Origin of the sequence: Flavobacterium sp. WC2430 (assembly GCF_040822075.1) — a bacterium.
Classification (GTDB): Bacteria; Bacteroidota; Bacteroidia; order Flavobacteriales; family Flavobacteriaceae; genus Flavobacterium.
The window spans coordinates 3,171,932-3,896,973 of the sequence record NZ_CP162007.1; the positions used below are offsets into that span (position 1 = coordinate 3,171,932).

Consider the following 725,042-nt stretch of genomic DNA (forward strand, 5'->3'; position numbering starts at 1 on the left):
CGCCTTTACATATTCCTTGGCTCCCATAATAAAATTCTTGTATTCTATTTCAAAAGGAGTATCCGCAAATTTATCAGAAATTGTAAAATCATTATTAGTAACTGGAGAAAGCAATAATTTTTTCTCAAAAACTCTACGTTTCATTTCGCCTTTGTATTCCCCATCAACAAAGACAGTAAGAAAAGTTTTATCAGAATAAAATTGATTTTCGGCAGCACCTTCCCGTATTGGCATCATTCCTTCATAACTGATATAGCGAGTTACAAAAGCTCCCAAAAGAATAAAAATAAAAGCCAAATGAAGTAATAATGTAGCCCATTTTTCTTTCTTTAATAACTGATAACGCTTTATATTTCCAATGAAATTAATCATAAAAAACACCATTATCGCTTCAAACCACCAAGTGTTATAAACTAAAATTCGAGCAGTGTCAGTATTGTATTTACTTTCGATGAAAGTTCCTGTACCCATTGCAATCGCAAAAGTCAAGAACAAAATGGCCATTAATCGTGTAGAAAATAAAATGGAGAATAATTTTTTATTCATTTTAAAGGAATTGTGTTTTTTAAAAGTGCCACAAAAGTACTTAAAAATGTTGACTTCTATATTTGAGCAATTGTTAATTTAATCTAAAATTAAGCCTTTTACAACAACTAATCGATTGTTTTTTTAGGGATTTTATAAAAAATGCAACGTAAGAATAGTTGTAAAGACTTTAAAAAAAATTGCTAATTTTGTCAAATGGTTAAAGTTATTATTATTGGCTCTGGAAATGTTTCGCAACATTTGATAGCTGCGCTACAAAAATCCCAAAACAATGGGAACGAGATTGAATTAGTTCAAGTATATTCAAGAAAAAAAGAAACTCTTGCTCATTTACTTGATTACAAAAAAATTGTTACTGATTATGCTGAACTGCAAGAAGCTGATTTATATATAATAGCCGTTACTGATGATGCTATAACCAAGGTTTCTGATCAATTACAGTTCAAAAACAGATTGGTTGTTCATACTTCTGGTAGTGTTTCATTGGATAATTTAAATAATAACAATCGAAAAGGGGTCTTTTATCCGTTACAAACGTTTACTAAAAACAAGGAAGTCGATTTTAAAACCATCCCTATTTGTTTAGAAAGTGAAAATGCAACGGATTATCAATTATTAGATAAAGTAGCAAAATCCATTTCCGAAAAAGTGTATACCATTAACTCTGAACAAAGAAAAGCCTTGCATGTAGCGGCCGTTTTTGTCAATAATTTCACCAATCACTTATACCATTTGGGAAATGAAATCTGCAAGGAACACCAAGTTCCTTTTGCTATTTTACAACCACTAATTAAAGAAACCGCTCAAAAAATAATGACCCTATCACCAGAGGAAGCACAAACCGGTCCTGCGATACGTAATGACAAGCAAACCATTGAAGCACATCAATTATTTTTAACAAATAGCAATCAATCCAACATTTATAAAATACTAACACAATCAATACAAGATAATGGCAAAAAGTTATAAAGAATTAATGAACGAAATCACTACATTTATTTTTGATGTTGATGGCGTACTTACAGATAGTTCCGTATTTGTAACCACCGAAGGTGAAATTCTAAGAACAATGAATATTCGTGACGGTTATGCTATGAAAGCAGCTGTGGAAAGCGGGTATAACGTTTGTATTATTTCTGGAGGAAGTAATGAAGGGGTTCGTGTACGCTTGCGTAATTTAGGTATTACCGACATTCATTTAGGCACACCAGACAAAGTAGAAACGTTTAAAGAATATACCGAATTGTATTCCATCAATCCAGAACAAGTGCTTTACATGGGAGATGATATTCCAGATTATCATGTAATGAAATTAGTAGGTTTACCAACCTGTCCACAAGATTCCAGTCCAGAAATCAAAGCCATTTCAACTTATATTTCCCATAAGAATGGAGGAAAAGGTGCCGCTCGGGATGTAATCGAACAAGTGATGAAAGTACAAGGAAAATGGATGGAATATTTTGACGGAAAACACGATTAAATCGGTTTTGATTACCATTTTCAGTCATCATTAATTAAAAAAAGAGAACTCGCACAGAAAAAAAACAACCATGAATTTTCTAAAACTTATTCGATACCAAAACTTACTTCTACTTGCTTTCATGCAACTCGTTTTTAGGTTTGGTTTTTTGAAAATGCAAAATATTCCTTTGGCATTAAACGACTGGCAATACCTTTTACTTGTATTAAGTACAGTATTGATAGCTGCTGCAGGCTACGTGATTAATAACATTTTTGACCAAGATACAGACTTAGAAAATAAACCAAATAATCTAATTGTAGGGAGAAGCATTTCGGAAACATCAGCATATAATATTTATGCTGTTTTAAACGTAACTGGTGTTGCGATAGGTTTTTATTTATCCAATGTAATATATAAACCAGGATTTGCCTCCATTTTTATTTTAATTGCCTCAACACTATATATTTACGCAACCAGCTTGAAGCAAATGTTGCTTGTTGGTAATTTTGTCGTTGCGTTATTGCTATCATTTAGTGTCGTGATTATTGGAATTTTTGATTTATACCCCGCCATTACTTCTAAAAACCAACAAATAATGGCCGTACTTTTTTCCATACTACTTGATTACGCTGTATTTGCTTTCTTAATTAATTTTTTAAGGGAAATCATCAAAGACTTAGAAGATATAAATGGAGATTCTAATCAGGGAATGAAAACGCTACCTATTATTATAGGAGCTAAAAGAACATCAAAACTTGTTTTTGCTTTAAGTTTTATTCCAATAATTTCACTTCTTGTATATATCAAGAATTATTTTATGGCTAATAATTTACAATTTGCAGCCCTTTATTCGATTGTATTTGTCTTGGCACCACTCATTTACTTTTCGATAAAAAGTTGGGAATCAAAAAACAAAAAAGACTTTCATAAACTCAGTATCCTTTTAAAATGGATTCTTCTTTTCGGAATTTTATCAATTGTAATTATTACTTTAAATATAAAATATAATGCTTCAAAATAAATTAAATCAATACAAGCTCATTTTAGCATCTGGATCACCTAGAAGACAACAGTTTTTTAAAGATTTAGAATTGGATTTTGAAATTCGATTAAAAGAAATCGAAGAGATATTCCCTTTAGAATTAAAAGCAGGTCAAATCACTGATTATCTAGCTGAACTAAAAGCAACTGCATTTGAAGGAGAATTAAACGAAAATGAAATATTGATTACCAGTGACACCATCGTTTGGCATAATAACAAGGCCTTAGGCAAGCCAAAAGATAAAGAAGATGCTTTTGCCATCTTAAAATCATTATCAAATTCTACGCATGATGTAATTACATCCGTTTGTTTTAAAACTAATGTAAAAACTGAAGTTATATCCGAAACTACAAAAGTTACTTTTAACGAATTAAGTGACGAAGCTATTTTGTACTACATAGATAATTACAAGCCATATGATAAAGCCGGTGCATATGGAATTCAGGAATGGATTGGGTTCATTGGTGTGTCAAAAATTGAAGGTTCGTATGCTAATGTTATGGGATTACCAGTTGATAAAGTGTACGAATATTTGAGTAACTTAGCATAAAACGTATCGTATGACTTTCTTTAATAATTTTACAAAAGAAGTATTCGCAACTGGGATCCTCCTATTTGTGTTTTTTTTATTGCGGATTATTGTTTCCAAATTAGTTAGGCGTTTTGCAGAAAAAACAAATCGAATTGTACATCGAACCAATCTGGTCATTAAGTATCTTAATTTGCTTACTAATATATTGGCAATAATAGCATTAATACTTATCTGGGGAGTACAAACCAAAGATATCATCATTGCAATTTCCTCTATTACAACTGTTGTAGGGGTAGCCATGTTTGCCCAATGGTCCATTTTAAGTAACATCACATCTGGAATTATCTTATTCTTTTCGTTTCCTTTTAAAATTGGAGATGTTATCCGAATACATGATAAAGATTTCCCTATCATTGCTGAAATTGAGGATATTCGTGCATTTCATGTAGCATTAGTTACAAAAGACGGTGAAATAATTGTCTATCCCAACAATCTCCTTTTTCAAAAAGGAATATCAATAATGAAAATTCATTTTGACGATAACGAGTTTGTAGACTAATATTTATATATCTAACATTTGTTTTCAATATATTCTATCCAAAAGTTTCTTTTTTAAGTAGTAATTATATAAAAAATAAAAAAAAACATATAACTCAAAATTAGCATTAAAACATCAAATTTGCTTGTTGAATAGTAAGTGATTTCAGTAGAATTTATTGTTTATTTTAAAAACAAACAAAGCATGAACAACACCATTAAATATCCTTTTTACATCAGGCTTAGCTTTACTTTAATAAGCATAATAAGCATTACCTATATTTTTTATATGGGAAAAGATGTCTTCATTCCTGTATTATTAGCCTTTTTATTTGCGGTATTGCTATTGCCAATTGTTTCTTTTTTAAATTCAAAATTGCGTTTCCCTAATGCATTGGCAGTGAGCATAACCGTACTCCTTTTTGTTTTGTTTATTTTAGGAATTCTAGCGTTTATCTCTTACCAAATTAGTGATATAGCCAGTGATTTTGAAAAAATTGGAAAAAACATTAACCTATTCATTACTGACATCCAACGCTTTATAAGAACCAATTTTCAGGTAAGTCTATGGGAACAAAGGAAATACATTGAAGATGTTACGGAAAACTCTGTAAAAAAAGGAAAAGAAAGTATTGGTACCACTCTACTATCAGTTACTGATACTCTGATGAATATTACTTTAATTCCTATTTATACTTTCTTGATTCTTTTGTATAGAAAACATTTTGTTTTGTTTTTAACTAAGTTATTTAGAGCTGAATTTCATGAGAAATTACAAAGCATTTTAGCCCAAATAAAAAGTGCTGTACAAAACTACATCTCTGGTTTAATAATAGAAATGATTTTAGTTTCTATTTTAACCAGCATTGGGCTTTATTTTATTGGGATACAATATTATATTTTATTAGGTATTATTACAGGAATATTAAACCTTATTCCTTACATCGGTATTTTAATTGCAGGTTTTTTGACATTTTTAGCATCATTAACTGGAACGCCCGATTTATCAATAATAGTGGGAGTTGTAGGAGTAAATGTAGTTGTTCAAATAATAGACAATAATATTCTTGTACCTTTAATCATTAATACCAAAGTACAAATTAATGCTTTCGTTTCAATAATAGGGATAATTATAGGTGGTGCCATTGCAGGAATTTCAGGAATGTTTTTGGCTATACCAATATTAGCTGTTTTAAAAATTGTTTTTGACCAAATAGAAACTTTAGAACCTTGGGGCTATTTAATGGGCGATAATTTACCTAAAAAAATTATTTGGGAAAATAAAAAAGACGCCAATTATAGTTCTAAAAAAACAAATAATTCAGGAGAAAATAAATTGACTGATGATATGGTTTTTGAAAATGATATAGAGCAGGTTTAACAAAAATTAGACCACTCGATTTAAATTAATGCCGCAATCATAGATTCTAATTCATCAATTTTGACAACATATCGCTTTTTAATTCTTGTAAATTAAAAATATTTATAAATGTCTCCAAAACAAAAAATAGCGCTATTATTTTTGATGCTTTTTTGCTGTCAATTATCCTTTTCACAAATAAACAAAGTAGAGAAAGACAGTGCAGACATGTATAAAACCATTCAAACGTATTCTAAAAAAAACAAGTTTACGAAATTTATGCATGGTTTGATTTTTCAGCCTATAAGAGCTACAGCAAAAGCTAAAATTCCAAAACAAAAAACTCACAAAAACCTGCAAGGGAAAATTATTCGGAACATAACAATAGTGACACTGGATCCTTTTGGGTATTCTGATTCTGATACAACTGCTTATCCCCGAAATTGGTCAGAAAGAACAGGAAACAGACTCCATCTTAAAACGAAAGAATTGGCTATTAAAAATTTACTGCTATTTAAAAAAAACAGTGAGTACAATTCTTTCATAATTCAAGAGTCTGAACGTATCATTAGATCACAACGATTTGTTAACAGAGTAACCATTTCGGAAGAATTAATTAGTAAAACAAGTGACTCTGTTGATGTGTACATTCGGGTATTGGACTCATGGAGTACCATCCCAAAATTTGAAGTTTCAAATTCCCGTATTTCTGTGGGACTAAATGAAAATAACTTTTTTGGTACTGGACAACAATTTGACTATCGTTTTACAAATCGCTTTAGTGATGGAAAAAATGCCAATAACTTAGCTTATACCATCCCTAATATTAAGAATACTTTCATTAAAACAAAATTAAAATACCAAACTGATCTTGAAAATAATTATACTAAAAGTATTGATATTGAAAGACCTTTTTATTCTCCACTGACAAAATGGGCAGGAGGTATTTTTTTAGAACAGCAATTTAGAAGAGACACCTTACAAGGATTAGACTTGATTTATGTCAAACAAAATTTCAAATTCAGCTCTCATGATTTTTGGATTGGAAAGGCATTTAATATATTTAAAGCAAACTCAGTAAATGAAAGAACAACAAATCTGATTTTAGCAGGGGTCTTTATGAATAAAAATTATATCGAAAGTCCACCTATTACTTATGATCCAATTGATTTTTATTCGAATGAAAAATCAATACTAATGGGGATTGGTATCAATACAAGAAAATTTATTGAAGATAAGTACATCTTTAAAAACGGAATTATTGAAGATGTTCCCATTGGAAGAATTTACGGAATAACTGCAGGTTATCAATACAAAAATAAAAGTTGGAGGCCTTATCTAGGCGCCCAAATTTCGTTTGGTAATTATCATAAATGGGGATTTTTGAGTACCAATTTAGAAGTTGGTACTTTTTTTAATCAGTCTAAAACAGAGCAAACAGCCTTTTCTTTTCAAGCCAATTATTTTACCAACTTAATTGAGTTAGGAAAGTGGAAATTAAGACAGTTTATAAAACCGCAAGTACTTATTGGATTAAATCGGAAAAACTCGATTGGGGATCAACTTTCAATTAATGAAAATTATGGGATCCAAGGATTTAATAGTGCGGTGTATGGAACAAATAAAATGGTCATGACACTACAAACACAATCCTATGCTCCAAAAGATATTGGTGGGTTTCGCATGAATCCTTATTTTAATTATACTATTGCCGTTATTGGAAATAGTCAAAGTAGCGTACAAAAAAGCAAGGCCTATTCTAAAATTGGAATTGGCGTTATAATAAGTAATGACTATTTAGTTTTTAGTTCTTTTCAATTTTCACTTTCGTACTACCCAACAATTCCTTTTGAAGGGGACAATGTTTTTAGAACTAATGCTTTTCAGACCACAGATTTTGGTTTTCAAACCTTCGAGTTAGCTAAACCTAGAACAGTCTTGTTTAAATAATCAACTTCTATTTAGCTTTCATATGTTTAATATTCAATAAATTAAAATTTATTTTAATTTTAAATATGTGTGAATATTATAATTTTTGTTGTTAATTATACAAATCTAATTATAAGATTATTATTATCTTTATATCAGTTAAAAAAACAAAATTAAAACCAAATAACTATGAAAAAACTAAGTTTTTATTTAATGATAATGGTATTATCATTAACTGCCTGTCCAAGTTCTATGTTTGCTGCTGAAAAAAATGTACCAACTTCAGAACCAAAAGAAATTCCTGCAGAAGTTCAAACCATGCTTAACCGCTTAGAAGAAATTAAAGAGATGGATAAATCATCTTTAAAATCATCAGAAAAAAAAGAACTTAGAAAAGAAGTTCGTGAAATAAAAGAGAATTTAAGATCATCTGGAAATGGATTGTACCTTTCCGTTGGAGCAATTATTATTATTATACTTTTATTAATTTTATTACTATAAGTACATAATTAACAACTACTTAAAATAAGAAGTGCGTATAACACTTCTTTTTTTATGCAAATATTCGACTTAAATAACTGTTAATATAGGTATTTTGGCATCATAGTTGTTTTTAGTGTTATGTATTGAAAATTCAATACTTTAAAAATTAAAATAAAAAATAGAAAAAATGAAAACTATAAAATTAATTGCAATTGGAATAGTTCTATTGGTAACAAGTGCTACACAAGCACAGGTTTCAGTAAATGTAAATATTGGTACACCTCCTTCCTGGGGACCTTCTGGTTATGATCAAGTTGATTATTATTACTTACCAGATGTCCAAGCTTATTATGATATTCGAGCTTCTCAATTTATTTATTTTGGAAGTGGTAAATGGGTAAGATCAAGATATCTACCGAGACAATATAGAAACTATGATTTGTACAATGGTTATAAAGTAGTATTAAATGATTATCACGGACGAACACCTTATACCTATTACAAACAACACAAAGTAAAATATTACAAAGGGTATAAAGGACAACCTCAAAGATCAATTGGTAACAGAAATGATAACCATAAAGACAATCATAAAGATAATGGTAACCATAAAGGAGGAAATGGAAATAAAGGTCACGGAAAAAGCAAACATTAATTTAAATATTACATTGTTAAAAAGAAACGTATAATGCGTTTCTTTTTTTTGTCATATACCCAATTAAACGTTAATAAAATCATTCTGGCACAGTTGTTGGATTCTATCTTAAAGTATATACGAAATGAATAAAAATTTAAAAAAATTAATTTAAAAATATAGAAAAGATGAAATCATTAAAACTAATTGCCGTTGGAATAATTCTACTCATATCAAGTGCTACACAAGCTCAAGTTTCAGTAAGTTTAAATATAGGTACAGCTCCATCATGGGGACCTTCAGGATATGCAAATGTTGATTATTATTATTTACCTGATGTTCAAGCGTATTATGATATACGTGCTTCTCAGTTTATTTATTTTGGAAGTGGTAGATGGGTTAGATCGAGATATTTACCAAGACAATATCGTAATTACGATTTAAACAGAGGATATAAAGTAGTACTAAATGACTACCATGGTAACAGACCTTATTCAAATTTCAATCATGATCGAGTAAGATACCACAAAGGATATAGAGGTGAAAATCAAAGATCTATTGGATACAGAAATAATGATAGAAGATCAGATAACCATAGATACACACAAAATCGTAGATATGCTGATAACCATAGAAAATCAAATAATTATAGAAATGAAAGACATGATGAAGGACATGGAAACAGTCGTGGAAAAGGTCATGGAGAAGGAAACAATAAACATAATAATAGAAGAAATTAATCCTTTTATTTAAATTAAAAAAGAGCATCGTAAATGATGCTCTTTTTTTTGCCATATCCTTTTTGGTTAAGAAAATTAAAAAACAATTAAATGAAAAATATATAATTACTACATTTGAGGTAATTGTAAATTAATTTCCGAAAAATGATTAAAAATAAATATATTTTAACCTTACTAATTCTAATTTCCTTTCAAATACTTTTAGCACAAAAACCTCAAAAAGTAACTTCAGCTGAAATCTATAATCAAATTGAAAAACTTAATTTCCTAGGATCAGTTCTTTACATTGCTGCACATCCAGACGATGAAAATACCCGATTAATTTCTTATTTATCAAATGAAACAAAGGCCAGAACAGGATATCTTTCCTTAACACGTGGTGATGGAGGTCAGAATTTAATAGGCCCACAATTACGAGAATTATTAGGCGTAATACGTACTCAAGAATTGATAGAAGCTAGAAAAATTGATGGTGGTGAACAATTTTTCTCAAGAGCTAATGATTTTGGTTTTTCAAAAAATCCTGATGAAACATTACAAATTTGGGATAAAGAAAAAGTACTTTCCGATGTAGTTTGGGCAATTAGAAAATTCCAACCCGATGTTATCATCAATCGTTTTGACCATCGCTCACCAGGTACAACTCATGGTCATCATACCTCTTCGGCAATTTTAAGCACTGAAAGCTTTAGCCTAACGAATAATCCTCGCATATTTGCAGATCAATTAAAATTAGTAAAACCATGGCAACCCAAACGCCAGTTTTTTAATACTTCTTGGTGGTTTTATGGAAGTAAAGAAAAATTTGATGGGGTAGACAAAACCAATTTAACAACAATACAAACTGGTGTTTACTATTCAGATTTAGGGAAGTCAAATCAGGAAATTGCAGCATTAAGTAGAAGTAGCCATCAATCACAAGGTTTTGGAAGTACTGGAAGTCGCGGGGAGGATTCTGAATATCTTGAATTGATTAATGGTGAATCCTTAAAAGATAAATCTAATATATTTGAAGGAATAGACACGAGTTGGAATCGCATTAAAGGCGGAAAACCTATCGGGGATTTAATAACGGAAATTACATCTAAATATGATTTTACAAATCCTTCGGCTAGTATTCCCAACTTGGTCAAAGTCTATCAAATGATCCAATCATTAAATGAAGACCATTGGAAAGCGGTAAAATCCGAAGAACTAAAAAAAATTATTACAGCTTGTGCTGGCTTATATCTAGAAGCAGTTGCGACAGAGCAAGAAGCAACTCCTGGAAGTATTGTTGGTTTAAAACTAGAGGCTATAAATAGAAGTACAGTATCAATACAATTAGTAAGTGTTGAAACTTTACCAGAGCAAAAAACGATTGTTCAAAACAAAGATTTAAAAAACAACATTTTAGAAAACATAAATCTCAATTTACAATTACCTTCAACAATTAATTACACTCAGCCGTATTGGCTTAAAGAGAAAGGAACTGTAGGTATGTATACGGTAAATGATCAAAAAAATATTGGAATCCCAGATATTATTCGAGAGGTAAAAGTAATTTTCAATATGAAGATTAATGGAGTCGAAATTCCTTTTGATCGCACTGTTGTTTACAAATACAATGATAATGTAAAAGGAGAAATGTATAATTATCTAGACATTGTTCCTGCAGTTACAACAAGTATCCTTGATAAAGTGTCGCTTTTTAATACAGGAAGCCATAAAGCAATAGCTGTAAAAATTAAATCTGGAAAAGACAATATTAAAGGAGATTTACAACTTGATTTACCTGAAAAATGGATTGTTTCTCCAACATCAATTCCTTTTAATTTAGACAAAAAAGGAACCGAAAAAACCGTGTATTTTGAAGTAACTCCTCCTAAAGAATCATCGGAAGTTATAGCGAAAAGTATTGCCATAATTGACAATAAAATTTATAATACGGACCAAGTAATAATTGACTACGGTCACATTACCAAACAACAAGTTTTAGAACCAGCTGAGTCAAAATTTATCAAATTAGATTTAAAAATTAACAATGAAAAAATTGGATATATTATGGGCGCAGGTGATGAAGTTCCTGCGAGTTTAACTCAAATGGGATATATCGTTACCCTATTGAATCCTGATGAAATTTCACCTGAAAAACTAGCCCCTTTTGATGTTATTATCACTGGAATTCGAGCTTATAATACGGTACAAGTACTTTCGAATAAGCAAAAAATACTTTTTGATTTTGTAAAAGGCGGAAAAACAATGTTGGTACAATACAATACCCCTGATTTAAATCCCGATTTAACAATAGCGCCTTATTCATTAACCATGTCCCGTGATCGTGTTACTGAAGAAAATGCAGAAGTGAAATTTCTAGCACCGAATCACCCCATTTTAAATTATCCAAACAAAATAAGCGCTACTGACTTCGAAGGATGGACACAAGAACAAGGTTTATATTACCCAAGTGAATACGATAAAGCCTTCACTCCTATCCTATCTTCAAATGACAAAGGAGAAACACCAAAAAATGGTGCATTACTAGTAGCTCCTTATGGAAAAGGATATTACATTTATACAGGTTTGAGTTTATTTAGAGAATTACCCGCAGGAGTCTCAGGAGCTTATCGATTATTGTCCAATATGATTTCATTAAAAAATCCAACAACAATTCCTGATCAGAAAATAAAACCCTAATACTATGGAGGCAAAAAAAACAAAAAATTGGAAAAAAAATTATACATGGGTGCTTATAGCAAATGCCATTTATATTTTGATCTTTTATCTAATAATGAAATTATACTCTTAAAATATGCAACTATTCGATTGGATTGTACTTATTGTAACCCTATTATTTATAGTAATTTACGGAGCTTGGAAAACCAAAGGAAGTAAAAATGTTGAAGACTTTATTCTAGGTGGTAACGAGACCCCATGGTATACTGTAGGGCTTTCGGTTATGGCTACACAAGCTAGTGCTATAACCTTTTTGTCAACTCCAGGACAGGCTTATCATGACGGTATGGGATTTATTCAGTTTTACTTTGGATTACCTATTGCTATGATCGTTATTTGCCTCACTTTTATTCCAATATATCATAAGTATAAAGTCTATACTGCTTATGAATATTTAGAAAAAAGATTTGATTTAAAAACCCGTTCATTAGCTGCAATCCTTTTCTTATTTCAAAGAGGATTAGGAACAGGACTTACCATTTATGCACCTGCTATCATCTTGTCAGCAATATTAGGCTGGAATCTTACTTATATGAACATTGTTATTGGTGTTCTAGTAATTATATATACATTTTCGGGAGGGACTAAAGCGGTGAATGTAACCCAGAAACAACAAATGTTTGTGATTATGTCAGGGATGTTCATTACCTTTTTTCTCATATTGCATTTTTTACCAAACGAAATGACTTTTAGTAATGCCTTGCATATTGCTGGTGCAAATGACAAAATGAATATTGTAAATTTCTCTACTGATCCCGAGGAAAAATATACTTTTTGGAGTGGAATAACGGGAGGATTTTTCTTGGCATTAGCATATTTTGGAACAGATCAATCACAGGTAGGACGTTATTTATCAGGAAAATCAGTCCGAGAAAGTCAGATGGGATTGATTATGAATGGCCTTTTAAAAGTTCCAATGCAGTTCTTTATTTTGTTAACTGGAGTAATGGTTTTTGTCTTTTTTCAATTCAATCCAGTTCCTTTAAACTTCAATCCTAATAATAAAATAACGATTGAAAAATCACAATACAAAGTAGAATATCATGGTTTAGAAAAACAATTAGATGCACTATCAGAAGATAAAAAAGTAATCAATCTATTATATATTGACCAACTTAACCAAGATTATGACAATCCAATTCTTAGAAAGGAATTAATAGCCTTATCCTCGAAGGAAAAAGATTTAAGAGAAAGAGCTAAAGAGATAATTTTAAAAGCGGATAGCCATAGTGAAACGAATGATAAAGATTATGTATTCTTTCATTTCATTCTAAATTATTTACCAAAAGGGCTTATCGGGTTATTACTAGCAGTTATTATATCAGCAGCTATGTCTTCTACCGCATCGGGATTAAATGCATTAGCATCCACAACAGCTATAGATATATACAAGCGTAACCTAAAAGAAGAAAAATCAGAAAAGCATTATCTAAATGCCACTAAGTTCTTCACTTTATTATGGGGTATCATCGCTATTCTTTTTGCTTGCATAGGGACCTTATTTGAAAATTTAATACAGTTGGTAAACATAATAGGCTCCATATTCTATGGTACAGTATTAGGGATATTCCTTGTAGGTTTCTATATTAAACATGTACAAGCCAAAGCAATATTTTATAGCGCTTTAGTAAGTCAAATGACAATTTTTATAATTTATTATTTTGCCATTCATGTGTATCCAAGTGGCGAGGCCAAATTAGGATATTTATGGCTTAACTTTATTGGAGCTATGTTGACTATAATTCTGTCATCATTACTGCAATGGACTGTTTGTAGAAATTCTAAAAAGTAAATTCAGTTATTTTTTTACAAAATGAGAATTGAATATATTCACCAAAGCATTAGGGTTAAATGATTTTAAAAGTATTTTTCCATCTTTATCTAATAAAAAGAAATTTGGATTTGAATAGGCATTAAAATCTACTAAATATTGTTTTTTATCGTCAGTGTTTTTTAAGTTAATCCAGTCTGTCAATTTATTGTCAGTGATAAATTTAATCCACTGACTTTCATCACTGTCATTTAATACCGATACAACTTGAATCTTTCTGTCTTTAAAATAAGCTTTAAATTGATCAAAATAATTTTTAACTAAAGGTACAGTTTCCATACAATGATGACATGTAGGGCTAAAGAAAACCAAATACGTAAGCTCATTTTGTGCATATATATTAGACAGATTGAATTTTTGACCATTTTGATCTTCCATACTAAAATCAGGAATTTTAGATAACCTAGGTAAGACTTTATTAGTGCTAATTAATGCTTTTAAACCACTTTTTTCCTGATCCGTTAACACATCACAGGTTACTCCGTCTATATATTTTTTAGAAAAATATTCTAACGTTTGTTCTAAATTTTCGTCATCAAAATAATATAAATTAGACATAATCCATTTAGAAAAAATGCCGTAAGTACCTGTCTTACAATTCATACCATCAAACAAAATATCTAAATCCTTTGAATAGTTTTCATTATTTAGAGGTAGCAATCTAATGTACGTGTATAGTAACGTATAGACATTAGGCATCAATATCAATTGCTTATCATTTTTATTTATAAAACTGAAAAATGAATCCCGGTATTTGTATTTTGAAGCTAAATCATCTGGTTTTTTCTCAGCAATTTTATTTTCAATTTTTAAATACAAACTTAGAGATGAATTGGGATACTTAGCAATTATTGATTTACCTAATGCTATTTTTTGATCTACTGTAAGGGTCTTAGAATTGATTTTTTTCTGGTAGTCCAGAAAGTCGATAGTACTATTAGAATACAAACATTTTACATTTGCTATCGCTTTCTCATTCAATTCTAATCCTATTCTATCACCGTTATCTATTGACAGCTCTACATATTCTGTAGGCTTAGATTGAAGCATTAATTTATAAATAACTCCAATAATTTTATTTTTTTTTGTAAAAACAACTTTCTGTTTCGGGGACTTGACAGTAATGCTATCTAGAATAATATCTTGTTTTTTAATACCATAAGTATAGCATAGCAGTATTTTTTCATTTACAAGATTCTCTGTATCAATTGTTACAACATACCCGTTTGAGTCTGTATTGACAATAGCTTTCTTAACTACTTGCGAAAAAACTGGATTAATACAACAAAGACTTATAACAATGAAGAAAGATTTTAACGTAGAATACATTACCTAGACTTTATATTTTAAGTCAAATTATGTGACTTAATTACTGATTTCAAAAACAAATATGTTCATGCTTAAAGCAGAATAATTTAATTACTTACTCCAATCAGAAATACTGTCTTTATTCATTTTAACGTAATCTTGATTCCCCGCTTTTTCAGCTGCAACTAAAGATAATTTTGCCGTTTCAATTGCTCCTTTTTTATCACCTTGTTTCGCTTGAATCAATGATTTTAGACGCAAATAGAAGAATGGTTTTTCAGTGCTTAGTTCTAACGCTTTATCCATATAAGTTCTAGACTTTACAATGTCACCGTTCGATTGAAAAAGGTATTGAGCTGATGCAAAATAATCACCTGCGTTAGGCCCTGCTAAAGCTTTTTCTATACTTGCAGTAGCGATTTTTTGTGTAGGCACTTCAAATTTTAAAGCAGCATAAGAATTTTCCCAATACATTTCTAAATACCCATAATTAGTATCTAAACCGCTAAGTCCAATAGTGAAAGTCTCCGCTGCTTTTGGCATAGATTCTTCTTTTACAGTTGTTCTTAATGCTACATTTGCTTCATTAAATTCTTGTGGAGTTCCCCAGTTATCTGTAGTTAAATAAAAAATCACATCCCAGTTTTGGCTACTTGGAACTGTATATAATGCGTATTTTCCCTTTTTCAACGTTTTTCCGTCAATTACAACATCATCACTAAAAGATACTGTTGTGTTTTCATTAGCACCTGTTCTCCATAATTTACCAAAAGGAACTAAATTACCAAAAACAGCTCTACCACGAGCCGAAGGTCTTGAATATACAATCTCAACATTTGTCAATCCAACCATTTGGTTTATCGTAGCTTTAGGGCTTTGTTGTGGAGTTTGTACTTGTGCCTCAATTGTAAATTGAGTAATGATAATAGCTAATGCAATTAGTATTTTTTTCATATTTAATAAATTATAGTTTTTCAAATTTACAAATTCAGGTATTCATAAATGTTAATTATTCCTTAATTCCATTTTTATATTGTGAAACCATTTCAAAATTAATATCTGAAAAATGATTAATTATCACATCAGCTTCTGATAAATCCTGATCTTTGGAGTGAAAGCTATTATAAGCAACACAAAATATCCCAGCCGCTTTTGCCGCTTTAATCCCATTTGTGCTGTCTTCAATAACGATGCAATTTTCTTTAGGAGCAACAGATAATGAAGCGGCATGTTCAAAAATGGCAGGATGCGGTTTAGACATTGGAAAATCTTCTCCACTTACAATATGAGTAAAATAATCGTGTAATTTGAATCGGTTAAAAACGCGTTCTATTGTTACTTTTGAAGCTGAAGAAGCTAAAATTAATTGCATCCCTTTTTTATGAAAATCTTTAATCAAATTTTCTACCCCTGCTAATAGTTCTAAATCTGCCTTCTTATCAAAAGCATCATTAAAAATAGTGCGTTTTCTTTGGATCAGATCCTCAACATCATGATTTAGCTGAAAAATATCTTTTACTTTTTGAAATGTATTTCTAGTCGAATTTCCTGTAAATGAGGTAAACATTTCTTCGGTGACATCAATTTGCAATTCCCCAAATTGCTGAAAATAAGCATAACGGTGTACTGGTTCCGTGTCTACAATTACACCATCCATATCAAAAATTACAGTTTGTATCATTTTATAAGTTTATTTTTTTAGTTCTAATTTCTTAAAACAGCATATTATTTTTTAAGCAAATAACGAATCACAGTTTCTGCAGCATATAACCCAAATAATCCTGGCATATAACTGTTTGTTCCATAAAATGATTTTTTATAATTAGAACCATCTGTCATTTTTAAACTTTCTTCATCTTGAATTTCTGAAGAGAAAACGACTTTTAGCTTGTCTATTTTATGTTCTTTTAATCGTCTTCGAATGGTTTTAGCCAAAAAACAATTTTCTGTATTATTAATATCAGCTACCTTCACTTTTGCCGCTTCCATTTTTCCACCGGCACCCATACTAGAAATAATTTTAACCCTTTTTCGCTTGGCGCCAATTATTAAATTTAGTTTTGGTGTAACGCTATCGATACAATCTAATACATAATCAAACTCATCAGAAACAATTTCAAATGCGCGCTCTGGTGAAAGGAATTCCTGTACACGTGTCAATTGTAGTTCCGGATTAATATCCATCAATCGATCGCCTACAATAGTGATTTTCGGTAGCCCTACAGTAGAATGTAACGCTGGTAATTGCCTGTTTATATTTGTAATGTCTACAACATCTCCATCCACAATAGTCATCTTTCCTACTCCTGCTCTTGCTAAAAACTCAGCCGCAAAAGACCCAACACCACCCAGTCCTACTACCAAAATGTTAGCATTTTGTAATTTATTTAATCCTTCTTTTTTAAATAAAAGTTCCGCTCGTTCTGTCCACTCTGCCATTGTTTTTTGTTTAAAGTTTAAGGTTTAAAGTTCAAAAAACTTCACCTTTTGAATATTAGTTATCTTAAATCAAGTCTGTTTTAAAAACAACTTGAACATTATTTTTTATTGTTTGTTGCAATTCGGCTGCCGTGCATCTTTTATATTTTGCCGCCAAAGCATATACTTCATCAATTGTTTCTACTACTGTATCTGTTTCTAAAAAAAAACGATCGCTAGGTGTAGAACTAAAAACAGTTTCTAATTCAGGATTTCGCAATAAATATTTCCCAAAAGAAATATAAAACCCATTATCGATTAATAGCTTGGCCACTTGTGCATTTTTGGAAAAACCATGAATAATCATGGGAACCGAAATATGCAAGCGTTTTTTGGTCTCTATTACTTCTTGAAAAGCAGCTACACAATGAAGCACAACTGGTTTCTTGTATTCTTGAGCTAAAAGCAATTGTTTTTCGAAAACCGTTTGTTGCAATTCCATTGGAATTTCAATTCGTTTATCAAGTCCACATTCGCCAATAGCAAGGCAATTGGGCTCTTGTAATTTACTTTTAATAATTCCTAAATCGGATTCAAGACGCTGTTCGTTAATAAACCAAGGATGAATTCCTATGGAATAAAATGGAATATTGGCATCAAATTCCCAAGGATATTGATTGACCAACTCCAACACATTTGGATTATTAGTCGAATTATGAATATGTAAATTAAAAAAATCCATTAGTCGTGAAATTTTTTGACTCCTGCTTTTATCTCTATATCCAAATCGTTTTCCAAAGGCACTTTTGGACAAGAATATTTATGACTATAAGCACAATAGGGATTGTATGAAGTATTAAAATCAATTGCGATTGTATTGCCTTTTGGTGTTTTTAAATCAATGTACTTCCCTCCTATATAACTCTCATTCCCACAAGTTAAATCTGAAAATGGTAAAAACAAATAGTCTTTGTATTTTTTTTGTTTTGATAACTCAATATTCTTGTAAATATTAAGTTTCATCTTTTTACCGTCGATGGTAAAATGTGCTTCACCATATTTTACATAAACTGGTTTCCTATCTGTTGACGTTTTCATCTCAAAAGGCTTCTCTCTATTAGTCCTAATAAATTGAGCAATTACAGCGTATTTTTTATCAATGGGATAAAAGTCTAAAGCTTTGAAATTAGCTAAATCTTCGGCCATTAAAGGACTTGTTTTAGCATCAGCATATTCACTATTGATTTCCTTTTGAAATTTTTCAGCGTCACTACTATCATATTTTTCTTGGGCAAAACCAAAATTTAACTGAAGCAGTATTACTAAGGATAAAAACTTTTTCATTTTTTTTTGTTTCAGCAAAAATAGTTTAAAAGTTACAATGGGACAAAGACTCTAAGTTACAAAGTTTTCTACCTTTGTAAAAATTTACTATTTAATAATGCTAATAACCGCTTTTCAACGTTACATCAATAATTTCAAGGGATTTTCAAGAGAAATTTGGATTCTTACACTCATCACGTTTATCAATAGAGCGGGAACGATGGTATTGCCCTTTTTATCTAAATATTTAAAGGAAGACTTACAGTTTTCGTATGGTGAAGTAGGTTGGATTATGGTCGCATTTGGTCTGGGTTCCATGTTGGGTTCTTGGCTCGGAGGAAAACTATCTGACAAAATTGGCTTTTATAAAGTAATGGTTTTTAGTTTATTTAGTAGTGGTGTTTTCTTTTTTGCGCTCCAATATATTACCAGTTTTTGGGGATTGTGCTTTGGAATGTTTAGCATTATGACTTTGGCTGATATGTTTAGACCAGCCATGTTTGTATCCTTAGGTGCGTATGCAAAACCTGAAAACAGAACCCGTTCTTTGACCTTGGTTCGTTTAGCAGTAAACCTAGGTTTTGCAGCTGGCCCCGCTTTGGGTGGTTTGATTATCATGGGAATTGGATACCAAGGATTATTTTGGGTGGATGGTAGTTCTTGTATAGTGGCTATTTTAATTTTTGCTTTATTAGTAAAAGAAAAGAAAAAATCCTCACACCATGACCCACATGCCACCATACTGGAGGCCGCTTCCGTATTTAAGGATACCATTTTCTGGATTTTTCTATTTGTTAGCTTTGTCACGGCAATGATTTTCTTTCAATTATTCACCACTTTACCTTTATATCATAGTGAAAAATTTGGTTTGAGTGAATTGCAAACCGGTTTATTGATGACCTTAAATGGTTTATTGATTTTTGCATTAGAAATGCCTTTTGTGGGTTATTTTGAAAGAAAAAAAGTGCAGAAACTCAAAATTATTCTTTGGGGAGCATCAATAATGGCAGCTAGTTTTTATTTATTACTCATCAATGTTTGGGCAGGAATACTTGTAATTGCCATGATTATGATGTCTATTGGTGAAATATTTGCTTTTCCGTTTTCGAATACTTTTGCGATGAGTAGGGCACCTAAAGGACATGAAGGTCGCTATATGGCATTGTATACTATGAGCTTTAGTTTAGCTCATATTGTGAGTTCTAAGGTGGGACTTGAAATTATTGCTCGATTTGGCTACCAAATAAATTGGTTCGTTATGGGAACTTTTGGTGTCTCGGCTGCTTTATGTTGCATTTGGATTCAAAAACTATTAAAATTAGAAAACAAACTCCCCTAAATCTAAGTTTAGATTAATCACTCCTTCCTTCCTTTCTTATCTTTCACAATTGACAAAATTAATTGATTATCAACATTTTATTTTTTATAACTATAAAAATAGTTTTAAAACTACAATTTTAGTTGTAAAACTAAAAAAATAGTTGTAAGTTTGAATTGCGTTAAGGATAGTAGGCGATATCCTCGTAGTGAAACGAAGAGATAAAGCCGAATAGCCTGCCCCCGCTTTTTTTGCGGGGAACGCCCAAATAAAACTTGAGCTATGCAAAAACTGACAAACAAAGAAGAAGAGATCATGCACATTTTATGGAAGCTAAAAAAAGCGTTTGTAAAAGAAGTCATGGAAGAAATCACAATTGATCCACCACATTATAACACTTTATCGACTATTATACGGAATCTAGAAGAGAAAGGATATGTATCGTATAATGCTTATGGAAAAACTCATCAATACTTTCCTATTGTTACTATTGAAGAGTACCGAAAAAAATTTATGAATACCGCTATTGATAATTATTTTAATAGTTCTTATAAAAACATGGTTTCCTTTTTTGCCAAGGAGGAAAAAATTTCGGCAGCGGAATTGCGTGAAATTCTGGAAATGATTGAAAACAAAAAATAAAGGTATGGAAACGCTATTTATTTATCTCATCAAATCCAGTGGATTGGTTGCTTTGTTTTTTCTAAGTTATCACTTTATGTTGCGAAAAGAAACGTTCTTTACTAGTAATCGTTGGTTTTTATTAAGTGGATTAATTACGTCCGTGGTTTTACCTCTTGTAATTTTTACAAAAATAATTTGGGTGGAGCCTGTTGTAACAAATACAAATTGGTCCAATATTCCTGCATCGAATTATATAGAAGAAAAATCATTTGAAGACTATTTACCAATACTAACTATTTTAACTTACAGTCTTGGGATACTTTTATTGCTAGCCAAATTTTCCTATGATTTTTATAGTTTACAAACGGTCTTAAAAGGAAAATTGACTCAACAACAGGCTGATTTTAAACTTATTGACATAAAAGAAAATCTAGCACCCTTTTCATACTTTAATACTATTGTTTACAATTCGGCATTATACAGCCCTATCGAGTTAGAAAATATTTTGGAGCACGAAAAAATTCATAGTGAACAACACCATACTGTTGACGTTCTGATTTCGAGATTGTTTTGTATTGTTTTTTGGTTCAATCCATTCATTTGGTGGTATAAAAAAGCGATTTTGCAAAATCTTGAATTCATTGCTGACAGTGAAGCATTAAAAAAAATATCAGACAAAAAAGCCTATCAAATCACGCTTCTAAAAATAACAACACAGGAAAATTGTGTTGCCATTACCAATCATTTTTATCAATCATTAATCAAAAAACGAATCGTTATGTTAAACAAAAATCAATCAAAAAAAAGGAATTCTTGGAAGTACTTATCAATACTTCCTGCTCTAGTTGCCTTTGTATTTCTATTTCAAATTGAAGTAGTTGCACAGGAAAAAGTAAAAGAAACAATGACTACGGTAAAAGAAAGTCCAGATAACGACTTAAAAACTGAACTTAGCCAAAGTAGCCCTGACCCCATCAAAAAAACGAGAACTGTCACCGTGCACTCTACAAAAGAAGGCGATAATGAAAAAGTAAAAACTATCTATATTGATGGTAAAGAAGCAAGTCAAGCTGACTTAGACGCATTAGATGCCGATGTTATTAAGACTATGGATGTTAATAAAAATGACGAAAAATCAACCATTAAAATAATCACTAAAAATGGTAATGGTATTCCTGACGACACCGAAATTTTTATAAACGGAAAAAAAATGAGTAAAAAGGAATTAGATGAATTGGATTCAAAAGATATTGAAACAATGGATGTAAGAAAATCTAATGCTACGAATTCTAACAAAAATACAATTAGAATAATTACTAAAACAAGAACTCAATATTCTGACAATAAAGACATTCCAACTCCTCCAACTCCTCCAACTCCACCTACTTTTAATTTTAAAGCTCCAAAAGCCCCTAATTTTCCAAAGGCTCCAAAGGCTCCAAAAGGAGATCCAATCACAGGAGATAAAAAAGCTTGGAAAGACTTTGATATAAAAATGGAAGAGTTCAACAAAAAAATGGAAGCCATAACACCCGAAATGGAAGCATTTGACAAAAAAATGGCAGAGTTTGATAAACAAATGGAACCTTTTAATGCTCAAATGGAAATTTTTGAAAAAAAAATGAAAGTGTTCGAAAAGCAAATGGAAGAATACGAAGTCAAGCTAAATGAAAATAAATAGAAATTATAAATCATTGAAGACGGTCAATATCAAGACCGTCTTTTTTTATATCTTTGAAAAAAATAAATCCAACTATGTTTAAAATAGTAGCTCAACTCAACAAACTTATCTTACCCAGTTTTACGAAGCAAAGATTAGATTTGTCCAAAGCCAAAAAATGGCAAATGGCAATTATTGGATTTAGATATTATGTAACTACAAGAGCATTAGACTAGTGCAAATAACATGAAATAAATTTTAATTTTATTTTAAAATTGACTTGCAAAACTAATAAGATTGCTTATATTTGCACCCGCATTAAGGCCTCGTGGCGCAACTGAATAGCGCACTTGATTACGGCTCAAGAGGTTACTGGTTTGAATCCAGTCGAGGTCACTTTACGGGACAAAGAGAAAAAACTCTCTTTTGTCCCGTTTTTTTTACGACTTAACTCATTGTTAATCATGTAGATAGACTCAATTACCTTGTTTATCCTTGTGGTTTGTACTTGCTCTCCACGAATTGTGAAATTTTCAGGGTAAATTAAACCAATTAGGTCCCTTGCCTCCGCCAAACTTGCATTGCTATAATTATTGTTTAGTCTAATAAGATTTTCAATACCATTACTCAATAGCCCATCTATACTTTGTTTGTCATTACTTATTAGAGATAGTTCAAATTCTAACTTGATTATCTTTTCAGAATAATCAAGTTTCATTACTCTGTAATCTGAAGGATCAATTTGCATTGTTGAAAGTAAATCCCTCGAATTACTTAATCTATTATTATAATCTTTTATCTGCTCTAAAATTCTTTGCTTCTCTTCACGTGCACTATCTGTTAAATCTCTATATGTTTCTATTAAGACAGCTGTATAGATTTTTTTTACCTCATGGAGCGGTTCGTATGTTTTTAGATTCTCTGCAAAAACATCATTAGCTACTTCTGAGTTTATACGATATTTACATTCAGAATCACAATGATAATAGTAATAATATTTTGTACGCCCTTTACATTTACTTCCTAACAATTTTTTCCCGCATTTTGGACAAGTAAAGAATCCACGCAAAGGAAACTCCTCAATAGTTTCAATCTTAGTTCGATAACTTCGGGATTTACCATCTAATACAGCTTGAACGTTATAAAATAAACCTTCTGAAATAATTGGCTGGTGTTGCCCTGATACAAACGTACTTTCCTCATCTTTATACTTTGGAATAAAGATTCTTCCACAATAAATAGGATTTCTTATTAGAAGCCAAAAGTTACTTTTTCCTCTTGTGTAACCTTTTTTCTTAGCCATAATAAAAATTTGTTCTGTGCTGAATATTCCTTTAGCTATTTCCTCGAATGCCCATCGCATTATCGAAGCCTCTGGATCTTTCTGACAAATATATTTCTGACCGTCTTCTTTAGATTTATTTGCGTAACCAAATGGAGCTATACCCATATATCGCCCTTCTTTTTTTGCACGTCTCATCCCGTGAAATGTATTTAAGGCTCTTCTATCATTTTCTACCTCTGGAGCTGCAAGATAAAATGCTAACATCATTTTATTTTCAGGAATTGCTAAGTCTAACGGCTGTTCCATTGCCTGAGGTTCTACTCCTAACTTTCGAAGTGTGCTTATCATTTGATAAGCATCGCCCGCATTTCTACTAAACCTATCCCATTTTGTAAAAAGAATAAAATCTATCTTGTTCTTATACTTTTTTAAATTAAGCAGAAGTTTCTTCCATTGCGGGCGATTAAATGTCTTAGCTGAATGGTCTTCATAAATTACATCTCGGACTGCAATAAAGTTAATATCACAGTATTTTCTGAGGACCTCCTCTTGATTTCTTTGGGAATATCCTCTATCTGCCTGTTCATCTGTACTTACCCGTATATATAGATCGGCTACTTTTTTCATGTTTGCAAATATTTAGATACAGCTATATTAGCTATTTTTTTCATAAACTCCAAAATTGCTTTAGCTTCTTCAACAGTTACATGTATACCCCCAGAATTAAGTATATTCATAGTTTGTGTCGGAGTAATTCTTCCTTTCTTGTTTAGTTTATTTTCCATTATTTCCCTATTTTTATTTACAAAAAAAGCCCGAAAACGGGCTTTTTTATTATTCTCAAAACAATCTTTTTTTTACTTGACATATCTACAAATAAATCTTGCTCGCCTGATTTCTTTTAAAAGAGGGTTCGTACTTGATATAACCATACTCGCTTAACTCTCTTACACATTTATGATAAGTGGTTGATGCCGATATTTTTGCTATTCGCATAATTTCATAACTAAAAACCTGTATAGGACTAGCAAAACCCCTATCCTCACTATATTTCAATAAAGCGGCATACACACCAATATGCGTAATACTGATACGGTAATCTTTTTCAATAGCTGAAAAGAAATCTGATAAGGGTTTTAGACTTTCCATTATTTATCATATTGAATTAGACTGCTTTTTTGTTCTTTTTTTTTCCTTAGGTATGTCAGGCTCTTCACTATCGATACTTGTCCCTCGTTTTTTACTATCCTGTTTAACGGAAACCTTCTCCCCTTCTTTCTGCTTCTTGCCTTTAGACTCTCGATTATCAATACGCTTCATATTTGTATTGTAAACATTGATTGTCTTGAACTGGGGATTGACTTCAATAAATTGCTTGACCTCTTTGCCATCCTTCAAAAATGTAGCAGATTGAAGGTTTCCTTTTTTCAGAGATTCCATTAGATCTTCTTTGTATTTTGGAGTTTCTAATTCTTTTATAGGTAACTTACCTAGGGCAGCTTCAAGATCATAGCCATAATTCTGATGATACTGGTTTAGCTTGAAGTTACCATTGGAATCTGTTTCCTTAAAATCCATCTGCACCCAAGAATTATAAATCTGACCTTCTTTGTTAGTTAGTTCTTTATTGACTGCTCTACCTTCCATTAGATTATAGGCTTCTTTCATGGTAATATTACTCCCCCTATTGATATAGAAAGTCTGTTCTAGTGATTCTTTAGAATTGTCTTTTTGTAAATCGACCTTGTAAGAATTAAAAAAATACATTTCGCTCTGATCTGATTTTTTAAAACTTAATGTCGCTTTAGCTCGGTCTGTACCGTACAACACTTCATGGTTTAATGTGAAATTAGAGGTTTGTTGTTGCATTTTCTCCTTCAATTCTTTGTCCAAACCTTCTCCAAAACCAGTGTACTTAACCTGGTTACGCAAGTATTCAAAATTTTTCTCGTTCATGATTCTTAAATTTAAATGATTACTAATTATAGTTTAGGAAGGACCGTAAGCCTCAAAAGCTTTGTATTTTTAAGTTGTAGCTCAATGTGCCTGCCTCCATTCTTTTCCATAAGTTGGATTACTAAGTGTTTTTTATCTGGAATCGTAAACTTGGGTAACGCAAAAACAGTTGTTCCCTCAGATTCGCCATTAATTGTACTTAAGTAATTGTGAGTAAGAATTGGTATAATTTCTATTTCTTGCGATGCGGTTCGCTTTATTTTTCTGCTGTCGCGAATAAAAAATCGAAGCTGGTCTATATCATAATTTATTCTAGAATTGTTCACCACTCTTGTCTTATAATAAAGTATATCATCTCGTATATAGATTCCGTTTAATTGGAATTTAATCTCATACTTTTTCTTCATAGCACCAGCTATCTTATTCTTATGATAAAAAGCTAATTTGGAATAATTAATTAATTCCTCCTCGTTATCGCTCTGCTCTGAAAAGTAAATTTCAGGACTTTTTGACTTTACCTTGTCCATACTAAGGTTCAATTGTGGCGACTCCTCATCATAGTTTACCACAAACGAATACAGCTTTGCATCTGCTGTGATCACCGTAAGGTTGGTCTGGTCAAACCCTTGCTGTGCCGCTTTAATATGCAATATGTTTTCCATCCCTTTCGCCTTCTGGGCTAAAACATCTTGACTTCCCTTGTCTACACTTTTAATAGTATAAGGAAACACGATAGTTGTAGTTTTTGAATACCCAATATATAGGGAATCTGACTCCATTTCTGCAAAATGATTTCTTTCCGTTTGCTGAGCAAAGGCTCCAATAGATACAACCCATAAAAATCCCATAAGTAATACATTAATTTTTTTCATGTTATTAGTTTTTAGTTTGATTCACTTTCTTTTTGGTTGTCATCGCGAAGTAATACTTGATAACCCGCCTTTAAAACCACTTTAACCAATTTTACTTTTTTGCTTAATAGGCTTTTTGCCGCCTCTATTCCTGCTCCCGCAGCCTTTGCACCCCAAGAATCATCAAGAGTCCCCATTCCTATGTTCTGCATGGAACGATCAGCAGTTGTTTTAGCAACATCCCGATTAATAGTACCCGGGATATAAATTCCATCCAATCCGTCCATATCGTAAACAGAAAGTGCTACTGGATACAAGGAAGTATTGTACCTAAGACTACTAATTTTGATAGTCAGTCGCTCTCCATTTAATGAAGCGATTCCAAACAAAAAATTGTCTTTTGGTATCTCAACACCATTAATATAAATAGCACTAGTAAGCCTTAATTTTACAGTAGCCCCATTAACTATCGTTTGCGTTTCATGAATAACAGCCGGTACTGTATTTTGAACATCGAAAGTACTTCCATTTTCATCCAAAGAATAAAATCCATTGCGCTTGGATTGGTCACCAATTAAATGATGATTATTAGACATGCTGTGTAATGACGAAGCTATCTCTGCCATCGATTTGGAGCTGATCGTAAATACTTGTCCCCGATTTTCTTTCGAGACTTTTCTAAGTCTTTCCTGAACTCTTTCAGGATGCTGAATATCAAGTATGTTTTCAAGCATTCCGCTAAGTTGTTTCAATTCAGGGTCTTCATTTTCTTTCTGCTCATTCATAGTACTCATCATTTGTCCTAACCTATCAATGTCGTCGGAATGCATTTCTGATGCATTTGATTTTGCCTTTTTATTCAAACTTAGATTTTGATCTGTAATTATAGTTGGGCTATTTATGGCCTTTTGTAGTGCTTCAAGCTTTTCATGAATCTTTTCTTCGTTTAAATTCCGATACATCGCTGTATTTAATCCGCTGCGTCCATCGCTCTGCCTACTTCCTCTAAAAGTTGTATCCTCAGTATTTTCTGCTGTAGCCCCCTTAAAAGATTGCCTTAGATAATTCGGATCATTCTTAATGAGTTCATCCAACTTTGCTGAATCAATAGCAGCTTGTTCATAGTAATTCATCTTATCCAAGAACAGTCCATCTTTCAGGTTTGCATCAGGAAGCTTGGTATTAAAGCCTTTTTTTTCTACTGTTTCTAAAGTGGAGGCATTCACTTCTCCGCCTCCTAGTATCCAAAATAGACATGTAATAAAGGGCAGCACCAAGAGCGGGAGTACTAGCAGCATCTTGCGCTGTCTTTGTATTTTTAGTGATTCGGTTTTACGTTCCATATTATTAATTTTTAAATTGTGAGCGTTAATAATTCTCTATTACTACAAGACTATCCTATAATCCAGGGCGGAACTTTAGGATGCTGTCCTGTACTCTTTTTCTAGTGGGACTGCGTCCTAAACTATCCGTATATATTTGGGAACGGACAATTCTTTCTAATTCCGTTTTACTTAATGATCTATTAAGTTGATTTTGTTTAGGATCGAATACTACTGTATTTGTCGGCCTACTAATCGGGCTGCGCTCTATGCTCTTGGAATCATTTCCATTGAGACTATCCACAATCAGATAAACATTGCCACCAACTGTAAATACTACAAAACAAAACAGTATTAGAATCCAACTTTTAGCCGATAAATGTGCCGTCTTCCGCTCCAGCCACACCACGCATTTATGCTGTAGCCAAAGATTAGCCTCATCGAATCGTTGGAATAAATAGCGCTCTTTACACTTAACGTCTTCAGCGCATTTCTTGCTCTTTCTTTTAAATGTGTATTTCATAATCCATTCTTATTTATTTTCTGTTCTTTGTACTTAAATCTCGATTCTCAATAGTGCTCCAGCGCTCAATTAAAAATCCGTGTGGATTGTTGTCGCTTCGGGACACATTTCGAAGATTGCCCTCTGTTATTAGATTCCGATGAGCAATACTCGTAGGCCGTATTATGTTTTGGGTAGCATAGCAGCGGAACTGATAGGGATAGGCATTAATGTCAATTGTTATGCTATCCACAACTATGGTTTGACTAATATTTCCTGATATGATACCAGAATAGTATCCGTTTTCCTTTAAGTCATCATATACTCTTTTTGCACTATCATCTGCTAGATAAAGCGCCTTAGTAACATTAATTTTAATTACTTTATCGTCAGGGTCTAGACTGAAAAACAGCGTATGAAACGTCTTTACATGATCCTTTGCTTCAACTGGAATGTTTTCCTTTCGATCAGATGAAAAGGCTTCAAGTGCTTTTCCATTGGCAAGTATATATACCTTATCCTGCATTTGAGAAACCAGACTAAAACTTTTGTAAAGAGCAAAGCAGCATAGGACAACACATCCAATTACAACTAGCATCGTAAAGCTCCGAACATATCGAAAAGCCGTGTCAATATTTTTCATTTTACTAAACATGATATTTCAGTTTATTGATTAAGAATTACCTTTTAATTTATCCCTCATATAACCATTCTTATCTTTGAAATAAGGAGTTGAACTACTAGATCCAGACATACTTTGAGACATCCTTCCTGCCGCATTACCCATCGCATCTGCCATCATACCAGTACCAGTAGAAACACTACTTATTGCAGAATTTGTAGAATTACTGAAGATCGTAGTTACCTTTTGACTCAATGCTCCTCCACCACCCGCATGGACTATATAATTGGCTACTGAGGGAACTGTAAAATAGCCAACAATCCCTATAATCATGAACACTAAATACGCCATATCGGTTCTACTAAAGAAAGTATCTCCGTAATCATTTACTTGGGCGATATCTAATTGTAACATCTTCTCTTGTATTTTTCCGATGATGCTACCGAAAATATTAGCAACTGGAAGCCATAGATAAATATTGATGTACCGCGCCAGCCAAACGGTCAAAGTATGTTGAAATCCATCAAATACAGCAATCCCAAATACTAAAGGACCTAGTATGGAAAGCACCACAAGTTGAAAAGTACGCAGGGTGTCGATACACAATGACGCTGCTTCAAACAAAACCCTTAATACTTCGCTCATCCATTCTTTAACCGAATTGCGGAAATTAAACGATGCCTTTGCCATGGCAAATTTGACATCGCTGCCTATCCCCTCAATCATTCCTTCGTTATCTGGATTTGCATTGTCGTGTGTATATTTATACCATCGATCCTGATCACCATTTCCTGATTCCCCAACATACATCTGCCAGGAGTTGGTACTTTTAATGGCTTCCTCTTTCTTTTGAAGCAATAACCCAATAGCCTTATTAGAGCCTTCCACCATCGAAGCAGTTGCTGTAACGGTAGGCTTCATTACTCCGTTGATCAAGTTCAAGACCGAAGGAAAAATCATAATACAGAAACCAATTGCAAAAGGCCGTAGCAGCGGATAAAAATCTATCGGTTCTGCACTGGCGATATGCCTCCATACTCTTGATCCGATATACCAAATAGCTGCAAAACCGGCTATGCCCTGTCCTACTCCCAGTAAATTGTTACACAAAGGCATCATTTCATCGTAGAGCTGATCAAGAACTCCATGTAAACTGTTCATGTCGGACGCTATGCTTTGCGCCTTGCTCCCAAAGGGCAATACAATTCCTAGGGCTGTAAATAATACTCCCTTGCTTCTCTTTGCCATCTTTATTTTTATTTAGTTATCTGTCTTATAAATACTGCGCATTACCCGCACATCATTGAGTTCTTTTGCACGCTGAATCGCCAATACTGTAGTGTTGTTATTAAAGCTTCGAAGAAATAAAAGTTTGTCCTGCATATCAGCATAAACCTTGTCAATCGCTGTGAGTCTTTCCTCATCGGTCATTCTTAATGTATTGGCGGTAATAACCGTTACCAATTCGTCCAAATTCCTCAAGCTCTGATTTAGTAGATTACTATATACGTTTGAGAAATAGGCTATTTCAGCAGGACTGAAATTCCCACTATTCCTGAAGCCTTCAAATGCGGACTTGTATTCTTTTACCAAAAGCAATTGATATTTCACAATCTCACCGACTCTTCTGTAGTTCCGTACTGTGGGACTTACTTGCATTAAGGCATCAAGGAATGTTTCATGAAGGCTAAAGTTACCCTGAGACAATTCTTTAATTGTGTTATAACCACCACTCAGGATCTGATATCCCTTTTTCATATCTGTAAGAATCTGCTTGAATTGCGCTAACTTTTCTATGTTCAATAGCAACTGTTGCATTTCCTGTGATTGGGCTGCAAGCCTAGGTGGAAAAAATAAGCTCAGGAAAAAAATCCCAATAATTATTATCTTTTTCATTAGAAATTGGTATTAATGCCATTCAAGTCACGGCTAGTTTTCAGATCTTTCTTTTCTTTGGCTCTCGACAACACCATTAATCTTGTTTGCTTAGTAAAGCTTTCACCAAAACTGTAATTCTCCAACATATTCAGATACAAGGCATCAATGCGTTTCATTCGCTCCTCTTCTTTCATTTCAAGTTGACCATCCGTCACTATGGTTAAGAGTTCTTCTAAATTTCCATCACAATTCTCAATTAGACGATCCACTACTCTTTTGATATAGGCTATTTCATTGCCATGAAAAAGATCATCCCATTGCACTTGTTTAATAATGAAACTTGAATTTTTGATGATTTTTAGTTGAACAGCTATAATCTCTCCCACCTTTGCATATGTTTTTATTTTCGGATTAACTGTTTTCAGCGAATTGAAATAATCGGAGTGAAGATTAAATTCTCCTCGTTTGAAATCACCAATTGTCGTTAGCCCCTTTTTGGCTACCGAATATCCTTTTTGCGCATAATCAGTATAGACCTTTAAAGCAGCTATTTGCTGCAACAATACTTTTCTTTGCTTTAGCTGTCCATAAAGATCAGTCATCATCAAAGCTGTCAATAGTAAAAACAGAAATAACTTTTTCATAGCTTTATTGTTTTAGTTCGGGATGCCATAAAATTTCTTAATAGCATCTGCGTCATGCTTCGTTTTCGCTCTTTGCAGACTAAGTTGCCTATTTTGCCTATTGAATAATCTAAGATCATCATAGTTGGCATCAATCTGATCAGCGGCTGTATTGATGATTTCCAATCTTTTGGCATCACTCATTTGGATCGTAAAGGAATCAAGAATCAGAAAAATCTGATCGATATTATTTAAACTCTCGTTTAATATACCCGAATACACTTTATGCATATACTCCAATTCTGTCACATTAAAATGTGGGTCTTGTCTAATGAGGTCCCAAGCTCTTTCATATTCATTCACGAGCCGTACTTGTTTTTGCGTAATATCCCTAATTCGCTGGTAATAACTAATTATTGATTTAACTTTCATTAGCTCCTCGTAGTAATTCTTATACAAGTCTTTTTGTTTCTGTGTCCACTGCGAAATATCATCTAGTTTTAGTTTGGAAAGCGTATTCTCCAGTTTCTTGTGTGCATTTTGAAGCCAGATGGTTTTATTCTGCAACCGCTGTATTCGCAAGTCTATCGCCAAAATCACTTTTTTAATTGCGGCAGTTATCACTCCAACTATAGGCAAAGCAACAACTGCTTTTGCAGGCCTTGCGGGGCTACTGACCAGCAGTAGACAAAGCAAACACAAGCTTATTTTTCTCTTTGTTTTCATAATGCATTTAATTTAGGTTTGTCTTCTCCTCTATTAGAGCGTTATAGTCTCTTTTTCATCCTTTTGCTTCCTCTCGCAAGTCAGCAGCCAATGCAGCAATTCCCTTTTGAATATCGCCTCCAAACATTTTTGTGTAGGATTGGACTTTTAGTTTTTCCGTTTCTTCAGTAGTATAGGCGAGATATTCTTCTAAGGATACTTCGGTTCGGTATACTTTAGAAAGCATACCACCCAAGGAAATAAAAACTTCCTTGTATTTATTATTGGGATCATTGGCTTTATTTACTGATAACACCAATGCTTTTTCTTTTTCTGTGAGTCCCAATAGTTCCTGAATTTGCTCAAATTTGTTTTGATACTTACTCTGATCCAGTAATATCTTGCAGTCGCTATTATTGATGATCGCCTGCTTCACTACTGGTGAAGAAATGATATCTTCCACTTCTTGGGTAACCACGATTGCCTCTCCAAAAAATTTCCGAACAGTTTTAAATAAATACTTAATATATTCAGCCATACCTTCCTTAGCAATAGCCTTCCATGCTTCTTCAATTAATATCATTTTACGAACTCCTTTTAGCTTTCGCATTTTACTAATAAACAGCTCCATTATGATAATGGTAACCACTGGAAAAAGTATCGGATGATCCTTAATATTGTCTAATTCGAAAACAATAAATCGCTCTTGTAACAAGTCTAAATTTTCTGTTGCATTGAGCAGATAGTCAAACTCCCCACCTTGGTAATACGGTCGCAATACGTAGAGAAAATTATTCACATCAAAATCCTTTTCTTTGACCTTGTCCCCTTCCAATACTTTTACAAAATCCTCTTTTAAAAAGTCATAGAAGGTGTTAAAGCTGGGAAACAGCTGTAAATTGACAGCCAGCTTTTCATAATACAGTTGTAAAGCATTCGATAAGGCTACATATTCAATTCGATTAAAGGTCTCATCGTCTTTTTTCCAAAGCGCCAAGAGCAAGGTTTTAATACTTTCCTTTTTCTCTGTATCCAAAGCATCACCATCACCAATGTAAAATGGATTGAATTTGATTGGATTCTTTTCATCATAGGTAAAATAGTACCCTTTTACCATATCACACAATCCTTTGTAACTATGCCCTACATCAACAAGCACTACATGAGTTCCTTGCTCGTAATAGCTTCTGACCATATGGTTCGTAAAAAAAGATTTTCCACTTCCTGAAGGTCCCAGAATAAACTTATTGCGATTAGTACAAATACCCATCTTTACTGGTTCATCGCTGATATCAACATGTACGGGCTTTCCTGTCAAGCGATCACCTAGTCGGATTCCAGTGGGGCTTAACGAAGAACGATAAGCTGTTTCGAGATTCAGAAAGCAACTTGCTTGCTCCACAAACGTATCAAAGCTATCGTTCATCGGAAAATCAGCTGCATTTCCTGGAATCCCTGCCCAATAAATCTGGGCAGCTCCTACCGTTTCCTGTTTTGCAGCTGCATCCATTTGTACTAAAGCAGAAGAAACTTTGTTTTTAATCCCTTTCAATTCTTCTTTTCGATCGCTCCAAACCAATACGTTGAAATGTGCTTTAACTGGTAACCGTTGCTGACTAATCGCTTCATTAAGAAAATCATTTGTAGCATCCCGAGCAATTAAGTTCTCTCTGCTATAAGCCGATAAAGATTGTAACCGTAACCTTTTACTTTCTAATTTCTGCAAAGTCTTTTGGAAATCCTCTATAAAAATATACTGATTATAAATATGATTGCATGAAAGCAGCTGACCCAATGTTGAGGCAAAACCAACGCTAAATTTGGTTCTGTCAGTTGAATACCGGTCATAATTAATTCTAGAACCGCATAGCGCAGGTAAATCGGCTGCGTCCCCTAAAGTATATACCTGGCAATGTTTGTCACCCACCTGTAAACCTTCGTTGAAAGCAATGTCATTAAATTCAAAGGAATCCGGTTTCTCAGACAAGCAGCAATAGCGTTCTATAACGCCAATTTTCCTACTATGACTTCGCAACTCATCATTGCCCAGACGCTGCAGTTTTACAAAGCCACTGTCTTCCAATATTCGCTTGAATTGCCCTGTACTATCGACAAAATCTTGACGTAAACTTTCCTTTAACGTTTCTTCAGGCACGATTGAGGGCCTAATTAAATTAGAAAACAAGGAACTGGACGTCTTTCTTCCCCCTGGTTTTTTAGTCAAGAAAATGTAGCATGAATGGTCTAAAAAAGGACGTTCATTAAAGAATCGTTCACTGCAGCGACTAAGAAAACTATGGTCATCATTTTCAAAATGCGGTTGATGCTTACTATCGATGAACCAGTCTTGCTTGTGAAAAACGCTAAATTTCGGCAATAACTTTATGGCCTTCACCCACGCTTGGTGAAATGACTCATACTCCTGATCAGATAGCGTAAATATTTCTGGTAGTTCTGCTTTGAATACTACAGTAATGTCTCCCTGTTTGGATAGAATACAATCGTGTTCAATATCCATTAATGGCAAAATAGCCTCCATCGTTTTATCCATCATCATCTCAATTTAACTGTCTCTTCATTCCGTTCGCTATAGTTTTCGCATTTTAAAAACGCTCCTACTTTGAGTCTTGATTGCTTTAGGCAATTGTCTTTTCGCTAACTCTTTCATCATCCCAAACTCTCCGTACTTATGACTCATTTTATAAACTTTTACAACCATCACGGTTCCTCCAATACCTATAATTCCTAAGGAAATATAGGAGGGAAATCCGATTATATACATGATTGAAAAAAGGATCATTAATACTACTATTCCTGCTCCAAAATACCAAATGTATTGCGCTTTTAAACCTTTGAATTCGATACTTTTATTGATTCCTTTGTTGATATGATATACCGTATTTTCCATATTTATAGCGTTTTAAACTCCAAAAAATGATTTTATCACGGTGGCAACTACAACTAGAAAAACACAGCTGCCAAACCAGGCCGCCGCTACTTTTCCCGTATCAGGATCACCCGCATTCCATTTCTGATATACCTTAACGGCGCCGATCAGCCCAAGTAATGCACCAATAGCGTACATCAATTGGGTGCCTGCATCAAAATAACTCCGTACTTTTTGGTTCGCTTCATTGATTCCCGCAAGCCCATCTTGTCCATATCCTTGATAACTGAATACTAACAATAGCACAATGCTAACACCGACAATCCTTTTTTGTCGACTTACTCTTTTTAAATTTCCGATGCACTTCTTCATAATACCTTGTTTTATAGTTCAAATCATTAAAAATAATGCAGAGCATGCCACTGTCTCAATTTCTCATTCCTGTCACATTAAGCCATACCGCACTGAAACGGACAGGGGCACTTCCTCCACAATCTTTTATTATTCTTATTCATTTTCGTTCCATAATTCTTCTACCTCTACCTGACTTAAACTTATAAAATCTTGCTTATTGCATTCTGAGATTATCATTTCACTGACCGAGGATCTAAAGGGGGAGTTTTTAATAGATGGAAACTCACAAAGGAGCAAACTGAGATAACTCTGAAACTCTGTTTTGACTAATTTTCTTTGAGCTGCCTCTTTTACAACATTTTTCAATCCTTCTACAAAAGCATCTATATTAATAATAGATTCTTCTGGCTCTCCAAATGATGGCTGCAATGAAGTATCAGTAAAAGTTTGCGGCTGAACTACATCATAATGAATTTCTAAATCCTTACTCCTGCAATTCCGAATGGTCCACTTTCCTGTCACAATTTCTTTGATCTCTACAAAATAAAATCGCAATCCAATAAATAAATACCAACTTGCCAATAGCAATACAATCACAACGATGTAATTGCCCCATGAAATGTTTGTAAACATAGTTTCATAATTAAATGTTCAACTTCCTTTTTTTATTTCCATCGAACACTATAAAAAATAAATGTTTGATTTCATAAGTCAAAAGAACAATTAGTTAACTTTCTTCACAAGTACAACTTTAAGTTGTACCCTTTAGTACCCGTGGTCAACAGACCATATATCACACTTTACACACGGAATTTAGTAGCTATTTATTTTTGTGATCATCTTCTCTAACGTGCGAATTGCTACTACTTTATCACGGTCTTCTGCATTGTATGACTTGCTTCTTACAGATTGATAAGAAAGCTCTTTTTTAAAAGGAGTAGATAAATAAGGAACAATACTTTTAAATACCTGACTCATGGAGCGGGCTTTTACGACACGAGATTCATCTGCAGCTCTCAATATAAGAGCTATCTGATCACACGATAAATCACATTCCATTTTAAGATTGGAATCTATTTTCGCTACGTCACTTTGAGGAGTTGTAACGATAGCAGCTTCTTCTTTGGTTTTTAATTGCTGTTCCAAGTAGCGAATTTCATGTTGAAACCAAGTATTTAAAACCTCTTTCAAATGAGGCTCTTGCGGGTCAAACATTCTTTTGGGCTTGCAATAGAGCTGCCCAAATTCTTTGTAAATAAGTAATATAGCGGCCAACCTCTCTCCAACTGTAATATAGTGATCGAGCTGGAGCATAATCCTATTCTTAAGATAAGAACTGTATTCCTGACAATTAAAATTAAATGCTATCAATATTTCATCTGCTGCCGAGTATATAGTACTTTTTACAACTGGTAACGCATCATTAGCTAAGGCGTTCAATAGTTCCTTTCTATACACTATTTCCCTGTAAGTGCTTTTGTGCGTGTACTCAGATGTCAATTTTTGGTAAAGTTTTGCAATTACAATTTGTAAAGGTTCTTCTGTACTAGAAGGATCCTTAGAAATATTTTTTTTTAAAACTTCTAGTTTGGACAGAATTTTTCTTTTGGAGACTATTTGATAGGTGATGGGAACACGCTCATCCAAACTAAGGTACTTGTAAAAACGGTTTTCAACAAAAGATATCAAATCCTCTAGCACATTAATAACGGTAGCACCGATAATACAAAGATGGGGTTCTCTAAAAAAATCATGCTGCTGGTTTTCAATGCTACAATCTAAAAGGTAAATGAAACTGGAATGGTATTTTCGAACTAAATGCCGAAATTGCCTCTTTTTTCGAATCGAAAAAATTTCTTCCTTAATCTGGATCTGAATCCTACGAGATTCTTTTAAAATATGGGCAACGAGTTCCTTGCTTTCAGCAATGGTTATGGATTGCAGTGCTCCACTCCTTGCATTAAGTTCCTGTACTATTAAACAATCGAACCATTCTAAGGGGTATTTTGTTTGCATCATAGAATTGTTTTTATTGGTTTTGAAAAACAATTGATTGGGGAGAAATAGATCTACTTGCTTATACTGCTTCGGTAGACCGTCGGTGATTTTCCAACATGCTTTTTAAAAAAGGTACTAAAAGCGGAAGGACAGTTGAATCCCAAATATTCTGACAAGAAATTTATTGTAATTTGGTCGTCTTCAAGTGCATTTTTCGCCTCCATGATAAGGGTTTCTTCAAGGATTCTTTTTACTGACTTCCCTGTAGTATGTTTAACTACCTTATTGAGATGACCAGGGGTTACATATAAAACACCTGCATAAAATTTTACGTTGTGCTGCTCTTTAAAATGTACGGCGAGAATATTTAAAAATTGAATGGTCAAATTTTCATTTCTTGTAAAATTCAAGTGGTAGTCACTCACAAAATGTCCATAAATGCAACGGAGTTCATATAAAAAGAGATTAAAACTAATTCGCTGTAACTCCGTTGCTACATACCGAATTGCTCTATCGCTGTTTACTTGATACATCAACTTGTAGATTAGCGATATCACTAAAGAACTTTTGAGATCTAAACTCACCTTTTCAACACTTTTACCACTAAGAAAATAAAAAGCATCAAGAAGTGACCTCTTATTACAATTTTCTATCGCGAAAGCTGCACTAAACGAAAGGTAGAAAAGTTTTAGCTGAGGATCCGTGCCTAAAATTGCTAAAGGTGCTCCTTTAGAAAGCACAACTAAATCATGAGCGAACAATTCCAAAAAAACACCTTGAAATGAAATTCTAAGACTACCTGATTTTATAAGTAGTACAACTGTATTATTTATAAGGAACGCTTCATCGCTCACATTTGTATGCGTACAATCTTTTAGAATTCGAACATCTAGGCCTCTAACAGGAAGTTCATTTAAATCGATATGTAGTAAAGTCATTATCATAATTCACTCGTTTCAAGTAAAAAGGAATCCTGTCAAATTAAAATCGTACTAATCGTTATCGTTTGATTTTTCGACTACAATCAAAAAAATAAAATACAGATTCATCAAGGTTACTACAAAAAGTATGAAACCCATGGTTTGAGTACTCGCACTTTTATTGCGACCGTTAAACCAATAGCCAACTATTTCATCATAGCTTAATAAATCTATAATGAAATAGAGACCAATGAGGTTAAATATGACCAACACTAAAGAAAAGCAAAGGGGTAATTTCATCAGTAATAAGATCATTTTTTGTTATAAAAAGATTAAATGGTCATAAGTAATAACGCAGGTGGACGATTACAGAAATAAGTGATACCTGAAAAGGATGAAATCGTGACGCTACATTTTTGTTTCCAACGGAAATTTCCCAATCTCGATCTTTATGTCCTCCTTCTGCATCAAGTGCATATCTTGTAACTGAAGTGATTCCTAAAATTGTTTCCAGTTCGTGGCCTGTTAGATTAGAAGAGTCCATTATGCTAGCTTCATATGTAGTAATAAAATCATACAGTAGACTATACTCTGCTTCTCTATTTTGAATGAGAGAGATAAAAAAACCGAGTAAACTACTTTCTGCCGCTTCGCTCAATGTACCTGCAGCTAGTGTTGATGTAACCACAGTTTCAGGATTATTTATACTAATACTAATACCGTCTTCCGTAATCAATATATTGCTTTTACCAAAAACATCGGGAGCCTTCAACTTTGCTTCCATGTAATTTACTTGAGTCGTTAAATCTTGAATAGTGTTAGAATATCCATGAATCTGATAGTAGTCCGAAAGCCAAAAACCATATTTTTTCCCAACTTCATCGTAAGGATTAGCATCATTTGCTGGACCCAATTTTTTCGATACTCCTGCTTGAACAGAAACACTGCTAGCTTCTTCAACTGTATTTCCATATTCATCCGCAGAGCAGGAAATCATTACTAAAACAACAAGCAAACCTAAAAATAAATTTTTCATAATTATAAGTTATAAGATGTGACTGAGAATAATTTCTCTGTTCATTTACCCGGGTAAGCAGAACCTTTATTTAGCACGATGCTAAACTTTTTGCTTTTGAATTCGAAACAAATCTAAATGCTCTAAAGTACCTAAACAACACTATAGTGGTGGGTTTTCACGATTTCAACTATGGATTTTCACGAAATCCACACCTATTTTTTTTAACCAATAAAACATTACTTATCAGCAGATTATAGTATTTTTGAAATACGTTTTGTTGAAAATATTCCAGTATCTATATCTTAATACACAAGGAGTGTTTCGCAACTATCCCCGAATTTAATTGATGTACTATGAAGCCATTTTTTATACTAATGTTATTTGTACCCCTGTGGATACAATCTCAGAATACCTCGTTCAAAGTTCCAGACTCCATTCAAAATAAAGATTTTGGTTATTTGGAAGACCGAATAGATCAGTTTAAAAATGACAGTACAAGAGCTGCCATATACCTATATACTTATATCAAAAAAGCAAAAAAAGAACGCAACTGGCAAGAACTTAAAAACGGGTATCAAAACGTAATGCACCTGTCCCCTTCATCGATGCGGCTAGTTTACGCTGACAGCATGGTTTATGCAGCAAAAAGGACGAAAGATAATGCTGCAATAGGTAGTGCTTTCTTAACCAAAGGAATAGTTTTGTTTTCAAATAAGAAATACAAAGAGGCATTAGATGACTATCTGATTGCTAACGAATATATAGCTAAAACAAATGATCAATACCTGATTTATAAAGTAAAATACAACATTGCTCAGCTGAAGAACAGCATGGGGTTTTATGACGAAGCCATCTCTTTATTGAGAGAATGTGTAAACTACTATAAAAAGAATCATGACAGAGCATATCTGAATTCACTCCATTCACTGGGACTGTCTTATAATAAAGTGGGGAATTATGGCTTGTGCTCCATAACTAACGAGGAGGGAATCAAAGAAAGCGCAAAGCGTGCTAGTCCAGAAATGACCGTTTATTTTCAGCACTCAGAAGGTGTGAACCAATATTTTCTACATAATTACCAAAAGGCAATTACTAATTTAAAAAGTACAATGCCTGAAATAGAAAGTAATAACGATTTTGCCAATGAGGCTGTAGGGAATTTTTACATTGGGAAAAGTTATTGGGAACTTAAAAAATATGAAACTGCCATCCCTTATTTTAAAAAAGTAGACCAGACTCTAAACAGCAAACAATTTATAAGACGAGATTTATTAGAAACTTTTGTATTATTAATCAACTACTACAAAACAAAAAAAGAGGACAGGCTACATTTGTATTATATAGACCAACTACTTAAAGCAGATCATTTGCTCCTTGAAACTAACAGTTACCTCATATCCAAAGTGAGCAAGGAATATGATAATAAGAACATTTTAATTGAAAAACAAAAATTAGAGTCACAAGTAAATGGACAAAAATCCAACAACTTAATTTTCATAGTCCTTGCAACACTAATATTCTTAACTCTTCTTTTCGTAAGCTATCGCAACTTTAAAATCAAAAGTACCTACAAAAAAAATTATGACGCGCTGATGAATAAAAGCGCCCAGCCTATAAAAGAAATCACCACAATGCAACATGCTGGAATCGATGATATTAATGCTGCGGCGGTTACTGAATTAATTAGGCAATTAGAAAAATGGGAACAAGGAAAGAAGTTCCTAGATAAAGAAATAACCTTAGTAAAACTAGCCGCTACTTTTAACTCCAATACTAAATATCTTTCTCTTGTTGTTTACCATCACCGCCATAAGAAGTTTGTTACCTACGTTAATGACTTGAAAATTGACTATCTGATCAACGCTCTTAAAGAAAGTAAACTTCTGCAACAGTATACAAATAAAGCACTAGCTGAAGAAATCGGCTTTAGTTCTACCCAACGTTTTGCAAATGCTTTTAAGGCAAGAGCTAATATGCCTGCAGCTTTCTATATAGCACAACTTAAAAAAGAAGAAAAAAAATAGTAACGTAAACAAGTTATCAACTCAAATTTTACACTCTACATCGTCTAACGAGAGCATAAATTACTATTTTTACCTCTTAAATTTATAAAAAAATATCATGAAAGATTTAATCGAAAAAATCAACGCAGAATTTGAAACATTTAAAACCGAATCTGAATCACTAACTGAAAAAGGTGTTAAAGCAGCTGGAGCAAGAGCTCGTAAAGCAACTCTAGAGCTAGAGAAACTATTAAAAGAGTTTAGAAAAGTTTCTGTGGAAGAATCTAAAAAATAATATTTCCCTAAAAAAAACCTCGTTTAAATCTTTTTAAACGAGGTTTTTAGGTTTATCATGCCAATTAAATTTTAGGAGCCCTAGTTCAACAAATACCAGCAGCACTTTTCTATATTTTGTGGTACATATTACTATATAGAAAGCTTATCCTTTCTTTAACTGTTTTAGCCGGCCTTGGTAAGACTGCCAAAAATTTCTCTTAGTAGCATCGTTTAGGAAAGAAGCAGCTAACACTTTTTCTACCTTTTCTGACTGTGATAACGCAACTACATGATTTCATTAAAGTTTTTCTCACTGATGCCTATATCCTCCGTAAGGACAGGAAACTGTTGCCTTATTTTCCTTGATCTAAATTTTCAGGTAATAGTCCATCATCCAACGCAAATTCTTTATTGTCTATATGAATACGGCTATTCAACAGATCATAAGCTGGACTTAGCCTATAATCATACATTTCTTAAAATAAACTTAATTTTCCTTTGCTAACTTTCTTTTTAGTTTTACTTTCGCGATTTATATTTAATTAATCTAAATAAGAATAACATGAAATTTATTATTTTAATTGCTGCTGCACTTCTATCAGTTCAGGCATTTTCGCAATCAAATCTAAAGGGTAAAATTACAGATCAAAATAATCAAGCAGTCATCGGGGCGACTGTGCAAATTAAAGAAACAGGAAATAGTACAACTACAGATGTTTCTGGAGATTATTTGTTATCTAACATAAAAGAGGGAACTTATTCAGCTAGGATTGAAATGCTTGGTTACCAAACTAGAATCAAAAGCTTTACGTTTGATGGTACTAGTTCAGTAGTATACAATGTTACTTTATCAGATGATATAAGCCGCTTAGATGAAGTTGTAATTTCTGCCAGCAGGCACTCAGAATATTTATCAGAAATTCCAGCTTCTGTAACAGTAGTTGGACAAGCTAAATTGCAAGAGTTTGCTAAATCTACTTCAAATATTAGTGAAATACTAGAATTTACAGTGCCAGGTTTAGCGATGTCTTCAGGTACTTTTTCTAACTGGGGACAAACATTACGTGGGCGATCTTTACTAGTTATGGTTGATGGTATTCCGCAATCTTCACCTTTAAGAAACGGACAATTAGGAATAAAATCAATTACTCCTAATGATATTAGTCGCGTGGAGGTTATAAAAGGAGCTACTTCTATTTTTGGTAACGGTGGTAACGGCGGTTTTATTAATTACATTACTAAAAAACCTAATTCTATCAAAAAATTTGAAGGCTCCACCAATGTTTGGGGTACATCTAATGTCGCAGAAACAAAAGACGCATTAGGATTTGGGGTTTACCAATCCTTTAAAGGGAATTTAGATAAATTCAGTTATTATATTAGCGGGAGTTATGAAAAAACGGGCAATAAATATGATGCTAAAGGTATTCCTCTTTTACCAACCTATGGATTTGATAATTCTAAAATATACAGTACTTTAGGAAAGATTGAGTATCAATTAACTGAAAATCAAAAAATAACCCTAGGAGGTAATTTTTATAAATCGGTGCAAAACTCTCCATTTATTCCTGTAGCTGCAAAAGTTGAAGTTTTTAATAAAGAAGGAGATTATTCTATAACAGCTGGATATGGTGAAAAAGGGGCTATTGCGGGAGAAAAAGCTAATGGTTCAATCCTTGGTAATGGACAATTGACATATAATTTAAACAATATATTTTCTAAAACTACAGACTTTCAAACTGATTTGTATTACCAAAATACGGAGAACATTTTCTTTTATTCTGATAAGTTTGAAAACGGAGGTCAATCTGTAATAAACGCAGAAAAATATGGGTTAAGACCAAATTTTATCACGAAGTTGTCAAACAACAAGGCGGCAGATATTACATTTACTTATGGTGTAGATTTACTTAGAGATAAAACCAATCAAGGGCTATTAGATGGTAGGTTATGGGTGCCTAATATCGAAATGATTAGCTGGGCGCCTTACGCACAATCTACCCTTAAATTTAATGAAAAATGGGTTGTTAAAACAGGTTTACGTTATGATGATATTAATATGGATATTGTTGATTATAGTACTTTACCGTATTCCGGCAAGAGTGATGGTAATTTTACCCCGTCTGTAGACGTACAAGGTGGTAAATTAAACTTTAATAATCTCGCCTTTAATTTTGGTGTACGCTATATTGAGCATCAAGAATTTATACCATATATAAGTTACTCACAAGGTTTTTCAATTGCAGATTTAGGTTCTGTATTGCGTTCTGCAACAGCAAGTAATATTAATGATATTCAGTTAGAACCTGCGGTGACTAAAAACTATGAATTTGGTTTTTTATCTAAATTTAATAACCTGAAGTTTGAGGCTGTTGGGTATTACAGCACCTCTAGTTTGGGTACGGGAATTGTTTTTGTTGATGAGTTAAATACATTCCAACCTTCTAAACAACCACAACGTATTTATGGCGGAGAGGTTGCTATAGATTATTTTACGTCAAACGATAAATGGCAATTTGGAACCTCCTATTCGTATGTTGAAGGTACCAAATATAATGTAGGAGACGAAAATAACTTAAGCTATTTGGGAGGTGATGTAATCTCTGCACCAAAATTGACTGTGTATGCAAACTGGAAACCGATACAAAAATTAAGTACTTCTATTAGAGTTACCAATTCGGGAGACAGAGAAAGATTTAATCCTTTTTTAAATGTAAACACTAACAAATATGAATATAGACATACTGAATTTCCAGTAAGTGGTTATACCTTAGTTAATCTTTCTTTGGCTTACCAATTAGAACCTAACTTGTCTGTGTCCTTAGCTGTAAATAACTTGTTAAACGAGTATTATCTTCCTGCAAGATCGCAATGGGCATCCCCATTAAAAACATTTACAGGAGCTGGTGAAGGCGCTAACGCTAAAATAAGTTTACAATATAATTTTTAATTTCTGTTTGATGGCTTTAGGGAATATAGTGCGTAAAATTCATCTTTGGGTAGGTATTACATGCGGTTTAGTTGCTTCGATTTCTGGCATTTCTGGTGCTATGTATGTATGGCAACCAGAAATCAGCGCGGCACTTAACCCTGAGCTATTAAAGATGAAAAACATAGATAGTTTAGAGGATGCCGTTTTTTTAAAAACGGCATCCTCTTTAACAACGACGCACTCGGATAGTATTAGCAAAATGTTCTTGCCGCATAGAGAGCAGCAAACAATTTCTATTGAATTTAAAAACGGGAAAACCAATTATTACAATTCCGAAAATAGGCAGTTTTTAGGAGAAAAGTCAGCTTCAATTGTGTTTTTTGAAGATTTGTTAAAATTTCACCGTACCCTTTTATTTCCAAAAATAGGCAAGTATGTTACTGGAACAAGTACCATTATTTTCCTTCTACTGATATTGGTTTCGGGTATCTATATTTGGTACAAAACCTATAGTACTACCCTTAAAAACGGGTTTAAAATTAAATGGAACAGCAAGAAAAAGAAATTTAACTTCGATCTTCACAAGGTATTGGGCGTTAGCTTTTTTATCCCACTTTTGACAATTGCCTTTACAGGTGCCTACTTTACATATAATTCCTATTATAAAAAGGCGCTATCAGTGCTAGATAGTAAAGTAATTCTTAAACAGGAAACACAAAACAACAATCCCTCATCCTTTGCAGCGATTTTGTCGGATTCCGATAAAAGTTATGCCTTGCGTGCCATATACTATCCTAAAGATGTAAATGACAACTATAGATTTAGATATATTGAGAATAGATTTAAAACGCAAGGATTTAGAAAAACCAAAGAACTGGCGGTCAGCACAAACCTAAAAACAGTCTCTTTAACAGATTATAGGAATGATGCTACTAGCAACCGTGTAGCATCACAATTTTACCCTGTACACATTGGTGAAATTGCAGGGATATTTGGTAGGATTCTTGTTTTTATCGCAGGATTTATTCCCATTACATTGTATATCACAGGCTTTAGGATATATCTTTCTAAGAAGCGGAGGAAAAGGAAGTTTCCTGCTTAACGGCCATTTAATGTCGCCTATGAAATTCAGAACTAAAAGAGGTATATTAAAAATGTGCACGGACCCAAAAAGTTAGGCATTTAAATTAATTAATACTTTCTGAATGAGCTAGCTATTGTACAGAGCTCATTCCTTTTAAATTAAGTCTGATTCTATATGTTTATAAACAGTTTTGTTAGTGATTAGGTATCCCACTTTTCTTTCCTTCCATCAATAGTCTTCTATATCCAAAGTGAAAAGAAGCGGAAGTCATTTATAACTCCAACAATATCAAATTCTCTGAATTTCTATTGACTTTAGGATATTAAAAAGGGCTTTTTAGCCCTTTCTTTTTTTACAAAATGTTTTTATATTATTATTCTCAAAAAATATTTTTATAGTACTTCATTGGAGTTTGCAGAATGCAATTCAGTAATTGGGATTTATTTCACTTATTTGGTTAAATTTACATTCAGCCTTAATTCGTATTTAATTTCATTATCATCCAAATCTGTAATTTTAATAAAGTTAAGTTTTTCAAAGAGTTTTACTAATTTATCATTTTCCTTAGTCGTTATTGCCCAAATACGTTTTAGTCCAATATTATTTACCCAAATTCCATGGCTAAAAGCATAGCCGAAATCATATAACCTTGTTCACGGAGTTTTTAGACAGTTTTCAGCTTAGCGAAGACAGAAATTAGAAGTACAAATGTTCAGTTTGTTAGTGGTTTTGTGATTTTTGACCTATAATTTTCACTTTTGTCTTCTTCCCAATTCTTCTACTTTGTCTAGCCACTTTTTTCTTGATTCGGTCGTCGAAGTTTTTACAATTCCAAAATACGTCACTTTTACTGGCTTTACTCCACAAAATTCCAAGGTTGATTTTTTAAGTTGATTAACACTTGGACGTCCATACAAAAGCCAATAGTACCAACTTGGTTGGTCAATAGTTGTAATAATATGTGCCGTTTTGCCTTTGAGCAACTTGTCCCACCACACAGAATTTTCCTTGTATTGAAATGCAAAACCAGGTAAAAAAAGTCGGTCAATGAATCCCTTAGTAATTGCAGGAAGTCCACCCCACCAAACTGGATGAACCCAAACTATATGTTCAGCCCATTTAATTTTTCCCCAAGCTTCTGTCAAATCGGGTTCTAGTTCAGTCCTTTGTTGGTAACCAAATTGTAGATTCACATTAAAATGTAGTTCTGAAATAATTATTTCTTGGACCTCTGCTCCAGCTATTTTTGCCCCTTTTTTATAGGCATCCACTATACCAAAACAAAAACTATTTTTGTTTGGATGGCCGTTAATTATTAAAATTTTATTCATAGTATGTTGTCGAGATGGAGCTGTTTGAATTTAATAAACTAATAAAATGCTTAGGCTGGTGTAATTGATGGCTAAAATAAATGTCATTAGGATTAGTATCTTCTAACATTTTTTCTACGTGAAGTACGGTTGAAAATGCTGTCAGTTGCGACTGACCTTTCTCGGATTTCAAAGTAATCTTTTTTTCTAGGAAATTGTATTCTTTGTATAAAACCTCAAAAGCGGTAATATCACCGGAGCCACTACCTCCAAAAATCCATTTCTTTTCTCTAAAACTTAAAATGTTGAAAAAACTAATTTTTTGCATGATTGCCAAAGCCGATGTAATTAGCTTTGAATCGAAAGTTAGTTTAGCATTTACGACTGGTATTTTTTCTATTTTATTAAAAATATACAAATCTGGAATATCGAAATCAAAAATTTTTCTGGTTTGATTATCAAAGTCAAAAACATAATTTTCCCCATTCCTAAAATGTTTTGTTTTAATTGCTAAATTATTTTGGTAAAAAGTAAATGGTGTACTCACATTTTTAGCCATAAAATCGGCTGAACTGCCTCCTGCTTTATCTTTAGTTGAATAATAAACGATGATTTTTATTTTTTCTAATTCGTTTGGCAAAATTCCAGTTGCATATACTAGCAGTGGTGTGATGCCAGCCATCCAGCCTGAACTAAAAACAATTTTACTTTTTATAAGGCTATTTTTAATGGAATAGTGTGCTTCGTGAAGTTCTGAAGAAGGCTTCGTAATATCGATGTAATCAATACCCTTTTTTATACTGTAATTAAGGATATTGTTTTGCGGGTCCTTAGTGCAAGCTACAATCAGATTTATGTGCTGATTTTCTAATATATCAAAAGTTTTCAAATCGTTAACATCTAATTGCAGATGATTTTTAAGGGTATGTTTTTTTTCGGGATCCAATGAGGATTTTCAGATCTGGATTTCTGTCAGAAATCATTTTATAAATGGTTTTACCTATCAAGCCCGTGCCACCTACAATTAAAATTGTTTTGCTCATCTACTTTGAATTTAGTTTTAAGATAGGCAAATATAAATGGCAAAAAATAAGCAATACAGGACAAATGTCTAAAACGAAATTTCTTTTCTTATTCGACTTAAATGCCTTTGTGTAATCCCCAAGTAGGAAGCTAAATACTGTAAAGGAATGTGCTGAATATATTCAGGTTGATTTGTAATCAAATCTCTATAACGTTGCAATGCACTATTTTTTTGCAATTGAAATATTCGTTTTTCAAGCTCAATGTATTGTTGTTCAGCAACTATTTTTAGAAATTTTATCCAATTTGCATTTTCTTTTACTAAATCATCAATTGTACTTTTTGGAATTATCAACAATTCAACATCTGTAATTGCTTGAATGTTTTCAACCGTGTTTTGTCCTGTTATAAATGACGAATACGCAGTCATTAAGTTATTTGGAAAAGTAATACAATATGTTATTTCCTCTACTTTATCTGAAATATAAAAAGAACGAAAAATACCACTTAAAACAAAGGCTACTTCTTTGCAAGTTTCGCCTTCTTTAATAAAATAATCTTGCTTATTTAAATATCTATTTGTTGATTTTTGAATAAATAATTCAATCTCATCATCTGTTAAAATGTTATACGATTTTAAATAGTTCTTAATCATAATTTGTCAGCTGTTCTTTTTCGGGATTTATTAATGTCAATGCTTACAGGTCTATGCCGTTATATGTTGTACAAGATTAGTATGTCTAAAGACCTTAAATTTGAGTTGCTTTTTATTCTTTAAAAGGTAAATATAGCTGATATAACTTTCGATTATATCTTTTCTGTAAAAAAGAGTTCGTCTTAAAAGTAATACAAATAACTAAATCAAACAATAAAAATTGATAGTAGAAATACAAAGCCTAGCTGCTTAGCATTTTGGCGTTAGCCTAAACTCTCCCGATATCGGGACTGTGATAGTTAATTTTACAGCTAAGGCAACTTATGTTCTATTGTGATGGAAAACTGAATACAATACATCACTGGAATTTCCCGTTAACAAATGCGCTTTTCAAGTTTAGAAAAAAGTAATACATAAAGACTATCAAATGCCGTTTATAGACGCTTTTATAAAATATATAGATTTGATAACTGGTGTTTTTCAGTTCAGTTACTCAAAAAAAGAAGGTTGCTAGATCAAAAAGTAATATATCTCTAAAAATCTATTAATAAGACTATAACAACAAACAATACAATTCCGTACCATCAGCTAATTTTATTAATTGATTTAGATTGTGGGCATAAGCGAGACGCTTGCGCCAGCAGGGGATTTTCGATCACATAATAGCACTCCAATTGTCAGGATCGTACACGCCCGATTCTTTTTCTGCCTTTATTGTTTGATGGACTAAAATCCATATGTTTTCATTATTATCATCGTTTGTAAGTATACTATTAATTAAGGCTTTCCTAGTGAAAGTTAAAAACTCCTTTACTTTTGTAGTATCACTCAAAACTCTTTGTATTTCAGTAATAAATAGGTTTTCGGCAAGTTTATCATCAAGAATAGAATCTTCAAATTTTTCGATAAAAACGTCGAAGTTGTCATTTATTTCGTAGCTATAATTAGTGTCTGTTTGTATATTTTTTTCTTTAAAAATAGTTTTAAGTTCTCTAAAAATATCTGGTTGATCAAGAACGGGTTGTTTTTCAACCCAATCCCATATGACATCAGGTTCTTCCTCATTTTCTAAAAAGCACAATAGTTGTTCTCTATATTTAGCGATTTTATTCATGATTTTTCTCGTTTAAAACTTTTTTAAAATTTAAATTTAAACATTTATTCTAAATTTAAGCAGGAAGGATTATATAAATGTAATTACTTCTTCTGCATTTCCGTTAAAATGAATGTAAGGATTTATTTGTGCAATATTTTTATTTTGAAATGCTATTTATACTTAGGAATACCAGGTGAAGAAATAGATTTGCCAGTAATGGACTAATTACTCCTCCTTCTAGCGTGCTACGCCTGTAAAACATAACAAAAGACTCGTGTAAAAAGAAGATTATTCTTATTTTCAAGAATGCAACACATAACTGGAATTTCCCGCCTACAAATGCGCTTTAAAAGTTTAGAAGACATAAGCCCTAATTTTCGTCTTCCCCTTTTGGATAGGAACCGCAAAAACAGCGAGTGGTTCCAAAACATTTTTAAAATAAAAAAAATCCATTTGTGGGTAAGGTAAGCTCTGTCTCAAAAATAGAAAAGATGGCCTTATTACTTTTGATTGCCTAACAAAAAGGTCAAAAGAAAACCTAAAAGCTACTAATTCCCCTATAGTAGCGCAAACCAATTAGCAGGTCTTAGTCAATACCAACTAACCGAAAAAATCCTCTCAACATTCATGATTGACTGGCTTTTAAGTTTTTTTTTGCCTAGTTTGATACATCTTTAGCGGTGTACTTAATCAAAAGTTAAGTTTCCTTTAAAAATAATTTTAAGTTTCTTTTTTTCCATATATTTGCCATATATATTTATATATATAAAACTTCAATGTTATGGCTAAATTAACAAAAACTCCTCTTGAAATTCAACCTCAAGAAGATACTATACGAATTAAAGGAGGCGATTTAACTCTGGAAGCTACTGTAGTTAGTGGCAAAGATGGAGATCATTTTATATCTATTATTCCTTCTTTAATGATTAGTGGATATGGTTCTACAGAAGAAGAAGCAATTAATTCTTTAGATGAAAATGTTGAAACTTTTTGTGAAGATTTTATGAAATTGGGAGCAGAACAAAGAAAATTAGAATTAGTTAAACTTGGATTTTCACAAGTTCCTTATCATAGAAAGAATTTTTCTAAATTATTTGTTGACGAAAATGGATTGTTACAAGGATTAGAAAATATTACCATTAGAAAAAATAAGCAATATAAAGTAGCTTGCTAATTTTTATAAATGGGAAATAATAGACCAGTAAAAACGAAAGATTGGGTTTCGTTTCTAAAAGCACACAACTGTAAATATCTTCGAACAAAAGCCTCACACGATCATTATAAATGTCCAAATTGTATTCGGACAATAACTCATCGTGAAAAAGATAAAGATATTCCAGCATTGCATTTAAGAACTAATCTTTTTAGTATGGGATTAACTATCGATTATTTATATAAATGGATAGAGGAAAATTGTTAGACGTTTAAGGGGAATCAATCAAAATAACTGTCCTTTTACATTTTTCTGGAGTACTACCGCTAACGCCAGTATGCCTAATAACCTTCAAACTGCGTTGTTTTTTGTTATTTAGAAAATAAATATACTACATTAAACTATAATTATTTATCTTTTTTAAACTATCACAGGTTCCGTTCAACCGCGGGTTCATTGTTGGCTTTTCAAGCCCAACGAACCCTTAGCTGTTAGCGGTAGTTTTTATTTAAAATTGTCAATTGATTTAATTTCTTTTGGCAATTCGTTTAGTTTCAATTTGGCATTATCAATCAAAAGTTTTTCTTTATTATTAAATTCAAAAGTTTTTGGAACGTCCTTGATAAACTTATCAGGGTTATTCTGAAATTCAACAATTTCTTCAAATGTTGGTTCTCTTTTAAGTATGAATGTCAAAATTTGTTCTGGTGAATATTTTTTTGATTGATTAATAATATTAGTTTCAGACGAAGTATTAAGCAATGTATTTAGTTCACTGTTTACAATCGCAGGAGTTTTATTTACAGGTTTATTTAATTGGGTTAGTTGACGTGCAACAAAGTATTCAGTATTCTCTTCACTTGATTCAGCATAAAATTCGCCACCAATGTTTACTACTGGGGAAGTGATTTTTGCATTGCCATCACTTTTTGAATATTTAGCTGAATGATATTTAATCACGTGCATACCTGTACATATATATACTCCCTTATTTTTATTTACATCAAATAATTGGTTTGCTAAAGTCGCAATTTTTTGCAAGTCAGGTATTTGTATTTTAATTGATGAAGTTCCTTCTATATTAATTGTAAACCTTGAATACTGATTCGATTGTATCGAAGCGGCTAACTTCGCAAATGGTACTCCACCATCACCTTCTAGTTTTGAACCACTGGAAACAAAACTTTTATAAATAACATCCTTATCACGGTTTGTCAATGTTGGGTCTATTTTATAGTCGGATAAAATTATGGCACCTTGTGGTTGTAATAGTCCATCGCTATCAACAACCCAAATTGTACCTAATTGACCAATTAAGTCACTTTTGTATTTAAAAGCATTTAATTCTATTCTCCAACCACCTTCACCGATAATAATATCCTTAGGTAGTTTGTCAGAAGTGATTACTTCATCTACTTTAATGTCTGAAATTCTATTAAGTCGAGCTTTAACAGTTTCTTTTTCTTTTTCTGCTTGAGTAATTTGACTTTTTAAATCGTCAATTTGTTTTCTAAGTTCTTTTTTTGACTGTCCAAAAGCAATACTACTGCTTGATATTGTCAGAACTGTCATTATAATAAATTTTGAAATTGTAGTCATATCATTTGTTTTTAATTGGTTTATTGGTCATCTTTCTAAAATTACCGCTAACTAGTATTTAACATCAACAAGTAACGCTTTTATAAAGTTTTACCACAGCTCATGCTAAATATTCTCATTCGTAAATAAAGTTTTTTTTTTACTACTCTTACAATACCCACTTTTAGTGATATTGTAGAAAGTAAAAGTATTCTGTAAATAATTTTAATTTGTAACAGGCTTTCAAAAAAACGAAACTCATAAAAAAAAACACCTCAGCAGCATCTTTTTCCCCAGTATTTCTTTAGATCAATAAACACGACTATCATAATAGAAAACACAATACCGTATCATTGAAATTATTTTATTAATTGATAGATTGTGGGCACAATCGATACACTTGCTAGGGAAGGCTTCATTTTAAAAAAGGCTTCAAAATGTCCATCACAGAATCCAACAGAGTTACTATAGAATTATTTTCGACTGTGCTATATCGAACTTCTTGTAGGCTACTAACATCAAATGCTACGCAATAATTGGAATTAATTTCAAAATCTTTGGAGTAGTTGAGATTTAAATATCTATATAATGCATCTGCGAAAAGACCAATTTCCTCTATGCTGTAACCTTTTATTTTTGCAATAGACCAAATTGCGCCAATTTTTGAAATATCATTTTCTTTAAAAGTGAATACATATTGAGGTAATACTTGAACAGGAATATCTTTAATTTTGAAAATAGATTTTTCTTTTGGTTTTGAAAGGTACTGTAGATCGAATTGAGGCTTAAACACTTTCAAATCATAATCTTCAACATTGTGTAGGATTTGAATGTTTTGTAAATACATATCCTTTGATGTTTTGGCGGTTGCTTTACCATGCCTTTCAAACAAATCTGCAATTTTATCCTTGATTAATATAGGTTTATTGTTCTTGTAAGCATTACTAATGGCCCATATAGATGTAGACCAATAATCCCCTCCATCAGATGATTCTTCTGTTTTTATTTTTTTTGGTGGTTTAGGTTTTTTAAGATTATTTATAAAAGTCTGTCTAGGACCATCTTTAAGACGTATAAATTCAACAATTTTGCTAATTCCAATTTTCTCCATTACACTATCTATTTGTTAATCAGTGTAAAGCTACATAAATTATAATTATCCAAGTAGTTGCTACCGTGATTTTTCTAAAATTGCCACTAACGTCAATTCGTCTAAAAAACTTAAAACGATCTTTATTTTATTAATTAGGAAGTAAATATACAGAAATTAAACTGCCTCTAGTTTCTGTTCAACGCAGGCTTCATTGTTAGCTTTTCAAGCCAAACGAAGCCTTAGCTGTTTTAGGCAGTGCTTTATTTTGATAATTTAGACTTCTTACTATTAAAAGTTTTCTGTTTTATCCATTGAATTGAAATAGCAACAGTTTCTGTAATATCGCCGGAAGAAGTATTGTGTCCTAATTTAGAAAACAAAGTATATTCGAAAGGTTTACCTTGAGCTTTCAATGTATTTAATTGCTCCATACACAACTTTACTGGAATCTGTATATCTTTCTCACCAAAAAGCCAAAGTCCCGGAATTGAAAGAGTATTCAGAGAATTTTTTGGGTCAGTCGCCACGAATTGATACCTGTCTGGGTCATTTTTAGTATGTTCACGAGCATCTGCTTCTGTATGATTTTCCCAAAAATTATTGTTGCCGTTAGTATAAAACTGAAATCGAAGTTGTTCTAGAGTTGTAATTGTAGGGCAACTAAATAAAACCATAAATTCGATTTGTGGATTTTTGCTTGCAGCAATTGGGATTATCCATCCTGCTTGACTGAAGCCAACTAATCCAATTGGTATTTTTTTATCCTTCAAATAGGTTCGAAATGTGTTTACTGCTGCACTTGCATCGTGAGATAATAAATTAAGATTAGTAGTATCAATATTATTAGTACCAACAGATGGCCCGACATATACACCGCCCAATTCCCCAACTCCTCGTTTATCATATGTCAATACAGCAATACCTTCTTTGGCAAGACGTATTGCGAAGTCCATTTCTCTTTTTACTGGATCAGACCCGTGAACAATTACAACTGCTGCAACTGTTTTTTTAGGCGTTAAAATTGAGCCTGCAAGACTGACGCCCTGACTTTCAAATTTTACATCTTGAATAACAAAGTCGGCCGATTGACAAAACACAATTTCTGGTAAAGTTATTACTAATAACCAAAGAAATAAGTTATAAAAAAAGCTAATGTTCATTTTGGTTTAATGTGAAAAATGGTTTGAATGGTTTGCGTTAGCATTGCCTACAACGTCAATTCGTCTAAAAACCTCCGTTTTATTACGAACAAATATAACAAAATATCGATATAAATAAGGATATTCTTATTTTCAAGAATACATCGCACCACCGGAATTCCCACCAACAATTACCTTTTTCAAATTTAGAAGAAGCAATACTTAAGGACTATCAAGTTCGGTTTATAGACCCTTTTGTAGAAAATATAGATTTCTCTACACTTAATTTTCCTATAAAAACTCTCAAGATCGAAGATCGCCCGAGTTTTTACTCGCCAGTATTTCTTAAGATCAATAAATGGGGCTATCACAACAGAGAATACGATACAGTATCATTGAGAATATTTTACTAATTGATTTAAATTGTGGGCACAAGCGAGACGCTTGCGCCAGCAAGGGATACTTAATGCTAAAGCCAGCTGGGATCATGAGAATTCAAATTTAGGAAGAGTAAAAAAATTCTTGCACCCCAGCAATTCAGTAAGTCCCTTCAATTATTAAATTCATTTGCTCCAAAATATCTTTTTTACATATGTATCGAGAAGTCAAACCACGCTTTTTTTGCAAAAGAGCATTTTCCATTATTGTTAGTTGCTTACCGTTAGCAATTTTTTTAAAATTTTTCAATAGATAAAAATAATCCGAAAGGTATTTCCCTTCATACTCATATTTAACTTGATGAATTTTACCAGAATTTCTTCCTACTCTAGAAACTAAAATGTCATTTTTTTCAATTTTTAACAATTTAGAAAATGAATTTTTTCTAATGTATCTTTTTAACTTAATCGATCCTTCATTATTATTAAAATGAACAACCTCATCAAATAAAATTACATCTTCATTTAAAGTTTTTAATAACTTTGAATTATCAATACCTCTTATGACCTGAATGTTAATTTTATAATTTGAATTTAATTTAGATTCTGAATATTCTTCCTTACTTTTTACAATAAATTTTCCAATAAAAATTCTAGTTTTCACCTCACTTTTTTTAAAATACTCCTTTGCATCCCCAAGATATAAAATTTCAAAATTTTCAAAAAACATCTTATTAAACTTTTTTAAGTTTTCAGAATAAAATATATTTTCTGGTAAAATTGCAGCAAAAAGTTCATCTTTTCGTAAAATACTTAAGTTAGATACTAACATTAAAGCTTCGATTCTTTTCGACCTGATCGCCTCTAAATGTAGTTGTTGATGCTCCGCAGATATCTTAATATTACTTATATTAGGCGATTTGCCAAAAGGAGGATTTGCCAAAATTAATTTATTTGCACCAAAATCAATTTGACAAAGATTTTCAAGATTCAAAGCATCTAATTTATAGATATTTTCAGTTATCTCAACAATACTTGCTGTTGGACAAATATCAACTCCAATCTTATTTATTTTATTCCATCTTAGTGAGGCCGCTTTTAAAAAGTTACCGCTACCCACACAAATGTCGACTACAGTTGTAGGCGCGTAACCTTGTGGTATTAGACTAATAATTTCATTGGCAATATCCATTGGGGTGTAAAAATTAAGCCAGTCTTTTGTAATCATCTTTTCAAATTATTATAAGAATTTCTGTATAAATCATATGCTTGTTTAGCAGTACTATGATTTCTAGGAACTTCAATTGATGATACAAATGTCTTATAATATTTCAAAAAAAGCATTCTATCTTGGTTATATTTCCATGTCCATATGACATTATTAATTTTTTTTCCTCTATCGTCAATAATTAGTCTTTTTAACAAACTATTAAAAATGTAATTATTTATCTCTTTAACTAATGCGTTACATGTAACTTGCAAATTCTGCAAAGCAATATAATCTAACTGAAGTGGTTTTTCAATACAATTTGAATGATCACTTAATCCAAGTTTAATCGCATTCTTTGTACCTAATTTTCCAAATCGATGAACGAGGCAGTGTCTTAATTCACAGACTTTAACAAATTCATCTAGCGTGGCAATTAATGAATCTGGTAGATTACCTTTTAGATTCAAAAATTTCTTTAAAGATTCTTGAATATTAAATTTACCTGCAAAAGAAACATCTTCTAAAATTGCTTCTGGCATTAAATCATTTCCATGACTTATTGCAGCTCCATAAGACAATGGTAGACTTTCACAATTTTTTAAACTTATTCTGTCAATCAAAATAGTTCTTCTAAGCACCTCTCTCATGTAGCTTTCAAACGCTGAAACTGAACCTAAAACAAGAAGGTTAGCTAATCCCTTATTAAAAACTAATGGATTTGGATCTACCAGTAAAATCAAATTTGTAATTTTACTAATATAGGTGTCAATAGGGGGCTCGTTAGCTTCACTAAAAAGTGTATCAAACATATTAGTTGTGTCTAATAAATGATAAGCAGAAGTATTATTTGCATCTAAATTATTCATAATTACTAAGCTAAAAATTCATCTACAACATCAACAACCCTTTTTAATATATCTTGAGATCTTTTACCTCCGATCTGCTTAACTTTTCTTAATTCAGACACTGGATTTTGGACATAATAAAAATCTCTGATTTTTCTAAAATTTGCTTGATTAACAGCTTCCGCTTGAAATCTTGTAAATGGAATTTCTGAAACATCGAGATTCATACAACTCTCATAAGCCGAGGGGTTAACTAATTCAAATCCACATTTATGACAAAACCTTTGATTTTCTTCAATTCGTATGGCGCTACAATTCGAGCAAGGCGGCAAATTTAATTTTAAATTATCAATATCCGCTTCCTTTAATAATGTCTCAAATTTCCTTCTTAAAGGCTGTTTTTTCTCAGCACTCAATAATTTTTGTAGAATTTTTTTTGTATCGAATCCTCTACTTGAATTAAATGCTTTAGCTTTTAATAAAAAGATAATATGTGGTGTATATCTCATATACTCTCTATTTTCACCATGGCTAACACTGCTCGAATATTTATAGAGTAGCCCTGCTTCATTCAAAAATTGTGTCATTCTTTCAACCATCCTATTAGAATGTGTCTCCACCCCAACAATTAAATTTCTAGAATCAATTAGTTCTTTATTCAATTTTGTAAGTTCTTCTACTATTGTCTCAAAAAAAGTAAATCCAACCTCAATTATATTTGAAAACTGGGGAATCTTTTTTTTAAGAGATAAATACTCTATTTTAATTAATTCAGAATGTTGATCTATAACTTCATTAAATTTAGATTGTCTAGTTACTTTATTTGATTGCAAATAGGATCTAATTAAAAAAATAAAAGCCCTTGGAATACCAAAAGATGCATATTTGAGTATCTCAATAATCTCAGAATCAATTTCTCCAATTATTGAACTAAGTCTCTTTTGAATTAATTCATCCATAAACTTACTGTAAGATTTCATATCATCAGTAACGTTAATCCAACATTCCACCTTTTCAGCATCATGCCCTAAATGAAACTTAGTGCCATACTCTGTAGTACCTGGATAAACAGAGGCTTTTGGCGATATAGATGAAGATTTCAAACTAATAAATATTTCAAAAAATTCAACCAAATAATCAGGTGTTAAAGTCAAAGCAGCATCATCTAATAGAAGAATTGCTCTTTTTCTGTCTGATAAGACTATCAACTCCTCGATTAAAATTTTAACATAAGATACGTTAAGAATCTCAAGTATGGTTTCATCATCAAATCTAAAATTTCCTTTTTCTGCCTGTCCTATAAATAATTCCAGATTTTTTTTTGTTAAGCAGGGATCACTTAACAATAATGAAATATCTGTAGAAGTACGTTCACTAAAATCATATATTGATAAAATTATTTTTGATAATACCCAAGTATTAAAAATTTTAATTGCATTAGAAGCTCTTGACATTAATGGCTCCAAATGATAATATCGATTAAAACTAACATATAAAGAAATTGGTTTCTCTCTATTTTTTATACAATTATAATGAGTAATTAGCATTTGATGTGTTTTTCCAGTTCCTCGCGGACCAACTAATAACTTTGCCCCAGTGCCAATCAACTTCTTTTGAATACTTTCAAAATAATCACCAGTAACAAACCAATCGACAACCTGTTCAATGTCTAGATAATCACTTCTTTCCTCAAGTTCTTTTTGATTTAAATCCATTTTTTATTTAAAAATACTAACCTATTTATAATGCTGTAATTATAGAAAATATAATTTAAATAATTACTTTTTTATTAACGAAACTTCAAAAAATTACGGTCTATTTATGAAATCAGTTAAGTTATATAAAAAACTGTTGCCTATTCCTACAGTTCTTGTTTTACTCCCAAATGATGGAAAATCATAATAAATCTGCACATCAGTATTGTCAATGGCAAACATACACGCACCAAGTGAGTGAGGTTTTGTACCTATTGGAGCTACTACTAATTCAAAATTTTTATTTTTATTTTTTATTTCCTGAAGTATATTGTAGACGCCAAAAGGTTCATTTGCGGTAGATCTCTTAATAGAATTAAAAGCTTTGGATTGGTTTAATGCATACTGATTTTGGGAATAAACATAATATTGCCAGCTTGGTTGAAAAGAAGGAAAACCTACAATAGCATAAGTCATCCTATCTGAAGGATTTACATCCTCGAATGCCTTACTAAATCGATTACCTTCAAAACCCATTAATGCTATTAAAATTCTTTCCTTATTGTGATCTGATATCCTTGCAAATCCAGGAAGAGAATTAACTGAACAAAATTTTTCAGTCAAATCAAATTTTTTAATGGTATTTTCATTTTTTTCTTCCTGGATATATTTTTCTGGCTCAGTATAAGTAACGAATAATCCTTTGGGTTTAAAATCTTTTTTTAAAAGTAATAAGAAAAAGAAAAGAAACGGATGCTTTAATGAAGTAATATCAATCAGAATATTTTTACCGTTGATATCAAGTTCATTCAAATCATTAATAAAATCTTTGACTAAATCTTTGCCTGTAATTGTCAAGTCTTCTATTTGAGGTATATCAGAAATTTTAAAATCTCGCATTGAATATTTTTCAAATTCAATATCATAGTTTATTGACATGATATCTTTATTATAATATTCACTTGCCAAAGAAATAACTTTTTCAGCTCTAATTTCTTTACTCCTTCCTACAAAAAATAGGTCAATTTCTGCAAAAACTTCTTTAAAACAATCAGTATTATTAAGGTTATAGTATCTATTATAAAGCATTAAACAAATCTATTTTAATTTGGTTAAGATCATCTTTAGTAAGACTCTTAACCATTGAGTTAGCTATTTCATTTGCTTTTTTACTATCACTGTTAATCAGAAAATCCAATGTTTTTGGATCAATATACAAACTTCTTATTTTTCTAGGGGAAATTTGAAAGTAAGGAGCGTAAATATGATTTAAATGATATTCGGTATTATTAGAATCTATAGTCGGTTTTTTATCTTTTGTTTCTTCCTTTTTTTGTAATACAGAATAGAGCTCTGCACTTTTCAAAAAAGTTAGGGTTTCTTCCCCCAATTTATCAAAATCACTGCTAAAATGATTTTTTTCAGGCTCGCTTAATCTAGGATCTCTATGAAATTTTTCAAAAATATTTCCTAATAACAATACAAATCTTTTTAACTGATTACTGTAAGGTGTATAGGTTTCTATGTCATTAATTTTATATTGACTTACATAGTATGCAGCTTCAGATTGTTCAGTGGGAGTTAATGCTCTTGGGTTATTGAATTCAAAAGAATTTCTATAGGCATTTTTAAATGCTGATTCACATAGTTCTAAGAAGAACCTAATAATTCCTGAAGAAGTTGATTTGTATGTATTAAAACCATAGTAAAGTTTCTGTTTACTATTTTCTTTACATAATAAATAAACTAAACCCATTTTATTATTATGAAGCCAGTCTTTAAATTTTGACTCATTGTTATTTAAATGCAACTTATATTCACTTGCCAAATAATCAGCTTTCTGACCTCTTTCAAAAAGAACAAGAATTAGCCTTAAAATTATAGGGTCATCGGAGCTATATAAAATCTCAACATCTTTTTGAGCTCCAATCCTAGCTTTTATTTTTGATTTTAGTGTAGCAATATTTCCTGATTTAATAAACCCTGCTACTTCATCATTAAAATCATATTCGCCTAAATAGAATCGAATATCATAAAACCTATCATCATCCAATTCTTTTAATTCTACAACTTTCTCTAGTCTTTTTCTACAAATATCTACAATTAATTCTTCATAATCTTGAGACTTGAACTGTTCAAAATTATAATAACTAAAGTCATGTGGCGCTGTTATAATTTCACTATCAGCTAATGTCTGATAAGTTTTACATCCCTTATTCCTCATACCGACATCAATAATTACGGGATTAGGATGCTTAATAAGTGTATTAACAATTCTTTGCTGATATAAAAGCATATTTTCATACTCGTCTATAAAAATGTGTATCGACTTATCCTTAAATAGGTCTTGCTTTAAAATACTTTTCGCAATTAAATTTATTAAAAAACCATTACCTATGACATTAGGTCTTTCATTCTTATTAATATTATTGACATAATTCATCAATCTTATTTCCTCATTACTAAGCATTTTCAATAATGAATGAAAATTCGGAATAGAAACCTTTGAATCTAAAAGAACTTCAAGTTCATCAGATAAGTAAAAAGCTATTTCATCATCGCTTTCATTAAGACTAGAATTAATATCAATAATAATTTCGACCAGACGCTTTGATAAAGTAATATTCAAAAAATGTCCAAATAATTGACACCATTCCTCTTCATCTAAACCTTTATGCTGGAATGCAGGTACAAAATTAGAATCAGCACGAAAATGTATTCCAATAAGGTTTTCCGAACTAAAAAAGTCTTTAAAAGAAATCCCTTTACTTTGTGATTCTTTTTTTTTACTTGAATAAGAATGATATAAAAAAAACATAGTTTTACCTGAGCCCCTTCCTCCTTCTAACATTAAAGATTTACTTTTTAGGAGACCCTCAAAGTTTTTATGATTTGAATAAAACTCAAATAGATTATCACCTAATTGCTCTGCTCGGTCTATAGAAAATGGATTGTTAGATTGTGACATTAGCAAATGTTTTTTTATTTTTAAATAAAGGATTCCAGTTATTAATTTGGCTATAAAATAATGGAAGAGATGAATCTGGTATGGAATGATGAAATGCAATAGCATAATCTAAACCTTTATAACCTAAAAGACTAATGCCTTTCTTTTTACAAAGTAGATCTAGAACGTTTTTACAAACTTCAACTTCTTCATTGTTAAAATATACAGAGTCTTTTCCAAATACTTTGTATTTATTTGTCAACATTTCACAATAAGTAATCCTTAGACCAACATCATTATCTTGAGAATGAAAATTGTTAAATCCTTCTTCGGTACAAATCAGACAGAAATAATCTATATCAAGATCAGGAAACATTGCTTTTAATTTTTTTGGAAATATAACTTCATCGTCTATTTTGATACTTGTTGAATTCCAAAAAGTATGAAGCTGAGTTGATGAACCAACGAAATCATCAAGAATTATTAAATTTTTAGCTTTTTTTAGGTCTGTCGATTTTAAATTATTTAAATATAATATGTTTTTTTCAGGAAAACCTATATCATTTGTTAGATACCTGGCCATTACAAGCGAACTTTCAGATGGATTATCTGTAAGTAATGGCATGACATAAGTATTTGTAGTAAAATCCCTTTTAAAATTCAATAAAGTTTCATTTTTAACTTGGAAATCATTTGAAATTTCATTAGCTAAAACTTTTCTTTTTAAAATTGATTCATAAAATCCAAAATCTATCATTCTTATCATATCTTCTTCAGAATAATAAACAAATCTGTCCAGTAATTTCAAAGCACAATACTTCTCTTCGGTACTCTCAAAGTTGCTTAGCCAAGCATGAAATGTGTCGATATCTAATTTTGACCAAAACTTGCTTTCAATATAAAAATACACTTTGTCTTTCGCATATTTTATAAAATCTTTCATCACATCTTTATCAGCCATGTCATTAATTATAAGCATACGAAAGTAAACGTTTCTTTCCTTAAAATTAAATATATATTTTGTTTTCTTGAAGAAAATATTGATATTTTGTGTTTAAAAAAATATATTTGATTTTTCCACTTACAATTTCCCAAAAAGCATCCCTCGTTTTGGGGATGTCTATATTCTTTTCACTGCCTCCCCTTACTCTTCCAACAATCCCTCTAATGCTACTTTCTCCTAAACCCATAAATCATCCCTCTCAGATAAAGACCTAAAACCCATACCGCAATTATACTTCATACCATTACATATTTTGAATCTTTAATTAAAATCAAAATAGGCTCTTAAATTGTAAATGCAATTTGGGTGTATTTGTAGAAAAAAAAAGATGCCTTTATAGCATCTTCTTATTCTTTTTTTAAATCAAAATCAAAATCAAACAACTCTTTTGGAGGAATTTCTAAACCTTTTGCAATGGAGATTATTGTCCCCATTGATGCGCCATGTTCCCCATTCAGTACTCTATAAACTTGTTTAGGCTCAATCTTACCTATGGATGCCACTGTCATAACATCTTTTCCATATTTAGCCAAAAGAAGCTGCAGATTCTCTCCGAATTTTATATAATATTTTTTTCTAATTTCTTTCACAATGTGAAATTGATGTAATTTGCAGAAAAATAATTGTCAAATTTGACAATGCGAGAATATTTTTCATATATTTGCTTTATAGATTATGTATTTATTTGAAATAATAGATAATCATTTATTAAATTTGCGTTTCTTCATATAAAATATTTGAAGCATTCGCTTAGAATCTCGACTTTGAAAACTGGTAATTTTTGCAACGAGAAGATAAGTAAGATGCTCACGTCCCATGGCGTGGGCTCACTTATTGTTGCAGGGTATACCAGTACCTCAAAGTCAATAAGCTGAGTTCCATGCCATTTTTTATGCCTATTATTTAGGCTAAACTCAACTTCTATTCTTAGCACTGCTTCCTCCTTTTTATAGTCTCGCATTGACAATTACTGTTTAACCGTATAAACTTTCGCTTGCCTATGATTTAAAAAAAAGAATCTCTATTGAATGCCTGTACTGCCTTATTCTCTATTTTGAATTAGTAAAAATGCAGTACAGGCTATTAAAACAAAAAAATGGCCCTCTAACTCTTCTTGGCGGTTGACTAGAGGACCATTGCTAACAAAACTAACGTTTCTATTAACTAACCCAATATTATGAAAAATAATTCATTTTACAAGGGGAGATTGGCTTTTTGGTGCCTGATTGTTTTCGGGTTCCTCATCTCCTACACCCCTGCTTTATCAAAAACGGCGCTGCCGTCCATGCCCTCTTTACCACAACGAAACCAAATAAGCGGCAGCATCACTGATGGTAAAGGACCTTTAGCTGGTGTTACCATAACTATAAAAGGGCAACAAAAAGTAGCTATCTCTGACTTTGATGGGGAATTTACTATCACTGCATCGCCCAACGATATGCTTATTTTTAGCTTTATGGGCTTCAAAACCCTAACTATTCCTGTTGATGGACGCTCTGTCTTAACTATTCGTATGCAAGAAGATGCGACTTCACTACAGGAGGTCAAAATCAATGCAGGCTACTATTCCGTAAAAGAAAGTGAACGCACGGGAAGTATTGCAAAAATCACGGCAAAGGATATCGAAAAACAACCTGTGACTAATCCGCTAGCAGCCATGCAAGGACGTATGTCTGGCGTGAATATTACCCAAGCCACAGGAGTGCCTGGTGGTGGGTTTGATATTCAAATTAGGGGAATTAATAGCATCCGTACCGAGGGCAATTCCCCCCTATACATCGTGGATGGCGTGCCTTACAGCTCCCAATCACTGGGTTTTAGCTCTGCTTCTTCAGCCATACTTGCGGGTACTACTAGTCCATTAAACGGCATTAATCCAACTGACTTAGAAAGTATAGAAGTACTCAAAGATGCAGATGCTACGGCAATCTATGGGTCTCGTGGGGCTAATGGCGTGGTCCTGATCACTACCAAAAAAGGCAAAGCAGGAAAAACAAAGTTTAACTTAAATGCTTACAGTAGCTTTGGAACACTAACCCGTACCCTAGACTTAATGCATACGGACCAATACTTGTCTATGCGCCGTGAGGCTTTCTCAAATGATGGGATCACAACTTATCCTAGTTATGCCTATGATGTCAATGGAAAATGGGATCAAACAAGGTATACCAATTGGCAAAAAGAACTAATTGGAGGGAATGCAACAACTAATAATCTACAGGCTACCTTATCTGGAGGGAGTTCTGGAACCCAATACTTACTAAGCGGTACTATGCACAAGGAAACCACCGTTTTTCCAGGAGATGCCAAGTACGGCAAAGGGGCGGTACATACCAGCCTGACTCACCGTACTGAAGACGGTCGTTTCAAAATAAACTTTTCAGCAAATTATACTGCCGATAAAAACATACTTCCCCCATCTGACTTTACCTACAAGGCAGCGGTTCTTGCTCCTAACGCACCCGCTTTGTACGATGCAAACGGAAATCTCAACTGGGAAAATAATTCCTGGACTAACCCTCTAGCTACCTTAAATGGAAGATATACTGCTACTACCGCTGCGCTCATTGCCAATACATTGCTATCCTATCAAATTTTAGAGGGTTTAGAATTAAAAACGAGCCTAAGTTACACGGATAACCGCGTAGAGGAAAGTCGCATCAATCCTTCTACAATGTATAATCCTGCGTTTGGAATTGGTAGTGAACGCTCTACTCTCTACCTCAACAATGCATCAAGCCATTCATGGACAATGGAACCACAACTAAATTGGCTAAAAAAAATAGGTGAAAGTGAGATTAATATCCTTGCAGGAGCTACTTTCCAGGATCAAAAATCCAGTCAGTTAGTACAAACAGGCTCGGGGTTTCCCAGTAACGGTTTGATTTATAATCTTGCAGCTGCATCGCGCTTAAACATTTCAAGCAACTCCTTTTCTGAATACAAATACCAAGCTTTTTTTGGTCGAATTAATTTCAATTATAAAAGCAAATACATCCTAAATGCAACGGGCAGACGCGATGGTTCCAGCCGATTTGGACCTGGTAATCGCTTTGCTAATTTTGCCGCTGTTGGTGCCGCTTGGGTATTCTCAAAAGAATCCTTCCTTGATACAGGTACCTTTCTTAGCTTTGGAAAACTTAGAGCTAGCTATGGAACCTCTGGAAACGATCAAATTGGCGATTACCAGTTCTTAGATACCTATGATGTTACAGGAAACAATTACAATGGTGTCATTGGGCTCCAGCCTTCAAGACTATTCAACTCTGATTTTGCTTGGGAAACGAATAAAAAATTAGAAATTGCTATAGAATTAGGGTTTGTCAACGATCGTGTTTTTTTTAGTACAGCGTATTATCGCAACCGATCTTCTAACCAATTAGTAGGAATCCCATTAGCGGGTACTACAGGGTTTTCTTCTTTACAAGCCAATCTAAATGCAACAGTTCAAAATACGGGATTAGAATTGGAATTGCGACTCGAACCATTCCGTTCTAAAAATTTTAATTGGACTTCGAATTTCAATCTGAGTCTTCCCAACAACAAGTTGTTGGAATTTCCTAATCTAGAAAGCTCACCCTACGCTAATAGATACCTCATTGGGCAATCTATCAGTATTCAAAAAGTATATCACTATACAGGAATCAATCCACAAACCGGACTGTATTCTTTCGAAGATTATGATAATGATGGACAGATTAGTAGCCCCAACGATCAGCAATGGATTGAAGACACTGCTCCCAAATGGTTTGGAGGTTTTGCAAATCAATTAAGCTATAAAAATTGGTCCATGGATTTCTTATTCCAATTTGTAAAACAAAAAGCAAGAAATTATTTGTACAATACTTCTTGGGCTGGAGATATGGTCAATCAACCTGTAGCTATAGGAAACCATTGGCCCGTGAATGGTGAGAATGCTCAAACACAATTGTATACTACTGGTGAAAACGGAGAAGCGCTCGATGCTTGGTCTTCTTATAGCAATAGTAGTGCAACAATCAGTGATGCCTCTTACATCCGTTTAAAAAGTGTTAGTCTATCGTACACCGTTCCTACCAAAGGATCCGCTATCAGTGCGGCTAGAGTGTATTTACAGGCACAAAATTTATTGACTTTTACGAACTACAAAGGAGCAGATCCTGAAAATCAATCTTCCTTTTTCATAGCACCATTGCGTCAGATCTCATTGGGTGTACAACTGGGTTTATAACATAAAAATTAACAAGATGAAATATTACAGACACATACAAGTTGCATTAATAGTAGCCTTAATAGTTACTATAAGCCTTTGGCTATATGGTTGCGATAGTTTTACTGAAACGGATCTCCCGAAGACGCAACTAATCAAAACTGCTGTTTTTCAAGATGTAAAGACGGCTACAGCAGCTCTTTCCGACTGCTATGCTCAAATGCGAGATTACAGCATGATAACGGGAAATTCTGATGGACTTTCCAGTCTGTTAGGAAATTATGCAGATGAATTAACCTACTATGGAGTTAGTGACTCTCCCTTGCAAAACTTCTATTCCCATTCACTGCTGCCTTCCAATAGTGGGGTTTCCGTTTTATGGAATTCTAGCTACAATCAAATTTACGCTGCAAACGCTATAATAGAAGGTGTAGATAATTCAACCGCAATTACAGGTGATAATCGAAACCGCTTGAAGGGAGAAGCGCTGTTTATCCGTGCTTTTATACACTTTAATTTGGTGAACTTGTTTGGAGATATTCCCTATATCACTAGTACCGATTATAAAACAAACACTATGATTTCAAAGCAGACCCAAGCAGACGTCTACAAGCAAATTATAGCAGACCTATTGGAAGCAAAAGAGCTACTACCCGAAACGTATACTTCCGCTCAACGCATCCGTCCCAATAAATATACAGTTTCGGCCATACTTGCAAGGGTGTATTTATATACAGAAAACTGGCAGTTGGCAGAGAATGAATCGAATGCAATTATCAATAAAACAGCCCTTTACCAATGGCAGGATAATTTGGATTTAGTTTTCTTGAAAGACAGTCCTTCCACGATTTGGCAATTGCACCCTGGTGTTGCGGGCTTAAATACAATAGAAGGTCGAACTTTTATTTTTACTAGTGCACCGCCAAATATTGAAGCTATAAGTCCGGAATTACTCCATGCCTTTGAAACTGGAGATCAAAGAAAAAATCAGTGGTTGGGTAGTGTGAATGATGGAACGGACACGTATTATTTCCCTTTTAAATACAAGCTCGATACGAATTCAGGAACATCTCAGGAGTACTCCATCATTTTTAGATTAGAGGAGCAATACTTAATTCGAGCCGAAGCTAGAATACATCTAGGAAAACTAGCTGAAGCAAAAAATGATATCAATAAGATAAGACAAAGAGCAACTTTAGCAAATACGACTGCTAGTACTTCAGAGGAACTATCACAAGCTGTCTTACAAGAACGAAGAGTGGAATTGTTTACTGAATTTGGGCACCGTTGGTTTGACTTAAAACGTACTGGAAAAGCGGGTACTGTTTTGAGTGTAATTAAATCAGCATGGAAAGATAGAGATAATTTACTTCCGCTTCCTGCGTCTGAACTGCTAGCAAATAGCCATTTATTACCTCAAAATCAAGGATACTAAATTATGAAAGACACTATCTTATTAATCAAAAAACATACAATTTTACTTCTTTTTTTATTGGGATCCGTAACTATTTGGGGACAGATTTCAGTAAAAAGAAGCGTTTCTCCTGCTGATTACAGCCAATGGAGTACGCTGTCCGGAGAGAAATTGACCGCTGATGGCAAATGGGTAAGCTATAAGCTGGCCTATGATTCAGACAAGGATACTGTTTTTGTACAGCAAACTTATGGTAGCAAAAAATATATTTTCCCTTTAGCAACAGATGAAAATTTCAGTCGAGATGGAAAATGGTGGGCCGCAATAGTACCCGAAAAAGGACTTGGTATATTGAGTTTAAAAACCGGGAAATGTCAATGGGCGGAGGATGTGGTTTCCTATGAATTTCTGGGAAATGGTGCATATGTGGCTTTTCTTAAAAAAACAGGACTGGAACAGGAACTCGATATTTTGAATTTGGCAACCGGACAAAAATATAGTGCAAAAGACATTGCGGAATATAGTTTTAATGCCAGTGGGAAAATCGCGGCATTTATAACAAAGCAAGAAAACGCCGTAAAATTAATTTGGATTGATGATCACTTCCGCACTTCGGAAATAATGCAGCCTTCCGACAATCGGTTTAAAAACCTGATTTGGAATAAAGACGCCGATGCAGTGGCTTTTCTCCAGGAACTCCCGCAGGATAAGTACCAAGGAACCAATCACAAACTGTATTTCGTGAATCATATGGATACCAATCCCAAACTGCATATACTAGATCCTTTACTTGCTGAAGAGATCCTTAAGGAGCTACGAATTGTAACGCCACCGGCCAGAAAGTCCATTGAAATGGCAACGGATGGCAAAAAGGTTTTCTTTTATACAACCACTCCAAAATTACAGACCAAGGAGAAGGAAATCGTACAGGTATGGGACGGTGCAACACCATGGACCTACCCTAGCCAAAAGGATTCAGAAAGCTGGCAATACAATTCCAAAATGATAGTGTGGTGGCCCGAGGAAAACAAGTTGTTTAAGATAGGAACCGATGAGTTTCCAAAAACGCAGCTATTAGCAGATGGAAATTATGCTTTAAACCATAATCCGCTGCAATATGAACCACAGTATGAATTTGCCAGCCCTGTTGATTACGTACTAATAGACGTACGTACGGGAAAAAGTAAAAAAATATTGAAAAAACAGATTCGAAAATATGATTTTATCAAGGGTTCCGGATCCGGAAATTTTATCAACTATTTTAAAGAAAAGCATTGGTGGGTTTACAATAGTAAGGAGGATAGCCATATCAATCTGACATTACCTCTAGGAATACCCATAGATGAGGTAGATTATGATAGCGGGGGTACTGCCCCCCCTTACGGAAGCCCTGGATGGTCAGCGGATGAAAAATACCTGATTGTTTATGATCAATATGATATTTGGCTACTGTCTGCCGATGGAAAATCACAAAAAAGAATAACACACGGTCGTGAAAAACACATTCGATACCGGATTGCTGAGGACAGCTATACGGATTCACTGTTGCTAGGAAATGCTGTTTTGACTGGGAATCAATTTGATCTCTCTAAAGGAGTATTGATCGAAGCATTTGGCGATGACAAATCTTCAGGCTATTATTATTGGCATCCAGAAAGAAACATAAAAAAAATGGTGTATAAAGACCGAATGATAGATCACTTGATAAAGGCAGAACAATCCTCAAGCTATATATACAGAGAACAGTCTTTTAAACTATCCCCAAGATTGATGTTTAAGACTGAGAAGGAGAAACAGCCAAAACTTTTGATACAAACCAACCTACAACAGAACCATTTTGATTGGGGGCATAACGAACTGATTTCGTATACCGATTCCAGAGGGACTCCACTGCAGGGAGTTTTATACTATCCATCCAACTTTCAAAAAGGAAAAAAGTACCCCATGATTGTAAATATTTATGAAAAACAATCGCATGAACTTCACCTTTACTACAATCCAGAAGAAAATGCAGATGCTTTACCTCGCACGAATTACACTTTGGATGGCTATTTGGTTTTATATCCTGACATAGCTTATGAAGTTGGGGAACCCGGTAAATCGGCTACAGATTGTGTGATAGCAGCTGTAAAAGCGGTAACTACAAAAGGGATTGTAGAAGAGCGACACATTGGCTTGACAGGGGCCTCCTTTGGAGGGTACGAAACAACATACATTATTTCACAAACAAACGTATTTGCTACAGCCGTAGCAGGCACAGCCCTCACAGATATGGTAAGCTGGTACCTTAGCATAGAGAATGGTGGAACTCCTAGGATGTGGAGATTTGAATCACAACAGCAACGCATGGGTACGTCCCTCTTTGAAAATTATCAGGGATATATCAAAAACTCTACGATAGCACAGGCTGAGACAATCAATACCTCTCTGTTACTATGGACCGGTAATGACGATACTATGGTACCCTGGACGCAAGGACTGGAATTGCATTTAGCACTGCGCAGGTTGCAAAAACCGCATACGTTTTTAGTGTACCCGGGAGAAACCCATGTTTTTTCAAAACGAGAGACAAGAATTGATATTACGAAGCGTACCAAAGAGTGGTTCGATCGCTATCTTAAAGAGAAAACCTTTAGAGATAATCTGAGTAGCAATTAAAAACAACAATGCTGGATTTTAAAAAAATCCAGCATTGTAATACCAATAAATATTGGTTTACGAACGGTTATTAAATTTTTTTATACAACACGTCCGGACAATCGGTTCCCGCACCATTCAGGCGATAAAGTTGCTGACCACTAGAGGTACAAAATTGCGCATTAGGAACTGTTGAGCACTTTACGTTTGTTTCCTGACAGGAAACAGGAAGACGTCCATTAATTTCAATGGCTGTACTCAAATCAGCGCGTGAAATGTTACTGGCGAAAGCTCCCGCAATCGCAAAAACAACTACTGCAATGGGAAATCCCATTTTTGAAAAATTTGTTTTCATAATACTAAAATTAAAAGTTAATGATCTACTCTTTTTTACAGGTTTTCGATCGCCATCCTGATACTGCGCAGTATATTTTAATTCCTTTTTAATAAAGATCAAGGTGTATGTAAAATCTTAAATCCCTTTGGTTCATAAGCATGTGTCCGTATCTTATATGTAACGATAGAATGATCGTATAGGGCTACAAAAACATCCTCAACTATCCTAAAATCAGTCATTTTTTGATCCAAAAGATTAGGAACATAAAAACTAAATAAATAGGTGTTTTTCATAAAATCATAGACATCAATTATGGATGATTTATCCCACATCTCTTCCGTTTCATAACGCCCCATTAGACCTGCATGTACAAAAAGGTAATTACCAAAAGTTGCTGTTCTTTTATTTACTATGATTGGTGGTGCGCTTAGCTTACTTTGATTTTTTGATTGGATATGTGCTACCTTAATTTGCGCTCGACTAATTGTATCAATCGTATGACCTCGAAGTACTAAATTTAAGCTATCATCACATACGAGATACTCATTACGATAATAGTAAGTATACAGAACCTTTTTTAATTGCTCATTATAAATTAAATTACCATCGGTATCAAAAATACCATCAATTTGCTTTTCCAATAGCTGCGATGCTAATCTTACTTTAATCGTATCCGTAATTGTTATAGTTCCTAAAATATTTTCATGATTTTTACTGCTTATAGCGCGCATAACGAAGGTCTTTGAATCTAATGGTTCTGCTTTAGTAAAATAGACTTTACCATACATCGATAAATTAGCTTTCCAATCGATAAGATTACCTCTAAAAATAGTTGGTACAGTACCATCCATCAAATAAAAATACGGGGATTGAACACGTACTTGTACAGAACGAAAAGGAAGGTTAGATTTGGAAAGTCTTATAACATAACTTTTTTGCGTTTGTAACCCAATGTCGATTACTATGACATGAAGAGGTGCCTCATAATTGCCTAGATAAACTTTGTTCTTCTCGATTCCGGCAATATAGAAGGACGGATGTTTTAAATCTAATTCATTAATTTTTGTAATTGGATGATGCGGAAAACGACGAATAAAGTTGTTGCGATGATGAGTAATATCTTCCGATAATAAATAAATTATAACGACAACAGCGATACTGCTCAATAAGGTGATAGAGACCGTTCCAAAAGTTCTATTATAATGATTCTTAGAAGCAACATTTTTTGGATTAAATAGTAACAGCATTATACCCGTAAATGCCAGTAGCACGAATAAAATATTAAATACCAAATGCTCAGTCCAATCTAAATTTTCAAGTATTCCTCCACAAGAGCAAGGAATAGAAGAACTATAATTCAAGATAATGATAATGTATGTAGTAAACATAATCATTAGGCTAAAAGCTGCAAATAGCCCTACTAACCGATATCTTGGAATTAGCAGTGTCAAGGCTATCAAAATTTCTATAATTGGGACACCCCATGAAACCCAACTAGCAAAAGCACTTAGTAATGGAGACTGTCCCAATTGCACTTGAAAGTTCTCAAAATCCAATATTTTACTCACTGCAGCATAGACAAATAGTAATATGTAAGACAGACAAATTACCTCTAAGATTCCCTTTTTAATTGTTTCACTTACTTTCATATCTGCTCTTTTATTGGATTAAACCGAATGAATTCTAAATGTTCACAACTTTGAAACTTCTCTGGATAAGGATTTAAAAGATTCAAAGTCCTTCCGATTATTTAAAACAATCATTCTTAAATACTTACCAAAATTACAGCCGTTATTTTGGAAACATGGTTTGAAAATCAAGCCAAAATATTTGAAAATCAAGCCGTTTTTCAAATAAAGGATAGAAATAACTATTACTAGAACCGAAGATGATTAAAACCAAGGAATGCCAAACAAACTTTAACTGTTCATCTGGCATTTCTTTGGTTTCTATTTAATAATCCATCCTACTTCGTGGTTCCACTCAACGCATTTAGTTTTTCACTTAGTTCTATCAGTCCAGCTTTTAATAGGCACTCCCCTCCTAGTGACCTCAACTCTTCCAAATTTTCTTCTGGAACACTTGTCAATAAGTTTGATGCTTTATCATCCACTTTTGCCAATAAACCTCGTTCAATAACATGATTTAATAACAGTACATTTTTTCGGGAGATTTTCAAATCAATCTTCACCAGCTCATTCATACCAGGGATACTAAGGATCGTATCAAAAACCTGGGCTACATCATTTGTTGTTAGCATAATCTTCTCGTTTAAATTAATAATTCAGTACTCCAAAAATAAGAAGCTTACTTCAATTTATCCTAGTCAAAATATGATGAGGATTGGACAAAGGATTTAGCTTTTTTACTTTAGTAAGCGGAATCTGAATTATGAACCTGATAAAATGTATGTTATGAATTTCAGCAACAATAGCTTTTCGATAAAGCAAGCCAAAGCAATAGATTTAGTTAATTACTTAAAGTCGTTGGGTTTTGAACCCGAAAAAATCAGGCGCGATGACTACTGGTACCTATCTCCATTGAGAGATGAAAAAGAAGCTTCCTTTAAAATCAATCGCAGATTAAATCGTTGGTATGACCACGGCCTTGGCAAAGGCGGAAACTTGGTTGATTTTGGAATCGAATTTTACAAGTGTAGCATTCCTGAATTACTAAACAACTTAAGTGGGAATCTTTCTCTTCAACAGCCAATAGTTTATCCCATAGAAAATAGTGTTCAACAAGAACCTAAAATTAAAATTATAGAAGTGACTACGCTTACTTCTTATCCGCTATTACGCTATCTCGAACAGCGTACTATTCCAGTTGCAATTGCACAACAGTTTTGCAAGGAAGTTCACTACAGTTTAAATGATAATACTTACTACGGAATTGGTTTTAAAAATGATTTGGGAGGCTATGAGATTCGCAATCCTTATTTCAAAACAACAGCTTCTCCTAAGGGAATATCCACCTGTGAAAATGGTAGTAATGAGGTAGTTGTTTTCGAAGGCTTTTTTGACTATTTATCCTTTAAAGCGATGACCAAAAACCTTCCTGAAAACAGTCAGAATTTTGTCATTTTAAACTCTGTTTCTTTTTTCGAAAGAGCACGTCCTTTTATGGAAAATCATGAATCCATTCGGCTTTATCTTGACCGGGATGAAACGGGACAAAGCTATACGAAGCGTGCACTTTCTCTGAGTACAAAATACAAAGATGAAAGCAACCTCTATCAAAACTATAATGACCTCAACGACTGGGCAATGAATTTTGGAAAATCAAAGAAAATTAATTTACGGCAAAAAAATAGCTAGTTCCTACTCCAATCTTCACTGTAAATCATAACTATTCTACATACCACCAAAAAAAACGACTTCAATAATCAATGCCATTATAATTAGCTAAAAGATTGCCACGTTCCTGCAATCGGCAAGATGTCCGGTTGTTAAACAACCAAATCTTGCTGCCCATTCACTCGGAACTCGTGGGCAGTGAGACTGAAAGGACAAAAAGAGTTCAGTAATGAATAAAATGAGAGATGATGGAAAGAGAAAATTCAAAACGAACACGTATTGTCGGTTTACGATTTACGTCAGAAGAGTATGCGAAAATTGAACGCAAATGGAAAACCAGTACCTGCAGGAAGCTGAGTGAGTACATTCGCAAACACCTATTCAACAAGCCTATTACTACTAATTACCGTAACCAATCCCTAGACGATTTTATGGCAGAAATGATGCGTCTAAGAGGAGAATTGAACGCTATTGGAAACAACTTTAATCAGGCTGTAAAAAAGTTACATACTCTGAATCAAATTTCCGATTTTAAGCACTGGCTCATCAGTTATGAACTAGAGAAAAAAACACTTTTCAATAAGGTGGATGAAATAAAGATGCAGATTCAGAAAATGGCAGAATCATGGTTGCAATAATCAAAACGGGACATTCCATCCATCGAATTTTAAACTACAATGAAAACAAAGTTCAGCAAGGGGTTGCAGAATTTATTGGGGCTGGAAATTACCCTGTCGATATCGAAAAAATGAGCTTTACCATGAAACTAAACCGCTTTTTGAAACAGGCTAATTTAAATGAAAATGTAAAACGAAACAGTGTTCATATTTCGCTCAATTTTGATGTGACCGAAAAAGAAATTTCAAAAGAGAAACTGATGGAAATAGCAGACAACTATATGGATAAAATTGGTTTTAAGGAACAACCGTTTTTAGTCTATCAGCACCATGATGCAGGACATCCACATATTCATATTATTTCTATAAAAGTCAGAGCTGATGGCAGCAGGATTGATATGCAGAATATTGGTCGAAACCAATCTGAAAAAGCAAGAAAAGAAATTGAAATATCGTATGGATTAGTTCCGGCTGAAAAACATAAAAGAGAAAAAGAATTAGTCGCAAAACCAGTTAATGCCAGCAAGGTAGAATACGGACGCACAGAAACAAAACGAGCAATAACCAACGTACTGGATAAAGTACTCAAAAATTATAAATACACGAGCTTGCCCGAATTAAATGCGGTACTCCAACAGTACAATGTCGTAGCAGATCGAGGTACTGAAAATTCAAGGATATTTCAAAATAGAGGATTGGTTTATCGGATATTAAATGAAAGTGGTGAAAAGGTTGGCGTTCCAATAAAAGCCAGTGATTTTTATAGCCATCCAACACTTAAATTTTTAGAAGAACGATTTATTGTAAATGAAAAAGCACGAACACCCCATAAGTCCAGAATAAAAAACACAATTGATATGGCATTGCTCAATCCACAAAAAATATCGATTCAGGATCTAAAAAAAATTGCAGCACTGGCTGGAATCACTATGGTTTTTCGACAAAATTTAGAGGGTTTACTGTATGGCATTACGTATGTAGATCACCAAACGCAATGTGTATTTAATGGTAGTGCTTTAGGAAAACAATATAGTGCAAAAGCTATTCAAGAACGCTGTGGTTTTAATAATGGAGCGCAGCAAAAAGCCAGCGTTTCTAAAATTAAAAAATCGCATGGAACTACCGCACAAGCAAACTCAAAAGAAGTTTTCCTTGCATCAAGCGTTACTGAATCACTAAAGAATTCTACAACTAAACCCACTATGGAGATAGGTAAATTGGTAAACACATTTACGCAGTCGGAACATGATTCCTCGTATCTGCCAAATCAATTGAAAGCGAAGAAGAAAAAGAAGAAACGAAAAGGACAATCTGATAACCAATAAAGGAAATTATTATGGCTATGCAAACCGGAGAAAACGAACAGGCATTGCGTAAAATACTCGATATGACTCGACTGATCAGTATCGTAATTTTACTTCTACATTTTTATTATTACTGCTATACCACTTTCAAAGAATGGGGTTTTGTTAGCACCTTCAGCGATACAATTTTGGGCAATATACACCGTACTGAAATGTTCAGTAATTTTCATAAATCCAAGGTTTTTGCATTATTCTTTTTATTGATTTCCTTGCTTGGAGCCAAAGGACGCAAAGAGGAAAAATTGAATCACAAAACGGCCTTTGCCTACATCATTACGGGTGTATTGATTTACTTTTTAAGTTATCTATCGCTTTACCTAAAAGCAAAAACTACGGAAATAGCGATTGCTTATATCAGTATTAGCTGTATCGGATTTTTGTTGATGCTTTCCGGAGGTACATTACTCTCACGGATTATAAAAAACAAGTTGAATAACAAAGATATTTTCAATAAAGAAAATGAAACTTTTCCCCAAGAAGAAAGACTCTTGGAAAATGAATACTCCATCAATCTTCCAGCACGTTATCATTTGAAAGACAAAGTTCGAAACAGCTGGATTAATATTATCAATCCCTTTCGAGCCTTAATGGTTTTGGGGACACCTGGCTCTGGTAAATCTTATTTTGTGATTCGGCATGTTATCACCCAGCACATTCGCAAAGGGTTTACGATGTTCATTTATGATTTTAAATTTGATGACCTTTCTAAAATCACCTATAATACTTGGTTGAAATACAAGCACCTCTATCCTATTCCACCACAGTTTTATGTGATCAATTTTGATGATTTAAGCCGCACACACCGATGCAACCCACTTGAACCTTCTGCTATGACCGATATCACGGATGCAGCAGAATCGGCACGAACGATTCTATTAGGACTCAATAAAGAATGGATCAAAAGACAGGGCGACTTTTTTGTCGAATCTCCTATCAATTTTCTGACAGCAATTATATGGTATCTAAGGAAGTACAAGGAAGGGGAATTCTGTACGCTGCCACATGTTATTGAACTCATGCAACTCGACTATGATAGTTTGTTTACGATATTACGAACGGAGAAAGAAATTGAAGTACTCATCAATCCGTTTATCAATGCCTATCTAAATGATGCCATGGAACAATTGGAGGGACAAATTGCTTCGGCCAAGATTGCCATGGCCAGACTCTCTTCTCCCCAATTGTACTATGTATTATCTGGAAATGACTTTACATTAGACATCAATAATCCAGCCGAACCTAAGATTGTGTGTATGGGAAATAACCCGCAGAAAATTCAAATTTATGGCGCTGTCTTATCTTTGTACGTCTCTCGTTTGATAAAACTAGTCAATCAAAAAGGCAAACTAAAAAGCAGTCTGATCTTCGATGAATTCCCAACTATCTATCTCAATAATATGGATAGTTTGATTGCTACAGCCCGAAGTAATAAAGTAGCCACTTGTTTGGGAATTCAAGACTTCAGTCAGCTTCGTAAAGATTACGGCCGAGAACAGGCTGACGTGATTCTAAACATCACGGGGAATATTGTTAGTGGTCAGGTGACTGGAGATACGGCCAAGCAACTTTCAGAACGGTTTGGTAAAATTATGCAGGACAGAGAAAGTCTATCTATAAACAGTGGTGATACCTCCATAAGCCGCTCCAAACAATTAGAGTCGGCCGTTCCTCCTTCTAAGATATCGTCCTTGAGTTCTGGTGAGTTTGTGGGTATGGTTGCCGATGATCCTGATTGCAAAATTGAATTGAAAACGTTTCACTGCGAAATAGTAAACGATCATGATGCTTTAAAAAAAGAACAGGATAATTATATAGATATTGATGTAATCAGGAAGATTGATACTACAATAGTACAACGAAATTATCTGCAAGTAAAACAAGATATTCAAGAAATAATGCAATCTGAAATTGAGCAACTGTTACAGGATCCAAGCCGGGCTTATTTGGTATTGAAAAAGTAGCAGGAAGACTCAAACCTAAAAAAGATACAGCTGCGGAAGGAGAATATTTATAATCTAATATAAATTATTTGATTCAATCCTTGCAGTAAAACTACTCGTCAAAAAACAGTTACTATTAAATCTCTTTTATATCAATTTGTTAAACTAAAAAATTCAATACGTTACGGCTTTCCTCAATTTTATGCATGGAATTTTAAATATCTTAGCAAAAATTCATAATCTAACCCTTTTTTAAAAGCGTGCTATGAAGTTTAAAAAGTATATTTGAAGAAAAAAAACGAGCTATGCACATTGTCTGCACTCTAACACCTTAGGTTTGTCATCTGATACTACAATCAAGTGACTGGTTCCAAATTTATTAATGAATAACAACAACCCAATATAATGATCACAGGCGATTTAAAATCTCAAATAGATAAAATCTGGAATGACTTCTGGACAGGCGGAATTTCAAACCCCTTAACGGTAATTGAACAATTTACCTACCTTATTTTCTTGAAACAACTAGACGACAAACAAATCTTGATTGAGAAAAGAGCCAATATGCTCGGTGTTACTACTGACAAACCTATTTATACTCCAGAGCAAAAAGACTTGCGCTGGAGCAGTTTCAAAGACAAAGACCCGGAAGTGATGTTTGAATTATTCACACGTCCGCAACGTCATTTGAATGACGTTACTGTGTTTGACTTTATGAAAACTCTAGGTAAAGATGGTGGTGCGTTCACTGAATACATCAAAGGAGCAACCTTTATGATCCCAACGGCTAAATTGTTGGATCGTGTAGTACAACAAATTGACAAACTGCCATTAGACAACCGCGACACCAAAGGAGATTTATACGAATACATGTTGGGCAAAATTGCCGAAGCAGGAACCAACGGACAATTCCGTACCCCGCGCCACATTATCCGTATGATGGTCGAAATGACCCAACCTAAAAAAGACGATACCATTTGTGATCCGTCATGTGGGACAGCAGGTTTCCTAGTGGCCGCATCCCAATACGTACATGAGAAACACGAAGACTGGTTTATGGATCAGGATTTTCGTGAACATTACAACCGAAACATGTTCAACGGTATAGAAATTGACCCATCGATGATGCGCATTTCAGCCATGAACTTGCAATTGCACGGCATGGAAAACCCTACACTTATTGGAAATTCGGCTTTGAGTGAAAGCAATGACATCAGCAGTCAGTACTCCTTAATCTTGGCCAATCCACCGTTTAAAGGGGCATTGGATTATGATGAGGTAGAAAGCAGTTTACTGAACGTAACCAAAACTAAAAAAACCGAATTACTATTCTTAGCCTTGATTTTGAGAATGCTAAAACTAGGTGGACGCGCTGCCGTGATTGTGCCTGATGGTGTACTGTTTGGTAGCAGTGGCGCACACAAAAGCATTCGTAAAGAATTGGTGGAAAACCAACAATTACAAGCCGTAATCTCGATGCCAAGCGGGGTTTTTAAACCCTATGCTGGAGTGAGTACTGCTATTTTATTCTTTACTAAAACCAATTCAGGTGGGACAGATAACGTTTGGTTCTATGACATGCAAGCCGATGGTTTTAGCCTGGACGACAAACGCAATGCGCAACTATCGGAAGAGGTATTCGAACAATGTTTTACTGACCCTGAAAGCGTTTTAGAAGAATTTAAAGGCAAATGTGATATCCCTAACGTTTTGTTGGATTGGAAAGCGATCGGCACGGCTCCCTCCCCTTCGGGGAGGAATGGGGTGGGGACTGATAGAACCCAAAAATCCTTCCTAATCCCAAAAGCCGATATTGTAGCCAATGATTACGACTTGAGCATTAACCGTTACAAGGAAATTGTTTATGATGAAGTAATCTATGAAAAACCACAAACCTTGATTGCCGATATCAAAGCAATTGACAAAAAACGTTTGAATACCATGAATGAATTAGAAAAAATGTTAGGATAGTGACGCGGAGATAGAGGGATTCTAGCCCCCCGGAAAATAAAATAGCAGAGAGGATGGGATTCGAATCCAGTAATGACTTCAGGGTTATGAATCCTGCACCCATTGAAAAAGTACGGTTCGTGACCGCGACAGGGTTCGAACCAGAAACCCTAAAGTTATAACTTGACCTTGACTGGATTCCAACCTATAACCTTAACAGTAGTTATATTGTAGTCGCAGAAGGATTCGAACCTTCGACCGCCTGCTTAGAAGGCAGCTGCTCGAAATACAATCATTAAAAAAATTTTGAAAGGGTAATTAGCATAAAGATATGGAATTAATTGTAAATGAACGAATTGACAATAACTTTGAAGTTATGCAGAAAGTTAAGTTAAAAGATATAGCAGAATTTATTAGAACTGGAAAAACACCTCCGACAAATCAAACTCAATATTTTGAGGGACAAATTAATTGGTACACTCCAGGCGATTTTAACAATGGAAAAATATTGCGTAAATCAAAAAGAACTTTAACCCAAATTGCTTTAGATGATAAAAAAGCAATTACTTTTCCAAAAGATACTTTACTAATAACTTGTATCGGAGATATTGGCAAAATTGGAATTACCCAAGAAGATTGTTCTTCTAATCAACAGATAACGGGAATAAAACCAAAAAAAAGTACAGATGTAAATTATTTGTATTATTGGTTTCTAGCCAATAAGAAAGTTCTAGAAAATACTGCTAATAGTGCTGTAGTTCCAATTCTAAACAATAAAACTTTACAGAATATTGATTTTAAATTTCCCGTACTACCCACTCAACAAAAAATAGCCGAAATCCTCGACACCGCAGACCAATTGCGCCAATACCACAAGCAACTTATTCAAAAATATGATTCCTTGACACAAAGTTTGTTTTTGGAGATGTTTGGGGATCCTGTTAGGAATGAAAAGGAATGGAAAAAAATGGAATTAGGAGAAATTTCAGATATGGCTTCTGGTAGCACTCCTAGCAGAACGAATGAAAATAATTTCATAGGTAATATTCCTTGGGTAAAAACAACGGAAGTTGATGGGAAGATAATTAATGACACTTTAGAAAAAATTTCAGAAGAAGCATTGAAGAATTCAAGTTGTAGACTATTTCCAAAAGGATCGATTGTAATTGCAATGTATGGGCAAGGAAAAACTAGAGGACAGATTGGAATTTTAGGAATTGAAGCTGCAACAAATCAAGCGTGTTGTGTTTTGAGACCAAGTAATAAAATGGATTTTCAATTTCTTTATTATAATTTGTCTATGTTATATCATGATTTAAGAAGTTTAGGTAGAGGTGGAAATCAACCAAATCTGAATTTAGGATTATTAAAAAACTATGAATTAATTAATCCTCCTCTTTCTCTCCAAACCCAATTTGCCAAACAAGTACAAATGATAGAAACCCAAAAACAACAAGCCCAACAAGCCTTGGCGAAAAGCGAGGATTTGTTTCAGTCTTTGTTGCAACGGGCGTTTAAGGGGGAGTTAAATTAAATAGCAATCTATTATAAATTTCAAAAATTAGACAATTATCATTTTTATGTTAACATTAATCAAAAATATTTCATGAAAGAAAAACTTCTCATTTTTCTAAAAAAAATAATAGTCCGGTTAGAAGCTTTGCATCACAAATATTCTTTTACAGAATTAGATGATATGACATATTCTTCATTATCTCCAATTGATAATGGAGATGAAGACGGACATTATTCAAAAGCATTGTTATGGGCTTTGAAAAACAGAAAAAAGGAAGATATCAAAAATATTGCTCTGTCAGGACCTTATGGATCTGGTAAAAGTAGTATTCTGAAAACATTTCAAAAAAATTATAAAGGAAATGATTTAAAATTCCTGGATATTTCTTTAGCAACATTCAAAGAAGAAAAACCTCAATTCGATGAAAATGGTAAAAAAATCGAAGTAGATAAAACAGAATTGTTAAGGCTGATTGAAATAAGCATACTTGAACAAATTTTTTATCATGAAGAAGATAAAAACATCCCTGATTCAAGGTTTAAAAAAATAAAGAGTTATAGTACTAAAAAACTGTTTTTTTATTCTTTAGGCTATCTATTCTTTTTAGTAGCAATATATAATTATTTCAACCCTTATTTCATCCAAAGTATTTTTAAAGATATTGCAATCAACAGCACTATATGCAATATTATTCATTACGGTGAAATATTAATAATTGCATCGGGCATCTTCTTTATTATTCTAAAATCAGTTAGAATTTTAAGTGCTATTACTGTCAATAAACTTAAAATCCAAAATGCAGAAATTGGTGTCGGAGAAAATTTGAATAAGTCTATTCTTAATCATCACATCGATGAGATACTTTATTTTTTCTCTGTTTGTCCCTACAATGTTGTTATAATTGAAGATTTAGACAGGTTTCAGGAAACTGAAATATTTACTAAATTAAGAGAGGTCAACCTACTGCTAAACAATTCAGAAAAAACCAGAAAAAAAGAAATCACCTTTGTTTATGCAGTAAGAGATGATATGTTTACAGATAAAGAACGTACCAAATTTTTCGATTTTATTATCCCTGTTATTCCGGTAATCAATTCTTCAAATTCAAGTGAGATATTATTCAAGAAAAGAAACCAGCTTCAATACAAACTGAGCGATAATTTAATTGAAGATATTTCATTCTTTATTGATGACATGCGATTACTTCACAACATATCAAATGAATTCTATTTGTATAAAGAAAAACTTAATGAAAATTTAATCCATGATAAATTGTTCGCCATTCTTACTTATAAGAATATTTATCCAAACGATTTCATGAAATTGAGTTGTAACGAAGGAGATCTTTATAATATATTTTCTTCTAAAACTAACTACATAAAAAAAATAATTAGTGAAATCGAAAGCAAAACTGAAGCATATAAAGGACAGATTTTTGCATTTGAAAATGTTTATTTAGATAATACTAAAGACCTTCGCCTTTTGTATATTGCCCGAATTATTGAAAAATTACCTGGATTTCAATCCTTCCTTGTAAATCAAACGAATATCTCAATAGAAGAAATTGTTGAAAACCAAAATTTTGAATACCTAAAAGCTAATAATTTCTCATATAATCAGATGATATATGATGCTTATTATAGAAAAGATAGTATACAAGTAAAACAGCCTAATTTTGAATTTACAGAAATAGAAAAATTAGTGAATCCTTCAAGATCATATCTTGATAGAGAAAAGGAGATTATTGAAATTAAAAATGGTAAAATCAATGCTTTAAAAAACAAAATACAGGAATTAGAAAAACAAAAGCAAACAGTAAGAAACTTCAAAATATCGGAATTACTGATATCTAACCAATCATCTGAAATTGAGATCGGTGAAAACCTTAATAGGAATCTTATACTGATTTTATTGAGAAATGGTTATATCGCGGAAGATTATACAGATTATATTTCCTTATTTCACGAAGAAAGTATTACTCGTTCAGATTATCAATTCCATATCAATATTAAGAATGGCAACAGACAACCTTTTGACTACAAGCTTTCAAAAATTGAAAAATTAATTCCTAAGATAAACCCTTTCGATTTTCAAACAGAATATATACTGAATTATGATCTCTTAGATTATTTACTTATACATTCCAGTAATTATAACATACAGATTGAAGCTATTTTTAACAAACTTAAGGATGAATCAAAAGAGTCTGTTGAATTTATTAAAGGATATTTTGAAATTTCTCAAAAGCAGGAAGACTTTATAAAATTACTTTGTAATAAATGGAGTAGCATATGGGGATTCATTGAATCTAATCCTGATTTTTCGGAAAATTTAAAACAAGATATTTTTATAAGTATCATCGAATTTGGGGACATAAATGCTATACTAGATATTGCTAAACAATCCTCATTCAAAAGGGCAATTGTATCTGACCCACTATTCTTTAATATCACAGACAACTATACTAGACTTAAAAAAGTTATCGTAGAATTAGGAATAAATTTTAATGAAATTGATTTTGAAAATTCTCCAGATGAAATGCTGAATTTCATATATGAGAAAAATTACTATGAGCTTAATATCGAAATGGTTATTTCGATAATTAAAAAGTTTGGAGAATTCAATCAGGTAGCATTTGACAATTCTAACTTCTCTTCAGTAAAGAACTCGAAAGCAGAACAATTAATTGAATATATTGAGAAAAACATCAATAAATACATTGAAGATATTTATCTAAAAATTTCCAGTAATATTAATGAGAAAGAAGAATTTCTTGTTGAATTATTAAACAATAAAGTTTTAAAAATAGATAATAAGGCATTAATCATTTCACAAGTAGAAACCAAAATTGTAAAAATTTCAAAAGTTAATTATTCAGCATTGTACCCTGTTTTACTTGAGAAAAATAAATTGGGGCCTTCTTGGGAAAATTTGCTACATGTTTTTAATAGTCAAAATACTGATAAAGAGAAAAATGATGAAGATGAAGTAATTGAAAACGAAATTTCAGTATCCACTATCAATTTTATTAATATTATTGAAAATGCTGAGGAATTATTAAAAGTAAAAATCCCTAAAGAAACAGATGCGTATAAAGGTTTTTGGAAAAAACTAATTCAATCAAATGAAATAAGCGATCAATCATATGATTTAATTACTAAATCAAATTCATGGTGGTATAGCGATTTGAATTTTCAGAATTTATCTATAAACAAGGTTAAATCATTGATAAACAATAATTGTATAAATCCAATATCAAAAAGCTTTGTTTCCTTAAAGGAAAATTTGAATGGCTTGAATATATCACTACTCGAAAAACGGAAAAACGAATATTTTAAAATCCTAGACCAAATTACATTTGATAGCGATGATTTGGAATTAGTCCTAAAATCTACGATGTTGAATAATTCTGAAAAATTGCAAATTCTAAATTATTGTGACGAAGAAACAATTATCACAAATAACAATTTAAAACTATTAAGCTCAATTTTACTTGCTGATAATTCTTTTGTTGTAAGTGATGCCGCCCTAAATGCTATCCTTATAAACATTAGTGTACCCATAATAGATAGAATTAAACTATTTATTAAAAATTCAAGCAAATATGATCTTTTATATATTGAACCTTTTTTGAAAATTCTAGGCGGTATTTATTCCCAGATAACAGATACTAGTTCAAAAGCAAAAATTCCAAAAAGTGAAGAAAATAGGCAATTATTAAAAATATTGGAAGATAAAAATTATATATCATCAGTTACGGTACTTGAAAATGATTTCAGAGTAAATCATAAAGGAAAGAAAAAATAAACACGATTAGCTTTTAATCTATTGAAGAGTAATATATTGTATTATTTTTGGATTATAGCTTCTTATTTTACACATTATAATAAAATGGCATTACCAATAAACATAAACGATTTAGTCAACGGACAAGCTATAGAATGGGAACGTCTTGAATTCAAACAAGGCTGGAACCCTGAAGAAATTGTACATACCCTATGTGCGTTTGCCAACGACATCAACAATTGGGGTGGTGGCTACATCATTGTAGGCATTGCAGAAAAGGATGGAAGACCTATCCTGCCTCCTGCGGGTCTAGCTCCCGAAAGTTTAGATAGAATTCAAGGGGCAGTTTTAACCCTTGCCTATCAATTGCTTCCCAATTATTTTCCTTTAATACAACCTTACACACTACAAGGACAACACATTTTAATATTATGGTGTCCTGCCGGTGATAACCGCCCTTATACCGCCCCAATCACACAAGGAAAAGCAGCACAACGCTATCCCTACATTCGTTTTGGTTCCCGTAGCATCATTGCAAAAGAGGATAATTTAAGACGATTACAAGAACTAACGGCACGCATTCCTTTTGACGACAGGATAAACGGAAAAGCAACCATTGATGATTTAGATTTAGGTTTAATTCAGGCCTTTCTTCAAGAAGTAAAAAGCGATTTATACGAAGAAAGCAAGCAGATTCCTTTTGCGGATTTATGTCTCAATATGAAAATTGTAAATGGTCCAAAAGAGGCATTACGCCCCTTAAATGTTGGGCTATTATTTTTTTCCCGTAATCCCGAAAAATTCCTCGATCGTTCCTGGATCGAATTGGTAATTCACAAAGACAAAACCGGTAAAAATTTTTCCGAAAAGTATTTCAAAGGTCCTTTACACCATCAGCTAAGAGCCATATTGGACTATTTCAAAAACAATGTTATTGAAGAAGTTGTCGAAAAAGTAGCCCATAAAGCAGAAGCCAACCGCCATTTTAATTTTCCTTACGAAGCCATTGAAGAAGCTTTGTCTAATGCGGTTTGTCATAAAAGCTATGAAATGGACAAACCTATTGAAGTGCAATTATGGCCCGACAGAATAGAAATCCTAAGTTTCCCTGGTCCGGTTCCACCAGTAGATGCACAGATACTAAAACAAAATAAACGCATCGTGGCACGGGATTATCGCAACCGCCGTATTGGTGATTTACTCAAAGAGTTACACTTGACAGAAGGACGCGGTACTGGTTTCCCTACCATCAGAAATGCCATGAAGGAAAATAATTCGCCCGAACCTGTTTTTGAAACAGACGAACAAAGCACGTATTTCCTTTCGGTTTTACTGGCAAAAGAACAAATAATTACAGCCATTGAGAATATTCCTTTCAATAACTTGGAGGAGCTTAGTCACTTTTTAAACACACTTAGTGACCAAGCTAGTGACCAAGCTAAAACCAGTGATAGCAAGGAAAAAGAGATTTTAGAGAACCTCTTAGCAAAACTTAGTGACCAAGCTAGTAACCAAGCTGTTCAAATTATAGAAAATGATCTTAATGATAAAGCACTGACTATTCTGAATATTTTAGAAGAACCAAAAAAGAGAGTCGAAATTTTAGAAAACTTAGGCCTTTCTAACCACTCTCGTAACCGAGAAAGGTATTTAGACCCATTAATAAACTTAGGTTGGATAGAAATGACTATTCCAGACAAACCAACACATCAAGACCAAAAATACAAACGCACCATTCAAGGAGCATTACTTCACAGATTGGTACTGGGTTTAAACAGCGATAAAGAATAATTCTTCCTAAAAAAAGAAACAGGCGGTTCCACTCAACCCTAGAGAAATAATAACTTTTCGGAAGAAATCAAAATAATGTAGTATTTTAGTGGCATCAACCTAGGAAAATGAAAAGCAACTTTACCTTTCTTCAACACGAATTTCCAGAAATCTACCGAGAGATTGCCGATGCCGAAAAACACACCTTTACGGCGCCACGTTATGCTGCCTTATTGTGTCGCAGCACGTTGGAGAAAACAATGTTCTGGTTGTATAAAAATGATGAAGATTTAGAGTTGCCTTATGACACCAAATTAGGTGCCCTACTCCACAATGAAAGTTTCAAAAATATACTCAAACCAAGTATGTTAATGGAATTGGATATTGTACGATTGAATGGGAACAATGCAGCGCATGGTAAAACGGTTCGAGCTTTAGAAGCTTTACAATCTTTGAAAAACAGCTTTCGCTTTTTGACTTTTTTAAGCAAGTATTACAGCGAAAATAATCCTAACATTCCCGAATTTGAAGAAAAAGTAATTCCTTATGGAGATACTAATGATAAAAATACCAAGCAACTCCAGGCTCTTGCCGAAAAACTGGAGCAAGAACGTGCCGAAGCTCAAAAAGGGTTAAAAGAACAGGAAAAACTTGCAGATGAAAATGGTTTACTGCGCAAACAATTAGAAGCACAATTGCAACTCATTGCCGAACGTAAAGAAGAACGTTTTCAGGAAATAGCAGTTGAAAAAGCTATTCCTGAACTCACATCCGAACATCAAACACGCCTTATTCTAATTGATTTACTATTGCGAGAAGCAGGTTGGGATAAGCTGAGAGAAGGGCGAGAAATAGAATTCGAAGTTACAGGAATGCCATTAACTACAAATCCATCAGGAAAAGGTTTTGTAGATTATGTGTTATGGGGCGATAACGGGTTACCACTGGCAGTGGTAGAAGCCAAAAGTACCATCCACTCTGCCACCAAAGGAAAGCATCAAGCCAGTCTTTATGCAAAATGTTTGGAAGAGAGTACAGGGCAACGTCCAATAATTTTTTACAGTAATGGTTTTGAAACCCACATTTGGGACGATACTTTTTATCCAGATAGAAAAGTACAAGGTTTTTATACCAAAGAAGAATTACAGCTACTTATTGAAAGACGTTTTTCCCGTAAGGATTTAAGAGAATTTGCGGTAAACACAGCTATAGCTGGAAGGTATTATCAGCTGGAAGCCATCAAAAGGGTAGCAGAACATTTGGTAACCACCAACCAAAACAAACTCAAAGGAACGAGTAGAAAAGCCTTGTTAGTCATGGCAACCGGAAGTGGAAAAACAAGAACCGCAGCGGCTATGGTAGATATGTTTACCAAATGCAACTGGGCCAAAAGAATATTGTTTTTGGCGGATAGAAATGCCTTGGTAACACAAGCCAAAAATGCTTTCAAAGAACATTTGCCACACTTGTCAGCCATTGATTTAACTAAAGAAAAAGAAGATAATGGTACTAGAGTCGTTTTCTCGACCTACCCTACCATCCTGAACAAAATTGACAGCCTCAAAAACGAAGACGAACGTTTTTATGGTGTCGGTCATTTTGATGTGATTATCATTGACGAAGCACACCGTTCTGTGTATCAAAAATACCAATCCATTTTTAATTATTTCGATTGCATTTTAATTGGATTGACTGCCACACCTAAAACAGAAGTGGATAAAAACACTTATAGATTATTCGAAATTGAAGATGGTAATCCAACATACGCTTACGAATTAAATAAAGCGGTTGCGGATAATTATCTAAAGCCACCCAAAGCATTTAAAATTCCGCTTAAATTCCCAAGGGAAGGGATTAAATATGAAGACCTTTCAGAGGAAGATAAAATACGTTTCAAAGAACTATTTGGTGTCCAATTTGGAGACGAAAACCAAGTTTGCGATGTGGATAAAAGCAAGATCAATACCTGGTTGTACAACACCGATACTATCGATAAAGTATTAGACTATTTGATGACTAATGGCCAGAAAATTGCCGGAGGTGATAAACTCGGCAAGACCATTCTTTTTGCAAAAAACCACAAACATGCCGTTTTTATAGAGGAACGCTTCAATAAAAACTATCCTCAATATGGAGGCAGTTTCCTTCGGGTAATTGACAATTACGAAGACAAAGCCCAAGATCTTCTAGAGAAATTTTGTTTTGATAAAGGCGACGAAAAAGAGCCTCAAATTGCCGTTTCCGTAGATATGATGGATACTGGTGTGGATGCGCCTAGAGTATTAAACTTAGTGTTTTTTAAAGAAGTAAAATCGTCTTCAAAATACTGGCAAATGATTGGTCGAGGCACGCGTTTGTGTCCGGATATTTTTGCGCCGGGAATAGACAAAGAATATTTTTTAATCTTTGATTTCTGTGGCAATTTTGAATATTTTGGAGATAATCCAGATGGGGAAACACAAAAAACTGCCCTTTCTTTAGCCCAACAAACCTTCAATACAAAACTGGAAATTGTGATGACAGTGCGTCAGTTGCAAGACCCAACCGAAGAACAAGAACACATTCAAGTACAATTCACGGATGATTTACACCTATTGGTGGATCATTTAGATGATGCCCGTTTTGAAGTCCGCAAACACTGGCGTTATGTTTTAGAATATAAAAACAGAGCAAGATGGAACAATTTGCTGCAAGGCGATGTACTCAATATACAAAGTAATTTATCTCATTTAATAGATTACAACCAAGACAAGGACGAATTTGCTAAACGATTTGATTTATTGGTTTACAAACTACAACTGGCATTGATTACTGGAAATAAAGCGCAAGTAAGACACATTGATAATATGTATGATATTGTGAATATGCTATTTACGAAACGTAATATTCCTGCCGTTCAAGCCAAAATAGCGACAATCAAACAACTACAAAACGAACAATTCTGGAGTACGGTTAATGTGCAACAATTAGAAGTAATCCGTCAAGAACTTCGTGATTTAATCCAGTTTCTAAAAGACGAAAAGAAACTAGACCCTGTTTATACTTCCTTTACTGATGAGCTTTCAAAAGATGGCGTTGAAGAAGTAGATCTTTTGGCTACATATACTTCATTACAAAGTTATAAAGACCGTGTAGAAGCCTTTATTAGAAAAAACAAATCCCATTTGGTGATTGATAAATTATATAAAAATTTACCTATTACTAGCAATGAATTGGAGCTATTGGAACAATTCCTGTTGAAAGAAGCTTTGGAAAGCAAAGACCGTTTTATAAAAGAATACGGAGAACAACCATTAGGTAAGTTTGTTCGAAATATAGTTGGTTTAGATATTGAAATTGCCAATCAATTATTCTCGGATTTTATCTCCAAAGGAAATTTGAATGCCAACCAAATTACGTTCATCCAAAAAATAATCCAGTACCTCAACCAAAAAGGAGTAATAGAAAAACAATTACTGACACAAGCCCCATTTAATGAACATCACGACCAAGGCGTTTTTGGTATATTCCCGGAAGAAGACAAGGCCATGAAAGTGATTCAAGTAATCAATCAGGTCAATGAAAATGCTATGTTTGCCTAATAATTGGCCAAACTGCGTACTAACCGTAGCTTTATAGCATTTTTAAAAAAGTCGGGCTCCATCACTTTCAATCCGGCTCCAAAGGATAAAATCATTTTTTCCAATTCATGATTGGGAATCACTTCTATAGAAAAAGTAAAGCCGGTTTCATCAATACTGATTTTCTTTTGTGAACCGTGTAAGGGTTTGGTTATTATATAAGGTGCTAAATCGGGTGTTGCAAACAAAGTGATTTTCGAAACTGTAGATTCAGGAGAAATAGAAACCCCAATAACATCATCAAAATATTCATTAAAATCAATTGGGGAAACTTGATACTTTTTGTTTGTTTCCGAAAAAGAAACAATCCTATCCAAAGCCAAATTGGTGAAATTTTCAAATTGCGGATTATTTCCAATTAAAAACCAGCGATTATTATATTGTTTCAGATAATGTGGATGAATTTCCAATGTAGTCATCATATCGCTTTTGAAAGATTGATAATCCACTTGCAACACTTTTTTGTACAAAATAGCATTGAACAAATCACCTAGAAAATGAATGTTTTTCAGGTATTCATTGGCGTCAAAACTAATGATTTCCCTTTCGTGCGATTGCAATTTGAAAGCTTCTTGCAACTTCAAAATCAATTCATTGACCCATTCAAATTGTGGCATTCCTTTAAAACGGGACAAAACCAATAAAGCTGATTTCAATTTTTCGGCTTCCAGTTCGTTCATAGGTTGCTTATTGATTGAAAAATCAGAAGTTTCATAGCGATAATATACTTTCCGCCCTTCTTTAATTCGATCTAGTGGCACAGACCAACCTTGACTACTTTCCATAAACTTAATATCTTCAAAAAGTTGACGTTTTTTTATACCATCCCCATCAGGATTGAGTTCATATAAAGCTTCATTACAATTTTCCAGTAAATCATCTAAATAAAATTTCATATTGAAATTATTAAAACATTTGTCTAAAGCGTGAAAACGAATAAGAGCATTTTTGTTGATGGCCATAGTTGAAAAGTTTGATAGGGTAAATTTAAAACTAAACGATGCGAATAGACTGCACTAATAGCAAATAGTTTTGTAATCTAATTTAAAAAGAAAATAGTATGTTAAAGAAAATTATGATTATCGCAGGGATTGTGACTTTTATGTTTAGTGGAAATGTATTGGGTCAGGAAAAAATTGCCACTTACAATTCGACTTATTTGTCGAAAAACTTTGAAATTCAAGCAGGGAAACCAAATGAAAAAGGCGATTTTGATTATTACATTGATTGCTTCTCTTCAGACAGTTCGAGTCGTAAAGCATCGTTAATGCTAAAAAATAAAGAAGTTCCGGATTTCATTGAATTTCTTGCAAGTATAAAAGAGACCTTTTTAAAATGGAAACAAACTGCTATAGAAAATAAAGTAACGGAACTGGACAAGAAAATTGAATACAAGAATTTGAATTACAGAGGTGCATTCCTTTATGGCAAATGGAACTTTGATTATTCAGTTAACCTTTCAACCCGTTTTAGAATAATAAACGATAAATACTTGTTGATTATTGATAGCGATGCCTTGCAATCCAGTTCTAACCAATTTATTAAAAGTGATGGCTTCCGTTTTGTTTTTAGTTCAGCGCAAGAAATTGATGAATTAATAAACGGCTTAGACATAGAAAAAGTAAAAGAGTTCTATTCTGCTAAAAATGGCAAGGAAGATTTATTTAAGAATTAAATTGTAAAAAAACACTGCCTTACAAAACATCCAATAAATTTTGAATTGTTGGATGTCTTGCAAGTTTTTTTATATACTTTAGTAAAGTAGATAATCATGAAAGCTGTAAATTTATTACAGCTTTAGGATTTATAGAAATTCATTTAAAATAATATTTGAATAATCTTAAATTCAAAAAACAAGTATGAAAAAAATACAGTACATTTCATGAATCAAAATATTGACAAAATAACGGATTTGATACACTATACCTTTGAGAACAGAAAAGGTAAATATAAATTTTCCGAAATACTGGATCATGTCGTCCTTTTAAAACAAGGAGTATTAAAAATTGTAGAGAAGGATCTCCAATACCTTGAAATTAATTTAGATTCCTTTTTATTTAACGAGCTACTATTAAATATTGCCGAAACGGAATTAAAAAGAAAACTACCTGACAATATTGTTGACACGTTTCTTTTCATAGATGATTTTGAAAAGTACCTGAAAAACAAATATTGTATAGACGATTCAAGTAAGGAATTTACTAACTCAATTAATGCGTTAAAAGCATTTGTCCTCACCATTCTAAATAATCAACTTTGCGTTTATGATTTCTATGTTGAATTCATAAAGGACAAAAAACAAAAAAGAAGGGATAGCTCTAATTTTATAGACCCATATTTTCAGTTTTTAATAATTACAAATGCTTGCGAAGAAGTAATTCTAAGCTCCTGCATAGAATACAATAACTCCGAGAAACACCCTTCAAATTACATCTATAATTTTCTAAGAGGGTTAGGAAAAAATCATAGTACACTTGCCAAACAGTTAGCTGAATTTGGTATTAAAAATGATTTTCAGAAGTATTCTGTTTTAATTCCAAATTTATTTATTGGCTTATATAATGAAGGTCATAATGATACTTTTGATGATTCTATTTTAATATTTGAAAAAGATCCAATTACTGCATTGAAAGCATTCAGTGGTTATAATCTTTCGAACGGGTCAGATATAAAACAATTATTTGAGTTACTAAATAAGATTGAACCAATAACCATTGAATTAGTAAATCTAAAAAGTGTTTTATTTTGTAATTTCATTGAAAATGATAATGCATCAGCTGAAATTAAAGAAAATTCCATCAAAGAGCTTGTTAAGCTTTTGAAATCAGAAGATCATAAAAAGGCGGACAGTGCTTTTCAAAATATCCAGTATAGTTTAGAAAAATATGAATATGAAAAATATTATCTGTTAAATGTCTATCTGAACAATACACAGAATTTCAATGTATTCAACTATTTTTTCCATAATTTCAAAAACCCACAATACCTTTTTGACATTCTAATAAAAAGATATGATGCATCTGGATTTAGGGATTCAATAGATTTGTTTAAGAATTCACTAAATCATTTTTTAGACACAAACAAAGAAGAAACAGAAGAACAAATTTTAGACTTATTTAACTTTAGGAAGTATAGTTTATTGGCTGTCAAAATAATTCTTTCTACTCATGGGGGAGTACATCAAGTCAATTTATTAAAGTTGTCAGAAAAACAGGCTCAATTGTTTGCAATCGACAGTATTTGCAATTATCCTCATTCCATTGATGATTTACTTCCTCTCTTATTGAAATTAAAAGAGTCTAATTTAAAAGAAGTAAAAGATTATTTGCAGACTAAGTTAGCTGAATTAATCTTTGAGGTTTATCAAGAATCACTACTTGATCTCATCAAAAAGAATTTAACCAACTCGAAAAAAGACAAAGATTTTCTAATTCCTTTACAAAAGGCTTTCGATGAATATTCTAAAATGCGTGAGTTTAAGGCAAAAATTAAAGACTTAGATCCTAAAGAAAACGAAAGAAATCTAATGGATTTATACTATCGTTTAGAGCATGAAAATCAGGCCAAAATGATGAAGAACATAGATAAGGATAAAAACTCATTCTTGTCCATGATGAAAAACATGGTAATTGTCAGAGGAAGAGCGTGGAAAAATGATGATTCAGAAGACATTCTACCATTAGGTTATTTTGAATCAAGTATGATGATCGATACTAGAGCCTATAAAAACCCTCCTGTTTATGAACAAAATCTTGAAAATTTCTAAGTAATGGATATAAAAAATATAATTGTCAAAGAGTACTTAGAATCATTAACTGAAAAAAATGAGTTAAATAGAATTTTTCCTATTTTATTAGAATCCATGGGGTTTACTATTTTATCCAAACCAACAGAGTATCTAGGATTACCCGAATATGGAAAAGATATAGTAGCCATAGGTATTGATGAAGATAATATCAAAAAAAGGTTTTATTTTGAATTAAAAGGTGGAAAAGATAGAGACATCACTGATGGCAACTTTTATGGAAAAGACGGTATTCAAGATTCTTTAACTCAAGCTAGCTATAATAAATTTGTTTCTGCTTTTCCTGAGTTCGACCAATTACCATTAAAAATTGTAATTGTACATAATGGTGTGATCAAGGGAAGTGTACAGGCTACTTTTGAATCATTTGTAGTAGCAACACAAAATAATTTAGTCAACACTTCTTTTGATCGTTGGGATATTTCACGCCTGACACTTCTGTTTTCCGGAAAACTTTTTGGTGAATATTTACTGGTAGATCCAAAAACCACTAAATTATTCAATCGAGTTTTAGTAAATTTAGATACAAATGATGGGATAACATCGGATTTCGTAGATTTATTGGAAGTAATACTTTCCAAAGAAGAATGGAAAAAATCTAAAAAACTTTCTCGAAGATGGCAACTACTATTCGAAACTTTTAAGCTTATCGGGTTTATCATATATACAGAGTCGAAAGAATACAACAATCTTGAAATCGCAAAGAGATATTTAACCCATTTAGTGATAAAGTTCTGGCATTGGATTTTAAAGAACAATTTAGAAAACGACAAAGCTGTAACTAAATATTTTGATCAGGTTTTTAATTTCTATTATAAAGTATTATTAGAATACTTTCAAAGAACAATTCCTATTGCTAATCTAAAAGATGGTCTGTCTTCTGAACATTCGGGAAGATATGAGCAAATTGGATATACAAAAAGAACTTTTGAGTATTTGGACTATTTTTGTTTTTTGCTGAATGTAGAAAGATTTTATAATAAAAAAATCAATGACGAAAGTATGCATCTACAACTAGTAAATATTATTAATCAAAATAGTGTCTCTTCTAGGCCACTTATTGACATTCATTCATCAACTATAATCAGTATTCTTAATTTATTTATTGATTTTGGAGAATTACAGAATGCTAAAAATTATGTAAAATTAGTTCTGGGACAAATTAAGTATGCAAAAGAAAACTTAGACTTTATTCCTGATGCAAATAACAGTATTGAAAATGTGATTAGATTCACTGTTACAGGTGTTAAACCGGTCTATTTTTCGGATAGTACTTCTCCTATTCTTACGGTTTTAATGGAATATCTCGCTTTATTAGATATGGAAGAAGAATACAATATCATGAAAGAATTTATTCTTGAACGTAAAATTGATTTAGGATTATTTGTGCCTCACCATGGAATAAATTCAACTTCTACACATTTAGTCAAAGACAAGGAAAATGATTTGGAAGAACAATTGTTTTCAAAATCCTTTAGGGATGGTTATCAATCAGAAACAAGATTGACAAAAAACTTTAATAAAGATTTAAATTTTGAAGAATTTAAAAAAAAGATAGAAAACAAGAAAACTGAATTTGAGTATAATTATCGTACCAATCAAGCAGGATACCCTTTTTTAAAAGATCTGGCTCATAATTATTTCCAAACTCCTTTCTTTCCTGATAAATGGAGAAATTTAATTATATCACAAAGTATGACGGGCAATCAAACAGTCTCTCTTCGGTAATTCTCTTTGTTCCGTTCGGCTGCTCCAGTCGGTCAACCCTACATTTTCATAAGCGCCCTTTTGGTAAATAAGCAATTTATCACATCGATTTAACAGTTAGTTTTCTCTCCATTCCACAGACCCTTTACAGTACTAAATAAACAGCAGCTTGAAAAACAGCAGCTGTTTTTTTTTGCACTGTTTCGTTCCTAACCTTTACACATTCATTTCATCTGTTCGGCAGGTCTAAACCAGCCATAATACCGCTTCATTCCGTTTCACTTCATTCCAGCAGTATTCCGTCTCTCACCCCCAGTACTTTCTGCAGTTGCATCATCCCCCAGCCATCGGATTTGGAGCCGTTTCTATTTCTCCCAATTCAATAGTAGATACCTTATTCCTATATACTAGTAAAAATTCCCCCCAGCTGATAATAAAATTGCAGAGATTTTTTCGTAGAAAAAACAAGAAGTTGTAAGGAAGTTTCCACTCGAAACGGACTAAAAGGCAGCTAAGATAGTGTCTTAAGAATGTTGCTAGCACATAATGACTGCGTTGCACTTGTCACCCTACGGGACTTATTGCTCTCCACTTCCTTAAGCCCCTTTATTCTTGCTTTCTTTTTCTCCGTTTTTCTTTTTGAAAACATTTTTTTGAGGAGACTGGGAAGAAATAAAAATAGTAGTAATCATAAAATTTTTAGATCATGGCACACCATTTAAATTTCAATGAGCAAACAAAAAAACACAGTTTTTTTAGCACAAAGGAAAAAGCATGGCACAATCTAGGGCAAGTCATTCAAGACTACCCCACAAGCGCGGAGGCAATCAAACACGCAGGCCTGGACTACGAAGTCGAAAAAAGAAAACTTTTCACAAGCAGTCTCCAGGACATGCGCATAGAAGTCCCCAACTTTTTCAGTACCGTACGCACGGACAACGATACCGTTTTGGGAGTGGTAGGTAAAGACTACCAAATCGTACAGAATAGAGATGCTTTTTCTTTTTTTGACAGCATTGTGGGTGGCGACGGTATGCTCTACGAGACAGCTGGAGCATTGGGTCATGGGGAACGCATCTTCATAACTGCCAAGTTACCTGACTATATCCGTGTAGGTAATGATGACCTTATCGAAAAATACCTGTTCTTGACCACCTCCCATGATGGAAGTGGAAGCATTACCGCTGCTTTTACTCCCATCCGTATCGTATGCGCCAACACTCTCAATGCAGCATTGCGAAACCAAACTAATACTGTTCGCATACGCCATACTTCTAACGCAAAACAAAGGCTTGAGCAAGCACACAAAGTCATGGGGATTTCTGATCGCCTAGCTTTACAATTGGAATCAATTTTCAATAACTGGACAAAAGTACGTATTTCAGATAATGAAGTAAAAAAGCTCATTCACTCTGCTCTGGCTCCTAGTAAAGAGGTTCTTAAAACCTTACAAGAAGGTAGAACAGAGGACCTATCAACTTGTTTTATTAATATGGTAGATAATGCTTATGAATATGCCATGAGCGACCCAACTCAACTAATGAACACCACCAAAGGCACGGTTTTCGGAGCATATAACGCCATAACAGGATACTTTCAAAATGTACGTTCTTATAAGGATGATGAAGCAAAACTAGCTTCTATACTAATGGGTGGTACCGGACAATTACGTGCGCAAACTGCTTTTGATCTTTGTACCAATTATGCTGCAAAGGGTACTATAGTAGAACTAAACTAACACAATGGGACAGGTAGAATATACTGCCTGTCTTATTTATAATTATATATAATTTTAAATGACAATGATGCTCAAAAATTAGCCATTTCAACATAAGCAAATTGCTGTATGAAAGTGCGCCGCCCCACAATTGGCCTCCCTTTGGTCCGAACAATTGCGGGGCGGTAAGAGTTACATGATTCCTTTTAAACTGCATCATTATAGATTACAATATAGATCATCAATCGATGATGCAAGAGGCGGGAGTTGGTTTCTGGTGGCACTAGTGCTGAATTCACTCTTAAGCCATCTTTTTTAGTAGTGTAATAACATACTTAATGATCTTAGAAACCAGTTAGTCATCAAAAAAAATAACGCTTTTTAAAACAAATATTTCAATAAGAAAGTTGGAAGTTTTTAAACTGTTTGACTCATTAGTACTACTAATTTATATCACGTTTAAAAAAGTTCAGAATTTAGAAAAAGTTGCCAGATAACGCAGCTTAAGTAGTACGATACTTTCATATAAATGAACAATTAAAAAAATTAACAAAACTTTTATGCTGTTTTAAATATATATTTTTTACTTTTGAATATCTATATTTTTATATGAAAACAATCCACCTTTTAGTATTAGTAATATTTGGCCTCTTTTTGATGCCAACTCCTACTTTTGCTTGTGGAGCTAATTCTAAAAAACACTCTTGCACTAAAGAGATGTCTTCTGGAATGGATAAGAAAGATTGTTGTGAGTCCCATTCAAAAAGTAAAAATCACGACGGATGTAATGGAAAATGCGGACAAGCATTATGTAGTACTCCAGTCGTTAACATTGGGATTTTTTCCTATTTACAATCAGAAATTAAAAATAGTAGTTTCAATTTTTCTACTAAAAAACAAAAATTTTATCAATCAGAAACTTTTACGTCTGATGGATATTCTTCGATATGGCTTATACCTAAAATAAGCTAAATTACTTTTTTGACAGCCAATACTATGTCAAATTCAAAGCAAGCACTGCTATAAAATCATTTACTTTTTCGGCTAATCACAATTATTAAACAAATAGTTCAAATTCTATTTGTTGATTGTTTTCTGCTATTTTCAAATTAAATTATTTACATAATGAATTCACTAAAGAAAACAGTGATAACAATAGCTCTATTGTTATCAGTCGTAGTCTCCAACGCGCAAATTAAAAATGTAAAAACAGCAACGGTAAAAATATTCGGTAACTGTGACATTTGCAAAGCCTCCATAGAAAAAGCGGGAAATCTTAAAAAAGTAGCCTCAGTAGACTGGAATAAGGATACCAAAATGGCTACGATTACTTACGATGCTAAAAAAACCAATGAAGATGAAATCCTTAAACGCATCGCATTGGTTGGTTATGATAATCCAAAATTTCTAGCTCCAGAAGATGCATATAATAAACTTTCCGACTGTTGTCTATATGATCGAGAATTAAAAACTGCTGTAAAAACAGATATGGAAACTTTGCCCAATCATAGCGAACACGATATACATTCTGATATTACTGATAAGAAACAAAAAACAGCAAGTCCTTTAAAACCTATTTTTGATAATTATTTTTTATTAAAAGATGCCTTAGTTAAAACAGATGCTGAAATGGCTTCAATGAAAGCTAAAGACCTGCTAACCGCTATTAGTACTTTGAAAATGGAGGATTTAAAAATGGAAGAACACATGGTTTGGATGAAAATGATGAAAGAACTCACTAATGACATAAAAAATATTTCAGAAACACAGGACATTAAACGTCAAAGAGATCTATTTAAATCAGTTACCCAAAATACCTATGAATTAATGAAAGTTTCAAAAAGTGAAACTCCTACATATTATCAATATTGCCCTATGCAAGATGCTTATTGGCTAAGCAAAGACAATGCTGTCAAGAATCCATATTATGGTTCCATGATGTTAAGTTGTGGTAAAACAGTGGAAACAATTAAATAATGCCCAAAACATTTCAAAACTTACAAAAAAAAAATGAAAAATATAATTCTTTCAGCCATAGCAATGGCATTCGTACTGGTTTCTTGTAACCAAAAAAACAAAGAAGGGGTAACTAATTCAGAAGTAAGTGAACCCGTAACTCAAACGGAACCAATCCATGAACACCAAGAGGGAGATATGCACGACGAAGCAAAATCTGAAGAAGTTGCAACAACCGCTGATCAAACTTCTTTTTCAATCAAAGAAATTGTAAACAATTATTTAACCTTAAAAAACGCATTAACTAAAGACGACACAAATGGAGCTGCAGATGCTGGAAAAGCATTATATGCAACTTTCAATAAAGTAAATTCCAATTCAATAGATGCAACATTAAAAGCTGGATATCTTGACATTGCAGATGATGCCAAAGAAAGTGCAGAACATATTGGTGATAACGCAGGAAAACTAGACCATCAAAGAGAGCATTTTGTCATGTTGAGTAAAGATATAAATGATTTGATAAAAACTTTTGGAGCAGGTCAAAAACTATATCAGGATTTTTGTCCAATGGCAGATGATGGGAAGGGCGCAATTTGGATAAGTGAAACCAAAGAAATCAAAAATCCATACTTGGGAAGTAAAATGCCAAAATGCGGTACTATTAAAAAAGAATTATAAATATAATAATCGTTCTCCTAATAAGGAAGAGGAAAAGTTGTATTTGTAAAGGATCTGCGATAAAGTGTTGTGAAAATAACAAAGGATTATATTTTATTTACAACAGCAATTGAGCCTTAAATACTACTAAATTCTTTACTCTTTCTTTGGAACATTATTATCTAATTTGATTGCTGATTATATATACTTTAATTATAGCAATCAAAAATAAGTTCCAATTAAGAAGAATTAAATTAAAAATACATGTTAAATAAAACTATAAAATATTTTCTTGAAAATAAATTAGTCACAGGACTTATTCTTCTTGTAATAATATTTTGGGGAATGGCAACCGCTCCTTTCGACTGGAAGATTCCTTTCTTACCTTCAAGCCCGGTGTCTGTGGATGCCATTCCCGACATTGGAGAAAACCAACAAATTGTTTTCACACAGTGGCCCGGAAGATCTCCACAAGATATAGAAGATCAAATATCCTATCCTTTAACCACCTACATGCTGGGAATTCCAGGTGTAAAGTCAATTAGAAGTAACTCAATTTTAGGTTTTTCGAGTATTTATATCATTTTTGACGATGATATAGAATTTTATTGGTCACGCTCCAGAATTCTCGAAAAATTAAGTTCCATACCTAATAGCTTGCTTCCTGAAAACGTTAAACCGTCATTAGGCCCTGATGCAACTGCATTGGGACAAGTATATTGGTATACAGTGGAAGGACGAGATAAAGACGGAAACCCAACTGGTGGCTGGGATTTACACGAAATAAGAACAGCTCAGGATTTCTATATTAAATATGGATTAAATGCTGTTAAGGGAGTTTCAGAAGTAGCTTCTATAGGAGGATTTGTTCAAGAATACCAAATTGATGTAAACCCCGATGCTCTAAAAGCGTTTAACATCCCTCTAGCTAAGGTTATGACTGCCGTACAAAAGTCGAATAAAGATGTGGGGGCTAAAACCATCGAAATTAATCAAGCAGAATATCTGGTAAGAGGCCTCGGCTACATAAAAAATATTGAAGACATTGAATTGGCTGTTGTAGCCGTAAACAACAATGTGCCTATTCGAATAAAAGATATAGGAGTTGTATCCCTAGGACCAGAAACGCGACGTGGAGCTTTAGATAAAGGAGGTGCTGAAGCTGTAGGAGGTGTGGTTATCGCCAGATATGGTTCTAATCCGTTGGAAGTGATTAACGGAGTGAAATCAAAAATTAGCGAGATTGCTTCTGGTTTACCTAAAAAAACTTTGGCTAACGGTGTGGAAAGTCAATTGACAATTATCCCTTTTTATGATCGTACACAATTAATTCACGAAACGATAGGCACATTAGAGACCGCACTCTCTCATGAGATATTAATCAGTATTATAGTAGTTCTTATTTTACTATTTAACCTTAGAGCATCATTAATAATCTCTAGCTTATTACCCGTAGGAGTTTTGATGACCTTTATAGTAATGCGCTATTCAGGAGTAGATGCTAATGTTGTCGCGCTTTCAGGAATCGCTATCGCTATTGGGGTCATGGTGGATGTTGGGGTAATATTTATCGAAAATATTATACGGCATTTAGAAATGCCAGAAAACGAAGGTGCCAAAGGTCAAAAACTATTAACAGTAATTTATAATGCTACAATTGAAGTAGCCTCGGCAATTACTACTGCATTAGCAACGACTATAGTTAGTTTCATTCCTGTATTTGCCATGGAATCAGCCGAAGGTAAATTATTTAGGCCTTTAGCATTTACCAAGACATTTGCATTATTAGGAGCTTTTATTCTCGGTGTAATTGTTTTGCCTGCCCTAGCACATCTCATCTTTGGTATCAATTATGATAAAAAAAGAGTAAAACGTTTTTGGGGTTATGTATTTATTGCTGCTGGAATTCTATTGAGTATTTATTTTAAAATGGCACTCCCCCTAGCCTTATGTATAATGGGATTGTATGATTTATTCAATCACAAAATTCCAGAAAAATTCCAAGCCTACACTAAACATTTCAATTTGGTATTGGTGTTATTCATAGTTTCTTTTTTTCTTACTGAGGAGTGGATGCCTTTGGGACCACAAATTAGCGTTATTGGAAACTATCTTTTCGTTATAGTTCTTCTGGGGATTATCCTATCCGCCTTATTAAGTATCGTTCGTTTTTATGAGCCGGTATTAAGATGGTGTCTAGAAAACAAAGGGAAATTTATGTTACTGCCATTAGTAACATTGCTGTTTGGTCTTATGGTGTGGATTGGATTCAATTCGACTTTTGGATTTATAGCAAATGGATTTGAAAAAGTGGGTTGGGACATCAGAAAATCTAAAGTTTGGTCTGCCCCTGCTCATACTTTTCCCGGTATTGGATCAGAGTTTATGCCGTCGCTTAATGAGGGAAGTTATTTGTTAATGCCTACTTCTATGCCGCATTCTGGCGTTGAACAAAACCGAAAAGTAATAGGTCAACTCGACATGTTGTTGAATACGATTCCTGAAGTCGAAATGGCTGTAGGAAAGCTTGGACGCGTTGAAAGTGCTTTAGACCCTGCTCCTATCTCCATGTACGAGAACATCATCAACTATAAACCGGAATACATTCTAAACGAAAAGGGGCATCGAATGCGCTTTAAAGTCGATAGAAAAGATCGTTTTATTACAAAATCTAACGATAGCCTTTCACATGCTGATGCTTTGAAACAAGGAATAACCATCAAAAACTTGATTGAAGACGATAACGGAGAATTTTATCGAAATTGGAGAGACAAAATAAAATCACCCGATGATATATGGGACGAAATTATTAAAGTTTCTAAAATTCCCGGAGTGACCTCGGCTCCAAAATTACAGCCTATTGAAACGCGACTTGTGATGCTCCAAACCGGAATGAGAGCACCTATGGGTATCAAAGTATTTGGTCCTGATTTGCAAACCATAGAAGAGTTTGGTTTAGAATTAGAAGCAATTCTTAAGGAAGTTCCTTCCGTTAAAAAAGAAGCCGTTTTTGCCGATAGAATTGTCGGGAAACCCTACCTTCATTTAAATATCGATAGAGAAAAAATATCAAGATTTGGATTAAATGTTGAAGACATTCAGCAAACGATCGAAACAGCCATTGGGGGGATGAAAATCTCTTCTACTGTTGAAGGTAGAGAGCGCTACCCAATTCGCGTTCGTTATCCAAGAGAATTAAGAGACAGTCCCGAGGCTTTGGCTAAAATTTTAGTAGCAACTCCTACTGGCGCCCAAATTCCTTTGGGGCAATTAGTTAAATTTGAATATACTAAAGGGCCACAAGCCATTAAAAGTGAGGACACTTTTTTAGTTGGTTTTGTGTTGTTTGACAAAAATGATAGTTATGCTGAGGTAGATGTGGTAAATGATGCTCAAAAAGCGATAAAAGCTAAAATTGATTCGGGGGAACTTAAAGTACCGCAAGGTGTGAATTTTAAATTCTCCGGAAGTTACGAAAATCAAGTTAGAGCAATGAAAAGATTATCAATTGTAATTCCTATCTGTCTGGTGATTATCTTTCTACTGCTTTACTTTCAGTTTAAAACTATTATTGCCTCTTCGATTCACTTTTCGGGGGTATTTGTGGCCTTTGCTGGTGGTTTTATCTTGCTATGGCTCTACGGCCAAGATTGGTTTTTAAATTTTTCAGTCGCAGATGTGAACATGCGGGATTTATTTCAGGTGCACCCTATTAACTTAAGCGTTGCCGTATGGGTCGGGTTTATCGCACTCTTTGGAATCGCTACTGATGACGGGGTGATTATGGGGACTTATATTCACCAAGTTTTCGAAGAAAAAAATCCGCAAACGGTAACTGCAGTTAGAGAAGCGGTTGTAGAAGCGGGTAAAAAACGTGTACGTCCTGCTGTGATGACTGCTGCAGTAGCAATTATAGCGCTATTACCCGTATTAACATCTACCGGAAAAGGGTCTGATATTATGATTCCAATGGCCATTCCAACTTTTGGAGGAATGACTATTCAAATTATGACCATGTTCATTGTGCCCGTATTACAAGCCTATTGGAGAGAAACAGTTATTAAAAATAAAAACAAAAAAAATGCATAAAATAGTATTAATGACTCTATTGTTTGCCGTTTGTAATTTAAGCGCACAAACGCTTACAGACTATTACGGAGTAGCGGCTGACAATAACCCGGAACTGAAAGCGAAATATAAGGAATTTGAAGCTTCTTTGCAGAAGTTGCCACAAGTGAGTTCCTTACCAGACCCTAATTTATCATTGGGTTATTTTATTTCACCTGTAGAAACCCGCGTTGGTCCACAAAATATGAAGTTTTCATTGACTCAAATGTTTCCCTGGTTTGGCACTTTAAAAGCACAAAAAAATGTTGCCGCATTACTTGCCGACAGTAAATATCAAGCTTTTTTAAATACTAAAAATCAATTATTTTCTCAAGTTGCGGCGGTTTATTATCCATTATATGAACTGCAAAATTTAAAAATAATTGAGCAAGAAAACATCAAAATACTAGAGTCGTATCAAAAAATAGCGTCAGCAAAATTCGAAAATGGAAAAGGAAATTTAGTAGATATATTAAGAGTAGATATAATGATTAAAGACGCTCAAACGAACTTAGAAATTTTAAATAAAAAAGAACCCGCATTAACATCATGGTTCAATAGTATTTTAAACAGAAAATATAATGAACAAGTTGTCGTCTTAAAAGAAATTGAAGTAGTAGAACTACCCCTGCAGTATCGTAAAGATTCCATTTCACAAAATCCTTTATTGATAGAGCTTGATTTGAAAAAGCAAGCTTCAAATGCGGCTATAGAAGTAGCTAGAAAACAAGGTTTACCAAAACTAGGTGTTGGCGTGGATTATGTTATTATAGATAAAGGAATGAATAATTCTACAGATTCTGGTAAAGATGTTATTATGCCTATGGTCACTTTAAGTCTGCCCATTTTTAGAAAAAAATATACTGCAGCAACATCAGAAGCTAAATTAATGGAAGAAAGTTATTCTTTTCAAAAAACAGCAGTGGAGAATAAATTAAACGGTACCTACTATAAACTAGTTTTTGAATTAGAAAAAGAAAAAGACCTACTACATTTATATAGTAATCAAGTAGTTACACTTTCAAAAAGTTTGAATTTATTGTTTTCGTATTACAGTAATGCAAATAAAGACTTTGAAGAAGTACTGCGCATGCAGCAAGAACTATTAAAATATAAGAAGTTAAAGCTTGCAAGTACAAGTGCTTTCTATGTGAAATTAGCTGAACTGGACTATTTAACCGCAAAACAATTTTAATTATGACATTTGATAAAAAAACAAAAATAGCACTCGCAGCAACTTTACTTTTAGGGTTGTTATTAGGTGCACTTCTATTTGGCGGAAGCGCCAAAGAAGAACAAAAAACTTCGGAAGAAACGGTAACGAAAGATCAAATTTGGACCTGTTCGATGCACCCACAAATTAGAAAGAACGAACCTGGTGCTTGCCCTATATGTGGCATGGATTTAATTCCGCTTGAAACATCTGACAATAGTGATATTGATCCAGACGCTATCAGTATGTCTGAATCAGCAATGATTATCGCTGGGGTATCGACTTATAAAGTAGGTAATTCAGATGGAATAAAAGAAATCACACTTAATGGAAAAGTAGAAGTAAATGAAAAAGGCGTGTACAGTCAATCGTCACATATTCCAGGAAGAATTGAGAAAATTCTAGTCACATTTACTGGCGAATATGTAAAAAAAGGACAGGTCGTTGCTTATGTATACTCCCCTGAACTAGCTACTGCTCAGCAAGAACTTATAGAGGCCTATAGCATAAGAGACCTACAACCACAGTTGTTTGAAGCTGTAAAGCAAAAGCTTAGAAATTGGAAAGTTTCTGAAACAACGATAAAAAATGTGCTTTCTTCAGGAAAAGCGCAAGATAAATTTCCCATCACCGCTGACGTTTCAGGATATGTTGTAAAGAAAAATGTGGAGCTTGGGGATTATGTGCAACGAGGACAAACCTTATATGACGTAGCTGACTTATCTACTGTGTGGGTTCTTTTTGAAATTTATGAATCAGACATTCCTTGGATTAAAAAAGGAGATCAAGTGAACTATACTATTGCCTCTTTTCCAGGGGAATCTTTCTCTGGTACAATTTCTTTTATTGACCCATTTATTAATCCTAGTACGCGCATTGCAACAGCAAGAGTGGAGGTAAGAAATTCTAATTTAAAATTAAAACCAGAAATGTTTGTCTCAGGAACAATTAGTTCGAGAGTCGCTACAAACAAATCTTCTTTAAGCGTTCCTAAATCGGCTGTAATGTGGACTGGTAAACGATCCATAGTATACGTTAAAAACGAATCAGAAAAAGGAGTTTCTTTCAAGTTAAGACAAGTCACTCTAGGCCCATTATTAGGCAATGATTATCTCATAGAGGAGGGATTAGAAGCTGGTGAAGAAGTTGTCGCTAATGGTACTTTCAATATCGATGCTGCTGCTCAATTAGCGGGTAAGCCTAGTATGATGAACCTCGAAGGTGGTAAAGCGAGTACCGCTCACAATCATGGTGGCAACCAAGCCGCAGTGTCTGATAAAAAACCTACGGCTTTAGAAACTGCCAAAACTACTATTAGCTCAGATGCAAAAACGAGCTTACAGCCTTTATATGAAGATTATTTTGAGTTGAAAGATGAGTTAACTAAGGATAATTTTAGCGGAGCACAAAAGACAATAGCCAAATTTGAAAATTCACTGAGTAAAATAAACATGAATCTCTTTAAAGGTGATGCGCATAAAATCTGGATGAAGTACCATACAGAATTGAAAAAAAACACCTTACATGCTGCCCATATCAAAGATATAAAAGAAATGCGAAAATCATTTATCCCCATTTCCAATGTAATGATAGCCATGACAAAATCTTTTAGTCCTCTAAAAGAAAGTTCCTATATACAATTTTGCCCCATGGCTAACAGTGATAAAGGAGCAAATTGGTTAAGTAAAGAAAATAAAGTAGCAAACCCCTATTTTGGCGCTTCCATGTTAAAATGTGGAGAAGTAAAGGCAGAAATCATAAAATAAATAGTAACTATAATAAATAGAAAAATGAAAAACTTAAAATATTTAATAATCTTATTGATAATACCCCTTTGTTCGATATTTGGACAGTCCATGGAGGGAAATGTTAATAATTTGCCTGTACACGAGTACACTTTAACCATTAAGGAAGAACTAGTAAACAAAGCAGGAAAAGAAATCAAAGGGATGACTGTAAATGGTACAATCCCTGGACCAACTTTGGAATTTATAGAAGGTGAATATGCCGTGATTTACGTGAAAAATGAAATGAGCGAAGAAACTTCTGTGCATTGGCATGGTTTGTTATTGCCTAATTTCTTTGATGGTGTTCCTTACTTAACAACACCTCCTATAGAACCAGGACACACACAGAAATATGAGTTCCCCATTAAACAGTCTGGAACATATTGGTATCATTCACATACTATGTTGCAAGAACAAAGTGGAGTTTTTGGTTCAATTGTTATTAAGCCAAAAGAACAAACCTTAAAATATGATAAGGAATTGGTGTTGATGTTATCAGATTGGACAAACGAAAAACCAATGAATGTGCTACGTAATTTAAAACGAGGTAACGAATGGTATAGTATCAAAAAAGGAACTTCTACACCTTTAAATCAGGTTATTGCTCGAGGAGCCTTTGGAGCGCAATTGAACTTTTGGAGACAACGGATGAATGGTGCAGATATAGCAGACGTTTATTATCCTGCTTTCTTAATTAATGGAGAAGAAAGCATCGACTATCCAAAATTTAAAGCCGGGGAGAAAGTACGCTTGAGAATCATAAATGGAGGTGCATCCACGTCCTTTTGGATGACTTTTGGAGGAGAGGAACCACTACTAGTATCTGCTGATGGTCTTGATGTAGTACCAGCTAAAAAGAACAAGACTTTTATTGGCGTCGCTGAAACTTACGATTTTATCATCACAGTACCCGAAGAAGGAAAAACAGAATTTAAAATCATGGCTCAAGATGGTTCAGGAACTGCATCTGCATTTATTGGAAATGGAAAAACATTACCTGCAATGACTATTCCCAGACCAGATAAGATTGGGATGATGCAAAAAATGGCCAAAATGGATATGAAAATGGGCGCGCATGCATTAAAGTTTCAACCCAAAAAAGATGAACGGTTTAAGATGAAGGATGAATATGGGATGCAAATGGATAAGATGTCTGGAATGGATATGAGCAAACCTGAAGATTCTATGGGAATGGAGGAAATGAAAGAGAAGAAAATGAATCATTCCAAAACGGAAGGAATGGATATGAAGAAAGCCAACACAATGGTAGGAATGAAAATGGAAAAACCTAAAGATTCAATGCAAATGGATCATTCCAAAATGAAAGGGATGGACATGAACAATGATAGTGCGATGGTAGGTATGCAGATGAATGAGAAAAAGGATGCAAAGAAATCGGGCAAAATGGCCGGAATGGATTTGTTTGCAGAGTATAATTATGACTATTTAAAATCTCCAACGAAAACTAACTATGACAAAGATGTTCCTGTAAAAGAAGTACTGTTGAATCTAACGGGAAATATGAATCGGTACATTTGGAGCATGAATGGTGTACCACTTTCAGAAGCTGATAAAATAAAAATAAACAGTAAGGAAGTAACCCGAATTACCTTTAACAATCTAACTATGATGCACCACCCCATGCATTTGCACGGTCATTTCTTTAGGGTTATCAATAAAAACGGTGATTATTCCCCGTTAAAACACACGGTTAATGTGCCACCAATGCAGAAAATAACAATAGAGTTTTATGGAAATAATGGTGATGAGAATGGAGACTGGTTTTTTCATTGTCACATCCTATATCATATGATGGGAGGTATGGCGAGAGTAGTGTCATATGATACAGCTCGAGACCCTAGAATGGATGAATTTCCGGCTTCTAAAATTATTGCAGAAACAGATAAATGGTATTCATGGGGATTGGTAGATGCAGCTTCACATACAACAGGTTTTAATTTAATGACATCTAATATCAGAAATCAATTTAATGCGTCTTTAGAATATGGTTGGAACAAAAATTTAGAATCAGAGTTTACCTACGAACGTTATTTACACGATTACTTACGTGTTTTTGGAGGTGTTAACATTGAAAATAAAACACGCAATAGTTTAGACCAATTTAAAACTACTGCAGTGGTCGGGATACGTTATTTAACACCCTATTTATTTAATCTTGATGTACGTGTAGATAATGAGTTAAGACCAAGAATTGCGTTAGGGAGAAGTATAATGATATTTCCTAAACTATCTATTTTTGGCTATTATGAGTATCAATTAGATTTAGGGATTGTAAATAATTTGCCCGTGGGAAAAGATTTGACTTCGGAAACTGTATGGAGTGCAGGAGCTGAATATTTTCTATCCAGAAATATTTCACTTATGGGTAGCTACGATAACCGCTATGGAGCTGGAGGTGGACTTTCCGTAAGGTTTTAATAATTAAAATCAGGATGTAAACTCGTTATCTTTCAATAGATTAATCTCATAATTATAGAATTGGCAGCTGTTAGCACGATGGTTTCTATGCTGGCAGTTGACAACTATCAAATGATGGAAAATGCGGATGAAATAACCCCTAAACTTAAAAATGTAATTAAAAAACTTTAAATAATAATAATAATAATCACTAAAAACAAACAAAATGAGAAAATTAAAATTGTCAATGGGACTTTTAGCAATAGTATTTGTAACCCTAACTGTTGCATCATGTAAAGATTCAAAAAAAGAGCATGATAATGAGGACGGGCATCATTCAGAAATGTCTTCAGATGGAAACCAAATGGAAATGAATAATGAAAGTGAAGAACATCATCATGCAGAAGGCAACGATGAACATGCTCACGACAAGGACGCTTCGATGAAGACCAGAGAAATAACAGCGTCATCTAAAAAAAATGCGGCAACTTCTGCTATTATAGATGGCTATTTGCAAATTAAAAATGGATTAGTTGCAGACAATAAAGACAATGCCGCGAAAGGAGCAACAGCGCTACTTGCAGCCTTTTCAAATTTTGATATGTCAAAACTTGATGAAGCACAACATAAAGAATATATGGAAATACTTGAAAGTGCTAAAGAACATGCAGAACATATTGTAAAAAAACCTATTGATCATCAAAGAGAGCATTTTGAAACATTAAGCACAGATATTACTGATTTAATAACTTTATTAGGAACAGATAAAACCCTATATCAAGATTATTGCCCAATGAAAAAAGTAAGTTGGTTGAGCGAAACTAAAGAGATTAAAAACCCTTTTTATGGAAGCAAAATGTTGACTTGTGGTTCTGTGAAAAAACAAATTAATTAAATGAAAATTGTAAAAGTAATAGTAATAGTTTTACTGGTTGCGTTCGTGGGAATTCAGTTTATTCCCACAGTACGCAATCGAAGTGAATATGTTCCCAAAACAGATTTTATGTTGGTCAATACAGTGCCAAAAAAAATCAGTGAAAAATTACAAGTAAGCTGTTATGACTGCCATAGTAACAATACCCATTATCCTTGGTATAGTAAAATTCAACCTGGAGCGTGGTTTATGGAAAAACATATTAAAAACGGAAAAGAAGAATTGAATTTTAGCGAATGGGCAGACTATTCAGATAGAAGAAAAAATAGCAAATTAAAATCAATCATAAGCCAGATCGATGATGATAATATGCCTTTAAGTTCTTATACGCTAATTCATAAAAATGCAAGCTTTTCAAAAGAAGAAAAAAAGGAAGTTGTTACGTGGCTGACAGAACTAAAAGATAATTTATAAACAATAATTCAAAAAAACTACTAAAATGAAAAATTTAAAAATAAGAATAGCCGCAATGGTATTGTTAACGGTTTCTTTTGCAAATGCACAGGAAAAAGAAAAAATGAACCACGACCATGGAAACATGAAGATGGATCATAAAACTATGAAAATGGATAAAATTAATAACACTAAGGCAGAAGCTGTTTTTGCTGATTATTTTCTACTTAAAGATGCATTGGTAGCTGATGATTCAAAAAAAGCGGCAAAGGCTGGAAGTAAACTAATGGTCTCTTTAAAGGCTTTTGATGTGACCAGCTACAATAAAGAACAGCAAAAGGAGCTAGTCGATATTATAGAAGATGCTGTAGAAAATGCCGAACACATTTCAAAAAGTCCTATTGCACATCAACGTGAGCACTTTAAGACCTTAAGCACTGATATTACTGATATGGTTGCCATTACTGGAACTAAAAATAAGTTGTACCAGCAGTTTTGCCCAATGTACGATAAGGGTAGTGCATGGTTAAGTACAAGTAACGAAGTAAAAAATCCATATTATGGTAGCAAAATGCTTAAATGTGGAAAAGTTCAAAAGGAAATCAACAATTAAGCCAGCTCTTTTATAGTGGAGGAACAAGTTATCTAATTCATAAAAGGGATCATAAGGTTTTCATTATTGATTCGCAATTTGTAAAAAATCCCCCATTTATGGTATTAGAAAAGTCCTAGTTAGGGAAGGGTAAAATATTAATGACTAGTCCTAGCCCTTCCCTTGTTAGGCACAATAAATTTTAAAAAAAAATTGATTTAATTATAAACAGCCTGTATAATCGAATAAAGATAACTCAATTAATAAGTTAATGGCATTTCTCTTCTAAATGGTAGGCAAAATATAAACTTTGATAAACAAACTAAATAATTATTAAATACTAAAATATTAAACAATAACATCATCAATGAGCAACTTCACTCAAATTATCCAACAATACAAAACCGATACGGAAAGCGTTTACAATACTTGGTTTGTCGATAATGATCAGCGATTAAAAGCATTCCGAACTATTCGTCGAGGTATTTTACAAGTAATTGATGATATTAAAAACAAAACTTTTCCAAACGATTTTAAAGGCAGTAGTTTAGAATTTGTATTGAGTTGCATCGCTGAACAAAAACAAATATTTGTAGGTGTAGCACATCCTTTTTATTGGAAACCAAAATTGCGAATTCCTGATATTTACGAAAACCAAAACAATAAAATCGCTTTTGGGCAATTTCTAGAAAATTGTATCAACGCCAAAACCGAAGAGCAAGTTGTCAAAGAAATAGTAAAACTAGATGAATTAAAAATAAAAGGGTTAGGTCCCGCGGTAGCGAGTATTATATATTTTTTGCATCCCACTTGGTTTCCCCCATTCAATACAGCGATTCTCAATGGATTTAATTTCTTATTCAAAGACAAAAAAAAATTAGGCAGTTGGACAGAATACCTGAAAATTAGAGAAACAATATTAGAAACCAACAGCAAACACAAAGCGGAACTATCAAACGATCTAGGTGCAATTGCAGGCTTATGTTTTGAAATTGGCACCCAAAAAATGCTGATTGGTAACGATGAATATTTAAGTGAAGACGAACGTACAAAGTTTGAAAAAAACATCTTAAAACGACAAAAAGAAATTCAGGAAGAAAAATTGGCTGAAAATCTTCATAATGAAATGCAATACCATTTATTAAAAATTGGAGTTTCATTGGGTTATGATGTTACACCAGCTAGTAATGATAAAGGTAAAGCGTTTAATAGTCAAAGTTTTTCGTTTATATCAATTAGTAAATTCCCAGAATTACCAACGGATAAAGACACTCAAAACACAATAAAATTAATAGATGTTCTTTGGTTTCAAAAAGGAACAAACAAAATCATTGGAGCTTTTGAAGTTGAAAAAAGCACCAGTATTTACTCCGGTATTTTACGCCTTTCTGATCTATATTTTAGTATTTCCAATGGTGAAGAAGTATTTTATATCATCATTCCGGATAGTCGCGAAAAAGATGTGATACAACAACTGAACAGACCCGTGATTAAGAATTCAAAAATAAACATCAAGTACATTTTGTTTTCAGAATTGCGAAGTCAATGTGACGCGATTTGCAAATTTGGTTCAGACTATTCCATAATGGAAAAAATAGCAAAATCAATTTAAAAAATAAGAAGAGCTAATGATTAAAGGTAAAAAAGCAAAATGGATTAGAAAATCCCATCGCTATTTAGGAATATTTTTAGGACTTCAATTTTTAATGTGGACCATAAGTGGTTTGTATTTTAGTTGGACCAACATAGATGATATTCATGGAGAACAATTTCATGAAAAAGGAATAGTTGCAGAATCGTTTTCAGGTTTAATAAGTCCTTCAGACCTTAAACCTTCGACAACTATTCAATCTATCGAATTGAGAGATATTGATAAACAACCTTTTTATTGGGTGAATCAAAAACTGCTTTATAACGCCAGGACAGGGGAAGTCAAAAATGGTGTTTCAAAAGAAGAAGCGGTTTCAATTGCAGCTAAAAATATTGTTTCGAATCTAAAAGTAAAAGAAATACAACTTATTACAGAAGTTGGGAAACATCATGAATACAGAGAGAGATTGTTACCTGCTTATGTTATATCCTATCAAGAGCCAAATAATTTGAAAGTGTATATTTCAGTAAATGATGGCAAACTACAAACAATAAGACATCGTGATTGGAGATGGTTTGATTTTTTATGGATGACCCATACCATGGACTACGAAGGGCGAGACAATATGAATAATATTGTATTAAGAGTTTTTTCATTGTTAGGATTAATAACCGTTTTAAGTGGTTTTTTACTTTGGTACATCTCCTCTCCTACCATTAGAAAAATTTGGAAGAAAATAAAAAAATAATAATTTAAAATTAATAGAAATGAAATCATCAAAAAAATTGTTCGTAAAAGTTCTTTTATTAGTAGTGTCATCGGCAAGTATGTTTGCCCAAGACAAGGACACAGAGGCTGTAAAAGCGGTGCTAAAACAGTACAATACTGCTATTGAGAAATTAGATGTTACTGGTACGGAAAAATTATTTACTTCCGATTCAAAAATATATGAATCAGGCGGCAATGAAGGCAGCTATGCTCACTATTTAGAACATCACCTTGCACCCGAAATGAAAGCGTTCAAATCGTTCACTTTCAGCGATTATAAAGTTGCTGTTACCGTGAGTGGCGAGTATGCGTTTTCAACCGAAACGTACAATTATACAATTGTAGTGGCAAAAGACAATAAAGAGTTAAAACGCAAAGGAATTGGCACAAGTGTATTAAAGAAAATGAATGGGCAATGGAAAATCATGATGAGTCATAATTCATCCAGAAAATAATACCATAACTTAGATTAGACTCATAGAGCGACAGGAGAATGATTAAAAAAATTATAAAATACTACTCCAAAAAAAAGCACATTATGTGTCCTGATATCTACATCGGTAAAGGGACTGTTGCTCTATTGTTTTTTATAACCTTACTTTTTGCTTTAGCAATATGGTGGCTTAATCATGATCTATCTCTTGTGGATTTCTGGAAAGATTTACCAGTAGATCATAAGATAATTGAACTTTTTTGCGAAAAAACAGAAATGAAAAAAGTGGTGCGCCAACCTGTTAATACATTTAGTGGAATAATCTATTTGATCGTGGCAATTATTATTTTAAAAGAAAGTCAGAAGGAATTAAAGAATAGTAGCGCTGAAAAACAAAACAAAGAAAATCTGATTCATAAAATATTTTTTGCCTTCATTCTTCTGTATGTTTTTTTAGCATGTACCTTCTATCATTCTTCACTTACGAATTTTGCTTTTAAAATTGATTTCTCGGCTGTATATTTTTTTTCGCTTTTTCCTATAACTTATCTATCCTACCTATGGCTGCTTACTAATAATCCGAAACTGTCAGATATCTCAAAAAAGAGTGTAATTATTGCCATCTATTCCGTTTATCTTATTGTCTGTCTTTTATTATCCTTTTCTGTTCCAAAAGGCAAAGAACATATAGTCAGTTTTGTATGTATTTTGATGTTTTTTGCATTTGCTATTACAATACTTTTAAAAAATCCCAAGAAAGAAAACGTCAATTACTTGGTCTCAAGTATTATTTGCACTATCGTAGCTCTTGTTTGGTTAAAGTTAGATAAACACACTTTTATGTGTAACCCTAACAGTTATTTTCAACCACATAGTTTGTGGAATCTATTTATAGGACTGTCAGGATTCTATTTTTACGTGTTTATGCGAAACGAAGATAATCCTAAAAAATATTTAACTTAAATATTTAAAAGCAAAAATAACTAGGATGCAAAATATTCAAAAATATAAATCAACAAATAGAAAATAGTAAGGCAAAAACAAAAAAGTAGTTTTTGTTTTTATCTAATAGTTCATAGATACAGAAAGAAGTCACTATAACCTATTCTAAAATAAATACGCCTCATTATATAAATTTAGAACAAACAACTAAATCATGAAAAATAATATAATCTAAATAACTTTTAAATCGAAAAATTATGGAAACTTAACACACAGTATCGCAGTTAATGGTAAAAAGACATCGGTAGTCGACCCCGAAATAAAAAAATTAATAAAAATTAGTATTATCAGCTAAAAAGCTGAAATTATGTTGATTAAAGCAAAACGTAAAGAACTAGATAAATAAAACCCTAAGAATTCATAAACCAATTAAAAATCAAAAAAAATGAAAAGAATAATAGTAGTAGCATTCATTCTCTGTATCTACTCCTTTGCGCAAGCGCAAGATATGAAGGGGATGAATATGAAGAAAAAAGAAAATACTGAGAAGACACAGTCAGTAACATACACCTGCGTGATGCACCCCGAAATTCACGCTGACAAGCCAGGGAAATGTCCTAAATGTGGAATGACATTGATTAAGGAAAAAATGAAAGCGGTTAAGAAATCGGCAGTTAAAAAGCAGGATGAAATGCAAATGCCCATGAAGGAGACTTCTAAAAAGAAGGACAATAGGGACAATATGAAAACGGATACTACTGATGCGCATCAAAATCATAATATGAGCAATATGGATATGCCAAAAGCAACTATAGAGACCGTAACTAAAATTGAAAACAACACACCGCCAAGAACAGTGCGTTACGATTTATATGTGCGAGATACGATCGTAAACTTCACAGGAAAATCTAAAAGAGCAATTGCTGTAAACGGACAAATACCGATGCCTACACTTACTTTTACCGAAGGCGATACAGCAGAAATTTATGTACATAACGAATTAAAAGAAGAAACATCATTGCATTGGCACGGATTGTTTTTACCTAATAAAGAAGACGGAGTTCCAAATGTGACACAAATGCCAATAAAGCCCAACACGACACACAAATATACATTTCCGATTATCCAACAAGGAACACATTGGTACCATAGCCATTTTGGACTGCAGGAGCAAATTGGAATGTATGGTAATTTTGTAATGAATAAAAGAGCTGAAGACCCAACCTTTAGAAACGGTATTGACGATTTGCCAACTATACCAATAGTATTAAGTGAATGGACCGATATAAAACCCGAAAACGTACACCGAATGTTGCACAACGCAAACGATTATCCAGCCATTAAAAAAGGAACAACCCAAAGTTATGCCGAGGCCATAAAGCAAGGTTATTTAGGTGTTAAACTAAAAAATGAATGGAAAAGGATGAATGCAATGGATGTAAGCGATGTGTTTTACGATAAAATCCTTATGAATGGTAAGCAAAGTACGGATGTTAAAAGTATTGATGGAAAAACTTTAAAAGCAGGTGATAAAGTACGTTTACGCGTATCTAATGGTGGCGCTTCTTCCTATTTTTGGCTTACTTATGCCGGTGGGAAAATAACGGTAGTTGCAAATGACGGTAACGATGTAGAGCCTGTAGAAGTAGATCGATTAATTATTGGTGTTTCTGAAACTTACGATGTTGTCGTTACTATTCCTGCCGATAAAACTGCTTTTGAATTTTTAGCCACCACTGAAGATAGATTGTATTCAGCTTCTTATTTCATTGGGGATGGTATCAAACAACTTATCAAACCGCTTCCTAAACTTAAATACTTTGAAGGAATGAAAATGATGAACGGGATGATGAAAATGAACGGTGATTTAGATGATATGGGCATGAGTATGTCCTACAATCAAATGGATATGAATGTGGTAATGTACCCAGAAATTACTGGAGAACAAAAAAAGAAAGACGGTAAAAAAATGCAGGAGATGAAAATGACAGAAGCCGATTATGACAGTAATGCACTTTCTGATATTACTACCTTAAATTATGCAATGTTAAAATCGCCAACTAAAACTATACTTCCTAAAGATGCTCCAGTACGAGAACTAAAATTTGAATTGACAGGAAATATGAACCGCTATGTTTGGAGTTTAGATAACAAAGTAGTTTCTGAAGCGGATAAAATATTAATTAAAAAAGGCGAAAATGTTCGTATAACAATTCTATGATGCGACACCCAATGCACTTGCACGGTCACGATTTTAGACTATTAAATGGTCAAGAAGATTATGCTCCTCTAAAAAACGTTGTGGATATAATGCCAATGGAAACCGATGTATTTGAATTTAATGCTAATGTAGAAGGTGATTGGTTCTTTCATTGTCATATTTTGTATCATATGATGAGTGGTATGGGGAGGGTCTTCTCCTATGAAAATCAAGAAGCAAATCCCGAAATTCCTAACCCGAAACTGGCACAACGAAAATTATTTGCTGACGATAGAAAATTTCATTTTATGGCAGAAAATGATTTTGCAACAAACGGAAACGATGGAGAAGCAATGTATCAAAGTACACGTTGGAGTATTGGAACAGAATGGAGATTAGGATACAATGATATGCACGGTTACGAAACCGAAACCCACATAGGACGATATATTGGTAAAATGCAATGGCTAATGCCTTTCATTGGTTTTGATTGGAGATACAGAAAAATGGGAATAGACACACAGGAACATAATCTATTCGGCCAAACCAATACCAAAGACAACAGGGCTGTTTTTAGTGCGGGGGTCAATTATACTTTGCCAATGTTAATAATGGCTCAGGTGGAAGTATTCACCGATGGAAATTTCAGATTACAATTTGAACGTAAAGATATTCCAGTTTCTAAAAGACTACGAATGAGTTTAATGTGGAATACCGATAAAGAATATATGGCAGGTTTGAGATACATTGTCAAAAGAAACTTTGGAATAACAACTCATTATGATAGTGATATGGGAATGGGATTAGGAGCTACTTTTAATTATTAATTTTTTATTTAAGGTTAATGCTGAAGATGCTTGTAGTAAAATATAAGCATCTTTTTTTTACCTAAACATTTAACACCGTGTTAATTATATAACTATTTTTTAGGATAATGTAACATTTTAATAAATTAGTTATAGTACATTTATATTGTAAAAATTACTTTACACCAAATATTAAAGAAAATGGAAACTCAAAAAACGTACACCTGCCCAATGCATCCAGAAGTTACTTCGGATAAACCCGGAAAATGTCCCAAATGCGGAATGAATTTAGTTGAGAAAAAAGAATGAAAATTCTACTGGCAACCGACGGTTCAAAATATAGTAAAACGGCAATAAATGAAATTGCCGACAGACCTTTTTCGCCCAAAACCGAGGTATGTATTCTTGCTGTCTACGAAATTACAGCTATTGTAAACACTTTAGAACCAATGGGGGTTTCCCACGAATACTATGCACAATTTGATGAAAACGCGTTTCAAAATGCAGAAAATAATGCAATTAGTGCAGCCGAAATTCTTGAAAATAAAAATCCAAATCTGTTAGTAACAGCAAAAGTAGTTTCAGGTTCACCAAAAAGCGTAATACTTGATGAAGCCGAAAAATTTAAAGCAGATTTGATAGTAGTTGGCTCACATGGTTACGGAGCAATTGAGCGTTTTTTTTTAGGTTCTGTTTCGCATTCAGTTGCTTTACATGCAAAATGTTCTGTAGAAATTGTTCGTAAATAAAAAACGTAACAAGAGACAAACACATATCCATTTTGTAGTGTCAAATTATTGAACTTACTGGTAGTTAAAACGATTTAATGTAAGATCCCTTATTGTAAGTATATTGTATCGTAAAAAAGATTTGTAGGTGTTTTTATATCCATGTCTTTCTCTTGGTCTATTATTTAATTCATTGCCAGTAAAATCTAATGAATTGAACTTTTTTACATTTTATTTAGTACATGTAGTTTACATCTTTTTTTTCGGACGTCTGTGTCCATTAAGAGGTTTTATGGGATAATTTTCAAGAATATCATACACTGCAGGATGAAGATTTTCCCCAATATAAGAAGGGTCATATAAATCACCTTTAGCGGTTCCTGTCCATACAAGTTTGTTCAGTTTCCGGTCAATTACATTCAGTGTGATTGCCCCTTCAGTATATTCTAACTTTTGGGTAACATAAGTGGTATAATTGTAATTATAGTGATGGAGGTAATAGTGATTGCCGGGATAATGATAATAATAGGGGTTATGATAATACCAACCTAAAGGATAGGTAGAAGAAGGAGTACTGACTGTTTTTTCCTTTTTAACGGCAGTGATAACCAATTCCAGAAAAACATCTGGTGTGTCAATACTTATCTTGTATCCCCTCTCTCCCATACAATGACTAAAATAGTTGCGTGCATTGTTGCGAATAATCTGGTTATTATATTCGCCACCAACTGTATCTTTATCCGGTAGCCAAGCAAAGGTTTTGTATTTCGTAAAATCAATACTGCGATCATAATCGGAAGTGATTTTCGTATAAACCCCGCATCCGGCCATAGCGACGAAAAGAAAGCCAATTAAATAGCCGTAAAAATTTTTATCTGTTTTCATGTTTTCTCTTTTTTAATGGGCCATTTTCTAAGTATCAATTATTTTTTTTTATGGATTTAATTAGTTAGATTTTTTAAGTACGGTCTGAAAAATTTGTATCGTTATTTCGTTGTTCCATCCTTTGGGTAAAATGATACCAAAATCACTTAATCTCAATTTAAAGTTGAGTGTAAGCAAACAGGAGATAGTTTCGTTACTTGCTATATGTATAAGCAATCCGTTTACAAATACTCTTTTCGTCTTTCCATTCAAATACAATTCAGCTCCAAAATTTAGTTTGTGATCTGGATGTTGTAATGTCTCCACGTAAGGAATGTTTAGTTGTCCTTTCAGTAATACCTGCCCAATGTTTGAGTTGATAAGCTTCACATTCAATGAATCTGTTGAAGTGCGTAGAATAGCTGGATTAAACATTAGTTCGATTTCAGCATTTTCATAATTGATTAAAACAAACAGGTGATTGCTATTGGCTATTATAATGGAATCTCTGTGCGAACCTATAACTTCAATACTTCCTTCCCTCGTTTGATATCTTTGCTGTGCCTTAGCTAAAAAGCTCCATAGTAGTAATACAATATTAGTGAATACCCATACTATTTTTAATTTTTTTGCCATGATTTTATATTTAATACGATATAGGTCCGATTGTAATTCTTTTTCTTAATTTGGATTATTTAATTTTTTCCTTTCATTTTTTAATGATTTTGCCCTTGGTGTTCCATCATTTCGCCTGAATCTTTCAGAGAATTTATATAAACATAAACCGAAAAGATTTCTTCTTCGCTCAAAATGCTTTCCCAGGCTGCCATTGCAGTTCCCTTGATTCCTTTTTTTATGAGGTATATTCGTCCTTGATTTGAATAGTAAGATGAATGTTCAGGGTTAGTAAAATCGGCTGGTTTTGGTTGCAATGCCACTGCTCCTGGACCGTCGCCTTTACCACTACTACCATGACAAGTAACACAATATTTTGTAAATATTTCTTCGCCTTGTTCAAGCTGTTTCGCTGTACCAAGAGATACGGGCTGATCATATTTTTCGCCCAATTCCTGTTTTAACCATTCGCGAGTTTTATTCATTAGTTCCGAATGCTCGTTATGTTCAGGGCTGTGATTTTCTTCTTCTTTTTGTTGAGGGTAGTTCTGTTCAACTGGTTTCTCTTTTTTTTCTGAATTCCGGCAGGAAGTAAGCATCAGCAGTACATACATCATTAAGGTAATGATTGCAAGTTCTGTTTTTATAGTTCGATAGAGTTTATGCAGAGTGTGTCCGAAGAATGCACCATGATGTTTTGATTTTTTCATAGTTGTTGAATAATTTTTTTGATTACACCAATATAAATACTCAATATTTTTAATCACTAAAAAACACTTAAATAACACACAAATCATTATACTTAAGTATTTTATAAATATTCTTTTCTATTTCAATATAAATTTACGATTTATTTAAATATGTCCTCGGAATTTATAAATTTTCTATTTCCATAAATTAGAAATTTCATTGACCCTAGATCCCCTATTTCACCTATGTTTATAAAGCTGAAAGTCAAATTATGCAGAGGTGCCAATTTCCTGTTACAATTTTAATAAAACCATATTTGAATTAATTTTAAATGAGTTAGAGTGAAAAACATAATAAATCTGTTCTTTGGATTAAATACAACATTACAATCTAAAAGTTAATAAAATTGATGAACCATTATCAAATTTTATATAGCATTTATGGAATATTAAGATTTACTTAATATTTATTTTTCAAAGTATTAGTAGTCAATAAAATTTATTACTTTTACAATCTTGAAAAAATCAATTGCCATATCATTCCTTTTTATCTTTTTGTGTGCCAACACAGAAATAGGGCAATTATTGAAAATACCCACCTTAATACAACACTTTACAGAGCATCATGACGATGATCTTGATATTTCATTTGCTGATTTTATTGATTTTCATTACAATAACGATAAGCAACATTCTGACACAGACAAACATGACAATCATCAGAATTTACCTTTCAAAACAATCAATACAAATGTGAATACAATTCTTGCTTTTGAAAGCCAAACAGCGTTTTCTTTTCGCAAGCTTAACATTATTTCCCTAAACCGTACTGTACCTTTCAGTCAGGATTTTTACATTTCCAGTGTTTTTGCCTCTATCTGGCTCCCACCTAAATTGAGTTAATTCATTTTATTTTAAATCGTAATTAGTTATATTTTAAATATTTCTGATTGCTTATTTTAAAATACGTTTTGCTATTTAACTATAGCAAACGATATCTTGTATCAATTCCATTACAACACATCACGGACCTAGACCTTTAAGATTTTTATGTTACACCATAACTAAAATCCTTTTAGACTTCATAAAACACTCATAACGTTTTTAGTGCTGTACTGTAATGCTCTCGCTATTTTTTAACTCTAAAACATCTGTAATGAAAAAAATAAAATCAATTGCAATTGGCATATTCTTGCTTGTTGTAGGAACAACAATTTCTAATGCACAAGTAACCGAAAATCAATCCAAAGGACCACATAACGGCATCATACAGAATGTAGCGGACTACAAAATCGAAATGGTAGAAAGAGAAAATAACTGTAGTTTCTATGTCTTAAATACTAAAGGAAAAACTGTTTCAAACAAAGGCGTTAGTGGAACTGTAGTATTCGAATTTTTCAATAAAACAAAAGCGACAAACCCAATTTCATTAGACATAAATAATGCTTTGTTTGTAGAAGTTCCTAAAGCAAACATATATACCTATTGTACCATTTCAGTAAATGTAAAAGGAAAAACAATTACTTCCAGATTTAGAAACAACCAAGTCTCTGAACATGATATTAATCACGGACACCAACATTAATTCAATTTTATTACTCTTTAATAAATTCAATTTAAATTACAGTTATGAAAAATTTTTTAATAGTAGCGACTATCGCAATCGGAATGTTAACTTCTTGTAACCAAAAAGCAAAAAACGAAACTGAAAGCACAGAAATTCAGACTAATGAAACTACTAAACAAGTTCAAGAAAACACAGATAGTATTAATCAAGTTAGCAGGGATAGTATTAATATAGTGGAACCAGATAAAGTTGATGCCGCACATGGCCACACCCATTAAATTAATTTAATAAGGCACTTCTTTTCCTTAAATTTTAGAAGAGAAGTGGTTTTTAAAAGAAAAATAAAATTATGAATTCAAAAAAAATAATATTCCTTGCCATACTACTTTTTATGTGCATCGGAAATGTTTTTGCCCACGGCGTTGATGAAAATACACAAACTTTTTTAACAGGAAATGATGGCGTAGCTTTTGGTCCATTCCTTTACATTGGAGCAAAACATATGCTTACCGGTTACGATCATTTACTTTTTTTAGTTGGCGTTATCTTTTTCTTATATCGTCCTAAAGAAGTTTTATTATATGTGAGTTTTTTTACAATTGGTCATAGCACAACCTTATTGTTGGGTGTTATGAGTGGCATATCCATTAACTCTTTTTTAATTGACGCTATCATTGCACTGTCAATAATTTATAAGGGGTTTGATAATTTAGGTGGTTTCAAGAGATTTTTCGGAAAACAGCCCAATACAAAAGCGGCCGTTTTAATTTTCGGATTAATCCACGGTTTTGGGCTAGCGAGTAAATTACAGGATTTCAAATTTGAAAAAGAAGGATTGTTTACGAATCTACTTGGTTTTAACATTGGTGTAGAAATAGGTCAGTTTATCGCACTTACTTTTGTATTGATTCTCATTACAATATGGCGTAGGCACCCAAGTTTTATGAAATTTTCAACATTCACAAACACCATGCTTATTGCTGCTGGATTTGTCCTACTAGGGTATCAATTAACAGGTTATTTTACATCTTAAAAAAAAATTAAACAATGTCAGAAATAAATCATCAAATAGTAGAAAAAAAAGAAATTATCAAAGCGGTCTTATTTGCTTTGGTTTTAGGAATAATCATTTTAGTTAGTGCTGTTTTACCTGCCGAATATGGAATAGACCCAATAGGAACGGGTAAATTGTTCGGATTCAGTAAATTGTATGTTCCAGAAAATGCAGGAGAAAATCAACTGGGACAAACAACACAAGAAACATTTCCATTAATAAAAATGGAAAAAGCGGGTTCTGGACCTGATGTAAAAAGACCTGTCGAGGCAGATAATCCAGCTCCAGAAAAACAATACGCAGAAAGAGAAGACACCGTCGAGGTTATTGTTCCAGCAGGAAAAGGAATTGAATATAAAATTTATATGCTGAAATACGGCAAAATGAAGTACGAATGGACTACAGACAAAGGAACCGTTTATTTAGATTTTCATGGGGAGGTAAAACAAGAAAAGGCAGTTAATGATGTCTATTTTGAAAGCTACACCCTTGCCTATTCCAATAATATGGTAGGAACCTTTTATGCTCCTTTTGAAGGAAAGCATGGTTGGTTTTTCAAAAATAATGAAAATACAGCCATTACTGTTACTCTAAAATTAAACGGACAATATTCAATGTAACTATTGAATATTCAATAATATAAAAAATTATGCTGAATAAAATAATAGAATTTTCTATAAAAAACAAACTCATTGTTGGGTTGTTTACTCTTGTGCTCATTGGGTATGGTATTTTCCAATTCACCAAATTACCCATTGATGCCGTTCCCGATATTACAGACAATCAGGTTCAAGTTATCACATCTGCTCCATCATTGGGAGCAACCGATATTGAACGGTTGATAACATTTCCAATCGAGCAAGCCAACAGTAATATTCCAGGACTTAAAGAAATTCGTAGTTTCTCTCGTTTTGGTTTATCAGTGGTAACCATTGTTTTTAATGATGCAACCGATGTTTATTGGGCACGTCAACAAGTAACCGAAAGATTAAGTGCTGTCAAAGAACTGATACCAAAAGGTATTGGTTCTCCAACTTTAGCACCGGTAACAACTGGTTTGGGAGAAATTTATCAATATGTAGTAAGGCCAAAACCTGGTTATGAGAAAAAATACGATGTAACCGAGTTAAGAACTATACAAGATTGGATCGTTCGCCGTCAATTATTAAGCGTTGAAGGTGTTGCAGAAGTAAGCAGTTTTGGCGGGAAATTAAAACAATATGAAATCGCCATTGATCCTAATAAATTGCAGTCTTACAATATTACGATTGCGGATGTTTTTAATGCTTTAGAAAAAAACAATGAAAATACTGGAGGTGCCTATATTGAAAAAGGACCAACCGTTTTATATATTAGAAGTGAAGGGTTAATCAATACAATCGAAAACATAAAAGACATATCTATTAAAAACACCAATAGTGGCAGTCCCTTATTTATTCGTGATGTTGCAGATGTTCGCATTGGTAATGCTATTCGTTACGGAGCAATGACTTACAACGGTGAAGGCGAAGTTTCGGGTGCAGTGGTAATGATGTTAAAAGGCGCGAATAGTAATATTGTTATCAAAGACATTAAAGAAAGAATTGAACAAATTAGAAAGACCTTACCGGAAGGTGTAATTGTTGAACCATTTTTAGACCGTACAAAAATGGTAAATAATTCTATTTCTACAGTTGGCAAAAACCTAATTGAGGGGGCATTAATCGTACTTTTAGTATTAATCTTTTTTTTAGGAAATGTACGAGCTGGTTTAATAGTAGCTTCGGTTATACCATTGGCAATGTTATTTGCAGTAATACTAATGAATTTATTTGGCGTAAGCGGAAATTTAATGAGTTTAGGAGCTTTAGATTTCGGGCTTATTGTAGATGGTGCCGTAATTATTGTTGAAGCCTGTTTGTTTAGTTTGCACGGTCGAAAAAAAGGAGAGGTTTCTCAACACGAAATGGATAAAACAGTTTTAGAAACTTCTGTAAGAATGCGAAATGTTGCCGTTTTTGGAGAGCTAATTATCTTAATTGTTTATATTCCAATTTTTACATTACGTGGTATTGAAGGAAAAATGTTTTTACCAATGGCACAAACAATTGCCTTTGCTTTGTTTGGTGCTTTTGTTTTGTCATTGACTTATATTCCTATGATGACGGCTTTATTTCTAAATAAAAAAATAACACACAAGCAAAACTTTTCAGATAGAATGATGGCAAAATTAGAAAATTTCTATCAGCCACTTTTAGAAAAAGCATTAGCCATTCCAAGGGTTATAATCGGAACTACATTAGCATTATTTGTTTTAGCCATCGTTACACTTTCATTTATGGGTGGAGAATTTATGCCATCACTCGAAGAAGGAGATTTTGCAGTAGAAACAAGGGTTTTGCCTGGAAGTAATTTGCAAACATCAATGACCGCGATTTCGCAAGGGGCAAAAATATTATTAGAAAAGTTTCCGGAAGTACAAAAAGTGGTTGGTAAAACCGGAAGTTCCGAAGTGCCAACAGACCCAATGCCTATTGATGCCAGTGATATGATGGTTATTCTAAAAGACAAGTCAGAATGGACATCAGCATCAACATTCGATGAATTATCAGCAAAAATGGCAAAGGAACTCGAAGCTGTCCCTGGTGTTTCTTATGGTTTTCAATATCCAGTACAAATGCGATTCAACGAACTAATGACTGGCGCAAGGCAAGATGTAGTATGCAAAATTTTTGGTGAAAATTTAGACACTTTGGCTTTATACGCCAACAAATTAGGAAAGATTGTAAATACCGTTGAAGGCACTTCTGACCTGTATGTAGAAACAGTTACTGGAATGCCACAAATTGTCATTGACTATAATCGTCCTGCAATTGCACAATACAATTTGAATATCGAAGACATTAACAAAATAGTAAATACAGCTTTTGCAGGACAAAGTGCTGGATTGATTTATGAAGATGAAAAACGATTTGATCTAGTTGTTCGTTTAGCAGGAGAAAATAGAAAAGACTTGTCGGATGTTCAAAATTTATTAATCCCAACGCCAAACGGGATGCAAATTCCTCTGTCTCAATTGGCAAAAGTAGAAATTACCGAAGGTCCAAATCAAATACAAAGGGAAGATGCCAAACGTAGAATTGTAGTTGGGTTTAATGTTCGAGGTCGCGATGTCCAAAGTATTGTAACCGAATTACAAAACAAGGTAAATACTCAAATCAAGTTCCCAGCAGGTTATTATCCAACCTATGGTGGTGCTTTTGAAAACTTAAATGCAGCAAAGCAACGATTGTTAATTGCAGTTCCAATATCTCTAATACTAATTTTTATCTTATTGTATTTTGCTTTCAAATCAGTAAGGCAGGGATTATTAATTTATTCAGCCATTCCATTATCAATGATTGGTGGAATATTCTTTCTAGCAATGCGCGGAATGCCTTTTAGTATTAGTGCAGGTGTTGGGTTTATTGCTTTATTTGGTGTGGCAGTTTTGAATGGTTTGGTTCTAATCGCCGAATTCAACCGCATAAAAAAATCAGGCGAAACCGATTTGAAAGCTATTGTTTTACAAGGAACTAGAATACGTTTACGCCCCGTGTTAATGACAGCACTTGTTGCATCACTAGGTTTCTTACCAATGGCGCTGAGTAACGGTTCGGGTGCGGAAGTGCAAAAACCATTAGCAACGGTTGTTATTGGTGGATTGATTGTAGCCACATTTCTGACCTTATTTGTTTTACCAATTTTATACATTATGTTCGAAAAAGGAATTAAATTAAAATCAAGAAAGATAAAATCCATTACAACAATCATCGTGTTCGGAATGTTTTTCTCTTTTCAAAATGGGAATGCACAAGAAAAAATTTCAATAAATAAAGCAGTTGAAACCGCATTGCAAAATAATCTAAAGGTTAAAAACCAAAAATTAAATTCTGAATATTTACAAAAACTGACCAAGACAGGATATGACATTCCAAACACAGGTATTATTAGCGAATATGGACAGTTTAATAGCATTGTGAATGACATTAAAATTGGAATTTCACAAAGCATTAAATTTCCAACGGTTTACTCTAGGCAAAAACAGCTTTTAATAGAAGAGTCCAAAACTGGCGAATGGAACGAAGCTTTACAAAGAAAAGAATTGACCAAGCAAGTTACAACCGTGTTTTATGAAATGGTTTATCTCAAAGAAAAAGAACAGATATTACTGAAAAGTGATAGTATCTATTCGGATTTTTTAAGAAAGTCAGTCCTACGTTTTGACAAAGGAGAAAGTAATATTTTAGAAAAAGTTACAGCCGAAAACCAAGCGGGACAAATAAAAATACAGTTACAAGAATTGCAAAGCGATTATAAAATACGCCAAACACAATTCAAATATCTATTGAATGACGATAAAGATTTTATGCCAGTGTGGGATAAGTTCAAAATGACTTTCGACGAAAAACTCGATGAGAATGCAATTGAAAATCAGCCAAGCATAAAACTAAAGGAACAAGAAGTAAAAATCAATGAAGCCGAAATTGCTGTAGAGAAATCAAAGAAAATGCCAGAGTTAATTGGCGGAGTGTATTGGCAAACTTTTAAAACCAATACTGCTTTTCAAAACAGTTACAATGGTGTTTACGGACAATTTGGCGTAGCACTTCCTTTATTCAATTCATCAATCAACAATAGGAAAAAAGCATTGGCAACCAAAACACAAATCGCTGAAAATAATATGGGATTTGAAAAATTGAAACTGCAAAACCAATATCACAATGTATTGCAAGAATATCAAAAAAATAAAACTACCATTGATTATTACGAAACCAAAACGTTGAAAAGTGTTGATATAGTAACCAAAGCTGCCAACGATAAATTCAACAATGGTGACATTAATTATTTAGAATGGGTAATGCTAATCAATCAAAATACCCAAATTCAGAGTAATTATATTGAAGTCGTTAGAAAGTTAAACAATAGCATTATTGAACTTAATTCATTAACTAAAACTGAATAACCATGAATTACACAAAAACCTTCTTTTCACGTCAGTTTCTTTGGGAAATTGTACGGATCATAACCGTTGGTCTTGCGAGTTTATTCTTTTATCTCGACTTTATTCAACTACTCATTTTAATAGCCACAATGGCTTTTGGTCTTTATTCATTAGTAAAAGTTGCGGTACTGGATATAATAAAAGAAAGAAAAATAGGTACCGAATTATTTATAACCATAGCTGTAATTATTTCTGTTCTCGGTAAAGAATATTTGGCAGGTGCTGTCGTACTTATGATTATTCTTATTGCAGAATATATTGCAAGTGCCAGTACCGAAAAAGCAAGATCGTCGATTAAAGAGTTGATAGGTTCAGTGCCAAAGACCGCTATCGTAAAAAAGAACAATGCTGAACTAATAATAGAGATAACTGATTTAAAAATAGGCGATATTGTCCTGGTGAAAGCTGGAGAAAAAATTCCTGTGGATGGTAAAGTAATTTCCGGTTCAGGTTCTGTTAATCAGGCACCAATAACAGGCGAAAGTGTGCCGCAAGAAAAAACAGTTGGTAGCGAAGCCTTTGCCGGAACAATACTGGAATTAGGGGCACTGGATATTGAAATGACAAAAGCAGGTGTAGATACTGTTTTTTCACGAATCATTTCATTGGTAGAGGATGCAGAAAGTCAACAGGCACCTATTGAAAAATTTACAGACAAAGTGGCTTCCTGGCTTATTCCTGTAGTATTTATTTTTGTTGGTACAGTTTACTTTTTTACCCGTGATGTTAAACTGGTTATTGCATTGCTGATTTTTACCTCTCCTGCTGAATTAGGTTTAGCAACACCATTGGTTACCATTGCGGCCATTGCACGTGCTGCCAGAGAAGGTATATTGATAAAAGGAGGTTTGTTTTTGGAGGAGCTTGCGAAAGTTACTACTATTGTTTTTGACAAGACTGGAACATTGACAATTGGAAGTCCCATCGTGAATAAAGTTGAAATAATAGATCCTAATTATAATGAGCAAAATTTAGTTCAATTTGCTGCTACAGTTGATAGACGTTCCAGCCATCCATTAGCAAAAGCAATCCTAAGTTACGCAGATAAATTAAAACTTACCTATGGCGAACCAGAAAATTTTGAGGTTATAAAAGGACGAGGGGTTTCTGCAAAAGTTCAGGGCAAGTCTATTTTATTAGGAAATAAACTTTTTATGGAGGAAAATAAAACTCCATTATTTAATTCTTCTGAAAATGTAACGGATACTGTTATTTACCTTTCAATCGAAAGTAAACTGGCAGGTATTTTTTATATCTCAGATGCCATTCGTGAAGGTGCAAAAGAAATGATTCAAGGCTTAAGAAAAAGCGGCATAAAAAACATTGTGATGCTTACAGGTGACAATCCCGAAACTGCAAAGTATGTTTCCAATCAAATAGGAATAACAGATTACAGAGCCAATTTATTACCTGAAGATAAAATTAACATCATAAAAGAACTACAAAAAGATGGTTCCAAAGTAGCAATGGTCGGGGATGGAATTAATGATGCACCAGCTTTAGTACAAGCAAATATTGGTATAGCTATGGGTGCAATGGGTACAGAAACTGCAATGGAAGCAGCTGATATCGTTCTAATGCAGGATAAATTAGAAAAAATTGCAAAGGCACGCGCTATCAGTAAAAGAGCCTATCGCACCATTCGCGAAAATATTTTTGTGGGTGTTGGGGTTGTTCATGTCATTGGAATTACCCTTGTCTTACTTAAAATAATTGGACCAATTGAGGCAGCAGCTATTCATTTGCTCCCCGACACTTTAGTGTTTATTAACTCTATAAAGCTCCTTCGCATTAAGATTGATGCATAAATGATTATCAATAAAATTTAAACAGCAAACCGTTTCTTAATATCAAAATAAATAAAATGAAATCAAATATTCACAACCCGAGCTATAGCAAACAGCCAAAGCAATATCAAAATATAAAAATCATGACTAAAAATACAATCCTCACAATAATTGTAATTGCATTCCTTTCTTCTTGTGGTAATAAAAAATCAGAAAGCGAAGCGGAAGCGACACCCCCTATCGCAAACACGACGACACTTACCGATGCACAAGTTAAAAATGCAGGTATTCAAACAGGCAAAATGGAGCAAAGAGAAATTTCTTCAACATTAAAACTGAACGGAAAAACAGAAGTTCCACCACAAAATTTAGTATCTATAAGTGTACCAATGGGTGGTTATTTAAAAAGTACCAAATTGTTAGAAGGAATGTATGTAACCAAAGGACAAGTTTTGTGTGTGGTGGAGGACCAACAATATATCCAACTGCAAGAAGATTATCTTTTGGCCAAAGCAAAAATCGGATATGCTAAAGCTGAATTTGAACGTCAAAAAGATCTTAATCAAAGCAAAGCCAGTAGTGATAAAGTGTATCAACAAGCACAAGCTGAATACAATTCACTATCTGTAATGGTACAATCGTATGGTGAAAAATTAAAATTCGCAGGAATTAATCCAAATAGTCTATCTACAAAAAATATTTCAAAAAGTATTAATATATATTCACCTATAAGCGGTTATGTATCAAAAGTAAATGTAAACACAGGAAAATATGTAAATCCAAGCGATATTTTATTTGAAATTGTAAATCCTTCAGATATACATTTAGCATTAACTGTTTTCGAAAAAGACATCAATAAACTGGCTATTGGTCAATCGGTATTAGCTTATACCAATACTAATCCAGAGAAAAAATACCCATGCAAAATCGTTTTAATTGGTAAAGATTTTTCAGAAGAGCGAAGTACCGTAATAAACTGCAACTTTACCAATTATGATAAATCTTTATTGCCTGGTATGTATATGAATGCAGAAATTGAATTAAAAAGCCAGCAATCTAATGTTTTACCATCGGATGCTATACTAAGTTATGAAAACAAAAATTATGTTTTTGTTGCCAAATCCAATAAGCAATTTGAAATGAAAGAAGTAAAAACAGGAAATACAGAAAACGAATTTACAGAAATTGTTTCTGATGATTTGAATGAGGCAACCGTTGTGATAAAAGGGGCTTACGCGCTTTTGATGAAAATGAAAAATGTGGAAGAATAAAAAACGTTAAAGTACATTATGAGACGACAAAATATTTAAAATCTAAGTCTTTGATTCATAAGGGATGTTTGTTTTAAAAAGCAAACATCCTTTTTATTTATACATATGTATATAACATATTTCTCAAAAACACGAAAGTGAATCAACAAATTCCAATTTGAAGAAATAGAAATAAATCCAAATACGATTATTAAAATAAATGTATGTGTTTTTCGAACAGCCGTCCAATTTAATTATTTTTATAAGACACTACCTTTTATAATTTGGTTTTGACACTAATTTTAAACGTAATATAAACACAATAAATTACAAATTTAAATAAATATAATAGTGATATCTACTTTCATAATCGATGACTAGTGTATGCGGTTTATATATTTACTTTAATCTATGTTACTCTACCACCTTATTGATATCTTACTTTTGTCTACGTACTTTAGTGTCTATGGGGAAAATATCCAGTCGTCATTTAGTGTCATAGACATAAATTTGTATGTAATTAATCTCTAAAGATGTAAAATCAAAACTTGATGTAATTAGAACTCCATTTTTATTATGCGAAAAATATCTTAATTAAATCTTAAGCAAATCAAAATAGATAAATCTAAAATTTATAAATTTTATTATTACTTTTACAATCTTGAAACTTACAAACGCCATATTGTCAATTATTATTCTGATTCTTTCCTGTATGCCTTGCGCAGATATGGAAACAGTAACTTCGTATAATAAAGCAACAATTAGTATGCAGTCAAGCCAACATCAAGATAAAGATGCTTGCTCACCTTTATGCATTTGTAGCTGCTGTGGTTGCCAAGGCTTCGATTACAATTCAATTTATGTATATAATCTCTTTTCTGTCAAAACAATAATTGACAAAAAAGTACCAGAATACAAATCAATTTTCACTTCCAATTTCTTCGGAAGTATTTGGCAACCGCCACAAATTAATGCTTAATTTTTTTTTTTATTAATGATTAAATGAATAGCGATTAATGACTTGTACATTAATCAAACTAGTCTTTTTCATTAATTACTTTACCGTATTTGATAAATTCAAATGCTGTGATTTATAAATCAATATTAAACATTAATCCTTTACAATAGTGTTAGACAAAATCATCCATTTTAGTATAAATAATAAATTCATCATTGGTTTGATGACTTTATTTCTCATTATTTGGGGAGTTTGGAGTGCATCCAAATTGCCCATCGATGCAGTACCAGATATTACAAACAATCAGGTACAAATCATTACGCTTTGCCCTACTTTGGCAGGACAAGAAGTAGAACAGTTAGTAACGTTTCCAATAGAACAAAGTATTGCAAATCTTCCTGATTTAGAAGAAACCAGAAGTATTTCTCGCTTTGGTTTATCGGTAATCACAGTCGTTTTTGATGATGATGTCAATATTTATTTTGCACGACAACTCATTAGTGAACGACTTAAGGAAGCCATTAGTCAAATACCTCAGGGCATCGGGACACCCGAATTAGGACCAGTAAGTACTGGGCTTGGCGAAGTGTATCAATACATTTTACATCCAAAAAAAGGTAGCGAAAAGAAATACTCTGCTATGGATTTGCGTACCATGCAAGACTGGATAGTAGCGAGACAACTAAACGGAACACCCGGAATTGCCGAAATAAATAGTTTTGGTGGTAAACTAAAACAGTATGAAGTTGGTGTTAACCCTAATCGTTTAAGAGCAATGGGTGTAACGATTCCCGAAATTTTTACAGCTTTAGAAAAAAACAATCAAAATACGGGTGGAGCATATATTGACAAAAAACCAACTGCCTATTTTATTCGTGGTGTAGGTTTAGCCACTTCCTTAGAAGACGTTAAAAATATTGTTGTAAAAAGCAATCCAACTGGTGTTCCAATTTTCATAAAAGATGTTGCCGATGTACAGTTCGGTAGCGCAGTACGATATGGAGCAATGACTTACAACGGAAAAGTAGATGCAGTTGGAGGAATTGTTATGATGCTTAAAGGAGCCAATAGTAATGAAGTCGTACAAAGGATTAAAGACAAAATGATCATCATACAAAAATCATTACCTGATGATGTAATTGTTGAACCATTTATAGATAGAAGTACATTTGTAAACCGTGCCATTTCAACTGTTGAAAAAAATTTAGTCGAAGGAGCATTAATTGTAATTTTCGTTTTGGTATTATTCCTTGGGAATTTACGAGCTGGGCTTATCGTAGCTTCTGCAATACCACTATCGATGTTATTTGCATTGGGTTTGATGAAAGTTTTTGGAGTAAGTGCTAACTTAATGAGTTTGGGGGCAATTGATTTTGGTTTAATTGTAGATGGTGCCGTAATTATTGTGGAAGCCTCTTTGTATTTTCTAGAACACAATAAAAGCAAAACGAAACTCACTCAAATTCAAATGGATGTTGCGGTTGAAAACAGTGCTAAAAAAATGATGAGTAGTGCTGCCTTTGGTCAAATTATCATAATGATCGTATACTTTCCTATCCTATCTTTAGTAGGTATCGAAGGAAAGATGTTTGGCCCAATGGCAAAAACGGTTTCCTTTGCAATTATAGGCGCAATGATACTTTCATTAACCTACATTCCTATGATGAGTGCGTTGTTTTTACCGAAACACATCAGTCATAAAAAGACATTTTCTGATAAAATGATGGATTTTTTATATAGCAAATATAAACCACTTTTAGAAAAAGTGATTGCTATAAAATACAAAGTCGTTGGTATTACTGTCGCTTTATTATTGGTTACATTTTTTATTTTTAGCAAAATGGGAGGTGAATTTATTCCCACATTAGCTGAAGGAGATTATGCTTTTGAATTTAAAATGCCGATCGAAACTTCTTTATCCCAAAGTATCGAAACCTCGATGCAAGGCGCAAGAATTGTAAAACAATTCGATGAAGTAAAAATTGTAGTTGGCAAAACTGGCGCTGGAGAAGTACCTACAGATCCAATGCCGCCAGGAGCGACTGATATGATGATAATTCTGAAACCGCAAGACGAATGGAAATCAGGTAGATCCTATGATGAATTGGGTGACGCTATTGAAGAAAAATTAAGCGTGATTCCAGGGGTTTTTATCGAAAAAAGTCAACCTATTCAAATGCGTTTCAATGAATTAATGACGGGAATCAAACAAGATGTTGCCATAAAAATATTTGGAGAAAACTTGGATAGTCTGTCCGTATATGCAAAAAAAGTAGAAAGTGTAATAACAAATATAAAAGGAGTTTCTTCTCCACAAGTAGAACAAGTGGCCGGATTACCACAAATAAACATTGAATATGACCGATTACGTATTGCAAATTATGGTTTAAATATTGAAGATATCAACAGTATTGTAAGTACGGCTTTTGCAGGAAAAGCAGCAGGGGTTGTATACGAAGACGAGCGAAAATTTGATTTGGTAGTGCGATTAGATAGTACCTCAAGAAGAAGCATCGATGATGTGAATAATCTATTAATACCAATATCAACTGGAAACCAAATTCCCTTATCGCAAGTTGCGAAAGTAGACTTTAAACTAGGCCCTGCACAAATAAGCAGAGAAGCAGGAAAGCGCAGAATTGTTGTTGGCTTTAATGTACAAGACAGAGATGTGCAAAGTGTGGTACAAGAAATTCAAGCCAAATTAGCGAAAGATGTAAAATTACCTTCCGGTTATTATTTTACTTATGGTGGAACATTTGAAAATTTACAAAAAGCAACCAATCGTCTATTGATTGCCGTACCAATATCATTACTGTTAATCTTTATGCTCTTGTATTTTACATTCAATTCTATGAAACAAGCAAGTTTGATATTTTCTGCAATCCCTATGAGTGCTATAGGGGGCGTATTTGCTTTACTTCTTCGTGGAATGCCTTTTAGTATTTCTGCAGGGATTGGTTTTATCGCTTTATTTGGAGTAGCAGTATTAAACGGAATTGTACTGGTAGGCACCTTCAACCAACTCGAAAAAGAAGGTTGGGATGATGTTATAAAACGCGTTATCGAAGGGACAAAAATAAGATTGCGACCGGTATTAATGACAGCTACTGTGGCTTCGTTAGGTTTTTTACCAATGGCATTATCGCACAGTGCAGGTGCCGAAGTACAAAAACCATTAGCAACTGTCGTAATTGGAGGATTGCTTTCAGCTACGTTTTTAACCTTATTTGTATTGCCTTTACTTTATATTATATTCAACACAAAAATGAATTTAAAAAGAAAACCAAAAGTGAAATCAATTGTAACTATTTTAGTTATTGGATTGTTTCTTTCATTTACTAGTGGTCAAGCACAATCACGAAAATCTATTGATGATGTATTGAATATGGGTTTAAAGGAAAATTTACAATACAATATCAATCAGTCCCAAATCTCAAAAAATCAGCTATTGATAAAAGGAAACAAGGAATTTCCCAAAACAGGCATTTTTGTAGAAAATGAAGATTTGCGTCCTTCTGATAAAACAGGTGTTTGGAAAATTGGCTTGCAACAAAGTTTCTATATGCCGCAAGTAAATCAATCCAAGAAAAATTATTACAAAGAGCAAACTAAATATTTTGAAATAAATAAAGATGCAATCAATACAGAACTGAAAAAGAATATCCGTTCTGTATACTATCAATTATGGTATTTACAGGACAAGACAGCTTTGTATCAACGATTAGACACTATTTATATTGGTTTGTTAAAAACAACTGTCTTAAAAGTAAAAACTGGAGAAAGTGCCGGTATCGAAAAAATTTCGGCTAATGTAAAACTAAAGGAAATTGAAACAAATATCACTCAACTTAAAAAAGAAATGCTGGTACAGCAACAAGTATTGATGCAATTGTTGAATAATTCCGAAATAATCTTACCACTGGATAACTCTTTAGAAAAATTAAAATATAGTTTACAAAGTACATCAGAAAACCATCCGAATCTTCTTTTATTACAGCAAAATGTAGCTATTGCCAATAGTGAAATCGCAATCCAAAAAAGTAATCGCTTGCCAGAGTTTTCTGGTCGTGTTTTTTCACAAAAATTATATGGTGTTGAAGATCCATATACTGGTTTTTCATTTTCAACTTCATTCCCAATATTTGGAAGTGGTGCCAATAGAAATAAAATAAGAGCGTCTAAAACCGAAAAAGAAGTACAAGAACAAAAGTTGCAATATCAAACGCAAATACTAAAATCTTCTTTAGTACAACGTCAAGTAGAAGTTGAGAAAAGCGTGTCGGGTTTGCAATTTTACGAAACTTCAGGATTGCATCAAGCAGAAGAAATTATTAAAGCAGCTAACCAATCCTATCAAGCAGGAGAAATTAGTTATTCAGACCTTTCTTTATATTTAAGCCAAGCTATTGAAATTCGAAAAAATTATTTAGACAATTTAAATGCGTACAATCAAGCGATTATAGAATACAATTATTTTACAAACAAATAAAAATAAAAAATGAAAACTTTTAAAACAAAACATAAGAATTACTTGTTGCCATTTGCTTATAGTTTACTACTTATGGCATTTTTTACTACTTTAATTGCTTGCGGCAATAAGGAAAAAACAGAAAACATTGAAGATCCAAAAGTTGAAAGTAAAGAAGCTGAATCTACAATTGCCTCACTATCAACCGAACAGATAAAAACAGTAGATATACAATATGGAAGTATTGAACAAAAGCAATTATCGGCAACTCTCAAAGTCAATGGCGCATTACGTGTTCCTAATAATTATAAAGCCAATGTAACTTCGTTGTATGGTGGCGTTATAAAAACTATAAATGTACAATTGGGCGATTTTGTAAAGAAAGGACAACTAATCGCTACAATTGCTAATCCACAATTCATACAATTGCAGGAAGAGTATTTAAGTACTACCAGTAAAATAATATTTGCAGAACAAGAAGTAGCAAGACAAAAAGAGCTTAACGAAGGAAATGCAGGAGCATTAAAAAATTACCAGAGTGCTAATGCAGAACTAAAATCAATGCGAACTCGCAGAGCTTCTTTACAACAACAAATCCAATTAATGGGTATCAATCCTAATAGTTTAAATAATAGTAATTTGCGTTCGGCATTATCGGTTACAAGCCCTATAAGTGGCACTATCAGTAATGTATTTTCTAATATTGGAAGCTATGTTGATGTTTCTTCACCTCTTGCCGAAATTGTAGATAATTCTCAATTACATTTAGATTTAAACATATTCGAAAAAGATTTGCCATTGATAAAAATTGGACAAATAATCCATTTTAGAATTACCAATAATTCGGGAGAAGATTATAATGCTAAAGTATATTCAATAGGTGCAGCATTCGAGAATGAAAGCAAAAGTATACCAATTCACGCCACCGTTCAAGGCAATAAATCAGGATTAATAGACGGGATGAATATAACTGCAATTGTAAGTTTAAATGATGTTACAACAACTGCAATTCCAAACGAGGCTATTGTGAGCACAGATGGCAAAGACTATATTTTTGTTGTTATCAACAATCAGGCAGCAGAGGAAAAACCCGAAGGTGCTAAAGTAAAAAACGAAAACGTAGCAAAAAGTAAGATAAAAGAAACTGAAAATGTCAATTTTGAAAAAATTGAAGTTGCAAAAGGCGTTTCTAATATGGGATACACTGCAATAACATTAGTAAAAGACCTTCCGGCAAATGCAAAAATTGTTATAAAAGGTGCATTCTTCGTAAATGCAAAATTGACAAATAAAGGAGAAGAAGAATAAAATTTTATTTATATGTATTAACTCCTGTAATCTCTACCCTAAAAAATAGAGATTACAGGATTATTTAACACTTTAATTTTCAAAAATATTATGTAGCACTTTACATTGGGTATGTTTTTTTTTGGGGAAAATAACGGTAATAGACTTAGAAGAAAACCATTAAAAAATTATAGCCTATAATAATCTACTTTTTAAAAACACTTAATTTATAAAAATTAATAATGGATATAAATGCGGAATTAATTATAGTTTCAAAACTTATCATTTCCTTTTTTTTAGGAGCTTTCATAGGTTTTGATAGAGAAAGACACGGTCAGGATGCTGGAATTAGGACTTATGCAGCCGTTTGTATAGGAGCAACCTTGTTTACAGCTATTACAGCCCATTTGGTAAGTAACCCAGCGGATACTTCAAGAGTAATTGCAAATATTGTAACAGGCGTTGGTTTTCTAGGTGCTGGAATTATTTATCGTAATAACAGTGTAGGAACATCTCACGGGTTAACAACTGCGGCTACAATTTGGTGCACTTCAGCAGTAGGTGTTGCTGTGGGATTAAATATGTTCATAATTTCTATAGTCGCATCATTAGCCTTGTATTTTTTACTTTCATTACATCATCAAAAATGGTATTTAAAATGGAAGCAAAAAATGGTACATGAGTACGTAAAAGAAAATGATGATAATTAAATATAACTAATATTTCATCTTAAAACTCTACTTCTACTAATGCTTAAACTATAAATTCATTAAAAAAAAGAATTTACTCATACTAGTAATTAGGTGTAAATAAATTATGGCTTATTAAATAGTAAAAATAAAATTTGAATACTCGACAAAATGAAAAAATAAATGTTTTTGATTAAGATTTACAACAACTTATAAGAGAAATTAAACAACTAATGAATTCATAGTAAAAGAACTTCTATAAACTTTAAAAATATTAATTATGCTACAACTTTTAGATTTTACAGGTAAAAATATCATAGCTACAAGAGCTAATGATTTATTAGGCCTTAGAGATTATGAAAAAATACACCCATTCATTCATAATATAATAGGTACAGGAGAAAAAGTTCGATGGTACTTTGAAATGGATGACGGTTCTATTTCTAATTCAACTGGCTTTTGGGAAGATGGTATACTAGAATTTAATTATGGAAAAATGAATTTTAAACATACTACAGATATAGAAAAAATTGCTTTAGTAGGTACAAAAAAATGGGAAAACTGTATGCGTTCAATTATGAAACCATTTACGAAAGCAACAGTTATGTATTTTGACTTGCCTGACAGAGAAAAAGCAAAAGAATGGATTATAAATTCAGATGAATATTTTTAATTTTTTTTTAAAATATTAAATTAAAAATCTATTTACTACCTAAAAAAGTATAAACACAATAATAAATATTATGCTTGTTAAAAATAATTACAATTCGATTTTATATTTTTTAAAATATATGTGGTTTGATATTTTAATCATAGTAATATATGCTATTATTATTGGGACTATAGATCATAACACATTTCTTAAAAAAATATCAATTCCGTTACCAATAACAGCTATTACAGGAACAATTGTATCTTTATTGTTAGCATTTCGAACTGCACAATCTTATGATCGCTGGTGGGAGGCAAGAAAAATATGGGGTGAAATCGTCAACGATTCAAGAACTCTTATCAGACAAATAAAACAATTTCTACCAAATACTGATAGCGATAAAGAACTTATAGACTTTGCTGAAAGACAAATTATATGGTGTTATGCCTTATCAGATAGCCTACGAAAAAAACAATTCTCAACAATTGTTGCTTTATATTTAGAAAAGAATAAAATAAAAGCTAATAATATCCCTGCAAAATTACTAAATGTACATTGTGAACAGTTAGCTTCACTAGCAACAAAATTTAACTTAAATGATAATAAGCAAGTACAGATTGACACGACAATTTCAAGATTAAATGATGCAATGGGAAAATGTGAACGAATTAAAAATACAGTTTTTCCAAAATCATACAGTCTACTAATTCACTTTCTTATATATGTTCTTGCATCTATACTACCATTTGGCTTGGATGATAATTACCCTATTCTCGAAATTTTATTAACTATAATTATTCCTTTATTATTAATTGCTGTAGAACAAACAGCAATTATTATGCAAGACCCCTTTGAGAATCAACCTACAGATATACCAATGACTACGCTATGTGAGGTGATAGAAAATAACATTTCAGAAATTATTAGCAATAAAGCTATTGAACCTCCTAAAAATACTAAAACTTATTATTTAAAATAAAACATATGAAAAATACTGAATCACAACACCACCACAAATATGATGCAAACGGCAAACAGCTTTGTTGCACACTTGAAGAAAAAATAAATAGAATAACCGATAATCAAGCGGGATGTTGCACCGTTGACTATAAATCTGAACATGCTGATGATGATGGACACGACCATTCAGGAGACGACCGCACTACATTTCAAATGTTCTTGCCTGCAATCATAAGTTTTATATTTTTAATTGTTGCAATTGGTTTAGACAACTATTTTACACCAACTTGGTTTGCTGGTTATGTAAGCTTATCCTGGTACTTAATAGCCTACTTACTAGTAGGTTACCCAGTGCTGAAAGAAGCGTATGAAAGTATACGGAAAGGAGAAATATTTTCAGAATTTTTTCTAATGGGTATTGCTACTATTGGAGCTTTTGCCATTGGCGAATATGCAGAAGGTGTTGCAGTAATGTTATTTTATGCTATTGGCGAAATTTTTCAAACATTGGCAGTTCAAAGAGCCAAAAAGAACATCAAATCGCTGTTAGATCAAAGACCCGACACAGCAACTGTAATGGAGGGGGAAAATGCCGTTTCTAAAAAAGCGTCAGAAATTACTATTGGAGAAATTATCCAATTAAGACCTGGTGAAAAACTAGCTTTAGACGGAAAATTACTTTCAGACAATGCATCATTAAATACAGCAGCTTTAACAGGAGAAAGTAAACCGGATACCAAACAAAAAGGAGAAATTGTACTTGCAGGTATGATTAATCTGAACAAAGTTGTACTCGTCGAAGTTACCACAGCATATACGGACAGCAAATTGTCCCAAATATTACAAATGGTTCAGGATGCTACGGCTAAAAAAGCACCAACCGAATTATTCATTAGAAAATTCGCCAAAATATATACTCCAATAGTTGTAGTATTGGCAATCGGAATTTGTTTACTCCCAATGCTATTTGTCGAAAACTATAATTTCAACGATTGGTTGTACAGGGCATTAATTTTCTTAGTTATCTCCTGTCCTTGTGCATTGGTTATTTCCATTCCATTAGGTTATTTTGGTGGTATTGGAGCAGCAAGCAAAAACGGAATTTTGTTCAAAGGATCCAATTTTCTTGATATAATGGCATCTATCCAAGTGGTCGTTATGGACAAAACAGGAACATTGACCAAAGGCGTATTTCAAGTCCAAAAAGTAGTAGCAGTAGGTATTTCTGAAGATGATTTAGTAAAATATACAGCAGCACTCGAAACCAAATCTACCCATCCGGTCGGAACTGCCATTATCGAATATGCCAAAGGGTCAGAAAAAAATGCAACCGTTACCGATGTCGAAGAAATTGCAGGACACGGGCTAAAAGGAAAAGTAGATGGAAACGAAATCTTGGCAGGAAATATAAAACTGATGAAGAAATTCAACATTAGTTATGATACCGAAATCGACAATACGCCATTTACAATAATCGTTATAGCAATCAATCAAAAATATGCGGGATACTTTTTAATTGCCGATGAAATTAAGGAAGATGCGAAAGAAGCTATAGAAAGTTTACACAAAATAAACGTAAAAACAGTAATGCTTTCAGGCGATAAACAAGCAGTTGTTGATGCTGTTGCCAAAGAACTAAACATTGACCAGGCCTATGGCGATTTATTACCCGAAAATAAAGTAGAAAAAGTCGAAGAACTAATATCCCAAAACCTTAAAATTGCCTTTGTGGGTGATGGGGTTAACGATGCACCCGTCGTTGCCCTTGCCGATGCAGGAATTGCAATGGGTGGTTTAGGCAGTGATGCCACTATTGAAACGGCAGATATTGTCATTCAAAACGACCAGCCTTATAAAATTTTCACGGCAATAAACATCGGTAAAAAAACCAAACAAATCGTGTATCAAAACATTGGTTTAGCATTTGCCGTAAAAGCAATTGTTTTAATTCTTGGCGCTAGTGGTTTAGCTACTATGTGGGAAGCCGTTTTTGCTGATGTTGGAGTGGCTTTATTGGCTATTTTGAATGCCGTTAGAATTCAGAGGATGAAGTTTTAAAGTTAGTTATTATTCAAAAAGGGATGCTTATTCTAAAGAATAAGCATCCCTTTTTGTTAGTCAAAGACCCAATACAATAAATAATGGCAGGTGAAAATGTTTTTTTCTAAAAAGCATCTGAAATTACTATTGGGCAAATCATACAATTAACACCAGAAGAAAAACTAACCGAATTATTCATTAGGAAGTTTGCAGAAATTTAGACCCACAATAGTCATTTTTCTGGCAATCAGTAGTACAAAAAATAAATTCACTTCGAAATTAAGATGGTTTTTAAATAGCCGTTGTTAAATTCGCATTAAAACATTTAAGCAATTGCTTAAATAATAATATAATTAACTACATTTGTACCATATTAATTTAATACTTAAAAAATATGGACGTTAATCAATCTTGTATTAGGATTTTGGCAGATACAGAACAAATCAAGGAGTGCAGGAACAAACTAAATGCTAATGCCAATGCTTTTGAGCAGTTGAGTGGGCTACTGGCGTTGGCAGGGAACGAGGTACGACTGAAAATCATGTTTCTTTTAGAAGAAGAAAATGAACTCTGCCCATGCGATCTTGCCGATATTTTAGGAATGAGTATTCCTGCTATCTCACAACATCTTCGCAAAATGAAAGATGGCAATGTAATTGAATCAAGGCGCGCAGGTCAGACTATTTTCTATTCTCTAAAATCAGAACAACTACAATTACTCCGTCCCTTTTTTAAATATATTATTAATCAAGATTCAAAAGAAGAACTCGTATGAAAACCAAATTTAAATCGGAAAAACTTGCAGGAACAAGTATCTTGTCAGCGACAGCATCTTCATTGTGTTGTATTACACCAGTTTTGGCCCTTATTTCAGGAGCAGGAGGCATTGCATCATCTTTTTCGTGGTTAGAGCCTGCAAGACCTTACCTTCTTGGTTTTACAGTTTTGATCCTTGGCTTTGCTTGGTATCAAAAGTTAAAACCAAGAACCGCAGAAGATATCCAGTGCGCCTGTGAAGAAGATGAAAAACTATCATTCTTACAATCAAAACTGTTTTTGGGGATAATAACTGCTTTATCAATAATGATGATGGCTTTCCCATATTATGGACAAATTTTTTATCCAAAAACTGACAAACAACTAATTGTCGTTTCATCGGATAATACAAAAGAAGTAAAATTTAATGTGAGTGGAATGACATGCACCACTTGCGAAGAACATGTTGAAAATGAAGTAAACAAACTGCCCGGAATTATCAATGTTTCCGCTAACAGTATAGATGCAAATGCATTTATAAAATTTGACAACACTAAAACAAACAAAGAAGCCATCATAAAATCCATCGATGCCTCTGGATACAAAGTGTCAAGCGAAATAGCAACATTATCAAATTCGTTTCAAGGAAAATAAGGCCTATTTGTAACCAAAACAGTTGCAACTAATTGATAAATATTCTTTAATCGCTCAAAAAACGATTGTAATAAGGAGAAATAATCAAAGCTTTTTTAAAAGAAAAATTAGTTTACATATTCCCTAGAAAGGTTGTTTTTTAAACTCAAATGATAATTTGTAAACTTCTAAATAAACTTCAATGAAAAAATATTTTCTAATACCACTATTCGTACTTATCCTGTTTTCTTTTCAAGTAAATGCGCAATGTTGTCATCCCATTGAACAACAATCAAATCTCGAAAAATCAAATCAGCAAAAAATAAAAATGCTTAGATTAAAAATCACAGGTATGACTTGTGCAGGTTGTTCAAATCATGTTTCAACGGCTCTTAAAAACATTGACGGTATTATAGAGCAAACTATTGAATATCTTGGAGATATTGCTACAACTAAATATGATGCATCCAAAACAAATCCTACTGAAATAAAAAAGGCAGTTGAAAAAGCAGGATATAAAGCAGAAATTATCAATGAAATAATAACTAAAAAGTAAGCGTAAATGAAAACATCAACTATAAAACTGGACATCACAGGTATGACCTGTGACCATTGTGCAAAAGGAATTGAAAAAATGCTTTTCGAAAAAGAAGGGATAACGCAAGCAAACGTTAGCTATCAAAACGGCAGTTGCGAATGTTCATTTGACCCTTCTAAAACTGGTAAGGAAAAAATTATCAATACTATCAATACCACTAAAGATTATAAGGTACAACCTGAAACCCTTGATATATCAAATGTGCAGGATGAAAATAATTTTGATTTAATAATTATCGGTGGAGGTTCGGCGGCATTTTCAGCAGCAATCAAAGCCGAAAGTTTAGGACTATCTACATTAATGGTAAATGGTGGTTTAGATTTTGGAGGAACTTGTGTAAATGTAGGCTGTGTTCCTTCTAAAACTCTTATTCGTGCAGCGGAAACAGCGTATCACGCAACACATTCCAATTTTTCAGGTATCAAACCCAAAGGGGTTGAGATAGATTTTACACAAGTAATCAAAGACAAAAAACAATTGGTCGCAACGCTCCAAGAAAAAAAATATATGGACGTGGTAAGTGATTTTAAAAACCTGAAAATGCTAACGGGTTGGGCCGAATTTTTAGATCCTAAAACCATTATGGTAAACCGCAAAGAAAAGTATACCGCTCTGAAATTTATTATTGCCTCAGGAGCAACCACCAATATCCCGAGCATTGAAGGGCTAAACGAAGTGGGGTACTTGACAAATGCAACACTTTTTGATGTAGAAGAGAGACTCGAAAGCATCACCATTATGGGTGCTGGCTATATTGGTTTGGAAATAGCAATGGCATACAATCGTTTAGGCGTGAAAGTCCGTATTATTGAGTTTACTGATAGACCTCTAAGAAGCCAAACAAAGGATATTACAGATGTTTTAGAAACTCAGATGAAAAGTGAAGGGATTGAAATTTTACCAAGCTTTAGAGCTATTAAATTTGAAAAAACAGGTAATGAAACAGTTATTCATTGCAAATGCCCTGATGGTTCATTTACACAAATTATCGAAAAAGGAAAAGTGGTCGTAGCATCTGGCACAAAACCGAACACACAAAAATTAGGGTTAGAGAGTATCGGGTTAGCACTCACCAATAGCGGACACGTTTTGGTAAACGAAAAAATGGAAACCAATTTGCCCAACATTTATGCCGTTGGGGATGTAGCGAACACCCCCACTTTTGTATACACAGCCGCTTATGAAGGTGAAATTGCAGTAGAAAACGCATTTACGGGAGCTAACAATAAAACTGATTACTCTTCCTTACCTTGGGTTGTTTTTACAGATCCACAAATTGCAGGAACTGGAATTGATGAAATAGAAGCTGAATCAAAAGGTATTCCTTTTGAAATATCAAAATTGGAACTTAAAGATGTACCAAGAGCAATAGCTGCAAACGATACCAGAGGGTTTATTAAATTGATCCGGAACATCGAAACGGATAAATTAATTGGAGCAAGGGTTATTGCTCCAGAAGGGGGTGAATTAATACAACAATTAAGTATGGCAATCAAGTATGGAATAACGGTTAAAGAATTAGCCGAAAGTTTTTATCCATATTTGACTTTAGGAGAAGGAATAAAACTAGCAGCCATTACTTTCGGAAAAGACGTTTCAAAATTGAGTTGTTGTGCGAGTTAAATAAAGATAAAAAGTGTAACTATCAATTCTATATCATGCACCAATAGTTGTCGATGCTTGAATCGCAATGGGTGGCTTAGGAAGTGATGCCACCATCGAAACTGCCGACATTGTAATTCAAAACGACCAGCCTACTAAGATTTTCACAGCAATAAATATTGGTAGAAAGACCAAACAAATTGTCTATCAAAACATTGGTTTGGCATTTGCAGTAAAGGCTATTGTTTTGGTACTCGGAGCAGGAGGATTAGCCACAATGTGGGAAGCCGTTTTTGCTGATGTTGGAGTGGCTTTATTGGCTATTTTGAATGCCGTTAGAATTCAGAGGATGAAGTTTTGATTTAATTTAAAAACCTCCTTGAAAATAAAAAAGCAAAATTTGAAATACAATTTTGTTTTTTTTATAATTTAATATCGTAATATTGCAATATAAATATATTGCAATGGGGATTACAAAAACAGACCGCTTTACAGAGCAACAAAATAAACTGGCAATTTTAGCCAAAGCACTAGGACATCCAGCACGCATTGCCATTATCGAATACTTACTCAAAGTAGATACTTGCATTTGTGGTGATATTGTCAACGAGTTGCCATTGGCACAACCTACGGTTTCGCAACACTTAAAAGAATTAAAGAATGCCGGCTTAATAAAAGGAAACTTCGAAGGTAATTCTATTTGCTATTGCATCAACGAATCGGGATTTGAAAAAATAAAAGGTTTCTTTCAAAACATTTCCAATCATTTGGACAAAAACAAAAAGCAATGTTGTTAAAATTTTAAATAAAAATAGTATGAAACTATCACAAGTAAAAAACATCCTAAAAACGGTGGAAGCAGTAAATTTTAACTTACCAGACGGAACTACCGTACCGGAACATTTCCACGTTACCGAAGTGGGTTTAATTACTAAAACCTTCATCGATTGCGGTGGAACAGTACGAAAAGAAAACGTTATCAATTTCCAGTTATGGGATGCCAATGATTTTGAACACCGTTTAAAGCCTCAAAAATTGCTAAACATAATCGAATTATCGGAGAAAATATTGGGTATCGAAGATTTCGAAATTGAAGTCGAATACCAAGCGCAAACTATTGGTAAATACGATTTGGATTTCAACGGAAACGATTTTGTTTTACTAAACAAACAAACCGCCTGTTTAGCCCAAGACCAATGTGGCATTCCCACTGAAAAACCTAAAGTAAGATTGTCAGAAATGAATAATGAACCTAGCTGCTGTACTCCTGGTGGAAGCTGTTGCTAATATATTGATTATAAACTAAAAAAAAATGACCTTAACTAAGACTATCCTATTTCCAGAAATCGAAAATGTAATTACTACTTTAAACTTCGAAAGCATTTCTGAAGAACGTAAAATCGTTTTACAGCCTCTAGTGGAATATATTCACAGTAAAGCGAGTAAACAACTAGATATAAGACTCAATTTAATTTGCACACACAATTCCAGAAGAAGTCATTTGTCACAAGTATGGGCACAAACAGCGGCAGCCCATTATGGTATAAAAAATGTATTTTGTTATTCTGGTGGAACTGAAGCAACAGCTATGTTTCCTATGGCAGCCAAAACATTGGCAAAACAAGGCTTTAAAATCAAAACCATTGCCGAAGGGAAAAATCCAATTTACACCATTAAATACGCCAGTAACGAACACCCAATTATTGGTTTTTCTAAAACCTATGATGATGATTTTAATCCGCAAAGTGAATTTGTAGCAATTATGACCTGTTCTCAAGCTGATGGTGGTTGTCCATTTATTGCTGGTGCCGAAAAACGTATTCCAATTACTTTTGAAGATCCAAAAGCATTTGACAATACACCACAACAAGCAGAAAAATACGAAGAAAGAAGTTTACAAATAGCAACTGAAATGTTTTATGTTTTCTCACAAATAAAAAAATAAATATGTCAGCAAATAATTGTGCACCCGTAGTAGAACGAAAAAAACTAAGTTTTCTGGATCGTTTTTTAACACTTTGGATATTCCTTGCAATGGCAATTGGAGTTTCAATTGGTTATTTCATACCATCCAGTAGTGATTTTATCAACTCCTTTTCAAGTGGTACAACTAATATTCCTTTGGCACTAGGATTAATCTTGATGATGTATCCTCCATTAGCCAAAGTAAAATACGAACAAATGGGAGAAGTATTCAGAAACACAAAAGTGTTGGGAGCTTCATTATTTCTAAACTGGATTGTTGGCCCGATATTAATGTTCTCTTTGGCATTATTGTTTTTAAACGGCTATCCTGAATATATGATTGGTGTTATACTTATCGGGTTAGCTCGCTGTATCGCAATGGTTGTCGTATGGAACGATTTAGCCGATGGAAACCGTGAATATGCAGCTGGATTAATTGCTTTGAACAGTATTTTTCAAGTCTTGCTGTACAGTATTTATGCTTATGTTTTTATTACAATTTTACCTCCTTATTTTGGCTATACAGGTTTTGAAGTAAACATTAGCATCGGACAAATCGCCGAAAGTGTAGGTATCTATTTAGGACTCCCTTTTGCTCTTGGAATTATCAGTCGTTATGGGCTTATTGCAGTCAAAGGTTCAGAATGGTTTGAAAATAAATATGTCCCTTTTATTTCGCCAATAACATTAATAGCATTATTGTTTACCATCGTTTTAATGTTTAGTCTTAAAGGCGAATTAATCATTCAAATACCTATGGATGTAGTCCGTATTGCTATTCCGTTAGTTATCTATTTCCTAATTATGTTCATCATTAGTTTCTTTATTGGGAAATATTTTGGTGCCGATTATTCAAAATCTACAGCCATAGCATTTACGGCAACAGGAAACAACTTTGAATTAGCCATTGCAGTGGCCATTGGAGTATTTGGCATCAATAGCGGTCAAGCGTTTGCAGGTGTAATTGGTCCGTTAGTTGAAGTGCCTGCTTTAATAGCATTGGTTAATGTGGCCTTTTGGTTCAGAAAAAAATACTATACCAAAACAGTTTAATGTAAATCGACAAATTCAGTAATAACTAAACCAATAATTATGAAGAAAAAAGTTTTATTTCTCTGCATTCACAATTCGGCAAGAAGTCAGATGGCAGAAGCTTATTTAAAAAAAATTGGCGGTGATAAATTTGAAGTAGAAAGTGCTGGACTAGAAGCGGGCAATCTCAATCCCTTTGCTGTTGCCGTGATGAAAGAGGAAGGCATAGACATTTCCAGCAACCAGACCAATGACGTATTTGATTTTTTCAAACAAGGAAGACTTTACCGTTACGTGATTACCGTTTGCGATAAAGAATCATCTGATCGCTGTCCCATATTTCCGGGAATGAGCGAGAAAATAAACTGGTCTTTTTCTGACCCTTCTTCTTTTACTGGGACTGAAGAAGAAAAATTACAAAAAACAAGAAAAGTCCGTGATCAAATAAAAGAGGCGGTACAGGACTTTGTGAAACAATTGAAAAGATAAGCTTGATGAATTAGGGCAATGAGTGTTGTTTCTAAATAAACGACAGAGACTTATATTGTAATAAAAGCTGCTTATGCCCTTTTGATGAAAATGAAGAATGTGGAAGAATAAAGATCTTAAGTAAAAATTAAAAATATGGAAAATAATAAATCACATTGGGAAAATGTTTTTGCAACTAAAAATCCAAATGAAGTAAGCTGGACACAAAAATATCCAAAAACGGCTATGAATTATTTAGAAAATTTAAACCTATCAAAAACGGCTAATATTATTGATATTGGTGGAGGAGATAGTAATTTAGTAGACGTCTTATTAGAAAAAGGATTTCAAAATATTTGGGTTTTGGATATTTCAGAATTTGCTTTAGAAAGAGCAAAACAGCGTTTGGGAGATAAAGCTGATTTAGTTCATTGGATTGTTGCAGACATAACAGATTTTAAACCAGATGTGAAATTTGATTTTTGGCATGATAGAGCCGTTTTTCATTTTTTAACAAGTGAAGCGAGTATTGATAAATATAAAACCACAATAGAAAATGCAGTCAATAAAGAAGGTAACTTTCTATTAGGAACTTTTTCAGAAAAGGGACCTTTAAAATGTAGCGGACTAGAAATAAAGCAGTACTCTGAAAATTCAATGAAGCAGACTTTTAGCGAAAGTTTTGAAGCTGTTAAATGTTTTACAGAAAATCATACTACACCATTTAATACGGTTCAGAACTTTCAATTTTGTGGGTTCAAAAAAATATAATTAATGGAATATAAACATGAAACAAATAGCAAATAACTTCGTTGCGCACTTGAAGAAAAAATAAAGGAAAAAACCAATAATTAAAAGGGATGTTCTGCCCATTAAGTATAAAATTTTACATTCTCACGATTACGGTCACCAACATTTTGTAACTGTTAAAATTAAAAATCAAAAATCGTCTCAGCATTAGAAAACTACGGTCAGCATTTAGTACAATGGGAGAAAATTGCTGTTTCGGTAATATTGTTTTGAGAAACTGGGCTAAGTATTAGATAATTCGCTCTCTAATTGCTTTTCATTCTGTTTAAAAATACTAATTACAAATTGTAGTTTATTAATCTAAGTCAATTTTTAAGAATTAATGGATTGTATTGAAAACAAACTCAGTAAGACACAAGGGCATACTGAGTTTGTTGTTACAATCATTTTTTGCAAATTTTTCTCTTCAATAACTGAGCATTGATAGCAACAATAATGGTGCTTAAACTCATAAATACAGCCCCGACGGCTGGACCTAAAACAAACCCAGAAGAATAAAATACTCAAGCAGCACATGGAATGGTAACCACAATAGTGCCAGTAGTCCATACCAAGTTTTGAATCATTTTACTATAAGTCGCTTTTCCAAATAAAATCAAATTGGCAATATCCTGAGGGTAGAGGGTAACTATTAACCAAATAATATCTGCCGTTTCGGCTGACACATCGGTACCGGGACCAACAGCAATCACAAGATTTGCTTGTGCCAATGCAGTAGCGTCATTTACTCCATGACCATTCGTGGCCACAAATTCTTTTTTAGATTAAAGTTCTTTTACAATTTCAACTCTTTGATTTGGGAGTACTTCTGAATAGTAACCGTCCAATCCCAATATATCAGTTACGGATTTAGCAGTTTTCTCATTATCTCCCGTAGCCATTAATACTTTGATATTATTCTTTTTGAAGACCTTGATGGCTTCATAAGATTTTAGTCGAATTTCGTCCACAAGAGCAATATATCATGCCAATCGCCCGTCAATTAGTAAAAAACTACCGTTTCAGCGACGTCACTATAGGCGCCTTGGGAAATAGTTATATTTTCATCATTCAAATAGCCCAGACTAACCACTTTTATTTTTTTGTCTTCCACATCAGTCTCTACTCCTTTTCCTTTAATGTCCTTAAAATTTTCAGACTTTGGAATAATACCATTACTTTCTTTAACCTTTTTAATAACTCTAACAGCAACTGGGTGTTCAAAGCTTTACTCTAGGGTACTCGCAAGTCTTAATATTTCTTCATTGGTGTGTTTTCCGTCTATAGATACTATTCTTGTGACTCCAAAATCACCTTTTGTCAATGTCCTCGATTAATTGTACAAAGCTTAACCAGAATTATGTAACACAATAAAGTAAAATCATCACGATATTTGTATAAGTAATCAAAAATAATAAAAACATGGTTTGTAATCGCTGCAAGGTAATGGTAAAGTCCGAGCTTGAAAAACTTGGACTTACTCCTTTATCTATTGAAATCGGCGAAATTTTAATTCGAGAAGATTGCATAAACAGTGTAAGAGAACAACTAATTATTAATCTAAACTCTTTAGGATTAGCAATTATAGATGATAGAAAAAGTCAAACCATTGAAAAAATAAAAATCATAATTTTAGATTTGGTGCATCATTCTGAAGTAGTGTTGAAAATAAATTTATCTAATCATATCAGCGATCAACTAAACCAGAATTACCATTATTTAAGTAATCTTTTTACAGAAGCAAACGAAATGACTATTGAGCATTATTTTATTGCTCAAAAAATAGAACGAGCCAAAGAATTATTAATATACAATGAACATTCCTTGAGCGAAATTGCCTATCAACTAAATTATAGTAGCGTTGCTCATTTAAGTAAGCAGTTTAAAAAAGTAACAGGATTAACTGCTACTAGTTTTAAAAAAATAAAAAGACCAAAAGTATAATACATCTGATAATCTGTAAATTATACTAAAATAATACAAAATTATACTAATTAAACACTTGTTAAATTTATAATTTTACATAGTAACAAAATTGTTTATAGTAACAATATAAGTGCTAAATTATGAAGATTTCAAAAGAATATATTGCTACTTGTTTAACTTGTCGTATTGCGTATAAAGGTTATTTCATATCGCTTATTGAAATCAATCTCGAAATTTCATCAAAATATAAAACACTTTGCCTTAATTGTACTGGTAACGACAAAATATTAAGAATTAATTAAAAGTAAGACAAACAGTTTATGTTGGTGTTACTTTTTTTTTGTTCTTACTTGAAAGGAGACACACTAATAAAAGGAACCAATTGTGAATTATACAAAGTAGCGATGCAAAAGTATTTGGGTCGCGTAGAATGAGTAACTAATGGATGGTAAAGATTAAAAAAAACGAAAGATAATCTTACTACTAATTACGACAGTGTCTACGAAATTTAAAAATATATTGTAAAGCACAAGTAAGATTTTAAATTGTGTTAGAGTAAAATAAAATTTGAGTTTACGACTAACCCTCTTTCTTAATTTACAACAAGCATTCTAATACTATATAATGATTGGAATGTAATCATTATTAATATTCATTTTTTTGACTACAAATTTTTGAAACCTGATAAATATCATCTTAGTTACCTGATTTTCATCGTAAATTTGAATTAAAACAGAGAAGTAGTATTAATCAATACTATTAGCAAATTAAATTTTAATTATAACAAAAAAATCATTCTAAAAGGAATAAAAGTTATAAGAAAATAATTATTGCATACCCTAGCATAGAATCTGAAAATTATAATCAAGGTAACAAAAATTTCAAATAAACGGAATTAGCTGTGGTGGATGCATCATAAGTGTAAAAAGAACCTTGGAAGCAAACAAAAAATCGACAATGTTGGGATTTCCATGGAACCAAAAGGAGCTTCAATAATTACAACGACAGAACCCCTTTCAGTTGCCGATTTACAAAAGCAACTCGATAGTCTCTCTGGCTATAATATAACAGAAATAAATTGAGACATTAATTTAAAAAATAAAAAACTGAAGTGGAAAGGATTTAATAATATTAAAAAAATGAAAAAATGAAAAAAATTGTAAAAACACTACTGATTATCATCACACTAGGCTCAATAATTAGCTGTAAATCAACATTTAATGCCTCTGAAACTATGGGTATTCAAGGCAACCGATCTGCTGTATATCAGGAAATAATTTCAAACCCAAACCAATTCAAAGAATTTATTGATCTAGCAAGTAAAGATGAAGAAGCAAATAAGATAATGATGCATAGTCATATGCAAATGATGGAATCTGGAAACATGAAAAAAATGATGGAGAAAGATCCAGAAATGAAACAAAAGATGAAAACACATATGGAGAAAATGATGGAGGAAAATTCTGAAATGAAAGAAAAAATGCAGGCGAAGATGCTAGATAAAATAATGGAAAGTCCAGAAGGTAGAATGATGTTGATGCAGAAAATGCATGAAAACAAAGAGATGCAAGGGGAAATGAAAGAAAACCCTGCAATGATGGAAATGATGATGGAAAAGATGCGGAAGAATCCTGATATGATGAAAAAAATGATGGAAAAGATGCAAGAAAATCCTGAAATGATGAAGAAAATGAAAGACAAGGACATGAAAGATAAAAAACATTCCGACCATAAATAATTCCATTAAGGAACACTTTATTTAAAAATTTATAAACGAATAGTAATAAAAATATTTAAAATCATGAAACAAACATTCAAAATCAACGGCATGTCTTGCGGAAGCTGCAAGCAAACAGTAGAAAAAGCTTTACAAGAAGTAACTGGGGTGAGCTCGGTGCAGGTAAGTATGAGTCCACCAGAAGCAATTGTTGAAAAAGCGGACTCTGTTACTTTAAATCAACTAAATGCTGCTTTATCAAAAGCTGGTAATTACAGCATTGGTGAAGAAGATCCTTCATCAACTCAAAAAACTAAAGGTGGATGCTGTTGTGGATAAGGTTTAAAACCTTGTTAAACATAAATAGTAAACGGATAGCTGATGTCCTATAGAGATAATTAAAAACTACTTGATGCGTTGCAAATGCTTCTCGATATAGTCAAGGTGTATACGATTACAAAAAATAATTTCTAAAATTAAAAAATTATGATGATGTGGCTGTGGATACTAATACCTGTTGTACTTGTATTGGTCTTTTTTAAAAACAAAGGACGAAATAAATAAATTACCATAAAGATGGAAACTCCTGTGAATATTCTAGTCAAGTGATTCACGAAGAGCAGAAAGTCCAAAGAGGAATAGGAAGATAAAAACGAATATAATATTCTAAAAAATAATATTTATGAGCTATTAATTTAACAAAACAATAAAGGGGACTTTTGAAGAGGTTATCGACAAGGTTACTAAAGGATTGAAAGAGGAAGGTTTTGGAAAATGAAAAATTGAATAAAGTGACAGAAGAAATTACAGTTAAGTTAGAAAAAATCATCAAAAAACTTTAAATAGAAACAGAAAAAAAAGTAGTAACAAATAAATTAAATAATATGAAAACAGTAGCAATTTTAATTATCGGATTATTAACATTAAGCAGTTGCAATCCAAAAACTGATTCGAAAGCCATGCTCGAAAATTCAGAAGTAAGAAATGAAGTTTACGATGAAATTTATGGCAATAACGATTATATGACGGAATTCATGGACAAAATGCAAAGTAGCAATCAAGGCATGCAAATGATGCAGGGAAATCAAAAAATGATGGGTTCTATGATGCAAGGTCAAGGCATGCAAATGATGATGAAAGATAGTACCATGATGACACAAATGATGTCAGAAATGATGAAAGATGGTAAAATGATGGGCTCGATGATGCAAATGATGAAACAAAATGGTATGATGAGCAATGATTGTATGCAGTCCTCAATGAAAATGATGAACGAGAAGGGAATGAAGATGAATGAAAATGGAATGATGATGAACAATAAATAAAACGATTACAAGAAGAATATTATTCAACATTGAAAATTAATTTAAAATTAAAAATTATGCATGATTACAGCGCACATTACGGAGGAATGCACCTGATATGGTGGGTTATATGGATGTTTTTTTTAGGATGGATTTTCTTTGTTCCAGCGGATATACCTTATCAAAAATCGAAGAAGGAAAGCCCACTAGACATTTTGAAAAGGCGTTTTGCAAATGGTGAACTATCTAAAGAAGAATTTCAAGAATCAAAAAAGATTTTAGACGCTAACAATTAATTAAAAGCCTTAAAATTATGTTTCGATTAAATGTTAAAAAAATGGGGTTTGCAACCGGATTAACGGCAACACTACTTTATTTGGGTTGTATGATTGTCATGATAACTGTAGGAAAAGAAGGAAGCGTCAAGTTTTTCAACAACCTTTTACACGGTTTGGATACCTCCAGTATTATAAGAATGGATGTACCGCTTTTAGAAACATTCTTTGGTATTATTCAAACATTTATTTTAGGTTGGCTTATTGGTGCTTGCGTTGCAGCTATCTATAATGCACAGATTAATATAAAAAATTAGGAAATTAATTTAACAACTACGTGATTAGTTTGATTTATAATATTGCTAAAGCTTTTAATAAGTCATTAAGCATGATAGTAAATCACAACAAGAAATGGTTTATATATGAAAAACACCAAAGTACAAAACAATAAGCTTTCACTAGTAGGTTCAATATCTCTTGGCACGGGTGCAATGATAGGTGCGGGAATATTTGTCCTTATGGGGCAAATGGCAGAGTTGGTGGGAGATTTATTTCCAATTGTTTTTATAGCAGGTGCCGTTGTCGTGGGTTTCAGTGCCTATTCTTATGTAAAGTTTTCAAATGCTTTTCCTTCCTCAGGTGGTGTAGTTAAATTTTTAAATAAATCCTATGGACCAGGAACTACAACAGGTGTGTTTTCTTTATTGATGTATGTCTCAATGGTGGTTTCTCAGAGTTTAGTAGCAGGTACTTTCGCAGCTTATACACTTCGATTATTCCCAGAACGTTTTGCTGGTTACGCTACTATTCTTGGCATTCTACTTTTGGTTGCGGTATATATCGTGAATATTTTAGGTAACAAAGTCATTGGAACAACAGCAACCTTTACTGCAGTCATAAAAGTGCTTGGTATTGCATTGCTCGCAATTGCTGGCCTATTAGTTTCTGGATTTGCAAATATTACTGGAAATTATATCCCAAAGAACACCGAGGCTCTGCCACAGGGAGTTGGCTTTGTTGCTGCATTGGCATTGGCAATACTAGCTTTTAAAGGGTTTACTACTATTACAAATCAAGGGGGAGATATTAAAGACCCCCATAAAAATCTAGGCCGCTCTATCGTTTCTTCTATTGTTATCTGTACTTTGATTTATGTAGCACTTGCTCTTGCTGTTGCAGGAGGATTGAGCATACCTGAAATAATTAAAGCTAAGGATTATGCATTAGCGGCCGCTGCAAAACCGGTATTCGGGGAATGGGGTTCTTGGATTACCATAGCAATCGCAATCGTTGCCACTTTTTCAGGTGTAATAGCTAGTGTATTTGCAGCCTCTCGCCTATTGGAGATGTTGAGTAATATGAAACAGGTACCATCCTTAAATAAAATAGGTAACTTCAAAAACCCCGCACTCCTATTCACGGTTTCCCTTGCTATTTTGCTGACTATGTTGTTCGATTTGACAAGAATCGCTTCTATTGGAGTTATTTTTTATCTTATTATGGATATTGCTATTCATTGGGGCCTTTTTCGTCACCTTAAAAAGGAAGTAGATTTCCATCCGATTATACCCTTAATAGCAATTATTATGGATGCAGTAGTTCTTTCGGCTTTCCTTTATGTAAAATACATTAACGATCCTTTAGTAATTATAGTCGCGGCAATCGGAATTATATTAATACTTATCTCAGAACGTTTTTTTATGATTTCACATACAGATGATAATGGGAATATGCCAATGGGAATGGAAACAAATAATAATAAAACATAATTAAAATAAAATTACATGAAAAATATAGCAGTTATCGGATATGGAGTTATCGGAAAAAGAATGGCTGATGCTATTAATAAACAAGACGATTTCAAACTAGTAGGAGTCTGTGATGTTATCAGCGATTGGCGCATTCAAAACGCTGTTAGAAAAGAGTACAATATCTATGCAGCAACACCCGAAGCCGAGAAAGAAATGAAAATTGCAAATATTCCATTAAAAGGAAGTATACAAGAACTTTTAAAGAAGGTAGATTTAGTAGTGGATTGTACCCCGAAAAATATAGCTGCTCAAAATATAAAAATGTACAAAGAAATAGGCGTGAAATTTATAGTTCAAGGTGGCGAAAAACACGAAACTACTGGTCATTCCTTTAGTGCCGAAAACAATTACAAATCAGCAATAAATTTAAACGCTACAAGAGTAGTTTCTTGTAACACCACTTCTATTTTAAGAACATTGACTGCCTTAAAAAAAGCTGGATTATTAGAATATGCTAGAGGAACGCTTTTAAGAAGAGCTACAGACCCATGGGAAAGTCATTTAGGTGGTATTATGAACACTATGGTACCCGAAAGAGACATACCGAGCCACCAAGGTCCCGACGCCCAAAGTGTTGACCCTGATTTAAACGTTATTACTTCTGCAGTAAAAGTGCCAGAAACCTTGAGCCACATGCATTATTGGAACGTGAAATTAAAAAAACAAACTACGAAGGAAGAGGTGCTAGAGGCTTTCAAGAAATCTAGTAGAATTAAACTAATTCATTACGACCAAGGTTTAGTTTCAAACAATACCATTAAAGAAATGTTTCTAGACATGGGACGTCCGTGGGGCGATATGTATGAAGTGGCACTATGGGAAGATATGCTGAAAGTTGTAGGCGATGAATTATTCTATGCCTATGTGGTGGACAACCAAGCTATTGTCATACCTGAAACTATCGATGCCATTAGAGCACTTACAGGAATTGAAATGGATGCGGATAAATCCATTGCTAAAACAAATGAAAGTTTAGGAATTCATTAAATCTTTTTAAGATGAAAACAGAAAAAAACATATCAGAAATTTTAGGCGATAAAGCAGATTATTATTTGGATTACGTTTGTGAAAAGATCACAAAAGACCAATTGCAAACCCCAAGTAAAAATAGTCTCGATAAAGTATTTGCAAATAGTAACAGAAATCCACAAGTACTTCGGAGTTTATCCCAACTATACAACCACGGAAATCTGGGCGGTACTGGATATTTAAGTATCCTTCCTGTCGACCAAGGTGTTGAGCATAGTGCTGCCTTTTCTTTTTATAAAAACCCAGACTATTTTGACCCTGAAAACATTATAAAATTGGCGATAGAAGGAGGCTGTAATGCAGTAGCTTCCACTTTTGGGGTTTTGGGATTGAACGCAAGAAAATATGCTCATAAAATACCATTCATAGTCAAAATCAACCATAACGAACTGCTTACTTATCCCACTAAATATGACCAAACACTATTTGGTAGGGTAAAAGCTGCCTGGGATATGGGAGCTATAGCTGTAGGTGCAACTATTTATTTTGGATCTGCCGAAAGTAACAGACAACTCAAAGAAATTGCCGAAGCATTTGAAGAAGCACACAATTTAGGTATGGTCACTATTTTATGGTGTTATCTAAGAAATGATTCGTTCAAAAAAGGCACTGTTGATTATCATACTTCTGCAGACTTAACAGGACAAGCGAATCATTTAGGTGTAACAATTCAGGCAGATATTATCAAACAAAAGTTGCCAACTAATAATTTCGGATTTAAAGAAATTGGTTTTAGTAAATATGATGATGAAATGTATGAAACATTGACTACTAAACACCCCATTGATCTATGTAGGCTGCAAGTAGCTAATTGCTATATGGGAAAAATTGGATTAATCAATTCAGGTGGTGGTTCCGAGGGTGATTCCGATTTGATGGAAGCAGTAACAACTGCCGTAATCAATAAAAGAGCCGGTGGTTCAGGCTTGATTTTAGGTCGAAAAGCATTTCAACGACCTTTTAAAGAAGGTGTTGATTTGTTACATACAGTACAAAGTGTATATCTGGATAATAAGGTAACAGTAGCATAGTTAAGAAAGACTAATACTGTTGCAAGTCTTTTAAAACTTAAAAAAATGACGAACACCATCAACATAGTTAAACACTCAGGAGACATAGTTCCATTTGATGTTGAAAAACTTATCACATCCTTAAAACGCTCACAAGCAAACGAGGAACTTATTCAGCAAATCGTCCAGCAAGTTAATGCATCGCTATATGAAGGCATCACTACCAAGCAAATCTATAAGATGGCTTTTAAAATGCTTAAAGGCAAGTCACCTGTAAGTGCATCGAGGTATAAACTCAAAAAAGCATTAATGGAATTGGGACCGTCTGGCTTTCCTTTTGAAAAACTAATAGGAAAACTACTATCACACGAAGGATATGAAACAAAAGTTGGAGTAATTGTAGAGGGTAATTGTGTGCAACACGAAATAGATGTCATAGCGCAAAAGGATAATGACCATTATATGATAGAATGTAAATACCACAGTGATCAAGGACGATTTTGCAATGTTAAAATTCCTCTTTATATTCAATCAAGATTTTTAGATGTTGAAAAACAATGGAAAAAACAACCAGGTCACAATACAAAACTTCACAAAGGATGGGTTTATACAAACACTAGATTCACAACTGATGCAATTCAATATGGAACTTGTGTAGGTTTAGGTCTGGCAAGTTGGGACTACCCGCAGGGAAATGGACTTAAAGAACGAATAGACAAATCAGGACTACATCCGTTAACCGCTTTAACGACGTTGACAAAAGCGGAAAAAAGAAAATTATTGGATAAAAACATTGTGTTGTGTAAAGATATTTATGAAAACTCATATCTACTAGAAGAAATAGGGATTGATAAAATACGGCAAAAGAAGATTCTGGATGACTCTCTGCAATTATGTAACAAACATTAAAAACTAAGAAATCATGGAAAATAAAAGTATTAAAATTCACTTTTTAGGAGCTGCAGGAACGGTAACTGGCTCTAAATATTTAGTGGACACAGGAGACAAAAAAATATTAATCGATTGTGGTCTTTTTCAAGGACTTAAAGAACTGCGTCTTAAAAATTGGGAATATCCACCAGTCAACGTGTCAGATATTGATATAGTACTACTAACGCATGGTCACATGGATCATACAGGATATTTACCAAGATTGGTTAAGCAAGGCTTCAACGGCCCTATTTATGGTACTAATCCTACCTTGGATATTGCAAAAATTATACTTAATGATAGTGCTAAAATCCAAGAACAGGAAGCCGAACGTGCTAATAAAGAAGGTTATTCAAAACATAGTCCAGCAGAACCATTATACGATTTAAAGGATGTGGAAAAAACAATTCCTCATTTTAAGACCGTTCCACAATCACAATGGATTCCATTGTTTGATGGTATCAGGGCTCGATTTCAATATAATGGGCATATTTTAGGAGCTACATTTATAGAACTGGATGTGCACGGAAAACGTTTTGTCTTTTCAGGAGATATAGGAAGAACAAATGATTTACTGTTGTATTCTCCTTTGAAACCAAAAAAAGCGGATGTACTTTTCATAGAATCTACTTATGGAGGTCGATTTCATCAAGAGGAACTAGAAGCCATTCCACAAATTGAAAAACTGGTCAATGAAACCATAAAAAGAGGTGGTAGTCTGTTTGTACCCAGTTTTTCTGTAGAACGTGCGCAATTGATGATGTTTATTTTTTGGAAATTGCTTAAAGAAAATAAAATTCCTAAAGTACAAATGATAATGGACAGTCCTATGGGTGCTAACGTATTGGAACTATTTCACCGCACAAAAGATTGGCATAAGTTAGAAGATAACGAATGCGATGAAATGTGTTCTCATTTTACAGTAGTAAGTAGTTATCGAGAAACTATGGAATTACGAACAGATAATAAACCAAAAATCGTAATCGCAGGTAGTGGAATGCTCACTGGTGGAAGAATGCTAAACTATTTGGAGACGCAAGCTCAAAATCCTGATAACACCTTACTTTTTGTAGGGTATCAAGCCGAAGGAACTCGTGGAAGAAAATTATTAGAAGGTGAAAAAGAATTAAAAGTGTACGGAAAATGGGTACCTTTCAAAATGCAAGTAGCTGAAATCGAAGGGCTATCAGCACACGCAGACCATACAGAACTTATGGACTGGATGAGTAAAATAAAAAACAAACCCGAACGTATTTTTATTGTTCATGGGGAGAAAGAAGGTGCGGAAGCACTACAGAAAGGGATAAAAGAAACCTATGGTTGGGATGCTGAAATACCTCAGCTATATAGTGTTGAAGAAGTTTAATTATAAAATAAAGGTAATATGATGAATAGTTCAACGCAGAAAAATTGGTATGTTGTCACTGGCGGCCCTAGTACTGGTAAAACAACGGTAATTGATTTGCTTCAAAAACAAGGATATATTACTACAATAGAACATGCACGACATTACATCGATACTATGCGAAATGAAGGACATTCAGTTGATGAAATTAGAAATAACAAAAGAAAATTTCAATTAGGAGTTCTAGACATGCAAATCGAACAAGAAGCTTCAATTAAAACAAAAGATATTGTTTTTTTGGATAGAGCCATTCCAGATGCTTTAGCCTATTATCAATTTTTGAAATTAGATTATGATGAAAAATTAATAAAGGCAATAAACGAATCCTCTTATAAAAAAATTTTTATTTTAGATAGACTCCCTTTTACAAAAGACTATGCCAGAACAGAAAATAAAGAGGATCAAAAAATTATTCACCAATTAATAATTGATGTTTATAAAGATTTAGGTTTTCCAATTGTTTTTGTGCCTGTTTTGCCTCCTTTAGAAAGAGTTAAATATATTTTAGATAATGTATAGAAAAATGTCAAATATAAAAAACAAATACAATTGTAATAACAAATCCATTCTATCCTATTTATGTCTTTTCATATTGTTTTTTTGCACAAGTGCAAAATCTCAAAACAACATGTTTTTAGAACAAATAGAAGGTAGAACTATCGAAAGAGAGAATTATAATGATAAAGGCGATTTGCTAAATAAGCAACTTTTTGAAGCTGGAAAAATCACGAAAAAAAAGGATTATTATGAAATAAAAGTAACAACCACTTTATATGACAAAAATAAAACACTAAAAGAAAAATACACAACAACATATAAATGCGAACCAGAAAAGTTTAGTATTGTCTTATTTGTTTTTCCTTTTGCAGACCCAAAATCAAAAGAAACCGAAATCAGTACAAAATCAATAAATTTTAAAGAATTGTACAATATCGAAAAGCTAGAGAATGTTGATTTAGACATAAGTTTTGATTCGGGTTTAATGAATTTTTTTGGTTCAAAAAGCACCATAAAAATCTATGACAGAAAAAAAGAAATTAATAATCGAAGTTTAAGTATAAAATCAAAAATAAGTATCAAAGCATATGCTTTTGGTATAAGAATAAAACAATTAAATTATTCATTAACTGAAAAGTTAAATTCAAACGGTTTACTCACCTATCAAAAGTTTATCGAAAATGATGGTAGTTACTTCACAATGCTATATAAATAAAAAAATGAAAAATTACGACACACTTTCAGAGGCAATTAATGATTTAATAAGTAACGGTTATACCTACGATTTCAATTTACATCAGGATTGTATTAAATGTGCTTCAATTTCCATTGAAATTCATCCAGAAGATTTTGAGGTAGATGAATTTTATCGGTTTGAAGGAATGAGTAGTACAGACGATAACAGTATTTTATATGCAATTTCGTCTAAAAATGGAATTAAGGGTTTATTAGTCGATGCCTATGGAGTATACAGTGAAAACTTGAATGAAAAAATGATACAAAAACTGAAGATGAAACATTAAATAAATAATTTAAAACTCATTCAGGTACGATAACGATAAGCTAGCTCTACTAATAAGTGAACTTTTAAAGAAACTTTACCTTAAGCATTCAAATAAAAATAGAATAAAAAGACCGAAATATGGAAAATCACGAAGAGCACGAGAATAAAGAAATGGATCATTCAAAGATGGATATGACCAAAGAGGAACATGCTAAGATGGATCACTCAAAAATGGATATGACCAAAGAGGACCATACTAAGATGGATCACTCAAAAATGGATCATAGTAGTATCCCCATGGGAATGGAAGGGCACGATCACCATAAAATGATGATAGCCGATTTTAAAAAACGCTTCTGGTTAGTAATCGTACTAACGATCCCGATCTTGATTATTTCTCCAATGATACAGGACTTACTGGGTTATCATTACTTACTCCCAGGAAATCCATATATCCTATTTGCTCTTTCAACCATCGTTTATTTTTATGGGGGATGGCCTTTTCTAAAAGGCTTTGTAGGAGAAGTAAAAAAAGGAGCTCCAGGAATGATGACCTTGATAGCAATGGCCATAAGTGTCGCCTATTTTTATAGTTCTGCAACAGTTTTTGGTTTAAAAGGAGTAGACTTCTTTTGGGAACTGGCTACATTAATAGCCATAATGCTCTTGGGGCATTGGATCGAAATGAAAAGTGTACTAGGAGCTTCCAAAGCTTTACAATTATTAGTAAGTATGATGCCTGCTGATGCGCATCGCGTTGAAGGTGATAAAATAGTTGATATAAAATTAGAAAATTTACTGAAAGGCGATGTTATTTTAATAAAACCTGGTGAAAAAATACCGGCAGATGGCGTTATTCTAGAGGGATCTAGTTATTTAAATGAATCCATGCTTACGGGCGAGTCAAAACCGGTAAAAAAGGAACTAAATGACAAGGTAATTGGAGGTTCCATCAATGGAAATGGTTCGTTGAAAGTGACAGTTGTACACACGGGAAAGGACAGTTATTTGAGTAAGGTTATTAAGATGGTGGAAGAGGCGCAGAAAACTAAATCTAAAATGCAAAATCTTTCAGACAGAGCGGCAAAATGGCTTACCTATATAGCGCTATCTATTGGTTTTGCAACTTTAGCAGTATGGCTTATTTTGGGTTTTCCCTTTGTTTTTGCCTTGGAGAGAATGGTTACCGTAATGGTTATCGCTTGTCCGCATGCTTTAGGCTTAGCCATTCCCTTGGTAGTGGCTATTTCAACGGCAGTTTCTGCTCAGAATGGTTTGTTGATTCGCAACAGGACGGCATTCGAAGAATCAAGAAAAATAACCTTACTCCTATTTGATAAAACCGGAACATTGACCAAGGGAGATTTTGGAGTTACCCGTATTGAATCCGTTGATGAAAAATACACTTCAGATGAAGTGCTACGACTTGCAAGTGCGTTAGAACAAAGTTCAGAACATCCTATAGCCGTTGGAATTATTAAAAAAGTAAAAGAAAATAAGGTAACGATACCAAAACCTGAAAATTTCAATGCTATTACCGGTAAAGGCGTGGAAGCAGATGTGGACGGAAAACGAGTAAAAGTGGTAAGTCCAGGTTATTTAAAAGACGAAAAAATAACGATTCCAGAAGACGCCTACAGCGATGCCGCAGAAACGGTGGTGTTTGTATTAATTGATGGAAAACTGGCTGGTTATATCGCTCTAGCAGATGAAATCCGCCCAGAATCCTTTGAAGCCATCAAAACATTTAAAAAGAACAACATTAAAGTATTTATGGCTACAGGAGATAATGAGATTACTGCTAAATCCGTAAGTGATAAACTAGGCTTAGATGGCTATTTTTCTGAAGTTTTGCCCCATCAAAAAGTAGAGATCGTAAAAGATTTACAAAGCAAGAAAGAGTTTGTCGCTATGACAGGTGATGGCGTCAATGATGCCCCTGCCCTAGCACAAGCTAATGTGGGGATTGCAGTAGGTTCTGGTACGGATGTAGCCGCTGAAACTGCTGATATTATCTTGGTGAACAGTAACCCACAAGATATCGCTAATCTAATTTTGTTTGGTAAGGCAACCTACCGTAAGATGATTCAAAATCTACTATGGGCTACAGCTTATAATGTAGTAACCATTCCTCTTGCAGCAGGCGTATTGTATTCGTCTGGATTCGTTTTAGGTCCTGCGGTTGGCGCTGTTTTTATGAGCTTAAGTACTGTTATTGTAGCCGTTAATGCACAATTGCTAAAAAAGCAAATTAATAAGAAATAACAAAGACAATCTCTTAAATCTGGTTTTTGATTGATTAACCATGTGATATAAACGTGAACCCAATAAACTTTGGGCACAAAGAGTAATGCAGTAGTAAATTTTTAGAAATGTAACCAACAACAAAATTAAAATCGAAAATCAGCTTCCCCGTATGTCACTATAAAAAGAAGAAACAATGCCCACAGCTATTTGTCAGTTTTTTTTATGAATACCAAAACTGCAAAAAAGTACTACGGCCACTCTAGGTTGATTGTTGTGTGTTTTGTAGTTATGGTGATGTACTGGACATGCTAATTTTACACGCGTAAAAAATTAAGAATCCAGATCAAATCCTAAAGGAATTTTAAAATCTTTACAATAAACTTTAGATCTACTTTTATATTTACGCCAAATCAAATTTAAGACTGTTTCATCTAAATATTTTTTTTGTAAAAATCTGTATCGACTATTTAATACTAGACACTTTACTTATAATTAAGGACAAATTCTTATTTGCTAAAATGGATTCCACATAGCCAACTTCTTCAAATCCTGCATAAAATGGTTTGTAAATTGTTCAGTCAAGGTCACAAAAAACGCAATTATCTACTTATTTGATAATTGCGTTTTTGCTTTTTATACAATTTCATACTTGAAAAAAATGCCTGAATACAGCCTTGATAAACAATATAGCGACATCACCTACGGTGTAGAAGATATCAATTTCAAGGAATTTGAATCCTGTACATTTACAAATTGTGATTTTTCCCAATGTAATTTTATTGCTGTCACTTTTATCGATTGTAGTTTTAATAATTGCAATTTTAATAACTCAAAAATAAACCATGTTGCTCTTAGAACAGTTTATTTTAATAATTGCAAAATAAAGGACGTCAACTTTGCCATGTGTGATAAATTGATTTTTGAAATTCATTTTAAAGATTGCCTTCTAGATTTCTCTAAGTTTTATACACTCAAGCTAAAAGGAACTACTTTTAATAATAGTAGTCTGGTTGCTGTTGATTTTATGAATACTGACTTGACCGAAGTCCAATTCAATAACTGTGATTTATATCGTGCTGAATTTGAGAAAGCAATTGCCAACAAAGCTAATTTTAGAAGTAGTTATAATTACACTATTGATCCTACCAAAACAAAATTAAAAAAGGCTCAGTTTTCAATTCAAGGACTAAAAGGATTATTATCAAAACATCAAATTATTGTTGAATAAAGACCGTTAAGATAGGATTCTCCCGTCCTCCATTGTGATAATTCGATCTGTTTTAGCAGCAAAATCAGCATCATGTGTTACGACTAATATGGTTTGATTGTTTTCTTTTGCTAAATTCTTGAGAATATCAAAAACTAGGTCGCCATTTTTCCTGTCCAGATTTCCTGTAGGTTCATCTCCCATAATTATCAAAGGATCGTTTATCAAGGCACGTGCAATAGCAACTCGCTGCTTCTCTCCGCCACTTAATTGATTTGCTTTTTTTAATGCCTGATTTTCTATTCCCAGTGTTTTTATATGCCCCATAGCTCTATGTTCCAGTTCTTGTTTCGAATATTTCCCTAGTTTCAATCCTGGAAGCATCACATTCATCAAAACATTATACTCATACAATAAGTAATGAAATTGAAAAACAAAACCAATTTTATCCGATCTTATTTTGGCTAAATTGGTATCCGATTGTCCTGTGACTAATTCATTATGAATAAACAATTGCCCCTCATAATCTGTATCCATCGTAGAAAGTAAATACAATAATGTCGACTTCCCACAACCTGATTTTCCAACAATAGAGACAAATTCGCCATGATTAATAATTAAGTCAATATTTTTAATAACCTGAAACTTTACAGGATCATAAAAATATTTGGTTAAACCAATGGTCTCTATAACTTTATTATTTTCCATTTTATTTACCTCTAATGATTTCTACAGGATCAACTTTACTTGCTTTTAAAGCCGGAAAAAGACCTGCTATAATTGTTGTCAACAAGGCAAAGCTTATCCCAATGATATAAAAAAGCATATTATAATCGACAGGATATGTTTTTAAAGCAGGTAAAGAGGTCATTTTAAAAGGAATTGCATCAATAATAGTTGAGAAAATATATCCAAATAGTAAACCAAAAATCCCTCCAGTTAAGCCGATGATTAAGGATGAAAAAATGAAAATCCATTTCACATCCTTGCCCGAAAAACCAGTAGCTTTTAAAATAGCAATACTATCCATTTTTTCATAAATCATCATATTCAAGATATTATAAATCCCAAAACCTGCCACAATTAAAAGTACAATTCCAACTGAATAGGAAATAATAGTTCTTACGGTAGTACCCGTTTCAAATTGTGCATTGGCTGTTTGATAATCCATCGTGTCCAAATGGAATATGTCATGAAACTCTTTGGCAACATTTGGTGCCGACTCTTTATCGAACAAATTAATCTGAATATCTGTAATGTAACTGGTAGGTTGTCCAAGCAATTTTTGGGCTGTCGCCAATGAAGTATAGCTCATCACATTGTCAATTTCGGCAATCCCAATTTCAGATATACCTACAATTTTCAACGAAGCCAAATTTCCATTAGAAGTAGATATTTTTATGATATCCCCAATAGTTAAAAGCATTTTTTTGGCTAGACCATTACCAATAATAATACTGTTATTTTGGGCTAAGTCACCAATATTTCCTTCTTTTATATAATCACTAATCTTGAATAATTTTTCTTCAGCTTGAATATCTATTCCATTGATAAATCCTGAAATCTCTATAGTTCCTGAATTAAACAATACCGAGGTAGTTATCTTTGGTGCAACATCAACAATACGTTTATCTTTTTTTAAAAATGCAATAATAGATTTACTGTTGTAGATCGATTTCCCTCGATCTTTAGGTTTAATGGAATGAATAAAATTAATCTTGTTTTTATAATTTCCAGCAATAGATACGGGTTGGTTTTCAGAGGGTTTTACTTCATTATAAAGCAAAACATGTGGTGTTCTATTCAACATTAATCCATCCAAAAGTTTGTTTAAACCATTCATAAAACTCACCAATGCAATAAACATAGCAATCCCAAAAGTGACACCAACTGCTGCAACAATAGTTTGTTTCAGTCTAGCTTGAAGCAAATGAATGGCTATATTTAAAATGAGTTTTAAATTCATTCTTGGGGTTTATATATGATTTCGTCTTTATTCAATCCTTCTAAAATTTCGACTTTTTGATAATCGCTTAATCCTATTTTGACTTTTCGCTTTTGATTGTCCTTAACCATCACATATTCATTATCTATCAAATAAGATTTAGGAATCGTAATCGTGTGTTTTTTGGTTTGGATAACAATATTAGCTTCTACTGTCAAATTAGGATATAGTTTTTTTGGAGGTTTTAAAAAATGGGCTTCAATTTTAAATGTTCGGGAACGTTCATCCATTATGGGATAAATTTTATCAACAATGGCTTCATACACTTCACCTATATAACTATCCATTGTGACCAATACTTTTTGGTCTAACTGAACACGAACCATATCGTTTTCATCCACTTCCAATTCTAAAACAAATGAATTTTCTTTTCCTATTATGGCTAATGGTGTTTGCGTAGTGATCAAACTTCCCTCTTTTACAAAAACATCAAATAATTGTCCAGAAAAAGCACTTACAATTCCATAATCATTCTGGGATTTTTGATTGTATTTAAGAATATTACGGTTCCTATTTTGATCATTCAACAATTGAGTTTTAAGTTGCGTCAACTGTTTTTGAGTGCTTTCATAATTAAGTTTGGAACTTTTAAAAGCCAATTCAAGTCCTTCGAAATCAATTTCAGAAATTCCTTCTAAAGCTCTGATTTTTTTATTCCGATTATAAATCGATTCGTCAAGTTGTAACTTTTGTTTAGCCGATTGTACTTTCATTTCCATTTCGGCAATTTTGTCTCGAATGTAGCTGCTGTTTTGTTCGGATAATTGGAAAGCCAATCGAGCATTATCCGTATTTAGCGCGGCTTTTTCGCTTTCTAATTCAAATAATAGTTGGCCTTTGTTTACTTTTTGTCCAACAGTAACTTTTATGTTTTGCAAGATGCCATTAACAGTAGAGAAAACAGTATATTGATTATCGGCTCTAATAATTCCTGATGCATAAACACTTTCGGTAACATCTCCAATAGTTGGTTTTATTCCTTCCTTGCTATTAGAACAAGAAAACAACAAAAATAAAATTGACAGAAAAAAGGGATTTACTCTTTTCATTTTATAGTTTTAAAAACAAATGCAATTAAAACTTAAATTTACTTCTTTTTTACTGTAAAACAGTTAGTTACATAGATAATTTCAAGCTATTTTAGCTCGGTATTATAAAAAAATAAAATTATTTGTAATAAAAAGAAACGAAAAAAAATTAAATCTTCTTTTCCATTTTGTAATCTTCCATTAAGTAACCATGACCAATTTCTATATCTTCTTCCCCGACTATTGTAAAACCCATTTTTTGATAAAAAGTGCTGGCATTATTAAATCTATTTACATTTAGAGAAATACAATTAGAATCATTTTCAGTAGCATAAGAGGCTACTACATCAATTAAAGCTCTTCCTGCTCCCTTACCTTGTGCTTCTGGAAGTAAATATATTTTATGCAAACGAGTTTCTTTTTTACCCAAATAATTATGCTCATAGGACGCAAAACCAAGACAAGTAACGTCATCATAAACCAATATAAAATGATGCATCTTATTAATCATATTATCCGATAAAGTCTCTTCAGCATAAAAAGCAGATAACATAAAGTCTAATTGTTCTTTAGACAAGATTTTACCATACACATCTGGCCAAGTAGCATATGCTATATCTTTAATTAGTTTTAAATCTTTAGAAGTAGCATTAGAAATCGTAATCATAGTTTATGTTGTAAATAAAATTATTAATTTGAAAAAACTCTGTTTTCCTGTTCACTCACTCTAATAAAAGTGGTTCTTTTAGTCAATTCTTTTAACCTTGAAGCGCCAACATACGTACATGCACTTCGCAATCCTCCAAGAATATCCAATAAAGTATTGGCTACATTTCCCTTAAAAGCCACCTCAACGGTCTTTCCTTCACTTGCTCTATATTCAGCCACACCACCAACATGTTTGTCCATTGCTGTTGTAGAACTCATTCCATAAAACTTTTTGAATGGCTGTCCGTTAATATCAATTAGTTCTCCACCACTTTCTGTATGTCCTGCCAGCATTCCTCCAAGCATAACAAAATCGGATCCTGCGCCAAAAGCTTTGGCTATATCTCCAGGAGTAGAACAACCTCCATCACTTATGATATGTCCTCCTAAACCATGAGCCGCATCCGCACATTCAATAATTGCTGACAGCTGTGGATATCCAACACCTGTTTTCACTCGGGTTGTACAAACTGAACCTGGTCCTATTCCTACCTTAATGATATCGGCTCCAGCCAATAATAACTCTTCAACCATTTCACCTGTAACTACATTACCCGCAATAATTACTTTATCTGGGTATTGTTTACGAGTTTGTTTTAAGAAATTTACAAAATGCTCCGAATAGCCATTGGCTACATCAATACAAATAAATTTAAGTAATGGGTTTGCTTGTAGTATTTCGGCAATTTTTTTAGAATCATTTTTACCTGTTCCTGTACTTATAGCAATGTATTCATAAAATTCTGGTGAAACTTCTTTTAAAAAAGTAGTCCATTCATCAACAGTATAATGTTTATGAATTGCTGTAAATAATTTTTCTCTGGCTAATGCACTTGCCATTTCAAATGTACCGACCGTATCCATATTAGCACCCATAATGGGAATCCCAATCCAAGTAGCCGTACTATGTAAAAATTTAAATTCTCGTTCTAAAGAAACCTGAGATCTACTTTTTAGAGTAGAACGTTTGGGTCTAATCATTACATCTTTGAAACCTAGCTTAAGATCCATTTCTATTCTCATAATTTTCTTTTTTATAAAAAATTAAACTTTCTTGGGTATAAAAATAGAAAATTCAGAGCCTACATTAGGTTCTGATACTACTTTTATAAATCCATCGTGATTTTCAATTATTCGCTTGCATATTGCTAAACCAAGTCCCGTTCCAGAGTACTTAGCACCAGTTTCTAAACGTTGAAATAAAATAAATATTTTTTCGGCATATTCTTGTTTAAAACCAATTCCATTATCCTTTATGACTATTTTATAATAATCTTCATTAGTAATAATTTCATTATTATACACCTCATTTTCATCAATTTCTCCCGAAAATATTGATATTATAGGGGCAACATCTTCTTGACTGTATTTAAGTGAATTAGATATTAAATTTATAAAAAGTTGTTCCATCTGAAATGAAATCACTTTAACAGTAGGTAAATTTTCAACAATTATTTTAGCTTTTTTATCATCAATATCCGAAGATAAATCATCTACAACCTGTAGAACTAATTCTTTTAAATTTGTCTCTTCAAAAACTTTATCCCCTTTAATTGTTCTGGAGTAATTTACCAAGTCGATTAGCAAGGTTTGCATTTTATTAGCAGAAGTTCTAATTTTAGAAAAATATACTTTCCCTTGGTCAGATATTGCACCTAACTCTTTAGATTCAATTCTGGAAATAAACATTTGAATTTTATGAAGAGGTTCCTGTAAGTCATGACTCACAATATTATTAAAAGACTCTAATTCTTCATTGATGTTTTTTAATTCTTTATTATTTTCCTCTAATTCAATCGTTTTTTTGAATTGATCTGTCATGTCATAGTTAACCCCTGTTTTAACCATTTCGCCTTTACCATTCTTGGTAAAACTACCTACTGACATTACGTATCTTAAATCACCATTTGGTAATACAAAACGGAACATCAATGAAGTAGGTTTATAGGTCTTTAATGAATCCAAATGCATTTGGGTTACATAATCGACATCATCCGGATGAATATATTTTGAAATGTTCTCTAAACTAGGAGTAAATGATTGTGGCTCTAAACCCAACAGACGAAAGAAATTGTCAGATAATGTATAGGTATTTCTCTCTAAATTAATTTTCCAATGACCAAAACCAGCAATTTTCTCCGCTTCATTAAAAGAACGATTTAAAAACTGTAATTCATCATTGGTTTTCTTCAGTTCATAAATATCAACATTCATTTTATTAAAGGACAATAGCAAAATCAATAGTGAAAGAATAACCAGTAAAAAAGCACTTATTATAGAATCTTGCAATTCAAACTGATGATTGTCATTATGAATTTTAACTTTATCACCCTCAGCATTTATTGTTTTATAAACGAAGTTTTTCATGGACTCCGTAAAATTATTACTTTCTTGAAGCTTTGCTTTTAATACTTCACTACTAGGGTTTTTACTTTTTGCTAATAGTAACGTTTCTCTAAAAAGTGTAAATCGATAATCAATTAGTTCTTTGAGTTTTTTTACATCTTTTACTCGAGCTGGATTATTAGCTACTAATTTATTAATTCGATCAAAATTAGTCTCGATCTCCCCTCTTCTTAAAAATCTATTTTCTAAATAGGACTCATCTTTAGTTATAATATAACTTCTAAGATTTGTTTCATAAATACTAATAATAGACAGTACTTTTTCTAATTCCAGTTGTGTTTCAGTTGCATTTGCAATTAAATTAACAGAAGAGTCTAAACTACGCATTTGAGTATAAAAAACCGAAGCTATATAAACCACCACCGCTATAGCAATACCTAATGCTATTTTGAAGACTTGTGAGTTTTTATACAGTTTTATTAACTTCATGGTTTTGCTTCTTATATGCTAAAGAAAAAAGTTTCTTTATTTAATCCTGAAGAATGAAATTGCCAATTGATATTTAAAACCTCTTTAATTACTTTTTTAAGTTTAGTAAAGTCATTTGGTTTTTTGATGTAAATATTTGCCCCTTCAATAAAAGTTTCTTCAATATCTTTTTCTGATGATGAAGTGGAATATATAGCAATGGATACCTCCTTAAATCTAATATCCGATCGTATCTCTTTCAAACATTCAAATCCCGATTTACGCGGCATATTTAGATCTAAAAAAAGTAAATGCGGCAAAATAATATCTGGATTTGCTAGATATTCCATTAGATCTTTACCATCATTAAATAAAGTTAACTTATTATTCATTTTAAGTTCCATCATTGCATCACTAAAAAATGTGCGATCATCTTCATCATCATCAGCAATCAAAATACGCATTGAATCTTTATGTGAAATCATATTTATTGGGGTCTTTTTATTTATTAATTTGATAAATTTCGTCTTTTATCTACAATCCTTTTAAATGCAGATGGAGTCAATCCTGTAACTTTTTTAAATTGACTTGATAAGTAAGCTACACTACTATAGTTTAATTTATACGAGACCTCCGTTAAGGTCAATTGATCTTCAATAATTAACTTTTTGGCTCTTTCTATTTTTTGGATAATAATGAAATTCTCTATCGAAGAATACGTGTTTTCAGAAAAAATATTAGTTAAATATCCATAACTAAAATTTAGTTTATCCGATAAATATTGAGAAATAGTTACCGCTGGTAATTTATCATTCTCATAAATCATTTCAACAATAGTATCTTTTATCCTTTGAATAAGCTGACTTTTTTCATTATTGACAATAAAAATAGAATATCGATTTAACGAATCTTGAAGTTCAGCAAAACATTCATCCGAAACACTATCACTAATCTCAATTTCGCCTAAGTCAAGCAACTTGTGTTTTATATCTAATCGTTCTAATTGTTCTTGTAAAATTACTCTACAAGCAACGATTCCATCATATTTTATATAGAGTTTCATTTAAGCTACAATTTAAATTTTTTGAACATTCAAGTGATAAATATATATTAAAAATAATAATTGGAGAAAAAAACATACTCATTAAACAAAAAATATATTTTTTTATTATTACAAATAATTGATTCTAAATTGTTTCTCCTTTACAGACGAAACAATTTAAAACGCCTTTTTTATCCATGAATTGTTTCGCCTTTACCATAATTCGCAATAACCGAAGCTTCAAAGTCAATCCATTCTCTCCAGCGCTTCTCTACATCAATTCCCGTACCATATTTTCGAGCATAAGTAATAAAAGTAGTGTAATGTCCCGCTTCACTTTCCATTAAATCTCTGTAGAATACCGATAATTCTTCATCTTGAATGTTTTCCGAAAGCACCTTAAAACGTTCACAACTTCTCGCTTCAATCATAGCCGAAAACAATAATCGTTCTACCAAACTAGAAACTCTACTACCATTTCCGCTTTTCTTCATATATAAATACAATTCATTTACATAATCATCTTTGCGTTCACGACCTAGTTTTAAACCTCTTTTAATAATAATGTTATGTACCATGTCAAAATGTTCAATTTCTTCTTTAGCCAAAGCCAATAAGTCCTTAACCAAATCTTGATGCTCTGAATTATTGGTAATGATTGTTATTGCATTTGTGGCTGCTTTTTGCTCACACCAAGCATGATCTGTCAAGATTTCTTCAATATTTTTCTCCACTATATTGACCCATCTTGGATCTGTTGGCAATTGTAATCGTAATACGCCCATTTTTCTTTTGTTTAAGGTTAAAAAATGTTTAAAGTTTAAAGTTAAGTCAATAACCAAAAAAAGTTTAAAGTTTTGCTATGTCTTTCGGCAATCACAAAACTTTAAACTTGAAACCTTAAACTTGAAACAATGGAAATTAAAAAACGAAGATCGCTCTTTCGCTCATCATTTCGTTCACTTCATTTGCTACTTCTTCGATGATAGCTTCATTAGTATGGTTCATTAATACTTTATCAATTAAAGCAACAATTGTTTCCATATCTTCTTCTACTAATCCACGAGTTGTAATTGCTGGAGTACCTACACGAATTCCTGAAGTGACAAATGGTGATTTATCATCAAATGGAACCATGTTTTTATTTACTGTGATTTCTGCTTTCACTAATGCATTTTCAGCATCTTTACCAGAAATATTTTTATTTCTTAAATCGATTAACATCATGTGGTTATCCGTTCCTCCAGAAATGATATTGTATCCTCTTTTTACAAAAGCATCTGCCATAGCATTTGCATTTTTCTTTAATTGCATTGCATAAGTAAAGAATTCATCTTGTAATGCTTCTCCAAATGCAACCGCTTTAGCAGCGATAATGTGCATTAACGGTCCTCCTTGATTTCCAGGGAAAACAGCTAAATCTAATAATGATGACATCATTCTGATTTCGCCTTTTGGTGTAGTTAATCCCATTGGGTTTTCAAAATCTTTACCCATCAAGATTAACCCTCCTCTAGGTCCACGTAATGTTTTATGTGTTGTAGTTGATACAATATGACAATGAGGAATTGGGTCATTCAACAATCCTTTAGCGATAAGACCTGCAGGATGAGAGATATCAGCAAATAGAATTGCTCCTACACTATCAGCAATTACTCTAAAACGCTCAAAATCCATATCACGTGAATAAGCCGAAGCTCCTGCGATAATTAATTTTGGTTGCTCTTTAGTCGCAATTTCTTGAATTTTATCATAATCTAAACGTCCCGTTTCAGCATCTACTCCGTAAAATACAGGAGAATATAAACGTCCTGAGAAGTTTACTGGTGATCCATGAGTTAAATGTCCACCATGAGATAAGTCAAAACCTAAGATTTTGTCACCAGGCTTCAAACAAGCATGATAAACCGCAGTATTTGCTTGTGAACCAGAGTGTGGTTGTACATTTGCATAAACGGCTCCAAACAATTCTTTAGCTCTATCAATTGCAATTTGTTCAATTACATCTACTACTTCACAACCACCATAATATCTTTTTCCGGGATAACCCTCAGCATATTTATTTGTTAATACAGATCCAGCTGCTTCCATTACTTCATCACTTACAAAGTTCTCTGAGGCAATAAGTTCTAATCCGTGTATTTGTCTTTCTTGTTCTTCTAGAATAAGGTCAAAAATTTGTTCGTCGCGTTGCATTTCTTTGATTTTAGTTAATTTGAAGCAAAAATACAAAAAAACGTTTGCTAAACTGCTAGATTATGATATATTTGAACTATAATTTTCAACAAAACAATTAACATATTATGCCGATATCAGCCAACGATACTAACCGAAAATCATGGATTGAAGTCCCTGAAAACAGTGACTTTCCTCTTCAGAATATACCTTTTGGAGTTTTTCTTACCAAAGAAAATGTTGTTACAGTAGGAACTCGAATAGGTGATCATGCAATTGACTTAGGTGCTTTACAACAACTAAATTACTTTGCAGGTATTGAATTAACTGATGATATGTTCATGCAAGACACGTTGAACGACTTTATCTCTGATGGTAAAAAAACATGGAGATTGGTTCGTAATCGTATTGCTGACATTTTTGACAGCACAAATCCAAAACTACGCGACGAACAAAAACATAGAGACATTGTTATTTTTGATATAGCCGATGTAGAAATGCAATTACCAGTTCTTATTGGTGACTATACTGACTTCTATTCTAGTAAAGAACACGCAACAAATGTAGGAAAAATGTTTCGCGATCCTGAAAACGCATTATTACCTAACTGGCTTCACATTCCTGTAGGATACCATGGTAGAAGTTCTACTATTGTACCTTCTGGGATTCCTGTACACAGACCTATGGGACAAACATTACCAGCCGGTGAAACTACTCCTGTATTTGGTCCTTCTCGTTTAATTGATTTTGAATTGGAAACTGCCTTCATCACTACTGATGCAAATATAATGGGAGAAATTATTCCTATCAATGAAGCAGAAGACTACATATTTGGAATGGTTTTATTAAATGATTGGAGTGCTCGTGATATTCAAAAATGGGAATACGTACCGTTAGGTCCTTTCTTGGCTAAAAACTTTGCTTCATCAATATCACCTTGGATTGTTACCATGGATGCATTAGAACCATTTAGAGTTCCTGGACCAAAACAAAATCCAAGTCCGCTACCCTATCTACTACAAAAAGGAAAACACTCTTTTGATATCAATTTACAAGTAGCTATTCAACCTGAAAATGCTGAACCTACCGTAGTAAGCAACTCCAACTTTAAATACATGTATTGGACTATGAACCAACAATTAGCGCATCATACTTCAAACGGTTGTCGCGTTAATTCTGGTGATATGATGGGATCAGGAACTATTTCAGGACCTACTCCAGATAGTTATGGCTCTATGCTTGAATTGACTTGGGGAGGTAAAAACCCTATTACGTTAAATGACGGTACGGAGCGTAAATTCATCAATGACAATGATACAGTAATCATTAAAGGATTCTGTAAAAACGGACAAGTACGTATTGGTTTTGGAGAAGTTTCTTCCAAATTGTTACCCCCTTTTGTACGAAAATAAAAAAAACATTAAAGCATAAAAAAGGCCCGTTTCAATTGAAATGGGCCTTTTTTTATAAGTGAAAAAATATTATTTATTTCCTTTTTCAAAATCAGCAACGAATTGTGCCAATCCAATATCAGTTAATGGGTGCTTCAACAATCCGTAAATAGCCGAAAGTGGTCCAGTCATAACATCAGCACCAATTTTCGCACAGTTTACAATATGCATCGTGTGACGTACTGATGCAGCAAGAATTTGAGTTTCATACCCGTAGTTATCATAAATCAATCTGATTTCTTCAATCAAAGCCAATCCATCTGTAGAAACATCGTCTAAACGACCAATAAATGGAGACACATAAGTAGCTCCAGCTTTAGCAGCCAATATTGCTTGACCCGCTGAGAATACTAAAGTTACATTCGTTTTAATTCCTTTATCTGAGAAGTATTTCGCCGCCATAACTCCTTCTTTAGTCATAGGTAATTTTACCACAATTTGCTCATGCAAATCAGCTAATTCCTCCCCTTCTTTAACCATTCCATCATAATCAAGCGCATTTACTTCAGCACTTACATCACCGTCAACAAGATTACAAATGTCAACATAATGCTTCATAATGTTGTTTTTTCCAGTAATTCCTTCCTTAGCCATCAATGATGGATTAGTCGTAACTCCGTCCAAAACCCCTAATGCTTGCGCTTCCTTAATTTGAGCTAAATTAGCCGTGTCAATAAAAAACTTCATACTATTTCTATATTAAATTGTGTGTTCCTTTTTTTGGGCGTGACCACAAGGGTCAGGCTCTACGTTACAATCTCCCTAAAAAACGGGAGGATTTTCACTGCGATCCTTCACGCAATTGCAAAATCAATAAAATCCGGTGCAAAATTACAACTTATAATGATTCATTAGCATTTTTTCATACATTTTATCCGGAAGTATTCGTTTCAATACAATCGAAAACTTTTGCATAAAAGCCCCTACTTTATAATGAATTTTAGGATCTTTTGTTTGAATAATAGCATAAACCGCTTCAGCCATTTCATTAGGATTACTGCCACTATCGACATGTTCATCCATAGTTTTTAGCGTATTCCCATAAGGAACTTCATAAGCCGATCCTGGAATTACAGGAGCATGGTACCGTCCTGAAGCAATATTAGTAGCAAAATCTCCAGGTGCTACATTAGTAATATGAATCCCATAAGATTTAACCTCCATGCGCAAAGACTCCGTAATTAATTCAAGTGCTCCCTTTGAGGCCGAATACATCGAGCGGTACGGTAATCCCATATAGCCTGCAATCGAAGTAATATTTATTATTAAACCTGATTTTTGTTCGCGCATTTGTGGCAATGCAGCTTGCATCACTGCGATAGGGCCAAAGAAATTAGTATCGAAATGATTTTTCATTTCCACAGTTGGAATTTCTTCTAGTGGACCTGTTATCCCAACACCAGCGTTATTAATAACAATGTCTAATCGTCCTGAAGTAGCAATAATCTTGGCTACAGCCGATTGAATAGATGCTGTATCTCTAACATCTAATGCAACAAGTGGAAAAACCGAATTCAAAACCCGCTCTGGATTCCTACTCGTTCCATAAACAACAAACCCTTTTTGATGTAAAAACTCCCCAATAGATTTCCCTATTCCTGAGGAACCTCCTGTAACTAAAACTACTTTACTCATAATTGATTGTTGTTTAACTGTATTTTAGAATAGACCAAAAATAAAAAAATCCTCCATAAGGAAGACTACTATTCTATATATTTTGAAAATATTTCAAAATTGGCAAAAAAAAAATCTGAAACAAGTTCAGATTAAAAAAAAATGGCAAGCGACCTACATCGCACCGCTCAACCACGTACCCTTGCTATGTTCCCATCCTGGGGGAGTCTGCAGGAGCTGGTCGTGTAGGACTTGCCGGTGCAAATATACAATCTTTTTATATTTTTGCAAGCGCTTTGTGCTCTTAAAATAACATTGTATATTGGTCTATTCAAAATTTTAACCATGAAAAAATATAACTTACTATCTATCATTTTATTAGGACTGACACTTTCTAATTGTGGTGATACAAAAAAAGGAGAAAATACTTTATTTACTTTCGACATTACCAATTTTAAAGAAAAATATACACAACAAGACCAGCTTAATTTAGCAATAACCAACTCCAATTCGAAAACTATTGACAGCATCGTATATTATGTAAATGATATAAAAGTGGGAACTAAAAAAGGAGCTGATTCTTATTTATTCGAATTAAAAGATCAAAAACTAGGGTATCAAAACCTGAAAGCTTTGGTATATTACGGTGGAGAAAACTCCGAAGCTACCTCAAGAGTCGAATTAGTGTCCAATGTAAAACCTAAACTTTTGAGTTATAAAATTGTGAATACCTATCCACATGATAAAGGTGCTTTCACAGAAGGATTAGAATTTTATAAAGACACATTATATGAAAGTACAGGTCAAAAAGGGGCTTCTTTTTTTAGAAAATACGATTACAAAACCGGAAAAATATACAAACAAGTAGACCTTGATTCAAAATATTTTGGAGAAGGAATTACTTTTTTAAATGATAAAATGTATCAATTAACTTGGCAGGAAAAAACAGGTTTCATTTATAATGCTAAAACATTAAAACTAGAAAAAACCTTTACATTCACCAAAGACATTGAAGGATGGGGAATGACAAATGACGGAAAATACATTTACCAATCTGATGGAACGGAAAAAATATGGAAAACAAATCCCGAAGACCAAAAAATGCTAGATTACATCAACGTATATTCTGGTAGTTCAAAAATAAAATCAGTAAACGAATTAGAATATATCAATGGTAAATTTTACGTAAATGTTTGGCAGAAAGACGCCATTGCAGTGGTAAATCCTGTATCTGGAGCAGTTGAAGGTATTATAGATATGTCTGGGTTAAGAAAACTAATCAATGTTACTCCTGACGATGTTTTAAACGGAATTGCTTACAACCCAAAAACCAAAACTATTTTTGTAACGGGTAAAAACTGGGATAAAATGTTCGAAATAACGGTTTCTGAATAATTTTAAATGACAACACTAATCATCAATATTAAAGAATTACTCCAAGTACGGGAAACTTCGGTCGCTAAAGTTTCAGGTGCCGAAATGGGTATACTTCCTACCATTAAAAATGCCTTTTTAGTAATCAAAGATAATCTGATTGCCGATTTTGGTTTGATGGATAATGTACCTCAAATAATAGCTGACAAAACCATTGATGCAACTGGAAAAATGGTTTTACCTACCTGGTGTGACAGTCATACTCATATTGTATATGCAGGGAATCGAGAGCAAGAATTTGTAGATCGCATCAATGGATTGACATATGAAGAAATTGCCAATCGTGGTGGTGGAATATTAAATTCAGCTCAAAAGCTAAATGAAACTATCGAGGAGGAAATATACAACCAATCCAAAGAACGGCTGGAAGAAGTCATGCGTTTAGGAACGGGCGCTGTTGAAATCAAATCGGGTTACGGACTTACAGTTGAAGGGGAATTGAAAATGCTGCGAGTAATCAAGCGTTTGTCGCAAAACTATCCGATAGCCATAAAAGCAACCTTTCTTGGTGCTCACGCCTTTCCATTAGAATACAAAGAAAATCATCAAGGATATATTGATTTATTAGTCAACGAAATCCTTCCTGAAATTGCACAAAATAAACTCGCAGATTATATTGACGCCTTCTGTGAAACAGGTTATTTTACTGTTGCGGAAACGGAGCAAATTATGGTAGCGGGAATTCGCTTTGGCTTAAAGCCAAAAATTCATGTCAATCAATTCAATTCCATTGGAGGAGTTCAAGCAGGAATAAAACACAATGCGCTATCTGTAGATCATCTCGAAGTAATGAAGCCAGAAGATATCGAAGCTTTGAAAAATACTGAAACAATGCCAGTTGCTTTGCCATCTTGTTCCTATTTCTTGAGCATTCCATATACTCCAGCACGTGAAATGATAGCTGCAGGATTACCATTAGCACTAGCTACAGATTACAATCCAGGCTCTACACCATCTGGAAATATGAATTTTGTAGTTGCAACTGCTTGTATCAAAATGAAAATGACACCTGAAGAAGCAATAAACGCCGCCACAATAAATGGAGCTTATGCTATGGGAGTTTCAGAAACTCATGGTAGTATAACGATTGGTAAAAAAGCAAATCTTATTCTTACCAGACCTATCCCCTCTTATTATCAACTGCCTTATGCATTTGGTAGTAATTTAATTGAGACTGTTTTTATTGAAGGAAACGGTATTGAATGATAAAAGAAACTACCTCTAAAGTTGTTTTTGAGACTGCTACTTTTTATATCTTTATCACTAAATTATTTTTTAATGATTACATCAAAAATAATATCAAACGGGATCTTAAGAGCATTACTAACTATTGTTGTGGTGTGTTGTGCTTTGTATTTTTTATACAAAATACAAACTGTAATTCTCTATTTGTGTATTTCACTAATTCTTTGTTTAATAGCAAACCCTTTTCTATTATTTTTAAATCAAAGACTTAAATTCAAAAAAATATTTGCAACAATAACAACCTTATTACTATTCGTATTTATACTTGTAGGTTTTGTACTTCTTTTTGTTCCACTTATCATTTCACAAGCAGAAAACTTATCCCTATTAGATACTAATTTACTTCAAAGTCAACTTACAATATTAGAACAAAATATAGAAAACTACTTTAACATACATAATATAGATCTACAAGGAATCTTAAATAACTCCAATTTGTCTTCTAAGATTAATTATAATTTTTTTACTGACTTTATCAATACAATAATTAATCTTGTTGCTGGGTTTGGGATGGGATTAGCATCTGTTTTCTTTATTACTTTTTTCTTTTTAAAGGACCAGAAAATTTTTAAGGAAAAAGCAAAAAAAATACTTCCAGATTCCAATGAAGAAAAAATTCTAAACTCAGTTGAAAAAATAAATCAGTTACTCGCTAGGTATTTTATTGGTCTACTGGTTCAATTGACTGTAGTATTTATACTTTATTTCATAGTTCTAATCATTTTTGGAAGTAAGAATGCTTTTATTATTGCATTCTTATGTGCCCTACTAAACGTAATTCCTTATATAGGCCCTATAATAGCTACAGTTTTATCAGCCATACTAACACTTATCAGTGCTATTGGAACCGATTTTAAAACTGAAATGCTTCCTACAACAATATATGTAGTAATTGGTTTTCTCATTGTTCAAATTTTAGATAATAACATCAGCCAGCCCATCATTTTTTCAAAAAGTGTGAAGTCACATCCATTAGAAATATTTTTGGTCACGCTAATTAGCGGAATAACTTTTGGAATTTTTGGGATGGTCGTGGCAATTCCAATTTATACAATTATGAAAGTTATCGCCAAGGAATTTTTCCCAAACAACAAAATCGTGTCTGTTTTAACTGAAAAAATATAAAATTGCAACATTCCATTTTAGATACTGAAATTCAAGAATTTATTGACAAAAATTTAGAAGTACCAATTTCAAAATTAGCGCTTCAAAGAAACCCTTTTCCTACTATAGAATGGATTACAATTTTGAATCAAATAGAAGCCAAAACAAAATCAAAAGATAAATTACCAACTTGGTTTAACACTAAAAATATAATTTACCCTAGCAAAATTTCTGTTGAACAAACCTCATCTGAAAAAACAGCAGTTTACAAGAGTACTTTAGTTTCAGGAGAAAAGTTAATTGATCTTACAGGTGGTTTTGGTGTCGATGATTATTATTTTGCAAAAAAAATTATAGCAGTCACTCATTGTGAAATTAATCCCGCACTTTCATCTATTGTTAAACATAATTTTGAGCAATTAAATACTAAAAATATTAGTTGTTATCCAGCTGATAGTTTAGAGACTTTAAAATCATTAAATACCAAATGGGATTGGATTTATATCGACCCTTCAAGACGCAACGATGCCAAAGGAAAAGTTTTTATGCTTAAAGATTGTTTGCCAAATGTTCCTGATAATCTTGATTATTATTTTAAAAACTCAAATGCTATTCTTATAAAAACCGCCCCTTTACTTGATCTCTCAGCCGGATTATCGGAATTAAAGCATGTACAAACAATCCATATTGTAGCTGTTGACAATGAAGTAAAAGAATTATTATGGGAATTACACAAAGACTACCTTGGGGAAACAACTATTAAAACAGTTAATATTCTAAAAGATAAAACAGACTTTTTTGAATTTGTTTTCAATAAACAAGGCGTCATTCCAAGTTACGCCTTACCTCAAAAATATTTGTACGAACCCAATAGTGCAATAATGAAATCAGGTGGATTTGATGAAATTGCTATTTTCTTTAGTTTAAATAAACTACATAAACATTCTCATTTATACACTTCTCAAGAAAAAATAGAATTTCCTGGTAGAATTTTTCTAATTCAAAACTGCTTTTCTTATAGCAAAACAGAAATGAAAAGCTTTCTATCAAACACCAAAGCCAACATAACTACTCGTAATTTTCCAGATACGGTCGAAACCATTCGAAAAAAATGGAAAATAAAAGAAGGTGGGAATATATATTGTTTTTTTACTACTGATGAAAATAACAATAAAATAGTTTTAATTTGCAACAAAATATCATAAAATGAAACAACTAATTGTAATAACATTCTTCTTATTTACTGGAAATTTATTTGCTCAAACACCCTGTGATTATAGCTCAAACGTCACTGATTCCATAGGAACTTACAAATCGACCAAAGAATACTTAATGAGTGAGAAAATTTTTGCCGGAAACTCCAGTTATATTTTTTATTCATTGGCATTAACCGACGGATTGCCTACATTAAATGTGCAACTCATTCAAAAAAGTAAAGGCTTTCTTAAAGCAAATTGCTTTGATAAAAATTCAAAATTATTCTTACAATTAAATAATGGTAAAATAATTACCATGATACATATCGATCAAGAAAATTGTGGAACTATGCTTAGAGATGAGAATGGTTTTGACAATCGAGTAACCTCTGGAATATTTATGTTTATGAAAGGAAGTTTAGAAGACTTAAAAAGCTCACCATTATCGATGATGAGAATAAAATATTTAACGGAAAGTGAGGACTATGTAATTAGGAAAGAGTTTAAATCAGAACTAAACAGTCAAGTGTATGAACCTGATACGTATTTCATCAAAAACTTACGTTGTGTAGAATAAATAATTATTCTACACAACTCCATTTTACGTTGGATACTTTATCTTTTAAAGCCGATTTTAAATTATAATGCCACCATTCTGAATCAAAGGAATTGAAATTAGCTTTTACCATTACTCTTTTTAGCAGTTTCCTGTTATTAATAACTTTTTTTGAAAGATTAGAATAACCATGACTGGCTTCTTCTCCAAAAAAATCAAAAGGAGTTCCCATTTCAAGTTCTTTTCCGCTACGCTTGTCAACTAAAGTGATATCTACTGCACCTCCTCGATTATGAATAGAACCTTTACTTGGATCAGCAACATATTTTGGATTGGAAACTATTTTCCACATCTTTTTTTGAATATCTAAAGGCCTGTAACAATCAAAGAATTTAATTCTATATCCTTGATCCATGAACAATTTATTAGCTTCTATGATTGCATTAACCGTTTTCATTCTTAGAAAACACTCGGCACAATCATACACTTTGGCTTTTAAAAAATTATCCTCGGTAGCATATTTCATATCATAAGCAAAATCAGTACTATAATCCTTTAAATTTACAAATGTGGTGTCGTTTACTAGTACTATATCTTTTATCTGTTTGTTAGGAATAGCAACTTGTGCTTTACAAGAAATAAGTAATAAAAAGAAACCTATTAAAAAACCAAGTTTAAAAGAAGAATTCATAAATATATTTTTTTTATAAAAATAAAACATTTGAAGTGATTTAAATAGTAAAACAAAAAAAACGCTAGTGTTAGCGTTTTTTTTTGTTTTAATTACGGAAAATATATCTTTATTTTTTTAAAACTTTTTGACTTATCATTCCTTTATTAGTATTAATTTTTACAATATAAGTTCCTCGTTGTACATTGAAAGGAATTTCAATTGTATCTAAACCTGATAAATTGTCAACTCCAATTAATTTTTGACCAAGAATGTTATATATTGAAACTTCATCAATTATTACATCTGCTTTTTTAGTTATATTTATCTTCTTTTCCAAGTCATTATTATAAATCAATAAATTCGAATTCTTTAATTCATTCTTTTCAACAGCAAGCGTCTTAGCCGTTTCAAATGTTAATTCAAATCGATTTTTATAAGATCCTGCAACTAAATCAATTTCAGCAGTCCCATTTGTGATATCGTAATAAGTAGATGTTTCTTTATCATGAATACTTATATTAGTATTTGAAGGTAAGAATTCTACTGCATCAATCATAAACTGAACAGCTCCTGGTGTATCAACTACAACTCCCAACGGATATGTTTTTGATGTATCAAACGATCCAACTCCTTGTATAGTATATTCTAAATCATTAATTAAAAAATAAGAATCATCATCTTGAGTGTCAATTTGATATGCATCGTAACCTACGTCTACACCGTCGGTTGCGTACTCATTCATAAATCCTATAAGTAATTCTCTGTGGAATTTATTAACGGTGTTAAAGCCCAATCTAATTTTAGTATTATAATTATTATATACGATATCATTACTATTATCATTAAAATGATCTGTTTTTTTAGTTTTATTTGAAACACTATTCTTAAATAAAGTATTAGAAATTGGAACTGACAAATCATCCACGTCACTTTCTTTAACAAAAGCCCGTTGATTATTATTAAAAATAATTGGTTCTGAAGTACCAATACTCACATCTCCATTTACAAAAAAACCTTGTCCAACCGGAATATACTGGTTTGAAATTTTAGTACTGGTACCCACACCACTAATCCCCACCGGCGCAACTGGGGCAACACCTCCTACTAAAGTCAATGTCGCGTATCCTCCTGTATAACCTGACAATATATGAGTGCCATTACTAGGGGAATGTTGCCAAAAATAAAGCGTTCCATCAATTATATTTACCGAATTATTTCCTCCATTTGCAACAGAAATATTGTCTCTTATAAACTCAAAAGCATCTAAAGCAGAAGGATAAGGATTACCTACCAAAAATAAATTATCTGCCAAAACCGTATTGCTATTTATTAATCCATTAAAAGGTTTTCCCTTAAATGTATAATTTTGGGTAGATCCAGAAACACCAGCTCCTTTTAATGTAAATCCTTGAGAGGGTCGAATGGGATCCGTTTCAATAAAATGAATCCAATTGGCATATTCCGAACCGTTTTCAAATTTATACAACCAATATCTTGCTAAGCTTAAAGGGGAACTTTGAACTCCATCATATCCGCTTATCCAATTAATATTTTGAGGAACCCCTATTGTTGTGCCATCTTTAAAAACACCATTAACAGTATAATCATTATTAATGCTAGTTCCATTTATAGGTCCCACAGGTGAAGACCAATAGTTATAGTTGTATTTATTAACTGCTCCTTGTTGATCTCTTTTTATAAAACCTATGCTTGAAACATCGAGCTCACTATTCAAAGTTTGAACTAATTGGGATTTCCCAGTTAAATCTATTAAACCATCCAATTTTAAATAATGTGAAACTTGTATTTTAGTATCGTTATTAATTGATAATTTTTTATAAGTAGTTGCGTCTGTACCTTCCACAAACAATCCTAAAACTGTTTTATTTCCGGTAGAAGTTACATTATGTTTAATTTTTACAATGTTTCCATTTACTGTTAGTCCAACATTAACAATTGAAACTGCATTAGGAATAGTTTGAATTGCGCCATTTTTCCATATAGACGAATCGTTCCATGCACCGTCAGCGATAGTTTCATAGGGCAATGGAGCGGTTTGAACCCCAGCTATAATTTTATTTTTATTTAGATATTTGATTCTTAAAAAATTTCGTTCATCTGTCAATCCTTCAATGGTTGTTCCGTAAAATGTATTAAAATCATAATAGGCTTTTAATGTAGTCCAAGGAATTGATTTAATCTCATTACTGGAAATATTATGTGGTAATATGGCACCATCAGCAGTATTATCAACAAATTTATTAATTTCCTGATTCATCAAATAATTGAGTTGATTTGATGTTAATGCCGTATCCCAGATATGAATTTCATCAATTTCACCATAAAATGGAGTTCTAATATCGTTTTTATTTACATAAAGTGCACCTACAGAATATCTTGAATAATTAGGTGTTGGATTTTGAAGATTAAAAGTGGATGAATCCAATACTCCATCTATATAAAGATCTGCACTACCTAGATAGTAAATTGCTACTATATTATGCCATTTTCCATCTGCTACTGCAGTATTTGAAACAAATTTCAAACTACCGTCCCATAAAGCTTCAATTTTATTAGCGGAATTTAATCGTAATTCTAAATTAATTCCTTTACTCATTATGGTTTTATTAGCAGCTACTGTACCGTCATTTCTCAACCAAAAACCAATAGTAAAAGAGCCACTATTAAGATTCAAAGCATACTCACCTACTAAAAAATTACTAGCTCCAATACTTACCAATTCTTTAGATTCAACTTTAGGCACTTTACCAAAAGTGAAATACTTAGTTCCGTCAAAATCATACCAAGTTTGTAAGTTCCCATTTCCATCAGATTTCAGTGGAATTACATCAACTATATCGGCATCATTAAACGCGCTATTGTCACTAACAATCAATGCATATTCTTCTGTTGCTAATTTTGAAAATGAACTAAATGCTGCAACAGGAATTCCAACAAATACATTCCCAACATCACCCCCTGTTTCAACTACTTTCCATTTTCTATTTATTCTAGTAGCAGAAGTAGTCAAACCTGTACGTATTGTTGTTACATTTGAACTACTAGCTGAATACGTACCATTATCAGAACCCCAAACTAAAAAATTATTATCAACGGTAAATTGATTGATATTAGCATTATTTGTGCTTGCAATGACCCCTAAACCAATTGTTACTTCATTACTTTCATTGGAACTTTTTGATTGTTTTTGATATAAATCAGATCCTATATCTCTACCTATTCCAGCAATATTATAATTAAAACCAGTATTTGTAGTACTATTCCAAATAATTCCTCCAGCAGAATTAATATAATTTTTGCTCGTGCCATTTATTCCTAAAGTAATACCATATTTTATAGCAAGATACGTTTCAATCTTAGGACGATTACTGTCCAAAACACGTGAAGCATATGATAATACTTCAGCTACACGACCATTTAGATTGCCATAATTTGTCCCACTATTTATATTTTTACCTATATTATAAGGTGTTCCTTTCCAAATTGTACCATCTAAATAACCTAAATTACTGTAAAGCGTACTTGAACTATTCAAAATTCCAATTGTGTTAGAATTAAATAATAAATCTACACCCATTAAAGCCATATTTGATGTGTTTCTAGTGTTAATTATCCCTGCTTTAGCATAATTCCCAACTGCATCACCTACGCTAAAATAAGGCATAGTTGCATTTGTTTGCCATTGATTAAACCACAATCTTTCATTTGTTAAACGAGACGAAAAATTCCCAAATCCAATCCCTGTAAGTTCACCGGAAACAATAGGATAAGATGGGTTTGATGCCGAAGTTCCTGAAATAATTGTCATTGGAGATGTAGAACCATCAATGGCAACATCTGGTTCCATTACAATAAAAGTTTCGTGCGTATAATATCCATTATCAGTATTGTATAAAAATTGACTAAGAGTTGAACCATCATTTTGAAATTTCACAACTGGATTAAAATTAATATTACCATTAGCCGCATCAATATATGTAGGTTGATTTGCAACGGTAGTTTGTGAAGCATCTTTACCAAGTGATCCTAAATCTTTCCATAAAGCCACCTTAGCACCTGTAGCTAAATTAATTCCTCTTGTAGCTTTAAGCCATAATCTAAAATCTGGGTTCCCCCCTCCAGGACCAGTTACCACAGGGTCATATCCCTCTCCCTTAACTAGAAAAGTGTAAGAAGGTTTTAAAGGATCATCACTAGGAATAAATATTTTTGCCCATTTAACTCCAGGAGATTGTGGTGTAAAACGAATAATAAAACCTGTTGAACCACCAGCTATAAGGGGATTAACAATGGGTTGAACCAAAATCACAAAATCGGAGGATGCGCCTGAAGTCAATCCTGTGCCTGGATTATAAATCAAACTATTTACTGTACCCATCGTCAACGGACAAGTCCCTGTATTTGCTATAAAAAAAGTTCTATTTAACGAACCTAAAACATCAACAGTTTCAAACAAAGTTCCCGTAGCTGACGTTGGTACTGTTTGTCCATTAGAAATAGGCTGCGTAGGCATCCCTCCTAAAACTGAGATAGATGGTGCATTATTATAACTAACTGTAAAAGTAAAATTACCTACATTTGATTCAATAGTAATAACTGAAGAACCAGATCCACAACTTGAAGAAAGCCTCTTGACTTTAAATTTACCTACATCTCCTTTTTTAATTTTATCTTCAGATATATAGGGTATAGAAGAAATAATAAAATTTAAATTACTTGACGAAATATTTTGAATATTTAAAGTAGGATTCCCATTTGTAGGGATATTTGTTACTGAAAATTCTACTTCCCCTGATAGGCCAAAATCCACTGCTCCCCCCTCGGAAACATTTATTGCAGGGCTCCCATAACTTACATTTATAGTTGCTGTTTGTGCAAAATTAATTAATGAACTAAGTAACAAAATTATAAAAAAAAGTTTTTTGAGTAATTTTAACTTCATGGCGATTGTAATTAATTACAATAAATATCACTTAATAGTCCTTAAAATTAAACAAAACACTTACGAAAAACAATAAAATAAACAAAATTATTTCGACTAAATACTAAAATAATCGATTAAAAACATTTTTTTATAAAATAGAATCAAGTCAGATTAGAACAAATTTAAAAGAATCAACTTTCAAAACACTACACATAAACGCGTAACTACTTTAAAACTAGAACAAAAAAAACCCTTGTAAAATACTGACTATTAGTATTATACAAGGGTAATTAAGTGAAGGCAGAAGGATTCGAACCTTCGACCGCCTGCTTAGAAGGCAGGTGCTCTATCCAGCTGAGCTATGCCTCCATTGCTCGTTTAAGAAAATTAGTCGGGGTGGCAGGATTCGAACCTGCGGCCTCCTGCTCCCAAAGCAGGCGCGATAACCGAGCTACGCTACACCCCGAATTGCAAAAAAAATATAAAGCGGAGGGACAGGGACTCGAACCCTGGCACCGATTACTCGATGACAGTTTAGCAAACTGCTCCATTACCACTCTGGCACCCCTCCAAGCTCAAAGAAACGTGTCTCGTTTTGCGGTTGCAAATTTAAGACAACTTTACGTTTCCCACAACTATTTTAAGGCTTTTTTTTATGTTTTTTTGACATTATTCTAAAAACAGTTCACAATCAAACATATAGCTTGAAATAAAAATTCACTTTAATTTTGAAAAAATATAATACTGAGTCAAAAACAAAAATTTGTTCAAAAAAGAGTAAATTTGCTATATAAACCAACATTTTATAAGTTATGAACAAAAGAGTTGTTATCGTTTCTGCCGTTAGGACACCTATCGGAAGTTTTATGGGGGGATTATCTACCGTTTCTGCACCAAAATTAGGTGCAATTGCAATTAAAGGAGCTTTAGACAAAATAAATCTAGATCCAAATTTAGTTGACGAAGTTTTTATGGGAAATGTCGTTCAGGCAGGTGTAGGACAAGCTCCTGCGCGTCAAGCAGCAATTTATGCTGGCTTACCTGATAGCGTAGCCTGTACTACAATAAATAAAGTATGTGCATCTGGTATGAAATCAGTAATGTTAGGAGCCCAAGCAATTCAGTGTGGTGATGCAGAGATCGTCATAGCTGGAGGAATGGAAAACATGAGCTTGATTCCACATTATATGAATTTGAGAACAGGAACCAAGTTTGGTCCATCAACCATGGTTGACGGAATGCAAAAAGATGGTTTAACGGATGCTTATGACAACAACGCAATGGGAGTTTGCGCTGACTTATGTGCATCTGAATATAAGTTTACAAGAGAAGACCAAGATAATTACGCAATCCAGTCTTATACTCGTTCTGCTAAAGCATGGGAGGCTGGTAAATTTGATAATGAAATAGTTCCAGTTGCTGTCCCACAAAGAAAAGGAGACCCAATTATAGTTTCTAAAGATGAAGAATTTACAAACGTAAAAATAGATCGCATCCCTACATTAAATGCAGTATTTACTAAAGATGGTACTGTTACAGCTGCAAATGCTTCTACTATTAATGACGGAGCTGCTGCATTAATTTTAATGAGTGAAGAAAAAGCTTTATCATTAGGACTAAAACCTCTAGCCTACATAAAAAGCTATGCAGATGCGGCTCAAGAGCCAAAGTGGTTCACTACAAGTCCATCAAAAGCATTACCTAAAGCGCTAGAAAAAGTTGGCCTAACAACTAGCCAAGTTGATTACTTTGAATTCAATGAAGCCTTCGCGGTTGTAGGGCTTGCGAATGCCAAAATTTTAGGTTTAGATAATGACAAAGTAAACGTAAACGGTGGCGCTGTCTCTCTAGGACATCCATTAGGTTGCTCTGGGGCACGAATTATAGTTACGCTACTCAATGTACTAGAACAAAATAACGGTAAGATTGGAGCAGCTGCTATATGTAATGGTGGTGGTGGCGCTTCTGCCATTGTAATTGAAAGAGCTTAAATAATCATAAATTATGGGTTTTTAAGCACCAAAATCTTACAACCCATAATTTCAACTTATAAATTGATCTAAATGTTCGGAATTTGTAATCTAGCAATAATCCCCTTACGATTTGAACCCAGTGATAAAAGCGAAATTGTTTCTCAAGTTTTATTTGGTGAACATTTCGAAATTATTGAACAATTTAAGCAATGGTCTCGCATCAAAATGCAATTTGATGATTACGAAGGCTGGGTAGATTCTAAACAATATCAATTGATTTCTGAGGCTAATTACATTCAACTTTCAAATGATACAATTATTCTAAATGGTGATTTAATTGAATACATAACTGGAAATTCAAATTTACTAATACCAATTCCTTTAGGATCATCATTATCATTTATAAATAACAATGAGATTAACGTCAATAATTTTTATTTCGAAGGCACAAAAATAAATGGTATTAAAGACAAAAAAGAATTGATCAATACTGCTTTTTTATATTTAAACGCTCCCTATTTATGGGGAGGAAAAACTCCTTTTGGTATAGACTGCTCCGGTTTCACTCAAATGGTATACAAACTAAATGGTTATAAACTATTAAGAGATGCTTCACAACAAGCAACTCAAGGAGAAGCTTTGAGTTTTATCGAAGAAAGTGAACCTGGTGATTTGGCATTTTTTGACAATGATGAAGGAAACATTATCCATGTAGGAATCATCATGGAAAACAACTATATCATTCACGCAAGTGGAAAAATAAGAATTGACAGACTAGACCACCTAGGTATTTACAATCCAGAAATAAACAAACACACCCACAAACTTAGGGTTATCAAAAAAATTATATAACAAAAAAAAACCTATCTGAAACAGATAGGTTTTTTTATACTTATGTAAGATTTACATTTTATCTTTTAATGCTTTTTTCTTTTCAGTCATTTCTAAAGCACCATAAACACTTATCAACGTGTTTTTAACCTCTTCATTTTTAGGATCCAATTCATTTGCTTTTTCTAAATATGGCAAAGCATCTTTAAAAACTACTTCTCTTTGTTTTTTAAGAACTAAGTAACGCTTGTTATCTTTCTCTGAGTTTCCTAATTTATTCATTTCCTCAAAAATAACTTTGTCCCCGTCCAGTTTCATAATAGCCAAATTAAGATATGCATTTACATAATCAGGCTTAATTTCAATTGCTCTTTTATAATACTTCTCAGCATCAACTACATTTTTAGCGTTATAGCTAACAACTCCTAAATTAAAAACTAAATCTGCATCATTAGGATTTTTTTCTAAAGCTTCAGAGATTAATTTTTTATATTTATCAAAATCTTTAGTTTCTAAATACAAGTTAGCTTCTGTCAAAATTAATGAATCATCATCAGGATTATTCGCTCTAGCTTCAGCAATTGCTTTTTTAGCTTCATCAGTTCTCCCTTTTTCAACTAAAATTAAAGCCATATTTTTATATATCTCTCCTCTTTTTGATGGAATAACCTCCGTACGTGGTTTTTCATGTGTCCCCATTTTCACCATTCTATCTCTTTCTTGAACGGTAGCGAAAAGATCTTCTTCACTAGTCAATTTATTTACAGCCAAATAACTTGTTCCTTTTCCAGAATAGTTCATTGTCTTCAAATCATCGTACAATTTCAACGCTTTGTCATATTCTTTCGCATTTACATAAGTAGACGCTGCATAATATAAATTTAAAGTGTCTTTTTTATCTAATAAATAAGCGTCATATAATTTTTGAGCACTTTCAAGATCTTTGTTCACTTTAGAATCAGCTATCGCACTATTTATCAACTTATATTTTATTGCTGTAATTGAAGTAGCTGCTTCAGTTGAATATTTTGATTTTCCTGAAGCTTTCTCAGCTGCCAGCAAATCCAAATAAGCCGCAGATGCTATAGATAAATTTTTATCAGTATCTATATTTTTATTTGCCAAGTCCAAAAAAGCATTTCCTTTCACAAAGAAAAATTGTGCTTTTTCAGAGTCTGATGCATTTGAAATTAAAGACTCAGCACCTTTCAAAATTGTAGCAGCTTCTTGAGAATCGCCTTTTTTTAATGCTTTTTCTGCCGCTTTAATTTCATCTTTTTGAGCAAAAGTAGCTACTGATATCAATAATGCTGATGCAAGTATTACATATTTACCTTTCATAATATTCATTTTTGTTATTTAATAATTATTCTTTTTTTATTTATTTAAACTATGCTTCATCGTCGTCTGAGTCATCCTCTTCAGCCTCATCTTCAACTTCCTCGTCTTCTTCGTCATCCGAATCATCATCAACTCCTACTTCTTCTTCAAGAACTTCAAGAACAGGTTTCACCCTTTCAATTGTCTCTACTTCGATAACATTTCCGTCTTCGTCAACAACAACCTCTTCTTCATCATCCTTCATTACTTTTGTAACTGCAGCAATAGAATCTTTCCCTTTTAGATTAATCAGTTTCACACCTTGAGTAGCACGTCCCATCACTCGTAAATCTTCAACCGCCATTCTAATAGTCAATCCTGATTTATTGATGATCATTAAATCATCTGCATCAGTTACTGCATTAATAGAAATAAGACTTCCTGTTTTCTCAGTGATATTTAAAGTTTTCACTCCTTTACCACCACGATTAGTTATACGGTAAACATCTTCTCCATCTTCATCAACTAATTTAGTACGTTTTCCGTATCCATTTTCAGTTACTACTAATACTTGAGAATCGTTTACAGCATCCTTATCTACAGTAATCATGCCAATCACTTCATCATTATCGTCTTTAAGCGAAATTCCACGTACTCCAGAAGCTGTTCTTCCCATTGGACGGGTCTTTGTTTCTTCAAAACGAACTAACTTACCTGACTTAACAGCTAATATAATTTGGCTTTCACCATTTGTCAATTTAGCTTCTAATAATTCATCACCTTCTTTAATAGTAATAGCTGCAACTCCGTTTATTCTAGGTTTAGAATATTTCTCTAATGAAGTTTTCTTAACCTGACCCTTTTTAGTCACCATAACTAAGTTATGACTCTTAATATAATCTTGGTCTTTTAGATCTTGAGTACAAATAAAAGCTTTCACTTTATCATCACTCTCTATATTTACCAAATTCTGGATTGCTCTCCCTTTGGCCGTTTTACTTCCTTCAGGAATTTCATAAACACGCATCCAGAAACATTTCCCTTTTTGAGTAAAGAACATCATATATTGATGATTTGTTGCCACAAACATATGCTCTAAGAAATCTTGATCTCTCGTTCCAGCACTTTTTTGCCCAACTCCTCCTCTATTTTGAGTTTTATATTCCGTTAGATTTGTACGCTTAATATATCCTGCGTGTGAAATTGTAATTACTACATTTTCATCAGCAATTAAATCTTCGATACTTACATCCCCACCAGAATACTCTATTTGAGAACGACGTTCATCACCATATTTATCCCGAATTTCTTCTAATTCTTCTTTGATCAATGCAGTTCTTAAGTTCACATCTGCTAATAACGCTTTCAAATGTTCAATTAATTTCATCAATTCGTCATACTCAGCTCTTAACTTGTCTTGTTCCAGACCAGTTAATTGACGCAAACGCATTTCTACAATTGCACGCGCTTGAATATCTGACAATTTAAATCTTTCGATTAATTTTTCTCTAGCTTCCTCAGTGTTTTTAGAACCTCTAATTAAGGCAATCACTTCGTCAATATTATCAGAAGCAATGATTAATCCTTCTAAAATATGTGCTCTTGCCTCGGCTTTTTTTAGTTCAAATTGAGTTCTTCGAGTCACTACATCATGACGGTGTTCTACAAAATAATGAATCAAGTCTTTCAGATTCAACATTTGAGGACGACCTTTTACAATTGCAATGTTATTAACACTAAAAGAAGATTGCAGTTGGGTATACTTATACAAAGTATTCAAAACTACGTTAGGCGTAGCGTCACGTTTCAAGATATAAACGATACGCATACCGTTTCTATCTGATTCATCACGAATATTTGCAATACCCTCTATTTTTTTTTCATTTACTAAGTCAGCAGTACGCTTAATCATATCTGCCTTATTGACTTGATAAGGAATTTCAGTTACAATAATAGATTCTCTACCATCCACTTCTTCAAAACCAACTTTGGCGCGCATCACTACTCTACCTCTACCTGTTTTAAAAGCTTCTCGAACTCCTTCATAACCATAAATTATACCACCGGTAGGGAAATCTGGTGCTTTAATGTGGTTCATTAATTCATCAACCTCAATGTCATTATTGTCCATATAGGCCAATGTCCCATTAATTACTTCCGTAAGATTGTGAGGAGGCATATTAGTAGCCATACCTACTGCAATACCTGTGGCACCGTTTATCAATAAAGTAGGAACACGAGTTGGCATTACTGTTGGCTCTTGAAGCGTATCATCAAAATTTAATTTAAAATCAACTGTTTCTTTATCAATATCCGCTAAAATTTCTTCCGAAATCTTACGCATTCTAGCCTCCGTATAACGCATGGCAGCAGGACTATCTCCATCTACTGAACCAAAGTTACCTTGACCATCAATTAATAAATAACGCATACTCCATTCTTGAGCCATACGAACCATGGCGTCATAAACTGAGGTATCTCCGTGAGGGTGATACTTACCTAAAACTTCTCCGACAATTCTTGCGGACTTTTTGTGCGCAGATCTTGAATTAACTCCTAAATCATGCATACCAAATAGTACTCGACGATGTACTGGTTTCAAGCCATCTCTAACATCTGGAAGTGCTCTTGATACAATTACTGACATCGAATAATCAATGTAAGCCGTTTTCATTTCATCTTCTATGTTAATAGGAATTAACTTTTCTCCTTCAGACATAAGTTGTTATATTAAATAATTATATTAGTTTCAAAACGTGCCAATATACGGCTTTCTGAAATTTTTCAAAGCATTTTAACTTACTTATTTCAATGATTTATTAACAAATTAACATTCGCTTTTGTTTAATAAATTAACAAATATTCAACATTATTTTATCTTTTTTTTTGTCAATTAGCTGACACGACTTCTTAGGAACGATTTTTGTTTTTCAAATAGTAATTCACTAAATTTACATATACTAAATATATATTATGGATGATAATTTTTCACCAAGAGTAAAAGACGTTATAACCTATAGCAAAGAAGAAGCTTTGCGATTGGGTCATGACTTTATAGGTACTGAACACTTGATGCTAGGTATCCTTCGAGATGGTAATGGTAAAGCAATTCAAATATTAAATAACCTTTCTGTTGATTTAGATCATTTAAGACGAAAGGTCGAAATACTTAGCCCCGCAAACCCTACTTTAGATACTAATGTAGAAAAGAAAAACCTACACTTAACACGTCAAGCCGAGCGCGCATTGAAAACTACTTTTCTAGAAGCAAAAGTGTTTCAAAGTTCCTCTGTAAGTACTGCACATTTATTATTGTGCATATTAAGAAATGAAAACGATCCCACAACCAAGCTATTAAATAAACTTAAAATAGATTATGACGTAGCTAAAGAACAATACATAAATATGACACCAAACGAAGAAGAATTCTTAGAAAATTTACCAAGAGCAACCGACTCCTACAATGAAGATTCAGGACAAGATGACAGTCTTAAAGAAGGTAATTTTAATAATCCCGCCAATAAATCCAACAAAAAATCCAAAACACCTGTTTTAGATAATTTCGGAAGAGATTTAACCGAAATGGCCGAAGAAGGAAAATTAGATCCTGTTGTAGGACGTGAAAAAGAAATTGAACGTGTTTGCCAAATTTTGAGCCGACGTAAAAAAAACAATCCACTGCTTATAGGAGAACCTGGAGTTGGTAAATCTGCTATTGCAGAAGGTTTAGCTTTACGCATCATACAAAAGAAAGTGTCAAGAATCCTATTCAACAAAAGAGTAGTAACATTGGATCTAGCTAGTCTTGTTGCAGGAACTAAATACAGAGGTCAGTTTGAAGAGCGCATGAAAGCAGTAATGAATGAATTGGAAAAAAATGATGATATCATCCTTTTCATTGATGAAATTCATACCATTGTTGGTGCTGGAGGCGCAACTGGTTCACTAGATGCATCTAACATGTTTAAACCTGCATTAGCAAGAGGAGAAATCCAATGTATTGGAGCAACTACTCTTGATGAATACAGACAATATATTGAAAAAGACGGTGCTTTAGAAAGACGTTTCCAAAAGATAATTGTTGAACCAACATCAGTTGAGGAAACGATTACGATTTTAAATAATATCAAAAACAAATACGAGGACCATCATAATGTTACTTATACACCCGAAGCGATTGAGGCTTGTGTAAAGTTGACAAATAGATACATGTCTGAACGATTTTTACCGGACAAGGCTATCGATGCTTTAGACGAAGCAGGTTCACGTGTTCATATTACCAATATTGAGGTACCTAAAAAAATTCTTGATTTAGAACGTCAATTAGAAGATATCCGTGAACTAAAAAATGTTGTTGTCAAAAAACAAAAATATGAGGAAGCAGCTAAACTTCGTGATGATGAAAAACGCATCGAAAAAGAATTAGCAATTGCTCAAGAACAATGGGAAGAGGATGCTAAAAACAACCGAATCGAAGTTACAGAGGACAATGTTGCCGATGTAGTTTCGATGATGACAGGAATTCCTGTTAATCGTATCGCTCAAACCGAAAGTAACAAATTAGCCAAACTACCGGAGCTCATAGAAAGCAAAGTAGTTGGACAAAATGAAGCTGTACTTAAAATTGCGCGTTCAATTCAAAGAAATCGCGCAGGATTGAAAGACCCAAATAGACCTATTGGTTCATTTATCTTTCTTGGTCAAACAGGAGTTGGAAAAACACAATTGGCCAAAGTTCTAGCTAAAGAATTATTTGATTCCGAAGATGCATTGGTTCGTATTGACATGAGTGAATACATGGAGAAATTTGCAATTTCGCGTTTAGTTGGAGCGCCTCCAGGATACGTTGGATACGAAGAAGGTGGACAATTAACTGAGAAAGTACGTCGCAAACCTTATTGTGTTGTTTTATTAGATGAAATAGAAAAAGCACATCCTGATGTTTTCAATATGTTGCTACAAGTTCTTGATGACGGGTATTTGACAGATAGCTTAGGCCGAAAAATTGATTTCAAAAACACAATCATCATCATGACTTCTAATGTAGGAGCACGACAATTGAAAGATTTTGGTCAAGGTGTTGGTTTTGGTACCGCTGCCAAAGTTGCTCAAGCAGATGATAATTCAAAAAGTATTATTGAAAATGCGCTTAAGAAAACATTTGCACCCGAATTTTTAAACAGAATTGATGACGTAATCGTTTTCAACGCTTTAGAAAAACACGATATTGATTTGATTATCGAAATTGAATTAAAAAAATTATATGCTAGAGTTTCTGAATTAGGATACCAATTAACCCTTTCTGATAAAGCAAAATCTTTTATTGCTGAAAAAGGATTTGACAGACAATTTGGAGCTAGACCTCTAAAAAGAGCCATTCAAAAATATGTTGAGGATGCGCTTGCTGAAGAAATTATAACTTCAAAAATTACATCAGGAGATGAGATTTTTATGGATATAGAAGATGGAGCACAAGAATTAAATGTACATGTACATAAAGCTGGTGAACCAACAAACCCATAAGCATACATCCTCTAATTTATTAAAGAGTCCGTTACTTTATATAAAGTAACGGACTTTTTCTTTACGTTAATTATACCCAATATTAAAAACATATATTTACATTTGAATTTTATAATACAAATCAAACAAAAATAAAAATATGCCTCTAAATAAAGTAATACTAGGGAGTGAGGAATGGTGTTCTTTTCCTGAATTAGGAATCCCCACGATTAAAGCACGTGTAGATTCGGGCGCAAAAACATCGGCTCTACATGCAATAAATATTGCTCCTTTCATAAAAAATGAATCCAATTGGGTACGATTTGACATAAATCCTATTCAAAACAACCTTAAGACCGTTATTCATTGCGAAGCTCCTTTAATCGACAAAAGAATAGTCAAAAGCTCTAGTGGATTTAGAGAACAACGATATGTAATTCAAACTAATTTACAAATTGGAGAATCAACATGGCCTATCGAAATGACATTGACCAACAGAGATTCAATGGGGTTCCGAATGCTTTTAGGTAGAGAAGCCATGAGCGGCAGAGTCCTTGTTGATCCAGAGCAAAAATACCTTTTAGGTCAACCCACTTCAGAAGCGCTAAAAGAGTTATATGTGAATGCTGAAAAAGCACCAACAGGTCTACGTATTGGTGTCTTGGCCAGTAATCCTGAATTATACTCTAACAAACGTATAATGGAAGCGGGGGAAATGCGTGGTCACGAAATGCATTTTTTAAACATTAAAGAATGTTATATGAGACTGGATGCTCAAACTCCCGAAATTCATTATAGAGGTGGTATCATTTTAAATCAATTTGACGCTATTATTCCAAGAATACGACCAAGTATTACTTTTTATGGTTGCGCTTTAACTAGGCAATTTGAAGCATTAAAAGTATTTTGCTTAAATTCTGCAAGCGCTATTACACAATCTCGCGACAAGTTATATTCCCTCCAATTATTATTAAATAGCGGTATTGGTATTCCTACTACTGGATTTGCGAATTCTCCATTGGATACAAATGATTTAATAAAAATGGTAGGTGGTTCTCCATTAATTGTAAAGTTATTAGAAGGAACTCAAGGAAAAGGAGTTGTACTTGCTGAAACAAAAAAAGCGGCAGAAAGTGTAATCAATGCATTCAAAAGTGTTAATGCTAATATATTAGTTCAAGAATTTATCAAAGAAGCCGATGGAAAAGACATTCGCTGTTTTGTGATCGACGGAAAAGTAGTCGCTTCTATTCAACGTGAAGCTATGCCAGGTGAATTTAGAGCTAACATACACCTTGGCGGAACAGCCACAGTAATAAAAGCAACTTCTGAAGAAAAACGCATAGCCATAAAAGCAGCAAAAGCGATGGACCTAAAAGTAGCAGGTGTAGATATTATTCGTTCTGCAAAAGGGCCATTACTATTAGAAGTAAATTCTTCTCCAGGACTTGAAGGAATCGAAGGCGCTACAAATAAGGATATCGCAGGCGAAATGATTAAAGCCATCGAGAAGAATTTTAAGATAAAATAAAAAGTGAACCCCTATCTCGATATTATCATTCGAAGTGCCACCGTATATTTTTTTATGGTAATAGCATTACGCGTTTTTGGTAAGAAAGAATTATCACAGCTCAATACAGCCGATGTTATTTTGATATTACTAATTAGTAATTCGGTTCAAAATGCAATGGTTGGAAATGATTCTAGCCTTTACGGAGGCTTGATTGCAGCAACCGTTTTATTTGGTATCAATTTTATATTAAAAAAAATAATGTTCAAATATCAAAAAATCAATAGTTTCTTTATCGATAAACCTGAGATTTTAATTCACAATGGAACATTAGAATTTAAAACTTTAAGTAGACTAAATATTACTTCTGAAGAATTGAGAGAAGCCATGAGAGAACATGGAGTAGAACATTTTAAGGACGTAAAATTATCAATGCTAGAGATTGATGGTAATATCAGCATCATTACTGGCAATATCAATTTGAAACAGAGTCTTTATAAAAGAAAGAAAAAAGTAAAAAAAACAATCCTCTAGTTTTAAAAAAAAACTTTTACTGACTTATAAAAACAAAAAGAGATCCAAGTTTAATTTAAAACTGGATCTCTTTTTTTCTAGTAACTATTTATTTTCAGATTATATAAACAATCTTAAAAAATAATATACTAAGCCTGCCAATAATCCTGAAACCGGAATAGTTAAAACCCATGCCCATAACAAACTTACCGTTACACCCCAACGAACAGCCGAAATGCGTTTAGTCAAACCTACCCCTATTATCGAACCCGTTATAGTATGAGTTGTACTTACTGGAACTTTAAAATGCTCCGTAAAATAAAGTGTCAAAGCTCCAGCAGTTTCTGCAGCAACTCCTTCAAATGATGTTACTTTAGTGATTTTTGACCCCATTGTTTTCACAATTTTCCAGCCACCACTTAAAGTTCCTATAGCAATAGCAGTATAACAAGCCAATGGAATCCATTCTGGCATTACTCCTTTAATTCCTTTTTCATCATTTGGCAAAACCACTTGCAACCATTCAGGAAGACTTACAATATCAACACCGCTGGTCTTAATATAAACAGCTACTGCTGCTGCAATAATTCCCATTACTTTTTGCGAATCATTTCCTCCATGTCCTAAACTAAAAGCTGCCGAAGACAACAACTGCATTTTTTTCAAAACCGCATCCGCTCTATGTAAATTTAAACTACTAAATACTAAAGCAAAAATGGATATCGATATGATTATAAAAGCTACTAAAAACCACTTTATATTGTGTGATTCAAATACTATACTCCAAAAAACAGAAGTTACAAATCTTGGGTTTTCTATTTTTTCGAAGGGTACCATTTGGTTATAAACAAATAAAACAGAGCCTATCATTAATGCTATTGTAAACAATTTAGGCAACAAACTCTTCTTTGAGGCATTGAGTAACCAAATAGAAATAAAATACGACATGACAGCTCCTAAAAGAGGTGCCAATACAATAAATGCAATGATAATAACGACACCTGAAGGCATCCCTCCATCTTTACCTGCTTTGTACCAACTTACAATATTATACCAGTGCTTGATGTGTTCTACTCCGTCTTCAACAATAACATAATCAGAAAATCCGTGTACAGCAATGGCATGAGCAATAGCCGCTCCAGCAAAACCTCCAATCAAAGTATGAGAGGAACTAGAAGGTATCCCTTGCCACCAAGTAATTAGATTCCAGATGATAGCCGCAACAACTCCCGCAAGAATTACGGTCAAGTTAATCTGGCTAGAATCAGCCGTTTTTGCAACAGTATTAGCAACACCTAAACCAAAAACCCAGTACGCTAAGAAATTAAAAAAAGCGGCCCATACAACTGCTTGAAATGGGGAAAGAACTTTGGTTGCAACTACAGTAGCAATGGCATTTGCGGCATCGTGAAAACCATTGATGTAATCAAAAATCAAGGCCAATACTATAATAACTATTAGTAGAGTAAACATAATTTTAATTGAAAGATTGAGAAATTTTCGAAATTTTTAAGAATGCTTAACGGCAATTGATTCTAAAACACTTGCAACACTTTTACATTTATCAGTCGCAGTTTCTAAAATAGATAATACTTCTTTATATTTAATTATGTTTTTAGCATCTGTTTCATTTTCAAAAATCTCAAAAACAGCTTTATTATAAACTGTATCTGATTTATTTTCTAATTTCGAAATTCTAGCACAAGCTGCAGTAATATTTGGAATATTTTTTAAGTTCCTCAACTCCTTAACTGCTGCATCAATATTTTGACAAGCGTCAAGATTGATTTCTGTCAATTTTCTAATTGACTTCGTAATTTTATCTACTTGATACAAACGCATGATGCTAGAAGCACCGTGCAAACGGTCTGCTACATTATCAATTGAAGTCACTAATGAGTGAATATCCTCTCTGTCAAATGGAGTAATAAAATTTCTACTCAACTCCAGATTAGTTTGGCGCGTAATATCCTCTCCTTTTTGTTCTAATGCATCAATCTTTTGAAAAAGAACTTCTCTTTCCTTCAAAGGAAGATTCACTGCCTCATGTAAATTGGAAGCCAATTCAATTAAATTACTAGATGCCTCTTCGAAAAGTGGAAAGAATTTTTTATCCTTCGGAACTAAAAATTGGAATATACTATTTAATGACATTTTATATTTTTTTAGGGTACAAATTTAATTGATTTATTTTTTGGAAACCAACCTTAATTTAACAAATCATCTTCTATTTGAAAACTGTTTAAAAAAGCAACAGTTTTCTCAATATCATAATGCAAAATTCTATCTTCTTTTACAAATGAAACTTCTTCTCTATAAGAACTCAAGAACATTTCAATAAAATCACTAGATTTTAAAGGTCTTCTAAATTCAATTGCCTGAGAAGCATTCATCAATTCAATGGCTAAAATTCGCTCCAAATTATCCATTACACGCAATGCTTTTGTAGCACCATTGGCACCCATACTCACATGATCTTCTTGTCCATTACTTGAGACAATACTATCAACACTTGCCGGTGTTGCTAATTGTTTATTTTGACTGGCGATACTTGCAGCTGTATATTGAGGAATCATTAATCCCGAATTTAATCCTGGATTATCAACTAAAAAAGCAGGTAGATTACGCAATCCAGATATTAATTGGTACGTTCTTCTCTCAGAAATACTTCCTAATTCAGCCAAAGCAATTGCCATAAAGTCTAATGCTAATGCCAAAGGCTGACCATGAAAGTTTCCTCCTGATATAATTTGGTCACTTTCGATAAATATATTTGGGTTGTCTGTAACGGAATTAATCTCTGTTTTAAACACTTTTTTCACATAATCCATCGCATCTTTTGATGCACCATGAACCTGAGGAATACATCTAAAAGAATACGGATCTTGAACATGAGTTTTTTCTTGCTCAATAATTTCGCTTCCTTCTAAAAAGTCTTTCACGCGATTTGCCGTTACTATTTGTCCTTTATGAGGACGAATAAAATGAATTAACTCATTAAAGGGTTCTATTCTACCATCAAACCCTTCCAAAGACATTGCTCCAATTAAATCAGCTAAATAAGAAAACTTATTCGCTTTCATTAAAATGTGAGCACCATAAGCACTCATAAATTGTGTGCCATTTAATAAAGCCAGTCCTTCTTTGGATTTCAAAACGATGGGCTCCCAATTGAAACGTTCCATGATTACTTTGGAAGACACTTTATTTCCTTCAAAATAAACTTCTCCTTCTCCCAATAATGGCAAAGATAAATGAGCTAAAGGTGCTAAATCTCCAGAAGCTCCTAATGAACCTTGCGTATAAATTACTGGTAATATGTCATTATTATAAAAAGCGACCAATCGCTCTACTGTTTGCAATTGAATACCTGAATGTCCGTAACTCAACGATTGAATTTTAAGTAACAGCATTAGCTTAACAATCGCTGTTGGCACTTCTTCACCAGTTCCACAAGAATGTGATTTCACTAGGTTTTCTTGCAATTTTGATAAGTTTTCATTTGAAATTTTTACATTACAAAGAGAACCAAAACCAGTATTAATTCCATAAATAGGTTCCGAATGGGAAGCCATCTTTTTATCTAGATAATCTCTACACTTTTGAATATTAACTTTTGCTTCTTCTGAAAGTTCTATTGATTTATGTTGTACTATAATTTCTTGAACTATTTCTAGGGAAAGTATCTCGGTACTTATGTAATGTGTATTATCCATTTCGTATTGAATTTTGAGTAGCCAAAATTCAATAAATCAATATTAAAAAGCAACATATATTGCTAATAATTTAAAATACTTATCAAAACATACCTGCATTATAAATTTACCCCATAATTTACTCACAAAACCATTATAAATAAGGACTGAAATTAAAAAGCACACCCTTTTTTGCATTCAAAAAATGAAAAATGAATCAATAGAGTGGCTTGTTCTTTAGCTTCTACAAGCAAAAAATACCTGTTTGAATGGTTTCAAATAAAAAAAACAACAAAAAAACTACTCAAATTCTTTCCTACTTAAAAAAAAATCAACAATAGTTACAATAAAAAGCCTTTATAATAAGGAATACATAATCAGAGGTGAATAATATCCTTATTTTTGAAATATTCGCAAAAACGGAATAAAGGTTTTTCATTTTTATAAAAAACTGTATTTTTGTCACATCATAATGAACAACAACAGAACTACATATCATTCTTCGATAACAACTCAAAACAGAGTTGCCATTTCTGTTACTTCTACTTTTACTACAACAACTACTACCCCTTAGGGGTATACATTTTACATATAATCCAATTTTATATTTTTCTTTTTTAAGAAAGAAAGGTATTGGATGTATAAAAGACATTGCATTTTTTTAAATTAAAACAAATAAAATGAAAGTATTAAAATTTGGCGGAACTTCGGTTGCCAATGCACAAAATATAAAACTAGTCCTAGACATAGTCCAAAAACAAGCAAAACAAGATCAATTAATCGTAGTCGTATCTGCACTAAGTAAAGTAACTGATTTACTTCAGTTGGCTTCCCAAAAAGCAGCTGCAAATGATGAAGGATACAAAGAAATAGTTGCTGAAATTGAGAAAAAACACTTAGATACATTAAAAGAATTTATTCCAGTAAGCGAGCAAAGTAGTTTGTTGAGCCATATTAAAAGAATCATCAACCATCTTGAAACATTATTGGATGGCTGTTACCTTTTAGGAGAACTTTCTGCTAGAACAGCTGATACTATTTTAAGTTTTGGTGAATTATTGTCTTCTTATATTATTGCAGAAGCTTTAAAACAAAATCTAAAAAACAGCAGTTACAAAGACAGTCGCGAGTTGATTAAAACCAATACTAATTTTGGAAAAGCAGCAGTAAATTTTGAAATAACAAATCAATTAATCGTTGATTATTTTGCTTCTAATGAAAGTCAAGTAGTGGTTATGCCTGGATTTATTGCTTCGTCTGTCGATGGAATCATTACTACTTTAGGTCGTGGTGGATCCGATTATACTGCAGCAATTTTAGCTGGAGCATTAGACGTAACTGATTTAGAAATTTGGACAGATGTAAACGGAATGTTTACTGCCAATCCTAAAATTGTAAAGCAAGCGCAACCTATCGCAACAATTTCGTACCAAGAAGCAATGGAATTGTCACATTTTGGTGCCAAAGTATTATATCCCCCAACAATTCAACCTGTTTTAAGAAAAAATATTCCTATTCATATCAAGAATACTTTTGAGCCAGATGCGGAAGGAACATATATATCGAATAATGCTACTGCAAATGGAAATCCAGTAAAAGGAATCAGCCACATTGATAACATCACTTTAATCACACTGGAAGGACCTGGAATGATTGGTGTATTAGGATCTTCAAAAAGATTGTTTGAAGTTTTATCACAGGCCAATGTAAATGTTATTTTTATAACTCAAGCCTCATCCGAGCATTCTATTTGTATTGGAATTCTAAATTCAGATGCTGTAGTCGCTGGAGAAGCCATCAATAAGGCTTTTGAAATAGAGATTTTACAAAACAAAATCGAACCTTGTATTGTAGAAAAAAACCTATGCATTATTGCTTTAGTGGGTGAAAACATGAAAAACCACCAAGGATTAAGCGGTAAAATGTTTAGTACTTTAGGAAAAAACAACGTGAACATTCGTGCGATTGCTCAAGGTGCTTCAGAAAGAAACATATCGGCAGTAATTAATGAAAGAGATGTTAAAAAAGCCTTGAATACGCTTCACGAACGCTTTTTTGAAGACAACACTAAACAACTAAACCTTTTTGTAATGGGTGTTGGAAATGTAGGTGAAAAATTCATCGATCAAATCAACCAACAAAAGAAGTTCTTAAAAGACAACTTAAAAATAAACCTGAGAGTTATTGCTTTGGCCAATTCAAGAAAAATGCTTTTTGATGAAGATGGAATTGATCTAAAATCATGGCAAACACTTTTGGACAATGGAGAAAAAGCAGACCAACAATTGTTCATTGAGCAAGTAAAAAACCTCAATTTACGCAACAGTATTTTTGTGGATATTACAGCAAATGCAAGCGTTTCTGAAACTTATGCACACTATTTAAGAGAGAGTGTTGCCGTAGTAACTTGTAATAAAATAGCTTGTTCATCAGCGTTTGACAATTATAAAAGTCTAAAAAGTTTATCTCGAAGATACAATGCTCCTTTCTTGTTTGAAACGAATGTTGGTGCAGGATTACCGATCATTGACACGGTTAAAAACTTAGTGGCATCGGGTGATAAAGTAAATAAAATACAAGCAGTTTTATCTGGAAGTTTGAATTTTATCTTTAATAATTTTGATGTCAATAATTCTTTTCATGATGTGGTAAAAGAAGCAGGTGTGCAAGGATTTACGGAGCCAGACCCAAAGATTGATTTGAGCGGAATTGATGTTGCTAGAAAGATCTTGATTTTAATTCGCGAAAGCGGTTATAAAATGGAAATTGAAGAAATTGAAAACAAATCTTTCCTTCCAATCGAATGCATGGAAACAGCAAATAATGAAGAATTCTTTAAATCCCTTACACAATATGCCAGCCATTTTGAAGGAATTTTGGCGGAAGCCAATGCAAAAGAAAGCCGCTTAAAATTTGTTGCTCAGTTTGAAGATGGAAAAGCAAGCGTAGGTTTGCAATTCATCCCAAAAGACCATCCATTTTACAACTTAGAAGGAAAAGATAATATCGTATTGTTTTACACAGACCGTTATGTAGACCAACCTTTATTGATAAAAGGTGCTGGTGCTGGTGCAGCGGTTACTGCTTCGGGAATTTTTGCCGATGTGATTAGGATAGGGAATGTTTAAATTTAAGTTACAAAGTAACTAAGTTCCAAAGTCACAAAGCGTAGTAGTTTGTCCATAAATACTTAGCTTAAAAAACTCTGAAACTCTGAAACTCTGAAACTCTGAAACTTTTAAAAAATGAATGAAATAAAAATATTTTGCCCCGCTACAATTGCCAATCTATCTTGTGGATTTGATGTCCTAGGATTGTGTTTAGACAATGTGGGTGACGAAATGGTTATTCGAAAATCAGATCAAAAAGGGATACGCATCACTAAATTAGTAGGTGCCGACTTGCCTCTTGAAACCGAAAAGAACGTTGCTGGAGTTGCCGCTTTGGCGATGCTAGAAGCCTTAGATTCGGATGCAGGATTTGAAATCGAAATTTACAAAAACATCAAAGCAGGAAGCGGAATTGGAAGTAGCGCTGCCAGTTCAGCAGGTGCGGTTTTTGGAATCAATGAATTATTAGGAAGACCTTTTGAAATCAAAGATTTGGTTCCATTTGCCATGCAAGGCGAAAAACTAGCTTGCGGAAACGCTCATGCTGATAATGTGGCTCCTGCTCTATTGGGTGGTTTTACATTAGTGCGCAGTTACGCGCCGCTGGATATAATCAAAATCGAAAGTCCGTCAGAGTTATACGCTACCGTGGTTCATCCGCAAATTGAGTTAAAAACATCCGATGCACGCTCGGTATTGAAACAAACTGTTTCCCTAAAAAGCGCCATTATGCAATGGGGAAATGTAGGTGGATTAATTGCTGGTTTGTATACCAAAGATTACGATTTAATAGGTCGCTCATTACATGACGAAATTGTGGAACCGTTGCGCTCTGTATTGATTCCGGGATTTGATTTAATCAAACAAACTGCCTTAGAAAATGGTGCTTTGGGTTCTGGGATATCAGGTTCTGGTCCTTCTATTTTTGCTTTAAGCAAAGGAGAAGCTACCGCAAATAAAATTGCAAAAGCCATGAGTGCTGTTTATGACGAAATGAAATTACCGTACGAGATTCATGTTTCAAAAGTGAATCCTGACGGTGTGAGAATAATATAATATTAAATAAAAATTTAAGGTTTTTGATTAACTATTTTTGATTTTAGAAGTAACTCCTGTTGCGAGAAAATCATAAATCTAAAATCGTTAATCTCCAATCAAAAATCATTTTTACCAATGAAATACTACAGTTTAAACCATAACGCCCCAAAAGTTTCTTTTCAAGAAGCCGTAATACAAGGATTAGCAAGCGACAAAGGATTGTATTTTCCAGAAACGATAACGCCTTTACCGCAAGATTTTTTTGATACTATCGAAAATCTTAGCAATGAAGAAATTGCTTTTCAGGCGATTCGTCAATTTGTAGGGGATGAAATTCCTGAAACCAAACTGAAAGAAATTATTGCCGAAACCCTTTGCTTTGATTTCCCAGTAGTAGCAGTCGAAAAGGGAATTTATTCCCTAGAATTGTTTCATGGACCTACCATGGCTTTCAAGGATGTAGGTGCGCGATTTATGTCCCGTTGTTTGGGGTATTTTAACAAAGATAAAAAAGACAGTAAAAATACTGTTCTAGTCGCGACCTCAGGAGATACAGGTGGTGCTGTAGCTAGCGGTTTCCTGGGTGTAAATGGTGTTGAAGTGATTATCTTGTACCCATCAGGGAAAGTGAGCGACATTCAAGAGCGTCAATTGACCACTTTGGGACAAAACATTAGAGCGCTAGAAGTAGATGGAGTATTTGATGATTGCCAAGATATGGTAAAAAAAGCGTTCTTAGATGAGAGCTTAAAACACCACAACTTGACCTCAGCGAATTCGATTAATATTGCGCGTTGGTTGCCACAAATGTTTTATTTCTTCTTTACTTATAAAGCTTTAAAAAGCCAAAACAAACCGTTGGTTTTCTCTTGTCCTAGCGGAAACTTTGGGAATATATGCGCGGGAATTATCGCCAAAAAAATGGGATTACCTGTGGCGCATTTTGTTGCCTCAACTAATGTGAATGATACGGTACCTCGTTTCTTAGAAAACGGAATCTACGATCCAAAACCTTCTAAAGCAACGATTTCGAATGCTATGGATGTTGGGAATCCAAGTAATTTCATACGTATTCAGGAAATGTATCAAAACGATTTGGAGCAGTTCAAAAAAGATTTCTCTTCGTTTACGTTCTCAGATGAAGATACTATAGAAGCCATGAAAACTATTTACAATACCGATGGTTATATTGCAGAACCGCATGGAGCTGTAGGTTATTTAGGATTGAAAAAAGAATTACAAAACCATAGTAATGCACTTGGGATTTTCTTAGAAACGGCCCACCCAATCAAGTTTTTAGATACGGTGGAACCAACATTAAATGTAAAATTACCTATTCCTGCACAAATTGAAAGTGTGTTAGGTAAAGAGAAAGTAAGTACTAAAATAAAAACCTACGAGCAATTCAAAGCTTTTTTAGGATAACACTTAAAACAGCTATTATATACAAACGACTGCGAAGTCATTCTCAGTCGTTTTTTTTATGGACTGACCTGACTGATTATTATTTTAAAATTGGATTAGTTTAGATAAAATTCTTTTTTTAATCCAAAATTATTTCTAATAATTTGATTATTTTGAATTATTTTATTTTCGAATAGTAAAAAAAGAACAATAAAGGTCAAAAGACTTATTTACTGGAGCTGGTGGTATTACCTTTGTGCTTTGCTTTTAAAGAATTATATTTATTAAAAAAAATATGACAAATATTAAAGAATTAGGTAGATTCCAAATTAGATCAAAAATTGCATATAATTGGATTGAAACAAAAGATGCTTTTATTACAGATAATTTACAAATTTATTATAACGAAAATTTTAACAATTGGAGATTAAAAGATACTACACTCCCATCATCAATGGATCTTACAATTATTATAATACCTTTGAAAAACGAGGAAATTAGAAGAATAAAACAATTTATATATGAAATTATAATGCTCTTTGAAGTGTACCCCGCTCGTGAGCACAAAAATAGAGTAATAATTAAATAACAACGCAACTGCGTAAGGGATTGCGGCGGTATCCTTTATTTTTTTTCTTTAAAAAAATAAAGATAAAGCCAAAAGCCCGACCCCAAAGTAGCAGTTTCATTCTTTTTAAAATTAAGTTTCTGCTTTGGGGTTACGCCCAAAATGTACTTGTGAAAAAAGTATTACAATTTGTTAAAATCAAACTTTTGGCCGCCAATGGAGTCTTTGTACATGAGTCCGCCTTTTTGCATGGTGAATACCATCACGCCATTAGTATATTTTACATTTGCGGAAGTGCCTGCCGTTACCGCAACGGCCGAGGCTTGGGCAGCAAACTCCCTAAAACTTACCCCTTAATAATCAAGAAGTACTCATTGCACGAGCGAAACCAACAGTATCGCGATACATTTGAGGAGAGACAGCTGCATTATTTTTAAAGAAACGACTAAAATAATGTTCGTCGTTATAGCCTAACTCATAAGCGATTTCTTTTACTGCTTTATTCGATAAATACAATTCTCTTTTGGCTTCGATAATAATTCGTTCCGATATTAGAACAGTTAGGGTTTTATTGAAATGGTTCTTGGTAATTTTGGCTAATGCTTTTGGTGTGATGTGCAACAAATCGGCGTAATCACTCGCAGAATGTTTAGTTCTGAAATGCAATTCGATATAATTTTTTAAATTTTGAAGGATAAAGGGTTCCTTGGTATCTGGCGCTTCCTTTGGCTCTTGAATACCCTGCTGGTCTTTTAATCGGGAGGCCGTGATGAGCAAAATTTTTAGGTACGAAATCAACAGTTCGTACTGTGCCAAAGCTGGATTTTGCATTTCTATTTTTATCTGCTCCATTACCATACTCAGCGTATTTGAAGCAGATTCATCAATCAATACAAACGGTGGTTCGTATATGTTATTGAACAAAATACCGTTACAAGCTACTTCGGCTTGATGTTTATGAATGCAAAAAAAGTCTGGATGAAAATGCAACACTACACCTTCCATTTTTTCATGGGTAGACAACATAAAAGGTTGATAAGGTGCAAAAGCTAATAATGAATTTGCTGAAAAATCATATTCAGAGAAGTCTACTTTTACTCTGCCACTCCCCTTTTTAATCCAAATCAACGAATAATAATTAAGTCGTTGCAAGTGATCAAAAGAGCTGTTGTCTTCAAAAGTGAAAATTTTGAAAGCCAAATTCCCATTTTGAGGATTGATTAATGTAAAAGTAGCGTCGTCTAGCATCGTATTCTTTTTTTGTAAATTTAATTAAAACCCTGCTTCTTTCAATTTGGTGGCAAGCAATTTATTTTCTTCTTCCAGTTTGTTTATATACGCTTGCTGTGGTTGTAAGGCAATTTGAATTTCGTCTGCCGTAAAGCGAGCTGTAATATGTTGCGGGCAATTCCAATCATAAGCTTCAATATGAAAGACCATTATCCGCTCTCCACGAAATTTATAATCGCCTAAATCGAGTGTAGCGTAAAACTCAGGATTGTCTTTGAGTGCTACAATTTCAGTTTTAGCATAGATTTTCAGCCGTGCTTTTGCTGGATAATCCATCAAGATCAATGATACATTAGCATTGTCTACCAGATTTCCCACCGTGATATACTGTTTATTACCTGAGAAATCAATACATGCAATACGATCTTTATCCAGCACTTTTAAAAACCCTTTTGGACCACCACGGTGTTGAATGTACGGATAATTATTAGTGCCTATCGAAGCCATATAAAAACTATCCCGATTGGCAATAAATGCCATTTCGTTATGTGTCAATCCATCGACCTCATTTAATTTTTCCATTCGTTCATAGCTATTGCGGCTACTATGAGCCTCTTGTAATGCTTTCACTGCATCAGTAAAAGCAATTTTATGGAAATGCAGTGCCATATCGATTATCTAAACTTTCGGTCTTTTTCTTCGATAGGTAAATCGTTGATGCTCGCAAAACGTTTGCGCATTAAACCATTTTCGTCAAATTCCCAATTTTCGTTACCATACGCTCGAAACCATTGCCCTTCAATGTTATGGTATTCGTACTCAAAACGAACTGCCATACGGTTTTCACGAAAACCCCACAATTCTTTTTTAAGAGTATAATTTAGCTCTTTCTCCCATTTTTGCTTCAAGAATTCCTTTACAGCTTCCCTGCCATTAATGAACTCAGTACGGTTGCGCCATTCAGTATCAATGGTATATGCTAAGGCAATACGTTCTGGGTCTTTGCTATTCCAAGCATCTTCGGCCAATTGTACTTTTTGTAAGGCAGTTTCCATATTAAAAGGCGGAAGTGGTAATTTCTGTTCCATGGGTTATTATTTTTTACGATTATTATTGTTCAAATTTTAGAATATCAAAGTTATCAGATATTGCCAATCCAAAACTTAGATAATGTACGCATATCCATGGACAATTTTCTCATTTAGCAAAAATTAGCATATTGTAAGTGAAATCATTAAGTTTGATTAAGTGTATTTATGGTTGGCATAAAAAAGAGACAGGCATATTATGACAAAAATAATCTACATTTAACAGACAAAAAATTTGAGAATTTGAATCAATCTCAAAGGTCATAATGATACAAAATAAAATGATAGAAACTGAAAGACTTATTTTAAAACCATTGACTTACGAACAGTTAGTGAAATATATAAAATGTGACAACTCTTTAGAAGAAGAATTTAACCTTAATGAAAGTTCAAGAATAATATCGCCTGAACTAAAAGAAGCATTTGAAGAAACAATACTTCCAAATGTAGCTGACGAGAACAAAAATTATTTGTATTCAACACTTTGGACAGCAATTTCAAAAACTGAAAACAAAATGGTGGGTGACTTATGCATTATTGGCGAACCAAATATCGGCGGAGAAATAGAAATTGGCTATGGCACTTATAAAGAATTTCAAAATAAAGGATTTATGACAGAAATGGTACGTGGAATCATTATTTGGACAAAAACACAACCAAAAGTAAAATCAATAATTGCTTCCACTGACAAAACAAATACTGCCTCTTTCAAAGTACTTAAGAAAAACAATTTTATTAAAATTGGTGAAACAGAAATCGTATTTAATTGGAAATTAAAAATGAAATAATCTTTAGTTGACAAGAAAACAGTAAACCAACTAATCGACACAAGCTTAAAATTCACTTCAAATTAACAGATATTAACATTCTCTTTTGTAAGATTTAACACTATCATTTTATAATAACACCACTGTTCCATTTTATAATGTTTAATTTTACAGTAAACATTAAAAAAGTAAATCAAAATGAAAAACTTAAAACTGATTGCTCTAGGAATGATTCTGATTACAACTATTAGCTGTAAGGATACTAAAAAAAGTAATGAAGAATCAACTCCAGAAGCTCAGAGCACAGAAACTAACTACAGTCTAATTAATGATTCTACAAAAGTGAGTTTTACCGCTTACAAAACAACCGATAAAGTAGCTGTGGGTGGGAAATTTAAAGAAATAACATTAACCAATTCTGGTCAAGGAAAAACAGCATTTGAAGCTTTAAACGGGACTAAATTTAGTATTCCAGTAAGTAGTTTATTTACCAATGATGCCACAGGAACAAGAGATCCTAAGATTTTAAAATTCTTTTTTGGAGTAATGAAAAACACGGAACTTATTTCAGGTGAGTTTAAAGTTACTGGTGAAAACAATTGTTCTATCGATGTGACATTGAATGGAAAGACAGCCAACATCCCTTTAAAATACACTGAAAATAGCGATACAAGCTTGGCTTTTGATGGAGTGATGAATTTAGAAAACTGGGATGGACTTGCAGCAGTTGCATCTATCAACAAAGCATGTGAAGCCTTGCATACAGGTAAAGACGGGATAAGTAAAACATGGAGCGAAGTGGCAGTGCATGCTGATGTTTTATTGAAGAAAAACTAGATAATTGGAGTTCAACATTCAGAACAAGTATTGAATTACTCTATATTTAAACGAATACAACATAAAAAAGCGATTAACTTACAATGAGTTAGTCGCTTTTTTATGACTTGATTTATTTATGTTCAAAAGTGAGTAGAAGCCTAATCAACTACTTCTAAAAATCATTAGAGTTTATTAAAATTAAACTTTTGACCGCCAATAGAAGCTTCATACATGAGTCCCCCTTTTTGCATGGTGAATACCATAACGCCATCAGTATATTTTACGTTTGCTGATGCGCCTGCAGTTACCGCTACGGCTGAGGCTTGGGCTGCAAACTCAAATCGGCTGTCTTTGAATCTTTCCAGTTCATTTTTGGATTCAAAAAATATAACCTCTCGGTATGCTTGTCCCCCTGCTTGAAAACCGATGCTTAGTTGTGATAATTTGGCCAGACCTACAATCTTATTGTGTTCATATACCGTTCCGTTACCAGCAGCACCACCAATACCAAACCCTCCTTTACCCACATTGGGGAAAATGACATAACCAGTTGCTTTGTCAAAAAGCCCTTTCATTAGCGGATCACTTTTAATGAACTCTACTTTTGCTGCATTACTGTCGGCAATAATTCTATTCTTTTTGGCTTTTGATTGCCCTATTGCAGGCGTAGCATTGATTGCACATGCCAATACTATTACCCAAATAATATTTAAATTTTTCATGTCTTAAATAATTTAATTGTTGCTATTTTTCTATATTAAAGATAACGAAAAAATCATTTAAATATTTAAAAACTACTGATTATCAGTGTTTTAATTATTAATACCCTAACTATATTTACCAATAGTTTGCTATGAGTGTTTTTATCAATTGTCTGTATTTTATTTAAAAAAAATAGGCTTATAAAAAACAGGTATTTATACGTTATAAAAAATATTATTTTTTATAGAAATTTGATAAATAAAACATTCTAATCTATTCCTATTCAGCTAGATTAAAAAGTAAGAACAATAAATGGTCCTTTTATTAGAACTCAGAAATTACATCTCAATTCTAAAATAAAGACGAGTCTAGTACATTCTCAAAAAAAAGGTTCCATTAGAAAAGCCAAAGGAGTAGAAACTAAAACAAATGTTATGAAAGTACAGGGTAAAAAAATCGATTTGTCAGATATTCATTTATCAAAAACTGATGAAAAGCAACACAAGGTTTTAAGTTACATGAACAATTCTACAGATGGAGGGTATTTATCTCCACAGCAAGTACAGTCCCTGATGCAAAGTTTGCACCTAAATTTGCAGGAATTAATGAATTATTTAGTACCCTATGCCACTAAGTTCGCCATGTCCCCTATATCAGGTTTTAAAGTGGGTGCTGTTGCACATGGAATTTCTGGAGCTATTTATTTTGGTGCTAATATTGAATTTCAAGATCAGGCATTGTCTTTTACCGTTCATGCTGAACAAGCATCTATAGCGCACGCTATAAGTTATGGGGAAACAGGTATCGACTATCTTGCTATTTCTGCTGCTCCATGTGGGTATTGTCGCCAGTTTTTGTATGAAATTACAAATTGTCCTTCAACAAAAGATATTACCATCTTAATTAATAATGAGAGTAATTCCTTGTCTAATTTACTTCCACAAGCATTTGGTCCACAGGACCTAGGGGTTACTACCCGATTAATGTTGGCACAAAATAATAATTTACAAATGATTCCCGTTCATGCAGATCCATTTGTAATTGCAGCCTTTAATGCTGCCAATACATCCTACTCTCCATATACATGTGATTATTCTGGTGTTTGTATAGCTACAAATTATGGTGCTTATGTAGGTTCCTATGCAGAAAATGCCGCTTACAATCCAAGTATGTCTCCTTTAGAAGCAGCAATCGTTCTGTTAATAATGAACGGAGATTCATACAACAATATTTACCGTGCTATTTTAGTTGAAGCTAAAAACAATAAATGCAGTCAACTTTCGGCTACTAAAGATGTCTTAGCAGTAGTAGCCAAAAATATTACTCTGGAATACTACTCTGTTAACAGTCAAAAAAATGGTTCAACACTAAACATTAAAGAAATGGTGTAATTCTATTCCTTTTTTTTACTTGAATTTTATCTAATATTCCATTTCTTGCACTACAGAAAACTTGTGCGTAAGGGATTGCGGCTTTATCTTTATTTTTTTCTTTCAAAAAAATAAAGATAAAGCCAAAAGCCCGACCCCAAAGCGGAAGATGCATTCTCAGAGCATACAATCAGTCCGATTTGGGGTGACGCCCAAATAAGTTTTGGTCTTCAATAAGAAATTCCTTGAAACTCTTTTTTATTGTACTTTTTATCTAAATTTGTATGATCAATCCCATTTTAGAATATCTTGAATATCATGATTACAAAAGCAAGCTTAAAAGATGTTTCTCACTTAAATACATTAATCAATTCAGCTTACCGTGGTGCTTCTTCTAAAAAAGGATGGACCACCGAAGCCAACATTCTAGAAGGACTCAGAACTACCGAAGCGGAACTTACGGAAATCATGGCCGATGCTAAAAACACGATTCTAAAATTTACGGAGAACGACCAAATAATAGGTTCTGTATTACTGATTGAAAAACCGCAAAAACTATATTTAGGAATGTTAACGGTTTGGCCTAACCTGCAAAATAGTGGTATTGGAAAACAACTTTTGAAAGAAGCTGAAAAGCAAGCTTTGGCCTTGGGATTACCAAAAATTGTAATGACTGTCATATCTGTTAGAACTGAATTAATAGCATGGTACCAGCGTCATGGCTATGTAGATACTGGAGAAAGAGATCCTTTCCCTGCCAGTGACGTTCATATTTCCATTGCCGAAAAGCCACTAGAATTTATGGTCTTGGAGAAAATAGTAGAATAATTCATTTCACAATTGCGTACTCATAAAATAGCATTAGCAAAACAAAATGAAAACGAATCACAAAACATTAATTATCAAAGATTTAAAAGAAAAATCAGTTCTAGTATCTAGAGAATTTAGTGCTCCTCGTGATAAAGTTTGGCGTGCTTATACCCAAAGTGAATACTTGGAAAAATGGTGGGGACCACAACCATGGAAAGCCGAAACCAAATCCATAAGCTTTACCGTTGGTGGTTATTGGTTGTATGCCATGGTGAGTCCTGAAAACGAAAAACATTGGGGTCGTATGGATTATACGACTATTAGGCCGATGGAAAGTTTTGAGATTAAAGATAGTTTTTGCGATGAAGAAGGGAATAATAACCCTACCCTACCCGTATCCTCAGGATCTATTGTTTTTACTCCAACTAAAACTGGTACTCTAGTTGAGTTTAAAATGTATTATGCGACCGAAAAAGAGATTGAGACTATAATTGAAATGGGCTTCGAACAAGGCATTACGGCTTGTCTTGAACAATTAGAAAAGCTATTTCAAGAAAATAAAATATAACTAAAAACCCAAACCAAAAGCAACAAATTAGTGGATCATAGCTGAGATTATCAGCATTAATTTAAGCTCTAAACATAATGAAAAACTTGGTTTATTTAGGATGTATGCTCTCTAACAAAGAGACAAGAACTCCATTTAATTCTTGAAGCGTACTAGGATTTGTAACTACCCCTATTTCATTCATTTTACTTTTGATGGTTCCAATAGTCAAAGTTGCTTTTTGGGGTGTATTAGTCCCCAAGGCCGAAAGCGTTAATAACAACGATGCTAATGCCTTGTCGCCACCCATTTGCATGGGAGATACACTGATTGCAGCAACTGGTTTATCATTCAATTCTCCTGAAGAAACGAGCCAATCTAAAGCGTTCTTTAATACTCCGGGAATACCAAAAGCATATTCGGGAGTAGAGAATATAATACCATCAGCCGCTTTAATTTGGTTTCTAAAATAGGTAACTGTGGGTATTCCTTCGGTTATTTCAGGGTTAAAATGAGGCAATTGATCCAATCCATCAACTATATTTAGAATTACATTTTCTGGAGCAATCTTAGCTATTTCCCTTAAAATATTAGTATTTGCTGAAGTTGATTTCAAACTTCCAGAAATAGCAATAATAGTCGTAATCTGTTTCATTTTTTTTATTTATTTCAAAAATAGAAAAGTAAAAACTAACCTCGTTAATTAGTTTTTACTTTTTTAAATTCAATTTTATAACCATATTCCTTCTGTAGCATCTTACAGAATATACTATTTTTATAACGCAGGAGCCAGAGGAAAATCTACAGGAACTTGAGTTAAATTATGCAAAAAATTCATCGCCGTTTTATCGCTTACAAGCAAAATCAAATCTACTAAATTTTCATTAGTATAGCCCTGTGCAAAAAATCCATCTACTGCTTCTGTGCTTGCATTTCCTTTGTTTGCAGCTATCTCTGCTGAAAGTTGTACTAAAGCATTTAATTTGGTATCCGTACTTTTACCTTTACGAATGTCTAACAATTGGTCATCCGAGAAGCCATTCATTTTACCTAAAACCAGATGGGCACTTTGGCAGTAAACACATCCGTTAACTTGGCTTACAATTAAATTCACTGCTTCTTTTTCTTTATTATTCAAAGAAGTTTTTGCATTTTGATAAGCCAAAAAACGAGATAATCCGTTAGTAGAATGCGCGATAGTAGCGTATAAATTTGGTACAAAACCCAACGCTTTTTGTAGATTGTCAAAAATGTCTTGGTTTGCTGGGGCTACTTGTTCTCTAGTTGGAACTGTAAATGTTGTCATTTTATTTTTGTTTAAATTGGTTGTCAATATTGACTTAGCAAAGATGCGACAGCAATAAACAGTATAAAATGGATAATAAACGCCAGTTGATGGACGATTTATTTCTTTGAAATTTACAGCACTAACTCTTCAAACAAGCGTTGAATGGTTTTTTCTAAATCGTCACACAATCCTGGATGGGGTCTTGAAGTTTGAATTACGGAACTGCGCAAGGCCGTTAACCAACGAAAACGAGACGGAATATCCATTACTGCTATTGACCCACCATCTTTTGTACCGTGTGCTACTTTTTCGAAAGCAGATAAGTTCATTTGGATTTGTTCTACATCAGCTTCTGTCGAAAAAGAAAGAACTCTTTCAACGTTTAAAGCATGAATTACTTTTATAAATTTGGCTTTCTTGCAAAACAGAATAACACCAACATTCAGGAATTCTTCGCGCTCTACCCTAGGTACAACCCGAATTACAGCATACTCATATAAGTTTTTCTCTTGCATTTTGTGCTTCCTTTATAAAAATTTCTGAATGATTTAAGCGGGTCAATAGGAACTGTAAATAAACAGTACGCAATTCGGCAGGTGTGGCTTCTACGTCTTCCCATTGCAACCAATCCTCTGGGATTAGGCTAACAATCTCCTGAAGAATTTCTGGAGTTAATAGTTTTTTGAAAGCGGTATCAGTTTCAGCAAGTACCGCTGCTTGTGGCAACAATACATGATCTTTGATTAACGCAAACGGACTTTGTGCATGTTGCTCCCAATTAGTCCAAGAATGATGAAAATACAAACTTGCTCCATGATCAATCAACCATAATTCTTTGTGCCAAATTAACATATTGGTGTTCCTAAACGTACGGTCAACATTAGTAATATAAGCGTCTAGCCAGACAATTTGCGATGCTAAAAGGGGATCAACAACGGTTACAACAGGATCGAAATTAATCGCTCCCGATAAAAAATGCAGTGCCAAATTCATTCCCTGGCTTCCTTGTAGTAAATCTTGAATTTCCTCATCGGCCTCTGTTCGTCCAAAGGCTTCATCGAGATTAGCAAAGACAAGTTCTGGCATTTTCATACCTAATGCACGTGCGATTTCACCACCAATCAATTCGGCGATTAAGGCTTTTACACCATGACCAGCACCTTTAAATTTAAGTACGTATTTGAAATCATCATCGGCTTCCGCCAAAGCAGGCAAGGAACCGCCTTCCCGTAAAGGAGTGATGTACCGCGTAACATTTACGGTTCGAAGATTGAAGTTGGTTTTCATATTCGGGTTTTACTGAAGTACAAACTTACAAATAAGTTAAGTGAGTTTAACTGGAAGCATTAAAAATCCTACTACTTACTAGTATAGGTTTTCCCTTTGATCTTTTTTATCGATAGAAGTTGCTTGCAATAATAAATAGACTCATCTCTTACTTCTATATTCATTTTTAATGTCACTTTCCTATTATTATTCACTAAATCATGAGAAACATAAGGCTTTAGCAATTTATAATCTGCCTCATCAAAATATACTATCTTAAAAGAATCATTAAACATTACCCTGACCCAAGGAGAATCAATGACTTTATATTTTTTTAAATTATCAAAATATTCTAAAAGATCTAAATCATTACTACTAGGATCTTTTATTTGACGTATACTATCCAAAATATTTTCCCATTTATTAATATTCTTTTGATTCTGATTATAATAATTAAATACTTCAACGGATTTAAAAGCTAAATCCCCCTCCATAATTCTGTCTTTTGGAGAACAGGAAATAAAAATAAATAGAACAATTAGTAGTTTCCATTTTTTCATGTTAATAGCGATTAAATTATTTGTTTTTTTCTAAACTCAAAAATGCTTTTCCTAAATACTTAATAATATCCGAAGCGATAAAGGATTGATAGCCCGTTTCAGGCAAAGCAATATCAGCGGTGAAACCGTGAAGGTAAACACCCAGAATGGCTGCAATACTAGGCTCATAAGATTGTGCAAGAAAGCTAGTAATTATTCCAGTTAAAACATCCCCGCTTCCAGCTGTAGCCAAAGCGGCATTTCCAGTTGTGTTTTCATAAACAGTTTCTCCATCAATAATAAATGTTGGAGCACCTTTCATTACAATAACGACATTGTATTGTTTAGAAAAAGTAATCGTTTTATCGAATTTATCTTCGTCTGAAGTCCATTTTCCTATTAAGCGTTCTAATTCTTTGGGATGCGGCGTTAGAATTGTTTTTGGTTGTAATAAATTCAACCACTGCTTATTAATAGACAAAATATTCAAGGCATCTGCATCGATTACTAACGGAACTGAATTGGTTTTTAGGAAATCATGAACTGCTTTTTGAGTTTCTGTTTCTTGTCCTAAACCTGGACCTATAGCAATCGCTTGTGGTTTTATGTTGAATGTAATATTGGAAATAAATTTCTCACTTTCATCGCTAAGCGTCATGACTTCGGGATTTGAAATTTGCAGAATTTCATAACCACATTCAGGAACATAGGACGTTACGAGTCCGCAACCCGATTTAAGACAAGCTCTGGAAGCCAGTACGGCTGCTCCTATCTTTCCATAACTTCCTGCAATAATTAATGCGTGCCCCTGAATCCCCTTATGCGTTTGAGAATCAATGGGTTTGTAACGTTGTATGATTTCGGCTTTATGGATAGAAATGGGCTGTTTCATTTTTGAATTATTTGTTTAAAAATACAAAATTAATAGGGAAACGAAATCCCCTAGCCCAGATTGAAATGGAAATCCTTTTTATTTTTTCTTTATAAATAAAAAGATTGCAGTGCAAAGCTGGATATAGCTCCTAAATAGTATTGAATTTACATATTTAATGCCTTTAATATGATAATTTTTCAATAATTTAGCGACTTCAAATTTTATATACACACACAATGAAAAATACTGCGCTTACGCACATACACGAAAGTTTGGGAGCAAAAATGCTTCCGTTTGCTGGATACAATATGCCTATTTTATATGAAGGGGTGAATGCTGAACATGAAACAGTTAGAAATGCTGTGGGTGTTTTTGATGTTTCGCACATGGGGGAATTCTTGCTTTCGGGTCCAAATGCTTTGGCTTTGATTCAAAAAGTGACTTCAAATGATGCTTCTGTATTGACAATAGGAAGAGCACAATATTCTTGTTTACCAAACAATGATGGTGGTGTTGTAGATGATTTGATTATCTATAAAATGAAAGAAGAACAGTATTTATTAGTGGTGAATGCTTCGAATATTGAGAAAGACTGGAACTGGATTTCAGCCCATAATGATTTAGGAGTGGACATGAAAAACATTTCTGAAGACTATTCCTTATTAGCGATTCAAGGACCAAAAGCAGTTGAAGCGATGCAATCTTTGTCTTCAATAGATTTGGCTGCCATAAAATATTACCATTTTGAAGTGGCTGATTTTGCTGGAATTGACAATGTGATTATCTCTGCAACGGGTTATACTGGTTCAGGAGGTTTTGAGATTTACTGCAAAAATACTGAAGTGGAACAAATATGGAATAAAGTTTTTGAGGCTGGAGCTCCTTTTGGAATTAAACCAATCGGATTGGCGGCACGCGATACGTTGCGTCTTGAAATGGGTTTCTGTTTGTACGGAAATGACATTAGCGATTCTACCTCGCCGCTTGAGGCTGGATTAGGCTGGATCACAAAATTCACCAAAGAGTTCACGAATTCTGAAAACTTGAAAAAACAAAAAGAAGAAGGTGTAACCAAAAAGCTAGTTGCTTTTGAAATGCAAGAACGTGCTGTACCAAGACATGACTACGAAATCGTAGACGGAACTGGAGCTGTAATTGGGATTGTAACTTCAGGAACAATGTCTCCATCAATGAACAAAGGAATTGGTCTAGGTTATGTAACTGTAGCTAACAGCGCATTGGATAACGACATCTATATTCGCATCAGAAAAAATGATGTTCCTGCGAAAGTGGTAAAATTGCCATTCTACAAGAAATAAAATAGCTATTTAACCGCTAATTGGAAAATTGGCGGTTATAAATCATAAAAAACAGCGAATTTAAAGTTGCTTTATGTAATTTTATAATAACCAAAACGCTTTCTTTTTTTATGAATAAAATTTTAATCGTATTTTTCCTGTTTCCATTTTTAGCACTTGCTCAAAATGAGGTTAAAACATGTGAGATACTTTCTAAAATAAACACACTTATACAAAACAAACATATTCAGCCTAAACCGGTAGACGACAGTCTATCGGTTTTTGTTTTTGATACTTTCATTGACAATCTCGACAATTCCAGAAATGTTTTCTTAAAATCCGAATACGATTTACTTGCTAAAAAGTACCGTTTAAATATTGATGATTTTATAAAAAATAAAAACTGTAGCTTTTTGACAGACATTATTTCTGTTTATAAAGGAGATCTCTTAAGAAATCAGTCGATTTTAGAAAAAATGAAATTGGAAAATATTGATTATGAACAGAAAGATACTATTCGGTTTTACAAAAAAATATTTCCAATCTACATGCAGCAAATAGATGTAGAAAAAGTTTTGAAGAAAAAAGTGCGATACGAAATTCTTGAAGATATCGCCGCTGCAAATGAAAACAGAGACTCCTTAAATTTACATTTCACTTCATTAGAAAAAGAAACAAAAAACAGAATCATAGAAAATGAACTTTGTAAAATAAATGCCATCCTTCAAAATGAAATTAATTATCAAGAAGCTCTTTTTACCATTTTTTGCTCCTATTTTGATCCACACACTGCTTATTTCAGTAATGATTCAAAATCTAGTTTTGTAGCTTCTTTATCAAAAGAACACCTTTCACTAGGAATGAATGTGAATTTAAATAAACGAAATGAAATTATTGTACAAGATCTAGATGCCAATGGTCCTGCCTTTAAAACTGGTAAAATAAAAAAAGGAGATCAAATTGTTTCCATTTCAAACCTTAAAGATACCCTGCAGGTTTCCTGCGCTACACTGGAGTCTATATCCAATATGATTTTATCCGATTCTAATAAACAAATCATGTTAACCATAAGACGGAATTCAGGCAAGTCATTTGATGTGGTCGTAGAGAAACAATTAATTAAAGATGAGGGGAATTCAGTTTACAGCTTTGTCATAGAAAACAACAATAAGAAATTCGGTTATGTAAAGATTCCAAGTTTTTATGGTGATCTGGAAGGAAATAATGGAAAAGGTTGTGCCGAAGACACTGCCATGGAAGTACTTAAACTACAAAAAGACAATATCAAAGGGTTAATTATCGATTTAACCGATAATGGTGGTGGCTCGATGGAAGAAGCCATAAAATTGGCAGGAATGTTCATTGATTCTGGTCCGATTTCTATTGTAGTTAACAATAACCAAGACCGAACGGTTATTAACGACCCCTACAAAGGAATGATTTATAAAGAACCGATCGTGGTGCTTATAAACGGAAATTCAGCTTCAGCAAGTGAATTTTTTTCTTCAATACTCCAGGATTACAATAGGGCAATATTAGTGGGAAGTACTTCAGTAGGAAAAGCAACTATGCAATCTATTTTTCCTCTAGAAAATAATGATGATGAAAACTTTGTAAAAATAACCATTAATAAGTTTTACCGAATAAACGGGAAAAGCCATCAAGGAATTGGTGTAATTCCAAACATAAAACTACCTGCAATTTATGAAACTATTACTCAAAAAGAGAGCAATAGCTTCACTGCCTTAAAAAATGACAGTATTGCAAGTACTATTTATTTTTCACCATATATGTCTACTAAAGCGGTGTCAAAAATAGTGGAAAACAGTAAAAATAGAATTGCAGTAAACCCGACTTTGAATGAAGTAATTCAAATCAATAAAAAAATTGAAGAACTCCTTGAAAAACCTAAATCGGCTGTACCAATAACTATCGATGCCATATTCAAAGAACAAACTATTATAAGTCAATTATGGGAACTTATAAACTCTTTTGAAACCCGAAATAACGGATTAAACATTTACAATTCCAATATAAATAATTTTCTATTAACCCTTTATCCTAACGAGAACGAGAATAACAAATTTCAATTGGAAAATTTGAAAACAAATCACTATTTAAATGAGGCAATATCGATACTTGATGACGCAAATTCTTTGAAAAGAAATTAAAAAAGCACTAATTACCTTAATTTATTGAAAAGAAGATACTATGATTTTGGTAAAATAAGGAATAACTGTATTTTTGCAGTTCAAAATAATAAATTAGAAATGGGAAGAGCGTTTGAATTCAGAAAAGGTAGAAAAATGAAACGTTGGTCAGCAATGGCTAAAGCATTTACCAGAATTGGAAAAGATATTGTAATGGCCGTTAAGGAAGGTGGACCAAATCCTGAAGCTAACTCAAGATTAAGAGCCGTTATTCAAAATTCAAAGGCAGCTAATATGCCTAAAGAAAATGTAGAACGTGCTATCAAAAAAGCAACCGATAAAGATACTGCCAACTATAAAGAAGTTCTATTTGAAGGGTACGCACCACATGGAATTGCAATATTAGTAGAAACTGCTACTGACAATAATAATAGAACAGTTGCCAATGTTAGAAGTTATTTTAACAAATGCAACGGTACAATGGGAACACAAGGATCAGTAGAATTTATGTTTGATCATACTTGCAACTTCCGAATTCCAGCTGAAGGATTGGATGCTGAGGAATTAGAATTGGAATTAATTGATTTTGGTGCCGAAGAAGTTTTTGAAGATGAAGATGGAATTTTAATCTACGCTCCTTTTACAAGCTTTGGAACTATTCAAAAAGAATTAGAGAATCGTAATATTGAAATCCTTTCTTCTGGATTTGAAAGAATTCCGCAAATCACTAAAAAACTAACTGAAGCTGAAATGGCTGATGTAGAAAAATTGATTGAAAAAATGGAAGAAGATGACGATGTAATGAACGTGTATCATACTATGGAAGAAGCATAATACTTCTTTCTTATAATAGATAAAACTCTAGCTTCGGCTGGAGTTTTTTGTTTGAAATTATTGAAAATTTTAAAATCGATTCGAATGTTATTTCTTCTTTTAAGTATATTATGTAGCGTTACAGTAGGCGTTATCTTTAAAGTTGCTCGAAAATATACCATTAGTACGACTCAAATCGTAGCTTGGAATTATGTTTTCGCACTAATACTTTGTTATTTCTTTTTTAGTCCAGATTTAAGCATAATTGATGCGTCGATACCATGGGAGATTTATATTCCGTTGGGGATTTTATTGCCCACTATATTCCTATTTTTAGCAGCTTCCATCAAGCATATGGGAATTGTAAAAACAGATGCTGCACAACGCCTTTCACTCTTCATTCCTATACTGGCAGCTTGGTTATTATTTAACGAAGAGTTTAACAGCCTTAAATTAGTTGCTTTCATGATTGCCCTACCCGCTTTGTTATTGATTCTTTCTAAAAAAACAGATAACGCTAACAATAAATGGATTTATCCAGCAGTCGTATTAGTTGGGTTTGGTGCTATTGACATCTTATTCAAACAAATCGCTTTGGCGACAAGCCTTCCTTTTACAACATCGTTATTTATTGTATTTGGTATTTCACTCCTTTTAATTTTAGCAGTAGCACTTTATGACATTGCTTTAAAAAAAGTGCCATTTAAAAGTAATAATATAATTTTTGGAACGCTTGTAGGACTGTTTAATTTCGGAAATATTTTATTTTATCTTAAAGCACATCAGGCTTTCGCCAAAAATCCATCGACTGTTTTTGCAGCGATGAATATGGGCGTTATTATCATAGGAAGCGTCGTAGGTATTTTAATATTTAAAGAAAAATTGAATACAAAAAATTATATCGGTTTATTTTTTGCCTTAGTTTCTATTGTACTTATTGCTTATTCTCAAATCCTGAATTAATAAAAATAATATTGAATAATTAGTGTTTATAATTGGTATATTACCTAACTATTTGTTTCATAAATACAACCGATCAAATACGCATAAATTAAAGTAAGGAACGTTAGTAAACGAGTAGTTTTTATATTTTTTTTGATAAATGCAAGTTCATTATATTTGTCTGACTTTTGATCTATGCGAAGCCCATAAAACTAACTGTTTTTTAAACCATTTAGAACTTAATCGTTTGAAAATTAAGTCGTTAAAAATTAATACAAATAATACACAAGGAAAAGTCATTTATTTACAATGATTTTCCAAAGGATATAGCTGCTGATTAAAATAAATGAATCATACAACTATTCCTAATAAAGAATATCGTTCTAAGGAACGTTTTAAATTATAACATCTATGACAAACAACATTCTAATTGAAAATCAATATAATAGAACAATTTTATTTGAAAAGGAAAATGTAAACTATTTGGTTCGTATTTTAAAAAGATTTAATACCGTACCAAAGGTAAATAACATCAATATTATTACCTCTACTAGTGCCCCCACTATTTTTAAAATTGTACCCAATAAATCAATTATAATTGGTTCGTCCTACCTAGACAAGCCCGTTTTAGCTTTAGTTTATTTACGCTATGGTATCGAATGGCAACTCTGGTACAAAGCGTTGAATAACGAAAAAAAAGATGCTGTTTTATGTGATATAGCAGCACTTGAAGTGATTCGAATATTTTATAATTTACTACCAAAAGACGATAAGGAAAAATTAGAAGACCTTGATTATCTCTTAATTAACTTAATTAAAAATGATGCCGATTTATGTACGGTATCTACCATAAAAAACGAAGAGCTACAGTCTTTTCACGGCTTAAAAAATCCAAATACAGAAGTTAATTCATCTTGGAAACCTATTGTTGAAAATCTAGCAAGACCTACCGAATATTTATTGATGTCTGGAGGTGATCTTAGATTGAATATTGACGAAATTCATTTGTTAAACAAATATGGTTGTCGCCCATTCCCCAGACCGGATGCATTTACATTTGCCTCGTCAACAGCTTCAAGCGTTTCCAATTTTGCTTTTGACAAAACAGATAAAGTGCGAAGTATTTTAATTAGAAATAGCTTGAAAAACGGTTTTAAAGAAACAACTATCGAGTTTTCGGAATTGTTAAAAAATAATCTTCGAAAAATATTTAAACTAAATGAAGAATGTGAAATAATTTTTTCCCCATCAGGTACAGATTCCTCTCTTCAAATAGCGGCTATAACGCAAATTATTTCTGATAAAGAAATTACACATATTTTGGTAGCTTCAGATGAAACAGGTAGTGGCGTGGCTTCGGCCTTGAAAGGATGTCATTTTGAAAACACAACAGCGCTTAATTATCCAATTAAAAAAGGGGATAAAATTGAAGGATTTAGAGATGTCGATGTAATTAAAATCCCTTTTAGAGATGAAAATGGCGCGTTAAAATCGGCTAAGCAATTAGACGAAGAAGTATTTAATGCTGTTTCTAAAACTAAAGATTTAGGCAGACATGTTGTGTTGCATACTATGGATCAATCGAAATTAGGATATCAAGCTCCTAGTGACCAATTAATTAAAAAGCTAAATACACTTGAAGATTTATCAATTCAGATTATTGTAGATGGTTCACAGTTAAGACTAGATCCAAAAGACATACAAAATTACCTAAACAAAGGATATATTGTAACTATTACAGGGAGTAAATTCTTTACTGGTCCTCCCTATTGTGGCGCATTAATTCTACCTAAAAATGTCAATAAATTAATTCATTCTGTAAAAACCTCATTACCTGCAGGTTTAACCCAATATTACAATCATTCTGATTGGCCTGCTTCATGGTTCTGCTCCAATGAATTGTCAGATGGTTATAATTACGGGTCTTATATGCGCTGGAATGCTGCCATAGTTGAAATGGATAGATATTACAAAACCCCCATTTTATACCGAAATATGGGTGTTGAAATGTTTTGCAATTTTGTTGAAGACTCTATAAAAGACGCAGGTTTTTTAGAACCTATTTATGCCGACGAAGCCAAAACAAATAGTTATAATAGTAAAGAATTTGGAATAAGAAATATCCGTACCATTTTTCCTTTCTTTATTTTTAAAGATAATGAAGCCTTATCTGTTGATAAAGTAAAAAAAATGTATACTTTATTAAACTCTGATTTATCGGATCAATTTGAAGATTCTTCTATAGAAATCATTCGGCTTGCTGCCCAAAAATGTCATATCGGCCAAGCGGTTAATGTAAAATATACAAATGATATTGCAAGTGCCGTTTTAAGAATTAGTTTGGGTTCAAGAGTAATTTCTGAAAGTTGGGTCAATAGAGATATTAGTCTCTTTTTTAGAAACATAGAATTACAAATGAACCAAATTACAATCATAATTAAAAAGATAGAATTAATTCTGAGCAATCCTGAATTGCTTGACTAAATAAAATAATTATTGCCAATTCTATTCCATAAAAAAGTCCCATTTGCAAAAGCAGATGGGACTTTTAAAATTTATAATAATAAACTTATTTTATCATTTCTATTTTTTGAACTTCTTCTTCATTGACACTGTCAAAGAATCCTTGTTCATTCATCCAGTCGTCGCTAAAAACTTTACTCATGTAACGAGAACCATGATCCGGGAATATTGCTATTACATTACTATTTGCATCAAATTCTCCTTCTTCAGCATATTGCTTTATGGCTTGCATCACAGCTCCTGAAGTATAGCCCACAAACAATCCTTCTTTACGAGTGATTTCTCTTGCTGTATGTGCACTCTCTTCATCGGTAACTTTCATGAACTTATCAATCATGTCAAAATCTGTAGCCGATGGAATCAAGTTTTTACCTAGACCTTCTATTCTGTATGGATAAATCTCGTCGTTATCAAATTCTCTTGTTTCATGGTATTTTTTCAATACAGAACCAAAAGCATCTACTCCAAGCACTTTAATATTAGGATTTTGTTCTTTTAAATATTTTGCGGTTCCTGAAATAGTACCACCAGTACCACTACAAGCAACAAGATGGGTAATCTTACCATTAGTTTGCTTCCAGATTTCTGGTCCAGTTGATTTATAATGTGCATCAATATTTAACTGATTGAAGTATTGGTTAATATAAACCGATCCTTTCGTTTCTTCATGTAATCTTTTGGCAACATTATAATAAGAGCGTTCGTCATCTGCTGATACGTGAGCTGGACATACATAAACTTTTGCTCCTAAACTGCGAAGCATGTCGATTTTATCTTTTGATGATTTTGAACTTACGGCAAGAATGCAATTGTACCCTTTAATGATACTTACCATTGCTAAACTAAAACCAGTATTACCTGATGTTGTTTCGATAATAGTATCTCCTGGTGATAAAATTCCTTTTTTCTCAGCCTCTTCAATAATGTATAATGCGATTCTATCTTTTGAAGAATGTCCCGGATTAAAAGCTTCTACCTTAGCATAGAAATTTCCTTCTAACTTTTCGGTGACTTTATTTAGCTTAATAAGTGGTGTGTTACCTATTAATTCTAAAACATTATTATAAGCGTTTATTTCTTCTTTCATAAAAAAAAAGTTAATCAAGGGCAATTTTATTCAACCTCGAAACGTTGCAAATTTAACAAAAAATTTCGAATTACTTTTTAATTTTCTCTAAATCTAATAAAAAACTAAATTCTTTAGCTAATTCTTTAAGTGCTTCAAACCTACCTGAAGCACCACCGTGCCCAGCATCCATATTAGTATCTAAGTATAAAACCGTATCATCTTTTTTTAATGTTCGCATCTTAGCCACCCATTTTGCAGGCTCCCAATACTGCACTTGAGAGTCATGAAGACCTGTAGAAACATAAATATTAGGATATTTTTTCTCTTTTAAGTTATCATATGGCGAGTACGACTTCATGTATTTATAATACTTTTTAACATTAGGATTTCCCCATTCGTCATATTCTCCTGTTGTCAATGGAATTGAATCATCTAGCATTGTGGTCACTACATCCACAAAAGGCACTTGAGCAATAACACCTTTATACAGTTGTGGTGCCATATTAATAATCGCTCCCATTAACAATCCTCCTGCAGAACCTCCCTCAGCATATAAATGTTTTGCAGATGTATATTGGTGCTCGATTACATATTTTGAGCAATCTATAAAATCAGTAAATGTATTTTTCTTTTTGGCTAATTTTCCTCCTTCATACCAAGGTCTTCCTAAATCCTCTCCCCCTCTAATATGTGCTATCGCATAAATAAATCCTCTGTCCAGTAGCGAAAGTCTTGTTGAAGAGAAATAAGCGTCCATGGAGTGTCCATATGAACCATAAGCATATAATAACAAGGGGTTTGTACCATCTTTCTTCAGGTCTTTTTTGTACACCATCGAAATAGGCACTTTGGTACCATCTTTGGCCGTAGCCCAAACTCTTTCTTCGTGGTAATTGTTTTTATCAAATTGTCCTCCTAAAACCTCTTGCTCTTTTTTAACTTCTTTTTCTTTGGTTTTCATATTGAAATCAATCACTGAAGACGGTGTTGCCATAGATTGATAGCCATAACGAAGAATATCAGTATCAAAATCAACATTAGCAGTAGTATAAGCTGTATAGGTTTCACTTTCGAATGGTAAAAAATACTCCGTGTCTCCATTCCATGGCATAATACGGATTCTGTTCAAACCATTACTACGCTCAGAAACTACAAGAAAATCTCTGAAAATATCAATATCTTCTAGTAATACATCCTCGCGGTGCATAATTACTTCTTCCCAATTTTTTCTATTGGTTGCCTTTTCAGGCGTTTTCATTAGCTTAAAATTAGTTGCTTTATCTTTATTGGTAACAATATAAAAACTACCTCCGTAATACGAAATACTATATTCCAGTCCGCGAACTCTTTTTTGGAAAACCTTAAATTTTCCGTTAGGATTATCGGCTAATAAAGTTCTAAACTCCGTTGTTAAAGTACTTGAAGAGCTTATTAAAATATATTTTTTTGATTTTTCCTTTCCAACCGCGACATCAAAAGTATCGTCTTCTTCAAAATAAACTAACTCATCATCTGTAGTTTCAGTACCTAACTTATGTTTTAAAACTTTATCAGAACGCAAGGTTTTAGCATCTTGATTGGTATAAAACATAGTTTGATTATCGTTGGCCCACGTTGAGTTTCCAGTAGTATTTTCGATTTTATCCTTTAAAATTTCTCCTGTAGTAAGGTTTTTAACATGCAATGTGTAAATTCTCCTTCCTACGGTATCTACAGCATAAGCTGCCAGATTATTATCAATACTAATGCTAAGCCCGCTTAATTGAAAGTATTTGTGCCCTTTCGCCAATTCATTACAGTCAAACATTATTTCTTCATTTGCCGAAAGGCTTCCCTTTTTTCTAGAATAAATAGGATAATCTTTTCCTTTTTCAAATCGGGTAATGTAGTAGTAGCCATTGTATAAATAAGGAACCGATTCATCATCCTCCTTAATTCTAGCTTTCATTTCTTCATATAAATCTTTTTGAAAATCCTTAGTATGAGCCGTCATTGCTTCATAATATTCATTTTCTTTATTAAGATAATCAATGACTTCCGGATTTTCCCTATCCTTTAACCAAAAATAATTATCGATTCTAATGTCGTCAAACTTTTCTAATTGAGTAGGAATCTTCTTTGCTATTGGTGCTTGTATCTTTTCTGTCATTTATTAAACTTTCAAATTTTTACAAAAATAACATAAAGCAGAATTAGAATACAAAAGCTTTTCATGTTATTTAACATTGGTTATTCCTTCAAATATAGTAATTTCGTGTTTCAATAACTTATAAAATAGGAAAAATGGATTTAATGGGAATGATGGGTAAATTGAAAGAAACCCAAAATAAAATTGAGGAAACAAAAAAACGTTTGGATTCAGTTCTAGTAGACGAACAAAGTACAGATGGTTTATTGAAAGTAACAATTACAGCCAACAGAAAAATAAAATCAATAACCATTGCTGATGACTTATTGCAAGACAAAGAGCAACTGGAAGATTATATGATTTTAGTACTTAATAAAGCGATCGAGAAAGCAACTAAAGTAAATGAAGCGGAACTAGATGCTGTTGCAAAAATGGATATGCCAATGATTCCAGGTATGGACAATTTGTTTAAATAGTAAAAAAATAAGTGGTGAATTAGGAGTCTCAATAGTTGAAATTTTCTAATTCACCACTTTTAATTTATAACTTAGATAAAGTTTCTAATACATAGGTATGCATGACTTCTCTATAGTCAAGATGCGTAACCATTCTAAGCTTACCTTGTCCCATCGAGCTAATTGATATGTTTTTTTGTTTTAACTTTTCAATCAATTGCTTATCCCCGTAATTGGGTGCCAAAGAAAAAATTAAAATATTCGTTTCTACAGGTTCTACAGAAGCGACCCAATCCAACTTATTCAATACCACTGCTAATTCTTTAGCTCTTCTATGATCTTCGGCAAGGCGACTGATGTTATGTTCTAAAGCATATAGTCCGGCTGCCGCCAAATAACCCACTTGACGCATACCACCTCCTAATATTTTTCTAATTCTTAATGCACGATGAATCGTTGCTTTGTCTCCAAGTAAAACAGAACCTATTGGAGCTCCAAGCCCTTTTGACAAGCAAACTGAAATAGTGTCGAAAAGTTGCCCAAAAGACTTTGGGTCTTGCTTTTTAGCAATCAATGCATTCCAAATTCGGGCACCGTCAAGATGAAATTTCAAATTGTTAGCAACGCAAACTTCTTTTATTTTTTTTAAATCTTCAATTTCATAACAAGCTCCTCCCCCTTTATTTGTGGTATTCTCTACACAAACTAAACTCGTTAACGGACTGTGATAAGACTCGGGATCATTTATGGCTCCAGCTACTTGCTCGGCAGTGATCATTCCTCGATTACCGTCTAGCAAACAAAAAGAAACTCCACTATTAAAAGAAGCTCCTCCTCCTTCATACAGGTAAACATGAGCATATTTATCGGCAATTATTTGTTCTCCAGGTTGGGTATGTAGTTTTAAAGCTGTTTGATTTGCCATGGTTCCAGAAGGAAAAAAAAGTCCCGCTTCCATACCAAAAATTTGTGCAATAGAATCTTCTAATTCAATAACGGTAGGATCTTGCTTGTACACATCATCACCCACTTCGGCATTAAACATGTACTGCAACATTTCATAGTTAGGCTTAGTAATTGTATCGCTGACCAAATTTATTTCCATATCTTGATTTTATAAATATTTAAAAGACAAGTCACCACTTGTCACTGCATAAAATTTTCTTATTTTTGCCCCACAAAATTACATAATTTATGACAACTACCGAACAAATTAAAGGTATTGTAGAGCGCCTTGGTGCGTTGAGGAGGTATCTTTGACGTTGATGCCAAACTAATTGAAATTTCTAACGAAGAAGAAAAGACTTTTGCCCCTGATTTTTGGAACAACGCCAAGGAAGCAGAGGTTATTGTAAAAAACCTTCGTAACAAGAAAAAATGGATCGAAGATTACAATAAAGCAGTTGAAATGACTGACGAATTGCAACTAGCTTATGAGTTTTATAAAGAAGGTGAACTTACCGCAGAAGAGTTAGACGAACAATATAATCTTACTCAGAATCATATTGAAGCGATCGAATTCAAGAACATGCTTTCGGATGAAGGTGACACTTTAAGTGCGGTAGTACAAATAACTGCTGGTGCTGGTGGAACTGAAAGCTGTGATTGGGCTGAAATGCTCATGCGTATGTATATGATGTGGGGCGAAAAATATGGATACAAAATAAAAGAGTTAAACTTTCAAAAAGGAGATGCTGCAGGTATAAAAACAGTGACACTTGAATTTGAAGGCGATTATTCTTTTGGATATCTAAAAGGAGAGAATGGTGTACATCGATTAGTGCGAATATCCCCTTTTGATAGCAACGCCAAACGCCATACGTCATTTGCTTCCGTTTATGTATATCCACTTGTTGATGATAGTATTGAAATCGACATTAATCCTGCTGATATTGAAATTACAACTTCAAGATCAAGTGGAGCTGGAGGTCAAAATGTGAACAAAGTAGAGACCAAAGTCCAACTTTTTCATAAACCAACGGGCATCCAGATTCAATGTTCAGAGACCCGTTCTCAACAAGATAACAGACAACGAGCCATGCAAATGTTACGCTCTCAATTGTATGAGATTGAATTAAAAAAACAACTAGCACAGCGTGCCGATATTGAAGCGGGAAAAATGAAAATTGAATGGGGTTCCCAAATCAGGAATTACGTAATGCAACCCTATAAATTAGTAAAAGACGTTAGAACGGGTTATGAAACCAGTAATATTGACGGCGTCATGAACGGTGAAATAGATGAGTTCCTAAAAGCCTATTTGATGATGATGGGGCAAAAGGAAGAAGAATAGAAATTCAGTTTTACATCCCTTTGATATAATCCAATAAAAAAAATCCTCTCTACTTTTAATTTTTTAAAGTTTGAGAGGATTTTTTTATTTTATGACTTATTTTTAAACGCTTGGTGTATTACTCTCTTTAGAATCCGTTTTTCAAAACATTTAAATTTCCCATAATAATTGTGGGGTTTTGTTTAGGATCTAACCAATTCACTAATGAATTCATCCTTACTTCATCAATCGCCACGCAACCAGCGGTAAAAGAAGGCTTTTTTATAGCCAAATGAAGAAAGATTGCACTCCCCTTCCCTTTTACAATTGGGTTTGTATTGTATTCAATAACTATACAGTATTTATAAGCATCATTATTCAATACTAAATTCTCATACGTTTTTGCATTAGTAGCTCCTTTGATGTACGTATTGTAATCCTTTGAATTGGGGTCATCAATCCATTTATCCTCAGCAGTAGTTTGTTGGTTTTCTAATAAAGTTTCAAACTGTTTTTCATAACTAAATAATTTTCCTAAACGAAAAATTCCTGTTGGCGACTTACCATCTCCTTCCTTTTTATGAAATGGCAATGCAAAGCCGTTTTTTCCTATCCCTACTTCTACCGGACCTAGTTTTACATTATAACCAGTTCCTTTTTTTTCTAAAGCTACAAAAGAAGCTGTATAATTTTCTGGCTGATAATTAAACACTACTAGTAATTGTTGTACATTTTCTAAGTTATTTTTGTTCTGTTTCGCAATTAATAAAGCATTTTCAATTGTAGCATTGTTCTTTTGAGCCTTGGAATCATTAGACGAAAACAATACTAAAGTTAAAAAGATAAAAAAATTTAAAAATTTCATTTTATGTATGGTTATTAATTATCTAATTTTTAAGATTCTAAAAATACCTTTTTTAGATTAATCTAATTACCTTTAATAGGTATTTGTCCTTAAAAATTTAAAAAATATTAATTAGTAAAGCCCATTCAAAAACGAGAAGAATAAAAAAAGGATCTTGCATTTAATAAAAAACAAATATGTCAAAATTAAACGTTAGTCAGAAATTAATTCAATCGCATCTCTTACACGGGGAAATGATTGCGGGCAAGGAAATTGGAATCCAAATAGATCAAGCTTTATTGCAAGATGCTACCGGAACATTAGTCCAATTAGAGTTAGAAGCTATGGGCCTCAAAAAAGCAAAAACAGAAGTTGCAGTTCAATATGTGGATCACAATTTACTGCAAACCGATTCAAAAAATGCCGATGACCATTTATTTTTACTTTCGGCAGCACAAAGATTTGGTCTTTGGTTTAGCCGACCTGGAAACGGCGTAAGTCATCCAGTACATATGGAGCGTTTTGGAAAACCCGGAAAAACACTCGTTGGATCTGATAGTCATTCTTGTGCTGCAGGTTCATTAGGAATGCTTGCAATCGGAACTGGTGGTTTAGATGTTGCTGCTGCAATTGCAGGTCAACCCTATTTTGTTAAAATGCCAAAAGTAATGGGTGTAAAACTCACAGGTAAATTACCAGATTGGGTTAGTGCCAAAGATGTTATTTTAGAAATGCTAAGACGTTACGATGTAAATGGTGGTGTTGGGAAAATAATAGAATATTATGGTGAGGGATTAAAAAATCTAAGTGTGATGGATCGGCATGTTATTGCCAATATGGGTGCTGAATTAGGTGCTACAACTACTGTGTTTCCCAGTGACGCCGAAACCAAACGTTTTTTAATTTCCCAAGACCGGGAATCTGATTGGACAGAATTAGTAGCCGATGCAGAAGCAACTTATGATGAATATGTCGAAATCATTTTGGACCAATTAGTCCCTTTAATTGCACTTCCTACTAGTCCTGGAAATGTAGTTCCCGTGAGCCAGGTTGCCGGGAAATCAATTTCTCAAGTCGTAATAGGTTCTTCTGCCAATCCTGGATTAAGAGATTTTTGGATTGCCGGAGCCATAGTAAAAGACAAAACAATCAACAGTGCGGTTTCTTTTGATATCAATCCTACCTCTAGACAAACAATTCAAAATATGCTGAAGAATTTTACTTTTGCAAATTTAATTACTGCAGGCGCTCGGTTTCATCAATCGGGTTGTATGGGTTGCATTGGAATGGGCCAAGCTCCCGCAACAGGAACAATCAGTTTAAGAACCATGCCACGAAATTTCCCAAGTAGATCAGGAACAGAAGACGATCAGGTGCATTTATGCAGTCCTGAAACGGCTGCGGCATCTGCTCTGACAGGAAAAATAACTGATCCTAGAGATTTGGAAAAAATCTATGGTATGAAATATCCTAAATTTGAAAATCCTGAAATAGAAATTATCAATACCGATATGCTTGTTGCTCCTTTAGAAGATGGTTCGGCAGTTGAATTACACAAAGGACCAAATATTAAATCTATCCCTGAAATCGAAGCTTTACAGCAAGATTATCGCATTCCTATCTTATTAAAAATGGGTGATAATGTTTCAACTGATGAAATTTTGAAAGCCGGAGCCGATGTTCTCCCCCTAAGAAGTAATATCCCTGAAATTAGTAAATATACATTTAGTGTTATCGATCCTAGTTTTTATGAGCGAGCCATGAAATCAAAAAAAGAATTTGGTGGACACATCGTGATTGCAAAAGAAAATTATGCTCAAGGTTCTAGTAGGGAACATGCTGCTCTTGCTCCTAAATATTTGGGACAAGTGGCTGTTATTGCTCATAGTTATGCCCGTATTGCTTGGCAAAATTTAGTTAATTTTGGAATTGTACCTTTAGAATTTATAAATGTTTCTGATTACGACAAAATCGAACAGGGAGATTTGATTCGTTTTAAAAACCTTCGAGATGACGTTATGAATAGAAAGAATATAAAAGTATTGATTGAAAAGGAAGACGGAAGTATTATAGAATTTGAAACCAAACACAGCTTAAGTGATCGCCAAATTAATGTTCTTTCAAAAGGAGGAATCATAAATGATTTTAGATCAAAACTATAAGTTGGATTTAAACAAGTCATATATGGAACTTAAAGAATAAAAATGAATCATACATTCAAACAAACTAAAATTCTGTAGCTTTTTTTTTACTTGTTGCAGCAATATTTGGTTATTTTTGCTTGGAAAATTCATCCTTTTATGAAAAAAAATATAATCCTTTTTGTTTTGTTTATGTCTCTCGCTTCTTATGGGCAGAAAAAAGTTTATTATACCGAAGATTTTAAAGAACAAGCTTCAGCTAAAGATGCAACTTACTATAGCACTTTTCAAGAGAGCAAAGACGGTACACAGAGAACAACTTACTATTTAGATGCTACAATTAGAAATAGTGATCAATTTTCTAATTTGCGAAAACACATTTTAAATGGCGAATCAGTAAATTGGTACAAAAATGGAAATAAGGAATCTATTTTATTGTATACAAAAGGGAAGCAAGAAGGAATTCAAACGCGATATTATGAGAATGGCCAAATTAAACGTACCGAAAATTACAAAAATGACGAATTTATTGACGGAAAATGCTTTGATCAAAATGGCTTAGAAATTGCTTTTTTTCCGTATTATGTAAAACCTGAATTCCCAGGTGGAATGCAAGAGTTCTACCGTTATATAGGAAAAAACTTTAAGTCAAAAAATAATGCAAAAGGACTAATAAAAGTTGATTTTGTTGTCGAAATAGATGGTAGTTTGAGAGATTTTAAAATAAAAGAAGGACTAAATTACGACATGAATCTTGAAGCCCTAAGAGTACTTTTTAATAGTCCGTTATGGATTCCTGGTAAAGTAGAGGGCAAAGACTCACGAGTGAAATACAGTATTCCAATAACTATAAAATAAATCTTTCAACTAAACAACTTTGTTTTTATAACCATTCAATCAAAGAAACCCCAACACCAATAGTCGTTTGTAAATTGTTATAGTCAATTAGCGTTTCACCATAACCATGTGAAAGCAACAAATATCCTTTCAAGTTATTTTTAATAGGATATGACCATGAAAAAGAAGAATTCCCCCTGGCTTTAGATCCAAAATTCAAATTATGGCTCCCTATAAAGGAAAATACATTTCCATTTTTAGCATAAATTATATTTAAATCTCCTCTACCTACATATTCAGAAATATCTGGATTATCATCTTTTGTAGCTTTCATTCGCAACCAAGGTCGTATATAAACCGTCCAACTATTGCGCTCAAAACCCGCATGAAAAATAATTCTGTTCCAGCTTCTAGAAAAAGGATCACTTTTCCCATTGGATTCGTGATTAAAAGCGACACCAACCATTCGAGTTTTAAAACCGAAAACTTTTAACTTTACAGGAATATTTAAAATCAGTTCTGGTTCGTAATTCACTTCTCTAAATGGTCTTGATAGGTTATTATTATAAATTTGCCAATGCGATATTTGAGTATATGCCACCCATAAATCACCCCTTCCCCAAAAAATACCTTGCAACACTTTGGTTTTAAAACTCAATTGAAATTTAGCTTCAATATTATTGTAATCAACTCCTGCCGGTGCTATATAATCTGGATCAACATTTCCTGAATGGGGCTGCTCATTTGGATTATTTGACCAACGAACTGGTAAAACATACATGGGTTTATAAGGTGTTACTAAAAAAGTACCTCGTACAGAATTTGTATCTAATTCCCAGCGCTCCGTTAAATTATGAAGCTGTGTTTTATTATTGAATAGCGCTTGAACTTGTGCATTTAAAGAAATAAAAGAACAAAAAGTTATAATAATCGTTAATTTTATTGATATTACTTTCATATTTTAAAAACATATATTAGCCTGTAAAACTAGCTATTAACTATTGCTCTTCGTTATATATTTATTCCATTTACTTACATAAATCACACATTTAAACTTGTTAAAGAATTTCGAAATATTAGGAATTAAAGTACCAATTTGTTTTATTTGACAACTTAAACAAACCAAACACATCTAGACTTAATGAAATCCTATTCACTCGAAGAAATTAATGAAATTTTAAATGGCTGTATCATTGGTAGTGTACTACAAAAAATTACAGCTCCTGAACAACTTGAAGTAGCAAATGAATCAGAAATTTCATTTATTGGAAACAAGAAATATGAGAAATTTTGGGCAAATTCCAAAGCTGGAGTTGCTGTTGTTAACGAGGATATTTCAATAGAACCTGGAGAAAACAGAGCTTTTATTAAAGTAAAAAATGCTGATTTGGCCATGTCACAAATATTAGCTCTTTTTGCTCCTCCAACTCCAGTATTTCAATTAGACATTCACCCTACAGCTGTAGTGGATCAAACTGCAATTATATGTAATGAGGTAAGAATTGGTGCAGGCTGTTATATAGGTCCTAAAGTAGTTCTTGGAGATAATACTACTATATATCCTAACGTGACTATTCTAGATGAAAGTTCAATCGGAAAAAATACCGTAATCTGGTCTGGAACAGTGATTAGAGAACGTTGCCACGTAGGTAATGATTGTATAATACATCCAAATGCTACAATTGGTGCAGATGGATTTGGTTTTCGCCCAGATCCAGAAAGAGGTTTAGTTAAAATTCCACAAATAGGAAATGTAATTATAGGAAATAGTGTTGAAATTGGTGCAAATTCTTGCGTGGACAGAGGGAAATTTAGTTCTACAGTACTTGGTGATGGTTGTAAAATTGACAACCTAGTACAAATAGGTCATAACAGTAAGTTAGGACGTTTTTGTATTATGGCTGGTAACAGTGGATTAGCAGGTTCCGTAACCTTAGGAAATGGAGTCATTATTGGTGGAAGCGCATCAATAAAAGACCATACAACCATAGGTGATGGCGCAATTGTAGGTGCTGGATCTGGTGTTACTGGAGATATTCCTGCTGGAAAAACCATGTTAGGGTATCCCGCTGTTGAAGCACGTGACGCATTAAAACAATGGGCAATATTGAAACGATTAGTAAATGATTCAAAAAAATAATTATTCCACTTTTTATTAAATTCATAAAAAAACAGAAGCTTACTTCTGTTTTTTTGGTTTTAAGACCTGAAATTTTCACATAAACCATGATAATCCCATTCAAATAATAATTTTATTAGTTGGGATTTTGTACTTTAGCACAAACTATTTTTAACCTTATTTCACCTATGGATTTGAACTTCAACAAAAACGAAGACCACAATAAACTTTTATTAAGTCAATTAAAACAAAATTTCTCTAAAGTAAAATTAGGTGGTGGTGAAAAACGAATTCAGAAGTTACATGCCGAAGGTAAAATGACCGCTAGAGAGCGTGTCGATTATTTACTTGATCCTAGAGCAAAATGTATCGAAATTGGTGCCTTTGTAGGTGAAGGAATGTATGCTGCTTATGGTGGATGCCCTTCTGGTGGTGTAGTCGTTAAGATTGGATACATCAAAGGAAAACAATGTATTGTAGTGGCTAATGATGCAACAGTAAAAGCTGGAGCATGGTTTCCTATTACTGCTAAGAAAAATCTACGTGCACAAGAAATAGCCATGGAAAACAGACTGCCAATTATTTATTTAGTAGATAGTGCAGGTGTATTTCTACCATTACAAGATGAAATTTTCCCTGATAAAGAACATTTTGGTCGCATATTTAGAAATAATGCCCAAATGAGTAGCATGGGAATTACCCAAATTTCAGCAATAATGGGAAGTTGTGTTGCGGGTGGCGCGTATCTCCCTATAATGAGTGATGAAGCTATAATAGTAGATAAAACTGGAAGTATATTTCTTGCAGGAAGTTATTTAGTAAAAGCAGCTATTGGTGAAAGCATCGATAATGAAACGCTGGGCGGAGCAACAACACATTGTGAAATCTCAGGTGTTACCGATTATAAAGCCAAAGACGACAAAGACGCCTTAGACAAAATAAAAAATATAGTTGATAAAATAGGTGATTTTGACAAAGCGGGATACAGTCGTATTAAACCTGTAAAACCGGCATTAGATGAAAAAGAAATCTATGGTATTCTACCAAAAGCGCGAAATGAACAATATGATATGATGGAAATCATCAATCGTTTGGTTGACAATTCTGAATTCGAACCATACAAAGATGGTTATGGTCAAACCATTATTACTGGATATGCACGAATTGATGGCTGGGCAGTTGGAATAGTTGCTAATCAACGAAAAGTAGTAAAAACTAAAAAAGGAGAAATGCAATTTGGCGGTGTCATCTATTCTGATAGTGCTGACAAAGCCACTCGTTTTATAGCCAACTGCAATCAGAAAAAAATACCCTTAGTTTTTGTACAAGATGTTACCGGTTTTATGGTAGGGTCCAAATCAGAGCAAGGCGGTATTATTAAAGATGGTGCAAAAATGGTTAATGCCGTTAGTAACTCTGTTGTTCCTAAATTTACTGTGATCGTTGGAAACTCTTACGGTGCAGGAAATTATGCTATGTGTGGAAAAGCATACGATCCAAGACTGATTTTTGCATGGCCAAGCGCTGAATTGGCAGTTATGGGCGGAACTCAAGCTGCAAAAGTATTGGCACAAATAGAAGCTTCTTCGCTTAAAGCAAAAGGTGAAACCGTAGATGAAGAAAAGGAAGCCGAATTGTTCAATAAAATCAAAGCGCGCTATGACGAGCAAACTTCCCCTTATTATGCTGCCTCTAGACTATGGACTGACGCTATTATTGATCCACTAGACACTAGAACTTGGATTTCTATGGGTATAGAAGCGGCAAACCACTCTCCTATTGAAAAACAATTTAATCTAGGTGTCATTCAAGTATAATATAGTACTGGCTCTCCGTTTTTATTTAAAAAAATAATTCCCTTTCTAGCTAAAAACGGAGACCTAAACAAACACTATGAAAAAATTATTTACTTTAGTCTTTGTCTCCTTATTGTTTATTCAATGTGCTTCTATCAAAAAGCACAATAGTCATTTGAATGATTTAATCTCGGCAAAAGATTTAAAATCAGATGTAGATTTTACATATAAAAAACTACAACAACTACATCCTGATTTATATGAGTACATCACTAAAAAAGAATTGGATTCGAAATTCGACAGTCTTAAAACAACGATTCTAAAACCCATGACAAGTTTAGCATTCTACAAAAAATTAAGTCCTATAGTTGCTGCTATTAGACAAGGTCATACTTTTGTTTATGCTCCAACAAAACTAATGAGCAAAAAAGTGACTAAGGCTATTACAAAAAAAGGAACTGGACCGTTTTCACAATTTGATTTTGATTTTATAAATGATAAATTATATGTCGTTAAAAATAAATCATACAATAAAACCATAAAGCCTGGGACTGAGGTTGTGTCAGTAAATGAAGTAAAACCCATAGATTTAATTGAGGAGTATAACACTTTTTATAGCTCGGATGGTTATAATACCACATTAAAAGAACACTATTCAGGCAAACGTTTTTCTTCTTATTTTACTATAGAAAATGGATTAAAAGATAGTTTAAATTATGTTTTCAAAATTAATGATAGCATAAAAAAAATAACCATACTAAGACACCAAGAAGATACAACTAGTAATTCCCTAAAAAAAAATAAACTAAAAAAAACAGCATTTAATCATGCTAAAAGAAAAGTCATCCGAAAGAAAAAAAGAGTTAATGGCTACAACAAAACCGAAAATATATTTAATAGAAATTTACGTTTTATTGAAAAAGACAGCAGTATTGCCATACTGAAAATAAATAGTTTTAAACTAGGGGATTTTAGAACTTTTTACAAAGAAAGCTTCAATAAAATAGACCGGTATAAATCAAAAACATTGATTCTTGATCTAAGAGATAATGGCGGAGGGAGATTAAACGAAATAGTTAATTTATATACCTATTTAGCCGATTCCTCATTTGTATTTATAGATGAATCAGAAGTAGTTTCAAAATCGAGCTTATTAAAAGGTGCTTATTTCAGCGAAGGTACATTTGTTGAAAAAATTATCAAAACCATTTATTCACCTCTACTTTATGGCTATTTATTTCTTACGGTGCACAAAGGACAAAACGGAAAAAATTATTATGCAACGCAAACAAGGCTTCATAAAAACAATAAAGCTGCATTTAAAGGAAAAATATATGTACTGATTAACGGAGGTAGTTTTTCGGCCTCCAGCATTATTTCATCCAATTTAAAGGGATCAAAAAGAGCCACTTTTGTAGGACAAGAAACGGGTGGTGGATATAACGGAACTGTAGCTGGATTTATGCCTAAAATAAAACTCCCTAAATCAGATATAAAAATCCGAATTGGTTTAATGTTGTTTGCGCCCCATTATAAAACAGATCAACACGGGCACGGTATTTTTCCCAATCAAGAAATAATACCAACCCTGCAAAACAAAATAGAGGAAATTGATGTTGAACTCAACTGGGTTTTAGAGGATATTAAAAAATAGAAAACAAAACATAATTAACACTGATTTACAGATAGTTGCATTATTATTTCATAACTTTATGTACCCAAATAGCAATCTAAAACATAATAATATGTTTTTCTTTTACACTCTTTTTCATTTTTAAAATGAAAAGAAATTACTTAAAAATTATAATGCTTTAAAATTATAATTAAGATGAAAAAGATTCCGATTCTATTGTTAAATGTATTGCTTATGACCGTACAGTCTGTTGTTGCGCAGGCTATAACTCCAGATAGCACCTCACCCAAAAAGGACAAAAAAACACATTGGGAATCAGGCATAAACCTTTCAGTACCTGTACACGTACAAATGTATCGTTCCCATAGGTTTGAAATTGGTTTGAATTTAAGGGCTTGGAGAAAAATTTCACCCAAATGGGACCTGGGAATTAAATTCGATTATGACTATTGGCTTGTCAAAAAAAATCCACCAGTACTAACACCCGAAAGTTCTTTAAGCGATAGAGCATTATACAGTAACTTTAGCATCTTTTCATTGAAAGCAAATACACAATATAGTCTCACCAACAAGTGGTATTGGGGAGCAGAATCTGGTATAGGCTATGCGCTTTCGGATGCAGACGGGAGGTTTGGACTTGGTTTTGTATCTGAATTTGGTGGTCCACAACGCTTTGGAATTTCCTCGAGCTTCTATATCGGGAGGTATTTCTTCCTTGGTAACCAAAAAAATAAATTAGGATTATCTATTGATTTCACACAATATTTAGCTCATGGACATGCGGAGAACAGCCTTGGCTTGAAAGTAAAATACCGCTTCATTCATTAAGTAACTAGAATTTATATCGTATTATAGAACAAATAGAAACGATGCACTAAAAACCCCCATTTTCTATTTAAAACTGAAGGAAATTTATAGGTCTAAAAACACATTTTTACACTTAAAATCAGTAACTTAGTGTAGTATTTTTAAACTATCGCAATATGAATAATGTAAAACAACTAAATAAATGGGCCAATGCGCACACTTATTTAACTTTAGATTTAGTACGAATTGCACTTGGAGTATTTTTGTTTACAAAAGGTATTTCCTTTATTACAAATATCCAGTATCTAGTAGATTTAATTTCTCCAATTGATCGAATTGGTGGTGGAATGTTTCTAATTCATTATATTGCTCCTGCCCATATGATAGGAGGTATTATGATTGTATTTGGTTTGTTAACGAGGTGGGCTATAATTGCACAATTACCTATCCTGATAGGTGCCATTGTTGTCAATTTTATGGGAGAAATGCATTCTCAAAATTTATTATTGGCGCTACTTATATTAGTAGTATGCCTATTTTTCTTGTTTTATGGAAGTGGCAAGCACTCCGCTGACTATTATTTTAAAATGCAAAAGTGAATCTATAAAAAAAAGCATTATGAATTATCATAATGCTTTTTTTTTATAATAGAATAAAGGCTTTAAAAACAAGCCTAAATACTTTCTAACATTTCTTTCCTTTTTATTTTTCCGTTTTCGGTTTCCATAAATTTAGAAACATAAAAAACATTTTTGGGTTTTTCATATTTATCCAATCCGTCAAAACTCAATTCGACTGCACCGTCTTTTTCTCCTTCTATGACCAAAACTAATTTTTCACCTAAAACAGCATCCGGAATTCCACCTAAAAAAAAGCGAGAATGAATTTCGTTAGCTAATTTTTCCTCAATTTGTTCTGGAATTAATTTTATTCCTCCACTATTGACTACATTATCAATACGTCCTAAAAACACAAATTGCTTTTCATTTAAAATTTCGACTAAGTCATTGGTAACAATAAGTTCTTCCGATATTTTTGGTGCATCAATTACTAAACAATTTTTCTCGTTTTGGGAAATTGAAATATTAGGTAAAATTGAAAAAGCGTTCTCCCCCACTTTTTTGGCTGCAATATGAGTAATAGTTTCAGTCATTCCGTAGGTTTCATAAACTTGAGTCTTCCCTTTTAATAGACTTTTTTCAAGAGACTTGCTCATTTTAGCGCCACCCACTATCATTTTCTTCACATTTTCCAAGCCAGCCAAAGAATTTTGAGCTTGTAAAGGTACCATTGCTACAAAATCATATTTGGTTTCATTCTTAGTCAACGGATGTGAGTTTGGTTCCACAAAATCAATATCAAGTCCTAAAATAAAACTTCGAACTAGCATCATTTTACCCGCAATATACTTAGTTGGCAAACAGTATAATGCTTTATCTCCAGGACTTAATTCAAAGAAATCACCTGTTGCTAAAGCCGAATTAACCATTGTTTGCTTATTTGTTCTAATAATCTTAGGTGCACCTGTAGTTCCCGAAGTTTGTAAATCAATGTACGATTTCTCATCAAACCAATCAAGCAAAAAGTCTCCAATCGATTTTTCAAATTCATCTCCTTCTTTTATCAAACAGTAAGATACACGGCATAAATCTTCTTTATTTAAATGATAACCATTCAATTTGAACTGATTGTGCACGTTTTTATAAGTTATTTTTTTCATTAGTAGTATGTTGTTTATGAGATGTTTGTTTCCTTATTTAATTCAATCTTTCCAGTTAATTTTTCTTTCCAGTCAGACCAATTGTATTTTCTACTAAAGATATATAAAAGTAATGGGTAAATAACTATTACTGGTAAGATAACATCGATTCCCGCTTTTGGCTCTGAAATATCTTTAAAAATAGAATTCGTTTGAAAAGCAGACCAATCTGAGGTAACTAATAATGCACTAATTAAATTATTTGCTGCATGGAAACCCAATGCCAATTCCATTCCTTCATCCATCAATGTAAGTATTCCCAAAAATAAACCGGTACCTATGTAATAAATAAAGATGATATTTCCCATTTTAGAGACTTCCGGATTCGATAGATGCATTGCTCCAAAAATAACAGAAGTCATCACTAATGGGAACCATTTGTTCTTCGCTAAATTAGCAAATCCTTGCATTAAATATCCTCTAAAAACATATTCCTCTGTACTGGTTTGAATAGGAATCAAAAGCGTTCCAATCACTACTAAAATAGCAAAAGGGACAGGTTTAAAATTGAAAACAAAATTCTCAGGACTGGCATAATAAAAAATTAAAGTAGAAGCAATTGTAAAAATAGACCAGATTGAAAAAGAATAAAAAAATCGATTCCAATCCATTTTTTTTCTTGAGGTAGTTATGGAAAGCATGGTTTGATTGTGAAGATGTCGCACCACAAAATAAATCCCAATTAAAGTAAAAACAAATGAAATAAGGATTAAAAACAAAGTGAGATTAGGCTCAAAAAAACGCATTATATCTTCGTTATTTGACGGATAAGCCTTTCCATTTATCATTACTTCATATAAAAGTCCAACTAATAATGGAATTTGCCCCACAAAAGAGGTCACTATAATTAAAGTAGAACCTACTAAATATTTCCAAAACTTATTTTCTGAATTAACACCTTGCTCTATAAACATTTATTTAATTTAAATATGAGGATAATTAGACTATCAAAGTCTATTTTTGTCAGTCGAAAATACCTTTTTTATTTTAATATAGACTAAAAAACAAAAATAAAACAAATGATACAAATATACCATAACCCCCGTTGCGGAAAATCAAGAAATGCTTTAGCACTAGTAGAAGAAACAAAACAAGAATATGAAGTTATAAAATATCTAGAGCAACCACCTACTTATGAAGATTTAGTTTTACTGCTAAAAAAACTAAAGTTAAAACCAATAGACTTAGTACGCCAAAAAGAAAAAATTTGGATTGAAAATTACAAAAATAAATCTATGACTGACGAATCAATAATTAATGCCATGGTATCAAACCCAATAATTATTGAACGTCCTATTATTATAAAAGGAGATAAAGCGATCATTGGCAGGGACTTAGAGAAAGTTAACCATTTCCTGTAGCGGGAAGCTTTTTTATTTAACAGTTTTTTATGATTTACCCTTTAAACCAAATGCAATTTTTGCAATCAAATTGCCATAATCTAAACTAAAAACTAATGCGTTATCAATTAAAATATTATTTGACCCTCACCTTGTTCTTCACATTTCTACTGAATTTTGCACAACAAAGACCAGCTGGTCCAGCTGGAGCCGAAATGCCTAAAATAAAAATCACAGGAACTGTTATTGAGAAAATAAGTAAGCAACCGCTAGAGTATGCAACTGTTACTTTTATTAACTCAAAGAATGCAAAAGTGATTGCTGGAGGAATTACAAACACAAAGGGAGAATTTAATATCGATGTATTCCCAGGAATGTACACGATTAAAATTGAGTTTATTTCTTTTAAATCCATCGAATTAAAACAAACTTTAAAAGAAAATACTAGTTTAGGAACTATTTCTTTGGTTGAAGACGCCGCACAATTAAACGAAGTAGTTGTTCGTGCTGAGAAATCTACTGTCGAAATTAAGCTGGATAAAAAAGTATATAATGTAGGTCAGGATATGCTTGTAAAAGGAGGGACAGTAAGTGATGTATTAGAAAATGTACCTTCCGTTTCTGTAGATGTTGAAGGAAACGTTAGTTTAAGAGGTAGTGATAATGTTAGAATTTTCATTGACGGACGTCCTTCAAATGCTCTAAATATGGCTGAGGCTTTGCGCCAAATTCCAGCAGACGCAATTGATAAAGTGGAAGTAATTACAAATCCATCGGCACGTTATGATGCTGAAGGTGGTGCTGGTATCTTGAATATCATCCTTAAAAAGGGAAAAAATCAAGGTTTAAACGGAACCTTTATTGCCTCTACAGGAATTCCTGAAACCTATGGTTTAAGCGGAAACTTAAATTATAAAACAGAGAAAATGAATTACTTCACAACTACTGGTTATAATTATAGAACTAATGAAGGTGGCGGAAAAACAAACTCTCAATATTTCAATTCGGATGGTTCAACTAATAAATTTATTGATGAATCTCGCGATACACAAAGAATCAGAAAAGGAATTACAACCAAAACTGGTGTAGAATGGTCAATTACTCCAAATACGTTTTGGACAAACTCTGTTAGCTATCAAAATAATACGGGAAGTACGGAAGACTTAGTGAACTATAATAATTTTGATGCCAATAAAAGTTTCACTTCAAAAAGTTCTCGTTTAAATAGTGGAAACACAACTGGAAAAGACTTTGAATATTCTTCGAATTTTATTAAAAATTTCAACGATAAAGGGCATAAACTAACAGCTGACGCATCTTATTCTAGAGAAAATGATATCGATGATTCCGCAATCAATGGTATTAACGAAACATTCCCTGATCAAAACACGTATAGTACTACTTATAATGATGCAATACAAAAACAATATCAAATTCAAGCGGACTACGTTTTACCAATAGGAGAAGGAAGCCAATTTGAAGCTGGATACAAAGGAAACTTTAACAATCTAAACAAAGCCTTCGATATTTTCTCTGATGATGGTAGTGACCTTGGAAATCTTTTGTCAAATACATTAGAGTATAAAGAAAAAATTAATGCGCTGTACACACAATACGGTTTCAAGGTAAACAAATTCTCTTACTTATTTGGTTTACGTTGGGAAGACACCAATATTGATGTTAACTTACTTGATACCCAAGAATTCAACAATAAAAAATACAATAAATTTTTCCCTAGTGCATTTGTCAATTATGAAGTTTCAGATCAAAGTAGCTTATCTTTAAGCTATAGCAAACGTTTATCTAGACCAAGAGGTAGATTCTTAGACCCTACTCCTAACATTTCAAGTAATATTAATATTTTTAAAGGAAACCCAGATTTAAATCCTTCATTAACGGATAAATTTGATTTAGGCTACATCAACCGTTGGGATAAAGTAACCTTAAATACTTCCATGTATTTTGAAAACACCACTGATGTATTTTCATTTGTACGATATGAAAGTGGAGAGTTTGTAAATGGTACTCCAGTGATTCTGAGCACTCCAATTAACATTGGAAAAGAGCAAAAAATTGGTTTTGAATTTACTTTAAACTACAACCCAATTAAAGCTTGGAAAATCAACAGTAGCTTCAACTTATTCAATACGAAAACAACAGGAGATTTTCAATATACAAATTCACAAAATGTAGTAGTAACTCAAAACTTAGATAACCAAGCTACATCATGGTTTACTAGAGTAAACTCTCGATTAACATTGCCTTACAAAATTGATTGGCAATTAAGCGGAATGTACTTTGGACCTAGTAAAACAGCTCAAGGTAAAAACCTAGGTCAATACGGTATCAACACCTCATTTAGTAAAGATATCCTAAAAGACAAAGGAACGATTGCCTTCAATGTTAGTGATATTTTCAATACCCGAAAAATGAGATCCGAGACTAACTTACCTAGTGTAAGCAATTACAGTGAATTTCAATGGAGAAAAAGACAATTCAATTTATCATTCACTTACCGAATTAATAAAAAGAAATCGGATAGAGATAAAAATGCTCCGAAAAATGGTGAAGAAGAAGGTGGTGGATTTCCAGGATAAAAGCAAGATTAAGGACTCATGAAAATGGGTCCTTTTTTTTTTTATTATAACAATACAACATTGTCCCTATTTATAAAATAATCCATAAAGATACAATCTAAAAACACAATTTTTAGGCATAAAAAAAAAGGACTCGCAAAAACGTGTCCTTTTTTTATGTGTCAATCAAACTAAACTGATTGCTCTTTCTTTGCTTTTCTTTTCTCTTTATATGCTTCCCAAGTTGCTCCACCTACCCAATAGGATACGAAACCAACTAAAAAAAACATTAACCAAAATCCTAATGTAAGGATTGATAAAAAAAGTAAAAAGCCTAAATACTGTGAAAATTCAAACATGTTTTCCGGAATTTTTGAATGTAAGTACAAATGTATGTTTATTATTTTTTCTTAGCAATAAAAAAACAAATCAATTTTCATAAATTAGTATTTATACGTATTTTTGAGCTCAATTTTAGGAGCTATTCCCGCTATTCGTTACAATCTTACATGCCAAACAATGGCATATAAGGATTTTCACTACTATCGGGGCTAGAAAACATAATGCAGTGCAACTAAATCAATTTTCAACATAACACAAATAAATAATAAAATGAAATTCAGAATAGAAAAAGACACCATGGGTGAAGTGCAAGTTCCAGCTGATAAATATTGGGGTGCACAAACAGAACGTTCTAGAAACAATTTTAAAATAGGACCATCTGCTTCCATGCCAAAAGAAATAGTAGAAGGTTTTGCCTACCTAAAGAAAGCAGCAGCTTATGCTAACTGCGACCTAGGAGTCCTTCCTGCTGAAAAAAGAGATGCGATTGCAGCTGTTTGTGATGAAATTCTTGCTGGGAAATTAGATGATCAATTTCCATTAGTAATTTGGCAAACAGGTTCTGGTACACAAAGTAACATGAACGTTAATGAAGTTGTAGCCAATCGTGCTCAAGTTTTAAAAGGATTTGCAATTGGTGAAGGAGAGCAGTTTATTAAAGCAAATGATGATGTAAACAAATCACAATCATCTAATGATACTTTCCCTACAGGAATGCATATTGCAGCTTACAAAGCGGTTGTAGAAGTTACAATTCCTGGAGTTGAAAAATTAAGAGACACATTACATGCTAAAGCAACTGAATTCAAAAATGTGGTAAAAATAGGTCGTACACACCTTATGGATGCCACTCCACTTACATTAGGTCAAGAACTTTCAGGATATGTAGCACAATTAAACTATGGTTTAAAAGCAGTTAAAAATACTTTAGCACATTTATCTGAAGTTGCTTTAGGAGGAACTGCTGTAGGAACTGGACTAAACACACCTGCAGGATACGATGTAAAAGTAGCCGAATATATTGCTGAATTTACAGGTCATCCATTCGTAACTGCCGAAAATAAATTTGAAGCTTTAGCAGCTCATGACGCTATTGTTGAATCACATGGTGCTTTAAAACAACTGGCTGTTTCATTAAATAAAATTGCTAATGATATTCGTATGTTAGCTTCTGGACCTCGTTCGGGAATTGGTGAGTTAATCATCCCAGAAAACGAACCTGGTTCTTCCATCATGCCAGGAAAAGTAAACCCAACACAATGTGAAGCGTTAACAATGGTATGTGCTCAGGTAATGGGTAATGATGTGGCAATCACTGTTGGTGGAATGCAAGGTCATTATGAATTAAATGTATTCAAACCAGTAATGGCGGCAAACTTCTTGCAATCAGCACGTTTATTAGGAGATGCATGTACCTCATTTGACGAACACTGTGCTCAAGGTATTGAACCTAACTACAAACGTATTAAAGAATTAGTTGACAATTCATTAATGCTTGTTACGGCTTTGAATACAAAAATTGGCTACTACAAAGCAGCTGAAATTGCTCAAACAGCTCATAAAAACGGAACTACTTTAAAAGAAGAGTCAGTACGTTTAGGGTATGTTACTGCCGAAGATTTTGATGCATGGGTAAAACCAGAAGATATGGTAGGAAGCTTAAAATAATTATAAATTTTGAGTTATAAATCAAAAACCCTGAAATGATAAAACATTTCAGGGTTATTGTTTATTAACATATATGCAATAAGGACAACATTCAATACTAACTACTTCCCATCAACATAATCTTGTAAATAACTAAATCTTGGAGTCAGTTTTCCTTTTTCGGTCATTTTGGCTCTTTCAAGAATACCGTCTTTATCGTTATCAAAAAAAGCAGGAATAACATGTTCCATAAACATAATTCCAAAACCTTCACTGGCATCTTTTGGCAATTCGCAAGGCAAATTATCAACGGCCATAACTACAATAGCAGCAGGGTGAAAAACATCCACTTCTTTATGCTCCGATGGTAAATAACCGTATAAAGGCTCAGCTATAGTTGAAGCTCTAAGAGTAGATGCTATAGGTCCATTGATATCACAGGAAACATCACCAATTACTTTTATCTTACAGTCCTTAGCTTGAAGCATTTCTTTTGTCAGAATATCTGGTGCATCATTCCCATGAAAATGACCTGTAATTAAAATTTCAGATACTTTCGTAAATCGTTCAAAATCTCCTATATATTCTTTAGGGTTATCGTAAAAGTCTTTACAATTTAGTACTTTTCCGTCAATGCGTTTATTATAATCCAACACATCAATTTGGGTATAAACAGCTTGTGCATACTTTTTAGATAAGAAATTTTCAACCGAAACCTCCGTGATTTTTATAGCATCCAGCACTTCTTTTATTCCTCCTCCTACTTTACCGCTTCCGGTAACAACAAATTTAATGGGTGGGAAAATAATCCGTTTCAATTGTCTAATTAACTCCTCTTTACCTGAAAGTGTCTCCGCTTTTGGTAATTTAAATAATTCAAATTTGATTCCAAAAGCACGAATCGTATTATAAGCACCAACTATTCCAGCATATCTACCAAAACCAATCAATCTGCGATTTTCGGCATCTACTATTGTTTCATGATCATATAAATCAATGCTTTTTTCTAAAACTGTTTGTAATAATTTTTTATTGTATGGCTGCTTCTTTATCGTATGTGAAAAAAAGAAATAGGTTTTATTAGGGATTAGATTTTCAACAGGAACTTCTTTAACTCCAAATAATACATCACAATCGCTTATATCAGCAGTAACTTCAATTCCTAATTTTTTATATTCTTCATCAGAAAAAATTCTAATATCTGAACTTTCTACTTTTACAATTGCATCTGGATAAAGTTGCTTTAATTGAACTAACTCACTAGGAGAAAAAACGACTCTTCGATCAGGTGGGCTTTTTCTTTCTTTTAAAATTCCGAATTTCATATTTTAGTTTTACATGTATTATTATAACTTTAACTAATGTTATTGTTACAAATATAACAATTTAAACAACATTAAGTTGGGTTTTATAAAAAAAATTAAGTCTCCAAAAATATTAAAAGCTGAGGTCCAAAACAATAGAAAAACAGTTCTAAAAACTTTAATAAAATACTGTTAACGTTTGCTAAAAAAATTAACTAAAGAGATTGATTCCATATATTTGCCTTTCTAGCACCGCAATAATGATTTTTATAAAAAAAGCAAATATACTACAAATACTCATGCTCTTATTGGTTTTGAGTAGCTGTAAAGAAAAGAATAAATCGCAATCAAATACAACAGCAAACACAAAAGAGAAAGCTAGTCTTGTAATCAATTCTGGCCCAAAACTTAGTGAAAAATATATTGAATCAAAAAAGAATTCTATCCTTCATTTTTACAACAAAAACTGGCCTCACAATAGTTTAAATGGGGGTTTTCTTGTGGCAAAAAATGGTCAAATTATTTTTGAACGATACGAAGGTATTTCAAATCACAAAACCAAGTCAGAAATGACTAGCACAACACCATTACATATTGCTTCTGTTAGTAAAGTAATAACAGCAACAGCAATATTAAAATTAGTAAGTGCCGGAAAAATAACATTAGACCAAAAAGCAACTACCATCCTAAAAGAGTTTCCTTATCCAGATGTTACTATAAAAACGCTATTAAACCATAGAACTGGGATGCGTAATTACGCCTATTTTACAGAAAAAAAAGGAATTTGGGACCGACATAAAATTCTAAGCAATCAAGATATCTTGACTATCATGGCAACAAAAGGGATTGATTTAGAATTTAAAACCAATACTCGTTTTAGCTATTGCAATACTAATTATGCCATGTTGGCATTAATAATTGAAAAAATAACAGGTAAGCCTTACAAAGATGCCATGCAAGAAATTGTTTTCAAACCATTAGGGATGAAAGACACTTATGTTTTTGATTATGAAAAAGACAAATTGACGGCTACACCTTCTTACAGAGGGAATTTTTCATTGATTAATATGGATTATTTAGATGCGATATACGGTGATAAAAACATCTACTCTACTCCTAGAGATTTATTAAAATTTGATGATGGTCGTAATTCTGCCAGTTTTTTAGATCCAAAATTACTAAAACAAGCCTTTATAGGATATAGTAACGAACATAAAGGAACAAAAAATTATGGCTTAGGTATGCGAATGATCAATTGGCCTACCGGACAAAATTTCTATTTTCATAATGGCTGGTGGCATGGTAATACTTCTGCTTATATTACTTTACCAGAAGAAAAGGTTACAATTATTGCTTTGTCAAATAAATTCAATCGAAGTACCTATAAAGTTCGGAATTTAGCTGCACTTTTTGGAGATTATCCATTCAAACTGGATGATGATGGAAAAGAGGAATGATATTTGTAGAATAAAAAGAGTGTTTAAAATGTAATTTCAACTAGAAAAGAATACATTTGCAAACTCAAAATTATCAGCGATGGTAAAATAAAAAGGGGTCGACTGGTTTTGACAGCAAGTCGAATTGACAAGTAAGCACGTCGAGAACTGGGACAATTCTCGTTAATAAAAGGTTTCAAAACACTTACACGGCGAAGGAAACTACGCTCTTGCTGCATAATCTGAATCATAGTAAGATTAGCCTAGTTCCTATCAGATAGGAAAGCAGGATTTACCTCGAAAGCTTTGGTTTATAGCGGTCGATCAAGGTGAATCGTAAATTTAAACCTAGATTTCCATAAGCTTCGGGTGGATTTCGAACTAAAGAAGATAAGTTATGTGCGGCTGTTTCTGGCCAATCACATAATCGAAAATTCAATCAGGAAATAAGCGTGTAGAAAGCTTCTTAGTTGCTTGTTTGGACCCGAGTTCGATTCTCGGCGACTCCACAAAAAACCTTGTAAACTATTGATTTACAAGGTTTTTTTTTATTTATTCTATTTCACAACTAGGAAAATGGATAATAGGAAAGTTACAAGAGTTCGCAATAAAACAAAGTTCATTCGCTTTTTTATGTAAACTTAAAGCTTCCGCAATCTTTTCTGGTTGCCTAATAGCAACTTTAGGGTAAAGACGAACTTCAATAAAACGACCACTACCGTCTTCAGTAACTTCAAGTGTTGCCTCAGCAGCATCTGTATAGGAAATAACTTCTATTCCTTCTTTCCCACAAACGTACAAATACGACATCATATGGCACGAAATTATACTACTTAATAACAAGTCTTCGGGATTATACAAAGTTGGATCTCCTTTAAAAGCTTTGGCAGCTGAAACACTTAAAATAGGCTTACCTTCAATTGCGATAGTATGACTTTTACTGTACGTCTTGACTATAGAAATTTCCCGATTTAAAATCGAAGACCATGTTACTTTTGCTTTAAATAAATGTTTAAATCCCATTCTTTTTTTTATTCAAAAGTAATTAAAACTGCCTAACAGTTTAACCACATTTAGTATACAATTACAAAATCATTTGATGTATAAATTTTGTAGTTTTACGAACCTAAATCTACAAACAAAAAGTGAAAAATAAATTACTCAATATTCCTCCAATTCCAGCTGTTCTTTTCGCTATAATAAGTGTTCAGTCTGGTGCTGCCATAGCAAAAACTCTTTTCCCTTCTATCGGTGCTGCAGGCACTGCTTCGTTAAGAATTGGTATATCAGCAATCATTCTTTTTGCCGTTTACAGACCCAATTTATTCAAAATCACTCCCAATCAATGGAAAATTGTAATTCCATATGGTTTGTCATTGGGTGCCATGAATTTAATCTTTTATCTCGCTATTGAGAGAATCCCAATTGGACTTGCAGTAACACTAGAGTTTATTGGCCCTTTAGTAGTCGCAGTAATGGGTTCAAAGCGATTATTAGATTATTTATGGGTTCTACTTGCTGCCGCAGGAATTGTTTTAATAGCACCTTGGTCTGATAATGGAATTGATCTTTTAGGTGTACTCTTTGCGCTATTGGCTGGTGCGCTTTGGGCAGCTTACATCGTTTTGGGTGGAAAAATTTCGAAAATAATGAAAGGTGGAGAAGCTGTAGCCACAGGAATGCTATTTGCTTCGATATTAATAGTTCCTTTTGGAATTTTAGGAAACGGCTTAAATAGTCTCACTCCTACTTTCCTTTATTTAGGGATAGCATTAGCTCTTTTGTCAAGTGCAATTCCTTTTACATTGGAGATGAAAGCTCTTGGTCAACTTCCTCCCAGAACATTTAGTATATTAATGAGTCTAGAACCTGCAGCAGCCTCTATTTGTGCACTTATATTTTTACAAGAGCACCTCACTTTTAATGAAGTTTTGGCCGTAATTTTTGTTGTAATAGCTTCCGTTGGATCAACAATTACTTCAAAAAAAACAACTCCTAAAATTGATTGAAATTATAAATAGTTCCATTATATGGATCTCAAGTTTATATCAAGTTAAGTGATAAAATTTATTGATCAAGTAACGCAACAGTAAAAATAATAAACTTGCCACAACCGCAAATGCCAGGATAAAACTAAACAGATTTATAACAATATTAGGAATAAATTTTAGTTTGGGATGGGTGTAATATGGCTCACGATGTAATCTTTCGTGGATGCTTTTATTTACTATTTTAATTTTCTTTTTGATACTGTTACCTTTTGAGTTATTACTATAATAAATTCTAACGTTTCAAAGCTATTCCTATTTTACTCTAAATTACTCAATTAATTTAAAATAAAGGAGTTAAAAAATAAAAATAAAAAAAATACTATATTTAGAGAATGAAAATAAAATTACTAACCCTGTTATTTTTAATACTTCCTCTCTTAAGTAATTCTCAAGAATATGTCGATTTGATAAATGTTAATTATGGAGAATCTGGAAACACTTCTTTTGAAAATAGTTCCGAAAACACAACTATTTCGACCTTTAGAGCAAGTACATTATTTCCTTTAGTTCTAAACGATAAATATACAGTTATTACAGGAGCCGACTTTAATAAACAATCCTTACAACTATTTCCAAATACAGAATATAATCATTTATATACTACCCGATTAAAATTAGGAATGAAAGTAAAATATTCTGAACATTGGAGTACTACTTATGTATTTCTTCCAAAATTAGCCTCAGATTATACTAACATAGATAAAAATGATTTTTATCTTGGAGGTACAGTGGTATTTAAATATAAGAAAAGTAATACTCTTAATTATCGTTTTGGTTTATATAGTAGTAAAGAAGCATTTGGATTGTATTTCTCTCCTATAATTGGAATCTATTATAAAAGTCCTAATTCCCTTTTTGAATTAAACGTATCTTTCCCTGGTGATTTTGATGTGAATTATAGCATTGCTAAAAACACAAAAATAGGAATTGATTATTTTGGTAATTCTGAAAGTTTTAGGCTTTCGAAAGAGAAAACAAATACAAACTATGTTCAAAATAACTCTTTAGAATTTTCGTCATATATTCAAAACAACTCCATAAATAAAAATTTATTATTACGCTTTAAACTAGGGTTTTCAAATAACAATTATGAAGTTTATCCTGCAAATCAAAAAATTGATTTAGGAATTTCATCTTTACGATTTGGAGACGACAGAACTCAAATGAACTCTAATTTATCAAATAGCCTTTTTTTTAAGGTTGAAGCCATATACCGTTTTTATATTGTTCCTAATTAATTTAAAAAACAAAAAAAAACCGTCTCATTTCAATAAAAAGACGGTTTGTTATAGATATAATAATTAATTACTCTACTAATTTATAATAAAACATTTCAGGTGCTCCCACTACTCCAGCGTCCATCATTACTTTTTTCTTAGCCTCAGAAGTTATTGCCACTTTAGCTTTTTTCATATCTGATATTGCAAAAACTAAAGTTACCATATTGGGATCATCAACACTACGAGCCATTCCTCTATCTATAAGCCCTTCTTCCATTCTTTTTGCTGTCCCTTCGGCATCATACACTTTGAGCCATGCATCAAAATCTTTCACTTTATGGGTGACCATTAGTCGATCTTTGATGTTTATTTTTGAATCATCATTTCGAATTACATTGTAAAAAGAAAAAGTAGGAACACCCATTACACCCGCTTTTTTCATCGCATCCTTAAGACTTGGTAGTGTACTAAATTCCTTTGCTTTTTTTATGTCATTCATTTTATCAATTACGATAATCATATTTTCATTTTCCATTCCTCTTCCTATCACAAAGTGGGTGATTCCATAACTTTGTCTTATTGAATCATGGGCATTATAGGCTAATAACCACTTATCATAATTGGCTACTTTGTGCTTTATTACAATTACATCAAAAGGGGTAAATACTGGAGCCACTGGCATAACAGGTTCCTCCATTTTTTTTGGTTCTTCTACTTTTTCTGTTTTATTGTTCTTACAAGATAAAACTGTAACCATAAAAACTAATATTAAAAGGGGCTTCAAAAATTTTTTAATGTGTTCCATAGTACTATATATTTTAGTTGTTTATTATATAAATATAATGAAAAATACTGATAATCAGACATTTATATTTTCAATAAATTCAAAAAACTGTGTAGTAAAAAACGTACCCAACTAAAATTTTGATAGGTAATTGACACATATAAAGCGTATAGATTACTATTATCAAAAAAACTTCTCCATACATTTAAACAAAGAAACCGGTTCGCTTATTAAAACGAATCGGTTTCTTATTTTACTCTTATTCCCTTTTTTAAAATATAAGGAACAATTATATTCTAATGAATTTAAATTATTTAGAGGCCCAACTATTATCTGAAGGTGTAGCATCCATAAAAAGTCCCCCATCAATTGTTATTGCCTTTATTTTCTTTGAGCCTTTTAGGTTAATCGTTGTCATTTTTTGATTTGCTTCCCAAATAGCCGGCGTCTCATGTATCGTTTCTTTGGTTCCATCAGTATAACTAATTACTACATCAAACGGAATTGCAAATCCACCTTCATTTTTTATTTCAACTGACTGTTTTGTGGTATTCACATTTGCAATAGCAAGATCAATATAATTATTAGTAAAAAACCAGTTATTAAAAAACCAATTTAGATCTTTACCTGAGTTCGTATTCACTGAGTTGAAATAATCCCAGGGAATAGGATGTTTCCCATGCCAATCTTCCATATAAGCATGTAGCACTTTTTTAAATAATTCATCACCTAATAAATCTTTCAAAGCTAGGTAAGAAAGTGATGCTTTACCATAGGAATTATTGCCATAGCCAGACCCTGAAAGTTGAGATGACATAGAGATAATAGGTTGATCCTCTTCGGTAGATTTATCGTTAATATAGCGATTGACTCTAAACTGCTTATAAAACTTATCTGCTGCTTCTTTCCCGTGCTCTGAAATACCTATCAAATATTCTAATGTTGTAGCCCAACCTTCATCCATAAACGCATATCTACTTTCATTAATCCCCATGTAAAATGGAAAATAAGTATGTGCAATTTCATGGTCTTGTACTAATTGTGCAAAAACAGGATCACCAGTTTGAGAATCATTGACCATCATAGGATATTCCATATCAGCAAATCCTTGAAAAGCAGTCATTTTTGAAAACGGATAAGGTACCCCAGGCCAGTTATTAGAAAACCATCCCAAAGCATAATTGGTGTTTTTTACTGAGTTTATAAAATCGGTTCCTTTCACATCATAAGCTGCTTGTGTGCTCACACGACGTTTGGTTTTATTATCCACAATTACACTTGCTGCATCCCATAGATAGTGATTACTTAAACCAAAACACACATCCGAAATAGCATTGGCTTCAAACTTCCAAGTATTCCAATCATTTTGTAAAGTAACTTTTCTTTCTTTCATTTCCTGTTCGTTTGCAATATGAATAACTGCATCCGAAGTATACGATTCTTTTAAACGGGATGAAAATTTAGGTTGTAACACCTCTTCAGGATTTAATAGATCGCCTGTAGCATAAACAACGTAGTTTTTGGGCGCTTTGATCGAAAAACTGTAGTCATTAAAGTCATTATAAAATTCTTGACCGTCTGTATGTGGTAATCTATCCCAACCATTGTAATCATCATAAACAGATACTCTAGGATAACTATAAGCTACATAAAATGTAGTTTCATCAATTTGACCTTCACGCCCACTTTCTTTAGACAAAGGATAATTCCAGTCAATATCTAACGTAGCTTTATTATTTGGTGCTAATCCTTTTTTAAGTTTAACGTTCCCAACTGTTCCCCAATTTTTTGCATTTTCATTGTAGACTTCGCCATCTATTTTAAAAGAAGTGATAGTTAATCCCGCTGATAAAAAGTCAGGACTTACCTCACCTCCTCTTGGAGCAGTAGGCTTATGCAAGTTATTCACAAAACGAATCACTAGGGTTTTCAAAGTATCCTTACTGTTGTTTTCATAAACAATACTTTCTGTACCATTAACCATTTTAGAAGTAGGATCTACACTAATTTCCATAGTATATTTTCCGCGGTTTTGCCAGTAATTATATCCTGGTTTTCCGATTTTGGAACGAGTTCCCTTAGCATAAGCTTCTTTTATATTTCGAGGAGTATAGAGTTCCTGAGCAACACTATTTTGTGCAAAAAATGCAATTATAAACAGTAGTAATAAAATTGATTTTTCTTTCATAAATAATTTTTTAAAAATAAATACTAATGTACCATTAGTAGCAATACCTTCAAGATTGTAACACAAAATAATTGAAAATAAAAAAGAATTTATTTAGGAGAATTTATACCATAAAAAAACCGCCTAATCATAAAAATTAGGCGGCTATAATGGGCACTGAATGATTTATAAAATATAATCGGTAGTGATAAAATTAGATTGATCACTATTTAATAACGCTTGTAATATTTCGTTGTTATACTCATTGTCTTTTGAAGCAACAAAGGTTCTAATCGAGAAAGAACGTAAAGCATCATGAATACTCAATGTTCCTACAGCCGAGTCTTTTCGTCCTGTAAAAGGGTAAATATCCGGTCCTCTTTGACAAGAACTGTTTAAATTGACACGACACACTAAATTGACTAAAGTATCGATTAGTGGAGCTAGTGTTTTAATGTCTTTCCCAAACAAACTTACTTGTTGTCCATAATTAGACTCTGCCATATCGTTTAATGGTTCTTGAATGTCTTTGAAGGTTAAAATAGGCACTACTGGGCCAAATTGTTCTTCGTGATACACACGCATGTCCTTATTTATTGGAAACAGAACAGCAGGAAAAATATAATTTGGAGCATGTTCTCCCCCTTTTGCGTTAATCACTTTTGCTCCTTTACTAGTTGCATCATCAATTAATTCCTGAATGTATGCTGGCTTTTCTTGTTCTGGTAATGGAGTCAATGAAACCCCTTTTTCCCATGGGTTACCAAATGGAATTGCATCCACTCTAGCTGCAAAACGGGCATTAAATTCATCGGCGATAGCTTCATGAACATATAAAATTTTCAAAGCTGTACAACGTTGTCCATTGAAAGACAAGCTTCCAGCAATACACTCTTGAATAGCCAAATCTAAATCAGCATCCGGTAAAATGATCGCTGGATTTTTGGCTTCCAAGCCTAAGATTAAACGTAGTCTGTTCTTATTAGGATGTTGATCCTGTAAAGCAATGGCCGATTTACTATTCCCTATCAAAGCCAACACAGCCACTTTTCCCGATTTCATAATTGGAGAAGCCACTTCACGACCTCTACCATAAACAATATTAATTACACCAGCTGGAAAGCTATTTCTAAATGCTTCCAACAAAGGAGAAATTAATAGAACTCCATGTTTTGCAGGTTTAAACACTACTGTATTTCCCATAATTAAAGCAGGGATAAGCAATGAAAAAGTTTCGTTTAAAGGATAATTATAAGGCCCAAGACACAAAACTACTCCAAGTGGTCCACGGCGTACCATGGCATTTACTCCTTGACTTTTAGTAAAACGAGCACTATTCCTATCTAATTGTTTATAGTCTTCTATAGTATCATAAATGTACTCTACAGTTCTATCAAACTCTTTTTGAGAGTCACCTAGCGTTTTTCCTATTTCCCACATCAAATATTTCACAACCGCATCACGGGTAGTTTCCATTTGAGTTACAAAACGAGTCATACATTTAATTCGATCTGAAACTTTCATTGTAGGCCATAATCCTTGACCGTTATTGTAGGCGGCATCGGCAGCATCAACAGCTTCCAATCCTTCTTTTTCTCCCATAAATGGAATTGACCCTAATATTGTTGGCGCATATTCTTCAGTGGATGAAATAGTTGAAAATACTGGAGAAGTTTGACCTTCCCAATTTTTCAATTCTCCATTTACTAGATATGTATCTTGATTAAGAAGCTCTTTAATCTGAAATTCTTGTGGTATAAAATTCATTTTTTTTGTTTTTATTAGTAATAATTAAAAAAGAGGCCAAAGCCTCTCTAAAATTATGGTGAAACGATATCTCCGTTCCATGCCAATATTCCTCCTGTTAAATTATAGGCATTTTCAATACCTAATTCATTCATAATCTCGCAGGCTTTTGCACTTCTTGCTCCAGAACGACAATAAACATAATAGTTTTTACTTTTATCTAATGCTTCAATGTCATTAATAAAAGCTTGACCTTGATGGATGTCAATATTTATGGCATTTTCTATTATACCATCATTACATTCATCCTCAGTTCTTACGTCTAGTATCACTGCATTTTCATCCCCTTCAAGTTGAGAAATCCAATCTTGTTGTGTTAAATTCATGTTGCTCTTTTTTGTAAAAATACAATGTTTTTTGCTAACTAAAAACTAACAAAATGTAAATTAAATAATAATTCATAGAAAACGTTTTCGCGACTATTTAATAATCAGACATTTACGTAAATTACTATTTATTTTCAAAAAAAGTCTAGTAAATCTATGGGTAAATTGAAAAAACTGCAACAGCAAATTTTAAAAAACAAAAAAAACAATCCTCTAAAAGCCTTCTCTATTCATGTTCATTTTTTAATGTACTTTTACAATAGTCAATTCAAGCCGATTCATAAAACAACTACAAAATGCACGATTCTTTAAAAAACACTTTTCCTTCTTTTTCTAATGAATTAATTCAAGAAATTGAGAAGAATGCCATACATCAGTCCTATAAGGCAGGAGACGTCATTATGCGAACAGGACAATATATTAATAATACCATTTTACTAACTAAAGGACAAATTAAGATTTATCGTGAGGGAGAAAATGGCGGGGAATTTTTCATGTATTATTTGCAACCTGGCCAAGCTTGCGCTGTATCTATGATATGTGCCACCAAAAGTCAAACCAGCCAGATCATGGCTAAAGCGATTGAAGATGTTGAACTGATTATGATACCGCTTGCACTAATGGAAAAATGGATGATGGAACACCGTAGCTGGTATGAGTTTGTTATTTTTACCTATCGCACAAGATTTGAAGAAGTATTAGAAGTAGTTGACAGTATTGCTTTTAGAGCGATGGATGAACGTTTAGAGTTTTATTTAAAAAGACATGCTGATGCATGTGGCTGTAAAGATTTAAAATTATCACATCAAGAAATTGGAACTGAACTTAATACTTCAAGAGAAGTTATTTCACGTTTGCTCAAAAAAATGGAGCAAAGAGGATTGGTAAAATTACATCGTAATCATATTGAACTTTTAACCTAAAAAAATCACTCAATGTGATAAATGTTACTGTTCACAATAAAAATACAAACCACCTTTGCAATAAAAATTCATAGATGGAAATAATTGGATATTTAGCTTCAATAATAATTGGCCTTTCTTTAGGATTAATAGGTGGTGGTGGATCTATACTTGCTGTGCCTATTTTAGTATATCTTTTTAAGGTACATCCTGAACAAGCAACTAGTTATTCCTTATTTATTGTAGGTATTACATCAATGTTTGGTTCTTACAGTCATTATAAATTAGGAAATTTAAAAATCAAATCCGCTTTAGTATTTGCAATACCTTCTATTCTTTCATTACTTATTGTTAGGAAAATTATTCTTCCCTTAATTCCTGACACCCTATTTTCAATTGATAATTTTGATGTTACAAAGAATTTATTAATCATGGTGGTGTTTGCTTTTCTTATGATTGCAACATCTATTTCAATGATAAAAAAAGCTAAAAAGTTAAAAGAAGTAGTTGAAATCAACTTTAAAATGCTAGCAATAATTGGATTCTTTGTTGGATTAATTATTGGATTTTTAGGTGCTGGAGGAGGTTTTTTAATTATTCCAGCTTTATTATTCTTTGCTAACCTACCCATGAAACAGGCCGTAGGAACTTCGCTTTTTATCATATTTATCAATTCTCTAATTGGTTTTGGTGGTGATTTATTAGGAGGAGTTGAACTTGAATATAAATTACTTTTTATTATTTCCATAATGGCCATTTTTGGGCTTTTTATTGGAACACAATTATCTAAAAAAATTGATGGAGCTAAATTAAAACCTGCTTTTGGATGGTTTGTATTAGTAATGGGAATTTATATAATTACCAAAGAAATTTTATTCAAATAACACTTATGTAACATAAGTCACTGTGTATCAAAATGTATCACTGTAATATTGTTCTAACCATAATACTATTCAATCATGAAAGAACATTTTCAAATACTAATAATCGGCGGTGGTAATGCAGGACTCTCAGTTGCAGCCCAATTAATTCGTAAAAAAAGCGACTCAAATATCGGAATTATAGAACCTTCTGAAAAACATTATTATCAACCTGCTTGGACACTTGTAGGTGCAGGAATATATGATGTTGAAAAAACGGTGCGTCAAGAAAAAGATTATATTCCAAAAAACAGTACCTGGATCATAGATGCTGTAACTGAATTTTTACCAACTGAAAATAAAGTAATTTGTAAAAGCGGTAAAGAAATAAGTTATGATTTTCTAATTGTTAGCCCCGGAATTCAATTGGACTGGAATAAAATAAAAGGCCTAAAAGAAACTTTGGGCAAGAACAGCATAAGCAGTAATTATTCATTTGAATTTGCTCCTAAAACTTGGAAATTTATCGAAAATTTCAAAGGAGGAACTGCGGTATTTACGAATCCTTCAACTCCAATAAAGTGCGGTGGAGCCCCGCATAAAATCATGTATTTAGCCTGCGATTATTGGTATAAGAAAGGTATTTTAGATAAATGTGATGTTCATTATATTTCTGGTGGCGCAAGTATTTTTGGCGTACCTGAGTATGCAAAAACATTAGTAAAAACGCTAAAAAAATATAAAATTCAAACACATTTTGGAGCCAATGTTACTGCGGTTAATGGAGAAACTAAAACGGTAGAATTTGAAACAAAAGCAACTGATGATACCATCAAGCAAAATCTCTCTACTTTGGACGCTTCTTGTTATTCTATTATACCATTTGATGCAAGTGCCGAAACTAAAAAAATCACACTAAAATTTGATTTTTGTCATGCTGTACCACCACAATCGGCTCCTGATTTTATTAAAAAAAGTCCTCTTGCCGATGCAAAAAATCCGTTGGGATTTGTAGAAGTAGATAAATACACCCTTCAACATTCTCGATTTCCCAATGTTTTTGCCCTAGGTGATTGTACAAATGCGCCTTGTAGTAAAACAGGTGCTGCTATTCGAAAACAAGCGCCGGTGGTTGTTGCCAATGTATTATCACTATTAAACAATACTACATTAGTTGCCAAATATGATGGATATAGTGCTTGCCCAATTCCGACACAATATGGAAAATTGATGCTTGCCGAATTTGATTATGACAATAAACCTAAAATGACTTTCCCATTTGACCAAGCAGTACCACGCTGGACGATGTGGAAACTAAAAACAAAAATATTGCCTTGGCTCTATTGGAATAAAATTCTAAAAGGAACCGCTTAATTCTATTCATAAAGAAAAATGCCCTTGTAATTCATTTTACAAGGGCATTTTTATATTTAAAACATTCCATTTTATTAATGCTCTCCATAGCCAATATCATCCATTTTTCCGCTGAACACTTTATATTGGATAACGAAATAAGCAATCACTAATATCAGGGCTACAACAAACCAATACACACCCACTGATAATCCGTAATCATCTGCAGCCACATTGTAGATGGTTAATGATGGATTTAAATTATTTGTAGAGGGCAAAACATTTGGAAAAATGGAAGCAGTCGTAGACGTAAATCCACCTACAAGAAACAGCGATGAAAAAAGAAATCCAAGTCCCTCCTTTTCAAATGATCTTACCTTAAACAAACCAAAAATTCCAATAAAAGTAAGAGTAGGAAATACCCAAAGTACTGGATTGTCTATGAAGTTATGAAATGGTTTTTGCTCTATATTATGCCAAATAAGTAGTGAAACAATCACCAAAACTAGTAGAACAAAATTAAGCTTGAATACCAGTTGTTTTAACTTTGGATTCAAATCGGAATTGGTTTTGTAAATAATCCAATTGGCTCCATGTATCATCAAAGCAACTACACTTACCACGCCTAGAAACAAAGTAAACCAATCTATAATTCCCAGTTGATCTGCTTTTGGACTAAAAGTAGGATTCCATAATGGCAAAAAGAAAAAATGAGCTTCCTGCGTAGACACACCATTTTCTACCATTCCTAAATTCACCCCACGTACTATATTACCCAATGCTACACCAAAAAATAATGCCAATAACAAACTAGCAATACCAAAGGCTTTATCCCAAACTACCTCCCACATAGGATGATGAATTTGCCCACGCAATTCTAAACCAATTGCTCTAAAAATAAGCAACCATAAAATCATCATCAATGGTAAATAAAAACCACTAAAAGAGGATGCATAAAGCGTAGGAAAAGCAAAAAACAAAACGCCTCCAGCTGCAATTAACCAAACCTCATTTGCATCCCAAAACGGACCAATCGCATTGGTAATGGCTTTTTTGTCTTTTTCTGTTTTTGCAAAAAACAAATGAATAATTCCAGCCCCAAAATCATAACCATCCAAGACAATATACACCGCCAATATTCCCATTAAAACCACATACCAAAAGAATTCCATAGCTTATATTTTTTTTGTTTCTGGACCGTTTTTAATAATTTTCCCCACTAATAATAAGAATAGTAAACCCAAAAGCAAATATAAACCTACGAAGCCAAGTAGGGTAAACAACGTATTTCCTGAAGAAACCGTAGGCGATGCTCCTGCTGTTGTGCGTAATAAATTATATACTAACCAAGGCTGTCTTCCTAATTCAGCTGTGTACCATCCCGTTGTGTTAGCAATATAAGGGAAGGGCAACATAAAAAGCAACGACCATAAGATCCAGTGGGTTACAAAAAGTTTTTTTCTAAATAATTGAAAAACTGCAGCTGCCATTAAACCTATAAAAACGGTACCCAAACCTACCATGATATGATAGGCATAATAAAGTCCAGAAATATTAGTAGGATGTGTTTTTTCATCAAACTGATCCAATCCTTTTACCTCTGTATTCCAACTACCGTAAGTCAAAAAGCTTAAAACATTAGGTACTGCAATCTTGTTATCTAATTTTTTATCTTTTACATCAGGCTGTCCAATTAAAACAATCTCAGCTCCTTTTTTCTCTGTATGAAAAATCCCTTCCATTGCAGCAAAAGTTACAGGTTGGTATTTCACTACATTTTTTGCTAATAAATCCCCTGTAGGAACAGCAACTACTATACTAGAAATCAACCCAAAAATAATTCCTGTTTTCAAAAATAATTTTCCGTAAAACTCACTCCTTTTACTTAAAATATAAAAAGCGCCAATACTAGAAACTACAAAAGAACTTGTAACCATGGAAGCCGCTTGATTGTGCAAATAAGAAGGCCAAATCCAAGGGTTTGCAAATAAAGCACCAAAATTATTAAGTACAAATTTACCATTAGCCAAGATCTCGTAACCCACTGGATTTTGCATCCAAGAATGGGTAGCAATTATTAAAAAGCCACTGGCCCATGATCCTAAACAAATAAGTAATCCAGTGACAAAATGCCATTTGTGTCCTAATATTTTTTCGCCAAAAAGAAACATCCCTAAAAATGATGATTCTAAAAAGAAGGAAAACATTCCCTCCATTGCCAATGTTTGTCCAATAATCCCCCCTGTCAATTCAGAGAATTTAGCCCAGTTTGTACCAAATTGAAATTCCATTGGAATCCCTGTAACGACTCCCATAGCAAAATTAAGAGCAAATATTTTCATCCAAAAATGAGTCGCTTTATTGTAATGTTCCTCATTCGTTCGTAGAAATTTCCATTTAAAATAAACAATGATTAAGGAAAGTCCCATCGTTAATTGGGGAAAGAGATAGTGAAAGGTAATCGTAAATGCAAATTGCATTCGATCGTAAAAAAGCATTTCTTCCATACTGATGTTTATGTTGTAAAATACTCGCAAATTTAACCAATTAAAACCGTAGCAGCCCAACATAATATTACTTTCTCATCCGCTATTTGTTACGTTTTATGGTAAAATTATTTATTTCTAATTTTAAATTACTTTATGTAACATTAGTCACGTTTAAATACAAATACAAGAATTATCTTTGTAATAGATTAAAAAAAAATATCATGCAAATAGAACAAATATACACAGGATGTTTAGCACAAGGTGCTTATTATATAACTTCAAATGGAGAAGCCGCTATAATTGACCCTCTTCGTGAGGTACAACCTTATTTGGATCGCCTAGAACGAGATAATGTAAAATTGAAATATATTTTTGAAACCCATTTTCACGCTGATTTTGTTTCAGGACATGTTGATTTAAGTAAAAAAACAGGAGCACCTATTGTTTACGGACCTACAGCAAAACCTGAATTTGAAGCAATTATAGCTACTGATGGGCAAATTTTCGAATTGGGAGCTATCAAAATAAAAGCATTACACACTCCTGGACATACCATGGAAAGTACAACTTATTTATTGTTAGATGAAAACGGAAAAGAACACGCTATTTTCTCTGGTGACACCTTATTTATTGGTGATGTGGGACGACCAGATTTAGCCCAAAAAGCGGCTCATATGACTCAAGAACAATTGGCTGCAACATTATATCATTCCTTGAGAGACAAAGTGATGACTTTACCTGATGATGTTATTGTTTATCCAGCACATGGTGCAGGTAGTGCTTGCGGGAAAAACATGAGTAAGGAAACGGTAGGTACGATTGGTAACCAAAAAGAAACCAATTACGCTTTACGAGCAAATATGACCGAAGCAGAATTCATCAAAGAAGTGACTGACGGTTTGCTGCCTCCTCCAGCCTATTTTGGGATGAATGTAGCCATGAATAAACAAGGATATGAAAGCTTTGAAACCGTTTTAAACAATGGTATGAGAGCCATCAAAGTTATCGATTTTGAGGCTGTCGCCGAAGATACAGGTGCCCTAATTCTAGATACTAGAAAAAATGGCGTTTTTGCAAAAGGATTTATTCCGCAATCTATAAACATTGGCATCGAAGGTGATTTTGCACCTTGGGTAGGCGCGCTAATTGCTGATGTAAAACAACCTATAATTCTGGTTACCGAAATTGGACAAGAAGAAGAATCAGTGACTCGTTTAAGCCGTGTTGGTTTTGATAATTTAATTGGTCATTTAGATGGTGGTTTTGAAGCTTGGGCAAAAGCAGGAAAAGAAATTGATACTGTCAATAGAATCACAGCAGATGAATTTGCCAAAAAAGTAAAAATTGGCGAAAGCAAGGTAATTGATATTCGAAAAGACAGCGAGTATGCTGCGGAACATGTTGACGAAGCCTATAGCAAGCCATTAGTAAACATCAATGATTGGGTGAAAGATATTGATCCTAAAGAACCTTTTTTCCTTCATTGTGCTGGTGGATACCGTTCTATGATTGCAGCTTCCATTTTACAAGCAAGAGGGTTTAGAAATTTCTGTGAAATTGAAGGCGGATTTAATGCGATTGCAAAAACAGATACACCAAAAACAAATTTTGTTTGTCAAAGTAAAACCTTATAATTTATTTCAATTATATTGATTATCAAATATTTATATTGTAATTTTATAGATAACGAATGCATTTTTTAACTAATTAATATAGGATATCATGAAAAAAAATATGGGTCAAATCGATAAAATAATTAGAGGAATTATAGCGGCTGTAATTGCAATTTTATATTTCACCAATGTAATTAGCGGTACACTAGCACTAGTTTTAGGCGCATTTGCCGTTATCTTTTTAATTACCAGCTTTGTTAGCTTTTGTCCCTTATATACCCCGTTTGGAATTAATACAAGAGAAAATAAGCAATAAATAAAACCAATCAATTTTGAATACAATAAAAAACACATCCAAAAGTACCGATTCTTGTTGCGTAGTATCTTGTGATAGACCACTAGATCAAGACTATTGGGATGCACAATACAAAGCCAAAACTACGGGTTGGGATTTAGGACAAGTGTCTCCTCCAATTAAGGAGTATGTTGACACTTTAGAAAATAAAAATAGTAGTATATTAATTCCTGGTTGCGGCAACACTTATGAAGCAGAATACCTATTGCAAGCCGGTTTTACCAATATTACTGTCATTGATATAGCACCAACATTAGTACAGGAGTTAAAACAAAAATTTGAAAACAATTCAAATATAAAAATCATTCAAGGTGACTTTTTTGAACATAAAGGAACGTACGATTTAATTTTAGAACAAACCTTTTTTTGTGCTTTACCACCAACGATGCGCCAAAAATACGTTTGGAAAATGCACCAGCTTTTGGCCCATAATGGCATCATAGCTGGATTATTATTCAATAGAACATTTGAGGTAAGTCCTCCTTTTGGTGGAAGTAAAGAGGAATACGAATTACTTTTTAAAAATGCGTTTGACTTTTTAAAAATGGACGTTGCTCCAAATTCGATTGCTCCCAGAGCCAATTCAGAATTGTTTATCGAATTCAAGAAAAACAATAAAGTAAAAGTAAATCTCTATGAATTCAAAGGAATAACATGCAGTGGTTGCATGAATACCGTAACAACACAATTCAAAGATTTAAACGGAGTCGAAAACGTAAGTATGAGCACTAATTTTGCTGAAGTTTTGATCGTAAGTAAAAATGAAATACCTGTTTCTCAGTTGCAAGAAATTGTCTCTTATGATAAAAAATACAGCATTATAAAAATTTAAAAATGAAACAATTACTCTATACAAATTGGCATGCCATGCGCTGGATTCGTCTCGTAATTGGTCTTTTCTTTGTACAGCAAGCAATTCAATACCACGAAATTTTATTTGGATTTATTGCTCTCTTTTTCTTATTTCAAGCTGCATTTAATACAGGTTGTAGTCTAAATGGATGTGAAGTTTCACCCTTAAAAAAAAGTAAAAATGAATAGTAGTTTTGACAAAATTATAAATTCCGAAAAACCAATTTTAATTGATTTTTTTGCCACTTGGTGTGGGCCTTGCAAAATGCTAGGTCCTATTCTAAAAGAGGTAAAAGACGACTTAGGAGATCGTATTTCAATTATTAAAATTGATGTCGATAAAAACCAGCAAGTAGCCTCACAATATCAAGTACGTGGCGTACCTACTATGATATTGTTCCAAAACGGAAAACAATTATGGAGACAATCAGGTGTTTTACAAAAAAATGATATTATTAAAATCATTTTAGAAAAAAGCAATCAATGACAAAAAAAGCAATCATTCTCACTGTGATAGGAATAGGTATTGGTGCCATAGCAGGTTATTTATATTATTATTTTATAGGTTGCGCATCAGGGACTTGCGCTATCACCTCCAAACCTCTCAATTCCACTTTATATGGCAGTTTGATGGGAGGATTAATATTTAATATGTTTATTAAAAATGAAAAAAAGTAATTGCGATTACTTTTTTTTTCTACCTTTGTTAACCAAGTGGTTAAACCAAAAAGTTAAAACGAAATGACCACCGAAGAAAAAATATTTAATGCAGCCCGAATCGTATTCCAAAAAAAGGGATTTGCTGGTTCTCGTATGCAAGAAATTGCAGACGAAGCCGGTATTAATAAAGCCATGCTACATTATTGTTTTAAAAACAAGCAGCTGCTTTTTGAAGCTGTATTCATGAATGCATTTAGTCAATTGGCTCCACAAATCAATGCTATTTTTAATTCCGAGGAAACCGTTTTTGAAAAAATCACGCAGTTCACACACAGTTATATTTCATTTGTACTACTCAACCCTTTTTTGCCTCCATTTATTATTCAGGAAATGAATAACAACCCTGAATTTGTAAAAACATTTCTTAAAAATAAAAATACACCAAACCCTACGCTCCTGATATCCCAAATCAAAAAAGAAATAGCCGATGGAATCATTAAACCAGTTGATCCCCAACAACTAGTATTAGACATATTCGCTATGACGGTTTTCCCATTTGCAGCACAAATGATGGTAAAAGGAATATTACATATCACTGATCAGGAGTTCAATGAAATGATGGAAAAAAGAAAAACCAGTATAGCAGAACAAATAATAAATTCGATAAAAAAATGAGAAAACTCTTGCTAGTCCTACTATTTGCAATACCTCTATTTTCTGTTGCACAACAAACGTTGTCACTAGAAGACTGTTACACTTTGGCCAATAAAAACTATCCATTAGCCAAACAAAATGAGTTGTTGCAACAAAAATCCAATTTAGATACTCAAGTGCTCAATACAGGAAAACTTCCAAAAATTGATTTGAATGCACAAGCTACTTATCAATCTGCAGTAACACAATTACCCATTAAATTACCAAACGTTACTATAAATCCTCCCAACAAAGACCAATACAAAGCGACCCTAGACATCAATCAATTATTGTATAATGGAGGTTTGATCGATGCCAACACCAAAATTAAAGAAGCACAAACCAAAACCCAACGGCAACAAGTTGAAGTAAATTTATACCAATTGAAAACTAGAATCAATCAATTGTATTTCTCTACCTTATTATTGCAAGAACGTGCTGCCTTATTGCTATCCAAAAACGAACAATTAGACTCGAAAATTAAGGAGATAAAAGTAGGAGTAAAGTTTGGTGCTATGCTTCCTGCATCCGAAAAAGTGTTAGAAGCAGAGAAACTAAAGATTAAACAGCAACTTGTTGAAATTCGCTTTGACAAAAGTAAAGCACTCGAAAGCCTATCGACACTCACTTATTCAACTATAGATGAAAAAGTGACTTTGCTAAAACCAAATTTAGTAAGCACTTTCGACACCCAAAATAATCGACCTGAATTAAAACTATTTGATTTACAAAACGAACAAATCAACCTTTCGAAAAATATACTTTTAAAAAACAATTTACCCAAAGTAAATGCTTTTGGACAAGCTGGTTATGGAAATCCAGGACTTAACATGCTTGACAATTCATTTCAACCTTTCTATGTTGTAGGAGTAAAAGCCAATTGGAATGTTTTTGATTGGAATAAAACCAAAACAGAGCAACAAGCATTATCTATCTCCGAAGCCATTGTCACGACCGAAAAAGAAACTTTTGAACTCAATACCAATTTGCAATTGCAGGAAATGGTAAACGAAATCAAGAAAATAGAAGAAGTCATTACTACCGATGGGGAGATAATTGAACTGAGGGAATATGTAGTCAAATCATCAGATGCTCAACTAAAAAACGGAGTCATCACAGCATCCGAATATGTAGTCGAACTAACCAATTTATTTGAAGCCAAAACAAATGAAAAACTCCATCAAATTCAATTGGCTTTAGCCAAGGCAAATTACCAAGTTATAAAAGGATTATAACTTGAAAATGACTTTTCACTTCAATGCAAATTATCAAGTTATAAAAGGGTTAAAAATATAATTATAAATGATGAATTATAAATTTTGAATTATCCGCTTTACACATTCAATTCATAATTACAATTCACAATCCAAAACTAAAATGAAAAAAATACTAACATTATTAATTTTCGGCTCTTTGTTCTCTTGCAATAACAGTGATGACAAAGCAGATGGATACGGGAACTTTGAAGCTACCGAAACGACCATTTCGGCAGAAACGAATGGAAAATTAACCTTTCTAAATGTAGAAGAAGGAGCTGTCCTAGAACCAAACATCCAGATAGGCCTTGTAGACACCATACAATTGTATTTGAACAAGCAACAACTAATTGCCTCTAGAAATACGATTGTTTCAAAATCTAAAAATGTTTTATCGCAAGAGCAAGTTTTGCAAGAGCAATTAAAAACGACATTGATTGAGAAAAAAAGAATTGAAAACATGTATGCCGAAAATGCGGCCACAAAACGACAAGTAGACGAGATTGACGGGAAAGTAAATGTCTTAAAAGAGCAGATAAAAAGTGTAGGAACACAAAATGCACCTATCACAAATGAAGCCAAATCAATCGATGTTCAAATTGAAAAAATCGACGACCAAATCCTTAAAAGTAAAATTATCAACCCAATAAAAGGAACGGTACTGGCCAAATATGCGGAAACAAATGAAATAACGTCATTTGGTAAACCTTTATACAAAATAGCCGATATATCCCAAATGACTTTGCGCGTTTATGTAAGTGAAACCCTATTACCAAAAATAAAAATTGGTCAAAAAGTGACCGTTAAAATTGATGCGGAATCAGCAATGAAAAATTACAGCGGAACTATTTCTTGGATATCAGCTTCGGCAGAATTTACCCCAAAAATCATCCAAACCAAAGAAGAACGCGTCAACTTAGTCTATGCTGTAAAAGTAACTGTAGTCAATGATGGTAGTCTTAAAATAGGAATGCCTGCCGAAATGTGGATCACTCCATAAGTCCTAACAGTTTGTAGTAAAAATGTAAAAGCAATTTTCCAATTAAAACCTTTGTAACGTGAGTATTTCAGTTCAAAATATTTCAAAATCCTACCAAAAAACTGTTGCGGTGGACTCCATTACTTTTCAAGTGAAGACAGGGGAATTGTTTGGACTTATTGGACCTGATGGCGCCGGAAAAACAACCTTGTTTAGAATTCTCACTACACTCCTACTTGCCAATGAAGGCACTGCTACTGTAGCTGGTTTTGACGTTGTTAATGACTACAAATCCATAAGGAATGTGGTAGGATATATGCCTGGAAAATTCTCGTTGTACCAAGATTTGACTGTAGAAGAAAATCTTAACTTTTTTGCCACCATATTTGGTACTACAATTGAAGAAAACTACGATATCATCAAAGAGATCTACATACAGATTGCCCCATTTAAAAACAGACGCGCTGGAAAACTTTCGGGCGGAATGAAACAAAAATTGGCTTTATGTTGCGCATTAATTCATAAACCCAAAGTATTATTTCTCGACGAACCTACCACTGGTGTAGACCCCGTTTCTAGAAAAGAGTTTTGGGAAATGTTGAAACGCTTACAACAAAAAGGAATCACCATTCTTGTTTCTACACCCTACATGGACGAAGCGGCTTTGTGCGATAGAATTGCATTGATCCAAAAAGGAAGTATCTTAAAAATTGACAGTCCACAAAACATTATTGACAACTATGAAAAAACAATATATGATGTTCAGGCAAAAAACACCTACCAACTTATCGAAGATTTAAAAAATTATTCAACTCAATACAGTGTTTTTGCCTTTGGGGAATACATTCATTACATTGATAAAAACGAATTTTTCGATACGCAGGAATTAGAAAAATATTTGCATAATAATAATCATCAAGACATTGTAATAAAAATTTCAAAAACTACAATCGAAGATGTATTTATGGATTTAACCAACCTAAATCAATAAGTTTTGAGCCAAGAAAAAATCATATCTGTAAAAAACCTCAGCAAAAAATTTGGTGCTTTCACTGCAGTGAACGCTATTGCTTTTGAAGTGAATAAAGGAGAAATTTTTGGTTTTCTAGGAGCAAACGGTGCGGGTAAAACCACTGCCATGAAAATGCTTATAGGAATTTCAAAACCCAGCTCAGGAGAAGCAATCGTAGCCGGTTATGATGTCAAAACCAATTCAGAAATGGTGAAGAAAAGTATTGGTTATATGAGTCAAAAATTTTCAATGTATGATGATTTAACCATAAAGGAAAACATCACTTTTTTTGGTGGAATCTATGGATTGAACAAAACGCAAATCAAAGAAAAAACAAATCAATTGATTCAAGAATTACAACTTGAAGCCGTTGCTGATAAACTGGTTGGTTCGCTGCCATTGGGCTGGAAACAAAAACTGGCTTTTTCAGTCGCTTTATTGCACGAACCTAAAATTGTATTTCTAGATGAGCCTACAGGCGGTGTGGATCCCATTACTAGAAGGCAATTCTGGGAAATGATTTACGCAGAAGCACACAAAGGAACTACCCTATTTGTAACTACACATTATATGGATGAAGCCGAATATTGCGACCGAGTTTCTATCATGGTGGAAGGTAGAATCGAAGCGCTGGATACCCCGAAAAATTTGAAAAAACAGTATAATGTGGATTCTATGAATGAAGTATTTTTAAAATTAGCCCGAAACATAGAGTAAAAATAAAAACCATTAAGAAAAACAGGATGATTCTAGGACTAACAACTTTAAACCCGCAACTTTAAATAATAAACAATGAAACGATTTATCGGTTTTGTGACCAAAGAGTTTTACCACATTTTTAGAGATAAACGCTCCATGTTTATCCTTTTTGGGATGCCTATTGCCCAAATTATGCTGTTTGGCTTTGCTATTACTAACGAAATCAATAATGTCAATATTGCTTTTCTGGATCAATCAAAAGATACCGAAACTCAAAAAATAATCAATAAAATCAGTGCTTCTCCCTACTTTCATATCGAACAAGAAATTAGTAGTGAAACTCAGATTGAATCCATCTTTAAAAAAGGAAAAGTAAAAGCCGTTTTGGTTTTTCAAAACCATTTTATTAAAGATTTACAAACCAAAAAATCAGTAAAAGTACAAGTCATAACGGATGCCACTGATCCCAATATTGCCAATACAATTACCAATTATATCAATGCAATTTTGCAAAATTACCTGCAAGAAGTCAATAAAATAAACCAACCTGCTTATCAAATACAAACCCAAACTCAACTGTACTACAATCCAGAACTCAAGAGCGTTTTCACCTTTGTTCCTGGGGTAATGACGGTGATATTAATGCTGGTTTCGGCAATGATGACCTCCATTTCAATCACTCGCGAAAAAGAATTAGGCACAATGGAGGTACTCCTTGTCTCGCCACTAAATCCTTTACAAGTCATACTTGGCAAAGTATTTCCTTATATTTTCCTGTCTATTGTAAACGCAATTGTAATATTGACCTTAGGTATTTTCGTATTTGGAATGCCACTCCAAGGCAGCTTATTTCTATTGGCACTAGAGAGTATTTTATTCATTATCACCGCACTTTCATTAGGAATATTAATTTCAACCATTTCTGCTTCACAACAAACTGCCATGATGCTTTCATTGATGGGATTAATGTTGCCTGTAATTATATTATCTGGATTTATATTTCCTATTTCCAGTATGCCTCTGCCCTTACAAATCATCAGTAACATTATACCTGCAAAGTGGTTTATCATTATTATAAAAGCAATAATGCTCAAAGGCGCTTCTATTGCTATCGTCTGGAAAGAAACACTGATTTTAATAGGAATGACCGTATTTTTCATTGCATTAAGCATTAAAAAATATAAAATAAGATTAGAATAAGTTTTAGGAGCTATTTCCTGTTTTACGCTTCAATCTTTTCTCTCTTAAAAAAACGAGAGAAAAGGATTTCCACTTCAACCAGGGCTAAAAAATAAAAAATGAGAACAATATTATTCATTATACAAAAGGAGTTCCGACAAATCTTTAGAAATAAAGCCATGTTGCCTATTATATTTATTTTGCCATTTATTCAGTTGTTGATTTTATCCAATGCAGCTAGTTTTGAAGTAAAAAACATTAAATTTTCTTATGTAGACAGTGACCATTCTAGAGCTTCACGAGAATTGATAAGTAAATTTCAATCCTCTAACTATTTTATTGTTGTAGCTGATTATCCTTCAAAAAAGGAAGCCAATCTACAAATGCAAAAAGGTAAAGTCGATGTCATCTTAGAAATCCCAAATCATTTTGAACACAATTTAATAACCGACAAAATATCGACACTTTCAGTTAGCATCAATGCCATAGATGGAGCTGCGGCCGGCGTAGAAAATGTTTATATCTCTCAAATTATAGCCAGTTGCAATCAAAAAATACAAAGCCAATTGTATCAATACAATGAGGGATCCTACATACAGCCTCAAAATATTATTACAATTCCCTCTTTCTGGTTTAATAATACTTTAAACTACAAGACTCTTATGGTTCCGGGGATTTTAGTTTTATTAGTGACGATGCTTACACTTTTCCTATCCGCCATGAATATTGTTCGTGAAAAAGAAATAGGAACCTTGGAACAAATCAACGTGACGCCTATTAAAAAACACCAATTCATTATAGGAAAACTGTTTCCATTTTGGGTTTTAGGATTACTTATTTTAACGGTAGGCTTGACCATAGCAAGATTAGTATTTCACATTCCTATAATAGGGAATATTGGCTTAATCTACCTATTTACTTCGGTCTATTTATTAGTTATTCTTGGTATTGGTTTGTTTATTTCTAATTATACCGAAACCCAACAACAAGCCATGTTCATCGCTTGGTTTTTTACGGTTATTTTTATTTTGATGAGCGGATTATTCACTCCAATTGAAAGCATGCCCAACTGGGCACAGCAAATCACCCTATTCAACCCAATACGCTACTTTGTGGAGATTATTAGAATGGTAATGCTCAAAGGAGCTACTTTTAGCGAAATTTCCACTCCTTTTTTTATAATTGCTTTTTATGCTTTTGTTATTAACGGATTTGCAGTTTGGAGCTATAAAAAAACAAACTAGAAATCACAATTGACTTAATAGTAATTGCGAATTAATCCTATTTATTTAACCATTTTAAAAGCATGCTTTCTAAATCAGAAATAATGATCGGTTTTGGGAGATAATCATCCATTCCTGATTCAAAACATTTTTCTTTTTCTCCGGTCAAAATACCTGCAGTAACAGCAATTATTGGTGTTTTTGATGTATCCCCTTCCAATTTTCTAATTTCATAAGCGGCTTCATATCCATTCTTATTTGGCATTTGAATATCCATTAATATAACATCCGGTTTCTCCTTCACATACATTTCAACTCCCTCATTCCCATCCTTAGCTTCAAAAATAATACAATTTGTAATTAATCTTTTTACCAATGTTTTCGCCAAAAGCATATTGATTTTATTATCCTCAACAATTAGCACTCTCTTATTATTCAAAATTTCTGAAGGTATACTTTCCGTCTCAATTGAAGATTTTCCAAAATCTAATACGTTAACTATTGTAGGAGTGATTTTTTTTAATTTAACATCAAAGTAAAAATTACTTCCTTCCCCATATTCACTTTGCAAATGTAATTTACTGTCCATTAGAGCTAATAAATTATTGGAAATAGCTAGCCCCAAACCTGTTCCTCCAAATTTCCTACTCGTTGAATTGTCTTCTTGTACAAAGGAGTTAAATATTTTTTCATTGTTATTTAACTTTATACCAATTCCAGTATCTTTTACAGAAAAATTTAAACCTAAATAATCATCTTTAAATGTACCTGTCTCACTTATATCTAATCTAATTTCTCCAAAATCAGTAAACTTCAAAGCGTTACTCAATAAATTTACCAATATTTGTTTTAATCTTATTGAGTCGGCTAAAACATATTCAGGAACGTTATTATCCATTGTAAAAGTCAATTTAAGACCTTTTTGAACAGCTTGATATTTAAACAAATCAACAACTTGTTTAATTAATTCAAAAAGGTTTACTTCTTCAATACTTAATTCTAACTTTCCCGATTCAATTTTAGAAAAATCCAAAACATCATTTACTATGTGCATCAATGTTGTAGCTGATTCACTAACAGTACCCATATATTCTAATTGATTTTTTTCCAGATTTGTTTTCATTAACAAATGAGTAAAACCTATTATTCCATTTAATGGGGTTCTAATTTCATGACTCATATTGGCAAGAAAATCAGTTTTTGCTTTATTTGCTGCTTCTGCCTGCTCTTTTGCATTTATTAATTCTGTCTCCATCTCCTTTTGCTCCGTGATATCAATAAAACTGATTACAATTTCGAATATTTCACCATTCGAATCAATTTCAGGAAAACCATTGATTAAAAGCCAAACTACATCATTAGTTTTAGGTCGATTTACACCAAGTCTAAAGTTTTTAAGCGCTTGTCTAGTAGTTGCAATTTGGTTTACTGGGAAATTTTCAATTGACATAACAGAATAGTCTTCGTTTAAAAATTTCCAAGCAGGATCCACAGCCATTTTTCCATTCATTTGGTTATCCGATAATCCTAATAATTCTGATGCTTTTTGATTGTTAACTATTATAGAGGTATCAGGAGCATGAACAACAATTCCTGCATCAAGATTATTCATTAAACCACGGTATCTTTCCTCACTTTTTAAATGTGCGTAATCCGATTTTTTCGCATTTGTAATATCTCTAGACAAACATATATAATGTATTTCATCATCTTCTCCTTCTTTCATAGGAGCTATTGACAGTTCAAACCAATGAATGCGGTTTTCTAACTGTAAAGAATATTGTCGACCAGTAGAAAAGCCTTTTTCTGCAGCTTCTAAAATTGCTTCTTGGCATATATTTGAAACATCAGGAGGTAGTACTTCCGAAAACCTTTTGTTCAAAAACAAGTCTGGAGGCAAAGCTAACAAATCATTGCGGCGAGAATGATAGTTATAAATTAGGCCATTAATATCTACTTCAAACAATAAATCAGGTATAGCTTCTAAAATTGCTTCCAATTTTTCATGCATTTTTTTAAACTCATCTTCTGATGCCTTACGCCTGCTTATATCTCTTACTATTGCCACAATACGTTTATCAACTAGCATTTTTGCCGAAATTTCAACAGGAATTAATGATCTATCTTTATGAATCATATGGCGCTCTAGAGATGTTTGTTCACCACTAAATAGTTCATTGTACATAATAGGCCTGCTCGCAAGCTCATCAATTGAATATAGATCCGTTAGATTTTTTGTGCAAAGCTCTTCTTTTGTATATCCAAGCATATCGCAAGCACTTTTATTTACTTCGAGTAAATTACCTGAAAGATCATTAATAAAAATAGCATCAGATGCTTGTTCTACTAGACTACTGTATTTTTCTTCACTATTAAAAAGCTGTTGTTTTATATTTTGTAATTCTGTGATTTCAGTCATACTTCCAATATAACGTACTGCCTTTCCTGCTTCATCTCTGATTATAACAGCACGGTCAAAAAAGTAGCCATAATTTCCATCTTTTTTTAGAAAACGAAACTCATCTGACCAAGTATTCATATCACTTAAATATACTTTTTCCAGTTTATCAATAACTCTTTCTCTATCATCTGGATGAAGTTTAGATCTCCAGATTTTTTTATTATCAATATGATTTAATTCATCATTAGTACCAAAATCAAAGAGTTCGATAAATGCTTTATTATTCCAATTTTCCCCTGTCACTAGATCAACTTCGGATATCGCATCATTTGTTGCAACCGAAATTCTCTCAAATCGTTCATTGGCTATTTTTATTTCATTTTGAGCTTTTTTAATTTCACTTAGATTCAATCCCATTCCTAAAACGCATCTTTTTCCTTCGTACTCTACAGGAAGAGAGTTGATATAATAGGGAACTCTCTTATTGCTTTTAGTATAAAACTCAATTTCAATACCTGGTAATTTATTTTCTCCTACACAATTATCTTTGGCAAAAACATCTTCTATCCTTTTTTTAACTTTTTCTTTTTCTACTTCATCAAAAAAAGCTAACGGCCCCATCTGATCAATTTCAATCCTACTATACTCAGTTACCTTTTCAAAATTAGCATTCCACTTCAAAAACTTTCCTGATTCATCGTATAGATAAAATATTCCCGGCAGATTATTTATTACTGTTTCAGAAAGTAGTTTTTCTTTTAAAATTAAACTCTCAATTTTTTTACGTTCAGTGATATCTGTAATGGTACCTATATAGCCTATTATTTCATTTTTCTCATTTTTCTCTGGAATGGCTTGACCTATAACCCAAGCTACCGAACCATCTGGTCTTACAAAACGATACTCTGTCAATGATTTTTCACCAATATAAATTGCATTTTCCCAACCATTTAAAATTCCTACTTTATCATCTTCATGAACTGCATTAAGCCAACCATTACCGATTGCTTCTTCAAATGACAAGCCTGAAATTTCGCGCCAACTTGGATTTACAAAAGTAGTATACCCTTCTACATCAGTACGAAATATCCCAACTGGAGATACTTCTGTAAGTGTATGGTAGCGTTGTTCACTTTCAAAGACCTCTTGTTCTGCCTTCACTTTTAATTTTTCTTTCTCAAAGTTTTGTAAGGCAAATGCAACATCTCCAGTTGCTTCTTCTAACAAAGCAATCTCTTCGGCATCAAAAAAGTTCTTTTCAACCGCATAAAAAGTAAAAACACCAATTACTTCCCCAAATTTTTTTATAGGAACAGACATTATAGATCGAAAGTTACATTTTAATGCTTCCTCTTTCCAAGGTGCCATTTTCACATCATTTTCAATATCGTTACTTACACAATAATTCCCTGTTCTTATTGCTATTCCAGCTGGCCCATTTCCTTCCGGAACATTTTTATCAGCAGTGATTTTTTTTATAATATCAAGGTATTCTTGGCTATTTCCTGCAATCATTGCATGCTTAACACTCTTATCTTGAGGATCAATCAATCCAATCCATGCCATTTTAAATTTACCTAAATCAACCGCTATAGTACAAGCTTCCCTAAATAGTGTTTCTTGATCGACAGTTCTAACAATCATTTGATTAATCTGACTTATAAATAAATAAAGTCTATTGGCTTTAAGTAATTTTTCATCTGCCTTAATTCGATCTGTAATATCAGTAACAATTCCATGACATATCACTGTCCCTTCTTCCTCAACAACAGGTAAAGAATTTACTTCATGCCAAACGAGTCCTTTTACAGGGTGATAGTAGCGATATTGTCCTTTAAGAGGTACTAATTCCGTTTTCGTTTTTTTAATCTTTGCAAGTACATTATTAATGTCATCTGGATGTATTAATTCAAAAATCCTATTTGCATTTTCTTCTAATTCTTTAAAAGTAAATCCATAAATTTCTTTTACGGCATCACTGGCGTATGGATAGCATAATGAACCATCCGAATTTTGGCGCATGGAATAAATTAAACCTGGTGAAGTAGCTGCAATTTTAGCAAACTTATCTCTTTCCTTTTGTAGCGCTTCATTAGACTTAATTCTATCAGTGACATTTCTAAAGTTAGCTACAATGCCTTTCACACTATCATCATGAAGCCTATTATTCAATACACCTTCCAGCCAAATATAATCTCCGTTTTTATGTTTAGCTTGAAACGAAATAAATACCGGTTCTTTTGGATGCTCTAATATTTTTTTGAAATTTTCATGTATATACTCTAAATAATCAGGATGAAAATAATCTGATTCAGGAAGCTCATCATACTCTTTGTCCGTATATCCAGTAATTTTCCGTGACGAAGGACTTCTAAAAATAACCTTTAATTTCTCGTCAACAACTGTTATAATACCGTCAATATTTTCGACTAAAGCCCTAAAACGTTTTTCATTTTGTTCAATTAGGTCTTGAGCTATTTTACTTTGAGTAACATCTTTTAAATTGGCAACAATACCTTTTACATTGCTATTATCAATCAGATTATTCAATATTCCTTTTAACCAGATATAGTGTCCATTCTTATGTTTTACCTGAAATAAAACTTGATTCTGTATACCCGGATTTTCCACAGTTTTTTGGATGACCTCCTGCATGTATTCTAAATAATCTGGATGGTAATAATCTAAATCAGAAATTTTCGTTAACTCTTCGTTGCTATATCCAGTTAATCGTTCCGATGAAGGACTGCGAAATATCGTTTTTAAATTTTCGTCAAGAACGGTAATAATTCCCTCATTATTTTCAACTAAAGCACGAAAATATTTTTCGTTACTTTCAATTTTTTCTTTAGCAATTTTTTCTTCCGTTATATCTCTAAAAAAAATGGACAATCCATCGAGAGATGGGTAAATGTGATTTTCAAACCATAAATCATATGGTTCATAGTGTTCTTCTAAATAAATATATTTTTGTTCCTTTTTTGCTTTATAATACGCTGCATAAAATGGTTTATCAATTCCTTCAGGAAATTCCGTCCAAATATGTTTGCCTATCATCTCTTGTGGATTACAACCAAATATTTCACCCGCTTTTTTATTCATATACGTATAACACCAGTCATTATCTAGTGCTATAAAAGCATCCGTTATACGCTCAAAAGTATTGGTCAATAATTCATTTGCACGTTTAATTTCAGTAATATCTTTAACAAAACCCATAAATCGGTTTTCCGAAAGTTTTACTGAATCGACACCACACCATTTAATTTCTCCAGATTTATGAACGGTTTTAAATTCTCCTTTCGATACTCCTACTTTTTTTAACCTATTAAAACATACTCCCAAATCATCAATAGATTCCTGGTATGTTAAATCCATCATAGAACGAGTTAAAAGCTCTTTTTTAGAATAGCCCGACATTAAACTTACTGCATCATTTACTTCTATAAAATTGCCATTTTCATCAGCAATAAAAATTCCATCAGGAGCATTTTCAATATAATTTTTAAACTTTTGGTTGCTTTCTTCTTCTACTAATTTTAGTTTTAATTCGGTTTCATTTTGTCTTCTAACATCCAGTTCTTCTCTAATTTGTCTTTTTTCAGAGATATCTTGTGTATTTCCCCTTAGACCAATTACAGTTCCATTTTTATCTACAATTGGGTAAACAATAGCATAAACCCATTTTGTTTTATTCTTACTAATAATGGCAATTTGTTCAGCTTCAAATGGTTTTTTATCTATTTTAGACTGCTTGATTTTATTTAAAAATGAATCTACATCTGATTTAGAAAATCGTTTTACATATTCCTGAAATAAATCTTGATTATCTTTTTTCTCTAATTCATAAATCGAATACAATTCATTTGACCAAATCATTTTATGATCAACATAATTGTACTCCCAACTTCCTATTTTTGATATTTTTTGGGCATTTTCCAGTAGCTCTTCACTTTCTAATAAATCAGCCTCTGCTTTTTTAATTTTGGTAACATCTCGTCCTATTGCATAAATATTTTCTTTTGAAGAATCCACGCTGGTGGTCCATTGTATATAAACAATTTTCCCGTTTTTTTGGATAAATCTGTTTTCAAAATGTAATGATGAAATTCCTTGTCCTAATTGTTTTAATTCAGCATTTGATTTCGCTACATCATCAGGATGGACTAATTCTATGAAGGGGGTGTTCAACAATTCTTGCTTAGTATAACCCAATATTTTTATAAAAGCGGGGTTGATTTCTTTAAAAAAACCATCAATCCCAGCTAAACACACTAAGTCTAAAGATTCTTTGAAGTAGAACTCAAAATTTGCTACTAATCGTTCTTTTTTAATTAAACGACTAATTTCATACTCTTGATCTTTTGTTATTTTGAGCAACTCCTCATATGTAGGTCTTTTCTCTTTCATACTCATTATTAAAAATCATTATATATATGCTAAATATAATAAAAATTTACTTAGATAAATTCTTGATAGTTTTTTAAAAACAAATAAAACCACAAACCTAATCCGTATGTGACATTTGTTACTGTGTATACCTAGCTGTGAATTTATCTTTGCCTTAATAATTAGAAATAAAAATTATGAAGAAAATAAATTTAATAGTACTATTAGTGACAATTTCCATCTCAGCTAGCAGTTATAGTCAAGAAACGTTGCCTATTTCTAAAAGTGAGCTTTCGCAAAAAGTTTCCGATAAAAACTTACATATTAAAATCGCCGAACAAGATTTTAAATCGGCAAAAGCAGATTATAGACAATCAAATGCTATTTTCTTACCGAATATTTCGGCTTCACATACTGCCATTTCAACAACAAATCCATTAATGGCTTTTGGATCTAAATTGAATCAGGAAATCCTTACGGCTTCCGATTTTGATCCCAGTTTATTGAATAATCCAAATCGCACCCAAAATTTCGCTACTAAAATTGAGGTTTTACAGCCCTTAATTAATGTAGATGGAATGTATGGAAGACAAGCTGCAAAAGCTAAAATGAATGCTTATGGCTTACAAACCGAACGTACCAGAGAATATCTCGAGCTAGAGGTAAATAAATCGTATATGGAATTGCAATTGGCTTATAAAGCAGTGGCCGTTTTAGAAAAAGCGAATGCTACAGCAGATGCCAACTTGAAATTAATAGATAACTATTTCAAGCAAGGAATGCTGCAAAAAACAGATTTACTTTCAGTACAAGTACGCGTAAATGAAGTTAAAAATCAATTACAATATGCTAAAAGTAATGTGCAAAATGCTTCCGATTATTTAGCTTTTTTATTGAATGAAGATATTGGTGATAAAGTATATAAACCAACCGAAGAATTAGAAAACACGATTACAATTGAAAATATAGATACTAAACTTTCTGAAAATAGAAAGGATATTCAAGCCATGGATCAATCGACTGAGGCCTATCAAAAAATGTTTCTTTCTAGTAAAATGAATTTCTTACCGCGATTGAATGCTTTTGGAAGTTATGAATTGTATGATGATGTCCTTTTTGGAACTAAGGCTAAGGGATATGTTGTAGGTGCTCAATTGTCATGGAATGTATTTGATGGTTTTAAATCCATTGGAAAAATGGAAAAAGCGAAGGCTGACTTCCAAAAAGCAGAAATTGAAACCCAACAATACAAAGCCAAAAGCCAATTGGAACTAAATAAAACCAATCGTCAGATAAAAGATGCTGAAAATAAGGTTACTCTTTCTAAGTTGGATTTAGAACAATCTCAAGAAGCATACAGAATAAGAAGCAATCGATTTTCTCAAGGATTAGAAAAAACGACTGACTTATTACAAACTGAAACTCAAATGTTCAAAAAAGAATTAGAATACTTACAATCTGTTTTTGAATATAATTTTACACAACAATATTTACAATTTTTAACGAAGTAACAATAGAGAAAAGAGCAAAGAATATAGAGAAAAGAATAAAGATTTAAGACAAAAATAATCAAACGAAAAACCATGAAAAAAATAATAACACTAATTTCAATCTCCCTTTTTATTTTAACATCCTGCAACGGAGAGAAAAAAGAAGCGGTTGCTGAATCTCCTGCAATTGCCGTAAAAGTAAGCGGAGTATCCGAAAATGATAACAGTCCATTTGTAAGTGCAAGTGGGAAAATTGAGGCCGAAAATAGTGCCGATTTAAGTACCCGAATGATGGGTTATGTAACTAAAGTTCATGTAACTATTGGTCAAAAAGTAAGCGCTGGACAATCATTAGTAAGCATCAACAATTCAGATTTACAAGCTAAAAAAGCACAAGTAGACGCTAGTATTCTTCAAGCAACTGCTGGTTACAATAGCGCTAAAAAAGATTATGATCGTTTTACAAACTTATTCAAACAACAAAGTGCTTCTCAAAAAGAATTAGACGATATGACTGCTCGTTACGAAATGGCAAAAGCAGGACTTGAAGGGGCAAAACAAATGCGAAATGAGGTTTTGGCACAGTTCAATTATTCTAATATTACGGCTCCATTCTCTGGAGTGGTGACTAATACTTTTGTAAAAGAAGGTGATATGGCTAATCCTGGTATGCCGCTGGTAAGCGTTGAAGGAGCTTCAAAATTACAAGTGACTGCAATGGTTTCGGAAAGTGATATTACCAGTATAAAAAAAGGAATGCCTGTCAGCATTTTGGTAAAATCATCCAATGAAAAACTTACCGGAAAAGTAAGCGAAGTGAGTTTGTCTGCAAAAAACACAGGCGGACAATATCTGGTAAAAATAAATTTGGACAAAACGGACAGTTCGGTATTGTCAGGAATGTTTGTCAATGTGCAGTTTCCTGTTGAAAACAAGGTAAACGCCACCCAAAGCAATGTGACTTTGGTTCCCGAAAGTGCTTTGATAAGACAAGGACAACTTACAGGAATCTACACCATAGGAAATGAAAGTGTGGCTATCCTAAGATGGTTGCGTACCGGAAAAACTTTTGGCAACCAAGTAGAAGTGCTTTCCGGATTATCAGCCGACGAAAAATATATTGTATCCGCCGAAGGAAAATTGTTTAACGGAGCTAAGGTAAGTGTTCAGTAAATCAGTAAATAGTATTCAGTTTTAGGTAAAACCTGAAACTTTAAACTTTAAACAAAATAATTATGCAAGAAGGAATTTCAGGTAAAATTGCCAATTTTTTCATCAATTCAAAACTAACCATTTTGATGATGGTGGGTTTGATGATCATTGGTGTATATAGTTCTTTTCTCATTCCAAGAGAAGAAGAACCACAAATTAATGTTCCTATGGCCGACGTCATGGTGGGTTATCCAGGAGCGAGTCCTACTGAAGTAGAAAGCCGTGTGGCAAAACCGCTGGAGAAAATCATCTCTAATATTAAAGGGGTGGAACACGTGCACACGATGGCTATGAATGGTCAAGCGATGCTTATTGTTCAGTTTTATGTAGGTCAAGATGTGGAGCGTTCGTATGTAAAATTGTACGACGAACTAGCAAAACACGAAGATATGTTCCCAAAAGGAGTATACAAACCGATGGTAAAAACACGTTCTATTGATGATGTTCCTATGCTTGGGATCACGCTTTGGAGCGAAAAAATGGATGATTTTCAATTGCGTCAAATTGCTGAAGAAGTAACTTCGGAAATTGAAAAAGTAAAAGATGTTGCCATTACCAAAGAAATTGGTGGACGTAGTAGAACACTAAAAGTAGTTTTAGACAAAGATAAAATGGCTGAGAATGGCATTGATGCTTTGGGTATCATGCAAATGATTCAAACCAATAACAGTAGTTCTCAATCGGGAAGTTTTGTAAATCAAGATCAAGAATATTTGATTACTACAGGGAAATTCTTAACCTCAGCCGATGATGTAGAAAATCTTGTTGTAGGTGTCAATAAAAATATGCCGGTTTACTTAAAACAAGTGGCTACGATTCAAGACGGACCATCGACTGCTAGAAATTATGTGTCTTTTGGTTACGGTAAAACAAACGAAAACTATAAAAGCGCCCAATCTGAATATCCAGCGGTTACGATATCTGTAGGTAAAGTAAAAGGGGCTGATGCCATGAAAATTTCGGAGAAAATCATTGAAAAAGTAAACCATTTAAAATCGAACTTGATTCCGAACGATGTTCATGTTGAGGTAACTCGTAATTATGGAGAAACAGCATCAGACAAAGTGGGTGAATTGTTAATGCACTTAGGAATTGCAATTTTGGCGGTTACGATCTTAGTGATGTTTGCTATGGGCTGGAGAGGTGGATTAGTAGTTTTCTTCTCGGTTCCATTGACTTTTGCTTTGACATTATTCAGTTACTATATGCTGGATTATACGTTGAATAGAATTACACTTTTCGCCTTGGTATTCGTGGTGGGAATTGTCGTCGATGACAGTATTATTATCGCAGAGAATATGCACAGGCATTTCAAGATGAAGCGATTGCCTTTTAAACAAGCCGCTATTTACGCGATAAATGAAGTAGGAAATCCAACGATTTTAGCAACATTTACGGTTATTGCCGCTATATTACCAATGGCGTTTGTATCTGGAATGATGGGACCTTATATGAGTCCGATGCCTATAGGCGCTTCGATTGCCATGATCTTATCACTGTTTGTTGCCTTGACTGTTACGCCTTATTTGGGATACCATTTACTACAAGAAAAAGATACGCAAGAACATAAAGAAGCCGAAGGTTTAGAAACTAACTTTATATATAAGATTTACAACAAGCTAGAGCGTCCTTTATTGGAAAGCAGCATGAAGCGTAGAGTGCTTGTAGGTGTGACTGTTTTATTATTGTTTGGTTCTGTTGCTATGTTTTTTACCAAATCAGTTTTGGTAAAAATGTTGCCTTTTGATAATAAAAATGAATTTCAAGTGGTAATTGATATGCCTGAAGGAGCAACTCTGGAAAGAACATCAGCGGTTACTAAAGAAATTGCGCAATATTTAACGACCATTCCAGAAGTCGTTAATTATCAAAACTACATTGGAACATCAGCACCAATTACATTTAACGGATTAGTGCGCCATTATGATTTGCGTGGTGGAAGTAATATGGCTGATATTCAAGTAAATTTATTACACAAAGAAGATCGAAAATTACAAAGTCACGACATCGCAAAAACGGTACGTCCTGAAATTCAGAAAATAGCTAAAAAATATGGTGCAAATGTAAAAATTATCGAAGTGCCACCAGGACCTCCTGTATTATCAACATTGGTTGCTGAGGTTTACGGACCAAATTACAAAGATCAAATTAAAGTGGCGCAGCAAGTAAAAGACATTTTACATAAAACAGATGGTATTGTAGATATCGACTGGACTGTAGAAGACAATCAAATAGAATACAAACTGGAAGTGGACAAAGAAAAAGCAATGCTGAACGGAATTGCACCACAACAAATAGTGGGGAATTTGACTTATTTATTGAAGGAATATCCTATTTCTAATTTGTATGCCGAAAATTCTAATGATAATGTAGCTATTGTTCTTTCGCTTGACGATAAAGACAAAACAAGCTTGCAAGACATTCAGAACTTGAAAATAAAAGGAACTCAAGGGAATATGATTCCTGTAAGTGATTTGGTAAAAGTAAAAACAGATACGCTACAAAAAACCATTTATAGAAAAGATCAAAAACGGGTGGTTTATGTAACAGCAGATATGGCTGGAGCACTAGAAAGTCCTGTGTATGCCATTCTGGGAATGACCGAGAAATTGGACAAAATGAGTATTCCAAAAGGATATAAAGTCAATGAATTGTACATGGAACAACCTATGGATGAAAGTGATTTCACTGTAAAATGGGATGGAGAATGGCAGATTACTTTAGAAGTATTCCGTGATTTAGGTGTTGCCTTTATGGTAGCCATCGTAATCATCTACATGTTGATTGTAGGCTGGTTCCAGAACTTTAAAACACCGATCGTGATGATGCTTGCGATTCCGTTATCATTAATTGGGATTGTATTTGGTCACTGGTTATTGGGCGCTTATTTTACTGCTACTTCTTTCATTGGTATGATTGCCTTGGCAGGAGTTATGGTGAGAAACTCGGTTTTACTGATTGACTTTATCGAAATACGATTGAATGACGGTGTCGAATTGAAGCAAGCCATTATCGAGGCTGGAGCAGTAAGAACCTCCCCTATTCTATTGACAACTGGAGCAGTTGTAATTGGAGCGTCTATCATCTTATTTGATCCGTTGTTTCAAGGACTGGCTATTTCATTGGTATTTGGAGCAATTGTTTCTACTATTCTTACTTTGATTGTGGTACCGTTAATTTATTACATCACAGAGAGAAAGAAATGGGAAAAATAAAAATTGTTCAAAGTTTAAAGTTTAAAGTTACAGCACTAAAACCTTAAACTTCAAACTTCAAACCTTAAACAAAAAAACAATGAAACTACTTATCATAACAGCCATAACGGCATTTGACGCAGCCATCAAAAAAATGCTTAAAAAAGCAGATGTAAAAACATTTACCTATAAGGAGGTGACAGGATTTAAAGATATTTCTGAAGAAGCAATTGAAAGTAATTGGTTTGGAAGCGAAATGAATGAAAACGAATCTATTTTGTATTATGCTTTTGTAAAGAAAGAAAATGTAGATCTGTTTTTTGAACTGGTAAATGAATTTAATTTGGAACAAAAGACTTTGTCCAATATTCATATTGCCGTATTAAACATTGAAAAATCAAATTAATAAAAATTAGAAAATGAAAAATAAAGTATTTAGAATTATCGTGGGATCTTTTATCTTAATCAGTTTAGCATTGACTATCTATGTAAATCAAAACTGGATGTGGTTCACCGCTTTTATAGGCGTTAATTTAATTCAATCTGCCTTTACCAAATGGTGTTTGCTAGAGACTATTTTAACTAAAATTGGTTTGAAAGACTAATTCTAGTTTTTATATAAAATTCAAAACCCGAGTTGTAAAAGCAGCTCAGGTTTTTTTTATGGATTGGAGTGAAGGAATCGATAAAACGTAAAAAGTTCTATATATTTGATGGTATAAGTTACTTGGCAAACATTTGAAAAAATCAGACGTGAATTAATTCAAATGCATAATTATAATCTATTAAACTTTTGCTTTTTTCATTCTCTAACCAAGCTTTTTCCTCATGGCTTTTCCCCATTATTTGAGTAGCATTGCAACCTCTGAATGTATTTACAATAACGTTTAAAGACTCTATTTCTTCGGAATTGAATAATTCTGAATTAAAATCTTTTTGACTGGATTTATAAAAGCATTTACCCCAATATCCATTTCCATAATCTTCCACTTTCATGAAAATATAGTCCTTATTTACAGCGTAATCAAATATACCTCCAAATCTTACTGGAACTGGACCATAATTATGCGCCATATAATTTGCGCCACTTATTGAATATGCTGTATTCTTATAATTATAAAAATCAGAATAAAATAATAATTTATTCATCATTGTTTCCGTAGGATTCAGCTTTTCAGCAAAAAACAAAATCATATTTGACATCTTTTCCATATCAGGTTTTCTATAACCTGTATAATTATCAGGTAACCTATTTTCAAATAAAATGCCTACATAATTTTTATCATCTTTGCTTTCTCGATAATTTTCAATGACAACTTCAATCCTTTTAAGGATTTTTATTTTTTCTTCATCATTCAAATCATTGTTTAAATCAACTAATAACTTAAAGTTCAAAATACTATTTGAAACCGTATTAATTAAATTAGCATTTGCTAAACTTGGAACTTCCCCCTTTTCATAATTCCTATAGCTATTCGTCCCAAAACCCAATATTTTGGACATCATACTTGCAGATAAACCATAAGTATTCCTTAATTTAATAATTTGGTCCGGAAAAGGGATATTATGCTTATCCCTATATTGATTATACACTTGATTTAAATTAAATTCATCCAACTCTGTGGTTGTAAATGATTCTACGCTATCTGCACAATAATAACTTTTGTGATTATATTCAAATTTTTCTTTTCTAAATTCCAAAATATTTTTTTCAATTTGTAAGGTCATTTCCTTACCTGTGATTGGACTTTTCATAATTAATTTGTTTTTTTAGTTTAATCCTTAAGTGGGAATTCCATTGGGAATTCGGCCTTATGAAAAGAAATACAAATTGCTTGGTCTGTGATTTTTGAAATAGTCAACTTAATATAAATTTGCTGACCTTTAATTGTTTTACCGAAAACCCACATTTCAGCTCCCCCTTGTTGAGTTTCCTCTAAAGGACCTTCACTATAATCCTCAATTTCTAGATTGAAAATTATTTCTTCACGCATTTTGGCAGTAATACTTAAATCTGCAAGATTTTGAATACTATTTTTGGGGCGATTGGAGAAGATAATGCCCCATACTTTAATAATCTGCTTCAGTTTTTGCAATTGCTTTATCCGCCATCTTAACGTGTTAAATTATATGCAAATATATAAACATTAAAATAAAAAACACTATAAAGTTGAACTATTAACAAAATAGAAGTAATTAAACAACTTTAAAGTTTATAAATAAAAAAAAACAACCAGTAGTTTAATTTAATGATTTGTCTATATTTTTAAAGGCTTGGTATTGGCTCATTAATACCGAAAGCAAGCCTCTGGAATGTACTAACAATTAAAAAATACAAAAAATAACCAATAAACAACTCGCCCTATCTTCCAATACAATTTGCTCTTTTTTAAAAATAACGGAACGCAAACGCTCTCATTTTCATCTCCCCAATGACCTAAAACTGAAATTACAGGAATCAGTGTTTATCCAAAATCAATGACGTACTTATTCCATCATTGAAAATAGCGGTTTAATTATTTTCTTAACAAAACGAGATAGAACTTAAAATAAAGAAAATGCTACCTTTGCTGGTGGCATTTTCTAATTAGTAAAAATAAAATATGGCAGCAGAATTGAAGGAGATGTTCAATAAAAAATTCTATGAGCGTTTAGCAACAGCATTTAATAATGCAGATGTGAATTTTAATACTACAAAATTCATTGATGAAGTAACTATTGGATTAGAAAACAGGTCGTTAAATGAACGATTGCGTTTTACATCCATTACACTTAAAAATCACCTTCCATTAGATTTTAAAGAAGCCATACAACTATTAAACAAAGTAATTCCAAACAGTCCAACGGGTTATACGGCACTTGTTTTTCCTGATTATGTGGGGCAATTTGGTATTCATGATTTTGAAACTTCTATGGAAGCATTGGCTTATTACACCCAGTTTGGCTCTTCGGAATTTGCCATTCGGGAATTTTTGAAACACGATTTTGATAAAACCATTGAAGTGATGAAAGTATGGGCAAATTCTCCCAATCATCACATACGAAGACTGGCTTCCGAAGGTTGCAGACCTCGCCTACCTTGGGCTATGGCTATCCCCGAACTTAAAAAAAATCCTTCTCCTATTCTGCCCTTATTGACCCATCTCAAATCAGATACCTCAGAATATGTTAGACGAAGCGTAGCAAACAATCTTAACGACATTGCTAAAGACAATCCAAAAATAGTTATTGAAATTGCCACCAACTGGAAAGGACACAGCAAGGAGACCGATGCTATTATAAAACACGGTTGTAGAACCTTGTTAAAGCAAGGAAACACTGAAATTTTAAAACACTTTGGACTTGATAGCTCAAATGTAGCCATCGCCAATTTTGAAATAAGTACTCCAAAAGTAGCTATTGGAAACCATTTGGAGTTTTCGTTTTCTGTTCAAAATAATAATGAAAAACAACAAACGGTACGACTTGAATATGCGGTTTATTATCTTCGACAAAACGGCCAACTTTCAAAGAAAGTATTTAAAATAAGTGAACGTCTTTTTGAACCCAATCAATCTTCTGATATTTTAAGAAGGCAAAGTTTTAAACTCATTACGACTCGAAAATTTTACGCTGGACAACAAAAACTTTCGATTATCATAAATGGAGAAGAAAAAGATAATGCTTCATTTGAACTGACAGATTAAAAAATCGTCTACCTCGCAGCTAAATGTTAATTATATTCGCTACCACTAAAACCAAACCTAAAATGAACTTTTTACCCTTTCCAGAAATAAAAACAGAGCGCCTATTATTGCGAAAAATCGAAGAATCAGATGCTCCAGTTATCTTATACTTAAGATCAGATGAAACCATTAATCAGTTCATCGAAAGACCTGAAAATAGAAAAACAAAAACACTCGAACAAGCCTTACAATTTATTACCGAAATCAATCAAGACTTCGAAAACAATAAATCAGTGACATGGGGAATCGTTTATGGTAATGAACCACAAATTATAGGTACGATTTGTTTGTGGAGTTTTTCGGAGAATAATACAATTGCTGAAGTGGGGTATGGATTAAATCCTGAATTTCAAAATAAAGGAATCATGACGGAAGTATTAAAATGCGTCATTGATTTTGGTTTTAATAAATTAAAGCTAGCCAAGATAGAGGCATTTACACATACTAAAAACGAAAATTCTAGAAAACTACTAGAAAAATGCGGTTTACATTTTATGCAAAATCGAAAAGATGATGATAATGGTTCCAATGTTATTTACGAGATCCTAAATAACAAGAGTTAGTCCTTTATATTAATAGTACGTGATTTAACTTGCAATGATAACTCAAAGCAAACCAAAAAAAGGGATAAAAAAGAGCGAAACGCTACTTCTGTCACCTTTTAAAACTAATCTAAAAGCTATAATTTTATACTAATTAAAAAAAATGACTTTTAGATCGAGCATTTACCTACTTCAAAACAAACTCATAATACACTGAAAAACAATAACTTAATAACTAACCGATTCCGTCTAAATAAAATAACTACAAATAATTAACCTAACACTTGTATATACAAATAAAAAAAGTGTTACATTTGTACCAACAAATAAGATAGGGTATTATGAAAATTGAAGATGAAATAAAAAGCACCATACCATTAGATATTTCAAAAAAAATTATTTTGAATATTTTATATACTCAAAATATCACAAATGAAAAATTTAATGAAGTGATGAAACCTTATGACATCTCTGGAGAACAATATAATGTGTTACGAATATTAAGAGGTCAAAAAGGAAATCCGGCTAACATGTGTGTGATACAAGAGCGCATGATAGCAAAAACAAGTAACACCACCCGCTTAGTTGATAAATTATTATTAAAGAATTTTGTTACAAGGAATGTTTGTCCTGAAAACAGAAGAAAAATTGAAGTGATGATTACTCAAAAAGGATTAGATGTTTTAACTGAATTAGATCCTAAAGTGATAGAACATGAGAAATACTTCTCCAAGAATTTAAATACCGAAGAGTTAGAATTATTAAATGAATTATTAGAAAAATACAGAAATCAATAAATATAAAAATTATGAATACCTTTTTAGATAAACAAAACTGGCGTTATGCTACAAAAAAATTTGATAGCGCAAAAAAAATTTCAACAGCAGATTTAGACACTTTAAAAGAAGCCATTCGTTTGAGTACCTCTTCTTATGGATTACAGCCTTATAAAGTACTAATAGTTGAGAACCCAGAATTAAGAGCAAAAATTCAACCAGCAGCATGGGGACAATCGCAAATTGTTGATGCTTCTCACTTAATTATTTTTGCAAATGAAACCAATGTTGATGACACAACAATTGATAGTTATTTGAAAAACATTAGTGAAACAAGAAATACTCCAATTGAAGCTTTGTCTGGTTATGGTGATTTCATGAAATCAAAAATAACAACATTAGAACCTGAAATCAAAAAAAATTGGACATCAAAACAAACGTATTTAGCTTTAGCAAATTTATTAAATGCTGCAGCTGAACTAAAAATTGATGCTACACCAATGGAAGGTTTCGATCCAGCACAGGTAAATGAAATATTAGGCTTAAATGAACTAGGCTTAAACGCTTCATTAATAGCAACATTAGGTTACAGACATGCTGAAGATGAAACTCAACATTACCCAAAAGTTAGAAAATCAAACGAGGATTTATTTATTACACTATAATCATTAATTAAAATCAATTTTAACACAAAAATTAAACACATGAAAAATTTAAAATCAATTGCATTAGCATTAGTAGTAGTTTTATCTACAGTATCAGTATCTGCACAAACTAAAAAAGTAGATGCATCAGCAAGTACAATCAACTGGGTTGGTAAAAAAGTAACAGGACAACATAATGGTACTGTAAACCTTAAAGATGGTGCACTTGTTTTCAAAGGAGCAAAATTAGTAGGTGGAACTTTCACAGTTGACATGACATCATTGACTTCTACTGATCTTTCAGGTGAATACCAAGGAAAATTAAACGGTCACTTGAAATCAGAAGATTTCTTTGGAACTGAAAAATTCCCAACTTCTACATTAGTTTTCAAAAAAATTGGAGCAAAAGCTAAAAATGTTTACACGGTTACTGCTGATTTAACAATTAAAGGAATCACTAAACCAGTAACTTTTGATATCGCTGTGAACGGAAATACAGCAACAACAGCATTCAACGTAGATAGAACTAAATATGACATTAAATACGGTTCAGGAAGTATTTTTGATAACCTTGGAGACAAAGCAATCTCTGATGAATTTGAATTAGCAGTAGCTTTAAAATTCTAAATATTATATAATACCACGTTTACTAATTCGCCCAACAAGTAATTGTTGGGTTTTTTATTTCAATCTATCTAATAATCTAACAAAAAAGATTAAAAAATTAGATTTTTTTTAGTTTATTGTATTTGAATAACCAATTTACATTTATATATTTGTAACATGAAAACAACAATAAACAATACTTGGTGGTGGAACAATTTACGTCAATAGTCGTGAACTAAGCTCCTATAGTATTATCAAATATAAATATAAAAGGCTTGTCATGACGACAGGCCTTTTTTTTGTGCTAAAAAGTTACCTTTCATCAAATTATAAATTATAAAAATTATTTCAATTGAAACTATTTACTTTAAATACTAAATACAAACAAATACTTGCAGATACGATAACTCCTGTGAGTGTTTATTTAAAAATACGTGATAAATTCCCTAATAGTTTATTGCTTGAAAGTAGTGATTATCATGGAAGTGACAACAGTTTTTCTTACATCTGCTGTAATCCCATCGCTTCTATAAAAATAGAAAACGAAACTATTTTCAAAACCTATCCTGATGGGACTTCTGAAAAAATAGCGATTGATGAAAATACTTCAATTCCAGAAGTTATTCAAGAATTTTCACACCAATTCAAATCAGAAAAAAATGATTTTAAATTCATAAACAATGGGTTATTTGGATATATCTCTTATGATGCAGTTCGTTATTTTGAAAAAGTAAAAATTGCCAAAAAAGAAAATAGCAATACCATTCCTGATGTGTATTATGCCGTATACCAAAATATAATTGCGATTAACCATTTCAAAAATCAAGCTTATATTTTCTGTCATAGTTTAGATGGAAGAAATAATATTTCAGAGATGGAGCAACTTTTACAATCAAGAAATATTGCCTCTTATAAGTTTACCAAAGAAGGAGAAGGTTTCTCTAACTTAACTGATGAAGAGTTTAAACACAATGTGGCTTTGGCCAAAAAGCATTGTTTCCGTGGAGATGTATTTCAATTAGTATTATCACGCCGTTTCACTCAAGGTTTCAAAGGAGATGAATTCAATGTATATAGAGCATTAAGAAGCATCAACCCATCCCCTTACCTCTTCTTTTTTGATTATGGTGATTTCAAAATATTTGGCTCTTCGCCCGAAGCTCAAATTATAGTTAAAGACCGTAAGGCAGAAATTCATCCTATAGCAGGAACGTTCAAGCGTACTGGTGATGATGAAAAAGATGCGGTTCTTGCCAAACAATTATCTGAAGACAAAAAAGAAAATAGCGAACATGTGATGTTGGTTGATCTAGCTCGTAATGATTTAAGCCGCAACGGTCATAACGTAAATGTAGAACGCTATAGAGAAGTGCAGTTTTTCTCACATGTCATTCATTTAGTTTCAAAAGTAACGGGGCATTTACATGAAAAAGCCACTACAATGCAAGTCGTAGCGGATACTTTCCCTGCTGGAACATTGAGTGGAGCACCTAAACACAGAGCGATGCAACTCATTGAAGATTATGAAAAAACAAATCGTAATTTCTACGGTGGTGCCATTGGATTTATGGATTTTGAAGGCAACTTTAATCACGCCATAATGATTAGAACATTCCTAAGCAAAAATCACCAATTGCATTCTCAAGCCGGTGCAGGAATTGTAGCCAGCTCTGATGAAGAAAGTGAAATGCAAGAAGTATATAACAAATTAAGAGCATTGAATACCGCACTTGATTTGGCAGAAACAATTTAAAAAATAATTAAAAGATTTAATAATTTAAGTATTTAAAGATTCCTCAAAATGAGCTTTTTTCAATCTTTAAATCTTTCAATTTTCAATAAAAAAATGAAAATACTAGTTATAGATAATTACGATAGTTTCACATACAATCTGGTACATTACCTAGAGGATTTAAACTGTGAAGTGACAGTATATAGAAACGATGAATTTGATATTGATGAAATAGCGCGTTTTGATAAAATACTACTTTCTCCAGGTCCTGGAATTCCAGATGAAGCAGGATTATTGAAAGCCGTAATCGAAAAATACGGTCCTACCAAAAGTATCTTTGGTGTATGTCTTGGTCAGCAAGCCATTGGTGAAGTATATGGAGGAACGCTTTCTAATCTTGACAAAGTGTATCATGGTATAGCTACCAATGTAAAAACCGTTGTCGATGATGAACTTTTATTTGAAGGTTTGGGCAATGAATTTGAAGTAGGACGCTACCATTCTTGGGTGGTTGACACCAATTTACCTGACGTTCTTGAAGCCACTTCATTTGACGAAAATGGACAAGTAATGTCGTTGCGTCACAGAACCTATGATGTACGTGGCGTGCAATTTCATCCCGAAAGCGTTTTGACACCAAACGGAAAAAAAATGCTAGAGAATTGGGTTAAAGCATAATGTTCAATTTTTAGAACTTGAAACTTTAAACCTGAAACTTTAAACAAAAACAAAATGAAAAACATACTAAATAGATTAATCAACCACGAAATGCTATCCAAAGAAGAGGCAAAAAATGTATTGGTTAATATCTCAAACGGAAGTTATAATCCAAGTCAGATTTCGGCATTTCTTACCGTGTATATGATGCGTAGCATTAGTATTGAGGAACTTGCAGGATTTAGAGAAGCACTATTGGAATTGTGCATTCGTGTTGATTTAGCATCCTATAATGCTATTGATTTATGTGGAACTGGTGGTGACGGAAAAGACACTTTCAATATCTCTACATTGGCTTCATTTATAGCTGCTGGTGCTGGAATTAAAGTCGCTAAACATGGTAATTACGGTGTTTCTTCCATCTCTGGATCTAGTAATGTCATGGAAAAATTAGGAATCAAATTTAGCAATGACGCCGATTTTCTAGAAAATTCGATAGATAAAGCGGGTATTTGTATTTTACATGCTCCCCTTTTTCATCCCGCTATGAAAAATGTAGGTCCAATACGAAAAGAATTGGCCGTAAAAACCTTTTTCAATATGTTAGGACCTATGGTAAATCCTTCTTTTCCAAAAAATCAGTTGGTAGGTGTTTTCAACCTAGAACTAGCTAGAATGTATGCGTATTTATATCAAAATACCGATGTGAATTTCACCATTCTACATTCACTAGACGGCTATGATGAAGTGTCATTAACAAGTCCAACAAAGATTATCACTAGCAGTATGGAAGGAATGCTATCCCATGAAAGTTTTGGTGTTCGCCTTTTATCCCAAAGTGAAATCGGGGGAGGAAAAACAATCGATGAGTCGGCACAAATGTTTATTGATATCCTATCAGGTAAAGGCAATGAAGCACAAAATAATGTAGTATGTGCCAATGCAGCTATGGCAATTGCAACAGTTACAAAATGTACGCCCTTGGAAGGTTTCGCTCAGGCCAAAGAAAGTTTACTTTCAGGAAAAGGATTAAAAGCGTTGAAAACGTTGCAGGAGTTAAGTAAATAAAAAAATAGTTTAAGGTTTAAGGTTTAAAGTTGCTCAAAACGGGGACTTTAAACTTTAAACAAAGAAAACTTTAAACAAAAAACAATGAACATCTTAGATAAAATAATAGTTGATAAAAAACGAGAAGTCATTCTCAAGAAATCCATAATTCCCGTTTCGCAATTGGAAGCTTCGATTTTCTTTGATAAAAAGACTATTCCATTAAGTGAAAACTTAAGAAACAGTACTACTGGAATCATTGCGGAGCACAAACGTCGTTCTCCTTCAAAATCAGTTATCAATCATAGTTTTACCGTAGAAGAAGTGGTAAAAGGATATGAAACTGCCGGTGCTTGTGGTATTTCAGTATTGACTGATGGGAAATATTTTGGAGGTTCTTTGGATGATTTGCTTTTGGCAAGAGCTTCAGTAAATATTCCGCTATTGCGAAAAGAATTTATTGTCGATGAATACCAAATCCTAGAAGCCAAAGCACATGGAGCCGATTTGATTCTACTAATCGCAGCGGTTTTAACGCGTGACGAAATCAAATTATTATCTGAGTTTGCCAAAAGTTTAGGGTTAGAGGTTTTACTTGAAGTGCATAATCTAGAAGAATTAGAAAAATCGATCATGCCTACCTTAGATATGATAGGTGTGAACAATAGAAACCTAAAAACCTTCGAGGTAAGTTTGGATTTCAGCAAGCAATTGGCTGATAAAATCCCGAATGAGTTCGTCAAAGTTTCCGAAAGTGGAATATCGTCAATCGAAGCCATAACTGAATTAAAACCATACGGATACAAAGGTTTTTTGATAGGGGAAAACTTCATGAAAACAGATAATGCTGGTCAAGCCGCTACGGAATTTATAAAGCAATTAACTCGTTAGAGAAAAGAAAAAAGAGCAAAGAATAATATAGAATAAAATTAAAGCACAGCTTAGCGAACTTCGCGAAACCCTTGCGCACTTTACGGTTAAATACGTTTAAATAAAAGATTATGAAAATCAAAATCTGCGGTATGAAATATCCCGACAATATTCTCGAACTAGGAGCGCTCCTACCCGATTATATGGGATTTATATTTTGGAAAAAGTCAGCGCGCTATTTTGATGGAATTATTCCTGAATTGCCAAAATCAATAAAAAAAACGGGCGTATTTGTCAATGAATCGATAGCAACTATTGTTGAAAAAGTAAAGCAACACGATTTACAAGCGGTACAATTGCATGGCAAAGAATCAGTCGCTTTTTGTGCCGAATTAAAAAAAACATTGTTAAAGGATATCGAAATCATAAAAGTATTTTCAATTTTGGATACCTTTGACTTTGAACAGCTTAAACCATTTGAATCGGTTTGTGATTATTTCCTTTTTGATACCAAGGGAAAATTACCTGGCGGAAACGGAACCACTTTCGATTGGAAAGTTTTAGAAAAATATCCCTCATCAAAACCTTTTTTCCTAAGTGGCGGAATAGGTCTCGAGGAATTGATTGATGTTAATGAAATTTTAAAAACCAATTTACCTGTTCATGCAATTGATCTAAACAGTAAATTTGAAATAGAACCTGGATTAAAAAATATATCATTCTGTAGAGAAGCGCTGCAGAGCGTCTCCACGTTTAACCGTGCAGAAAATAAATAAAATAAAAATTAAAAAAATGTCATACAACGTAAACGAAAAAGGCTATTACGGAGAATTTGGAGGAGCCTACATTCCTGAAATGTTATATCCAAATGTGGAAGAGTTGCGTCAGAATTATTTAAAAATTACGGCCGACCCAGATTTCCAAGCTGAATTCGATGCCTTATTAAAAGATTACGTAGGTCGCCCTACACCATTATATTTTGCAGAACGTTTATCTGAAAAATACGGAACTAAAATCTACCTAAAAAGAGAAGATTTATGCCATACTGGAGCACACAAAGTAAATAATACAATTGGCCAAATCCTTTTAGCCAAGCGTTTAGGTAAAAAACGCATCATTGCCGAGACTGGTGCTGGTCAACACGGTGTGGCAACTGCCACCGTATGTGCCTTGATGGGACTGGAATGTATTGTATACATGGGAGAAATTGACATCAAACGTCAGGCGCCAAACGTAGCCCGCATGAAAATGTTAGGTGCCGAAGTTCGTCCAGCACTTTCAGGTTCAAAAACCCTAAAAGATGCTACAAACGAAGCGATTCGCGACTGGATTAACAACCCCGTAGATACGTATTATATCATTGGATCAGTTGTAGGACCGCATCCATATCCGGATATGGTAGCGCGTTTCCAGTCTGTGATTTCTAAAGAAATTAAAGAGCAACTACTAGAAAAAGAAGGTCGTGAAAACCCAGATTATGTGATTGCTTGCGTAGGTGGCGGTAGCAACGCGGCTGGAGCCTATTACCATTTTCTAGACGAAAAAGATGTGAATATTATAGCTGTTGAAGCTGCTGGTTTAGGTGTGCATTCTGGTGAAAGTGCTGCAACTTCTGCTTTGGGAAAAGTGGGGGTTATTCACGGAAGTAAAACTTTGTTGATGCAAACGCCTGATGGCCAAATTACCGAGCCGTATTCTATTTCGGCAGGGTTAGATTACCCAGGTGTTGGACCTATGCACGCGCATTTATTTGCTTCGGGTAGAGCACAATTCATTTCAATTACCGATGATCAAGCGATGAATTGGGGACTGCAACTGTCCAAAATGGAAGGAATTATCCCTGCAATCGAGAGTGCTCATGCCTTTGCTGTACTGGACGAAATGAAGTTCAAAAAAGAAGATATTGTGGTCATCAATCTTTCGGGACGTGGCGATAAAGATTTAAATACCTATATCGATTATTTCAAATTATAGTTGGGTATACCCTGAATTTATTTCAGGGCGTTACCGTTTACCCTGAAAAATTTCAGGGCAAGCGGTCGGGCTATTCGCTAAATTTTTTGTTTCGTCCCTAGAGGCGGGACAAAACAAAAAGATACCGCTGCTATCCCTAACGCAAACAAAAACGAGAAGATTCAATTTTTAAATAAATTTTCAAAACAGAAAAAATGGAAAAATTATTCGCTTACGGAACCCTAAAAGACAAAGACATTCAAGAAGATGTTTTTGGACGAACACTTCGTGGAGTTCCTGAAACATTGATGGGATACGTAGTAAAAGAAATCCTAATTGAAGAAGAATTTGGAATGGAGCCTTATCCTATTATTGCTCCTACTCAAAACAATGAAGACACCATTGAAGGGATGGTTTATGATTTAACCGAAAAGGAATTGCAGCTTGCTGACACCTATGAAGGGAGCCATTACAAACGTGTTGAAGTACAGTTGCAGTCCAAAGAAATCGCTTGGGCCTATAGTGCTAAAATTTAAATACCAATAAATAAGCTAAAAACAGATTTCACATCTGAAAAAAATAGAATAATGAACAGAATAAATCAAAAACTACAAGAAGGTAAAAAGATACTTTCTATCTATTTCTCTGCTGGATATCCTAACCTAAATGATACCGTACAAATCATTGAAGATTTAGAAAAAAACGGAGTGGATATGATCGAAATTGGTTTGCCCTTTAGCGATCCATTAGCCGATGGACCAACCATTCAAGCCAGTTCTACCCAAGCCTTGCATAACGGTATGACAACGCAATTGTTGTTTGACCAACTAAAGGATATTCGTAAAACCGTGAGTATTCCTTTAGTAATTATGGGGTACTTTAACCCTATGTTGCAATATGGAGTAGAGAATTTTTGCAAGAAATGCCAAGAAATAGGAATCGATGGATTAATTATTCCAGACCTTCCTGTAGATGTTTATGCTGATCAATACAAAGCCACTTTTGAAAAGTACGGCTTAATCAATGTATTCTTGATTACTCCACAAACTTCAAATGAACGCATTCGTTTTATTGATAGCGTTTCTAATGGATTCATCTATATGGTGAGTTCCGCAAGTGTCACCGGTTCTCAATCTGGTTTTGGAAGCACACAAGAAAATTATTTCAGACGCATTGCCGACATGAACCTAAAAAACCCTCAAGTAATAGGATTTGGAATTAACAATGCCGAAACCTTCAACCAAGCCACACAATTTGCCAAAGGAGCCATTATAGGAAGCGCTTTTATTACGCATTTAACCGAAAATGGAACAGGTAAAATCGCTGATTTTGTCAAAGCAATTCGATAATGAAATCCTATTTTATAAAGAAGTAAAACGGCGTTTAAGTAATTTGAACGCCGTTTTTTTATTAATCCTTAACAAACTATCAGACCTATTTGTAGGTTTTTATATCTATATTAGCAAAAGTAAAAATGATTACGTCTATTAGACAAATTTGCCCAGATTTGGGGTGATTGGCAAATCCGAAGAATGGACTTAATTTAGTCCCAAAAATTACAATAATAGCGGGAATTTAAAACTAAACAACATCAAACCACTAAAATTATTTTTAGATATTCATAACAATGCAAACCGACAATTTATTAAAACAAGTCAATTTTATTAAAGAAATAGACAAGCTGAAATACATTCAACGTAAAACAAAATTGTTCAACAGCGAGAGACACGAAAATGATGCTGAACACAGTTGGCATTTAGCCATGATGACAATTGTATTGGCAGAACATTCAAACCAACCAATTGACATACTAAAGGTGTTAAAAATGGTTTTAATTCATGACGTTGTTGAAATCGATGCAGGAGATACTTTTATTTACGACACTCAAAAAAATCATACCAATACTGATGAAGAGCGTATAGCTGCAAAACGAATATTTGGCCTTTTACCAACAGAACAAGCCGAAGAATTTATTGCTATTTGGGACGAATTTGAAAAAGGAATAACTAATGAAGCTCAATTTGCAAAATCAATGGATCGTTTTGAACCATTGCTACAAAATACGTCAAATAATGGAGGAACTTGGGCCGAATTTAATGTGCCTTACCAAAAAGTTTACGATAAGAAAAAAGCAATTAAAAATGGTTCGGCTACCATTTGGAAATATGCAGAAAACTTAATTAAAGAAAGTGTTGAAAAAGGAATTCTAAAAAAATAATAGTGACACAACAAGAAAAATGACTTTCAATCACAAGCAAATAGTACAAAAAACTAAACAAAAACAAAACATGTTGAATAAAAGAAATAATAAATACAAAATCTCATTACAAGAAATTGAGTTAAAAGAAGGAACATCATCTGGAAAAACAGTAGAATTTGAATTTGAAAACCATGATAACATCCTCTCTTTAATTGAAATGACAAAAGACAGTGACCGTTTTGAAAACAAAGCCGAGAACGTCGAATTTATTGTGGGATTAAAATTATTTAGTGAAGTACTGTTACGAAATAGATATAATCCATTGTTTGAAGATTTTGCTCCTGCATTCAAAGAATTCATAAATAAGCTAAAAGGGAAATAAAGGCAATTTTAGCCATGGAATAATACAAAACCAGACAAAAAATGAAAAGAATAACTGTATTTTGTGGCTCTAGTTTTGGAACTGAGGACATTTATAAATCACAAGCTACTTTGCTTGGACAAACACTGGCAAAACAAAACATGGAATTGGTTTATGGCGGTGCCAATGTAGGACTTATGGGCGCTGTTGCAGATGGTGTTTTAAAAGAAGGTGGAAAAGTTATTGGGGTATTGCCTCATTTCTTAAAATCAAAAGAAATTGCCCACGAACATTTAACAGAGTTAATCTTGGTTGACAGCATGCACGAAAGAAAAACCAAAATGAACGAGCTTTGTGATGGAGTGATTGCTTTACCTGGAGGTTTTGGAACATTGGAAGAGTTTTTTGAAATGCTGACTTGGGCTCAATTAGGACTGCACAAAAAGCCAATAGCTATTTTAAATATTGACGGCTTTTATGATTCGCTAAATATCATGATTCAAACAATGGTAGACAACGGTTTTTTGAAAGAAGTAAACCAGCAAATGCTTATAGTGAGTGACAATATAGAAGAGCTTTTGAACAAAATGCAAAATTATGTTGCTCCTACAGTTGGTAAATGGATTAACAAAGAAAATCTTTAATGACAATAGATAATTAAAAAAACCACAAATTACAATAATGAATTATCACTTTAGAAAAGCGGAACTATCCGAAGTAGCTCCAATATGGGAAATTTTACAACAAGCAATCATTCGAAGAAAAGTAGAAGGTAGTGCGCAATGGCAAGATGGTTACCCTAACCCAGATGTGGTACAAAATGACATTGAAAAAGGAGAAGGTTTTGTTCTGGTTGATGGAGAAACAATTATTGGGTACAGCGCAGTAATCATAAATGACGAACCTGCTTATGCTGGTATTGAAGGAAAATGGTTGACAAATGATGATTTTGTAGTAATTCATAGAGTCGCGCTTTCTGAAAACTATTTGGGCAAAGGACTCGCTAAATTGATTATGGGTTGTGTAGAAGATTTTGCACTACAAAACAATATTTACAGCATCAAAGCCGACACGAATTTTGATAATTTTCCGATGATGAAAACATTTGAAAGCCTTGGTTATGTTTTATGTGGCGACGTTTTTTTTAGAGGCGCTCCTAGAAAAGCATATGAAAAAGTATTGAATAAACGCAACTAGTTCCTATTCAGTACGAACTTCAATCTAAAAAGTAAAAGACCGCAAATTAGCAAATTATTAAAACCGCTTCATTGGTTTAATTTGCAAATTTGCGGTCTCTATTTTTTAGAAATAGGATTAAACAGTAGTCTCTTCTTCCACTTCGTCTTCTATGACAAATTCCATATGATCTTCGACTTCAACACCTACTTCAGGTTTAGAGGCTTTCAGTGCATTGAATCTTTCTAATTGTTCTAATTCTCCTTCTTCACCACTAAAATAAGGAAATACATCCATTATAGGCGATTCAGTAATAGCAGGAATACTATAATCTCCCATAGTTCCTTTCATCACCGCTGTTGTATTATCAAACGCTTCTTTTACATCATTGGCTTGCAATAAGATATACATATTGGTCTTGCGTTCTTTACCGCTTTCTTCGTCATAAGCCAATAAAGATACTTTGGATTTAAACCACCGATCACTATTTTCGAAGGGATGGATCTCCGCATAATTCGCCACTTTGATATTCGTGATTTTAAACTCTTCACTAATATATGCCGACATCTCTTCGTTAATTCTGCTCTCCGCCTCTGTATATGATAAAGCGTCAACTAAATAAGGTTCCGTTGTAACCTTTTGTAATCCAGTTTCATCAGTTTTTCTATATTTTACTTTGCATTCGTACCAAGTTGAACTCATAATTTTTTATTTAAGGATGTCAAAGATAGATTTTAAAGCAAAAAATAAACCCTATTCGTGAAATAGATATTCACAATTTCAAAATGATATTTAAACTGCTGACTTTCCAACTTTTTAATTAGCAAAAAAGATACAATAATACAAACCCAATTGCGAAGAAGTGACCTAGAGCCTTTTAAAATAGATTTTTTTAATTTTTAAATTCCAAAATGCGCTCTAAAAAGACAACCACAAAAAACATAACGATTTCAATGTTAATATTATGTTAAATTTAATTTAAACGATTGTTTAAATTAAACGGTTGTTTAATTTTGTATCCAATTAAAAAGTATGTCAGTAGAAACCAATTTTAACGATAAGCAAATTCAAATACTACAAGTAGCTGAATCCCTTTTTGCCGAAAAAGGATTTGATGGTACTTCGATTAGAAATATTGCAAAAGAAGCCAAAATAAATATTGCAATGGTTTCTTATTATTTTGGATCAAAAGAGCGTTTGTTAGAATCATTAATCCTCTATAGAGCTACCGATATTAAATTACAATTAGACAATTTAATATTAGAGAATTTAGATCCAATGGAAAAGATTAACAAACTAATCGAATTATACATTGATCGTGTTCTTTGCTACAAAGGAATTTATAAAATTTTACATTTTGAATTTTCTTCTAAAAAGAGAAACGTAAACTTGGAGGCTTTTATTGAGTTAAAAAAAGGAAACTTAAAATCCCTAGAAACAATTATTGTTGAAGGTCAAGCAAAAGGTATTTTTAGAAAAGATATTATCATCCCACTTATAACACCCACAATACTAGGTACCTTTTTTCATTTTCAAACTAATAGACCTTTCTTTGAAACATTATTAAACCTTCATACCGACGAATTGTATAACAATTATATAAAAACTGATTTAACAAAACACATTCAACAAACAATAAAAGCGCTATTAATATATGAAAGTTAGTCAACTCATGCTTTTTGGATTTTTCTTTATTGGAATTTCCTCCGTGGAAGCACAAGACAAAACGAGTTTAACACTCGATCAAGCTATTCAAATGGCTTGGAGCAAAAGTAATGAAGTCACATTAGCAAACACAAAAGTGGAAACTTCAAGACTTGAATTGCAATCAACCAAAAATGATAAGTATCCTAACTTTAAAGTTTCTGGACAGTACCAAAGGTTAACTAAAGCAACTATTGACTTAAAAATCAATAACAATAGTAGTAGCTCAGAACCTATGCCAGTGGTTGATCAATTATTACTTGGGCAAGCCAATGCTACTCTACCTTTATTTGCTGGTTTTAAAACGGTAAATAAAATCAAGGTATCAGATAATATGTACCAGGCCGAGACTGCAAATGCATTACAAACTAAAGAAGAAGTAGCTATGAAAGTGGTTAATTTTTATGCTAGTTTGTATAAAGCACAAAAAACGGTGGAATTGCTAAAAGAAAATCAAAAAAGTGCAAAACAACGTGTAGTTGATTTTATTCAATTAGAAAAAAATGGAATCATTCCTAGAAATGATTTATTAAAATCACAACTTCAAGTTTCAAAAATTCAATTGACATTAGACAGAGCCATTAGCGATTTAAACGTGGTAAACTTTGAGCTGATTAGTCTTTTAAAAATGGACCCTAAGACGAAACTAGAAGTTAGAGAAAGTGATTTTGCTGACTTTCAAATGAATAATATTCCTACCGATGACCAACTTGCATTACAAAATCGTAAAGATCTTGAAGCGGTACAATTACAAGAAAAAGCAAGTTTGGCTAATATAAAAGTAGCGAAAAGTGGTTACTACCCTTCTATATCGCTTATTGGAGGTTATACAGCCTTGAATTTAAAAAATGTTATTACGGTGCAAAATGCAATGAATATTGGTGTTGGCGTATCTTACGATATCAGCGGGATTTTGAAAAACGGAACCAATGTAAAAATTGCGGAAAGCAAAGCACTTGAAATTCAAAACTCAGAGGCTATGCTTACTGACTACATCAAAATACAAGTTCAAAAAGCAATCGAAGATTATGATTTGGCTCTAAAACAAAATGTGGTTTATAACCAAGCAGTGGAACAAGCATCCGAAAATTATAGAATCATAAAAGATAAATATGACAATGGACTTTCGGACACCAATGATTTATTAGAAGCCGATGTGGAACAACTAGGCTCTAATATCAATAAAACATTGGCTAGAGCAAATGTTATTCAAAAATATTATGAGCTGCTTTCCGTAAGCGGACAATTAAACCAAACCTTCAATCTTTCAAAAATATAATCAATACCCAAAATGGAAAAGAAAAAATCAAACCCAAAGTTTATCATAATAATAGCTTCATTAGTGCTATTAGGTCTTGCTTATGGAACTTATAAATACATCCACTCGCTTTCTCATGAAGGGACTGATGATGCCCAGATTGAAAAAAACATGAATCCTATTATACCAAGAGTATCAGGATATGTGAGTAAAGTTTACATTAAAGACAATGACTTTGTAAAAAAAGGAGATACTCTATTTACAATTGACAAAAGAGATTATCAATTAAAAATTGATGAAGCAACTGCAAATTTAGCTGCAGCCGAAGGAAATTTTGAAGTTTCAAAAGCGGATATTGGTAGTATTTTAGCTAGTATTTCAGTATCAGATGCCAACGTAAGATCAGCAGGTGGAAATATCGAATCTGCGAGAATTAAATTGGGACGTATGACTAGCGATTACAACAGGTATAATAATTTATATCAATCACATACGATTACAAAACAACAATACGAACAAGCATTAGCAGCAAAACAAGAAGCTGAAAATGAAGTTCGCATTTTACAACAGCAAGAAAAAGCGTCAGCTTTTCAAAAATCGGTTAATGTAGCTAAGTCAAAATCATCCGACAAACAAACGGATGTAGCAGCAGCCAACATTAAAAGAGCAAAAGCATTATTGGACACGGCCATTTTAAATTTAAGTTACACAATTGTAACAGCTGCAATTGATGGTCAAGTTTCTAAAATTGATATTCAACCAGGACAATTAGTTCAACCGGGACAATCCCTTTTTTATATCATCAATAACAATCAAGCTTGGGTTATTGCTAATTTCAAAGAAACGCAATTGAACAAAATGGTAGCTGGACAAAAAGTAACATTGAAAGTAGATGCGTATCCTGATTACGAATTTAAAGGGACTATCACTTCATTTTCACCAGCCACAGGGGCACGTTTTTCTATCTTGCCTCCTGATAATGCAACTGGTAATTTTGTAAAAACAATTCAACGTTTGCCTGTAAAAATTAATATCGATACAGACAACGATGTTGAGAAAATAAAATTATTGCGTCCAGGAATGAACGTGGATGTTGACGTACATATAAAATAAAATGGTAAAATCAGAAGACGATTTAGTAGAATACGGCTTTAGAAGAATCATTATTACAATAACAGCAGTACTATGTGCTTTACTAGAAATTGTAGATACTACTATTGTCAATGTTGCACTAACTAATATGCGAGGAAGCCTTGGAGCTACGTTAACTGATGTGGCTTGGGTAATTACTGCTTATGCTATTGCAAATGTAATTGTGATTCCAATGACGAGTTGGCTTTCACAACAATTTGGAAGACGTAATTATTTTGCCGTTTCCATCATCATTTTCACAACAGCGTCCTTTTTATGTGGTAATGCAACCAATATTTGGGAACTAGTAGCCTTTCGATTTATTCAAGGGCTTGGTGGTGGCGCACTATTGGTGACTGCACAAACGATTATTACGGAGAGTTATCCTATCGCTAAACGAGGAATGGCACAGGCTATTTATGGAATGGGAGTTATTGTAGGACCTACATTAGGACCGCCTTTAGGAGGGTATCTTGTGGATCATTTCTCCTGGCCTTATATTTTTTATATCAATATCCCTCTAGGAATCATTGCTACACTTTTGACTTTAACTTTTGTTAGAAGTCCAAAATATGGTGAGAAATTAAAATCAAATCAAGTCGACTGGATTGGAATTATTCTTTTGGCAACTTTCATTGGTTCGTTACAATTTGTATTAGAACACGGTCAGCAAGACGATTGGTTTAATGACGGATTGATACTAAGTTTAAGTGTTATCACCGTATTTGGTTTGATTTTATTTATTTGGAGAGAGTTGACTTATAAATACCCCATTGTAAACTTGAGTGTTTTAAAAGATGGAAATTTAAGAATTGGTACTGTTATGTGCTTCATCTTAGGTTTTGGATTATATGGTTCGACTTTGATTATTCCTATTTATACGCAATCCATTTTAGGCTGGACCGCTACAGATGCGGGTCTATTATTAATTCCTGGATCTATAACAACCGCTTTCATGATGCCTATTATAGGTAAATTGATTCAAAAAGGAGTGCCGCAAGGATATATGGTAGGTGTAGGATTTTTAATTTTCTTTTTCTTTACTTTAATGATGCATAATAACATGACTCCTGATACTGGAACAGAGCATCTGTATTGGCCATTAATTTTAAGAGGAATTGGTTTAGGTTTATTATTTGTACCTATCACAACTTTATCTCTTTCTACTTTATCCGGTAAACATATTGGTGAAGGAGCTGCATTTACAGGGATGATGAGACAATTGGGAGGGTCGTTTGGTATTGCAATCATTACCACATTTATAACAAGATTCAGTCAAGAACACCGTGTTAACTTAGTAGCTCATTTAGACGGAAGTAGATTCGAAGTACAACAACGAGTGATACAATTACAGCGTGCTTTTATGTCTAAAGGTTTTACTGCTAATGAAGCATTAAAAAAAGCCTATCAAGCCATTGATTATGCAGTTATGAAACAAAGTACAGTTTTATCGTATATGGATATTTTCTTATACTTAGGAATCATGTTTTTATGTTGTATTCCAATTATATTTTTAATCAAAAAAGGAAAAAATAAGATCAATCCTGCCGATGCTATGCATTAATAATAAACAAAAAAACGCCGATATCACAATTGATACCGGCGTTTTTTTTATAATGTAAAATGTTTATCTAGTAAAAACCAAATGATTTCCTTTGGATAAATTAGCATCAAATTGGTAGCCATCATAATTGAATCCTTTCAAATCATCAATCGTTTTGGCATTGGTATCAATAATATAACGCACCATCATTCCCCTCGCCTTCTTGGCAAAAAAACTAATTATCTTTAGTTTCCCATCTTTATAATCCTTAAAATCTGGAGTAATTATAGGAACTTTCAAGGCTTTTACATCAATTGCAGAAAAATATTCATTACTAGCCAAATTAATAAATAAATCCCCTTTTTTAAGTTCTTTATTCAACGCTTTTGTAATAGTTGTTTTCCAATATTCATATAAATTTTTGCTTTCGCCAATAGGCAATTTGGTTCCCATTTCCAGTCGGTACGCTTGCATTAAATCCAATGGTTTCAACAAGCCGTATAGGCCTGATAGAATTCGTAAACTATCTTGTAAAGTAGCTAATTTATCCAATGGAATCGAGTAGGCATCTAATCCAGTGTAGACGTCACCATCAAATGTGTAAAGAGCAGGACGAGCGTTTTCTATGGTAAAAGGTGTTTTCCAATCTTGGTTTCTTTGCCAATTTAAATTAGCCAGATTTTCTGAAATATCCATCAATTCTGATAAATTTTTTGGAGATTCTTGTTTCAATACTTTATGAATCTGTCTTGATTCTTTCAAAAATGAAGGTTCAGTATGTTGTAGTGTAGGCAATTCTTTTTCAAAATTCAAAGATTTGGCAGGCGAGATAACAATTTTCATAAATAATCCTTTTTCAGGTTGATGCTATTAACGTCCCAAAAGTACAAATTGCAAATAAGAATTCCCTATTTGTAAATTGAATAGTTCTATGGAGAAATAGAAATTAAAAATGGTTTCAAGTTTTATTTACATTATTTTTGAGTTTGATAAGAAATTAAAAATATAGTTTAAAATATCATGACACTAATCTCCATAAAAAAAGCTTCTTTATCGGATTTAGATACGCTACAAAAAATAGGTAAGCAAACCTTCATGGAAACATTTGAACTGGTAAATACTCCCGAAAACATTGCTAATTACCTGGAACAAAGTTTCAATACTACTCAATTGACAACCGAACTTAACAACCCTGACTCTCAATTTTATCTAGCTGTTTTAGAACAAGAAGTAATTGGGTATCTTAAAATAAATTTTGGCAAAGCCCAAACTGAATTAATCAATGAACGCGCTTTAGAAATCCACCGAATTTATGTATTACAACAATTTCACGGAAAAAAAGTAGGTCAACTATTTATTGATGAAGTATTGAAAGTGGTACAACAAAAACCTGTTGAATATATTTGGTTAGGCGTTTGGGAAGAAAATCATAGAGCAATAGCATTCTATACTAAAAATGGCTTCACTCCATTTGACAAACATATTTTTACACTAGGAAATGATGTTCAAACTGATCTATTAATGAAACGTCAAATCCATTAATGAACAGACTGCATCACCAAATTTAGAATACAAAGGGGACTTATATAACGTCTCCAAATTAAATCAATAACAATGAAAAACAAATTCCATAACATCCCCATATCCATTTTAGATTTAGCCGTAATTTTAGAAGGAAAAACAGCAGCTAATTCTTTTAAAAATAGTTTGAGTCTAGCCCAAAAAGCAGAAAACCTTGGCTACAATAGGTTTTGGTTAGCAGAACATCATAATATGGCAAGTATCGCTTCATCAGCAACTTCAATTTTAATAGGCCATATCGCCAATGGGACTTCAACAATTAGAGTGGGCTCAGGAGGCATCATGTTACCCAATCATGCGCCTCTAATTGTTGCAGAACAATTTGGAACTCTAGCTTCCCTATATCCTGACCGCATTGATTTAGGTCTAGGACGTGCTCCAGGAACAGATCAATTGACGGCAAGAGCGTTACAAAGAAACGATCAGGCTGCTTTTGAATTTCCAAAAACGGTACGAGAATTACAAGAGTATTTATCGATTGAAAATAGGGACTCACCAGTAAGAGCCATTCCTGGAGAAGGATTAAACATCCCCATTTGGATATTGGGTTCAAGTACGGATAGCGCTCGATTAGCGGCTTCGTTTGGGTTGCCTTATGCTTTTGCAAGTCATTTCGCACCACAACAACTGCTAGAAGCTTTACGCATTTATAGAACCAATTTTAAACCATCGGAACATTTAAAAGAACCGTACGTAATGGCTTGTGTAAATGTTACCGCTGCCGAAACTACCCATGAAGCACAAGTACTTGCCACTTCGATGCAAAAAATATTTTTAGGAATACTTACTAATGATAGGAGACCGCTACAACCTGCTGATGAGAATTTTAAAATCAATGACGAAGCAAAAAGTGTTTTGAGACAGTTTTTAGCCTATTCATTTGTAGGAAGCCCATCTGATATAAAAACAGCACTTGAGCAATTTGTTGAAGAAACTCAAATCGATGAACTTATGGTTGTTTCGCATATCTATGATCATGAAGCAAGATTAAATTCTTATAAAATTATTAAAGAATCACAAGATGTTACAAAAAAAGATTAATCCTATTTAATTTAAACTAACCATACCACAATTAGATTCAATGAATTGGAATCCTAGTCTTTAAAAGAGATGTTATTTTAGGCAGATTGTAAAAAATAGGCCGTTAGAATACATTTTTAAAAATTTCTATTGCTAATTTTTAAAACATTATTATCCCTTTCTACAATGGGATTTACTTTGAATTGGTTATTTTTGTGAATTGTACCCTAACCAATAAAAATCAAATACGCCATCGGCACATTTCCGAGTTTTGGTAAAAAAAAATAAAGACTACATGAAAATAAAAATGAAGAAGACAATAAAGAAGATTTATAATAGTGAATTATTTAATGAGTTTTTTGAAAATGAGAAAGCCAGCGGAATCATCTTAATAGGATGCACTTTATTTTCCTTATTTATGGCCAATTCGATTTTCGGATCACAATATTTACATACTTGGCATACTCAATTTGCAGGTGAAAGCTTAGAATATTGGATAAATGATGGTTTAATGACCATTTTCTTTTTATTGATTGGATTGGAATTAGAGCGCGAAATATATGAAGGAGAATTATCCAATATAAAAGATGCTTTGTTACCTATTTTTGCTGCCTTAGGTGGTATGATAGTGCCCGCAGGCTTGTACCTTTTTCTAAATTATGGAACTGTTGCCCATTCAGGAGCAGGAATTCCTATGGCGACTGATATCGCCTTTGCCTTGGGTATCCTATCATTATTAGGAAGCCGAGTTCCGCTGTCATTAAAGATCTTTTTAACAGCTTTAGCCGTTATCGATGATTTAGGGGCTATATTAGTAATCGCCATTTTCTATACAAAAACCATTTTTTGGGGCAATCTATTTAGTGCTTTTGGAGTATTATTAGTTCTTTTCATATTAAATAGAATGAAAGTCCGTAATTTAATACCTTACCTTATTGGTGGTGTAATTATGTGGTGGTTCATGCTTCATTCAGGAATACATGCTACAGTTACGGGGGTATTATTGGCTTTTGTAATTCCTTTTGGTAATGGTGATAAAAAATCAACTTCTTATAAATTACAGCATTTTCTACATAAACCTGTTGGATTCATTATTCTTCCTTTATTTGCATTAGCGAATACTGCTATAGTAATTGGGGCTGATATCGTTGATATTGTAACACAACACTATAGTTTAGGAATCGCCTTAGGATTAGTCATAGGAAAACCTGTAGGTATATTTGTATTTAGCTTTTTAGCGGTTTCAGTAGGGTTATGTAAATTACCTGACGACTTAAATTGGAAAACAATATTTGCAGTAGGCTTTTTAGGAGGAATTGGCTTTACCATGTCAATATTCATTACTTTACTTGCTTTTACTGATCAAACCATTATTAGCCATGCAAAATTTGCGATTCTACTTTCTTCATTAATTGCAGGTATAATTGGATTGTTATTCTTGAAAAAAACGTTAAAAGTGGAAGCAGATGCAAGCAACTCTAACTAAATTAATTGCTTATATCAACCTCCATAAAGGGGAAGAAGATAAAAATAAAGTCTTGGACGACGTAAAGTCCAACATTTCATTTAGAGGCTCTAATCTATGGATTTTAGCATGTGCTATTGTAGTGGCGTCTATAGGGTTAAATGTAAATTCGACTGCCGTAATTATTGGAGCGATGCTTATATCTCCGTTAATGGGACCTATTGTAGGTGCTGGATTTAGTCTAGGAATTTATGATTTTAATTTACTTAATAAGTCCCTCAAGAATCTTTTGGTAGCCACATTAGTTGGTTTATTTGTATCGACAATCTATTTCTATGTTAGCCCTTTTAAAGAAGCTCAACCGGAATTATTATCCAGAACTGCACCCAATATCTATGATATTTTGATCGCCTTTTTTGGTGGAATTGTGGGTGCCGTAGCAATAACCCGAGTTGAAAAAGGAAATCCAATTCCGGGAGTAGCAATTGCAACTGCCCTAATGCCTCCACTTTGTACTGCTGGTTATGGATTGGCATTAGGGAACCTAAAATTCTTTTTTGGAGCTATGTATTTATACTCCATAAATTGTGTTTTTATTTGTATTTCCACTTTTTTAATTGTCAAGTTTCTAAAGTACCCTGTAAAAAAACAGCTAGATGAAAAGCATCAAAAACAAGTTAAAAATAGTATCACCATCTTAATCACACTTTTAGTACTTCCTAGTATTTATTTTGCCTACCAACTGTTTCAGGAAAAAAAATACCAACATCAAATAGATGTTTTTATGGAAACGGAATTTACAAATAAAGGGATTGCTATTTTATACAAAAAAACCAAATTCAATGTCAGCCCAAAAAAACTCGAACTTGGTTTTCTAACCAAACGATATAGTGACAAAGAGATTAAAGCACTTAATGAAAAATTAAAGCTTTATGATATCAACAACACTAAATTGATTGTGATACAAGACACCACAGATCTTAAAAGTGATATTCTAAACGAAATCAATTTCAACAAATCTGTATTAAGTCAAAAAGATGTGACGATATTAAATCTAAAAAAAGAAATTACAAATAATAGATACGATAACAAAGCCATTCTATCCGAGATAAAAATTCTATTTCCTGAGATTGAAAACATTTCGATATCCAATCATACTTTTAATGAAAACACCGACAGTACAAAAATAGTTCCTGTTGTGATTTATAATAGTAAAAAAGAAATATCTGATTCCTCAAAAGCAAAATTAACTCTTTGGTTAGAACAACGCTTGACAAAAAAAGAAATCGAAATTTATAATAATCCCACTAAGGAAAAAACTACTGGTAAAACTAAAAAATAATCTTTTGACACACTAGTTTCATAAAGAAGCCCCTTCTAATTAAATCACAATCTTGACTTATCTCGATTGTGATTTTTTTTTGTTCTAGTTCATCCTAGCAAAGTATAAATTCGATTTTCTTAAAAAACACGCATTTTATCCAAGGTATCTGATTATAATCGGTTAATTTAGTTAATACTGCATTTAATTATTAGCTTTAAATTAGTTTGACAGACACGAACCTAAATTTTACACATTATGGGTAAATCTTTACACTGGTACTTACGAAGACATCCTTTATTATACAAAATACGTTATAGATTAGTTTCAAAAAAAGTGCCTGTATCTACTATTGAAAAATTTTGCTACAATACAATCAATAAGAAAAAAGATATCCCATCTCTTTATTTTGAGTTGAACCAATCCATTTTTGGTGATAACTATAAAAATCGAACTGATCTAAAAAAGGCAAAAAAAATTGCGAAATGGCTTAAAAATAATATTAAAGGAGGGCCTGGCTTGGGGAAATCATCTCAAAACGCATTGATTAAAATGCTTGCTGGACAAGGTGGTGTTTGCAGTGATTTAGCACAGGTATTTAATAATTTTTGTGTTATTAATGATCTAAAAGTAAAGGAATGGGGCTTAAAAATTGAATCCAAAGACAGTAATCTTAGAGGGGGACATTCCTTCAATGAAGTGTATTCTAGCGAATTAGAAAAATGGATTGCAATTGATGTTTCAAAGTCGATTTTATTTTATCAAACGAATTCGAAACAACCCCTATCGGTTATCGAAATGATTGATTTAAAAACAGAAAACCAAGAAATTTATTTTACTAATTTCAACAAAAAAAAGCAACTTGACGAAGACCGCGTTAGAGATCTTTACTTCACCCCTAATTCAAACCCTTTTTTAATTACCCATTACAGCAATAAAACCTACGATACTTTTCTGGATACTTTAGGATTTCTTCCAGAATCCATTATTCACGGATTAATTTATCTTACGGGGAACAGTTATGTATATGAGTTTCCAATTATTACCTCTAAAAAGCAAGTAGCTGCCAATAAAATAGTGGTTCAAGAACACCATTTTTCCATTTAAAAGTCAAGTAAAACTAAAAGTAGCAAGTTTCGGATTTTATACTCCTATTTAACTTCCGATATTTGTCTTCTAAAAAGAAAACATGGATACTCCTGAAGCCCTTAATTACCATCGCATAGCTACCGCAATTGAATACATTAAAAATCATTTTAAAGACCAACCCAATCTGGATGAAGTGGCTGCCAAAGTAAACCTAAGCCCATTTCATTTTCAGCGTCTTTTTACGGAATGGGCAGGCACAAGTCCCAAGAAGTTTCTACAATACATTAGCGTAGCCCATGCTAAGAAGTTACTGAAGTAAAACCAAACCACCCTTTTTGAAACAGCCTATGAAACGGGACTTTCGGGCAGTAGCCGCCTGCATGATTTGTTTGTAAATATTGAAGGCATGACACCTGCGGAATATAAAAATGGGGGTAAAAACCTAGTCATCAATTATAGTTTTGCTTTCACTCCTTTTGGGACTATCCTTATTGCCTCAACCCTTAAAGGCATTTGCCATATGGCTTTCGCCGAAGAGGAAACGGCAGCAATAGAAACATTACAAAGTCAGTATCCCAATGCACAATTCCAGGAAAGAGAAGATCAATTGCAACAAAATGCTTTACATATTTTTAAGAATCCTAAGGATAAACTACAAGAAATAAAGTTGCATCTCAAAGGCACTGATTTTCAACTAAAAGTATGGGAAACCTTGCTGAAAATCCCTTTAGGCCAACTCACCACTTACGGTGGCATCGCCCAACAAATAGGAAAAACAAATGCCTCCAGAGCCGTTGGTACTGCTATCGGCAAGAATCCAGTAGCCTTTTTAATTCCGTGTCACCGCGTGATTCAGTCTACGGGTACACTGGGCGGTTATATGTGGGGAAACACTCGAAAAACAGCCATTATAGGATGGGAAGCCTCTAAACAGCAATAAAACTTAAACTTTTATGTGATTAAACCACCTAATTAATTTTGAAAAATAGTAGGGCGTGCCCCCTACGGGTCGGGCTTTACGTTGCAATCTCCCGTGAAAAACGGGAGGATTTCCACTGCAATCCCTCACGCAAATCCAACTATGATCACACATACTCAAATCACCGATGCCGAGCTCAAAGTCAAAATCAAACACCAAGAAATTGCCTTTGGGGGCAACCTCAAACTCTACATTTACGGCACCCTGCAGTGCAAATCCGGTAAACGAATGAAAAGAGAAAATCGCGTGTTTTTTTCCTCCGAAGATGAAGCAATCCAAAACAATTTCCGACCTTGTGGTCATTGTATGAAAACCCAATATAAGCAATGGATTTATTCAACCCAGAACCAGACCAAAACACAAACCTATTGCCCAAAGACGGCACCGTAAACTATTATGGCACCTTAATGACGCCAACCAAAGCCTATGAATATTTGGCCGAATTACTGGAAAACATAGACTGGCAAAACGACCAAGCCATCATTTTTGGCAAACTCATCATTACCAAACGCAAAGTCGCTTGGTATGGCAATGCCAATTACAACTACACCTACTCTAACACCACCAAACAAGCCTTGCCTTGGACAGCCGCTTTACTGGAACTCAAAGCACTGGCCGAAGCAACCACTGGCGAAACCTACAATTCCTGCTTACTCAATTTATACCATGACGGCAACGAAGGCATGGCGTGGCACAGCGATGGTGAAAAAGACCTCAAGAAAAACGGCGCCATCGCTTCGCTGAGTTTTGGTGCTGAACGCAAGTTTGCTTTTAAGCACAAAGAAACCAAAGAAACCGTTTCTAGAATACTACAAAACGGCAGCCTGCTGGTCATGAAAGACCAAACCCAAACCCACTGGTTGCATCGCCTCCCTCCTACTACACTCATCAATAAACCCAGAGTAAATCTCACTTTTAGAACAATTGTGGTAGGGCAATAAATTATTTTAATAAATATCACTAAATGTGGGTATAGGATTATTAATTTATAATTAAGTTATTTACTACAAAGTAAATTAACAGCAATACCATTGTATTGAAAAGGTAATAGAAGTTGATGTTATATACAAGTTATGCGGCAGCTTAAAAAAAAACGAGACAACAAACAATGAAAGTATATCTGACAGACCAAATAAATAACTTCAAAAAACACCTTCACTCTTTAAAGACAAGTGAAATTATGCCGTATGACAAAAAAAGGCTAAAAGAGAAAACCACAACCGTTGAACTTCAAACCAATCGAAAGCTTGATCAATTAAATCTTGACTTTTTATTTGACTACCAAATCTTCCCTGATAACATAATGACTTTTATAACTCAGTGGACAGAAGAGAATAGAAAAATGAAAGTTGGAGATACAATCGCTCAACAAGTTTATATTCCACCGACAAAAATATTTTCGCAGAAAATAATTTTTGGGGTCAGAGTAAATGAAATTATTGACAAAGCAGACAGAAAAGGATTTAGTTACGAAACTCTTGACGGACACGTTGAGAAAGGTGTTTCGACATTTACAGTTGAGCAACTCGACAACAAATTACTTTTTAAAATTCAAACATACTCGACACCAGGAAACATTATAACAAAATTACTCGGGCCGATTTTTTCAGTTCCATATCAGACATTTTGCACTAAGACTGCTTTAGAAAATGTAAAAAGACAAATAGAAACACAATGACAACCGAAAATTAAAGCCGACCGCATAACAGCCGTTTTGAGCTAGCTGGAATTTAGTGGAATTATCGTTTCGCATCAAGTTTTCGTTAAGCCGAAAATTGATCGGTTACGAATTTCCAGCCATCCCAAAGTGGCATAACGTTGGCAACAAGCTTAAAAAAAAATGCGAATGAAAACCAAAATTTTGATTTTATTTATACTTTTTGGAATCACAGTTTGTGCACAAAAAACAGAAAGTAAAAAATTTGAATTAGTAATTGATAAAGGTATTAAAGATATAGTTGAATCAAAAATCAAAAAGTCTCAATACGCTCGTGACTTTGAGGAATTATTAATTTACGAAACACCGAAAACTGTTGAATTCTTTGTGAATGATAGCCTAGCAATGTCTACAAATGGAGATAAAACGGATTTATTTAAATCATTTTATTATGTAAAGAATGATACAATTTCTATTGATGGAGCATTTGGATTATTTGGAGGTTTTGGGTTTTCAATCAAGTTGATAGATAAGACACCATTTGTTTACACATTAATGGCTGCCGATGAGATTCCTATTTATTCCCTGACCAAATCTGACAGTCTTGAATTAAGAATTGAAGTACCTTGTAAAAACGTAAAATTAATTCTATCAAAACAACCTAAATTAAAATCTGAGGAAATAGTTTATGGATATTTGGAATTTGAGAGTTCCGAATTTTATCAAGGAAATCCAACATTTGGACGTAAAGAAACCGAAGAAAGGACTAAACTAAAAATGAATATGAAAGTTTATTTCAAATCAAAATTTCTTGATATTGAAAAGATGAATTAAAAAAAGCCAATGATATATGGTCGTTTTATATTTGAAAAAGGTAGACCAATGCCTTATGAATGGTATAAATCAAAAATGTGCATAAATAGAACAATGGATTTTATAGAAATTGAAATAATACAAAATTAATAATGAAAGAACATTATAATATTATAGAAAAATTAATTAATCATAATTATTGGACAAATTGGTTGGGTTTTAGTCGGTCATTATTGGCTTTTTCATTACTAATAACCCTATCCTTAAACAATAAAACAACCCTTTTTTATACTGGATTGCAAAATCAGAGTTTTTCGAAATTCAATCAAATAGGATTTAACATCTATTCTTGGTTTAGTGATTTCAATGTTGGGATTATAATCAGTATAATAAGTTTAATTATAGTAATAAGTGGAATCTATCCAAAATACACATGCCTTCTTCATTGGTTTGTTAGCTATAGTTTTATTTCAACATCAACTTGCTCTGATGGGGGAGACATCGTTTCTTCAATTATTACTTTATTATTAATACCATTATGTCTTTTTGATGATAGAAAATGGCATTGGCAATTAACTACGAAAAAAAGAAGTTTTTTTGCTAAAACTATTGCAACAATTTCATACTATCTAATTTCAATTCAAATATTTGTTATTTATTTTTTTGCTGCAATTGGTAAATTTAAAATAACCGAATGGCAGAATGGTACTGCAATATATTATTGGTTAACACACCCTTTATTTGGTGTAAATAAGTTTTTTCTATCAGCAATTAACTTGATTTTATTAAATCCAATATTGACTGCCTTTTTAAATTGGTCTGTTTTACTTGTAGAATTACTAATTGCGTTTTGTCTTTTTTCAACAAATTTAAAATACCGAAAAATTATACTTATAATAGGATTATTTTTTCATCTATGTATTGGAATTTTGATGGGCATATTCTCGTTTTCAATTACAATGTCTTCAATTCTTTTTTTATTTTTAATTTCCAAAAACAACAATTATGGACTACCCAATTTCAATATCAATTCTTCTATTAGTTATTTCAATAATTGCTTATCTTTTCCAACCAAAAAAAATTAATTCAATTTATGGATATAGAACAGCCAAATCAAAAAAAAATATTGAAAATTGGAAAATTGCTAATCGATTTTCTGCAATTGGTTTAATTATCATTTCAATCATCAATATAATCATTTTTTATTTGTCTTCTTTTTTTATTCATAATATTGATGATTATATATTTACAATTATTTTGGCTTTCGAATTTGTGATACTTATTTACTTAACCGAAAAAAAACTAACTCAAAATGAAAATAAATAAAGTTTACATTCTAATTTGTATTCTAACTTCTTTTCTTTGTTTTTCACAAAACAAAGAAATTGGTAAATCATTTATACAAACACTTCTAGTAGAAAAAAATTGCACCAAAGCATATACTTTTTTTAACGAAACAATAAAAACTAAAATTTCAGAAACACTATTAAAAGAAACCGCAGAAAAATTAGAAACACAATTAGGTCAATTCAAATCTATACTTGAAGTAAATAACGAAAAAGAAAACTATTTTTATTATTCTGATTTCGAAAAAATGAAATTGGATATAAAAATTAGTTTTAATGAAAACAGCCAAATTATTGGTTTCTTTTTTGTCCCTCACAAAGAATTCAAAAAAGAAAATTCGTTAGGAAAAGACCTGAATATAAAAAGTAACAACATAGATTTAAAAGGAACAATTTTAATTCCAGAAAACGGAAATTTAAAAAAGTTAGTTCTTTTTGTTCACGGCTCTGGACCAAACGACAGAGATGAAACCATTTTTGAAAACAAACCATTTAAAGATATTGCAGAAAACCTATACACAAGGGGTATTTCGTCATATCGTTTTGACAAAAGAACCCTTTCAAATCCTGAAAGTTTTAATGATAAAAGCACCATTGATAATGAAGTTACAAATGACATCGTTAATATTATTGCTTATTTCAAAAACGACAATCAATTTTTGGATTATGAAATCATAGTTTTAGGACACAGTTTAGGAGCATATTTACTGCCTAGAATTGCAAACAAATCAAATCAAATTTATAAAATAATACTACTTGCTGGAAATGCTCGACCATTAGACAAACTAATAATAGAGCAATATCAGTATTTGTACAAACTAACACCAACACAAGAATTAAAAGACGCTTTACAAGAAGTAAAAGAACAAACAGCTCTTCTAAATTCAAAAGATTTTAACTTAAATACTACAAAAGAAAATCTCCCATTAAATTTATCAGCAAACTATTGGAAATCAATTTTAGATTACAAACCGATAAAAGAAATTCAAAAAGTAAAAATTCCAATTTTAATTTTGCAAGGCGAAAGGGATTATCAAGTAACAATGAAAGATTTTGAACTTTGGAAAAGCAATTTAAAAAACAATAAAAAAGCAAGTTTTATAAGCTACCCAAAGTTAAACCATTTATTTATGTCAGGCGAAAAAGTATCAGACCCAAAAGAGTATCAAATAAAAGGAAAAGTTGATGAAAAAGTGATAACAGACATCAACAGTTTCATTATTCAAAAATGAAAAAACTAACCATTTTTTACGATAATTTTTGTCCAAATTGCACCAAGTTTTCAAAATTTATACAAAAATTAGATTGGCTGAAATTAATCGAAATCAAAGAATTGCGAAATGAATTTCACACCAATTCATTTCGTGATATTGACATACAATTAGCCAAACAACAAATGGCATCGTTTGACAAAAAATGGCATTACGGTTACAATTCCTTGTGTTTTATATTTGCAAGATTACCCTTATTTTGGGTGTTTATACCAATACTATACCTTTTAAAAATAACAAAATTAGGACAATTAATGTACTGCGAATTAGCACTAAAAAGAAAAATAATCCCAATTCACTGTGATGCAGAAATTTGCGATATTTAAAACAAAAGAATTTGAATATTCAAGTATGGTAAACAGAAATTGATACTGCAACAGCCCAAAAAGGCATCTGGTAACAGCCGTTTGGCAATATGGCGGGTTTAGGCATAATTTAAAGATGGTTTTGTACTTGAAATATTAGTCATAAACCGAAAGTTTAGGCTTCCTTAATCCGCCACATCGCCAAGCGGCGGAACGTCAAACTGTCTAAAAACCTCCCTCCCCGTTATTTTATCATTTGCATTAAAAATCGTTCAAAATATTTTGATAACTAACTGATTTTCTTTATCTTTAAGTATGTTTTTATACTGCTAAAAAAGATAGCTTATGAGTAAATTCATTTCTGGGACCAACAGAAACCAACTCCCTCTTTTTGCCTCATCCATCGATCAGGCCATTGCACAAGACAATCAAGTTAGACTCATTGATCTTTTTGTAGATAGTCTTAAATTACCAGATTTTGGATTCGATTTCCAATTTGTCGAAAACGGCAGACCTGCCTATCATCCTTCCGATTTACTTAAACTCTTTATTTACGGCTACCTCAATAGAATGCGTTCCTCCCGTGCTCTAGAAAAAGAATGTGCTCGTAATATTGAATTGATGTGGCTCATCAAAGGGTTAGCTCCAGATCATAATACCATTGCCAATTTCAGAAAAGACAATCCTAAAGCCATTGCTCGTGTTTTTCGTGCTACAGTAAAAATGGCTGCACACTTTGAACTCATTGGCGGAAGCCTTGTCGCTGGAGACAGTACTAAACTAAGAGCTCAAAACTCCAAGAAAAACAATTTCAATCCAGCTAAAATTGAGCGTCATATTGCATACATCGATGCACGATTGGAAGAATACAATACGGCTCTCGCCAAAGAGGATGCCGATGAAGTTGAGAAAGAAAAAATTCTAAAGAAGGTTAAAAAACATTCCTTTCAAAAACAAAAATATATCGAATATCAAAAGATTATTGACACCACTGGGGTAACTCAAATCTCTACTTCAGACCCTGATAGTCGCCAAATTATGACCAGAAATAATATCTCGGAAGTGGCTTATACCGTACAAACCACAGTAGATGCGCTGCACAATATCCCGATTGATTTTAAAGTCACTAACGAAAATGATTCTAAAGCTATGGGCGGTATGTTGCGTCGCACTAAAGCCATTTTAGGACACAATGATTTTACCGCCATTTATGACAAAGGCTATCACACAGGTAGCGAATTTCAATATGCTAATCGACTGGGAATTGACGTATTAGTTGCCATTCCTGGCGTATCAGCTCACGCACCAGATATAGCTTTTGATGTAGAGCATTTTAAATACAATAAAGACAACGATACTTATATTTGCCCCGCAAATCAAACACTGAACTCCAACGCAAACTGGTACAATAAAACAAACGGTAAGTCAATCACTAAAATGAAGCATTACAAAACAAATGCTTGTATGAGTTGTACCTTTTTTAATAAATGTACCAAAAACAAAAAAGGAAGACTCATCGAGAGATCCCAGTATGCCGATTTGATTTATGAAAACAAAGTGAGAATCGAGAATAATTATGAAGTATATCGCAGACGACAAGCCATAGTAGAACATCCTTATGGAGTAATCAAACGCCAATGGGACTTCTATTATATTATGACCAAGAAAACCATTAAACATGCCTCCGCTGATGTAGGACTCATCTTCACAGCCTACAACCTCAAGAGAATATTCAACTTAATTGACCAAAATGAATTAAAACAGTACCTAAAAACTGTGGCTTTATTTTTTGTTGTAATAAAGCCACTTTTTAAAGCTTTTTACGGTTCTTTTATAGTATTACCAATCCAATTCCTTTTTTACAAAAAGAAGCTAATTGTAATCTAAATCGTCTATATTTACTTTATAATTAATACAAAACAACGTTGTTTGCAGGTTATTAGACGAACTGACGTTGGCAACAAGCTTAAAAAAAAATGCGAATGAAAAACAAAATTTTGATTTTATTTATACTTTTTGGAATCACAGTTTGTGCACAAAAAACAGAAAGTAAAAAATTTGAATTAGTAATTGATAAAGGTATTAAAGATATAGTTGAATCAAAAAATCAAAAAGTCTCAATACGCTCGTGACTTTGAGGAATTATTAATTTACGAAACACCGAAAACTGTTGAATTCTTTGTGAATGATAGCCTAGCAATGTCTACAAATGGAGATAAAACGGATTTATTTAAATCATTTTATTATGTAAAGAATGATACAATTTCTATTGATGGAGCATTTGGATTATTTGGAGGTTTTGGGTTTTCAATCAAGTTGATAGATAAGACACCATTTGTTTACACATTAATGGCTGCCGATGAGATTCCTATTTATTCCCTGACCAAATCTGACAGTCTTGAATTAAGAATTGAAGTACCTTGTAAAAACGTAAAATTAATTCTATCAAAACAACCTAAATTAAAATCTGAGGAAATAGTTTATGGATATTTGGAATTTGAGAGTTCCGAATTTTATCAAGGAAATCCAACATTTGGACGTAAAGAAACCGAAGAAAGGACTAAACTAAAAATGAATATGAAAGTTTATTTCAAATCAAAATTTCTTGATATTGAAAAGATGAATTAAAAAAAGCCAGTTGCCAACAGCTGTTTTGATATAGCTGGAATTTAGTGGAATTACCGTTTCGCATCAAGTTTTCGTTAAGCCGAAAATGGAGCGGTTACGAACTTCCAGCCATCTCAAAGGCAAAACGTTAGCGGTTATATTACAGCAGAACTTTAAAAAACAACATTTTATGAAATATATTTTAATCCTTTTTACATTTTTTTCAATTACTTTAAATGCTCAAAATATTTTAAAGTTTGACAAAACAAACGTTCAATGTGAAGATAAGTGGATTGCATACCAAATGGAAAAAGATAGTACTTATACATTAGGATTTATTTATATCGATTCACAAGCTGGATTAACCTTAAACTATGAGGGAAAATTTAAAATTGAAAAAGATGGTAAATTTATTAGAATAGATAATGAAACTAAAAATGAAGTAGGTTTTATAAAAGCAAGGCTTCAACCAAACAGAACTGCAATAGCTGAAATTCCTGAAGCAAAATTTAAAGAACTAAATATTGAAAAAACACCTAATTGGTTAAAAACATATAAAACTGATGAAAATTCTGTTGAAAGATTATATCGTTGGGGTTATATGTATAATGGCTGGAACGAATGCGAGAAGGCTTTAACTTTTTTAGAAAAAGCAGATAAAATTAATCCGAAATTTAAAGGATTACAAACTGAATTAGCATTTTCTTATAATGCTTTACAGAAATTTGATAAGGCAGAAATATCATTAAAAAAAGCAATTATAGAAAATCCAGAAGAATGTTATACTTATAAAGAATTGGCTTATACTTATACAAAACTTTTGAATTTTGAAAAAGTAGCAGAAACTTATTTAACAATGTCTAAAATTTGTAAGGAACAAAATTTTATTCAAGAAACTGCATATAATTTAGCATATGAATATTTTAAAACAAAAGATGTAATTAAGTTTAATAAGTGGAAAAGTGAGGCTGAAAAATGGTCTAAATCTGAAAATCAGTACACACAAAACTTAAATAAAATGGAATCTGAATTAAATAAATAAAAAATACAACACAGCTACCGAATCCTTTCGTGTGGTACTTGTTTGGTAAAGCACTAGTTTTCAATTCAATTTCCCCGCTACCGCACGAATCCTTTCGTGTGGTACTTGTTTGGTAAAGCACTAGTTTTCAATTCAATTTCAAGGCAACCTACTGGATCAATCCTGCGATGTGGCATATAATTAAGAAACTAATCATTCTATTTTAGATCCATTGAATTGAGTTCCAAAATACGTATCAATTCATTGTTCGAATAAAAATACAGGTTTAGTTTTGAATTATAATTTTACAAAGGCATTTGAAAAATAAACAGTAAATTAGTATTCTCATTTCAACTTAAATCCATTCCTAAAACCACTTATAATGGCAACAATTACAATCGCAATCACTGATCAAGAAATTTTGATGTGCTGGGAAGCACTTTATGCATTAAGACCGATGCTACAACCCCATCTTTTTGTGAATCAAATAAAAGAAATGCAAAAGGAAGGATATGTTCTTTTATACATAATCGAAGATCACAAAGTAGTTTCAATTGCTGGATATCGCATTTATAGTATGCTCTATTGTGGTAAAATGCTGTATATCGATGATTTGTCCACCCTTGAATCAGCTAGAGGAAAAGGACACGCATCTATGTTATTGAAACATCTTTATGAAATTGCGGCTAATCAAAATTGTAAAGCGGTTCATCTAGACAGTGGACACCTAAGAACGGTTGCACACAAACTATACTTCAAAGAAGATTTTACCATCAGTGCGTTTCATTTTAGCAAACCCATTGTTTAAATTGGGTACAATTATAAAAACAGTATGATGCTAAAAAGAAGAAATGCAGTACTTGCCTTAGTAGCCGAATATGAAAAAGTAATTCGGGAATTACAAGCAGTGATTGAAGATATAAGTCCCACTACTTTAGTTGGAATTCTTGATGAAACGACTACCAACCCCGACTGCAAATCCATACAAGCGATGCTGACCCATGTTGTCAGTGCTGGATATTCCTATTGTATTTACATCCAAAATTTAAAAGACCCAAATGCCAAACGACCCGATAAAAAGTATCATTCCAGCATTTCTGATTACAAAGAGGACTTAGATGCTGTAATTGCTTTTACCAAAAAAACCTTTGAATCCATTCACGATGAGGAACTCGAAGAATATGACAATTCGAAAAAAATAATGACTTCTTGGGGGCAATTGTATGACATCGAGCAATTGATGGAACACGCTATTGTACATATTTTGAGACACCGAAGACAAATAGAAAATTTTAAAAAAAACAACTAGAAAAAACATACAAAAACCCATTTTTAACTGTAACAATTAGCATAAAAACAGTCTAACAAAAATATAGGCTTTGAAAGGTAGCATAATTGCTATTTATATTTTCCTTACACCCTTTAACCATTTAAAAAAAATTGTACTATGAAAAAAATAATACTGCCGCTGTTTCTTTTGCTGTCTTTTATTTCTAGGGCACAAATGAAAGCAGATGATGTAAAAACATTCACTCTTAAAAACGGAATGAAATTTCTGGTTGTAGAGGATTTTTCGATTCCCAATGCCAATATGTATTTGTTTTACAAAGTAGGAAGTCGCAATGAACACCAAGGAATTACGGGACTTTCACATTTTTTTGAACATATGATGTTTAATGGAGCAAAAAAATATGGCCCAAAACAATTTGACCGTACCATGGAATTTAATGGTGGTGCAAATAATGCTTATACCACCGAAAATGTAACCGTATACACAGATTGGTTTCCAGCATCGGCCACCGAGACTATTTTTGACTTAGAAGGCGATCGTATTGCCAGTTTGAGTATTGATCCCAAAATGGTGGAAAGCGAAAGAGGCGTGGTATTAAGTGAGCGCAGTACAGGATTAGAAAACTCCCCTTGGAGACTTTTATCACAATCGATGCAAGCCACTGCTTTTCAAGAACATCCGTACCACTGGCCAGTTATAGGTTATGAGGATGATATGAAAAACTGGACACAAGCAGATTTAGAACACTATTTTAAAACCTATTACGCCCCTAATAATTGTGTAGTAGTCGTTTCAGGAGCAATCAAATTTGACCAAGTAAAACAATTTGCCGAAAAATACCTAGAGCCAATTCCCGCACAACCAGCTCCACCAGTGGTACATATCGTGGAACCAGCACAAAAAGGAGAACGCAGGATTACGGTTCAAAAAGAAGTGGCTAATCCGTACTTGATGATTGGATACCATACGCCAGAATCAAAAAGTGACGATTATTATGCCTTGAACATATTGAGTTCTATACTTTCAAGTGGAGAATCCTCAAGATTATATACTTCACTAGTAGACCAACAGCAAATTGCCAATCAAATCTTTACCGATTATGGGGATAGTTTTGACCCAGGACTTTTTAATATTTATGCCGTTGCTAATACTAATGTTAGCGAAGTGGATTTGGAAAATGCCATCTATACTGAAATTGAAAAAATAAAAAAAGACGGAATCAGTGAAAGAGAGCTTCAAAAAATAAAAAATCAAAAGTTAATGGAATTTTACGGTCAGGTAGAAACTATCAACGGGAAGTCGAACAATATTGGAACCTATGAAGTTTTTTTTGGTGATTATAAAAAAATGTTTGACGCACCAAAAAACTACAACAAAGTTACCGTAGCTGATGTACAGCATGTAGCCAAAAAATACTTCACAAAAAGCAATCGAACTGTAGGTGTATTAAAAACTAATGTAGAAAACTAATTTTATGGAATCAATAAATAAAAAATACATACTCATTTGCCTATTGGTTTTTAGTTCAATCAATATAATAGCACAAGGTTATAAATTACCTAACTATACCACTTTCAAATTGAGTAACGGACTTACATTTAACTTAATGGAACAACATGATGTTCCTATTGTTGATGTTTCTATTTTATTCCCTGCAGGAGCTATTTACGATCATGAAAAAGCAGGAATTGCTTCATTGACTGCAACCGCTCTTAAACACGGAACCATCAGTTTTTCCAAAGCCAAACTGGAAGAAGAACTGGATTTTATAGGTGCTAATATTGATACCTACGCCAACAAAGAATACGCTGGACTATCCTCTAATTTTGCTGCCAAAGACAAAGAAAAAGTTCTTTTATTAATCAAAGAAGTGGTACTGAATCCGGTTTTTGACAGTACCGAATTTGAAAAAGAGAAAGCTAGGCTACTAGTTCGCTTAGAGCAACAAAAAGAAAGTCCGCGATCTGTAATAGGATTTTACTTTGATGGTCTTTTATACGGCAATCATGTCTATGGTAATAATATCAATGGTACCAAAACTACTGTAGGTAAACTATCTGTAGATGATGTAAAGGATTTTTACAAAACCAATTATAGACCCGATGAATCTGTTATCAGTATTGTGGGAGATTTTAATTCGGTAGAGATGAAAAAAACGCTAACAAAATTATTTTCTAATTGGAAAAACGGTACACATGAGAAAGAAAACTTGGCTTCAAAACCAATTGCCATTCCTACTGAAAATAAAGTGTTATTAGTAAATAAAGACGATGCCAAAGAGACAACTATGTATATTGGCGCTTCTGGAATAAATAGAAATAATCCTGATTATGTAGCAATTGATGTAGTCAACACCTTATTTGGCGGTCGATTTACATCGATGTTAAATGATGAATTAAGGGTAAACTCCGGTCTTACCTATGGAGCAAGTAGTCGTTTTAGCGCCTTGAAAAATGGGGGTTCATTCATTATGAGTACATTTACAGCTGTAAATACTACGGAAGCTACGATAGATAAATTACTAGAAGTATTAAAGAAATTACATACAAACGGAATTGATGAGCAATCATTGGCTTCAGCCAAAAACTATGTAAAAGGACAATTTCCTCCACGTTATGAAACAGCTGGACAGTTGGCGAGCTTGCTTTCGCAAATGCATTGGTATGATCTTGATCGTTCTTACATTGATAATTTTGAGAAGAATGTAGACGGACTAGATTTAGCCAAAGCAAACCAGATTATTGAGAAATACTATCCTAAAGACAAATTACAGTTTGTACTCGTTGGTAAAGCCTCAGAGATAAAAAAAATAGCTGAAAAGTACGGACCTGTTACCCAAGTGGAGATAACAGAATAATGTAAAAATTTATTCAATTAAAAGCAGGACTAGTATCCTGCTTTTTTATGTTAAAAGGGTTTTCAATTTCAAACATTTGTAAAAATTCAGTTTTGTTTTTTAAATTTATATATATTTACATTTAATGCTATATGATTCCTCTAAAAAAATTTGCTTTTAAAGAACAATCAGTAGCCCTAATTATAATCAATCAAATCGTATCATTATGAACTGGAAAATATCAATTTGTCTTCTTATTAGTTTATTTGCAATGGAAAGTAAAGCACAAAATAGTGAACAGGAAAACATCAAAAAGCTACTTGAAAAAGAATCAGCAACCTATCGTTCAGGAGATAGTAAAGCACACGCTTCTTGCTGGCATATTCAGCCTTATAGTCGAATATTAGTTTCTACAACGGATGGAAATACGTACGACGTACCACCAGCTGAAATGGTGAAAGTTACGGAAGACACCACTCCTAGAGGCGGAAGCTCTAAAAATACCAATTATAAAATGAGTATCAATGGCAATACTGCATGGGTAAGTCACAATGAAGAGTCTACTGCCAAAGACGGAACAATAAGTTATTCTTATGAAATTCGATTATTAGAAAAAATAAAAAAGGAATGGAAACTAGTGGGGCAATCGATTCATATGTATAAAAAGAAATAAATTCAAAATCTAGTTCGTTTTACCAAAAGGGGGCAGCATATTAAATACCATTCGCCCTTTTACCTAAACCCGAAAATAAAAACCCAATTGAGAATTAAACTTCTATATATTAGTTTTATTTTGTTCGGACTTTTTGCCTGTAACAATAAAGAAAAAAACACTTCCCAAACGGAACCAAAACCGATACAAGAAGGGATACGTTCTAAATCAAATTCATTTCAAAACCCCGCAGATACAGTAAAAGCAATAGATACTAAATATTCTATTGCTCAATTAGACAATACAAATGGACTTTCCAACAGCTCAACCAATACCTTGTTTCGAGATTCCGAAAACTTATTATGGATAGGTACTTGGGATGGTTTAAATCGATATGACGGAAATAGCTTTAAAATTTTCAGACCAGAATTAAACAATGAAAATAGCTTAAGCAATCAAGTTGTTCTTAAGATAGATGAAGATGCTACTGGCAATATTTGGGTTTTGACCATGCACGGAATCAATCGATATGATAAAAAAACAGATCTTTTTCAACGTTTTTATTTTTCCAGACAAAACACTCCTCCGCTTTCAGAATCTGAATTTAACATGGCTTTGGACGGGTCTAAAAAAGTGTTTTGTGCAGTAAAAGATTGGGGAATTGGCTATTATGATGGCGCCCATTTTCAAAAATTAAAATCTAAAAAACTGCCCAGCAAAGCCGTTAAAAAAATGGAATTCAGCTCCAATGGTGAATTACTGATTTTATATGGGGATGGTACACTCTATAATTTAAGCATTACAAATAAAAATACTACTGAAAAATTGATTTCCAAAATTGATTTGATTTCAAGAAATATTCAAAATTTTTCAGTGTTTAAAGATCAAAAAGTTGGCTTAATTAACAGTTCAGGAATCGCTAGTATAGTATCCCTATTCGATAAAAAAGAACAAATACTTCCTCAAAAAAATATTGAAAACATAATTGGTTCTCTTCCAGAAGGTTTGGTACTTTCTAGTAAATCGGGTTATACTATTATAGATAACTTAGGAAACAATGTTACTACCCCTTGGCTTAAATACCTGAAGAATCAAAAAATAACCACTATAATTCAAGGAAGTGAAAATATAATTTGGACCGGGACAGATGGTGATGGAATTTTTAAAATGTACCCTCTTAAAAAATCGTTCCATCTTATTTCCAAAACCCAAATTCCAGAACTGGATGGCGGTATTGTACGAGCATTTCTTAATATAGATCAAAAATCTTTTTGGGTAGGAACTAAGGGAAAAGGCCTTTTTCTATTTCCTCAAGATTTTCATCAAAATGCAGAACAGGATTTAAAATACACCAATTTTAATGAAAATAATAGTGTGCTAAATAATGCTGTTTTTTCTTTATGTAAAGGACAAGATGGCTTAATCTTTATTGGAACTGATGGAGTTGGTATTACAATTTATGATTTAAAAAAATCAAAATTAATTCCATGGTCTGCCATTATTGGGAATGAAAACTGTGATTATTTCAAATCCATTTACAGTATTTTTCAAGATAAAAACGGCATAATATGGCTTGGAACTAATGGCTATGGAATGATTCGCTGCAAAATAGATCGCGCAGCAGAAAAACTTAAAATATCAGAATTCAAGCAGTATCTAGCTAACAATGGAGATCGTAAATCGCTAAGTAGTAACATTCTGTTTTCTATTGTTCCCAAAAACAACAACCAACTTTGGATCGGTACGCGATTGGGAGGACTGAACCTTTTCGATAAAAAAACAGGTTCTTTTCAAGTCTATAAGAATATAAAGGATAACCCCAATAGTCTATCGAATAATGATATTTTATGCTTGAAAAATGATGCCAAAAATAGGCTATGGATAGGTACTAGTTTTGGTTTGAATCTATTGCGGGATTTAAAAAGTGATGGTAGCGCTGTGTTTAAAAGTTATACTGTAAAAGACGGTTTGCCTAACAACACCATTCATGGAATCATTTCTGATAACAAATCCAATCTTTGGATTAGCACGAATTTTGGCTTATCTAATTTTATTTTAGACCAATCTAAATTCATTAATTACACCAAAAATGAAGGGCTTCAAAATAATGAATTTTCAGATGGTGCTTTTTATCAAGATCCAAAATCCGATTATATTTATATGGGTGGAATCAAAGGATTTAATTATTTTCTTCCTCAAAAAATAAAAGAATCGGCAGTAGTTCCCGATCTACTTATTGACAAAATTAGTGGACAAAATCAAGCCAAACCGTACTATCAAGGATTAGTAATTCACCCCAATTCCACATCGTACCCGTCAATAGTTCTGCAGCACAATCAAAACTTTTTTGATGTTGAACTGGCCGCATTAACGTATATCAATAGTGAAAAATGCCAATATGCCTATCAATTGGAAAATTTTGACAAAGACTGGAATACCATCAATAACCGTAGAATAATTTCTTTTACCAATGTTCCTCCTGGGAATTATTCCTTGTGGATAAAGTGGACTAATAGCGATGGCGTATGGAGTAAATCCGTTCATGCGATTGACATCAAAATCAAACCCGTTTATTGGCAATCGAACTTGGCTCTAATTGTATATTCCATACTATTTTTCCTTTTTATATTATTTGTTTTAAGTTACTACAAAAAACGTCAATCCTTAAGTCAAAATATTCTTTTTCGAAAAAGAGAAGAAGAACTTCATGAAAATAGGCTAACGTTTTTTACCAATGTTGCTCACGAATTTCAAACTCCACTGACATTAATAGTTGGTCCCGTTCAAAAACTTTCAGAAACGGAGAATCTTAGCGACAAAAATCAGAAGTTTATCCAAATGATTCAACGAAATTCTTCTAGGCTACTGTTCCTAACCCAACAATTACTTGAATTTAGAAAAGCAGAATACGACTATTTAGAAGTTTCGGTAAAGGAATTTGACCTTGTTAACTTAATAGAACAAATCGCAGAACTATTTGATGAATGGGCACTGGAGAAAAACATTGAATATAAACTGGAGATTCCTACTCAATTATTTGGATGGTTTGACAAAGACAAAATTGAAAAAATTGTTTTTAACCTCATGTCAAATGCATTCAAATACACGCCTATAAATGGAAAAATCGAATTAAAGATTTCAATTGAAGATATTGCTTCAAAAAAAATAAGCATCGCTGTCATGAATACTGGTAAAGGAATATCTAAAGAAAAATTAGATTCCTTATTTGATCGTTTTTTTCTATCTGACACGAATAGTAATACTGAAAATGACATGTTCCGTACAGGGATTGGGCTTGCCTATATCAAAAAATTAGTGACAGTGTTGCGAGGCGAAGTTTTGGTTTCCAGTATTGCAAATGAGCAAACCACTTTTACCGTAGTCCTTCCTTGCAACAAAGAAGCATTTACCGAAAAAGAAATGGATAGAGATGCAAGTCAAGTAGTCCTTTCGCAACATTTAAAAAACATCTTGGAAGAAAATCCAAACACATCAGATGGTATTCCAGAAAAAATAGCCTCAATTGATACGCTGATGGACGGTCGCAAAAAAATATTAATTGTTGAAGATGAAAAAGAAATCCATTCCTTTTTAAATGAATTATTAGGTATAAAATATAAAATTACTTCCGCTTACAATGGTCTTGAAGCCTTAGAAATGCTAAAAAAAGAAATGCCTGATCTAATAATCAGTGATGTCATGATGCCAGTAATGGATGGCATTGAATTTTGTGCCATAATAAAAAAAGAAATTATGACTTGTCATATTCCTTTTATTATGCTTACCGCAAAAGATTCTGTTTTACAACGAATTGAAGGAATTGAAAGTGGAGCTAATTCTTATATTCCAAAACCATTTCATCCGGATCATTTATTGATTCGAATACAAAAATTGCTGGAAGAAAAAGAACTCATTTTAAAACATTTTTCACAGGATACATTGTCCGAAGATCTTTCGGCGCTGCCATTAGAAAAAGAAGAAAAAGACTTTATTAAAAATGTAATTGAACTAATCCGAAAAAATATTGATAACGAAAATCTTCAAAGTTTATTCATTGAAAAAGAATTAGGTATCAGTAATTCTCAATTGTATCGAAAAGTAAAGCAACTTTTTGGTTTTTCACCAGGAGATTTAATTCGAACTATTCGTCTTAAATATGCAGCTGAATTATTGCGAAAAAACGTATTAACAGTCTCCGAAGTTTGTTACCAATCAGGGTTTAATAACAGATCCTATTTTTACCGTGAGTTTAAAAAAATGTATTCCATGACTCCAAAAAACTATCAGCTTAAATACAAATTAAAGCAATAGTACACTTTTAAATACCTGAATAAAAGACACTTAAATCCTAGTGTACACTTTTGATGAAATAGTGTACACTTTTTTTTGTGCCCTACTCCTACTTTTATCAAATGATTTAAAAGTCATAAAAAAAAACCATTAACTCATTTAAACAACCTAATTTTTACAGACATGAAAAAAAATAGCCTGATTATTAATCAATTTAATACTTTCTCCTGATGAAAAAAAATATGATCTACAAATTGTTTTTACTAGGCGTACTATTATCTGGGAGTATTGTAAATGCACAAACGGTTAAAGGTATTGTATCAGATAAAAATGGTCCAGTACCACAAGTAAATGTAATTGTTAAAGGTACAACTACAGGTACAATAACTGATTTTGACGGTAAATACACACTGAACAACGTGAGTCCAAAAGCCATTTTGGTTTTCAGTTATATTGGGTATAATAAAAAAGAAGTTGCGGTAAACGGAATGAACACTGTCAATATCACTTTAGATCAAGATGCACAAGTATTGGACGAAGTAATCTTAGTAGGATATTCATCTGCAAAAAAATCTTCTTTATCTAGTGCAGTAACAACGGTAAACATGGCTGATTTATCTAAAACAAAAGTCGCTGATGTTGCCCAAGCTTTGCAAGGACAAGTAGCAGGGGTTTTTGTAGCAGCAAATACTGGAGCTCCAGGAGACGGAATAAAAATTCGTATTAGAGGGGAAGGAACACTTGGAAATAATGATGTTTTGTATGTGGTTGATGGAGTTTCGACTCGTGATATTTCTTTCTTAAATCAATCCGATATAAAATCATTAACGGTATTAAAAGATGCTGCTGCAGGTGCCATCTACGGAGCAAGAGCGGCTGGAGGAGTTGTATTAATTACAACCAAAAGCGGAAAAAGTGGGAAAATGAGTATCACAACTGATTATTATACTGGATTCCATTCGGTTTCTAATCTTCCAAAGATGTTAAATACGGATCAATACTTAACTGTATTAGATCAAGCATGGCATAATACTGCTGGAAATTCCCCTACGGCTGCAAGTCCCTATGCAGCAGACAGAAGCAGAACCGATTTGGCAAACACCAACTGGCAAGATGAATTGTTTACGACTGGAATTTCTAAAAACTTTCAAACTTCGGTAAGTGGTGGTTCAGATGATGTACAGTACTTAATTTCAGGTGGATACTATGGAATTGACGGTATTGTAGTAGAAGACCATGATAAATACCAACGCTTTAACTTTAGATCTAATGTTAATGCAAATCTTTCGGATCGTTTTAAAGTAGGTACTAACCTTCAAATCAGTTATGCAAAACAAGACAAGCTTTCTTCTAGTGGTGATGCACCTGGGATCATAAGACATGCTTTGTTGAGACCACCCGTTTTAGGTGTTTACAAAGATATAAATGATCCAACTTATTCTGCTAGTAATCCTTATACCGATTTACCTTTTTACACGGGTCCAAATAGTGGTTGGAATAAAAATTATGAGTACACCTCAAACCCTATTGCCATCGTTCATTTTACAGATGACAAAAGAAATACTTACCAAACTTTTGGGAATTTATATGGCGAATATGCTTTCTTAAAAGACAAAGCTTTGAAATTTAGAAGCAATCTAGGAGTAGATATTCAATTCAATCATAACAAGAATTTCAGAGAAAATTTTGGTGATGCTGACATCAGTGATACTGGAAATCAATATTACGGAATGGGTAGAAATAATAGACCGAACAGACTAGATGAGAATAGAGGGGAAAACATGACTTTCACATTTAGTAACACGTTAAACTACGTGAAAACTATTAATGAAAAACATAGTATCGATTTATTACTTGGTATGGAAAACATCAATAGTAAATCATCGGCTGTAGGTGGTAGTCGTCAAAATTATGACAATACCACAGCTGCGTTCCGATATTTAGACTATGGTAATACCACAAATGCTTGGAGTTCAGGATCAGCTAACAACTGGGCATTGCAATCGTTCTTTGGTTCAGCCACCTATGGTTATGCTAGTAAATATTTTGCAACAGCAACCATGAGAGCCGATGCTTCCTCTCGTTTTGGACCGAATAACAAATGGGGTTATTTTCCATCTGTTTCTGGAGGATGGATTCTTTCAAGAGAAAAATTCCTAGAAAAAGCAGATTGGATATCTAATTTAAAATTAAGAGCCAGTTGGGGACAATCTGGAAATCAAGAAATTCCAAATAATGCTTATGAAACATTGGTTTCAACATCTGGTGGTGTCGTAAACATTATTCGCTATGGTAATCCTGATTTAAAATGGGAAACTACTACCCAAACCAATTTTGGATTGGATATGAGTGTTCTTAAAAACAAACTTTCCATTTCGGCGGATTATTTTATTAAAAATACAGATGATATTTTGCTAAATGTAACCTTGCCAGCAGTTTCAGTTGGGGTCATCAATCAAACTATTGTTAATGCAGGATCAGTAAGCAACAAAGGAGTTGAATTTGGAGTGAATTTTCAAAATAACGACCATGCATTTAAATATAGTATTAATGCAAATATGGCCACTTTGACAAATAGAGTGAACAAACTTCAAACTTATGTAAAGAGTATTATCGATGATGGAACGCATACAAAAACAGAAGTTGGACAACCTATTAGTTCTTATTACGGTTTAGTATTTGACGGTATTTATCAAAATTCAACAGAAATAAATACACAGTTATTTGCTAATGCAAATGGTGCTCAGCCAGGTGATATTCGATTCAAAGATTTAAATGGAGATGGTCAAATTAATGCCGATGATAGAGGAATTATAGGAAATGCTATTCCTAAATTTACTTATGGATTCTCTTTCTCAGGAGATTACAAAAACTTTGATGTTTCTTTCTTAATTCAAGGTGTTCAAGGTGTAGATCGTTACAATGACTTGAAACAAATTTTGGATTATGATAGTCGCCCATTCAACAGCACAACTGCAGTTTTGAATAGCTGGCATGGTGAAGGAACTAGCAACACTACTCCTCGTGTTACATTTAACAATAATGGTGGTGGAAATGTTTCTAGTGTTTTTGTTGAAGACGCTTCGTATTTACGTCTGAAAAATTTTGAACTTGGTTATACTTTTAATTCAAAAACAACTGGAATTAAAGGAATGCGCATTTATGCGTCAGGTCAAAATCTATTTACTATTACAAAATATACAGGATTAGATCCAGAATCAACTTCTTTGATTGATAAAGGTACTTACCCTCAATCCAAAGCCTATTTATTGGGAGTACAAGTAAAACTTTAATTAAACTTAAATATTTAATCATGAAAAATATATTAAAATCGTTACTCGTAATGAGCCTACTTTTTTTAACGAGTTGCCAGGACGAACTTACTTCTGATCCAATAGGTGCAACAACGCTAGAACAAGCTAATACTACTCCTACATTGAGTGCAGTTGAACTTTCGGTTAATTCCTCTTATCAATTACTATCCAATAGGCTAAACATATTAGCTGAATGGGATTGGGGTGGTGGTCTTGTCTTTCAAAATGATTATGTGATGCAAGATATTGCTTCGGATGATATGGAAAAAAAATGGAATCCTGATGGAGATCAACCTTGGATGGATGACATTAACAATTTTACCTTTACTTCAACAAATGGTGGACCTAATGGGTTATGGAAATATGATTATGAAGGAATAAAAAGAACCAATATCGCCATTGGATTCTTAACCAAATCAGATATTGAAGGGATAACTGGAATAAGCACACAAAGAAAAAACCAATTGTTAGGAGAAGCTTATTTTTTAAGATCATACTATTATTTTTCTTTAGTGACTAATTTTGGAGATGTGCCTTTAATTTTAGGATCAGTTCAAACGTATCAAGAGGCTTTTGATGTGGCTGTAAGAGCCAATAAGTCATTAGTTTGGGACAGTATCAAAAAAGATTTGGCCTTAGCCAAAGACTTATTACCCAATTCTAAATATTCATCGGCTACAGAAAAATGGAGAGTTTCAAAAGGAGCTGTAATTGCGCTTCAAGCGAAAGCTGCTTTGTATACTGAAAAATGGGCTGATGTAATTACTGCTGTCAATGAATTAGGACCATTGGGATTTAGTTTAAACACCAATTATTTTGATAGTTTCAGTACTTCAAAAGAGTATTCCGATAATGAAGTTATATTTTCTTATAATCATCAATCTGAGACCAATCCAAGAAGTGGAAATGGAATTTGTGCACCATTAGGTTGGGGATTTTTTGCGCCAAGCGCTGATTTCCTAAATTCATTTGAACCAAATGACCCAAGAAAACTATATACCGTAGATGGTCCTAATCAAAATGTAAATAAAATGTTAGGAACATTGGATGGTGGTAACAAAGGAAATGATGACGCACCTACAAACAAAGTGTATATGCGCTATGCGGATGCATTACTTTGGAAAGCAGAAGCACTAAATGAAACAGGAGATTATGCTGGAGCAATTGCAATTATTAATCAAATAAGAGCTAGAGCTAGAAATACAGTTACCGCTTTAGGTACATTTCCTCCTTTAGGAACTTTACCAGACCGATTACCTTCAACCGATAAAGCGATAGTAAAAGGATGGTTGATATCAGAGAGAAGAGCGGAGCTTGGGTTTGAAAATCAAAGAATGTTAGACTTGAAAAGATGGGGAATTGCAAAAGCAGTTATGACAGCACATGGGAAAAATTTTCAAGACAAACACATGCTTTATCCGATCCCACAGTCGGAGATTGATGCTTCAGCTGGACTACTAATTCAAAATACTGGATATTAATATAATAAGTTGGTTTGTTTAGATTTATTATTACCTTGAGAAGCAGTTAATTAGTATATTGCTGCTTCTCTTTTATAAAATTAAACACCTAGAATTATTTTTTGATTAATCAAAAAAACAACACAAATGACAGATATTGCCAATCGCTATAAAAACAATCCCATACTATCTCCAAAAGACTTAAATGCTAGTGATGATGCTATGATTATCGAATGTTTATTGAATCCAGGAGCATTCGAATTCAATGGAAGAATAGGGTTACTTTTAAGAGTTGCCGAAAGAACAGTTCAAAAGGACGGCCTTTTATCAGTTCCAATTTATAATAATGAGGGGAAAGTTGAAATTTTAAATTTTAAATTAGACGACCCTAAATTAAATGCTTCCGATTCAAGAGTAATTAAATATGATGGAACCGATTACCTTACCACTATTTCTCATTTGCGATTAGTTTGGAGCACAGACAGCGTTAATTTCATAGAAGACCCTGAGTATTCTTCTCTTTTTGGAGAAGGAGAATATGAATCCTATGGTATTGAAGATTGTCGTGTTACCAAAATTGAAGATACCTATCACCTTACCTATACGATGGTTTCTGCAAATGGCGTTGGTGTTGGGCTTAGAACAACAAAGGATTGGAAAACTTTTGAAAAAAAGGGGATGATTTTTAGTCCACACAATAAAGATTGTGCCATTTTTGAAGAAAAATTCAATGATAAATTTTATGCTTTACATAGACCTAGCAGTCCTGAATTGGGAGGTAATTATATATGGCTAGCCGAATCACCAGATGGCGTACATTGGGGGAACCATAAATGCATCGCTAAAACGCGTGAAGGAAAATTTGACAGCAAACGCCTTGGTGCAGGAGCGGCACCCATAAAAACAGATAAAGGCTGGTTAGAGATATATCATGGTGCTACAAAAGAAAACAGGTATTGCCTTGGGGCTCTTTTATTGGATTTAAAAGACCCATCCATCGTTTTGGCGCGTTCCGAAGAACCTATTATGGAACCAATGGAAACGTATGAACGTACTGGCTTTTTTGGCGAAGTAATTTTTACCAATGGCCATATTGTTAAGGGAGATGAAATTCAAATGTATTATGGAGCTGCAGATGAATTTGTTGGTTTAGCCACGTTTTCTATTACAGAAATCTTAAAAACACTACACGTATAATGGAAAAATTAGCAAGAATAGGCCTGAAGGATTTCACTAGAAGCACCAAAATATTAATACTTACCAATTTAATATATTCATTTGTATTGCCCGTAATTGATATTTTTGTAGCTTCTTATATAATGAGAAATTCAAATGATCCATCAAAAGTGATGCTGTATCAATTAGCCATATATACTGGTATTCCTATCACTTTTTTTATTAATGGTTTTTTGCTAAATAAAATAAATATTAAAAAATTGTTTTCACTTGGTATGCTATTGAGTGGCGTTTCCATGGTGTTCATGATGTCTTTGACTGAAATAACCTATTACGGGATAATTCCGGCTGGTTTAATCATGGGAATGTCCTTTGGCTTGTACTGGTCCAATAGAGATTATCTAGTTCTAGCTACCACAAGTGATAAAACCCGAAATTTCTATTATGGGTTAGACACTTTTTTCTACACTTTAACAGCCGTTATTGTACCAGTAATCATTGGTTGGTATTTAATGAATGGAAATGGAACTTCTAATGCAGGAGTGAATTCTGGATATAAGGTAGTTACTGGAATTGTATTTATTTTTACCATTTTAGCATCAATAGTATTTCATTTTGGAGATTATGAAAAACCTAAAAATGAAAAATTTCTATATTTTAAATTCCACAAACTTTGGACAAAAATGCTGCAAATGGCGGTTTTGAAAGGCTTAGCTCAAGGATTTATAGTAACAGCTCCGGCGATGCTTATGATGAAATTTTTTGCCTCTGAAGGCGCATTAGGAACCGCACAATCAGTAGGCGCTATTATCGCGGCAGTTATTATGTTGATTTTAGGGAAACTTTCCTCTCCTAAACATCGGTTGGTCATTTTTAGTATCGGACTAATCTTTTTCTTTTTAGCTTCCTTTTTTAATAGTCTAATGTTTAATTCGACAGGAGTAATTATTTTTATCTTTCTATTATTGATAGCAAGGCCCATTCTTGACATTGCCTACTTCCCTATCCAACTTAGAGTTATCGATTTATTATCGGAAGTAGAAAATCGAAATGAATTCTCATATATCTTAAATCATGAATTTGGTTTGTATGCAGGACGCCTCTTAGGAGCAGGAACTTTCTTAGGAATTGCCTATTTTGGAAATGCCGATGATGCCTTGCGTTATGCTTTATTAATCATTGCCGTTATTCAATTACTCTCTATACTAATTGCCAAACAACTTTTGGATCAACAATCAAAACTAGAAAATAAACATGCTTAAAAAATCATATATACCGTTATTATTACTCTGTATTGGATTTAATTCTTGCAGTGTAACTCAATCTAAAATGGCGTTGGTTCCTGCTGTAAAGCAAGAATTGTTAGCCCGCATAACTGCAATGCCTAACCTTCCAAAACCGTTTAAAATTTTAGATTTTAATCAATTAGCTAAAGACTACGATGCCAAAGTGTACGATGCAAATCAAACAGGGAAATACTGGCCACTAATTTGGAAAGATGATTCCCGTAAAAATTTCGATCAAGAAACCTTCGGGATTTACACTGCCATGGGCGATGTAAGACAGGGTGTAGAACATTATAAAGGCATTTTTCATGAATCGTTAGCGAGTATTGGATCCGTGATGGGCGCCAGTTTAGTAGGAATTGACAAGTCCAACCAAAAAGGCAAAGACTATGTAGGAATGCTGAAAAATTATTACAATAGTGATACCAAATGGAATATAATCATGAACAATACTTCTCCTGAGGTTGCTCTTCTAGGAGGTGGTTATGCTAGAGACTGGTGGTATGATGTATATCCCAATTTAATGTTTTATGCGGTTGCTGATTTTTATCCAAATGAAAAAGATTATACAACAATACAACGTTCAATTGCTGATAAATTTTATCAAGCCGATTCAACAATGGCGGGCAATTACCATCATTCTTTTTTTGATTATTCCACTTTAGAACCTAAAGACAGTTGGATTTGTAAACAAGAAGATGTCGCCGCAGGTCATGCCTATGTGCTTTATTCGGCTTATCAAAAATTTAAAGACCCTAAATATTTAAAAGGCGCCGAATCATCATTGCAAGCACTTTTAAATCAAAAAGACAATCGGTATTATGAAATACTAATGCCTTTTGGCGCTTATGTAGCAGCCCGATTAAATGCAGAAGAAGGTAAAAGCTATGATTATTCTAAAATTATGGATTGGACCTTTAACGGCACTCCTGAATGTAGAGAAGGATGGGGGATGTTATTGGATAATTGGAATGGTTATGATGTTTCAGGATTAATGGGAAGTACGGTTGATCATGGAGGTTTTGCCTTTTTGATGAATACGTATGATTCTATGTGGCCTTTGGTACCAATGGTACGTTATGATCCAAGGTATGCCAATGTAGTTGGAAAATGGATGCTGAATGCCAGTAATGCAATTAAATTATTTTATCCATACGAAATTGCAGATGACCATCAAACGATACCCGAACAAAAAGAGTATACTAAAGGTGTAATTGCTTATGAGGGTTTGATTAAAAAATCACATCTTAAAAAATATGAAAACATTCAAGCGCCTGTTGCTATTGGTGATGGTCCCAACTGGATAGAAGGAAATCCGGATGTTTCTCAGTTTAGTGTTTATGGAAGTGGTCATGTAGGAATCGCAGGAGCTATTATTGAAAAAACTGATGTTCCTGAAATTCTAAAATTGAATTGTTTAGCGACTGATTTTTATCGTGTGGAAGCCTTCCCTACTTTTCTATTATACAATCCATTTGGAGAAGGAAAAACGGTGACTTATCAAACAAAAAATAAGGCAAAAGTAGATTTATACGATGCTATTACTCATCAAGTGATATTGAAAAATGTATCTATGACTGGAGAAATTACAATTCCTATGATGGCTTCACGGTTGATTGTTGAAATTCCAGCTGGATCACGAATCAACTTAAAAGACGGAAAGTATTATGTGAATAATACAGTGATTTCGTATTTGTAAATTGTAATGAATTTTAAATCAAATGAACTACTCCAAAATAGGTATATCAATTGTAATGCTTTTGCTTTTTTTCTCCTGCAACAAAGAAAAGAAATCAACCACAGATAAAGTGTGGTGGAAAGAATCGGTTTTTTACGAAATCTACACTCCCAGTTATAAAGATTCCGATGGGGATGGATTTAGTGATTTTAAAGGATTAACCTCTAAATTGGATTATATTAAAGGTCTTGGTGTAAAAGGAATTTGGTTAACCCCGTTTCTAGAATCTCCCAAAGTGGATAACGGATATGATGTTGCTAATTATTTCAAAGTGGATCCCACGTATGGTACTATCGAAGACTTCAAACTATTTTTGGCGGAAGCCCATAAAAAAGATATTAAAATTATTATGGATATGGTTGTCAACCATACTTCCACCGATTCAAAATGGTTTCAAGAATCTCGTAAGTCAAAAGACAATCCGTATCGCGATTATTATATTTGGAAAGACAAACCCAACAATTGGGAGTCTTTTTTTGGAGGATCCGCTTGGGAATTGGACAAAAGCACCAATCAATACTACTATCATCAATTTGACACGAGAATGGCAGATCTTAATTGGGGAAACCCAAAAGTAGTGACCGAAATTCAAAAAATGTTACGGTTTTGGTTGGATTTAGATGTAGATGGATTTCGTATGGATGTAATTAATTTTTTGACTACAGATGGAATAACGCAGGACAATCCAATGAAAAATGGCGTTCAAGAACATTTGAATGATATCAATCAAAAAGGAGTTAAAACTGCCATGAAATCAATAAAATCGGTGGTGAATGAGTATGAGAATCGGTTTGTCGTGGGCGAAATAGGAAGCGACAAAATAGAAGTTCTTAAACAGTATCAATCTCCTGATTTACTGGATGTGGTTTTTAATTTCAATTTTGGGAGCATCAAAGAATTCTCTGCCAAAAGAATCTATAATGAGTTGCAAAGCATGGAGAAAAATATGCAAAACTACCCAACTCTATTTTTTGGAAGTCATGATATGCCAAGGCTTGTAGATCGTTTGGCTAAAAACAATCCCAAAAGAGCCGAAGCATTGGCCGCTTTGATGTTAACTGCCAAAGGAGTGCCTTTTATTTATTATGGTGAGGAAATTGGAATGGAAAATATTGTAGCTAATTCGATTACTGAAATAATGGACATTCAAGGGCGTACCCAATATGAATTGGCTTTGAAAGAAGGAAAATCAAAAGTCGAAGCACTAAAAATTGGAAACGAGCACAACCGAGACAAATCTAGAAGTCCAATGCAATGGAATAATCAATCATTTGCGGGTTTTTCGGATAAATCTTCTTGGATTAAAGTAAATCCAAACTACACCAACTTGAATGTAGTTAATTTAGAAAAAAATGAAAATTCCATTTTAAATAAATATAAAAAACTTATTGCTTTACGTAATTCCCAGCTTGCACTTCAATATGGAAGTTATACAAACTTATCGTTTTCGAATGATTGTATTCGATTTGAAAGAACTTTTAAAGGAGAGCATATTAAATGTTATTTTAATTTTGGAAAACAACCCCTTGAAATTAAATTAAACCCTAAAGAAACCATCTTAGCGGGTGAAAATAAAATGGAACCCGATAGTTATTTAATTGTAAAACAATAATAAATTTTATAAGAAAAGGACTTGAATAATTTCAAGTCCTTTTCTTATTTTAATCAATTGCCACTTTGTAAGTGGGATCTTCGATGATATTGATATCGATAACATCATCGGCATTGTGAAGTAACTGACGACAGTCGGCACTTAAATGGCGCAAATGGATCTTCTTCCCTACTTTGGCATATCGTTCCGTTAATTTATTTACAGCATCGATAGCACTCATATCAGCAATCTTACTTTCTTTAAAATCTACAATTACATCATTTGGATCATTTAAAATATCAAATTTTTCAGCAAAAGCAGTGGTTGAACCAAAAAATAAGGGTCCATATATTTCATAATGTTTTACCCCTTTTTCATCTACATATTTTTTAGCTCGAATGCGTTTAGCACTTTCCCAAGCAAAAACTAAAGCTGAAATTATAACTCCGATTAAAACTGCCAAGGCTAAATTGTGTAATAAAATGGTAATCACCGCCACAAGGACACCAACAAATATATCTTGTTTTGGCATTTTGTTAATTATTCTAAAACTAATCCATTCAAATGTACCAATGGCAACCATAATCATTACCCCAACTAGTGCGGCAATAGGCAATTGTTCAATGATAGGAGCTCCAAATAAAATAATGACAAGAATAGTTAAGGCTGCAATTATTCCTGATAAACGAGCTCTAGAACCAGCGGACAAATTAACCAAGGTTTGTGCAATCATAGGACAACCACCCATACCAAAGAAAAATCCATTCAATACATTAGCACTGCCTTGTGCAATACACTCTCGGTTTCCTTTTCCTTTAGTTCCTGTTATTTCATCTACTAGATTTAAGGTCAATAATCCTTCTGTTAATCCTACCGAAGCCATAATTAAAGCATAGGGGAAAACCAATTGCAAGGTTTCAACAGTCCATTCAATATTTGGAATATGAAAAGGAGGAAAACCACCACTGATAGAAGCAATATCGGCCACAGTTTTGGTTTCAATACCCAAACCTAAAACCAATCCAAAAACTACAATAATAGCAACTAATGAAGCAGGAACGGCTTTTGTTATTTTAGGAAAAAACAAAACAATGGCAATGGTTAACAGTACTAATCCCGCCATAATATATAATGGATTTCCAGATAACCAAACACTTTGACCATTAACAATGGTTTTGAATTGTTCCAGTTGGGACATGAAAATAATAATGGCTAAACCGTTAACAAATCCAAACATAACGGGCTGTGGAACGAGTCGGATAAATTTACCCAACTTAAACAGTCCTACCAAAATTTGCAAAACACCAGCCAACGCCACTGCTGCAAAAACATATTCTAATCCATTTGACTTCATTAAAGCAATTAAAACAATAACTGTTGCTCCTGCTCCACCTGAAACCAAACCTGGTCTTCCTCCAAAAACAGCGGTAACCAAGCCCATTATAAAAGCAGCATATAAACCTACCAAGGGAGGAAAACCAGCTAAAATTGCAAAAGAAAGTGATTCAGGAATCATCGTCATGGCGACTGTTAAACCTGCTAAAACTTCCGTTTTGTAATTTACCTTTTGAGTAAAATCGAATAAATTGAAATAATGTTTCATTCTTTTGTTTAAAAATTTGTAAAAATAATGGCAGTGGAAAAATTTAAATTTCCAAAAAAAATGAAAAACCAATAAAAAATTGGAAATGACACACATGCCAAAATGCCTATGTCAAGGCGTAGTAACTTAAGAAAACGAGGGGTTTCTCTATTCTCAAGAATTACAAATGTAAATCTTTTTAACAGATGTTCAAATAGAATTATAAAAAGGATGAATTTAGAAAAACTATACTTAGTAATTCTTCCTATATATCTAAATTAAGGTTTCTATATAATTTTTCAAGAAGCACATTAAAATCAAATGGTTTTGATAAATAATCATTCATTCCTGAGTTAATACATCTCCTCTCTTCATCAGCAGTAGCGTGTGCAGTTAAAGCAATAATGGGTACTTTTGATTTTATTCCAGAAAGATTTCTCACCTTTTCAGTCACTTCATTACCATCCATTTCTGGCATTTGAATATCCATCAAAATAATATCATATTGATTTTCTATTATTTTTTCAAGAGCAATTAACCCATTTTCGGCAATTTCAATTTGTTTATTCCACTTCTCAAAAACTTTTTTTGTTAGAAGTTGATTAATCTTATTGTCTTCAACCAATAAAATATTTTTATTCTCTAAAAAACTAAAATCCAATTGTTTTGCTAATACTCTATTCAAGTCTATACTATTAAATTCTGCTATTTTATATTGAATTCCAAATGAAAACTCGCTCCCTTTTAAAAGTTCACTTTTTACTTTAATAGAACCACCTTGTAATTCTATTAATTTTCGTGTAATTGTAAGTCCTAAACCCGTTCCTCCAAATTTTCTAGTAGTTTCATTTGATGCTTGATTAAAACTTTCAAATATAGCATCAATTTTATCTTCGGGTATCCCTATTCCGGTGTCAATTACATTAAAAAGAACTAATGTTGACTTGTTGGCTTTCTTCTCTTGATTTACAACTAATTCAACTTGTCCTTGTTCCGTAAATTTTAATGCATTCCCTACAAGGTTAATTAATATTTGAGATAATCGTGTTGGGTCACCAATTAATGCATCATTAATTTTAGGATCAATTGTGCTTTTTAGAATAACTTTCTTCTCATTTGAAAGAGGAGATAATAATTCAATAACTGAATTCACTGTTTTTGACAATGAAAATTCAATTGATTCAAATGTCATTTTATCGGCTTCAATTTTAGAAAGATCTAAAATATCATTAATGATAACCATTAAATTTTTTCCTGCTATTTTTATAGCTTCAACGCTTTGTTTTTGATTTCCATCCAATTCTGTAAATTCAAGAATACTAGCAAATCCAATAATTCCATTCATCGGAGTACGAATTTCATGACTCATGTTTGTCAGGAACCGCTCTTTAATTCGTACTGAGTTTTCGGCTATATTTTTGGCATGAATTAACTCTTTTTCTGTTTTCTTCTGTTCTGTTATGTCTTGAATGGTTCCTAAAACTTTGAACGGTTTATCACTTTCATCATTAATACAAATAATATATTCGTTTATGTGTTTTATAGTCCCTTTTTTAGTCATAATGCGATGACTAAAACTAACTTCTTCATTATTAGCCTTAACTTCTTCTAGTTTATTTTCAAATAATAAAATATCATTTGAAGAGGTAATACAAGACTTAAAAGTACTCATTGATGGCATCACTGTATTATCTAATTCAAGTATCTTAAACATTTCTTCAGAAAAGAATACCTCGCCATCATTCAAATTGATTTCCCAGCTCCCTATCTTGGCTAACTTTTGAGCCTCAGAAAGTCTTTTGGAATTAATCTTTAAAGCAAATTCAGTTTTTTTACGAAGATTCTGACTTTCAAATAATTTCATAGCATTTCTCACACTATGGGAAATACCATCAGAAGTCAATAGTGTTTTAGGCATATAATCAGAAGCACCAGCTAGAATAGCTTGACTTGCAATTTTTTCATCTCCTTGAGAAGTAATAAAAATCACAGGTGTTTCTATGGCTAAGCTCCTTATTTTTTTAAGGATACTTATCCCATCTGAATCTGGCATCATATAATCTAAAAAGATGAGATCAAAACAAACTGATTCCAATTTTTCAAAACCTTCTTTTGCTGAATAAGCACTTTCAATTTCTGCATTAATATCTGAACGAGAAATAGAACGTATTATAGTAATTGAATCAACTTTATCATCATCAATTATTAATATTTTTAATGGTTTTGTCATATTTTATTATTATCTCTTGGAAACTCAATAATGTCTAAGTATGCATTAAGTATAGAGTAAACTTCAGTTATTTTATCTTTATCCATAGGCTTATGAATAAAACCAGCAATGTTTAAGTCTAAAGCTTCGTTCTTGTTACTGTCTGAATTGGTTAATACAAAAACTAAGAGGGATTTTAATATTGGATGTTTCCTTATTTTTTTCAATAATTCCATCCCGTTTACTCCTTCTCTATTTATATCTATAAAAATTACTTTTGGTACTGGACTTAATTTAGTATTACCTTGTAACAATGACCATGCCTCAATTTCATTTGCAGCTAAATAAATAATAGACTGATCGTTTAGGCCCAAAAAAATATCTTTTGTGCTTTGAGCATCAATTTTATTATCTACCACAATAATATTCAAATTCTTCATAAATATTATTTTAAAATTTTACATCTCACATAACTGCCAATAATTTTTTAATGTTGAAACAGACATAAGAAATTTTTCAAATGATAATGGTTTAAGAATGTAACCTGCGACATTAAGATCATAGGCTTTAATTTTATCACTGTCTTCATTTGAAGTCGTCATGACAAAAACAGAAATATTTTTCAGTTTCTCCGTTTCTCTAACAATTTTTAAAAATTCAATCCCATTCATTTTCGGCATATTTATATCCAAAATAATAATTCTTGGTAAAGGAACTATAGTACTTTCAAGCATTTCAAGTGCTTCAACACCATTTCCAGCTACAAAAAGAGGATTTTTAATATTATTTTTTAAAAATGCTCTTTTAACATTCATTACATCTACTTCGTCATCTTCAACTAATAAAATGTTTACTAATTTTTCACTCATTTTTTTTATTTTAAAATAAATTTATATTTTTTTATTTGGGCCAATTAAATTTAAAAACGGATCCCCTATCAATACTAGGTGAATACTCCATTTTACCACCTACCCTTTTTATTATTTTATTGCAAATTGTTAATCCTGCCCCTGTAGTTTCTAGAATGTCCTTTGAATTAACGGTATAGAACATATTGAAAATTTTTTCTTTAACTTCTTCTGGAATTCCAGGTCCATCGTCTCTTATAGTAAATTCGTAATTCGTTGCTGATTCATTAACTTCAATAAAGATATTCATTTTCTCTTTATCGTGAAATCGGATAGCGTTATCTAAAAGATTTGTTAGTACTTTTTGTAGCTTCTTACCTAAAGAATTGCTGTTTTCATTTTCAATTGTATACAAAAAATGAAATTCAGCTTTATCTTTTTCTTTTGTCAGTTCGACACAATCCGCTATCATTCGAGGAATATTAAACTCATACATTTCATTATCAAAATTATTGACTCTTGAAAGTTCCAGTAAAGCATTCATCATCATTTCTAGACGTCCAACTCTATTTTTCAACAAACTAAAATTAGCCAAGACCTCATTATTACTAATTCCTTCTAGGTCTTCTTCGATCCAATTAGTAATATTAGTGATAGCTCTTATGGGACTTTTTAGATCGTGGGAAACGATATAAACAAATTCTTCGTGTTCTTTTTTGAGAGCTATTAATTCCTCTTCTTCTTCGTTTACGAATTCCTTCATTTTATCTTATTTAGGGATTGTAAAAATAAAACTTGTTCCGCTACTTTCTACTGATTCAATATAAATATCGCCGCCCTTTTCTTCGATTATTTTTTTTACAATTGACAAACCAATTCCTGTACTTTCCTTTTTATCTCTTGCTTCAATTGTTTGGAAAACTCCAAATACTCTTTCCTGATATTCTTTAGGAATTCCAGGTCCGTTATCGCTAATTTTAAATTGATGAAAATCAGGTAATTCAATATAAACACATTCTATTTCACCAATTTCTTTATCATTATATTTTACCGCATTACCAATAATATTACTAAAAACTTGATACAATAAAATTTTGGCATCAAAAATTTGTGGTATTTTATCTGCAATCGAAACTTCAAAATCCTTGTTTGGAACTATCGTTTCTACAATTTGGTCCAACATTAACTTAATATCAATTGTTTCCATTTCGATGTGAGTTCTACCAATTCTAGAATAATCCAAAACCCCATTAATTAAGTTTTCCATACGCAATATACGACCACGTAATAATCCTAAATTATTTTTTACATCCTCTGGCATTTCAGGCATGTCTTCCACAATCCATTCTGCAAGGTTATTGATCGCTCTCAAAGGAGCCTTAAGATCATGTGAAACTACATATGCAAATTGATCAAGCTCTTTATTGTTTTTTTCTAAATCGATTAAGGCATATTTTAGATTTTCTTGTGCTAATTTTTGTTGCGAAATATCGGCACTAATCGCTATATATTGATAAACCTTGCCATTGGTGTCGGTAAAAGGAACAATTGCCGTTTTTTCCCAATATAGGGAACCATCTTTAGCTCTGTTTCTTATATTCCCTTTCCAAATTTTCCCATTGACAACTTCCCTCAATATATTCTTGGCAAATTCCACAGGTAGATAATTTGATATCATTCGTTGATTTTGACCTATCAATTCGTCTTTATTATATTTAGAAATTTTACAAAAATTATCATTGACAAAAGTAAACACCCCATTTACATCAGTAATAGAAACAATTGAAGATTCATCCAAAGCAGCTCTAATGTCTAATACTTCTTTTGATTTTTCTTGAATTTTTTGTTCGGCTATTGTTTTTTCTGTAACATCTTGTACTGAACCTTGAAGTCCTATTATTTCCCCCTTTTCGTTTTTATAAGGTGCTCCTATTTCTAAAATATATTTTATCCTATTATCCGGAAAAATAATTCTATAATTGATTTTAAAATCTTCACCTGTTTTTAAAATATTGTTACTCAACTCATCTAGAATTGATAAATCATCTGGGTAAATTCTACTTCTATAAGCTTCATTGAGTTTATCTACCGTAATTTGTTCAAACTCAAAAATAGCATAGTGTCCTTTGGACCATATTAGATTATTCGATTTAAGATCAAATTTCCAACTTCCAGTTTTAGCAATACTTTCTGCTTCATCCAGTAACTTATTACTATTCAATAAATTTAATTCGGCTTCCTTTTCTTTAGTAACATCTTTTGCTATTCCTAAATATCCAGTTATTTCACCCTCTTTATTTTTGATGGCAGTTACTGATAACCTCATAGGAAAAGTAGTTCCGTCCTTTCTAACATACGACCATTCTTGGGAATCAGCTATACCAAATTCTCTAGCTTTCACTACAAATGTGTCATATCCAGGCTCGATTTCCCTTCCTAATTCAATAGATAACTCTTCCGCTCTTTTTACCACTTCTTCCTTAATATGAAAGATTTCTGGTGTAATTTTACCTTCGACATCCTCCGCTTTATAACCCAAGAGTTTTTCGGCGCCTCTATTAAATTGTTTAATAACACCATCGAGATCTGAAGAAATTATTGAAAATTCAGTTGCATTTAGAATAGCGGATAGTTCAGTGGAAATATTTATTAGTTCTTCTTGCTTTTCTATTTCTAAGGTAATATCACGAGCAATACTATAGAGATTTCCTGTTTCTGGATCAGGTGTAGATCTCCAACTCAATGATATATACGCTCCATTTTTACATTTGTATCTATTGACAAAACTTAATGTTTTTTCTCCATTGGCTAGTTTTTCAACTTCTTTATAGGTTTTTTCCAAATCATCTGGATGAATAAAATCTACAAAAAGCTTTCCTTCCAATTCCTCTCTTGAATATCCTAAAACCGTTATAAAAGTAGGATTCACTTTATGAAATGTTCCATCAATATTAGCAATACAAACTAAATCCTTTGATAACTCCACAAAATTTTTAAATTCTTTTTGGGAATCTATAAGCTGTAAATTTTTTCTACGTAGTTGTAATAAATTTATGACTTGATTTGCTAATAATTTAAGTGCATTTTTTTGCAAATCAGTTAATTCTCTTGGTACTGTATCAATTACACAAAGTGTTCCCAAATTATACCCTTCACTATCTTTGAGCGGTGCACCGGCATAAAACCGAATATCAGGATTTCCAGTGACTAATGGATTATCTGAAAATAATGTATCTTCTAATGCATTTTGAACTTCATAAACCTCATCTCCCATTATAGCGTATTGACAAAAAGAAAAAGATTTTGGAGTTTCTTTTACTTCTAATCCAACACTTGATTTAAACCATTGCCTGTCTTTATCCAAAAGACTCACTAAGGAAATTGGGGTGTTACAAATATAAGATGCCAATTGGGTAATGGAATCGTAATCAATCTCGGACAAAGTATCCATTATTGAATAGCTATCCAGTGCTTTTAAGCGATCTTGTTCATTTGATGCAGTAGGATTTTTTTTCATATAAACTGATATTTTTTCAAATTAGAAAATAAGAATAATTCCTAATTAGTAATAATCTTGGGTGCTCTACAAAATTAAAATTAATTTTAATTTATATGTAATTTTTAATATTATAATGCACCAATTAAATAACATTTTTTAATTTAATTATTAAATAATTATTACACTTCTAAAAAACCGTCCTAAACTCTCTACTTCTCTTTTTTAGTCCAAAAAAAAAATTTTATCGCTTAGAACTTCTAGACTATTTAATTAAAAAGCTGTAATCCCAAAAAATCATATTTTTTCTTATTTGGATGAAACCCAATAAATTTTCACAAGCCATTAAATGTAATTTACAAAAAAATTAAAAATAAAACATAAATACCTACAAAACAGATATTTAAATAAAACTTTATTGATAAATTATTATTATTTACACTTCTAAAAAAAAATATTTGACTAATTTTACAATAGGCTCATTTGCCATACAAGAAATACCTACCTCCTCTTGTATCTATCCATTTTTTGTTTACACAAATTGTTTTTGAATTCCTTTTAGAAAGCATCTATAAGTGAATCCATTTTTTAGCTGTTGATTTTTTATTAAAGTTAGAATACCCAAGTAAATCCTATTTAAAATATTTAAAAAGACATGGAAAATTCAAAACTTACCCTTTTTTTCGACAAAATCAGTATTACAGATATTGAAACCGTTGGAGGTAAAAATGCCTCATTGGGCGAAATGTATAATCAATTGAATCCTTTAGGAATTACAATACCCAATGGTTTTGCCGTCACTGCAAGTGCTTATCGATTATTTCGAAAAGAAAACCATCTTGAAGAAACGCTAAATGATTTACTGCTTTCGCTTGATACCAAGAATTATTCAAATCTTTCTGAAACTGGTAAAAAAGCGAGACATCTTATTTTATCGGCTAAGATTCCAGATACCATTAAAACTGAAATTGATACCGCATACCAATCGCTTTGCAAACAAACGGGTATCAAAAATGTAGGTGTAGCGGTACGAAGTAGCGCAACTGCTGAGGATTTACCTACAGCTAGTTTTGCAGGGCAAATGGAGTCTTTTTTAAATATTACAGGAAAGGAACAATTATGGGACGCTTTACTTCATTGCTACGCCTCCCTTTTTACAGATCGCGCCATTAAATACCGTCATGACATGAATTTTACTAAAATAGATATTGCTATTTCGGTAGGTGTTCAACAAATGGTTCGAAGTGATAAAGCATCATCCGGCGTGGCTTTTACCATCGATCCGGATACAGGTTTTCAAAATACAATAATCATCAATGGATGTTGGGGACTGGGAGAAAACATTGTTAAGGGAACGATTACTCCAGATGAGTGGATGGTTTTCAAACCTACTTTACAAAATAAAAATAACACCCCTATTCTAAAAAAACGTTGTGGAAGGAAAGAGTTCACCATGATTTATACCGAAAAATCAAAAATAAGCTCTGCCGAAAATACCATTGTAAATATCTCTACTCCAATAGAAAAACAAAACCAATATGCATTGAATGATAGTGAAGTAATACAACTAGCGCAATGGTGTAAAACAATAGAACTACATTACAAGAAACCCATGGATATTGAATGGGCAAAAGACGGTATAAATAATCAGTTATACATAGTGCAAGCAAGACCAGAAACCATTTATGGGACAATTAAAAGGAAAATAAGAGAAATTTATAAACTCAAGGAAAAAGGGACTTTAATAACGCAAGGAATAGCTCTTGGGGACAAAATTGCTAGCGGTAAAGCTCGAATTCTTAATAATCCTCAAGAAGGTAATTTATTACTTGAAGGTGAAATCCTAGTGACTGACATGACCAATCCCGACTGGGATCCAATAATGAAAAAAGCCTCGGCTATTATAACCAATAAAGGAGGTCGTACCAGTCATGCCGCAATTGTAGCACGGGAACTAGGGACTGTTGCTGTAGTAGGAACCGGAAATGCCACACAACGCATAAAAAATGGGCAGTTAATCACCATTTCTTGTGCCGAGGGAAAAGAAGGAAACATTTATGAAGGTCAGTTAAAATGGGAAGTGACTGAGCATGATTTTAGTCAATTAGCAATGCCCGAAACAGAGCCCATGTTTATCCTTGCTGATCCTGAGCGCGCGTTCGAGCTCAGTTTTTATCCAAATAAAGGTGTGGGTTTAATGCGAATGGAATTTGTCATTTCAAACGTTATAAAAATTCATCCATTGGCCTTATGTGAACCCGAAAAAATAACCGATAAAGCCATAACAGCCGAAATACAGGAACTCACAAAAGGCTATCAAGACGGAAAAAATTATTTCATTGATCAATTAGCCGAAGCAGTAGCAATAGTAGCTGCCGCTTTCTATCCCAAAGATGTTATTGTTCGCATGAGTGATTTTAAGAGCAATGAATATGCTAATCTCATTGGTGGAAAATATTACGAACCCAAAGAGGAAAACCCTATGATTGGTTTTCGTGGTGCTTCCCGTTATTATAGTGATTTTTATCGAAAAGGATTTGCTTTAGAATGTGAAGCCATGAAAAAAGTGAGAAACCAGATGGGACTTATGAATGTCAAATTGATGATTCCTTTTTGCAGAACAATTGAGGAAGGGGAAAAAGTACTTGCCGAAATGGCAAAAAATGGCTTAACCCAAGGCGAAAACAATCTAGAAATTTATGTTATGATTGAAATTCCGAGTAATGTCATCTTAGCCGATGAATTTGCTGCTCTTTTTGATGGTTTTTCAATTGGATCGAATGATTTAACACAACTTACATTGGGTTTAGACCGAGATTCTGAATTGGTAAGTTATTTATTTAGCGAACAAAATTTGGCAGTAAAAACCCTAATTAGGGAAACAATAAGTGCTGCCAAACGCAATAAGATAAAAGTGGGGCTTTGCGGTCAAGCCCCAAGTGATATTCCAAAATTCGCACAGTTTTTAGTCGAAGAAGGAATTGATAGTATTTCCTTTAATCCAGATGCCTTAATAAAAGGAATTGAAAATATATTGGAAGCCGAAAAGAAAAATAAAGTACGATTATAGAACATCTAAAAAACTACAAATTATGGAAACTGAATTCAAAAATAAAGTAGCGATTGTCACTGGTGGTTCATCTGGAATTGGGAGAGCCACTGCTCTGGCTTTTGCTAAAAAAGGAGCTCATGTGGTTGTGGTAGATTGGGCCGAAAATACAGAAACAATTGATCTCATTAAAAAATATGGTGTTGATGCTTTATTTATTAAATGTGATGTTTCAAAAACGGCTGAAGTGAAAGCTATGGTCGAAAAAACGATTGCCACTTTTGGACGATTGGATTTTGCATTCAATAATGCGGGTATCGAGGGAACCTCAGCCCAAACTGCTGATTGCACCGAAGAAAATTGGGATAAAACCATTGGTGTAAACCTAAAAGGAATTTGGCTTTGTATGAAATATGAAATCCCCGAAATCCTCAAACAAGGTAAAGGCAACATTGTGAATTGTGCTTCGGTGGCTGGATTGGTAGGATTTGGAGGACTCCCTGCTTATGTTGCATCAAAACATGGAGTTATTGGCCTCACAAAAACAGCTGCACTAGAGTATGCCAAAATGGGTATTAGAGTAAATGTAGTTTGTCCAGGAGTGATTCAAACCCCAATGATTGATCGACTTACAGGACGTAATGAAGAATCTATAGAACAATTTACAGCACTAGAACCCCTTGGCCGTTTTGGAAAACCCGAAGAAATTGCCAATGCAGTCATATGGATGTGCTCTGATGAAGCTTCCTTTGTCACAGGTCATGCCATGGCTGTAGACGGTGGATTTACAGCGCAATAAACTACTAACTAATTTTATAACTAAACCTTGATTACTATGACCATTTACGAAGTAAAATTAAAATGTAAAGAGAATAAAAAAGGATTTTTAATTGCATCCATATTCCCTAAAAATCCAGAAGAAGAAATGCCAATAGAATTACCAAAAAAAATGGAAAAAATATGGTCACCAGAACATTTACTACTCACATCTTTAAACAGCTGTTTGATGACCACTTTTTTAACCACAGCAGAAAATTCTAATATTCAATTTGTAAGCTTTGAAAGTAGTTCTAGTTGCAAAATAGAAATGATAAAAGGAAAATATTTAATCACTGAAATTGTGTTAAGACCAAAAGTGATACTCCCTTATTTCCAAAATCCTGAACGGGTAAAATACATTTTGGAAATGAGTAAAAATTCCTGTTTGATTTCAAATGTCATTAAAACAAGCATTCGACTAGAGCCAGAAGTAAGCATCGAGCTAAATCTAATTTCCAAAAAAGAAAAATATGATTTTGGATAAAAATAAAATAGCGTACCACTTATTGGATTACGAAAAAGAACAAACTACTTTTTCATGGGAAAAATGTGCTCAGGAATTAGTTGGATTACCTGATAAAAAAGGATTAAATATAGCCCATGAAGCTGTTGATCGTCACGCACAAGGCGAAAATAAAGACACAGTGGCTTTTTGCTTTATTCAAAAAGATAGAAGTTTTCGCGAAATTACTTATCTCGAACTACAAAAACAGACTTCAAAATTTGCCCATGTTCTTCAAAATCTGGGAATAAAAAAAGGAGAATATGTTTTTACATTGACTGGAAGAATCCCTGAATTGTATATAACCGCTTTAGGGACACTAAAATATACTGCTGTTTTTTGTCCGCTTTTCTCCGTTTTTGGACCTGAACCTATTTATAAAAGGCTCAGTAAAGGTGAAGCTACGGTTTTAGTAACCACCACATTTTTATTTGAAAAAAAAATAAAACAAATACTCGATAAACTTCCTGCATTGCGCTTTATTATTCTTACTGATGCGAGCGAATCGGTTTCTGATACTATTTTATCTTTTTCTACATTAATGAAACAAGCCAAAGATGAATTTCAAATTCCGGAAACCAATCCAGAGGATGCTGCCTTACTCCATTTTACCAGTGGAACAACAGGAATGCCAAAAGGCGTTTTACATGTTCATAAAGCCGTACTTACCCATTACATAACCGGAAAATATGTTCTCGATTTTCACAAAGGAGATCGGTATTGGTGTACTGCAGATCCTGGCTGGGTAACTGGTACCTCATATGGGATTATAGCGCCACTTGTTCATGGTGTTACCAGTATCATTGATGAGGCTGAATTTGATGCGACAAGGTGGTACAGTATTCTTGAAGAACACAAAATAACAATATGGTACACTGCTCCCACTGCCATCAGACGCTTGATACGTTTAGAAATTAAACCCAAAGAAAAATACTTCCTTGAAAATCTTCGATTGATTTTGAGCGTAGGTGAACCGCTTCATGCTCAAGCTGTTATTTGGTGTCAAGAGAATTTTAATATTCCGATTCTAGATAATTGGTGGCAAACTGAAACAGGTGGAATCATGATTTCAAATTATGCTTCCATGAAAGTAAAACCCGGTTCAATGGGAAAACCCTTACCTGGAATTATAACCGCTATTGCCGAAGTGAGTAACGACCAACTAAAAATAATTACTGAGCCCAATTTACAAGGCCATTTGGTTATAAAAACAGGATTTCCATCCTTATTTCGAGCTTATTTACATGAAGAGGAGCGCTATAAAAAATGTTTTATTGGCGACTGGTACCTCAGCGGGGATTTAGCCAAAAAAGATGCCGATGGGTATTACTGGTTTGTAGGTCGAACGGATGATATTATAAAAACATCAGGACACATGGTAGGTCCATTTGAGGTTGAAAGCACATTAATAAGTCATCCCTACGTAGCAGAAGTAGCAGTTATAGGTAAACCAGAACCAACAATTGGGGAAATTGTAAAAGCATTTATCGTCTTGAAAACAGGAATAGAACCCAATGAGCAAACAAGAATGACACTTATCGCTTTTGCCCGAAAAGAAATGGGGCCTGCTGTGGCTCCCAAAGAAATTGAATTTATTGACACAATTCCCAAAACCCGAAGCGGAAAAATTGTAAGGCGTTTACTTAAAGCAAGAGAATTGGGACTACCAGAGGGTGATATTTCAACATTGGAACAACCTTAAGCCATCTTATACATTAAGAACTTATTTACAACAAAATAAATTTCAATCATGTCAACATTCAAAAAAAATAATTGGAAAAAACGGGGAATTCATTGGCTAATTATCCTTCTGGTATGCCAAGGATGCCAAGCACAGGACAAAGAAAAGGAAAAAGATATTGCTTCAATTCAAAAAAATACATCCTCAAATGCTGAGAAAGTAAATTATTCGAGTATTGTTGATTTTAAGTTAGCTGCAAAAACAGCTATGCCAGGAGTGGTAAACATCAAATGTACTTTTAAATCAAAAATGCAATCCTATGATAATGAAGATCGAAATGATTTTTATAACCTTCCTGATTTATTAAAAGATTTTTTTAGAGAAGACCCTTTTTTAAAACAGTTCAAGTTTCAAAATCCTAGAGCGCCTCAATATGATTCGCAGCCTATTATAGGAAGCGCATCTGGAGTAATACTTACACCTGATGGATATATCATCACAAACAATCATGTGGTACAAAAGGCAGACGAAATAACCATAACCTTGTATGATGGTCGCTCTTATAACGCAAAAATCATTGGTGCTGATCCACTAACTGATCTTGCACTTCTTAAAATTGAAGAAAAAAATCTTCCTTATATCATGTTTGGCGATAGTGATACAATAGAAGTGGGTGAATGGGTTGTTGCCGTTGGAAATCCTTTTAATCTCTCCTCCACCGTTACTGCTGGAATTGTAAGTGCCAAGGCTCGAAATATAAATATACTAAATGATCAAGGCGCTATTGAATCATTTATTCAAACAGATGCAGCGGTAAACCCTGGAAACAGTGGAGGCGCACTGGTAACCTTAGAAGGAAAACTTATAGGAATCAATACTGCGATTGCCACACCTACCGGAGTCTATGCTGGTTATGCATTTGCAATTCCTGTGGATATTGTCAAAAAAGTAGCCAATGATCTAATGAATTTTGGAGTGGTTCAAAGAGGCGTATTAGGAATCATAATCAGGGATATGAACAGTACACTTTCGAAAGAAATTCATATTGACCGTGCAAATGGGGTTTATGTAGATAGCGTATCAGCAAATGGTGCTGCAAAAGAAGCGGGAGTAAGAGCCAAAGATGTAATCATTGCCATTGATGGTCTAGAAACTAATACCGCATCTAAATTGCAAGAAATTGTAATGCGTAAACGCCCAGGCCAAAAAGTACAAATTACACTGATACGAAATGGTAAAGAGAAAAAAGAACTGACAGCCATACTCAAAAAACAAGAAAAAATACCAGAAGAACCAAAAAGTGGCAGCGCTAATTTGTTTAAAGAATTGGGCGTGCAACTGGAACCCATCACTAAAGAAGATGAAAAAAAATACAATTTAAAAAGCGGCTTGAAAGTAACCAAACTTTATGACGGAACACTTAAAAGATATACAGATATACGGGAAGGTTTTGTAATTACTGCCGTCAATAATCGAATAGTAACAAATATTTCATCTTTTATAGAAGCAGTCGAAACACAAAAAGGAGGTATTATGCTCGAAGGAAAATATGCCGGTGACCCTACTTTTTATTATTATGCCTTTGGGTTACAAAAATAAAAATCAATTTCTGTAACTATAATTTTATTCTAAATATAATTCATCAAGAAAATGATACAAGTAGATAAAATAGAGAGCAAATCTGATCTAAAAAAAGCACTTTTATTTTTATATCAAATGTTACTCATCAGAAGATTTGAGGAAAAAGCGGCAGAAATGTATTCGAAAACAAAAATTCGCGGTTTCCTTCATCTCTATATTGGTGAAGAGGCCGTGGCAGTAGGAGTAATTCAGGCTTTGAATGAAGATGATTCTATTTTATGCACTTATCGTGAACATGGCCATGCTATTGCCCGAGGAATTGATCCTGATGTTATAATGGCCGAAATGTATGGTAAAATGGAAGGTTGCAGTTTAGGGCGTGGAGGTTCTATGCATTTATTTGACATTTCAAAAAAATTTTATGGCGGTAATGCCATAGTTTGTGGACACTTACCTATTGCAGTAGGAATGGCATTGGCCTCCAAAAAACAAGGAAAAAACAATGTTACCTGTTGCTTTTTTGGCGAAGGAGCTGCTGCCGAAGGAGAATTTCACGAGGCAATGAATCTGGCATCTCTCTGGAAAGTACCTGTTTTATTTATTTGTGAAAATAATCTTTATGCCATGGGTACTGCCATTCGATATTCACATGCAGTAACCGAAATAGAAAAAAAAGGGGCCGCTTATGCCATAACATCTTCTGCAGTGGATGGAATGGATTTACTGGCCGTCATAGATGCTGCCAACGTAGCGGTAGAAAGAGTACGAACTACAGGAAACCCTTATTTATTGGTTTGTAACACCTATCGTTTTAGGGCACATTCTATGTTTGATGCCGAATTATATCGTGATAAAGAAGAAGTAGAACTATGGAAAAAAAGAGATCCAATTCCGCAATACGAACAGTATCTTTTACAAAAACAATGGATTACAAAAGAGGAGATTACCGCTTTTGAAACTAAAATTGAAACTAAAATCCAGATTGCTGTAGATTTTGCAGAATCAGGAACATGGGAACCAATTAGCCAATTGAAAAAATTTGTTTACAGTGAAAAATAAACCATCAACCCATTGAAGAAACAGGAATAAACAACCTTAAAAATAAATACTATGGTAACGCAAGCATTATGTCAAAGTTGTGGTATTCCTTTACAAGATGAATGGAGAAAAGGCACAGAGGAAAACAAGCTAAAAAGTAAATTGTATTGTAAGTTTTGTTATGAAAACGGACATTTTATACATCCTGAAATAAATTTGAAGGAAATGGTAAAAAATACCGAAATCCAAATGTAAAAAATTGGAATTATCCTCAGATTTTATCGAAAAAGCACTGGCTATTTCACCTTTATTAAAACGATGAAAAAAACAATAATCCATTTTTAATTAAACGCAAATCAAATGCAAAATACCACCGAAAATAGAAAAATCACCTATCGTGAAGCATTGAAACAAGGGCTACGCGAAGCACTACAAAATGACGAGCGTGTTTTCTTGATGGGAGAAGATGTAGGTCGATATGGAGGGGCATTTGCTGTGAGTAAAGGTTTTTTACAGGAATTTGGTGAAGATCGTATCATGGATACACCGCTTTCCGAGGCTGGTTTTGTAGGTGCAGGAATAGGTTCGGCAATCGCGGGCATGAAACCCATTATAGAACTGATGACAATTAATTTTAGCCTTTTGGCCATGGATCAAATTGTCAATAATGCGGCCACTTTATCACATATGTCAGGTGGCCAAATAAATGTACCTATAGTAATACGAATAGGTTGTGGAATTGGCAGACAATTAGCTGCACAACATTCACACAGTTGGGAACCATTATATGCCCATATACCAGGTTTAATTGTATTATCTGTGGGTACTCATGAAGATGCCAGAAACATGTTGCGCACAGCGCTTCAAAGTCCTGATCCTGTTTTACTATTTGAATACACCGCCATGCTAAATTTAGAAAAAGAAATAAATACGGAAACGAGTCCTGTAAATATTAATGCTTCAAAAATAATTCGAGAAGGTAAAGATGTTACTCTTATTACTTATGGATCTGGAGTCTATAAATGTTTGGATGCTGCATCGGACTTAGCCACAATGGGAATTGATGCAGAAGTCATTGATTTACGGGTTTTACGTCCTTTGGATGAAGAGACTTTTCTGGCTTCAGTTTCAAAAACACATCGGGCAATTATTGTAGAAGAAGCCTGGCGTTCTATAAGTATTTCTTCAGAGGTTTCTTCACGGATAATGGAAAAAGTATTTTATGAATTGGATGCTCCTGTAGAACGACTTTGTGGTGTTGAAGTTCCCATTCCCTACCCTGCGCATTTGGAGGAAGCATCAATCCCTCAAAAAAATGATATTATTAATGCTGTCAAAAAAATGATACATCATGATTAAATTTCAAATGCCCAGTTTAGGTGCAGATATGGAAGACGGGACTTTGATCGAATGGAAAATAAAACCGGGCGATAAAGTACAGCGTGGCGATATAATTGCCGAAGTAGAAACACAAAAAGGGCTCATTGAAATTGAAGTTTTTGATGAAGGGACCGTATCTGAATTACTGGTTAAAGAAGGCAGTAAAGTACCCATAGGAACCGTCATGGCATTGATTCAATCCAGTAAAACAGCTTTAGATCAAAATGAAGAAAAAATTATTAAAGAAAAAGGAATTGATTTACAACCAATAGAAGAAAAAACAACAGCTCAAATACCAGTCAAAGAAGAAATTAGAATGGCTATAAAAGCGTCTCCACTAGCCAGAAGAATAGCCGAGGAAAATAATATATCTCTATCGCAAATTAAAGGAACCGGGCCAGAAGGAGCAATTACTAGAGAAGATGTAGAGCAGTTCATTTTGCAAAATAAACAGCCAAAAACTGCTATTTTAACTGATAAATCCAATGTGCAAACTGTAGCTATTCGAGCAGCAACAGCAGCCGCTATGAGTAAATCGAACAGAGAAATTCCGCATTATTATCTAGAAAAAAAGATAGATGTTACAAAAACATTGTCTTGGCTAAAAGAATTAAACAAGAACCGAGCAGTAGAGCAGCGATTGTTGCCCGTAGTTTTATTCCTTAAAGCAGTGGCTCAATCCTTGAAAGATTTTCCAGATTTAAATGCTATTTGGGATAATGGTTTACAACCCAAAAAAGATATTAATATTGGTTTTGTAGTTGCCTTACGAACTGGAGGGATTATGGTTCCTGCACTTCATGAAGTGGATTTGAAAAACTGTGACGAGATTATGGAAACATTAAACGATATAATTCCCAGAGCAAGAGCATTAAAATTACGTAGTTCTGATTTGAGTGACTCCACTATTACAATTACTAACATTGGTGAAGGTGGAGCTGATAGTGTTTATGGCATCATTTATCCACCACAAGTGGCAATTATTGGTTTTGGAGCTATAGCTGAATATCCTTTTGCCGAAAATGGAATGATTGGCATTCGATCAACCGTTTCTGTAACCTTGGCAGGAGATCATCGCGCAACAGATGGATTAACTGGCAGCAGGTTTTTACAAACAATAAATAAGCATTTACAAAATCCTGAAAACTTATGAATGAGCAAGAAATCAAAAAGACCATCATTACCTTATTAAAAAATATTGCCCCAGATACAGACCCTGATGAATTGAAAGAAAATGATAATATACAAGAAATATTAAGTATCGATTCATTTGACTGGTTGCAGTTTATCGTGGCTTTAAACAAAAAGTTGGGCATTGAAATTCCCGAACAGGATTACGGAGAAGTAGCTCATTTAAGAGATTTACTTTTTTATGTAACTAAAAAAATGAAGCCCAAGTAAATACTTTTTTGAAATAAATTAAAAAACAAAATCATGAAAATATTAATGTACAGCACCTTTGAATTCGAAAAACCATTTATAGAAAAAGCTATACATGGTAAACTGGAATTGGTTTATACTTCTGAGAATTTAAACGAAGATACAGTTGCTCTTTCTGAAGGCTTTGAAGGCATCTCTCTTTTTACTTCAGATTTTGCCAGTACACCCATATTAGAAAAACTGTACCATTTTGGGATAAAGTATATTGCCTTACGCTCGGTAGGTCACGATCATATTGATTTAAAAAAAGCCAGAGCACTAGGAATAAAAGTGGCAAATGTTCCTGCATACTCCCCTTTTTCTATTGCCGAGCATGCCGTAACTTTATTGTTGGCTTTGAATAGAAAAATAGTACTGGGTCAGAAATTAATGGAAATGGGAGATTACCGACTGGATAATTTATTGGGTTTTGATTTACATGAAAAGACAGTTGGAATCATTGGAACCGGAAAAACAGGTAGCGCTTTTGCTAAAATAATGCACGGCTTTGGTTGTGACCTTTTGTGTTATGATCCCATAATAAATCAGGAACTCATTCAGCAAATCAATATCAAGTATTCCACCTTAGAAATGCTGTGTCAAAATGCTGATATCATATCCATTCATTGTCCTTTGAATACCAGTTCTAAATATATGTTTAATAAATCGCTTTTTAATCAAATGAAAAAAGGAGTGTTTTTTATTAATACCGCTCGAGGAAAAATTGTAAATACGGAGGATTTAATACAGGCTATAAACAAAGGAATTGTAGCTGCTGCCGGTCTTGATGTTTATGAAAAAGAAAGGCCTATTTTTTTTAAAAACCATGTTAATAAAAAGAATAATGACCATATGTACACCATACTTCGCTCACTGCCCAATGTGTTAATTACGGGACATCAAGGGTTTTTAACTAATGAAGCATTGCAAGGTATTGCAAATACTACGATAGCAAATTTTAATGCCTGGGCATACAATGATACTTCTGAAAATGAACTTGAACCCTAATGATAGGAAATGAAGTCAGTAAATTCGAAAAAATACTTAAAAATTACTTCTAATGAATTGGCATTTACTTCCCATTACCAAAGTTACTCAATTGTTAGAGACAAGTCCATTGGGTATTGATGTGTCTATCGCCTCAAAACGTTTGGAAAAAAATGGGAAAAATCAAATTGAAGATGCCAAAAAGAAAACGGTTTTACAACTGTTGCTACATCAACTTTCTGATTTTATGATTCTTATTCTTGCTTTAGTGGCTGTACTATCAGGAATTATCGGGGAAATTACAGATACCTTAATAATTATTGCTATTCTTTTTATTAACGGAATCATAGGTTTTATTCAAGAATACCGAGCCGAAAAAGCAATTCAAGCCTTAAGAAACATGGTTCCAAGTCATGCCAGAGTCATGAGATCAGGAATCGTTCATGAAATACAAACCAAAAATCTTGTTCCAGGTGATGTAGTTTTACTTGAAACGGGAAACAGTATCCCAGCTGATGTTCGTTTTTTTGAAACACATCAAATTAAAGTAGATGAATCAACACTTACTGGAGAATCACAAAACGTTGAAAAAAATAAAAATAAATTATCTAATGGAGAATATGCGCTTGGTGATCAAATCAATATGGGATTCAAAGGAACATTTATAACAAACGGACGTGGAAAGGCGTATGTCACAGCAACCGGAATGCACACGGAACTGGGTAAAATTGCCAAAATGATTCAAAAAGACGATTTAATCACACCATTGCAAAAAAAATTGGCAGCTTTTGGCAAACGATTATTTCTTATAATTCTCCTGATTTGTATCCTTATTTTTATAATTGGCTGGATAAATGGTGAAGCTCCATTACATATGTTGTTAATATCTATTTCGCTTGCAGTTGCTGCACTTCCAGAAGCATTACCCGCACTTATCACAATTACATTGGCACTTGGTGCCAAAAAACTGGTAAAAAACAATGCGCTTATTCGGAAACTGCCTACTGTGGAAACCCTCGGTTCTGTAACTTATATCTGTTCAGATAAAACGGGAACGCTGACCATGAATAAAATGATGGTCGCCGAAATTTATAAAACTCCCAATACAGAACTAAGCAGTTCTTTTCATGAAAATGAAATGTTCTACAATGCAATGGCGTTAAATAATGATGTTTCAAAAATTGATACAGGAAAATGGCTGGGTGATTCTACCGAAGTGGCATTGGTACAATATGCATTAGAACAAGGGATTGAAAAAACCGAATTAGAAATAAAATTCCCCAGAGTTACCGAAATTCCTTTTGACGCATCTAGAAAATGCATGACAACCCTGCATAAAACCGAAAAAGGAATACTCGTTATAACAAAAGGAGCCGTTGATGTATTATTGAATAAAATAGCGTATAGCCAGAAGCCATATGTTCAAAACTTTGAATTGAAGGCCAATGAAATAGCAAATAAAGGCTACCGTGTACTGGGTTTTGCCATAAAAGAAATAAAAAAAATTCCCATTGAATTAAACATTAACGAAATAGAATCTGCATTAACCTTTATTGGCATCATAGGGATAATTGACCCACCAAGAGAAGAAGTCAAATATGCAATTCAAGGATGCAAAGAAGCAGGAATTATACCAGTAATGATTACAGGTGATCATACAATTACAGCAGTGGCAATAGCCAAACAATTAGGAATTATCTCATCTAAAGAAGATATTGCTTTGAGTGGCAATACACTTTCTTTATTATCTGAAAAAGAGTTTGAAACTATTGTAAAAAAAGTGCGGGTATATGCTAGAGTAAATCCAGAACAAAAATTAAAAATCATCAAAGCTTTACAAGCTAATAACCAAATAATTGCAATGACTGGTGATGGAATTAATGATGCTCCTGCACTTAAAAATGCCGATATAGGAATTGCAATGGGAATTATGGGAACCGAAGTGGCCAAAGAAGCCGCAGATATGATATTACTTGATGACAATTATGCTACAATTATTGTAGCCGTTAAACATGGCCGAATGATCTATGATACTATTTTAAAATTTATTAAATACATTCTTACTGGGAATTTTGGTGAGATAACTACCTTATTTCTAGCGCCATTTTTTGGATTACCCATCCCACTCTTTGCCATCCATATTTTATGGATCAATCTTGTAACCGATGGATTACCCGGATTAGCACTAGCATCTGAACCTCCTGAATCAAACATTATGAAACGTCCACCCAGAAGACCAAGTGAGTCTGTATTCTCAAGAGGAATGGTACTACATATTGTTTGGGTCGGTTTTTTGATGGCCACAATAACACTAGGAATGCAGGCTTGGGCTATACAATCTCACAGTTCACATTGGCGTACAATTGCTTTTACAGTGCTTTGTTTTAGTCAGTTGGGACATGTCATGGCAATTCGTTCCGAGAAAAATTCTCTTTTTAAAATTGGTTTCTTTTCAAACAAGATGCTTTTAATGGTATTGATTTTTACAGTAGCATTGCAACTAGCACTTATCTACACTCCTTTTCTTAACCACGTTTTTAAAACACAACCGCTTACCCTATATGAATTAGTTGCTTCAATTTTAGCATCTAGTCTTGTATTTTGGGCTGTAGAAATTAATAAATGGATCATTCGCAGAAAGAAAATAAATCCAAATGACTCTGAAAAAAAGAGTTTCTCAAAAAATAGCTATTATCATTAAAACAAATCCATTCTTAAATAAATATTTCGAACTTTTCTTCAAAAAAAAGTTGTAAATTAGTAAGGCAATTATCCCCAATCTCCTTTCGAATAAAATACCTATATTTTTGATTTTTAAACATTTACACGTTTTTTGTAATTATGCTATTTGATAGCATCAAAAAAAAAGAAAATGAAAGGATCATTTAAACTTGGAAAAGTAGCAGGAATTGATTTGTTCGTTCATTGGACATTTTCATTGCTGCTTGCGTTTATTATTTTCATGAATTATCGTTCAGGATATAAAGCAGTTCAGATCATGTGGTCAATTGCATTTATTCTAACCATTTTTTTAACCGTTGTTTTACATGAATTGGGACATGCCATAGCTGCAAAAAGATATGGAATAAAAACCAAAGATATTACACTACTTCCCATTGGAGGATTGGCACGATTAGAGAAACTTCCAGAAAAACCAATAGAAGAATTAATTGTGGCATTTGCTGGTCCTATGGTCAATCTTTTTTTGGCGTTAATAACGAGTTTTTTTGTTGCAATACCCGAAAATGAAGAAGTCCTTATGGCTCAATTATCTGTAGGTATAAATGCTGATAATTTCTTTTTGAACTTCTTAATTGTCAATATCGCATTAGCCTTATTCAATTTAATTCCAGCATTTCCTATGGATGGCGGACGCATTTTAAGAGCTATTTTGGCATTTAAATTTCAAAGACATACTGCTACCAAAATTGCAGCCCGAATAGGACAACTATTAGCAATGGGCTTTATATTTTTAGGTTTTTTTTCAAATCCGTTTTTAATTTTCATAGGCTTTTTTGTCATCATGGGAGCACAAATGGAGACTGAATACACAGCATCAAAATACCTACTTAAAGGATATACCGTTCGAGATGTACTTATGAAACAATACCAAACAATTGACGCTTATGAACCCATAAAAAGTGCTATATCATTACTACTGGACAGTCAGTCTAAAATCTTTCTAATAACGGATAATGATGAACCCGTAGGAACATTAAATAGAGACCAAATTATAATAGCTCTTTCAAGAAGTGGAGAAAATACTCCCATTATCAATGCCATGAACAAAAACTTAGTTTTCCTAAATATTGACACGCTTCTGGGAGACATTTTTGAGTTGGTTTACCACAACAAATCCAATTTAATGTTGGTCATGGAAAATAATAAGCTAGTAGGAACATTGGACACAGAGAATCTCTTAGAGTTTATTTTAATAAAAGAAGTAAAACAAAAAACTGCTTATGCTGTATAATGATTACGCTAAAAACGAATTAAAGAAAGTCGAATTAGTTCACAGTGGAACCGATTATTTTTTACGTTTAGAACACCTAATCCAAGAAGCCAAATATGAAATTCATTTACAATACTATATATTCAAAGATGATCACATTGGAAATAAAATATTGGAAGAATTAAAAAAGGCAGCTAAACGTAGAGTTCGAGTTTATATTTTATTAGATGGTTTTGGTTCTTTTTCTTTTCCAAAAGAGCTTGTTGATGAACTGATTGCAATAGGCATACACTTTCGTTTTTTCTCCCCTTTTCTCTCCTTAAGTTCCTTATATATTGGTCGAAGATTACACCATAAAGTTGTGGTTTTTGATGATCTTGTAGTGTTAATTGGAGGAATTAATATAGCTGACAAATATATAGGATCGAAAGAAAACAAAGCGTGGCTTGATTATTCAGTTCAAATAAATGACATAAAAATTGCCAAAAAACTACAATTACTTTGCCGAGACTTATTCTTTAAGAAAAAATATTTCTTTAAAAGAAGAATTGAATCTGTGTTTAGTTCTGGTGAAGAAACAGTGGTGAGGATCATTCAAAATGATTGGCTGAAAAGTAAAAATGAAATATATGATGCTTATATAAATGCCTTTACTCTTGCCCAAAAAGAAATTACCATAGTAGGGAGTTATTTTTTGCCAGGTCAAAAACTTTATAATGCACTAAAAAAAGCATCAAAAAACAAAGTCAAAATACGACTAATTTTATCTGGAAAATCTGATGTTCCTTTATCTAGACGGGCTACTTATCATATTTACTCAACTCTACTTGATCATAACATCGAAGTCTATGAATGGAATAAAACAATACTTCATGGAAAAGCAGCAATTGTAGACCATCACTGGACAACTATTGGTTCCTTCAATCTTAATAATTTAAGTTGCTATGGAAGTTTAGAAATGAATGTTGAAATCAAATCCATCCCATTTTCAAATACATTTCAAGACCATCTAGATGAAATCATTTCACAAAGCCATAGAATAACACCTAAATCATTAAAAAAAGGAACAATGATTTCCCGTTTAAAAAATTATTTATCCTACTGGACCGCCAGGTTCATTCTTAATTTTGTTACCTATTTCCCAAATAAAAAGTTTAAAAAATATTATTAATCCCTAAAACTGCCACGTTAAATTAACATAAAATTTTTCACTATTATAATCGTTTCAACTTATTTGTTAAATAATCGTATAGATTTTTTGTCTTTTTGTTAATAATTTTAACAATTTGTTAATAGTATTAAACATGTAAAAACTCAAATATGTATATATTTACTTTCCAATAAATTAAATAACAATTATGAAGCATTTTTACTTAAACAGGCAGTTCTTTCTTATAGCTGTATTTAGTTTTTTAAGTGCTATTTCCTTTGCTCAAGTTCCTACCTATTATAATGGAACGAACATTAGCCAAACAGGAGATGCGCTAAAAACAAGTCTTTCAAACTTAATCATCACTACCCACACCACAAATTTGACGTACACACCTGGGATTTGGGATGCATTAAAACAAACTGATTTAGATCCAAATGATCCAACAAAAGTTCTATTGATTTATGGTTATAATGACAGTGATTCTGATGTTACAAATGACCGAACTCGTTCTAAAGATCAAAACGGTGGTAACCAAGGAGATTGGAATAGAGAGCATGTTTTTGCTAAATCACTAGGAAATCCAAATTTGGGCACTGACGGTCCTGGAAGTGATGCACATCATTTACGAGCGGCTGATGTAACCTTGAATGCAACGAGAAACAACTATCCATTTGGTGATGGTTCAGGAAATGCTAAATTAGTTAATAATGCTTGGTATCCAGGGGACGAATGGAAAGGCGATGTTGCCCGTATGATTATGTACCTGCACTTGCATTATGGTGCTCAATGTCTTCCTAGTGCCGTGACCATCAGTTCACAAAACTACAGTGCTGATATGGCTGATATTCTATTAGAATGGAATGTTGAAGACCCTGTTTCTCAAGTAGAAATCAATAGAAATACAATATTAGAAGGAGTTCAAGGAAATAGAAACCCTTTTATTGACAATCCCGCTTTTGCAACAGCAATTTGGGGAGGACCACAAGCTCAAAATAGATTTGATGGAAGTGTACAATTAGATACTGAGGCACCATCTGTTCCAGCAACTTTATATGCTACTAATACAACCCAAACTGGAACAACTTTAACTTGGGTTCAATCAACAGATAATGTTGGTGTTTTAGGCTACCGAATTTACAATGGGTCAGTACAAATTGCTTCTTCATCAACAGCTAGTTATGTTTTAACTGGATTAACAGCGAATACAAATTATACCTTATCCATAAAGGCATTTGATGCGGCTGGAAACATTTCAGATGCTAGTAATAGCGTAGCTGTAACAACTTTAGTTGGTACACCACCAACAACTCCAACAACCTCTGTTGTTTTCATGAACGAGATTCATTATGATAATGCAGGTGCTGATGTAGGTGAGGGTGTTGAAATTGCAGGAACTGCCGGAACCGACTTAACAGGTTGGAGTATTATTCCTTATAATGGGAATGGTGGTGCATCGTACACTCCTGCAGGAAGTTTATCCGGTGTAATTCCGAATCAATCTAATGGATTTGGAACTGTTTTCGTAGCCATAAGTGGATTACAAAATGGAGCTCCTGATGGACTTGCATTAGTAAACAACTTAGGAAATGCAATTCAGTTTTTAAGCTACGAAGGCTCATTTGCTGCTACTAATGGTCCAGCAATCGGAATGACAAGCACGGATATTGGTGTTTCTCAAGCTGGAACCGAAGCAGTTGGTTTATCATTACAGTTGAAAGGATCTGGGAATCAATATAGTGATTTTACATGGCAAACTTCAACAACTAGTAGCTATGGAAACATCAATAACGGACAATCATTCTCAACGGTTGCAGAGCCTCTTACTGCACCAACAAATTTGGTAGCTAGTAACATCACACAAACCGCGACTAATTTGTCATGGGATGCAGCTACCTCTGCAGTATCATACGAAATATATAATGGAAATACTCAAGTGGGAGCTACAACAGCTACTACTTATACCTTAACTGGTCTAACGGCTACTACCGTTTACAACTTAACAGTAGTAGCATTAGATGTAGATGACAATACTTCTGAAGCAAGTAATTTAGTAAGCATAACAACCTTAAACAATACTACACCTACTCCAGCAGGAGCTATTTTTATCAATGAAATTCATTACGACAATGCAGGAACAGATGTTGGAGAAGGAGTTGAAATTGCTGGACCTGCAGGAACCAACATAACAGGATGGAAAATTATCCCTTACAATGGTAATGGAGGTGCTTCTTATACTCCAATAGGTAATTTATCAGGGACTATTCCTAATCAATTAAACGGATATGGTACTGTATCTGTAGCTATAGCAGGATTACAAAATGGTTCTCCTGACGGAATTGCTTTAGTAGATGCAAATAATAATGTAATTCAGTTTTTAAGCTACGAAGGTAGTTTTACTGCAACTAATGGTCCTGCTGCAGGAATGACAAGTACTGATATTGGTATTGCTGAAGCAAGTACTGCCACTGTTGGAAATTCTCTTCAGCTAGTTGGTAAAGGAACTCAGTATACAGATTTTACATGGGAAGCTGCTGTAAGCACTTTTGGAAATCCAAACACTGGACAAAAATTTGGTGATTTAGTTTTCATCAATGAAATTCATTATGACAATGCTGGAACTGATGTTGGTGAAGCAGTTGAAATTGCTGGTTATGCCGGAACTGATTTAACTGGTTGGAGTATTATACCTTATAATGGTTCAGGTGGAGCAAGCTATACTCCAATAGGAAATTTATCTGGTAGTATTCCTGATCAATTAAATGGTTATGGTACCGTATCTGTAAACATTGCTGGATTGCAAAATGGTTCTCCTGATGGAATAGCATTGGTCGATGCTACTGGAAAAGTGATACAATTTTTAAGCTATGAAGGTAGTTTTACTGCTACTAATGGTCCTGCTGTAGGAATGACAAGTACAGATATTGGTATTGCAGAAGCAAGCACAGCTGTACTAGGAACTTCATTACAACTAACAGGTGCAGGATATACCTATGCTGATTTTACTTGGCAAGCTTCCAATACTACTTTTGGAGCTATAAATAAAGGACAATTTTTTGGTGATGCTTCTGATATTTTAGTTGTAATTCCAATTGCTGAAGCAAGAAGCAAAGCAGATGGTGAAATTGTAACTGTAACTGGAGTTTTAACAGTTTCAGACCAATTTGCTGGATCAGCATACTTACAAGATGTTACTGGAGCGATAGCAGTTTTTGACAAATCAGTACATGGTACTGGACTTTTCAAAATAGGAGATTCTATCACTGTTACAGGAACTAGAAGCTCTTACAGCGAACAAGTTCAAATAAGCCCTGTGAGTGCGGTTACTAATAACGGATTACCTAATCAACCTGTTTCGCCGGTTACTATCACTTTGAGTGAAATGATAAACCACCCAGCTGAATTAGTAAGAATAGAAAATACGACTTTCCCTAAGCCTAGTGCCATTATGTTTGGTAATTCAAACACTGATATTACTGATGCAAGTGGAACAGCTCAATTAAGAATTGATGCTGATGTTGCTGATCTTACAGGTTTTGCACAACCAGAAAATTGTTCAGAAATAATAGGTGTTGTGGGAAATTATTTTGCCACTCAACAACTGTTACCACGAATGAGAACCGACTTCCCGTGTGCCGATAAATACCAACAAACAGGAAGTGATTTAAATATTTCAAAAGACAAAACTTTAGATATTGCGACTTGGAACATGGCGTGGTTTGGTGATGAAACTAATTCACCTGCTGCAGGAAAAGTGAATTCAGATGCGATACAAAAAGACTCAGTCAAAAATGTTTTGCAACAATTAGATGCTGATATTTATGCAGTAGAAGAAATATCTGATGATGTTTTATTTGCTCAAATGGTTAGCGAAATGAATGATTACAGTTATGTTTTATCTGAAGCAACTTCCTACCCAAATGATTTTACTAGTCCTAAACAAAAAGTAGGATTCATTTATAAAAATAAAACGGTTGTTCCTGTTAGCACAAAAGTTTTATTACAAACAATCCATCCTTATTATAATGGTGGAGATGTTTCTGCACTTGCAAATTATCCAGATGCTGATAAATCACGCTTTTTTGCTAGTGGTAGATTGCCCTTTATGATGACTGCAAATGTTACTATTAATGGTAACCAAAAACAAATTAACATTATTGACCTTCATGCTAGAGCAAATACAAGTGGTGATGCTCAAGGCAAATATGACATGCGTAAGTTTGATGTAGAAGTTTTAAAAGACACCTTGAATGCACAATATCCGGATGCTAACTTAGTATTACTAGGAGATTATAACGATGATGTAGATTACACCGTTTCAGATGTTCCTACAACTGTTTCTAGTTATGAAGCCTATGTAAATGATAGTGCCCATTTTAATGTAGTTACAAAAACATTAAGTGAAGCAGGATTTAGATCGTATGTGACCTATGAAAATATGATTGATCATATTACACTTTCAAATGAACTTGCGGATTTATACATCAATGAATCAGCAAGAGTACACTATGAATTTTACACGAGCGATTATACTAAAACAGCCTCTGACCACTTCCCTGTTTCAGTAAGATTACAATTAAAAGAATTGACGCTTGACGCTAGTAATACAAAAGATATAACTTGCAATGGCGAAGCTAATGGTACTGCTTCTGTATCTGTTTCAGGCGGAATTGCACCATACACTTATACTTGGAATATTGGTGAAATTACCGACACAAACTCTATATCAAATCTTGATGCGGGAACTTATAGTGTAACTGTAAAAGATATTTTAAATAATGAAGTAGTTGCAACATTTACTATAAATGAGCCTTCAATAATTGAAATTCCTGAAACTGAATCACCAACTGTATATTACGGGTATACAAATTCTTCTTGTACAACGCTTACCGCAGGCAATGTAACTGGAGGTATATTACCTTATTCATATACATGGAGTAATGGAGCTACGACAAGCAGTATTAATGTATGTCCAAGCGCAACAACAACTTATACATTAACGGTTACAGATGCTAATGGTTGCTCATCAGTATCCGAAAAAGCAGTAAATGTAATTGATGTACGTTGTGGTACTAATTCAAAAAATCCAAAAGTTGAAATTTGCCATAAAGGGAAAACAGTATGTATTGATGAAAATGCAGTTGCCTCTCATTTAGCACATGGTGACGTTTTAGGAAGTTGCGATACAGCAATTGAGGATGTAAAAATCACAGCTGTAAACGTTTTTCCAAATCCATTTGTAAGCCAAATCAATGTGGAAATTAATAGCTCATCTATTGCAAAAGTAGATTTTCAAATTTATAATTTCTTTGGACAATTAGTCAGCCAATCATCTCATAACATTACTTCAGGAAAATCAACTGTAAATCTACAATTAGCTGATTTAAGAAGAGGATTCTATTTCCTAAAAACAGTAGTTAATGGAAACATAAAACATATTAAATACCTTGTAAAGAACTAATTATTTCAACAAGTTAGATTGAGATAATTTGTTTTTATCTAAAATTAAAGCCTCCAAAATAATTGTTTTGGAGGCTTTTCATTTTAAGTCGTAACAAAAAAAATCTGCACAGATTATACTAAAATGTAAATAAAAAATTGTAAATTTATGTAGAGATACACCCCATTAATCGTTTGATATTATAATACTTACAAATTAAAAACATCTTAATTGATGCTTTAAATACTTTGATATTATGGAACCAAATATAAAAGTAAAACAAAAAAAAGAGGAATGGATTACAAAGGATCTAAAAAGTAAAATCCCAAAATTAGATTCAAAAACCATTTATATTCCAAATCAGAATAAGTTGTCATTTTGATTTATTTTTAAGATTACGTTGGCTAAGCTAACTTTGGAGCAGTGAGTCACTGTTCTGTAATTGAATGTTTTTTCAAGCACTGGGTTTAAAAGGCTCTCCGCAGAGCTCCGAACCTTTTAAACCCGTATTCCTAATTGGAGTGAGTGACATAAAAGTCCTCACTCCATTAACGATTTAAAGGCTATGGATTTTGCTCAATATAAAGAAACTTTCGCAGAAGAAGCTACAAAAGTAGGCTACTCCAACCAGAATATAAACCACTGTTTGGATTATGCCGAAGTGCTTTTTTTAAACAACGTTCCCGTTATTTATGACTCTTCCCATTTATCCTTACTTGTAGGATATAAAAAAGAATATCTAAAAAAAGCCGCATTGTACACCAAATACTTTTATCGTAATTTTGAAATCACAAAAAAGAACGGAAAAAAAAGAGCCATTTCGGAACCATTGCCTAGTTTAAAAGAAATACAGCACTGGATTCTAAAAAACATTTTATACAAAACTCCCATAAGTCCATTTGCTAAAGCGTATAAACCTCACGTAACTATTCTAGAGAACTTACGATTTCATAAAAACCAACTCAAAGTATTTACCCTTGACTTAGTGGATTTTTTTCCCTCAATTAAAATTGAAAGTGTAGAGCAAATATTTTTGGGAATAGGCTATTCAAAAAGTATTTCAAATTTATTATCACAACTATGTACTAAAGATGGTTTTCTACCACAAGGAGCGCCAACTAGCCCTTATCTCTCCAACCTAATTTTTAAAGAAACTGATGAAGCTATTTCTGAATATTGCAAACAACATAAAATTAGATATACCCGTTATGCCGATGATTTAAGTTTTTCAGGAAATTTTGATGAAAAAAAATTGCTTCAAAAAGTAACTGAAAACATTCAAAAAATAGGCTTTAAAATCAATGTTGAAAAAACAAAACTCATGAGACAAAACATGAGACAAACTGTTACAGGAATTGTTGTCAATGATAAACCACAGGTCGTTTTCCATAAACGCAATAAATTAAGACAAGCCATGTATTATATCATGAAATTTGGTATTGATGAGCATCGGGAATACAAAGAAATAGACCAAGTTCATTTTCTCGAACATTTATTAGGCAAAATAAATTTTGTTTTACAAATCAATCCAAAAGATTATGAGTTTATAAGATATAAGTCATTCCTTCTTGATTTAAAAGAAAAGCAAAAAGCTCGCATGATAAAAACAGAACTATTACTGATGTAAAAAGCAATATGAACAACTAATAATAGTAGAAAAGCCCTTTATTGGGCTATTTTTATTTCGCTTCCTCTCTCAAAATAAAAATTTTAGACTAAATTCACAATTCAACACCCTTTTTTCGTTTCAGGAAAGTTAGGACCCTATCACAACAATACAAAGTTGAAATCACTAAAAAACCCTTATTTAATGAAATCAAAAACTCAGTTATTTATTGCGCTATGGCAAGAAGGTAGAACTAGATTTACAAAGCAATTAGATTTAATTATAGAAAATGATTTGAAAAAGAAATTGGCAACTTCGCCCAATAGCCTTGGTTTTCTTATTCGCCATATTAGTGATGTTGAGTTGCTTTTTACAAAAAATATATTTGGTGCAAGCGAAGTTAAAGTAATTGCAAAAACAGTAATTACAAAAAAGGATACCGGTGAATGGACCAACCTATCCGAATTAAAAGAATACTCCCATTATGCCTATCAAAATTTATTAGCTATACTTGAAAAACAAACGGATACCGACTGGGATACCTCTATTACTACGTCAGAATTTGGCACAAAGACAAAAGCTGAAGCCCTAGGAAGAATTGTATCCCATACTGCTTATCATGCTGGACAAATGTCTATAATTAATAAATATGGAACCAGTTCCTAATTCATTGTTCTGCTAAATAGGAATTACTTTAGCTCCAATTTTTCTGAAATGAAAATGAAAATGAGGGATTAATGCGATGCCTAGCATAATGAAAAATATTACAATCCCCATAAAATAATAGTAATCCCTTGCGAACAAGGTATTAGTATGAATAGCAACTGCTTTACCTAACAATTTTTTAGCCAAAACTTTAGCTTTCATTGCCGAAGCTCCGTTGGCAAGTGCTGCATTTTCATACAATTGCAAACGCTTACTCGATTCATAATTTAAAGTAGTAACTGAGTTACCTAACTCATGATAATGCACACTTACTTGTCGCAGATTCATAAAAGAAATTAGCGCTAAACTTACAGTAAAAGCAAAAAATCGGAAAGAAACACCACTCAATGAGGCAGAAAAACTTTTGGATTCTGGTACTGATGCAATTGTAAACATAACGATAGAAAGCATTAAAATTCCATTTCCTAAACCTTGAAAAAACAGCGGTAATAAAACACTTTCTTCATTGGCCTGCGAGCCAAAAATAAAAAACATTTGAATATGATAGAGTAATAAAAAAGCAAATCCTGTAAGCCAAATTAAGCGCATATTTCTTTTACTTAACAGGAAACGAGCCGTTAATGCAATTCCTACAACAATTCCTAAAGCATTAAAAAACATAATGTAAGCATAATGATACGAATCTAATCCCATATCATTAAAAAGAAATGTGTTCGCAGCACTCAAATCTCCTTTACAAATATAATACAGTACGAGTAGTGCTCCACCTATTCTAAAATTTCTAAATTTGTAAATAGTTAAATCTATAAACGGACGCTTATTGTTTTTCTGCATGATAATAAAAGTAGCAAGTAATAACATTATTGTCCCTAAACAAACCCAAATACGAATGCTTTCAAACCAATTGTAATATTGTCCATACAAAAGAACATAGGCAATTATTGTTAGTAGAGAACTATAAATCACAAAACTTTTCCAATCCAATTGATGTAAAGGAAACCTTTTACTATGCAAACGTATGTTTGTTTTAAGACAAAGAAACAGCAATAATACTCCTGGAATTTGAACATAAATAATGGCAAGATACATTACATTAAAATCATAGTTTTGAAATACATAAGCATCAAACAAGTATGTAAAAGCATTCGAAATAAGTAGCGTTCCGTAAAAAACAGCATACCCTAATACTCTGGAGCGCTCTGAATGAAATTGAGAAAAAATTAAACTTAATGTAATTCCAATCATTGCAACAGTAACTGCTCCACCTAAAAATCGTAAAATAAAGAAAAGTAGGGCGTCATTAGTAGTATACAAAACTAAATTGATCGCTGTGAACAATAAAACACTCATTAGAAAATACGTTTTGGAAGCAAAATAGCTAAAAAACCTTCTTTCTAATGGAAAGAAACTGGCAATTCCAACATAATACAAAACGATGGAGAATTGGATATCAGTAGGATCCAGACCGTAATAACTGGCGGCACTATTAATTCCTCCAATGTAACCTGCTAACATGGATACCGCTGGCAGAATTACTAAAAAAATAACCGCTTTAATTAACCATTTGGGAACCCAACTTTTAAATATGTTTGATGACTGATCCATGTAACTATTATAATTTAGGAATCAATACCTCAGCATTCATCCCTGCACGTAGATTATTTGTTTTAGCAACAGCATCTGTCAAAAGAATTCGAACTGGAAATCGTTGAATAATTTTTACAAAATTTCCTGTTGCATTGTCTGGTGGCAAAAGAGAAAAACGAGATCCTGTAGCTGGCGCAAGCGACTGTATTTTACCGTGATAGGTTTCATCTGAATAAGCATCAACTTTAATCACTACCTCCTGCCCTTCTTTCATATTGGCAATTTGAGTTTCTTTAAAATTAGCTACAATCCATTTTCCCTGGTCTTGATCTACAATGAATCCTAAAGTTTGTCCTTTTTGAATTAATTGTCCTACCTGCAAGGTTTTGTCACCCATAATTCCATCTGCGGGAGCGGTAATAACAGCATAAGTCAAATTGAGTTTTATATTAGCCACTATTGCTTCTCTCTGCTGCACATTTGCTTTAGCAACGGCCAATTGAGAATCGACATCATTTATTCTCCCTCTAGCCGTTTTATAGGTATTTTGAACTGCTTTATACTCTGATTTTGCTATTTCAAAACTCGTTTTTATGGCTTCAAAATGCTGTTGTGTAACTGCTTCTTCATCCAATAGTTTTTTATATCTATTAAATTCTTGTCCTTGTTGCCACAATTTGGCTCTGGATGCGGCAATACTTGCTTCGCTTACTGAGGCGCTACTAGTAGTCGTTACAGCATTACTTTCTAATACCAACAAAGAAGCTTTTGCTGAACTCAATATGGCTTCGGCTTCTTGTAATTGCATTAGCGTTTCATTTTTATCTATCACAAACAAGGTATCTCCTTTATGAACTCTTTGATGATCTCTAAATTTAATTTCCTGCACTAAACCTGTTGTACGGCTCAATATTGGATTTATATATTCTTCTACTTGTGCGTCATTAGTTTCTTCATATCGATACATTTTTACCAGTGTATAACCACCATAAACTAACAATAAAATTAATACTATAGAGGCAATGCTATAGGTAATCTTAACCGTTATCCTGTCAATACGTTCGTGTTTTTCTGTTATTGTAGCCATAATTATAGGTCTCCTGTATTTTTTAAAAGTTCGTAATAATGTAATTGTTCTGATATTTTGGCTGAAATGAGATCGAATTGGGCTTGCAATAATTGAGTATCTGCATCCAATAAATCAGTAATTAAAGACAATTGGTTAAAATAAGTTTGATTGAGAATTCGGTAATTCTCTGTCGCTTGTTTTACATTCAATTGTAGTTCTTCAATTTTTTCTTGATCCTCTATATAATGTTTGTAGGCTTTATTGATATCCTTACGCAAATTATCTTGCACATATTCTTGTGCTATTTTTTGCTCTTCATATACTATTTTAGCTTCTTCCTCCTTATGAACATCATGATAAATAGATGAAATAGAATAAGATAATTTCACTCCTACTACACCTAATAAGTAAGGTGCATTTTCATAGGGATATAACTTAATTTGTGGATACGAATAATTATAATCCCCAAACAAACCTATTCTTGGCAATTTATCTGCTTTTAACCCTTCAATATTTAATTTGCTGAGTGCTACTTTTTGCTTTGCAATCTTCTGTAATGGTGATTTGTTTATGGCACTGTCAATATAATCATCGTAGCTCATTAATTTTTGATTTTCCTGAAGACCTATATTATCTGTGGGTTTTAAATTTTGCTCATCTGGTTCCCCCATGAAAATATTTAATTCCTGCATGGCTAATTGTGCATTATTACGAATAGCCGTTAATGCCGTTTTCTGTTTGGACAATTGCAGTTGCGCTCGAAGTAAATCACTTTTTAAAACCACTCCTCCAGTATGCAGTTTCTCGATTAAATTTAATCGTTCTTCATTTTGATAAATATTTTTCTTTACTAATTTTTCCAATTGTAAATACAGTTGTAATTTTAAATACGCTTGAGCCACTTGATAGTGAATAGACTCAATCGTTTCCTCTTCTATATATTGGGATAACTCTTGCTTCACCGCTTCTTTTTGAATGTTTGTTTTGAGCTTATGTCCATTATAAATATCAAAATAAGCATCTATAGTAGCCCCATAAATAGAATGATCTTCTAACGGAATGTAATCAGGGTGGTGTAAAACTCCGTTATTAAAAATTGGAATATTAGCTAATTTACCATAGTTGGCATTAAAGCCTATTTCTGGCAATTGTTTGCTCTTTGCATTTTTTACAGCTTCCCCTCCCGACTCGGTATGCAAATGGTGCATTTTAATCTCTTTGCTGTTTGTGGACACTTTTTTCCAAACTTTTTCTAATGATATAGGAATACTATCCTTACTAACTTCTTGTGCTTGTAGGGACACCAGTGGGAACAAGAATACAGGTACTACTATTTTGTAACAATTAAAGTGCATAATTAGTTCTTAAATTAAAATGCAAAATTGCGACATCTTTTTAAGTCTTATTTTGTTAATTAAGCCATTTATTTGTTAATTTGAGCCAAATTAATATTTATCAAATGATACCGACAAAAGAGCTTGGATTTTTACAGAAAGTGAATCAATATCCTAAGACAACTTATATATACCATACAAAGATTGAGGAACGTCTTGACATGCACAGTCACAACAAGCATCAACTTACCTACGTTGAAGGGGGTGCGGCCTTTTTAAAAACAAACGACAATTCCTATTTCCTACCAGCCCGACATTATGTATGGATTCCCGCAGAGATGGAACATTTCATTGAATTAAAAACATCTGTAAGTATGATTCGAAATATTTATATCCCAACTCATATCCTTCCTAACAATGAATTTTATTCGAAAATGGGAATTTACCCTGCTTCCAATTTAATTTTGGAGATGATACTATATACTGAAAACTGGAGTGAGAATATTTTTGAAAAAGAAAAAAGTAAATACCAATACATAAAAACTCTAGGTACTATTATTGCTGAAATCAGTAAAAACCCACTGCCTGTTGTTATTCCTACTACTACAAATGTACGATTGAGTCCCATTTTAAAACACATTCATTTTCACGTTGACCAACCATTACTATTAAAGGATGTTGCTAAATTATTTGGTTTTAGTAGCCGTAGTCTTTCCCGTTTATTTAGAGATACTTTGGATATATCCTTTCTACAATATGTAAAACTCACCCGAATTATTCTCAGTATGGAAAAGTTATTACAAACCGAATTATCTATTAGCGAAATTGCCTATGCATCTGGATATAATAGTTTAGCCACTTTTAGTAATACTTTTTATAATTTGGCTAAAATAAGACCCGTTGACTTTAGAAAAACGAATCGAGAGATTTCTAAATAATTAAAACAGCTATTTCTTAAAAAGAATAGCTATTCCTTTTAATAGAACTAATCCATAGCTAAAACTTCAATTCTTATATAAAATAAATAATCGATTGAAATAAAACATTTTATGCTTATTTATCATGTAAAAATTGATTAAATTTGAAAGAAGCAATTTCTCTTTGCTCGGTAAACCTTTATACCATAAATCCATAAAGACTTATAATTAGTAATTCTAAAAAAACAAAGTAAAATGGCATTTATAGACTATTACAAAGTATTAGAAATAGATAAAAAAGCAACGGAGACGGAAATAAAGAAAGCCTACCGAAAAATGGCTCGTAAATACCATCCAGACTTAAATCCAAACGATAAACAAGCAGAAATAAAATTTAAAGAAGTCAATGAAGCCAACGAAGTATTAAGCAATCCTGAAAATCGTAAAAAATATGATGAATACGGTGAAAATTGGCAACATGCCGAAGAATATGAAAAATCGAAAAGGCAGCAGCAACACTACCAAGGAAGTGGTCAACAAGGCGGTTTTGGAGGTTTTGAAGGTGGAGATTACTCCGATTTTTTTGAATCTATGTTTGGTGGTAGAGGCACTAGAGGTGGTGGACGTCAAAGCGCACAATTTAAAGGACAGGATTTTAATGCTGAATTACATCTTGATCTTAAAGAGGTTTACACCACACACAAACGTACGTTAACTATTAATGGTAAAAATATCCGACTCACAATACCTGCTGGAGTAGAAAATGGCCAAGTCATAAAAATCACAGGACATGGTGGCGATGGCGCAGGTGGTGGACCAAAAGGTGATTTATATATCACCTTCTCAATATCAAACCATACTGATTTTAAACGCGACAAGAACAATCTTTATTCTAATGTGGATCTGAATCTTTATAGTGCCATTTTAGGAGGTGAAATTACCGTAAATACATTTGATGGAAAAGTAAAACTAAAAGTAGCGCCCGGAACTCAAAACGGTACTACAGTAAAACTTAAAGGAAAAGGGTTTCCTGTTTATAAAAAGGAAGGACAATTTGGAGACCTATACATCAACTACCAAATTGTAGTTCCAACCAACCTGACGGATAAAGAAAAAGAATTATTCACAGAACTTGCTAAGCTAAAAAAACCATGAGTATAGAAAATTTTATCCCCGTAAATACCCTATGTATTCATTATAAAATGGAGCAAAGCTTCTTTGGTACTTTAAGTGAAATGGGGCTTATTGAAATCCAAATTATTGATAAAACACCCTACATTCATCAAGATTCATTATATGAAGTGGAAAAAATGATTCGGATGCATCAGGATTTAGAAGTAAATCTTGAAGGAATCGATGTTGTTCTCAACTTATTACAAAAAATAGATTCCTTAAAAAAAGAAATTCATACGGTTAGAAACCGCTTGCGATTGTACGAAAACTAATAATTGCCTCCCCTTCTCTATTTTCTATTACCTATAAATAACAGATTTAAAATTCTAGAAAACATGATAAAAATAATGAATGATTTACCGAACAATGTTTTGGGTATTTCTGGAGAAGGAAAAATTACAGGAACAGATTACGAAACTATTTTAATGCCAGCCGTTGAGGATAAACTAAAAAGGCATAAAAAAATTAACCTACTCTATCATCTAGGAGATAAATATACTGGATTTGATTTGCATGCTATCTTTGATGATGCGAAACTAGGATTTCAACATTTATCCGCTTGGGACAAGATAGCCCTAGTCTCCGATCATGAATTGATAAACACTACTGCTAAATTATTTGGCTTCATGTTGCCTTGCACACTTCGTACGTTTAAAAATGATAAATTAGAAGAAGCCAAAAAATGGATTATAGAATGAATAACTGAGTTTATTAAAACAAATGTTTTTTTATTTTTTGCCATATGGAAAAAACTCCATCACATAAAAATAAATCTTCCCATTGTGGAAAAATTATTTCTGTTAGAGGTAGTGTGGTAGATGTATGGTTTGAAAATAATTTGCCTTCCATCTATACCGTACTTCATACTGGAAAGGATAAACAAGTTATACTAGAAGTATTGACCCAGCTAGATGTAAACAGAGTCCGTAGCATTGCGCTAACCCCTACTCAAGGACTTGCTCGTGGTATGGAAGTTGAAACAACTGGAGAGCAACTTACAATACCTGTGGGAAAAGAAATCATGGGACGGATGTTTGATGTTTTTGGAAAAACCATTGATAAAAAACCACCTATAAAAGCTACTGAATGGCGCAGTATCCATCAAGTACCTCCCCAATTATCAAAAAGACTCACAAAATCAGCCATCTTTGTAACAGGCATTAAAGCCATTGATGTGCTAATCCCCATGGAGTTAGGTGGAAAATCCGGGCTTTTTGGAGGTGCAGGTGTAGGTAAAACTGTTTTATTGACAGAGATGATACATAATATGGTTTTGCATAACAAAGGAGTCAGTATGTTTTGTGGCATTGGGGAACGTTGTCGTGAAGGGAATGAACTTTACCATGATATGCAAGAAGCGGATGTTCTAAAAAACATGGTAATGATGTTTGGTCAAATGAATGAACCGCCAGGAGCTCGTTTTAGAGTTGGACATGCAGCATTAACTATGGCCGAATACTTTCGGGATGATGAACATAGGGATGTTTTATTACTTATTGATAATATTTTTAGATTCATCCAAGCTGGTATGGAGGTTTCTGGCTTGATGGGACAAATGCCTTCCCGTTTAGGTTATCAACCTACATTAGGAACCGAACTTTCTAAACTGGAAGAGCGGATCGCCAATACTGATGCTGGAGCCATTACCTCGATTCAAGCTGTTTATGTTCCTGCTGATGATTTGACTGATCCAGCAGCTGTACATACTTTTTCCCATCTGTCAGCCTCAATTGTTCTTTCTAGAAAAAGAGCTAGTGAAGGTCTTTATCCCGCCATTGATTTATTACAGTCCAATTCAAAAATGGCCACTCCAAGTATTATTGGCGAACGACATTATAATTTGGCTCGGGAAATAAGGCAAACATTAGAACAGTATGAAAATCTAAAAGATATTATCGCCATGTTAGGACTGGAACAATTGTCATTGGAAGACCGTAATATCGTAAATAGGGCCCGCCGTTTGGAACGATTTCTCACACAACCCTTTTTTACCACCGAAAAATTCAGTGGAATCAAAGGAAAAAATGTAAGCCTGAAAGATACATTGGATGGCTGTGAACGAATTCTTTCGGATGAATTCAAAGAATTACCTGAAAGTACTTTTTATATGATAGGTACCATTGATGAAGCTTTAGAAAGACATAACGAAAAATCAAATAAAAATGGAATCAACATCCATGAATCTGAAAATTCTCCTTCCATATAAAATATTCAACGAGATTGATAAAGTTGAGCAAATCATTGCAGAAACTACTGAAGGTTCGTTTGGATTTTTACCACATCGTTTGGATTGCGTTGCAGCATTAGTCCCTGGTATCCTAGCTTATAAAACAGCTAAATCTAACATACAATATGTTGCGATTGATCAAGGTATTTTAATAAAATTTGGCTCACAAGTATTCGTTTCTGTGCGGAATGCCGTAGGCGGAAAAGATCTTGGCAAACTCCAAGAATCGATAGAAAACGAATTTAAAAATTTAGATGATAAAGAAAAACAAATGCGCTCTGTCATGACTAAACTGGAAAGCAGTTTTATTCAAACTTTGAAAAAATTTCGAAAAGAATAAAATGAAAACAACAGATACAAAAAATGAGAATCCATTTAGCAAACAAGTGGGACTGAAAGAAAAGAGAAAACTGAAAGCGTTAAAGGAAAACAAAAGAAGCATTTGGTTTGGCCTTGGAATGTTTGGCTTAGTAGGCTGGTCGATAACAATCCCAACCCTAGTAGGTATTGCGATTGGATTATGGTTAGATAAAAAATACCCCGAATCGTTTTCCTGGACCATGTCTTTTTTAATTATTGGTTTATTTACAGGTTGCCTCATAGCATGGCATTGGGTAGCTAAAGAAAATAAAGAAATGCATCAAGATAAAAAACAAAAAAATGAATGATGTTTTACAGCTGTTTTTTGCATTCACCTTAGGAATAATCTTAGGAGGACTATTTTTTGCTGGATTGTGGTTTACAGTAAAAAAAGCCGTGCAATCAACTATACCATTAGTCTGGTTTGGATTAAGTTTTTTAATTAGAGTATTTATTCTATTATTTGGGTTTTATTCTATTTCGCATACTAGTTATCCAAAACTTATCGCATGCTTACTTGGTTTTATAACGGCCCGAATTATTATACTGCGAATGACCAAATCGTATGATGAAAGACAAACAAAATTAAAAAAAGAGGAGGTGCATCATGAAACTTAGTCCCGACGAAACAGTCTTTTGGCAACACGGTTTTATCCGTATTAATCTAACCTTAGTAACAACTTGGGCAGTATTGATTTTGATGGTGGTTGGTGCACGATTAATCACAAGAAAACTTAAAACCGATATTCATATTTCGCGCTGGCAATGCATCTTAGAAATAGTTGTATTGGGTATAGCAACTCAAATTAAAGAAATAGGATTAGACAAACCGGAAAAATTTATCGGATTCATTGGGACTCTATTTTTATTTATTGCTGTTTCAAATCTTTGCATAATTTTCCCAGGATACATTCCGCCAACGAGTTCGCTTTCAACGACGGTAGCCCTTGCTATTTGTGTTTTTGTAGCAGTTCCTTTTTTTGGTATTCTCGAAAGTGGAATAATGGGTTACCTAAAATCGTATTTGCAACCTACAGTTATCATGTTGCCATTTAATATTATAAGTGAAATTTCTAGAACCATTGCTTTGGCAGTCCGTTTGTTTGGTAACATCATGAGTGGTGGAATGATTGTCGCCATATTATTGAGCATCATGCCGTTTGTATTTCCCGTATTAATGACAATTCTAGGTTTAATTACCGGAATCATTCAGGCTTATATTTTCAGTATTCTGGCAACTGTTTATATCGCTGCCGCCACACATGAATCGAAATCAAGTACAGAAACAGAATAATAACCTAATAACATTTCTCATGGACAATTCAACAATAATTGCGATAGTTTCCATCATCACCGCTGGAGTTACCACTTGCTTAGGGGTTATTGCACCAGGATTAGGTCAAGGAAAATCGATCACAACCGCATTAAACTCAATCGCACAACAACCTGACGCTTCCCAAACCATCACACGAACTTTATTTGTGGGTTTGGCCATGCTAGAGTCACTTGCTATCTACTGTTTTGTGATATCGATGATTCTCATTTTTGCCAATCCTTTTTGGAACTATTTCATAACAAAATAAAAATCAGATGAAGATTAATTGGTTTACAGTAATAGCCCAGATTGTGAATTTCCTTATTTTAGTATGGTTGCTAAAACGATACCTCTATAAGCCAATTCTTACTGCTGTTGAGGAACGCGAAAAAAAAATTGTTGCTCAACTGGAAGATACTGTTTCAGAAAAAAAAGAAGCGATTAAAGAACGGGATGAATTCAATCAAAAAAATCAACTATTCGACCAAAAAAAAGAAGATTTGATGAATAATGTAATTGCGGAAATTAATGAAACGCGCCAAAAACTTCTTGAAGAAGCCCGAAATACCGCAAATGCATTGCAAACCAAATTGAAAAAAACACAGGAAGAAAATCAAGAAAATGTAAATCTGGAGCTCTCACAAAAAATAGAAAAAGAAGTTTTTGCAATTGCAAAAAAAATACTTGCTGATCTTGCTTCGGTTAGTTTAGAGAAACAAGTTGTCAACGTTTTTATAAAGCACTTAAAAGAATTGAAAGAAGAAGAAAAGAAACAGTTCCGAGCTGTATTCAAATCTGGGTCAAGTTACATTCTTATAAAAAGCGCTTTTGATTTAACTACTGCCTTACAAGCCAAAATTCAAAAATCGGTAATAGAAATACTCGGATCAGAAATCCAGTTCCAGTATAAAACCATTCCTGAATTAATCAGTGGTATCGAACTCACAGCAAACGGATATAAACTGTCATGGAGCATTTCAGAATATCTTAAATCACTTCAAAGAAAAAATTCAGAAACCATCGCCGAGAAATTAGACGAGATAAATACAAAGAAAAAATAGAAGGGGTTTGGAATTGAAAATATAAACTCGGAATAAAATATGGAATCAACTGATATACATATTACTATTGATAAGACCTTTGAACAACTGGGTCGGGTTAGAGAAAATCATCAGTATTTTTTCAAACCCCGCGAAGTGGGTACAGTCATCAGTGTGTCCGAAGGTGTTGTGCGAGTTTCTGGCCTTCCCAGTACAGGATTTGAAGAGTTATTGAAATTTCCTGGGAATTTATTTGGTATCGCTTTTAATATTGATGAGAATGAAATTGGCGTCATTCTTTTGGGAGAAAACTTTCTTTTGAATGCTGGTGATGAGGTAGAACGAACAGGCAGAATAATGGATATTCCTGTTGGAAATTCATTAATAGGGAGAGTAATAAATCCGTTAGGAGAACCGAAGGATGACAAAGGTACACTTACTTCAAACCAACGCCTACCTATAGAACGCTCTGCTCCTTCCATTATGGACCGCTCCCCTGTTATTGTCCCTTTGCAAACAGGGTTAAAAGTCATTGATGCCTTAATCCCTATCGGTCGTGGTCAACGAGAATTGATTTTAGGTGACCGCCAAACGGGAAAAACGGCCATTGCTATTGACACTATCCTCAACCAGAAGGGTAAAGATGTACTTTGTGTTTATTGTGCTATAGGGCAACGTGCCTCCTCACTAGCCAAAGTGATTGCCAACCTGAAAGAAAAAGGAGCTTTGGAATATACTTTAATGGTGGTCACAGAAGGAAATGACGCCTCTGGATTGCAATATATTGCTCCTTACGCTGCCACCAGTATTGCGGAATATTTTATGGAACAGGGCCGTGATGTCTTGATTGTATATGATGATTTGACCAATCATGCGCGGGCTTACAGGGAACTTTCGCTTCTTTTACGAAGACCCCCTGGACGTGAAGCTTTTCCTGGCGATATTTTTTACATACATTCTAAATTATTGGAACGTGCCACCCATCTCAGTGATGAAATGGGTGGGGGTTCCTTAACAGCCTTACCCATCATTGAAACAGAAGCCCAAAATATTTCGGCCTATATCCCAACCAATCTTATTTCTATCACTGACGGACAACTTTATCTTTCCCCTAAATTGTTTGAATTGGGAATTTTACCCGCTATTGATATCGGTAAATCTGTTTCTCGTGTGGGAGGAAAAGCACAATTACCTGCGTATCGTGCAGTAACTGGAGATCTTAAACTCGCCTATGCCCAATTTGAAGAATTGGAAACCTTTGCTCGTTTTGGTACTCGATTAGACGAAAATACGCGAAAGATAATCGAACACGGAAAGCGAATTCGAAATTGCTTGATACAACCGGAATTACAGCCTATGTCAGTTCCTGAACAAATTGTGGTGCTTATGGCATTGACAAACGGGCTTTTTGATACTATTCCGATTAATAAAATTCAGGAAGCGGAAAAGGCTTTGTACCAAATAAGCTACGACCTTTCTTCGGAAATTTTAGAACAATTAGCATCCAATGATGAATTGAGCAAAGCCAATCAAAAAACGATCCTAAAACTAGCCAGCAATGTACTGGCTCCATTTCAGAATAAACCTCAACCGACAGCAAATAATACGTGATGGATACATTAGAAAACTTAGATCGAAAAATCAATGGTGCTGGAGAATTGAAATCCGTAGTTCGCACTATGAAAGCGATGGCTGCTTCTAATATTGGGCAATATGAAATGGCAGTCAATTCACTAGAAAATTACCATTATACCATCGCGTTAGGAATTATAGCCTATTTTAAAGAAAACGGAAAAGATATTGTCCAAGAAGAAAAAGTCACTAGAAATGAGGACAAACCAATTTGCGCTATTGTTTTTGGTTCAGACCAAGGACTCGTTGGACAATTTAATGATTCCCTTAGCCAATTTGTTTTGGAATCCCTCCTTGATTTAACTGGTAAAAAAGAAATTTGGGTCGTAGGAGAACGCATTCAATTACTACTATCGGATGCTGGATTCGAAACTACTAAAAAATTTATGTTACCTAATTCTGTGCATGCAATCACACTCCTTGTCACTAAAATACTGCTGGAAAGTGAGAAAAGCTATGAAAAGCAAAATACCAGGGAGTTTTATATTTTTCATAATCAATCTATAACAAGAACACACTATTTACCAGTTATGCAACGCCTTTTACCATTGGATAAAAAATGGCGCGACAGCTTTAAAGAAATGCATTGGCCTACCAAAAAAATACCACAGGTTTTAGGAGGGTTGGAAACTACTTTATTGGCGCTAATACGTGAATATCTTTTTGTATCTTTATTCAAATCTTGTGCTGAATCACTAGCTACTGAAAATGCTAGCCGCTTGAGTGCTATGCAAAGAGCCGAAAAAAACATTTCAGAATTATTGGATACGCTCCATCATAAATACCATCGGTTAAGACAAAGTTCCATTGATGAAGAATTATTCGATGTAGTCTCCGGATTTGAAGCATTAAAAAACAAATAGCATTCCATTTTTTTATTTAGACAAATGGCAAAAATTCGGACCCATTGACAGCTACATCTTTAAAATTTATTGTTTGTTTATGTCTTTTCAATTATGGAGAGATTCATTTTTATTTTTAGAATTGTCTGGTTTTAATTAAAATTTAATAATCACTAAAATGAAAACTGCATTTAACACTTTAAAACTCGTTTATCTTGGCATTGATACCCAAAAAGAAAATGTTGTTTTCATGCGTAAAGATTGTCATATCTGTAAATCAGAGGGATTTGAAGCACATAACAGAATTTTAGTTACTGCCAACAATAATTCAATAATCGCTACTTTATTTATAATTACAGATGGAATTATCAAAGACGGAACCGCAGGTCTTTCTGATAGTGCCCATGAAGGTTTAAAGGCAAAAGAAGGGGATGAACTTAGTTTTTCTCATTTACAACCAGTACTTTCCATGCGGAGCATCCGATCAAAAATGTACGGAAAACAATTAAATGATGCTGATTTACTAAACATCATTGATGACATTGTAAAAGGAAAATACTCTAATATAGAAATTGCCGCATTTATAACTGCTTGCGCTGGAGACAATCTTAATATTCATGAAATTATTAGTCTGACCAAAGCTATGGTCTATTCTGGGAAAAAACTATCTTGGGACAAACCGATAGTAGTTGACAAGCATTGTGTAGGTGGGCTTCCTGGAAATCGTACAACACCAATTGTTGTAGCTATAATTGCTCAATATGGGCTTACAATTCCTAAAACATCTTCCCGCGCCATCACTTCTCCAGCAGGTACAGCGGACACATTGGAAACAATAACAGAGGTCAATTTGGATATTAATCAAATTAAAAAAGTAGTCGAAAAAGAAAATGGTTGTTTTGTATGGGGTGGCTCTATAAAACTTAGTCCTGCTGATGATATTTTAATTCGTATTGAAAGAGCACTTGATGTCGATAGCGAAGGTCAAATGATAGCCTCAGTTTTGTCCAAAAAAATCGCTGCAGGCTCTACCCATGTAGTTATTGATATTCCAATTGGAAAAACGGCCAAGGTAAGAACTGAAGAAGATGCTGAAAAACTACGGTATTATTTTCATGTTGTTGGAAAGTCAATGGGCATAGAAGTAAAAGTACTTTTCACAGATGGATCACAACCTATAGGTAGAGGAATTGGGCCATCATTGGAGGCTATGGATGTGTTAAGTGTGTTACGAAATGAAAAAGAAGCTCCTCAAGACTTGAGAAACAAAGCGTTATATATTGCTGGTGCCATTATAGATTTGGCAAATACACAATCAAAAGAAAATGGATTTAATACCGCCGAAAAAATTCTTTCCTCTGGTAAAGCTTATGAAAAATTCACTGCTATTTGTAAAGCCCAAGGTGGATTTAAAGAACCTGAATATGCAATTTATAAAAAAGACATTCATGCTGATAAATCAGGAATTGTAACCGAAATTAACAATCGTAAACTTGCTAAAGTAGCAAAACTTGCAGGTGCACCACATGATTCTAAAGCAGGGGTACTACTTCAAACTCCATTAAATACTCCATTGAATAAGGGAGATTTACTATTTTCTATCTACGCTGAAACTGAGGGAGAATTAAAATATGCAGTCGAATATTTAAAAACGGAACCCAATATTATTTTGATACATTAAAATGTTATGAAAAAAATATTTTTTTCTTTACCTGAAAATGAGAAACTTACACTTCAACTAATTCAAAAAGAACAGGGAGAAAATGGTCAGGTCGAAATTCGTAAATTTCCAGACGGTGAAACTTATATTCGAATATTATCGGATGTAAGGGACAAAGAGGTATTTCTTGTTTGTACTCTTCACCAACCTGACAATAAAATAGTACCTCTATTTTTCTTGGCAAAAACGGCTAAAGAAATGGGAGCCAAAAGCGTTAGTCTTATTGCTCCCTATCTAGCTTATATGCGACAAGACACTATTTTTAACCCTGGAGAAGGAGTTACTTCTACCTATTTTGCTAGTTTTATTTCCAGTTTTGCCAACCGCTTAATCACAATCGACCCGCACTTACACCGCCGTAGTACCTTGGCTGAAATATATTCAATCCCAACAAAAATGGGACATGCAGCAGCTCTTATTTCTTTATATATAAAAAACAATATTAAAAAACCTCTATTGATTGGGCCAGACATGGAAAGTGAACAATGGGTTTCTGAGGTGGCAAAAAATGCCAATGCGCCTTATATCACATTAACAAAAATTCGCCATGGAGATCGAAATGTAACCGTCTCAATTCCTCAAGTAGAACAATACAATAATCATACTCCTGTCTTGGTAGATGATATTATCTCGACTGGAAGAACGCTTATTGAGACCATTCTGCATTTGAAAAAAGCAGGAATGCAACCTCCTATTTGCATTGGTGTTCATGCAGTCTTTGCTGCAAATGCCTATCAAGAAATTTTAAAATCAGGAGCCAGGGAAGTTATTACCTGTAATACAATTCCACATCAAAGCAATAAAATTGACATCAGTGATTTACTGTTATCATAAATAAAAACGATACAACTTCTTAGTATTGTCACTTTCTCCTTTTTATAAGAATGTATTTACTAATTACCATAATTTAGAATTATAAATCATTTATAATCGATTAAACGACTAATTACCAGACTAACACACAATTAAAAAGCCTGATAATCAGCATAATAGTTGTATATTTGAGTAGCCCTTTCTTGTTAAAAATTAATTCATGAAGCTTATGAATGCTATTTTTAAAATAATCAAATTGATTAATTCTTTTTTACTTGAAATTGGCGAACTCTCTTTTTTTGCTGGCCGCTTTTTTACGGAATGCTTCAAGCGACCTACAGAGTTTAAAGAATTCCTTCGGCAATGCTATAATATGGGAAACAGATCATTATTGCTTGTTTCTGTAACTGGTTTTATTATTGGACTTGTTTTTACTTTACAATCAAGACCTACTTTACAAGAATTTGGTGCTGTTTCTTGGATGCCTTCTATGGTAAGCATTTCGATTATTAGAGAGATTGGACCAATCATTACAGCGCTTATCTGTGCAGGCCGAATTGGCTCTGGAATTGGAGCCGAATTGGGTTCTATGAGAGTAACGGAACAGATAGATGCGATGGAGGTTTCGGGTACAAATCCATTTAAATACCTTGTTGTTACACGAATACTAGCCACGACTTTCATGCTTCCTGTTTTAGTTTTCTTTGGCGATGCCATTGCTATTTTTGGTTCCTACTTGGTCGAAAACATAAAAGGTCATGTTTCCTTTTTGCTGTACTACAATCAAGTTTTTAATGCCTTAGAATTTGGCGATCTTATACCTGCAACAATCAAAAGCTTCTTTTTTGGCTTTGCAATTGGTTTAGTAGGCTGTTTTAAAGGCTACAATTGCAAAAAAGGAACTGCAGGGGTTGGTATTGCTGCAAACTCGGCGGTAGTTTTTACCTCCATGCTGCTTTTTATTATTGATTTTATAGCTGTATTTGTAACTGATATCTTTTATGATTTATAATTGTATATGAACACTATATCCCAAAATAGTAACCCCATTATAGAAATCCGTGACTTAAAAAAAAGTTATGGAGATAACCATGTATTGAATGGATTCAATATGGTTTTGTACGAAGGGGAAAATTTGGTTATCATGGGAAAATCAGGATCTGGGAAGTCAGTCATGATAAAATGCCTAATAGGTTTAGAAAGACCTGATAGCGGTTCTATTACGGTAATGGGAGAAAATATTAGTGAATTAAATCAATCCACACTAGACGACCTCCGTACCGAAATTGGATTCCTATTCCAGGGTAGTGCGCTGTATGATTCGATGACCGTTCGAGAAAATCTAGAATTCCCATTAAGACGACACACTAAAAAATTTGGCGTACTAAAAGACACCACCCCATTAGTCATGGAAGCCCTAGAAAATGTAGGCTTAGCACACACTTTGAATTTAATGCCTGCAGAATTATCAGGCGGAATGAAGCGTAGAATTGCATTAGCAAGGACCCTAATTCTTCAACCAAAAATAATCCTTTATGATGAGCCTACAACAGGACTAGACCCAATAACGGCAAAAGAAATTTTATTGCTCATGAAATCCATTCAGGAAAAATACAATACCTCAGCTATTATTATAACGCATGACGTTGATTGTGCCAGAGTAATATCTAACAGGATGATTTTATTAGTAGATGGAATTAATTATGCCGAAGGAATATTTGAAGAATTATCAAAATCTATTGATCCTAAAATTCAAGCTTTCTTTAAATAAAATATAATATGGAAAAAACAACTTCACAAAAAATACGTCTTGGTCTATTTGTAATTATAGGGCTTATACTTTTTGTTTTGGCGATCTATTTCATTGGCGACAAGCAAAAGATGTTTGGAAAAACAAATCATTTAGAAACTATTTTTACTAATGTAAACGGACTGCAATTAGGTAATAATGTTCGTTTTTCAGGTGTAAATGTAGGTACAGTACGTGGCATTGAAATGGTAAATGATTCTAACATTAAGGTCGATATGATTATTGACAAAACTATTTTTAGACACATTAAAAAAGACGCAATTGCTACTATAGGTTCGGATGGACTAGTAGGAAGCATGGTTATTAATATATTACCCGGCAAAGGGAAACTACCACCTGTAGTGCCTGGAGATGTGATTGAATCCTTGAACCGCATTAGAACCGATGATCTTTTAAATACTTTTAGTAAAACCAATAAGAATGCGGCACTACTCACCGAAAATTTACTGGAAATCACAACCGAAATTAATAAAGGAAAAGGAACTGTAGGTTTATTAATAAATGATATTGAAGTAGCAAATGACTTGAAAGAAACTATTCATTATCTAAAAATATCAGGAAAACAAACCTCAGAATCGATAACCAATTTAAACAAAATTATAAATTCTTTGAATAATAAGGATAATGTCATCGGAGTTTTAAAAGATACAGCTGTCGCCAATAATATAAAAACGATTATCAATAATTTAGACCAGTCCAGCAGTGAAATTAATAAAGTTGTGGACAATCTCAATAAAACCATTTTGAATATCAAAGACGGAAAAGGTGCAATCAACTACCTTTCGAATGACCCAAGATTAGTAAAAAAAATTGATTCGACTATGACAAACATAAATGAAGCCAGCGTCCGCCTAAATGAAAATTTAGAAGCCTTAAAGCACAATTTTTTATTTAGAGGGTACTTTAGAAAACAGGAAAGAAAGAAACTGAAGGAAGACAAATAACGAGATTTTTGAAAAGATTACAACATAATCAACACCGTTTTATGTTATGCTTACAATTGAAAAACTAGGCATTATTTTAAGTCCTACAAGCAACGAATTTGAAAATAACGGGGTTTTAAATCCTGGAATTTATCAAGAAGGGAATACCGTACATGTTTTATATAGAGCAGTTCAAGAAGGAAATTATTCGACCATAGGATACGCCAAGACAGAGGGGCCAGTGAAAATAATAGAAAGGCTGGATCATCCTTTAATAACTAGGGAGTTGGATTATGAAAAGCAAGGTATCGAAGATCCAAGAATTGTAAAAATTGAGGGAATTTATTATATTACTTATACCGCCTATGATGGGGTAAATACCCTAGGAGCGATTACTACTTCTACTGATTTAATTCATTTTGAAAAAAAAGGAATCATAACACCTCAAGTAAATTATCAACAATACGAGAGTCATGTTAATTCTTGTAACCCATCCAAGCTCAACCCTAAATACCATCAATATTACAATCTTTTTGAACAAATAGGGCTCGTTAATGACGAAACAAGACTGCTTCGAGATAAAGATGTTGTTTTATTTCCTCGAAAAATAAATGGGCAGTTTGTGCTTCTCCATAGAATTTGGCCTGGAATTCAAATTGTAAAATTCGACCGATGGGAGGATTTAACTTTAAAATTTTGGGAGGATTATTTGACAAATCTTACTGATTATATTATTCTGGATCCAAAGGACCCTTATGAAATGAATTATATTGGAGCAGGCTGCCCACCTATTGAAACTCCAGAAGGCTGGGTGCTAATTTACCATGGTGTCCATGAAACTACTACAGGAAAAATATACCATGCCAAAGTAGCACTATTACATTTAGACCAACCTGAGATGGAGATTTCTAGGCTACCCTATCCCCTTTTCTCTCCAACAAAACAGTGGGAAATAGAAGGTGTCGTTAGCCATACCGTTTTTCCTACCGGTGTTGCTCTATTTGATAATGATCTTTACATCTACTATGGTGCTGCAGACAAGCATATTGCAGTAGCCAAAGTCTCACTTAAAGAACTAGTACTGGAGTTAAGAAAACAACCTTAAAAACACCAAAAATGAAATTAGATAAAGGAATAAAAATGTTGATTGTTAGCTCATATCCGCCTCGTGAATGTGGCCTAGCTACTTTTTCAAATGACATTATCAATGCTGTTAAAACTGTATTTGGTAGTACCCTTCCTATTGAAGTTTGTGCCTTACAAAATGAGGAAAACGAGGTCACTTATAATTCCGAGGTCACTTTTACATTATTGACATCAAAACTTGATCAATACCCGTTGACAGCTGAAAAAATCAATGAACGCAAGGACATAGGGTTGGTTTGCATTCAGCATGAGTTTGGTCTATATGGTGGTGAGTATGGCGACTATATACTTGCTTTTATTTTAGCTCTTAATAAACCTATTGTAACGATATTCCATACTGTATTGCCTAACCCTAATGAAAAAAGAAAAAAAATAGTGCAAGCCATTATTGATTTGTCTGATAAGATTATAGTCCTTACAAAAAAATCAGAAGAAATTTTAATTACAAACTATGAAACTCCAATTTCAAAAATCAAAATCATTCCTCACGGAAATCACAATGTATTATGGGAACAAAAACAATCTTTTAAAAATAAATATCATTTTTCAGATAAAACAGTCCTTTCCACTTTTGGATTAATCAGTGAAAATAAAAATATAGAAACCACTCTATTTGCCTTACCAGAAATCATTACAAATCACCCAGAATTAATTTATTTAATTATTGGAAAAACACATCCTGAAATTATTAAAACCGAAGGGGAAAAATACCGAAAAAAATTAGAATTCATTGTCAAAGAACTGTATTTAGATTCTCATGTGATTTTTATAAATGAATACTTAGAACTAAAACAACTATTAGAATATTTAACTTTATCTGATATTTATTTATTTTCCTCCAAAGATCCGAACCAAGCCGTAAGTGGCACTTTTACGTATGCCATGAGTTGTGGTTGCGCTGTGATTTCCACTCCCATTCCACATGCAGTAGAATCAATAGTAGATGGAACTGGAATATTATTAACGGAATTTGAAAATCCAGAAGAATTCCGAAATGCTATCATGTCACTACTTGAAGATGAAGAAAAAAGAATTAATATGGGTAAAAAAGCATTCTCACTAGCTCATATTACGTCTTGGGAAAATATTGCCATTCAATACCGATTATTATTTGATTTATTAACAATCAAAGAAGAGGATCTAAAATTCAGTTTGCCTCCAATAAAATTAGACCATATAAAAAAACTCACAACCAATTTTGGAATTCTCCAATTTTCAAAATTTAGCCAACCTGATCCTGAATCTGGTTATACATTGGATGATAATGCAAGAGCGTTAATAAATATGGTTATGTATCATAGGCAATTTCCCGATGAAGAAGTTTTAGAGCTAGCAAATACCTATCTCAATTATATTGAAGGAATACAACGAGAAAATGGCTGGTTTGATAATTATAAAGACTTTAATCATCAATTGACAAAACAAAATACTGAAGTCAATCTTGAAGATGCAAATGGAAGAGCACTATGGAGTTTAGGGACTGTTATTGCATATAAACAAACCTTACCCATTGAATTTGTAGTAAGAGCTAAAAAGTGTTGGGACAAAGCTATAGTGAGAATTGAAGACATTAGTTCACCTAGAGCTATTGCCTATGCTTTAAAGGGACTTTATAACTATTATTCTATTTATAAAGAAGAAGCGACCGAAATGCAGATTGAAAAGTTAGCTGATGAATTGTTACGCCATTATCATATCAATTCAGAAGCAAACTGGTGTTGGTATGAAGATTATATGACTTACGCCAATAATGTATTGCCAGAAGCTATGATGTACAGTTACTTAGTTACAGGGAAGCAGAAATATAAAAAAATTGCTATTGTTACCTTTGATTTCCTACTTTCTCATTATTTTATGAAAGGACAAATAAAAGTAATTTCGAACCGAGGATGGTTTAAAAAAGAAAATGAAAGAGTTTTTTATGGAGAACAACCTATTGAAGTGGCAACCACAATTATTACGTTGGATTTATTTAATGATGTAACTAAGAATGCAAAATACAAAGACCAACTTAAACTTGCTTTCATCTGGTTTTTAGGAAATAATCATCTCAAACAAATCATGTATAACCCAGAGAATGGAGCTTCTTATGACGGGCTAGAAGACAAACATATTAATATTAATCAGGGAGCCGAATCAACATTATGTTTTTTTAAAGCCCGCTTAATAATGGAAAAATACAAAAGCAATAACTATTGAATTAGTAATGGCTAAATTAGCTACTTTACTTACAGTTGGTTATGATATAAAAACAATAATAAATTGTGTTTTTATTGTTAGAAATCAAAAATATTTATGTTTTAACAACCAAAAGTACTATATTACACCGTGTACTAGCCCTATTTTACATTAGTACCTATTCAAAAACAATTTATTTTATATGACCATTATAATTTCACTTTGTCTGTTGTTGCTAGTAGCCTATTTATTTGACCTAACTGCCTCATTGACTAAAATACCTTCAGTAATCTTATTACTCCTTTTGGGTTGGGTAGTGCGAGAAGCAACTTTTCTATTCAGTATAGAAGTTCCAGACCTAACTTCAACTTTACCTATATTAGGGACTATTGGACTTATCCTTATTGTATTAGAAGGCTCATTAGAGCTTGAGCTTAATAAATCTAAGATAGGACTTATTAAAAAATCCTCTTTAGGAGCGTTTCTTCCTTTGATTGTGCTGGCTTTTTCACTTGCTTATTTATTGTATTATTATGGCGGTTATTCTTTTAAAGATAGTCTTACTAATGCAATTCCTTTTTGCGTTATAAGCAGCGCTATTGCTATTCCCAGTGTTCGGAATTTATCCAGCAGCCAAAAAGAATTTATCATCTATGAAAGTAGTTTGTCTGATATTTTTGGGGTAGTTTTTTTTAATTTCATCGCTTTCAACACTAGTTTTGGCATAGAGACATTTGGTTATTTTTGTCTGGAAATTTTGTTTATAATCGTGATTTCTTTTGTAGCAACCATACTACTTTCTTTTTTATTGAATAAAATCGATCATCATATTAAATTTGTTCCAATCGTTTTACTGATTATTTTGATCTATGAAATTTCAAAAATATTCCATTTACCAGCACTTATTTTTATCTTGGTGTTTGGTTTGTCAATTGGAAATTTAGATGAATTAAGGCATTACAAATGGACACGTCAATTCAAACTTGACCTTCTAAACAAAGAGGTTTCGAAGTTTAAAGAATTAATAATTGAAGCTACATTTTTAGTTAGAGCCTTATTCTTTCTCTTATTTGGTTATTTAATTAAAACGGCTGAAATTATAAATACCGATACCCTAATATGGGCAATAGGAATTGTTGTTATTCTTTTTATTCTACGATTTATTCAGCTTAAAATATCTAAAATGCCTTTATTCCCCTTGCTTTTTGTAGCACCAAGAGGTTTAATTACCATTTTACTATTTCTTTCCATTACTCCAGAACACACCATAGTTTTAGTCAATAAGTCATTAATAATTCAAGTTATCTTGCTGACTGCTTTTATTATGATGTTAGGATTAATGATAACTGCTAAACAAAGAGAAACCATTTTAGAGGAAAGAAGGAAAGCAAAGGCAAAAGCACTAAAAGAAACAGAAAAAATTTAAATTAATTTATAAAAAAAATCCGTTAAACGGATTTTTTTTATTTCATACTTTTCAAACCAGCAATTAATAAATCGACATCTTCCATAGAATTATAATGACTGAAAGAAATACGTAAGCTCGGTTTTTTCAAATCTTCATCAGAAAGTATTTCTGCCAATACATGTGATGGCCTTATACTACCACTCTGACAAGCACTGCCTCGAGAAACAGCAATCCCTTTCATATCTAAATGAAACAAAATCATTGCCGTCTTATCAGCCGAAAAAGGCAATAAAACATTTAATATATTATAAAAATCATCTGAATTACCATTAATTTTAAAACCCGGAAATTCCTTTTCTAATTGCTCAATTAGATAGAATTTCAATGCAGAAATATGCTTTTTCTCCTCTTCTAAATTAGAATAAGAAAGGTCCAACGCTTTAGCCATTCCGGCAATTTGATGCACCGCTTCTGTACCCGGACGTAGTCCTTTTTCCTGTTCTCCACCATAAAACAAAGGTTGAAGTCCTGAATTTTTTCTAACAAAAGCAAATCCAACCCCTTTAGGACCATGAAACTTATGAGCACTTGCAACTAGAAAGTCAACAGACAACTCTTGTAAATCTACATTTGTTTTGCCAATCGATTGTACTGTATCCGAGTGAAATAACACATTATGCTCCTTACATATAACCGAAACTCTTTTAAGGTCCAGAACAGTCCCCGTTTCATTATTAACATGCATCAAGCTCACTAACGTCTTACTATCTTGCGCTAACAAATCCGTTAAATCTGTTAAATCGATTGCACCATTGGGTTTAACCCTTACATAATCAACTTGAATATTATATTCTTGTTGTAACGCCATAATAGTATGCAAAACAGCATGATGCTCTATTTTACTTGTGATAATACGCTTTACTTTTAAATCTTTAACGGCTGAACGCAGGATCCAATTATTAGCTTCTGTCCCGCAGGAAGTAAAAATAATTTCTTGTGCTGTTGCATTGATATGCTTAGCAATCGATTTTCTGGAAAGTTCCAAAATACTTTTGGCATTCCGACCAAAACTGTGCGTAGACGAAGGGTTTCCGTAATCTTGAGCCATGATTTGAGCCATTTCTTGAATGACTTCAGTTCTAATAGCTGTTGTTGATGCGTTATCGAGATATACTTTTTTCATTGCTGCAAAGTTATGAAATATCAATTGTCTATTATCCAATATCAATTATCATTTTTTTCGCTATTTTTGCAGAAATAAATTTTATAATGAAAAGAGTTCTAAGCCTATTGGTTTTTGCATTACTATTAAATGGTTGTGATGACGGTAATTTAACACAAGAAGACATCAACTTTGAAACTGCTTCAATGCAAAGTTGTAGTACAAATAATATTATTTACAAGTTAAAAGACAAAGAAGCACTGCTAGTTGAGATTCCAGCAACTTCATTCACAACGGAGCCGTCATTGACCGATACCCCAACAGTTCTTGACATTAGCACTACTAATCGAGTGGTATATCGTTTTTATGGTGGTACAGTATCTGCTGATAATATTTGCGAGACAATACCACCTGCAACGCCTATCGTAACGGATCAATGGAATGCAACTGACGGTAAAATACAAATATTTACTACAGCAGTTAAAACAACAAACACTACTACTAATAGCACTAGAATTACTGGATACAATCATAATATTGTTTTCAAGAACATCACTTTTGCAAAAAATAGCGGCACCCAAGTTTATGAAACATTCCCTTTTGGTGATTATGTAACTACTGCGACAACACTCCCCTTTCTTTTTGATCAAACTGTAGAAAAATGTTCTGCTTCTAATCAAATATATAACTACACCAGTAGTGAGGCTTTAATGTTAACAATAGACCCCAATTTAATTGTTAATGAAGTAACACCATTAAATACACCTCGAACTGGAATTATTGGAACTACAACAAATATTCTTACGTACCGTTTATTTTCAGGACTACTTACCCCAGCTTATTTTTGTAATACAACCACACCAACTACTCCAGCTTTAAGCCAAGAATGGACAGGTGTAGAGGGTGTAGCAGGAACAAGCGGTATTGTAGAAGTGACTACAACGACGAATGGCCCTGGAAGTTTCAAGCATACAATTGTCCTTAAAAAGGTCACTTTAAAGAAAGGAAATAATGATTTTTTATTGGGTGATAATTTCATTTACGGAGACTTATTAACCACTAATTAATCCCCCATTATTTTCCTAAATTAAGAACAAAAAAAGGTCCCGTTTGCAAGTTGCAAACGGGACCTTTTTTCTTTGAAAAAAAACTTTTATTTACTGTTTTGTTTTATAAAAACCTCTGTTGCTCCTTGCCCGTATTTTTGATAATTGCCTTCTTGAAAAGCAATATTATCATAGCGTCCCAATAAAAAATCCAACTCTGCTTTTAGAACTCCTTCACCAACACCATGAATAAAAACTATTTTCGGAATGCGATTTCTAATCGCAAATTCGATATGTCTTTTAGCTGTTTCTGATTGTAAAGTTAGAATATCATAATTTGACATTCCGCGTTTATTAGGAACTAATTTTTCAATGTGTAAATCGAACTCAGGAGCCGAAATTTCGTTCTTATCTTTGCGTTCTTTTACAAAACTCCTTGCTTTTGGGATTGCTTTTTCCTTAGCAATTTCATCTACATTGATTCTTTTAATAGAATCCATTAAGTTACTGGAATTGTTTACTTTAATCAACTCGTTGACAAAAAAAGTCATCATAAATCCATCCTCAGTTTCAATAGTAATCTCTTTTTCTTTGGTTGAAACAACAACTCCGTTTATTGCTTCATCAAGTACTGAAACTTTATCTCCTTTATTAAACATCTTTATCTTCTTTTTCTTTATTTTTACTCGGCGTTTTAGCACTCAATTGCATCATCCCAAACATAAAAACGACTATTGCAACAACAGTGATATAAACATTTTTCTCAGCACTTACCTGCTCAAAAAAAGCTACCAGTATAGCAATAATCATTATTGGAATTATTAATTTTTTCATATTTTAAATTTCAGATAACAAAAGTAAGAAATAAAAAAAGAGCACTCCTTTTAATAAAAAACTTTCTTTATACTTAAAAAATAACAACTATAAAAAGCAACAGTTTTAAACCAAAAACAACAGTTAGAAAAGGACCACTATTTCCAACAAATTTAAAGCTATTTTTCTCGTTTTTTATTCTATAAAATTGTGCCTATTTTTTCAATTTGGAGTTTGTAAAAACAAGATTTTTATTTTAAATTTCTTTTGAAATTCTACTTAAAATATCATTCATCATCTCAATTTGAATTTTCTGGATTTCTATTAATTCTTCTTGTTGATGCCGAATTAAATGATCTAACTTTTCATGTAGCATTCTTATTTCTAATTCAGATTTTAAATTAATCATATAATCTTTTCTTGCTCGGTCTCGGTCTTTTTCTTCCTGACGATTTTGACTCATCATAATTACCGGAGCTTGAAGTGCAGCAAGACAAGATAAAATTAAATTCAATAAAATGAATGGATAAGGATCAAACCCTTTATTCAAGAGAATATAAATATTAGCCAAAATCCAAAGCACAATAAATATCCCGAATAAAATAATAAATCGCCAACTACCTCCAAAATCGGCTACTTTATCAGCTACAATTTGCCCAACGGTTCGAACTTCAATTTCATCTTCCACCTTACTTACTACAGAGTCGTAACCATCCAGTTCTCCAATAACTTTAGATTCGATTTTTGACAACTCCCCTATTTCATTTGACAAATAATTGGAGATGTATTTTTCTCTATATAAATTAAGCTCTTTTATTGATAAAAACTGATCGCTTTTGAAATTAGGAAAATCTACTTTCATTAATTCCAAAATTGGATTCCTAATTAATTTTCCAGAAACTTTATCCGTCAATGGAAATTCTTTTTTGGAAAGATCACTTATAAAAGTATTAATTGGTTTCATTGTAGCGTTTTTTACTAGGCTAATTTACATATTAAAAAAACACTTTGATAGTAAAATAATTATCAGCCCATCAATTCACTTTTATTTAAAAAAAGCACCTGCTTTTGTTAGACTGTGCTACATCTTACAACATAATCCAAAATAGTTCAATATATTTGTTTCGTTTTTATTTAAGGAAACCGTTTCGTTATGAACTACAAACAAATCATTTTTCTTTATAACATTCCAATTTCATCAAAATGGAATTGTTGTTGCTGTTTCTAAATAAACAACTTTTAACCCATTCTATTAACAATTCACCCCCTATAATCATGACAAAAGATCTGATTATCAATACTATTTCCTCATTAAAGAGTCATTTTTCCATTAATTATGGAATCAAAACGAAAACAGAAACTTTTACTGAAAAGCTGTTTTATACCTTATTTGATAAAAATGCTCCATTGAGCGAAAGCATTGATGAACTTGAAAAGTTATTTAAAGACATTTCAGCAATTGCTTGTAAAAAGCCCCATGCCTTATGCGACTCCATGTGGGATAAATATTTAGAAAAATTGCCTTCAGTACTTGAAAAACTAAATCAAGATGCGGCATACATTTTAGAAAATGACCCTGCCTCAAATAGTATCGAAGAAGTATATCTGGCATATCCTGGATTTTACGCTATTGCAATTTATCGTTTAAGCCACGAATTATATGCTTTGGACCTATTACTCTTCTCTCGATTAATGAGCGAGTATGCGCATCGTATTACAGGAACAGACATACATGCAGGTGCAAGTATTGAATCTCCCTTTTTTATCGACCACGCTACCGGAATTGTAATTGGAGAAACAGCTGTTATTGAAAAGAATGTGAAAATATACCAAGGAGTAACTTTGGGTGCACTGAGCGTAAGCAAAGACATGAAAAATGCCAAAAGACATCCTACTGTAGAGAAAAATGTATGCATTTATGCTAATGCAACTATTCTTGGAGGAGAAACCATCGTAGGAAAAGGAAGTATTATTGGAGGAAACACCTGGGTGACCAAATCAATTCCAGCCCAATCAATAGTTACAAATACAACAACAACCGAAGTAAAAGTAAAAGAGTTAAGATAGTATGGAGCCAAAAAAATTATTAGATCTAATTGGGAACACTCCATTAGTAGAAACGGTTAATTTGATCAAGAATAAAAATGTAAAACTCTTATTAAAACTGGAAGGTAATAACCCTGGAGGCAGTGTAAAAGATAGAGCCGCATACAACATGATTGCAGCAGCTTTAGAAAGAGGTGATATAAAAAAAGGAGATAAACTGATTGAAGCTACCAGCGGAAACACTGGAATTGCATTAGCGATGATTGCACAGTTATTCAATATAGAAATAGAACTAGTGCTTCCCGAAGATTCAACCAAAGAACGTACACAAACCATGCGTGCTTATGGCGCAACCGTAATCCTTACATCAGCCAAAGAAGGGATTTTAGGCTCTAGAGATTATGCGGATAAAAAAGTGGCTGAAGGTGGTTATATTATGCTCAATCAGTTTGCTAATGAAGACAACTGGAAAGCCCATTACAAAACAACTGGTCCTGAGATTTGGAATGACACTAACGGTACCGTAACCCATTTTGTTTCGGCAATGGGAACTACCGGAACTATTATGGGAACTTCTACTTATTTAAAAGAGAAAAACTCAGATATTCAAATTATTGGAGCGCAACCCAGTGATGGTTCTCAAATACCAGGAATTAGAAAATGGCCGCTAGAATATTTACCAAAGATTTTTGATGCCTCAAAAGTGGATCGGATTGTAGAAGTGAGTGAACAAGAAGCTAGAGAAATGACTAAAAGACTAGCTTTAGAGGAAGGTATTTTTGCTGGTATGAGCAGCGGTGGCTCTGTTGCAACTGCCATAAAAATAGCCGAAGAACTAGAATCAGGCGTTATCGTAGCTATTATTTGCGACCGTGGTGATCGTTATTTATCTTCTGATTTATTTGATTAAACATTTCATATGATTAAAATAATTAGAACCACTCCAGAAAACATAGATTTTATCAGCTTGATAAATAAACTTGATAAAGACATCAAACTAAGGGATGGCGACGAACACACTTTCTTTGCACAATTTAATAAAACGGATAGTATCAAAAATGCGATTGTAGTTTATGACGAATTAAAAGCAGTTGCCTGTGGTGCTTTTAAATTCTATGAAGAAGGTGTTGCCGAAATAAAAAGAATGTATGTAAATCCAGAAGCTCGTGGCAAAGGAATTGCTTCTAAAGTTTTAACCGAATTAGAATTTTGGGCAAAAGAAGAAAACTACACCAGTTGCATCCTTGAAACTGGTAAAAAATATCCAGAAGCTATTGCACTTTATAAAAAAAATGGATTTGTTGTAATCCCTAATTATGGTCAATATGAAGATATAGAAGACAGCATTTGTTTTCAAAAAATACTTTAAATATAATTGTCATTGTTATAAAAAAAATACTGCTCATTTTCAATTAACGAATCAGATTAATAATGAAAGCATATCGTTTATTTTTCGGATTATTTCTTTCATCATTTCTTATGGGACAAAAACTACAAGCACAAGACTGGCCAAATTTAAATAAATATCAAAAAGATAACATTCGTTTACAAAACGAACCTACTACTTCAAATAGCGTCGTTTTCATGGGCGATTCTATAACCGAGTTTTGGAGTCGTGAAGCGCCCCAATATTTCCAAACACATAATTACATCAATCGGGGGATAAGTGGGCAAACAACTCCACAAATGCTTATTCGTTTTAGAGCTGATGTGATTGCTTTAGAACCTAGCATTGTAGTTATTCTTGCGGGTGTAAATGATATCGCAGGAAATAATGGACCTGCAACCTTAGAAATGATTACAAATAATATTTTTTCTATGATTGACTTGGCAAAAAGCCATAATATCAAAGTAATTCTTTGTTCTGTTTTACCTGCTTTCGATTTTCCTTGGAACCCCAATCAAAAACCTGCTACTAAAATCATGGTCTTAAACAGCTTATTAATAAATTATGCCGATGCTAATGCAATTACATTTGTTGATTATTATTCGGCTATGGTTGATGACCGCAACGGATTGCCGCTAATTTATTCAGCAGATGGTGTGCATCCAAACAAAACTGGATATGAAGTAATGGCTCCACTGGTTGAGCAAGCCATTCAATTTAATTCAATCAAATAACTGGACACAATAATTGAAAAGAAATGAAATATAGAAAATTAGGAAAAACCAATTTTGAAATCTCCGAAATAGCACTTGGAACATGGCAAGTTGGAGGAAAATGGGGCTCCCTTTTTAATGATAAAACAGCTGACGAATTAATAAATACAGCAATAGACAATGGTGTAAACTTTATTGATACCGCAGATGTTTATGAAAATGGATTAAGTGAAACTGCAGTAGGTAGAGTGGTTCGTTCGCGTTCCGAACGAATTTATGTCGCTACAAAATGTGGTAGACAAATTAACCCTCACACAAGCGAAGGATATCAACCTAAAGTGCTTCAAAAATTTGTAGAAGACAGTTTAAAAAGAACTGGATTAGAAACATTGGATCTTATTCAATTGCATTGCCCTCCAAATCCAGTATACTATCGCCCTGAGATTTTTGAAATGTTTGATAGGTTAAAAGACCAAGGTAAAATTTTAAACCTTGGAGTTAGTGTCGAAAAAGTGGAAGAAGCGATAAAAGCAATTGAATATCCGAATGTAAATACCGTTCAGATTATTTTTAATCTTTTCCGTCAACGTCCTTCGGAGCTATTTTTCAAAGAAGCAAAAAAGAAAGATATAGGAATCATTGCAAGAGTTCCTTTGGCTAGCGGACTCTTAACAGGTCTTTTTAATGCGGATACTAAATTTGAAGCACAAGATCATAGAAATTTTAATCGAAATGGGGAAGCTTTTGATAAAGGAGAAACTTTTTCTGGCATCAATTACGAATTGGGCTTAAAAGCGGTTGAAGCATTAAAAGCATTGTTTCCAAATACAACAAACTTAGCGCCTATCGCTTTGCAATGGATTTTGAGTTTTGCTGAAATTAGTTGCATTATTCCTGGTGCTTCAAAAGTAAGTCATGTAGAATCTAACTTATCCGTTTATGATTTACCTGAATTGACACCCGAAAAAATTAAAGCCATGAATGACATTTATGAACAGTATATTAAACCTGAGGCACACCAAATTTGGTAATTAAAATTATACCCTATTTTATAAAAAAAGGTCTCAATTGTAATTGAGACCTTTTTTTGTTCCTATTCTATTTCTTAAACTAAAGTGGCAACTGACATAATTTCAGCATTCAACAATTTAGATATTGGGCAATTTTTCTCTGCCTTAGTTACTAATTCTTGAAATTTCTCATTCGAAATTCCAGCTATTTTAGCTGCAACAGTTAAATGGGAACTTAGTATTGTTCCCTCAACCAAATCAATAATACATTTGGTCTCAATACTTTCTATTTCAAAACCTTCTTCGGTAACATAAGCTGAAAGCTGCATAGTGAAACAGCCTGAATGTGCTGCTGCTACTAATTCTTCAGGATTTGTCCCCACGCCTTCTTCAAAACGAGATTTAAATGAATATTGTGTATTCTCTAATGTTTTACTTTGCGTTGTTAATACACCAGCTCCCTCTTTAAGAGATCCTTTCCAAATAGCGGTTGCATTTCTTTTCATAATTTTAACTTTTTAGTTCTCTCAAATTTAGCTTTTTAAAATGTAAGAATTTTGATTATTATATTATTTAACGAAAATTTAAAATATGTTTACTATTTGTAATTAAATCTAAAAAAACCAGCCCAAATTAAATTGGGCTGGTTTTCTCTAAGTTCATAGTATCACCCAATTATTTTATTTTTTAATAACATTAATTGCTTTTTGGTTGCTTCCTTGTCTAATTAACAATAGATATTCCCCAGAAGGCAATTCTTCTCCTAATAAAACATTTTGCGCATTTGGTTTTTCTATTCTTTTAATCATTCTTGCAAGCATATCGTAAACAAACACTTCTACTTTTTCATCACTACTACCTTGAACTGCTATCGTAAATTGATGATTCGATGGATTAGGATATGCTTTTACATCAAAGTCTGCGATAGCAATGATCTCTTGTTTCCCTATTACAACTGGTTTAGTAAGTGTTGCTGGATTTACACAATTTGATGAACATTTACCTAAGAAATCTCCGTGGGCTAAATGAGTTGCAACTGCCGAATCATCAACACAAATTTCAGTGCAAGGATTTTTAGCATTCCCTGTTTGATGACAAATTTTGACCTTTGCATTACCACTTTTACCGGCAAAACAACGAGCATCTTCTGCAACAACATAAGCCGCTTGCTCATAAGGAATAGTGTAAGAACATCCAATTGCATCTGTTACAGTGGCAATGAATTTAGCATTTGCCAAAAGTGCTACATTAACTGAATAACTACCATTAATTGGAATTGAAGTTAAAGTAGAAGAGGCAGTTACAGTATTCGTAGCGCAAGTTATTCCAGTTGCCGAATTTGCGTTTGCACTACTCCATACCTCGTTACCAGTAGTTGTTATAAAACCACAAATCAATTTCCCATCTACACGTACTGCAGCAGGATCTACTGGAGCAGTTGTGTCAGTTAACATTTTGATTTTAACTGTATACGGTGCAGTTCCTCCTAATGGACTAGCAGTAATTGTTGCAGTTTGATCACCTGGAGCTCCAAAATAAACGTATTTTTTAGTTGGAGTAATAGTCGCACTCAAAGTACTAGCAACTGTTACTGTGAAACTGCAAGGCGCTGATGCATTACCTGCTGCATCATAAGCAATAGCTGTTACAGTAGTTACGCCGGAATTGAATACTACAGCATTAAGGCTTGTATATATAGCTGAACTTCCAGAAAGCGTGTATTTAATTGAAGTGACTGCACAATTATCTGCAGCTACGGCATCCCAGCCAGTTCCTGAATGTTTATAAGTACAACCCTCAAAATTGGTAGAAACTCCCGTTTTATTAGTTGGGCAAGTTGTAATTGTAGGAACTTGATTGTCTGTTACAGTTACTGTCTGATTAACCGCTAAAGCAGCATTTCCATTGATATCATTTACATTCCAGATAATTGTGGTAATTCCTACAGGGTAGATTGCATTCAATGCTAAGTTATCGCTACGAACTCCTGATGGTGTACCAACTCCGCAATTGTCGCTAGCTGTCGCACTCACTGTAACTGTTGCACCGCAAATATTCGCATCATTATTTCCATTTTTATTTCCATTGGTACTAATCACTGGCTTAGTGTTGTCTATAACTGTTACAGTAAAAGAACAAGTACTTGTATTGCTTGCACAATCTGTAAAGGTGTAAGTAACTGTTGTCGTTCCTACAGTAAATGTATCACCTGGGTTATGAGATGAACTTACATTGCCAACTTCACCACAGCTTGTAATCGCCGTTGGCGCTGTCCATGTAGCTGTCTGATTACATGTAGTTCTTCCAATACCTGTATTTACAATTATGTTGGCTGGACAGTTGATGATTGTTGGAGCGCCTGTGCGTGTTAGTGTAATCGTTCTACTTACTTGTGCTAATGCTCTATCACAATTATCAGTTGCAGTCCATGTTTCGGTTATTATTCCATTACAAGCAGGAGCTGATGTAAATGTTGATACATTGGATGAGCCACTAATCAAACAACCACCACTCAAGTTATTACTAAATAACCTAGTTGAAGGAGCTGGTAATTGACTGATACAAGAAATCGAAATATTAGCTGGAGCTGTCATTGTAGGTAAATCTGCTGGACTTACTGTTATTGTTCTTGATACCGATACTACTGTTCTACCACAGGCATCTGTCGCTGTCCAAGTTTCTGTTACAGCTCCACCACAAGCGTCCGGTGTTGAACTGAATGTTGATGGATTTGATGTACCACTGATTAAACAACCACCACTCAATCCATTGCTGAAGCTAATTGTACTTGCTGACGGTAATGCACCGCAAGCTACTGTTGTATTAGCTGGAGCTGTCATTGTAGGTAAGTCTGCTGGACTTATTGTTATTGTTCTTGATACCGATGCTACTGTTCTGCCACAGGCATCTGTCGCTGTCCAAGTTTCTGTTACAGCTCCACCACAGGCGTCCGGTGTTGCACTGAACGTTGATGGATTTGATGTACCACTGATTAAACAACCACCACTCAATCCATTGCTGAAGCTAATTGTACTTGATGACGGTAATGCACCGCAAGCTACTGTTGTATTAGCTAGAGCTGTCATTGTAGGTAAGTCTGCTGGACTTATTGTTATTGTTCTTGATACCGATGCTACTGTTCTGCCACAGGCATCTGTCGCTGTCCAGGTTTCTATTACAGCTCCACCACAGGCGTCTGGTGTTGCACTGAATGTTGATGGATTTGATGTGCCACTGATTAAACAACCACCACTCAATCCATTGCTGAAGCTAATTGTACTTGATGACGGTAATGCACCGCAAGCTACTGTTGTATTAGCTGGAGCTGTCATTGTAGGTAAGTCTGCTGGACTTACTGTTATTGTTCTTGATACCGAAGCTACTGTTCTACCACAGACATCTGTCGCTGTCCAGGTTTCTATTACAGCTCCACCACAGGCGTCCGGTGTTGCACTGAACGTTGATGGATTTGATGTGCCACTGATTAAACAACCACCACTCAATCCATTGCTGAAGCTAATCGTACTTGCTGACGGTAATGCACCGCAAGCTACTGTTGTATTAGCTGGAGCTGTCATTGTAGGTAAGTCTGCTGGACTTATTGTTATTGTTCTTGATACCGATGCTACTGTTCTGCCACAGGCATCTGTCGCTGTCCAAGTCTCTGTTACAGCTCCACCACAGGCGTCCGGTGTTGCACTGAACGTTGATGGATTTGATGTACCACTGATTAAACAACCACCACTCAATCCATTGCTGAAGCTAATTGTACTTGATGACGGTAATGCACCGCAAGCTACTGTGATGGCGGCTGGTGCTGTCATCGTAGGTAAGTCTGCTGGACTTATTGTTATTGTTCTTGATACCGAAGCTACTGTTCTGCCGCAGGCATCTGTCGCTGTCCAAGTCTCTGTTACAGCTCCACCACAGGCGTCCGGTGTTGCACTGAACGTTGATGGATTTGATGTACCACTGATTAAACAACCACCACTCAATCCATTGCTGAAGCTAATTGTACTTGCTGACAGTAATGCACCGCAGGCTACTGTGATGGCGGCTGGTGCAGTCATCGTAGGTAAGTCTGCTGGACTTATTGTTATTGTTCTTGATACCGATGCTACTGTTCTACCACAGGCATCTGTCGCTGTCCAAGTTTCTGTTACAGCTCCACCACAAGCGTCCGGTGTTGCACTGAACGTTGATGGATTTGATGTACCACTGATTAAACAACCACCACTCAATCCATTGCTGAAGCTAATTGTACTTGCTGACAGTAATGCACCGCAGGCTACTGTGATGGCGGCTGGTGCAGTCATCGTAGGTAAGTCTGCTGGACTTATTGTTATTGTTCTTGATACCGATGCTACTGTTCTACCACAGGCATCTGTCGCTGTCCAAGTTTCTGTTACAGCTCCACCACAAGCGTCCGGTGTTGCACTGAATGTTGATGGATTTGATGTACCACTGATTAAACAACCACCACTCAATCCATTGCTGAAGCTAATTGTACTTGCTGACAGTAATGCACCGCAAGCTACTGTTGTATTAGCTGGAGCTGTCATTGTAGGTAAGTCTGCTGGACTTATTGTTATTGTTCTTGATACCGATGCTACTGTTCTGCCACAGGCATCTGTCGCTGTCCAGGTTTCTATTACAGCTCCACCACAGGCGTCTGGTGTTGAACTGAACGTTGATGGATTTGATGTACCACTGATTAAACAACCACCACTCAATCCATTGCTGAAGCTAATCGTACTTGCTGACGGTAATGCACCGCAAGCTACTGTTATATTAGCTGGAGCTGTCATTGTAGGTATGTCTGCTGGACTTATTGTTATTGTTCTTGATACCGATGCTACTGTTCTGCCACAGGCATCTGTCGCTGTCCAAGTCTCTGTTACAGCTCCACCACAGGCGTCCGGTGTTGCACTGAACGTTGATGGATTTGATGTACCACTGATTAAACAACCACCACTCAATCCATTGCTGAAGCTAATTGTACTTGATGACGGTAATGCACCGCAAGCTACTGTTGTATTAGCTAGAGCTGTCATTGTAGGTAAGTCTGCTGGACTTATTGTTATTGTTCTTGATACCGATGCTACTGTTCTGCCACAGGCATCTGTCGCTGTCCAGGTTTCTATTACAGCTCCACCACAGGCGTCTGGTGTTGCACTGAATGTTGATGGATTTGATGTACCACTGATTAAACAACCACCACTCAATCCATTGCTGAAGCTAATTGTACTTGATGACGGTAATGCACCGCAAGCTACTGTTGTATTAGCTAGAGCTGTCATTGTAGGTAAGTCTGCTGGACTTATTGTTATTGTTCTTGATACCGATGCTACTGTTCTGCCACAGGCATCTGTCGCTGTCCAGGTTTCTATTACAGCTCCACCACAGGCGTCCGGTGTTGCACTGAACGTTGATGGATTTGATGTGCCACTGATTAAACAACCACCACTCAATCCATTGCTGAAGCTAATCGTACTTGCTGACGGTAATGCACCGCAAGCTACTGTTGTATTAGCTGGAGCTGTCATTGTAGGTAAGTCTGCTGGACTTACTGTTATTGTTCTTGATACCGAAGCTACTGTTCTACCACAGGCATCTGTCGCTGTCCAAGTTTCTGTTACAGCTCCACCACAGGCGTCCGGTGTTGCACTGAACGTTGATGGATTTGATGTACCACTGATTAAACAACCACCACTCAATCCATTGCTGAAGCTAATTGTACTTGCTGACGGTAATGCACCGCAGGCTACTGTGATGGTGGCTGGTGCAGTCATCGTAGGTAAGTCTGCTGGACTTATTGTTATTGTTCTTGATACCGATGCTACTGTTCTGCCACAGGCATCTGTCGCTGTCCAAGTTTCTGTTACAGCTCCACCACAAGCGTCCGGTGTTGCACTGAATGTTGATGGATTTGATGTACCACTGATTAAACAACCACCACTCAATCCATTGCTGAAGCTAATCGTACTTGCTGACGGTAATGCACCGCAAGCTACTGTTATATTAGCTGGAGCTGTCATTGTAGGTATGTCTGCTGGACTTATTGTTATTGTTCTTGATACCGATGCTACTGTTCTGCCACAGGCATCTGTCGCTGTCCAAGTCTCTGTTACAGCTCCACCACAGGCGTCCGGTGTTGCACTGAACGTTGATGGATTTGATGTACCACTGATTAAACAACCACCACTCAATCCATTGCTGAAGCTAATTGTACTTGATGACGGTAATGCACCGCAAGCTACTGTTGTATTAGCTGGAGCTGTCATTGTAGGTAAGTCTGCTGGACTTATTGTTATTAATTGATTACATGTGCTTTCATTGTTCGCTAAATCTTTTGCCTTCCATGTTCTTGTAATAATTCCACCACAGGAACTAGGAAGAGTAGTATTATCAGTATATGAGATAATAATGCTGCCTATGGCAGTACAATTATCAGTTGCTGTAGCTGTACCTGTATTTGAAGGGTTAATTGATGTCCCACATGTTATAGTTAAATTCGCTGGACAAGTTATCGATGGAAGCTGTGTATCTCTATATACCAAAACCACCTCTTCTGTAAAGTCATTTATATTTGGAGTTGTCCCCGTAACTGTGGCTGGACCTGTGTAAGTATTACCATTAACTGGAGAGGTGATAGCTGTAATTGAATACGTTGTGTTTTTTTTAGCTGTAAATAAAAAAGGTATAGTTCTAGTTTCTGTTACAGGTGCTCCCGTTTCAGGTGTGTAAATAATTTCAAAAAATCCTCCTTGATCTTTAACACAATCTGATGCAGTAATCGTTAAACCTCCCGAACCTCCTGCAATAAGATAGTTACCTGTTACGGAAACTGAAGGATTACCTATTAAAAATGGTGAGGATGGACTTGATCCTATAAGATTGTAGGTATTTGACCCAACAACAATAGTTGCAGGAAAAGTGTATGAAAAGTTTTGATTGTTTGGTGTAGCTCCAATGTTAGTACTACTACCATTGCCACTGGGCCCTGTCGAAAATGTTATTGACGAACTTACTGAAGGATATGAGTAATTTACAGTTAAATTAGTATTGTTTGGTAATCCTGTTGTCGTGAATTTTACATTTCCATCTGTAAAAAGCACCTCGGCATGTAAACCACTTGTTTCTCCATCTGCAGTTGCTCTTAAAGTAGAACCTACGCAATCATCTTCACATACATGCCAAGTTGTTATAAAATCACCATTAGCATCGGCAGTGACAATCCAGGGTTGATGATCTAAACCTCCATCTGAAGTACCATCATAATGAAGTACTATAATAAATACTTGCTCGTTAGGTTGATAACCACTACCAGTAAAAGTTGCTGTAGTTCCTGGAGCATAATCAGCCTGATCGGAAATTAGAGTCTGCCCAAATACCCCACTAGCAAAAAATAAATTGGTAATTAAAAAAACAAAAATCAAAAATCTGGAATTGCGTAGAAATGTTTTCATATTTATTGAATTTAAATAATAAAATAACGAACAATAAAAACTTAACTGTAGGATGGTGTTGAATCTATAGAAAGGGGGCTTTCTAATTGGTATATCAAAAACGCTCTTAGATAAAAAAGGCTTTTTTAAGGTTAAAAAAAGCGTGGCTCAATTATCTGTATTTCTTTAACTTAAATACTAATTTAAAGTATTTTAAAAATAGAATTACCTTTTTTTTTAATGTTTCCGATTAAAGTGTTAAAAAAAACTATAAACGACACAATAAACTGATTACAAATGAATTAAAAATAGTACAAAACAAAAATAAAACGAATTTATTATGAATTTTTCATGAAAAAATTTACCACAAAACAAAATCCGCAATAAAATTGAATTTTATTACGGATTCTTAAATACAAAGACTAAATAGTGTTAAACTTCTAGATTGTAGTTTTAAAGTAACTATTAAATGTGCAAAGATTTAAACTATTAAAAAATAATAGTAAAAGTGGCGCCTTTGTTCTGGCCTTCACTAGTAGCTGTAAGTTGTCCATGATTTTTTTCTATTATATTTCGACACAAATACAACCCAATTCCAGTAGAGCCTTCATTTGAAGTTCCTAACTTGCTCATTTTTGTGAATTTTTTAAATAATTCACCAATTTGATTTTGGTTGAAACCAATTCCTCTATCGGCAATACTAATTATCAATTTTGCATTTTCTGAATAGACCTTTAAATTAACCTCGCTTTTGGAATAAGAAAATTTTATAGCATTATCGATTAAATTCACTAAAACCCGAATTAATAACTCCTCCTCAATTAAAAGTGTGGTTTCTTGAATATCAATTGACACAATTAATTTTATCTTTTTTATGTCTAACAACTGTTTCACTTGGGTTTCAACAGCAGCAATCAGAGGTTTAAAAAGTATCGTTTTTGAATCCGGACTTGTTTTTAAAACGGCATCTTGTTCTTTAAGTAATTTTAAAAAATTCTCAATATACATGAATTGTTGATTGGAAGATTGATAAATCAATTCTGCTAATTCTTTTATTTCATTTGTTGGGTTGGCATCTAATATTAACCTTGCTAATAATTGGGGTTGTCCTGCAAAGTTTTTTAAATCATGAGACAGCAAATAAACCAGGTCTTGCTTTTCAACAATGAATTTTTCGTGTTCTAGAATAGTCTCTTGAATATTACGCATTAAAAAACCAGCTTCGTCATAGTATATAACTGGTAACTTGGGCATTTTTCTTTCTTTTTTATAATTTCGTAATGCTCTTGAAGCTACCTCAATTGGTTTAATTAATTGCTTTAAGATAGCTAATGTAACCCCAGAAGCCGACAAAGTCATTAAAAGTGCAAAAATTAAAATGGCATTTGGAGAGATGGAAAAATTCCCGTACAAAACGAAAAATAACAGTCCTATTAACGGAATATGAATCCCAATAAAAGCGACAAAAAGAAATTTAAAAGCATAGCTTTTACTAAGAAAACTAATTCGAGATAGTTTTTTATAAAAATACATAACTACTTGTTTTAAAAAACATACGTAAAAACCTATTCCTTGGTTTTAGCTCCTAGCATAAAATTTAAAACTATTTTGGTTTATAAAACAAAAAACCCAATCCTAAAAGTTAGGATTGGGTTTCTCATTAAATTCTTGTTTCTATTATTTTAGAACCGAAAATATAATCTTAGAATCATCATACACACGATGCGTTTGTTTTTTAAAATCTTCTGGTTTCGCGTAAAAAATATTATCAACATAAGTTTGCGGATTCAAATCAATAAAAGGAAACCAAGTACTTTGAATTTGAATTTGAATTTTGTGTCCTTTCTTGAACGTATGCATTATATCTTGTAATTTGATTTTCACCGCTGTTTTTTCATTAGCTACAAAAGGTTCTGGATGGATAAAGCTATTTCTAAAACGGCCCCTCATAACTTCACTTCGCACCATCATATGGTAATTGCTCATTTTTAAATATGGAGCTACCTCAGGTGTTTCCGGTTCATCATTAGGGAACACATCAATTACTTTTACAATCCAATCGGAATCGGTTCCAGATGTGGACACTTGTAATTGTGCCAATATAGCCCCTGCTAGAGTTGTTTCCTCCGTTAATTTTTCTGTTTCAAATACTAAAACATCAGGACGTCTCGCTGCAAAACGCTGATCATCGGTCATGTATTTTCTTGGCGTTATCCCTTTTTGATAGATATCTTCGGTAAAAGGAACTGGTTTTTTTGGATCGCTGATAAATTCTTGAAATCCACCATCATTTTGTGGTACGGTCGATAACTTATTTTGAGTCAAATAATACGTTTCTTTTACTGCATTTTTTGGTGGCCAAACATCATAGGTTTTCCAATCTTTCACCCCTGTGTCAAAAACATAGGCTTCTGGTAATTTGTTTTCGCCCTTCCCATTGTCTTTTAAGAAGTGACGAAAAAAGTTGGCTTCAATATTTTTTTGAAAAAAACCAGAAATACTATCCCCAAATTTTATATTTCCAATCACTGCAGCAGGTGTATTTCTAGCCCAATCGCCATGACTCCATGGCCCCATAACAATCGTATTGTAATTTTTACTGCTTTTTTCGATAGCCTGATACGTATTCAAAGGACCGTACAAATCTTCAGCATCAAACCAACCTCCAACAATCATAACCGCAGGCTTGATGTCTTTTAAATGTTGTAAAATACCCCGTTTTTGCCAAAAATCATCATAGCTGCTGTGGTCTTTTAACTGTTGCCAAAATTCATTGTCTTTCCCATAAAATTTATCTAGGTTAGTCAAGGGACCTTGATCTAGAAAAAACTGATAATCATCTTTGGTTCCCATATCTGGAAATTGATACCAAGCTTTGCTTGTTTTCTCTGATTTTTGAATTCCAAACAAAGGAGTTGCTTTCCAATAGCTCAATAAATAAGCTCCATTGTGATGAAAATCATCAAAAAAGAAATCACTAATACAAGCCTGAGGCGAAACTGCTTTCAAGGCAGGATGGTTACTCAACAACGAATACGTAGAATAAAATCCAGGGTACGAAATTCCCCAAACTCCTACATTTCCATTATTATTGTCCACGTTTTTCAGCAGCCAGTCAATCGTATCATAAGTATCTGATGCTTCGTCTACTTGGGTTTTTCCTTTTTTGTTAGGAATAAAAGCGCGCATGTTATCATACAAACCGTCACTCATCCAGCGCCCACGCACATCTTGATACACAACAATATAACCTTCCTTCATCATGGTATCGCTAGGACCAATGCTCTTTTTAAAATGTGTTTCTCCATAAGGCGCACAACTGTAAGGCGTGCGCTGCATAATAATTGGGTATTTTTTAGAATGGTCTTTTGGTGTATAAATGGCAGTAAATAAAGTTACACCATCACGCATTTTAATACTTACTTCCTTTTTAGTGTAGTATTCTCCTACCGTACTTGGCGTTAGGTCTTGGGCAAAAACGCCAGTAGTAATTGCGAAAAATGCAATAAATAATAGTTTTTTCATGTAAACAATAGCTAATTATAGAACGGTAAAGATATTTAGAATAATAGTATAATAAAACATCCAATGATAGAATTTTGATATATCATTAAAATTAGGTCTTGTGATTCTAGTTTTTTTAGTGTCAATTTACTAATGATTAAATAAAACCTAAATTCTTTTCTATTTGTGCTATCTGTTAGTAACAAAACTAAGGTAACATCGTCTTATTTATAAAGCAACATAACCTATATGAAACCAAACTTCTTTACTACTTTGTTCACGTTGCTTATCATTCAACTAGGATTTGCCCAAAATATAAAAGGAAAAATAATCGATTCTACAACTGGGGAAACCATTCCCTATGCTAACATAAAAGTAAATGAATCTGAAAACTTGGTTTCAAATGCCGAAGGTTTTTTTACACTATCTGAAAACAACAGCAAGGACGAAACCCTACTTACGGTTTCCTATTTGGGTTTTGTCAATAGAGAGTTGACTGTTGAGCAGCTAAAAAGGCTTGATTATACCATTAAATTAGATCCAGGCGTTTTTGAACTGAATGATGTGACTGTATCCAATGTAAAACCAAATCCATATGAAATTATGGCTAATGTTAAAGCAAACTTAGCTCGTAATTATGAAACTGGAGAAACAGGGTCAAAAGAAATGCTTTTTTATAGAAGTTCTAATAATTTTAAACCCTCATTAATTGATGTTGAAATTAATAAATCGACAGGATTTACAAAACAAGCTTTACAAAAAGTCAATACTGACTTAAAGGCTTTTTCTAAACAATTAATTTCACATCCCCCGCAGGAATTCACTGATATCCTATGTAATTATTATTCGGTTAAAACCAAAAAAGGAGACAAGTTCCTTTTCAACTCAAAACTGAATATTCTAAAAGCCACCGTTTTAAAAAACGAAGGCCGTTCGAGTTCAGTAGATGATTTAGAAAAAACAGCCCTGAATATGATGTTACAACACTTAGACTCCACTAAATATTACCGCGCAAAAAGTGGCCTTTTTGGATCAAGAGATACGATTTCGTTACGTAAAGACTTCATTAAAAAGAAAAAAACAGGTGTTGACATAGAAATAAACAGCCAGTTAACGGCCACCAAAGCCAGTTTGAATTCCTTTCTGTCAGATGCAAATTTTCTAAATAGCAAAAAACTGGATTTTATTAAAAAAACAGACTTATATGACTATACCTATGAAGGCGAAACCTACACTAGTGAAAATGAATTCGCTTATGTACTGAGTTTTAAACCTCGAAGAAGTAAAGCGAAATATTTGGGTAAGTTATATATTTCTGAATCAGATTATGCCATCTTGAGAACCGACTATATTTTAGACGAAGGAGAAAAATTGAATAATTTCAACATGAAGTTTCTATTAGGAATTAAGGCTTATGAAAATGTCAGCAAAGGAACGATAACCTACAAGAAAAAAGCGGAAGACGATAGTTATTATATGCAGTATGCCGCTATTGAAAAGGGAAATTACTTTTATTTAAATCGTCCTTTGAAATTTATAGAACTAACCAGCAGTGAAAAAGATGTGCTAGCACTTGATATAAAAATTGAAGCAAATACGAGCAATAAAATAGAATTCTTAAATATGTCTCGTACTAAAACATCCCTAGCCACTTTTGAAAAAATTAAGGAAGCCGATTTTAAATTTACAACTATAAAATCATATGACCCTACCATCTGGAAAGACTATAATGCCATCGAACCTTTACAGGAAATGAAACAATTCAAAGCAATGAATTAAATTATTGATGGTTATTTCATTAAGCAAGCCTTGAATTCCTATCTATTAATTAAAGTGAGTTTAATTAACTCTGAAAAAAACATACTTTTCTACTTATGATTCTTGAAAACACCTCAACAGATACATATCCAAATCATTTAAAAACAATAAAAGAATTATTTTACAATAAATACGGACTTTCTATTACCCAACTTGTTATCAATCCAGAGAGTAAAGAATATGAAGCTTGTTCGTTTTTACTAAATGAAAAAAAAGTAGTCTACCGTCTAGCGAAAATTACTCCTACTAAGGCGGGACAATTTGTAACGGTGTGGAAAAGAAATGCATTGGGTATAACAGCTCCTTTTGATAGTAAGGATGTACTAGATTTTATAATTATAACTGTAAAAACAGCAACTCAATTAGGTCAATTTATTATCCCGAAAGCAGTATTAGCCACAAAAGGAATTCTAACTCATAATGAGAAAGACGGAAAACGCGGGGTAAGAGTTTATGCACCTTGGGACAGTGTAAGCAGCAAACAAGCGATACAAACCCAAGCATGGCAAACTGATTATTTCCTAGCGCTTGATGACATTAACTCATTTGACATAGTGAGAGCTAAGGCATTATTGGAACTGAAAAAATAGTGATACCCAAGGCGACCCCATTTGGCTTTATTGCTGTGTCTTAATATATTTAGCTACTTCAACCATAGGAGCAACCCAAATATCTTTTTTTCTTTTACTTAGGTATTGCAATAACTTGCGGTGCTCTTCTAAATCAATATTTAATGCATGTTCCCCACCTACTCCGTGAAATAGAAAAACAGTAAAAGATTGCGCTTTTTCAGCAGCTTCTACTTGTGCGATCATTTGTGCTGCCGTAGTTCCAATCTGGACAAAGGCATTTACATTAGATAAATCAACCTCTTTTGCTGGAAGATAATTAGATTCTACCCCACGAGCAGCCACAAAATCATTTTTTAAATAACTATAGTAAAGTGTATCATGAACAGTAAGATCCCCGCAAGGATACGCAAAAGTGCGCTCCTCTTTTCCATCAATCGCTTTGAGTAAAGTATTTGTAGTTCGGACTTCATTTATGGTTCTCGCTACAGAATACTTGGACAAATCATTTTCTGAAGTAACGAAACCCCTTCCTGGTAAGGTACCATCACAAGGGTGATTTAAAGAATGGTTTCCTAATTCATGACCCTCTTTGGATGCAGCGCGCCATTCATCTATTCGATTAGCAACCACAGGTGAAGCACCTATCAGATAAAAGGTTCCTTTAAAATTAAATGAATCGAGCATAGGTATTACCTTGTCCAAATGAATATTTAAAGCGTCATCATAGGTCAATACAACCCCACATTTTTTACCATTCCATTTTCTAATCTCTTTTTGTGCTGTACCAGTAGTAATAGCTAAAAAAAACAATAAAAGTAGTAGTGTGTTTTTTAAATTCATATATGCAATTTTTAATAAAGAATAAGCATTTAAAACCCCTGTATTTATAATTTAATCAATACTTTACGCATTATTAAACACCTCGTTTTAAATAATTTTAATTAGTTTTATTTAGTGTTTTATAAAATAAAATTTGTATTAAAAGGATGTTTCTATCCAATTATAAAATGAAAGAAAGGGATTGTAAAAATAACATTTAATAAACCATTTTAGCAATATGAATTAATCAAAATATCACCTAAAATTGACCTATCAATACATTGATTTAAAACCAAAGAATAAAAACACTACACTAATTAAATTAATAACAACAAAATAAGTAATGTAACTAAAATACGACTTAGTCGTGTTTATTCTTAAACTTAAAAAATAATACCACAGTAATACCAATCATAAAGAATACAAAAACTGAATGCCTTACTAGTTCGAGTTCTTTAAGCAGGTATTTCAAGCTGTTGTGAAATAGTATTCCAGCAGTGATATAAAGCGTTATAAAAATAAGGGTTCCAAATCCATTAACTAAAAAAAAAGTACGCCACTTAACACGAAAAAGTCCCGCGAAAATAGGGCTAAAAAATCTAATTTTAGGAATAAAACTTAATAGCAACAAGGTTCTTACACTGTGTTTTTCCATTCCGTCAATGTATTTCTTTTGCATCTTTTCTCCTATTTTATTTTTAAAGCGATTGATTAATTTGTTACCTGAAAAAGCCAACCAATAAAATAAATTATCAATAATAGTAAGCCCACAAAAAGCAGATAATCCTGCATAATACGGATTGATTAGATGTTGCTGCGCAATATAGCCTATAGATAACAAGGTAACTTCTTCTGGAATGGGAGTCAATTGATCTAGAAATAGAAACCAAATGAAAATACCAAAATAGCTTAGTGGATTATATGAAAAGATAAGGCTATACATATCCAATTTCATTAGTTATTCAAATTTACTAAATTAGAAAACCAAATAACTAATTGAATATCATTAAGTTAATTTATAAAAATCAGATTTTAAAATTTCAGTAATTAAATTAGTCTAATTTTGCTTTTCCTAAAAGTAGTAACACACAATTATGCTTTCAAAAGTACAGTTTAAAGAATGGTTTGATCGCTATAAATATGCCGAGTTAGCTGCGACCTCTGCCGCTTTACTAGGTTCTCAATTCAGTCTTTTTTTTAATGGCTTGACAACGGCTTACTTGATTACGTTTACGGAGTATTTTGCTTTTTATGGTGTTATCACTATCATGGCTTACAAACAAACAGCCAAAAAGAACATAGAAAATCAGCAACAAACAACATTTAGTAATCTGTTACGAATTGTCAAGAACTTACTCTTAGAATTTGGTTATCCTGCAGTACTAGATATTGCATTTGTTCGGCCGTTTTGTATGTATTGGTTGCCTATTGCAACTGGAAATGCGGTAACGGGAATTATGGCGGGGAAAATTTGTGCTGATGTTGTTTTTTACTTTCTCACGATTGTAAATTACGAATGGATGAAACGTAAAAATCATATCTAGACAAAACCAATTTACACCCAACTCCCCTGCCCCCGATTGTAGTGAAAAACCCGAACTTGTGACAGCTTAGAAAGCCGTGCTAGAAAAGAGCGACCGCAGGAAGCTCCTTTTATAGCCGGATTTGTGCTGTGGCAACGAGGGTTTGTAGCGGAAAGCGGGATTGGGCCCAAATAAAAATGGTTCTTTTTTAAAAATATTTCCCAATTTGAATTTATAAAAGTTTACAAACGCTTATTTTTGTGCCATGGGAAGAAAAAATACAGACAAGGTTGTCTTTCATCAAATAAAAGTCCTTGATGCAGGTGCAAAAGGCGTATCGGTAGCAAAAGCACCGGATGGTAAAGTAGTGTTCATACCGAATGTGGTTCCGGGTGATGTGGTTGATGTACAAACTTTTAAAAAGCGTAAGTCGTTTTATGAAGGAAAAGCAGTGCATTTTCATGAGTTTTCGGAGCACCGTGTGGAGCCTGTTTGTGAGCATTTTGGTGTTTGCGGAGGTTGTAAATGGCAAAATATGAACTACAACCAACAGTTGTACTATAAGCAAAATGAGGTTTTGAACCACTTGCAACGCATAGGAAAAATTGAACTTCCTGAATTTGAGCCTATTTTAGGGTCGGAAAAAAAGTTTTTCTACAGAAACAAAATGGAATTTTCATTTTCTAACAGCCGTTGGTTAACCGAAAAAGAAATTGATAGCACAGAAGATTTAGGAAATAGAAATGCACTAGGTTTTCATATCCCAAAAATGTGGGATAAAATTCTAGATATTAATAAATGTCATTTACAAGAAGATCCTTCGAACGCGATTAGAAATGAAGTTCGGGATTTTGCTAATGCAAATGGACTGACTTTCTTTAACCCTAGAGAACATTCTGGTTTATTGAGAACGTTAATGTTGCGTACGGCTTCAACAGGAGAAATCATGGTTTTGATTCAGTTTTTTGAAAATGATAAAGCCAATAGAGAATTGATCTTAGACCATTTATACGAGAAATTTCCTCAAATTACTTCGTTGCAATATGTAGTGAATAATAAGGCGAATGATACGTTGTACGACACGGATATTAAATTATACAAAGGGCGTGACTACATTCTAGAGGAAATGGAAGGATTGAAATTTAGCATTAATGCGAAATCTTTTTACCAAACCAACTCAGATCAAGCCTACGAATTATACAAAATAACACGTGATTTTGCTGGATTAACAGGAAATGAAATTGTGTACGATTTATATACGGGAACGGGTACTATTGCTCAGTTTGTATCTAAAAAAGCTAAAAAAGTAATAGGTGTAGAAAGTGTTCCTGACGCGATTAAAGATGCTAAAACAAATGCGGTACGCAATGAAATTACAAATTGTGAGTTCTTTGTAGGAGACATGAAAGTGGTATTTAATGATAGCTTCATCGCGCAACACGGACATCCTGATGTGATTATTACTGATCCACCAAGAGACGGAATGCATAAAGATGTGATTGAACAAATCATGAAAATTGCTCCTGAGAAAGTAGTGTATGTAAGTTGTAACTCAGCTACACAAGCACGTGATTTAGCACTAATGGACGAGAAATACAAAGTAACTCGTGTGCGTCCTGTGGATATGTTTCCGCAAACACATCACGTGGAGAATGTAGTGCTTTTAGAGAGAAGATAAATGGTAACTAGTGATTCGTAAACAGTCATTCGTTAGTAGCTAATTACTATTTACTAATCACTAATCACTTAAAAATATATGAAAAAAATAATGCTTTTAGTATTGGCCATTGCCTTCACTTTCTCCAGTTGTGAGAAAGATGATATCTGTGATGCTAATACTATTACTACTCCCCGATTGGTAGTTACATTTTATGACGTTAACAATCCATCTGTATTGAAAAACGTTACTAATTTAACCATAATTGGAGAAGGTATGACTGATGGGATTACATATAAAGGAAGTACCTTGATTAACGGAAGCACGGTCTCTATCCCCTTAAAAACAGATGCTGATGCAACTAGTTTTCGTTTCATTTTAAATTATGGGAATTCAAATCCAGCATTGGTCTATGAGGACAATTTGTTGTTTAATTATTCTAGGGCTACTATTTTTGTTTCCAGAGCCTGTGGTTTTAAAACCGATTATACTCTAGATCCTATAACCCCTTATGTTCATACCGCTTCCAATGTAGCCGTTGATAAGTGGATTCAATATATTGCAGTAAAAAACAGTACTATCGATAACGAAAATGAAACTCACCTTGAAATATATTTTTAGTATTTGCCTCATTTTTTCTTTGTTTTTAGTAGAAGCACAAGAAACGACTCCTATAAAAACCACTCCCGAAAATACTAAAACGGAGGAAGGTATCATTCCTGACAATTCGTTTAAAAATGCCAAAGTACTACCTAAACCAGTTATAAAAGACACTGTTATTCCTGCTAAAACTAATCGATACGGATTGCGTGTAGGGGTTGATTTATTTAAACTGACACGTGCTTTATACGATAAAGATTATAAAGGAATCGAGTTTGTTGGCGATTACCGACTAACAAAAAAATACTACCTCGCTGCTGAACTGGGAAATGAAAATAAAACGACGGATGACACTAGGTTAAACTCAACTGCCAAAGGCTCATATTTAAAAGCAGGTTTTGATTACAATGCCTATGAAAACTGGCTCGATATGGAGAATATCATTTCTATAGGGATGCGCTATGGTTTTAGTACGTTTAGTCAGCAATTGAACACCTACAAAATTTACAATGCCAATCCTTATTTTGGAGAGGTTCCAGCACTTACTTCTGGAGAAAAATACAGCGGCCTTTCAGCCAGTTGGATTGAAGTGGTTGCAGGAGTTAAAGCTAAAGTATTCAACAATGTATTTGTGGGATTCGGCTTTCAACTGAAAATGTTAGTTTCCAATAAAAAACCAGGGAATTTTGATAACCTATATATTCCGGGATTCAATAGAACCTATAATGGAGATTTTGGCGTAGGATTTAATTATACAGTATCGTATTTCATTCCTATTTATAAAAAGAAAGTAGTACCAGTTACTCCTGCTAAAAAACAATAAAAATAAACACTATAAAAAATAAAAAGGAGCTAATTATACGATTATAATTAGCTCCTTTTTTTATGTTGTTAAACAGTGTTATCCTATTTCCTTTACCTCTTTCATAAAAATCCATCTCATATACAACTTCTCCCCATCATTCGTTTTAATCGATTTGAATTTAGGTGCTAAAATTGTTCCTACCATAAAGGCAGTCATTGGAATCCAAAATCCAGTTAAACCTGTATAACGTTCTGCCAAATAACGTACGGATATAAATAAAATGGCGAAACAACCCATTTGATATAAAAATGCTCTTACTTGTAATTTTGTCATGCTATTTTGTTTAAAGTTTAAGGTTTAAAAAAGTTTAAAGTTGGATAATGTTTATCAATGATAAATTTGTACCCTTCTATTTTCTTTTTTCTTTCCTCTTTTTTCTATATTTTATATTCTTATTTCACTATTCCCCTTCAGTTACCTGAAATTTTGTTCTCTTACTACCCTCGTACATTTCGTATTTTACTAAACGTGCTTCGATACTTGCGTTGAAAAGTTTGATTTTTCTTGAAGGTTTTAACCCTACAAATTTCAAAGCTTCCAGGTTTCCAGTAATGAACCAAGCATTAGTTCCAGGATAATTTTTCTTTAGAGTATCTCCAATATTCTTATAGAATTCTTCCATATGAATATCCAATCGTTCATCATAAGGCGGATTAAATACCATATGTAATTTTCCTTCGGTAGTTTTCTCCGTATCAAAGAAGTTTTTTTCTTCAATCGTGATGTATTCATCCAAATTGGCATTCTTGATATTGTCTTTGGCTTTTTGAACTGCCGATGGTGCTTTATCGTATCCTTTTATCGTGTGGTGAAACTCACGTACTCTTTTTAACAAGCTGTCCGTAATATTATCAAACAATTCATTATCCCAATCGTGCCATTTTTCGAAAGCAAATTCTTTACGGTTAATGTTCGCCGGAATATTACAAGCAATCATAGCCGCTTCCGCTAAGAAAGTTCCTGAACCACACATTGGATCTAAAAAATCCGTTTGTCCGTCCCAACCAGAAAGTAACAAAACTCCTGCTGCCAAAACTTCGTTGATTGGCGCAATATTAGTTGCTGTTCTGTATCCACGTTGGTGTAATGAATTCCCTGAGGTATCAAGAGCAACCGAAACTTGGTCTCTATCAATATGAATGTTGATTCTTAAATCGGGATGAATTTTATCAATACTTGGACGTTGTCCTGTGCGTTCTCTAAATTGATCTACAATAGCATCTTTACACTTTTGAGAAACAAATTCAGAGTGATTAAAGTTATCTGAATGCACCGTAGCATCAATCACAAAAGTTTGATTGGCATTAATATATCTTGACCAGTTCACACCAGTAATTCCTTTGTATAAAGCTTGTTCGTTATTTGCCTTAAAAAAATAAATGGGTTTTAGGATTTTTAATGCGGTACGCAACGATAAATTCGCTTTGTACATAAATCCCTTATCTCCTTTAAAACTCACCATTCTTACACCCTGCTCCACGTCTTGCGCGCCTAACATTTGTAATTCCTTTGCTAATATTTCCTCAAAACCAAAAAAGGTTTTGGCAACCATCTTAAAATTATTTTCCATTTTTTTGTATCAATTAAAACAGACCTATTTCTGCTTTATGTTTAACCTCTGATGAAAATCAGAGAATTCTCTACGTGAATCTCCGTCTATCTCCTCAGAATCGTTATTTTTCAGCAAAAATACACTAAATTTGCCGGATAGAATAAATTGAAAAAGAATAAATGTCTGAAGAACAAAAATTAAACCCTATAAATCAAGAAGAACCAGCACCAACATGGTTCAGTTCTTGGTTCGATACTCCCTATTATCACATCCTTTATAAAGAGAGAAACTATAGAGAAGCGCAGCTATTTATGGATAATATTACCCATTACCTCAACCTTCCTGAGAAAGCGAAAGTGCTTGACTTGGCTTGCGGTAAAGGCCGTCATTCTATTTATTTGAACCAACTGGGATTTAATGTCTTAGGCGCCGATTTGTCGGAGAATAGTATCGCTGAAGCCAACAAAAATGCCAACGACTCTTTACACTTCAAAGTACACGACATGCGTGAACCCTTTGAAGAAAAATACGATGCGATATTTAATTTGTTCACTAGTTTTGGTTATTTCGAAAACGACGAAGACAATTTAACCACTTTAAAAGCCATCAAAGAAAGCTTGTCTGACTATGGTTTTGCCGTAATTGACTTCATGAATGTCAATCAAGTGCTCGATACATTAGTTCCTGAAGAAACAAAAACGGTTGAAGGCATCGATTTTCACCTGAAACGCTATTTAAAAGACGGACATATCTATAAAGAAATCGACTTTGAAGACAAAGGACAAAAATTTCATTATACCGAAAAAGTAAAAGCCCTAACCCTTCAAGATTTTGAAGACTTAATGGAAGAAGCAGGAATTTATCTTTTGGATATTTTTGGAGACTACAAGTTGAAAAAATTCTACAAAAATGATAGCGAACGCTTAATTATGATATTTAAGTAGTTGATTAATCCATTCAACAAATAAACGATTCAACAAAAAACATGAATTACCTTTTACCCTTACTTTCTGTACTGTTAGGCTATATCATTGCATCAATTTTAAAACCAAAAAACAAAACCAACCTCAAGCTATTATTGGCTTTTAGTGGTTCTTTTTTATTGTCTTTAACCGTGATGCACTTGCTTCCTGATGTTTACGAAAGCAAAGACAGCAACATAGGTATCTTTATCATGTTAGGGATTTTGTTCCAAATCATACTAGAATTTTTCTCTAAAGGTGCCGAACATGGACACGTTCATGGACACGAAAACATGAACCATATTCCGTGGTTATTGTTCATCAGTCTTTGTATTCATGCTTTTCTAGAAGGATTTCCAGTAGGCCATCATCATGATAATCTAGCCATTGGTATCGCCATTCATCACCTGCCTATTGCCATCATCTTGACTACCTTTTTCATCAATTCGCATTTGAATCCAAAAGCCATTTTTGCCTTCATGATCACCTTTGCCGTCATGACGCCACTAGGGACATTGGCATCCGATTATTTACCCGTTTTAAGTCAATATACCACCCAAATTACAGCCGTTGTTATAGGAATCTTATTCCATATTTCATCCACTATTATTTTTGAAAGTAGCGAAGGACATAAATTCAACATTGCCAAAGTTTCCATGATTATCCTAGGAATCTTACTGGCTTATTTTTTATAATTCTATAATTGGGGCGTGCCCCTTCGTAAAAACTTCGGGTCGGGCTATTCACTTCAATCTTTTTATTTTTAAAGAAAAAATAAAAAGGATTTCCGCTATTATCCCTCAAGCAACCTGAGAACATCTTTTAACGAAACAGTTACCCTAGAGATAATCATAGAAAAAATTACAAACTCAGAATAAACAGACAAAAGTTGTTTATATTTGAGAATGAATAAAGTCTGACGGTTGTCACAAATATATACAAGTTATCTGCCATAATACCAACAATCAAGTGAATACAACTGTACATTATCTCCTAAAGTTTGGTGAAAAATCTCATATTCAAAATCTGTATGAAAATGGAGAAATTTATATGAATACTCTTCAGACATTTGCAGAACTAGATAAAAAAGAAATCGGTGACAAATTTGAACGTACAGTTGAGATCAAAAATTTTGGAAAAAGCAATTTAAAGGTTACATCTGTCGAGACCGGTGAGGCATATAATTTTCAATTACAAACTGCACAATATAAAAAAGATTTTCTTGGCAATTTAGGTAACATATATTCTACTTATTCACTTTCTGATCGATTATTAAATAGAAAAAAATTGCATCGAGTGGACAAAAGGATGCTAACTTTCGGCACACATTGCCTTGTAATCCATGATGTCCCTAAGTTTTTTGAGTTAATTGAAACTGAACTAAAGAAACTTAAACTTACCTATTTTCACAATTTAGTTCAATATAAAAATTATAAAAAAAATAGTCATCAAGTTACTTATTTCCAGAAATCTCATCTGTATAGTTATCAGCATGAACATCGTTTTGTGGTTCGTAATCAAACAAGTTTACCATTAATTCTTAATATCGGACCTATAAAAGAAATTGCTGACATTTATAACTCGAACGATGTCGTCCACAAAGTAACATTTGACAGAGATTATGGCACATAACAGCAGTTACCCGAGATTTGGTTTTTTGGATTAATGGAAAGCTAGTTTTGTATTAGGTGTGATTTGGCAAAAACCAATAAAGGGATTAATTTAGTACCAAACCCACTCTTTTACTCGTCTGCGACGAGTACCTACTTTCTTGTATGAACAAAATAAAGTGGTTTATTAATCAAAGATTTACTGTTTCCCTCAACTTGTAATATTTATTGTCGAAATACTAGATGAGATTGGTACTTTCCTCGCAATGACAAAGTGCATCAAATTATAAATTCTGTAATACTTAAACTTTCTGTACTTCAATTCGCTACACAAATAAAGCAAATAGTACTATCCAAAGTCATAGCGAGGAACGAAGCTATCTCACTAAAACACATCGACAATAAAACTAAAAAAATATGACAGCGGAAACACTAGATGAGATTGGTACTTTCTTCGCAATGAATTAGTTATTGCTAGAAAAAAAATACGCATAAAATCCGTTTTCATCAACGTTTTGCTTTAGCAATCCGTTTTATCCGCGTTCTAAACTAAACGATTGACTTTCCCAATCTAATAGAAACTGTTCTTCATTGCCGAAATACTAGATGAGATTGGTACTTTCCTCGCAATGACAAAGTACATCAAATTATAAATTCTGTAATACTTAAACCTTCTGTACTTCAATTCGATACACAAATAAAGCAAATAGTACTATCCAAAGTCATAGCGAGGAATGAAGCTATCACACTAAAACACATCGACAATAAAACTAAAAAATATGACAACGGAAACACTAGATGAGATTGGTACTTTCTTCGCAATGAATTAGTTATTGCTAGAAAAAAAATACGCATAAAATCCGTTTTCATCAACGTTTTGCTTTAGCAATCCGTTTTATCCGCGTTCTAAACTAAACGATTGACTTTCTGAGTCTGATAGAAACTGTTCTTCATTGCCGAAATACTAGATGAGATTGGTACTTTCCTCGCAATGACAAAGTGCATCAAATTATAAATTCTGTAATACTTAAACCTTCTGTACTTCAATTTGCTACACAAATAAAGCAAATAGTACTATCTACAAACAAAGTCATGGCGAGGAACGAAGCCATCTTACTAAAACTCATCGACAATAAAACTAAAAAAATATGACAACGGAAATACTAGATGAGATTGATACTTTCTTCGCAATGAATTAGTTATTGCTAGAAAAAAAATACGCATAAAATCCGTTTTCATCAACGTTTTGCTTTAGCAATCCGTTTTATCCGCTTTCTAAACTAAACGATTGACTTTCCCAATCTAATAGAAACTGTTCTTCATTGCCGAAATACTAGATGAGATTGGTACTTTCCCCGCAATGACGTAGCTAATGGTAAAGAACAGACAATCATGAACCCTTCTAGTACGAATTTTTAAGCCGTTTCCAGAAAGAATTTCGACAATGAAAATCTAAAAACTGTATTGAAATTTAAAATTGGCTTGGACATTTAATCTAACTATAGTTAAAACAAAGTAGAAAACCATTTATGGAATGATTTTCTACTTTGTTTTAAAGACTATCTTCTAAGATATTTGGTATTATCTACCTGTTCTATTTTTCTCTTCTTGATTCCCAAAATCTCTATCTTTTACATTTATTTTTTTGTTCCCAAAATTATAAACCACAGACAGACGTACAAATCGATTGCTTTCATTGTTGGTATACACTTGTTTCACTCCATTTACAACCGAAACAAAATCTTTTAAATAAGAAGTATTAAAAATATCATTAGCCAGAAACGCCACTTGAACACTTTTATTAAACAAATCTTGCTTAAAACCAATATTTAGACTTGACATATAACCTACTGTATATAGTCCTTGCTTATAAGGAGGAGTATAACTAAAATCAATTTGCAATTTTGCCGTTTTACTTAATGAAAAAGTATTGTTTGTAGAAAGATCAATTTCCAGACCATTTGTTGGCGTCGCATTTATCGCATTTGTAAAATTTGTTTTTGATCCTAAAAGATACAATGAATTTTCACTTTGCCACCAATCCATAAAATTAGCAGAATAAGTCTCTCCAATACCGTAATTCAAACCTTTAAAATAATTCTCTCTTGTCACAATTAGCGTATTGGTTTCAGGATTTGATGTAAATAGCACACCATAGCCATCTGTAATAACATTTACGAAAACACTAGTCCGTAAAATTTCTTTGTACGAATGAGAAAATTCAAAATTATCACTGAAAGAAGGCTTCAAAAACGGGTTTCCTTCTGAATAGCTATTACTGCTGATGTAAATACGAAACGGATTCAATAAGTCAAAACGAGGTCTATTGATTCTTTTTCCATAATTTAAACTGAAATTATTGTTCTCGTTTTCGTTATAAGAAGCATAAAATGTTGGAAATAATTTTAAATAATTATTCACTGTTTCTTGATTCAAATTTTCAGAAAAACCATTGGTTTTAGTATTCTCTAATCGCAATCCCAATTGAAAATTCCATTTTTCATTAATTTTTTTAGCTCCATTAATGTAAACTGCCTGATTATTTTCGGTGTACTTAAATCGGTTTGATTGCTGAGGATCTAATTCTGGACTTCCAGTAATGGTATTAAAATAGAAAACATCGCTCTTGCTATTTGTAAAACTCATCTTTGCACCATACGATAATTGCAACGCTTGAAGCGGATGTTCCATATCTGCCTTGAAACTAAAGTTATTAATATCTTGATTCGAAATATTTCGTCCTGACTGATTTATAGCTATAAATGTCATATCTGCCTCGTAATTATTAGCAACAAACTTTCTATCAAATTTGGAATTATAATCGAAGTAATCTACATCAAATGATAATTTTCGGTTAAGGGAATCCAGCTTTGTAATCAAATGCACATTATACGTTTGATTGCTAGATTCTTTGTCAGCAAAACTAGTATTGAGTATGTAATTTTGTAATTGCTTTTGCATATTGTATCTGTCAATTCTAATATCTGATTGAAAATCAGGATTGTTTTTGGTGTTTAAATATTGAAAACCAACCGTTGTTTTTTCTGAAAAATCATAATCTAAAGCTAATTTTCCTGATGCATTTTCGTCTTTTACTTTTGTTCTCGCTTTCAAAATCGAAAGCCCTTCTACGAAATACACCTCAGAAACTTCATCGGCATTTTTATATCCCGTTTTTCCATTTATACTTGCAGAAAAACGGAACTTATTTTTACTGAAAAAGAAATTATTTCTTAAAGAATAAATGCCATATTTATTTTGATCGTAAGAAGCTGTAGTCCTGTTTTTCCAGGAATCACGTGCTCCCTTTTTCATGATAATATTAATTAATCCACCAGTTCCTTCCGCTTCGTATTTTGCTGGCGGATTACTGATAATTTCAATGTTTTTAATATCACTTGCCGAAATTGATTTTAAAAAGTTGTTCAAGTCCTCAGCAGTCAACTCAATCATTCTTCCGTCAATCATCACTCGAGAAGCTCCTTTTCCTAGAATAGTGATCACATTACTTTGCACCACAACTCCTGGCGCTGTATTTATGGCACTTAATGCATCACCACCAACCGTTGTAACATTATTTTCTAGATTATAAACCACACGATCTGTTTTCTGTTCGATGGTATTCCTTTTAGCTTGAATGACAATTTCATTCAAATTTGTTGCATTCTCTTTTAAAAGAATTGTACCTAAATCGAAATCATTTTCTATTGCAATTTCTTTTTCGTAGTCTGTAAATCCTAAAAGACTTACACCTATTTTATAAAAACCTTTTTTAATATTGATTTCAAAAGTACCATCTTGTTTAGTTGTAGTACCGTCAATAATTTTCCCCTGTGAATTTGATATGGAAACATCAGCCCATTGTAAGGGAGTTGTTTCACTAACTATTTTTCCTTTCAATTTTAAAGGTGCTTGCGCTAAACAAAACAAAGGCAATAGTAAAAAAATAAGGAGGTTCACTTTTTTCATAATTTCTAATTTTAAACTTGTTCGATTAATTTGAAGCAAAGTTGCCTTAGAAATTTTCAGAATTCGACCGACAAAAAAAAGTCGAACCAATTTCTATTTAAAAAATTGGTTCGACTTTTTCAAGTATGAAGTTCGACTTTTTACAAAACCTTTATAGTGAAGCGTTTCGGTAAGAGGTAGGCGTTAGATTAGTATATTTTTTAAAAGACGTATTGAAGGATGATTTTGAATTAAAACCTACTTCGTACAAAATTTCTAAAACGGTAAGCTGACTTTTGGATTGATCTTTTAAAATATGCATCGCTTTTTGAATGCGATATTCATTCACAAAATCAAAAAAGTGCTGGTTCATACGATGGTTAATCAACACTGATAAATCCCGAACTGGAATATTAATTTGATTAGAGAGTTCTTGAATTGTAAGCGACGGATCTAGATAAGGCTCCTTCTCTATCATATAATTTTTTAATGCTAAAATTTGAGAAGATACAAATTCGTCTTTATTGCTTATTATTTCTTTTGTAACCTCATTTTCTTCAGGAAGAAAATCTTTTGTCAGTTGCAATTTAGAATTGATTCCTCTAAAAAGTTCAGGATGATTTAGAGCTTTCATTACTAACCAACAAGTAATAAATAAAGCGACACTCCCTACTACAACATTTAACCAAAGAAACAGTTGTCTGAAATCGCTGTAACGCAATACATTTTTTAATGCCACCAAGCAGTGTGCGATAAGAAAAACGGTTGTCATCTGAAAAAGATACTTGTACGTAGAAGTACTTGGATTGGTATAGTTTTCCAGATAAATCTCTCTATATTTCTTCAAAATTAAAAATGAGCTCACGATATAAAACACGTATTGCAATTCAATTAAAACCTGTATAAAGTATATTTCTGGCATTTGCTCTAGAAATTCAAAAATTTCCTTTTCAGTATCACTAGCAAGATAAAGTCTTGGAAGAAAAACTAAATTAACTAGCACAATAGGAAATAAATGCACTAAATGCTTCCATTTTAATTTAAAATCAGAATAACAAACTGCTAACACATAAAGATAAAACAAAGGCATTGCCAACAAACAGATTGTCCATCTAAAAATCACTAAATTGACATAATCTTGAATATAATCTAAAACAAAAAAACCGCAAAGGTCAATAGCAGAGACAATAAAGAACCACGCAAATAAACGGTTAGCTAATTTATTTTCGGTTTTAACGGTCAGTAAAAAAAATGCCATCAATAAAGACACAAAAACCCCGATGCGAGCAATCCCTTGCAATAAGCTTATTCTATCCATTTATCTTTTAATATGTAACAAATATAATATTTTAGTTCTTTTAACAAGAATTCGTCAGAGCGATAATGTGAACAAAATGAGAAATTAAATGTTTGTGACTTTACGCTATAAATTTCGAGATTGCAATAAAAAAGATTATTTTTGGGGAGTTCAACTATACTAAAAAATGACTTTCACAAAAACTACCGAGCAATCCTCAAAATACGAGCATCTTGAAAAAATGTCCGTTCACGAATTATTGACAAATATCAATCAAGAAGACAAAACTGTTCCTCATGCTGTTGAAAAAGCATTGCCACAAATAGAAAATTTAGTCACTCAAATTGTAGCTAAAATGAAGTTGGGAGGCCGACTTTTCTACATTGGAGCAGGAACTTCGGGACGATTGGGCGTGGTAGATGCTTCAGAATGTCCGCCTACTTTTGGTGTACCCTTTGATCTCGTGGTAGGAATTATTGCAGGTGGTGATATGGCGATACGCAGAGCGGTAGAAAATGCCGAAGATAATAACACTCAAGCTTGGAAAGATTTACAAGAACAAAATATAAATACCAATGATGTTGTAATAGGAATTGCAGCATCAGGAACAACACCTTATGTTATAGGTGGTTTGCAAGCCTGCAACGAAAACAAAATTATTACAGGTAGTATTTCATGTAATGCAGGAAGTCCACTTTCTCTTACGGCACAGTTCCCTATTGATGTAGTAGTAGGTCCAGAGTTTGTTACTGGAAGCTCAAGAATGAAAGCAGGAACAGCTCAGAAATTAGTGTTAAACATGATTTCTACTGCCACGATGATCCAACTAGGAAAAGTAAAAGGAAACAAAATGGTCGACATGCAATTGAGCAATAGTAAACTGGTTGATCGAGGTGTAAAAATGATTATGGGTGAAATCCCAGTAACCTATGAGCAAGGTGCTGAGTTATTAAAAACATATGGCAGCGTGCGGAAAGCGGTAGACTTTTACAATAATAAGTAGTACACAGCAGACAAAGAACTTGAAACTTTAAACCTGAAACAAAAAAATAATGGCAACAAATAAAGAGATGTTATCCAAAGGAATCAAATATTTAGCATGGGCTTTGCCATTATTGTTTATCGGTCCGTCTTTGATTTATAATGCCTTTATGAACAAACAAAACGTTTGGCACTATTTAGTTTTGGCAATTGGAATAATGGCATGCATTGGAGCAATGTATTTGATGTTTCTAGGTTTAAAAACAATTATGAAAGGCATATTTAACGACTAATGGAAGAATTAATACACATTCAAAAAACCTTTGAAAAAGTAGTCTTTATTGACAAAAAAGTAAGTAATCGAGAATTTGAAGATTGTACTTTTAAAAATTGTGATTTCTCAAATAGTAATTTCTCCTATAATAGTTTTCTAGATTGTGAATTCATCGATTGCAATCTATCGATGACAAAATTATCAGGAACAAGCATGAAAAGCATTCAATTTAGAAACTGCAAACTACTCGGAATTCAATTTGAGGAATGCGACGATTTCTTGTTTAATGTTAATTTCCAAGAATGTGTTCTCGATTATTCTTCCTTTGCCAATAAGAAAATGCCAAAAACAAAATTCAATTCTTGTTCGTTACAAGAGGTAACTTTTGTTGGTACTAATCTGACGCAAGCCATTTTTGATGATAGTAATCTAGAAGGCGCTATTTTTAATAATACGCAACTAGCGGGAGCTGATTTTTCGAAAGCCTCTAATTTTAAAATTGATCCCGAATTCAATCCCATGAAAAAAGCCAAATTTTCTACACAAGGAATTATTGGACTTTTGGATAAATACGATATTAAAATTCAATAAAATGGAAACGAATCAACTGTATCTTGAAAGTGTAAAAAAGCAAATGCACTATTACAAAACAATCGGTGAGAAAGCAATCAATCAATTAGAACCGGAACAGCTATTTATTACATCAAACGATGATTCTAATAGCATTTCGACAATTGTAAAACACCTTTCGGGAAATATGCTTTCGCGCTGGACCGATTTCTTAACGACTGATGGGGAAAAAGAATGGAGAAATAGGGATTTGGAATTTGAAAATGAACCACAAACCAAAGAAAAAGTATTAGCAATATGGAATACTGGCTGGGATTGTTTTTTTAAAGCAATTGATTCTCTGCTTCCGGAACAGCTTTTACAAATTATATACATTCGAAATGAAGGACAAACAGCAATGGATGCCATCAACAGACAATTGGCTCATTATCCGTATCATGTAGGTCAAATCGTTTTTTATGCTAAGCAATTAAAAAATACAAATTGGGATAGTTTATCCATCCCGAAAAACAATTCAAAAGAGTATAATTCGGAGAAATTTGCTCAGGAAAAGAGCATCAAACATTTCACTGATGCCGAATTAAAAAGACTAAACAAATAAGGAATCGCTAATCAACTAGCCCTGATAGCAGTGGAAATCCTTTTTATCCTGATTTTTTTCAGGATAAAAAGATTGAAACGAATAGCAGGAATAAGTTTCAAAAAAAAATATGAAAAAAATACTATTACTTCCTGTACTGCTCTCTATTGTGTCCTGTTATACTGTTGAACACAACTGCAAAGACTTTAAAACAGGGAAATTCCGTTTTGAATATGAAGTTGATGGGGTAAAAAAAGTAACCCTTTTTGAGCGAAATGACAGCATTGAAATTGAAAATTTTGAAGGTAAGATTGATACCGCATCGATTCGATGGGTAAACGATTGCGAATATATTTTGAAGAAATTACATCCAAAAAATATGGCGGAAGAAAAATCAATCGACATGAAAATTTTGTCAACATCAGGAAACACCTATATATTCGAATTTGGTATTGTAGGGACTGCACAAAAACAAAAAGGGACTGTTACTAAACTTAAAGACTAAATACAAAGACTTTTTTATAATTCTTAACTCAATAAAATGGAAGTATTTTTAAATCCTGATGCTTGGATTGCCCTGTTAACATTGACTTTTTTAGAGATTGTACTTGGAATCGATAATATTATTTTCATTTCAATTGCTACGGGTAAACTCCCCGTTGAAAGCCGTAAAAAAGCCACCAAAATAGGAATGTTCTTGGCTATGTTCATGAGAATCGGTCTGTTGTTTGGTATTAATTTATTGATTCAAATGAAAGAACCTTGGTTTACGATTGACCTAAGTTGGTTCTCTGCTGGAGTAACGGGACAAAGTCTTATATTACTTTTTGGTGGATTATTTCTTATCTATAAAAGCACTAATGAAATTCGTGAAAAAGTAGATGAAAAAGGACATGAGGAAAAAGAACTGGGTAAAGCGGCTACAAAATCATTTCAGAATGTATTACTACAAATTATTATGATTGATTTGGTTTTCTCTTTTGATAGTATTCTAACTGCTGTAGGGATGACTAATGGTGTTCATGGTGCTATATATATCATGATTACCGCTGTTGTAATTTCGGTATTAATTATGATGCAGTTTGCCGTTCCTGTTGGGACATTTGTGAACAACCATCCTTCCATCCAGATTTTAGGACTTTCCTTTTTGATCTTAATTGGCATGATGCTACTTACTGAAAGTGCTCATTTATCGGATGCACTTATTTTTGGTAGCCATGTGACACCAGTCCCAAAAGGCTATTTGTATTTTGCCATTTCCTTCTCCCTTTTTGTAGAAGTCATCAACATGAAAGTAACTAAAAAGAAATAAAAATTAATAACTAAAAAAGCTTTCGTTTCGGCGGAAGCTTTTTTTTTATGCTCATTTCTAAGAATATGATATATAAATATCAAATTTTGTTTTTTTCTTTTTATCTCTAATTTTATAAATTAACTTAGTTGCAAATTATCGTAATGAAAAATACTATTTCCCATAGGGTTGCCGACTTTTTAAAAAACTTTCCACCATTTAGTTTTTTACATCAAAGAGAAATCGAAGCCCTTTCTGAGCAAATATCAATTATATATAAGGAAAAAGACAGTGTTGTATTTACTGAAAATGAAGAAACGCACAACAGTTTTTACATCGTTCACAAAGGAGCTGTAACCTTACGAAATAGTTTCAGTAACGCTGTTTTGGACATGTGTGATGAAGGTGATATTTTTGGGTTAAGACCACTTATAGCTAATGAGAACTATAAAATGGAAGCCCGAACTCATGAAGAAAGTATTCTGTATGCTATACCGATTGCCGTTTTTAAGCCCTATGCGCTTGAAAACAAAGCAGTAGGAAACTTTTTAATTGAAAGTTTTGCTTCAAACACACGCAACCCTTATTCCAAAAGTCATAGAGGGAAATTATTTGGTGAGGCTTCAGCAACTGAAACTTTGGATGCCGATAAAAGCATATTAGACATTCAGCCCGTAAAGTATTCAAAAAAACTAGTTAGTTGTTCTGCGTCAACTACAGCAAAAACGATTGCTGAAACCATGACTAAAAAAAACGTAGGTGCTATTCTTGTTGTCGAAAATTCACTCCCTATAGGCATTATAACTGATAAAGATTTAAGAAATAAAATTGTGACTGGAGCATTTCCCATCACCACAACTGCCAATGTAATAATGACAACTCCTGTTATTACCTATCCTAAAAAAATGACCGTTACACAAGCGCAAATGGCTATGATGAAAAGTAATATTAGCCATTTATGTATTACCAAAGACGGTACTGCTAATACTAAAGCAGTGGGAATCCTATCCAAACATGATGTTATGGTGGAAATAGGTAATAATCCTGCAGTGTTAATAAAAGCAGTAAAAAGAGCTAAAAAATTCAAACAAATCAAGCCTATACGAGCTAATATAATGCAACTATTACAAGGATATTTAGATCAAAATATCCCAATGACTTTGACTTCTAAAATAATTACCGAATTAAATGATGTTTGTATAAAGCAAGTTATTGCCATTGCGTTAAAAAAAATGAAAACCACTCCTCCTGTAAAATTTGCATGGTTGGCCATGGGAAGTCAAGGAAGAAGTGAGCAATTGCTACATACCGATCAAGACAATGCATTAATGTATGAAGATGTCCCAGAAGAATTAAGTGCAGAAACCAAAAGCTACTTTTTAGAATTGGCAACACATGTCAACAAAGGCCTTTTTGACATTGGTTATGATTATTGTCCTGCTGAAATGATGGCTTCAAATCCTAAATGGTGTTTGAGTTTGAGTGAATATAAAGATTTAGTGTACCATTGGATTACTAATCCTGGAAAAAATGAGGTTTTATTGTCTTTTATCTTTTTTGACTATAGCTTGTCTTATGGAGATAAGGAACTTGTAAATAACTTGTCCGATTTTATTTTTGAAAATATAAAAGCCAATCCAGTTTTTTATATTCACTTAGTAAGTGGTGCATTGCAAAGTCCGTCCCCCACTGGATTCTTCAGACAACTTCTTGTAGAACAAGATGGAGAGCACAAAGACTTTTTTGACATTAAAAGACGTGCTTTAATGCCACTAGCCGATGCCGCCAGAGTATTAATCCTGTCACATTCTGTGAAATCCATAAGTAATAGTCCAGAGCGGTTTGAAAAATTAGCCGACTTAGAACCCCAAAACAAGGAATTGTATTTGGCTTGCTCCTATTCCTATAAAGCATTATTAAAATTCAGAACCAAACAAGGACTTTTACATCACGATTCGGGGCAGTTTATTGCCTTAGAAACACTAACCAAATTAGAAAAAATAAAATTAAAACGAACCTTTAAAACCATTAAGGAACTTCAAGAACTTATTACTATTCGGTTCAATGCTTCAAATATATTATAATGAAGAAATTTTTAAAAAAAGGCCAAACCGTTTTATTGAATTTTTTGGGTAAATCAGAAAACCCATATGAAGAGGAGTTGCTATCAAAAGACATTGACTCCACCCGTTTTGTAATATTGGATACGGAGACTACAGGATTCGATTATGTAAAAGATCGCATTCTTTGTATTGGAGCAGTTGTTTTGCAAAATAATACAATTGCAATTCAGGACAGTTTTGAGGTTTACATACAACAGGAGCATTACGATAAATCAACAGCTAAAATTCATGGCATTTTAAAAGAATTTGCATTAGACAAACCTAATGAATTAGAAGTGTTGCAACAGTTTCTGACATTTTTAGGAGACTCCATTATCATTGCACATCATACCGTTTTTGATGTTACTATGATTAATAAAGCACTAGAAAGAAATGGATTACCATTACTAACTAATAAGTCTTTAGACACAGCGGTACTTTATAAAAAAACGCTAATTGTTTCTCACTTATTTGAGATTAAGGATACCTATAGTCTGGATGAACTTGCAGATAAATTTGATATTTCTATAAAAGACAGACACACTGCATTAGGTGACGCCTATATTACAGCTATTGCTTTTTTAAAAATTAGAAAAAAAATGGAAGCAAAAAAAATTACAACTCTAAAACAATTATTTAAATAAGCACATTCAAAACCGTTTAAAATTAAAAAGCTTCCACAGTTGTGGAAGCTTTTTTTATAGTTAAAATAAAATAACTTGGCCATCATCATCAAGATGTACATCAGTATCATCATTGTTATCATCGCTTTTAATCGGTTCCTCTTTAATTTCTACAGGAGGTTCGTAAGGTAATGATTCTAATAAGTTTACCTGTTTTAGTTTATCTGTTGTTAATTGATTTCCAAGTGCTTTAAATCCTTTGACAGCAATAAAATCTTCGATATCAATAGTTATACTTTCTTTTTGAACTCCTTTAATCTTTGGGAAAATTAATTCGGCTACAGGACGATAATCCGTTGATACTATTTCCAATTGAGAATTTGGATGTTCTGTAATAAAACTTTCTTCTTTGTTTTCGGTTTCTACCAAGAAACGTTTTAAATAATAACGCTCTTTTTCACCATCATAATAGATTGCAGATATTGGTTTACTTGGAATCCACTTTTCTAACACTACCATATCAGGTTCAAAATGAGTAGACAATTCAGGTATAACCACTTTTAATTTTCCAGACTGCTGGACAATCAAGATTTTATCATTTGGCCTAAATTCTCCCAATAATTCTCCTCTTCCATCTACATTTAACCTTTGAACAGTATCGTCAAACCAAATTTTTCTAGGCAACAATGTAGAGATTCCTTTTTCTTTGATTTCTATTTTTTTAATTGGATATTTAGAAACTACATTCCCTTTAGAAGCTCGTCCTTTTATGCCAATTTTAGCAAAATCAATATCAAATTTCAGTTTCTTAATACTTCCTACCTGACGTAAAATTATTGTTACAACTTCGGCTTCTCCGTTTGGATTACAAGTAAAATAAAGAATCTGAGATCCCTTAGTTCCATTAGTTAAATCATATAATTTATCTCGGGTAACTCCAGAAACATTGAATCGCTTGATATAAGAAGGCCCCGATTTTCCATCGCGATAAATAACATTATAAATGGTACGTTTGTCACTTTTGTCAAAAATAGCAATGTGAATAATATCTTTACCTACAAAGGTTTTTGCATCCACTTTGGTCACCATCATATTTCCGTCACGTAGAAAAACGATTACATCATCAATGTCCGAACAATCCGTAACATACTCGTCTTTTTTCAAGCTGGTTCCTACAAATCCTTCTTCTTTATTGACATATAATTTAGTGTTTCTCAATACTACTTTGGTCGCTTCAATATCATCAAAAACACGAAGTTCTGTTTGGCGTTCTCTACCCTTTCCATATTTCTCTTTAAGCTTTACAAAATAGGCAATGGCAAAATCAATTAAATGCTCTAAATCGTATTTTACCTGCTCTATATTTCCTTCTAGAGCATCAATTTTATCTTGTGCTTTATTACTGTCAAATTTAGAGATTCTCATGATTCGAATATCCAACAAACGTAGGATATCTTCCTCGGTAATGGCCCGTTTTAAATGCTTAATATGTGGTTTTAAACCATCATCAACTGCCTGAATAACATCTTCTCTTGTGGTTTTATCCTCAATATCACGATAGATTTTATTTTCGATAAAAATACGTTCTAAGGACAAGAAATGCCATTGTTCTTCTAGTTCACCTAATTGAATTTCTAGTTCACTTTTTAATAATTGAACCGTTCTGTTTGTTGAAATTTTCAACATATGGGAAACACCAATAAACAAAGGCTTATTATCTTCAATCACACAACCCAATGGTGCTACTGAAGTTTCACAAGCTGTAAAAGCAAACAAGGCATCAATGGTTTTATCAGGAGAAACTCCTGGAAACAAGTGAATTAAAATTTCAACATTTGCGGCGGTATTGTCCTCAATTTTTTTGATTTTGATTTTTCCTTTTTCATTGGCTTTCAAAATACTATCAATCAAGGTCGTCGTATTGGTTGAAAACGGGATTTGGGTGATTACCAAGGTATTTTTGTCCAATTGGCCAATTTTCGCTCGTACTCGCACACGACCACCACGCATTCCATCATTGTAATTTGACACATCAGCAATTCCTTGTGTCATAAAATCAGGATAAATTGTAAACGGTTTTCCTTTTAATATTTTTACAGAAGCATCTATCAATTCATTAAAATTATGCGGCAAGACTTTGGTCGAAAGACCTACAGCTATTCCCTCTGCTCCTGAAGCCAATAGTAATGGAAATTTTACTGGTAAGTTATTGGGTTCTGCTCGTCTTCCATCATAGGAAACACCCCAGTCAGTAATTTTTGGACTGTATAAAACTTCCAAAGCAAACTTAGACAATCGTGCTTCAATATAACGGGAAGCTGCAGCGCTGTCTCCAGTGAGAATATTTCCCCAGTTTCCTTGACAGTCAATCAATAATTCCTTTTGACCTATTTGTACCATAGCATCCCCAATACTCGCATCTCCGTGTGGGTGATACTGCATGGTGTGACCAACCACATTGGCAACTTTATTATAACGGCCGTCATCTAACTCTTTTAGGGAGTGCATAATACGGCGTTGCACAGGTTTAAAACCGTCTTCTATTGCAGGAACGGCACGCTCCAAAATAACATACGAAGCATAATCCAAGAACCAGTCTTTATACATTCCCGTTACTTTGGTAATGGTATCCCCACCGTCTTCTTCGTTATCGTAAAAATGTTGTCCTTCAAAATGCTTGGCATCGACTTTGATTATTTCATCCGATTCTTCTTCTTGATTTTCATCAATTGAATTGTCTTCTGAATTTATATCTTCATTCTCTGGATTTGTATTTTCTTCTTCCTCGTCTTTCATTAAATATATCCTATTGAATAGTAGTTAATTATATTTTAAACTGTTTCAATTGCATCCAATTCTACCTTCAAATTCTTGATGATAAACTCTTGTCGGTCTGGAGTGTTTTTACCCATATAGAAAGACAGCAATTGCTCAACTGAAGTATTTTTGTCCATCATTACAGGGTCCAATCGAATATCTTCCCCTATAAAAAACTGAAACTCATCTGGAGAAATCTCTCCTAATCCCTTAAATCGGGTGATTTCTGGTTTTGGTTTTAATTTTTCAATGGCTGCTTTTCTCTCGTCATCAGAATAACAGTAAATGGTTTCTTTCTTGTTTCGAACTCTAAAAAGTGGGGTTTGTAAAATATACAAATGCCCTTCTTTTATCAATTCAGGAAAAAACTGTAAAAAGAAAGTGATCAATAACAATCGAATGTGCATTCCGTCGACATCGGCATCCGTTGCAATTACAATGTTGTTGTAACGCAAGTTTTCCATATCATCTTCAATGTCTAAGGCTGCTTGAAGCAAATTGAATTCTTCATTTTCATAAACAATTTTTTTGCTCATTCCGTACGAGTTCAATGGCTTACCACGCAAACTAAATACCGCTTGCGTATTTACATCACGCGACTTGGTAATCGATCCAGAAGCGGAATCTCCCTCGGTAATAAACAGTGTACTTTCTAAATAACGTGGGTTTTTTATATCTGGTAAATGCACGCGGCAATCACGCAGTTTTTTATTATGCAAATTGGACTTCTTTGCTCTGTCTTTGGCTAATTTTCTAATTCCTGAAAGTTCTTTACGTTCTCTCTCCGCTTGTAGAATTTTACGTAAAAGCAAGTCGGCCGTTTCTGGATTTTTGTGTAAATAATTATCTAATTTATTTTTGATAAAATCATTTACAAAAGTACGAACCGAAGGCATGCCAGGATCTGAACCCATATCGGTCGAACCTAATTTGGTTTTTGTTTGTGATTCAAAAACAGGTTCCATTACCTTAATACTTATCGCACTCACAATCGATTTCCTAACATCCGAAGGATCGAATCCTTTGTTGTAGAATTCCCGAATTGTTTTTACAATTGCTTCTCTAAACGCCACTAAATGCGTTCCTCCTTGCGTTGTATTTTGTCCATTTACAAAGGAATGGTATTCCTCACTGTACTGGGATTTACTGTGTGTAATCGCTAATTCGATATCATCCCCTTTCAAGTGAATGATTGGGTAAACCATATCTTCTTCGGCAATATTTTCATCTAATAAATCTTTCAATCCATTATCAGAAAAGTATTTTTCTCCATTATAGATTATTGTTAAACCCGCATTCAGGTAACAATAATTCTTTAGCATTTTAATTACATATTCATTTCTGAATTTATAATTTTTAAAAATAGCTTCATCTGGAATAAAAGTAACCTTAGTTCCTTTTCGTTTTGTAGTATCAATAATATCTTCTTCCAGCACCAAATTTCCCGCTGAGAATTCGGCTGCTTTTTGTTTTTCATCTCGAACGGATTCAACACGAAAATAATTGGATAAAGCATTTACTGCCTTAGTACCTACACCATTTAAACCTACCGATTTTTTAAAGGCCAAAGAATCGTACTTTCCACCTGTATTCATTTTAGAAACTACGTCAATGACTTTCCCAAGTGGGATTCCTCGTCCATAGTCACGAACCGTAACTGTCTTGTCTTTAATGGTTACTTCAATCGTTTTACCAGCACCCATTACAAATTCATCGATACAGTTATCCAAAACTTCTTTCAGAAGAATATAAATACCATCGTCCGCAGAAGATCCATCCCCTAATTTCCCAATGTACATACCTGGACGCATACGGATGTGTTCTTTCCAATCGAGGGAACGAATATTGTCTTCGGTATATTGATTTTGATCTGACATTTTAAAATTTATCGATTTTGTGCTAATATAAGATATCTCGATATATTTTAAAAGAGGTAACAGTCAAAGTTATTAAGAATGATATTGACAATTATTATGTAGTGTCACTTTTGGAGTACTAGATCCTTTTAAAGAAAACCAAAAAGTAACCAAAAAGTTAATTCTAATTAAATTTTGTAAGAATCAATTTGATTTTTACAATGATTTAATATCGGAAAATAAAATTAAATAACTGAAAAACAAATAGTTAACATTAAATCTAAAATATTGAAATTATTAAAATATTAAGGAACAGTAACCTGTGATTTTTGAAATAGCTAAATAATTAGGTTTGTAAAAAAATTAAGCCGTGTGTAAAATAAGTACTTTTCGATTGTCTCTATTACTATTAATTATCCCTTTTTTCAGTATAATTTATGGGTCTGAAATAAAAGGTCGAATATTGGATAAAAACACTAATGAACCTATAATAGGGGCTACCATTTATCTAACCGCTACAACTTATGGTTATTCTGGTTTTGACGGTACTTATATCATAAAAAATGTTCCTGAAGGAAGTTATATAGTGAAATGTAGCTATCAAGGATATATAAATCAAGAAACAACAATTACTGCAAAATTGGGTGCAATTACATTAAACTTTGAATTAGTAGAAAAAAACATCACCCTTTCCGAAGTCGTAATTTCTGTAAAGCAAGACAAAGAATCTTCAAAATATGCCTTACATAGAGAAAAAGAATCGCAAAATATTTTAAATGCAATTAGCGCGAAAAGCATACAGTTGCTACCTGATTTAACCACCGCCGGCGTATTACAACGTATGTCTGGAGTTTCATTAGAGCGCACCAGTACAGGCGATGCTAGATATGCCATCATAAGAGGAATGGATCAGCGCTACAACTACACTCTTGTAAATGGAATAAAGATCCCAAGTCCGGACAACAAATATCGTTATGTCCCAATGGATATGTTTCCAGCGGATTTATTAGAACGGTTAGATGTTATTAAAGCTCTAACACCCGAAATGGAAGGGGATGCAATAGGTGGGGCTATGGATTTAATTATGAAAAATGCGCAAGACAAATTGGCTATAACCGCTAATATTGCAACAGGATTTAGTCAGTTTATTAGTGATAATGGATATGAAAATTTCGATAAAAAAGTAATTAACAGTAAGTCTCCTGCAGATATTAATGGTGCTAATTATATCGCTACACCTAATGATTTTACCTATAAAAACTTTGATTACAAACGTAAAAATTTGCCTTTAAACACCAACTTAGGATTTTCAATAAGCAATCGTTTTTTGAAAGATAAAAAACTGGGAGTAGTTGTAGCGACTAGTTATCAAAATGAATACAAAGGATCAAATAGTACATGGTTCAAACCAGAAAATCAACCTGCACCAGGGAATGTTCCTGCGTTTACAGATCTATATTCCAGAAGGTATAACACCAACCAAACTCGATATGGAATTCACACTAAGCTAGATTATATTTTAAATTCTAAAAATAAAATTAGTCTTTACAATGTGTATTTAAAATCCGAAGAAACTCAAAATCGTAAATCTATAGATACTAGTTTATCGATAGGTCGATCAGGAGTTGGAACAGGAAATACATACAAATTATACCGTTCCAGATATATAAAGCAAAGTATTTACAATAACACCTTGCAAGGAGAACATAAAATCAATAAATATTTAAATGCTGATTGGTCAGCTGTTTATTCTTTGGCTAAAAGCATCACCCCAGATTGGTCTGAATACCAAACTGTAGAACAAGTTGGTTATGATGCTAATCAAAATCAAACAATTACTCCAGCTGTTTTAAATATTCCTTTTTATCGAATTTGGATGAACAACTCCGATAGAGATTATGCTGGTTACATAAATTTCAAGTATAAAAAAGAAATCTTAAATAAACCGATGGTCCTATCGATGGGAGGGCTTTACAGAAATAAATTCCGAAAAAACAATTACAATGAATGGAATTTAATACCTAATAATTCCAGTTCAGGCGAACCCATTCCTTATGATGGTATTTTATCTCCAGACAAATTTCATTTTAATGGTATTACTGCAGCACAAGGAAGTCCTAACAATGCTTTAAATTATGACGCTACGGAGAAAATTGCGGCCTATTATTTTCAAGATAATATTCAATTTAATGACAAACTTTCGATTCTTGGAGGTCTACGTATAGAAAATACGACACAAACTTGGAAAACAGCACAGGATGCTACCATAATTGCGGGAGCGGTTGGATCAAAAACCTATACTGATTTTCTGCCAAGTATCCATTTTAAATATAAATTAAGTGAAAAAGAGAATCTTCGGTTATCTTATTTTAGTGCCATAAACAGACCCGGATTCTACGAATATATTCCTTTTAAAATAGAAGGAGAGGATTTTAACATGAGTGGTAATCCAAATTTAAAACATGCAACTGCTTCCAACTTTGATATTAGATATGAATTATTTCCAAAAGGATTAGATCAGTTCTTAATTGGAGCTTTTTATAAAAACATTCAAAACCCAATAGAATCTGCCATTTTATTCACAGGGACATCAAGCGCCACTTTAAAACCTACCAATTTTGGAACAGCTACCAATTTTGGGTTTGAAGTAAACATGGCTAAATATTTTGGAAAGATTGGAATAACAGCCAATTACACTTACACTAACTCAAAAATCACTACTACTAAATTGTTTTACAACAGTTCTTATGTGAGCGAAGAAACGACTCAAACTAGACCACTACAAGGACAATCCCCTCATATTGCCAATCTTTCGTTATTGTATAAAAATCAAAATTCAGGAATAGATGTACAATTGGCCTACATCTATACAGGAAGAAAAATCACATTAGTTTCCCCTTATAAAGATTTAGATTATTGGCAAAAAGGAAATTCGCAACTTGATTTTTCTATAGAAAAAAGAGCCTTTAAAAATTTTACTTTCTATAGCAAAATTACCAATCTTTTAAACACGCCCGTTCTTGTGCAAATTTTGCAAACCAACATTTATACTACTGGGAAGTTTGCCTTACCTAATCAAACAGACCCTGACAGAGTTACCGTACAAAAAGACTTGTATGGAATCAATTACACCTTTGGAATGCGTTATAAATTTTAATCATAAACAAAACAACTATAAATAAATTAAACAATGAAAAATAAATTAAATTTTGGAATTATAGCTTTAGCATTAATAGCTTTATCCTCTTGCAGTAATGATCAAGTCTCAACACCGCAATTTAAAGCTAGTACTACTATTACTGGAGAAACCCTTTCTGGAAGCGTAAAAGGAACAATGGAATCAGGCAAAACCTATTATTTTAATTCAAAAGTAACCATTAATGCTAATGATACATTGGTTATGCAAAGTGGTGTAAAATTATTAGCTACAAATCCTGCTGCAGAATTGATTGTAAAAGGTGTCTTTATTTCATTGGGAACAAAAGAAAGCCCAAACTGGATTACTGGAAAAGATGCTTATTTGAATCCAGCTAATTATAAATTAACAACACTACAAGATCCTAATACTGATCCAGCTTTGAAACCAGATGGCAAGTTTTGGGGAGGTATTCAATGTGAAGCCACTTGTTCTTTATTGGATATCAAATGGACTCATTTAGATTTTGCAGGAGGAACTGCAGATGACTTAAATGCTGATCAAGGGTACAAATCTGGAGATGATTTATTCAATATCAAATTTGGTAATCCTGATGGAATTTTAATTCTAGAAGATTCATGGGTTTATGGTTCAACTACAGACGCCGTTCGTGCAAATGGAGGAAAAATACACATCATGAGAAATACAGTTGAAAAAGTTGCTTATAATGATGGGGACTGTTTTAACGTAAAAAATTCAAGCATAGGAGACATGGCTTATAACTTAATCATAGGAACCGCTAAAGGAGGTACAAAAGCATCTAATAAAGGTACTTACGGAAGCGTTCAAACGGAAATCAATATGTATAACAATACGTATGTATCTGGTGGTTTTAGAAGTGTAGATCCAGACCGTGGTGCTAATGCTAATATTGAGCAAGGTGCCAAAGGAAAAGTGTACAACAATCTATTTGTAAATTGTAGAACAGGCTTGCGTATTTTAGAAAACCCAGCTGCCGATTTTGCCAACTGTTTTTATGGTAATAACTTAAGTTATGGTGATACTGCCGCCATTGTAAATGAGTTTTACCCAACTACTCATGCAACAACTCCCCAACCTACTGATCTTCCTTTACCTTCTTCTTTCTTACCAGTAGGTTATGTTAATGGCGCAGTATATAACGCTCCGCAATTAGTAGGTCAAAACAATCCTAAATTTGTAAACTTCCCGTTACCTGTTCCTGTTATAGCAAATTTAACTTTGTATAACTTTCAAGGAAATTATGATTTTCACTTAGCTGCTGATTCACCAGCAATTGGTAAAGGGAACGCTTCATTTACTGCAGTTAATGCAACAGCTTCTCTAACAAATCAATATCTAAAAGCCACCGTTACTCCTCCAAATGTTGATTTAGGAGCATTCCCTAAAAATGGTTTAGGTAATCTACATAATTAATAAAATTTAATTTAATTAGAAAGGCGGTTGGGAAATCCATCCGTCTTTTTTTATTTTTTTTGAATTATGAAATTACGCTTCTGTATTCTATTTGTATTTATATTAATACATTCATTCAGTTTTTCTCAAAACAAGAAAACGCCTTTTACTTTCATTGTCTTAGGTGATATGCCCTACAATTTACCCAAAGACAATCTGAAATTTGAAAATGTAATTGCAGCACTTAACAAACGCAATCAAGCTTTTAATGTTTTTGTAGGAGATTTTAAATCGAGCAAAACACCATGCTCAGATACTGCTTTTCAAAAAATTTTAGGTTATTTCAATAGCTTCAAAAAACCATTAATCTATACTCCTGGCGATAATGAATGGACAGATTGTGGAAAACCTCAAGCGGGCTCTTACAATACAAATGACCGCTTATCTGCAATTAGAGCACAATTCTTTAAGGACACTTTACATAGTTTAGGCAAATCAACAATGGAGTTAAGTTCAGAATCGTCAAATGTTGCTTATGCGAAATATGTTGAAAATAAAATTTGGAAGTACAACGGGATTTCATTTGCCACCATTCATCTTGTAGGCTCAAATAACAATTTCAATACTGATAATTTAAATTCAAATGAAGAATTTTATGAGCGTTCAAATGCTAATATTTTTTGGTTGAATACCGTTTTTGAACAAGCAAAAAAGGACAATTCTTTAGGAATTGTGATCTTTGAACATGCAGATATGATTACACCCGATAAAGGAAAAGAGGGGTTTGTAACTTTCCTTAAAGAACTTCAAAAACGAGTAGAAACATACAAAAAGCCAGTTCTTTTAGTAAATGGTGATTCTCATGAATACAAAGTAGATAAACCATTGTATGAAAATGTGGAGTTAAAAAAAACAGTGCTAAACTTCACCCGGTTGCAGGTATTTGGCGAAGCTGATATGCATGCTGTCGAAGTTACAGTAAATCCAAAAAATCCAGCACTTTTTGAAATCAACCAAATTTGGATTCCAGAAATCAATAAATTTTAAATTAAAAATAATGAAATACTCTTCCCTAATTGCATTTTGTTTTTACAGCATATTTCTAACAAGCTGTACTAGCGACACTACTAAAACAGCAGAACCTGAAGTTATTATTGACCCCGTTGTGGTTGACCCAATAGTAAACACTCCTTTGGTTTCCGAAGTAGGCTTGATGTGGTCCTATGCCCCTGAATCCTCTGGGATTGTCTTGACAAATGGTTCTATTTACACCTTTAATGATTCCGGAAACCCTAATGTTTTTTACAAAGTAAATCCTGCCGATGGAACTTTGCTGCAGTCTATAACCGTTACAAATTTTCCAAACGTAGATTGGGAAGATATTACAGCCGATGATAATTATATCTATTTAGGTGATTTTGGAAATAATGATGGAATCCGAAAAGATTTAAAAGTTCTAAAAATCAGCAAAGCACAGTTTATAAACGAAACAGCCAAAACGGTTAATGTAACAGCCGAAGCTATTGCTTTTTCTTATAATGAACAAACGAGTTTCATTTCTTCAAGCACTCATAATTTTGATTGCGAAACCATTATTTCAAAAGCAGATAATTTATATATTTTTACTAAAAATAGAGGGGATAATAAAACCAGCATTTATAAACTCTCCAAAACTCCGGGTCAGTATTCCGTATCATCATTAGCCCGTTATAACGTAAATGGGTTGATCACTGGTGGAGATTACAATGCTCAAACTAATGAAGTAATTTTAGTAGGTTACTCCCCTTCTGGTCATAAAAATTCTTTTGTTTACAGTTTGACTAATTTTAATGACGATTCGTTTTTTTCAGGAACTGTTGTTGAAAAAATAATAGGAAATAGTTCCAATGACTGGCAAACCGAAGGAATTGCTTTTGGTTCATTAGATGGAAAAAAAATATACCTTTCATGCGAAACAACAGCTTTTAGTAAAGCACAATTATACAGCACCGATAAGACTACTTTGGGTTTCTAAAAAAGGATCAGACCTAGATAGTTGACTTATTTGCAATAATTATTAGGGTGAACTTTTAAAATATGGATGAAACTTATCTAAAAAATTAGAAATTATTTACAATTCCATTCAATTCCTCATCCAATTGGGGATTAGAAATCTTATTGTTTGCGATATCAAAATTATCATAGAAACTAGGTAAGGAAAAAGTAGCTTTAATTTCAGCTCCGTAACGAGGAAAAGCATTTTTTGCAATTTCTAATACGGTTGCGCCCCCTCTTTTCCCATTAGAAGTAGCCATTAGAAGCATAGGCTTTTCTTGAAAAACTTTACCCTTAATTCTGGAACACCAATCAAAAATATTTTTAAATGCTGCTGAATAGTTCCCGTTATTTTCTGCCATAGAAACTACTAAAATATCGGCCGACACTATTTTATCTAAAAACGCCTGTGCCAAAGGATGCTGACCAATTTCTTCCTCGACATCAACACTAAATAAAGGCATCTGAAAATCATTCAAATCCAATATTTCCACCTCGGCATTTTCAAATAAAGACGCCGCATACGTAGCTAATTTTTTATTGATTGAGTTTTTACTAGGGCTTGCGCCAAAGGCGATTATTTTCATAAACCGTATTTTTTATAAATATACTTAAAAAATGGCAGACGAATTTATTCGATTTAAATTTTGAGCCATTAACCTATGAAACTTTAGGAATTTGAAAACTACTATTCCATTTCCCACCATTTTAAGCTATCGGTAAAGTTAGCACTGAATAACTCTCCCATTTTCGGGGTGATGAAATTCAATTTTTCAGTAGCTGCTTTTTCTGAAAATCGCTCAACTGGCTCTTTCCATGCATGTTGCGCTAACGCAAAACCTGCCCAATGCACTGGCATACAATTTCGAACTTTTGCATCTATTGCAGCCTGAACACTCTCCTCAGGATACATATGAATTTGATGCCAGTTTTCATTGTATTGACCACATTCCATAAAAGCAAAATCGAAAGGTCCTAAACGTTCTCCTATTTCTTTAAAATGTGTACCATAACCACTATCACCGCTGAACCAAATATTTTCTTCTTCTGTGTTAAAAACCCAACCGCCCCAAAGCGATTTAGCTCTATCAGTCAATCCTCTTCCTGAAAAATGCCGTGTGGGCGTGAACGTAATTTTTATACCATTAAAGACAGACTCCTCCCACCAATTAAATTCAGTAATTATATCTGCCGGAATTCCCCAAGAAACTAAATGCCTTTTCACCCCTAAAGCAACATAAAACAACTTCGTTTTTTCTTTAAGTTTTAAAATACTTTCATAATCTAAATGATCATAATGGTCATGTGATATTAGCACCAAATCAATTTCAGGGAAACTGTCAATAATCGTGAGTGTTGAATCACTAAAACGCTTTACTTTGAATGGTGCAATCGGAGCCGCATCAGAACCAAACATGGGGTCGATTAAAATATTCTTGTTTTTTAATTGCATATATATTGCTGAATGTCCATACCATATGCTTTGCATAGATTGATGTGTATTTATAAATAATTCACTATCAAACGGCACAACGGACAAGGACTTTGCTTCTCTACCCTCTTTTTCACAAAACTGCTTACGCAAAAATTTAGGCATATTAGACAATGAAAAGTCCATACTGGTTTCTTCCAGGTTTTCAAAAATGGTACCGTTCCAATACTCTGATTTTGAATATTTTTCTATTTCGTTTTTTGACGGTTTTGCTCCAAATTGCTTTCTCATATTCTTTTAATTGTTTCCTAAAAATTCTACGACTTAAACTTAGTAAAAAATAAATTATTTAATTGTTAATTTATATCCTTGTTAACAATCAAAAAAGCCTGCAAAATTACTTTTGCAGGCTTTACCTATTTTCTATTTTCTAATCTATCTGATTATACGTTGAAACGGAAATGCATTACATCTCCATCTTTCACAATATATTCTTTTCCTTCAACTTTAAATTTCCCAGCTTCTTTTGCTTTTGCCTCAGAACCATAGTGAACAAAGTCTTCGTATGAAATTACTTCGGCACGGATAAATCCTTTTTCAAAATCAGTGTGAATTACTCCGGCTGCTTGTGGTGCAGTTGAACCCACGTCAATTGTCCAAGCACGAACTTCCTTAACACCTGCGGTAAAATAAGTTTGTTGTTTTAATAATTTGTATGCTGCACGAATAAGGACTGATGCTCCTGGCTCAGTTAATCCCATATCTTCAAGAAAAACTTGACGCTCTTCGTAGCTTTCCAATTCTGTAATATCTGCCTCAGCACCTACAGAAAGGATTATCACTTCAGCATCTTCATCTTTAACTAATTCACGAACTAAATCTACATACTTATTTCCTGTCACTGCTGAATTTTCATCAACATTACATACATATAATACTGGTTTTGCAGTAATCAATTGAAAACCTTCCATCAAAACTTCTTCATCATTATTTTGAGGAGTTATTGTTCTAGCTGATTTTGCTTGTAATAACGTTTCTCTTATTCTGTCTAAAAGTGCTTTTTCAGTTTGCGCTTCTTTATTTCCAGTTTTAGCTGCACGATTTACTTTTTCCAAACGTTTTTCAACATTCTCTAAATCTTTTAATTGCAACTCGATATCAATCGTTTCCTTATCACGTATAGGATTTACATTTCCGTCAACGTGTACAATATTATCATTATCAAAACAACGTAATACATGAATGATTGCATTACACTCTCTAATATTTCCAAGAAATTGATTTCCCAATCCTTCCCCCTTACTTGCTCCTTTAACTAAACCTGCAATATCAACAATATCAACAGTAGCCATTTGAACGCGTTCTGGTTTTACTAATTCCTCTAATTTTTCAATTCTAGGATCTGGTACATTTACGACACCTATATTAGGTTCAATTGTACAAAAAGGAAAGTTAGCACTTTGCGCTTTTGCATTTGACAAACAATTAAATAATGTTGATTTTCCAACATTTGGCAATCCTACAATTCCTGCTTTCATTTTATTTATGTTTACAAATAGAGTTTATGCTATTCGTTTTTAGTATTTACTTTAAAAGTTTGCAAATATAAGATTTAATAAATCTATTAGTGAAAATAAACCTAAAATTTATAGGAACAGAGGTATTTTTAAACATTTTATCAAAGTAATAATAATTTTTGTAACAATTTATTGATTCCGTAATTAGATTGTGAAATTTTCATTATCTCCCATTTATTTTTAGAAATACAGACGATATATTAATGTTATGTTAAAAAAATACTATATTGCACAAGATTTTAAACCAAAAACCAAACTTAATTAAATTATGAAAAAAATCACATTACTTTTTTTACTACTAAATGTCAGTGTTCTTTTTGCTCAAAAAGAAATTTCTGGAGTAGTAAAAGATAACTCTGGTGCGGGATTACCCGGAGTTAACATTGTCGAAAAAGGGACAAACAATGGAGTCTCTACTAATATCGATGGAGCATACAAAATAAAAGTTAAAGAGGGAGCTACTTTAGTTTTTAGTTATATTGGTTATTCTAAAGTTGAAAAAGAAGCAACTGGCTCAACAATTAATATCGTTTTATCAGAAGAAGGTGGTCAAGCCTTAGATGAAATTGTAGTTACAGGATCTAGAACAGCTCCTAGAAGTAACACTACAACCGCATTACCAATTGACGTAATTTCTTCTAAAGATTTAACATCTACAGGTCAAGCAACTTTTGACAAAGCATTACAGTACAAAATCCCATCATTTAACACGGTACAAACTCCAGTGAATGATGCGACTTCTTTACTTGATCCTTATGAAATTAGAAACATGGGACCAAGTAGAACATTAATCCTTATCAATGGAAAACGTAAAAACTTAAGTTCATTGCTTTACGTACAAACTTCTCCAGGACGTGGTGAAACAGGTGCAGATATTTCTGCGATACCTACAGACGCAATCGAAAGAGTAGAGATACTTCGTGATGGTGCTTCTGCTCAATACGGATCTGATGCAATCGCAGGGGTAATGAACATTATCTTAAAGAAAAGTACTAACGGAGGTTCAGTAACTGTAAGAAGTGGAATGACTTCTGAAGGTGATGGCGAAATGTTAGGAGTTAGTTTAAACAATGGTTCTACTGTTGGAGATAAAGGTTTCGTAAACTATACTGTAGATTTCTCTAAAGTAAACCAATCAAACAGACCAGGTACAGTTGATGCTGCTGGTGAAGCTGGAGATTTTGGTGCATCCTTATCTGATGTCCAAGCTTTCCTTGCTAAACACCCAGACGCAGGAAACATCAATGGTTCTCCTGAAACTGCAGCTGCAAAATTCTTAGTAAATGGTGGTAAAGAGTTAAGCGAAACATCTCAACTTTATTACAATGCAGCATATGTTTACAAAAAAGTAAACTCTTTTGCTAACTATAGAACTCCATATTGGAGAACATTATCTGACTATCCTTTCTTAAAAGACTTTTTTGGTAATGGTACCCCAGCATCTTATCAAGGTTATGTTCCAACATTTGAAGGAGATTTGAATGACTATAATGGAACATTTGGATACAAGTCAACAAAAAACGACTGGAATACTGATGCAAGTATTACAGTTGGTGGTAACACTCAAACGTACTCTGTTAACAATTCATTTAACAGATCAGACATACAAGATTCTGATGGAAATAACGTTTACTTAGAAAACAGTCCAATCTCTTTCAAACCAGGAGGAACTGCTTTCAACCATATTGTAGGGAATTTAGACATATCTAAAATATTGTCTGACAAAATTAGTATTGGTTTTGGTTCGGAAATGAGAACAGAAACATTTGAAGTTATCGAAGGTGACAAAGCATCTTGGGATGGTGTTGGAGCTGACTCTTTTGCAGGTAACAGACCTGAAAACTCTGGAAAATGGAATCGTTACAATTTAGGAGCTTATTTTGACGTTGCCTACGACGTAACTAAAGATTTCTTAATAAACGGTACTATTCGTTATGAAGACTATAGTGACTTTGGTGGAGCAACAGTTTGGAAAATAAGTTCAAGATATAAATTTGCCGATGATAAAATTACATTAAGAGGATCTGTTTCTACTGGTTTCAGAGCACCTACATTACACCAAATTTACACTCAAAAATCGCAATACTCTTTTGTTCCTGGTCAAGGAATTCAAGTAAGTGGATTAATCAACAACTCATCTCCACAAGCTCGTATCTTAGGAATTCCTAAATTAGATGCTGAAAAATCAACTAATATTACTGTTGGTATTGGTGCAAAACCTTCTAGAAACTTCAACTTTACTGTAGATTATTACAATATTAAAGTTGCTGACAGAATCGTTTTAGGAGACAAAGTAGAAACTCAATTTGGTACAGTGGCTTGGTTTGAGAATTCATTTGATTCAAGAACTTCAGGTTTGGATTTTGTTGCTAACTATACTAACATTGAATTAGGAACTGGAAAACTTGCTTTCAACTTATCTGGAAACGTTACCATTCAAAACGAAAGAATTTCTCCTGTAAAAAGTAATAACTTCAGCCCTACATTAGATGCTTTAATGTTTACTTCTAGACCAGACACTAAATGGATTTTGGGAGCTAATTATGAAATTGGAAAATTTGGCTTCTCTCTTAACAATACTTATTTTGGAAAAACTACTTTCAAACAAGATGGTTTAGATTCAAACTTAAGAACAGAATTTACACCTAAAATTGTTACGGATTTAGGAGTTTCTTTCTCAGCAACTGAGAAATTAACATTCTCTTTTAATGCAAATAACTTGTTAAATGTATTACCAGAATGGAAATTTAAAGCTGAAAATGCTGCAGGTGCTGCTTTATTAGCTGATGCTGCTCAGGTTAAAAACCAATCAAACTTGATTACTTTTAACCAACGTTATTCTCGAATGACTTATGATGGTTTTCACTTTAGTCAATTAGGAACTATGTTCAATTTATCAATGAACTATAAATTCTAATTCGGTTATCGAATATATAATTTTAAAAGGCTGTCTTTCGACAGCCTTTTTTTATACTTCATTTTTTCATAAATTTATATCGTACGTATTCATTTTAAAATTAATCAATACACTCAAAAAGCATTTATCCAGAAACCGTATTAAAAGAGCATCTTATGGCATCACTATACAATGAAAAAATGGCAACTATATACGACGCTATGTATCAAACTTTTGTTGATTATGATGAAGAGTATCAGTTTTACAACTCCCTTATTCAAGAAAATAATTGCAAAAGTATACTAGAGATAGGAAGTGGTACTGGCAATCTTGCCAAACGCTTTCAAGAAAACAAACAAGATTACAAAGGATTAGATTACAGTAAAAATATGATTGCTATTGCGCAGCAAAGGAATAAAAACTGTCTTTTTATTCACGGAGACATGCGTGATTTCAACCTGGATAAACCAGTCGATGCTATTCTTATCACAGGTAGATCTACAAGTTACTTAACTTCAAATGATGACATTAACGAAACCTTTACCTGTTTAATAAACAATATTAATGACGAAGGAATTATAATCTTTGATTTTATAGATGCTAACCGATTTATCCCTTTTGTAAATGAAAATCAAAAAATAATACATGAAGCCAAACATGAAGGAGTGAACTATTTAAGGGAAAGCAACTGGGAAACAACCTCCTTAGACAACTTTATGCTCGAATGGAATGCAAAATACTTCACTATTACCCTTGGCGACAAAGAATTAATAGCAAATGATTTTTCAACCGTACGCGTTTTTACATTAAATGAAATGCAACTTTTTTTATACATAAATAATTTTGAAATTATAAAAACCATAGATCGAAAAACCTATGCCTATGATACCTATGTTATTGTAGCTAAAAAAAAGAGACTTTAAATTTCAATCTCATTTAGTTTTAACAATAACGTAAATAATATAATCTTTTATTAAAATCATATAATAATTAAGCCTAGATCTATTTGTATTTTTGTGATATACAAATCATTAAAAACAAATATCATGAAAATTATAGCTTTAGGAATGGTTGCTTTTTTACTTTCGTTTAATAGTCAAGCACAAAACAAAAATGTAAAAACAGAAGTAAAAACTAAAATTACAACAATTAAAGATTCACAAGGAGAGAAAAAATTAGTTAAAACTGAAGAGGTAAAAGAGGTTCAAGCAGTTGAGTTAATGGATGCCGATTCAAAAGTTTTAAACAAAGACACAAAAGAAACTCCTGTAGAAGTTACCGCAACAACAAAAATCACGGCTGATGGAGTTACTAAATTAATTGACGTAGACCGATCTGCTTATTACGAATTAGACGGAGTAAAATACCAAGTTTCTAATGATAAAAGTGGTTATACAGTTTTTTCTCCTGACGGAAAAAAATCAGCTATCTTAAGAAAAACATCGAATAACAATTACATCTATAAATCTAAAAACAAAACTTCATTTGGTTATTTTGATGGTGATGGAAATTTAGTTCTAGAATCGTATGATGAAGCGACAGACACAATCACTGTTACTACTTATGTTATTGAAAAATAAAAAATAAGACATAACACAAAAAAAACCTGAACGAGAGTTCAGGTTTTTTTGTGCTTAAATTAAATTAAACTTATTCATTATGCAGAAAAGCTTGTCTATTTAACAAGGTTTCTTCAGTTTCCACATGGTTATCATCTGGAATACAACAATCTACAGGACAAACAGCAGCACATTGCGGCTCATCATGAAATCCTTTACACTCCGTACACTTACCAGGTACAATATAGTAAACTTCATCAGAAATTGGAGTTTGAGCAGCATCTGAATCAACCTCTGTACCATCTGGTAAAATCACCTTCCCTACCAATTTTGTTCCATCTTTATATCTCCAGTCATCCGCACCTTCGTATATAGCTGTATTAGGGCACTCTGGTTCGCAAGCACCACAATTTATACATTCATCTGTTATTATAATTGCCATCGTAATTTATCTTAAAGTTTATATGTCTTAAGCCTTATAGTCTCAAAGTTAAAAGACAATTCAATCTTTTGACTTGATGACTTTTGACTTCGACTTTATTATGCTTATTTTTGTGCAAAATTACAATCAAAACAATTCATAAGCAAACATTATGACATTAGAAACAAAAAAAAGTATTTTTGTTGAATTAGGGAAATTTTTAAGCCAATTTTCTCAAGATAATGATTCAAAAAAAACAAGCGTACTATATAATGACCTCTTTTTCGAAGAATTCATCAATTTAATAAAACTTTCCCAGTCCCATAATGGATGGTATACACCTGAACATGTATACTTTTCTATCCAATCTTGGGCCAAAGCACTGACCGAAGATAATTTAACGAAATGGACATCTGTCTACGCAATTGAAAATATAAAAGCCAAGAACGTTGCTTTAATTTTAGCGGGAAATATTCCTCTGGTAGGGTTTCATGATTTTCTGACTGTATTAATGACTGGCCATAATGTTTTAATAAAAACATCTTCAAACGACCAATATTTACTTCCTTTTTTAGCAAAATACATCATAGCCGTCGAACCTGAATTTGCTGAAAAAATCACGTTTGTTGAAGGAAAATTAGAGAATTTTGATGCCGTAATAGCAACTGGAAGCAACAATACAGCTCGTTATTTTGAATATTATTTTAAAGATAAACCATCCATTATCAGAAAAAACAGAAATTCTGTTGCAGTACTAAATGGTTCAGAGTCCAAAGAGCAGTTAATTGCTTTAGGAGAAGATATATTTAGGTATTTTGGACTAGGATGTCGAAATGTATCTAAACTTTTTGTCCCAAAAGACTATGTTTTCGATCCTTTTTTTGAAGCTATTTTTGAATATCAGGATGTGATTCACTATGAAAAATATGCCAATAATTACGATTACAATAAGGCTGTGTTTTTAATGAGTAATTTTAAGCTTCTTGACAATGGTTTTTTGACCTTAAAAGAGGATTCAAGTTACGCCTCTCCTATTTCAAGTGTCTTTTACGAGCGCTATGAAACCATAGCTGATCTACAACAAAGGTTAATAAATGAAAAAGAGCAAATACAATGTATTGTTAGTAATGGTCTTGTTCAAAACAGTATCGCTTTTGGAGAAACGCAAAACCCTCAATTATGGGATTACGCAGATAACGTAGATACTATTTCGTTTTTGTTAACAATATAGGTTAAAAATGTTTTATTTTTTCGAATTATTTAACGCTTTTTAAAGTCCTATTGCCGAAATTTGCATTTTAATTTTTCGGACATAAACTACATCATGAAAAAACACAACTACAGCGCAGGACCTTGTATTTTACCACAAGAAGTTTTTGATAAATCAGCACAAGCTATTTTAAATTTTAATGAATCCGGGTTATCTATATTAGAAATTTCGCATAGAAGCAAAGATTTTGTTGCGATTATGGATGAAGCTAGAGCATTGGCACTAGAATTATTAGGATTAGAAGGCAAAGGATATCAAGCACTTTTCCTTGCTGGCGGAGCAAGTCTAGAATTTTTAATGGTACCTTATAACTTAATGAAAGAAGGCGGTAAAGCGGCTTATCTTGATTCAGGAACATGGGCTAGCGGAGCAATAAAAGAAGCGAAATTTTTTGGAGAAACGGTTGTTGTTGCCTCTTCAAAAGAAGAAAATTACAATAATATCCCAAAAGGATACAGTGTACCTGCTGATGCAGATTATTTTCACTGTACAAGTAATAACACCATTTTTGGTACGCAAATAAAAGAATTTCCATCGTTAGACATGCCAATTGTTTGCGATATGAGTTCTGATATTTTTTCTAGAGTTTTGGATTTTTCTAAATTTGATATCATCTATGCAGGAGCACAAAAAAATATGGGGCCAGCAGGAACCACTCTTGTAATTGTAAAAGAAGAAATCCTAGGTAAATCAGGTAGAACTATCCCAAGTATATTGGATTACGAAAAACATATTAAAGCAGAAAGTATGTATAATACTCCTCCTGTTTTTCCTGTATATGCATCACTGTTGACTTTACAATGGTTAAAAAATCTAGGTGGTATTGCTGCTGTTGAAAAACTAAACAATGCAAAAGCTGCTTTACTTTACACTGAAATTGACAGAAATCCATTGTTTAAAGGTGCTGCTGCAATTGAAGACCGTTCTAATATGAATGCAACTTTCTTATTAAACAATCCAGAGCACGCAGCAACTTTTGACACTATGTGGAAAGCAGCAGGAATTTCTGGAATACCTGGACATCGTTCTGTAGGTGGTTATAGAGCTTCTATGTACAATGCTTTGCCTATTGAAAGCGTTCAAGTTTTGGTAGATGTCATGCAAGAATTAGAAAAAGCAATTTAAAAATTATAATTAGGGATTGATTTAAGAATTTCAAAAACTTTTTATAATCAATCACACCATTAAATAAACAGATTGAATTTTTAAATTTTCAATCTTAAAAAAAACAATAATGAAAGTATTAGCAAACGACGGAATTTCTAAAAGTGGAATTCTAGCTTTAGAAAAAGGTGGATTTGAAGTAATAACTACAAAAGTAGCACAAGAACAAGTGGCTAATTTTGTAAACGAAAACAACGTGAGCGTAGTTTTAGTTCGTAGCGCTACTAAAGTACGTAAAGATATAATTGACGCTTGTCCAGGTCTAAAAATAATTGGTCGTGGTGGTGTAGGTATGGATAATATTGATGTTGACTATGCAAAAAGCAAAGGGATTCATGTAATCAATACTCCAGCATCTTCATCAGAATCTGTGGCAGAATTAGTTTTTGCTCATTTGTTTTCTGGTGTTCGTTTTTTACATGATTCTAATAGAAACATGCCTCTTGAAGGAGATTCAAACTTTGATGGTTTGAAAAAAGCATATGCAAACGGAATTGAATTAAGAGGTAAAACATTAGGAATTGTTGGTATTGGTCGTATTGGTCAAGCTACTGCTAAAATGGCTCTTGGACTAGGTATGAAAGTGATTGCTGCGGATAGTTTTATCCCACAAGTTGACGTAAAAGTGGAATTCTTTGACGGACAATCAATCACTACTACTATAGTTTCTCAATCACTTGAATCTTTATTCAAAGAAGCTGATTTTATTACTTTACACGTTCCAGCTCAAGATGGTTACATCATCGGTGAAAAAGAACTAGCTATCATGAAAGATGGTGTAGGTATTGTAAACTGTGCTCGTGGTGGTGTTATTGATGAAGTTGCATTAGTAAAAGCATTAGACAGCGGAAAAGTGTTGTTTGCTGGATTAGATGTTTTTGAAAATGAGCCAACTCCAGAAATGACAATTTTAATGAATGCTAAAATTTCTTTGACTCCACATATTGGAGCTGCAACTGGAGAAGCACAAGATAGAATTGGTACGGAATTAGCTTCACAAATCATTAGTTTGATTGGTTAATTAACTTAATTTTAGTTACATATATACAAGTGGGTTTGTTAATTTATTTTAACAAACCCATTTTTTTTGTAAATTGCAAAGCAAATCTAAAAAGTATAAAAATGTTTGAACAATTAACCCAATTAGCCCAACAATTTGGTGTAGATTCTGTGATAAATAATGCAGCAGTACCAAATGAAAAAAACGAAGCGGTACTAGACGAAGCCAGTAATTCAGTACTAAGCGGATTACAAAAAGTAGTTTCCGAAGGAGGCATTGACCAATTAGCTGGATTATTTCAAGGTAACAATGCTACAAATAGTACTAACCCAGTAGTACAAAAACTAACACAAGAATTATCAGGTAACTTAGGTGAAAAATTTGGAATAAATGCCTCTGATGCCTCTGGAGTAGCTTCTAAATTAATTCCTCAAATTTTGGGTGCTTTAGTAAGTAAAGCAAAAGATCCAAATGATTCCAGTTTTGAAATATCAGATATTATTGGAGCCATCACAGGAGATGCTGGGAAAAACTCTGGAATTATGGATGCTATCTCTACCTATGGAGGACAATTTGGCTTAGACCAAAATGGAGATGGCAAAGTAGATATTAGTGACGCAATGGATGCTGTTACCAAAAAAGGTGGTGGAATTGGCGGGATGCTAGGTGGTTTATTTGGAAAATAATAAACAACATACTTATTTTTAAAAATCATTTGCTTATCGTAAATGATTTTTTTTGTTAAAACACTCACAACCAACTAATTATTTTTGTAAATTTAATTTCAATATTTCAATCATGAAAAAAATTTTTTACATAGTAAGCGTTATTTTATTTTCCATTTTTAGTTGTAAAACAGCTAACACAGCTTTAGTAAAGTCTAATAAAACAATTCCTATTCAAAATGATACCATCCGAATTGCTAACGATGAATTAGAATATGAAGTAATAATTATTGACCCCGGTTTTAATACTTGGCTTGTTTCAAGAGCCTTTCCTCGAAATTATTATTCCCAATCGTACTTAGAAAGTAAAAACAGAATCTGGATCAGCGAATGGAATAACCGTGTTTTACAACCTTTTCGCTATAGTCCCAATTTATATGAAATGAGTATATCTTACGATCCCAATATTGACTATGGGTATGAAGTCAATTATTTAATTTATAATTATTTAGTTTATTTTCAAAATACCTATAAACAAAAACTTTTTGGATATGTTCCCTCAAGATAATCTTAGTATATTTGTAATCATTATAAATAAAAATGAAAGGATTGAAGAAACGTTGGGGAATAGAATCTAATTTTCAACTTACCATAATAATTATTGTTTTTGCAATTACGGGATCTGCTTCGGCTTGGTTGTCTAAACCTTTTTGTTTATGGTTGGGAATTATAAAAGAAGATTTAGGTATGTGGTTTACACCTATTCGACTCTTACTGATTTTCCCAATTTATCAAGTCCTTTTAGTGTTGAATGGATTTATATTTGGACAGTTCAAATTCTTCTGGGCTTTTGAAAAAAAAATGCTAAAACGAATGGGATTACGTTTTCTATTTAAAGATTAATTCACTCTCTTTTTTTAATCCAATAATTATAAATCCAGGTCAAGGTAAAACTTGGAATAATATCAGTAAAGGGAATAATCTCTTCCAAAAAGGCAATCACACCCGCAACCTTTCCCACTGTTCCTTTATACATTTGAGTCATTAAAAAACCTGCAATTGGCGCCCAAATAACATCTGAAAACTCACCAATCGTAGGCACCGTAAACGACAACATACCTATTCCGTCAAAGAGTATCCCAAGTATTAAATTCTTAGTTTTATTATTAGTAGCTAAAATAGGTCTATCCATATTATATTACTTTAACAATTCGTTTCAAGAAAATTAATAATAATAATAATAATAGATTTCTTATTTAAGTTTATCTTTAAAAACTTTTTTTAGTTTTTCCATTTTAGGAGTAATTACATAAGAGCAATAGCCTTGCAATTTATTCTGGTTGTAATAGTTATTATGATATTCTTCTGCCTTATAAAACGTAGATACTGGTGAGATTTGCGTAACAATAGGAGCATCAAAAGTATTTTCTTCAGTCATTAACGAAATATAGGCTTTCGAAATCTCTTTTTGCATTTCGCTGTGATAAAATATTTCACTTCTATATTGCGTCCCAATATCATTCCCTTGACGGTTTAATGTTGTAGGATCATGAGTTGCAAAAAACACCTCTAATAATTCGCCAAAAGAAATCTCATTGGGATCAAAAACAATTTCAATGGCTTCAGCATGTCCTGTATTCCCATTACAAATTTCAGCATAAGTAGGATTTAAAGTATGTCCTCCAATATACCCCGAACCAACACTTTTCACTCCCTTTAACTCTAAAAACACTGCTTCAGTACACCAAAAGCAACCTCCAGCAAATGTAGCTTTCTCCATTGTATTTTGTAATTCCATTTTATAAATTCTTAATTTAAATTCTATTTATGACTATCCAAATTTAACCTATTTAATAGACTTCTTTCTTTTTCATTAACTAAAATTTATAGTTTGTGGGATTAAAATTATACCAATAATCATTAAAATCTTTGTTTCTTTGTACAAACTGGTTAAAATGATACAAGCAAAAAATTTACATAAATATTACGATGAACTTCATGTTTTAAAAGGAGTTGACTTACATATAAAAAAGGGAGAAATCGTATCTATTGTAGGGGCATCAGGAGCAGGTAAAACTACTCTTTTACAGATTTTAGGAACATTAGATAGACCTTCAACAGAAAATGAAATTGTTCTTCGTATCAATAATGAAGATATTTTGACCATGAAAGATAAAAATTTATCCAAATTTAGGAATCTAAATCTGGGCTTTATTTTTCAATTCCATCAGCTATTGCCTGAATTTACTGCCTTAGAAAATGTATGTATTCCTGCCTTTATAGCTAATAAACCGAAAAAAGAAACTGAGATTGAGGCCGAAAAATTATTAACTTATCTAGGTCTTTCTCATAGAATGAATCACAAACCCAATGAGCTTTCGGGTGGAGAACAACAACGAGTAGCAGTAGCAAGAGCGTTAATAAATAAACCAGCGGTCATTTTTGCAGATGAACCTTCGGGGAATCTTGATACAGCATCAGCAGAGAACTTACATCAGTTATTTTTTAAATTGCGTGATGAATTTGGACAAACATTTGTAATAGTCACACATAACGAAGATTTAGCTAATATGGCCGACAGAAAATTAATTATGATTGATGGTATGATTAGTAACTAAAACAGTTTAAAGTTCATTAAAAATGACGAAACATTTTAAACATTAAACTTTAAACAAAAATGAATCCATCTGAACTCAAATCATTTCTTGATGAGAAAGTGATACAATACAATACACTCGACTTTATCGATAGTGACCCCGTTCAGATCCCACATCTTTTTACCCAAAAAGAAGATATTGAAATTGCAGGCTTTTTAAGTGCCACAATTGCTTGGGGAAATCGTAAAATGATCATCAAAAACTCCCACAAGATGATGGATTTAATGGGGAATGCCCCCTACGATTTTATAATGTCCCATACTGAAACTAATCTAGAACAACTGGAATCATTTGTACACAGAACATTCAACGGACAAGATTTTACATTCTTCATTAAAAGTTTAAAAAACATTTATCAAAACCATAATGGATTAGAATGCGTATTTACTAATAACCAAGATTTAGAAACTATGCAACTATCCATTTCAGAATTCAAAAAAATATTTTTTGAAATTCCACATCAATACCGAACACAAAAACATGTTTCGGATCCAATGAATAATTCAGCCGCAAAACGCATCAACATGTACTTAAGATGGATGGTACGTCAAGACAACAAAGGAGTTGATTTAGGTATTTGGAAAAATATTTCACCCTCTTCCCTATCCTGCCCTCTTGATGTTCATTCTGGAAATGTAGCTCGAAAGCTAGGTTTATTATCCAGAAAACAAAATGATGGAAAGGCACTTGCCGAACTAGATCTACAACTTCGAAAATTAGATCCCAAAGATCCTGTAAAATATGATTTTGCTTTATTTGGTTTAGGCGTTTTTGAAGGCTTTTAATTTAAGCAACTAATTTATTTAGAAAACTTAACTAAAAAGTTTAAAATAAATACTCAAAAGAAAAGTTGTGTAAAATTTCCAAATAAGACAACTTCTTAAATCATAATCTTAAACTTACAAATGTGGGTTATTATGCCTTTTATCGATGTTTTTAGCGTTTAATCGATTGTTGGAGCCAAGATTTATCTTAAATTTGGTTAAATTAAATAAGAAAAGACCTTAAAAACTTAAATGATCAAAATCAACATTAAAAAACAATAAAACCTCTGCATTTCAATTACAAAACAAATTTTAAATAGTCAAACAATGAGTGAATCAAAAAAAATTCTTTTGGCAGAAGATAACTCAATCCTCTCATTATTACTCAAATTCAAATTAGAGAAAGAAGGGTATAAACTTTTCATGGCCATTAATGGAAAAGAAGCAATTGAAATAATAGAAGAACACAGCCCTGATCTAATTCTTACTGATATAATGATGCCATTTGTAAGCGGATTAGAAGTAATAAGTCACGTAAGAAACAAATTAGAATACGTAACGCCAATCATTGTGTTTTCATCAGCAGGTCAGGAAGAAATGGTTCTCAAAGCTTTTAATTTAGGTGCAACTGATTTTATGAGTAAGCCATTCAGCCCAAATGAATTAAGTATAAGAATAAAACGATTATTACGATAGAAAAAAATTGGTAAACAAAATATGGTAAATATATTTCAATATATTGTCGACTATCTCAAATACGCCCCTACAATTATTCAATTGTCTTGGGCTTTGAGTGCTGTATTTACATTTACAATAATTAGTTTAACATTCTATTTAAAACACTTAAGAAGTCGTCTAAGGACTAAAGAAAGAATCCAAAAAGTATATGAAAAAAAATATGAAGCTGATTTAATAGAATATTTATATTCGGGTAATGAAGAAGAGGAAGTGAGTCCTGAACAACAAAAAATTATTAATTATTTGAAAAAAAGTTCAGAGGATAGTTTAAAAAGAAAACTAATCATCTCGACCTTGTTGAAATTGAGAAGCGAAATTTCAGGTGAAACAGCTAATGACATCCAGAAACTATATTACCAAACAGGACTTATTAATTATGCCTCATCAAAACTGAAACATAAAAAATGGAATATAATTGCAAAAGCAATTAAAGAGCTTACCCAATTTGGAATTAAAGATGTGCATGACGACGTAATTCTTTTAATAAATCATCCAAAAAAAGAAGTGCGTAAAGAAATCCAAATGTATTTAGTAAAATTATTCCATTTTGAAGGACTTGATTTTCTAAATATATTAAAAACTCCATTATCAGAGTGGGACCAAATTCAATTATTAGAAATTCTTCAAAATTTTGAAGACCAAAAAATACCAGATATAAATGAATGGTTAGAATCAAGTAATAGTACCGTTGTTCTTTTTGCTTTAAAACTAGCCAAAATTTACAATCAGTTTGAAGCCAAAGATGTAATTATAAAACTTCTGAATCATTCAGAAATGCAGGTCAGAATTGAAGCAATTGATGTGCTTTCCAACATGGGAGTTATTGAAGCGGTCGCAATATTAAAAAATAATTTTGATCAACGTGATATAGAGGAACAGATTGCCTTCTTTAAAATGTTGGAAAGCATGTATGACACTAGCGATATTTCTTTCATTTCACAATTTATTAATCATGAAAACTTTTATATAAAAGTATCTGTAATGAAAATATTGAAAGTAATTAATGTTGATAATGAATCCAATACATTTAAAATAATTACTACAGATAAAGAATTTTCAGAAAGTATCAATTTAATTAAAGCCAGTTAATTATACTAAAAAACTACCCAAATGATAATAGATTTAATTCAATACCTATTTTTTGGTTTTGCACTTACTGCAATTCTATCCTATATCATATTAGCCGCAATTTCAGCAATTGAGACAATAGAATATATGAAAAAAAATAGCTTTGTTAATTATAAAGAAATATTATCATCCTCAATTTCTCCTTCCATTTCAATTATTGCACCTGCCTATAATGAAACTTTAAACATTGTAGAAAACGTACGGTCTTTGCTATCAAACCATTATGTAAATTACGATGTAATCATAGTAAATGACGGAAGTAAAGATGATAGTCTTGAAAAACTTATTAAAGCGTATGACTTAGTTAAAGTAGACTACCTTATCAATAATCAAATCCCAACAAAACCGCTTAGAAAAGGAGTCTTTAAATCCACTAACCCTGCTTTTGAAAAATTGATTGTAGTTGATAAAGAAAATGGTGGAAAAGCAGATGCATTGAATACTGGACTAAACATTAGCCCTAATAAATATGTAGCATGTATTGATGTCGATTGTTTATTACTAGAGGAATCCTTACAAAAAATGATTAAACCCTTTCTAGAATCTACGGATGAAAAGGTAATTGCTGCGGGAGGAGTTATCCGAATTGCAAATTCATGCATCATAAAAGACGGTAAATTACTAGATGTGAACTTGCCTAAAAATTTAATAGTAAGAGGGCAAATTTTAGAATATCTAAGAGCTTTTTTATTAGGTAGAATGGCATGGAGTAAATTGAATGGTTTATTAGTTATTTCGGGCGCCTTTGGTTTATTTGATAAAAAAATAGCTATTGAGGTGGGAGGTTACGACACCAAAACTGTTGGAGAAGATATGGAAATCATTGTGAGAATGAGAAGACATATGGAAGAGCAAAAAATAAAATATAAAGTAGCCTATATTCCAGATCCACTTTGTTGGACTGAAGCGCCGGATAATTATAAAATCTTTATTTCACAAAGAAATAGATGGACCCGAGGAACCATTGAAACATTAAAAAAACATCGTAAAATTGGTTTTAACCGTAAATACAATGCATTAGGAACCATTAGCTATCCTTATTGGTTAATTTATGAAAGACTGGCTCCAGTAATTGAAATTATGGGTTTATTCTATTTTTTATTTCTTTTACTAAATCATAATGTAAAATGGGATTATGCAATAGCATTCATTGTACTATCTTATTTATTTACTGTATTCTTTTCGATTATTACTATCATTTCTGAAGAGCTTACTTACCACCAGTATAAGAAAAAAGGAATTGGTTTACAATTAATCAGCACAGCCTTTTTAGAGCCTTTCACAAATCATCCCTTTATTCTATATGCAGCAATTAAAGGTAATTTTGATTACTATTTTAACAAAAAAATAAAATGGGGAGAAATGACTAGAAAAGGAATGACAAATGATTAAATTACCTAAATAAATAGAGATAGTAAAATATGAAGATTAAGTCGTTTTTAAATAATTGTTTCCCTTATATTTATTTAACAATTTCATTGGTAATCGCTTTTTGGTTTATTACTGCATTTGAAATATATACTAAGGCAACTAACGGAATAAACATTACAAACACAACAACAACGTTGTTCTATAAATTACTCAATGATTTTGGAATAGCATTGTTGATTGGAGTATTCTTTTTTCCTGTATATATGCTCTTTTATTATGTTAGAAAACCATGGAGTGTTATTGTAATCAAAATCATTTTTTCTTTACTGATTATTGGTCAATTTGCATTGGTTAAATACAATCTTACCACGCTAGTAAATTTAGGCGCAGATATTTTAGGATATTCCTATAGTGACATGTACACTACTGTAACTGCATCCGAATCATTATCTTATTTATACTTTATTCCTTTTATTATTTTTCCACTTCTTTATTTAGGTATTAATAACCTATTGGTAAGCTATGGTAATCCAAAAATTATTTATATTATTTCAGGAATTTCAATACTTATATTAGGAGGTTTAAAATTGGGAATTTCTGAAGCTTCTGATTCTACTTATCAAAATAAGTTGTCCTTCTTTGCAACTGATATCTTTCGTTTTCAATCAGATAAAAATGCGTTTAATGCTGATAATCTATTTTACAAAAAAGAGTATCCGTTAGTACAACCATTTGAATCATCTCCAGATGTATTAGCCCCTTTTTTTGAAATTCATGAGGAAAAGCCAAATATTGTAATGATCATAGTTGAAGGACTAGGTGATGAATTTATTGGTAAAAATGCCTATCGAGGCTTTACTCCTTATTTAGATTCCTTAATTCCAAAATCACTTTATTGGGAAAATTTCGTTAGTAATGCAGGAAGAACTTTTGGCGCCTTACCTTCAATATTAGGGTCTCTGCCATATGGCGAAAAAGGATTTTTAGAAATGAACCCATTGCCTTCTAATATTTCTCTCGTCAGTATTTTAAAAGCAAATGAATACACTACCTCATTTTATTGTGGTGATGAATCCAGTTTTGACAGAAAAATAAATTTTTTAGAATACAACGGAATCGAAAATGTCATTGATATAAATAAATTTGGCCCAGGTTATGTTAAAACCAAAGAAAATTCTGGTGGTTTTTCATGGGGATATCCTGATGGCGAAATATTCAAAAAAACATTATCCGAATTAGATTCTAAAAAACTCCCAAGGCTGGATGTGATCATGACACTAACCAATCATGAACCGTTTGATTTTCCAGCTAAAAAAGAATATTTAAAAAAAGTAGATGATATAATCAATACAAATAAAACACTTGATTTAACAAAATCGGAGGTAAACACGTATAAAGATATATTTGCATGTTTATTATATACTGATAATTCTATTAAAAATTTCATTGAATCTTATTCCAAAAGACCTGAGTTTAAGAATACCATTTTTGTAATTACAGGTGATCACCGATTAATCCCAATAGCTCAAAAAGACAAACTATGTCGCTTTCACGTGCCATTGTATATCTATAGTCCGTTATTGAAAAAACCACAAACATTTAAATCTGTTTCATCCCACTGGGATATAACACCCAGTTTAGTTTCATTTTTAATGAATAATTACAAAATGAATAAAATGGAGAAAACAGCTTGGATGAGTACAGGCTTAGATACGGTAAGAAAATTCAGAAACATTCACACTATTCCTATAATGCAAAATAAAGGAAGTATAAATGAAATGATTTATAAAGACTATTTACTTTCAAATGGTGACTTATTCAAAATCAATGAAAATTTTGACATTGCAAAAGTAAACGACGCCGCAATGCTGAAAGCAATAACTGACACTTTGAATGCCGCAAAAAAACTGAATGCATATCTAACTCAAAAAAACAAAATAATACCTAACTCAATTAATATATATACAAAACCTGCTTTTGAATTTTCGAAAACAGATCTTGCTACAATCAAAAAATTAACTAAAGGATTGACCTATGACGAAATATTCTTCCTTGCACGCGACTTTGCATTTAACAAAGAGCGCGATAAAGCCAGATTACTTTGTAATTACATATTAAATGAGTTTCCTAATTATGCAGACGTACGAACATTAAAAGGTAGAACTTTAGCATGGGATAAAAATTATGCAAAGGCAGAAACCGAATTTCTTGAAGTAATAAAAAGAACTCCCTATTACAATGACAGCTACCTTGCTTTAATGGATATGTATTGGTGGTCAAATCAAAACGAAAAAGGAATCGTTACTGGAAAAAAAGGACTAAAAAACAAAGTGGAAACACCAGAACTGGGAGTGAAATTAGCGCAAGCCTATTTCCGAACAAATAACTCGCTAATAGCAAATAAAATTATTGACAGTGTTATAAAAAAGCACCCAAAAGAAACAGAATTATTTAAAATTAAAAAATCCTTTGCAAAATGATTACAAAAAAAATAGCCAAACTAACATTTGTACTTTGTTTTACAATGATTTTTCAAATGTATGGGCAAGAAGAGAAATACAATGGCAATCCAGATACTTCTTTTGAAACTGCTCGTAATATGGCTTTCAATAAGCAACGCAAGCAGGCACAAGATACTTTGTCCCATATTTTAACTAAATATCCAGATTATCATGATATTCGTTCTTTCTTAGCCACAACCTATTCTTGGGATGGTGATTATAAAAAAGCACGAAAGGAATTTGCCTATGTTTTAGAGAAAGATCCACAAAATAAAAGTACATGGATTGCTGCAATTAAAAATGAAATATGGGGAGACAAACCCTATACTGCTTTAGAAATGACAACCGAAGCATTGAAAAACTTCCCTGATGATGCCGAAATATTATACCTAAAAGCGAGTGCCGAAGAAAAAACAAATAAACCAATAGAAGCATTAAATACTTTAGAATCAATATTAAACAAGAACCCTGAAGATCAAAAAGCAAAAGATTACAAATCGAGTTTAAGTACAACTCTAAGAAAAAACACGATCGGAATCAAAGCTGAAGTCGATATCTATTCGGAAGTTTTTGATCCGATGCAGTATTATACTTTAAATTACAGTCGCCAAACCAAGTACGGTAGTATTATAGGAAAACTAAATTTCAATAGAAGATTCAATGAAAACGGAACTCAAATTGAATTTGATCTATATCCAAAAATTACCAAAGGATTATATGCTTATTTAAATATAGGTTTTGCAAATACGTTTCTTTTTCCTGATTTACGATATGGAGCCGAATTGTATAAATCATTGCCAAAAAGTCTTGAAGTTTCTCTTGGATTCCGCTCTTTAAAATATACTACTACCACTAACATTTATACGGGCTCCATAGGTTGGTATACTGGGAATAGTTATTTGTCTTTTCGCCCGTATTTTACTCCGGGTGATAATGGAACCAGTACATCAGGGACTTTTACGTATCGAAAATACCGTTCTGATGCTGACAATTACCTCGGCTTCTCTTTTGGAATGGGATTTTCCCCAGAAATAAATCAATTTAATTTTAGTGGAAATGAAACAGCTATTGTAGATCTTAAATCTCAAAAATTAAATTTAAGCTATAATTTTACTTCTAAAAACAAACAAAATGCTTGGGGAACTCAATTTGGTGTCGCACATCAAGAAATTAGTTTTGATCAAGGAAATTATTTCTGGATTTATTCACTAGCAGTTTCATGGGATTTAAGGTTTAGATAAAACAGCAGATTTTGCACAATTAGCATCTTTACACTCAAAAAACGTATCTTTGCACAAAATATACGTTTTATGACCACTTTCGAGCAATTAAATCTACCCAAATCTGTCCAAAAAGCAATAGACGATTTAGGTTTTACATCCCCAACTCCTATTCAGGAAAAAACTTTTTCTGTGATAATGTCAGGTCGTGATATGATGGGAATTGCCCAAACAGGAACTGGTAAGACTTTTGCTTATTTATTGCCTTTATTAAAATTATATAAATTTATTCCTGGACATACTCCTAAAATAGTAATCCTTGTCCCTACCCGTGAACTTGTAGTTCAAGTGGCAGAAGAAGTAGAAAAATTGACCAAATACATGTCAGTTCGTACTGTTGGTATTTTTGGTGGTGTAAATATAAATACCCAAAAAACAACTATTTATCAAGGCTGTGACATCCTAGTAGGAACTCCAGGACGAATCATGGATTTAACACTAGATAATGTGATTCGTTTTGAAGAAATGCAGAAACTAGTTATTGATGAGTTTGATGAGATGTTGAATTTAGGTTTCCGTACGCAGTTGACCGCTATTTTGGCTATGATGCCAAAAAAACGCCAAAACATTCTCTTTTCAGCGACTATGACGGATGAAGTAGATGCTATTTTGAATGATTATTTTGATTATCCTGAAGAAGTTACGCTTTCTGCATCAGGAACTCCATTAGAAAACATTACACAAATAACGTATAATGCACCTAACTTTAATACCAAAATAAATCTATTAAAACACTTGTTACAAGAAAATGAAGACATGAGTCGTGTGCTAGTTTTCGTGAACAACAAGAAAATATCCGATATGGTCCATGAACGTATCGAAGAAGATTTTGAAGGACAATTTGGAGTAATCCACTCTAATAAATCTCAAAACTATCGTTTGAGCACTATGGCTTCGTTCCAAGAAGGAAATCTTCGTGGCCTTATTACAACGGATATTATGGCTAGAGGATTGGATATTTCGAATATTACACACGTAATTAACTTCGAGATGCCTGAGATGCCAGAATTATACATGCATAGAATTGGTAGAACAGGTCGTGCTGATAAAACAGGTACTGCAATTAGTTTTGTTGCACCTCGTGAAGAAGAATTTAAAGTGGAGGTTGAGGTGTTAATGAATATGGAATTAAATGCTGAGGAATTTCCTGAAACAGTTGAAGTTTCATCCAAACTAATTGAACCCGAAAAAGACAGACAGCCGATTAAGTTTTTGATGAAAAAGAAAAAACTTGAAGGCGATGGTGCATTTCAAGAGAAAAGTAAGAAGAACAAGAAAGTCAATTTAGGTGGACCGGGTGTAACCAAGAAAAAAACACATGGATCTGTCAATCGTAATATGCTTAAAACAAGAGATAAAAAACGAAAAGACAAAAACAAATAGCATAAAAAAAGGCTTAAAAATGAATTCCATTTTTAAGCCTTTTTTATTTAAAACCTTCTCTAATTTTCAGTAAACACTAAACAAACTGGAGAACATAATTCAATTCTTTTTCCTGTATCTGTTAATGCACCAGTTAGTTGATCTCTTTTAAAAATAACAACATTGTTCGTGTATTGGTGGCCTACCAAAAGATAATTTCCTGTAGGATCAATAACAAAATTTCTTGGCCCTTTACCTAATGTACTCGTTTGTCCTTTTGATTTTAATTTCCCGTTTTTACCAATTTCAAATATCGAAATATCATTCGCTTCCCCTCTATTTGAAGCATATAAAAATTTCCCGTCAGGTGAAATATGAATATCTGCAGAACCAAAAGTTCCTTTAAAACCTTTAGGTAAAATAGTAGTTTCTGCCACTTTTTTTAATTTTCCGTTTGAATATTTAAAAGTAGTCAAGCTTGCATCCATTTCCTGCACTAGATACACAAATTTACCATCTTTACTAAAAGTAAGATGCCTTGGTCCACTTCCTGCTTTTACAGCTACACTATCACATACTTTCAATGCTTCTTCATTTGTATTGGGATCGTATGCATAAGAATATACTTTATCAAGACCTAAATCATTTGACAAAACAAACTTTTTATCAGGAGAAAAATGCACCATATGTACGTGTGGTCCTTGTTGTCTTTGTACATCAGCTCCCTTTCCATAATGTTGAATTACTTGCTTAGCTTCGGCAAGACTTCCATCACTGTTTTTTTGAAAAACCGAAATGTTCCCACCAGAATAATTAGCAACAATAACATTTTTATCGTCATTGATAATATAACAAGGATCAGCTCCTTTTGAACTTTGCTTATTAATTAAATCTAATTTACCGCTAGATGGAATGTAACTATAAGAACTAACCGTACTTTCTGGCCCATTTTCATTTACTGAATAAACATAATTATTATCCTTTGAAACGGTCAAATAACTTGGATTAATACTGTTTTCTGAAACGTTTTTAAAACTAAAATCAGCTGTAGTGGTATCAAAATTATAAACATATATCCCCTTGCTTTCACAACTGGTAGTATACGTACCTATAAGTAAATTAAGCTTTTGACTTTGAGCTTGAAATGCCGTTAATATTGAAAATAAAAAAAGAATTAAAACCTTATTTTTCATAATTGTGTGTTTTTTAAGAAAGCTAAAATACATAATTAACCTTAATTGTTTAATGCTTTTAAAAATTATAACAACATCTATAAAAACTGTCTACAAATTTGTATTTTTGACTACTAATATCCATTTCACTTCAAAAGAAATAGAATCCAATGAAGTAAACTAAAAACCGAATGCAGTACAAACATCCCGAAATTTTATACTTTCTTTTCTTACTGATTGTACCAATTTTGGTTCATTTATTTCAATTAAGACGGTTCAAAAAAGAATACTTTACTAATGTTCAGTTCTTAAAAGCTTTATCTATACAAACTAGGAAAAGTTCTAAAATAAAAAAATGGTTGCTCCTTTGCTGTCGTTTACTTCTATTAGCTTCTATTATTATTGCATTTGCTCAGCCTTTTTTTTTAGCCAAAGACAATAAGAATGCTTCAAATGAATTGTATATCATTCTGGATAATTCCTTTAGCATGCAAGCCAAAGGAAAAAAAGGAGAACTCTTGAAACGCTCTGTACAGGAATTACTTGAAAACACACCCGAAAATACCCGTTTTTCTTTACTCACCAATTCCGAAAGTTATTGGAATACTGATATTAAAGAAATTCAAAATACATTACAAAATCTTCAATATAGCGCTATTCCGTTTCAATTAGACAATTTAATTGCAAAAGTAAAATCACATAAGTCCATTTTCAAAAAAGACATTATCATCATTACTGATGCCGTAGGTATTGATAAAAAACAACTAAAAGGCATTAGTGAAAACGAAAATCCGTATTTTATAATTCCAAAAGCAGAACAAAAAAATAACGTAGCAATCGACAGTGTTTATATCAGTGAAACATTAGAAAATTTCTATGAAATTGAAGTAAAACTATCGAGCTACGGACAAAGCGAAAAAGAAGTTCCAATAGCTATTTACAACCAAAACAAATTGATTGCAAAAACGCTAGTCAATTTTGAAACGAAACAGAAAATAGTTCATTTTACTATTCCAAAACAAGTTTTTCACGGTTATGTAAGTATTACTGATAATGGTTTGGGGTATGACAATGTTTTATATTTTAGTATTTCGAAAACCAAAAAAGTAAAAGCAATTTGCATTGGAGAACTTCAAAAAAACAACTTTTTAAGTCGGATTTTCACAAATGATGAGTTTGATTTCAATGTAACTACAATTTCTTCATTGGATTACAATGAAATAGAGAAACAAGATGTTATCATTTTAAATGAACTAGATGAAATTCCTCAAGCATTACAAACCACATTAAAATCAGTGGTAGAAAAAGGAGCTAATTTAATCGTGATTCCGTCAGGAAAATCATCTTTGAGTAACATCAATCCTTTCCTGAATATTTTTGGAAAACTACAATTCAACTCTTTAGAAAATTTTGAAAAACGAATCACCAAAATTAATTTTGAACACCCTTTATTCAATGGTGTTTTTGAAAATAAAATTACCAATTTTCAATATCCAAAAACGAATAGTTCATTTGAAATTTCAGGAGTAAACTCTGGAGCACTATATTATGAAGACCAGAGCTCATTTTTGACTTCGTTACCCAATGTTAATTCAACCGTTTACGTTTTTTCGGCACCAATTAATACCGAAAATTCAAATTTTCAACAATCGCCATTAATTGTTCCTACCTTTTATAAAATGGCAGTAAGTAATCATAATGATGGAATTATTGCATTAACTATTGGGAATGAAAATCCTTTTTTGGTAGATGTATTATTATCTAAAGATGCCGTTTTAAGTGTAAAAAATAAAACGGAACAATTCATTCCCATCCAACAAATACTGAACAATAAAGTAAAATTAATTTTTAATGATTATCCCACACAAGCAGGGAATTTTGAAATTTATAACCAAAAAGAAGCGCTAGAAAACATTAGTTTTAACTACAATAGAAGCGAAAGCAACTTAGAAAATAGCAATGAAAATGCAGTAACAGACTATAAAACACTCGATTCAATTGCAACTGTTTTTGACACTTTACAAACAGAGCGAACAGACAATCAAATTTGGAAATGGTTTGCTATCTTTGCACTGTTATTTATGGTAACAGAAATGGCAATCATACGATTCATGAAATAAAAAGCATATTTCATGTATTAAGAATTAAAAAAATAAAATCTACATATGAAACTTATCATCCGAGAAGCAAAAATTATCGACCCACAAAGTCCTTTTCATAACAAAAAAGCAGATATTTTAATTGTAGATGGTTTTATAAAAAAAATAGCAACTTCAATCCCAAATGAAGAAAATATCGAGGAAATAAAACGTGCTAATTTACATGTTTCCCAAGGCTGGTTTGACAGTAGCGTATCGCTAGGAGAACCTGGTTTTGAAGATAGAGAAACAATAGCAAATGGATTACATGTGGCGGCAAAAAGTGGTTTTACTGCAATTGCGTTACAACCCAACTCCTTCCCTATTATAGACAATCAATCCCAAATAAACTTTGTACAAAGTAAAGCTTTTGGAAGTGCAACTCAACTGTTTCCCATTGGTGCTTTAACAAAAGGAAGCGAAGGAAAAGATATGGCTGAATTGTATGATATGAAAAAAGTGGGGGCAGTCGCTTTTGGGGATTACAATAAAAGCCAAGACAATGCCAATCTACTAAAAATAGCCTTACAATACGTTCAAGATTTTGATGGATTAGTGATTGCTTTTCCACAAGATGAAAAAATAAAAGGAAATGGAGTCGCTAATGAAGGTATCGTATCCACAAGATTAGGCTTAAAAGGCATCCCAAATCTAGCAGAAGAATTACAAATTGCCCGCAATCTATTTTTGTTAGAATATACTGGAGGAAAATTACATATCCCCACAATTTCAACTGCAAAATCTGTGGAACTAATTAAAGATGCAAAAGCAAAAGGACTAAGCGTTAGCTGTAGTGCAGCAGTGCATCATTTGGTTTTAACAGATGAAAAACTAGAAGATTTTGACACACGACATAAAGTTACACCACCATTAAGAACAGAGCAGGATCGAAAAGCACTAATCGAAGGGATATTAGATGGTACAATTGACATGATTACATCCGACCACAACCCCATCGATATTGAGCATAAAAAAATGGAGTTTGATGCCGCCAAAAACGGAACTATTGGACTAGAAAGTGCCTTTGGTTCTTTAATGACTGTATTGCCTTTAGAAATAATAATAGATAAATTAACTGCCGGAAAAACTACTTTTGGCATCGAAAATTCTATCGTTACCGAAGGAGCCAAAGCCAACCTAAGTTTATTTTCGCCAGAAGGAAATACTATATTTACAAAAGCATCTATTTTATCGAAATCGAAAAACGCTGCTTTTCTAGGAGTAGAAATGCAAGGAACCGTGTACGGTATCGTAAATCAAGATCAATTAATTTTAGCATAAAAACATGAATAACAACACCGTTGAAAAAGGTAAAACTACAGCCATAACCAGTTATATTCTAGGAATTGGAGTATTTATTGCCATGTCTATGAATGCCGAAGATAAAAACACTTTTGCCTCCTTTCATATTCGTCAAGGATTAGGATTAACAATTACATTTATTTCATTAGGGCTTATTGTAAGTAACTTTGATAGTTTAATGATATCAGCTCCAATGTGGATTTTTGTTTCTATTTTATGGACTTATGGTATTTTCAGTGCGATAAAAGGAGAAACAAAACCAGTTCCTTTAATTGGAAAACTTTTTCAAAAATGGTTTACAAACATATCTTAATCAAATGAAATTATCTTTAGAATACCTCGTAAGAGAACCCAAAATAAAATTAGACAAAAATCCTTTATTACTTTTACTTCATGGTTACGGAAGCAATGAGGAAGATTTATTCTCCTTTGCAACTGAACTTCCTGATGACTATTACGTGATTTCAGCACGAGCACCTCATACTTTGCAGTATGGCAGCTATGCATGGTACGCAATAAATTTTGATGAAAATCAAAATAAATTTTCAGATAACGAACAAGCAAAAGTATCCCGAGATTTAATTACTACTTTTATTGATGAATTAATAGCGACCTACCCTATTGATACGGATAATATTATCTTGACAGGATTTAGTCAAGGGGCGATATTGAGTTATGCTGTGGCACTTTCACATCCAGAAAAAATTCAAAAAGTGGTTGCATTGAGCGGTTATATAAGCGAACCTATTTTTGAAGAAAATTATAAAAATAACGATTTCTCCAATTTAAAAATATTTGCTTCTCATGGGACTGTAGACCAAGTAATACCAGTAGATTGGGCTAGAAAAACTAAACCATTTCTAGATAATTTAAATATAAAATCAACTTATAAAGAATATCCAATAGGACATGGGGTTTCACCTCAGAATTTCTATGATTTTAAAAATTGGTTGTTAGAATAAAAAAAGGTTCCAAAATTTGGAACCTTTTTTTTTAGCGTTTTTGATATAATAAAGACTGAATCACCTCAAATGAAATCGTTTCATCTTGATTTACAAAATACTTCAGTAAAACTTCTCCCCAAATTTCGCCATCGCTATAATCAGCTATAATCCATCTGTGATTTAACACTTTCACTTTGTTGATTATAAATTTATTAGCCCCTATTTGATCTTGTCCTACGTAAGGATTCCCTTTTGGATTTGAATTTAAATCCATCAATTTCTCTTTCACATAAGGAATTAACTTTTCATACTGGATTGTTTTTTCGGAACCTGAAGTATCAAAATAGTCTTGTGCATTTTCATTTTTTTCCAATGAAAAATAGTTCGCATCAGTCAATTTTGCCGTTACCGAATTCAAACTGTCTTTTAGTTTTTTGGTCGTTTTTTCGTATCTATGTTGCTCATATTCTACTTCTTTACTTAAAAACATGTAGGTATAGACGTTTAATAATGCAATAAGAATAAAGGCATACAGCAATAATGATTTTTTCATTTTATATTTAATTAAATTGTAATTTCTAAATTGTCAAAAGCAAGATAGACGTTTTTAGGTAATTTTTTTTGAACATCCTCATGAAAGCCTAGTAAATGACTAATGTGCGTTAAATAGGCTTTTTCTGGATTAACCAAAGCAATAAAATCTAAAGCTTCTTGCAAGTTGAAATGAGAAAAATGATGTTCTTCTCGCAAGGCATTTATAACTAATACTTTTATGCCTTTTAATTTTTCAGTCTCGACTTCTTCAATAGTTTTAACATCTGTCAAATAAGCAAAATCGTCTATTCTAAAACCAAAAACTTGAAGATTCCCGTGCAAGACATTTATAGGAATTGCTATTTTATCACCAATAGGAAATGGTTGGTCGTTGATTATTTCAATTGTCTTTACAGAGGGTGCGCCAGGATACCGATTTACGGTTTCAAAAACATAATCAAATCGTCTTTTTAGATTTTCAATTACCCTTTGATGTGCATAAATAGGAATTTCTCCTTGTTTAAAATTAAAAGGTCGAATATCGTCTATACCAGCAGTATGATCCGAATGTTCATGAGTAAATAGGATTCCATCTACTTTTTGACAATTTGAAGTAAGCATTTGCTGTCTAAAATCGGGTCCGCAATCGATAACGTAGGAATAAGAATCCCACGAAACCCAAACAGAAACACGTAACCTTTTATCTTTATAATCAGTACTTTTACATACTGGATGACTACTCCCAATTATAGGAATTCCTTGAGAAGTGCCAGTGCCTAAAAAATATACCTTCAAATCTATTTTATTTTTTTACAAAAATAGGATTAATTATCTTTCATAAGAAACCTATTTCATTAACTTTGTACATTATTAGCCATATTTAAAATAAAAATGGATACTGCAATAAAACTAAAAGGTGACAAAGTCATCGAACAAATACCTTCAATAAAAGATAAGGCACTCCGTATTAATTTGAACGAAAATATATATGGAACTTTTGCCGAAATTGGAGCTGGACAAGAAACGGTAAGACACTTTTTTAGATCTGGTGGTTCTTCAGGAACTATAGCTAAGGCGATGTCTGCTTACGATAAAGACTTTAGTGATGCGATATATGGCACTGAAAATGATGGGCGTTATGTAACTGAAAATCGATTAAAAAAGATGTTAACTTTTGAAGGAGAGTTAATTGAAGAACGATTAAGTAGAGAAAAGCACCCTAATAAAATGTTTTTTAGTTATGCTAATACTGTAGCTACTATTGACTTTGCAAAGCAATTCAAAGGACATGGATGGGTTGGTATTCGCTACCAAATTGAGCCTGATGAAGATTATAATGAAATTACGCTTCATATTCGTTTTAAAGAAACGGATGCACGGTTACAACAAGAAACATTGGGTATTCTTGGAGTAAATTTAATATATGGTGCATTTTATAAATACAACGACCCTAAGCGATTGTTGCGTTATTTATACGATCACCTTGACAAAGACCAATTAGAAATTGACACCATTAATTTTTCTGGACCTCGTTTTGCTGATGTTGACAATCGTTTGATGAGTTTACAATTAGTAAAAAACGGAATGACTGATGCTGTAATGTTTGACCCTAACGGTAAAAACATTCTTCCTGCCGCCATATTATACAAAAAGAACATCCTAGCATTGAGAGGAAGTTTCCGTCCTGTAACTAAGGTAAATATGGACATGTATGAGAAATCATTAAAAATGTTCATTGAAGAAAATAAAGTGGAAAAAGAAAATACATTAGTTGTATTTGAGATTACACTTTCTAATCTTCGTTCTGACGGAGAAATTGACGAAAGAGATTTTATGGATCGTGCTGAATTACTTTGTTCATTAGGACAAACAGTAATGATTTCTAATTTCCAAGAATATTATAAAGTAGTAGAATATTTTGCTAACTATACTAAAGCTCGAATGGGGCTTGCTATGGGAGTAAATAATCTAGTCGATATATTTGATGAAAAATACTACCGTCATCTAAGTGGTGGAATACTTGAAGCATTTGGAAAATTATTCTATCGCGATATGAAAGTATTCCTATATCCTATGCTAGATGAAAATGGAGATATTGTTACATCAGAAACACTAAAAGTACACCCAAGAATGAAAGAATTGTATAAATTTTTTAAATTCAACGGAAAAGTGATTGACATTGACGATTATGACCCTGAGAATCTGGAAGTATTCTCTCGTGAAGTACTTAAAATGATTAGTGATGGAAAACCAGGTTGGGAACCAATGCTCCCTTCTGGTATTGCGGAAATTATTAAAGAACATCATCTGTTTGGGTACAGCCCAAATAAAGTTTTAAAGGAAAGTAATTAATTTAAAACCAGAAAAAAGAGCCAAGAAAAAGACTACGATACTGTCTATTTCTTGGCTCTTTTTTTATCTGCTTATTTCAGTATTTGATCAGCATGTTCTTTCGTTTTCACTTTTTCAATTACTTCATCAATAATTCCATTTTCATCAATTACAAAAGTGGTTCTATGAATTCCATCGTATTCTTTGCCCATAAATTTTTTAGGTCCCCAAACACCAAAAGCTTCAATAACTGATTTGTCTTCATCGGCCAATAACGGAAATGGAAGTTCATATTTTTCCTTGAACTTGGCTTGCTTGGCTTGAGCATCAGCACTTACACCTAACAAAGCATAATTATTAGCTTCAAAACGCGAAAAATTATCGCGTAAATCACATGCTTCTGCGGTACAACCTGGCGTACTTGCTTTTGGATAAAAGAAAACCACTAGCTTTTTTCCTTTATAATCGGCTAATTTATGTGGTTTTCCATCTTGATCTACTGCTGAAAATGCAGGCGCTTTATCTCCTTTTTTTAATGTTGTCATCGTTTTATTTTTTTTACCACTAAGATCACTTGGATTTTTCGCTAAGTTCACTAAGCTTTGAATGAAAATTTTATTATTTATGAATTCTTTTTGTTTGTTTTTTTTAACCGCAAAGTTCACTAAGAGTTTTATTGCGTTTTTATTTGAAGCCCCAGATGGAAGTGAAAAGCCCGGACTGAAAAAAACTATTTTTTTCTTGTCAAGAAGAGCGACCAGAGGAAGCTCCTTATTTGACATTAGAAAAAATGTTTTTTAAAGGAGGACTTATAACGAACAGCTGGATTAGGCACATCCAAAAAATTATTCTATTTTTACAAGATATAAATTTACAAAAATGACCAAGCAAGAACGTGTAACATTTGTTATAAATACGTTAAAAGAATTATACCCTACGATTCCTATTCCGTTAGATCACAAAGATCCTTATACTTTGTTGATTGCTGTTTTACTTTCGGCACAATGTACAGATGTTCGTGTGAATCAAATCACGCCTTTACTTTTTGCTAAAGCGGACAATCCGTATGATATGATTAAAATGTCAGTCGAGGAAATTAAGGAAATTATTCGGCCTTGTGGGCTTTCGCCAATGAAATCGAAAGGCATTCATGGTTTATCTCATATTTTAATAGACAAACACGGAGGCCAAGTACCACAAAGTTTTGAGTTTTTGGAGGAATTACCTGCCGTAGGGCATAAAACAGCAAGCGTAGTGATGTCACAAGCTTTTGGCGTTCCCGCATTTCCTGTAGACACACACATTCATCGCTTGATGTACCGATGGAATTTGACTAATGGTAAAAATGTAGTTCAGACTGAAAAAGATGCTAAACGTATTTTTCCAGAAGAAATTTGGAATGATTTACACCTGCAAATTATTTGGTACGGAAGGCAATATTCGCCAGCTAGAGGATGGGATTTAGAAAAAGACATTATTACTAAAACTGTAGGACGCAAATCTGTTTTAGCAGCGTACTATAAAAAATAAATTTCCCCAATTTGAAAATCAAAATAGGGAAATTTACTTCATACAAGTCATCTTAACTTAACCTTGTATATTGCTTTTAAAAAGCTAATTAGCTATTATTTCGAAGCTTTGATTCTTTACATTTATGATGCTCAAAGCTTTTGAATAATTCAATAAAAAAGAAACGATTTCTTTTTTTGGCTTCATTGTCGTGGTAACAAATGAATTCTTAGAGTAAATTTTTGCCATGTTATACTATTTGTTTTCTAATACAACGTTGCTTTTATTAATTTATTGTCAATTAGTTAAAACTATTTGATGTTTATCAATCACTTTTCTCAAATTCATTAAAGCATAACGCATTCTCCCTAAAGAGGTATTTATGCTTACACCTGTAATTTCTGAAATTTCTTTAAAGCTCATATCCTGATACATTCTCATAACCAAAACTTCTTTTTGATCGAGCGGTAATTCCTCTATTAATTTTCTGATGTCCTGCTCAACTTGCGCTGAAATTAATTGATTTTCAATTGTGGGAGAATCATCAGACATGATTGAAAAAATAGAAAACTCCTCTGTTTCTCTGAATAGGGGCATTTTTTTATTTTTTCTGTAATGATCAATGATAAGATTATGAGAAATTCTCATTACCCACGGCAAGAATTTACCTTCTTCGTTGTAAGAGTTTGATTTTAATGTTTTGATTACTTTAATAAAAGTGTCCTGAAAAATATCATTAGAAATATCTCTATCAGAAATCTTGGAATAAATAAATCCAAAAATTCTTGATTCATGCCTTTTTATTAATGTAGCCAAGGCATTTTCATTTCCTGATACATAATTTTGTACCAATAAAGCGTCTGGAAGTTCTAAATTAGCCATAGTTTTACCTTTTAGTTTAATTAAAAATTTTTCGAAATTTTTCTAAAAAAGTAGTTTTATGTATAGGCTAATTGTAGTTTTGTGTTAATAGATTGGTCAAATTTAACAAATATTTACTTGAAATTACAACTAAAGTTAAGAAAAAAATAACGCATTATATAAAAAATTCTTACTAATTGTTGTTTTTTTTTTAACCATCCAAAATTCAAATAATAATTAGCAGTTTTCTTAAACAATAGTCCCACAGTTAATTATAAAAAAAGAGATGATTTTACTTAACTAATATCAGGTCTTTTTTATTAAATATGAATTTAAATTTATTGATACACTTTTATATAATCTAAAATGAATTTTTTAGGAAAAATAGCGTCATCAACTTCAGGTCCACCAAAATTACCTCCAATAGCTAGATTAACAAGAAAATAAAACGGTTTATCAAAAGGCCAAGTATCTTCATTTTTGACTTCTGGATAAAAGGTATAAATCAAGATACCATCAACATAAAAATCCATTTTATCTTTTGTCCAATCGATACCAAATCGATGAAAGCCATCTTCAATGCATTCAATTTTAGTTTTCTTAGAATTTATAGAATTCCCATGACTATCTTGGGTATGTAAAGTGGTATAAACCATCTGCGGTTCTTTCCCAACGTATTCAAGTATATCAATCTCACCTGATTTTGGCCAACCTACTTCATCTATATTAGAACCTAGCATCCAAAATGCAGGCCAGATTCCTTGCCCAACAGGCAACTTAGCTCTAGCTTCAAAATAACCATACAAAAATTCTTTCTTGTCTTTCGTTGTTATTCGGGTAGAAGTGTATTTATTACCTTCTTTTTTAGCGGTAATTACTAGATTCCCATTTATTAATTCATGGTTCTCATTGGTATATAATTGCCTTTCATTATTACCCCATCCGCAATTAGGACAACCATTACCTAACTCTATGTTCCAAACTTTTTCATTTAATGATTTTCCTGAAAAATTTTCTTCCCAAACTAATTTTCGTTTGCCTTGCTGAGCAAAACCCAATTGCCCAATTATCAATAAGATTAAAAATTTATTCATTTCGTATTAATTAGTATATTGAAAATTAGATTCTAAAGTTGTAGCGGAGTTTCCTCCTATAAAAATCTTAAAATCACCCACCTTTGCTTCCCATTTAGAATTAGCAGTATAATATTGAATTGTATTTTGATTAATTACAAAAGTCACCGTTTTGGTTTCATTTGGTTGTAATTCTATCATCTCAAAGCCCTTTAGTTCTTTAAGAGGTCGAGCCACACTATCTAATGGACTTGTTTTGTTATTGTCCAATGTATTAATAACAATAATTTTTTGTTACAATTTATAAGTGTACTAACTCCTTTTCATTTATCAAAAGAGCTATCGCTTTTTTAACCCCGTCTAAAATAACAATATCATTCCATTATTTTCATCAAAAAGTTTGTAATTCCTAAAATTTGTGAATTGTTCACCCGCTTTTCCCCAATGAAAAATGATTACTTTTGTAAAAATATACCATTTCTTATGCAAGTTGATTTTTCCAAAATAGACCCCAAAAAAAACATTATAATTAAAGGAGCCGAGGTACACAATTTAAAAAGTGTAGATGTGGTAATTCCTAGAAACAAATTGGTAGTTATTACTGGACTTTCTGGTTCTGGAAAATCGAGTTTGGCTTTTGATACTTTGTATGCCGAAGGACAACGCCGCTATGTAGAAAGTTTATCTTCCTATGCAAGACAATTTCTTGGACGATTAGACAAGCCAAAAGTAGAATACATCAAGGGCATTGCTCCCGCTATTGCCATTGAACAAAAAGTAAATACGACAAATGCACGATCTACCGTTGGAACTTCTACGGAAATTTATGATTACATGAAATTGCTTTTTGCTAGAATTGGGAGAACATTCTCCCCTATTTCTGGTCAAGAAGTAAAAAAAAATACCGTTACAGATGTTATTACTGATGTACAAAATTTTACCCTAGATAGTAAATGGTTGCTTCTCGCTCCCATTCACCTAGAAGAAGGTAGGAAACTAGAAGACAAACTAAAGGTATTGTTACAACAAGGTTTTTCAAGAATCTTAGTTGACAATACAATGGTTCGTTTGGACGAAATTGATCAGCATTCATTAGATAATAAAGATATAACCCTTATTATTGACAGAATTGTAGTTAAAGAGGAAGAAGAGTTTTTTAATCGTCTTGCTGATGCCGTGCAAACCGCTTTTTATGAAGGAAAAGGAATTTGCTATTTACAGGAGTTAAACTCTGAAAAAAGATATTCTTATTCTAATAATTTTGAATTAGATGGAATAACTTTTTTGGAGCCCAATGTTCATTTATTCAGTTTCAACAATCCTTATGGAGCTTGTCCTGTATGTGAAGGATATGGAAACATTATAGGAATTGATGCTGAATTGGTTGTACCCAATACCACTTTATCAATATTTGAAAATGCTATTTTTCCTTGGCGTGGGGAAAGTATGAGTTGGTTTAGAGACGAATTAGTTAATAATGCATATAAATTTGACTTTCCTATCCACAAACCATTTTTTCAATTAACGGATGAACAAAAAGAATTAATCTGGACGGGTAACTCCTATTTTCAAGGACTCAATGATTTCTTTAAAGAATTAGAAGAAAAAAATTATAAAATTCAAAACCGCGTCATGCTTTCTCGTTACCGTGGTAAAACCAAATGCCATTCTTGTAAAGGAAAACGACTTCGAATTGAGGCCTCTTATGTAAAAATAAATGATAAAACGGTTTCGGATTTAGTGGATTTACCTATTAAACATTTAGTTGCTTTTTTTAAAGATTTAAAATTAGATGTTTATGAACAACAAATTGCTAAACGCTTGTTATTGGAAATCAATAACAGATTATCATTTTTAACCGAAGTAGGGTTGGATTATTTGACATTGAATCGAAATTCATCTACGCTATCAGGTGGTGAGTCGCAACGAATTAATTTAGCCACCTCTTTAGGAAGTAGCTTGGTTGGTTCCATGTACATTTTGGACGAACCTAGTATTGGGTTACACCCAAAAGACACAGAACGCTTGATAAAAGTATTGATTTCATTACGTGATTTGGGAAATACTGTAATTGTGGTGGAGCACGATGAAGATATTATGAAAGCAGCCGATATGATTATCGATATTGGACCGGAAGCTGGAACCTTTGGCGGTAAATTAGTCGCGCAAGGAACCTATAACGAAATCCTGAAGTCAACTTCTTTAACGGCTAAATATTTAAATGGCGAACTCGAAATCGCGGTTCCCAAAAAACGAAGACCATTTAAGAATTTTATAGAAATAAAAGGAGCGAGAGAAAACAATTTGCAAAATATTGATGTTACTTTTCCATTGGATGTATTAACGGTTATAACGGGAGTTTCTGGAAGTGGAAAAAGTACGCTTATTAAGAAAATTTTGTTTCCAGCGATGCAGAAAAAACTGGACAATGCAGGTGAAAAAGCAGGTCAGTTTAGTGAAATAAAAGGTTCGTTTTCACATATCAAACATATCGAATATGTGGATCAAAACCCAATTGGGCGAAGTTCCCGTTCTAATCCAGTAACCTATATCAAAGCATACGATGACATTAGAGAATTATTTGCCAAAGAAAAGTTATCTAAAATAAGAGGGTATCTACCCAAACATTTTTCTTTTAATGTAGATGGCGGCCGTTGTGAAACCTGTAAAGGAGAAGGCTCTATTAATGTTGAAATGGTATTTATGGCCGATGTACAATTACCATGTGAAACTTGTAATGGAAAACGATTTAAAAAAGAAGTCCTTGAAGTAGCATTTGCTGGCAAAAATATACATGATGTTCTAACACTGACTATTGATGATGCTGTCGCTTTCTTTGAAACTAATCAGCAACATAAGATTACTCAAAAACTAAAACCGTTACAAGACGTAGGATTGGGATATGTTCAATTAGGACAGTCCTCATCCACTTTGTCTGGTGGAGAAGCACAACGAATAAAACTAGCTTCTTTCCTTGTAAAAGGCGCTACAAAAGACAGAGCACTATTCGTATTTGATGAACCTACGACAGGGTTGCATTTTCATGATATCAAGAAACTATTAGCATCCTTTGATGCTTTAATTGAAAAAGGACATTCCATACTTGTAATTGAACACAATCTAGACCTAATTAAATGCGCCGATTGGATTATTGATTTAGGTCCTGAAGGTGGGGAAAATGGAGGGAAACTTTTAGCAGTTGGAACACCTGAACAAATTGTAAAAATAAAAGAATCCGTTACAGGTAAATATTTAAAAGATAAAATATAAGCTTTAACACTTGAGCAAAAAAAACTCCTATTCTGTTTAAAATTAAACAAGAATAGGAGTTTTTCTATTTTATAGACTAACTATTAACTAAAGCATTTATCTTCAAATGGATTACCATCTTCGTCAATAGCAATTAATATTACTTTTTCTTTATTAGACACACAATACAAATAAAACCATGGCAATGACCACAGTCCAAAAGTGATACATGAAATTAAAAAATTGAAATTATGGTTCACTTTTTTTCCCTTCTTTGATAAAACAGCAAAAGGTAACTTATCATTTCTTTCCACTACAGTAAAACCATTATTCATTTTTTCTTTCAAAATTTTCGTGAATTTAGAAAAATTTTCTTCTGGAGTAATTGTATTAATTTTCATCGCTATAAATGTTTTATTTACCTTGTAAAATCGTCAGCTGATCCTTTTATAAATATGATATAAAATTAAACAGTTTTTCTAGTTGCCACAATACCCACTTTTAGTGATATTTCAAAAAACTTTGCAAAGCATTAGAATCCGTTCTTACTAATTATTTACAAATGTATTTCTTATAAAAAGATAAAATATTACAAATTAAAACTATAAGTTTATAAAATTCACAGTAATCTAAAATACTGTATAGCATTAATTTAACGAGAGATACAAGAGTTACAAATAGGATTAAAAAAAGCAACTACAATTTGAGTTGTAGTTGCTTTTTTTAAAAAATTAATCAATCTGAAAAATATTTTTTAGATCCTCAAGATTTCGGGCCTAATTATATATTTATTTTTAACCTTTTTAAAAGATTATTTATCACTTGATTTATTTCGTTAGAAATGACAAATTTATAATTAAGGTAAACATATGAAATAGTTACCAGAATCGATTTTAACCCTATTGCAATAATGGGATTAAAGGGAAATTGCCAAAAATAAAATAATACAAATAATACAAGTGTTAGTGCCATTGAATATAAAGTTTGGTTTGTAAAAGGATACAAGTGCAATCGTTTTACTACAAACATTAATTTTGCCAAACTATATAACGTGATGGATAATAAAGTCGCAAAAGCAGAACCCAAAATTCCATAAATAGGAATAAAAATCATATTTAATCCAATAGTTAAAAAAACCAGTACTACTCCTAAAAACAAAACGGCACGATAGTATTTTGTATTGAAAATTATAGCATTATTGTTCCCCAATATTAAATCAAAATACTTGGATAACCCAATCATAAAGACAACTAATATACCACCGCTGTATTCCTTTGGAACCATTTCATACAGTTGACTTATGTTTACAAAAATGCACAACATTACAAACCCACCCACTACTTGTAAATTAATAGACGTTTTCTTGTACAAACTATTCATTTCTTCATGCTTGTCTTCGTGCATTAATTTTGCAGTTATTGGATACACAATTTGATGCATTGCACGACTAGGAACAGAAATAACTAGTGCAATATAGGTTGCCACAGAATAATAAGCTATATTTTCAATTTTAATGTATTGATTGAGCATTAGTTTATCAATATCTAAAAGTAAAGTAGCTACACTTCCAGATAAAATAATAAAAAAAGTATAGACCATAATTTCCTTCGCATTATGTGGAATGGAAAATTGAAAATTAGGTTTTTTTAAGTAAAAGGCATAAAGCATCGTTACAATAAATGCAACAAAATAAATCCCTGCGGTAACATAAACAAATTGAATAACCGAAATCCAATTATAATAAACTCCAACCAATGTCAATAATGAAAACGAACGCAAACCAACTTCTTTAATAAAATTACCAAAAACTGAATGCATATGAACCCTAGCCCATGCATAAAATATTTCGAAATAAGCCATGCATAAACCCGTAAATGGTATCAACCACAAATACTCTTTTACTATTGGATTTTCTTTTGATAAAAATTCTGAAATATCACTATAAAAAAACAATCCAATCAATAATAAGGGAATCGATAATAATAGTGGAAACAATACTGTAAAAGACAAAAATTTAGATTCTTCTTGTTCTGTTTTACATTGAGAATAAAATTTCACCAATGTATTTTGCATTCCAAAAGCTAAGATCGGCATAATAATACTGGAAGCCGAAAGAACATAATTAGTTAATGCATAATAAGTTGCTCCAAGAAAAAAGGGATATAAATATATTGTATTAATTGCACCAATACCAAAACCGATGTAGGTTATAATTGTGTTTTTTAAAGACTGATTTAAAACTATTCCCATTCTTTACTATTGCGAGACACCAATAATCTCTTTATGTTATTTATTAAGTAGCTGTACTAATTCTTTAGTCAAGTTTTTTCTGGAATATTTTTGTAAACCCACACCATTGGATTTTAATTTACCTTCTAAAAACTGATTATAAAAGTTCAAAAGTACACTTTTTAACTTCTCTTTTTCAGAATAGTTAAAGAACACTCCCGTATTTGTATTGGTAATAATTTCGGCAAAATCAGAATCTTTTGGACCAATTGCAATAATGGGTCTATTAGAAACCATATATTCGAATAATTTTCCAGGAATAATACTCTTAGTATCTTCAGAATCAATTTCGATCAGCAATAAAACTTGTGACTTTTTTTGATGAACAATTGCTTCCCCATGTGAAACATATCCTAAGTTTTTCAAATAAGGAACTAAATCAAAATTTTTAATTTCATCCAATACTTCTTGACTAACAGCCCCAATTAATTTTATTTCTAAATGTCTTTTAAAATCAGGTATTTCGTTCAGTAATTCTTTTATACTTTCCCATAAAATAATTGGATTTCTTTCGGATAAGAATGAACCAATGTGAGCCAAGCTAAACTTAGTATCTAATTCCTGATTTGCTATGGGTTCCACGTCATACCCATTGGTAATTACTTCAATCGGCTTTGTCGTTATTGCTTGAAATTCAGCTTTTGTACTTTTACTGGTAACAATAATGGTATCTGCAGTATTCAAAACCTGGTACTCTAACTCTTTATGTTTTTTTGCAGCATAATTCGATAAACGAAGTGATTTATGATATCCTATAGTGGTCCACGGATCACGGAAATCAGTAATCCATTTTAAATTTAGTTTTTGTTTTAATTCTAATCCTATAAGATGTAAACTATGTGGTGGTCCAGAAGTAATAATAGTATCAATAGTATTCTCGGCAATGTATTTTTCTAAAAAAGAAACAGACGGTTTAACCCAAAATACACGAGCATCAGGAATAAATAAATTACCTCGAATCCATAGGAACGTTTTGTCTAAAAAAGACTGTTTTTTTTGATTTGGAATTATCCCTGAACTTATCTTTTTGGTTTTAGATCTAGAAAAAAAAGATGCCAATTGATATGGCTCAAAAATTTTATGTTTTAAAATAACTGTAGCAGCCGAAACTTCTTTTTCTAAATCAGTATCCACAATAGGATACGTTGGGTTTTCAGGAATGTAAATAATGGGTTGAACTCCAAATTCTGGTAAATATTTTACAAATTTTAACCAGCGTTGCACACCTGGACCTCCAGCTGGTGGCCAATAGTACGTTATAATTAGAACTTTTTTAGTTTCAGCTTCCAAGTTTATAGTTTAAAGTTAAATAGATTATTCTATCTGCAAAATCTGAAATCGTTAATCAACAATCTTAGATCCATTTTTTCTTTCAAAATAAACTCCGCCTATTACCAATAATAACATTCCAGCTAAACTAATTAATGTTATAATACTTCCGGTTTTAATTACTTGTGGCTCAAATTTGAACTCAATTGTATGTTCTCCTCCCGGTACAATCATGGCTCTCAATACATAATCAACAGGAAAATGATCTGTTTTAACACCATCAATATAGGCATTCCAACCATTTTCATAATAAATTTCAGAGAAAACGGCTAGACCTTCTTTTCCATTTGTAGATGTATACTTTATATAATTAGGTTTGTAAACCTTTAATTTAATAGTCCCTGAAGTATCTAAGTTTCTTTTTAATCTGGCATTTTTAAATTTATCTCCATACAGATGAATATTGAAAATAGCGGCTCTTTTTGTATCGATTTTATCCAACATTTTCATTTCATCATTGGCTTTATTCACCAACTTAACATCATTTACAAACCAAGCATTACCATTGGCATCTGGATTAACAATTGGAAATTCTTTTCCTTCCTTATCCGTTTGAATGACATACTTTACATTTAGCATATTCAGTATATCCAAATTGTTTTTAGCCAGTTGATAATCAAATAATTGTTGCACTCTTCTAGGCCTTACAGCACTATACCCTCCAATTGACTTATGAAAATAAGAAGTCCTTGCTCCCATTAAATCTCCAGCCTCAAAAACACGGTAATGCGTAGTGTCCTTTAAAATTTGAGTATCAGAAGGTTTTTCATGGAAAGGAACTTCAACATCTCTTCCACTAACAAAATCTTTAGCTGAAACATATTTTTTATCTACAAAAAACAAATCCGAAACCATAAATAATCCTACCAAAATGATGGCAGTATTTTGAGCTATTTTATTTTTAATGAATAACCATAAAACGCCAGCTACTAATAGAATAAAAAATCCAGATCGCAACAAGTCCGCACTATACAAACTCATTCGGTCGCCTTTTAGTGCCTCTACAAATTGTGGTCCGTAACTTTCTAAATAATACCCATCATTTGCGCTAGAAAAGCTAAACATGCTTTTGCATAAAAACAAAATCAAAATTATTCCTAAACCTAAAGTTCCTGATTCTAATAACCCTTTAGTTTGTTTCTCTTTTTCTAATTTAAAGAATGATTGCAACCCCATTATAGCTAAAACAGGAAAACACAACTCTAGTATAACTTGTATTGATGAAACAGCCCTAAACTTATCATACATAGGTACATAATCAATAAAAAAGTTGGTCAGTAACGGGAAGTTTTTACCCCAAGAAAGTAACAATGATACAACTGCTCCTGAAAGAAAAACATATTTAATTTTACGTTCATCAATAAACAAAGCTAAAATTCCTAAAAAGAAAACAACAACTCCTATATAAGCAGGTGCTGCAACAATAGGCTGGTCACCCCAATAGGTAGGTAGTCCCATTGTGAAATCGGCGGCTTGCCCTTCTGGAACGCCCTGACTAATCATGAATTCATACATTTTACTATCAGTCCCAACTGCTTCATGATTAGAACCTCCAAATAATCTTGGAGCTATCAAATTGAAACTTTCAGTAACTCCATAACTGTATTCAGTAATATAATCACGTGTCATAGCACTATTGGTAGTGTTTTTAGAACCATCAGGATTGTATGTTAGTTCACTTTTCCCACGAATACTAAAATTTGCATATTCAGAGGTTGCTAAAAGATTAGTAGCATTAGCTCCAATAGCAAAAATACCAGCAACGGCTAAAACTCCTAAAGATTTTAAAATCGCATTATACTCCTTGATTTTTACATCCAAATAAATAAAATAACCAGAAAGTATCAACAAGAATATTAATAAGTAATAGGTCATTTGAAAGTGGTTTGCATTGATTTCCAATGCAGTTGCAAACATAGTAAGCAATCCTCCAACAACATGTTTTTTTCTATAAACCAAAATAAATCCAGCAATCACAAGTGGCATATACGCAATCGCATGAGCCTTGGCATTGTGACCAACACCCAATATTATAATTAAATAAGTAGAAAAACCAAAAGCTAAAGCACCAAAGAAAGCTTTTAACGGATCCGTTTTAAGAACTAATAACAGTCCGTAGAACCCCAGAAAATACAAAAATAAATAATCGGCAGGACGCGGTAAAAATCGTAAAACATCATCTATTGCCCCAATAAAATCATATGGATATTTAGCTCCTAATTGGTACGTAGGCATCCCTCCAAATGAAGAGTTCGTCCAATATGGTTCTATATGATCGGAGGCTCTAAAGTCATTTTGCTCCTTAGCCATTCCAGTATATTGAGCAATATCTGATTGGTAAATTTGTTTTCCCTGTAATACCGGATAAAAATAAAGAAGTGAGACAATTAAAAAACCAACAATGGCTAGCGCGTGAGGATAGAACTTATTTACTATTTTCAATTTTCGAGAGTTTATTTTTTTTAAATATGTGTATGTAAACGAGGACAAATTTAATCTATTTCTTCGTAATCAACATATTCTCCTACTTTTTTAGTTTCCCGAGGATTTTTTTCGTTTTTAGTATCATAAATTACTTCATCATTCGTTGGTGATTGATTCCATGAAGTACCCTGAGAACGTTGCTGTTCCTGTTGAAAATTTTGCCCTGCTTTTTCCACTACTTTTTTAACTAATAGAGGCAAAAATAACTTTGCTAAAAACTTAAATATGTAATAGAAAGCAAGTATGTAAAACAATGTTCTTATAAAACCTGTAAAAGAGGCAGTTTGCATAATATAATATTTTTTACAAAATTAATAAATCCATCCCGAAACTTCGGGACAAAATTAAAATATCATTCTTAAATAAATGATAAAATATAGTACATTTGAAATGCGTTATTACTTTTAAACCCAAAAAATAATATGTCAAAACTTAAAACAGCCCTTCTTTTTGTCCTAATTACACTTCCCAGTTTTAATTATGGACAGCATACCGATCAAATAAATTCTAATAGACCCGGCAAAAGCATGTCCGCATTTGCAGTAGGAAAATCAGTTTTCCAAATTGAATCGGGACTATACGGAATTAAGGAAAACCACAGATTGCTTGGATATGATGCCAAAGGTTTTGGTTTAGATTTCACCCTTAGATGGGGATTGTTCATGGAAAAATTAGAATTAATAGCAGATTTACAATATCAAAATGAAAAATTTACAACACCTTATAGTGTTGTCGATAAAAAAGCATTAAAGCAAACCGTTTTAGGTGCAAAATATCTAATTTACGATCCATTCAAAAATTATGAGAAAAAAGTAAACATTTACAGTTGGAAAGCCAACCACAAATTTGACTGGCATCAAATGATTCCTGCCGTATCTGTTTTTGCTGGAGCTAACCTCAGCTTTTCTGATAATCCGTATTCTTTCACTAATCAAGCCAGTATTTCTCCAAAAATAATGCTGATCACTCAAAATCATTTAGGTGACGGTACTTGGGTTTTTGTTACTAATATTATAGCTGATTACATTTCAACTGATTATCCTAGTTATGGTTACGTTTTAACTTTAACCAAAGGATTCAATGATCAATGGTCTGGATTTGTCGAAAATCAAGGCTTTAAAAGTGATTTTTACAGCGATGCTATTGTTCGTGGGGGAGCAGCCTATTTATTAAATAAAGACATGCAAATTGACGCATCGATAAGCACTAATTTTAAAGATACGCCAACCGTTCTCTATGGCGGAATTGGTTTTTCTTGGCGCTATGATGCCAATTATCAAGAAGTTAGAATGAGTCTTGACAAAGGCGGAAATAAAAAAACGAAGTCTCAAAAGAAAGTAGAGAAAAAGAATAAAAAACGCAAAGACGAAATAGAAAACACACAATAATATTTCGTAATTCAATAAAAATATAAGAAATATTTTACTAGAATATATTTATCATTAAGATAATTAACTACATTTGAAACACTTAAATACCACATTTTAATTTTTTAATGATAACAATTAAACTATATAAAATGAAACAAAACAGAACAGAACAGAACAGAACAGAACAGAACAAGTTATAAACTTGTCAAAATGTTGAAAAAATCAACATTACTATTGTTTTTAGGAATTACTTTTTTAATTTCTTGTAGTAAAGACGATAATCGAGATCGTAGATTATACACTTCTAATGAAGTTAATAAAAGTACGGCTATTGATATCGCTCAATATTTTTTCAAAAACAGTAATTCTAAGGCTGGCAAAGGAGTAGATAATACAAAGACAATTAAAGACATTACCACCTACAAAACGCTTAAAAACGAAACTGCTTTTTATGTGATTAATTACAACCAAGGTGGTTTTATAGTAATAGCTGCAGATAATAGAATTAGTCCCATTTTAGCATTTTATGATATTGGCAAATTTAACACAAACCTTACCGAAACGCCAGAGCCAGTTATCGAATGGATGGAAAGCGAAAAAGAGCAGGTTCAATATACTATAGACCATAATCTTAAACAGAGTAAAAACATTGCTTTAGAATGGAGAAAAATAACAACTGACATCAATGAAACTGGTCCAAGCCAACCATTAAAAAGTATTACGGGAAGAATAGATCCAGACCCAACTCCTTGTGCAGATTTATATATTACTAAAGGCCCTTTACTAAAAACATCCTGGGACCAATGGGGTAATGGTTTTAATAATTTAATTCCATATGATTGCCCTTCTAACCCTGGAGGAAAAGCACCAACTGGATGTGTAGCAACTGCAATGGCACAAATACTATTCTATTTCAAAAAACCAAATACTTACAATTGGTCAAATATGCCCACAACATATGGAACTTATGATACTCAACTTTTAATGAAAGATGCTGGTTTATCGGTAAATATGCAATACAACTGTGAAGGTTCTGGAGCATACGCGATAAATATTGTTCCTGCTTTAAAAAATACTTTTGGATATTCGAATGCATCATATACTACAACTTATAGCTCAACTCTGATTACTGATAATATCGACACTAATAAACCTGTCTTACTAGGAGGATTTCCATCCTCTGGAAGTGGACATGCTTAGGTTTGCGACGGATATCAAAGAAACACATATTATGAACGAGACAATCTTGGAAATTGTACTGGATTTGCTACAACTACATTATATTTAAATATGAATTGGGGATGGGGAGGTCAGAACAATGGATATTATGCATATAACAATTTTAACCCAGGAACTTCTTCTTATAATAACAATCGTACTATTATATACAATATAACACCTTAAAATCTAATTTATTATGAAAAAAATTTTTATTCTTGCTGCCGTAATACTATGTATTTCCTGCAATAACGATGTTGAAAGCAAACAGGCTACCTTAATTTCTGCGAATATCAATGTGTACCTTAAAAATAGTGCTGGTGAAAACATTTTAAACACAGATAAATATCCCGAAAATAACATTAGTATAAAATACCTAATAGCTGGAAAAGAACTTGGTTATGGTTATGATACACCCAGTGCTATACTAGACAATCCTAAAGGTTTTTTTCTTGGCATACTGTCTGAAAACGAAACCGGAAAAGGAATGCGTGTCTTTTTAAATAGCGATGCTTCCGAAGAGTATCCTATTACTTATATTCATTGGAATTCTATAGAAACTGATATTATCAAAACAAAATATAAAAGAGGAAATGGAAATGATGGTACTTACGTTATATTAGAAAAAGTTTGGTTAAATGATGTTTTAGTTTGGGAAGTTGAAAAACAAGGTCAAACAAATAATAATATCACGATAGTCAAATAAAATAAATAGCTATTTTCAAACTCAAAAGCCCATTAATTTGGGCTTTTTTTTATGTCGTATTTTTTAATTCTTAGAAAGATAGCTATATTCGTGGTATCGTCTTAAAAACAAAACATTTTTCTTAATGATTACAATAAAAGAAGCCATTACAAAAAAGGAAATGACGGATTACATCAAATTTCCTTTTTCCCTCTATAAAAACAACGAATTCTGGGTTCCACCCATTATTGCTGACGAACTAGAATCATTTGATAAAGCTAAAAATCCTGCATTCGAAAATGCCGAAGCGTATTTTTACATCGCCTACAAAAACAATGAAATTGTAGGTCGAATTGCCGCAATTGTGAATTGGAGCGAAGTAAACGATCAACAAAAAAAGAAAGTCCGTTTTGGTTGGTTTGATGTTATAAATGATATCGAAGTGACTAAAGCCTTGCTTGAAAAAGTATACGAATTAGGCCGAAAAAACAATCTAGAACATGTTGAAGGCCCAATGGGTTTTTCTAATCTAGATAAAGTAGGAGTGCTTACTGAGGGATTTGACCAACTGGGCACTATGATTACTTGGTACAATCACCCGTATTATGCAAAACACTTTGAGCAATTGGGTTATGTGACTGAAAAAGAATACATAGAAAGCAAATTCCCTTTTGAAAATGTAAAACCAGAATTTTTTGAAAAAGCTAATGATTTAGTAAAAAGAAGGTACCAGTTAAGTCCGCTAAATTTCAAGACTACTAAAGAGGTTATGCCACATGTAGATAAAATGTTTGATTTATTCAATGCTTCTTACGCTTCTTTATCTTCATTTGTGGCTATTTCAGATACTCAAAAAGAATATTTTAAGAAAAAATACATTAGTTTAATCAATCCGGAATATATTAAATTTGTGGAGGATAAAGACCACAATATAGTTGCTTTTAGTATTGTTATGCCTTCTTTTTCTAAGGCATTACAAAAAGCAAACGGGAAATTATTTCCTTTTGGATTCATCCATTTGCTAAAAGCTAAAAAGCAAAGTAAGGATATGATTTTTTACCTCATCGGCGTACATCCTGATTTTCAAAATAAGGCCGTTACCGCTATAATATTTAATGAATACTATCATACATTCAAAGAAAAGGGAATAGTAAACTGTTTTAGAACACCTGAATTAGCTGATAATATTGCTGTTCACAATTTATGGAAACATTTTAACCCTAAGATCCATTGCCGGAGAAAAACTTTCCGAAAAAATCTTTAATAAAACAATAAATAGAAAATCCATCAACACAGCTGATGGATTTTCTATTTATATTTGGTTACAAACACTGAATTACATTTTACAATCTACTTTTGATAAAATAGTCTTTCCATCAAAATTTAATTTTTTCACATCTTTAAAGATTACTTCCCCCTTATTATCATCGATAACTGCTCCATACCCTTCCACATAATTATTTCCTTTTTTCAAGAAAACAACTTGACGAATTGAAGTTACACCTTCAGACATAAAAGTATAATCGGCATAAAGGGTATCATTTTTTATTTCCCCAACCAATGTTCCAAAATTTTTATCCTTTTCATAAAAAACATAGCTTAATTTCCCTGAAACCTGTTGATCTCCCTTTATATCCAAAGTCATATTAACCGTATCTTTTTTAATAACGGCGCTATAACATTCCTGAGAACTGGATGTATCAACAACAGCCTTTTCTGGTAGAGTTTTAGTCTCTTTTTTTTCTTTTTTACAGGAAACAAAAACACTCCCTAATAAAATACTTAATAAAATTACTTTTCTCATCAATCATTTAGTTTTTATAAATGTACAAATTCTTACATTAAATGAGTCCAAAAAAAAAACATCAGCGATTGCTGATGTTTTTTATACTATTATAACAGTAAAGAATTAAGCGTCTAAATCTACTTTAGTTCTAGATGCAATTTCTTTGTATGTACCGTTTTCTAATTTTTCACGTATTGCTTCAAATGCTACCAATGTTTCATCAATATCTGATAATGTATGAGATGCTGTAGGTATCATTCTTAACAAGATAATCCCTTTTGGAATCACCGGATAAATAACAATTGATAAGAAAATACCGTAGTTTTCTCTCAAATCATTTACCATAACCATAGCTTCAGGTACACTTCCTTCAAGATAAACTGGAGTAATACAGGTATTTGTATCACCAATATTGAAATTTCTTGAACGCAATCCCGTTTGCAATGCATTTACGTTTTCCCAAAGTTTATCTTTCAATTCTGGGTGGTTACGCAACAATTCTAAACGTTTCAATGAACCCAGAGTTTGGATCATTGGCAACGATTTAGCAAACATTTGAGAACGTAAATTGTATTTCAAATAATCAATAATTTCTTTATCCGCAGCTACAAAAGCACCAATGTTCGCCATTGATTTTGCAAAAGTTGAAAAATAAACATCAATATCATCTTGAACTCCTTGCTCCTCACCTGCTCCAGCTCCTGTTTTACCAAGAGTACCAAAACCGTGTGCATCATCAACTAGTAAACGGAAATTGTATTTTTGCTTCATAGCAACAATCTCTCTCAATTTTCCTTGTTGTCCACGCATTCCAAAAACACCTTCAGTAATAAATAAAATACCCCCACCAGTGGTTTCAGCCATTTTAGTAGCACGTTGCAGGTTTTTTTCCATACTTTCTAAGTCATTGTGCTTATAAGTAAAACGTTTCCCCATGTGCAAACGAACTCCATCAATAATACAAGCATGTGAATCAACATCATATACAATGATATCATTTTTAGTAACCAAAGCATCAATAATAGACACCATTCCTTGGTAACCAAAATTCAATAAATAAGCTGATTCTTTCATTACAAAAGTAGCCAATTCTTCCTCTAATTGTTCATGGTATTTCGTATGTCCACTCATCATTCTCGCTCCCATAGGATAAGCTGCACCAAACTGAATTGCTGCATCTGTATCCGCTTGTCTCACCTCAGGGTGATTCGCTAAACCTAAGTAGTCATTCAAACTCCAATTCAAAATATCTTTTCCGCCAAACTGCATTCTAGGCCCTAATTCTCCTTCTAGTTTTGGAAAAACAAAATATCCCTCTGCTTGTGAAGCCCATTTTCCTAATGGCCCTTTATTGTTTTGAATTCTTTCGAATAAATCCTTTACCATAATATATTTAAGTAATAATTTTAATTTTAAGAAGTTGCAAAAATAAATATTTATATTTTATAAAAGTCTTGAAAGTAAATTTATTTTTTGTAGCTATTCCTGCTATTCACTATATCTTTTACTTTTTTAAAGAAAAAAAGTAAAAGGATGCCGTTCCTATCAGGGCTAAAAATTCGATTCCAATAATAAACTTTGTATATTTGAATAATATTTCAACTCAATTATAGATGTCACAAAATCCAACAGAATTAAAACTAGCTGTCCTTATTGACGCTGACAATGTTCCTTATAGTAATGTAAAAGGAATGATGGAAGAAATTACGAAGTACGGAACTCCAACAACCAAACGTATTTACGCCGACTGGACGCGTCCAAATGCTGGAGGATGGAAAGGGGTTTTATTAGAACATGCCATTACTCCTATCCAACAATACAGCTATACCTCTGGAAAAAATTCTTCTGACTCCGCATTAATTATCGATGCCATGGATTTATTATATTCTGGGAAACTGGATGGTTTTTGTATTGTTTCCAGCGATAGTGATTTTACACGCCTGGCCATACGCTTGCGTGAATCCGGTATGAAAGTCATTGGAATTGGAGAACAAAAAACACCAAAACCATTTATAAGTGCTTGTGATAGATTTGTATTTATCGAAGTTTTGGATGGAGCCATCAAGAAAAACATACCAAAAAGAACTTCTGACACAGAAACTAAAAAAATCATCGAGAAGAGCACTACAAAAGCGACCGAGAAAAACACTCAAAAACCATTGAGCAAAATTGACGAACCAACCATTGACCTTATCGAAGACTCCATTGATGATATTGCCGATGATAGTGGCTGGGCTTTCCTTGGAGATGTAGGAAATCTAATTGTCAAGAAAAAACCCGAATTTGACCCTAGAAATTATGGATTTACAAAACTGACACCAATGCTAAAATCTTTAACTGACATCCTCGAAATTGACGAAAGAGATTCTGACAAAAAAGGCATTAAGCACGTTTATGTTCGACTGCGTTATAATTAAATCAGTTTCTTGAAGATTTAACTACTTATTTCTTTTTAAGTTTATTGATAATTTTTAAAAGCGCTTCCCGATTTTTGGCTTCGTGGTAAAATCTGGGCAATTTTTCTAAAAGGGTAAAATGTGTTCGGTCTTTGTGCTCTCTAAGTGTTGCTGTAATATACCGTTTTAAATACACCAAGTGTTCGTCATTATAGGCAAAAAAAACAGTTTCCTTAAAAGACATTTGTAACCATAACTCGGCATCAAAATAAATATGTGCGGCAATAATCAAATTTCCTTGGTTTCCTAAAACGGTACTAGTCGTTGTTTTTTCTTTGTTATAACCACAATGTACGCAAAACAATCGAGCGGTTTTAGTTTCATAATTCGCACTTGCTATGGCTTTTTTACCACATGATATACAAGATACCCAAACTTCTTGTTGAAAGTCAGTCAAGCGCAGATTTTGGTCTTGAAAACGGTTATTTGGCTCTATCATTACTGTCTTTTCTAGTGTGTATTTTGTTCTATTTTTATTTTATAATAATTAACACAAAAATAAATCCTGTCAATCAAAAAACTGGCGTTTTGGTAGAAATAATGTTTTTCCATTTTAGCTTGTCTCGAATTTAACTGTTGTTGCTCCATATCCGTTTTTACTAAAATTACCGATTGTAAAACCAAATCGTATTTCCGTAACAGTATCTTTATTTCGTCTTGTCTATCGGATAAAACTAAATGTAACTGCTTATCAAACAACTTTTTATTCTGAGTTCCTAAACCAATTAAACTATCTAATTTTGTCATTTTTACCGCTCCTTGATTGACATTATTAGGAATACTTTCTCGAAGTGCTTGTATATAATCTTTTACTTCCCATAAGGAATCAATTGTGGTGCGACTTTGTGCCTTTACAAAAGCAACGGTAAAAATCAAAAATGTAATAAAAACATGTTTAATCATACCAATGTGATATTGTTATTGTGTAGCCTTCCTTTTTAAATAGTTCAACCAATTCATTGCCCAAGTATTCATTATTTTTTTGATTGCAAAATTGTGTTCTAAAATAGGTTTGCGTTTGTGTGCTGGTATCTTTTGTACCATCACTATGATAATTAGTATCGGTAATTTTTACCTTATCGTTGGTTTCAAGCAAGACACAAATATCCTTACCGATACTTATAATATCTTTCAAAGCCACTTCTTGTTTCCTAATATAATAGACATCGCCGTTATACATTTTGTGATTGGTTTGATAACTCAATACTTTGTTTTGATCTATTTTAAATTCTTGTACCACAACCAAAGTATCACCACTAAAATAAGGATTTCTGGATTGTTCTTTTAGCTCGATTTTTAGTTCTTCGTTTAATCGTTTTTCTAGTTTGCTTGGTTTTTGGGCAAAAGAGAAAAATGGGATTAACAGAATGAAAAGTAGTTTTTTCATTGTTTTGATGCGTTATATTGTTTTTGAGGTGGATTTTTTGGCGCGGGCATACTTATATATTTTATTGTATATCCCTTACTTTTAAAATCGTTGATTTTAAAATTCCTGCTTTCAACTTCCGAAGCATACCATTTTGCATTCGTAGTACTCATCCATTTAAATGCTACAAAATATGTATTTGGGACCCTATTTTGCCAGCCCATCAATTCTACAAAACCATAACGCCAAGCATCAGGGTTGTTATACTTTTCTTCAATTACCACATTTTGTAACTCAGTTAAATACATTGTTTTATTTGTAAAATCGGTGGCATAAAACCAGGCTTCGCCTTTGGCTTGAGAAAAAGATTGCACTGATAGAACCATTAATAATGCTGTAATGAGTATTTTTATAGTTTTCATGAATAAATTTTTAAACCACATTATCTATTCTCCAAAAGGATCTTTGTCTTCAGAATCTAATTCTTTAAGTCGCTCAAATGCTTTAGTTAATCTTGCAATCTCTTTAGTATATTGTTCCTTAAATGGTAATTCATTGCCAAAACTAGCTCCACTACAATATTTACTCCAAGGCAAATAAATTCTAAAAGTAGTGCGAACATTATTTTCAGAATGTTTAAAGTTGACTTCAAGATAATTCAACACCATGTTGTTTGCTCCTGTATAAGCTCCTATACCGATATAGTCAAAATATTTAAAATAAATTTTTTCTGAAATCTCACTATCTGAAGAATATAATTTATTCTCACCCGACCCTTGATTATTCCAGCTATATTTTTGATAAAAAGTTTTAAATGAATAATTCTTATCATAAGAATTATATTTTAAACCGTTATTTCCATACTCGGACCAGTTATATCCATAATATTCATTCTTGCCAGTTTTGGAAAAATCACAGATTACAGCAACAGTCTTCCCATCGTAAGTGACCATTTTATTTATATAATCAATTGTTTCTTCTCGTGTTAATTGAACCTTACTTTCAGTGGCTACAGGTTTGCTAAACAAGTCATTTTCCTTTATACAAACTGTTTTTAAATACCTTAATGCCCTTGCCACCTTTTGAGCATCAGCATCAGTTGCATAGGTAATTCCATAACCTGCAGAAACATTTAGACCGTTAAAATGAACTAAAAATTTATAAGCTCTTATTCCATCAGGGTAGTCAACTTTTTGTACTAAATCGAAAATGTTAAAAATGATATTGAACTTATTGTCATCAAATTTTTGATCTGTTGTAAACTCAATTCTTCCATTTTTTTCAATTTTGACGTCCTTAAGATAATAGCCTTTAACCCGACTATAAGCATCCAAAGCTCCCGGATACATCACCCTGCCTTTTGTGTTTTTTATAATATAGTCTACAGTTTGTTCAAAAGTGGGATTGCTTTGTGCATATGCGTTTGTAAAAGCAAAAATCAGTATAAAAATGGTGATAATTTTTAGTTTCATAGATTTATAGATTATTATTCTAAAAAAATGTTTTTTTTTTTTTTTTAAATTCTAAAAAAATTATTGAAAGTCTTGATCTTTTAAAACTACTTTAATTAATGTGTATGGCTTAATATTATTAATAATTAGATCATACTTTTTTTTAATAGATTCGTAGTCGTTTGAGAGTTTGGCTCCACCATAATAACCTGAGTTATCTGGAACCACTACATTAATTGTTTGTAAATTAGGATTTTTTGCTTTTACAGCATCAATAAACAACTGCATTTTGGGATTGTCAGGCAACATTTTTTTACCTTGTGCAGTACACCAAAAAATATCTCCTTTTATAATATTACTTACCACCGCGGTTTTATGGAATGAATCTGTTCCTGTAATAAAAAAATAACCTTTGTCGCTACATGGCAATTGTGCCTTTACCTCATTAAAACTCATCATTACTATTAGAATTACTAATAAACTTGTTAATTGTGTGATTTTTGTTTTCATTATATTAAAATTTATTGTCTCACATAGGTTGTTCCATTGGCATTAAAAGACTGTTTGTCTTCTGCCATCACAATAGTTACTTTACCATCTTCTTTTCTATAATTACTTAATCGATACGATTATTCTATTTTGACATTACCGTGATAAAAACAAATTTCGATATAAAAGAGTGTTAAAAAAATCACTATTTGTAGGTATTTTTTAAGTGAAAATTAACTATTTTAGTCTTTTATATAACTTTTTAGGAAAGCAAAAAACTAAAATAAATGGAAAACAACACCTCATTGTTTTACGATAATGTAAAAAAAGTATGGAACGAAATTGCAAAAAAAAGTGACATTAAAAATGTCACTTTTCAAGTAGAATTATATAAAAAACTAATTGATTTTTTTCAGGTAGGAAATTATTACTATTTTATTTTTAATGTTCAAAAAGCAAAATTTGAATACATGAATGAAAATATATTTACAACATTAGGTTATAATTCTGACATTTTAGTAGCGGATTTCTTAAAAAAAATTCATCCTGAAGATCAATCTTACTTTCTTAATTTTGAAAAAGAACTTAATATTTTTTTTAAGACGTTAGAATTAGATAAAATCAGTAAATACAAAGTTCAATATGATTTCAGAATAAAAAATGCTAATAATATATATAAAAGAATACTCCATCAATTAATGATTATTCAGCATGATGATGAAAAAAACTTACTTCTTTCTTTTGGAGTACATACTGATATTACACATGTCAAAGATAATGGAGTACCCAAACTATCATTTATCGGTTTCGAAGGAGAACCTTCCTATCATAATGTAAAAGTAGATTCAGTTCTATATCCCACAAAAGAAATTTTAAGTAAAAGGGAAAAAGAAATTTTAGGATTAATCATTCAAGGATACAAAAGTTTCGCTATTGCTGATACACTTTGTATTAGTAAACACACCGTTGATAGCCACCGCAAAAACATTTTAAAGAAAACAAATTGCCATAATGTATCTGAACTGATTTCAAAATCATTTCAAAATAGCTGGATATAACTTTACTTTAAAATTATAATCAACAAAGGTTTAATTAAATCAGTTTTTTTATGGCTTGGTACAAGGTCTCTTTTTTAATAGGCTTTGTTAAATAATCATTCATTCCTATTTCTGTAACTCTTAATTTGGTGCCTTCCATAACATCCGCTGTTACCGCTATAATAGGAATGTTTGCATACGCTGAACCTATTTCACCATTACGTATCGCAATTGTTGCCTCATAACCATCCATAACAGGCATTTGCAGATCCATTAAAACAATATCAAAAGTATTGGTTTTAAAAGCATCCAATCCCTCTTGTCCATTATTCGCATAAACAACATTTGTATTCAACCATTTTTTAGTAATCATCTTAATCACCATTTGATTAATTGAATTGTCTTCAACCACTAAAATTGTTTTTCCCTCTAAATCATACACTTCAGGCTCAGCTGGAACTACATCCAATTTTGGTTGCTCCACACTTTCAAAATCAATCGTAATTTTACAAGTGGTTCCTTTACCTGGGTAACTATTCATTACAATAGTCCCTCCTTGCATATCAACCAACGTTTTTACAATATAAAGTCCCAATCCTAAACCGCCAAATTTCCTTTTATTATCAATACTATTTTGAGAGAATGAATCAAAAATACTATCCATTTTTTCCTTTTTAATACCAACACCGGAATCCGATATGGAAATAATCAAACTCACCTTATTATCTGGTTTAATTTGAGATTCAATATCGAAATTTACAAAGCCTTCGGAAGTAAACTTAATAGCATTACTAATAACATTATTTACTATTTGCGAAAACCGCATTTCATCTCCCTTAACTAAAAGTGGAAAACCATCTCTCTTAGAAAAATTAAACTCTAATCCTTTATCTTTAGATCTTAACTCTGCGGTCTCTTTAATTCGCTCCAAAGTATGCAAAGGATTGAAAGGCACACTTTCTAATCTCAATTCGTTCTTTTCAATTTTTGAAAAATCAAGAATATCATTTACGGAGCTTAATAAACTATGAGAAGAATACTTTATAACCTGACAGTTTTTTTTGATTTTTTCATCCTCCACATCACTGGAAACCGAATCAATTAAATTCATAATCGCGTTCAAGGGCGTTCTTAATTCATGACTTATATTCGATAAAAAATAAGATTTCAAATCATTCATTTCTTCTGAACGTACCAAAGCCAGGCGATTTAATTCGTTTTTTTCGTTTTTAAGATTTCTGATTAAATTAGACATCGAAAGCGAAAGAAAAATTATTTCTAATCCAGTTCCAAATTTGGAACTGTTTTGAGTTATAAAATTATTAGGCACCATTCCAAAGTTATTCAGGATAAAAACGGTGAACCCAAGAATTAAAAAGAATATACCAATTGTAAATAAAGAATCAACCTTCTTTTTTTTATAATAAAGGTAAATTACGGAACAAACAATTAGAATCAAAAATATTAGTGCCAGCACATTTACAGCTACGTAACAAAATGATAAAGTGGCAGGAATAAAAAGTGTACAAAGAAACAAAACCCCTAACGTAGCATAACTAACATTAAATAATCTATAAAAAGATTTACTGTTATCTTTTATTTTCAAGAAAACTTCACTGTATTTACCTGATAAAAAAGCAGCGACAATAGCTAATAATAAAACAGCATGATTAGAAAACCATCCTCCATTTGGGGTGATGTATTTAAAGAAAAAACCATCTAAAGAAAACTGCAATAAACCAACAAAAACTACATATAAACTATAATATAAAAAAGTTTTTTCACCCAATGCAAAAAAGAAGAAAAAGTAAATTATTGCTGCAATTGTTAATATTCCATAGAATATACCAAATAGAAACTGCTCATTTGAAATCATGTCTATAAAACTCCTAGAAGTATATAACATCAAAGGCATTTTTAATACCTCACCATCACTTTTAAGATGCAAAAACATTTTTATTTTCTCTTTTGGTTTGATTATAATATTAAAAATCGACTTCCGATTGTCAAAAGAACGCATTGAGAAAGGAATATTATCTCCACTTTGTTGCTTTAAAATCTCTCCCGTTGACTCGTCTATAAGGAACAATTCAACCACATCAGTTATCGGGCGAGCCGTTTCGAGGTAATAATTCAAAACAGAATCGGTATCGTTTTGAAGCCGCAATTTTCCCCAGTAATTATCATTTGTAAAACCTAAATCCTCATTTTCAGTCTGTAATGCTTGAGGATGCAAAGAATCATAGTTTGAAATTATATATTCTATGTCAAGAGTCTTATCGCCTACATTTATTATCGATGCCTGTTTATGCAACGAAATGACATTAGGTAAATCATTAGAATGAAATACGTATTGAGAATAAGAATTTGTTAAAAAAAAGAAGAATAAAAAGAAGAATATTTTGGATTTACTTTTTGTGGTATTATTATACAATCTCATATCTTGACCTTTACTATTTATTAATATACGTAATAAAATATAGTTTAGTTTTATTGCAAATATATTGAAAAATAAAAATAGATATTTTTTCAATAAAATCTTACATAAATCAATAAAGAAGCTATATTCTTCTTAATTTAGTACTCCCACTAAAAACATCTTCACATGAGAAAAAAATTTTTTGTTTTTGTAACTATCGCTTTCTTACTATCCATGCTATTCTATATCTATTTCAATACAAGTTTAGTAATATCACTCGTTTTATTATTACTCTTATTTATTGGATTCCTTAACAGTTTACAACACAAGCATGCTATTTTACGAAACTTCCCTGTACTGGGATATTTTAGATATCTATTTGAAATGATAGCTCCGGAAATACAACAATATTTTATTGAAAGAACGACAGACGGCAAACCTTTTTCTAGAAATGAACGTTCCCTTGCCTATGAAAGAGCCAAAAATATCGATGCTACAACCCCTTTTGGGACGCAATTAGACATCAACCAATCTAGTTATGAAGGGATCAAACATTCTATATTTCCAGCAAAAGTTAATCATGAACTTCCAAGAATAACGGTTGGTGGCCCAGATTGCAAACAACCGTATTCAGCTTCCTTATTAAATATTTCAGCCATGAGTTTTGGCTCATTAAGCGAAAATGCGATTATTGCACTTAATAAAGGTGCAAAAAAAGGAAACTTTTATCACAATACTGGTGAAGGGGGATTAACGGAATTCCATTTACAAGGAGGAGATGTTACTTGGCAAATAGGTACTGGATATTTTGGATGTCGAACAAATGAAGGGAATTTTGATGCTGAAAAATTCAAAGAAAAAGCCAATCATCCTTTTGTAAAAATGATCGAAATAAAACTATCTCAAGGAGCAAAACCTGGGCATGGAGGTGTCTTGCCAGCAGCCAAAAACACAGAACAAATCGCAAAAATAAGAGGTGTAGAACCCCATACCACCATACTTTCACCACCTAGTCACACTGCTTTTAGTAACCCCGAAGGCTTGATTCAGTTTATAGCCCAACTACGTCAATTATCAAATGGAAAACCCATTGGATTCAAACTATGCATTGGCCAAACCAGTGAATTTGAATTAATTTGTCAAGAAATGATTCTGCAAAATTGCTTTCCTGATTTCATAACAGTAGATGGGGCCGAAGGTGGAACTGGAGCCGCCCCTCTTGAATTTTCAGACGGTGTAGGAATGCCATTTGAACCCGCAATGATCTTTGTAAACAAAACATTAATCAGCTTAAACATTCGTGATAAAATACGCGTGATAGGAAGTGGTAAAATTATTTCAGGCTATTCCATTCTTAGAGCAATTGCAATGGGGGCAGACATGTGCAATAGTGCCCGTGGTTTTATGTTTTCATTAGGCTGTATTCAAGCATTACGTTGCAATAACAATACTTGCCCTACTGGTGTTGCAACCCAAGATAAAATGTTAATGAAAGGATTAGTTGTTACAGACAAATCTGAAAGAGTGTACTACTTCCATAAAAACACTTTACATGCTGCAAACGAACTTTTAGCGGCAGCTGGTAAATCCAGTTATAATGAAGTCGATAATTCTATTTTTATGCGTGGAGATGAATTCACTAAACTATCTGATCTCTATTTTCCAGATAACTTAACGAATGTCTCTCGTTTTTAATAAAAATAAAAGAGAATCATTTTATTTATGCCAAAAAAAAGGAGGGCATCTATAGCCCTCCAGTTGTCAGTTCTGATTTACCATTATCAACTCATACCTCTAACAGTATAGCTGACTATTGCGTTTTTTTATCTTATGTGAAGATTAAAAATACACAAGTAATTAATCAAAACCACATAGTAAAGATACATCAAAATAAAACCCAAATCCATAAAAGACAACCGTTTAACCTCAATTTAACTCATTCTATTTAGAAAATATAAAAAAGATAGACTTTTAAGAAAAAAACTGAAATTTACATCTAATTCGTTTTCAACAAAGGATAAAACGCAAATAATAGAAACCTCTATACCTTTTAAATAATAGTATATTTGTTTTACAAAATTATAAAGATTAAAAATATGCAACTTGTTTTCGCGTCCAATAACAAAAATAAAATAAAGGAAATTCAACAATTACTTCCAGCTACAATACAATTGTTAAGTTTAGAAGACATTGGTTGTCATGAAGAGATTCCAGAAACTGCGGATACTATTGAGGGAAATGCAATTTTAAAAGCAAACTATGTCACTCAAAAATATGGTTATGATTGTTTTGCTGATGATACAGGACTAGAAGTAGAAGCCTTACACGGTGCTCCAGGAGTGTACTCCGCCCGATATGCCGGAGAACAAAAAGATTCAAACGACAATATGAATAAACTGTTGACTGATTTATCAGGGAAATCGAATAGAAATGCACAATTCAAAACGGTGATTACTTTAAATAAAGATGGAAAACAACAACTATTTACAGGAATTGCTACAGGGAAAATTACTGAAGAAAAATGGGGTGACAAAGGATTTGGCTATGATCCCATTTTCAAACCAGAAGGGTATCAAGAAACTTTTGCTCAACTATCATCAGAAATAAAAAACAAAATCAGTCATCGAGGAAAAGCAACACAACAATTAATTGCCTTTTTAATAAACGAAGAATAATTGTTTGAAATACAACATTTTTTGTTCTAAATTTTAAATTTTAAGTCAAAAAACAGCACTTAAAAATTCAAATCACGAGCTTAAAACTCGAAAGAAAAATATAACTTTCTGATAATCAAATAATAATAAAACATTAAAACTTAAAATAGCATTAGTTTATCTGAATTATAAACAGTAATTTTGCACCCTATTTTAAAAATACATATGAATAAATTTGAACAATTAGGATTGAGTGAATCGTTACTGAAGGCGATTTTAGATCTAGGATTTGAGAATCCGACCGAAGTACAGGAGAAAGCGATTCCCCTATTATTGGAAAAAGACACAGATATGGTTGCGTTGGCTCAGACAGGGACAGGGAAAACGGCAGCATTTGGATTTCCAGTTATTCAGAAAATTGATGCCAACAATAGAAATACACAAGCATTGATTTTATCTCCAACACGCGAATTGTGTTTGCAGATTACCAACGAAATTAAAAACTACTCTAAATACGAAAAAGGTATTAATGTGGTAGCAGTTTACGGTGGAGCTAGCATTACGGAACAAGCGAGAGACATTAAGAGAGGAGCACAAATTATTGTAGCTACTCCAGGAAGAATGCAAGATATGATTAATAGAGGTTTGGTAAACATTTCTCAAATTAATTTTTGTATTCTAGACGAAGCGGATGAAATGTTGAACATGGGATTCTACGAAGACATCGTAAACATCTTATCAACTACTCCAGACGAAAAAAATACATGGTTGTTCTCTGCAACAATGCCTGCTGAAGTAGCACGTATTGGAAAACAATTCATGAAAGACCCTATCGAAATTACTGTAGGAGCTAAAAATTCAGGTTCTGCAACAGTTTCTCATGAGTTTTACCTTGTAAATGCTCGTGACCGTTATGAAGCTTTGAAACGTTTAGCCGATGCTAATCCAGACATTTTCTCAGTAGTTTTCTGTCGTACTAAACGTGACACACAAGCTGTAGCTGAAAAATTAGTTGAAGATGGATACAGTGCTGCTGCATTGCACGGAGATTTATCTCAAGCGCAACGTGATGGTGTTATGAAATCTTTTAGAGGAAGACAAATCCAAATGCTTGTAGCTACTGACGTCGCTGCACGTGGAATTGATGTTGATAACATTACTCACGTAGTGAACTACCAACTTCCTGACGAAATAGAAACTTATAATCACCGTTCAGGTCGTACTGGTCGTGCTGGTAAATTAGGTACTTCTATCGTTATTGTAACTAAAAGTGAATTGCGTAAGATTTCTTCTATTGAAAGAATCATCAAACAAAAATTCGAAGAAAAAACAATCCCATCTGGAATTGAAATCTGCGAAATACAATTATTACACTTAGCGAATAAAATTAAAGATGTAGAAGTTGATCACGAAATTGACAACTACCTTCCCGCAATAAACAATGTTCTTGAAGACTTAACGAAAGAAGAGTTAATCAAGAAAATGGTTTCTGTTGAGTTCAATCGTTTTATCAACTATTACAAGAAAACTAGAGATATTTCTAATCAAGCTTCAGGTTCTGAAAGACGTGATCGCGATGATAGAGATGGTGCTCCAAGAGAAAATAATAATGGTGGTGCCACAAGATATTTTGTGAACATCGGATCTAGAGATAACTTTGATTGGATGTCATTAAAAGACTACTTGAAAGAAACTCTTGACTTAGGTCGTGATGATGTTTTCAAAGTAGATGTAAAAGAAGGATTCTCTTTCTTTAACACGGATCCGGAACATACTGATAAAGTAATGGAAGTATTGAACAACGTACAATTAGAAGGACGTCGTATCAATGTTGAAATTTCTAAAAATGACGGTGGCGGAAGACGTGACCATAATGGAAGAAGTTCAGGTGGAAGTTTTGGTGGAGGAAGAAGTTCTGCTCCAAGAAGAGAAGGTAATTTTGCTCCAAGACGTGAAGGTTCAGGAGGTTTTAGAAGCGATAGAAATTCAGCTCCAAGAGAAGGTGGTTTCAGAAGCGACAGAAACTCTGCTCCAAGAGAAGGTGGATTTGGTGGAAGAAGTTCAGCTCCAAGAGGAGAAGGATCTTCTGACAGAGCACCTAGACGTTCTGAAAGTTTCGGTGATTCACCTAGACCTAGAAGACCAAGAAGAGACTAACATTTATTGTTAATTTTCTGATAATTATATCTGAGAACTACAAAATATTTAATCCTGTTTTACTACTTTTAAAGTTTTAAATCAGTTTATGAAATATTTTGTAGTTTTCTTTTTTATATTACTTTCCATAACTAGCTCAGCTCAAGTTATCACTCCATCTCAAAAAGTATCTGGTTATATCTATAATGATAATACCAAAACACCATTGATTAATGTGAACATAATCAATATCAACAAAGTAAGAGGAGCTCGTACTGATTCTCAAGGATATTTTGAAATTGATGTGCAACCAAGCGACACTCTACATCTTTCTCTTTTAGGATTTCAATCATTGAGAGTTAAAGTAACCAATGACTGGATCAAAAACAAAGTAGCAAAAATCTACCTTACTGAAAAAGCAATTGCACTTGAAGAAGTAGTTATCCGACCATTTAACTTAACTGGTTATCTTGAAGTCGACTCAAAAACAATCCCAACAAACGAAAACTTCCGTTATAGCATTTCTGGATTAACTCATGGTTATGAAGCAGGGGAATATTCACCAAATGCTTTTGGAAGAGTTCTTGGCTCCATTTTCAATCCAGCTGACATGCTTTATAATTTCTTTGGAAACAACTCCAAAGAACTTAAAAAACTTAAGGAAATGAAAAAAGATGATACGGTACGTAATTTATTGGAATCTAAATTTGACAGAGAAACTATTGCTGTACTCCTTGGTGTTGAAAAAAAAGAAATAGCCGAAATTTTGCAACGTTGCAACTATTCCGAAGCCTTTATACAAACAGCAAATGACTTACAAATCATGGACGCTATAAGTGGTTGCTATGAAGAGTATAAAATATTAAAGAAGAAATAATAACACATTTACTAAAAAAATAACAATCCCTAATTACTTGTAGTTTGGGATTTTTTTTAACCTAATATACCTATCAACATGTCAAATATACCTTTTCAAACTATTAATTGGGATACCATAGAAAAAACAGAACACAAAGGAGAAAACGGAACCTCGTTTTGGCAAACCTTACAATTAGGAGGGTTACGAATTCGAAAAGTGAACTATTCTAAAGGGTATCTAGCAGATCATTGGTGTCAAAAAGGGCATATTGTACACTGCTTAAAAGGAAGCTTTATAAGCGAACTGGAATCTGGAAATCAAGTTTCATTATCCGAAGGTGAAACTTATGTAGTCTCAGATGATTTAAGTTCTCATCGTTCTACTTCAATTTATGGAGTTGAATTATTAATCATTGACGGCGATTTTCTAAAATAAAATTCAAACACAATCAATAAATTATATACATTTACTTCAATCAAATAAATTAATAACCGAAAATCTAAATACATATCATGGCAAAAAGTCAAGACGCTAAGAAAACAGCAAAGAAAGAACCGTTAAAAACGGCTAAAGAAAAGAAAGACGAAAAAAGAGAAAAGAAAAACAGTCCAAAAAGAGACTAGTTCTTATTAAATAACAAACCCTCGTTTATCACTAAACGAGGGTTTCTTTTAAAATTTATAACTGAAATTTATTTCAACGGAATATTAGCCAAAATGGCTACTAAAAATTTCCAGAATTTCTGAGAAGAAGAAATACTTGCTCTTTCATCCGGTGAATGCGCACCATGAATCGTTGGTCCAAAAGAAATCATATCCATTTCTGGATAATTAGTTCCCAGAATTCCACATTCTAAACCTGCATGACACGCTACAACACTAGGTTTTGCTCCATTTTGTTTTTCATAAATAGGAACTAGAACATCTAATATTTCTGATTCAGCATTAGGAGTCCAACCCGGATAAGATCCTGAAAATTCCACTTCACAACCCATTAATTCAAAAGCAGAACGTAAACCGTTTGCTAAATCAAACTTAGCCGTTTCCACTGAAGAACGTGTTAAACATTGAACCGTAAGGTTCCCATCTCCTACTACTACTTTTGCAATATTATTAGATGTTTCCACAAGATCAGCAAAATCAGCACTCATAGCATAAACCCCATTATGAGCAGCATACATTGCTCTAACAAAATAAAATTGAGCAATTGAAGGCATTACTTTAGCAGGAGCTGCTTTTAATTTTTCGAAAACAACCTCAAGATTTGGCTCAGTCGTTTTTAATTCTGTTTTGATATCATTTACAATCTGTTGCATATCAAAAACAAATGCTTCATCATACACTTCAGCAATTACTACTGTGGCAACACTTTCTCTAGGAATGGCGTTACGCAAACTACCACCTTGTATTTCAGAAATTTGCAAACCAAAATTATCAAAACCATCAAATAACAAACGGTTCATAATTTTATTAGCATTCCCTAATCCTTTGTGGATATCCATTCCAGAATGCCCACCTTTTAAACCTTTTACCGTAATTTTATATCCAACAGAAGATTCTGGTGTTTCCTCTTCATCATATTCAGCAGTAGCTGTCACATCAATACCTCCAGCACAACCGATATCAATTTCGTCATCTTCTTCAGTATCTAAATTCAATAGAATTTGACCTTGAAGAATCCCTCCTTTAAGATTTAACGCACCCGTCATTCCTGTTTCTTCGTCTATCGTAAACAATGCTTCGATAGCTGGATGTGGAATATCAGTACTTTCAAGAATCGCCATTATAGCCGCAACTCCAAGTCCATTATCGGCCCCTAATGTAGTCCCTTTTGCACGTACCCAGTCTCCATCAACATACATATCAATCCCTTGAGTATCGAAATCAAAAATGGTATCTCCATTTTTTTGATGAACCATATCCAAATGTCCTTGCATTACTATTGCTTTACGATTTTCCATTCCTGGAGTCGCTGGCTTACGAATAATTACATTACGGATCTCATCTTCAAAAGTTTCTAATCCAAGATTTTTTCCAAAGTCTTTCATAAATTCGATTACTCTTTCTTCTTTTTTTGAAGGGCGAGGAACTGCATTCAAATCGGCAAACTTATTCCAAAGTGCTTTGGGCTCTAAATTTCTTATTTCTTGACTCATTTATTATTGTTTGAAGTTTAACATTTTTAAAGTCCAAAGTTACAAAGTTTAAATTCTTTTTCGGTACTAATTGATATTGTAATTATATTTACATTCTATAAATGAATCCTGTGAAACCGAAATACATTTTACCTTTTTTTCTAATTGTTCAAATCATTTTTTTACAAATCATTCCTTTTTACCCAGAATGGATAGAGCAAAACTATAGTAACGGGCTGTACCCTAGTATCGCAGCATTTTTAAGGACTTTTTTAGGAGCGGTTCCATTTTCTATTGGAGATTGCATTTATTTTATTCTTATTTTTTTGATTATAAAATGGTTTTGGAATAAAAGAAAATCTTGGAAATTGCAGTGGAAAAATAACATTTTGTCTATTCTAAGTTTCTTTTCCGTTTTTTATTTTTTGTTTCACAGCCTTTGGGCGTTTAACTATTATCGTCAACCTCTTTTTGAAAAAATGGCTATTCAAAGAGAATATACCGATGCTGATTTACTTGATTTCACCAAAGCTTTAATAATTAGAACAAATAGTATACAGAGACAGTTAGCCCAAAATGACAGTTTGAAAGTAAAATTTCCCTACACCCAAAATCAGGCATTCCAAAAGAATTTAAATGGGTATAAAAACCTATCCAAGGAGTATCACTATTTTACTTTTAACCAAATAAGTACCAAGAAATCACTACTAAGTTTGCCATTATCTTATATGGGTTTTAGTGGTTATTTGAATCCTTTTACAAATGAAGCACAAGTCAATGATTTAGTTCCTATGTATAATTTTCCTACTACTACCTGTCATGAAATGGCACACCAAATGGGCTATGCCAGTGAAAGCGAATGCAATTTTATAGGATTTATGGCTTCTATAAAAAATGAAGATTTGTATTTTCAATACTCAGGGTACAGCTTTGCTCTGCGATACTGCTTAGGTAATTGGGAAATACGAGATAAGAAAATTTTTAAACAATTACTAAAAACAGTTCACCCTGGAATTTTAAAAAATTACCAAGAAAGTAGCAATTTTAGAAAACAATACCAAAGCCCAATTGAAAGTGCATTCCATATTTTTTATGATAATTTCTTGAAATTAAATCAACAAAAAGATGGGATGGAGAGCTACAGTAAATTCATCAATTTAATGGTAAACTATTACAAAGAAAAAAAAGTGTAGATTTAAAAATCCCTAAAAATCTTTTTTTAATACTTTTAACCTGATTAATTGTCCAATTGAAAATATGGGTATTAAATAAAACCAGTTATAAAATTGATATGTTGATGCTAAGTAGCAAGAAATAAAAACTATAACAAAGCATTCCAGTAAAAATAATTTCTTGCAATCAGAGACCGAAACTTTTAATTTTAACCCTATAATTTCAATTAATAAAATAATTAAAACTAGTAATGGCCAAACTAAAATTCCATAAGTAAAAAAACTAAAAATAGAGCCAAAAATACCTATCAGAAAAACACTTGATAAATCTCCGTTTTTTAAACCTAAAATGCTATCAAATAATTCTGACATAAGACCCAAGAAAACTGTCCCTAATAAAAGGCTTAAAAAAATAATATAATTACTGATTAAAATATCTGAACGCTTCATAACTTCTATTTACACTTCATCACTAGTAAAAGAAGTAAAGCTTTTCTTTTTATAAGGGCGAATAATTAATCGTCCTTCCCGGTCAAAACGAATGTAATTGTACACCCAATTCAAGAAAACTACGGCTTTATTTTTGAATCCAATAAGGGAAAATAAATGTACAAACATCCAAACGAACCAAGCAAATACTCCGCTGAAATGATAACTAGGCAAATCAACAACGGCTTTATTTCGACCAATTGTTGCCATAGAACCTTTGTCATTGTATTCAAAAGGCTGCATCTCTTTATGCTGAATTAACTTTATTATATTCTCTCCTAATAATTTTCCTTGCTGCATGGCAGGTTGTGCCATCATGGGATGTCCTTCTGGGTATTCCTTCGTTTCCATAGAAGCAATATCTCCTACGGCAAATATATTGTCATAACCCTTTACTTGATTGAATTCATTCACCCGAATACGTTCTACTTGCTCAACAAGAGATTGTGCATCTAGACCCGCTACAAGCGCTCCTTGAACACCTGCCGTCCAGATTACAGTAGCCGTTTCAAAAGTTAAATCGGAATTAGTGGTAATGGTGCGTCCATCATAATTAGTTACTCGAACATTTTTCCAAATTGTAACGCCCAAACTTTCTAGAAATTTTTCGGCTGCCAATGATGATTTCTCACTCATTGTATTTAAGATTCGGTCTCCGCTTTGTATGAGGTTAATTTCCATTTTTGCAATATCAAGATCGGGATAATCTTTTTGAAGAATTGCTTTTTTCATTTCGGCCAATGCGCCTGCCAGCTCCACTCCTGTTGGTCCACCTCCTACGAGTACAAAGTTGATTAAGCTATTCTTTTCGTCAACATCTGTAGTCAAAACAGCTTGTTCAAAATTTTCCAGAATAAGAGAACGAATATTGAGTGATTGCGGTATGGTTTTCATAGCCATACTATTGCGTTTTATTTCTTTATTTCCAAAATAATTCGTTTTGGAACCGGTAGCAATAACAAGGTAATCATAGCTCAACTCCCCTATTTCGGCAATTACTTTTTTGTTTTTAGTGTCTATTTCTTGAACAGATGTCAATCTAAAATAAAAATTATCATATTCTTGAATTACTTTACGAATTGGATACGCTATAGATCCGGCTTCAAGACCACCCGTTGCTACTTGATACAATAAGGGTTGAAATGTATGGTAATTGTGCTTGTCCAATAAAACTACTTGTACCTTTTTATTTTTTAATTGTTTGGCTAGCGCTATTCCTGCAAAACCGCCACCGATAATAACAATTCTAGGTAAAGTTGAATTTGGGATATTCATAATTAAATGCTGTTTCAAATTTGTAAAACTCAAATATACAAAGTTTAGTGTTTGTTGTTCTAAATTACTGCAACTGAAAATGCAATTATGAAAAATAGACAGTATAGATAGCCCCGATAGCAATGGAAATCCAACGCTTTTTTGCGTGGATTGCAATGGATAGCGGGACAAGACTTTATTGTAATTCAAATCATAGTGCTACAAAATAAAAAAGCGGTACTTTGTAACAAAATCTAAATTTAGATTACTAACGTATATATGAGTGAAAATCTAGAACATTCTTTTGTAAAGCAACTGAAGGACAATCAGAATATAATCCACAAGATATGTAGGTTGTATACTGACAACGAAGATGCACATAAGGATTTGTTTCAAGAAATCACCATTCAACTATGGAAGGCTTTTCCAAAATTTAGGGGCGATAGCAAATTTTCTACTTGGGCGTATCGTGTTGCCTTAAATACTGCCATTACTTTATACAGAAAAAACAAACGATCGATCGCTACAGTTGAATACGAGAGCCGGCAGCACTTTATCAAAGAAGTCGATTACAACTATGAAGAAGAAGAACAGATTAAGCTCATGTACAAAGCGGTTTATCAGCTCAGTGATATTGAAAAGGCGTTGGTCTTTATGTATCTAGAAGACAAAGATTACCGAGAAATTGCAGAGACATTAGGGATTAGTGAAGTCAATGCGAGAGTTAAAATGAACAGAATAAAAGGAAAATTAAAAAAGATATTAAATCCTTAAGGAATATGAAAGAGCTGGATTTATTAAAAAAAGACTGGAAAAAGAACGAGAATTCTTTTGTTCAGATAAGTGAAATAGAGATTTATAAAATGATTCATAAAAGATCCTCTTCTATAGTAAAGTGGATTTTGATTATTAGCATTTTAGAAGTACTTCTATGGACATCCATTAGTATTCTTTTTAATACTGATGACTATTTTAAAAAAATGGATCATATTGAATTGATTCCTTTTATGAAGGGAATCACCTATTTAAACTACGGTGTAATATTGGTTTTTATCTATTTATTTTATAAAAATTACATTCAAATTTCAACTACCGAATCTACTAAACAATTAATGAAAACCATTTTAAGAACAAGAAAAACGGTTCAATGTTATGTATGGTATAATCTAGGAATGGCATTGATTAGTTTGATTATCGGGTATATAATTGCTTTGCTATACAATCCCGAGACAAGTGCTTTAATGAGTCAAATTACAAATAGCGGAAAAGTTATGGCTATAACTATTGGCGTTTTAGTATTAACAACTGTTGCCTTTTTTAGTGTTTTTTGGTTATTTTACAGATTACTTTACGGCATCCTGCTACGCAGATTGTATGCTAATTATAAAGAATTAAAAAAAATAGATTTATAAAAAAAAGAGTTAGCCATGGCTAACTCTTTTTTTTATAATTAATATTCCCACCTACGGAGCTTATTTAATTTTTCCTGCTCTTCTATTTCCTCACACGGAATTACCTTTAGGAAAGACGGATGTTGTTCAATAGCATACTCCACTTTTTCAACAATTTCATCAATTGTATCATTATCATAGTCAATTTCTAAAGGTTCTTTAATTATAAAAGACTGAAGAATTCCTTTCTTTTTCATACGTAGTCCCTTTTTGTCAAATGAACGTCTAAAGCCATCAATTACAATAGGTACCACTATAGGACGGTGTTCTTTTATAATGTGAGCCGTTCCTTTTCGAACTGGCTTAAAAGATTTAGTCGTTCCTTGAGGGAAAGTAATTACCCATCCATCATTTAGTGCCATTTTTATGTTCTCCGTATCGTTAGGGTTTACCTCTTTTTTCTCTGTTACATCAACCCCTTTTGCACGCCAAGTACGTTCAACAGATATAGCTCCAGCATATGCCATAATACGAGGTAACAAACCAGATTTCATTGTTTCTTTGGCAGCTACATAATAGATATTCATCTTCGGTTGCCATAAGTAACATACATTTTTTATGGTATCCTCACGACCACTTAGGCTAGCATTAAAAACATGAAACATAGCTACTACATCAGCAAAGTATGTTTGATGATTGGATATAAAAAGCACATTTGTATCTGGTAGATTCCTGATAATCTCCGAACCTTCAATTTTTAATTCATTAAATCCTCTATAGCGCCTGTGTGTTGCTGCACCAAAAAATCGAATTAACCATTTTTTCAAAAATAGTATATGACCAAAAGGATTTCTCTTAAATAACCCCATAAAAGTGTTTGTTTATTTTTTTGATTTCGGATTACAAACTTACAAAAATTATTTTTGTCGTTTTTTCGAATTGACCCATCTATTGCCAGAAATTATCTCAATTCATTTCTAAGTTAATAAACTAAATTCTGTATTCTAGTGTAGAATTCAAAACATCTTTCAATTCACTCAACATCATTGCTGTAGCGCCCCAAACTACTTGTCCTTCTATTTCAAACGCAGGAACATTGATATCACTAGCATAGGAAGTAGAAAGTTTTGCATTAATGATAATTTCATCATTTAGAAAAACGGATAATGGCAACTCAATAATCCTAGCCACTTCACTGGCATCAGGAACAAAGCAAATTTCCTCACTACAAATTCCGAAAAAAGGATATACCATAAAATTACTTGGCGGAATATACATAGGTGTAAAAGGCTTTATTATTTTCATTTTTTCAGGAAGGACACCAATTTCTTCATGTGTTTCACGCAAAGCTGTTGTCGAAAAATTTAAATCCTCTTTTTCATATTTACCTCCTGGAAATGCAATTTGTCCAGAATGTACCCCTTCATACGAATTACGAACAATAAGAACCAAATGTGTTATTCCATTTTTAGGATAAAGCAACATCATTACTGCAGCTTTTTTAGCGTTTTTATTCTCCACAGTACTATTTAAGCTTTCAATCCTTTCCATAGGAGCCATTTTCACATGGGAAGCCATAGCGGGAAGTTTCGCTTCTGCTAAATAAGGAACAAATTCTAAAAATGATTGAAAATCCATTATCAAAGTCTATTTTTGCATTCAAATTATTATATAAATATAGTCTAGAAAATAAGATTTCGCAAATTTTCTAAAATCAAATTCAGAGAAACAAAATGTATAGCAAAGAAGAAACTCAAAAATTAAAACGAGAATTCTGGGTCACATTCGCAGAGAAATACCCAAGAAAATGGGTCCTATACGATACCAAAATAAAAGACTTCTCCTTTAAATTTTATGTTGACAATAAAAAAGCACAAGTTTTAATTGACATTGAACCTCGCAATGACGAAAAGCGTACTGCTTATTTTGAGAAAATGGTAGCTTTAAAAAATATTTTAGAAGAGGAATTTATTAAAGATTTGGTTTTTGAAAAAGACTATGTTTTAGAAAGCGGAAAAACCATTAGCAGAATTTGGGTAGAAAAACTAGGTGTAGGTGTAAGTAATAGAAACAATTGGGATGTAATATTTGATTTCTACAACGATAAAATGAGCGCCTTGGAACTTTTCTATTTAGAATATGATGAGTTTATTAAAGATGTAGAATAATTATCTTTATAATGACCACGGTAAAAATTGTTTTTAAATCATAAAAAAAGTCGCTATTCGCGACTTTTTTTATGATTTAAATTACATATTGAAAATATTATATACAATAATTCTGTTATCATAATTGATATACAATTGTTTTCTATTGTCCTGATTTTTTCTTGTAATAATTGATAAGGTACAATCCTCTCCATTATTATCTTTACAAGTAAAAGAATACACAATATCAGTATCATTTTCGGCTATTGGTTGATACACGATAATCTCAAATAACTGAATCACTTCTGAATAAATTACAAATCTGCTTTTATTAGTGTCCAATGAAACTAAAATGTTGACCAAATTTAAGTCGGACCATTTCCCCCATTTTCCTCTTTCGTTTTTTTCCAAAACACTAAACCCAGAAGTTTTAAACTTATAATTTTGACTGTATCCCTGCTGCAGGCCAAGTCCTAAAAAAAGCAATATGATATATAATTTTATTTTAGTCATTTCTTTATATTAAAAATCAAACACTTCAACTTCTTTTCTAGCTGTGTCAAAATCAGCAATCATTTCAATTATAATTCCTTCAGCAGATTTAATTTCATTGATCACTCCTGCTATTTGCCCTATTTCTAGTTCTCCTTCAATTAAATCCCCTTCAAACATACCCCGTTTTGCTCGCGCTCTACCTAATAAATCAATTAATTCTTCTTTAGTTGGGCATTTTTCATAAAGCGCTTGAACATCATTATAGAATTTATTTTTCACTAAACGCACTGGAGCTAATTCTTTCAATGTCAATTGCGTTCCACCTTCTTTGACATCTAAGATTGTCTTTTTGAAATTTTCATGTGCTGATGATTCAACCGAGGCCGCAAACCTACTTCCTACTTGTACCCCATCAGCACCAAGAACCATAACAGCTAGCATTCCTCTCCCAGTACCAATTCCTCCAGCTGCAATAATAGGAATTTTAATTTGTTCTTTAACTATTGGGATTAATGTTAATGTGGTTGTTTCATCCCTTCCATTATGACCGCCAGCTTCAAAACCTTCAACAACAACAGCATCAACGCCTGCCTCTTGTGCTTTTAAAGCAAATACTAAACTACTCACAACATGCACAACAGTTATTCCTTTTTCTTTTAAAAATGATGTCCAGGTTTTGGGATTTCCTGCCGAAGTAAAAACGATTTTCACCTCTTCTTCGACAATTATTTTCATAATCTCTTCCAAGTTAGGATATAACATGGGAACGTTCACTCCAAATGGTTTTGACGTTTCTTTTTTACATTTTTGAATGTGCTCCCGTAAAACTTCCGGATACATTGATCCAGCACCTATCAACCCTAGTCCTCCAGCATTACTGACAGCGCTGGCCAATTTATGTCCACTAACCCAGATCATTCCTCCTTGGATTATTGGGTATTTAACATTGAAAAGTGTTGTTATTTTATTCATTTAGTAGATTAAATGTTACTGCTTTATAATTTTACCCGTTTTAGAAAAACCATCCGATTCTATTTTATAAATGTAAACTCCATTACTTAAAGAGTGTAATGGAATGGAATCTGAATTTGCACTCAGGTCTCTTTCTAGAATCTTTTGACCGGAAAAAGTATAAATAATTACTTTTCCTTTATTAAAACTTTCAGGAAATGAAACCGTAACAAAATCAGTTGTTGGATTGGGATACAGTACAAAACTAGTAGTAGAAAATTGATTTACATTTAGCGTTCCTTTATTCAAAGCTAAACTAAAATCAGGTATTCCATAACCATATTGATTCGTAGGATTGGTAAATCGATCTGCAGATTCAAGAATTAATTGTCGAATTTCTTTATTGGTTTTATTAGGAAATGCTTGCCAAAAACTCGCTATTATTCCTGCCATTATAGGACTGGAAAAAGAGGTGCCATTTGAAGTAATTATATTACCAAATTCATCTGATAAAACTGTCGAAACACCTTGTGCCATCACATCTGGTTTTATTCGCCCATCAAAAGAGGGGCCAATAGAACTAAAAGAAGCCCTAACCTCCGTTGCATTTACAGCACCAACAGCAAGCACTGAAACAGCATCAGCCGGCACTGCAATATAAGGATTTCCAGTTCCTCCTTCATTGCCTGCAGCAGTAACAATTATCATCCCTCTACTAAAGGCTATTTCGGCTCCACGAGACATGAAAGCAGTCTTGCCATTCATTTCACTATAAGTATGATTATAGGTTGAATTATCAAATTCAAAATAACCCAATGAAGTATTAATTACATCAACTCCCAAACTATCTGCTTTTTCTGCAGCTTCAACCCAAAGAGATTCCTCTATAGGATTTTCTGAAGTGGTATCTTCTGTAATAAATAAATAATAGGATGCATCAGGGGCAGTACCAACTAAAGCATTTTCTTTATATCCTCCCATTGTGGAGAGCACCGAGGTTCCGTGTGAATTTCCTGTATAAAAATTTTCACTCCTTGATACAAAATCATACCCTCCTAGTATTTGATTGTTATCTTTTAATCTTTGAAAAGGCAAGGCTGAATCCACTCCTGGATAACCAGCATCCATAATGGCAATTATTCTACCTGAACCAGTATAATTTTGCTGATGTAAAAGCTGTCCATTCAGCATTTGTATTTGATTTGCCGATGTTCCGTAAGTATAATCAGCTTTAATTCTCTTCGTTTTACTTTGCTCTTTAACACTAGTTACCTTTGCTAACTTTCCAGCTTTAACTGTCTTAGCACCTAGATTTAATGTTTTGTTTGCAAAATCAATTTTGTCTACAAAAGCAAAATCTTTTATTGAGTTTATTGCTGTTTGAGTTCCACGAACATGAATCGCATTTAACCATTTAGATTTAGCCATTACAGTAATTCCAGAAACCAATTTAACTTGGCTTACAAAGTCTTTATTCACTGGAATATCCATGAAGTCCAACGCAATACTTTGATTTGTCCTCCTATCCAAAGCTCTTTGAGAGAGCATCAGCAAAGGAGATTCATAATACGACTGCGAATTTGCTTTGGCATTAAAGTACACCCAAGCATCCTCTTGAGAAAAAGCGAATGTAGTCAGAAATAAAAAGAAGAATAAACAAAGCTTTTTCATAGTTAACAATTAGAATCAAGAAAACGTATTGAAATAAATATCTTCTGGTAATAGTTTTTTTTAACAATCTCAAAAATAAAACAGCAAGCTAAGAAATAACTCCCGAACCAACTAATTCATCTCCAATATACCAAGCTGCAAATTGACCTTCCGTTATTGCGGATTGTGGATCTTCAAAAGACACATACATCCTATTTTCAAATTGATGCAATACTGCTTTTTGTAATGGTTGTCTGTACCGTATTCTTGCCATCACTTCCATCGATTCTCCATTGGCCAATGCCAAATCATTACGAATCCAATGTACTTCTTCTTTTTCGATAAACAGTCCTTTCCTAAACAAACCAGGATGTTGGCTGCTTAAACCCGTATAAATTGTATTGGTCTCTACATTCGTTGCAATTATAAATAAGGGATCAGTTGTTCCTCCTACATTTAATCCTTTGCGTTGCCCAATGGTAAAATAATGTGCGCCTTGATGTTTTCCAACTATTTTACCCATTTCTGGAGTGTAATGAATTTTATTAGAAGCTATTATTAATTTTTCTTCAAGGGATAGTTCTTCTTGTTCATTAAAATTATAAATAGAATCATTTTTATCAATCTGAATTATTGTTCCCTCTTTTGGCTGCAATTTTTGTTGTAAAAATTCAGGCAAACGTACTTTCCCAATGAAACATAACCCTTGAGAATCTTTCTTTTCAGCCGTAACTAGTTCCATTTCGGCAGCAATTTCTCGTACTTCAGGCTTCGTTAGCTCCCCAATAGGAAATAACGATTTGGCTAATTGCTCTTGTGATAATTGACAAAGAAAATAAGATTGATCTTTATTATTATCAGCACCCGCTAATAATTGATAAACGGTTTCTCCATGCACTTCTATTTCATTCTTTTTGCAATAATGTCCAGTAGCTACATAATCAGCCCCAAGACTTAGAGCAATTTTCATAAAAACGTCAAATTTTATTTCGCGATTGCAAAGTACATCTGGATTTGGAGTACGTCCTTTTTCATATTCGCTAAACATATAGTCAACGATCTTTTCTTGGTACTCTTCACTTAAATCTACAGTTTGAAAAGGGATTCCTAGTTTTTCAGCCACTAGTAATGCATCGTTACTGTCTTCAAGCCATGGGCACTCATTAGAAATAGTAACGGAGTCATCATGCCAATTCTTCATAAAAAGACCAATCACTTCATATCCTTGTTTTTGCAGCAAATAAGCCGCAACACTTGAATCCACACCTCCAGAAAGTCCTACTACAACACGTTTCATTTCAAAATCTTTATTAATTTTATAAGACTGCAAAGTTACAAAGTTTTATTACAGTATTAGTTCCAACTTAAAGTTAATTGCGCTTGGCTTTTGGAGCACTTTGAGTAGCACTCATATTTACTTCTTTGACTCCTTTTCCTTTTTCAAAAAACTGCCAAACACCTGTTTTTTTTCCATTGATAAATTGTCCTTTTGAAACTACAAATCCATCAGGATCTTTAAAAATAGCCAAGCCATTATATTCATTATTCTTATAAACGGATTCTTCAAGAACAATTCCATTTTCAGAATATTTCTTATAATTTCCATCTTTAAAATTGGCAACATAAAAAGCTTCTTCAGCGATTTTACCACTGAGATAATATACACTTCTCACTCCTTCCAATTTCCCTTTTTTATAATTTTCGGTTGTCATAATCTTATCTGATGCCTGATGGTAATATTTCCATGGGCCTTCATATAATTTATTGATGACATTACCTTCACTTACTTTGTTGTTTTTTTGATCATAAAAAATAGTATAGGCTCCATTATCATTTAAGTTGAATTCTCTCGTTGCAATTACAGAACCTAGCTTAGTGTCATCAAAAAACTTAAAAAGCCCTACTTCTTTTCCATGTAAAAAACTTCCTTCATATCTTGGTCTTTTAGACTCTTCATAAATGCCTTTCCAGATTCCTTGCTTTTTCCCATTTGCATCCAACACATTGGATTGTGCTTGAAGTAAAAAAACATTCGATAAAAGCAAAGCCAATAATCCTATCTTATAAAATACTTTCATAAATACTTTTTTAATACTAACGTTTCCGTGAAATTAAAATTACATTTAAAATAAAAAAATCCCGAATTAACGAGATTTTTTTAAACTTAAATTATTTCTTTTTTTGTTCTGCTTTAATAGCTTCTTGTTGTGCCATAACTTCTTGCAGTTTTCTTTGAAACTTACCTTGTTTTTTTGGCTCTTTCAATTTGTTTTCTTGAATTTGAGCGTGAATTTTATCACTATCAATGATATAATTCTTAATCACAAGCATAATTCCAATTGTAATAGAGTTAGATATAAAATAGTACAAACTCAGTCCAGCTGCATAATTATTGAAGAAAAGCAACATCATTAATGGTGAAATATAAATCATCACTTTCATCATTTTTGCCATATCTGGCATCCCTTCTTGTTGAGGAGCTGCCATTTGTTGATCTCCAGTTGTCATTTTCATATAAAAGAAAATAGCAATAGAAGCTAATATTGGAAACAAACTAATATGATTCCCATAAGCTGGAATATGAAACGGTAATTCATAAACAGAGTCATAAGACGATAAATCATCTGCCCAAAGGAACCCTTTTTGTCTTAAACTGATTGCCGAAGGGAAAAACTGAAACAATGCATAGAATACTGGCATTTGCAATAAACCTGGCACACAACCGGCCATTGGGTTTACGCCTGCTTTATTATACAACTTCATTGTTTCTTGCTGTTTTTTCATTGGGTCTTTTTTAAATTTCTCCCCCAATTCAGCAATTTCCGGTCTCAATACTTTCATTTTTGCTTGTGACAAAAATGATTTATAGGTTATAGGAGACATTACCAGTTTGACTAATATTGTAAATAATACAATCGCCCAACCTTGTTGTAAGAACAAAGTCAAGAAACCAAACATTGGTATAAAAGCATGACGGTTGATCCAACCGAAAATACCCCAACCTAATGCAACAATATCTTCTAAATTACGATCGTACGATTTCAACAATTTATAATCTGTTGGACCATAGTACCAATTCATTTTCTGGTCAATTTCTCCATTTTTAAAAGCCAATGGAACAGTTGCTTTAAATTGTTTGGTGTAAGTTGTATCAACATTATCACCACCAACCAAATTATTAGAATACAATTCCGCTTTTTCAAAAGGAGTACTAGTCAATAAAATAGAAGAAAAGAAATGTTGTTTGTAGGCGATATAAGAAACACCTTCAACAGTTTCTGTTTTATCTTTACCAGAACCCATATAATTACTCTTTCCATCTTCATGCTCATAGTACATCTCAGAATAACGGTTTTCAGTAGTTATACTTTTTTCATTAGTATACCCTTTTAAATCCCACTCTAAATTTAATGGTTTTGATGTATTCAATACTTTACTCAATCCTTGAGATTGAATATCAAAATCCAACATATAATTATCGGCTTTCAAAACATATTTATATTCTAAATATTGGTCGTCAGCTGATTTCAAACGCATTGTCAAAATTTGGTCTTCCCCATTTTTTGTCAAAGTTGGTTCAAAATATAAATCCTTAGTATTTAAAGTATGATTATCACTTGTAAACAACTGAATATTTAAATTGGCATTATTGTCTTTAATCAACTTCACCAATTCTCCAGAACCTTTTTTAAATTTTTCAAAATTCTTTAAGGTTGCTTCAACAATATATCCACCCTTATTAGCAATTTTTAGTATTACTAATTTATTTTCGATAGTTGTATAAGCTTCTTTAGCTGAAGGAAGTGCTGCAGAATAAGCAAAATTCCCTAATGACTTTTGCAATTGAGCCATTTGTAGTGTATCTCCAACCGCCACAGTTGCTGGAACTGTAATCGTTTTTGAAGCATCTTCTTTGGATTTAGCTTCTTTTACAACCAACTCTTTTTTGGCTTTTTCTGCCGCAATATCTTTTTCAGATGGCTGATTGTTATACATTATCCATATTAATATCCCAAATATCAATATAAAACCAATTATCGAATTAGGATCAAATTTTTTTTCTTCCATTATAATTTTTGTTCAAAGTTTAATGTTTTGAGTGCTTATAGCAATTCGCAACAATTAGAATTAGTATTCTTGTGTTTAATTATTGATACAACAATCAAACTGGTTGTTGAATATTATTTTTTACTTGCTTTTACAGCCGCTGCCACAAAATTCACAAAAAGTGGATGTGGGTTAGCTACCGTACTTTTATATTCTGGATGGTACTGTACTCCAATAAAAAAAGGATGATCTTCTAATTCTATAATTTCTACCAAACCTGTATCTGGATTCACTCCAGAAGCTTTTAATCCTGCCTCATGCAAAACATTTACATACGCACTATTGTATTCGTAACGGTGACGGTGACGTTCTGATATTGTAGTTTGACCATAGATTTTATGTGCCAAAGTATTAGGCTTAATATCACATTTCCAAGCTCCAAGACGCATTGTCCCTCCTTTGTCAGTAACATTTTTCTGCTCTTCCATTAAATTCACCACAGGATGTGTGGTTTGTTCATTCATCTCTGTTGAATTTGCATCAGCATAACCTAAAATATTTCTTGAATATTCGATTACTGCCATTTGCATTCCAAGACAAATCCCGAAGAAAGGCATTTTATTTTCACGGGCATATTGAACTGCAGCAATTTTACCTTCAATTCCTCTTTCCCCAAATCCTGGAGCTACTAATATAGCATCAAGGTCTTTGAATTTTTCATTTACATTTGAAGCATCTATATATTCCGAATGGATAGAAATAACGTTCACTTTAGTTTCATTGGCAGCACCTGAATGAATAAAAGCTTCCAAAATTGATTTGTAACAATCTTGCATTTCAACATATTTCCCAATCAAACCAATATTTACAGTATGTTTTGGATTTTTTATTCTACGTAAAAAAGTATTCCAGTTTTTCAAGTCTGGAGCTGCTTTTTTAGGCAAATCTAATTTTTTTAAGGCTACAACATCAAGTCCTTCTTCTAGCATTAAATTAGGAACTTCATAAATAGTAGAAGCATCAATTGATTGAATAACTGCTTCTCTTTTTACATTACAAAACAAAGCCAATTTATTACGAATTTCATCCGAAATTTCATGCTCCGTTCTACAAACTAAAATATCCGCTTTTATTCCGCTTTCCATCAATGTTTTTACGGAATGCTGTGTAGGTTTTGTTTTCAATTCCCCAGCAGCAGCTAAATAAGGTACCAAAGTTAAATGAATAACAATAGCATTATGCTCTCCCATATCCCACACTAACTGACGAACAGACTCAATATATGGTAAGGATTCGATATCCCCAACAGTACCACCAATTTCAGTGATAACTATATCAAAATCACCTGTTTTACCAAGTAATTGCATTCTATCTTTAATTTCATTGGTAATATGAGGTACTACTTGTACTGTTTTACCTAGAAATTCTCCTCTTCTTTCTTTTTCAATAACCGAAAGATAAATTCTTCCCGTAGTGACATTATTCGCCTGAGAAGTAGGAACATTTAAAAAACGCTCATAATGACCTAAATCCAAATCTGTTTCTGCTCCATCATCCGTTACATAACACTCCCCATGTTCATAAGGATTTAATGTTCCTGGGTCAACATTTAAGTAAGGATCAAACTTTTGAATAGTTGTCCTATATCCTCTTGCTTGTAACAGTTTTGCTAAAGATGCTGCAATAATTCCTTTTCCTAAGGAAGAAGTCACACCTCCTGTAACAAAAATATATTTTGTTTGATTCATTATGTTGTTGTTTGTATTGTAGTTGTGTAAAAAACTTGGCAAAAATACGATTATATATTGAGAAAATACTAATTTAGAAATGAGATAATTTGGAAAATTGACAATTGTTTAACGTCGTTATTTAAAAATAAAAACAGCATTAATTTAAGAAATTAACGCTGTTTTGGATATCTTTTTTTAATATTTAGTATCAATTCTTCTAACCCATTCAATTTTATCTCGTAAATTAGTTTTAATTGCTCTCCTAATTCTCCTTTTGGAAATCCTTTATTATGATACCAAACCACATAATATTCTGGTAAATTTATCAGATATCTTCCTTCATATTTACCAAAAGGCATTTTAGTATGAGCGAGCTTAATCAGTTGTTCTTGATTTTTATCCATTTTTCAAACTTAGAAAAAAAAGCAAAAGTTAAGATGCCAAAAGCTCTAAACCTCGTGCATCTTAACTCCCACTTTACATTTCTTTTTATTTCCAGTTAAAAGTAATTCGCTTCTCTATTTCAACATTCAAACTTAGAAAAACAGGACATGTCATTGCTGTTCTTTCTAAAATAGTTTTGTTTTTTTGATCCGCATCGACATTCATATGAAAAATTATTTCGATTGCTCCAATTCTTCTTGGTTCGGCATTCATAATTTTAGTTACTTCTGCAGTAGATCCTGTCAAATCGACATTCAAATCACGCGCTTTTATACCCATCACAGTCATCATGCAACTTGCCAACGCATTAGCTACTGTGTCTGTTGGCGAAAAAGCTTCTCCTTTTCCATTATTATCTAGAGGTGCGTCCGAAACAATTTCACTTCCAGATTGCAAATGAATTGATACTGTCCTTAAATCACCCAAATAGGTTACTTTTGATGTCATTAGTTTGCTTCTTTTATTGTTAAATCGGAATCGTAGTACATTATGAAAACACCTTTGTTGGTATAACCACCATCCTCTTTTTTATAATACTCAAACTTATTCTCAATTTGTTTAGTTGCTGCTGAATTTACCGTTTCCTCAAAAGTTTTATTTTGAACCAATCGCATCATCGTATCAAAAGTCACATCAAATCCACGAGTAGCATAATCACTAGGATAAATGGAATTTATTTTTTTAAATTCTTTTTCAAAAACAATACCACCTGGAGTCTCATCATCTCGAGTCACTGATGGATACATTAGTTTCAACTTAATCAAATTGGCAAACTTAATTTCATCTGTATCCAACGTTTCATTAGGCTCTAATATTACCAATTGAACCTGATAATCAGACATAGAACCTACCATTGCTGCGATAGTCGTTTTTATCATCCATGTATTTCCAGTTTCCATAACTACATAATTCATCTTCCCTTTCTGTAGCATGCTTTTCAAACTTTCTGCAGACACGCTTCCATTTTCTTTGAAAGCTACAAATGGAACGTCTTTTTGGTATTCTTTGATATATTGAACTATGGATTCCTTTTTCTTATCTACAACCGCCATAATATTTCCATTATGCGCTCTCATATAATCAAACATGGTGTTTTTTATCGTTTCACTAGTTGGAATTGTTTGATATAAATTAGTATACGGATTTCCAACATCTTTTGAAAGTGGAGAAATCACTGGAATGTTATTTACACTCAATAACTGAGCAGCAATTTCAGCATTACTTTGATAAAAAGGACCAATAATTGCATTGGCCGTTTCAAGATTGTTCTTTTTGATAATTGAAGCTACATTTGAGCTATTTTTAGTTTCCTGCGAATCGTATATCTCGATATCTAAAGGAAGTCCTAATGTTTTAGCAGAATCAATTGCCATCAATGCGCCCGCATAAAAGTCCAAAGTCATATTCAAAAACTTATCCTTCTTCAAACGAGATGCGTTAGAATTGATCGTATCACTTTCAATTAAAGGAATATTAAAGGGCAATAACAAAACCATTCTTTTACGATAACCTAAATTATTATTTTTGGTTAACGCTGCGTATTCTTTTCTTTCCTTATTTACAAGAGAAGTTTTAGCCGGAACTTTTAAAATCATCCCAATTTCAACTCCATTTTTCAGTTCCGGATTAAGAGCAACAAACTCTTCCTGACTCATCCCATAAGTTTTAGATAAGCTATAAAGTGTTTCTTTAGGCTGTACTTCATAAGTGGAGTACTTAACCTCCGTCGAAGTTGCTATTGGAATTTGCTTTACAATTTCTTTTTTAACTTCCTTTGTTTCTTTTTTTAAATCCGCTTGCTCCATTACTTTTGGAGCAGTCCCTTTAATTATTAATCGATACCCAATTGGCAAATTAGATACTACTTCGGGATTGCGTTTTTCTAATTCTGCAATTGAAATTCCATATTGTTTAGCAATGGAGTATTTAGTTTCTTTTGCGAGTACATCATGATACACGTACTTCTCTTGAGTTACTGTTGCCACTTTATTGACAACCGAATTTTTCACACTATTTTTCGAAGGAATCGTTAATACTTGTCCTATTTGCAAACCCTCTTTCTCAATAAAAGGATTGGCCTTTTTTAAATCTTCGTCAGAGACACCATATTTTTTTTCAATTCCATATAAAGTTTCTTTAGGAGTCACTTCATGCGTTACACCTGTTGGTCCTTTTACATTAGAATTAATAGGATTACTTTTAATCTCAACTATTTTAGCTCCAGATTTTTTTGGAATTAGCAAAACACTGTTTGGCTTTAATCCGCTTTGTGCATCTGGATTTAGTTGATAGATATCAAATGGAGTCACTTGATATTTTTGTGCAATTTGGCTTATCGTCTCTCCTTTTTCTACTTTATGTGTAATTGCTTTTTCTTGGGAAGAAATAGAATTAACAGACATTAAAATAGTAATACAAATCGCTAAAAAATATTTCATTATTCTTATTTATAAAATTATTGTTTCAAAGATAAGAAAACGGTATCAAATTTTATTCCAAAATCTGATACCGTCTTTATAATATTAGTAAAATTAATGATTCTTACAAACCAAAAATGCTACATTTTATTCCCATTCTATAGTTGCTGGTGGCTTTGAGCTAATATCATATACCACTCTATTTACCCCTTTTACTTTATTAATAATATCATTTGACACTTTCATTAAGAAATCATAAGGCAAGTGTACCCAGTCAGCAGTCATACCATCTGTAGACTCTACTGCGCGAAGCGCTACTACTTTTTCATAAGTACGCTCATCACCCATGACACCTACACTATTTACCGGAAGCAAAATAGCTCCTGCTTGCCAAACTTTATCGTATAATCCCCAAGATTTTAGTCCGTCAATGAAGACTTTATCAACATCTTGTAAAATTTGTACTTTTTCAGGAGTGATATCTCCTAAAATACGAATGGACAATCCTGGTCCTGGAAAAGGATGTCTTCCTAATAATTCAGGATCAATTCCTAATGATGCACCTACTCTACGCACTTCATCTTTAAAAAGCATACGAAGCGGTTCTACAATTTTCAATTTCATATAATCAGGCAATCCACCTACATTATGATGCGATTTAATGGTAGCTGAAGGTCCTTTTACCGAAACTGATTCAATTACATCCGGATAAATTGTTCCTTGTGCTAACCATTTTACGTCTTCAATAAGATGTGACTCATCATCAAAAACTTCGATAAAAACCCTTCCGATAATTTTACGTTTGGTTTCTGGATCACTAACTCCTGCCAATTCTGACAAGAAACGATCACCCGAATCTACCCCTTTAACATTCAATCCCATTCCTTTGTATTGATCTAATACACTTTGGAATTCGTTTTTACGAAGCAATCCGTTATTTACAAAAATACAGTATAGGTTTTTACCAATAGCTTGATGTAATAAAACAGCTGCTACAGTTGAATCTACTCCTCCAGAAAGTCCAAGCACTACTTTGTCATCTTGTAATTTCTCTTTCAATTCTGCAACCATTTCCTCTACAAAAGCATTTGGTGTGAAATTTTGAGGAACATCAGCTATTTTAACCAAGAAATTCTCTAACATTTTTGATCCATCAGTAGAATGAAAAACCTCAGGGTGATACTGTATTGCGTAAGTAGTTTCACCTTCAATCTTGTACGCTGCAAATTCCACATCATGTGTACTAGCAAGCTTCACTCCATTAGTAGGTAATCCTTTAATACTGTCGCTATGACTCATCCAAACCTGACTGTTAAGGTCAACTCCTTCAAAGAAAATTTCTTCTTCTTTTATATAAGATAAATTAGCTCTACCATATTCTCTTGTATTTGATGCTGCTACTTCGCCACCACTAAAGTGAGCTAAATATTGGGCACCGTAACAAACGGCTAACATGGGTAATTTCCCTCTGATTTGAGATAAATCAGGATGTGGAGCGTCTTCTGAACGAACAGAAAAGGGGCTTCCACCTAGAATTACGGCTTTATAACTTGATAAATCACTCGGAAAATGATTGTATGGGAAAATTTCGCAGAATATATTTAATTCGCGAACTCTACGCGCAATAAGTTGAGTATATTGCGATCCGAAATCTAAAATAAGTACGTTGTGTTGCATGCGCAAAAATACTTTTTATATTCGGAATTGAAAAATTGAAATTTGAAAAATATTTATTTTTTTTTACAACAAACTTTATTGCACTATTTACAAGCCGAAATAGTAATTTTAGAACTACTAATGAAAAGCACGATCAAAAAGTATTTAAACACAAAAAACGCTCCTGCTTCATTAAAGAGCTTTCTGTATTTAATATAGTATATTTGCCAATCATACATTCAACCTATTTATTCAAAATACACTTTGAATATGTAGCTCAAATTTAAAAAGAAGATGAAAATAAAATCATATACCGTTATCGCTCTATTGTCTTTAGTTGTTTTTTCATGCAGTGTAATTGACAACCTACTCACTTTTACCGTTTCAAACCAAACTGAGTTTAAAATCGCTAGTAATTTCCCACTTAATGTGGCAAGCGGCATCGTTACACCAGATGTTCCGACCAACTCAAGTGCCCAATTTGATAATAATAACACGAAAGCTAACTTAGTAAAAGACGTTAAGTTAAAAGAATTAAAACTAAGTATAACGGATCCAACCAATAAAACATTTAGCTTTTTAAAATCAATACACATCTATATTTCAACAGATGCAAATGATGAAGTAGAATTGGCCTATTTAGATAATATCAACGCTACCACAAACACAATAATGCTAACACCAACTTCTGAAAAATTGGATAAATACATCAAGGCATCCAGCTATAAATTAAGAACTGAAGCTGTCATTAAAGAATCTTTAACTACAGATATAACAGTTAAAGCAGATATGAAATTCCAAGTAACAGCTGATCCTTTTTAATTTAAAAAGGACAAAGACCGCCTCTTATTCTTTTATAAATGTAAATTTAGACTTGACTCCTGTATCAAAATTATTCCACAAGTCAGACAATAACAAGTTTCCGTCGTTGTCATAAATATAAAAAGCGCCCGTATTCCCACCTAAGGCTCCACGATTCAGGGCTTCCAACTCTAGATAATTCAATCCCTCTTGAAGTTCGATTTTAATATCTTTTAAATTGCCTTCTAAGTATAAATTATTGGCTAGAACCGTACTCTTATAATTTTGTATAATAGTGGCTTTTATTAAATCGCCATCAATAGCGCCATAATCTCTTACTCGAATCACTAAGTTTTTAGACTTCGTACGAATAATTCCAAAACTTAAGTCCTTTTCATTTAAATAAGAAGTATCTTCTTTCAATCCATTATTGACTAATGATTTATCAATACTTTTATTCAATTTATCTCTTACTTCATCACCTGGATTTACAAAATCATTAGTTCTAGTCATCGAAATGGGATCAGGATCACCAATTTTAAAATTGGTACTAGGTAGTTTGGATTCTGGTTTTTTAAATAGATTAGGTGCTAAAATATCTGGAGAAGCCACTGTTACTGGTGCAACTTTTTTAGCTTTAATACCTGTATCCAAAGGTGGTATTGCCTTAAACTTAGAACTAAACTCCATTTGAGAATAGCCGTTTATTGCAAAACACATCATAATTGCCAGTAATACCTGCTTCATATTATACCACTTTGTTTTAATTACTCTAAATATCGAGATGTCACAAATATACCAAGCTTTCTATTTAGAAAACAAAACCTCGAGCGAACATTAAAAAAAATTTAACCTAATCAATCTTAAATAATGCTTTCAAAACCATTTTTTATATAAAACTGTACTTATTCTTTATTTATGATTATAGTAGCCATATATCCTATACCTATGTTCCATTGACTAGACGAAATTAACTTCCCTTTATCATCATACACTTGAAATTCGGCTGTATTAGGTGGTGCAAAACCTTCATTTAATGCCTCAAAATCGATTCTATTAGTTCCTTTTTCAAGTTTTACATCAAATACTTTAAAGTTACCATCCAAAAGGACATCGTAATCTATAACCTTATAATTTACATAAATCCTAATTCTATCCCCATCGACATAAGCTCCATCACGATATTGTACTCTTGCCGTTTTAGAACTCGTTTTATAAACGCCTAAATCTTGATTTCTTCTGTAGGCTTCAGAAGCTACAATAACATTACTTTTAGGTACTTTAAAATTATTTTCTGGTATTGCAGTAGCAAAATAAGGCAATACTTTAGGTGGTCCCGGAATTGATGGCACTACTGGTTTTACTTTCAAATCTTTAGCCTTAGGAGGAATCACTTTAAACTTTGTACTAAATTCTTCCTGCGAGTATCCATTAAAAACCATCCCTAAAAGGAAAAGAAAGAGAAAAATTCGATTCAAAAAAATTTTATTATTATTCATCATTCCTTTTTAAATTAAAACCACTTTATAAAATCGCCAACCTCTAATTATAAACTCCTATTTATAACTATAAATTTCAATAAATATTACTTTTTCAAGCAAAAAAACATTTTATTAAAAACGAACATTTTATATAAAATCAGTGTTTTTTACTTTACTATATTTTTATAAATTGCAAAAAATATACCAAAATTTAAATTGAGTAGAATTCAACAAGAAAAAACGAATAAAATGAAAAGAGAAAACATATTAACAGGCTCTCCTTGGGAAGATAAAATGGGTTACTGTCGTGCGGTACGCATTGGAAACATTATTGAAGTTTCAGGTACAGTAGCTATTGTAGATGGTGAAAAAGTAACCGCAACGGATGCTTACGCACAAACATTCAATATTCTTGAAAGAGTAGAAAAAGTTTTAGAAGACCTAAATGCAAGTATGAAAGATGTGATTCGTACTCGAATATTTACCACTGACATCACAACATTTGAAGCGGTTGCTACGGCGCATGCAGCCTTTTTTAAAGATGTAAAACCAACTACAGGTTTTTACGAAATAAGCAAATTAGTGGCACCAGAATACCTTGTTGAAATAGAGTTTACTGCTGTACTTGCTTAAAAACAGCATAATTTAAAAGGATTGTAATACTTTAGCAAAATAAAGCATTACAATCTTTCTATTTAAATACATGAATTTAGAAAAAATTAAAAAAATAATTGTGCTCGGTCTCAAATGGATTCTCATTTGTATCCTGATAGGCTTTTTCTCTGGTTCAGCCTCAGCTCTACTATTAGTTTCTTTAGAATGGGCTGCACAATATAGAGAACAAAATAGCTGGATTATTTGGCTTTTACCAATCGGTGGTTTACTTATTGGTCTTTTGTATCATTATTATGGAGCATCAGTGGTGCGAGGCAATAATTTATTACTGGAAGAATACGAGACACCAAAAAAGACCATTCCATTAAAAATGGCGCCTTTTGTACTTTTTGGAACTATTGTAACCCATCTTTTTGGTGGTTCAGCAGGACGTGAAGGAACGGCGGTTCAAATGGGAGGTTCAATTGCCGACCAATTTACCAAAATCTTTAACTTAGACCCAGCCGAAAGAAAAACATTAATTATATTAGGAATTAGCGCAGGTTTTGCCTCCGTTTTTGGAACGCCATTAGCAGGTGCAATATTTGCTTTAGAAGTATTATATTTTAGTAAAATTACATACAAAAGTATTGTTTTGTCTTTCCTAGTGGCTTTCCTAGCTTATTTTACAGTAGAATTATGGGACGTAAAACATACGCATTATTCTATTCCTATCACTCCCGACTTTGGGTTTGAAAAACTGCTTTGGATCATTCCAATAAGTATTTTGTTTGGACTTGCAGCGATGCTTTTTTCGAGAAGCACGCATTTTTGGGGAAATTTATTTTCGAAAACAATACCATACCCACCACTACGTCCTTTTGTAGGCGGACTCCTTTTTGCGGTAGCTATGTATTTCATCAGTACAACAAAATACTTGGGTTTAGGAGTTCCTATTATTGTTGAGTCCTTTTCAAAACCAAGTGAATATTATGACTTTTTACTGAAAATTTTATTCACGGGATTTACGCTTGGAGCTGGTTTTAAAGGCGGTGAAGTTACCCCACTTTTCTTTATAGGTGCCACATTAGGGAGCACTTTATCCCTTTTTGTACCACTACCCATAGCACTTTTGGCAGGAATGGGATTTGTAGCAGTTTTCTCGGGAGCAACACATACTCCAATAGCTTGTACCGTTATGGGTATGGAACTTTTTGGAGTAGAAAGCGGCATTTATATTGGACTTGCTTGTTTTATAGCCTATTTCGCATCGGGTCCTATAGGCATCTACCATTCCCAAATAGTCAAAGGACCCAAATATCATTTGTACGAAAAATTTAAAAGAAGAAATTTAGATAATTTCTAATATCTAAAAAGCATGTTAAATTGCAAATGATTAAAAACTTTACATTAAAAAAATGTAATTTCGCAAACTATGAAAACACAAGACATTCAAGCAGTACAAATACTATTAGCAACACCAAAAAAGATAGCAATCATCCCACACAGAGGTCCTGACGGAGATGCTATGGGTTCAACTTTAGGTTTGTATCATTTTTTATTAAAAAATAATCACCAACCAGTAGTAATTGCACCAAATGAATTTCCCGATTTTCTAGCTTGGCTTCCTGGGTCTGAAACCGTTAAAATATTTGAAAAAGACAAAGAAAACTGCACTAAAATACTTGAAGAAGCCGATTTGATATTCACATTGGACTTCAACGCATTACACCGTGTAGGATTAGAAATGGAAAAAGTACTAGCAGAGATGAAAGCACCATTCATCATGATTGACCATCATCAAAAACCAGATGATTATGCTACAGTCACTTATTCTGATACTTCATTTGGATCTACTTGTGAAATGTTATACAACTTCATTGGGTTTTTAGACAAAAAAGGAGCTATTGATAAAACAATTGGAACTTGTATCTATACAGGAATTTTAACTGATTCTGGTTCTTTTAGATTTCCAGGAACTACTGGGAATACCCACCGAATTGTTGCAGAATTAATCGATTTAGGAGTTGAAAATACCAAAATACCAAATTTACTTTTTGAAAACAGCTCGTACAGTCGTTTACAATTGTTAGGAAGAGCACTTCAAAACATGAAAGTATTGACAGAACACCATACTACCTACACGACGCTTACTCAGGAAGAATTAAATACTTTTGAACATGTAAAAGGAGATACGGAAGGTATTGTAAACTACGGATTAAGTATTAAAGGAGTTGTATTTACGGCTATTTTTATTGAAAATAAAGAAGAAAAAATCATCAAAATATCTTTCCGTTCTCAAGGGGATTTTGATGTGAATGAATTCGCCAGAGAACACTTTAATGGAGGTGGTCATCGTAATGCTGCAGGAGGAAAATCAGACGTTTCAATGAGTGAAACAGTAAGTAAATTTGAAGATTTAGTAACAAAATTAACGATATAGTCCAATATGAAATATACCTATTTAATTGTAATTACACTCTTTTTATCTGGACTAATTTCCAGCTGTAAACAGCATCAAGAAGCCAGAAGACCTATTTCACATACGTCTGGGACTTTCATGAAAAAATCAGTGGCTAGAAATAAAAAACTAGTAGCGACTGAAGAAGATCAAATCAAGACACTAATGAAAAGCAAACCAACTGTTGAATATTTTTCTTCATCAAAAGGGTATTGGTATTCTTATGAAATAAAAAATGACATTGATACAATCAGTCCAAAAAAAGGAGATATTGCTTACTTTGATTATGAAGTAAAAGACCTTGACGGCACTATTATTTACTCTCAACTAGAATTAAGACCTCAGGTTTATCATATCGACAAAGAAGATATCATGATGGGATTAAGAGATGGAATTAAACTAATGCATAGAAATGAAAAAGTAAACTTTCTTTTCCCTTCTCATATGGGTTTTGGGTATCATGGAGACAATAAAAAAATTGGGGTCAATCAGCCTTTACTTTGCACTGTAACGCTACGTGATTTTAGACCTGAATCAACTTATAAAAAACAAGCAGAATTAGAGACATTATCTACTGACAATACTTTAAAAAAGGTAAATAAAGACACCACTCCAAGGTCTCAATCCGCCGTAAAAAAGACGATAACTCAAATAAAAGATACCTTAAAATAATTCGTTAATTAATATCAATATGAAAAAAAGCATCCTATTTGTATTACTTGTACTTGCTACCTTGACATCCTGTAAAGATGAAAACAGTAATCTTCCTGATGGCTTATATGCCAAAATAGAAACAAGTAAAGGAACAATCATTCTAGCCTTAGATTACAAGCAAGCGCCTATTACAGTGGCTAACTTTGTGACTTTGGCCGAAGGAAAAAATGACTTTGTTACCAATGATAATCTTAAAGGAAAACCTTTTTTTAATGGTTTAAAATTCCACAGAGTGATTAAAGATTTTATGATCCAAACTGGAGATCCACTAGGAACAGGATCTGGAGACGGTGGTTATAAATTCAAAGACGAATTTAACGATTTGCGTTTTGACAAAGGTGGTATTATGGCCATGGCTAATAATGGTCCAGCAACAAATAGCAGTCAGTTTTTCATCACTCATGTTGCCACTCCATGGTTAGACGGAAAACACACCATTTTTGGTCATGTAGTCGAAAACGGAATGGAAGTGGTTAATAAAATTGAGCAAAATGATTTTATAAAAAGTGTTACCATCATTAGAAATGGTGAAGCAGCAAAAAAGTTTAATGCTGTAAAAACATTTTTCAACTATTTTTCTGTTGAGTCAGAAAACCAAAAGAAAAAAATGGAAATCGATGCTCAAAACAAAAAAGCATACGATGAAAAATACAAAGATGTTCGAGAAGATAAAGTAAAATATTTCAATGCTTTAAAGAGTAAAGCGACTAAAACTTCAAGTGGTCTTAAATATGTAATCACTAAGAAAGCCGGTGGTAAAAAACCAGAAAAAGGGTCAACGTTATACATTCATTATGCAGGTTTCCTAGAAGATGGCCAACTTTTTGATAGTAGTATTGAAAATGTAGCACAAACTTTTGGAAAATACGATCAAAACAGGGCCAATCAAGGCGGATATCAACCTATTCCATTTCAAGCGGGAAGAAAAGATGGCATGATTCCTGGTTTCATCGAAGGATTAGAAAAATTATCTTTGGGTGATAAAGCAATTTTATTCATACCCTCGCATTTAGCTTATGGCGCAGGTGGTGCAGGAGATGTTATTCCTCCCAATGCAAATATTGTTTTTGAAATAGAGTTATTAGATCCAAGTGCAAAATAATAAATAAGACCAAAAAAAGGTAGACCTTAAATTTAAACAAGATGAAATTTAAACTTTTAATTTTAGTATTTTTTGGAGTATTAAATACCCAAGCTCAAAATACAAAAAAAGCCGTTACTACAAAAAAAACAGCTGTATCTACAACAAAATCCATTGTTAAAGCACCCGTTGCTATTGAAGGAATTTTTGCCACAATAGCTACAAACAAAGGAGATATTACCCTACAACTAGAATACCAAAAAGCGCCCATTACAGTGGCTAATTTCATTTCACTTGCGGAAGGAAAAAACACTTTTGTAACTGATGAAAAATTAAAAGGGAAACCTTTTTTTGACGGTTTAAAATTCCATAGAGTAATTAGTAATTTCATGATTCAAACTGGAGACCCAACTGGAAGTGGTGCCGGTGGAACTGGATATGCGTTCAAAGATGAATTTACCGATTTAAAGTTTGACAAAGGCGGTGTTTTAGCCATGGCTAATTCTGGTCCAGCAACAAATTCGAGTCAATTTTTCATAACGCACAAAGACACACCCTGGTTAAATGGCAAGCATACCATTTTTGGTCATGTAACTCAAGGAATGGATGTTGTTAATAGTATTGCTCAAGAGGATGTAATTACTAAAGTGACTATTACACGAAAAGGAGCTGCTGCTAAATATTTTGATGCATCAAAAGTATTTGCTAACTACTATGAAAATAAAGCCGAAGACGCTAAAAAACAAGCTTTAATTGAAGCCGAAAAAGTAAAAGCAACTAATGAAAAGTATGCAGGCGTAATTGCGGCTAAAGTAGCCTACCTTGCTGCTGCCAAAGCAACTGCTACCACTACTCCATCTGGTTTGACTTATAAAATCATACAAAAAGGGACAGGAGTAAAACCAGTTGATGGCAGTACATTCTACTTCCATTATGCCGGTTATTTTGAAGATGGAACTTTATTTGACAGCAGTTATGAAGAAGTAGCCAAAGCATACGGAAAATACGATGCCAATAGAGCTGCACAAAACGGATACGCCGCCTTTCCTTTTCAAGCAGGAAAGAAAGACGGAATGATCCCAGGTTTCTTAGAGGGATTAAGCGTAATGTCTTATGGTGACAAAGCAATACTTTTCATCCCTTCTAACTTAGCTTATGGAGAAAGCGGTGCTGGTGGCGTTATACCTCCCAATGCCACTTTAATTTTCGAATTAGAAATGTTTGAAAAACAACCTACAAAATAAAAAGAGTCCTCTTTATTCATCACAACCGATTTGCACCTGTAAGTCGGTTTTTTTTATGCTTATTTTGGGCATGCCCCAGCTTCCACTCCGTTCCAGCAGGGTCGGGCTGTACGTTGCAATCTTTTATTACACTACGTTACATAAAAGGATTTCCACTTCCATCCCTCATGCAACCCCACGATAAAGAAATACACTAGAAAATCAACTCCCCTTTTCACCTCTCTTTCAATAAGAGCCATTTAAATAATAATCAGTCACTTAAATCGTTTAGCGAGTAAGAAAAAACTGCGTTTACCTTAAAAAAATACTAAAAAGATGTATATATTTGATGTTATATACAAGTTATGCGTCAGTTTGACAGAACGAAAAAAACAGATCTGAATGAAAACATATTTATTTGACACTGATGATTTTGTTTTAATCAGTTACTTGAAATCTGAAACTCCGGAAAAAATATGGTGGACACCAATTCAATATGTTTTTGAGTATGAAGATTTTTATATTGAAGCCGAAATATATTGTTGCGAGAATCCAAGTGAAAACACATATATTATGTCTGTCAAGTTTGAAAAAGTGAACGGTAAATACACAAACATAAATGGATGTATTGTTGTGTCCGAAAACAGAAAAATTTCAAATATTTATATTGTTAGAACATTAGTTTACTCTCAAAACTTAGTAGATGTTGGATTGCTAATAAATATCGAAAATGATTTTATTGATGCGTTTGTAAAAGATAATGATGACGATTTTTACAAAGTAGAAGATGACTATTTATTAGAAAACTTTGATTTTAAACATTTGCCAAAAGAATACGAATATATAATATTTGAATAAAAAACCGAACGCATAACAGCTACTACAACGGATTTGGGCAATTGGCTTAATGGAAAAATGGTTTTGTATTTGTGATGATTTGGCAAATCCGAATAATGACCTTAATTTAATCCCAAACCCGCTGTAGTAGCGGGACGTCAAACTGTCTAAAAACCTCCCTCCCCGTTATTTTATCATTTGTATTAAAAATCGTTCAAAATATTTTGATAACTAACTGATTTTCTTTATCTTTAAGTATGTTTTTTATACTGCTAAAAAAGATAGCTTATGAGTAAATTCATTTCTGGGACCAACAGAAACCAACTCCCTCTTTTTGCCTCATCCATCGATCAGGCCATTGCACAAGACAATCAAGTTAGACTCATTGATCTTTTTGTAGATAGTCTTAAATTACCAGATTTTGGATTCGATTTCCAATTTGTCGAAAACGGCAGACCTGCCTATCATCCTTCCGATTTACTTAAACTCTTTATTTACGGCTACCTCAATAGAATGCGTTCCTCCCGTGCTCTAGAAAAAGAATGTGCTCGTAATATTGAATTGATGTGGCTCATCAAAGGGTTAGCTCCAGATCATAATACCATTGCCAATTTCAGAAAAGACAATCCTAAAGCCATTGCTCGTGTTTTTCGTGCTACAGTAAAAATGGCTGCACACTTTGAACTCATTGGCGGAAGCCTTGTCGCTGGAGACAGTACTAAACTAAGAGCTCAAAACTCCAAGAAAAACAATTTCAATCCAGCTAAAATTGAGCGTCATATTGCATACATCGATGCACGATTGGAAGAATACAATACGGCTCTCGCCAAAGAGGATGCCGATGAAGTTGAGAAAGAAAAAATTCTAAAGAAGGTTAAAAAACATTCCTTTCAAAAACAAAAATATATCGAATATCAAAAGATTATTGACACCACTGGGGTAACTCAAATCTCTACTTCAGACCCTGATAGTCGCCAAATTATGACCAGAAATAATATCTCGGAAGTGGCTTATACCGTACAAACCACAGTAGATGCGCTGCACAATATCCCGATTGATTTTAAAGTCACTAACGAAAATGATTCTAAAGCTATGGGCGGTATGTTGCGTCGCACTAAAGCCATTTTAGGACACAATGATTTTACCGCCATTTATGACAAAGGCTATCACACAGGTAGCGAATTTCAATATGCTAATCGACTGGGAATTGACGTATTAGTTGCCATTCCTGGCGTATCAGCTCACGCACCAGATATAGCTTTTGATGTAGAGCATTTTAAATACAATAAAGACAACGATACTTATATTTGCCCCGCAAATCAAACACTGAACTCCAACGCAAACTGGTACAATAAAACAAACGGTAAGTCAATCACTAAAATGAAGCATTACAAAACAAATGCTTGTATGAGTTGTACCTTTTTTAATAAATGTACCAAAAACAAAAAAGGAAGACTCATCGAGAGATCCCAGTATGCCGATTTGATTTATGAAAACAAAGTGAGAATCGAGAATAATTATGAAGTATATCGCAGACGACAAGCCATAGTAGAACATCCTTATGGAGTAATCAAACGCCAATGGGACTTCTATTATATTATGACCAAGAAAACCATTAAACATGCCTCCGCTGATGTAGGACTCATCTTCACAGCCTACAACCTCAAGAGAATATTCAACTTAATTGACCAAAATGAATTAAAACAGTACCTAAAAACTGTGGCTTTATTTTTTGTTGTAATAAAGCCACTTTTTAAAGCTTTTTACGGTTCTTTTATAGTATTACCAATCCAATTCCTTTTTTACAAAAAGAAGCTAATTGTAATCTAAATCGTCTATATTTACTTTATAATTAATACAAAACAACGTTGTTTGCAGGTTATTAGACGAACTGACGTTGTAGGCAATTTTATTGTGAGTGTATTTCCTCCATACCTGCACATCCTAAACATTGTGATTCGCAACGGTCTTTATTGTTTTCTTGTCCATCACAATAAAACTGTTCGCTTTGCCCTACAACACACGATTGTATCAATTGCAAGGATTCGGAATTATCAGTAATTAATTGTAATATTTCATCAGCTTGTTCTTGTGGTGTTCTGTGAGTTTTAGTTATTATTTCTGCAATTTTGTTTTTAAAGTCCATAGTGTTTATTTGGTTTTATTAGTGATTAATCATTTGCAACTTATACAATCGTGGGAACGTCAAACTGTCTAAAAACCTCCCTCCCCGTTATTTTATCATTTGTATTAAAAATCGTTCAAAATATTTTGATAACTAACTGATTTTCTTTATCTTTAAGTATGTTTTTATACTGCTAAAAAAGATAGCTTATGAGTAAATTCATTTCTGGGACCAACAGAAACCAACTCCCTCTTTTTGCCTCATCCATCGATCAGGCCATTGCACAAGACAATCAAGTTAGACTCATTGATCTTTTTGTAGATAGTCTTAAATTACCAGATTTTGGATTCGATTTCCAATTTGTCGAAAACGGCAGACCTGCCTATCATCCTTCCGATTTACTTAAACTCTTTATTTACGGCTACCTCAATAGAATGCGTTCCTCCCGTGCTCTAGAAAAAGAATGTGCTCGTAATATTGAATTGATGTGGCTCATCAAAGGGTTAGCTCCAGATCATAATACCATTGCCAATTTCAGAAAAGACAATCCTAAAGCCATTGCTCGTGTTTTTCGTGCTACAGTAAAAATGGCTGCACACTTTGAACTCATTGGCGGAAGCCTTGTCGCTGGAGACAGTACTAAACTAAGAGCTCAAAACTCCAAGAAAAACAATTTCAATCCAGCTAAAATTGAGCGTCATATTGCATACATCGATGCACGATTGGAAGAATACAATACGGCTCTCGCCAAAGAGGATGCCGATGAAGTTGAGAAAGAAAAAATTCTAAAGAAGGTTAAAAAACATTCCTTTCAAAAACAAAAATATATCGAATATCAAAAGATTATTGACACCACTGGGGTAACTCAAATCTCTACTTCAGACCCTGATAGTCGCCAAATTATGACCAGAAATAATATCTCGGAAGTGGCTTATACCGTACAAACCACAGTAGATGCGCTGCACAATATCCCGATTGATTTTAAAGTCACTAACGAAAATGATTCTAAAGCTATGGGCGGTATGTTGCGTCGCACTAAAGCCATTTTAGGACACAATGATTTTACCGCCATTTATGACAAAGGCTATCACACAGGTAGCGAATTTCAATATGCTAATCGACTGGGAATTGACGTATTAGTTGCCATTCCTGGCGTATCAGCTCACGCACCAGATATAGCTTTTGATGTAGAGCATTTTAAATACAATAAAGACAACGATACTTATATTTGCCCCGCAAATCAAACACTGAACTCCAACGCAAACTGGTACAATAAAACAAACGGTAAGTCAATCACTAAAATGAAGCATTACAAAACAAATGCTTGTATGAGTTGTACCTTTTTTAATAAATGTACCAAAAACAAAAAAGGAAGACTCATCGAGAGATCCCAGTATGCCGATTTGATTTATGAAAACAAAGTGAGAATCGAGAATAATTATGAAGTATATCGCAGACGACAAGCCATAGTAGAACATCCTTATGGAGTAATCAAACGCCAATGGGACTTCTATTATATTATGACCAAGAAAACCATTAAACATGCCTCCGCTGATGTAGGACTCATCTTCACAGCCTACAACCTCAAGAGAATATTCAACTTAATTGACCAAAATGAATTAAAACAGTACCTAAAAACTGTGGCTTTATTTTTTGTTGTAATAAAGCCACTTTTTAAAGCTTTTTACGGTTCTTTTATAGTATTACCAATCCAATTCCTTTTTTACAAAAAGAAGCTAATTGTAATCTAAATCGTCTATATTTACTTTATAATTAATACAAAACAACGTTGTTTGCAGGTTATTAGACGAACTGACGTTGTAGGCAATTTTATTGTGAGTGTATTTCCTCCATACCTGCACATCCTAAACATTGTGATTCGCAACGGTCTTTATTGTTTTCTTGTCCATCACAATAAAACTGTTCGCTTTGCCCTACAACACACGATTGTATCAATTGCAAGGATTCGGAATTATCAGTAATTAATTGTAATATTTCATCAGCTTGTTCTTGTGGTGTTCTGTGAGTTTTAGTTATTATTTCTGCAATTTTGTTTTTAAAGTCCATAGTGTTTATTTGGTTTTATTAGTGATTAATCATTTGCAACTTATACAATCGTGGGAACGTCAAACTGTCTAAAAACCTCCCTCCCCGTTATTTTATCATTTGTATTAAAAATCGTTCAAAATATTTTGATAACTAACTGATTTTCTTTATCTTTAAGTATGTTTTTATACTGCTAAAAAAGATAGCTTATGAGTAAATTCATTTCTGGGACCAACAGAAACCAACTCCCTCTTTTTGCCTCATCCATCGATCAGGCCATTGCACAAGACAATCAAGTTAGACTCATTGATCTTTTTGTAGATAGTCTTAAATTACCAGATTTTGGATTCGATTTCCAATTTGTCGAAAACGGCAGACCTGCCTATCATCCTTCCGATTTACTTAAACTCTTTATTTACGGCTACCTCAATAGAATGCGTTCCTCCCGTGCTCTAGAAAAAGAATGTGCTCGTAATATTGAATTGATGTGGCTCATCAAAGGGTTAGCTCCAGATCATAATACCATTGCCAATTTCAGAAAAGACAATCCTAAAGCCATTGCTCGTGTTTTTCGTGCTACAGTAAAAATGGCTGCACACTTTGAACTCATTGGCGGAAGCCTTGTCGCTGGAGACAGTACTAAACTAAGAGCTCAAAACTCCAAGAAAAACAATTTCAATCCAGCTAAAATTGAGCGTCATATTGCATACATCGATGCACGATTGGAAGAATACAATACGGCTCTCGCCAAAGAGGATGCCGATGAAGTTGAGAAAGAAAAAATTCTAAAGAAGGTTAAAAAACATTCCTTTCAAAAACAAAAATATATCGAATATCAAAAGATTATTGACACCACTGGGGTAACTCAAATCTCTACTTCAGACCCTGATAGTCGCCAAATTATGACCAGAAATAATATCTCGGAAGTGGCTTATACCGTACAAACCACAGTAGATGCGCTGCACAATATCCCGATTGATTTTAAAGTCACTAACGAAAATGATTCTAAAGCTATGGGCGGTATGTTGCGTCGCACTAAAGCCATTTTAGGACACAATGATTTTACCGCCATTTATGACAAAGGCTATCACACAGGTAGCGAATTTCAATATGCTAATCGACTGGGAATTGACGTATTAGTTGCCATTCCTGGCGTATCAGCTCACGCACCAGATATAGCTTTTGATGTAGAGCATTTTAAATACAATAAAGACAACGATACTTATATTTGCCCCGCAAATCAAACACTGAACTCCAACGCAAACTGGTACAATAAAACAAACGGTAAGTCAATCACTAAAATGAAGCATTACAAAACAAATGCTTGTATGAGTTGTACCTTTTTTAATAAATGTACCAAAAACAAAAAAGGAAGACTCATCGAGAGATCCCAGTATGCCGATTTGATTTATGAAAACAAAGTGAGAATCGAGAATAATTATGAAGTATATCGCAGACGACAAGCCATAGTAGAACATCCTTATGGAGTAATCAAACGCCAATGGGACTTCTATTATATTATGACCAAGAAAACCATTAAACATGCCTCCGCTGATGTAGGACTCATCTTCACAGCCTACAACCTCAAGAGAATATTCAACTTAATTGACCAAAATGAATTAAAACAGTACCTAAAAACTGTGGCTTTATTTTTTGTTGTAATAAAGCCACTTTTTAAAGCTTTTTACGGTTCTTTTATAGTATTACCAATCCAATTCCTTTTTTACAAAAAGAAGCTAATTGTAATCTAAATCGTCTATATTTACTTTATAATTAATACAAAACAACGTTGTTTGCAGGTTATTAGACGAACTGACGTTACAGGTAATGCATCCGCTGACAGGGGAAAATAAACGGAATATTTCAACCAAAAATTTATGGATGATAATCTAGACGATTGGGATAAAAAACGAAAAGGTTACTTATCAGTAGCTATAATTTGTTTTATTATTGGAGCGTATTTATTCATTAGTGTTCATAGTGATAGTTACGTAATTAAATCATCAGACCTTAAAATTATTGAAAATTTAATAGCTTCCGACAAACCCAAATTTGAAGAAATTACTGGGAAACACGGTAGAAAATGGATCGAATTTAAATGTATTGAAAACAAATCTACTTTCAAAATTGCTGATTTTGATTATAGGTGCGTCAACGATGATGAAGTAATAAATGAAATAAATTTTGGTGATACAATTTCAATTCAGATTTTAAAAGATGATATAGAAAATTTTGATACTGAAGCAACTTGTGAAATTCATTCGCTTGTGAAAAATAAAAAAGAATATATAGACATTGAATGCAGAAACAAAAAGGAAAATAAAGATTCAGAAAACGTATATATAATCTTATTTTCAGTGACTATAATGACAGGTGGAGTATATTGTTTCACCAAAAAACCGAAGTTTTTTGATGAAGTTGATCCACGTGTTCCAATTTGGATTATAATAATAGTACTTTTTTTTGTTCTACATTAAATTACACAAAATAAGCACTACCTGTAACAACCATTTTGAGCTAGCTGGAGTTTAGTAGAATTACCGTTTCGCATCAAGTTATCGTTAAGCCGAAAACTGAGCGTTTACGAACTTCCAGCCATCTCAAAGTGGCATAACGTTGTGCGATATTATAAAAAACGAAAACTATGAACAATTATATTAAATCAAAAATAGATCAAAAAACAAACATTCTAAAGTCACTTGACAGAAATGAAGAATTAAAGATTCATTTGCAAGCCAAACTAGAGTTCTATTTTATTTTAATGCTTGGGTATTTGTGGAATAAAAACATTTCAATTATTGATGAAGATAAAAAAGAAATTGTTTTTAATTCAATTTTACAACCTTCTATTGGTGCATTAGTTTCAATTATTAGGCATTTAGATATTGAAAATGAAATTTTTAAAAATAAAAACTTAAAAAGTGTTGTTCAATCAATTAACTCATATCCTTCCTCAAGAAATGATTTAATTGGACATGGATATTCATTCGAAGACAACACAATTAAACATATAGAAATATTAGAAAAATATATTGAAGACATTGAAAACAATGAAAATCATAGCCTATTCTCTGATATTGACTTTGTAAAAGTATTTAAGAAGGATAAAAACATTTATACTGGAATTAATTATAAGGCAAATGGAAATGATTACATGATTTGGAATTGTCCCTCTGAAATTATGGATTTCGAAATTGATTCACTATACATAAAAACGACAAGTAATGAATATTTTAGAATAACACCTTTCATAGAAATAGAGGATGAAAATAATTTTTATACATTTTGTTCAATTGATGAAAAATTAACTGGTCGAGTTAAATTTAATCAACTTTTAAAAACAAATAGAAAAACAATAGAATTTGAAGAACTAGCAACTTTTACGATTTTAGATGATATTCTTAAAAGAAAAACAAGCAATGGAACAATTATTAATTTAATTGACAAAAATTTTAAAAAATATATTGACATTGGAATTTCTAATCAAATTATAGATTTTTTATTAAAAAATAAATCATCCGTTTTTGCAACTTTATGGGGACATGGTGGAATTGGTAAAACAGCAGCGGTTCAAAATGTATGTGATATTTTAAGTAATCAAGACAGTAAGAAATTTGATTATATAGTCTTCACATCAGCTAAAGATAGATATTACAACTTTTATAAAGGGATTATTCAAGAGATACCAACAAATATCAATTCCTTAGATGAAATATTAAAATTCACAAATAATATAATCTTCAATAATCCCATAAATAGTGTTGATGAGATTATAAATTATCAAGGTAAAATGCTTCTAATTATTGATGATTTTGAAACTTTTGTTTCTGAAGAAAAATTTAAAATCATTGATTTTATAAAAAAATTAAATATTAATAATCATAAAGTAATAATCACGACTAGATCAGCCACTTTAATAACGGGTGAAGAAATTGAATGTAATGAACTTGAATCAAATAAGACAATTGAATTTTTGATAGAAGCGTATAAAAATGAATTCCCAAATAGAAATATTGCAAATGAAATCAAGCTTTTTAAGAAATATGAAAATAAAATTCATGAAATAACTTCTGGAAGACCATTATTTATTTTACAATTTGCAATTTTATTAGCACAAAAATCATCAATCGAAGAAACACTTGAAATTGACATAAAATCTTCAGAATCTGCTACTAAATTCTTATATGACAGGATTTTAGAATATCTATCAGTCGAAGCGAAAAATATGTTTCTAGCTATTAATTTATTAGTAGACTCTAACGATTTAACAGGTACTATCCAAAATTTGAAATTTATTTTAGGCAAGGAAGATTTTGAAGAAAATTTTGACAAAACCCTTAATGAGCTTATAAAATTAAAGATCATAGAATTGATAGATAAAGAAATATTCAAAGTTTATTCTCATGAAATTCTAAATCTTATGAGACATTATTACGATAATAAAAGTAAAGATTTTGACCCTGCAATTACTAATAGATTTACACATATTAGTAGTGGAAAAAAAATGGATACAGATTTAGCTTTATTAAAAGTAGCCGATTCTTCAAGATTTACCCTTACGGAATCTTCAGTTGAAAATCAATACAGAAGAATTATTAAAAGAGAAACAGCAAAAGAAGAAATTAGAGTTAAAGCTATTTTAAACTATGCAGAATATCTTGCTAACCATAAAAACGATATTTTAAAAGCCCTAAAACAGTTTGAGGATTATAAACATTGGTTTTCAAATAATTCTGAATTTATATTAATGAATTCTAGGTATTTATGGGTAGAAAATAGTTTTAACAATAGAAATAATGCGGTAAAAATATTAGATAATTTTTTAAGTACAAGACCAAAAATTACTGAAGAAAGCTATCTACAAATTTTAGGTACTCAACTACAGTATGCAACATATAATTTAGTAACAGAAAGAGATAGTTTAAAAGACAAGAAAAGATTTAATGAAATAGATGAAAAGGAATTTAGAAGAATAAATCAAGACCAAAGAGATAGATTTAATAAACTATATAATTATCCAGGTTTAAGATTATTTGATATTGTTAAAAACAAAGATTTAATGTCATATTCTTCAAAATGTCGTGCCTTCATTCTTGATGGTCTATCAAATTTTGTTGAAATCTGTATTAGAAGTAACAAGCATGAAATAGCATATGAGGTATGTAAGAAAATAACGACTGAATTACCTATCGACTTTCATAAACCATTTATCAGTAAAATGGTCAAATTAGATGCTATTTTAAACAAAACTGAAGAAACTATTATTTATCCTGAAACAGAACTTAGTATTAAATTAAAAAAAGCTTTAAAAATCAAATAACATCGCACAACCGCCATTTAGCAAGATTGTGGGTTTAGTGGAATTACAGTTTTTAATAACGTTTACGTTCAGCTGAAAGTACTCGTTTTCAAAAGTCCACAACCTCGCTAAGTGGCATAACGTTATGCGTCAGTTTGGAGCGACAGAAACCGAAATAAATATGAAAAAAATAATTTTTATTCTGATTCTTCTTTTTAGTACAATAATTAACTCACAGAGTTTAATTGGAAAAAAATATATCGCCTATTTAGGTAATAAATGCGGTGGAGAATTTTCCTCTTTTTTTTTCACAGAATTAAACTTTCAAAATGATATTGTATTTATTTCAGATTATTTTACCAATGATATTGGGGATACCAATGCAAAAGAGTTTACTGAATCGAAAAAATATAATTATAAAATAGAAAATAATTACTTGACAATTATTGGCTCAAAATATGACAGAATTGAAATTACAAATAATCAATTAAAATCAAACAACTTGATTTTTAAAATAGTCACTGAAAATCAAACATTAAAGATATTTTACAGTGAAGTTAACGGAGGAAAAGATGGTTTATATTCAAAGTTAGAAATAACCATAGATTCTACTAAATATCAAAATGGAGGAAACATACGTTTTAAAAGAGAATCTTCTGAAAAAACAAATAAACAATTATGGCAAAAATTAATTGAAAAATTAGACGTAAACGAGTTTAAAAAATTAGACCAAATAATACCTAAAATTTATAGTTATGGACTAAATGAAGAAATTATTATCGAAATAGACAATATGAAATATAAAATTTTAAATCCAAACCAAAATATCATCAATAAAATGACATTGGAATTCATACAAATGCTGAGAGTTGAAAGTGAAAAATCAATAGAAAAAAAATTGTGAGTAAAAAAATAAAACCGAACGCATAACAGGCGTTTGGCAAGATTGCGAATTTTGTGGAAAGTTCACTTTCACGTTTCGTAGAAATATTATCTTAGTGGAAAATTAGTTTTTTATTTTATAATGCAAACTAAAGGCAAAATGTCGATCAAATTGTAAAATACTTGCAGACTTACATATTTAAAAACTGATTTTTCTCCAGTTAACAGAACATTCTTTAAATGTAAAACCCGATACAGCTAGCTGTATCGGGTTTTTATTTTATGAATTTAGTACGATTTATTTTTTACCAAATTTCCAGTCAAATTCATCCTTTTGATTGATGATGGCACCAATTTCAAATTTTACCACCTCATCATATTCCGTTTGAAAAATAATCCAATTCTCTTCGTTAAAATAGTTTTCGAAAGTATCAAATTCTTCCTGTGTGAATTTAGTAATCCCTTTTTGAGCAAGTTCTTTCTTTACATCACTTATTTTTCTACCAATCACCTTATTCCCGAATAATTCCAAATCAGGACTTGAAGCAACCATATAACCCAATTTAAATTCTTCTTCTTGATAAAAAGTCAAACGTATTTTTAATGCATTATAAGCAAAAATAACATTCTCATCTTCGTCTTTGTAGTTTCTATCTGGTTTACCGTAAAGAGCGGTAACGTCTTTTTGTTTCATCCCGAAAATGAGTTTATCAATTCCGTTTTTTAAGTTTATTTTCATGTCAAAATATTTGATTGCAAAGTTCGCAAAGTTTTTAGCAAAACCAACTACCTTTTTGAGTAAAAATACAAAGGCATGCAATCTATTCGACCGAATTTGTAATCTACAAACGCTTTTTCATACTGTCAAACTAAAATTTTAAGTTAAATTGCAAGAGGTATAAATAATAAGAAATAGATTATTTTTATATTTAACTATTATTATAATTTTAGTACAAAAATTTCAAATAAAAAGGTTTCTCTTCCTTAATAACTCACTTTTTCATAAACGTTATTTCCATATTGGAACGTTGTAAAAAAATAAAAAAAGTATTTTTATGAAACTCCCCATCAAAGACAAAAAATTTATATTCCTTCTTTTTGCTATTACAATTGTCATTATTTTAGAAATCCTATCCATCATTGGCATACATATTCCTATGCCTTATGGACCATTTATTTTTGCTTTTTTCATTATCGGCATTGGGTACGAGGTGTTAATCAATGGTTTCAAAGCGCTATTTAAACTTAAATTCAGTAGCATTAATTTACTAATGACTATTGCTGTTATTGCCGCCTTTTATTTGGGCGAATATCCTGAAGCAGCTGTAGTAATCGTTCTTTATGTTTTGGGCGAAAGACTGGAAGATATAGGACTCGAAAACTCTAAATCAGCACTAGATGAGTTAATCCGAAAAGCCCCTAAAACCGCTTTTGTAAAATTAGAAAACAAGACCATTCCTATTGACAAAATTCCCGTAGGAACAATTATTCAGGTGAAACCAGGCGAAATGATTCCCCTTGACGGAAAAATAATTTCAGGAGAAACCATGATTGATGAAACAGCAATCACTGGAGAACCTTTACCTAAGGACAAGCATCCTGGCGATATTATATTTGCTGGGACATTAAACAAAAATAGTTTTATAGAAGTTGAAACGACCAAATTATCCATAGATACTACTTTTTCTAAAATTATCCGACTGACTTTCGAAGCAGCTGCTTCCAAAAGTGATACTCAAAAATTCATTCAGAAATTCTCGCAATTTTACACGCCTACCATTATAGCATTGGCTGTTTTAGTTTTAGTCATCCCCGTATTTATACTTCACTTGGATTTTGATCTTTGGTTAAAACAAGCCATCACTCTGCTAGTCATTGCCTGTCCTTGCGCTTTGGTGATCTCTACGCCTGTTGCCATATATGCCGCTATAGGGAATGCTTCCGCAAAAGGGGCACTGGTAAAAGGAGGGAAATACATAGAAGGAATGGCCCGAATAAAAGCAATCGCATTAGATAAAACCAGAACAATCACTTACGGGAATCCTATAGTGACTGATGTTTTTCCTTTAAATGAAACCAGTAGAGAAGAATTACTGGCTTGCACCGCTGGAACGGAGCTATTCTCTGAACATCCATTGGCACAAGCGATTGTTACTGCCAGTAAAAAAGAAGGTTTTGAGCCACACAAAGCGGAAGGGTTTAAAAGTATTATGGGCAAAGGAGCTATTGCCAAATGTTTGGTTTGTGAAGATGAAACCGTATATGTAGGAAAAATGGAATTCATTAAAGAATACCATGAGGTCACTGATGAAGCCGAAAAAATAGTGGAACAACTGGCTTCCGAAGGAAAAACAAGTGTTGTGATTAGTTTTGGAAAAGGAGTAGCTGGAATCATTGGTTTGACTGACGAAATAAAACCAGACAGTATCAAGGCCATAAAACAATTACAGGCCATGAATATAGCACTTATAATGCTTACTGGAGACAGTAAAAAAGCAGCACATTATGTCGCAAAACAAGTAGGAATCGAGAAGATATTTGGCGGCTTACTTCCTGAAGATAAATCCAGCAAAATAAAAGACCTAATCCATCAATTTGGTGATGTAGCCATGGTTGGTGATGGAATAAATGATGCCCCTGCTTTGGCGCAAAGTACTATAGGAATTGCAATGGGAGCCGCAGGAAGTGATACCGCAATTGAAACAGCAAATATTGCTTTATTGAACGATAATCTTTCTCTAATTCCGTTTTTAATCCAACTTAGCAAAAAAACACTTATTAGAATCAAAAGCAATACAATTGGAGCTATTGCGGTGAAAATTATTTTCATAACATTAGCTTTTCTAGGATATAGTAATTTGGTTTTCGCGATTGCCGCTGATGTGGGAGTTACTTTAATTGTAATCTTATTGAGCTTAAATTTGATGAAATTTAAAAACAGTGCTACCTAAACATCTCTTCTTATAAACTCTTACTTTCATTTTTATACTATTTAAAAGGTAATAGTCAAATAACTTTCATCAAAACGATGCGGCATTTCACGATTAAAAAATTAAACCCCGAATCAATAAATTGAATATAATTCACTAACTTTCATAGATATAACATTCCCTTTTAGGGTTTTATTTAAATTAAATATAAAATCACTAGTCTATGAAAATTTCTTTTGAAAAAAAAATATTCCTAGGGTTTGTCATCAATGTATTAGTTGTAATTGCATCAGGATTAATTTTCATAAATCGACTTGATACAGGGCGAGATATCACTAGGGACCCAGTTTTTGACTGGGTTGAACTTTCACTATTTATACTATCTATCGTACTCCTTATTGTGGTCTATATTATTATTAGAACCCAATTGAAAGCAAAAACAGAGTCACAAAACTTACTCAATCAAAACCGACTCTTACTGCAATCAATAATTGACAATACATCAAACCCCATTTTTATAAAAAAAATTAATGGAGAATATTTGTTAGTCAACAAACAATTTGGCTCTTTATTTAAAAACCCCACTGAAACAATTATTGGCAAAACAGATCACGACCTTCTACCCGAAACCATAGCTGAAGACTACCGGAACTCTGACCTTGAAGTAGTAAAACAATTAAAAGAGTTAAAAACAGAAGAAGTTATTACGCAAGAAGATGGCAAACACACTTATATTGCTGTGAAATTTCCATTGTACGATGCCAATAATAGGATATATGCTATAGGGGGAATATTAACTGATATTACAGCACGAAAAAAACTAGAAGATTCATTACTAGTTTCTGACAAGTTTTTCAATATGTCTGCGGAAATGATGGTTATCGCCTCGTTTGATAAATTTATCAAAGTAAACCCTGCAACAATTGAAATACTAGGATATTCAGAAGACGAACTACTAAGTCAGCCCTTCTTAAATTTTGTACACCCAGAAGATAAAGTTAATACCGCATCTGAAGTGGTCAAACTAAAATCTGGAATGAATTCTATGCAATTTAAAAACAGATACATCTGTAAAAATGGTGCTATAAAATGGTTACAATGGTCTACTTATTCCGAAATAACTTCTGGCTTATTGTATGCGGTGGCCAGTGACATAACTCCCTTAATTGAAAAAGAAATTGAATTAAAAACAGTAGACAAATTCTTCAATATGTCTTTGGATTTCATGGTGATAGCACAGAAAGATAAATTTATAAAAGTGAATCCCGCTACTAGTACCATATTGGGTTATACCGAAGAAGAGTTAACAAGCGTTTCTTTTTTAAAATACATTCACCCTGACGACATTGAAATTACAAACGAAGAAATAAATAAGCTTGAAAATGGTGCTACAATAATAAAATTTGAAAATCGATGGATCGCAAAAGATGGGACCATAAAGTGGTTAGTATGGAATGCTGCTGCAGATATTGAAACAGGTTATTTATATGCCGTTGCCAGAGATATGACTTCGCAAATAGAAACACAAAAATCTTTATTAATAGCTGAGAAATTTTTTAATATGTCTTATGACATGCTTGCCGTAGGAAGTGGAGACTATTTTATAAAAATCAATCCTGCTTTTACGAGAACACTAGGGTATGAACAAAGTGACATGGACCATAAAACTTTTTTATCTTTTACGCATCCTGAAGATATAAAAGCTGCTACTGAAGCTATCAAATCTTTACAAAAAGGAAAATCATTAATCAATCTTAGAGCTCGTGCTCGTTGTAAAGACGGAACTTATAAATGGCTGGATTGGACAAGTACAATTGACATTGAGACGGGAAAAATGTTTGCAGTTGCAAGAGATGTAACTGAAATGGTTAAATACGAGGAATCCTTAAAAGTAGCCGATAATTTTTTTGATATGGCTTTTGATATTTTATCCATTTCTAAAGAAGATCAATTTATTAAAATAAATCCTTCTTTTACAAAAACATTGGGCTATGAACAAAAAGATCTCAACAACATAAAATTCACTGATTTAATACATGCTGATGACAAAGTTTTGGTAGAAGAAGAATTTAATAAACTCTTGAAAGGAACCCTCATGATTAATTATAAAAACAGGACTCTTTGCAAAGACGGAACATACAAATGGTTAGATTGGCATTGTAATTATGACGCCAAAAAAGGGTTGATTTATTCCGTTGCAAGAGATATTTCGGAAGAGATTCGATTAGAAAATGAGGAAAAAGTAATTATAAATGATTTGTATGAAAATGAAGAAAAATTACGCTTAATCCTAGAAAACATAGGGGAAGGTGTTATCGTTGCTAATGCAAATAAAGAAATCGTAATGGCCAATTATATGGCCAATGAAATTTTTGGAATTGAAGAAGACGAGAATATCCCCTTAAATATTACCGATCATTTTGATTTGTTCTTTCCTGATGGCAGAACTATATTTCCATCCCAGAATCTTCCCATGGAAAAGGCCTTAAATGGAGAAGTAACTAATGATATTGACGTCATCCTTTCGGACTCAGAAACGCATGAAAGAAGACGCGTTTTGATTAGTGGAAGACCCTTAATTGATCAAGAGAATAATGTTGTTGCAGCAGTTGTAACCATAAAAGACATTAGTAAATACAAACATCTAGAGGAAGAGTTACAAGAAGCCGAAACTAAATATCGAAAGTTAATTGGGTTTAAAAAAGACGAAGAAAAAAAAGAATAGATTAATTCTCAATCCGTTTTAATAAACTTGGTTTGACCTCTTCAAACCATTCGTTTCGTAGAATACTCAAAATAATGGAATCTCGTCTCTTTTCACTACCTACTGCAGTAGGCATATGGTTTCTAAGAATTCCTTCTTCCTTACATCCTATACTTTTCATGGCAGCAATACTCCGTTTATTGTTATTATCAGCACGAAACTCAACACGCTCCATGCCTAGGGTTTCAAAAGCAAATTGTAACAGCAAAAATTTACATTGTTTGTTAAGTCCTGTACCTCGAAATTGTTCTCCATACCAAGTATAGCCTAGTTGAAGTGTTTTAAATTCTAAGTTTATGTCGTAGAAGCGAGTACTTCCTGCATATTTACCTGATTTTTTATCAAAAACGATAAAAGGAAATTGGTTTTTATTCTCTCTTCCTTTTACTGCCAATTGAATATAATTCAACATATTTTCTTTTCCGTCAGCACGGATTAGAGAATATTCCCAAGTAGTGGGTTCATTGATGGCAAACTCTAGTAAATTTTCTAAATCACTTTCTTGAAGGGAACGTAGTAAGACATGATTATTTTCAAGAATTACCTGCTGAGAAAAGTTTAAACTCATAGTCAATTATTTAAAATACGGATAAACTATTCACTCATTTCATCGTAACGCTCTGGAACTTGTGGGTCATATAGCGGACATTTAAATTCCTCCATTAGACTGACCAATTTATCCATTGTACTTCCTTGGGTACCGTAGCAATCAATTTTTATACTTTGAGGTGTTGTTCTAACGTGGAACGCACCTACTCCACTATTATTTTTCCAACTTTTATCATCTACTTTTTCCCATTTTGAGAATACCGAAGCGATTCTATTCAAGATTACTTGAACTGGAAGTTCTTCTAGTCCTTCAATTGCTGCTTGTTCTTCGGAAATGAATTCGTAAACTTCGTGATGGTTTAAATACACTTCCTCTAGGTATTTCCAAAATACTAATTCGTACATGATATATATTTTTTAGCCCCGATAGTAGCGGCATCCTTTATGTTCTTTCTTTAAGAACATAAAGATAGAGCGGATAGCGGGATTAGCTTCTTATTTAAAAACTGATTTAGTATTCAAATGTTCCGTACACACTACTGATAGTCAATTTCTTACTATCGGCTGCTTCTACTCTTCCTACGATTTGAGCATCCACATTGAATGATTTTGAAATTGCAATAATATCCTGTGCAATTGCCTCAGGAACATATACTTCCATACGGTGACCGCAGTTAAAAACTTGGTACATTTCTTTCCAATCTGTTTTAGATTGTTCTTGTATCAATTGAAAAAGGGGTGGAACTGGAAACAAATTATCTTTTATAATATGCAAGTTTTGTACAAAATGTAAAATCTTAGTTTGCGCTCCTCCACTACAATGCACCATTCCGTGAATGTCAGCAGATGAATATTTATCTAAAATTTTCTTGATAATAGGCGCATACGTTCTTGTTGGCGAAAGTACTAATTGCCCTGCATCGATAGGTGAATTTTCAACTGCATCAGTCAGCTTCACTTGACCAGAATAGATTAATTCCTCAGGAACTGCTGCATCAAAACTTTCTGGGTATTTGGTTGCTAGATATTTTTCGAAAACATCATGACGTGCCGATGTTAAACCGTTACTTCCCATTCCGCCATTATAGCTTTTCTCGTAGGTTGCTTGACCAAAAGAAGCCATTCCTACTATGACATCACCTGGTTTAATGTTAGCATTATCAATCACTTTTGAACGTTTCATACGAGCCGTCACCGTAGAATCTACAATAATGGTACGTACCACATCTCCTACATCGGCAGTTTCTCCACCTGTAGAATGAATGGTTACACCAAAAGATTTTAACTCCTTGATTAACTCTTCGGTTCCATTGATAATTGCTGATAAAACTTCACCTGGAATTAAATTTTTATTTCTTCCAATGGTGGAAGAAAGTAAAATATTATCGGTTGCTCCTACACACAATAAATCGTCGATATTCATGATCAAGGCATCTTGAGCAATTCCTTTCCAAACAGAGATATCTCCAGTTTCTTTCCAATACATATAAGCTAAAGACGATTTGGTCCCCGCTCCATCCGCATGCATAATCAAGCAATAGTCTTCATCTTGGGTTAAATAATCAGGAACGATTTTGCAAAATGCCTGAGGAAATAATCCCTTGTCAATATTTTTTATAGCATTATGCACATCTTCTTTGGATGCTGAAACACCGCGTTGTGCATATCTTTTTGAAGTATCTGAACTCATGTAGTCTAGTTGTGTAAGCTGTTTTTAAGCAACTGGGTTGTGCGGCAAAGATAATTATTTTTTTTGGGTTTTGCCTATTGGGATATAGGAAGTGTTTCAGGAAATAATAGGTCCTTAACTAAAAAATAAAGTGCAAAAAAATGCCTATCTAAAACAGATAGGCATTTATAGAATACCGTATTTTATTTCATTCCCAATCCGGCATACTCGCGTTGGAAAAAAGTATTGTTCTTGCCGCAACTGTACTATTAGTAGAAGGAACTTGTTTTACTATGTTTTTTGTTGATAAACCATCATTTGAGGTATTAACAAAAATGTATTCCGACTCGCTTGGAGAATATCGCACGTCCAAATCTAAAGTACCTGTAGGTTTATCTAATCCAATATCAGTAGTTATCCCAGTACTAAAAACATACTCATAAATCCTAGTGTCTAGCTGTCGATAATTGGCGTTTTCATAACCCGAAATATCTCTAGTGAAAATTAATTTTTGCCCAGTTACTGAAAAATTCAGTCCTCCTAAAGCGCCATCAATTCCAGATAAAACTTGATTTATTACCGTTCCGGAAGTATTAATAACCCGTATTTCTGCATTATAACCACTCGCATTATTAATTTTCAAAGCAATTTTTGCACCATCAGTACTCCAGTCACATTCCGAAATAAATCTTCCGTCAGGAGTTTGATACATTTTAGTTAAGCCACTTCCATCTTTATTTATCCGATATAATTTATCAAAATAAGGATAGATAATCTGGCTTCCTGAGGCATTCCAAGAGAAATTTACAAACTCCGAATTAAATCCTGCAATAGGCACAGCATTCGTCACTTTAAATACTCCAGATCCATCCGGATTCATAGTGTAAATATGATTTTGTGACCCACTTGATCTAATAAAAGCAATTTTTTTAGATTGTGTATTTTTTCTAGGCCTCCAACTATTGGTAGCAGAATTAGTAATTTGTAATTGATCGCCTGAATCATTACCTGAATAAATTACGTTATTATCATTTATATTTTTTACAAATAAAAATCGGGCATTGGGGAAAGTTAATGTAGTAAATGTATGCACCGCACTCAATACTACTGGGTTTATTCCGTCTGAAGCTGATACTTGCCAATAATATTTGGTATTGTAGGTTAGATTTTTTAAGGTATAACTGGGTTGAGCGACATTAGAGTAAACAACAACATCAGTATTCGCATCATTTCTTAATGTAATTTCATAGGTCAATGCGTCATTTTCAGGATCAGTGTCAGTCCAACTTAAATTCAATTCTAAATTTTGATTTACAGCATTGTCTGCTGGAGTGACTAGTGCAGGAGTTGTTGGAGGTTTGTTATTGGTGGTTGCTAATTTAAGTTCGAATACTAGATCTGTTATGCTATTAATATTTACTGTTCCTGACTCAAATTTAGCTAGATAATTGTCTTTTTGAGCTTCAAAGGAGTATTGTCCTACTTTAATTTTTGGAATAGAAAAGCGACCGTCACTATCTGTAAAAACAATACTTGAACTTGGATTTGAAAAAACCTTTACATTCTCTAAAGGTTCAAATGTCACTGCGCTCACTACTCTTCCATTAACTGTCCCAAAATCTTCTCCTGAAATTTTTTCCTCACTACAAGAAAAGAAAAGAATTAAAAGAGACAGGCTTAGTTTTATATATATATTTTTCATTTTTTTAATATTAGATTTTAGGTAATAGAAAATTATTTAAGATAAGAAGATCTACAATTATTTAATTTGAATTTTATCTTTTTTCTTGGCAAAGTAATAGGTCAGCCCTACCCCAAAACGGTAATAATAATCATCCCGTACTCCTCTTTTTATATAATCGATATTATCACTAAAATTCAAGTTATGTTCCCCATACATTTTTATACCAATTCTATCTGAAACTAGATATTCAAGCCCTAGCCCATATTGCACTTTTGTATGGAAATTTTCAAAATCCTTATTAAAACCAAAACCACCTCCGGCAAATACATAAGGAGAAAATTTATCTTTAGGTAGTAAAATAAATTCAGCATTAAGATCAAATGTTGCATACCATTTATCGAAACGGTCTTTATTAGCGAGATTTATAGCATTTGTAGAAGCACTCAAATTAAAACTTGGTGTTAAAAAATATTTTAAAGCCCCACGCCCCATTGGGCGCAATAATGGATTTGCATAATCTCCATCCATTAAGGTAACACCACTTCCAAACTCGATTGCAAATTTTGACCTTCTATCCGTTAATTTTCTACCATATATCGCCGTTGCATCAGCATCTTCATTTTCTTTTTGATATTTTAACATTACAGAGTCAATCTCTTCTTTAGGCACATCAGCTTCCCAAATACCATCTTTAATTCCTTCCATAACAAGTGAGGCTACTGCTTTTTCTATAGCTTCAGTAACTGCCATTTGAATGGGTTCATTTGTAGTATAGCCCGTTTCTACTTCCAATAGTCTTTTAAAATTTACATATTTAAATAAACTTTGATCAATAGCCTGCGATAAAATCGTTTTAGAAATATAAACGGATTTAAGTATCTTCCCATTTGCAGTAGAAACCATACGTAGATATATCGTAACTCTATCTTGTCGATATTTTACTGAACCACCTGTACCAAAATATCGGGCACCAAAACCACCTGTAATAATATTAGAATCATACGAAATAATTCCTCCTTCAAGTAATACCCCCGCATATAATAAAGGGGATATTTGAGGTGCTTTAGGGTCTACATTTGCAGTATATTCTTGTCTAGTGGAACGGATAAGATTTCTCTCTTGAAGTAAGTTTCCTATATTTTCACGCTCTATAGGAACAAACCATTTTGAGTCTTCTAAAGCTTTAATTAAAATTGATGTCGCTCCTTGAGTTACGGCTGTACTAAAAGTACTTCCATTTTCGGAAGCTTTATATTGTCCCGTTTGGTCTCTAAATTTATATATCCCTACTACTATAGGCTCTTTAGCTTTAGGAAGTCCTTTTAAAAGGGATGTTGCAGGAGTACTTTCGCCAATAACTGCTTTCTCAATACCTGTGGGTTGGTTATAAAAAGCACCGCAACCGATAAATAAAAAAATAATAGGAAAAATTAAATAGGATTTGAATTGCATAATATTAATTTGGGATAATAACTTGAGTTTGTTCACCTGTCGTGGTATCTAAAATATCAACAGTCAATCCTCCAGAGGAAGGATAAATCTCAACTGATAAACTACCAAAAGTGTAGCTTCCTGCCGAAAGACCTTGTGAACCAAACTGCTGGGTATATAACGATCTTGAGATTTGGTTTAATAGTTGCGAATTCAACTGATCAGCAAACTTTTCTAAATCCGTTTTAGCAGTTGTTGCTGATGATGTTTCTTTAAATTTATTTTGCGATTCAGCTGAACTAGCCAACCATTGATAATTAAATGTATCACCTCCAAAAGCTGGATTTCTTGGTTTATAAACTAAATCCTGCGCATTCATCGACATAGTCAATAAAACTATTATTAAGGAAAATAAGAACTTCATTTTTTTCATAAACTTAATATTGCGTAAAATATTTATTTTCTTTTTCTAAATTTTTTAAATAGGAATATGTAGCATAAATTGATTTTTGCACCATATTGTTTAAGTACTCTTCATCCGGTTTTGCCATAAATTCATAAATGGTTTCATTATTCATACTGATAACCAATTTAGTATTTCTTGCAAAACTTAATTCTTCACTTATTGAAACTATATTGGGTGCATTTATTTTATACTCATTGTATTTATAGTAATATAAATCGTAAAAATCTTTTCCTACTTTAGTTTTTGTTTCATCTATTACAATTCCTTTTAATTCAAAACCGTCAATTGGTAACGATTCTACTTTTTTTTTTCAGTACCAAGTACAATTCTATCCTTTCCAATTAGCTGCTTATTTTCATCGTAAAACAATAACAAAACAATAACCTCATCATCTTTACCTACATTTACTTGTGTCACTGATAATTTTTTATTTTCACTTGGTTCCAATGAAAACAACCCTTCTTGAGCATTATTAGATTGATTATTATTGATGTTGTTTTTTTTAATTACAGATAATTTATAGGACAAACTTTGAACTATTTCTGATAAATTTTCAGCTGTTCCAGTTATTTTAATACTTCCTTCAATTTCTTCCGTTTCAATTTTGGCTTTTACTACCGTATTTGAGATTTGAGAATAAGAAAGGGAAGTGACCAGTAAGACTATTACTCCTAAAAATTTCATACCTTTTTTCATAATTATTTATTATTTATAATAATTACAGCAGCACCGTTTCCAGATTGAATAACCTTCATATTCTCAGAAATTGAATTTGTACCATAATTCTGGATATTTTGATTACTACCTTGTTGAATGAGCTCCATATTTACATTATTATTTGCGTACATCGAAAGGTCTTTAATTGAATTATTTTGACCATCTTGAACTACCTTTTGCTTGATTGAGTTTACTTCTTTATCTAATTCTAATTGATTATTATCTCCATTTTGGACAATATCAACCTTAATAATCGCTCCTTTTAAGTTAAGATTAAGATTATTATAGTCCCCTATTTGTTTGATATTTAACCCCCCAGATTGAATTAAATTTTCAAAAGGTATTTCTTTTTTTGAAGTAAGATAATTTTCAGAAACAAATTGAAACGTTTTTTCTTTAGAGTCAAAAGCAGAAAACCCAGATTCATCGTGTCCTAAACTTCCCTTGTTTTCTTGACAGAATACTAAAGAGGAAGATATAATAACAAAAAACAACAACATTCTTTTAATTGAAAGTATCATAAATATTCTTTTTAATTAATACTGATGACATTGTTCTATCTAAAAACAATTCCATCAGTATACTATTAGTATCTAATTCAAAACGCTCCTTAATTTGATTGTACTACATTAGAAATATTACTACCCCCATTTTGATTAACATAACTTGTATGTAAATCTCCAGTTTGAATAGTTGCAGCAAAATTTAAATCTCCATTAAACTGGTAAATCTCTGATCTATTTGAGTCTCCATTTTGCATTGAACTTGCTTCATTTTCATCGCCATAATATTGTTGAATAAACGAATAGTTAACCGCTCCATTTTGATTAATTGCAGCTTCATTAGAATCACCATATTGATCGGTATAACTTGAATTATTATCTCCAACAACGTTAATTGAAGCATTATTAAAACCCCCATGTTGATAACTCCATGAAGTGTTACTGTTCCCGTTTTGACTTAAATCTGCATTATTTGCATTGCCATATTGAGATGTAATAGAGTAATTAAAATCTCCAATTTGATCATGCTTTGCAAAATTCGAATCCACATATTGATACGAATAGGACCTATTACTATTTCCTACTTGATTTTGTGAAGTAGAATTATTTGAACCTCCAACATCCCATGCGCCTTGCGAAGCTTCGGCAGTATTTGAGTCTCCTATTTGAGTTTGTTTAGCACTATTATTACCGCCTACAGTTGCATATTTATGCGTACTCCCATCCAACCAATCTATATAGAAATACTTATTTTGATGCACTGATGCCCTATTGCTATTTCCTTCTTGAACTTGAGAGGAAGAATTGACTGCACTTCCTTGCTCAGCATACGAATTATTAAAACTACCAGTTTGATCTTGAAGGGCTAAATGCCCAGTTCCTATTTGGTCAATTTTAGCACTATTTGAATCTCCTTTTTGATCTTGATCTGCATTGTTTAAAGTGCCTAACTGAAATACATCTCCAGCATTAGCGCTACCATTTTGCAACACATCCGAAGTATTAGACAATCCTGTTTGAAGTACTACACCATTATTTGCAACTCCTATTTGGTCCACTTTGCTTTCATTGCCTTGAGCAGTTACTATAGTTCCAATTAACAGTAAAGAGATACTTACAATTATTTTTTTCATAATTAATTCATTTTATAAAGGGATAGCAAAAAAGCTACCCCTTAATCTATTATAAATTAATTTGATTGTGTTACATTAGAGATATTACTATTCCCAATTTGACTAACTGTACTCATATGAGACATCCCTGATTGACTAGTTGTTGCTATATTTAAATCACCTAATTGCAAAATACTTGACACATTAGAATTTCCATTTTGCATTGAAGTAGCCCTATTATTATCACCAGTTTGATCCGATATTGATTCATTCGAATTTCCTACTTGACTTTCATAAGATGTATTTCTATCACCATGTTGTATAGCGATTGCAAAATTAGAATGACCCAGTTGAACTTGTGTAGCATCACCATTAGAAGCATCACCAAAAATTCCTTGACCTATACCAGCAATATTACCATTACCAGTTTGAGTTTGTCTTGCTTCATTAGATCCACCAATTGATGAATCGTTTTGATAAACAACTGCCAAGTTAGAATTACCCAATTGATATTGATCAGACCAGTTCCCATTATCCCCTTGCGTAGCAAAAGCGATATTACTTACCCCATTCTGTGTTTGAATTGCAGAATGATCAGCTCCAACTTGATAAATTACAGCTCCATTTAATGAACCTGTTTGTTTTTGTTTTGCCGTGTTATCTTCTCCATATTGATTAATTAAAGCATCATTCAAGCTTCCATTTTGATCTTGTTTTCCATAGTTATCATCTCCTGCTTGGGTAATAAAAGCTATATTTCCTGCTGAGTGATTTGGACCAGAACTTTGATCTTGATACGCTTTGTTTTTATCCCCTACTTGCACAACAGTAGCAAGATTATTATCATACAATTGTTTTTGCTCAGAAATATTTTTGTTACCAGTTTGTGTCGCTGTAGCAACATTATTTTCGGCATTTCCAGCACCTTGGCTAATAATTGCTTTATTTTTATCACCCAATTGTGTCACTGTACCTTTATTTAAATCTCCATCTTGTTTTACGTTTGATGTGTTTTTATTTCCAGTCTGTTTAACAGTAGCATCATTGCTCACACCACTAATTGGAGAAACTGACCCAAGTTGTTTTACTATTGAACTATTTTCTTGCCCAAGTTGGTTAACATCCGAAGTATTCGTTGTTCCTTTTTGCGAAACATCAGAAATATTCGACAATCCAGCTTGAACCACTAAGGCATCATTTGCTGTTCCCGTTTGATTTACTGTACTTCCATTACTCTGTGCAACAGCGACAGAACCTACTAACAGTATCGCGGAGATGCTTAAAATTACTTTTTTCATGATTTTTATTTTTTATAAAGGGATAACATTTTAATATTATCCCCTATTAAGTTTTAATTTGATTGTGTTACGTTAGAAATATTACTAGCTCCGTTTTGGTTAACATTGCTAGAATGCATATCTCCTGTTTGGGTAGTTGCAGCAAAGTTAAAATCACCTCCATATTGTCCAATATAAGATTGATTTGAATCTCCATCTTGAATTGAAAAAGCTTCATTAGAATCACTACTTTGATAAACTGTAGAGTTGTTGAAGTTTCCTGTTTGTGTAGTTTCGGCTAAATTAAAATCAGCACTAAAATATTGATCTACATGCGAATAGTTTGAATCCCCAGTTTGAATTTGCACAATCTCATTAGAATTCCCTGGACTTGAAGTACCACTACCAGAATAACTATTTTGATGTGCATAGGCGCTATTACCATTTCCTACTTGTGCAGTATTAATGATATTATCATTCCCATTTTGCCAAGAATCAGAGTAGTTACTATTCCCTTCTTGAGTTGTACGAGAAAAGTTAGTATCCCCATTAACACCTACAACAGCATTGTTTAAGTTACCTATTTGATTTGTTCCACTGTCATTTGAAGAACCCACTTGACTAATCCACGCACTGTTAGAGTCTCCTAATTGATCCATATCGGCAATGTTAGTAGCGCCTAACTGAATAACATCTCCGTTATTAGAGTTACCGTTTTGCATTACATCAGATGCATTAGACAAACCAGTTTGACTAACCATTGCATCATTAGCAGTTCCTGTTTGATTCACAGTACTCCCATTACTTTGTGCAACTGCAGCTGCACTTACGAGTAGCATCGCTGAGATGCTTAAAATTACTTTTTTCATAATAAATATATTTAATTGGTTATTAATACAAGTTATCATGTAGGTTTTAAAAATGATTTGGGAATAATTTTTAAAAAAGAAATACTATAGCATACTGCTATTTATTTATAAATAGTTGAGCATATTTTATTTAAAAAATCTGCGCTTTTTAATCAAAATATAAACTTTAAGGAAATTCAAATTAATTATTTTAAAAGAATAAATCAGTATCTTTAAGTATTATAGTAATATCAATACAATAGCTACTATTAGAATTAAAAAATTGTTCTTAAAAAGAAGGGATAGTTATATAACTATCCCTTAATTAGATTTGCATTAATTTGATTGTGTAACATTAGAAATATTACTTACACCGTTTTGATCTACATTACTATTGTGCATATCTCCTGTTTGAGAAGTTGCAGCATAATTCATATTACCACCATACTGCGATATACCTGATTGATTTGAATCTCCGTTTTGAATAGAAAAAGCTTCATTTGAATCAGTTACTTGATAAACTGTAGAATTATTGTAATTTCCATCTTGTGTCGTTTCAGCTAAATTAAAGCTAGAAGTACCTCCATATTGGTCAACATGAGTGTAATTTGAATTCCCAGTTTGAATTTGAACAATTTCATTAGAATCACCAATTTGATGTGCATAAGCAACATTACTATCTCCATGTTGAGTAGTTAAAATGCTATTATCATTCCCTATTTGCCATTCATCAGAAAAGTTACCGTTACCAAATTGTTCAGCCCATGAATAATTTCTATCACCAACTACACTAGTAGCATACGCTCCATTATTATCCCCTTGGTCTTGATTACTTCCATTACTATTCTCATTTCCTACTTGGCTAACACTAGAATAATTATTTCCACCATGTTGATACATACCAGATTGATTATCATTACCTTGCTGAGACTGTATAGTAGTACTAGTACTTGCTCCATTAGAATACCCTTGCAAACTACTTGCATTATTACGATCCCCTATTTGAGTTTGAGTAGCAACATTATTACCTCCAGCACCATATAAATCAGCAAGATATACATTTTGATGTGCTCTAGCATAATTAGAGTTCCCATCTTGCACTTGAGTTATTGAATTGCTTTCATTCGCTTGCTCTGCAAATGCATCATTAGAAACCCCAGTTTGATCTATCGACGCCATATGACTTGTTCCCAATTGATCAATTTTAGCAATGTTAGTAGCTCCTAGTTGCGCAACATTAGCATCATTACTTGCACCATTTTGTAGTACGTTAGACCCATTTGACAAACCTGTTTGAGCTACTAAGGCGTCATTTGACGTTCCCGTTTGATTCACTGTACTTCCGTTACTTTGCGCAACTGCGGCTACACCTACTAGCAGCATCGCGGAGATGCTTAAAATTACTTTTTTCATAAAAATATATTTAATTGGTTATTATACAAGTTATCAAGTAGGATTTAAAAATGATTTGGGAATAATTTTTAAAAATGAAATAGAGCTAAATTGTTAAATTTAATTTACACAAATCTAGGTCTTGAATGCTTATTAAAAAACAGGTATAAATACCCGATTCGTAAAATATTAACGTTTTACACGTTAAAGAGTTGATTTATTCGACGAACTACACTTCATAATGAATAATTTACAATAAAACCCCAATAAGTTAATATGCAAACCTATTATAATACTTACAAACTATTATTTCACATCATTTATTCACTAAATGTCTACTAATTACTATTTAATAATGAAACACATTGATGATGAAAAATTGTAAAAACAATATCCTAAATTATTGTTGCCAAATTATCTTTCTTACATTCCGCTATGCAACAGCTGAGCCGTTTATTAACAACATCTCAGAGCAACTTAAAACTAATTTTATTCAAAATACGTTCAAGTTATTATTACTTCAAGTTATTGATTAGATTTACAAAAGGATTTACGAATCATTTTTACAAAAAGGAACGCAAAATTAGTGCGCCATTTCCTCTTAGAATTTGTAAGGTATTCTTTAACAAACCGGAATCAATACTTTTTTCGTCAAACTGTAAACATACCCGACTAAATACATATTTAAATTACTATATGATAAAAATTTAGATAAAAAACACTCTAATTATTAAAAAATATCATAATAACGAACCTCAATTTCAACATTATTTTATTCCTTAAAAATTTTATCTCATCTTTTATCCTTTTTAAAAAATCCAAAAAAACAATAACCCATCATAACTTCATCTAATCAAGATTAAAACACCTTTAACCGATAATGGTATACCCCAACGCAAAAAAAAGCCTATCCAAAAGGATAGGCTTTTACTTGAAATAATAGAATTACTTATTATTTTGTAAATAACAATTCTCTGTATTTAGTTAAAGTCCAAAGTTCATTATCAACTAAAAGTTCTAGTTTATCACAATGCTCACGGATTATTTCAAAGTAAGGTTTTACTTTGTCACAATACGCTTCAGCCATTTCTTGAGCATCAGTCAATACGTTTGCTTTTTTTCTTTCGTTTGTCATAGCAAGTACTTTTGAATTGATTCCTTCAATATGTTTTGAAATTTCTTTGATAATGATAATTTGCTCTTTAGCAATTGTTTCAAAATCAGATCCAAAAATATCTTTCAATCCTTTTACATTTTCGATTAACGTATTTTGGTAACGAATTGCAGTTGGAATTACATGATTTGTTGAAATATCACCTAAAACTCTACCTTCAATTTGAATTTTCTTAGTGTACTCTTCTAATTCAATTTCGTAACGTGCTTCTACTTCGACATGGTTCATAATACCCATTTCCGAAAATAAATCTAAAGCTTGTTTTGATGCTCTAGCTTTTAATGCTTGTGGTGTTGTTTTAAAATTACTCAACCCTCTTTTTGTAGCTTCTTTTTCCCAAGCTTCACTATACCCATCCCCTTCAAAAAGGATTTTTTTAGAATGCTTGATATATTCTCTTAACACATTGAAGATAGCATCATCTTTCTTCATGTCTTTTGTTTCAATTAATGAATCAACTTCCTTTTTAAAGTCTTTTAATTGTTTTGCAACAATCGTATTTAAAGTGGTCATTGCATTTGAACAGTTTGCTGTAGAACCTACCGCTCTGAACTCAAATTTATTTCCTGTAAAAGCAAAAGGCGATGTTCTATTTCTATCGGTATTATCAAGAATTACTTCTGGAATTTTCCCCACAACATTTAATTTTAAATCTGTTTTTTCTTCAGGAGATAATTTTCCTGTAGTCACCCCTTCTAATTCAGCTAATACTTTAGTCAACTGTGCTCCAATGAAAACAGAAATAATTGCTGGTGGTGCTTCATTAGCTCCTAACCTATGGTCATTACTTGCCGTAGCAATTGCAGCTCTTAACAAAGCTTCGTGATCATTAACCGCTTTAATCGTATTTATAAAGAAAGCTAAAAACTGTAAATTGGTCATAGGGGTTTTACTAGGGCTCAATAAATTAACTCCAGTATCAGTTGCTAAAGACCAATTATTATGTTTTCCAGAACCATTAACTCCTTTAAACGGTTTTTCATGTAGCAATACTTTTAAATCATGACGTTCAGCCACTTTTTGCATTACATCCATTAATAAACAGTTGTGATCTACTGCAAGATTAGTTTCTTCAAAAATTGGAGCAAACTCAAATTGGTTTGGCGCTACCTCATTATGACGTGTTTTTACTGGTATACCCAATAACATACATTCTTGTTCTAAATCTCTCATGTACGTTAATGCACGAGTAGGAATAGAACCAAAATAATGATCATCTAGTTGTTGTCCTTTTGCAGAAGTATGACCTAGCAACGTTCTTCCTGTCATCATAAGATCTGGACGAGATTCCGCCAATGATCTATCAATTAAGAAATATTCCTGCTCCCATCCAAGTGTAGCAGTAACCTTCTTAACATTTTTATCAAAATATTTACATACATCAGTAGCCGCTTCATCAATTGCAGACAATGCTCTTAATAAAGGAATTTTATTATCTAATGCTTCTCCAGTGTAAGAAATAAATACAGTAGGAATGCACAAAGTAGTACCGTATATAAATGCAGGTGATGTAGGATCCCAAGCAGTATATCCTCTTGCCTCAAATGTATTTCTAATTCCCCCATTTGGAAAACTAGAAGCATCTGGTTCTTGTTGTACTAATTGAGCTCCACCAAATTTCTCTACTGGATCACTACCATCGTATGATGTTTCAAAAAAGGCATCATGCTTTTCAGCAGTTGCGCCTGTAAGTGGCTGAAACCAGTGTGTATAATGAGTCACTCCCTTTGCCAGAGCCCACTCTTTCATACCCATTGCTATGTAATCTGCTAATTTTCTATCTATCTTAGTTCCATGCTGAACAGCACCTTGGACACCTTTAAATGCATCCGAAGTCAAATACTGCTTCATTGCCTTATCATTAAACACATTTGAACCGAAAATAGCAGATTTTCTTCCTGATTCTTCAAATTGAACTGGTTTTCTTGTAGAAGCTTCTCTCAAAGCTTGGAAACGAATTGTTGACATAATTTTTTTTTACAAAGATAACAAATACTAAGGAAAAAACCCAGATATCAGGATGAATAAAGCTCAAAAATAACCTCTTAAATTGATAATTTAAAAATTCAACCCTATAAAAAATAGGGTTTTCGTAAAAATAATAGGAATGAATACAAAAGCCCCCCCATATTTTTAACCGAATTAAAAACATCTTTATATTTGCATGAAAATTAAAAAACAACCAAAAAAAATTATATTATTATGGCTAAAATAAAATTAGAATATATCTGGTTAGACGGATATGAACCTACACAAAATCTTAGAAGTAAAACTAAAGTTGAAATACATGAAGATTTTCAAGGTACATTAGAAGAAATAGGAAATTGGTCTTTTGATGGTTCATCTACAAGACAAGCTGAAGGAGGATCTTCTGACTGTTTATTAGTACCTGTTGCCATTTACCCTGATCCTACTCGCATAAATGGATATTTAGTAATGACTGAAGTTATGAATCCTGATGGTACAGCACACCCTTCAAATGGTAGAGCTACTATTGATGATGATGGTGATTTCTGGTTTGGATTTGAACAAGAGTATTTCATCATGGATACTAAAACTTTATTACCACTTGGATTCCCAATTGGTGGATATCCTGCTCCACAAGGAATGTACTACTGTTCAGTAGGTGGAAAAAACACTCATGGTAGAGATTTAGTTGAAGAGCATGCTGATTTATGTATTGCTGCAGGACTTAATTTTGAAGGTATCAACCAAGAAGTTGCTTGTGGACAATGGGAGTTTCAATTGTTTGCTAAAGGTGCAAAAATAGCTGGTGATGAAATCTGGATTGCTAGATACTTACTTGATCGTTTAACTGAAAAATATGGTTACTATATTGAATACCACCCAAAACCACTTGGTGACACAGACTGGAATGGTTCTGGAATGCATGCCAACTTCTCTAATGAAGTATTGAGAACTTGTGGTTCTCGCGAAACTTACGAAAAAATATGTGAAGCTTTCAGACCTGTAACTGCTGAACACATTGCAGTTTACGGAGCATATAATGACCAACGTTTAACTGGTAAGCATGAAACTGCTTCTATCCATGATTTCTCTTTCGGAATTTCTGATAGAGGAGCTTCAATCAGAATCCCATTAATCACTGTTCAAAAAGGATGGAAAGGTTGGTTAGAAGACAGAAGACCAGCTTCAAACGGAGACCCATACAAAATTGCTGCTAGAATTATTAAAACAGTTAAATCTGTTTTGTAATTTAAGTTTATAAATATAAAAGTGCCATTGCTAACAATGGCACTTTTTTTATACCCGTCAATTAATATCCTCTTACCTCAAATATTTATTGAAGTTAAAAAGTATCTTTGTAAATCTAAATGAAAACTATTTATGATTGTCTGGATTTCTTTCTTTATAATAGTGCTAGTAATTCTTATTTTAGACTTAGGTGTTTTTAATAAAACGCCACATATTATCAATACGAAAGAAGCTACTAAGTGGACATCAATTTGGGTAACCATTTCCTTTTTATTTTCAGGTGTTATCTATTGGATCTATAATAACAATTACATTTCAAACCCCGATGAACTAAAGCCAATAGGAGCAGCCATAAAATTCATAACAGGCTACTTAATTGAATTATCTTTAAGTGTAGACAACATATTTGTAATTGCCATTATCTTCTCTGCTTTCAAAATACCAAAAAAATACCAACACAGAGTTTTATTTTGGGGGATTTTGGGAGCAATTGTATTTAGAGGAATAATGATTTATTTTGGAGTTTTACTCATCAATAAATTCTCATGGACCACTTATGTTTTTGGAGCTTTCCTTTTTTACACAGCGGTCAAAATGCTTTTCACTAGTGACGAGGAACAATTTGAACCAAAGAAATCATTGGTTTTCAAAATGATAAAAAAAATCATTCCAATTACTACACATATTGATGGCGAACATTTTTTTGTAAAAAGAAAACACATTAGAGCCGCAACTCCCCTTTTTGTAGCATTAATAGTTATTGAAATAATGGATGTTGTCTTTGCCTTAGATAGTGTACCTGCAATATTAGCCATAACTAGTGATCCCTTTTTAGTATTTAGTTCTAATATTTTTGCCATCTTAGGATTGCGTTCCATGTATTTCTTTTTAGCTAACATGCTGGAAAAATTCAGTTATTTAGAATTTAGTCTTATTGCCATTTTAAGTTTTGTAGGACTTAAAATGCTCCTTCATGATTTTATAGAAATTCCTGAATGGGCTTCCTTAGCTTTTATTGCATTGGCTCTTTTCGCTGGAATTGTAATTTCATTACGAATGAGTAAAATTAATAATACTAAAGATTAATTTAATTCGCTGCGTGAAATTCAATTTATACTATTCGTTTTAACCACATAAAAAAGGGAGACTAAACAGTCTCCCTTTTTTATAAAATATATTATTTTTAGAAATTAATTTGTTGCACTTGACTTTCATTTATATTTAAAGCAGCCATAACATCAGCATAATTATTTTTGTTAATGGAAGCTGAAAAACTTCCTGGAACTATTACCACTCTAAACGTCTGATTATTTATATAAGATGGCGTTAAACTCAAATCATAGTTACCTCCTGCATAAATTGTGAAGTCTTCTTTACTAAAATCAAAATCATAATCTAGTTCTCCTTGTGGTAAAAAAAGAGTTCTTGGTATCAATTGCCAAATTGGTGTTGTAGAATCAATTGTTCCAGTCATTCTATAAATCAAAATAACATCCGAAGAATATATTTGAGGATTTAAAGCTCTATATATAGTATAGCCATCTGTAGCATTATAAGCAAAATTCACATTCTTAAGCTCAAAAACTTCAGAAATCAGACCATCTGCTCCATTTTGCCCATCCAAACCATCATAACCTGGAGGCCCCTGTGGTCCTGAACAACTTGAAATTACAATCATTCCAATAACTGCCAAAAGTGTACTTATCTTTTTCATAACTATTTTTTTTTAAGGGTTGCTTTATTAATCCTACGGCTCTTCATTGAACCAAATTTAATTTCTAAATAACTAATTTACAATTAATTATTTATTTAAAATTTTAAAAAAGGAAATCTTTCGACTTCCTTTTTATACTTTACTATTCAAAGTTAGAAGTTTATTTTCTGAATTTGACTCTCTTTTAGATTTAAAGCCGTAATAACATCCGAATAACTATTTTTGTTAATTGAAGTTGCATAATTTGCGGGTACAATCACAATTCTTAAAACTTGATTTATTCTGAATTCAGCAGTTACATTTTGTAAATTAGATCCTATCATATAAATATCAACGTCAGTATTCGTATAATCATATTTATACCCAAAATTCAAACTACCATCATTATAATAATGTGTTTCGGGCAATAATTCCCATATATCACCTTGTGAATTAGCTCCCGATAGTCGATAAACTAAAACTACATCCGAAGAATAAATTCTAGGGTTAAAAGTTACCAGTTTGCCAAAATTATTGGTTGAATTAAACGAAGTGGTTATTTCAAACACTTCACTTGTAGTCGTTGTAGGTGCTATTTCAAAACTACCTGATGTTGTACAACTTTGCAAGGTTAACAATCCTGCAATAGCTAAAAGTGTAATTATCTTTTTCATGATTTCATTTTTTTATAGATTCTTATTTACATCTATTCATGAACTGTGCCAAAAATTTATTTGGATAACAAATACAAATTTGAAATACAGATGAAAAATTAAATTTATTTATAGTAATGCTTGGCTACAGCACAGAAAACACAATTATAAAGCAACACATTTTTTTTTTCAAATTGAAAAGTTTTAGAATATTTAATCCTAAAAATGATTGCCTTTTATCCCAAAACTTAAGGAGAAACTCATAGTTGTCCTCTGCGCAAAATAAATAAACTATATGATGCTGTAGTTGCAATCATTGCTAAAGAAAAAGCTGAAATTACTACTTCAGGTAAATTATTATATATTAATCTAATGGAATAATATATTAAATGAGTTTGCAAAATACTACACTAAATTCTTACTGTTTCTAAAAGCTGAGTACCAGTTATAAAAAACCCAAAACTAGCACTTTCTACAAACATTATGATGTAAGTGAGCAGCTTCCATAGATAAATAAGTTTGATATGAATGTATCTGATCTAGCAGACCAATTGAATTCCTGATTCAAAGACAACTACTCTTTAAAAACTACTAAAACTGTAACTGATATAAAATAGATTAAATTATATATTAAGTATTTGAAATTAAAAAAGCAAACTGCTTTATAAGCCTGAATTATACAAATGCAAAAAGCATCCGTTTTGGTGGATGCTTTTTAGTAAAACTTTTACTATTTAATCTATTTGGAAGAAATTACTTTTTTAGAACTACTCTCTCTATCAGTAGTCAACTTCACAATATACACTTGTTCTTTCATTTTACTAGCATTTAAATCTAGTGTAATTTCTTTGTTCAAATAACTATTGGTGTCTTTTTTTGAAAGTACCAAAATACCTTGTGAATTGAATACTTCAATCTTCACATCCGATACGTAATCAAAATTGTATTTGATTGTTAGCTGGTCTTTAATAGGAACAGGAAAAGCCTCAAAACTTGATCTTGTAGTCACCTTGTTTGTCAATACCTCTTTTGGAACAACTGGTTCAGCTGATTTAAGAGCTGATACTACTCCACAGGTAGTTAAACCAGAACCGCAACCATTGACTGAAACAGAAACCTTATAGCCCGAACCCGCCGGTATATTACTAAATATAACGGGGGAGACTGCTGTCCCTGTGTAAGTTGTTGCTGTAGTAAGCCCTACGATACCTGCAATGGCATTTCCTTCTTTATTCAATACAGTATAAGTAGCTCCATTGATTACACCGGACAGAGTAATACTAAAAGTGGTTTGATCGCAAGTAGGAGCTGTGTATGAAACACTTGGCGGAGATGGATTTGCTATTACCGTTACTGTAGCTGTTTTTTGACAACCATTACTATCCGTATATGTGATAATAGAAGTACCTGCTGACACACCTGTTACCAAACCTGTAGTACTTACAGTAGCAACACTTGGAGTGGCGGACACCCACGCATTTGAAATAGCTGGAGTGCCAGATCCGGTTAACTGTGTTGTAAAACCTACACACATACTAAGAGTTCCTGTAATAGTGGGCAATGCATTTACCGTAACCGTAGCCGTTTTTTGACATCCATTGTTATTGGTATAAGTAATGACTGAAGAACCTGCTGACACTCCTGTAACCAAACCTGCAGCGCTAACAGTAGCTACACTTGGCGTAGCAGACATCCAAGGATTAGTTCCTGCTGCAGTACCTGACCCAGTCAACTGTGTAGTAGAACCTATACACATACTAAGAGTACCGGTTATCGTAGGTAATGCATTCACCATAATTTTAATCGATCCGGTGCAACTACCATCAGCACTACTATAATTGATAGTTTTCTCCCCAGCACCACTAGCATTAGAGGGTGTAAAATAATAGGGACCGCTACCGCTTACACCAGGCCCACTAAAAGTACCTCCGCTGGGTGTAGCCGATAAAAGATAAGCTGTAGTGTCATCTGCGCATTTTGCAGCAATGGGATCAATCTCTGTGCTACCAAAATTGAGATCCACAGGAATAGGGGTTATAAAATCTTTGAGTGCAGCAGTCGAAGCTGCAGAAGCTTTTGTTTTAACCCATAATGTTTTTATTTTTAGACCACTACAACTAGCTCCCCCTCCCCCAAGTACCTGATTTAGAAGATAAGTCACATTGACAGCTGCTTCTACAAATGCATATTGTTGGTACGTATTCGTTCCAAATGCAGAATAAGGTACATTCAATTCAGCACCCGCTCTGTTAGTTTCGGCAAATGCATTAGCGCCCAAAGCTGCCAAAGTTACCAATTCATAAGACCACTTGGTTCCACTCAGTTTCCACTGGTAAATATATACAATCGGTTTTGAACCCCCATTGGTATACTCCATGGAAATGATTATATCGTCTTTTGTTCTACCGCCACCATTTGCCTTACTCGCCAATGGAGTTCCTGTAAAAGTTCCATTATCATTTTGAACAACGGTACCTTGCAATAATTCAAAATCTATATAACTGGTTCCATTAGTAGACTGACGGTCTCCGGAAATAAAGATCCACTGGTTGTTACTAGCGTCACGAGACACATGATACAGGGCATTATCAATATCGTTTTTATCTGGTGCTGAGTTTGTAAACCATTTTAAATCTGACACATAATCGTTAAATTTACTTCCATTTGTAAAAACATCGTCATTAGAACCATAAGGCTCCTCTGTATCAACACGACCGCTTGTTTGAGCCGTAGCAGGTGCCAAAATATCACCCGCATTATCAAAGACAGAACCACCTGAACCTGAACCTGCAGCTCCAGGATACCAATCGCCCTGATTAGCGGTGAAGGGAGTGGGACTAGTTGGCGTATTAGCTCTTAACCCTCCATCAATGGCGAATCCTCCCGATGGTGGGTTTACATCGGCAAACTGCCCATAAATTTGTGAAGAAAAACCCAGGGAACTAATTAAAATCAATGTCACCAAGTTTCTAAAAGAAAGTAGAAATCCATCATAACCTGATTTTGAAATGCTATTACGTGAAGTCTTTTTTGTAAGATTTAAATTCTGAAATCTAGAATTTAAATAAGAAAAATTAGGAATCAGAAAACCTAATGTGACCATACTGTCTTTCGTTAAAAAAAAAACTATTCACTTTACGGGATAAAAATTCGAAAAAATTCGAAATTGTAAAATTTTTCATGATAATAAAGTTTTAATACCATAAATTATTTAAAAGCAGGAAACTAGTGGACTTGGGAAAGAAAAACTTGCAGAAAAACAAAACATCTTCAATAAATGGATTTATGAAGTAGTCCATCATCAAAAAGAAATTATATTGTAAAGAGCAATAATGGATTCTTTTATCTATCGAGTAGTCATTTTTATAAAACAACTTAAATTTTAAAAAAATATAAATAAACCCCGAAAGTGTACTTTCGGGGTTTAATCTTAATGATCTAATCCTTCTCTATATTTTATAGAATTAGATGGTTATTAATACTACTATTGTGAAGACATTACTTTTTTAGAGCTGCTTCCTCTATCAGTAGTCAGTTTTACAATAAAAACTTGCTCTTGACCTTTATTTATATTTAAGTCAAGTACTACGTTTTTGTTTAAAAAACTATTAGTATCTCTTTTAGAATACACTAAGTTTCCTTGTGTATTAAATACTTCAATTTTAACATCTGATTGATAATCGAAACCGTATTTAATGGTTAATTGATCTTTAAAAGGAACTGGACTAGCTGTAAAACCAGCAACTTCAGTTTGTGTAACTTTAGATGTTAAACTAAGTACTGGACAATTCAATGGCGCAACATTATAACCTACGAATATTCTACATTCATCAAAAGCATTATTAAGTAAATCTTCTAATCCTGCAATTGCTGAAAGAGAAAGACCGTTTGTTGATCCTCCACCTAATGCTTGGTTTGCTAAATCAAACAATCCTTGAACTGTAGGGTTACCTCCTAAGGCAGTAACAACATTGCTAGGAATAGTGTAATATTTATATTCATTATTCACTGTTCCGTCTAGATTACAAGTGCGTTCTTTTGCTATTTCTGATCCACAGCCTCCTTGAGGAACTGCAACAGCTAAAGTTCCTGCTTGCAAGGTAAAGTTACCAAGGTTACTATTGATTCCTATATTAAGACCTAGTGCAATGGTTTGAGCCAATAAAGTATTATTGATTCTACCATTTTTCAAGTAGCTAGAAGGCAAACTATTTATTTCATAGTTACCTGCTGATAAAACATAGCTACCTCCTCCTCCAGGCATTACAGAGATAAGAGCATTTATATCGGTCATATTATTCATAATATAAACAGAATGACCTAGTGTACCAATAGTCATTTTACCTCCATAAGAAGTCAATGCTTTAGCAATAAGCTCTTTTGTTGAGTATGAAATACCTTCGGCACATGATTTACCTCCTACATTTCCATAATATCCTTGAGTATACGTACAGATCGCTTTAACACAAATTTGAGTAGTAACCAAAGCATCATCCGTAGCTGTACAACCATTGGCTGGATCAGTAACAGTAAGTGTATAAGTACCATCAGCATCAACTATTGGGCTCGCTGTATCAGCTCCCGAAACAATATGACCTCCATTACTAGCAGTCCACAAGAATGTAGCTCCTATTGTTGTAGAAGATCCTGACAATCCTACAGTGGTGTTGCCGCACAAAATTTGAGCATCAGCACCTGCATTTGCATTTGGTAGCGCATTGTTAACCGTTACAGTAACATCATCCGTATCTGTACATCCAGATGTTGTATGTGTTTTTGTTACGGTATAAGTAGTAGTTACAGAAGGATTCACCATTGGGTTAGCATTTGTAGAAGTAAATCCTACTGGTGAAGATACCCAAGAATAAGTATATCCTGCTGCCGCTGCTTCTCCTATTAAACCACCAGATACATTAATCAAACAGTTTTTAGTGAAGTCGGCTCCTGCAACAGCTACAACTGTTGGTTTATTTACCGTCACTGTAACAGCATCTGTATCTGTACAACCAGATAAAGTATGTGTTTTTGTTACGGTATAAGTAGTAGTTACTGATGGATTCACAAATGGGTTTGCACTTGTAGAAGTAAATCCTACTGGAGAAGACACCCAAGAATAAGTATATCCTGCTACCGCTACTTCTCCTATCGAACCACCTGATACATTAATCAAACAGTTTTTAGTGAAGTCGGCTCCCGCATTCGCTGTTACATCTGGTTTATTAACCGTTACAGTAACATCATCTGTATCTGTACAACCAGATGTAGTATGTGTTTTTGTTACGGTATAAGTAGTAGTAACTGATGGATTCACCATTGGGTTAGCACTTGTAGAAGTAAATCCTACTGGTGAAGATACCCAAGAATAAGTATATCCTGCTACAGCTGCTTCTCCTATTAAACCACCTGATACATTGATTAAACAGTTTTTAGTGAAGTCGGCTCCTGCAACAGCTACAACTGTTGGTTTATTTACCGTTACAGTCACATCATCTGTATCTGTACAACCAGATAAAGTTTGTGTTTTTGTTACGGTATAAGTAGTAGTTACTGATGGATTCACAAATGGGTTTGCACTTGTAGAAGTAAATCCTACTGGTGAAGATACCCAAGAATAAGTATATCCTGCTACCGCTACTTCTCCTATTGAACCACCTGATACATTAATCAAACAGTTTTTAGTAAATTCAGCTCCCGCATTCGCTGTTACATCTGGTTTATTAACCGTTACTGTTACATCATCTGTATCTGTACAACCAGATGTAGTATGTGTTTTTGTTACGGTATAAGTAGTAGTAACTGATGGATTCACCATTGGGTTTGCACTTGTAGAAGTAAATCCTACTGGTGAAGATACCCAAGAATAAGTATATCCTGCTGCCGCTGCTTCTCCTATTAAACCACCTGATACATTGATCAAACAGTTTTTAGTGAAGTCGGCTCCTGCAACAGCTACAACTGTTGGTTTATTTACCGTCACTGTAACATCATCTGTATCTGTACAACCAGATAAAGTATGTGTTTTTGTTACGGTATAAGTAGTAGTTACTGATGGATTCACAAATGGGTTTGCACTTGTAGAAGTAAATCCTACTGGAGAAGACACCCAAGAATAAGTATATCCTGCTACCGCTACTTCTCCTATCGAACCACCTGATACATTAATCAAACAGTTTTTAGTAAAGTCGGCTCCCGCATTCGCTGTTACATCTGGTTTATTAACCGTTACTGTTACATCATCCGTAGCTGTACAACCAGATGTGGTATGTGTTTTTGTTACGGTATAAGTAGTAGTCACAGAAGGATTCACCATTGGGTTAGCACTTGTAGAAGTAAATCCTACTGGTGAAGATACCCAAGAATAAGTATATCCTGCTGCCGCTGCTTCTCCTATTAAACCACCAGATACATTAATCAAACAGTTTTTAGTGAAGTCGGCTCCTGCAACAGCTACAACTGTTGGTTTATTTACCGTTACAGTCACATCATCTGTATCTGTACAACCAGATAAAGTATGTGTTTTTGTTACGGTATAAGTAGTAGTAACTGATGGATTCACAAATGGGTTTGCACTTGTAGAAGTAAATCCTACTGGTGAAGACACCCAAGAATAAGTATATCCTGCTACCGCTACTTCTCCTATCGAACCACCTGATACATTAATCAAACAGTTTTTAGTAAAGTCGGCTCCCGCATTCGCTGTTACATCTGGTTTATTAACCGTTACTGTTACATCATCTGTATCTGTACAACCAGATGTAGTATGTGTTTTTGTTACGGTATAAGTAGTAGTTACAGAAGGATTCACCATTGGGTTAGCACTTGTAGAAGTAAATCCTACTGGTGAAGACACCCAAGAATAAGTAAATCCTGCTGCCGCAGCTTCTCCTATTGAACCTCCTGATGTATTAATCAGACAGTTTTTAGTGAAGTCATCTCCTGCCACAGCTACAACTGTTGGTTTATTCACTGTTACAATCACTTCATCAGTATCACTACAACTTGTACCTGTTTTAGTTTTAGTAACAGTATACGTAGTGTTTACTAATGGATTTGCGATTGGATTTGCAATATTTGTAGCAGATAATCCTTCAGCTGGGCTCCATGAATAGGTAAATCCAGCTTGTGGAGTTTCTCCTATTTCTTTACCATCAGGATTGCTAATACATGTTTTAGTAAAATCAGCTCCAGCAAAAGCTTTTGGAGTAAAATCCAAATCTAATTGAATAGGTCTTCCAGGGAAATCTTTTAATTCAGATTGACTTGAGTTTCCTGAACTTCTAGTTCTAATAAACAAGGTACTTATCGTAAAGCATTCACTACTTGTGGCTTTAAATACCTGAGTCAAATTTATACCCCCTTCAGCCCATTGATTTGGTGCATAAGAACCCGTAGCTCCACTTCCATAAACATCAAAAGGTACATCAGTAGTTGAAGTATTATTAGTGCAAAAAATATTTCCTTTAATTCCTGGAACTGAATAGTTAACACCATCAAAAACAACTACGTATTCAAAACCACCGCCTGCTTTTTCAGACCATTTTTGAATTACGACAGTAGCATCACCACCACCCTGAGTAAACTCAATAGTAATTAACAAATCGCCTAAGGTACGACCACCATCTGTTCCCTCAGATATAAAGCTACCACTTCCACCAGTAATTGGTGCTGTATTAATTAAGGGATTGATCACTCCGGGGTTTGGTAGTGCTCCAGTTATAGTTAAGCGTTTTTGTAAAAACTCAAAATCGATATAACTACTACCATTGGTTACTTGACGGTCACCCGCAAAAAGGCACCACAAATCTTTAGAATTTCCTGTAATAGGAAAACTAAAGCTTGTACCATTAGTACTTATTCCTCCATCCATACCATCTTTTCCATAACTAAAATGAGCACCACAATTTTGAATTTCATTTTTGTTCGGTGAAGATCCTGGCCCCCAAGTATACGTATTTGGGTTATCATTTATTTTATTGGAACTCGTGAATATCGTTGGATCATTTTGAAACGGATCCTTTAGAAAAAAGGTAACTGGAACAGGATCAATTGTTCCAGGATAAAGAAGACTTCCATCTGCAAGGTTAAGTATCCCATGGTTAGTGCCATCAATAGGATAGTATTCTTGAGGATTGGTACCTGGAATGGGTTTACCACTTAAATAATTTTTTCTATCAAACAAATCTCCAACATTTAAGTAGATGGAACTGGTACCAGTAGGTTCATGAGCCCAACCATCACCGTCAATTCCATCACCTAATAATGGATATTGTACAGGTACAACCCCTTTAATAGACTGTGCATTTGTCGTATATCCCGTCACTAAAATTGCCACTAAAATAAGTGGCATAGCAAACCACTGGCGCCAAAAGTAGGACCAGTAATCCGAAATAAAATCAATAGCTCTTCTCTCCTTAAATTTTAAAAAATTTAATTTAGAAACTGTTTTTTTCGATATAAAGAAACTCATTACTTCATTAGACAAAACATCGAAAAAATTCGAAATTGTATTCTTTTTCATAATAATAGTATTTTTATGCCATACGTTATATTAAGTAGGATATTGAAAGAATGGGGGAATCAAATGTCTAAACATCATCTTCATAGCTAATTATGAAGTGTACCATCATCCAAAGGAGTAATGTAATTCAAACATGAAATACAATCAACCTCTAGCAATATTTGCGTCACTTTTTGCAAATGACTTTTAAAGTTATGAGTAACAAATAGGTTCTATCAAATGTTTTCAAACTTGGGGAGAAAACTAGTTAAAAATCAAAATAACTTCAGAATTTATATTCTTGAAGTTTTCCATCATTTAAAGAAATTATTAAACAATAAAACAGCATCCTTTTACAAACCAAATATTTATTAATTAATAAAAATTGAAAACTTAGTTTAAAAAATTGAAAATGAAGACTGATAAAAGCTTTTATGCTTGATATAGAAACTTGCAAAAAATTGATTATCAAAGTTTTATTTTCTTTAAAAGCACTTTTGGAAAAAATCGTAATACTGCTTTCTTTGTTGTTTAAAAGCAACTTTAAATTACAACCTATCCCGAATAATTTGTTAATCAAAGTTAAAGGATTAACTAAAAAAAGGGAAGAAAAGGCGGTAAAACAAGACTAAATTCTATTTTTAACGATGAGGAACATTGTTCGTTAAGAAAAGCATTACATCAATAAAATATTAATAAAAAACTACTGGTTAACTTGTTGTTTATCAATACATTATAAATAATATTACATAAATTTTGTTAAACATAAATTCGTGTTAAACTTCTAAAAAATAATCTAACATATTCTTATTCAATTGATTTTCACATTGATTTTTCCATAAAAAAATTAGAAAAATTTTTCATAATCTTAAATTAAAAAAAAGCAACACACTTTTTTAAATTTCCAAATGAGTGTTCAAAATTTTAACATAATTATTCATTTGAAAAGTGGAGGCAAACAAAAAACAATAAAAAAGACATTTTTACTAAAAAGAGAAATCACTTTACGAACATAAACACATCAATAAACATTCTTGTAAAAATTTGAATCTACAGCTACAAAATAAACTTCATAATACTTTGAAAATCAATAACATAATACAAAATCGTTTTTAATTGATTCTTTTTTAAATAAAAAAGAATTAGTCTAATAATATGTCTTTCCATTATTAACAAGTTTATTGTACTAATATCTTCATAAAAAGGATTCATTCAGTTCCCGTATTAATCTGCTTAATACAATTCCAAAAACAGTTTAAATAATTCCTTTTATTTATAGTTATGTTATCCAAATTTGTTTTTTAATAGTTCTAACTTTTCAAAAAAAACTTCCTCTTCTTATGAGGGTCCTTAATGCACTGTATTTATTTTTTGGCTTATTGATTAGTAAAATAAGTTCCTTCAAAAGCTTCAATTGTTGCAATTGTTTATTTTTTGCATAAAATACAACCAGTATTATTTAGTTGCAAAACAAATTATTCATTGTTTTGAATTTAAAAACACTCCTTTTTTTTAACATAACAAAAAATATGCTTAACTTTAAGTTCCCTTAGTCGTAAATAAAAAAAACACAACTAGCTGTAAAACAAATACTTAGTAGCTAAAATATTACTTTTTTATTTCTACAGTTTTTCCTCTTATTTTATTAATTGAATTTAGATTACAATTAAAAAAACACTTACGATGAAAATAATACTTACAGGTGCAACGGGAGTTTTGGGTTCACAAATCATGTATGAAATCCTTGAACTATTTATACGAGATTCAATTAATGGAAAACTTTTATTGATTTCTAGAAGCAAAGGAAAAAAGTCTGCATTAGACCGCATCAATAAATTACTTTCCAGTAGTTACACTCCAAAAATATTAAAAGACCAAGGGCTTGAAAAGCTAGATCAATACATCGAAATTATTGATACCGATTTAGATTCGGTACAAGAAAACTTTTCTAGTAAAATTGATGGTGCCTATTTCATCCATTCGGCTGGTTACGTTAATTTATCAACAGACGAAGAACACCGAGAAAAAATATTTGACGAAAACACTAAAATCACCAAAGTCATTTTAAACAATTTTCATCATTCCATAAAAAAATTCATTTATATAGGCACTGCTTTTTCCTCAGGAGAACGTACTGGAATTGTAGAAAATGATTTTCACAATCTTGATTTCATTCCCCAACATCGCAACGCATACGAAAATGCCAAGTTTTATTCGGAGAACTTTGTTGCAAAACGATGTAAAGACTTAGGATTGCCTTTTCAAATACTGCGTCCAAGTGTTATTTGTGGACGATTAATGGATGACGAAAACAAATATTTCGTTTCCAAATACATGGTTTTCTATCTCTTGGCTAAATTTTTCTATCTTGCTGCTCAAAGAACAACCGAACAGGAAAATGTACGTTTTATGATCAATGAAAAAACAGGTTTAAATATAATTCCTGTAGATTATGTAGCCAAAATAATTGTTTCCGTTTTCAGGAGAGATGACATTCAACAACTCAATATTGTAAGCCATAAAAGTTTAAATCTGGTCAAAGGATTAGAATTAATTATGGATGAAATGGGCTATAAAAATTATACTATAATAAGAAATGCTCCCCATTTTGAGTACCAAAATACCACCGAAAAATTATATTACGAAAGTATTGGTAAGCACCTCAAACCCTATTTAGTGACTAGTGCCAAACAATTTAACACTACCTTATTGAATTCTATTCTAGAAATTCCAGTACTCGATGATGAAACATTTACACAACTCATTCGATATGCAAAATTGCACAAATTCAAAGATGTAAATATCTAATTTCGTTTTCTAATAATTAATTTAAAAAGTAAAACAAAATAAAAAAGACCTTCCTCCCGAAGATTCGGAACTGAAAGGTCTTTCTAATTTTTAATCTGTTCCACAAAAAAGGCAGAACTGCGATTCATCTCTTTTATGGAATGCAAAAGTGATTCTCTGCTTACATATTTCTTCTATATTGTCCACCCACTTCAAATAAAGCGGCAGTTATTTGTCCTAATGTACACACTTTAGTTGCTTCCATTAAGTGGTCAAATAAGTTTTCATTTTCAATAGCAGCGTCTTGTATGCGGTCCAATTGTTCTTTTACTTGCTTTGCATTGGCTTTATGTAAGTTTTCCAATGTTTGAATCTGGAATCGCTTCTCTTCTTCTGTTGCACGAATCACTTCAGCAGGAATCACTGTTGGCGACCCTTTGGAACTTAAAAACGTATTTACTCCTATGATTGGGAATTCCCCAGTATGTTTCAACGTTTCATAATACAAACTTTCTTCTTGAATTTTAGAACGTTGGTACATGGTTTCCATAGCACCAAGAACTCCTCCTCTTTCTGTTATTCTATCAAATTCTTGCAGGACAGCTGCTTCAACAAGATCCGTTAATTCTTCAATGATGAACGAACCTTGAATTGGATTTTCATTTTTGGCTAGACCTAACTCTTTATTAATAATCAATTGGATTGCCATGGCACGACGTACTGATTCTTCTGTAGGTGTTGTAATCGCCTCATCATACGCATTAGTATGCAACGAGTTACAGTTATCATATATAGCATACAAAGCTTGTAATGTGGTACGGATATCATTGAAATCTATCTCTTGCGCATGTAAAGAACGCCCTGATGTTTGAATATGGTATTTCAACATTTGCGCTCTTTCGTTGGCTCCGTATTTAACTTTCATGGCTTTCGCCCAAATTTTACGTGCCACACGACCAATAACTGCATATTCAGGATCTACTCCGTTCGAAAAGAAGAACGATAAGTTAGGTCCAAAATCATTGATACTCATTCCACGGCTCAAATAGTATTCTACATACGTAAATCCATTTGAAAGTGTAAATGCCAATTGTGTTATTGGGTTTGCACCCGCCTCAGCAATATGGTATCCCGATATTGAAACCGAATAAAAATTACGAACATTGTTAGTAATAAAATATTCTTGAACGTCTCCCATTAAACGCAAAGCAAATTCGGTAGAGAAAATACAAGTATTTTGAGCTTGATCTTCTTTTAAAATATCAGCCTGAACCGTTCCACGAACTTGTGAAAGTGTTCTAACTTTAATTTCATTATATACGTCTAAAGGCAATACTTGATCTCCTGTTATTCCTAAAAGGAACAAACCTAAACCATTATTCCCTTCGGGTAAATCACCATTGTAAACAGGGCGATTAACTCCTTTTTCTTTATATATTTTGCTAATTTTAGCTTCTACTTCTTTTTCTAAATCATTAGCTTTGATGTACAACTCACATTGTTGATCAATAGCGGCATTCATAAAAAAACCAAGCAGCATAGGCGCTGGTCCATTGATTGTCATACTTACCGACGTCATTGCATGTACCAAATCGAAACCTGAATACAATTTTTTAGCATCATCTAAACAACAAATAGAAACTCCAGCATTACCAATTTTTCCGTAAATATCAGGACGCAAATGCGGATCATTACCGTACAAAGTCACACTGTCAAAAGCAGTTGATAAACGCTTAGCCGGTAAACCCGCACTTACATAATGAAAACGCTTGTTAGTTCTTTCCGGTCCACCTTCACCTGCAAACATACGTGATGGATCTTCTCCTTCTCTTTTAAAAGGATACAATCCGGAGGTAAAAGGGAATTCTCCTGGTACATTTTCTTGTAAACACCATCTCAATATATCTCCCCAAGCTTCGTACTTAGGCAAGGCAATTTTTGGAATTTGGGAGTGCGATAACGATTCGGAATGTGTTTTTATTTCAATAACCTTATCTCTAACTTTAAACGAGTAGATCGGGTTTTTATATTTGTTTACTTTTTCATCCCAAGTCAAGATTACTTCCCAATTGTAAGGATCTAAATCCATTTTTACTTTATCAAATTGATTCAGTAAAAGGTTAAGAAAGATATTATTTTCATCGTGCTCTTTGATTGCACTTGGATAAACCGAAGTATCGTCAAGTCCAGTTTTAGTAATCACTGGAACATTTCCAGAAACCGATTCTATAGTTTTGAAAATACCATACAATTTTTGAGCTACTTTTTGTTGGCTCAAAGCGGTTTCATCATATTTTCTGTTGCTTTCTGCAATTTCAGACAAATAACGGGTTCTGTGAGGTGGAATTACGAAGATCTTCTCACTCATTTCACGCGTTACTTCAAAGGTTGATTTCAAGTCGGAATCCGTTTTCTCTACAATTTTATCCATAATGGATTTGTAAAGCGTATTCATTCCCGGATCATTGAACTGTGAAGCAATAGTTCCAAAAACAGGCATATCGTCTGGATTTGCATCCCATAGATTATGATTGCGTTGGTATTGCTTTTTTACATCACGAAGGGCATCTAATGCGCCACGTTTATCAAATTTATTCAATGCTACTAAATCAGCAAAATCAAGCATGTCGATTTTTTCCAATTGTGTTGCAGCACCAAATTCTGGTGTCATTACGTATAACGAAACATCAGAATGGTCCATAATCTCGGTATCCGATTGACCAATCCCTGAAGTTTCCAAAATGATGATATCGTATTTTGCCGCTTTGATTACTTGAATCGCATCAGCTACATATTTTGATAAGGCAAGATTGGATTGACGTGTTGCTAGAGAACGCATGTACACTCTAGGACTATTAATCGCATTCATACGAATTCGATCTCCAAGAAGCGCTCCTCCTGTTTTACGTTTTGAAGGATCAACCGAAATTAAACCAATCGTTTTCTCTGGAAAATCGACTAGAAAACGACGAACTAATTCATCTACTAATGATGATTTTCCAGCTCCACCTGTACCAGTAATTCCTAGAACGGGTGTTTTGCAGTTTTTATTTATTTCATGAATGGCATCCAATGCTGGTTTCGCAATTTCAGGAAAATTCTCTGCCGCCGAAATTATTCTAGCAATAGCTGTTGGATTTTTGGAAGCCAATTTCACTACTTCATCCGTTAATTTGTCTCCAGTAGGAAAGTCTGATTGTTGAACCAAATCATTAATCATTCCTTGTAAACCCATAGAACGACCATCATCTGGCGCATAAATTCGGGTGATTCCGTAAGCTTGTAGTTCCGCAATTTCAGAAGGTAAAATTACTCCTCCTCCTCCACCGAAGATTTTAATATGTCCTGCTCCTTTTTCTTTTAGCAAATCATACATGTATTTAAAATACTCATTATGGCCTCCTTGATAGGAAGTCAAAGCAATTGCATTAGCATCTTCTTGAATAGCGGTATTCACCACTTCTTCAACACTACGATCATGCCCAAGATGAATTACCTCTACTCCTGTAGACTGAATAATTCTTCTCATGATATTTATAGCTGCATCATGACCATCAAATAATGAGGCGGCAGTGACAATTCTTACTTTATTCTTAGGAATATACGGTGTTTGTGGATTCATTTTGAGAATATGATAATTTTAAGGGTGCAATTTACAAAAATTTTTAATGATTGTTCTATGTTCCTTTGAGATGTTAATAAAAAAGCAATAATCTTCTAAATTAGCCCCGATGGAAGTGGCATCCCACGCTTTTGGGCGTGGATATAACGGACAGCGGGACAATTGTTCCTAAATATAACATAAAGTTTGTGCTTCTATAAAAAATTATGCTACTCTATTTGAATTAAATAGTATTTTTGGTCTAAATAAATAAAATTATGAAAAAATTAATAGCAATTATAGCCTTGTTTTCTCTTTCTAGTTGTGCTGAATTACAACAAATTGCCAATCAATACCCTACACTTGGAACTGCGGGAAATATTAATATTGCAGGTGGATTGCGAGAAGCTTTAAATAATGGAATTTCTAAACAAGTTACAAAGCTTACAGCGACTGACGGTTTTTTGAAAAATGAAGCTGTAAAAATTTTATTGCCACAAGAATTGCGAAAAGTAGATGCGGGTTTAAGAAGCATCGGTCTTAGTTCCCTTGCCGATGAAGGTTTAAAAGTACTGAATCGTGCGGCTGAAGATGCTGTGAAAGAAGCGACACCCATATTTGTAGATGCTGTCAAAAACATGACTTTTACGGATGCTAAAACTATTTTATTAGGTAATAATACTGCTGCGACTGCTTATTTACAAAGTAGTACTTCGACTGCATTGTATGGCAAATTTAATCCTGTAATCAAGAATTCATTTAGCAAAGTTGGAGCAGATAAAGTGTGGACCAATATCATCACTAAATACAACAGTATTCCACTGGTTAACAAAGTAAACCCTGACTTGACGGACTATGTTACGAATCAAGCGATGGATGGTGTTTTTAAAATGATTGCCGTTGAAGAATTAAACATAAGAACGAATATCACTGCAAGAACTTCTCCTTTATTACAATCTGTTTTTGCTATGCAAGACAAAAAATAATTAATACCTATTCTCAAAAATAATTATCCAAAATGCAAAAGATTACCTTACTCATTCATTGCAAAGACCAAAAAGGAATTATTGCCGCAGTAACTAATTTTATACTAAAAGTAGAAGGAAACATTACCTATATCGATCAACATGTTGATGTAGAACAAAATGTTTTTTTCATGCGTTTAGAGAGCCAATTGACCAATCCTGAAATTAGTTTAGCGGCTATAAAAGAAGATTTTGAAAAAACCATTGCCCATGATTTCAATATGGCTTGGGATTTTTATAATAAAGATTTAAAACCAAAAATGGCTTTGTTTGTTTCTAAATACAACCATTGTTTATATGATATTTTAGGTCGCTATAGTGCTGGAGAATTAAACGTTGAAATTCCTTTGATTATTAGCAATCACATGGACTTGAAGCCTATTGCGGATCAATTTAATATTCCGTTTTATCATGTTCCTTTTACAAAAGACAATAAAGAAGAAGGAGAGAAAAAACAGATTGAATTATTGAAAGAATTTGAAGTGAATTTTATTGTTTTGGCAAGATACATGCAAATCATCACGCCGAAACTGATTTCGCTTTACGAAAATAAAATCATCAACATTCACCATTCCTTTTTGCCCGCTTTTCCAGGTGCAAAACCGTACCATTCGGCATTTAAACGAGGCGTAAAGATTATTGGTGCAACAAGTCATTATGTTACTGAAGAACTAGACGAAGGACCAATTATTGAGCAAGATATCTCTCGCGTTTCTCATATCAATTCAGTAGATGACTTTATAATGAAAGGTCGAGATTTAGAACGAATTGTTTTGGCAAGAGCCATAAAACTACATGCCGAAAGAAAAGTAATGACCTACAGTAATAAAACAGTCATTTTTCTTTAAAATGATTTTTTTTTCATCATGAAAATAGCTCACTTAATGTGGGCTATTTTTATAGAAATACATTCCTAAGATAAAAAGAATTTAATAACGCATTGATATACAGCCATAAAGCGTAAAAACTAAAAATCTTAACTTATACACAACAAACTAATAACACAATATTAACAGCTTTACGCTTCCTTATATATGATCTTTGCAGAGTAATAAACTGGTTATTTATTATTTGGTTTTGGTTAGTTAAAGAATTGCCGGCATCTTAGGATGCCGGCATTTTTTATTTAGTTCTATTCATAAAAGAAAGAACCTCTTTATTGAAAACAAGAGGTTGCTCTACATTTACCACATGACCACAATTTTCTATTACTAATAATCTTGATGATTTATAATGATTTTCAACCACCTTGCGAACGGCTGGTAAAAACATATAGTCTTCCTCTCCCATAACATATAGCGTAGGAATATTCAACTCTACCTGACGAAACCATTTTAAAACAGGATTAATTTCGGCAGTGAGTTTAAACCATTTAATAAACTCTTTTTGGTATAATTTTTTGGCTTCATTTATAAAAAGTAATCGAGATTGTTTGTGGCTTTTTTTAGGCATAATCACAAAGGCGAAAAACCGATATAAAACCAAATAAGGTAAAACATACTTGAAAGCGTTCCCCAATTTCATTAAAATCTGCGAACGAAAATTCATTTTCAATATGGCGCCACCTAGAATCATACTTTTCACGCGTTCCGGATACATTTCAGCTAATTGCCTAATTAAAATAGTTCCCATTGAAATACCTATAAAATGGGATTTTTCAATTTTCAGATGATCCAGCACTTCCAAAATATCATTGGCCAAAGCCGAAAAAGTATATTTTTGCTTAAAAGCGGTTTTTAAAGTAGTTTTGGATGCTCCATGACCGCGCAAATCCAATAACAATACATTATAATGCTTTTGAAAATCTCTAATTTGCTTGAACCAAATAGAAGAACTTCCTCCTGCACCGTGCACAAAAGTCACCCATTGCTTTTCCTGATCACTATCAGCCAAGTGGGCACCTTTTATATTTTCATAAATTGTATAACAAATCACCGTTTTTTGGCAAAAATAGTACATTAATTCTAAATCTCAATCTTAACTAATTTTTAAGTATTTTATAAGAATCAAAAAAACTAAATTTGCAAAAAATTACGATTATGATTGGCTTACTGAAAGAGAAGAATGAAATTGAGAAACTCCAAGAAGAATATAAAAAATTAGCAGACACAAACTTTAAAGTAGACGCTAGTATTAAAACTAAAATCCCCAAAGAAGAATTAGTTCTTGAAGAATGTGAATCATAGTTTTTGATGTAACATTTTGAAATAATCAAAGGCTTTTAGCAAGCGGCTACCGTACCACGAAAACATTTCTCCATCTACCAAGACGGTTTGCGCTTTATCCGTATAGTTGCTTATTTCATATCCATCTTCTTTTTTAAACGGATAAGGTTCAGAAGACAGAAAAATAAAATCGGGATCACCATCTTGAACAATTTCTTCTATGGCAACTTCGGGATAACGTCCTTTAGTGTCATATATGTTCTTGAAGTGGTTGAGTTTTAATAATTCGTTTATAAAATTATCCGAACCCGCCACCATATAAGGATTTTTCCAAATAAAATAGGCCGCTTTCTTCACTGGAATGTCCTTTATGAAATTTTTAAAATCGCTCAAGGCAAAAGCCAATTTGTCGTTCCATTTTTGAGCCTCGGTTCTACAATTAAACAGCTGACCAAAATCAGATATCATTTGGAAATTATCTTCAATTGTAATGATATTTGTAACCCAAACAGGGCATATTTCGCTTAATCTTTCAACGATTTCTTGGGTATTCTCCTCTTTGTTGCAAATGATAATATCTGGTTCTAATAGACGGATTTTTTCATAATGCACTTTCTTGGTTCCTCCTACTTTTGTTTTGGTGGATTTAAAATGATATGGGTGTACACAAAACTTCGTTATCCCAATTATTTTAGCCTCTTGCCCTAAGTCATATAATAATTCAGTTTGCGAAGGCACCAGAGAAATAATTCGTTTTGGCGAAGTTTCAAAGGTGTGGGAAGTCCCGAGTTGATCGATGAAAGAAATTTGTTTCAAGTTTTTTTGTTTAAAGGTTTAACCACAAAGTTCTCAAAGGACACAAAGGATTTTTTTAAGTTGCTAAGTTACGCCGACTCAAAGTCACAAAGTTCGTAGGTTTTAACTTGAGGTTTGAATTTCATAATTCGATCAGCGAATTTTAAGTATTAAAAACGTTAAACTTTTTAAAACCATGTAGGTATGAAGAAAAATCAAGACCTCTCTTTATAGACAATCCAAAACCTGAAACCTGAAACTTTAAACAAATTACCCACAAACTGAGACAACTTGAAACTTTAAACCTGAAACTTTAAACTTACAATAGCCTCCATCTCCTGTTGCATTTTCAAGGCTTCTTCTCTTGCTTTGACGGCAAAATCAGTTCCGTTTGAGGCATAGATAATTGCTCTTGAAGAGTTGATCAATAACCCTATGTTGTCGTTCATTCCGTATTTGCATACTTCCGAAAGGCTTCCACCTTGTGCTCCTACTCCCGGAACTAGCAAGAAACTATCTGGAACAATTTTTCGAACCTCTGTAAAATATTCTGCTTTGGTAGCACCAACCACATACATTAAGTTTTCGCTGTTTTTCCAAGATTTAGAGGTTTCAAGTACTTGCTTGTACAATTCTTGTCCGTTCACAAGTAAAGTCTGAAAATCAAAAGCACCTTCATTAGAAGTCAGCGCCAACATGATAGTATGTTTGTTTTCGAAAGCTAAAAAAGGCTCTACCGAATCTTTCCCCATATACGGAGCAACAGTTACACTATCAAAGTTTAAATCTTCAAAAAAAGCTTTGGCATACATCGAAGACGTATTTCCTATATCTCCTCGTTTTGCATCGGCAATCGTAAAAATTTCAGGATAATTGGCATTGATATATTGGATTGTTTTTTGCAAAGCCAACCACCCTTTTATACCGTAAGCTTCAAAAAAAGCAATATTGGGTTTGTAGGCAACACATAAATCATGTGTTGCGTCAATAATAGCTTTGTTAAACTCAAAAATAGAATCTTCTAAATCTAAAAGATGTTTTGGAATTTTATTTAAATCGACGTCCAGACCTACTGCGAGGAATGATTTCTTGATTTTGATTTGTTCAATTAGTTCTTGTGTAGTCATTTTTCTTGTAGTTGTGCGACAAAATTACAAACATAGAGTTAATATCGGTTAGAATACTACGATAAAATTCCATTTAATTTACAAAATCAAAATCCGTAGTTCTCAGTTTAATGAAATCTTTACTACCCACCAAATTGACTATTTGTAAGTTCTTTTTTTAATACCATACAAAAGAAATGGAACTGTAAAAGCGTAAAACAACTGTTAAAAAAAACACAAAATACAAGAAACTGCTACTAGAGTCTATTTTAATAACAAAAAAAATCTCACAAATAATCCGTTAATAATCAACACACAACTATTATTTTATTGTTGAAAATTTCATAATTTCACGCCTAAAATTTAAAAAATGATAGTACGAATGGGTATTCAATAAATTTAGTATTAACATTTTTATATCTTTACTAATTAACAAAAATGCTTATGAAAGTACATTTGAAGTTTGACTATGCTCAGTTAACAAAAAAGATTGTCCAAGAAAAACTATCCGAATTAGGATATAAATACAATTATATTGGGTTTGGTGAATTCAATTTTTTAGAAAAAGTACCTACTGCAAAAATAAAAGAAATCACTTCTATTTTCGATGAGTATGGTATAGAAATAGTTGAAAATCAAAAAAGCATATTAGTTCAAAAAATTAAAGATACCATCGTTGAAATGGTTCACAATGACGAGCAATTAAATATAAAAAGCTCCGTATACATTGCTGATAAATTAAACATGAGTTACGCCTATTTGTCTAATCTATTTTCAGAAGTCACTTTTACTTCGATTGAAAACTTTATTATAATTCAAAAAATAGAATTAGCAAAACAATTAATGCTTAACACCTCATTGAACATAACTGAAATTTCCATTCAGTTGAACTATTCCAGTGTAGCGCATTTAAGCACACAATTCAAAAATATGACAGGCATGACTCCTTCCGTTTTTCAAAAGTTAATTAATAAACGAAAAGAACAATTAGATAAAAATAACAGCTAAAACAAGACTCTATGACTACTGATTACATAAATATTTGCCTTGCAGACGATGACGAAGACGACAGGTTGTTTTTTACAGACGCTTTTGACGAATTGAAAATAAATACAAAAGTGAGCACTTTTAAAGATGGTGTAGAGTTAATGAATTACTTAAACCATTTTGATGCTGTTTTACCTAACATTTTATTTTTAGACTTAAACATGCCAAAAAAAAATGGTCTCGAATGTTTATTGGAAATAAAAAAAAATAAAACCCTAAATGATATTGTCGTTGCCATCTATTCAACCTCATCATCAGAAGAACATATCGATGAGACTTTTATAAATGGTGCTAATATTTATATTAAAAAGCCAAGTGATTTTGATAGTTTAAAAAAAATACTTTCTGACGTGGTGACCATAAACTGGCAATACCATACCTCTGGTTTAAATAAAGATAATTTCTTAATGAGAATGTAAAATGAAATATATTCAGCTTCATAAATCGCCACTATTTTTAAAAATAATTTTTATTATCTCAGTAACAATTATATTTTTTATTGGCGCTATTACTTTTAAACACATTACTGTTCTAAAAAAAACATCCAATTGGGTAAGTAATAGTTATGAAGTAAATATTGAACTGGAGCGTTTAATTTCTTACCTAAAAGATGCCGAAACTGGAGAAAGAGGTTATATATTGACTAAAGAGAAAAGTTTTCTTGAACCTTATATTGCATCTAAACATTTAATCAAAAATTCTTTCAAGAAAGTAACCTTATTAACTGTCAACAGTAGGACTCAGCAAGCAAATTTAAAAAAATTAATATTCCTCATTAATACCAGACAAAACTACCTTTCCAAAACATTGTATCTTGTTGAGCATGAAAATTATGATCAGGAAGTTTTTAAAAGTTATTTAGAAATTGGAAAAAAAACAATGGATTCTATACGAGATAAAATAGAAGAAATGATTGTTGTTCAAAAAAGACTTTTACAAAACAGGCAATTGGATTATGAGTCCACTATGAATTATACTCCGCTACTTATTTATCTTACCCTTTTAGTGACCTTAGTTTTAATTACGATTGCATTTATTAAAATGAATCAGGACTTAGTGACCCTTAAAAAAACAATTAACACACTTTCAGTTGCCAATGAAGCCAGTAATCTTGCGGAGATTGTGGGAGGTTTTGGAAGCTGGCAATTCAATTTAAATACAGAAACCTTTGCTTTCTCAGATAATGAATATCGCTTATTAGGATGTGAACCTCAATCTTTTAAGGCAAGTCTCGAAGAATTTTACAAATTTGTTCACCCAGACGATTTACAACACGTAATTGACAACGCGAACAACATTCCTATTGAAACAACTTTACCTGCATTTACTTATAGAATTATCAGAAAAGATGGCGAAATAAGATATTTCAGAGCTTTAGGACGAGTTGTAACAGTAGCTTCTGGCGAGAGAACACATATAGGAACTACAAGTGATGTTACTGAGGAAGTGTATGCTAATAACTTTATTGAAGATCGAAATAGAGAATTAGAAAGTAACAATAAAGAACTAACGGCATTCAACTACATTGCGAGTCACGATTTACAAGAACCACTACGAAAAATTGAAACTTTTCTCTCAAGATTAGTTAGTAAAGATTATGACAATTTATCTAAAGCAGGACAACAATACGTGACCAGCATACAATATTCTGCTAATCGAATGCGTATTCTTATTGAAGACTTATTGCAATTCTCTAGAACTAATAAAACTGAAAAAGCTTTTGAAGACGCTGATTTAAATTCCTTATTAGAAAATGCAAAACAAGAACTAGCTCAAATAATTGAAGATAAAAACGCAAGTATTAAAAATACTGAATTACCTCATTTAAAAGTAATTCCATTTCAAATGCAGCAGTTGTTTATTAATTTAATTGGTAACTCATTAAAATACAGTAAAGAAGACAGCAGTCCAATCATTCAAATTAATTGTTCAACAATCAGTGCCAATAACGAAGAATTATTACCTAACAACAATCTGAACTATTATAAAATCACCATTGATGACAACGGAATCGGATTTGAGCAAGAATATGCTAAAAAGATTTTCATCCTCTTTAATAGACTTCACAACAAAAACGAATATAACGGAACAGGAATTGGTTTGGCTATTTGTAAAAAAATAGTAGAAAACCACAAAGGATTTATATTTGCCAATGGAGTATTGAATCAAGGTGCTACATTTACTATTTTTCTCCCTGAGGCATAAGAGTCAACCATATACTATCTTCTAAACTCAATAAAAGATACTTCAACTCCTGATAAAACGCACAAAAAAATCTCTTTTTGGCATGTATCAGTCTGCAATAAGTTTTAAATTATATAAAATCACATTTAAATTCTGTAATAAAAATCGAAATTGATGTAACAAACTTTTGCTATCAACTATCGATCTTTGTCTATATAAAACAAATCTTTAAATAAGATACTGAATTAGAACATTTATAAAAAAATATGGGTTGCTTTATTAACGACGGGAATAACCAAATTAATGCAAGCAGCTAATACACTTTAATTATTAATTATATATAAAAACATCATGCAAAATTTATTATACATTGTAGCAGTAGTATTAGTAATACTATGGGCATTAGGATTCTTCGTTTATAGTTTAGGAAGTATTATTCACATATTATTAGTAATAGCTGTTATTGCAATTTTACTAAGAGTGATAAGAGGGTAATTAGATAAAACAAATGAAAAACAACAATTTAACAATAGGAATACTTGGAGGTTTCGTATTAGGATCATATTTAGGAATGCTATTTACCCAAGAAAAAAGAGAAATTGCTAAAAATAAAATAGTTGATAACGCCAACAATTTAAAAAAAATGGTAAAACACTCAACTAATATATTGAATGATACAATTTCTGAAAAAATAAATAGCCTAAAAAATCAATCACAACAATTGAAAGAAAACGCTATAGTAGTTATAGAACAAGAAAAAACAAAATTAGAAAATATAAAAGACATTAATAAATCAGTCTTTTTATAATAGCAAGCGAATTAAATGTACAGTAAAAAAACGTACTATTTTAAAAAGCACATTCAATCTAAACATAAGAGTATTCAATAGCTTGCTACACTACTAATTCTATGTTTAATACGATGATCAATCGTATGAAAAATGTCCTTTTTAATGATTTTCAAGCAGTCAAAATAAAGGTGCTAAAAAACGGTTTAGTACATATCTATTTTAGACTTATATATGTAATAAAACCATAATAATACCAGAATGAAAAATTCAATACCACTATTAGGATTTTTTTTAATAGCAATTAGTTTGACATCTTGCAAAACCCAAGAAGAAAAAAAAGCAGAACAAGTTACTAATAATTATGTTCGTTTCGTTGATTCAATCAGTCATAAAAGCACTGACGATTTACTGTCAAATTGGGCCATCATCAACACCTCATTTGAGAATAAAACAGCTGAAATCAATACTGAAATTGACAAATTAGAGGACAATCATGATTTTGATGCCAAAATCGATTCGGCTATCGCCAAATATGAAGTTTTAAAAAAATCAGTCCTTCTACTAAAAGAAAACAAGTAAATATTCAAGAACTAAAACTAAAAAATGCCACACTAATTAATAGTATGGCATTTTTATGTATTCAATATTTTTTTACGCTATTTTCTTAAAAAACCTCGCTTGCTTCTTTCAGTTTCTCCATGTTGTTCACTAATGCTAGTTCGTCAACAATTTTCTGGATATCACCATTCATAATGTTTCCTAGGTCATACAGGGTTAAACCAACTCTATGGTCCGTTACACGCCCTTGTGCGTAATTGTAAGTACGAATTTTAGCAGAACGGTCACCTGAACTAACTTGAGACGTACGTGTAGTAGCATCTTCAGCTTGTTTTTTGGCTAATTCTTGTTCGTATAAACGAGAACGCAATACGCCAAAGGCTTTATCCTTATTCTTGTGTTGTGATTTTTGATCTTGACATTGTGCTACCAATCCAGTTGGAATATGCGTCAAACGCACTGCCGATTTGGTTGTATTTACTGATTGTCCACCAGGTCCTGACGAACAAAAGAAATCCACACGTACATCATTCATATCAATTTGCACATCAAATTCCTCTGCTTCTGGCAATACCATAACAGTTGCTGCTGATGTGTGCACACGTCCTTGCGTTTCCGTTTGTGGTACACGTTGCACACGGTGAACACCCGCTTCAAACTTCAATGTTCCATAAACATCTTCACCAGTAACTTCAAAGATTACCTCTTTAAATCCACCCGAAGTTCCTTCATTCATATCCACAACTGACGTTCTCCATCCACGGTTTTCGCAGTATTTAGTATACATACGGAATAAATCCCCTGCAAAAATACTCGCTTCATCCCCACCCGTTCCGGCACGAATCTCCACCATCACATTCTTCGCATCTTCAGGATCTTTAGGAATCAACATAAACTTGATTTCTTCCTCTAGTTCTGGTAATCTTTCCTTTGCTTCGTCCAGTTGCATCTTGGCCATTTCGGTCATATCTGCATCACTACCGTCTGCAATTATTTCATTTGCTTCATCAATATTAGCCATAAGTAGCACGTATTCGTCTCTCTTTTCAGCCAATGCTTTTAAGCTTTTATACTCTTGATTCAATTGCACATAACGCTTCTGATCAGAAATAACATCCGGCTGGATAATCAAATCCGATATCTCATCGAAACGTTGTTTTACTATTTGAAGTCTATCTAACATAATCTTAGTCCTTTATTTGGAGTGCAAAAATACGAAATTTTTGTTTAAAGTGTAATGTTTAAAGTTCCAAGTTTTTTCAGGAGCTATTTCCTGCTATCCGCTGTATTCCCGATAATAAAAACTAAGGCTAAAAAAAGCCTAGTTTTTCTAAATCGGGAGATGCCGCTACTATCAGGGCTAGGGCATTTGTGATTAAAAAGCACGTTATGAGGTTTCCCGTAAAGGTGCTGGAGTAAAAGGTGTTAGTTTTGAGAAACTGAATCGAATCGAATAATTTAATAAGTATTTTAGGGGAAATATTATACATTTGAAAAAACTAATTATATCTAAACCCAAAATAATGAAACTACAAAACAAACCAATTGTTCTATTTTCAATTTTAGTAATCCTATTTAGTTCATGTTCCACATCAAAAAACACAATTACTTTATCAAGTGGTAAGAAAATTGACAGTCGCTTAATAGGTGTTTGGAAAGGTTCTGAAAACGGTAAACAAATTGCCAATCTTACAAAAGAATGGGAAATGAAACGTAATTCAGATGGTACTTTTACTATCAATTTTACAACAATTTCAGACAGTATTACAGATGAATTTGAAGAATCTGGAAATTGGTGGATTAAAGGGAAAAAGTTTTATGAATATCATGATGATTCTAAAGAAACTGACATTTATAATTATACCATTTTAAATGAAGAACAAGTTAAATTTAAAATGATAAAAACCGACATAGACTTTGCAGAAGAAAATTATACTTTTGTCGATACAAAAATCTCAACTAAAACCAATAATGATACAAAAAAAGATGGTTTATCATTAGAAACTGCCTTAAAAGTACAAAACATAAAGGAAGAATATGAATATGTAAGAAGCCAATGCATCAATTGCCAAGTGCTAGGTCAGGCACTTTTACAACACAAAGGGAAACCTTACGATAAATTAACGTTGAAAAATGGCAATGGTGAAGAAATATCATATTACTTTGATATTTCTAGTTTTTTTGGAAAATGGTAAATCAAGTTTTGGCAGAACTAAAAAGTTTAGACAAATTTTATTTAAAGTGATTATTGTTTTTTACATAACCAAATCAATTATAAAACAATGACCCATTTCAAAAACGCACTGTTTTGCTTATTTTGTTTCTCTGGAAAATCTGGAAGAATTGAATTTGGAATTTATTTTCTCATTTACAGTATTTTACAATTTATTATGATCGATTTATATACTGATATAAATTTAGACAATGAAAAAATACTAAATTTATTTTATGTTGATTTAATCCTATTATTACAATTTGTACCCATGCAAGCTGTAGCTACCAGAAGATTAAGAGATTTAAATTTAAACACAACTCTAATTATTATAAATATCATTCCAGTTGTAAGTCTATTGTTTAAAATCTATTTATCAGTTGCAAAATCAAAATCGTCTCCAAACTTCTTTAAAGAAGAAAAATAGAAGTTTCTCATTAAAACTTGATGATTAACAATATAAAGTCTCGACTGCGCTCGACTTGACAAAACGTTTTGTTTAAGAATGTAGCTGCTGTCACATCTAGCCCAGCTACCGCATGAATCCTTTCGTGTGGTACACATAGATTAAACCTGACATCTCAAAAATACAATCCGTGCTCACAACAATATTAAAAAAAAAACAACGATTCAAGAAATACCATTTTAGTATTCTTCAATCGTTGGTTTTAGTGTATTAGCTAAGTTAGAAAAGACAATAGTTCATTCCTCGCTTGCAGATTATTTATCGACGCAATCGACACTTGTTAATTTATATTTTACATTATCATAATCAATAGGTTGCCCTTTAACAAAATAAGACTTTCCAAAATAGTATTCTATTTTTCCATTTCCTAAAATTAGGCTATCTCCCCTTTTTAGAAATGCCATTGGATTAGTAAATATTTTAGCTTTATCAGCTCCTTGATAAAAAGAGTAGTCCACTAATAAAGTATCTCCATGGAACTCTCCTTTAATTTTCCCAACCTTTTTTGGATTGGCATAAAGGCTCATTGTCATATCCCCAGTTATTTTATTGTCTTTTGAGGTAATCATTTTCATTTCGATAGTATCACTTTCATACATAGCTTTGTAGCAAGCTACATCAGTAGGAATTTCAGCGTGGACCGGAGTAGCTTTGGCATCTTTTAGACTTTGCTCCTTTTTACAACTTTGGAGTCCAATGCATGATATTAGCAATAAAAATAGGCCTAGATTTTTCATAATAGTAAACAGTTTAGTTTATAAATTGGTGAATATTTACTACTAATTTACGAATAAATAGCTTGATTTAACGCCTGTTTTCTTTTTAATATTAGGACTATCCGCAAATCGAACCAAACATTCCTTATTTAGCTACTTTGAAACAAATAAAAATATTTATTTAAAGTACTTTGTAGCATTTACAAAACGTTTTTTTTATACTTTTATAAAGCTAAAACCAACCCTCAATTTCAAAACAGACTATGAATGAATCCCAAAGTTGATGACTTTATCAATAATGCGAAAAAATGGCAGCCAGAAATGGAGCAATTACGAAAATTGTTACTGGATTGTGGCTTGACCGAAGAATTCAAGTGGCGCACGCCTTGTTATAGTTTTCAAGGGAACAACATAGCTTTAATAGCTAGTTTTAAAGCATTTTGCGCGATTAGTTTTCTCAAAGGTTCTTTGCTACAAGATGCTAATGGAATACTGATTCAACCCGGAGAAAACAGTCAGGCCGTTCGTTTTTTAAAATTTACAAATGTGCACGAGATTGAGCAATTGAAACCCATTATAAAAAACTACATTTATGAAGCTATTGAAGTCGAAAAAGCGGGTTTAAAAGTGGCTTTCAAAAGTAATAAAGAATTAGAGTTAGTAGATGAACTGAAAGCTATTTTAGATAAAAACCTAGCTTTAAAAACAGCTTTTGAATCCTTAACTCCAGGACGACAACGAGCATATAACTTGTTTTTTGAAGCTGCGAAACAATCCAAAACTAGGGAAACCAGAATAGAAAAATACATTCCCCGCATTCTTGACGGTAAAGGAATCAATGATTGTGTTTGTGGCTTATCTAAAAAAATGCCCAGTTGCGACGGTTCACACAAATCCATTTGTGGAGAAGATAAATGATCTGATAGTACAATCCTAGATCTTTGGTTATTGTGAAAATAAAACGAAATTAATAGCCCTGATGGAAGCGGCATCTCCCGATTTAGAAAAACAAGGCTTTTTTAGCCGTAGTTTTTATTATTGGGAATACAGCAGACAGCAGGAGGTCTCGTTTTTATAAATCCTATTTATTCTGCTCCTAAAAAACCTTGCAATTTACTACCCGTTCATAACTCCCGACGATTTCTTTTTAATACCAATTTCTAAATTCCTAATTTGCGCCATTAAAATCAGTAGAAGAAAATGAAGGTCTGTATTGCCGAAAAACCAAGTGTAGCACGTGAAATCGCATCCGTTTTAGGAGCCAATACCAAGCATGATGGCTATTATGAAGGCAATGGCTATGCGGTAACTTATACTTTTGGTCATTTATGTACCTTGAAAGAACCTAACGATTACAAATCCTATTGGAAAAGTTGGGATTTGAACAACTTGCCCATGCTTCCAGAAAAATTTGAGACTAAAGTAGTTCAAAATTCAGGAATCCAAAAGCAATTTAAAATTATAAAAGGATTATTTGACAAGGCCACTTTAGTCATCAACTGCGGGGATGCGGGACAAGAAGGAGAACTCATTCAGCGCTGGGTGATGAATGAAGCCAACTATAAAGGAGAAGTGCAACGCTTGTGGATTTCGTCCCTAACCACCGAAGCTATTAAAGAAGGTTTTGAGAATTTAAAACCATCGGCCAACTACGATAATTTATACTACGCTGGTTTTTCGCGAGCCATAGGTGATTGGTTACTGGGCATGAATGCCACCCGTTTGTACACCGTAAAACATGGCGGTTACAAGCAAGTATTGTCTATAGGACGCGTACAAACGCCTACGCTAGCCATGGTTGTGGACCGCTTCAAGGAAATTGAGAATTTTAAGCCACAACCCTATTGGGAATTGCAAACCTTATATAGAGAAACACTTTTTAGCTATGAAGAAGGTCGTTTTTTAAAAAAGGAAGACGGAGAAATTTTGGCCAATAAAGTCAAAGAAAGTGAATTCGAAATTGTTTCTGTAGAAAAAAAGAACGGAAATGAGTTTGCACCAAAGCTTTTTGATTTAACTGGATTACAAGTGTATTGCAATACAAAATTTGGTTTTACAGCTGATGAAACGCTTAAAATTGTGCAAACTTTGTATGAACAAAAAGTAGTCACCTATCCCAGAGTAGACACCACTTTTTTACCAAATGACGTCTATCCAAAAGTGGCCGGTATTTTACAAAATTTAACTAATTATGCTACTTTGACGGAACCGCTTTTAGGCAAGAAAATAAAAAAATCGACTAAGGTATTCAACGATAAAAAAGTAACCGATCACCACGCTATTATTCCTACGGGAATTCAATCGAACTTGCAATACAATCAGCAGCAAGTTTATGATATTATTACAAAGCGTTTTATAGCTGTATTTTATGATGATTGCTTGGTAGCTAATACCTCAGTGATTGGGAAAGCGGCCGATGTGCTGTTCAAAACTACTGGAAAAGAAATCTTAAAAAAAGGATTTCGAGTTGTTTTTGAAGACCCAAATGCCAAGGAAAAAGAAGCCGATTTATTACCCAGTTTTACTGTGGGTGAGAAAGGACCTCATCAACCTTCCTTTTTAGAAAAGGAAACCAAACCACCCAATCAGTTTACGGAAGCTACGTTATTGCGTGCTATGGAAACTGCAGGCAAACAAGTGGATGATGAAGATTTACGGGAATTGATGAAAGAAAACGGCATCGGACGCCCGTCAACGCGAGCCAATATTATTGAAACCTTGTTCAAACGCCAGTACATTGTAAGAAACAAAAAACAAGTTTTGCCAACGCCAACAGGAATTCAATTGATTGATACGATTCAAAATGAATTGGTGAAGTCGGCGGAACTGACGGGATCTTGGGAAAAGCAATTGAAAGACATTGAAAAAGGAACGTATACAGCCGGTGCGTTTATCAATAATATGAAACGCATGGTCGAAGCCTTGGTTTATGAAGTGCGCAGTGAAACCAGGCATGCTAATATTTCGCATGCGGGTAGTGTTCAAAAACAAGAAGCCAAAGCAGAGAAAAAGAAAGCCGCAGGAATTAATGCGGAAGCCTGTCCAAAATGTAAAACCGCCACTCTTATAACAGGGAAATCAGCCTATGGTTGTGCTAATTATAAGGCAGGATGCACCTTTGTATTGCCTTTTACTTTTGCAGATAAAAAAATATCCGAGAATCAATACCTGCGATTGCTACAAAAAGGATCTACTGTTAACTTGAAAGATTTTAAAACGGATACAGGAACTGTAGAAGGATTATTGCGATTTGATGAAAACTTCAATTTAAAATTAGAACCTAAAAAAACGGCTGCTCCTGCTACTGCAAAGAATACAACTGCTGACACGCTGGCTTGTCCCAAATGCCAAAAAGGAACCGTTATCAAAGGAAATACCGCTTATGGATGCAGCAATTACAAACTGGGCTGTGCTTTCAAAGTCCCTTTTGATGTGGTTCGAACAAAACTAAAAGATCAAAAACCGACCAAAGAATTGGTTCATACTATTTTGAAAGAAAGCATTTAAGATACTTTTTTTTAGGAGCTTCTTCCAGCTATCCGCTATATTCCCGATCATAAAAACTACGGCTGAAAAAGCCTTGTTTTTCAAAATCGGGAGATGCCGCTTTTATCTGAGCTAGTTGTTTATATTTTTCCTAATTTTGTATCCGTTCAACAAACAATAATTCGAAATCAAGATGTTCAAAAAAATAACTTTACTACTGCTGATCGTAACATTGCTATCCTGCAAGAAATCAGATTCATCTGATAAGAATGAAAAAGACAAGATAAAAACTGCCCATTGGTTACTGGGAACTTGGGAAAACAAAACTGCCGAAGGAAATTTATCGGAGACTTGGGAAAAAGTAAATGACAGTACATATGAAGGGCAATCGTATTTCATAAAAGGAAAAGACACGATTCACTTTGAAACCATTCAATTGCAACAAAAAGGAGAAGAATTAACTTATAATGCCAACGTACAAGGGCAAAATGAAGACAAACCGGTTCCTTTTAAACTAACTAAAACCACCGAAAAAGAATTGGTTTTTGAAAATCCAAAACACGATTACCCTCAAAAAATAAGCTACAAAAGCGTTTCAAAAGACAGTTTAATAGCGGAGATTTCAGGTATGCAATCAGGCAAACCAAGCTCCGAAAAATATGTGATGACGAAATCTAAATAGTACCGATTTAAGAAAAAACGCAATTACGCTACTTCGGTTGCAATTTTATTGACCATAAAAATCATAATGATTCCCAAAAGAGCCATTATTAAAAAGGCCCATTTCATACTTGAAATTTGAGAAATGAATCCAACCATTGGTGGCACAATCAAAAAACCAAGATATCCAATAGTTGAAATAGACGTTAGTGCGCTACCATTGCTCAAACTTTTTGATTTTCCAGCGATACTGAACACTAATGGGACAACACAAGACACCCCAATTCCTATTAAAAAATAACCAATTATGGTTGTCGAAATAAAAGGAAAAAGAAAACAAATCAAAAAACCAGAGCTAATAAAAATACCGCTATAAAATAAAATTGGTTTTATACCATATTTAAATACGGCATAATCTCCCAAGAGACGCCCTAATGTCACCGCAGTCATAAAAAAAACAAAAGCTGCCGTAGTCCATTTTGGTGATGCATGTAAAATATTTTGAAAATAAATTCCACTCCAGTCGTACATCGTATTTTCACAGGCCATCGAAACAAAACAAATTACAGCAAACTTGATTAGATTTTTATCAGGCATCGAAAAGAATTTTTTCTTCTCCTTCACCGGTTCCGTATGAATTGTTTGTGGATAAATCCATGCTGTAACTGCCATCATTGCAACACTTACTCCCAACAAATGAAAGGAAGGATCAATTTTTTGAGTAACCATTACATAACCTAAACCTGCTCCTACAAATCCTGCCAAACTCCAGACGGCATGAAAAGTAGTCATTATTGATTTTGGATACAGTTTTTGAACTTCAAGTGCCTGTGCATTCATTGATAAATTCAAAATATTTCTAGAAGAGCCAAAAATCAAGAGGATTATAACCAATTGCCAAACAAAAGCAGCAAAACCAGGTAAGGCCAATACGATATTAAACAATATGGCACCTAATAACATACAATACCGACTGCTATATCTATTCAATAAACTTCCAGTAAATGGCATAGTTAACATCAATCCTACTGGAAATGCAAATAAAACGGCTCCAAATTGCGCTTCACTTAAATGCAATTGCGCTTTAATAGCAGGAATTCGAGATGCCCAAGAAGAATATCCAAATCCCGAGATGAAAAAAAATACGGTGTTGGCAATTCGATATCCTTTAGGAGAATGCTGTATTTTTTTAAAATAGGATTGTATCATTTATTTTGAATGGTTTCAAAAATTATTGCTCTTTTTAAAAAATGATAGGCACTAATTCGAAGCTGTAAATTTAAGTATTTTCAAAACTAAATTTCTATGCTTTTTCCACTTTCTCCTAAAATTTAAAAAGTCAGTTTAAATACTACTATTTCATGTATCCAGTTCAGACAATTATTCTTGGATGAAGATTCATAAAAAAACGACCATTTTACATAATACATTATAAACAACAACCTTTCATATAAAAAACAGTATTATTTTCGATTCATAAAATGCTGTAAAACAATTGTGTAAAAACTTTATTTTTATTTAATCTAAATAACTATTGTTAAATAAAAATTAAAATATAGATTTGCATTATTCTTATTGATTCTAAATAACAATAAATCTATAACTTTAATTATTTTTTAATATGCACTATTTTAATAAAAAAACACCCACTTTCTTATTGCTCCTTTGTCTGTCACTAATTTCATTAAATACAGCTTTTGGTCAACAGCAAAAAACAGCAATAAAAGGAACTGTTTATACCAGCGGTAATAAAGCTGCTGAAGGAGTAACCATTACTTTGAAAGAAAAAAACAAAACTACTATTACCGATAACGACGGTGCTTTTGAGCTAAAAAATATAATGGCCGGAAATTATACTTTGATAGTCAGCCTTATTGGTAATAACGATGTTCAAAAAGAAGTAACGTTAAAAAATAATGAAACTATTACAGTAGACATTACACTTACTTTATCAAACAATGAACTGAACCAAGTTGTTATTCTAAGTAATAAAAGTGCTTTTAAAACCAACCGAATTTCCTCCTCTCTGCGTTTACAGTCTCCTATTATTGAAATTCCGCAAAATATCCAGGTGATCACAGGAAAACTAATCAACGATCAACAAATTTTTAACATGTTAGAAGGAGTTACCCGTAACGTAAGTGGTGCGACCAGAGTAGAACACTGGGATAACTATGCTAATATTACGATGAGAGGAAGTCAAATTGCCGCTTTTAGAAACGGTATGAATATGAGTTCCACTTGGGGACCATTAACTGAGGACATGAGTATGGTAGAACGTATTGAATTTGTCAAAGGTCCTGCTGGTTTCATGTTGGCTAACGGAAATCCAAGTGGTTTTTATAATGTAGTTACTAAAAAACCCAGCGGGAGAACTAAAGGAGAAGCTAGTTTGACTTTAGGAAGTTTTGATATGTACAGAGGAACATTAGATTTAGATGGGAAATTAACCCAAAATGGAAAGTTACTGTACCGTGTCAATGTAATGGGAGAAAAGAAAAAAAGCTACCGCGATTTTGATTTTAATGATCGCTACACATTTGCTCCTGTTCTTAAATACATCCCTACTGATAAAACAGCAATTACACTTGAATACACACAACAATTCTCTAAAGTAAATGCGATAGGTTCTAATTATCTGTTTTCACACAGAGGATATGCTGATTTACCAAGAAGCTTCTCTACATCCGAAGCTAATTTAGATCCTACAAAAATGACAGAAAGAAATATTCTTGCTATTGTAGAACATAAAATCAATGACAACTGGAAATTTACAGCACAAAGCTCCTACTTAAATTACCAGCAAGAAGGGATGTCATTGTGGCCAACTGGTTTTGATACTACTAATGATGCAATTCTTAAACGTGGTGCTGGTATTTGGGATGTTTTAGGTAAAGTATATGTAGGTCAAGCATTTTTAAATGGTGAAGTTCAAACTGGAGCTATCTCACACAAAATACTATCAGGCATCGATATGAGCGATAAAACATTTTATCATGACTTTGCACAATCTGTTGCTTTACCTGATTTAGACATTTACAATCCTGTACACGGAACACTAGCTGCCTCGCCTACTTTTGACAGAAGCAAAAGCCTAGAAGAAAGAGCTGTTAAATACCAAAATAACTACAAAGCTTTTTATGTGCAAGACGAATTGGGGTTTTTAGACAACAAACTGCGATTGACATTAGCAGGAAGATATACTGTACTTAAAGCATATAATGCTTATTCTGGCAACGCTAAAAACAACAAATTTACGCCAAGAGTGGGATTAAGCTATTCAATTGATAAAAATACATCAGCCTATTTTGTAAACGATCAATCTTTTAATGAAAACTATGGTACAGACTGGCAAGGAAAGTCTTTTAATCCTGAAACAGGTGGAAATATTGAATTTGGCTTAAAAAGAGACTGGTTGAACGGAAAATGGAATTCTGTCGTTTCAGTTTACCAAATCACAAAAAATAATGTACTTACAGCTGACCCAGAACACGCTTCAGGAGGTATGCAATATAGCAGAGAAAGTGGACAACAAAAAGTAAAAGGATTTGAAGTTGACATTAGAGGTGAAATCGTAAAAAACTTAGACCTTATAGTTAACTATGCCTTTACTGAAGGAAAAACTACTAAAGATACTGATGAATCTATAATAGGAAACCAAATAGCAGGAACTACCAGACACATTCAAAATACTTGGTTGAATTACAAAGTAGACAGAGGTACTTTGAATGGAGTTGGTTTTTCACTAGGTTATCAATACCAGGTAAAAAGAGCTCCATGGTATATCTCACCAGATAACACTGCTAGTTTACCTGATTATTTTCGATTAGATGGAGGAGTTTCTTACCAAAAAAACAAAGTATCTATCAATCTAGTTGTCAATAATATCTTAAATAAATATTTGTATTCTGGAGGCTATTACAGCTATAGTGATATGTATTACTGGCAAGCGGAAGCGGGTACTAATTTTCGCTTATCAGTTGGATATAAATTTTAAAGTTAGTTCGTTTTGTTTCAGTTTTGTTTAATTAAGCTCCTCATTTAGGTGAGGAGTTTTATTCTTATCTAATGAAAAATAATAATTTAAAAAAAGGAATAGGGAAAATACACTTATGGTTGGGTTTATCTTCGGGCATAATTGTATTTATCATTGCTATTACAGGTTGTTTGTATGCTTTTCAAGAAGAAATTCAAAACCTGACTGAGGAATATCGTTTTGTCCCAGAACAACAATCTCCTTTTTTGCCTCCATCTCAATTGCTCAAAATTGCCCAGAAGCAACTACCTACCAAAACGATTCACGCTTTAAAATACAATAGAAAAACAGATGCTGCAGAAGCCATTTTTTTTCATTATGAGCCTACTTATTATTACACCACGTACTTAAACCCCTATTCTGGAAAAGTATTGAAAACAGTCGATAATGAAACTGGTTTTTTTCATTTCATTTTAGACGGACACTACTACTTATGGCTACCAGATCAAATTGGGCAAGTTGTAGTTGCCTCAGCTACTTTACTATTCCTAATTCTCATCATTTCAGGTTTTATATTATGGTACCCTAAAAACAAAAATGCAGCCAAACAGCGTTTCTCTTTCAAGTGGAAAAAAGGGATGAAATGGAAAAGAAAAAACTATGATTTACATAATATTACTGGATTTTATGTTTTACTGATTGCCTTCATTTTTGCGGTAACAGGATTAATATGGGGATTTCAATGGTTTGCTTTTTCTTATTATAAAGTTTTAGGGGGCGAAAAATCCTTAGTTTATGTCGAGCCAATTTCTAAAATAGAAAAAGGACCAAAAAATGCTCCAGCTTCACCTCTAGATATTATCTGGGGAAAAATGAAAATAGAACATCCCAAAGCCGAATCTATAGAATTACATCCTCCAGAAAATGATAATTCCTCTATAGCAGTAAATATAAATAGTGATAAAGAAACCTACAGTAAAATAGACTACCGCTATTTTGATCAATACTCCTTAAAAGAAATTAAGGTCAACCACATTTGGGGAAGAAAAAAGGATGCTAAACTTGCAGATACCCTAATGAAAATGAATTATGACATTCATACTGGTGGCATCTTTGGCCTAGCCGGAAAAGTATTTGCTTTTCTAATTAGCTTATTAATAGCCAGTTTACCCGTTACAGGAACTTTAATTTGGTGGGGGAAAAATAAAAAACAGAAAGTTAAAAATTAAAAAACGCCCTATTTTTCTAGTAAAAAAGGAATGTAAATAGCTAACAAACAAATTCTTAAAAAAAAATTAAAATAATTATTGATATTTAATCTAAATAAGCTTTGTCAATTCAAAATCAGATTATATATTTGCACCGTTATTTTTAATAAATCTAAATAAAATGAAAGCTCAACTTAGAATCATAGCATTATTATTATTTGCAACTCTTTTTGTAAACGCACAAGAAAAAGGAATTATACAAGGAAAAATAGTTTCTGCTGATGGATATCCTTTGAAAGAAATTGTAATTAAATTAGCAAAAGGAGCTTATACAAGTGAAACAAATAATGATGGAACCTTTAGATTTGATAATTTCCCCGTAGGTATTCATACCTTAACAATTGAGGGAGAAGGATTAAAAAAACAATCCAAAGAAATTAAAGTATCCCCAAATACAGTGACCTACGTAGAGTTCAAATTAAATGAAAACATTGAATCCTTACAAGAAATTGTAATTGTATTTAAAGGAAGTACAAATAAGAAAAAAGAAAATGTACTTTCTGGACTATCGTTAAAACCATTAGATATCCCTCAAAGTATTCAGATAATTGGTAATGAAATCATCACACAACAACAAGCCATCCGATTAAGTGATGTTATAAAAAATGTAAATGGTGCCTATGTTGGGTCTGCTCGTGGTGGTGCTCAAGAATCCATCTGGTCTAGAGGATATGATATGACGGCAAACAATATGTTTAAAAATGGGTTCCGTTTTAGTGGCGGATCTGTTCCCGAAGTATCATCTTTAGAAAAAGTAGAAATTTTAAAAGGAAGTGCCGCTCTTTTATTTGGAAATGTAGCTCCAGGAGGAATTATGAACATGGTGACTAAAAAACCTTCATTCGAAAAAGGAGGAGAAATAAGCATGCAAGCAGGTAGTTTTGCTTTCTATAAACCCTCTATTGATATTTACGGTCCTTTAAACAGCTATATTGCATACCGATTTACGGGATCTTATGAAAACTCTGAAAGTTTTAGAGATGTCGTAAAAAAAGAACGTTACTACATTAATCCATCATTCCTTTTTAAAGTAAGCGACAAAACCGAAATTGTATTACAAGGAGATTACCTACATGATAATTGGACACCTGATTTTGGTACAGGAATCATTGGAAAAGAAATTGCCGATGTACCACGTAATACATATTTAGGCGCAACATGGTCTAATGGACAAACAAGACAATCTAGTGTCTCTGGATTAGTAAAACATGAGTTCAATAAAGATTGGAAATTGAATTTCAATACTTCTTTTCAAGATTACAACAGGACTTCAAAAGGAACAGAACGCATTCAACCTGAAGATAATGGAGATTGGAGCAGACCTCTTGGACAAAATAAAAACCTAGAACAAAATATTGGTCAACAAATTAATCTACAAGGTTGTTTTAATACCGGAAGTATAAAACACCAATTGTTTACAGGAGTTGATTTTGAAAACACATTTGCACAAGCGTATCGATTTAGCTTCTCCCCCTCTACTTACGGATCTGGAAATATTTTTGATTTCGATAATTTTGATCAAGGTGGTGCTATTCCTGATGCAGATATTACAAGAATCGTAAAAACAAACACAAATAGTTTTGGAGTCTATGCACAAGATTTAATTTCACTTACTGATAAATTCAAAGTATTAGCAGGACTGCGTTGGTCATGGCAAGAATCACAAGCAACTACTCATGATTATACTGCTACACCCATAACTATCTCAAAGGACCAAATACGTAATGACCAAGCCTTTACTCCAAAATTAGGTTTAGTATTTCAACCAACCAAAGACATGTCTTTATTTGCGAGTTATTCGAATTCATTCACCCCAAATTCAGGAACCACGGTTGATGGAAAAGTAATAAAGCCCTCTTTGATTGATCAATATGAAGCAGGAATTAAAAAAGATTTCTGGAAAGGTTTATTGAGTGCTAATGTTACTGTCTATCAAATTACTAACAGTAATTTAGCGCAAACAGCTGAATTTAAAGCCGATGGTACTTTTAATACAGATACTTCAATAAAAGTATTAAGCGGTGAAACAACTAGTAAAGGAATCGAAATTGATATTACTGCAAGACCAACTGATGGATTAAATATCAATGCAGGTTACAGCTACAATGATATGCGTTACACTAAAACATCAGGCCTTAACGGAAGTTTTATTGAAGGGGATCGTTTAGCAAGAACACCAGCTAATACTGCCAACTTAAGCTTCTTCTATACGTTACAATCAGGATTGTTAAAAGGAGTTTCTATAGGAGCAATTGGAAATTATATAGGAAAACGTGTGGGTGGATGGAACAACCAAATTCTTATTGATGCCAATACACAAGAACAAACTATAAGAGACAGACAAATTCCTCTAGGTGATTACACAACAGTAGATGTATCTGCAGGTTACGAATGGGGTAAATTTTCAATCCTTTGTAAATTATCAAATGTTGCTAATGTATTGGCTTATACAGTACATGAAAATTATAGTGTAAATCCCATTGGACCTCGTCAAGTAATGACTTCATTAAAATATAAATTTTAAACAATCCCTTTTATCTCTTTTTACTTTTAAAAAGAACTAGAACTATGAAAAAAATCAATTTCAGAAATTTACACCGCGACTTAGGTTATTTCTACATCGGGTTAATTGTTTCCTTTGCCTTATCAGGACTTATGATGAATCACAGAGAATCTTGGCATCCTGAAAAATATACTACCCAAACAAAAGCAATTGAAGTTCCACTTCCAGAAGAAAGTGGGTTAAACGAAGATTTCGCTAAGGACTTAGGTAAAAAATTAGGAATTGAAGACAAAATGAGACGTCAAATGGTTCGAAAAGGAACTTATAAAATTTCATTTGAAAGTCATGATGTCGAAATAGACATGAAAACAGGAAAAGGGGAAATTGTTTCTTTCTTTAAAACCCCCATAATAAGTCAATCAATGACATTGCACAAGAATACGTCCAATTTTTGGATTTATTATTCCGATATTTTTGCGATAAGCCTAATTATTATTGCCTTAACTGGAACTATAATGATAAAAGCAGGTAAATTCAGTTGGAAAAATAGAGGTTGGAAACTAGCAGTAGCTGGTGTTGTATTTCCTTTATTATTTTTGTTTTTATTTAGTTAGCTTTTTTGAAAAAAAAATAAGTAAACTCCGTTTAGCAATAGACGGGGTTTATGCTTTTAAGAAGAATACAAATTTTTAGTATATTTGATTCAAATAATACTTTTTCTTACAAACTTAACATCGTAAAAGTGAATTGATAATAAGTATCATAATCTCTTTTAGGCTAAGACTAGTTACACTTCTACTGCTACAACTATTAAAAACTAAATTGCTATGACAAAATCAAAAAAAAACCAATTGAAAAAAAGTTTAGGCTTGGGTTTTGGAATTGCAATATTAATTGGAGGTACCATCGGAGTAGGAATACTGCGAACACCAGGTGCCATCGCGGGCATGTTGGACAATTATTGGCTTATCATTAGCTGTTGGTTTTTAGGCGGACTTTATATCTTAGTTGGCGCAAATTCCTATGCAGAATTAGCTACTATGCTTCCCAAAGCTGGTGGATCATACAATTACATAAAAAGAGCTTTTGGTGATTATGCCGGTTTTTTATCTGGCTGGTTTGACTACATTACTAATGTGGTCCCTCCCGCTTTTTATTGTATTGTAATTAGTGAATATCTAGTTATTTTATTTCCGAGTCTTGAAAGTCAAACAACAGTAATAGCCATCGGTTTTCTAGTCGCCTTTACCTTATTACACGTCAGCGGAGTAAAAAATGGCAGTTTCGTACAGAAACTGACAAGTATAATAAAAGTCCTGTTTTTTGTTGCTTTAATTGTTGCTTGTTTTATCTATTCGGGATTTAAATTTAATCCTATTGAAAAAGATACTCCTTTCTTTGAAATGGGAATTGTTTTCGGTTTCTTTAAATCACTACAATTAATTATTGGTACTTATGATGGCTGGTACGCTGTTTGCTTTTTTGCTGAAGAAGATAAAAACCCAAGTAAAAACATCCCCAAATCTTTATATACTGGAGCTATAATAGTTATAGTAATATATATATTGATAAATATGGCATTCTTTCAAGTATTGCCCGTTTCAGCATTGGCTAATTCTCCATTAGTAGCTTCAGATGTTGCTAAAGTTGTGTTTGGACACAATGGTTCAATAATGGTCACTGTCATTGCCATTTTTTCTTTAATTAGCATTCTGAATGCCTATATGATGATACCTGCTCGCATACTATTTGGATTGAGTCGCGATGGCTTTTTTACACAAAAAGGAACTAGAATAAATAAGGGTGGCACCCCAATTGTGGCGCTTTTAATCTCTTCATTATTTAGTCTATTCTTGATTAGTATAGGTTCATTTGAAATATTGTTTTCATTTGGAACCTTCATGTCTGTCATTGTTTGGGGATTGGCCTATTGCTCACTAATGAAATTAAGAACCAAAGAACCCAATTTACTAAGACCTTATTTATCTTGGGGATATCCATGGACCTCTATATTGATGATTATAGCCACTTTAACTTTATTAATAGGCTTTGCCTACAGCGACACTAAAAACTTTGTAATTATTATAATTATTGCAGTACTATCCTACCCAACCTACTTACTTATTAATAATAGAAATAAAAAAGTGTAATTACTAGAGTCCAGCAACTGAAAATCCCAGTTTTAGACCTACCAATAATAAAGTGTAAATTTAATTGATAACGATACCGTTCTCCTCTAGTAATTCTAAAAGGTTAGTATGTTCATTAGGGTCATATTTTTCAATACCACTTTGATACCATTTTGATATTACATTAATTTGATACGCCGTGTATTCCTCTGCATCTATAGGTAAGCCGAACATGCCTGCAATAAGAAAATCTTCTAAAACTTTTTCGGTAACAATGCGATTTGGAATTCCGTTACTAATACATCCATTCATTTGTTCATAGTCTAAACGTCCTGATTTAAATCCAGCAATAAAACCTGCCTTTTTTGTACCACTAAATGGCAACAAAGGGTCTAAACCTATTGAATATCCTTTAAAATAATCTTTTCTATAAGTGGAACTAAATATTTTTTTCATGTGGTAGTAAATGTGGTATTTAATAATTACTGTACAAAAATATTAACAATTTGTCCGTAAATACACATAAATCGTTTAAAGGAAAAAAAACTCTTTAAAATACAATGGCCATGATGTTCGTCGATAAAATAGGGCTACCATCTATTTGATTACACTTATTAAATGTGTTCGTTTTGCATTAAATCTAAATAACCCATCTCATTTTAAATGAGATGGGTTATAAATTGAGTTATCTGCTTCCCTTTATTTCAGTCCTGCCAAACTGTTTTCAATAGTTTCAATTTTAGCCAAAGCATCAGCCTCTTTTTGCTTCTCATTTGCCAAAACTTTTTCTGGTGCTCCTGCAACAAATTTTTCGTTCGCTAATTTATTTTGAACTGATTTTAAGAATCCTTGAGTATAAATTAATTCAGCTGTCAATTTTGCAATTTCTTCTTCTATGTTTATGTTTCCCGTAATTGGAATAAAATATTCATTAGAATTTACACGGTACGATAAAGCGCCATCCACTTTTTCAGTAACATATTCTAACGAAGTGATGTTCCCTAATTTAGTAATAACCGAATCAAAATAAGTAGACACTTTATCGTTATTAATTGCTTTTAATTCAATCGCATCCTTAAAAGGAATATTCTTATCCTTACGGATGGTACGAATTCCAGAAATCACTTCCATTGTGTTTTCAAAATCAGTAATTAAAGTTGCATTATATGGCTTCATTTCTGGCCAAGTCGATACGATTAATGCTTCCTCTTTTTTTCTTGGAGCTAGTATTTGCCAAATTTCCTCTGTCAAGAAAGGCATAAATGGATGTAATACTTTTAAGTTATTTTCTAGCATTTCTATCGCTTTCGCAAAAGTTACACTATCAATTGGCTGTTGGTATGCTGGTTTAATCATTTCTAAAAACCAAGAACAGAAATCATCCCAAACTAATTTGTAGGTTCCCATTAAAGCTTCTGAAATTCTGTATTTCTCAAAATTATCTTCGATTTCTAAAAGTGTTTGTTGCAACTTCGCTTCATACCATTCTATCGCCACTTTAGAGGATTCTGGTTGTGAAATACTTTCAGATACTTCCCATCCTTTAATCAATTTAAAGGCATTCCAAATTTTATTAGTAAACCCCTTTCCTTGGTTGCATAACTCTTCGTCAAACATAATGTCGTTTCCTGCAGAAGCACTTAAAAGCAATCCTACACGAACCCCATCAGCTCCAAATTTTTCAATTAAATCCAAAGGATCTGGTGAATTCCCTAATGATTTAGACATTTTACGTCTTTGTTTGTCACGAACTAAACCTGTCAAATAGACATTTGTAAATGGTTTTTTTCCTGTATATTCATAACCTGCAATAATCATTCTCGCTACCCAGAAAAATAAAATATCTGGACCCGTTACTAAATCATTCGTTGGGTAATAGTATTTAAAATCTTCACTTTCTGGATCCATTATACCACCAAAAACTGACATTGGCCATAGCCAAGAAGAAAACCAAGTGTCTAATGCATCAACATCTTGTCTTAAATCTTTTGTTTCAAGTTTTGAGTTTGAAGTTTTCTCTCTCGCAAGCACTAGAGCATCTTCGATCGATTCAGCCACAACAAAATCTTCTTTTCCGTCTCCGTAGAAATAAGCAGGAATTTGTTGTCCCCACCACAATTGACGAGAAATATTCCAGTCACGTATGTTATTCAACCAGTGTGCATAGGTGTTTTCAAAACGTTTTGGATGCAATTTAATATCTCCATCTACCAAAACTGATTGGATTGCTGGCTTTACTAAATCTTCCATTTTCAAGAACCATTGATCCGATAAACGCGGTTCAATAACAGCTTTCGTTCTTTCAGAAGTTCCTACTTTGTTCAAGTGGGTTTCTGTTTTTGCTAAAGCACCTAATGTTTCCAGTTCTTTTGCTATTTCTTCACGAACCACAAAACGATCTTTCCCTTGGTAATGTAAACCAAAACTATTCATTGTTGCATCTTCATTGAAAATATCAATAATTTCAAGGTTGTGTTTTTCCCCTAAGGTTTTATCATTCATATCATGGGCAGGAGTTACTTTCAAACATCCTGTTCCAAATTCGATATCTACGTATTCATCTTCTATTATAGGAATAATACGACCACAAATAGGAACAATGGCGCTTTTTCCTTTTAAATGAGCAAAACGTTCGTCATTCGGGTTAATACAAATTGCACTATCCCCAAAAATAGTTTCAGGACGAGTCGTTGCAATGGTCAAGAAGTCTTCACTTCCGTCAATTTTATATTGAATGTAATATAGTTTCCCTTGTTGCTCTTCAAATATTACTTCTTCATCCGACAAAGTCGTTTTAGCTTCTGGATCCCAGTTTACCATTCGGTATCCACGGTAAATCAATCCTTTGTTATACAAATCAACAAAAGAACGAATTACAGATGCTGACATATCTGGATCCATAGTAAATTTTGTTCTTTCCCAATCGCAAGAAGCACCAAGCTTTTTTAATTGATCCAAAATTACGCCACCATATTTATCTGTCCAATCCCAAGCATGTGCCAAAAACTCTTCACGAGTCAAATCATTTTTATTGATTCCTTCTGCTTTTAATTTAGCCACCACTTTAGCTTCTGTAGCAATTGAGGCGTGATCCGTTCCTGGAACCCAACAAGCGTTGAATCCTTTTAAACGTGCTCTACGAATCAAAACATCTTGAATAGTATTGTTCAACATATGCCCCATATGCAAGACTCCAGTGACATTTGGAGGAGGAATTACAATAGTATAAGGTGTTCTATGGTCTGGCTGCGAATGGAAATAATTATTTTCCATCCAGTATTCATACCATTTGTTCTCAATAGTTTTAGCGTCAAATTGTGCAGGAATTGTCATTTTATAGTGAATTCGTTTAATCGTTATTTAGTGATCTAATTATTCTATTAATACAATGATTACTAGTCGAATAACCGACTGACCAAGTCATAAAAATAGTTTGGTCTAATTATTGCAATTCATATTGGGAACAAAAGTAAATAATAAAGTACACTATAAAAAGGGAAATAAAAATTTGTGCTCTAATTAAAACAAAGTATATTTACTTTTATTAAATAAAATTTAAAATGAAAAAAATAGCAACATTAATAGTGGTCGTATTATTCAGTAGTATTGGATTTGCACAAAACGGAGCTAAAATTGACTTTAAAGACGAAAATAATACTATTGACTACGGGACAATTACAAAAGGAAAAGATAATGGCATAAGAGCATTTGTATTTACAAATACTGGAAATGCTCCTCTTATTATATCCTCTGTGCAATCGACATCGAGTTGTACTATTTTATCGAAACAAACGGACACCATATTACCAGGTAAATCATCCAAAATAGAAGTAAAATACAACATGGTACCAGGCCCTATTAGAAAAACAATTACTGTAGAGTCTAATGCTGTTAATTATGATGAAGGTAGAATCCCTTTAAAAATAAAAGGTGAGGTTATAGCTAACTAAGAACTAAAACAATACATAAAACACTTCTTGATAAATAGTTCAAGAGGTGTTTTTTTTTTTACAAAATATTTTGCAGTTGAAATTTAAATTTTAAAACTACCCCTTCTCTTAGTACCTCTACAGTAATCCATTTTTCATCCTCCGATTTTAAAAATGAATTGATTTGCTGTAATGTATATTTATGAGCTAAATTCGAATTGATAGAAACTATCACATCACCTAATTGTAAACCACAAAGAGCTGCTGGAGAATTTTTCCTAAGGTTTGCTATTTCATAAATAGGTTTTAATTTAAATTTATATTGAAAATCAGATGTTTTCTTTTCCACTTTTGAATCAAAAGTATCCGCCAATACTGGTACAGTCTGAAGATGAACGGTTTCTTGCACCCATTGCATTCCACTGTGCCTGATCTCAATTCCACTTTTATTATAATTAAAAGGAGCGAAGTACTCCTTCCCTTTTCTAAAATACAAGCTATTGTTAGGATAATCAAAAACTATTGAGAATCTTTTTAAAATTTCACCCCCTACTGAACCGAATCTGTTGGGTACCATTTTTACATGCTTCACAGAATTCGAATCTGGGAATGCTATTACGAGATTAGAAAATTTAAAATCGGAAATTATAAATTCTGAAATACGGGCTCTTCTCCCTTCCACATCTCCACTAAAACCTTTTCCTAAGTAATCTTCAAAATTTCTGTTTGGTACTTTTATTTTATCAGATACATTTTGAAAAAGCCAAACTGCATCACTATTACCAATATCGACCAATAATTTTGAAGCGATATTAACGGAGTCAATCATGACATTTGCAACAATATATGGCTTTGCTCTTTCAATGGAAATTGGTAATTTTTTATATTTTTTTTCAATCCTTCTCTTGTTTTTACCATTATCATGGTAAAAAAATATTCTTTTTTTATCGTAATTAATTTCTACTAGATTATTTTTAAAAAAAGAATATCCTATAATTCCATTTACAGGAATTCCAATATGAGATGACAGATTAAAATCCGGATCCAAAATAATATACAAAAGATGATTCCGCGATTCCATCCCTTTTACTTCCAATAAATTCCCAGTTGACTTTAGTCCTTCAACAGCTTCTTCACTTCCCAACCCTTTTAAACTTATTTTTTCAATGTTTTTTAAATTGATTTCCTTTTTATCTTCTAAACTAAATAATACTGTCTCTTCAACACCTGTATCCAATAAAAAAGTCAGCTCAACCCCATTAACATTTAATGGAATGAAGACTAAATTATTTATTAATTTAAAAGGAATACTTACTTTATTACTATTTTTAACAAAATGAAATCCTTCCTGAGCATTAGTAGAAAAAGTATAAAGGAGTAAAAAAAAATACAGCAGATTTTTTTTCATAGAAATGATTTATATAAAATTACTAAAAAAACAGATGAATATTACACATTTAACAATAAATAAGGGATATAACCCCATTTAGTTTGAGAAAAAAATCGCAAATTTGCATTTCAACAATTATAATCATGCCAAAAATATCGAATAAAGGTAATTTAATGCCTGAATCGCCTATCCGTAAATTAGTTCCTTACTCAGAAATTGCTAAGAAAAAAGGCAACAAAGTATATCATCTAAATATTGGTCAACCCGATATAAAAACACCAGAAGTAGCTATCAATGCTGTTAAAAACTTTGATATAGAAGTTTTAGAATACAGTCATTCAGCTGGTTTTGAAAGCTATAGAACTAAACTATCTCAATTTTACAAAAACCAAGGTTTACCAATTAATTTTGAAGACATCATTATTACTACTGGAGGCTCTGAAGCGTTGTTATTTGCAATGGGTAGTACTATGGACCAAGGAGATGAGATTATCATTCCTGAACCTTTCTATGCTAATTACAATGGTTTTTCAACAGCATCTGGTGTAACGGTAGTTCCAGTTATTTCATCGATTGACACTGGATTTGCTTTACCTCCTATCGCAGATTTTGAAAAATTAATTACACCAAAAACAAAAGCAATCCTTATTTGCAATCCTGGTAATCCAACTGGTTATTTGTATTCCAAAGAGGAAATCATGCAACTAGCAGAAATCGTAAAAAAACACGATTTATTCTTGATTGCTGATGAAGTGTATAGAGAGTTTACTTACGATGGTGATTTACACTATTCTGTAATGAACATTCCTGGACTAGAGGAAAACGCCATTATGATTGATTCTGTTTCTAAAAGATACAGTATGTGTGGTGCAAGAATTGGTTGTATTGTTTCAAAAAACAAAGAACTAATGGCTACAGCAATGAAATTTGCACAAGCAAGATTGAGCCCGCCTACATTTGCTCAAGTAGCAAGTGAAGCCGCTCTTGATACTCCACAAAGTTATTTTGACGAAGTAATATCTGAATATAGAGAACGTAGAGATACACTAATTACCGAATTAAATAAAATAGAGGGTGTAAAAGTAGCTACTCCAAAAGGAGCTTTTTATTGTATTGCCGAGTTACCTATAGACAACGCTGATTATTTTGCACAATGGCTATTAGAAACTTACGATTTAAATAGTGAAACGGTAATGGTAGCACCAGCTGCTGGTTTTTATTCCACTCCTGGAGTTGGTTTAAACCAAGTTAGAATAGCCTATGTATTGAAAAAAGAAGATTTAATTACGGCTGTACACATCCTTAAAGAAGCAATTACAACTTATAATTCTAAATAATTAAATAGGGTACAATAAAATAAGGAAACCTTTAAAAAAATCCTTTCCATAGGGTGCTCCTGAAAACATAACCTATTAATTACAAAGGCAATAACTACCATTTAGTTATTGCCTTTGTTTTTTAGTTACCAAAATAATGGTAGAGGCTTTGCCAATACCGTCTAAAAGAGACCATTTATTATTAAAGCCTATAGAAATTCTTTAGTTTTTATTAATTATCTTTACAGCCTAAAAATATATACCCACTATAACAGTACCTTTTAATGATAAACAATGAAGAAATTCATGACGAAATAGGAGATAATCATATTGGTTCATGTGCAAAAAATCCAGTTCGAGACGATGCTTTTGCAATAACTGACGACGAAAAAATTGAAAAAATAAAAAAAGATGTTGAAAGTATCCTAATTACACTTGGGATGGACTTGACAGATGATAGCATGAAAGGCACACCTAATCGTGTTGCAAAAATGTTTGTTAAAGAAATTTTTGGAGGATTGAATCCTGCAAAAAAGCCAAAAGCATCTACTTTTGACAATAATTATAAATACGGTGAAATGTTAGTTGAAAAAAACATTACACTCTACTCTACTTGTGAGCATCATTTATTACCAATTATAGGAAGAGCACATGTTGCTTACATCTCTAATGGTACAGTAATTGGGCTTTCAAAAATGAATCGTATTGTAGAATATTATTCTAAAAGACCACAGGTACAAGAACGTTTAACAATGCAAATAGTTCAAGAACTTCAAAGAGCATTAGGAACTCAAGACGTTGCTTGTGTCATTGACGCCAAACATCTTTGTGTAAACTCAAGAGGTATTAGTGATATTGAAAGTAGTACCGTAACCTCAGAATTTGGTGGTAAATTTAAAGAACCTCAAGCAAGAAGAGAATTTTTAGATTATATCAAATTAGAAACAAAATTCTAGAAGGATTACTTAAAACAAATAATGCCCTAGCCCTGATTGAAGTGAAAATCCTTTTTATTTTTATTTTCAAAAATAAAAAGATTGCAGCGAAAAGCAGGAAATAGCTCCTAAAAAAATAAAAATGCCTCTATATAACGATCAATCTTTAAAAATATACAATTCTCTTTCGGGAGAAAAAGAAACATTTGTTCCTATTAACGAAGGAAACATTGGAATGTATGTATGTGGACCTACGGTTTACAGTAATGTTCACCTTGGAAATGTTAGGACATTTATGTCTTTTGATGTTATTTTTAGATATTTATTGCATTTAGAATACAAAGTTAGGTACGTACGAAACATTACGGACGTAGGTCATATTGTAGATGATGTAGATGAAGGCGAAGATAAAATTGCTAAAAAAGCGCGTTTAGAGCAACTGGAACCAATGGAAGTAGTGCAACGCTATACTGTAGATTTTCATGATATCTTGAAAGCGTTTAATTTTTTACCGCCAAGTATTGAGCCAACGGCTACTGGACATATTATTGAACAAATTGAAATCATCAAAAAAATTATTGAAACAGGAGTTGGTTATGAAGCCAATGGATCTGTATATTTTGATGTTGTTAAGTTCAATAAAACAAATCATTACGGAAGACTAAGTGGAAGAAATATCGAAGATATGCTTGCTAATACCCGTGATCTTGATGGACAATCGGATAAGAGAAATCCGCAAGATTTTGCGCTTTGGAAAAAAGCAGAGCCACAACACATTATGCGTTGGCCGTCTCCATGGAGTGATGGATTCCCAGGTTGGCATCTAGAATGTACTGCAATGAGTACAAAATACTTAGGAAATCATTTTGACATTCACGGTGGCGGAATGGATTTAAAATTCCCGCATCATGAGTGCGAAATTGCACAAAATGAAGCATGTACAGGACAGACTCCAGTAAATTATTGGATGCATGCCAATATGTTGACTTTGAACGGTAAAAAAATGGCAAAATCTACTGGAAACAACATTCTTCCAAGAGAGATTTTGACTGGTGAAAATTCAATATTAAGTAAAGCATTTTCGGCATCAGTTGCTCGATTTTTTATGCTTCAAGCCCATTATAGAAGTATTCTTGATTTTTCTGACGATGCCATCGTTGCTGCCGAAAAAGGATATAAAAGATTGATGGAAGCGATTGATACTATAAAGCAACTAACTTCTAGTACTACTAGTACACTTGATATAGCTGCATGGAAACAATCTTGCTATGACGCTATGAATGATGATTTTAACTCTCCTATTTTAATTGCTCAATTATTTGAAGGAGTACGTTATATCAACCTACTAAATGACGGAAAAGAAAAATTAACTGCTTCTGATCTAGAACTATTTTCAACAGCTATGCATGCTTTTGTATTTGATGTCTTAGGCTTAGAAGACGAAAATTCAGCTAGTAACAGTAATGACAAGTTAGAAGGAACAGTTAATATGCTTATTAGCATGCGAAATCAAGCGAGAGCCGATAAGAATTTTACGCTATCGGATCAAATTAGAGATCAATTAATTGCTTTAGGAATACAATTGAAAGATGGAAAAGAAGGAACGACCTTTAGCATTTAAAGATCAATTTAAGATAGTCAATTACATTAAGTAAAAATAGAAATCAAGTGCAACACTTCAAAACTATACTATCAAAAATCCTCATTTTTCCCTTTTTACTATTGGTCCGATTGTATCAATTAGTATTATCTCCACTTATGCCTGCAACCTGCCGTTTTGAACCTACATGTTCTGCTTATATGATTGAAGCTTTACAAGTACATGGTCTATTTCGAGGTGGTTATCTAGGTATAAAAAGAATTTTAAGTTGTCATCCCTGGGGAAAAACAGGCTATGACCCTGTTCCAAAAAAGAAATGCAACCATTAATCAAGTTTAACCGCATAATGAAAATCAGAATGTTATAAAAAGCTTAAAAAGTAATCTTTAACTTAAATTTCACACTGAAACTCTTAACAAAAAATGTATTTTTACATAAAATAAAAAATAATGACACACGCTTTAAATATAGTTTGGAATCCATCGGAAGGAATTGATCTTGGTTTTTTTATAATCCGTTTTTACAGCCTTATGTTTGTAATTGCTTTTGGATTAGGATGGTATATCATGAAAAATATATATGAGCGAGAAAATGAATCTATAGAAAAACTAGATTCTTTATTCATTTGGACTGTACTTGCCACATTACTTGGAGCCCGTTTAGGTCATGTATTTTTTTATGATTGGGAATATTATCGTAATCATTTAGTCGAAATTCTTCTACCTATTAGAGAAAATGCTGTAGAAAATTTGTTTGGCTTTATCCCTGGCTGGGAATTTACTGGATATCAAGGGCTGGCCAGTCATGGCGCAGCCATTTCTATCATAATTGCAATGTATTATTACAGCAAAAAAATACTAAAAAGACCCTTATTATGGATTTTAGACAGAGTTGTTATTGCTGTTGCAAGTGGAGCAATTTTTGTACGATTAGGTAATTTTTTCAATTCAGAAATTGTTGGAAAAGAAACAACTTCATCATTTGGAATAAAGTTTGTTAGAGATTATTTTAGTCCAAGAGATGCTGTTAATGCAACTCAAATTGCAAATCCAAAAGAAGCTTATCATGCGATAGCAACTAATCCAAAGTTTGCTAGTTTATTAGAGCAAGTACCTGCTAAACATCCAGCACAATTATACGAAGCATTTTGTTATGTTTTTGTATTTGCTATCTTGTTCTTCTTGTATTGGAAAACAGAAGCAAGAGAAAAATCAGGTTTCTTATTTGGTCTTTTTCTAGTTTTATTGTTCACTGTACGAATTGTCGTAGAATTTGTAAAAGAAAGCCAAGGAGGTTTTGAAAGTGCCTTAGGTTTGCTTTCTACAGGTCAATGGCTCAGTATTCCTTTTATATTAATTGGTGCTTATTTCATCTTCACTGCTGAAAAACCTGTTACTATCTAAACATAAAACACATTTTAGAATTAAAAAAAAACTCCCGCCATGGCGGGAGTTTTTTTGTTTTTAACGTTTTAATGAAAAGTGAGATTTAAACTTTTTTGAAATATTCTGTTCTGTATATTCAACTACAAACCAATAATCATTGCTTGGCATTGGCTGCCCATTATAATTACCATCCCATCCATTTCCGTTTGGTCTAATTTCCTTTAGTAACTTACCATATCTATCAAAAATAAAAATTTTAGAACCCAATTCATCTTGCAATTCCGCTATATTCCAAGTATCATTATAGCTATCTCCATTTGGAGTGAAATATTTTGAATAATTAATTACTAGAATATTTGATTTTGTAATTGGGTTACTACACCCTCCTTGGTCTATAACCGTTACAGAATGATAGCCCGAAGAAACATATTCAAATATTGGACTATCCTGTAGCGGTCCACTATCCAGCATATAAGAATAGTTCCCTGCTGCGGTAGCTGAAATTGTAATTACTTGATTTTCTGCAAAAGCTTCCGTTACAGTCCATGTGAAATCAACTAAAGTATTAGACGGTATTACAGTAACATCGATTGTTTGAGCACTAGCACATTGATTTGGATCTGGAATAAAGTCATATGAAGCACTTGTCATATTATCAACTATTCCAGGAGACCAAGTCCCTGTAATTCCATTTGGAGACGTTTGATTTAAAGTTGGAGGTATACTTCCTGAACAAACTGAAAACGAAGCAAATCCAGGGTTTATAAGTGGTGTAATTACAACATTAAGCGTCTGCGTATTTGCACATTGATTTGAATTAGGTGTAAATACATAACTTCCATTAGCGGTGTTATCAATTGTCGCTGGAGACCAAGTACCAGTAATTCCGTTTGGCGCCGTATTATTCAAAACAGGAGTTGCTGTCCCTGTACATATAGGGGAGATAGGTTGAAAATCGGGTGTAGCTTTTTGAATAATCGAAACATTTAATGTCTGTGAACTAGCACATTGATTTGGATTGGGTGTAAAAACATACGATCCGCTAGTAGTATTGTCAATTGTAGCAGGCATCCAAGATCCAACGATCCCGTTAGGAGAGGTACTTGTTAATATCGGTGCTGTTGTTCCTGAGCAAAAAGGGGCAATTGAAGCAAAATCTGGGGTAACATTTTGAACAATTGTAATAGTAACCATTGTAGGAGTTACTGAAGTACATTGCCCAGGGTTAGGCGTAAATGTATAAGTAACCGGGCCCAAAATTGAAGTATCTACAGTAGCAGGACTCCATGTTCCAGAAATAGAAGGCACATTATTTGAGTTAGAAGGTAAAACTGGAGCAATAGCATTTTGACACACTGTTGATGGAATTCCCGTGAAACTAGGTGTAATTAGAGGTATAACCGTAACATTTAAAGCCTGAGTAGTAGCACATGGAAATAAAACTGGATTTGGTGTAAAGACATAACTACCACTTGTTGTATTGCTAACTACAGCCGGTAACCAAGTACCTGTAATATTATTTGGAGACGTAGGCCCTAAAATTGGAGCTACCGATCCAAAACAAAAAGGAGCTATGGTAGGAAAATTTGGAGTTATCGTAGAAGCTCCACAAGGAACAGTACAAGTCAATGTTTGTGGAGGAACACAAGGATGTGTTGCAGATGACAAGGTCAATGTTGCTGATTCTCCTGGTGATACACCAAAAACCTCTTGATGCGAAACACCTGTGGTTCCACTAACTGTAGGACCTCCATTAATAGTATACGAATAATTATAAGTATTCGAAATAAGCGGGTTATTTGCCCAATCAAAAAAAACAGAAGTGGTAGTTGTAGCTTGCGTAGGGTCACACCTGAAAGATAAAATAGCTGCTCCATTATCAGCGACTACATTTACAACAATTTCGGCCCTAGTGCTCTCTCCTGTGCCATCGTTCTGACTTACGTAATACTTTGTCTGGCCGACTATTGTTGTAGAAGGAGTTGGTGCAGATGCAGAACCTACACCGCCAATTGCATTTGTCCCATACCAAATTAAAGTCCCACCAGGAGAAGATGTAGCTGTTAAGGGGCTTGCTGTACTATTTTGACATAAATTAATGGGGGTATTTACTGTAGGCGGTGGGGCAATTAAATAAATTCTCTCTTTTAGATCAGAAAAACTGACACTAGCATGCGCATGAATGATACTAGAAGATAAAAATATAATTATAAAAAGAGAAGCAAATAACCGGATACTATTTTTCATTATTTGAGGTATTTAATTTGATATAAACAAATAGTCGATTCTATCAATAGGAAGTAAATATATAAAATTTGAAACTTTTATAAAATAATTAACACATTTAAAATGATGGCCAACTCAAACAAAACCTAGAACACACTTCAAAATGTAAATAAAATCTTAAAAAAAACAGAATAATAAAAGAAATATAAAATTTACAACTTGTAGAAAATACCAAATTCAAAATTCTGAGTATTAAATCCAAAATTAGGACTACTTAAACCTGCATTAGAAACATGTCGAAAACTAGGCTTGATTTCAATTGTAAAACTGTTAATTTCTAAATCAAATCCTATTGCTAACGTATTTGACAATGCAAACCCTTTGGCCAAACGTTCAGTTTCAACATCAGAAATTAAAGGTCCCACACTTCCCAAAACAAAAAAACTAAAGGCATTAGAAATTGGCTTTCTTAAATTAACGCCAAAATTTAAAATGTACTGATTGATTCTATTAGTTTTAGAATAATATTCTATTTTCATTAAATAATCTGGATCATCTGTAGTTATAAAAAAAGGATTAATAAGCCTATGACTTGCCAAATTGATTTCGGGTTCCAAAATTAATTCACACCTAAATTGCTTTAATTGTTTAACTATATATCCTACATGTGCTTTATAAAATTTATTTTCAAATGTATAGTTCTTGTTTTTCAATTCATGTCCAAAACCGTATGAAAAACCCACTAATAAATCATTCTTGTTTTTTTGAGCAAAAGAAGCATGAATTAAAAAAAACACCAATAGCGAAAAATGTATTTTTTTACTCATAATGCATTCATTTAAAAACGATTAAATATAAATACCCCTATTAAATTTAACCATTATAATTGAATAAAATCCAATTTATTAAGACAAAAAAAAGACCCAATTTTTCAATTGGGTCTTTAAAAATATTTAAAAAAGTTATACTAACTTTCTTGATGTTGTTTTTCAATTAATTTTTTATCTTCTCTAGATATTGTGTCAACCAATACTGGTGTTGCAATAAATAAAGACGAATAAGTACCTACAACGATACCAACTAACATAGCAAATATAAATCCTCTAATAGATTCTCCTCCAAAGATGAACATGATTAATAATACACCAATCATAGTCAATGAAGTATTAATAGTTCTTGACATAGTAGAGTTAATCGATTTATTTACAATTTCACCAAAAGTTCCTTTTGTTTTACCATCCAAGAATTCACGAACTCTATCAAATACAATTACAGTATCATTCATAGAATATCCAATAACTGTTAATATCGCAGCTATAAAGTGTTGGTCAATTTCCATTCCAAAAGGCATGAACTTATAGCATAATGAATAAATTCCTAATACAAAAATAACATCATGCGCAACAGCAGCAATAGCACCTAAACCATATTGCCATTTTCTAAAGCTTATTAATAAGTATAAAAATACAATTAACATAGCTCCAATAACAGCCCAATACGCATTCGTTTTAATATCTTCTGCAACTGTAGGTCCTACTTTAGAAGCTTGTACAATACCAAATTTCTTTCCATCATAAGCATTTACAAATTTCTCATAAGTCAATCCAGCAGCATAATATTCTTTTAAATTATCGAATAATAACTTATTAACTTCTTCATCCGCTTTTGTACCGTGCTCCTGTACTTTATATTTAGTTGTAATTTTTAACTGGTTGTCATTACCAAAAACTTTCACTTCGGCACTACCATCAAAAACTTTTGCCAATTGTGCTTTTACAACTTCCGTTTCAACTGGTTTTTCAAAACGCACTTGAAAAGTTCTTCCTCCAACAAAATCTACTCCTTGATCCAAACCATTTGTAAATAAAGAGACAAAACTCACTACTACAACAATTGCAGAGAACAAATACGTCCATTTTTTTATTTTTAAAAAATCAAAATGGAAATTAGTAAAGAAATTTTTAGAAAAATTTGTTACGAATGACAAATCATTTTTACCAAGAATATTTTTATCAATAAAAATCCTAGCTATAAAAATAGAGGTAAACAATGAAGTAATAATACCAATTAATAATGTAGTTGCGAAACCTTTAATTGGACCCGAACCAAATATAAAAAGAACTGTTCCAATCAAAATGTGAGTAACATTCGCATCAACAATAGAACGCATTGCTCCTGTCCAACTATAAGAAGCCACAACAGCTTCACTCAAAGATTTTCCTTCTCTTAACTCTTCTTTAGCTCGCTCGTATATGATAATATTCGCATCAACTGCCGTACCCATTGTCAATACAATACCAGCAATACCTGGCAAAGTCAATACAGCACCTAAACTTGCTAAAATTCCAAATAAGAATAGTAAGTTAACTGCCAAAGCAATATTTGCATACCAACCTGCTTTACCATAATAAACCAACATCCATAGAGAAACTAAAAGTAACCCCACAAGTGCTGAGTTAGTTCCGTTGTCAATAGCTTCTTGACCTAAAGATGGTCCTACTACATCTGACTGAACAATATCAGCAGAAGCTGGAAGCTTACCTGCTCTCAAAACATTTGCTAAATCTTTAGTTTCTGTCACATCAAATGATCCTGAAATTTCAGATCTACCACCAGAAATTGGTCCGCTAGAAACACCTGGAGCAGAATATACAATATTATCAAGAACAATTGCTATATTACTTTTTTGAGTATAAGCTCTTCCTGTTAATTCTTCCCAAGCTTTAGCACCTTGTCCGTCCATTTGCATAGAAACCGAAGGCTTTCCTGATTGATCAAATGAATCTTTAGCATCAGTAACAACACCACCACTCATTGCAGGAATATTATCTCTATTTCCTTTTAAAGCATATAATTCAACAGCTTCAACATCTTTTGCTTTAGCATCTTTGATCGTTGTCAATTTACCCCAAACAAATTTAGCGTAACGTTGATCAGCAGCTAATAATACTCTTATATCAGCTCTTTTTAAATATCCATTTACTGTAGCTGTATCTTTTGGAGAGAAAAGACCTAAAACTGGACCTCCACCTTGACCAATTATTTTATCCAATAAAGGATTATTTCCTTTTTTAGTAGAAGCAGAATCTTTACCATCAGTTAATAAAGCACTCAAAGAATCTTTAACAACTGCTTTTGTCTCTACCTTTGAAACTTCAGTATTTTTTAATGACTCATTTGCAGCCATTAAAAAACTTCCCATTTCATCAATCTTATACGTTTCCCAAAACTCTAATTGAGCAGTACTTTGTAATAACTTTTTTATTCTATCTACATCTTTAGCTCCAGGAAGTTCAACAAGAATTCTTCCAGTCTCTCCTAATTTTTGAATATTAGGTTGAGTTACTCCAAATTTATCAATACGTTTTCTCAATACTCCAAAAGCACTTTCTACAGATTCATCAATTTTTCTTTTGATTACTTTTTGTACTTGTGCATCTGTCATTTGATAATCTACACCACCTTCACCTTGCAAACTTCTGTTAGCAAAAATATCTGGCGAAGCTAATTTTACAGTTCCTTTAGAATTTGCTTCAAAAGCATCAAAAAACTTATCTGTAAAAGATTTATTTCCTTCAACATCTGCAGTAGCGTCAGCTAATGACTTATTGAAAACTGGGTTTTTAGAATTATTAGATAATCCTTTCAATATATCTTTAACTGAAATTTGAAGAATCACGTTGATTCCTCCTTCTAAGTCAAGACCTTTATTGATTTGCTTGTCACTTACTTCATTAAAAGTAAAGTTGGTAAAACCTAAGTTAAATACACTTTCCTTACCAATAGAATCTAAATATTTTACTTCTTTTTCAGAGTTTCCATTTGCAAAAGATTTTGCATCACTTTTTACTTTGCTTGCAACAAAAGTGAAAGAAAGTTGGTAAATACTTACCAATGCAAATAGAATTGCGAAAAATTTAATAAGTCCTTTATTCTGCATTATTACTAAAAATTAATTATTTTATATTTATTTATTTTTGCTTTAACCCCTATAAGACAAGTCTTGAACATTTTTTTGATCTTAAAATAGAAACCCAAGAATTATGATATTTATTTTAAACCGAGCAAATATATAATTAAGGTTAAGATTAACCAATTTATTTATTGATTAATCTCAAAAAAAAGACTGCATAAGTGCAGTCTTCTCTATTATATGACTAAAATATTAAGCTAAAATTGTTTTTAAGGCATCATTCATCTGTCTAACAGCATCTGCACTTTTTGCAAACAATGCTTTTTCGGCATCATTCAATTCAATTTCAAGAATTTCTTCTACTCCGTTTTTCCCAATAATACAAGGTACTCCGATGCAAATATCATTTTGACCGTACTCTCCTTCAACAAATACAGAGCAAGCAATCATTTTCTTTTGATCGTTTAATATACTATCTACTAAAAAAGCAACTGATGCTCCAGGAGCATACCACGCTGATGTACCCAAAAGACCTGTAAGTGTTGCTCCACCAACCATAGTACTTGCCGCTACTTTTTGCAACGCCTCTTCTGAAAGAAATTGAGAAACAGGTATACCATTATAAGAAGCCAAACGAGTCAATGGAATCATTGTCGTATCTCCATGTCCACCTATAACCATTGCTGAAATATCATTTGCTGGTTTACCTAAAGCCATAGACAAATAAGTTCTAAAACGAGAACTATCTAATGCTCCACCCATACCAATTATTCTATTTTTAGGCAATCCAGTTGATTTTAATGCTAAATATGTCATAGTATCCATTGGATTAGAAACAACTACAATAACTGCTTCTGGAGAAAATTCAAGTACATTTTCGGCAACTGTCTTAACAATTCCCGCATTAATCCCTATTAATTCTTCACGAGTCATTCCTGGTTTTCTAGGAATTCCAGAAGTAATAACTACTACATCACTATTTGCCGTTTTAGAGTAATCATTAGTGACACCAGATACCTTAGTATTAAAACCCGTATTGGTAGCACACTGCATAATATCCAATGCTTTTCCTTCAGCAAATCCTTCTTTAATATCTAATAACACTACTTCACTTGCAATTCCTCTATAAGAAATCACATCCGCACAAGTAGCACCTACATTCCCTGCCCCTACAATAGTAACTTTCATATTTTATGGTTTATCGGTTGTTTGTTAATTTTATTTTAATTTAAAACAATACTAATTGTTTTTATGGTTATGCATCAATATTTGCATACACTGCATTTTTCTCTATAAATTCCCTTCTTGGTGGTACTTCATCACCCATCAACATAGAGAAAACTCTATCTGCTTCAGCTAAACTATCAATGTTTACTTGACGCAATGTTCTAAAACTTGGATCCATTGTAGTTTCCCACAATTGTTCCGCATTCATCTCTCCAAGACCTTTATAACGCTGAATTCCTGCGCTTCCACCCATTCTTTCATTGGCTTGATCACGTTGTAAGTCATTCCAAGCATATTCTTTCTTATTCCCTTTTTTAACTAAATACAAAGGTGGAGCAGCAATATAAACATGTCCTTCTTCAATTAGTTCTTTCATAAAACGGAAGAAAAATGTTAAGATTAAAGTAGAGATATGACTACCATCGACATCGGCATCACACATAATAATTACTTTATGGTAACGCAGTTTCGAAATATTCAAAGCTTTACTGTCTTCTTCTGTACCAATTGTAACTCCAAGAGCCGTAAAAATATTTCGAATCTCTTCGTTTTCAAACACTTTATGATGCATTGCTTTTTCTACATTCAAAATCTTACCACGCAATGGCAAAATCGCTTGAAAAGCACGATCACGACCTTGTTTAGCCGTTCCTCCTGCCGAATCTCCCTCGACAAGATATACTTCACATTTAGCTGGATCTTGTTCTGAACAATCAGACAATTTTCCTGGCAATCCACCACCACCCATTACGGTTTTGCGTTGTACCATTTCACGCGCTTTTTTAGCTGCATGACGCGCTTGTGCTGCAAGAATAACTTTTTGAACAATGATTCGAGCATCATTTGGATTTTCTTCCAAATAATTCTCAATCATTTCGCTCACCGCCTGACTTACTGGAGAAACAACTTCTCTGTTACCAAGTTTGGTTTTAGTTTGTCCTTCAAATTGTGGTTCAGCAACTTTTACCGAAATAATAGCTGTTAATCCCTCACGGAAGTCATCCCCCGAAATATCAAATTTCAGTTTATCCAACATTCCAGAAGCATCTGCATATTTCTTTAGCGATCTTGTAAGACCAGTTCTAAAACCTTGCAAGTGTGTCCCTCCTTCATGTGTATTAATATTATTTACATATGAAAAAATATTTTCCGTGTAACTTGTGTTATAAATTAACGCAACCTCAACTGGAATTTCTCCTTTTTCATGATCCATAGAAATTACATGTGCAATAATTGGCTCACGATTTCCATCTAAGTAACGGATGTATTCTTTTAAACCTTCATCAGAATGGAATACTTCTGACACAAAATTTCCATCTTTATCTTTTTCTCTTTTATCTGTAAAAGTGATTGTAATTCCTTTATTCAAATACGATAATTCACGCATACGAGCAGATAAAGTATCGTAAGAATACTCTATTGTTTGCGTAAATATGCTCGGATCCGGATAAAAAGTAACTATTGTTCCTCTTTTTGTCGTTTCTCCAATTTGTTTCACTGGATAAAGCGCTTTTCCTTTTTCATATTCTTGCTCATAAACCTTTCCATCACTACTATGAACCGTAGCTCTTAAGTGATTTGAAAGTGCATTTACAACAGAAACCCCAACGCCGTGAAGTCCTCCAGAAACTTTATAAGAATCTTTATCAAATTTACCTCCGGCACCAATTTTGGTCATTACAACCTCCAATGCCGAAACCCCTTCTTTTTTATGAATTCCTACTGGAATACCACGTCCATTATCTTCAACAGAAATTGAACCATCTTCATTAATATCTACTCTTATGGTGTCGCAATGACCTCCCATAGCCTCATCGATAGAGTTATCGACTACTTCATAAACTAAATGATGTAATCCTCGAACACCTACATCCCCAATATACATTGATGGTCGCATTCTTACGTGCTCCATACCTTCTAACGCCTGAATACTATCTGCTGAATAATTGTCCTTCTTGATTTCTTCGCTCATATATTTTATTCTAAAAAAAATGTACTATTTGTCTAACACGCAAATATATAAAAACACAAACTATATAACCGTTAAAATCATATTTTAAGCGGTTAAGTTATTAACATAATGTTGATTTTTTAACATAAAAAAACGCTCTCAAAACTGAGAACGTCTTTATTTTCATGAAAAGTTGTTTTATCAAACAATAATTCTTGTTTTTGCAATTTCTATATCTGCTTTTACGTGAGCCGCATTTGCTCTTCCGCTTGGATCTTCATTTTCCTGCCATTTTGGAATCCATTTTCTCACTGTTTGAGCAGCACTTTGTTGTGGGAAATATTTATGAAAAATAGATCTGTAAAAATACGCTTCTTTTGTTGTTGGAGCATTATATTGAAACTCTGTAGCAGCTCCAGCTAATTGCTCATCAGTCACTTGTGAAGAACAATAACTTATCAATTCATCAATCCAATTGTACCCTACCCCATCTGAAAACTGTTCTTTTTGCCTCCATAAAACAGCATCTGGAAGATAAGGATCATCTGGTGTATCAAATGCTTTTCTTAAAATATATTTTTCTTTACCATCATATGTTTTAGGCATTTTTTCTTCTGCTTTTACTCGAATAGCAACATCTAAAAATGCTTTATCCAGGTAAGGAACTCTAGTTTCTAATCCATGTGCCATCGTCGATTTATCAGCTCTCAATAAATCGGCAGTAAATAATTTCTGAACTCTTTCGATTGTTTCTTTTTGAAAATCTTCGGCTGACGGCGCATTTCTAAAATACAAATACCCTCCAAAAATCTCATCAGCACCTTCTCCTGAAAGTACCACTTTTATACCTAAATCCGTAATAGCCTTCGACAAGAAATACATTGGAGTACTCGCTCTGATCGAAGTTAGATCATAGGTTTCTAAATTCCATATTAATTTCTCTAACACTTCCAATCCTTCCTCTACAGTGAAGTAAATTTCATGATGTTCAGTCCCTAAAAAAGCCGCTACTTTTCTTGCAGCAACGGTATCTGGTGCATTAACATCTAATCCTATAGAAAACGAATGCAGTTTTTTTCCGCTTTCCGCCAATAATCTTGAAGCAATTGCTGAAGTTAATGACGAATCTAAACCGCCTGACAGCAATACCCCAATAGGCACATCACTCATTAAACGCTTGCGGGTTGCTTCTGTCAAAGATTCTCTTATTGCAATCAAATCTAAATTTTGATCTGCATTTAAATAATCTTCATATTCTGGTTGATAGTACTTTACAAAACCTGTTTTTCCTGTATAATAATGTCCCGGAGGAAATGTTGCAAATGTTTTACATTGATCTGAGATAGATTTCATTTCAGATGAAAAATAAATTCTTCCCCTTTCATCTAATCCATAATATAACGGTTTTACACCCATAGGATCTCTACTAGCGATATAATCATCTCCGTCAACAATTACAAATGCCCAGTCTCCATCAAGCATATTACAAAAGTCATAACCAAACTCTTCATACAAATGAACAATTACTTCCGAGTCGGATTTAGTTCTAAAAGTATGATTTTTCAAAATACCATCTCTCAATTCTTGATGATTGTATATCTCTCCGTTATGGATCATATACGCTGATTTAGTTCCTTGTATAGGCTGTTTCCCTGAATGTAGGTCAATTATAGACAAACGTTCATGACTTAAAATATGTCCTTTTTCAGTAACATGCAAATCGCTTTCGTCAGGGCCACGATGTGACATTCTTTTAGAAAGTTCCATAACAAGTTTCTCCTCTTTACCTTTCCCTATAATGGCTAATATTCCGCACATAAATCTATTTATTAATATTTTAATTCACCTTAACAAAACAAAGATGTACCATCAGTTACAAATACAAAAGACAATACTAGTATTTAATTATAAAAAATTACAAACAAAGTAGATTTACATCAAATATGTAACACAAAAGCATGCAAAATCAATCATTATGTTATCTACTCTCAACCTCTTTTTACAAACTGCATTTTATTTTACTTTAACCCCTTTTATATACGTCCTAGATGCTTTCATCTCCAGAATTTCGCTATCAATAATCTTCATAATATCTCTATCAAAAATAACAAAATCTGCCCATTTCCCAACTTCTAGACTTCCTTTTTCTTTTTCTTCAAAATTAGAGTAAGCAGCCCAAATCGTCATTCCTTTCAAAGTCTCTTCTCTAGTTAATGCATTTTCCATTTGAAAACCTCCTTTTGGATATCCCTTACTATCTTTTCTTGCTACCGCTGCATGAAAAGTCAACATGGGGTTTACCTCTTCAACCGGAAAATCAGTACCTAATGCAATAACTCCCGCTTTGTCCAATAATTTTTTATAAGCATATGCATTCTTTAATCGGTCTTTTCCTAAACGATCTCCTGCCCAATACATATCTGAAGTTGCATGTGTGGGTTGTACCGAAGGAATAACTCCCGTCTTGAAATAATCAAAATCTTGTTCTCTCAAAACTTGAGCATGTTCTATCTTCCATCTGCGATCTTTCTTACCTGTTAATGCTTCTTTATAGATTTTCAGCAAAACTGTATTTGCCGAATCGCCAATAGCATGCGAATTCAATTGAAAGTCTGAATTAGCTATTTGTTGCGCAACTGATTTCAATTGAGTTATCGAAGAAAGCAATGCTCCAAACTGCTTCGGCATATCCGAATATGCTTTGTGTAAACAAGCACCACGAGATCCCAAAGCACCATCACCGTACATTTTAAAAGAACGAACATCTAAATTATCTGTTTTGTATATTCCTTTTTTCAAATACAAATCAATATTTTTTTGATTGGCAGTGACCATCGCATAGACATTTAATTTCATCGCTTTTGCCTTTTGCAAGCTATCCATCAAATTGATAACATCTGGATCTAAACCTGCATCATTTACTGTAGTTAATCCATAGTCAAACATTACCTTTTCAGCATCTAATAAAGCAGCAATTTGGGTTTTACGACTGGGTTTTGGAATTATATTAAAAACCAACTCCATCGGATTGTCAATTAAAATCCCTGTAGGCTCACCGTCTTTAATTTCAATTTGACCACCCAACGCTTTGGTGTCTTTAGTAATTCCCGCTAATGCCAAAACTTTACTATTTACAATTATTGCATGACCATCTACTCTATTGAGTACCACAGGAATATCTGGGAAATATTTATCTAAAATAGCTTTGGAAGGAAATTCTTTTACACTCCAATCGTTTTGGTCCCATCCATTTCCAACAATGAAATTTGATTTTTTTTCTTTTTGAAAAGCTTGAATGCGCTGTATCACCTCTTCCATACTTTTTGTCCCCCGTAAATCAACTTCTTGTAGACTTAGTCCAAAACCATAAAAATGACAATGCGCATCGATTAAACCTGGATAAATAAATTTACCTTTTGCATCTACATTTTTATCTGATTGAAAATTATTCTGTATTTGAGCATTCGAACCTATTCCAACAATTTTACCATTCTTGATTGCCATAGCTTGAGCAGTGTCAAAAGCTTTGTCAACTTTATAAATAGTAGCGTCTGTAACAATCAAATCAACCGAAGTCTTCATGTTTTTTAAACAAGAGCTAAGGGAAAACAATATAAGGATGACAACAAAACGTCTCATGGTGGGTATTTTAGATTGGCTAATATAAAAAACAAGACTTATATAAAAAAATGCCTTTAAATTATTTTCTAAAATGGCTAAATAAAAAATGCTCCCAAAATTTGGGAGCATTTAATTATCATTATATAATTTAAAAATTATGCTTTTACATAAGAATCAGTATGAACATTAGCCACTGCTCTTCCAGAAGGATCGTTCATGTTTTTGAATGCTTCATCCCACTCTAATGCAATTTTTGTACTACAAGCTACGCTTGCTTCTTGTGGTACACATAAAGCGGCTGCATCACTTGGAAAATGTTCTGTAAAAATAGAACGGTAGTAATATTCCTCTTTTGATGTTGGTGTTTGTAATGGAAACTTATATTTAGCATTCGCTAATTGTTCATCACTAACCTCAACAGCTACTACTTCTTTTAACTTATCAATCCAACCGTATCCAACTCCATCACTAAACTGTTCTTTTTGTCTCCAAGCTACACTTGGTGGCAACATCTCTTCAAATGCTTTACGTACTACCCATTTCTCCATTGGGTGTTCTTTGTTAATCATTTTATCTTGTGGGTTGATTCGCATTGCCACATCCATAAACTCTTTGTCTAAGAATGGCACACGTCCTTCAATTCCCCAAGCTGCTAAACTTTTGTTTGCTCTTAAACAATCGTACATATGTAGTTTCCCTAATTTACGTACGTTTTCTTCATGAAACTCTTGTGCGTTTGGTGCTTTATGGAAGTATAAATACCCTCCAAACAACTCATCAGCACCTTCACCTGACAATACCATTTTGATCCCCATTGATTTAATCACTCTTGCCATTAACCACATTGGCGTCGATGCTCTAATCGTAGTTACATCATACGTTTCTAAGTTATAAATTACATCTTTAACTGCATCTAAACCTTCTTGAATAGTAAACTTAATTTCATGATGAATGGTTCCAATATGATCTGCCACAATTTGAGCAGCTGCTAAATCTGGAGAACCTTCAAGTCCTACAGAAAAAGAATGCAATTGCGGGTACCAAGCATCAGCAGTATCTCCTGATTCAATGCGTTTTTGAGCATATTTTTTGGCTACAGCGGAAGTAATCGATGAATCTAATCCTCCAGAAAGTAACACTCCGTAAGGAACATCACTCATTAATTGTCTGTGAACCGCAGCTTCAAGCGCTACTTTGATATCTTGAATGTTTGTTTCGTTGTCTTTTACAGCATCATATTCTGTCCAGTCTCTTTTATACCATTGTACAAATTCACCATTTTTACTTGTCATATAATGTCCTGGAGGAAACAATTGGATTTTTGTGCAATATCCTTCTAAAGCTTTCAATTCAGAAGCTACATAAAACGTCCCATGTTGGTCCCAACCTATGTATAATGGAATAATCCCCATATGGTCACGAGCTACAAAATACTCATCTTTATCTACATCATAAATTGCAAATCCAAAAATCCCGTTCATTTCATCTATAAAATGAGACCCTTTTTCTTTGTAAAGTGCTAGAATAACTTCACAGTCACTTTCTGTTTGAAAGTTATATTTCCCTTCAAATTGTTTGCGTAATGCTCTATGGTTATAGATTTCTCCATTGGCAGCCAAAACTAATTTACCATCTTCACTAAACAATGGTTGTTTTCCTGAAGCTGGATCCACAATCGCCAAACGCTCATGAGACATAATCGCTTTTTCATTGCTATAAATTCCACTCCAGTCCGGTCCACGGTGACGAATAATTTTAGACATTTCTAAAACTTGCGGTCTTAAAACTTCTGCTTTTTGTTTTAGATCAAAGGCACATACGATTCCACACATAACACTATATTTTTATATTTTTTTTGATTTTATTTTTTTTGATGAAGCAAAGATGCAATAACAGTTACATTTGAAAAACACTAACAGCAATTATAGTTATAAATTAAAACTTAAATCAATGTTTTAAATTAAATTAGTAATCAAAAGCTATTAAAAATCGTTAGCAAGTTAAAAATCATAATTTATCATTATAAAATAGCTTCTATCAAATACTTTGTAGTGTTAATCTCAAACCCAAACCCTACTTTATTCCCCATTAGTTTACTTCCCAATGGTGATTGAGGTGACAAAGCAATTACATTAACTCCTTCAATAGTAATTTTTGGCAGTGCTAAACTGAGATACAAATAAATCCCATTGGCTTTAACTAAGCTACCCACAATAATAGTTTCAGCGGTTTTAGTCGAATCAATTTTATCCAGTACTGCTTTTTGAGTAAGCACTTCCTTCAATTTAGTATTGAGTTTTTCTTGTTCGATGTGCATCATGGACAGCGCTGTTTCATGTTTATCCCCAGCAGATCCTTTGGCATCATTCTTAGAATCTTCAGTAAGTGCCGTTATCATATCTCTAAAAACATCCATTCTATCTTGAACCAATTGTAAGTAGTACTGATGTATTTTTTGTTTAAATGTCATGTTTCTTTTTAAATTTATAATAGATAGAGCACTAATTGAAATATCACTGAGTTCGCTACTTCATGCGACCAAAGTTAACGTATTATTCCAAAATTGCGCCATATTTTCCAAACTCCAACTCATTTATTTACTAAATTTTAACATGAATTTTTAACTTTATAAAAAGACAATTGATAATTTTAACATTCTAATCATATAACTTTATAATACATACTATGAAAAAATCGACACTTGTAGTTACAGTAGCCTTTGCTTTTACAATGCTTTTATCTTCGAATGCAAATGCTCAAAAATTTCCCGACCTAGATAAAAGTCCGATGGACGTCGCATCATTCCCTACTGATTATAAAAATCCTGCCAAAATTGCTAAAGTAACCTACAGCAGACCTCAACTAAAAGGACGTAGTTTAGACGAACTAGCTCCAAACGGAAAAGTATGGAGAACTGGTGCTAATGAAGCTACAGAAATTACTTTTTTTAAGGATGTAACTCTAGGAAGCACTAAAATTAAAGCGGGTACTTATACATTATATACCATTCCTGAAAAAGACAAGTACACTGTTATTATCAACAAAGACTTAAATGTTTGGGGAGCTTATTTTTATAAAGAAGAAAATGATGTAGCGAGACTAACCGTTCCTGTAACCGAAGGAAAAGAATCACTTGAATCACTTTCTATGGTTTTTACCAAAACGGATAAGGGGATTGAATTGAATATGGGTTGGGACAAAGTGAGAATTGCTATTCCTTTCACAGAATAATAATTTATTAAACCTAAAAAAATAGGCTTCCTGATAAGGAAGCCTATTTTTTTTTTGTCTTAGAAATAAAATCGATTAAAAATCAAATTTATAATTAGCTCCAACTACGATTTGAAAACCTTGAACTGGGTAATTCAACCATTTTTGATACGACTGATTCGTAATATTATTAGCTCTTATAAACCCAGTTAATTGCTCGTTGTATTTATAACCTACATGTGCATTAACATCAAAATAACTATCTAAAGTTATTGGAGTAGCATCCACTGTGAAATTAGTATTGAATTTCATGTCCTTACGTTCCCCAACATAGAAAACAGTAGCACCTGCAAACCATTGTGGTGTAATATTAAAATCAATATTTGAATTTAATTTCAGTTCTGGCAAATTCCATGCTTCTTGCTGAAAATCATTCGTATAACTATTATACGTTCCGCTGATACCAAAAGTAACATTTTCTGAAAAATTAGCTTTTAAATCACCCGTAAAACTCAATGTTCTCATGTCATCATAAACCACCTGCATTGAATTCCCAAAAGCATAATTTTCATTGGAAGCATTTTCATTGTAATCATTGCTTCTAAACAATGCTTTATTTCTTTCGTTCACATATGACCCTTTAATGTTATAACTCACATTATTTGTAATTTTCCCTTTTAATCCAGCAAAAATATCATATTGTTTGTCTGTAGGCGCAATATTTAAAGTAGGAGATAAAAATGAGTTTTGATTCACAAAATCCATATAAGAATTTTGCTCTAAATTTCCTTCGGCTCCTGCATAAAAAATCATTAAGTCACCAACCACTTTATAAGAAGCGTTGATTTGAGGATAGACAAAAAACTTATTATTACTATGCTCATTATCTAAACTATAAAATAAAGAAGCCCCCAGATTCAAAGTCCAATCATCTTCTTGCATTACAAAAGTAGGTGAAATTCCAAAATTAGTGAAACCGTATTTTATAACTTGGATATTGGTGTTTTGGTAATTTTTATCAAAACTTCCACCTACGTAATCCACAATTATATTTGTTTTTATCGCTTCGTCCATTATATTGAACTTCAACGAAGGTTTAACATAAAAACGATTTTCAGTAGAACCAAAAGTATCTGTAAAATGATTGAATTTCAAACTTGCATTGTCTAGAATTCCATCATTAAAATCAATTTTTGAACCTAACGAAAAGGTATTGTAAACATGTTGGGGATTTATACCATCAATTAACATTGCTCTATCTGAAGAAGAAAGTGTACTACCAAACTCTGCTGGCAATCCATACCAATTATAAATTTGGTTTTGGTATCCTAAATCAACATTCCATGACATATCACTATAATTAGCACCATAAGTCAAATCAATTGCAGAATCATAATAACGGTCATCTAATTCCACTCCACTAATTCCACCTTGTGATGAAAGATGACGAAACATTCCCCCTACATAATCATTGCTCTCTAATTCTTGATTAACAAACAACTCGGCATTGAGCGTTCTATAACTCCCAAATCCTAATGTCGCATAATTATTATACAAATGGGCTTGCTTTGTTTTGTCAACGCCTTCTGCTTTTCCTTTTGAAGGAGTAAAAGTAGAAGCTACTGGGAAAGAAAAAATAGAGTACTTAATTGTTTCTTTTTTAGCATTACCTTCATCATCCAGCACTGGAGTTTCTTGTACTTTGAAAGCATCCGAAATAGTTGGGGTATATGGCTTCACTACATTTACTACTTCAGATCCTATGTTGTCCTCTTTTTTTTGAGCAAACGAAAACTGAAATGCTATTAAAAACAGAACTATTGTTATTTTATTTTGGAAATTCAATTTCATATTTTTTTGTTTTATTATAAAAAAGGCGATTAAAAGTTATTTACCCTCTCCTGCATTTTATACATTATCTTTTTTTACTACTATTTTTATTTTTTTAAACTACTTCCCATTCACCTTGTGCTACAAACTGAGTTTCTCCACCGATATTAATGTCAAAAAGAGGCTCTTCTCGTTTCCCTTCAAAATATATTTGAGAACTTCTATTAATATATTCTCCTTGGTTATTCACAACTTTGATTTCACTTGCATGATATTTCAATAAAAAAGCCTGCAAACAAGTACTAGCACTTCCTGTCGCTGCATCTTCTATAAGCTGATTATTTTCAATACACAACATTCTACTGGTTAGCACTTCATTTTCTAAACTAAAAAAATACAAAGCCCTATGTTCCGTTTTGCATTTTGTTTTAAGCCATGCTTCTGTTTTATCTTTATCCAATTCAACTGCGTTTAATGTCTCTCTATTTTTTAGAGGTACCATGACAAAAGCACTTCCAGTAGTTACTTCTTGAATTTCAAAACGAGTATCAAAATCAGTTACACTTAGATTACTGAAAGAAGCAAAATCTTCCTTCATAAAAACATCTAGAAAATTAGGCTGTGCCGCTTTCAACCAAACTAAATCCTGAGATTGACATACCGGAATTTCTCCTATTGGAACATTTAATTTAATTCCTATGGGATGGTGTTTGAATACTTTATTCATCAAAACCCATGAAGTTCCTATGATAGGATGTCCGGCAAATTGCATTTCATGCGCTGGAGTAAAAATTCTAATTGATGCATTATTATTTTCAGGTGCTATAGCAGTAACAAATGTACTTTCGGCAAAATTAATTTCGCGTGCCACTTGCTGCATTTGATCAGTCGTTAAATCAGTCGCATTTAAAAAAACTGCCAGTTGATTTCCCGCATATTTTTTTTTGGTAAATACATCTACAATATAAAAAGGAATCGTCATTTTTTAATAATTTTTAAATTCACAACAACGGCATCATCACAGTTGTTTTAAATATTCCTAATTGGTTATTGATGAATTTGTTTTAGACTCTTCGGCTTTAATTCTATCTAATTCATTTTGCGCCTCAGCAACTACATCTGAAAAATCAGTGAAATTTTTAATCACATTTTCTAAAATATAAGTCGCTTGAAAACTATCTTTTAGTCCATAAAAGTTTTTCGCCATTAGAATCAATCCTTTCGATCCATAAAATCTATAACTAGAATAATTTTTGGCTAATTTTTGAATCGTCACATTGGAAGCTTCATATTTTGAATCTTTATTTTTAAAATAGGCATCATAATATAATGCTTCAGCGGCTAGTTCTCCTTTAGCAATGGTCAGCACTTTTGCATATCCCGCTCTCGCTTTAGCTTCATCACCAGTTTGCATTGCTGAACGAGCAATAATAATTTGCGCATCCGAACGAACATTATCATCTGTTTTAGGATTACTTAATACTTTATCCGCATAAATAACAGAATTTCCATAGTCCTTTTTATCGTAATAACACTTCATTAAGTTTGATTGAGCAAATACTTTGTTTTGAGGAAAATCCGATTCGTTTTCTAAACGAATTAAAACTGGAATTGCTTTATCTTTTTGATTGTTATCCAATAACACTTGGGATAATCTTGCCAAAGACTGTTCCGTAAATTCACTTCTAGGTTCACTAATTACATATTGATAATTAGCCACCGATTTGTCTTTTTGTCCTTCAGAGAAATAGGTTTGCGCCAAATAAAAATTAGCTTGAAGTGAATGAATTCCTCTTGGAAAACTAGAAATATAAGCACTAAATCCAGAAATGGCCTGCCTATTATTATTTTGCTCAAATTGTTTCAAAGCTGACTCATACGAGTCATTATCCAAATCCGCATCAGTAACCGCCACAAAGTCTAAGGTTCTCACCCAAGTAGCATACTCATTAACTCTCCCACCATCAACATATATCAATCTAGCAGTTGAAACGGCTTCAAGTGCTTCGGGAGTTTTAGGAAAATCAGCCACTACTTTTTTAAACTTAGTTAAAGCTTGTTCACTTTTATCTGAATTGTAGTAAATCAAACCTTGACGCAATATTGATTTTGCAGTATAGCTTCCGTTTTTGTACTCCCCAATTAATCGATCAAATGTTTTTAAAGCCAAATCTTGTTTGTTTGCCGCTACATACGTATTGGCTAATTCATACATGGCATCATCACGGTAACTTGATTTTGGATACATTTGTAAGAACGAATTCAATTCTTCAATTTTCGTGTCATTTTTAGATACAAAACCATAACAAATTGCTTTTTGATAATAGGCATAATCTGCATCCACCCCTTTTGATTCAATTACTTTATTGTATGCTTCCATTGCTGGCCAATATTTAGAACTAACAAATCGGCAATCACCTAAACGCAAATAAGAATCATTCAATCTCACTTTATCGTCTTTCACTTTATCAATCTGATTTTGAAAATAGGTAGCCGCTTGATCGTACTCTTTCAATTTAAAATAAGTGTAAGCAATATTATAATTGCTGTTTTTATATTCTGATGCCGAAGACGCACGAGGCCCATTTACAAACTGCTTATAACTCAACAAAGCATTATTGTAATCATCTTGAACATACTCGGTTTCTGCTTTCCAAAAAGTAGCTCTGGCTGTAAAATCTGCATCAATTTGACCGTCTATTGATTTCTTAAACATCTTGGCCGCTTCTTGATAATTTCTGTCTGCATAAAGCTCTAAACCTCTATAGAAAGTCACTTTTTGATACGCCAATTTATTTTCTGGCCCTCTATTTTTTTCTAATAAAACCAAGGCTTCTTTGTAATTTTTAGAAGAAATATAAGAATCGATTAACAGTTTTTCGACTACTGGACGACTTGCATTGTTTGGGTATTTTTTTATAAAATCCAGTAAAACCTGAGGAACAGTTTGATATGAATTCCCTATTTCATAACTCAATTTCGCATAATTTAAACTAGCGTCTTCTTGGATAGAAGCATCAAATGTCATTTCGGAAGCATTTTTAAACGCATTCAACGCTTGTTGTTTTTGATCTAAATTTAAATAGCTTTGCCCTAAATGGTAGTAGGCATTTTGCGCTACAAAATCTTTACCATTTATGATTTTATTGAATTGAGAAATCGCATTTTCAAAATCATTTTGCTTGTAATACGCGTATCCCAATTGGTAAAAATCAGTATTGTTCCATCTTCCTTTTTTACCTTTATAATCCGCTAAATAAGGGATGGCTTTATCATATTGTTTTAAATTAAAATAACTTTCTCCAATGATTTTATTTAATTCAGACTTTTCCAATGCGTTCGACTTTGACATTGCCTTTTGTCCTAAATCAATTGCTTTTTGAAAATTTCCTAATTTAAAATTCATATCGGCCTGATAGTAAGACAGTTTTTCTTTGTACTTTTCTTCGCCTGAAACCGCATCAAAATATTTGGTCGCTTCTTTATAATCATCTCCTTCATAGGCTATAAAACCCAAGTAGTATTTAGCTTGAGAACCATATTCAGATGAATTTACCACTTTATTAAAATAAGTGGTAGCCTCTTTTTTATTTTTAGAATTAAAAAAAGCATACCCTTTTTGGAAATTAAATTTATCGCGCTCTTTATATGTTAATTGGCTCTCATCTACTTTTTCAAACCATTTTAGGGCTTGAGGATAATTTCCTTGTTCAAAATAATAATGCGCTACTTCTATAAAAGCTTGATTGCTCTTAGCACTTGTTGGATAATCTTCAACAAATTTCTCCATCAAAACATCCGCATTCGCTTGATTCAAACGAATAGCACAAGATGCATCATAATAAGAACAATCTGATTTGATTTCTTCATTTGTAGTTTCCAACTTTACTTTTTCAAAAATAATTTGGGCTGAAGCAAATTGATTGTCATTAAATAAGGAAATTGCCTTATTAAAATCTTTTAATTCATGAGTATATATTATTGATTTTTGAGCAGAAACAGTAAAAGTGCCTACAAAAATCATTAAAAGAAAAAGCCAAGAGAGTTTACGCATTTTGTTTGTTTTTTTGATATTCAAAAGTATTATAACTAACGGGTATAACGAATTGTTATTCCCTTTTATTATGAACAAATGTTTTAACAAAAAATAAAAAAAATTAGAATTGATAATTGATAATTGACAATTGATAATTACTTTTACCCAATAAACAATTTTTCAATTATGTCTCAAACTGTACTGTCTTTAAAAAACGTAACCATTTATCAAGAAGATAAAGTAATTTTATCTAATGTAAACTTGGAAGTAAACCATGGTGAATTTTTATACATCATCGGAAAAACAGGATCAGGTAAGAGTAGCTTAATGAAAACACTTTATGCTGATATGCCTTTGACTGAAGGCGAAGGACATATAGTCGATTTTGACTTGGTTACTTTAAAAGAAGATGACATTCCTTTTTTAAGAAGAAAAATTGGTATCGTATTTCAAGATTTCAAATTATTGCCCGATCGCTCAATCAAAGACAATATGTTATTTGTCCTTAAAGCGACAGGATGGGTTGATAAAAATGAAATGGATCGTAAAATTGACGAGGTTTTAGACAAAGTAGGAATGAAAGCCTACGCAATGAAAATGCCACATCAAATTTCGGGTGGTGAACAACAACGTGTCGCTATTGCTAGAGCTTTACTTAACGATCCTGAATTGATACTTGCAGATGAACCTACTGGTAACCTTGACCCACAAACAAGTGCCGAAGTTCTTGAAGTTTTAAGAAGCATTAATGCTAATGGAAAAACAATTATAATGGCAACGCATGATTATGCCTTATTAATGAAATTTCCATCGAAAACATTGAAATGTGAAGACACTAAAATCTTTGAAGTCGTTCAAAGAACAGTGTAATGCTCTCCATACTTATTCCAATATACAATTACAATGCCTATCCTTTAGTTCAGGAATTGCAAAAGCAATGCATGAAATGTGAAATTGATTTTGAGATTTTATGTCAGGATGACGCCTCTCAATCACCACTAAACCAGTTCAATGAAAATATAAGTTTACTTCCAAATTGTAATTTTATTTCATTAGATAAAAATATTGCCCATCGCGAAAACAGAAATTCGCTAGCCGAAAAATCTAAATTCGACAATTTACTTTTCATTGATGGTGATTCCATAATTTTGAATAGCAATTATATCCAAAATTACGTGGAGAATATTCATGATGCTGATGTAATTTATGGTGGCCGATTACATCCTGAAAAATGCCCTTCAAATCTTCAAAAACTAAGATGGAAATACGGTAAATTTATAGAAGATAAACCAACCTTAAATCGAAAAAAAACTCCCTACAAATCTTTGCTTTTTAATAATACTTTGATTAAAAAAAAATGTTTTAACAAAGTAAAATTTGACAAAAAAATCATTAAATATGGTCATGACGACACCCAGATTTCTTTTCAGTTAGCTTTATTACAAGTAAAAGTGGACCATATTGAGAACCCTGTACATCACGGCGACATTGATACAAACTTAGTTTATATAAAAAAAACAAAAGAAGCTTTAGAAAATTTAATGCTTCTATATCAAAATCGACAAATTGACGGTGCCTTTGTAAAATTAATTTTGTTATTTGAGTGGCTGAACAATTTAAAATTAACTTATCTAATATCTCAAAGCTATCTTTTTTTCGAAAAAAGTTTAATAAAAAACTTGAAAGGAAACAATCCTAATTTAGTTGTTTTTACGTTGTTTCGAATTGGCTATTTCTGTACGATTAAAAGAAGCTAATTATTTTTTACAACATTTTCAAAAAGTGCATTCCATTGTAACATTATAATATCTAAATCATAATTGGCAACTGATTCACGGGCGTTTATTCCTAGCTGTTTTCTTAAAGAAGTATCTTCAATAAGCATACTTAGTTTATCTACAAAAAATTGCTCCTTCCCTTCCTGAACAAGAATTCCATTGTGCTCATTTGTAATAATTGCCCTTGGACCTACGGGACAATCATAAGCAATACAAGGTAAACCCGAAGCCATTGCTTCAATAAGAACCATAGGAAATCCTTCAAAACGGGAAGTCATTACAAACACGGAAGCTTGATTGTATTTTTCTTCAATATTTACAACTGGTTTATTTAACCTTACTGTAGCATTAATATTTAATTTCTCAACAACAGCCTCCAATTTTTTTAACCCATCACCATATATTTCTAGAATCCAGTCAGGATGTTTTAGTGCCGTTTTTTGCCAAATTAATAGCAATCGATCCAGCCCTTTTTCATAAGAATTCCTAGCAACTGTAATTACTTTTTTATTTTCTAATGGATTGTCGGTGGTAACTTTCAGCCAAGATGGATTAGGAATAATAATGTAGTTCAACACATCCCATTCTTGTAAACTCTCATTGGACAAAGCCACAAATCGCTTGTATTTTTGTGCTCCCAAATTTTTGAATTTATATTTAAAAAATTGAATTCCTCTGAAAAAAAAGGGAGCCTTCATTTCATTTTCTTGTATGTATTTTGAACCATGACATTCAAACACCAAAGGGATATTTGAATTGAGAAAAAATGGAACTGTAAATGCTTTTAAACCATTATCACAAACTACTACAACATCAGGTTTTATAATTGTAATTTGGCGTTTTAGATTGTTTACATAACCCTTAAAAAACTGAAAAACACTACCTTTTAAAATCATATCGTGGAAAACAATTCCTGAATTAAAATTATAAAAAGGACTCGCATTTCCATCATTTTGGGTAAGAATATGAATCTCATATCCCCATTTCTCAATAAGACTATTTGTTTTCACCGAAAGCACTCGTGCTACGCCTCCTTCAGTATTACAACTGGGAACGATATAGAGAAGTCTCATTTTTTAGAACTCATAAATTCATCAAAATCCCTAATATAATCTTCCTCAATAAATTCATCTGAGGCCAAAACCAAACAAACAGCACCAGAGGAAAAATTCTCCAATTCTCTCCAAATTCCGTTTGGAATGTATAATCCAATATTGGGTTTATTCAATACAAATGATTTTTTTTCGAATCCGTCATTGAGCACTACTTCGAAACTTCCGCTCAAAGCGATTAATACTTCTTGTTGTTCAATATGTGAATGCCCCCCTCTAAAAGCATTGCTTGGCACATCAAAAAGATAATAAACCCGTTTGAATTCAAACGGTAAAATATCTTTTTGAACAAACCCTAAATTCCCACGCATATCTTCTACAACTGGGATTTTTACAAATTGAATTGCTTCTAGTTTTCTCATTTTTTACTCTGTACTAATTTTCATCAAATCTAACCATTGTTGCCCGATATTTTCTAATAGAAACGGACTAATACTCTCAACTGAGTTTTGCTTGCAATATTGATATAAAGAGTCATCCGTTATCATTTCATTCATGGCGCCGGTCAGTTTTTGCCAATTCTGGTTTTCAACCAAAATTCCATTTTCACGATTGGATATCAATTCTTTTGGACCAGAAGGGCAATCAAAAGAAACTACAGGAGTGCCACAAGCCAAAGACTCCAAGATAACATTTGGCATACCTTCATTTTTACTAGATAACACCAGGAATTTAGCTTTTTTCAAATAGTTATAAGGATTCACTTGATACCCTAAAAAATGAACAAATTCTTCCATTTTTACTTTTTCAACTTCCATTCCCAATAGTGTTTTATCTCCTTCACCCAAAATCAAAAGATGAATTTGTTTTTTAGACAAAACACTATTACCATAACTCGAAATCAATTGATCAAACTGTTTAATGGGATTTTCAAACTGCCCAATAGCAATAATATAATCAAATGCAATATCAATATTTTCGGTATTCTTTTCATTAATTTCAACAAAGTTAACTGGATTGGCAATAGTAACTACATTTTTTAAATCATGCCTTTTTTCTATTTGTACTTTCATATCTGGAACAAGAGCCACATTCGCATAAGAACGATTGTACATACATCGTGTCAACCATGAATTATTTGGCATATAATGGTCAATCAAAAAACTATGAACTGTAAATATGGTTTTGGCATTGTAAATCAATCGAGAAATAAGAAGTTCTTGAACCACCTTAGTTCTAAACCTAAAATCAATAATAAAATCAAAATCATTGTTTGTTAAGTACTTTCGCAAAGCCGTTAATCGCTTGAATTTATTGAGAACTCCATTAGAATTGTTTTTTAACAGGCCTAAATTCACCAACTTCCCAGCATAGGGGAAAGAAACTTCGTCGATAACTATAATGATATGAACGTCGATACCTTTACTTTCGAAAAAAAGAGACAAATTCGCCATCACTTTATCACCTCCGCCACCGCTCAAACGGTAACCAATTAAAGCAATTTTATATTTTTTGTTAGGCAATATCATTATCGATTTCTTATTTTCGTATCAAATATATAACTCTTTTAAAAAGATATGCAAGATAAAGCATTAGTTACCATTATTTGCTTGTGCTACAATCAGGAAGCGTTTGTATTGGAAAGCTTAGAATCTGTTATCAAACAAGAGTACAAAAACATTGAACTTATTATTATTGATGATTGCAGTACCGATAATTCTAAAACTACAATTGAGAAATGGATAGTTGACCATCCAGAGATACAATTTATAACTAATAAAACTAACTTAGGGATTACAAAAGCATTTAATAAAGGGTTGAAACTAGCCAAAGGAAAATACATTATTGATTTGGCGGCTGATGATGTTTTGCTTCCCAATTGTGTAAGTCTTCAAGTCAATACTTTTGAAAACAGCAACTATAAAAATCTAGGAATCGTTTACGGTAATGCGGCTTTGATCACTAAAAAAGGGCTTTTTGACTCCTATTATTTTGCAGTAAACGAAGATAAAAAAGTAATTCAAAAACGAGTAACAGGTGACATTTACGCCTCAGTTCTTGCTGGTGGAAATAGCATTTGTTCTGTTAGCAGTATGATTAAAAAATCAGTTTTTGAGGATCTAAAAGGATATGATGGAACCCTAGCTTATGAAGATTTGGATTTTTGGATTCGTTCTTCTCGAAACTATTCATTCGATTTTATTGATGAAATTCTGATTCAAAAAAGAATCGTATTTAATTCTATGGGAACCGATTTTTATAAGAAAAAAAACAAAATCAACCATTCGACTTATGTTATTTTGAAAAAAGCAATGCTCCTCAATCGCTCTAAAACAGAAAATAAAGCGCTATTAAAACGCGTTCATTTCGAGATGATTTTAGCCTATAAAAATCAAGATTTCGACTTACTATCTAAATATATTTTTCTAGAAATAAGACTTCGATTTTCATTTATATAAAGCGTTAATGAACGGTTAAATAAGCATCCAAAGCATTTCGTTCTCCATCCCAATCTCTTGAAATATTAGTTCGTATCAATTTTGCTGGCATTCCTGCCAATAAACAATTTTGCTCGAGTTGTGAATAATCTTTATTGCACAAACTATTAGAGGCTATTGTACAATAATCTGGTGTATGCGTTCCCGCCATAATTGACACTCTTCCTCCTACATAATTATAGTTTCCAATATGAATGGCATTAGTGATTTTGTAGCGCTCACCCGTACTTGTGTCAATCATTTGATGAAAATTAGTATCAATAATCTGAGATTCCGGTCCAAAACGAGCATAATCACCTAAAACCACTTTTTCTATACATGTTAATTTTGAATTGGAACCCAAAGAAGCCATATGCCCTAATTCACAATACCCATCTTTACCCACATAAATAAAATAGTCCTTACCAAATTGCACCTGCCCTTTAAAAACTAATTTACCAGTGATATTAATTTCTGCGATTCCGCTAGCCACTGTATTCATTTCATAATCTTGACCAAAACCAATCATCCCTCTTTGTATGGGTGCCGCAATTTCAATTTCGCCAGTAATCAAAGTAAGTTTTACTTTTCCATAAAAAAATACAGGTAACTTTTTTGCTGTTGCAAAAGGGAATTTTTTAAAATTAAAATAGAGTGTTTTTGTCCAATTTACGGAATAGTAAAATCGTATTTTGTAAAAAAACAATCGCAATTTATCATATTGATTTTTAATAATATCAGCCATTTTTTTTCTTGATTAAAGCATTAAAAACGGATTTCAACTCCATTTTTTTATTGATGTGAAACAACACATAACTAACGGAAACCAAAATCATGATAAACATTAAACTGTATTTTACAATCGGATTTGGTATATATCTCAATAAAAAAGTAATACCGCATAGAAAAATACAAACGAGATAAGTAAGGTAAAACTCTTTTTCAAAATACAGCCCATACCTTTTTTTGGAAATGATTTTTAATCCTACAAAATGAATGATATAATAGATTAAAAAGCTGAAACCAAGTCCTTCCAATCCATAGTACGTATAACCTAAAATATTCAATAACAAAGATATAACATTAAAACCAATAGCAGTTCGCAAAAACATTTTGGAATCGCCTTTTGCAATTAAAACAAAACCCATCGACCAAGAAACAGCTCTAAAAAGCATCCCTATTATTCCAAAACAAACCATCGGAATTATCAAATTAAATGTATCGGTATAAATAACTTTTACAATCAAAGGAATAAAAGTGAGGAACAAAATAATGATTGGCGTTATTATTAAAATCGAAATATAAGATTGCTGCATTACGCTTTCTCTTACTTTCTCGTTATCCTCACTTATGGCAGATAGTCTTGGAAAATAATCGGTGCTCATGACTGTAAAAATAATCCCAACATAGGAGTTTAGTAACGTAAAACCTGCATTGTACAATCCTACTTCTTCTAATCCGCCTGTTTTCCCAATATAAATTTGAATTAAATAAGTTGTCACTAAAGTGAATAATCCACTTATGGTTAAAAGAATTCCTAATCTAACAACACTTTTTCCTTCACTGATTACTTGCCTGGTATTTATCACTTCCTTTTGTATTCCCAATTGGTTCGAAAAGAAAAATGAAAACACTAAAGCTGATAAAGACACCACTATGATTGTGGGTATTATAGCGTCAATTCGATAACAATAATACAACGGAATTGAGACCAACAACCCCAATAAATTGCCATAAAAATTGGCTTTGGCCAAAAGACGCATTTTTCTCAATCCTTGCAAAACTACTAATTGACCCGAGCTAAGTTGCCTGAACAAAACTGTAATTGAAATAAAAATAAAAGCAGTCGCATAGTGGGTATTCCCAAAAGTAAATGTGCTCAACCAAGAAGAAAAAACCACAGTTAATAACGTTCCAAATATTCCCGTAATCAAAACCAATTTTCTAACAATTGTCACAATTCTTGAAACACTTTTTAAGTCATTCTCTTTATAATCTCCAGAAATGTGTTTGACCGCGCTCGTTTCAATTCCTAAACTAGTAGCACCATTTATTGTGTTTATTGCTGAATTTAGCAATGCAATAATTCCCATTCCGGCTGGACCAATAAAAACAGCTATCAGCTTAGTACGAATTATCGAAATGATAATATTTAAAAACTGTACACCACCAAAAAGCGAGGTCGTTTTTAAAATTTGGAGATAGGAGGATTTTTGGTCTGTCATCTCTAATAGTTATTTAGAGTTACAATAACAAAATCAACCTCTTCCGTTGTCAAAACTGGATTTAAAGGCAAACTCAATACCTCATCATGAATTTTCTCTGTCATAGGAAATGACCATTCATTCCAGTTTTTCAACGCCTTTTGTTTGTGTGCTGGAATAGGATAATGAATTACGGTTTCTATTCTGTTTTCCAATAAGTAAGCTTGTAATTCGGCTCTATTTTTTGTTCGAATAACAAACAAATGAAAAACATGATTTGAAGACAAATCCCAAAATGGAAGCACAACTTTATCGTTTTTAATTTCTGATAAATAGCGTTTGGCAATTGCTCTTCGCTTATCATTCTCAGCATCTAAATGCGGTAATTTCACATTCAAAAAAGCGGCTTGTAATTCATCCAATCTTGAATTTACTCCTATATAATCAGTATAATATTTAGTTTCAGAACCATAGTTTCTAAGTGTTGAAACTACTTTTGCCAGTTCTTCGTCATTAGTAACTACCGCTCCTCCATCTCCCAAAGCGCCTAGGTTTTTCCCTGGGTAAAAACTGTACGCTTGGGTATTCCCGCTTTCGACTTTCGACTTTTGACTTTCGACCTCAAAAAAAGCGCCATGAGACTGAGCAGCATCTTCAATTACCAATAAATCATTAGCAAAAGCGACTTCATTTATCTGATTCATTTCTGCTAGTTGCCCATATAAATGAACAGCTAGAATGGCTCTGGTTTTTGAAGTGATTTTTTCTTCAATCAAGTCAGGATTAAGATTGTAGGTTTCCAACTTTGGCTCGACTAAAACTGGAACTAAATCGGCTTCTAGAATCGCCAAAATACTTGCTATATAAGTATTCGCGGGCACAATAACTTCGTCTCCTTTTTGCAATTTACCCAGCTGAATATAGCCTTTAAAAATTAATACCAAAGCATCAAAACCATTCCCTACTCCTATGCAATATTCTGATTTACAAAACTGGGCAAAATTAGTCTCAAATTCCTTTACTTCATTTCCTAAAATATACCAACTACTATCTAAAACCGATTTCAAATTATCTTGAAAAGCAGTTTCATATTGTGCATTGATTTTTTTTAAATCCAGAAATGGTATCATTTAAAAAGGTTTAAGGTTTAAGGTTTAAGGTTTAAGGTTTAAAATTGCCGAAATTGTATTGATTAAAAAAGGTTTTATACTAATATGTTCTCCAATTTGGAATAATTAATTGTATCCACTTCATAGAAATCATGAACTATCGTGCTGGCACCAAAACTTTCTTTCCAGTAAGATAACCCTTCATTGAGTTTTTTCCCTTGGGCTTCATTCGAAACTCCAAAATCAAAAAATCGTTTTTCAGCAAATACTTTATGAATTAAATAATCATATAAAAAATCCAAACTCCCTAGGTTTTCGTCTTTTTCAAATTTGGATATGTATTGACAATGCACCACCGTTTCAGTTTCAAAAACAGTAGTCCCAGCCACTATTTTTCCTTGATAACACACATTGAACTGTCTAATATTAGTAGGGAAATCTTTTTTTAATCGTGTAATTTCTTCTAAGGAATGGACTGGTTTTGCATTATGACGATTTGCTAAATTAGGAATCAATATTTCGGCCCAAAAAGATTCGAAATCCGTTTCTTCTTTAATCTCTAATCCCAACTTTATCCCTTTTTGAATCCCTCTTTTTCTAATTTTCGAAAAAGAAAATTCCTTTTTTAAATCAATTACGGATAAGGTATCTCTGCGAATTAATTTGGCTTCAGCCAAAAACAAAGCATAAAGCAATTCCTCGGCTGGTTTTTTATGGTAAATGGAAGGCGTTGTTTTTAAAATTAATTTTTCGATTTTATTTTCATTTAAAAAAGCCAAAACACTCTTAAAAATAGCAACAACCGAAGCTAAGATCGTTTTTTCAGTATATACTAATCCTCCATAAGTCAATCCTTGATGAGAATGAACCACATTACCAACGCTATTGGCAGGAAGAACGGCTACCCAAGTATCACCATTCAAAATTACTAAAGAATTATCTTGAAATCGATCTTTATGATAGTCCATAAAATCACGATGAAAAAGGAAAGTAGCATTTTTGGCTTCACCAATAAAACTATTCCAATTACCATAATCACTTTCTAGGTATTGTTTGACGGTGTATTTAATCACAATTAATTTTTAAACTTCGTGAAAGTAACTAATTTTTTATTTACTTTCAAAAGTAGGCAAATACCATTTGAATTTAACCGCCATCAATCGCACCGAAATAATGACCAGCGAAGTTATTAGATATAAAAAATCATCATTAAGATTAAATTTTTTCAGGATAAAAAAGACGACTCCTCCAAGAATACAAATAGTAGCATAAATTTCTTTTCTGAAAATTACGGGGATTTCCGTACATAAAATATCCCGAATAACTCCACCAAAACAAGCTGTCATTGTACCTAAAGCTATACATATCAAAGGGTGTAAACCAATACCGATTCCTTTTTCGAGACCAATTAAAGTAAAAACACCTAGCCCAATTGTATCAAATAAAAACAAGGACGTTCGTAATCGATCAAATTTCTTTCTGAAAACGATAGCTAAAACAAAAGCTACCCCTATTATATAAACGTACTCTAAATCGACCATCCATCCCACTGGTGTTCTCCCAATCAAGACATCACGTAAAGTTCCTCCTCCAACAGCAGTTACAAAAGCAATAATAAAAACGCCAAAAGCATCCATTTTTTTACTCATGGCCGTTAATGCTCCTGACATAGCAAAAGCTAAGGTTCCTATAATATCTAATAAATGAAACATGAAATCTTTTGGATTTTAAATTGAAGAAATGCAATTGCTCAAAAAAACAATTGGGACAAAATTAATTAAAATTAGTGGTGAAAAATGGTAATTAAAAACTTAAATCCACTTTATCCTTTTAGATTGCTAAATATTCTATTTTAAATTTATAATTCTGCATTTTCTCTGTGTATATTTGTTTCCTATATAATAATTAAATTTTAGAATCTCTTGAAACAAATCACTTCTATTCAAAATCCATTCATAAAATCTTTGGTATTATTACAAGAAAAAGCGAAAAATCGCAAGCAAACTGGCACTTTTATAATTGAAGGTAAAAGAGAAATTGAAATAGCTATAAAAGGAGGATATGAACTAGAAACGGTTTTGTTTTATCCTGAAATTTGTTCTGAATATGAAGCTAAAAAATTAGCATCAAATACCGAATTAATCGAAATTAATAAGGATGTTTTTCAAAAACTAGCGTATCGCGATACTACCGAAGGTATTTTGGCTGTAGCCAAAACAAAATCGATGCAATTGACTGATTTGAAGTTTTCAGAAAACCCATTAATACTAGTTGCCGAAGCACCCGAAAAACCAGGAAATATTGGTGCTTTATTGCGTACCGCTGATGCTGCGAATCTGGATGCTGTAATTATAGCCAACCCAAAAAGCGATTTATACAACCCAAACATTGTTCGTTCTAGCGTGGGTTGCTTATTTACCAATCAAATTGCGACTGGTACAACAACAGAAATTATTACTTTTTTGAAAGAAAGAAACATTAATTTCTATTGTGCCACCTTACAAAACTCCACTTCTTACCATACCCAAAACTACACTACTCCCACCGCTTTAGTTGTGGGTACGGAGGCTACTGGTTTGACCCAAGAATGGCGTGATGCCGCTACACAGAATATCATCATTCCGATGCAAGGTGAAATTGACAGCATGAACGTTTCTGTAGCTGCTGCGATTTTAATTTTTGAAGCCAAAAGACAAAGAGGATTTTAAATTATAGAGTCAATAACAAAATATATTTTCTAAAATAAAATAGTATGAAAAATAAATTATTCGTTGCTGTCACTTTAATTGCAACCACATTCTCATTTGCCCAAATTACAGCATCTGAGGTTGATCAATTAGTCAATCGTACTTTAACTGCTTTTAATGTCCCAGGAATTGCTGTAGCCATTGTAAAAGACGGAAAAATAGTATTAGCCAAGGGATATGGCGTAAAATCTATTGACACCGAAGAAAAAGTCGATGCCAATACGCTTTTTGGCATTGCTTCCAACAGTAAAGCTTTTACAAGTGCTTCGTTAGCTATTTTAGTGGATGAAGGAAAAATAAACTGGGATGACAAAGTCATCAAATACCTTCCTAAATTTAAGATGTATAATGATTATGTAACTCAAGAATTCACTATTCGCGATTTATTAACTCATAGAAGTGGTTTGGGTTTAGGAGCAGGAGATTTAATGATTTGGCCTGACGGTAGTAATTTTACGGCTCAAGATATTATCGTGAACCTACAATATTTAAAACCCGTTTCTCCATTTAGAACTAAATATGATTATGATAATCTGTTATACATCGTTGCAGGAGAAGTAATTCATGTAGTTAGTGGTAAAAGTTGGTGCGATTTTATTGAAGAGCGCATCATGAAGCCATTGGAAATGAACAATAGCGCAGCTTCCTATGTTCGTTTAAAAGACACTACAAATATTATTGCTCCGCATGTTCCTATTAATGGGAAGTTGAAAGTCATTAAAAGATACCAAAACCAATTATTCGATGCTGCAGCTGGAATTTATTCTAGTGTAAATGATTTGAGTAAATGGGCCATTATGCAAATGAATAATGGAAAATACGGTCCCGAAAATAAACAATTGTTCTCCGAAAAAGAACACGATGAAATGTGGCAATTGCAAACGATTATTCCAACTAAAACAAGAGCGCCTTACAATACTCACTTTAACGGTTATGGATTAGGTTGGTTTTTAAGTGATGTAAAAGGATACAAACAAGTGACACACACTGGAGGATTAGAAGGAATAGTTACTCAAACTACTTATATTCCGGAGTTACAATTAGGAATCATTGTTTTGACTAACCAACAATCGGGTGCCGCATTTAGCGCTATAACCAATACAATAAAAGATAGTTACCTAGATGTCAAGTCGGAGGATTATGTAACGCTGTATAGTAGTCGAATGAAGGAACATGAAGACTCTGCCGATAAAGTAACAGATGAAGTTTGGGCTACCGTTGCCAAAAATAAAAAAGACAATTTAAAACCCGATTATAAAGGAATTCTAGGCACTTACAAAGACAATTGGTTTGGAGAAGTGGTCGTTAGTGAAAAAAAAGGAAAATTATTCTTTGAATCCAAGCGTTCTTCGCAACTAAAAGGAGAGGTGTTTTTCTATAAAGAAGGGAACTATGTTGTGAAATGGAATAATGCTTATTTTCATGCCGATGCCCATCTCTTTTTCAAATTTGACGCAACAGGAAAAGCTACTACACTCAAAATGAATCCGATATCTGAATTGACTGATTTTAGCTATGATTTCCAAGACTTAGATTTCATTCGATTATAAGGCTAAATAGGCTTTAAACCGAGAAAAAAAACACTCAAAATATATTTTTTACGCATTAATTTATTGCTTGCATATATGCAAACTTATCGTTATTTTTAGGAATTGAACCATGCCGTTATGATAGAAATAGACATCGAAAAAGAAAATAAAGCAATTGCTCAAGAATATAAAGAATTACTTCGCATCAGTTACCAAACCTTAACTCCCGAAGATAAAAAACTAATTCGAAAAGCATTTGATGTTGCTGTAGAAGCGCATAAAGACCAGCGAAGAAAATCTGGTGAAGCTTATATATTTCATCCTATTGCTGTTGCAAAAATTGTAGCTTCTGAAATAGGTTTAGGAGCCACTTCTATTGCTGCGGCTTTAATGCATGATGTTGTTGAAGACACTCCCACTACAGTAAAAGATATTGAACGCATGTTCAATCCAAAAGTGGCACAACTTGTCGAAGGGTTGACTAAAATTTCTTTGGTTCAAAAAGACATGAATGTGTCTATGCAGGCCGAGAATTTTCGTAAAATGTTATTGACACTTAATGATGATGTACGTGTAATCCTTATAAAAATTGCCGACAGATTGCATAACATGCAAACTATGGAGTCAATGGAGAATTACAAACAAGTTAAAATTGCCTCTGAAACCTTATACATCTATGCTCCTCTAGCTCATCGTTTGGGATTGTATAATATTAAAACCAAGCTTGAAGACTTAGGTTTAAAATATACGGAACCTGCCGTTTTCAATGATATTGTTAGTAAAATAAAAGAAACCAAAGAACAGCAAGATGCTTATATCAAGGATATTTCGGATATTCTTAAAACAGCATTAGATGCTGAAGGAGTAGAATACATTATCAAAGGTCGACCAAAATCCATCTATTCCATCCGCAGAAAAATGAAAGCGCAAAACGTGAGTTTTGATGAAGTTTATGACAAATTTGCCCTTCGCATCGTTTACAAATCAAATCCACACGATGAAAAATTTCTAGCTTGGAAAATTTATTCGATTGTTACCGATCATTACAGGCCAAGTCCTAGCCGATTGCGAGATTGGATTTCGTCTCCTAAATCAACGGGGTACGAAGCGCTACATATTACCGTCATGGGGCCCAAAGGACGTTGGGTAGAGATTCAAGTTCGCTCGGAACGTATGGATGAAATTGCCGAAAAAGGATATGCTGCCCATTACAAATACAAGAATGGAGCTACTGAAGAAAGCGGATTGGATGTTTGGCTTAATCTATTAAAAGAAGCACTAGAAAATTCAGAAAGCAGTGCAGTAGATTTTGTCGAAGATTTCAAAATGAATTTGTACTCCAAAGAAATCTACATTTTTACGCCAAAAGGAGATATCAAATCATTACCAAAAGGAGCCACATCACTGGACTTCGCCTTTAGTATCCACTCCGAAATAGGAATCAAAACCCGTGGAACTAGAGTCAACGGAAAATTAGTTCCTTTAAATTACGAGTTGAAAAGTGGTGATCAGGTTGAAATAATAACCTCTCCAAACCAGAAACCTACCATCAACTGGCTCGATTATGTGACCACTTCAAGAGCAAAAAATAAAATTAGAAATGTATTAAATGAGAATACAAAGAAAATTGCTGAAGATGGAAAAGAACTGCTTACCAGAAAACTAAAACACCTTAAAGTAACACTAAACGAAGGTGTGGTAAACGAGTTAGTCAACTTCTTCCATCTCAAAACGAGTTTGGATTTGTTTTACAGAGTTGGTATTGGATCTATAGAGAACCAACAGTTGAAAGACTTTGCCGCTCAAAAAAGCAATACTTTAATAAATTTCTTTAAAAACAAAATCAAACGTTCCGGCAGTACTGCAGATGTTGATATTCACAAACCCATGTTGAATAGCAATTATGATATGCTTGTTTTCGGTAAAGAGCAAGACAAACTGGACTACAAACTATCTGCTTGTTGTAATCCTATTCCAGGAGATCAAGTTTTTGGTTTTGTAACTATTAATGAAGGAATAAAAGTGCACAAAAAAGATTGTCCTAATGCCATCGCTATGCAATCCAATTATGCTTACCGAATCATGCAAGCCAAATGGATTGATTCTTCACAGCAAGAATTTAAAGCTATCCTTAATATTACAGGAATGGATACTTTGGGACTTACTAACGAATTAACAAAAGTAATCTCAAACAACATGAATGTAAACATTCAAAGTATCTCCCTTAGTGGTGATGCTGGTTTATTTAAAGGGCAAGTTATTGTTATTGTTCAAAACATCACCATCTTGAAAAAATTGATTGATAATATTAAAAAAATTGATGGAGTTGACAAAGTATCAAGAGTATATCAAAAATAATTAACCTGTGAATTTTTGTATACAAAACAGAATATTGATGTGCATAGATTGTCAAAATTGCCATTTATAAAAACTGTTTTTGTTTCAAAACTCACAAAATTATCCCCTTATACTTATTTAAACTTGAAAACTATTAAAATAAAAAATTATCTTTGCCACATATGACACTCATTTCCACAAATAATAACAAAAACCAAGAAATTGTAAAAAATGTTTTTACAATGTATCTTGAGCAAAAAGGACATAGAAAAACACCTGAACGGTACTCTATTCTTCAGGAAATTTACGAAAGTGAAGAACATTTTGATATAGAAAATTTATATATCAAAATGAAAAACAAAAACTATCGTGTGAGTAGGGCAACATTATACAATACAATTGAATTGTTATTGGACTGTGCTCTAGTTCGTAAACATCAGTTTGGTCAAAATCAAGCACATTACGAGAAGTCCTATTTCGACAAACAACACGATCACATCATCATGACGGATACTGGTGAAGTAATTGAGTTTTGTGACCCTAGAATACAAAGCATAAAAAAAACGATTGAAGAAATATTTGATATTGAAATTACCAATCACTCTTTGTATTTATACGGTGTTAAGAAAAAATCAAAACCCGATAGTGCGGTTGAAGAAGAACAAAAAAGAACAAAAAGTTAAAAAATATTATAGCAGAAATTAATCAGTACGGACGACATAAAAGTGGTCTCAACAACAAATAATAATTAGAATGACTGTAGATTTATTACTAGGATTACAATGGGGAGATGAAGGAAAAGGAAAGATAGTTGATGTTCTTACCTCAAAATACGATATTATTGCTCGCTTTCAAGGTGGCCCAAATGCTGGACATACTTTAGAATTTGACGGAATAAAACACGTGCTTAGAACTATTCCTTCTGGAATTTTTCATGGAAATAACATGAATATCATTGGTAATGGTGTTGTAATTGACCCAGTTGTTTTTAAAGGAGAAATTGATGGTTTGGCTAAATTTAATTTGGATATCAAATCGAAATTAATCATTTCAAGAAAAGCACATTTAATTTTACCAACGCACCGTTTACTGGATGCTGCTTCTGAAGCTTCAAAAGGAAAAGCAAAAATTGGTTCTACTCTTAAAGGAATTGGACCAACTTACATGGACAAAACTGGTAGAAACGGTATTCGTGTTGGAGATATTGAACTAGAAGATTTCGCAGCACGTTATAGAGCTTTAGCTGACAAGCATGAAGCGATGATTGCCTTTTATGATGTAAATATTCAATACAACTTAGAAGAACTAGAAAAAGAATTTTTTGAATCAATCGAAGATTTAAAAAAATTAGATTTTATTGATAGCGAAGAATACTTACACCAAGCTCAAAAAGCGGGTAAATCAATCTTATGTGAAGGAGCTCAAGGTTCATTGCTAGATGTTGATTTCGGAACGTATCCGTTTGTAACTTCTTCTAATACAACTGCAGCGGGTGCCTGTACAGGATTAGGAATTGCTCCTAACAAAATTAAAGAAGTATTCGGAATTTTTAAAGCATATGTAACTCGTGTAGGTAGCGGACCATTCCCTACTGAACTTTTTGACGAAGACGGTACTACAATGGCACGCGTAGGAAATGAATTTGGATCTGTAACAGGAAGACAAAGACGTTGCGGATGGTTAGACTTAGTAGCATTAAAATATGCTGTTCAAGTTAATGGTGTAACACAATTGATAATGATGAAAGGAGATGTTCTTTCTGGATTTGAAACTTTGAAAGTGTGTACGGATTACAATTATAAAGGTCAAAAAATTGCGCATTTCCCTTATAACATTGAGCCAGAAAATGTAACTCCAGTTTACAAAGAGTTCAAAGGATGGAAAGCGGATTTGACTGGTATGACAACATACGATGAATTACCAATCGAACTAAAAGAATATATCGAATATATCGAACAAGAAGTGGAAGTTCCTATAAAAATTGTTTCTGTAGGACCAGACAGAAAGCAAACGATATTAAAATAAATTAATTAACGTCCCGATATATCGGGACGTTTTTTTTTTATAAAAAATGTATTTTTACCCTTCAAAATAGAGCTTTGTAAAAAATATAATTTTATGACTCAGGCTACAAACAATATTTTCTCTTCGCTCCTTTTTCTGTTTTTGATTATTTTTTCTTCTTGCAAGAAAGAAGATCTACCTATTTCAAATGCGAGTGATTTAGCCTACTCTGTTACGGGTTCAAAAATTATATACAAAGCAAAACCCGTTCAACTCATTGGAGCCAATGCCTTTCATGTATTTAGTGTAGACAGTCAAGACATGAACAGTTGGAATCTTGATATCGTGAGGGAATTCATTGGAAATGTTATAGAAACTCCAATCACAGCTGGTCCAATACAATCTTCAAACGGATCGTACCTCTACTCCTTACAAAGTATTGTTGACAACAATCGAATTAATAATAGAATAACGATTCTATGTGCTTTTGGTTGGGATGGAAACAGTCCAACTGAATTTACTGGAAAAAACCCCACACAAACTTTCTGGTGGAATGATTATAAAGCGAAGTTAGCACAATGGGCGGTTCAGTTCAAGGACCAACCTGATGTTTGGATTGAAGTATGGAACGAACCGTATCGATATGATAGAGGCGATGGATATACCGATACGCTATGGATGAACGACATGAATGAATTGACATCGATAATAAGAAACACTGGAAATCCAAATATAATCCTAATCCCATGTGCCGAACAAGGCCAAGACGAGAGCGTTTTATTAAATAAAGCAACTGAATTCTTGGTAAACAAATCAAATATTTTATTTGACATTCACGCCTACGAAAAATGGCTTTTAGATACTCCAAATTCAATTAATTCCCGCTTAAGCCAGTTACAAAATAAAAAAATACCAATTATCTTTGGAGAAACGGCTCCCATGAATGCTGGCGTTCTAATGAATCCAAAATCCTTTTTAGACATCCTTTCTACCCGTGGAATTTCGGTTTGTGCTTGGGTTTGGAAAAAAGATGGTACTGATCAGGATGCATTATTAACTGCTTCAGGTCTTCCAAATGACACTAACAATAATAATTGGGGAAGTACATTTAAAAATCTTAGTTTAACTCCTAGAAATCCTTAATTTTAACACTCAAAAATCAATATACATCACATGCAAAACCCTGAAATAAAAATCAAACAAACTGACCTACTATCCGACAACTGGTATATTCTAAACAGAGTCACTTTTGATTATCAAAAAAAAGATAATTCTTGGATTACTCAAAAAAGAGAAGTCTATGACCGAGGTAACGGTGCTGGTATTTTACTTTATAATTCTAAAGAAAAAAAAGTAATTCTAACTCGTCAATTTCGATTACCTACTTACCTCAACGGAAATCAAAGCGGAATGATGATTGAAGTTTGTGCTGGACTTTTGGATGCCGATCATCCAGAACAATGCATCATTAGAGAAACCGAAGAAGAAACGGGTTATCGACTAACCACAGTTCATAAAGTAATGGAAACCTATATGTCTCCTGGTGCCGTAACTGAAATTTTATATCTTTTTGTAGGTGAATATGATGAATCCATGAAAGTAAGTGATGGTGGCGGAGTAGCACATGAAGAAGAAAATATTGATGTATTAGAAATGTCCTATGAAGAAGCCTATGCTATGATTGATAACGGACAAATAAAAGATGCCAAAACAATTATGCTCTTACAATATGCCAAAATACACAATCTTGTTTGATATAAAATACATCCTTAAAAAATGAATAATCAAACTAAAGGTGTTTTATTTGCCTTGACTGCTACTTTACTTTGGTCTGTAAATATGGTTATTGCCAGTGGTATAAAAGGGCATATTCCACCTGTTGGATTGGCGTTTTGGCGATGGACAATTGCTTGTGTGGCTTTGGCTCTTTTTGCGTTAAAGAGCACCATAAAACACAAAACTATTTTACTACAAAATAAAGGATATCTGGTTGTAACAGCTATTTTAGGAATTACCATTTTCAATACGTTGATTTACTTCGCTGGCAAAACCACTTCGGCGGTGAATTTATCGTTGATTGCAATTTCGATTCCGTTATTTATTGTAGTCTTATCCCGAATTGCGTTTAAAGAAAAAGTTTCAGCCATACGAATCCTTGGAATTGCAACCATTATTACTGGTGTTTTAGTACTAATAACCAAAGGCTCTTTACAAGCATTACTGGAAATAAATTTTACAATTGGTGATTTATTAATGCTACTTGCTTGTTTTTTCTTTGCGAGTTACACTATTTTGGTACGGCTCAAACCCAAAGAAATTCCGTCAAATGTATTTTTATTTACCGTCTTTGTTATAGGAACTATGCTATTATTGCCTTTTTACTTATGGGAACATTTCTATTATAAAAAAGTTGTTTTTGATGCTACCACAATTTATGCTACAACTTATGTTGGGATATTCGCTTCATTGATTTCCTATTACTTGTGGAATGAAGCCATTCGGTTAATAGGCACCAATAAAACCGCATTGATTTATTATTTAATCCCTGTTTTTAGTGGAATATTAGCTTACTTTTTTCTAGATCAAGCTATCATTTTAACTCAAATAATAAGTATGGGAATTATTATTACGGGGCTATTATTGACTAATAAAAAAGGCTGATTTTAAAAATATTGCTGCTACCTGCGTTGCAAACGCTGCGATTTTTCTTCTTATTAAATAGATTCTAATAACAAACGAATGCTAAAATATAGCCATGACAAAATAGCGCCAATTGGGAGCTTTTTATAGATCTGTTAGGGTATTGAATTAATTATTAATTGTTGCTGTATCCACTGCCTGGAAGAAACGGCTTAGTTTTCCGTTTTTAACTGTCCAAACATGTGTCGCATTGGCTTTGAATGAATTACCAGTAGCGATATTCGTTCCTTGATAATAACCTACCATGACCACTTTATCATCTGCTCCAAATATTTCACTTACCGAAATATTGAATCCATCGAAGAAAACGGGAAGATGCATAAAAACGTTAGTTACTACTGCTTCTGGACCTGTAAAAACACCTTCTCCTTTCACAAAAGGCATACCCTTGCATTCATGCCATTCCATTGCTGAGTCAAATAGGGCTAATACGCCTGGCACATTGCCAGTAGAAAAATGGGAATATGCTTGCTTAACTAAATCTACATTTGTCATAATGATGTTATTAAAGTGAAAAACTAAAGATTAGATATAAAAATAGTGAAAAACCAGATACCCTGAAAATAAAAATACATTTAAGTGACAACATAAATATTTAAATATCAATATATTACAATCAACTCAGAAGGTTCAGTCTGATTTACAGCAGCTAGGAATAATATTCTTATTTAAGTAGGTACTCGTCACAGATAAACACCAGAGTATTGACAATAAGCGAGAACCTATGGTGCCTCTTTTTATTTTGCTTGGCGATATAGTTTAGTGTGATAGCTTCGTTCCTCGCTATGACTTTCTTTGTGAAATAGTATTGTTTTCTCAGTTTGCGTTAAAAGACGGGATAGTTCACCCCGTTAAGTCATTGCGAGGAACGAAGCAATCTCATTCCGTTTTTCCGTCCTGAAAATTCAAAATTTGATAGCATATTTTCAAACCATGCCAATTATCAATTCCAATTCACTTTCAGAGTTTAATTGTCCAAACTCTTTGTGTTCAAGGATTGAATGAGTTCTTTGACACAATGTACTCCACTATGGCTTGTGAATGTATTTTAGTTGTGTCAAAAATTGGAATAGTAAAATCGTCTTGACTTATCAACAACGGTATCTCAGTACAACCTAAAATAACGCATTCTGCTCCATCCTCAACTAATTCATTTACAATTGAAATGTATTTTTTCTTTGTTTCTGGATTTATAAACCCAACTCCTAATTCTTCTTTGACTGTCTGTTGAATATAATCTCTAGTTTCTTGTTTTTTGGGCGTCAATACTTCAAGCCCAAACTCTTCCAGTTTTTCTCTAAAAAAGTCCATTTCCATTGTGAACTTTGTTCCCAAAAGCCCCACTTTTTTAAATCCACACTTGTTAATCGCTTTTGCTGTTTCTGCTCCAATATGAATGATAGGTAAATTGATTGTCTCTTGTAATTTGTCGGCAAAAAGATGTGCCGTATTTGCACACAAAACAATACTATCAGCCCCATTTTTCTTTAGACTTTCACAAGCATTCAGCAAAAGTTCAAATGAGTTTTCCCAACTGACCGCTTGAATGTCTCCAAAATTTAAAGAGTAGATAATACATTCCGCAAAGTTTAATCCTCCTAATTTTGCATTGACTCCTTCGTTGATGAATTTGTAATAATCCATGGTCGAAACCCAACTAATTCCGCCTACTAAACCTACTTTATTCATATCCTTTTTGTTTATTACACTTTTGCCAACTTATTTCAGGACGATAGCGTATCGATTTTATAAGTGGTCCAAAAAACATTTTATTTTTGTTATCCGAGTTGCAAACACTACGATTTTTCTTCTAATTCAAGTAGGTCCTCGTCATAGACGAGAACTAGAGGATTTGCTACATCATCCTAAATACAAAACCAACTTTCCATTAAGCCAATTGCCCAAATCCGTTGTAGTAGCTGTTAGCGGTTCGGCTTTATTTCCGTCTTATATATAATCCGCTATTAGGATACGTTAGTTGCACAAGATAATTTTCTTTAGTTAACGGTTGATACCAATATCGATATTTTTTATCTCTGAAATCAAAAATATTTGCAATTAAATATGGCTCTTTGAATAAAGCAGAGTTAAGTTCAATGTCAAAGTTTGCAATCTCTTGTTTGTCTTTTTTATAAGTGTAATAATCAAAATGTAAATAAATTTTTTTAGATGTGTTCAAATTAATTTCTAATAAAACTTGTTCATTTAAAATCAATTCGCCAGGAAAATAATTTAAATAGTATTTTTTTGTATCATTTTCTTTTCCACTAGTTAGATATAAATTAGCGATTTCCCCATAATTTAAAAGTTTATCATTCACTTGAATTATGAAATTCACGTTTTGAGAAAAACAAAAATTTGTGATTAAAAATAAAATTGATGTGTAAAGAATTTTTCTCATTATGATTTCGGTTTTTTTAAGCTGACCATAACGTGTCGCGGCTACACGATGCACAAGGATTCGGAAACCCGAGTATTTTCCGCTAAACATAAACGTGTTGCGAAACGATAATTCCACTAAAGCCTTGTGTATTGTGTAACTGCTGTTGCCAGTAGTTTTTTATCCAAGTAGGTTCACAATTTCTTCCAATTCGAGTGCTCTTTGTCGGTATTTATTCATAAAGGTAATTAACATTATCATAATTCCTTCTCGACCGACTTTTGAATCGAAATTGTCAATTGTGTACAAAAATTCACGTTCTAATTCAATTTGATTTGTCCAATGTTCCTGTGTTTTTTTAAAACTCTCTATTTTTTCAGAATCATTCAACTTTTTTATTATTGAATCACAAAGATTTTTTATTTCTGTTTCCCAAAGATTTTGATGTTTTCCGATATGTTCAGACCATTCTAAATTGGTATTCCAATCTTGATTTTCATAGGATACATCTATCCAATGCTCTGTGCTTTCTGGATTGTCGTGGGAAAATTGTCCACCTCTTGAATTTATTTTATTTTCTAAACTATATACAATTTGAGGTCCATTCTCAATAATCCACTCTGCTGTTCTTTCATCGAAATCAACTCCGTGTGCAGCTTGATTTAATGTGTAAATCATATCTCGAATTGTAGAGTCTTCCTGCTGTGATAAAATTCCTTTTTGACTTAAAATCATTAAAATTCGAGACATTGAATTACGGTTTGCATCTACGCTATATTTTTCAGCGATTAATCTTAACCTTTTTTCAATTTCAATTCGAAGACTTACTAAAGCTAAACTTTGATTGGTTTTTGCTAACTCTATGAATGGATAATCATAATTATAAACATCTTTTTCTTCTTTTTCGGATACTTCATTATTTATAAGTCCAGCCTCTTTTGCCTCTAATTCAATTCTTTCCAAGTCTTGAAATTCAAATTTTAATCCGCCAGGTAATTCAACAGATTTAAACAATGATTCGAGCCAAGGTATAATAGCTAAAGCCAATAAAAATACTGTGATTAAATCAATATTTAATTTTGGAAATATTATATGAATTAAAGTCAAGATTATAGCGATTACACTAATTGTCCATTTAATATTTTTCTTGTTCATTCTGTTTTTTTAAAAATTACTGGCAACTAGTATATAAGCCAAACAAACCTTCGTATATACCCCCAAATTTGGGTAGATTGGCGAAGGTTTGTTTCGCTTTACCTACTCTCAAATATATAACTTATTCTTTAGAAAGTTTGTAAAGTAATTATAGAAACAAAAACGGGCTCCATAGCCCTGATGGAAATGAAAATCCCGAGCCCTTGCGAAGCTAAAGGGTGAGGATTGTAATGTACAGCAGGACTGAAAGTGGTTTTGGAAAGGAATTGTTATGCTCCTAAAAAATCTAGCCCATAAAAAAGGGAACTCCAGTAGAATTCCCTTTTTTGCCTTGTATTAATTCCTATTTATTAGGTTGTGGTGTCATCCTTAAATAGTATTTTATTCTTTGGAATCCTTTTGGGAATTTAGCAGGAATGTCTTCGTCTTTTATGGCTGGAGAAATCACTACGTCTTGACCATCTTTCCAGTTGGCTGGAGTGGCTACACTATAATGGGATGTCAACTGCAGGCTATCAATTACACGTAGTATTTCATCAAAATTCCTTCCTGTCGACGCAGGATAAGTAAGTATTAATTTTATTTTTTTATCAGGTGCAATTATAAAAACGGAACGAACCGTGAAAGTATCATTGGCATTGGGATGAATCATGTCATACAAATTAGCGACTTCTTTACTTTCATCGGCTATGATGGGATATTGCAAAGTCACGTTTTGAACTTCTTCAATATCTTTGATCCATTTCAAGTGCGATTCGAGTCCATCCACACTTAATGCAATGACTTTGGTATTTCGCTTGACAAATTCTGGATAATAATTAGCCACCGTTCCTAATTCGGTAGTACAAACGGGAGTAAAATCAGCAGGATGTGAGAATAAAACGCCCCAAGAATCGCCTAACCATTCATGAAAATGTATTTTTCCTAATGTTGTTTCTGCAGTAAAATCTGGAGCTATATCTCCTAATCGCAATGTTGCCATGAGTTTTTGTTTTAAATTTATTTAAAATTAGTCAAAAAGTCCCACAAGACACACAACCAACATCATAAATAAAACAAAAATGTTCTAGAAACACTGGTAATGAAACCTAAAAGATAAAGTGAATGGCGTTTTTAAAACCATTGCAAAATAAAGTACCAAAAAACCAAGCTGATAAAAGAGATTGGTATTCCATAACCAATCATCATACTACTCAATCGGGGTTTTAGACCGTGAGTAGCAGCTAATATACTTCCTGTAATCATAGGCGCCATTGCTGCCTCCATAATAGAAACATCAATCATTTTAGAATGTTGGTTTAAAACTATTACATATAAAAAATAAATTAGCGCAGGTGTCAATATCAATTTATATAAAAGACCCAGTCCTAAAAATTTCCAGTGCTGACTTCTACTCTCAAATCGCAACTGCAACCCTACTGAAACTAATGCTAATGGAGTTACTGCACTTCCTGTTTTTTGAAAAACAAACTGTATCCATTCTAGAAAATCATATCCAAATACATTCATGAAACAAGCAAAGAGAAATGTAATAAATGGCGGAAAAAACATAATTTTCTTTACAATTTGTCCGCTGCTTTGTTCTCCTTTTGAATATAAGGTTGCCACTAGAATCCCTAAGGTAGAAAGTACCACAAAAGTGCCCGGCTGATCGACTAATATGGCCGTTTTCATTCCGTCAGCTCCATATAAAGCTTGAATGATTGGAAATCCTAAAAAGGAGGTGTTTCCTAGTCCCGATGTTATAATTAAACAACCAGTCAATTTTTTGGACCACTTATATTTCTTTCCTAAAAAACGAAAAAACACAAACGAAAATCCAAATGTAATCCATGCGACTCCAATGGGAAATAACAATTGATTATTCCAGTGGATTTTTGGAATAAAATACAAGGCCAAAGCGGGAAGACAAATGTAAATAACAATCTTGTTTAATAACTTATAACTATCTGTAGGAAACCATTTTACCCGTTGTAAAACAAGACCGATGAATAAGTATATAAAAATGAGAAGAATATTGATCATAGCGCAACAAATATATTCACTAATTTATATAGTAGCTAGAATAAAAAACAAAATTATTAAAGAAGCTTCAAAAATTTTTACTGCATACTTTTTTAAATACTATTGCTCTTTTCTTATTCATAAAAAATTTAATTAATTCCAATAATTCCCGTTTAAGTATTAATTTTACGGAAAACGATTTAAAATTTTGGAAAACGACAACATAAAACATTCTGCTCTTCACGAAAAAGCTGGAATTTCACCTCCAGAATTTATCAGCTCGACTGTTGTAAAAAAAATTCAGAAATTCAGAAAAATACAACCTTCTGCCGAGGAATTAGTTGGTGGCATTTTATTGGGCAACATAACTGATTTAAGTCGGGCCATTACTTTAGTCGAAAGCTTAAATCCCGATCATTTGATAAAAGCGAATGAAGTGATCAATGCGTGCTTACCGCATGCCAATAAATCAGTTAGAATAGGTATCACTGGTGTTCCAGGTGTGGGAAAGAGTACTTTTATAGAAGCTTTTGGAAAATACTTAACGGGAATAGGCAAGAAAGTAGCTGTTCTAGCTGTCGATCCTAGTAGTTCTATTTCTCACGGAAGTATTCTTGGGGATAAAACCCGAATGGAAGAATTAGTAAAAGATAAAAATGCCTACATACGTCCCTCCGCTTCGGGAGATACATTAGGTGGCGTAGCAAGAAAAACAAGAGAAACCATTACTTTATGTGAAGCTTGCGGTTTTGATACTATTATTATTGAAACAGTGGGTGTGGGTCAGAGTGAGACTGCCGTTCACAGCATGGTGGATTTCTTTTTACTACTAAAAATTGCAGGTGCTGGTGATGAGTTACAAGGCATTAAACGTGGTATCATGGAAATGGCCGATGCCATTGTTATCAATAAAGCGGATGGAGATAACATCAGAAAAGCAAAACTAGCAAAAACCGAATTCAATCGTGCTTTGCATCTTTTCCCTGCCAAAAAATCAGGTTGGACGCCTACAACCGCCACCTGCAGTGCGATTACTCAAGATGGAATATCAGATGTTTGGGAGACTATTTCTACCTTTCTTGAGTTGACAAAAGACAATGATTATTTCTATACAAAACGAGCTGAGCAAAACGAATATTGGCTGATGGAAACCATCAATGAGCAGCTAAAATCTAATTTTCACAATGATCCAGAAATTCAAAAATTATTGGATTCTACTAAAAAAGCGGTGCAAAATGATGAAATTTCACCCTTTGCAGCCGCTCAATTATTATTAAAAACGTATTTTAAAAAATAAAATTATTCTTTTTCGTACCGTTCCATTTCTCTATCATAAAAAGCATTTGCCTGTTCTATCAAGCCTTCCATTTCTGAGTTCAATTCAGATTCATCTAGATCTTCTGCTTCTTCCATGAACTCCACTTCATCATCTTTTAGATTAATGATAAATCTAGGGTAATCCATATGAATGATAAAAATATCATCTGGAAAATCAGTATTGTCGCCTAGTAAAAATTTTGGTAATTCCATTTTTTAATATTTATTGATTGATGTGTTTATCCTATCTATTATAATCGTTTAAACGAATGAACAAATAACCGAATAAACTTTTAAAAAATCTATTTGTCAGAAAGAATTATTGGAGCACCGCCTTTACCATTCATGAAAATAATTTTCGTATTGGGTGAAGCTGCTAATTCTTTTTGGGCTTTAATCGTTTCGTATTGCAATTGCTTATCAGTTAATCCCGTTGAAATTATTTTTTGATAATCAGCGATACCTTGTGCTTCCACCCTTTTACGCTCGGCCTCTTGTTTTTCTTTTTGCAAAACAAATTGCATCTTTTGAGCATCTTGTTCTGCATTAATTTTACTTTCAATAGTTGTTTTAACAGACGCAGGAAGATTTATATTTCGAATCAATAATTGCTCTAAAATAAGTCCTCTACTTTTAAAATCAGCTTCAATACTTTTAAAAATTCGATCTTGAAATTCATTTCTTTTAGTTGAATATAAAGCTATTGCATCATAATAAACAGCATTGTCACGAATACGAGTACGAGTAACAGGTCTAACGATTTTATCAGAATAATTTACTCCAATTTGTTTAAAAATCTTAGGAGCATCTACTGAAGATACGCGGTATAACACCGTCAAATCAATTACTACTTCCAATCCATCATTAGACAATACACGAATAGCATCATCTCCCGTTTGCGCTCCTTCTCCATGCTCTGCCGACATAGTATAATTTTGTGTTTGAATATCAAAATCAGTGATATCCAAAAGTGGATTAATTAAATGCAAACCACTTTCTAAAATATCCGGTTCTACATTACCATATAGTGATTTCACACCTACTTTTCCAGCATCAATTTGCTTGAAAGCAGAAGAGAAAAAGCCTATAATAATTATTAAAACTCCAATAATCTTAAGTAGGTTAGCAAATTTAGAAAATGGACTATGGTCATTTTTTAAAGTAAAACTCATAACCACTAAGATGATACCCAGAATAATAAATACAATCATTTTTTAAATTTTTAGTTGCCTAGATAAGACGATCAAATGAATAAGAAGTTACACAGAATAATTATACTAAATTCAATGGTTTTCCAAAACCAATTTTTTAGTCAATCTAGTAAAGCGAATATACAAAAATAAAGCAGCAGTTGATAATCCTGCGAGAAGTCCTATCCAAATTCCAGTTGCTTTTAATTCAGTATATAAGCCTAAATAAATGGATATCGGAAACCCAACCACCCAATAAGCTACAAAAGTGATGTACATAGGCACTTTTACATCCTGCAATCCTCTTAATGCGCCTAATACAACTACTTGGATTCCATCGGAAATTTGAAAAACGGCGGCAACTAATAATAATTGAGCAGCAATAGTTACGACCTCCGTATTTACGGCTAAATCTTCCATATTTTTCATATCAACAAATAAAGCTGGTAAATAAGAATGAAAAATTACAAATAAAGCGGCAAAAAATGTTTCTAATACAATTGCTAATAAAAAGATAGAAAAGGCAACGATACGAAGTTGCTTATAATCAGCAAGTCCTTTTTGATTCCCTACACGAATCGTGGCTGCTACACTTAATCCCATAGCAAACATAAAAGTAAAAGTAGCCAAACTTAATGCGATTTGGTTGGCTGCCTGATTGATTATTCCTAAACGCCCCGAAAGCCAAATGGCGCCTGTAAACAAACCTACTTCAAAAAACATTTGCATAGCTGAAGGCGCTCCCAATCGGATGATTTTCATATTCACCTCCTTTTTTATATTCTTCAAAGAAAAATTCTCGAAAAAAGGATGAAACTTTTCCTTTTTTTGCATCATATAATGCATATATCCCAACATTACAAAACGAGAGGCAATAGTTCCTATAGCAGCACCAACAATACCCAACTCCGGAAAAATCCAAATCCCATATATAAACAAATAATTTAAAACCACATTCACTACATTCCCTAAAATAGTAGCCCACATCGAATATTTAGTTTCGCTCATCCCATCAGCAAATTGCTTGTATCCTTGAAATATGATTAACGGGATTAAGGAAAAAGCGACAATGTCTAAATAAGGTTTAGCCAACTCGACTACGTTTTCAGGCTGCCCCATGAAACCAATCAATGGTTTAGAGAAGAAAATAAGTCCAAAAAGAAATACGCCTAAAAAAGAACACAAATACAATCCATGATGAAAAGCACTTCGCCCTTCTTCAATATTTTTTTTGCCGTCAGCTTGTGCAGCCAAAGGGGTAATTGCTGTAGAAAATCCAATCCCCAAAGACATGGCTATAAATACAAAACTATTTCCTAGAGAAACTGCGGCCAATTCAGTTGGACCTAGTTTACCCACCATTATATTATCTACTATCCCAACAACAGTATGTCCTAACATTCCCAAAATTATAGGATAGGCCAATCTTAAATTATAGGAAAACTCTTTTGTATAAATAGCTAAATTCAATTTTTATTTTTTTAGAGGCAAATATAATTAGAAGCATTTGATTGTTCTTGTATAAATCAATTATTAGCTAAAAAAATTTAATATTTTTTTAAGGATTCAGTTATTATGTAACAAAATCAAATAATTCTATAACATTTCAGGAGGGTCTCAGATATAAATTTGCACCAGTCATCAACACAAAATAAACATATAAGATGGCTTTAAAAATTAATAATATAAAACTCAAAATTATGAAACCTACACAAAAAATTAAAATTTTATTCGTATTTGCAGTCTCGACACTATTTGCAAGTAACGTTCAAGCCCAAGAAAAAACTGAAACTCCAAATTATGATCAAGGATTCCGTTTAGGAGTTGGTTTAAATGCTGGATATGCAACTCAAGATCCATACAAACTGGCCTTAGGAGCTGATGCTAGATTACAATATGATTTATCAAAGAGATACTCACTAACTTTAACCACTGGTTTTTCTAACCTTTTTGTAAGCGAAGCCGATGGTAGTGATTTAGGTTTTATTCCTGCAAAAGCTGGTTTTAAAGCATTCGTTTGGAACGATCAATTTTACTTAATGGGAGAAGCTGGAGCCGCTTTTGCTGTAACTAACGGTAACAATCAAACTTCATTCTTATTATCACCTAGTATTGGTTATGCTACAAAATACATTGATGTATCTGTACATTATGAGCACTATTCTGATTTTGCAAAATTAAACAACAATGGAACAGTTGGTAAAGGTGTTGGACAAGTTGGAGTACGTTTAGCTTATGGTTTCAAACTATAAGGTGATATTGAATTAGTAAAAAAAATGCGCTGAAATTCAGCGCATTTTTTTTTATTTATCATTTCTCAAAATGTCTTTATACATCTCAATATTAGCTTTTATTTTCTCATCTAATTCGGGCTCTTTGATATCTGTATGTTTCTGCATTTCTTCCCAGATAATTTTGGCAATTATATAGCGACACATTTCTTTATCATCAGCAGGCACGACATACCAAGGTGCGTTTTCAGTCGACGTATTATTAATCGCCTCCTCATAATAATGCATATAATCAGCCCAACGTTCTCTTTCTTTTAGGTCACCTATAGAGAATTTCCAATTGTGTTTTTCTTCATCCAGTCGGCGCAACAAGCGCTGTCTTTGCTCTTCCTTACTCAAATTCAAAAAGAATTTCAACACAATAATTCCATTTTGGGTAATGTGTTTTTCAAAATTCCTTATTTGCTCCATACGATTCTCCCAAAACTGTGGAGTAATATCCTCAACCTTTTCAATCCCAGGAATATTCTCATTCATAATATATTCAGGATGCACTCGAGTGACCAAAACATTTTCATAATGGGTACGATTAAAAATGGCAAACTTTCCTTTCTCTGGCAAAGCTAGATAATGACGCCATAAATAATCATGCTCCAGCTCCGTCGAATTGGGCGTTTTAAAACTATGAACTACAACTCCTCGAGAATTGAATTCTTTAAAAACTTCGCGAATCAAACTGTCTTTTCCAGCAGTATCCATCCCCTGCAAACAAATCAAAACCCCGTAACGGTTGTGTGCATACATCACATCCTGCAACGCACTCAGCTTTTCCCGCACATTGTCTAATTTATCTTCTTTTTTATCATCATTTGCCCCAATATTCAAATTGGTCGCCATCTCAGCTAATTTTATGGCATTAACTACTTTAAAATCGTTGGGATCAATAGACTTCATAGGAAAAATTTTATCTTTATAGAATCAAATATAACAAATAATTAGGACTAATCCTGATGTATTTCAGGAGCTATTTCCGGCTATCCGTTGCAATCTTTCTAGTCCTGAACTTGTTTCAGGATCCTGAAACAAGTTCAGGACTAGAAAGGATTTCCACTTCTATCCGGGCTAGGGCATCCGTTTTACAATTACAAACATGGGCAACTTTACACTCGAATTATTATTTCACATCATAGGCATTGGCTCAGCCTCAGGCCTTTTTTACAAAGAAAACAGCTTACTACTTATTGGCGACAATAGCGGATTCCTATATGAATACCATCTGGATTCCAAGGCGTTAGAACAGCATCCATTGATACAAAACCCAACAGCATATATTCCAAAAAGTGAGAAACCTGATTTTGAGTCCATAACTCATTTTCAAGATACTTTATATATTTTTGGTTCGGGTTCCACTTCAAAAAGAAACACGATGGTGGAATTTGATTTAAACAAAAAAAAGAAAATCAAAACCAACAATCTAGTTGATCTCTATGCCGTAATGCAAAGTTTTGGAGACATCAAACCCGAAGATTTTAATCTAGAAGGTGCCGTTTACGATGGTGACAATTGGTATTTATTCAATCGTGGCAATGGATCTTCCAATAAAAACACGCTCTTCACATTACACGCCAAAAAACTAACTGATGAATTCAGCTTACTTTCTAATGATTACAAATTGCCCAAAATAAAAGGAATTCGCTCTACTTTTACTGATGGCGTTTTGGTCAATGACAAACTTTATTTTTTAGCCACTGTCGAAGATACTCAATCCACTTATGACGATGGAGCCATTCTAGGCAGCTTCATAGGGCGCATTGATCTTGAAACCATGAAAATCGATTTTACCAAAAAAATAACTAGCATTAATAAATTTGAAGGCATAACTGTTTTCTCCAATTCCAAAGAGAAAATCGAATTCCTTCTCTGTGAAGACAAAGATACTGATGAGTTAAAAACAGCCATTTACAAATTGGTACTAGATTTAAAATAAGATGAGCGATAGTACAAAAACAGCCCAAAAATCAACGGTTATTGGTGGAATCGCATTTCTACTTTTTATCTTATTTACGACCACTTTTTTTCTTCCTTCCATAAGACAGTTAGGCATTGATTACAAAACTGCCTTCTTCATCTCTAGATTAATAATTTGGATTTGCTTGCTATTAACATTCCTATATGCCATGTATATAGAAAAGCAACCTTTTTTATTATGGAAAGAAAAAGAATACTCTTTTCCCTATTATTTAGCGTCCATAGCGGTAACGATGATCGTTTTAGTCTTTGTTGTATTTGTAGTTTCTATGGTATTAAAAACATTGGATTCGAATCTTGAAAGTAAAAAAATGAACGAAATCATACAGTTTTTCAAGAATAACACGCCATTAATCTGGTTTACATCCATAACTGCAGGAATTACCGAAGAATTACTCTTTCGAGGCTATCTTATCCCTAGATTGGAAATAATAGTAAAAAATACTTTCCTATCAGTCCTTATTTCTAGTATTTTATTTGGTCTTTTACATTATAGCTATGGGACTTTAATACAAGTAATAGGACCGTTTTCTATTGGCTTAGTTTTAGCCTTGCATTATCAAAAATACAGGAACATTAAAATCGTAATCATTTGCCATTCCTTATGGGATCTAGCATCATTATTAGTAAATACATCCCATTAACCCTAACTTTAAGTATTTTTTCACATTGCCCATTCATTTAAAAAAACGGAATGGTTTAACTTTGCTCACAACATCTAAAATTGAATGAAATGACTGACTTAAAAAATAAAAATGCACTGATCACTGGTGCCGGAAAAGGAATAGGAAAAGCAATTACTTTGGCCTTAGCTAAGGAAGGCGTAAACGTAATATTACTTGCGAGAACGCAAGAAGAGATTGATAATGTTGCTGCTAAAGCGCGTTCTTTAAGAGTAAAAGCACTTGCCTTAACCGCTGATGTAGCCGATATTGATTCGGTAAATTCTGCCGTTGAAAAAGCTTTGGCCGAATTTGGAACTATTGACATCTTAATTAACAATGCTGGAATTGCAGCTTTTGGTAAATTCTTAGAACTAGAACCTACAGCTTGGGAACGCATCATTCAAGTCAACTTAATGGGAACCTACTATATGACTCGTGCTGTTTTACCTAATATGATCGAAAGACAAACGGGTGACATCATCAACATTTCATCGACTGCAGGATTAGCAGGAAACGCATTAACGAGTGCGTATAGCGCTTCTAAATTTGCTGTTTTGGGACTTACTGATTCTTTAATGCAGGAAGTTCGTAAGCACAATATTCGCGTAACCGCATTAATTCCAAGCACGGTTGCTACTGATATGGCCAAAGATTTAAAACTAACGGACGGAAATCCTGAAAAAGTAATGCAAGCCGAAGATATGGCTGAATTAATTATCGCCCAGTTAAAATTAAACCGACGCGTTTTCATTAAGAATAGTAGCATTTGGTCTACGAATCCTTAAAATTAGACGAAAGTCAAATGTCTTAAAGTCGAAAGACTAATTAGTATTAAGAATACCATTAAGAGATTAAGTTTATTAAGCGCAACACTTAATAAACTTAATCTCTTAATGGTTAAAAAAACTTATATCACTTAAATATTTAATCTTAGGATTGAAGAGTAAAAAACTTAAATCACTTATATGTTTAAAAATTAAACTTCTACTTCAATAAACTCCATTCGCACTGAACCATCCTCATCAATATGAGTCAAATTGATATTGTGTAATGTATTCACCAATTCTGGATTCCAAGGTGTTTTTACTTTTACGTAATTCTCTGTAAAGCCGTGGATATATCCTTCTTTATTTTCACTTTCGAACAAAACGGTTCTATTACTTCCTAGTTGACTTTCATAAAAAGCACGACGTTTCTTTACGGATAAACCGCGTAACATTTTACTTCTTTTAGAACGCACATTAGCAGGAACAACTCCAGGCATATCAGCAGCTTCTGTATTATCGCGTTCTGAATACGTAAAAACATGCAAATAAGAAATATCCATTTCATTCAGGAAATGGTAAGTTTCTAAGAATTGTTCATCGGTTTCTCCGGGAAAACCAACAATTACATCTACACCTATACAAGCGTGTGGCATCACTTCTCTAATCTTATTCACTCGCTCTGTGTACACTTCGCGTTGGTAACGACGCTTCATCAGTTTTAAAATTTCATTACTTCCTGATTGTAATGGAATATGAAAATGAGGCACAAAAGTTCTGCTTTTAGAAACAAACTCAATCGTTTCATTTTTCAACAAATTAGGTTCAATGGATGAAATTCGTAATCTTTCGATTCCTTCCACTTCATCTAATGCTTGCACTAATTCTAAAAAAGTATGTTCGTGTTTTTTATTACCAAACTCTCCTTTACCGTAATCTCCAATATTTACACCCGTAAGAACAATTTCTTTTATATTTTGTTTTGAAATTTCGTAGGCATTTTTCAATACATTTTCCAGTTCATCAGATCGAGAAATTCCTCTAGCAAGCGGAATCGTACAATACGTACATTTATAATCACAACCATCTTGTACTTTCAAGAAAGCACGTGTTCTATCTCCTATGGAATAACTTCCTACATAGAAATCGGCTTCCGATATCTCGCATGAATGTACCTCGCCCATATCATTTTTGGACAAGTCATTAATATAATCGGTGATTTTAAATTTTTCTGTAGCTCCCAGAACGAGATCTACTCCATCAACAGCCGCTAATTCTTCGGGCTTCAATTGGGCGTAACACCCTACAGCTGCTACAAATGCTTTGTCATTCAACTTCATCGCTTTTTTAACGACTTGCTTGAATTGTTTGTCCGCATTTTCAGTTACTGAACAGGTATTAATTACATACATATCAGCCACTTCTTCAAAATCGACGCGGTCAAAACCTTCATCTTGAAAACTCCTTGCTATTGTTGATGTTTCTGAAAAGTTTAGTTTACATCCCAGCGTATAAAAGGCAACCTTTTTTCTGTTTTCCATAAATAAGCGCTATTAATGAAATCGTTGTCAAAAAATAGCGTGTGCAAATTTACGAACAAAAATCTGTAAAAAGAAATGAATAATTATTGATATATTAGCTTTCTAATTAGATATTAAAATGAGCAAAATTTTCTTAATTGCAATACTATTATTTTTATTTTCAGCACCATCAATTGCTCAAAATACGGTGGAATGGAATGAAAATTACAAACTCCTACTTTCCGATTTTCAATCTAAAGGAACTCTAATTGGGAATACTCAAATAAACAGTATCCATACCGCTTCTGGACTTGATTTTAGTATACAAATGACCAATATTGAATTTATGTTTACTAAAAACTTCAATTCTAAAGTGAATTCTACTTTTAAACGTGATGCTGCATCCATCATTTCGACAGACAGCATCACTGCAAAACATTTACTAGATTTTGCACAATATGAATTTGATTTATCAGAACTTTATGCTCGAAAATTAAGAAGAGACCTCTATATAAATAAAGGTACTTTTTCGGATATTAGCTTTCTACAACCGCTATATGATGTCATTCAAAAAGAATATATTGTGGAGCATGATATTGCATCCAATAAATCCAATTTAGGACAAAATGAAAAAATGATTAAAGAACTTGATGCTGACGTACTAAAAAAAATTCAAGAACTATCCGATTTTTGTAAAAATTGCAAACCTCCTAAAAAGAAAAAATAGGTTTTATTCCAATATAAATCGTCTTACCACCTCAGCAACGCCGTGGTTATTATTTGAAGCCACAATAACATCCGCTTTGTCTCTCAATTCAGGATCCACATTATCTACCCAAACACCTAATCCAGCATACTCAATCATGGTCAAATCATTCCCAGCATTACCTACAGCTATAATTTCCGCCTGAAGAATCCCCAATTTGTCGGCTAAAAATTTGATACTTGCGCCTTTATCTATTCCGTTTTGAGCTACTTCTAAAAAGAAAGGTTTTGACATACACACACTCAGGTGTGGCATTGCTGCTTTTAAATCTTTCTCCACTTCTTTAAGATAACTGGGTTCTTCTAATAAAATACATTTTATAGCTGAAGACTGTACTTCTGCTTTAAAACTTACTACTTTATTGTGCTCTAAACCGGTGATATTTTTTTCGATTTCAATGTATTCAGAATCGGTTTCACTCACGATTTTCCCGTCAACATAAGTAATTATATGCGTTTTGCTTTTTACACTATATTCATATAACTCATGAATTTGTTCTTGAGTTAACGTTTGCTCAAAAATAATTGTATCTTCTTTTAAATCAGAAATTACGGCTCCATTATAAGAAATCATATACGAATTATGTAAGTTCAATTCTTTTGCATAAGCCGTCATTGCGGGCGTAGGTCTTCCCGAAGCCAAAACTACATGAACACCAAGTTCTAGGGCTTTAGCTAGCATTTCCTTATTTTCAATCGAAACTTCATGATCATCATTCAACAAGGTATCATCCATGTCTAAAACCAACATTTTATATTTCATCCCCTTTATATTATTTTAATTTACAAAAAAGAAAACCTTGATGGTATTTTAAGCATCAAGGAATTAATTTTATAAAACTATTATTGTATTAAATACTCAATCTAAATTCTTCAATAATGGGATTCACCTTAGCAAATTCAGTTTCTTGAACGAATAATTCTACAGCTTGACCATAACTTCCAAAACCTGCCAATCTTGCCGATTGAATATTGTCTTTCTTTACTACATCAACTCCTATTTCTTCAATTTTTTCTTTTAAAGCTAAAGCCAAAATCTCACTTCCCGAAAACACTTTCATTAGTCCCATTATAAATTTTGTTTTATTGTTTAAACCGCAACGTTTTCAGTGCATAAAAATTGAAAACATTGAAAGTCTTTTATTTAATTATTCCCATTTTCTTCATCCCCTTCTTGCTCCTCGAAATCTTCTACTTCCTCATTCTCTTCTTCGAAATCTTCAAAATCAAATTCAAAAGGTTCTACAAGCATTTTATCAGCAAGACTTTCAATTCGATCTGTCATTTGTTCCGTAAAAATGATGCGTTGTGTTTTTATGATGCTATTTGAAATACGCATGATTTTTGTTTCATGACGCAATTTCAAAATAGGATCTGCATCATCAAGAATAAACATTTTTAAACGGTTTACATTAAATCCTGCAGTGGTAAACATTTCGCTCAACTTATTAGGTGTACCAATCAACACATCTACTCCACCAGAAATATAATTTTTGTCATATTCCATATCCCCCTTGTCATGCACTCCGTAAACACTGATATCAGTGTGTTTACCATATTTCTCAAAAAGTGCTTCCATAGCCAACACCTTGGCTTTGTCTTCCACAATAATTAAAGCGCGAGGAGATTGTTCCCCTTCCTTTACTAATTGCTGAATCACATTGATCACAATGGTAGTCGTTTTTCCACTTCCTGCTGGAGCTAAAATAAGGCAATCAGCACCACTTTTTAAAGTCGAAAAAGTTTCTTGTTGCATCGCATTGGCTTTTGTTAAGCCATTCTCAATTAAAGATTCTCTTAGACCTTCGTTTATTTTTTTTAATTTCATTACGTATGATTGAAAGATTAAAAAAATTAAAATTTTAAAGAGTTGAAATATACTGACAGTCTTTAAATCGTTTAATTTTTAAATCATTAAATTTATTTTTTATTTTGACGCAAACAACTTTACATCGTTCTCAGAAATTTCACTTCCTCCAAGAATTATTAAACGCTCTACTACATTTCGCAGTTCACGAATATTTCCAGTCCAATCGTATTCCTGCAATAGTTTTACGGCATCTTTAGAAAATTTCTTCACAACATTCCCTTGCTCAGAAGCAATTTTGTCAGCAAAATGAGAAATCAGCATTGGGATATCTTCACGTCTGTCATTCAACGATGGTACTTTTATTAATATTACTGCTAAACGGTGGTATAAATCTTCACGAAAACGACCTTCGGCAATTTCGACTTTTAAATCTTTATTAGTTGCTGCCACAACGCGAACATTGACTTTGATATCTTTATCAGCGCCTACTCTAGTAATCATACTTTCTTGTAAAGCACGCAATACTTTGGCTTGAGCCGAAAGACTCATATCACCAATTTCATCCAAGAAAATAGTTCCTTTATCGGCCGCTTCAAATTTTCCTGCGCGGTCTTTTACAGCCGAGGTAAAAGCACCTTTTACATGACCAAAAAGCTCGCTTTCTATCAGTTCAGATGGGATTGCGGCACAGTTTACTTCGATTAAAGGAAAATCAGCTCTCTCACTTTTTTCATGCAATTGATGCGCCACTAGTTCCTTACCAGTTCCATTTGGTCCTGTAATTAAAACACGAGCTTCCGTTGGAGCAACTTTGTCAATCATCACTTTAATGTGATTGATGGCCTCACTATCCCCAATCATTTCGTAGTTCTTGCTGACTTTTTTCTTTAGAATCTTATTTTCAACTACCAGTTGTTTTTTGTCTAATGCGTTTCGAACGGTATTTAATAAACGATTCAAATCAGGTGGTTTAGATATATAATCAAAAGCGCCCAAACGCATCGTATTGATTGCCGTTTCCATATCGCCATGACCAGAGATCATCACCATTGGGATTTCGGGTTTTATTTTTTTTACGGCTTCGAGTAACTCCACACCATCCATTTTTGGCATTTTGATATCACACAAAACCAAATCGTAATCGTTGTTTTTTATTTTTTCAAAACCTATCGCACCATCTTCGGCGTCTTCTACTTCATAGGTATCGTTCTCTTCGGAAAGTATTTTTGTTAGTACTCTTCGAATAGCTGCTTCGTCTTCTATAATTAGTATTTTAGGCATGTTTTTTTTATTATTTTACAGCAAAGTTCACAAAGTTTTTTTTTGCAAAGTTCACAAATTAATTATAATCTATTTCAATAACCCTGATTGCAGTGAAAATCCTTTTTTAACTCGCTTCTTTAGCGAATTAAAAAAGATTGAAACGAAAAGCAGGAAATAGTTCCAAATTATTTTAATAGTTAAGCCATTTGTACAACTCTTTCCAAGTTGGTTTTTTACCGTACATCAATATTCCAACTCTATAAATCTTAGCCGCAAACCAAACTACTCCAAAGAAAGTGGCGAATAATAGTGTTACGGATATGGCAATTTGCCACAAAGGTACGCCAAACGGGATTCGCATCAACATAACAATAGGCGATGTGAGCGGAATCATGGAGAAAACGACCGCAATAGTTCCGTGCGGATCATGTATTACACTAAAAAATCCAACATAAACACTCAACATCAACGGCATGATGATAGGCAGTAAAAACTGTTGTGAATCGGTTTGATTATCCACTGCCGCACCGATTGCTGCGTAAAATGAACTGTATAGAAAATAACCACCTATGAAATAAACCACAAAACCCAGCAAAATATTAGCAATGGGTAAGTTCCACAATTCTTTGATATACATTTGGGCTGTACCAGCAAATTCTTGTTGTGCTTGTTGCATTAATTCAGGTGGGACTTTAGCTGTTGGCCCCACATTTACCCCAAAAAACAATGAAGCGGCAAACATTAATGATAGTCCAATTACGGCCCAAATTACGAACTGCAATATTCCTGCTAATGAAGTTCCTATGATTTTACCAATCATTAATTGGAATGGTTTAACTGAGGAAATAATGATTTCTATGATACGATTTGTTTTTTCTTCGATTACAGAACGCATCACCATATTTCCATAAATTATGATGAACATCATTATTAAATAACCAAAACCGCCACCAATGGCAATTTTAATTTCATTTAATCCTTTTACACTTTCTTCCCCAGAAGCTTTGGCCAGACTAATATTTACTACCGATTGTGCCTTTTTAATAGCTAAGGTATCAAGGTGTGCGTTCTCTAAATTTATTTTGGTGATTTTATTGCTTATGACATCTTGCACATTTTCAATAAAAGAAATACTGGGACTACTGTTCGATATGAATTGGATTTTACTTTCAAAATCGGTAATATTTGTTGATTTCGGAATGATTAACAGTCCTTCATAACTTTCGTTAGTGATGCTGTCTTTCAGAAATTTCGAATCGATTACCGATAAATCGAGGTATTTATATTCGCCCTTTTTACTGTTTTGTGCTGTAAAGTCTTTTACAAACAAACCGGATTCGTCGTGAATGGCGATTCGTTTTGTATCTGCTTTCATCGAACTTAAATAACCAACAAATGCAGCTATCCCTACAAATAGTAACGGACTTAAAAAGGTCATTACAATAAAAGATTTATTACGCACTTTGGCAATAAACTCTCTTTTTATGATTAATGAAATGATGCTCATTTTAATTTAGAATTTAGGATTTACCAAAAAATTATTTTTCGCTAACGGATTGAATAAAAATATCATTTACACTTGGTATTTTTTCCACAAAATGAGTGACTTGCCCACGCTGCGTCAATACGTTCAATAGTTCATTTGGCAAGGCTTTCCCCAATTGAATTTCTAGCTTTAGTTCCTTATTTAAGGATTTGAAATTAGCAGGCCCCACAGTGAATTTTTGTGTAATATCATACATCAAACCTTCTACATTATCAGATAAAATCCCCACTTCATAGCTATTCGTTTTGAACTGTCTTTTTACATCACTCAGTTTCCCTTCTAATAATTTGTTTGACTTGTGGATTAAAGCGATATCATCACACAGTTCCTCAACACTTTCCATGCGGTGTGTCGAAAAAATGATAGTGGCACCCTCTTCTCTTAAAGCCAGGATCTCTTCTTTTATAACATTGGCATTTACTGGATCAAAACCAGAGAAAGGCTCATCAAAAATCAATAATTTTGGCTTGTGCAAAACACAAACTACAAACTGAATTTTTTGTGCCATTCCTTTAGAAAGCTCTTGGATTTTTTTGTTCCACCAACCTTGAATTCCTAGTCTATCAAACCAATAATCCAATTGTTTTTTGGCTTCGGCTTTTGAAAGTCCTTTCATTTGAGCCAAATACAAACATTGTTCTCCCACTTTCATACTGGTGTACAATCCTCTTTCTTCAGGAAGGTATCCAATATATTGAACGTGTTTGGGTTGTAGTTTTTCACCATCAAGAATGATTTCACCACGATCTGGAAATGTAATTTGATTTATGATTCGGATTAAAGATGTTTTTCCGGCACCGTTAGGACCTAATAGTCCATAAATACTGCCCTTAGGAACCGATAATGAAACTTCATTAAGCGCTACATAATCACCGTATTGCTTAACTACTTTATTAACTTCAAGTAAAATACTCATGCTGAATTTTGAATTTATTTCATCCGTTTAGCTCGTTATAGCCTAACGCGTGTAAAAGTAAATAATTAGTAGCAAAATAGGCCCAAATGTTACATAAAAAAACCCATCCTTATTTGAACAAGGATGGGAAATATATTTAATTTTTAACCTTTATAAAAATTAAGAAAACATATCTTTTACTTTCTCGAAAAATGATTTATCTGATTTTTCAGGATTTGGAACAAAGTTTTCATCATCAATGTTTTTTTCAAAAAATTGTTTTTGCTCTTTGTTTAATGTTTTTGGAGTCCAAACGTTTACATGAACTAGTAAATCACCACTTCCGTATCCATTAATACTAGGAATTCCTTTTCCTTTGAGTCTAAGGATTTTTCCTGATTGAATTCCTTCTTCCAGTTTGATTCTAACTTTACCATTGATTGCTTCGATATCTTTAGAGATTCCAAGAACCGCCTCGGCAAAACTGATGTATAAATCATAATGCAAATTCTCTCCTTCACGTTTCAAGAATTCATGTTCTAGCTCTTCGATAGCAACAATCAAATCACCTGGAACACTGTTCCCTGGGGCATCGTTTCCTTTATTAGAAACTTTCAATTGCATTCCGTCAACTACACCAGCAGGTATTTTTATAGATACTGTTTCATCTTCAAGAATCATCCCTTGAGCATCCGCTTCAGATGGTTTTTTGTCTAAAATTTGACCAGAACCACCACAAGTTGGACAGGTTGAAGCTGATTGCATTCTACCCAAAATTGTATTGGTTACACGCATTACTTGCCCTTGACCATTACAAGTAGAACAGGTTTTATACGATACGCCAGGCGCTTGAACCTTGCGTTTTACTTTTACTTTTTTCTCTACACCATTGGCAACTTCTTCCAAAGTTAATTTTACTTTGATACGAAGATTACTTCCTTTAGTTCTACGTTGACCTCCTCCACCGCCACCAAATCCGCCACCACCACCAAAGGCGCTACCGAATATATCTCCAAATTGACTGAAGATGTCATCCATATTCATTCCGCCATGATGACCACCGCCACCAAAACCGCCTGAACCATCAAAAGCTTGATGACCGTATTGGTCGTATTTCGCTTTTTTATTCTGATCGCTTAAAATTTCGTAAGCTTCAGCAGCTTCCTTAAATTTATCTTCTGCCGATTTGTCTCCAGGGTTTTTGTCAGGATGAAACTCTAAGGCTTTTTTTCTGTAAGCTTTCTTTATTGCTGCAGCATCTGCACTTTTTGAAATGCCTAATATCTCGTAAAAATCTTTTTTCATTTTTTTGTTTTTGAATGGTATAGAAGCAAAAAATTTTTTTCTCTATTATTGCCCTATTACAACTTTTGGAAAACGAATAATCTTATCTCCCAATTTATATCCTTTTTCAAGAACATCAACAATTTTACCTTTCATCTTATCAGAAGGAGCAGGAATTTGAGTAATTGCTTCGGCAAAATCAGCATCAAATGCATCTCCTGCTTTTACATCTACTTGTTCCAATCCTTTAGCTACTAAAGTATTTTTAAGTTTTTCATGAATAAGCTCAACGCCTTTCATTAATACCTCATCCTCAGATTTAGCAATTTCAACAACTGCTCTGTCAAAATCATCTAAAACAGGAAGCATCGCCAATAAAACTTCTTGGTTTGCCGTTTTAAACAATTCGATACGCTCTTTAGTCGTTCTACGTTTGTAATTTTCAAATTCAGCAAACAACCTTAAATACTTATCTTTTTCTTTAGCTAAGTCTTGCGTTAATTGCTCCTCAACACTTAATTCTTCAGCAATTACTTGCTCTTCATTAGTATTTGTATTATTATCTGTAGTTACATCCTCTATGTTTTGATCGATTTCTGTATTATCAGTAGCCATATTACTAGTATTTTTAAAAATATTCTTAAACTTCATTTTTTTCACTTTTCTTTGAATTGCAAAAGTACTGCCAAATCTTATAAAATGTCAAATTGTCATTGTTTAATTTAACTAAATTTATTTTCATAAAATATTTCGTTCATTTACTTTTCAACCATAATTAAAATTTTAATATAATTTTAAGACTATTACGTTTTAGTTTCTATAAGTTTGTTACTGGTTCTGATCTAAAAATTTAAGGTTAGTTTCTGTATAATTATTAATTCGTGATTACCTTATATTAAAAAAAGCTTTGTTTACTAAAACAAAGCTTTTTTTTATGCCATTTTTAAAATAACCTAAAATGAAAAATAAAGGATATTTAAATCAAAATTTACATTAAAGTAATTCTTAAAATCGCAATTTTAAAAAACACCTCTTTCCTGTTTCATAAAATACAGTCCTATGAAGTAAGAATGTTGTCTTAAAAACAGAAAATTACAATCTTCATTTATTCTTCATTTAAGGAATATAATTTTGACTTATAAAATAACCATGAAAAATTGAAGGAAAATTTCAGCATCAATGACGCTTCTAGAATTAAAGTCAAAAAATAGTGTTATCACTTATGAAATAGGGATTATTTGTAACGGAATATTTTACGATACTTTTTTCTTGACAAAATGGTAATTTTATAAAAATTACAGAAAAAGATTAGGTTATTTATATTTTAAAGTTGTTAGTAATAAAAGTCAGTAAAGCAGTTTGCTGGCTTTTTTTTAACTTTAAATAACAATTAAATAGTGTCATATATAAATAAATAGAGAGACCAAAAAAATTTATATTTGATTTGATTCTCAAAAAATAATTAATGAAACTAACTTTATTAAAATCATTCCTAATTGCGTCTTTTTTAATTCTGATATCTTGTCAAGATAAAAAACAACCCCCTTACAAAGCTGGCGTAGTTATTTCTTTTGATGACGCCTATGTTGATGAATGGTACGAAGCTGATAAAGTACTAAAAAAATACGATTGGAAAGCTACATTTTGTGTTTGCAGAATAGACTCCATTGGTAAACCACAAATGCAAAAACTGCATCTATTACAAGGTGAAGGACATGAAATTGCAGGTCATGGATACCACCATTATAATGCAGTGAAATTTGTAGCCAAAAACGGAATTGATAAATACATCAAACAAGAAATTGATCCAATGATGGTTTCAATGAAGAAAAATGGTTTTAACGTTTCTTCATTTGCCTATCCTTATGGGGAGCGGTCGGCTGCACTCGATACAGCATTAGCACCAAAATTTAAAATAATCAGAGGAAGAGATTTTGAAGATAAAAAACCGGAGAAAGAAGGCTGCTATTTTAGAAACTCCAAATACCTCTATGCTTTTGATATTGACAACAGTCACATCCATTTTAGCATTCCTTATTTATTGGAGTTATTAGATGATGCTAAAAAACAAAATAAAATTTTGATTTTATGTAGCCATCGACCCGTCAAAAACATAACGGGAAATTATCAAACAAAAATTGAAACTTTGGAGTTTTTATGTAAATACATGAAATTGAATAATCTGAAATTTTATACGTTATCTGACTTGGATAAATTAAAGCAAAACAACTAATATGAACTTACTTATAGTTGAAGACAATAAAGAATTGGCAATTGAACTAAAAGAATTTCTTTCTAGTTCAGGCTATATTTGCAAAATTTCAAATACTTGTGAAGACGCACTTGATGAAGCTAGTAGTAACAATTATGACATCATGATATTAGATTTAGGGTTGCCTGATGGTAGTGGTTTTGATGTTTTAAAATCGGTACGAAAAAACCAATTGAAAATGGCGGTAATTGTCGTTACCGCACGTGGAGAGTTGGAAGATAAAATCAACGGATTACAACTTGGCGCCGATGATTATTTGACCAAACCATTTGCTCTTACTGAACTGCAAGCACGACTTTTTGCCATTGTTAGGCGTTTAGGAGGTTTTGCTCAAAACGAACTCGAATTGTATGGGTTTAAGCTACAATTGCAAGATTACAAAGTAAGTTATAATGGATTACCTATAAAATTGACCAAAAAGGAATTTGATATTTTTCAATATTTAGTTTTAAATAAAAACCGAGTAATTACTCGTATGCAACTCATTGAACACGTTTGGGGTGACATTCTAGAAGTAACTTCCGACAGTAATTTTATTGATGTACATGTTAGAAATCTTCGAAAAAAACTTGATAAACATGCCTCTTTAGAATGGTTTGAAACGGTTAGAAATGTTGGTTATAGAATAAATATTTAGTAGTACAATTCATAATAACAAGATGTATACGTCAGTAAGACTAGTAAGTAAAAGCAACAATAGATGACCTAAAACAAATAACTTTTACAAATATGAAACTAAAACATAGACTTTCATTATTCAATATTGTAACAAAATTATTTTTGATAATTATTTTATGGATAACGTTACCCTACATCGTAAAAAAAGTAATTTACAATAATGCTGATGATGAATTATTAGAAAAGAAAGAAAAGTTTGTTCATAATCTAGATTCTAAAGAAATTAAAGACTTTTTATTAGCCAATGATTCAACTGAAGTGTATAGTAATTTCACCATTTTACATAAAGAATTTACTCAATTAGAAGTATCGCCTAATCAAAAAACAATCAGTAAAGATGTTTTTTATAATGACCAAATAAAAATTGAAAATCAAGAGGCTGAGTATCGAGTTTTACAGCATCATTTTAGCTATAATGCGACCAATTATCAACTTGAAATAGGAACTAATATAAAAGCAATAGATGATCTAATCGTTTTGCTTCACTATATAATCATAATTACTTTTTTGATAGTTACCTTTTTTACATTTATCATCGATCTTTTTTATGTGTCCTATTTATTGAAACCATTTAATAAAATAGTAACAACAAAAATTGCTTTAATCAATGAACCCGAAAAATTCAATCATACTCTAATACACAGTAAAACATCTGAATTTAAAGACTTAGATGATGCCTTAAATAATATGATGAATAGAATTACAGATGCTTTTGATAAAGAAAAACTATTCATAGGTAATGTGTCACATGAGCTCCTTACACCTATTGCTATTTTAAAAAATCGATTTGAAAACTTAATTCAAAACCAGTCCTTAGATGATATTGCTATTGATAAAATTTCTGATTCCTTAAACACATTGGATGCAATGAAAAAAGTAATCAGTAATTTACTTTTAATTTCAAGAATTGACAATAAACAATTTCAAACCAATGAAGAAATTAATATTAATGAGATTATTACGGAACTGATTGAAAATCTAAAAGATAGAATTCAAGAAAGAGAACTTAGTGTAGCTAAAAATATCAGAGAAAATTTTGATTTTAAAGGCAACAAAACACTTATTCAAGTTATGATTACTAATTTAATCACTAACGCAATAAAATACAATAACCCTTCTGGAAATATTACTGTTACAGATTCATGGAATAATAAGAACTATACCTTAATTATTTCAGATACTGGAATAGGAATGAATAAGGAACAACTTACCCAAATTTTTGATCGTTTTACACGAATTAATTTTGAACAAGATGGTCATGGAATCGGGCTTGCTATTGTTGATAGTATTGCCAAATTACATCAAATTGAAATTCAAGTCGAATCAGAAATTAATAAAGGCACATCTTTCAAAATTACATTCCCAATTTCCTAAATATTAATAAAAAGTTAAAAATTATTCCATCGCGAAATCTTCATTTTCTCTTCATTTAACGGTTATACATTTGACGTATAAATAATAACATTTATAAAAAAACAATAACAATTTAAATTTTAGAAATTATGAAAAAAGTAATCCTGTTAGCAATGTTAGTTTTAGGAACTACAGCTATGGTAAATGCACAAACTGCTACTAAATCAACTGCTCCTGCAAAAGAAGTAAAAATTGGAAAACACAAAAAACACAACAAAAAAGAAGTTGCAAAAATGGAAGCAACTAAAACAGAAGCAACAAAAAAATAATAATTGCTAATCAAAAATTTTTAGTAATTATATGAGATTGAGTATTGAAAAAAAAGCTATTCAAAATAAAAATTTGAATAGCTTTTTTTTATAACTCTTCTATAAAGAATGAAATTTTACATAAATAAAGTAGTAAATCTGAGCTTACTACTTTTTAAAAAATGTATTTCTATTTTTTTATTACTCTAGTTTTTTTTTCAAGACTTGGCCTATTACCTATTTTAATAATTCTTTCTTGAGTCCTTCAAGATCAAAAGAAATCTGTTCTCCTGTTACTAGGTTTTTAAGCGAAAATAAATTGGCTTCTATCTCATTTTTACCTGCAATTACTGCATAAGGGATATTTCGTTTATCAGCATGTTGAAACTGTTTTGCCATTTTTACAGCATCAGGATAGAGTTCTACTTTTACCCCTGAAGCCCTTAATTCTTTAACTGCTTTCATGGCATAAAAAGCTTCTCTATCACCATAATTTATGAAGAGTGCTTTTGTGGTTTCAGTAACTGTTTCTGGAAATAAATTAAGCTCTTCTACAACCAAATAAATTCGGTCCAAACCAAAAGAGATCCCAACACCACTCATATTTTTCAATCCAAAGATTCCAGTCAAATCGTCATAGCGACCACCGCCACCAATAGACCCCATAGCGACTGCCTTTGGGGGAGCAACTTCAAAAATAGCACCCGTATAATAATTAAGTCCGCGCGCCAGAGTTACATCTAGATCAAGAATCGCTGTTGACAATCCAAGGGCCATCACATTATCACAAATAAAACGTAGCTCCTCTACTCCTTTCATTCCTTCTTCAGAAAGTGCTAAAAGCAGGGATAATTTTTCTATTTTCTCCGAAATCGTTCCTGTGAAATTAAACAACGGCTGCACTTTTGCAATAGCGGCTTCGTCAATTCCTTTTTCGATCATTTCCTTTTTTACACCGTCCTCGCCTATTTTGTCTAGTTTATCTAAAGCGACAGTAAAATCGATCAATTTATCCGATGCGCCGATAACCTCAGCAATTCCAGATAATATTTTTCTATTATTGATTTTTACGGTTACTCCTTCTAAACCCAAAGCAGTAAAAACAGTATCGTATAGCTGTACTAATTCTACTTCTTGCCATAAAGACTTAGAACCTACCACATCAGCATCACACTGAAAAAACTCTCTAAAACGTCCTTTTTGTGGACGATCAGCACGCCAAACGGGTTGGATTTGGTACCTTTTAAATGGAAATTCGATCTCATTTTGATGTTGAACTACGTATCTTGCAAAAGGAACTGTTAAATCATAACGCAAGGCTTTCTCTGATATACTTGAGGTCAACTTCGTGCTGTCTTTATTTTCTAAATGAGTAACATTGGCTTTGGCCAAATAATCTCCCGAATTTAATATCTTAAAAATCAAACGATCACCTTCTTCCCCATATTTCCCCATTAAGGTATCTGAGTTTTCAAAAGAAGGCGTTTCGATAGGCTGAAAACCAAATTTCTCGAAATTACTTTTAATAATTTGCATGATATATTGACGTTTTGCCACCTCAGCAGGTGAAAAATCTCTAGTCCCTTTAGGTATACTCGGTTTTGATGCCATTTTTATAATTTATAATTCTTGCTGCAAATATCTTATTTTTAAAATAAATATTCCATCTTCTAAAACAAACTTGTAACAAAAATTGTATTTTCGTGTCAAACTAGTATGATGCTAAATTTATTCAAAGAAAATGTACGGATTGCAATTGGTTCTATTAGAACGCAATTATTGCGTACCACACTAACCGTTTTAATCATTGCAATAGGAATAACAGCTTTAGTTGGGATCCTTACTGTTGTGTCCGCATTAGAAAACACGATCTCCTCAGATTTCGCATCGATGGGAGCCAATACATTCAATATAAATCAATACGAAAACACTACTCGAAGACGAGGAGAAGAACGAGAAATTATTAATCCAATTATTTCGTATCCCGAAGCTGTAGAATTTAAAAATAAATACAAATATCCTTTTACAGAAACTTCATTATCATTTACCGCCACATCAGCAGCTGAAGTAAAATTTGAAGCCACCAAAACTGACCCTGAAATTTCTGTTGTGGGTGTAGACGAACATTTTATTACAAACTCTGGTTTAGAAACTAAACTGGGACGAAATTTTAATGGTTTTGATATTTCTAATAATACGTATTCTTGTATTGTAGGTTCTGATTTTGAAAAAGGATTATTAAAAGACGTAAACCCAATTGATAAAATAATTTCCATTCGAGGTGCCCGTTTCAAGGTAATTGGAGTACTAAAAGAAAAAGGATCCACCTTTGGCAATAGCCAAGATTTAAGAGTTTTAATTCCTATTCAAGTGGCGCGGTCCTTATTTACAGCTCCTAATATCAATTATACAATGAGCATTATGGTTTCTAAGAAAGAACTTCTAGATCAAGCCATTGATAACGCTACGAGCACTATGCGAAGAGTTCGAAAATTGAGCCCTTTAAAAGACAATAATTTTGGAGTAGTACGCTCTGACGATTTAATAAATAGAATTCTAGGAATTACAAAATATTTAGGATTAGCTTCTTGGTTAATTGGAATTATAACCATCCTAGGTTCGTCAATTGCTTTGATGAACATCATGATTGTTTCGGTAACGGAGCGTACAAGGGAAATTGGAGTTCGAAAAGCATTAGGTGCCAAAAAAAGCACCGTGGCTTTTCAGTTTTTTATAGAAACGCTACTTATTGGTCAATTAGGAGGATTAATGGGAATTATTTTCGGAATTCTGATTGGTTACGGAATAGCAACTGCGATGAGTTTTGCGTTTGTAATTCCATGGGGAGCCATTTTTGCAGCTTTTTTAACCAGTTTCATTGTGGCAATTATATCTGGTTTATATCCAGCTATAAAAGCATCTACACTTGATCCTATTGAGGCTTTACGTTACGAGTAAATAGAAGCTTAAGATACTATATCCTTAAGTCAAACTACTTTTGGTCATTCTATCATTTCCGTAAATATCTTTACGCAATTCAATATTTTTAAAAGTCATTTCTTGCAGTAAATCAATCATTTCTTTTCCTAGATATTGATTGATTTCAAAAAACAATAAGCCGTTTTGAGTTAGGTTTTTCAACGCTAATTCTGCTATTTTTTTATAAAAAATCAAAGCATCTGTATCATCTACAAAAAGAGCCAAATGGGGCTCGTTGTCCAAAACATTCTTTTTAATTTCGGCTTTTTCTAAATTCCGGACATAAGGAGGATTCGAAACAATAATATCAAACTGCTGCCCTAAATCTTCGGTTTCAAGAATATTTTGATGAATAAAGGTGACGTCGACTTTGTTTTCAATTGCATTTTTTTTGGCTGTAGCCAAAGCTTTTTCCGAGACATCGATAGCAAAAACCTGAGCATTAGGAATATTTTTTGCTAATGAAATCGCAATACAACCGCTCCCAGTTCCAATATCCAGAATTCTTACTTTTTGACTTTCAACTTTTGAGTTTTGAGTTTCAATAATCCATTCTACCAATTCTTCGGTTTCTGCTCTTGGGATTAATACATTTTCATTAACTATAAAATCCAATCCATAAAAACTCGTTTTTCCTAATAAGTATTGAACTGGAATTTCAAGTTTCAGTTGTTCCAAAAAGGAATTCCAAACCAAAATTTCTTCATTTGTGAAAACTAAATCAGGCTGCAAAGCCAAATCAATTCTTTTTAATTGGTTTTTATCTTCTAATATTAAATAGAAAAAACTCTCAGCCTCATCTTCTCCATGAATTGGAGTAAGTGCTTGAATAAATTGATCACGGTATTGTTTAATTTTCATTTTTTTATTGCTTTATGAATTTAAAAATTCACAATTCATAACTTATAATTTTTTCAACATCCAAACCGGACAAGAAGTATGACCTGTGCATCCCATAGGAGAATCTATGTATTCAAAACCTACTTTTTTATACAGTTTTTGAGCGCCAAGCATATAAGGCATCGTTTCAAGATAACAGCTTTCAAATCCAAAATCTTTAGCACTTTGCAAACAAGTAGCCATCATTTGGCTCCCGATTCCCAAACCACGAGTTTCAGGTAAAAAATACATTTTTTGCAATTCGCAAATAGTCTCCGCTTCATTTTCAAGTGGTGCTACTCCTGCAGCTCCTACTACTCTTCCTTCGTTTTCAACTACAAAATACGCTGATCTAGGCTTACTGTATTCTTCATACATTAAATCTAAATAAGGGTCGGCATATGCTGTTCCTACTTTTGGAATATTCAATTCATCAAAAACAGAACGAATTAATTTCGCAACGCTTTGATTATCTCTTTTTTCAATTTTTCTAATGATCCAGTTTTTCATCATGATTAAATGCTACTATTTGAAAGACAAAAATAGAAATACTTTATTGTTATTTACTGAAGTTTTAAAACTAAATCATAAACTCAAAAATAACTACTTTTGCATAGTGAAGAAAAATGAAACATACATCAAGCGCTGCATCGAATTAGCCAAAAACGGACTAGGAACTACCTATCCTAACCCTTTAGTGGGAAGTGTTATTGTTTATGACGGCAAAATTATTGGAGAAGGCTGGCACAAAAAAGCGGGTGAACCCCATGCTGAAGTAAATGCTATAAATTCCGTAAATGACAAATCCTTATTACAAAAAGCGACCATTTATGTGAGCTTGGAACCTTGCAGTCATTTTGGAAAAACGCCTCCATGTTGTGATTTAATTATCCAAAATAAAATTCCAAATGTTGTTATTGGAACTGTTGACCCAAATGAAAAAGTGGCAGGAAATGGAATCAAAAAATTAATTGAAGCAGGAATACATGTCACTGTTGGCATACTCGAAGACGAATGCAACGAGTTAAACAAACGCTTTTTTACTTTTCATCAAAAGAAAAGACCTTACATAATTTTAAAATGGGCAGAAACTCAAGATGGTTTTATTGCACCGAAAGAAAAAACAGAAAAAAGACCCGTTTGGATAACCAATACCTATTCTAGACAACTCGTCCATAAATGGCGAACTGAGGAGCAAGCTATACTTGTAGGCACACAAACTGTGATGGATGACAATCCAAAACTAGATGCTCGCGATTGGAATGGTCAAAACCCTATTAGGATCATTATCGACCAAAACAATCGAATCCCTAAAAACAGACATGTACTTGACAACCAAGTTAAAACTATAATTTTATGTAAATCCACATCAAATGTTGACAAAGAAAACTGTATCTTTGAAGTAATTGATTTTGAGCAAAACATAGCTCATCAAATCGCAAATGTATTATTTCGACACCAAATTCAATCTGTAATTATAGAAGGCGGTAGACAAACTTTACAAACATTCATTGATGAAAACCTTTGGGATGAAGCAAGAATATTCGTAAGCAACGTCTCTTTTTTATCAGGAACAAAAGCCCCTGCTTTAGAAAAAAATCAGATCGAAAAGCATTCGATTGGTACTGATGAACTTATAATTTACAAAAACCATGATTAATACTATCATTTTTGATTTTGGGGATATTTTTATAAATCTAGATAAGCAAGCCACTAGTGATGCCTTAAAAAAATTAGGATTAAAAGAATGGAATGAAGATCTAGATAAATTAAATATTGCATTTGAAAAAGGAGAAATTTCTAGAGAAAATTTTTTGATTGGAATTCAAAAACACATTCCTAATGCAAGTATAGATGAAATATTAAAAGCTTGGAATGCCGTACTATTAGACTTTCCATTGTATCGTTTGGAATTCCTTCAAATGCTTTCAAAAAAATACCGTTTATTTTTATTGAGCAATACGGATGCCATTCATATTAAAAAATTTGAACATAAAAGCGGAATATCATTTTACAGTGATTTTTACCAATGTTTTGAAAAAGTATATTTTTCATTCGAAATTGGTATGAGAAAACCAGACAATAGCATTTATAATTACATTTTGAATAAACATGAATTGCAACCCAAAAGAACCTTGTTTGTTGATGACAAAAAAGAAAATACAGATGCCGCCCTTTCACTTGGGCTAAATGTTTGGAATTTACAAGTGGGACAAGAAGATGTAGTTGATCTATTTACCAAAAATATAATTTAAGAATCCCTTTTGAAAAACAAAGATACTTACAATACCATTGAAGCTCCAACGGAAGAAATTTTATTCAAAGAGAAAAACAGTAAATTTTTTGGTTATGCTTTTCCGATACAATTAGAAGAGGAAGTAAAACCAATAATTGATACCCTTAGAAAAAAACATCCAAATGCAGGTCATTTTTGTTACGCTTACCAATTAGGAACCGAAAATGTATCCTACAGAGCTAACGATGACGGAGAACCTAGTAATTCGGCTGGAATGCCTATTTATGGACAAATACAATCCTTTGATGTAACAAATACATTGATTGTTGTGGTTCGAATTTTTGGAGGAACAAAATTAGGAGTAGGAGGTTTAATCTCAGCTTATAAAACAACCGCACAGATTACACTTGAAAATTGTATGATAATTGAAAAAACGATTGATATTCATTATCTAATTTCATTCGATTATAAAAACATGAATAAAGTCATGCGAGTAATTAAAGAAAAAAAGCTTGATATTGTTTCTCAAGAAATGGAACTAAATGAAGAAACTGGATTACCAATTGGAACAATTGAAATAAAAACACGTAAAAAAAATGCCGAAACAATTTTCGACATTTTTAATTCGTTATATGAAATAGATATTAAAATTAAGGAATAATTATAATACAATTCTAATAATTTTAAATTCGTAATAACTTCTCTTTTACATAGTCTGGTGGAAGTGTGGGGCGAGTCGTTTTCATATCAACAAAAACCAAAACTGAGCTCGCAATTGTTAATAACTCCATTTTTTCATTATATATCTCATAGTCAAATTCTATCTTAACGGAAGTCTGACTTTTAAAAATAGTTTTAACAGTTAAGAGATCATCATATCGGGCTGGTTTTTTGTAATTTATATTCAAAGATACCACAGGAAGCATTATGCCATTTTCTTCCATCCATTTATACGAAACCCCAAGATTTCTTAGCCATTCCACGCGTCCCATCTCAAAATACTGCGCGTAATTACCATGATAAACAACCCCCATTTGGTCCGTTTCTGAGTATCTAACCCGTACTGTAAATTCGTGTACTTTCATTATGAATTTTATTATTTTAACATTATTATTTTAACATTCAATACCTACTTACAACAATATTTCTTCAAAATCAACCCCTAATTATTTTTTTTTACAGAAATTTGTTCACATATTTGTTACCCCGAAAAATATCATCTTTTTTGATAATATTTAATAAGACAACGATTACTAAATAAAATAATTTACATAGAATTT

624 protein-coding genes, 4 tRNA genes, 2 other RNA genes and 4 pseudogenes (1 of these 634 cut by a window edge) are annotated in these 725,042 nt (G+C 33.0%); 388 read left to right on the plus strand and 246 right to left on the minus strand.

The genetic code is table 11. From position 1 onward, the window contains the following. Positions 1-546, minus strand: partial view of a cytochrome c biogenesis protein CcsA gene (gene ccsA / locus AB3G36_RS13795; protein WP_367753704.1) — the 5' portion only. The gene continues 2,646 nt to the left of window position 1, outside the view; 546 of the gene's 3,192 nt are visible here — the first part of the coding sequence; the start codon lies at positions 544-546; the stop codon falls past the left edge of the window. Between the two features lie 195 nt (positions 547-741). On the opposite strand from ccsA, the gene AB3G36_RS13800 reads away from it, so the two are divergent. The 12 genes from AB3G36_RS13800 (at position 742) to AB3G36_RS13855 (ending at position 13,772) form a co-directional block, all read left to right on the plus strand. Then, positions 742-1,515 (plus strand): Rossmann-like and DUF2520 domain-containing protein, encoded by a 774-nt coding sequence (locus AB3G36_RS13800; protein WP_367753706.1) that lies wholly within the window; start codon positions 742-744, stop codon positions 1,513-1,515. Further along, entirely contained in the window at positions 1,499-2,026 is a 528-nt protein-coding gene (locus AB3G36_RS13805) for a KdsC family phosphatase (RefSeq protein WP_367753708.1), read from the plus strand. The genes AB3G36_RS13800 and AB3G36_RS13805 overlap by 17 nt, the downstream gene beginning before the upstream one ends. Before the next feature lie 70 nt (positions 2,027-2,096). Continuing rightward, positions 2,097-3,029 carry a geranylgeranylglycerol-phosphate geranylgeranyltransferase gene (locus AB3G36_RS13810; RefSeq protein WP_367753710.1) on the plus strand — a complete coding sequence of 311 codons (933 nt, stop codon included), beginning with the start codon at positions 2,097-2,099 and terminating at the stop codon, positions 3,027-3,029. After that, positions 3,016-3,600, plus strand: a complete 585-nt coding sequence (locus tag AB3G36_RS13815) for a Maf-like protein (RefSeq protein ID WP_367753712.1) — start codon at positions 3,016-3,018, stop codon at positions 3,598-3,600. Before AB3G36_RS13810 ends, AB3G36_RS13815 begins: the two co-directional genes overlap by 14 nt. Before the next feature lie 10 nt (positions 3,601-3,610). Next, entirely contained in the window at positions 3,611-4,141 is a 531-nt protein-coding gene (locus AB3G36_RS13820) for a mechanosensitive ion channel domain-containing protein (protein WP_367753714.1), read from the plus strand. Positions 4,142-4,324: 183 nt separating this feature from the next. Further along, on the plus strand, positions 4,325-5,500 hold the full coding sequence (locus AB3G36_RS13825) for an AI-2E family transporter (protein ID WP_367753716.1): 1,176 nt from the start codon (positions 4,325-4,327) through the stop codon (positions 5,498-5,500). 108 nt (positions 5,501-5,608) lie between these two features. Then, positions 5,609-7,429: a hypothetical protein gene (locus tag AB3G36_RS13830; protein WP_367753718.1), complete on the plus strand. Its 1,821-nt coding sequence runs from the start codon at positions 5,609-5,611 to the stop codon at positions 7,427-7,429. A 168-nt stretch (positions 7,430-7,597) separates the two neighbouring features. Next, entirely contained in the window at positions 7,598-7,909 is a 312-nt protein-coding gene (locus AB3G36_RS13835; protein ID WP_367753719.1) for a hypothetical protein, read from the plus strand. Between the two features lie 169 nt (positions 7,910-8,078). Next, complete coding sequence (locus tag AB3G36_RS13840) at positions 8,079-8,546, plus strand: hypothetical protein (RefSeq protein ID WP_367753721.1); 468 nt, start codon at positions 8,079-8,081, stop codon at positions 8,544-8,546. A gap of 167 nt (positions 8,547-8,713) precedes the next feature. Further along, a complete protein-coding gene (locus AB3G36_RS13845; protein WP_367753723.1) occupies positions 8,714-9,265 on the plus strand; it encodes a hypothetical protein in 552 nt (183 codons plus the stop codon). A gap of 144 nt (positions 9,266-9,409) precedes the next feature. Continuing rightward, on the plus strand, positions 9,410-11,941 hold the full coding sequence (locus AB3G36_RS13850) for a PIG-L family deacetylase (protein ID WP_367753725.1): 2,532 nt from the start codon (positions 9,410-9,412) through the stop codon (positions 11,939-11,941). Positions 11,942-12,056: 115 nt separating this feature from the next. After that, complete coding sequence (locus AB3G36_RS13855; protein WP_367753727.1) at positions 12,057-13,772, plus strand: sodium:solute symporter; 1,716 nt, start codon at positions 12,057-12,059, stop codon at positions 13,770-13,772. Positions 13,773-13,778: 6 nt separating this feature from the next. Here the strand turns inward: AB3G36_RS13855 and AB3G36_RS13860 are convergent, their stop codons facing one another. From AB3G36_RS13860 to AB3G36_RS13885, 6 genes are all read right to left on the minus strand, one after another. Beyond that, positions 13,779-15,140 carry a TlpA family protein disulfide reductase gene (locus AB3G36_RS13860; protein ID WP_367753729.1) on the minus strand — a complete coding sequence of 454 codons (1,362 nt, stop codon included), beginning with the start codon at positions 15,138-15,140 and terminating at the stop codon, positions 13,779-13,781. A gap of 90 nt (positions 15,141-15,230) precedes the next feature. Next, positions 15,231-16,073 (minus strand): DUF2911 domain-containing protein, encoded by an 843-nt coding sequence (locus AB3G36_RS13865; RefSeq protein ID WP_367753731.1) that lies wholly within the window; start codon positions 16,071-16,073, stop codon positions 15,231-15,233. Between the two features lie 55 nt (positions 16,074-16,128). Further along, positions 16,129-16,800, minus strand: coding sequence for an HAD family hydrolase (locus AB3G36_RS13870; RefSeq protein WP_367753733.1), 672 nt, complete (start codon positions 16,798-16,800; stop codon positions 16,129-16,131). A gap of 44 nt (positions 16,801-16,844) precedes the next feature. Then, positions 16,845-17,558 (minus strand): ThiF family adenylyltransferase, encoded by a 714-nt coding sequence (locus AB3G36_RS13875; protein ID WP_367753735.1) that lies wholly within the window; start codon positions 17,556-17,558, stop codon positions 16,845-16,847. Positions 17,559-17,622: 64 nt separating this feature from the next. Beyond that, a complete protein-coding gene (locus tag AB3G36_RS13880) occupies positions 17,623-18,279 on the minus strand; it encodes a TatD family hydrolase (RefSeq protein ID WP_367753736.1) in 657 nt (218 codons plus the stop codon). After that, positions 18,279-18,881 (minus strand): DUF1684 domain-containing protein, encoded by a 603-nt coding sequence (locus AB3G36_RS13885; RefSeq protein ID WP_367753738.1) that lies wholly within the window; start codon positions 18,879-18,881, stop codon positions 18,279-18,281. The genes AB3G36_RS13880 and AB3G36_RS13885 overlap by 1 nt, the downstream gene beginning before the upstream one ends. A gap of 97 nt (positions 18,882-18,978) precedes the next feature. Here AB3G36_RS13885 and AB3G36_RS13890 point away from each other — a divergent pair, with 97 nt between their 5' ends. From AB3G36_RS13890 to AB3G36_RS13910, 5 genes are all read left to right on the plus strand, one after another. Next, positions 18,979-20,199, plus strand: a complete 1,221-nt coding sequence (locus AB3G36_RS13890; RefSeq protein ID WP_367753740.1) for an MDR family MFS transporter — start codon at positions 18,979-18,981, stop codon at positions 20,197-20,199. 261 nt (positions 20,200-20,460) lie between these two features. Continuing rightward, positions 20,461-20,820, plus strand: coding sequence for a BlaI/MecI/CopY family transcriptional regulator (locus tag AB3G36_RS13895; protein WP_367753742.1), 360 nt, complete (start codon positions 20,461-20,463; stop codon positions 20,818-20,820). A gap of 4 nt (positions 20,821-20,824) precedes the next feature. Next, positions 20,825-22,483, plus strand: a complete 1,659-nt coding sequence (locus tag AB3G36_RS13900; protein WP_367753744.1) for a M56 family metallopeptidase — start codon at positions 20,825-20,827, stop codon at positions 22,481-22,483. A gap of 74 nt (positions 22,484-22,557) precedes the next feature. Continuing rightward, positions 22,558-22,698, plus strand: coding sequence for an SsrA-binding protein (locus AB3G36_RS13905; protein ID WP_367753746.1), 141 nt, complete (start codon positions 22,558-22,560; stop codon positions 22,696-22,698). Positions 22,699-22,784: 86 nt separating this feature from the next. After that, positions 22,785-22,858, plus strand: a tRNA-Arg gene (locus AB3G36_RS13910). Here the strand turns inward: AB3G36_RS13910 and AB3G36_RS13915 are convergent. The 18 genes from AB3G36_RS13915 to AB3G36_RS14000 all read right to left on the minus strand — a co-directional run bounded on the left by AB3G36_RS13915 (position 22,824) and on the right by AB3G36_RS14000 (position 39,362). After that, positions 22,824-24,374 (minus strand): recombinase family protein, encoded by a 1,551-nt coding sequence (locus AB3G36_RS13915; RefSeq protein ID WP_367753748.1) that lies wholly within the window; start codon positions 24,372-24,374, stop codon positions 22,824-22,826. The genes AB3G36_RS13910 and AB3G36_RS13915 overlap by 35 nt on opposite strands. After that, positions 24,371-24,532 carry a hypothetical protein gene (locus AB3G36_RS13920; protein ID WP_007139390.1) on the minus strand — a complete coding sequence of 54 codons (162 nt, stop codon included), beginning with the start codon at positions 24,530-24,532 and terminating at the stop codon, positions 24,371-24,373. The genes AB3G36_RS13915 and AB3G36_RS13920 overlap by 4 nt, the downstream gene beginning before the upstream one ends. An 85-nt stretch (positions 24,533-24,617) precedes the next feature. After that, complete coding sequence (locus AB3G36_RS13925; RefSeq protein WP_007139391.1) at positions 24,618-24,896, minus strand: hypothetical protein; 279 nt, start codon at positions 24,894-24,896, stop codon at positions 24,618-24,620. Between the two features lie 6 nt (positions 24,897-24,902). After that, a complete protein-coding gene (locus tag AB3G36_RS13930; RefSeq protein WP_367753750.1) occupies positions 24,903-25,703 on the minus strand; it encodes a hypothetical protein in 801 nt (266 codons plus the stop codon). Between the two features lie 26 nt (positions 25,704-25,729). After that, positions 25,730-26,575: a conjugative transposon protein TraN gene (gene traN, locus AB3G36_RS13935; RefSeq protein WP_007139393.1), complete on the minus strand. Its 846-nt coding sequence runs from the start codon at positions 26,573-26,575 to the stop codon at positions 25,730-25,732. Between the two features lie 11 nt (positions 26,576-26,586). Continuing rightward, positions 26,587-27,897 carry a conjugative transposon protein TraM gene (traM, locus tag AB3G36_RS13940; protein WP_367753752.1) on the minus strand — a complete coding sequence of 437 codons (1,311 nt, stop codon included), beginning with the start codon at positions 27,895-27,897 and terminating at the stop codon, positions 26,587-26,589. Positions 27,898-28,412: 515 nt separating this feature from the next. After that, complete coding sequence (gene traK, locus AB3G36_RS13945) at positions 28,413-29,033, minus strand: conjugative transposon protein TraK (protein WP_367753754.1); 621 nt, start codon at positions 29,031-29,033, stop codon at positions 28,413-28,415. An 18-nt stretch (positions 29,034-29,051) separates the two neighbouring features. After that, positions 29,052-30,248 carry a conjugative transposon protein TraJ gene (traJ, locus tag AB3G36_RS13950; protein ID WP_367753756.1) on the minus strand — a complete coding sequence of 399 codons (1,197 nt, stop codon included), beginning with the start codon at positions 30,246-30,248 and terminating at the stop codon, positions 29,052-29,054. A 12-nt stretch (positions 30,249-30,260) separates the two neighbouring features. Further along, positions 30,261-30,896, minus strand: a complete 636-nt coding sequence (locus AB3G36_RS13955; RefSeq protein WP_367753758.1) for a TerB family tellurite resistance protein — start codon at positions 30,894-30,896, stop codon at positions 30,261-30,263. Then, positions 30,896-31,522 (minus strand): hypothetical protein, encoded by a 627-nt coding sequence (locus AB3G36_RS13960; RefSeq protein ID WP_367753759.1) that lies wholly within the window; start codon positions 31,520-31,522, stop codon positions 30,896-30,898. Before AB3G36_RS13960 ends, AB3G36_RS13955 begins: the two co-directional genes overlap by 1 nt. A 12-nt stretch (positions 31,523-31,534) precedes the next feature. Then, positions 31,535-32,197, minus strand: a complete 663-nt coding sequence (locus tag AB3G36_RS13965) for a conjugal transfer protein TraI (protein ID WP_367753761.1) — start codon at positions 32,195-32,197, stop codon at positions 31,535-31,537. 85 nt (positions 32,198-32,282) lie between these two features. Then, positions 32,283-34,757 carry a TraG family conjugative transposon ATPase gene (locus AB3G36_RS13970; protein WP_367757947.1) on the minus strand — a complete coding sequence of 825 codons (2,475 nt, stop codon included), beginning with the start codon at positions 34,755-34,757 and terminating at the stop codon, positions 32,283-32,285. Between the two features lie 36 nt (positions 34,758-34,793). After that, positions 34,794-35,114, minus strand: coding sequence for a DUF4133 domain-containing protein (locus tag AB3G36_RS13975; RefSeq protein WP_007139401.1), 321 nt, complete (start codon positions 35,112-35,114; stop codon positions 34,794-34,796). A 12-nt stretch (positions 35,115-35,126) separates the two neighbouring features. Then, positions 35,127-35,465 (minus strand): DUF4134 domain-containing protein, encoded by a 339-nt coding sequence (locus AB3G36_RS13980; protein ID WP_367753763.1) that lies wholly within the window; start codon positions 35,463-35,465, stop codon positions 35,127-35,129. Between the two features lie 135 nt (positions 35,466-35,600). Further along, positions 35,601-36,080 carry a hypothetical protein gene (locus tag AB3G36_RS13985; protein WP_367753765.1) on the minus strand — a complete coding sequence of 160 codons (480 nt, stop codon included), beginning with the start codon at positions 36,078-36,080 and terminating at the stop codon, positions 35,601-35,603. 180 nt (positions 36,081-36,260) lie between these two features. Continuing rightward, a complete protein-coding gene (locus AB3G36_RS13990; RefSeq protein ID WP_367753767.1) occupies positions 36,261-37,466 on the minus strand; it encodes a hypothetical protein in 1,206 nt (401 codons plus the stop codon). Between the two features lie 50 nt (positions 37,467-37,516). Then, positions 37,517-38,389 (minus strand): helix-turn-helix domain-containing protein, encoded by an 873-nt coding sequence (locus AB3G36_RS13995; protein WP_367753769.1) that lies wholly within the window; start codon positions 38,387-38,389, stop codon positions 37,517-37,519. Positions 38,390-38,705: 316 nt separating this feature from the next. Further along, on the minus strand, positions 38,706-39,362 hold the full coding sequence (locus tag AB3G36_RS14000; RefSeq protein ID WP_367753771.1) for a hypothetical protein: 657 nt from the start codon (positions 39,360-39,362) through the stop codon (positions 38,706-38,708). Positions 39,363-39,736: 374 nt separating this feature from the next. On the opposite strand from AB3G36_RS14000, the gene AB3G36_RS14005 reads away from it, so the two are divergent. The 4 genes from AB3G36_RS14005 (at position 39,737) to AB3G36_RS14020 (ending at position 45,696) form a co-directional block, all read left to right on the plus strand. Next, entirely contained in the window at positions 39,737-41,407 is a 1,671-nt protein-coding gene (locus tag AB3G36_RS14005) for an AraC family transcriptional regulator (RefSeq protein ID WP_367753773.1), read from the plus strand. Between the two features lie 97 nt (positions 41,408-41,504). Beyond that, entirely contained in the window at positions 41,505-41,681 is a 177-nt protein-coding gene (locus AB3G36_RS14010; protein WP_007139408.1) for a histone H1, read from the plus strand. 543 nt (positions 41,682-42,224) lie between these two features. Then, entirely contained in the window at positions 42,225-44,612 is a 2,388-nt protein-coding gene (locus AB3G36_RS14015; protein WP_367753775.1) for a TonB-dependent receptor, read from the plus strand. Between the two features lie 10 nt (positions 44,613-44,622). Next, positions 44,623-45,696 (plus strand): PepSY-associated TM helix domain-containing protein, encoded by a 1,074-nt coding sequence (locus tag AB3G36_RS14020; RefSeq protein WP_367753777.1) that lies wholly within the window; start codon positions 44,623-44,625, stop codon positions 45,694-45,696. 734 nt (positions 45,697-46,430) lie between these two features. On the opposite strand, the gene AB3G36_RS14025 is transcribed toward AB3G36_RS14020, so the two are convergent. The 5 genes from AB3G36_RS14025 to AB3G36_RS14045 form a co-directional block, all read right to left on the minus strand. After that, positions 46,431-47,009, minus strand: coding sequence for an NAD(P)H-dependent oxidoreductase (locus AB3G36_RS14025; protein WP_007139412.1), 579 nt, complete (start codon positions 47,007-47,009; stop codon positions 46,431-46,433). Beyond that, the gene (locus AB3G36_RS14030) at positions 47,002-47,877 is read right to left on the minus strand and encodes a saccharopine dehydrogenase (RefSeq protein WP_367753779.1); all 876 of its coding nucleotides are present in this window, start codon (positions 47,875-47,877) and stop codon (positions 47,002-47,004) included. Before AB3G36_RS14030 ends, AB3G36_RS14025 begins: the two co-directional genes overlap by 8 nt. A 28-nt stretch (positions 47,878-47,905) precedes the next feature. Beyond that, positions 47,906-48,031 carry a hypothetical protein gene (locus tag AB3G36_RS14035; protein WP_367753781.1) on the minus strand — a complete coding sequence of 42 codons (126 nt, stop codon included), beginning with the start codon at positions 48,029-48,031 and terminating at the stop codon, positions 47,906-47,908. 68 nt (positions 48,032-48,099) lie between these two features. Then, positions 48,100-48,666, minus strand: a complete 567-nt coding sequence (locus tag AB3G36_RS14040; RefSeq protein ID WP_007139415.1) for a Crp/Fnr family transcriptional regulator — start codon at positions 48,664-48,666, stop codon at positions 48,100-48,102. 655 nt (positions 48,667-49,321) lie between these two features. Next, positions 49,322-49,780, minus strand: a complete 459-nt coding sequence (locus AB3G36_RS14045; protein WP_007139416.1) for a hypothetical protein — start codon at positions 49,778-49,780, stop codon at positions 49,322-49,324. Positions 49,781-50,543: 763 nt separating this feature from the next. Here AB3G36_RS14045 and AB3G36_RS14050 point away from each other — a divergent pair. Further along, on the plus strand, positions 50,544-50,936 hold the full coding sequence (locus tag AB3G36_RS14050; protein ID WP_007139417.1) for a hypothetical protein: 393 nt from the start codon (positions 50,544-50,546) through the stop codon (positions 50,934-50,936). 9 nt (positions 50,937-50,945) lie between these two features. Then, complete coding sequence (locus AB3G36_RS14055; RefSeq protein ID WP_040474048.1) at positions 50,946-51,182, plus strand: hypothetical protein; 237 nt, start codon at positions 50,946-50,948, stop codon at positions 51,180-51,182. Between the two features lie 237 nt (positions 51,183-51,419). On the opposite strand, the gene AB3G36_RS14060 is transcribed toward AB3G36_RS14055, so the two are convergent. The 10 genes from AB3G36_RS14060 to AB3G36_RS14105 all read right to left on the minus strand — a co-directional run bounded on the left by AB3G36_RS14060 (position 51,420) and on the right by AB3G36_RS14105 (position 63,391). Next, positions 51,420-52,514 carry a hypothetical protein gene (locus AB3G36_RS14060; protein WP_040474049.1) on the minus strand — a complete coding sequence of 365 codons (1,095 nt, stop codon included), beginning with the start codon at positions 52,512-52,514 and terminating at the stop codon, positions 51,420-51,422. 394 nt (positions 52,515-52,908) lie between these two features. Then, positions 52,909-53,604 (minus strand): hypothetical protein, encoded by a 696-nt coding sequence (locus tag AB3G36_RS14065; protein WP_367753784.1) that lies wholly within the window; start codon positions 53,602-53,604, stop codon positions 52,909-52,911. Positions 53,605-53,846: 242 nt separating this feature from the next. After that, on the minus strand, positions 53,847-54,746 hold the full coding sequence (locus AB3G36_RS14070) for an alpha/beta hydrolase family protein (protein ID WP_367753786.1): 900 nt from the start codon (positions 54,744-54,746) through the stop codon (positions 53,847-53,849). A 516-nt stretch (positions 54,747-55,262) separates the two neighbouring features. Next, positions 55,263-56,330, minus strand: a complete 1,068-nt coding sequence (locus AB3G36_RS14075) for a hypothetical protein (RefSeq protein ID WP_367753788.1) — start codon at positions 56,328-56,330, stop codon at positions 55,263-55,265. After that, positions 56,327-57,178 carry a hypothetical protein gene (locus AB3G36_RS14080; protein WP_367753790.1) on the minus strand — a complete coding sequence of 284 codons (852 nt, stop codon included), beginning with the start codon at positions 57,176-57,178 and terminating at the stop codon, positions 56,327-56,329. The genes AB3G36_RS14075 and AB3G36_RS14080 overlap by 4 nt, the downstream gene beginning before the upstream one ends. A 5-nt stretch (positions 57,179-57,183) precedes the next feature. Next, positions 57,184-58,872: a hypothetical protein gene (locus AB3G36_RS14085; protein ID WP_367753792.1), complete on the minus strand. Its 1,689-nt coding sequence runs from the start codon at positions 58,870-58,872 to the stop codon at positions 57,184-57,186. A 93-nt stretch (positions 58,873-58,965) separates the two neighbouring features. Continuing rightward, positions 58,966-59,940 carry a hypothetical protein gene (locus AB3G36_RS14090; RefSeq protein WP_367753794.1) on the minus strand — a complete coding sequence of 325 codons (975 nt, stop codon included), beginning with the start codon at positions 59,938-59,940 and terminating at the stop codon, positions 58,966-58,968. Then, positions 59,930-61,819 (minus strand): hypothetical protein, encoded by a 1,890-nt coding sequence (locus AB3G36_RS14095; RefSeq protein WP_367753796.1) that lies wholly within the window; start codon positions 61,817-61,819, stop codon positions 59,930-59,932. Before AB3G36_RS14095 ends, AB3G36_RS14090 begins: the two co-directional genes overlap by 11 nt. Continuing rightward, a complete protein-coding gene (locus AB3G36_RS14100) occupies positions 61,806-62,759 on the minus strand; it encodes a hypothetical protein (protein WP_367753798.1) in 954 nt (317 codons plus the stop codon). The genes AB3G36_RS14095 and AB3G36_RS14100 overlap by 14 nt, the downstream gene beginning before the upstream one ends. 389 nt (positions 62,760-63,148) lie before the next feature. Continuing rightward, the gene (locus tag AB3G36_RS14105; protein ID WP_367753800.1) at positions 63,149-63,391 is read right to left on the minus strand and encodes a helix-turn-helix domain-containing protein; all 243 of its coding nucleotides are present in this window, start codon (positions 63,389-63,391) and stop codon (positions 63,149-63,151) included. A 587-nt stretch (positions 63,392-63,978) separates the two neighbouring features. Between AB3G36_RS14105 and AB3G36_RS14110 the strand changes: the two genes are divergently transcribed. From AB3G36_RS14110 to AB3G36_RS14120, 3 genes are read left to right on the plus strand one after another with little or no spacing between them, the layout of a single operon-like run. After that, on the plus strand, positions 63,979-67,011 hold the full coding sequence (locus tag AB3G36_RS14110; RefSeq protein ID WP_367753802.1) for a SusC/RagA family TonB-linked outer membrane protein: 3,033 nt from the start codon (positions 63,979-63,981) through the stop codon (positions 67,009-67,011). A 16-nt stretch (positions 67,012-67,027) separates the two neighbouring features. Beyond that, entirely contained in the window at positions 67,028-68,425 is a 1,398-nt protein-coding gene (locus AB3G36_RS14115) for a RagB/SusD family nutrient uptake outer membrane protein (protein WP_367753804.1), read from the plus strand. Positions 68,426-68,428: 3 nt separating this feature from the next. Beyond that, entirely contained in the window at positions 68,429-71,062 is a 2,634-nt protein-coding gene (locus AB3G36_RS14120) for an alpha/beta hydrolase family protein (protein ID WP_367753806.1), read from the plus strand. 70 nt (positions 71,063-71,132) lie between these two features. Here the strand turns inward: AB3G36_RS14120 and AB3G36_RS14125 are convergent, their stop codons facing one another. The 3 genes from AB3G36_RS14125 to AB3G36_RS14135 all read right to left on the minus strand — a co-directional run bounded on the left by AB3G36_RS14125 (position 71,133) and on the right by AB3G36_RS14135 (position 73,638). Continuing rightward, the gene (locus AB3G36_RS14125) at positions 71,133-71,396 is read right to left on the minus strand and encodes a DUF6520 family protein (protein WP_367753808.1); all 264 of its coding nucleotides are present in this window, start codon (positions 71,394-71,396) and stop codon (positions 71,133-71,135) included. Between the two features lie 98 nt (positions 71,397-71,494). After that, the gene (locus AB3G36_RS14130; protein ID WP_367753810.1) at positions 71,495-73,027 is read right to left on the minus strand and encodes a MauE/DoxX family redox-associated membrane protein; all 1,533 of its coding nucleotides are present in this window, start codon (positions 73,025-73,027) and stop codon (positions 71,495-71,497) included. 317 nt (positions 73,028-73,344) lie between these two features. Next, complete coding sequence (locus AB3G36_RS14135; RefSeq protein WP_367753812.1) at positions 73,345-73,638, minus strand: hypothetical protein; 294 nt, start codon at positions 73,636-73,638, stop codon at positions 73,345-73,347. Positions 73,639-73,792: 154 nt separating this feature from the next. Here AB3G36_RS14135 and AB3G36_RS14140 point away from each other — a divergent pair, with 154 nt between their 5' ends. From AB3G36_RS14140 to AB3G36_RS14180, 9 genes are all read left to right on the plus strand, one after another. Beyond that, positions 73,793-74,695 (plus strand): toprim domain-containing protein, encoded by a 903-nt coding sequence (locus tag AB3G36_RS14140; protein ID WP_367753814.1) that lies wholly within the window; start codon positions 73,793-73,795, stop codon positions 74,693-74,695. Between the two features lie 227 nt (positions 74,696-74,922). Beyond that, positions 74,923-75,312, plus strand: coding sequence for a hypothetical protein (locus AB3G36_RS14145; protein ID WP_040474050.1), 390 nt, complete (start codon positions 74,923-74,925; stop codon positions 75,310-75,312). Further along, the gene (locus AB3G36_RS14150) at positions 75,300-76,616 is read left to right on the plus strand and encodes a relaxase/mobilization nuclease domain-containing protein (RefSeq protein WP_367753816.1); all 1,317 of its coding nucleotides are present in this window, start codon (positions 75,300-75,302) and stop codon (positions 76,614-76,616) included. Before AB3G36_RS14145 ends, AB3G36_RS14150 begins: the two co-directional genes overlap by 13 nt. 17 nt (positions 76,617-76,633) lie before the next feature. Continuing rightward, positions 76,634-78,616 carry a conjugal transfer protein MobC gene (gene mobC / locus AB3G36_RS14155; RefSeq protein ID WP_367757949.1) on the plus strand — a complete coding sequence of 661 codons (1,983 nt, stop codon included), beginning with the start codon at positions 76,634-76,636 and terminating at the stop codon, positions 78,614-78,616. A gap of 384 nt (positions 78,617-79,000) precedes the next feature. Then, on the plus strand, positions 79,001-80,566 hold the full coding sequence (locus tag AB3G36_RS14160) for an N-6 DNA methylase (protein ID WP_367753817.1): 1,566 nt from the start codon (positions 79,001-79,003) through the stop codon (positions 80,564-80,566). Positions 80,567-80,876: 310 nt separating this feature from the next. Continuing rightward, a complete protein-coding gene (locus tag AB3G36_RS14165) occupies positions 80,877-82,079 on the plus strand; it encodes a restriction endonuclease subunit S (protein ID WP_367753818.1) in 1,203 nt (400 codons plus the stop codon). Between the two features lie 162 nt (positions 82,080-82,241). Beyond that, positions 82,242-85,868: a hypothetical protein gene (locus AB3G36_RS14170; protein WP_367757951.1), complete on the plus strand. Its 3,627-nt coding sequence runs from the start codon at positions 82,242-82,244 to the stop codon at positions 85,866-85,868. 84 nt (positions 85,869-85,952) lie between these two features. Beyond that, the gene (locus AB3G36_RS14175) at positions 85,953-87,638 is read left to right on the plus strand and encodes an ATP-binding protein (RefSeq protein WP_367753820.1); all 1,686 of its coding nucleotides are present in this window, start codon (positions 85,953-85,955) and stop codon (positions 87,636-87,638) included. Positions 87,639-87,745: 107 nt separating this feature from the next. Continuing rightward, the gene (locus AB3G36_RS14180; protein WP_367753822.1) at positions 87,746-91,198 is read left to right on the plus strand and encodes a DEAD/DEAH box helicase family protein; all 3,453 of its coding nucleotides are present in this window, start codon (positions 87,746-87,748) and stop codon (positions 91,196-91,198) included. On the opposite strand, the gene AB3G36_RS14185 is transcribed toward AB3G36_RS14180, so the two are convergent. Beyond that, entirely contained in the window at positions 91,195-92,199 is a 1,005-nt protein-coding gene (locus AB3G36_RS14185; RefSeq protein WP_007139454.1) for a YafY family protein, read from the minus strand. The genes AB3G36_RS14180 and AB3G36_RS14185 overlap by 4 nt on opposite strands. 98 nt (positions 92,200-92,297) lie before the next feature. Here AB3G36_RS14185 and AB3G36_RS14190 point away from each other — a divergent pair, with 98 nt between their 5' ends. The 21 genes and pseudogenes from AB3G36_RS14190 to AB3G36_RS14290 all read left to right on the plus strand — a co-directional run bounded on the left by AB3G36_RS14190 (position 92,298) and on the right by AB3G36_RS14290 (position 120,015). Next, on the plus strand, positions 92,298-92,912 hold the full coding sequence (locus AB3G36_RS14190; RefSeq protein ID WP_007139455.1) for a hypothetical protein: 615 nt from the start codon (positions 92,298-92,300) through the stop codon (positions 92,910-92,912). A 207-nt stretch (positions 92,913-93,119) separates the two neighbouring features. Next, on the plus strand, positions 93,120-95,003 hold the full coding sequence (locus AB3G36_RS14195) for a hypothetical protein (RefSeq protein ID WP_007139456.1): 1,884 nt from the start codon (positions 93,120-93,122) through the stop codon (positions 95,001-95,003). Positions 95,004-95,006: 3 nt separating this feature from the next. Then, the gene (locus AB3G36_RS14200) at positions 95,007-96,770 is read left to right on the plus strand and encodes a hypothetical protein (RefSeq protein WP_007139457.1); all 1,764 of its coding nucleotides are present in this window, start codon (positions 95,007-95,009) and stop codon (positions 96,768-96,770) included. Between the two features lie 685 nt (positions 96,771-97,455). After that, positions 97,456-98,487, plus strand: a complete 1,032-nt coding sequence (locus tag AB3G36_RS14205; RefSeq protein WP_007139459.1) for a DUF932 domain-containing protein — start codon at positions 97,456-97,458, stop codon at positions 98,485-98,487. Positions 98,488-99,075: 588 nt separating this feature from the next. Further along, a complete protein-coding gene (locus tag AB3G36_RS14210; RefSeq protein ID WP_367753825.1) occupies positions 99,076-99,438 on the plus strand; it encodes a hypothetical protein in 363 nt (120 codons plus the stop codon). A gap of 153 nt (positions 99,439-99,591) precedes the next feature. Beyond that, the gene (locus AB3G36_RS14215) at positions 99,592-100,443 is read left to right on the plus strand and encodes a DUF3347 domain-containing protein (protein WP_367753827.1); all 852 of its coding nucleotides are present in this window, start codon (positions 99,592-99,594) and stop codon (positions 100,441-100,443) included. A 33-nt stretch (positions 100,444-100,476) separates the two neighbouring features. Continuing rightward, positions 100,477-101,103 carry a DUF3347 domain-containing protein gene (locus AB3G36_RS14220; RefSeq protein ID WP_367753829.1) on the plus strand — a complete coding sequence of 209 codons (627 nt, stop codon included), beginning with the start codon at positions 100,477-100,479 and terminating at the stop codon, positions 101,101-101,103. 243 nt (positions 101,104-101,346) lie between these two features. Further along, positions 101,347-105,171 (plus strand): efflux RND transporter permease subunit, encoded by a 3,825-nt coding sequence (locus AB3G36_RS14225; protein ID WP_007139726.1) that lies wholly within the window; start codon positions 101,347-101,349, stop codon positions 105,169-105,171. Beyond that, complete coding sequence (locus tag AB3G36_RS14230) at positions 105,164-106,384, plus strand: TolC family protein (RefSeq protein ID WP_040474107.1); 1,221 nt, start codon at positions 105,164-105,166, stop codon at positions 106,382-106,384. Before AB3G36_RS14225 ends, AB3G36_RS14230 begins: the two co-directional genes overlap by 8 nt. 2 nt (positions 106,385-106,386) lie before the next feature. Further along, positions 106,387-108,168, plus strand: a complete 1,782-nt coding sequence (locus AB3G36_RS14235; RefSeq protein WP_007139724.1) for an efflux RND transporter periplasmic adaptor subunit — start codon at positions 106,387-106,389, stop codon at positions 108,166-108,168. 24 nt (positions 108,169-108,192) lie between these two features. Continuing rightward, on the plus strand, positions 108,193-110,628 hold the full coding sequence (locus tag AB3G36_RS14240; protein ID WP_040474106.1) for a multicopper oxidase domain-containing protein: 2,436 nt from the start codon (positions 108,193-108,195) through the stop codon (positions 110,626-110,628). Between the two features lie 205 nt (positions 110,629-110,833). Continuing rightward, the gene (locus AB3G36_RS14245) at positions 110,834-111,502 is read left to right on the plus strand and encodes a DUF3347 domain-containing protein (RefSeq protein ID WP_367753832.1); all 669 of its coding nucleotides are present in this window, start codon (positions 110,834-110,836) and stop codon (positions 111,500-111,502) included. Further along, positions 111,503-111,955: a heme-binding domain-containing protein gene (locus AB3G36_RS14250; RefSeq protein ID WP_367753834.1), complete on the plus strand. Its 453-nt coding sequence runs from the start codon at positions 111,503-111,505 to the stop codon at positions 111,953-111,955. Between the two features lie 25 nt (positions 111,956-111,980). Continuing rightward, positions 111,981-112,547, plus strand: coding sequence for a DUF3347 domain-containing protein (locus AB3G36_RS14255; protein WP_007139706.1), 567 nt, complete (start codon positions 111,981-111,983; stop codon positions 112,545-112,547). Positions 112,548-112,893: 346 nt separating this feature from the next. Beyond that, complete coding sequence (locus AB3G36_RS14260; protein ID WP_132003522.1) at positions 112,894-114,138, plus strand: hypothetical protein; 1,245 nt, start codon at positions 112,894-112,896, stop codon at positions 114,136-114,138. Between the two features lie 16 nt (positions 114,139-114,154). After that, the gene (locus AB3G36_RS14265; protein WP_367753836.1) at positions 114,155-114,865 is read left to right on the plus strand and encodes a PepSY domain-containing protein; all 711 of its coding nucleotides are present in this window, start codon (positions 114,155-114,157) and stop codon (positions 114,863-114,865) included. A gap of 19 nt (positions 114,866-114,884) precedes the next feature. After that, entirely contained in the window at positions 114,885-115,340 is a 456-nt protein-coding gene (locus AB3G36_RS14270) for a DUF4440 domain-containing protein (protein WP_007139736.1), read from the plus strand. Positions 115,341-115,423: 83 nt separating this feature from the next. Continuing rightward, positions 115,424-116,281: a hypothetical protein gene (locus tag AB3G36_RS14275; protein ID WP_138984279.1), complete on the plus strand. Its 858-nt coding sequence runs from the start codon at positions 115,424-115,426 to the stop codon at positions 116,279-116,281. A gap of 424 nt (positions 116,282-116,705) precedes the next feature. Next, positions 116,706-119,287, plus strand: a pseudogene (locus tag AB3G36_RS14280) (multicopper oxidase domain-containing protein). 180 nt (positions 119,288-119,467) lie between these two features. Next, positions 119,468-119,575, plus strand: a complete 108-nt coding sequence (locus AB3G36_RS14285) for a heavy metal-binding domain-containing protein (protein ID WP_222616914.1) — start codon at positions 119,468-119,470, stop codon at positions 119,573-119,575. Next, complete coding sequence (locus AB3G36_RS14290) at positions 119,572-120,015, plus strand: universal stress protein (RefSeq protein ID WP_007139462.1); 444 nt, start codon at positions 119,572-119,574, stop codon at positions 120,013-120,015. Before AB3G36_RS14285 ends, AB3G36_RS14290 begins: the two co-directional genes overlap by 4 nt. Positions 120,016-120,243: 228 nt before the next feature. Here the strand turns inward: AB3G36_RS14290 and AB3G36_RS14295 are convergent, their stop codons facing one another. The 3 genes from AB3G36_RS14295 to AB3G36_RS14305 all read right to left on the minus strand — a co-directional run bounded on the left by AB3G36_RS14295 (position 120,244) and on the right by AB3G36_RS14305 (position 122,183). After that, positions 120,244-120,879, minus strand: a complete 636-nt coding sequence (locus AB3G36_RS14295) for a DUF4136 domain-containing protein (protein WP_007139463.1) — start codon at positions 120,877-120,879, stop codon at positions 120,244-120,246. 60 nt (positions 120,880-120,939) lie between these two features. After that, positions 120,940-121,494 (minus strand): hypothetical protein, encoded by a 555-nt coding sequence (locus AB3G36_RS14300; protein WP_007139464.1) that lies wholly within the window; start codon positions 121,492-121,494, stop codon positions 120,940-120,942. Between the two features lie 80 nt (positions 121,495-121,574). Continuing rightward, a complete protein-coding gene (locus AB3G36_RS14305; RefSeq protein ID WP_007139465.1) occupies positions 121,575-122,183 on the minus strand; it encodes a cytochrome c in 609 nt (202 codons plus the stop codon). A gap of 495 nt (positions 122,184-122,678) precedes the next feature. On the opposite strand from AB3G36_RS14305, the gene AB3G36_RS14310 reads away from it, so the two are divergent. The 26 genes and pseudogenes from AB3G36_RS14310 (at position 122,679) to AB3G36_RS14435 (ending at position 151,725) form a co-directional block, all read left to right on the plus strand. Continuing rightward, the gene (locus AB3G36_RS14310; RefSeq protein ID WP_007139466.1) at positions 122,679-123,065 is read left to right on the plus strand and encodes a hypothetical protein; all 387 of its coding nucleotides are present in this window, start codon (positions 122,679-122,681) and stop codon (positions 123,063-123,065) included. Positions 123,066-123,318: 253 nt separating this feature from the next. Continuing rightward, entirely contained in the window at positions 123,319-123,747 is a 429-nt protein-coding gene (locus tag AB3G36_RS14315) for a hypothetical protein (RefSeq protein WP_007139467.1), read from the plus strand. 44 nt (positions 123,748-123,791) lie between these two features. Then, positions 123,792-124,007, plus strand: a complete 216-nt coding sequence (locus AB3G36_RS14320; protein ID WP_007139468.1) for a hypothetical protein — start codon at positions 123,792-123,794, stop codon at positions 124,005-124,007. 71 nt (positions 124,008-124,078) lie between these two features. Continuing rightward, complete coding sequence (locus tag AB3G36_RS14325) at positions 124,079-124,762, plus strand: HupE/UreJ family protein (RefSeq protein ID WP_367753841.1); 684 nt, start codon at positions 124,079-124,081, stop codon at positions 124,760-124,762. 14 nt (positions 124,763-124,776) lie between these two features. Beyond that, positions 124,777-125,403 (plus strand): hypothetical protein, encoded by a 627-nt coding sequence (locus AB3G36_RS14330; protein ID WP_132003558.1) that lies wholly within the window; start codon positions 124,777-124,779, stop codon positions 125,401-125,403. 29 nt (positions 125,404-125,432) lie between these two features. After that, on the plus strand, positions 125,433-129,767 hold the full coding sequence (locus AB3G36_RS14335; RefSeq protein WP_367753843.1) for a CusA/CzcA family heavy metal efflux RND transporter: 4,335 nt from the start codon (positions 125,433-125,435) through the stop codon (positions 129,765-129,767). A gap of 2 nt (positions 129,768-129,769) precedes the next feature. Beyond that, positions 129,770-131,614, plus strand: coding sequence for a cation-translocating P-type ATPase (locus tag AB3G36_RS14340; RefSeq protein ID WP_007139470.1), 1,845 nt, complete (start codon positions 129,770-129,772; stop codon positions 131,612-131,614). A 56-nt stretch (positions 131,615-131,670) separates the two neighbouring features. Next, the gene (locus tag AB3G36_RS14345) at positions 131,671-132,864 is read left to right on the plus strand and encodes an efflux RND transporter periplasmic adaptor subunit (RefSeq protein WP_007139471.1); all 1,194 of its coding nucleotides are present in this window, start codon (positions 131,671-131,673) and stop codon (positions 132,862-132,864) included. A 691-nt stretch (positions 132,865-133,555) separates the two neighbouring features. Further along, positions 133,556-133,822: a hypothetical protein gene (locus tag AB3G36_RS14350; RefSeq protein ID WP_367757953.1), complete on the plus strand. Its 267-nt coding sequence runs from the start codon at positions 133,556-133,558 to the stop codon at positions 133,820-133,822. Positions 133,823-133,970: 148 nt separating this feature from the next. Continuing rightward, a complete protein-coding gene (locus AB3G36_RS14355; protein ID WP_007139473.1) occupies positions 133,971-138,293 on the plus strand; it encodes a CusA/CzcA family heavy metal efflux RND transporter in 4,323 nt (1,440 codons plus the stop codon). A gap of 9 nt (positions 138,294-138,302) precedes the next feature. Continuing rightward, the gene (locus AB3G36_RS14360) at positions 138,303-139,580 is read left to right on the plus strand and encodes an efflux RND transporter periplasmic adaptor subunit (RefSeq protein WP_007139474.1); all 1,278 of its coding nucleotides are present in this window, start codon (positions 138,303-138,305) and stop codon (positions 139,578-139,580) included. Between the two features lie 221 nt (positions 139,581-139,801). Then, entirely contained in the window at positions 139,802-140,269 is a 468-nt protein-coding gene (locus AB3G36_RS14365; RefSeq protein ID WP_007139475.1) for an MgtC/SapB family protein, read from the plus strand. A gap of 259 nt (positions 140,270-140,528) precedes the next feature. Beyond that, the gene (locus tag AB3G36_RS14370) at positions 140,529-140,921 is read left to right on the plus strand and encodes an STAS/SEC14 domain-containing protein (protein WP_007139476.1); all 393 of its coding nucleotides are present in this window, start codon (positions 140,529-140,531) and stop codon (positions 140,919-140,921) included. A 118-nt stretch (positions 140,922-141,039) separates the two neighbouring features. Further along, complete coding sequence (locus tag AB3G36_RS14375; RefSeq protein ID WP_238531101.1) at positions 141,040-141,879, plus strand: bestrophin family protein; 840 nt, start codon at positions 141,040-141,042, stop codon at positions 141,877-141,879. 5 nt (positions 141,880-141,884) lie between these two features. Beyond that, a complete protein-coding gene (locus tag AB3G36_RS14380; RefSeq protein ID WP_007139478.1) occupies positions 141,885-143,918 on the plus strand; it encodes a heavy metal translocating P-type ATPase in 2,034 nt (677 codons plus the stop codon). 376 nt (positions 143,919-144,294) lie between these two features. Continuing rightward, positions 144,295-144,675 carry a metalloregulator ArsR/SmtB family transcription factor gene (locus AB3G36_RS14385; protein WP_007139479.1) on the plus strand — a complete coding sequence of 127 codons (381 nt, stop codon included), beginning with the start codon at positions 144,295-144,297 and terminating at the stop codon, positions 144,673-144,675. Continuing rightward, positions 144,672-145,310, plus strand: coding sequence for a mercuric transport protein MerTP (gene merTP, locus AB3G36_RS14390; RefSeq protein WP_007139480.1), 639 nt, complete (start codon positions 144,672-144,674; stop codon positions 145,308-145,310). The genes AB3G36_RS14385 and merTP overlap by 4 nt, the downstream gene beginning before the upstream one ends. 181 nt (positions 145,311-145,491) lie before the next feature. Beyond that, entirely contained in the window at positions 145,492-145,845 is a 354-nt protein-coding gene (locus AB3G36_RS14395) for a heavy-metal-associated domain-containing protein (protein ID WP_007139481.1), read from the plus strand. Between the two features lie 6 nt (positions 145,846-145,851). Next, a complete protein-coding gene (gene merA / locus AB3G36_RS14400) occupies positions 145,852-147,510 on the plus strand; it encodes a mercury(II) reductase (protein WP_007139482.1) in 1,659 nt (552 codons plus the stop codon). Positions 147,511-147,547: 37 nt separating this feature from the next. Beyond that, positions 147,548-147,850: pseudogene (locus tag AB3G36_RS14405) on the plus strand (heavy metal translocating P-type ATPase); the annotation flags it as partial. A 103-nt stretch (positions 147,851-147,953) separates the two neighbouring features. Continuing rightward, positions 147,954-148,286 (plus strand): helix-turn-helix transcriptional regulator, encoded by a 333-nt coding sequence (locus AB3G36_RS14410; RefSeq protein ID WP_007139484.1) that lies wholly within the window; start codon positions 147,954-147,956, stop codon positions 148,284-148,286. Between the two features lie 19 nt (positions 148,287-148,305). After that, on the plus strand, positions 148,306-148,776 hold the full coding sequence (locus AB3G36_RS14415; RefSeq protein WP_007139485.1) for a DUF6428 family protein: 471 nt from the start codon (positions 148,306-148,308) through the stop codon (positions 148,774-148,776). A 25-nt stretch (positions 148,777-148,801) separates the two neighbouring features. Beyond that, a complete protein-coding gene (locus AB3G36_RS14420) occupies positions 148,802-149,434 on the plus strand; it encodes a low molecular weight phosphatase family protein (protein ID WP_007139486.1) in 633 nt (210 codons plus the stop codon). A gap of 2 nt (positions 149,435-149,436) precedes the next feature. Beyond that, entirely contained in the window at positions 149,437-150,507 is a 1,071-nt protein-coding gene (gene arsB, locus AB3G36_RS14425; RefSeq protein WP_007139487.1) for an ACR3 family arsenite efflux transporter, read from the plus strand. A 39-nt stretch (positions 150,508-150,546) separates the two neighbouring features. Beyond that, a complete protein-coding gene (locus AB3G36_RS14430) occupies positions 150,547-150,975 on the plus strand; it encodes an arsenate reductase ArsC (protein WP_007139488.1) in 429 nt (142 codons plus the stop codon). A 135-nt stretch (positions 150,976-151,110) separates the two neighbouring features. Continuing rightward, complete coding sequence (locus tag AB3G36_RS14435) at positions 151,111-151,725, plus strand: trans-aconitate 2-methyltransferase (RefSeq protein WP_007139489.1); 615 nt, start codon at positions 151,111-151,113, stop codon at positions 151,723-151,725. 542 nt (positions 151,726-152,267) lie between these two features. Here AB3G36_RS14435 and AB3G36_RS14440 read toward each other — a convergent pair. Next, on the minus strand, positions 152,268-152,513 hold the full coding sequence (locus AB3G36_RS14440) for a hypothetical protein (RefSeq protein WP_007139490.1): 246 nt from the start codon (positions 152,511-152,513) through the stop codon (positions 152,268-152,270). 15 nt (positions 152,514-152,528) lie between these two features. Continuing rightward, a complete protein-coding gene (locus AB3G36_RS14445) occupies positions 152,529-152,714 on the minus strand; it encodes an HAD family hydrolase (RefSeq protein ID WP_367753849.1) in 186 nt (61 codons plus the stop codon). Between the two features lie 451 nt (positions 152,715-153,165). On the opposite strand from AB3G36_RS14445, the gene AB3G36_RS14450 reads away from it, so the two are divergent. The 16 genes from AB3G36_RS14450 to AB3G36_RS14525 all read left to right on the plus strand — a co-directional run bounded on the left by AB3G36_RS14450 (position 153,166) and on the right by AB3G36_RS14525 (position 168,126). Then, entirely contained in the window at positions 153,166-153,687 is a 522-nt protein-coding gene (locus AB3G36_RS14450; RefSeq protein ID WP_367753851.1) for a helix-turn-helix domain-containing protein, read from the plus strand. A gap of 1,129 nt (positions 153,688-154,816) precedes the next feature. Continuing rightward, positions 154,817-155,407, plus strand: a complete 591-nt coding sequence (locus tag AB3G36_RS14455) for a hypothetical protein (protein WP_007139762.1) — start codon at positions 154,817-154,819, stop codon at positions 155,405-155,407. A 63-nt stretch (positions 155,408-155,470) separates the two neighbouring features. Next, positions 155,471-155,725, plus strand: coding sequence for a heavy-metal-associated domain-containing protein (locus tag AB3G36_RS14460; protein ID WP_081478733.1), 255 nt, complete (start codon positions 155,471-155,473; stop codon positions 155,723-155,725). Between the two features lie 545 nt (positions 155,726-156,270). Beyond that, positions 156,271-156,711 carry a hypothetical protein gene (locus AB3G36_RS14465; protein ID WP_007139764.1) on the plus strand — a complete coding sequence of 147 codons (441 nt, stop codon included), beginning with the start codon at positions 156,271-156,273 and terminating at the stop codon, positions 156,709-156,711. 56 nt (positions 156,712-156,767) lie between these two features. Continuing rightward, complete coding sequence (locus tag AB3G36_RS14470; protein WP_367753854.1) at positions 156,768-156,986, plus strand: SHOCT domain-containing protein; 219 nt, start codon at positions 156,768-156,770, stop codon at positions 156,984-156,986. Between the two features lie 41 nt (positions 156,987-157,027). After that, positions 157,028-157,282, plus strand: coding sequence for a DUF5676 family membrane protein (locus AB3G36_RS14475; RefSeq protein ID WP_367753856.1), 255 nt, complete (start codon positions 157,028-157,030; stop codon positions 157,280-157,282). A gap of 105 nt (positions 157,283-157,387) precedes the next feature. Beyond that, complete coding sequence (locus tag AB3G36_RS14480) at positions 157,388-158,734, plus strand: APC family permease (RefSeq protein WP_367753858.1); 1,347 nt, start codon at positions 157,388-157,390, stop codon at positions 158,732-158,734. A gap of 15 nt (positions 158,735-158,749) precedes the next feature. Beyond that, positions 158,750-159,763 carry a type II glyceraldehyde-3-phosphate dehydrogenase gene (locus tag AB3G36_RS14485; protein WP_007139493.1) on the plus strand — a complete coding sequence of 338 codons (1,014 nt, stop codon included), beginning with the start codon at positions 158,750-158,752 and terminating at the stop codon, positions 159,761-159,763. A gap of 11 nt (positions 159,764-159,774) precedes the next feature. Then, positions 159,775-160,836: a class I fructose-bisphosphate aldolase gene (locus AB3G36_RS14490; RefSeq protein ID WP_007139494.1), complete on the plus strand. Its 1,062-nt coding sequence runs from the start codon at positions 159,775-159,777 to the stop codon at positions 160,834-160,836. 45 nt (positions 160,837-160,881) lie between these two features. Beyond that, positions 160,882-161,724, plus strand: coding sequence for an ATP cone domain-containing protein (locus AB3G36_RS14495; protein ID WP_367753860.1), 843 nt, complete (start codon positions 160,882-160,884; stop codon positions 161,722-161,724). Positions 161,725-161,737: 13 nt separating this feature from the next. Further along, positions 161,738-163,111, plus strand: a complete 1,374-nt coding sequence (locus AB3G36_RS14500; RefSeq protein WP_367753862.1) for an MBL fold metallo-hydrolase RNA specificity domain-containing protein — start codon at positions 161,738-161,740, stop codon at positions 163,109-163,111. Between the two features lie 18 nt (positions 163,112-163,129). After that, positions 163,130-163,669: an AAA family ATPase gene (locus AB3G36_RS14505; protein ID WP_367753864.1), complete on the plus strand. Its 540-nt coding sequence runs from the start codon at positions 163,130-163,132 to the stop codon at positions 163,667-163,669. 109 nt (positions 163,670-163,778) lie between these two features. Continuing rightward, positions 163,779-164,363 (plus strand): hypothetical protein, encoded by a 585-nt coding sequence (locus AB3G36_RS14510; protein WP_040473971.1) that lies wholly within the window; start codon positions 163,779-163,781, stop codon positions 164,361-164,363. Between the two features lie 4 nt (positions 164,364-164,367). Continuing rightward, the gene (locus AB3G36_RS14515; protein WP_007139064.1) at positions 164,368-164,670 is read left to right on the plus strand and encodes a hypothetical protein; all 303 of its coding nucleotides are present in this window, start codon (positions 164,368-164,370) and stop codon (positions 164,668-164,670) included. Positions 164,671-164,789: 119 nt separating this feature from the next. Continuing rightward, the gene (locus AB3G36_RS14520; protein WP_007139063.1) at positions 164,790-166,916 is read left to right on the plus strand and encodes a copper-translocating P-type ATPase; all 2,127 of its coding nucleotides are present in this window, start codon (positions 164,790-164,792) and stop codon (positions 166,914-166,916) included. A 640-nt stretch (positions 166,917-167,556) separates the two neighbouring features. Next, positions 167,557-168,126, plus strand: coding sequence for a pentapeptide repeat-containing protein (locus AB3G36_RS14525; RefSeq protein WP_367753867.1), 570 nt, complete (start codon positions 167,557-167,559; stop codon positions 168,124-168,126). 6 nt (positions 168,127-168,132) lie between these two features. Here AB3G36_RS14525 and AB3G36_RS14530 read toward each other — a convergent pair whose 3' ends face one another. The 10 genes from AB3G36_RS14530 to glyA form a co-directional block, all read right to left on the minus strand. Next, positions 168,133-168,813, minus strand: a complete 681-nt coding sequence (locus AB3G36_RS14530) for an ABC transporter ATP-binding protein (RefSeq protein ID WP_367753869.1) — start codon at positions 168,811-168,813, stop codon at positions 168,133-168,135. 1 nt (position 168,814) lies between these two features. Continuing rightward, complete coding sequence (locus AB3G36_RS14535) at positions 168,815-170,071, minus strand: ABC transporter permease (RefSeq protein WP_367753871.1); 1,257 nt, start codon at positions 170,069-170,071, stop codon at positions 168,815-168,817. Continuing rightward, complete coding sequence (locus tag AB3G36_RS14540; protein ID WP_367753873.1) at positions 170,068-171,159, minus strand: efflux RND transporter periplasmic adaptor subunit; 1,092 nt, start codon at positions 171,157-171,159, stop codon at positions 170,068-170,070. Before AB3G36_RS14540 ends, AB3G36_RS14535 begins: the two co-directional genes overlap by 4 nt. Before the next feature lie 148 nt (positions 171,160-171,307). Beyond that, positions 171,308-171,805 (minus strand): GNAT family N-acetyltransferase, encoded by a 498-nt coding sequence (locus AB3G36_RS14545; protein WP_367753875.1) that lies wholly within the window; start codon positions 171,803-171,805, stop codon positions 171,308-171,310. Positions 171,806-171,828: 23 nt separating this feature from the next. Further along, positions 171,829-172,869 (minus strand): GMP reductase, encoded by a 1,041-nt coding sequence (locus tag AB3G36_RS14550; protein ID WP_367753877.1) that lies wholly within the window; start codon positions 172,867-172,869, stop codon positions 171,829-171,831. A gap of 21 nt (positions 172,870-172,890) precedes the next feature. Next, entirely contained in the window at positions 172,891-174,681 is a 1,791-nt protein-coding gene (locus AB3G36_RS14555; protein WP_367753879.1) for a CHASE3 domain-containing protein, read from the minus strand. Positions 174,682-174,692: 11 nt separating this feature from the next. Continuing rightward, positions 174,693-175,145 carry a response regulator gene (locus AB3G36_RS14560; RefSeq protein ID WP_367753881.1) on the minus strand — a complete coding sequence of 151 codons (453 nt, stop codon included), beginning with the start codon at positions 175,143-175,145 and terminating at the stop codon, positions 174,693-174,695. A 23-nt stretch (positions 175,146-175,168) separates the two neighbouring features. After that, positions 175,169-175,723 (minus strand): helix-turn-helix domain-containing protein, encoded by a 555-nt coding sequence (locus AB3G36_RS14565; protein WP_367753883.1) that lies wholly within the window; start codon positions 175,721-175,723, stop codon positions 175,169-175,171. Between the two features lie 170 nt (positions 175,724-175,893). Further along, complete coding sequence (locus tag AB3G36_RS14570; protein WP_367753885.1) at positions 175,894-176,487, minus strand: tRNA-(ms[2]io[6]A)-hydroxylase; 594 nt, start codon at positions 176,485-176,487, stop codon at positions 175,894-175,896. A 136-nt stretch (positions 176,488-176,623) separates the two neighbouring features. Next, positions 176,624-177,898: a serine hydroxymethyltransferase gene (gene glyA, locus AB3G36_RS14575; RefSeq protein WP_367753887.1), complete on the minus strand. Its 1,275-nt coding sequence runs from the start codon at positions 177,896-177,898 to the stop codon at positions 176,624-176,626. A 107-nt stretch (positions 177,899-178,005) separates the two neighbouring features. Between glyA and fahA the strand changes: the two genes are divergently transcribed. Beyond that, complete coding sequence (fahA, locus tag AB3G36_RS14580) at positions 178,006-179,289, plus strand: fumarylacetoacetase (protein ID WP_367753889.1); 1,284 nt, start codon at positions 178,006-178,008, stop codon at positions 179,287-179,289. Positions 179,290-179,358: 69 nt separating this feature from the next. Here the strand turns inward: fahA and fsa are convergent, their stop codons facing one another. The 3 genes from fsa to ffs form a co-directional block, all read right to left on the minus strand. Beyond that, positions 179,359-180,015 (minus strand): fructose-6-phosphate aldolase, encoded by a 657-nt coding sequence (gene fsa / locus AB3G36_RS14585; protein WP_367753891.1) that lies wholly within the window; start codon positions 180,013-180,015, stop codon positions 179,359-179,361. 144 nt (positions 180,016-180,159) lie between these two features. Continuing rightward, positions 180,160-180,963: an SDR family oxidoreductase gene (locus AB3G36_RS14590; protein ID WP_367753893.1), complete on the minus strand. Its 804-nt coding sequence runs from the start codon at positions 180,961-180,963 to the stop codon at positions 180,160-180,162. A gap of 139 nt (positions 180,964-181,102) precedes the next feature. Then, positions 181,103-181,200: signal recognition particle sRNA small type (gene ffs, locus AB3G36_RS14595), an RNA gene on the minus strand. 87 nt (positions 181,201-181,287) lie between these two features. On the opposite strand from ffs, the gene AB3G36_RS14600 reads away from it, so the two are divergent. From AB3G36_RS14600 to AB3G36_RS14620, 5 genes are all read left to right on the plus strand, one after another. Further along, positions 181,288-182,337 carry a glutaminyl-peptide cyclotransferase gene (locus AB3G36_RS14600; protein WP_367753895.1) on the plus strand — a complete coding sequence of 350 codons (1,050 nt, stop codon included), beginning with the start codon at positions 181,288-181,290 and terminating at the stop codon, positions 182,335-182,337. A gap of 6 nt (positions 182,338-182,343) precedes the next feature. Further along, a complete protein-coding gene (gene hutI, locus AB3G36_RS14605; RefSeq protein WP_367753897.1) occupies positions 182,344-183,582 on the plus strand; it encodes an imidazolonepropionase in 1,239 nt (412 codons plus the stop codon). Between the two features lie 72 nt (positions 183,583-183,654). After that, positions 183,655-184,746 carry an AI-2E family transporter gene (locus AB3G36_RS14610; RefSeq protein ID WP_367753899.1) on the plus strand — a complete coding sequence of 364 codons (1,092 nt, stop codon included), beginning with the start codon at positions 183,655-183,657 and terminating at the stop codon, positions 184,744-184,746. A gap of 2 nt (positions 184,747-184,748) precedes the next feature. Continuing rightward, complete coding sequence (locus AB3G36_RS14615; protein WP_367753901.1) at positions 184,749-185,930, plus strand: class I SAM-dependent methyltransferase; 1,182 nt, start codon at positions 184,749-184,751, stop codon at positions 185,928-185,930. Between the two features lies 1 nt (position 185,931). Continuing rightward, positions 185,932-186,498: a hypothetical protein gene (locus tag AB3G36_RS14620; protein WP_367753903.1), complete on the plus strand. Its 567-nt coding sequence runs from the start codon at positions 185,932-185,934 to the stop codon at positions 186,496-186,498. 4 nt (positions 186,499-186,502) lie between these two features. On the opposite strand, the gene AB3G36_RS14625 is transcribed toward AB3G36_RS14620, so the two are convergent. From AB3G36_RS14625 to AB3G36_RS14645, 5 genes are all read right to left on the minus strand, one after another. Continuing rightward, positions 186,503-187,168 carry a M15 family metallopeptidase gene (locus tag AB3G36_RS14625; RefSeq protein WP_367753905.1) on the minus strand — a complete coding sequence of 222 codons (666 nt, stop codon included), beginning with the start codon at positions 187,166-187,168 and terminating at the stop codon, positions 186,503-186,505. 109 nt (positions 187,169-187,277) lie between these two features. Then, complete coding sequence (locus tag AB3G36_RS14630; RefSeq protein ID WP_367753907.1) at positions 187,278-192,074, minus strand: LamG-like jellyroll fold domain-containing protein; 4,797 nt, start codon at positions 192,072-192,074, stop codon at positions 187,278-187,280. A gap of 316 nt (positions 192,075-192,390) precedes the next feature. Beyond that, positions 192,391-192,464, minus strand: a tRNA-Arg gene (locus AB3G36_RS14635). A gap of 22 nt (positions 192,465-192,486) precedes the next feature. Then, positions 192,487-192,561 (minus strand) — tRNA-Pro (locus tag AB3G36_RS14640). Positions 192,562-192,582: 21 nt separating this feature from the next. Beyond that, positions 192,583-192,666, minus strand: a tRNA-Ser gene (locus AB3G36_RS14645). A gap of 241 nt (positions 192,667-192,907) precedes the next feature. Here AB3G36_RS14645 and AB3G36_RS14650 point away from each other — a divergent pair. Together AB3G36_RS14650 and AB3G36_RS14655 are read left to right on the plus strand one after the other, a co-directional pair. Beyond that, complete coding sequence (locus tag AB3G36_RS14650; RefSeq protein WP_367753909.1) at positions 192,908-194,086, plus strand: acetyl-CoA C-acyltransferase; 1,179 nt, start codon at positions 192,908-192,910, stop codon at positions 194,084-194,086. Between the two features lie 72 nt (positions 194,087-194,158). Continuing rightward, positions 194,159-194,920, plus strand: a complete 762-nt coding sequence (locus AB3G36_RS14655; RefSeq protein WP_367753911.1) for an NlpC/P60 family protein — start codon at positions 194,159-194,161, stop codon at positions 194,918-194,920. Positions 194,921-194,971: 51 nt separating this feature from the next. On the opposite strand, the gene AB3G36_RS14660 is transcribed toward AB3G36_RS14655, so the two are convergent. Together AB3G36_RS14660 and gyrA are read right to left on the minus strand one after the other, a co-directional pair. Beyond that, positions 194,972-196,240 carry a tetratricopeptide repeat protein gene (locus AB3G36_RS14660; protein ID WP_367757955.1) on the minus strand — a complete coding sequence of 423 codons (1,269 nt, stop codon included), beginning with the start codon at positions 196,238-196,240 and terminating at the stop codon, positions 194,972-194,974. A 49-nt stretch (positions 196,241-196,289) separates the two neighbouring features. Further along, positions 196,290-198,938, minus strand: coding sequence for a DNA gyrase subunit A (gene gyrA / locus AB3G36_RS14665; RefSeq protein ID WP_367753913.1), 2,649 nt, complete (start codon positions 198,936-198,938; stop codon positions 196,290-196,292). A gap of 254 nt (positions 198,939-199,192) precedes the next feature. On the opposite strand from gyrA, the gene AB3G36_RS14670 reads away from it, so the two are divergent. The 3 genes from AB3G36_RS14670 to AB3G36_RS14680 all read left to right on the plus strand — a co-directional run bounded on the left by AB3G36_RS14670 (position 199,193) and on the right by AB3G36_RS14680 (position 203,765). Further along, positions 199,193-201,742: an ATP-dependent Clp protease ATP-binding subunit gene (locus AB3G36_RS14670; protein ID WP_367753915.1), complete on the plus strand. Its 2,550-nt coding sequence runs from the start codon at positions 199,193-199,195 to the stop codon at positions 201,740-201,742. Between the two features lie 139 nt (positions 201,743-201,881). Continuing rightward, on the plus strand, positions 201,882-203,252 hold the full coding sequence (gene rimK / locus AB3G36_RS14675; protein ID WP_367753917.1) for a 30S ribosomal protein S6--L-glutamate ligase: 1,371 nt from the start codon (positions 201,882-201,884) through the stop codon (positions 203,250-203,252). Between the two features lie 3 nt (positions 203,253-203,255). Further along, a complete protein-coding gene (locus AB3G36_RS14680; RefSeq protein WP_367753919.1) occupies positions 203,256-203,765 on the plus strand; it encodes a DUF421 domain-containing protein in 510 nt (169 codons plus the stop codon). A gap of 99 nt (positions 203,766-203,864) precedes the next feature. Here AB3G36_RS14680 and AB3G36_RS14685 read toward each other — a convergent pair whose 3' ends face one another. The 3 genes from AB3G36_RS14685 to hutH are packed head-to-tail and all read right to left on the minus strand — an operon-like array spanning position 203,865 to position 207,460. Then, a complete protein-coding gene (locus tag AB3G36_RS14685; protein ID WP_367753921.1) occupies positions 203,865-205,217 on the minus strand; it encodes an anion permease in 1,353 nt (450 codons plus the stop codon). A 36-nt stretch (positions 205,218-205,253) separates the two neighbouring features. Further along, the gene (locus tag AB3G36_RS14690; protein WP_367753923.1) at positions 205,254-205,898 is read right to left on the minus strand and encodes a DUF47 domain-containing protein; all 645 of its coding nucleotides are present in this window, start codon (positions 205,896-205,898) and stop codon (positions 205,254-205,256) included. Between the two features lie 53 nt (positions 205,899-205,951). Then, on the minus strand, positions 205,952-207,460 hold the full coding sequence (hutH, locus tag AB3G36_RS14695; protein ID WP_367753925.1) for a histidine ammonia-lyase: 1,509 nt from the start codon (positions 207,458-207,460) through the stop codon (positions 205,952-205,954). Between the two features lie 659 nt (positions 207,461-208,119). On the opposite strand from hutH, the gene thrA reads away from it, so the two are divergent. From thrA to AB3G36_RS14720, 5 genes are all read left to right on the plus strand, one after another. Further along, on the plus strand, positions 208,120-210,567 hold the full coding sequence (thrA, locus tag AB3G36_RS14700; protein ID WP_367753927.1) for a bifunctional aspartate kinase/homoserine dehydrogenase I: 2,448 nt from the start codon (positions 208,120-208,122) through the stop codon (positions 210,565-210,567). A 117-nt stretch (positions 210,568-210,684) separates the two neighbouring features. Next, positions 210,685-211,605, plus strand: a complete 921-nt coding sequence (locus AB3G36_RS14705) for a homoserine kinase (RefSeq protein WP_367753929.1) — start codon at positions 210,685-210,687, stop codon at positions 211,603-211,605. 117 nt (positions 211,606-211,722) lie between these two features. After that, positions 211,723-213,012, plus strand: coding sequence for a threonine synthase (gene thrC / locus AB3G36_RS14710; RefSeq protein WP_367753931.1), 1,290 nt, complete (start codon positions 211,723-211,725; stop codon positions 213,010-213,012). 274 nt (positions 213,013-213,286) lie between these two features. After that, positions 213,287-213,580 carry a hypothetical protein gene (locus tag AB3G36_RS14715; protein WP_367753933.1) on the plus strand — a complete coding sequence of 98 codons (294 nt, stop codon included), beginning with the start codon at positions 213,287-213,289 and terminating at the stop codon, positions 213,578-213,580. Between the two features lie 168 nt (positions 213,581-213,748). Next, positions 213,749-213,916 (plus strand): hypothetical protein, encoded by a 168-nt coding sequence (locus AB3G36_RS14720; RefSeq protein ID WP_367753935.1) that lies wholly within the window; start codon positions 213,749-213,751, stop codon positions 213,914-213,916. 3 nt (positions 213,917-213,919) lie between these two features. Here the strand turns inward: AB3G36_RS14720 and AB3G36_RS14725 are convergent, their stop codons facing one another. From AB3G36_RS14725 to AB3G36_RS14735, 3 genes are read right to left on the minus strand one after another with little or no spacing between them, the layout of a single operon-like run. Beyond that, positions 213,920-214,807, minus strand: coding sequence for a helix-turn-helix domain-containing protein (locus AB3G36_RS14725; protein WP_367753937.1), 888 nt, complete (start codon positions 214,805-214,807; stop codon positions 213,920-213,922). 24 nt (positions 214,808-214,831) lie between these two features. Next, on the minus strand, positions 214,832-215,458 hold the full coding sequence (locus AB3G36_RS14730) for a pyridoxamine 5'-phosphate oxidase family protein (RefSeq protein ID WP_367753939.1): 627 nt from the start codon (positions 215,456-215,458) through the stop codon (positions 214,832-214,834). Positions 215,459-215,463: 5 nt separating this feature from the next. Next, entirely contained in the window at positions 215,464-215,877 is a 414-nt protein-coding gene (locus AB3G36_RS14735) for a DUF1348 family protein (RefSeq protein WP_367753941.1), read from the minus strand. A gap of 266 nt (positions 215,878-216,143) precedes the next feature. Here AB3G36_RS14735 and AB3G36_RS14740 point away from each other — a divergent pair, with 266 nt between their 5' ends. Both AB3G36_RS14740 and AB3G36_RS14745 read left to right on the plus strand, forming a co-directional pair. Further along, on the plus strand, positions 216,144-216,665 hold the full coding sequence (locus AB3G36_RS14740; protein WP_367753943.1) for a GNAT family N-acetyltransferase: 522 nt from the start codon (positions 216,144-216,146) through the stop codon (positions 216,663-216,665). 177 nt (positions 216,666-216,842) lie between these two features. Next, positions 216,843-217,481 (plus strand): hypothetical protein, encoded by a 639-nt coding sequence (locus tag AB3G36_RS14745; RefSeq protein ID WP_367753945.1) that lies wholly within the window; start codon positions 216,843-216,845, stop codon positions 217,479-217,481. Positions 217,482-217,645: 164 nt separating this feature from the next. On the opposite strand, the gene AB3G36_RS14750 is transcribed toward AB3G36_RS14745, so the two are convergent. After that, positions 217,646-218,185 (minus strand): YSC84-related protein, encoded by a 540-nt coding sequence (locus AB3G36_RS14750; protein ID WP_367753947.1) that lies wholly within the window; start codon positions 218,183-218,185, stop codon positions 217,646-217,648. A 414-nt stretch (positions 218,186-218,599) separates the two neighbouring features. Here AB3G36_RS14750 and cdd point away from each other — a divergent pair, with 414 nt between their 5' ends. The 3 genes from cdd to AB3G36_RS14765 all read left to right on the plus strand — a co-directional run bounded on the left by cdd (position 218,600) and on the right by AB3G36_RS14765 (position 220,913). Beyond that, positions 218,600-219,556, plus strand: coding sequence for a cytidine deaminase (cdd, locus tag AB3G36_RS14755; protein WP_367753949.1), 957 nt, complete (start codon positions 218,600-218,602; stop codon positions 219,554-219,556). Between the two features lie 297 nt (positions 219,557-219,853). Next, on the plus strand, positions 219,854-220,363 hold the full coding sequence (locus AB3G36_RS14760; RefSeq protein ID WP_367753951.1) for a GNAT family N-acetyltransferase: 510 nt from the start codon (positions 219,854-219,856) through the stop codon (positions 220,361-220,363). 46 nt (positions 220,364-220,409) lie between these two features. Beyond that, the gene (locus tag AB3G36_RS14765; RefSeq protein ID WP_367753953.1) at positions 220,410-220,913 is read left to right on the plus strand and encodes an SRPBCC domain-containing protein; all 504 of its coding nucleotides are present in this window, start codon (positions 220,410-220,412) and stop codon (positions 220,911-220,913) included. 91 nt (positions 220,914-221,004) lie between these two features. Here the strand turns inward: AB3G36_RS14765 and AB3G36_RS14770 are convergent, their stop codons facing one another. The 6 genes from AB3G36_RS14770 to AB3G36_RS14795 form a co-directional block, all read right to left on the minus strand. Next, entirely contained in the window at positions 221,005-221,547 is a 543-nt protein-coding gene (locus AB3G36_RS14770; RefSeq protein WP_367753955.1) for an NADPH-dependent FMN reductase, read from the minus strand. A 120-nt stretch (positions 221,548-221,667) separates the two neighbouring features. Beyond that, on the minus strand, positions 221,668-222,198 hold the full coding sequence (locus AB3G36_RS14775) for a carboxymuconolactone decarboxylase family protein (RefSeq protein WP_367753957.1): 531 nt from the start codon (positions 222,196-222,198) through the stop codon (positions 221,668-221,670). A 113-nt stretch (positions 222,199-222,311) separates the two neighbouring features. Next, the gene (locus AB3G36_RS14780; RefSeq protein ID WP_367753959.1) at positions 222,312-222,695 is read right to left on the minus strand and encodes a DUF3037 domain-containing protein; all 384 of its coding nucleotides are present in this window, start codon (positions 222,693-222,695) and stop codon (positions 222,312-222,314) included. Further along, complete coding sequence (locus AB3G36_RS14785) at positions 222,673-223,467, minus strand: HipA family kinase (RefSeq protein WP_367753961.1); 795 nt, start codon at positions 223,465-223,467, stop codon at positions 222,673-222,675. The genes AB3G36_RS14780 and AB3G36_RS14785 overlap by 23 nt, the downstream gene beginning before the upstream one ends. A 71-nt stretch (positions 223,468-223,538) precedes the next feature. Then, complete coding sequence (locus AB3G36_RS14790) at positions 223,539-224,006, minus strand: hypothetical protein (protein WP_367753963.1); 468 nt, start codon at positions 224,004-224,006, stop codon at positions 223,539-223,541. A 16-nt stretch (positions 224,007-224,022) separates the two neighbouring features. Continuing rightward, positions 224,023-224,877, minus strand: coding sequence for an NAD(P)H-hydrate dehydratase (locus AB3G36_RS14795; protein WP_367753965.1), 855 nt, complete (start codon positions 224,875-224,877; stop codon positions 224,023-224,025). 218 nt (positions 224,878-225,095) lie between these two features. Between AB3G36_RS14795 and gcvT the strand changes: the two genes are divergently transcribed. The 5 genes from gcvT to AB3G36_RS14820 all read left to right on the plus strand — a co-directional run bounded on the left by gcvT (position 225,096) and on the right by AB3G36_RS14820 (position 232,546). Next, entirely contained in the window at positions 225,096-226,178 is a 1,083-nt protein-coding gene (gcvT, locus tag AB3G36_RS14800) for a glycine cleavage system aminomethyltransferase GcvT (protein WP_367753967.1), read from the plus strand. A 110-nt stretch (positions 226,179-226,288) separates the two neighbouring features. Continuing rightward, entirely contained in the window at positions 226,289-228,328 is a 2,040-nt protein-coding gene (locus tag AB3G36_RS14805) for a S41 family peptidase (protein WP_367753969.1), read from the plus strand. Between the two features lie 99 nt (positions 228,329-228,427). Further along, positions 228,428-229,141, plus strand: a complete 714-nt coding sequence (locus AB3G36_RS14810) for a YebC/PmpR family DNA-binding transcriptional regulator (RefSeq protein ID WP_367757957.1) — start codon at positions 228,428-228,430, stop codon at positions 229,139-229,141. Positions 229,142-229,225: 84 nt separating this feature from the next. Beyond that, positions 229,226-230,083, plus strand: coding sequence for an EamA/RhaT family transporter (locus tag AB3G36_RS14815; protein ID WP_367753971.1), 858 nt, complete (start codon positions 229,226-229,228; stop codon positions 230,081-230,083). A 390-nt stretch (positions 230,084-230,473) separates the two neighbouring features. Beyond that, positions 230,474-232,546, plus strand: coding sequence for a hypothetical protein (locus AB3G36_RS14820; protein WP_367753973.1), 2,073 nt, complete (start codon positions 230,474-230,476; stop codon positions 232,544-232,546). A gap of 85 nt (positions 232,547-232,631) precedes the next feature. Here the strand turns inward: AB3G36_RS14820 and AB3G36_RS14825 are convergent, their stop codons facing one another. Continuing rightward, the gene (locus AB3G36_RS14825; RefSeq protein ID WP_367753975.1) at positions 232,632-233,672 is read right to left on the minus strand and encodes a PLP-dependent cysteine synthase family protein; all 1,041 of its coding nucleotides are present in this window, start codon (positions 233,670-233,672) and stop codon (positions 232,632-232,634) included. Between the two features lie 70 nt (positions 233,673-233,742). Next, complete coding sequence (locus AB3G36_RS14830) at positions 233,743-235,803, minus strand: S9 family peptidase (RefSeq protein ID WP_367753976.1); 2,061 nt, start codon at positions 235,801-235,803, stop codon at positions 233,743-233,745. Positions 235,804-235,937: 134 nt separating this feature from the next. On the opposite strand from AB3G36_RS14830, the gene AB3G36_RS14835 reads away from it, so the two are divergent. Then, positions 235,938-236,258 (plus strand): YbaB/EbfC family nucleoid-associated protein, encoded by a 321-nt coding sequence (locus AB3G36_RS14835; protein ID WP_367753977.1) that lies wholly within the window; start codon positions 235,938-235,940, stop codon positions 236,256-236,258. Positions 236,259-236,322: 64 nt separating this feature from the next. On the opposite strand, the gene AB3G36_RS14840 is transcribed toward AB3G36_RS14835, so the two are convergent. Further along, positions 236,323-237,342 carry a low specificity L-threonine aldolase gene (locus AB3G36_RS14840; RefSeq protein ID WP_367753978.1) on the minus strand — a complete coding sequence of 340 codons (1,020 nt, stop codon included), beginning with the start codon at positions 237,340-237,342 and terminating at the stop codon, positions 236,323-236,325. Positions 237,343-237,431: 89 nt separating this feature from the next. Between AB3G36_RS14840 and prfB the strand changes: the two genes are divergently transcribed. Further along, a protein-coding gene (prfB, locus tag AB3G36_RS14845) for a peptide chain release factor 2 (protein WP_367753980.1) occupies positions 237,432-238,530 on the plus strand; the annotation gives its coding sequence in 2 pieces (ribosomal slippage) (positions 237,432-237,494 and positions 237,496-238,530; 1,098 coding nt in all). A 127-nt stretch (positions 238,531-238,657) separates the two neighbouring features. On the opposite strand, the gene AB3G36_RS14850 is transcribed toward prfB, so the two are convergent. Then, entirely contained in the window at positions 238,658-239,374 is a 717-nt protein-coding gene (locus AB3G36_RS14850; protein ID WP_367753982.1) for a L,D-transpeptidase, read from the minus strand. 176 nt (positions 239,375-239,550) lie between these two features. On the opposite strand from AB3G36_RS14850, the gene AB3G36_RS14855 reads away from it, so the two are divergent. Together AB3G36_RS14855 and AB3G36_RS14860 are read left to right on the plus strand one after the other, a co-directional pair. Next, positions 239,551-241,515 carry an aconitate hydratase gene (locus AB3G36_RS14855; RefSeq protein WP_367753984.1) on the plus strand — a complete coding sequence of 655 codons (1,965 nt, stop codon included), beginning with the start codon at positions 239,551-239,553 and terminating at the stop codon, positions 241,513-241,515. A 138-nt stretch (positions 241,516-241,653) separates the two neighbouring features. Continuing rightward, positions 241,654-242,352: an energy transducer TonB gene (locus tag AB3G36_RS14860; protein WP_367753986.1), complete on the plus strand. Its 699-nt coding sequence runs from the start codon at positions 241,654-241,656 to the stop codon at positions 242,350-242,352. A gap of 25 nt (positions 242,353-242,377) precedes the next feature. Here AB3G36_RS14860 and AB3G36_RS14865 read toward each other — a convergent pair whose 3' ends face one another. Continuing rightward, positions 242,378-243,289: a phospholipase A gene (locus tag AB3G36_RS14865; RefSeq protein ID WP_367753988.1), complete on the minus strand. Its 912-nt coding sequence runs from the start codon at positions 243,287-243,289 to the stop codon at positions 242,378-242,380. A gap of 183 nt (positions 243,290-243,472) precedes the next feature. Between AB3G36_RS14865 and lpxD the strand changes: the two genes are divergently transcribed. The 5 genes from lpxD (at position 243,473) to AB3G36_RS14890 (ending at position 249,285) form a co-directional block, all read left to right on the plus strand. Then, entirely contained in the window at positions 243,473-244,471 is a 999-nt protein-coding gene (lpxD, locus tag AB3G36_RS14870; RefSeq protein WP_367753990.1) for a UDP-3-O-(3-hydroxymyristoyl)glucosamine N-acyltransferase, read from the plus strand. A 167-nt stretch (positions 244,472-244,638) separates the two neighbouring features. Next, entirely contained in the window at positions 244,639-246,267 is a 1,629-nt protein-coding gene (locus AB3G36_RS14875; RefSeq protein ID WP_367753992.1) for an acyl-CoA carboxylase subunit beta, read from the plus strand. Between the two features lie 76 nt (positions 246,268-246,343). After that, positions 246,344-247,900, plus strand: a complete 1,557-nt coding sequence (locus AB3G36_RS14880; protein WP_367753994.1) for a S41 family peptidase — start codon at positions 246,344-246,346, stop codon at positions 247,898-247,900. 174 nt (positions 247,901-248,074) lie between these two features. Next, complete coding sequence (locus tag AB3G36_RS14885; protein ID WP_367753996.1) at positions 248,075-248,707, plus strand: hypothetical protein; 633 nt, start codon at positions 248,075-248,077, stop codon at positions 248,705-248,707. Positions 248,708-248,862: 155 nt separating this feature from the next. Beyond that, entirely contained in the window at positions 248,863-249,285 is a 423-nt protein-coding gene (locus tag AB3G36_RS14890) for a DoxX family protein (protein ID WP_367753998.1), read from the plus strand. Positions 249,286-249,359: 74 nt separating this feature from the next. On the opposite strand, the gene AB3G36_RS14895 is transcribed toward AB3G36_RS14890, so the two are convergent. Continuing rightward, entirely contained in the window at positions 249,360-250,406 is a 1,047-nt protein-coding gene (locus tag AB3G36_RS14895; RefSeq protein WP_367754000.1) for an AMP-binding protein, read from the minus strand. A 14-nt stretch (positions 250,407-250,420) separates the two neighbouring features. Further along, positions 250,421-251,359: a lysostaphin resistance A-like protein gene (locus tag AB3G36_RS14900; protein WP_367754002.1), complete on the minus strand. Its 939-nt coding sequence runs from the start codon at positions 251,357-251,359 to the stop codon at positions 250,421-250,423. Positions 251,360-251,464: 105 nt separating this feature from the next. Here AB3G36_RS14900 and arsC point away from each other — a divergent pair, with 105 nt between their 5' ends. Both arsC and AB3G36_RS14910 read left to right on the plus strand, forming a co-directional pair. Further along, the gene (gene arsC, locus AB3G36_RS14905; RefSeq protein WP_367754004.1) at positions 251,465-251,806 is read left to right on the plus strand and encodes an arsenate reductase (glutaredoxin); all 342 of its coding nucleotides are present in this window, start codon (positions 251,465-251,467) and stop codon (positions 251,804-251,806) included. A 95-nt stretch (positions 251,807-251,901) separates the two neighbouring features. After that, positions 251,902-254,382 carry a TonB-dependent receptor gene (locus AB3G36_RS14910; protein ID WP_367754006.1) on the plus strand — a complete coding sequence of 827 codons (2,481 nt, stop codon included), beginning with the start codon at positions 251,902-251,904 and terminating at the stop codon, positions 254,380-254,382. Positions 254,383-254,552: 170 nt separating this feature from the next. On the opposite strand, the gene AB3G36_RS14915 is transcribed toward AB3G36_RS14910, so the two are convergent. After that, the gene (locus tag AB3G36_RS14915; protein WP_367754008.1) at positions 254,553-254,720 is read right to left on the minus strand and encodes a hypothetical protein; all 168 of its coding nucleotides are present in this window, start codon (positions 254,718-254,720) and stop codon (positions 254,553-254,555) included. A 253-nt stretch (positions 254,721-254,973) separates the two neighbouring features. Here AB3G36_RS14915 and fumC point away from each other — a divergent pair, with 253 nt between their 5' ends. Beyond that, positions 254,974-256,371 (plus strand): class II fumarate hydratase, encoded by a 1,398-nt coding sequence (gene fumC, locus AB3G36_RS14920; RefSeq protein ID WP_367754010.1) that lies wholly within the window; start codon positions 254,974-254,976, stop codon positions 256,369-256,371. A gap of 101 nt (positions 256,372-256,472) precedes the next feature. On the opposite strand, the gene AB3G36_RS14925 is transcribed toward fumC, so the two are convergent. After that, the gene (locus tag AB3G36_RS14925) at positions 256,473-257,675 is read right to left on the minus strand and encodes an NAD(P)-dependent oxidoreductase (protein ID WP_367754012.1); all 1,203 of its coding nucleotides are present in this window, start codon (positions 257,673-257,675) and stop codon (positions 256,473-256,475) included. A 239-nt stretch (positions 257,676-257,914) separates the two neighbouring features. Here AB3G36_RS14925 and AB3G36_RS14930 point away from each other — a divergent pair, with 239 nt between their 5' ends. Together AB3G36_RS14930 and ssrA are read left to right on the plus strand one after the other, a co-directional pair. Continuing rightward, positions 257,915-259,111, plus strand: coding sequence for a serine hydrolase domain-containing protein (locus AB3G36_RS14930; RefSeq protein WP_367754014.1), 1,197 nt, complete (start codon positions 257,915-257,917; stop codon positions 259,109-259,111). Positions 259,112-259,205: 94 nt separating this feature from the next. Then, positions 259,206-259,602, plus strand: a transfer-messenger RNA (tmRNA) gene (gene ssrA, locus AB3G36_RS14935). 40 nt (positions 259,603-259,642) lie between these two features. Here ssrA and AB3G36_RS14940 read toward each other — a convergent pair. Next, complete coding sequence (locus AB3G36_RS14940) at positions 259,643-260,113, minus strand: OsmC family protein (protein ID WP_367754016.1); 471 nt, start codon at positions 260,111-260,113, stop codon at positions 259,643-259,645. A gap of 122 nt (positions 260,114-260,235) precedes the next feature. On the opposite strand from AB3G36_RS14940, the gene AB3G36_RS14945 reads away from it, so the two are divergent. Both AB3G36_RS14945 and AB3G36_RS14950 read left to right on the plus strand, forming a co-directional pair. Further along, the gene (locus AB3G36_RS14945; RefSeq protein ID WP_367754018.1) at positions 260,236-261,099 is read left to right on the plus strand and encodes a DMT family transporter; all 864 of its coding nucleotides are present in this window, start codon (positions 260,236-260,238) and stop codon (positions 261,097-261,099) included. Between the two features lie 374 nt (positions 261,100-261,473). Continuing rightward, positions 261,474-262,379, plus strand: coding sequence for a DUF6268 family outer membrane beta-barrel protein (locus AB3G36_RS14950; RefSeq protein ID WP_367754020.1), 906 nt, complete (start codon positions 261,474-261,476; stop codon positions 262,377-262,379). 67 nt (positions 262,380-262,446) lie between these two features. On the opposite strand, the gene AB3G36_RS14955 is transcribed toward AB3G36_RS14950, so the two are convergent. From AB3G36_RS14955 to AB3G36_RS14970, 4 genes are all read right to left on the minus strand, one after another. Next, positions 262,447-263,118: a hypothetical protein gene (locus tag AB3G36_RS14955; RefSeq protein WP_367754022.1), complete on the minus strand. Its 672-nt coding sequence runs from the start codon at positions 263,116-263,118 to the stop codon at positions 262,447-262,449. Positions 263,119-263,455: 337 nt separating this feature from the next. Next, on the minus strand, positions 263,456-265,333 hold the full coding sequence (locus AB3G36_RS14960; RefSeq protein ID WP_367754024.1) for a M1 family metallopeptidase: 1,878 nt from the start codon (positions 265,331-265,333) through the stop codon (positions 263,456-263,458). Positions 265,334-265,498: 165 nt separating this feature from the next. Further along, positions 265,499-267,079, minus strand: coding sequence for an NADP-dependent glyceraldehyde-3-phosphate dehydrogenase (locus AB3G36_RS14965; protein WP_367754026.1), 1,581 nt, complete (start codon positions 267,077-267,079; stop codon positions 265,499-265,501). A gap of 53 nt (positions 267,080-267,132) precedes the next feature. Beyond that, the gene (locus AB3G36_RS14970) at positions 267,133-267,444 is read right to left on the minus strand and encodes a rhodanese-like domain-containing protein (protein ID WP_367754028.1); all 312 of its coding nucleotides are present in this window, start codon (positions 267,442-267,444) and stop codon (positions 267,133-267,135) included. 296 nt (positions 267,445-267,740) lie between these two features. Between AB3G36_RS14970 and AB3G36_RS14975 the strand changes: the two genes are divergently transcribed. The 3 genes from AB3G36_RS14975 to AB3G36_RS14985 all read left to right on the plus strand — a co-directional run bounded on the left by AB3G36_RS14975 (position 267,741) and on the right by AB3G36_RS14985 (position 270,580). Next, entirely contained in the window at positions 267,741-268,367 is a 627-nt protein-coding gene (locus tag AB3G36_RS14975; RefSeq protein ID WP_367754030.1) for a Crp/Fnr family transcriptional regulator, read from the plus strand. 74 nt (positions 268,368-268,441) lie between these two features. Then, positions 268,442-269,230, plus strand: a complete 789-nt coding sequence (locus AB3G36_RS14980) for a sulfite exporter TauE/SafE family protein (protein WP_367754032.1) — start codon at positions 268,442-268,444, stop codon at positions 269,228-269,230. Between the two features lie 75 nt (positions 269,231-269,305). Then, positions 269,306-270,580 (plus strand): FAD/NAD(P)-binding oxidoreductase, encoded by a 1,275-nt coding sequence (locus tag AB3G36_RS14985; RefSeq protein WP_367754034.1) that lies wholly within the window; start codon positions 269,306-269,308, stop codon positions 270,578-270,580. 74 nt (positions 270,581-270,654) lie between these two features. Here the strand turns inward: AB3G36_RS14985 and cydB are convergent, their stop codons facing one another. Then, positions 270,655-271,731 carry a cytochrome d ubiquinol oxidase subunit II gene (cydB, locus tag AB3G36_RS14990; protein WP_367754035.1) on the minus strand — a complete coding sequence of 359 codons (1,077 nt, stop codon included), beginning with the start codon at positions 271,729-271,731 and terminating at the stop codon, positions 270,655-270,657. A gap of 3 nt (positions 271,732-271,734) precedes the next feature. Next, positions 271,735-273,066, minus strand: coding sequence for a cytochrome ubiquinol oxidase subunit I (locus AB3G36_RS14995; protein WP_367754037.1), 1,332 nt, complete (start codon positions 273,064-273,066; stop codon positions 271,735-271,737). A gap of 203 nt (positions 273,067-273,269) precedes the next feature. On the opposite strand from AB3G36_RS14995, the gene AB3G36_RS15000 reads away from it, so the two are divergent. From AB3G36_RS15000 to AB3G36_RS15060, 13 genes are all read left to right on the plus strand, one after another. Beyond that, on the plus strand, positions 273,270-274,682 hold the full coding sequence (locus AB3G36_RS15000; protein WP_367754039.1) for a rhodanese-like domain-containing protein: 1,413 nt from the start codon (positions 273,270-273,272) through the stop codon (positions 274,680-274,682). 88 nt (positions 274,683-274,770) lie between these two features. Beyond that, on the plus strand, positions 274,771-274,977 hold the full coding sequence (locus AB3G36_RS15005) for a DUF2892 domain-containing protein (protein ID WP_367754041.1): 207 nt from the start codon (positions 274,771-274,773) through the stop codon (positions 274,975-274,977). A 16-nt stretch (positions 274,978-274,993) separates the two neighbouring features. Then, positions 274,994-275,848, plus strand: coding sequence for a methyltransferase domain-containing protein (locus AB3G36_RS15010; protein ID WP_367754042.1), 855 nt, complete (start codon positions 274,994-274,996; stop codon positions 275,846-275,848). A 2-nt stretch (positions 275,849-275,850) separates the two neighbouring features. After that, complete coding sequence (locus AB3G36_RS15015; protein WP_367754044.1) at positions 275,851-276,057, plus strand: hypothetical protein; 207 nt, start codon at positions 275,851-275,853, stop codon at positions 276,055-276,057. Beyond that, positions 276,050-276,355: a thioredoxin gene (gene trxA, locus AB3G36_RS15020; protein ID WP_367754046.1), complete on the plus strand. Its 306-nt coding sequence runs from the start codon at positions 276,050-276,052 to the stop codon at positions 276,353-276,355. The genes AB3G36_RS15015 and trxA overlap by 8 nt, the downstream gene beginning before the upstream one ends. Next, the gene (locus AB3G36_RS15025; protein WP_367754048.1) at positions 276,352-276,546 is read left to right on the plus strand and encodes a DUF6132 family protein; all 195 of its coding nucleotides are present in this window, start codon (positions 276,352-276,354) and stop codon (positions 276,544-276,546) included. Before trxA ends, AB3G36_RS15025 begins: the two co-directional genes overlap by 4 nt. Positions 276,547-276,609: 63 nt before the next feature. Then, positions 276,610-277,203 carry a TetR/AcrR family transcriptional regulator gene (locus AB3G36_RS15030; protein ID WP_367754050.1) on the plus strand — a complete coding sequence of 198 codons (594 nt, stop codon included), beginning with the start codon at positions 276,610-276,612 and terminating at the stop codon, positions 277,201-277,203. Next, positions 277,200-278,456, plus strand: coding sequence for a TolC family protein (locus tag AB3G36_RS15035; RefSeq protein ID WP_367754052.1), 1,257 nt, complete (start codon positions 277,200-277,202; stop codon positions 278,454-278,456). Before AB3G36_RS15030 ends, AB3G36_RS15035 begins: the two co-directional genes overlap by 4 nt. 142 nt (positions 278,457-278,598) lie before the next feature. Beyond that, a complete protein-coding gene (locus tag AB3G36_RS15040) occupies positions 278,599-279,477 on the plus strand; it encodes an HlyD family secretion protein (protein WP_367754054.1) in 879 nt (292 codons plus the stop codon). A gap of 58 nt (positions 279,478-279,535) precedes the next feature. After that, positions 279,536-280,447, plus strand: coding sequence for an ABC transporter ATP-binding protein (locus AB3G36_RS15045; RefSeq protein WP_367754056.1), 912 nt, complete (start codon positions 279,536-279,538; stop codon positions 280,445-280,447). A gap of 3 nt (positions 280,448-280,450) precedes the next feature. Beyond that, complete coding sequence (locus tag AB3G36_RS15050; RefSeq protein ID WP_367754058.1) at positions 280,451-281,185, plus strand: ABC transporter ATP-binding protein; 735 nt, start codon at positions 280,451-280,453, stop codon at positions 281,183-281,185. A 75-nt stretch (positions 281,186-281,260) separates the two neighbouring features. Continuing rightward, on the plus strand, positions 281,261-282,367 hold the full coding sequence (locus AB3G36_RS15055) for an ABC transporter permease (RefSeq protein WP_367754060.1): 1,107 nt from the start codon (positions 281,261-281,263) through the stop codon (positions 282,365-282,367). 98 nt (positions 282,368-282,465) lie between these two features. Next, positions 282,466-283,590, plus strand: coding sequence for an ABC transporter permease (locus AB3G36_RS15060; RefSeq protein ID WP_367754062.1), 1,125 nt, complete (start codon positions 282,466-282,468; stop codon positions 283,588-283,590). Positions 283,591-283,627: 37 nt separating this feature from the next. On the opposite strand, the gene AB3G36_RS15065 is transcribed toward AB3G36_RS15060, so the two are convergent. Continuing rightward, positions 283,628-290,380: a PAS domain S-box protein gene (locus AB3G36_RS15065; protein WP_367754064.1), complete on the minus strand. Its 6,753-nt coding sequence runs from the start codon at positions 290,378-290,380 to the stop codon at positions 283,628-283,630. Between the two features lie 176 nt (positions 290,381-290,556). Here AB3G36_RS15065 and AB3G36_RS15070 point away from each other — a divergent pair, with 176 nt between their 5' ends. The 5 genes from AB3G36_RS15070 (at position 290,557) to AB3G36_RS15090 (ending at position 296,860) form a co-directional block, all read left to right on the plus strand. Then, the gene (locus AB3G36_RS15070) at positions 290,557-291,870 is read left to right on the plus strand and encodes a TolC family protein (protein WP_367754066.1); all 1,314 of its coding nucleotides are present in this window, start codon (positions 290,557-290,559) and stop codon (positions 291,868-291,870) included. A 72-nt stretch (positions 291,871-291,942) separates the two neighbouring features. Further along, on the plus strand, positions 291,943-293,022 hold the full coding sequence (locus AB3G36_RS15075; RefSeq protein ID WP_367754068.1) for an efflux RND transporter periplasmic adaptor subunit: 1,080 nt from the start codon (positions 291,943-291,945) through the stop codon (positions 293,020-293,022). Between the two features lie 62 nt (positions 293,023-293,084). Continuing rightward, on the plus strand, positions 293,085-296,276 hold the full coding sequence (locus AB3G36_RS15080) for an efflux RND transporter permease subunit (RefSeq protein WP_367754070.1): 3,192 nt from the start codon (positions 293,085-293,087) through the stop codon (positions 296,274-296,276). Positions 296,277-296,355: 79 nt separating this feature from the next. After that, positions 296,356-296,661, plus strand: a complete 306-nt coding sequence (locus AB3G36_RS15085; RefSeq protein WP_367754072.1) for a hypothetical protein — start codon at positions 296,356-296,358, stop codon at positions 296,659-296,661. A gap of 13 nt (positions 296,662-296,674) precedes the next feature. Further along, positions 296,675-296,860, plus strand: coding sequence for a DUF2892 domain-containing protein (locus AB3G36_RS15090; RefSeq protein WP_367754074.1), 186 nt, complete (start codon positions 296,675-296,677; stop codon positions 296,858-296,860). A 142-nt stretch (positions 296,861-297,002) separates the two neighbouring features. On the opposite strand, the gene AB3G36_RS15095 is transcribed toward AB3G36_RS15090, so the two are convergent. Then, the gene (locus AB3G36_RS15095) at positions 297,003-298,010 is read right to left on the minus strand and encodes a type II toxin-antitoxin system antitoxin SocA domain-containing protein (RefSeq protein ID WP_367754076.1); all 1,008 of its coding nucleotides are present in this window, start codon (positions 298,008-298,010) and stop codon (positions 297,003-297,005) included. A gap of 20 nt (positions 298,011-298,030) precedes the next feature. Then, on the minus strand, positions 298,031-298,351 hold the full coding sequence (locus AB3G36_RS15100) for a hypothetical protein (RefSeq protein ID WP_367754078.1): 321 nt from the start codon (positions 298,349-298,351) through the stop codon (positions 298,031-298,033). Between the two features lie 507 nt (positions 298,352-298,858). On the opposite strand from AB3G36_RS15100, the gene AB3G36_RS15105 reads away from it, so the two are divergent. The 17 genes from AB3G36_RS15105 (at position 298,859) to AB3G36_RS15185 (ending at position 312,565) form a co-directional block, all read left to right on the plus strand. After that, positions 298,859-299,941 carry a DNA alkylation repair protein gene (locus AB3G36_RS15105; protein ID WP_367754079.1) on the plus strand — a complete coding sequence of 361 codons (1,083 nt, stop codon included), beginning with the start codon at positions 298,859-298,861 and terminating at the stop codon, positions 299,939-299,941. A 62-nt stretch (positions 299,942-300,003) separates the two neighbouring features. Further along, entirely contained in the window at positions 300,004-300,543 is a 540-nt protein-coding gene (locus AB3G36_RS15110; RefSeq protein ID WP_367754081.1) for a GNAT family N-acetyltransferase, read from the plus strand. Positions 300,544-300,863: 320 nt separating this feature from the next. Next, entirely contained in the window at positions 300,864-301,319 is a 456-nt protein-coding gene (locus AB3G36_RS15115) for a MarR family winged helix-turn-helix transcriptional regulator (protein WP_367754083.1), read from the plus strand. A gap of 11 nt (positions 301,320-301,330) precedes the next feature. After that, the gene (locus AB3G36_RS15120; protein WP_367754085.1) at positions 301,331-301,963 is read left to right on the plus strand and encodes an NAD(P)H-dependent oxidoreductase; all 633 of its coding nucleotides are present in this window, start codon (positions 301,331-301,333) and stop codon (positions 301,961-301,963) included. A gap of 39 nt (positions 301,964-302,002) precedes the next feature. Continuing rightward, entirely contained in the window at positions 302,003-302,569 is a 567-nt protein-coding gene (locus AB3G36_RS15125; protein WP_367754087.1) for a YceI family protein, read from the plus strand. Positions 302,570-302,900: 331 nt separating this feature from the next. After that, complete coding sequence (locus AB3G36_RS15130; protein ID WP_367754089.1) at positions 302,901-304,301, plus strand: anthranilate synthase component I family protein; 1,401 nt, start codon at positions 302,901-302,903, stop codon at positions 304,299-304,301. A 93-nt stretch (positions 304,302-304,394) separates the two neighbouring features. After that, positions 304,395-304,958 carry an aminodeoxychorismate/anthranilate synthase component II gene (locus tag AB3G36_RS15135; RefSeq protein WP_367754091.1) on the plus strand — a complete coding sequence of 188 codons (564 nt, stop codon included), beginning with the start codon at positions 304,395-304,397 and terminating at the stop codon, positions 304,956-304,958. Positions 304,959-305,012: 54 nt separating this feature from the next. Then, a complete protein-coding gene (gene trpD, locus AB3G36_RS15140) occupies positions 305,013-306,005 on the plus strand; it encodes an anthranilate phosphoribosyltransferase (protein ID WP_367754093.1) in 993 nt (330 codons plus the stop codon). Between the two features lie 84 nt (positions 306,006-306,089). Beyond that, a complete protein-coding gene (trpC, locus tag AB3G36_RS15145; RefSeq protein ID WP_367754095.1) occupies positions 306,090-306,875 on the plus strand; it encodes an indole-3-glycerol phosphate synthase TrpC in 786 nt (261 codons plus the stop codon). Between the two features lie 110 nt (positions 306,876-306,985). Continuing rightward, positions 306,986-307,630: a phosphoribosylanthranilate isomerase gene (locus AB3G36_RS15150; protein WP_367754096.1), complete on the plus strand. Its 645-nt coding sequence runs from the start codon at positions 306,986-306,988 to the stop codon at positions 307,628-307,630. 16 nt (positions 307,631-307,646) lie between these two features. Next, a complete protein-coding gene (gene trpB / locus AB3G36_RS15155; protein ID WP_367754098.1) occupies positions 307,647-308,828 on the plus strand; it encodes a tryptophan synthase subunit beta in 1,182 nt (393 codons plus the stop codon). 194 nt (positions 308,829-309,022) lie between these two features. Beyond that, positions 309,023-309,343, plus strand: a complete 321-nt coding sequence (locus tag AB3G36_RS15160) for a gamma-glutamylcyclotransferase family protein (protein ID WP_367754100.1) — start codon at positions 309,023-309,025, stop codon at positions 309,341-309,343. Between the two features lie 51 nt (positions 309,344-309,394). Beyond that, positions 309,395-310,156, plus strand: a complete 762-nt coding sequence (gene trpA, locus AB3G36_RS15165) for a tryptophan synthase subunit alpha (RefSeq protein ID WP_367754102.1) — start codon at positions 309,395-309,397, stop codon at positions 310,154-310,156. Positions 310,157-310,434: 278 nt separating this feature from the next. Beyond that, complete coding sequence (locus AB3G36_RS15170) at positions 310,435-311,025, plus strand: HD family hydrolase (RefSeq protein ID WP_367754104.1); 591 nt, start codon at positions 310,435-310,437, stop codon at positions 311,023-311,025. 70 nt (positions 311,026-311,095) lie between these two features. Beyond that, positions 311,096-311,389 carry a DUF3861 domain-containing protein gene (locus AB3G36_RS15175; RefSeq protein ID WP_367754106.1) on the plus strand — a complete coding sequence of 98 codons (294 nt, stop codon included), beginning with the start codon at positions 311,096-311,098 and terminating at the stop codon, positions 311,387-311,389. A gap of 41 nt (positions 311,390-311,430) precedes the next feature. Continuing rightward, complete coding sequence (locus AB3G36_RS15180) at positions 311,431-312,012, plus strand: TIGR00730 family Rossman fold protein (RefSeq protein WP_367754108.1); 582 nt, start codon at positions 311,431-311,433, stop codon at positions 312,010-312,012. 37 nt (positions 312,013-312,049) lie between these two features. Then, positions 312,050-312,565: an N-acetyltransferase family protein gene (locus AB3G36_RS15185; RefSeq protein WP_367754110.1), complete on the plus strand. Its 516-nt coding sequence runs from the start codon at positions 312,050-312,052 to the stop codon at positions 312,563-312,565. A gap of 117 nt (positions 312,566-312,682) precedes the next feature. Here AB3G36_RS15185 and AB3G36_RS15190 read toward each other — a convergent pair whose 3' ends face one another. Beyond that, entirely contained in the window at positions 312,683-313,246 is a 564-nt protein-coding gene (locus AB3G36_RS15190; protein WP_367754112.1) for a DUF4494 domain-containing protein, read from the minus strand. Between the two features lie 330 nt (positions 313,247-313,576). Between AB3G36_RS15190 and AB3G36_RS15195 the strand changes: the two genes are divergently transcribed. From AB3G36_RS15195 to AB3G36_RS15210, 4 genes are read left to right on the plus strand one after another with little or no spacing between them, the layout of a single operon-like run. Next, positions 313,577-314,209 (plus strand): TetR/AcrR family transcriptional regulator, encoded by a 633-nt coding sequence (locus tag AB3G36_RS15195; protein ID WP_367754114.1) that lies wholly within the window; start codon positions 313,577-313,579, stop codon positions 314,207-314,209. Further along, complete coding sequence (locus AB3G36_RS15200) at positions 314,199-315,527, plus strand: TolC family protein (RefSeq protein ID WP_367754116.1); 1,329 nt, start codon at positions 314,199-314,201, stop codon at positions 315,525-315,527. Before AB3G36_RS15195 ends, AB3G36_RS15200 begins: the two co-directional genes overlap by 11 nt. Positions 315,528-315,539: 12 nt before the next feature. Continuing rightward, the gene (locus AB3G36_RS15205; RefSeq protein WP_367754118.1) at positions 315,540-316,619 is read left to right on the plus strand and encodes an HlyD family secretion protein; all 1,080 of its coding nucleotides are present in this window, start codon (positions 315,540-315,542) and stop codon (positions 316,617-316,619) included. Position 316,620: 1 nt separating this feature from the next. Continuing rightward, entirely contained in the window at positions 316,621-318,201 is a 1,581-nt protein-coding gene (locus AB3G36_RS15210) for an MDR family MFS transporter (protein ID WP_367754120.1), read from the plus strand. A 63-nt stretch (positions 318,202-318,264) separates the two neighbouring features. Here the strand turns inward: AB3G36_RS15210 and yaaA are convergent, their stop codons facing one another. Next, positions 318,265-319,023, minus strand: a complete 759-nt coding sequence (gene yaaA, locus AB3G36_RS15215; protein ID WP_367754122.1) for a peroxide stress protein YaaA — start codon at positions 319,021-319,023, stop codon at positions 318,265-318,267. A gap of 177 nt (positions 319,024-319,200) precedes the next feature. Here yaaA and AB3G36_RS15220 point away from each other — a divergent pair, with 177 nt between their 5' ends. The 29 genes and pseudogenes from AB3G36_RS15220 to AB3G36_RS15360 all read left to right on the plus strand — a co-directional run bounded on the left by AB3G36_RS15220 (position 319,201) and on the right by AB3G36_RS15360 (position 354,310). Further along, entirely contained in the window at positions 319,201-319,722 is a 522-nt protein-coding gene (locus AB3G36_RS15220; protein ID WP_367754124.1) for a GNAT family N-acetyltransferase, read from the plus strand. A 72-nt stretch (positions 319,723-319,794) separates the two neighbouring features. Continuing rightward, entirely contained in the window at positions 319,795-320,802 is a 1,008-nt protein-coding gene (locus AB3G36_RS15225) for an LLM class flavin-dependent oxidoreductase (protein ID WP_367754126.1), read from the plus strand. Between the two features lie 274 nt (positions 320,803-321,076). Further along, a complete protein-coding gene (gene nhaA / locus AB3G36_RS15230) occupies positions 321,077-322,267 on the plus strand; it encodes a Na+/H+ antiporter NhaA (RefSeq protein ID WP_367754128.1) in 1,191 nt (396 codons plus the stop codon). Further along, complete coding sequence (locus AB3G36_RS15235; protein ID WP_367754130.1) at positions 322,248-323,588, plus strand: TIGR00341 family protein; 1,341 nt, start codon at positions 322,248-322,250, stop codon at positions 323,586-323,588. The genes nhaA and AB3G36_RS15235 overlap by 20 nt, the downstream gene beginning before the upstream one ends. Before the next feature lie 237 nt (positions 323,589-323,825). Continuing rightward, complete coding sequence (locus tag AB3G36_RS15240) at positions 323,826-324,674, plus strand: transglutaminase domain-containing protein (RefSeq protein WP_367754132.1); 849 nt, start codon at positions 323,826-323,828, stop codon at positions 324,672-324,674. A gap of 82 nt (positions 324,675-324,756) precedes the next feature. After that, positions 324,757-325,596: pseudogene (locus AB3G36_RS15245) on the plus strand (bifunctional helix-turn-helix domain-containing protein/methylated-DNA--[protein]-cysteine S-methyltransferase). Positions 325,597-325,737: 141 nt separating this feature from the next. After that, positions 325,738-326,025 (plus strand): Ada metal-binding domain-containing protein, encoded by a 288-nt coding sequence (locus AB3G36_RS15250; protein ID WP_367754134.1) that lies wholly within the window; start codon positions 325,738-325,740, stop codon positions 326,023-326,025. Then, positions 325,962-326,576 carry an alpha-ketoglutarate-dependent dioxygenase AlkB gene (locus tag AB3G36_RS15255; protein ID WP_367754136.1) on the plus strand — a complete coding sequence of 205 codons (615 nt, stop codon included), beginning with the start codon at positions 325,962-325,964 and terminating at the stop codon, positions 326,574-326,576. Before AB3G36_RS15250 ends, AB3G36_RS15255 begins: the two co-directional genes overlap by 64 nt. A 167-nt stretch (positions 326,577-326,743) precedes the next feature. After that, a complete protein-coding gene (locus AB3G36_RS15260; RefSeq protein WP_367754138.1) occupies positions 326,744-327,313 on the plus strand; it encodes a DUF1990 family protein in 570 nt (189 codons plus the stop codon). 168 nt (positions 327,314-327,481) lie between these two features. Continuing rightward, positions 327,482-328,126, plus strand: a complete 645-nt coding sequence (locus AB3G36_RS15265) for a hypothetical protein (RefSeq protein ID WP_367754140.1) — start codon at positions 327,482-327,484, stop codon at positions 328,124-328,126. 131 nt (positions 328,127-328,257) lie between these two features. After that, positions 328,258-329,190, plus strand: coding sequence for a sporulation-delaying protein SdpB family protein (locus AB3G36_RS15270; protein WP_367754142.1), 933 nt, complete (start codon positions 328,258-328,260; stop codon positions 329,188-329,190). After that, the gene (locus tag AB3G36_RS15275; protein WP_367754144.1) at positions 329,111-329,431 is read left to right on the plus strand and encodes an SdpI family protein; all 321 of its coding nucleotides are present in this window, start codon (positions 329,111-329,113) and stop codon (positions 329,429-329,431) included. Before AB3G36_RS15270 ends, AB3G36_RS15275 begins: the two co-directional genes overlap by 80 nt. Further along, the gene (locus AB3G36_RS15280; protein WP_367754146.1) at positions 329,418-330,683 is read left to right on the plus strand and encodes a DUF3887 domain-containing protein; all 1,266 of its coding nucleotides are present in this window, start codon (positions 329,418-329,420) and stop codon (positions 330,681-330,683) included. The genes AB3G36_RS15275 and AB3G36_RS15280 overlap by 14 nt, the downstream gene beginning before the upstream one ends. After that, positions 330,680-331,048 (plus strand): DCC1-like thiol-disulfide oxidoreductase family protein, encoded by a 369-nt coding sequence (locus AB3G36_RS15285; protein WP_367754148.1) that lies wholly within the window; start codon positions 330,680-330,682, stop codon positions 331,046-331,048. The genes AB3G36_RS15280 and AB3G36_RS15285 overlap by 4 nt, the downstream gene beginning before the upstream one ends. A gap of 324 nt (positions 331,049-331,372) precedes the next feature. Then, positions 331,373-332,914: an IS1182 family transposase gene (locus AB3G36_RS15290; protein ID WP_367752421.1), complete on the plus strand. Its 1,542-nt coding sequence runs from the start codon at positions 331,373-331,375 to the stop codon at positions 332,912-332,914. 207 nt (positions 332,915-333,121) lie between these two features. Next, positions 333,122-333,655, plus strand: a complete 534-nt coding sequence (locus AB3G36_RS15295) for a hypothetical protein (RefSeq protein ID WP_367754150.1) — start codon at positions 333,122-333,124, stop codon at positions 333,653-333,655. A 169-nt stretch (positions 333,656-333,824) separates the two neighbouring features. Next, positions 333,825-334,676, plus strand: coding sequence for a tetratricopeptide repeat protein (locus tag AB3G36_RS15300; protein WP_367754152.1), 852 nt, complete (start codon positions 333,825-333,827; stop codon positions 334,674-334,676). Between the two features lie 361 nt (positions 334,677-335,037). Further along, on the plus strand, positions 335,038-335,463 hold the full coding sequence (locus AB3G36_RS15305; RefSeq protein ID WP_367754154.1) for a GNAT family N-acetyltransferase: 426 nt from the start codon (positions 335,038-335,040) through the stop codon (positions 335,461-335,463). Between the two features lie 24 nt (positions 335,464-335,487). Continuing rightward, the gene (locus tag AB3G36_RS15310; RefSeq protein WP_367754156.1) at positions 335,488-335,964 is read left to right on the plus strand and encodes a DinB family protein; all 477 of its coding nucleotides are present in this window, start codon (positions 335,488-335,490) and stop codon (positions 335,962-335,964) included. 138 nt (positions 335,965-336,102) lie between these two features. After that, entirely contained in the window at positions 336,103-337,416 is a 1,314-nt protein-coding gene (locus AB3G36_RS15315) for a M16 family metallopeptidase (protein WP_367754158.1), read from the plus strand. Between the two features lie 4 nt (positions 337,417-337,420). Continuing rightward, positions 337,421-338,803, plus strand: a complete 1,383-nt coding sequence (locus AB3G36_RS15320; protein WP_367754160.1) for a M16 family metallopeptidase — start codon at positions 337,421-337,423, stop codon at positions 338,801-338,803. A gap of 205 nt (positions 338,804-339,008) precedes the next feature. Beyond that, the gene (locus AB3G36_RS15325) at positions 339,009-339,455 is read left to right on the plus strand and encodes an endo-arabinase (protein WP_367754162.1); all 447 of its coding nucleotides are present in this window, start codon (positions 339,009-339,011) and stop codon (positions 339,453-339,455) included. 120 nt (positions 339,456-339,575) lie between these two features. Beyond that, a complete protein-coding gene (locus AB3G36_RS15330) occupies positions 339,576-343,745 on the plus strand; it encodes a two-component regulator propeller domain-containing protein (protein ID WP_367754164.1) in 4,170 nt (1,389 codons plus the stop codon). A 209-nt stretch (positions 343,746-343,954) separates the two neighbouring features. Beyond that, positions 343,955-347,017 (plus strand): SusC/RagA family TonB-linked outer membrane protein, encoded by a 3,063-nt coding sequence (locus AB3G36_RS15335; RefSeq protein WP_367754166.1) that lies wholly within the window; start codon positions 343,955-343,957, stop codon positions 347,015-347,017. A gap of 20 nt (positions 347,018-347,037) precedes the next feature. Further along, complete coding sequence (locus AB3G36_RS15340) at positions 347,038-348,519, plus strand: RagB/SusD family nutrient uptake outer membrane protein (RefSeq protein WP_367754167.1); 1,482 nt, start codon at positions 347,038-347,040, stop codon at positions 348,517-348,519. A gap of 126 nt (positions 348,520-348,645) precedes the next feature. Further along, entirely contained in the window at positions 348,646-349,695 is a 1,050-nt protein-coding gene (locus tag AB3G36_RS15345) for a glycoside hydrolase family 130 protein (protein ID WP_367754169.1), read from the plus strand. Beyond that, complete coding sequence (locus AB3G36_RS15350) at positions 349,695-350,936, plus strand: MFS transporter (RefSeq protein WP_367754171.1); 1,242 nt, start codon at positions 349,695-349,697, stop codon at positions 350,934-350,936. The genes AB3G36_RS15345 and AB3G36_RS15350 overlap by 1 nt, the downstream gene beginning before the upstream one ends. Beyond that, positions 350,929-352,659 (plus strand): hypothetical protein, encoded by a 1,731-nt coding sequence (locus tag AB3G36_RS15355; protein ID WP_367754173.1) that lies wholly within the window; start codon positions 350,929-350,931, stop codon positions 352,657-352,659. Before AB3G36_RS15350 ends, AB3G36_RS15355 begins: the two co-directional genes overlap by 8 nt. Before the next feature lie 22 nt (positions 352,660-352,681). Further along, positions 352,682-354,310 carry an alpha-glucosidase gene (locus tag AB3G36_RS15360; protein ID WP_367754175.1) on the plus strand — a complete coding sequence of 543 codons (1,629 nt, stop codon included), beginning with the start codon at positions 352,682-352,684 and terminating at the stop codon, positions 354,308-354,310. Between the two features lie 49 nt (positions 354,311-354,359). On the opposite strand, the gene AB3G36_RS15365 is transcribed toward AB3G36_RS15360, so the two are convergent. The 6 genes from AB3G36_RS15365 to AB3G36_RS15390 form a co-directional block, all read right to left on the minus strand. Continuing rightward, positions 354,360-355,892: a SulP family inorganic anion transporter gene (locus AB3G36_RS15365; RefSeq protein ID WP_367754177.1), complete on the minus strand. Its 1,533-nt coding sequence runs from the start codon at positions 355,890-355,892 to the stop codon at positions 354,360-354,362. Between the two features lie 244 nt (positions 355,893-356,136). Beyond that, complete coding sequence (locus tag AB3G36_RS15370) at positions 356,137-358,101, minus strand: response regulator (protein ID WP_367754179.1); 1,965 nt, start codon at positions 358,099-358,101, stop codon at positions 356,137-356,139. Then, entirely contained in the window at positions 358,098-358,520 is a 423-nt protein-coding gene (locus AB3G36_RS15375) for a response regulator (RefSeq protein WP_367754181.1), read from the minus strand. The genes AB3G36_RS15370 and AB3G36_RS15375 overlap by 4 nt, the downstream gene beginning before the upstream one ends. Before the next feature lie 18 nt (positions 358,521-358,538). Continuing rightward, positions 358,539-358,949, minus strand: coding sequence for a response regulator (locus AB3G36_RS15380; RefSeq protein ID WP_367754183.1), 411 nt, complete (start codon positions 358,947-358,949; stop codon positions 358,539-358,541). Between the two features lie 31 nt (positions 358,950-358,980). Next, complete coding sequence (locus tag AB3G36_RS15385; protein WP_367754185.1) at positions 358,981-359,691, minus strand: ATP-binding protein; 711 nt, start codon at positions 359,689-359,691, stop codon at positions 358,981-358,983. 6 nt (positions 359,692-359,697) lie between these two features. Beyond that, positions 359,698-362,445, minus strand: a complete 2,748-nt coding sequence (locus AB3G36_RS15390; protein WP_367754186.1) for a PAS domain S-box protein — start codon at positions 362,443-362,445, stop codon at positions 359,698-359,700. A gap of 634 nt (positions 362,446-363,079) precedes the next feature. On the opposite strand from AB3G36_RS15390, the gene ppsA reads away from it, so the two are divergent. The 17 genes from ppsA (at position 363,080) to AB3G36_RS15475 (ending at position 387,694) form a co-directional block, all read left to right on the plus strand. Then, positions 363,080-365,494: a phosphoenolpyruvate synthase gene (gene ppsA, locus AB3G36_RS15395; protein WP_367754188.1), complete on the plus strand. Its 2,415-nt coding sequence runs from the start codon at positions 363,080-363,082 to the stop codon at positions 365,492-365,494. Positions 365,495-365,516: 22 nt separating this feature from the next. Next, complete coding sequence (locus AB3G36_RS15400; protein WP_367754190.1) at positions 365,517-366,272, plus strand: SDR family oxidoreductase; 756 nt, start codon at positions 365,517-365,519, stop codon at positions 366,270-366,272. Positions 366,273-366,308: 36 nt separating this feature from the next. Then, the gene (locus tag AB3G36_RS15405; RefSeq protein WP_367754192.1) at positions 366,309-366,776 is read left to right on the plus strand and encodes an OsmC family protein; all 468 of its coding nucleotides are present in this window, start codon (positions 366,309-366,311) and stop codon (positions 366,774-366,776) included. Beyond that, a complete protein-coding gene (gene acsA, locus AB3G36_RS15410; RefSeq protein ID WP_367754194.1) occupies positions 366,763-368,496 on the plus strand; it encodes an acetate--CoA ligase in 1,734 nt (577 codons plus the stop codon). The genes AB3G36_RS15405 and acsA overlap by 14 nt, the downstream gene beginning before the upstream one ends. Positions 368,497-368,544: 48 nt before the next feature. Next, complete coding sequence (locus AB3G36_RS15415) at positions 368,545-370,074, plus strand: Do family serine endopeptidase (RefSeq protein ID WP_367754196.1); 1,530 nt, start codon at positions 368,545-368,547, stop codon at positions 370,072-370,074. Between the two features lie 51 nt (positions 370,075-370,125). Next, positions 370,126-371,115: a pyruvate dehydrogenase (acetyl-transferring) E1 component subunit alpha gene (gene pdhA, locus AB3G36_RS15420; protein WP_367754198.1), complete on the plus strand. Its 990-nt coding sequence runs from the start codon at positions 370,126-370,128 to the stop codon at positions 371,113-371,115. 51 nt (positions 371,116-371,166) lie between these two features. Continuing rightward, complete coding sequence (locus tag AB3G36_RS15425; protein WP_367754200.1) at positions 371,167-371,349, plus strand: zinc ribbon domain-containing protein; 183 nt, start codon at positions 371,167-371,169, stop codon at positions 371,347-371,349. A gap of 105 nt (positions 371,350-371,454) precedes the next feature. Then, positions 371,455-372,453: an alpha-ketoacid dehydrogenase subunit beta gene (locus AB3G36_RS15430; protein ID WP_367754201.1), complete on the plus strand. Its 999-nt coding sequence runs from the start codon at positions 371,455-371,457 to the stop codon at positions 372,451-372,453. Beyond that, the gene (locus AB3G36_RS15435; protein ID WP_367754203.1) at positions 372,446-373,627 is read left to right on the plus strand and encodes a dihydrolipoamide acetyltransferase family protein; all 1,182 of its coding nucleotides are present in this window, start codon (positions 372,446-372,448) and stop codon (positions 373,625-373,627) included. The genes AB3G36_RS15430 and AB3G36_RS15435 overlap by 8 nt, the downstream gene beginning before the upstream one ends. Then, positions 373,624-373,875 (plus strand): acyl carrier protein, encoded by a 252-nt coding sequence (locus AB3G36_RS15440; protein ID WP_367754205.1) that lies wholly within the window; start codon positions 373,624-373,626, stop codon positions 373,873-373,875. The genes AB3G36_RS15435 and AB3G36_RS15440 overlap by 4 nt, the downstream gene beginning before the upstream one ends. 33 nt (positions 373,876-373,908) lie before the next feature. Then, positions 373,909-374,901: a 2-hydroxyacid dehydrogenase gene (locus AB3G36_RS15445; protein WP_367754206.1), complete on the plus strand. Its 993-nt coding sequence runs from the start codon at positions 373,909-373,911 to the stop codon at positions 374,899-374,901. A 52-nt stretch (positions 374,902-374,953) separates the two neighbouring features. After that, positions 374,954-377,581, plus strand: coding sequence for a cation-translocating P-type ATPase (locus tag AB3G36_RS15450; RefSeq protein ID WP_367754208.1), 2,628 nt, complete (start codon positions 374,954-374,956; stop codon positions 377,579-377,581). A 171-nt stretch (positions 377,582-377,752) separates the two neighbouring features. Further along, entirely contained in the window at positions 377,753-378,853 is a 1,101-nt protein-coding gene (locus tag AB3G36_RS15455; RefSeq protein WP_367754210.1) for a M50 family metallopeptidase, read from the plus strand. Beyond that, positions 378,843-380,003 (plus strand): phosphatidylserine/phosphatidylglycerophosphate/cardiolipin synthase family protein, encoded by a 1,161-nt coding sequence (locus AB3G36_RS15460; RefSeq protein ID WP_367754211.1) that lies wholly within the window; start codon positions 378,843-378,845, stop codon positions 380,001-380,003. The genes AB3G36_RS15455 and AB3G36_RS15460 overlap by 11 nt, the downstream gene beginning before the upstream one ends. A gap of 187 nt (positions 380,004-380,190) precedes the next feature. Further along, positions 380,191-385,443: an endonuclease gene (locus tag AB3G36_RS15465; RefSeq protein ID WP_367754213.1), complete on the plus strand. Its 5,253-nt coding sequence runs from the start codon at positions 380,191-380,193 to the stop codon at positions 385,441-385,443. A 544-nt stretch (positions 385,444-385,987) separates the two neighbouring features. After that, positions 385,988-387,049 (plus strand): retron St85 family RNA-directed DNA polymerase, encoded by a 1,062-nt coding sequence (locus tag AB3G36_RS15470; RefSeq protein ID WP_367754215.1) that lies wholly within the window; start codon positions 385,988-385,990, stop codon positions 387,047-387,049. A 183-nt stretch (positions 387,050-387,232) separates the two neighbouring features. Next, positions 387,233-387,694, plus strand: a complete 462-nt coding sequence (locus tag AB3G36_RS15475; RefSeq protein ID WP_367754217.1) for a DinB family protein — start codon at positions 387,233-387,235, stop codon at positions 387,692-387,694. Positions 387,695-387,706: 12 nt separating this feature from the next. On the opposite strand, the gene AB3G36_RS15480 is transcribed toward AB3G36_RS15475, so the two are convergent. Genes AB3G36_RS15480 through AB3G36_RS15490 form a run of 3 tightly spaced genes read right to left on the minus strand, consistent with a single transcriptional unit; the run spans position 387,707 to position 391,705 of the window. Beyond that, complete coding sequence (locus tag AB3G36_RS15480; RefSeq protein ID WP_367754219.1) at positions 387,707-389,299, minus strand: MFS transporter; 1,593 nt, start codon at positions 389,297-389,299, stop codon at positions 387,707-387,709. Between the two features lie 7 nt (positions 389,300-389,306). After that, positions 389,307-390,368: an HlyD family secretion protein gene (locus AB3G36_RS15485; protein WP_367754221.1), complete on the minus strand. Its 1,062-nt coding sequence runs from the start codon at positions 390,366-390,368 to the stop codon at positions 389,307-389,309. Between the two features lie 2 nt (positions 390,369-390,370). Next, positions 390,371-391,705, minus strand: a complete 1,335-nt coding sequence (locus AB3G36_RS15490; RefSeq protein ID WP_367754223.1) for a TolC family protein — start codon at positions 391,703-391,705, stop codon at positions 390,371-390,373. Positions 391,706-391,809: 104 nt separating this feature from the next. Here AB3G36_RS15490 and AB3G36_RS15495 point away from each other — a divergent pair, with 104 nt between their 5' ends. The 21 genes from AB3G36_RS15495 to AB3G36_RS15595 all read left to right on the plus strand — a co-directional run bounded on the left by AB3G36_RS15495 (position 391,810) and on the right by AB3G36_RS15595 (position 411,206). Then, complete coding sequence (locus AB3G36_RS15495; RefSeq protein WP_367754225.1) at positions 391,810-392,622, plus strand: AraC family transcriptional regulator; 813 nt, start codon at positions 391,810-391,812, stop codon at positions 392,620-392,622. Positions 392,623-392,856: 234 nt separating this feature from the next. Next, positions 392,857-393,756: a DnaJ C-terminal domain-containing protein gene (locus AB3G36_RS15500; protein ID WP_367754227.1), complete on the plus strand. Its 900-nt coding sequence runs from the start codon at positions 392,857-392,859 to the stop codon at positions 393,754-393,756. Further along, entirely contained in the window at positions 393,753-394,046 is a 294-nt protein-coding gene (locus tag AB3G36_RS15505; protein WP_367754229.1) for a chaperone modulator CbpM, read from the plus strand. Before AB3G36_RS15500 ends, AB3G36_RS15505 begins: the two co-directional genes overlap by 4 nt. A gap of 63 nt (positions 394,047-394,109) precedes the next feature. After that, positions 394,110-394,472, plus strand: coding sequence for an STAS/SEC14 domain-containing protein (locus AB3G36_RS15510; RefSeq protein WP_367754231.1), 363 nt, complete (start codon positions 394,110-394,112; stop codon positions 394,470-394,472). A gap of 44 nt (positions 394,473-394,516) precedes the next feature. Then, positions 394,517-395,980, plus strand: coding sequence for a F0F1 ATP synthase subunit beta (gene atpD / locus AB3G36_RS15515; protein WP_367754232.1), 1,464 nt, complete (start codon positions 394,517-394,519; stop codon positions 395,978-395,980). After that, positions 395,937-396,341 carry a F0F1 ATP synthase subunit epsilon gene (locus tag AB3G36_RS15520; protein ID WP_367754234.1) on the plus strand — a complete coding sequence of 135 codons (405 nt, stop codon included), beginning with the start codon at positions 395,937-395,939 and terminating at the stop codon, positions 396,339-396,341. The genes atpD and AB3G36_RS15520 overlap by 44 nt, the downstream gene beginning before the upstream one ends. Before the next feature lies 1 nt (position 396,342). Continuing rightward, on the plus strand, positions 396,343-396,669 hold the full coding sequence (locus AB3G36_RS15525; RefSeq protein ID WP_367754236.1) for an AtpZ/AtpI family protein: 327 nt from the start codon (positions 396,343-396,345) through the stop codon (positions 396,667-396,669). After that, positions 396,662-396,979: an ATP synthase subunit I gene (locus AB3G36_RS15530; protein ID WP_367754238.1), complete on the plus strand. Its 318-nt coding sequence runs from the start codon at positions 396,662-396,664 to the stop codon at positions 396,977-396,979. The genes AB3G36_RS15525 and AB3G36_RS15530 overlap by 8 nt, the downstream gene beginning before the upstream one ends. Then, the gene (locus tag AB3G36_RS15535) at positions 396,969-397,655 is read left to right on the plus strand and encodes a F0F1 ATP synthase subunit A (RefSeq protein WP_367754240.1); all 687 of its coding nucleotides are present in this window, start codon (positions 396,969-396,971) and stop codon (positions 397,653-397,655) included. The genes AB3G36_RS15530 and AB3G36_RS15535 overlap by 11 nt, the downstream gene beginning before the upstream one ends. 19 nt (positions 397,656-397,674) lie before the next feature. After that, entirely contained in the window at positions 397,675-397,944 is a 270-nt protein-coding gene (locus AB3G36_RS15540) for a F0F1 ATP synthase subunit C (protein ID WP_367754242.1), read from the plus strand. Between the two features lie 7 nt (positions 397,945-397,951). Further along, positions 397,952-398,737, plus strand: coding sequence for a hypothetical protein (locus tag AB3G36_RS15545; RefSeq protein ID WP_367754244.1), 786 nt, complete (start codon positions 397,952-397,954; stop codon positions 398,735-398,737). Between the two features lie 39 nt (positions 398,738-398,776). Then, entirely contained in the window at positions 398,777-400,327 is a 1,551-nt protein-coding gene (locus tag AB3G36_RS15550; RefSeq protein ID WP_367754245.1) for an alternate F1F0 ATPase, F1 subunit alpha, read from the plus strand. Continuing rightward, a complete protein-coding gene (locus tag AB3G36_RS15555) occupies positions 400,327-401,211 on the plus strand; it encodes a F0F1 ATP synthase subunit gamma (protein WP_367754247.1) in 885 nt (294 codons plus the stop codon). Before AB3G36_RS15550 ends, AB3G36_RS15555 begins: the two co-directional genes overlap by 1 nt. A 157-nt stretch (positions 401,212-401,368) precedes the next feature. After that, entirely contained in the window at positions 401,369-402,871 is a 1,503-nt protein-coding gene (locus AB3G36_RS15560; protein WP_367754249.1) for a thymidine phosphorylase family protein, read from the plus strand. A 6-nt stretch (positions 402,872-402,877) separates the two neighbouring features. After that, positions 402,878-403,744, plus strand: a complete 867-nt coding sequence (locus AB3G36_RS15565) for a ribose-phosphate pyrophosphokinase (protein WP_367754251.1) — start codon at positions 402,878-402,880, stop codon at positions 403,742-403,744. A 208-nt stretch (positions 403,745-403,952) separates the two neighbouring features. After that, positions 403,953-404,735 carry an MlaE family ABC transporter permease gene (locus tag AB3G36_RS15570; protein WP_367757959.1) on the plus strand — a complete coding sequence of 261 codons (783 nt, stop codon included), beginning with the start codon at positions 403,953-403,955 and terminating at the stop codon, positions 404,733-404,735. A 6-nt stretch (positions 404,736-404,741) separates the two neighbouring features. Beyond that, positions 404,742-405,494 carry an ABC transporter ATP-binding protein gene (locus AB3G36_RS15575; RefSeq protein ID WP_367754253.1) on the plus strand — a complete coding sequence of 251 codons (753 nt, stop codon included), beginning with the start codon at positions 404,742-404,744 and terminating at the stop codon, positions 405,492-405,494. An 8-nt stretch (positions 405,495-405,502) separates the two neighbouring features. Then, positions 405,503-406,477 (plus strand): MlaD family protein, encoded by a 975-nt coding sequence (locus AB3G36_RS15580; RefSeq protein WP_367754255.1) that lies wholly within the window; start codon positions 405,503-405,505, stop codon positions 406,475-406,477. A gap of 46 nt (positions 406,478-406,523) precedes the next feature. After that, complete coding sequence (locus tag AB3G36_RS15585) at positions 406,524-407,561, plus strand: pesticidal protein Cry7Aa (RefSeq protein ID WP_367754257.1); 1,038 nt, start codon at positions 406,524-406,526, stop codon at positions 407,559-407,561. Positions 407,562-407,572: 11 nt separating this feature from the next. Further along, positions 407,573-409,801 (plus strand): glycosyltransferase, encoded by a 2,229-nt coding sequence (locus tag AB3G36_RS15590; protein WP_367754259.1) that lies wholly within the window; start codon positions 407,573-407,575, stop codon positions 409,799-409,801. A 181-nt stretch (positions 409,802-409,982) separates the two neighbouring features. Next, a complete protein-coding gene (locus AB3G36_RS15595) occupies positions 409,983-411,206 on the plus strand; it encodes a cation:proton antiporter (RefSeq protein WP_367754261.1) in 1,224 nt (407 codons plus the stop codon). 37 nt (positions 411,207-411,243) lie between these two features. Here the strand turns inward: AB3G36_RS15595 and AB3G36_RS15600 are convergent, their stop codons facing one another. Further along, positions 411,244-412,371, minus strand: a complete 1,128-nt coding sequence (locus AB3G36_RS15600) for a cysteine desulfurase family protein (RefSeq protein WP_367754263.1) — start codon at positions 412,369-412,371, stop codon at positions 411,244-411,246. An 86-nt stretch (positions 412,372-412,457) separates the two neighbouring features. Here AB3G36_RS15600 and AB3G36_RS15605 point away from each other — a divergent pair, with 86 nt between their 5' ends. Continuing rightward, on the plus strand, positions 412,458-413,417 hold the full coding sequence (locus AB3G36_RS15605; RefSeq protein ID WP_367754265.1) for a hypothetical protein: 960 nt from the start codon (positions 412,458-412,460) through the stop codon (positions 413,415-413,417). Positions 413,418-413,503: 86 nt separating this feature from the next. Here the strand turns inward: AB3G36_RS15605 and AB3G36_RS15610 are convergent, their stop codons facing one another. The 3 genes from AB3G36_RS15610 to AB3G36_RS15620 all read right to left on the minus strand — a co-directional run bounded on the left by AB3G36_RS15610 (position 413,504) and on the right by AB3G36_RS15620 (position 415,173). Next, positions 413,504-414,055: a Smr/MutS family protein gene (locus tag AB3G36_RS15610; RefSeq protein WP_367754267.1), complete on the minus strand. Its 552-nt coding sequence runs from the start codon at positions 414,053-414,055 to the stop codon at positions 413,504-413,506. Further along, positions 414,048-414,230 carry a hypothetical protein gene (locus AB3G36_RS15615; RefSeq protein WP_367754269.1) on the minus strand — a complete coding sequence of 61 codons (183 nt, stop codon included), beginning with the start codon at positions 414,228-414,230 and terminating at the stop codon, positions 414,048-414,050. Before AB3G36_RS15615 ends, AB3G36_RS15610 begins: the two co-directional genes overlap by 8 nt. Positions 414,231-414,465: 235 nt before the next feature. Then, positions 414,466-415,173, minus strand: a complete 708-nt coding sequence (locus AB3G36_RS15620) for a DUF1003 domain-containing protein (RefSeq protein WP_367754271.1) — start codon at positions 415,171-415,173, stop codon at positions 414,466-414,468. 311 nt (positions 415,174-415,484) lie between these two features. On the opposite strand from AB3G36_RS15620, the gene epsC reads away from it, so the two are divergent. The 5 genes from epsC to AB3G36_RS15645 all read left to right on the plus strand — a co-directional run bounded on the left by epsC (position 415,485) and on the right by AB3G36_RS15645 (position 419,386). Continuing rightward, entirely contained in the window at positions 415,485-416,276 is a 792-nt protein-coding gene (gene epsC / locus AB3G36_RS15625) for a serine O-acetyltransferase EpsC (RefSeq protein ID WP_367754273.1), read from the plus strand. A gap of 1 nt (position 416,277) precedes the next feature. Then, the gene (gene cysM, locus AB3G36_RS15630; protein ID WP_367754275.1) at positions 416,278-417,165 is read left to right on the plus strand and encodes a cysteine synthase CysM; all 888 of its coding nucleotides are present in this window, start codon (positions 416,278-416,280) and stop codon (positions 417,163-417,165) included. Between the two features lie 9 nt (positions 417,166-417,174). After that, entirely contained in the window at positions 417,175-417,624 is a 450-nt protein-coding gene (locus tag AB3G36_RS15635; protein ID WP_367754277.1) for a GNAT family N-acetyltransferase, read from the plus strand. A 62-nt stretch (positions 417,625-417,686) separates the two neighbouring features. Beyond that, positions 417,687-418,376: an SGNH/GDSL hydrolase family protein gene (locus AB3G36_RS15640; protein ID WP_367754279.1), complete on the plus strand. Its 690-nt coding sequence runs from the start codon at positions 417,687-417,689 to the stop codon at positions 418,374-418,376. 23 nt (positions 418,377-418,399) lie between these two features. Further along, entirely contained in the window at positions 418,400-419,386 is a 987-nt protein-coding gene (locus AB3G36_RS15645) for an aldo/keto reductase (protein WP_367754281.1), read from the plus strand. Positions 419,387-419,460: 74 nt separating this feature from the next. Here AB3G36_RS15645 and AB3G36_RS15650 read toward each other — a convergent pair whose 3' ends face one another. Both AB3G36_RS15650 and AB3G36_RS15655 read right to left on the minus strand, forming a co-directional pair. Continuing rightward, entirely contained in the window at positions 419,461-419,871 is a 411-nt protein-coding gene (locus tag AB3G36_RS15650) for an OsmC family peroxiredoxin (protein ID WP_367754283.1), read from the minus strand. Positions 419,872-420,045: 174 nt separating this feature from the next. After that, a complete protein-coding gene (locus AB3G36_RS15655) occupies positions 420,046-422,205 on the minus strand; it encodes an HYR domain-containing protein (protein WP_367754285.1) in 2,160 nt (719 codons plus the stop codon). Here AB3G36_RS15655 and AB3G36_RS15660 point away from each other — a divergent pair. Continuing rightward, positions 422,135-425,686 (plus strand): hypothetical protein, encoded by a 3,552-nt coding sequence (locus AB3G36_RS15660; protein WP_367754287.1) that lies wholly within the window; start codon positions 422,135-422,137, stop codon positions 425,684-425,686. The two genes, AB3G36_RS15655 and AB3G36_RS15660, sit on opposite strands and share 71 nt — an antisense overlap. A 114-nt stretch (positions 425,687-425,800) precedes the next feature. Next, positions 425,801-425,992: a hypothetical protein gene (locus tag AB3G36_RS15665; RefSeq protein ID WP_367754289.1), complete on the plus strand. Its 192-nt coding sequence runs from the start codon at positions 425,801-425,803 to the stop codon at positions 425,990-425,992. 1,310 nt (positions 425,993-427,302) lie between these two features. Here AB3G36_RS15665 and AB3G36_RS15670 read toward each other — a convergent pair. Together AB3G36_RS15670 and AB3G36_RS15675 are read right to left on the minus strand one after the other, a co-directional pair. Then, a complete protein-coding gene (locus tag AB3G36_RS15670; protein ID WP_367754291.1) occupies positions 427,303-428,346 on the minus strand; it encodes a sensor histidine kinase in 1,044 nt (347 codons plus the stop codon). Between the two features lie 144 nt (positions 428,347-428,490). Continuing rightward, positions 428,491-430,338 carry a CocE/NonD family hydrolase gene (locus AB3G36_RS15675; RefSeq protein ID WP_367754293.1) on the minus strand — a complete coding sequence of 616 codons (1,848 nt, stop codon included), beginning with the start codon at positions 430,336-430,338 and terminating at the stop codon, positions 428,491-428,493. A 228-nt stretch (positions 430,339-430,566) separates the two neighbouring features. Here AB3G36_RS15675 and AB3G36_RS15680 point away from each other — a divergent pair, with 228 nt between their 5' ends. Further along, positions 430,567-432,096: a carboxypeptidase-like regulatory domain-containing protein gene (locus AB3G36_RS15680; protein WP_367754295.1), complete on the plus strand. Its 1,530-nt coding sequence runs from the start codon at positions 430,567-430,569 to the stop codon at positions 432,094-432,096. 95 nt (positions 432,097-432,191) lie between these two features. Further along, positions 432,192-432,725 carry a MepB family protein gene (locus AB3G36_RS15685; RefSeq protein WP_367754297.1) on the plus strand — a complete coding sequence of 178 codons (534 nt, stop codon included), beginning with the start codon at positions 432,192-432,194 and terminating at the stop codon, positions 432,723-432,725. A gap of 27 nt (positions 432,726-432,752) precedes the next feature. On the opposite strand, the gene AB3G36_RS15690 is transcribed toward AB3G36_RS15685, so the two are convergent. Together AB3G36_RS15690 and AB3G36_RS15695 are read right to left on the minus strand one after the other, a co-directional pair. Then, positions 432,753-433,547 carry a polysaccharide deacetylase family protein gene (locus AB3G36_RS15690; RefSeq protein ID WP_367754299.1) on the minus strand — a complete coding sequence of 265 codons (795 nt, stop codon included), beginning with the start codon at positions 433,545-433,547 and terminating at the stop codon, positions 432,753-432,755. A gap of 340 nt (positions 433,548-433,887) precedes the next feature. Continuing rightward, positions 433,888-434,481, minus strand: coding sequence for a DedA family protein (locus AB3G36_RS15695; protein WP_367754301.1), 594 nt, complete (start codon positions 434,479-434,481; stop codon positions 433,888-433,890). Between the two features lie 139 nt (positions 434,482-434,620). On the opposite strand from AB3G36_RS15695, the gene AB3G36_RS15700 reads away from it, so the two are divergent. From AB3G36_RS15700 to AB3G36_RS15715, 4 genes are all read left to right on the plus strand, one after another. Next, a complete protein-coding gene (locus AB3G36_RS15700) occupies positions 434,621-435,070 on the plus strand; it encodes a hypothetical protein (protein WP_367754305.1) in 450 nt (149 codons plus the stop codon). A 244-nt stretch (positions 435,071-435,314) separates the two neighbouring features. Next, complete coding sequence (rlmD, locus tag AB3G36_RS15705; protein ID WP_367754307.1) at positions 435,315-436,727, plus strand: 23S rRNA (uracil(1939)-C(5))-methyltransferase RlmD; 1,413 nt, start codon at positions 435,315-435,317, stop codon at positions 436,725-436,727. A gap of 78 nt (positions 436,728-436,805) precedes the next feature. Next, complete coding sequence (locus tag AB3G36_RS15710; protein ID WP_367754309.1) at positions 436,806-437,327, plus strand: DUF6452 family protein; 522 nt, start codon at positions 436,806-436,808, stop codon at positions 437,325-437,327. Then, the gene (locus AB3G36_RS15715) at positions 437,299-438,129 is read left to right on the plus strand and encodes a DUF6048 family protein (RefSeq protein ID WP_367754311.1); all 831 of its coding nucleotides are present in this window, start codon (positions 437,299-437,301) and stop codon (positions 438,127-438,129) included. The genes AB3G36_RS15710 and AB3G36_RS15715 overlap by 29 nt, the downstream gene beginning before the upstream one ends. Before the next feature lie 78 nt (positions 438,130-438,207). Here the strand turns inward: AB3G36_RS15715 and AB3G36_RS15720 are convergent, their stop codons facing one another. Both AB3G36_RS15720 and AB3G36_RS15725 read right to left on the minus strand, forming a co-directional pair. After that, entirely contained in the window at positions 438,208-438,444 is a 237-nt protein-coding gene (locus AB3G36_RS15720) for a hypothetical protein (RefSeq protein WP_367754313.1), read from the minus strand. Between the two features lie 127 nt (positions 438,445-438,571). Then, the gene (locus AB3G36_RS15725; RefSeq protein ID WP_367754315.1) at positions 438,572-439,741 is read right to left on the minus strand and encodes a class I SAM-dependent RNA methyltransferase; all 1,170 of its coding nucleotides are present in this window, start codon (positions 439,739-439,741) and stop codon (positions 438,572-438,574) included. Positions 439,742-439,902: 161 nt separating this feature from the next. On the opposite strand from AB3G36_RS15725, the gene AB3G36_RS15730 reads away from it, so the two are divergent. The 3 genes from AB3G36_RS15730 to AB3G36_RS15740 all read left to right on the plus strand — a co-directional run bounded on the left by AB3G36_RS15730 (position 439,903) and on the right by AB3G36_RS15740 (position 442,317). Then, a complete protein-coding gene (locus AB3G36_RS15730) occupies positions 439,903-440,667 on the plus strand; it encodes a class I SAM-dependent methyltransferase (protein WP_367754317.1) in 765 nt (254 codons plus the stop codon). A gap of 41 nt (positions 440,668-440,708) precedes the next feature. Beyond that, positions 440,709-441,380 (plus strand): ZIP family metal transporter, encoded by a 672-nt coding sequence (locus AB3G36_RS15735; RefSeq protein WP_367754319.1) that lies wholly within the window; start codon positions 440,709-440,711, stop codon positions 441,378-441,380. A 274-nt stretch (positions 441,381-441,654) separates the two neighbouring features. After that, on the plus strand, positions 441,655-442,317 hold the full coding sequence (locus tag AB3G36_RS15740) for a hypothetical protein (protein ID WP_367754321.1): 663 nt from the start codon (positions 441,655-441,657) through the stop codon (positions 442,315-442,317). Positions 442,318-443,876: 1,559 nt separating this feature from the next. Here the strand turns inward: AB3G36_RS15740 and AB3G36_RS15745 are convergent. After that, a complete protein-coding gene (locus tag AB3G36_RS15745; RefSeq protein ID WP_367754322.1) occupies positions 443,877-446,264 on the minus strand; it encodes a TonB-dependent receptor in 2,388 nt (795 codons plus the stop codon). Positions 446,265-446,415: 151 nt separating this feature from the next. Beyond that, entirely contained in the window at positions 446,416-447,561 is a 1,146-nt protein-coding gene (locus tag AB3G36_RS15750) for a helix-turn-helix domain-containing protein (protein ID WP_367754324.1), read from the minus strand. Between the two features lie 166 nt (positions 447,562-447,727). Between AB3G36_RS15750 and murQ the strand changes: the two genes are divergently transcribed. From murQ to AB3G36_RS15790, 8 genes are all read left to right on the plus strand, one after another. Continuing rightward, a complete protein-coding gene (murQ, locus tag AB3G36_RS15755; protein ID WP_367754326.1) occupies positions 447,728-448,543 on the plus strand; it encodes an N-acetylmuramic acid 6-phosphate etherase in 816 nt (271 codons plus the stop codon). A gap of 49 nt (positions 448,544-448,592) precedes the next feature. Further along, entirely contained in the window at positions 448,593-448,814 is a 222-nt protein-coding gene (locus AB3G36_RS15760; RefSeq protein WP_367754328.1) for a DUF6095 family protein, read from the plus strand. Further along, positions 448,814-449,386, plus strand: a complete 573-nt coding sequence (locus AB3G36_RS15765; RefSeq protein ID WP_367754330.1) for a pentapeptide repeat-containing protein — start codon at positions 448,814-448,816, stop codon at positions 449,384-449,386. The genes AB3G36_RS15760 and AB3G36_RS15765 overlap by 1 nt, the downstream gene beginning before the upstream one ends. A gap of 1 nt (position 449,387) precedes the next feature. Further along, positions 449,388-449,966 carry a DUF1572 family protein gene (locus AB3G36_RS15770; RefSeq protein WP_367754332.1) on the plus strand — a complete coding sequence of 193 codons (579 nt, stop codon included), beginning with the start codon at positions 449,388-449,390 and terminating at the stop codon, positions 449,964-449,966. A gap of 109 nt (positions 449,967-450,075) precedes the next feature. After that, positions 450,076-450,450 (plus strand): DNA topoisomerase IV, encoded by a 375-nt coding sequence (locus AB3G36_RS15775; protein WP_367754334.1) that lies wholly within the window; start codon positions 450,076-450,078, stop codon positions 450,448-450,450. A gap of 36 nt (positions 450,451-450,486) precedes the next feature. After that, positions 450,487-451,257: a TerC family protein gene (locus AB3G36_RS15780; RefSeq protein WP_367754336.1), complete on the plus strand. Its 771-nt coding sequence runs from the start codon at positions 450,487-450,489 to the stop codon at positions 451,255-451,257. Positions 451,258-451,400: 143 nt separating this feature from the next. After that, on the plus strand, positions 451,401-453,320 hold the full coding sequence (locus tag AB3G36_RS15785) for a DUF294 nucleotidyltransferase-like domain-containing protein (RefSeq protein ID WP_367754338.1): 1,920 nt from the start codon (positions 451,401-451,403) through the stop codon (positions 453,318-453,320). After that, positions 453,320-453,982, plus strand: a complete 663-nt coding sequence (locus AB3G36_RS15790) for a PolC-type DNA polymerase III (RefSeq protein WP_367754340.1) — start codon at positions 453,320-453,322, stop codon at positions 453,980-453,982. The genes AB3G36_RS15785 and AB3G36_RS15790 overlap by 1 nt, the downstream gene beginning before the upstream one ends. Positions 453,983-454,042: 60 nt before the next feature. On the opposite strand, the gene AB3G36_RS15795 is transcribed toward AB3G36_RS15790, so the two are convergent. Both AB3G36_RS15795 and AB3G36_RS15800 read right to left on the minus strand, forming a co-directional pair. Beyond that, positions 454,043-456,757 (minus strand): DNA gyrase/topoisomerase IV subunit A, encoded by a 2,715-nt coding sequence (locus tag AB3G36_RS15795; protein ID WP_367754342.1) that lies wholly within the window; start codon positions 456,755-456,757, stop codon positions 454,043-454,045. Between the two features lie 35 nt (positions 456,758-456,792). Next, the gene (locus tag AB3G36_RS15800) at positions 456,793-458,655 is read right to left on the minus strand and encodes a DNA topoisomerase IV subunit B (protein WP_367754344.1); all 1,863 of its coding nucleotides are present in this window, start codon (positions 458,653-458,655) and stop codon (positions 456,793-456,795) included. A 442-nt stretch (positions 458,656-459,097) separates the two neighbouring features. On the opposite strand from AB3G36_RS15800, the gene AB3G36_RS15805 reads away from it, so the two are divergent. From AB3G36_RS15805 to AB3G36_RS15820, 4 genes are all read left to right on the plus strand, one after another. After that, entirely contained in the window at positions 459,098-461,791 is a 2,694-nt protein-coding gene (locus AB3G36_RS15805) for a TonB-dependent receptor (protein ID WP_367754346.1), read from the plus strand. A 33-nt stretch (positions 461,792-461,824) separates the two neighbouring features. Next, complete coding sequence (locus AB3G36_RS15810) at positions 461,825-463,225, plus strand: hypothetical protein (protein WP_367754348.1); 1,401 nt, start codon at positions 461,825-461,827, stop codon at positions 463,223-463,225. A 66-nt stretch (positions 463,226-463,291) separates the two neighbouring features. Continuing rightward, positions 463,292-464,251, plus strand: a complete 960-nt coding sequence (locus AB3G36_RS15815) for a hypothetical protein (RefSeq protein ID WP_367754350.1) — start codon at positions 463,292-463,294, stop codon at positions 464,249-464,251. A gap of 10 nt (positions 464,252-464,261) precedes the next feature. Beyond that, positions 464,262-465,218 (plus strand): hypothetical protein, encoded by a 957-nt coding sequence (locus AB3G36_RS15820; RefSeq protein ID WP_367754352.1) that lies wholly within the window; start codon positions 464,262-464,264, stop codon positions 465,216-465,218. A gap of 85 nt (positions 465,219-465,303) precedes the next feature. Here the strand turns inward: AB3G36_RS15820 and AB3G36_RS15825 are convergent, their stop codons facing one another. From AB3G36_RS15825 to ychF, 3 genes are all read right to left on the minus strand, one after another. Then, entirely contained in the window at positions 465,304-465,825 is a 522-nt protein-coding gene (locus tag AB3G36_RS15825) for an NADPH-dependent FMN reductase (RefSeq protein ID WP_367754354.1), read from the minus strand. Between the two features lie 101 nt (positions 465,826-465,926). After that, the gene (locus AB3G36_RS15830) at positions 465,927-466,961 is read right to left on the minus strand and encodes an MBL fold metallo-hydrolase (RefSeq protein ID WP_367754356.1); all 1,035 of its coding nucleotides are present in this window, start codon (positions 466,959-466,961) and stop codon (positions 465,927-465,929) included. A 152-nt stretch (positions 466,962-467,113) separates the two neighbouring features. Further along, on the minus strand, positions 467,114-468,208 hold the full coding sequence (gene ychF, locus AB3G36_RS15835) for a redox-regulated ATPase YchF (RefSeq protein WP_367754358.1): 1,095 nt from the start codon (positions 468,206-468,208) through the stop codon (positions 467,114-467,116). A 307-nt stretch (positions 468,209-468,515) separates the two neighbouring features. Between ychF and AB3G36_RS15840 the strand changes: the two genes are divergently transcribed. The 3 genes from AB3G36_RS15840 (at position 468,516) to AB3G36_RS15850 (ending at position 472,723) form a co-directional block, all read left to right on the plus strand. Then, entirely contained in the window at positions 468,516-471,164 is a 2,649-nt protein-coding gene (locus AB3G36_RS15840; protein ID WP_367754360.1) for a TonB-dependent receptor, read from the plus strand. Between the two features lie 155 nt (positions 471,165-471,319). Then, positions 471,320-472,066 carry a class I SAM-dependent methyltransferase gene (locus AB3G36_RS15845; protein WP_367754362.1) on the plus strand — a complete coding sequence of 249 codons (747 nt, stop codon included), beginning with the start codon at positions 471,320-471,322 and terminating at the stop codon, positions 472,064-472,066. Positions 472,067-472,189: 123 nt separating this feature from the next. Further along, positions 472,190-472,723: a hypothetical protein gene (locus tag AB3G36_RS15850; RefSeq protein WP_367754364.1), complete on the plus strand. Its 534-nt coding sequence runs from the start codon at positions 472,190-472,192 to the stop codon at positions 472,721-472,723. A 70-nt stretch (positions 472,724-472,793) separates the two neighbouring features. On the opposite strand, the gene AB3G36_RS15855 is transcribed toward AB3G36_RS15850, so the two are convergent. Beyond that, positions 472,794-473,144 carry a 4Fe-4S dicluster domain-containing protein gene (locus AB3G36_RS15855; RefSeq protein WP_269222303.1) on the minus strand — a complete coding sequence of 117 codons (351 nt, stop codon included), beginning with the start codon at positions 473,142-473,144 and terminating at the stop codon, positions 472,794-472,796. A gap of 151 nt (positions 473,145-473,295) precedes the next feature. On the opposite strand from AB3G36_RS15855, the gene AB3G36_RS15860 reads away from it, so the two are divergent. The 6 genes from AB3G36_RS15860 to AB3G36_RS15885 all read left to right on the plus strand — a co-directional run bounded on the left by AB3G36_RS15860 (position 473,296) and on the right by AB3G36_RS15885 (position 478,125). Next, complete coding sequence (locus AB3G36_RS15860) at positions 473,296-474,354, plus strand: acyl-CoA reductase (protein ID WP_367754366.1); 1,059 nt, start codon at positions 473,296-473,298, stop codon at positions 474,352-474,354. 93 nt (positions 474,355-474,447) lie between these two features. Next, positions 474,448-475,518, plus strand: a complete 1,071-nt coding sequence (gene serC, locus AB3G36_RS15865) for a 3-phosphoserine/phosphohydroxythreonine transaminase (RefSeq protein ID WP_367754368.1) — start codon at positions 474,448-474,450, stop codon at positions 475,516-475,518. A gap of 109 nt (positions 475,519-475,627) precedes the next feature. After that, a complete protein-coding gene (locus AB3G36_RS15870) occupies positions 475,628-476,578 on the plus strand; it encodes a D-2-hydroxyacid dehydrogenase (protein WP_367754370.1) in 951 nt (316 codons plus the stop codon). Between the two features lie 101 nt (positions 476,579-476,679). Next, a complete protein-coding gene (locus AB3G36_RS15875; protein WP_367754372.1) occupies positions 476,680-477,243 on the plus strand; it encodes a hypothetical protein in 564 nt (187 codons plus the stop codon). 112 nt (positions 477,244-477,355) lie between these two features. Next, on the plus strand, positions 477,356-477,790 hold the full coding sequence (locus AB3G36_RS15880) for a DUF6146 family protein (protein WP_367754374.1): 435 nt from the start codon (positions 477,356-477,358) through the stop codon (positions 477,788-477,790). A 32-nt stretch (positions 477,791-477,822) separates the two neighbouring features. Then, positions 477,823-478,125, plus strand: coding sequence for a DUF6787 family protein (locus AB3G36_RS15885; protein ID WP_367754376.1), 303 nt, complete (start codon positions 477,823-477,825; stop codon positions 478,123-478,125). Position 478,126: 1 nt separating this feature from the next. Here the strand turns inward: AB3G36_RS15885 and AB3G36_RS15890 are convergent, their stop codons facing one another. Both AB3G36_RS15890 and msrA read right to left on the minus strand, forming a co-directional pair. Then, a complete protein-coding gene (locus AB3G36_RS15890) occupies positions 478,127-478,414 on the minus strand; it encodes a hypothetical protein (protein WP_367754378.1) in 288 nt (95 codons plus the stop codon). Positions 478,415-478,474: 60 nt separating this feature from the next. After that, positions 478,475-479,020, minus strand: coding sequence for a peptide-methionine (S)-S-oxide reductase MsrA (gene msrA / locus AB3G36_RS15895; RefSeq protein ID WP_367754380.1), 546 nt, complete (start codon positions 479,018-479,020; stop codon positions 478,475-478,477). A 157-nt stretch (positions 479,021-479,177) separates the two neighbouring features. On the opposite strand from msrA, the gene AB3G36_RS15900 reads away from it, so the two are divergent. From AB3G36_RS15900 to AB3G36_RS15935, 8 genes are all read left to right on the plus strand, one after another. Beyond that, positions 479,178-479,840, plus strand: a complete 663-nt coding sequence (locus AB3G36_RS15900; protein WP_367754382.1) for an ABC transporter ATP-binding protein — start codon at positions 479,178-479,180, stop codon at positions 479,838-479,840. Positions 479,841-479,899: 59 nt separating this feature from the next. Then, entirely contained in the window at positions 479,900-480,664 is a 765-nt protein-coding gene (locus AB3G36_RS15905) for a TIGR02757 family protein (protein ID WP_367754384.1), read from the plus strand. Positions 480,665-480,970: 306 nt separating this feature from the next. Further along, positions 480,971-481,339, plus strand: a complete 369-nt coding sequence (locus AB3G36_RS15910) for a response regulator transcription factor (protein ID WP_367754386.1) — start codon at positions 480,971-480,973, stop codon at positions 481,337-481,339. Between the two features lie 21 nt (positions 481,340-481,360). Then, positions 481,361-482,470: a HEAT repeat domain-containing protein gene (locus tag AB3G36_RS15915; protein WP_367754388.1), complete on the plus strand. Its 1,110-nt coding sequence runs from the start codon at positions 481,361-481,363 to the stop codon at positions 482,468-482,470. Between the two features lie 21 nt (positions 482,471-482,491). Next, positions 482,492-483,901 carry a glycosyltransferase gene (locus AB3G36_RS15920; protein WP_367754390.1) on the plus strand — a complete coding sequence of 470 codons (1,410 nt, stop codon included), beginning with the start codon at positions 482,492-482,494 and terminating at the stop codon, positions 483,899-483,901. A gap of 29 nt (positions 483,902-483,930) precedes the next feature. Then, the gene (locus AB3G36_RS15925) at positions 483,931-486,360 is read left to right on the plus strand and encodes a sulfatase-like hydrolase/transferase (protein WP_367754392.1); all 2,430 of its coding nucleotides are present in this window, start codon (positions 483,931-483,933) and stop codon (positions 486,358-486,360) included. After that, entirely contained in the window at positions 486,357-487,622 is a 1,266-nt protein-coding gene (locus AB3G36_RS15930) for a YaiO family outer membrane beta-barrel protein (RefSeq protein WP_367754394.1), read from the plus strand. Before AB3G36_RS15925 ends, AB3G36_RS15930 begins: the two co-directional genes overlap by 4 nt. A 69-nt stretch (positions 487,623-487,691) precedes the next feature. Then, positions 487,692-489,044 carry a DEAD/DEAH box helicase gene (locus tag AB3G36_RS15935; protein ID WP_367754396.1) on the plus strand — a complete coding sequence of 451 codons (1,353 nt, stop codon included), beginning with the start codon at positions 487,692-487,694 and terminating at the stop codon, positions 489,042-489,044. A 59-nt stretch (positions 489,045-489,103) separates the two neighbouring features. On the opposite strand, the gene AB3G36_RS15940 is transcribed toward AB3G36_RS15935, so the two are convergent. Then, complete coding sequence (locus tag AB3G36_RS15940; RefSeq protein WP_367754398.1) at positions 489,104-490,216, minus strand: lactonase family protein; 1,113 nt, start codon at positions 490,214-490,216, stop codon at positions 489,104-489,106. Positions 490,217-490,386: 170 nt separating this feature from the next. On the opposite strand from AB3G36_RS15940, the gene AB3G36_RS15945 reads away from it, so the two are divergent. The 4 genes from AB3G36_RS15945 to AB3G36_RS15960 are packed head-to-tail and all read left to right on the plus strand — an operon-like array spanning position 490,387 to position 494,597. Beyond that, positions 490,387-492,315 carry a BatA domain-containing protein gene (locus AB3G36_RS15945; protein ID WP_367754400.1) on the plus strand — a complete coding sequence of 643 codons (1,929 nt, stop codon included), beginning with the start codon at positions 490,387-490,389 and terminating at the stop codon, positions 492,313-492,315. Between the two features lie 45 nt (positions 492,316-492,360). Next, positions 492,361-493,614: a dihydroorotase family protein gene (locus AB3G36_RS15950; RefSeq protein ID WP_367754402.1), complete on the plus strand. Its 1,254-nt coding sequence runs from the start codon at positions 492,361-492,363 to the stop codon at positions 493,612-493,614. 4 nt (positions 493,615-493,618) lie between these two features. Further along, positions 493,619-493,948, plus strand: coding sequence for a hypothetical protein (locus tag AB3G36_RS15955; RefSeq protein WP_367754404.1), 330 nt, complete (start codon positions 493,619-493,621; stop codon positions 493,946-493,948). Positions 493,949-493,952: 4 nt separating this feature from the next. Continuing rightward, positions 493,953-494,597: an alpha/beta hydrolase gene (locus AB3G36_RS15960; RefSeq protein ID WP_367754406.1), complete on the plus strand. Its 645-nt coding sequence runs from the start codon at positions 493,953-493,955 to the stop codon at positions 494,595-494,597. Between the two features lie 31 nt (positions 494,598-494,628). On the opposite strand, the gene AB3G36_RS15965 is transcribed toward AB3G36_RS15960, so the two are convergent. Continuing rightward, positions 494,629-495,132, minus strand: a complete 504-nt coding sequence (locus AB3G36_RS15965; RefSeq protein ID WP_367754408.1) for a hypothetical protein — start codon at positions 495,130-495,132, stop codon at positions 494,629-494,631. Between the two features lie 11 nt (positions 495,133-495,143). Then, positions 495,144-495,908: an MBL fold metallo-hydrolase gene (locus tag AB3G36_RS15970; protein WP_367754410.1), complete on the minus strand. Its 765-nt coding sequence runs from the start codon at positions 495,906-495,908 to the stop codon at positions 495,144-495,146. A gap of 96 nt (positions 495,909-496,004) precedes the next feature. Here AB3G36_RS15970 and AB3G36_RS15975 point away from each other — a divergent pair, with 96 nt between their 5' ends. Beyond that, the gene (locus tag AB3G36_RS15975) at positions 496,005-497,465 is read left to right on the plus strand and encodes a TonB-dependent receptor (protein WP_367754412.1); all 1,461 of its coding nucleotides are present in this window, start codon (positions 496,005-496,007) and stop codon (positions 497,463-497,465) included. 71 nt (positions 497,466-497,536) lie between these two features. On the opposite strand, the gene bcp is transcribed toward AB3G36_RS15975, so the two are convergent. After that, positions 497,537-497,989, minus strand: coding sequence for a thioredoxin-dependent thiol peroxidase (bcp, locus tag AB3G36_RS15980; RefSeq protein ID WP_367754414.1), 453 nt, complete (start codon positions 497,987-497,989; stop codon positions 497,537-497,539). 334 nt (positions 497,990-498,323) lie between these two features. Between bcp and nth the strand changes: the two genes are divergently transcribed. Beyond that, complete coding sequence (gene nth / locus AB3G36_RS15985) at positions 498,324-498,974, plus strand: endonuclease III (protein WP_367754416.1); 651 nt, start codon at positions 498,324-498,326, stop codon at positions 498,972-498,974. A gap of 276 nt (positions 498,975-499,250) precedes the next feature. On the opposite strand, the gene AB3G36_RS15990 is transcribed toward nth, so the two are convergent. From AB3G36_RS15990 to AB3G36_RS16000, 3 genes are all read right to left on the minus strand, one after another. Next, positions 499,251-499,835: an RNA polymerase sigma factor gene (locus AB3G36_RS15990; protein ID WP_367754418.1), complete on the minus strand. Its 585-nt coding sequence runs from the start codon at positions 499,833-499,835 to the stop codon at positions 499,251-499,253. 317 nt (positions 499,836-500,152) lie between these two features. Continuing rightward, positions 500,153-500,908, minus strand: a complete 756-nt coding sequence (locus AB3G36_RS15995; protein WP_367754420.1) for a family 16 glycosylhydrolase — start codon at positions 500,906-500,908, stop codon at positions 500,153-500,155. Between the two features lie 6 nt (positions 500,909-500,914). Then, positions 500,915-501,088 carry a fibronectin type III-like domain-contianing protein gene (locus tag AB3G36_RS16000; protein WP_367754422.1) on the minus strand — a complete coding sequence of 58 codons (174 nt, stop codon included), beginning with the start codon at positions 501,086-501,088 and terminating at the stop codon, positions 500,915-500,917. 282 nt (positions 501,089-501,370) lie between these two features. Between AB3G36_RS16000 and uvrA the strand changes: the two genes are divergently transcribed. Next, positions 501,371-504,157 carry an excinuclease ABC subunit UvrA gene (uvrA, locus tag AB3G36_RS16005; protein WP_367754424.1) on the plus strand — a complete coding sequence of 929 codons (2,787 nt, stop codon included), beginning with the start codon at positions 501,371-501,373 and terminating at the stop codon, positions 504,155-504,157. Positions 504,158-504,240: 83 nt separating this feature from the next. Here uvrA and AB3G36_RS16010 read toward each other — a convergent pair whose 3' ends face one another. The 5 genes from AB3G36_RS16010 to AB3G36_RS16030 all read right to left on the minus strand — a co-directional run bounded on the left by AB3G36_RS16010 (position 504,241) and on the right by AB3G36_RS16030 (position 510,528). Next, on the minus strand, positions 504,241-504,537 hold the full coding sequence (locus tag AB3G36_RS16010; protein ID WP_367754426.1) for a hypothetical protein: 297 nt from the start codon (positions 504,535-504,537) through the stop codon (positions 504,241-504,243). Positions 504,538-504,916: 379 nt separating this feature from the next. Continuing rightward, a complete protein-coding gene (locus AB3G36_RS16015) occupies positions 504,917-506,386 on the minus strand; it encodes a lipopolysaccharide biosynthesis protein (protein WP_367754428.1) in 1,470 nt (489 codons plus the stop codon). Between the two features lie 36 nt (positions 506,387-506,422). Beyond that, the gene (locus AB3G36_RS16020; protein ID WP_367754430.1) at positions 506,423-507,715 is read right to left on the minus strand and encodes a glycosyltransferase family 4 protein; all 1,293 of its coding nucleotides are present in this window, start codon (positions 507,713-507,715) and stop codon (positions 506,423-506,425) included. Between the two features lie 51 nt (positions 507,716-507,766). Further along, entirely contained in the window at positions 507,767-510,196 is a 2,430-nt protein-coding gene (locus AB3G36_RS16025; RefSeq protein ID WP_367754432.1) for a YfhO family protein, read from the minus strand. A gap of 50 nt (positions 510,197-510,246) precedes the next feature. Then, positions 510,247-510,528 carry a DUF4834 family protein gene (locus tag AB3G36_RS16030; protein ID WP_367754434.1) on the minus strand — a complete coding sequence of 94 codons (282 nt, stop codon included), beginning with the start codon at positions 510,526-510,528 and terminating at the stop codon, positions 510,247-510,249. A gap of 132 nt (positions 510,529-510,660) precedes the next feature. On the opposite strand from AB3G36_RS16030, the gene AB3G36_RS16035 reads away from it, so the two are divergent. The 4 genes and pseudogenes from AB3G36_RS16035 (at position 510,661) to AB3G36_RS16050 (ending at position 514,775) form a co-directional block, all read left to right on the plus strand. Then, a complete protein-coding gene (locus tag AB3G36_RS16035; protein WP_367754436.1) occupies positions 510,661-511,626 on the plus strand; it encodes a transporter in 966 nt (321 codons plus the stop codon). Positions 511,627-511,818: 192 nt separating this feature from the next. Further along, positions 511,819-513,012, plus strand: a pseudogene (locus AB3G36_RS16040) (C10 family peptidase). A gap of 13 nt (positions 513,013-513,025) precedes the next feature. Next, entirely contained in the window at positions 513,026-513,532 is a 507-nt protein-coding gene (locus tag AB3G36_RS16045; protein ID WP_367754438.1) for a hypothetical protein, read from the plus strand. 124 nt (positions 513,533-513,656) lie between these two features. Then, positions 513,657-514,775 carry a GTP cyclohydrolase gene (locus AB3G36_RS16050; RefSeq protein ID WP_367754439.1) on the plus strand — a complete coding sequence of 373 codons (1,119 nt, stop codon included), beginning with the start codon at positions 513,657-513,659 and terminating at the stop codon, positions 514,773-514,775. A gap of 72 nt (positions 514,776-514,847) precedes the next feature. On the opposite strand, the gene AB3G36_RS16055 is transcribed toward AB3G36_RS16050, so the two are convergent. Both AB3G36_RS16055 and AB3G36_RS16060 read right to left on the minus strand, forming a co-directional pair. Then, positions 514,848-515,315 carry a hypothetical protein gene (locus AB3G36_RS16055; protein WP_367754441.1) on the minus strand — a complete coding sequence of 156 codons (468 nt, stop codon included), beginning with the start codon at positions 515,313-515,315 and terminating at the stop codon, positions 514,848-514,850. 105 nt (positions 515,316-515,420) lie between these two features. Then, the gene (locus tag AB3G36_RS16060) at positions 515,421-516,683 is read right to left on the minus strand and encodes an aminotransferase class I/II-fold pyridoxal phosphate-dependent enzyme (RefSeq protein ID WP_367754443.1); all 1,263 of its coding nucleotides are present in this window, start codon (positions 516,681-516,683) and stop codon (positions 515,421-515,423) included. 227 nt (positions 516,684-516,910) lie between these two features. On the opposite strand from AB3G36_RS16060, the gene AB3G36_RS16065 reads away from it, so the two are divergent. Continuing rightward, positions 516,911-517,714, plus strand: coding sequence for an NYN domain-containing protein (locus AB3G36_RS16065; RefSeq protein ID WP_367754445.1), 804 nt, complete (start codon positions 516,911-516,913; stop codon positions 517,712-517,714). A 25-nt stretch (positions 517,715-517,739) separates the two neighbouring features. On the opposite strand, the gene AB3G36_RS16070 is transcribed toward AB3G36_RS16065, so the two are convergent. The 6 genes from AB3G36_RS16070 to AB3G36_RS16095 are packed head-to-tail and all read right to left on the minus strand — an operon-like array spanning position 517,740 to position 521,080. After that, positions 517,740-518,192, minus strand: a complete 453-nt coding sequence (locus tag AB3G36_RS16070) for a hypothetical protein (RefSeq protein ID WP_367754446.1) — start codon at positions 518,190-518,192, stop codon at positions 517,740-517,742. 11 nt (positions 518,193-518,203) lie between these two features. Further along, positions 518,204-518,656, minus strand: coding sequence for a hypothetical protein (locus tag AB3G36_RS16075; protein WP_367754448.1), 453 nt, complete (start codon positions 518,654-518,656; stop codon positions 518,204-518,206). Then, complete coding sequence (locus AB3G36_RS16080; RefSeq protein ID WP_367754450.1) at positions 518,649-519,140, minus strand: hypothetical protein; 492 nt, start codon at positions 519,138-519,140, stop codon at positions 518,649-518,651. The genes AB3G36_RS16075 and AB3G36_RS16080 overlap by 8 nt, the downstream gene beginning before the upstream one ends. Beyond that, positions 519,137-519,541, minus strand: coding sequence for a hypothetical protein (locus tag AB3G36_RS16085; RefSeq protein ID WP_367754452.1), 405 nt, complete (start codon positions 519,539-519,541; stop codon positions 519,137-519,139). The genes AB3G36_RS16080 and AB3G36_RS16085 overlap by 4 nt, the downstream gene beginning before the upstream one ends. Before the next feature lie 24 nt (positions 519,542-519,565). Then, positions 519,566-520,591, minus strand: a complete 1,026-nt coding sequence (locus AB3G36_RS16090) for a hypothetical protein (RefSeq protein ID WP_367754454.1) — start codon at positions 520,589-520,591, stop codon at positions 519,566-519,568. A gap of 60 nt (positions 520,592-520,651) precedes the next feature. Beyond that, a complete protein-coding gene (locus AB3G36_RS16095) occupies positions 520,652-521,080 on the minus strand; it encodes a hypothetical protein (RefSeq protein ID WP_367754456.1) in 429 nt (142 codons plus the stop codon). A gap of 266 nt (positions 521,081-521,346) precedes the next feature. Between AB3G36_RS16095 and AB3G36_RS16100 the strand changes: the two genes are divergently transcribed. Continuing rightward, complete coding sequence (locus AB3G36_RS16100) at positions 521,347-522,117, plus strand: response regulator transcription factor (RefSeq protein WP_367754458.1); 771 nt, start codon at positions 521,347-521,349, stop codon at positions 522,115-522,117. A gap of 34 nt (positions 522,118-522,151) precedes the next feature. Here AB3G36_RS16100 and AB3G36_RS16105 read toward each other — a convergent pair whose 3' ends face one another. Next, on the minus strand, positions 522,152-524,536 hold the full coding sequence (locus AB3G36_RS16105) for a 7TM diverse intracellular signaling domain-containing protein (RefSeq protein WP_367754460.1): 2,385 nt from the start codon (positions 524,534-524,536) through the stop codon (positions 522,152-522,154). A 165-nt stretch (positions 524,537-524,701) separates the two neighbouring features. On the opposite strand from AB3G36_RS16105, the gene AB3G36_RS16110 reads away from it, so the two are divergent. The 5 genes from AB3G36_RS16110 (at position 524,702) to AB3G36_RS16130 (ending at position 530,599) form a co-directional block, all read left to right on the plus strand. Next, positions 524,702-526,210 (plus strand): FMN-binding glutamate synthase family protein, encoded by a 1,509-nt coding sequence (locus AB3G36_RS16110; RefSeq protein ID WP_367754462.1) that lies wholly within the window; start codon positions 524,702-524,704, stop codon positions 526,208-526,210. Between the two features lie 401 nt (positions 526,211-526,611). Further along, positions 526,612-527,190, plus strand: a complete 579-nt coding sequence (locus AB3G36_RS16115) for a non-canonical purine NTP diphosphatase (RefSeq protein WP_367754464.1) — start codon at positions 526,612-526,614, stop codon at positions 527,188-527,190. A 204-nt stretch (positions 527,191-527,394) separates the two neighbouring features. Beyond that, on the plus strand, positions 527,395-529,326 hold the full coding sequence (locus tag AB3G36_RS16120) for a DEAD/DEAH box helicase (RefSeq protein ID WP_367754466.1): 1,932 nt from the start codon (positions 527,395-527,397) through the stop codon (positions 529,324-529,326). 88 nt (positions 529,327-529,414) lie between these two features. Continuing rightward, complete coding sequence (locus AB3G36_RS16125; RefSeq protein ID WP_367754468.1) at positions 529,415-530,182, plus strand: carboxypeptidase-like regulatory domain-containing protein; 768 nt, start codon at positions 529,415-529,417, stop codon at positions 530,180-530,182. Between the two features lie 78 nt (positions 530,183-530,260). Continuing rightward, positions 530,261-530,599: a DHCW motif cupin fold protein gene (locus AB3G36_RS16130; RefSeq protein WP_367754470.1), complete on the plus strand. Its 339-nt coding sequence runs from the start codon at positions 530,261-530,263 to the stop codon at positions 530,597-530,599. Positions 530,600-530,855: 256 nt separating this feature from the next. Here the strand turns inward: AB3G36_RS16130 and AB3G36_RS16135 are convergent, their stop codons facing one another. Continuing rightward, entirely contained in the window at positions 530,856-532,319 is a 1,464-nt protein-coding gene (locus AB3G36_RS16135) for an aminoacyl-histidine dipeptidase (protein WP_367754472.1), read from the minus strand. 101 nt (positions 532,320-532,420) lie between these two features. Between AB3G36_RS16135 and AB3G36_RS16140 the strand changes: the two genes are divergently transcribed. Continuing rightward, positions 532,421-533,491 carry a DUF3810 domain-containing protein gene (locus AB3G36_RS16140; protein WP_367754474.1) on the plus strand — a complete coding sequence of 357 codons (1,071 nt, stop codon included), beginning with the start codon at positions 532,421-532,423 and terminating at the stop codon, positions 533,489-533,491. A gap of 438 nt (positions 533,492-533,929) precedes the next feature. On the opposite strand, the gene AB3G36_RS16145 is transcribed toward AB3G36_RS16140, so the two are convergent. After that, positions 533,930-535,234 carry an NAD(P)/FAD-dependent oxidoreductase gene (locus AB3G36_RS16145; protein WP_367754476.1) on the minus strand — a complete coding sequence of 435 codons (1,305 nt, stop codon included), beginning with the start codon at positions 535,232-535,234 and terminating at the stop codon, positions 533,930-533,932. 258 nt (positions 535,235-535,492) lie between these two features. Between AB3G36_RS16145 and AB3G36_RS16150 the strand changes: the two genes are divergently transcribed. Beyond that, entirely contained in the window at positions 535,493-535,987 is a 495-nt protein-coding gene (locus tag AB3G36_RS16150) for an RNA polymerase sigma factor (RefSeq protein ID WP_367754478.1), read from the plus strand. Positions 535,988-535,992: 5 nt separating this feature from the next. Beyond that, on the plus strand, positions 535,993-536,625 hold the full coding sequence (locus tag AB3G36_RS16155) for a hypothetical protein (RefSeq protein WP_367754480.1): 633 nt from the start codon (positions 535,993-535,995) through the stop codon (positions 536,623-536,625). Between the two features lie 38 nt (positions 536,626-536,663). On the opposite strand, the gene AB3G36_RS16160 is transcribed toward AB3G36_RS16155, so the two are convergent. After that, entirely contained in the window at positions 536,664-537,473 is an 810-nt protein-coding gene (locus AB3G36_RS16160; RefSeq protein WP_367754481.1) for a lysophospholipid acyltransferase family protein, read from the minus strand. 121 nt (positions 537,474-537,594) lie between these two features. Beyond that, a complete protein-coding gene (locus AB3G36_RS16165) occupies positions 537,595-538,242 on the minus strand; it encodes a CoA pyrophosphatase (RefSeq protein ID WP_367754483.1) in 648 nt (215 codons plus the stop codon). Positions 538,243-538,337: 95 nt separating this feature from the next. On the opposite strand from AB3G36_RS16165, the gene AB3G36_RS16170 reads away from it, so the two are divergent. After that, the gene (locus AB3G36_RS16170; RefSeq protein WP_367754485.1) at positions 538,338-538,772 is read left to right on the plus strand and encodes a DUF4268 domain-containing protein; all 435 of its coding nucleotides are present in this window, start codon (positions 538,338-538,340) and stop codon (positions 538,770-538,772) included. A gap of 81 nt (positions 538,773-538,853) precedes the next feature. Here AB3G36_RS16170 and AB3G36_RS16175 read toward each other — a convergent pair whose 3' ends face one another. The 11 genes from AB3G36_RS16175 to guaA form a co-directional block, all read right to left on the minus strand. Continuing rightward, positions 538,854-539,264, minus strand: coding sequence for a hypothetical protein (locus AB3G36_RS16175; RefSeq protein WP_367754487.1), 411 nt, complete (start codon positions 539,262-539,264; stop codon positions 538,854-538,856). A 9-nt stretch (positions 539,265-539,273) separates the two neighbouring features. Beyond that, positions 539,274-540,218, minus strand: coding sequence for an NAD(P)H-dependent flavin oxidoreductase (locus AB3G36_RS16180; protein ID WP_367754488.1), 945 nt, complete (start codon positions 540,216-540,218; stop codon positions 539,274-539,276). Between the two features lie 15 nt (positions 540,219-540,233). After that, the gene (locus AB3G36_RS16185; protein WP_367754489.1) at positions 540,234-541,868 is read right to left on the minus strand and encodes a S8 family serine peptidase; all 1,635 of its coding nucleotides are present in this window, start codon (positions 541,866-541,868) and stop codon (positions 540,234-540,236) included. 88 nt (positions 541,869-541,956) lie between these two features. Further along, the gene (gene mnmA / locus AB3G36_RS16190; protein ID WP_367754490.1) at positions 541,957-543,144 is read right to left on the minus strand and encodes a tRNA 2-thiouridine(34) synthase MnmA; all 1,188 of its coding nucleotides are present in this window, start codon (positions 543,142-543,144) and stop codon (positions 541,957-541,959) included. Positions 543,145-543,217: 73 nt separating this feature from the next. Then, the gene (locus AB3G36_RS16195; RefSeq protein ID WP_367754491.1) at positions 543,218-543,925 is read right to left on the minus strand and encodes a toxin-antitoxin system YwqK family antitoxin; all 708 of its coding nucleotides are present in this window, start codon (positions 543,923-543,925) and stop codon (positions 543,218-543,220) included. Between the two features lie 91 nt (positions 543,926-544,016). Continuing rightward, entirely contained in the window at positions 544,017-545,915 is a 1,899-nt protein-coding gene (gene yidC / locus AB3G36_RS16200; protein WP_367754492.1) for a membrane protein insertase YidC, read from the minus strand. Positions 545,916-546,028: 113 nt separating this feature from the next. Beyond that, positions 546,029-547,642, minus strand: coding sequence for a CTP synthase (locus AB3G36_RS16205; RefSeq protein WP_367754494.1), 1,614 nt, complete (start codon positions 547,640-547,642; stop codon positions 546,029-546,031). 152 nt (positions 547,643-547,794) lie between these two features. Further along, the gene (locus tag AB3G36_RS16210; RefSeq protein WP_367754496.1) at positions 547,795-548,028 is read right to left on the minus strand and encodes a DUF3820 family protein; all 234 of its coding nucleotides are present in this window, start codon (positions 548,026-548,028) and stop codon (positions 547,795-547,797) included. A gap of 85 nt (positions 548,029-548,113) precedes the next feature. After that, positions 548,114-548,515, minus strand: coding sequence for an OsmC family protein (locus AB3G36_RS16215; RefSeq protein ID WP_367754498.1), 402 nt, complete (start codon positions 548,513-548,515; stop codon positions 548,114-548,116). Then, positions 548,515-550,506 (minus strand): LysM peptidoglycan-binding domain-containing protein, encoded by a 1,992-nt coding sequence (locus AB3G36_RS16220; protein ID WP_367754500.1) that lies wholly within the window; start codon positions 550,504-550,506, stop codon positions 548,515-548,517. Before AB3G36_RS16220 ends, AB3G36_RS16215 begins: the two co-directional genes overlap by 1 nt. A 126-nt stretch (positions 550,507-550,632) precedes the next feature. Further along, the gene (guaA, locus tag AB3G36_RS16225; protein ID WP_367754502.1) at positions 550,633-552,162 is read right to left on the minus strand and encodes a glutamine-hydrolyzing GMP synthase; all 1,530 of its coding nucleotides are present in this window, start codon (positions 552,160-552,162) and stop codon (positions 550,633-550,635) included. 273 nt (positions 552,163-552,435) lie between these two features. On the opposite strand from guaA, the gene AB3G36_RS16230 reads away from it, so the two are divergent. After that, positions 552,436-552,963 carry a hypothetical protein gene (locus AB3G36_RS16230; RefSeq protein WP_367754504.1) on the plus strand — a complete coding sequence of 176 codons (528 nt, stop codon included), beginning with the start codon at positions 552,436-552,438 and terminating at the stop codon, positions 552,961-552,963. A gap of 24 nt (positions 552,964-552,987) precedes the next feature. Here AB3G36_RS16230 and AB3G36_RS16235 read toward each other — a convergent pair whose 3' ends face one another. Together AB3G36_RS16235 and AB3G36_RS16240 are read right to left on the minus strand one after the other, a co-directional pair. Next, positions 552,988-553,689: a hypothetical protein gene (locus tag AB3G36_RS16235; protein WP_367754506.1), complete on the minus strand. Its 702-nt coding sequence runs from the start codon at positions 553,687-553,689 to the stop codon at positions 552,988-552,990. Between the two features lie 158 nt (positions 553,690-553,847). Continuing rightward, a complete protein-coding gene (locus tag AB3G36_RS16240; RefSeq protein WP_367754508.1) occupies positions 553,848-554,444 on the minus strand; it encodes a hypothetical protein in 597 nt (198 codons plus the stop codon). Between the two features lie 228 nt (positions 554,445-554,672). Here AB3G36_RS16240 and AB3G36_RS16245 point away from each other — a divergent pair, with 228 nt between their 5' ends. The 8 genes from AB3G36_RS16245 to AB3G36_RS16280 all read left to right on the plus strand — a co-directional run bounded on the left by AB3G36_RS16245 (position 554,673) and on the right by AB3G36_RS16280 (position 563,163). After that, positions 554,673-555,056 carry a RidA family protein gene (locus AB3G36_RS16245; protein WP_367754510.1) on the plus strand — a complete coding sequence of 128 codons (384 nt, stop codon included), beginning with the start codon at positions 554,673-554,675 and terminating at the stop codon, positions 555,054-555,056. A gap of 70 nt (positions 555,057-555,126) precedes the next feature. Then, positions 555,127-556,383 carry a voltage-gated chloride channel family protein gene (locus AB3G36_RS16250; RefSeq protein WP_367754512.1) on the plus strand — a complete coding sequence of 419 codons (1,257 nt, stop codon included), beginning with the start codon at positions 555,127-555,129 and terminating at the stop codon, positions 556,381-556,383. Positions 556,384-556,452: 69 nt separating this feature from the next. Next, on the plus strand, positions 556,453-557,460 hold the full coding sequence (locus AB3G36_RS16255; RefSeq protein WP_367754514.1) for a bifunctional oligoribonuclease/PAP phosphatase NrnA: 1,008 nt from the start codon (positions 556,453-556,455) through the stop codon (positions 557,458-557,460). Positions 557,461-557,466: 6 nt separating this feature from the next. Further along, positions 557,467-558,150 (plus strand): gliding motility-associated peptidyl-prolyl isomerase GldI, encoded by a 684-nt coding sequence (gene gldI, locus AB3G36_RS16260; RefSeq protein ID WP_367754516.1) that lies wholly within the window; start codon positions 557,467-557,469, stop codon positions 558,148-558,150. A gap of 19 nt (positions 558,151-558,169) precedes the next feature. After that, complete coding sequence (locus AB3G36_RS16265) at positions 558,170-559,294, plus strand: peptidylprolyl isomerase (RefSeq protein WP_367754518.1); 1,125 nt, start codon at positions 558,170-558,172, stop codon at positions 559,292-559,294. 41 nt (positions 559,295-559,335) lie between these two features. After that, positions 559,336-560,517, plus strand: a complete 1,182-nt coding sequence (locus AB3G36_RS16270) for a peptidylprolyl isomerase (protein WP_367754520.1) — start codon at positions 559,336-559,338, stop codon at positions 560,515-560,517. 381 nt (positions 560,518-560,898) lie between these two features. Continuing rightward, positions 560,899-561,354 carry a hypothetical protein gene (locus AB3G36_RS16275; RefSeq protein WP_367754522.1) on the plus strand — a complete coding sequence of 152 codons (456 nt, stop codon included), beginning with the start codon at positions 560,899-560,901 and terminating at the stop codon, positions 561,352-561,354. Positions 561,355-561,621: 267 nt separating this feature from the next. Continuing rightward, positions 561,622-563,163, plus strand: coding sequence for an IS1182 family transposase (locus AB3G36_RS16280; protein ID WP_367752421.1), 1,542 nt, complete (start codon positions 561,622-561,624; stop codon positions 563,161-563,163). A 79-nt stretch (positions 563,164-563,242) separates the two neighbouring features. Here AB3G36_RS16280 and AB3G36_RS16285 read toward each other — a convergent pair whose 3' ends face one another. After that, positions 563,243-563,479, minus strand: coding sequence for a hypothetical protein (locus AB3G36_RS16285; RefSeq protein ID WP_367754524.1), 237 nt, complete (start codon positions 563,477-563,479; stop codon positions 563,243-563,245). A 188-nt stretch (positions 563,480-563,667) separates the two neighbouring features. On the opposite strand from AB3G36_RS16285, the gene AB3G36_RS16290 reads away from it, so the two are divergent. Then, positions 563,668-565,209 (plus strand): IS1182 family transposase, encoded by a 1,542-nt coding sequence (locus tag AB3G36_RS16290; RefSeq protein WP_367752421.1) that lies wholly within the window; start codon positions 563,668-563,670, stop codon positions 565,207-565,209. A 79-nt stretch (positions 565,210-565,288) separates the two neighbouring features. Here the strand turns inward: AB3G36_RS16290 and AB3G36_RS16295 are convergent, their stop codons facing one another. Beyond that, the gene (locus AB3G36_RS16295; RefSeq protein ID WP_367754524.1) at positions 565,289-565,525 is read right to left on the minus strand and encodes a hypothetical protein; all 237 of its coding nucleotides are present in this window, start codon (positions 565,523-565,525) and stop codon (positions 565,289-565,291) included. A gap of 188 nt (positions 565,526-565,713) precedes the next feature. On the opposite strand from AB3G36_RS16295, the gene AB3G36_RS16300 reads away from it, so the two are divergent. From AB3G36_RS16300 to AB3G36_RS16315, 4 genes are all read left to right on the plus strand, one after another. Continuing rightward, positions 565,714-567,255, plus strand: coding sequence for an IS1182 family transposase (locus tag AB3G36_RS16300; protein ID WP_367752421.1), 1,542 nt, complete (start codon positions 565,714-565,716; stop codon positions 567,253-567,255). Positions 567,256-567,381: 126 nt separating this feature from the next. After that, positions 567,382-567,981, plus strand: coding sequence for a hypothetical protein (locus AB3G36_RS16305; RefSeq protein WP_367754526.1), 600 nt, complete (start codon positions 567,382-567,384; stop codon positions 567,979-567,981). Between the two features lie 167 nt (positions 567,982-568,148). Continuing rightward, positions 568,149-570,824: an NB-ARC domain-containing protein gene (locus tag AB3G36_RS16310; protein ID WP_367754528.1), complete on the plus strand. Its 2,676-nt coding sequence runs from the start codon at positions 568,149-568,151 to the stop codon at positions 570,822-570,824. A gap of 160 nt (positions 570,825-570,984) precedes the next feature. Continuing rightward, positions 570,985-571,707, plus strand: coding sequence for a hypothetical protein (locus tag AB3G36_RS16315; protein WP_367754530.1), 723 nt, complete (start codon positions 570,985-570,987; stop codon positions 571,705-571,707). Between the two features lie 276 nt (positions 571,708-571,983). Here AB3G36_RS16315 and AB3G36_RS16320 read toward each other — a convergent pair whose 3' ends face one another. Beyond that, positions 571,984-572,424: a hypothetical protein gene (locus AB3G36_RS16320; protein WP_367754532.1), complete on the minus strand. Its 441-nt coding sequence runs from the start codon at positions 572,422-572,424 to the stop codon at positions 571,984-571,986. Between the two features lie 316 nt (positions 572,425-572,740). On the opposite strand from AB3G36_RS16320, the gene AB3G36_RS16325 reads away from it, so the two are divergent. Continuing rightward, positions 572,741-574,636 carry a heavy metal translocating P-type ATPase gene (locus AB3G36_RS16325; RefSeq protein ID WP_367754534.1) on the plus strand — a complete coding sequence of 632 codons (1,896 nt, stop codon included), beginning with the start codon at positions 572,741-572,743 and terminating at the stop codon, positions 574,634-574,636. Positions 574,637-574,838: 202 nt separating this feature from the next. Further along, a complete protein-coding gene (locus tag AB3G36_RS16330) occupies positions 574,839-577,340 on the plus strand; it encodes a PAS domain S-box protein (RefSeq protein WP_367754536.1) in 2,502 nt (833 codons plus the stop codon). 1 nt (position 577,341) lies between these two features. Here the strand turns inward: AB3G36_RS16330 and AB3G36_RS16335 are convergent, their stop codons facing one another. The 14 genes from AB3G36_RS16335 to AB3G36_RS16400 form a co-directional block, all read right to left on the minus strand. After that, positions 577,342-577,947, minus strand: coding sequence for a GNAT family N-acetyltransferase (locus AB3G36_RS16335; protein WP_367754538.1), 606 nt, complete (start codon positions 577,945-577,947; stop codon positions 577,342-577,344). A gap of 26 nt (positions 577,948-577,973) precedes the next feature. Next, positions 577,974-578,333 carry a hypothetical protein gene (locus AB3G36_RS16340; protein WP_367754540.1) on the minus strand — a complete coding sequence of 120 codons (360 nt, stop codon included), beginning with the start codon at positions 578,331-578,333 and terminating at the stop codon, positions 577,974-577,976. Positions 578,334-578,439: 106 nt separating this feature from the next. After that, entirely contained in the window at positions 578,440-579,618 is a 1,179-nt protein-coding gene (locus AB3G36_RS16345; RefSeq protein WP_367754542.1) for an AIR synthase related protein, read from the minus strand. Positions 579,619-579,805: 187 nt separating this feature from the next. After that, entirely contained in the window at positions 579,806-581,299 is a 1,494-nt protein-coding gene (locus AB3G36_RS16350; RefSeq protein WP_367754544.1) for a carboxypeptidase regulatory-like domain-containing protein, read from the minus strand. Between the two features lie 57 nt (positions 581,300-581,356). After that, the gene (locus AB3G36_RS16355; RefSeq protein ID WP_367754546.1) at positions 581,357-582,733 is read right to left on the minus strand and encodes a CsgG/HfaB family protein; all 1,377 of its coding nucleotides are present in this window, start codon (positions 582,731-582,733) and stop codon (positions 581,357-581,359) included. A 4-nt stretch (positions 582,734-582,737) separates the two neighbouring features. Continuing rightward, entirely contained in the window at positions 582,738-583,136 is a 399-nt protein-coding gene (locus tag AB3G36_RS16360) for a curli production assembly/transport component CsgF (RefSeq protein WP_367754548.1), read from the minus strand. Positions 583,137-583,149: 13 nt separating this feature from the next. Next, complete coding sequence (locus AB3G36_RS16365) at positions 583,150-583,464, minus strand: CsgE family curli-type amyloid fiber assembly protein (RefSeq protein WP_367757961.1); 315 nt, start codon at positions 583,462-583,464, stop codon at positions 583,150-583,152. An 11-nt stretch (positions 583,465-583,475) separates the two neighbouring features. After that, a complete protein-coding gene (gene csgH, locus AB3G36_RS16370; RefSeq protein WP_367754550.1) occupies positions 583,476-583,874 on the minus strand; it encodes a curli-like amyloid fiber formation chaperone CsgH in 399 nt (132 codons plus the stop codon). Positions 583,875-583,876: 2 nt separating this feature from the next. After that, a complete protein-coding gene (locus AB3G36_RS16375; protein ID WP_367754552.1) occupies positions 583,877-584,416 on the minus strand; it encodes a hypothetical protein in 540 nt (179 codons plus the stop codon). Between the two features lie 89 nt (positions 584,417-584,505). Then, positions 584,506-585,531 (minus strand): hypothetical protein, encoded by a 1,026-nt coding sequence (locus AB3G36_RS16380; protein WP_367754553.1) that lies wholly within the window; start codon positions 585,529-585,531, stop codon positions 584,506-584,508. Between the two features lie 56 nt (positions 585,532-585,587). Further along, positions 585,588-586,808: a hypothetical protein gene (locus AB3G36_RS16385; RefSeq protein WP_367754555.1), complete on the minus strand. Its 1,221-nt coding sequence runs from the start codon at positions 586,806-586,808 to the stop codon at positions 585,588-585,590. 53 nt (positions 586,809-586,861) lie between these two features. Beyond that, positions 586,862-587,656, minus strand: coding sequence for a hypothetical protein (locus AB3G36_RS16390; protein ID WP_367754557.1), 795 nt, complete (start codon positions 587,654-587,656; stop codon positions 586,862-586,864). Positions 587,657-587,971: 315 nt separating this feature from the next. Next, a complete protein-coding gene (locus AB3G36_RS16395; protein WP_367754559.1) occupies positions 587,972-589,048 on the minus strand; it encodes a hypothetical protein in 1,077 nt (358 codons plus the stop codon). A gap of 931 nt (positions 589,049-589,979) precedes the next feature. Continuing rightward, positions 589,980-592,169, minus strand: coding sequence for a glutamine synthetase III (locus AB3G36_RS16400; RefSeq protein WP_367754561.1), 2,190 nt, complete (start codon positions 592,167-592,169; stop codon positions 589,980-589,982). Between the two features lie 234 nt (positions 592,170-592,403). Between AB3G36_RS16400 and AB3G36_RS16405 the strand changes: the two genes are divergently transcribed. Together AB3G36_RS16405 and AB3G36_RS16410 are read left to right on the plus strand one after the other, a co-directional pair. Continuing rightward, positions 592,404-593,417 carry a glutamine synthetase beta-grasp domain-containing protein gene (locus tag AB3G36_RS16405; RefSeq protein WP_367754563.1) on the plus strand — a complete coding sequence of 338 codons (1,014 nt, stop codon included), beginning with the start codon at positions 592,404-592,406 and terminating at the stop codon, positions 593,415-593,417. Between the two features lie 132 nt (positions 593,418-593,549). Beyond that, on the plus strand, positions 593,550-594,503 hold the full coding sequence (locus tag AB3G36_RS16410) for a TerC family protein (RefSeq protein ID WP_367754564.1): 954 nt from the start codon (positions 593,550-593,552) through the stop codon (positions 594,501-594,503). 97 nt (positions 594,504-594,600) lie between these two features. On the opposite strand, the gene AB3G36_RS16415 is transcribed toward AB3G36_RS16410, so the two are convergent. The 4 genes from AB3G36_RS16415 to AB3G36_RS16430 all read right to left on the minus strand — a co-directional run bounded on the left by AB3G36_RS16415 (position 594,601) and on the right by AB3G36_RS16430 (position 604,281). Next, complete coding sequence (locus tag AB3G36_RS16415) at positions 594,601-595,131, minus strand: hypothetical protein (RefSeq protein WP_367754566.1); 531 nt, start codon at positions 595,129-595,131, stop codon at positions 594,601-594,603. Positions 595,132-595,283: 152 nt separating this feature from the next. Further along, positions 595,284-595,784: a hypothetical protein gene (locus tag AB3G36_RS16420; protein WP_367754568.1), complete on the minus strand. Its 501-nt coding sequence runs from the start codon at positions 595,782-595,784 to the stop codon at positions 595,284-595,286. Positions 595,785-596,502: 718 nt separating this feature from the next. After that, a complete protein-coding gene (locus AB3G36_RS16425; RefSeq protein WP_367754569.1) occupies positions 596,503-598,866 on the minus strand; it encodes an Ig-like domain-containing protein in 2,364 nt (787 codons plus the stop codon). Positions 598,867-599,247: 381 nt separating this feature from the next. Beyond that, positions 599,248-604,281 (minus strand): T9SS type A sorting domain-containing protein, encoded by a 5,034-nt coding sequence (locus tag AB3G36_RS16430; protein ID WP_367754571.1) that lies wholly within the window; start codon positions 604,279-604,281, stop codon positions 599,248-599,250. 413 nt (positions 604,282-604,694) lie between these two features. Between AB3G36_RS16430 and AB3G36_RS16435 the strand changes: the two genes are divergently transcribed. Together AB3G36_RS16435 and AB3G36_RS16440 are read left to right on the plus strand one after the other, a co-directional pair. Then, positions 604,695-604,892, plus strand: coding sequence for a hypothetical protein (locus AB3G36_RS16435; RefSeq protein ID WP_367754573.1), 198 nt, complete (start codon positions 604,695-604,697; stop codon positions 604,890-604,892). A 1,051-nt stretch (positions 604,893-605,943) separates the two neighbouring features. Continuing rightward, entirely contained in the window at positions 605,944-607,068 is a 1,125-nt protein-coding gene (locus AB3G36_RS16440) for an SDR family oxidoreductase (RefSeq protein WP_367754575.1), read from the plus strand. A 160-nt stretch (positions 607,069-607,228) separates the two neighbouring features. Here the strand turns inward: AB3G36_RS16440 and AB3G36_RS16445 are convergent, their stop codons facing one another. Further along, positions 607,229-610,669 carry a methylmalonyl-CoA mutase family protein gene (locus AB3G36_RS16445; protein WP_367754577.1) on the minus strand — a complete coding sequence of 1,147 codons (3,441 nt, stop codon included), beginning with the start codon at positions 610,667-610,669 and terminating at the stop codon, positions 607,229-607,231. A 257-nt stretch (positions 610,670-610,926) separates the two neighbouring features. On the opposite strand from AB3G36_RS16445, the gene AB3G36_RS16450 reads away from it, so the two are divergent. Together AB3G36_RS16450 and purU are read left to right on the plus strand one after the other, a co-directional pair. Beyond that, complete coding sequence (locus tag AB3G36_RS16450; protein WP_367754579.1) at positions 610,927-611,634, plus strand: DUF4197 domain-containing protein; 708 nt, start codon at positions 610,927-610,929, stop codon at positions 611,632-611,634. Between the two features lie 32 nt (positions 611,635-611,666). Continuing rightward, entirely contained in the window at positions 611,667-612,521 is an 855-nt protein-coding gene (gene purU / locus AB3G36_RS16455) for a formyltetrahydrofolate deformylase (RefSeq protein WP_367754580.1), read from the plus strand. 274 nt (positions 612,522-612,795) lie between these two features. On the opposite strand, the gene AB3G36_RS16460 is transcribed toward purU, so the two are convergent. Further along, complete coding sequence (locus AB3G36_RS16460) at positions 612,796-613,566, minus strand: alpha/beta fold hydrolase (RefSeq protein ID WP_367754582.1); 771 nt, start codon at positions 613,564-613,566, stop codon at positions 612,796-612,798. A 146-nt stretch (positions 613,567-613,712) separates the two neighbouring features. On the opposite strand from AB3G36_RS16460, the gene AB3G36_RS16465 reads away from it, so the two are divergent. Further along, positions 613,713-613,859, plus strand: coding sequence for a hypothetical protein (locus AB3G36_RS16465; RefSeq protein ID WP_367754584.1), 147 nt, complete (start codon positions 613,713-613,715; stop codon positions 613,857-613,859). Here the strand turns inward: AB3G36_RS16465 and AB3G36_RS16470 are convergent. Both AB3G36_RS16470 and pyrF read right to left on the minus strand, forming a co-directional pair. After that, complete coding sequence (locus AB3G36_RS16470) at positions 613,854-614,654, minus strand: ABC transporter substrate-binding protein (RefSeq protein ID WP_367754585.1); 801 nt, start codon at positions 614,652-614,654, stop codon at positions 613,854-613,856. The genes AB3G36_RS16465 and AB3G36_RS16470 overlap by 6 nt on opposite strands. 278 nt (positions 614,655-614,932) lie before the next feature. Beyond that, positions 614,933-615,760 carry an orotidine-5'-phosphate decarboxylase gene (gene pyrF, locus AB3G36_RS16475; protein WP_367754587.1) on the minus strand — a complete coding sequence of 276 codons (828 nt, stop codon included), beginning with the start codon at positions 615,758-615,760 and terminating at the stop codon, positions 614,933-614,935. A 423-nt stretch (positions 615,761-616,183) separates the two neighbouring features. On the opposite strand from pyrF, the gene AB3G36_RS16480 reads away from it, so the two are divergent. From AB3G36_RS16480 to AB3G36_RS16505, 6 genes are all read left to right on the plus strand, one after another. Continuing rightward, a complete protein-coding gene (locus AB3G36_RS16480; RefSeq protein ID WP_367754589.1) occupies positions 616,184-616,747 on the plus strand; it encodes a helix-turn-helix domain-containing protein in 564 nt (187 codons plus the stop codon). Positions 616,748-616,758: 11 nt separating this feature from the next. Then, positions 616,759-617,205, plus strand: a complete 447-nt coding sequence (locus AB3G36_RS16485) for a response regulator (protein ID WP_367754591.1) — start codon at positions 616,759-616,761, stop codon at positions 617,203-617,205. A 1-nt stretch (position 617,206) separates the two neighbouring features. Beyond that, on the plus strand, positions 617,207-618,991 hold the full coding sequence (locus tag AB3G36_RS16490) for a CHASE3 domain-containing protein (RefSeq protein WP_367754593.1): 1,785 nt from the start codon (positions 617,207-617,209) through the stop codon (positions 618,989-618,991). Between the two features lie 330 nt (positions 618,992-619,321). After that, a complete protein-coding gene (locus tag AB3G36_RS16495; RefSeq protein WP_367754595.1) occupies positions 619,322-619,465 on the plus strand; it encodes a lmo0937 family membrane protein in 144 nt (47 codons plus the stop codon). A 13-nt stretch (positions 619,466-619,478) separates the two neighbouring features. Next, on the plus strand, positions 619,479-619,778 hold the full coding sequence (locus tag AB3G36_RS16500) for a hypothetical protein (protein ID WP_367754597.1): 300 nt from the start codon (positions 619,479-619,481) through the stop codon (positions 619,776-619,778). 240 nt (positions 619,779-620,018) lie between these two features. After that, positions 620,019-620,339: a hypothetical protein gene (locus AB3G36_RS16505; RefSeq protein ID WP_367754599.1), complete on the plus strand. Its 321-nt coding sequence runs from the start codon at positions 620,019-620,021 to the stop codon at positions 620,337-620,339. Between the two features lie 85 nt (positions 620,340-620,424). On the opposite strand, the gene prfA is transcribed toward AB3G36_RS16505, so the two are convergent. Next, entirely contained in the window at positions 620,425-621,501 is a 1,077-nt protein-coding gene (prfA, locus tag AB3G36_RS16510) for a peptide chain release factor 1 (protein ID WP_367754601.1), read from the minus strand. A 340-nt stretch (positions 621,502-621,841) separates the two neighbouring features. On the opposite strand from prfA, the gene AB3G36_RS16515 reads away from it, so the two are divergent. Continuing rightward, positions 621,842-622,513: a hypothetical protein gene (locus tag AB3G36_RS16515; protein ID WP_367754603.1), complete on the plus strand. Its 672-nt coding sequence runs from the start codon at positions 621,842-621,844 to the stop codon at positions 622,511-622,513. Between the two features lie 87 nt (positions 622,514-622,600). Then, positions 622,601-622,957, plus strand: coding sequence for a DUF805 domain-containing protein (locus tag AB3G36_RS16520; protein ID WP_367754605.1), 357 nt, complete (start codon positions 622,601-622,603; stop codon positions 622,955-622,957). 293 nt (positions 622,958-623,250) lie between these two features. Here AB3G36_RS16520 and AB3G36_RS16525 read toward each other — a convergent pair whose 3' ends face one another. Next, positions 623,251-623,733: a hypothetical protein gene (locus AB3G36_RS16525; protein ID WP_367754607.1), complete on the minus strand. Its 483-nt coding sequence runs from the start codon at positions 623,731-623,733 to the stop codon at positions 623,251-623,253. Positions 623,734-623,979: 246 nt separating this feature from the next. Here AB3G36_RS16525 and AB3G36_RS16530 point away from each other — a divergent pair, with 246 nt between their 5' ends. The 3 genes from AB3G36_RS16530 (at position 623,980) to AB3G36_RS16540 (ending at position 627,880) form a co-directional block, all read left to right on the plus strand. After that, entirely contained in the window at positions 623,980-624,630 is a 651-nt protein-coding gene (locus AB3G36_RS16530) for a DUF1801 domain-containing protein (RefSeq protein ID WP_367754609.1), read from the plus strand. Positions 624,631-624,912: 282 nt separating this feature from the next. Then, the gene (locus AB3G36_RS16535) at positions 624,913-627,219 is read left to right on the plus strand and encodes a DNA topoisomerase 3 (protein WP_367754611.1); all 2,307 of its coding nucleotides are present in this window, start codon (positions 624,913-624,915) and stop codon (positions 627,217-627,219) included. Positions 627,220-627,391: 172 nt separating this feature from the next. Then, positions 627,392-627,880 (plus strand): DUF6265 family protein, encoded by a 489-nt coding sequence (locus AB3G36_RS16540; protein ID WP_367754613.1) that lies wholly within the window; start codon positions 627,392-627,394, stop codon positions 627,878-627,880. Between the two features lie 23 nt (positions 627,881-627,903). Here the strand turns inward: AB3G36_RS16540 and AB3G36_RS16545 are convergent, their stop codons facing one another. After that, entirely contained in the window at positions 627,904-629,067 is a 1,164-nt protein-coding gene (locus tag AB3G36_RS16545; RefSeq protein ID WP_367754615.1) for an MFS transporter, read from the minus strand. Between the two features lie 412 nt (positions 629,068-629,479). Between AB3G36_RS16545 and AB3G36_RS16550 the strand changes: the two genes are divergently transcribed. The 5 genes from AB3G36_RS16550 (at position 629,480) to AB3G36_RS16570 (ending at position 637,755) form a co-directional block, all read left to right on the plus strand. After that, positions 629,480-631,855 (plus strand): TonB-dependent siderophore receptor, encoded by a 2,376-nt coding sequence (locus tag AB3G36_RS16550; protein ID WP_367754617.1) that lies wholly within the window; start codon positions 629,480-629,482, stop codon positions 631,853-631,855. A gap of 71 nt (positions 631,856-631,926) precedes the next feature. After that, positions 631,927-633,063 carry a PepSY-associated TM helix domain-containing protein gene (locus AB3G36_RS16555; RefSeq protein WP_367754619.1) on the plus strand — a complete coding sequence of 379 codons (1,137 nt, stop codon included), beginning with the start codon at positions 631,927-631,929 and terminating at the stop codon, positions 633,061-633,063. 160 nt (positions 633,064-633,223) lie between these two features. Beyond that, on the plus strand, positions 633,224-635,626 hold the full coding sequence (locus tag AB3G36_RS16560) for a TonB-dependent siderophore receptor (protein ID WP_367754621.1): 2,403 nt from the start codon (positions 633,224-633,226) through the stop codon (positions 635,624-635,626). A 44-nt stretch (positions 635,627-635,670) separates the two neighbouring features. Beyond that, a complete protein-coding gene (locus tag AB3G36_RS16565) occupies positions 635,671-636,219 on the plus strand; it encodes a PepSY-associated TM helix domain-containing protein (protein ID WP_367754623.1) in 549 nt (182 codons plus the stop codon). Positions 636,220-636,432: 213 nt separating this feature from the next. Beyond that, positions 636,433-637,755, plus strand: coding sequence for an APC family permease (locus tag AB3G36_RS16570; protein ID WP_367754625.1), 1,323 nt, complete (start codon positions 636,433-636,435; stop codon positions 637,753-637,755). A 60-nt stretch (positions 637,756-637,815) separates the two neighbouring features. Here AB3G36_RS16570 and AB3G36_RS16575 read toward each other — a convergent pair whose 3' ends face one another. Together AB3G36_RS16575 and AB3G36_RS16580 are read right to left on the minus strand one after the other, a co-directional pair. Further along, complete coding sequence (locus AB3G36_RS16575; RefSeq protein WP_367754627.1) at positions 637,816-638,190, minus strand: hypothetical protein; 375 nt, start codon at positions 638,188-638,190, stop codon at positions 637,816-637,818. Positions 638,191-638,433: 243 nt separating this feature from the next. After that, entirely contained in the window at positions 638,434-641,067 is a 2,634-nt protein-coding gene (locus tag AB3G36_RS16580; protein WP_367754629.1) for a valine--tRNA ligase, read from the minus strand. Positions 641,068-641,294: 227 nt separating this feature from the next. On the opposite strand from AB3G36_RS16580, the gene AB3G36_RS16585 reads away from it, so the two are divergent. Continuing rightward, entirely contained in the window at positions 641,295-641,684 is a 390-nt protein-coding gene (locus tag AB3G36_RS16585) for a DUF1573 domain-containing protein (RefSeq protein ID WP_367754631.1), read from the plus strand. Between the two features lie 58 nt (positions 641,685-641,742). Here AB3G36_RS16585 and AB3G36_RS16590 read toward each other — a convergent pair whose 3' ends face one another. Continuing rightward, entirely contained in the window at positions 641,743-643,071 is a 1,329-nt protein-coding gene (locus tag AB3G36_RS16590) for an aspartyl protease family protein (RefSeq protein ID WP_367754633.1), read from the minus strand. Between the two features lie 125 nt (positions 643,072-643,196). Between AB3G36_RS16590 and AB3G36_RS16595 the strand changes: the two genes are divergently transcribed. The 5 genes from AB3G36_RS16595 (at position 643,197) to lgt (ending at position 648,307) form a co-directional block, all read left to right on the plus strand. Then, positions 643,197-644,390, plus strand: coding sequence for a pyridoxal phosphate-dependent aminotransferase (locus tag AB3G36_RS16595; protein ID WP_367754635.1), 1,194 nt, complete (start codon positions 643,197-643,199; stop codon positions 644,388-644,390). 263 nt (positions 644,391-644,653) lie between these two features. Beyond that, the gene (gene folE, locus AB3G36_RS16600; RefSeq protein WP_367754637.1) at positions 644,654-645,325 is read left to right on the plus strand and encodes a GTP cyclohydrolase I FolE; all 672 of its coding nucleotides are present in this window, start codon (positions 644,654-644,656) and stop codon (positions 645,323-645,325) included. 121 nt (positions 645,326-645,446) lie between these two features. Continuing rightward, a complete protein-coding gene (cysS, locus tag AB3G36_RS16605) occupies positions 645,447-646,925 on the plus strand; it encodes a cysteine--tRNA ligase (protein WP_367754639.1) in 1,479 nt (492 codons plus the stop codon). Between the two features lie 65 nt (positions 646,926-646,990). Next, positions 646,991-647,233 (plus strand): membrane protein insertion efficiency factor YidD, encoded by a 243-nt coding sequence (gene yidD / locus AB3G36_RS16610; RefSeq protein ID WP_367757963.1) that lies wholly within the window; start codon positions 646,991-646,993, stop codon positions 647,231-647,233. 120 nt (positions 647,234-647,353) lie between these two features. Continuing rightward, positions 647,354-648,307, plus strand: coding sequence for a prolipoprotein diacylglyceryl transferase (gene lgt / locus AB3G36_RS16615; protein ID WP_367754641.1), 954 nt, complete (start codon positions 647,354-647,356; stop codon positions 648,305-648,307). Between the two features lie 60 nt (positions 648,308-648,367). Here lgt and AB3G36_RS16620 read toward each other — a convergent pair whose 3' ends face one another. The 9 genes from AB3G36_RS16620 to AB3G36_RS16660 all read right to left on the minus strand — a co-directional run bounded on the left by AB3G36_RS16620 (position 648,368) and on the right by AB3G36_RS16660 (position 663,697). After that, on the minus strand, positions 648,368-650,536 hold the full coding sequence (locus AB3G36_RS16620) for a T9SS type B sorting domain-containing protein (protein ID WP_367754643.1): 2,169 nt from the start codon (positions 650,534-650,536) through the stop codon (positions 648,368-648,370). A 191-nt stretch (positions 650,537-650,727) separates the two neighbouring features. Then, positions 650,728-651,342 (minus strand): acyloxyacyl hydrolase, encoded by a 615-nt coding sequence (locus AB3G36_RS16625; RefSeq protein ID WP_367754645.1) that lies wholly within the window; start codon positions 651,340-651,342, stop codon positions 650,728-650,730. Positions 651,343-651,482: 140 nt separating this feature from the next. Beyond that, positions 651,483-654,455, minus strand: a complete 2,973-nt coding sequence (gene secDF / locus AB3G36_RS16630) for a protein translocase subunit SecDF (protein WP_367754647.1) — start codon at positions 654,453-654,455, stop codon at positions 651,483-651,485. A 225-nt stretch (positions 654,456-654,680) separates the two neighbouring features. Beyond that, a complete protein-coding gene (gene mdh / locus AB3G36_RS16635) occupies positions 654,681-655,616 on the minus strand; it encodes a malate dehydrogenase (RefSeq protein ID WP_367754649.1) in 936 nt (311 codons plus the stop codon). Between the two features lie 67 nt (positions 655,617-655,683). Continuing rightward, positions 655,684-657,627: a DNA topoisomerase (ATP-hydrolyzing) subunit B gene (gene gyrB, locus AB3G36_RS16640; protein ID WP_367754651.1), complete on the minus strand. Its 1,944-nt coding sequence runs from the start codon at positions 657,625-657,627 to the stop codon at positions 655,684-655,686. A 180-nt stretch (positions 657,628-657,807) separates the two neighbouring features. Next, the gene (gene asnB, locus AB3G36_RS16645; RefSeq protein ID WP_367754653.1) at positions 657,808-659,424 is read right to left on the minus strand and encodes an asparagine synthase B; all 1,617 of its coding nucleotides are present in this window, start codon (positions 659,422-659,424) and stop codon (positions 657,808-657,810) included. A 195-nt stretch (positions 659,425-659,619) separates the two neighbouring features. Next, positions 659,620-661,245, minus strand: coding sequence for an amidohydrolase (locus AB3G36_RS16650; RefSeq protein WP_367754655.1), 1,626 nt, complete (start codon positions 661,243-661,245; stop codon positions 659,620-659,622). 137 nt (positions 661,246-661,382) lie between these two features. Continuing rightward, positions 661,383-663,059: an asparagine synthase B gene (gene asnB / locus AB3G36_RS16655; RefSeq protein WP_367754657.1), complete on the minus strand. Its 1,677-nt coding sequence runs from the start codon at positions 663,057-663,059 to the stop codon at positions 661,383-661,385. 188 nt (positions 663,060-663,247) lie between these two features. After that, a complete protein-coding gene (locus AB3G36_RS16660) occupies positions 663,248-663,697 on the minus strand; it encodes a hypothetical protein (RefSeq protein ID WP_367754659.1) in 450 nt (149 codons plus the stop codon). 215 nt (positions 663,698-663,912) lie between these two features. On the opposite strand from AB3G36_RS16660, the gene AB3G36_RS16665 reads away from it, so the two are divergent. After that, positions 663,913-664,458, plus strand: coding sequence for a DUF2911 domain-containing protein (locus tag AB3G36_RS16665; protein WP_367754661.1), 546 nt, complete (start codon positions 663,913-663,915; stop codon positions 664,456-664,458). Positions 664,459-664,533: 75 nt separating this feature from the next. On the opposite strand, the gene AB3G36_RS16670 is transcribed toward AB3G36_RS16665, so the two are convergent. From AB3G36_RS16670 to AB3G36_RS16680, 3 genes are all read right to left on the minus strand, one after another. Further along, positions 664,534-666,288, minus strand: coding sequence for a TonB-dependent receptor (locus AB3G36_RS16670; protein WP_367754663.1), 1,755 nt, complete (start codon positions 666,286-666,288; stop codon positions 664,534-664,536). Positions 666,289-666,382: 94 nt separating this feature from the next. Next, entirely contained in the window at positions 666,383-667,249 is an 867-nt protein-coding gene (locus AB3G36_RS16675) for a PhzF family phenazine biosynthesis protein (protein WP_367754665.1), read from the minus strand. A gap of 57 nt (positions 667,250-667,306) precedes the next feature. Then, on the minus strand, positions 667,307-670,321 hold the full coding sequence (locus AB3G36_RS16680) for a tetratricopeptide repeat protein (RefSeq protein ID WP_367754667.1): 3,015 nt from the start codon (positions 670,319-670,321) through the stop codon (positions 667,307-667,309). Positions 670,322-670,489: 168 nt separating this feature from the next. On the opposite strand from AB3G36_RS16680, the gene AB3G36_RS16685 reads away from it, so the two are divergent. Then, the gene (locus AB3G36_RS16685) at positions 670,490-671,173 is read left to right on the plus strand and encodes a cell division ATP-binding protein FtsE (protein WP_367754669.1); all 684 of its coding nucleotides are present in this window, start codon (positions 670,490-670,492) and stop codon (positions 671,171-671,173) included. Next, complete coding sequence (locus tag AB3G36_RS16690; RefSeq protein ID WP_367754671.1) at positions 671,173-672,060, plus strand: glycosyltransferase family 2 protein; 888 nt, start codon at positions 671,173-671,175, stop codon at positions 672,058-672,060. The genes AB3G36_RS16685 and AB3G36_RS16690 overlap by 1 nt, the downstream gene beginning before the upstream one ends. Here the strand turns inward: AB3G36_RS16690 and AB3G36_RS16695 are convergent. The 3 genes from AB3G36_RS16695 to AB3G36_RS16705 are packed head-to-tail and all read right to left on the minus strand — an operon-like array spanning position 672,057 to position 674,662. Beyond that, positions 672,057-673,154 carry a glycosyltransferase family 4 protein gene (locus AB3G36_RS16695; RefSeq protein ID WP_367754673.1) on the minus strand — a complete coding sequence of 366 codons (1,098 nt, stop codon included), beginning with the start codon at positions 673,152-673,154 and terminating at the stop codon, positions 672,057-672,059. The two genes, AB3G36_RS16690 and AB3G36_RS16695, sit on opposite strands and share 4 nt — an antisense overlap. Beyond that, positions 673,151-673,555 (minus strand): FdtA/QdtA family cupin domain-containing protein, encoded by a 405-nt coding sequence (locus AB3G36_RS16700; protein ID WP_367754675.1) that lies wholly within the window; start codon positions 673,553-673,555, stop codon positions 673,151-673,153. Before AB3G36_RS16700 ends, AB3G36_RS16695 begins: the two co-directional genes overlap by 4 nt. A gap of 3 nt (positions 673,556-673,558) precedes the next feature. Then, positions 673,559-674,662: a glycosyltransferase gene (locus AB3G36_RS16705; RefSeq protein ID WP_367754677.1), complete on the minus strand. Its 1,104-nt coding sequence runs from the start codon at positions 674,660-674,662 to the stop codon at positions 673,559-673,561. A gap of 48 nt (positions 674,663-674,710) precedes the next feature. On the opposite strand from AB3G36_RS16705, the gene AB3G36_RS16710 reads away from it, so the two are divergent. After that, on the plus strand, positions 674,711-675,592 hold the full coding sequence (locus AB3G36_RS16710; RefSeq protein WP_367754679.1) for a glycosyltransferase: 882 nt from the start codon (positions 674,711-674,713) through the stop codon (positions 675,590-675,592). 4 nt (positions 675,593-675,596) lie between these two features. Here AB3G36_RS16710 and AB3G36_RS16715 read toward each other — a convergent pair whose 3' ends face one another. The 5 genes from AB3G36_RS16715 to AB3G36_RS16735 all read right to left on the minus strand — a co-directional run bounded on the left by AB3G36_RS16715 (position 675,597) and on the right by AB3G36_RS16735 (position 680,635). After that, on the minus strand, positions 675,597-676,355 hold the full coding sequence (locus AB3G36_RS16715) for a transferase (protein ID WP_367754681.1): 759 nt from the start codon (positions 676,353-676,355) through the stop codon (positions 675,597-675,599). Beyond that, positions 676,348-677,835 (minus strand): oligosaccharide flippase family protein, encoded by a 1,488-nt coding sequence (locus AB3G36_RS16720; RefSeq protein ID WP_367754682.1) that lies wholly within the window; start codon positions 677,833-677,835, stop codon positions 676,348-676,350. The genes AB3G36_RS16715 and AB3G36_RS16720 overlap by 8 nt, the downstream gene beginning before the upstream one ends. A 2-nt stretch (positions 677,836-677,837) precedes the next feature. Beyond that, the gene (locus AB3G36_RS16725) at positions 677,838-678,944 is read right to left on the minus strand and encodes a DegT/DnrJ/EryC1/StrS family aminotransferase (RefSeq protein WP_367754684.1); all 1,107 of its coding nucleotides are present in this window, start codon (positions 678,942-678,944) and stop codon (positions 677,838-677,840) included. Between the two features lie 74 nt (positions 678,945-679,018). Then, positions 679,019-679,996: a GNAT family N-acetyltransferase gene (locus AB3G36_RS16730; protein ID WP_367754686.1), complete on the minus strand. Its 978-nt coding sequence runs from the start codon at positions 679,994-679,996 to the stop codon at positions 679,019-679,021. Between the two features lie 36 nt (positions 679,997-680,032). Continuing rightward, complete coding sequence (locus AB3G36_RS16735; protein ID WP_367754688.1) at positions 680,033-680,635, minus strand: trimeric intracellular cation channel family protein; 603 nt, start codon at positions 680,633-680,635, stop codon at positions 680,033-680,035. 210 nt (positions 680,636-680,845) lie between these two features. Between AB3G36_RS16735 and AB3G36_RS16740 the strand changes: the two genes are divergently transcribed. The 8 genes from AB3G36_RS16740 to AB3G36_RS16775 all read left to right on the plus strand — a co-directional run bounded on the left by AB3G36_RS16740 (position 680,846) and on the right by AB3G36_RS16775 (position 690,201). Then, positions 680,846-681,631 carry a TrmH family RNA methyltransferase gene (locus AB3G36_RS16740; protein ID WP_367754690.1) on the plus strand — a complete coding sequence of 262 codons (786 nt, stop codon included), beginning with the start codon at positions 680,846-680,848 and terminating at the stop codon, positions 681,629-681,631. Positions 681,632-681,675: 44 nt separating this feature from the next. Next, entirely contained in the window at positions 681,676-683,220 is a 1,545-nt protein-coding gene (locus tag AB3G36_RS16745) for a serine hydrolase (RefSeq protein WP_367754692.1), read from the plus strand. A 117-nt stretch (positions 683,221-683,337) separates the two neighbouring features. Next, complete coding sequence (locus AB3G36_RS16750) at positions 683,338-685,557, plus strand: bifunctional (p)ppGpp synthetase/guanosine-3',5'-bis(diphosphate) 3'-pyrophosphohydrolase (RefSeq protein ID WP_367754694.1); 2,220 nt, start codon at positions 683,338-683,340, stop codon at positions 685,555-685,557. A gap of 161 nt (positions 685,558-685,718) precedes the next feature. After that, positions 685,719-686,219, plus strand: a complete 501-nt coding sequence (locus tag AB3G36_RS16755; RefSeq protein ID WP_367754696.1) for a Fur family transcriptional regulator — start codon at positions 685,719-685,721, stop codon at positions 686,217-686,219. Between the two features lie 70 nt (positions 686,220-686,289). Further along, positions 686,290-687,561, plus strand: coding sequence for an adenylosuccinate synthase (locus tag AB3G36_RS16760; protein WP_367754698.1), 1,272 nt, complete (start codon positions 686,290-686,292; stop codon positions 687,559-687,561). A 93-nt stretch (positions 687,562-687,654) separates the two neighbouring features. Further along, positions 687,655-688,683 carry a cellulase family glycosylhydrolase gene (locus AB3G36_RS16765; protein ID WP_367754700.1) on the plus strand — a complete coding sequence of 343 codons (1,029 nt, stop codon included), beginning with the start codon at positions 687,655-687,657 and terminating at the stop codon, positions 688,681-688,683. Between the two features lie 30 nt (positions 688,684-688,713). Next, positions 688,714-689,295, plus strand: a complete 582-nt coding sequence (locus AB3G36_RS16770; protein WP_367754702.1) for an NUDIX domain-containing protein — start codon at positions 688,714-688,716, stop codon at positions 689,293-689,295. Positions 689,296-689,316: 21 nt separating this feature from the next. After that, positions 689,317-690,201: a DMT family transporter gene (locus AB3G36_RS16775; protein ID WP_367754704.1), complete on the plus strand. Its 885-nt coding sequence runs from the start codon at positions 689,317-689,319 to the stop codon at positions 690,199-690,201. 147 nt (positions 690,202-690,348) lie between these two features. Here AB3G36_RS16775 and AB3G36_RS16780 read toward each other — a convergent pair whose 3' ends face one another. The 6 genes from AB3G36_RS16780 to AB3G36_RS16805 form a co-directional block, all read right to left on the minus strand. Continuing rightward, positions 690,349-690,735, minus strand: coding sequence for a nuclear transport factor 2 family protein (locus AB3G36_RS16780; RefSeq protein ID WP_367754706.1), 387 nt, complete (start codon positions 690,733-690,735; stop codon positions 690,349-690,351). A gap of 495 nt (positions 690,736-691,230) precedes the next feature. Further along, positions 691,231-691,929: an aspartate/glutamate racemase family protein gene (locus AB3G36_RS16785; RefSeq protein WP_367754708.1), complete on the minus strand. Its 699-nt coding sequence runs from the start codon at positions 691,927-691,929 to the stop codon at positions 691,231-691,233. A 247-nt stretch (positions 691,930-692,176) separates the two neighbouring features. Next, positions 692,177-692,641: a hypothetical protein gene (locus AB3G36_RS16790; protein ID WP_367754710.1), complete on the minus strand. Its 465-nt coding sequence runs from the start codon at positions 692,639-692,641 to the stop codon at positions 692,177-692,179. A 159-nt stretch (positions 692,642-692,800) separates the two neighbouring features. Continuing rightward, a complete protein-coding gene (locus AB3G36_RS16795; protein WP_367754712.1) occupies positions 692,801-693,775 on the minus strand; it encodes a hypothetical protein in 975 nt (324 codons plus the stop codon). Between the two features lie 343 nt (positions 693,776-694,118). After that, a complete protein-coding gene (locus tag AB3G36_RS16800) occupies positions 694,119-694,757 on the minus strand; it encodes a peroxiredoxin (protein ID WP_367754714.1) in 639 nt (212 codons plus the stop codon). Positions 694,758-694,888: 131 nt separating this feature from the next. After that, on the minus strand, positions 694,889-695,800 hold the full coding sequence (locus tag AB3G36_RS16805; protein ID WP_367754716.1) for an AEC family transporter: 912 nt from the start codon (positions 695,798-695,800) through the stop codon (positions 694,889-694,891). Between the two features lie 187 nt (positions 695,801-695,987). Between AB3G36_RS16805 and meaB the strand changes: the two genes are divergently transcribed. Then, positions 695,988-697,076 carry a methylmalonyl Co-A mutase-associated GTPase MeaB gene (gene meaB / locus AB3G36_RS16810; RefSeq protein ID WP_367754718.1) on the plus strand — a complete coding sequence of 363 codons (1,089 nt, stop codon included), beginning with the start codon at positions 695,988-695,990 and terminating at the stop codon, positions 697,074-697,076. A 2-nt stretch (positions 697,077-697,078) separates the two neighbouring features. On the opposite strand, the gene AB3G36_RS16815 is transcribed toward meaB, so the two are convergent. From AB3G36_RS16815 to AB3G36_RS16825, 3 genes are all read right to left on the minus strand, one after another. Further along, positions 697,079-697,309 (minus strand): hypothetical protein, encoded by a 231-nt coding sequence (locus tag AB3G36_RS16815; RefSeq protein WP_367754720.1) that lies wholly within the window; start codon positions 697,307-697,309, stop codon positions 697,079-697,081. A gap of 89 nt (positions 697,310-697,398) precedes the next feature. Next, on the minus strand, positions 697,399-698,307 hold the full coding sequence (locus AB3G36_RS16820) for a prohibitin family protein (RefSeq protein ID WP_367754722.1): 909 nt from the start codon (positions 698,305-698,307) through the stop codon (positions 697,399-697,401). A 72-nt stretch (positions 698,308-698,379) separates the two neighbouring features. Further along, positions 698,380-699,756, minus strand: a complete 1,377-nt coding sequence (locus tag AB3G36_RS16825; RefSeq protein ID WP_367754724.1) for an MATE family efflux transporter — start codon at positions 699,754-699,756, stop codon at positions 698,380-698,382. 230 nt (positions 699,757-699,986) lie between these two features. On the opposite strand from AB3G36_RS16825, the gene AB3G36_RS16830 reads away from it, so the two are divergent. Further along, positions 699,987-700,538 carry a hypothetical protein gene (locus AB3G36_RS16830; RefSeq protein ID WP_367754726.1) on the plus strand — a complete coding sequence of 184 codons (552 nt, stop codon included), beginning with the start codon at positions 699,987-699,989 and terminating at the stop codon, positions 700,536-700,538. A gap of 51 nt (positions 700,539-700,589) precedes the next feature. On the opposite strand, the gene AB3G36_RS16835 is transcribed toward AB3G36_RS16830, so the two are convergent. Next, positions 700,590-701,471 (minus strand): PPK2 family polyphosphate kinase, encoded by an 882-nt coding sequence (locus AB3G36_RS16835; RefSeq protein ID WP_367754728.1) that lies wholly within the window; start codon positions 701,469-701,471, stop codon positions 700,590-700,592. Between the two features lie 196 nt (positions 701,472-701,667). On the opposite strand from AB3G36_RS16835, the gene AB3G36_RS16840 reads away from it, so the two are divergent. The 3 genes from AB3G36_RS16840 (at position 701,668) to AB3G36_RS16850 (ending at position 703,995) form a co-directional block, all read left to right on the plus strand. Further along, entirely contained in the window at positions 701,668-702,504 is an 837-nt protein-coding gene (locus AB3G36_RS16840) for a hypothetical protein (protein WP_367754730.1), read from the plus strand. Between the two features lies 1 nt (position 702,505). Further along, on the plus strand, positions 702,506-703,189 hold the full coding sequence (locus tag AB3G36_RS16845) for a lysostaphin resistance A-like protein (RefSeq protein WP_367754731.1): 684 nt from the start codon (positions 702,506-702,508) through the stop codon (positions 703,187-703,189). A gap of 89 nt (positions 703,190-703,278) precedes the next feature. Continuing rightward, entirely contained in the window at positions 703,279-703,995 is a 717-nt protein-coding gene (locus tag AB3G36_RS16850; protein WP_367754733.1) for a 3-ketoacyl-ACP reductase, read from the plus strand. Between the two features lie 191 nt (positions 703,996-704,186). On the opposite strand, the gene mtaB is transcribed toward AB3G36_RS16850, so the two are convergent. Then, positions 704,187-705,515, minus strand: a complete 1,329-nt coding sequence (gene mtaB, locus AB3G36_RS16855) for a tRNA (N(6)-L-threonylcarbamoyladenosine(37)-C(2))-methylthiotransferase MtaB (protein WP_367754735.1) — start codon at positions 705,513-705,515, stop codon at positions 704,187-704,189. A 118-nt stretch (positions 705,516-705,633) separates the two neighbouring features. Here mtaB and AB3G36_RS16860 point away from each other — a divergent pair, with 118 nt between their 5' ends. Continuing rightward, positions 705,634-706,221 (plus strand): hypothetical protein, encoded by a 588-nt coding sequence (locus AB3G36_RS16860; protein ID WP_367754737.1) that lies wholly within the window; start codon positions 705,634-705,636, stop codon positions 706,219-706,221. A gap of 3 nt (positions 706,222-706,224) precedes the next feature. Here the strand turns inward: AB3G36_RS16860 and AB3G36_RS16865 are convergent, their stop codons facing one another. The 8 genes from AB3G36_RS16865 to AB3G36_RS16900 all read right to left on the minus strand — a co-directional run bounded on the left by AB3G36_RS16865 (position 706,225) and on the right by AB3G36_RS16900 (position 713,708). Continuing rightward, positions 706,225-707,022, minus strand: coding sequence for a Cof-type HAD-IIB family hydrolase (locus AB3G36_RS16865; RefSeq protein WP_367754739.1), 798 nt, complete (start codon positions 707,020-707,022; stop codon positions 706,225-706,227). An 88-nt stretch (positions 707,023-707,110) separates the two neighbouring features. Beyond that, positions 707,111-707,329, minus strand: a complete 219-nt coding sequence (locus tag AB3G36_RS16870) for a DUF2007 domain-containing protein (RefSeq protein ID WP_367754741.1) — start codon at positions 707,327-707,329, stop codon at positions 707,111-707,113. A gap of 74 nt (positions 707,330-707,403) precedes the next feature. Continuing rightward, complete coding sequence (locus AB3G36_RS16875) at positions 707,404-708,087, minus strand: DEAD/DEAH box helicase (RefSeq protein ID WP_367754743.1); 684 nt, start codon at positions 708,085-708,087, stop codon at positions 707,404-707,406. Positions 708,088-708,186: 99 nt separating this feature from the next. Continuing rightward, positions 708,187-709,350 carry a sigma-54-dependent transcriptional regulator gene (locus AB3G36_RS16880; RefSeq protein ID WP_367754745.1) on the minus strand — a complete coding sequence of 388 codons (1,164 nt, stop codon included), beginning with the start codon at positions 709,348-709,350 and terminating at the stop codon, positions 708,187-708,189. Between the two features lie 172 nt (positions 709,351-709,522). Further along, on the minus strand, positions 709,523-710,839 hold the full coding sequence (locus AB3G36_RS16885; protein WP_367754747.1) for an ABC transporter permease: 1,317 nt from the start codon (positions 710,837-710,839) through the stop codon (positions 709,523-709,525). Positions 710,840-710,870: 31 nt separating this feature from the next. After that, the gene (locus AB3G36_RS16890; protein WP_367754749.1) at positions 710,871-711,794 is read right to left on the minus strand and encodes an ABC transporter ATP-binding protein; all 924 of its coding nucleotides are present in this window, start codon (positions 711,792-711,794) and stop codon (positions 710,871-710,873) included. Between the two features lie 159 nt (positions 711,795-711,953). Next, positions 711,954-713,078 (minus strand): molecular chaperone DnaJ, encoded by a 1,125-nt coding sequence (dnaJ, locus tag AB3G36_RS16895; RefSeq protein WP_367754751.1) that lies wholly within the window; start codon positions 713,076-713,078, stop codon positions 711,954-711,956. Positions 713,079-713,123: 45 nt separating this feature from the next. After that, positions 713,124-713,708 (minus strand): nucleotide exchange factor GrpE, encoded by a 585-nt coding sequence (locus AB3G36_RS16900; RefSeq protein WP_367754753.1) that lies wholly within the window; start codon positions 713,706-713,708, stop codon positions 713,124-713,126. A gap of 814 nt (positions 713,709-714,522) precedes the next feature. Between AB3G36_RS16900 and AB3G36_RS16905 the strand changes: the two genes are divergently transcribed. From AB3G36_RS16905 to AB3G36_RS16920, 4 genes are all read left to right on the plus strand, one after another. Further along, positions 714,523-715,290 carry a polysaccharide deacetylase family protein gene (locus AB3G36_RS16905; RefSeq protein ID WP_367754755.1) on the plus strand — a complete coding sequence of 256 codons (768 nt, stop codon included), beginning with the start codon at positions 714,523-714,525 and terminating at the stop codon, positions 715,288-715,290. 1 nt (position 715,291) lies between these two features. Continuing rightward, positions 715,292-715,966, plus strand: a complete 675-nt coding sequence (locus AB3G36_RS16910; RefSeq protein ID WP_367754757.1) for a response regulator transcription factor — start codon at positions 715,292-715,294, stop codon at positions 715,964-715,966. A 92-nt stretch (positions 715,967-716,058) separates the two neighbouring features. After that, entirely contained in the window at positions 716,059-717,381 is a 1,323-nt protein-coding gene (locus AB3G36_RS16915) for a sensor histidine kinase (protein ID WP_367754759.1), read from the plus strand. Positions 717,382-717,509: 128 nt separating this feature from the next. Continuing rightward, positions 717,510-717,689: a hypothetical protein gene (locus AB3G36_RS16920; protein ID WP_367754760.1), complete on the plus strand. Its 180-nt coding sequence runs from the start codon at positions 717,510-717,512 to the stop codon at positions 717,687-717,689. Between the two features lie 216 nt (positions 717,690-717,905). On the opposite strand, the gene hisS is transcribed toward AB3G36_RS16920, so the two are convergent. Continuing rightward, the gene (gene hisS / locus AB3G36_RS16925) at positions 717,906-719,279 is read right to left on the minus strand and encodes a histidine--tRNA ligase (RefSeq protein ID WP_367754762.1); all 1,374 of its coding nucleotides are present in this window, start codon (positions 719,277-719,279) and stop codon (positions 717,906-717,908) included. 105 nt (positions 719,280-719,384) lie between these two features. On the opposite strand from hisS, the gene AB3G36_RS16930 reads away from it, so the two are divergent. Beyond that, positions 719,385-720,626 (plus strand): ABC transporter permease, encoded by a 1,242-nt coding sequence (locus AB3G36_RS16930; RefSeq protein WP_367754764.1) that lies wholly within the window; start codon positions 719,385-719,387, stop codon positions 720,624-720,626. A 24-nt stretch (positions 720,627-720,650) separates the two neighbouring features. Here AB3G36_RS16930 and prmC read toward each other — a convergent pair whose 3' ends face one another. Further along, entirely contained in the window at positions 720,651-721,508 is an 858-nt protein-coding gene (gene prmC / locus AB3G36_RS16935) for a peptide chain release factor N(5)-glutamine methyltransferase (protein WP_367754766.1), read from the minus strand. A gap of 42 nt (positions 721,509-721,550) precedes the next feature. After that, positions 721,551-722,036, minus strand: a complete 486-nt coding sequence (locus AB3G36_RS16940) for a GNAT family N-acetyltransferase (RefSeq protein ID WP_367757965.1) — start codon at positions 722,034-722,036, stop codon at positions 721,551-721,553. A gap of 106 nt (positions 722,037-722,142) precedes the next feature. Between AB3G36_RS16940 and ribD the strand changes: the two genes are divergently transcribed. The 3 genes from ribD to AB3G36_RS16955 are packed head-to-tail and all read left to right on the plus strand — an operon-like array spanning position 722,143 to position 724,423. Continuing rightward, the gene (ribD, locus tag AB3G36_RS16945; RefSeq protein ID WP_367757967.1) at positions 722,143-723,186 is read left to right on the plus strand and encodes a bifunctional diaminohydroxyphosphoribosylaminopyrimidine deaminase/5-amino-6-(5-phosphoribosylamino)uracil reductase RibD; all 1,044 of its coding nucleotides are present in this window, start codon (positions 722,143-722,145) and stop codon (positions 723,184-723,186) included. Continuing rightward, the gene (locus tag AB3G36_RS16950; protein WP_367754768.1) at positions 723,179-723,781 is read left to right on the plus strand and encodes an HAD family hydrolase; all 603 of its coding nucleotides are present in this window, start codon (positions 723,179-723,181) and stop codon (positions 723,779-723,781) included. Before ribD ends, AB3G36_RS16950 begins: the two co-directional genes overlap by 8 nt. A gap of 9 nt (positions 723,782-723,790) precedes the next feature. Then, entirely contained in the window at positions 723,791-724,423 is a 633-nt protein-coding gene (locus AB3G36_RS16955) for a YigZ family protein (RefSeq protein ID WP_367754770.1), read from the plus strand. Positions 724,424-724,445: 22 nt separating this feature from the next. Here the strand turns inward: AB3G36_RS16955 and AB3G36_RS16960 are convergent, their stop codons facing one another. Beyond that, complete coding sequence (locus tag AB3G36_RS16960; RefSeq protein ID WP_367754772.1) at positions 724,446-724,847, minus strand: acyl-CoA thioesterase; 402 nt, start codon at positions 724,845-724,847, stop codon at positions 724,446-724,448. Positions 724,848-725,042 lie beyond the last annotated feature (195 nt).

Bases quoted from the DNA above. Each gene is read 5' to 3' on its own strand.
- AB3G36_RS13800 (WP_367753706.1), top strand. From the start codon at position 742: ATGGTTAAAGTTATTATTATTGGCTCTGGAAATGTTTCGCAACATTTG.
- AB3G36_RS13805 (WP_367753708.1), top strand. From the start codon at position 1,499: ATGGCAAAAAGTTATAAAGAATTAATGAACGAAATCACTACATTTATT.
- AB3G36_RS13810 (WP_367753710.1), top strand. From the start codon at position 2,097: ATGAATTTTCTAAAACTTATTCGATACCAAAACTTACTTCTACTTGCT.
- AB3G36_RS13815 (WP_367753712.1), top strand. From the start codon at position 3,016: ATGCTTCAAAATAAATTAAATCAATACAAGCTCATTTTAGCATCTGGA.
- AB3G36_RS13820 (WP_367753714.1), top strand. From the start codon at position 3,611: ATGACTTTCTTTAATAATTTTACAAAAGAAGTATTCGCAACTGGGATC.
- AB3G36_RS13825 (WP_367753716.1), top strand. From the start codon at position 4,325: ATGAACAACACCATTAAATATCCTTTTTACATCAGGCTTAGCTTTACT.
- AB3G36_RS13830 (WP_367753718.1), top strand. From the start codon at position 5,609: ATGTCTCCAAAACAAAAAATAGCGCTATTATTTTTGATGCTTTTTTGC.
- AB3G36_RS13835 (WP_367753719.1), top strand. From the start codon at position 7,598: ATGAAAAAACTAAGTTTTTATTTAATGATAATGGTATTATCATTAACT.
- AB3G36_RS13840 (WP_367753721.1), top strand. From the start codon at position 8,079: ATGAAAACTATAAAATTAATTGCAATTGGAATAGTTCTATTGGTAACA.
- AB3G36_RS13845 (WP_367753723.1), top strand. From the start codon at position 8,714: ATGAAATCATTAAAACTAATTGCCGTTGGAATAATTCTACTCATATCA.
- AB3G36_RS13850 (WP_367753725.1), top strand. From the start codon at position 9,410: ATGATTAAAAATAAATATATTTTAACCTTACTAATTCTAATTTCCTTT.
- AB3G36_RS13855 (WP_367753727.1), top strand. From the start codon at position 12,057: ATGCAACTATTCGATTGGATTGTACTTATTGTAACCCTATTATTTATA.
- AB3G36_RS13860 (WP_367753729.1), bottom strand. From the start codon at position 15,140: ATGTATTCTACGTTAAAATCTTTCTTCATTGTTATAAGTCTTTGTTGT.
- AB3G36_RS13865 (WP_367753731.1), bottom strand. From the start codon at position 16,073: ATGAAAAAAATACTAATTGCATTAGCTATTATCATTACTCAATTTACA.
- AB3G36_RS13870 (WP_367753733.1), bottom strand. From the start codon at position 16,800: ATGATACAAACTGTAATTTTTGATATGGATGGTGTAATTGTAGACACG.
- AB3G36_RS13875 (WP_367753735.1), bottom strand. From the start codon at position 17,558: ATGGCAGAGTGGACAGAACGAGCGGAACTTTTATTTAAAAAAGAAGGA.
- AB3G36_RS13880 (WP_367753736.1), bottom strand. From the start codon at position 18,279: ATGGATTTTTTTAATTTACATATTCATAATTCGACTAATAATCCAAAT.
- AB3G36_RS13885 (WP_367753738.1), bottom strand. From the start codon at position 18,881: ATGAAAAAGTTTTTATCCTTAGTAATACTGCTTCAGTTAAATTTTGGT.
- AB3G36_RS13890 (WP_367753740.1), top strand. From the start codon at position 18,979: ATGCTAATAACCGCTTTTCAACGTTACATCAATAATTTCAAGGGATTT.
- AB3G36_RS13895 (WP_367753742.1), top strand. From the start codon at position 20,461: ATGCAAAAACTGACAAACAAAGAAGAAGAGATCATGCACATTTTATGG.
- AB3G36_RS13900 (WP_367753744.1), top strand. From the start codon at position 20,825: ATGGAAACGCTATTTATTTATCTCATCAAATCCAGTGGATTGGTTGCT.
- AB3G36_RS13905 (WP_367753746.1), top strand. From the start codon at position 22,558: ATGTTTAAAATAGTAGCTCAACTCAACAAACTTATCTTACCCAGTTTT.
- AB3G36_RS13915 (WP_367753748.1), bottom strand. From the start codon at position 24,374: ATGAAAAAAGTAGCCGATCTATATATACGGGTAAGTACAGATGAACAG.
- AB3G36_RS13920 (WP_007139390.1), bottom strand. From the start codon at position 24,532: ATGGAAAATAAACTAAACAAGAAAGGAAGAATTACTCCGACACAAACT.
- AB3G36_RS13925 (WP_007139391.1), bottom strand. From the start codon at position 24,896: ATGGAAAGTCTAAAACCCTTATCAGATTTCTTTTCAGCTATTGAAAAA.
- AB3G36_RS13930 (WP_367753750.1), bottom strand. From the start codon at position 25,703: ATGAACGAGAAAAATTTTGAATACTTGCGTAACCAGGTTAAGTACACT.
- traN (WP_007139393.1), bottom strand. From the start codon at position 26,575: ATGAAAAAAATTAATGTATTACTTATGGGATTTTTATGGGTTGTATCT.
- traM (WP_367753752.1), bottom strand. From the start codon at position 27,897: ATGGAACGTAAAACCGAATCACTAAAAATACAAAGACAGCGCAAGATG.
- traK (WP_367753754.1), bottom strand. From the start codon at position 29,033: ATGTTTAGTAAAATGAAAAATATTGACACGGCTTTTCGATATGTTCGG.
- traJ (WP_367753756.1), bottom strand. From the start codon at position 30,248: ATGGCAAAGAGAAGCAAGGGAGTATTATTTACAGCCCTAGGAATTGTA.
- AB3G36_RS13955 (WP_367753758.1), bottom strand. From the start codon at position 30,896: ATGAAAAAGATAATAATTATTGGGATTTTTTTCCTGAGCTTATTTTTT.
- AB3G36_RS13960 (WP_367753759.1), bottom strand. From the start codon at position 31,522: ATGAAAAAGTTATTTCTGTTTTTACTATTGACAGCTTTGATGATGACT.
- AB3G36_RS13970 (WP_367757947.1), bottom strand. From the start codon at position 34,757: ATGGATAAAACGATGGAGGCTATTTTGCCATTAATGGATATTGAACAC.
- AB3G36_RS13975 (WP_007139401.1), bottom strand. From the start codon at position 35,114: ATGGAAAATACGGTATATCATATCAACAAAGGAATCAATAAAAGTATC.
- AB3G36_RS13980 (WP_367753763.1), bottom strand. From the start codon at position 35,465: ATGAAGAAGTGCATCGGAAATTTAAAAAGAGTAAGTCGACAAAAAAGG.
- AB3G36_RS13985 (WP_367753765.1), bottom strand. From the start codon at position 36,080: ATGTTTACAAACATTTCATGGGGCAATTACATCGTTGTGATTGTATTG.
- AB3G36_RS13990 (WP_367753767.1), bottom strand. From the start codon at position 37,466: ATGATGCAAACAAAATACCCCTTAGAATGGTTCGATTGTTTAATAGTA.
- AB3G36_RS13995 (WP_367753769.1), bottom strand. From the start codon at position 38,389: ATGATAATGACTTTACTACATATCGATTTAAATGAACTTCCTGTTAGA.
- AB3G36_RS14000 (WP_367753771.1), bottom strand. From the start codon at position 39,362: ATGATTTCCTGCTCTGCGGATGAATATGGAAATACAGTTGAAGAAGCT.
- AB3G36_RS14005 (WP_367753773.1), top strand. From the start codon at position 39,737: ATGAAGCCATTTTTTATACTAATGTTATTTGTACCCCTGTGGATACAA.
- AB3G36_RS14010 (WP_007139408.1), top strand. From the start codon at position 41,505: ATGAAAGATTTAATCGAAAAAATCAACGCAGAATTTGAAACATTTAAA.
- AB3G36_RS14015 (WP_367753775.1), top strand. From the start codon at position 42,225: ATGAAATTTATTATTTTAATTGCTGCTGCACTTCTATCAGTTCAGGCA.
- AB3G36_RS14020 (WP_367753777.1), top strand. From the start codon at position 44,623: ATGGCTTTAGGGAATATAGTGCGTAAAATTCATCTTTGGGTAGGTATT.
- AB3G36_RS14025 (WP_007139412.1), bottom strand. From the start codon at position 47,009: ATGAATAAAATTTTAATAATTAACGGCCATCCAAACAAAAATAGTTTT.
- AB3G36_RS14035 (WP_367753781.1), bottom strand. From the start codon at position 48,031: ATGAGCAAAACAATTTTAATTGTAGGTGGCACGGGCTTGATAGGTAAA.
- AB3G36_RS14040 (WP_007139415.1), bottom strand. From the start codon at position 48,666: ATGATTAAGAACTATTTAAAATCGTATAACATTTTAACAGATGATGAG.
- AB3G36_RS14045 (WP_007139416.1), bottom strand. From the start codon at position 49,780: ATGAATAAAATCGCTAAATATAGAGAACAACTATTGTGCTTTTTAGAA.
- AB3G36_RS14050 (WP_007139417.1), top strand. From the start codon at position 50,544: ATGGCTAAATTAACAAAAACTCCTCTTGAAATTCAACCTCAAGAAGAT.
- AB3G36_RS14055 (WP_040474048.1), top strand. From the start codon at position 50,946: ATGGGAAATAATAGACCAGTAAAAACGAAAGATTGGGTTTCGTTTCTA.
- AB3G36_RS14060 (WP_040474049.1), bottom strand. From the start codon at position 52,514: ATGACTACAATTTCAAAATTTATTATAATGACAGTTCTGACAATATCA.
- AB3G36_RS14065 (WP_367753784.1), bottom strand. From the start codon at position 53,604: ATGGAGAAAATTGGAATTAGCAAAATTGTTGAATTTATACGTCTTAAA.
- AB3G36_RS14070 (WP_367753786.1), bottom strand. From the start codon at position 54,746: ATGAACATTAGCTTTTTTTATAACTTATTTCTTTGGTTATTAGTAATA.
- AB3G36_RS14075 (WP_367753788.1), bottom strand. From the start codon at position 56,330: ATGATTACAAAAGACTGGCTTAATTTTTACACCCCAATGGATATTGCC.
- AB3G36_RS14080 (WP_367753790.1), bottom strand. From the start codon at position 57,178: ATGAATAATTTAGATGCAAATAATACTTCTGCTTATCATTTATTAGAC.
- AB3G36_RS14085 (WP_367753792.1), bottom strand. From the start codon at position 58,872: ATGGATTTAAATCAAAAAGAACTTGAGGAAAGAAGTGATTATCTAGAC.
- AB3G36_RS14090 (WP_367753794.1), bottom strand. From the start codon at position 59,940: ATGCTTTATAATAGATACTATAACCTTAATAATACTGATTGTTTTAAA.
- AB3G36_RS14095 (WP_367753796.1), bottom strand. From the start codon at position 61,819: ATGTCACAATCTAACAATCCATTTTCTATAGACCGAGCAGAGCAATTA.
- AB3G36_RS14100 (WP_367753798.1), bottom strand. From the start codon at position 62,759: ATGGCTGATAAAGATGTGATGAAAGATTTTATAAAATATGCGAAAGAC.
- AB3G36_RS14110 (WP_367753802.1), top strand. From the start codon at position 63,979: ATGAAAAATAATTCATTTTACAAGGGGAGATTGGCTTTTTGGTGCCTG.
- AB3G36_RS14115 (WP_367753804.1), top strand. From the start codon at position 67,028: ATGAAATATTACAGACACATACAAGTTGCATTAATAGTAGCCTTAATA.
- AB3G36_RS14120 (WP_367753806.1), top strand. From the start codon at position 68,429: ATGAAAGACACTATCTTATTAATCAAAAAACATACAATTTTACTTCTT.
- AB3G36_RS14125 (WP_367753808.1), bottom strand. From the start codon at position 71,396: ATGAAAACAAATTTTTCAAAAATGGGATTTCCCATTGCAGTAGTTGTT.
- AB3G36_RS14130 (WP_367753810.1), bottom strand. From the start codon at position 73,027: ATGAAAGTAAGTGAAACAATTAAAAAGGGAATCTTAGAGGTAATTTGT.
- AB3G36_RS14135 (WP_367753812.1), bottom strand. From the start codon at position 73,638: ATGCTAACAACAAATGATGTAGCCCAGGTTTTTGATACGATCCTTAGT.
- AB3G36_RS14140 (WP_367753814.1), top strand. From the start codon at position 73,793: ATGAATTTCAGCAACAATAGCTTTTCGATAAAGCAAGCCAAAGCAATA.
- AB3G36_RS14145 (WP_040474050.1), top strand. From the start codon at position 74,923: ATGGAAAGAGAAAATTCAAAACGAACACGTATTGTCGGTTTACGATTT.
- AB3G36_RS14150 (WP_367753816.1), top strand. From the start codon at position 75,300: ATGGTTGCAATAATCAAAACGGGACATTCCATCCATCGAATTTTAAAC.
- mobC (WP_367757949.1), top strand. From the start codon at position 76,634: ATGCAAACCGGAGAAAACGAACAGGCATTGCGTAAAATACTCGATATG.
- AB3G36_RS14160 (WP_367753817.1), top strand. From the start codon at position 79,001: ATGATCACAGGCGATTTAAAATCTCAAATAGATAAAATCTGGAATGAC.
- AB3G36_RS14165 (WP_367753818.1), top strand. From the start codon at position 80,877: ATGGAATTAATTGTAAATGAACGAATTGACAATAACTTTGAAGTTATG.
- AB3G36_RS14170 (WP_367757951.1), top strand. From the start codon at position 82,242: ATGACATATTCTTCATTATCTCCAATTGATAATGGAGATGAAGACGGA.
- AB3G36_RS14175 (WP_367753820.1), top strand. From the start codon at position 85,953: ATGGCATTACCAATAAACATAAACGATTTAGTCAACGGACAAGCTATA.
- AB3G36_RS14180 (WP_367753822.1), top strand. From the start codon at position 87,746: ATGAAAAGCAACTTTACCTTTCTTCAACACGAATTTCCAGAAATCTAC.
- AB3G36_RS14185 (WP_007139454.1), bottom strand. From the start codon at position 92,199: ATGGCCATCAACAAAAATGCTCTTATTCGTTTTCACGCTTTAGACAAA.
- AB3G36_RS14190 (WP_007139455.1), top strand. From the start codon at position 92,298: ATGTTAAAGAAAATTATGATTATCGCAGGGATTGTGACTTTTATGTTT.
- AB3G36_RS14195 (WP_007139456.1), top strand. From the start codon at position 93,120: ATGAATCAAAATATTGACAAAATAACGGATTTGATACACTATACCTTT.
- AB3G36_RS14200 (WP_007139457.1), top strand. From the start codon at position 95,007: ATGGATATAAAAAATATAATTGTCAAAGAGTACTTAGAATCATTAACT.
- AB3G36_RS14205 (WP_007139459.1), top strand. From the start codon at position 97,456: ATGGCACACCATTTAAATTTCAATGAGCAAACAAAAAAACACAGTTTT.
- AB3G36_RS14210 (WP_367753825.1), top strand. From the start codon at position 99,076: ATGAAAACAATCCACCTTTTAGTATTAGTAATATTTGGCCTCTTTTTG.
- AB3G36_RS14215 (WP_367753827.1), top strand. From the start codon at position 99,592: ATGAATTCACTAAAGAAAACAGTGATAACAATAGCTCTATTGTTATCA.
- AB3G36_RS14220 (WP_367753829.1), top strand. From the start codon at position 100,477: ATGAAAAATATAATTCTTTCAGCCATAGCAATGGCATTCGTACTGGTT.
- AB3G36_RS14225 (WP_007139726.1), top strand. From the start codon at position 101,347: ATGTTAAATAAAACTATAAAATATTTTCTTGAAAATAAATTAGTCACA.
- AB3G36_RS14230 (WP_040474107.1), top strand. From the start codon at position 105,164: ATGCATAAAATAGTATTAATGACTCTATTGTTTGCCGTTTGTAATTTA.
- AB3G36_RS14235 (WP_007139724.1), top strand. From the start codon at position 106,387: ATGACATTTGATAAAAAAACAAAAATAGCACTCGCAGCAACTTTACTT.
- AB3G36_RS14240 (WP_040474106.1), top strand. From the start codon at position 108,193: ATGAAAAACTTAAAATATTTAATAATCTTATTGATAATACCCCTTTGT.
- AB3G36_RS14245 (WP_367753832.1), top strand. From the start codon at position 110,834: ATGAGAAAATTAAAATTGTCAATGGGACTTTTAGCAATAGTATTTGTA.
- AB3G36_RS14250 (WP_367753834.1), top strand. From the start codon at position 111,503: ATGAAAATTGTAAAAGTAATAGTAATAGTTTTACTGGTTGCGTTCGTG.
- AB3G36_RS14255 (WP_007139706.1), top strand. From the start codon at position 111,981: ATGAAAAATTTAAAAATAAGAATAGCCGCAATGGTATTGTTAACGGTT.
- AB3G36_RS14260 (WP_132003522.1), top strand. From the start codon at position 112,894: ATGAGCAACTTCACTCAAATTATCCAACAATACAAAACCGATACGGAA.
- AB3G36_RS14265 (WP_367753836.1), top strand. From the start codon at position 114,155: ATGATTAAAGGTAAAAAAGCAAAATGGATTAGAAAATCCCATCGCTAT.
- AB3G36_RS14270 (WP_007139736.1), top strand. From the start codon at position 114,885: ATGAAATCATCAAAAAAATTGTTCGTAAAAGTTCTTTTATTAGTAGTG.
- AB3G36_RS14275 (WP_138984279.1), top strand. From the start codon at position 115,424: ATGTGTCCTGATATCTACATCGGTAAAGGGACTGTTGCTCTATTGTTT.
- AB3G36_RS14285 (WP_222616914.1), top strand. From the start codon at position 119,468: ATGGAAACTCAAAAAACGTACACCTGCCCAATGCATCCAGAAGTTACT.
- AB3G36_RS14290 (WP_007139462.1), top strand. From the start codon at position 119,572: ATGAAAATTCTACTGGCAACCGACGGTTCAAAATATAGTAAAACGGCA.
- AB3G36_RS14295 (WP_007139463.1), bottom strand. From the start codon at position 120,879: ATGAAAACAGATAAAAATTTTTACGGCTATTTAATTGGCTTTCTTTTC.
- AB3G36_RS14300 (WP_007139464.1), bottom strand. From the start codon at position 121,494: ATGGCAAAAAAATTAAAAATAGTATGGGTATTCACTAATATTGTATTA.
- AB3G36_RS14305 (WP_007139465.1), bottom strand. From the start codon at position 122,183: ATGAAAAAATCAAAACATCATGGTGCATTCTTCGGACACACTCTGCAT.
- AB3G36_RS14315 (WP_007139467.1), top strand. From the start codon at position 123,319: ATGAAAAAAATAAAATCAATTGCAATTGGCATATTCTTGCTTGTTGTA.
- AB3G36_RS14320 (WP_007139468.1), top strand. From the start codon at position 123,792: ATGAAAAATTTTTTAATAGTAGCGACTATCGCAATCGGAATGTTAACT.
- AB3G36_RS14325 (WP_367753841.1), top strand. From the start codon at position 124,079: ATGAATTCAAAAAAAATAATATTCCTTGCCATACTACTTTTTATGTGC.
- AB3G36_RS14330 (WP_132003558.1), top strand. From the start codon at position 124,777: ATGTCAGAAATAAATCATCAAATAGTAGAAAAAAAAGAAATTATCAAA.
- AB3G36_RS14335 (WP_367753843.1), top strand. From the start codon at position 125,433: ATGCTGAATAAAATAATAGAATTTTCTATAAAAAACAAACTCATTGTT.
- AB3G36_RS14340 (WP_007139470.1), top strand. From the start codon at position 129,770: ATGAATTACACAAAAACCTTCTTTTCACGTCAGTTTCTTTGGGAAATT.
- AB3G36_RS14345 (WP_007139471.1), top strand. From the start codon at position 131,671: ATGAAATCAAATATTCACAACCCGAGCTATAGCAAACAGCCAAAGCAA.
- AB3G36_RS14350 (WP_367757953.1), top strand. From the start codon at position 133,556: ATGCCTTGCGCAGATATGGAAACAGTAACTTCGTATAATAAAGCAACA.
- AB3G36_RS14360 (WP_007139474.1), top strand. From the start codon at position 138,303: ATGAAAACTTTTAAAACAAAACATAAGAATTACTTGTTGCCATTTGCT.
- AB3G36_RS14365 (WP_007139475.1), top strand. From the start codon at position 139,802: ATGGATATAAATGCGGAATTAATTATAGTTTCAAAACTTATCATTTCC.
- AB3G36_RS14370 (WP_007139476.1), top strand. From the start codon at position 140,529: ATGCTACAACTTTTAGATTTTACAGGTAAAAATATCATAGCTACAAGA.
- AB3G36_RS14375 (WP_238531101.1), top strand. From the start codon at position 141,040: ATGTGGTTTGATATTTTAATCATAGTAATATATGCTATTATTATTGGG.
- AB3G36_RS14380 (WP_007139478.1), top strand. From the start codon at position 141,885: ATGAAAAATACTGAATCACAACACCACCACAAATATGATGCAAACGGC.
- AB3G36_RS14385 (WP_007139479.1), top strand. From the start codon at position 144,295: ATGGACGTTAATCAATCTTGTATTAGGATTTTGGCAGATACAGAACAA.
- merTP (WP_007139480.1), top strand. From the start codon at position 144,672: ATGAAAACCAAATTTAAATCGGAAAAACTTGCAGGAACAAGTATCTTG.
- AB3G36_RS14395 (WP_007139481.1), top strand. From the start codon at position 145,492: ATGAAAAAATATTTTCTAATACCACTATTCGTACTTATCCTGTTTTCT.
- merA (WP_007139482.1), top strand. From the start codon at position 145,852: ATGAAAACATCAACTATAAAACTGGACATCACAGGTATGACCTGTGAC.
- AB3G36_RS14410 (WP_007139484.1), top strand. From the start codon at position 147,954: ATGGGGATTACAAAAACAGACCGCTTTACAGAGCAACAAAATAAACTG.
- AB3G36_RS14415 (WP_007139485.1), top strand. From the start codon at position 148,306: ATGAAACTATCACAAGTAAAAAACATCCTAAAAACGGTGGAAGCAGTA.
- AB3G36_RS14420 (WP_007139486.1), top strand. From the start codon at position 148,802: ATGACCTTAACTAAGACTATCCTATTTCCAGAAATCGAAAATGTAATT.
- arsB (WP_007139487.1), top strand. From the start codon at position 149,437: ATGTCAGCAAATAATTGTGCACCCGTAGTAGAACGAAAAAAACTAAGT.
- AB3G36_RS14430 (WP_007139488.1), top strand. From the start codon at position 150,547: ATGAAGAAAAAAGTTTTATTTCTCTGCATTCACAATTCGGCAAGAAGT.
- AB3G36_RS14435 (WP_007139489.1), top strand. From the start codon at position 151,111: ATGGAAAATAATAAATCACATTGGGAAAATGTTTTTGCAACTAAAAAT.
- AB3G36_RS14450 (WP_367753851.1), top strand. From the start codon at position 153,166: ATGGTTTGTAATCGCTGCAAGGTAATGGTAAAGTCCGAGCTTGAAAAA.
- AB3G36_RS14455 (WP_007139762.1), top strand. From the start codon at position 154,817: ATGAAAAAAATTGTAAAAACACTACTGATTATCATCACACTAGGCTCA.
- AB3G36_RS14460 (WP_081478733.1), top strand. From the start codon at position 155,471: ATGAAACAAACATTCAAAATCAACGGCATGTCTTGCGGAAGCTGCAAG.
- AB3G36_RS14465 (WP_007139764.1), top strand. From the start codon at position 156,271: ATGAAAACAGTAGCAATTTTAATTATCGGATTATTAACATTAAGCAGT.
- AB3G36_RS14470 (WP_367753854.1), top strand. From the start codon at position 156,768: ATGCATGATTACAGCGCACATTACGGAGGAATGCACCTGATATGGTGG.
- AB3G36_RS14475 (WP_367753856.1), top strand. From the start codon at position 157,028: ATGGGGTTTGCAACCGGATTAACGGCAACACTACTTTATTTGGGTTGT.
- AB3G36_RS14480 (WP_367753858.1), top strand. From the start codon at position 157,388: ATGAAAAACACCAAAGTACAAAACAATAAGCTTTCACTAGTAGGTTCA.
- AB3G36_RS14485 (WP_007139493.1), top strand. From the start codon at position 158,750: ATGAAAAATATAGCAGTTATCGGATATGGAGTTATCGGAAAAAGAATG.
- AB3G36_RS14490 (WP_007139494.1), top strand. From the start codon at position 159,775: ATGAAAACAGAAAAAAACATATCAGAAATTTTAGGCGATAAAGCAGAT.
- AB3G36_RS14495 (WP_367753860.1), top strand. From the start codon at position 160,882: ATGACGAACACCATCAACATAGTTAAACACTCAGGAGACATAGTTCCA.
- AB3G36_RS14500 (WP_367753862.1), top strand. From the start codon at position 161,738: ATGGAAAATAAAAGTATTAAAATTCACTTTTTAGGAGCTGCAGGAACG.
- AB3G36_RS14505 (WP_367753864.1), top strand. From the start codon at position 163,130: ATGATGAATAGTTCAACGCAGAAAAATTGGTATGTTGTCACTGGCGGC.
- AB3G36_RS14510 (WP_040473971.1), top strand. From the start codon at position 163,779: ATGTTTTTAGAACAAATAGAAGGTAGAACTATCGAAAGAGAGAATTAT.
- AB3G36_RS14515 (WP_007139064.1), top strand. From the start codon at position 164,368: ATGAAAAATTACGACACACTTTCAGAGGCAATTAATGATTTAATAAGT.
- AB3G36_RS14520 (WP_007139063.1), top strand. From the start codon at position 164,790: ATGGAAAATCACGAAGAGCACGAGAATAAAGAAATGGATCATTCAAAG.
- AB3G36_RS14525 (WP_367753867.1), top strand. From the start codon at position 167,557: ATGCCTGAATACAGCCTTGATAAACAATATAGCGACATCACCTACGGT.
- AB3G36_RS14530 (WP_367753869.1), bottom strand. From the start codon at position 168,813: ATGGAAAATAATAAAGTTATAGAGACCATTGGTTTAACCAAATATTTT.
- AB3G36_RS14535 (WP_367753871.1), bottom strand. From the start codon at position 170,071: ATGAATTTAAAACTCATTTTAAATATAGCCATTCATTTGCTTCAAGCT.
- AB3G36_RS14540 (WP_367753873.1), bottom strand. From the start codon at position 171,159: ATGAAAAGAGTAAATCCCTTTTTTCTGTCAATTTTATTTTTGTTGTTT.
- AB3G36_RS14545 (WP_367753875.1), bottom strand. From the start codon at position 171,805: ATGATTACGATTTCTAATGCTACTTCTAAAGATTTAAAACTAATTAAA.
- AB3G36_RS14550 (WP_367753877.1), bottom strand. From the start codon at position 172,869: ATGAGAATAGAAATGGATCTTAAGCTAGGTTTCAAAGATGTAATGATT.
- AB3G36_RS14555 (WP_367753879.1), bottom strand. From the start codon at position 174,681: ATGAAGTTAATAAAACTGTATAAAAACTCACAAGTCTTCAAAATAGCA.
- AB3G36_RS14560 (WP_367753881.1), bottom strand. From the start codon at position 175,145: ATGATTTCACATAAAGATTCAATGCGTATTTTGATTGCTGATGATGAT.
- AB3G36_RS14565 (WP_367753883.1), bottom strand. From the start codon at position 175,723: ATGAAACTCTATATAAAATATGATGGAATCGTTGCTTGTAGAGTAATT.
- AB3G36_RS14570 (WP_367753885.1), bottom strand. From the start codon at position 176,487: ATGGGCGTATTACGATTACAATTGCCAACAGATCCAAGATGGGTCAAT.
- glyA (WP_367753887.1), bottom strand. From the start codon at position 177,898: ATGCAACGCGACGAACAAATTTTTGACCTTATTCTAGAAGAACAAGAA.
- fahA (WP_367753889.1), top strand. From the start codon at position 178,006: ATGCCGATATCAGCCAACGATACTAACCGAAAATCATGGATTGAAGTC.
- fsa (WP_367753891.1), bottom strand. From the start codon at position 180,015: ATGAAGTTTTTTATTGACACGGCTAATTTAGCTCAAATTAAGGAAGCG.
- AB3G36_RS14590 (WP_367753893.1), bottom strand. From the start codon at position 180,963: ATGAGTAAAGTAGTTTTAGTTACAGGAGGTTCCTCAGGAATAGGGAAA.
- AB3G36_RS14600 (WP_367753895.1), top strand. From the start codon at position 181,288: ATGAAAAAATATAACTTACTATCTATCATTTTATTAGGACTGACACTT.
- hutI (WP_367753897.1), top strand. From the start codon at position 182,344: ATGACAACACTAATCATCAATATTAAAGAATTACTCCAAGTACGGGAA.
- AB3G36_RS14610 (WP_367753899.1), top strand. From the start codon at position 183,655: ATGATTACATCAAAAATAATATCAAACGGGATCTTAAGAGCATTACTA.
- AB3G36_RS14620 (WP_367753903.1), top strand. From the start codon at position 185,932: ATGAAACAACTAATTGTAATAACATTCTTCTTATTTACTGGAAATTTA.
- AB3G36_RS14625 (WP_367753905.1), bottom strand. From the start codon at position 187,168: ATGAATTCTTCTTTTAAACTTGGTTTTTTAATAGGTTTCTTTTTATTA.
- AB3G36_RS14650 (WP_367753909.1), top strand. From the start codon at position 192,908: ATGAACAAAAGAGTTGTTATCGTTTCTGCCGTTAGGACACCTATCGGA.
- AB3G36_RS14655 (WP_367753911.1), top strand. From the start codon at position 194,159: ATGTTCGGAATTTGTAATCTAGCAATAATCCCCTTACGATTTGAACCC.
- AB3G36_RS14660 (WP_367757955.1), bottom strand. From the start codon at position 196,240: ATGAAAGGTAAATATGTAATACTTGCATCAGCATTATTGATATCAGTA.
- gyrA (WP_367753913.1), bottom strand. From the start codon at position 198,938: ATGTCTGAAGGAGAAAAGTTAATTCCTATTAACATAGAAGATGAAATG.
- AB3G36_RS14670 (WP_367753915.1), top strand. From the start codon at position 199,193: ATGGATGATAATTTTTCACCAAGAGTAAAAGACGTTATAACCTATAGC.
- rimK (WP_367753917.1), top strand. From the start codon at position 201,882: ATGCCTCTAAATAAAGTAATACTAGGGAGTGAGGAATGGTGTTCTTTT.
- AB3G36_RS14685 (WP_367753921.1), bottom strand. From the start codon at position 205,217: ATGTTTACTCTACTAATAGTTATTATAGTATTGGCCTTGATTTTTGAT.
- AB3G36_RS14690 (WP_367753923.1), bottom strand. From the start codon at position 205,898: ATGTCATTAAATAGTATATTCCAATTTTTAGTTCCGAAGGATAAAAAA.
- hutH (WP_367753925.1), bottom strand. From the start codon at position 207,460: ATGGATAATACACATTACATAAGTACCGAGATACTTTCCCTAGAAATA.
- thrA (WP_367753927.1), top strand. From the start codon at position 208,120: ATGAAAGTATTAAAATTTGGCGGAACTTCGGTTGCCAATGCACAAAAT.
- AB3G36_RS14705 (WP_367753929.1), top strand. From the start codon at position 210,685: ATGAATGAAATAAAAATATTTTGCCCCGCTACAATTGCCAATCTATCT.
- thrC (WP_367753931.1), top strand. From the start codon at position 211,723: ATGAAATACTACAGTTTAAACCATAACGCCCCAAAAGTTTCTTTTCAA.
- AB3G36_RS14715 (WP_367753933.1), top strand. From the start codon at position 213,287: ATGACAAATATTAAAGAATTAGGTAGATTCCAAATTAGATCAAAAATT.
- AB3G36_RS14725 (WP_367753937.1), bottom strand. From the start codon at position 214,807: ATGCTAGACGACGCTACTTTTACATTAATCAATCCTCAAAATGGGAAT.
- AB3G36_RS14730 (WP_367753939.1), bottom strand. From the start codon at position 215,458: ATGGCACTGCATTTCCATAAAATTGCTTTTACTGATGCAGTGAAAGCA.
- AB3G36_RS14735 (WP_367753941.1), bottom strand. From the start codon at position 215,877: ATGGAACAGAAATTACCACTTCCGCCTTTTAATATGGAAACTGCCTTA.
- AB3G36_RS14740 (WP_367753943.1), top strand. From the start codon at position 216,144: ATGATACAAAATAAAATGATAGAAACTGAAAGACTTATTTTAAAACCA.
- AB3G36_RS14745 (WP_367753945.1), top strand. From the start codon at position 216,843: ATGAAAAACTTAAAACTGATTGCTCTAGGAATGATTCTGATTACAACT.
- AB3G36_RS14750 (WP_367753947.1), bottom strand. From the start codon at position 218,185: ATGAAAAATTTAAATATTATTTGGGTAATAGTATTGGCATGTGCAATC.
- cdd (WP_367753949.1), top strand. From the start codon at position 218,600: ATGAAAGTACAGGGTAAAAAAATCGATTTGTCAGATATTCATTTATCA.
- AB3G36_RS14760 (WP_367753951.1), top strand. From the start codon at position 219,854: ATGATTACAAAAGCAAGCTTAAAAGATGTTTCTCACTTAAATACATTA.
- AB3G36_RS14765 (WP_367753953.1), top strand. From the start codon at position 220,410: ATGAAAACGAATCACAAAACATTAATTATCAAAGATTTAAAAGAAAAA.
- AB3G36_RS14770 (WP_367753955.1), bottom strand. From the start codon at position 221,547: ATGAAACAGATTACGACTATTATTGCTATTTCTGGAAGTTTGAAATCA.
- AB3G36_RS14775 (WP_367753957.1), bottom strand. From the start codon at position 222,198: ATGACAACATTTACAGTTCCAACTAGAGAACAAGTAGCCCCAGCAAAC.
- AB3G36_RS14780 (WP_367753959.1), bottom strand. From the start codon at position 222,695: ATGCAAGAGAAAAACTTATATGAGTATGCTGTAATTCGGGTTGTACCT.
- AB3G36_RS14785 (WP_367753961.1), bottom strand. From the start codon at position 223,467: ATGAAAACCAACTTCAATCTTCGAACCGTAAATGTTACGCGGTACATC.
- AB3G36_RS14790 (WP_367753963.1), bottom strand. From the start codon at position 224,006: ATGAAAAAATGGAAACTACTAATTGTTCTATTTATTTTTATTTCCTGT.
- AB3G36_RS14795 (WP_367753965.1), bottom strand. From the start codon at position 224,877: ATGAAACAGCCCATTTCTATCCATAAAGCCGAAATCATACAACGTTAC.
- gcvT (WP_367753967.1), top strand. From the start codon at position 225,096: ATGAAAAATACTGCGCTTACGCACATACACGAAAGTTTGGGAGCAAAA.
- AB3G36_RS14805 (WP_367753969.1), top strand. From the start codon at position 226,289: ATGAATAAAATTTTAATCGTATTTTTCCTGTTTCCATTTTTAGCACTT.
- AB3G36_RS14810 (WP_367757957.1), top strand. From the start codon at position 228,428: ATGGGAAGAGCGTTTGAATTCAGAAAAGGTAGAAAAATGAAACGTTGG.
- AB3G36_RS14815 (WP_367753971.1), top strand. From the start codon at position 229,226: ATGTTATTTCTTCTTTTAAGTATATTATGTAGCGTTACAGTAGGCGTT.
- AB3G36_RS14820 (WP_367753973.1), top strand. From the start codon at position 230,474: ATGACAAACAACATTCTAATTGAAAATCAATATAATAGAACAATTTTA.
- AB3G36_RS14825 (WP_367753975.1), bottom strand. From the start codon at position 233,672: ATGAAAGAAGAAATAAACGCTTATAATAATGTTTTAGAATTAATAGGT.
- AB3G36_RS14830 (WP_367753976.1), bottom strand. From the start codon at position 235,803: ATGACAGAAAAGATACAAGCACCAATAGCAAAGAAGATTCCTACTCAA.
- AB3G36_RS14835 (WP_367753977.1), top strand. From the start codon at position 235,938: ATGGATTTAATGGGAATGATGGGTAAATTGAAAGAAACCCAAAATAAA.
- AB3G36_RS14840 (WP_367753978.1), bottom strand. From the start codon at position 237,342: ATGGAAATAAATTTGGTCAGCGATACAATTACTAAGCCTAACTATGAA.
- AB3G36_RS14850 (WP_367753982.1), bottom strand. From the start codon at position 239,374: ATGAAATTTTTAAATTTTTTTATCTTTTTAACTTTAGTATTGTTTTCG.
- AB3G36_RS14855 (WP_367753984.1), top strand. From the start codon at position 239,551: ATGTCAAAATTAAACGTTAGTCAGAAATTAATTCAATCGCATCTCTTA.
- AB3G36_RS14860 (WP_367753986.1), top strand. From the start codon at position 241,654: ATGAAAAAAAATATAATCCTTTTTGTTTTGTTTATGTCTCTCGCTTCT.
- AB3G36_RS14865 (WP_367753988.1), bottom strand. From the start codon at position 243,289: ATGAAAGTAATATCAATAAAATTAACGATTATTATAACTTTTTGTTCT.
- lpxD (WP_367753990.1), top strand. From the start codon at position 243,473: ATGAAATCCTATTCACTCGAAGAAATTAATGAAATTTTAAATGGCTGT.
- AB3G36_RS14875 (WP_367753992.1), top strand. From the start codon at position 244,639: ATGGATTTGAACTTCAACAAAAACGAAGACCACAATAAACTTTTATTA.
- AB3G36_RS14880 (WP_367753994.1), top strand. From the start codon at position 246,344: ATGAAAAAATTATTTACTTTAGTCTTTGTCTCCTTATTGTTTATTCAA.
- AB3G36_RS14885 (WP_367753996.1), top strand. From the start codon at position 248,075: ATGAAAAAGATTCCGATTCTATTGTTAAATGTATTGCTTATGACCGTA.
- AB3G36_RS14890 (WP_367753998.1), top strand. From the start codon at position 248,863: ATGAATAATGTAAAACAACTAAATAAATGGGCCAATGCGCACACTTAT.
- AB3G36_RS14895 (WP_367754000.1), bottom strand. From the start codon at position 250,406: ATGAAAAAAATAACTTATAAAAACGTGCACAATCAGTTCAAATTGAAT.
- AB3G36_RS14900 (WP_367754002.1), bottom strand. From the start codon at position 251,359: ATGTTTATAGAGCAAGGTGTTAATTCAGAAAATAAGTTTTGGAAATAT.
- arsC (WP_367754004.1), top strand. From the start codon at position 251,465: ATGATACAAATATACCATAACCCCCGTTGCGGAAAATCAAGAAATGCT.
- AB3G36_RS14910 (WP_367754006.1), top strand. From the start codon at position 251,902: ATGCGTTATCAATTAAAATATTATTTGACCCTCACCTTGTTCTTCACA.
- AB3G36_RS14915 (WP_367754008.1), bottom strand. From the start codon at position 254,720: ATGTTTGAATTTTCACAGTATTTAGGCTTTTTACTTTTTTTATCAATC.
- fumC (WP_367754010.1), top strand. From the start codon at position 254,974: ATGAAATTCAGAATAGAAAAAGACACCATGGGTGAAGTGCAAGTTCCA.
- AB3G36_RS14925 (WP_367754012.1), bottom strand. From the start codon at position 257,675: ATGAAATTCGGAATTTTAAAAGAAAGAAAAAGCCCACCTGATCGAAGA.
- AB3G36_RS14930 (WP_367754014.1), top strand. From the start codon at position 257,915: ATGATTTTTATAAAAAAAGCAAATATACTACAAATACTCATGCTCTTA.
- AB3G36_RS14940 (WP_367754016.1), bottom strand. From the start codon at position 260,113: ATGGGATTTAAACATTTATTTAAAGCAAAAGTAACATGGTCTTCGATT.
- AB3G36_RS14950 (WP_367754020.1), top strand. From the start codon at position 261,474: ATGAAAATAAAATTACTAACCCTGTTATTTTTAATACTTCCTCTCTTA.
- AB3G36_RS14955 (WP_367754022.1), bottom strand. From the start codon at position 263,118: ATGGTTACAGTTTTATCTTGTAAGAACAATAAAACAGAAAAAGTAGAA.
- AB3G36_RS14960 (WP_367754024.1), bottom strand. From the start codon at position 265,333: ATGAAAGAAAAATCAATTTTATTACTACTGTTTATAATTGCATTTTTT.
- AB3G36_RS14965 (WP_367754026.1), bottom strand. From the start codon at position 267,079: ATGAATTTTATACCACAAGAATTTCAGATTAAAGAGCTTCTTAATCAA.
- AB3G36_RS14970 (WP_367754028.1), bottom strand. From the start codon at position 267,444: ATGAATTTAACACAACAAGATTGGATTTCTCAACTTGAAGGGGATGAA.
- AB3G36_RS14975 (WP_367754030.1), top strand. From the start codon at position 267,741: ATGCACGATTCTTTAAAAAACACTTTTCCTTCTTTTTCTAATGAATTA.
- AB3G36_RS14980 (WP_367754032.1), top strand. From the start codon at position 268,442: ATGGAAATAATTGGATATTTAGCTTCAATAATAATTGGCCTTTCTTTA.
- AB3G36_RS14985 (WP_367754034.1), top strand. From the start codon at position 269,306: ATGAAAGAACATTTTCAAATACTAATAATCGGCGGTGGTAATGCAGGA.
- cydB (WP_367754035.1), bottom strand. From the start codon at position 271,731: ATGGAATTCTTTTGGTATGTGGTTTTAATGGGAATATTGGCGGTGTAT.
- AB3G36_RS14995 (WP_367754037.1), bottom strand. From the start codon at position 273,066: ATGGAAGAAATGCTTTTTTACGATCGAATGCAATTTGCATTTACGATT.
- AB3G36_RS15000 (WP_367754039.1), top strand. From the start codon at position 273,270: ATGCAAATAGAACAAATATACACAGGATGTTTAGCACAAGGTGCTTAT.
- AB3G36_RS15005 (WP_367754041.1), top strand. From the start codon at position 274,771: ATGAAAAAAAATATGGGTCAAATCGATAAAATAATTAGAGGAATTATA.
- AB3G36_RS15015 (WP_367754044.1), top strand. From the start codon at position 275,851: ATGAAACAATTACTCTATACAAATTGGCATGCCATGCGCTGGATTCGT.
- trxA (WP_367754046.1), top strand. From the start codon at position 276,050: ATGAATAGTAGTTTTGACAAAATTATAAATTCCGAAAAACCAATTTTA.
- AB3G36_RS15025 (WP_367754048.1), top strand. From the start codon at position 276,352: ATGACAAAAAAAGCAATCATTCTCACTGTGATAGGAATAGGTATTGGT.
- AB3G36_RS15030 (WP_367754050.1), top strand. From the start codon at position 276,610: ATGACCACCGAAGAAAAAATATTTAATGCAGCCCGAATCGTATTCCAA.
- AB3G36_RS15035 (WP_367754052.1), top strand. From the start codon at position 277,200: ATGAGAAAACTCTTGCTAGTCCTACTATTTGCAATACCTCTATTTTCT.
- AB3G36_RS15040 (WP_367754054.1), top strand. From the start codon at position 278,599: ATGAAAAAAATACTAACATTATTAATTTTCGGCTCTTTGTTCTCTTGC.
- AB3G36_RS15055 (WP_367754060.1), top strand. From the start codon at position 281,261: ATGAAACGATTTATCGGTTTTGTGACCAAAGAGTTTTACCACATTTTT.
- AB3G36_RS15060 (WP_367754062.1), top strand. From the start codon at position 282,466: ATGAGAACAATATTATTCATTATACAAAAGGAGTTCCGACAAATCTTT.
- AB3G36_RS15065 (WP_367754064.1), bottom strand. From the start codon at position 290,380: ATGAAAGAGAAAAGACCTACATATGAGGAGTTGCTCAAAATAACAAAA.
- AB3G36_RS15070 (WP_367754066.1), top strand. From the start codon at position 290,557: ATGAAGAAAATAAATTTAATAGTACTATTAGTGACAATTTCCATCTCA.
- AB3G36_RS15075 (WP_367754068.1), top strand. From the start codon at position 291,943: ATGAAAAAAATAATAACACTAATTTCAATCTCCCTTTTTATTTTAACA.
- AB3G36_RS15080 (WP_367754070.1), top strand. From the start codon at position 293,085: ATGCAAGAAGGAATTTCAGGTAAAATTGCCAATTTTTTCATCAATTCA.
- AB3G36_RS15085 (WP_367754072.1), top strand. From the start codon at position 296,356: ATGAAACTACTTATCATAACAGCCATAACGGCATTTGACGCAGCCATC.
- AB3G36_RS15090 (WP_367754074.1), top strand. From the start codon at position 296,675: ATGAAAAATAAAGTATTTAGAATTATCGTGGGATCTTTTATCTTAATC.
- AB3G36_RS15095 (WP_367754076.1), bottom strand. From the start codon at position 298,010: ATGAAAAGTCCAATCACAGGTAAGGAAATGACCTTACAAATTGAAAAA.
- AB3G36_RS15105 (WP_367754079.1), top strand. From the start codon at position 298,859: ATGGCAGCAGAATTGAAGGAGATGTTCAATAAAAAATTCTATGAGCGT.
- AB3G36_RS15110 (WP_367754081.1), top strand. From the start codon at position 300,004: ATGAACTTTTTACCCTTTCCAGAAATAAAAACAGAGCGCCTATTATTG.
- AB3G36_RS15115 (WP_367754083.1), top strand. From the start codon at position 300,864: ATGAAAATTGAAGATGAAATAAAAAGCACCATACCATTAGATATTTCA.
- AB3G36_RS15120 (WP_367754085.1), top strand. From the start codon at position 301,331: ATGAATACCTTTTTAGATAAACAAAACTGGCGTTATGCTACAAAAAAA.
- AB3G36_RS15125 (WP_367754087.1), top strand. From the start codon at position 302,003: ATGAAAAATTTAAAATCAATTGCATTAGCATTAGTAGTAGTTTTATCT.
- AB3G36_RS15135 (WP_367754091.1), top strand. From the start codon at position 304,395: ATGAAAATACTAGTTATAGATAATTACGATAGTTTCACATACAATCTG.
- trpD (WP_367754093.1), top strand. From the start codon at position 305,013: ATGAAAAACATACTAAATAGATTAATCAACCACGAAATGCTATCCAAA.
- trpC (WP_367754095.1), top strand. From the start codon at position 306,090: ATGAACATCTTAGATAAAATAATAGTTGATAAAAAACGAGAAGTCATT.
- AB3G36_RS15150 (WP_367754096.1), top strand. From the start codon at position 306,986: ATGAAAATCAAAATCTGCGGTATGAAATATCCCGACAATATTCTCGAA.
- trpB (WP_367754098.1), top strand. From the start codon at position 307,647: ATGTCATACAACGTAAACGAAAAAGGCTATTACGGAGAATTTGGAGGA.
- AB3G36_RS15160 (WP_367754100.1), top strand. From the start codon at position 309,023: ATGGAAAAATTATTCGCTTACGGAACCCTAAAAGACAAAGACATTCAA.
- trpA (WP_367754102.1), top strand. From the start codon at position 309,395: ATGAACAGAATAAATCAAAAACTACAAGAAGGTAAAAAGATACTTTCT.
- AB3G36_RS15170 (WP_367754104.1), top strand. From the start codon at position 310,435: ATGCAAACCGACAATTTATTAAAACAAGTCAATTTTATTAAAGAAATA.
- AB3G36_RS15175 (WP_367754106.1), top strand. From the start codon at position 311,096: ATGTTGAATAAAAGAAATAATAAATACAAAATCTCATTACAAGAAATT.
- AB3G36_RS15180 (WP_367754108.1), top strand. From the start codon at position 311,431: ATGAAAAGAATAACTGTATTTTGTGGCTCTAGTTTTGGAACTGAGGAC.
- AB3G36_RS15185 (WP_367754110.1), top strand. From the start codon at position 312,050: ATGAATTATCACTTTAGAAAAGCGGAACTATCCGAAGTAGCTCCAATA.
- AB3G36_RS15190 (WP_367754112.1), bottom strand. From the start codon at position 313,246: ATGAGTTCAACTTGGTACGAATGCAAAGTAAAATATAGAAAAACTGAT.
- AB3G36_RS15195 (WP_367754114.1), top strand. From the start codon at position 313,577: ATGTCAGTAGAAACCAATTTTAACGATAAGCAAATTCAAATACTACAA.
- AB3G36_RS15200 (WP_367754116.1), top strand. From the start codon at position 314,199: ATGAAAGTTAGTCAACTCATGCTTTTTGGATTTTTCTTTATTGGAATT.
- AB3G36_RS15205 (WP_367754118.1), top strand. From the start codon at position 315,540: ATGGAAAAGAAAAAATCAAACCCAAAGTTTATCATAATAATAGCTTCA.
- AB3G36_RS15210 (WP_367754120.1), top strand. From the start codon at position 316,621: ATGGTAAAATCAGAAGACGATTTAGTAGAATACGGCTTTAGAAGAATC.
- yaaA (WP_367754122.1), bottom strand. From the start codon at position 319,023: ATGAAAATTGTTATCTCGCCTGCCAAATCTTTGAATTTTGAAAAAGAA.
- AB3G36_RS15220 (WP_367754124.1), top strand. From the start codon at position 319,201: ATGACACTAATCTCCATAAAAAAAGCTTCTTTATCGGATTTAGATACG.
- AB3G36_RS15225 (WP_367754126.1), top strand. From the start codon at position 319,795: ATGAAAAACAAATTCCATAACATCCCCATATCCATTTTAGATTTAGCC.
- nhaA (WP_367754128.1), top strand. From the start codon at position 321,077: ATGAAAATAAAAATGAAGAAGACAATAAAGAAGATTTATAATAGTGAA.
- AB3G36_RS15235 (WP_367754130.1), top strand. From the start codon at position 322,248: ATGCAAGCAACTCTAACTAAATTAATTGCTTATATCAACCTCCATAAA.
- AB3G36_RS15240 (WP_367754132.1), top strand. From the start codon at position 323,826: ATGGGTAAATCTTTACACTGGTACTTACGAAGACATCCTTTATTATAC.
- AB3G36_RS15250 (WP_367754134.1), top strand. From the start codon at position 325,738: ATGATCACACATACTCAAATCACCGATGCCGAGCTCAAAGTCAAAATC.
- AB3G36_RS15255 (WP_367754136.1), top strand. From the start codon at position 325,962: ATGGATTTATTCAACCCAGAACCAGACCAAAACACAAACCTATTGCCC.
- AB3G36_RS15260 (WP_367754138.1), top strand. From the start codon at position 326,744: ATGAAAGTATATCTGACAGACCAAATAAATAACTTCAAAAAACACCTT.
- AB3G36_RS15265 (WP_367754140.1), top strand. From the start codon at position 327,482: ATGAAAACCAAAATTTTGATTTTATTTATACTTTTTGGAATCACAGTT.
- AB3G36_RS15270 (WP_367754142.1), top strand. From the start codon at position 328,258: ATGAAAGAACATTATAATATTATAGAAAAATTAATTAATCATAATTAT.
- AB3G36_RS15275 (WP_367754144.1), top strand. From the start codon at position 329,111: ATGGACTACCCAATTTCAATATCAATTCTTCTATTAGTTATTTCAATA.
- AB3G36_RS15280 (WP_367754146.1), top strand. From the start codon at position 329,418: ATGAAAATAAATAAAGTTTACATTCTAATTTGTATTCTAACTTCTTTT.
- AB3G36_RS15285 (WP_367754148.1), top strand. From the start codon at position 330,680: ATGAAAAAACTAACCATTTTTTACGATAATTTTTGTCCAAATTGCACC.
- AB3G36_RS15290 (WP_367752421.1), top strand. From the start codon at position 331,373: ATGAGTAAATTCATTTCTGGGACCAACAGAAACCAACTCCCTCTTTTT.
- AB3G36_RS15300 (WP_367754152.1), top strand. From the start codon at position 333,825: ATGAAATATATTTTAATCCTTTTTACATTTTTTTCAATTACTTTAAAT.
- AB3G36_RS15305 (WP_367754154.1), top strand. From the start codon at position 335,038: ATGGCAACAATTACAATCGCAATCACTGATCAAGAAATTTTGATGTGC.
- AB3G36_RS15310 (WP_367754156.1), top strand. From the start codon at position 335,488: ATGATGCTAAAAAGAAGAAATGCAGTACTTGCCTTAGTAGCCGAATAT.
- AB3G36_RS15315 (WP_367754158.1), top strand. From the start codon at position 336,103: ATGAAAAAAATAATACTGCCGCTGTTTCTTTTGCTGTCTTTTATTTCT.
- AB3G36_RS15320 (WP_367754160.1), top strand. From the start codon at position 337,421: ATGGAATCAATAAATAAAAAATACATACTCATTTGCCTATTGGTTTTT.
- AB3G36_RS15325 (WP_367754162.1), top strand. From the start codon at position 339,009: ATGAACTGGAAAATATCAATTTGTCTTCTTATTAGTTTATTTGCAATG.
- AB3G36_RS15335 (WP_367754166.1), top strand. From the start codon at position 343,955: ATGAAAAAAAATATGATCTACAAATTGTTTTTACTAGGCGTACTATTA.
- AB3G36_RS15340 (WP_367754167.1), top strand. From the start codon at position 347,038: ATGAAAAATATATTAAAATCGTTACTCGTAATGAGCCTACTTTTTTTA.
- AB3G36_RS15345 (WP_367754169.1), top strand. From the start codon at position 348,646: ATGACAGATATTGCCAATCGCTATAAAAACAATCCCATACTATCTCCA.
- AB3G36_RS15350 (WP_367754171.1), top strand. From the start codon at position 349,695: ATGGAAAAATTAGCAAGAATAGGCCTGAAGGATTTCACTAGAAGCACC.
- AB3G36_RS15355 (WP_367754173.1), top strand. From the start codon at position 350,929: ATGCTTAAAAAATCATATATACCGTTATTATTACTCTGTATTGGATTT.
- AB3G36_RS15360 (WP_367754175.1), top strand. From the start codon at position 352,682: ATGAACTACTCCAAAATAGGTATATCAATTGTAATGCTTTTGCTTTTT.
- AB3G36_RS15365 (WP_367754177.1), bottom strand. From the start codon at position 355,892: ATGAAACATTATTTCAATTTATTCGATTTTACTCAAAAGGTAAATTAC.
- AB3G36_RS15370 (WP_367754179.1), bottom strand. From the start codon at position 358,101: ATGACAAAACCATTAAAAATATTAATAATTGATGATGATAAAGTTGAT.
- AB3G36_RS15375 (WP_367754181.1), bottom strand. From the start codon at position 358,520: ATGAAGAATTTGAATATTATTGTGGTAGATAATAAAATTGATGCTCAA.
- AB3G36_RS15380 (WP_367754183.1), bottom strand. From the start codon at position 358,949: ATGAGTGAAAAATTAGTAAACATTTTATTAGTTGAAGATGACGAAGTA.
- AB3G36_RS15385 (WP_367754185.1), bottom strand. From the start codon at position 359,691: ATGAAGGAATTCGTAAACGAAGAAGAAGAGGAATTAATAGCTCTCAAA.
- AB3G36_RS15390 (WP_367754186.1), bottom strand. From the start codon at position 362,445: ATGAAAAAAAATCCTACTGCATCAAATGAACAAGATCGCTTAAAAGCA.
- ppsA (WP_367754188.1), top strand. From the start codon at position 363,080: ATGGAAAATTCAAAACTTACCCTTTTTTTCGACAAAATCAGTATTACA.
- AB3G36_RS15400 (WP_367754190.1), top strand. From the start codon at position 365,517: ATGGAAACTGAATTCAAAAATAAAGTAGCGATTGTCACTGGTGGTTCA.
- AB3G36_RS15405 (WP_367754192.1), top strand. From the start codon at position 366,309: ATGACCATTTACGAAGTAAAATTAAAATGTAAAGAGAATAAAAAAGGA.
- acsA (WP_367754194.1), top strand. From the start codon at position 366,763: ATGATTTTGGATAAAAATAAAATAGCGTACCACTTATTGGATTACGAA.
- AB3G36_RS15415 (WP_367754196.1), top strand. From the start codon at position 368,545: ATGTCAACATTCAAAAAAAATAATTGGAAAAAACGGGGAATTCATTGG.
- pdhA (WP_367754198.1), top strand. From the start codon at position 370,126: ATGATACAAGTAGATAAAATAGAGAGCAAATCTGATCTAAAAAAAGCA.
- AB3G36_RS15425 (WP_367754200.1), top strand. From the start codon at position 371,167: ATGGTAACGCAAGCATTATGTCAAAGTTGTGGTATTCCTTTACAAGAT.
- AB3G36_RS15430 (WP_367754201.1), top strand. From the start codon at position 371,455: ATGCAAAATACCACCGAAAATAGAAAAATCACCTATCGTGAAGCATTG.
- AB3G36_RS15435 (WP_367754203.1), top strand. From the start codon at position 372,446: ATGATTAAATTTCAAATGCCCAGTTTAGGTGCAGATATGGAAGACGGG.
- AB3G36_RS15440 (WP_367754205.1), top strand. From the start codon at position 373,624: ATGAATGAGCAAGAAATCAAAAAGACCATCATTACCTTATTAAAAAAT.
- AB3G36_RS15445 (WP_367754206.1), top strand. From the start codon at position 373,909: ATGAAAATATTAATGTACAGCACCTTTGAATTCGAAAAACCATTTATA.
- AB3G36_RS15450 (WP_367754208.1), top strand. From the start codon at position 374,954: ATGAATTGGCATTTACTTCCCATTACCAAAGTTACTCAATTGTTAGAG.
- AB3G36_RS15455 (WP_367754210.1), top strand. From the start codon at position 377,753: ATGAAAGGATCATTTAAACTTGGAAAAGTAGCAGGAATTGATTTGTTC.
- AB3G36_RS15460 (WP_367754211.1), top strand. From the start codon at position 378,843: ATGCTGTATAATGATTACGCTAAAAACGAATTAAAGAAAGTCGAATTA.
- AB3G36_RS15465 (WP_367754213.1), top strand. From the start codon at position 380,191: ATGAAGCATTTTTACTTAAACAGGCAGTTCTTTCTTATAGCTGTATTT.
- AB3G36_RS15470 (WP_367754215.1), top strand. From the start codon at position 385,988: ATGGATTTTGCTCAATATAAAGAAACTTTCGCAGAAGAAGCTACAAAA.
- AB3G36_RS15475 (WP_367754217.1), top strand. From the start codon at position 387,233: ATGAAATCAAAAACTCAGTTATTTATTGCGCTATGGCAAGAAGGTAGA.
- AB3G36_RS15480 (WP_367754219.1), bottom strand. From the start codon at position 389,299: ATGGATCAGTCATCAAACATATTTAAAAGTTGGGTTCCCAAATGGTTA.
- AB3G36_RS15485 (WP_367754221.1), bottom strand. From the start codon at position 390,368: ATGGCTACAATAACAGAAAAACACGAACGTATTGACAGGATAACGGTT.
- AB3G36_RS15490 (WP_367754223.1), bottom strand. From the start codon at position 391,705: ATGCACTTTAATTGTTACAAAATAGTAGTACCTGTATTCTTGTTCCCA.
- AB3G36_RS15495 (WP_367754225.1), top strand. From the start codon at position 391,810: ATGATACCGACAAAAGAGCTTGGATTTTTACAGAAAGTGAATCAATAT.
- AB3G36_RS15500 (WP_367754227.1), top strand. From the start codon at position 392,857: ATGGCATTTATAGACTATTACAAAGTATTAGAAATAGATAAAAAAGCA.
- AB3G36_RS15505 (WP_367754229.1), top strand. From the start codon at position 393,753: ATGAGTATAGAAAATTTTATCCCCGTAAATACCCTATGTATTCATTAT.
- AB3G36_RS15510 (WP_367754231.1), top strand. From the start codon at position 394,110: ATGATAAAAATAATGAATGATTTACCGAACAATGTTTTGGGTATTTCT.
- atpD (WP_367754232.1), top strand. From the start codon at position 394,517: ATGGAAAAAACTCCATCACATAAAAATAAATCTTCCCATTGTGGAAAA.
- AB3G36_RS15520 (WP_367754234.1), top strand. From the start codon at position 395,937: ATGGAATCAACATCCATGAATCTGAAAATTCTCCTTCCATATAAAATA.
- AB3G36_RS15525 (WP_367754236.1), top strand. From the start codon at position 396,343: ATGAAAACAACAGATACAAAAAATGAGAATCCATTTAGCAAACAAGTG.
- AB3G36_RS15530 (WP_367754238.1), top strand. From the start codon at position 396,662: ATGAATGATGTTTTACAGCTGTTTTTTGCATTCACCTTAGGAATAATC.
- AB3G36_RS15535 (WP_367754240.1), top strand. From the start codon at position 396,969: ATGAAACTTAGTCCCGACGAAACAGTCTTTTGGCAACACGGTTTTATC.
- AB3G36_RS15540 (WP_367754242.1), top strand. From the start codon at position 397,675: ATGGACAATTCAACAATAATTGCGATAGTTTCCATCATCACCGCTGGA.
- AB3G36_RS15545 (WP_367754244.1), top strand. From the start codon at position 397,952: ATGAAGATTAATTGGTTTACAGTAATAGCCCAGATTGTGAATTTCCTT.
- AB3G36_RS15550 (WP_367754245.1), top strand. From the start codon at position 398,777: ATGGAATCAACTGATATACATATTACTATTGATAAGACCTTTGAACAA.
- AB3G36_RS15555 (WP_367754247.1), top strand. From the start codon at position 400,327: ATGGATACATTAGAAAACTTAGATCGAAAAATCAATGGTGCTGGAGAA.
- AB3G36_RS15560 (WP_367754249.1), top strand. From the start codon at position 401,369: ATGAAAACTGCATTTAACACTTTAAAACTCGTTTATCTTGGCATTGAT.
- AB3G36_RS15565 (WP_367754251.1), top strand. From the start codon at position 402,878: ATGAAAAAAATATTTTTTTCTTTACCTGAAAATGAGAAACTTACACTT.
- AB3G36_RS15570 (WP_367757959.1), top strand. From the start codon at position 403,953: ATGAATGCTATTTTTAAAATAATCAAATTGATTAATTCTTTTTTACTT.
- AB3G36_RS15575 (WP_367754253.1), top strand. From the start codon at position 404,742: ATGAACACTATATCCCAAAATAGTAACCCCATTATAGAAATCCGTGAC.
- AB3G36_RS15580 (WP_367754255.1), top strand. From the start codon at position 405,503: ATGGAAAAAACAACTTCACAAAAAATACGTCTTGGTCTATTTGTAATT.
- AB3G36_RS15585 (WP_367754257.1), top strand. From the start codon at position 406,524: ATGCTTACAATTGAAAAACTAGGCATTATTTTAAGTCCTACAAGCAAC.
- AB3G36_RS15590 (WP_367754259.1), top strand. From the start codon at position 407,573: ATGAAATTAGATAAAGGAATAAAAATGTTGATTGTTAGCTCATATCCG.
- AB3G36_RS15595 (WP_367754261.1), top strand. From the start codon at position 409,983: ATGACCATTATAATTTCACTTTGTCTGTTGTTGCTAGTAGCCTATTTA.
- AB3G36_RS15600 (WP_367754263.1), bottom strand. From the start codon at position 412,371: ATGAAAAAAGTATATCTCGATAACGCATCAACAACAGCTATTAGAACT.
- AB3G36_RS15605 (WP_367754265.1), top strand. From the start codon at position 412,458: ATGAAAAGAGTTCTAAGCCTATTGGTTTTTGCATTACTATTAAATGGT.
- AB3G36_RS15610 (WP_367754267.1), bottom strand. From the start codon at position 414,055: ATGTTTAATAAAGGAGATAAAGTTTCAGTACTTGATGAAGCAATAAAC.
- AB3G36_RS15615 (WP_367754269.1), bottom strand. From the start codon at position 414,230: ATGAAAAAATTAATAATTCCAATAATGATTATTGCTATACTGGTAGCT.
- AB3G36_RS15620 (WP_367754271.1), bottom strand. From the start codon at position 415,173: ATGAAACCAATTAATACTTTTATAAGTGATCTTTCCAAAAAAGAATTT.
- epsC (WP_367754273.1), top strand. From the start codon at position 415,485: ATGACAAAAGATCTGATTATCAATACTATTTCCTCATTAAAGAGTCAT.
- cysM (WP_367754275.1), top strand. From the start codon at position 416,278: ATGGAGCCAAAAAAATTATTAGATCTAATTGGGAACACTCCATTAGTA.
- AB3G36_RS15635 (WP_367754277.1), top strand. From the start codon at position 417,175: ATGATTAAAATAATTAGAACCACTCCAGAAAACATAGATTTTATCAGC.
- AB3G36_RS15640 (WP_367754279.1), top strand. From the start codon at position 417,687: ATGAAAGCATATCGTTTATTTTTCGGATTATTTCTTTCATCATTTCTT.
- AB3G36_RS15645 (WP_367754281.1), top strand. From the start codon at position 418,400: ATGAAATATAGAAAATTAGGAAAAACCAATTTTGAAATCTCCGAAATA.
- AB3G36_RS15650 (WP_367754283.1), bottom strand. From the start codon at position 419,871: ATGAAAAGAAATGCAACCGCTATTTGGAAAGGATCTCTTAAAGAGGGA.
- AB3G36_RS15655 (WP_367754285.1), bottom strand. From the start codon at position 422,205: ATGACAGCTCCAGCTAATACAACAGTAGCTTGCGGTGCATTACCGTCA.
- AB3G36_RS15665 (WP_367754289.1), top strand. From the start codon at position 425,801: ATGGCAGTACAATTATCAGTTGCTGTAGCTGTACCTGTATTTGAAGGG.
- AB3G36_RS15670 (WP_367754291.1), bottom strand. From the start codon at position 428,346: ATGTATTTTTATAAAAAACTATCTCGAATTAGTTTTCTTAGTAAAAGC.
- AB3G36_RS15675 (WP_367754293.1), bottom strand. From the start codon at position 430,338: ATGAAAAAACTATTATTTATTGCATTTTTCGCAATTACTACTGGCGTT.
- AB3G36_RS15680 (WP_367754295.1), top strand. From the start codon at position 430,567: ATGAAACCAAACTTCTTTACTACTTTGTTCACGTTGCTTATCATTCAA.
- AB3G36_RS15685 (WP_367754297.1), top strand. From the start codon at position 432,192: ATGATTCTTGAAAACACCTCAACAGATACATATCCAAATCATTTAAAA.
- AB3G36_RS15690 (WP_367754299.1), bottom strand. From the start codon at position 433,547: ATGAATTTAAAAAACACACTACTACTTTTATTGTTTTTTTTAGCTATT.
- AB3G36_RS15695 (WP_367754301.1), bottom strand. From the start codon at position 434,481: ATGAAATTGGATATGTATAGCCTTATCTTTTCATATAATCCACTAAGC.
- AB3G36_RS15700 (WP_367754305.1), top strand. From the start codon at position 434,621: ATGCTTTCAAAAGTACAGTTTAAAGAATGGTTTGATCGCTATAAATAT.
- rlmD (WP_367754307.1), top strand. From the start codon at position 435,315: ATGGGAAGAAAAAATACAGACAAGGTTGTCTTTCATCAAATAAAAGTC.
- AB3G36_RS15710 (WP_367754309.1), top strand. From the start codon at position 436,806: ATGAAAAAAATAATGCTTTTAGTATTGGCCATTGCCTTCACTTTCTCC.
- AB3G36_RS15715 (WP_367754311.1), top strand. From the start codon at position 437,299: ATGAAACTCACCTTGAAATATATTTTTAGTATTTGCCTCATTTTTTCT.
- AB3G36_RS15720 (WP_367754313.1), bottom strand. From the start codon at position 438,444: ATGACAAAATTACAAGTAAGAGCATTTTTATATCAAATGGGTTGTTTC.
- AB3G36_RS15725 (WP_367754315.1), bottom strand. From the start codon at position 439,741: ATGGAAAATAATTTTAAGATGGTTGCCAAAACCTTTTTTGGTTTTGAG.
- AB3G36_RS15730 (WP_367754317.1), top strand. From the start codon at position 439,903: ATGTCTGAAGAACAAAAATTAAACCCTATAAATCAAGAAGAACCAGCA.
- AB3G36_RS15735 (WP_367754319.1), top strand. From the start codon at position 440,709: ATGAATTACCTTTTACCCTTACTTTCTGTACTGTTAGGCTATATCATT.
- AB3G36_RS15745 (WP_367754322.1), bottom strand. From the start codon at position 446,264: ATGAAAAAAGTGAACCTCCTTATTTTTTTACTATTGCCTTTGTTTTGT.
- AB3G36_RS15750 (WP_367754324.1), bottom strand. From the start codon at position 447,561: ATGGATAGAATAAGCTTATTGCAAGGGATTGCTCGCATCGGGGTTTTT.
- murQ (WP_367754326.1), top strand. From the start codon at position 447,728: ATGACTTTCACAAAAACTACCGAGCAATCCTCAAAATACGAGCATCTT.
- AB3G36_RS15760 (WP_367754328.1), top strand. From the start codon at position 448,593: ATGGCAACAAATAAAGAGATGTTATCCAAAGGAATCAAATATTTAGCA.
- AB3G36_RS15765 (WP_367754330.1), top strand. From the start codon at position 448,814: ATGGAAGAATTAATACACATTCAAAAAACCTTTGAAAAAGTAGTCTTT.
- AB3G36_RS15770 (WP_367754332.1), top strand. From the start codon at position 449,388: ATGGAAACGAATCAACTGTATCTTGAAAGTGTAAAAAAGCAAATGCAC.
- AB3G36_RS15775 (WP_367754334.1), top strand. From the start codon at position 450,076: ATGAAAAAAATACTATTACTTCCTGTACTGCTCTCTATTGTGTCCTGT.
- AB3G36_RS15780 (WP_367754336.1), top strand. From the start codon at position 450,487: ATGGAAGTATTTTTAAATCCTGATGCTTGGATTGCCCTGTTAACATTG.
- AB3G36_RS15785 (WP_367754338.1), top strand. From the start codon at position 451,401: ATGAAAAATACTATTTCCCATAGGGTTGCCGACTTTTTAAAAAACTTT.
- AB3G36_RS15790 (WP_367754340.1), top strand. From the start codon at position 453,320: ATGAAGAAATTTTTAAAAAAAGGCCAAACCGTTTTATTGAATTTTTTG.
- AB3G36_RS15795 (WP_367754342.1), bottom strand. From the start codon at position 456,757: ATGAAAGACGAGGAAGAAGAAAATACAAATCCAGAGAATGAAGATATA.
- AB3G36_RS15800 (WP_367754344.1), bottom strand. From the start codon at position 458,655: ATGTCAGATCAAAATCAATATACCGAAGACAATATTCGTTCCCTCGAT.
- AB3G36_RS15810 (WP_367754348.1), top strand. From the start codon at position 461,825: ATGAAAAATAAATTAAATTTTGGAATTATAGCTTTAGCATTAATAGCT.
- AB3G36_RS15815 (WP_367754350.1), top strand. From the start codon at position 463,292: ATGAAATTACGCTTCTGTATTCTATTTGTATTTATATTAATACATTCA.
- AB3G36_RS15820 (WP_367754352.1), top strand. From the start codon at position 464,262: ATGAAATACTCTTCCCTAATTGCATTTTGTTTTTACAGCATATTTCTA.
- AB3G36_RS15825 (WP_367754354.1), bottom strand. From the start codon at position 465,825: ATGAAAATAATCGCCTTTGGCGCAAGCCCTAGTAAAAACTCAATCAAT.
- AB3G36_RS15830 (WP_367754356.1), bottom strand. From the start codon at position 466,961: ATGAGAAAGCAATTTGGAGCAAAACCGTCAAAAAACGAAATAGAAAAA.
- ychF (WP_367754358.1), bottom strand. From the start codon at position 468,208: ATGAAAGCAGGAATTGTAGGATTGCCAAATGTTGGAAAATCAACATTA.
- AB3G36_RS15840 (WP_367754360.1), top strand. From the start codon at position 468,516: ATGAAAAAAATCACATTACTTTTTTTACTACTAAATGTCAGTGTTCTT.
- AB3G36_RS15845 (WP_367754362.1), top strand. From the start codon at position 471,320: ATGGCATCACTATACAATGAAAAAATGGCAACTATATACGACGCTATG.
- AB3G36_RS15850 (WP_367754364.1), top strand. From the start codon at position 472,190: ATGAAAATTATAGCTTTAGGAATGGTTGCTTTTTTACTTTCGTTTAAT.
- AB3G36_RS15855 (WP_269222303.1), bottom strand. From the start codon at position 473,144: ATGGCAATTATAATAACAGATGAATGTATAAATTGTGGTGCTTGCGAA.
- AB3G36_RS15860 (WP_367754366.1), top strand. From the start codon at position 473,296: ATGACATTAGAAACAAAAAAAAGTATTTTTGTTGAATTAGGGAAATTT.
- serC (WP_367754368.1), top strand. From the start codon at position 474,448: ATGAAAAAACACAACTACAGCGCAGGACCTTGTATTTTACCACAAGAA.
- AB3G36_RS15870 (WP_367754370.1), top strand. From the start codon at position 475,628: ATGAAAGTATTAGCAAACGACGGAATTTCTAAAAGTGGAATTCTAGCT.
- AB3G36_RS15875 (WP_367754372.1), top strand. From the start codon at position 476,680: ATGTTTGAACAATTAACCCAATTAGCCCAACAATTTGGTGTAGATTCT.
- AB3G36_RS15880 (WP_367754374.1), top strand. From the start codon at position 477,356: ATGAAAAAAATTTTTTACATAGTAAGCGTTATTTTATTTTCCATTTTT.
- AB3G36_RS15885 (WP_367754376.1), top strand. From the start codon at position 477,823: ATGAAAGGATTGAAGAAACGTTGGGGAATAGAATCTAATTTTCAACTT.
- AB3G36_RS15890 (WP_367754378.1), bottom strand. From the start codon at position 478,414: ATGGATAGACCTATTTTAGCTACTAATAATAAAACTAAGAATTTAATA.
- msrA (WP_367754380.1), bottom strand. From the start codon at position 479,020: ATGGAATTACAAAATACAATGGAGAAAGCTACATTTGCTGGAGGTTGC.
- AB3G36_RS15900 (WP_367754382.1), top strand. From the start codon at position 479,178: ATGATACAAGCAAAAAATTTACATAAATATTACGATGAACTTCATGTT.
- AB3G36_RS15905 (WP_367754384.1), top strand. From the start codon at position 479,900: ATGAATCCATCTGAACTCAAATCATTTCTTGATGAGAAAGTGATACAA.
- AB3G36_RS15910 (WP_367754386.1), top strand. From the start codon at position 480,971: ATGAGTGAATCAAAAAAAATTCTTTTGGCAGAAGATAACTCAATCCTC.
- AB3G36_RS15915 (WP_367754388.1), top strand. From the start codon at position 481,361: ATGGTAAATATATTTCAATATATTGTCGACTATCTCAAATACGCCCCT.
- AB3G36_RS15920 (WP_367754390.1), top strand. From the start codon at position 482,492: ATGATAATAGATTTAATTCAATACCTATTTTTTGGTTTTGCACTTACT.
- AB3G36_RS15925 (WP_367754392.1), top strand. From the start codon at position 483,931: ATGAAGATTAAGTCGTTTTTAAATAATTGTTTCCCTTATATTTATTTA.
- AB3G36_RS15930 (WP_367754394.1), top strand. From the start codon at position 486,357: ATGATTACAAAAAAAATAGCCAAACTAACATTTGTACTTTGTTTTACA.
- AB3G36_RS15935 (WP_367754396.1), top strand. From the start codon at position 487,692: ATGACCACTTTCGAGCAATTAAATCTACCCAAATCTGTCCAAAAAGCA.
- AB3G36_RS15940 (WP_367754398.1), bottom strand. From the start codon at position 490,216: ATGAAAAATAAGGTTTTAATTCTTTTTTTATTTTCAATATTAACGGCA.
- AB3G36_RS15945 (WP_367754400.1), top strand. From the start codon at position 490,387: ATGCAGTACAAACATCCCGAAATTTTATACTTTCTTTTCTTACTGATT.
- AB3G36_RS15950 (WP_367754402.1), top strand. From the start codon at position 492,361: ATGAAACTTATCATCCGAGAAGCAAAAATTATCGACCCACAAAGTCCT.
- AB3G36_RS15955 (WP_367754404.1), top strand. From the start codon at position 493,619: ATGAATAACAACACCGTTGAAAAAGGTAAAACTACAGCCATAACCAGT.
- AB3G36_RS15960 (WP_367754406.1), top strand. From the start codon at position 493,953: ATGAAATTATCTTTAGAATACCTCGTAAGAGAACCCAAAATAAAATTA.
- AB3G36_RS15965 (WP_367754408.1), bottom strand. From the start codon at position 495,132: ATGAAAAAATCATTATTGCTGTATGCCTTTATTCTTATTGCATTATTA.
- AB3G36_RS15975 (WP_367754412.1), top strand. From the start codon at position 496,005: ATGGATACTGCAATAAAACTAAAAGGTGACAAAGTCATCGAACAAATA.
- bcp (WP_367754414.1), bottom strand. From the start codon at position 497,989: ATGACAACATTAAAAAAAGGAGATAAAGCGCCTGCATTTTCAGCAGTA.
- nth (WP_367754416.1), top strand. From the start codon at position 498,324: ATGACCAAGCAAGAACGTGTAACATTTGTTATAAATACGTTAAAAGAA.
- AB3G36_RS15990 (WP_367754418.1), bottom strand. From the start codon at position 499,835: ATGGCTAATTTAGAACTTCCAGACGCTTTATTGGTACAAAATTATGTA.
- AB3G36_RS15995 (WP_367754420.1), bottom strand. From the start codon at position 500,908: ATGAATAAATTTTTAATCTTATTGATAATTGGGCAATTGGGTTTTGCT.
- AB3G36_RS16000 (WP_367754422.1), bottom strand. From the start codon at position 501,088: ATGATAGAATTACAACCAAATGAAACCAAAACGGTGACTTTTGTAATT.
- uvrA (WP_367754424.1), top strand. From the start codon at position 501,371: ATGCAAGTTGATTTTTCCAAAATAGACCCCAAAAAAAACATTATAATT.
- AB3G36_RS16010 (WP_367754426.1), bottom strand. From the start codon at position 504,537: ATGAAAATTAATACAATTACTCCAGAAGAAAATTTTTCTAAATTCACG.
- AB3G36_RS16015 (WP_367754428.1), bottom strand. From the start codon at position 506,386: ATGGGAATAGTTTTAAATCAGTCTTTAAAAAACACAATTATAACCTAC.
- AB3G36_RS16030 (WP_367754434.1), bottom strand. From the start codon at position 510,528: ATGCAAACTGCCTCTTTTACAGGTTTTATAAGAACATTGTTTTACATA.
- AB3G36_RS16035 (WP_367754436.1), top strand. From the start codon at position 510,661: ATGTCAAAACTTAAAACAGCCCTTCTTTTTGTCCTAATTACACTTCCC.
- AB3G36_RS16045 (WP_367754438.1), top strand. From the start codon at position 513,026: ATGAAAAAAATTTTTATTCTTGCTGCCGTAATACTATGTATTTCCTGC.
- AB3G36_RS16050 (WP_367754439.1), top strand. From the start codon at position 513,657: ATGATTACAATAAAAGAAGCCATTACAAAAAAGGAAATGACGGATTAC.
- AB3G36_RS16055 (WP_367754441.1), bottom strand. From the start codon at position 515,315: ATGAGAAAAGTAATTTTATTAAGTATTTTATTAGGGAGTGTTTTTGTT.
- AB3G36_RS16060 (WP_367754443.1), bottom strand. From the start codon at position 516,683: ATGGTAAAGGATTTATTCGAAAGAATTCAAAACAATAAAGGGCCATTA.
- AB3G36_RS16065 (WP_367754445.1), top strand. From the start codon at position 516,911: ATGTCACAAAATCCAACAGAATTAAAACTAGCTGTCCTTATTGACGCT.
- AB3G36_RS16070 (WP_367754446.1), bottom strand. From the start codon at position 518,192: ATGATAGAGCCAAATAACCGTTTTCAAGACCAAAATCTGCGCTTGACT.
- AB3G36_RS16075 (WP_367754448.1), bottom strand. From the start codon at position 518,656: ATGATTAAACATGTTTTTATTACATTTTTGATTTTTACCGTTGCTTTT.
- AB3G36_RS16080 (WP_367754450.1), bottom strand. From the start codon at position 519,140: ATGAAAAAACTACTTTTCATTCTGTTAATCCCATTTTTCTCTTTTGCC.
- AB3G36_RS16085 (WP_367754452.1), bottom strand. From the start codon at position 519,541: ATGAAAACTATAAAAATACTCATTACAGCATTATTAATGGTTCTATCA.
- AB3G36_RS16090 (WP_367754454.1), bottom strand. From the start codon at position 520,591: ATGAAACTAAAAATTATCACCATTTTTATACTGATTTTTGCTTTTACA.
- AB3G36_RS16095 (WP_367754456.1), bottom strand. From the start codon at position 521,080: ATGAAAACAAAAATCACACAATTAACAAGTTTATTAGTAATTCTAATA.
- AB3G36_RS16100 (WP_367754458.1), top strand. From the start codon at position 521,347: ATGGAAAACAACACCTCATTGTTTTACGATAATGTAAAAAAAGTATGG.
- AB3G36_RS16105 (WP_367754460.1), bottom strand. From the start codon at position 524,536: ATGAGATTGTATAATAATACCACAAAAAGTAAATCCAAAATATTCTTC.
- AB3G36_RS16110 (WP_367754462.1), top strand. From the start codon at position 524,702: ATGAGAAAAAAATTTTTTGTTTTTGTAACTATCGCTTTCTTACTATCC.
- AB3G36_RS16115 (WP_367754464.1), top strand. From the start codon at position 526,612: ATGCAACTTGTTTTCGCGTCCAATAACAAAAATAAAATAAAGGAAATT.
- AB3G36_RS16120 (WP_367754466.1), top strand. From the start codon at position 527,395: ATGAATAAATTTGAACAATTAGGATTGAGTGAATCGTTACTGAAGGCG.
- AB3G36_RS16125 (WP_367754468.1), top strand. From the start codon at position 529,415: ATGAAATATTTTGTAGTTTTCTTTTTTATATTACTTTCCATAACTAGC.
- AB3G36_RS16130 (WP_367754470.1), top strand. From the start codon at position 530,261: ATGTCAAATATACCTTTTCAAACTATTAATTGGGATACCATAGAAAAA.
- AB3G36_RS16135 (WP_367754472.1), bottom strand. From the start codon at position 532,319: ATGAGTCAAGAAATAAGAAATTTAGAGCCCAAAGCACTTTGGAATAAG.
- AB3G36_RS16140 (WP_367754474.1), top strand. From the start codon at position 532,421: ATGAATCCTGTGAAACCGAAATACATTTTACCTTTTTTTCTAATTGTT.
- AB3G36_RS16145 (WP_367754476.1), bottom strand. From the start codon at position 535,234: ATGAATATCCCAAATTCAACTTTACCTAGAATTGTTATTATCGGTGGC.
- AB3G36_RS16150 (WP_367754478.1), top strand. From the start codon at position 535,493: ATGAGTGAAAATCTAGAACATTCTTTTGTAAAGCAACTGAAGGACAAT.
- AB3G36_RS16155 (WP_367754480.1), top strand. From the start codon at position 535,993: ATGAAAGAGCTGGATTTATTAAAAAAAGACTGGAAAAAGAACGAGAAT.
- AB3G36_RS16160 (WP_367754481.1), bottom strand. From the start codon at position 537,473: ATGGGGTTATTTAAGAGAAATCCTTTTGGTCATATACTATTTTTGAAA.
- AB3G36_RS16165 (WP_367754483.1), bottom strand. From the start codon at position 538,242: ATGGATTTTCAATCATTTTTAGAATTTGTTCCTTATTTAGCAGAAGCG.
- AB3G36_RS16170 (WP_367754485.1), top strand. From the start codon at position 538,338: ATGTATAGCAAAGAAGAAACTCAAAAATTAAAACGAGAATTCTGGGTC.
- AB3G36_RS16175 (WP_367754487.1), bottom strand. From the start codon at position 539,264: ATGACTAAAATAAAATTATATATCATATTGCTTTTTTTAGGACTTGGC.
- AB3G36_RS16180 (WP_367754488.1), bottom strand. From the start codon at position 540,218: ATGAATAAAATAACAACACTTTTCAATGTTAAATACCCAATAATCCAA.
- AB3G36_RS16185 (WP_367754489.1), bottom strand. From the start codon at position 541,868: ATGAAAAAGCTTTGTTTATTCTTCTTTTTATTTCTGACTACATTCGCT.
- mnmA (WP_367754490.1), bottom strand. From the start codon at position 543,144: ATGAAACGTGTTGTAGTAGGACTTTCTGGAGGTGTGGATTCAAGTGTT.
- AB3G36_RS16195 (WP_367754491.1), bottom strand. From the start codon at position 543,925: ATGAAAGTATTTTATAAGATAGGATTATTGGCTTTGCTTTTATCGAAT.
- yidC (WP_367754492.1), bottom strand. From the start codon at position 545,915: ATGGAAGAAAAAAAATTTGATCCTAATTCGATAATTGGTTTTATATTG.
- AB3G36_RS16205 (WP_367754494.1), bottom strand. From the start codon at position 547,642: ATGAATCAAACAAAATATATTTTTGTTACAGGAGGTGTGACTTCTTCC.
- AB3G36_RS16210 (WP_367754496.1), bottom strand. From the start codon at position 548,028: ATGGATAAAAATCAAGAACAACTGATTAAGCTCGCTCATACTAAAATG.
- AB3G36_RS16215 (WP_367754498.1), bottom strand. From the start codon at position 548,515: ATGACATCAAAAGTAACCTATTTGGGTGATTTAAGGACAGTATCAATT.
- AB3G36_RS16220 (WP_367754500.1), bottom strand. From the start codon at position 550,506: ATGAAATATTTTTTAGCGATTTGTATTACTATTTTAATGTCTGTTAAT.
- guaA (WP_367754502.1), bottom strand. From the start codon at position 552,162: ATGCAACACAACGTACTTATTTTAGATTTCGGATCGCAATATACTCAA.
- AB3G36_RS16230 (WP_367754504.1), top strand. From the start codon at position 552,436: ATGAAAATAAAATCATATACCGTTATCGCTCTATTGTCTTTAGTTGTT.
- AB3G36_RS16235 (WP_367754506.1), bottom strand. From the start codon at position 553,689: ATGAAGCAGGTATTACTGGCAATTATGATGTGTTTTGCAATAAACGGC.
- AB3G36_RS16240 (WP_367754508.1), bottom strand. From the start codon at position 554,444: ATGATGAATAATAATAAAATTTTTTTGAATCGAATTTTTCTCTTTCTT.
- AB3G36_RS16245 (WP_367754510.1), top strand. From the start codon at position 554,673: ATGAAAAGAGAAAACATATTAACAGGCTCTCCTTGGGAAGATAAAATG.
- AB3G36_RS16250 (WP_367754512.1), top strand. From the start codon at position 555,127: ATGAATTTAGAAAAAATTAAAAAAATAATTGTGCTCGGTCTCAAATGG.
- AB3G36_RS16255 (WP_367754514.1), top strand. From the start codon at position 556,453: ATGAAAACACAAGACATTCAAGCAGTACAAATACTATTAGCAACACCA.
- gldI (WP_367754516.1), top strand. From the start codon at position 557,467: ATGAAATATACCTATTTAATTGTAATTACACTCTTTTTATCTGGACTA.
- AB3G36_RS16265 (WP_367754518.1), top strand. From the start codon at position 558,170: ATGAAAAAAAGCATCCTATTTGTATTACTTGTACTTGCTACCTTGACA.
- AB3G36_RS16270 (WP_367754520.1), top strand. From the start codon at position 559,336: ATGAAATTTAAACTTTTAATTTTAGTATTTTTTGGAGTATTAAATACC.
- AB3G36_RS16275 (WP_367754522.1), top strand. From the start codon at position 560,899: ATGAAAACATATTTATTTGACACTGATGATTTTGTTTTAATCAGTTAC.
- AB3G36_RS16280 (WP_367752421.1), top strand. From the start codon at position 561,622: ATGAGTAAATTCATTTCTGGGACCAACAGAAACCAACTCCCTCTTTTT.
- AB3G36_RS16285 (WP_367754524.1), bottom strand. From the start codon at position 563,479: ATGGACTTTAAAAACAAAATTGCAGAAATAATAACTAAAACTCACAGA.
- AB3G36_RS16290 (WP_367752421.1), top strand. From the start codon at position 563,668: ATGAGTAAATTCATTTCTGGGACCAACAGAAACCAACTCCCTCTTTTT.
- AB3G36_RS16295 (WP_367754524.1), bottom strand. From the start codon at position 565,525: ATGGACTTTAAAAACAAAATTGCAGAAATAATAACTAAAACTCACAGA.
- AB3G36_RS16300 (WP_367752421.1), top strand. From the start codon at position 565,714: ATGAGTAAATTCATTTCTGGGACCAACAGAAACCAACTCCCTCTTTTT.
- AB3G36_RS16305 (WP_367754526.1), top strand. From the start codon at position 567,382: ATGGATGATAATCTAGACGATTGGGATAAAAAACGAAAAGGTTACTTA.
- AB3G36_RS16310 (WP_367754528.1), top strand. From the start codon at position 568,149: ATGAACAATTATATTAAATCAAAAATAGATCAAAAAACAAACATTCTA.
- AB3G36_RS16315 (WP_367754530.1), top strand. From the start codon at position 570,985: ATGAAAAAAATAATTTTTATTCTGATTCTTCTTTTTAGTACAATAATT.
- AB3G36_RS16320 (WP_367754532.1), bottom strand. From the start codon at position 572,424: ATGAAAATAAACTTAAAAAACGGAATTGATAAACTCATTTTCGGGATG.
- AB3G36_RS16325 (WP_367754534.1), top strand. From the start codon at position 572,741: ATGAAACTCCCCATCAAAGACAAAAAATTTATATTCCTTCTTTTTGCT.
- AB3G36_RS16330 (WP_367754536.1), top strand. From the start codon at position 574,839: ATGAAAATTTCTTTTGAAAAAAAAATATTCCTAGGGTTTGTCATCAAT.
- AB3G36_RS16335 (WP_367754538.1), bottom strand. From the start codon at position 577,947: ATGAGTTTAAACTTTTCTCAGCAGGTAATTCTTGAAAATAATCATGTC.
- AB3G36_RS16340 (WP_367754540.1), bottom strand. From the start codon at position 578,333: ATGTACGAATTAGTATTTTGGAAATACCTAGAGGAAGTGTATTTAAAC.
- AB3G36_RS16345 (WP_367754542.1), bottom strand. From the start codon at position 579,618: ATGAGTTCAGATACTTCAAAAAGATATGCACAACGCGGTGTTTCAGCA.
- AB3G36_RS16350 (WP_367754544.1), bottom strand. From the start codon at position 581,299: ATGAAAAATATATATATAAAACTAAGCCTGTCTCTTTTAATTCTTTTC.
- AB3G36_RS16355 (WP_367754546.1), bottom strand. From the start codon at position 582,733: ATGCAATTCAAATCCTATTTAATTTTTCCTATTATTTTTTTATTTATC.
- AB3G36_RS16360 (WP_367754548.1), bottom strand. From the start codon at position 583,136: ATGAAGTTCTTATTTTCCTTAATAATAGTTTTATTGACTATGTCGATG.
- csgH (WP_367754550.1), bottom strand. From the start codon at position 583,874: ATGAAAAAAGGTATGAAATTTTTAGGAGTAATAGTCTTACTGGTCACT.
- AB3G36_RS16375 (WP_367754552.1), bottom strand. From the start codon at position 584,416: ATGATACTTTCAATTAAAAGAATGTTGTTGTTTTTTGTTATTATATCT.
- AB3G36_RS16380 (WP_367754553.1), bottom strand. From the start codon at position 585,531: ATGAAAAAAATAATTGTAAGTATCTCTTTACTGTTAATTGGAACTATA.
- AB3G36_RS16385 (WP_367754555.1), bottom strand. From the start codon at position 586,808: ATGAAAAAAGTAATTTTAAGCATCTCCGCGATACTGTTAGTAGGTTCT.
- AB3G36_RS16390 (WP_367754557.1), bottom strand. From the start codon at position 587,656: ATGAAAAAAGTAATTTTAAGCATCTCAGCGATGCTACTCGTAAGTGCA.
- AB3G36_RS16395 (WP_367754559.1), bottom strand. From the start codon at position 589,048: ATGAAAAAAGTAATTTTAAGCATCTCCGCGATGCTGCTAGTAGGTGTA.
- AB3G36_RS16400 (WP_367754561.1), bottom strand. From the start codon at position 592,169: ATGTCAACAATTCGTTTCCAAGCTTTGAGAGAAGCTTCTACAAGAAAA.
- AB3G36_RS16405 (WP_367754563.1), top strand. From the start codon at position 592,404: ATGGCTAAAATAAAATTAGAATATATCTGGTTAGACGGATATGAACCT.
- AB3G36_RS16410 (WP_367754564.1), top strand. From the start codon at position 593,550: ATGATTGTCTGGATTTCTTTCTTTATAATAGTGCTAGTAATTCTTATT.
- AB3G36_RS16415 (WP_367754566.1), bottom strand. From the start codon at position 595,131: ATGAAAAAGATAAGTACACTTTTGGCAGTTATTGGAATGATTGTAATT.
- AB3G36_RS16420 (WP_367754568.1), bottom strand. From the start codon at position 595,784: ATGAAAAAGATAATTACACTTTTAGCTATTGCAGGATTGTTAACCTTG.
- AB3G36_RS16425 (WP_367754569.1), bottom strand. From the start codon at position 598,866: ATGGTCACATTAGGTTTTCTGATTCCTAATTTTTCTTATTTAAATTCT.
- AB3G36_RS16430 (WP_367754571.1), bottom strand. From the start codon at position 604,281: ATGAAAAAGAATACAATTTCGAATTTTTTCGATGTTTTGTCTAATGAA.
- AB3G36_RS16435 (WP_367754573.1), top strand. From the start codon at position 604,695: ATGCTTGATATAGAAACTTGCAAAAAATTGATTATCAAAGTTTTATTT.
- AB3G36_RS16440 (WP_367754575.1), top strand. From the start codon at position 605,944: ATGAAAATAATACTTACAGGTGCAACGGGAGTTTTGGGTTCACAAATC.
- AB3G36_RS16445 (WP_367754577.1), bottom strand. From the start codon at position 610,669: ATGAATCCACAAACACCGTATATTCCTAAGAATAAAGTAAGAATTGTC.
- AB3G36_RS16450 (WP_367754579.1), top strand. From the start codon at position 610,927: ATGAAAAAATTAATAGCAATTATAGCCTTGTTTTCTCTTTCTAGTTGT.
- purU (WP_367754580.1), top strand. From the start codon at position 611,667: ATGCAAAAGATTACCTTACTCATTCATTGCAAAGACCAAAAAGGAATT.
- AB3G36_RS16465 (WP_367754584.1), top strand. From the start codon at position 613,713: ATGATTGGCTTACTGAAAGAGAAGAATGAAATTGAGAAACTCCAAGAA.
- pyrF (WP_367754587.1), bottom strand. From the start codon at position 615,760: ATGACTACACAAGAACTAATTGAACAAATCAAAATCAAGAAATCATTC.
- AB3G36_RS16480 (WP_367754589.1), top strand. From the start codon at position 616,184: ATGAAAGTACATTTGAAGTTTGACTATGCTCAGTTAACAAAAAAGATT.
- AB3G36_RS16485 (WP_367754591.1), top strand. From the start codon at position 616,759: ATGACTACTGATTACATAAATATTTGCCTTGCAGACGATGACGAAGAC.
- AB3G36_RS16490 (WP_367754593.1), top strand. From the start codon at position 617,207: ATGAAATATATTCAGCTTCATAAATCGCCACTATTTTTAAAAATAATT.
- AB3G36_RS16495 (WP_367754595.1), top strand. From the start codon at position 619,322: ATGCAAAATTTATTATACATTGTAGCAGTAGTATTAGTAATACTATGG.
- AB3G36_RS16500 (WP_367754597.1), top strand. From the start codon at position 619,479: ATGAAAAACAACAATTTAACAATAGGAATACTTGGAGGTTTCGTATTA.
- AB3G36_RS16505 (WP_367754599.1), top strand. From the start codon at position 620,019: ATGAAAAATTCAATACCACTATTAGGATTTTTTTTAATAGCAATTAGT.
- prfA (WP_367754601.1), bottom strand. From the start codon at position 621,501: ATGTTAGATAGACTTCAAATAGTAAAACAACGTTTCGATGAGATATCG.
- AB3G36_RS16515 (WP_367754603.1), top strand. From the start codon at position 621,842: ATGAAACTACAAAACAAACCAATTGTTCTATTTTCAATTTTAGTAATC.
- AB3G36_RS16520 (WP_367754605.1), top strand. From the start codon at position 622,601: ATGACCCATTTCAAAAACGCACTGTTTTGCTTATTTTGTTTCTCTGGA.
- AB3G36_RS16525 (WP_367754607.1), bottom strand. From the start codon at position 623,733: ATGAAAAATCTAGGCCTATTTTTATTGCTAATATCATGCATTGGACTC.
- AB3G36_RS16530 (WP_367754609.1), top strand. From the start codon at position 623,980: ATGAATCCCAAAGTTGATGACTTTATCAATAATGCGAAAAAATGGCAG.
- AB3G36_RS16535 (WP_367754611.1), top strand. From the start codon at position 624,913: ATGAAGGTCTGTATTGCCGAAAAACCAAGTGTAGCACGTGAAATCGCA.
- AB3G36_RS16540 (WP_367754613.1), top strand. From the start codon at position 627,392: ATGTTCAAAAAAATAACTTTACTACTGCTGATCGTAACATTGCTATCC.
- AB3G36_RS16545 (WP_367754615.1), bottom strand. From the start codon at position 629,067: ATGATACAATCCTATTTTAAAAAAATACAGCATTCTCCTAAAGGATAT.
- AB3G36_RS16550 (WP_367754617.1), top strand. From the start codon at position 629,480: ATGCACTATTTTAATAAAAAAACACCCACTTTCTTATTGCTCCTTTGT.
- AB3G36_RS16555 (WP_367754619.1), top strand. From the start codon at position 631,927: ATGAAAAATAATAATTTAAAAAAAGGAATAGGGAAAATACACTTATGG.
- AB3G36_RS16560 (WP_367754621.1), top strand. From the start codon at position 633,224: ATGAAAGCTCAACTTAGAATCATAGCATTATTATTATTTGCAACTCTT.
- AB3G36_RS16565 (WP_367754623.1), top strand. From the start codon at position 635,671: ATGAAAAAAATCAATTTCAGAAATTTACACCGCGACTTAGGTTATTTC.
- AB3G36_RS16570 (WP_367754625.1), top strand. From the start codon at position 636,433: ATGACAAAATCAAAAAAAAACCAATTGAAAAAAAGTTTAGGCTTGGGT.
- AB3G36_RS16575 (WP_367754627.1), bottom strand. From the start codon at position 638,190: ATGAAAAAAATATTTAGTTCCACTTATAGAAAAGATTATTTTAAAGGA.
- AB3G36_RS16580 (WP_367754629.1), bottom strand. From the start codon at position 641,067: ATGACAATTCCTGCACAATTTGACGCTAAAACTATTGAGAACAAATGG.
- AB3G36_RS16585 (WP_367754631.1), top strand. From the start codon at position 641,295: ATGAAAAAAATAGCAACATTAATAGTGGTCGTATTATTCAGTAGTATT.
- AB3G36_RS16590 (WP_367754633.1), bottom strand. From the start codon at position 643,071: ATGAAAAAAAATCTGCTGTATTTTTTTTTACTCCTTTATACTTTTTCT.
- AB3G36_RS16595 (WP_367754635.1), top strand. From the start codon at position 643,197: ATGCCAAAAATATCGAATAAAGGTAATTTAATGCCTGAATCGCCTATC.
- folE (WP_367754637.1), top strand. From the start codon at position 644,654: ATGATAAACAATGAAGAAATTCATGACGAAATAGGAGATAATCATATT.
- cysS (WP_367754639.1), top strand. From the start codon at position 645,447: ATGCCTCTATATAACGATCAATCTTTAAAAATATACAATTCTCTTTCG.
- lgt (WP_367754641.1), top strand. From the start codon at position 647,354: ATGACACACGCTTTAAATATAGTTTGGAATCCATCGGAAGGAATTGAT.
- AB3G36_RS16620 (WP_367754643.1), bottom strand. From the start codon at position 650,536: ATGAAAAATAGTATCCGGTTATTTGCTTCTCTTTTTATAATTATATTT.
- AB3G36_RS16625 (WP_367754645.1), bottom strand. From the start codon at position 651,342: ATGAGTAAAAAAATACATTTTTCGCTATTGGTGTTTTTTTTAATTCAT.
- secDF (WP_367754647.1), bottom strand. From the start codon at position 654,455: ATGCAGAATAAAGGACTTATTAAATTTTTCGCAATTCTATTTGCATTG.
- mdh (WP_367754649.1), bottom strand. From the start codon at position 655,616: ATGAAAGTTACTATTGTAGGGGCAGGGAATGTAGGTGCTACTTGTGCG.
- gyrB (WP_367754651.1), bottom strand. From the start codon at position 657,627: ATGAGCGAAGAAATCAAGAAGGACAATTATTCAGCAGATAGTATTCAG.
- asnB (WP_367754653.1), bottom strand. From the start codon at position 659,424: ATGTGCGGAATATTAGCCATTATAGGGAAAGGTAAAGAGGAGAAACTT.
- AB3G36_RS16650 (WP_367754655.1), bottom strand. From the start codon at position 661,245: ATGAGACGTTTTGTTGTCATCCTTATATTGTTTTCCCTTAGCTCTTGT.
- asnB (WP_367754657.1), bottom strand. From the start codon at position 663,059: ATGTGTGGAATCGTATGTGCCTTTGATCTAAAACAAAAAGCAGAAGTT.
- AB3G36_RS16660 (WP_367754659.1), bottom strand. From the start codon at position 663,697: ATGACATTTAAACAAAAAATACATCAGTACTACTTACAATTGGTTCAA.
- AB3G36_RS16665 (WP_367754661.1), top strand. From the start codon at position 663,913: ATGAAAAAATCGACACTTGTAGTTACAGTAGCCTTTGCTTTTACAATG.
- AB3G36_RS16670 (WP_367754663.1), bottom strand. From the start codon at position 666,288: ATGAAATTGAATTTCCAAAATAAAATAACAATAGTTCTGTTTTTAATA.
- AB3G36_RS16675 (WP_367754665.1), bottom strand. From the start codon at position 667,249: ATGACGATTCCTTTTTATATTGTAGATGTATTTACCAAAAAAAAATAT.
- AB3G36_RS16680 (WP_367754667.1), bottom strand. From the start codon at position 670,321: ATGCGTAAACTCTCTTGGCTTTTTCTTTTAATGATTTTTGTAGGCACT.
- AB3G36_RS16685 (WP_367754669.1), top strand. From the start codon at position 670,490: ATGTCTCAAACTGTACTGTCTTTAAAAAACGTAACCATTTATCAAGAA.
- AB3G36_RS16690 (WP_367754671.1), top strand. From the start codon at position 671,173: ATGCTCTCCATACTTATTCCAATATACAATTACAATGCCTATCCTTTA.
- AB3G36_RS16695 (WP_367754673.1), bottom strand. From the start codon at position 673,154: ATGAGACTTCTCTATATCGTTCCCAGTTGTAATACTGAAGGAGGCGTA.
- AB3G36_RS16700 (WP_367754675.1), bottom strand. From the start codon at position 673,555: ATGAGAAAACTAGAAGCAATTCAATTTGTAAAAATCCCAGTTGTAGAA.
- AB3G36_RS16705 (WP_367754677.1), bottom strand. From the start codon at position 674,662: ATGATATTGCCTAACAAAAAATATAAAATTGCTTTAATTGGTTACCGT.
- AB3G36_RS16710 (WP_367754679.1), top strand. From the start codon at position 674,711: ATGCAAGATAAAGCATTAGTTACCATTATTTGCTTGTGCTACAATCAG.
- AB3G36_RS16715 (WP_367754681.1), bottom strand. From the start codon at position 676,355: ATGGCTGATATTATTAAAAATCAATATGATAAATTGCGATTGTTTTTT.
- AB3G36_RS16720 (WP_367754682.1), bottom strand. From the start codon at position 677,835: ATGACAGACCAAAAATCCTCCTATCTCCAAATTTTAAAAACGACCTCG.
- AB3G36_RS16725 (WP_367754684.1), bottom strand. From the start codon at position 678,944: ATGATACCATTTCTGGATTTAAAAAAAATCAATGCACAATATGAAACT.
- AB3G36_RS16735 (WP_367754688.1), bottom strand. From the start codon at position 680,635: ATGTTTCATTTATTAGATATTATAGGAACCTTAGCTTTTGCTATGTCA.
- AB3G36_RS16745 (WP_367754692.1), top strand. From the start codon at position 681,676: ATGAAAAATAAATTATTCGTTGCTGTCACTTTAATTGCAACCACATTC.
- AB3G36_RS16750 (WP_367754694.1), top strand. From the start codon at position 683,338: ATGATAGAAATAGACATCGAAAAAGAAAATAAAGCAATTGCTCAAGAA.
- AB3G36_RS16755 (WP_367754696.1), top strand. From the start codon at position 685,719: ATGACACTCATTTCCACAAATAATAACAAAAACCAAGAAATTGTAAAA.
- AB3G36_RS16760 (WP_367754698.1), top strand. From the start codon at position 686,290: ATGACTGTAGATTTATTACTAGGATTACAATGGGGAGATGAAGGAAAA.
- AB3G36_RS16765 (WP_367754700.1), top strand. From the start codon at position 687,655: ATGACTCAGGCTACAAACAATATTTTCTCTTCGCTCCTTTTTCTGTTT.
- AB3G36_RS16770 (WP_367754702.1), top strand. From the start codon at position 688,714: ATGCAAAACCCTGAAATAAAAATCAAACAAACTGACCTACTATCCGAC.
- AB3G36_RS16775 (WP_367754704.1), top strand. From the start codon at position 689,317: ATGAATAATCAAACTAAAGGTGTTTTATTTGCCTTGACTGCTACTTTA.
- AB3G36_RS16780 (WP_367754706.1), bottom strand. From the start codon at position 690,735: ATGACAAATGTAGATTTAGTTAAGCAAGCATATTCCCATTTTTCTACT.
- AB3G36_RS16785 (WP_367754708.1), bottom strand. From the start codon at position 691,929: ATGAATAAAGTAGGTTTAGTAGGCGGAATTAGTTGGGTTTCGACCATG.
- AB3G36_RS16790 (WP_367754710.1), bottom strand. From the start codon at position 692,641: ATGAGAAAAATTCTTTACACATCAATTTTATTTTTAATCACAAATTTT.
- AB3G36_RS16795 (WP_367754712.1), bottom strand. From the start codon at position 693,775: ATGAACAAGAAAAATATTAAATGGACAATTAGTGTAATCGCTATAATC.
- AB3G36_RS16800 (WP_367754714.1), bottom strand. From the start codon at position 694,757: ATGGCAACATTGCGATTAGGAGATATAGCTCCAGATTTTACTGCAGAA.
- AB3G36_RS16805 (WP_367754716.1), bottom strand. From the start codon at position 695,800: ATGATCAATATTCTTCTCATTTTTATATACTTATTCATCGGTCTTGTT.
- AB3G36_RS16815 (WP_367754720.1), bottom strand. From the start codon at position 697,309: ATGGAATTACCAAAATTTTTACTAGGCGACAATACTGATTTTCCAGAT.
- AB3G36_RS16820 (WP_367754722.1), bottom strand. From the start codon at position 698,307: ATGATTGTATTTATTATTCTGGGTATCATCTTAGTGGTTATGAGTTTT.
- AB3G36_RS16830 (WP_367754726.1), top strand. From the start codon at position 699,987: ATGAAACCTACACAAAAAATTAAAATTTTATTCGTATTTGCAGTCTCG.
- AB3G36_RS16835 (WP_367754728.1), bottom strand. From the start codon at position 701,471: ATGAAGTCTATTGATCCCAACGATTTTAAAGTAGTTAATGCCATAAAA.
- AB3G36_RS16840 (WP_367754730.1), top strand. From the start codon at position 701,668: ATGGGCAACTTTACACTCGAATTATTATTTCACATCATAGGCATTGGC.
- AB3G36_RS16845 (WP_367754731.1), top strand. From the start codon at position 702,506: ATGAGCGATAGTACAAAAACAGCCCAAAAATCAACGGTTATTGGTGGA.
- AB3G36_RS16850 (WP_367754733.1), top strand. From the start codon at position 703,279: ATGACTGACTTAAAAAATAAAAATGCACTGATCACTGGTGCCGGAAAA.
- mtaB (WP_367754735.1), bottom strand. From the start codon at position 705,515: ATGGAAAACAGAAAAAAGGTTGCCTTTTATACGCTGGGATGTAAACTA.
- AB3G36_RS16860 (WP_367754737.1), top strand. From the start codon at position 705,634: ATGAGCAAAATTTTCTTAATTGCAATACTATTATTTTTATTTTCAGCA.
- AB3G36_RS16865 (WP_367754739.1), bottom strand. From the start codon at position 707,022: ATGAAATATAAAATGTTGGTTTTAGACATGGATGATACCTTGTTGAAT.
- AB3G36_RS16870 (WP_367754741.1), bottom strand. From the start codon at position 707,329: ATGGGACTAATGAAAGTGTTTTCGGGAAGTGAGATTTTGGCTTTAGCT.
- AB3G36_RS16875 (WP_367754743.1), bottom strand. From the start codon at position 708,087: ATGAAATTAAAAAAAATAAACGAAGGTCTAAGAGAATCTTTAATTGAG.
- AB3G36_RS16880 (WP_367754745.1), bottom strand. From the start codon at position 709,350: ATGCCTAAAATACTAATTATAGAAGACGAAGCAGCTATTCGAAGAGTA.
- AB3G36_RS16885 (WP_367754747.1), bottom strand. From the start codon at position 710,839: ATGAGCATCATTTCATTAATCATAAAAAGAGAGTTTATTGCCAAAGTG.
- AB3G36_RS16890 (WP_367754749.1), bottom strand. From the start codon at position 711,794: ATGAGTATTTTACTTGAAGTTAATAAAGTAGTTAAGCAATACGGTGAT.
- dnaJ (WP_367754751.1), bottom strand. From the start codon at position 713,078: ATGAAAAAAGATTTTTACGAGATATTAGGCATTTCAAAAAGTGCAGAT.
- AB3G36_RS16900 (WP_367754753.1), bottom strand. From the start codon at position 713,708: ATGAAGTTTAAGAATATTTTTAAAAATACTAGTAATATGGCTACTGAT.
- AB3G36_RS16905 (WP_367754755.1), top strand. From the start codon at position 714,523: ATGAAACTAACTTTATTAAAATCATTCCTAATTGCGTCTTTTTTAATT.
- AB3G36_RS16910 (WP_367754757.1), top strand. From the start codon at position 715,292: ATGAACTTACTTATAGTTGAAGACAATAAAGAATTGGCAATTGAACTA.
- AB3G36_RS16915 (WP_367754759.1), top strand. From the start codon at position 716,059: ATGAAACTAAAACATAGACTTTCATTATTCAATATTGTAACAAAATTA.
- AB3G36_RS16920 (WP_367754760.1), top strand. From the start codon at position 717,510: ATGAAAAAAGTAATCCTGTTAGCAATGTTAGTTTTAGGAACTACAGCT.
- hisS (WP_367754762.1), bottom strand. From the start codon at position 719,279: ATGGCATCAAAACCGAGTATACCTAAAGGGACTAGAGATTTTTCACCT.
- AB3G36_RS16930 (WP_367754764.1), top strand. From the start codon at position 719,385: ATGATGCTAAATTTATTCAAAGAAAATGTACGGATTGCAATTGGTTCT.
- prmC (WP_367754766.1), bottom strand. From the start codon at position 721,508: ATGAAAATTAAACAATACCGTGATCAATTTATTCAAGCACTTACTCCA.
- AB3G36_RS16940 (WP_367757965.1), bottom strand. From the start codon at position 722,036: ATGAAAAACTGGATCATTAGAAAAATTGAAAAAAGAGATAATCAAAGC.
- AB3G36_RS16950 (WP_367754768.1), top strand. From the start codon at position 723,179: ATGATTAATACTATCATTTTTGATTTTGGGGATATTTTTATAAATCTA.
- AB3G36_RS16960 (WP_367754772.1), bottom strand. From the start codon at position 724,847: ATGAAAGTACACGAATTTACAGTACGGGTTAGATACTCAGAAACGGAC.